At 64.2% G+C, this 908,483-nt stretch carries 836 protein-coding genes, 13 tRNA genes, 3 rRNA genes, 2 other RNA genes, 4 pseudogenes and 1 riboswitch (2 of these 859 cut by a window edge); of the genes and pseudogenes, 363 read left to right on the top strand and 495 right to left on the bottom strand.

Annotated features, from left to right (window positions below):
* From L1F06_RS08905 to mtnA, 13 genes and pseudogenes are all read right to left on the bottom strand, one after another.
* Positions 1-1,017, bottom strand: the 5' end (the start) of a protein-coding gene (locus L1F06_RS08905) for a glycosyltransferase family 4 protein (RefSeq protein WP_177491250.1). The gene continues 1,851 nt to the left of window position 1, outside the view; 1,017 of the gene's 2,868 nt are visible here — the first part of the coding sequence; the start codon lies at positions 1,015-1,017; its stop codon lies off the left edge, out of view.
* Between the two features lie 92 nt (positions 1,018-1,109).
* Positions 1,110-2,381, bottom strand: coding sequence for a UDP-N-acetyl-D-mannosamine dehydrogenase (wecC, locus tag L1F06_RS08900; RefSeq protein ID WP_129483563.1), 1,272 nt, complete (start codon positions 2,379-2,381; stop codon positions 1,110-1,112).
* 2 nt (positions 2,382-2,383) lie between these two features.
* Positions 2,384-3,517 carry a non-hydrolyzing UDP-N-acetylglucosamine 2-epimerase gene (gene wecB / locus L1F06_RS08895; protein WP_129483564.1) on the bottom strand — a complete coding sequence of 378 codons (1,134 nt, stop codon included), beginning with the start codon at positions 3,515-3,517 and terminating at the stop codon, positions 2,384-2,386.
* A 59-nt stretch (positions 3,518-3,576) separates the two neighbouring features.
* Positions 3,577-5,073: pseudogene (locus L1F06_RS08890) on the bottom strand (MBL fold metallo-hydrolase).
* A 200-nt stretch (positions 5,074-5,273) separates the two neighbouring features.
* A complete protein-coding gene (ihfB, locus tag L1F06_RS08885) occupies positions 5,274-5,558 on the bottom strand; it encodes an integration host factor subunit beta (protein ID WP_129483565.1) in 285 nt (94 codons plus the stop codon).
* A gap of 411 nt (positions 5,559-5,969) precedes the next feature.
* The gene (gene rpsA / locus L1F06_RS08880; RefSeq protein WP_012018329.1) at positions 5,970-7,652 is read right to left on the bottom strand and encodes a 30S ribosomal protein S1; all 1,683 of its coding nucleotides are present in this window, start codon (positions 7,650-7,652) and stop codon (positions 5,970-5,972) included.
* Between the two features lie 147 nt (positions 7,653-7,799).
* Entirely contained in the window at positions 7,800-8,465 is a 666-nt protein-coding gene (gene cmk / locus L1F06_RS08875; protein ID WP_129483567.1) for a (d)CMP kinase, read from the bottom strand.
* A complete protein-coding gene (locus L1F06_RS08870) occupies positions 8,462-10,702 on the bottom strand; it encodes a bifunctional prephenate dehydrogenase/3-phosphoshikimate 1-carboxyvinyltransferase (protein ID WP_129483568.1) in 2,241 nt (746 codons plus the stop codon). The genes cmk and L1F06_RS08870 overlap by 4 nt, the downstream gene beginning before the upstream one ends.
* On the bottom strand, positions 10,699-11,808 hold the full coding sequence (gene hisC, locus L1F06_RS08865) for a histidinol-phosphate transaminase (protein WP_003243547.1): 1,110 nt from the start codon (positions 11,806-11,808) through the stop codon (positions 10,699-10,701). The genes L1F06_RS08870 and hisC overlap by 4 nt, the downstream gene beginning before the upstream one ends.
* 87 nt (positions 11,809-11,895) lie before the next feature.
* Positions 11,896-12,990 carry a prephenate dehydratase gene (gene pheA, locus L1F06_RS08860; RefSeq protein WP_024307836.1) on the bottom strand — a complete coding sequence of 365 codons (1,095 nt, stop codon included), beginning with the start codon at positions 12,988-12,990 and terminating at the stop codon, positions 11,896-11,898.
* Between the two features lies 1 nt (position 12,991).
* The gene (gene serC, locus L1F06_RS08855; RefSeq protein WP_129483569.1) at positions 12,992-14,077 is read right to left on the bottom strand and encodes a 3-phosphoserine/phosphohydroxythreonine transaminase; all 1,086 of its coding nucleotides are present in this window, start codon (positions 14,075-14,077) and stop codon (positions 12,992-12,994) included.
* Between the two features lie 118 nt (positions 14,078-14,195).
* Entirely contained in the window at positions 14,196-16,964 is a 2,769-nt protein-coding gene (gyrA, locus tag L1F06_RS08850) for a DNA gyrase subunit A (protein WP_129483570.1), read from the bottom strand.
* Between the two features lie 225 nt (positions 16,965-17,189).
* Positions 17,190-18,266, bottom strand: coding sequence for an S-methyl-5-thioribose-1-phosphate isomerase (gene mtnA, locus L1F06_RS08845; protein ID WP_129483571.1), 1,077 nt, complete (start codon positions 18,264-18,266; stop codon positions 17,190-17,192).
* A 159-nt stretch (positions 18,267-18,425) separates the two neighbouring features.
* On the opposite strand from mtnA, the gene L1F06_RS08840 reads away from it, so the two are divergent.
* The 5 genes from L1F06_RS08840 (at position 18,426) to L1F06_RS08820 (ending at position 23,214) form a co-directional block, all read left to right on the top strand.
* Positions 18,426-19,745: a TRZ/ATZ family hydrolase gene (locus L1F06_RS08840; RefSeq protein WP_129483572.1), complete on the top strand. Its 1,320-nt coding sequence runs from the start codon at positions 18,426-18,428 to the stop codon at positions 19,743-19,745.
* Positions 19,746-19,872: 127 nt separating this feature from the next.
* A complete protein-coding gene (ubiG, locus tag L1F06_RS08835; protein WP_041772856.1) occupies positions 19,873-20,571 on the top strand; it encodes a bifunctional 2-polyprenyl-6-hydroxyphenol methylase/3-demethylubiquinol 3-O-methyltransferase UbiG in 699 nt (232 codons plus the stop codon).
* On the top strand, positions 20,571-21,242 hold the full coding sequence (mupP, locus tag L1F06_RS08830) for an N-acetylmuramic acid 6-phosphate phosphatase MupP (protein ID WP_129483573.1): 672 nt from the start codon (positions 20,571-20,573) through the stop codon (positions 21,240-21,242). Before ubiG ends, mupP begins: the two co-directional genes overlap by 1 nt.
* A gap of 65 nt (positions 21,243-21,307) precedes the next feature.
* On the top strand, positions 21,308-22,048 hold the full coding sequence (locus L1F06_RS08825; protein ID WP_003243533.1) for a YciK family oxidoreductase: 741 nt from the start codon (positions 21,308-21,310) through the stop codon (positions 22,046-22,048).
* Positions 22,049-22,287: 239 nt separating this feature from the next.
* Positions 22,288-23,214 (top strand): GGDEF domain-containing protein, encoded by a 927-nt coding sequence (locus L1F06_RS08820; protein ID WP_129483574.1) that lies wholly within the window; start codon positions 22,288-22,290, stop codon positions 23,212-23,214.
* A gap of 57 nt (positions 23,215-23,271) precedes the next feature.
* Here L1F06_RS08820 and rluB read toward each other — a convergent pair whose 3' ends face one another.
* The 5 genes from rluB to L1F06_RS08795 form a co-directional block, all read right to left on the bottom strand.
* On the bottom strand, positions 23,272-24,429 hold the full coding sequence (gene rluB, locus L1F06_RS08815) for a 23S rRNA pseudouridine(2605) synthase RluB (RefSeq protein ID WP_129483575.1): 1,158 nt from the start codon (positions 24,427-24,429) through the stop codon (positions 23,272-23,274).
* 180 nt (positions 24,430-24,609) lie between these two features.
* Positions 24,610-24,792, bottom strand: a complete 183-nt coding sequence (locus L1F06_RS08810; RefSeq protein ID WP_003243528.1) for a DUF1289 domain-containing protein — start codon at positions 24,790-24,792, stop codon at positions 24,610-24,612.
* Positions 24,793-24,888: 96 nt separating this feature from the next.
* Entirely contained in the window at positions 24,889-25,683 is a 795-nt protein-coding gene (gene scpB / locus L1F06_RS08805; protein ID WP_096826760.1) for an SMC-Scp complex subunit ScpB, read from the bottom strand.
* Positions 25,680-26,504, bottom strand: a complete 825-nt coding sequence (locus tag L1F06_RS08800) for a segregation and condensation protein A (RefSeq protein ID WP_003243524.1) — start codon at positions 26,502-26,504, stop codon at positions 25,680-25,682. Before L1F06_RS08800 ends, scpB begins: the two co-directional genes overlap by 4 nt.
* Positions 26,505-26,517: 13 nt before the next feature.
* The gene (locus L1F06_RS08795) at positions 26,518-27,693 is read right to left on the bottom strand and encodes a tryptophan--tRNA ligase (RefSeq protein ID WP_041772853.1); all 1,176 of its coding nucleotides are present in this window, start codon (positions 27,691-27,693) and stop codon (positions 26,518-26,520) included.
* Between the two features lie 208 nt (positions 27,694-27,901).
* Between L1F06_RS08795 and L1F06_RS08790 the strand changes: the two genes are divergently transcribed.
* Positions 27,902-28,255 carry a PA2779 family protein gene (locus tag L1F06_RS08790; RefSeq protein WP_003243520.1) on the top strand — a complete coding sequence of 118 codons (354 nt, stop codon included), beginning with the start codon at positions 27,902-27,904 and terminating at the stop codon, positions 28,253-28,255.
* Positions 28,256-28,302: 47 nt separating this feature from the next.
* On the opposite strand, the gene L1F06_RS08785 is transcribed toward L1F06_RS08790, so the two are convergent.
* The gene (locus L1F06_RS08785) at positions 28,303-28,929 is read right to left on the bottom strand and encodes an L-threonylcarbamoyladenylate synthase (RefSeq protein WP_003243518.1); all 627 of its coding nucleotides are present in this window, start codon (positions 28,927-28,929) and stop codon (positions 28,303-28,305) included.
* 13 nt (positions 28,930-28,942) lie between these two features.
* Positions 28,943-29,809: a PHP domain-containing protein gene (locus tag L1F06_RS08780; protein WP_003243516.1), complete on the bottom strand. Its 867-nt coding sequence runs from the start codon at positions 29,807-29,809 to the stop codon at positions 28,943-28,945.
* 117 nt (positions 29,810-29,926) lie between these two features.
* Between L1F06_RS08780 and L1F06_RS08775 the strand changes: the two genes are divergently transcribed.
* The 5 genes from L1F06_RS08775 to L1F06_RS08755 all read left to right on the top strand — a co-directional run bounded on the left by L1F06_RS08775 (position 29,927) and on the right by L1F06_RS08755 (position 33,268).
* The gene (locus L1F06_RS08775) at positions 29,927-30,226 is read left to right on the top strand and encodes a YciI family protein (protein ID WP_129483576.1); all 300 of its coding nucleotides are present in this window, start codon (positions 29,927-29,929) and stop codon (positions 30,224-30,226) included.
* A gap of 38 nt (positions 30,227-30,264) precedes the next feature.
* Positions 30,265-30,636 carry an SH3 domain-containing protein gene (locus L1F06_RS08770; protein ID WP_129483577.1) on the top strand — a complete coding sequence of 124 codons (372 nt, stop codon included), beginning with the start codon at positions 30,265-30,267 and terminating at the stop codon, positions 30,634-30,636.
* A gap of 3 nt (positions 30,637-30,639) precedes the next feature.
* Entirely contained in the window at positions 30,640-31,317 is a 678-nt protein-coding gene (locus L1F06_RS08765; protein WP_012018313.1) for a response regulator transcription factor, read from the top strand.
* Between the two features lie 140 nt (positions 31,318-31,457).
* Entirely contained in the window at positions 31,458-31,871 is a 414-nt protein-coding gene (locus L1F06_RS08760) for a Spy/CpxP family protein refolding chaperone (protein ID WP_012018312.1), read from the top strand.
* 65 nt (positions 31,872-31,936) lie between these two features.
* Positions 31,937-33,268, top strand: coding sequence for a sensor histidine kinase (locus tag L1F06_RS08755; RefSeq protein ID WP_129483578.1), 1,332 nt, complete (start codon positions 31,937-31,939; stop codon positions 33,266-33,268).
* A 34-nt stretch (positions 33,269-33,302) separates the two neighbouring features.
* On the opposite strand, the gene L1F06_RS08750 is transcribed toward L1F06_RS08755, so the two are convergent.
* Both L1F06_RS08750 and L1F06_RS08745 read right to left on the bottom strand, forming a co-directional pair.
* Entirely contained in the window at positions 33,303-33,863 is a 561-nt protein-coding gene (locus tag L1F06_RS08750) for a nitroreductase family protein (protein ID WP_129483579.1), read from the bottom strand.
* 57 nt (positions 33,864-33,920) lie between these two features.
* Positions 33,921-34,292 (bottom strand): YkgJ family cysteine cluster protein, encoded by a 372-nt coding sequence (locus L1F06_RS08745; RefSeq protein WP_003243503.1) that lies wholly within the window; start codon positions 34,290-34,292, stop codon positions 33,921-33,923.
* A 296-nt stretch (positions 34,293-34,588) separates the two neighbouring features.
* Between L1F06_RS08745 and L1F06_RS08740 the strand changes: the two genes are divergently transcribed.
* Positions 34,589-36,040, top strand: a complete 1,452-nt coding sequence (locus tag L1F06_RS08740; protein WP_003243501.1) for a TrkH family potassium uptake protein — start codon at positions 34,589-34,591, stop codon at positions 36,038-36,040.
* 15 nt (positions 36,041-36,055) lie between these two features.
* On the opposite strand, the gene L1F06_RS08735 is transcribed toward L1F06_RS08740, so the two are convergent.
* Entirely contained in the window at positions 36,056-37,069 is a 1,014-nt protein-coding gene (locus tag L1F06_RS08735) for an AraC family transcriptional regulator (protein WP_012018309.1), read from the bottom strand.
* Between the two features lie 130 nt (positions 37,070-37,199).
* Here L1F06_RS08735 and L1F06_RS08730 point away from each other — a divergent pair, with 130 nt between their 5' ends.
* Positions 37,200-37,517, top strand: a complete 318-nt coding sequence (locus L1F06_RS08730) for an Mpo1-like protein (protein WP_129483580.1) — start codon at positions 37,200-37,202, stop codon at positions 37,515-37,517.
* A 265-nt stretch (positions 37,518-37,782) separates the two neighbouring features.
* Positions 37,783-39,171: an adenylate/guanylate cyclase domain-containing protein gene (locus tag L1F06_RS08725; RefSeq protein WP_012018308.1), complete on the top strand. Its 1,389-nt coding sequence runs from the start codon at positions 37,783-37,785 to the stop codon at positions 39,169-39,171.
* A 54-nt stretch (positions 39,172-39,225) separates the two neighbouring features.
* Here L1F06_RS08725 and L1F06_RS08720 read toward each other — a convergent pair whose 3' ends face one another.
* Together L1F06_RS08720 and L1F06_RS08715 are read right to left on the bottom strand one after the other, a co-directional pair.
* Positions 39,226-40,263, bottom strand: a complete 1,038-nt coding sequence (locus L1F06_RS08720) for a glycosyltransferase family 4 protein (protein ID WP_129483581.1) — start codon at positions 40,261-40,263, stop codon at positions 39,226-39,228.
* Positions 40,260-41,081 (bottom strand): UDP-2,3-diacylglucosamine diphosphatase, encoded by an 822-nt coding sequence (locus L1F06_RS08715; protein ID WP_003243490.1) that lies wholly within the window; start codon positions 41,079-41,081, stop codon positions 40,260-40,262. Before L1F06_RS08715 ends, L1F06_RS08720 begins: the two co-directional genes overlap by 4 nt.
* A 135-nt stretch (positions 41,082-41,216) precedes the next feature.
* Between L1F06_RS08715 and L1F06_RS08710 the strand changes: the two genes are divergently transcribed.
* The 3 genes from L1F06_RS08710 (at position 41,217) to L1F06_RS08700 (ending at position 43,363) form a co-directional block, all read left to right on the top strand.
* Positions 41,217-41,963 carry an AraC family transcriptional regulator gene (locus tag L1F06_RS08710; protein ID WP_096826771.1) on the top strand — a complete coding sequence of 249 codons (747 nt, stop codon included), beginning with the start codon at positions 41,217-41,219 and terminating at the stop codon, positions 41,961-41,963.
* A gap of 216 nt (positions 41,964-42,179) precedes the next feature.
* Positions 42,180-42,515, top strand: coding sequence for a tRNA-binding protein (locus L1F06_RS08705; RefSeq protein ID WP_003243487.1), 336 nt, complete (start codon positions 42,180-42,182; stop codon positions 42,513-42,515).
* Positions 42,512-43,363 carry a DMT family transporter gene (locus L1F06_RS08700; protein ID WP_012018306.1) on the top strand — a complete coding sequence of 284 codons (852 nt, stop codon included), beginning with the start codon at positions 42,512-42,514 and terminating at the stop codon, positions 43,361-43,363. The genes L1F06_RS08705 and L1F06_RS08700 overlap by 4 nt, the downstream gene beginning before the upstream one ends.
* 57 nt (positions 43,364-43,420) lie before the next feature.
* Here the strand turns inward: L1F06_RS08700 and L1F06_RS08695 are convergent, their stop codons facing one another.
* Positions 43,421-43,702 carry an Rdx family protein gene (locus tag L1F06_RS08695; protein WP_096826773.1) on the bottom strand — a complete coding sequence of 94 codons (282 nt, stop codon included), beginning with the start codon at positions 43,700-43,702 and terminating at the stop codon, positions 43,421-43,423.
* Positions 43,703-43,773: 71 nt separating this feature from the next.
* Between L1F06_RS08695 and L1F06_RS08690 the strand changes: the two genes are divergently transcribed.
* The gene (locus L1F06_RS08690; protein WP_129483582.1) at positions 43,774-45,960 is read left to right on the top strand and encodes a patatin-like phospholipase family protein; all 2,187 of its coding nucleotides are present in this window, start codon (positions 43,774-43,776) and stop codon (positions 45,958-45,960) included.
* 82 nt (positions 45,961-46,042) lie between these two features.
* Here the strand turns inward: L1F06_RS08690 and L1F06_RS08685 are convergent, their stop codons facing one another.
* The 4 genes from L1F06_RS08685 to recQ form a co-directional block, all read right to left on the bottom strand.
* A complete protein-coding gene (locus tag L1F06_RS08685) occupies positions 46,043-48,139 on the bottom strand; it encodes a motility hub landmark protein FimV (RefSeq protein ID WP_252576752.1) in 2,097 nt (698 codons plus the stop codon).
* Between the two features lie 284 nt (positions 48,140-48,423).
* Positions 48,424-48,855, bottom strand: coding sequence for a MarR family transcriptional regulator (locus L1F06_RS08680; protein ID WP_003243479.1), 432 nt, complete (start codon positions 48,853-48,855; stop codon positions 48,424-48,426).
* A 146-nt stretch (positions 48,856-49,001) separates the two neighbouring features.
* The gene (locus tag L1F06_RS08675) at positions 49,002-50,162 is read right to left on the bottom strand and encodes a GGDEF domain-containing protein (protein ID WP_129483583.1); all 1,161 of its coding nucleotides are present in this window, start codon (positions 50,160-50,162) and stop codon (positions 49,002-49,004) included.
* Between the two features lie 81 nt (positions 50,163-50,243).
* Positions 50,244-52,376, bottom strand: a complete 2,133-nt coding sequence (gene recQ / locus L1F06_RS08670; protein WP_129483584.1) for a DNA helicase RecQ — start codon at positions 52,374-52,376, stop codon at positions 50,244-50,246.
* A gap of 165 nt (positions 52,377-52,541) precedes the next feature.
* Between recQ and L1F06_RS08665 the strand changes: the two genes are divergently transcribed.
* From L1F06_RS08665 to lapD, 4 genes are all read left to right on the top strand, one after another.
* Positions 52,542-53,129, top strand: a complete 588-nt coding sequence (locus L1F06_RS08665; protein WP_003243474.1) for a UPF0149 family protein — start codon at positions 52,542-52,544, stop codon at positions 53,127-53,129.
* A 49-nt stretch (positions 53,130-53,178) separates the two neighbouring features.
* On the top strand, positions 53,179-53,577 hold the full coding sequence (locus L1F06_RS08660; protein WP_012018301.1) for a YbaN family protein: 399 nt from the start codon (positions 53,179-53,181) through the stop codon (positions 53,575-53,577).
* 162 nt (positions 53,578-53,739) lie between these two features.
* The gene (gene lapG / locus L1F06_RS08655; protein ID WP_003243472.1) at positions 53,740-54,420 is read left to right on the top strand and encodes a cysteine protease LapG; all 681 of its coding nucleotides are present in this window, start codon (positions 53,740-53,742) and stop codon (positions 54,418-54,420) included.
* Between the two features lie 184 nt (positions 54,421-54,604).
* Complete coding sequence (lapD, locus tag L1F06_RS08650; protein WP_129483585.1) at positions 54,605-56,545, top strand: cyclic di-GMP receptor LapD; 1,941 nt, start codon at positions 54,605-54,607, stop codon at positions 56,543-56,545.
* A gap of 67 nt (positions 56,546-56,612) precedes the next feature.
* Here the strand turns inward: lapD and L1F06_RS08645 are convergent, their stop codons facing one another.
* The gene (locus L1F06_RS08645; protein ID WP_003243469.1) at positions 56,613-56,954 is read right to left on the bottom strand and encodes a hypothetical protein; all 342 of its coding nucleotides are present in this window, start codon (positions 56,952-56,954) and stop codon (positions 56,613-56,615) included.
* Between the two features lie 122 nt (positions 56,955-57,076).
* Positions 57,077-66,292: a retention module-containing protein gene (locus tag L1F06_RS08640; protein WP_252576751.1), complete on the bottom strand. Its 9,216-nt coding sequence runs from the start codon at positions 66,290-66,292 to the stop codon at positions 57,077-57,079.
* Positions 66,293-66,739: 447 nt separating this feature from the next.
* Between L1F06_RS08640 and L1F06_RS08635 the strand changes: the two genes are divergently transcribed.
* From L1F06_RS08635 to L1F06_RS08625, 3 genes are read left to right on the top strand one after another with little or no spacing between them, the layout of a single operon-like run.
* Complete coding sequence (locus L1F06_RS08635) at positions 66,740-68,095, top strand: TolC family outer membrane protein (protein ID WP_096826777.1); 1,356 nt, start codon at positions 66,740-66,742, stop codon at positions 68,093-68,095.
* Between the two features lie 33 nt (positions 68,096-68,128).
* Positions 68,129-70,279, top strand: coding sequence for a type I secretion system permease/ATPase (locus tag L1F06_RS08630; RefSeq protein ID WP_012018295.1), 2,151 nt, complete (start codon positions 68,129-68,131; stop codon positions 70,277-70,279).
* A gap of 12 nt (positions 70,280-70,291) precedes the next feature.
* Positions 70,292-71,650 carry an HlyD family type I secretion periplasmic adaptor subunit gene (locus L1F06_RS08625; protein WP_003244629.1) on the top strand — a complete coding sequence of 453 codons (1,359 nt, stop codon included), beginning with the start codon at positions 70,292-70,294 and terminating at the stop codon, positions 71,648-71,650.
* Positions 71,651-71,759: 109 nt separating this feature from the next.
* Here the strand turns inward: L1F06_RS08625 and L1F06_RS08620 are convergent, their stop codons facing one another.
* From L1F06_RS08620 to L1F06_RS08605, 4 genes are all read right to left on the bottom strand, one after another.
* Positions 71,760-72,353: a tRNA-uridine aminocarboxypropyltransferase gene (locus L1F06_RS08620; protein ID WP_129483044.1), complete on the bottom strand. Its 594-nt coding sequence runs from the start codon at positions 72,351-72,353 to the stop codon at positions 71,760-71,762.
* 186 nt (positions 72,354-72,539) lie between these two features.
* Positions 72,540-74,105 (bottom strand): methyl-accepting chemotaxis protein, encoded by a 1,566-nt coding sequence (locus L1F06_RS08615; protein ID WP_129483045.1) that lies wholly within the window; start codon positions 74,103-74,105, stop codon positions 72,540-72,542.
* 119 nt (positions 74,106-74,224) lie between these two features.
* Entirely contained in the window at positions 74,225-75,124 is a 900-nt protein-coding gene (locus L1F06_RS08610; protein WP_003244627.1) for a LysR family transcriptional regulator, read from the bottom strand.
* A 9-nt stretch (positions 75,125-75,133) separates the two neighbouring features.
* Complete coding sequence (locus L1F06_RS08605; RefSeq protein WP_129483046.1) at positions 75,134-76,696, bottom strand: EAL domain-containing protein; 1,563 nt, start codon at positions 76,694-76,696, stop codon at positions 75,134-75,136.
* 242 nt (positions 76,697-76,938) lie between these two features.
* On the opposite strand from L1F06_RS08605, the gene speB reads away from it, so the two are divergent.
* From speB to L1F06_RS08580, 5 genes are all read left to right on the top strand, one after another.
* Positions 76,939-77,898, top strand: a complete 960-nt coding sequence (speB, locus tag L1F06_RS08600; protein ID WP_003244625.1) for an agmatinase — start codon at positions 76,939-76,941, stop codon at positions 77,896-77,898.
* 78 nt (positions 77,899-77,976) lie between these two features.
* Complete coding sequence (locus L1F06_RS08595; protein WP_129483047.1) at positions 77,977-79,371, top strand: YjiH family protein; 1,395 nt, start codon at positions 77,977-77,979, stop codon at positions 79,369-79,371.
* A gap of 72 nt (positions 79,372-79,443) precedes the next feature.
* A complete protein-coding gene (locus L1F06_RS08590; RefSeq protein ID WP_041772848.1) occupies positions 79,444-81,045 on the top strand; it encodes a 5-guanidino-2-oxopentanoate decarboxylase in 1,602 nt (533 codons plus the stop codon).
* Positions 81,046-81,150: 105 nt separating this feature from the next.
* Positions 81,151-82,491: a purine-cytosine permease family protein gene (locus L1F06_RS08585; RefSeq protein WP_003244622.1), complete on the top strand. Its 1,341-nt coding sequence runs from the start codon at positions 81,151-81,153 to the stop codon at positions 82,489-82,491.
* Between the two features lie 193 nt (positions 82,492-82,684).
* Positions 82,685-83,416: an MBL fold metallo-hydrolase gene (locus tag L1F06_RS08580; RefSeq protein WP_129483048.1), complete on the top strand. Its 732-nt coding sequence runs from the start codon at positions 82,685-82,687 to the stop codon at positions 83,414-83,416.
* 8 nt (positions 83,417-83,424) lie between these two features.
* Here the strand turns inward: L1F06_RS08580 and L1F06_RS24940 are convergent, their stop codons facing one another.
* Together L1F06_RS24940 and aceK are read right to left on the bottom strand one after the other, a co-directional pair.
* Positions 83,425-83,559 (bottom strand): hypothetical protein, encoded by a 135-nt coding sequence (locus L1F06_RS24940; RefSeq protein ID WP_289781960.1) that lies wholly within the window; start codon positions 83,557-83,559, stop codon positions 83,425-83,427.
* A gap of 94 nt (positions 83,560-83,653) precedes the next feature.
* The gene (gene aceK / locus L1F06_RS08575; protein WP_129483049.1) at positions 83,654-85,372 is read right to left on the bottom strand and encodes a bifunctional isocitrate dehydrogenase kinase/phosphatase; all 1,719 of its coding nucleotides are present in this window, start codon (positions 85,370-85,372) and stop codon (positions 83,654-83,656) included.
* A 207-nt stretch (positions 85,373-85,579) separates the two neighbouring features.
* On the opposite strand from aceK, the gene L1F06_RS08570 reads away from it, so the two are divergent.
* Entirely contained in the window at positions 85,580-86,470 is an 891-nt protein-coding gene (locus tag L1F06_RS08570; RefSeq protein WP_129483050.1) for a DMT family transporter, read from the top strand.
* Between the two features lie 227 nt (positions 86,471-86,697).
* Here L1F06_RS08570 and cysK read toward each other — a convergent pair whose 3' ends face one another.
* Positions 86,698-87,669, bottom strand: a complete 972-nt coding sequence (gene cysK / locus L1F06_RS08565) for a cysteine synthase A (protein ID WP_129483051.1) — start codon at positions 87,667-87,669, stop codon at positions 86,698-86,700.
* A gap of 127 nt (positions 87,670-87,796) precedes the next feature.
* On the opposite strand from cysK, the gene L1F06_RS08560 reads away from it, so the two are divergent.
* The 3 genes from L1F06_RS08560 to L1F06_RS08550 all read left to right on the top strand — a co-directional run bounded on the left by L1F06_RS08560 (position 87,797) and on the right by L1F06_RS08550 (position 91,239).
* Positions 87,797-88,879, top strand: coding sequence for a DUF748 domain-containing protein (locus L1F06_RS08560; protein ID WP_129483052.1), 1,083 nt, complete (start codon positions 87,797-87,799; stop codon positions 88,877-88,879).
* A 159-nt stretch (positions 88,880-89,038) separates the two neighbouring features.
* Positions 89,039-89,884 carry an AAA family ATPase gene (locus L1F06_RS08555; RefSeq protein WP_012018283.1) on the top strand — a complete coding sequence of 282 codons (846 nt, stop codon included), beginning with the start codon at positions 89,039-89,041 and terminating at the stop codon, positions 89,882-89,884.
* Positions 89,885-90,060: 176 nt separating this feature from the next.
* Entirely contained in the window at positions 90,061-91,239 is a 1,179-nt protein-coding gene (locus tag L1F06_RS08550) for a vWA domain-containing protein (RefSeq protein ID WP_129483053.1), read from the top strand.
* Between the two features lie 80 nt (positions 91,240-91,319).
* Here the strand turns inward: L1F06_RS08550 and L1F06_RS08545 are convergent, their stop codons facing one another.
* The 5 genes from L1F06_RS08545 to L1F06_RS08525 all read right to left on the bottom strand — a co-directional run bounded on the left by L1F06_RS08545 (position 91,320) and on the right by L1F06_RS08525 (position 94,823).
* On the bottom strand, positions 91,320-92,387 hold the full coding sequence (locus tag L1F06_RS08545) for a DUF2167 domain-containing protein (RefSeq protein WP_129483054.1): 1,068 nt from the start codon (positions 92,385-92,387) through the stop codon (positions 91,320-91,322).
* 146 nt (positions 92,388-92,533) lie between these two features.
* On the bottom strand, positions 92,534-93,058 hold the full coding sequence (locus L1F06_RS08540) for a DUF2937 family protein (protein ID WP_003244606.1): 525 nt from the start codon (positions 93,056-93,058) through the stop codon (positions 92,534-92,536).
* Positions 93,059-93,071: 13 nt separating this feature from the next.
* Positions 93,072-93,845, bottom strand: a complete 774-nt coding sequence (locus L1F06_RS08535) for a class II glutamine amidotransferase (protein ID WP_003244605.1) — start codon at positions 93,843-93,845, stop codon at positions 93,072-93,074.
* Between the two features lie 4 nt (positions 93,846-93,849).
* Positions 93,850-94,296, bottom strand: coding sequence for an HIT family protein (locus L1F06_RS08530; RefSeq protein WP_129483055.1), 447 nt, complete (start codon positions 94,294-94,296; stop codon positions 93,850-93,852).
* A 56-nt stretch (positions 94,297-94,352) separates the two neighbouring features.
* Entirely contained in the window at positions 94,353-94,823 is a 471-nt protein-coding gene (locus L1F06_RS08525; protein WP_003244603.1) for a hypothetical protein, read from the bottom strand.
* Positions 94,824-94,930: 107 nt separating this feature from the next.
* Here L1F06_RS08525 and L1F06_RS08520 point away from each other — a divergent pair, with 107 nt between their 5' ends.
* Complete coding sequence (locus L1F06_RS08520; protein WP_129483056.1) at positions 94,931-96,967, top strand: S9 family peptidase; 2,037 nt, start codon at positions 94,931-94,933, stop codon at positions 96,965-96,967.
* Between the two features lie 106 nt (positions 96,968-97,073).
* Positions 97,074-97,544 carry a cyclic nucleotide-binding domain-containing protein gene (locus tag L1F06_RS08515; protein WP_129483177.1) on the top strand — a complete coding sequence of 157 codons (471 nt, stop codon included), beginning with the start codon at positions 97,074-97,076 and terminating at the stop codon, positions 97,542-97,544.
* Between the two features lie 28 nt (positions 97,545-97,572).
* Here the strand turns inward: L1F06_RS08515 and L1F06_RS08510 are convergent, their stop codons facing one another.
* On the bottom strand, positions 97,573-97,884 hold the full coding sequence (locus L1F06_RS08510) for a hypothetical protein (protein WP_129483057.1): 312 nt from the start codon (positions 97,882-97,884) through the stop codon (positions 97,573-97,575).
* A 76-nt stretch (positions 97,885-97,960) separates the two neighbouring features.
* Between L1F06_RS08510 and L1F06_RS08505 the strand changes: the two genes are divergently transcribed.
* On the top strand, positions 97,961-98,311 hold the full coding sequence (locus tag L1F06_RS08505; protein WP_012018276.1) for a YajD family HNH nuclease: 351 nt from the start codon (positions 97,961-97,963) through the stop codon (positions 98,309-98,311).
* A 48-nt stretch (positions 98,312-98,359) separates the two neighbouring features.
* Here the strand turns inward: L1F06_RS08505 and L1F06_RS08500 are convergent, their stop codons facing one another.
* The 5 genes from L1F06_RS08500 to rnd all read right to left on the bottom strand — a co-directional run bounded on the left by L1F06_RS08500 (position 98,360) and on the right by rnd (position 102,595).
* Positions 98,360-99,592: a hypothetical protein gene (locus L1F06_RS08500; RefSeq protein ID WP_096826791.1), complete on the bottom strand. Its 1,233-nt coding sequence runs from the start codon at positions 99,590-99,592 to the stop codon at positions 98,360-98,362.
* Positions 99,593-99,698: 106 nt separating this feature from the next.
* Positions 99,699-100,148, bottom strand: a complete 450-nt coding sequence (locus tag L1F06_RS08495) for a YcgN family cysteine cluster protein (protein WP_096826792.1) — start codon at positions 100,146-100,148, stop codon at positions 99,699-99,701.
* Positions 100,149-100,235: 87 nt separating this feature from the next.
* Positions 100,236-101,168, bottom strand: a complete 933-nt coding sequence (locus tag L1F06_RS08490; RefSeq protein ID WP_129483058.1) for a D-2-hydroxyacid dehydrogenase — start codon at positions 101,166-101,168, stop codon at positions 100,236-100,238.
* Positions 101,169-101,171: 3 nt separating this feature from the next.
* Positions 101,172-101,465 carry a YcgL domain-containing protein gene (locus tag L1F06_RS08485; RefSeq protein ID WP_003244590.1) on the bottom strand — a complete coding sequence of 98 codons (294 nt, stop codon included), beginning with the start codon at positions 101,463-101,465 and terminating at the stop codon, positions 101,172-101,174.
* Entirely contained in the window at positions 101,462-102,595 is a 1,134-nt protein-coding gene (rnd, locus tag L1F06_RS08480; protein WP_129483059.1) for a ribonuclease D, read from the bottom strand. Before rnd ends, L1F06_RS08485 begins: the two co-directional genes overlap by 4 nt.
* Positions 102,596-102,719: 124 nt before the next feature.
* On the opposite strand from rnd, the gene L1F06_RS08475 reads away from it, so the two are divergent.
* Positions 102,720-103,784: an SMP-30/gluconolactonase/LRE family protein gene (locus tag L1F06_RS08475; protein WP_003244587.1), complete on the top strand. Its 1,065-nt coding sequence runs from the start codon at positions 102,720-102,722 to the stop codon at positions 103,782-103,784.
* Positions 103,785-103,832: 48 nt separating this feature from the next.
* Here L1F06_RS08475 and gdhA read toward each other — a convergent pair whose 3' ends face one another.
* Together gdhA and L1F06_RS08465 are read right to left on the bottom strand one after the other, a co-directional pair.
* A complete protein-coding gene (gene gdhA / locus L1F06_RS08470; RefSeq protein WP_129483060.1) occupies positions 103,833-105,170 on the bottom strand; it encodes an NADP-specific glutamate dehydrogenase in 1,338 nt (445 codons plus the stop codon).
* A gap of 174 nt (positions 105,171-105,344) precedes the next feature.
* On the bottom strand, positions 105,345-106,145 hold the full coding sequence (locus tag L1F06_RS08465; protein WP_129483061.1) for a lysophospholipid acyltransferase family protein: 801 nt from the start codon (positions 106,143-106,145) through the stop codon (positions 105,345-105,347).
* A 96-nt stretch (positions 106,146-106,241) separates the two neighbouring features.
* Here L1F06_RS08465 and L1F06_RS08460 point away from each other — a divergent pair, with 96 nt between their 5' ends.
* The 4 genes from L1F06_RS08460 to L1F06_RS08445 all read left to right on the top strand — a co-directional run bounded on the left by L1F06_RS08460 (position 106,242) and on the right by L1F06_RS08445 (position 109,866).
* The gene (locus tag L1F06_RS08460) at positions 106,242-107,096 is read left to right on the top strand and encodes a sulfurtransferase (RefSeq protein WP_003244580.1); all 855 of its coding nucleotides are present in this window, start codon (positions 106,242-106,244) and stop codon (positions 107,094-107,096) included.
* Between the two features lie 196 nt (positions 107,097-107,292).
* Positions 107,293-107,772 carry a hypothetical protein gene (locus tag L1F06_RS08455; protein WP_003244578.1) on the top strand — a complete coding sequence of 160 codons (480 nt, stop codon included), beginning with the start codon at positions 107,293-107,295 and terminating at the stop codon, positions 107,770-107,772.
* Positions 107,773-107,915: 143 nt separating this feature from the next.
* On the top strand, positions 107,916-109,190 hold the full coding sequence (locus tag L1F06_RS08450; RefSeq protein ID WP_129483062.1) for an OmpP1/FadL family transporter: 1,275 nt from the start codon (positions 107,916-107,918) through the stop codon (positions 109,188-109,190).
* A gap of 64 nt (positions 109,191-109,254) precedes the next feature.
* Positions 109,255-109,866, top strand: a complete 612-nt coding sequence (locus tag L1F06_RS08445) for a response regulator transcription factor (protein ID WP_003244575.1) — start codon at positions 109,255-109,257, stop codon at positions 109,864-109,866.
* Positions 109,867-109,870: 4 nt separating this feature from the next.
* Here the strand turns inward: L1F06_RS08445 and L1F06_RS08440 are convergent, their stop codons facing one another.
* The 23 genes from L1F06_RS08440 to moaB all read right to left on the bottom strand — a co-directional run bounded on the left by L1F06_RS08440 (position 109,871) and on the right by moaB (position 129,670).
* Positions 109,871-111,631 carry a hybrid sensor histidine kinase/response regulator gene (locus tag L1F06_RS08440; protein ID WP_129483063.1) on the bottom strand — a complete coding sequence of 587 codons (1,761 nt, stop codon included), beginning with the start codon at positions 111,629-111,631 and terminating at the stop codon, positions 109,871-109,873.
* Between the two features lie 12 nt (positions 111,632-111,643).
* Positions 111,644-112,702 carry a lipase secretion chaperone gene (locus L1F06_RS08435; protein WP_129483064.1) on the bottom strand — a complete coding sequence of 353 codons (1,059 nt, stop codon included), beginning with the start codon at positions 112,700-112,702 and terminating at the stop codon, positions 111,644-111,646.
* Positions 112,703-112,744: 42 nt separating this feature from the next.
* A complete protein-coding gene (locus L1F06_RS08430; RefSeq protein ID WP_003244569.1) occupies positions 112,745-113,671 on the bottom strand; it encodes an esterase/lipase family protein in 927 nt (308 codons plus the stop codon).
* A gap of 122 nt (positions 113,672-113,793) precedes the next feature.
* Entirely contained in the window at positions 113,794-114,345 is a 552-nt protein-coding gene (locus tag L1F06_RS08425) for a glutathione peroxidase (protein ID WP_012018264.1), read from the bottom strand.
* 62 nt (positions 114,346-114,407) lie between these two features.
* Positions 114,408-114,533, bottom strand: coding sequence for a hypothetical protein (locus L1F06_RS24935; RefSeq protein ID WP_269767852.1), 126 nt, complete (start codon positions 114,531-114,533; stop codon positions 114,408-114,410).
* Positions 114,530-115,735, bottom strand: a complete 1,206-nt coding sequence (locus L1F06_RS08420; protein WP_003244563.1) for an MFS transporter — start codon at positions 115,733-115,735, stop codon at positions 114,530-114,532. Before L1F06_RS08420 ends, L1F06_RS24935 begins: the two co-directional genes overlap by 4 nt.
* Positions 115,736-115,787: 52 nt before the next feature.
* Entirely contained in the window at positions 115,788-116,192 is a 405-nt protein-coding gene (locus L1F06_RS08415) for a MarR family winged helix-turn-helix transcriptional regulator (protein WP_129483065.1), read from the bottom strand.
* Positions 116,193-116,265: 73 nt separating this feature from the next.
* Entirely contained in the window at positions 116,266-116,997 is a 732-nt protein-coding gene (locus tag L1F06_RS08410; protein ID WP_129483066.1) for an adenosylcobinamide-GDP ribazoletransferase, read from the bottom strand.
* On the bottom strand, positions 116,994-117,569 hold the full coding sequence (cobC, locus tag L1F06_RS08405) for an alpha-ribazole phosphatase family protein (RefSeq protein WP_252576750.1): 576 nt from the start codon (positions 117,567-117,569) through the stop codon (positions 116,994-116,996). The genes L1F06_RS08410 and cobC overlap by 4 nt, the downstream gene beginning before the upstream one ends.
* Positions 117,566-118,621 carry a nicotinate-nucleotide--dimethylbenzimidazole phosphoribosyltransferase gene (cobT, locus tag L1F06_RS08400; RefSeq protein ID WP_129483067.1) on the bottom strand — a complete coding sequence of 352 codons (1,056 nt, stop codon included), beginning with the start codon at positions 118,619-118,621 and terminating at the stop codon, positions 117,566-117,568. The genes cobC and cobT overlap by 4 nt, the downstream gene beginning before the upstream one ends.
* Positions 118,618-119,139: a bifunctional adenosylcobinamide kinase/adenosylcobinamide-phosphate guanylyltransferase gene (gene cobU / locus L1F06_RS08395; RefSeq protein WP_129483068.1), complete on the bottom strand. Its 522-nt coding sequence runs from the start codon at positions 119,137-119,139 to the stop codon at positions 118,618-118,620. The genes cobT and cobU overlap by 4 nt, the downstream gene beginning before the upstream one ends.
* Positions 119,140-119,207: 68 nt before the next feature.
* Complete coding sequence (locus L1F06_RS08390; RefSeq protein ID WP_012018259.1) at positions 119,208-120,659, bottom strand: cobyric acid synthase; 1,452 nt, start codon at positions 120,657-120,659, stop codon at positions 119,208-119,210.
* Positions 120,659-121,669, bottom strand: coding sequence for a threonine-phosphate decarboxylase CobD (gene cobD, locus L1F06_RS08385; protein WP_129483069.1), 1,011 nt, complete (start codon positions 121,667-121,669; stop codon positions 120,659-120,661). The genes L1F06_RS08390 and cobD overlap by 1 nt, the downstream gene beginning before the upstream one ends.
* A complete protein-coding gene (gene cbiB / locus L1F06_RS08380) occupies positions 121,662-122,570 on the bottom strand; it encodes an adenosylcobinamide-phosphate synthase CbiB (protein ID WP_129483070.1) in 909 nt (302 codons plus the stop codon). Before cbiB ends, cobD begins: the two co-directional genes overlap by 8 nt.
* Positions 122,571-122,573: 3 nt before the next feature.
* The gene (bluB, locus tag L1F06_RS08375) at positions 122,574-123,227 is read right to left on the bottom strand and encodes a 5,6-dimethylbenzimidazole synthase (protein WP_129483071.1); all 654 of its coding nucleotides are present in this window, start codon (positions 123,225-123,227) and stop codon (positions 122,574-122,576) included.
* Positions 123,224-124,516, bottom strand: a complete 1,293-nt coding sequence (locus tag L1F06_RS08370; protein ID WP_129483072.1) for a cobyrinic acid a,c-diamide synthase CobB — start codon at positions 124,514-124,516, stop codon at positions 123,224-123,226. Before L1F06_RS08370 ends, bluB begins: the two co-directional genes overlap by 4 nt.
* Positions 124,516-125,127, bottom strand: coding sequence for a cob(I)yrinic acid a,c-diamide adenosyltransferase (gene cobO, locus L1F06_RS08365; protein WP_096826807.1), 612 nt, complete (start codon positions 125,125-125,127; stop codon positions 124,516-124,518). The genes L1F06_RS08370 and cobO overlap by 1 nt, the downstream gene beginning before the upstream one ends.
* A 184-nt stretch (positions 125,128-125,311) precedes the next feature.
* A riboswitch (cobalamin riboswitch) is annotated at positions 125,312-125,522 on the bottom strand.
* A gap of 33 nt (positions 125,523-125,555) precedes the next feature.
* The gene (locus L1F06_RS08360; protein ID WP_003244541.1) at positions 125,556-125,876 is read right to left on the bottom strand and encodes a hypothetical protein; all 321 of its coding nucleotides are present in this window, start codon (positions 125,874-125,876) and stop codon (positions 125,556-125,558) included.
* Positions 125,877-125,882: 6 nt separating this feature from the next.
* A complete protein-coding gene (locus L1F06_RS08355) occupies positions 125,883-126,542 on the bottom strand; it encodes an O-methyltransferase (RefSeq protein WP_129483073.1) in 660 nt (219 codons plus the stop codon).
* Positions 126,543-126,549: 7 nt separating this feature from the next.
* Entirely contained in the window at positions 126,550-127,074 is a 525-nt protein-coding gene (locus L1F06_RS08350; RefSeq protein ID WP_129483074.1) for a C40 family peptidase, read from the bottom strand.
* Between the two features lie 84 nt (positions 127,075-127,158).
* Positions 127,159-127,770, bottom strand: coding sequence for a C40 family peptidase (locus L1F06_RS08345; protein ID WP_003244536.1), 612 nt, complete (start codon positions 127,768-127,770; stop codon positions 127,159-127,161).
* A 149-nt stretch (positions 127,771-127,919) separates the two neighbouring features.
* Positions 127,920-129,134: a molybdopterin molybdotransferase MoeA gene (locus tag L1F06_RS08340; protein ID WP_129483075.1), complete on the bottom strand. Its 1,215-nt coding sequence runs from the start codon at positions 129,132-129,134 to the stop codon at positions 127,920-127,922.
* Positions 129,131-129,670 (bottom strand): molybdenum cofactor biosynthesis protein B, encoded by a 540-nt coding sequence (moaB, locus tag L1F06_RS08335; RefSeq protein ID WP_129483076.1) that lies wholly within the window; start codon positions 129,668-129,670, stop codon positions 129,131-129,133. The genes L1F06_RS08340 and moaB overlap by 4 nt, the downstream gene beginning before the upstream one ends.
* Before the next feature lie 67 nt (positions 129,671-129,737).
* Here moaB and mobA point away from each other — a divergent pair, with 67 nt between their 5' ends.
* The 3 genes from mobA (at position 129,738) to L1F06_RS08320 (ending at position 130,842) form a co-directional block, all read left to right on the top strand.
* Positions 129,738-130,343, top strand: coding sequence for a molybdenum cofactor guanylyltransferase MobA (gene mobA, locus L1F06_RS08330; RefSeq protein WP_129483077.1), 606 nt, complete (start codon positions 129,738-129,740; stop codon positions 130,341-130,343).
* Positions 130,344-130,410: 67 nt separating this feature from the next.
* Positions 130,411-130,632, top strand: coding sequence for a YgdI/YgdR family lipoprotein (locus L1F06_RS08325; protein ID WP_003244529.1), 222 nt, complete (start codon positions 130,411-130,413; stop codon positions 130,630-130,632).
* A gap of 133 nt (positions 130,633-130,765) precedes the next feature.
* Positions 130,766-130,842: transfer RNA gene (locus tag L1F06_RS08320), tRNA-Pro, on the top strand.
* Positions 130,843-130,904: 62 nt separating this feature from the next.
* Here L1F06_RS08320 and L1F06_RS08315 read toward each other — a convergent pair.
* Together L1F06_RS08315 and L1F06_RS08310 are read right to left on the bottom strand one after the other, a co-directional pair.
* Entirely contained in the window at positions 130,905-131,141 is a 237-nt protein-coding gene (locus L1F06_RS08315) for a glutaredoxin family protein (RefSeq protein ID WP_003244528.1), read from the bottom strand.
* 48 nt (positions 131,142-131,189) lie between these two features.
* The gene (locus L1F06_RS08310; RefSeq protein ID WP_129483078.1) at positions 131,190-132,329 is read right to left on the bottom strand and encodes a DUF5610 domain-containing protein; all 1,140 of its coding nucleotides are present in this window, start codon (positions 132,327-132,329) and stop codon (positions 131,190-131,192) included.
* Positions 132,330-132,649: 320 nt separating this feature from the next.
* Between L1F06_RS08310 and L1F06_RS08305 the strand changes: the two genes are divergently transcribed.
* Together L1F06_RS08305 and L1F06_RS08300 are read left to right on the top strand one after the other, a co-directional pair.
* Positions 132,650-133,897 carry an OprD family porin gene (locus tag L1F06_RS08305; protein ID WP_003244525.1) on the top strand — a complete coding sequence of 416 codons (1,248 nt, stop codon included), beginning with the start codon at positions 132,650-132,652 and terminating at the stop codon, positions 133,895-133,897.
* Positions 133,898-134,042: 145 nt separating this feature from the next.
* Positions 134,043-134,315: a Rho-binding antiterminator gene (locus L1F06_RS08300; RefSeq protein ID WP_129483079.1), complete on the top strand. Its 273-nt coding sequence runs from the start codon at positions 134,043-134,045 to the stop codon at positions 134,313-134,315.
* 46 nt (positions 134,316-134,361) lie between these two features.
* Here the strand turns inward: L1F06_RS08300 and phnP are convergent, their stop codons facing one another.
* The 13 genes from phnP to phnC form a co-directional block, all read right to left on the bottom strand.
* Complete coding sequence (gene phnP / locus L1F06_RS08295; protein ID WP_129483080.1) at positions 134,362-135,126, bottom strand: phosphonate metabolism protein PhnP; 765 nt, start codon at positions 135,124-135,126, stop codon at positions 134,362-134,364.
* Entirely contained in the window at positions 135,117-135,674 is a 558-nt protein-coding gene (gene phnN, locus L1F06_RS08290; protein ID WP_129483081.1) for a phosphonate metabolism protein/1,5-bisphosphokinase (PRPP-forming) PhnN, read from the bottom strand. Before phnN ends, phnP begins: the two co-directional genes overlap by 10 nt.
* Positions 135,674-136,819 carry an alpha-D-ribose 1-methylphosphonate 5-triphosphate diphosphatase gene (locus tag L1F06_RS08285; RefSeq protein WP_129483082.1) on the bottom strand — a complete coding sequence of 382 codons (1,146 nt, stop codon included), beginning with the start codon at positions 136,817-136,819 and terminating at the stop codon, positions 135,674-135,676. The genes phnN and L1F06_RS08285 overlap by 1 nt, the downstream gene beginning before the upstream one ends.
* On the bottom strand, positions 136,809-137,525 hold the full coding sequence (gene phnL, locus L1F06_RS08280) for a phosphonate C-P lyase system protein PhnL (protein ID WP_129483083.1): 717 nt from the start codon (positions 137,523-137,525) through the stop codon (positions 136,809-136,811). The genes L1F06_RS08285 and phnL overlap by 11 nt, the downstream gene beginning before the upstream one ends.
* A gap of 181 nt (positions 137,526-137,706) precedes the next feature.
* Positions 137,707-138,516: a phosphonate C-P lyase system protein PhnK gene (gene phnK / locus L1F06_RS08275; protein ID WP_129483084.1), complete on the bottom strand. Its 810-nt coding sequence runs from the start codon at positions 138,514-138,516 to the stop codon at positions 137,707-137,709.
* Positions 138,513-139,382, bottom strand: coding sequence for an alpha-D-ribose 1-methylphosphonate 5-phosphate C-P-lyase PhnJ (locus L1F06_RS08270; protein WP_129483085.1), 870 nt, complete (start codon positions 139,380-139,382; stop codon positions 138,513-138,515). The genes phnK and L1F06_RS08270 overlap by 4 nt, the downstream gene beginning before the upstream one ends.
* Positions 139,382-140,458: a carbon-phosphorus lyase complex subunit gene (locus L1F06_RS08265; protein ID WP_129483086.1), complete on the bottom strand. Its 1,077-nt coding sequence runs from the start codon at positions 140,456-140,458 to the stop codon at positions 139,382-139,384. Before L1F06_RS08265 ends, L1F06_RS08270 begins: the two co-directional genes overlap by 1 nt.
* Positions 140,458-141,069, bottom strand: a complete 612-nt coding sequence (gene phnH, locus L1F06_RS08260; RefSeq protein ID WP_129483087.1) for a phosphonate C-P lyase system protein PhnH — start codon at positions 141,067-141,069, stop codon at positions 140,458-140,460. The genes L1F06_RS08265 and phnH overlap by 1 nt, the downstream gene beginning before the upstream one ends.
* A complete protein-coding gene (phnG, locus tag L1F06_RS08255) occupies positions 141,069-141,518 on the bottom strand; it encodes a phosphonate C-P lyase system protein PhnG (RefSeq protein WP_003244506.1) in 450 nt (149 codons plus the stop codon). The genes phnH and phnG overlap by 1 nt, the downstream gene beginning before the upstream one ends.
* Positions 141,519-141,529: 11 nt before the next feature.
* Positions 141,530-142,252 carry a phosphonate metabolism transcriptional regulator PhnF gene (gene phnF, locus L1F06_RS08250; protein ID WP_129483088.1) on the bottom strand — a complete coding sequence of 241 codons (723 nt, stop codon included), beginning with the start codon at positions 142,250-142,252 and terminating at the stop codon, positions 141,530-141,532.
* A gap of 20 nt (positions 142,253-142,272) precedes the next feature.
* Positions 142,273-143,064 carry a phosphonate ABC transporter, permease protein PhnE gene (gene phnE, locus L1F06_RS08245; protein WP_003244503.1) on the bottom strand — a complete coding sequence of 264 codons (792 nt, stop codon included), beginning with the start codon at positions 143,062-143,064 and terminating at the stop codon, positions 142,273-142,275.
* A 63-nt stretch (positions 143,065-143,127) separates the two neighbouring features.
* Positions 143,128-144,129 carry a phosphonate ABC transporter substrate-binding protein gene (gene phnD, locus L1F06_RS08240; protein WP_129483089.1) on the bottom strand — a complete coding sequence of 334 codons (1,002 nt, stop codon included), beginning with the start codon at positions 144,127-144,129 and terminating at the stop codon, positions 143,128-143,130.
* Positions 144,130-144,182: 53 nt separating this feature from the next.
* Positions 144,183-145,007 carry a phosphonate ABC transporter ATP-binding protein gene (gene phnC, locus L1F06_RS08235; RefSeq protein WP_129483090.1) on the bottom strand — a complete coding sequence of 275 codons (825 nt, stop codon included), beginning with the start codon at positions 145,005-145,007 and terminating at the stop codon, positions 144,183-144,185.
* 385 nt (positions 145,008-145,392) lie between these two features.
* Here phnC and L1F06_RS08230 point away from each other — a divergent pair, with 385 nt between their 5' ends.
* A complete protein-coding gene (locus L1F06_RS08230; protein WP_003244497.1) occupies positions 145,393-145,719 on the top strand; it encodes an Arc family DNA-binding protein in 327 nt (108 codons plus the stop codon).
* 108 nt (positions 145,720-145,827) lie between these two features.
* On the opposite strand, the gene L1F06_RS08225 is transcribed toward L1F06_RS08230, so the two are convergent.
* The 4 genes from L1F06_RS08225 to L1F06_RS08210 all read right to left on the bottom strand — a co-directional run bounded on the left by L1F06_RS08225 (position 145,828) and on the right by L1F06_RS08210 (position 150,133).
* Positions 145,828-146,964, bottom strand: coding sequence for a sodium ion-translocating decarboxylase subunit beta (locus tag L1F06_RS08225; RefSeq protein WP_129483091.1), 1,137 nt, complete (start codon positions 146,962-146,964; stop codon positions 145,828-145,830).
* Positions 146,965-146,974: 10 nt separating this feature from the next.
* Positions 146,975-148,756 carry a sodium-extruding oxaloacetate decarboxylase subunit alpha gene (oadA, locus tag L1F06_RS08220; RefSeq protein WP_129483092.1) on the bottom strand — a complete coding sequence of 594 codons (1,782 nt, stop codon included), beginning with the start codon at positions 148,754-148,756 and terminating at the stop codon, positions 146,975-146,977.
* Positions 148,757-148,780: 24 nt separating this feature from the next.
* Entirely contained in the window at positions 148,781-149,038 is a 258-nt protein-coding gene (locus L1F06_RS08215) for an OadG family protein (RefSeq protein WP_003244490.1), read from the bottom strand.
* 198 nt (positions 149,039-149,236) lie between these two features.
* Positions 149,237-150,133, bottom strand: a complete 897-nt coding sequence (locus L1F06_RS08210) for an AraC family transcriptional regulator (RefSeq protein WP_129483179.1) — start codon at positions 150,131-150,133, stop codon at positions 149,237-149,239.
* Positions 150,134-150,309: 176 nt separating this feature from the next.
* Between L1F06_RS08210 and L1F06_RS08205 the strand changes: the two genes are divergently transcribed.
* The 3 genes from L1F06_RS08205 to L1F06_RS08195 are packed head-to-tail and all read left to right on the top strand — an operon-like array spanning position 150,310 to position 151,864.
* Positions 150,310-151,032 carry an SDR family oxidoreductase gene (locus tag L1F06_RS08205; protein ID WP_129483093.1) on the top strand — a complete coding sequence of 241 codons (723 nt, stop codon included), beginning with the start codon at positions 150,310-150,312 and terminating at the stop codon, positions 151,030-151,032.
* Between the two features lie 11 nt (positions 151,033-151,043).
* Positions 151,044-151,373, top strand: coding sequence for an Atu4866 domain-containing protein (locus tag L1F06_RS08200; protein ID WP_129483094.1), 330 nt, complete (start codon positions 151,044-151,046; stop codon positions 151,371-151,373).
* 29 nt (positions 151,374-151,402) lie between these two features.
* Positions 151,403-151,864: a nuclear transport factor 2 family protein gene (locus L1F06_RS08195; RefSeq protein WP_129483095.1), complete on the top strand. Its 462-nt coding sequence runs from the start codon at positions 151,403-151,405 to the stop codon at positions 151,862-151,864.
* Between the two features lies 1 nt (position 151,865).
* Here the strand turns inward: L1F06_RS08195 and mgtE are convergent, their stop codons facing one another.
* Positions 151,866-153,308 carry a magnesium transporter gene (gene mgtE, locus L1F06_RS08190; protein ID WP_129483096.1) on the bottom strand — a complete coding sequence of 481 codons (1,443 nt, stop codon included), beginning with the start codon at positions 153,306-153,308 and terminating at the stop codon, positions 151,866-151,868.
* 322 nt (positions 153,309-153,630) lie between these two features.
* Here mgtE and L1F06_RS08185 point away from each other — a divergent pair, with 322 nt between their 5' ends.
* Complete coding sequence (locus tag L1F06_RS08185) at positions 153,631-154,125, top strand: DUF4124 domain-containing protein (RefSeq protein ID WP_129483097.1); 495 nt, start codon at positions 153,631-153,633, stop codon at positions 154,123-154,125.
* 44 nt (positions 154,126-154,169) lie between these two features.
* Here the strand turns inward: L1F06_RS08185 and L1F06_RS08180 are convergent.
* The 29 genes from L1F06_RS08180 to gspE form a co-directional block, all read right to left on the bottom strand.
* A tRNA-Arg gene (locus L1F06_RS08180) sits at positions 154,170-154,246 on the bottom strand.
* 70 nt (positions 154,247-154,316) lie between these two features.
* Positions 154,317-154,393, bottom strand: a tRNA-Arg gene (locus L1F06_RS08175).
* A 72-nt stretch (positions 154,394-154,465) separates the two neighbouring features.
* Positions 154,466-154,542 (bottom strand) — tRNA-Arg (locus tag L1F06_RS08170).
* Positions 154,543-154,613: 71 nt separating this feature from the next.
* Positions 154,614-154,704 (bottom strand) — tRNA-Ser (locus L1F06_RS08165).
* Between the two features lie 61 nt (positions 154,705-154,765).
* Entirely contained in the window at positions 154,766-154,951 is a 186-nt protein-coding gene (gene csrA / locus L1F06_RS08160; RefSeq protein WP_003244478.1) for a carbon storage regulator CsrA, read from the bottom strand.
* Between the two features lie 188 nt (positions 154,952-155,139).
* Positions 155,140-156,378, bottom strand: a complete 1,239-nt coding sequence (locus L1F06_RS08155) for an aspartate kinase (RefSeq protein WP_003244475.1) — start codon at positions 156,376-156,378, stop codon at positions 155,140-155,142.
* A gap of 102 nt (positions 156,379-156,480) precedes the next feature.
* On the bottom strand, positions 156,481-159,105 hold the full coding sequence (alaS, locus tag L1F06_RS08150) for an alanine--tRNA ligase (RefSeq protein ID WP_129483098.1): 2,625 nt from the start codon (positions 159,103-159,105) through the stop codon (positions 156,481-156,483).
* 126 nt (positions 159,106-159,231) lie between these two features.
* Complete coding sequence (ltaE, locus tag L1F06_RS08145) at positions 159,232-160,236, bottom strand: low-specificity L-threonine aldolase (protein ID WP_129483099.1); 1,005 nt, start codon at positions 160,234-160,236, stop codon at positions 159,232-159,234.
* Positions 160,237-160,394: 158 nt separating this feature from the next.
* Entirely contained in the window at positions 160,395-161,408 is a 1,014-nt protein-coding gene (astE, locus tag L1F06_RS08140) for a succinylglutamate desuccinylase (RefSeq protein ID WP_012019087.1), read from the bottom strand.
* A 17-nt stretch (positions 161,409-161,425) separates the two neighbouring features.
* Positions 161,426-161,704: a hypothetical protein gene (locus L1F06_RS08135; protein WP_003244469.1), complete on the bottom strand. Its 279-nt coding sequence runs from the start codon at positions 161,702-161,704 to the stop codon at positions 161,426-161,428.
* Between the two features lie 25 nt (positions 161,705-161,729).
* Complete coding sequence (gene astB / locus L1F06_RS08130; RefSeq protein WP_129483100.1) at positions 161,730-163,076, bottom strand: N-succinylarginine dihydrolase; 1,347 nt, start codon at positions 163,074-163,076, stop codon at positions 161,730-161,732.
* Positions 163,076-164,539 carry a succinylglutamate-semialdehyde dehydrogenase gene (astD, locus tag L1F06_RS08125; RefSeq protein ID WP_129483101.1) on the bottom strand — a complete coding sequence of 488 codons (1,464 nt, stop codon included), beginning with the start codon at positions 164,537-164,539 and terminating at the stop codon, positions 163,076-163,078. Before astD ends, astB begins: the two co-directional genes overlap by 1 nt.
* A gap of 64 nt (positions 164,540-164,603) precedes the next feature.
* Positions 164,604-165,620, bottom strand: coding sequence for an arginine N-succinyltransferase (gene astA / locus L1F06_RS08120; protein WP_129483102.1), 1,017 nt, complete (start codon positions 165,618-165,620; stop codon positions 164,604-164,606).
* A gap of 57 nt (positions 165,621-165,677) precedes the next feature.
* Entirely contained in the window at positions 165,678-166,694 is a 1,017-nt protein-coding gene (gene aruF / locus L1F06_RS08115; RefSeq protein ID WP_003244461.1) for an arginine/ornithine succinyltransferase subunit alpha, read from the bottom strand.
* 133 nt (positions 166,695-166,827) lie between these two features.
* Positions 166,828-168,048: an aspartate aminotransferase family protein gene (locus tag L1F06_RS08110; protein WP_003244459.1), complete on the bottom strand. Its 1,221-nt coding sequence runs from the start codon at positions 168,046-168,048 to the stop codon at positions 166,828-166,830.
* 426 nt (positions 168,049-168,474) lie between these two features.
* A complete protein-coding gene (argR, locus tag L1F06_RS08105; protein WP_003244456.1) occupies positions 168,475-169,455 on the bottom strand; it encodes a transcriptional regulator ArgR in 981 nt (326 codons plus the stop codon).
* 75 nt (positions 169,456-169,530) lie between these two features.
* The gene (locus tag L1F06_RS08100) at positions 169,531-170,295 is read right to left on the bottom strand and encodes an ABC transporter ATP-binding protein (protein WP_003244455.1); all 765 of its coding nucleotides are present in this window, start codon (positions 170,293-170,295) and stop codon (positions 169,531-169,533) included.
* A gap of 27 nt (positions 170,296-170,322) precedes the next feature.
* On the bottom strand, positions 170,323-171,021 hold the full coding sequence (locus L1F06_RS08095; RefSeq protein WP_129483103.1) for an ABC transporter permease: 699 nt from the start codon (positions 171,019-171,021) through the stop codon (positions 170,323-170,325).
* Positions 171,018-171,707 carry an ABC transporter permease gene (locus L1F06_RS08090; protein WP_003244451.1) on the bottom strand — a complete coding sequence of 230 codons (690 nt, stop codon included), beginning with the start codon at positions 171,705-171,707 and terminating at the stop codon, positions 171,018-171,020. The genes L1F06_RS08095 and L1F06_RS08090 overlap by 4 nt, the downstream gene beginning before the upstream one ends.
* Before the next feature lie 219 nt (positions 171,708-171,926).
* Entirely contained in the window at positions 171,927-172,700 is a 774-nt protein-coding gene (locus L1F06_RS08085) for an ABC transporter substrate-binding protein (protein ID WP_003244449.1), read from the bottom strand.
* A 455-nt stretch (positions 172,701-173,155) separates the two neighbouring features.
* On the bottom strand, positions 173,156-173,680 hold the full coding sequence (locus tag L1F06_RS08080) for a type II secretion system protein M (RefSeq protein WP_003244447.1): 525 nt from the start codon (positions 173,678-173,680) through the stop codon (positions 173,156-173,158).
* 2 nt (positions 173,681-173,682) lie between these two features.
* Positions 173,683-174,822: a type II secretion system protein GspL gene (gene gspL / locus L1F06_RS08075; protein ID WP_129483104.1), complete on the bottom strand. Its 1,140-nt coding sequence runs from the start codon at positions 174,820-174,822 to the stop codon at positions 173,683-173,685.
* Positions 174,819-175,793, bottom strand: a complete 975-nt coding sequence (gspK, locus tag L1F06_RS08070) for a type II secretion system minor pseudopilin GspK (protein WP_003244445.1) — start codon at positions 175,791-175,793, stop codon at positions 174,819-174,821. Before gspK ends, gspL begins: the two co-directional genes overlap by 4 nt.
* Positions 175,790-176,509: a type II secretion system minor pseudopilin GspJ gene (gspJ, locus tag L1F06_RS08065; RefSeq protein ID WP_080589484.1), complete on the bottom strand. Its 720-nt coding sequence runs from the start codon at positions 176,507-176,509 to the stop codon at positions 175,790-175,792. Before gspJ ends, gspK begins: the two co-directional genes overlap by 4 nt.
* Entirely contained in the window at positions 176,506-176,889 is a 384-nt protein-coding gene (gspI, locus tag L1F06_RS08060) for a type II secretion system minor pseudopilin GspI (protein ID WP_003244440.1), read from the bottom strand. The genes gspJ and gspI overlap by 4 nt, the downstream gene beginning before the upstream one ends.
* Positions 176,886-177,431, bottom strand: coding sequence for a type II secretion system minor pseudopilin GspH (gspH, locus tag L1F06_RS08055; protein ID WP_003244438.1), 546 nt, complete (start codon positions 177,429-177,431; stop codon positions 176,886-176,888). The genes gspI and gspH overlap by 4 nt, the downstream gene beginning before the upstream one ends.
* 7 nt (positions 177,432-177,438) lie before the next feature.
* Positions 177,439-177,825, bottom strand: coding sequence for a type II secretion system major pseudopilin GspG (gene gspG / locus L1F06_RS08050; RefSeq protein WP_049767432.1), 387 nt, complete (start codon positions 177,823-177,825; stop codon positions 177,439-177,441).
* 42 nt (positions 177,826-177,867) lie between these two features.
* Positions 177,868-179,085, bottom strand: a complete 1,218-nt coding sequence (gene xcpS / locus L1F06_RS08045) for a GspF family T2SS innner membrane protein variant XcpS (RefSeq protein ID WP_129483105.1) — start codon at positions 179,083-179,085, stop codon at positions 177,868-177,870.
* Between the two features lie 22 nt (positions 179,086-179,107).
* The gene (gspE, locus tag L1F06_RS08040) at positions 179,108-180,595 is read right to left on the bottom strand and encodes a type II secretion system ATPase GspE (protein WP_129483106.1); all 1,488 of its coding nucleotides are present in this window, start codon (positions 180,593-180,595) and stop codon (positions 179,108-179,110) included.
* A 356-nt stretch (positions 180,596-180,951) separates the two neighbouring features.
* Here gspE and L1F06_RS08035 point away from each other — a divergent pair, with 356 nt between their 5' ends.
* Together L1F06_RS08035 and gspD are read left to right on the top strand one after the other, a co-directional pair.
* Entirely contained in the window at positions 180,952-181,593 is a 642-nt protein-coding gene (locus tag L1F06_RS08035; protein WP_129483107.1) for a type II secretion system protein N, read from the top strand.
* A gap of 4 nt (positions 181,594-181,597) precedes the next feature.
* Entirely contained in the window at positions 181,598-183,535 is a 1,938-nt protein-coding gene (gene gspD, locus L1F06_RS08030) for a type II secretion system secretin GspD (protein ID WP_012019097.1), read from the top strand.
* 134 nt (positions 183,536-183,669) lie between these two features.
* Here gspD and L1F06_RS08025 read toward each other — a convergent pair whose 3' ends face one another.
* Positions 183,670-188,511: an NAD-glutamate dehydrogenase gene (locus L1F06_RS08025; RefSeq protein ID WP_003244428.1), complete on the bottom strand. Its 4,842-nt coding sequence runs from the start codon at positions 188,509-188,511 to the stop codon at positions 183,670-183,672.
* A gap of 439 nt (positions 188,512-188,950) precedes the next feature.
* Between L1F06_RS08025 and L1F06_RS08020 the strand changes: the two genes are divergently transcribed.
* The 6 genes from L1F06_RS08020 to L1F06_RS07995 all read left to right on the top strand — a co-directional run bounded on the left by L1F06_RS08020 (position 188,951) and on the right by L1F06_RS07995 (position 195,843).
* Positions 188,951-189,910: an AAA family ATPase gene (locus L1F06_RS08020; RefSeq protein ID WP_003244426.1), complete on the top strand. Its 960-nt coding sequence runs from the start codon at positions 188,951-188,953 to the stop codon at positions 189,908-189,910.
* 100 nt (positions 189,911-190,010) lie between these two features.
* Positions 190,011-190,955, top strand: coding sequence for a DUF58 domain-containing protein (locus tag L1F06_RS08015; protein WP_129483108.1), 945 nt, complete (start codon positions 190,011-190,013; stop codon positions 190,953-190,955).
* Positions 190,952-191,446, top strand: a complete 495-nt coding sequence (locus tag L1F06_RS08010; RefSeq protein ID WP_129483109.1) for a DUF4381 domain-containing protein — start codon at positions 190,952-190,954, stop codon at positions 191,444-191,446. The genes L1F06_RS08015 and L1F06_RS08010 overlap by 4 nt, the downstream gene beginning before the upstream one ends.
* Positions 191,439-192,443 carry a vWA domain-containing protein gene (locus L1F06_RS08005; RefSeq protein WP_129483110.1) on the top strand — a complete coding sequence of 335 codons (1,005 nt, stop codon included), beginning with the start codon at positions 191,439-191,441 and terminating at the stop codon, positions 192,441-192,443. The genes L1F06_RS08010 and L1F06_RS08005 overlap by 8 nt, the downstream gene beginning before the upstream one ends.
* Positions 192,440-194,206: a VWA domain-containing protein gene (locus L1F06_RS08000; RefSeq protein WP_129483111.1), complete on the top strand. Its 1,767-nt coding sequence runs from the start codon at positions 192,440-192,442 to the stop codon at positions 194,204-194,206. Before L1F06_RS08005 ends, L1F06_RS08000 begins: the two co-directional genes overlap by 4 nt.
* On the top strand, positions 194,203-195,843 hold the full coding sequence (locus tag L1F06_RS07995) for a BatD family protein (RefSeq protein ID WP_129483112.1): 1,641 nt from the start codon (positions 194,203-194,205) through the stop codon (positions 195,841-195,843). Before L1F06_RS08000 ends, L1F06_RS07995 begins: the two co-directional genes overlap by 4 nt.
* Before the next feature lie 343 nt (positions 195,844-196,186).
* Here L1F06_RS07995 and L1F06_RS07990 read toward each other — a convergent pair whose 3' ends face one another.
* From L1F06_RS07990 to L1F06_RS07945, 10 genes are all read right to left on the bottom strand, one after another.
* On the bottom strand, positions 196,187-198,541 hold the full coding sequence (locus L1F06_RS07990) for an efflux RND transporter permease subunit (protein ID WP_003244414.1): 2,355 nt from the start codon (positions 198,539-198,541) through the stop codon (positions 196,187-196,189).
* A gap of 18 nt (positions 198,542-198,559) precedes the next feature.
* Positions 198,560-199,651, bottom strand: a complete 1,092-nt coding sequence (locus L1F06_RS07985; RefSeq protein WP_435301310.1) for a WD40/YVTN/BNR-like repeat-containing protein — start codon at positions 199,649-199,651, stop codon at positions 198,560-198,562.
* Positions 199,652-199,844: 193 nt separating this feature from the next.
* The gene (locus L1F06_RS07980) at positions 199,845-201,215 is read right to left on the bottom strand and encodes a DUF1329 domain-containing protein (RefSeq protein WP_003244411.1); all 1,371 of its coding nucleotides are present in this window, start codon (positions 201,213-201,215) and stop codon (positions 199,845-199,847) included.
* Between the two features lie 68 nt (positions 201,216-201,283).
* A complete protein-coding gene (locus L1F06_RS07975) occupies positions 201,284-203,248 on the bottom strand; it encodes a DUF1302 domain-containing protein (RefSeq protein ID WP_129483113.1) in 1,965 nt (654 codons plus the stop codon).
* A 472-nt stretch (positions 203,249-203,720) separates the two neighbouring features.
* On the bottom strand, positions 203,721-206,378 hold the full coding sequence (pepN, locus tag L1F06_RS07970; RefSeq protein ID WP_129483114.1) for an aminopeptidase N: 2,658 nt from the start codon (positions 206,376-206,378) through the stop codon (positions 203,721-203,723).
* Between the two features lie 51 nt (positions 206,379-206,429).
* Positions 206,430-207,266 carry a DUF2797 domain-containing protein gene (locus L1F06_RS07965; protein ID WP_129483115.1) on the bottom strand — a complete coding sequence of 279 codons (837 nt, stop codon included), beginning with the start codon at positions 207,264-207,266 and terminating at the stop codon, positions 206,430-206,432.
* Entirely contained in the window at positions 207,266-207,529 is a 264-nt protein-coding gene (locus L1F06_RS07960; protein ID WP_129483116.1) for a YeaC family protein, read from the bottom strand. The genes L1F06_RS07965 and L1F06_RS07960 overlap by 1 nt, the downstream gene beginning before the upstream one ends.
* 79 nt (positions 207,530-207,608) lie before the next feature.
* Positions 207,609-208,469 (bottom strand): rhomboid family intramembrane serine protease, encoded by an 861-nt coding sequence (locus tag L1F06_RS07955; protein ID WP_129483117.1) that lies wholly within the window; start codon positions 208,467-208,469, stop codon positions 207,609-207,611.
* Positions 208,466-209,440, bottom strand: a complete 975-nt coding sequence (locus tag L1F06_RS07950) for a metallophosphoesterase (protein WP_129483118.1) — start codon at positions 209,438-209,440, stop codon at positions 208,466-208,468. Before L1F06_RS07950 ends, L1F06_RS07955 begins: the two co-directional genes overlap by 4 nt.
* Positions 209,441-210,328 (bottom strand): NAD(+) kinase, encoded by an 888-nt coding sequence (locus tag L1F06_RS07945; RefSeq protein WP_003244398.1) that lies wholly within the window; start codon positions 210,326-210,328, stop codon positions 209,441-209,443.
* 83 nt (positions 210,329-210,411) lie between these two features.
* Between L1F06_RS07945 and L1F06_RS07940 the strand changes: the two genes are divergently transcribed.
* The gene (locus L1F06_RS07940) at positions 210,412-211,380 is read left to right on the top strand and encodes a DUF1853 family protein (RefSeq protein ID WP_129483119.1); all 969 of its coding nucleotides are present in this window, start codon (positions 210,412-210,414) and stop codon (positions 211,378-211,380) included.
* Here L1F06_RS07940 and L1F06_RS07935 read toward each other — a convergent pair whose 3' ends face one another.
* From L1F06_RS07935 to L1F06_RS07925, 3 genes are read right to left on the bottom strand one after another with little or no spacing between them, the layout of a single operon-like run.
* Positions 211,381-212,490 (bottom strand): cyclic nucleotide-binding domain-containing protein, encoded by a 1,110-nt coding sequence (locus tag L1F06_RS07935; protein ID WP_129483120.1) that lies wholly within the window; start codon positions 212,488-212,490, stop codon positions 211,381-211,383.
* A gap of 22 nt (positions 212,491-212,512) precedes the next feature.
* Positions 212,513-213,457 carry a 1-aminocyclopropane-1-carboxylate deaminase/D-cysteine desulfhydrase gene (locus L1F06_RS07930; protein WP_177491179.1) on the bottom strand — a complete coding sequence of 315 codons (945 nt, stop codon included), beginning with the start codon at positions 213,455-213,457 and terminating at the stop codon, positions 212,513-212,515.
* Between the two features lie 2 nt (positions 213,458-213,459).
* Positions 213,460-214,827: a chromosome partitioning protein ParA gene (locus tag L1F06_RS07925; protein ID WP_129483121.1), complete on the bottom strand. Its 1,368-nt coding sequence runs from the start codon at positions 214,825-214,827 to the stop codon at positions 213,460-213,462.
* Between the two features lie 563 nt (positions 214,828-215,390).
* Here L1F06_RS07925 and L1F06_RS07920 point away from each other — a divergent pair.
* Positions 215,391-216,347: a TAXI family TRAP transporter solute-binding subunit gene (locus tag L1F06_RS07920; RefSeq protein ID WP_012019112.1), complete on the top strand. Its 957-nt coding sequence runs from the start codon at positions 215,391-215,393 to the stop codon at positions 216,345-216,347.
* Positions 216,348-216,381: 34 nt separating this feature from the next.
* Here L1F06_RS07920 and L1F06_RS07915 read toward each other — a convergent pair whose 3' ends face one another.
* Complete coding sequence (locus tag L1F06_RS07915; protein WP_096826923.1) at positions 216,382-216,813, bottom strand: nuclear transport factor 2 family protein; 432 nt, start codon at positions 216,811-216,813, stop codon at positions 216,382-216,384.
* A 63-nt stretch (positions 216,814-216,876) separates the two neighbouring features.
* Positions 216,877-218,910, bottom strand: a complete 2,034-nt coding sequence (locus tag L1F06_RS07910) for an NADPH-dependent 2,4-dienoyl-CoA reductase (protein WP_129483122.1) — start codon at positions 218,908-218,910, stop codon at positions 216,877-216,879.
* 202 nt (positions 218,911-219,112) lie between these two features.
* Between L1F06_RS07910 and L1F06_RS07905 the strand changes: the two genes are divergently transcribed.
* The gene (locus L1F06_RS07905) at positions 219,113-220,138 is read left to right on the top strand and encodes a carbon-nitrogen hydrolase family protein (RefSeq protein WP_129483123.1); all 1,026 of its coding nucleotides are present in this window, start codon (positions 219,113-219,115) and stop codon (positions 220,136-220,138) included.
* Positions 220,135-221,208 carry an AraC family transcriptional regulator gene (locus L1F06_RS07900; protein ID WP_129483124.1) on the top strand — a complete coding sequence of 358 codons (1,074 nt, stop codon included), beginning with the start codon at positions 220,135-220,137 and terminating at the stop codon, positions 221,206-221,208. Before L1F06_RS07905 ends, L1F06_RS07900 begins: the two co-directional genes overlap by 4 nt.
* Before the next feature lie 168 nt (positions 221,209-221,376).
* Here the strand turns inward: L1F06_RS07900 and L1F06_RS07895 are convergent.
* From L1F06_RS07895 to L1F06_RS07880, 4 genes are all read right to left on the bottom strand, one after another.
* Positions 221,377-221,453, bottom strand: a tRNA-Asp gene (locus L1F06_RS07895).
* A 100-nt stretch (positions 221,454-221,553) separates the two neighbouring features.
* A tRNA-Asp gene (locus L1F06_RS07890) sits at positions 221,554-221,630 on the bottom strand.
* A gap of 32 nt (positions 221,631-221,662) precedes the next feature.
* Positions 221,663-221,738 (bottom strand) — tRNA-Val (locus tag L1F06_RS07885).
* 96 nt (positions 221,739-221,834) lie between these two features.
* On the bottom strand, positions 221,835-222,308 hold the full coding sequence (locus tag L1F06_RS07880; protein WP_036987154.1) for a MarR family winged helix-turn-helix transcriptional regulator: 474 nt from the start codon (positions 222,306-222,308) through the stop codon (positions 221,835-221,837).
* A gap of 117 nt (positions 222,309-222,425) precedes the next feature.
* Between L1F06_RS07880 and L1F06_RS07875 the strand changes: the two genes are divergently transcribed.
* The 5 genes from L1F06_RS07875 to L1F06_RS07855 all read left to right on the top strand — a co-directional run bounded on the left by L1F06_RS07875 (position 222,426) and on the right by L1F06_RS07855 (position 230,612).
* Positions 222,426-224,195, top strand: a complete 1,770-nt coding sequence (locus tag L1F06_RS07875; protein ID WP_129483125.1) for an N-acetylglutaminylglutamine amidotransferase — start codon at positions 222,426-222,428, stop codon at positions 224,193-224,195.
* A 126-nt stretch (positions 224,196-224,321) separates the two neighbouring features.
* Positions 224,322-226,061: an N-acetylglutaminylglutamine synthetase gene (gene ngg / locus L1F06_RS07870; RefSeq protein WP_129483126.1), complete on the top strand. Its 1,740-nt coding sequence runs from the start codon at positions 224,322-224,324 to the stop codon at positions 226,059-226,061.
* A gap of 111 nt (positions 226,062-226,172) precedes the next feature.
* The gene (locus tag L1F06_RS07865; protein ID WP_012019120.1) at positions 226,173-227,372 is read left to right on the top strand and encodes an osmoprotectant NAGGN system M42 family peptidase; all 1,200 of its coding nucleotides are present in this window, start codon (positions 226,173-226,175) and stop codon (positions 227,370-227,372) included.
* Between the two features lie 184 nt (positions 227,373-227,556).
* Entirely contained in the window at positions 227,557-230,301 is a 2,745-nt protein-coding gene (locus L1F06_RS07860; RefSeq protein ID WP_129483127.1) for a hybrid sensor histidine kinase/response regulator, read from the top strand.
* A gap of 71 nt (positions 230,302-230,372) precedes the next feature.
* The gene (locus L1F06_RS07855) at positions 230,373-230,612 is read left to right on the top strand and encodes a YheU family protein (RefSeq protein WP_003244369.1); all 240 of its coding nucleotides are present in this window, start codon (positions 230,373-230,375) and stop codon (positions 230,610-230,612) included.
* On the opposite strand, the gene L1F06_RS07850 is transcribed toward L1F06_RS07855, so the two are convergent.
* From L1F06_RS07850 to ttcA, 4 genes are all read right to left on the bottom strand, one after another.
* Positions 230,602-231,273 (bottom strand): DNA-3-methyladenine glycosylase I, encoded by a 672-nt coding sequence (locus L1F06_RS07850; protein ID WP_129483128.1) that lies wholly within the window; start codon positions 231,271-231,273, stop codon positions 230,602-230,604. The genes L1F06_RS07855 and L1F06_RS07850 overlap by 11 nt on opposite strands.
* Positions 231,274-231,392: 119 nt before the next feature.
* Positions 231,393-232,457, bottom strand: coding sequence for a 3-deoxy-7-phosphoheptulonate synthase (locus L1F06_RS07845; RefSeq protein WP_129483129.1), 1,065 nt, complete (start codon positions 232,455-232,457; stop codon positions 231,393-231,395).
* A 262-nt stretch (positions 232,458-232,719) separates the two neighbouring features.
* Positions 232,720-232,851, bottom strand: a complete 132-nt coding sequence (locus L1F06_RS24930; RefSeq protein WP_289781959.1) for a hypothetical protein — start codon at positions 232,849-232,851, stop codon at positions 232,720-232,722.
* 65 nt (positions 232,852-232,916) lie between these two features.
* The gene (gene ttcA, locus L1F06_RS07840; RefSeq protein WP_003244364.1) at positions 232,917-233,741 is read right to left on the bottom strand and encodes a tRNA 2-thiocytidine(32) synthetase TtcA; all 825 of its coding nucleotides are present in this window, start codon (positions 233,739-233,741) and stop codon (positions 232,917-232,919) included.
* A 100-nt stretch (positions 233,742-233,841) separates the two neighbouring features.
* On the opposite strand from ttcA, the gene L1F06_RS07835 reads away from it, so the two are divergent.
* The 4 genes from L1F06_RS07835 to L1F06_RS07820 all read left to right on the top strand — a co-directional run bounded on the left by L1F06_RS07835 (position 233,842) and on the right by L1F06_RS07820 (position 236,559).
* On the top strand, positions 233,842-234,435 hold the full coding sequence (locus L1F06_RS07835; protein WP_129483130.1) for a DNA-J related domain-containing protein: 594 nt from the start codon (positions 233,842-233,844) through the stop codon (positions 234,433-234,435).
* Positions 234,436-234,601: 166 nt separating this feature from the next.
* Positions 234,602-235,201: a Yip1 family protein gene (locus L1F06_RS07830; RefSeq protein WP_003244360.1), complete on the top strand. Its 600-nt coding sequence runs from the start codon at positions 234,602-234,604 to the stop codon at positions 235,199-235,201.
* A gap of 139 nt (positions 235,202-235,340) precedes the next feature.
* Positions 235,341-236,003 (top strand): Yip1 family protein, encoded by a 663-nt coding sequence (locus tag L1F06_RS07825; protein ID WP_003244358.1) that lies wholly within the window; start codon positions 235,341-235,343, stop codon positions 236,001-236,003.
* A gap of 61 nt (positions 236,004-236,064) precedes the next feature.
* Positions 236,065-236,559, top strand: a complete 495-nt coding sequence (locus tag L1F06_RS07820; protein ID WP_012019126.1) for a SprT family zinc-dependent metalloprotease — start codon at positions 236,065-236,067, stop codon at positions 236,557-236,559.
* 121 nt (positions 236,560-236,680) lie between these two features.
* On the opposite strand, the gene L1F06_RS07815 is transcribed toward L1F06_RS07820, so the two are convergent.
* The 5 genes from L1F06_RS07815 to L1F06_RS07795 all read right to left on the bottom strand — a co-directional run bounded on the left by L1F06_RS07815 (position 236,681) and on the right by L1F06_RS07795 (position 241,658).
* Positions 236,681-237,022, bottom strand: a complete 342-nt coding sequence (locus L1F06_RS07815) for a lysozyme inhibitor LprI family protein (RefSeq protein ID WP_252576747.1) — start codon at positions 237,020-237,022, stop codon at positions 236,681-236,683.
* A 39-nt stretch (positions 237,023-237,061) separates the two neighbouring features.
* Positions 237,062-237,373, bottom strand: coding sequence for a hypothetical protein (locus tag L1F06_RS07810; protein ID WP_129483132.1), 312 nt, complete (start codon positions 237,371-237,373; stop codon positions 237,062-237,064).
* 74 nt (positions 237,374-237,447) lie between these two features.
* Entirely contained in the window at positions 237,448-238,629 is a 1,182-nt protein-coding gene (locus L1F06_RS07805; RefSeq protein ID WP_129483133.1) for a CaiB/BaiF CoA transferase family protein, read from the bottom strand.
* Between the two features lie 146 nt (positions 238,630-238,775).
* Positions 238,776-240,416, bottom strand: a complete 1,641-nt coding sequence (locus tag L1F06_RS07800) for an AMP-binding protein (RefSeq protein WP_129483134.1) — start codon at positions 240,414-240,416, stop codon at positions 238,776-238,778.
* Positions 240,417-240,518: 102 nt separating this feature from the next.
* Positions 240,519-241,658: an acyl-CoA dehydrogenase family protein gene (locus tag L1F06_RS07795; protein WP_129483135.1), complete on the bottom strand. Its 1,140-nt coding sequence runs from the start codon at positions 241,656-241,658 to the stop codon at positions 240,519-240,521.
* 165 nt (positions 241,659-241,823) lie between these two features.
* Between L1F06_RS07795 and L1F06_RS07790 the strand changes: the two genes are divergently transcribed.
* From L1F06_RS07790 to L1F06_RS24925, 3 genes are all read left to right on the top strand, one after another.
* Positions 241,824-242,822, top strand: coding sequence for an AraC family transcriptional regulator (locus tag L1F06_RS07790; protein WP_129483136.1), 999 nt, complete (start codon positions 241,824-241,826; stop codon positions 242,820-242,822).
* Between the two features lie 132 nt (positions 242,823-242,954).
* Positions 242,955-243,506 (top strand): YdeI/OmpD-associated family protein, encoded by a 552-nt coding sequence (locus L1F06_RS07785; RefSeq protein WP_129483137.1) that lies wholly within the window; start codon positions 242,955-242,957, stop codon positions 243,504-243,506.
* Between the two features lie 153 nt (positions 243,507-243,659).
* Positions 243,660-244,970: a methyl-accepting chemotaxis protein gene (locus L1F06_RS24925; RefSeq protein WP_129483138.1), complete on the top strand. Its 1,311-nt coding sequence runs from the start codon at positions 243,660-243,662 to the stop codon at positions 244,968-244,970.
* A 33-nt stretch (positions 244,971-245,003) separates the two neighbouring features.
* Here the strand turns inward: L1F06_RS24925 and L1F06_RS07770 are convergent, their stop codons facing one another.
* From L1F06_RS07770 to L1F06_RS07755, 4 genes are all read right to left on the bottom strand, one after another.
* On the bottom strand, positions 245,004-246,386 hold the full coding sequence (locus tag L1F06_RS07770; protein WP_096826939.1) for an ATP-binding protein: 1,383 nt from the start codon (positions 246,384-246,386) through the stop codon (positions 245,004-245,006).
* The gene (locus L1F06_RS07765) at positions 246,383-247,060 is read right to left on the bottom strand and encodes a response regulator transcription factor (RefSeq protein WP_003244339.1); all 678 of its coding nucleotides are present in this window, start codon (positions 247,058-247,060) and stop codon (positions 246,383-246,385) included. The genes L1F06_RS07770 and L1F06_RS07765 overlap by 4 nt, the downstream gene beginning before the upstream one ends.
* 64 nt (positions 247,061-247,124) lie before the next feature.
* The gene (locus L1F06_RS07760; protein WP_012019137.1) at positions 247,125-247,730 is read right to left on the bottom strand and encodes an outer membrane beta-barrel protein; all 606 of its coding nucleotides are present in this window, start codon (positions 247,728-247,730) and stop codon (positions 247,125-247,127) included.
* Positions 247,731-247,843: 113 nt separating this feature from the next.
* Positions 247,844-249,016 (bottom strand): MFS transporter, encoded by a 1,173-nt coding sequence (locus L1F06_RS07755; RefSeq protein WP_129483139.1) that lies wholly within the window; start codon positions 249,014-249,016, stop codon positions 247,844-247,846.
* Between the two features lie 218 nt (positions 249,017-249,234).
* On the opposite strand from L1F06_RS07755, the gene napE reads away from it, so the two are divergent.
* From napE to L1F06_RS07730, 5 genes are read left to right on the top strand one after another with little or no spacing between them, the layout of a single operon-like run.
* Positions 249,235-249,402 (top strand): periplasmic nitrate reductase, NapE protein, encoded by a 168-nt coding sequence (gene napE, locus L1F06_RS07750; protein WP_129483140.1) that lies wholly within the window; start codon positions 249,235-249,237, stop codon positions 249,400-249,402.
* Between the two features lie 29 nt (positions 249,403-249,431).
* Positions 249,432-249,692: a chaperone NapD gene (locus tag L1F06_RS07745; RefSeq protein WP_129483141.1), complete on the top strand. Its 261-nt coding sequence runs from the start codon at positions 249,432-249,434 to the stop codon at positions 249,690-249,692.
* Complete coding sequence (napA, locus tag L1F06_RS07740) at positions 249,689-252,193, top strand: nitrate reductase catalytic subunit NapA (protein ID WP_129483142.1); 2,505 nt, start codon at positions 249,689-249,691, stop codon at positions 252,191-252,193. The genes L1F06_RS07745 and napA overlap by 4 nt, the downstream gene beginning before the upstream one ends.
* 11 nt (positions 252,194-252,204) lie before the next feature.
* Positions 252,205-252,690 (top strand): nitrate reductase cytochrome c-type subunit, encoded by a 486-nt coding sequence (locus tag L1F06_RS07735; RefSeq protein ID WP_129483143.1) that lies wholly within the window; start codon positions 252,205-252,207, stop codon positions 252,688-252,690.
* 9 nt (positions 252,691-252,699) lie between these two features.
* A complete protein-coding gene (locus L1F06_RS07730; protein ID WP_129483144.1) occupies positions 252,700-253,296 on the top strand; it encodes a cytochrome c3 family protein in 597 nt (198 codons plus the stop codon).
* A gap of 151 nt (positions 253,297-253,447) precedes the next feature.
* On the opposite strand, the gene L1F06_RS07725 is transcribed toward L1F06_RS07730, so the two are convergent.
* Positions 253,448-253,906 carry a TlpA disulfide reductase family protein gene (locus L1F06_RS07725; protein ID WP_012019142.1) on the bottom strand — a complete coding sequence of 153 codons (459 nt, stop codon included), beginning with the start codon at positions 253,904-253,906 and terminating at the stop codon, positions 253,448-253,450.
* Positions 253,907-253,954: 48 nt separating this feature from the next.
* On the opposite strand from L1F06_RS07725, the gene L1F06_RS07720 reads away from it, so the two are divergent.
* Together L1F06_RS07720 and L1F06_RS07715 are read left to right on the top strand one after the other, a co-directional pair.
* Positions 253,955-255,361, top strand: a complete 1,407-nt coding sequence (locus L1F06_RS07720) for a PilZ domain-containing protein (protein WP_129483145.1) — start codon at positions 253,955-253,957, stop codon at positions 255,359-255,361.
* A 115-nt stretch (positions 255,362-255,476) separates the two neighbouring features.
* Entirely contained in the window at positions 255,477-255,869 is a 393-nt protein-coding gene (locus tag L1F06_RS07715; protein WP_012019144.1) for a hypothetical protein, read from the top strand.
* 47 nt (positions 255,870-255,916) lie between these two features.
* Here the strand turns inward: L1F06_RS07715 and L1F06_RS07710 are convergent, their stop codons facing one another.
* Positions 255,917-256,114, bottom strand: a complete 198-nt coding sequence (locus L1F06_RS07710) for a hypothetical protein (protein ID WP_129483146.1) — start codon at positions 256,112-256,114, stop codon at positions 255,917-255,919.
* Between the two features lie 200 nt (positions 256,115-256,314).
* Entirely contained in the window at positions 256,315-257,532 is a 1,218-nt protein-coding gene (locus L1F06_RS07705; RefSeq protein WP_129483147.1) for a virulence factor BrkB family protein, read from the bottom strand.
* 136 nt (positions 257,533-257,668) lie between these two features.
* On the opposite strand from L1F06_RS07705, the gene arsC reads away from it, so the two are divergent.
* From arsC to L1F06_RS07690, 3 genes are read left to right on the top strand one after another with little or no spacing between them, the layout of a single operon-like run.
* The gene (gene arsC / locus L1F06_RS07700; RefSeq protein WP_129483148.1) at positions 257,669-258,022 is read left to right on the top strand and encodes an arsenate reductase (glutaredoxin); all 354 of its coding nucleotides are present in this window, start codon (positions 257,669-257,671) and stop codon (positions 258,020-258,022) included.
* A complete protein-coding gene (gene wrbA / locus L1F06_RS07695; RefSeq protein WP_129483149.1) occupies positions 258,019-258,615 on the top strand; it encodes an NAD(P)H:quinone oxidoreductase in 597 nt (198 codons plus the stop codon). Before arsC ends, wrbA begins: the two co-directional genes overlap by 4 nt.
* 2 nt (positions 258,616-258,617) lie before the next feature.
* A complete protein-coding gene (locus L1F06_RS07690) occupies positions 258,618-259,025 on the top strand; it encodes a DUF2069 domain-containing protein (protein ID WP_003244310.1) in 408 nt (135 codons plus the stop codon).
* Between the two features lie 141 nt (positions 259,026-259,166).
* Here the strand turns inward: L1F06_RS07690 and hda are convergent, their stop codons facing one another.
* Together hda and L1F06_RS07680 are read right to left on the bottom strand one after the other, a co-directional pair.
* A complete protein-coding gene (gene hda, locus L1F06_RS07685; protein WP_129483150.1) occupies positions 259,167-259,871 on the bottom strand; it encodes a DnaA regulatory inactivator Hda in 705 nt (234 codons plus the stop codon).
* 169 nt (positions 259,872-260,040) lie between these two features.
* A complete protein-coding gene (locus tag L1F06_RS07680) occupies positions 260,041-260,397 on the bottom strand; it encodes a hypothetical protein (RefSeq protein ID WP_129483151.1) in 357 nt (118 codons plus the stop codon).
* Positions 260,398-261,634: 1,237 nt separating this feature from the next.
* Here L1F06_RS07680 and pflM point away from each other — a divergent pair.
* Positions 261,635-261,937, top strand: coding sequence for a lysogeny maintenance protein PflM (pflM, locus tag L1F06_RS07670; protein WP_129483152.1), 303 nt, complete (start codon positions 261,635-261,637; stop codon positions 261,935-261,937).
* Here pflM and L1F06_RS07665 read toward each other — a convergent pair.
* Entirely contained in the window at positions 261,925-262,143 is a 219-nt protein-coding gene (locus L1F06_RS07665; RefSeq protein ID WP_129483153.1) for a hypothetical protein, read from the bottom strand. The genes pflM and L1F06_RS07665 overlap by 13 nt on opposite strands.
* On the opposite strand from L1F06_RS07665, the gene L1F06_RS07660 reads away from it, so the two are divergent.
* From L1F06_RS07660 to L1F06_RS07620, 9 genes are all read left to right on the top strand, one after another.
* Positions 262,143-262,550: a hypothetical protein gene (locus L1F06_RS07660; RefSeq protein WP_177491177.1), complete on the top strand. Its 408-nt coding sequence runs from the start codon at positions 262,143-262,145 to the stop codon at positions 262,548-262,550. The genes L1F06_RS07665 and L1F06_RS07660 overlap by 1 nt on opposite strands.
* Positions 262,551-262,718: 168 nt before the next feature.
* Positions 262,719-263,099, top strand: coding sequence for a DNA-binding protein (locus tag L1F06_RS07655; RefSeq protein WP_129483154.1), 381 nt, complete (start codon positions 262,719-262,721; stop codon positions 263,097-263,099).
* 302 nt (positions 263,100-263,401) lie between these two features.
* The gene (locus L1F06_RS07650) at positions 263,402-263,674 is read left to right on the top strand and encodes a hypothetical protein (RefSeq protein ID WP_129483155.1); all 273 of its coding nucleotides are present in this window, start codon (positions 263,402-263,404) and stop codon (positions 263,672-263,674) included.
* A gap of 2 nt (positions 263,675-263,676) precedes the next feature.
* The gene (locus L1F06_RS07645; RefSeq protein ID WP_129483156.1) at positions 263,677-263,895 is read left to right on the top strand and encodes a hypothetical protein; all 219 of its coding nucleotides are present in this window, start codon (positions 263,677-263,679) and stop codon (positions 263,893-263,895) included.
* A 74-nt stretch (positions 263,896-263,969) separates the two neighbouring features.
* The gene (locus tag L1F06_RS07640) at positions 263,970-265,430 is read left to right on the top strand and encodes a hypothetical protein (protein WP_129483157.1); all 1,461 of its coding nucleotides are present in this window, start codon (positions 263,970-263,972) and stop codon (positions 265,428-265,430) included.
* 83 nt (positions 265,431-265,513) lie between these two features.
* Entirely contained in the window at positions 265,514-265,777 is a 264-nt protein-coding gene (locus L1F06_RS07635; RefSeq protein ID WP_177491182.1) for a DUF2523 family protein, read from the top strand.
* A gap of 10 nt (positions 265,778-265,787) precedes the next feature.
* Entirely contained in the window at positions 265,788-266,936 is a 1,149-nt protein-coding gene (locus L1F06_RS07630) for a zonular occludens toxin domain-containing protein (protein WP_129483159.1), read from the top strand.
* Positions 266,937-267,104: 168 nt separating this feature from the next.
* Positions 267,105-268,400 carry a hypothetical protein gene (locus L1F06_RS07625; protein ID WP_177491185.1) on the top strand — a complete coding sequence of 432 codons (1,296 nt, stop codon included), beginning with the start codon at positions 267,105-267,107 and terminating at the stop codon, positions 268,398-268,400.
* The gene (locus L1F06_RS07620) at positions 268,400-269,458 is read left to right on the top strand and encodes a phage integrase (protein WP_129483160.1); all 1,059 of its coding nucleotides are present in this window, start codon (positions 268,400-268,402) and stop codon (positions 269,456-269,458) included. Before L1F06_RS07625 ends, L1F06_RS07620 begins: the two co-directional genes overlap by 1 nt.
* On the opposite strand, the gene L1F06_RS07615 is transcribed toward L1F06_RS07620, so the two are convergent.
* Positions 269,431-270,501 carry an AI-2E family transporter gene (locus L1F06_RS07615; protein WP_129483161.1) on the bottom strand — a complete coding sequence of 357 codons (1,071 nt, stop codon included), beginning with the start codon at positions 270,499-270,501 and terminating at the stop codon, positions 269,431-269,433. The two genes, L1F06_RS07620 and L1F06_RS07615, sit on opposite strands and share 28 nt — an antisense overlap.
* A gap of 81 nt (positions 270,502-270,582) precedes the next feature.
* Complete coding sequence (locus L1F06_RS07610; protein WP_003244304.1) at positions 270,583-271,623, bottom strand: DUF2066 domain-containing protein; 1,041 nt, start codon at positions 271,621-271,623, stop codon at positions 270,583-270,585.
* 257 nt (positions 271,624-271,880) lie between these two features.
* Between L1F06_RS07610 and purM the strand changes: the two genes are divergently transcribed.
* The 3 genes from purM to L1F06_RS07595 are packed head-to-tail and all read left to right on the top strand — an operon-like array spanning position 271,881 to position 274,308.
* Positions 271,881-272,939, top strand: a complete 1,059-nt coding sequence (gene purM / locus L1F06_RS07605) for a phosphoribosylformylglycinamidine cyclo-ligase (RefSeq protein WP_129483162.1) — start codon at positions 271,881-271,883, stop codon at positions 272,937-272,939.
* Entirely contained in the window at positions 272,939-273,583 is a 645-nt protein-coding gene (purN, locus tag L1F06_RS07600; protein ID WP_129483163.1) for a phosphoribosylglycinamide formyltransferase, read from the top strand. The genes purM and purN overlap by 1 nt, the downstream gene beginning before the upstream one ends.
* Before the next feature lie 8 nt (positions 273,584-273,591).
* Complete coding sequence (locus tag L1F06_RS07595; protein WP_003244299.1) at positions 273,592-274,308, top strand: DUF3108 domain-containing protein; 717 nt, start codon at positions 273,592-273,594, stop codon at positions 274,306-274,308.
* Positions 274,309-274,429: 121 nt separating this feature from the next.
* On the opposite strand, the gene L1F06_RS07590 is transcribed toward L1F06_RS07595, so the two are convergent.
* Complete coding sequence (locus L1F06_RS07590) at positions 274,430-275,638, bottom strand: ammonium transporter (RefSeq protein ID WP_003244297.1); 1,209 nt, start codon at positions 275,636-275,638, stop codon at positions 274,430-274,432.
* A 372-nt stretch (positions 275,639-276,010) separates the two neighbouring features.
* On the opposite strand from L1F06_RS07590, the gene L1F06_RS07585 reads away from it, so the two are divergent.
* The 7 genes from L1F06_RS07585 (at position 276,011) to L1F06_RS07555 (ending at position 283,818) form a co-directional block, all read left to right on the top strand.
* Positions 276,011-276,328: an ElaB/YgaM/YqjD family protein gene (locus tag L1F06_RS07585; protein WP_003244295.1), complete on the top strand. Its 318-nt coding sequence runs from the start codon at positions 276,011-276,013 to the stop codon at positions 276,326-276,328.
* An 8-nt stretch (positions 276,329-276,336) separates the two neighbouring features.
* Positions 276,337-276,696, top strand: a complete 360-nt coding sequence (locus L1F06_RS07580; RefSeq protein ID WP_129483164.1) for a phage holin family protein — start codon at positions 276,337-276,339, stop codon at positions 276,694-276,696.
* Positions 276,693-276,992 (top strand): hypothetical protein, encoded by a 300-nt coding sequence (locus tag L1F06_RS07575; RefSeq protein WP_003244292.1) that lies wholly within the window; start codon positions 276,693-276,695, stop codon positions 276,990-276,992. Before L1F06_RS07580 ends, L1F06_RS07575 begins: the two co-directional genes overlap by 4 nt.
* 98 nt (positions 276,993-277,090) lie before the next feature.
* Entirely contained in the window at positions 277,091-278,254 is a 1,164-nt protein-coding gene (locus L1F06_RS07570; protein ID WP_012019154.1) for an EAL domain-containing protein, read from the top strand.
* 73 nt (positions 278,255-278,327) lie between these two features.
* Entirely contained in the window at positions 278,328-279,659 is a 1,332-nt protein-coding gene (locus L1F06_RS07565) for a deoxyguanosinetriphosphate triphosphohydrolase (protein WP_129483165.1), read from the top strand.
* A gap of 12 nt (positions 279,660-279,671) precedes the next feature.
* Complete coding sequence (locus L1F06_RS07560; RefSeq protein WP_003244281.1) at positions 279,672-280,733, top strand: FUSC family protein; 1,062 nt, start codon at positions 279,672-279,674, stop codon at positions 280,731-280,733.
* Between the two features lie 133 nt (positions 280,734-280,866).
* The gene (locus L1F06_RS07555) at positions 280,867-283,818 is read left to right on the top strand and encodes an HD domain-containing phosphohydrolase (RefSeq protein WP_129483166.1); all 2,952 of its coding nucleotides are present in this window, start codon (positions 280,867-280,869) and stop codon (positions 283,816-283,818) included.
* A 103-nt stretch (positions 283,819-283,921) separates the two neighbouring features.
* On the opposite strand, the gene L1F06_RS07550 is transcribed toward L1F06_RS07555, so the two are convergent.
* Positions 283,922-284,263: a YggL family protein gene (locus tag L1F06_RS07550; RefSeq protein WP_129483167.1), complete on the bottom strand. Its 342-nt coding sequence runs from the start codon at positions 284,261-284,263 to the stop codon at positions 283,922-283,924.
* 185 nt (positions 284,264-284,448) lie between these two features.
* Between L1F06_RS07550 and dacB the strand changes: the two genes are divergently transcribed.
* Positions 284,449-285,885 carry a D-alanyl-D-alanine carboxypeptidase/D-alanyl-D-alanine endopeptidase gene (dacB, locus tag L1F06_RS07545; RefSeq protein WP_012019157.1) on the top strand — a complete coding sequence of 479 codons (1,437 nt, stop codon included), beginning with the start codon at positions 284,449-284,451 and terminating at the stop codon, positions 285,883-285,885.
* A 68-nt stretch (positions 285,886-285,953) separates the two neighbouring features.
* On the opposite strand, the gene rlmKL is transcribed toward dacB, so the two are convergent.
* A complete protein-coding gene (gene rlmKL, locus L1F06_RS07540; RefSeq protein ID WP_129483168.1) occupies positions 285,954-288,131 on the bottom strand; it encodes a bifunctional 23S rRNA (guanine(2069)-N(7))-methyltransferase RlmK/23S rRNA (guanine(2445)-N(2))-methyltransferase RlmL in 2,178 nt (725 codons plus the stop codon).
* Positions 288,132-288,546: 415 nt separating this feature from the next.
* Between rlmKL and rmf the strand changes: the two genes are divergently transcribed.
* On the top strand, positions 288,547-288,762 hold the full coding sequence (gene rmf, locus L1F06_RS07535) for a ribosome modulation factor (protein WP_003244273.1): 216 nt from the start codon (positions 288,547-288,549) through the stop codon (positions 288,760-288,762).
* 80 nt (positions 288,763-288,842) lie between these two features.
* Here rmf and L1F06_RS07530 read toward each other — a convergent pair whose 3' ends face one another.
* Positions 288,843-289,865 carry a quinone-dependent dihydroorotate dehydrogenase gene (locus tag L1F06_RS07530; RefSeq protein ID WP_129483169.1) on the bottom strand — a complete coding sequence of 341 codons (1,023 nt, stop codon included), beginning with the start codon at positions 289,863-289,865 and terminating at the stop codon, positions 288,843-288,845.
* 86 nt (positions 289,866-289,951) lie between these two features.
* Positions 289,952-290,173 carry a DUF2835 domain-containing protein gene (locus L1F06_RS07525; RefSeq protein WP_003244264.1) on the bottom strand — a complete coding sequence of 74 codons (222 nt, stop codon included), beginning with the start codon at positions 290,171-290,173 and terminating at the stop codon, positions 289,952-289,954.
* 144 nt (positions 290,174-290,317) lie between these two features.
* On the opposite strand from L1F06_RS07525, the gene L1F06_RS07520 reads away from it, so the two are divergent.
* The gene (locus tag L1F06_RS07520; RefSeq protein WP_041772930.1) at positions 290,318-291,193 is read left to right on the top strand and encodes a DUF6685 family protein; all 876 of its coding nucleotides are present in this window, start codon (positions 290,318-290,320) and stop codon (positions 291,191-291,193) included.
* A gap of 79 nt (positions 291,194-291,272) precedes the next feature.
* On the opposite strand, the gene recX is transcribed toward L1F06_RS07520, so the two are convergent.
* The 3 genes from recX to L1F06_RS07505 all read right to left on the bottom strand — a co-directional run bounded on the left by recX (position 291,273) and on the right by L1F06_RS07505 (position 293,377).
* The gene (recX, locus tag L1F06_RS07515; protein WP_041772931.1) at positions 291,273-291,734 is read right to left on the bottom strand and encodes a recombination regulator RecX; all 462 of its coding nucleotides are present in this window, start codon (positions 291,732-291,734) and stop codon (positions 291,273-291,275) included.
* 11 nt (positions 291,735-291,745) lie between these two features.
* The gene (gene recA / locus L1F06_RS07510) at positions 291,746-292,789 is read right to left on the bottom strand and encodes a recombinase RecA (RefSeq protein WP_012019162.1); all 1,044 of its coding nucleotides are present in this window, start codon (positions 292,787-292,789) and stop codon (positions 291,746-291,748) included.
* Positions 292,790-292,876: 87 nt separating this feature from the next.
* Complete coding sequence (locus L1F06_RS07505; RefSeq protein ID WP_012019163.1) at positions 292,877-293,377, bottom strand: CinA family protein; 501 nt, start codon at positions 293,375-293,377, stop codon at positions 292,877-292,879.
* A 78-nt stretch (positions 293,378-293,455) separates the two neighbouring features.
* Here L1F06_RS07505 and mutS point away from each other — a divergent pair, with 78 nt between their 5' ends.
* Together mutS and fdxA are read left to right on the top strand one after the other, a co-directional pair.
* Positions 293,456-296,023 carry a DNA mismatch repair protein MutS gene (gene mutS / locus L1F06_RS07500; protein ID WP_129483170.1) on the top strand — a complete coding sequence of 856 codons (2,568 nt, stop codon included), beginning with the start codon at positions 293,456-293,458 and terminating at the stop codon, positions 296,021-296,023.
* Positions 296,024-296,162: 139 nt separating this feature from the next.
* On the top strand, positions 296,163-296,486 hold the full coding sequence (gene fdxA, locus L1F06_RS07495; protein WP_012019164.1) for a ferredoxin FdxA: 324 nt from the start codon (positions 296,163-296,165) through the stop codon (positions 296,484-296,486).
* A gap of 483 nt (positions 296,487-296,969) precedes the next feature.
* Here the strand turns inward: fdxA and rpoS are convergent, their stop codons facing one another.
* The 9 genes from rpoS to L1F06_RS07450 form a co-directional block, all read right to left on the bottom strand.
* Complete coding sequence (gene rpoS / locus L1F06_RS07490; protein WP_003244254.1) at positions 296,970-297,977, bottom strand: RNA polymerase sigma factor RpoS; 1,008 nt, start codon at positions 297,975-297,977, stop codon at positions 296,970-296,972.
* A 101-nt stretch (positions 297,978-298,078) separates the two neighbouring features.
* Positions 298,079-298,960, bottom strand: a complete 882-nt coding sequence (locus tag L1F06_RS07485; RefSeq protein WP_012019166.1) for a peptidoglycan DD-metalloendopeptidase family protein — start codon at positions 298,958-298,960, stop codon at positions 298,079-298,081.
* Positions 298,961-299,008: 48 nt separating this feature from the next.
* On the bottom strand, positions 299,009-299,947 hold the full coding sequence (locus tag L1F06_RS07480; RefSeq protein WP_003244249.1) for a polyprenyl-phosphate transporter: 939 nt from the start codon (positions 299,945-299,947) through the stop codon (positions 299,009-299,011).
* Between the two features lie 26 nt (positions 299,948-299,973).
* Positions 299,974-300,651 (bottom strand): protein-L-isoaspartate(D-aspartate) O-methyltransferase, encoded by a 678-nt coding sequence (locus tag L1F06_RS07475; protein ID WP_395504816.1) that lies wholly within the window; start codon positions 300,649-300,651, stop codon positions 299,974-299,976.
* Complete coding sequence (gene surE, locus L1F06_RS07470; protein WP_003244246.1) at positions 300,648-301,397, bottom strand: 5'/3'-nucleotidase SurE; 750 nt, start codon at positions 301,395-301,397, stop codon at positions 300,648-300,650. The genes L1F06_RS07475 and surE overlap by 4 nt, the downstream gene beginning before the upstream one ends.
* The gene (gene truD / locus L1F06_RS07465; protein WP_129483171.1) at positions 301,385-302,443 is read right to left on the bottom strand and encodes a tRNA pseudouridine(13) synthase TruD; all 1,059 of its coding nucleotides are present in this window, start codon (positions 302,441-302,443) and stop codon (positions 301,385-301,387) included. The genes surE and truD overlap by 13 nt, the downstream gene beginning before the upstream one ends.
* Positions 302,440-302,913, bottom strand: coding sequence for a 2-C-methyl-D-erythritol 2,4-cyclodiphosphate synthase (gene ispF, locus L1F06_RS07460; RefSeq protein WP_012019169.1), 474 nt, complete (start codon positions 302,911-302,913; stop codon positions 302,440-302,442). The genes truD and ispF overlap by 4 nt, the downstream gene beginning before the upstream one ends.
* Before the next feature lie 127 nt (positions 302,914-303,040).
* Positions 303,041-303,883 carry an S-formylglutathione hydrolase gene (gene fghA, locus L1F06_RS07455; RefSeq protein ID WP_003244243.1) on the bottom strand — a complete coding sequence of 281 codons (843 nt, stop codon included), beginning with the start codon at positions 303,881-303,883 and terminating at the stop codon, positions 303,041-303,043.
* 112 nt (positions 303,884-303,995) lie between these two features.
* On the bottom strand, positions 303,996-305,108 hold the full coding sequence (locus L1F06_RS07450) for an S-(hydroxymethyl)glutathione dehydrogenase/class III alcohol dehydrogenase (RefSeq protein ID WP_129483172.1): 1,113 nt from the start codon (positions 305,106-305,108) through the stop codon (positions 303,996-303,998).
* Between the two features lie 181 nt (positions 305,109-305,289).
* On the opposite strand from L1F06_RS07450, the gene L1F06_RS07445 reads away from it, so the two are divergent.
* Together L1F06_RS07445 and L1F06_RS07440 are read left to right on the top strand one after the other, a co-directional pair.
* Positions 305,290-306,204: a LysR substrate-binding domain-containing protein gene (locus tag L1F06_RS07445; RefSeq protein ID WP_129483173.1), complete on the top strand. Its 915-nt coding sequence runs from the start codon at positions 305,290-305,292 to the stop codon at positions 306,202-306,204.
* A gap of 90 nt (positions 306,205-306,294) precedes the next feature.
* Positions 306,295-306,609: an HPF/RaiA family ribosome-associated protein gene (locus L1F06_RS07440; protein ID WP_003244239.1), complete on the top strand. Its 315-nt coding sequence runs from the start codon at positions 306,295-306,297 to the stop codon at positions 306,607-306,609.
* Positions 306,610-306,611: 2 nt separating this feature from the next.
* On the opposite strand, the gene ispD is transcribed toward L1F06_RS07440, so the two are convergent.
* From ispD to rpsB, 23 genes are all read right to left on the bottom strand, one after another.
* Entirely contained in the window at positions 306,612-307,319 is a 708-nt protein-coding gene (ispD, locus tag L1F06_RS07435; RefSeq protein ID WP_129483174.1) for a 2-C-methyl-D-erythritol 4-phosphate cytidylyltransferase, read from the bottom strand.
* A complete protein-coding gene (locus L1F06_RS07430) occupies positions 307,316-307,594 on the bottom strand; it encodes a septum formation initiator family protein (protein WP_003244235.1) in 279 nt (92 codons plus the stop codon). The genes ispD and L1F06_RS07430 overlap by 4 nt, the downstream gene beginning before the upstream one ends.
* Positions 307,595-307,771: 177 nt before the next feature.
* The gene (gene eno, locus L1F06_RS07425) at positions 307,772-309,061 is read right to left on the bottom strand and encodes a phosphopyruvate hydratase (protein WP_003244233.1); all 1,290 of its coding nucleotides are present in this window, start codon (positions 309,059-309,061) and stop codon (positions 307,772-307,774) included.
* 147 nt (positions 309,062-309,208) lie between these two features.
* Complete coding sequence (gene kdsA, locus L1F06_RS07420) at positions 309,209-310,054, bottom strand: 3-deoxy-8-phosphooctulonate synthase (protein ID WP_129483175.1); 846 nt, start codon at positions 310,052-310,054, stop codon at positions 309,209-309,211.
* Positions 310,055-310,057: 3 nt separating this feature from the next.
* Positions 310,058-311,689: a CTP synthase gene (gene pyrG / locus L1F06_RS07415; RefSeq protein WP_252576746.1), complete on the bottom strand. Its 1,632-nt coding sequence runs from the start codon at positions 311,687-311,689 to the stop codon at positions 310,058-310,060.
* Between the two features lie 150 nt (positions 311,690-311,839).
* Positions 311,840-313,162: a tRNA lysidine(34) synthetase TilS gene (gene tilS / locus L1F06_RS07410; protein WP_129484125.1), complete on the bottom strand. Its 1,323-nt coding sequence runs from the start codon at positions 313,160-313,162 to the stop codon at positions 311,840-311,842.
* Between the two features lie 154 nt (positions 313,163-313,316).
* Positions 313,317-314,267 carry an acetyl-CoA carboxylase carboxyltransferase subunit alpha gene (locus L1F06_RS07405; RefSeq protein ID WP_003244224.1) on the bottom strand — a complete coding sequence of 317 codons (951 nt, stop codon included), beginning with the start codon at positions 314,265-314,267 and terminating at the stop codon, positions 313,317-313,319.
* A gap of 126 nt (positions 314,268-314,393) precedes the next feature.
* Complete coding sequence (dnaE, locus tag L1F06_RS07400) at positions 314,394-317,924, bottom strand: DNA polymerase III subunit alpha (protein ID WP_129484124.1); 3,531 nt, start codon at positions 317,922-317,924, stop codon at positions 314,394-314,396.
* A gap of 71 nt (positions 317,925-317,995) precedes the next feature.
* On the bottom strand, positions 317,996-318,622 hold the full coding sequence (gene rnhB / locus L1F06_RS07395; protein WP_129484123.1) for a ribonuclease HII: 627 nt from the start codon (positions 318,620-318,622) through the stop codon (positions 317,996-317,998).
* Positions 318,622-319,755: a lipid-A-disaccharide synthase gene (gene lpxB / locus L1F06_RS07390; protein ID WP_003244219.1), complete on the bottom strand. Its 1,134-nt coding sequence runs from the start codon at positions 319,753-319,755 to the stop codon at positions 318,622-318,624. Before lpxB ends, rnhB begins: the two co-directional genes overlap by 1 nt.
* A gap of 5 nt (positions 319,756-319,760) precedes the next feature.
* Positions 319,761-320,537, bottom strand: a complete 777-nt coding sequence (gene lpxA / locus L1F06_RS07385) for an acyl-ACP--UDP-N-acetylglucosamine O-acyltransferase (RefSeq protein WP_129484122.1) — start codon at positions 320,535-320,537, stop codon at positions 319,761-319,763.
* Entirely contained in the window at positions 320,534-320,974 is a 441-nt protein-coding gene (gene fabZ, locus L1F06_RS07380; protein WP_003244215.1) for a 3-hydroxyacyl-ACP dehydratase FabZ, read from the bottom strand. Before fabZ ends, lpxA begins: the two co-directional genes overlap by 4 nt.
* Positions 320,975-321,021: 47 nt before the next feature.
* The gene (gene lpxD, locus L1F06_RS07375) at positions 321,022-322,083 is read right to left on the bottom strand and encodes a UDP-3-O-(3-hydroxymyristoyl)glucosamine N-acyltransferase (protein WP_085986038.1); all 1,062 of its coding nucleotides are present in this window, start codon (positions 322,081-322,083) and stop codon (positions 321,022-321,024) included.
* On the bottom strand, positions 322,080-322,583 hold the full coding sequence (locus L1F06_RS07370; RefSeq protein ID WP_003244211.1) for an OmpH/Skp family outer membrane protein: 504 nt from the start codon (positions 322,581-322,583) through the stop codon (positions 322,080-322,082). The genes lpxD and L1F06_RS07370 overlap by 4 nt, the downstream gene beginning before the upstream one ends.
* Positions 322,584-322,627: 44 nt before the next feature.
* Entirely contained in the window at positions 322,628-324,988 is a 2,361-nt protein-coding gene (bamA, locus tag L1F06_RS07365; RefSeq protein WP_003244210.1) for an outer membrane protein assembly factor BamA, read from the bottom strand.
* An 87-nt stretch (positions 324,989-325,075) separates the two neighbouring features.
* On the bottom strand, positions 325,076-326,428 hold the full coding sequence (gene rseP, locus L1F06_RS07360) for a sigma E protease regulator RseP (RefSeq protein WP_096826969.1): 1,353 nt from the start codon (positions 326,426-326,428) through the stop codon (positions 325,076-325,078).
* A gap of 17 nt (positions 326,429-326,445) precedes the next feature.
* On the bottom strand, positions 326,446-327,630 hold the full coding sequence (ispC, locus tag L1F06_RS07355) for a 1-deoxy-D-xylulose-5-phosphate reductoisomerase (RefSeq protein WP_012019183.1): 1,185 nt from the start codon (positions 327,628-327,630) through the stop codon (positions 326,446-326,448).
* Positions 327,627-328,442 carry a phosphatidate cytidylyltransferase gene (locus L1F06_RS07350; protein WP_129484121.1) on the bottom strand — a complete coding sequence of 272 codons (816 nt, stop codon included), beginning with the start codon at positions 328,440-328,442 and terminating at the stop codon, positions 327,627-327,629. The genes ispC and L1F06_RS07350 overlap by 4 nt, the downstream gene beginning before the upstream one ends.
* On the bottom strand, positions 328,442-329,188 hold the full coding sequence (uppS, locus tag L1F06_RS07345; protein ID WP_096826974.1) for a polyprenyl diphosphate synthase: 747 nt from the start codon (positions 329,186-329,188) through the stop codon (positions 328,442-328,444). The genes L1F06_RS07350 and uppS overlap by 1 nt, the downstream gene beginning before the upstream one ends.
* 18 nt (positions 329,189-329,206) lie before the next feature.
* Entirely contained in the window at positions 329,207-329,764 is a 558-nt protein-coding gene (gene frr, locus L1F06_RS07340) for a ribosome recycling factor (protein WP_003244203.1), read from the bottom strand.
* The gene (gene pyrH, locus L1F06_RS07335; RefSeq protein WP_003244202.1) at positions 329,761-330,504 is read right to left on the bottom strand and encodes a UMP kinase; all 744 of its coding nucleotides are present in this window, start codon (positions 330,502-330,504) and stop codon (positions 329,761-329,763) included. The genes frr and pyrH overlap by 4 nt, the downstream gene beginning before the upstream one ends.
* A 183-nt stretch (positions 330,505-330,687) precedes the next feature.
* Positions 330,688-331,551 carry a translation elongation factor Ts gene (gene tsf / locus L1F06_RS07330; RefSeq protein ID WP_003244200.1) on the bottom strand — a complete coding sequence of 288 codons (864 nt, stop codon included), beginning with the start codon at positions 331,549-331,551 and terminating at the stop codon, positions 330,688-330,690.
* A gap of 129 nt (positions 331,552-331,680) precedes the next feature.
* Positions 331,681-332,424 carry a 30S ribosomal protein S2 gene (gene rpsB / locus L1F06_RS07325; protein WP_003244198.1) on the bottom strand — a complete coding sequence of 248 codons (744 nt, stop codon included), beginning with the start codon at positions 332,422-332,424 and terminating at the stop codon, positions 331,681-331,683.
* 316 nt (positions 332,425-332,740) lie between these two features.
* Here rpsB and map point away from each other — a divergent pair, with 316 nt between their 5' ends.
* The 3 genes from map (at position 332,741) to dapC (ending at position 337,545) form a co-directional block, all read left to right on the top strand.
* A complete protein-coding gene (map, locus tag L1F06_RS07320) occupies positions 332,741-333,523 on the top strand; it encodes a type I methionyl aminopeptidase (protein ID WP_003244196.1) in 783 nt (260 codons plus the stop codon).
* An 88-nt stretch (positions 333,524-333,611) separates the two neighbouring features.
* A complete protein-coding gene (locus L1F06_RS07315) occupies positions 333,612-336,311 on the top strand; it encodes a [protein-PII] uridylyltransferase (protein ID WP_003244188.1) in 2,700 nt (899 codons plus the stop codon).
* Positions 336,312-336,348: 37 nt separating this feature from the next.
* Positions 336,349-337,545: a succinyldiaminopimelate transaminase gene (gene dapC, locus L1F06_RS07310; RefSeq protein ID WP_129484120.1), complete on the top strand. Its 1,197-nt coding sequence runs from the start codon at positions 336,349-336,351 to the stop codon at positions 337,543-337,545.
* A gap of 35 nt (positions 337,546-337,580) precedes the next feature.
* On the opposite strand, the gene L1F06_RS07305 is transcribed toward dapC, so the two are convergent.
* Entirely contained in the window at positions 337,581-338,273 is a 693-nt protein-coding gene (locus tag L1F06_RS07305) for a polysaccharide lyase family 7 protein (protein ID WP_003244184.1), read from the bottom strand.
* Positions 338,274-338,534: 261 nt separating this feature from the next.
* On the opposite strand from L1F06_RS07305, the gene L1F06_RS07300 reads away from it, so the two are divergent.
* From L1F06_RS07300 to L1F06_RS07285, 4 genes are all read left to right on the top strand, one after another.
* Positions 338,535-338,843 carry an arsenate reductase gene (locus L1F06_RS07300; RefSeq protein ID WP_252576776.1) on the top strand — a complete coding sequence of 103 codons (309 nt, stop codon included), beginning with the start codon at positions 338,535-338,537 and terminating at the stop codon, positions 338,841-338,843.
* A gap of 36 nt (positions 338,844-338,879) precedes the next feature.
* A complete protein-coding gene (gene dapD / locus L1F06_RS07295; RefSeq protein WP_129484118.1) occupies positions 338,880-339,914 on the top strand; it encodes a 2,3,4,5-tetrahydropyridine-2,6-dicarboxylate N-succinyltransferase in 1,035 nt (344 codons plus the stop codon).
* A gap of 77 nt (positions 339,915-339,991) precedes the next feature.
* Complete coding sequence (locus L1F06_RS07290; RefSeq protein ID WP_129484115.1) at positions 339,992-341,197, top strand: aminotransferase class V-fold PLP-dependent enzyme; 1,206 nt, start codon at positions 339,992-339,994, stop codon at positions 341,195-341,197.
* Positions 341,194-341,607 (top strand): SufE family protein, encoded by a 414-nt coding sequence (locus L1F06_RS07285; protein ID WP_096826983.1) that lies wholly within the window; start codon positions 341,194-341,196, stop codon positions 341,605-341,607. Before L1F06_RS07290 ends, L1F06_RS07285 begins: the two co-directional genes overlap by 4 nt.
* Positions 341,608-341,676: 69 nt before the next feature.
* On the opposite strand, the gene L1F06_RS07280 is transcribed toward L1F06_RS07285, so the two are convergent.
* From L1F06_RS07280 to tcdA, 3 genes are all read right to left on the bottom strand, one after another.
* Positions 341,677-342,147, bottom strand: coding sequence for a YehS family protein (locus tag L1F06_RS07280; protein ID WP_003244172.1), 471 nt, complete (start codon positions 342,145-342,147; stop codon positions 341,677-341,679).
* A 48-nt stretch (positions 342,148-342,195) separates the two neighbouring features.
* Positions 342,196-342,990 carry a substrate-binding periplasmic protein gene (locus tag L1F06_RS07275; RefSeq protein ID WP_003244170.1) on the bottom strand — a complete coding sequence of 265 codons (795 nt, stop codon included), beginning with the start codon at positions 342,988-342,990 and terminating at the stop codon, positions 342,196-342,198.
* A gap of 143 nt (positions 342,991-343,133) precedes the next feature.
* On the bottom strand, positions 343,134-343,943 hold the full coding sequence (gene tcdA / locus L1F06_RS07270) for a tRNA cyclic N6-threonylcarbamoyladenosine(37) synthase TcdA (RefSeq protein WP_003244169.1): 810 nt from the start codon (positions 343,941-343,943) through the stop codon (positions 343,134-343,136).
* Positions 343,944-344,067: 124 nt separating this feature from the next.
* On the opposite strand from tcdA, the gene L1F06_RS07265 reads away from it, so the two are divergent.
* The 5 genes from L1F06_RS07265 to L1F06_RS07245 all read left to right on the top strand — a co-directional run bounded on the left by L1F06_RS07265 (position 344,068) and on the right by L1F06_RS07245 (position 347,824).
* On the top strand, positions 344,068-345,090 hold the full coding sequence (locus tag L1F06_RS07265; RefSeq protein ID WP_252576745.1) for an iron-containing alcohol dehydrogenase: 1,023 nt from the start codon (positions 344,068-344,070) through the stop codon (positions 345,088-345,090).
* Complete coding sequence (locus tag L1F06_RS07260) at positions 345,027-345,224, top strand: hypothetical protein (RefSeq protein ID WP_252576744.1); 198 nt, start codon at positions 345,027-345,029, stop codon at positions 345,222-345,224. Before L1F06_RS07265 ends, L1F06_RS07260 begins: the two co-directional genes overlap by 64 nt.
* Before the next feature lie 67 nt (positions 345,225-345,291).
* Positions 345,292-346,434, top strand: a complete 1,143-nt coding sequence (gene dapE, locus L1F06_RS07255) for a succinyl-diaminopimelate desuccinylase (RefSeq protein WP_129484113.1) — start codon at positions 345,292-345,294, stop codon at positions 346,432-346,434.
* A gap of 203 nt (positions 346,435-346,637) precedes the next feature.
* Positions 346,638-347,447 carry a putative RNA methyltransferase gene (locus tag L1F06_RS07250; protein ID WP_129484111.1) on the top strand — a complete coding sequence of 270 codons (810 nt, stop codon included), beginning with the start codon at positions 346,638-346,640 and terminating at the stop codon, positions 347,445-347,447.
* A gap of 5 nt (positions 347,448-347,452) precedes the next feature.
* Positions 347,453-347,824, top strand: coding sequence for a hypothetical protein (locus tag L1F06_RS07245; protein ID WP_129484109.1), 372 nt, complete (start codon positions 347,453-347,455; stop codon positions 347,822-347,824).
* A gap of 216 nt (positions 347,825-348,040) precedes the next feature.
* On the opposite strand, the gene L1F06_RS07240 is transcribed toward L1F06_RS07245, so the two are convergent.
* The 6 genes and pseudogenes from L1F06_RS07240 to L1F06_RS07215 all read right to left on the bottom strand — a co-directional run bounded on the left by L1F06_RS07240 (position 348,041) and on the right by L1F06_RS07215 (position 354,135).
* Positions 348,041-348,250 carry a cold-shock protein gene (locus L1F06_RS07240; RefSeq protein WP_003244161.1) on the bottom strand — a complete coding sequence of 70 codons (210 nt, stop codon included), beginning with the start codon at positions 348,248-348,250 and terminating at the stop codon, positions 348,041-348,043.
* A 296-nt stretch (positions 348,251-348,546) separates the two neighbouring features.
* A complete protein-coding gene (locus L1F06_RS07235) occupies positions 348,547-349,536 on the bottom strand; it encodes a DUF4340 domain-containing protein (protein ID WP_129484107.1) in 990 nt (329 codons plus the stop codon).
* 164 nt (positions 349,537-349,700) lie between these two features.
* Positions 349,701-351,533, bottom strand: a complete 1,833-nt coding sequence (locus L1F06_RS07230) for a GldG family protein (RefSeq protein ID WP_129484105.1) — start codon at positions 351,531-351,533, stop codon at positions 349,701-349,703.
* 9 nt (positions 351,534-351,542) lie between these two features.
* Positions 351,543-352,274, bottom strand: a complete 732-nt coding sequence (locus tag L1F06_RS07225; RefSeq protein ID WP_003244158.1) for an ABC transporter permease subunit — start codon at positions 352,272-352,274, stop codon at positions 351,543-351,545.
* Entirely contained in the window at positions 352,271-353,194 is a 924-nt protein-coding gene (locus tag L1F06_RS07220) for an ABC transporter ATP-binding protein (protein ID WP_129484103.1), read from the bottom strand. Before L1F06_RS07220 ends, L1F06_RS07225 begins: the two co-directional genes overlap by 4 nt.
* A 159-nt stretch (positions 353,195-353,353) precedes the next feature.
* Positions 353,354-354,135, bottom strand: a pseudogene (locus L1F06_RS07215) (tyrosine-type recombinase/integrase).
* A gap of 152 nt (positions 354,136-354,287) precedes the next feature.
* Here L1F06_RS07215 and L1F06_RS07210 point away from each other — a divergent pair.
* The 21 genes from L1F06_RS07210 (at position 354,288) to L1F06_RS07115 (ending at position 369,295) form a co-directional block, all read left to right on the top strand.
* Positions 354,288-355,094 carry an HNH endonuclease gene (locus L1F06_RS07210; protein WP_129484101.1) on the top strand — a complete coding sequence of 269 codons (807 nt, stop codon included), beginning with the start codon at positions 354,288-354,290 and terminating at the stop codon, positions 355,092-355,094.
* 83 nt (positions 355,095-355,177) lie between these two features.
* On the top strand, positions 355,178-355,567 hold the full coding sequence (locus L1F06_RS07205) for a hypothetical protein (protein ID WP_129484099.1): 390 nt from the start codon (positions 355,178-355,180) through the stop codon (positions 355,565-355,567).
* A gap of 84 nt (positions 355,568-355,651) precedes the next feature.
* A complete protein-coding gene (locus tag L1F06_RS07200) occupies positions 355,652-356,131 on the top strand; it encodes a GNAT family N-acetyltransferase (RefSeq protein WP_252576700.1) in 480 nt (159 codons plus the stop codon).
* A gap of 84 nt (positions 356,132-356,215) precedes the next feature.
* The gene (locus L1F06_RS07195; protein WP_129484229.1) at positions 356,216-356,911 is read left to right on the top strand and encodes a hypothetical protein; all 696 of its coding nucleotides are present in this window, start codon (positions 356,216-356,218) and stop codon (positions 356,909-356,911) included.
* Between the two features lie 87 nt (positions 356,912-356,998).
* On the top strand, positions 356,999-357,427 hold the full coding sequence (locus L1F06_RS07190; RefSeq protein ID WP_129484228.1) for a hypothetical protein: 429 nt from the start codon (positions 356,999-357,001) through the stop codon (positions 357,425-357,427).
* Positions 357,428-357,507: 80 nt separating this feature from the next.
* Positions 357,508-357,960: a hypothetical protein gene (locus L1F06_RS07185; RefSeq protein ID WP_129484227.1), complete on the top strand. Its 453-nt coding sequence runs from the start codon at positions 357,508-357,510 to the stop codon at positions 357,958-357,960.
* An 80-nt stretch (positions 357,961-358,040) separates the two neighbouring features.
* Positions 358,041-358,538 carry a hypothetical protein gene (locus L1F06_RS07180; protein WP_129484226.1) on the top strand — a complete coding sequence of 166 codons (498 nt, stop codon included), beginning with the start codon at positions 358,041-358,043 and terminating at the stop codon, positions 358,536-358,538.
* A gap of 87 nt (positions 358,539-358,625) precedes the next feature.
* Positions 358,626-358,874, top strand: a complete 249-nt coding sequence (imm45, locus tag L1F06_RS07175; protein WP_129484265.1) for an Imm45 family immunity protein — start codon at positions 358,626-358,628, stop codon at positions 358,872-358,874.
* Between the two features lie 162 nt (positions 358,875-359,036).
* Positions 359,037-359,348, top strand: a complete 312-nt coding sequence (locus L1F06_RS07170; RefSeq protein WP_129483866.1) for an Imm39 family immunity protein — start codon at positions 359,037-359,039, stop codon at positions 359,346-359,348.
* 122 nt (positions 359,349-359,470) lie between these two features.
* The gene (locus tag L1F06_RS07165; RefSeq protein ID WP_129483865.1) at positions 359,471-359,905 is read left to right on the top strand and encodes a DUF4826 family protein; all 435 of its coding nucleotides are present in this window, start codon (positions 359,471-359,473) and stop codon (positions 359,903-359,905) included.
* Positions 359,906-359,984: 79 nt separating this feature from the next.
* Entirely contained in the window at positions 359,985-360,533 is a 549-nt protein-coding gene (locus L1F06_RS07160) for an Imm42 family immunity protein (protein WP_129483864.1), read from the top strand.
* Between the two features lie 86 nt (positions 360,534-360,619).
* Positions 360,620-361,060: a hypothetical protein gene (locus L1F06_RS07155; protein ID WP_129483863.1), complete on the top strand. Its 441-nt coding sequence runs from the start codon at positions 360,620-360,622 to the stop codon at positions 361,058-361,060.
* An 84-nt stretch (positions 361,061-361,144) separates the two neighbouring features.
* Positions 361,145-361,558, top strand: a complete 414-nt coding sequence (locus L1F06_RS07150; RefSeq protein WP_129483862.1) for a hypothetical protein — start codon at positions 361,145-361,147, stop codon at positions 361,556-361,558.
* Between the two features lie 96 nt (positions 361,559-361,654).
* A complete protein-coding gene (locus tag L1F06_RS24990) occupies positions 361,655-362,053 on the top strand; it encodes a lysozyme inhibitor LprI family protein (protein ID WP_129483861.1) in 399 nt (132 codons plus the stop codon).
* Positions 362,054-362,302: 249 nt separating this feature from the next.
* Positions 362,303-363,127, top strand: coding sequence for a hypothetical protein (locus tag L1F06_RS07145; RefSeq protein WP_129483860.1), 825 nt, complete (start codon positions 362,303-362,305; stop codon positions 363,125-363,127).
* Between the two features lie 116 nt (positions 363,128-363,243).
* A complete protein-coding gene (locus L1F06_RS07140; RefSeq protein ID WP_129483859.1) occupies positions 363,244-363,714 on the top strand; it encodes an AAC(3)-I family aminoglycoside N-acetyltransferase in 471 nt (156 codons plus the stop codon).
* 79 nt (positions 363,715-363,793) lie between these two features.
* Positions 363,794-364,186, top strand: coding sequence for a hypothetical protein (locus L1F06_RS07135; protein ID WP_129483858.1), 393 nt, complete (start codon positions 363,794-363,796; stop codon positions 364,184-364,186).
* A 150-nt stretch (positions 364,187-364,336) separates the two neighbouring features.
* Positions 364,337-365,179 (top strand): EamA family transporter, encoded by an 843-nt coding sequence (locus tag L1F06_RS07130; RefSeq protein WP_129483857.1) that lies wholly within the window; start codon positions 364,337-364,339, stop codon positions 365,177-365,179.
* Positions 365,180-365,322: 143 nt separating this feature from the next.
* Complete coding sequence (locus L1F06_RS07125) at positions 365,323-365,706, top strand: hypothetical protein (protein WP_003244133.1); 384 nt, start codon at positions 365,323-365,325, stop codon at positions 365,704-365,706.
* 183 nt (positions 365,707-365,889) lie between these two features.
* Entirely contained in the window at positions 365,890-368,373 is a 2,484-nt protein-coding gene (gene plsB / locus L1F06_RS07120) for a glycerol-3-phosphate 1-O-acyltransferase PlsB (protein ID WP_129483856.1), read from the top strand.
* Between the two features lie 208 nt (positions 368,374-368,581).
* The gene (locus L1F06_RS07115; RefSeq protein ID WP_012019216.1) at positions 368,582-369,295 is read left to right on the top strand and encodes a S1 family peptidase; all 714 of its coding nucleotides are present in this window, start codon (positions 368,582-368,584) and stop codon (positions 369,293-369,295) included.
* Between the two features lie 182 nt (positions 369,296-369,477).
* Here L1F06_RS07115 and L1F06_RS07110 read toward each other — a convergent pair whose 3' ends face one another.
* The gene (locus L1F06_RS07110; RefSeq protein WP_129483855.1) at positions 369,478-371,085 is read right to left on the bottom strand and encodes a malate:quinone oxidoreductase; all 1,608 of its coding nucleotides are present in this window, start codon (positions 371,083-371,085) and stop codon (positions 369,478-369,480) included.
* A gap of 521 nt (positions 371,086-371,606) precedes the next feature.
* Here L1F06_RS07110 and ccoG point away from each other — a divergent pair.
* From ccoG to ubiM, 3 genes are all read left to right on the top strand, one after another.
* Entirely contained in the window at positions 371,607-373,019 is a 1,413-nt protein-coding gene (ccoG, locus tag L1F06_RS07105) for a cytochrome c oxidase accessory protein CcoG (protein WP_129483854.1), read from the top strand.
* 283 nt (positions 373,020-373,302) lie between these two features.
* Positions 373,303-374,715 (top strand): GntR family transcriptional regulator MpaR, encoded by a 1,413-nt coding sequence (mapR, locus tag L1F06_RS07100; RefSeq protein WP_129483853.1) that lies wholly within the window; start codon positions 373,303-373,305, stop codon positions 374,713-374,715.
* Between the two features lie 221 nt (positions 374,716-374,936).
* A complete protein-coding gene (ubiM, locus tag L1F06_RS07095) occupies positions 374,937-376,109 on the top strand; it encodes a 5-demethoxyubiquinol-8 5-hydroxylase UbiM (RefSeq protein ID WP_129483852.1) in 1,173 nt (390 codons plus the stop codon).
* 3 nt (positions 376,110-376,112) lie between these two features.
* Here ubiM and L1F06_RS07090 read toward each other — a convergent pair whose 3' ends face one another.
* The 3 genes from L1F06_RS07090 to L1F06_RS07080 form a co-directional block, all read right to left on the bottom strand.
* The gene (locus tag L1F06_RS07090; RefSeq protein ID WP_003244120.1) at positions 376,113-376,766 is read right to left on the bottom strand and encodes a TIGR04211 family SH3 domain-containing protein; all 654 of its coding nucleotides are present in this window, start codon (positions 376,764-376,766) and stop codon (positions 376,113-376,115) included.
* 221 nt (positions 376,767-376,987) lie between these two features.
* Positions 376,988-378,349 carry a putative bifunctional diguanylate cyclase/phosphodiesterase gene (locus L1F06_RS07085; protein ID WP_129483851.1) on the bottom strand — a complete coding sequence of 454 codons (1,362 nt, stop codon included), beginning with the start codon at positions 378,347-378,349 and terminating at the stop codon, positions 376,988-376,990.
* 36 nt (positions 378,350-378,385) lie between these two features.
* Complete coding sequence (locus L1F06_RS07080) at positions 378,386-379,315, bottom strand: LysR family transcriptional regulator (RefSeq protein WP_096827006.1); 930 nt, start codon at positions 379,313-379,315, stop codon at positions 378,386-378,388.
* 101 nt (positions 379,316-379,416) lie between these two features.
* On the opposite strand from L1F06_RS07080, the gene L1F06_RS07075 reads away from it, so the two are divergent.
* The 6 genes from L1F06_RS07075 (at position 379,417) to L1F06_RS07050 (ending at position 384,341) form a co-directional block, all read left to right on the top strand.
* Complete coding sequence (locus L1F06_RS07075) at positions 379,417-380,280, top strand: MBL fold metallo-hydrolase (protein ID WP_129483850.1); 864 nt, start codon at positions 379,417-379,419, stop codon at positions 380,278-380,280.
* Positions 380,271-380,411 carry a hypothetical protein gene (locus L1F06_RS07070; RefSeq protein WP_157045659.1) on the top strand — a complete coding sequence of 47 codons (141 nt, stop codon included), beginning with the start codon at positions 380,271-380,273 and terminating at the stop codon, positions 380,409-380,411. The genes L1F06_RS07075 and L1F06_RS07070 overlap by 10 nt, the downstream gene beginning before the upstream one ends.
* 220 nt (positions 380,412-380,631) lie before the next feature.
* Positions 380,632-382,410 carry an acyl-CoA dehydrogenase C-terminal domain-containing protein gene (locus tag L1F06_RS07065; protein WP_012019225.1) on the top strand — a complete coding sequence of 593 codons (1,779 nt, stop codon included), beginning with the start codon at positions 380,632-380,634 and terminating at the stop codon, positions 382,408-382,410.
* Positions 382,411-382,546: 136 nt separating this feature from the next.
* A complete protein-coding gene (locus L1F06_RS07060; protein WP_012019226.1) occupies positions 382,547-383,092 on the top strand; it encodes a chalcone isomerase family protein in 546 nt (181 codons plus the stop codon).
* A gap of 8 nt (positions 383,093-383,100) precedes the next feature.
* Positions 383,101-383,634, top strand: coding sequence for a DUF3833 domain-containing protein (locus L1F06_RS07055; protein WP_012019227.1), 534 nt, complete (start codon positions 383,101-383,103; stop codon positions 383,632-383,634).
* Positions 383,631-384,341, top strand: a complete 711-nt coding sequence (locus L1F06_RS07050; RefSeq protein WP_129483849.1) for an SDR family oxidoreductase — start codon at positions 383,631-383,633, stop codon at positions 384,339-384,341. The genes L1F06_RS07055 and L1F06_RS07050 overlap by 4 nt, the downstream gene beginning before the upstream one ends.
* Before the next feature lie 7 nt (positions 384,342-384,348).
* Here the strand turns inward: L1F06_RS07050 and L1F06_RS07045 are convergent, their stop codons facing one another.
* Positions 384,349-384,750, bottom strand: coding sequence for a hypothetical protein (locus L1F06_RS07045; protein ID WP_004374102.1), 402 nt, complete (start codon positions 384,748-384,750; stop codon positions 384,349-384,351).
* Positions 384,751-384,865: 115 nt separating this feature from the next.
* On the opposite strand from L1F06_RS07045, the gene L1F06_RS07040 reads away from it, so the two are divergent.
* Entirely contained in the window at positions 384,866-385,543 is a 678-nt protein-coding gene (locus L1F06_RS07040; RefSeq protein WP_129483848.1) for a DUF4197 domain-containing protein, read from the top strand.
* A gap of 48 nt (positions 385,544-385,591) precedes the next feature.
* Here the strand turns inward: L1F06_RS07040 and L1F06_RS07035 are convergent, their stop codons facing one another.
* The 3 genes from L1F06_RS07035 to acs all read right to left on the bottom strand — a co-directional run bounded on the left by L1F06_RS07035 (position 385,592) and on the right by acs (position 390,214).
* Positions 385,592-386,371 (bottom strand): EAL domain-containing protein, encoded by a 780-nt coding sequence (locus L1F06_RS07035; protein WP_012019231.1) that lies wholly within the window; start codon positions 386,369-386,371, stop codon positions 385,592-385,594.
* 51 nt (positions 386,372-386,422) lie between these two features.
* Entirely contained in the window at positions 386,423-388,054 is a 1,632-nt protein-coding gene (locus tag L1F06_RS07030) for a methyl-accepting chemotaxis protein (protein WP_129483847.1), read from the bottom strand.
* Positions 388,055-388,252: 198 nt separating this feature from the next.
* Positions 388,253-390,214, bottom strand: a complete 1,962-nt coding sequence (gene acs / locus L1F06_RS07025; RefSeq protein ID WP_004374086.1) for an acetate--CoA ligase — start codon at positions 390,212-390,214, stop codon at positions 388,253-388,255.
* A 376-nt stretch (positions 390,215-390,590) separates the two neighbouring features.
* Here acs and L1F06_RS07020 point away from each other — a divergent pair, with 376 nt between their 5' ends.
* Positions 390,591-391,151, top strand: coding sequence for a nucleoside deaminase (locus L1F06_RS07020; RefSeq protein WP_003241912.1), 561 nt, complete (start codon positions 390,591-390,593; stop codon positions 391,149-391,151).
* Between the two features lie 235 nt (positions 391,152-391,386).
* On the opposite strand, the gene L1F06_RS07015 is transcribed toward L1F06_RS07020, so the two are convergent.
* The gene (locus L1F06_RS07015) at positions 391,387-392,940 is read right to left on the bottom strand and encodes a sigma-54-dependent phenylalanine hydroxylase transcriptional regulator PhhR (protein WP_003241910.1); all 1,554 of its coding nucleotides are present in this window, start codon (positions 392,938-392,940) and stop codon (positions 391,387-391,389) included.
* Positions 392,941-393,192: 252 nt separating this feature from the next.
* On the opposite strand from L1F06_RS07015, the gene phhA reads away from it, so the two are divergent.
* From phhA to ggpS, 9 genes are all read left to right on the top strand, one after another.
* Positions 393,193-393,978, top strand: a complete 786-nt coding sequence (phhA, locus tag L1F06_RS07010; RefSeq protein WP_012019233.1) for a phenylalanine 4-monooxygenase — start codon at positions 393,193-393,195, stop codon at positions 393,976-393,978.
* Positions 393,979-394,099: 121 nt separating this feature from the next.
* Positions 394,100-394,453, top strand: a complete 354-nt coding sequence (locus L1F06_RS07005; protein WP_003241907.1) for a 4a-hydroxytetrahydrobiopterin dehydratase — start codon at positions 394,100-394,102, stop codon at positions 394,451-394,453.
* Entirely contained in the window at positions 394,450-395,646 is a 1,197-nt protein-coding gene (locus L1F06_RS07000; RefSeq protein ID WP_129483846.1) for an amino acid aminotransferase, read from the top strand. Before L1F06_RS07005 ends, L1F06_RS07000 begins: the two co-directional genes overlap by 4 nt.
* Before the next feature lie 171 nt (positions 395,647-395,817).
* Positions 395,818-396,732 carry a glycine betaine ABC transporter substrate-binding protein OsmF gene (gene osmF, locus L1F06_RS06995; RefSeq protein WP_129483845.1) on the top strand — a complete coding sequence of 305 codons (915 nt, stop codon included), beginning with the start codon at positions 395,818-395,820 and terminating at the stop codon, positions 396,730-396,732.
* A 9-nt stretch (positions 396,733-396,741) separates the two neighbouring features.
* On the top strand, positions 396,742-397,902 hold the full coding sequence (locus L1F06_RS06990) for an ABC transporter permease (protein ID WP_129483844.1): 1,161 nt from the start codon (positions 396,742-396,744) through the stop codon (positions 397,900-397,902).
* Entirely contained in the window at positions 397,899-398,837 is a 939-nt protein-coding gene (locus L1F06_RS06985) for an ABC transporter ATP-binding protein (protein ID WP_129483843.1), read from the top strand. Before L1F06_RS06990 ends, L1F06_RS06985 begins: the two co-directional genes overlap by 4 nt.
* Entirely contained in the window at positions 398,837-399,565 is a 729-nt protein-coding gene (locus tag L1F06_RS06980) for an ABC transporter permease (RefSeq protein WP_096827019.1), read from the top strand. The genes L1F06_RS06985 and L1F06_RS06980 overlap by 1 nt, the downstream gene beginning before the upstream one ends.
* A 194-nt stretch (positions 399,566-399,759) precedes the next feature.
* Positions 399,760-401,022, top strand: coding sequence for an MFS transporter (locus L1F06_RS06975; RefSeq protein WP_129483842.1), 1,263 nt, complete (start codon positions 399,760-399,762; stop codon positions 401,020-401,022).
* 90 nt (positions 401,023-401,112) lie between these two features.
* Entirely contained in the window at positions 401,113-403,368 is a 2,256-nt protein-coding gene (ggpS, locus tag L1F06_RS06970; RefSeq protein WP_129483841.1) for a glucosylglycerol-phosphate synthase, read from the top strand.
* A gap of 592 nt (positions 403,369-403,960) precedes the next feature.
* Here ggpS and L1F06_RS06965 read toward each other — a convergent pair.
* From L1F06_RS06965 to L1F06_RS06920, 10 genes are all read right to left on the bottom strand, one after another.
* On the bottom strand, positions 403,961-404,287 hold the full coding sequence (locus L1F06_RS06965; protein ID WP_096827024.1) for a hypothetical protein: 327 nt from the start codon (positions 404,285-404,287) through the stop codon (positions 403,961-403,963).
* A 136-nt stretch (positions 404,288-404,423) separates the two neighbouring features.
* Positions 404,424-404,843 carry a VOC family protein gene (locus tag L1F06_RS06960; RefSeq protein ID WP_003241888.1) on the bottom strand — a complete coding sequence of 140 codons (420 nt, stop codon included), beginning with the start codon at positions 404,841-404,843 and terminating at the stop codon, positions 404,424-404,426.
* Between the two features lie 13 nt (positions 404,844-404,856).
* Positions 404,857-405,282 (bottom strand): YciI family protein, encoded by a 426-nt coding sequence (locus L1F06_RS06955; protein ID WP_003241885.1) that lies wholly within the window; start codon positions 405,280-405,282, stop codon positions 404,857-404,859.
* Between the two features lie 167 nt (positions 405,283-405,449).
* On the bottom strand, positions 405,450-406,853 hold the full coding sequence (locus L1F06_RS06950) for a hypothetical protein (RefSeq protein WP_129483840.1): 1,404 nt from the start codon (positions 406,851-406,853) through the stop codon (positions 405,450-405,452).
* On the bottom strand, positions 406,850-407,761 hold the full coding sequence (locus L1F06_RS06945) for an alpha/beta fold hydrolase (protein ID WP_129483839.1): 912 nt from the start codon (positions 407,759-407,761) through the stop codon (positions 406,850-406,852). The genes L1F06_RS06950 and L1F06_RS06945 overlap by 4 nt, the downstream gene beginning before the upstream one ends.
* A gap of 181 nt (positions 407,762-407,942) precedes the next feature.
* Positions 407,943-409,241, bottom strand: coding sequence for an MFS transporter (locus tag L1F06_RS06940; RefSeq protein ID WP_252576743.1), 1,299 nt, complete (start codon positions 409,239-409,241; stop codon positions 407,943-407,945).
* A gap of 83 nt (positions 409,242-409,324) precedes the next feature.
* Entirely contained in the window at positions 409,325-410,449 is a 1,125-nt protein-coding gene (locus tag L1F06_RS06935; RefSeq protein ID WP_129483838.1) for an alkene reductase, read from the bottom strand.
* 128 nt (positions 410,450-410,577) lie between these two features.
* The gene (locus tag L1F06_RS06930; RefSeq protein WP_177491291.1) at positions 410,578-412,032 is read right to left on the bottom strand and encodes an aldehyde dehydrogenase family protein; all 1,455 of its coding nucleotides are present in this window, start codon (positions 412,030-412,032) and stop codon (positions 410,578-410,580) included.
* Positions 412,033-412,240: 208 nt separating this feature from the next.
* Positions 412,241-412,918 carry a type 1 glutamine amidotransferase domain-containing protein gene (locus L1F06_RS06925; RefSeq protein ID WP_129483836.1) on the bottom strand — a complete coding sequence of 226 codons (678 nt, stop codon included), beginning with the start codon at positions 412,916-412,918 and terminating at the stop codon, positions 412,241-412,243.
* A gap of 59 nt (positions 412,919-412,977) precedes the next feature.
* Positions 412,978-413,571, bottom strand: coding sequence for a TetR/AcrR family transcriptional regulator (locus L1F06_RS06920; protein ID WP_129483835.1), 594 nt, complete (start codon positions 413,569-413,571; stop codon positions 412,978-412,980).
* 172 nt (positions 413,572-413,743) lie between these two features.
* On the opposite strand from L1F06_RS06920, the gene L1F06_RS06915 reads away from it, so the two are divergent.
* The 3 genes from L1F06_RS06915 to L1F06_RS06905 all read left to right on the top strand — a co-directional run bounded on the left by L1F06_RS06915 (position 413,744) and on the right by L1F06_RS06905 (position 415,412).
* The gene (locus tag L1F06_RS06915) at positions 413,744-414,694 is read left to right on the top strand and encodes a GlxA family transcriptional regulator (protein WP_129483834.1); all 951 of its coding nucleotides are present in this window, start codon (positions 413,744-413,746) and stop codon (positions 414,692-414,694) included.
* A 125-nt stretch (positions 414,695-414,819) separates the two neighbouring features.
* Positions 414,820-414,984: a hypothetical protein gene (locus L1F06_RS06910; protein ID WP_232531452.1), complete on the top strand. Its 165-nt coding sequence runs from the start codon at positions 414,820-414,822 to the stop codon at positions 414,982-414,984.
* Positions 414,985-414,989: 5 nt separating this feature from the next.
* Positions 414,990-415,412, top strand: coding sequence for a DUF502 domain-containing protein (locus tag L1F06_RS06905; RefSeq protein WP_252576742.1), 423 nt, complete (start codon positions 414,990-414,992; stop codon positions 415,410-415,412).
* A 485-nt stretch (positions 415,413-415,897) separates the two neighbouring features.
* On the opposite strand, the gene L1F06_RS06900 is transcribed toward L1F06_RS06905, so the two are convergent.
* The 7 genes from L1F06_RS06900 to malE form a co-directional block, all read right to left on the bottom strand.
* Complete coding sequence (locus tag L1F06_RS06900; protein ID WP_129483833.1) at positions 415,898-416,533, bottom strand: glutathione S-transferase; 636 nt, start codon at positions 416,531-416,533, stop codon at positions 415,898-415,900.
* 85 nt (positions 416,534-416,618) lie between these two features.
* Complete coding sequence (malK, locus tag L1F06_RS06895) at positions 416,619-417,734, bottom strand: maltose/maltodextrin ABC transporter ATP-binding protein MalK (RefSeq protein WP_129483832.1); 1,116 nt, start codon at positions 417,732-417,734, stop codon at positions 416,619-416,621.
* Positions 417,735-417,822: 88 nt separating this feature from the next.
* Positions 417,823-419,451 carry an alpha-glucosidase gene (locus L1F06_RS06890; RefSeq protein WP_096827043.1) on the bottom strand — a complete coding sequence of 543 codons (1,629 nt, stop codon included), beginning with the start codon at positions 419,449-419,451 and terminating at the stop codon, positions 417,823-417,825.
* Between the two features lie 283 nt (positions 419,452-419,734).
* Entirely contained in the window at positions 419,735-422,479 is a 2,745-nt protein-coding gene (malT, locus tag L1F06_RS06885; RefSeq protein ID WP_129483831.1) for an HTH-type transcriptional regulator MalT, read from the bottom strand.
* A gap of 145 nt (positions 422,480-422,624) precedes the next feature.
* Entirely contained in the window at positions 422,625-423,515 is an 891-nt protein-coding gene (malG, locus tag L1F06_RS06880; protein ID WP_003241854.1) for a maltose ABC transporter permease MalG, read from the bottom strand.
* A 10-nt stretch (positions 423,516-423,525) separates the two neighbouring features.
* Positions 423,526-425,046: a maltose ABC transporter permease MalF gene (malF, locus tag L1F06_RS06875; protein ID WP_423386987.1), complete on the bottom strand. Its 1,521-nt coding sequence runs from the start codon at positions 425,044-425,046 to the stop codon at positions 423,526-423,528.
* 103 nt (positions 425,047-425,149) lie between these two features.
* Positions 425,150-426,337 carry a maltose/maltodextrin ABC transporter substrate-binding protein MalE gene (gene malE / locus L1F06_RS06870; protein WP_003241849.1) on the bottom strand — a complete coding sequence of 396 codons (1,188 nt, stop codon included), beginning with the start codon at positions 426,335-426,337 and terminating at the stop codon, positions 425,150-425,152.
* Between the two features lie 257 nt (positions 426,338-426,594).
* On the opposite strand from malE, the gene L1F06_RS06865 reads away from it, so the two are divergent.
* On the top strand, positions 426,595-428,658 hold the full coding sequence (locus L1F06_RS06865; RefSeq protein WP_129483829.1) for an alpha-amylase: 2,064 nt from the start codon (positions 426,595-426,597) through the stop codon (positions 428,656-428,658).
* 56 nt (positions 428,659-428,714) lie between these two features.
* A complete protein-coding gene (locus L1F06_RS06860) occupies positions 428,715-429,794 on the top strand; it encodes a protein kinase family protein (RefSeq protein WP_129483828.1) in 1,080 nt (359 codons plus the stop codon).
* A 206-nt stretch (positions 429,795-430,000) separates the two neighbouring features.
* On the opposite strand, the gene L1F06_RS06855 is transcribed toward L1F06_RS06860, so the two are convergent.
* Positions 430,001-430,531, bottom strand: a complete 531-nt coding sequence (locus L1F06_RS06855; protein ID WP_129483827.1) for an REP-associated tyrosine transposase — start codon at positions 430,529-430,531, stop codon at positions 430,001-430,003.
* A 150-nt stretch (positions 430,532-430,681) separates the two neighbouring features.
* Positions 430,682-432,349 (bottom strand): glucan 1,4-alpha-maltotetraohydrolase domain-containing protein, encoded by a 1,668-nt coding sequence (locus tag L1F06_RS06850; protein WP_252576741.1) that lies wholly within the window; start codon positions 432,347-432,349, stop codon positions 430,682-430,684.
* Between the two features lie 369 nt (positions 432,350-432,718).
* Here L1F06_RS06850 and L1F06_RS06845 point away from each other — a divergent pair, with 369 nt between their 5' ends.
* Both L1F06_RS06845 and L1F06_RS06840 read left to right on the top strand, forming a co-directional pair.
* Positions 432,719-433,990: a maltoporin gene (locus tag L1F06_RS06845; RefSeq protein WP_012019253.1), complete on the top strand. Its 1,272-nt coding sequence runs from the start codon at positions 432,719-432,721 to the stop codon at positions 433,988-433,990.
* Positions 433,991-434,115: 125 nt separating this feature from the next.
* The gene (locus L1F06_RS06840) at positions 434,116-435,039 is read left to right on the top strand and encodes a MalM family protein (RefSeq protein WP_129483826.1); all 924 of its coding nucleotides are present in this window, start codon (positions 434,116-434,118) and stop codon (positions 435,037-435,039) included.
* A gap of 116 nt (positions 435,040-435,155) precedes the next feature.
* On the opposite strand, the gene L1F06_RS06835 is transcribed toward L1F06_RS06840, so the two are convergent.
* The 5 genes from L1F06_RS06835 to zwf form a co-directional block, all read right to left on the bottom strand.
* Entirely contained in the window at positions 435,156-437,078 is a 1,923-nt protein-coding gene (locus L1F06_RS06835; RefSeq protein WP_129483825.1) for a methyl-accepting chemotaxis protein, read from the bottom strand.
* A 190-nt stretch (positions 437,079-437,268) separates the two neighbouring features.
* The gene (locus tag L1F06_RS06830) at positions 437,269-438,132 is read right to left on the bottom strand and encodes an aldo/keto reductase (RefSeq protein WP_129483824.1); all 864 of its coding nucleotides are present in this window, start codon (positions 438,130-438,132) and stop codon (positions 437,269-437,271) included.
* 114 nt (positions 438,133-438,246) lie between these two features.
* Positions 438,247-438,918 (bottom strand): bifunctional 4-hydroxy-2-oxoglutarate aldolase/2-dehydro-3-deoxy-phosphogluconate aldolase, encoded by a 672-nt coding sequence (locus L1F06_RS06825; RefSeq protein ID WP_129483823.1) that lies wholly within the window; start codon positions 438,916-438,918, stop codon positions 438,247-438,249.
* A gap of 1 nt (position 438,919) precedes the next feature.
* The gene (gene pgl / locus L1F06_RS06820) at positions 438,920-439,633 is read right to left on the bottom strand and encodes a 6-phosphogluconolactonase (protein WP_096827061.1); all 714 of its coding nucleotides are present in this window, start codon (positions 439,631-439,633) and stop codon (positions 438,920-438,922) included.
* Complete coding sequence (gene zwf, locus L1F06_RS06815; RefSeq protein WP_096827063.1) at positions 439,620-441,086, bottom strand: glucose-6-phosphate dehydrogenase; 1,467 nt, start codon at positions 441,084-441,086, stop codon at positions 439,620-439,622. Before zwf ends, pgl begins: the two co-directional genes overlap by 14 nt.
* A gap of 202 nt (positions 441,087-441,288) precedes the next feature.
* Here zwf and L1F06_RS06810 point away from each other — a divergent pair, with 202 nt between their 5' ends.
* The 3 genes from L1F06_RS06810 (at position 441,289) to sugE (ending at position 443,751) form a co-directional block, all read left to right on the top strand.
* On the top strand, positions 441,289-442,158 hold the full coding sequence (locus L1F06_RS06810) for a MurR/RpiR family transcriptional regulator (protein WP_003241823.1): 870 nt from the start codon (positions 441,289-441,291) through the stop codon (positions 442,156-442,158).
* Positions 442,159-442,344: 186 nt separating this feature from the next.
* A complete protein-coding gene (locus tag L1F06_RS06805; protein WP_129483822.1) occupies positions 442,345-443,292 on the top strand; it encodes a bile acid:sodium symporter family protein in 948 nt (315 codons plus the stop codon).
* 144 nt (positions 443,293-443,436) lie between these two features.
* Positions 443,437-443,751 (top strand): quaternary ammonium compound efflux SMR transporter SugE, encoded by a 315-nt coding sequence (sugE, locus tag L1F06_RS06800; protein ID WP_129483821.1) that lies wholly within the window; start codon positions 443,437-443,439, stop codon positions 443,749-443,751.
* Positions 443,752-443,844: 93 nt separating this feature from the next.
* On the opposite strand, the gene L1F06_RS06795 is transcribed toward sugE, so the two are convergent.
* Entirely contained in the window at positions 443,845-445,719 is a 1,875-nt protein-coding gene (locus tag L1F06_RS06795) for an MFS transporter (RefSeq protein ID WP_129483820.1), read from the bottom strand.
* Between the two features lie 762 nt (positions 445,720-446,481).
* On the opposite strand from L1F06_RS06795, the gene L1F06_RS06790 reads away from it, so the two are divergent.
* Positions 446,482-447,186, top strand: a complete 705-nt coding sequence (locus tag L1F06_RS06790) for a 4'-phosphopantetheinyl transferase family protein (protein ID WP_129483819.1) — start codon at positions 446,482-446,484, stop codon at positions 447,184-447,186.
* Positions 447,187-447,401: 215 nt separating this feature from the next.
* Here the strand turns inward: L1F06_RS06790 and L1F06_RS06785 are convergent, their stop codons facing one another.
* Both L1F06_RS06785 and L1F06_RS06780 read right to left on the bottom strand, forming a co-directional pair.
* Positions 447,402-449,009, bottom strand: coding sequence for an ATP-binding protein (locus L1F06_RS06785; protein ID WP_129483818.1), 1,608 nt, complete (start codon positions 449,007-449,009; stop codon positions 447,402-447,404).
* A gap of 10 nt (positions 449,010-449,019) precedes the next feature.
* Entirely contained in the window at positions 449,020-449,769 is a 750-nt protein-coding gene (locus tag L1F06_RS06780; RefSeq protein WP_003241811.1) for a response regulator, read from the bottom strand.
* An 866-nt stretch (positions 449,770-450,635) separates the two neighbouring features.
* Between L1F06_RS06780 and L1F06_RS06775 the strand changes: the two genes are divergently transcribed.
* The 5 genes from L1F06_RS06775 (at position 450,636) to L1F06_RS06755 (ending at position 458,356) form a co-directional block, all read left to right on the top strand.
* Positions 450,636-453,542 carry a ribonucleoside-diphosphate reductase subunit alpha gene (locus L1F06_RS06775; protein WP_012019265.1) on the top strand — a complete coding sequence of 969 codons (2,907 nt, stop codon included), beginning with the start codon at positions 450,636-450,638 and terminating at the stop codon, positions 453,540-453,542.
* A gap of 493 nt (positions 453,543-454,035) precedes the next feature.
* Positions 454,036-455,286, top strand: a complete 1,251-nt coding sequence (locus L1F06_RS06770; RefSeq protein WP_096827074.1) for a ribonucleotide-diphosphate reductase subunit beta — start codon at positions 454,036-454,038, stop codon at positions 455,284-455,286.
* 110 nt (positions 455,287-455,396) lie between these two features.
* A complete protein-coding gene (locus L1F06_RS06765; RefSeq protein ID WP_129483528.1) occupies positions 455,397-456,197 on the top strand; it encodes a DUF2971 domain-containing protein in 801 nt (266 codons plus the stop codon).
* A gap of 134 nt (positions 456,198-456,331) precedes the next feature.
* The gene (locus L1F06_RS06760) at positions 456,332-457,180 is read left to right on the top strand and encodes a DUF6216 family protein (protein WP_129483527.1); all 849 of its coding nucleotides are present in this window, start codon (positions 456,332-456,334) and stop codon (positions 457,178-457,180) included.
* A gap of 609 nt (positions 457,181-457,789) precedes the next feature.
* Positions 457,790-458,356, top strand: a complete 567-nt coding sequence (locus L1F06_RS06755; RefSeq protein WP_129483526.1) for an isochorismatase family protein — start codon at positions 457,790-457,792, stop codon at positions 458,354-458,356.
* A gap of 91 nt (positions 458,357-458,447) precedes the next feature.
* Here L1F06_RS06755 and L1F06_RS06750 read toward each other — a convergent pair whose 3' ends face one another.
* Positions 458,448-459,263 carry an aminotransferase class IV family protein gene (locus tag L1F06_RS06750; protein WP_129483525.1) on the bottom strand — a complete coding sequence of 272 codons (816 nt, stop codon included), beginning with the start codon at positions 459,261-459,263 and terminating at the stop codon, positions 458,448-458,450.
* An 84-nt stretch (positions 459,264-459,347) separates the two neighbouring features.
* Between L1F06_RS06750 and L1F06_RS06745 the strand changes: the two genes are divergently transcribed.
* Positions 459,348-459,701 carry a MerR family transcriptional regulator gene (locus L1F06_RS06745; RefSeq protein WP_129483524.1) on the top strand — a complete coding sequence of 118 codons (354 nt, stop codon included), beginning with the start codon at positions 459,348-459,350 and terminating at the stop codon, positions 459,699-459,701.
* A gap of 67 nt (positions 459,702-459,768) precedes the next feature.
* Here the strand turns inward: L1F06_RS06745 and L1F06_RS06740 are convergent, their stop codons facing one another.
* The 3 genes from L1F06_RS06740 to L1F06_RS06730 form a co-directional block, all read right to left on the bottom strand.
* Positions 459,769-459,957 (bottom strand): DUF1289 domain-containing protein, encoded by a 189-nt coding sequence (locus tag L1F06_RS06740; RefSeq protein ID WP_129483523.1) that lies wholly within the window; start codon positions 459,955-459,957, stop codon positions 459,769-459,771.
* Entirely contained in the window at positions 459,941-460,276 is a 336-nt protein-coding gene (locus L1F06_RS06735) for a hypothetical protein (RefSeq protein ID WP_129483522.1), read from the bottom strand. Before L1F06_RS06735 ends, L1F06_RS06740 begins: the two co-directional genes overlap by 17 nt.
* Positions 460,277-460,499: 223 nt before the next feature.
* The gene (locus tag L1F06_RS06730) at positions 460,500-461,399 is read right to left on the bottom strand and encodes a LysR substrate-binding domain-containing protein (RefSeq protein WP_129483521.1); all 900 of its coding nucleotides are present in this window, start codon (positions 461,397-461,399) and stop codon (positions 460,500-460,502) included.
* Positions 461,400-461,518: 119 nt separating this feature from the next.
* Between L1F06_RS06730 and L1F06_RS06725 the strand changes: the two genes are divergently transcribed.
* Positions 461,519-462,220 carry an FMN-dependent NADH-azoreductase gene (locus tag L1F06_RS06725; RefSeq protein ID WP_129483520.1) on the top strand — a complete coding sequence of 234 codons (702 nt, stop codon included), beginning with the start codon at positions 461,519-461,521 and terminating at the stop codon, positions 462,218-462,220.
* A 35-nt stretch (positions 462,221-462,255) separates the two neighbouring features.
* Here the strand turns inward: L1F06_RS06725 and L1F06_RS06720 are convergent, their stop codons facing one another.
* Positions 462,256-462,999, bottom strand: coding sequence for a class I SAM-dependent DNA methyltransferase (locus tag L1F06_RS06720; RefSeq protein WP_129483519.1), 744 nt, complete (start codon positions 462,997-462,999; stop codon positions 462,256-462,258).
* Positions 463,000-463,283: 284 nt separating this feature from the next.
* Between L1F06_RS06720 and L1F06_RS06715 the strand changes: the two genes are divergently transcribed.
* The 3 genes from L1F06_RS06715 to eco all read left to right on the top strand — a co-directional run bounded on the left by L1F06_RS06715 (position 463,284) and on the right by eco (position 464,970).
* Positions 463,284-463,763, top strand: coding sequence for a hypothetical protein (locus L1F06_RS06715; protein WP_059391265.1), 480 nt, complete (start codon positions 463,284-463,286; stop codon positions 463,761-463,763).
* A gap of 214 nt (positions 463,764-463,977) precedes the next feature.
* Complete coding sequence (locus tag L1F06_RS06710; protein WP_003241790.1) at positions 463,978-464,325, top strand: cupin domain-containing protein; 348 nt, start codon at positions 463,978-463,980, stop codon at positions 464,323-464,325.
* A gap of 168 nt (positions 464,326-464,493) precedes the next feature.
* On the top strand, positions 464,494-464,970 hold the full coding sequence (eco, locus tag L1F06_RS06705; protein WP_129483518.1) for a serine protease inhibitor ecotin: 477 nt from the start codon (positions 464,494-464,496) through the stop codon (positions 464,968-464,970).
* 96 nt (positions 464,971-465,066) lie between these two features.
* On the opposite strand, the gene L1F06_RS06700 is transcribed toward eco, so the two are convergent.
* A complete protein-coding gene (locus tag L1F06_RS06700; protein ID WP_036986951.1) occupies positions 465,067-465,711 on the bottom strand; it encodes a YecA/YgfB family protein in 645 nt (214 codons plus the stop codon).
* Positions 465,712-465,868: 157 nt separating this feature from the next.
* Here L1F06_RS06700 and L1F06_RS06695 point away from each other — a divergent pair, with 157 nt between their 5' ends.
* Positions 465,869-467,878, top strand: a complete 2,010-nt coding sequence (locus L1F06_RS06695) for a peptidase U32 family protein (RefSeq protein ID WP_129483517.1) — start codon at positions 465,869-465,871, stop codon at positions 467,876-467,878.
* 160 nt (positions 467,879-468,038) lie between these two features.
* On the opposite strand, the gene L1F06_RS06690 is transcribed toward L1F06_RS06695, so the two are convergent.
* On the bottom strand, positions 468,039-468,893 hold the full coding sequence (locus L1F06_RS06690; RefSeq protein WP_129483531.1) for a LysR substrate-binding domain-containing protein: 855 nt from the start codon (positions 468,891-468,893) through the stop codon (positions 468,039-468,041).
* Between the two features lie 143 nt (positions 468,894-469,036).
* Between L1F06_RS06690 and L1F06_RS06685 the strand changes: the two genes are divergently transcribed.
* The gene (locus tag L1F06_RS06685) at positions 469,037-469,879 is read left to right on the top strand and encodes a bifunctional allantoicase/(S)-ureidoglycine aminohydrolase (protein WP_129483516.1); all 843 of its coding nucleotides are present in this window, start codon (positions 469,037-469,039) and stop codon (positions 469,877-469,879) included.
* Between the two features lie 148 nt (positions 469,880-470,027).
* On the opposite strand, the gene ahpF is transcribed toward L1F06_RS06685, so the two are convergent.
* The 3 genes from ahpF to L1F06_RS06670 form a co-directional block, all read right to left on the bottom strand.
* A complete protein-coding gene (ahpF, locus tag L1F06_RS06680; RefSeq protein ID WP_129483515.1) occupies positions 470,028-471,584 on the bottom strand; it encodes an alkyl hydroperoxide reductase subunit F in 1,557 nt (518 codons plus the stop codon).
* Between the two features lie 153 nt (positions 471,585-471,737).
* The gene (gene ahpC / locus L1F06_RS06675) at positions 471,738-472,301 is read right to left on the bottom strand and encodes an alkyl hydroperoxide reductase subunit C (RefSeq protein WP_003241777.1); all 564 of its coding nucleotides are present in this window, start codon (positions 472,299-472,301) and stop codon (positions 471,738-471,740) included.
* A gap of 155 nt (positions 472,302-472,456) precedes the next feature.
* A complete protein-coding gene (locus L1F06_RS06670; RefSeq protein ID WP_129483514.1) occupies positions 472,457-473,419 on the bottom strand; it encodes an NAD(P)H-quinone oxidoreductase in 963 nt (320 codons plus the stop codon).
* Between the two features lie 128 nt (positions 473,420-473,547).
* Here L1F06_RS06670 and L1F06_RS06665 point away from each other — a divergent pair, with 128 nt between their 5' ends.
* Positions 473,548-475,629 (top strand): carboxy terminal-processing peptidase, encoded by a 2,082-nt coding sequence (locus tag L1F06_RS06665; protein WP_003241774.1) that lies wholly within the window; start codon positions 473,548-473,550, stop codon positions 475,627-475,629.
* A 103-nt stretch (positions 475,630-475,732) separates the two neighbouring features.
* Positions 475,733-477,487, top strand: coding sequence for a bifunctional diguanylate cyclase/phosphodiesterase (locus L1F06_RS06660; protein WP_012017930.1), 1,755 nt, complete (start codon positions 475,733-475,735; stop codon positions 477,485-477,487).
* Here the strand turns inward: L1F06_RS06660 and L1F06_RS06655 are convergent.
* Genes L1F06_RS06655 through L1F06_RS06645 form a run of 3 tightly spaced genes read right to left on the bottom strand, consistent with a single transcriptional unit; the run spans position 477,476 to position 478,636 of the window.
* Complete coding sequence (locus L1F06_RS06655; RefSeq protein WP_129483513.1) at positions 477,476-477,961, bottom strand: tetratricopeptide repeat protein; 486 nt, start codon at positions 477,959-477,961, stop codon at positions 477,476-477,478. The genes L1F06_RS06660 and L1F06_RS06655 overlap by 12 nt on opposite strands.
* Entirely contained in the window at positions 477,954-478,319 is a 366-nt protein-coding gene (locus tag L1F06_RS06650) for a hypothetical protein (protein ID WP_003241767.1), read from the bottom strand. Before L1F06_RS06650 ends, L1F06_RS06655 begins: the two co-directional genes overlap by 8 nt.
* Positions 478,316-478,636 (bottom strand): helix-turn-helix domain-containing protein, encoded by a 321-nt coding sequence (locus tag L1F06_RS06645; protein ID WP_129483512.1) that lies wholly within the window; start codon positions 478,634-478,636, stop codon positions 478,316-478,318. Before L1F06_RS06645 ends, L1F06_RS06650 begins: the two co-directional genes overlap by 4 nt.
* Positions 478,637-478,822: 186 nt before the next feature.
* Between L1F06_RS06645 and L1F06_RS06640 the strand changes: the two genes are divergently transcribed.
* Positions 478,823-479,593 (top strand): substrate-binding periplasmic protein, encoded by a 771-nt coding sequence (locus L1F06_RS06640; protein ID WP_129483511.1) that lies wholly within the window; start codon positions 478,823-478,825, stop codon positions 479,591-479,593.
* Here the strand turns inward: L1F06_RS06640 and L1F06_RS06635 are convergent.
* The 4 genes from L1F06_RS06635 to L1F06_RS06620 all read right to left on the bottom strand — a co-directional run bounded on the left by L1F06_RS06635 (position 479,544) and on the right by L1F06_RS06620 (position 481,390).
* Complete coding sequence (locus L1F06_RS06635; protein WP_012017927.1) at positions 479,544-479,987, bottom strand: YkvA family protein; 444 nt, start codon at positions 479,985-479,987, stop codon at positions 479,544-479,546. The genes L1F06_RS06640 and L1F06_RS06635 overlap by 50 nt on opposite strands.
* Before the next feature lie 337 nt (positions 479,988-480,324).
* Positions 480,325-481,035 carry a BamJ family beta-barrel-assembly machinery protein gene (bamJ, locus tag L1F06_RS06630; protein ID WP_012017926.1) on the bottom strand — a complete coding sequence of 237 codons (711 nt, stop codon included), beginning with the start codon at positions 481,033-481,035 and terminating at the stop codon, positions 480,325-480,327.
* A 187-nt stretch (positions 481,036-481,222) separates the two neighbouring features.
* Positions 481,223-481,299 (bottom strand) — tRNA-Asp (locus L1F06_RS06625).
* A gap of 15 nt (positions 481,300-481,314) precedes the next feature.
* A tRNA-Val gene (locus tag L1F06_RS06620) sits at positions 481,315-481,390 on the bottom strand.
* Positions 481,391-481,695: 305 nt separating this feature from the next.
* Here L1F06_RS06620 and rdgC point away from each other — a divergent pair.
* Positions 481,696-482,616, top strand: a complete 921-nt coding sequence (rdgC, locus tag L1F06_RS06615; protein WP_129483510.1) for a recombination-associated protein RdgC — start codon at positions 481,696-481,698, stop codon at positions 482,614-482,616.
* Between the two features lie 90 nt (positions 482,617-482,706).
* Here the strand turns inward: rdgC and edd are convergent, their stop codons facing one another.
* Positions 482,707-484,530 (bottom strand): phosphogluconate dehydratase, encoded by a 1,824-nt coding sequence (gene edd, locus L1F06_RS06610; protein WP_129483509.1) that lies wholly within the window; start codon positions 484,528-484,530, stop codon positions 482,707-482,709.
* 128 nt (positions 484,531-484,658) lie between these two features.
* Between edd and gap the strand changes: the two genes are divergently transcribed.
* Both gap and L1F06_RS06600 read left to right on the top strand, forming a co-directional pair.
* Positions 484,659-485,660 carry a type I glyceraldehyde-3-phosphate dehydrogenase gene (gap, locus tag L1F06_RS06605; protein WP_096827114.1) on the top strand — a complete coding sequence of 334 codons (1,002 nt, stop codon included), beginning with the start codon at positions 484,659-484,661 and terminating at the stop codon, positions 485,658-485,660.
* A 14-nt stretch (positions 485,661-485,674) separates the two neighbouring features.
* Complete coding sequence (locus L1F06_RS06600; RefSeq protein ID WP_129483508.1) at positions 485,675-486,139, top strand: methylglyoxal synthase; 465 nt, start codon at positions 485,675-485,677, stop codon at positions 486,137-486,139.
* A gap of 91 nt (positions 486,140-486,230) precedes the next feature.
* Here the strand turns inward: L1F06_RS06600 and arfB are convergent, their stop codons facing one another.
* Positions 486,231-486,644, bottom strand: a complete 414-nt coding sequence (gene arfB / locus L1F06_RS06595; RefSeq protein WP_129483507.1) for an alternative ribosome rescue aminoacyl-tRNA hydrolase ArfB — start codon at positions 486,642-486,644, stop codon at positions 486,231-486,233.
* 128 nt (positions 486,645-486,772) lie between these two features.
* On the opposite strand from arfB, the gene L1F06_RS06590 reads away from it, so the two are divergent.
* Both L1F06_RS06590 and L1F06_RS06585 read left to right on the top strand, forming a co-directional pair.
* Positions 486,773-487,837 carry a metal-dependent hydrolase gene (locus L1F06_RS06590; protein ID WP_003241744.1) on the top strand — a complete coding sequence of 355 codons (1,065 nt, stop codon included), beginning with the start codon at positions 486,773-486,775 and terminating at the stop codon, positions 487,835-487,837.
* Positions 487,838-487,880: 43 nt separating this feature from the next.
* On the top strand, positions 487,881-489,716 hold the full coding sequence (locus tag L1F06_RS06585; RefSeq protein ID WP_129483506.1) for an ABC transporter ATP-binding protein: 1,836 nt from the start codon (positions 487,881-487,883) through the stop codon (positions 489,714-489,716).
* A 153-nt stretch (positions 489,717-489,869) separates the two neighbouring features.
* Here L1F06_RS06585 and L1F06_RS06580 read toward each other — a convergent pair whose 3' ends face one another.
* The gene (locus L1F06_RS06580; RefSeq protein ID WP_003241740.1) at positions 489,870-491,195 is read right to left on the bottom strand and encodes a DEAD/DEAH box helicase; all 1,326 of its coding nucleotides are present in this window, start codon (positions 491,193-491,195) and stop codon (positions 489,870-489,872) included.
* 162 nt (positions 491,196-491,357) lie between these two features.
* Here L1F06_RS06580 and L1F06_RS06575 point away from each other — a divergent pair, with 162 nt between their 5' ends.
* The 3 genes from L1F06_RS06575 to L1F06_RS06565 all read left to right on the top strand — a co-directional run bounded on the left by L1F06_RS06575 (position 491,358) and on the right by L1F06_RS06565 (position 493,796).
* Positions 491,358-492,659, top strand: a complete 1,302-nt coding sequence (locus L1F06_RS06575; RefSeq protein ID WP_129483505.1) for a mechanosensitive ion channel family protein — start codon at positions 491,358-491,360, stop codon at positions 492,657-492,659.
* Positions 492,660-492,715: 56 nt separating this feature from the next.
* On the top strand, positions 492,716-493,123 hold the full coding sequence (locus L1F06_RS06570; RefSeq protein WP_129483504.1) for an anti-virulence regulator CigR family protein: 408 nt from the start codon (positions 492,716-492,718) through the stop codon (positions 493,121-493,123).
* A 94-nt stretch (positions 493,124-493,217) separates the two neighbouring features.
* The gene (locus tag L1F06_RS06565) at positions 493,218-493,796 is read left to right on the top strand and encodes a dihydrofolate reductase family protein (protein ID WP_003241735.1); all 579 of its coding nucleotides are present in this window, start codon (positions 493,218-493,220) and stop codon (positions 493,794-493,796) included.
* On the opposite strand, the gene rarD is transcribed toward L1F06_RS06565, so the two are convergent.
* The 6 genes from rarD to L1F06_RS06535 form a co-directional block, all read right to left on the bottom strand.
* A complete protein-coding gene (gene rarD / locus L1F06_RS06560; protein WP_096827126.1) occupies positions 493,797-494,690 on the bottom strand; it encodes an EamA family transporter RarD in 894 nt (297 codons plus the stop codon). It abuts the gene before it with no gap.
* A complete protein-coding gene (locus tag L1F06_RS06555) occupies positions 494,690-495,562 on the bottom strand; it encodes a carboxylate/amino acid/amine transporter (RefSeq protein ID WP_012017918.1) in 873 nt (290 codons plus the stop codon). The genes rarD and L1F06_RS06555 overlap by 1 nt, the downstream gene beginning before the upstream one ends.
* Before the next feature lie 60 nt (positions 495,563-495,622).
* Entirely contained in the window at positions 495,623-496,513 is an 891-nt protein-coding gene (locus tag L1F06_RS06550) for a flagellar motor protein MotB (protein ID WP_129483503.1), read from the bottom strand.
* A gap of 9 nt (positions 496,514-496,522) precedes the next feature.
* The gene (gene pomA, locus L1F06_RS06545; protein WP_003241728.1) at positions 496,523-497,290 is read right to left on the bottom strand and encodes a flagellar motor protein PomA; all 768 of its coding nucleotides are present in this window, start codon (positions 497,288-497,290) and stop codon (positions 496,523-496,525) included.
* Positions 497,291-497,507: 217 nt separating this feature from the next.
* A complete protein-coding gene (locus tag L1F06_RS06540; protein ID WP_012017916.1) occupies positions 497,508-498,107 on the bottom strand; it encodes an FMN-dependent NADH-azoreductase in 600 nt (199 codons plus the stop codon).
* Positions 498,108-498,242: 135 nt separating this feature from the next.
* Entirely contained in the window at positions 498,243-498,557 is a 315-nt protein-coding gene (locus tag L1F06_RS06535) for a hypothetical protein (protein WP_003241724.1), read from the bottom strand.
* Between the two features lie 74 nt (positions 498,558-498,631).
* Between L1F06_RS06535 and L1F06_RS06530 the strand changes: the two genes are divergently transcribed.
* Genes L1F06_RS06530 through L1F06_RS06520 form a run of 3 tightly spaced genes read left to right on the top strand, consistent with a single transcriptional unit; the run spans position 498,632 to position 500,926 of the window.
* Positions 498,632-499,558, top strand: a complete 927-nt coding sequence (locus L1F06_RS06530; RefSeq protein WP_003241722.1) for a LysR family transcriptional regulator — start codon at positions 498,632-498,634, stop codon at positions 499,556-499,558.
* Positions 499,559-499,568: 10 nt separating this feature from the next.
* Positions 499,569-500,366, top strand: coding sequence for an alpha/beta fold hydrolase (locus L1F06_RS06525; RefSeq protein WP_129483502.1), 798 nt, complete (start codon positions 499,569-499,571; stop codon positions 500,364-500,366).
* A gap of 5 nt (positions 500,367-500,371) precedes the next feature.
* Positions 500,372-500,926, top strand: a complete 555-nt coding sequence (locus L1F06_RS06520) for a peptidylprolyl isomerase (protein WP_129483501.1) — start codon at positions 500,372-500,374, stop codon at positions 500,924-500,926.
* A gap of 136 nt (positions 500,927-501,062) precedes the next feature.
* Here the strand turns inward: L1F06_RS06520 and fpr are convergent, their stop codons facing one another.
* Positions 501,063-501,842 carry a ferredoxin-NADP reductase gene (gene fpr, locus L1F06_RS06515; RefSeq protein ID WP_003241717.1) on the bottom strand — a complete coding sequence of 260 codons (780 nt, stop codon included), beginning with the start codon at positions 501,840-501,842 and terminating at the stop codon, positions 501,063-501,065.
* A 112-nt stretch (positions 501,843-501,954) separates the two neighbouring features.
* Between fpr and L1F06_RS06510 the strand changes: the two genes are divergently transcribed.
* Entirely contained in the window at positions 501,955-502,881 is a 927-nt protein-coding gene (locus L1F06_RS06510) for a LysR family transcriptional regulator (protein ID WP_096827131.1), read from the top strand.
* A gap of 36 nt (positions 502,882-502,917) precedes the next feature.
* Here L1F06_RS06510 and erdR read toward each other — a convergent pair whose 3' ends face one another.
* A complete protein-coding gene (gene erdR / locus L1F06_RS06505; RefSeq protein WP_012017911.1) occupies positions 502,918-503,565 on the bottom strand; it encodes a response regulator transcription factor ErdR in 648 nt (215 codons plus the stop codon).
* Between the two features lie 169 nt (positions 503,566-503,734).
* Here erdR and L1F06_RS06500 point away from each other — a divergent pair, with 169 nt between their 5' ends.
* On the top strand, positions 503,735-504,691 hold the full coding sequence (locus tag L1F06_RS06500; RefSeq protein ID WP_129483500.1) for a DMT family transporter: 957 nt from the start codon (positions 503,735-503,737) through the stop codon (positions 504,689-504,691).
* On the opposite strand, the gene L1F06_RS06495 is transcribed toward L1F06_RS06500, so the two are convergent.
* On the bottom strand, positions 504,651-505,385 hold the full coding sequence (locus L1F06_RS06495; protein ID WP_129483499.1) for a tRNA-uridine aminocarboxypropyltransferase: 735 nt from the start codon (positions 505,383-505,385) through the stop codon (positions 504,651-504,653). The genes L1F06_RS06500 and L1F06_RS06495 overlap by 41 nt on opposite strands.
* A 59-nt stretch (positions 505,386-505,444) precedes the next feature.
* Entirely contained in the window at positions 505,445-507,142 is a 1,698-nt protein-coding gene (locus L1F06_RS06490) for an OmpP1/FadL family transporter (RefSeq protein ID WP_012017908.1), read from the bottom strand.
* Positions 507,143-507,484: 342 nt separating this feature from the next.
* Here L1F06_RS06490 and L1F06_RS06485 point away from each other — a divergent pair, with 342 nt between their 5' ends.
* Positions 507,485-507,886: a quorum-sensing-regulated virulence factor family protein gene (locus L1F06_RS06485; protein ID WP_003241705.1), complete on the top strand. Its 402-nt coding sequence runs from the start codon at positions 507,485-507,487 to the stop codon at positions 507,884-507,886.
* A gap of 13 nt (positions 507,887-507,899) precedes the next feature.
* On the opposite strand, the gene L1F06_RS06480 is transcribed toward L1F06_RS06485, so the two are convergent.
* Both L1F06_RS06480 and L1F06_RS06475 read right to left on the bottom strand, forming a co-directional pair.
* Positions 507,900-508,094: a hypothetical protein gene (locus tag L1F06_RS06480; protein WP_003241703.1), complete on the bottom strand. Its 195-nt coding sequence runs from the start codon at positions 508,092-508,094 to the stop codon at positions 507,900-507,902.
* A gap of 37 nt (positions 508,095-508,131) precedes the next feature.
* A complete protein-coding gene (locus L1F06_RS06475; RefSeq protein ID WP_129483498.1) occupies positions 508,132-510,534 on the bottom strand; it encodes a phosphoketolase family protein in 2,403 nt (800 codons plus the stop codon).
* A 125-nt stretch (positions 510,535-510,659) separates the two neighbouring features.
* Here L1F06_RS06475 and L1F06_RS06470 point away from each other — a divergent pair, with 125 nt between their 5' ends.
* Both L1F06_RS06470 and L1F06_RS06465 read left to right on the top strand, forming a co-directional pair.
* Positions 510,660-512,063 (top strand): MBL fold metallo-hydrolase RNA specificity domain-containing protein, encoded by a 1,404-nt coding sequence (locus L1F06_RS06470; protein ID WP_129483497.1) that lies wholly within the window; start codon positions 510,660-510,662, stop codon positions 512,061-512,063.
* Positions 512,064-512,195: 132 nt separating this feature from the next.
* Positions 512,196-513,269 (top strand): LOG family protein, encoded by a 1,074-nt coding sequence (locus L1F06_RS06465; protein ID WP_129483496.1) that lies wholly within the window; start codon positions 512,196-512,198, stop codon positions 513,267-513,269.
* 126 nt (positions 513,270-513,395) lie between these two features.
* Here the strand turns inward: L1F06_RS06465 and nadA are convergent, their stop codons facing one another.
* The 16 genes from nadA to aspS form a co-directional block, all read right to left on the bottom strand.
* The gene (nadA, locus tag L1F06_RS06460) at positions 513,396-514,454 is read right to left on the bottom strand and encodes a quinolinate synthase NadA (RefSeq protein WP_129483495.1); all 1,059 of its coding nucleotides are present in this window, start codon (positions 514,452-514,454) and stop codon (positions 513,396-513,398) included.
* Positions 514,455-514,590: 136 nt separating this feature from the next.
* A tRNA-Lys gene (locus tag L1F06_RS06455) sits at positions 514,591-514,666 on the bottom strand.
* 58 nt (positions 514,667-514,724) lie between these two features.
* Entirely contained in the window at positions 514,725-515,399 is a 675-nt protein-coding gene (gene queC, locus L1F06_RS06450; protein ID WP_129483494.1) for a 7-cyano-7-deazaguanine synthase QueC, read from the bottom strand.
* A gap of 2 nt (positions 515,400-515,401) precedes the next feature.
* The gene (gene queE / locus L1F06_RS06445; protein WP_096827780.1) at positions 515,402-516,049 is read right to left on the bottom strand and encodes a 7-carboxy-7-deazaguanine synthase QueE; all 648 of its coding nucleotides are present in this window, start codon (positions 516,047-516,049) and stop codon (positions 515,402-515,404) included.
* Between the two features lie 215 nt (positions 516,050-516,264).
* Positions 516,265-517,077: a tol-pal system protein YbgF gene (ybgF, locus tag L1F06_RS06440; RefSeq protein ID WP_003241689.1), complete on the bottom strand. Its 813-nt coding sequence runs from the start codon at positions 517,075-517,077 to the stop codon at positions 516,265-516,267.
* A gap of 6 nt (positions 517,078-517,083) precedes the next feature.
* The gene (gene pal / locus L1F06_RS06435; RefSeq protein ID WP_003241687.1) at positions 517,084-517,581 is read right to left on the bottom strand and encodes a peptidoglycan-associated lipoprotein Pal; all 498 of its coding nucleotides are present in this window, start codon (positions 517,579-517,581) and stop codon (positions 517,084-517,086) included.
* Between the two features lie 55 nt (positions 517,582-517,636).
* The gene (gene tolB, locus L1F06_RS06430) at positions 517,637-518,935 is read right to left on the bottom strand and encodes a Tol-Pal system beta propeller repeat protein TolB (protein ID WP_003241685.1); all 1,299 of its coding nucleotides are present in this window, start codon (positions 518,933-518,935) and stop codon (positions 517,637-517,639) included.
* A 5-nt stretch (positions 518,936-518,940) separates the two neighbouring features.
* On the bottom strand, positions 518,941-519,924 hold the full coding sequence (gene tolA, locus L1F06_RS06425) for a cell envelope integrity protein TolA (protein WP_096827138.1): 984 nt from the start codon (positions 519,922-519,924) through the stop codon (positions 518,941-518,943).
* A complete protein-coding gene (tolR, locus tag L1F06_RS06420) occupies positions 519,921-520,373 on the bottom strand; it encodes a protein TolR (RefSeq protein ID WP_003241681.1) in 453 nt (150 codons plus the stop codon). Before tolR ends, tolA begins: the two co-directional genes overlap by 4 nt.
* Before the next feature lie 27 nt (positions 520,374-520,400).
* Positions 520,401-521,096, bottom strand: a complete 696-nt coding sequence (gene tolQ / locus L1F06_RS06415) for a protein TolQ (protein WP_012017899.1) — start codon at positions 521,094-521,096, stop codon at positions 520,401-520,403.
* Between the two features lie 2 nt (positions 521,097-521,098).
* Entirely contained in the window at positions 521,099-521,551 is a 453-nt protein-coding gene (gene ybgC, locus L1F06_RS06410) for a tol-pal system-associated acyl-CoA thioesterase (protein WP_129483493.1), read from the bottom strand.
* A 53-nt stretch (positions 521,552-521,604) separates the two neighbouring features.
* The gene (ruvB, locus tag L1F06_RS06405) at positions 521,605-522,657 is read right to left on the bottom strand and encodes a Holliday junction branch migration DNA helicase RuvB (protein ID WP_003241673.1); all 1,053 of its coding nucleotides are present in this window, start codon (positions 522,655-522,657) and stop codon (positions 521,605-521,607) included.
* Positions 522,658-522,670: 13 nt separating this feature from the next.
* Positions 522,671-523,276 carry a Holliday junction branch migration protein RuvA gene (gene ruvA, locus L1F06_RS06400; RefSeq protein ID WP_003241671.1) on the bottom strand — a complete coding sequence of 202 codons (606 nt, stop codon included), beginning with the start codon at positions 523,274-523,276 and terminating at the stop codon, positions 522,671-522,673.
* Positions 523,277-523,297: 21 nt separating this feature from the next.
* A complete protein-coding gene (gene ruvC / locus L1F06_RS06395; protein WP_003241668.1) occupies positions 523,298-523,822 on the bottom strand; it encodes a crossover junction endodeoxyribonuclease RuvC in 525 nt (174 codons plus the stop codon).
* 153 nt (positions 523,823-523,975) lie between these two features.
* On the bottom strand, positions 523,976-524,725 hold the full coding sequence (locus tag L1F06_RS06390) for a YebC/PmpR family DNA-binding transcriptional regulator (RefSeq protein WP_129483492.1): 750 nt from the start codon (positions 524,723-524,725) through the stop codon (positions 523,976-523,978).
* Between the two features lie 104 nt (positions 524,726-524,829).
* On the bottom strand, positions 524,830-526,605 hold the full coding sequence (gene aspS, locus L1F06_RS06385; protein ID WP_036986948.1) for an aspartate--tRNA ligase: 1,776 nt from the start codon (positions 526,603-526,605) through the stop codon (positions 524,830-524,832).
* Between the two features lie 199 nt (positions 526,606-526,804).
* Between aspS and L1F06_RS06380 the strand changes: the two genes are divergently transcribed.
* From L1F06_RS06380 to L1F06_RS25020, 5 genes are all read left to right on the top strand, one after another.
* Positions 526,805-527,923 (top strand): HD domain-containing phosphohydrolase, encoded by a 1,119-nt coding sequence (locus tag L1F06_RS06380; RefSeq protein ID WP_129483491.1) that lies wholly within the window; start codon positions 526,805-526,807, stop codon positions 527,921-527,923.
* 71 nt (positions 527,924-527,994) lie between these two features.
* Positions 527,995-528,831: an SDR family NAD(P)-dependent oxidoreductase gene (locus L1F06_RS06375; RefSeq protein WP_129483490.1), complete on the top strand. Its 837-nt coding sequence runs from the start codon at positions 527,995-527,997 to the stop codon at positions 528,829-528,831.
* Between the two features lie 114 nt (positions 528,832-528,945).
* Positions 528,946-529,416, top strand: coding sequence for a Dps family protein (locus L1F06_RS06370; protein ID WP_024307258.1), 471 nt, complete (start codon positions 528,946-528,948; stop codon positions 529,414-529,416).
* 97 nt (positions 529,417-529,513) lie between these two features.
* Positions 529,514-530,581 carry a GGDEF domain-containing protein gene (locus tag L1F06_RS06365; protein ID WP_129483489.1) on the top strand — a complete coding sequence of 356 codons (1,068 nt, stop codon included), beginning with the start codon at positions 529,514-529,516 and terminating at the stop codon, positions 530,579-530,581.
* A gap of 172 nt (positions 530,582-530,753) precedes the next feature.
* Positions 530,754-531,371: a cold shock domain-containing protein membrane protein gene (locus L1F06_RS25020; RefSeq protein ID WP_129483488.1), complete on the top strand. Its 618-nt coding sequence runs from the start codon at positions 530,754-530,756 to the stop codon at positions 531,369-531,371.
* Positions 531,372-531,413: 42 nt separating this feature from the next.
* On the opposite strand, the gene L1F06_RS06355 is transcribed toward L1F06_RS25020, so the two are convergent.
* Together L1F06_RS06355 and L1F06_RS06350 are read right to left on the bottom strand one after the other, a co-directional pair.
* Entirely contained in the window at positions 531,414-531,620 is a 207-nt protein-coding gene (locus L1F06_RS06355) for a SlyX family protein (protein WP_129483487.1), read from the bottom strand.
* Entirely contained in the window at positions 531,617-532,048 is a 432-nt protein-coding gene (locus L1F06_RS06350; protein WP_252576740.1) for an HIT family protein, read from the bottom strand. Before L1F06_RS06350 ends, L1F06_RS06355 begins: the two co-directional genes overlap by 4 nt.
* 648 nt (positions 532,049-532,696) lie before the next feature.
* Here L1F06_RS06350 and L1F06_RS06345 point away from each other — a divergent pair.
* On the top strand, positions 532,697-533,962 hold the full coding sequence (locus L1F06_RS06345; protein WP_003241652.1) for an OprD family porin: 1,266 nt from the start codon (positions 532,697-532,699) through the stop codon (positions 533,960-533,962).
* Between the two features lie 70 nt (positions 533,963-534,032).
* Here the strand turns inward: L1F06_RS06345 and L1F06_RS06340 are convergent, their stop codons facing one another.
* Entirely contained in the window at positions 534,033-534,440 is a 408-nt protein-coding gene (locus L1F06_RS06340; protein ID WP_129483530.1) for a PaaI family thioesterase, read from the bottom strand.
* 124 nt (positions 534,441-534,564) lie between these two features.
* Here L1F06_RS06340 and L1F06_RS06335 point away from each other — a divergent pair, with 124 nt between their 5' ends.
* A complete protein-coding gene (locus tag L1F06_RS06335) occupies positions 534,565-536,280 on the top strand; it encodes a proline--tRNA ligase (RefSeq protein WP_012017888.1) in 1,716 nt (571 codons plus the stop codon).
* Between the two features lie 20 nt (positions 536,281-536,300).
* The gene (locus tag L1F06_RS06330) at positions 536,301-537,260 is read left to right on the top strand and encodes a hypothetical protein (protein WP_129483485.1); all 960 of its coding nucleotides are present in this window, start codon (positions 536,301-536,303) and stop codon (positions 537,258-537,260) included.
* Between the two features lie 40 nt (positions 537,261-537,300).
* Here the strand turns inward: L1F06_RS06330 and L1F06_RS06325 are convergent, their stop codons facing one another.
* Genes L1F06_RS06325 through L1F06_RS06315 form a run of 3 tightly spaced genes read right to left on the bottom strand, consistent with a single transcriptional unit; the run spans position 537,301 to position 539,226 of the window.
* Positions 537,301-538,122 (bottom strand): aldo/keto reductase, encoded by an 822-nt coding sequence (locus L1F06_RS06325; protein ID WP_129483484.1) that lies wholly within the window; start codon positions 538,120-538,122, stop codon positions 537,301-537,303.
* Entirely contained in the window at positions 538,109-538,543 is a 435-nt protein-coding gene (locus L1F06_RS06320) for a VOC family protein (protein ID WP_012017885.1), read from the bottom strand. The genes L1F06_RS06325 and L1F06_RS06320 overlap by 14 nt, the downstream gene beginning before the upstream one ends.
* Before the next feature lie 2 nt (positions 538,544-538,545).
* Positions 538,546-539,226, bottom strand: a complete 681-nt coding sequence (locus tag L1F06_RS06315) for a class I SAM-dependent methyltransferase (RefSeq protein WP_003241638.1) — start codon at positions 539,224-539,226, stop codon at positions 538,546-538,548.
* Between the two features lie 200 nt (positions 539,227-539,426).
* Here L1F06_RS06315 and L1F06_RS06310 point away from each other — a divergent pair, with 200 nt between their 5' ends.
* A complete protein-coding gene (locus L1F06_RS06310) occupies positions 539,427-542,525 on the top strand; it encodes a transglycosylase domain-containing protein (RefSeq protein WP_129483483.1) in 3,099 nt (1,032 codons plus the stop codon).
* A gap of 94 nt (positions 542,526-542,619) precedes the next feature.
* A complete protein-coding gene (locus tag L1F06_RS06305; protein ID WP_129483482.1) occupies positions 542,620-543,504 on the top strand; it encodes an alpha/beta hydrolase in 885 nt (294 codons plus the stop codon).
* A gap of 52 nt (positions 543,505-543,556) precedes the next feature.
* On the opposite strand, the gene L1F06_RS06300 is transcribed toward L1F06_RS06305, so the two are convergent.
* The 9 genes from L1F06_RS06300 to L1F06_RS06260 all read right to left on the bottom strand — a co-directional run bounded on the left by L1F06_RS06300 (position 543,557) and on the right by L1F06_RS06260 (position 552,139).
* Positions 543,557-543,775 (bottom strand): VF530 family protein, encoded by a 219-nt coding sequence (locus L1F06_RS06300; RefSeq protein ID WP_129483481.1) that lies wholly within the window; start codon positions 543,773-543,775, stop codon positions 543,557-543,559.
* Positions 543,776-543,957: 182 nt separating this feature from the next.
* Entirely contained in the window at positions 543,958-545,448 is a 1,491-nt protein-coding gene (gene putP / locus L1F06_RS06295) for a sodium/proline symporter PutP (RefSeq protein WP_129483480.1), read from the bottom strand.
* A gap of 456 nt (positions 545,449-545,904) precedes the next feature.
* The gene (locus tag L1F06_RS06290; RefSeq protein WP_129483479.1) at positions 545,905-547,029 is read right to left on the bottom strand and encodes a GNAT family N-acetyltransferase; all 1,125 of its coding nucleotides are present in this window, start codon (positions 547,027-547,029) and stop codon (positions 545,905-545,907) included.
* Positions 547,030-547,111: 82 nt separating this feature from the next.
* Positions 547,112-548,425 carry an OprO/OprP family phosphate-selective porin gene (locus L1F06_RS06285; RefSeq protein WP_096827155.1) on the bottom strand — a complete coding sequence of 438 codons (1,314 nt, stop codon included), beginning with the start codon at positions 548,423-548,425 and terminating at the stop codon, positions 547,112-547,114.
* 179 nt (positions 548,426-548,604) lie between these two features.
* Positions 548,605-548,937, bottom strand: a complete 333-nt coding sequence (locus tag L1F06_RS06280) for a YnfA family protein (RefSeq protein ID WP_003241623.1) — start codon at positions 548,935-548,937, stop codon at positions 548,605-548,607.
* 9 nt (positions 548,938-548,946) lie between these two features.
* Positions 548,947-549,375, bottom strand: a complete 429-nt coding sequence (locus L1F06_RS06275) for a hypothetical protein (protein ID WP_003241621.1) — start codon at positions 549,373-549,375, stop codon at positions 548,947-548,949.
* A 74-nt stretch (positions 549,376-549,449) separates the two neighbouring features.
* Positions 549,450-550,580, bottom strand: a complete 1,131-nt coding sequence (locus tag L1F06_RS06270) for an MFS transporter (RefSeq protein ID WP_096827157.1) — start codon at positions 550,578-550,580, stop codon at positions 549,450-549,452.
* 130 nt (positions 550,581-550,710) lie between these two features.
* Entirely contained in the window at positions 550,711-551,523 is an 813-nt protein-coding gene (locus tag L1F06_RS06265) for an SDR family oxidoreductase (protein ID WP_129483478.1), read from the bottom strand.
* 244 nt (positions 551,524-551,767) lie between these two features.
* Positions 551,768-552,139 carry a DUF2784 domain-containing protein gene (locus L1F06_RS06260; protein ID WP_003241615.1) on the bottom strand — a complete coding sequence of 124 codons (372 nt, stop codon included), beginning with the start codon at positions 552,137-552,139 and terminating at the stop codon, positions 551,768-551,770.
* A 151-nt stretch (positions 552,140-552,290) separates the two neighbouring features.
* On the opposite strand from L1F06_RS06260, the gene L1F06_RS06255 reads away from it, so the two are divergent.
* From L1F06_RS06255 to L1F06_RS06235, 5 genes are all read left to right on the top strand, one after another.
* Positions 552,291-552,512: a DUF2061 domain-containing protein gene (locus L1F06_RS06255; RefSeq protein WP_003241614.1), complete on the top strand. Its 222-nt coding sequence runs from the start codon at positions 552,291-552,293 to the stop codon at positions 552,510-552,512.
* Positions 552,513-552,575: 63 nt separating this feature from the next.
* Positions 552,576-553,064, top strand: coding sequence for a GNAT family N-acetyltransferase (locus L1F06_RS06250; protein ID WP_012017878.1), 489 nt, complete (start codon positions 552,576-552,578; stop codon positions 553,062-553,064).
* Positions 553,065-553,149: 85 nt separating this feature from the next.
* On the top strand, positions 553,150-554,448 hold the full coding sequence (locus tag L1F06_RS06245) for a hypothetical protein (protein WP_003241608.1): 1,299 nt from the start codon (positions 553,150-553,152) through the stop codon (positions 554,446-554,448).
* Positions 554,441-555,211 carry an MlaA family lipoprotein gene (locus L1F06_RS06240; protein WP_003241605.1) on the top strand — a complete coding sequence of 257 codons (771 nt, stop codon included), beginning with the start codon at positions 554,441-554,443 and terminating at the stop codon, positions 555,209-555,211. Before L1F06_RS06245 ends, L1F06_RS06240 begins: the two co-directional genes overlap by 8 nt.
* A gap of 112 nt (positions 555,212-555,323) precedes the next feature.
* Complete coding sequence (locus L1F06_RS06235) at positions 555,324-556,178, top strand: pirin family protein (protein ID WP_129483477.1); 855 nt, start codon at positions 555,324-555,326, stop codon at positions 556,176-556,178.
* Between the two features lie 93 nt (positions 556,179-556,271).
* Here the strand turns inward: L1F06_RS06235 and L1F06_RS06230 are convergent, their stop codons facing one another.
* Both L1F06_RS06230 and L1F06_RS06225 read right to left on the bottom strand, forming a co-directional pair.
* The gene (locus L1F06_RS06230; RefSeq protein WP_012017875.1) at positions 556,272-557,453 is read right to left on the bottom strand and encodes a patatin-like phospholipase family protein; all 1,182 of its coding nucleotides are present in this window, start codon (positions 557,451-557,453) and stop codon (positions 556,272-556,274) included.
* Positions 557,454-557,489: 36 nt separating this feature from the next.
* A complete protein-coding gene (locus L1F06_RS06225) occupies positions 557,490-558,422 on the bottom strand; it encodes a lipid A biosynthesis lauroyl acyltransferase (protein WP_012017874.1) in 933 nt (310 codons plus the stop codon).
* Positions 558,423-558,669: 247 nt separating this feature from the next.
* On the opposite strand from L1F06_RS06225, the gene minC reads away from it, so the two are divergent.
* The 6 genes from minC to lpcA all read left to right on the top strand — a co-directional run bounded on the left by minC (position 558,670) and on the right by lpcA (position 563,434).
* Entirely contained in the window at positions 558,670-559,398 is a 729-nt protein-coding gene (gene minC, locus L1F06_RS06220) for a septum site-determining protein MinC (RefSeq protein WP_096827161.1), read from the top strand.
* Positions 559,399-559,500: 102 nt separating this feature from the next.
* Complete coding sequence (gene minD, locus L1F06_RS06215) at positions 559,501-560,316, top strand: septum site-determining protein MinD (RefSeq protein WP_003241594.1); 816 nt, start codon at positions 559,501-559,503, stop codon at positions 560,314-560,316.
* Positions 560,313-560,567, top strand: a complete 255-nt coding sequence (minE, locus tag L1F06_RS06210; protein WP_003241592.1) for a cell division topological specificity factor MinE — start codon at positions 560,313-560,315, stop codon at positions 560,565-560,567. The genes minD and minE overlap by 4 nt, the downstream gene beginning before the upstream one ends.
* Before the next feature lie 144 nt (positions 560,568-560,711).
* Positions 560,712-561,347: an RluA family pseudouridine synthase gene (locus L1F06_RS06205; protein WP_129483476.1), complete on the top strand. Its 636-nt coding sequence runs from the start codon at positions 560,712-560,714 to the stop codon at positions 561,345-561,347.
* Positions 561,348-561,542: 195 nt separating this feature from the next.
* Positions 561,543-562,832 carry a M18 family aminopeptidase gene (locus tag L1F06_RS06200; RefSeq protein ID WP_003241585.1) on the top strand — a complete coding sequence of 430 codons (1,290 nt, stop codon included), beginning with the start codon at positions 561,543-561,545 and terminating at the stop codon, positions 562,830-562,832.
* A 14-nt stretch (positions 562,833-562,846) separates the two neighbouring features.
* A complete protein-coding gene (lpcA, locus tag L1F06_RS06195; RefSeq protein ID WP_096827162.1) occupies positions 562,847-563,434 on the top strand; it encodes a D-sedoheptulose 7-phosphate isomerase in 588 nt (195 codons plus the stop codon).
* 9 nt (positions 563,435-563,443) lie between these two features.
* Here the strand turns inward: lpcA and L1F06_RS06190 are convergent, their stop codons facing one another.
* The 5 genes from L1F06_RS06190 to L1F06_RS06170 form a co-directional block, all read right to left on the bottom strand.
* A complete protein-coding gene (locus L1F06_RS06190) occupies positions 563,444-563,863 on the bottom strand; it encodes a group I truncated hemoglobin (protein ID WP_003241582.1) in 420 nt (139 codons plus the stop codon).
* Positions 563,864-563,865: 2 nt separating this feature from the next.
* On the bottom strand, positions 563,866-564,717 hold the full coding sequence (locus tag L1F06_RS06185; RefSeq protein WP_012017872.1) for a DUF3034 family protein: 852 nt from the start codon (positions 564,715-564,717) through the stop codon (positions 563,866-563,868).
* Positions 564,718-564,720: 3 nt separating this feature from the next.
* Positions 564,721-567,060, bottom strand: coding sequence for a putative bifunctional diguanylate cyclase/phosphodiesterase (locus L1F06_RS06180; RefSeq protein ID WP_129483475.1), 2,340 nt, complete (start codon positions 567,058-567,060; stop codon positions 564,721-564,723).
* Positions 567,047-567,733, bottom strand: coding sequence for a methylamine utilization protein (locus L1F06_RS06175; RefSeq protein WP_177491233.1), 687 nt, complete (start codon positions 567,731-567,733; stop codon positions 567,047-567,049). The genes L1F06_RS06180 and L1F06_RS06175 overlap by 14 nt, the downstream gene beginning before the upstream one ends.
* 136 nt (positions 567,734-567,869) lie before the next feature.
* Complete coding sequence (locus L1F06_RS06170) at positions 567,870-568,619, bottom strand: AraC family transcriptional regulator (protein ID WP_012017869.1); 750 nt, start codon at positions 568,617-568,619, stop codon at positions 567,870-567,872.
* Positions 568,620-568,893: 274 nt separating this feature from the next.
* Between L1F06_RS06170 and L1F06_RS06165 the strand changes: the two genes are divergently transcribed.
* The 3 genes from L1F06_RS06165 (at position 568,894) to L1F06_RS06155 (ending at position 572,571) form a co-directional block, all read left to right on the top strand.
* On the top strand, positions 568,894-569,598 hold the full coding sequence (locus tag L1F06_RS06165; protein ID WP_003241572.1) for a hypothetical protein: 705 nt from the start codon (positions 568,894-568,896) through the stop codon (positions 569,596-569,598).
* Between the two features lie 96 nt (positions 569,599-569,694).
* Positions 569,695-572,091, top strand: a complete 2,397-nt coding sequence (lon, locus tag L1F06_RS06160; RefSeq protein WP_129483473.1) for an endopeptidase La — start codon at positions 569,695-569,697, stop codon at positions 572,089-572,091.
* Positions 572,092-572,178: 87 nt separating this feature from the next.
* Positions 572,179-572,571, top strand: coding sequence for a protease inhibitor I42 family protein (locus L1F06_RS06155; protein WP_003241568.1), 393 nt, complete (start codon positions 572,179-572,181; stop codon positions 572,569-572,571).
* Between the two features lie 85 nt (positions 572,572-572,656).
* Here L1F06_RS06155 and L1F06_RS06150 read toward each other — a convergent pair whose 3' ends face one another.
* From L1F06_RS06150 to kdgD, 7 genes are all read right to left on the bottom strand, one after another.
* Positions 572,657-573,418 (bottom strand): ABC transporter permease, encoded by a 762-nt coding sequence (locus L1F06_RS06150; protein WP_003241566.1) that lies wholly within the window; start codon positions 573,416-573,418, stop codon positions 572,657-572,659.
* Positions 573,415-574,344, bottom strand: a complete 930-nt coding sequence (locus L1F06_RS06145; protein WP_129483472.1) for an ABC transporter ATP-binding protein — start codon at positions 574,342-574,344, stop codon at positions 573,415-573,417. The genes L1F06_RS06150 and L1F06_RS06145 overlap by 4 nt, the downstream gene beginning before the upstream one ends.
* 386 nt (positions 574,345-574,730) lie before the next feature.
* Positions 574,731-575,672 carry a 2-hydroxyacid dehydrogenase gene (locus L1F06_RS06140; RefSeq protein ID WP_129483471.1) on the bottom strand — a complete coding sequence of 314 codons (942 nt, stop codon included), beginning with the start codon at positions 575,670-575,672 and terminating at the stop codon, positions 574,731-574,733.
* A 13-nt stretch (positions 575,673-575,685) separates the two neighbouring features.
* A complete protein-coding gene (gene garD / locus L1F06_RS06135; protein WP_129483470.1) occupies positions 575,686-577,242 on the bottom strand; it encodes a galactarate dehydratase in 1,557 nt (518 codons plus the stop codon).
* 22 nt (positions 577,243-577,264) lie between these two features.
* Positions 577,265-578,602, bottom strand: coding sequence for an MFS transporter (locus L1F06_RS06130; protein ID WP_129483469.1), 1,338 nt, complete (start codon positions 578,600-578,602; stop codon positions 577,265-577,267).
* 149 nt (positions 578,603-578,751) lie between these two features.
* Complete coding sequence (gene gudD / locus L1F06_RS06125) at positions 578,752-580,101, bottom strand: glucarate dehydratase (RefSeq protein ID WP_129483468.1); 1,350 nt, start codon at positions 580,099-580,101, stop codon at positions 578,752-578,754.
* A gap of 110 nt (positions 580,102-580,211) precedes the next feature.
* Positions 580,212-581,123, bottom strand: a complete 912-nt coding sequence (gene kdgD / locus L1F06_RS06120) for a 5-dehydro-4-deoxyglucarate dehydratase (protein WP_129483467.1) — start codon at positions 581,121-581,123, stop codon at positions 580,212-580,214.
* A gap of 510 nt (positions 581,124-581,633) precedes the next feature.
* Between kdgD and L1F06_RS06115 the strand changes: the two genes are divergently transcribed.
* The 8 genes from L1F06_RS06115 to L1F06_RS06080 all read left to right on the top strand — a co-directional run bounded on the left by L1F06_RS06115 (position 581,634) and on the right by L1F06_RS06080 (position 593,063).
* Entirely contained in the window at positions 581,634-583,028 is a 1,395-nt protein-coding gene (locus L1F06_RS06115; protein WP_129483466.1) for an enolase C-terminal domain-like protein, read from the top strand.
* A 34-nt stretch (positions 583,029-583,062) separates the two neighbouring features.
* Positions 583,063-584,040: a tripartite tricarboxylate transporter substrate binding protein gene (locus L1F06_RS06110; RefSeq protein ID WP_129483465.1), complete on the top strand. Its 978-nt coding sequence runs from the start codon at positions 583,063-583,065 to the stop codon at positions 584,038-584,040.
* Positions 584,041-584,106: 66 nt separating this feature from the next.
* Positions 584,107-584,619, top strand: a complete 513-nt coding sequence (locus L1F06_RS06105; RefSeq protein WP_129483464.1) for a tripartite tricarboxylate transporter TctB family protein — start codon at positions 584,107-584,109, stop codon at positions 584,617-584,619.
* A gap of 9 nt (positions 584,620-584,628) precedes the next feature.
* Entirely contained in the window at positions 584,629-586,149 is a 1,521-nt protein-coding gene (locus L1F06_RS06100) for a tripartite tricarboxylate transporter permease (RefSeq protein ID WP_129483463.1), read from the top strand.
* Positions 586,150-586,460: 311 nt separating this feature from the next.
* Positions 586,461-588,083: a methyl-accepting chemotaxis protein gene (locus L1F06_RS06095; RefSeq protein ID WP_129483462.1), complete on the top strand. Its 1,623-nt coding sequence runs from the start codon at positions 586,461-586,463 to the stop codon at positions 588,081-588,083.
* A 142-nt stretch (positions 588,084-588,225) separates the two neighbouring features.
* Positions 588,226-589,371, top strand: coding sequence for an efflux RND transporter periplasmic adaptor subunit (locus tag L1F06_RS06090; protein WP_129483461.1), 1,146 nt, complete (start codon positions 588,226-588,228; stop codon positions 589,369-589,371).
* Between the two features lie 201 nt (positions 589,372-589,572).
* Positions 589,573-592,626, top strand: coding sequence for a multidrug efflux RND transporter permease subunit (locus L1F06_RS06085; protein WP_129483460.1), 3,054 nt, complete (start codon positions 589,573-589,575; stop codon positions 592,624-592,626).
* A 209-nt stretch (positions 592,627-592,835) separates the two neighbouring features.
* A complete protein-coding gene (locus L1F06_RS06080) occupies positions 592,836-593,063 on the top strand; it encodes a PA4570 family protein (protein WP_003241539.1) in 228 nt (75 codons plus the stop codon).
* A 159-nt stretch (positions 593,064-593,222) separates the two neighbouring features.
* Here the strand turns inward: L1F06_RS06080 and bamJ (L1F06_RS06075) are convergent, their stop codons facing one another.
* The 7 genes from bamJ (L1F06_RS06075) to L1F06_RS06045 form a co-directional block, all read right to left on the bottom strand.
* The gene (bamJ, locus tag L1F06_RS06075) at positions 593,223-593,852 is read right to left on the bottom strand and encodes a BamJ family beta-barrel-assembly machinery protein (protein WP_003241537.1); all 630 of its coding nucleotides are present in this window, start codon (positions 593,850-593,852) and stop codon (positions 593,223-593,225) included.
* A 70-nt stretch (positions 593,853-593,922) separates the two neighbouring features.
* Positions 593,923-594,087, bottom strand: a complete 165-nt coding sequence (locus tag L1F06_RS06070; protein ID WP_003241536.1) for a DUF2256 domain-containing protein — start codon at positions 594,085-594,087, stop codon at positions 593,923-593,925.
* A complete protein-coding gene (locus L1F06_RS06065; protein ID WP_129483529.1) occupies positions 594,084-595,646 on the bottom strand; it encodes a cryptochrome/photolyase family protein in 1,563 nt (520 codons plus the stop codon). Before L1F06_RS06065 ends, L1F06_RS06070 begins: the two co-directional genes overlap by 4 nt.
* An 11-nt stretch (positions 595,647-595,657) precedes the next feature.
* Positions 595,658-595,960: a DUF6482 family protein gene (locus L1F06_RS06060; protein ID WP_003241532.1), complete on the bottom strand. Its 303-nt coding sequence runs from the start codon at positions 595,958-595,960 to the stop codon at positions 595,658-595,660.
* A gap of 141 nt (positions 595,961-596,101) precedes the next feature.
* The gene (locus L1F06_RS06055; RefSeq protein WP_041772823.1) at positions 596,102-596,596 is read right to left on the bottom strand and encodes a TIGR00645 family protein; all 495 of its coding nucleotides are present in this window, start codon (positions 596,594-596,596) and stop codon (positions 596,102-596,104) included.
* A 153-nt stretch (positions 596,597-596,749) separates the two neighbouring features.
* The gene (locus L1F06_RS06050) at positions 596,750-597,103 is read right to left on the bottom strand and encodes a PA4575 family protein (RefSeq protein ID WP_129483459.1); all 354 of its coding nucleotides are present in this window, start codon (positions 597,101-597,103) and stop codon (positions 596,750-596,752) included.
* 165 nt (positions 597,104-597,268) lie between these two features.
* Positions 597,269-599,758, bottom strand: coding sequence for a Lon protease family protein (locus L1F06_RS06045; protein WP_129483458.1), 2,490 nt, complete (start codon positions 599,756-599,758; stop codon positions 597,269-597,271).
* A gap of 149 nt (positions 599,759-599,907) precedes the next feature.
* Between L1F06_RS06045 and L1F06_RS06040 the strand changes: the two genes are divergently transcribed.
* Positions 599,908-600,888 carry a magnesium transporter gene (locus L1F06_RS06040; protein ID WP_129483457.1) on the top strand — a complete coding sequence of 327 codons (981 nt, stop codon included), beginning with the start codon at positions 599,908-599,910 and terminating at the stop codon, positions 600,886-600,888.
* Here L1F06_RS06040 and L1F06_RS06035 read toward each other — a convergent pair.
* Positions 600,858-601,202, bottom strand: a complete 345-nt coding sequence (locus L1F06_RS06035) for a TraR/DksA family transcriptional regulator (RefSeq protein WP_129483456.1) — start codon at positions 601,200-601,202, stop codon at positions 600,858-600,860. The two genes, L1F06_RS06040 and L1F06_RS06035, sit on opposite strands and share 31 nt — an antisense overlap.
* A gap of 143 nt (positions 601,203-601,345) precedes the next feature.
* On the opposite strand from L1F06_RS06035, the gene L1F06_RS06030 reads away from it, so the two are divergent.
* Both L1F06_RS06030 and L1F06_RS06025 read left to right on the top strand, forming a co-directional pair.
* Positions 601,346-603,199: an Lnb N-terminal periplasmic domain-containing protein gene (locus L1F06_RS06030; RefSeq protein WP_177491230.1), complete on the top strand. Its 1,854-nt coding sequence runs from the start codon at positions 601,346-601,348 to the stop codon at positions 603,197-603,199.
* 203 nt (positions 603,200-603,402) lie between these two features.
* The gene (locus tag L1F06_RS06025; protein ID WP_003241519.1) at positions 603,403-603,648 is read left to right on the top strand and encodes a PA2433 domain-containing protein; all 246 of its coding nucleotides are present in this window, start codon (positions 603,403-603,405) and stop codon (positions 603,646-603,648) included.
* A 16-nt stretch (positions 603,649-603,664) separates the two neighbouring features.
* On the opposite strand, the gene L1F06_RS06020 is transcribed toward L1F06_RS06025, so the two are convergent.
* Positions 603,665-606,580: a hybrid sensor histidine kinase/response regulator gene (locus tag L1F06_RS06020; protein WP_129483454.1), complete on the bottom strand. Its 2,916-nt coding sequence runs from the start codon at positions 606,578-606,580 to the stop codon at positions 603,665-603,667.
* Between the two features lie 131 nt (positions 606,581-606,711).
* On the opposite strand from L1F06_RS06020, the gene ssrA reads away from it, so the two are divergent.
* Positions 606,712-607,068, top strand: a transfer-messenger RNA (tmRNA) gene (ssrA, locus tag L1F06_RS06015).
* A 184-nt stretch (positions 607,069-607,252) separates the two neighbouring features.
* A complete protein-coding gene (locus L1F06_RS06010) occupies positions 607,253-608,512 on the top strand; it encodes an integrase domain-containing protein (RefSeq protein WP_012017844.1) in 1,260 nt (419 codons plus the stop codon).
* Between the two features lie 57 nt (positions 608,513-608,569).
* Here the strand turns inward: L1F06_RS06010 and L1F06_RS06005 are convergent, their stop codons facing one another.
* From L1F06_RS06005 to L1F06_RS05995, 3 genes are all read right to left on the bottom strand, one after another.
* The gene (locus L1F06_RS06005) at positions 608,570-611,740 is read right to left on the bottom strand and encodes a DEAD/DEAH box helicase (protein ID WP_012017843.1); all 3,171 of its coding nucleotides are present in this window, start codon (positions 611,738-611,740) and stop codon (positions 608,570-608,572) included.
* Positions 611,737-612,522: a hypothetical protein gene (locus L1F06_RS06000; protein WP_012017842.1), complete on the bottom strand. Its 786-nt coding sequence runs from the start codon at positions 612,520-612,522 to the stop codon at positions 611,737-611,739. The genes L1F06_RS06005 and L1F06_RS06000 overlap by 4 nt, the downstream gene beginning before the upstream one ends.
* A gap of 236 nt (positions 612,523-612,758) precedes the next feature.
* On the bottom strand, positions 612,759-612,908 hold the full coding sequence (locus L1F06_RS05995) for a hypothetical protein (protein ID WP_021488266.1): 150 nt from the start codon (positions 612,906-612,908) through the stop codon (positions 612,759-612,761).
* A gap of 168 nt (positions 612,909-613,076) precedes the next feature.
* Here L1F06_RS05995 and L1F06_RS05990 point away from each other — a divergent pair, with 168 nt between their 5' ends.
* The 4 genes from L1F06_RS05990 to radC all read left to right on the top strand — a co-directional run bounded on the left by L1F06_RS05990 (position 613,077) and on the right by radC (position 616,420).
* Entirely contained in the window at positions 613,077-613,403 is a 327-nt protein-coding gene (locus tag L1F06_RS05990; RefSeq protein ID WP_012017841.1) for a hypothetical protein, read from the top strand.
* A 92-nt stretch (positions 613,404-613,495) separates the two neighbouring features.
* Positions 613,496-614,896, top strand: a complete 1,401-nt coding sequence (locus tag L1F06_RS05985) for a lambda-exonuclease family protein (RefSeq protein WP_129483453.1) — start codon at positions 613,496-613,498, stop codon at positions 614,894-614,896.
* 88 nt (positions 614,897-614,984) lie between these two features.
* Complete coding sequence (locus L1F06_RS05980) at positions 614,985-615,881, top strand: recombination directionality factor (protein ID WP_012017838.1); 897 nt, start codon at positions 614,985-614,987, stop codon at positions 615,879-615,881.
* A 41-nt stretch (positions 615,882-615,922) separates the two neighbouring features.
* The gene (radC, locus tag L1F06_RS05975; protein WP_003241511.1) at positions 615,923-616,420 is read left to right on the top strand and encodes a RadC family protein; all 498 of its coding nucleotides are present in this window, start codon (positions 615,923-615,925) and stop codon (positions 616,418-616,420) included.
* Positions 616,421-616,448: 28 nt separating this feature from the next.
* Here the strand turns inward: radC and L1F06_RS05970 are convergent, their stop codons facing one another.
* The gene (locus L1F06_RS05970) at positions 616,449-616,694 is read right to left on the bottom strand and encodes a helix-turn-helix domain-containing protein (RefSeq protein ID WP_003241510.1); all 246 of its coding nucleotides are present in this window, start codon (positions 616,692-616,694) and stop codon (positions 616,449-616,451) included.
* 80 nt (positions 616,695-616,774) lie between these two features.
* Here L1F06_RS05970 and L1F06_RS05965 point away from each other — a divergent pair, with 80 nt between their 5' ends.
* Together L1F06_RS05965 and L1F06_RS05960 are read left to right on the top strand one after the other, a co-directional pair.
* On the top strand, positions 616,775-617,119 hold the full coding sequence (locus L1F06_RS05965) for a hypothetical protein (protein ID WP_012017837.1): 345 nt from the start codon (positions 616,775-616,777) through the stop codon (positions 617,117-617,119).
* Positions 617,120-617,213: 94 nt separating this feature from the next.
* On the top strand, positions 617,214-617,843 hold the full coding sequence (locus tag L1F06_RS05960) for a hypothetical protein (protein ID WP_003241504.1): 630 nt from the start codon (positions 617,214-617,216) through the stop codon (positions 617,841-617,843).
* Between the two features lie 229 nt (positions 617,844-618,072).
* On the opposite strand, the gene L1F06_RS05955 is transcribed toward L1F06_RS05960, so the two are convergent.
* The 3 genes from L1F06_RS05955 to L1F06_RS05945 are packed head-to-tail and all read right to left on the bottom strand — an operon-like array spanning position 618,073 to position 623,815.
* Positions 618,073-621,219, bottom strand: coding sequence for a CusA/CzcA family heavy metal efflux RND transporter (locus L1F06_RS05955; protein ID WP_012017836.1), 3,147 nt, complete (start codon positions 621,217-621,219; stop codon positions 618,073-618,075).
* 22 nt (positions 621,220-621,241) lie between these two features.
* Positions 621,242-622,507: an efflux RND transporter periplasmic adaptor subunit gene (locus L1F06_RS05950; protein WP_012017835.1), complete on the bottom strand. Its 1,266-nt coding sequence runs from the start codon at positions 622,505-622,507 to the stop codon at positions 621,242-621,244.
* 57 nt (positions 622,508-622,564) lie between these two features.
* Positions 622,565-623,815 (bottom strand): TolC family protein, encoded by a 1,251-nt coding sequence (locus L1F06_RS05945; protein ID WP_003464906.1) that lies wholly within the window; start codon positions 623,813-623,815, stop codon positions 622,565-622,567.
* 396 nt (positions 623,816-624,211) lie between these two features.
* Here L1F06_RS05945 and L1F06_RS05940 point away from each other — a divergent pair, with 396 nt between their 5' ends.
* Both L1F06_RS05940 and L1F06_RS05935 read left to right on the top strand, forming a co-directional pair.
* Positions 624,212-624,886: a heavy metal response regulator transcription factor gene (locus L1F06_RS05940; RefSeq protein WP_003464910.1), complete on the top strand. Its 675-nt coding sequence runs from the start codon at positions 624,212-624,214 to the stop codon at positions 624,884-624,886.
* Entirely contained in the window at positions 624,883-626,316 is a 1,434-nt protein-coding gene (locus L1F06_RS05935; protein WP_012017834.1) for a heavy metal sensor histidine kinase, read from the top strand. Before L1F06_RS05940 ends, L1F06_RS05935 begins: the two co-directional genes overlap by 4 nt.
* Before the next feature lie 779 nt (positions 626,317-627,095).
* Here the strand turns inward: L1F06_RS05935 and L1F06_RS05930 are convergent.
* Entirely contained in the window at positions 627,096-627,287 is a 192-nt protein-coding gene (locus L1F06_RS05930; RefSeq protein WP_021488260.1) for a hypothetical protein, read from the bottom strand.
* A gap of 141 nt (positions 627,288-627,428) precedes the next feature.
* The gene (locus L1F06_RS05925) at positions 627,429-628,769 is read right to left on the bottom strand and encodes an OprD family porin (protein ID WP_031306429.1); all 1,341 of its coding nucleotides are present in this window, start codon (positions 628,767-628,769) and stop codon (positions 627,429-627,431) included.
* A gap of 240 nt (positions 628,770-629,009) precedes the next feature.
* Between L1F06_RS05925 and cadR the strand changes: the two genes are divergently transcribed.
* Positions 629,010-629,450: a Cd(II)/Pb(II)-responsive transcriptional regulator gene (cadR, locus tag L1F06_RS05920; RefSeq protein WP_021488258.1), complete on the top strand. Its 441-nt coding sequence runs from the start codon at positions 629,010-629,012 to the stop codon at positions 629,448-629,450.
* Between the two features lie 48 nt (positions 629,451-629,498).
* On the opposite strand, the gene L1F06_RS05915 is transcribed toward cadR, so the two are convergent.
* The gene (locus L1F06_RS05915; protein WP_129483452.1) at positions 629,499-630,827 is read right to left on the bottom strand and encodes an OprD family porin; all 1,329 of its coding nucleotides are present in this window, start codon (positions 630,825-630,827) and stop codon (positions 629,499-629,501) included.
* 73 nt (positions 630,828-630,900) lie between these two features.
* Positions 630,901-631,806, bottom strand: coding sequence for a LysR family transcriptional regulator (locus L1F06_RS05910; RefSeq protein ID WP_037020081.1), 906 nt, complete (start codon positions 631,804-631,806; stop codon positions 630,901-630,903).
* A 502-nt stretch (positions 631,807-632,308) separates the two neighbouring features.
* Here L1F06_RS05910 and L1F06_RS05905 point away from each other — a divergent pair.
* Together L1F06_RS05905 and L1F06_RS05900 are read left to right on the top strand one after the other, a co-directional pair.
* Positions 632,309-633,550, top strand: a complete 1,242-nt coding sequence (locus tag L1F06_RS05905) for an OprO/OprP family phosphate-selective porin (protein WP_231976627.1) — start codon at positions 632,309-632,311, stop codon at positions 633,548-633,550.
* Positions 633,551-633,674: 124 nt separating this feature from the next.
* Positions 633,675-634,004 carry a DUF2790 domain-containing protein gene (locus L1F06_RS05900; RefSeq protein WP_003241486.1) on the top strand — a complete coding sequence of 110 codons (330 nt, stop codon included), beginning with the start codon at positions 633,675-633,677 and terminating at the stop codon, positions 634,002-634,004.
* Between the two features lie 212 nt (positions 634,005-634,216).
* On the opposite strand, the gene L1F06_RS05895 is transcribed toward L1F06_RS05900, so the two are convergent.
* The gene (locus L1F06_RS05895) at positions 634,217-635,017 is read right to left on the bottom strand and encodes a cation efflux transmembrane domain-containing protein (RefSeq protein ID WP_003241483.1); all 801 of its coding nucleotides are present in this window, start codon (positions 635,015-635,017) and stop codon (positions 634,217-634,219) included.
* 68 nt (positions 635,018-635,085) lie between these two features.
* Between L1F06_RS05895 and L1F06_RS24985 the strand changes: the two genes are divergently transcribed.
* Complete coding sequence (locus tag L1F06_RS24985; protein WP_021488257.1) at positions 635,086-635,283, top strand: MerR family DNA-binding transcriptional regulator; 198 nt, start codon at positions 635,086-635,088, stop codon at positions 635,281-635,283.
* Positions 635,284-635,339: 56 nt separating this feature from the next.
* Complete coding sequence (locus L1F06_RS24980; RefSeq protein WP_021488256.1) at positions 635,340-635,495, top strand: MerR family transcriptional regulator; 156 nt, start codon at positions 635,340-635,342, stop codon at positions 635,493-635,495.
* A 165-nt stretch (positions 635,496-635,660) separates the two neighbouring features.
* Here L1F06_RS24980 and L1F06_RS05885 read toward each other — a convergent pair whose 3' ends face one another.
* Positions 635,661-636,605, bottom strand: coding sequence for a YagK/YfjJ domain-containing protein (locus L1F06_RS05885; protein ID WP_012017828.1), 945 nt, complete (start codon positions 636,603-636,605; stop codon positions 635,661-635,663).
* Between the two features lie 360 nt (positions 636,606-636,965).
* Complete coding sequence (locus tag L1F06_RS05880; protein WP_003241473.1) at positions 636,966-637,154, bottom strand: helix-turn-helix transcriptional regulator; 189 nt, start codon at positions 637,152-637,154, stop codon at positions 636,966-636,968.
* A 472-nt stretch (positions 637,155-637,626) separates the two neighbouring features.
* On the opposite strand from L1F06_RS05880, the gene L1F06_RS05875 reads away from it, so the two are divergent.
* The 4 genes from L1F06_RS05875 (at position 637,627) to L1F06_RS05860 (ending at position 643,617) form a co-directional block, all read left to right on the top strand.
* Positions 637,627-638,592: a hypothetical protein gene (locus L1F06_RS05875; protein WP_003241471.1), complete on the top strand. Its 966-nt coding sequence runs from the start codon at positions 637,627-637,629 to the stop codon at positions 638,590-638,592.
* A 334-nt stretch (positions 638,593-638,926) separates the two neighbouring features.
* The gene (locus L1F06_RS05870) at positions 638,927-641,380 is read left to right on the top strand and encodes a site-specific integrase (RefSeq protein WP_129484183.1); all 2,454 of its coding nucleotides are present in this window, start codon (positions 638,927-638,929) and stop codon (positions 641,378-641,380) included.
* Between the two features lie 153 nt (positions 641,381-641,533).
* Positions 641,534-642,805, top strand: a complete 1,272-nt coding sequence (locus L1F06_RS05865) for a tyrosine-type recombinase/integrase (RefSeq protein WP_129484184.1) — start codon at positions 641,534-641,536, stop codon at positions 642,803-642,805.
* Positions 642,806-643,422: 617 nt separating this feature from the next.
* The gene (locus L1F06_RS05860) at positions 643,423-643,617 is read left to right on the top strand and encodes a hypothetical protein (protein ID WP_129484185.1); all 195 of its coding nucleotides are present in this window, start codon (positions 643,423-643,425) and stop codon (positions 643,615-643,617) included.
* A 527-nt stretch (positions 643,618-644,144) separates the two neighbouring features.
* Here L1F06_RS05860 and L1F06_RS05855 read toward each other — a convergent pair.
* On the bottom strand, positions 644,145-646,733 hold the full coding sequence (locus L1F06_RS05855) for a DUF1998 domain-containing protein (protein WP_129484186.1): 2,589 nt from the start codon (positions 646,731-646,733) through the stop codon (positions 644,145-644,147).
* 398 nt (positions 646,734-647,131) lie between these two features.
* Entirely contained in the window at positions 647,132-648,094 is a 963-nt protein-coding gene (locus tag L1F06_RS05850; protein WP_129484187.1) for a LysR family transcriptional regulator, read from the bottom strand.
* Between the two features lie 148 nt (positions 648,095-648,242).
* Between L1F06_RS05850 and L1F06_RS05840 the strand changes: the two are divergent.
* A pseudogene (locus tag L1F06_RS05840) lies at positions 648,243-649,166 on the top strand (LysR family transcriptional regulator).
* A 569-nt stretch (positions 649,167-649,735) separates the two neighbouring features.
* Here L1F06_RS05840 and L1F06_RS05835 read toward each other — a convergent pair.
* From L1F06_RS05835 to L1F06_RS05795, 9 genes are all read right to left on the bottom strand, one after another.
* A complete protein-coding gene (locus tag L1F06_RS05835; RefSeq protein ID WP_129484188.1) occupies positions 649,736-650,632 on the bottom strand; it encodes a D-hexose-6-phosphate mutarotase in 897 nt (298 codons plus the stop codon).
* Positions 650,626-651,861, bottom strand: a complete 1,236-nt coding sequence (locus tag L1F06_RS05830) for a maltoporin (RefSeq protein ID WP_129484189.1) — start codon at positions 651,859-651,861, stop codon at positions 650,626-650,628. The genes L1F06_RS05835 and L1F06_RS05830 overlap by 7 nt, the downstream gene beginning before the upstream one ends.
* 118 nt (positions 651,862-651,979) lie before the next feature.
* Positions 651,980-653,125 carry an ABC transporter ATP-binding protein gene (locus tag L1F06_RS05825; RefSeq protein ID WP_129484190.1) on the bottom strand — a complete coding sequence of 382 codons (1,146 nt, stop codon included), beginning with the start codon at positions 653,123-653,125 and terminating at the stop codon, positions 651,980-651,982.
* Between the two features lie 10 nt (positions 653,126-653,135).
* Positions 653,136-654,014: a carbohydrate ABC transporter permease gene (locus tag L1F06_RS05820; RefSeq protein ID WP_129484192.1), complete on the bottom strand. Its 879-nt coding sequence runs from the start codon at positions 654,012-654,014 to the stop codon at positions 653,136-653,138.
* On the bottom strand, positions 654,007-654,915 hold the full coding sequence (locus tag L1F06_RS05815) for a carbohydrate ABC transporter permease (protein WP_129484193.1): 909 nt from the start codon (positions 654,913-654,915) through the stop codon (positions 654,007-654,009). Before L1F06_RS05815 ends, L1F06_RS05820 begins: the two co-directional genes overlap by 8 nt.
* A gap of 171 nt (positions 654,916-655,086) precedes the next feature.
* On the bottom strand, positions 655,087-656,340 hold the full coding sequence (locus L1F06_RS05810) for an ABC transporter substrate-binding protein (RefSeq protein ID WP_003241449.1): 1,254 nt from the start codon (positions 656,338-656,340) through the stop codon (positions 655,087-655,089).
* A gap of 202 nt (positions 656,341-656,542) precedes the next feature.
* Positions 656,543-657,982, bottom strand: a complete 1,440-nt coding sequence (locus tag L1F06_RS05805) for an ATP-binding protein (protein WP_129484194.1) — start codon at positions 657,980-657,982, stop codon at positions 656,543-656,545.
* Positions 657,975-658,706 (bottom strand): response regulator, encoded by a 732-nt coding sequence (locus L1F06_RS05800; RefSeq protein ID WP_003241445.1) that lies wholly within the window; start codon positions 658,704-658,706, stop codon positions 657,975-657,977. Before L1F06_RS05800 ends, L1F06_RS05805 begins: the two co-directional genes overlap by 8 nt.
* A 56-nt stretch (positions 658,707-658,762) precedes the next feature.
* Positions 658,763-659,722, bottom strand: coding sequence for a glucokinase (locus tag L1F06_RS05795; RefSeq protein WP_129484195.1), 960 nt, complete (start codon positions 659,720-659,722; stop codon positions 658,763-658,765).
* A gap of 394 nt (positions 659,723-660,116) precedes the next feature.
* Here L1F06_RS05795 and L1F06_RS05790 point away from each other — a divergent pair, with 394 nt between their 5' ends.
* The gene (locus tag L1F06_RS05790; protein ID WP_129484196.1) at positions 660,117-662,315 is read left to right on the top strand and encodes an OsmC domain/YcaO domain-containing protein; all 2,199 of its coding nucleotides are present in this window, start codon (positions 660,117-660,119) and stop codon (positions 662,313-662,315) included.
* Between the two features lie 33 nt (positions 662,316-662,348).
* On the opposite strand, the gene L1F06_RS05785 is transcribed toward L1F06_RS05790, so the two are convergent.
* A complete protein-coding gene (locus L1F06_RS05785) occupies positions 662,349-663,263 on the bottom strand; it encodes a LysR family transcriptional regulator (protein ID WP_129484197.1) in 915 nt (304 codons plus the stop codon).
* 95 nt (positions 663,264-663,358) lie between these two features.
* On the opposite strand from L1F06_RS05785, the gene L1F06_RS05780 reads away from it, so the two are divergent.
* From L1F06_RS05780 to L1F06_RS05770, 3 genes are all read left to right on the top strand, one after another.
* On the top strand, positions 663,359-663,679 hold the full coding sequence (locus L1F06_RS05780; protein WP_036986939.1) for a putative quinol monooxygenase: 321 nt from the start codon (positions 663,359-663,361) through the stop codon (positions 663,677-663,679).
* The gene (locus tag L1F06_RS05775; protein WP_129484198.1) at positions 663,676-664,530 is read left to right on the top strand and encodes a type 1 glutamine amidotransferase domain-containing protein; all 855 of its coding nucleotides are present in this window, start codon (positions 663,676-663,678) and stop codon (positions 664,528-664,530) included. Before L1F06_RS05780 ends, L1F06_RS05775 begins: the two co-directional genes overlap by 4 nt.
* Before the next feature lie 117 nt (positions 664,531-664,647).
* Complete coding sequence (locus L1F06_RS05770; RefSeq protein WP_129484199.1) at positions 664,648-665,241, top strand: nucleotidyltransferase family protein; 594 nt, start codon at positions 664,648-664,650, stop codon at positions 665,239-665,241.
* Between the two features lie 179 nt (positions 665,242-665,420).
* Here L1F06_RS05770 and L1F06_RS05765 read toward each other — a convergent pair whose 3' ends face one another.
* Positions 665,421-666,314 carry a LysR family transcriptional regulator gene (locus tag L1F06_RS05765; RefSeq protein WP_129484200.1) on the bottom strand — a complete coding sequence of 298 codons (894 nt, stop codon included), beginning with the start codon at positions 666,312-666,314 and terminating at the stop codon, positions 665,421-665,423.
* 104 nt (positions 666,315-666,418) lie between these two features.
* On the opposite strand from L1F06_RS05765, the gene L1F06_RS05760 reads away from it, so the two are divergent.
* From L1F06_RS05760 to L1F06_RS05745, 4 genes are all read left to right on the top strand, one after another.
* On the top strand, positions 666,419-667,117 hold the full coding sequence (locus tag L1F06_RS05760; RefSeq protein WP_129484201.1) for a CoA transferase subunit A: 699 nt from the start codon (positions 666,419-666,421) through the stop codon (positions 667,115-667,117).
* Between the two features lie 10 nt (positions 667,118-667,127).
* On the top strand, positions 667,128-667,784 hold the full coding sequence (locus L1F06_RS05755; RefSeq protein ID WP_129484202.1) for a CoA transferase subunit B: 657 nt from the start codon (positions 667,128-667,130) through the stop codon (positions 667,782-667,784).
* A gap of 180 nt (positions 667,785-667,964) precedes the next feature.
* Positions 667,965-669,146: an acetyl-CoA C-acetyltransferase gene (locus L1F06_RS05750; protein ID WP_252576737.1), complete on the top strand. Its 1,182-nt coding sequence runs from the start codon at positions 667,965-667,967 to the stop codon at positions 669,144-669,146.
* A 190-nt stretch (positions 669,147-669,336) separates the two neighbouring features.
* Positions 669,337-670,680 carry a short-chain fatty acid transporter gene (locus L1F06_RS05745; RefSeq protein WP_041772821.1) on the top strand — a complete coding sequence of 448 codons (1,344 nt, stop codon included), beginning with the start codon at positions 669,337-669,339 and terminating at the stop codon, positions 670,678-670,680.
* A 205-nt stretch (positions 670,681-670,885) separates the two neighbouring features.
* On the opposite strand, the gene L1F06_RS05740 is transcribed toward L1F06_RS05745, so the two are convergent.
* The 9 genes from L1F06_RS05740 to L1F06_RS05700 form a co-directional block, all read right to left on the bottom strand.
* Positions 670,886-673,492: a LuxR C-terminal-related transcriptional regulator gene (locus L1F06_RS05740; protein ID WP_129483919.1), complete on the bottom strand. Its 2,607-nt coding sequence runs from the start codon at positions 673,490-673,492 to the stop codon at positions 670,886-670,888.
* A gap of 164 nt (positions 673,493-673,656) precedes the next feature.
* Positions 673,657-675,024: a DUF1329 domain-containing protein gene (locus tag L1F06_RS05735; protein ID WP_036987346.1), complete on the bottom strand. Its 1,368-nt coding sequence runs from the start codon at positions 675,022-675,024 to the stop codon at positions 673,657-673,659.
* Between the two features lie 27 nt (positions 675,025-675,051).
* Positions 675,052-676,845 (bottom strand): DUF1302 domain-containing protein, encoded by a 1,794-nt coding sequence (locus L1F06_RS05730; RefSeq protein WP_129483918.1) that lies wholly within the window; start codon positions 676,843-676,845, stop codon positions 675,052-675,054.
* 245 nt (positions 676,846-677,090) lie between these two features.
* Positions 677,091-678,239 carry a phospholipase D-like domain-containing protein gene (locus tag L1F06_RS05725; protein WP_129483917.1) on the bottom strand — a complete coding sequence of 383 codons (1,149 nt, stop codon included), beginning with the start codon at positions 678,237-678,239 and terminating at the stop codon, positions 677,091-677,093.
* A 7-nt stretch (positions 678,240-678,246) separates the two neighbouring features.
* Complete coding sequence (locus L1F06_RS05720; protein WP_129483916.1) at positions 678,247-678,819, bottom strand: YceI family protein; 573 nt, start codon at positions 678,817-678,819, stop codon at positions 678,247-678,249.
* A 128-nt stretch (positions 678,820-678,947) separates the two neighbouring features.
* Entirely contained in the window at positions 678,948-679,268 is a 321-nt protein-coding gene (locus tag L1F06_RS05715) for a hypothetical protein (protein WP_012017806.1), read from the bottom strand.
* A complete protein-coding gene (locus tag L1F06_RS05710; protein WP_129483915.1) occupies positions 679,265-680,383 on the bottom strand; it encodes a serine hydrolase domain-containing protein in 1,119 nt (372 codons plus the stop codon). The genes L1F06_RS05715 and L1F06_RS05710 overlap by 4 nt, the downstream gene beginning before the upstream one ends.
* A 199-nt stretch (positions 680,384-680,582) precedes the next feature.
* Complete coding sequence (locus tag L1F06_RS05705; protein WP_129483914.1) at positions 680,583-681,368, bottom strand: oxygen-binding di-iron domain-containing protein; 786 nt, start codon at positions 681,366-681,368, stop codon at positions 680,583-680,585.
* Positions 681,369-681,434: 66 nt separating this feature from the next.
* Positions 681,435-682,325: an acyl-CoA dehydrogenase family protein gene (locus tag L1F06_RS05700; RefSeq protein ID WP_096827222.1), complete on the bottom strand. Its 891-nt coding sequence runs from the start codon at positions 682,323-682,325 to the stop codon at positions 681,435-681,437.
* 147 nt (positions 682,326-682,472) lie between these two features.
* Here L1F06_RS05700 and olsB point away from each other — a divergent pair, with 147 nt between their 5' ends.
* From olsB to rlmF, 3 genes are all read left to right on the top strand, one after another.
* Positions 682,473-683,204 (top strand): L-ornithine N(alpha)-acyltransferase, encoded by a 732-nt coding sequence (olsB, locus tag L1F06_RS05695; protein WP_129483913.1) that lies wholly within the window; start codon positions 682,473-682,475, stop codon positions 683,202-683,204.
* 143 nt (positions 683,205-683,347) lie between these two features.
* The gene (locus L1F06_RS05690) at positions 683,348-684,121 is read left to right on the top strand and encodes a lysophospholipid acyltransferase family protein (protein WP_003246474.1); all 774 of its coding nucleotides are present in this window, start codon (positions 683,348-683,350) and stop codon (positions 684,119-684,121) included.
* A 182-nt stretch (positions 684,122-684,303) separates the two neighbouring features.
* Positions 684,304-685,305 carry a 23S rRNA (adenine(1618)-N(6))-methyltransferase RlmF gene (rlmF, locus tag L1F06_RS05685; protein ID WP_129483912.1) on the top strand — a complete coding sequence of 334 codons (1,002 nt, stop codon included), beginning with the start codon at positions 684,304-684,306 and terminating at the stop codon, positions 685,303-685,305.
* Between the two features lie 94 nt (positions 685,306-685,399).
* Here the strand turns inward: rlmF and L1F06_RS05680 are convergent, their stop codons facing one another.
* The 8 genes from L1F06_RS05680 to sbcD form a co-directional block, all read right to left on the bottom strand.
* Positions 685,400-686,644, bottom strand: a complete 1,245-nt coding sequence (locus tag L1F06_RS05680; RefSeq protein WP_129483911.1) for an ArsB/NhaD family transporter — start codon at positions 686,642-686,644, stop codon at positions 685,400-685,402.
* Between the two features lie 94 nt (positions 686,645-686,738).
* Positions 686,739-687,512: a substrate-binding periplasmic protein gene (locus L1F06_RS05675; RefSeq protein WP_129483910.1), complete on the bottom strand. Its 774-nt coding sequence runs from the start codon at positions 687,510-687,512 to the stop codon at positions 686,739-686,741.
* 177 nt (positions 687,513-687,689) lie between these two features.
* On the bottom strand, positions 687,690-688,232 hold the full coding sequence (locus tag L1F06_RS05670; RefSeq protein WP_129483909.1) for a hydrolase: 543 nt from the start codon (positions 688,230-688,232) through the stop codon (positions 687,690-687,692).
* 2 nt (positions 688,233-688,234) lie between these two features.
* Positions 688,235-691,669, bottom strand: a complete 3,435-nt coding sequence (locus L1F06_RS05665; protein WP_129483908.1) for an SbcC/MukB-like Walker B domain-containing protein — start codon at positions 691,667-691,669, stop codon at positions 688,235-688,237.
* Between the two features lie 58 nt (positions 691,670-691,727).
* Positions 691,728-692,090 carry a hypothetical protein gene (locus L1F06_RS05660; protein WP_129483907.1) on the bottom strand — a complete coding sequence of 121 codons (363 nt, stop codon included), beginning with the start codon at positions 692,088-692,090 and terminating at the stop codon, positions 691,728-691,730.
* Positions 692,091-692,180: 90 nt separating this feature from the next.
* On the bottom strand, positions 692,181-693,278 hold the full coding sequence (locus tag L1F06_RS05655; RefSeq protein ID WP_252576736.1) for a GGDEF domain-containing protein: 1,098 nt from the start codon (positions 693,276-693,278) through the stop codon (positions 692,181-692,183).
* Between the two features lie 310 nt (positions 693,279-693,588).
* On the bottom strand, positions 693,589-694,548 hold the full coding sequence (locus L1F06_RS05650) for a quinone oxidoreductase family protein (RefSeq protein ID WP_129483906.1): 960 nt from the start codon (positions 694,546-694,548) through the stop codon (positions 693,589-693,591).
* A gap of 416 nt (positions 694,549-694,964) precedes the next feature.
* Positions 694,965-696,179, bottom strand: a complete 1,215-nt coding sequence (gene sbcD / locus L1F06_RS05645) for an exonuclease subunit SbcD (RefSeq protein ID WP_129483905.1) — start codon at positions 696,177-696,179, stop codon at positions 694,965-694,967.
* Positions 696,180-696,348: 169 nt separating this feature from the next.
* Between sbcD and L1F06_RS05640 the strand changes: the two genes are divergently transcribed.
* The 3 genes from L1F06_RS05640 (at position 696,349) to L1F06_RS05630 (ending at position 699,478) form a co-directional block, all read left to right on the top strand.
* On the top strand, positions 696,349-696,807 hold the full coding sequence (locus tag L1F06_RS05640) for a hypothetical protein (protein WP_129483904.1): 459 nt from the start codon (positions 696,349-696,351) through the stop codon (positions 696,805-696,807).
* 523 nt (positions 696,808-697,330) lie between these two features.
* Positions 697,331-698,128, top strand: coding sequence for a 50S ribosomal protein L11 methyltransferase (locus tag L1F06_RS05635; protein WP_129483903.1), 798 nt, complete (start codon positions 697,331-697,333; stop codon positions 698,126-698,128).
* 3 nt (positions 698,129-698,131) lie between these two features.
* A complete protein-coding gene (locus L1F06_RS05630; protein WP_129483902.1) occupies positions 698,132-699,478 on the top strand; it encodes an APC family permease in 1,347 nt (448 codons plus the stop codon).
* Between the two features lie 10 nt (positions 699,479-699,488).
* Here L1F06_RS05630 and L1F06_RS05625 read toward each other — a convergent pair whose 3' ends face one another.
* Complete coding sequence (locus tag L1F06_RS05625) at positions 699,489-699,908, bottom strand: Lrp/AsnC family transcriptional regulator (RefSeq protein WP_041772959.1); 420 nt, start codon at positions 699,906-699,908, stop codon at positions 699,489-699,491.
* A 122-nt stretch (positions 699,909-700,030) separates the two neighbouring features.
* On the opposite strand from L1F06_RS05625, the gene yjeH reads away from it, so the two are divergent.
* Positions 700,031-701,284 carry an L-methionine/branched-chain amino acid transporter gene (gene yjeH, locus L1F06_RS05620; protein ID WP_129483901.1) on the top strand — a complete coding sequence of 418 codons (1,254 nt, stop codon included), beginning with the start codon at positions 700,031-700,033 and terminating at the stop codon, positions 701,282-701,284.
* Between the two features lie 231 nt (positions 701,285-701,515).
* A complete protein-coding gene (locus L1F06_RS05615) occupies positions 701,516-702,886 on the top strand; it encodes a TAXI family TRAP transporter solute-binding subunit (RefSeq protein ID WP_129483900.1) in 1,371 nt (456 codons plus the stop codon).
* Between the two features lie 116 nt (positions 702,887-703,002).
* On the opposite strand, the gene L1F06_RS05610 is transcribed toward L1F06_RS05615, so the two are convergent.
* A complete protein-coding gene (locus tag L1F06_RS05610; RefSeq protein WP_003246446.1) occupies positions 703,003-704,613 on the bottom strand; it encodes a M28 family metallopeptidase in 1,611 nt (536 codons plus the stop codon).
* Between the two features lie 336 nt (positions 704,614-704,949).
* Between L1F06_RS05610 and yejK the strand changes: the two genes are divergently transcribed.
* From yejK to L1F06_RS05595, 3 genes are read left to right on the top strand one after another with little or no spacing between them, the layout of a single operon-like run.
* Positions 704,950-705,957 carry a nucleoid-associated protein YejK gene (gene yejK, locus L1F06_RS05605; protein WP_012019539.1) on the top strand — a complete coding sequence of 336 codons (1,008 nt, stop codon included), beginning with the start codon at positions 704,950-704,952 and terminating at the stop codon, positions 705,955-705,957.
* 1 nt (position 705,958) lies between these two features.
* Positions 705,959-706,807 (top strand): polyphosphate kinase 2 family protein, encoded by an 849-nt coding sequence (locus L1F06_RS05600; RefSeq protein WP_129483899.1) that lies wholly within the window; start codon positions 705,959-705,961, stop codon positions 706,805-706,807.
* Positions 706,804-707,124, top strand: a complete 321-nt coding sequence (locus tag L1F06_RS05595) for a glutaredoxin family protein (protein ID WP_129483898.1) — start codon at positions 706,804-706,806, stop codon at positions 707,122-707,124. Before L1F06_RS05600 ends, L1F06_RS05595 begins: the two co-directional genes overlap by 4 nt.
* 65 nt (positions 707,125-707,189) lie before the next feature.
* Here L1F06_RS05595 and L1F06_RS05590 read toward each other — a convergent pair whose 3' ends face one another.
* From L1F06_RS05590 to L1F06_RS05575, 4 genes are all read right to left on the bottom strand, one after another.
* Positions 707,190-708,125, bottom strand: coding sequence for a glutathione S-transferase family protein (locus L1F06_RS05590; protein WP_003246438.1), 936 nt, complete (start codon positions 708,123-708,125; stop codon positions 707,190-707,192).
* Positions 708,126-708,189: 64 nt separating this feature from the next.
* A complete protein-coding gene (locus tag L1F06_RS05585) occupies positions 708,190-708,471 on the bottom strand; it encodes a GIY-YIG nuclease family protein (protein ID WP_129483897.1) in 282 nt (93 codons plus the stop codon).
* Positions 708,468-709,187, bottom strand: a complete 720-nt coding sequence (gene pcsA / locus L1F06_RS05580) for a phosphatidylcholine synthase (RefSeq protein WP_003246435.1) — start codon at positions 709,185-709,187, stop codon at positions 708,468-708,470. Before pcsA ends, L1F06_RS05585 begins: the two co-directional genes overlap by 4 nt.
* Positions 709,188-709,285: 98 nt before the next feature.
* Positions 709,286-709,756 (bottom strand): nuclear transport factor 2 family protein, encoded by a 471-nt coding sequence (locus L1F06_RS05575; protein WP_003246433.1) that lies wholly within the window; start codon positions 709,754-709,756, stop codon positions 709,286-709,288.
* 161 nt (positions 709,757-709,917) lie between these two features.
* Here L1F06_RS05575 and L1F06_RS05570 point away from each other — a divergent pair, with 161 nt between their 5' ends.
* Positions 709,918-710,877, top strand: coding sequence for a GlxA family transcriptional regulator (locus L1F06_RS05570; RefSeq protein ID WP_129483896.1), 960 nt, complete (start codon positions 709,918-709,920; stop codon positions 710,875-710,877).
* Positions 710,878-711,024: 147 nt separating this feature from the next.
* On the opposite strand, the gene L1F06_RS05565 is transcribed toward L1F06_RS05570, so the two are convergent.
* The 4 genes from L1F06_RS05565 to L1F06_RS05550 form a co-directional block, all read right to left on the bottom strand.
* On the bottom strand, positions 711,025-711,786 hold the full coding sequence (locus L1F06_RS05565) for an amino acid ABC transporter ATP-binding protein (RefSeq protein WP_003246429.1): 762 nt from the start codon (positions 711,784-711,786) through the stop codon (positions 711,025-711,027).
* Between the two features lie 9 nt (positions 711,787-711,795).
* Positions 711,796-712,893 (bottom strand): amino acid ABC transporter permease, encoded by a 1,098-nt coding sequence (locus tag L1F06_RS05560; RefSeq protein ID WP_129483895.1) that lies wholly within the window; start codon positions 712,891-712,893, stop codon positions 711,796-711,798.
* A 9-nt stretch (positions 712,894-712,902) separates the two neighbouring features.
* The gene (locus L1F06_RS05555; protein ID WP_012019545.1) at positions 712,903-714,087 is read right to left on the bottom strand and encodes an amino acid ABC transporter permease; all 1,185 of its coding nucleotides are present in this window, start codon (positions 714,085-714,087) and stop codon (positions 712,903-712,905) included.
* A 98-nt stretch (positions 714,088-714,185) separates the two neighbouring features.
* Entirely contained in the window at positions 714,186-715,214 is a 1,029-nt protein-coding gene (locus tag L1F06_RS05550) for an amino acid ABC transporter substrate-binding protein (RefSeq protein WP_003246424.1), read from the bottom strand.
* Between the two features lie 477 nt (positions 715,215-715,691).
* Between L1F06_RS05550 and L1F06_RS05545 the strand changes: the two genes are divergently transcribed.
* The 9 genes from L1F06_RS05545 to L1F06_RS05505 all read left to right on the top strand — a co-directional run bounded on the left by L1F06_RS05545 (position 715,692) and on the right by L1F06_RS05505 (position 725,949).
* Positions 715,692-716,351 carry an alpha/beta hydrolase gene (locus tag L1F06_RS05545; protein WP_129483894.1) on the top strand — a complete coding sequence of 220 codons (660 nt, stop codon included), beginning with the start codon at positions 715,692-715,694 and terminating at the stop codon, positions 716,349-716,351.
* Positions 716,352-716,469: 118 nt separating this feature from the next.
* Complete coding sequence (locus tag L1F06_RS05540; protein WP_129483893.1) at positions 716,470-718,371, top strand: acyl-CoA synthetase; 1,902 nt, start codon at positions 716,470-716,472, stop codon at positions 718,369-718,371.
* Between the two features lie 191 nt (positions 718,372-718,562).
* Positions 718,563-719,501, top strand: coding sequence for a GGDEF domain-containing protein (locus tag L1F06_RS05535; RefSeq protein ID WP_003246418.1), 939 nt, complete (start codon positions 718,563-718,565; stop codon positions 719,499-719,501).
* Positions 719,502-719,599: 98 nt separating this feature from the next.
* Positions 719,600-720,763, top strand: coding sequence for a dipeptidase (locus L1F06_RS05530; RefSeq protein ID WP_129483892.1), 1,164 nt, complete (start codon positions 719,600-719,602; stop codon positions 720,761-720,763).
* Between the two features lie 99 nt (positions 720,764-720,862).
* Positions 720,863-722,311, top strand: coding sequence for an ATP-dependent RNA helicase RhlB (gene rhlB / locus L1F06_RS05525; protein ID WP_012019549.1), 1,449 nt, complete (start codon positions 720,863-720,865; stop codon positions 722,309-722,311).
* A 337-nt stretch (positions 722,312-722,648) separates the two neighbouring features.
* Positions 722,649-723,608: an ornithine cyclodeaminase family protein gene (locus L1F06_RS05520; RefSeq protein WP_096827241.1), complete on the top strand. Its 960-nt coding sequence runs from the start codon at positions 722,649-722,651 to the stop codon at positions 723,606-723,608.
* A gap of 2 nt (positions 723,609-723,610) precedes the next feature.
* Positions 723,611-724,756, top strand: a complete 1,146-nt coding sequence (locus tag L1F06_RS05515; protein WP_129483891.1) for an NAD(P)/FAD-dependent oxidoreductase — start codon at positions 723,611-723,613, stop codon at positions 724,754-724,756.
* A gap of 112 nt (positions 724,757-724,868) precedes the next feature.
* Complete coding sequence (locus L1F06_RS05510) at positions 724,869-725,498, top strand: helix-turn-helix transcriptional regulator (RefSeq protein WP_003246409.1); 630 nt, start codon at positions 724,869-724,871, stop codon at positions 725,496-725,498.
* 4 nt (positions 725,499-725,502) lie between these two features.
* The gene (locus L1F06_RS05505; RefSeq protein ID WP_129483890.1) at positions 725,503-725,949 is read left to right on the top strand and encodes a hypothetical protein; all 447 of its coding nucleotides are present in this window, start codon (positions 725,503-725,505) and stop codon (positions 725,947-725,949) included.
* A gap of 34 nt (positions 725,950-725,983) precedes the next feature.
* Here the strand turns inward: L1F06_RS05505 and ycaC are convergent, their stop codons facing one another.
* Positions 725,984-726,598, bottom strand: coding sequence for an isochorismate family cysteine hydrolase YcaC (ycaC, locus tag L1F06_RS05500; RefSeq protein ID WP_003246407.1), 615 nt, complete (start codon positions 726,596-726,598; stop codon positions 725,984-725,986).
* A gap of 182 nt (positions 726,599-726,780) precedes the next feature.
* Here ycaC and L1F06_RS05495 point away from each other — a divergent pair, with 182 nt between their 5' ends.
* Positions 726,781-727,695, top strand: coding sequence for a LysR family transcriptional regulator (locus tag L1F06_RS05495; protein ID WP_230090043.1), 915 nt, complete (start codon positions 726,781-726,783; stop codon positions 727,693-727,695).
* A gap of 80 nt (positions 727,696-727,775) precedes the next feature.
* Here L1F06_RS05495 and L1F06_RS05490 read toward each other — a convergent pair whose 3' ends face one another.
* Positions 727,776-730,136 (bottom strand): DNA polymerase II, encoded by a 2,361-nt coding sequence (locus L1F06_RS05490; protein WP_129483889.1) that lies wholly within the window; start codon positions 730,134-730,136, stop codon positions 727,776-727,778.
* Between the two features lie 289 nt (positions 730,137-730,425).
* Here L1F06_RS05490 and L1F06_RS05485 point away from each other — a divergent pair, with 289 nt between their 5' ends.
* Genes L1F06_RS05485 through L1F06_RS05465 form a run of 5 tightly spaced genes read left to right on the top strand, consistent with a single transcriptional unit; the run spans position 730,426 to position 734,186 of the window.
* Positions 730,426-731,754 (top strand): TrkH family potassium uptake protein, encoded by a 1,329-nt coding sequence (locus tag L1F06_RS05485; RefSeq protein WP_003246401.1) that lies wholly within the window; start codon positions 730,426-730,428, stop codon positions 731,752-731,754.
* The gene (locus L1F06_RS05480; RefSeq protein WP_003246399.1) at positions 731,747-732,439 is read left to right on the top strand and encodes a potassium channel family protein; all 693 of its coding nucleotides are present in this window, start codon (positions 731,747-731,749) and stop codon (positions 732,437-732,439) included. The genes L1F06_RS05485 and L1F06_RS05480 overlap by 8 nt, the downstream gene beginning before the upstream one ends.
* A gap of 58 nt (positions 732,440-732,497) precedes the next feature.
* Complete coding sequence (locus L1F06_RS05475) at positions 732,498-732,932, top strand: group II truncated hemoglobin (protein WP_177491302.1); 435 nt, start codon at positions 732,498-732,500, stop codon at positions 732,930-732,932.
* Entirely contained in the window at positions 732,929-733,267 is a 339-nt protein-coding gene (locus L1F06_RS05470) for an FKBP-type peptidyl-prolyl cis-trans isomerase (RefSeq protein WP_129483887.1), read from the top strand. Before L1F06_RS05475 ends, L1F06_RS05470 begins: the two co-directional genes overlap by 4 nt.
* On the top strand, positions 733,260-734,186 hold the full coding sequence (locus L1F06_RS05465; protein ID WP_129483886.1) for a class I SAM-dependent methyltransferase: 927 nt from the start codon (positions 733,260-733,262) through the stop codon (positions 734,184-734,186). The genes L1F06_RS05470 and L1F06_RS05465 overlap by 8 nt, the downstream gene beginning before the upstream one ends.
* A 131-nt stretch (positions 734,187-734,317) precedes the next feature.
* On the opposite strand, the gene L1F06_RS05460 is transcribed toward L1F06_RS05465, so the two are convergent.
* Together L1F06_RS05460 and norR are read right to left on the bottom strand one after the other, a co-directional pair.
* Positions 734,318-735,094 carry an ABC transporter substrate-binding protein gene (locus tag L1F06_RS05460; protein WP_003246393.1) on the bottom strand — a complete coding sequence of 259 codons (777 nt, stop codon included), beginning with the start codon at positions 735,092-735,094 and terminating at the stop codon, positions 734,318-734,320.
* A gap of 303 nt (positions 735,095-735,397) precedes the next feature.
* The gene (gene norR / locus L1F06_RS05455; protein WP_129483885.1) at positions 735,398-736,948 is read right to left on the bottom strand and encodes a nitric oxide reductase transcriptional regulator NorR; all 1,551 of its coding nucleotides are present in this window, start codon (positions 736,946-736,948) and stop codon (positions 735,398-735,400) included.
* 191 nt (positions 736,949-737,139) lie between these two features.
* On the opposite strand from norR, the gene hmpA reads away from it, so the two are divergent.
* The 3 genes from hmpA to L1F06_RS05440 are packed head-to-tail and all read left to right on the top strand — an operon-like array spanning position 737,140 to position 739,753.
* Complete coding sequence (gene hmpA / locus L1F06_RS05450) at positions 737,140-738,321, top strand: NO-inducible flavohemoprotein (RefSeq protein ID WP_129483884.1); 1,182 nt, start codon at positions 737,140-737,142, stop codon at positions 738,319-738,321.
* 18 nt (positions 738,322-738,339) lie between these two features.
* A complete protein-coding gene (locus tag L1F06_RS05445; protein ID WP_129483883.1) occupies positions 738,340-738,591 on the top strand; it encodes a transmembrane sensor/regulator PpyR in 252 nt (83 codons plus the stop codon).
* Positions 738,578-739,753 (top strand): NnrS family protein, encoded by a 1,176-nt coding sequence (locus L1F06_RS05440; RefSeq protein WP_129483882.1) that lies wholly within the window; start codon positions 738,578-738,580, stop codon positions 739,751-739,753. The genes L1F06_RS05445 and L1F06_RS05440 overlap by 14 nt, the downstream gene beginning before the upstream one ends.
* Before the next feature lie 185 nt (positions 739,754-739,938).
* Here the strand turns inward: L1F06_RS05440 and rimI are convergent, their stop codons facing one another.
* The 10 genes from rimI to L1F06_RS05390 form a co-directional block, all read right to left on the bottom strand.
* Positions 739,939-740,391 (bottom strand): ribosomal protein S18-alanine N-acetyltransferase, encoded by a 453-nt coding sequence (gene rimI / locus L1F06_RS05435; RefSeq protein WP_011921075.1) that lies wholly within the window; start codon positions 740,389-740,391, stop codon positions 739,939-739,941.
* Positions 740,392-740,545: 154 nt separating this feature from the next.
* Positions 740,546-741,328, bottom strand: coding sequence for an energy transducer TonB (locus L1F06_RS05430; RefSeq protein WP_129483881.1), 783 nt, complete (start codon positions 741,326-741,328; stop codon positions 740,546-740,548).
* On the bottom strand, positions 741,325-742,872 hold the full coding sequence (locus tag L1F06_RS05425) for a 2-isopropylmalate synthase (RefSeq protein WP_003246375.1): 1,548 nt from the start codon (positions 742,870-742,872) through the stop codon (positions 741,325-741,327). The genes L1F06_RS05430 and L1F06_RS05425 overlap by 4 nt, the downstream gene beginning before the upstream one ends.
* Positions 742,873-743,092: 220 nt before the next feature.
* A complete protein-coding gene (locus L1F06_RS05420; RefSeq protein ID WP_129483880.1) occupies positions 743,093-744,337 on the bottom strand; it encodes a saccharopine dehydrogenase family protein in 1,245 nt (414 codons plus the stop codon).
* A gap of 127 nt (positions 744,338-744,464) precedes the next feature.
* Positions 744,465-745,562 carry a carboxynorspermidine decarboxylase gene (locus tag L1F06_RS05415; protein WP_129483879.1) on the bottom strand — a complete coding sequence of 366 codons (1,098 nt, stop codon included), beginning with the start codon at positions 745,560-745,562 and terminating at the stop codon, positions 744,465-744,467.
* 239 nt (positions 745,563-745,801) lie between these two features.
* Positions 745,802-748,129, bottom strand: coding sequence for a hypothetical protein (locus tag L1F06_RS05410; protein ID WP_129483878.1), 2,328 nt, complete (start codon positions 748,127-748,129; stop codon positions 745,802-745,804).
* A gap of 11 nt (positions 748,130-748,140) precedes the next feature.
* On the bottom strand, positions 748,141-748,731 hold the full coding sequence (locus L1F06_RS05405) for a DUF6160 family protein (protein WP_011921069.1): 591 nt from the start codon (positions 748,729-748,731) through the stop codon (positions 748,141-748,143).
* A complete protein-coding gene (locus L1F06_RS05400) occupies positions 748,718-749,779 on the bottom strand; it encodes a hypothetical protein (RefSeq protein ID WP_129483877.1) in 1,062 nt (353 codons plus the stop codon). The genes L1F06_RS05405 and L1F06_RS05400 overlap by 14 nt, the downstream gene beginning before the upstream one ends.
* A gap of 2 nt (positions 749,780-749,781) precedes the next feature.
* Entirely contained in the window at positions 749,782-750,792 is a 1,011-nt protein-coding gene (locus tag L1F06_RS05395; protein ID WP_129483920.1) for a DUF6160 family protein, read from the bottom strand.
* 187 nt (positions 750,793-750,979) lie between these two features.
* Positions 750,980-751,585, bottom strand: a complete 606-nt coding sequence (locus tag L1F06_RS05390; RefSeq protein ID WP_129483876.1) for a hypothetical protein — start codon at positions 751,583-751,585, stop codon at positions 750,980-750,982.
* Between the two features lie 225 nt (positions 751,586-751,810).
* On the opposite strand from L1F06_RS05390, the gene mksB reads away from it, so the two are divergent.
* From mksB to mksF, 3 genes are all read left to right on the top strand, one after another.
* Positions 751,811-753,046 (top strand): Mks condensin complex protein MksB, encoded by a 1,236-nt coding sequence (gene mksB / locus L1F06_RS05385; protein ID WP_129483875.1) that lies wholly within the window; start codon positions 751,811-751,813, stop codon positions 753,044-753,046.
* Between the two features lie 78 nt (positions 753,047-753,124).
* Complete coding sequence (gene mksE, locus L1F06_RS05380; protein WP_100547968.1) at positions 753,125-753,817, top strand: Mks condensin complex protein MksE; 693 nt, start codon at positions 753,125-753,127, stop codon at positions 753,815-753,817.
* Entirely contained in the window at positions 753,814-756,645 is a 2,832-nt protein-coding gene (gene mksF, locus L1F06_RS05375) for an Mks condensin complex protein MksF (RefSeq protein ID WP_129483874.1), read from the top strand. The genes mksE and mksF overlap by 4 nt, the downstream gene beginning before the upstream one ends.
* Positions 756,646-756,827: 182 nt before the next feature.
* On the opposite strand, the gene L1F06_RS05370 is transcribed toward mksF, so the two are convergent.
* The 12 genes from L1F06_RS05370 to ilvC form a co-directional block, all read right to left on the bottom strand.
* Complete coding sequence (locus L1F06_RS05370; protein ID WP_129483873.1) at positions 756,828-759,131, bottom strand: PqiB family protein; 2,304 nt, start codon at positions 759,129-759,131, stop codon at positions 756,828-756,830.
* Positions 759,124-759,741 (bottom strand): paraquat-inducible protein A, encoded by a 618-nt coding sequence (locus L1F06_RS05365; protein ID WP_129483872.1) that lies wholly within the window; start codon positions 759,739-759,741, stop codon positions 759,124-759,126. Before L1F06_RS05365 ends, L1F06_RS05370 begins: the two co-directional genes overlap by 8 nt.
* Complete coding sequence (locus tag L1F06_RS05360) at positions 759,728-760,387, bottom strand: paraquat-inducible protein A (RefSeq protein ID WP_011921091.1); 660 nt, start codon at positions 760,385-760,387, stop codon at positions 759,728-759,730. The genes L1F06_RS05365 and L1F06_RS05360 overlap by 14 nt, the downstream gene beginning before the upstream one ends.
* 190 nt (positions 760,388-760,577) lie before the next feature.
* Positions 760,578-760,693: ribosomal RNA gene (gene rrf, locus L1F06_RS05355) — 5S ribosomal RNA — on the bottom strand.
* A 159-nt stretch (positions 760,694-760,852) separates the two neighbouring features.
* Positions 760,853-763,745 (bottom strand): 23S ribosomal RNA (locus tag L1F06_RS05350).
* 253 nt (positions 763,746-763,998) lie between these two features.
* Positions 763,999-764,074, bottom strand: a tRNA-Ala gene (locus tag L1F06_RS05345).
* 22 nt (positions 764,075-764,096) lie between these two features.
* Positions 764,097-764,173, bottom strand: a tRNA-Ile gene (locus tag L1F06_RS05340).
* An 85-nt stretch (positions 764,174-764,258) separates the two neighbouring features.
* A 16S ribosomal RNA gene (locus L1F06_RS05335) occupies positions 764,259-765,794 on the bottom strand.
* Together the 16S, 23S and 5S rRNA genes with 2 tRNA genes alongside form the textbook arrangement of a ribosomal RNA operon.
* 545 nt (positions 765,795-766,339) lie before the next feature.
* Complete coding sequence (gene msrQ / locus L1F06_RS05330) at positions 766,340-766,966, bottom strand: protein-methionine-sulfoxide reductase heme-binding subunit MsrQ (protein WP_129483972.1); 627 nt, start codon at positions 766,964-766,966, stop codon at positions 766,340-766,342.
* Positions 766,966-767,976 (bottom strand): protein-methionine-sulfoxide reductase catalytic subunit MsrP, encoded by a 1,011-nt coding sequence (gene msrP, locus L1F06_RS05325; protein WP_129483971.1) that lies wholly within the window; start codon positions 767,974-767,976, stop codon positions 766,966-766,968. The genes msrQ and msrP overlap by 1 nt, the downstream gene beginning before the upstream one ends.
* A gap of 66 nt (positions 767,977-768,042) precedes the next feature.
* A complete protein-coding gene (gene pssA / locus L1F06_RS05320) occupies positions 768,043-768,858 on the bottom strand; it encodes a CDP-diacylglycerol--serine O-phosphatidyltransferase (protein WP_129483970.1) in 816 nt (271 codons plus the stop codon).
* 147 nt (positions 768,859-769,005) lie between these two features.
* Positions 769,006-770,022, bottom strand: a complete 1,017-nt coding sequence (gene ilvC, locus L1F06_RS05315; RefSeq protein ID WP_011921089.1) for a ketol-acid reductoisomerase — start codon at positions 770,020-770,022, stop codon at positions 769,006-769,008.
* A 125-nt stretch (positions 770,023-770,147) separates the two neighbouring features.
* Between ilvC and ilvY the strand changes: the two genes are divergently transcribed.
* The gene (gene ilvY, locus L1F06_RS05310) at positions 770,148-771,029 is read left to right on the top strand and encodes an HTH-type transcriptional activator IlvY (protein WP_096827263.1); all 882 of its coding nucleotides are present in this window, start codon (positions 770,148-770,150) and stop codon (positions 771,027-771,029) included.
* Positions 771,030-771,083: 54 nt separating this feature from the next.
* On the opposite strand, the gene ilvN is transcribed toward ilvY, so the two are convergent.
* Together ilvN and L1F06_RS05300 are read right to left on the bottom strand one after the other, a co-directional pair.
* A complete protein-coding gene (ilvN, locus tag L1F06_RS05305) occupies positions 771,084-771,575 on the bottom strand; it encodes an acetolactate synthase small subunit (protein WP_003243161.1) in 492 nt (163 codons plus the stop codon).
* A gap of 1 nt (position 771,576) precedes the next feature.
* The gene (locus L1F06_RS05300; protein ID WP_129483969.1) at positions 771,577-773,301 is read right to left on the bottom strand and encodes an acetolactate synthase 3 large subunit; all 1,725 of its coding nucleotides are present in this window, start codon (positions 773,299-773,301) and stop codon (positions 771,577-771,579) included.
* Positions 773,302-773,701: 400 nt separating this feature from the next.
* Between L1F06_RS05300 and L1F06_RS05295 the strand changes: the two genes are divergently transcribed.
* A complete protein-coding gene (locus L1F06_RS05295) occupies positions 773,702-774,151 on the top strand; it encodes a DUF4124 domain-containing protein (protein ID WP_129483968.1) in 450 nt (149 codons plus the stop codon).
* A gap of 12 nt (positions 774,152-774,163) precedes the next feature.
* Here L1F06_RS05295 and L1F06_RS05290 read toward each other — a convergent pair whose 3' ends face one another.
* The 3 genes from L1F06_RS05290 to mrcB form a co-directional block, all read right to left on the bottom strand.
* Positions 774,164-774,493 carry a YqcC family protein gene (locus L1F06_RS05290; RefSeq protein ID WP_129483967.1) on the bottom strand — a complete coding sequence of 110 codons (330 nt, stop codon included), beginning with the start codon at positions 774,491-774,493 and terminating at the stop codon, positions 774,164-774,166.
* Positions 774,493-775,173 carry a tetratricopeptide repeat protein gene (locus L1F06_RS05285; RefSeq protein ID WP_036987058.1) on the bottom strand — a complete coding sequence of 227 codons (681 nt, stop codon included), beginning with the start codon at positions 775,171-775,173 and terminating at the stop codon, positions 774,493-774,495. The genes L1F06_RS05290 and L1F06_RS05285 overlap by 1 nt, the downstream gene beginning before the upstream one ends.
* Before the next feature lie 67 nt (positions 775,174-775,240).
* Positions 775,241-777,559, bottom strand: a complete 2,319-nt coding sequence (gene mrcB / locus L1F06_RS05280) for a penicillin-binding protein 1B (RefSeq protein WP_011921084.1) — start codon at positions 777,557-777,559, stop codon at positions 775,241-775,243.
* A gap of 115 nt (positions 777,560-777,674) precedes the next feature.
* Between mrcB and L1F06_RS05275 the strand changes: the two genes are divergently transcribed.
* The 4 genes from L1F06_RS05275 to L1F06_RS05260 all read left to right on the top strand — a co-directional run bounded on the left by L1F06_RS05275 (position 777,675) and on the right by L1F06_RS05260 (position 780,926).
* Positions 777,675-779,237 carry a bifunctional aminoglycoside phosphotransferase/ATP-binding protein gene (locus L1F06_RS05275; RefSeq protein ID WP_129483966.1) on the top strand — a complete coding sequence of 521 codons (1,563 nt, stop codon included), beginning with the start codon at positions 777,675-777,677 and terminating at the stop codon, positions 779,235-779,237.
* A 75-nt stretch (positions 779,238-779,312) separates the two neighbouring features.
* Positions 779,313-779,669: a pentapeptide repeat-containing protein gene (locus L1F06_RS05270; protein WP_003243145.1), complete on the top strand. Its 357-nt coding sequence runs from the start codon at positions 779,313-779,315 to the stop codon at positions 779,667-779,669.
* 81 nt (positions 779,670-779,750) lie between these two features.
* A complete protein-coding gene (locus L1F06_RS05265) occupies positions 779,751-780,023 on the top strand; it encodes a TfoX/Sxy family protein (RefSeq protein WP_003243143.1) in 273 nt (90 codons plus the stop codon).
* 105 nt (positions 780,024-780,128) lie between these two features.
* Complete coding sequence (locus L1F06_RS05260) at positions 780,129-780,926, top strand: cyclic nucleotide-binding domain-containing protein (RefSeq protein WP_003243141.1); 798 nt, start codon at positions 780,129-780,131, stop codon at positions 780,924-780,926.
* A 261-nt stretch (positions 780,927-781,187) separates the two neighbouring features.
* Here L1F06_RS05260 and L1F06_RS05255 read toward each other — a convergent pair whose 3' ends face one another.
* The 5 genes from L1F06_RS05255 to L1F06_RS05235 are packed head-to-tail and all read right to left on the bottom strand — an operon-like array spanning position 781,188 to position 785,258.
* Positions 781,188-781,595, bottom strand: a complete 408-nt coding sequence (locus L1F06_RS05255; RefSeq protein WP_129483965.1) for a nuclear transport factor 2 family protein — start codon at positions 781,593-781,595, stop codon at positions 781,188-781,190.
* A gap of 59 nt (positions 781,596-781,654) precedes the next feature.
* Positions 781,655-782,539 (bottom strand): ChaN family lipoprotein, encoded by an 885-nt coding sequence (locus tag L1F06_RS05250; protein ID WP_129483964.1) that lies wholly within the window; start codon positions 782,537-782,539, stop codon positions 781,655-781,657.
* Between the two features lie 15 nt (positions 782,540-782,554).
* On the bottom strand, positions 782,555-783,322 hold the full coding sequence (locus L1F06_RS05245; protein ID WP_129483963.1) for a heme ABC transporter ATP-binding protein: 768 nt from the start codon (positions 783,320-783,322) through the stop codon (positions 782,555-782,557).
* On the bottom strand, positions 783,322-784,362 hold the full coding sequence (locus L1F06_RS05240; protein ID WP_129483962.1) for a FecCD family ABC transporter permease: 1,041 nt from the start codon (positions 784,360-784,362) through the stop codon (positions 783,322-783,324). Before L1F06_RS05240 ends, L1F06_RS05245 begins: the two co-directional genes overlap by 1 nt.
* Positions 784,359-785,258 (bottom strand): heme/hemin ABC transporter substrate-binding protein, encoded by a 900-nt coding sequence (locus L1F06_RS05235; RefSeq protein WP_129483961.1) that lies wholly within the window; start codon positions 785,256-785,258, stop codon positions 784,359-784,361. Before L1F06_RS05235 ends, L1F06_RS05240 begins: the two co-directional genes overlap by 4 nt.
* A 442-nt stretch (positions 785,259-785,700) precedes the next feature.
* On the opposite strand from L1F06_RS05235, the gene L1F06_RS05230 reads away from it, so the two are divergent.
* Complete coding sequence (locus L1F06_RS05230; RefSeq protein WP_129483960.1) at positions 785,701-786,018, top strand: Rieske (2Fe-2S) protein; 318 nt, start codon at positions 785,701-785,703, stop codon at positions 786,016-786,018.
* A 28-nt stretch (positions 786,019-786,046) separates the two neighbouring features.
* On the opposite strand, the gene L1F06_RS05225 is transcribed toward L1F06_RS05230, so the two are convergent.
* On the bottom strand, positions 786,047-787,963 hold the full coding sequence (locus L1F06_RS05225) for a bifunctional metallophosphatase/5'-nucleotidase (protein WP_129483959.1): 1,917 nt from the start codon (positions 787,961-787,963) through the stop codon (positions 786,047-786,049).
* Between the two features lie 173 nt (positions 787,964-788,136).
* Here L1F06_RS05225 and L1F06_RS05220 point away from each other — a divergent pair, with 173 nt between their 5' ends.
* The gene (locus L1F06_RS05220) at positions 788,137-788,301 is read left to right on the top strand and encodes a hypothetical protein (protein ID WP_003243127.1); all 165 of its coding nucleotides are present in this window, start codon (positions 788,137-788,139) and stop codon (positions 788,299-788,301) included.
* A 157-nt stretch (positions 788,302-788,458) separates the two neighbouring features.
* On the opposite strand, the gene moaE is transcribed toward L1F06_RS05220, so the two are convergent.
* The 4 genes from moaE to L1F06_RS05200 all read right to left on the bottom strand — a co-directional run bounded on the left by moaE (position 788,459) and on the right by L1F06_RS05200 (position 791,331).
* Positions 788,459-788,911: a molybdopterin synthase catalytic subunit MoaE gene (moaE, locus tag L1F06_RS05215; RefSeq protein ID WP_129483958.1), complete on the bottom strand. Its 453-nt coding sequence runs from the start codon at positions 788,909-788,911 to the stop codon at positions 788,459-788,461.
* A gap of 152 nt (positions 788,912-789,063) precedes the next feature.
* The gene (locus L1F06_RS05210) at positions 789,064-789,306 is read right to left on the bottom strand and encodes a MoaD/ThiS family protein (protein ID WP_003243123.1); all 243 of its coding nucleotides are present in this window, start codon (positions 789,304-789,306) and stop codon (positions 789,064-789,066) included.
* On the bottom strand, positions 789,303-789,779 hold the full coding sequence (gene moaC, locus L1F06_RS05205) for a cyclic pyranopterin monophosphate synthase MoaC (protein WP_011921106.1): 477 nt from the start codon (positions 789,777-789,779) through the stop codon (positions 789,303-789,305). Before moaC ends, L1F06_RS05210 begins: the two co-directional genes overlap by 4 nt.
* A 160-nt stretch (positions 789,780-789,939) precedes the next feature.
* On the bottom strand, positions 789,940-791,331 hold the full coding sequence (locus L1F06_RS05200) for a PhoH family protein (protein ID WP_003243119.1): 1,392 nt from the start codon (positions 791,329-791,331) through the stop codon (positions 789,940-789,942).
* Between the two features lie 423 nt (positions 791,332-791,754).
* Here L1F06_RS05200 and yaaA point away from each other — a divergent pair, with 423 nt between their 5' ends.
* The 17 genes from yaaA to L1F06_RS05115 all read left to right on the top strand — a co-directional run bounded on the left by yaaA (position 791,755) and on the right by L1F06_RS05115 (position 812,296).
* Positions 791,755-792,534, top strand: a complete 780-nt coding sequence (yaaA, locus tag L1F06_RS05195) for a peroxide stress protein YaaA (RefSeq protein WP_129483957.1) — start codon at positions 791,755-791,757, stop codon at positions 792,532-792,534.
* 697 nt (positions 792,535-793,231) lie between these two features.
* Entirely contained in the window at positions 793,232-794,542 is a 1,311-nt protein-coding gene (gene algD / locus L1F06_RS05190; protein WP_096827273.1) for a GDP-mannose 6-dehydrogenase, read from the top strand.
* Positions 794,543-794,590: 48 nt separating this feature from the next.
* Positions 794,591-796,072: a glycosyltransferase family 2 protein gene (locus L1F06_RS05185; protein ID WP_129483956.1), complete on the top strand. Its 1,482-nt coding sequence runs from the start codon at positions 794,591-794,593 to the stop codon at positions 796,070-796,072.
* 26 nt (positions 796,073-796,098) lie between these two features.
* The gene (locus L1F06_RS05180) at positions 796,099-797,262 is read left to right on the top strand and encodes an alginate biosynthesis protein Alg44 (RefSeq protein WP_003243111.1); all 1,164 of its coding nucleotides are present in this window, start codon (positions 796,099-796,101) and stop codon (positions 797,260-797,262) included.
* A 10-nt stretch (positions 797,263-797,272) separates the two neighbouring features.
* A complete protein-coding gene (algK, locus tag L1F06_RS05175) occupies positions 797,273-798,649 on the top strand; it encodes an alginate biosynthesis TPR repeat lipoprotein AlgK (RefSeq protein ID WP_129483955.1) in 1,377 nt (458 codons plus the stop codon).
* A 14-nt stretch (positions 798,650-798,663) separates the two neighbouring features.
* Entirely contained in the window at positions 798,664-800,103 is a 1,440-nt protein-coding gene (locus tag L1F06_RS05170; protein ID WP_096827275.1) for an alginate export family protein, read from the top strand.
* A gap of 11 nt (positions 800,104-800,114) precedes the next feature.
* Positions 800,115-801,650 (top strand): mannuronan 5-epimerase AlgG, encoded by a 1,536-nt coding sequence (algG, locus tag L1F06_RS05165; protein WP_011921102.1) that lies wholly within the window; start codon positions 800,115-800,117, stop codon positions 801,648-801,650.
* Between the two features lie 11 nt (positions 801,651-801,661).
* Positions 801,662-803,092 carry an alginate O-acetyltransferase AlgX-related protein gene (locus L1F06_RS05160; protein WP_129483954.1) on the top strand — a complete coding sequence of 477 codons (1,431 nt, stop codon included), beginning with the start codon at positions 801,662-801,664 and terminating at the stop codon, positions 803,090-803,092.
* Positions 803,093-803,102: 10 nt separating this feature from the next.
* On the top strand, positions 803,103-804,179 hold the full coding sequence (locus L1F06_RS05155; RefSeq protein ID WP_129483953.1) for a mannuronate-specific alginate lyase: 1,077 nt from the start codon (positions 803,103-803,105) through the stop codon (positions 804,177-804,179).
* Positions 804,180-804,368: 189 nt separating this feature from the next.
* On the top strand, positions 804,369-805,820 hold the full coding sequence (locus tag L1F06_RS05150; RefSeq protein ID WP_011921099.1) for an MBOAT family O-acyltransferase: 1,452 nt from the start codon (positions 804,369-804,371) through the stop codon (positions 805,818-805,820).
* Positions 805,821-805,833: 13 nt separating this feature from the next.
* Positions 805,834-806,967: an alginate O-acetyltransferase gene (locus L1F06_RS05145; protein WP_129483952.1), complete on the top strand. Its 1,134-nt coding sequence runs from the start codon at positions 805,834-805,836 to the stop codon at positions 806,965-806,967.
* A gap of 37 nt (positions 806,968-807,004) precedes the next feature.
* Positions 807,005-807,652 (top strand): alginate O-acetyltransferase AlgF, encoded by a 648-nt coding sequence (locus L1F06_RS05140; protein ID WP_129483951.1) that lies wholly within the window; start codon positions 807,005-807,007, stop codon positions 807,650-807,652.
* Positions 807,653-807,746: 94 nt separating this feature from the next.
* Complete coding sequence (locus tag L1F06_RS05135; RefSeq protein ID WP_003243095.1) at positions 807,747-809,183, top strand: mannose-1-phosphate guanylyltransferase/mannose-6-phosphate isomerase; 1,437 nt, start codon at positions 807,747-807,749, stop codon at positions 809,181-809,183.
* A 177-nt stretch (positions 809,184-809,360) separates the two neighbouring features.
* Complete coding sequence (locus tag L1F06_RS05130) at positions 809,361-809,825, top strand: hypothetical protein (protein WP_003243093.1); 465 nt, start codon at positions 809,361-809,363, stop codon at positions 809,823-809,825.
* Between the two features lie 90 nt (positions 809,826-809,915).
* Positions 809,916-810,746, top strand: a complete 831-nt coding sequence (locus L1F06_RS05125; RefSeq protein ID WP_129483950.1) for an SDR family oxidoreductase — start codon at positions 809,916-809,918, stop codon at positions 810,744-810,746.
* A complete protein-coding gene (locus tag L1F06_RS05120; RefSeq protein ID WP_003243089.1) occupies positions 810,743-811,111 on the top strand; it encodes a hypothetical protein in 369 nt (122 codons plus the stop codon). Before L1F06_RS05125 ends, L1F06_RS05120 begins: the two co-directional genes overlap by 4 nt.
* A 24-nt stretch (positions 811,112-811,135) precedes the next feature.
* Complete coding sequence (locus L1F06_RS05115) at positions 811,136-812,296, top strand: AAA family ATPase (protein ID WP_129483949.1); 1,161 nt, start codon at positions 811,136-811,138, stop codon at positions 812,294-812,296.
* A gap of 130 nt (positions 812,297-812,426) precedes the next feature.
* On the opposite strand, the gene trxB is transcribed toward L1F06_RS05115, so the two are convergent.
* Complete coding sequence (gene trxB, locus L1F06_RS05110; RefSeq protein ID WP_003243086.1) at positions 812,427-813,374, bottom strand: thioredoxin-disulfide reductase; 948 nt, start codon at positions 813,372-813,374, stop codon at positions 812,427-812,429.
* Between the two features lie 240 nt (positions 813,375-813,614).
* Here trxB and L1F06_RS05105 point away from each other — a divergent pair, with 240 nt between their 5' ends.
* Positions 813,615-815,588, top strand: coding sequence for a sensor domain-containing diguanylate cyclase (locus L1F06_RS05105; RefSeq protein WP_129483948.1), 1,974 nt, complete (start codon positions 813,615-813,617; stop codon positions 815,586-815,588).
* Between the two features lie 71 nt (positions 815,589-815,659).
* Entirely contained in the window at positions 815,660-816,400 is a 741-nt protein-coding gene (cysZ, locus tag L1F06_RS05100; protein WP_003243082.1) for a sulfate transporter CysZ, read from the top strand.
* On the opposite strand, the gene L1F06_RS05095 is transcribed toward cysZ, so the two are convergent.
* The gene (locus L1F06_RS05095) at positions 816,397-817,506 is read right to left on the bottom strand and encodes an SRPBCC family protein (RefSeq protein WP_129483947.1); all 1,110 of its coding nucleotides are present in this window, start codon (positions 817,504-817,506) and stop codon (positions 816,397-816,399) included. The two genes, cysZ and L1F06_RS05095, sit on opposite strands and share 4 nt — an antisense overlap.
* Before the next feature lie 170 nt (positions 817,507-817,676).
* Between L1F06_RS05095 and L1F06_RS05090 the strand changes: the two genes are divergently transcribed.
* Positions 817,677-818,879 carry a glycosyltransferase family 4 protein gene (locus tag L1F06_RS05090; protein ID WP_129483946.1) on the top strand — a complete coding sequence of 401 codons (1,203 nt, stop codon included), beginning with the start codon at positions 817,677-817,679 and terminating at the stop codon, positions 818,877-818,879.
* A gap of 50 nt (positions 818,880-818,929) precedes the next feature.
* On the opposite strand, the gene L1F06_RS05085 is transcribed toward L1F06_RS05090, so the two are convergent.
* The 5 genes from L1F06_RS05085 to rluD all read right to left on the bottom strand — a co-directional run bounded on the left by L1F06_RS05085 (position 818,930) and on the right by rluD (position 822,989).
* Positions 818,930-819,331: a hypothetical protein gene (locus tag L1F06_RS05085; RefSeq protein WP_129483945.1), complete on the bottom strand. Its 402-nt coding sequence runs from the start codon at positions 819,329-819,331 to the stop codon at positions 818,930-818,932.
* Positions 819,332-819,377: 46 nt separating this feature from the next.
* Positions 819,378-820,487: an NADH:flavin oxidoreductase gene (locus L1F06_RS05080; RefSeq protein WP_011921060.1), complete on the bottom strand. Its 1,110-nt coding sequence runs from the start codon at positions 820,485-820,487 to the stop codon at positions 819,378-819,380.
* Between the two features lie 26 nt (positions 820,488-820,513).
* Positions 820,514-821,104, bottom strand: coding sequence for a TetR/AcrR family transcriptional regulator (locus L1F06_RS05075; RefSeq protein WP_232531463.1), 591 nt, complete (start codon positions 821,102-821,104; stop codon positions 820,514-820,516).
* Between the two features lie 182 nt (positions 821,105-821,286).
* Positions 821,287-822,012: a peptidoglycan editing factor PgeF gene (pgeF, locus tag L1F06_RS05070; RefSeq protein WP_129483973.1), complete on the bottom strand. Its 726-nt coding sequence runs from the start codon at positions 822,010-822,012 to the stop codon at positions 821,287-821,289.
* Between the two features lie 2 nt (positions 822,013-822,014).
* A complete protein-coding gene (rluD, locus tag L1F06_RS05065; RefSeq protein ID WP_011921057.1) occupies positions 822,015-822,989 on the bottom strand; it encodes a 23S rRNA pseudouridine(1911/1915/1917) synthase RluD in 975 nt (324 codons plus the stop codon).
* A gap of 341 nt (positions 822,990-823,330) precedes the next feature.
* Here rluD and L1F06_RS05060 point away from each other — a divergent pair, with 341 nt between their 5' ends.
* The 4 genes from L1F06_RS05060 (at position 823,331) to L1F06_RS05045 (ending at position 827,702) form a co-directional block, all read left to right on the top strand.
* Complete coding sequence (locus tag L1F06_RS05060; protein WP_003243069.1) at positions 823,331-824,323, top strand: outer membrane protein assembly factor BamD; 993 nt, start codon at positions 823,331-823,333, stop codon at positions 824,321-824,323.
* Between the two features lie 211 nt (positions 824,324-824,534).
* A complete protein-coding gene (locus L1F06_RS05055; protein WP_129483944.1) occupies positions 824,535-824,777 on the top strand; it encodes a PP0621 family protein in 243 nt (80 codons plus the stop codon).
* Complete coding sequence (locus tag L1F06_RS05050; protein ID WP_003243065.1) at positions 824,767-826,359, top strand: two-component system sensor histidine kinase NtrB; 1,593 nt, start codon at positions 824,767-824,769, stop codon at positions 826,357-826,359. The genes L1F06_RS05055 and L1F06_RS05050 overlap by 11 nt, the downstream gene beginning before the upstream one ends.
* A 2-nt stretch (positions 826,360-826,361) precedes the next feature.
* Positions 826,362-827,702 carry a sigma-54-dependent transcriptional regulator gene (locus L1F06_RS05045; protein ID WP_129483943.1) on the top strand — a complete coding sequence of 447 codons (1,341 nt, stop codon included), beginning with the start codon at positions 826,362-826,364 and terminating at the stop codon, positions 827,700-827,702.
* Between the two features lie 61 nt (positions 827,703-827,763).
* Here the strand turns inward: L1F06_RS05045 and thiO are convergent, their stop codons facing one another.
* Entirely contained in the window at positions 827,764-828,867 is a 1,104-nt protein-coding gene (gene thiO, locus L1F06_RS05040; protein ID WP_129483942.1) for a glycine oxidase ThiO, read from the bottom strand.
* Between the two features lie 60 nt (positions 828,868-828,927).
* Here thiO and L1F06_RS05035 point away from each other — a divergent pair, with 60 nt between their 5' ends.
* The 7 genes from L1F06_RS05035 to L1F06_RS24915 all read left to right on the top strand — a co-directional run bounded on the left by L1F06_RS05035 (position 828,928) and on the right by L1F06_RS24915 (position 836,679).
* Entirely contained in the window at positions 828,928-829,437 is a 510-nt protein-coding gene (locus L1F06_RS05035; protein WP_129483941.1) for a GspH/FimT family pseudopilin, read from the top strand.
* Between the two features lie 148 nt (positions 829,438-829,585).
* Positions 829,586-830,023 (top strand): GspH/FimT family pseudopilin, encoded by a 438-nt coding sequence (locus L1F06_RS05030; protein WP_129483940.1) that lies wholly within the window; start codon positions 829,586-829,588, stop codon positions 830,021-830,023.
* Entirely contained in the window at positions 830,020-830,511 is a 492-nt protein-coding gene (pilV, locus tag L1F06_RS05025) for a type IV pilus modification protein PilV (protein WP_129483939.1), read from the top strand. The genes L1F06_RS05030 and pilV overlap by 4 nt, the downstream gene beginning before the upstream one ends.
* Positions 830,508-831,083, top strand: a complete 576-nt coding sequence (locus L1F06_RS05020) for a PilW family protein (protein WP_129483938.1) — start codon at positions 830,508-830,510, stop codon at positions 831,081-831,083. The genes pilV and L1F06_RS05020 overlap by 4 nt, the downstream gene beginning before the upstream one ends.
* Positions 831,080-831,517 (top strand): pilus assembly PilX family protein, encoded by a 438-nt coding sequence (locus L1F06_RS05015; protein WP_129483937.1) that lies wholly within the window; start codon positions 831,080-831,082, stop codon positions 831,515-831,517. Before L1F06_RS05020 ends, L1F06_RS05015 begins: the two co-directional genes overlap by 4 nt.
* A gap of 50 nt (positions 831,518-831,567) precedes the next feature.
* Positions 831,568-836,301: a pilus assembly protein PilY gene (locus tag L1F06_RS05010; RefSeq protein ID WP_129483936.1), complete on the top strand. Its 4,734-nt coding sequence runs from the start codon at positions 831,568-831,570 to the stop codon at positions 836,299-836,301.
* Between the two features lie 6 nt (positions 836,302-836,307).
* A complete protein-coding gene (locus tag L1F06_RS24915; RefSeq protein ID WP_129483935.1) occupies positions 836,308-836,679 on the top strand; it encodes a type IV pilin protein in 372 nt (123 codons plus the stop codon).
* A gap of 56 nt (positions 836,680-836,735) precedes the next feature.
* On the opposite strand, the gene ispH is transcribed toward L1F06_RS24915, so the two are convergent.
* The 6 genes from ispH to murJ all read right to left on the bottom strand — a co-directional run bounded on the left by ispH (position 836,736) and on the right by murJ (position 844,218).
* Positions 836,736-837,680, bottom strand: coding sequence for a 4-hydroxy-3-methylbut-2-enyl diphosphate reductase (gene ispH, locus L1F06_RS04995; RefSeq protein WP_129483934.1), 945 nt, complete (start codon positions 837,678-837,680; stop codon positions 836,736-836,738).
* 138 nt (positions 837,681-837,818) lie between these two features.
* On the bottom strand, positions 837,819-838,256 hold the full coding sequence (locus L1F06_RS04990) for an FKBP-type peptidyl-prolyl cis-trans isomerase (protein WP_095460632.1): 438 nt from the start codon (positions 838,254-838,256) through the stop codon (positions 837,819-837,821).
* Positions 838,253-838,762, bottom strand: a complete 510-nt coding sequence (lspA, locus tag L1F06_RS04985; RefSeq protein WP_129483933.1) for a signal peptidase II — start codon at positions 838,760-838,762, stop codon at positions 838,253-838,255. Before lspA ends, L1F06_RS04990 begins: the two co-directional genes overlap by 4 nt.
* Complete coding sequence (gene ileS, locus L1F06_RS04980; protein ID WP_129483932.1) at positions 838,755-841,586, bottom strand: isoleucine--tRNA ligase; 2,832 nt, start codon at positions 841,584-841,586, stop codon at positions 838,755-838,757. The genes lspA and ileS overlap by 8 nt, the downstream gene beginning before the upstream one ends.
* A complete protein-coding gene (gene ribF, locus L1F06_RS04975) occupies positions 841,583-842,533 on the bottom strand; it encodes a bifunctional riboflavin kinase/FAD synthetase (RefSeq protein ID WP_129483931.1) in 951 nt (316 codons plus the stop codon). The genes ileS and ribF overlap by 4 nt, the downstream gene beginning before the upstream one ends.
* Before the next feature lie 143 nt (positions 842,534-842,676).
* Positions 842,677-844,218 (bottom strand): murein biosynthesis integral membrane protein MurJ, encoded by a 1,542-nt coding sequence (gene murJ, locus L1F06_RS04970; protein ID WP_129483930.1) that lies wholly within the window; start codon positions 844,216-844,218, stop codon positions 842,677-842,679.
* A gap of 191 nt (positions 844,219-844,409) precedes the next feature.
* On the opposite strand from murJ, the gene rpsT reads away from it, so the two are divergent.
* Positions 844,410-844,688: a 30S ribosomal protein S20 gene (rpsT, locus tag L1F06_RS04965; protein WP_003243036.1), complete on the top strand. Its 279-nt coding sequence runs from the start codon at positions 844,410-844,412 to the stop codon at positions 844,686-844,688.
* Positions 844,689-844,879: 191 nt separating this feature from the next.
* Here rpsT and L1F06_RS04960 read toward each other — a convergent pair whose 3' ends face one another.
* On the bottom strand, positions 844,880-845,167 hold the full coding sequence (locus L1F06_RS04960) for a PA4642 family protein (RefSeq protein ID WP_021488129.1): 288 nt from the start codon (positions 845,165-845,167) through the stop codon (positions 844,880-844,882).
* A 172-nt stretch (positions 845,168-845,339) separates the two neighbouring features.
* Here L1F06_RS04960 and dauA point away from each other — a divergent pair, with 172 nt between their 5' ends.
* Positions 845,340-847,079, top strand: a complete 1,740-nt coding sequence (gene dauA, locus L1F06_RS04955) for a C4-dicarboxylic acid transporter DauA (protein ID WP_129483978.1) — start codon at positions 845,340-845,342, stop codon at positions 847,077-847,079.
* A gap of 72 nt (positions 847,080-847,151) precedes the next feature.
* Here dauA and L1F06_RS04950 read toward each other — a convergent pair whose 3' ends face one another.
* A complete protein-coding gene (locus L1F06_RS04950) occupies positions 847,152-847,709 on the bottom strand; it encodes a hypoxanthine-guanine phosphoribosyltransferase (RefSeq protein WP_003243028.1) in 558 nt (185 codons plus the stop codon).
* 235 nt (positions 847,710-847,944) lie between these two features.
* On the opposite strand from L1F06_RS04950, the gene upp reads away from it, so the two are divergent.
* Positions 847,945-848,583, top strand: a complete 639-nt coding sequence (gene upp, locus L1F06_RS04945; protein ID WP_003243027.1) for a uracil phosphoribosyltransferase — start codon at positions 847,945-847,947, stop codon at positions 848,581-848,583.
* A gap of 2 nt (positions 848,584-848,585) precedes the next feature.
* Positions 848,586-849,848 carry a uracil-xanthine permease family protein gene (locus L1F06_RS04940; protein ID WP_129483979.1) on the top strand — a complete coding sequence of 421 codons (1,263 nt, stop codon included), beginning with the start codon at positions 848,586-848,588 and terminating at the stop codon, positions 849,846-849,848.
* Positions 849,849-849,915: 67 nt separating this feature from the next.
* On the opposite strand, the gene L1F06_RS04935 is transcribed toward L1F06_RS04940, so the two are convergent.
* Positions 849,916-850,929 (bottom strand): DUF481 domain-containing protein, encoded by a 1,014-nt coding sequence (locus tag L1F06_RS04935; RefSeq protein ID WP_129483980.1) that lies wholly within the window; start codon positions 850,927-850,929, stop codon positions 849,916-849,918.
* Positions 850,930-851,078: 149 nt separating this feature from the next.
* Positions 851,079-852,071, bottom strand: a complete 993-nt coding sequence (locus L1F06_RS04930) for a DUF481 domain-containing protein (RefSeq protein ID WP_129484025.1) — start codon at positions 852,069-852,071, stop codon at positions 851,079-851,081.
* A gap of 16 nt (positions 852,072-852,087) precedes the next feature.
* Here L1F06_RS04930 and L1F06_RS04925 point away from each other — a divergent pair, with 16 nt between their 5' ends.
* The 3 genes from L1F06_RS04925 to L1F06_RS04915 all read left to right on the top strand — a co-directional run bounded on the left by L1F06_RS04925 (position 852,088) and on the right by L1F06_RS04915 (position 855,261).
* Entirely contained in the window at positions 852,088-852,462 is a 375-nt protein-coding gene (locus tag L1F06_RS04925) for an MGMT family protein (protein WP_003243020.1), read from the top strand.
* Between the two features lie 43 nt (positions 852,463-852,505).
* Positions 852,506-854,302 (top strand): AmpG family muropeptide MFS transporter, encoded by a 1,797-nt coding sequence (locus L1F06_RS04920; protein WP_129483981.1) that lies wholly within the window; start codon positions 852,506-852,508, stop codon positions 854,300-854,302.
* A 509-nt stretch (positions 854,303-854,811) separates the two neighbouring features.
* The gene (locus L1F06_RS04915) at positions 854,812-855,261 is read left to right on the top strand and encodes a hypothetical protein (protein ID WP_129483983.1); all 450 of its coding nucleotides are present in this window, start codon (positions 854,812-854,814) and stop codon (positions 855,259-855,261) included.
* Positions 855,262-855,421: 160 nt separating this feature from the next.
* Here the strand turns inward: L1F06_RS04915 and L1F06_RS04910 are convergent, their stop codons facing one another.
* From L1F06_RS04910 to L1F06_RS04870, 9 genes are read right to left on the bottom strand one after another with little or no spacing between them, the layout of a single operon-like run.
* Complete coding sequence (locus L1F06_RS04910) at positions 855,422-855,886, bottom strand: DUF1353 domain-containing protein (protein WP_252576735.1); 465 nt, start codon at positions 855,884-855,886, stop codon at positions 855,422-855,424.
* Positions 855,883-856,407, bottom strand: a complete 525-nt coding sequence (locus tag L1F06_RS04905; RefSeq protein WP_129483984.1) for a DUF4376 domain-containing protein — start codon at positions 856,405-856,407, stop codon at positions 855,883-855,885. The genes L1F06_RS04910 and L1F06_RS04905 overlap by 4 nt, the downstream gene beginning before the upstream one ends.
* A gap of 5 nt (positions 856,408-856,412) precedes the next feature.
* Complete coding sequence (locus L1F06_RS04900) at positions 856,413-857,570, bottom strand: glycine-rich domain-containing protein (protein ID WP_129483985.1); 1,158 nt, start codon at positions 857,568-857,570, stop codon at positions 856,413-856,415.
* The gene (locus tag L1F06_RS04895) at positions 857,571-858,194 is read right to left on the bottom strand and encodes a YmfQ family protein (protein ID WP_177491325.1); all 624 of its coding nucleotides are present in this window, start codon (positions 858,192-858,194) and stop codon (positions 857,571-857,573) included.
* Positions 858,182-859,231, bottom strand: coding sequence for a baseplate J/gp47 family protein (locus L1F06_RS04890; RefSeq protein ID WP_129483987.1), 1,050 nt, complete (start codon positions 859,229-859,231; stop codon positions 858,182-858,184). Before L1F06_RS04890 ends, L1F06_RS04895 begins: the two co-directional genes overlap by 13 nt.
* The gene (locus L1F06_RS04885) at positions 859,221-859,670 is read right to left on the bottom strand and encodes a phage GP46 family protein (protein WP_129483988.1); all 450 of its coding nucleotides are present in this window, start codon (positions 859,668-859,670) and stop codon (positions 859,221-859,223) included. The genes L1F06_RS04890 and L1F06_RS04885 overlap by 11 nt, the downstream gene beginning before the upstream one ends.
* Complete coding sequence (locus L1F06_RS04880) at positions 859,670-860,182, bottom strand: phage baseplate assembly protein V (protein ID WP_252576734.1); 513 nt, start codon at positions 860,180-860,182, stop codon at positions 859,670-859,672. The genes L1F06_RS04885 and L1F06_RS04880 overlap by 1 nt, the downstream gene beginning before the upstream one ends.
* 14 nt (positions 860,183-860,196) lie before the next feature.
* Entirely contained in the window at positions 860,197-861,252 is a 1,056-nt protein-coding gene (locus tag L1F06_RS04875; protein WP_129483990.1) for a phage baseplate assembly protein, read from the bottom strand.
* On the bottom strand, positions 861,245-861,934 hold the full coding sequence (locus L1F06_RS04870; protein WP_252576733.1) for a hypothetical protein: 690 nt from the start codon (positions 861,932-861,934) through the stop codon (positions 861,245-861,247). The genes L1F06_RS04875 and L1F06_RS04870 overlap by 8 nt, the downstream gene beginning before the upstream one ends.
* 126 nt (positions 861,935-862,060) lie before the next feature.
* Here L1F06_RS04870 and L1F06_RS04865 point away from each other — a divergent pair, with 126 nt between their 5' ends.
* A complete protein-coding gene (locus L1F06_RS04865) occupies positions 862,061-862,327 on the top strand; it encodes a hypothetical protein (RefSeq protein ID WP_129483992.1) in 267 nt (88 codons plus the stop codon).
* Between the two features lie 2 nt (positions 862,328-862,329).
* On the opposite strand, the gene L1F06_RS04860 is transcribed toward L1F06_RS04865, so the two are convergent.
* Complete coding sequence (locus L1F06_RS04860; protein WP_129483994.1) at positions 862,330-862,518, bottom strand: hypothetical protein; 189 nt, start codon at positions 862,516-862,518, stop codon at positions 862,330-862,332.
* A 40-nt stretch (positions 862,519-862,558) separates the two neighbouring features.
* Between L1F06_RS04860 and L1F06_RS04855 the strand changes: the two genes are divergently transcribed.
* Entirely contained in the window at positions 862,559-863,011 is a 453-nt protein-coding gene (locus L1F06_RS04855; protein WP_129483995.1) for a DNA circularization N-terminal domain-containing protein, read from the top strand.
* Positions 863,012-863,395: 384 nt separating this feature from the next.
* Here the strand turns inward: L1F06_RS04855 and L1F06_RS04850 are convergent, their stop codons facing one another.
* The 3 genes from L1F06_RS04850 to L1F06_RS04840 are packed head-to-tail and all read right to left on the bottom strand — an operon-like array spanning position 863,396 to position 865,075.
* Entirely contained in the window at positions 863,396-864,292 is an 897-nt protein-coding gene (locus tag L1F06_RS04850) for a glycoside hydrolase family protein (RefSeq protein WP_252576732.1), read from the bottom strand.
* Positions 864,285-864,734 (bottom strand): hypothetical protein, encoded by a 450-nt coding sequence (locus tag L1F06_RS04845; RefSeq protein ID WP_129483999.1) that lies wholly within the window; start codon positions 864,732-864,734, stop codon positions 864,285-864,287. The genes L1F06_RS04850 and L1F06_RS04845 overlap by 8 nt, the downstream gene beginning before the upstream one ends.
* 2 nt (positions 864,735-864,736) lie before the next feature.
* Positions 864,737-865,075, bottom strand: coding sequence for a helix-turn-helix domain-containing protein (locus L1F06_RS04840; RefSeq protein ID WP_129484001.1), 339 nt, complete (start codon positions 865,073-865,075; stop codon positions 864,737-864,739).
* 181 nt (positions 865,076-865,256) lie between these two features.
* Here L1F06_RS04840 and L1F06_RS04835 point away from each other — a divergent pair, with 181 nt between their 5' ends.
* Positions 865,257-865,970, top strand: a complete 714-nt coding sequence (locus L1F06_RS04835; RefSeq protein WP_252576731.1) for an XRE family transcriptional regulator — start codon at positions 865,257-865,259, stop codon at positions 865,968-865,970.
* A gap of 537 nt (positions 865,971-866,507) precedes the next feature.
* Here the strand turns inward: L1F06_RS04835 and L1F06_RS04830 are convergent.
* Together L1F06_RS04830 and L1F06_RS04825 are read right to left on the bottom strand one after the other, a co-directional pair.
* Complete coding sequence (locus L1F06_RS04830; protein ID WP_003243016.1) at positions 866,508-867,335, bottom strand: mechanosensitive ion channel family protein; 828 nt, start codon at positions 867,333-867,335, stop codon at positions 866,508-866,510.
* Positions 867,336-867,438: 103 nt separating this feature from the next.
* The gene (locus tag L1F06_RS04825) at positions 867,439-867,918 is read right to left on the bottom strand and encodes a YajQ family cyclic di-GMP-binding protein (protein WP_003243014.1); all 480 of its coding nucleotides are present in this window, start codon (positions 867,916-867,918) and stop codon (positions 867,439-867,441) included.
* A 132-nt stretch (positions 867,919-868,050) separates the two neighbouring features.
* Here L1F06_RS04825 and L1F06_RS04820 point away from each other — a divergent pair.
* The 4 genes and pseudogenes from L1F06_RS04820 to L1F06_RS04805 all read left to right on the top strand — a co-directional run.
* Positions 868,051-869,019: pseudogene (locus L1F06_RS04820) on the top strand (response regulator); the annotation flags it as partial.
* Positions 869,016-869,927 carry a putative 2-dehydropantoate 2-reductase gene (locus L1F06_RS04815; protein ID WP_129484003.1) on the top strand — a complete coding sequence of 304 codons (912 nt, stop codon included), beginning with the start codon at positions 869,016-869,018 and terminating at the stop codon, positions 869,925-869,927. The pseudogene L1F06_RS04820 and the gene L1F06_RS04815, both read left to right, overlap by 4 nt.
* 106 nt (positions 869,928-870,033) lie before the next feature.
* Positions 870,034-872,049 (top strand): HAMP domain-containing sensor histidine kinase, encoded by a 2,016-nt coding sequence (locus L1F06_RS04810; RefSeq protein ID WP_003243009.1) that lies wholly within the window; start codon positions 870,034-870,036, stop codon positions 872,047-872,049.
* 3 nt (positions 872,050-872,052) lie between these two features.
* Positions 872,053-872,628, top strand: coding sequence for a cob(I)yrinic acid a,c-diamide adenosyltransferase (locus L1F06_RS04805; RefSeq protein WP_011921036.1), 576 nt, complete (start codon positions 872,053-872,055; stop codon positions 872,626-872,628).
* A gap of 56 nt (positions 872,629-872,684) precedes the next feature.
* On the opposite strand, the gene L1F06_RS04800 is transcribed toward L1F06_RS04805, so the two are convergent.
* From L1F06_RS04800 to L1F06_RS04780, 5 genes are all read right to left on the bottom strand, one after another.
* Positions 872,685-873,626: a Nudix family hydrolase gene (locus L1F06_RS04800; protein WP_011921035.1), complete on the bottom strand. Its 942-nt coding sequence runs from the start codon at positions 873,624-873,626 to the stop codon at positions 872,685-872,687.
* Positions 873,623-874,255 (bottom strand): glutathione S-transferase family protein, encoded by a 633-nt coding sequence (locus tag L1F06_RS04795; protein WP_129484005.1) that lies wholly within the window; start codon positions 874,253-874,255, stop codon positions 873,623-873,625. Before L1F06_RS04795 ends, L1F06_RS04800 begins: the two co-directional genes overlap by 4 nt.
* Positions 874,256-874,383: 128 nt before the next feature.
* Entirely contained in the window at positions 874,384-875,601 is a 1,218-nt protein-coding gene (argJ, locus tag L1F06_RS04790; RefSeq protein WP_129484007.1) for a bifunctional glutamate N-acetyltransferase/amino-acid acetyltransferase ArgJ, read from the bottom strand.
* A gap of 151 nt (positions 875,602-875,752) precedes the next feature.
* Positions 875,753-878,488 (bottom strand): preprotein translocase subunit SecA, encoded by a 2,736-nt coding sequence (secA, locus tag L1F06_RS04785; protein ID WP_129484009.1) that lies wholly within the window; start codon positions 878,486-878,488, stop codon positions 875,753-875,755.
* Positions 878,489-878,726: 238 nt separating this feature from the next.
* Positions 878,727-879,647 carry a M23 family metallopeptidase gene (locus L1F06_RS04780; RefSeq protein WP_011921031.1) on the bottom strand — a complete coding sequence of 307 codons (921 nt, stop codon included), beginning with the start codon at positions 879,645-879,647 and terminating at the stop codon, positions 878,727-878,729.
* Positions 879,648-879,725: 78 nt separating this feature from the next.
* Between L1F06_RS04780 and L1F06_RS04775 the strand changes: the two genes are divergently transcribed.
* On the top strand, positions 879,726-880,181 hold the full coding sequence (locus tag L1F06_RS04775; RefSeq protein ID WP_003242996.1) for a DUF721 domain-containing protein: 456 nt from the start codon (positions 879,726-879,728) through the stop codon (positions 880,179-880,181).
* Between the two features lie 121 nt (positions 880,182-880,302).
* On the opposite strand, the gene lpxC is transcribed toward L1F06_RS04775, so the two are convergent.
* The 18 genes from lpxC to rsmI form a co-directional block, all read right to left on the bottom strand.
* Positions 880,303-881,214: a UDP-3-O-acyl-N-acetylglucosamine deacetylase gene (lpxC, locus tag L1F06_RS04770; protein WP_003242994.1), complete on the bottom strand. Its 912-nt coding sequence runs from the start codon at positions 881,212-881,214 to the stop codon at positions 880,303-880,305.
* A gap of 111 nt (positions 881,215-881,325) precedes the next feature.
* Positions 881,326-882,519, bottom strand: coding sequence for a cell division protein FtsZ (gene ftsZ, locus L1F06_RS04765; RefSeq protein WP_003242992.1), 1,194 nt, complete (start codon positions 882,517-882,519; stop codon positions 881,326-881,328).
* A 42-nt stretch (positions 882,520-882,561) separates the two neighbouring features.
* Positions 882,562-883,809 carry a cell division protein FtsA gene (gene ftsA, locus L1F06_RS04760; RefSeq protein WP_003242991.1) on the bottom strand — a complete coding sequence of 416 codons (1,248 nt, stop codon included), beginning with the start codon at positions 883,807-883,809 and terminating at the stop codon, positions 882,562-882,564.
* A 15-nt stretch (positions 883,810-883,824) separates the two neighbouring features.
* The gene (locus tag L1F06_RS04755; protein WP_011921030.1) at positions 883,825-884,691 is read right to left on the bottom strand and encodes a cell division protein FtsQ/DivIB; all 867 of its coding nucleotides are present in this window, start codon (positions 884,689-884,691) and stop codon (positions 883,825-883,827) included.
* Positions 884,692-884,694: 3 nt separating this feature from the next.
* Entirely contained in the window at positions 884,695-885,636 is a 942-nt protein-coding gene (locus L1F06_RS04750; RefSeq protein WP_129484011.1) for a D-alanine--D-alanine ligase, read from the bottom strand.
* The gene (gene murC / locus L1F06_RS04745; RefSeq protein WP_003242986.1) at positions 885,633-887,075 is read right to left on the bottom strand and encodes a UDP-N-acetylmuramate--L-alanine ligase; all 1,443 of its coding nucleotides are present in this window, start codon (positions 887,073-887,075) and stop codon (positions 885,633-885,635) included. Before murC ends, L1F06_RS04750 begins: the two co-directional genes overlap by 4 nt.
* Complete coding sequence (gene murG / locus L1F06_RS04740; RefSeq protein ID WP_003242984.1) at positions 887,068-888,138, bottom strand: undecaprenyldiphospho-muramoylpentapeptide beta-N-acetylglucosaminyltransferase; 1,071 nt, start codon at positions 888,136-888,138, stop codon at positions 887,068-887,070. The genes murC and murG overlap by 8 nt, the downstream gene beginning before the upstream one ends.
* Entirely contained in the window at positions 888,128-889,336 is a 1,209-nt protein-coding gene (ftsW, locus tag L1F06_RS04735; protein WP_003242982.1) for a putative lipid II flippase FtsW, read from the bottom strand. The genes murG and ftsW overlap by 11 nt, the downstream gene beginning before the upstream one ends.
* A complete protein-coding gene (gene murD / locus L1F06_RS04730) occupies positions 889,336-890,625 on the bottom strand; it encodes a UDP-N-acetylmuramoyl-L-alanine--D-glutamate ligase (RefSeq protein ID WP_435301317.1) in 1,290 nt (429 codons plus the stop codon). Before murD ends, ftsW begins: the two co-directional genes overlap by 1 nt.
* Before the next feature lie 63 nt (positions 890,626-890,688).
* Positions 890,689-891,771, bottom strand: a complete 1,083-nt coding sequence (mraY, locus tag L1F06_RS04725; protein ID WP_003242979.1) for a phospho-N-acetylmuramoyl-pentapeptide-transferase — start codon at positions 891,769-891,771, stop codon at positions 890,689-890,691.
* Positions 891,772-893,142 carry a UDP-N-acetylmuramoyl-tripeptide--D-alanyl-D-alanine ligase gene (locus L1F06_RS04720; protein ID WP_129484015.1) on the bottom strand — a complete coding sequence of 457 codons (1,371 nt, stop codon included), beginning with the start codon at positions 893,140-893,142 and terminating at the stop codon, positions 891,772-891,774.
* A complete protein-coding gene (locus tag L1F06_RS04715; protein WP_129484017.1) occupies positions 893,135-894,598 on the bottom strand; it encodes a UDP-N-acetylmuramoyl-L-alanyl-D-glutamate--2,6-diaminopimelate ligase in 1,464 nt (487 codons plus the stop codon). Before L1F06_RS04715 ends, L1F06_RS04720 begins: the two co-directional genes overlap by 8 nt.
* Complete coding sequence (locus L1F06_RS04710; protein WP_003242973.1) at positions 894,598-896,325, bottom strand: peptidoglycan D,D-transpeptidase FtsI family protein; 1,728 nt, start codon at positions 896,323-896,325, stop codon at positions 894,598-894,600. The genes L1F06_RS04715 and L1F06_RS04710 overlap by 1 nt, the downstream gene beginning before the upstream one ends.
* Positions 896,322-896,591: a cell division protein FtsL gene (ftsL, locus tag L1F06_RS04705; protein WP_435301316.1), complete on the bottom strand. Its 270-nt coding sequence runs from the start codon at positions 896,589-896,591 to the stop codon at positions 896,322-896,324. The genes L1F06_RS04710 and ftsL overlap by 4 nt, the downstream gene beginning before the upstream one ends.
* 20 nt (positions 896,592-896,611) lie before the next feature.
* On the bottom strand, positions 896,612-897,556 hold the full coding sequence (gene rsmH, locus L1F06_RS04700) for a 16S rRNA (cytosine(1402)-N(4))-methyltransferase RsmH (protein WP_129484021.1): 945 nt from the start codon (positions 897,554-897,556) through the stop codon (positions 896,612-896,614).
* Between the two features lie 2 nt (positions 897,557-897,558).
* The gene (gene mraZ / locus L1F06_RS04695) at positions 897,559-898,014 is read right to left on the bottom strand and encodes a division/cell wall cluster transcriptional repressor MraZ (protein ID WP_003242968.1); all 456 of its coding nucleotides are present in this window, start codon (positions 898,012-898,014) and stop codon (positions 897,559-897,561) included.
* A 310-nt stretch (positions 898,015-898,324) separates the two neighbouring features.
* Positions 898,325-898,672, bottom strand: an RNA gene (gene rnpB, locus L1F06_RS04690) — RNase P RNA component class A.
* 126 nt (positions 898,673-898,798) lie between these two features.
* Positions 898,799-899,698, bottom strand: coding sequence for a 16S rRNA (cytidine(1402)-2'-O)-methyltransferase (gene rsmI / locus L1F06_RS04685; protein ID WP_011921023.1), 900 nt, complete (start codon positions 899,696-899,698; stop codon positions 898,799-898,801).
* Positions 899,699-899,787: 89 nt separating this feature from the next.
* Here rsmI and L1F06_RS04680 point away from each other — a divergent pair, with 89 nt between their 5' ends.
* Genes L1F06_RS04680 through L1F06_RS04665 form a run of 4 tightly spaced genes read left to right on the top strand, consistent with a single transcriptional unit; the run spans position 899,788 to position 903,101 of the window.
* Positions 899,788-901,596, top strand: a complete 1,809-nt coding sequence (locus tag L1F06_RS04680) for a penicillin-binding protein activator (RefSeq protein WP_129484023.1) — start codon at positions 899,788-899,790, stop codon at positions 901,594-901,596.
* A complete protein-coding gene (locus L1F06_RS04675; RefSeq protein ID WP_011921022.1) occupies positions 901,593-901,952 on the top strand; it encodes a YraN family protein in 360 nt (119 codons plus the stop codon). Before L1F06_RS04680 ends, L1F06_RS04675 begins: the two co-directional genes overlap by 4 nt.
* Before the next feature lie 25 nt (positions 901,953-901,977).
* Positions 901,978-902,571: a phosphoheptose isomerase gene (locus tag L1F06_RS04670; protein WP_011921021.1), complete on the top strand. Its 594-nt coding sequence runs from the start codon at positions 901,978-901,980 to the stop codon at positions 902,569-902,571.
* The gene (locus tag L1F06_RS04665; protein WP_003242959.1) at positions 902,568-903,101 is read left to right on the top strand and encodes a BON domain-containing protein; all 534 of its coding nucleotides are present in this window, start codon (positions 902,568-902,570) and stop codon (positions 903,099-903,101) included. Before L1F06_RS04670 ends, L1F06_RS04665 begins: the two co-directional genes overlap by 4 nt.
* 80 nt (positions 903,102-903,181) lie before the next feature.
* Here the strand turns inward: L1F06_RS04665 and L1F06_RS04660 are convergent, their stop codons facing one another.
* From L1F06_RS04660 to rplM, 7 genes are all read right to left on the bottom strand, one after another.
* Positions 903,182-903,595, bottom strand: a complete 414-nt coding sequence (locus L1F06_RS04660; RefSeq protein ID WP_003242957.1) for a ClpXP protease specificity-enhancing factor — start codon at positions 903,593-903,595, stop codon at positions 903,182-903,184.
* 14 nt (positions 903,596-903,609) lie between these two features.
* On the bottom strand, positions 903,610-904,227 hold the full coding sequence (locus L1F06_RS04655; protein ID WP_003242955.1) for a glutathione S-transferase N-terminal domain-containing protein: 618 nt from the start codon (positions 904,225-904,227) through the stop codon (positions 903,610-903,612).
* A gap of 164 nt (positions 904,228-904,391) precedes the next feature.
* Complete coding sequence (locus tag L1F06_RS04650) at positions 904,392-905,171, bottom strand: cytochrome c1 (RefSeq protein WP_011921019.1); 780 nt, start codon at positions 905,169-905,171, stop codon at positions 904,392-904,394.
* Positions 905,171-906,382, bottom strand: a complete 1,212-nt coding sequence (locus tag L1F06_RS04645; protein WP_003242952.1) for a cytochrome b — start codon at positions 906,380-906,382, stop codon at positions 905,171-905,173. The genes L1F06_RS04650 and L1F06_RS04645 overlap by 1 nt, the downstream gene beginning before the upstream one ends.
* Positions 906,382-906,975: a ubiquinol-cytochrome c reductase iron-sulfur subunit gene (gene petA, locus L1F06_RS04640; protein ID WP_003242950.1), complete on the bottom strand. Its 594-nt coding sequence runs from the start codon at positions 906,973-906,975 to the stop codon at positions 906,382-906,384. Before petA ends, L1F06_RS04645 begins: the two co-directional genes overlap by 1 nt.
* A gap of 253 nt (positions 906,976-907,228) precedes the next feature.
* On the bottom strand, positions 907,229-907,621 hold the full coding sequence (gene rpsI, locus L1F06_RS04635) for a 30S ribosomal protein S9 (protein ID WP_003242948.1): 393 nt from the start codon (positions 907,619-907,621) through the stop codon (positions 907,229-907,231).
* A 14-nt stretch (positions 907,622-907,635) separates the two neighbouring features.
* On the bottom strand, positions 907,636-908,064 hold the full coding sequence (gene rplM, locus L1F06_RS04630) for a 50S ribosomal protein L13 (RefSeq protein WP_003242947.1): 429 nt from the start codon (positions 908,062-908,064) through the stop codon (positions 907,636-907,638).
* A 248-nt stretch (positions 908,065-908,312) separates the two neighbouring features.
* Here rplM and L1F06_RS04625 point away from each other — a divergent pair, with 248 nt between their 5' ends.
* Positions 908,313-908,483, top strand: partial view of an NADP(H)-dependent aldo-keto reductase gene (locus L1F06_RS04625; protein ID WP_129482917.1) — the 5' end (the start) only. It continues 867 nt past the right edge of the window; 171 of the gene's 1,038 nt are visible here — the first part of the coding sequence; the start codon lies at positions 908,313-908,315; the stop codon falls past the right edge of the window.

Below are 908,483 nucleotides of genomic sequence, written 5' to 3'. Positions count from 1 at the left end.
GTCGGCGTGCGCCGCAGTATGCGCTTCCAGCATGCGATCCAGCGCGAAGCGCTCGGTCTGCTCCCAACCTGCCTTTTTCGAGGATGCGGTGTACTCCCAGAGCCCGCGCACCTCATAGCAAAACGGAAGGCCGAGGCGCCTGGCCGCAATCAACGCAGGCAACGCAGCCTCATAGTTGGAGGCCGCGTGAATCACTGCTGGGCGCAGGCGACGAGCAGCCCGCTCCAGCTCCGCCGCAGCCTTCGTCAAGTAAAGGTCATAACGCACCTCACGCCTGTGCCTCCCTTGGAGGCGCTCGTACGGTACACCGTCAATGATATTGAGCGCGGGAGCGTTGGTATTCCGCGAGTCTGGCCGGTCTGCGGGGTAGCCCGGCCGCGTCACACAGTGCACAGCCCAACCCTGCACCCTCAGTGACTCAAGCAAGTGATGGGTACGGGTGGTGTAACCAGTCGTGTGATAGGGACGAGAGCTGGATGCTACATAAAGAACACAATGCGGATCGGCAACATAGTCGCTAGGGGCCGCAGCTGTTGGTATTTCAGGCAGGCTGGTATACAGCAGCTGCGCACCACGAATCTGCAGGGCCTTCTCCTGTTCCGCGAAACTCAGTACGGAATCGGACAGCCCATCCAGTAGAGAGCTCGCCTCCTGGATGGAGCCGGCGTCCCACAGCGTCATGCAGTTGCGCACGCGATTTTCTTGCGAAGCATCCAGCGCCAGGGACCTCCTGGCCAACTTGGCAGCGCTGAGCACATCGCGAGCCAGCTCTCTCTTGGCCAACACCCGATACGCCTTTGCCCTCAGCGACTGGTTTTTTAGCGCCTCGGCCATCACGCATACGATATCGATGCCCTGGGTTTCATAGGCGTCCAGCACGTCTCGAAAACGCCATCCAAGCACCCGCTCGCGCGCTCGAATTAATCGGCGGGCAGGTCTGATCAAAAACTTTATCGTTCTCCAGCGTAGCGCCCAGTACAGCCGCATATATAGCTTTTTCGGTGACAGGCCCAGCATGGAGGCTCCCGCTCGATGACGCATGATGATTCAAAAGACAGACGCGTGAACCGGGCCAGCCAGCTAGCGGCTGGGCCCCGATCTACGGAGCATTAACCCCAGATACCCTTCGTATCGATGACGTATTGCCCCACCGAGAAAGCAGGCCTGGCTGCACGGAAGGATTCGTGATCGACCAGCAGGATGATGACGTCGGCACTCTCCAGCGCCGACTCCTGGCTCACGAGCTGTATCCCAGCAGCTTGCAGTTTTGGCGGAAGAATCTCGATATTGGGTTCTACAGCCAGGATGCGCGCTGCGAACTGTTCGGCTAACGCGAGAGCGATCCCTACAGCGGGGCTTTCGCGCAAATCGTCGATATCCGGTTTGAATGCCAAGCCAAAACAAGCGACGGAAATATCAGCTGCAGTTTTCCGTGGGCTGGCGTTGAGGCACTCGGCAACCGCCAGTTTGACCTTTTCGATCACCCATTCCGGCTTGCTGTCATTGACCTCACGGGCAATGCGGATCAGGCGTGCCTGCTCCGGGGTCTGGCTGACGATAAACCAGGGGTCAACCGCGATGCAGTGGCCACCCACACCGGGGCCGGGTTGCAGGATGTTGACCCGAGGATGACGATTGGCCAGTGCAATCAACTCCCAAACGTTGATTTCGAGCTTGTCGCAGATGATCGACAACTCATTGGCAAAGGCGATGTTGACGTCCCGAAAGCTGTTTTCGGTGAGTTTGGCCATTTCGGCGGTGCGTGCATTGGTCACGACGCACTCCCCTTCTACGAAGGTCTTGTAGAGGGCGCAGGCTGCTTTCGAACATTTGGCTGTCATGCCACCGACGACGCGGTCGTTCTGCACCAGTTCGCGCAGCACATGGCCAGGCAAGACGCGCTCGGGACAGTGGGCAACGCGGATATCAGAATCTTCGCCGTGGGTTTGCGGGAAGCTCAAGTCCGGGCGAGCCTCGGCCAGCCAGGCAGCCATCTGTTCAGTAGCACCAACGGGCGAGGTGGATTCGAGGATGACCAGATCTCCCTGCTTCAGCACCGGCGCAATGGCCTTGCTGGCGGCTTCGATATAGCTGAGATCCGGGTCGTGGTTATCGCCCTTGAACGGAGTGGGTACTGCAATCAGGAAGGCATCGGCCGGCTCAGGCTTGGTAGTTGCCTTTAGATAACCCTCCGTTACGGCAGCATGCACGACCATATCCAGATCGGGCTCGACAATATGGATTTCCCCACGATTGATGGTGTCGACCGCATGCTGATTAACATCTACGCCGATAACCTTGAGTTTACGCGAGGCGAAGACAGCGGCTGTCGGCAAACCAATATAGCCCAGACCCACAACGGAAATAGTATTGAACTGCATGCTTAGTTCTTCTTGAGTTGGGAAAGAGATTCGAGGATGCGCTGACAGGCCTTGCCATCGCCGTAGGGGTTGTGAGCGAAACTCATCTGACGGTAGGCGGCTTCGTCAGTAACAAGCGTGGCGATAGCGGAGGTGATAGCCGCCACATCAGTGCCCACCAGCTTGACCGTACCAGCTTCGACCGCCTCCGGGCGCTCGGTCGTATCGCGCATCACCAGCACGGGTTTGCCCAGCGAGGGCGCTTCTTCCTGGATGCCACCGGAGTCGGTGAGGATCAGGTAGGCCTGATTCATCAGGTAGACGAAGGGCAGGTAATCGAGCGGCTCGATCAGGTGCACATTGTCGATGCCGGCCAGCAGACGATTGACGGGCTCGCGTACGTTGGGATTCAGGTGGACGGGATAGACAATCTCCATGTCAGGAAAGCGCCGCGCGGTATCGACCAGCGCCTGGCAGATGCGCTCGAAGCCACCACCGAAACTCTCCCGCCTGTGACCGGTGACCAGCACCAGTTTGCGCTCTGGGTGCAGGAAGGGAAAACGCGAAGCGAACTGGGTCAGCAACTCGGCGTCGGTATCCAGCTTGGCTACCACCTGCAGCAGGGCATCGATGACGGTATTACCGGTGATGACGATGCTCTTCGGGTCGACCCCCTCCCTCAGCAGATTGCCACGAGAGGTTTCGGTCGGCGCGAAGTGGAATGTCGCGAGCGCGCCGGTGAGCTTGCGGTTACCCTCCTCCGGCCAGGGTGAGTAGATGTTGCCCGTGCGCAGCCCGGCCTCGACATGTGCCACCGGAATCTGTTGGTAATAGGCGGCGACGCTAGCGGCGAAGGTGGTCGCCGTGTCGCCATGCACCAGCACCACATCGGGCTTGAAGCTCGCCAACACCTCACGCATGCCGAGCAGAATGGCGCTGGTCACATCGGTCAGATCCTGCCCTGGCTTCATGATGTTGAGATCGAAGTCCGGCACCAGCTCGAAGAGGCCGAGCACCTGGTCGAGCATCTGCCGGTGCTGGCCGGTAACGCAGACTTTCGCCTCGAAACGTGGGTCGGCTTGCAATGCAAGCGCCAGCGGCGCCATTTTGATGGCCTCGGGACGAGTACCGAAGACACAGAGCGTTTTAATAGTCATCTAAACCACACAACCCAGGATCAACCTTTCAAAAAACAAAAACTTGCCCTACCCCGCAATCACTCGGAGCCGACAATCAGAAACTCTCCTTGCCGCGACACCTGCTGGTATCGAGCACGCAAGGCATGCATCAGCGCCCGCTTGGCCGCCAGTTCCCCATGCACGATCCGCACCTGCGACGGCCAGTGGCGCATCCGGTGACGAATCTTACCAAACCACCCCGATCCGCGTGGGCCGAATAGCCGCCCATGGTATGCACCGGGGCGCTGATGTCGTAGCGCTGGCCGTCCATCTCCACGAATCCCCCCCTGGGGGCCGAAGCGCTGGATCTGCCGGCCGATCGTGCCTTCGGCCTGGTAGCCTACGAACAGCACATTATGCCGGGCATCGCTGAGCATGGCCTTGAGGTAGTTGATGATCCGACCACTGGAGCACATGCCGTTGCCGGCAATGACGATGGCAGGCTGGGCGGTTTGCACCAGGCGGCTGACCATAACCAGGTGCGCCTGGTGGCTATCGACGGTCAGCAGGTTGTCGAAGGCCAGGGGCTTGCGTCCAATCCGAACTTGCGCCAGCGCTTCGGCATCCCAAAAGGGTTTGAGTTGCCGATAGACACGGGTAAAGCGACTGGCGAGCGGCGAATCCAAGATGATCGGCAGGCTATGCCAGTCGATGGCTAGCTCACCGCACCTCACCCCGCCTTCCCTCACCCCTGGCCCCTCTCCCGAAGGGAGAGGGGGATTAAGAGCGGCACTCAGCCTCTTGCAGTGAATGATGTCTTCCAGCTCATAGAGCAGCTCCTGAGTGCGCCCGATGCCGAAGGCCGGGATCAGGACTGCGCCCTGGTCGGCCAGGGCCTGCTCCAGCATCGCCTCAAGGCGCTTGCGGCGGTTGCGGCGGTTTTCGTGCAGGCGATCACCGTAGGCGCTCTCGATGACGAGGATATCGGCGCGATGCGGCGCCTTGGGTGCAGGCAGAATTGGCGCGTGGGGCGCCCCGAGATCGCCGGAGAAGACCACTCGCTTGCGCTCGCCGCTCGGCGGATAGTGAAGATCGACCTCCACATAGGCCGAGCCGAGGATATGGCCGGCGCGCTGCAGGCGAATTCGTGCCTGCAACTGTGCGCTGTCGACCAGGTTGAACCAGGTCTTGTAGGGCAAGGCGACGATTCGCTGCTCGATCAGCTTGAGGTAGCGCTCCAACTTGGCCTGATCACGACTGAAACCCAGCTTGAAGGCATCTTCCAGCACGATGGGCAGGAGCTTGGCAGATGGCTCGCTGCACAAGATGGGCCCCTTGAAGCCGGCCGCCAGCAGATAAGGGATACGTCCGACATGGTCGATATGCACGTGGGTGGCGACCAAGGCCCTGATTCCCGCGAGGGAGAAATCGATATCGAGGCGATTGGCCCCTGCACGCCCTTCTAGTGAGGTTTCGGCCCCCTGAAACAACCCGCAGTCAACAAGAAGCGCATGCTCGGCACCCATCTGTAACTGATGGCAGGAGCCCGTCACGCCGGAAACGGCGCCGTGATGAAGAATGAAAGGGTACCGCACGAGTCAATCCCTTAACACTGCCGAAAACTTCAGGGACTCTACCCTGGCGGCGCGGATCACGAAGCCCGGCAAACGGGCATGAGGAAAGCGGATGGCGATGTGATAGCCCGCACATTTTGCATGCTTTTTAGTTTTTCGCAAGCTAGACGAAGGATTGACGCCAAGCTAGCGAGCGAACGCCCCCCATTAGCTCGCCGATATTATTCCTCTTCGTTCACCCGATCACGCAGCTCCTTGCCCGGCTTGAAGTGAGGAACGAATTTGCCGTCCAGGCGCACCGACTGGCCGGTTTTCGGATTACGGCCAACTCTCGGAGCACGGTAATGCAGCGAGAAGCTGCCAAAGCCGCGAATCTCGATCCGGTCTCCCGTGGCCAGGGCCTGGGACATCTGTTCCAGCATGGTCTTGATGGCCAGCTCGACATCCTTGGAGGACAGCTGGCCTTGGTGGGTGACAATTCTTTCGATCAACTCCGACTTGGTCATGGTTTTCCCTTCTTTTTCAAGCGGCTAGAAGACTCGACGGTTCGGTTTTAGCACGCTGGTCAGCTTTTGAACAGCCTAAAAAACAAGGTGTTAGCGCAATCTGGGGACAGAGCCTCGCCAAAGGGCACGCGAGAGGATCGCCTTAAGGAATCAAAGCGATCTCCCTGTAGATGGGCGAGCCCAAGCGCGTTCGCGCGTTCACTGGCAACCGGTGAGCAAGAAGCTTCCGAGCAGAGCTCGTCTTAACCGGCCAACTCCGTGACGGCACCAAGAGCATGGAGTGCCCGACTGCCGTGTTATGCCGCGCACCAGGAGTTACACATCGATTGGTGCGCGTGGCGCACCCTACGGGACGCGAAAACGAAAAAGGCGGCCCGAGGGCCGCCTTTTTCTTGGATGAATTACCCGAACTTAGTTCTGGTTTTCCATCTGAGCACGGATCAGATCACCGATGGTGGTCGGGCCGGTGCTTTCAACGTCTTGCTTGTTACGCAGTTCCTTCATCGCGTCCTTCTCGTCCTCGACGTCTTTCGACTTGATGGACAGGCTGATAACGCGGGACTTGCGGTCGACGCTGATGATCTTGGCTTCTACTTCGTCGCCTTCCTTCAGGACGTTGCGCGCGTCTTCAACGCGGTCACGGCTGATTTCGGAGGCTTTCAGGGTAGCTTCGATCTCGTTGCCCAGGTCGATGATGGCGCCCTTAGCATCTACTTCCTTCACAACGCCGCGGACGATGGTGCCCTTGTCGTTGAGGGAGACGTAGTTGCTGAACGGATCGTCTTCCAGCTGCTTGATGCCCAGGGAGATGCGCTCGCGCTCCGGGTCAACCGACAGGATGACGGTTTCCAGCTCGTCGCCCTTCTTGAAGCGACGCACGGCTTCTTCGCCGGCTTCGTTCCAGGAGATGTCGGACAGGTGAACCAGGCCGTCGATGCCACCGTCCAGACCAATGAAGATACCGAAATCGGTGATCGACTTGATGGTGCCGGAGATCTTGTCACCCTTGTTGAACTGACCGGAGAAGTCTTCCCACGGGTTGGTCTTGCACTGCTTGATACCCAGGGAGATACGACGACGCTCTTCGTCGATGTCCAGAACCATGACTTCCACTTCGTCGCCGACGTTGACGACCTTCGACGGGTGGATGTTCTTGTTGGTCCAGTCCATTTCGGACACGTGTACCAGACCTTCAACGCCTTCTTCCAGCTCAGCGAAGCAGCCGTAGTCGGTCAGGTTGGTGACGCGCGCCATGACGCGGGTGTTTTCCGGGTAACGAGCCTTGATGGCAACCCACGGATCTTCGCCCAGCTGCTTCAGGCCCAGGGATACGCGGTTACGCTCGCGATCGTACTTCAGAACCTTGACGTCGATCTCGTCGCCAACGTTGACGATCTCGGACGGGTGCTTGATGCGCTTCCAAGCCATGTCGGTGATGTGCAGCAGGCCGTCTACGCCGCCCAGGTCAACGAACGCACCGTAGTCGGTGAGGTTCTTGACGATACCTTTGACTTGCTGGCCTTCCTGCAGAGATTCCAGCAGAGCTTCGCGCTCGGCGCTGTTTTCGGCTTCCAGGACGCTGCGACGGGAAACGACAACGTTGTTGCGCTTCTGGTCCAGTTTGATGACCTTGAATTCCAGCTCTTTGCCTTCCAGGTGAGTGGTATCACGCACCGGACGGACGTCGACCAGGGAACCCGGCAGGAACGCGCGGATGCCGTTGACGTCAACGGTGAAGCCGCCTTTGACCTTACCGTTGATAACGCCCTTGACCACTTCTTCAGCGTTGAACGCAGCTTCCAGAACCAGCCAGGATTCAGCGCGCTTGGCTTTCTCGCGGGACAGCTTGGTTTCACCGAAGCCATCTTCAACCGCGTCCAGCGCAACGTGGACTTCGTCACCGACCTTGATGGTCAGCTCGCCTTGTTCGTTGAAGAACTGGTCGAGCGGGATGACGCCCTCGGACTTCAGGCCGGCGTGGACGGTAACCCAGTCACCGTCGATGTCGACCACGATGCCGGTGATGATGGCGCCCGGCTGCATGTCGAGGGATTTCAGGCTTTCTTCAAAAAGTTCTGCAAAGCTTTCGCTCATGTTGATTCCTGTTGTCAAGGGCGGGGATTCGCCCAAACCACACTCCAGACAATGTGGGTTCGTTCATGTAAAAAGAGGCCTGCGGGACAAGGACTGGTCTCCCGCATGCCTCCTTGCGAGCCTATCGACTTAAGCAGCCGTGGCTCATTACCCGGCGAGATCGCGATCGGCGACCTCACACAGAATTCGTTCTAGCACCTGCTCGATGGACAATTCGGTGGAATCCAGCAGGATTGCGTCGGCTGCCGGCTTGAGCGGAGCCACCGCGCGCTGGGTATCGCGCTCGTCGCGCGCCCGTATCTCGTCGAGAAGACTCGCGAGATTAACATCATCGCCCTTTGCCTTCAACTGCAGGTAGCGACGACGGGCACGCTCCTCGGCGCTGGCGGTGAGGAATACCTTGAGCGGCGCATCGGGAAACACCACTGTACCCATGTCGCGGCCATCGGCTACCAGGCCCGGCTCCTCCTGGAAGGCGCGTTGACGCTGCAGCAGCGCCTCACGCACGGCCGGCAGCGAGGCGACCATGGAGGCGCCTGCGCCAACCTGCTCGTTGCGGATGGCGTCGGTCACCTCCTCACCTTCGAGCACGATGCGCTTGTCGATGAATTGCACATCGAGATGGGCCGCCAGCTGCTTGAGCGCCTCCTCGTTGGTCAGATCGATGCCGTGATTGCCGGCGGCGAACGCCAGCAGGCGATAGAGGGCGCCGGAGTCGAGCAGATTCCAGCCCAGCTGTTTGGCCAGCAGCGCGCAGAGAGTGCCCTTGCCCGAGCCGCTCGGCCCGTCGACAGTGATGACCGGGGCGTTCATGCCTTACCCTCTTCTGCCACCTGGATGCCGACTTCAGCAGCCAGCGCGAGGAAGTTGGGGAAAGAGGTGGCGACGTTGGCGCAGTCGTGGATGCGGATCGGCGCGCTGGCACGCAGCGAGGCGACGCTGAAGGACATGGCGATACGGTGGTCGCCATGAGCCCAGACCTCGCCACCGCCAATTGAACCACCCTCGATGATGATGCCGTCCGGGGTCGGCTCGGCCTTGACGCCCAGGGTGATCAGGCCGTCGGCCATGACCTGGATGCGGTCGGATTCCTTGACCCGCAACTCCTCGGCGCCGCGCAGCACGGTGCGACCTTCGGCGCAGGCGGCGGCGACGAACAGCACCGGGAACTCGTCGATGGCCAGGGGCACCAGGTCTTCGGGAATGTCGATGCCTTTCAGTTTGGCGCTACGCACGCGGATATCGGCCACCGGCTCGCCACCCACCTCACGCTGGTTTTCCAGGCTGATATCGCCGCCCATCAGTTTGAGGATATCGATCACCCCGGTGCGGGTCGGGTTGATGCCAACGTGCTCGAGCACCAGCTCGGAGCCTTCGGCGATGCTCGCCGCGACCAGGAAGAAGGCGGCCGAGGAAATATCGGCGGGCACCTCGATGCGCGTGGCCGTCAGCTTGTGGCCGGACTCGACGCTGGCGGTGCTGCCCTCCACGCTCACCGGGTAGCCGAAGCCGCGCAGCATGCGCTCGGTGTGGTCACGGGTCGGCGCCGGCTCGGTCACCGAGGTGCGGCCTGCCGCATACAGGCCGGCCAGCAGCAGGCAGGATTTGACCTGGGCGCTGGCCATCGGCATTTCGTAGTCCATGCCGGTCAGGCGCTGGCCGCCCTTGATGGTCAGCGGCGGACGGCCTTCCGGACCGGTCTCGATCACTGCGCCCATCTCGCGCAGCGGCTTGGCCACGCGATTCATCGGGCGCTTGGACAGCGAGGCATCGCCGGTCAGCACGGTGTCGAACGGCTGCGCGGCGAGCAGGCCGGAGAGCAGGCGCATGGAGGTGCCGGAGTTGCCCATGTACAGCGGACCCGCCGGAGCCTTTAGGCCCTTGAGCCCAACGCCGTGAATGGTCACGCGGCCATGGTGCGGCCCTTCGATGACCACGCCCATGTCGCGGAACGCCTGCAGGGTGGCCAGGGCGTCCTCGCCTTCGAGGAAGCCTTCGACCTCGGTGGTACCTTCAGCCAGCGAACCCAGCATGATCGAACGATGCGAGATGGATTTGTCGCCGGGCACACGAATGCGTCCGGACAGGCTGCTACCGGGTTTTGCCAGGAAAATCAGATCGGTCGAGTGCATAGCGTCCACATAGGCCCTGCGGGCCAGAATTTTGCTGAAATGTTCGCGGGCAACGCGGGCGCGGGTGAACACGCCCAGGAGTTGATGCCCATCCCCGGCGTCGACCGCATCGCGCAAGGCGTCGAGGTCGTCGCGAAATGTATCCAGTGTGCGCAGCACCGCCTCGCGGTTGGCGAGGAAGATATCGTGCCACATCACCGGGTCACTGCCGGCGATCCGCGTGAAGTCGCGGAAGCCGCCAGCGGCATAGCGGAAAATTTCCAGGTTCTCGCTGCGCTTGGCCAGCGAGTCGACCAGGGTGAAGGCCAACAGGTGCGGCAGGTGGCTGGTGGCGGCGAGCACTTGGTCGTGGTGTTCTACCTCCATCGTCTCGACGTCCGCACCCAGCTCGCGCCACAGGCTCTCCACCAAGGCTAGCGCGGCCTCGTCGCTGTGCTCGCAGGGTGTCAGGATAACCTTGTGGCGACGGAACAGCTCCGCGTTGGCAGCCTCCACACCGCTCTGCTCGGACCCCGCGATGGGATGACCAGGCACCAGCCGCACGGTTTTGCCCTGAAACGCCAGGCGCGCAGCGCGCACCACGTTGCCCTTGGCACTACCGACGTCGGTCAGCACGGCGTCGCCCAAGTCGAGCTTGGCCAGTTCGGCCAGCAGCTTTTCCATGGCCAGGATAGGCACCGCCAGCTGGATCACCTCGGCCCCCTGACAGGCGGCCGCCAGATCGGTCTCGCAACGATCGACCACACCCAACTGCACGGCCAGGCGGCGCGATTCGGCATCCAGATCGACGCCCACCACCTCGCGGCACAGGCCGCGCGCGCGCAGGCCCTTGGCGAAGGAGCCGCCGATCAGACCGAGGCCGACCACCACCAGGCGGCCGATCTTAGGGGCGCTCGATTGCACTGCGGTTACAGTCACGCCGACAACACCTTGGCCAGGGCCTCTAGGAAACGGGCATTCTCGCGCGGCAAGCCGATGGATACGCGCAGGAAGTTGGGCATGCGGTAACCGGCCATCGGCCGCACGATCACCCCTTCACGCAGCAGCGCCTGATTGATCGCCGCGGTATCGCGACCGAAGTCGACGGCGATGAAGTTGCCCTTGGAGGGTATCCAGCTCAGATCCAGCGCGCGCAGGCCGTCCTGCAGCTGCTGCATGCCGGCGTCATTGAGGCGACGGCTCTCGGCCAGGTACTCGGCATCGGACAACGCGGCGCAGGCAGCGGCCAGGGCCAGGCTGTTGACGTTGAACGGCTGGCGCACGCGGTTGAGCACGTCGGCGATGGCCGGCGAGCTGATCGCGTAGCCAACGCGCAGCGCGGCCAGACCATAGGCCTTGGAGAAGGTGCGCGAGACCAGCAGGTTGGGATGGCGCGCCAGATAATCCAGGCCATCGGGCAGTTCGTCGCCTTCGGCGTATTCGATATAGGCCTCGTCCAGCACCACCAGCACCGACTCCGGCACCTTGGTCAGGAAAGCTTCCAGCGCGTCCGGACCGAACCAGGTGCCGGTCGGATTGTTGGGGTTGGCGATGAACACCACGCGCGTGTTGTCGTCGATGGCGGCCAGCATCGCGTCCAGATCGTGACCGTAGTCCCTGGCCGGCACCACCTTGCCCTGCGCGCCGACGGCCTGAGTGGCGATGGGGTAGACGGCGAAGGCGTAGTCGCTGAACACGGCGTTGAGGCCAGGCGCCAGGTAGGCGCGAGCGACCAGCTCGAGGATGTCGTTGGAGCCGTTGCCCAGGGTGACCTGAGCCGCGTCCACGCCATAACGCGCGGCCAGCGCGCTCTTGAGGGTGAAACCGTTGCCGTCGGGATAGCGGGTCAGCTCGTCCAGCTCGGCACGGATCGCGGCCAGCGCCTTGGCGCTGGGGCCGAGCGGATTTTCGTTGCTGGCCAGCTTGACGATACCGGCCGGGTCGAGGCCCAGCTCGCGGGCCAGCTCATCGACCGGCTTGCCCGGCACATAGGGGGACAGCTTCTGCACACCCGGCTGGGCCAGGGCGATGAAATCACAAGTCATAGCTACACGCCTCAAACTGCAAGCCACAAGTCAGAAGCCGCGCGTCGATCCGCCTGCAGCTTGTGGCTTGCAGCTTGCGGCTGCTGTTTAGAGTACCGCCTTGGGATAGGAACCCAACACCTTCAGCGCCACGGCCTCCTGGCCGATCTTCTCCAGCACATCCTTGATCAGCGGGTCGCGGTGGTGGCCGACGAAGTCGATGAAGAACACGTAGGTCCACTTGCCACTGCGCGACGGCCGCGTCTCGATGCGGGTCAGGTCGATGCCGTTGTTGTGGAACGGCACCAGAAGCTCGTGCAGCGCGCCCGGCTTGTTGCGCATGGAGACGATGATCGAGGTCTTGTCGTCGCCGGTCGGCGGCACTTCCTGGCTGCCGATGATGAGAAAACGCGTGGAGTTGTCCGGGCGATCCTCGATCTTTTCCGCCAGCTTGGTCAGGCCATACAGATTGGCCGCCATGTCGCCGGCGATGGCCGCGCTGTTCCACTCGCTCTTGACCCGCTTGGCGGCGTCGGCGTTGCTGGAAACCGCCACGCGCTCGACGTTCGGGTAGTGCGCGTCCAGCCACTTGCGGCATTGCGCCAGCGACTGGGCATGGGAGTAGATGCGGGTGATCTTGTCGGTCTTGGTGGTTTCGCCGACCAGCAGGTGGTGGTGGATGCGCAGCTCGACTTCGCCGCAGATCACCATGTCGTGCTCGAGGAAGCTGTCGAGGGTGTGGTTGATCGCGCCCTCGGTGGAGTTCTCCACCGGCACCACGCCGAAGTTCACCGCACCGGCGGCCACTTCACGGAACACTTCGTCGATGGCGGCCATCGGCACGCTGATCACGGCATGACCGAAGTGCTTCATCGCCGCAGCCTGGCTGAAGGTGCCCTCGGGGCCGAGGTAGGCGACCTTGAGCGGGTTCTCCAGGGCCAGGCAGGAAGACATGATTTCGCGGAACAGCCGCGCCATTTCCTCGTTGCCCAGCGGGCCCTTGTTGCGCTCCATGATGCGCTTGAGCACCTGGGCCTCGCGCTCGGGGCGATAGAACACCGGCGACTCGCCTTCCTTGAGCTCCTTCATCTTCACCCGCGCCACTTCTTCGGCGCAGCGCGCGCGGTCGCTGATCAGCTCGAGGATGCGCTCATCGAGGTTGTCGATGCGCACGCGCAGCGCCTGCAGCTCCTGTTCCGACATATCAGGCGTGCTCCTTCTCGAACTCGGCCATATAGGCCACCAGCGCCTCGACGGCGTCCAGGCCGACGGCGTTGTAGATGGAGGCACGCATGCCGCCCACCGAACGGTGGCCCTTGAGGTTGAGCAGGCCGCGCTCATCGGCGCCGGCGAGGAAGGCCTTGTCCAGCTTCTCGTCGGCCAGGCGGAACGGCACGTTCATCCAGGAACGGGCGTTGTGGGCGATGGGGTTGCTGTAGAAATCGCTGCCGTCGATGGCCTTATACAGCAGGTCCTTCTTTGCGCGGTTGACGCGCTCCATGGCCTCGACGCCGCCCTGCTCCTTGAGCCACTGGAACACCAGGCCGGACAGGTACCAGGAATAGGTGGCCGGGGTGTTGTACATCGAGCCGTTGTCGGCCGAGATCTTGTAGTCGAGCATGGTCGGGCAGCTGGAGCGGGCACGACCGAGCAGGTCCTCGCGCAGGATCACCACCACCAGACCGCTGGGACCGATGTTCTTCTGCGCACCGGCGTAGATGAGGCCGAACTGCGAGACGTCGATGGGACGCGAGAGGATATCCGAGGACATGTCCACCACCAGCGGGATGTCGCCGGTCTGCGGCACCCAGTCGAACTGCAGACCGCCGATGGTCTCGTTGCTGCAGTAATGCACGTAGGCGGCATTCTTCGACAGTTGCCAGTCGTTCTGCCCGGGAATGGCGAAGTAGTCGTAGGACTTGGCGCTGGCGGCGACATTGATGGCGCCGTAGCGACGGGCCTCCTCGATGGCCTTCTTCGACCAGATGCCGGTCTCGACATAGTCGGCCACGCCGTCTTCGGGCAGCAGGTTGAGCGGGATCTCGGCGAACTGCTGGCTGGCGCCGCCCTGCAGGAACAGCACCTTGTAGTCGTTGGGCACGGCGAGCAGATCGCGCAGGTCCTGCTCGGCCTGGCTGGCGATGGCCACGTACTCGTCGCTGCGATGGCTCATCTCCATCACCGACAGGCCCTTGCCTTGCCAGTCGAGCATCTCGGCCTGGGCGCGTTGCAGTACAGCGGTCGGCAGCGCGGCGGGGCCGGCGCAGAAGTTAAAAGCTCGCTTGCTCACGTCTGTCTCTCTCAGATTCACAGAACGCCACCACCAGACGATGGCATGTCCAAACTGTCTGCCGTGCTCGCGCAAGGCGCCTCAGCCGCGACTGAAGCGCCACCTGCGCAGCCGGGTTTTACTCCTCGCTGCCTTCCTCGGCGTCGGCGACCGGCGCGTCGGCGCTGTCGGCGACTTCAGCGCCCTCCTCGGCCTCGAGCAGTTCGTCCTCTTCCACCGGCGTCGGCTCCTGCACACGCTCCAGGCCGACCAGGGTCTCGTCCTTGGCCAGCTTGATCAGGGTCACGCCCTGGGTATTGCGGCCGGAGCTGGACACTTCGTCGACACGGGTACGCACCAGGGTGCCCTGGTCGGAAATCAGCATGATTTCCTCGCCGTCCTGTACCTGGATGGCGCCGACCAGCTTGCCGTTACGCTCACTGGTGACCATGGCGATCACGCCCTGACCGCCACGACCGCGACGGGGGAACTTGCCCAGCCCGGTGCGCTTGCCGAAACCGCGCTCGGAAGCGGTAAGGATCTGCGCACCGGACTCGGGAATCAGCATGGAGATCAGGCGCTGATCCTTGCCCAGGCGCATGCCGCGCACGCCGCGGGCGGTACGGCCCATGGTGCGCACCTTGCTCTCGGCGAAACGCAGTACCTTGCCGGCGTCGGAGAACAGCATGACTTCCTTGGCGCCGTCGGTGATGGCGGCGGCGATCAGGGTGTCGCCCTCTTCCAGCTTCAGGGCGATCAGGCCGGCGCTACGCGGACGGCTGAACTGCACCAGCGGAGTCTTCTTCACGGTACCGAACGCGGTGGCCATGAAGATGAAGGCGCCAGTCGGCTCGGCGACCAGCTCTGGGGTTTCGCCCTCGACTTCCTCGACTTCCTCGGCCTCGACCACTTCGGTGGCTTCGCCTTCGATCACCAGGCCTTCGTCGTCCAGGTCCTCGTCGGCCCCGGCGCTCTGCTGCAAGGCTTCCAGGTCGATCTGCAGCATGGCGGTGATGCGCTCACCCTCGTCCAGCGGCAGCAGGTTGACCAGCGGACGACCGCGGGCGGCACGCGAGGCCTCGGGAATCTCGAAGGTGCGCAACCAGTAGACCTTGCCCTTGCTGGAGAACAGCAGCAGGGTCGCATGGCTGTTGGCCACCAGCAGGTGCTCGACGTAGTCCTCGTCCTTCACCCCGGTGGCGGACTTGCCCTTGCCACCGCGACGCTGCGCCTCGTAGGCGGCCAGCGGCTGGCTCTTAGCATAGCCACCATGGGAGATGGTGACGACACGCTCTTCCTCGGTGATCAGATCGGCGATGGTCAGGTCCTGACGCGAGGCGATGATCTCGGTGCGACGGGCGTCGCCGAACTCGGCCTTGACCTTCTCCAGCTCGTCGCGAATGACTTCCATCAGGCGCTCGGGGCTGGTCAGGATGCGGATCAGCTCGCCGATCAGGCTGAGAATTTCCTGGTATTCGGCCAGCAGCTTCTCGTGCTCCAGACCGGTGAGGCGGTGCAGACGCAGTTCGAGGATGGCCTGAGCCTGCTCCGGCGACAGGTAGTACTTGCCGTCGCGCAGGCCGTACTGCGGATCCAGCCCTTCCGGGCGGCAGGAATCGGCACCCGCGCGCTCGACCATGGCTTCCACCGCGCTGGATTCCCAGGCAGTGGCGATCAGACGCTCCTTGGCTTCGGCCGGCGTCGGCGAGGCCTTGATCAGCTCGATCACCGGGTCGATGTTGGACAGCGCCACCGCCTGACCTTCGAGGATGTGGCCGCGCTCGCGCGCCTTGCGCAGCTCGTAGACGGTACGCCGGGTCACCACTTCGCGGCGGTGACGGACGAACACTTCGAGCATGTCCTTGAGGTTCATGGTCTTCGGCTGACCGTCGACCAGCGCCACGACGTTGATGCCGAACACGCTCTGCATCTGGGTCTGGGCGTACAGGTTGTTCAGCACCACGTCCGGCACTTCGCCGCGACGTAGCTCGATCACCACGCGCATACCGTCCTTGTCCGACTCGTCGCGCAGCTCGGTGATGCCTTCGATCTTCTTCTCTTTGACCAGCTCGGCGATCTTCTCGATCAGACGCGCCTTGTTCAGCTGATACGGCAGCTCGGTGACCACCAACTGCTGACGACCGCCGACCTTGTCGATGTCCTCGACCTCGACGCGGGCGCGGATGTAGATGCGCCCGCGGCCGGTGCGGTAGGCCTCGATGATGCCGGCACGGCCGTTGATGATGCCCGCGGTGGGGAAATCGGGGCCGGGGATGTACTGCATCAGGTCATCGACGGTCAGGTCGGCGTTGTCGATCAGCGCCAGGCAGCCATCGATCACCTCGGAGAGGTTGTGCGGCGGAATGTTGGTGGCCATGCCCACAGCGATACCGGACGAGCCGTTGACCAGCAGGTTCGGCACCTTGGTCGGCATCACCGCCGGAATCTGCTCGGTGCCGTCGTAGTTGGGCACCCAATCGACGGTTTCCTTGTCCAGGTCGGCCAGCAGTTCATGGGCCAGCTTGGTCATGCGCACTTCGGTGTATCGCATGGCCGCGGCGTTGTCGCCGTCCACCGAACCGAAGTTGCCCTGGCCGTCGACCAGCAGGTAACGCAGGGAGAAGTCCTGAGCCATCCGCACGATGGTGTCGTACACCGCGGTGTCGCCGTGCGGGTGGTATTTACCGATCACGTCACCGACCACACGGGCCGATTTCTTGTAGGGCTTGTTCCAGTCGTTGCCCAGTTCGCTCATGGCATAGAGCACACGGCGGTGTACCGGCTTCAAGCCATCGCGCGCATCCGGCAGCGCACGCCCGACGATCACGCTCATTGCGTAGTCGAGGTAGGACTGTTTCAGCTCGTCTTCGATATTGACCGGGAGGATTTCTTTGGCCAGTTCGCCCATGAGAAGCCTGGTTCCTTTTTCTGGTGAAACTCCGCGTCATTCTTCCTGGAACGCCATGGAGCACGTCGCGATAGCTTCAAGCCATCAACGACTCACGACAAATCAACGAGTTATGTCACGATTCGATGCAGTGACGGAGGCTGCAGCCAGCCCCCTTGAGAACTGCCGGAGATTACCACAAAGCGTGCCGCGCACCTACCCCGCAACAGGGTGCGCCTCGCGAACTCAGTGCAGTCGCTTGCGGCACATCAGTTGCGCCAGCTTGGCGCTGTCCGGACGCTCGATCACACCCTTCTCGGTCACGATGTAGTCGACCAGATCCGCCGGCGTCACATCGAAGACCGGGTTGACCGCAGGCACATCGGCTGCCACCGGCTGCCCCGCCACTTCCAGCAGCTCGCTGCCACTGCGCTCCTCCAGCAGGATGTCGTCGCCACTTTCCAGACTCATGTCGATGGTCGAGCTGGGCGCCACCACCATGAAGCGCACGCCGTGGTGCATGGCGTTGACCGCCAGCTGGTAGGTGCCGATCTTGTTGGCGACATCACCGTTTGCCGTGATCCGATCGGCGCCGACTATTACCCAGGTGATGCCCTTGGTCTTCATCAGGTGCGCCGCAGCCGCATCGACATTCAGACTGACCGGCACGCCATCGCCGGCCAGCTCCCAGGCGGTCAGCCGCGCCCCCTGCAGCCAGGGCCGGGTTTCATCGACATAGACATGCTCGAGCAAGCCTTCCAGATGCGCGGCACGAATCACCCCCAGCGCCGTACCGAAGCCACCGGTAGCCAGCGCTCCGGCATTGCAATGGGTCAGCACCACCTGCGGATTGCCCTGATGCTTGCGAATCAGCTCCATGCCCAGCTGCGCCATGGTCAGATTGGCCTCGCGGTCACTGGCGTGAATGCCGACCGCCTCGGCCTCCAGCTGCCCCAGCACCTCGCCATCGTCCTTGAGCCGTGCCAGACGCTCGCGCATGCGCTGCAGCGCCCAGAACAGATTCACCGCCGTAGGCCGCGACTGCTCGAGACGGGCAAAATCCGTCTCCAGCGCCTCACGCCAGTCCCCACCGGCCTGCAGCCGGGCGCGAGCCCCCAGCACCAGGCCATAGGCGGCGGCGATACCAATGGCCGGTGCGCCGCGCACCACCATGTCGCGAATCGCATCGGCCACTTCTGCAGCATGGTCGAAGCGCAACCAGGTCTGCCGATGCGGCAGCAGGCGCTGATCGAGCAGATACAGCGCGCCGTCGCGCCACTCGATTGCCTGAACCCTCTCCACCGCCAGCAATTGCTCGCGCATCGCGCACTCCATCCTTAACCGCCAAAAAATCGCGGATTATACGCAGACCGGCAGGCGCCAGCCGAACAATCCGGCACGTCCTCACGACTTCAAGCTACGCGCGTTCATCTATACACTGGCCACCTTCCCTGCACCGATCAAGCCAGACGGACAATCCTCATGCCCGAAGCCCCTCTCGACCTGTTGCTGCTGCCCACCTGGCTGGTGCCCGTGGAGCCAGCCGGGGTCGTGCTGCGCGATCACGGCCTGGGCATTCGCGATGGGCGTATCGCCCTGATCGCCCCACGCGCCGAGGCGCTGCGCCATCCGGCAACGCAGGTGCGAGAGCTGCCGCAATGCCTGATCGCCCCCGGACTGATCAACGCCCACGGCCACGCCGCCATGACCCTGCTGCGCGGCATTGCCGACGACCTGCCGCTGATGACCTGGCTGCACGACCACATCTGGCCCGCCGAGGGCAAGTGGGTCGACGAGGATTTCGTCCGCGACGGCACCGATCTGGCCATCGCCGAGCAGATCAAGGGCGGCATCAGCTGCTTCTCGGACATGTATTTCTACCCGCAGACCGCCGCCGAGTGCGTGCACAATGCCGGTGTGCGCGCACAGATCACCGTCCCGGTACTGGACTTCCCGGTGCCCGGCGCCCTGAACGCTGCCGAGGCGCTGCGCAAGGGCCTGCAACTGTTCGATGACCTCAAGCAGCACCCGCGCATCCGCATCGCCTTTGGCCCCCACGCACCCTACACGGTCAGCGACGACAAGCTGGAACAGATCCGCGTGCTGGCTGACGAGCTGGATGCCGGCATTCATATGCACGTGCACGAAACCGCCCAGGAAGTCGCCGAGGCCGTCAGCAAGCACGGCGAGCGCCCGCTGGCGCGCCTGGCTCGCCTCGGCCTGCTCGGCCCGCGCTTCCAGGCGATACACATGACGCAGATCGATGACGAGGATCTGGCGCTGCTGGTGGAGCACAACTGCAGCGTCGTGCACTGCCCCGAATCCAACCTGAAACTGGCCAGCGGCTTCTGCCCGGTCGAACGCCTGTGGCAGGCCGGCGTCAATGTCGCCATCGGCACCGACGGGGCGGCGAGCAACAATGATCTCGATCTGCTCGGCGAAACCCGCACCGCCGCCTTGCTGGCCAAGGCCGTCGCCGGGTCGGCCACCGCCCTCAATGCCCACAGCGCCTTGCGCATGGCCACCCTCAATGGCGCCCGCGCACTGGGCCTTGAAACCCAGACCGGCTCCCTGGAGCCGGGCAAACTGGCCGACGTGGTCGCCTTCGATCTTTCCGGCCTGGCCCAGCAGCCGATCTACGACCCGATCTCGCAGCTCATCTACGCCAGCGGCCGAGATTGCGTGAAGCATGTGTGGGTCGGCGGCAAGCAGCTGCTGGACGACGGGCGCCTGACGCGCATGGACGAAGGCGAGCTAATCGCCAAGGCCCGCGCCTGGGGCGAGAAAATCGCCAGAAAATGACCGCGGCACGACGGCACCACCACTGCGACAAACTGACATACATTGAACGACCCCGAGCCGTCCCATGCCGGCGCCGAAACTGGCAACATGGCGGCAATACGCTTTCCCTGCTTTGAAAGAGATGCTTATGAGCAACGTCGACCGCGCCGAAATCGCCAAATTCGAGGCCCTGGCACACCGCTGGTGGGACCGCGAGAGCGAGTTCAAACCCCTGCACGACATCAATCCGCTGCGGGTCAACTGGATCGACGAGCGCGTCGGCCTGGCCGGCAAGCGCGTGCTCGACGTCGGTTGTGGCGGCGGCATCCTCAGCGAGGCCATGGCCCAGCGCGGCGCCACGGTGACGGGCATCGACATGGGTGAAGCGCCACTGTCGGTGGCGCAGCTGCATCAGCTGGAGTCCGGAGTCGAGGTCGAGTACCGGCAGATCACCGCCGAAGCCCTGGCCGAGGAGATGCCCGGCCAGTTCGACGTGGTCACCTGCCTGGAGATGCTCGAGCACGTGCCCGATCCGTCCTCGGTGATCCGCGCCTGCCACAGGTTGGTCAAGCCGGGCGGCCAGGTGTTCTTCTCCACCATCAACCGCAACCCGAAGTCCTACCTGTTCGCAGTGATCGGCGCCGAGTACATCCTGCGCCTGCTGCCGCGCGGCACCCACGACTTCAAGAAATTCATCCGCCCGTCCGAGCTGGGCGCCTGGAGCCGCGCAGCCGGGCTGGAGGTCAAGGACATCATCGGCCTGACCTATAACCCACTGACCAAGCATTACAAGCTGGAAGCCGATGTCGACGTCAACTACATGATCCAGACGCTGAGGAAAGCCTGATGCGTTTGCGCGCAGTACTGTTCGACATGGACGGCACCCTGCTCGACTCGGCGCCGGACTTCATTGCCGTCACTCAGGCCATGCGGAGCGCGCGGGGCCTACCGCCGCTGGCGGACAAGGCCATTCGCGACCAGGTGTCGGGAGGCGCGCGCGCCATGGTTGCCTGCGCCTTCGCTGAAGACCCGGATTCGGCCGCCTTCGAGACCCTGCGCCAGGAGTTCCTCGAACGTTATCAGGAGCATTGCGCGGTACTGACTCGCCCCTTCGACGGCATCGAAGCGCTGCTCGTCGACATCGAACAGGCGCGTCTGCCGTGGGGCGTGGCCACCAACAAGCCGCTGCGCTACGCCGAGCCGATCATGCATCGCCTGAATCTCGCCGAGCGCTCGGCGGTGCTGGTGTGCCCGGATCACGTGGCGCTGAGCAAGCCCGCACCGGACATGCTGCTGCTGGCCTGCGAGAAGATCGGCGTACAGCCGCAAGAGGTGCTGTTCATCGGTGACGACGAGCGCGACATCGAATCCGGACGCGCCGCCGGCTGCAGAACCGCAGCGGTCACCTACGGTTATATCCACCCCGAAGACAACCCGCGCAACTGGGGCGCCGACGTGGTCGTGGATCACCCGCTGGAGCTGCGCGCCGTTCTCGATCGGGCGCTCTGCAGCTGCTAAGCCACCTCTCCTCTGTTTTGGCGGGCATGCCCCGCCCCATTTCAGCATCGCGAAGGACCCTGAACATGTTCGACTACACCGCCCGTCCCGACCTGCTCAAGGATCGGGTGATCCTGATCACCGGCGCCGGCCGCGGCATCGGTGCGGCTGCGGCCAAGAGCTTCGCCGCCCACGGCGCCACCGTTTTGCTGCTGGGCAAGACCGAAGCCAACCTGAGCCAGGTCTACGACGAGATCGAGGCCGCCGGTCATCCGCAGCCGGTGGTGATCCCCTTCAACCTGGAAACCGCTCTGCCGCACCAGTACGACGAGCTGGCGGTGATGATCGAGAACGAATTCGGCCGCCTCGACGGCCTGCTGCACAACGCCTCGATCCTCGGCCCGCGCACGCCGCTGGAACAACTCTCCGGCGACAACTTCATGCGCGTGATGCACGTCAACGTCAACGCCATGTTCATGCTCAGCAGCACCCTGCTGCCGCTGCTCAAGCTGTCGCAGGACGCCTCGGTGGTATTCACCTCCAGCAGCGTCGGGCGCAAGGGCCGGGCCTATTGGGGCGCCTACGCAGTATCCAAGTTCGCCACCGAAGGCCTGATGCAGGTGATGGCGGACGAGCTGGACGGCATCAGTAACGTGCGCGCCAACAGCGTCAACCCGGGCGCTACCCGCACCGCCATGCGCGCCCAGGCCTACCCGGGCGAGAACCCGGCCACCCGTCCAGCGCCGGAAGAGATCATGCCCGTCTACCTCTATCTGATGGGGCCGGACAGCAGCGGCGTCAACGGCCAGGCTTTCGACGCTCAGTGACGAGCCGATGCCCCAGCGCCTGGCGCTGGGGTGGCTCGCGACAGAAAGTTGCCGCCGACAAACGTGAACGGCATCACATTGCCACCTGGCACGCCAGACAACCGGCAAACGGCAAGGGATGGCCGCCTGCCACTACCACTAAGTGACTGACTTCACAGGATTTTCAGCTCATTTGAACCACCTGGCACGCTTTTCGCTCTAACCCTCTTGTCGCACCATCGCGCCAGAGGTTCAGCTCCATGGTCCCCCCCAACCAGTCCAACACCATCGATTTCGACGCCGCCAAGCTGCAGCGCCTCGGCTTCACCGGCAACCGCAATCTGCCACTCAAGCCCGTCAGCCTGGTCATGTTGCGTCAGCAGCTGAGCCTGCAGCTGCAGACCAGCCTGGATGTCGAACGCATCCTCAGCCTGTTCTTTCGCGAGGTGCAGCGGCTGGTCCCCCTCGATGCCCTGGCCTTTCAGCATCCCTCGCATGACCTGCGCCTGGAGCTGGGCGAGCGCGCCCCGCACTCGGCCGGCTACCGCCTGAGTCATGAAGGTGAGTACCTGGGTGAACTGATCTTCCGGCGCAAGCAGCGCTTTTCCGACGACGAGCTGGCGCAGCTGGAATCGCTGCTGGCCTGCCTGCTGTTCCCCCTGCGCAACGCGCTGCTGTACCGCACCGCGCTGAAGAGTGCGCTGCGCGACCCGCTGACCGACACCGGCAACCGCATCGCCATGGACCAGGTGCTGCAACGCGAGGTGGATCTGGCCCGCCGCAATCTGCAGCCGCTGTCGCTGCTGATGCTCGACATCGATCATTTCAAGGTCATCAACGACAGCCACGGCCACGCGCTGGGCGACGAGGTACTGAAGGCCGTCGCGCAAACGCTGAAAAACCAGCTGCGCAACATCGATATGGTGTTCCGCTACGGCGGCGAGGAGTTTCTGGTGATTCTCTCCGGCACCAATCGCGAAGGGGCAGCCCTGGTGGGCGAACGCCTGCGCTTTGCCGTGCTCGAGCTGCAGTGTCTGGATGCCGGCCGGCCGATCGAGGTTTCCATCAGCCTGGGCTGCGCCAGCCTGTTGCCGGGCGAATCCGGTGAAAGCCTGCTGCGCCGCGCCGACAGCGCCCTGTATGTGGCCAAGCGCGAAGGACGCAACCGCCTGACCATGGCCGGTTGAAACGACGCAGCAGTAACGAAAAAGGGCCCTGCGAGGGCCCTTTTTCATGAACGACTGTCAGCGCTTGCGACCGAAGCCCGGACGCTGGCCGTCGCCAGCCGGCGGACGCTTGCCCGGTGTTGCCGGACGCGGCTTGCGCGCCGGGCGGTCGGCCAGCTCCACCGCCGGGCGCGGCTGACGCTTCTTCACGTCGCCCGGACGCTCGGCCACCGGCGTACCGCGACCGCTTTCGCGACGCTCGCCGCCTTCCTTGCGCGGGCCGCGTGGGGCGCGCTGCTCGCCATCGTCACGGCGCGGCGCACGGCTCGGGCGAGCGCCTTCGGCACCGGCTTCGTCCTTGGCCGGACGCAGCACGCGCTTGCCACGCACCTCCACCGGCTTGGCCGACTTGCGCTGCAGGCGGTCGAGCTTCTCGCGCGTTTTCTCCTTCATCGCCGGCAGCGCCTGCGGCGCCAGTCCCACCTCGGCGCTGAGGATGTCCACTTCGCGCTGATCCATTTCACGCCAGCGGCCCATGGTCAGGTCGGACGTCAGGAATACCGGACCGAAGCGCACGCGCTTCAGACGGCTGACCACCAGCCCCTGGGATTCCCACAGACGGCGCACCTCGCGGTTGCGGCCTTCCATCACCACGCAGTGATACCAGTGGTTGAAGCCCTCGCCACCCGGCGCTTCCTTGATGTCGGTGAACTTGGCCGGACCGTCTTCGAGCATCACGCCTTTCTTGAGGTTCTCCAGCATCTCCTCGGTCACCTCGCCGCGCACACGCACCGCGTACTCGCGGTCCATCTGGTAGGAGGGGTGCATCAGGCGGTTGGCCAGTTCACCGTCAGTGGTGAACAGCAGCAGCCCGGTGGTGTTGATGTCGAGGCGACCGATATTGATCCAGCGACCTTCCTTGGGGCGTGGCAGACGGTCGAACACGGTAGGACGGCCTTCCGGGTCGTCACGGGTGCAGATCTCGCCATCGGGCTTGTTGTAGATCAGAACGCGACGCACCGAGCCGGTGATCTCTTCGCGCTTGAGCAGGCGACCATCGAGGGCGATGGCGTCGTTGGCATCGACACGCTGGCCCAGGGTGGCAGCGGCGCCATTGACCTTGACCCGGCCTTCGCCGATCCAGGTTTCGATTTCGCGACGGGACGCGAGGCCCATGCGGGCCAGGACTTTCTGCAGTTTCTCGCCTGCAGGGCGCGGTTGTTCGTGCTCTGTCATCTCGGGCACCTCCCGGTGTAGTGATGGATGATCGAAGGGCGCGCATCATACGCGTAGTGGAGCCCATAGGGTAGACGATGGCGCAGCATTCGCCCGGATAAACACCCTGCACTGACTGGCAGCGGCCCAGACTCGGACGACGCTTTGGCCTATGAGCCGGGCATTATGGAAGCTTTGCGGTCAGTGCTTGCGACGGCCAGTGGCCTCCAGCGCCAGCAGGCGCATATCGGCTTCGGCCAGCAGCATCAGGCGCTCGCTCTTGCTCAGACGCTTCCAGCCCTTGATTTCCTGGCGGCTGCGGCCGCAGCCCAAGCAGATGTCCCGTTCGAACTCACAGACCTTGATGCAGGGATTCTTGCTCATTGATCGCCTCGATCAGGATGGATCGGTTGCGCGCAAGAATAAGGGCTCGGTGAGCGAGAAGGAGATTGAAGGATTCGATGCCCTGCTTAAACGCCGTCAATGCAACGGTTCGTCACCTTGCATGTCGGCCAGGTCGGGCTCGGCAGGCGCACCCTCGTCCTCCTCCAGACGCAGGTCATCGAAGTCGGTCTTGAGCCCCTGCTCCATCGAGTCCAGCTCGGCCAGCAGGCTGCGGAAGCTGGTTTCCTCGCGCGGCTCGCCAGGCTCGCCCTCTTCCTGCAGTGCCAGATCGGCGCGCGCCTGCAGGCCCTGGGGCACCTCGGCATCGTCGTCCAGAGCCAGTTCCGGCTCCGGTTCCAGTTCGCGCAGGGCGGCGAGCGGCGGCAGCTCGTCCAGGCTTTTCAGGTTGAAATGATCGAGAAAGCCCTTGGTGGTGGCGAACATCGCCGGGCGACCGGGCACGTCGCGATAGCCCACCACGCGAATCCACTCGCGCTCGAGCAAGGTCTTGGTGATGTTGCTGTTGACCGCCACGCCCCGCACATCCTCGATCTCGCCGCGGGTGATGGGCTGGCGGTAGGCGATCAGCGCCAGGGTTTCCAGCAGCGCACGGGAATAGCGCTGGGGACGCTCCTCCCACAGGCGGCCGACCCAGGGCGCGAAACGCTCACGCACCTGCAGGCGATAGCCCGAAGCGACTTCCTTGAGCTCGAAGGCCCGGCCCTCGCAGGACTGACGCAGGATTTCCAGCGCAGCCTTGAACTGCTCCGGCTCGGGCCGCTCGCCCTCCTCGAAGAGTTCGAAAAGACGTTCCAGCGACTGCGCCTTGCCGGAAGCCAGCAGAAAGGCTTCGAGCAACTGGGCCAGTTCTTTGGGGTCGTTCAGGTTCATTCGGCACGGGCTCGTACATGGATGGCGGCGAAAGGCTCATTCTGCACCAGCTCGACCAGAGATTCCTTGATCAATTCGAGCACCGCCATGAAGGTGACCACCACACCGAGACGCCCTTCCTCCGCGGCGAACAGCTCGACGAACGGCACGAAGCCACCACCCTTGAGGCGCTCCAGCACTTCGCTCATGCGCTCGCGGGTGGACAGGGCTTCACGGGTGATCTGATGGCTCTCGAACATGTCGGCGCGACGCAGCACCTCGGCCATCGACAGCAGCAGCTCTTCCAGGCTGACGTCCGGCAGCAGCTTGCGCGCCCGCGCTTCGGGCGCGTCCAGCCTGGGCACCGTGACGTCGCGGCCAACCCGCGGCAGCTCGTCCAGGCCTTCGGCCGCGGCCTTGAAGCGTTCGTACTCCTGCAGACGGCGAATCAGCTCGGCGCGCGGGTCGTCCTCTTCCTCCTCCGATTCGGCCGAGCGCGGCAGCAACATGCGCGACTTGATCTCGGCGAGCATCGCGGCCATCACCAGATACTCGGCGGCCAGCTCCAGACGCACCGTGTGCATCAGTTCGACGTAGCCCATGTACTGGCGGGTGATTTCCGCCACCGGGATGTCGAGGATGTCGATGTTCTGCTTGCGGATGAGGTAGAGCAGCAGGTCCAGCGGGCCCTCGAAGGCTTCGAGAAACACTTCCAGCGCATCCGGCGGGATATACAGATCCAGCGGCAGCTCGGTGACCGCCTCGCCGTAGACCAGGGCGAACGGCAGCTCCTGCTGTGCACCGGCCTGGCTATCGGCAGCTGGCGTGACGGGCTCGGTCATCGGCTGGCGCTCCTCAACGGTAATTCAGGCCCATGGCCAGGCGCACCTCGGCCAGGGTATCGCGCGCCTCGTCACGGGCACGCTCGGCGCCCTCGGCGAGAATGCTGCGTACCAGGTCGGGGCTGTCTTCGTAGTCGATGGCGCGCAGCCGCAGCGGCGCCAGCTCGGTTTGCACGGCAGAACACAGCGCGCTCTTGCAGTCGAGGCAACCGATGGAGGCGCTTCGGCAGCCCTCCACCACCCAGTGCAAGCGCTCATCGGGCGAGTACAGCTGATGCAGCGACCAGACGGGGCAGCGCTGCGGCTCACCCGGGTCATCGCGATGCACGCGCGCCGGGTCGGTGGGCATGCGCCGCAGCTTCTCCTCGAGTTCGGCATCGCCGTCACGCAGGAAGATCGCATTGCCGCTGGACTTGGCCATCTTCTGCCCGTCCAGACCAGGCACCCGCGAGGGATCGGCGAGCAGAGGCTGAGGCTCGGCGAGGATCACCTTGGCGGATCCCTCGAGGTAGCCGAACAGACGCTCCTGATCGCCCAGGGTGATGTTGCTCTGCTCCTTGAGCAGCGCGCGGGCGGTTTCCAGGGCCTCGGCGTCACCCTGCTCCTGATAGGCCTTGCGCAGGCTGCTGTAGAGCCTGCCCGCCTTCTTGCCCAGCTTGCCGATGGCGGCCTCGGCCTTCAGCTCGAAGTCCGGCTCGCTGCCATACAGATGATTGAAGCGCCGCGCCACTTCGCGGGCGAACTCGATATGCGGCAACTGGTCGGCCCCCACCGGCACCAGCCCGGCGCGATAGAGCAGGATGTCCGCCGCCTGCAACAGCGGGTAGCCGAGAAAGCCGTAGGTGGCCAGGTCCTTGCCGTTCTGACGTTCCTGCTGCTCCTTGTAGGAGGGCACCCGCTCCAGCCAGCTCAGCGGGCAGATCATCGACAGCAGCAGGTGCAGCTCGGCATGCTCGGGCACCTGCGACTGCACGAACAGGGTCGCCGAACTGGGGCTGACGCCTGCGGCCAGCCAGTCCACCGCCATGTCCATGACGTGCTGCGACAGCTGGCCGACCTCGGCGTAGTCGGTGGTCAGCGCATGCCAGTCGACGATGCAGAAGAAGCAGTCGTATTCGTGCTGCAACTTGACCCAGCTCTTCAGCACGCCATGGTAATGCCCGAGATGCAGACGACCGCTGGGGCGCATTCCCGACAGCACCCGCCGCTCGGAGTCGATAAGGCTCAAACCGTTCCACCTGAAACAACAGACAAGACCGCGGAGTATAGGGCAGCCGGGGGCACAACGGAAAAGGTTGGCGGAACCCGCCAGTCGGCGGCGGAGTCAAATCATCGATGCCGGCGAACGCCCCGCGGGTCGTGATTCCGGCGGAACCACAACCCACCGGGAGCCCATCATGAACAAGAATTTCCTCTCCCTGATCAGCCATCTGCTGATGGTCTGCCTGTTCGTCGCCACCCTGCCCGCCCAGGCCAGCATGATCGGCACGCAGGACGTTCTCGCCGAACAGAGCCTCGCCGCCGACCGTGCCAAGATCGATGACTTCCTGGCCCGCGACAACGTGCAGCAAGCCCTGCAGAGCATGGACGTGGCGCCGGATCTGGCGCGCCAGCGCGTCGATGCCATGACGCCTGCGGAAATCGCCAGCCTGTCCCAGCGCATCGACAGCATGCCGGTCGCCGGCGCCCTGAGCGGCACCGACTTCGTCATCATCCTGCTGGTGGCGATTCTGGTCGTGCTGATCCTCTGAGCCGGCCAGGGGCCGCTGCGCAGCGCTGACGAGGTGCAGCGGCCGCCTTACAGATCGACGAATGGCGAAGGATCGCCACAGCCCACCCGCAGGATCTCCGGCGTGTCGTCGGCCAGGTTGACCACGGTGGACGCTTCCAGACCGCCGAAGCCGCCGTCGATGATCAGCTCGACCTGATGTTCGAGTATCTGGCGCATCTCGTAGGGGTCGGACATCGGCAGCTCGTCACCCGGCAGAATCAGGCTGACGCTCATCAGCGGCTCGCCGAGCTGCTCGAGCAATGCCAGGGCGATCGGGTGGCTGGGCACGCGCAGGCCGATGGTGCGGCGCTTGGGATGCAGCAGCATGCGCGGCACTTCACGGGTGGCATTGAGGATGAAGGTGTAGGGGCCCGGCGTGTGGTTCTTCAGCAGACGGAAGGCGGCGGTGTCCACCTTGGCGAACAGGCCGATCTGCGACAGGTCGCGGCAGACCAGGGTGAAGTTGTGCTTGTCGTCGAGCTGACGCAGGCGACGAATGCGCTCGACCGCATTCTTGTCGCCGATGGCGCAACCCAGGGCGTAGGAGGAATCGGTCGGATAGACCACCACCCCACCACTGCGAATGATTTCCACGGCCTGTTTTATCAGGCGCGCCTGGGGGTTCTCCGGGTGGACCTGGAAGAATTGGCTCACACTTGCATCCTGCTCATGAAGGGACAGTGGGTGGCTGTGCATGTTCGAAGCGCTCCCAGAGCGCCGTCAGGTCATCAGGCAACGGGCGGTACATGCCCAGTTCGGACCAGTCGCCTGGCGCGTGAAAGTCGCTGCCGACGCTGGCCATCAAGCCGAATTCACGCGCCAGAATCGCCAGACCGCCGACCTGCTCGGCCGGTTGCATGCCATTGACCACTTCCAGGGCATGCCCGCCTGCCGCGGCGAAGTCGGCCACCAAGCGCCGACGCTTACTGCGAGTAAAGTCGTACTGCCAGGGATGCGCCAGGCTGATCCAGGCCTTGGCCGCACGCAAGGTGGCCAGCGTGTCCTCCAGCACCGGCCAGTGCTGTTTGACGTCGCCCAGCTTGCCCGAGCCCAACCACTTGCGAAACGCCTCGGCGCGATCGCGTACATGCCCGGCCCGCACCAGAAATTCGGCGAAATGCGGCCGCGCCGGTGCGTTGCCGCTGTCGCCAAGCTCCTGCTGCACAGCCCGTGCGCCGTCCAGGGCGCCGGGCATGCCCTTGGCAGCCAGGCGTCGATCGATTTCCTGCGCGCGCTGCCAGCGCCCCTGGTGCAAGGCCTCGATGGCCTGGCGCAGCGCCGGCGCTTCGCGCTCGAAGGCATACCCCAGCACATGAATGGTGGCTCCGCCCCAGGTGCAGGACAGCTCGATGCCGTTGACTAGTTGCATGTCCAGAGCCGCCGCAGTGCGCTGCGCCTCGTCGAGCCCTTCCAGGGTGTCGTGATCGGTCAGAGCCAGCACTCGCACGCCACGCGCATGGGCCCGCTCCACCAGTACAGACGGGGCCAGGGCGCCATCGGAGGCGGTGCTGTGGCAGTGCAGATCGACAATCATGGCGGCGCTTTCGTTGAGATTGATGTTTGTTATTATGCCCCACATCCGCCCTCTGGCTGCCGCCGTACGGCATAAAAGCCCCGCCTCACCTCAAATCGACCCAATATAAGGACTGAGATGCTCTACGCCATCATCGCCACCGACGTCGAAAACTCCCTGGACCATCGCCTGGCTGCCCGCCCCGCCCACCTGGCCCGCCTCGAGCAGCTCAAGCAGGAAGGACGCCTGGTTCTGGCCGGCCCGCACCCGGCCATCGACAGCAACGACCCGGGCCCGGCGGGCTTCAGCGGCAGCCTGATCGTCGCCGAGTTCGACTCGCTGGAAGCCGCGCAGGGCTGGGCCGACGCCGACCCCTACCGCGCCGCCGGTGTCTACGCCAACGTGGTGGTCAAACCGTTCAAGAAAGTGCTGCCCTGATCTTCCTCTTAGCCGCTCTCGCCCATTAAGGAATCGCGATGCGCTCGATCACGCTGTCATTGCTGGCCACCCTGCTGCTGACCTGCGCCCTGGCCCAGGCCGAGGAAGAAACCACCCCGCCCGCCGCAGCCCCCTCGACAGAGGCGCAAGCGCTGCAGGAGCGTCTGGTGCAGAGCGAACAGTTACGCAACGAGGAAGCCGCAGGCAACGCTGCGCAACTGCAGCGCCTGCGTCAGGAAAACCAGCGCCTGCGCCTGCAGCTCAAGGAGAGCCAGGCGCAGACGCAGCCCGCACTGCTCAGCGAGGAGCAAACCTGGTTCGCCCTCGGCGCCGGGCTCAGCCTGATCTCCGTACTGCTGGGCGCCCTGCTGCGCGGCAGCCGCAAAACCCGCCGCGAGTGGATCAACTGAGCCATGAGCCGGCTGCTGCTGATCGACGACGATCAGGAACTGTGCGAACTGCTGAGCAGCTGGCTGACTCAGGAGGGTTTTCAGGTCACCGCCTGTCACGAGGCCGGCAACGCCCGCCGGGCGCTGGCCCTACAGGCCCCCGACGCGGTGGTGCTGGATGTGATGCTGCCAGACGGCAGCGGGCTGGAACTGCTCAAGCAACTGCGCAGCGAACATCCCGAGCTGCCGGTGCTGATGCTCTCGGCCCGCGGCGAGCCGCTGGACCGCATTCTGGGTCTGGAGCTGGGCGCCGATGACTACCTGGCCAAGCCCTGCGACCCACGCGAGCTGACCGCGCGCCTGCGCGCCGTGCTGCGGCGCACGGCTCCGGCGCCGACCAGCAGCCAGCTGGAACAGGGCGACCTGAGCTTCAGCCCCAACCGCGGCGTGGTCAGCATTGGCGAACATGACGTGCCGCTGACCCTTTCCGAGAGCCGCCTGCTCGAGGCGCTGCTGCGCCAGCCTGGCGAGCCCGTGGACAAACAGGAACTGGCTCAGCTGGCCCTGGGGCGCAAGCTGACCCTGTACGACCGCAGCCTGGACATGCACGTCAGCAACCTGCGCAAGAAGCTCGGCCCGCACCCGGACGGCCGCCCGCGCATCCTCGCCCTGCGCAGCCGCGGCTATTACTACGCCCCGTGATCGCCCGCTGCCGCAGTTGCGTAAACGGCGCGCAACATTGCCTTTACCCAAGCTTTACCCACGCCTGACCGCCCTTGACCTTGACCGCCGCATACTGAGCCCATCCGGTCGTTACCGGTTTCGAGACAAGGAGAATCACCATGCGCAAGACCCTCACCGCCCTGCTGCTCGCCGCCACCCTGCCGACCCTGGCCTTCGCCATGCCGATGAAAGACGGCGGCCCGCGCCATCATGATCGCGACCACGGCATGTTCAAGGAGCTCAACCTGAGCAAGGAGCAGCGTCAGGAATTTCGCAAGCTGATGGGCGAGCAGATGAAGACCCATCGTGAAATCACCAAGCGCTACCTGGACAAGCTGCCGGAAGCCGAGAAACAGGCCATGAAGCAGGAGCTGGACAAGGCACGCGCCGACCAGCACAAGGCGCTGCGTGATCTGCTCAACCCCGAGCAGCAGAAGGCCTTCGACGAGCACCAGAAGAAGATGGAGGCTCGCCGTGCCGAAATGGCCGAGTTCAAGGCCTGGAAAGCCGAGAAGGACCAGAAGACCAACTGAGTCTTCCCCGACCACCCGCCGCCGCGCCCTTGCCGGGCCCGGCGGCTTCTGCATGAGGAACTCCCGTGCGTTCACTGTTCTGGCGCATCCTGGCCACTTTCTGGCTGGCCATCGCACTGGTGGCCGGCCTGTCATTGCTGCTCGGCCGCGCCCTGAATCAGGACGCCTGGATTCTGAACCTGCACCCCGGCCTGGACGGTCTCGACCGCAAATGGGCCAAACGCTACGAACAGCATGGACCGGCAGCCGCCCAGGACTTTCTCGAACAGCGCAAGCGCAAGTACCGCATCGACACCCAGGTGCTCGGCGAAAGCGGTCAGCAGCTGGTCAAAGGTACCTTTCCCTCACGCGCCGCAGCCTTCGAGGCACGTCATGGCGATGACCGTCACCTGCCCTGGCGCCGTCTGACCGCCGAATACACCAGCCCGGACAGCGGCGAAAGCTACCTGTTCATCTACCGCATCCCGCATCCGGAACTGGCCGCCTGGCACCGAGCCAGCCTGTTCTGGCCACTGAGTGCGATCGCCATCGCCCTGGTGGTGCTGACCCTGTTCAGCCTGCTGTTGACCCTGTCCATCACCCGCCCGCTGGACCGTCTGCGCGGCGCCGTGCACGACCTTGGCCAGACCGCCTACCAGCAGAACAGCCTGGCCCGCCTGGCCACCCGCCGCGATGAATTGGGCCTGCTGGCCAAGGACTTCAACCGCATGGGCGAGCGCCTGCAGGGGTTGATCGGCAGTCAGCGCCAGTTGCTGCGCGACGTCTCCCATGAACTGCGCTCGCCGCTGGCACGCCTGCGCATCGCCCTGGCCCTGGCCGAACGCGCCGACGCTGCCGAGCGCGACAAGCTATGGCCACGCCTTGGCCAGGAGTGCGACCGCCTGGAGGCCCTGATCAGTGAAATCCTCGCCCTCGCCCGCCTGGATGCCGACCCCGGCGCCGCGCAGCCAATCGATTTCGGCGCCATGCTGGGCAAGCTGCAGGACGATGCGCGCCTGACGGCCCCCGAGCAGCGGCTGCAGTTTCAACTCGACCGGGATGTGCGACTGGAAGGCTGGCCGGACATGCTGGAGCGGGCACTGGACAACCTGCTGCGCAACGCCCTGCGCTTCAACCCCGTCGGCCAGCCCATCGAGATCAGCGCCCGGCGCCAGGCCGAGCGCCTGCTGCTCAGCGTCCGCGATCATGGCCCCGGGGTGGCCGCCGAGCATCTGGCGCAGCTGGGCGAACCCTTTTTCCGCGCCCCCGGGCAGAGCGGTGGCGGTCATGGCCTGGGCCTGGCCATCGCGCGCCGCGCCGCGCAGCGGCATGGCGGTGAGCTGCTGCTGGCCAACCACCCGGAGGGCGGCTTCGTCGCCACCTTCAGCCTGCCGCTGCAACCTCAGGATCGCCCGTAGCCCGGGCCGCTGACAGGCTCACCGGACGCAGCTGTCAGCCGTTCCAGGCGCTGACGAAATCTTCGAGCGCCAGCTCGGGCGCACGGCGCAATTCGCGCTCCGGCGTACCGAGGTAGAGATAGGCGATGATCTGCTCGTCCGCTGCCAAGCCAAGGCCCTTGGCCACATGAGCGTCATAGGCCATGTCTCCGGTGCGCCAGACGGCGCCGATGCCCTGGGCGTGAGCGGCCAGCAGAATGCCGTGGGCCGCACAACCGGCAGCGATCACCTGCTCGGACGCCGGCACCTTGGGATGAGCCTGAATGCGCGCGATCACCACCACCAGCAACGGCGCCCGCATGGGCATGCCGCGGGCCTTGAGCAATTTTTCTTCCGGCGCCTGGGCATCGGCTGCCAGCAACGCGTCGGCGAACAACTCGCCCATGCGCTCACGGGCCTGCCCCTCTATCGTGAGAAAGCGCCAGGGGCGCAGCTGACCGTGATCGGGTGCGCGCAAGGCCGCGCGAAACAGCAGTTCGCGCTGCGCCGCATCCGGGGCCGGATCGACCAGGCGCGGCACGGAAACACGGTTGAGCAGAGCGTCGAGAGCCTCCATTGGCCACCTCCGAAAACAAGGAGGCGGCATTCTAGCAGGCTCGCAGCCCGAGACAGGTCAGGCGACGCGGTCCGGCGACACCACCGGCTGTACGGGCGGCGTCAGCGGCGGCAGACCGTGCGCCTTGCGCGCGTCGTCGCAGCGCGGGTTGTGTACGCCGTTCTCCCAGGAAGCCTCGAATTCGCGGCAACTGCTCGAACGCTGCTCGTACATGGTGCAACGAACGCCACAGCCAACCTCGCCCAGCAGCTGGGTACAGCGCGCCGGCTTGCTTTCGGTGCCGCGCATGGCGACGTAGTGAGGGCTGATCTGGATGACCTGCTCGTCCGGCACGCTACCGCCCGCGGATTGGCATTCGCCCCAGAAGAAGGACACACGAAAGAACGCGCAGCAGGCGCCGCACGTGAGGCAGGGATTGGCTTCGGACATTTGAGGAGAGCTCGGAAACCGGCGGACGCCGGCAACTGGCGGCTATTCTATGCGCGGCCATGGGCTTGTAAAGCCCCTGCTCATCGGGCTGCTGAAAGCCGCTCCGCTCGCCCATGCAGCGTGGCAGCTGACGGGAGCGCCAGCCTGCCCGGAACAGGCTCTGGCAACGGACAGGGTGCACCGGCTCGCCAGTTTCGACCTAGCCCGCTACGCTTCACAGGGTCTGAGCGCGGCGGTTTACAGCCGCCCGTGCGCGGGTAGAATGGCGCCTTTTCCAACCCGCCTGAGCCCACTCCATGGCCTTGCCGACGCTGCGCATCATCGGTTTCATCATCGGCATCTTTCTGATCACCCTGGCCGTCAGCATGGTCATTCCCATGCTGACCCTGCTGGTCTTCGAACATCCGGAAGACCTCAATGCCTTCCTCTGGTCGAGCATGATCACCCTGATCATCGGTCTGCTTCTGGTGGTGCCGGGGCGTCCGGAAAACCTCAAGCTGCGCCCTCGCGACATGTACCTGCTGACCACCTGCAGCTGGCTGGTGGTGTGTCTGTTCGCCGCGATGCCGATGATGCTGCTGCATCACATCAGCTTCACCGATGCCTTCTTCGAGACCATGAGCGGGGTCACCACCACGGGCTCCACCGTGCTCAGCGGGCTGGACGACGCCTCGCCGGCCCTGCTGATCTGGCGCTCGATGCTGCAATGGCTGGGCGGCATCGGCTTCATCGCCATGGCCGTGGCGATTCTGCCGCTGTTGCGCGTCGGTGGCATGCGCCTGTTCCAGACCGAATCCTCGGACTGGGGCGAGAAGGTCATGCCGCGCTCGCACATGGCGGCCAAGTACATCGTCTTCGTCTACCTGACCTTCACCATCCTGGGAGTGATCGCCTACTGGCTGAGCGGCATGAACTGGTTCGATGCCATCAACCATTCGATGACCTCGATCTCCACCGCCGGCTACTCCACCTCCGACCAGTCGATGGGCAAGTTCGATCCTGCCAGCCATTGGGTCGCCATCGTCCTGATGGTTCTCGGCAGCCTGCCCTTCACGCTCTATGTCGCCAGCCTGCGCGGGCACCGCAAGGCCCTGCTCCGCGACGAGCAGGTACGCGGCTTCGTCGGCATGCTGCTGATCACCTGCGCGCTGTTCAGCCTTTGGCTCTGGCTCAACTCCGAGCACGCCCTGATCGACGCCATACGACTGGCCAGCTTCAACATCATCTCGGTGGCCACCACCACCGGCTATGCCCTGGGCGACTACACCGCCTGGGGCGGTTTCGCGGTCATGGCGTTCTTCTACCTGACCTTCGTCGGCGGCTGCTCGGGCTCTACCACCGGCGGTCTGAAGATGTTCCGCTTCCAGGTCGCGCTGACCCTGCTGCATGCCAACCTCAAGCAGATGGTGCACCCGCGCGCGGTGATCAAGCAGCAGTACAACGGGCACAACCTCGATGAGGAAATCGTCCGTTCGATCCTTACCTTCTCCTTCTTCATCACCATGACCATCGGCGCCATCGCCCTGTTTCTCGCCCTGCTCGGCCTGGACCCGCTGACCGCGCTGAGCGGCGCCGCCACGGCGGTGTGCAACGTCGGCCCGGGCCTGGGGCCGATCATCGGGCCGGCCGGCAACTTCGCCAGCCTGCCGGATGCTGCCAAGTGGGTGCTGGCCGCCGGCATGCTGCTCGGGCGTCTGGAAATCGTCACCGTGCTGGTGCTGTTCACCGCCAGCTTCTGGCGGCACTGAGACCGGCAGCGCCGCTCAGGAGGCGAACCCGCGCTGCGCGCGGTATTCCCCCGGCGTTTCGCCGAACCAGCGGCGGAAGGCGCGGAAGAAGTTGCTCGGGTCGGCGAACCCGAGCAGATAGGCGACCTCCAGCAGCGTCAGATCGACCTGGCCGAGATACTGCTCGGCAAGGTCGCGGCGGGTGTCGTCGAGCAGTTGCTGATAGCTGGTGCCCTCCTCCTGCAGACGGCGCTGCAGGGTGCGCTGCGACAGATGCAGTGCCTGCGCCACCGTCTCGCGCCGCGGCTCGCCCTGCGGCAGCAGGCGACACAGCACCTGACGCGCCTGGTGGGTGACGCGGCTGCCGGAAAAGCGCGCCAGATAATCACCGGCGAAACGATCGTGCAGCTGGGCCAGGGCCTCGTTGGCGCTGGGCAGCTGCGCCTCGACATCGCTGCGCTCGAAAATCAGGCCATAGTGCTCGGCATTGAACCTGAGCGGGGCCTGGAAGACCTGCTGGTAAGGCCCGAGGTCCGCCGGCGGCGGCCCCTGGAAGCGGATCTCCCGCGGGCGAATGGGCTTACCGGTGAGCCAGCGACAGAATGCCAGGCAGTAGGCCAGGGACGCCTCGGCGCTCTGCCGCGCGGGCGGCAGGCGGTCGCCGTGAATGGCCAGGGTCAGGGCATAGCCATCGGGCTGCGGCAGCAGGTTCAGGTCCGCCCCCTCGCCGATGATGCGCTGATAGCGCACCAGGCGGGTGAAGCCCTCGCGCAGGTTGCGACTGGACATCAGCGCATAACCGACGACATGGAAGGACGCCGGGCGCACCACCTGCGCCATGTTCAGCCCGATCGCCGGATTGCCCGACAGCGCCACGGCGTGCTGCCACACGCGGGTCATGCCGTCCTGCGGAAAGCGTGCATCGGGATCGTTCAGCGCGGCATAGTCCAGACCCAGCTCGGCGAACAGGCCGACGCAGTCGACGCCGCCCAGCTCCAGTGCCTGCACGATGGCCAATGCCCAGTTGGAGGATGTGGTTCTCTCGCTCATCGTCTTGTTCTTGTGGTGGGCCAACAAGCTCGGGGTTGGCGGCGCAAGGATACTAGACTGGCACCTTAAGTCAGTGGCCCGAGGAGACAGCCACCCTAAACTCAAGCATGACAATAACAGGAGGTGCGCCATGACCGCCCAGAGCAAAGAACGCTATCAGAGCTTCGCCGAGTTCTACCCCTACTACCTGCAGGAGCACAGCAACCCCACCTGCCGCCGCCTGCACTACGTCGGCAGTCTGCTGGTGCTGGCGATTCTCGCCTATGCCCTGCTCAGCCAGCAGTGGCTGTGGCTGCTGACGCTGCCCCTGGTCGGCTACGGCTTCGCCTGGGTCGGCCATTTCGTGTTCGAAAAGAATCGTCCGGCGACCTTTCAATACCCCCTGTACAGCCTGATGGGCGACTGGGTGATGCTCAAGGATGCCTTTACCGGCCGTATCCGCTTCTAGCCGCCTCGCAGGGTACGCTGCGCGCAGCAACGCGCGCCTTCCGCGGTGCGCACCGGCAAGCGAATGCCGGCGCTGCGCACCGCCGCCTGGCGGATCTCTTGCCGACCGCCTGCCACTACTTTGGCGCCACTCGGCGGGCGCGCTTGGCTGACCGCCACCCCTTGGTTATGATCCCCGCCCATTGAGCCACTGGCTCAGGTCTTGCAGACCACCTTCGAGCGTCCGACAAGAGACGTCAGAATTCCAGCAGGGACAGTTCCAGCAGATGAAGTCAGTCACTCTCAGCCGTGCCAACGGGCTGCCGACGCCGCCGTTGCGCGAATACTATTCGCGCGTACTGGCCTATATCGCCACAGCAGCCAGCGTCGCCGCCGGAACCTATGTCGGGCACTTCACCTACGACATCCTGTGGATGGTGCCCTACGCCCTGCTCTACCCCCATCTGGCGCACAACCTGAGCCGCCGCTTCAAGCGCGACCATCCGCAACAGACCGATCTCGCCCTGCTGTTCATCGATGCCCTGCATGCCGGCGCCGCCTCGGTGCTGCTCGGCTTTTCCACCGTGCCCAGCCTGATGTTCCTGCTGACGCTGAGCTTCAGCGCCCTGGTCATCGGCGGCCTGCGCTACCTGGGCCTGGCCCTGCTGGTGGCCGCCAGCGCAATGGCCCTGTGCGCCGCCGTGGTGGAGGTGCAGCCGCACACGGAAACCCCGACGCTGGTGGCGCTGGTCAGCATTCTCTTCGCCACCCTGTACATCTGCATCACCGCCTACTTCGTCAACCAGCAGGGCCTGCGCCTGGCCCAGGTACGCAGCGAGATCAAGCGCGAGCAGGAAAAGGCCGCGCGACTGGCGCGCAACCTGGCCAAGTACCTGTCGCCGCAGGTGTGGGAGTCGATCTTCACCGGCAAGAAGAGCGTGCGTCTGGAAACCCAGCGCAAGAAGCTGACGGTGTTCTTCTCCGACATCAAGGGCTTCACCGAGCTGTCGGAGGAGCTGGAAGCCGAGGCCCTGACCGATCTACTCAACACCTACCTCAACGAGATGTCGAAGATCTGCCTGAAGTATGGCGGCACCATCGACAAGTTCATCGGCGACAGCGTCATGGTGTTCTTCGGCGACCCCTCCAGCCAGGGCGCCAAGAAGGATGCGGTGGCCGCGGTTTCCATGGCCATCGCCATGCGCAAGCACATGAAGGTGCTGCGCCAGCAGTGGCGCGCCCAGGGCATCACCAAGCCGCTGGAAATCCGCATGGGCCTCAACACCGGCTACTGCACCGTGGGCAACTTCGGCGCCGACACGCGCATGGACTACACCATCATCGGCCGCGACGTGAACCTCGCCAGCCGCCTGGAAAGCGCCGCCGAGGCCGGCGAGATCCTCATCTCCCACGAGACCTATTCGCTGGTCAAGGACGTGATCATGTGCCGCGACAAGGGCCAGATCACCGTCAAGGGCTTCACCCGTCCGGTGCAGATCTACCAGGTGGTGGACTTCCGCCGCGACCTGGGCGCCACCTCCAGCTACGTCGAGCACGAGCTGCCGGGCTTCTCCATGTATCTGGACACCAACGGCATCCAGAACTTCGACAAGGAACGGGTGATCCAGGCGCTCAACCAGGCCGCCGAGAAGCTGCGCGACAAGGTCATTCTGTAAGGTTCGCGCGGAGCACGCTCGCGCAGGATGCGCCGTGCACACAGGGAAAACCCGCTACCGACTGTCCACCAACGCCTCGCCCAGCGCCGCCGGCTCGCCGTCGATCAGCGGCTGCAGGGCCAGGAACTCCAGCGCCGAAGCCCGCCAGGACTGCGCAGCCGCCAGCTCGGCGCAGCGCGCCCGATCCAGTTCCAGCGCCGCCAGGCAGGCCGCGCCCAGATCGTCATCCAGCACCCCACTGACGCCCTGTTGCAGCACATCCAGCGGCCCGGCCACCGGGAAGGCCGCCACCGGCGTGCCGCAGGCCAGCGCCTCGAGCATCACCAGACCATAGGTATCGGTGCGCGAGGGGAAAACCAGTACCGACGCATCCTGATAGGCCTCGACCAACGCCTGGCCATGGCGATAACCGAGAAAGCGTACCTGCCGATAGCGCAGCTGCAGCGCCTCGCGCTGCGGACCATCACCGACCACACGCTTCTCGCCGGGCAGCTGCAGATCGAGAAAGGCCTCGAGGTTCTTCTCCGGGGCGATACGCCCGACGTAGAGAAACACCGGATGCGGCGGCCGTGGGCGGCTTTGCTCGGGACGAAACAAGGTGGTATCGACCCCCTTGCGCCACAGCTGCAGGCGTTGCAGGTGCCAGCCGGCGAACTCCTCGCGCAGGCGCTCGGTGGTTACCAGTACCGCCTGACTGGTGCGGTGGAAGGCCCGCAGGTAGGCGTAGCCCCAGCGCGGTGCGATCCACGGCCAGCGTGTGCTGACGTACTCGGGAAAGCGGGTATGGATGGCGCTGGAGAACGCCAGGCCGCGCTTGTTCAACCAGTTGCGCGCCGCCCAGCCCAGCGGCCCTTCGGTCGCGAGATGCACGCAGTCGGGGCGAAAGTCGCGAATCGCCGCGCCGACCCGCCACAGATCCCACACTAGCGGGATCTCCGCATAGGTCGGACAGGGCACTGAACGAAAATCCGCCGGCGACAGCAGCTTGACCTGATGACCCAGGCCGCGCAGCTCGCGCACCAGGGCAGCCAGGCTGGTGACCACGCCATTGACCTGCGGCGACCAGGCGTCGGAGACGATCAGTATCCTCATGCGCCGGTCTCGAGCACGGCAGCGGCCTGTTCCTCACCGACCAGGCGCGCCTGCGCCTCGGCCAGGCGATACAGCTCGATCTGCCCGTCCCAGTGCTCGATCAGCGCCGTGCAGGACTCCACCCAGTCGCCGCAGTTCATGTACTCCACCCCGCCGACCTGGCGGATCTCGGCGTGGTGGATGTGACCGCACACGACGCCCTGCAGGCCGCGCTTGACGCATTCGTGGGCGATGGCCTCCTCGAAGTCGCTGATGAAGTTCACCGCGGTCTTGACCTTGTGCTTGAGGTAGGCCGACAGCGACCAGTAGCCATAGCCCCAGCGGCTGCGCCAGTGGTTGAGCCAGCGGTTGAGGGTCAGGGTGAATTCGTAGGCCGAGTCGCCGAGAAAGGCCAGCCAGCGGTGGTAGCGGGTGATCACGTCGAACTGGTCGCCATGGATCACCAGCAGGCGGCGGCCGTCGACGGTGACGTGCTCGGCCTCGTCGACCAGCTGGATGTTGCCCAGCATCAGGCTGGAATAGCGGCGCAGGAACTCGTCGTGGTTGCCGGTGACGTAGATCACCTCGGTGCCGCGCTTGCTCATGGTCAGCAGACGGCGGATCACGTTAGTGTGCGCCTGCGGCCAGTAGATGCCGCCGCGCAGCTTCCAGCCGTCGATGATGTCACCCACCAGGTAGATGCGGTCGGCGTGATAGCGCTTGAGGAAGGCCGCCAGGTGCTCGGCCTGACAGTCGCGGGTGCCGAGGTGCACGTCGGAGATCCACAGGGTGCGGACACGTTGCTTGCGGGTGGGCTTGGCGAGCTGGGCGCTGGTCATGGGCGGCCTCCGGCTGGGTTTAGACGAGCTTGAGGCGTAGCGGTGAAAGGCTTGTGACAATGCAACGACGATTCGATGACGCAGCGCGGAACCCTGGCCAGACGGTACACTGCGACGGTTGCCGAGGAAGCCGCCATGCCCCCGATCCTGTCGTTGCGTCATTACAGCCACGAAGTGCTCTGCCATAGCCACGACCACGCCCAGCTGGTGTTCGGCCTGGCCGGCGAGCTGCAGTTCGAGGTGGCCGATCAGGGCAGCCGAGTACTGCGCCACCAGCTGGCCGTGGTACCGGCCGAGGCTCGCCATGCCTGCGGCAGCCCGCGCGGCAGTCAGTGCCTGGTGCTGGACCTGCCGGCCAACGACTGGCTCGAACGGCAACTCGGCCACCATGCCGACAGTATCCAGCGCCTGCTGGACAAGCCACGGGCGATGCAACTCGATCCCGTGCAGGGCCAGCTGCTCAGCTGGCTCGCCAGCAGCCCGATCAACGACCCGGTGATCGCCAACCAGGGCGCGGCGCTGCTGCTCGGCAGCCTGGCCTGTGGCGGGCAGCACGTGCAGCCCGGCGGCCTGCCGCTGGCGGCGCTGGACAGCTATATCGAGCAGCATGCCGCGCGCCCACTGCAGGTCGCCGACCTGGCCCGTCTGGCCGGCCTTTCGGTGGCGCGCTTTCACGCGCGCTTTCTCGCCGAGACCGGGCGCACGCCCATGGAGCATCTGCGCCTGCAGCGCCTGCGCCTGGCCGAACGCCTGCTGCTGGACAGTGACCTGCCCGTCGGCGAGGTGGCGGCGCGGGTCGGCTACGCCTCGCAGAGCGCCTTTACCGCCGCCCTCTCCCGCCACCTGGGCATGACCCCGCGACAGTTGCGCCGCGGCCGCTAGTTGCCTATCGGCGCCTCCGACTCCTGTGTAGGGTGCGCCGTGCGCACCGAAGGTAGTCCTGGAGGCATGGGCGCGCACCGGAACGATCGGTTGGCCTTGGTGCGCGCGGCGCACCCTGCGCGCTGCCGAGAGCCTTGCGACAAAACTCATCACTCCCGCGACAGACAGCTCGGGTCTGCGGCACCTAGACTGCGCCGCATCAACAAGGAGCATCCCATGCAAACCATCGAATGGCAGGATTTCGAGAAGGTGGAGCTGCGCGTCGGCACCATTCGCAGCGCTCGCCCCAATGAGAAGGCCGTGAAGCCGGCCTACGTGCTGGAGGTGGACCTGGGCGAGCTGGGCCTCAAGACCTCCAGCGCCCAGCTCACCGCTCACTACAGCTGCGACGAACTGCCGGGCCGCCAGGTGCTGTGCGTGTGTAATTTCGCGCCCAAGCGCATCGCCGGCGTACGTTCGGAAATCCTGGTGACGGGGGTCTACGACAGCGAACAGCGCGTCGTGCTCGCCGGTTTCGACAGGCCGCTGCCCAACGGGGCGCGCCTGGCATGAAGGAACGTAATGCCCTGCTGGCAATTCACCTCGGTGCCCTGCTGTTCGGTCTGTCGGGCATCTTCGGCAAGCTGGCAGCCACCACCCCGAACATGATCGCCGGCGGCCGGGCGCTATTCGCCATCCTCGCCCTGGGCCTGACGGCCGTGCTCTGGCGCAATCGCAACGCGCTACGCCCGAACCTGCGCCAGGTCGCCCTGCTGGCCATCGGCGGGCTGCTCCTGGGCGCGCACTGGGTGACCTTCTTCGAAGCGGTCAAGGTCGCCGGCGTGGCCATCGCCACCCTCGGCTTCGCCAGCTTCCCGGCGTTCACCGTATTGCTGGAAGGGCTGCTGTTTCGCGAGCGAACGCGTCCCATGGAGTTCGCCATGGTCGGCGTGGTCTGCCTGGGGCTGGTGCTGGTCACCCCGGAATTCAGTCTTGCCAGCACCGCCACCGGCGGGCTGCTGTGGGCGGTCCTATCCGGCTTCCTGTTCGCCCTGCTGTCACTGCTCAACCGCGCCAGTACGCGCGGCCTCGACCCGGTACAGGCGGCGCTGTATCAGAACCTCACGGTGTTCGTCTGCTTCATGCCGCTGGCCTGGCCGCTGCTGCCCAGCGTGCGACCGATGGACTGGCTGTGGCTGGCGATGCTCGGGATCTTCTGCACGGGCCTGGCCCACAGCCTGTTCGTCGCCAGCCTGCGTGTGCTCAAGGCGCGCACCACGGCGGTGATCTTCGCCCTGGAGCCGGTCTACGGCATCCTCTTCGCCTGGTGGCTGTTCAGCGAACAACCGACCCTGCGCATGCTGGCCGGCGGCGTGCTGATCGTCGGTGCGATCTTCGTGTCGGCGCGTATGGCGCGTTGAGGGTGAGGGGCGCCTCCGGTCTATGCGCCCGAGAGGCCATGGTGCGCACAGCGCACCCTACCTGTCGTTATGGCCGAGGTCGCGGGACGGGTCGATCTGGTCGCGCACGCGCTGCTTGAGCACCTTGGCCTCCGGGAAGCCACCATCAGCCTTGCGCTCCCAGACCTGCACGCCATCGCAGAGAATGCGAAACACGCCGCCGGTGCCCGGCTCCAGGCTGACCTTGCCCAGCTCGTCGGCGAAGGTGCTGAGCAGCTCCTGGGCCAGCCAGGCAGCGCGCAGCAACCATTGGCATTGAGTGCAATACGTGATGACGATTTCGGGCTTCTGATCAGGCATGGCTAGGGCTCTGGACTGGGGCGTGGCGCCTATAATAGCCGCCTTTCGTCCTGCCCCTGCCGGAAACCGCCATGCGCCGCCTGCTCTGTTCGCTGATCTGCCTGCTCGCCCTGTCCAGCCTGCCCACCATCGCCAGCGAGCGCGTCGGCCTGGTGCTCTCTGGTGGCGCCGCCCGCGGCCTGGCACATATCGGCGTGCTCAAGGCCCTGGAGGAACAGGGTCTGCGCATCGACGCCATCGCCGGCACCAGCATGGGCGCCATCGTCGGCGGTCTGTACGCGGCCGGCTATTCGGTGGCGGAACTGGAGCGCCTGGCCCTGGAACTGGACTGGCAACAGGCCCTGTCGGACTCGCCGCCACGTGAGGACATACCCTTTCGCCGCAAGCAGGACGACCGCGATTTCCTGGTCAAGCAGAAGCTCAGCTTCCGCGATGATGGCAGCCTCGGACTGCCCCTGGGGGTCATCCAGGGGCAGAACCTGGCGCTGCTGCTGGAAAGCCTGATGGTGCATCGCAGCGCGACCCGCGACTTCGATCAGTTACCCATCCCCTACCGCGCCGTGGCCACCGATGTGGTTACCGGCGAGCAGGTGATCATGCGCACCGGCCACCTGCCCCAGGTGATGCGCGCCAGCATGTCGATCCCCGCGGTGTTCGCCCCGGTGGAGCTGGACGGCCGTCTGCTGGTGGACGGCGGCATGGTCAACAACGTGCCGATCGACGTGGCGCGGCAGATGGGGGTGGATCGGGTCATAGTGGTCGACCTCGGCATGCCGCTGAAACCAGCCAAGGACCTGCTCACCGTGGTCGACGTGATGAACCAGTCGATCAACCTGATGATGCGCAAGAACTCCGAGGCACAGCTCGGCACGCTGGAGACCGACGACGTGCTGATCCAGCCGCCGCTGGCGGGCTTCGGCGTGGCCGACTTCGACCGTGCCGAGCAGATGATCGAGGCCGGCTACCGGGCCACGCAGATCCAGGCCGAGCGTCTGGCGCGCCTGCAGAGCAGCACGGCCGGCAGCCCGGCGCTGGCCATGGCGCGCTCGCGCGAGCAGCGCACGCCGGTGATCCGGGAAATCCGCGTGGAGAACGACTCCAAGGTCGGAGATGCGGTGATCCGCCGGCACATCCGTCAGCCACTGGACGAGCCGCTGGATGTGGAGCGACTGCAGAAAGACATGGGCACGCTGTACGGCCTGGATTACTTCGAGCGCGTGCAGTATCGCGTGGCGCCGCTGGATGAACGCGGCAGTGCGCTGGTGATCGATGCGCGCGGCAAGCGCACCGGCACCGACTACCTGCGCCTGGGCCTGAACCTGTCCGATGACATGCGCGGCGACAGCACTTTCAACATTGGCGCCAGTTACCGCGTCAACGGCATCAACGAACTGGGAGCCGAATGGCTGACTCGCCTGCAGCTCGGCGACCGTCAGGAGCTGTACAGCGAGTTCTATCAGCCGCTGGACGCCGGTTCGCGCTACTTCGCCGCGCCCTATCTGTTCGGTGAGGCGCAGAACATCGAAGCCATAGTGGACAACGACCCCATCGCCGAGTACCGCCTGGAGCGCTACGGCTACGGCCTCAACCTCGGCCGGCAGATCGCCAACAACGGCGAGATCCGCTTCGGCATCGGCCAGGCATGGGGCGAGGCGGACGTGCGCGTGGGCGAGCGCGATCTGCCCAGCTTCAGTTTCAGCGAGGGCTACTACGAGCTGAAGTACTCCTTCGACACCCTCGACAACCTCGACTTCCCACGCCGCGGTGAAGACATCGGTCTGTTGCTGCGCCAGTACGACAGCGGCCTGGGCGCGGACGACGAGTACCGCCAATGGCAGCTGGAACTGAGCAAGGTGTTCAGCGTAGAGGCCAATACCTGGGTGCTGGGCGGTCGCTACGGACGCACCCTGGACGAGGCGGATGTCGTCACCTCGGGCTTCGTCCTCGGCGGTGCGCAGGAGCTGTCAGGCTTTCGCCAGGACGCGCTGAGCGGTCAGAACGTGGCCCTGGCGCGAATGGTCTATTACCGCCGACTGACCCAGCGTTCTCTGCTGCCGCTGGACTTCCCCCTGTACCTGGGCATGTCGCTGGAACGCGGCCGGGCCTGGAACAACGACAATGCCTTCGACAGCGGCTACATCAACGCGGCGAGCATCTTCCTCGGCCTGGACACGCCGCTGGGACCGCTGAACTTCAGCTATGGCTTCAACGACGAGCGGGAAAAGGCGCTGTATCTCAACCTCGGCAAGAGTTTCTGAGGCTGCCGGCCGAAAGCTCAGCCCGCCTGAAACGCCCAGGCCGCGCATGGCGCGGCCTGGGTGAAGGGCTCGGCGACCGCGGTCAGGCGATTTCTGCGAGGAGCTGGCGCGCGGCCCGCTTCTGCTCGTCATCACCCTGATCGATCACTTCGTTGAGGATGTCGCAGGCAGTGGCCAGATCGCCCTGCTGGATGTAGGCCAGAGCCTGGTTGAGCTTGGCCATGTGCTGGGGATTGCCCGCCAACTGGTCGATGTCACCCTGCAGGGCCGCGGTGGCATCGGCTTCACCGGCGAAGGCGTCGAGGAAGTTGTCGTCCAGCGCCTCATCCGTGAGCACCATCTCCATCTCGCCGAAGGCGCTGAGACCACCGCCTTCGTCGGGCATCTCGAACACCTCCGGCAACTCCTGCAGATTGCTGGAGAAAGACGGATCGAACTCGGGCTGGGCAGCGGCCTTGGGCTTGCTGCGCGCCGCAGGGAACGGGCTGACCAGGTCCCAGTCGGCATCCAGCGACAGGTCGTCGAGGTTGAGCTGGAAATCGGGCTCGGCAACGGGCTGCGCCTGGGCCAATGGCTGCTGCACCTCGGGCTCGCTGGCCTGGAACGGCTCCGCATGGTGCAAGCCGGGATGGCGAGCCTTGAGCGCATCGATGCGCGCCTCGTCGAAGCCTTCGGCACGCAGCACGGCCTCCTCGCGGGCAAAGCCTGCGCCATCGCCGAGCTGCGCCAGCACCTCCAGCAGGCGGAAACGCAGATCGCTGCGCTGCGGCTCCAGGGTCAGCGCCTTGCTCAGCTCGCCACGCGCCTCGTTGATGCGGCCATAGGCGATGTAGACATTGGCCGCCTCCAGCGGATCGACCGGACCCGGCGCCCGCTGCACAGCGGGCGCCGGCCTGGCAACAGGCGCAACCACCGCCACCGGCTCAGGTTCCGACTCCGACTCAGGCGTCGCAACGGCCGCGGCCCGCGCCTGGGGTGCCGGGGCCTGTCGCTGCGCCTTGGGCTGCACCTGAACCACCGGCCCGGCCTTGTCGCGTCGGCGCGCGGCCCAGAGCATGGCGCCGAGCAACAACAGCAACAACGCCACGCCCCCGGCCAGCAACAGGGAGAATCCGCTACGCTCGGCGGCCGCGGGCTGCGAAACGGGTTCGGTGACGACAGCAGGCGGTTGCGCCGGTGCTGCGGCGCTGCTCTGCTGCGTCAGCTCGGCCAGTTGCGCGTCCTTCTGTACCAGTTGTTCCTGCAGTTGCTGCAGCTGCAGTTGCAGTTGCGCCAGGCCCTGCTGCAGCTGCAGGTTCTCGGCGGCCTGGTTGGCCAGCTCCAGATCGACCTGGCGCTGTCTCTCAAGCAACTGCTGCAGGCTTTCCGTCTGTTCTGGAGTCGATTCCTGCGCCGCCAGCGGTGCACTTGCAGGCTCGACCACCGGCTCCGCCGCGGCAGGGGCTTGGGCGGCAACCGGGGCTGCAGCGCTCGCACGGGCGGCATCGGGCAGCAACAGCTGTGCGCCGGCCTGCAGGCGGCTGGGATCGCCCCCCGCGAAGGCGCTCGGATTGAGGGCGAGGATGCCCTCCATCAGCGCCTGCTGCGACAGCGTACTGCCCTGCTCGCGGAGTCGAGCCGCAATCGACCACAGGCTGTCGCCACGAACCACCTGATGGCGATGCCCTTGCGCAGCGCTGGGGGCAGTGACGCTTCTGACCGGAGCAGCAGCCGGCGCTGCAGCACTGCTTGACTGCGTGGGCGCCGCTGCATTGGAGGCCGCCACGGCGGTGTAGGCAGACGAGCCCGGCGGATCGAGCAGCACGGTGTACTCGCGCAGCAGCTGACCACCCGGGCGCGCCACTTCGACGATGAAATTCAGATAGGGCTCACGTACCGGGCGACTGGAAACCACCCGGATCACGCTGCGCGTGCCGCGCAGCAAGGGCGTGAAACGCAGGTCGTTGAGAAAATAGAAGCGCTCGACACCCGAGCGACTGAAGACTTCGGCCGGTGCCAGTCCCACGCGCAGATCCTGCGCACCGAGATCGCCGACCTCAAGCAACTCGATCTCGGCTTCGAAAGGCTGATTCAACGCCGAATGCAGGGTGATCTCACCCAACCCGAGCGCCGGCGCCATGCCCGAATAGAGCGCAGAACCCGACGCCAAACCCAACATCAACTGACGCACCCGAGCCATGTGACCTCCAGGGTTTTCCAGGCTCGAACGCCGCCTCCTCAACTTCCTGTATGAGCATCCCATGGCCGGGAGGCTGGCGCCCTGAACAAAGGGCCGAGCGCGGTGACGAAGTCCCTGTCGGGGCCGGCTCGTATTGCATTATGGCTACTAATTCACAAAGTAGCGGACTGGTCGCTAGTTTGCCGATGAAGTCATAATGCCATCAAGGCTTGACAGTCAAAATTTGGACGAAAAAAGACGAACGACCGAGAACCGGCCGAAAAATTGACATCGCTAAGGTGAAGTTACTTCAGCAGGTTGCCCAACACCCTGGCGTGTACCTGCTGACAGCGCCGCAGATCTTCCTCGTCGATGCCGGCGAACACTTCCTGACGCAGCTGGGTGGAGATCGCCTCGATCTTCTCGATCAGCGGCTGCGCCTTGGGCTGCAGGGCGATCTTCTTGGCCCGGCGGTCCTCCGGCACGGCGACGCGCGTCACCAGCCCCTGAGTCTCGAGACTGTCGAGCAACCGCGCTAGGGTAGGCCCTTCGACCCCCACGCTCTGCGCCAATTCGCGCTGGGTCGGCATCTCGGTGAATCGCGCCAGGTGCAGCAGCACCAGCCAGCGCGCCTGGGACAGGCCGAGGCCGACCAGGCGCCGGTCGAGTTCGGAGCGCCAGGCACGGGAGAGTTGGGCGACTTGCATGGCGAAGCGGTGTTGATCGGGGTAGGACATGGGCAAGCGGACTCATACAAAGGTCAAAAACTAATTATTAGGTAGCTAGCCATAACCCTTTGCATAGAGCAAGCCCAGATTGTGGCCGAGCGTTTCAGGATGCGACCAAGACGCCCCGTTACGTCCCGCTCACGAACGCGATGGCGTCAGGCCGCCACCTGGTTACGCCCGAACGCCTTGGCCTCGTACAGGGCACGGTCCGCCTGCTCGTAGATCTGGCTCAACTCGCCCTCGGTGCCGGGGCTGAGGCAGGCGACGCCGATGGACATGGTCAGCACCGCTGCACTGTCGGAACTCTGGTGCGGAATCCCGGCCGCCTCCAGTGCCTGACGCAACGCCTCGGCGCGCTGCCTGGCCTCGTCGGGACCGATATCGAACAACAGCAGGGCAAACTCCTCGCCGCCCAGACGCACCCCCATGTCCAGCGGGCGCCGGGCGGCCTGCTCGATCAGCGCCCCCACCCGCTGCAGCGCGGTGTCACCGGCCTGATGGCCATAGTGATCGTTGTAAGCCTTGAAGTGGTCGATGTCGCAGAGCAGCAGTGCCAGCGACTGCCCATCGCGCTGCGCCTGGCGCCACAGACGCTCGAACTGGCGGTTGAAGCTGCGCCGGTTGTGCAGGCCGGTGAGGCTGTCGCGGTCGGCCAGCAGGCGCATCAGCCGGCTGATGAGAAAGTACTCGCGCGACTTGTATTCGAGCAGGTAGCAGCCCACCGCCCCGATCAGGTTGCCGAACAGCAGGAACAGCACATTGTTGATCAACCGCGGTAGCGGCAGGCCAGCAAGCCACTCGGCGCCGATGTAGGCCAGCAGTACCGCCAGGGCACAGCCGAGCGCCTCGCTCAGGCGCAGGCCGACGAGGAAATAGGCGGCCATGCTCACCAGCAGCAGCCCCTCGTACGGATAGCTGGGGTCGGCGTCATGGGCGATGCCGACGATCACCGCAGCCCCAATACCCAGGGCGAGGATGCAGGCCATGCTCAGCGGCAAGAGCAGGCGGATGTACCGGCGCTGCAGGATCAGGCCGCCACAGCCCACCAGAATGACCAGTACCAGCACGCGCACGGCCAGAATCCACCCCAGATGGGGCGGCTGCACCAGCATCAGGTCCAGCGCGGCAAGGGCCAGCCAGATGACCATCGCCGTGCTGAGCGCGATGCGCTTGAGCTCGAAGCTCTCGTCCAGTAAATGGGTGCGGTATTCGCGCTCCAGTACACGGGAGAAGCGCAACCAACGGAACCCCAGGCTGAGCTGGTCGGCATAGGGGCTGGGGCGAACGTCATCTAGCCAGGCGTGATAAGTGCGCACCGTTACCTCGTTCAGTGGCGGTCTGCCCCACACCTTAGCTGCGTCATCGCCGTGCCGCCAGCACCATTCCGGCACGCCGACTCACAGCTCGAACTCGGCCTGCAGCGCCGCGCGCACGCAGTAGAGCACCGCTTCGTCGACGCGGCCGGCGAATAGCGGAGCGATCTCGCCTACCGCAGGCAGCTCGCCCTCGCCGTCGAGAAAGCTCTCCTGAATCTCACCCAGCAGGTCTTCCGGTAGGTCCAGCGCCTGTTCCAGGCTCAGCTGCTGCGCGGAAATCGCCTCGGCCAGCAGGCTGTAGACGTTCTTTTCGGAGCAGTTCAGCTGACCGGCGATCTGCGCCGGGGTCATGCCGGCGCGTGCCAGGCTGACCAGTTCGTGACGCAGATCGGCCACCGGAGCCGGCGCCTCGTCCGCGCCGCCCCCATTGAGCACTTCCAGGAAGGCCTGGCCGTAACGCTCCAGCTTGCGCGCGCCCACGCCGCTGACCTCGGCCATCTCGCTCAGCGAACCGGGCTGGCTGCGCAGCATTTCCAGCAGCGTGGCATCGGGGAAGATCACGTAAGGCGGCACGCTGTGCTCCTCGGCCAGCTTGCGCCGCAGGCTGCGCAGCGCTTCCCACATGTCCCGCTCGTGGCCGCGCACCAGCTGACTGGCGGCGCTGCTGGAGGCCTTGGCTGCCTGCGCGGGCTTGGGTTCGCGGCGCAGCTGCAGACCGACCTCGCCGCGCAGCAGCGGCCGGCAGGTCTCGCTCAGGCGCAGGCCGCCGAAGCCGTCCAGGTCGACGTCGGCCAGGCCGCGAGCGACCAGCTGGCGGAACAGGGTGCGCCACTCGACCTCGGAAAATCCCTTGCCGATGCCGAACACGGCCAGGTGCTGGTGCCCGGCGGCGCGGATCTTCTCATTGTCACGACCGAGCAGGATGTCCACCAGATGGCCGACGCCATAGCGCTGGCCGCTGCGGTAGATAGCCGACAGCGCCTGACGCGCCGGCTCGGTGGCGTCCCAGGTCTCGACGCCATCAATGCAGTTGTCGCAATGCCCGCAGGGCTGCGGCAGTTCCTCGTCGAAATAGGCCAGCAGCGCCTGGCGACGGCAGCGGGTTTCCTCGCACAGGGCGAGCATGGCGTCGAGCTTGTGCTGTTCGATGCGTTTGTGGCGCTCGTCGCCCTCGGAGTTGGCCAGCATCTGCTTGAGGAAGATCACGTCCTGCAGGCCGTACGCCATCCAGGCATCGGCGGGCAAACCGTCACGCCCGGCGCGGCCGGTTTCCTGGTAGTAGGCCTCCAGCGACTTGGGCAGATCCAGGTGGCAGACGAAGCGCACGTTGGGCTTGTCGATGCCCATGCCGAAGGCGATGGTCGCCACCATGATCAGCCCTTCCTCGTTGAGAAAGCGCTTCTGGTGATAGGCGCGCAGCTCGTTGGGCAGGCCGGCGTGATACGGCAGCGCCGGGAAGCCCTGGCTGCTGAGAAAGTCGGCGACCTCCTCGACCTTCTTGCGCGACAGGCAGTAGACGATGCCCGCATCGCCCTTGCGCGCCGCGAGAAAGCCGAGCAGCTGCTTGCGCGGCTGATCCTTGGGCTGGATGCGGTAGAAGATGTTGGGCCGGTCGAAGCTCGACAGGAAGCGCTCGGCGTTGTCCAGGTGCAGGCGCTGGACGATCTCCTCGCGGGTGCGCTTGTCCGCCGTGGCGGTCAGGGCAAGGCGCGGCACCTGTGGGAACAGCTCGGCGAGCTGACCGAGCTGCAGATACTCGGGGCGGAAATCGTGCCCCCACTGCGACACGCAGTGCGCCTCGTCGATGGCGAACAGGGCGATATCCAGGCCCTGCAGGAAACTCAGCATGCGCGGCTGCACCAGGCGCTCGGGGGCCAGGTAGAGCATCTTGATCTGCCCACGGCGAATGCGCTCGGCGATCTCGCGCTGCTCATCCGCGCTCAGGGTGGAATTCAGCGCCACCGCCGCCACACCCAGTTCCTCGAGCGTCGCCACCTGATCGTCCATCAGCGCGATCAGGGGTGAAACCACCACCGCCAGCCCCTCACGCATCAACGCCGGGACCTGATAGCACAGCGACTTGCCACCACCGGTGGGCATCAGTACCAGGGCATCGCCGCCCGCGGCCACGCGCTCGATGATCGCGGCCTGGTTGCCGCGAAAGGCGTCATAGCCGAAAACGTCTTTGAGAATGCGCAGGGCGTGGTCGAGCATGAAGGCCTCCGAATCGAGCCGCGCATTATGCCGCACGATGGCGCTCAACAGGCACCTGCCCGTCCGAAGCCGCAGTTTTAACGCCGCCCGGCCCTGCCGCTATGGCCGCTGGGGCGCCTGTGGACTAGAATCCAGCCTCGTTTACTCCTTCAAGGTAGCCCCACGATGTCCTTCGCCGAGCAATTGTCACGCCTGCAAGCCTTCCTCGATGCCGACGAGCTGCACGAAGAGGCATTGGACTACGTGGCCGCCCACGGCTACCTCACCGCCCTGGCGATCTGCCCGGACCAGGTACCCGAGCGCGAATGGATCGACGCCCTGTTCGCCGAGCCGCCGCACTACCGCAGCGAAGCCGAGCGCGAGGAGATCGAGAACACCCTGGTCCACCTCAAGGCGCACATCGCCCGCCAGTTGGCCGGTGAAGAGGAACCCGAACTGCCCTGCGAGCTGGACCTGGGCGAGGACCCGGACGACTCCGATCTGCGCGGCTGGTGCATCGGCTTCATGGAAGGCGTGTTCCTGCGTGAAGCCGTGTGGTTCGAGGACGCCGAGGACGAGGTCAGCGAGCTGCTGCTGCCGATCATGGTCGGCTCCGGCCTGTTCGACGAGCAGCCCGAGTTCGCCGAGATCGCCCGTGACCGCGATCTGGTCGACAGCATGATCGATCAGATTCCCGAGTTGCTCACCGCCCTCTTCCTGCTGTGCCAGGCACCGGAAGAGAAGCCTGCGCTGCTCAAGCCCCGCCAGCACTGATCGTACGCGGCAGGGTCTGGCGCCCTGCCGCTGCCCTCACGATCCGCCCATGCCGCGCGAAATCCAAGAAAGCCGTCACCGCAGCGTTCGCTATCTGCTGCTGGCCATCGGCTGGCTGAGCGTAGCGCTGGGGGTGATCGGCATCTTCCTGCCGGTACTGCCTACCACGCCTTTCCTGCTCCTGGCCGCGGCCTGCTTCGTGCGCAGTTCCCGGCGTTTCTACATCTGGCTGGTCACCCATCCCAGGCTGGGGCCGTGGATTCGCGACTATCTGGAGGGCCAGGGCATTCCGCTCAAGGGCAAGGTCTACGCCCTGGTGCTGATGTGGGCCAGCATCAGCTTCTCCTGCTATCTGGTGCCCCTGGTCTGGGCGCGGGTATTCATGCTCAGCAGCGCCGTGCTGGTCAGCCTGTACATCCTCAAGCAGAAGACCCTGCCCAATCCCTGAATACGCTGCGTAAGCCCAGCGGCATTCCCTCGGCTTGCAGAATGCGGCTTGATCACTTCATCGACAACCTTTTGACACCGCTTTCGGGCTCTGGCGAAGCGGCCGGCAAAAAGCCGACACCTCGCCTAGACTCTGCGAATCGAGCCTGGAGACGACGACCCCATGCGAAGGCTGCGCGTTCAGGGATGGCGGTTGCGGCTGCTGATCCTGTGGATCGGCGGCGGGCTGCTGGCCGCGCTGGCAGCAGCCGATTGGGACTTCGCCCTGATCGTGAAGAACGCGGAAAACCGTTACGGCAACCTCGGGCCGGCACGCAAGCGCATTCTCGACTGGCAAGACCTGATCAAGAGCAGCGCCAGCCTGAGCGAGGCGGACAAGCTCAACGAGGTCAATCGCTTCTTCAACCGTACCATCCGCTTCGTCGACGACATTCAGCTCTGGCGCGAGAACGACTACTGGGCCACCCCCGTGGAGATGCTGGTCAAGGGCGCCGGCGATTGCGAGGACTACTCCATCGCCAAGTACTTCACCCTGCGTCGCCTCGGCATTCCCAGCGAGAAGCTGCGCATCACCTACGTCAAGGCACTCAACTACAACCAGGCACACATGGTGCTGACCTACTACGCCAGCCCCACCGCCGAGCCACTGGTGCTGGACAATCTGATCAACGACATTCGCCCTGCCTCGCAACGCAAGGACCTGCTGCCGGTGTACGCCTTCAATGCCGAAGGGCTCTACCTGGCGGGTTCCAACACGCGCAAGAGCGATACCAAGAAGCTCTCCCGCTGGCAGGACATCCTGAAAAAAATGCGTGCGGAGGGCTTCGCCATTGGCGAAGGCTAAAAGGCCGATGAAAACGTGAGCGAGGCAGGCAAGACAATACCGATGGCGGCCCCGCAAAAACGGCCGAAAAACGGTCGGAGTCGCGCTCGACTTTACGAGCTGTAAATGAGCATTTTGAGGCCGTTTTGAACGGAGTATTGCCAACGCAGGTAGTTTTTCAACGGCCTGCTAGGAGGAAAGATCCATGTCCCTACTAAAGCAACTGTTTCTCGCCATCTGCCTGTTTCTGGTAGTGGCCTTCACCGGCAGTTTCATCGCCGGGGTGGAGAGCTCGCGCGAACAGTTGATCAGCCAGTTGCGCTCGCATGCCCAGGACGCCGCCACGGCGCTGGGGCTGTCGATGACGCCGCACGTGGACGACCCGGCGATGATCGAGCTGATGGTCAGCTCGATCTTCGACAGTGGCTACTTCGCCAGCATCCGCGTGGTGCGCATTCCCGACGACAGCGTGATCGTCGAGCGCACCACCGAAATCAGGCCCGAAAACGTGCCCGGCTGGTTCGTCGATCTGGTCGATCTGCAGCCCCAGGGTGGCGATGCGCTGATCATGCGTGGCTGGGAACAGGCCGCCAGGGTCGAGGTGCTCAGCCATCCGCAGTTCGCCCTGGCCAAGCTGTGGGACAGCGCCCTCGGCAGCCTGTTCTGGCTGCTGCTGTGCGGCCTGGTCAGCGCCGTGCTCGGTGGCTGGCTGCTGCGCACACAGCTGCGCCCGCTGGACAACATGGTGCAACAGGCGCAGGCCATCAGCCGCCGCGAGTTCCTCACCCTACCCCGCGTGCCCCGCACGCCGGAGCTCAAGCGTGTGGTGCTGGCGATGAATCAGATGGTCGACAAACTCAAGACCCTGTTCGCCGAAGAAGCCTCGCGCAGCGAGAAGCTGCGCGAGGAGGCTTATCAGGACAGCCTCAGCGGCCTGGCCAACCGCCGCCAGTTCGACATCCGCCTGAGCAACCAGCTGGTGGTCAGCGAGCAGCATCCCGACGGCTACCTGCTGCTGCTGCGCCTCAACGACCTCGGCGGCCTCAACCAGCGTCTCGGCGGTCAGCGTACCGATGCACTGATCGCCGCACTGGGCGATGCGCTCAAGCGTTTGCTGGAGAGCCCGGGCCGCAGCGAGTGGCTCGCCTCGCGCAACCGCGGCGGCGAATTCACCCTGCTCGCGCCGGGCCTCAATCGCGACGACGCCGAGCGGCTGGCCAGCGAACTCAGCGACATGCTGGACAACCTGCGCCAGACCGGTGCCAGCGACTGCAATCCGGTGGCGCATATCGGTATCGCTGCGTTTCGCCCCGGCGAGGACGCCGGCGCCGTGCTCGGTCGCGCCGATCAGGCCCTGGCCCAGGCGCAGAGCAATGCGGACAGGTGCTGGGAGCGCCTCGACGACTTCACCGCCCAGAACAATCAGGGCCTGCACGACTGGCGCAGCTGGATCGATGATGCGCTCAGCCAGGGCAAGCTGCAGCTGTACTTCCAGCCGGTGGCCGAATGCGCCAACCGCGATCGCCTGCTGCAGCACAAGGTGCTGGCACGCCTGCTCGATCCGCAGGGCGAAGCCATCGCCGCCGGGCGCTTCCTGCCCTGGATCGAGCGTCTGGGATGGGCAGCGCGTTTCGACCTGGCGATGCTCGAGCACAGCCTCACCCATCTGGCCCAGCATCCGCAGCCACTGGCGCTGAGCCTGTCAGCTGCCACCCTGCGCGACGAACGAAGCAAGGCACGCCTGCTGGAGATGCTGCGCAACCATCCAGAAGCCGCACACCTGATGACATTGGAGGTGGACGAGCGCCACCTGCCGCCGCCCGCGGAGCTCGAAGCGCTGAGCCAGAACGTGCGCGAAGCTGGTTACAGCCTCGGCCTGCAGCACTTTGGGGGACGCTTCAGCCTGATCGGCAACCTGACCCATCTCGGTCTGGCCTACCTGAAGATCGACGGTACCTACATTCGCGCCATCGACCAGGAGAGCGACAAGCGGCTGTTCATCGAGGCGATCTTCCGTGCGACCAACAGCATCGATCTGCCGCTGATCGCCGAGATGGTGGAAACCGAAGGGGAACTCGAGGTGTTGACGGAGTTGGGCATACACGGCGCCATGGGCCGTCTGATCGGCGCACCGGCGCCTTGGTAGCAGGAAGCGTAGTCAGCCATCTGAACGACGAAGCAGCGCCTCCCGGTGCATCCGGGCTGGCGCCTGGTCACACCAGGTTGTGTTCGTCGTCGCCAAGCAAACCGCTGAGGCCCTCGATCTCGGCACGAGCGATGGCTCGCTGATCGAGCTTCTGCCGCGCGGCTTCGGGCAGGTCGGTGTAACGGATCACGCCGCGCTCGACCAGCACGCTGACCACGTCTTCCAGTACGCGAACCAGCTCCAGGTCGGACTGCTTGAGGCTGTCCAGACGCGCCTTGACCTCTTCCTTGGCGGTCAGCCAGGTGTGCAGCTCCTCGCTCTCGACTGCCAGATTCTCCGTCATTCCCTCGAAGGGCTCGTATTCGACCCGCAGCAACCGCCCCGCGGCGTCGCGCTGTACATAGACCATCGGTGCCTCCAGCAAACGCCCATGAAAAAGCCCACCGCCCCGAATGGGCAGCGGGCTTACTCTAGTTGAGAGCCGGCTCGGTGAAAACTCCAACGCGCACTTCCCTGTGCGCAGCTATCGTCTCAAGCCACCAGTTGCTGGTTATCCAACATGCCCTGGATGATGTCGGCGGCATTGCCCATGCCGCCACCAAGCAGGGTGTTCTCCAGCGTAATGGTCTGATCGATGGTGGAGGCGTCAGCCACGTTGCCGGAGCTGGAAACGCTGATCACTGTATTGGTGGCCGTGAAGCTGAAGCTCAGATAGTCATCCAGCACGTTGGCGTTGCCGGAGTCGCTCACGCCCACCAGCAGATCGGACAGATCCAGCTTGTCGCCCAGGCCGAAGTCCTTCACCACATCGTGGTAGTTGCCGCCACGGTCGCCAGCATTCCAGACGAAGGTGTCCTTGCCGCTGCCGCCGAACAGCACGTCGTTGCCGGCGCCACCGATCAGGATGTCATCGCCACCCTGGCCGAACAGCCAGTCGTTGCCGGCACCACCTTCGAGCACATCGTTACCACCGACGCCCGGCACCGAGGCGCCCAGCTTCTCGGCGTTCAGGCGGATGAAGTCCATGATCTGCGTCTGGGTCGGAGTCGCGCCCAGCGTGATGGTCAGGTGATCGACCAGCACCTGGTAACCCGGCGCCTTGCTGGCGTCTATCCACAGGGTGTTGAGCGAATCGCCGAACAGGTAATCGTCGCCGACACCGGCCACCAGATGATCGTCGCCCAGGCTGGCGTAACCACCGTCGGTGGAGCTGCCGGGATCGAGTACCGCGAAGAGCTGGCTCGGCGTGGTGACGATCTGCGGCTCGCCTACCGCGCCATTGACGGTGTTGCCACCGCTGAAGGACAGCGACCCTTGACCCGTCACATCGGTGTTGTCAAAGAAGCGCAGGACATTGCTGTTGACGCCCGTTCCGATGCCGATGGCGTGCACCTCGGCACGCGCCATCAGTATCGTGGCGCCATCCAGAGCCCGGTTGACGTCATTGAAGTTCACCGTGCTGCCGCTGTTGCTGTTGTCGCCGTTGAAGGTGGTCGGGTCACCATCGGTCAGGAAGTAGGCCAGGTTGTTGTAGCCGTTGACTTCCACCCCGCCGAACCAGGCATTGGCCTGCTGCATCGCTGCTTCGTAGTTGGTGGCTCCCGACGCGGTCAGTGCCATCAGCACGTTGTTCGGCGCCGCCAGGGCCGTCTGGATCTGCGCCAGGGTTCCGCTGAGCAACAGGCTGGCGCTGGACGAGAAGGAGATCAGCGCGATGTTGATCTGGCCGGTATGGGTGCCCAGCTTGCCGATGAAGGCATTGACCGCATCCTTGAGCAATGCCAGCCGGCTGCCATAGCCTCCCGAACCATCCGGATCGTCCGCCATGCTGCCGGAGCGATCGAGGATCAACGCGATGTTGTAGTTCTCCGCCGGCTTGACCACCGGATCGGCCGCGCCGCCCAGGTCACCGACCAGCACGTCGTTGCCGAAGGTCCCTTCGATAGCCCCCTTGCCATCATCGAACTGGCTCGGAACGTGGTGGAGCACGTTGGAGCCCTGCTCGTCATCGGCATTGCTGCCGACTACCAGCACCGAGCGGTCACCGCGGATGCAGATGTCCAGGTTGGCCGAGGCACGGTCACCGTCGCCGTCGCTCACCACGTAGGTGAAGCTCTGCGTCAGCTGCCCGCTGGGGCCGAAGCTCAGGCCGCTGTTCGCGGCAAAGTCGAACTGCCCGGCGTTGTCGCCATCCAGATGAATCTTCAGCGTCCCGGTCGCGGTGTTGAGGGTCAGCTCGGCCGTCATGGCATTGAAGCTCCAGGTGACCGAGCCGACACCACTGACCAGGATGCCATCGCCGGCATCGTTCAGGCTGAAGGTCTGACCATCGACGCTGACCGACTCGATACGTCCGAGGCCATCGGCGCCCAGGCTGTCATTGGCCAGCACGTCGCCGGAGACACTGCCGCCCAGGTCGGCCAGATCCAGCAAGGTCGCGGACAGGCTGGCAGGCGTGCTGCTGATCACCGAACCATCGCTGGCGATCTGCCCCATGAAGCTGCCCGTGAAGCTGATGCCCACGGAGTGCGCCGTGAAGCTGTTGGTGGCACTGTCGCCATCGCCATCGACGTTGCCGATGAAGTTCGTCCAGTTGTTGGCGATCCAGGTGGTCAGCGTCGCGCCCTGCGCCCCGACGGTGGGTTCTCCATCGGAGATGAAGTACAGCTTGTGCTGCTGCGCAGGATCGGCGCCCGGTACGCTGATGTCGCTGAGGACCTGCGCCTTGGCCACGCTCAGGGCCTGCTCGTAGTTGGTGAAACCACTGGCGGTAAGGCCGTTGACCGCCGTGAGCAATGCCGTGTAACCCGCATCACCCACCGAGCTGAAGGTGAAGTCACCGATTTCCGCAGCGCCCGAGTTGAAGGTGATCAGGTTGACGTGCACCGGAGCAGAGAGGCCGGCATAGCCCTGGGCGAGGTTGATGACCGCCTGTTTGAGCGCTGTCAGCTTGTCACCGGCCATGCTCAGCGAGATGTCCAGCACCAGAGTGAGGTTCACCAGCGGCGGTGCGGACTGCACGATGCAGTCGGGCTTGTCGTTGGCCGTGATGGGCACGTCGTCTTCGATGAGGATCTTGAACTCGCCCAGCAACGTGGTGCCACTGCTCGGCTGCAACATGCCGGTCAGATCCAGGGTGAGCATTTCCTCATCGTTGCCGTCACCCTGCGGATGATCCACCGGGCCCTGCAAGTGGAAGGTGAAGCTGCCGTTGGGATTGAGGGTCACGGTAAAGATCGAAGCACCCCCGGCCGTGGCCAGCAGCTGATTACCGTCGACCTCGTAGACCACCGGCTTACCACCTGAGGTGAGATTCGGCAGGCTGCTGGTGTCATTGCTCCAGCTCACCGAAGGCGACTCACCGAAAAGCAGACTGGCAATGCTGCCGGCAGCCTGGGTCCCCACACCGTCATAGTCGCTGTTGCCACCCGCCAGTTCGTCCTCGTCGACCTGGAAGATCACCGGAGTGGCGTCGACGAAGCAGACATCGAGCACGGTATGCAGCGGGTCGCCATCGCCATCGGTCATGCTCAGCTTGAACTGCAGTTGCAGATCCGGCGGCAGGAACTGGCGCTCGACTTCCAGGGTGAGGATACGGTAATCGCCGTTGGCCGCACCGAAGCGCAGCTCGTTGAACCCGCCGGCCAGATCGGCCGCACTGTAGCCGGCATCGAACTGGGCGTGACTGAGCAGATTGAAGGTGGTGACCTCGTTCTCGCCCGTGCCGACCGGCGGCGAGTAAGTGCCTTGAGCCAGCAGGTTGCCGTCGGCATCGTAGGCTTTCCAGGTCAGCTTGTCGGCGTTGTTCAGGTTCTGCGCGCGGAACTTGTCGATCAGCAACGTGGCGTTATAGACCTCCTCGCTGAACTTCAGGGTGACGACATCGGAGCCCTTGATCAGGTTGTTGTTGACCCCCAGCCCCTGGTTGGACGGGTTGACGTTGTCCGGGTCGTTGTTGGCATTACCATCGGCACCGGAAATCGTCAGGCTGAAACCGTCCGCTCCGGTCAGGGTGAACGACGGGGTCGGGCCACCGGCGCTGATCTGCCGGAAGTCGTACTCGACCGTAGTCACCGGCCGTGCGTTGACCAGTTCGAAGGTATAGCTGCCGTCTGCCTTGACCGTAAGAATGAAGAACACGTCACCGCTGGAGGTGGTAGCCGTCAGCGTCGAGCCGCCATCGTTTCCGGGCTGCACGGTGTAAATTAGCCCACTGCCCTCCGGCGGCTGACTGCCTGACAGATCGAAGGCGCCGAAACCATCGGAGCCGAAATCGACCTGCAGCTGGCCACTGACGATCAGACCCGATATCTCGGCAGCCTGCAGGCACTCCGGTTCGCTGAGCAGTACGGGACCGTCGTCGTCGAAGCTGAACATCGAGCTATTGGCGTTGGCCAGGGAAATATCGGCCGACGCCCGCACCTCGTCGCCATCGCCATCGACACGCACCACCTCGTAGCGCAGACCCAGGCTGTTCTGCCCGGTCAGCAGCAGGTCCACCGACTCGTCGAAGGTGCTGTTATCACCATGACGAATCGCCTCGTACAGCGTGGTCTGCAGCTGCGGCTGGCCATTGACCTGCACCAGCTCGATACGCAGGACCGGGTCGCCGCCGTTGGCATCGCGGCCCACTACGGCGCCTGCTTCCAGATACAGGGTGATCGCCCCGCCTGCGGTGGAGGACAAGGTGGTGGCCAGGCCGCCAAGGGCCGGGAAACCGACGAAGCTCAGCTGGCCGGTCAGACTGCCCTGCCCGTCGCTGCCATAGTCGCCGACCGCCTTGAACAGCGCGGTCAGGCCACCCTCGATGCTGGTGACCGAACGCGCCAGGTGCGGAGGTGGGGTGTTGCTGTCGGTCTGACTGTAGGCTTCGCCGACTTCGCTTTCGCCTGCGGCATAGCGATCGCTGGCGCCAACAGTCTCGTCGAGGCTGACCTTGAGCCCGGCCAGATCGGCGGTGAGGCACACCTCGACGGTCTGCTGTGGGCCGTCGTCGTCGAAACTGAATACCGAGCTGTTGCCATCGGCCAGGGTGACACGTCCCGAGGCGGTGACCGGGTCGCCATCAGCATCCGTGCGAGTCACCTGGTAAAGCAGTTGTAGCGGGCCGCCAGCGGTGATCAGCAGATCGATCGACTCGTCGAAACGGCCATCGTTGTCGCCGTGACGAATGGCTTCGAACAGGGTTGTCTGCAGCTGCAGCTCCCCGCCGCCTACATTGACGATCTTGATGGTAAAGACGGTATGCCCCTGGGTATCGATGCCATTCAGCGTATCGCTGCCTGCGGGAACCAGCTTGATGGCTCCACCATCGGTAGCCTGCAGATTGGTGAGCAGCCCACCCTGGGGAACACCGACGAAGCTCATGCTGCCGACCGTCGTGCCTTCCCCATCCGCGCCGTAGCTGCCGCTGATCGAGAACAGAGACACCAACCCGCCGAGCACATTGGTCTGGACCTGGGCCAGGGCATTGGCCGCGTCGTCATTGACATAGCCGTCATCGGAATCATTGGCGGCATAGCGATCCTGGTCGCCCACCGTCTCATCCAGCGCGACCTTGAGCAGACGTGCAGCGTCAGCCAGCGCATCCACGCCAAGCGTCGGCACATCGTCCTCGATATTGATCACGAACAGACCGCCAAGGCCTTTGGGGAGCAATAGCGGGTCGCCATCGCCGTCGGTGATTTTCAGCAACTGGGTGAAATCGATGCCGAAGTAGCCATTCGACGACCACAGCTCGCTGTCATTGCCATCGGCCAGCGGGTGGTCGATGGGCCCCTTCAACTCGAACTTGAAGGCGCCGTTGGCGTACACCGTCAGCTCGAACACCGGGTAGCCCCCCGCAGCCGTGGCGACGAGCACACTGGCCGGTTGACCATCGACCATCTGCTCGCTGACGACATAGCTCAGCGCCTCGCCACCGGACTTCAACCCCTGCGGGCTCAGCAGGGCGATCGCAGCATCGGTTTCGACCAATTTGAAGACACCGGGGCCGTCAGCACCAAAGGCTACAAGCGACGCCAGGGTGCCGGCGCCGTTGGCCGTGCTGACCACTAGGGTCTGACCACTCTCCTGATTGCCCTGATTGGGAGTCTGCAACTTGTCTTCATGCACCGTGCCGCCAAGCTTGCCGCTCCAGGTGGCCTGAATATTGACGTCGTTATAGTCGTTGTCACTGTCTCCGTTGTTGACGTCTTCCCAGTTCTGATTGCCTGGCGCGGCGTTGTCCTGAACATGGGACTTGCTGCTGGGATTGAGCGCCGGATTGTCGAACAGCGTATGAGCCCCACCAGCACCATTGAGCGGCGTGGCACCAGCAAAAGCTTTCCACTGCCCATCCACTTGCTGGAAGGTTACCGCGGTACCGTTAGCGACTGCGTTAAAGCCACCATTGGGAATGATGAAGAAGCCAACCTGGCTCGGGTCCAACCCATGAAGCGTGATCGAATCGCCGCCGCTGAGATTGGTGGTATTGCCCCATACGATCTGACCACTGAGCGGTATGCCATCCGGGCCCTTGATGTAGTAGCCATAGCTGTTGAAGTAGGAAGCGTCGCCACCCTTGTAGGTCAGGGTCAGGCTGTGGCCGTTGGCACCATCCACCAGCTCGGGCACGTCGTCCTGCACATTGATGACGAACAGACCGCCTGCATCGACAGGCATTTGCAAGGGATCGCCATCCCCATCGGTCGCGGTGATCAACTGGGTGAAATCAATGCCGAACACGCCGCCGTTGGACCACAACTCGTCGTCGTCACCATCTTTCACCGGATGATCGATGGGCCCCTGCAGCTCGAAGTGGAAGCTGCCGTCGGCATTGACTGTCAGGGTGAACACCGGGTAGCTACCCAGGCTTTCCGCCGATACGGCGGTCAAGGTGGAACTGACCAGCTTGCCGTCGACGATGGTTGGCACCATTTCGTAAACCAGCCCCTCGCCACCGGACGTCAGTCCCTGGGCATCCAGCAGCCCCTCGGCCACGCTGCTTTCGACCAAACCGAAGGCACCAGGGCCGTCAGCGCCGAAGGAGACCAGCGACGACAGGTTGCCTGCACCGCCAGCGGTACTGACCACCAGCGTCTGGCCTCCGTTGTCGGGATTACCTGTATGCGGCAGGGAAAGCAGGTCCTCATGGACCGTTCCGCCAAGGGCCGGGCGCTGTGGATCGACGGGTTTCAGCACCGGGACATCGTCTTCCACATCGATTACGAAGCTACCAGCCTGGAAGCCACCGGCAATCGGGTCGCCATCACCGTCAGTGGCAATCAATACGCCGGAGAAATCCAGCACCAGGTTGTTGCCACCAAGGGTTTCACTGTCATCGCCATTCTGCAGCGGATGATCCAGCGGACCCTGCAGCAGGAACTCGTAGCTGCCATCGGTACCCACCGTCAGGGTGAAGATGGTCTTGGCCCCCGCCGTTGCCGTCAGCGTGGTGCCATCTGCCGAAACCGCGTAGCTCAGTGCCACGCCGCCCGAGGTCAACCCCAGGTTCTGCAGGGCTGTCAGCGCCCCCGGCTCGGTACTCAGCTGGAAACCACCGCGACCATCGGCACCGAAGTTCACCAACGCATCCAGGGTGCCGGCACCGCCGCTGACGCTCAGCACCTGATCGTTGCCTTCGGCATTGCCCGGGGTCAGGGCGTCCTCATGCACCAGCCCGACGACACGCGGGCCTTCGCCGTTCTCGCCGGCCTGCACCGGGACATCATCTTCCACATCGATCACGAAGCTGCCAGCAGCAAAGCCACCGGCAATCGGGTCGCCATCACCGTCGGTGGCAATCAATACGCCGGAGAAATCCAGCACCAGGTTGCTGCCACCAAGGGTTTCACTGTCATCGCCATTCTGCAGCGGATGATCCAGCGGACCCTGCAGCAGGAACTCGTAGCTGCCATCGGTACCCACCGTCAGGGTGAAGATGGTCTTGGCCCCCGCCGTTGCCGTCAGCGTGGTGCCATCTGCCGAAACCGCGTAGCTCAGTGCCACGCCGCCCGAGGTCAACCCCAGGTTCTGCAGGGCTGTCAGCGCGCCCGGCTCGGTACTCAGCTGGAAACCACCGCGACCATCGGCACCGAAGTTCACCAACGCATCCAGGGTGCCGGCACCGCCGCTGACGCTCAGCACCTGATCGTTGCCTTCGGCATTGCCCGGGGTCAGGGCGTCCTCATGCACCAGCCCGACGACACGCGGACCTTCGCCATTCTCGCCAGCCTGCACCGGGACATCATCTTCCACATCGATCACGAAGCTGCCAGCAGCAAAGCCGCCAACTACCGCGTCACCATCGCCATCGGTTGCAATCAGTAGACCGGAGAAATCTAGCCTGAGACTGGAATCGCCAAGTGTTTCGCTGTCATCCCCATCAGCCCTTGGATGATCCAACGGGCCCTGAAGCGTGAACAGGAAGCTACCGTCCGAGTTGACGACCAGCGTGAAGATCACATTACCGCCAGCGGAAGCCGTAAGCGTGGAGCCATCTGCAGAAACCGCATAGGTCAGCGGAACCCCGCCAGATGACAATCCCTGATTGGTGAGGGATTCCAGTGCCGCGGCACTGCCGTCGAGGGAAAAGCTACCGCGTCCGTCGGCGCCGAAATTGACTAGAGCGTCCAGCGTGCCTGCCCCGCCAGACACGGTTACGGTCTGCTGCGCTCCTTCGGGGTTGCCATTGCTCAAGGCATCTTCGTGAACCAGACCTTCAACCACTGGCCGAGCACCAGGCACGCCTGCCAGCTCGGGCGTATCGTCATTGACACCTAGCGTCAGACTGCCGGTAGCCGAGTTGCCGATACCATCGGTGATGACGTAGTTGAAAAGAAAGAACAGATCGTTCTCGTCGCTGCCGCCAGGCAAAGGAGCCGGGTGATCGAGAGGTGCAAAAATGCTGAACTGGTAGGTACCGGTGGAAAGATCCGTAAGCTGCAGGGTGAATACCAGAACGTCCCCGGCAAAGGCACTGAGGGTCAAGCCGTCGGCACTGACGCTATATACGAGCGGTACACCCTGAGAGGTGATACCCAAGGCCGAAAGGCCGTCGGTGCTCCACGCGAAGCTTCCGATTCCGTTAGGACCGAAGCTGTAGCCTAGAGACCCGGTAACAACCGTGTCCTCACCTGCTAGATCGTTAGGCCCTCCTGCGATACCCCCAGGAAGACCATCCTCGTCCACGGCGTTACTGCTCTGGCCCGCGCTCGGAAAGCCAATGATGGCCGGCGGTACCGGATCGGGAGTGACAATGGGTTCCCCCTCCGGAAACTCCGGCCCACCCGGCAGGCCCGCCGTGGGAAAACCGATCACCGGGTCCAGTGCTCCCCCGACCTCGTCGAGCAAGACGAAGGAATGTCCGCCTCCGGCGCCGCCCGCTCCGCCGCCAGCGCCCGGGCCGGCAGCGGTGGCCTCGCCCTCCAGCGTCGGGTCGACACCCGCTTCAATGGCCGCCTGCAGGCGTTCGACGTCGGTAAGGTCGGCATCGCTGGGAGCGGCAGGAGGAGCTTCGGCGACCGGGGCTTGCGACTCACCGCGGTAGGCGAGCATCTGGGCGTCCAGCGTCATGCTGCTGTCGCGCCCAAGGGTCAGTTGCTGGCCGTTGGTCATGGTAACGGCCACGGCGCCGGAGGCACCGGTTACCAGTTGCTCGCCCGCGTAAACCCGATCCCCTTCGCTGATCGGCCGGCGCGATCCATCGCTCGCTACCGCGAACACCTCGCCGACAACCTGACTGACGACACCAATGAGAGTAGCCATGATTCCATCCTCACTACAGCTGCCGACCACCGCCGACACGTACCTAGCAAAAGGGTCAGAGCACCTTTTTCACAACGGGAGGAAGAACCAAGACAACTGATCGAAATGGAACGGCGCAAAATCCAAAAAACGCTAATGACAAAAAAATGTCACCACAACCTGCGTCGAACTACTCCATCAGATGAATCCCCGCCTTTTGATGCCTGACTGCCCATTTCAGCGATGCAACCCATAGAAAATGAGGAGCTGAACCGCTCATAGGCTCAAACAATGTGCTGCTTTTCGCAGAGTTCATAAGATTTTTTCTGAATATAGGTTGTGAAAAAATCTTCTTAGCTTCTCCAAAAGTTGTTCTTAGCTGTGATGTTACAAGCCTGAAACGGTTTGACAGGGAAAAAAGCCATTTTTTTGGCGACAGGATAAGAACTTCAGTAAGGAGAAACGCCAATGCGCACCTTAACCCCGCTATGGAGCGCCATGTTTTTGGCGACTGTCTGCAGTCAAGTGCAGGCCATGAACCTGTCGGAGGCTATCCAGAGCACGCTGGACAACCATCCCGAGATCCATGCCGCAGCCAACAGCCGTCTCTCATCGGATGAAGACGTGAAATTCGCCAAGGGTGGCTATCTGCCGACCGTCGACCTGCTGGTGGGCTATGGCCGAGAACGCACCGACAGCCCCAGCACGCGGGCTCTGGGCGACCACAACAAGGAAACCCTGACCTATCGCGATGCCGAACTGCGTCTGCGGCAGATGCTGTTCGACGGTTTCAACACGCCCAACGAAGTGGCACGTACCCAGGCGGTGGTCAACTCGCGCGCCTATCGCCTGCTCGGCACCTCCGAGAGCCTGGCATTGCGTACGGTCGAGGTGTATCTGGACGTATTGATGCGCCGCGAGATGGTCGACCTGGCGCGCAACAATCTGCAGGCGCACCAGCGCATCAACGATCAGATCGGCTTGCGCAGCCGTCAGGGCGTGGGTAGCACCGCCGATCTCGACCAGTCCGAAGCGCGTCTGGCACTGGCGCAGAACAACCTCTACACCGAGCAGGTCAACCTGGCCGATGCCGAAGCCAACTTCTTCAGCGCTGTCGGCCGCCTGCCCGACCAGCTCGAATCGCCCGCCTCGATCAGAGGCAACATGCCGGCCGATCTGATGGCGGCCCGGCAAACCGTGATGGATAACAATCCCTTCCTGAAGTCGGCACAAGCCGACGTACATGCCGCCGAGAAACAGTACGAAGTGGCCAAGTCGCCCTTCTACCCGCGCTTCGATCTGGAGCTCGCCACCACCGCTGACGACAACGTGCAGGGCGACGAAGGTCACTACAACACCTGGCGGGCCGCCGTGGTGATGAACTACAACCTGTTCAACGGCATGCGCGACAAGGCCCGCCTGCAATCGGCCGCGCATCAGATCAACGAGTCGATGGACATTCGCAACAACGCGCTGCGAGTGCTCAACGAGAACCTCTCGCTGGCCTGGAACGCCATGGAAAACGCCCGCCTGCAAACCCCCAAGGCGCGTGACTACGCGGATTACACCGCGCGCGTGCGCGAGGCCTACCAGCAGCAGTTCAGCCTGGGCCAGCGCACCCTGCTCGATCTGCTCGACAGCGAAAACGAACTGTTCACCGCCAACCGCCGCTACACCGAGGTTCGCTTCAGCGAGGAGTTCTCGATGTATCGGGTGATTGCGGCAATGGGTGATCTGCTGCGTCAGCAACAGGTCGTAGTCCCGGCACAAGCCGTAGCCCTCACCGACGTGAAGAGCGAGGCGCGCTTGCCGGATATGAAGTAATACCGGCTCGAGGAGTAGTAGAAATTGACCACCATGGAACGGCCGATGCCCGCCAGCGACCCGCGGCTCAGCCATGATGACCCGCTGCTCGATGGTCTGTTGATTCTCTGTCGCCTGCACGGCTGCTCGGCCAGCCGTGGCAGCCTCAGTGCCGGCCTGCCCATGCCTGAGCAACGCCTGACTCCCGACCTGCTGGCGCGTGCCGCGGCACGGGCCGGGCTGCAAGGCCGTCTGCTGCAGCGCGATCTCGCCAGCATATCCCCTCTGAACCTGCCGGTGCTGCTGCTGCTCAAGGACGGTCGTAGCGCCGTGCTGCGGCAATGGGGCGCAAAGCAACAGGCGCAGATCCTGCCCTGCGAAACGGAGGGCGGCGAGCAGTGGGTCAGCCTTGAACAACTGGCAGCCGAATACAGCGGCAGGGCTTTCTTCGCCCGCCCGCGGCATGAGCTGGAAGAGGCGCGCACACCCCTGGTTCCGCGCATCGAGGCTTGGTTCCGCGACACACTCAAGCTGTCGCGCTGGCTCTATACCGATGCCGTACTGGCCAGCCTGCTGATCAACCTGCTGGGGCTGATGGTGCCGCTGTTCGTGATGCAGACCTACGACCGCGTGGTGCCCAACCAGGCCACCGCCACGCTCTGGGTGCTGGCCATCGGTCTGCTGATCGGTACCGGCTTCGAGCTGCTGCTGAAAATCCTGCGCGCGCACCTGCTCGACACCGCCGGCAAGAAGACCGACGTGGTGCTCTCGGCCACCCTGTTCGAGCGCATCACCGGCATGTCGATGAAGGCGCGGCCAGCCACCGTGGGCGGCTTCGCGCAGAGCATCCATGACTTCCAGGGTCTGCGCGATTTTCTCACCGCCGTAACCCTGACCAGCCTGATCGACCTGCCCTTCTCACTGCTGATGCTGCTGGTGATCTGGCTGATCGGCGGGCCGCTGGTGGCCATCCCGCTGCTGGCATTCCCGATCACCGCGCTGTTCGCCTTCATCATCCAGGTGCGCCTGCGTGACACGGTACAGAAGAGCCTGCAACTCGGCGCACAGCGCCAGGCCCTGCTGATCGAAACCCTCGGCGGCCTGGAAACGCTCAAGGCCTGCGGCGCCGAAAGCGAGCGCCAGCACCAGTGGGAACAGACCCATGGCGCCCTCACCCGCCTGGACAGCCATGCAAAGTTCCTCGCCTCGCTGGCCACCAACGGCACCCTGTTCCTGCAGCAATTCGCCGGCATGGCCACCATCGTTGCCGGCGTCTACGCGATCATCGCCGGCAACCTCAGCGTCGGTGCGCTGGTGGCCTGCTACATGCTCGGCAGCCGCATCCTCGCCCCACTGGGGCAGATCGCCGGGTTAATCACCCGCTATCAACAGGCGCGCCTGACCATGACCAGCACCGACGCGCTGATGGCGCTGCCCCAGGAGCGCCAGGACAAGCAGCGGCCGCTGGATCGCACCCAGCTCAAGGGCAGCCTGGAGATTCGCCAGGTCAGCTTCACCTACCCCGGACAGAATGCACCGGCACTGAACAACGTCAGCCTGCGTCTGGCGGCTGGTGAACGCCTCGGCATCATCGGCCGCAGCGGCTCGGGCAAGAGCACCCTGGCCCGGTTGCTGATGGCCTTCTACAGCGCCGACGAGGGGCAGATCCTCCTGGACAATCTGGACCTGCGCCAACTGGACGTGGCCGACCTGCGCCACCAGATCGGTTATGTCGCCCATGATCTGCCGCTGCTGGCCGGCAGCCTGCGCGACAACCTGACTCTCGGTGCCCGTTACGTCAGCGACGCACGCATGCTGGAGGTGGCCGAGCTGACGGGTGTGGTCGATCTGGCGCGCCAGCACCCACAAGGTTTCGACCGACCGGTGGGTGAACGCGGCCAGCTGCTCTCCGGCGGCCAGCGCCAGGCCGTGCTGCTGGCCCGCGCGCTGCTGCTCGACCCGCCAATCCTGGTGCTCGACGAGCCCACCAGCGCCATGGACAACACCAGCGAGGACCTGCTGCGCCAGCGCCTGCACAAGTGGGTGCAGGGCAAGACGCTGATCCTCATCACCCACCGCGCCTCCATGCTCAGCCTGGTGGATCGCCTGGCCGTGCTGGACAACGGCCAGGTGGTGGCGGACGGACCGAAGGAAGCGGTGATCGAAGCCTTGCGCAAGGGCCGTGTCGGCCCGGCCAGCCTGTAGGAGCGACGAGCGATGCAAGCGACCCAGAGCCTCGGCAACTACTTCGGCAGCCTGCGCGAAAAGCGCCAGGACACCGAATTCATGCCGGAAGTGGAAGGCGCCATTCTGGAGGACTCTCCCTGGCTTAGCCGCGCCACCGTCTGGGTCGTCAGTGCCTGCCTGCTCGCCGCGCTGGTGTGGGCGCACTTCGCGGTGCTGGAAGAGGTCACCACCGGCGAGGGCAAGGCCATCCCGTCGAGCAAGGTGCAGGTGATCCAGAACCTGGAGGGCGGTATCGTCAGCGAGATATTCGTGCGCGAAGGTCAGGTGGTGGACAAAGGTGACACCCTGCTGAGACTGGACGACACGCGCTTTCTCTCCAACCGCGGTGAAACCGAAGCCGACCGACTGGCGCTGATCGCCCGCCTCGAACGCCTCGGTGCCGAAGCCGAAGGGCGGGCGCCGCAACTGCCCGAAGAGATCACCCGCGACGCCCCGCAACTGGCCGAGGACCAGTTGGCCCTGTACCGCTCGCGTCAGCAACGTCTGCGCAGCGAGCAACGCACCCTGGGCGAGCAGCTGCGGCAGAAGGAGCAGGAGCTCGCCGAATTTCGCTCCAAGGCCCAGCAATACCGCTCCAGCCTCGGCCTGTTGCAACAGGAACTGAACATGTCGCAGCCGCTGGTGGCCTCGGGGGCGATTTCCGAGGTCGAGGTGCTGCGCCTGCGCCGCAGCGTGGTGGAAGTGCGCGGCTCGCTGGAGGCCACCAACCTGGCCATCCCGCGCGCCGAAGCGGCGATGAGCGAGATCAAGAGCAAGATGGAGGAATCCGAACTGGCGTTCCGCGCCGAAGCCTTCAAGGAGCTCAACGAGGTGCGCACCGAACTGCAGAAGATCACCGCCACCAGCGTCGCCATTCAGGACAAGGTCACCCGGACCACCGTGACTTCGCCGGTACGCGGCGTGATCAAGCAGCTCAAGGTCAACACCATCGGCGGCGTGGTGCAGCCCGGCAGCGATATGCTGGAAATCGTGCCGCTGGACGACAGTCTGCTGATCGAAGCCAAGGTGCGTCCGCAGGACGTGGCCTTCCTCCACCCGGGGCAGAAGGCGATGGTCAAGTTCACCGCCTACGACTACACCATCTACGGCGGCCTCAAGGCCAATCTGGAGCTGATCAGCGCAGACACCATCACCGACGAGGAGGGCAACAGCTTCTATCTGATCCAGGTGCGAACCGATAAAAGCCACCTCGGCAGCGAGGAGAATCCGCTGCTGATCATCCCCGGCATGGTCGCCACCGTGGACATCATCACCGGCGAGAAGAGCGTGCTGGCCTACCTGCTCAAGCCGGTGCTCAAGGCACGCTCGGAGGCCATGCGCGAGCGTTGATTAGCGGCCGTGCACGCTGCGTAGCCCGGATGAAATCCGGGATTGATGGTCAGCCTCCCGGATTGCATCCGGGCTACGCGACATCGCCGGATGCACCGTGCGCACCTCGTTAGCGCTGATGATTGCGGATGAAGACCTCTTCTCCCATCGCCGCGATCTGGCCTTCGATCAGCACATCGAATGGCCTGAGCAACGCATCGAAACCCTGCGGCGCCTCCAACGCATCCAGCGCGGCAACGATCGCCTCGATGGCCGAGAGCGCCCCCTCTTCCGGCGCCTTGCGCAGGCGGTAGCGCGACGGGGCCACGGCTCCCAGGCTCACGCGTGGCAACGCCGCCAGTAACGGATTGAGATGCAGCAGCTTGCGCGCCTTGCGCCAGGTGCCGTCGGGCACGACCAGCAGCAGCGGTTGCTCCTCGGGCGCATAGCCAGTCAGCGCCACGGCATCTTCCCCCGGAAACAGCAGGCAGGCGCGATAACCGGGCTGCGCCAGCAACTGCGGCAGATCATCGAACACTTCGCCCACGCGCAGCTCGGCGTTACGCAACCCCAGCGCAGCCAGGCGAGCGGTATTGAGGGCATGTCCGACCTCGCTCGGATGCTGCAGGATGAGCACACGGGTACGGCTGTCGAGGTCTGGAATCAGTGCGCACAGGCAATGGCGCAGTGGGCGCTGGCAGCGGGGGCAGGATGGTCGAGGCATGCCGCGCAGTGTGCCACGAAGCGCGGCGCCAGGCAGCACAGGCGCGCAGCCCGGATGCAATCCGGGACCATGGCCCGACGGTGCTCCGCGCTGCACAAGGGCTACAACGTATCGACTCCAGCATGCGCGCCCTGATGAGACGCGCTTTGCGGTTTGCCGCCGATCACCTTCCGCCTTCCCGCCGCATCAGCGGTTGAAACGCTCCGCCAGGCTGTGCAGGTAGTCGGCCATCTGCTCCAGCTCACGGCTGATCGCCGCGCCCTGATGCGCCTGGCCGGCACTGTGGTCGGACAGCTGGGCGATGCGGGTGATCTGCCGGCTGATGTCCTCCGCCACGTGGCTCTGCTGCTCGACAGCGGCTGCCATCTGCTGGCTCATGCCGGAGATGCGCGTCACCGCCGAGCTGATACCCTCCAGTGCGTCGCGTACCGACTCCACGCTCTGCACGCTGCCACGGGAAATCTCTTCGCCCTTGCTCGCGGTGACCACTGCGCGTTCGGCGCCAGCGCGCAGGTCGGCGATGATCTGGTGGATCTGCTCGGTGGACTGACGGGTGCGCGAGGCCAGCGAGCGCACCTCGTCGGCCACCACGGCAAACCCTCTGCCCTGCTCACCCGCCCGCGCGGCCTCGATGGCGGCATTGAGTGCCAGCAGGTTGGTCTGTTCGGCAATCGCCGTGATCACATCGGCGACGCTGCCGATGGACTGAGTGGAATTGGCCAGCTCGTTGACCGCCTGACCGATGTCGGTGACCGCCTTGGCCATCTGGCGCATGGAATCCAGACTGCCCACGGCGAGATCGCGCCCGCCCCTGGCCAGCCGGTCGGCCTCTTCGGCGGCGTGCGAGGTGTTCTGCACGTTGTGCGTCACCTCCTGAATGGTGGCGGCCATTTCGTTGATGGCAGTAGCCGACTGATCCGTCTCGGCACGCTGCTGATCGAGCAGCTCAGCACCGGAGCGCGACAGGTCGGCCGACTGCGAGGCACGTTTCTTGACGTTCTCTCCCGCATCTTCCAGGCGCGTCAACGCCGTCTGCAGGCGCGCCTCCTCGCTGATCATGGCCATGTCCAGCAATGCCTGGGCGCCTCGGTTGTCACTGTAGGTCAGCGCCACCAGTTCGCTGGTAAAGGCTTTGGGATGCTCGTCCAACGTCCGCAGGATCAGGGCACGGGTGCGGTACAACTGATAGGCCCCGAGCGCGAGCATGATGGCGAAGGTGACGGCGGCCAGCCAGCCCCCGTCGAGCACCGACTCCAGCCCCAGGATCAGGGCTGCGGCGAGAATCAGCGGCCACGAACGCACCAGGCTGTAGGTCCACTTCTGCAGATGTGGCACGGCAGGCTTGCCCTCGCGCAGGCGAGCGTAGAGCCGCTCCGCACGGCGCTTCTGCGCTTCGCTTGGCAGCGAACGCACCGACTCGTAACCGACCATGCGGCCGTCTTCGTACACCGGCGTGACATAGGCACTAACCCAGTAGAAGTCACCGTTCTTCGAGCGGTTCTTGACGATGCCCATCCAGGGCTTTCCCTGCTTGATGGTGTCCCACATATGGCCGAACACGCTCGGCGGCATGTCCGGGTGGCGCACGATGTTGTGTGGCTGGCCGATCAGCTCTTCACGGGTGAAACCGCTGATCGCGACGAAGGCGTCGTTGCAATAGGTGATCTTGCTGTTGAGGTCGGTGGTGGAGATCAGGCGCTCATCGGCGGCAAAGGTTCTTTCGCGTTGAGTCACTGGCAGGTTCTGGCGCATCGAGGCATCCCTGTCGAATGTATGGGTGAGGCAGACGTATGAATAAGTACTAGCACAGGGCAATCATGGCGCCAGGCGCCGCAGCTACGCCTTTCGACGAATAGATAGGCGACCTGGAATCAGATCTGATTGAGCTGGTTTTTCAAAAGATCGCGGAAGGTCTGGATCAGCGGCTCGCGTGAGCGGCCACGACGCAGGATCAGGGAGAACGGCGCCTGGTAGCCGAAGGTGGTGGGCAACAGCACCTTGAGCCGCTTCTGCTCCACCCAGGGCTGGGCGTAGTGCTCCGGCAGGTAGCCGATATAGGCGCCGGACAGCACCAGAATCAGCTGCGCTTCCATCGACTCTACCGTCGCTGCGCTGTGCTTGAAGCCGTGCCGCGCCAGTTCGGCCTGGCTCCAGTAGCCGCGGCCGACCATGCGCTGCTGGGTGATCACCTCGGCTGGAATGCGCCGCTGCTCGAACAGCGAATGCCGCTCGCTGCAGTACAGCCAGTGCTGTTCGCGGTACAGCGGCTGGTAGACCAGGCCGTTCATTCGCGTGGAGAACGCGCCGATGGCCAGATCCAGGCGGTTGTCCAGCACCGCCAGCTGCAGCTCGTACGGGCTCATCACCGACAGGTGCAAATGCACCCCCGGGTGCTCCTGGCTGTAGGCGCCGATCACCTCGGCCAGGGGCAGCGCCGTATCGCTCACCGTGGAATCCAGCACACCGAGATTGAGGGTGCCGCGCAACTCGCCCTTGAGCGCGGCGGAGTAGCGCTCGAAACCTTCCAGTTCGCCGAGCAGGCGCAGGGTTTCCTGATGAAACAGCTCGCCCTTGCTGGTCAGGCTGAAGCCGCCTCGCCCACGGTGACACAGCACGATGCCGAGCTGGGTCTCCAGCTGACTCATGTAGGTGCTGATGGCCGAGGTGGACAGGTTCAGTTCCTGCTGCGCGGCGGCAAAGCCCTGGTGGCGCACCACGCAGGCGAAGATGCGCAGCAGCTTGAGATCGGGTAGCGAGGTAGGAGGCGTCATGCCAGCAGTCTACCCTGGCAGCTGCACGGAAGCAGCCGGCTCGTCCAGCGCGCAGGCGAGGAATTCCGCCGCCGGCAAGGGCCGACCGAACAGGTAGCCCTGCAGATAGTCCACGCGGCGATCGCCCAGGTAGCGCAGCTGCAGCTCGTCCTCCACACCTTCGGCGATCACCTCCAGCTGCAGCTTGGCGCACAGGTCGATCACGCTGTCGAGAATGTGCAGCGACAGGGCATCTTTGCCGATCATGGCGACGAAACTCTGGTCGATCTTCAGGTAGTCCACCTTGAGCTTGTGCAGGTAACTCAGGCTGGAATGGCCGGTGCCGAAGTCGTCCAGTGCGATCTTCACGCCCATCTCGTGCAGGTCGGCGAACAGCTGATCGGTGAAGGCATCCGGCTCCAGCAGTTCGCGCTCGGTAAGCTCCAGGCTCAGCACCACCTGTCCCGGTTCGAAGGCTTGGAGAAAGTTGCGGCAGTCCTCGACCAGCTCGCGGCTGCGGCAATGGGCGGCTGCGATGTTGATGCCGACATGAAACCCGCCGCCGAGTCGATCCGCCACCGGCGCCAGCAGCTCCGCCGTCTGCCGCATCAGTTCTCGGGTCATCGGCACGATCAGGCCGGAGCTTTCCGCCAAGGGAATGAACAGATCCGGGCGCACCAGCCCCTCGCGCGGGTGCTGCCAGCGCATCAGCACCTCGGCGCCTATCCACTGCTGCGTACCGCTGCGCACCAGCGGCTGGAAATAGGGAATGAATTCTCCGGCCTGCAGTGCACGACGCAACTCGATGCTGGGGGAGCTGGAGCGCGCCAGCAGCCAGTGGCTGCCCACGCCGGCCAGTGCCCCGAGCAGCCCCAGCAGCACGAACAGCACCGGATATTGCTCGCCCATGTAGCGCAGCCGCGCGCCCCCGGGAAACGCCGCACGCACCTGATAGGGATAGCGCGTCGAACTCAGCGCGACCCGAGCCAAGGGGTATTCGGGCAGGCGCCCCGCTCGCACCAGTCCGCTGCGCGGCATCCACTGCTCCCCCACCAGCAATTGCATGAAGGCGCCGCGATCCACCGACTGCAGCACGTTGGCCAGGTAACGTCCGTCGATCGCCACCAGCGCGCCGCGCTCGTCCACGACATCGCGATACACCAGCAACGAATGATTCGGGGTGACCGGGTTGCCCGCCAGCAGCCGCAGCCGGCCCGCTACGTAGGCAGCAGAGTCGACCGGCTCCTCGAACGCGCCAAACAGCGATGAGCAGTACAGCCGCCCCCCATCCATCAGGTTGACCGAGCGCACGAAGGGCACGGTGGCGACCTGCTCGCGCAGCACCAGCTCGACCTCCGCGCAGGGTCTGCCGACCTGCGGCAATACCTCGCCGGCAGCCTGGCTGGCATTGTCGAGCATCAGGTCGATCTGGCGCACGGCGTCGGCGGCGCTGGTGCGGCTGATGTCGCGCAGCACGATTCCGGCCTGCGCGTACAGAAACATCAGGCCGAGCACGACCGGCAGCATCCCCACGGCAAGAGAGGCGCACAGTCGCAATCGGGAACGACGGGTGCGGTAAGCGGTTAATGGCATCCAGGCCTCCTCGCCGCCGGTTCCAGAACAAGCGCGCTAGGCCATATGGCCGATGCGCCGTTGCACTCAGCCTAGCAGCTGTCAACGACGCGCCTGAGCGCAGATGGAACAGTCTAGTGCCGGGCGATTAGTTTAGAAATCTCTGAACTAAGTTTTTGCCCCTGCCGATTTTTCCCTGAAGGTGCCTGGCCAAGAATCCGGACCAACGATTCCTACAACCACAACAACCGTGAGGCCTTCCCATGGACAAGGTTTTTCATCAGCCCCTGGGCGGCAACGAAATGCCCCGCTTCGGCGGCATCGCCACCATGATGCGCCTGCCCCACATCCAGAGCCCCGAGGAAAAACGCCAGCTCGACGCCGCCTTCGTCGGCGTGCCGCTGGATATCGGCACCTCGCTGCGCTCCGGCACCCGCTTCGGCCCGCGCGAGATCCGCGCCCAGTCGGTGATGATCCGCCCGTACAACATGGCCACCGGCGCCGCCCCCTTCGACTCCCTCAACGTGGCTGACATCGGCGACGTGGCGATCAACACCTTCAACCTGCTCGATGCCGTGCGCATCATCGAAGAGGCCTACGACGAGATCGTCGAGTACGGCATCAAGCCGCTGACCCTGGGTGGCGACCACACCATCACCCTGCCGATCCTGCGTGCCCTGCACAAGAAGTACGGCAAGATCGGCCTGGTGCACGTCGATGCCCACGCCGACGTCAACGACCATATGTTCGGCGAGAAGATCGCCCACGGCACCACCTTCCGCCGCGCCCAGGAAGAAGGCCTGCTCGACAGCCAGCGCGTAGTGCAGATCGGCCTGCGCGCCCAGGGCTACACCGCCGAGGACTTCAACTGGAGCCGCAAGCAGGGCTTTCGCGTGGTGCAGGCCGAAGAGTGCTGGCACCAATCGCTGGCGCCGCTGATGGCCGAAGTGCGCGAGAAGGTCGGCGGCGGTCCCGTATACCTGTCGTTCGACATCGACGGCATCGACCCGGCCTGGGCGCCCGGCACCGGCACCCCGGAGATCGGCGGGCTGACCACCATCCAGGCCATGGAAATCATCCGCGGTTGCCAGGGCCTTGACCTGATCGGCGGCGACCTGGTGGAGGTCTCGCCCCCCTACGACACCACCGGCAACACCTCGCTGCTCGGTGCCAACTTGCTCTACGAAATGCTCTGCGTGCTTCCGGGGGTTCAGCGCCGCTGACCGCCGGCTTTTATTGCTCCGCCCGGGTGCCCCGCGAGGCGCCCGGTACATCCTTACAACAACAATCAGGGTGCCCAGATGAATCGCGAAGAAACCATGCCGCTGCTGGATGACCAGCCGCCGGCCGACACCTCCTACAGCTTGCGCCAGTTCCTGATCTTCCTGATCCCGTCGCTGCTCGGCGTGCTGCTGTTTCTCACCCCCATCGTCTATGAGGAGAAGGTCACCATCGGCCTCGGCGTGATGGCCGACGCGCTCAAGGCCGCGGTCAGCGATCAGCTGCCGGCCATCGCCACCGCCCTGCTGCTTGTCTCCGCCGCCCTCGGCCTGCTCGGCAGCCTGCTCAAGCCCAAGTGGCTGACCGAACGTCGTGCGCTGAATGACCTGTTCGTGCTGCATCCGCTGTGGCTGGGTCTGCGCGTGCTCGGCGCGCTGTTCGCCGCCATGACCTTCTGGCAGTTCGGCCCGGAATGGATCTGGAACGCCAACACCGGCGGCGTGGTGCTCAAGGACCTGGCGCCGGTGCTGATCACCTTCTTCCTGGTCGCCGGCCTGATCCTGCCGCTGCTCACCGACTATGGCCTGATGGAGTTCATCGGCACCATCGTGCGCAACGTATTTCGCAAGGTCTTCGGCCTGCCCGGGCGCTCGGCCATCGACGCCATCGCCAGCTGGCTCGGCTCCGGCACCGTCGGCGTGCTGATCACCGCCCAGCAATACCAGAAAGGCTTCTACAGCGCCCGAGAGACGGCGGTGATCGCCACCAACTTCTCCATCGCCTCGATCGCCTTCAGCCTGCTGATCACCAGCTTCATGAAGCTCGATCACCTGTTCGTGCCCTTCTACCTCACCGTGGTGGTCGCCGGCCTGGCCGCCGCCATCATCACCCCGCGCATTCCGCCGCTGTCGTGGAAGAAGGACGACTACGTCGCCGGCGTCGGCAAGCAGATCAAGGAAGACGTGCCGGCCGGCACCTCGCTGCTGCGCTGGGGCGTGCTGCAGGCGGTCAGACGCGCCAATGCCAACCCCTCGCCAGCGCAGATGGTGAAGATCGGCGTGCACAACGTGGTCGACATCTGGCTGGGTCTGCTGCCGCTGGTGATGGCCATCGGCACCGTTTCCCTGGCGATTGCCGAGTTCACCCCGATTTTCAACTGGCTGTCCTACCCCTTCGTGCCCCTGCTCGAAGCCCTGCAGCTGCCGGAAGCGGCCAAGGCGGCGCCGGCCATGCTGGTGGGTTTCGCCGACATGTTCCTGCCGGCGGTACTGGGCAAGGGCATCGAGAGCGAGCTGACCCGCTTCGTGGTGGCTTGCGTGTCGCTGACCCAGCTGATCTACATGTCCGAAGTGGGCGTGCTGATCATCAAGGCCAAGCTGCCGCTGAACCTGCTGGAGCTGTTCGCCATCTTCATCATCCGTACCCTGATCACCCTGCCGATCATCGCGCTGATGGCGCACTGGATAGTCGGCTAACCCATTCCTTCCCCTCTCCCTGCGGGAGAGGGATCGGGAGTGAGGGTCTTCCTTTCCACACAGGATCTGACCATGACCACCTGCGGCGAATTTCTCGTCAAGCAACTCGAAGCCTGGGGCGTCGACACCGTGTTCGGCATCCCCGGCGTGCACACCGTGGAGCTGTACCGCGGCCTGCCGGGTAGCGGCATCCGCCATATCACTCCGCGCCACGAACAGGGCGCAGGCTTCATGGCCGACGGCTATGCCCGCGTCTCCGGCAAGCCGGGCGTGTGCTTCATCATCACCGGCCCGGGGATGACCAACATTCTCACCGCCATGGGCCAGGCCTATGCCGATTCCATCCCCATGCTGGTGATCTCCAGCGTCAACGAGCGTGCGCGCCTCGGCCTGGGCAAGGGCTATCTGCACGAGCTGCCCAACCAGCGAGCCATGACCGCCGGCGTCACCGCCTTCAGCCATACCCTGATGAGCGTCGAGGAGCTGCCCGGCGTGCTGGCCCGCGCCTTCGCCGTGTTCGAGGGCGAGCGGCCGCGCCCGGTGCATATCGAGTTGCCGTTGGACATCATTACCGCCGAGGCCACCCATATGGCCGTGGCGCCGCGGCCGACCGTGCGCCGCCCGGCGCCCAACCGCACGCTGATCCGCGAGGCGGCCGGCCTGCTCAAGCAGGCCGAACGCCCCCTGCTGCTGCTCGGTGGTGGTTGCGTCGCCGCCGAAGCCGAAGCGCGCGCCCTGGCCGCCGCGCTGGATACACCGACCGCGCTGACCATCAACGCCAAGGGCCTGCTGCCGCCGGGCCACCCGCTGCTGCTGGGCAGCAACCAGTCGCTGCGCCCGGTGCGCGACCTGGCGCTGGAGGCCGACCTGGTGCTGGCCATCGGCACCGAACTGGGCGAGACCGACTACGACGTGGTGTTCGACGGCGACTTCCGCCTGCCCGGCCGGCTGATCCGCATCGACATCGATGCCCAGCAGCTGCAGCGCAACTTCACCCCGCACCTGGCGATCCAGGGCGATGCTCGCGTGGCCATGCGCATGCTGCTGGCCGAGTTCAACCCCGGCGAACCCCGTGCGGACAGCCCCGGCGCACGGCGCACCGCCGCCGTGCAGGCACGCCTGAACGAGGACTTCAGCGGCTGGGCGCATTACCGCCAGCTGTTCGACTGCATCCTGGATGCCCTGCCCGATGCCCGCTTCGTCGGCGACTCGACGCAGACCGTGTACAGCGGCAATCACCTGGTGGAGCTGGACGGCGCGCGGCGCTGGTTCAACGCCTCCACCGGCTACGGCACCCTCGGCTACGGCCTGCCTGCGGCCATCGGCGCCAAGCTGGCCGAGCCGCAGCGCCCGGTGATCAGCCTGATGGGCGACGGCGGCATCCAGTTCACCCTGCCCGAGCTGGCCAGCGCCGTGGAAGCGCGGGTCGGCATCGTCGTGCTGCTGTGGAACAACGCCGGCTACGGCGAGATCAAGCGCTACATGCAGCGCCGCGACATCGAGCCTATCGGCGTCGACATCTACACCCCGGACCTGCTGGCCATCGCCCGCGGCTTCGGCTGCGCCGCCGAACGAGCGCGCGACCATGCGCATCTGGCCGAACTGCTGCGCAGCGCCCCGCAGGATCGCCCGCTGATCATCGAAGTGCAGGAGGCCGCGCCCTTTCATCCCTGAACCGTGGCCCGGATTGCATCCGGGCCACGGCCATAACTACAAGACCTAGCTGCACCACTGACTGCCGATCACCAATACCAATAATCAAGTACGGGGAGTCGTTACATGTTCAAGCATCTCAGCCAGCATTTCGGCCAGGACGGTCTGGCCCCCACCGACCAAGGCCATCGCAGCCTCGGCCTCGGCGGCACCACCGCCCTGTGGCTGGGCGCCAACGTGGTGGTCACCACCATCCTCACCGGCATGCTGCTGGTGCCGGATCTGAAATTTACCCAGGCCATGCTCATCGTCCTGATCGGCTCCGGTATCGGCATTCTGCCGCTGGTGCTGGTCGGTCTGATGGGCCAGCGCAGCGGCCTGACCACCATGGTGCTGGCCCGCGGCAGTTATGGCGTGCACGGCGCCAAGCTGCCGTCGCTGGTCAACCTGCTGACCCTGCTGGCCTGGAGCTGGATCCAGGCGCTGCTGGCCGGCATGAGCCTGAACTACGCGGTGGAGCACCTGACCGGCTATTCCAACCTGGCGCTGTTCACCATCCTCTGCGAGACCCTGGTGCTGCTGATCGCCCTGCGCGGCCACCTGGGCATCGAGCGCGTCGAGCGCTGGGCCGCCATCGGCATGCTCCTGCTGGCCGGTGCGGTGTTCTACGTGATGGGGCAGCAGTTCGAGTTCGAAAGCCTTTTGGCCATGCCCACCGAGCCGCGCAACGAGATCACCCCCGGCATCGCCTTCGATATCGTCATCGCCACCGCGTTTTCCTGGATTCCGCTGGCCGCCGACTACAACCGCAACTGCCGCAGCCAGGGCGTGGCGGCGGTCGGCACCTGGGTCGGCTATGTCGCCGCCACGCTGCTGGCCATGGGCCTGGGCGCCACGGTGTCGGGCTTCTCGGTACTCACCGGCATGGAGCAGACCTATGATCCCGCCGTGCTGCTGGCCGGTTTCGGCTTCGGTCTGCCGGCGGCCATCGTGGTCTTCCTCTCGGTGATGACCACCAACGTCATGTGCGTGTACAGCGCCTCGCTGTCGTACCTGAACATCAGCCCGAACACCCGCTTCTGGAAGCCGGCGCTGTGCATCGGCGTGCTGTCGATCCTGGGTTCGCAGATCCCCGGCATTCTCGACAACTTCCAGAGCTTTTTGCTGGTGATCGGCAGCGTGTTCATCCCCGCCTTCGCCGTGCTGATCGCCGACTACTTCCTGATTCACAAGGGCGACTACGCGGTGGACGAGCTGCTCAGCGAGGACGGCGGCCGCTATCGCTACCTGAACGGCTTCAACCCGGCCGCCTTCGTCGCCTACGGCCTGGGTGCGGCGCTGGCTTATTACTGGGGCTGGGTCTCGCCGCTGGCTTGGGGCGCTTCGCTGCCGGTGTTCCTGATCACCGCTGCGAGCTATGCCGTGCTGCGGCGCTGGGTGCTGGTGCCGCGGGCACAGCTGGCGTAGCGCGGCCAATTGAACGAGCGAAAAGAGCCGGTGCGCGCGGCGCACCCTACGAGACTGGTAGCGGAGGCGCAGCTGGCGTAGCGTGATGAGGAGCGCGGCGGGTTGCACCCGCCCTACCGGAAACGACGCCCCGTAGGGCGGGTGCAACCCGCCAAGGTCATCGCCGAATGCGAACCCGGTTTGAGTAACCACCATGAAAATCGTCAGCCGTGACCGCTGGTTCGAGGTGGAGCACCGCCACGATGGCATCTGCCTGATCCTCGAGCCCTACGTGCGCCCCTTCTACCGCTGCAACATGTGGCATGTGCAGGGGCGCGCGCATGACGTGCTGATCGACTCCGGCTCCGGGCTGGTCAGCCTGCGCGAGCAGCTGCCCTGGCTGACCGAAAAGCCGCTGCTGGCGGTGGCCAGCCACTGCCATTTCGACCATATCGCCGGGCATCACGAATTCGCCGAGCGCCTGGTGCATCCGGCCGAGGCCGAGATCCTCGCCGCACCGGATGGCGCCAATACCCTGGCCACGGACTTCGTCGGCGACGAGATGTTCGAGGCGCATCCGGACTGCCCGCTGTGCTACGCCGAATACCGGGTACGGGCAGCGCCGGCCACCCGCCTGATCGAGGATGGCGATGTGCTGGATCTGGGAGATCGGGTGTTGCAGGTGCTGCACACGCCCGGCCATTCACCCGGCGGTATCAGCCTGTGGGAAACGAGGACGCAGACGCTGTTCTCCGGCGACATCCTCTACGACGGCCCGCTGATCGAGGACGCCTACCACTCCAACCTGGAGGATTACGCGCGCAGCCTTGCGCGCCTGCGCGAGCTGCCCGTACGCACCGTGCACGGCGGGCATTTCGCGAGTTTCTCCGGCGAGCGCATGCGCGAGCTGATAGACGCCTGGTTCGACGCCCATCGGCTCAGTTGACGGGCCTGTCAGCGACGCCCACGCGCCTCGCGACGCAGGCGCTCCTGCTCGGCCTGGCTGATGCGTACTGGCTGGGGTTGCAGGGTGCCGACTCCGAAGGCCTGCAGCAGGCGGTGAAACTGTTCTTGCAGCTTGGCGAGCATGGGTACGACCTCCTGCCAAGTGAATGGACGAACCGGCCGCAGCCGGCTCTGTTAACAGATTAGTTGCGCCAGGCCCGAATTCAACTGACCTGGATCACTCCACCGGACTCTTGCGCCGATAGGGAAACACGTCGATTACCTTGCCGGCACGAATCGCATCCTGCAATTGCTTCCAGTAATCGGCGTCATAGAGATTGCCGTGCAGCTGGCTGAACAGCCGGCGCTGCTTGATATCGGCGAACAGAAAAGGCGGAAACTCTTCCGGAAACACGTCCATCGGCCCTACCGAATACCAGGGTTCGGAGCTCATCTCGTCCTCGGGAAAGCGCGGCGGCGGAATACGGCGGAAATTCACTTCGGTAAGAAAGCAGATCTCGTCGTAGTCGTAGAACACCACACGGCCGTGACGGGTGACGCCGAAGTTCTTCAGCAGCATGTCGCCGGGGAAGATATTGGCCGCCGCCAGCTGCTTGATGGCCAGGCCGTAGTCGTCCAGCGCCTCGCGCACCTGCGCCTCGCTGGCGCTCTCGAGGTAGAGGTTCAACGGCGTCATGCGCCGCTCCGTCCAGCAGTGCCGGACCAGGACGGTGTCGCCCTCCACCACCACGGTCGAGGGCGCTACCTCGAGCAGTTCGGCCAGGCATTCGGGCTCGAACTTGGCCTTGGGGAAACGGAAGTCGGAGAACTCCTGGGTATCGGCCATGCGCCCTACCCGATCGACGCTCTTCACCAGCCGATACTTCTCGATCACCGTCTTGCGGTCCACCGTCTTGGCGTGGGCGAAGCGGTCCTTGATGATCTTGAACACGGTATTGAAGCCCGGCAGGGTGAACACGCTCATCACCATGCCGCGCACCCCGGGCGCCATGATGAAGCGGTCATCGGTGCTGGCCAGGTGGCCGATCAGGGCACGGTAGAATTCGGACTTACCGTGCTTGTAGAAACCGATCGAGGTGTACAGCTCGGCGATGTGCTTGCCCGGCAGGATGCGCTTGAGAAAACCGACGAACTCGGCGGGAATCGCCACGTCCACCATGAAATAGCTGCGAGTGAAGGAGAAGATGATCGACACCTCCGCCTCGTCGGTGATCGCCGCATCGACCTGGATGCCCAGCCCTTCGCGGTGCAGCAGGGGGATCACCAGCGGCCATTGCTCGTCCGGGGTGTAGATGCGCCCGACCAGATAGGCACCCTTGTTGCGGTACAACACCGAGGAGAACAGCTCGATGCACAGCTGCGGGTCCTTGCAGATCCAGTCCGGCAGGCTGGCGCGCAGCTGCTCCTCCAGGCGTTGCAAATCGCGCGGCAGATCCTCATAGGGCACGTCGAAACGGTAGTCGTCGAAGATCGCCTGCAAGGCCAGGTGCAGTTCGCCGGCAGGCCGGTAGCTGCGCGTCTGCGCAGCGCTGGGCTGGTTGCGCAGCGACGGTCGGGTGGTATGGATGAACATGCAGCCATCGCTGATCAGGTCATGGCTGAACAGGCTGCAGAAGATCGAGTTGAACCAGGTTTCCGCCAGTTCGTCGTCGAAGCGCAGATCGATCAGGGCGATATAGGCGCTTTTCACTAGAGGCCACTGACCCACTTCCAGCAAGGACTCATCGAAGCCCTCGAGCAGGCGCTCACGGGTCTGCGCCACCTTCTCTTCGTACAGATTGATGCGCGCGGCCGAGGCGCGCTGCGCCTCCTGCCATTGCGCCTGCTCGAAGCGCACCCGCGCGCCATCGGTGATCTGACGAAAGTGCTCGCGGTAATCGTCGAAGCCATCGAGGATCAGGCGAGCGATCTCGCCGGCCGGCCATTGTTGCCCCATGGAAGTGCCTCGCAAGGAAATGAGTGAAGCGAGCTTAGCCGCAAAGTCGGCCAAACGTAGCCCGAATGCAATCCGGGGACTATCCCCGGTCCCCGGATTTCATCCGGGCTACGGGTTGGCACAAACCTCGTTCGAAAGCGCAATGCGGATTGCCAGAACCCCGCCCAGCGGCAACACTCTCGGCCCCATCCTGACGGATATACCACCTTGCGTACCGCCGATCTGTTTCGCCTGCTGCTGCTTGCCGCCATCTGGGGCGCCAGCTTCCTGTTCATGCGCGTTGCCGCGCCGGCGCTGGGCAGCATGCCGACTGCCTTCTTTCGCGCCAGCTTCGGCGCGCTGGGCCTGCTCGCACTGCTGGTGCTGCTGCGCAGCGACTGGGACTTTCGCGGCAAGCTGCGCATCTGCCTGGGGCTGGGGGTGATCAACGCCGGCCTGCCTTCGGCCATGTACTGCCTGGCGGCGCTGATCCTGCCGGCCGGTTACTCGGCGATCTTCAACGCCACCACGCCCTTGATGGGCGTACTGATCGGCGCACTGTTCTTCCATGAAGGCATCACCCCGAGCAAGGCGGCGGGCGTGTTTCTCGGCCTGCTCGGCGTGGCGGTGCTGACCCGCACCGGCCCGGTGGCCTTCGATCTGCAACTGCTGCTCGGTGCCGGCGCCTGCCTGGTGGCCACCACCTGCTATGGCTTCGCCGGTTTTCTCACCCGCCGCTGGATCGGCCAGCAGGGCGGCCTGGACAACCGCCTGACCGCCTTCGCCAGCCTGGTCGGCGCCAGTGTGTTCCTGCTGCCGTTGTTCGCCGGCAGCCTGGCGCTGCAACCGCCGCCAAGCTGGGGAGGCATCGAGGTATGGCTGTCGCTGGCTGCCCTCGGCCTGGTCTGCACGGCGTTCGCCTATGTCCTGTATTTCCGCCTGCTGGCGGATATCGGGCCGATCAAGGCCAGCACCACCACCTTCCTGATACCGCCGTTCGGCGTCCTCTGGGGCGCCCTGCTGCTGGGCGAACCACTCAGTTGGGACTACCTGCCGGGCGGCGTGCTGATCGCGCTGGCCCTGTGGCTGGTGGTGCGGCCAGGAGCTGCCAAAGTCTGAGCGATGGTGCGCATGGCGCACCCTACGGCCGGGGACTGCCAGAGCGTAGGGTGCGCCGTGCGCACCAGGGCCATGGCTGAAACCCACTGATCGGCATGGCGCCATGGCTGATGATGCAATCGGCTGTCAAAGCCTGAGCCGCGGTGCGCACGGCGCACCCTGCGATCGGACGCGGTGCCCCTACGAAAAAGCCGCCCGTAGGCGGCTTGGTTGCGCTGAATCGGTTGTTACTGCTGCAGCTCCTGTTCGGTGAACAGGCCATCGAACAGCATCGAAGTCAGGTAGCGCTCGCCCGAGTCCGGCAGGATCACCACGATGGTCTTGCCCAGCATTTCCGGCTTCTCCGCCAGACGCACCGCCGCGACCATCGCCGCGCCGCATGAGATGCCGCAGAGAATGCCCTCCTCGCGCATCAGACGCAGCGCCATGGCCTTGGCGTCCTCGTCGGCCACCTGTTCGACCTGATCGACCATCGCCAGGTCGAGGTTCTTCGGCACGAAACCGGCGCCGATGCCCTGGATCTTGTGCGGCGCCGGCTTGACCTCGGCGCCCGCCAGGGTCTGGCTGATCACCGGCGAACCCACCGGCTCCACCGCCACCGAGAGGATCGGCTTGCCCTGATTCTGCTTGATGTAGCGCGATACGCCGGTAATGGTGCCGCCGGTGCCGACACCGGCCACCAGCACGTCGATGGCGCCGTCGGTATCACGCCAGATCTCCGGGCCGGTGGTCTTTTCATGAATGGCCGGGTTGGCCGGGTTCTCGAATTGCTGCGGCAGGTAGTAGTCGGGGTTGGCGGCGGCCAGCTCGTTGGCCTTCTCGATGGCGCCCTTCATGCCCTTGGCCGGCTCGGTCAGTACCAGCTCGGCACCCAGGGCCTTGAGCACCTTGCGTCGCTCCAGGCTCATCGATGCCGGCATGGTCAGCACGAGCTTGTAGCCGCGCGCGGCGGCGACGAAGGCCAGGCCGATGCCGGTGTTGCCCGAGGTAGGCTCGACGATGGTCATGCCCGGCTTGAGCACACCGCGCTCCTCGGCGTCCCAGATCATGCTGGCGCCGATGCGGCACTTGACCGAATAGGCCGGGTTGCGCCCCTCGATCTTGGCGAGGATGGTCACGCCTTTCGGCCCCAGGCGGTTGATCATCACCAGCGGTGTATTGCCGATGGCCTGGGAGTTGTCAGCGAAGATGCGGCTCATGATTCCTTCCTAAGCAGATGAACGTCGGATAAAGACACCAGCCTATGCCCAGGTGCAGCGGCAGTCCAGCCGAACAGAATGCCGCGCGCGCAGTCCATCGAAGATAGGTGACTCGATGGACTGTCCGATGAAACGACGCTACAGCTGGCCCCTCAGGGCCGTGCTCGTTGCGCTGCTGCTGGTGCTGGCGGCGCAGCTGACCCTGCCCTGGCTGATTCGCGACTACCTCAACGACAAGCTCGCCGACATGGGCGACTACCAGGGCCGGATCAGCGATATCGACCTGGCCTGGTGGCGCGGTGCCTACCGAATCAACGGGCTGAGCATCGTCAAGGTGACCGGCGACGTACCGGTGCCGCTGCTCGACGCCCCGCTGATCGACATCTCGGTGAGCTGGCCGCCGTTGTGGCGCGAGCGCGCGGTGGTGGCCGAGGTGTACTTCGAACGACCGCAGTTGAACTTCGTTGATGGCGGCGAGAATGAGCAGGCCGACCAGACCGGTGCCGGCACCGACTGGCGCGACCAGTTGAACAAGCTGCTGCCCATCACCCTCAACGAACTGCGAGTGATCGACGGACGCATCACCTTTCACAACTTCACCACCAGTCCCAAGGTGGAACTGAGCGCGGACGAGGTCAACGCCAGCCTTTACAACCTCACCAATGTCGGTGACGAGCCGGGCGACCGGGTCGCGCATTTCGAAGGTCGCGCCCTTCTGCTGGAGCACGCGCCGCTGGAAGCCGAGGCGACCTTCGATCCGTTCGAGCAATTCGAGGATTTCGAGCTGCGCCTGCGCGCGCGGGACATCGACCTGACCCGCTTCAACGACTTCGCCCGTGCCTATGGCCGCTTCGACTTCAAGCGCGGCAGCGGCGACCTGGTGATCGAGGCCAGCGCCGACGATGCCCAGCTCAGCGGCTATATCAAGCCGCTGCTGCGCGAAGTGGAGGTGTTCGACTGGGAGCAGGATGTCGAAGACGAGGACAAGGGCGTGCTGCGCTCGCTGTGGGAGGCGCTGGTCGGCGGTGGCGAAACCCTGTTGAAGAACCAGCGCCGCGATCAGTTCGCCACCCGCGTGGAGCTCAGCGGCAACGTGCATGATCAGGAAGTGAGCGCCTTCCAGGCCTTTCTGGAAATCCTGCGCAATGGCTTCGTCGAGGCCTTCGATCCGCGCTTCGAACGTCCGCCGCCGCAACAGGACGACGCCTAGCGGGCAAGTTCCAGCAGGCGCGCAGCCCCGTGACCGACCATTCAGTGACTGAATGCTGCGTCTGCGTTCACACTGCGCCGGGACGCACGTTATAGTCAGCGCTTCAACCTGATACCGAACGCCCGGCACGGCCGGCCGTTACCGTTCGAGGATTTTCCGATGAAGTTCGAAGGCACCCAGTCCTACGTCGCCACCGACGACCTCAAGCTCGCGGTCAATGCCGCCATTACCCTGCAGCGCCCGCTGCTGGTCAAGGGCGAGCCAGGTACCGGCAAGACCATGCTCGCCGAGCAACTGGCCGAGGCCTTCGGCGCCAAGCTGATCACCTGGCACATCAAGTCCACCACCAAGGCGCACCAGGGCCTGTACGAATACGATGCGGTCAGCCGCCTGCGCGATTCGCAGCTCGATTCCGACAAGGTTCACGACGTTCGCAACTACATCAAGAAGGGCAAGCTGTGGGAGGCGTTCGAGTCCGACGAGCGCGTGATCCTGCTGATCGACGAGATCGACAAGGCCGACATCGAGTTCCCCAATGACCTGTTGCAGGAACTCGACAAGATGGAGTTCTACGTTTACGAGACCAACGAGACGATCAAGGCCAAGCAGCGGCCGATCATCATCATCACCTCGAACAACGAGAAGGAACTGCCGGACGCCTTCCTGCGCCGCTGCTTCTTCCACTACATCGCCTTCCCGGATCGCGACACCCTGAAGAAGATCGTCGACGTGCACTACCCCAACATCAGCGGCGAACTGGTGGCCGAGGCGCTGGACGTGTTCTTCGACGTGCGCAAGGTGCCGGGCCTGAAGAAGAAGCCATCGACCAGCGAACTGGTGGACTGGCTCAAGCTGCTGATGGCCGACAATATCGGTGAAGCGGTGCTGCGCGAGCGCGACCCGACCAAGGCCATCCCGCCGCTGGCCGGTGCCCTGGTGAAGAACGAGCAGGATGTGCAGCTGCTCGAGCGCCTGGCCTTTATGGCGCGCCGCGCTTCTCGGTAAACATCGGGCGGCTGCGCGTCGGCCAGGCTGCGTTGAGAGCAGGCTCGCAATGCTCATGTACAAAAGTACACTGCGCTTGCTCGCCTGCTCTCGCCTTGCCTGACTCTAGCTCGCTCGCCCTTCCTCTGGTGCGGGCAGTGGCCACAGGCAGTCACAGACTTTCATGAGGGCATAGCATGCTGCTCAACCTGTTCAACGAAATGCGTGCGGCCAAGGTGCCGGTGTCGGTGCGCGAGCTGCTCGACCTGATCAACGCGCTCAAGCACAACGTCGTGTTCGCAGACATGGACGAATTCTATTACCTGGCGCGCGCGATTCTGGTGAAGGACGAACGTCACTTCGACAAGTTCGACCGCGCCTTCGGCGCCTACTTCAAGGGCTTGGAAAACCTCAATCAGCATATCGAGGCGATGATCCCCGAGGAGTGGCTGCGTAAGGAGTTCGAGCGCCTGCTGACCGACGAGGAGAAGGCGCAGATCCAGAGCCTCGGCGGCCTGGACAAGCTGATCGAGGAGTTCAAGAAGCGCCTCGAGGAGCAGAAGGAAAAGCACGCCGGCGGCAACAAGTGGATCGGCACCGGCGGCACCAGCCCGTTCGGCTCCGGCGGCTACAACCCGGAAGGCATTCGCGTGGGCGATGCCGGCAAGCGCCAGGGCAAGGCCGCCAAGGTGTGGGACCAGCGCGAGTACAAGAACCTCGACGACCAGGTCGAGCTGGGCACGCGCAACATCAAGGTGGCGCTGCGCCGCCTGCGCAAGTTCGCCCGTCAGGGCGCGGCCGAAGAGCTGGATCTGGACGGCACCATCGACCACACTGCAAAAGACGGTGGCCTGCTCAACATCCAGATGCGCCCGGAACGGCGCAACACGGTCAAGCTCCTGCTGCTGCTGGACATCGGCGGCTCGATGGATGCCCACGTCAAGGTCTGCGAGGAGCTGTTCTCGGCCTGCAAGACCGAATTCAAACACCTGGAATATTTCTACTTCCACAATTTCATCTACGAGAGCGTGTGGAAGAACAACCTGCGCCGCACCAGCGAGCGCACCTCGACGATGGACCTGCTGCACAAGTACGGCGCCGACTACAAGGTGGTGTTCGTCGGCGATGCGGCCATGGCCCCCTACGAGATCACCCAGGCCGGCGGCAGCGTCGAGCATTGGAACGAGGAAGCCGGCTACGTCTGGATGAAACGCTTCACCGAGAAGTTCAAGAAGATCATCTGGATCAACCCCTACCCCAAGGACACCTGGAACTACACCGCCTCCACCAATCTGGTGCGTGAGCTGATCGAGGATCGTATGTACCCGCTGACCCTGCAGGGCCTGGAAGACGGGATGAAGTACCTGTCCAAGTAAGGCTTGAAGCCGCAACGAAAAACGCCGCGAATCCCGTGCAGGGTTCGCGGCGTTTTTCGTTGCCCGGATGAAAGTAGAACTCAGCGCTTGTCCGCGTCGTCCGGCTTGTTCAAATCCATCACCGTACGCGTCGGCGCCTGTACCGGCTCCTCCGGCTTGGCCTCAGCAGGCGCAGTCACAGGAACGGCCGCTGCGCTCGTCTCGTCGCTCGCGGTGTCCTTCTTGCGCAGGCCGATACGTTTGAACAGCCAGCCGACCAGCACCACCGGGATGAACCAGAACTTTTTCAGCAGTACCAGCAGCATGGCCAGCAGGCCTGTCTTGGCCGCCACCTTGCCGGCGACCAGCGCGCCCAGACCGTAGGCGGCCACGGTGTCCAGGTCCGGGTCGAACTCGGCATAGCGCTGGCCGGGGTTGAACTCGGTCGCCGCCAGCACGGCCGGCACGCTGGCTTCGATCTCCGCCAGCTGATCCATATTGGCGACAAAATTCAGCACCAGCACACCCTTACGACCCAGCACGCGGATGTTGTAGTTGAGGGTGTTGGCCTCGCTGTCACCGAACTTCAGTTCCTTGGCCCAGTACAGCTTCTTGCCCTCGGCGTCGTAATGCGGCGCGGCGGCCCAGCCAACCAGTTGCACCGGCTCGTAGCCGTTTTCCTCGCGCCAGGTGTTGGCCTCGCGCATGTCGGCCTGCATGTCCTTGAGCATGTCGGCGTAGTCGATGTCGGCGGCGTCCTCGTCGGACACGTAACCGCTGTCTTCGTACTCCACCGTCACGCCCCAGGACTCTTCGGACAAGGGCGAGATACCGGCCGGCAGGATCATGCCCAGCGGCGGTACGTCATCTGGCGGGTTGCCCCAGGCATCGACCAGCAGACGCTGGGCATTATCGCCGTCGAGAAATACCAGTGAATCAGGCAGATTGAGGGTGGCCAGATCATTGCCGAGCATCACTCGCCCAGTCTTGAACTCCAGACTGGCGACGAATTCTTCGGGGCTGATGTACTGCGCCGATTCCTCGGCTTCGCCCACTTCCTCGTCGACTGCAGCAGAAGCTGGCTCGGCGTCGGAATCGGCGTAGGCAACGGGCATCAACGGCAGGATGGCAGCCAGCGCGGCTGCCAGGATCGAATCCTTGATCGACATGGAAACTCCATTTACACGGGTTAGGGAAATGTAACGACGTATTACATTAGCACGTCCCTGCCCCCCCTTCAGGCGAACCAGCGCACTTTTTACGGCCAGCCAACCATAGCGCCGTCGCCGGCCGATCACCGCTGGCGATTGGACGCTCAGCGCCAGTGACGTTGCTGGGTACGTCTGATCCGGCCGGCACCGAGCATCCAGCCGAACAGCAGCACCAGCAGCTCGGCCAGCCAGGCCAGCAGCAGCGCGCAGATCACGCCCCAGAGAATGGCCTCGGGGGTGAACAGCACCTGGTAACGGTAGGCCTGCAGGGTCTCGCCGAGCAGATCGCGGTCGGCGCCGGTGGCCAGGTGCCAGGCCTGGGCGTACCAGGGCCCCTGCATGGCCTGCCATTCACGTTCCAGCAGGGCCGAGCGCTGCACCAGATGCGCGACGCTCTGCGCGTCGCTGCGCATCACCGGATCGTCGCTGACGCGATAGTGCGCCACCAGCGCATCCATATCGCCCTTGAAGAACTTCTGCGCAGTGTCCTGAAAGCCCTTCAGGCTCTGCTGCGACTCCAGCCGGCGGGCCTCGACGCGCTTGCCGTAATCGTCGATGAAGCCCGGCACCTGCACGCCCAACAGCAGACCGAAGGCGAACAAGGCCAGGCGCAGATAGCTTCTCAGCATGCTTCCCTCCCGCTCAGGCTCTGCCGTCGGCGATGGATTCGCCGCGACGCCACAGGCGCCACTCACCCGGTTGATACAGCGACCAGTGCTCGTTGTCGGTCAGCGGCTCGGTGGCGATCACCGTGACCACGTCGTCGGGCGTGGTTTCCGCCTGGAAATCCACGCGCAGCTCGGCGTCCTTGAGCTGCGCCGGGCCGAACGGCGCGCGCCGGGTGATATGCGCCAGCTTGCTCGAACAGAAGCTGAACAGCCAGTCGCCGTCGCTGAGCAGGCAGTTGAACACGCCGAGTTTGCGGTAGCTGGCGCAGGCTGCCACCAGCACCGGCAGCAGCATCTCCACCGAAACCGGCTCGGGAAAGGCGCGACGCACGCGGTTGAGCAGATCGCAGAATGCCGCCTCGCTGTCGGTATCGCCGACCGGGCGGTAAAAGCTGGTGGAACCTTCGAGACCGGCCAGCTGGCCGTTGTGGGCGAAGCACCAGTTGCGTCCCCAGAGCTCGCGGACGAAGGGATGGGTGTTGGCCAGGCAGACCTTGCCGACGTTGGCATGGCGGATGTGACCGATCACCACCTCGCTCTTGATCGGATAACGCTGCACCAGCTGCGCCACTTCCGATTCGCTGCTCGCCCGCGGGTCCTGAAACAGGCGCAGGCCGCGCCCTTCGTAGAAACCGATGCCCCAGCCGTCGCGGTGCGGGCCGGTGCGGCCGCCACGCTGCATCAGCCCGGTGAAGCTGAAGACGATATCGGTGGGTACGTTGGCGCTCATGCCGAGCAATTCGCACATCGGGTCAGTTCTCCTTGCTGAGAATCGCACGCAGCTGCTCGGCTTCGGCCTCGAGGCGTGCCTGCAGGCGCTTGCGCCCCAGGGGGACAAAGCGTACCAGCAGACGCCAGAGCAGCACCGGCAGATCGCCGCGGCGGCGCGGAATCAGGTGCAGATGCAGATGCGGAACATGCTGGTTGGAATCCGGGCCATCGTTGATCAGCAGGTTGATGCCCTCGCGCCCATAGCCCGCCACACGCAGCGCCGCGGCGACCTTGTCGGCCAGTGCCAGCAGGCGCTCGCGCGCCGCAGCAGGCAGTTCCTTGAGATAAGGCGCGTGGACACGGCTGACGATCAGCACGTGAGCCGGGCGCATGGGAAAGATGTCCAGCAGGACGATGAAATCCTCGTCTTCGTACAGCTTATGCGCCGGCAACTGGCCGGCGGCGATGGCGCAGAACACGCAGGTCATGAGGCCTCCATCCAAGAGGCCATCATGCTGAACGGCAGCCCTGGCCGGCGCAAGGGCTAAATGCGCGGTTCCAGGCGGCCGTTGCGATCGCGCTCGTAGGGACGGGCCAGGCGCTCGTCGTCCTGATCCATCAACTCGCGCAGGGTACGCGGGTCTTCGTCTTCTTCGACGTGCGCCTCGTGCCGCCCCTGCCACCAGCGCTCGATGGGCCAGCGCACGGCGACGAACACCAGGTAGACGGCCAGGGCGATCAGCGCATACAGCGTGAGATCGGCCACCGCACGCCAGGCGTTGTTGCCGACCTTGAGCAGCAGGTCCATCGCCGTTACCGCCAGCGCCGGGGCGAACAGCTCACGTGACGGATCGACGATGGTCGGGCTGAACAGCAGCACCGCCCCCAGCACCCGCAGCGGCTCGCGCAGGTAGCGCCACATCCAGCTGGTCAGGCGCATCCATACCAGCAGGCAGCCCAGTGCGGCGACGCCGTAGGCAGCCCAGGCAAGGAGGTAGTCGTTCTCGTTCATCATAAAGCGGCGGTCCCTGCGTGGCGGGGCTGACTAAGGGGGGCTTATGATAGCGGCTTTTATCCGGCCCGGCGCCCCTGCCGTCGGCCGCTGCGTTTCGGAGTTTCGCCATGTCCTCTGCCCCCATCGCCCGCCGGGAAACCGGAACCGATCCCTATCGCTGGCTGGAACAGCGCGACAGCGAAGAAGTCCTCGACCATCTCAAGGCCGAAAACGCCTACCTCGAAGCCGAGCTGGCGCCACAGCAGGCCCTGCGCGAAAGCCTGTTCGACGAGATCAAGGCCCGCATCCGCGAAACCGATCTGTCGCTGCCCACGCCCTGGGGCGATTACCTCTATTACCAGCGCACCACGGCCGGCGATGAGTACCCCCGCCACTATCGCTGCAAACGTCCGGCGGACGGCTCGCTGACCGTCGACACGGACAGCGAGACGCTGCTGCTCGACCCCAACGCACTGGCCGGCGGCGGCTTTCTCTCCGTCGGTGCGTTCAGCATCAGCCCGGACCAGCGGCGCCTGGCCTACAGCCTCGACAGCAGTGGCGAGGAGATCTACCGCCTGTTCGTCAAGGAGCTGGACAGCGGCCGGATCAGCGAACTGCCCTTCGACGACTGCGACGGCAGCATGACCTGGGCGGGCGACAGCCAGACGCTGTTCTTCACCGAACTGGACGACACCCACCGCCCCTACAAGCTCTATCGCCATCGTCTCGGTACCCGCGGCGCCGAACAGGTTTTCGAAGAGGCCGACGGCCGCTTCTTCCTGCATTGCTACCGTTCCAGCTCCGAGCGCCAGCTGATCCTGCAGCTGGGCAGCAAGACCACCACCGAAGTCTGGGTGCTCGATGCCGAACGACCGGAGGGAGATTTCGTCTGCCTGGCCCCCCGCGAGGAAGGCCATGAATACGACGCCGACCACGGCATGCTCGACGGCCAGTGGTGCTGGCTGATCCGCAGCAACCAGAGCGGCATCAACTTCGCGCTGTATCGCGCGGACGAAGCCAAGCCGCAGCGCCCGCACTGGCAGCAGATTCGCGCGCACGACCCGCAGGTGATGCTCGACGGCGCCACCCTCAACCAGCGCGCCATCGTCCTGGCTCTGCGCGAAGGTGGCCTGCCGGTTCTCGAAGTGCAGCCGCAGGGCCAGGCGGCCTATCGCGTGCAGCTGCCGGACGCGGCCTACAGCCTCTACGTGCAGGACAGCCTGGAGTTCCACAGCCCAGTGATTCGCCTGCGCTACGAGGCGCTGGCGCGCCCCGCGCAGATCCGCCAGCTGGTGCTGGCCACGGGCGAACAGCAGGTGCTCAAGCAGACGCCGGTCGAAGGCCCGTTCGATGCCGATGCTTACGAGAGCCGCCGCCTCTGGGCCAGCGCCGCCGACGGCACACAGATACCGATCAGCCTGGTGGCACGTCGCGACGTGCTCGCGGCCGGCCAGCCGGCACCGCTGTACCTGTATGGCTATGGCGCCTACGGCGCCAGCCTCGACCCCTGGTTCTCCCATGCCCGTCTGAGCCTGCTGGAGCGCGGTTTCGTCTTCGCCATCGCCCATGTGCGCGGCGGCGGCGAAATGGGCGAAGCCTGGTACCGCGCCGGCAAGCTGGAGCACAAGCGCAATAGCTTCGGCGACTTCATCGCCTGCGCCGAGCGTCTGATCGCCGAGGGACTGACCCGGCCGGCGCAACTGGTCATCAGCGGCGGCAGCGCCGGCGGCCTGCTGATCGGCGCGGTGCTCAACGAGCGGCCGGAGCTGTTCGCCGCGGCCATTGCCGAAGTGCCGTTCGTCGATGTGCTCAACACCATGCTCAACCCCGACCTGCCGCTGACCGTCACCGAGTACGACGAATGGGGCGACCCGAACCAGCCCGAGGTGCACGAACGCATCAAGGCCTACGCGCCCTACGAGAACGTCATTGCCCAGGCCTACCCGGCCATTCTCGCCGTGGCCGGCTACAACGACAGCCGGGTGCAGTACTGGGAGGCGGCCAAGTGGGTGGCCAAGCTGCGCGCGCGCAAGACCGACGACAACCTGCTGCTGCTCAAGACCGACCTGGACGCCGGCCACGGTGGCATGAGCGGGCGCTACCAGGGCATCAGGGACGTGGCGCTGGAGTACGCCTTCGTGCTGCGGGTGCTGGGCATGGTCTGAGAGCTGCGGCACAAAGCGCTCAAACGCCCTGCGCTGGCCCTTGGCAAAGCCTCCGGCCAGCCGCTAGGGTCGCTCGTCGCCACTTTCCGTGAAATTCGTCACCGTCATGCCCGATACGTCCCACCTGATCGATGCCATTCGCGACCTGCTGCTCGACTGCGGCCTGTTCGACCAGTTGCCGCCAGCCGAGGTGCTCACCGCCGCCGGCTACTTCAGTCTCAACCGCATCGCAGAAGGCAGCACCATCTTCCGTGAAGGCGATGCCGGCACCTTCATGTGCATCCTGGCCAGCGGCGCGGTGTCGATCCGCAAGACCAACGTCAATGGTGAGGAGCTGGAGGTGGCCAACCTGCGCCGCGGCCGCGCCTTCGGTGAAATGGCCGTGCTCGACGGCGAGCGGCGCTCGGCCAGCTGCGTTGCCATCAGCGACAGCCAGTTGCTGACACTGGGCAAGGACACACTGGACAAGATGCTGCAGGAACACCCGCGCACCGCAGCCCAGATGATCCGCGCCATCGCCGTGGGCATGTCGAAGCGCTTGCGCATGGCCGACGGTCAGCTGGTCAACCAGCTCTAGGTCACGCTTGCCGGCCCCTGGCGGGCGCTCAGTTCTGCTGCCGCTGCCCCTCCAGCCCCTGGCTGTTGCGGCGCAACTGCTGATCCAGCTGGGGGATCGACTGATCGCTGTTGGTTCGCGGCACGCTGCCCGGCATGCTCTGCCCCTGCGGTGGCGGTAGCAGAGGCGGCGAGCCCTGCGGCCTGATCGGCGTGGTGGAAGGCTGGCCATAGGGTTGCGGCGTGGAGGTGCCTGGCGCACCGGGAGCCGGTGCCACTGGGGTGCGGATGGGTTCCTGAGCCCAGGACAGGGTACCGGCGCTGACCGCCAGCATCAGTGCAGCAAGAACAGGGATACGCATGACGGGGCTCCTGATCGACTGACTTTCGTTCTATTCTGGCAACACCTGCCCACGAACGTTCCAGCGAAGCGCCCCCATGACCACCACCAGCAAGCTCGACCGCATCCTCGCCGAAGCCCAGCAGCGCCGGGAAACCAGCTACCGCGAGAAGGCCCTGCGCATGTATCCGCATATCTGCGGCCGCTGCGGGCGCGAATTCAGCGGCAAGCGCCTGAGCGAACTCACCGTTCATCACCGTGACCACAACCACGACAACAACCCGGAAGATGGCTCCAACTGGGAACTGCTGTGCCTGTACTGCCACGACAACGAGCACCAGCGCCAGGTCGACCTGCACTACCAGAAGGAGGAAGCCGCCAGCGCCGGCTCCGGCAGCAAGGTGACGCACAAGGGGCTGGCCGGGCTGGCGGAGCTGCTCAAGCGCTGACGGGCAAAGCCCCCGCTGCGCGCCGTCCTTGCCGCGGAAAACGCGGCGCTAGCGCAGCAGACGCGTATCCAGGGTCTTCGACGGCCCGCCGATGACGTTCTCGGTGATCTCGATGAAATCCTTGGTGCTGACCCGATCCAGGCGCATCAGGCCGCGGGTCACGTCATCCAGCGAGAGATTGCCCTTGTCCTTGGTCTTCTGACGGATTTCCCGGTCCAGCTCCTGCAACAGCAGCACGGCACGCGCAGTAACGGCGCCGCTGGCGTTGTCGGTACGCAGGCTGGTGACCGGCTTGCTCCAGCGGATCAGCTGCTCGCGAATCTTCTGATGACGCTCTTCGCTGATGCCACCGGCCCTGCGCATCACCTCGATGGCGTAGTACTCGGCCAGCCCTTCGGTGATCCAGTCGCTGCGATCACGCGCGTAGATGCGGCTGAACACGTGCACCAGCTCATGCACCAGCGCGCTGGTGCCGTTCTCGCTGACCAGCGGGCGATCGGCATGCATGTAGTAGGAATTGGCCGCCGACAGGCCGCCGCGCCACATGGGGTCGCCGGCGCCGACGATCAGCAGCTTGTCCGGATCGCGCGGGAACACCTGCTGCATCTGCGGCCAGACGAAGGTCAGGAAGGTCATGATATCCATGCGCCGCATGCCCTCGCCCACCGGCGCGGAGATGGCCACATCGGTGTCGCCCAGACGCGTACGCCGGGTGCCCAGCTTGCCGGCGATTATCCAGCCGGTGGGACGGTCGAACTTGCGCTGCGGGTTGTCGATGCGAAAGCGGTTCTTGCCGATGCGCGGCCAGCCGGTTTCCACGCTCTTCCAGCCTTTGGGCAGCTCGAACTGCAGCCGCGCCACCAGCTCGGTCTTGTCGCGCTGGTCGAGCACCGCGGCGGGCACCAGGTTGTCGCCACGCAGCAGCGCCCAGTCCGGCGTCATGCGTGCGTCGTAGCGGCCGGGCTGGCGCTCCTTGTCGATCGTCACCCGATAGCTCAGCACGCTCTTGCCTTCGGCCGGCTGCCATTTGCCGCGCCCCGGGGTCTCCTCGGACCACTGGCCGTCGGCCTTGAAGTCGCTGTAGCGGCCGTCCTGGCCCAGGTTGAAATCCAGGCTGCGTATCCGCTCGCCCTTCTCCAGGGTGATGCTGACCTCGGCCTGGTTGCTTTCCGGCACGAAGCGCACCCGGTAATCCAGATCGACCTTCTGGGTGGCGGCCCAGGCCGGCAGACCAAGACTCAGCAACAGCGCAGACGAATACAGCGGCAGGCGAAGGGACATCGAGCAGGACTCCTGATGCGAAGCGAAGGTGGCAGCCATAGGACAGCCGCACCCCCGGGGCGATTCCATGGAAGGCGAACAGATTTGCCATGAAGCGCCGGCGCAATCAACCGGCGCGGAAGATCAGATGCTCTTCCCAGTCCTCTTCGGCGACGCTGTTCTCACTGAGCATGCGGCCCGACTGGGAAATCCGCTCGGCATGCACCGCGTCCGGATCGCCGCTCACCAGGTGGTGCCAGTGCGGCAGGTCCTTGCCCTCGCTGACCAGGCGGTAGGCGCAGGTCGGCGGCAACCACTGGAACTGGTCGGCCTGCGCCGGCGTGAGCTGGATGCAGTCGGGCACGTGCTTGATGCGGTTGGCGTAATCGCTGCAACGGCAGGTTTGCAGATCCAGCAGCTTGCAGGCGATGCGCGTGTAATAGACGGCGCCGTCATCCTCGTCCTCGAGCTTCTGCAGGCAGCACAGGCCGCAGCCGTCGCACAGCGACTCCCACTCGTCCCGGTCGAGCTGGGCGAGCGTCTTGCGTTTCCAGAAGGGTGCGGAATTGGCGGCCATGGCAGCAGTATGGACTCGGGTGGAAAAAAGCGCGGCAGTCTAGCCCGAGCGCCGGGCCCGGCCAAGCGGCGCATGCCGAACGGCTGCTCAATAGCCGCGGGCGAAATCCACTTCACCGCGCAACGGCTCTCCGGCCTGCCAGCGCGCCAGGTTGTCCAGAAACAGCTCGGCCATCAGCGCCGGGTCGGTGGGCGCCGAGCTGTGGCCGGTCAGCAGCAGACGCGGTGCGCTCCAGAAGGCATGGCCCGGCGGCAGCGGCTCCTGACGGCAGACATCGATCACCGCGCCGGCCAGTTTGCCCTGCTCCAGCGCCGTCACCAGGTCGTCGTCGACCACCGCACTGCCGCGCCCGGCATTGATCAGCAACGCCTCGGGACGAAAGGCGGCCAGCAGTTCGGCATCGTACAGATCGCGAGTAGCCGGGGTGTCCGGCAGCAGGTTAATCACGTAATCGGCCCAGGCGATCAGGCGCGGCAATTCATCCATGGCAGCCACGTCGGCAAAGGGCGCCTGCGTGCGCGCCTGACTGGCGACGCCACGCAGCTGCACGCCGAAGTGCGCAAGAAACTGCGCCACCGCCTGGCCGATCTCGCCACAGCCGACGATCAGCGCGCGCCGCCCGGCCAGGCTGCGCGGCAGGCTGTGATCCCAACGCTGCTCGACCTGCGCGGCCAGGCGGGCGAACAGGCGCCGTTCATGCGCCAGCAGATGGCCCAGCACGTACTCGGCCATCACCTGCCCAAAAATGCCTACGGCGCGACTGAGCCGATAGTCGCGCGGCAGGTCGGCGGCCAGCAGCGGCGTGATGCCCGCCCAGGTCGATTGCAGCCACCGTGGACGCAGCCCCTGGCGCAGCAAGGGCACCAGCAGGTCGGGCTGCCCCAGCCACACCGGGCAATCGCCTGCCGCCGCAGCCAATCGCGCAGGGTCGGCGCCGGCCACCAGCTCCAATTCGGGCCGGGCATGGCGCACGTGCTGGGCGTAGCGGTCGTGATCGTCCTCGGCAATCAGCAGGCGCATGGTTCAGACCGGATCGTTGCGGCAGAGCAGCTCGTCCGGCAGGTGCTGGATGTAATCCTCCTCAGGCGGCGGCATCTGCAGGTGATAACCCTGCTTGTCGAGGTTCTCCAGCACCGTGGCGATGTCCTCGCGGGCCAGCTGACGCTCCGGGCTGAGCACCAGGTCGAAGGCATGCGCAGGCGGGCCGAAGATGCCGAGCAGGCCCTCGGGCACCCGCGTCAGGGCATCGGCCTTGAGCACGTAGAGGTACATTTCGTTCTTGCGCGGGCTCTTGTAGATGGAACAGATACGTTTCACTCGGGTTCTCCTTCTGCGGCCAGGCAGTCGAGCAGGGCCTGGCCCATCAGCTCCCGGCGCCAGCCGCGCAGGGAGTCGGGCAATTGGTAGGGGCCGTTGGGGTAGCCGCTCTTGAGCAGGGCCTCCAGGGTCTTCTTGCGCAACATCAGCTCGGGCACGATCTCCAGCCGCTCGCCCTCGCGCTGGCCCACGGCACGCAGCTTCTTGAGCAGCGCTGACGCTTCGATCGGCAGCGGCTCGGGCAAGGCCTCGGGCCATTGCTCGGGTGGCAATGCCGCCGCTTCGCGAATCAGCTGCAGCAGGGTTTCGCCGTCCTGACGCACGGTTTTCGGATGCATGTCTTCGATACGCGCCAGGGCCACCAGGTTGTCCGGCTGGGTGCGTGCCAGCGGCCACAGCGAATGCTCGCGCAGGATGCGGTTGCGCGGCTGGTTGCGCGCCCGCGCCTGACGCTCGCGCCAGGCGCACAGCGCGCGCAGCACCGCCTGCTGCTGACGCGACAGCTTCCAGGCCAGCTTGGCCTCGCGCCAGAGCTCGTCGGGGTCGACTTCGCGGCTCAGCGCGGCCACCAGCTCGGCACCGTCTTCCAGCACCCAGGCGTGCTTCTCGGCGGACAACCGCTGCGTCAGCGCCTGATAGACCTCCACCAAATGCAGCACGTCCTCGGCCGCGTAGCTGATCTGGGTCGCCGACAGCGGCCGCTGCAGCCAGTCGGAGCGCGTCTCGCCCTTGGGCAGTTCGATGCCCAGCAGGGTCTGCACCAGGCGCGAATAGCCCATGGAAAAACCGAGGTTGAGATAGCCGGCCGCCACCTGGGTGTCGAACAGCGACAGCGGCAGGCTGCCGGTCAGACGCAGAAACACCTCCAGGTCCTCGCTGCACGAGTGCAGCACCTTCACCACCGTCTGCGCCTGCAGCAGCTCGGCCAGAGGCCTCCAGTCGTCGATGCACAGCGGATCGATCAGATAGGCCTTGTCGCCACCGCTGACCTGCAGCAGGCCGGCAATGGGGTAGAAGGTATCGACGCGCATGAACTCGGTGTCCAGCGCGACGAAAGGCAAGGCACGCCAGGCGGCACAGTGTTCGGCCAGGCTGGCGTTGTCGCGGATCCAGTGAATGTCGTTAGCCACGCGGCTCTCCCATCAAGAATGCCGCGCAGTATATATGCCACGGCAACTCCACGGGCAGCGGCCTGCCGCGCAGCGCGGGAACTGTGTAACCTGTGCCGCGCCCCTCCGACACGGAAGAACAACAATGCTGAAGAAACTGCTTGCCCTGCTCGTCGTGCTGCTGGCCGCCGCGGCAGGTTATCTGGCGCTGACGCCGAGCCCCATCGATCCGCTGCCCTGGGACGCCGCGCCCGCACCGGCGATGACCGGCGTGCTGGAAGCCAACGACACCCTGATGAAGGCCGAGCTGCTCGCCCGCGGCCAGGTCCATGGCCCCGAGGATACCGCCGTGGATGGCGAGGGCCGGGTCTATGCCGGCCTGCACGACGGGCGCATCGTCCGCGTGCTGGCCGATGACAGCGTGGAGACCTTCGTCGACACCGGCGGCCGCCCGCTGGGCATGAACTTCGATGCCGCTGGCAACCTGATCGTCGCCGACGCCTACAAGGGTCTGCTGAGCATCGACCCGCAGGGCGCAATCACGGTGCTGACCACCGAGGCCGACGGCGTGCCGTTCGCCTTCACCGACGATCTGGATATTGCCAGCGACGGCACCATCTATTTCAGCGACGCGTCCTCGCGCTTCCAGCAACCGGACTACCTGCTCGACTTGCTCGAAGCCCGCCCGCACGGCCGCCTGCTGGCCTATGACCCGGCCAGTGGCGAAACCCGCGTACTGCTTGATGGCCTGTACTTCGCCAACGGTGTGGCGTTGTCGGCGAACGAAGACTTCGTGCTGGTCAACGAGACCTATCGCTATCGCATCACCCGCTACTGGCTCAAGGGCGACAAGGCCGGCCAGCACGACATCTTCATCGACAACCTGCCCGGCCTGCCGGACAACCTGCAGGGCGACCGCAACGGCACCTTCTGGGTTGCCCTGCCCACACCGCGCAAGGCCGACGCCGATTTTCTCCACCGTCACCCCTGGCTAAAGGCGCAACTGGCCAAGCTGCCGCGCGCGCTGTGGCCGAAGGCGATCCCCTACGGCTTCGCCATCGCCCTCAACGAGCAGGGTGAGATCGTGCGCAGCCTGCACGACACCAGCGGTACCCACCTGCGCATGATCACCTCGGTGAAACCGGTGGGCGACCATCTGTATTTCGGCAGCCTGGACAACGACCGCATCGGCCGTCTCGAACTGCACTGAGAAAAAAGCCCCGGATAACCGGGGCTTTTTTTATCGCCAGCTCGCGCCTCAGACCACGCCCTGGGCCAGCATGGCATCGGCGACCTTGACGAAGCCGGCGATGTTGGCGCCTTTGACGTAGTTGATTCGTCCCTTCTCCTCACCATGGTGCACGCAGGCGTGGTGGATGTTCTGCATGATGCCGTGCAGGCGCTCGTCCACCTCGCCGGCGCTCCAGTGCAGACGCATGGCGTTCTGGCTCATTTCCAGGCCGCTGGTGGCCACGCCGCCGGCGTTGGATGCCTTGCCCGGCGCGTAGCAGATGCCGGCCTCGACGAACAAATCCACCGCTTCCAGCGTCGAGGGCATGTTGGCCCCCTCGGCCACGCAGATGCAGCCGTTTTTCAACAGCGTGCGGGCGTTCTCGCCGTCCAGCTCGTTCTGCGTGGCGCAGGGCAGCGCGATGTCGCACGGCAGGTTCCAGGGGCGCTGGCCGGCGAGGAACTGCAGACCATAGTGCTCGGCCATCTCGCGCAGGCGACCGCGACGCACGTTCTTCAGGTCCATCACATGCAGCCACTGCTCGTTGCTCAGGCCGCCTTCGGCATACAGGGTGCCGTCGGAATCGGACAGCGAGATGACCCGCCCGCCCAGCTCCATGACCTTCTGCGCCGCGTACTGGGCGACGTTGCCGGAGCCGGAGATGGCCACGCGCTTGTCCTCAAAGCCCTGGTCGATGCGCTTGAGCATCTCCTGGGCGAAATACACGCAGCCATAACCGGTGGCTTCCGGGCGGATCAGGCTGCCGCCGTAGCTCAGGCCCTTGCCGGTGAGCACCGAGGTGAACTGGTTGGACAGGCGCTTGTACTGGCCGAACAGGTAGCCGATCTCGCGGCCACCGACGCCGATGTCACCGGCCGGCACGTCCAGGTCGGCACCGATATGGCGGTACAGCTCGCTCATGAACGACTGGCAGAAGCGCATCACCTCGCCTTCGCTCTTGCCCTTGGGGTCGAAGTCCGAGCCGCCCTTGCCGCCGCCCATGGGCAGCGAGGTCAGCGAATTCTTGAACACCTGTTCGAAGGCGAGGAACTTGAGCACGCCCAGGTTCACCGAGGGATGGAAACGCAGGCCACCCTTGTAGGGGCCGATAGCGCTGCTCATCTGGATGCGGTAGCCGCGGTTGACCTGCACCTGGCCGCGGTCGTCGACCCAAGGCACGCGAAACAGGATGGCGCGTTCCGGCTCGACCATACGCTCGAGAATGCCGGCCTCGCGGTAACGCGGGTTGGCCTCGAGAAAGGGCCAGAGGCTGCGCACCACCTCTTCCACCGCCTGGTGGAACTCCGGCTGGTCGGGATCGCGCTGTTTCAGGCGCGCCAGGAAAGAATCGACGGACAACGACATGCGGCACCTCGACACCACGAAGACAAAGTGGCCGGCACTCTATCAGGCGCCAAAGCACCAAAACAGATCAAAATGTCGCTTTTATGAATCTTTTTAGTGCGGCAAAGAAAAAGACCTCACAGAACCGCTCTAGAAAGCCTAAAAACAGCTTCCCATTTCGCACCAGAATTGCACTCAGTCGGCACAGGTTTCGAGCACAGGCTCGGGACTCGGCACGGGGGCCGCCACCTGGCCGTACAGCAGCAGCTCCATGCGCTCCCGGGTATCAGCCATGAGTACCGCCAGGTTGTCCTGATCGTAGCGACTGGCGTCGATGGGAGCGCCAATGCACAACTGCACCGGCTGATCCAGATTCAGGCGCCAGGTGCGCGCGGGCAGCACATGGTGAATGTCCCTGATCGCCACCGGAACGATGATCGCCCCGGTTTCCAGAGCGAGGTGGAAGCAGCCCTTCTTGAACGGCTGCAGGCGACCGTCGGCCGAACGGGTGCCTTCCGGCGCGGCCCAGAGCACAATGCCGCTTTCCATCATCTGCCGGGCACGCGCCAGGTCGCGTCGCGCCTGCTGCGGATTGTGCCTGGCCACCGAGGGGAATTCGGCAGCGCGCATGGCCCGACCGAGGAAGGGAATGCGGTACAGCTCGCTCTTGGCCAGCATGCGCATCGAACCGGGCATGGCGACGAAACTGGCGGGAATGTCGTAGTGGCTGGAGTGAGTGCAGAGGATCAGGTAACGGCGCCCGTCGTTGAAGTCCGGGCAGCGCCCCTGCACCGTCATGCGCATGCGTACCAGGCGCAGCAATGCCGCCGACCAGATGCGCGTATAGCGATCGACATGCTCGCGCCGCAGCCGCCCCAGCGCTGCGCGAACGATCACCAGCAGGCAGAAATACAGGGTCACGCCCACCGATCCCAGCGCCACACCGGCACGGCGGGCCAGGTTCGCACTGCGCGTGATGGGTTGCAGACTCAGCATGAAACGGCTCCTTACTTATTGGGAGATCGATCCGGGGGCAGCGGATTGGCTAGGCGGTATGATGCCGGCAAACGCGTCTACGACACAGGAGGCACCATGTCACTCGCTCAACTGATCAGCGCGCCGCAACTGCAGCAACGTCTCGGGCAGGAGAATCTGCTGGTCCTCGACTGCCGCTTCGCCCTCGAGGACCCGGCCTACGGACGCCGCAGCTACCTCGACGGCCATATCCCCCAGGCCCACTTTCTGGATCTCGAACAGGACCTGTCCGCCCCCGTGATCAAGGGCGTGACCGGGCGCCACCCCCTGCCGGACCCGAGCGCACTGGTCGAACGCCTGCGAGCCTGCGGCCTGCGGGCGGACAGCCAGGTGGTGCTGTACGACGACGGCCCTGGCGCATTCGCCGCCCGCGCCTGGTGGCTACTGCTGTGGCTGGGCAAGCGCGACGGTCTGTACCTGCTCGACGGGGGCCTGAAGGCCTGGCGCGAGGCCGGCCTGGAACTGACGACAGCGCCGCCGAGCAACGCCCCCGGCGACTTCTCCGCACAGCCCGACAACAGCCTGCTGCTGAGCGCCGAGCAACTGGCCCTGCGCCTGGGCAATCCGGACCTGACCCTGCTCGATGCTCGTGCCCTGCCGCGCTTTCGGGGCGAGGTGGAACCGCTCGACCCGGTGGCCGGGCATATCCCCGGCGCGCAATGCGCGGCCTTCACCGACAATCTCGGCGCCGATGGCCGCTTTCTGCCCAGCGCTGCCCTGCGCGAGCGTTTCGACCAGCTGCGTGGGGAACGTCCGCTGGACAACCTGGCGGCCTATTGCGGTTCGGGCGTCACCGCCTGCCACAACCTGTTCGCCATGTGCCTGGCCGGGTACCCCCTGGCACCGCTGTATGCCGGTTCTTGGAGCGAATGGATCACCGATCCGCAGCGCCCCGTGGCCACCGGCGACTGAAGCGGCTTAACAACCGCTGGGAATATGGGAAATAACCGAAAGGTGAAAACAATTTAAAAACAGCTCTTTACAGCACAAATATCGCACTAGACTTGAAATTGAGCGGCTAACCCCGCTCCCGGTGGGGCCTTTAAGAAAAACCACCAAAACCAGCTGCCACGCGCCCGGCCCCACCGGCACCCTCCGCGAGGATGCCATGGGAATAGCCGCCTGCGATCTCAGCCAGCATGTGATCCGCCCTACCCTTCTCTACCTGCAGCGTCACACGCCCACGGCCGAAGCCCTGCTACTGGGTACCGCAGCCTGCCAGACGGCGCTGGGCAGCGCCCTGGGCAACCCCAACGGTCACGGCCTCTATCGCATCAGCGAGCAGAGTCACCTGGCCCTGTGGGACCGGCATCTGGCGCGCGATCCCGAACTGGCCAGCCGAGTCCGCGGCCTGGCCAGCCAGCATGCCTTTCTCGAGGCGCCGCATCTGGAGCTGACGGTGAATCTGCGCTACGCCACCGCCATCGCCTGGCTGCTGGTGGAAGCAGAGGAGCTGGAGCTGCCCGCCGCCGACGATCTGCTGGGGCTCGGCCGTATCTGGTGCCGGGTCTTCCAGCCACAGGGCCGGCTGGGGGACTTTCTCGAGGCCTGGCAGCGTTGCGTGGCTCAGGTCAGTCGAGTGGCCTGAACGCCGGACCACATAGGCGAAGATCCGCACAAGATTTAACCAATTGTCAGACAAACCGCTCTATTTCGGGAACTTCCGCGGGTTGGCAGGGGTCAGGAAAAGCTGTAGCGTGCGCCCCCCCGCCTCACCACAGGAGCTTCCCCGTGAGCAAACGTCTTCTCAAGACCGGTCTGGCCGTTGCCATCACCGCCACTTCGAGCCATGGCCTGGCCAGCGGCTTCGCCCTCAACGAGCAAAGCATTTCCGGCATGGGTACCTCCTTCGCCGGTCGCTCCTCCTCGGCCGATGACGCCAGCACCGTATTCGGCAACCCGGCCGGCATGGCGCGCCTCAAGCGCGACGAGATCTATGTCGGTGCCGCCGTCATCCACGCCAAGAGCGACATCCGCAGCGCCAGCGCCAACGCCGGCCCGCTGCAGCTGTCCGGCAGCAATGACGGCGATATGGTGCCGTCCACCGGCGTGCCCATGGGCTACTACGTCAAGCCGCTGGACGACAAGGTCGCCTTCGGCCTGGGCGTCTACGTGCCCTTCGGCCTGATGACCGATTACGAACGTGGCTTCCAGGGCCGCTATCACGCCGACAAGAGCTACGTACGCGTGATCACCGTGCAGCCGACCCTGAGCTACCGCTTCAACGACAAGCTGTCGGTCGGTTTCGGCCCGACCTTCAATCACATCGAAGGCGAACTCAGTTCCTCGATCCTCAACCCGCTGAGCCCCGGCAGCAACGACGGCAAGGTGAAGGTCAAGGGCGACGATACCGCGGTAGGCTTCAATGTCGGGGTGCTCTACGAGTTCACTCCCGGCACCCGCGCCGGCATTACCTACCACTCGCGCGTGAAGTACGAACTGGAAGGCGATACCCGCGTTTCCGGCAGCGGCATTCTGGCTGGCGTAGCGGGCAAGTACGACGCCAATCTGGATCTGACCACCCCGGAATCGGTGGACATGTCCATCACCCATGAGCTGAACGACGCCTGGACCCTGTACCTGGGCAGCACCTGGACACGCTGGAGCCGCTTCAAGGAAATCCGCGTGGAGAACGATGCCGCCACCCTGCCGGCCAACCTCGCCACCATCGTCGAAGAGCAGAACTGGCACGACACCTGGGCCCACGCCATCGGCCTGTCCTACAAGCTCAATCCGCAATGGACCCTGCGCACGGGCATGGCCATCGACCAGTCGCCGATCAACAACGTCGACCGCTCGCCGCGCGTCCCGTCGGGTGACCGCACCATCTTCAGCGTCGGCGCCGGCTGGAGCCCGAACCAGGACATGACCATCGACCTGGCCTATTCCTACCTGCAGGAAGAGTCGGTGGACGTCAACCACGCCAGCGATACGCGTGGCACCTACCGTGCGCGCTACAAGAACCGCGCCCACGGCCTGGGCGCCTCGCTCAGCTATCGCTTCTAATCGGCGCACGCCATTGGCTAAACTCACGCGGCAGAACAACAAGAAAAAGCCGCGTGAGACCATCATGACTGCCCTCTGCACCACCCTGCCCGACCACCTGCACCTGCTGCTGGTGGACGACCACCGGATCTTCCTCGACGGCCTGGCCCTGGCCCTGGCCCCACTCGCCCGCGACCTGCAGATCGACACCGCGCAGAACGCCGCCGAAGCGGAGCAGCGCCTGCAACAGCAGACTTACGACCTGATCCTGCTCGACCTGCGCCTGCCCGACGAACCGGGACTGGAACTGCTGCAGCGCTGGCTGGCGCGCGGCGAAAGCACGCCGGTGGCCATCCTCAGCGCCAGCGACTCGGCCGTCGATGCCCAGGCCGCACTGGCCGCCGGCGCACTCGGCTTCATTCCCAAGAGTGCCGACGGCAAGGCCCTGCGCCAGGCGGTAACGCGCGTGCTGCTGGGCGAGACCCTGCCGGCGCCGAGCAGCACCTCGCCGCTGACGCCCAGGCAACTGGAAATTCTGCAATTGCTGGCCGAAGGCCTGCCGAACAAGGCCATCAGCCGTCAGCTGGGCCTGGCCGAAGACACGGTGAAAACCCACCTCAAGGCGCTGTTCGAAACCTTCGCCGTACACACCCGCACCGCCTGCGTCAGCGCCGCCCGCCAGCGCGGCTGGCTGTAATCAATCAGCTGAGCGCCTGGCGCACCTGCAGCTGAGTCGCCAACACCTGGCGCAAACGCGCCGGCAGCAGGGGCTTGCCCAGCGGAATGACATGCGCCGGCAGGCAGCGTTCGTGCAGCTCCGGGCTCAGGTCGGCGCTGATCAGCAGTGCCGGCAACATCTGCCCGGCCGCCTCGCGCAGGCGTTCGATGGCCTGCAGGCCATCGCCCTGCTCGGCCAGCCGGTAATCGCTGATCAGCAAATGCGGTACCTGCCGATGCAGCGCCATCAGCGCCTCGGCCAGATCGGCACAGGCCTGCACCTCGCAGCCCCAGCGGCGCAGCAGACCGCTCAAGGCCTCGCGGCCGGTGTCGTCGTCCTCCAGCAGCAGGATGCGCCCCTTGAGCGCCAGCCCCGCGCTGCTGCGCGGCGCCTGCTCCGCCAGTTCGGCGGCGGGCAGACGCAGGATGAAGCGCGTTCCGGCGCCAGGTTGCGACTCGAGCTGCAGCGGATGTTCCAGCACCTCGGCCAGTTGCCGCACGATGGCCAGGCCCAATCCCAGGCCGCGCTCGGCACTACGCCCCGGATTGTCCAGCTGGCGAAACTCCTCGAACACCAGCGCCTGCTCGGCCTCGCTCAGGCCGCGGCCATCGTCGGCCACTGCCAACACGATGTTCTGCCCCTCACGCCAAGCGCTCAGGCTCAGCTCTCCGGCCTGGGCGTGCAGCAGCGCGTTATGCAGCAGGTTGCGCAGCAGCCGCTCCAGTAGCAGCGGATCGCTGCGCACGGCACACGCCTCGCTGTTCAGCCGCAGTTGCACAGCCTGCTGCTGCGCCTCCGGGGCGATCTCGCCGAGCAGGCGTTCGAGCAGCGGGCGCAGGGCGAACGCGTGGGGCCTGGCCTGCACACCGCCAGGCAGGGTCAGACGGCTGTAGTCGAGCAGCGACTGCAGCAAGCGTCCCAGCTGCTCCACCGAGGCGGCCAGGCGCGTGCTGATGCGACGCGTCTGTGCATCGCCCCCCTGCTCCACCAGGTGCTCGGCATACAGGCCCATGGCATTGAGCGGCTGGCGCAGGTCGTGACTGGCCGCCGCCAGCAGACGCAGCTTGCGCGCATCGTCGGCCTCGGCGCGCTGGCGAGCCAGGTCGAGCAGGCGCAGGTTGAGCCAGGCGCCACGCTGGCCATGCTCCTGCATATAGGCACCGACGGTGCCGATCATGTTGGCGCAGAGCAGAAACAAGGCCTGATACGCCAGCTCGCGTCCAGGCTCGTCGAGCGCCAGGCCCGCACCGACGAACAGCAGGCAGAAGCCCCAACTGCACAGGCTGATCACCCGAAACGACAGCCCCAGCAGGGCATAGCCGAACAGCAGAACCAGAAACAGGCCGTCGTAAGGCATGGCCACGCCTTGGCGCCAGCACAGGTGCACGATCAGCGCGACACTGACGCCGGTGAGCAGGTAGGCCAGGGCGTAGACGCCGACCACCGCCGCTGGCGTGGCCTGCGCACGCCGGCAATAGAAGAAGGCCAGCACCACCGCGCCCAGGGCCAGCAGGCGCAGGGGCAACACCGACAGGCTGACCTGCAAGGGCATGGCGAGAAAATCCAGCAGCGCGTAGATCAGCTGGAACAGCACAGCGGTCACCGCGATCAACGGCAAACGCCGGCGAATGCGCTGAGCGCGATGGGCGGCGAACGCCTGCTCCAGCTCGGCAACGAAGCGCAGACGGCGATGGCCGCGGCGCTGCTGCGCCAGCAGCAAACGCTCCAGGGGCGGCGCACTCATCGGCGGCGCCACTCAGGGCTCGGACGCAGGCTCCGGCTGTTTGGCGGCGATGGCGTCATAGGTCTCCACACGGTGTCGGTCCTCGCTGGCGAACAGGCGCTCGCGCAACTGTCGCTGCAGCTGCTCGCCATCCTCCGTGCTGAGGCCGCGTCCCTGCAGGCCGGCGAGCTCACGCCGGTAGGCCTGGTAACGCTGCTGCCAGTCGCGCTCGCGGCGCTGTTCGACGAGCAGGCGCTGCACGGTGTCCGGATCATAGGTCATGGCCAGGAATTCGCGCACCTGCTGCTCGTCCGCCCCCTCACGCCACAACTGCTCGCTGCGCGCCAGTTGCTCCAGAGCCAGCTGCTGGCGCTGCTCGCTGGCACGCAGCGCCTCGGGCAGACGCTCGCGCGCCTGCTCCTGCAGCTGCGCCCGCTGCGAGTCGTCGAGGTCGTCACGCTGCTGCAGGGCGAGACTGTCGAGGGTGTAGCGCGCGTAGGCCTGCTCGGCGCCGAACAGGGCCTCCTGCGCGGCCGCGGAAAAATGCGCGCGGCGCAGCGCATCCAGACGCTCGAAGGCTGCCTGCAATACCTGCAACTGCGCCTGCGGATCGACCTGTTGGTGAGCATCCAGAGGCTGCTGCATCAGCGCCATGCTGGCGCGCTTGTAGTCCAGATAGTCGCCGAGCAGGCTGATCAGCTGCCCCAGCGCCGGCTCCGGCAGGCGGCGTCCGGCGTCGGCCAGCAGCGCCTCGATCACGGCATCGAGACCGGAGTGGTCGACGGCGCTGAGGAAGTAGTCGAAGTAGTCGCGCACGGCCAGCTCCAGCAGCAGATTGCCGGCAGCATCGGTTTGCAGACGACCGTCCACCTCGGTGCCGGCCAGGCTCGGCAGCGCGGCGGCCACGGATGGCTGCGCCTGCGCGGCAGCCGGCACGGCAGAGGCCGATGATGGAGTGAGCGGCGCGGCCTGGGCCTGCGCAGCCACGCTGGATGCAGGCGCCTGGCCTTCGCCAGCCGGCCACCGCCAGTAGAGAGTCAGAGCGCCGGCCAGCAGCACGGCGGCCAGAGAGAAGGTGAAGAACCTGGACATACCACCTCGCTGCGGCGGGTCACCCCGCCGCCATTGCCGAAATCAGATGCCTTTGCCCTTCAGGCGGTTGGCGTGCTGGCGGTACAGCGATACCGGCTCGGTCCAGCCGCGAATGCCGAACAGATGGTTGATCGCATCGACGTGGTTCATGTTGTAGCTGTCGCCGAGCACCTGCCCCAGGTAGGTGGCACAGACGCCGACCAGGCCATCGTTCTTCTCGCTGCCGAACACCAGGCCGGTGAAGGCCAGGAAGGGATCGGCGGCATCGAGCACGTTGGTGTAGGCGACGTTACCGGTCCAGGAGTAGTAGCGAATGTTGTGGCCGCGCACGTTGTGCACTTCGCTGGACTTGGCGCAGTAGCTGGAATTGTTGATGCCCCAGGGATGGCGACCGTTCAGCGCGTTGGTGCCCGGCGTAGTCAGGGTCGCCAGAGCATCGATGCCGCTCTGCGGGTTGCTGGCCCCGGAGAGCAGGTTGATCAGCGAGCCCAGTGCATTGGCGATGGCATTGGCGCCACCCTCGATCAACCCGCCGGCGGGAATCACGCCACGCACCACATCGGCGACCTTCGAGCCCTTGTTCACGCCATTGATCGAGGTCACCGAGGCGACCAGATCCGGGCGCAGCGAGGCGGCCACGCGGGAGGTCGGCGAGCCCTGGCTGTGGCCGATCAGGTTGACCTTGCCGCCACCGGCCGCGGCCCAGGGCACGATCTGCCGGGCCAGCTCGGCACCGCGCTGCTCGCTGTCGTTGAAGGCGGCGACACTGGCGACGTGAACCCGCGCGCCATCGCGCTCGAGGTTCCAGGGGATGGTGTGGAAGTAGTTGACCAGGCCACCGATGGTGTTGAAGCCGGTGATGCCGTGAACCAGCACGATCGGGTACTTGGTCTGGGTGTAGTTGGCCTGGGCCTGGACGGCGCCGAGCAGGGCCAGACTGGCGACAGCAGTGGTAAAGACGCGACGCATGGGTGCCTCCTTATTGTTCTTGTCGGGCACGCCGGGGTTACTGCGTCCGGCGCCTGGCCAGTCTAGGCAGGCAGGCGGAGGCGGCCCATCGCCCAGATGGGTGAAGGGCCGTGAGTCAGGTCTCAGGGTTGCGAGGCGATTGCCTTCTCCACCGCGGCGACCAGCTCGGGATCATCCGGCTTGGTCAGGCTGGAAAAACTGGCCACCACCTTGCCCTGACGGTCGACCACATATTTGAAGAAGTTCCAGCGCGGCGCCCTGCTCTGCTCGGCCAGGCCCTTGAACAGGGGAATGGCATTGCCCCCGGAAACCGGCTGCGGCTCGGTCATGGCGAAGGTCACGCCGTAGTTGACGTAGCAGACGGTGGCGGTTTCCTCGCTGCTGTCGGCCTCCTGACGGAAATCGTCGGACGGCACGCCCAGCACTTCCAGGCCCTGATCCTTGTAACGCTGATAAAGCGCTTCGAGCCCTTTGAATTGCGGGGTGAAGCCGCAGAAGCTGGCGGTATTGACCACCACCAGCGGCTTGCCGGCGAACTGGCAGAGTTCGACGCTCTCACCCTTGGCGCGCAGCTTGGGCAATTCTCCCTGCAGCAGTGCCGGACATTCGGCGGCCAGCACCGGCAATGCCAGGCTGGAGAGCAGCAAGGAGCAGGCAAGACGATGAAGCGACATGACGGTGACCTCGAGCGATAACGCGGTCTTGCCACGCTACTCGCAGGGCATGCGCCAGGCAACTAGCAAATGCCCAAGCCCAATTGCAGCAGGGCCAGCCCGCCCTGGCGCCAGCCCCACCAGGCGAGCGCCAGCAGCAGGCCAAGGCCCACTGCCACGGCGCCGAATGTCAGTGCCTTGCGGCTCACGCCGGCGCCCCCTGCAGGCGCGCCACCGGCACTTCGCGCACCGGCCAGTTGAGCGCGGCGGCCATCACGCTCAGGCCGATGGAGATCTGCCAGACCAGGTCGTAGCTGCCGGTGGTGTCATAGAGATAGCCGCCCAGCCAGCCGCCGAGGAAGGAGCCGAGCTGGTGGAAGAGGAACACGATACCGCCGAGCATCGACAGGTTGCGCACACCGAACAGGGTGGCCACCGTGCCATTGGTCAGCGGCACGGTCGACAGCCACAGCAGACCCATGGCGATACCGAACAGATAGGCGCTCCACTGCGTCAGCGGCGCTGCGATGAACAGCGCGATCACCACCCCGCGCAGCAGGTACAGGGCGCTGAGCAGGCGCGGCTTGGCCATGCGCCCGCCGAGCCAGCCGGCGATGTAGGTACCGAAGATATTGAACAGCCCCACCAGGGCCAGCACCGTAGTGCCGGTCAGTGCCGGCAGATGATGATCGACCAGGTAGGCCGGCAGGTGCACGGCAACGAACACCACCTGGAAGCCGCAGACGAAGAAGCCCAGTGCCAGCAGCCAGAAGCCGGAATGCCCGGCCGCCTCGCGCAGCGCCTCGACCAGCGTCTGCTCATGCCCGGTCGGTTGCGCCTGCGGCTGCTCACGAATCATCGCCGCCAAGGGCAGAATCAACGCCACCAGCAGGCCAAGCGCCAGCAGCGCCGCCGACCAACCCAGCCAACCGATCAGCCCCAGCGTGCCGGGCAGCATGGCGAACTGGCCGAAGGAGCCGGCGGCCGCGGCAATGCCCATGGCCATGCTGCGCTTCTCCACCGGCACGGCACGGCCAACCACGCCGAGGATCACCGAGAACGAGGTGCCGGACAGGCCGATGCCGATCAGCAGCCCGGCGCTCAGCGACAACGACAGCGGGGAATCGGACATGCCCATCAGCACCAACCCGAGCACATAGAGCACGCCGCCGGTGATGATGGCCTTGCGCGCACCGAAACGGTCGGCCAGCGCCCCGGTGATCGGCTGCGCCAGGCCCCAGATCAGGTTCTGCAGGGCGATGGCGAAGGCGAACACCTCACGGCCCCAGCCGAACTCCGCACTCATCGGCGGCAGGAACAGGCCGAAGCCGTGGCGGGTACCCAACGACAGCGCCAGGATTAGCGAGGCGCCAAGCAGCAGCCAGGTGGACGAACGCCATGCAGTTGTCATCGTGATCTCCAGCAGACGGCCGCCTGCGGCCGTGTAGGCAGTAAAGGGCCGATCAGGCCAGTTCTTCGAGCAGTTTCATCAGTTCCGCGCGGCGATCCTCGCCCAGCCGCGCGTTCAGCTCGCGCTGCACCTGCTCCCACAGCGGCAGCGCCTGTTCGATACGTTGCAGGCCGGCCTCTGTGAGCCGTACCTCGCGAGCACGCAAATCGCGCCCTTCTCCCAGTTGCAGCAGCTCCTGCTCCTGTAGTACCCGCAGGTTGCGTCCCAGGGTGCTGCGATCCAGCCCCATGGCTTCGGCCAGCGCGGAAATACTCGGCTGCCCGAGCCGCTGCACGTGGCGCAACAGGGAAAACTGCGCGGCACCGAGCCCGACGGCAGCCAGGGCGTCATCGTAGCGACGGGTCACGCCGCGGCTGGCGCGGCGCAGTTGGGTACAGAGGCAGGAAGTCGGCAACATGGATACAGGTATATACCCGTATCAGTCATCGGTACTCATACAGTTGCCGGCCGTGTCTGCGTAACAGTTGCGTTCAGAGGCTCAGCGCCAGGGCCAGCAGTGCCGCGCACTCGGCCAGCTCGAGCAGCGCGCCGGCGGTATCGCCCGTGGTGCCGCCCAGGCGCTGCAACAGGGCGCGGCGCAGCCAGACGAACAGTGCCAGGGCCGTGGCCAGGGCAATCAATGCCCCCCAGCCCAGCAGCAACATGGCCGCCACATGCCCACCCAGCACCCAGAGCAACTGCCTGCGCGGCAGATGATCGACCAATGCCTGCCCCAGACCGCCGGCGCGCACGTAGGGCGTGGTCGCCAGCAGCAGCGGCAGCAGGCTGCGCCCCAGCCAGGGCAGCAGCACCAGATAGATGCCCTGCCCGGCCTGCAACAGGATCAGCAATGCGGCGAACTTGAGCAGCAACAGCAGCACCAGTACCACCACGGCGATGGGGCCGCTGCGTGGATCCTTCATGATTGCCAGGGTGCGCTCGGGGTCGCCGAAGCCGCCAACCCAGGCATCGGCCGTATCGGCCAGGCCGTCCAGATGCAGGCCGCCGCTCAAGCCCACCCACAACGCCAGAATGATCGCCGCCTGCAGCACGTCCGGCGTCTGCCCCAGCAGCAGATGGGCGAGCCATAGCAGCAGGCCGAGCAGCAGCCCCACCGCCGGATACCAGAGCAGCGAGCGGCCGATCTGCTCGGGCGTCGGCATACCCGGCAGGCTGACCGGCAGACGGGTGAGAAACTGCAGGGCGATCCGTGGCGCGATCATGCCAGCTCCGTCAGTTGCCCGTCGGCAGCCAGGCGCAGGCGAAAGCGCTGGGCATAGCCGACGTTGACCTGCAGCAGATCCTGGCGCGGCAGACCGCGTGCGCGCGCCAGCAGCAGGCGCATCACGCCGCCGTGGGTGATCAGCAGCAGGCGCTGGCCGGCATGGGCCAGCGCCAGGCCTTGCAGCGCAGCCAACACGCGGGCCTCGAACTGCAGCAGCGGCTCGCCGTTGGGTGGCGTGAAGGTGTAGGGGTCGGCCCAGAATTGGCCCAGCGCCTCGGCATGAGTTTCCATCAACTGCGCGGCGCTACGCCCTTCCCAGTCGCCGAAATGCAGCTCCTGCAGCCCCGGCTCGTAGTGCAGTGGCAACGCCTGGTCCGCCGCCACCTCCTCGGCGAAGCGCGCGCAGCGCTGCAGCGGCGAGCTGATCAGACGATCCCAGGGCCCCGCTCCCTGCACGGCGGCGCGCAGCTGCGCCCAGCCCTGCTCGGTCAGCGCATCGTCGAGGCTGCCGCGTAGCCCGCCGCCCTGCTCGGTTTCGCCATGACGCAGCAGTTCCAGCTCAAGCATCATTGCGGCCTCTGCGCCACGGCCGCCTCGGCGAAGGTCGCCATCTGCCCGTGCAGGCTGCAGGCCAGGCGCAATAGCGGCACCGCCAAAGCCGCCCCGCTGCCCTCGCCCAGGCGCAGCCCCAGCTCCAGCAAGGGTTCGGCGCCCAATGCCTGCAGCACGCGCACATGACCGGGTTCGGCGCCATGGTGGGCGAACAGCAGCCAGTCGCGGCAGCCCGGATTCAGGCGCACCGCCAGCAAGGCCGCGACGCTGCAGATAAAGCCATCGACCAGTACCGCGATGCCCTGCTGCGCAGCCGCCAGGTAAGCGCCGGTGAGCGCAGCGATCTCGAAGCCGCCCAGGTGGACCAGCGCCTGTAACGGGCCGTCGATCTGCGCATGGTGCAGGGCCAGCGCCGCATCGATCACCCGCGCCTTGTGCGCCACACCTGCACCGTCCAGGCCCGTCCCAGGACCGGCCAGCTCGCTTGCCGGGCAACCCAGCAACCAGCAGGCCAGCGCCGCCGCTGCCGTGGTGTTGCCGATGCCCATCTCGCCACCGACGAACAGGTCGCACCCCACCGCCCGTGCGCGCAGCAGGCTGTCGCGGCCGGCCTCCAGGCAGATTAGCAGCTGCGACAGGGTCATGGCCGGCTCACGGGCGAGATTCTGCGTACCGGCGCCAACGTACAGGTGGCGCACGCCGGGCAACGGCGGCAGCGGCTCGGCGGTGCCCAGGTCGATCACCTCCAGCGCCGCATCGAGTTCGCGCGCCAGTACGCTGATCGCCGCACCACCGCTGACGAAGTTGGCCAGCATCTGCCCGGTCACCGCCTGCGGGTAGGCGGACACTCCCTCGACGACCACGCCATGGTCGCCGGCGAAGATGGCGATCCACAGCTTGTCCAGGCTGGGCCTTTCGCGCCCCTGCAGCGCGGCCAGATGAATGGCCAGTTTTTCCAGACGCCCCAGCGAGCCGGCGGGCTTGGTCAGCTGCTGCTGACGGCTTTCGGCCTTGGTTCGAGCCACGTGGTCGAGCGGTTGGCACGGCCCCTGCCACCATTGCAGTTTCATAGGGCATCTCCCTTGAGGGTCATCGGCAGGCCGGCAACGGTGAACAGCACGCGCTGGCTGCGTTCGGCCAGCGCCTGGTGCAGCCAGCCGGCCTCATCGACATAACGCCGGGTGAGTTCGCCCAATGGCACCACGCCCAGGCCGGTCTCGTTGCTGACCAGCAGAATGCGCCCGGGCAATTGCGCCACACAAGCGAGCAGCGCCTCGCGCTCGGCATTCAGGCGCTGCGCGTCCTCCAGCATCAGCAGATTGGTCAGCCACAGGGTCAGGCAGTCCACCAGCAGGCAGCGCCCGGAAGCGGCCTCTTCCTGCAGCACACGGGCCAGCGCCAGCGGCTCCTCCACCAGCGCCCAATGCGCCGGACGCCGGGCGCGGTGCTGGGCAACCCGCTCGTTCATCTCGCCGTCGAGCGGCTGGCTGGTGGCGATGTAAACCACCTCCAGCCCGGACTCGTCGGCCAGCCTCTCGGCCAGGCGGCTCTTGCCGGAACGGGCACCGCCGAGGATCAGTTCAAGCATCGTCACTCCGTAGGGTGCGCCGTGCGCACCATTCAATCGCTCTGGCGGTGAGCCAGCTCCGCGCTACCCTAGCGGATGCCACAAAGCATCCTGAGCTGCTCGTTATCCAGGTGCAGTTCCACCTGGTCGGCCAGGCGCTCGATATCGCGCTCGCGCAGGGCCTGGTAATCCACCGTCTGTACTTCATGCAGCCCGGCCCAGCGCAGTAGTGCGGCGAACGCCGAGGGCTGCTCGAACAGGCCATGCAGGTAGGTCCCGAGCACCTGACCGTCGGCGCTGAGTCCGCCGTCGCTGCGGCCGTCGTCAAGCTGCACGGCGCCATTGAGGCCCGGCCCGCGACTGACGCCAGCGTGAATCTCGTAACCGCTGACCTGCGCCTGCTCCAGGCACAGCTGGCCACGCACGTTGCGCAACTGTTTCTCCGGCTCCAGCACCGTCTCGAAATCCAGCAGGCCGAGGCCCTCGCTGCTGCCGGCAGCGCCTTCCAGGCCATGCGGATCGTGAATCTGCCGACCGAGCATCTGCAGGCCGCCGCAGATGCCCAGCAGTTTGCCGCCATAGCGCAGATGGCGGGCGATGGCCGTGTCCCAGCCCTGCTCGCGCAGCCGGGCCAGGTCGGCGCGCACGCTCTTGGAGCCGGGCAGGATGATCAGGTCGGCCGGCGGGATGGCCTGGCCCGGCCCGACGAAGGTCAGCTGCACCTGCGGATGCAGGCGCAGCGGGTCGAAATCGGTATGGTTGCTGATGCGCGGCAGCACCGGCACCACCACGCGCAGCGCCTGCGCGCTCTTGGCCTGCTGACGGGTATCGACGGCGTCTTCGGCTTCCAGGTGAAAGTCCGTCAGGTACGGCAGCACGCCGAGCACCGGCTTGCCGGTGCGCTGCTCCAGCCAGTCCAGCCCCGGTTTGAGCAGGGCGATATCGCCGCGAAAACGGTTGATCACGAAGCCCCTGATCCGCGCCTGTTCGCTGGGGCTGAGCAGCTCCAGGGTGCCGACCAGATGGGCGAACACGCCGCCCTTGTCGATGTCGGCGATCAGGATCACCGGACAGTCCACCGCCTCGGCGAAGCCCATGTTGGCGATGTCGCCGGCGCGCAGGTTGATCTCGGCCGGCGAACCGGCGCCCTCGACCAGCACCAGCTGGTGGCGCTCGACCAGGCGGGCGTGGGATTCCAGCACTGCCGCCATCGCCACCGGCTTGTAGCCGTGGTAGGTCAGCGCCTGCATGTTGCCGATGGCGCGGCCGTGGATGATCACCTGGGCGCCCATGTCGCTGTTGGGCTTGAGCAGCACCGGGTTCATGTCGGTGTGCGGCGCCAGGCCGGCGGCCTGTGCTTGCACCGCCTGGGCCCGCCCGATCTCGCCGCCATCGGCGGTCACTGCCGAGTTGAGCGCCATGTTCTGCGGCTTGAATGGCGCCACGGAGACGCCCTGGCGCCGCGCCCAGCGGCACAGCGCCGTCACCAGGGTACTCTTGCCGGCATCGGAAGTGGTGCCCTGCACCATCAGGGTTGGCATCAGGAGGTTTCCTCAAGGCTGGCGAGGATCGGCGCGCAGTCCAGCAAGCCCTGCTCCAGGCGCAGCCAGCCGGCCTCGTCTGCCGGCAGGCCGAAGCGCAGGCTGTCCAGCTCGGCGAACAGCCTGATCAGAATGCCGCGCCGTGCCAGCAGCTCCATGCAGGGCACCGCACGGCGCGTGCAGCAGAACTGGAACAGCGCCGAACCGCCGGTAGGCGGCAGGCCGCAGTCGCGCAGCAGCGCCGCCAGACGCTCGCCATCGGCCAGCAAACGCTCGCGCTGGCGGCGCTGGCCGTCGCTGTCAGCAAGCAGCTGGCGGGCGATGCTGCGCGCCGGACCGCTGACCGCCCAGGGCCCGAGCAGCGCTTCCAGCTCATCCAGCAAGGCCTGCGCCGCCAGCACGAAGCCCAGACGCAGGCCGGCCAGACCGAAGAACTTGCCGAACGAGCGCAGCACGATCAGCCCCGGCATGTCGCTGTAGGCCGCCAGGCTGTGCTGCGGCGTGCAGTCGATGAAGGCTTCGTCGACCACCAGCCAGCCGCCGCGTTCGGCCAGCTCGTCGTGCCAGTCGAGCAGGCGCGCCGGCTCGATCAGACGCCCGGTCGGGTTGTTGGGATTGACCACCAGCAGGACGTCGAGCTGCGGCAGCGCGCGATGCACCGAGCCTTCGCTGAGCTTGGTGATGCGATGGCCTTCGCGGCGCCAGGCCGCGGCGTGCTCGGCGTAGGTCGGCGCGAGGATGCCCACGTTGCTGTGCGTGCGCAGCCGTGGCAGAGCCTGGATCGCCGCCTGCGAACCGGCCACCGGCAACAGGCTGGCGGCGCCGTAATAATCGCGCGCGGCCGCCTCCAGGCCATCGTTGATCTCGGGCAACCGCGCCCAGGCCTGAGCGGGAACCGGCGGCAGATCCCAGCCATAGGGGGCGATACCGGTGGACAGGTCCAGCCAGTCCTCCAGGGGGATGCCATAGCGCTGCGCCGCCGCGCGCAGTCGACCTCCGTGTTCAAGCACCCAGCACCTCCCAGATCATCAGGCACAGCAACCACAGGCCAACGCCGGCAACGACCCGGTTCATCGCCCGTTCGATATCCCGCGCGCGCGGCGCAGGGCCCTCGCCCAGCTGCGGGCGCTCATGCAGCTCGCCGTGGTATTCGGCGGCGCCGCCCAGACTCACACCCAGGCTGCCGGCACCAGCGGCCATCACCGGGCCAGCATTGGGACTGTCCCACAATGGCGCCTGCCGGCGCCAGCAGCGCAGCGCCAGAAGGGTATTCCCGAGCAGCGCATAGGTCAGCGCCACCAGGCGCGCCGGGATGTAATTGAGTAGGTCATCAATCTTCGCCGCCGCCCAGCCGAAGCGCTCGAAGCGCTCGTTGCGATAGCCCCACATGGCGTCCAGGGTATTGCTCAGGCGGTACAGCACCACGCCGGGCGCACCGGCGACGATGAACCAGAACAAGGCGGCGAATACCGCATCGGAACCGTTCTCCAGCACCGACTCGGTACCGGCGCGGGCCACGCCGGTGGCGTCCAGCTCGGCGGTGTTGCGGCTGACCATCCAGCCGACCCGCTCGCGTGCCAGCTGCAGATCGCCCAGACGCAGCGCGCGGGCCACCGGCTGCGCGTGCTCGTAAAGACTGCGCAGGCCAATGGCGAAATACAGGGCGAAGATCTCCACCGCCCAGCCCAACCCGCTGATCTGCACCAGCAGCCAGGTGAGCAGGGTCAGCGGCAGCACTGCCAGGCACCAGGCGGTGACGCCATGGCTGCGCCAGCCACCGCCGGCCGGGTTGAAGCGCTGCTCCAGGCGATCGGCCAGGCGCCCGAAGGCCACCAGCGGATGCGCGCGGCTTGGCTCGCCCAGCACGGCGTCCAGCGCCACACCGGCGCAGGTGATCAGCGCCAGGCTCATTGTTCAGTCACCCTGCACTCCCCATCGATTCTCGAACAGCAGCTCGCTCAGCGGTCGAGGCGTGGCCCAGCCCTCTTGCACCAGCATGGGTTTTTCATAGAAGGCATCCACCGGCCCCAGACAGAGCAGCGCCACCGGCTTGCTGCCGGCCGGCATGCCCAGCAGCTCAGCCAGCGCTTCGGGATCGAACAGCGACACCCAGCCCAGCCCAAGACCTTCGGCGCGCGCGGCCAGCCACAGATTCTGAATGGCGCAGGCCACCGAGGCCATATCCATTTCCGGCAGCGTGCGTCGCCCGAAGACATGTGCATCGCGTCCGTCCATCAGCGCCACCGCCAGCAGCTCGGCGCAATCGCGGATGCCCTCGACCTTCAGCCGCATGAATTCGTCGCTGCGCTCGCCCAGGGCCTCTGCGGTGCGTACCCGCTCGGCCTCCACCAGCGCATGGGCCGCCTCACGCAGCTGCTCATCGCGGATGCGCAGGAAACGCCAGGGCTGCATCAGGCCAACGCTGGGCGCATGGTGGGCGGCTTCGAGCAGGCGCGCCAACACCTCGGCCGGCACCTCGCCACCGCTGAAATGGCGCATGTCACGACGCTCGGCGATGGCGCGGTACACCGCCGCGCGCTCCTCGGGGCTGAAGGCGTGCTCGCTCATGGGCGCAGCAGCGCGGCGGCTGCCTCCGGGTTGGACGGCAGGTAGAAGTGGATATAGCTGGCGGTCAGTCGCCCCAGGCGATACACCGCCTCGGCCACCGGCTTGCCGTTCGGACAGCGCCCGCGCACCAGCGGCTCGAGCGGGCTGTCCAGGCGCGAGTGATGGTAGCTATGGCCACGCAGCTCGCCCTCCGGCAGCGTCACCTCCTGCAGGGCCAGCGCGGTCAGGCGCGGCTGCAATGCGGCGCTGCCCGTCAGCAGGCCGAGCATGCGCCCGCTGGCGCCCTGCTTGTCGCGCAGCTCGTCGAGCAGATAGAGCATGCCGCCACATTCGGCGAGCAGCGGCTTGCCGTCCTGATGATGGGCACGGATGGCCGCGGCCATGGCCTGATTGCCTGCAAGCTCGGCCAGATACAGCTCGGGATAACCGCCAGGCAGATAAAGGCTATCCACTTCGGGCAGCGCGCTGTCGGCCAGCGGCGAGAAATAGCGCAGCTCGGCGCCGAGAGCCTGCAGCAGATCGAGATTGGCCTGATAGAGGAAGGCGAACGCCGCATCGCGCGCCACGCCAATGCGCACATCCTTCAACAAGGGCGCGGGTTCATTGATGGGCGGCGCGGCGAAACTCACCGCCGGCGGCAGGTCGACATCGGCACTGGCCGCCAGCGCATCGGCGGCAGCGTCCAGGCGCGCATCCAGATCCGCCAGCTCGGCGGCCTGCACCAGGCCCAGATGGCGACTGGGCAACTCCACCGCGGCGCTGCGCGGCAAGGCGCCGAACCAGCGAATGCTCGGCGGCAGGGCATCGCGCAGGATCTCGCCATGACGGCTGCTGGCAACGCGATTGCCGAGCACGCCGGCAAAGGGCAGATCGGGCTGGAAGGTGGCCAGGCCATGGGCCAGGGCGCCGAAGGTCTGCGCCATGGCCGCGCCGTCGATCACGCCCAGCACCGGCACGCCGAAATGACGCGCCAGGTCCGCCGCCGAGGGTTTGCCGTCGAACAGGCCCATCACCCCTTCGATGAGGATCAGATCCGCCTCGCCCGCAGCCTGCCACAGCAGGCGACGGCTCTCCGCCTCACCGACCATGGCCAGGTCGAGCTGGTACACCGGCGCGCCGCTTGCGCGGGCATGGATCATCGGGTCGAGAAAATCAGGCCCGCACTTGAACACCCGCACGCGCCGACCCTGGCGCGTATGCAGACGTGCCAGCGCAGCGGTGACGGTGGTCTTGCCCTGGCCGGAAGCCGGGGCGGCGATCAGCAACGCCGGACAGTGACGTGTCGTCATCAGAATTCGATGCCCTTCTGCGCCTTCACGCCAGACTTGAACGCATGCTTGACCAGGCTCATCTCGGTGACCGTATCGGCCGCCTCGATCATCCCCGGCAGGGCACCGCGGCCGGTCACCACCACGTGCTGCAGCAGCGGCCGGGCCTCGATATCGGCCAGCACCGCATCCAGTTCGAGATAACCGTGCTTGAGGGCGATGTTCAGCTCGTCCAGCACCACCAGGCCAACGGACTCGTCGCCGAGCAGACGCCGGGCCACGGCCCAGGCCTCCTGCGCCTTGGCGATGTCGCGCTGACGATCCTGGGTCTCCCAGGTGAAGCCCTCGCCCATCACGTGGTAGCTGACTTCCTCGGGGAAACGGCGGAAGAAGGTTTCCTCACCGGTGCTGGCCGCGCCCTTGATGAATTGCACCACGCCAACCTTGATACCGTGGCCAAGGGCGCGCGCGACCATACCGAAGGCGCTGCTGCTCTTGCCCTTGCCGTTTCCGCTGTGCACCAGCAGCAGGCCGTATTCATCCTGGGCCTGGGCGATCTTCTCGTCGATCAGGGCTTTCTTGCGCTGCATGCGCGCCTTGTGGCGGGCGTCGCGTTCGGCGGATTCGCTCATGCTGTGCTCCTGCAAGTCAGGTGCCCGCGTTGCCTGCTTCAGGAACAGTGCGAACGACTATGAAGAATCGCGATGATCCGCGCGACCTCATACAGGCGCCAATGGCTGGTCAGGCGAGCGGAAGGCAGGCAACACCGAGGCCCCGGTAGAAGCGGAGCACTGGCCGGACAACGCCCTCCGCGATGCCGTGGAACTGCGACAGGCCGGTCTCCGGGCTCGTGAGCGAACCTGAAAGGTTCGACGCTGCGCCTTCCCGTGCATTGCACAGTGGCCTGAAACAGCGTTTGACTCACCTACCGTTGCGGGGGCAGCGCCGGCATTGGAACCGGCTTCCCTGTTTCACCCCGGCGCCGTCGATGGAGACGACGCGGGGCACCTGAAGCAAGGCGCGCAGGGTAGAGGCTGACAGCCTCGTGCGTCAACGACAGTCAATGTTTCGGCACGAAGCCCGGTGGTTTGCGCGCCAGCCACTCAACGAAGGTACGCATGCGCTCATCGCTCAATAGCGCCTCACGGCTGTTGTAAGTCAACGCCAGCTCCTTTTCGCTGAACAGGCGGTGAATCTGGTTATGGCAAGCCCGGCAGACCCAGAGCGTGGCGGTAATGCGCTCATGCCGCGCATAGCGCTTCTGTACATAGACCTTGTCATGCAGGGCCTTGGGGATCAGATGGTGGCGGGTCAATGCGACTGGCCTGGCGCACAGCTCGCAAACCTCGGGCTGAGGCGGCAAACGGATGGGATCGGCCATACCCGGCTAACGCTTGCGGCAGAGCGTCAGACCGTCGCCCAGCGGCAACAGCGACAGATCGATGCGCGGGTCGTCACGCAGGGCCAGGTTGAGCGCCTGGATCGCGCGCGTGTCTTCGCTGTCGGGGGAGCGTTGCAGCACCCGACCGCTCCACAGGGTATTGTCGAACAGCAGCAGGCCACCCTGACGCAGCAGAAACAGGGCCTGCTCCAGGTAGGCCGGATAGTTGGCCTTGTCGGCATCGACGAAGATCAGGTCGAAGACGCCCTGTCCCTCTCGAGCCAGCGCCGCCAGGCTTTCAAGCGCCGGGCCCAGCCGCCACTCGATGGATTCGGCAACCCCGGCCTCGGCGAAGTAGCGGCGCGCCGTGGCGTTGTAGTCTCCAGGCAGGTCGCAGCAGATCAGGCGCCCACCCTCGCCCAGGGCCTGCGCCATGCAGAGCGCACTGTAGCCGGTGAAAGTGCCCACCTCGACGATCCGCCGGGCGCCGGTGAGGCGCACCAGCAGCGCCATGAACTGCCCCTGCTCCGGCGCAATCTGCCAGCGCGCCTGGCTTAGCTGCGCGGTTTCTTCACGCAGGCGGGCGAGCAGCGGCGACTCGCGCAGGGAGACATCCAGCAGGTACTGGTAGAGGGCGTCGTCGAGTTGCAGCGTACGCTGAGTCACGCTCGCCTCAGGGATTGCGCGCCAGTTCGGGGGTGATGATGCGTTTGGCATCGAGGTAGACGCCCTGCCAGTAGCCGCTGGCCAGGCTGTCCAGACGCACCGTACCGCCGGTGGAAGGGGCATGGACGAAGCGCCCCTCGCCGACATAGATGCCGGCATGACTGACGGCGCGCCCGCCATTGGTGGCGAAGAACACCAGATCGCCGCTCTGCAGGGCGTCGCGCCGGACGTTGGGCGCGCGCATCGCGCTGAGCTCGCGGGTCGAGCGCGGCAGACTGATGCCCGCGGCATCCCGGTACACGTAACCGATCAGGCCGCTGCAGTCGAAGCCGCCATCCGGGGTGTTACCGCCATAGCGGTAGGGTGTACCGACCAAACCCAGGGCACGAAACAGCACATCCTCGGCGCCCCCCTGGTAATGGGACGCAGTGGAAGGCGGTATATAGGTGGGCTGGGGAGAGGGAGCGCGACTGCTGCAAGCACTCAGCAGCAAGGCGAGAACAAGCAGGGCAACACGGGTCGTAACGGGCATGAGCGAGGCGATCCTGAGCCTGGATGCGCTCTACTCTGCCGTCTCGCGACGAACGGCGCAACCCTGCGGGCGCGCCGTCATGCGTCAAGGATGGCGCTTGGCCTGCGCTTGGCTCTCTTCCACCGGAGCCAGCGCCAGCACGCGCTTGGCCTGCAGGTAGCTGCGATTCCAGTAGCTGTCGTCCAGGCTGTCGATGCGCACGCCGCCGCTGCGGCTGCTGCTGGAATGGATGAACTGATCATCGCCCAGGTAGATGCCGGCGTGACTGACACGACCACGACCGCGATCGTTGAACAGGATCAGATCGCCGGGCTCCAGATCGGCACGGGCCACCTTGGGCGCGTCCAGGTTGATCAGTTCACGCGTGGAACGTGGCAGTTCCAGGCCGATTTCCTCACGGAACACGTAGCCGACGAAGCCGCTGCAATCGAAGCCGGACTGCACCGACGTACCGCCGTAGCGATAACGGGTGCCGATCAGCGAACGACCCAGCTCGAGCAGGCTGTCGGCCAGTTGCGGCATTTCGTAGGGTTTGTCGTCGATCAGAGCGGTGATTTCGTCCTCGGCAGGTTTCACCTGCTGAGCGACGGGCTTGACCGCGGGCTCGGTAACCTGGGGCTGCGGCGCATGGCCGGCACAGGCGGCGAGGAAGGCTGTCAGTGCAATGGGCACGAGGGGTGCGAAGCGTTTTAGCATGGGCACGACCGTGTCAGTGGAATTTATAAGTGCGCGACTATGCCTTCTATGCAGCCCATTTGCAAATTCTATCGTTGGAAATGTGACTCAGTAGTTCCATCCTGCCATCTAACGCGCCCTCCCCGGTTTCCCGCTCGGGCGCGAAAGACTCAGCCAAGTAGCTCGCTGAGTGGGATGAAACGCAGGCTGTCGCCTTCGGCCAGGGTACTGCCCTCCATGACCTCGGCCAGCCCTTCGGCCCAGGCGGCACTGCGCAGCACCCCGGAGCTCTGGTTGGCATAGGGCACCGCGCGCCCACCTTCCAGACGCGCGCGCAAGTACTCACGGCGCGTGCCCGGCTTGTGCCATGCGAAGCCAGCCGGCACGACAAACCCCAGCGGCTCGACACGCTGTACGCCGAGACGACGCAGCAGGTAAGGACGCGCCAACAAGCCGAACGTGACCAGGGTCGAAGCCGGATTACCCGGCAAGCCTATGACCGGCACGCCCTGATAATGGCCGAAGGTCAGCGGCTTGCCCGGCTTGATCGCCAGCTTCCACAGCGCCAGCTCGCCGGCCTCACGCAGAGCCAGACCCAGATAATCCGCCTCGCCCACCGACACGCCGCCGGTGGAAAGGATCAGATCCACATCGCCCAACGCGCCCAGCGCCTCGCGAGTGCGCGGCAGATCGTCGGGCAGGATACCGGCGTCCACCACGGCGCAACCCAGACGCTGCAACCAGGCGATCAGCAGGCGTCGGTTGCTGTTGTAGATCTGTCCCGGCCCCAGCGCCTGCCCCGGCTCGACCAGCTCGTCGCCGGTCGACAACACCGCGACCCGCAAACGCCGGCGCACTTTCAGGTGTGCCGCACCCAGCGAGGCGACCAGCCCCAACTCGATCGGCCCGAGACGCGTGCCTGCCGGCAGGACGCAGTCTCCGACGCGTGTCTCCTGCCCCTGCGCACGGACGTTCTGCCCAACGTGCAGCGGCTCGCGAAAACGCACCTGCCCCGACTCGTCGAGCTCGACGTTCTCCTGCATCTCCACCGTATCGGCGCCCTCCGGCAACGGTGCACCGGTAAAGATGCGCGCGCAGCTACCGGGCTGCAGCGGCGCAGGCGCCACACCGGCCTGGATGCGCTGACTGACCGGCAGCGCCTGGCCCTGCCAGTCAGCCAGACGCAGGGCATAGCCGTCCATGGCGCTGTTGGGCCATGGCGGCAGATCCAGGGTGGCGAGTAGCGGCTCTGCCAGTACCCGGCCGTCAGCCTCGCCGAGTGTCACCGACTCCGTCTGCTCGATGGGCGCGGCCTCGGCCAGCGTCAGCAGACGTTGCAGCGCCGCCTCCATGGGCAGCAAGCCGGGGTGATCGCAACCGCTCATCCGCGCGACTCGCAGGCCGCCATCGGTTTCAGGTGCGCGACGAAGTTGCACGGGCGATGGCGGGCATCCAGCTGCTCGGCGAGGATGCCCTCCCAGGCGGTACGGCAGGCATTGGTCGAACCCGGCAGGCAGCACACCAGCGTGCCGTTGGCCAGACCGGCCAGGGCGCGCGATTGCACGGTGGAGGTGCCGATATCGGCCACGGAAATTTGCCGGAACAACTCGCCAAAACCGTCCACCTGCTTGTCCAGCAGACAGCTCACCGCCTCTGGCGTGCTGTCGCGACCGGTGAATCCGGTGCCTCCGGTTATCAGCACCACCTGCACCTCTTCCTCGGCGATCCAGTTGGCCACCTGGGCGCGAATCCGGTAAAGATCGTCCTTGAGCAATACCCGAGCCGCCAGCCGGTGCCCGGCCGCCTGCAGGCGGTCAACGAAGAGCTGGCCGGAGGTATCGGTTTCCAGGGTGCGGGTGTCGCTGACGGTGAGCACGGCGATATTCAGCGGCACGAAAACCGCATCGGCCTTGTGATTCATGGCAGGCTTCCAATTGCGAGAGAATGGCCGGAGTTATATCACAGGCCCCGCCGTCGGAGACCGCCCCATGCCCGTTACCCACGCCTCTTTTCCCTGCTCCGTACTGCTGCTTTGCGGTGGCCGCGGCCAACGCATGGGCGGCCGCGACAAAGGCCTGCTGGAATGGCGCGGCCGACCGCTGATCGCCTGGCTGCACGAGCAGGTGCGCCCCCTGAGCGACGATCTGATCCTGTCCTGCAACCGCAATCACGAACGCTACGCGCATTACGCCGACCAACTGGTAACCGACGAGGACCAGGACTTTCAGGGGCCGCTGGCTGGCATCCGCGCCGGCATGGCAGTAGCCCATCATGAGCAGATGCTGGTGCTGCCCTGCGATGCGCCGCTGGTGGATCGGCAGTTGCTCAAAGCCTTGCTGGCCCACGCCGGTGCGCGCCCGGTGGTGGTGCGCCAGGGCAATTACTGGCAGCCGCTGTTCTGCCTGTTACCGACGGCGCTGAAGGCAGATCTGGAACAGCTATGGCAGGCCGGAGAGCGCAGCCCGCAACGCTGGTTCTCCAGGCTGGCTCCGGTCGCGGTGGAATGCCCCATCGACGACCCACGCCTGGCCAACCTCAATACGCCGGAGATGCTCACCGCCGCGTCCCTCTCGGCTGACGCTCGAGAGTCATAGCGGAACTCGAACAGCGCTTTCACGTCTGAGCCAGGGTAAATAGTCGTATCACCCAAGGAGACAGACCATGACTCAACGGATCATTCCCGCCCTGCTGATTGCCCTCGGTTTCGCTGTACTGGCCGGCTGCGCTTCGCCTTCGGTGATAACGCTGACTGACGGTCGCGAGATTCAGACCGTGGACAAGCCTAAGTACGACGAAGAGTCCGGCTTCTACGAATTCGAGCAGCTCGACGGCAAGCGCGCCACCATCAACAAGGATCAGGTGCAGACCGTCAAGGAGCTCTGAGACTTCGAGCCAGGCGCTCTACCAGGCAACGCCCGGAAGCCGAAAGCGAGTTGACAGGGGATAACCCGACTTGCAGATTTTTTCGGGCTAACCCCTTGTGCGGTAAAAGTTTTTCGGTAGAATACGCCTCATTCGGAGTGTAGCGCAGCTTGGTAGCGCGTCTCGTTCGGGACGAGAAGGTCGCAGGTTCGAATCCTGTCTCTCCGACCAAATCAAAAACCCGCCTTAACCGGCGGGTTTTTTATTGCCTGCGATTCAGCTCCACAGGTTGTTCAGCGCAGAAAAGCCACCACCTGCTCGGCGTCGAACGGCCAGTTCAACTCGTTCCCGGTGTCGCAACGGCGCAACACGGGAATGCGCAAGCCGTAGCGCTCGACCATGCCCTCGTGCTCGGCGATATCGATCAGCTCGACCAGCAGACCGTTCTCGACGAACGGCATGAGCAACGCCTCTGCCACCTCGCAGAGGTGGCAGCCCAGGGTTCCGAAAAGTTGGCATTCAGGCGTCATGAGCGCACCTCGTTCTCAGCAAGGTACGCAGTCTAGCACCGGCAGGCGTCAGCTCGCGCCGACACCCTTGTCGGACTGACCGGCGAGCAGCGACTGCAGGCCGTCGATCAGGCTGCGGTTGAGGCTGTCGGCCTTCTCCAGGCGCGGCAGGTCGAATCGCTCATCGAGCGAGAAGCCGCCCTTGAGCAGTTCCTTGAGCACACCGCCGGCATTCTGCGCCAGGTCGTTGGCGCTGCGCAGCGCGTCGAGCAGGCCCTGCGCATATTCCTGCAGCCCGGCATTCACCGCACTGGCGCCCTGCCCGGCTACCGCGCCGTAGGCATCGGTCGCCTGACGCACGGTGGTCTGGGTCAGGCGCAGCGACATCGACGCCAGTTGTTCGCCATCCATCTCCAGCGCCATGGCCCGGTCGAACGCCCCGGCCAGATCACCCGCGTAGAACTTGTCGGACAGCTCCTGCACCTGGCTGAAGAGTTTTTCCAGCGCCTTGATCTCGTCGTCGTCCAGCTCGCCTTCGACATTCACCTGCCAACCGCCGATACGCATGCTGCCGGACTGGCTGGCGCCCACCAGGGTGCTGCTCTTGCCATCGCTGGACGCCGCGAAACTGCTCTGCGACCAGCTGGCCGAAGCCTGCGCCACGGAAATGCGCAGGCGATCGCCATCGCGCGTGGTGACGGAAAGATCGAATGTTTCGGCCACCGCGCTGAAGCGCTCGCGATAACCAGCCACCGCCACCTTGTCGCCGACACCCGACGCCGCACCGCCGAAGCGCTTGTCGAGATCGCCCAGGCCGTCCTGGATGCGCTTGTAGGTGTCATCGATATCGCTGGCCACCTGGCCTTTCAGTACACCCATGCCATCGAGAATCTTGCGTGCCTCGGCAAAGCCCTTCTCCACACCTTCACGGGCCTGCGACAGCAGTTTCTCAAGCTTGGCGGGATCGGCACCGGCGGCCGCCTCGCTCTGGATGCGCTGTTCGATGAAACCCAAGACCCGCTCCGCGACCTTTTCGGGGCTGAAGTCATCGCGCTTGCCATTGAGTGCGCCCGGCTGCAGGCCGAGCTTTTCGGCCAGCCGATTGGCCAGCGTGGCCTGAGGGTCGACAGCATTGTTGCGCGCAGCGATGGACTGACTGGCTTGCGCGGTGCGAGCGGCGGAAGGATTGAGCGAGGCCAGAGGTTTCATGACGAGGTACCCAAGTAGGTTATCTGCCGAACTTAACGGCCGTCAGGAGGCAAGCTTTAGCCTTTATCGACCAACGGTCCCTGCCTGATTGCCCTTTCACTCGGCTCGAACGAGTTTTTTCAGACTTGCGGTGAAACGGCCACATTTCCCGCGAGCACCCGACCTAGAGGCTCCGGGCCTCCGGGTGCCGGCTGGCTTGGCCGCCCCGCCAGACTAAAGTCTTAGAGTCGACTCCTCGGCGAAGTGTTTTATTTCATCGCGCCGTAACTGGCCGGTCACATCGTGGCCGAGCTGACAATAACAACGAGGAGACAACAATAATGAGTAAGACTCCCCTCGCCCGCGCCGTGGCTCTCGCCACGCTGGGCGCCAGCCTCACCATGCCAAGCCTGGCTCACGCCGACTTCATTGGTGACAGCAAGGCCACCCTGGAACTACGCAACTTCTACATGAACCGCGATCTGCGCGAGACCACCGCGGCTCAGCAATCCAAACGCGAAGAGTGGGCACAGGGCTTCATACTCAAGGCCGAATCAGGCTTTACCGAGGGCACCGTTGGCTTTGGTCTGGACGCGTATGCCGGCCTGGGCCTGAAACTGGACTCCTCCGACGAGCGCGCCGGTACCAACCTGCTGCCCAACGCCTTCGGCAATGAAGGGCCGGACGAATATTCCGAAGCCACCGGGGCGGTCAAGGCGCGTATCTCCAAGACCGTGGCCAAGGTTGGCGGCCTGATGCCCAAGCTGCCCATCGTTGCTTCCGGCGACTCGCGCCTGCTGCCCCAGGTCTTCACCGGCGGCATGCTGACCTCGCAGGAGATCGACGGCCTGACGCTCAACGGCGGGCAACTGCGCGAAGTGAATTTCCGCAACTCCACCGACCGGCAGGACATCACTGCCACCAACGTGGGCGGCAGGAGCGATCGCTACAACTATGCCGGCGGCGACTACAAGTTCAACGGCGGCAACACCACGGTCGGCCTGTGGTACGGCGAACTGGAAGATATCTACGACCAGAAGCTGTACAACCTGATCCATGTGCAGCCGATCGGCGACTGGAAGCTGGGCGCCAACCTGGCCTATTTCGACTCCCAGGACAACGGCCGCAAACTCGGTGGCAAGCTGGACAACGACCTGACCTCGGTCAACCTGTGGGCCGGCATCGGCGCCCATACCTTCCGCGTGGGCTATCAGAAGGTCGGTGGTGACAATGCCTTCCCGTTCCTGAACGAAACCGATCCGTACATCGTCAACTACCTCCAGATTCTCGACTTCACCCGCAAGGACGAGAAATCCTGGCAGGCGCGCTATGACATCAACTTCGCCAGCTACGGTATTCCTGGTCTGACCGCCTTCGTGCGCTACGTGACCGGCGACGGCTTCGACGGTGTAGGCGGCGTGAGCGGCAAGGAATGGGAACGCGATGTGGATATCAGCTACATCATTCAGGAAGGCCCGCTGAAGAACCTCGGCGTGCGCTGGCGTAACGCGATGGTGCGTTCCAACGCGAGTATCGGCGACCTGGACGAGAACCGTCTGATCGTCAGCTACACCATCCCGCTGATGTAAGGCCAAGGCCTCGCCTCCACGCAGGGCGATGCCACTGAAACGAGAAACGCCGCAATGCCCTCTGGGGATTGCGGCGTTTTTTCATGCGAAGCCGGTAATGCCCGCGAGCCTCGGCTAGGCTCAGAACAGCGCGGAGGACGACTCGATGGACGATTACCAACCCCTGGCCTGCGATCTCTACGACTACCTGGAGATCGCCTGCCTGCACCGCTACCGCCTGGACATCGAACTGACCGACGGCACGCACATGCTGGGCCAGGCCCTGAACACCGAAACCACGGCGAGCAAGGAAGAGTTTCTGCTGGTGCGCACGGCAGAAGGCGAGCAACGCCTGCGCATGGATCGCCTGCTGGCGATCACCCCGCAGGACCCTGGCGCCAGCTTCGGCCGGGTGTTGTTGAGCGGCGCTCGCTGCTGAGCGCCATACCTCGAATATCTGGGCGTCCTATGCACCAATGCCTGGGTTACAGCACCAGCCCGTCACTGCCCAGTTGGACACCAGGCGGCAAGGCGTCGGGGTGCTCCAGCAGCCAGGCGTCGAAGGCGTGGCCGATATGGGTCAGCACCGCTTGCGTCGGCTGCAGGCGTGCGATGACTTCCAGCGCGCGGGTCAGGTCGTTGTGGTTGCGCGGCGCCACCGGCTGCGGCGCGGTGGAGCAATCGAGCACCAGCAGATCCAGCGGTGCACGCTGAAGTTCGGCGCAACTGGCCTCAGGCACGCCGACCGTGTCGGTGAGGTAGGCGATACGCCTGCCCTGCCCTTCGAACCCCAGCCCTTCAAACAAGTACCCAAAGGTCGGCTTGGAATGCGTCAGCGGCAGCGCGGTGACATTCAGCTCACCCAGCTGACGGCGCTCGAAGGCAACGAAAGGCTGGCTGAAATCGAGAATGCCGGGGTGCTTGTACAGATCGGCCAGCCTTTCGGGGTCGTTCGGGCCATGGACCGGGATGATCAGCCCCTGGCCCCAGCGCAGGTGCAGCAGGCCCTGGGCGTGGTCGGCGTGGTAGTGGGTCTGCAGAATGCCGCTGAGGCTGTGCGGCGCGAAGCGCTCGGTAAGGTCGGTCAGGCCGCTGTCGATCAGCCAGCGCTGCGCGCCGCATTCGATCAGCGCGCAGCAGGGGCCACGGCGCCGCGCCGGATACACGCGCGCCGCATCGCAGGCCGGGCAGCTGCAGTTGTACACGGGCACCTGGCGGGCATCGCCGGTGCCGAGCAGGGTCAGGCGCATCGACGCATCTCGTCGAGCAGGTGCAGGAGGCGGCTGACGGTGTGCGGCAGGGGGCCGGAGTTGTCGAGGATGACGGTGCCTGCCCCCTCCTCCTGCTGCAACTGGCGGCTGCGCGCCAGGCGCTGCTCGATCTGCTCCGGCGTCTCGCGGCCGCGAGCCAGCAAGCGCTGGCGCAGCACCGCCTCGTCGACCTGCAGAAGAATCGCCAGCAGATCCGGATAGCGCTGGCGCGCAGCCTCGAGATGACCGCGTGAGCCATTGATCAGCACATCCTGACCGGCGCTCAGCCAGTCGTCGATCTCGCGCGGGATACCGTAGGCCAGGCCATTGGCGTGCCAGCTCAGGGCAAAGGCACCCTCGCCTTCCAGGCGCTCGAACTCCGCGGGACTGACCCCCAGCGCGTCCTCGCCTACCGACTCGGCGCTGCGGGTGATCACCCGCCGGGCGAAACGGCAACCGTGCGCCTCCAGCGGCGCGCGCGCGGCTTGCAACAGGCTGTCCTTGCCCGAGCCCGAAGGCCCCATCAGATAGATCAACCTGCCCTGCATCAGAATACCCTTCGTGCTTGGCGCCACACCTGCTGGATCACCGGCTGCTGGCCATGCGCCCTGGCCTGTACCAGGTCGGCGCGCAGGCCGACGCGGATCTCGCCGCGGTCATCCAGTCCGGCCGCCCTGGCCGGCGCGCGGCTTACGGTAGCGATGGCCGCAGGCAAATCATAGTCGTTGTCCTGCCCGGCGAGCAGCCAGGCCGCATGCAGCAGGCTGGCCGGGTAGTAGTCGCTGGAGAGGATATCCAGCACGCCGTGGCGCGCCAGCTCCGCGGCGGCGATATTGCCCGAGTGCGAGCCGCCGCGCACCAGGTTCGGCGCCCCCATCAGCACCTTCAGCCCCAGCTCGTGGCTGGCCCTGGCCGCTTCCAGGGTGGTGGGGAACTCGGCGATGGCCATGCCGAAGCCGGCCGACTCCCGCACGTGGGCCAAGGTCGCGTCGTCATGACTGGCCACCGAAATGCCGCGGACGTGGCAGTCCTCGACGATGGCGCGACGCTGGCGGTCGCTGTACTGGCGCGAGTTGGCGATCTGTTCCTGCAGAAACTCCTCCATCTCCGCCGGGCTCAGGTGGTACTTGCCCATGTAGTACTCGCGGTACTTCTCCACCTTGGCGAACTGGCGCTGGCCGGGTGAGTGATCCATCACCGACACCAGCGCCACCAACGGGTGCTCCACCAGGTCGCGGTAGATGGTCAGGGCATCGGGGTGGCACAGCTCGCAGCGTAGGTGCAGGCGGTGCTCGGCGCGGGTCTGCCCCGCCGCCTCGCTGGCGGCAATGGCCTCGATCATCGCCGGCAGCTGCTGCATGCGCCGGCCACGCGGGTTGATGTCGCCGATGGACAGCGCATCAAACACCGTGGTGATGCCGGCGGCAACGATCTGCGCATCGTGGGTCAGCACCGCCGAGGCCGAGGGCCAATCCACGCCAGGCCTTGGGCTCATGTGTTTTTCCAGGTTGTCGGTGTGCAGTTCCACCAGCCCCGGCAGGAGGTAATCGCCGCCCAGGTCCTGGGCCTGCGGCAGGCGACTGGCGCCCTCGTCCACCGCGGCGATCAGCCCGTCGCGCAGTAGCAGGGTACCGAGGAACTCGCGCTCGGCGGTGACGATGCGGGCGTTGCTGAGAATCTGTTCAGACGACATAGACGTACTCCGGTTGCGCCGCGGCGGCGCTCATGTCGAGGTAACGGTCGGCCACCGCCTCGCGGGCGATGCGGTCGTGGAAGATGCCGATCAGCGCGCTGCCGGCCGCCTTGGCTTCGAGGATCAGCTCCAGCACCACCTGGCGGTTGGCGTCGTCCAGCGAGGCGGTGGGTTCGTCGAGCAGCAGCACCGGCCACTCGACCATGAAGCCGCGGGCGATGTTGACGCGCTGCTGCTCGCCGCCGGAGAAGGTGCCCGGCGCCAGTTGCCACAGTGCCTCGGGGATATTCAGGCGACTCAGCAGGGCCTTGGCCCGCGCCTCGGCATCGCTGCGCGTCCAGCCGCGGGCCAGCGCCGGCTCCATCACCACGTCCAGGGTCGACACGCGCGGGATGACCCGCAGGAACTGGCTGACGTAACCCAGGCTCTGCCGGCGCACCGCCAGCACCTGGCGCGGCTCGGCGCCGACCAGCTCCACCGGCTCGCCCTGGTGGCGGATGCGAATGCTGCCGCCGGCCGCCAGATAGTTGCCGTACAGGGTGCGCAGCAGGGTCGACTTGCCGGCGCCGGACTGCCCATGCAGCACCAGGCACTCGCCGCCGCGCACGGCGAAATTCAGGTCACGCAGCACCTGCAGGACGACGCCGTTCTGCTGGTGCAGGGTGAAGGTCTTGCTGAGGCCGCTGACCTCGATCAGGTTGTTCATACACACCTCGATTGCTGTCGTAGCCCGGATGCAATCCGGGGGTGGCGGGCACGGGCTTCCCGGATTTCATCCGGGCTACGGGTTGACGGTTGCAGGCCGTAGGGCGGGTGCAACCCGCCATTGCCGTGGCGGGTTACACCCGCCCTACATCCCGCGTCATGCGCAAGCGGGTAGCTCTCAGTCATGGCTGCAACACCGACGACACCAGCAGCTGCGAATAGGGATGCTGCGGGTCGTCGAGAATCTGGTCGGTCAGCCCCGCCTCCACCACGCGCGAGCGGCGCATCACCATCAGGCGGTCGGCCAGCAGGCGCGCCACCGCCAGGTCGTGGGTGACGATCACCACCGCCAGGTCCAGCTCGCGTACCAGGCCGCGCAGCAGGTCGAGCAGGCGCGCCTGCACCGACACGTCCAGCCCTCCAGTCGGCTCGTCCATGAATACCAGGCGCGGCGCGGAGACCAGGTTGCGGGCGATCTGCAGGCGCTGCTGCATGCCGCCGGAGAAGGTGCGCGGCAGGTCGTCGATACGCGCCGGGTCGATCTCCACCTGGCTCAGCCAGTCGAGCCCGGCGGCGCGCAGTTCGCCGTAGTGGCGCACGCCCTGGGCCATCAGCCGCTCGCCGATATTGGCGCCGGCCGACACCGCCATGCGCAGGCCGTCACGCGGGTTCTGCTCGACGAAGCCCCACTCGGTACGCAGCAGCGTGCGCCGCTCGGCCTCGCTGGCGCTGTACAGGTCGAGCCACTGGCCGTCGCGACCGCGATAACTGACCGCACCGCGATCCGGCGGGCAGCGCCCGGAGAGCAGGCTGAGCAAGGTGGACTTGCCCGAGCCGGACTCGCCGACGATGCCCAACACCTCGCCGGGATAGAGGTCGAAGCTCACCCCCTGGCAGCCCTTGTCTGGGCCGTACAGGCGGGTCAGGTCACGCGCCGAGAACAGCGGCTCAGCCGCTGCCACGGCAGGTTGCAGAGGTTCGGCGGCGCTCATTGCAGGTTCTCCTCGGTACGCTGGCGGCAGTAGTCGGTGTCGGAGCAGACGTAGCGCTTGCTGCCGGCGTCGTCGACAATCAGCTCGTCGAGGAAGGACTCGCTGCTGCCGCAGAAGGCGCAGCACTCATCCCAGCGCTGCACGGCGAAGGGGTGATCCTCAAAATCCAGGCTGACCACACGGGTAAAGGGCGGCACCGCGTACAGGCGCTTCTCGCGGCCGGCGCCGAACAGCATCAGCGCCGGGCTCATGTTCAGCTTGGGGTTGTCGAATTTCGGGATCGGCGACGGGTCCATCACGTAGCGCTCGTCCACCGTCACCGGGTAGGCGTAGGCAGTGGCGATATGGCCGAAGGTGGCGATGTCCTCGTATAGCTTCACGTGCATCACGCCGTAGTCCTCCAGCGCATGCATGGTCCGCGTCTCCTGCTCGCTGGGCTCGATAAAGCGCAGCGGCTCGGGGATCGGCACCTGGTAGACCATGATCTGCCCGGCCGACAGCGGCGTTTCCGGAATGCGGTGACGGGTCTGGATCACGCTGGCTTCCAGCGTACGCTCGGTGGTGGCGACGCCGGCGGTGCGGGCGAAGAAGCGGCGGATCGACACCGCATTGGTGGTGTCATCAGCGCCCTGGTCGATCACCTTGAGCACGTCGTCCGTACCGAGAATGGCCGCAGTCAGCTGCATGCCACCGGTGCCCCAGCCGTAGGGCAGCGGCATCTCACGACCACCGAAAGGCACCTGGTAGCCGGGGATCGCCACTGCCTTGAGCAGGCCACGGCGGATCATGCGTTTGGTCTGCTCATCGAGATAGGCGAAGTTGTAGGCCGACGCCTCGCGGGCGCCGCTTGCAGTGGAAAGGTTCATCAGCGGTTCTCCTCTGCCGACGCCTGGCGGCGCAGCTTGCGGATCAGTTCCAGTTCGGCCTGGAAGTCGACGTAGTGCGGCAACTTCAGGTGCGAGACGAAGCCGGCAGCCTCGACGTTGTCGCAGTGCATCAGCACGAACTCCTCCTCCTGTGCCGGGCCCTGCACTTCCTCGCCGTACTCGCCGGCACGCAGGGCACGATCGACCAGGGCCATGCCCATGGCCTTGCGCTCGGCGTAGCCGAAGGCCAGGCCGTAGCCGCGGGTGAACTGCGCCTGCTCGGCGCTTTCACCGACGAACTGGTTGACCATCTCGCACTCGGTGATTTCGATGTCGCCCAGCGGCACGGCGAACCCCAGTTCGGCGGGCGTCATCCACACCTCAACGTCGCCGATGCGGATCTCCCCGGCGAAGGGATGGTTGCGTCCGTAGCCACGCTGGGTGGAATAACCCAGCGCCAGGAGGAAGCCCTCGTCGCCACGGGCCAGGGCCTGCAGGCGCTCGGCGCGGCTGACGGGAAAGGCCAGCGGCTCGCGGGTGATATCGGGCACCGGCGCGCCGTCATCCGCCTCGCGTGCCATCAGCCCTTCGCCTGCGAGAAAATCCAGCACCCGCGGACAGGGCTTGAGCTCAGCGGTAACGGCCGCTTCTGGCGCCGGATACTCGCCCTCGGCCAGCAGGGCAAAGTCCAGCAGGCGGTGGGTGTAGTCGAAGGTCGGGCCGAGCAGCTGACCGCCAGGCAGATCCTTGAAGGTGGCGGAGATGCGCCGTTCCAGCTGCATCTTCGTGGTATCCAGCGGCTCGCTGGCACCGAAGCGCGGCAGCGTGGTGCGGTAGGCGCGCAAGAGGAAGATGGCTTCCATCAGATCGCCGGCCGCCTGCTTGATGGCCAGCGCAGCCAGTTCCTCGTCGTACAGCGAGCCCTCGCTCATGACGCGGGCCACGGCCAGCGGCAGTTGCTGGCGCACCTGCTGCACGCCCAGTTCGGCGACGGCGGTATCGCCACGACGACGGTTGGCCAGCAGTTGATGGGCATTGTCGATGGCGCGTTCGCCACCCTTGACGGCGACATACATCAGGCAGCCTCCTCGGTTTCGATCAGCACGCGGGTACTGCGCGGCAGGCCGATCACCTCGCCGCCCGCGGCGAAGAAGCAATCCAGGCCACGGGGAAAGGCGCTGCGCGCCTGGCGTTGCTGCCAGAACGAGGCCGGCAGCGGCAGGTTGACGCTGCGCACGTCCTTGATGCCCGGGCCGCGCCAGCGCAGGGCTGGGCCGGCGTGCAGATCGTCGAGTTGAATCAGCAGCGTGCAGGACTGATCCGGGTAGCGTTCGCTGCCGTTGTCGAAGTCCGACAGGTCATCCAGCTCGCTTTCGTCGAGCAGGGCGAACAGGGCGATCTCGCGCTCGGCGACGATCGGGCAGCCGCAATGGAAGGCCAGGTTGGCGCGGATCAGCGGCGTATCGAAGCGCGGCGCCAACCACAGCGGCGTGTCGCTGTCGAGAAAGGCCAGGCACAGGCCATAGATGGCCGGGGCCAGGTCGCCCAAGGCGTGGGCGCGGTCCATGGCGCGTGGCAGACCCGGTTCGGCCAGCGCGCCGAGGGCGGCGCGGAAGCTGACCTGGGCATCGAGCACCGGGTCGTCGAAAGCCGGTTGCAGCCAGTGCGAGCTGTGCGGCGTAGTCATCAATCCTCTCCTCTGACCAGGGTGAAGAATTCCACCTGAGTGGTGGCGCTGCGCGCGGCCCGGGCCAGGCGCTGCTCGCGCTGCTGGCGAGCCATGGGTTCGATCAGGTCACTGAGCCAGCGCGCCTGGTCGCTGCCCTGCAGGTGGGCGTCGGCCAGGGCGGCCAGCTCGGCGCGGCGCTTGTCGCGGCCGGCCAGGTAGCTGTAGCCGGTGCGGCCGTCGGCCAGGCGCACCACGCAGCGGGTCACGGTCATCTCGCCCAGGTTGAAGGCACTGCCGGTGCCGCCCATGCGTCCGCGCACCAGGGTCATGCCCACCTCCGGGGCGCGGATCAGCTGGTAGGCGCTGTCTTTCAGCGCCGCCTCATGGGCGTCGAGGGCGCTGCCGGCACGGGCCAGCACGCCCATCCAGCGCTGCCGCGCGGCGATGTTCGGGTCGGTTTCGTTCATGCGGGTCTCCATCAGGTCGCTACCTGGTACTGGAAGCGGTCGGCGCGGCTGCTGGACTGCGCCAGCTCCACCGCCCGGCCAGCGGGATCGCGGGATAATGTGAGTACGCTGAGCAGCGGCGCATGGCGCGGCATCAGCAGGTGCGCGGCTTCTTCGCGGCTGGGCAAACGCGCACCAATCAGGCTGAAAGTGCGCGCCAGCGGCAGGTCGCGCTCGGCCAGGTACTGGCGCAGCGAACCGCCCTGGTAGTCGGCCAACAGTGGCGCCAGGCTGGCGCAGAAACGGTGACGGATCAGGCTCAGCGGCTGGCCCTCGAGCAGGCGCAGGGTGGTCAGCTCGATCAGCTCGCTGCCGTCGGGCAGTTGCAGGTGGCGGCATTCCTCACTGCTGCCAGTGCGGCGCAGGCGCTCGATCAGTTTCGCTTCAACCCGGTGGCCGAGCGCCGACAGCGACTGGCTGAAGGCACTGCCCGCCTCCACCGGGTACACCAGTGGCTTGGCCAGCACCTGGGTGCCCTTGCCCTGGCGGCGCAGCAGGCGGCCTTCGAGCACCAGCTCGTCCACCGCACGGCGCAGGGTGTGGCGGTTGACGGAAAAGCGCGCGGCCAGTTGCATCTCGCCCGGCAGGTAGTCGCCAGGGCTCATGCGCTGCACGTCTTCGCGCAGCACGGCGGCCAGCTCGCGGTACAGCGGTTCGCTTTGTCTAGACAAGTTCATCGTTTGAAAAGGGCGCACGCAGGCGCCCTCCTCCTCCTTCAGATAAAGAGCTTGCGCAGGCGCTGGGACAGGATGTCGATGGCGCTCACCACCAGGATGATCACGATCAGCAGGGCGCAGGTCTGGGCGAACTGGAAGCCGCGAATCGCCTCCCAGAGAATCACCCCGATGCCACCGGCGCCGACCATGCCGACCACCGTGGCCGAGCGCACGTTGGACTCGAAGCGGTACAGCGAGTAGGAAATCCACAGCGGCAGCACCTGCGGGATGACGCCGAAGATCACTTCCTGCAGGGCACTGGCGCCGGTGGCGCGCACGCCTTCGACCGGGCCCGGATCGATGGCCTCGACCGCCTCGGCGAACAGCTTGGCCAACACCCCGGTGGTGCTGATGAACAGCGCCAGCACGCCAGCGAAGGGGCCGAGGCCGACCGCGACGACGAAGAGCATGGCGAAGACCATTTCGTTGATCGAACGGCAGGCATCCATCACCCGGCGTACCGGCTGGTACACCCACCAGGGCACGATGTTCTCGGAACAGAGGATGCCCAGCGGAATGGCGCAGAGAATGGCCAGCACCGTGCCCCACAGGGCGATCTGCACGGTGACCACCATTTCCTTGAGGTAGTGCCGCCAGTTGCTGAAATCCGGCGGGAAGAAGTCGGCGGCGAAGGTGGCCATGTTGCCGCCATCGCGCACCAGCGCCAGCGGGTTCATTTCCGCACCCCGCCAGGACCAGGCGAGCACGGCGAAGAACAGGCCCCAGCCGATCAGTTGCAACCAGCTGCGCTTGCTATCGACGGTCGGGGTATGGGTGGTCAAAGTGGTCATCAAGGTATCTCGGGGAAAACGACTGCAGTCAGCCCCTCGGTCGATACCGAGGGGCTGCCAGGATCAACCGGCGCTGGCGCCGCCCTGCTTTTCACGCTCGGCCATACGCTGCTCCAGCTTGGCCAGCTCGGCGTCCAGCTCCTTGAGCTGAGCCTGCTTGTCGGCGTCCTTGAGCTTGTCGTTGTTGGCCACTTCGGTGCGCTTCTTGAACAGCTCGAGCTGACGAATCGGCAGCAGCTGGTCGTTGTCGGAAGCCTTGAACTGGCCCCACTGCAGGCCCTCGAGCACTTTCTTCTCTTCCGGCTTGGCGCCATAGGTCATGAAGAAGTCGCGCAGCTTGTCGCGGGTTTCTTGCGGCAGGTTCTTGCGCCAGACGATGGGATCGGAGGGGATCAGCGGTGAGGTCCAGATCACCTTGAGCTGCGCGGCCTTGTCCGGCGCGGTCACTTCCAGGCGCTCCATGCCCTCGCTGTTGAAGGTGCCGACATCGACCTGCTTATTGGCCACCGACAGTGCATTGACCTCGTGACTGCCGTTGAGCGAGCGCTTGAAGATCTTGCCGGAGTCGACGTTGTTCTGGGCGAACACGTAATAACCGGGCACCAGGTATCCGGAGGTGGAGTTCGGGTCGCCGTTGGCGAAGGTCAGGCTCTTGGCGTTCTTGAGCATGTCCTCGACCGAGTCGATCGGGCTGTCCTTGTGCGCCACCAGCAGGCTGTAGTAGCCCTGCGCGCCGTTGGCCGCCACGGTCTGGGCGAAGATCTCGCCACCGGCACGGTCCACCGCTTCCATCGCCGACTTGTTGCCGTACCAGGCTACGTCGACCTTGTCGAAGCGCATGCCCTGGATGATCCCGGCATAGTCAGGCGCGAAGAAGGCGTTGATCTTCACTCCGGTCTGCTTGCTCATGTCGGCCAGGAAGGGATCCCACATGGCCTTGAGGTTCTGCGAGGACTCGGTGGAGATGATGCCGAAATTGAGTTCCTCGGCGGCCTGGACCGAGCCCAGCAGGGAACCGGTGACGAGCGCAGAGGCAGCCAGCACCTGGCCGATGCGTTTGAACATGGAGCACACTCCTGTTGCGGGTTGGCGTTATGGTTCGAATGAGGAAGGCGACGTCAGGCCTTGGCCAGCGTCAGTGGACGCTCCACGGCACGTGGGCGCTGCCCTTGCGGCAGCAGCAGGCTGATATCGAGATCACCGCCGTAGAGGTCGTTGAGGAAATCGGGGTTGAAGCTGTCGGTGGGGCCGTCGAAATGAATGCGCCCGCCCTTTAGCGCCACGGCGCGCTGGCAATAGCGCACCGCGTAGTCGACCTGATGCAGGGTCACCACCACCGTCTTGCCATCGCGACGGTTGATGTCGGCGAGAATTTCCATCACCTTGCGTGCCGACTCCGGGTCGAGCGAGGCGATAGGTTCGTCGGCGAGAATCACCTCGGCCTGCTGGCACAGCGCGCGGGCGATGGCCACGCGCTGTTGCTGGCCGCCGGACAGAGTGGAAGCGCGCTGGGCAGCGAACTCGGCCAGACCGACGCGCTCCAGCGCCGCCATGGCGCGCTGTTTTTCCTCGGCATTGAACAGGCTGAGGCTGCCGCGCCAGCGCGGCATGCGGCCCAGGCCGCCGAGCAGCACGTTCTGCAGCACGCTGAGGCGGCCGACCAGATTGAACTGCTGGAAGATGTAGCCGATATCGGCGCGCAGGCGACGCACCTCGCCATTGAGGCGTCCTTCGGCCTGTACCTGACGACCGAGTACCTCGATACTGCCGCCATCACCGCGTGCCAGGCCGGCCAGATGTCGCAGCAGGGTCGATTTGCCCGAGCCAGAGGCGCCGATCAGCGCTACCATCTCGCCCGGCTGTACCGACAGGGCCAGATCGAACAGCGCCTGTTTACGCCCGAAGGTCTTGTTCAGACGGTCGACTCGAATCACTGCGCTCATGGGCTGGCCCTCTACTATCATTGGCGATAAGAAGGCAGCGCCTTGGCCGCCATCTGGTGTAGACCAAGGTAGGCAGAACCTGTGTCAGCCCCGTGAAGCGGAGGTGACGTTTGAGTGACGGGCGTTTGAATCTTTTATGCCTGAGCACAGCTTGCGCAGCTCTTCTGCCGATTGATGCGCATTTCTGACAGTCGGTGCTGGCATTAAGCCTCCACCTCGCTCACAATGCGACACGTAATTGGCGTCAAGGAACTGTTCAGATGACCCTCAGGTCATAACGACGCAGAACGCGATACCGGTTGAACGGCTAGTGAATAAGGTTGTCAAACCGGTGACAATCTTGACACTGACTACCAGTATCGCTCCCTGAACTAACCGGTAATGTATGCGCCCTATGAAACAGGCTACCTATTCCAGCCGCACGGCTGACAAATTCGTCGTTCGCTTGCCCGATGGCATGCGTGAGCGTATCGCTGACGTAGCACGCAACCATCACCGCAGCATGAATTCGGAAATCATCGCCCGCCTGGAGCAGAGCATGCTTCAGGAAGGCGCTCTGGATGACGATCTCAGTCTGCGCCTTGACAGCCCCGAACTGAGCCTCCATGAGCGTGAGTTGCTGCAGCGTTTTCGTCAGCTGTCGCGCCGCCAGCAGAACGCCCTGGTTGCTCTGATTGCCCACGATGTGGAAATGGCCGCCGAAGAAGCCTGAGGCGAGCCCATGAAAAAACCGGCCTTGAGCCGGTTTTTTTATTCCTGCCATTCCTGACAGCGGCCCTCGTGGGCCGTAGCGAAGCGCGGAGCGAACTCCGCGCCCTGATCAGCCGACGAAGCTGAGCAACACCCCCGCCGCCACCGCCGAGCCGATCACCCCGGCCACGTTCGGCCCCATGGCGTGCATCAGCAGGAAGTTCTGCGGGTTGGCCTCCAGGCCCACCTTGTTCGAAACCCTTGCCGCCATCGGCACCGCGGACACACCGGCCGAGCCGATCAGCGGGTTGACCTTGTGCGTGCTGAACAGGTTCATCAGCTTGGCCATCAGCACCCCGGCAGCGGTGCCGGCACAGAAGGCCACCATGCCCAGCAGCAGGATGCCCAGGGTCTTGAGCTGCAGGAAGGCTTCTGCCGACAGCTTGGAACCCACGGTCAGGCCGAGGAAGATGGTGACGATGTTGATCAGCGCGTTGCGCGAGGTATCGGCCAGGCGCTCGACCACCCCGCATTCGCGCAGCAGGTTGCCGAGGGCGAACATGCCGATCAGCGGCGCGGCGTCGGGCAGCAGCATGCCCACCAGAACGCACAGCACGATGGGGAAGATGATCTTCTCGGTCTGCCCCACCGGACGCAGTTGCTGCATGACGATGGCGCGCTCCTCCTTGGTGGTCAGCGCGCGCATGATCGGCGGTTGCAGCAGCGGCACCAGCGCCATGTAGGCATAGGCCGCCACGGCGATGGGACCGAGCAGATCGGGCGCCAGCTTGGAGGTGACGAAGATCGAGGTCGGCCCGTCCGCCCCGCCGATGATGGCGATGGACGCCGCCTCCTTGAGGGTGAACTCCATGCCGGGAATGCCCAGCGCGGTGATCGCCAGGGCGCCGAGCAGGGTGCCGAAGATGCCGAACTGCGCAGCGGCGCCGAGCAGCAGGGTCTTGGGGTTGGCCAGCATCGGACCGAAATCGGTCATGGCGCCGACGCCGAGGAAGATCAGCAGCGGGAAGATGCTGGTCGGCAGGCCCACCTCATAGATCAGGTGCAGAAAACCCGCGCCTTCGGCCATGTTGGCCACCGGGATGTTCGACAGCAGACCGCCGAAACCGATGGGTACCAGCAGCAAGGGCTCGAACCCCTTCTTGATGGCCAGGTAGATCAGTACCAGGCAGACCGCGATCATGAACGCCTGACCGGGCTCCAGATGGTACAGGCCGGTGCTCTGCCAGAGCTTGAGCAGCTTTTCCATGACGTGCCCCTCAGCCGATGGTCAGCAGGCTTGCGCCCACCGCCACCGCATCGCCGACCTTGACGTTGACGGCACCGACGGTGCCGGACTTGAAGGCACGGATTTCGGTTTCCATCTTCATCGCTTCGAGGATGATCACCAGTTGCCCCTCCTCCACGGCCTGGCCGGGCTGCACCAGTACCTTGAAGATATTGCCGGCCAGCGGTGCGGCCTGCGGCTCGCCACCGCCCGCCGCGACCGCCGGGGCCGCCGCAGGCGCGGCGCTCGCCGTGCCACCGACAGGCTTGATGCCTTCGATATCGCCGCCTTCGCCCACCTGCACGACGAACGACTTGCCATTGACCTCGACGGTGTAGACCTCGGGCTTGCCGGCCTCGCGAGCCGGGGTTTCCTTACCGGTCGGGGCCGGCTCGAAGGCCGCCGGGTTGCCGCGGTTTTCCAGAAATTTCAGGCCGATCTGCGGGAACAGCGCGTAGGTCAGCACGTCGTCGATCTCGTCGACGGCCAGCTTGATATCTTTCTCCTGGGCGATACCCTTGAGTTCGGCGGTCAGCTTGTCCATTTCGGCCTCGAGCAGGTCGGCCGGACGGCAGGTGATGGCCTCGCCGCCATCCAGTACACGAGCCTGCAGCTCGGCATTGAACGGCGCGGGCGCGGCACCGTATTCGCCCTTGAGTACGCCGGCGGTTTCCTTGGTGATGGATTTGTAGCGCTCGCCGGTGAGCACGTTGATCACCGCCTGGGTGCCGACGATCTGCGAGGTCGGGGTCACCAGCGGGATGAAGCCGAGGTCTTCGCGCACGCGCGGGATCTCGGCCAGCACCTGGTCGAACTTGTCCTGGGCGCCCTGCTCCTTGAGCTGGCTTTCCATATTGGTGAGCATGCCGCCCGGGACCTGGGCGACCAGGATGCGTGAATCAACGCCCTTGAGGTTGCCCTCGAACTTCGCGTACTTCTTGCGCACCTCGCGGAAGTAGGCGGCGATTTCCTCCAGCAGTTCCAGGTTGAGCCCGGTGTCGCGCTCGGTGCCCTGGAACATGGCCACCACCGACTCGGTCGGCGAATGACCGTAGGTCATCGACAGCGAGGAGATGGCGGTGTCGACGTTGTCGATACCGGCTTCCACCGCCTTGAGAATGGCCACGGATGACAGCCCGGCGGTGGCATGGCACTGCATGTGAATCGGGATGGCCAGGCTGGCCTTCAGGCGAGAGACCAGTTCGAAGGCGGTGTACGGGGTGAGGATGCCCGCCATGTCCTTGATGGCCACCGAGTCGGCGCCCATGTCTTCGATCTGCTTGGCCAGATCGACCCACATGTCCAGGGTATGCACCGGGCTGGTGGTGTAGGAGATGGTGCCCTGGGCATGCTTGCCCTGTTTCTTGACGGCCTTGAGTGCGGTCTCCAGGTTGCGCGGGTCGTTCATCGCATCGAACACGCGGAACACGTCGACACCGTTGACAGCCGCGCGCTCGACGAACTTCTCCACCACATCGTCGGCGTAGTGACGATAGCCCAGCAGGTTCTGCCCACGCAGCAGCATCTGCTGACGGGTGTTGGGCATGGCCTTCTTCAGTTCGCGGATGCGCTCCCAGGGGTCTTCGCCGAGGTAACGAATGCAGGCATCGAAGGTCGCGCCGCCCCAGGACTCCACCGACCAGAAGCCGACCTGATCGAGCTTGGCAGCGATCGGCAGCATGTCTTCCAGGCGTACTCGGGTGGCCAGAATGGATTGGTGAGCATCACGCAGCACCACATCGGTAATCCCGAGTGCTTGTTTTACGGCAGTCATACAGGAGCTCCCTCTAGAACCTGATCAACCGCGACGGGCGCGGTGCTGATGAATGGCGGATTGGATGGCAGCCAGTACCTCGGCATCCGGCTCATGGCTGGCCGGCTTGATGCTGGGTGCTGCGGCAGAGATGGCGGGGGCTGGGGTGTGCGGAGCGAAGAGATTGATCAGGCGCGACATCGCGCTGACCACCGCCACCAACAGCACCAGAAAGGTAAACACGAAACCCATGCCGAATAGCATGAGTTCGACACCCTCGAGCAGGAGTTCACTGGGGGTCATCTTGGCTCCTTTGCCAGCAGCTCGCAGGGCTGCGTTCATTATTGATTAGGAGCGCCCGAGGCCAGCGCCTGGGCAAAGCTGGCGAACCTTAGCCTGAAACAAGTGTTTCAAGCAAACCCCAGACTGCCCGGTCAGGCATTTTTGTAGTGGAGGCGCGATTTCACTACCAAAGGAGGAGCGGCTAGGGCTCGTATGCGACTAGGACGCCATCATTTCGCGACCATCAACGGCCGGTGCCAGCGCCAGCAGCTGTTTGAAATGGCGCGTTTCATCGCCCGGCGTGCGCCCGAACAGACGCTTGAATTCGCGACTGAACTGCGACGGGCTTTCGTAACCGACACGCTGCGCGGCACTGAGCGCACTCAGGTCGTTGCGAATCATCAGCAGGCGCGCCTGATGCAGGCGAATGGCCTTGAGGTACTGCAGCGGCGAACGGCCGGTCATGGACTTGAAGTGCACATGGAAGGCCGGCACGCTCATGCTGGCGATCTCAGCCAGCGAAGGCACATCGAGCGACTCCTGATAATCGCGATGAATTCGCTGCAGAACCCGCGCGATACGGCCGAAGCGGCTGTTCTGCGCCAGGGTCGCACGCAGGCCGCAGCCCTGCTCGCCCTGCAGCACGCGAAAAACGATCTCACGCAGAATCGACGGACCGAGCAGACGCACCTCGTCAGGGTCGGCCAGCGCTTCCAGCAGCCGCAACGTGGCGTCGCTCAGGCGTGCATCCATCGGGCTGGAATAGAGCGTTGCAGGCTCGGCAGCCTGGGGCTCGTCCAGATCCATCACAAGCTCCGCCACCAGCAGCGGATCGACTCGCAGCGCCACACCCAGCATGGGCTCTTCGGCGCTGGCCTCGGTTTCGATGGAAAAGGGCAATGGCAGCGCGAGCACCAGATAGTGCTGCGCATCGTAGACGTACAGGTTGCCGTCGTGCAGCCCGCGCTTGCGCCCCTGGATCACGATCACGATGCTCGGCTCGTACAGTGCCGGTGTCACGGGAAGCGGGCGATTGGAACGCATGAAGGTCACGCCATCGAGCTGCGACGCCGTGTAACCCTCCTCGGGCGCCAGGCGCAGCATCAGCTCGACCATACGCTGTTTCATGCTCTCGGGTGTCGTTGTCATGGCTCGGGTATCGGCTCGCACTGAACACCGGGGCATTGTAAGAAGCATTCAATAGAAACAGGCAATAACCAAAGAGTAACCGGACTTAGCGACCACCCGCCTCCCGCCTAGCATGGAGTCTCCCAACAACAGTGGAGATCGCCATGAGCAAGGTCATTCTCATCACCGGCGCCAGCAGCGGCATCGGCGAAGCCATCGCCAGACATCTCGCAAGCCTGGGTCACCAGGTGGTACTGGGCGCGCGGCGCATCGATCGTCTGCAGGCGCTGGTAGAAGAACTGCAGGCCCAGGGTCAACAGGCCTCGTGCCGCCCCCTCGATGTCAGCCAACTGCACGACATGCAGGCTTTCGTCGAGCATGCCGAAACTCATCACGGCCCCATCGACGTGATCATCAACAACGCCGGCGTGATGCCGCTGTCGCCGCTCAACGCCCTGAAGGTGGATGAGTGGAACCGCATGATCGACGTCAACGTACGCGGTGTGCTGCACGGTATAGCTGCCGTGCTGCCAGGCATGGAGAAACGCGGGCGCGGCCAGATCATCAATATCGCCTCCATCGGTGCCCACGCCGTATCGCCGACCGCCGCGGTCTATTGCGCGACCAAGTACGCCGTCTGGGCGATTTCCGAGGGCCTGCGCCAGGAAAGCGAGCGCGTGCGCGTCACCACCATCTGCCCGGGCGTGGTCGAGTCCGAGCTGGCCGACAGCATCACCGATGCCAGCGCTCGCGATGCGATGAAGGCCTTCCGCCGTATCGCCATCACGCCGGATGCCATCGCCCGCGCGGTAGCCTATGCAGTCGAACAGCCGGACGACGTCGATGTCAGCGAAGTCATCGTGCGCCCGACCGCCAGCCCTTATTGATGGAGGCGAGCATGACAACGAAGAACAACCTGGCAGCGCTGCTGATCAGCGGCGCCCTGCTACCCGGCGCGGCAAGCGCGGAAGCGCAAAACCCGCCCCCCTACGTGGGCATGTGGGTAACGGACGATGGCCATGTCCGCCATGAGCTATTGGCCAACGGCCGTTATGACGAGGCACGCGGCAACCGCGAAAGCGCCTACCAGGGCAGTTACCGCGTCACCGGCAACCACATCGATTACGTCGACGACACGGGCTTTACCGCCGACGGTGAATTCATCGACGACGTGCTCTACCACGGCGGCATGGTGCTGCGCCGCAAAAGCACTCCAAATGACGAGTAAGGCAACCCACCAGCCAAGGAAAGAAGCTTATGAACATGCAAAAAGCTGTCGCCGCGCTACTGCTCAGCCTGTCGCTCTGCCTGCCGACCTGGGCAAGTGACAACACCGCGGCCAATCAGGCCCTGATTCAGAAAGCTTTCGATGACTGGCGCGCCGGCCAAGGCGGCATCTTCCAGTTGCTAGCCGATGATGCCGTCTGGGTCGTGGCCGGCAGCAGCCCGTACTCCGGGACTTACCGCACGCGCGAGGCGTTCATGGAAGATGCAGTCAAACCCATCACCGACAAACTGGCCACGCCCATCGTGCCCACCGTCCGCCAGATCGTGGCGCAGGGGCCTCACGTGGTCGTGCATTGGGATGGCCAGGCGACCGCCAAGGACGGCAGTCGCTACGAGAACAGCTATTCCTGGCACATGCAACTGGAGAATGGCCGGATCACCCGGGTCACGGCCTTTCTCGATACCTGGCGGCTGGTGCAGTTGATGGAGTGATCTAGAGAAGGAAGATCGACGCCAGTCCCAGGAAGATGAAGAAGCCGCCGCTGTCGGTCATGGCGGTGATCATCACGCTGGCCCCCATGGCCGGATCGCGCCCCATGCGCGCCAGGGTCATGGGGATCATTACCCCCATCAACGCCGCCAGCAGCAGGTTGAGGGTCATCGCTGCGGTCATCACCACGCCCAGCGACCAGCTGTCGTAGAGGCCGTAGGCGACTGCGCCGATGACACCCCCCCAGAGCAGGCCATTGATCAGCGCCACGCCCAACTCCTTGCGCACCAGGCGCGAGGTATTGCCGGTGCTGACCTGGTCCAGCGCCATGGCGCGCACGATCATGGTGATGGTCTGGTTGCCGGAGTTGCCGCCGATGCCCGCGACGATCGGCATCAGCGCCGCCAGCGCCACCAGCTTCTCGATCGAACCCTCGAACAGACCGATCACCCGCGAGGCCAGGAAGGCGGTGACCAGGTTGATCGCCAGCCAGGCCCAGCGGTTGCGCACCGACTTCCACACCGAGGCGAAGATGTCCTCCTCCTCGCGCAGACCGGCCATGCTCAGCACTTCGCTTTCGCTTTCCTCACGGATCAGGTCGACCATCTCGTCGATGGTCAGACGGCCAATCAGCTTGCCGCTCTTGTCCACTACCGGCGCGGAAATCAGGTCATAGCGCTCGAACGCCTGGGCGGCGTCGTAGCCATCCTCATCCGGGTGGAAGCTCACCGGATCGTCAGCCATGACCTCGCCGACCTGCTTCTCCGGATCGTTGACCAGCAGGCGCTTGATCGGCAGCACGCCCTTGAGCACGCCGTCGTAATCGACCACGAACAGCTTGTCGGTATGCCCCGGCAGCTCCTTGAGACGGCGCAGGTAGCGCAGCACCACTTCCAGACTGACGTCTTCGCGGATGGTGACCATCTCGAAGTCCATCAGCGCGCCCACCTGGTCCTCTTCGTAGGACAGGGCCGAACGCACGCGCTCGCGCTGCTGGGCGTCGAGCGACTCCATGAGTTCGTGGACCACGTCACGCGGCAGTTCCGGCGCCAGATCGGCGAGTTCGTCGGCGTCCATCTCCTTGGCCGCGGCGAGAATTTCGTGATCGTCCATGTCGGCGATCAGGCTTTCTCGCACCGCGTCGGAAACTTCCAGCAGGATATCGCCGTCGCGCTCGGCCTTGACCAGTTGCCAGACGGTGAGACGCTCGTCCAGCGGCAGGGCTTCGAGGATGTACGCTATGTCCGCAGGGTGCAGATCGTCGAGCTTGCGCTGCAGCTCGGCGAGGTTCTGCCGATGAACCAGGTTTTCCACCAGGTCCTGATGCTGGCCTTCCTGACGATGGGTCAGGCCCTCTACCAGCTTGTGGCGATGCAACAGCTCGATCACCTGGGCCAGGCGATCCTGCAGGCTCTCTTGCGGCTTCTTGGCTTCTACTTCAGTCATAGCGCGCTCCACCCCCAGCTGGCGGGCGCGCCAAAGGGGATCAATCAGGTCTTACACGATTGTGCGATGGGAGTATTGAGTAACTACTGGGTAAGTCCATGGTGGTATTCCACAAGCCCCGGCGGGACTGACGCGGCGAATGATAACACCGCAAACCAGCTTTGTACGTGACAAAAGCGCGGCAAGAACAACTGCTTGCGTCGCAAACTTCGATCCCGCATGAAAACCTGGCTATGCGACGCCAGCCAGCAACACCGGGACACGCTGGCAAGCGAGAAAAAACCATCTACGCTGACCAGGCAAACGTCATGGAGGACGACTCATGCGAGGATTGCACTTCGCAGCGCTGCTTGCCGCTGCGTTTCTCCACCCTATTCCAGACAGCTCGGCCGCCAGCGTGTTCCGCTGCGAGGACGCCAACGGCCATGTCACCTTCACCCGTCACGGCTGCGCCAGCGACCAGCTGCAGCGTCTGCAGGATGCACGCAACCCGACGCCCGGCGGCGGCGAGGCCATCCCCCTGGCCGATCCCGGCCGACGCGTAACCACCACCCCAGCGAGCCCCGGCGAAGTGGTGATAGTCGGCCAACAGGATGATGGCTGCGGCAACCTGCTGACCAGTAGTGAACGACGCCAGGCCATCATCCGCCAAGAGATCCGCAGCGGCATGAGCCGTGCCGACGTGGAAAACAGCCTGGGCAAACCGGACAGAGTTACGGCCAGTAACGGACAGCAGCGCTACCACTACCGCGAAAAACGCAAGGGCGGCGGCAGCCGGCAGGTCAGCTTCGACGAAGCCGGCTGCGTGAAGAAATGACGGGCAAAGAAAAAGGGCCTGCATTGCTGCAGGCCCTTTGGGTATGGCGGACTCAGGAGGATTCGAACCTCCGACCGCTCGGTTCGTAGCCGAGTACTCTATCCAGCTGAGCTATGAGTCCGTTTTGGCGCTTTTAGACCAGATCACCGCTGGTTGAGACATGGCTTGCATCGCTGCAGTGCCATTGAATATGGCGGACTCAGGAGGATTCGAACCTCCGACCGCTCGGTTCGTAGCCGAGTACTCTATCCAGCTGAGCTATGAGTCCGTTTGGCGCTTTTAGACCAGATCACCGCTGGTTGAAGCAAAATGGCTTGCAGCGATGCAAGCCATTTGAATATGGCGGACTCAGGAGGATTCGAACCTCCGACCGCTCGGTTCGTAGCCGAGTACTCTATCCAGCTGAGCTATGAGTCCGTGTGGTGCTTTTATACCAGATCACCTCTGGTTGATTCGCCAGCCCGACCTACGCCCGACTCGCTGAATAATGGCGGAGAAGGGGGGATTCGAACCCCCGACACCCTTTTGAGGTGTACTCCCTTAGCAGGGGAGCGCCTTCGGCCACTCGGCCACCTCTCCGCAACACGGGGCGCATGATAAACATGTTTTCCCCGTTTGCAAACAAAAATTTGTAGAAAAATTAGTGGCTTGGTTCGTCACCCTTCTCTTTCTGGATGCGCTGGTAGATTTCTTCACGGTGTACGGCAACCTCTTTCGGCGCATTGACACCAATACGCACCTGGTTACCTTTCACGCCCAACACGGTGACAGTCACATCATCACCGACCATCAGGGTCTCTCCGACCCGGCGAGTCAGAATCAGCATTCCTTTCTCCTTACGGATTACATTTCGGGACAACAGTCTGCAAAAAAGAAAATGGTGTCAGCTTCCTGCTAAATCAAGCCGGGAAACCTCACCCAAGTATTGACCAGCCCGCGCAGAAAGAAAGTTCCCGCGAGCTGGGCAAAAAGACGAAAGGCGCGGAACCAGCCGCGCCTTTCGGGTAACAGGTATCACTCGCCCTGTCGGGACGGCGCGTCCAGTTCGAACGCCGTGTGCAGGGCACGCACCGCCAGTTCCAGGTACTTCTCCTCGATGACCACGGAGACCTTGATTTCCGAGGTGGAGATCATCTGGATGTTGATGGTCTCCTTGGCCAGCGCTTCGAACATGCGGCTGGCGACACCGGCGTGAGAGCGCATGCCGACACCGACGATGGAGACCTTGGCGATGTTGGTGTCACCGACCACCTCACGGGCGCCCAGCTCGTCTGCGGTCTTCTGCAGCACGCCCAGGGCGTTGTTGTAGTCGTTGCGGTGCACGGTGAAGGTGAAATCGGTGGTGTTATCGTGCGAGACGTTCTGCACGATCATGTCCACTTCGATGTTGGCGGCACTGATCGGGCCGAGAATCTTGAAGGCGATGCCGGGGATATCCGGTACCCCACGGATGGTCAGCTTGGCTTCGTCGCGATTGAAAGCGATGCCGGAAATGATCGGCTGTTCCATGGATTCCTCTTCATCAAGGGTAATGAGGGTGCCCGGCCCCTCCTGGAAGCTGTGCAGGACGCGCAGCGGGACGTTGTACTTGCCGGCGAACTCCACCGAGCGGATCTGCAGCACCTTGGAGCCGAGGCTGGCCATTTCCAGCATTTCCTCGAAGGTGATCTTCTCCAGACGCTGGGCCTTGGGCACCACGCGCGGGTCGGTGGTATAGACGCCATCGACGTCGGTGTAGATCTGGCATTCGTCGGCCTTCAGCGCTGCCGCCAGGGCCACGCCGGTGGTATCGGAACCGCCACGACCGAGGGTGGTGATGCTGCCGTGCTCGTCCACGCCCTGGAAACCGGCGACGACGACCACACGACCGGCCTTGAGATCGGCGCGAATCTTCTGGTCATCGATCTGCAGAATGCGCGCCTTGTTGTAGGCGCTGTCGGTGAGGATGCGCACCTGGTTGCCGGTGTAGGACACCGCCGGCACACCACGTTTGATCAGCGCCATGGCCAGCAGGGCGATGGTCACCTGCTCACCAGTGGAGACCATGACATCCAGTTCACGCGGGACCGGCTCGCCGTCGCTGATCTGTTTGGCCAGATCGATCAGGCGGTTGGTTTCGCCGCTCATGGCAGAAACCACGACGACGATGTCGTCGCCTTTCTCGCGGAACTTCTTAACCTTCTCGGCCACCTGCTGGATACGCTCGACGGTGCCGACGGAGGTGCCCCCAAACTTCTGTACGATCAAAGCCATTTCAAAAAGCCGCCTGATTCCTCGAAGGGCGCCCATTAAACCCGCATCGGGTCACACTGCCAAGGCCCGCCGGACGCACTGCGGGCCCCGCTTTCCCACCTGTTACAGGCCCTGCTCGACGAAAGTCGCAGCCAGTGCCAGCGCTTCGTCCAGCTTGCCGGCATCGACGCCGCCGCCCTGGGCCATGTCCGGACGACCACCACCCTTGCCGCCCACGGCAGCTGCGGCCTGACGCATCAGGTCGCCAGCCTTGAGCTTGGCAGTCAGGTCCTGGGTCACGCCGGCCACCAGCACCACCTTCTCGTCGAACACGCCGCCGAGCAGGATCACGCCGCTGCCCAGCTTGTTCTTCAACTGGTCGACCAGCGCCAGCAGTGCCTTGCCGTCCAGGCCGTCAAGACGCGCAGCCAGCACCTTGGTGCCTTTCACGTCCGCGGCGGAACCGGCCAGATCGTTGCCGGCGGCGCTGGCGGCCTTGGCCTTGAGCTGCTCCAGTTCCTTTTCCAGCTGACGGTTGCGCTCGATCAGGGCAGAGAGCTTGTCCAGCACGTTGTCGCGGCTGCCCTTGACCAGGGAAGCGGCTTCCTTGAGCTGCTCCTCGGCCGCGTTCAGCCAGGCCAGCGCAGCGGCACCGGTCACCGCTTCGATACGGCGCACGCCAGCAGCCACGCCACCTTCGCTGGTGATCTTGAACAGGCCGATGTCGCCGGTACGCGAGACGTGGGTACCGCCGCACAGCTCGACGGAGAAGTCGCCGCCCATGCTCAGCACGCGCACCTGGTCGCCGTACTTCTCGCCGAACAGCGCCATGGCGCCCTTGGCCTTGGCGGTTTCGATGTCGGTTTCCTCGGTCTCGACCTCGGAGTTCTTGCGAATCTCGGCGTTGACGATGTCTTCCAGCTGTTTCAGCTGCTCGGGCTTGATCGCCTCGAAGTGGCTGAAGTCGAAGCGCAGACGCTGACTGTCAACCAGCGAGCCCTTCTGCTGTACGTGATCGCCCAGCACCTGACGCAGCGCGGCGTGCAGCAGGTGGGTGGCAGAGTGGTTCAGCGCGGTGGCCTGACGCACGCTGGCCTCGGCCTCGGCCTTGACGCTGGTGCCAACGGAGAGGCCGCCCTTGACCACTACCCCGTGGTGCAGGAAGGCGCCGCCGGCCTTGGTGGTGTCACGCACGTCGAAGCGCACGCCGGCGCTCTCGAGATAACCGCAGTCGCCGATCTGGCCGCCGGATTCGGCGTAGAACGGAGTCTGATCCAGCACCACCACGCCCTCCTCGCCTTCGGCGAGGCTGTCGACCGCAGCACCTGCCTTGAACAGGGCAATGATCTTGCCGCTGCCGCTGGTGCCTTCGTAGCCGAGGAAGCGGGTGTCGGCGTCGACCTTGACCAGCGCGTTGTAATCCATGCCGAAGGCGCTGGCGGAACGGGCGCGCTCGCGCTGCGCCTCCATCTCGCGCTCGAAGCCTTCTTCGTCCACCGACAGTTCGCGCTCGCGGGCGATGTCGGCAGTCAGGTCGACCGGGAAGCCGTAGGTGTCGTACAGCTTGAACACGATGTCGCCCGGGATGACCGAGCCCTGCAGGCCGGCCAGATCCTGCTCGAGGATTTTCAGGCCCTGTTCCAGGGTCTTGGCGAACTGCTCTTCCTCGGTCTTCAGCACGCGCTCGATGTGCGCCTGCTGCTGCTTGAGCTCGGGGAAGGCTTCGCCCATCTCGGCCACCAGGGCGGCGACGATCTGGTAGAAGAAGCTGCCCTTGGCACCCAGCTTGTTGCCGTGACGGCAGGCGCGACGCACGATGCGGCGCAGCACGTAGCCACGGCCTTCGTTGGACGGGGTCACCCCGTCGGCGATCAGGAAGCTGCAGGAGCGGATGTGGTCCGCCACCACCTTCAGCGAAGCCTGGCCTTCGTTGGCACAGCCGATGGCCTTGGCCGAGGCGGCCAGCAGGTTCTGGAACAGGTCGATCTCGTAGTTGGAATTGACGTGCTGCAGCACGGCGCTGATGCGCTCCAGGCCCATGCCGGTGTCCACCGAGGGCGCCGGCAGCGGGTGCAGCACGCCATCGGCAGTACGGTTGAACTGCATGAACACGTTGTTCCAGATCTCGATGTAGCGGTCGCCATCTTCCTCCGGGCTGCCGGGCGGGCCGCCCCAGATGTGCTCGCCGTGGTCGAAGAAGATCTCGGTGCACGGGCCGCACGGGCCGGTGTCGCCCATTGCCCAGAAGTTGTCGGACGCATAGGGCGCGCCCTTGTTGTCGCCGATGCGGATCATGCGCTCGGCCGGTACGCCGATTTCCTTGTTCCAGATCTCGTAGGCTTCGTCATCGGTGGCATAGACGGTGACCCAGAGCTTTTCCTTGGGCAGGTTCAGCCACTTGTCGGAGGTGAGGAATTCCCAGGCGTAATGGATGGCATCGCGCTTGAAGTAGTCGCCGAAGCTGAAGTTGCCCAGCATTTCGAAGAAGGTGTGGTGGCGCGCGGTGTAGCCGACGTTTTCCAGGTCGTTGTGCTTGCCGCCGGCACGCACGCACTTCTGGCTGGTGGTGGCGCGGGTGTAGGCGCGCTTTTCCAGGCCCAGGAAGCAATCCTTGAACTGGTTCATGCCCGCGTTGGTGAACAGCAGGGTCGGGTCGTTCGCCGGGATCAGCGAGCTGGAAGCGACACGGGTGTGCCCTTTTTCTTCGAAGAAGCTCAGGAAGGCTTCACGGATTTCTGCGCTTTTCATAGGGGTCTTCCAAGGAAACAGGCGGCCACGGCAAAAGCCGGCAAAGGGCCGCATTATATCGGGCCCACCGCGCGCGGCTAGTGCCTTTGTTGATAGCAGGCGCCTATCAGACGCTGCGGTTACGACTCAAAGCGAGCGAAAAACGGCAAAGGCCTCGATCACCTGCTCGATTTGCTCGGCGCTGACGTCCAGATGGGTGACCAGACGCAGGCGTGGCGCCGCGCTGACGGCGATGCCGCGTTCGGCCATGAAGGCCTTGATCTGCCCGGCGCGCTCGCCGAGCTGCACATAAACCATGTTGGTCTGCACCGGTTCGACGCTGTAGCCCAGTGCGGCCAGGCCCTCGCCCAGACGTGCGGCGTTGGCGTGATCCTCGGCCAGGCGCTCGACCTGATGCTGCAGCGCATACAGCCCCGCCGCCGCCAGCACGCCGGCCTGGCGCATGCCGCCGCCAACCATCTTGCGCAGACGCCGCGCCTTGCCGATCAGCGCCGCGCTGCCGCACAGCACCGAACCGACCGGCGCACCGAGGCCCTTGGACAGGCACACCGAGACGGAATCGAAATGCCGGGTGATCTCCCGTGCCGGCACGCCCAGCTTGACCGCGGCGTTGTATAGCCGCGCGCCGTCCAGGTGCAGGCCCAGACCTCGGCGCAGCGTCAGCTCGCGGGCGGCAGCCAGGTAGTCGAGCGGCAGCACCTTGCCCTGCATGGTGTTTTCCAGCGCCAGCAGGCGGGTACGGGCGAAGTGGAAGTCGTCCTGCTTGATCGCCGCCTCGACCTTGGCCAGGTCCAGCGAGCCATCGGCCTCGCCGTCGATGGGCTGCGGCTGGATGGAGCCGAGCACGGCCGCACCGCCGCCCTCGTACTTGTAGGTATGCGCTTGCTGGCCGACGATGTACTCGTCGCCACGCTCGCAGTGGGCCATCAGGCCGAGCAGGTTGCTCATGGTGCCGGTCGGCACGAACAATCCGGCTGCAAAGCCCAGCTGGTCGGCCAACCAGGCTTCCAGACGGTTGACGCTGGGGTCTTCGCCATAGACATCGTCGCCCAGCTCGGCAGCCATCATGGCTTCGCGCATGGCGGCAGTGGGTTGGGTGACGGTGTCGCTACGCAGGTCGATCAGAGGCATGGCAGGCTTTCCCGGCAATTGGCGAAAGGCTCATGCTAAAGAGGTCGCCCGGACAATCACAAGGTACAGTTGAGCAATAAAGCTGCTTGCCCAGCGACGTAGCCCGGAGCAAATCCGGGGATGGCAGACGCAACGTCAGTTCCCGGAAGGCGCCCTGGCTACGCCAAGCCTGCGCCGTCGTCCGGCACGATCAGGATGCCCGCACGCAGACCGTTCTTGACCTTGGGATTGGGGAAGATGATGCGCGCATTCTGCTCTTCCACCACCCAGCGGGTGTCGGCGATGTCCTCGGCGAGCAGGTAGCCGGGTTCGAGCTCGGTGAAGTTCTCGATATCGGCCGGCAGGTGCAGCTGGAAGCTGTCGCTGTGCTTGATGATCTCGCGCGATACGGCGAACAGCTGCAGGCCGTCGAGCGTCGGCTCGTCGTCGATCACCTCGCGTCCTTCGATCAGCGCCTGCAGGGCATTTTCCAGCAGGTCGAGATTGACCAGCTGGTTCTGGCCGAACGCACGCGCCTTGCCCAGTTCGAGGGTGAAAGCCTCGGCGCCGAGCTGTCCGTAGGTGTAGGAACTGAAGGTGATCGAACCCTTGTTCTGCAGCAGCACGGCTTCGATCCCGGCGGCGCGCAGACGCTGCAGTTCGCGGCGCGAGTGGGTACGCCCTTCGTGCCAGGGATAGAGGGCGAACTGCTCGATCTTCGAGCCGCGGATGGCGGTGTGCAGGTCGTAATGCAGACGGGTGCGACCGGTGTCCTTGCCAAAGAAGGTGGCCGCCAGGTGTTCCAGATCGCAGGCACGGATGGCCTCGAAGCCGCTGGATTGCTCGTGGCGACCGTTGAACAGGCGGTTGATGTCCTGCTCGACGAAGCGCTCGCCGCGGCGCATGGCCTCGGGATTGCCGAACAGGAAGAGAATGCGCGCCGCCGGATGCAGCTCGTTGCGTGCGATACCGCGCAACAGGCGGTCGAGCAACTCGATGGGCGCGGTTTCGTTGCCGTGGATGCCGGCCGACAGCAGCAGGTCGAGGCCGTTGTCGCGCGCAGCCGGCGGGGTAATCTCCAGCGCACCCTCATCCAGCCAGCGCAAGCGCGTGCCATCGGGGGTCAGCTGGATCTTCGCCGACGGCTCGTGGCCGGCCAGGGTCAGTTCAAGCAGTTTGCCGAGAGCAAGCATCGGACACTCCTCAGGGCTTAGTGATTGCAGTCCGGGCCGTGAACATGATCATCCTCGTCGGCGATCGCCGGCTCCATCTCCAGCTGCAGGCTGACCAGATTGGTGGCCTGGGGGCGCAGCAGCAGGTTGGCGTACTCGCTGTCGCCCTCCTCCACGTCGACGCCGATCAGCAACTGATCGCCAACGGCCTGGACCCACAGCTCCTTGCCCTGCCAGACCACGGCAAAACGGCTGCAGGAGGTTTCCAGCTGGGTGCCGTCGTTATCTTCGAGAATCAGTTGCAGGGCGTCGCTCATAAAATCTCCGAGGTGGGGGCCAGGTTCAGGTCATCTGGAAAGGATAGACCGAGCCCAGTTTAAGGATCTGCGTCAGTTCATCCAATGCCGTGCGGCACTCGATCAGCAATTGCGGATCGGCCAGATCGGCCTCGCTGAGACGGTCACGGTAATGCTTGTCGACCCAGGCCACCAGCCTGTCATGCAATTCGAGGCTCATCACCACCCCCGGATTGACCGCGGCCAGTTCCTGCTCCTTGAGCGCCACGCGCAGGCGCAGACAGGCCGGACCACCGCCGTTCTGCATGCTCTGCTTGAGGTCGAACACCCGTACTTCGCGGATCGGACCATTGCCGGCAGTCAGCTGCTCCAGGTAGCGCCAGACGCTGGCGTTGTTACGGCACTCCTCCGGGACCACCAGCAGCATGCTGCCGTCGGCGCGGGTCAGCAGCTGGCTGTTGAACAGGTAGGACTTGACCGCATCCTCCACGCTCACTGCGCTGTTGGGCACGCAGACCGCCTGGAAGTTGCCGCCACGACCGGCCAGCTTGCTACCCAGTTCGCCCAGTACCTTGTCGGTGTCGAGGAAGGCGTCCTGGTGATAGAACAGCACTTCGCCGTTGCCCACGGCGATCACGTCGTTGTGGAACACGCCCTGGTCGATCACCGCCGGGTTCTGCTGGGCGTACACCACGCCCTCCTCGCTCAGCCCGTGCAGGCGCGCCACCGCCTGGCTGGCCTCCAGGGTCTGCCGCGCCGGATAACGTGCCGGTGCCGGGTAGCGGCTGTCGAAGGCGCTGCGGCCGTAGACGAAGAACTCCACGCCAGGCTCGCCATAGCTCTTGCAGAAGCGCGTGTGGTTGGCCGCGCCCTCGTCGCCGAACTGACTGACCGCCGGCAAGGCCGGGTGATGCGCGAAATGCTCCTGGCTGGCGAACATGGCCTGCAGCACGCGACTGGTGGTCGGATGCTCGATCGAGCGGTGGAACTTGCAGTTGAGGTTGGCGGCCGTGAAATGCACGCGAGCGTCGGCCGTATCGGCGCTGGGGCTGACGGTGCAGGCGTTGGCCGTCCACATGCTCGACGCCGAGCAGCTCGCCACCAGCAGCGGCATGGCCTCGCGCGCGGCACGGGCAATCACCTCGGGATCGCTGCCGGTGAAGCCCAGACGGCGCAGCGCGGCCACATCCGGACGCTCCTGCGGGGCCAGAACGCCCTGCTTGAAGCCCATGTCCATGAGCGCCCTCATCTTCGCCAGACCCTGCTTGGCGGCCTCCTTCGGATTGGAGATCGCCTGGCTGTTGCTCTGCGATGCGACGTTGCCGTAGGACAGCCCACCGTAGTTGTGGGTCGGCCCCACCAGGCCGTCGAAGTTCATTTCATAGGCAGTCATTACAGAGTCACTCCCGGAGTCAGGGTGGTGGGCAGGGTCAGGGCTTCGCTTTCCAGCGAGGCCACCGGGTAGGCGCAGTAGTCCGCCGCGTAATAGGCGCTGGCGCGGTGGTTGCCGGAGGCGCCAATGCCACCGAAGGGCGCGGTGCTGGCGGCACCGGTCAGTTGCTTGTTCCAGTTGACGATGCCGGCACGGCTATGCAGCCAGAACTGTTCGTAGCGCGCCTTGGAGTCCGACAGCAGGCCAGCGGCCAGACCGAAGGCGGTGGCGTTGGCCTCGGCGATGGCGCCGTCGAAATCGCTGTAGCGGATCACCTGCAGCAGCGGGCCGAAGAACTCCTCGTCCGGACGCTCGCTCACCGCCGTGACGTCGAGGATGCCCGGGGTCAGCAGCGCGGCATCGGCCTGCGGCTGGGTCATGGCCAGCAGCGCAGTGGCGCCCTTGGCCAGCAGATCGGTCTGCGCCTGCATCAGCTGTGCGGCGGCCTGCAGGGAAATCACCGAGCCCATGAACGGCGCCGGCTGCTCGTCGAATCGGCCAACCTTGAGCTGCCCGGCGACCTGCACCAGGCGCGCCAGCAGCGCGTCGCCCCACTGCCCTTGCGGCACCAGCAGACGGCGGGCGCAGGTGCAGCGCTGACCGGCAGAGATGAACGCAGACTGGACGATGGTGTACACGGCCGCATCGATATCGGCGACCTGATCGACGATCAGCGGGTTGTTGCCGCCCATCTCCAGCGCCAGGATCTTGTCCGGACGCCCGGCGAACTGGGCGTGCAGCAGATTGCCGGTGCGGCTGGAGCCGGTGAAGAACAGCCCGTCGATACCCGGATGGCCGGCCAGGGCCACGCCGGTCTCGCGCCCACCCTGCAGCAGGTTGAGCACGCCAGCCGGCAGGCCGGCCTCGATCCAGCACTTGACCGTCAGCTCAGCGACCTTGGGGGTCAGCTCGCTGGGCTTGAACAGCACGCAGTTGCCGGCCAACAGGGCAGGCACGATATGCCCGTTGGGCAGGTGACCGGGAAAGTTGTAGGGGCCGAACACCGCCACCACGCCATGCGGCTTGTGCCGCAGCACGGCAGTGGCATCGGCCAGCGGGCCGCTCTTCTCGCCGGTACGTTCACGGTAGCTCTGGATCGAGATGGCGACCTTGTTGACCATGCTGGTCACCTCGGTAGCGGCCTCCCACAGCGGCTTGCCGGTTTCCTCACCGATGGCGCGGGCCAGCTCGTCGGCATGACTCTTCAGCGCGGCGGCGAAGCGCTCCAGCACGGCGATACGGCCGTCCAGCGAGTGGGCTGCCCACAGCGAAAAGGCGCCGCGCGCCGCGTTGACGGCCTCGTCGACCTGGGCAGCGCTGGCGCCCTGCCCCTGCCAGACCACGGCCTGATTGACCGGATCGAGCGATTGCAAAGGCGCGCCCTGGCCGGGCCGCCACTGACCTGCGATGTAATGAGTGCTCATCTTGTTCTATCACTCCAGCATTCATCGGCGCTCCCGGAGGCCCGCCGCGGAAAACGAAAGACTCTTAACTCTTTGCCGACAGCGCTACGGCGCGCACCTGATCGCCTGCCGACAGCTGCAGACGCCTGGCCGTCAGCGGGTCGACCACCAGGGTGCCGGCGGCCAGGCGCGCCGGGGCCGCGGTGATGCGACAGCCCTCGCGCTTGCGGTTGTGCACCAGGAAGGGCGCGGCATCGTCGCCCGGCGTGCCGATCGCCAGCACCAGGTTCTGGCTATCGCGCACGGCGCGGATTTTCGCGGTTTCCGCCTCGATGGCCGGGCCCGCGTCGAAGATGTCGACGTACCCCTGGTAGCTGAAGCCCTCGGCCTTGAGCATGCTCAGGGCGGGCTCGGTATCGGGATGCACGCGGCCGATCACCGCACGTGCCTCGTCGGAAAGGAAGCAGGTGTAGAGCGGAAACTTGGGCATCAGCTCGGCGATGAAGGCCTTGTTGCCGACCCCGGTGAGGTAGTCCGCCTGGCAGAACTCCATCTTGAAGAAGTGCCGGCCAAGGCTTTCCCAGAACGGCGAGCGGCCGCTGGCATCGGACATGCCGCGCATCTCGGCGATCACCTTGTCGCCGAACAGCTCGCGGAACTCGGCGATGAACAGAAAGCGCGCCTTCGACAGCAGGCGGCCGTTCAAGCCGGTGCGATGATCGGCGTGCAGGAACAGCGAGCACAGCTCGGAGTTGCCGGTCATGTCGTTGGCCAGGAACAGGGTCGGCACCTGGCGATGGATGTTCAGCTCCTGCGAGGCGCACACGGTCAGGCCGACCCGGTAGTTGTACCAGGGCTCACGCAGCCCCACCGCGCCGGCCACGGCGGAAATGCCGACCACCTTGCCGGCATCGTCCTCCAGCACGAACAGATAGTCGGCGTCGGCTCGTTCGGCCTGGCCGCGGAAGGCCTTCTCGGCCCAGTCAACCCGATGCGCCAGGCGCTCCTCGTTGGCCGGCAGGGTAGTCAGGCCGGTGCCGGTACTGCGCGCCAGGTCGATCAAGGCCGGCAAGTCGGCATTGCGCACGGGACGAACGATCATGGATCCTCCGGATCAGCTATTTGCTTGAAGCGGCCAGTGTCGACTCGCCGCCTCGGTTTAAACCGCCACCAGCCTGACGCTGGCGCCCTCGCCGACACCCAGCGCCTCGGCAGCCTGCGGGCTGAGCGTCACGGGTTTGCCCGGCACCCAGTCGAGGTCGGCGACGATGGCGCGGAAATCCTGCAACTGGCCGTTGCTGACCAGGTACTGGCGCCCACTCGTCTCGGCCTCACCGATCTTCACCGGCACCAGACGGCTCTGGGCGATGCTGCGAATGCCCGAAGTGCGGGCGTGCAGGGTCGGACCGCCATCGAAGATGTCGATGTAGTGGTCGGTCTCGAAACCTTCACGCATCAGGATGTCGAAGGTGATCTGCGCCCGCGGATGCACCTGTCCCATGGCCTCTTGCGCCTCGTCCGGCAGCAGCGGCACGTAGATGGGGTAATGCGGCATGAGTTCGGCGAGGAAGGTGCGGCTCTTGAGCCCGCACAGACGCTCGGCCTCGGCGTAGTTCATGTCGAAGAAGTTGCGCCCCACGGCGTCCCAGAACGGCGAATCGCCGTGCTCGTCGCTGTGGCCGACGATCTCCACCACCACCGCGTCGGCGAAGCGCTCGGGATGACCGGCCATGAACAGCAGGCGGCCACGCGAGTTGAGCTCGGCGAACACGCTGCTGACCAGCGGCCGCTCGACGTAGAAACTGGTGAGCAGGCTGTTGCCGGTCAGGTCGTGACACAGCGACAGCACGTGAATCTTGTTGTGGATCTTCAGCTCGCGCGAGTTGTGCACGAAGGTCTCGTTGCGGAAGCTGTAGAACGGTTCGGAGTAGCCGGCCGAGGCGACGATGGCCGAGCAGCCGACCAGGCGCCCGCTGTCGCTGTCCTCGAGGACGAAGAAATAGCTTTCCTCGCCGTTGAAGCTGACTTCGGCAGCGAAGGACGCCTCGGAGGCAGCGATCTTGTCACGCAGCCGATCGGCGTCGTCCGGCAGTGAAGTGACGCCCACCGGGCTATCGGCGGCAAGTCGCTGCACATCCGCCAGGTCCGCCATTTGCGCAGGGCGCATTACCAGCATGGGGTCACTCCTTTTTCAAGAAAAGCTCCGGTGACCGCGCACGGGCAGCCGGAGAACGCCAGGCCAGAGGCCCGGCACACACAGGAACATCATCCGTGGGAGAAGCCCGGCACTACCTGCGCCGGGCGTTCGCTCAGGCGTTGGCCAGCTTGCTCAGCGCACGCTCGAAACGGGCCAGGCCTTCTTCGATATCGCGCTCTTCCACCACCAGGCTCGGGGCGAAACGCACCACGTCCGGACCAGCCTGCAGAATCATCAGCCCTTCCGCGGAAGCGGCGTCCAGCACCTGCTTGGCCTTGCCCTTCCACGCCTCGTTGAGCACGCAACCGAGCAGCAGGCCCATGCCGCGCACCTGCTCGAACAGACCGAACTGCTTGCCGAGCGCCTCCAGGCGTTGCTTGAACTGCTGGTGCTTGACCTTCACGCCATCCAGGGTCTCGCGGGTATTGACGATGTCCAGCACCGCCTCGCCCACTGCGCAGGCCAGCGGGTTGCCACCATAGGTGGTGCCGTGGGTACCGGGGGTAAAGTGCTTGGCCAGGTCGGTGGTGGTGAGCATGGCGGCGATGGGGAAGCCACCCCCCAGGCTCTTGGCGCTGGAGAGAATGTCCGGCACCACACCATAGTGCATGTAGGCGAACAGTTCGCCGCTGCGGCCCATGCCGCTCTGCACCTCGTCGAATACCAGCAGCGCGTTGTGCGCGTTGCACAGCTCACGGGCGCCTTCCAGGTAGGCTTTCTCGGCCGGCAGCACGCCGCCCTCGCCCTGGATCGGCTCGAGTACCACTGCGCAGGTCTTGTCGGAAATGGCCGCCTTCAGCGCCTCCAGATCGTTGTAGGGCACGTGGGTGATGCCCTGGATCTTCGGACCGAAGCCGTCGGAGTACTTTGGCTGGCCGCCGACGCTGACGGTGAACAGGGTACGGCCGTGGAAGCTGTTGAGCGCGGCGATGATCTCGTGCTTTTCCGGACCGAAACGGTCATGCGCGACACGACGGGCCAGCTTGAACGCGGCCTCGTTGGCCTCGGCGCCGGAGTTGCAGAAGAACACGCGCTCGGCGAAGGTCGCATCGACCAGTTTCTTGCCCAGGCGCAGGGTCGGCTCGTTGGTGAACACGTTGGAGATGTGCCAGAGGGTGTTGGCCTGCTCGGTCAGCGCCGCGACCAGCGCCGGATGGCAGTGGCCAAGCACGTTGACGGCGATGCCGCCGGCGAAGTCGATCAGCTCTCGACCGCTCTGATCCCAGACTCGCGAACCGAGGCCACGCACGGGTACGAAGGCGGCAGGGGCGTAGTTGGGGACCATGTACTGGTCGAAATCGGCGCGTTGCACCGCATCGTGCTGAACAGACATCGAAACTCTCCTGAAGAAGGAAAACCAGCCTGCAGCGGGCCACACGGAAGACCCGTCACGGCAGGGAATGCAAGGATTGTAGGGACTGATTCGGGGTCGGCATTGCCGCCATGCGACAACTTCTTACAGCGCCACCCCAGGTTTTTCGCGGGTTTTCGTCAAAGCGACAGAAACCGTCGGAAAGGCGCAGTTTAAACGCAGTTCGATACCAGAGCGCACGCCGACGGAAAAATTCTCCGCAGGCTGACTGGCTGGTATCGGAACGCTTGCTTGGCTCGCCATGAAATCCGGGAGCGGCCAGAGATCGCACCCGGATGGCTTCCGGGCTACATCCAGGTTGGCGCAGGAGCGAGCGCTGCTCGCGAACCGTACGGAATGAGGGAAACGCCGAGGCCTCGCGAGCAGTGCTCGCTAAAGCAGCAAGGATCAGCCGCGCTCGACCGGGGTGGAGGTCAGTTCGAAGGGGCTGTTGCTGCGCCGCTGGTTGCGATCGTCGCGCGGGGTGGCGCCGAAGAAGTTGCGGTAGGCGCTGGAGAAATGCGGCCCGGAGGAGAAGCCGCAGGACAGGCCGATCTGGATGATCGACTTGCTGGTCTGCATCAGCAGCTGGCGCGCCTTGTTCAGGCGCAGCTCCAGGTAGTACTGGCTGGGCACGCGATTGAGGTACTGCTTGAAGATGCGCTCGAGCTGACGACGCGAGACGCACACATGCTGGGCGATCTCGTCGGTGGTCAGCGGCTCTTCGATATTGGCCTCCATCAGCAGCACTGCCTGGGTCAGCTTGGGATGGCTGGAGCCGAGGCGATTCTGCAGCGGAATGCGCTGACGCTCGCCGCCTTCGCGGATGCGCTCGACCACCAGCTCCTCGCTCACCGCCCCGGCCAGCTCGGCACCGTGGTCGCGCGCCAGCAGCGCCAGCAGAAGATCGAGCACCGCCAGGCCGCCGCAGGCAGTCAGGCGATCACGATCCCAGTCGAACAGATGGCTGGTGGCGATGACCTTGGGAAAGCGCTCGGCGAAATCGTCCTGCCAGCGCCAGTGCACCGCCGCGCGATAGCCATCGAGCAGGCCGAGCTGGGCCAGCGGATAGACCCCGGCGGACAGCCCGCCAATCACGCAGCCGGCACGCACCTGCTGCTTCAGCGCCGCCGCCAGCCCGGCAGAGACCTGCGCCGGCGGTGTATCGGCGAGCAGGAACAGCTTGTCCAGCCCATCCAGATGCCCCGCCCAGGGCTCGCCCGGCAGGCGCCAGTCACCCGCCACCAGCGGCTCGGCCTGGAGGAAGACCAGCTCGTACACCACTTCAGGATGCACGCGCTGGGCGACACGCAGGGCTTCCTCGGCCAGGGACAGGGTCAGGGCCTTGGTACCGGGCCAGTAGAGGAAGCCAATTCGATGGGGGGTCATGAGTGCCTGTTCAAAGTCTGCTACGCGCCGGGCCAGCCGCCTTGCAGCGGACCCTGGACGAAGTCTAGTCGTTTCTTACTTGAGACTGCCGGAAAGAAACTGCTTGAGACGTTCGGATTGCGGATTGACCAGAACTTCCTTCGGGCAACCGCGCTCCTCCACCAGACCCTTGTGCAGGAACACCAGCTGGTTGGAGACCTCGCGGGCAAAGCCCATCTCGTGGGTCACCACCACCATGGTGCGGCCTTCGGTGGCCAGGTCCTGCATCACCTTGAGCACTTCGCCAACCAGTTCGGGGTCGAGGGCCGAGGTGGGCTCGTCGAACAGCATCACCTCCGGTTCCATGGCCAGGGCACGGGCGATGGCCACGCGCTGCTGCTCGCCGCCGGACATGTGCGCCGGATAGGCGTCCTTGCGATGCGCCACGCCAACCTTGGCCAGGTAGTGCTCGGCCTTGTCGCGGGCTTCGGCCTTGCTTACGCCGAGCACGTGCACCGGCGCTTCCATGACATTCTCCAGGGCGCTCATGTGCGACCACAGGTTGAAGTGCTGGAACACCATCGACAGGCGCGAGCGCATGCGCTGCAGCTGCTTGGCATCGGCGGCGCGCAGCGAACCGTCCTTGGCCGGCACCAGCTTCAGTTCTTCGCCGTTGAGCAGGATCTTGCCGGCATGCGGCTGTTCCAGCAGGTTGAGGCAACGCAGGAAGGTACTCTTGCCCGAGCCGCTGGAGCCGATGATGCTGATCACGTCGCCAGCCTTGGCTGCCATCGACACGCCCTTGATCACTTCATGGCTGCCGTAGCGCTTGTGCAGGTCCTGAACTTCTAGTTTGTACATGGTTGCGTTCTCTTGAATCGGCACGGGTCAGGTCTTGCGCGGGGCCATGTAGGCCAGCCAGCGACGCTCGGCCAGCTTGAACAGGCGCACCAGAATGAAGGTCAGCACCAGATAGAACAGGCCGGCGGTGATGAAGGCTTCGAAGGGCATGTAGTACTGCGAACTGACCGTACGCGCCGCCCCGGTGATGTCGATCAGGGTGACGATGGAGGCCAGCGAGGTGGTGTGCAGCATCATGATCACCTCGTTGCTGTACTGCGGCAGCGCGCGGCGCAGCGCCGACGGCAGCAGGATGCGACGATAGAGCTTGGCCCGCGACATGCCCATGGCCTTGGCTGCCTCGATCTCGCCATGGGGCGTGGCCTTGAGGCTGCCGGCGAGAATCTCTGCGGTGTAGGCGCTGGTGTTGATGGCGAAGGCCAGGCAGGCGCAGAAGGTGGCGCTGGAGAAGTACGGCCACATGAAGCTGTCGCGAATGACGTCGAACTGGGCCAGGCCGTAGTAGATCAGAAACAGCTGCACCAGCATCGGCGTGCCGCGGATCACGTAGGTGTAGAGCCAGGCCGGGAAGTTGACCAGGGGCGACTTCGACACCCGCATCAGGGCCAGCGGCAGCGCCAGGCTGAGGCCAGCGGCCAGGGAAATCAGCAGGATTTTCAGGGTGACCAGCACGCCACTGAAATACAGCGGCAGGTTCTCCCAGATCATTTGATAGTCGAAGATCATAGGTCAGCCGCCTTGGTACCTACCGAGTAACGCTTCTCGAGGAAACGCAGCGCCAGCAGCGACACGCTGGTCAGCACCAGATACAGCGCCGCCACCGCCAGATAGAAGGTGAACGGCTCGCGGGTCGCGTCAGCCGCGTTCTTGGCCTTGAACATCATGTCCTGCAGGCCGACCACCGAGATCAGCGCAGTGGCCTTGGTCAGCACCAGCCAGTTGTTGGTGAAGCCGGGAATGGCGAAACGGATCATCTGCGGCACGAGGATGCGGAAGAACACCTGCATCCCGCTCATGCCGTAGGCTGCGCCGGCCTCGCCCTGCCCCTTGGGAATGGCCATGAAGGCGCCGCGGAAGGTCTCCGACAGGTAGGCGCCGAAGATGAAGCCCATGGTGAACACGCCGGCGACGAAGGGGTTGATGTCGATGTACTCGTCGTAGCCGAGCAGCGGCGCGACGCGGTTCACGATGTCCTGGCCGCCGTAGAAGATCAGCAGGATCAGCACCAGGTCGGGAATGCCGCGGATCACCGTGGCGTAGGCCTCGCCGAGCATCGCCAGCCACCTGACCGGCGACAGGCGAAAGGCCGCCCCGAGCAGACCGAGAAAGATCGCCACTGCCATCGACGTAAGCGCCAGAAGCAGGGTGAGCCAGGCACCATCGAGTATGGTCGAGCCATAGCCTTGAAGCATGCGCTAATACCTCGTCGGGCACCGCAGCGGCGCCGCATAGCACAATGAAAATTGCCGGGAGCAGGTTCGCTACCGCCCCGCGGCGCCCACAGGGCGACCGCCGGCAATGACGATCACAGAGCGCCGCAGGCGAGACGCCACGACGCCGTACAGCATGAACCAGTAAAAAGTGGCACCGCCCGTTGCGGAGTCAGTGCCACCTTTTCTGCCTACGAACGCTTACTCGCCGTAAACGTCGAAGTCGAAGTACTTGTCCTGCACTTCCTTGTATTTGCCGTTGGCGCGAATGGCCAGGATGGCGGCGCTGATCTTGTCGGCCAACTCCTTGTCACCCTTGCGCACGGCGATACCGGCACCCTCACCGAAATACTTGGTCTCGGTGTAGTCCGGGCCGGTGAAGGCAAAGCCCTTGCCGGCATCGGTCTTGAGGAAACCGTCGTCGATGTTCACCGAGTCGGCCAGGGTGGCATCCAGGCGACCGGACTGCAGATCGAGGAAGATTTCGTTCTGCGAGCTGTAACGCACCACCTCGATACCCGCCGGTGCGAAGACGTCGGTGGCATAACGGTCGTAGATGGAGGCGCGCTGCACGCCGACCTTCTTGCCCTTGAGGTCGACCAGCGGATCTTTCAGCTCGGTACCGGCCTTCATCGCCAGCTTGGCCGGGGTGTGGTAGTACTTGCCGGTGAAGTCCACGGATTTCAGGCGATCTTCGGTGATCGACATGGACGACAGCACGGCGTCGAACTTGCGCACCTTGAGCGCCGGGATCAGGCCATCGAACTCCTGCTCGATCCACTTGCACTCGACCTTCATCTCTTCGCACAGGGCGTTGCCGATGTCGTAGTCGAAACCGGATATCTGGCCGTCCGGGGTCTTGAAGGCAAAGGGAGGATAGGCCGCCTCGATGCCGATACGCAGCGGCTTCTCGGCCATGGCCAGGGGCGACAACATGGACAGCGCCAGGGCGCCGAGCAGTGCGATCTTCTTCATTCTTTGCTCCTTCGAATTGGGTATGGCATCGATGGCAGTGAGGGCCCGGGCCTTTTATGGATTGTAGAAGCAGTCGTGCGCCGTCATGTGCGACAGGCGACGCAGGGCCTTGGCTGGGTGAGCGGCATTCTAGCGGCAGGCATTGAGGCGATATTTCCTCAATGCGACAACTAATTACAGAAGCGCAGGAAGCGCCAGGCGCGGATATTGACAGTCCGGCAAAGGGGTGATCAAGAAGAAAAAGATCAAACGGTAATCTACAGCAAGACTCAGGCCATACATCGCGAAAAGCCCATTCCATGGGCGTTAACGCGTCTCGGCAAATTCCCCTGTCACCGCAAACGGCACTGCATCGGGGCGGCGACGTTCCCTAACCGCCCAATCGCGGTGCGCACTGTTACCGCATGCACACCGAGCGGGACAGCGATGAACGCTGATGGGCCGGGTAAGCGGCTCTAGCCCCCCACCCGCAGGCTGAGACGCGCCGCCACCTGGTTTTCCTCGCGGCGATCGAGGCCCAGCTCCTCGACGCGAATGCCCTGCCCTTCCAGCAGCTCGATCCAGCGCAGCAACTGGGCGAAGGCAGCCGGCTGCAGACTGACCTGCACCGCACCCTGCCCTTCGCCATCCAGACGCTCGATCACCAGCCCCTGCTCCGCTGCCGAGGCCGTGACCAGGCCCTGCAGACGCGCCGGGTCGGGACTGCTGCGCGGCTGCAGATCTCGTCCACGCACCTCCGGCGCCCTGCTCTGCAGGTAGGCATACAGGGCGCGCTGCTCCTCGAAGGCCGCCCGCGCCGCCTGGGCATGGCGCTGCGCCGGCTGCCACAACAGCAGGTAGAACAGCACCAGCAGAAGAAACAGGCTCAGCGCCAGCAGGGCCAGGCGGTCCCGGGCGGGCAAACCCTGCCAGCGCTGCGCCAGCGTCGAGCGCTGCCACTGCAGTTGCAGGTTCTGATTGAATTCACGCCACGACGCCATGCTCATCCTCCTATCACCAGGCGCGCGCTGACGCCATCCGCCTCACGGCTCGCCGAGCCCATCTGCACTGCCTGGCCGGCCTGCTCCAGGCGCTCGCGCAGGCGTTCCAGCTCGGCAAAGCCGGGCGCCTGAATCTGCAGTGCCATGTCGGCACGAATGGCGCTGTAGTCCAGTTGATTGATCTGCACCTGGGGTGCGCCATCGGCGTGCAGCGCATCGGCCACCTCCGCCAGCAGCTCTAGCACCAGGCTGTCGCCACCCCCCGTCTGCGCCAGATGCTGATCGAACTGCGCCCGCAGGTTGATCAGGTTGCGATCTTCGGGAAACAGCTGGCGATACAGCGCCTCGCTGGAGGCGGCATAGGCATCGGCCTCACGCTGCAGGTACCAGCCCTGAGCCAGATTGAAGCCCCCCTGCAGCATCAGGCACAGCGCCACGACCCCGGCCAGCGGCCGCCAGCGCTGCCAGCCGGCCCCCGTCTGCACCTGGGCGAACTCACCCTGCGCCAGGTCGACGCCTGCCCCCTGCCGCACCAGCCACTGGTGCGGCTGCTCCAGCAGGTGCACCTCGTCGACCGGCTCGGGCAGCGCCTGCCCGGCCGGCGCACTGGCGATACGGGGAGAAGGGCAGCGTCCGGCCAGCGCCGACCAGTTCTCCGTCTGCAGGGCCAGCCGCCAGGGCACCTCACCGCCCAGCAACCAGCGCGAACCGAGCCAGAGCAGCTGACTGCCCTGCTGCGGCAGCAGATCGGCATCCACACGAATCGCCTGCGGCGGCTGCGCGGCGCAGAGCGCCAGGCACTCGCGCAGCCAGTCGGCCCGCAGCGCATAGACGCGATGACGGCCATCGGCCATTTTCTCGCCCAGCGCCAGATGCATCAGTTCGACATCCTCGGCGAGCAGCTCTTCCACCGCAAAAGGCAGCGCCTGGCGCAGCCAGCGCGCCTTCTGCGTCGGCAGCTGCACCGCGCAGGTGGTCACCGCCTCCACCGGCAGCACCAGCTCCCAGCTGGCGGGCAGCTCGCGCAAGGCCTCTGCCAGACTCAGGGTCTGGCTCTGCTCCGGTGTCACCCGCTGCACCGCAAGCTCCAGCGACAGAGCGTGACAGGCCTCCGGCGGCAGAAAGATCCATGACTGATTCATTGTTGCTGTTCCTCAACCGGCACCGGCGGTGCGCCAGACTGCCCCAGATCACGCGCCAGGATACTGACCCGGCCATCATTGCTGCGCTGCAACAGGCTGCGCAACACCACACGGCGTTCGCCGAGACTGACCTCACTGAACACCTCGAAAAACTGACTACCCACTGCCAGCCCCTGCACGGCCTGCTCGCCAAGGCCAGCCAGCGCCGGCTGCGCGGCGAAGGCCGCGGGGCTGGGAAAGCCCTCGCTGCCTCGCACGGCGATCAGCGATAGCGCCACATCCGGGGTAAGGCTGTCGGCCAGACTGGAAAGGACCATGGCACCGGCAGTATTGACGTTGAGCAGCACGTCGCCGGGCAAAGCACTGACGTAGGGCAGCAGGCGGCGATAATCGAGCTCGTCCATGTCCAACAGCAGGCGCAGTTCGCTCACGTCGGCCAGTTCGCGATTGGCGCTGCGATAGGGCGGCGTGGCCAGCAGGTACTGGTTGTCCTCGGCGCCGTTGCTGCCCTGCGGCTCGTTGTTGCTATCGAGCCAATCGACCAGGCGCTCGGCATAGGGCTTCTCGATACCCAGGCGCAACATCAGGCGACGCAGACGCAGCAGCGCCAGCTCGTTGGGCTGCCCCTGGCGCACCAGGCTGTTGAGGTTGAAGCGCCCGCTGGGATCGACGATGCGCACGCGCAGCTCGCCACCTTCGTCCAGCGGGAAAGGCGGCAGCGGTCTGGCCCAGAGCTCGCCAAGGTGATCGACCGGCTGGCGCGGATCGCCCTGGCGCAGGTCGCGCTGAAGAATGGCCTTGGCCAGCGTCTCGCCACCCAGGGCGTACTGCCAGGCCTGGCTCACGTGCAGATGATTGGCGCTGCTGCGGATGGACAGCTGCTGGCGGGCGATCAATCCGGCGCAGACCACCGTCACCACGGCGACCACCAGCAGCACGGTGATCAACGCCACACCCCGTTGCCGCGTCATGTCTGCGGCTCCTCGGGCTCTTCGTTGGGAACCTCGGGCCCGCCGAGATTCTCCGGGGCGATATCCGGCAATCGCAGCAGACGGCGCAGCTCGCCGTGCCGTCGGTGCTGCAGGCGCAGCTCCACCGCCTTCGGCAGCCCGGTCAGCAGGCCATCGCCCGAAGCATTGGCCGGTGGCCAGTCGGCTTGCCACTGGCCGTCCTTGTCCAGGTAGCGCAGGCTCACGGACTGAACCCCATCCAGCGCCTGCTGCACCTGCGGCTGGCTGTCCTGAGCGCGGTCCAGCACGCGCCAGTAGCGGCGCTGCCAGCGCTCACCACTGAGCTGCCAGCGTACCCGTTGCAATTCGGCACGCGGCTGGCCCAGCGGGTTGCGCCAGCCGGAACGGGTCAGCTCCAGGGCGCTGGCGTCAGCCAGATCGCTGCGCAGTGCCGGCTGGGGATCGCCGAAACCGTCGCGAATCGGCCGCACCACCACCTGGCGCAGGTCGCGCTCGAAGGCCGCCATGGCCCGCGTCAGCTCGCGCAACTGCTGTTCATGGGCGCGTGTGGCGGCATCGGCACTGAGCACGCTGTCGAGCATGCGGTAGGTGGCCAGCCCCAGCAGGGCGAAGATGGCGATGGCGATCAATAGCTCGAGCAGGGTGAAGCCGCGCATCGCCCGGCCGCTTGGCGCGCGACCACTCCGCTCACGAAGACGCTCGCCGCTACGGTTCATGGCGCCCCCAGAAAACCGCTAAGGCTGACCACGGCCCGCTCGCGCAGATCGCCGCTGACGCCGCGTTGCTCGGCGGCGACCCACAGGGTCACACGACGCATGGCCGGCTCGCTGGTGGCCTGGATCTCGCTCTGCCACAGCCAGCGCCGCCCGGCGAACTCCACCTGGCCCTGGTCGCGGCCATCGGCGGGCGGCGTCTCGGCCAGTTGCAGCTCCACCAGCTGATTGTCGGCCACCCACATGGCCAGGGTGCGCTCCTCCAGCTGCGCGGCCGTTCTGACGCTGCGCGCGCTGGCGGTGAGCACGCTGGCGGCGATCAGGGCGAAGATGGCCAGTGCCACCAGCACCTCGAGCAGGGTGAAACCGCGGGCGTGTTTCATCCGGCCCGTCCCGTCGGCAATTCCTCCAGACGCGGCAGCGCGAAACCGTCACTGGACAGCTGTAGGCGCAAGCCATCGCGGCGGCGCTCGGCCAGGCGCAGACGAAAGGGGGTGAGCTCGCCGCTGGAAAGAATCAGCAGTTGCGGCGCCGTGGCCGAGCCGGTGGTGGTCGGCAGGTTCAGGGCCTCCCCTTCCACTTCGAACTGCAGCTCGGCCCACTCCGGCAGACGATGGGCCTGCCGGTCGAGCGTCTGCCATTCGCCGCGCTGCGGATCGTAGCGCAGCACGCGATAGCCCTCGCGGGTAAAGCTCAGGCCGTACTCGCGATTGTCCAGCACCGCCTCCTCGCTAAGCACGCCGATCAACCCACTCAGGCGCTCCGCCTCGCTGCGCAGCTCGCGCCCCGGCCCGGCAACGCCGCTGCTGAGCACAGCCAGGCCGATCAAGCTGCCGAGGATGACCAGCACCACCAGCAGCTCGATCAGGGTAAAGCCGCGCTGGGCAGAGCCGTGCCTGCGTCCGAAGGATGCCGCCGCGGGCATGATGGGGTCAGAGATCCCAGTTGCCGATATCGGCATTCAGATCGCTGCCGCCCTGCTTGCCATCGGCGCCGAGCGAATACAGGTCGTAGGCACCGCGGGTGCCCGGTGCCAGGTACTGGTACGGGTTGCCCCAGGGATCGATGGGCAGACGCTTGAGATAACCGTCCTTGTTCCAGTTCTTCGCCGGCGGATTGCCGCCCGGCTTGCTCACCAGCGCCTCCAGCCCCTGCTGGGTGCTGGGGTAGTTGTGGTTGTCGAGCTTGTACATGTCCAGCGCCGCGCCGATGGCACGAATATCGTTCTGCGCTGCCGTGACCTTGGCCTGATCCGGCCGGCTCATCACCTGCGGCACCACCAGCGCCGCCAGAATGCCGAGGATGACCACCACCACCATGATCTCGATCAGGGTGAAACCCGCCTGACGTTTACTCACCTGTTATCCCACCATTTGGTTCAACGAAAGAATCGGCAGCAGGATGGCCAGTACGATGACCAGCACCACCGCCCCCATGAATACCAGCATGAACGGTTCGAACAATCCGACCAGCAGGGCGATCTGCGCGCTCAGGTCGTTTTCCTGGTTCTTCGCCGTGCGTGCCAGCATCTGGTCCAGCTCGCCGGAGCGCTCGCCGCTGGCGATCATGTGCAGCATCATCGGCGGAAACTGCCCGGTGGCTTCCAGCGAGCGGGTCAGACTGCCGCCCTCGCGCACCTTCTGCGCAGCCACCAGCACCTCGCCGCGAATCACCCGGTTGCCGATCACCTCGCCGGCGATTGCCAGCGCCTCGACCAGCGGCACGCCGCTGCGCGTGAGGATCGCCAGGGTGGACGCGAAACGTGCGCAGTCCGTGGCACGACCCAGACGGCCGAGCAGCGGCACGCGCAGCAAAAAGGCATGCCAGCGCAAGCGCATCGCCTCATCGCGCAGCGCCGCGCGTAGCGCGATGATCGCCAGCGCCAGCACCACCACGGCCACCAGCCCCCAGGCCTTGACCCAGTCGCTCACGGCGATCAGCACGCGGGTCAGCGTCGGCAGGGTCTGCCCGGAATCGACGAAGACCTTGACCACGTCCGGCACCACGTAACCCAGCAGAAAGCCGACGATCAGCAAGGATGCGCACATCAGAATCAAGGGATACAGCAGCGCCAGCTGGACCTTCTGCCGCGACTGCTGGCGCTGCTCGGTGTAATCGGCCAGCTGTTCCAGCACCGGCCCGAGATGCCCGGCATGCTCGCCCGCCGCCACCGTGGCGCGGTAGAGCTCGGGAAAGGCGGCGGGAAACTCGCGCAGACTGCCGGCCAGGCTGTGACCTTCCAGCACGCGTGCGCGCACCGCCAGCAGCATTCCCTGAATACGGGCGTTGGTCGACTGCGCAGCCGCGGCGCGCAGCGCCTCCTCGATGGGCAGGGCCGCCTGCACCAAGGTGGCCAACTGCCGGGTTACCAGCGCCAGGTCGCGCGCCGAAAGCCCGCGGACGAAGCCCAGACGCGCGCTGCCGCCGGCGTGCTCGCGGGTGCGCGTGGCCTTGACCTCCAGCGGGGCCAGCTGGCGCTCGCGCAACAACTGGCGCACCTGGCGCGCGCTGTCGGCCTCCAGCACGCCCTTCTGCTGGCGACCGCGCCCATCCAGGGCGATGTATTCGAAGGCAGCCATGGCTAGCTCTGATATCCGTTCATCATTCCTCGCGCGTCACCCGCAGCACTTCTTCCACCGTGGTCACCCCTTCGAGCACCTTGCGCCGGCCGTCGTCGCGGATGCTCGGGCCGAGCGTGCGCGCGTGGCGGGTCATTTCCTGCTCCGAGGCGCGGCTGTGCACCAGGGTGCGCATGGTCTCGTCGAACACCACCAGCTCGTAGATGCCGGTACGCCCGCGATAGCCCTGCTGGTGGCACTGGGCACAGCCGCGCGCATGGTAGAGCGTCGGCGGCGGGCTGGCCGGCACGCCCAGCAGCGTACATTCGGCCGCATCGGCCGGATATGGTTCCTTGCACGCCGGGCACAGTACCCGTACCAGACGCTGGGCCAGCACACCGAGCAGCGACGAGGACAGCAGAAAGGGCTCCACGCCCATGTCCACCAGACGGGTGATGGCGCCGATGGCGCTGTTGGTGTGCAGGGTCGAAAGCACCAGGTGACCGGTGAGCGAGGCCTGCACGGCGATCTCGGCGGTTTCCTTGTCGCGGATCTCGCCGACCATCACCACGTCCGGGTCCTGACGCAGGATGGCGCGCAGGCCACGGGCGAAGGTCATGTCCACCTTGGCGTTGACCTGGGTCTGGCCGATGCCTTCGAGGTGATATTCGATGGGATCCTCGACCGTGAGGATGTTGCGCGTGTGGTCGTTGAGGCTGACCAGACTGGCATAGAGCGTGGTGGTCTTGCCCGAGCCGGTGGGGCCGGTGACCAGCAGGATGCCGTGCGGTTTGCGCACCGTCTCCTCCATCAGCGCGCGGTCCTCGGCGCGCATGCCCAGGTGCTGCAGCGACAGGCGCCCGGCCTGCTTGTCGAGCAGACGCAGCACCACCCGCTCGCCGTTGGCCGAAGGCAGCGTGGAGACGCGGATGTCCACCTCGCGCCCACCCACCTTGAGCGAAATACGTCCGTCCTGCGGCACGCGCTTCTCGGCGATGTCCAGCCGAGCCATCACCTTGACCCGCGAGACCAGCAGCGCCGCCAGCTCGCGCTTGGGCTCGAGCACCTCGCGGAGAATGCCGTCGACGCGAAAACGTACCACCAGGCGTTTCTCGAAGGTCTCCAGGTGGATGTCGGAGGCGTTCTCCTTGATCGCTTCGCCGAGGATGGCGTTGATCAGGCGGATGATCGGCGCGTCGTCCTCCTGCTCGAGCAGGTCTTCGGTTTCCGGCACCTGGTCGGCCAGCGAGGCCAGATCGAAGCTGCCGCCGATGTCCTCGGCCAGCTGCATGGACGCCGAATCGTGCTGATAGGCCGTGCCCAGCACCTGGGCGAACTCGCTGGGAGCCAGCAGCTGCAGGGGCAATGCACGTCCGGCAAAGCGCTGCGCCTCGGCCAGCGCCACGGGGTCGCAATCGGCCCGATGGCCCAGGCAGGCCTGCCCCTCGTGGAGCATGAACACCACGCCGTGACGCTTGGCAAAGCTGAAGGGCAGGCGGCGCAGGGGAGTTTCGAGCAGCGAAGCGTTCATAAAGTGAGCCTTAAACGGAACCTTATCGCGAGTATTACAGCCCAATCTGACTGTTTGCCTCGCGCAGGGTTCTTTTCTGTAATGCTTATTGGATTACCTTTAACACATTGCCCAATGCAGCACATCCACCCCAGAAGGGGGATGCCAACGCAGCGTAGGCTGTTATGATCGGCCCGCGACGCACAGCACATAAAAACAACCAGGGTCTGTGAGACAAGTCGTCAGCGACGCCCAAGCGAAGTAGAAAACCCGCGTATGCACAGCCCGAGGCTGAGTGAAACGATTTGCGGACCCGCGGCGGCACAGCGCAGACACTTGCCTACAGAGACTGAAACGTCGTTTTCGGAGTGACACATTTGCCCATCCCGGCCCTCCCTCAGCGCCTCAAGGACAATGCCCCGATCCTGATCGGCATGCTGGCGCTGACTGCCCTGAGCGTGAGTCTGGCCTGGCAGAGCGCCGAGCTCCTGCGCCTGGTACGCAGCCCGTTGCAGCAAAGCGCGGAGCGCACTGCCAGCACCGAGCAGCAACGCGAGCAGGCGCCCATCGCCCAGCTGTTCGGTACCCCGCGCCTGGCCGATAGCGGCCCTCCTCCCGCCACCAACCTGCAGCTGACGCTGCTCGGCAGCTTCGTGCACAGCGACCCGCAACGCTCCAGTGCGGTGATCCAGCGCCAGGGCGGCACGGCCCAACGCTATGCCGTCGGCGGCGAAGTGGACAATGGCGTGCGCCTCGATGCGGTATACGCCGACCGCGTCGAGCTGCTGCGCAACGGCCGTCGTGAAAGCCTGGCCTTCCCTCGCCAGCAGAGCGGCCAGTACAGTCTGTATACCCCCCCGGACGAGGTCAGCGAAGACCCCGTCGAACAGCTCGACCAACTCGACCAGGACAATCTCGAGCAACTGCGTCAGCGCATGCAGGCGCTGCGCGAACAAATGGAAGCCTCCGGCACCCTGTCCGAAGACACCCCCTCCGATCAGCCCATGGAAAGCGACTGAACCGATGCACGCCCTCCGTAGCCGACTGACCCCCGCCCTATTCGCCGCCAGCCTGGCCACCGCGCCTGTGCCGCTACTCGCACAGATCGAACAGGTGCCCAGCAGCGCCAGCCAGCAGGAAGAAAGCTGGACCATCAACCTCAAGGGCGCGGACATCCGCGAATTCGTCGACCAGATCGCCGCCATCACCGGGCAGACATTCGTCGTCGACCCGCGCGTGAAGGGCCAGGTCAACGTGGTGTCCAACACGCCGCTGGGCTTGTCCGAGGTCTACCAGCTGTTCCTTTCGGTCATGGCCACCCACGGCTTCAGCGTACTGACCCAGGGCGACCAGGCGCGCATCGTGCCCAATGCCGAGGCCAAGGCCGAAGCCGGCGAAGGCCGCCCCGCCCCGGACCGCCTGGAAACCCGCCTGATCCAGGTGCAGCACGCGCCGGTGGCGGAACTGATTCCGCTGATCCGCCCGCTGGTGCCGCAATACGGCCATCTGGCCGCCGTGACCTCGTCCAACGCGCTGATCATCAGCGACCGCAGCGCCAACATCGCGCGCATCCAGGACCTGATGCGCCAGCTCGACCAGAGCGGCGCCCAGGACTTCAGCGTGGTCACCCTGCAGCACGCCTGGGTGATGGACGCCGCCGAGGTGCTCAACACCTCCATCGCCCGCGGCCAGGCCAAGGGCACCAGCGCCACCCAGGTGGTGGCCGACGCTCGCACCAATCGCCTGATCCTCCTCGGCCCACCGGAGGCACGCGCCAAACTGGCCGACCTCGCCCGCTCGCTGGACAGCCCCTCCAGCCGCTCGGCCAACACCCGGGTGATCCGCCTGCGCCACAACGACGCCAAGTCGCTGGCCGAAACCCTCGGCGATATCTCCGAAGGCCTGAAGAACAAGGAGGGCAGCGAAACCACCGGTCGCCAGTCCAACATCCTCATCCGCGCCGACGAGAGCCTGAACGCCCTGGTGCTGCTGGCCGAGCCGGATCTGGTGGCCACCCTCGAAGACATCGTGCGCCAGCTCGACGTGCCGCGCGCGCAGGTGATGGTCGAGGCGGCCATCGTCGAGGTCTCCGGCGACATCACCGACGCCGTCGGCGTGCAGTGGGCGGTGGACGCCCGCGGCAATACGGGCGGTCTGGGCGGGGTCAACTTCGGCGGCACCGGCCTGTCGGTCGGCACCGTGCTGCAGATCCTGCAGAGCGGCGAGATACCCGAGAACACCACCCTGCCCGACGGCGCCATCATCGGCATCGGCAGCGACCGCTTCGGCGCGCTGATCACCGCCCTGTCGGCCAACAGCAAGAGCAACCTGCTGTCCACGCCCAGCCTGCTGACCCTGGACAACCAGAAGGCGGAAATCCTCGTGGGGCAGAACGTGCCCTTCCAGACCGGCTCCTACACCACCGATGCCTCGGGCGCCGGCAACCCCTTCACCACCATCGAGCGCAAGGACATCGGCGTGACCCTCAAGGTCACCCCAAGCATCAACGAAGGCGCCACCCTGCGCCTGGAGATCGAGCAGGAAATCTCCTCCATCGCTCCCAGCACCGGGCTCAACGCCCAGGCGGTGGACCTGGTGACCAACAAGCGCTCGATCAAGAGCACCATCCTCGCCGACGACGGCCAGGTGATCGTGCTCGGTGGGCTGATTCAGGACGACGTCACCCAATCCATCTCCAAGGTGCCGTTGCTGGGCGACATTCCCCTGATCGGCGGGCTGTTCCGCTCCACCCGCGACTCCCACGTCAAGCGCAACCTTATGGTCTTCCTGCGGCCCACGGTGGTCCGCGACGGTGCCGGTCTGGCGGCGCTGTCAGGCAAGAAGTACAGCGACATCCGCATTCTCGGTGATGGCAGCAACGGCCGCCCGAGCATCCTGCCCAGCCAGCCGGCGCAGCTGTTCGATGGCCAGGGCGCACCGGCGGTTGATCTGCGCGAGTGATCGCGGCGCAGCGCCTGGGTCGCCCACGCGCACCCGGCCGGGACTGTAAGCCGGCAGGCTGACGCCGCTTTTGCTAACCCCTGAAACGCAACAGGCCCCGCAGATGCGGGGCCTGTTGCGTTTCAGGCTGGGTATCAGGCGCTCTGCGCCAAATCCATCAGCTCGCGGTTGGCCACGGCGTACATGGCGTAGTCGGTGCCGGTGGCCGAGCGCAGCTCGGTCAGCATCGCCTTCCAGCGCTCCACCAGGCGGTGGTGCTGCTCCAGCCACAGCGCCACGCGTGCCTCGATCTCCTGCGGCCCCTCGGCCATCTGCAATACCGAGACGGTGATCGCACGCTGCTGCCAGTCCAGATCATCACGGAAGGCTTCGCGGGCCAGCGCCTGCCAGTTGGTCTCCACCGGCAGGTTGGTGATCTGCTGCAGGTACCAGGACAGCTCCAGCGCACCGCCGACGGCGAAGTAGGCGGTGGCCACCTCGCTGGCGTCCTTGCCGGTGACATCCGCCGCTTCGATGATCGGCAGCAGGGTGTACAAATGGCTGGTGCCGGCCACCACACGCGCCAGCTCTTCCGGCGTGCCGGCTTCGACGAAGCTCTGGTAACGCGCCAGCCACTGTTCGCGGGCCGGGCCTTCGAGCAGCTCGTCCAGACGACCGACCAGCGCCTCGATGCGCGGCGCGAAGTGCGCCACGTCGCGGGCGGCGTCCAGCTCGTTGCGGCGGCTGCGCAGGAACCAGCGGGTGGCACGGCGGCCCAGACGCATCAGCTCGTCCATCAGCTGCAGCTGCAGCTCGGCCGGCACCTTGTAGTCCAGCGCCTCGATCTGCGCCCACCAGTGCGGCAGGCGGAACAGGTCACGCACGATGACGTAGGCGCCGGCGACGTTGGCCGCGCTCATGCCGGTGGACTCCTTCAGGCGCTGCACGAAGGTGATGCCCATGTGGTTGACCAGGTCGTTGGCGATCTGCGTGCTGACGATCTCGCGCTTGAGGCGGTGACGGCGCATGGCGTCGCCGAACTTCTCGGTGAGAATTTCCGGGAAGGCGGTTTCCATCTCGCGCGCCAGGTAGTCGTCGTCCGGCACCAGGGACTTGAGCAAGGATTCCTTGAGGTCGATCTTGCTGTAGGAGATCAGCACCGACAGCTCCGGGCGGGTCAGGCCCTGGCCGTTGGTGGCGCGCTCGTTCAGCTCCTCGTCCGAGGGCAGGAACTCCAGGGCGCGGTCGAGCTTGCCGGCGCTCTCCAGCGCGTTCATCAGGCGCTTGTACTCGCCGACGCGCTCGCGGGCGCGGCGTTCGGCCAGCGACAGCGCCTGGGTCTGCTTGTAGTTGTTACCCAGCACCAGCTCGGACACGTCATCGGTCATCTCGGCCAGCAGCTTGTTGCGCTGCTTCTCGGTCATGTCGCCGCCCGAGACGATCTCGCCCAGCAGAATCTTGATGTTCACTTCATGGTCGGAGCAGTCCACACCGCCGGCGTTGTCGATGAAGTCGGTGTTGCTGGCGCCGCCATGCAGGCCGAACTCGACGCGGCCGAGCTGGGTCATGCCCAGGTTGCCGCCCTCGCCCACCACCTTGGCGCGCAGTTCACGACCGTCCACGCGCAGCGCGTCGTTGGCCTTGTCGCCGACGTCGGCGTGGCTTTCCTTGCTGGACTTGACGTAGGTGCCGATGCCGCCGTTCCACAGCAGGTCGACCGGTGCCTTGAGCAGCGCATTGAGCAGCTCGGTGGGCGCCAGCTTGTCGGCGGCGATGTCGAAGCGCGCCTTCATCTGCGGGGTGATGGTGATGCTCTTGGCGCTGCGCAGGAAGATGCCGCCGCCTTCGGAGATGAGCTTGCTGTCGTAGTCGGCCCAGCTCGAACGCGGCAGGTCGAACAGACGCTTGCGCTCGGCGAAGCTCTTGGCCGCATCCGGGTTCGGATCGATGAAGATGTGCATGTGGTTGAAGGCGGCCACCAGCTGCAGCTTGTCCGACAGCAGCATGCCGTTGCCGAACACGTCGCCGGCCATGTCGCCGATGCCGATCACGGTGACGTTGTCCTTCTGCACGTCGATGCCGCGCTCGCGGAAGTGGCGCTGCACCGAGACCCAGCCGCCCTTGGCGGTGATGCCCATGCCCTTGTGGTCGTAACCGGCCGAACCGCCGGAGGCGAACGCGTCGCCGAGCCAGAAGCCGTATTCGGCAGCGATGCCGTTGGCGATGTCGGAGAAGGTCGCGGTGCCCTTGTCCGCCGCCACCACCAGGTAGGGATCGTCGGCGTCGTGGCGCACCACATTGACCGGCGGCACCACCTCGCCTTCCTTGAGGTTGTCGGTGATATCCAGCAAGCCGCTGATGAAGATGCGGTAGCAGGCGATGCCCTCGGCCATCACCTCGTCACGCGAACCGCCAACCGGCATCTTGCGCGGCACGAAGCCGCCCTTGGCGCCCATCGGCACGATCACCGCGTTCTTCACCTGCTGCGCCTTGACCAGGCCGAGCACCTCGGTACGGAAATCCTCCTCGCGGTCCGACCAGCGCAGGCCGCCGCGGGCGACGTCGCCGAAGCGCAGGTGCACGCCCTCGACGCGCGGGCTGTAGACGAAGATCTCGAACTTCGGCACCGGCCGCGGAATCTCCGGGATCAGGCGCGGGCTGAGCTTGAAGCTGAAATAGGACTTGGCCGCGCCGCTGGCATCGGCCTGGAAGAAGTTGGTACGCAGGGTCGCCTTGATCAGGTCCAGGTAGCGACGCAGGATGCGGTCTTCGTTGAGTACGGCGACGTTGTCCAGCGCAGCCAGGATGGCCTGCTCGAGCTTCTGCTGCTTGTCTTCCAGATCCTCGGCGGTGAGCTTGCGCGCGAGGTAGAAACGGGTGCGGAACAGGCGCACCAGCTCCTTGGCGATATCGGCGTGGTTGATCAGGGTCGAGGCGATGTAGCTGAGGTCGAAGCCCAGGCGGATCTGCTTGAGATAACGCGCATAGGCACGCAGCAGGGCGACGTCACGCCAGGGCATGGCGGCGATCAGCACCAGGCGGTTGAAGGCATCGTTCTCGGCATCGCCGCCGACGATATGGATGAAGGCGTCCTGCAGCGTGTCGTTGAGCTGCTGAATGTCGACATCCAGGCCTTCGGCGTAGGTAAAGGCGAAGTCGTGAATCCAGAATTCGCGGCCGTCATTGCGGCGCAGCTTGTAGGGGAACTCGCCGAGCACGCGCAGGCCGAGGTTCTCCAGAATCGGCAGCACGTCGGACAGCGGCAGCGGCGTGTCGGCATGGTACAGCTTGCAGTGCAGCTGCTGATCGCCCTGCGCCAGCGGCTGGTAGAAGCTCATCACCAGCGGTTTGTCGTTGCTCAGGCTGAGCAGGTGCTGCATGTCCACCACCGCCGAATGCGGGGCGAAACGCTCGCGGTAGCCGGCCGGGAAGCCGCCGGGGAACTCGGCCAGCACGTTGGTGCCCTGGGCCTCGCCGAAGCTCTCCACCATCAGGCTGGCGTAGTCGTCCTTCCACGAACGGCAGGCCTGGATGACTTCCTTCTCCAGGCGCACCGGGTCGATCTGGGTCTTGTTCTTCGGGTCGACGCGCAGGATGAATTGCACGCGCGCCAGCACCGACTCGGAGAAGAAGGTCCAGAACTCGCAATCGGTGGCCTGCAGACGATCCATCAGCACCTGCTGGATCTTCAGGCGGGTTTCGGTGGAGTAGACGTCGCGCGGCACGTAGGCCAGGCAGTAGCAGAAGCGGCCGTAGGGATCGCGACGCAGGAACACGCGAATCTTGTTGCGCTCCTGAATCTGCACGATGGCCAGCGCGGTATTGAACAGGTCGTCCACCGGAGTCTGGAACAGGTCGTCGCGCGGCAGCACTTCCAGCACCTGGGCCAGTTCCTTGCCCAGGTGGGCGCTGCTGTCGAAGCCCGAGCGCTGCTTGATCACGTCCACCTTGCGGCGGATGTAGGGGATGTTCCACACGCTCTCGGCGTACACCGCCGAGGTGTACAGGCCCATGAAGCGGCATTCCTTGACCACGTTGCCCTTGGCATCGAGTTCGCGGATGGAGACGAAATCCGGGTAGGCCGGACGGTGCACGCGGCTCGGTACCGCCGCCTTGGCGAAGGACAGCAGCTGCGGCTCGCGCAGGTAGGCCACGGCCTCCGGCTCGATGTGCAGCTCCTCGGCGGTCAGCCCGGTGCGCAGGCGCTTGGACAGACCGAGCAGGGACTTCTCGTCGTAGACCATGGTGCCGCCGTCGGCGCTGGGCGCGACGGTGAACTCCTCGTAACCGAGGAAAGTGAAGTGGTTGTCCAGCAGCCAGTTGAGGTAGACCTTGATTTCCTCGAGCTCGGCCTTGTCCACCTTGAGCTTGGCGCGATCCAGCCAGGCCAGCAGCTCGCGCGCCTTGGCCTTCATCGGCTGGAAGTCGGCGACGCTCATGCGCACGTCGCCGAAGACTTCGTGAATGGCCTTTTCCAGGGTTTTCAGCTCGGCGGAGCTGGAGCAGCGATCGATCTCCAGGAACATCAGCGCTTCCTGCAGCACACCCTCGCCCTGGGTGCCGCGCGGGAGGATTTCCAGCAGTTCGCCGTTCGCGTCACGGCGCACGCTGAACACACTGTTCTGCAGGGTATGGATGCTGTAGCCGCGACGGTTGAGCTCCATGCGCACCGAATCGACCAGGAACGGAATATCGCCATGCAGAATTTCCACCGCCGTATGGGTGGACTGCCAGCCGTGCTTCTCGTAGTCGGGGTTGAAGGCGCGAACCTGCGGCGAGCCGTGATCGAAACGCTCCAGCATGCGCCAGGCCGACAGCGTGCAGCCGACCAGATCGGACAGGCGCCGCTGAGTCAGCTCTTCGAGGGCGATGATGCCGAAGAATTGTTCGGCGAACAGGGCCATTTGTGGCAGTGCCTGCTCACTCACGTGCTGCGCCAGGGCCGCTTGCAGTTGGTGCTGGAAGTCGGCTTTGCTGGCCGCCGTAAAGAACGCCATGGTTTTGCTCCATTGGGCTGATGGTTCGACAGGAAGTCTGGATCGATGCCGCTCGGTGTTAGTTCAACGTTAGTCCATGAAGCGACAATGACATCTGCGAGTCGCATGCGGACCGGCGCGAGCCAAGCGACCGACTGGTCACATATAGCCGCTGAGCTTAACGAGGGATGGCCGACAACCGCTTGCGGCGCTGCGACATTTTCTTTCAAGGGCGCACCGAGATAGTGCGGATCGCTTGCAGATGACGGCCTGCGCAGGTGCGCAGGCCACCTGAACGCCGCTCTGCACCGGGCCAACTGTCGCCATCGGCCATTCCTGTGACCGTCCCGGCATAACGCAGGGTGCCATGCATAGCGGCTGAAGCGGCAAATGCATTAAAGTCGGCGGTCTGCATGCGAGGCAGCAGTCAGCCTCGCTCATCCGCCAGAAGAGCCCGACGATGGAACACCGTGAAGCGCTGGTCGCGTTACGCCAATTTCTTTCCTCCCAGATCCTCGGCCAGGAAAAACTCCTCGAACGCCTGCTGATCGCCCTGCTCGCCGACGGCCATCTGCTGGTCGAAGGTGCGCCCGGCCTGGCCAAGACCAAGGCGATCAAGGAATTGGCCGAAGGCATCGAAGGCGAGTTCCACCGCATCCAGTTCACCCCCGACCTGCTCCCGGCCGACATCACCGGCACCGAGATCTATCGCCCGGAAACCGGCAGCTTCGTGTTCCAGCAGGGGCCGATCTTCCACAACCTGGTGCTGGCCGACGAAATCAACCGCGCCCCGGCCAAGGTGCAGTCGGCGCTGCTTGAGGCCATGGCCGAGCGCCAGGTCTCGGTGGGCCGCAGCACCTACGATCTGTCGCCGCTGTTTCTGGTCATGGCCACGCAGAACCCCATCGAGCAGGAAGGCACCTACCCGCTGCCCGAGGCCCAGCTCGACCGTTTCCTGATGCACGTGAAGATCGGTTTTCCCGATGCCGCGGTGGAGCGCAAGATCCTCGCCCAGGCCCGTGGCGATGCGCTCAACGGCGAGGCCAAGCCCGAGCATCGGGTCAGCCAGCAGGCGGTGTTCGCCGCGCGCAAGGAGATCCTCGGCCTGTACATGGCCGATGCCGTGGAGGAATACCTGGTGCAACTGGTGATGGCCAGTCGCACCCCGGCCAAATACGACGCCGAGCTGGCCGACTGGATCGCCTACGGCGCCAGCCCGCGCGGCTCCATCGCCCTCGACCGTTGCGCCCGCGCGCATGCCTGGCTGGCCGGACGCGACTTCGTCAGCCCGGAGGACATCCAGGCGGTACTGTTCGACGTGCTGCGTCATCGCATCATTCTGTCCTTCGAGGCCGAAGCCTCGGGCGTCGACCAGGATCGCGTGATCCAGCGCATCCTCGACGTGGTGGCGGTGGCTTGATGCAGCCGCGCCCCATGCGCTCGCCCCACGTAGCCCGGATGCAATCCGGGACTGATTGCGCGGCCTCCCCGGATTACATCCGGGCTACGGGCTGAAGCTCATGCAAACCCCCGCCAGCCACCCCGGCATCCATATCGATCTCGCCGAACTGATCGAGATGCGCCACCGCGTACACGAGGTGCCGCTGTTCTCCACGCCAGCGCGGCGCAGCCCGCTGATCGGCCTGCATCATTCCAAGCTGCGCGGCCGTGGCGTGGACTTCGATCAGGTGCGCGTCTACCAGCCCGGCGACGACGTGCGCACCATCGACTGGCGCGTCACCGCACGCACCCAGGAGCCGCACACCAAGCTGTTCCACGAGGAGCGCGAGCGCCCGATCTTCATCATCGCCGAACAGAGCCAGCGCCTGTTCTTCGGCTCCGGCCAGTGCTTCAAGTCGGTGCTGGCCGCGCGTGCCGCGGCGTTGATCGGCTGGGCCGCGCTCGGTCACAACGACCGTATCGGCGGTCTGGTGTTCGCCGACAACGAGCATCACGAGGTCAAACCGCGGCGCAGCAAGCAGAGCCTGCTGCAGCTGCTCAACCTGCTGGCCCGCGCCAACCAGGCGCTGGCCGCCGAGGCGTCGCCCGCGAGCCGCGATACCTTCGGCATGGCGCTACGCCGCGCGCGCGAAGTGCTGCGCCCTGGCAGTCTGGTGATCGTGCTGTGCGACGAACGCGCGCTGAGCGACAACGCCGAACAGCAACTGACCCTGCTCGCGCGGCATATCGATCTGCTGCTGCTGCCCTTGTCCGACCCGCTCGACCACGCCCTGCCCGCCGCCGGCCTGCTGCGCTTCACCCAGGCCGACGCGCAGCTGGAGCTCGACAGCCATAACGGCGATCTGCGCCAGGCCTACCGCGCCCAGGCGCAGGCACGCGAAGCGCGCTGGCAGCGCCTGGCGCAGAAACTCGGCGTGCCGCTGCTGCCGCTGAGCACCCAGGCCGAGCTGGTCGAGCAGTTGCAGGAACAGCTCAGCGCACTGCGGCCGAGGAAGGTGGTATGAACCCCATCGACCAGTTGCTGCCGCCGATCGATCCGCCGCCCGTGCTCTGGTGGCCGCCCGCACCGGGCTGGTGGCTGCTCGCCGTGCTGCTGCCCCTGCTCGGCTGGGGGCTCTGGCACCTGCTGCGACGCTGGCACCGGCGACAGCGCAAGGTGGCTGTCGAACAGCCCCTCGACCCGCTGCGCCAGGCCGCCCTGCAGGAGCTGGCGCAGTTGCGCAAACCCTACGACGGCGCCGCGGCCGGCCCCTGGCTGCAGCAGATCAACGCGCTGCTCAAGCGCCTGTGCCGCGAGCGCTACCCGGACAGCCACAGCCATGTGCTGAGCAGCCGCGCCTGGCTGGCCTTTCTCGACAACCGCTGCCCGGCGGCCGGCCTGACGCGCTGGATGATCCTGGTGGAAGGCGCCTACAAGCCGCAGTGCACCCTCAGCGACAAGGCCATAGGCGAGCTCGACCAGGCCATCGCCATCTGGATTCGCAAGCATGTTTGAGCTCGCCTGGCCGTGGATCTTCCTGCTCGCGCCGCTGCCCTGGCTGTTGCGCCTGCTGTTGCCGCCGGCCGACAGCGGTGATGCGGCGCTGCGCGTCAGCTTCCTCGACGAACTGCAGGCGCTCAGTGGACGCCGTGCCCGCGTCGGCCTGCCGAGCTGGCGCCAGCAGGCGCCGCTGGCCCTGCTCTGGCTCCTTCTGCTGTGCGCCGCGGCCCGCCCGCAATGGGTCGGTGAACCGCTACCACTGCCGGCCAGCGGCCGCGACCTGCTGCTGGCGGTGGATGTCTCCGGCTCCATGGCCTACGAAGACATGCACTGGGACGAGCAGCCGATCAGTCGCCTGGAACTGGTCAAACGCCTGCTCGGTGACTTCATCGAGGACCGACGAGGCGATCGGGTCGGCCTGATCCTGTTCGGCAGCCAGGCCTATCTGCAGGCGCCGCTGACCTTCGACCGCCACACCGTGCGCACCTGGCTGGACGAAGCCATGATCGGCATCGCCGGCAAGAACACCGCCATCGGCGATGCCATCGGCCTGGCGGTCAAGCGCCTGCGCCAGCGCCCGGCGCAGAGCCGCGTGCTGGTGCTGATCACCGATGGCGCCAACAACGGCGGCGAGATCGACCCGATGGTCGCCGCGCAACTGGCGGCCGAGGAAGGGGTGCGCATCTATGCCATCGGCATCGGCGCCGACCCTCGCCAGAGCGGCGTGCTCGGCGCCTTCGGCTTCAGCGCGCTGGACCTGGACGAAACCAGCCTGCGCGCCATCGCCGAGGCCACCGGCGGCGAGTACTTTCGCGCGCGCAATCAGGCCGAGCTGACCCAGATCGAGCTGACCCTGGATCGTCTCGAGCCGGTCGCCCAGCAGCCCACCCTGGCCCGTCCGGCCAAGGCCCTGTATGCCTGGCCGCTGGCCCTGGCGCTGCTCGGTTCGGTGGTGCTGGCAGGTCGTACGCTCTGGCCCGATCTGCCCCTGCGCCTGCGGAGGCGCGCATGAGCCTGCTCTGGCCGGACTGGCTGCGCCCGCTATGGCTGGCGCTGGTGCCCCTGCTGGCCTGGCTGCTCTGGCGGCTGTGGCACCGCAAGCGGCAGAGCGGGCGCTGGCAGCTGCTGCTGCCGGAAGCCTTTCACCAGACCCTGCTCAAGGGCGGTAGCGGCCGCACCAGCAAGCTGCCCTGGCTCGCCCTCGGCCTGGCCTGGGCACTGGCGCTGCTGGCCCTGCTCGGCCCCAGCTGGCAGCGCGTCGAGCAAAGCAACCAGAAGCCGGCCGACCCGCTGCTGGTGCTGCTGGAGCTGACCCCGCAGATGCTCGCCACCGACGGCCCGCCCAATCGTCTGGAGCAGGCGCGGCGCAAGCTGCTCGACCTGCTCGAAGCCCGGCGCGACGCGCAGACCGCGATCATCGTCTATGCCGGCAGCGCCCATGGCCTGGTGCCGCTGTCCGACGACCTGGCCACCAGCAGCAATCTGCTCGAAGCGCTCAAGCCGTCCCTGATGCCCGAACCGGGCCGCCGCGCCGATCTGGCCGTGGTCCGCGCCCTGCAACTGCTGGATCAGGCGCAGCTGGGTCAGGGACGTCTGCTGCTGATCACCAGCGCGCTGGACGAGCAGGAGCGCAGCGGCATCCGCCAGGCGCTGGAGAAACGCACCGTGCCGCTGCTCATCCTCGGTGTCGGCAGCCGCGAAGGCGCGCCGGTGGTGCAGGAAGACGGCAGCTTTCTCAAGGACGAGCGCGGCGCCATCCTGATTCCCCGCCTCGATGCCCGCGGCCTGCGTGAGACCGCCGAGGCGCATGCCGGGCGCTACGCATCGATGCGCCTGGATGACGAGGACCTGCGCCGCCTTGGCCTGCTCGACAGCCCGCAGGCGCTGCGTGCCGCGGGAGAGCCGACCCAGCTCGATGCCCAGATCGATCAGGGCTATTGGTTGCTCCTGCCGCTTCTGTTGCTCGCCGCCTTTGCCGGACGCCGTGGCTGGCTGTTCTGCCTGCCGCTGCTGCTGATGTTGCCGCCGCAGGCCAGCCACGCGTTCAGCTTCGACGATCTCTGGCTGCGCCCGGACCAGCAGGGCCAGCGCCTGCTCGACGCGCAGCGCCCCGCCGAGGCGGCGCAGCGTTTCCACGACCGCCAATGGCAGGGCAAGGCACTGTACGAGGCCGGCGATTACGCCGCCGCGGCCGAGCGCTTCGCCCAGGGCGACAGCGCCGCGGATCACTACAACCGCGGCAACGCGCTGGCCAAGGCCGGCGAACTGGAGGCGGCGCTGGACGCCTTCGAGCAGGCGCTGGAACGCCAGCCCGACCTGAGCGCCGCACAGCACAACAAGGCCCTGGTCGAAGAGGCGCTGCGCCAACGCGAACAGCAGCAGAGCTCGGCCGACAGCGACCAGACGCAGCAGGCGGAACAGGACGGCGAATCCGACACGGCCAACGAATCTCCAGCCAGCCAGGGCAACGAGCCCCAGCCCGGCCAACCGGCGCAGCCGAGCAAACCGGGTGAGCCGGCGGGAGGTGACGAAGCGCAAAGCGCCGATAACGGCAACGACAGCGCCGCGCAAGCGTTGCCCCAGACCGGCGAGCCGCAGCCGGCGAACGACAGCGAGGCGCTCGAACGCCCACGCGGCGAAGCCGACCTGGGCAGCGCCGACGAACGTCGCCAGGCCCTGGAGCAATGGCTGCGGCAGATCCCGGACGATCCGGGCGAACTGCTGCGGCGCAAATTCTGGTACGAACAGCAACAGCGTCAGGACCCAAATCGATGAAGCGTCTCGCCATCCTGCTTCTCCTACTGGTCGCGGGCCAGGCCAGCGCCGAAGCCTTCTTCGCCAGCGTCGACCGCACCCGCCTCAGCGAGGGCGAGACCGTGGTGCTGACCCTCGAATCCACCGACCCCACCCGCTTCGGCCGCCCCGACCTGAGCCCGCTGGACGAGCACTTCGAGATCGTCGGCAGCCGTCAGGTCAATCGCCTCAGCAGCATCGGCGATACGCCGCGCGCCAGCACGCGCTGGATCCTGACACTGCAGCCCAGGCGCAGTGGCGAGGTGGTGATTCCGCCGATTCGCCTGGAAGACGCCGAAACCCTGCCGATCACGCTGCAGGTCGAAGCGGCCGGCGACCGCGGCAACGGTGAGAAACTGGCCCCGGTGTTCATCGACGCCAGCCTCGATCAGGACAGCGTCTACGTGCAGGCCCAGGCCGTACTGACCCTGCGCATCTACCATTCGGTCTCGATGTATGACGACAACAGCCTGACCCCGCTGCAGATGAAGGATGCGCGCATCGAGCAACTCGGCGAGCCGCGCACCTACGAAAAAAGCATCGGCGGCGTGCGTCACGGCGTGATCGAACTGCAGTACGCCATCTACCCGCAGCGTAGCGGTGAGCTGGTCATTCCCGGCCAGACGTTCAGCGCCACCCTGGTCGACCGTTCCGGCGGCAGCGATTTCCTGCCCTTCGGCCCCCGTTCGGGTCGAGTGTCGCGAGTGAAGTCGCCGGACATCCCCCTGCAGGTCAAGGCCAAACCCGCCGACTACCCCGCCGACGCGCCCTGGTTGCCGGCTCGCGCCCTGGGCCTGGCGGAAACCTGGAACCCGCAACCGGAGCAGAGCCAGGTCGGCGACTCGCTGACCCGCCGCCTCATTCTCAAGGTCGACGGCCTCTCCAGCGCACAGCTGCCACCGCTACCGGCCACCCAGGTGGAAGGGCTGCGCCGGTATCCCGACCAGCCGCAACTGAGCGATCAGAAGAGCGAAAACGGCGTCATCGGCACCCGCGAGGAACGCGAGGCACTGGTGCCCAGCCGCAGCGGCAGCTTCGACCTGCCGCCGCTCGAAGTGGTGTGGTGGAACACCCAGACCGACAGCCTGGAGCGCACCACCCTGTCGCCGCGCACCCTGCAGGTCGCGGAGAACCCGCAACTGCAGAACGAGGAACAGCCCAACACGCCGATGGTGACGACTCAGGTGATCGAGGGTCCGGAGCTGTGGCCCTGGCAGCTGGCGTGCGCCCTGCTCAGCCTGAGCACCCTGCTCGGCTTCGGCCTGTGGTGGCACGCCCGTCGGCAACCGGCGATCCAGCGTGCAGCGCAGAGCGGGCCCAGCCCGCGCACCCTGCTCGACGACATCAAGCGTGCCTGCCAGACCGGCGATGCCCAGGCCACCCGGCACGCCCTGGACGCCTGGGCGCGCCAGCAACCCGAAACCCTGGCCGACATGGCGGCGCGCTACGTGCCGCTGTCGGATGCGCTGGACGGCCTCAACGGCGCGCTGTACAGCGAAGTGGGCCAGCAATGGCAGGGCGAGGAACTGTGGAAGGCGATCCGCAACCTGCCGGCCGCCCAGGAGCCGAGCAGTACGCCACAGGAAAATGGCGCGCTACCACCGCTCTATCCACGCTGATAGGCGTCCCGTAGGGTGCGCCGCGCGCACCGCTGTCCGCGCTCTGCCATGCTCGGCAACCGATCATCCGCCCTGGTCGGTAGCCGAAAATCGACTCGCCGGGACAAAGCCCCGGACTTTATCCGGGCTACGGACTGGATCGGGCAGGAACGGCCAACGAAACAACCTGCCCCCATTCCGTTGGCTTGCATATGCCCGGTGCGCATGGCGCACCCTACGACGCGTTGGGTGGGGTGCGCCGTGCGCACCGACTGCCGCGACAGCGAGGCCTTCTCGTCAGCGCCAAAGCCATAAAACAAAAACCGCGGCACTCGGCCGCGGTTCTCGTTTTACGCAAAGGGCATCAGGCCTTGGCGCGCAGCTTCTCCGGGTTGATCAGGAAGCGGGCCAGGGCCGGCAGCAGCCAGATCGCGCCGATCATGTTCCAGAGGAACATGAAGGTCAGCATCAGGCCCATGTCGGCCTGGAACTTGATCGCCGAGAAGATCCAGGTCGCCACGCCGATGGCCAGGCAGACGCCGGTGAACAGCACCGCCTTACCGGTGGACTTGAGCGTCTCGTAGTAGGCGTCCTGCAGCGACAGCCCCTGACGCAGGTAGGTCTCCAGACGGCTGTAGATGTAGATGCCATAGTCCACACCGATACCCACGCCCAGGGCGATCACCGGCAGGGTGGCGACCTTGACGCCGATGCCCATGAAGGCCATCAGCGCGTTGCCCAGCACCGAGGTCAACACCAGCGGCAGGATCACGCAGAGGGTCGCGGCCAGCGAACGGAAGGTCAGCAGGCACATGATGCTCACCGCGGCATACACGGCGATCAGCATGGTGGTCTCGGACGCGGCGATCACCTCGTTGGTGGCCGCCTCGATACCGGCGTTACCGGCCGCCAGCACCACCTGCAGCTCGTCGGTGTTGTGCTGCGCGGCGAACTCCTCGGCCGCGGCTACCGCGCGCGACAGGGTCTCGGCCTTGTGATCCTCGAGGAACACCAGCACCGGCGCCACCGAGCAGTCGGCGTTGTACAGGCCTTCGGCACGGGCGATGGAGTTGTTCAGCACGTCCTGGTTGCGCGACAGGGTTTCCCATTTCAGGTTGCCCTCGTTCATGCCCTTGATCACCTGCTTGGACACGGTGACCATGGAGATGGCCGACTGCACGCCCTCGGTGTTCTCCATCTTCCACATCAGCTCGTCCATCGCGGCCAGGCTGTCATAGGTGGAGCAGCCCTCGGGGCCGGTCTTGATCATCACCACCAGCACGTCGGAACTGGTCGAGTAGTTGCGGATGACGAAGTCGTTGTCCAGGTTGTAGCGCGAATCCGGATGCAGTTCCGGCGCGCCCTGGTCGAGGTCGCCGATCTTCAGGTTCTGTCCGTACCAGACGCCACCAGCCAGCGCCACGACGGCGATGACCACGGAGATCGGTGCCACCATCGGGTGAGCGAAGTTGGAAATGGCGCGCCAGATCGGATGATCCTTGGCAGCCTCCTCACGACTCTTCTTCACCGCACGCTTGCCGATGCCGATGTAGGAAATCAGTACCGGCAGCAGGATCAGGTTGGTGAGGATGATCACCGCCACGCCCATCGAGGCGCCGATGGCCAGCTCGCGAATCACGCCGATGTCGATCAGCAGCAGGGTGACGAAACCCACGGCGTCGGACAGCAGCGCCACCAGGCCGGGGATGAACAGCTGACGGAAGGCCATGCGCGCAGCGGAAAGCGCGTCGGTCGCTTCGCCCGAGGCCATGGCGATGCCGTTGATCTTCTGCACCCCGTGGGAGATACCGATGGCGAACACCAGGAACGGCACCAGCATCGAATAGGGATCGAGACCGAAGCCCAGGGTGTGCAGCAGGCCGAGCTGCCAGATCACCGCGATCAGGGTGGTGATCACCACGGCCAGGGTGCTCTTGAAGCAGTGGGTGAACCACAGCAGCAGCACGAAGGTGATGCCGATGGCGACGGCGAAGAACAGCGCCACGCCCACCAGGCCATCGATCAGGTCGCCGACCTTCTTGGCGAAACCGATGATGTGCACCTTGACGTTGGGATTCTGCGCCTCGTACTTCTCGCGAATCTTCTCTTCCAGCTCGTGGGAGAACTTCTGGTAGTCCAACTTGATCAGCTTGCTCTGATCTTCCGGGTCCGGATAGGACTCCAGCAGCGGCACGTCGACGATGCTGGACTTGAAGTTGTTCGCCACCAGACGGCCGATCTGGCCGGACTTGAGGATGTTGCTGCGCAGGTCTTCCAGGCTGTCGGCGGAACCGTCGTAGGTCTGCGGAATCACCTCGCCACCTGCGAAGCCCTCTTCGGTCACTTCGGTCCAGCGCACGCTCGGGCTCCACAGCGACTTGAGACCGGAACGGTCGACGCCGGGGATGTAGAACACCTCGTCATGAACCTGACGCAGGGTCTCCATGTATTCCTTGCTGAAGATGTCGCCCTCGGTGGCCTCCACCGAAATCCGCACGGTATTGCCCAGGTTGGACAGGTCGTTGCGGTGCTCGAGCATCTTCTGGATGTAGGGGTGGCCCAGCGGAATCATCTTCTCGAAGCTGGTCTGCGGGCGTACCTGGGCAGCCTGGTAGAACAGGAAGATGCTGATCAGCAGGCAGATCAGGATCACCGCCGGGCGATTGTTGAAAATCAGCCGCTCGAGAAAGGAGGCAGGCTTGTGTTGATGCTTGGTCATGCAAAGGCTCCCGGCTTGTTATTGTTGGCCCAGATCGGCGCCAGTCGAGGCGGCGAGGTGAACGCCGCCCTGCCCCACCAGGATCAGGTTGCCGTTATCCAGTGCAGTTACCCCGGCCAGCGAGAGGCGGTCGGGACGATTGATCAGACTGAAGCTCTGACCGTGATCCGTGCTGCGCAGCACGGTGCCGCCATGGCCGACCACGGCGACGCTGCCGTCACGCAGCAGGGTGCCATCGGCCAGGCCGAATTCCAGCGGACCATTGTTCGGTGTGTTGAGGGAGATCTGCTGCCAGCTGTCACCGAAATCGGTGGAGCGGAACAGATGGCCACGCAGGCCGTAAACCAGCAGCGTGCCGGCTTCGTCCGTACCCAGGGCGCCGAACAGCGAGCCCTCGTAGGGCTTGTCCTCCACCGCTTCCCAGGTTTGGCCCCAATCGCGCGAACGGAACATGCCGCCCAGTTCGCCGACGATGAACAGGCCGGTATCCTTCACCGCGGTGATGGCGTTGAGGTGATAGGCGTCTTCGTTGTCGAGACGGTCGCTGACGTCTTCCCAGTTCGCACCGCCGTCCGTGGTTTCCAGCAGTGCGCCATAGGCGCCCACGGCGTAACCGGTCTCGAGATCCTTGAACCAGATGTCCAGCAGCGGCGCTTCGCGCTCGAGGTCCTCGAACTGCTTGGTCCAGGTCTTGCCGCCATCGGTGGTCGCGAGAATCTGCGCGTCGTGACCGACCACCCAGCCATGCTGGGCATCGACGAAGAACAGCGACGTCAGCATCTGCCGGGTCGGCACCTTGGCCTGCTGCCAGCTCTGACCCTGATCGTCGGAATAGAGGACATGGCCACGGTCACCGACGGCAACCAGGCGCTCGCCGGTGTTGACCACATCGAGCAGCAGGCTGTGCACGGCCTTGGGCGACTCGATGGCATAACCCGCTTCTGGAGCCGAGGTCTCGGCCTGCAAGGGTGCGGCAGCAAGAACCAGAATGGAAAGCACACTGCACAGCGAGAGCGCTTTAGCCAGCGGCGAATGGACACGGAGCGCCGGTTTGCGCGCCACGGTGGACGCCAGACCGGACTGGGTGCGCCGCATGACGGGCTCACTCATATACCTTCCCCCTTTCTTGTTATAGGCGGTGCTACTTATTCCGCCCATCCTAGCGAGCTTCGGAAAGCCCTGACAATTGGCGCGACGTTATGTTTTGTTAAGGCAGAACCCGCGTTATAGAAGCCTATTCGTCCAGCTGATGCAAAAAAGGCCGCTACTACTGTAGCGGCCTTCGCATACGACTACACGACTATTATCGCGTGCCGCGACGACGCAGGGCTGCCGGCTTGAAGTAGCCATCGTCCGGAATCGCCTGACCGAAGTCGATGGTGTTGCTCTCTTCGTTGTCCAGGTTCTGCACGTGGTAGCGACGCGCCTGCAGATCGTGGAACACGTCGAGTGCGGACCAGGTGGTCGGCAGATCGTAGTAGTTCTTCAGGTAGGCGATGGAGACGCGCCACAGCTCGCCACGACCATCGTACTGATCGACCACGGCGGCCTGCCAGCTGTCCTCGTCGAGGAACAGGGTACGCTTGGAATAGATGTGGCGAGCGCCGGACTTCAGCGTGCCTTCCACCACCCAGACGCGGTGCAGCTCGTTACGGGTCAGGGCCGGGTTCAGGTGGCCGACCTGCAGCAGGTCCTTGTACTTAACGTCGGGGCTGGTGACCTTGTAGTTGTTGTACGGGATGTAGATTTCCTTCTTGCCTACCAGCTTCCACTCGTAGCGATCCGGAGCACCGTTGAACATGTCGGTGTCGTCGGCGGTGCGCAGACCGTCGGCGGCGGCGATCGGCGTGTCGTAGGCCAGGTTCGGCGCACGACGCACGCGACGTTGACCGGCGTTGTAGCCCCAGGCCTGACGCGGCTCCTTGACCTGATCCAGGGTCTCGTGAACCAGGGTCGCGCCACCGGCCAGACGTGCCGGGCTGGTGGTGAACGACAGGTAGTAGAACATGATGTTGTTCAGGTCGGCGAAGGAGCCGTTCTGCACGTAGTACTTGAACATGGCCTCCTGCTGCGAGGTGACCAGCGAGTACGAACCGTTGCGCTGCACCGCCACTTCCGAAGCGCGACGCACGATGTAGGTGCCACGGTAGCGGGCGATGTGGTTCCACAGAGCCTCGACGCCGTTCTGCGGAATCGGGAACGGAATGCCGCCATAGGCGTTGGTGAAACCGTTGCCGCCATCGGCCAGCTTGGCGCTGGTGGCGTTCTTGATGGTGTTGTCATAGACCCACTGCGGCGCGGAGCCGGAGCGGCGGGTCTGGTACACCGGCATCTGATAGGTTTCCGGATAGGCCTTGAACATGGCGATCTGACCCGGGGTCAGGTTGGCCTCGTACTGACTCAGGTTGGCCGCGGTGATGGTGAACAGCGGCTTGTCTTCCGGGAACGGGTTGACGTGGTGCTGGCCCGAGCGGGTGTAGCCAGCCGGCGCCTGAGTGATGCCACCGGTCCAGGCCGGGATGGTGCCGGCCGCGTTGCCGGCCTTCTCGGCACCGAAGGGAGTCAGGGTATCGCCGAGTTTGGCGGCTTCCTGCGGGGAAACGGCAGCCAGCGCGGAACCGGCGGAAAACGCCAGCGCAACGGCTACGGCCATCAGCCTGTGCTTGTTCAGCATGGGTAATTCTCCGTGAAGAGTCTGACCGGGCGCCCAACGGCGCCCGGCGTTTTTTCTGGTTATGGGTATTAGAACGAGTACTTGACGTTGACGCCGATGTTGTCGCGATCACGCGCGCCGTTGTTCTGGCCAGCGCCGTAGAACTCGGTGTACTGGATCTCGGCTTCCAGGCTATTCAGGTAGCTGGCACGCATACCCAGGGTGTAGGCCTTGCGTCCTTCGATGAAGTTGCCGGTCTGGTGCGAATTGCCTTCGAAGTCATGCTTGAATACGGCGAACGGCGACAGGTTCACGCCGGCGTAGACGTCGTTCCAGGTACCGGACAGCACCAGGGTGTAGCCGTAGGCGTTCTTGTTGACCTGGTCGTCGCGATCGTAGCCGGAGACATAGGAGCCATTGCCGCGGCCGGAGTAATAGCGGCGACTGCCATCGTAAGCGGTGTATTGCAGGCTGCTGCCCCGAATGTGCTCCGAACCCAGCTCGGCTACACCGAACAACGAGTCGAAACCGAACGAGGGGCCGAAGTTGTAAATGGTGCCCAGCGAGGTGTTGAAGGCCTCGACCCGCTCGGAGTTGTGGATCTGATCATTGATATCGACCAGTTGACCGCCGATGTTGACCTGACGACCGTCGGCCAGATAGGCCGCCTGACCAAGCAGATCACCGAGCAGATCGTTGGTGGTGGCGATACCGATTGGCAGATTAGGCCGGTAGGACAGCTCGCCGAACACCGAGGCCTCGCCGACCGTGGTGTTGAAGCTCATGCCGTACATGCGGATATCTTCGGCATACTCGCGGCGGGCGTTGACCTGGTTGGCTACGTCTACCGCAGCAGCACCGTTGACGAGGCCGAGCACCTGAGCGGCGGCGGCATTGCCAGCAGCGGCCTGCACCAGTTGGTCGTAAGAGGCGAAACCACCCAGCCCCGCCAGTTGGTCAATGTTCAACCCCGCATAAGTGGAGTTGATATCGGCGTAGATGGTAGGTTCCTTCGCGTGGTAGTTGACGAAGTAGAAGCCGAACTCTGTGGAGTTCAGTTCCTCGGCGATATAGCGGAATGCAATGCCGAACTGGCCATCGTTCTTGGCGTTGATGTCGGAGCCGACACTGGCCACCTTGATCACGCCGTTGCTGTCCAGATAATCGGTGCCCTGCAGACCGGCGAAATTGGAACCTGCCAGGGTGGGATAGAGCGACTGGAACAACGGATTGGATAGCGCGCCTACCGTTGTGTAGGCGGTATTACCACCATCGGCAAACAGATCGGTCTCGGAGAAATAGGTGCCCACCGGGTCGATCGCCGTTTCCTTCCAGTTGAACTGATAGAAGGTTTCCATGGACAGGTTGTCAGTCAGGCCGATGTTGAAGCTCAACGCTTCTACCGGCACCAATACTTCCTTCACCTCGGAGCCAGGCAGGCGGAACTTGGCGGCGTCGACCGGGTTGGTCGTGTTCACGCCGCCGCGGTAGAACAGACCCTCACCCCAGTTGAACACCTGCTTGCCCAGGCGACCGGAAACCGGCATATCGGCCACGTCCCAATTGCCATAGACATAGGCGTCGAGGATCTGCGCATCGCGGCCGGCCTTGTGACGTGTCTCGTAGGTGAAGCTGTTGTCGCGCGGGAAGCTCTGGCTCGGCTGCGCCGGGATGTTGTTGTCGTAGTAGTCATTGCGCTTGTCCATGATCTGGGTGTCATAGAAAGCGGTACCGCGGATGAATACACCGTAGTTCTGGTAAGAGGCTTCCAGATCGGTGGTGACCTTGAACACTTCCGAAACCAGGCCGGTATCGAAGTTGCGATTGCCGTCGTTGGTGTTGATATCGTTGTTGGTCTTGTCCTGACCCTGCACGCGCCACAGCTGGCCGTAGGAAACGGTAGTGTCGATGGAACCGGTGATTTCGTTATCGGCGAAGCTGAACTCCACCGCCTGGGCCTGAGCGGCAACCAGCAAAGGCAGAACGCCAGCCAACGCATAGCCGGCCTTGGCCGGTGCAAAACGCAGAACGGGCTTGCGGGACTTAATTTCCATCGAGACATTACTCCGAGGACAGATCATTCTTTTGGGCGATCCCCTATGCCGGGGCGCGATGTGCCGTACTGGCGACGGCTTCTGTTTTTATTTGCTGCGGATGTGCAATGACTGATGAGCACTTACCCGCGGCTAAATCCTGCTCGGCATTGCAACCATGGTGCCAATTCAAACAGGTGTATCAGCGCAAACAGGCTTGGGAGAGCTGTTGGCCGATTTCTCTTCGTGACTGATCAGCCATTGACCAATGCGTCAGAAAAAATGGCGCATCTTGTCCTACGATCCGACGCTTTATGTCGCTCTGCATGCCCATTGCAGCGCAGCGGAGTGACGAAGATCGTCTCGCTGTCAAGCAGCGAAGCCCGAACTTAAGTGTGCAAACGCATAAAGAACTGCAGGCATATTTCATTGGGTAACAAAAAAGTGTTACCAGCCAGAGACCGGTAACACTTTTTCGAGAGCAGAACCCGTCTTAGGCCAGGCTCTTGCTCACCACCTCATAGACGTCGCTGGACAGCTCGCCGGAGGCGAGGATGCGCTCCAGCTCGGCCTTCATCAGCGCCTGGCGGGCGTCGCCGTACTTGCGCCAGCGGGTCAGCGGCGCCAGCAGGCGCGAGGCGATCTGCGGGTTGAGGGCGTTGAGGGTGATCACCTGATCGGCGAGAAAGCGGTAGCCCGCCCCGTCCGCGCGGTGAAAGTTGATCAGGTTCTGGTTGGCGAAGGCGCCGATCAGCGCGCGCACCTTGTTCGGGTTCTTCAGAGTGAAGGCCTCATGCTGCATCAGCGCATGCACGCGCTCCAGACCGCCAGGCAGCGGGCAACCGGCCTGCACGCTGAACCACTGATCCATGACCAGGGCATCGTCCTTGAAGTAGTCGGCGAACATGGCCAGGGCCTTGCCCTGCTCGTCCTGGAACGGCGAGTTGACCAGCACGGCCAGGGCCGCCAGACGCTCGGTCATGTTGTCGGCGTTCTCGAACTGCTCGACGCAGGCCGCCAGCACTTCGGCTTTCTCGCTGAGCATCAGATAGGACAGCGCGATGTTCTGCAGGCTGCGACGGGCGAAGTGCGCCGCCTCGGCCACGTAAGGCGTGGCTTTGGAGACTTCGCGGTTGGCCTGGTAGCGCGCCCACAGCGGGGCAAACAGCGCGCTCGCCAGCTCCTTGCGAGCGAACTCGCGCGCGGCGTGGATGGCTTCGACATCCGCCACCTCACTGATCTCGGTCAGATACGCCTCACCCGGCAGCGAAAGCATTTCCGCGACCATGGCCTGATCCAGCGAATCGTCCTCGAGCAGAGTGCGCAGCGCGGTGACCAGGCGCTGATCCAGCACCAGGGCCTCGCCGCGCTGGTGCTGGCCGATCAGCTCCTGCAGCACCTGCACCGACAGTTGCTGGCCCGCTTCCCAGCGATTGAAACCATCGCTGTCGTGCTGCATGAGGAACATCAGCTGATCGCGGTCATAGGGAAAGTGCAGCTTGACCGGCGCGCTGAAGCCGCGCAGCAGCGACGGCAGCGGCTTGCCTGCGATGTCCTCGAAAGTGAAAGTCTGCTCGGCCTCGGTCACCGACAATACGCGGCTGGCGCCCTGCGCCGCGCTTTCGCCCTGCAGGCGCAGCGGTAGCTCGTTGCCCTGGGCATCGAGCAGGCCGAGCGCCACGGGAATCACGAACGGCAGCTTCTCGCTCTGCCCCGGCGTCGCCGGGCAGCTCTGGCGGAAGGTCAGGCTGTAGCTCTGCGTGGCGGCGTCATAAGCCTCGCTGACCTCCAGGCGCGGCGTGCCGGCCTGGGTGTACCAGCGCTTGAACTGGGTCAGGTCGATGCCACTGGCATCTTCCATGGCCTTGACGAAATCGTCGCAGGTCACGGCCTGGCCGTCGTGGCGCTCGAAGTACAGGTCCGAGCCCTTGCGGAACAGTTCCGGCCCGAGCAGGGTGTGGATCATGCGCAGCACTTCCGAACCCTTCTCGTAGATGGTCAGGGTGTAGAAGTTGGAGATTTCCATGTACGCGTCCGGGCGCACCGGATGGGCCATGGGGCCGGCGTCCTCGGCGAACTGGTGGGTGCGCAGGTAGGCCACGTCCTCGATACGTTTAACCGTGCGCGAGTGGGTATCGGCGGAGAACTCGCTGTCGCGGAATACGGTGAAGCCTTCCTTGAGCGACAGCTGGAACCAGTCGCGGCAGGTCACGCGGTTGCCCGACCAGTTGTGGAAATACTCGTGCGCCACCACCGCCTCGACGCGCTGGTGGGCGGCGTCGGTGGCGGTCTCGGCCTTGGCTAGCACGCAACTGGAGTTGAAGATGTTGAGACCCTTGTTCTCCATGGCGCCCATGTTGAAGTCGTTGACCGCGACGATCATGAAGATGTCCAGATCGTACTCACGGCCGTAGACCTCCTCGTCCCATTTCATCGAGCGCTTGAGGCTGTCCATGGCGTGCTGCACCTTGTCGATGTTCTCCGGCTCGACGTAGATGCGCAGGGCCACCTCACGCTGGCTCATGGTGGTGAAGCTGTCCTCCACGCACCAGAGGTCGCCGGCGACCAGGGCGAACAGATAGGCCGGCTTCTTGAACGGATCTTCCCAGGTCGCCCAGTGCCGACCGCCCTCTTCCGCGCCGCTGGCAATCGGGTTGCCGTTGGACAGCAGCACCGGGTAGGCATGCTGCTCGGCGCTGACCGTGGTGGTGAACTTGCTCATCACGTCCGGGCGGTCGAGGTAGAAGGTGATCTTGCGAAAGCCCTCGGCCTCGCACTGGGTGCAGAACATCTTGCCGGACTTGTACAGGCCTTCCAGCGCGGTGTTGCTCTCCGGGTGAATGCGCACGCTGCTGTCGACCACGAAGCGCTCCTGGGTCGGCTGCAGGGTCAGGTGGCTGTCGGTCAGGGTGTAATCGGCCGCGCCCAGCTCGCGATCGTCGAGCTTGAGTTCCAGCAGCTCCAGTTGCTGGCCGTCCAGCACCAGCTTGGGCAGGCCGGCGCCCGCTTCGGGGTTGCGACGCATGACCAGCTGCGCATGCACCAGGCTGTGATCCTCGAACAGCTCGAAGGTCAGGTGGGTTTCGTCGATCAGGTAATCGGGAACCTGATAGTCCTTCAGATAGACGGTCTTGGATTGTTCGGTGCGCATGGCTCTTGGCCTCTCGTCTGCGGCGCGCCGGGCGCCGGTGGCAATCGGGTGTCAGGCGGCGATCTCGTGGACGGCCAACTGATAGGCGGTGTACTTGCGGATATTGATCACGCCGGTGTCGAACATCAGGTACTGGCCCTTGATACCGAGCAGGGTACCCTCGGCCAGGGGCTGCTTGTCCAGATTGAAGCTGGTGATCTTGGCCGGATAAGCCGCGATGGGGTAACGAATCTCCAGCACTTCGGCGGCGCTCAGCGGCTGGACGGCCTGCAGGCCGAAACGCTGCTGCAGTTCGGTGATGCCCGCCGCGCAGGCGGCGAACAGTTGCTCGCGAATCGCGATCAGGTCGACCGGTACGGCATCGCCCTTGAGCAGCGCGCGCCAGTTGGTCTTGTCCGCCACCTGACTGCGCAACAGATCCTCGACGAAACCGGACTGCTGCCGGGTGGCCACACGCAGGATGGGCAGCGCCTGGGTCGCGCCCTGGTCGATCCAGCGTGTCGGCACCTGGCTGGCACGGGTGATGCCGACCTTCACGCCGCTGGAGTTGGCCAGGTACACGACATGATCGGTCATGCAGAACTGCTCGCCCCAGCTCGGTTCGCGGCAAGTGCCCTGATCGAAGTGGCACTTCTCCGGGCTCATGATGCAGATATCGCATTGCGCCAGCTTCTGCATGCAGGGGTAGCAGTAGCCCTGGCTGAAACTGGTCTTGGTCCTGCGCCCGCAGTGCGTGCAATGGATGGCGCCGAGGTATTCCAGGCGCAGGTGCTTGCCCACCAGCGGGTTGACCGGTACTTCTTCGTCGCCCAGGCGGAAGGCGTATTGCACCGGTGCGTCCAGGTGTGCCTTCATCTTGCTCAGCGAGCCACGTCCAAGCTCAGCCATTAGTGCAGGGTATCCGTGGACTTGAACAGCAGGTTCGGCACCGGCTCGGACTTGGACTTGCATTCCTGCGGGCCCATATAGCCGGTGCGCTGATCTTCCGGCAGGTTCTGCATTTCCCAGGCGATCATCGCCTGCAGGCTCAGCTCCTTCTGCTCCTGGGTCAGCTTGCGGCCATCAGGCCACTTGCCGATTTCCACGGCCAGCTTGAGGCTCTCGTAGATTTCCGGGGTGATGTTTTCAATCGCTTCGAGAAAGGACGCCATACAGGTCTCCAAGTAAATCGTAGGGCGGATGAAACCCGCCAAAATGCCGCGATGGCAGGTTTCACCCGCCTCACAGGCTTTAAACCGTTCGTCTGGCCAGCATACCGCCAAGCAACCCGGTCAGGCAGCCGGTGAGCAGGCCGCCGACATGTGCGGCGTTGGCGATGGCGCCGAACTGCAACAGCTCGAAAATGCCGGTCATGCAGATCAGCAGCCAGGCCAGCATCATCACCAGCACGCCGGGCGGCAGACGATAAGCCGGGTTCGGTGCCAGGCGCTGGTAGATCCAGCAATGCCCGAGCAGGCCGTAAAGCACGCCGGAAAGCCCGCCGAACAATGACGGTCCCGTCCACCAATACTGGGCGAAATTCGACGCCAGGCCGAACAGCAAGGTCAACCCGAGCAGCCCCAGGGCGCCCTGGCGAAACTCGATGCGCCGGCCCAGCTCCCAGTACCACAGGCTGTTCATCGCCAGATGCAGCCAGCCGAAGTGAATCAGCATCGGCGTGATCAGGCGCCACCATTGACCGCTGCCCAGGGTGGCATCCAGATAGGTCAGGTAGATGTGCTCGCCGTCGATGCGAAAGTCGACGAAGCTCAGCCAGCGGATCGCGGCATAGTTCTCACCGGCAGCGGTCACGGCGAAAACCATGAAGGTCAGCAGCAGCACGGCGGCCGTGAGCGGATTGGCCAGCAATTGCCTGAGCATCCCCTCACGCGCCGGCTGGACGGGCTCGGGCAGTAGCTCCCCGGCCTCGCCGTCGGGATGCTGCGCATAGAGCTCACGTACCTGCTCGGCCAGCTGTTCGCCCGGCACCCAGAGCACCTGCTGCCCGCCCTCCTCGGCCACGCGATGCGGCACGCCCAGGCGCCTGAGCAAGGCCACGAAACCGCTCAGATCGGTGTCCAGCGGCAGGCGCAGCACGGCGACGGCGGTCATCGCGGCGCCTCCTGCGGATCGACATCGACCCAGACGAACTTGCTCGCTTCCAGGCGCTGCTCCAGGTCCAGGCGGTAGGCCACCAGCTTGCCGCCGACCACCGCGCTGTAGTCCAGGCAGGCCAGATTGGGCCGGATCGGCGCGGGTTTGCCGCGCCGCCAGTAGTGACCGACAAACAGCGGCGGTTCATGCGCCCCATAGCGCAGCAACTCGTCCTTCTGCAGCTCGGTCAGGGGCGTCTGCGCCGCCAGCTCCGGCAGGGCATCGGGCTGAAACACGATATCGCCATAGGTCTGCGGGTTCTCTTCCCAGAACTTGGTGCGGAAGTAGGAACGGGTAAAACCGTCGCCGCTGGTCAGGGTCAGGCCGTGCGGCAGGCGCATGTCGGTGCCGCGCAGCAGGCGATCGAGCGCCATGTTGGCGAAACTGCCGGGCACGGCCGAGGCCTGCAGGAAATGCTCATCGATGCAGCCGTCGGGAAATTGCGCCTTGAGCGGTGCGATCAGCTCGGCGTCCCAGCAGGCATGCACCACGCGGAAATCGCCGGCGTCGAGAAACAGCGGCATCTGGTAGAACCAGCCGAGAAACTCCCGCCACTCCTGCGGATAGAGTTCGAACTGCTGCAGGGTTTCACGCATGAGGCGCTGGTGGCGCGGGCTGTGCTCGCGCACGTACTGACGACCGCTACCGGGTGGCGCCGGCGTGCTCCAGCCCAGGGCGTTGAATTCGTGGTTGCCCATGATGCACAGCGCCTGGCCGGCATCGACCATGTCACGCACCAGGTGCAGGGTCTCGCGGATGCCGGGACCACGGTCGACCAGATCGCCGAGGAAGATCGCCATGCGCGAGGGATGGCGCCAGGTACCACTCTGGCGACTGTAACCCAGGCGCTCGAGCAAGCGTTCGAGGGTGCGCGCGCAACCGTGGATGTCGCCGATCAGGTCGTAGCCACGAGCGGGGTCGAGGGGCATTCAGTCATGCCCTCCGAGACGGCTACCCCAGCCGAGCTTGGTGCGACAGACCTCGTAATAGTTGTGATCCAGCGGATGGATCAGGCGCAGCTTCTGCGCCTTCTTGGCCACGTGCAGGGTATCACCCGGCGCGCAGGTGAAGTGGTTCTGTCCGTCGCAGGAGACCTGCGGGTAGATGGTCATGTCCGGCGACACCACCACCTTCAGCTCGCTGTTGCCATCGACCACGATGGGCCGGCTGGACAGGGTGTGCGGGTACATCGGCACCACCACGATGGCATCGAGCTTGGGATGCATGATCGGCCCGCCGGCGGACAACGCGTAGGCGGTCGAGCCGGTCGGGGTGGCGACGATCAGGCCGTCGGCCTTCTGGCTGCAGACGAACTGGCCATCGATGTACAGCTCGAACTCGATCATCCGCGTCGACTTGCCAGGGTGCAGCACCACGTCGTTGAGCGCATCGCCCTGCCCGATGGCCTCACCCTGGCGGCGCACCTCGGCCTCGAGCAGGAAGCGGTTCTCGGTCAGGTACTGGCCTTCGAGCACCTGCGCCACCTTCAGTTCCAGCTCGTCAGGGCGGATGTCGGTGAGAAAACCCAGGCTGCCGCGGTTGATCCCCAGCACCGGCACCTTGTGCCGCGCCAGGGCGCGGGCGGCGCCGAGCATGCTGCCGTCGCCGCCGACGACGATCACCAGGTCGCAGACTTCGCCGAGCATCTTGCGCGAGGAGGTCTGCAGGCCGTGCCCAGGCAGCACGTCGGCAATGGTGTCCTCGAGGATCACGTGCAGGTGGCGGTCGATGAGGAAGCGCTTGAGCCGGCGCACGGTCTCCAGCACCCGCGTGCTCCCCAGGCGCCCGATGATGCCGACATTGCGAAATTGCTCCATGGGACTCCCGCCAGACAGAAAGGAACGAACGGGGATTATCGGCCAAAGGCCTGGGCCGCAGCAAACCGCGCTATCCTCGGCCCATGACCAACCTCGATCCGCTGCCCGAACTGCTGCGAGCGCTGCGCACGCCTGCCGTACGCGATCTGGCCTGGGTGCTGCTGTCGCCCCCGTTGCTGGGCGAGACGGCCAGGCCGCAGCGCCACCCGCTGCAGGCCAGTCGCTGGCGGCAACAGCCGGGTTTGCTCGGGCAATGGCTCGAACGCCAGGACCAGGCCCCGGACGCCCTGCACGGCTGGCTGGCGCAAAAACCCGCGCGCCGCCTCGGGCTGTACTACGAACGCCTGTGGCAGTTCGCCCTGCTCGCGGCTCCCGACGTGGAAATCGTCACCGCCAACCTGCCGATCCGCCAAAACGGCCAGACGCTCGGCGAGCTGGACCTGCTGCTACGCGACGCTGAAGGTGAACATCATGTGGAGCTGGCGGTGAAGCTCTACCTCGGCCCCAGCGCCGCCGACGGCAACGACTCCGCACAGTGGCTCGGCCCGGGCAGCCATGACCGGCTCGACCTGAAGCTGAGCCACCTCGCCCAGCATCAGTTGCCGCTGTCCTCGCGCCGTGAGGCGCGCGGCGCCCTCAATGAACTGCAGATGGCCGAGACAAGGGCTGCCTTCTGGCTGGGCGGCTACCTGTTCTATCCCTGGGCCGCGCCCTGCTCGTCACCGCGCGGCGCATCGCTCGACCATCTGCGCGGCCGCTGGCTGCACCGGCAGGCCTGGGCCGACTTCGCCGCAGAGCGTCCCGGCGCCGTCTGGCAAGCGCTGCCGCGCCTGGCCTGGCTGACACCGGCGCGGATCGACGATGCGCAACGCTGGAGCGGCGAAGCCTTCGAGCAATGGCTGACGGCCTTGCCGCCCCAGGCCAGGGCGCAGTTGCTGGTACGTCTGGAACAGGACGCCGAAGGCGATTGGCGCGAAGCGGAACGCATCTTCCTGGTCAACGACCAGTGGCCGGCGCAAGGGGGCCAGCCGCCAGAAATGGCAAGCGCCTGATCAGCGACTGCGCTCGGTGCGCCCACCGGAGCGCGCCAAGTAGCCGGCACCGCTTTCGCAGAGCAGGGCATCGCGCTGTACCGCCGGCAGCGCATCCAGCCCGCCGCGCAGGGCGTAAACGCTGTAACCCAGTTGCGCGAGCAGAAAGACCGCGCTGCTGCTGCGCTTGCCACTGTCGCAATAGCACAGGTAGGTGCGCGCGCGATCCAGCAGGCGCGCCTTCAGACGCAACAGTTGCAGCGGCATGTGCAGCGCCTGCGGGGCATGCGCCTGCTCGTACTCCTCGAGCAGGCGCACATCCAGCCACTGTGCGCCGTGCGCCAGCAAACGCGCGGCCTCGCCCAGGGACACCTCGGCCACCACCGGCGCCTTGAGCAGGGCGAAGAAATCCTGGCGGTCCAGGCGCAGCACGCTGCCGGCCTCGACCATGGTCACCGTGGCATTGCGCGGCCGATCGGCCAGCAGCGCCTCCTCGCCGAAGCAGGCGCCCACTTCCAGTTCGGCCAGCACCTGGCGGTCGCTGCCGGCACGGCGAATGACTTCTGCGCGGCCGCTTTCGAGAAAGAAGCAGCAGTCGCCCGCCGCACCCTCTTCCAGGACCTGACTGCCCGCCGCGACCTCGATGCGCTGCAGACGCCCGAGCATGCTCTGCACATTGGCCGGCGGCACCTTGGCGAACAGCGGATTTTCCAGCAAGCGCTCCAGCCACTCGATATCGGCGCCTCCCTGCTGCAGGGCCAGGAGCAGGTCCTGATGGGCCAGACGCCAGGTGAGCAGACGATCGAGGGTCGAGCTGTCGATCACCAGCATGCTGACGTCGCTCAGCGCACGCGCCTCGTGCAGGCGCGGCAGACCGGGCGACAGGGGATGGCAGCTGGCCTCGCTGCCGGCCGATACGCGCTGGACCGTGCCGTCGGCATCCTGCAATTGCAGCTCGCCGGCGAGCAGGTAATAAGTCAGGCGCGCCTGATCTCCACGGCGGAACAGCAACTGCCCGGCCAGCAACGGCTGCGGTACCAGCTGGCTGCGCAATTCCCGCCACTGCTGCGCCGACAGCGCATTGAGCGGCGTCAGGCTGCGCAACTGTTCGGGAGTAAGAGGTTCGCTCATGAGGATTTCCAGGCTCCGCTGGTCAGACCTGAGTGTAGTTGGCATCGGCGCCCATCAGCGCCCGGCGCCCCTGCAGACCGCCAGTATGAACGAAGATCAGTCGGCAGCCGCGCGCAAGGTGGCCATTGTCACAGAAATCGCGCAATGCCATCAGGGCCTTGCCGGTGTACACAGGCTCCAGCGGCAGACCGCTGGCCGACTCACTGGCATTGATGAAGTTACGCAGCTCATCATCCATGCGCGCAAAACCGCCCCGCGCCGCCTCGATCAGCCGATAGCCCTGATCGGGACGCCCCGCCTGCTGCAACAGCGCCGCCACCTGTTCGGCTACGCCGTGACCGGCAGGCACCGCCAAGGCGCCATGAACGGCACGCCGCCCCTGCTCGCCGAGAACCAGCCCGGCCAGCGTGGTGCCGGTGCCCGCGGCCAGCCACCAGCCATCGAAGTCCGACCAGCCGAGAGCAGCCAGTTGCGCCTGAGCCATCGCCACCAGCTCGGCGCAGCCCTGGGCAGCCGCCAGCCCCAGCCCGCCCTCGTTGACGGGATGAAACCCGGGGTAACGCTGCAACCAGCCTTGCCAGAAGTCTGCCTGATGGCGCGCACGGTAGCCGCCATAGCCCAGCCAATGCAGGTGCATGCCCATGGCCTGCAGATCACTGACGGTCGGGGTCTGCTGTGGCTCGCCGCGCAGCAGGCCGACGGTTGGAAAACCGAAACGCCTGCCCGCGGCGGCCAGGGCATGCAGATGGTTGGAATGAGCGCCGCCCAGGCTGATCAGCCCGCGCGCGCCGGCAGCGACGGCCTCACGCAGATGTGGAGCGAGCTTGAACCACTTGTTGCCGCAGATCAGCGGGTCGATCAGATCCAGACGCAGACAGGCCAGCTCGACGCCAGCGGCGTCCAGCCAGTTAAAGCGCAGCGGCTGCAGCGGCGCCTGCGGGCGCCAGTCGGGAAAATCCGGAGCCAAGGTCAGCTGACTGTGCGTAGACGACTGCTCGCCTTGTGCCGCGCACAGCAATTGGAGTCGCCGACTGCGAAACGGCTGGGAGTGTCCACCCGGTCGATGGGAATGGCGCAACGCTCGCCGCTGGGCAAGGTGGCCTCGCAGCTGGGCTGCTGATAGTGCGCCAGCCAGTGCCGGTACTGCTCTTCGGATACGAAACACTTGGCCGCCGCGTAGGCCATGGGGTTGTCCTGATAACGGGCGACATCCTGCAACGGAATGGTCAGATGCCCGGCGCCGGGGTGGTAGACCACGAACACCACGCCCAGCTTGGCCAGGCGTTCCAGTATCTGATCACCGCCCTGGCTGGCGAACTCGTCGCGCTCGCGCTTGAGGCGCTCGTTCTCCTGCTGCAGCTGAGCGTCCAGCTCGTTGCGATAGGCCAGCTCCACGTCGCGAATGGCGATCTGTTCCTTGTACTCGGCCACCGCCGCGGCGACCTTCGCCTGCAGCTCGCTGTCGAATTGGGCGCGCAGGATATCGCCCTCGGTGCGCCCGTGGCGCTCCAGGGCACGCAGCTGCTGGGTCATTTCCTCGCGGCTGGTCTGGAAGCTCTCGGCCTGGGCGGCCAGCTGCGCCTTGAGGCTGGCGTTGAGCTCCTCCTGCTGGCGCAGCGCCTGATGCAGGCCGTGAATCTGCGCCTGCAGGTTCTTGCTCTGTTCTTCGCTGACCAGCTTGAGCTTGGCCAGCTCCTCTTCGTGCTGCTGAGTCAGGCTGGTAATGCGCAGACGCTGCTGCTGGATCAGCTGGGCAGTCTTGGCGCGGTGCTCCTGATCCATCTTCTGCGCCAGCTGGTCGGCCACTTCCTTGGCTGGGTCGGGCGCGTACCACTTGTCCTCGGAGGCGACCTGCAGGCGCTCGGCGACCACGGCCTGAGCACTGTCGTCGTCCACCAGCAGCCCCAGCTGGTTGCGCTTGACCGCATCGCGCAGGATCACCAGATCGTTCTGCCCCGGCGCCAGGCTTGGGTCCCACAGGTGCATCTGGTGCCAGGACACCGGGCATTGGCTACGGCAAGCCAGACGGATGGGCCCGGCGCCGAGATCGGGCCCGCGCCCGGCGCGCTCGGCCAGGTGCTGCAGGGGGATGTTCCAGCCCTTGTCCGGGCGGCCATCCTCGTCGAAGTCCAGATAGAAGAACACCGCCGCCTTGACCAGCAGCCGCGGATTGATCACCACGAACACCGCGCGCATCTGCTCGTCGGCAAACTCCGGCATGTTCACCACGCCGTCGAGCAATGCCTCGAACTCGGGGAACATCATCTGTTTGCAGATACCGCGTTCACTGAAGAACATCACGGCTTCCACCATCTGCGGCTTGTTCTGCATGCTCATTGAGGACCCTCTGGACCAACCGGGGAATATGCGCGCACGTCGTCGCGTGCCAGAACGACGGATGCCTGGCACGGATATCGTCCTTGATAGCTCAGGCAAGTCTAGGGGAAAACCGAACCACAGCAATGTGACTGGGTTGGCACTCACTCTGCGAGCCAGGCCGGAAAGAGCGCCGCTCACGCGAAAATGTGACAAGGGCGCAAAGTGCACAAGCTACCTGTGCCTGCCCAGCACAGCCGCCGATGGATCGGCGGATTCCTGCCATTCGCCACAGCCCGAGAAGCGACTTTCCGCCTATCGAAGCCCAAAGCAATAGGCCCACCCGCTCTAGGCCAGTACCCCATCAACCTGGCACGCCATCTGCTGAGCCCCTGAACCCGCGCGTGCCGCGGGCCTGGACTGATAAAAAAGACAAGAGGTCAGCCATGCCCTGCCATCGTCCCCCTGCCCGCTCCCCTGCTCGATCAGTCTGGCCAACGCCAGTGGAGCAAATTCGCCCGCACAGCGCAGGCAGGGCCGACCTCTCCTCGACATAAAAACCATAACAACAACGGAGAACTCCCATGCGCCTAGCCAAGCGTCTTGGCCTACTCGTCGCCGCCGCGATCCTGGTCAACAGTCCCAACGCTCACGCCACCCCCACCACGATCAACATCCTCACCGGTGGTACCAGTGGCGTCTATTACCCGTTGGGCCTGAGCCTGTCGGAGCTTTACAGCCAACGCATCGAAGGCTCCACCACCAGCGTGCGCGCCACCAAGGCCTCGGTGGAGAACCTCAACCTGCTGCAGATTGCCCGCGGCCAACTGGCCTTCGCTTTGGGCGACTCGGTCGCCGACGCCTGGAAAGGCGACGAGGACGCCGGCTTCCGGGCCCCGCGTGACCGCCTGCGCGCCATCGCCGGGATCTATCCGAACTACATCCAGATCGTCGCCAGCCAGGCATCGGGCATCCACAGCCTCGAGGACCTGCGCGGCAAGCGAATTTCCGTCGGGGCGCCGCGCTCGGGCACCGAACTCAATGCCAGGGCCATCTTCAGAGCCGCAGGCCTGAGCTACAAGGACATGGGCCAGGTCGAGTTCAAGCCCTACGCCGAGTCGGTCGAGCTGATCGAAAAGGGCCAGCTGGACGCCACCCTGCAGTCGGCGGGCCTTGGCATGGCAGCGATTCGCGAACTGGCCGAGCGCGTGCCCATCATCTTCGTCGCCATTCCGGAGCAGGTGGTGGCACGTATCGGCAGCAGCGCCTATCAGTCGGGCATCATTCCCGCCGGCACCTACAGGGGCCAGGCCAACGACGTGACGACGGCGACCATCACCAACGTTCTGGTGAGCCAGACCAGCGTTTCCGACGCCGTGGCCTATCAGATGACCAAGTTGCTCTTCGAGAATCTCGATCGTCTGGCCGAAGCGCACCCGGCCGCCAAGGACATCAGACTGGAGCGGGCGACCGATGGCCTGCCGATTCCCCTGCATCCCGGGGCCGAACGCTTCTATCGCGAGGTTGGCGTGCTCAGATAGCCAAAAGTGCCCGCCCTTGCGGCGGGCGGCACAATCAGCTCTTGGCTGCGGAAAGGAAGGGCGCCAGGCGCTGCGCCATTTCCGCACCGAGCGCCTGCAGCCCGCTCATCGGGCGCACCATCACTTCGAACTCGACGATCCGCCCCGACTCGTCGAAACGGATCATGTCGATGCCCTTGAGTTCGCGCTCGCCCACCCGCGCCGAGAACTCCAGCACGACGTTGAGACCGTCGGCCGTGGCCAGCTCGCGGTGATAGGCGAAATCCTCGAACACCTTGAGCACGGTATTGAGGATCAGATTCACCGCCTGCGCCCCCGGATAGGGGCTGTGCGCCATGGGCGAGCGGAACACCGCCTGCGGATGCAGCAATTCGGGCAAGGCGCTCAGGTCCTTGGCGGCGATGAACTGGTGCCAGCGCGCAAGGCTGGCTGCGGCAGCAGGATGCAACTGGGTGCCGAGAGACATCGGCTTCTCCTTGTTATTGTCAGGCCAGAAAACAAACGCCCCGCACTGAGCGGGGCGTTGTCATTACAGCTCGGCCGCCAGGCGCGAACCCTGGTTGATCGCGCGTTTGGCATCGAGCTCGGCGGCGACATCCGCACCACCGACCAGGTGCACGCGCTGGCCGGCGTTCTCCAGCCCTGCCTGCAGCTCACGCAGCGGATCCTGGCCGGCGCAGACGATCACCGTGTCGACCGGCAGCACCTGCGGCTCGCCACCGGCGATGCGGATATGCAGGCCGGCATCGTCGACCTTGAGGTACTCGACCGAGTTGAGCATCTGCACGTTCTTGTTCTTCAGACCGGTGCGATGGATCCAGCCGGTGGTCTTGCCCAGGCCGTCGCCGACCTTGGACTTCTTGCGCTGCAGCAGGAACACCTGACGCGCCGCCGGATGCGGCTGCGCCTCGATACCCGCCACGCCGCCGCGCGCTTCAAGCGCCGTGTCGATGCCCCACTCCTTCCAGAACTCCTCACGGTCGAGGCTGGTGGCCTTGCCCTGGTGAGTGATGAACTCGGACACGTCGAAACCGATACCGCCGGCACCGATCACCGCCACCGTCTGGCCGACCGGCTTGCGCTCGAGAATGGCGTCCAGGTAGCCGATCACCTTGGCATGCTCGATCCCCGGAATCTCCGGGGTGCGCGGGGCGATACCGGTGGCCAGGATGATCTCGTCGAAACCGCCCGCCACCAGGTCATCCACCGACACGCGGGTATTGAGGCGCACGTCGACACCGGTGGTTTCCAGCTTGCGCTTGAAGTAGCGCAGGGTTTCAAAGAACTCTTCCTTGCCCGGCACGCGCTTGGCCACGTTGAACTGGCCGCCGATCTCGCTGGCGGCGTCGAACAGGGTCACGCTGTGGCCGCGTTCGGCCGCGACGGTGGAAGCGGCCAGCCCGGCCGGGCCGGCGCCGACCACGGCGATCTTCTTGATCTGCTGGGTGGGAATGTAGTTCAGCTCGGTCTCGTGGCAGGCGCGCGGGTTGACCAGGCAACTGGTCAGCTTGCCGCCGAAGGTGTGATCCAGGCAGGCCTGGTTACAACCGATGCAGGTGTTGATCTCATCGCTGCGGCCTTCGGCGGCCTTGTTGACGAAGTCCGGGTCGGCGAGGAACGGACGGGCCATGGACACCATGTCGGCATCGCCCTCGGCCAGCACCTGCTCGGCCACTTCCGGGGTGTTGATGCGGTTGGTGGTGATCAGCGGGATCTTCACCTCACCCTTGAGCTTGGCGGTGACCTTGGTGAAGGCCGCACGCGGCACCTTGGTGGCGATGGTCGGGATGCGCGCCTCGTGCCAGCCGATACCAGTGTTGATCAGGGTGGCGCCGGCCTGCTCGATGGCCTTGGCCAGCAGGACGATCTCGTCCCAGGTGCTGCCGCCTTCGACCAGATCGAGCATCGACAGGCGATAGATGATGATGAAGTTCGGCCCGACCGCCTCACGCACGCGGCGCACGATCTCCACCGGCAGGCGCATGCGGTTCTCGTAGCTGCCGCCCCAGCGGTCGGTACGGTGGTTGGTGTGGGCCACCAGGAACTGGTTGATGAAGTAGCCTTCCGAGCCCATCACCTCGACGCCGTCGTAACCGGCCTGCTGGGCCAGCGCGGCGCAATTGACGAAATCGGCGATCTGCTTCTCGATGCCCTCCTCGTCCAGTTCACGCGGCTTGAACGGGTTGATCGGCGCCTGGATGGCGCTCGGCGCCACCGACTTCGGGCTGTAGGCATAGCGCCCGGCATGCAGGATCTGCATGCAGATCTTGCCGCCGGCCTCGTGCACGGCCTGGGTGACGACCTTGTGCTTCTCCGCCTCCTCGACCGTGCTCAGCTTGGCCGCGCCGGCGTACACGCCGCCCTCCTCGTTCGGGCCGATGCCACCGGTGACCATCAGGCCGACGCCGCCACGGGCACGCTCGGCGAAGTACGCCGCCATGCGCTCGAAGCCGCCCGGCTTCTCTTCCAGGCCAGTGTGCATGGAGCCCATCAGGGTGCGGTTCTTCAGCGTGGTGAAGCCGAGATCGAGCGGGGCCAGCAGGTGCGGGTAATGAGCAGTCATGGAATTCTCCACATCGCGGTGCAGTTCACGGATTGCCGCGGTCTCATGGTCACGCGGTCGGTTATGCAGCCAGACGATAATGAGGCCGCCAGGCATGCTCAATGATCAAAACTGACAAGATAATGATCGAAACAAGCAATACACCTTGGCATCACCAGCCAACCGACCTAACCTGCACCCCAACTCAGCCAAAAATCCCGTCATGCGATTACTGATCAGCATCGTCCTGTCACTCGTCCTGCTCGCCGGTATCGGCGGCTATGTCTACTGGAGCGAGCAGCGCAACAGCGGCCACTATCTATCCGACCTGCGCAGCCAGGTGGCGCTCGAGCTCGGCCAGCCCAGTGCGCGCGGCAACCTGCTGGGCATCCAGCCGGAGCTGTTCGCCGGCGACTACCAGAGCCTCGGCCGCCTGCGCCTGAAACTCGCCGCCTATCTGGACCATGCCCGCGACCAGGGCATGCTCAGCGAACGCACTGTCGTCGTGCTGCCGGAACATATCGGCACCTGGTTGCTGGCCGTGGGGGAAAAGGAAGAGTTCTACCGCGCCGCGCAGCAACGCCAGGCGCTGCACTGGCTGGCCGCCAGCAATCCGCTGGATTTCCTGCGCGCCTTCTTCGCCGCCCAGGGCGGCTCGCGCCTGGACGACGCCCTGCTGCGGACCAAGGCGCAGAAGATGGCGCGCGACTACCAGCAGCTGTTCGGCGAACTGGCCAGGGAGTACGGCGTCACCCTGGTGGCCGGCTCCATCGTGCTGCCCGAACCGCGGGTGGAGCTGGGCCGCCTCGAAGTCGGCCGCGGGCCGCTGTACAACGTCAGCCTGGTGTTCGATCAGGCCGGGCATCCGCTGGGCCAGCCGCAGCGCCAGATCTTTCCCAGCGGCCCGATCACGGCCGCCGCCCCGAACAGCCTGCAGGTACTCGACACCCCGGCCGGACGGCTTGGCGTTCTGCTCGGCAGCGACGCGCTGCACAGCGTCAGCCACAGCGCCCTGGTCAGCCAACAGGTCGAACTGCTGGCCATGCCCAGCGACCTGGATGCCGTGGCAAACGATGCGCAGCTGGGTGAACAGCTCCAGGCCAACGGCATCCGCGCCGGGTTGAAGGTTCACCTGCGCGGCCGCCTGTGGGAACGCCGCGGCCAGAGCCAGGCCCTGGCATTCGATGCAGGCCGGCAGGTTCATGGCGCCAGCGACAGCGGCGCTCAGCTGATCAACCTGTGGTTATGAAAGCCCCACGCGTTCGCCTCGGCGACCTATCCGTCGGCTTCACGCAGGCATTGGCGGCAGCCCTGCGCGAGCATGGCCATGACCCGCAAGCGCTGCTGGAACAGTTCGGCCTGGATGCCGCACGCCTGAGCGAGCCGCGGGCACGCCTGTCGATTCCGCGCTTCATGCGCCTTGGCCACAGCGCCATCGCCCTGTGCAAGGACCCGGCGCTGGGCCTGGACATGGGCCGCCACAGCCGCCTGAGCCAGATCGGCCTGGCCGGCGTGTGCGCCGCCCAGGCGCCGACGCTGCGCGAAGCGGCGCGCGCCCTGACCCGTTTCGAAGCGCTGTACGCAGCCAACTACCGCGGCAGCTCGGGCCTGGACGAGGATGCCCGTGGCGCCTGGCTGCACTTCTATTCCATCAGCCCGTACAACGCCTACAACCACTTCGTCGTCGACTCGGTGCTGGCCGGCTGGCAGGTCAATCTCGGCCAGGTGGCCGGCCGCCCGGTTACCGTGGAAAAAGTGGAAATCGAATTTCCCGCGCCTGCCTACGCCGAACGCTACGAGGCCCTGTTCGGCTGTCCGGTGGAATTCGAGGCCGGCGCCAACCGCCTGCGCCTGAGCGCTGAGAGCCTGGCGCTGCGCAATCCGGACCATTGCCCAGGCACCTGGCACCACTTGCTGGAGTTGTGCGAACGCGAGCTGGATCAGCTGACCCGCACCCGCAGCCTGCGCGAACGGGTGATCCAGCTGCTCGGCCCGCTGCTGCACGGTCGCGAGCCGGATCTGCAGGAAGTGGCCGGACAGCTGCAATTACCGGCCTGGACGCTACGGCGCAAGCTGGCCGAGGAAGGCACGCAGTTTCGCGCCATCCTCAACGATACCCGCCGCGATCTGGCCACGGCCTATATCCGCGACACCGAACTGGCGTTCGGCGAGATCGCCTACCTGCTCGGCTTCGCCTCGGCCGAGGCCTTCCAGCGCGCGTTCAAGCGCTGGCTCGGACAGACGCCGGGCGACTATCGCCGCGCGCAGCGCAGGGCCAGCGGTGAAGCTCAGAGCTCGGTGGCGTCATCCACGTCCTGATCGGAAGCGTCGCGCTCGAGCAGTTCTTCCTGGTAATCGTCCATCTGGCGGCCTCCCGAGTCATTTCACTTGTTCGTTAGCAAGCTACTTTGCCCGCATGAAGGCAAGATGACGAAAAGTCGCAGGCAAAGAAAAACCCGCTGATCTTGCGATCAGCGGGTTTCCATATGGCGCAGCGGACGGGACTCGAACCCGCGACCCCCGGCGTGACAGGCCGGTATTCTAACCGACTGAACTACCGCTGCGTGTCGGTTGGACTTGCGTCCAGAGAACTCTTGCAAACGTCGGATGGCACCCTGGAGGGTTTGCCATCTCAGACCGACGAAAGGTCGGGCTGGGAAATAATGGCGCAGCGGACGGGACTCGAACCCGCGACCCCCGGCGTGACAGGCCGGTATTCTAACCGACTGAACTACCGCTGCGCGTCGGCCGGACTTGCGTCCGAATTCGCTAATGGTGGGTGGTGACGGGATCGAACCGCCGACCCTCTGCTTGTAAGGCAGATGCTCTCCCGGCTGAGCTAACCACCCATGTGCCTTAGCGAGGCGCGCACTTTATGCATGCGGCGATGCTAAGTCAACACCCTGCTTGAACTTTTTCTGAAAAAAGCGCGCCGGGCAGGCAGCTCAATCCATCTCGCCACACAACTCGGCCGCTCTCAATAAGGCCGCCGTCAGGCTGTGGCGCTCCCAGTCGGCCAATGCGGCGAAACCACGGTTGAATTCCGGCGGCATCAGCGACGGCGCCTGCTGGATCAATTCTCGCCCGGCATCGCTGATCAGCAGCCATTGGCGCCGGCGGTCCTCGTCATCGCGCTGACGCTGCAGCAGGCCGCGCTCCTCGAGGCGGTCGAGCAGCCCGGACAGCGTCGCCGCGGTCAGGCTGACCCGGTTGCTCAGCACGCTTGCGGTCAGGCGCGCCTCGCTGGCCAGCACCTGCAGCACCATCAGCTGCATGGGGGTCAGCCCGCCAAAACGGGCCAGGCGCTTGGCGTGCACCTCACCTGCCTGCTGCAGCCGCCGCAATGCCTGAAAAAGCGGCATCTCGAACGCCAGCACAGATGACAAATCAATTTCAGTAGGAACTTTTTTATCTGTCATAGGCACCAAATTATTGCCATATAAGCTTTGACATAAAAGCATTATTTTGTTTGGGTGTAAAAGGTTCGCTCACATCGAACCCACCCGAGTCCCCAACGGCCACACCGGTAAGGAATTATGTGCGGAATAGCAGGAGAACTACGTTTTGATCGACGCCCCGCGGATCTGGCGGCTGTCGAACGCATCACCCACCACCTGGCCCCGCGCGGCCCAGACGCCCATGGCTTTCACAGCCAGGGCCCCATCGCCCTCGGCCACCGCCGCCTGAAGATCATGGACCTAGCGGAAGCCTCGGGCCAGCCGATGATCGACAGCGATCTCGGCCTGTCCATGGTGTTCAACGGCGCCATCTACAACTACCCCGAGCTGCGTACCGAACTGGAGACGCTGGGCTATCGCTTCTTCTCCGGTGGCGACACCGAAGTGCTGCTCAAGGGCTATCACGCCTGGGGCGAAAAGCTGCTGCCCAAGCTCAACGGCATGTTCGCCTTCGCCGTGTGGGAGCGCGACAAGCAGAGCCTGTTCATCGCCCGCGACCGCCTCGGCGTCAAGCCGCTGTACCTGTCGCGCACCGGCGAGCGCCTGCGCTTCGCTTCCTCGCTGCCGGCCCTGCTGCAAGGCGGCGACATCGCCAAGACGCTGGACGCCGTGGCGCTGAACCATTACCTGAATTTCCATGCCGTGGTGCCGGCGCCGCGCACCATCCTCGCCGGCGTGGAGAAACTGCCACCCGCCACCTGGATGCGCATCGACGCCGATGGCAGGACCGAGCAGCACCGCTGGTGGTCGCTCGAGTTCGGCCCGCGAGGCGAGGAAGCCGGCTACAGCTTCGAGGACTGGCGCGAACAGGTGCTGAGCACCATGCGCGAAGCGGTCGCCATCCGCCAGCGCGCCGCGGTGGACGTCGGTGTGCTGCTCTCCGGCGGCGTCGATTCGAGCATGCTGGTCGGCCTGCTGCGCGAAGCCGGCGTGGAGAACCTGCTGACCTTCTCCATCGGCTTTCAGGATGCCGGCGGCGAGCGTGGCGACGAATTCCAGTATTCGGATCTGATCGCCCGTCACTTCGCCACCCGTCATCACCAGCTGCGCATCGGCGAGCACGAGATTATCGAGCAGTTGCCGCAGGCCTTCCGCGCCATGAGCGAGCCGATGGTCAGCCACGACTGCATCGCCTTCTACCTGCTCTCGCGTGAAGTGGCCAAGCACTGCAAGGTGGTGCAGAGCGGCCAGGGCGCCGACGAGCTGTTCGCCGGTTACCACTGGTACCCGCTGGTCGACGGCGCCGATGACGCCTTCGCCGCCTACCGCGCCGCCTTCTTCGACCGCGAGCATGACGAGTATGCCGCCTGCGTGCGCCCGGCCTGGCTCACCGGCGACATGGCCGGCGAGTTCGTCCGCGAGCATTTCGCCCAACCCGGCGCCGATGCGGCGGTGGACAAGGCGCTGCGCCTGGACAGCACGGTGATGCTGGTGGACGACCCGGTCAAGCGCGTGGACAACATGACCATGGCCTGGGGCCTGGAAGCGCGCACGCCGTTCCTCGACTACCGCGTGGCCGAGCTGTCGGCGCGCATTCCGGCGCGCTTCAAGCTGCCCGAGGGAGGCAAGTACGTGCTCAAGGAGGCGGCGCGCCAGGTGATCCCCGGCGAGGTGATCGACCGCCCCAAAGGCTACTTCCCGGTACCGGGTCTCAAGCATCTGGAAGGTGCCACCCTCGGCTGGGTGCGCGATCTGCTGCTCGATCCCAGCCAGGATCGCGGCCTGTTCAACCCGACCATGCTCGACCAGTTGCTGACCAACCCGCAAAACCAGCTGACGCCGCTGCGCGGTTCCAAGCTATGGCAGCTGGCGGCGCTCAACCTGTGGCTGAGCGAACAGGGTCTGTAAAACCAAACAGGGGCGGACCTCGCGCCGCCCCTACAGGATCAATGGTCGTAGCCCGGATGAATCCGGGGTTGTCACGACACCACACTCGATCCGGCCCAGACCGGAGGTAGAGATCAAGGACAACTCATGCGCTCCACTGCCTACAACCAACGCCTCCTGCGCGGCCAGACGCCCTCCTACGAACGCCTGCAGGCGCGCCTGGCCGAGGATCACGCCAGCCAGCCGAGCCAGCCGCAGGCCATTCATTGCGGCTGGGGCCGCCTGCTGATCGGCCACACCTACCCCGATGCCACGGCCCTGGCCGAAGCCCTGCTGGCCGAGCAACCCGGCGAGCGCGATATCGCGCTCTACGTCGCGGCCCCGCATCAGGTGCTGGCGCATGCCCCCCAGCAGCTGTTCCTCGACCCTTCCGACACCCTGCGCCTGTGGTTCAGCGACTACCGTCCGGCACGCCGCATCTTCCGCGGCTTTCGCATTCGCCGCGCGCAGAACGACGCGGACTGGCAGGCGATCAACTGCCTGTACCAGACCCGCAACATGCTGCCGATCGATCCGGCCAAGCTGACCCCCTACAACGAAGGCGGCCCCACCTACTGGCTGGCCGAGGACGAGAACAGCGGCGCGGTGGTCGGCAGCGTCATGGGCCTGAACCATCAGCGCGCCTTCCGCGACCCGGAGAATGGCAGCAGCCTCTGGTGCCTGGCGGTAGCGCCGCAGTGCAGCCGCCCCGGTGTCGGCGAGGCGCTGGTGCGCCACCTGATCGAGCACTGCATGAGCCGCGGCCTGAGCTACCTCGACCTATCGGTATTGCACGACAACCGCCAGGCCAAGAAGCTCTACGCCAAGCTGGGCTTTCGCGAGCTGCAGACCTTCAGCCTCAAGCGCAAGAACGGCATCAACCAGACCCTGTTCCTCGGCCCCGGCCCGCAGGCCGAACTCAACCCCTATGCCCGCATCATCGTCGACGAGGCGCTGCGCCGTGGCATCGAGGTACAAGTGGACGACGCCGAAGCCGGGCTGTTCACCCTCAGCCATGGGGGCCGACGCATTCGCTGCCGCGAATCGCTGTGCGACCTCACCAGCGCGGTGAGCATGACCCTGTGCCAGGACAAGCGCCTGACCCACCGCGCCCTGTCGCGCGCCGGGCTCAGCGTGCCGGCGCAGCGTCTGGCGGGCAACGCCGAGGACAACGCCGCCTTCCTCGCCGAACACGGCTCGGTGGTGGTCAAGCCGGTGGACGGCGAACAGGGCCAGGGGGTGGCGGTCGATCTGCGCACCCCGGGCGAGGTGCAGGAAGCCATCGAACGCGCGCGCGTGTTCGACCAGCGTGTGCTGCTGGAGAGCTACCACGCCGGTCACGACCTGCGCGTGCTGGTGATCGGCTACGAAGTGGTGGCCGCCGCGATCCGCCGTCCGGCCGAGATCATCGGCGATGGCCGCCACAGCATCGGCGAGCTGATCGACGCGCAGAGCCGTCGCCGCCAGGCCGCCACCGGCGGCGAAAGCCGCATTCCCAAGGACGCCGAGACCCTGCGCACGCTGCACGGCGCCGGTCTCGACTACGACAGCGTACTGCCGGCCAGCCAGCGCCTGGCCGTGCGCAAGACCGCCAACCTGCATACCGGCGGCACCCTGGAGGACGTTACCGCGACCCTCCACCCGGCGCTGCGCGACGCCGCCATCAAGGCGGCGCGCACCCTGGAAATCCCGGTGGTCGGCCTCGACCTGCTGGTGCCCGCCGCCGATCAGCCCGATTACGTGTTCATCGAGGCCAACGAACGCGCCGGCCTGGCCAACCACGAACCGCAGCCGACAGCCGAGCGTTTCGTCGACCTGCTGTTCCCGCTGAGCCAGGTGACTGGCTGACCAGGGGGAGGCCAATCAACGCCGGAGTGAATTCACTCGCGCAGCGACCTTGCATCGCTCGCCCGTGGATTCGCTCCCGCACGCAACCTGCCAGATATGCGAGGGGACTCCATGCAACAGATACCCGAACCCGACCTCGACTATATGCAGAAGGTACTGCTGGAGATGCTCGCCATCCCCAGCCCCACCGGTTTCACCGACACCATCGTGCGCTACGTCGCCGAGCGCCTCGAAGAGCTGGAAATTCCCTTCGAGCTGACCCGCCGCGGCACCATCCGCGCCACCCTGCGCGGTCGTCAGAGCGAGTACGAACGCTTCGATCGTGCGGTTTCCGCGCACCTGGACACCATCGGCGCCATCGTCCGCGAGATCAAGGACAACGGCCGCCTCGGCCTGGCCCCCGTGGGCTGCTGGTCGAGCCGTTTCGCCGAGGGCAGCCGGGTCAGCCTGTTCACCGACCACGGTGTGATCCGCGGCAGCGTGCTGCCACTGATGGCCTCCGGGCACGCCTTCAATACCGCGGTCGACACCCTGCCGGTGAGCTGGGATCACGTCGAACTGCGCCTGGATGCCTACTGCGCCACCCGCGCCGACTGCGACGCCCTGGGCATATCGGTGGGCGATTTCGTCGCCTTCGACCCGCTGCCGGAGTTTTCCGAAAGCGGCCACATCAGCGCCCGCCACCTCGACGACAAGGCCGGCGTCGCCGCCCTGCTGGCCTCGCTCAAGGCGATTCACGATCACGGCCTGCAACCGCTGATCGATTGCCACCCGCTGTTCACCATCACCGAGGAAGTCGGCTCCGGCGCCGCCGCCGCCCTGCCCTGGGACGTCAGCGAGTTCGTCGGCATCGACATCGCCCCGGTCGCCCCCGGCCAGCAATCGAACGAGCATGCCGTCAGCGTGGCCATGCAGGATTCGGGCGGGCCCTATGACTATCATCTGTCGCGCCAGTTGCTGCGCCTGGCCGCTGAGCAGGAAGTGCCGGTGCGGCGCGACCTGTTCCGCTACTACCACAGCGACGCGCAGTCGGCGGTGGCCGCCGGCCACGATATCCGTACCGCGCTGCTGGCCTTCGGCTGCGACGCCACCCATGGCTACGAGCGCACCCATATCGACAGCCTCAAGGCCCTCAGCCGCCTGCTCACCGCCTACATGATGAGCCCGCCGGTATTCGCCAGCGATGCCCAGCCGGCGCAAGGTTCGCTGGAGCGCTTCAGCCATCAGCTTGAGCACGATGCGCAGATGGAAAGCGAGACACGCGTTCCACCTGTGGACAGTCTGCTCGGCCAGCACGATCGGGACGCTTGAAGGGCCGCGCGCATAAGGGCAAAGTGAGAAAAGATGCCAGGGGGAGCGCCAGCTCCCCTTTTTAATGTTCCGCCGCTTCATCCCTGCGGGGGCTTGCGCGCCAGAACGCCGTCTGCGCTGGTATGGCCTGCGCTACCTGGGGCAGCCAAGCGGGCCATTTTTTGTGACTCATTGAGGTTCACGGATGCCTCGTCTATGTCTGGCTTTGCTGCTGTTCTGGCTTGCCTCGCCAAGCTGGGCGCTGATGCCTGCGCCGCTCGATAGCGACGATCTGCGCCTCGCGCTGGGCCCCTATACCGGCTATTACGAAGACCGCGACGGCAGCCTGAGCGTCGAGCAGGTGCAGGCGCTGGACGACGAAGCCTTCGTGCGCCTGGAGGGCGAACACGCCAACCTGGGCAAGAACGCCTCGGTCTGGTGGTTCAAGGTACGCATGGTCAACGGCTTGCAGCACGAACTGGGCGGCTACCTGGAAATCAACTACCCGCTGCTCGACCATCTGCAGGTATATCTCCTCACTCCCGATGGCAGCCGCCTGGAGCAGGAGAGCGGCGACCGCTATGCCTTCTCCCAGCGCCCGGTGCAGGTGCGCAATTTCTGGTTCCCGCTGCAACTGCAGCCGGGCGTCAGCACCCTGCTGGTGCGGGTGGAGACCACCAGCACGGTATTCGTGCCGCTGTTCTTCAGTACCTACGGCGCCAGTGCCGCCGCCCAGGAAAACCTCATGGGCTTCAACGGCGCGTTCTATGGCGTGCTGTTCGCCATGTTCTGCTACAACCTGTTCCTCTACCTGTCGCTTCGCGAAGCCGCCTATTTCTGGTACCTGACCTACAACCTCAACGTCGGTCTGCTGGCCGCCTGCTTCGACGGCATGCTGTTCAAGCTGCTGCCCGAGCATGTGGCCTTCCAGTCGGTGAGCATCTACATCCTGATGTACCTGCACTGCCTCACCGCCATCCAGTTCAGCCGCCACTTCCTGCACGCGCGCCAGTACTTTCCGCGCCTGGACACCGGCCTGCGCCTGCTGATGCTGGCCTGCGCCGGCATTCTCGTTTCGGTACCGCTGATCGGCCTGACCGCCTGGAACATCCTGGCCAGCGTCACCGTCTCCCTGGTTTCCCTGGCCCTGCTGCTCACCGGCCTCTACGTCTGGCGCCGTGGCGTGCGCTACGGCTCCTACTACACCCTGGCCTGGGCAATCATGCTGTTCGCCTTCATCCAGGCCACCACCGGCTCGCTGGGCCTGGAGGTCTTCGGCGTGTTCGGCGCCACGGCGGTGAAGATCGGCGTGACCATCGAGCTGATCACCCTGTCCATCGGCCTGGCCGACCGCATCAACCTGCTCAAGGAAGAGGGTTTCCAGTCGCGCCGCGCGGCCGAACAGGCGGCGTTCGAAAGCCAGGCCAAAAGCCGCTTCCTGGCCAAGATGAGCCACGAGATCCGCACCCCGCTCAACGGCGTGCTGGGCATGCTGCAGCTGCTGCGCGAAACGCCGCTGGACCGCAGCCAGCGCTTCTACGTCGACACCATCTCCAGCTCCGGCAGCTCGCTGATGGCGGTGATCAACGACATCCTCGACTACGCCCGCATCGAGTCCGGCAAGCTCAGCCTGGAACAGATCGAGTTCGATCTCGAGGACATGATCTCCGAGACCCTCAGCCTGTTCACCGGCCAGGCGCTGGACAAGCGCCTGCGCCTCTACGTCAGCCTCGAGGGCGGTGTGCCGCGGCGCATCCAGGGTGACCCGACGCGGCTCAAGCAGGTGCTGATGAACCTGCTCAGCAATGCCTTGAAGTTCACCGCCGAGGGCCATGTGGCGGTCAGCGTCAGCCGCCGCAGCGACAGCCATGGCCAGCCGCACCTGGTGTTCGCCGTCAGCGACAGCGGCATCGGCATCAGCGAGCAGGCCCTGGCCAAGCTGTTCGAATCCTTCGCCCAGGGCGACTCCAGCACCACCCGTCGCTACGGCGGCAGCGGTCTGGGCCTGGCCATCAGCAAGGAGCTGGTGGAGATGATGGGCGGCCGTATCGAGGTGCAGAGCACCCCGGGCCAGGGCACCCGCTTCGCCTTCGACATCCCCCTGCTCGAAGCGCCTGAAGCGCCCGACGACCTTGCCCGCCTGCTCGCCGGACGCACGGCCCTGCTCGCCTCGCTCGACGGCCTGGGCCTGGACGCCCTGAGTCGCCTGCTGGGCCGCTGGGGCATGCGCACCGAACGCTGCCAGACGCCCGAACGTCTGCAGGACTACCTGGAGGATTTCACCGCGCCGCCATTGCTGGTACTGATGGCGCCCTGGCCCGGCAGCGTCAACCACTGGCTCGAGTCGCTGCGCCCGATGCTGCAACTGCAGCAGCGCGTGCTGCTGGTGTGCCCGCCCGAGGCCTGTCAGCAACTGCCCGAGAGCAAGGGCCTGCGCCTGCAGCACCTGGCCCAGCCGCTGGCGATCAACGCCCTGCGCCAGGCCCTGACCGGGCTGTACGAAGAACCCAGAGCACAGGTACATCACTTGGTAAGAGAAGTACGCAGCGACAAGGGCGACGCCCCCTGCATCCTCGTCGCCGAAGACAACCCGGTTAATCAGCTGGTGGTGCAGGGCTTCCTGAAGAAACGCGGCTACAGCGTGCGCCTGGTGACCGACGGCCAGGCCGCGGTGGACGAATACAGTCGCGACCCCGCCGCCGTTCAGCTGATCCTGATGGATTGCGAAATGCCGGTGATGGACGGTTTCGAAGCCACCCGGCAGATCCGCCGCCTGGAACACAGCCAGCAACTCGGTGCCGTGCCCATCATCGCCCTGACCGCGCATATCCTCGACGAACACCGTCAGCACGGCATGGAAGCCGGCATGGACGACTTCCTCGGCAAGCCGCTGGACAGCAAGCTGCTCTACAGCACCCTGGAGCGCTTTCTCAAGCTGCACAGCGCCTGAGGACGACGAGCTGTCGCGGCATGCCCGCGACTGGCTCTATCATAGGCGCCGTTTACTGGAGCCCCGTTGCCGTGCTGATTCCCGCCCACCTGCTGCAAGCCGACACCCTCACCGCCCTGATCGAAGACTTCGTCACCCGCGACGGCACCGACAACGGCGACGAGACCCCGCTGGAAACCCGCGTACAACGCGTGCGCCGCGCCCTGGACAAGGGCGAGGCGGTGATCGTCTTCGATCCGGACAGCCAGCAGTGCCAGCTGGCGATGAAGCGTGACGTGCCCAGGGAATGGCTGGAAGCGCTCAATGATTGACCGTGTGCGCCAGCATCACCGATAGCTGGCACAGCGGCCGGCCGCTCTCGGCCTGCCACTGATTGAAAGCCGCCTGCACCTCGGCCAGGTCCTTCTGACTGGTGGGCGCCTTGTCGATGACGTCCTGCGCCTTGAGCGCGGCGACCATGTCGTCGGTGGGAACGAAGGTATCCTTGCCCACCATGCGCAGAAAACGCGGCGCCGACAGCCCGCCCAGCTGGTTGCCGTGCTTGGCCAGGTACTTCCACAGACCGACGATGTCGCTGGCCGGCCAGTCGGCGATCAGTGCGCCAAAGCTGCCCCTCTCGCGGCGCACGTCGAGGATGAACTGGGCATTGCGCGGCACGCTCTTGAACTTGCCCAGGTGACGGATCAGCCGCGCATCCTGCATCAAATTCTCCAGGCGCTCGGCGCCCATCAGCACCACCTTCTCCGGGTCGAAGCCGAAGAACACTTCCTCGAAGGCCGGCCACTTGGCGTCCACCAGGCTGTGCTTGAGGCCGGCGCGAAAGATGCGCAGGCTCATCAGCGACAGGTAGCGGTCATCGGAGAGCGCGCGCAGTTCGGCATCGCTGCGCGGCTGCGGCAGCATGGCCTCCAGAGCCTTGGCCGAGCCGAAGCGGTTGAGGCAGAACTCGTGCAGCCACTTGTAATCACGCATGAATCGAATCCTTCATGAATCGGATGACGAAGCCTGCATGCAGAACGCCGAACGCCGCAAGTCCTGTAAAGAACAAGGGCGGGTGCCCCCCGACCTCGGGCTGGCCCGTTGCACCCGCCCTACCCGCGCAAACGCTCGGCGGCCTGACGCAATGCTGCTTCGGTGCCACTCCAGCCTAGGCAACCATCGGTGATCGACACGCCATAGCGCAATTCGCCGGAGAGTGCCTGGCACCCGTCGAACAGGTGACTCTCCAGCATCACCCCGCGCAGGCTGGCGTCGCCGGCCAGGCGCTGCTCGATCACGCTCTCCAGCACCGCTGGCTGGCGCAGCGGGTCCTTGCCGCTGTTGGCGTGGCTGCAGTCGACCATGATCCGCGGTGCGATGCCCTGACGCTGCAGCGCCTCGCGCGCGGCCGCGACGCTGGCGGCATCGTGGTTCGGCGCGCCATGACCGCCGCGCAGTACCAGGTGGGTATCCGGGTTGCCGACGGTTTGCAGCAGCGCCGGATGGCCGAGGTCGTCGATGCCGAAATGCTGGTGCGGGTGCGCAGCCGAACGCATGGCGTCACAGGCGATGCCGACGCTGCCGTCGGTGCCGTTCTTGAAGCCGACCGGCAGATCCAGACCGCTGACCATCTCGCGGTGCACCTGCGACTCGCTGGTACGTGCACCAATCGCCGCCCAACCGAGCAGATCATCGAAGTAGCCGGCAGCCATGGGTTGCAGCAGCTCGCTGGCCAGCGGCAGGCCACGGTCGAGGATGTCCAGCATCAGCTGGCGCGACAGGCGCAGCCCTTCGGCCATATCGCCGCTGCCATCCAGATGCGGGTCGTACAACAGCCCCTTCCAGCCCACGGTGGTGCGCGGCTTCTCCACGTAAGCACGCATCACCAGCAGCAGTTGGTCATCGACCTGCGGCGCCAGTTCGGCCAGGCGTTCGGCGTATTCGAGGGCGCTGGTGCGGTCATGCAGGGAGCAAGGGCCGACCACCACCAGCAGGCGCGAATCGCGACCATTGAGCACGGCGCGGATGGCCTTGCGGTCGGCGGCGATGCGTTCGGCAAGTGCGCCGGGCAATGGCAGGCGCTGGCGCAGTACGGCGGGGCTGGGCAGCGGCTGGGCGCTACGGCGGGCGATGGGGGTAACGGGGCAAGCGAGGTGAGCGGAGACGGATGCGTTCATGATCTGGCGATTCCTTGGCCGGCGCGGTCGATACCGCGGCGGCGCTAACTGAGTGTTCGTTGCAAAGGTGTCAGGGCGGTGGTGACGCCGCTAAATCGCCAGTCGTAGCGGTAGTTGCGGTAATAACGGTTCATCTGCAAGTCCTCGATCTATGGCCGTTTTCGGCCGGAAAAAACAAAACCCCCGGTCGGGTTGCCGACCGGGGGTTTTCTGGAAAACGTCTCTGGTGGCGACCCTGCTGTCTCAGGCCGCCTGTGGGGTATCAGGCGCGCCTGCGGCTAAACCAATACCCAAAGAAGTAATACGCCGCGGCCGCGACCGACTGCGCACGCACCAGCGCGGCGCGCGTGGCACCGGCTTGCAGCGAGGACAGGAGGTTGAGGCTGACGGACATGCAATTCTCCAAACAATGGCCGAACCATACTCCAGGCCTTTGCGGCCTGGCAAGCAGGCGGTTGGTTACAGACTCATCACATCGAGAAAGCGCGGCGTGGCGCTGTCGTCGATCTTCAGGCTCTTGAAATCGAACAGGTTGCGGTCGGCCAGTTGCGAGGGGTGCACGTTCTGCAGGGCGCGGAACATGATCTCGACGCGGCCCGGGCTCTTGCGCTCCCACTCCTGCAGCATCTCCTTGACCACCTGGCGCTGCAGATTCTCCTGCGAACCGCACAGGTTGCACGGGATGATGGGGAATTCCTTGAGCTGGCTGTAGGCCTCGATGTCGGCCTCGGCGCAGTAGGCCAGCGGGCGGATCACCACGTTGCGGCCATCGTCCGACAGCAGCTTGGGCGGCATGGCCTTGAGCGTGCCGCCGTAGAACATGTTGAGGAAGAAGGTTTCCAGGATGTCGTCACGGTGGTGACCCAGCGCCATCTTGGTCGCGCCGATCTCGTCGGCGTAGGTATACAGGGTGCCGCGACGCAGGCGCGAGCACAGCGAGCAGGTGGTCTTGCCCTCGGGAATCTTCTCCTTGACCACCGAGTAGGTGTCCTTCTCGATGATGTGGTACGCAACGCCGATGGACTCCAGGTAAGCCGGCAGCACGTGCTCGGGGAAGCCGGGCTGCTTCTGGTCCATGTTCACCGCGACGATCTCGAACTTGATCGGCGCCACCTTCTGCAGGTACAGCAGCACGTCGAGCATGGTGTAGCTGTCCTTGCCGCCGGACAGGCAGACCATCACCTTGTCGCCATCCTCGATCATGTTGAAGTCGGTGATGGCTTCGCCGGCCAGGCGGCGAATGCGCTTCTGCAGTTTGTTCTGGTTGACCGAAAGGGTGCCCATGGTGCGTCGAGATCCGAGGGGTGGGAACGAAAGCGCGACATTTTACGCAGAAAGCCGCCCTCGCCCTACCCCACCGGCGGCGAAATGCTAGGCTCGGCCGATGAATGACGACCTAGACCCCGCCGCCGACCTCTGCGACCAGGTGCTGGAGCTGCTTCTGGCCGCGCCCGAGGGGGTGGCCGAGTACCAGCTGATCCAGCAGCTCAAACAGCGCCATAGCGGCCATATCCCCAACCTGCCGCTGACCGACAAGCTGGTGCTGTTTCGCACCCACTTCCTGCTGTTCAACGCCCTGTACCGGCTGCGTGAGCGGCTCTGGCAGGACGGCAGCCACCTGCTGCAGATCAGCCCGCTGTGCATCCAGCTGCTGCCGTACCAGACCGGCAGCGCAGCGCTCAGCGAGCGCGACGGGCTGCGCGACTACTACCTGGACATGGACAACCTGCGCGACACCGACGAGCGCGATGTCGAGCGCCTGCTGGCCAGCTTCTGGACCCGCATGCAGGGCGGCGAGGAGAAGCAGGCGGCCCTGGGCCTGTTCGAACTCGACGAGCAGGCGCCACTGGACCTGGCACGTATCAAGCACCGCTACCGACAACTGGTCAGCCAGCACCATCCCGACCGAGGCGGCAGCACAGAGCGGCTGCAGTCGATCAACAAGGCGATGGAAATTCTAGAGCGCTATTACAACTGATCTGCAGAGAGCGATTTGCTCTAAAGCCAGACATCACGCGCCCTCCAGCCGCTGCCTATACTGCGACATACGGTCGCATAGGTTCGGCCTGGCACCCGGTGGCGCTGTACATGCGCGCCGGGCGTCCGCTGGGGGGCGATCGTCATAAAAAGAGGAGGTGTCTGGCATGATCCACCACGTTTGGGGGCTCTTCACCCATCCCGACCAAGAATGGCAAGAAATCCGTGGCGAGGAAGAAACCATCAGCCACATGTACCTGACCCATGTGCTGATTCTCGCGGCTATCCCCGCCGTTTCGGCCTATATCGGCACGACCCAGGTTGGTTGGGCCATCGGTGACCGAGCACCCGTGATGCTTACCGAAGGCAGTGCGATGGTGATGACCATCATGTCCTATCTGGCGATGCTCGCCGGTGTGGCGGTGATGGGCGCCTTCATCCACTGGATGGCGCGCACCTATGACGCCAATCCCACCTTCACCCAGTGCGTCGTGTTCGCAGCCTATACCGCTACCCCGCTGTTCATCGGCGGCCTGGCAGCCCTCTACCCGCACTTGTGGCTGGGCATGGTGGTCGGCACGGTAGCCATCTGCTACACGGTTTACCTGCTTTACGTCGGCATACCGACCTTCATGAACATTCCCGAGGACGAAGGGTTCATGTTCTCCAGCTCGGTGCTGGCGGTAGGCCTGGTGGTGCTGGTGGCGATGATCGCCAGCTCGGTGATTCTCTGGGGGCTTGGCATCGGCCCCGTTTACACCAGCTGAGCCTCGTTCGACTCGCTGAACCTCAAGGCCGCCTTCGGGCGGCCTTTTTCATGGCGGCTCGCTGATTGAAGATTTGCATTGAACCTACCGGCCGAATGACTGCCCGAAAATTTATAGGCAGTCAGCAGGCGGTGTTCCCATGTATGCGAACCTTTATACCCTTCTCACACGCCCAGACCGGGCCTGGACGGCCATTCGCCAGGACGAGGAGCGCAACAGCGCGAACTACCTGCCCTATCTGCTGCTGTTCAGCCTGCTTCCGGCGCTGTGCCTGTTCATCGGCACCCACTGGGTCGGCTGGAGCCTGGTGGACCGGGAGCGGGTTCGTCTGGATTTGGTCAGCGCACTGCAACTGAGTGCGCTGCTGTACCTGACGATCCTGATCGGCGTGGTCATCATGGGTTACGTCCTGCGCTACATGTCGCGAACCTTCGAGGCCAGGCCGACCTTCAACCAGTGCATCGGCTTCATCGCCTACACCTGCACACCCTTCTTCATTGCCGGTCTCGCTGCGCTGTACCCGACGCGTTGGCTGGCCATCCTGGTGCTGCTGGGCGCCTGCGCTCACGCCAGCTTCCTGCTCTATGTGGGGCTGCCGCGCTTCATGCGCATCGATAACCAGCAGAGCTTTCTCTATGCCTCCTCCATGGCGGGTGTGGCGCTGCTGGTGCTGGTCACCATCCTGGTCAGCATGATCCTGTTCTGGTCCTACACGCTCCAGCCGGACTACCAGCGAACGGTCGATCAGGACCAGAGCCGCGGCACGCAGCAGGAGCGCATGCAGCCGCCAGGAGACGAGTGATACCTGCGCAGGCGGGCTGCTTGCGGCATAATCGCGCGTCCGCCCTTCACCGCAGTGCGCCATGCCCGAACAGCTCCACGCCCGTGTCGAGGCCTGCTACCAGCTGGCCGAAGCCTTCTTCAAGCAACGCTTTGCTCGCCCGGAAGTGAGTTTCAAGCTGCGCGGACAGAAGGCCGGCGTCGCCCACCTGACGGAAAACAAGCTGCGCTTCAACCTGCAGCTGTATCGGGAAAACCGCGAGGACTTCCTGCGCCAGACGGTGCCCCACGAAGTGGCGCACATGGTCGCCCATCAGCTGTTTGGCCCGCGCATCCAGCCGCATGGCGAGGAGTGGCAACTGATCATGCGCGGCGTCTACGAGCTGGCGCCGCAGCGCTGTCACAACTATGAAGTGCAGCGACGCAAGGTCAGCCGCTTCATCTACCGCTGCAGTTGCCCCGAGGGCGAATTCCCCTTCTCGGCCCAACGCCACGCGAAGGTGGCCAAGGGCCAACGCTACTACTGCCGCCGCTGCAAGGTAACGCTGCAGTTCACCGGTCAGCAGCGGGTGGAATAGCCCTGAGTATCCCGGCACGGCCGTAGGGTGCGCCGCGCGCACCGGCTGTTACCGTCAAGGCCGCCTGGCCCCCTGGTGCGCATGGCGCACCCTACGTCGCAGGCTGCGAGCGAGGCAGCGCTCAGAATTCATCCTCCAGCATCGACTTCAACCAGGCCGCGCGGGCTCGCGCCTGCTCGGCCATGCACTGCGCAGCCCAGAAACCGGTCCAGGGTGAACCCTGCACGCGGCTGCGCGCATACAGGCTGCAGCTCTGCTCACGCTGGCGAATCCAGCTCCGCTGGGCGTCGCGCAGCTCCACCACCAGCTCCGGCTCGTATTCCTTGAAATGGCTCAGCAGACGGTCATAGCTGCGCTGCAGCTCGTCTTCCGCCGCCTGCCACGCGGGCCCGTGACAGAGGTTGGCAGCCATGGCGCTGCCTTGCTGACAGGGATCCTCGGACTCAGCGGCGCTGATCGCCATGCAGAGACCTAGAAGTAGCAATGCAAAGTGGCGCATGGCTCAGTCCCCCGCCGCGTCTTGTTTGCCCTTCAAGACCTGCGCCGGACGCGGCCTCGGGCGCCACAGGCGAGGTCTGGGCACGGCACGCGGCCGGCGCCGACTCAGCAGTGCCCGCACCCATTCGAACAACGTCAGCACCAGCCAGAGCAGCAGTTCGATCAGCACCACTGCCAGCAACAACAGCGCCTCACCGAGCCCCAGCGCCGCACCGGCACCTGCCGCCGCGCCGGTCAGCAGATTGATCAGGGCGGTCAGGGCGCCGGCCAGCAGTTCCAGCAGCGCTACCAGCAACGAAAACAGGGCTTCCAGCATCGGGCGATCCTTGCACCAGTCATTTGGCCCTGCAGGCTAACGCCTGAGACTGCGTGGCGCCAGTGACTGCCCGATCAGCCAAGCGCTCCGGCCGCGCGCAATGTCGCGATCTGTTCGGCGTCATAGCCCAGCTCGGCCAGCACCTGCGCGGTATGAGCGCCCAACGCCGCCCCGACATGCCGGGGTGCCGGCAGCCCGTGCGAGAACTTCAGCGGGCAGGCCAGTTGCGGCTGCGCCGGCAAACCCTCGCGCGGCACCTCGGCGACCAGAGCACGCGCCTTGATCTGCGGGTGTTCGAGCGCCTCGGACAGCGGCAGCATGGGCTCGACGCAGGCGTCCAGGGCAGCGAAACGCTCGCGCCAGTCGGCGAAATCGCGCTTCTCGAACTCGATTTCGATCTCGCGCTTGAGCGCTCGCTGATCTTCCGGCTTCGGCGACAGGCCGCGCGCCGCCAGTTCGGGCCGCCCCAGCGCCTGGCAGAACGGCTGCATGAACTGCGGCTCCAGGCTGCCCACCGAGAACCAGCGACCGTCACGGGTGCGGTAATAGTCGTAGAAGCTGCCGCCATTGAGCGCCTGATTCTCCATCTCCGGCTCCACGCCGGCACCGAGATAGCCGGCGCCGGCCATACCGTGCAGGCTGAAGGCGCAGTCGGTCATGCTCACGTCCACCTGCTGGCCTTGGCCAGTGACCTGGCGCTGCACCACCGCGGCGAGCAGGCCGATCACTCCATGCAGGGAACCGCCGGCGATATCTGCCAGCTGCACGCCCAGCGGCAGCGGGCCGCTGTCGCGACGGCCGGTGTAGCTGGCGATGCCAGCCAGTGCCAGGTAGTTGATGTCATGCCCGGCGCGATCCCGGTACGGCCCGGTCTGGCCGTAGCCGGTGATCGACACGTAGATCAGCCGCGGGTTGATCGCCTTGAGCGCCTCGTAGCCGACGCCCAGCTTGTCCATCACCCCGGGGCGGAACTGCTCCAGCACGATGTCGTACTCGGCCACCAGCTTCTTCACCACCTCCACCGCCTCGGGGCGCTTGAGATCCAGGGCAATGCTGCGCTTGTTGCGATTGAGATAGGCGTGGCTGGTGGAGGTGCTGCCGTCGTGCGGTGGCAGCACGCGTACCAGGTCCATGCGCGTGGGCGATTCCACACGCAGCACCTCGGCGCCCATGTCGGCCAGCAGCAGCGAGGCGAACGGCCCGGGCAGCAGGGTGGAGAAATCGAGTACTTTCAGCGAAGACAGTGGGCCGGTCATGGCGACTCCCGATCAGATGATGTGGTATCGGGCGGGAGGCCGCAGCCCCTCTGCCCAACCCTCTCCCCAAAAGCGGGGCGAGGAAGTAGAAAGGTGAAACCCCGGCGTAGCCCGGATGCAATCCGGTAATCCATCAGGGCCAAGGGTCAACGCTCCCAGACGATGGCGTCGCTCGCCGACAGGCTGGCAATGGCCTCGGCATAGTGCGCCTCGAGAACGTTGCGACGAATCTTCATGGTCGGCGTCATGCAGCCGTTGTCCACCGTCCAGGCCTCGCGCACCAGGATGAAGTGACTGATGCGCTCATGCACCGCCAGGCGCTGGTTGAGTGCCTGCAGATGTTGCTGCAGCGCCTCGCTCACGGCTTCCCGGGGTTGCTGGCGGGCCGCGGGTGACAGTTCGATCAGCGCCAGCGGCTGATCCAGATTGCTGCCCATCAGGCATACCTGCTCGACCCAGTGGTTCTTGGCGATCTCGCCCTCGATGGGCGCCGGCGCCACGTACTTGCCCTTGCTGGTCTTGAAGATGTCCTTGACCCGTCCGGTGATGCGCAGATAGCCCGCCTCGTCCAGCTGACCGCGATCGCCGGTGTGCAGCCAGCCATCCTTGAGCGTTTCGGCGGTCTTTTCCGGCTCGCGGTAATAGCCCTGCATCAGCGTCTCGCTGCGCAGCAGAATCTCGCCGCTGTCATCGATGCGTAGCTGCAGGTGCGGCATCGGCCGGCCCACGGTGCCGAAGCGCACCTGCCCCGGACGGTTGAAACAGCCGTAGGCGAAATGCTCGGTCATGCCGTAGCCCTCGCAGAGGGTCATGCCCAGACGTCGATACCACTCCAGCAGCCCGGTGGAAATCGCCGCCGCGCCGGAGACCAGAATGCGCGCGCGATCCAGCCCCAGCCCGGCCCGCACCTTGCGCGCCACCAGGCGACCGAGCACCGGGATGCGCAGGAGGCGCTCGAGCCGTTGCGCCGGCAGTTTCTCCAGCACGCCCTGCTGAAAGCGCGTCCACAGCCGCGGCACGGAGAAGAACACGGTGGGCCGCACCTGGCGCAGATCGCTGGCGAAGGTCTCCAGCGACTCGACGAAGGCCACCGGCGCTCCGCAGTAGAGGCTGTTGAACTCCACCAGAAAACGCTCGGCGGCATGCGATAGCGGCAGATAGGAGAAGAACTGATCCTGCGGCGTCATGCGCATCTCTGCCGTGGCGTTCGCCGCGGAGAAGGCCATGGCATGGGCCGAGAGCATCACGCCCTTGGGTTGCCCGGTGGTGCCGGAGGTATAGAGGATCGACAGCAGATCTTCGCCGCGCTGCGAGCGGGTGCCCTGCAGCGGCTCGTGAGCGGCCAGCAGCGCGTGCCACTGGTGCTCGGCAGGCATGGTCGGGTATGGCATGGCGATGCGGGGGATATGCGCCGCGATTCCCCCTGCCAGCTTGTCCGGCTCGTCCAGCTTGCCCACCAGAATCAGCTTGCAGCCGGCATGTTCCAGCACATAGGCGATCTGCTCGGGAGCCTGCAGCGGATACAGCGGCACGCTGACCAGCCCGGCATGCTGGATGGCCAGGTCGCTGATGAACCATTCGGCGCAGTTCTTCGCCAGCAGCGCGACCCGCTCGCCGGGCACGCAGCCCAACGCCAGCAGCGCACTGGCCAGACGACGGGCCTGCTCGTCGACCTGACGCCAGGTGAAGTCGTGCCAGACGCCCGCCACCGGCTGGCGCAGCCAGACTGCATCGGGCTGCCGGTCCAGCCAGTGGTTGAAACGTTGCAGAGGCAGTTGCAGGGTCATGGGAGGTTACCTTCTTGTCCTTGCGGTTCACCTACACACTAGTGCGAGCGCCTTGACGATGGCGCCATGCGGCTCAAGGCAGGTTGTACCTGCCCCATGCGCTTACAGCTTCATGCCGCGGCTGATGATCTCCTTCATGATTTCCGAGGTGCCGGCGAAGATGCGCTGGATACGCGCGTTCGCGTACATCTTGCAGATCGGGTACTCCCACATGTAGCCCCAGCCGCCATGCAGCTGCACGCCCTCATCGACCACCTTGCACAGCAGTTCGGTGGTGAACAGTTTGGCCTCTGCGGCGACTTCCGGGGTGAGCTTCTTCTGGTTGTGATCCAGCACGCAGCGGTCGGTGAAGACCTGCGCCACGTCGATCTGCGTGCGCATCTCGGCCAGCTTGAAGCGGGTATTCTGAAAGTGCGCCACCGGGCGACCGAAGGCCTGGCGCTCCCTGACATAGTCGATGGTGGTCTGCAGGGCCGCCTCGGCACCGGCCACCGCGCCGCAGGCATTGGTCAGGCGCTCCTGGGCGAGCATGTTCATCAGGTAGAAGAAGCCGCCCTTGGCGTCGCCCAGGAGGTTCTCCTTGGGCACCTTGACGTCGTTGAAGAACAGCTCGGCGGTGTCCTGGCTGTGCATGCCGAGCTTCTTCAGTTTCTTGCCACGCTCGAAACCCGCCATGCCGCGCTCGACCAGAAACAGGCCCATGGCGTGCTTGTTGGCCGGATCGGTCTTGGCCGCGACGATCACCAGATCGGCCAGGTAGCCGTTGGAGATGAACACCTTGGAGCCGTTGAGCAGCCAGTGGTCGCCCTTGTCCACCGCCGTGGTGCGCATGCCGGCCAGGTCGGAACCGGCCGACGGCTCGGTCATGGCCACGGCGAGAATGGTCTCGCCACGGATGATGCCGGGCAGCCAGCGCGTCTTCTGCTCCGCACTACCGTACTCGGCGATATAGGGCCCGCACAGCGCCGAGTGCAGGGGAATCATGAAGCCCGGCTCGTTGATCCGCGCCAGCTCCTCGCACATGATCTGCTCGTAGCGAAAATCCTTGAGCCCGGCGCCGCCGTACTCCTCGTCCGCCCAGGGCAGCAGAAACCCCATCTCGCCAGCCTTGGCCCACACGCTGCGATCGACCACACCCGCCGCCTCCCACTCCTCCTGATGCGGCACCACCTCCTTGTCCAGAAAGGCCGCGAAAGCGTCGCGGAACAGATTGTGCTCGGTGTCGAAATGGTTGCGTTGCATGGGGCGGTTCCTCCGCTGATTTATTCTGCAACCGAGGTTAAGTGGCACCCCCTGCCCCCTCAATGACCCATGCGCTCAGCCTGGATTGACCCAATCGCTCGGCCGGCTTGCTCTGCGCTGCGGCCGCTGCCTACCATCGGCGACCCCGACCATGGAAGCCCATGCATGCGCGAACGCACCATCGCCAGCCACTTCGTCCGCGCCGCGCTGCGCGGCGCCCAGCGTCAGGGCCTGGCCTGCGAACCCATATTGCGCCAGGCGGGCATCCAGCCAGCGGTGCTCATCGAGCCGCGTGCGCGCATCGCCCCCGAGCAGTTCGCCCGCCTGGTGCAGCTGCTATGGGAAGCACTGGACGACGAATATCTGGGTTTCGGTCGCCAGCCGAGCAAACGCGGCACCTTCGCCATGATGGGCCACGCCATCATCCACTGCCGCAGCCTGGAGAAGGCGCTGAGCCGCGGCGCGCTGTTCTACGGCCTGTTCCCCGATGCACCGAGCATCCGCCTGAAGCGCGAAGGCGACTGGGCGCGACTGAGCGTGGATGACAGCACGCTATGGGACCCGGACCACTTTCTGGTGGAAAGCCTGCTGGTGATCTGGCACCGCCTCGGCAGCTGGCTGATCGGCCAGCGCATCCGCCTGGAAGAAGCCACCTTCGCCTACCCCGAACCGCAGCACAGCGCCGAGTACGAACTGCTGTTCCCCTGCACGCGGCGCTTCTGCGCCGGCGCCACCAGCCTGCTGTTCCACGCGCGCTACCTGGCCATGCCGCTGCTGCAGGACGAGCGCACGCTCAAGCAGTTCCTCGAGCACTCCCCCGCCGACCTGCTGGCCCGTCCCGATGGTGGCGACAGCCTGATCAGCCAGATCCGCCGCCTGCTCGGCCGAGACTGCCGCACCTGGCCCGATCTGGAACAGGTCGCCCAGCAGCTGCACACCAGCCCGCAGACCCTGCGCCGCCACCTGCGCGAAGAAGGCACCAGCTTCCAGGAACTCAAGGACCACCTGCGCCGCGATCTGGCCATTTACCACCTGGGCCGCGACGAACTGGCGATTCACGACATCGCCGAGCAGCTCGGCTTCTCCGAGCCCTCGGCCTTTCACCGTGCGTTCAAGAAATGGACCGGGCTGACGCCTGGGGCGTATCGGGCACAGGAGGGTTAAGACTCAGGCGGCCCCTATGCCCTGCCAATCACCGCTGAGAAACGGTTCGTGCAGAAACGGGGCAGCTCCCTTCTTTGCTACCCTCCTCCAATACGCCCTGCGAAATGGCACCTCGATCGCTAGGCCTTTCCCATGCCGCACGCACAAGAAACCTCTCGATTCCAGGCAACCCTGCTACGCCCTCGCCTGGCGGATGGCGAGGCGTTCTGGGCGTTCGTGGTACTGCCCCGGGAGGCGAGCGAGAAACTGCCGAGACGCGGCAGAACCAGTGTGGACGGCCGTATCAACGGGCATCCGTTCCAGGCCAGGCTCGAGCCGGACGGCCAGCTGAGCCACTGGCTACGGGTGGATAACGACCTGCTGCAGGCGACTGGCGCGGCCATCGGCGATCTGGTGACGCTGGAGATCGCCCCGCTAGAGCAGGAGCCCGAGCCGGACGTGCCGGCGGATCTGACCGAGGCATTGGCCGCCGCGCCCGAGGCACGCGACGCCTGGGACGCCACGACGACCATCGCGCGGCTGGACTGGATTCACTGGATCGAGTCGGCCAGGCAGTCCAAGACCCGCGCCAAACGTATCGCCGACGCCTGCGCCATGCTGGGCGAGGGGAAGAAGCGGGTCTGCTGTTTCGATCAGTCCGGCTATTACAGCAAGGCCTTCCGTGCGCCCGAGGCCGTCGGGTGATCGAGCAGAACGGCCGCGCCAGGGCGTAACACACGCAACGGGATAACGGCCGCAGTTCGCTCTGCCACATACGGAAACATTTGTGCTGGCGACCGGCTCGGTTTTGCCCTACACCTCAACCTATTCCGTTCAAACCGGCAAAGGCCTGCCACGATGTTCACGACCCGACTGAAGCAGGAGGTACAGGCACTGCGCGAAGAGCTGTCGCTGTTCAACCAGGTGCGTGCCAGCCTCGACGACGAAATGATCGCCCTGACCCTCGACCCCCAGGGTCGAATCGACACGGTCAACGCCAACTTCGAGAAAGAAATGCACTATCGCGGCGAGCAGCTTCGTGGCCGCTCACTGCTGGAGCTGATCCCGGAGCCGGTGCGCAATCTCGACTTCCACCATCGGGTTCGCCATGCCCTGGAACGCGGCGAGCACCTGGCCGGGGTCATTCGCCTCAAACGCGGCGATGGCGAGGAGGCCTGGCTGCGCTCGATCCTGCAGCCGGTGCGCAACAGTCAGGGCCAGGTGCAGTTCTTCTCGATCTATGCCAGCGACCTGACACGCACCATCGTGGCCTCACGCGAGCACGAGAACCTGGTCAAGGCGCTGCAGCGCTCCACCGCCGTCATCGAATTCAACCTGAACGGCGAGATTCTCACTGCCAACAAGCCGTTTCTCGACTCCATGGGGTACAGCCTGGCGCAGATTCAGGGCAAGCATCACCGCATGTTCTGCGATCCCTCCGTGGCCGGCTCACCGGAGTACCAACGTTTCTGGGACCAGCTGCGCCGCGGTGAATTCGTCGTCGGGCGCTTCAAGCGGGTCGATGCCTATGGTCGGGAGGTCTGGCTGGAGGCCTCCTACAACCCGGTTACCGACGCCCAGGGCAAACTCTACAAGGTGGTGAAGTTCGCCACGGTGATCACCGATCAGGTCAACCGCGAAACCGCGGTGGCCGAAGCGGCCGGCATCGCCTTCGAAACCTCCAAAGGCACGGATGAGAGCGCCAAGAACGGCGCTTCGGTGGTGCAGCAGATGCTCGATGCCATGCGCGAGCTGTCCGCCCGCATGCAGGAAGCGGCGCAGGGCATCGAAGCGCTGGACAAGCAGTCGCAGATCATCGGCTCCATCGTCAAGAACATCAGCAGCATCGCCGACCAGACCAATCTGCTGGCGCTCAATGCCGCCATCGAGGCGGCGCGCGCCGGCGAACAGGGTCGGGGGTTTGCGGTGGTGGCCGATGAGGTCCGCCAACTGGCTTCACGCACCAGCGCGGCGACGGAGGAAATCACCCAGGTGGTCGGACAGAATCAGCAACTGGCCGAGCGCGCCGTGGGGCTGATCGACCGCGGCAGGACCCAGGCCGAACTGGGCCTGGAGCTGTCCGCTCAGGCCGGCCAGGTGATCGCCGAGATTCAGGATGGCGCCAAACACGTCGTCAGCGCGGTGGAGCGCTTCGCGACGCAGTTGTGATACCGCCGGAGCGCGCTCCGCCAGCGGCCGCCGTCAGTCGTACAAGCGCACCTTGAAGCAGGCGCCGCCCAGTTCGGAGTCTTCCAGGCTCAGTTCGCCCTCGTAGCTTTCGACGATATCTTCCACCACCGCCAGGCCGATGCCCTGCCCGGGGTTCTGCGCATCCAGCCGTTCGCCACGCTGCAGCACGCGGGAGCGCTGGTCATGGGGTACGCCGGGGCCGTCATCCTCGATGGTCAGCAGGCAGCCGTCCGGCAGCGGCTGCAGGCTAACCCGCACGCGGTGCAGACACAGGCGGTAGGCATTCTCCAGCAGGTTGCCGAGCAGCTCCATCAGGGCGCCGCGCTCCATGCTGATCTGGCTGTGCTCGGGCACCTCCAGCATCGCTTCGACGCGCTTGTCGCGGTAGACCTTGTCCAGCGAGCGGCACAAGCCATCGAGCAGCGGCCAGACCCGCTCGCGGTGACGCACCAGGCCGCTGCGGCGCAAGCTGGCGCGCTGCAGCTGGTAGCCCACCTGCTGGCTCATGCGCTCGATCTGGGCCTGCATCAGTTGCGCCTGTTCACGATTCTCCGGCTGCACGGAAAGGGTTTCACCGATGCCCTGCAATACGCTGAGCGGGGTTTTCAGGCTATGGGCGAGGTCTTCGAGGGAGTCGCGGTAGCGTTCGCGCTGGCGCCGCTCGCTGTCGAGCAGGCGGTTGAGCGAGTTGGTCAGGCGCAGCAGTTCGCGCGGGTGGTCGTCGCTCAGGCGCTGGCGGGTGCCGGACTCCACGCCGTCGAGTTCGTCGCTCAGCCCCCGCAGGCTGCGAAAGCCCCAGGTCAGGCCGAACCACAGCAGGCCGAGCAGCACCAGCAGCGCGAGCCCCAGCCACAGGCGCAGCTGCCAGGCGAAGCCATCGAACAGCCCCTGGTATTCGCGGGTCGGCTGCATGGTGACGATGCTCAGCGCGGTTTCGTTGCCGCGCAGCAGGTCCACCTCGATGTCGTAGACGAAGTACTCCTGACCGCTCTCGTCGCGAATGCGCACGAACTCGTGACCGCGGCCGTCGTAGCGCGGCTTGTAGTTCACCAGTTCGTCGAGGGACGAGCGCGAACGCCAGATCAGCCTGCCTTCGCGGTCGAAGATGAAACCCAGCAGATGCGAGTCGAGGTTGTCGAATTCCTCGTCCGGCATCTTGTCCGGCATGTGCAGCTGGCCTTCCTGGATTCGCGCGGCCGAGATAAGCGCGGCGGCATCGGAGGCCAGGCGTTTTTCCACCGTTTCCTCCAGCGCCATGAGAAAGACCCCTTGCAGCACCGGCATCAGCAGCAGCATGAACAGCATCGCCAGCGCAGCGCTGGCCAGCATCAGGCGCAGGCGCAGCGAGGTCAGCCGGATGCGCACCTTGCGCACGATCACCCGCGCTTTTCTCACTTGCAGCGCTCGTTGAACATGTAGCCCTGGCCACGCACGGTTTCGATCGGCTTGCCGCCCAGCATCGCCTCCAGCTTGCGACGCAGACGCCCGACCAGCACTTCGATGACGTTGGGATCACGTTCGTCATCGCCGGGGTACAGCTGCTCCATCAGGCGTTCCTTCGGCACCACCTGCTGGTGATGGAGCATGAGGTACTCGAGGATGCGGTACTCGTAGGCAGTCAGCTGCAGCGACTGCTCGTCGACGGTTGCCTGCTTGCGATTGAGATCGAGCACCAGGGAGCCGGCCTCGATGGTGGATTTGGTAAAGCCCGAGGAACGGCGCAGCAGGGCGTTCAGGCGCGCCTCCAGTTCCTCGAACTGAAAGGGTTTCACCAGATAGTCGTCGGCACCGCAGGACAGGCCTTCGACCTTGTCCTGCCAATTGCCGCGGGCGGTGAGGATGAGGATCGGAAAGTTCTTGTCTTGGCTGCGCAGCTGCCGGATCAGGTCGATGCCGCTCATGCCCGGCAGACCCAGGTCGACCAGAGCCAGGTCGTGATTGAAGGACTCAGCTCGATACAGCGCCTCTTCAGCGGTGCGCACGGCATCCACCACATGCCCGTTTTCACTGAGGCGAGTGAACAGATGGTGACGCAGCAGCGCCTCATCCTCCACCACCAACAATTTCATGAGACTCCCCCTTTTTCAGTGAACGAAGGCCGGGCGATGCCCGGCCTGGTGAACGAAGCCTCATTCAGAAGGCAAAATTGGCACCGAGATAGAGCTGCGAACTGCTGTGCAGATCCAGCGACCCGGCCTTGGGCTGCCCATGCGGCGCCATTTCAGTGCTGGCATTGGTACGCAAGTAACGATAGCCGGCTTCGATCGAAGCATTGTTGTTCAGTTCCTGCAGGATACCGGCCTGCAAACCGGCGGCAAAACCGATATCGCTGTCACGGGAGAAGCCGCTGCTTTCCTGCTCCAGCTTGACCAGGCCAGCGGTCACGCCGCCGAACAACTTGGTGTTGTTGTCGCCCAGCGGGACGAACATGTCATAGCTGCCGAGCAGGTTCTGCTGGCGCAGCTTGTAACCGTTATGGCTGTCGGAGACGTTTTCGTAGGTGGCGTAGTAACGGCCATCGGCGGTCTTCTGGCCGACGCGTACACCCCAGGTGCTCTTGTCGTCGATGACCTTGTCCAGCTTGGGATTGCCCAGGTTGGCGTTCAGCGCGCTGGACTTCTGAATGTTGTTGTCGGTCTGGCCCCAGGTCAGACCGATGAAGGTGTCGTTGGCCTGCGCAGCGGTGGTGCCCAGGGCCAGGCAGGTGGCGAATGCGATACGGTTCAGGGTGGTTTTCATCGAAGCGTTCCTCTCGTTTCGGTTGTGATCAACTCGAAAACGAGTCTGCACGAAGCCTACTGAATCCCTCCTGAACCCTCCTTGAACCTGCCCTGAACGAGCGGCAATGAGGGTTACAAACGTCGCGCCAGAGCGCCCGCCAGGCCAAACAGCGAAGCCAGCACGGCCAGCAGCGCCAGCCAGCCGGCATGTTCCCAGACATAGCCACCGACATAGCCCACCAGGCTCGAGCCCAGATAGTAGGCGCACAGATAGAGCGCCGAGGCCTGCGCCTTGGCCCCCTTGGCATGCGCACCGACCTGGCCGCTGGCGACCGCGTGCGCGGCGAAGAAGCCCAGGGTGAACAGCGCCAGGCCGACCACCGCAGCGCTCAGCCAGGGCGCGGCGCACAGGGCTACCCCGAGCAGCATCAGGGCGATCGCGCCGAACAGAACCTGGCGCGCACCGAAGCGCGGTACCAGGCGCCCGGCCCAGCCAGCGCTGAAGATGCCCAGCAGGTAGACGGTGAACAACAGGCCGATCACCGTGGCGGAGAGGTTGAACGGCGCACCTGCCAGACGAAAGCCCACGTAGTTGAACAGCGCGACGAAGCCGCCCATGAGCAGGAAGGCCAGCGCGAACAGCACGCGCAGGCGAGGATTGCCCAGGTGCAGAGCGAAATTGCCGAGCAACCCGCGCAGCGACAATGGCTGCGCCCGGAAATGCCGGGACGGCGGCAGCAGCCAGAGAAACAGCCCCAGCGCCAGCAGGCCAAGACCGGCGATGCCGCCCAGCGCCCAGGGCCAGCCGCCGAGGTCGCTGAGCAGACCGGCGAGCAGACGCCCGAGCAAGCCACCCAGGGCGGTCCCGCCGATGTACAGGCCCATGGCCGCCGGTAACGCCTCGGGATCGAACTCTTCACCGACGTAGGCCATGGCCAGGGCCGGCAAGCCGCTCAGCGCCAGCCCCAGCAACGCCCGCAGTATCAGCAGGCTGCTCCACTGCTCCACGAAGGCGCAGGCGATACCGAGCAGCGCCGCCAACCCCAGCGCCGCGGCCATCACCGGCTTGCGCCCCCAGCTTTCGGCCAGGGCGCCGGATACCAGCAGACACAGCGCCAGGCTCAGGGTGGTCAGCGACAGCGCCAGACTGCTGCTGGCGGCCGACACGCGAAAGTGCGCGGCGAGCAGCGGCAGCAACGGCTGTACGCAGTAGAGCATGGCGAAGGTGGCGAAACCGGCGCAGAACAATGCCAGAGTGGCGCGCCGATAACCGGCGCTGCCACGGCTGAGATGAGTAGCGGACATGGGCAAGACGGCTCACGAAACATGACGCGGGCAAGCGGCGAAGCAACGGCCAACGGCCCCGCAGTGGAACGAGGGATAAATATTAGCACGCTATCGAAAATTTCGAACGCCGCCGCCCTTCGCCGGTAAAACCTCTCCCCTTGATCCAGCTCAACGGACTTTGCCCACACGAAAGCTAGGGTCTAGCCTGAAAAACGGAACGCAATGGAGCCGAGCGAATGGATAGCACGCCCGAGGGCAAAGCCACGAAAGGCAAGGAAACCCGCCTGTTCGTCTTTCTCGTCGTCTGCCTCTTCCCCCTTCTTTCGGTCGCCCTGGTCGGCGGCTACGGATTCATCATCTGGTTCATGCAGATGCTGCTGGGGCCGCCAGGCCCACCCACCTGATCCTTCTTTACCAAACGGAGCCACGGAACATGGCCGCCTCCCTGCACATATCCAGCCTGCTGGTACACGTACGGCCCGAGCTGCTCGCCGCGGTGAAAGCCAACCTGCGCCAGCTCGAAGGCCTCGAACTGCACCAGGAGAGCCCCCAGGGCAAGCTGGTGGTGGTGCTGGAGACCGAACACGAGCGCCACATCCTCGCGCGCATCGAACAGATCAACGCGTTACCGGGCGTGCTCAATGCTGCCCTGGTCTACCACGAACTCCTCGAAGCAGAGGGAGACGCAGAATGAAGCTTTCCCGCCGTGAATTCGCCAAAGCCAACGCCGCTGCCATTGCCGCAGCGGCGGCTGGCCTGCCGCTTGCCAGCACCGCCAGTAACCTGATCACCGAGGCGGACATGACCCGCCTGGACTGGAACAAGGCGCCCTGCCGCTTCTGCGGTACCGGCTGCAGCGTGATGGTCGCCACCCGCGACAACCGCGTGGTGGCCACCCACGGCGACGTCAAGGCCGAGGTCAACCGCGGCCTGAACTGCGTCAAGGGCTACTTCCTGTCGAACATCATGTACGGCGTCGACCGCCTCACCCAGCCGCTGCTGCGCATGAAGAACGGTGTGTACGACAAGCAGGGCGAATTCCAGCCGGTGAGCTGGGACCAGGCCTTCGACATCATGGCGCAGAAGAGCAAGCAGGCCATCGCCGAGCAGGGTCCGGAGGCCGTCGGCATGTTCGGCTCCGGCCAGTGGACGGTGTGGGAAGGCTACGCCGCCAACAAGCTGATGAAAGCCGGCTTTCGCAGCAACAACATCGACCCCAACGCGCGCCACTGCATGGCCTCGGCGGTGATGGGCTTCATGCGCACCTTCGGCATGGATGAGCCGATGGGTTGCTACGACGACATCGAGGCCGCCGATGCCTTCGTGCTGTGGGGCTCGAACATGGCCGAGATGCACCCGATCCTCTGGAGCCGGGTCACCGATCGCCGCCTCAGCCACCCGAACACCAGGGTCGCGGTGCTTTCCACCTTCGAGCACCGCAGCTTCGATCTGGCCGACATCCCGCTGGTATTCAAACCGCAGACCGATCTGCTGATCCTCAACTACATCGCCAACCACATCATCGAAAGCGGCGCAGTGAACAAGGACTTCGTCGGCAAGCACACCAAGTTCGCCCGCGGCGCCGACGACATCGGCTACGGCCTGCGCGCCGATAACCCGCTGGAAATGCAGGCCAAGAACGCGGCCAAGGCCAACACCTGGGAAGACATGTCCTTCGAGCAGTTCGCCGCCTTCGTCAAACCCTACACGCTGGAGCGCACCGCCAAGGAAAGCGGCGTGGCGGCCGAGCGCCTCAAGGCGCTGGCCGAGCTGTACGCCGACCCCAAGCGCAAGGTCATGTCGTTCTGGACCATGGGTTTCAACCAGCACACCCGCGGCGTCTGGGCCAACAACCTGATCTACAACCTGCACCTGCTCACCGGCAAGATCAGCGAGCCGGGCAACAGCCCCTTCTCCCTCACCGGCCAGCCCTCGGCCTGCGGCACCGCGCGCGAGGTGGGCACCTTCTCCCATCGCCTGCCCGCCGACATGCTGGTGGCCAACCCCAAGCACCGCGAAACCGCCGAGAAGATCTGGAAGCTGCCGCCCGGCACCATCCAGGAAAAGCCCGGCTTCCATGCCGTGGAGCAGAGCCGCAAGCTCAAGGACGGCGTGCTCAAGGTCTACTGGACCCAGGTCAGCAACAACATGCAGGCCGGCCCCAACGTGATGCAGGAGATCCTCCCCGGCTGGCGCAACCCGCAGGCCTTCGTCATCGTCTCCGACGTCTACCCCACCGTCTCGGCCCAGGCCGCCGACCTGATCCTGCCCAGCGCCATGTGGGTGGAGAAGGAAGGGGCCTACGGCAATGCCGAGCGCCGCACACAGTTCTGGCATCAACTGGTGAAGGCGCCGGGCGAGGCCAAGTCCGACCTCTGGCAACTGGTGGAATTTTCCAAGCGCTTCACCACCGACGAGGTCTGGCCCGCCGAACTGCTGGCCAAGGCGCCGGATTACAAGGGCAAGACGCTGTATCAGGTGCTGTTCGCCAATGGCCAGGTCGACCAGTTCCCCAGCGAGCAGATCGAGGCCGGTTACGCCAACGACGAGGCCGAGGCCTTCGGCTTCTACCTGCAGAAGGGGCTGTTCGAGGAATACGCCCGGTTCGGCCGCGGCCACGCCCACGACCTGGCGCCGTTCGACAGCTACCACGCCGAGCGCGGCCTGCGCTGGCCGGTGGTCGATGGCAAGGAGACGCGCTGGCGCTATCGCGAGGGCCACGACCCCTATGTGGAAAAAGGCAGCGGCGTGCAGTTCTACGGTTACCCGGACAAGCGCGCGCTGATTTTCGCCCTGCCCTACGAGCCGCCAGCCGAGGCGCCGGATGACGAGTTTCCGTTCTGGCTCAGCACCGGCCGCGTGCTGGAGCACTGGCACACCGGCAGCATGACCCAGCGCGTCGAGGAGCTGCACGGCGCGGTGCCCGATGCCCTGGTGTACATGCACCCGGACGACGCCAAGGCACTCAAGGCGCGACGTGGCAGCGAGGTCAAGGTGATCAGCCGGCGCGGCGAGATCCGCGCCCGCATCGAAACCCGCGGGCGCAACAAGCCGCCACGCGGTCTGGTGTTCGTGCCCTTCTTCGACGCCAACAAGCTGATCAACAAGGTCACCCTGGACGCCACCGACCCGATCTCCAAGCAGACCGATTACAAGAAGTGTGCGGTGAAGATCGAACTGGTCAGCCTGGCCTGAGGAGAGCCGTCATGAGCCTGCGTTTCCTGCCTCTGCTACTGCTCGCCGCCTTCGGCCTGGCCATCGCCGGTGAGCTCGATTATCCACTCGACGCTCCCGCACCGGACGGTCGCCGGCCCGGCGGCACCCTAAGCCAGACCCTGCCGGCACCGGTGCTGGGCAACGAGGAGAACAAGGACCTGCGCCGCGAGCGCAATTACCCGGAACAGCCACCGACCATCCCGCACAGCATTCGCGGCTACCAGGTGGACGCCAACGGCAACAAGTGCCTGACCTGTCACAGCCGGGCCGGCAGCGCCCGCAGCCAGGCGCCGATGATCAGCATCACCCACTACATGGATCGTGATGGTCAGCCGCTGGCTGCCGTGTCGCCACGGCGCTACTTCTGCACCCAGTGCCACGTGCCCCAGCAGGAGGTCAAACCCCTGATCGGCAACAGCTTCCGCAATATCGACCACCTGCTCGAAGACGAAGCAGCCGGCACCGCGAAACCCTGAGGAGGCCTCATGAAGTCACTACTGGCCCTGCTCAGGGAATACTGGGGCATCCTGCGTCGTCCGAGCGTGCATTACAGCCTGGGCTTTCTCACCCTGGGCGGCTTCATCGCCGGGATCATCTTCTGGGGCGGCTTCAACACCGCGCTGGAAGCCACCAACACCGAGCAGTTCTGTATCTCCTGTCACGAGATGCGCGACAACGTGTTCGTCGAGCTGCAAGACACCATTCACTACAGCAACCGCTCCGGCGTGCGCGCCACCTGCCCGGACTGCCATGTGCCGCACCAGTGGACGGACAAGATCGCGCGCAAGATGCAGGCGTCGAAGGAGGTCTGGGGCAAGATCTTCGGCACCATCAACACCCGCGACAAGTTTCTGGATAAACGCCGCGAGCTGGCCGAGCACGAATGGGCACGGCTCAAGGCCAACGACTCGCTGGAATGCCGCAACTGCCACAACTTCGATTACATGGACTTCACCAAGCAGAGCCCGCGCGCCCGGCAGATGCATTCCAGCGCGCTGGCCAGCGGCGAGGCCACCTGCATCGATTGCCACAAGGGCATCGCCCACCAGTTGCCGGATATGAGCGGGGTGCCCGGTTGGTGAGCAGTTGAACCTTAGGGTGTCGCGGGGCCGCCTGGGCTGTGCGCACCGACTCCACCCCCGAAGGGCCGCCGGAGTGTGCCCCGTCCGAAGGATCATCGGTGCGCGCGGCGCACCCTACTCGCCTCACGCCTTTGCCCCGACGGCGCTCGTTCTATTCGCCGCGCAGCCGCTGCAGATGCGCCAGCAGGCCGGCGGCGGTCTGCTCGCCGACCAGGCGCTCGCGCAGCTTGCCGTCGGCGTCGACTATGTAGGTCACCGGCAGCACGTCGTTGCGCGGCAACTCGAAGCGCGGCGCGGGGTCGTCGGCGAGCACGGTGAAGCGAATGTCGAAGGCCTGCGCCGCGCGCTTGAGGTCCTCGCCCTGCAGTCCGTCGAAGTTGACGCCCAGCACTCGCGCCGAGCGCGTTTTCAGCTCATCTTCCAAGGCATTGAGCTCGGGAATTTCGGTACGGCACGGCGCGCACCATTCGGCCCAATAATTAATGATCAGCCACTGGCTATCCAGGCTGTCAGCCGTTACCTTTCGTCCATGCTGGTCGAGGCCGAAGTCTTCGGCGCAACCAGTCAGCAGCAGGCCGGCGCAGATACCCATGACTGCCTTGTAGATCATCCGGAGCCCTAAGCCCATGTACTCGATCCTCGTCCACTCGGGGTTGATATGACGCTGGATGCCCTGCGCCTGGAAGTGCCTGATATCCGTGGCGACAGCGAGATTGCCCCGGCACAGATCGCCGAACGACTCATCGCCGCGCGACGACTCGAGCCCGAACATGGCCTGCAGCAACTGCTCGGCCTGCTGTTCACGCTCAATCGCAGCGGTCTGACCTTACTGGAAAGGCAGCGCGCGCTGCAAAGCTTCAGTGAAGAGTATCGCCACTACGCCGTTCTGACCGCCTACCAGCAGGCGCCCAGCGCATTGTTCGTGCGCCTGTGCAGCGAACTGGCGATAGGCTTCAAACGCCTGCTGCTGCAGATTCTTCAGGGCCGCCAGCCGTCGCTACCGCACCTGGCCTGGTGCCTGTACATGGCCCAGCACTTTCTCGCTCAGCAACTGCTGCGCCACTACCAGCTGTACCAGGAGCCGCCCGCCGCACTGTGGCGCGACAGCCATCTGCTGTACTGGATCGGCGAACATCAGCAGTGCCTGGACGAGCCCGTCGCCGCGGCCTTCCAGCCCAAACCGGCGAGCACCTTGCGCGGCCTGTATCAGCAGATGCTGCTACTGGCGCTGAGCAATCCCTTCCATCTCGCCGAAGGCGAATGCCTCACCCTGTTCGGCGCCCTCGCCCCGCTGGCCGGTCTGGCGCGCCTGCAACCCTGGGATGAGGATGATGACGCCGAAGGCCCCATCGTCGACCTCAGCGAATCGCAGGCCTGCCTGGCCTTCGACCAGCCTATCGAGGGCGAACCGGACAATCTGCGCCGCTTCGAGCTGGGCGCCCTGCTGATCGCCCTGCATGAGCCCGCCCCCCTGCAAAGCACGCTCGAACGGCAATTGCTCGAGCGTGTGCGCCAGCACTGGCTGGGCCGCCAGCAGCGCCGTCACGAACGAGCCGAGTTCACCGGCCAGTGCAGCCTGGTGGCAGGCCTGCCGGCTATCCATGCACAACTGCTGGACAAGTTGCCGCAGCGCACCGAAGCGCAGATTGTCGACGCCAGCGCCGGTGGCGCGCGGCTGCTGTGCAACGCGGATGCAGGCGTACACCTGCTGGTCGGGCAACTGGTGTTGCTGCTCACCAACGGTACGCCGACCCTGGCCCTGGTACGCTGGCGCCACCAAGGGGGCGAGGGGCTGCACCTTGGCCTGCGCTACCTCAAGGGACTGCCGCGGCCGGTATGGCTGCGTCGTGCGCCCAACGCCCAGACCCACCCGGGCGTGCTGCAGAGCACCCCGGCACCGGGCAACGGCTGGCATCATGGCCTGTGGCTGCCCAACGGCCAGTTCGCCCCCGGCGAGCACCTCTGGTTGCAGCTCGCCAGCGTGCACAACCAGGCCATCCTGCCGCTGCCGGCGAGCAATCTGGAAACAGCCTCGGTGACTCGCCATCCCCTGCACCTGGCCTGATACGCAAAACTGCGATACCAGTCACGCCGCGTGGCTGCCAACTGCACAGTTTCGCTGACAGGGCCCTGCTTATAATTCCTGGCACTGATGTTTCACTCAGCCTGGAATCCCCATCATGTCCCAAGCGCAAGACAAGCTGATCGGCTCCGTGCCCTCCCGCATCGTCGACGACGCTCGCCTGCAGGTCACCCCCTACGAGGGACGCGTGGCCGAATACAACGTCGCAACCTGGCTGCAACTGCCGGGTCTGGCCAATCTGCCGGTATCGCTGCTGGTCAGCTACCGCGACGGCGACAAACGCCGGGAGGTCAACGTCGACCACGGCAAGGTCAACGCCCAGGGCAAGATTCTGCTGTCGGGCATCGCCCGCATGCCGGTCAAGCAGAAGATCGAGGATATGCAGGTGCGCCTGCGCTCGGCCGTGCCGGCGCAGACCATGGTGGTCGAGGAGTTCTTCGTCCAGGCTGTCGAGCTGGCCAGCAGCGAGAGCCGCCAGGCCATGGCCTGAAGCCGGCAGATGCACAAGACCCCGCGCTCAGTCGCGGGGTTTTCGTTTCAGCCGGAAGACACGCCCGGGGCGGCAGAGGGTTGCTGAACAGGCTCGTCGACCTGCTGCAGATTCTCCGGAGCGACATGCGCGAGCAGCGAATCCGGCCAGCGGGCGAACTGCAGAGCGGTAATGCGGTTGAGCCGCGTCAGCGCCTCTTGCGGGTCGCGTCGATGAAGATGAATTACCTTGGTCTTGCCTGTCATTACTGCCTTATTCCTTAGCGATCCCTGCCTCTGCTGGCAGTTCGATAGCAACTGATCCTGCAGTTGCCAGAAGCGTGCCAGAGCGCAACTCCCGCAATTAACGGGGCCTGGCGCGTAGCAATGACAGTAGCGCGAAGGCTCGATGCCGCAAACTGACCTTTTTTGTCACTTGCCAGCGCAAGCCCCGCCTTCGCATCGTCTCAGCCAGGACCCGACAGCCAGGCCGCCAGGCTCACGCCGAACTGCTCCTTGCGTTCATTCTGCAAGCGCTCCAGCGCCTGACGCAGCGCCGGATACCAGGGTTCGTCCAGCTGCGCCGGCAACTGCGAGAGATTGGGCAGCGGCCAGGGACTGCACTCGAGCAGCTGATGCAGGCTGAAGTTGTGCAGATCGCGGCACAGCACCCAGCCTCCGCCGCTGGCACGACAGGCCAGATGCTCGCGCTCGAGAAAGTCCAGTACCTCGCTCCACTCGTCTTCCGGCAGGCTCCAGCCGCCACGCTGCATCTGTGCGTAATGCAGGGCCTCGCCCTTCTGCTGGCGCGCCAGCAACAGACGCAGCACCACCAGCAGGATCAACGCCCGCGGCAACGGCTGCCGGCGCCAGCGCCGCGGCTGCGACAGGCCATAGACCAGCTCGGCACCGAGCAGCACGATCAGCCACGACAGGTAGATCCACACCAGAAACAGCGGCACCGTGGCAAAGGCGCCGTAGATCAGGTGATAGCCCGGGAACAGCCGGACATACAGCCCGAACAGCGCCTTGGCGATCTCGAACAGGATGGCACTGAACAGGCCGCCGAGCAGCGCGTGACGCAGCGGCACGCGGGTGTTGGGCACGGCCGCATAAAGCAGGGTGAAGGCCGCGATGCTCGACAGCAGCGGCGTGAACGCCAGCAGCGTCTTCGCCCCGACCACGGCGTCCGGCCCGGAAATCAGCGACAGCGAAGCGATATAGGTGCTGACCGCAAACCCCGCGCCGAGCAGCAGCGGCCCCAGGCTGAGAATCGCCCAGTAGAGCAGGAAGCTGGACATGCCTCGGCGCGGCTGACGCACCCGCCAGATCACGTTGAAGGTCTTCTCGATGGTCACCAGCATGAGGAAGGCAGTGACCGCCAGCAGGCCCACGCCGAACCAGGTCAGCTGTCGCGCCTGGGCGGTGAATTCGCGCAGGTACTCCTGCACCGTCTCGCCGGTAGAAGGCACGAAGTTATTGAAGATGAACCCCTGGATCTCTTCGCCGACGCCCTGGAACGCAGGAATCGCCGAGAGCATGGCAAAGGTCACGGTCATCATCGGTACCACCGCGAACAAGGTGGTATAGGTCAGCGCCGCGGCGTTACCCGCGCCGCGATTTTCGATAAAACGCTGATACAGACTCAGCCAGAACCCCAGCCAGTCCTTCAGACGACGATGCATGCCTTCTCCTTAGCCTTGTAACCTCAACTGACCACCGCCGCGCGAAAAGGTCGCAGCAAAGTGCCCCGGCGGTTTTCGTGCATCCACGCGGCAGGCGGTTAGAATAGCCGCCATCTCAAGCCGGATGCGACCCACCATGACCGACCTGACCCTCTATCACAACCCGCGCTGTTCGAAATCCCGCGGTGCGCTGGAGCTGCTCGAAGCCCGCGGCCTGCAGCCCACCGTCGTGCGCTACCTGGAGACGCCGCCCAGTGCCAGCGACCTCAAGAGCCTGCTCGGCAAACTGGGCATCGGCGCCCGCGACCTGCTGCGCAGTGGCGAGGATGAATACAAGGCGTTGAACCTCGCCGATGCCAGCCTCAGCGAAGCGCAACTGATCGCCGCGATGGTCGAACATCCCAGGCTGATCGAGAGACCGATTCTGGTGGCAGGCGACAAGGCCGTGATCGGTCGCCCACCGGAGAAGGTTCTGGAGCTGCTGGCATGAGCGCGCCCTATATCCTGGTGCTCTACTACAGCCGCCACGGCGCTACCGCACAGATGGCCCGCCAGATTGCCCGCGGCGTCGAAATGGCCGGCCTGGAAGCCCGCTTGCGCACCGTGCCGGCAGTCTCCAGCGAATGCGAGGCGGTGGCGCCCAGCGTTCCCGACGAGGGCGCAGCCTACGCGACGCTGGACGACCTGAAGAACTGCTCGGGCCTGGCCCTGGGCAGCCCGACCCGCTTCGGCAACATGGCGGCGCCGCTGAAGTACTTCCTCGACGGCACCAGCAACCTGTGGCTGACGGGCGAGCTGGTGGGCAAGCCCGCCGGCGTGTTCACCTCCACCGCCAGCCTGCACGGCGGCCAGGAGAGCACGCTGCTGTCGATGATGCTGCCGTTGCTGCACCACGGCATGCTGATCTGCGGCCTGCCCTACAGCGAGTCGGCTCTGCTCGAAACCCGCGGTGGCGGCACGCCCTACGGCCCCAGCCATCATGCGGGCGGCGACGGCAAGCGCGCCCTGGACGAACACGAGACGGCCCTGTGCCGCGCCCTCGGCCAGCGCCTGGCGCAGCTCGCCGGCAAGCTGGAGCGCTGACCGTGGCCCGAGCGAAGAAACCCTTGCCCAGCCTCGATTGGCTGGAACCCCGCCTGAAGCTGAGCCGAGCCCTCAGCCTGCTCAGCTTCGTCGCGCTGACGGCCTTGCTGCTGGTGTGGAACCTGGCGTTCGCCGACCTGCACGGGGCGCGCATCGGCGTGGTCCTGGCCATTCAGCTGCTGCCCCTGGCCCTGCTCGCCCCCGGCATGCTGATGGGCAACGCCCGCGCCCACGCCTGGTGCTGCTTCGTGGTCAACATCTACTTCATCCAGGGCGTGCTCGCCGCCATCGACCCGGCCCGCGCGCTGTTCGGCGTGCTGGAAGCGCTGATCAGCTTCAACCTGTTCTGCACGGCGCTGCTGTATACGCGCTGGCGCTTCCAGTACGACCGCAAGTTGGCGGGAGAGTAGGCAGCACGGCGTTCTTGTTGGTGCGCACGGCGCACCCTACAGGTTTCCCTCGTAGGGTGCGCCGCGTGCACCAAGGGCCGCTCGGACTCTGAATCAGGCAGCGCGATGCGCCAACCGGCGCATATTGGTTTGCGGCTGCGCCTACCAGCCCAGCGTTTCCTTGAGAAAGGGAATGGTCAACTTGCGCTGGGCCTGCAACGAGGCCTGATCGAGACGCTCCAGCAGCTCGAACAGCGCACTCATGCTGCGCTCGCCACGGGTGAGGATGAAGCGTCCGACCTCATCGCTCATCTGCAGGCCACGACGCGAGGCGCGCAGCTGCAAGGCGCGCAGCTTGTCCTCGTCGGACAGCTCGTGCAGCTGGAAGACCAGCGCCAGGGTCAGTCGCGACTTCAGATCGGGCAGTTGAATCGGCAACTCGCGCGGCGACATGGTACCGGCCAGCATCAGACGCCGGCCGCTGTCGCGCAGGCGGTTGAACAGGTGGAACAGGCCCTCTTCCCAGTCGCTGCGCCCGGCCACCGCATCCAGATCGTCCAGGCAGACCAGTTCGCACAGCTCGAGATTGTCGAGCAGCTCGGGGCCGTGCTGCACCACCTCGGTCAGCGGCAGGTAGACCACCGCATCGCCGCGCTGCTCGAAACGCAGGCAGGCGGCCTGCAGCAAATGGCTGCGGCCCACCCCTTCGGCGCCCCATAGATAGATGAGGCTCTCCGTCCAGCCGGCATCGGCCTCGCACAGCCGCTCGACATAGCCGAGGGCCGCGGCATTGGCGCCGGGATAGTAATTGGCGAAGGTGGCGTCATCGCGCAGACGCACCCCCAGAGGCAGCTGGATAGGTTTCATGCAAGGGGCTCGTCGGAACCGCTGGTCTCTCCGTAAAGGCCGGAAAGTTTATATCCTTCGTCACAGGGTGTCACTGCGGGCCTATTTAGTGTCAATTCAAGGGCTTAGCTTGTGCTGTCGGGTCAATTCCGGGTCTGTTAGGGTCAGTGTTTTCGACACATTATCGACACTACATTAATGCCCTGATTGTTTCGGCCAGTGCGGCGCCGGCTATCATTCCGCCCACTACTCCAGCCCAAAAAGTCTTCTGAGTCCGGCGGCGTATGGCTAATTCGTACCGTGCTGCAAGGAATGTATGGGCTGGCGGCACTTGTTGGTAGGCCCGTTTTTCTTCTTCTGTTGGTTTTGCCTGTTCCCGGCGCTTGACGCGCTCTGCTGGGCGCTCGTTCTTTGCCTTTGGCTGGGGCTCTGAGTGTTTTCTCTCTTTCCAGTCGTCGCGTTCGTCTAGTGTTTGCCCGCGTTTGCTAGAACGGCCTGTTCGCCTATCAAAGTCTTCCTTGTACCAATCCCTGTCTTCTAGGCTCATTTGTCATCCCTCGTTCGGTGGAACCAACGTCGCGCCGCTTCTTTGGTGATCGCTATCCCGCGTGGTGACTGGTCAAGTTTGAATTGGCATCGTCGTACTCTGGGCTAGTCTGGCCGCACTCTGGGGCTATGCCGCCCGTTACCAGCCAAAGCGCATACTCCGGCGCAAGATCAACGATTGCTTTTATGTCGTCCTCGTTGATTCGCCTCCCGCCTTTCCGTAGCGCGTACCATTTTTCTCGGTCGATGCCGGTCAGCTGCTCCAGCTTCTTTGCTGTCAGCTTCTTATGCTCAAGTATCGCAACAAAGCGCTCTCTCATATTCCTAAAACATCTATAAAACCGGCAAATATTGCTGGTCAAGATGTTCCGCATACCTATAATCGTCAATATGGAACCGGCAAATATTGCCGGATTTAATGAAACGGCTTAATGGGTGTGCATCACGGATGCGTGGCCAGGATCAAGCCGCTAATGACCCTAAATAGTGCCGGAATGACCCAGACAATGGAAACGGAAAACCTAGATCACACCCAAGCGGCGCCCCTTGCTGATGTTGAGCTGCCTGAGGTTTGGGCCGCACGGAACGGTGTAACGCCTGATATGGCTCGCGCCTGGGTCAAAAAGGCTGTTCTGCCTTCCCTCAAGGTCGGAAAGCGCCGCATGGTCAATTGCGTTCTTTGGCGTCAGCACCTGGCTGAACAGGAGTGGGTATCGTGAGCGATCAACTGAAAACCTTCTTGCGCTCCCTTCTTTGCCAGCTCGTTGACTACCGTATGCAGCCTCTTGATCAGCGCGGGCAATATCAAGATTGGTCTAAATGGGGTCGTATCGCCGGTCGCATTGATCTTGCTTCTGAGCTTCGTTTGATCACCCCTAATCAGTGGTTAGATCTTCATCGCCTTCTCTCTAGCGCTTCTGGCTGTCTAGGTGAGCCGTTTCCGCATCCTGCGAATGTCGGGCCGGTCATTCCTTGGCGTGTTCTGCATGAGCGCCGTCAACTTGCTGCCCTCGAGGCAAAGCCTCGTGTCATCTACATGGGTGGCTACGACATTGTAGATGCGGATTATGCAAAGCCACCTGTGCAAGTTGCTGAGCCATTTGTTGATGATTCTGAATATTTGGAGTCTTGCCCTACTTGCGAAGGCAATGGTGAGGTCGATGGATGGCCTTGTGTCCGGTGCTCCGGTTCCGCTCGGGTTCCTGCTGATGTAAAGCCTCAAGCGCGGGACTCGGCCAATGAAAAGCCTCAGCCAGTACCTGCGCCAGCCGCACCCCGTGAACTGCGTTTGCTCTGTGTGTTGGACATCCTTTCACCTATCGACTGCCCCCGTTATATCCCAGCCGGAACCATGCACCGATTGTCGCCCCGTGCAAGTGTCCAAGGTCGATGGTCGCTGGACGGTGACGCCTTCTATCAACTGCGCTCGGCACACCCCAAGCGCCCGACCGCCAAAGTACTGGTTCGTTGTGAGCGACACCGGCAAGCCAACGCCGTTTGTTCCATTGCGAGAACCATTTGAACAGGGTCAATTGCTATGACTATCCCAGCCCGTAAAGACATCAGCGAGATTGAAGACAAAGAGCGCCGCTTTCATGTTCTCGCGCCTGCCTCTGTTGTCGTTGCGCTGCAAGTCGAAGCGGGCAAACGCTGTACTGATGCATGGCGTCTCGGTGGTGCTGTTATTCAGAGCTGGCTGGAGGCTGGTTGCCCTGACCAGATCGAACGCCGTCACGAGGTCGGACAATGATCGTCCTGGCCGCGCTGATGCTCCTGGCGAAACGCTTCGCGGGCTCGCTGCGTAGCAACTGGCGCGCCCGCGAAGCGTTCGCCCAGCTGCGGCCAGGGCTGAGCTTTCTCGCTCTCGCCAACGCCGCCGATATTGAACAGGTCAAGGGCCGCGCTCCCGGCTCGTCGGAACGCGCTTCATCGTTCCGGCGAACGGAAGCACGGGCGAAGCGCACCCTTGAACACCCGCCCGACAAACAAGCCTTAGCTGGGGAGTTGGGGCAGCTTTTCCGCCCCAGCTCCCGAGCCCTCGGCGGCAAGAGCGGGATGACAAGGGCAGAGCCCTTGGTGTTGCAAGAGGGATCGTTACCCGAAGGGCCAAGACAAACACGCTTCATCGTTTGGCTTGGTGAGCGTAGCGAGTAGAGCCCGGCCCGAAGGGCTTGCCCGATAAGTTGTAAAAGTAAGACCGAAGTAAACAAGTCTGCGAAAGCGAACAAGGTCAATTAAGGGCCGTGAGCCTCTGCACGCCTAAAAACGCTAAAGCAGGCAACTAACGCGCAACTAAGCGCACAACTGTAAGAGGTAATAACTATGTCTTTCGCTATTCCGGCTGCAACTTCGATTACTTCCCTGTTCGTGACCAAAACGGACTACTACACCAAAAAAGATACCGGCGAAGTTATGGCGACTGTTCAAGCGTTGTCGCCTATCCCTGCCGGTGCTCAAGGCAATGCCAAGGGCTATGAGGTGACTGAGTACCGCGCTGATGCCTCGGTGCTCGATCAAGTCGATCTGACCCAAGGCCCGGTATCGGTCAAGTTCGAAAGCCAGATTCGCCCCGTCACTGACCGCTTTGGTCGCACCACCAATACACAGGTACTGACCAAGGTCATCGTTGATCATCAGCAGCGCCAAGCGGCTCCGCAGGGCGGTAAGCCTGCATCGCAGCCGGCTGACGCCGCCAAGTCCTAACGCGGAGTGCCAGCCATGTTCACGGGCTTTCTACTCGGCATTCTCTCGGGGTTCTTCGCCCCTAAACGGCTCAAGTTGCCGGTAATGACGTTGTGGTCTGTAGGCCTGTGCGCGGCTGGCCTCGCAACTTATCTCGGAGGTGCGTAATGGCGATTTCTCATATCTGCGATGAATGCGGCAACGAACTTGAGGACGACGAACTCGAGTGGGCTGACATCGACGATGACCACTGCGTTTGTGCGTTCTGTAACAGCGAGGAAATTCCCGCTGAGAACTACGACGGTCGGTACGAGGATTAACCCATGGCACTCCCGCTCTGTGTCTACGTCGATCAAGCCACTAACGCCCTAGTGGCGGCTGGTGAGTTTACCGGCGAATGCACGGGGTACGTATTGATCACCCCGGCTGAATGGGCGGGGTCGATCACCATAGCTGAGTTGTTCGCCATGCCTGACGGCGTGCAACTAGCGGCCGCTTTCGCGACTTTCTTTGGTTTGGTCTTTGGCCCTGCGGCCATTGCTCACCTTGTTGGCCGTGTAAGCGGATTTTTCGACCACGACAAAGAGGAACTCTGACTATGAGCAAAATCGCTCTGCTGCAACGCGCCGGCTATGCCGTCGTGCTCTCCACCGTCGCTTCCGTGCCGGTCTTCGCCGCCGATATCGACTACTCCGACATGGTGTCGGTGCCGGTCGCTACCGGTGCCGTTGCCGCCATCGTTGCGATGGGTGCCATCAAGATCGCCCCTGGCTTCGCCAAGTGGGCGGTCAACAAAGTGGCGGGCATGTTCCGCTAATCCCGCTGCAATCCCTACGGGGACAACTAGGCCCCCTTTTTGGGGGCCTTTCTATTTGAGGTGAGGAAAATGATATGGATGGTACTCGCGGCATTTACCGGCGCGCTCTCTGGCTCACTTGTGTGCTTTGCGTTGTATTCGGCCTGAGTACTGTTCAGGCTGCAACGCGAAAGCATGTTTCTATGCCGTCCGGTCAAAGTGTTGTTAATAATCCTGGCGCCCCCGTTACGCGCACTGGTAATAATTTAACTGTCCCAGGCCAGCCTCTTGAGGGCGAGGTTATTCTTGGCGTAGATGGTAAGAAGATTCCAGTTCGCGGCATACTGCCTAAAATTGATTACTCCATTCCTCGCACCCTTAATCATGTTAAAAACGGTATGCGCGGTGGTGTTATTGGTGTCGGCGTTGCAGTAGGCCTTCAATTCCTACTCGATCAAATTGATGCCGTAGTTGGCCCTAACGGTGAATATTTGAAGGAAAAGCCAGTCCCTACAACTTCAAACACTCTTTTTTGGTGCGGCGGCACGTCGACTACCCAATGTATTTCACCGCGATTTGCCACACCCAATGATTACTTCAATACTGTTTGGGTTGATACACCAACACTCCAATTTGTAAATAGGCGTATAACTGTTGTAGGTGATCTTGCTCAAGCTGTCACCGATGCCATTCGTGTTAGCGATGGTCTTTACTATAATAATCACTCTACTGCATCCTCTCGCAAGTTTGGCCAATGTACAGCTCCAACATACTATGATCAAGATTTGCAGTCGTGCGCTGTTTCAGAATTAACTGCGCTCTCTGATGCTGATTATGATTTAATGTTTGATATCGCCAACCAACAAAATGCCGATTGGATTAAGAACCTACTTAAAGATTCTTGTAATGGCTCGCCTAGCCCTGGCGCATGCTTCAACTCTTTAAAAGAGCAAAGCGCTTTGACTGGACCGGCAACAGTTCCGGGTTCTACCACAACAAAGACCACAAACTCTATTGGTTCTAATGGCGTCGCCACTCAGACAGTCACGACCACCACTAATAACTATAAAATTACTTATGGGCCGACTTATTATGATTATCGCCGCACTACTCAAATAGTTACTAAAACAGATGGGGTTCCTGTTTCAGATACAACTGATGAAGAATCTGAGGACGTCGAACAGGAGGAGCAACCTGAGGAAAAGCAAGATGAAGAACCGATTCCGTGTAATGGCCAGGGCTGTGATGGCCCGGCTTATGAGGATCAGTACACACCTCTCGATGAAACAAAAGAGGATTACCTAGACGACTACGCCTCTCGCGTTGCAGCCATTCCAATTATTCAGGCAGTCAGCGGTCTATTTGACGTTAATGTTAGTGGTTCTTGCCCGGTCTGGACATTCAACCATCAGATGCAAGTTCTAGGCGCTTCCATGCCTATCAATCTCACGTTCGATTACTTGTGCCTGCCCTGGTTTATTCAGTATGGGCCATGGATTCGTGCGGTTATTTATCTAGTCGCCGTATACGCGGCCATTCGTATTGCACTCCTCTGAGGTGACTCATGATTCAGACGATAGTTAGCTGGTTTACTGCGCTATTCCGGTGGATTGGCCGCATATTTGAGTGGTTCCTTGGTATGCTCAAGGATATCCTTGAGTTCTTCTCTGATCTCCCTTTGATCTTTCTTCGCGGTATCTTGGATGGGGCCATATATCTCCTTGGCTTAATTCCTGTGCCGTCCTTTATATCTGGCGGCCTTCTTCAAACCGCTTTTAGTGGGCTTAACGATGATGTTCAATATCTCGTTGCCTTCTTTGGCATTCCCGCCGCTCTATCAATTATCGGCGCCGGTGTAGTCTTTCGCCTAACTCGTAAAGCGATCACGCTCGGCCAATGGTAAGGGGTTAATCATGATCTTCGGTAATGAGGGCATGCCTGGCTCTGGCAAAAGCGCAGATGCTATGCAACACATAATTGACTCAATTAATGCAGGCCGAACAGTTGTTACCAATATTCATGGCATCAACTATGAGGCTTTTAGTGACTATCTCTCGCTACCTTTGCCTACTATCAAGCGGCTGCTTATTTCTCTTGTTCCGCCTGATGAACTTGATGAAGATCAAAAGGTAAAGTGGATTAAAGAGGCTTTTTTACAAAGCCAGCTTCCTGACTGCCTCTGGATATGGGACGAAATTAACCAGTACTGGCCGCCTGATCGCCAGCCCTTGCCGGCTGAGTGGTCAAAGTTCATTACAGAACATCGCCACTTGGGCATAGATGTGCTGATCATGGGTCAAGACTTGGCTGAGCTTCACGCTACTTGGCGCAAGCGCCTCCAGCGTTATACGCGCTTCACTAAGTTGGATATGCAAGGCAAAGACGACCACTTTCACTGGGCGTCGTTTACTAATACTGGTCGCAATAAGTATCGCAAAATGAGCGATGGCAAAAAGCCGTACAATAAAGACTTTTTCAAGCTTTACAGTTCGGTCCGCGCCACTACTACCAATCTTGAGAATTATAAGGATGGTCGTTTCTCGGTGTTCCAGACTAAGCACAAGCTCTGGGCTGCCTGTTTCGCTGCTGTCCTGGGCTGGTCGATTTATACCGTAGTCGGATTTTTCACACCGCCAGATGAGCCCTTGGCCGCTGAACTGCCGCCAGAACAGCCTCCTGCGCGGTCTGCTCAGCAATCCCGCGCGGATGAAGCGGCGGATACCTCGCAGCAGCATGCTGAGACCAAGCGTGCTCCTATCGACTATCTCGACCGTTACGCGCAGCAATACGACCTAAGGCTCTCCGGCATTATGGACCGTATCAAGCCTGAGCCGGGCCAGCCCGCCTTTGAATTTCGTCTCGACTTCGTGGATAGCAGCTATCGCCTTAAAGAGCGTATGACGCGCAAGGATGTTGCCTCCCTGGGCTGGGCTATCGAACGTCACGACTACGGCATTTTGATTAGCAAGGGTGACGTCCAATACGTCGCCCGCGCTTGGCCCCTGGACAACTGGGGCAAGGTTCCTCAACAGACGGTTCAAGCTTTTAAGCCGGAGCCGTGAGGCCCGCCGTGGCTTGCCACGTCGGCCGAACGGCGAAGGCTCTCGTACACCTATCGCGAGCCATAGCCAGAACGCCGGAGCAACCCACGCGCACCGCAGGGACGTCCCTGTAGCACGTCAATAAAAGAACAGTGAAAACGGTCAATAAAGGTCAATAAGGGGTGTTTTGTGTCTAGGGCTAAGGATCAAATTCGCGTTTTCTTCGGCGCCAACGGTGAGGTAGAGGAAAGCTCCAAGGGGCGTCACTTCTTCGACCAGCATCTGGCCAGATTCACCGACTTGTCGGGCGTTCGCCTGCTTCGCTGTGGCGTCGATACCGTTCGCCAGCTTTACGCTGGTCTCCTGCGACCTGACTTCTTGTCGCTGTTCGGTGACAAGCCCGGCATGGTCGATTTCGCGGGATACCGCTTCCATGCTTCACGCGTCGGACGCGACTCGGGGTATCAATTCAAGCTCCAAAATGCCGACCTGGGCTTGATCCTGCTGATCAAGAATTTCAACTGCAAGGTCGATGTGATTGGCCCTCACCTCAAGATCGAAGTGTCACCCCATGCTATTGACGCGCATGAGCCCGACCGACTCCAAGCTGTTATGGATCGCCTCGCCCATGAGTGCATGTCGGCAGTTGAGCCTAAGCAATGCGCTGTGCACCTCGCGCTTGATTTTCAGGGGTGGACGCCTCCAGACGACATAACCGCCCGCCTCCACTGCAAGGCCACTGCGCACCGTCGTTTCGACGGCATCAACAGTTTCGAATGGGCCGATAAGTCAGCGACCTATGGTCGTGGTCAGTCGTATATGTTCGGCTCTGCTGGCGCCTGCCAGCTAGGCCTGTACAACAAAACGCTTCAGGCCAAGGCTATCGATAAGTTGGATTGGTGGGAAACTGTCTGGCGTCGTGGCGACAATCCGTTCGATGCTGATGATGCTGGCAACTACGATCCTGAACAGCCGGTATGGCGCTGTGAGCTGCGTTATCACCATTCGGTGGTTAATCAGTTCGCTGCGGGTAGCTGCTCCCTGGAGTCTGGCCAGCTCATTGAAACGCGCACTTTCGCTGAGTTCGCCCCTCACCTTGATGGGCTTTGGCGCTATGGCCTCACTAACTTCCGCCTGCTGGCTCGTCCTGGTCTGCTTGATGCGTTCTGGCAGCTAATTCGCGACGACGTTCGTGTTGAAACGGGTGTCACCTCCCTGGTCGATAAGACCGAGTACAAGCGCAAATACAAGACGGCTACCGGCTTCAGCGGCAAGAACATCGACTTGACCGTTGGCAACGCTATTACGCTGGCCGCAAGGCAAGGCGTCGATGCAAAAAAGACCTATAAGGCGCTCAAGAGCCTGCCCTTTTGGCCGCTGATTCGCTCGTACTATCGCGACAAGGGAATGACTGGGCAGGATATACGGGCAATGATTGCCGAACGCCTCGAGGAGCGAATTGTCCGGTGGGGGCGTGCCGTCTGATGGCTATCGAACAACTGCCAGATGGGCGCTGGAAAGTCGATGTAGAGCCAGTCAAGGGCAAGCGCTTTCGCAAGACGCTCAAGACCAAGGCTGAGGCCCAGCGATTCGAAGCAAAATGCCGTACTGAGTGTATTCAGCCGCGCGACTGGAATCCCAAGCCTAAGGATAACCGCCACCTGACGGAGGTGATTCAGCGCTGGTATGACCTGCACGGCCATGCGATCACCAGCGGTAAGCGTCGCATGAATGTGCTCAAGCTCATGGCCAAGCGTCTGCGCGATCCAATAGCACGCAAGCTCAACGGTTCGGCTGTGGTAGATCTTCGTCGCCGTGAGTTAGAAGGCGGCGCCAAGCCTAAATCGATTAACAATCGCCTGTCCTATCTCAAGACGGTCTTCAATGAGCTTTATCGCTTGGGTGACATCGACTATGCCAGCCCTCTCGCAAAGCTTAAGCCGCTCAAGTTCCAGGAATCCCAACTGTCGTATCTCTCGACTAAGCAGATTCCTCAATTGATCGAAGCGCTTGATAAAAGCCGGTCCAGCAGCGTTCGGCTGGTGGCTGAACTATGCCTTGCAACGGGTGCTCGATGGTCAGAGGCTGAGGGCTTGAGACCTGAATTGGTAAGGAACGATACGGTGACGTTCGTGAATACCAAGTCCAAGCGTGTTCGCACTGTTCCGGTTAGCTCGGACCTAGCGAAACGCCTGACTGCCCACTTCGACAAATACGGCCGCTTTACCTGCTGTATGCGCGCCTTTCGCATAGCGCTTAAGGCCAGCGGTATCAGGCTGCCTAGGGGGCAAGCAAGCCACGTACTACGGCATACGTTCGCCAGTCACTTCATTATGAACGGCGGTGGCATCCTGACGCTAAAAGAGATTCTGGGGCATTCGTCGCTGACCATGACCATGCGCTATGCACACCTGTCGCCCTCTCACTTGCGTGATGCGGTTCGCTTCAATCCCTTGGATGGTTTCGACACTTCATCGACACTCCCAGTAGCGACCACGGGAGAACACCATATAAATCAATCGCTTGCGGGCGATTCACCGTAAAGGCCGGAAAGTTTATATAAATCATGGGCATGACGCAGCAAAACCATGATCACCGCCGCCACCGGCAAGGCCAGCAGCACGCCGGTGAAGCCGAACAGCTGGCCACCGGCGAGGATGGCGAAGATCACCGCGACCGGGTGCAGGCCAATGCGATCGCCCACCAGCAGCGGGGTCAGCAGCATGCCTTCGAGCATCTGGCCGATCATGAACACCACGCCGATGCCCAGCAGCGGATAAGGGTCGAGGCCGAACTGGAACAGCGCGGCGGTCAGCGCCGCACCGATGCCGACGATAAAGCCCATATAGGGCACGATGCTGGCCAGGCCAGCCAGCACGCCGATCAGCAGGCCCAGCTCGAGCCCGACCAGCATCAACCCGGCGGAGTAGATGATGCTCAGCGCCAGCATCACCAGCAGTTGCCCGCGCAGGAAGGCACCAAGCACCTCGTGGCACTCGCCAGCCAGCTTGACCACCAGCGCCTCCCGCTGACGCGGCAACAGACGGCGAACGCGCTCGACCAGCACATCCCAGTCGCGCATCAGGTAGAAGCTGACTACCGGAATCAGCAGCAGATTGCCCAGCCAGGCCAGCAGCGCCAGGCCCGAGGAGGTCGCCTGGGCCAGCACCGCCCTGAGCACGTCGGTGGTCTTGCCAATGTTGTCGGAGAACACCTGCTTGAGCTGATCGACCTGCAGCAGATCGTTCTGCAGCCCCAGATGCGATTGCGACCAGGGCAAGGCGGTACCCTGCAGCCAGTCGAGCATTTCCGGCGCCAGCTGATACAAGCGCACCAGCTGCCGGCCCAGCATGGGCACCAGCACCAGCAACATGATCAGCAGCACCAGGGCGAACAGGGTGAACACCAGCACCACCCCGCCGGTGCGCGACAGGCGATGCCGCTCGAGGCGATCGACCAGCGGATCGCCCAGGTAGGCCAGCAGAATGCCGATCAGAAAGGGAGAAAGAATCGGGTGCAGCAGATACAGCAGCCAGCCGAGCAGAAACAGCCCAGCCATCCATAGCCAGCGGTTGGAATCGGTCATGCTCGGATCCTCGATGAGCCACGGCCCCCTACCGGCGCCGCGAAACGGACTGGGGCGGCAAGGCCCGCCCCGGGGCGCAGTTTACCAGCGGAAGCGCAGCTGATTGGTGCGCGGCTTCACCTGCGGCGCTGGTGCACCGGCCTCATCGGCATTCTCCAGCGACTCGCCGGCATCCAGCGGCTCATCGACTTCCTGCAACTGCCCCAGGGCCAGTTGCGCCCGCAGTTGCTCCGGGCTGGCATTGACCTGATAGGTCAGACGCTGGCCATCGATCTCCTGCAAACGTGCGGCAAAGGGTTCGAGCAGACGCTCCAGCGCGGCAAAACGGCTCAGGTCGGCCCCTTCGATCACCAGGGTCAGGCTCTGCGCCGCCCCCGGCTTGACCAGAAAACGCGGCGCCAGGCGCTCGTTCACCGCCAGCATCACGGCATCGGCCAGCGCGGCCTGGTCGGCCGCCTCGGCCTTGCCCTGCTCACGCTCTTCGCCCAGCCACAGGCGCCAGGTCGCCTGCCAGTTGCCGCCCGACTCGCTGGCCTGTACCGCCAGCAGCGCATCGGCGGCATAACGCTCGGAGGCCTCACGCAGCGCCTGCGGATCGTTGGCCAGCAGCACGTCCGCGGTGCCCAGCAGTTGCTCGCTGAGATCCGCCAGCGGCAGGCGCAACGGCAGGCCGCGGTGCTGGGCTGCGCTACGCAGGACAGCGGCAGCGCTCTGGCTCTCGCCCACCAATTGCGCGCCTTCGGGCGACTCGGTGAGCCACCAGGCCAGGATCGCCGGACGGTTGGCTCCCCACAGCGCCAGGCCAGCCTGACGCAGTTGGCGATCGGTGCTGGCCGGGTCGAACTCCACCACCAGCACGTCATCCTCATAGCCGTACTGGCTGACGATCTGCTGCGGGTCCTTGCGCAGGCTCTCCAGCGCACTGCTCTGGGCCGCCTTGGCATCCCCGGTGAGGCGTTGCACCAGCGTCTGCAGGGCCTTCTGCATGGCGGCGTCGCGGCTCTCCGGCTGTTGATCGGCCACCGCCTCGCGCACCTGATACAGGCCGGCAACCGGCGCAGCCAGAGCCGGCAGGCTCAGCAGCGACAGACAGAAGAACATCAGGCGGACACACAGGCGCATGGCGGGCTCTCGCAAAGGAATGGCGGCACACCTGACAGGCAGCTATCGGCGTGCGCAAAGGCGTATACCTTAAACAGCCACTCCTGCCCCGGCAACCTGAGCCGCTGCCCGCGACGAAGCGCATGCACGCGAGTGGCCGCTACCGGGCAAGCCTGATAAAATCGCGCGCCTTCGCCAGCCGGTACGCGCGCCGGGCTCCCCTGTTGGGCCTGCGCCACGTCGGCGCCTACACGAACTCCTTTCAAAGGCCCGGATCTATGAGCAAGCAACCCTCCATCAGCTACAAGGACGCAGGCGTCGACATCGATGCCGGCGAGGCCCTGGTCGAACGCATCAAAGGCGTGGCCAAGCGCACTGCCCGTCCTGAGGTCATGGGTGGCCTGGGCGGCTTCGGCGCCCTCTGCGAGATTCCGGCCGGCTACAAGCAGCCGGTGCTGGTGTCCGGCACCGACGGCGTCGGCACCAAGCTGCGCCTGGCGCTGAACCTGAACAAGCACGACAGCATCGGCCAGGATCTGGTCGCCATGTGCGTCAACGACCTGGTGGTCTGCGGCGCCGAGCCGCTGTTCTTCCTCGACTACTACGCCACCGGCAAGCTCAACGTCGATGTGGCCGCCACCGTGGTCACCGGCATCGGCGCCGGCTGCGAGCTGGCTGGCTGCTCCCTGGTCGGTGGCGAAACCGCCGAGATGCCGGGCATGTACGAGGGTGAAGACTACGACCTGGCCGGCTTCTGCGTCGGCGTGGTGGAGAAGAGCGAGATCATCGACGGCTCGAAAGTTGCCACCGGCGACGCGCTGATCGCTCTGCCCTCCTCCGGCCCGCACTCCAATGGCTATTCGCTGATCCGCAAGATCATCGAAGTCTCCGGTGCCGACATCGAACAGGTGCAGCTCGGCGGCAAGGCCCTGGCCGATCTGCTGATGGCGCCGACGCGCATCTACGTCAAGCCGCTGCTCCAGCTGATCAAGGACACCGGCGCGGTCAAGGCCATGGCCCACATCACCGGCGGCGGTCTGCTGGACAACATCCCGCGCGTACTGCCGCAAGGCGCCCAGGCGGTGATCGACGTGGCCAGCTGGAATCGTCCGGCGGTGTTCGACTGGCTGCAGGAGAAAGGTAACGTCGACGAGCACGAGATGCATCGCGTGCTCAACTGCGGCGTCGGCATGGTCATCTGCGTCGCCCAGGATCAGGTCGAAGCAGCGCTGGCCAGCCTGCGCGCCAGCGGCGAGTCGCCCTGGGTCATCGGCCAGATCGCCGAAGCGGCAGAAGGCGCCGCCCAGGTTCAGCTGAACAACCTGAAAACCCACTGATGCCCTGCAATGTCGTCGTCCTGATCTCCGGTTCAGGCAGCAACCTGCAGGCGCTGATCGACAGCGCCGCTCAAGGCGACAATCCGGCTCGCATCGCCGCGGTGATCTCCAACCGCGCCGATGCCTACGGTCTGGTGCGCGCGCAGAACGCCGGCATCGCCACCGAAGTGCTGGATCACAAGCAGTTCGACGGCCGCGAGGCCTTCGACGCCGCCATGATGCAAGCCATCGACGCCCACCAGCCCGACCTAGTGGTGCTGGCCGGTTTCATGCGCATCCTCACGCCGGGCTTCGTCCAGCACTACAGCGGCCGCCTGCTCAACATCCACCCCTCGCTGCTGCCCCGATACAAGGGGCTGCATACCCATCAGCGAGCGCTGGACGCCGGCGACGCCGAGCATGGCTGCAGCGTGCACTTCGTCACCGAGGAACTCGATGGTGGCCCTCTGGTCGTACAGGCTGTGCTGCCAGTGGCCCCGGACGATACGGCCGACAGCCTGGCGCGCCGCGTGCATCAGCAGGAGCACCAGATCTACCCGCTGGCCGTACGCTGGTTTGCCGAAGGCCGCTTGCGTCTTGGCGCCCAAGGCGCAATGCTGGATGGCGAGCCGCTGCCTGCCAGCGGCCACCTGATTCGAACCTAGGAGACTCTATGCGTCGTGCCCTGCTGTTCGCCCTGACCCTGTTCAGCCTGCCCGCCCTTGCCAGCGAACTGCATCCGTTCTCCGCCAGCTATACCGCGGACTGGAAGCAACTGCCGGTCAGCGGCAGCGCCGAGCGCAGCCTCAAGCGCACCGACGACGGTCGCTGGACCCTCAGCTTCCAGGCCTCGATGCTGGTGGCCAGCCTCAGCGAGGAAAGTACCTTTCGCGTCGACAACGGCGCCCTGCTGCCCCTGACCTATCGGCTGAACCGCAGCGGCCTGGGCAAGGGCAAGAAGGTCGAGCAGGACTTCGACTGGGAGCAGAAGCAGGTAATCGGCAACGACCGTGGCGATGCGGTGCGCTTCCCGCTCAACCGCGGCCTGCTGGACAAGTCCACCTACCAGCTCGCCCTGCAGCAGGATGTGGCTGCCGGCAAGAAAAGCGTGAGCTACCAGGTGGTGGACGGTGACGAGATCGAAACCTACGACTTCCGCGTGCTTGGCGAAGAAGTGGTGCGCACCAAGGCCGGCCTGATCGACGCGATCAAGGTGGAACGCGTGCGCGATCCCACCCAGAGCGCGCGCAAGACCGTGCTCTGGTTCGCCAAGGATTGGGGCCACCTGCTGGTGCGCCTGCACCAGGTGGAGAAGGACGGCAAGGAATACCAGATCATGCTCAAGGAAGGCACGGTCGAAGGCAAGCCGGTCGAGGGCCGCCGCGACTGACGCAGCGCAAGCGAAGAAAAGCCGCGATACCCTTCGGGATCGCGGCTTTTTTATGCGCCCCTGATCGAGCGCGGGACGCTGTGCAGCCGTAGGGTACGCATGGCGCACCCTACGCCGCAGATCAGTCCGCGTTGACGGCGCCGATCCGGTGTACCGACAGGTCGGCACCGTTGAACTCTTCTTCCTGGCTCAGGCGGATGCCCAGCAGCGCCTTGACCACGCCATACACCAGGAAGCCACCGACCAGCGCCACCAGCACCCCCAGCGCGGTGCCGATCACCTGGCTGGCCAGGCTCACCCCACCCAGGCCGCCGAAGGCCTCCAGGCCGAAGATACCGCAGGCGATGCCGCCCCAGACGCCACACAGACCGTGCAGCGGCCAGACGCCCAGCACGTCGTCGATCTTCCATTTCACCTGGGTCGCGGTGAAGGCCCAGACGAACAGCGCACCGGCGATGGCCCCGGTAACCAGGGCGCCAATCGGATGCATCAGATCAGAGCCGGCGCAGATCGCCACCAGACCGGCCAGCGGGCCGTTGTGCAGGAAGCCCGGATCATTGCGCCCAACCAGCAGGGCCGCGACCGTACCGCCGACCATGGCCATCAGGGAGTTCACCGCCACCAGACCGCTCACGCCCTCGAGCGTCTGCGCGCTCATGACGTTGAAGCCGAACCAGCCGATGATCAGGATCCACGAACCGAGCGCGAGAAACGGAATGTTCGACGGCGCCATGGCCACCAGCTTGCCGTCGCGATAACGGCCGTTGCGCCGCCCCAGCAGTATCACCGCGCCGAAGGCCAGCCAGCCGCCCATTGCATGCACCACCACCGAACCGGCGAAATCATGGAAGCCGGCGCCGAAACGCGCCTCCAGCCAGGCCTGCAGGCCGTAGTTGCCGTTCCAGATCATGCCTTCGAAAAAGGGATAGACGAAGGCCACGATGAGCGCCGTGGCGCACAGCTGCGGGCCGAACTTGGCGCGCTCGGCGATGCCCCCGGAGATGATCGCCGGGATGGCTGCGGCGAAGGTCAGCAGGAAGAAGAACTTGACCAGACCATAGCCGTGATTTTCGGTCAGCACCGCCGCCGGCTCGAGGAAGTTGATGCCGTAGGCGATCCAGTAACCGATGAAGAAGTAGGCCAGGGCCGAGATGGCGAAGTCAGAGAGAATCTTCGACAAGGCGTTGACCTGATTCTTCTGCCGCACCGTACCCACCTCGAGAAAGGCGAAGCCGGCGTGCATGGCCAGCACCATGATCGCACCCAGCAGGATGAACAGGGTATTGGAACCGTGGATCAGAGTGGCCACGGCACTGTTGATGTTTTCCATCGAGGATGAAAACTCCGGGGTTGGAGAAAAAGCACCAAACAGAGGCAGAAAACGCAAAGCGCGCACCACAATGCAGCCAGCGCCCGCTGCGCGCCCTTCATAAGTGCCGACAGGAGGCCCCAACATGGCGCCACAGCCGATCGGCAGAATGATGCTTAATTCTTGTTAATCAATTGGTTACGCGCGATATCGACCATCCTGAGCCGAGCCGAGAGAGCCCCATCTCGGGGCGCTTCGCGACTCTCGCGCACCAGCAAAATGCAAGCGCTATACCAAGCGCCACCCCGGTCACTCCCCGACTATTCTTGCGGAACCCTCGCGCCGCAGCGCACTCGTAAACTTTACATACCCCAACGCAGAGGACTGCTCACCATGCAAAACAAAGCCGCTACTCAGAGCACCAAGGACGCCCTGCTGGATGAATTCCAGGCCCTGGTCAGCGACACGGAGAAGCTCCTGCATCATTCCGCCAGCCTCGCAGGCGAACAGGCTGAAGCGCTGCGTGACGACATTCGCAGCAGCCTGGGCCGGGCCCGCGAAACCCTGCACAACGCCGAGGCCAGCCTGCGCGAGCAGGGCAAGATCGCCGTCGATGCCACCGAGGAATATGTGCACAAGCATCCGTGGCAGGCACTTGGTCTGTCGGCCGCCATCGGCCTGGTGCTCGGCCTGCTGATCAGCCGCCGTTGACCGTCCCCATGTCCAACAGCCCATCACCTCGTCGTCTGGGCGCAGCGCTGCTCGGCCTGCTGCAAGGCCATGTGGCGCTGCTCGCCCATGAACTGGAAGACCAGCGCAACCAGGCGCTGCGCGCCCTCCTGCTGGGCGGCATGTGCTTCAGCTTTGCGCTGCTCCTGCTGTTCGGGCTCTCGGTTCTGCTGCTGGTTCTCTACTGGGACAGCCATCGCCTGGCGGTCGCCATAGGCCTGTGCCTGTTCCATGGGCTCGGTCTGCTGACCTGCGGCACCTGGCTGCTGCGGAGCCTGCGCAATGCCGAACCGCCTTTCAGTGCGACCCTCGAAGAACTGCAATGTGACCGCGAGCAACTGCTGCCATGACCACTCCAACCCTGCCCCCTGGCGCCTCACCCCGACAGCTGCGCAAGGCCGTTCTGCGCATGCGTCTGGAAATGCGTCGCCAGGAGGTGCGCCACGAAGTACTGCAGCTCACCAGCCCACTACGCCAGGTCCGCGAGTACGGCCAGCGCCTGCGCCAGGGCACTGCACCATTCTGGCTCGCTGGCGGTGCGGCGACCCTGACCGCCCTGCTCGTTCGCAAGCAGGGCTGGCGCCGCTGGCTGCGCCTGGCATTGATACTGATTCCCCTGCTCAGGCGACGTCCTCCCATGCGATAGCAAAATGGCACCGTCGACGCCCGGGCTGGCCGCAATCTTGCTAGGTTGCTCAGTCTGCCGCCTCCATGCGGCCAATCGCTCGCCGCTAAGGACCTCAGGTGCTCGACGGATTGCCTTTCGCCGTCTTCCAACCCTTCATCGACACGGCCACCGGCCGCATAGCTGGCGTCGAGGCGCTGGCTCGACTGCGCGATAGCGATGGCCTGGTGCACTCCGCCGGGCCCTTGTTCGCCGACCCGAAAACGCCCCCGGCCGCCCTGCGCCGCCTCGACCGCCAGGTGCGCGAGGACGCCTTGCGCCGTTTTCACCAGGCACCCAAGGACTGGTTTCTCAGCCTGAACATCTCGCCACGCTGGATCAGCCGCCTGCGCCCGACCCAGCCCTTGCCCAGCCTGCTCCAGCTGCAACGCAGCGGCATCGACCCGGCACGCATCGTCTTCGAGATCACCGAACTGGGCGGCGCCAGCCAGCGCCTGCCCAGCGTCGTCTCGCGCTACCGCGAGGCCGGCGCGCGCATCGCCATCGATGACTTCGGCGCCGGCTACTCGCAGCTCGACCGCGTGCTGGCGCTGCAGCCGGACATTCTCAAGCTGGACATGCGCCTGTTCCAGGAAGCAGCCCGCGGCGGCCCCAGCGGCGAGGTGGTCAAGGCACTGGCCCAGATGGCGGAGAAGACCGGCTGCTGGATCATCGCCGAAGGCGTGGAAACCGAAGCCGAGCTGAACTTTGCCCTGGAGTGCGGCGCCCGCTACGTGCAGGGCTTCCTGTTCGCCAGAGCGGAGGAGGAATTCTTCGCCAGCGACGCCTTCGTCGGACGTTTCGCGCGTTTGCGCGACAGCTACGTGCAACAGAAGCTCGCCGAACGCGCCCGCCTGGTGAGCCTGCGCCAGCAGTTGGCCGAACTGATGGGCGAACTCCGGCAGTGGGCCGAAAGCGGCGCCTCGGCAGCTAGCCTGCTGGCGCCGGACAACTATCCCTGGCTCCTGCGCATCTACCAATGCGATCGCCATGGCACCCAACTGACGCCGAACCTGGAGTGGCGCCAACAGACCTGGCACGCCGATGACCGCTACCTCGGGCACAACTGGTCATGGCGCCCCTACTTCTATCAACTGCTGGCCGAAGGCTGGGAAGAGCGGCGCCTGACCCTCTCCACCACCTACCGCGACGCCACCAGCAACCAGTACTGCCTGACCGCCGGCCAGTTCATCGACAACGGCCGCCGCCTGCTGCTGGTGGATATCGACGCGGCGGGTCTGTAGATGCGCCTCGGGCTTGCAGGCAGCGTTCCGAACACCCAAGCTAGGAGGCTGGATCAACTGGCGAGGATCAGCCTTGGATTGGCACACCCTGCTCACCCGTGAACGTCTAGGCAAACCCGCTCCCAGCTCGGCAGAGCTCGGACGCAGCCCTTTCCACAAGGATCATGACCGCATCATCTTCTCCGGTGCGTTCCGCCGCCTGGGTCGCAAGACCCAGGTGCACCCGGTCACCAGCAACGACCATATCCACACCCGTCTGACCCACTCGCTGGAGGTCAGCTGCGTCGGCCGTTCCCTGGCCATGCGCGTCGGCGAGATGCTGCGTGACGAGCTGCCCGACTGGTGCGCCCCGAGCGACCTGGGCATGGTCGTGCAGTCCGCCTGCCTGGCCCACGATATCGGCAACCCGCCGTTCGGCCATTCCGGCGAAGACGCCATTCGCCACTGGTTCCAGCAGGCCGCCGGACGTGGCTGGCTGGATGCGATGAGCGATGCCGAACGCGCCGACTTTCTCAATTTCGAAGGCAACGCCCAGGGTTTTCGCGTGCTCACCCAGCTGGAGTACCACCAGTTCGACGGCGGCACCCGGCTGACCTACGCGACCCTCGGCACCTACCTCAAGTACCCCTGGACGGCCCGCCATGCCGACGCCCAGGGCTACAAGAAACACAAGTTCGGCTGCTATCAGAGCGAGTTGCAGCTGCTCGAGCAGATCGCCGCCAAGCTCGAGCTGCCGCAGCTGGAGGCTCAGCGCTGGGGGCGCCACCCGCTGGTCTATCTGATGGAGGCGGCGGACGACATCTGCTACGGCCTGATCGATCTGGAAGACGGCGTGGAGATGGAGCTGCTCGACTACACCGAGGTCGAGGCCCTGCTGCTGGACCTGGTCGGCGACGATCTGCCGGAAACCTATCGCCAGCTCGGCCCCAAAGACTCGCGTCGGCGCAAGCTGGCGATCCTGCGCGGCAAGGCCATCGAGCACCTGACCAATGCCGCAGCCAGTGCTTTTGTCGAGCAGCAGCGCGACCTGCTCGCCGGCCAGCTGCAGGGCGATCTGGTCGAACACATGCACGGCGCCGCCAAGCGCTGCGTGCAGAGCGCGAAGTCGCTGGCGCGGGAGAAGATCTTTCACGACAAGCGCAAGACGCTGCATGAAATCGGCGCCTACACCACGCTGGAAATCCTCCTCAACGCCTTCTGCGGCGCCGCACTGGAGCAGCACAGCGGTCGCACGCTATCGTTCAAGCACCGGCGCATTCTCGATCTGCTCAGCTACTACGCCCCGGAACCGGGCTGGCCGCTGTATCGCTCGTTCATACGGGTGATCGACTTCATCGCCGGCATGACCGACAGCTACGCTACGGAAATGGCGAGGGAAATGACGGGCCGCTCGAGCCCCGTCTGACGACAAGAGCGCATGAAGAACCTGATCCGCAGCAGTTTCACCTGGCATGCCGGCCCACCGGCCTGGGGCCCGGCCATCGTCGCCGGGCTGGGTTGTGCCTTGCCGCTGGTGCTCGGCCTGTTCACCGCCCACAGCGGTTTTCTCTGGGCGTCGGCCGGCGCCTTCCAGGCCGCGCAGGCCAATCCGCTGCACCGCTTCGGCATGCTGCGCATGTTGCTGCTCACCGGTCTTGGCGCCTGCAGCGCCGGCCTGGGGTTCTGGGCGGCCAGCCACCCGCTGATCAGTCTCGGCATCTTCGCCGCCTTCGGCCTGTTGCTGGCCTGGCTGCAGCGTTTCGGCAGCGAGGCCGGCAAGCTGGGCATCGGCCTGTGCATCTGCCTGTGTCTCGGCCAGGGGCAGTTCGGTATCGGCAACCTGCACAACCCCTATGCGGTGGCCATGCTGTTCATCCTCGGCGGGCTCTGGGTCATGCTCCTGGCCTTCGGCCTGCGCGGGCTGCACGGCCTGCGCATGTGGCCCTACATGCCGCGCTTTCTCGCCATCCTCAAGGTGCTCAAGCGCCACGCGCAGCGCCTGCCGCGCCAGCAATGGCGCCTGCATGCGCTGGCCTGCATGCTGGCCTTCGCCGCATCCGGGCTGATCGTCAATCTGGCCGGGCTGTCGCGCGGCTACTGGCTGACCCTGACGGTGATCACCACACTGCAGCTGGAATTCCAGGGCAGCCTGGTGCGGGCCCTTCAGGCCAGCCTCGCCAGCCTCGCCGCGGCCGGCTTGCTGATCCTCTTCGGTCACAGCCTGCAGAGCCCGCCGCTGATGGTCATGACCCTGCTGATGCTGGTCGTCCTCAGCCGCGCCTTGCAGGCCAATCACTACGGCCTGTTCGTGCTGCAGACCAGCCTGTGCTTCGTGCTGCTGGCCGAGAGCCTGGCGCAGGACTGGCATCTGGCCGAGGTGCGCCTGCTCAACGCGCTGATCGGCGTCGCCCTGACCCTAACCGTGGCCTTGCTGGTACACGGCCTGAAGCTGCATCTGAGCAAGCCGCAGCGACTGCAGCAAAAGCAGCAGTCGTCCTAGGCTCTGCCTCGCGCCCCGCGCTGCCGGACAAGCGAATTATTGCGACGCAGCGCACTAACCGCCCCCTCTGCATGCCCATTGACTCTTCACTATGCTTGCTGTGCCAGCAGCGCTACCCAAGGAGTGAAGTGCGATGCGCAAACCTGCCGCCCCTCGCGAGCGTCGATTCCCCCTGCATGTCCATATCAGTGCCCTGTTCACGCTGCTACTGCTGCTCACCGGCGTGGTGCTGGGTCTGTTCAATTATCAGCAGACCAGTCAGATCATCTTCTCCAGCAGCAGCAAACTCTTCGAACGCATCCAGCAGGATGTCCAACAAGGGCTGGACAATACCTACCGGCCGATCCGCCACGTGCTCAGCCTGCTGGCCCTCGACCCGGCCACCCGGAGCGATCATCTGGATGGCCGCCTGGCGCTACTGCCCCCCTTCGTTCAGGCGCTGCGCGACAACCCCAAGCTCGGCTCGCTGTTTCTCGGCTACGAGGACGGCGACTTCTTCATGGTCCGGCCGCTGCGCAGCGATGCCCTGAAACAGCGCTTCGATGCCCCGCCAGGGGCGGCCTATCAGGTCTGGTCGATCGACCGTAGCGCCACCGGCACCGAGTCCTACTATCTGTTCTACGACGGCTCGCTGAACCAGATCAGCCGTCGTCAGCGCCTGAGCGAGAACTACGACCCGCGTACTCGGGACTGGTACAAGCGCGCCCGCGGCGATGGCGGGCAGATCACCACGGCGCCCTACGTGTTCTTTTCCACCGAGGAGGTCGGCACCACCCTGGCCCGGCGCAGCGGGCTGACCAATGTGCTGGCCGCCGACCTGACGCTGGACGACCTTTCCGCCACGCTCGCCGCGCACCGGGTGACCGCCAACAGCGACCTGGTGCTGGCCGATGCCGAGGGCAATGCCGTGGCCTATCCCGACAGCAGCCGCCTGATCCGCATCGAGGGCAGCAGCAAGACGCTGGTCAAGGTGCGCGATATCAATCCGGTGCTGGGCGAGCTGCTCGAGGGGCAACTGAACAAGCAGGATCAGGGCATCGTCGAGCTGGCCAAGCAGCGCTGGGCCATGGCCCACCGGCATATCCAGGAAGGCGGGCCGCAGGGGCTGCACCTGGCCCTGGTGGTGCCCGAGCACGAGCTGCTCGCCGATGCCTACCGCATTCGCTGGCAGGGTGCGCTGATCACCCTGACCACCCTGCTGCTGTGCGTGCCCCTGGGCTGGCTGGCCTCGCGCCTGGTGGTCAAGCCGTTGCGCGCGCTGGTGCAGGAAGCCGAGGCGATCCGCCGCTTCGACTTCGACTATCCGGCCAGCGGCCGCTCGCCGGTGCTCGAGGTGGACCAGCTGGCCGTCTCGATGACGCGCATGAAGGACACCCTGGGCCGCTTCCTCGACATCGCCGCCAGCCTCTCGGCAGAAACCCGCTTCGACGCCCTGCTCCGGCGCGTGATGGACTCCACCGTGGCCATCAGCGAAGCACAAGGCGGCTTGATCTACCTGCTCGACGCCGACAGTGGCCGCCTCGAGCCACAGGGCGTGGTGCTCGACGGCGAGGCGCAAGATCTGGAGGAGCTGGGTATTCGAGGCTTCGCCCTGGACGACCCGGAACTGCCGGACTGGCTGCGCGGGCCGGCCTCCGGCGGCGCCAGCAACGCCATGTCCATCGGCTTCGACCAGGCCGGCAGCTTCCGCGGCCTGCTGGTGAAACTGGACAGCCCGCGTCTGCACCTGATCGCCGCGGGCCTGCACAATCGCCAGGGCGACACAGTCGGCGTGCTGGTATTGCTGCAACGAGACGAAGGCGACGGCAACGACAGCATGCTGCGCCCCGAGCGCCTGGCCTTCGTCGAGGCGGTGTCCGGCAGCGCCGCGCTGTGCATCGAGAGCCAACGCCTGCTGGCAAGGCAGAAGCAGTTGCTCGACGCCTTCATCCAGCTGATCGCCGGTGCCATCGACGCCAAGAGTCCCTACACCGGCGGGCACTGCCAGCGCGTGCCGGAGCTGACCCTGATGCTGGCGCGTGCCGCCGCCGACAGCGACGCCCCGGAGTTTCGCGACTTCCAGCCGGGCGACGAGGAATGGGAGGCGCTGCACATCGCCGCCTGGCTGCACGACTGCGGCAAGGTCACCACCCCTGAATACGTGGTGGACAAGGCCACCAAGCTGGAAACCCTGTACGACCGCATCCACGAGGTGCGCATGCGTTTCGAAGTGCTCAAGCGCGATGCCTGGATCGCCTACTGGCAGGGCTGTGCCGCGGGGGGCGAAGAAGCGGCACTGGCCAGCCTGCGCGACCGGTTGCTGGCCGAACTGGACGACGAGTTCGCCTTCGTCGCGCGCACCAACCTCGGCGGCGAAGCCATGGCCGAGGCGGACCAGGCGCGCCTCAGGCAGATCGCCGAGCGAACCTGGCTGCGCACCCTGGACGACCGCCTGGGCGTGTCCTGGGAGGAGGCCAAGCGCCAGGAGCGCTCACCGGCTCCAACGCTGCCGGTGGCGGAGCCGCTGCTGGCGGACAAGCCGGAACACCTGATCGAACGTCCCGCGCAGGAACTGATCGCCCCGGACAACCGCTGGGACTTCAAGCTCGACGTGCCGCAGCACAAGTTCAATCGCGGCGAACTGCACAACCTGAGCATCGCCCGCGGCACCCTGACGGCCGAGGAGCGTTACATCATCAACCACCATATCGTGCAGACCATCCTGATGCTCGACCGGCTGCCGTTCCCCAAACACCTGCAGGGCGTGAGCGAAATCGCCGGCGGCCACCACGAGAAGATGGACGGCACCGGCTATCCCAAGCGCCTCGTACGCGAGCAGATGAGCCTGCCGGCGAGGATGATGGCGATCGCCGATATCTTCGAGGCACTGACGGCGGTCGACCGTCCCTACAAGAAGGGCAAGACCCTGTCGGAAGCGCTGAACATCATGGTCGGCATGTGCAAAGGAGCGCACATCGACCCCGAGCTGTTCGCCCTGTTCATCCGCAGCGGCATACATCGGCGTTATGCCGAGCGCTTCATGCTGGCCGAGCAGATCGACGAGGTGGACGAGCAGGCGCTACTGGAAAAGGCGGGAGTTCTGTAGGGTGCGCCGTGCGCATCAGCGGTTCGACTTGCTGCCGAGGCTCGGTGCGCACGGCGCACCCTAGCCGATGATCGGCGCCGGAGAACCCGGCGCCGAATAGCGATCAGGCCTGGTTGATCGGATTTTCCGGGTACCAGACGTCCAGCAACGGGCTGATTTCGAAGTTCTGCAGCTCGTCGCGACCCTTCAGCCAGGCCTCCACGGCAGTGCGCTGCTCTTCGTTGACCGAGCCACGCTTGGCCAGGCAGACCAGGCCATAGTCCTCACCACCGACGTAGTCGAGGCCGTTGGCAGCGATGGCCTGACCGAGGAACTGCTTGACGAAGGTGTCGATGGTCTGGTCGTTCAGGTCGGCCTTGAAGTTCAGGGTCAGCTCGAAGCCCAGCTCCTGGAATTCATCGACACAGAGCTTCTTGCGCAGACGGCGGGAACGGTTGGTCGCCATGAAACAATCCTCAAAGGTAATAACGCGCGGCACTCTAGCAGATCGCCCGAGTTACCGCTCGCTCTCGCGCTGCCTTGCGGCATAATGTTCGGCAACTCTTCCAAAGGCCTGGCTGTCGTTATCTGCAGCCGTGCAGCCTGTTCCATATTTCGTTGTGACCGCCCGAGCGCGCAAGGTTTTCCAACATGATTCAGCGGTTTCGCCAACTGGCGCTGAGCGCCCTGCTACTGCCCCTCGCCCTTTCCTGCCAAGCCGCCAGCGGCGCCCTTCCCGCCAAGGTCGAACAGGCGTTGAAGGCCAACAAGATTTCCGACGCTTCCCTCGCCGTGATGACCGTGCCGCTGGGCGGCCAGGCCGGCGGCCTGCAGTTCAACGCTGACGTTTCGGTCAACCCGGCCTCCACCATGAAGCTGGTGACCACCTATGCGGCCCTGGAGCTGCTCGGTCCCAATCACCAGTGGAAGACCGAGTTCTATGCCGACGGCCCGCTCAAGGACGGCGTGCTGCACGGCAACCTCTACCTCAAGGGTGGCGGCGATCCGAAGCTGAACATGGAACGTCTCTGGTTGCTGCTGCGCGACCTGCGCATCAATGGCGTGCGCCAGGTACAGGGCGATCTGGTACTGGACCGCAGCTTCTTCGTCGCGCCGCAGCTACCGGCCTTCAACGACGACGGCGGCGATGCCAACAAGCCCTTCCTGGTGACCCCGGACTCGCTGCTGGTCAACCTCAAGGCGCAGCGCTTCATCACCCGCGCCGATGGCGGCAAGGTGCACATCGCCATGGACCCGCCGATCGCCAGCGTGCGCATCGACAACCAAGTCAGGCTGCTCAAGGCCGCGCCCTGCCCGGCCTGGCCGGACGTGCGTTACAACGCCGTGGAGCAGTACGACGGCACCACCCTGATCGTCAGCGGCCAGCTGGCCGAGGGCTGCACGGCGCAGACCTACCTGTCGCTGCTCGATCACCCCAGCTATGCCGCCGGTGCGGTTCGCGGCATCTGGCAGGAGCTGGGCGGCAAGATTCTCGGCAAGGATCGCATGGCCCCGATACCGGACAAGGCCCGCCTGCTGGTACGCGCCTATTCTCCGGATGTGGTGGAGATCGTCCGCGACATCAACAAGTACAGCAACAACACCATGGCGCGGCAGCTGTTTCTCAGCATCGGCGCGCAGTTCCGCACCGACGCCGACAAGGACGATGCCATGGCCGCACAACGGGTGATCCGCAGCTGGCTGGCGCGCAAAGGCATCACCGCGCCACACCTGGTGATGGAGAACGGTTCAGGTCTGTCGCGTGCCGAGCGCATCAGTGCGCGCGAAATGGCCCTGATTCTCCAGGCCGCCTGGCGCAGCCCCTATGCCGCCGAGTTCCGCAGCTCGATGCCGCTGGTGGCCATGGACGGCACCATGCGTCGGCGCCTGCAACGCACGCCGCTGGTGGGCGAAGCGCATATCAAGACCGGCACCCTGAACAACGTGCGCGCCATCGCCGGCTACAGCCGCGACAGCAACGGCCAGGACTGGGCCGTGGTGGCCATCCTCAACGACCCCAAACCCTGGGGCGCCACCTCGATTCTCGATCAGGTGCTGCTGTACACCTATAACCAGCCCAAGCGCTGACAACCACATAGCAGGATGCCGTCCGGGGCCTGATTCACAAGCCCCCGGATGGCATCCGGACTACGCAGTCAGCGAGCGGTGAGGCGCCAGGCGCGGTGGATCTTCGGGTTACGGGCAAAGTCCGGATCCAGGGTCTGCGCGCTGATCTCCTCGACCTGGTAACGCGCCACCAGACTCTCGTCGAGCTGGAACTTGCGGAAGTTGTTGGAGAAGTACAGCACCCCGCCACGGGCCAGACGGGCCATGGCCAGGTCGAGCAATTGGACATGGTCACGCTGCACGTCGAACACCCCTTCCATGCGCTTGGAATTGGAGAAGGTCGGCGGGTCGATGAAGATCAGGTCGTACTCGCCGCGATCGTCACCCAGCCAGGCCATCACGTCGCCCTGCTCCAGGCGGTGCTTGTCGGAGAAGCCGTTGAGCGACAGGTTGCGCCGCGCCCAGTCCAGGTAGGTTTTCGACAGGTCGACGCTGGTGGTGCTGCGTGCCCCGCCCTTGGCCGCATGCACGGTGGCCGTGGCGGTGTAGCAGAACAGGTTGAGGAAACGCTTGCCGGCCGCCTCACGCTGGATGCGCAGGCGCAGCGGACGGTGATCGAGGAACAGGCCGGTATCCAGATAGTCGGTGAGGTTGACCAGCAGCTTGACGCCGCCTTCGCTCACCTCCATGAACTGGCCCTGGGCAGCCTGGCGCTGGTACTGCTTGGTGCCGGTCTGGCGCTCGCGGCGCTTGATCGCCACTCGGCTCTGCGCCACACCCAGCGCCTGGGGGATCGCGGCCAGGGCATCGAGCAGACGCGCCTGCGCCTTGTCCGGATCGACCGAGCGCGGCGCTGCATATTCCTGCACGTGCACCCAGTCGCGGTAAAGGTCCACCGCCAGGGCGTACTCGGGCATGTCGGCATCGTACAGGCGATAGCACTCCACCCCCTCGCGGCGCGCCCACTTGCCCAGTTGCTTGAGGTTCTTCTGCAGGCGGTTGGCGAACATCTGCCCCCCCTCGGACAGGCGCGCCTGTGACGACGCCTCCGCCACTGGTTCGTCCTCGGTCCTGGTGCGCCGCTCTCCGGTGACGAACTGCTCGGTCTGCACCTTGATCAGCAGCAGCTTGCACGCCAGCGCGCCGTTCCAGAACGAATACTGCTTGTGGCTGCGCAGGCCCATGCGCTTGCCCAGCTCGGGAGCTCCGGTGAACACCGCTGCCTCCCAGCCCAGGCAAGCCTGACGCAGGCGCTCGCCAAGGTTCTGATAGAGATACAGCAGACTGGCTTCGTCGCCCAGGCGCTCGCCATAGGGCGGGTTGCTGATCACCAGGCCCTTCTGGTTCTGGTCCGGCCGCGGCTCGAAACTGCCCAGCTCGCCCTGGTAGATCTTCACCCAGTCGGACAGGCCGGCGCGCTCGACGTTGTTGCGCCCAGGCTGGATCAGCCGTGGGTCGGCTTCATAGCCGCGAATCCACAGGGGCGGCCTGGCCAGGCCGGCCGCCGCGCGCTGCTCGGCCTCGGCATGCAGCTTCTTCCAGATCGCCGGCACATGACCGAGCCAGTTGGAGAACCCCCAGCGTTCACGCTTGAGATTGGGCGCCACATCGGCGGCCATCAGCGCCGCCTCGATGAGGAAGGTGCCGACACCGCACATGGGGTCGGCCAGCGCGCCGCCCTCGGCGGCGATGCGCGGCCAGCCGGCGCGGATCAGCACTGCGGCGGCGAGGTTTTCCTTGAGCGGCGCGGCCCCCTGCTGCAGGCGATAGCCACGCTGGTGCAGGCTGTGACCGGAAAGGTCCAGCGACAGCACGGCCTCGCCGCGATCCAGACGCAGATGCACGCGCAGGTCCGGATTGATCTTGTCGATGCTGGGCCGCTCGCCACCGGCCGTACGCAGGCGGTCGACGATGGCGTCCTTGACCTTGAGCGCGCCGAAGTGGCTGTTGTCGATTCCCGAGCCGTGGCCGCTGAACTCCACCGCCAGGCTGCCGGCCGGCTCCAGGTGGTCGCGCCAGTCCACCGCCTTGACCCCCTCGTAGAGCTCCTCGGCGTTATTCATGGAAAACCGCGACAGCACCAGCAGCACGCGGTTGGCCAGGCGCGACCACAGGCACAGGCGGTAGGCGACCTCCAGCTCGGCCTGGCCACGCACCGCGGCAGTCTGCTCGCGCGCCTCCTCCAGTCCCAGTGCCCTGGCCTCTTCCAGCAATAGTCCTTCGAGGCCCTTGGGGCAGGTCAGCACGATTTCGTAACGATCAGACATGGATGTTCCACTGCCTATGGCAATCAGGGAGATGTGGCTGCACACCTCGACTCAAAATAAGTGACAAAGCGTCGCACCGCGACCCTTCGTCGGAATAAGCAAGCACTCTCATTCGCACTAGCACAGTGCCGGTCTCACCGGCTACGGCCAGGCAGTTGGGCGCTTGGCCGGACATGGCTGGACATATGCCCAGCCTCCTTATGGCCTCACCGGCATTTAGGTTACGCCCTTATGACAAATCGATCATTCACAGGCCCGAGTGCATTCGTTAGAACACTACCTAAGGCTTTCGCTGCAACGGCGAAGGCACAGAAGGTTCGCCACGCCGGCAGCGGACCTTCGCAGGCAGATACGTCTGCCCGGCCTTGCCACAAGGCCAACGGGACATAACAGTCAACAGTGAGGGCAACACCCTATGAGAAGACTTAAGCGTGATCCGTTAGAACGAGCTTTCTTGCGCGGCTATCAGTACGGCATCAATGGTAAATCCCGCGAACTCTGCCCCTTTACCCTGCCTTCGGTTCGGCAAGCCTGGCTCAATGGCTGGCGCGAAGGTCGTGGCGACAACTGGGATGGGCTGACCGGCACCGCCGGTATTCATAGACTCAACGAACTTCACGCTGTCGGCTGATCAGGATCACACCCGACTTCACCATGCCGACCCCATCCGGGCGGCGGGCGCAAGCCCAAGGGCTCCTTGAGGAGCCCTTTTTATTTGCGCAATGCCGCAATGGCATCCACCGCCTCGCGGATCAGCGCCGGTCCCTTGTAGATGAAGCCCGAATAGATCTGCACCAGGCTCGCCCCAGCGGCAATCTTCTCGGCCGCATGCCGACCTTCGGTGATACCGCCGACGGCGATGATGGGCAGACGCCCTCCCAGCTCACCGGCCAGTACCTTGACGATATGCGTGCTCTTGTCGCGTACCGGCGCGCCGGAGAGACCGCCAGCCTCGTCGGCGTCGGCCAGGCCCTCGACGCCTTCGCGACTGAGCGTGGTATTGGTGGCGATGACGGCATCCATATCCGCGCCCAACAGCGCAGACGCGACCAACGCGGTCTCCTCGTCGCTCATGTCCGGGGCGATCTTGATGGCCAGCGGCACGCGCTTGCCATGCTCCTGGGTCAGATCCTCCTGGCGCCGGCGCAGCGCCTCGAGGAGCTCCTTGAGCGAATCGCCGAACTGAAGGCTGCGCAGCCCCGGCGTGTTCGGCGAACTGACGTTGACCGTGACATAGCTGGCGTGGGCATAGACCTTGTCCAGGCAGGTCAGATAGTCGTCCACTGCCCGCTCGACCGGCGTGTCGAAATTCTTGCCGATGTTAATACCCAGCACGCCTTGGTACTTCGCAGCCTTCACGCGTTCCAGCAGATGATCGACACCGAGGTTGTTGAAGCCCATGCGGTTGATCACCGCCTCGGCCTGCGGCAGACGGAACAAGCGTGGCTTGGGGTTGCCCGGCTGCGGACGCGGAGTCACGGTACCGATCTCGACGAAGCCGAAACCCAGCTGGGCAAACCCGTCGATGGCATCGCCGTTCTTGTCCAGACCGGCCGCCAGACCGACCGGATTGGCGAACTGCAGCCCCATGACGCTGGTCGGCAAGCTTGCCGGCGCTTTCGTCAGCAAGCCGTTCAGCCCCAGGCGGCCGCCGGCACCGATCAGGTCGATGGACAGCTCGTGGGAGGTTTCCGGGGACAGTTTGAACAGCAGCTCGCGGGCCAGGGAGTACATGGGCAGGCTTAGCTCGATAGATGAAAAAGGGCAGGCCGGCGATTATAGCCGCGCAGCCATGGCCGGCGCGAGGCACGCACGCCAGATCAGTCCAAAGGGCGTAAGCTGAGAAGCTCGCCCGAGTTGCTGAATTCCAGCACGAAGGAACCATAGATACCGGCATGGGTCAGATAGGGCCGCAAATGATGAGCCGGTAAACTGACTCGGCGGCCATCGCGACTTTGCGCCATAATCCGGCTGGCATGGCCGCGGTAGATGGCCTGCAATCGTTCGGCCGATAACGCAATATCCAGCACCAAGCTGGGCATGGAGGCACCCTCGCAAATGAATGCGGCTATTTTGCCACAGACCTGTACCGCCACTATCGCTACCGCGCCGCGCTACGCTATATGGGCAACAGCCGTTTGCGTCTGCCACACTGCAAGGGACGCTTCAGGAGCGATCTGCCGGCCATGAGTTTGTCCGACTCTTCCCCTCTCAGCACCCGCCTGACCGCTCTGGCACAACGCCTGGGGCTGATCGGCCGTGGCTCGCGGCAGATATTCGCCAGGGCCAGCGCGTTGCGTCTGCCCTTCAAGGTACTACCGGCACCCGAGACCAGCATCTGCTGGCATGCCAACCCTCATCTGCAGCGCCTGATCGACCTGCCGCGAGGCGCACTGTCCGGCCCGGTTCAGGAAGACAAGGCGCAGGCACACTCTGCCCTGACTCAGGTGGTGGAAGCCGAAGCTCAGCAACTACAGACTTTCGACCTGCGCCTGATCCACGGGTTCGCCTGTGCGACCGCAGGCTCGCAGAGCTACGCCAGCTTCGAGGACTATGCCGCGAGCGAACACTGCAAACAGGTCCGCATCATCAGCTACAAGGATTTCGTCAAGACCATCAGCCTGGCCCTGCCACGCTTTCTCGCCGGCGAGCCCATCGAACTGCGCCAGGCCAGCTGGCGCGGCGCGCAAACCTTCTGGGCGGGAGAACATCAGGGCGAGGCCTTTGCCGGTGCCATCGCCTATGCACGCAGACGCGGCCTGGAGGTGATGCTGCCAGCCAAGCTGGTTCGTTACCGCCTGAGCCAGCCGGGTCTCGAGAATCTGCAGGCGCGTTATCACGTTCTGGCCATGCCGGGCGAGGCCTGGAGCGACCCGAGCTTCATGGGACTGCTGCTGGACAATGGCTTGCCCTACGCACGCCTGTCCCTGCTCAAGACCGTCGGTGCACCGGAGTTTCTGCTGCTACCCAAGGAGCACCCGGAGGCCACGGCCCTGGGCGAAGGCCTGCGTCTGGCCGGCGCGCCGGACGTACTGGGCTATCTGCACCAGCTGGGTCTGTAACGCGGCGACGGGCCCACTTGCATAAGCTGCGCTGCGCGCACCGGCCATCCCATCCGAGCTGGTGCACGCGACGCTACGATCACTCGTCGCAGCCGCGCAACAGGCGCCCGATCATATCCAGGGAATAGCCGCGATAGGCGAGAAAGCGCCCCTGCTGGGCACGCTCGCGGGCATCATTAGGTAGCCGGCCAGCGTACTTGCGCTGCCAGGTCTCACGTAGCTGCTCGAACCAGTCGATCCCGCTGTCGCGCAGCGCCTGGTCGATATCGCCACGCGCCAGACCGCGCTGCCCCAGCTCTTCGCGAATGCGCTGCGGACCATAGCCGGCACGGGCGCGATAGGCGACGAAGCTTTCCAGATAGCGCGCCTCCGACAGCAACCCCTCTTCCGCCAGACGATCCAGGGCGCCGTCGATCAGCTCATCCGGGGCGCCGCGCTTGCGCAGCTTTCGGGTCAGCTCCACTCGCCCGTGTTCGCGTCGCGCCAGCAGGTCCATGGCCGCCCGCCTCACGGCGAGCGGGTTATCCAGCACGGCGGTCATGCTCCAATGGCTTAGAAGTCGACTTCGGCGTCAGCCAGCTCGTCCGCCGCGGCTTTGACCGGCGCACCGCTGACCAGCAGCTTCTCGCGGATCTGGCCTTCGATTTCGCGGGCCACCGCCGGGTTGTCTTCCAGGAACTTGGCGGCATTGGCCTTGCCCTGGCCGATCTTGTTGCCCTGGTAGCTGTACCAGGCGCCGGATTTCTCGACCAGGCCCTGCTGCACGCCCAGGTCGATGATCTCGCCGTTGCGGTAGATGCCCTTGCCGTAGAGGATCTGGAACTCGGCCTGGCGGAAAGGCGGGGCCACCTTGTTCTTGACGATCTTCACGCGGGTCTCGCTGCCGACCACTTCCTCGCCTTCCTTGACCGCGCCGGTGCGGCGGATGTCCAGACGAACCGAGGAGTAGAACTTCAGCGCGTTACCGCCGGTGGTGGTTTCCGGACTGCCGAACATCACGCCGATCTTCATGCGGATCTGGTTGATGAAGATCACCAGGCAGTTGGCATTCTTGATGTTGCCGGTGATCTTGCGCAGCGCCTGGCTCATCAGGCGCGCCTGCAGGCCGACGTGCATGTCGCCCATCTCGCCTTCGATCTCCGCTTTGGGCACCAGGGCGGCCACGGAGTCGACGATGATCACGTCGATGGCGTTGGAGCGCACCAGCATGTCGGTGATTTCCAGTGCCTGCTCGCCGGTGTCCGGCTGCGACACCAGCAGGTCGTCGACGTTGACGCCGAGCTTGCCGGCGTAATCGGGATCCAGCGCGTGCTCGGCGTCGACGAAGGCACAGGTGGCGCCGTTCTTCTGCGCCTCGGCGATCACCGACAGGGTCAGGGTGGTCTTACCGGAGGATTCCGGCCCGTAGATTTCGACGATACGGCCCTTCGGCAGGCCGCCGATGCCGAGGGCGATGTCCAGCCCCAGCGAACCGGTGGAGATGGCCGGAATGGCCTGACGCTCATGGTCGCCCATGCGCATCACCGCGCCCTTGCCGAACTGCTTCTCGATCTGGCCCAGGGCAGCCGCCAAGGCGCGCTTCTTGTTCTCGTCCATTACCATCCTCGCGTATTCAGTAGGGCCTCAGCGGCCGCCAACAACTGTATAAGTAGCCAGTATTATTCCACAGGGCAAGTCGCCCGCCTACCCCGCAGACGGATTTTCCTCTGCAAGCAGGCGCGAAAGCCCCGCCAGAGCGGTCTCGACCGTTTGTCGGCGAACTTCCTGGCGATCCCCTGCGAACTGTTTGCGCACGCTGTACAGCCGCTCGCCATCGCCCCAGGCCAGCCATACGGTGCCTACCGGCTTCTCCGGCGAACCGCCGTCGGGCCCCGCCACACCACTGACCGCCACCGCATAGCGCGCACCACTATGGGCCTGAGCGCCGCGCACCATGGCCTCGACCACCTCGCGGCTGACCGCCCCAACGGTGGCGAACAGCTCGGCCGACACACCCAGCTGCTTGCTCTTCTGCGCGTTGGAGTAGGTGACGTAGCCGGCCTCGAACCAGGCCGAGCTGCCGGGGATACGCGTGATGGCCTCGGCGATGCCACCCCCGGTGCAGGACTCGGCAGTGGTCACCTGGGCGCCGGCGTCTTGCAGTTGCCGGCCCAGTTGCGCGGCCAGTTGGCTGATTGAATCCATATCTTCTCCGGGGTGAAACGAGTCAGGCCGATACCCTACACTAGGCGCTTTTGCGATTTAAGCCGGACAGTCGAGACCATGACGGACCTCTCTCAGCACACCCCGATGATGCAGCAATACTGGAAGCTGAAGAACCAGCACCCGGACCAGCTGATGTTCTACCGCATGGGGGATTTCTACGAGATCTTCTACGAAGACGCGAAGAAAGCCGCGAAACTGCTGGATATCACCCTGACCGCACGCGGCCAGTCCGCCGGTCAGTCGATTCCCATGTGCGGCATTCCCTTCCACTCGGTCGAGGGCTACCTGGCCAAGCTGGTCAAGCTCGGCGAGTCGGTGGTGATCTGCGAGCAGATCGGCGATCCGGCCACCAGCAAGGGGCCGGTGGAACGCCAGGTGGTGCGCATCATCACCCCCGGCACCATCAGCGACGAAGCGCTGCTCGACGAGCACCGCGACAACCTGCTGGCCGCCGTGCTGGGCGACGAGCGTCTGTTCGGCCTGGCCGTGCTGGACATCACCAGCGGCCGTTTCAGCGTGCAGGAGATCAGGGGCTGGGAAAACCTGCTGGCCGAGCTGGAGCGCCTGAGCCCCGCCGAACTGCTGATCCCGGACGACTGGCCGCAGGGCCTGCCGGCTGAAAAACGCAAGGGCTCGCGTCGGCGTGCGCCCTGGGACTTCGACCGCGACAGCGCCTTCAAGAGCCTGTGCCAGCAGTTCGGCACTCAGGATCTGAAAGGCTTCGGCTGCGAGAACCTGACCCTGGCCATCGGCGCCGCCGGCTGCCTGCTGAGCTATGCCAAGGAAACCCAGCGCACCGCCCTGCCCCACCTGCGCAGCCTGCGTCACGAGCGCCTGGACGACACGGTGATCCTCGATGGCGCCAGCCGCCGCAACCTGGAGCTGGACGTCAACCTTTCCGGCGGTCGCGACAACACCCTGCAATCGGTCATGGACCGCTGCCAGACCGCCATGGCCAGCCGTCTGCTGGGTCGCTGGCTGAACCGTCCGCTGCGCGATCGCGCGGTGCTGGAGGCGCGCCAGGACGCCATCGCCTGTCTGCTCGACGGCTACCGTTTCGAAACCCTGCAGCCGCAGCTCAAGGAGATCGGCGACCTCGAGCGCATCCTCGCCCGTATCGGCCTGCGCAACGCGCGCCCGCGCGACCTGGCGCGCCTGCGAGACGCCCTGGCCGCGCTGCCGGACCTGCAGCAGGCAATGACCACACTGGACACGCCACACCTGCAGCAGCTGGCCACCTCCATCGCCACCTACCCGGAACTGGCCGACCTGCTGGCCCGCGCCATCATCGACAATCCGCCCGCGGTGATTCGCGACGGCGGCGTGCTGAAGACCGGCTATGACGCCGAACTGGACGAGCTGCAGGCGATGAGCGAGAACGCCGGCCAGTTCCTCATGGATCTGGAAGCGCGCGAGAAGGCTCGCACCGGCCTGGCCAACCTCAAGGTCGGCTACAACCGCGTGCACGGCTATTTCATCGAGCTGCCGACCAAGCAGGCCGAATCGGCGCCGGCCGACTACATACGTCGGCAGACCCTGAAGGGCGCCGAGCGCTTCATCACCCCGGAGCTCAAGGAATTCGAAGACAAGGCACTGTCGGCCAAGAGCCGCGCCCTGGCCCGCGAGAAGATGCTCTACGACGAGCTGCTCGAGCGCCTAATCGGTCACCTGGCACCACTACAGGACAGCGCTGCAGCACTGGCCGAACTGGACGTGCTGAGCAACCTGGCCGAGCGTGCGCTGAATCTGGACCTGAACCGCCCGCGCTTCGTCGACGAGCCGTGCATGCGTATCGATCGGGGTCGCCACCCGGTGGTCGAGCAGGTGCTGACCACCCCCTTCGTGGCCAACGATCTGAATCTCGACGACAACCGCCGCATGCTGATCATCACCGGGCCGAACATGGGCGGTAAGTCCACCTACATGCGCCAGACCGCCCTGATCGTGCTGCTGGCGCATATCGGCAGCTTCGTCCCGGCAGCGGCCTGCGAGCTGTCGCTGGTCGACCGCATCTTCACCCGGATCGGCTCTTCCGACGACCTGGCCGGCGGCCGCTCCACCTTCATGGTGGAGATGAGCGAAACCGCCAACATCCTGCACAACGCCAGCGAGCGCAGCTTGGTGCTGATGGACGAAGTCGGCCGTGGCACCAGCACCTTCGATGGTCTGTCGCTGGCCTGGTCGGCGGCCGAGCACCTGGCGCGCCTGCGCGCCTTCACCCTGTTCGCCACCCACTACTTCGAGCTGACGGTGCTGCCGGAAAGCGAGCCGGTGGTGGCCAACGTGCACCTCTCGGCCACCGAGCACAACGAGCGCATCGTTTTCCTCCATCACGTCCAGCCCGGGCCGGCGAGCCAGAGCTATGGCCTGGCGGTGGCGCAACTGGCGGGCGTACCGGGCAGCGTAATCAGCCGCGCGCGCGAGCACCTGGCGCGCCTGGAAGCCACCAGTCTGCCCCATGACCTGCCGCGCCAGGAGCCCGGCCAGCCGCAGGTGCCGATGCAAAGTGACCTGTTCGCCAGCGTGCCGCACCCGCTGCTTGAGCAATTGCACAAGATCAACCCGGATGATCTAACGCCACGCAAGGCGCTGGAGCTGTTATATACGTGGAAGACGCAGATCTAACGCTCACTACAACAAGCTGCTAGAATCGCGCGCAATTTTACGACCGCCCGGTTTATAGCCTGAGCCGCGGCCACAGACAGAGCGCCTGACAGCCCTTCGCAGAAAGGGCGCAGGCCGCCGCCCGAGGAGAGAATCAGACATGACCTTCGTCGTTACCGACAACTGCGTCAAATGCAAATACACCGACTGCGTGGAAGTCTGCCCGGTTGACTGCTTCTATGAAGGCCCGAACTTCCTGGTGATCCACCCGGACGAGTGCATCGACTGCGCCCTGTGTGAACCCGAGTGCCCGGCTCAGGCGATCTTCTCCGAGGACGAAGTGCCCGAGGACATGCAGGAATACATCGAGCTGAACGCCGACCTGGCAGAAGTCTGGCCGAACATCACCGAGAAGAAGGAAGCCCTGCCGGACGCCGAGGAATGGGATGGCGTGAAGGACAAGCTGCAGTATCTGGAGCGCTGAGTTCGCCTGGAAACACGAAGACCCGCCGAGTGCGGGTCTTCTCGTTTCTGCGGGGCAATTTTTGATCGTTGCCGTGGCGAAACGGGCGGCCCCAAGAAATCGCAGGCAAAAAAAGGGGCGGCTTGCGCCGCCCACTTTTATTCCCTAGTCCCTTTGTTTCCCAACTCATCGTCCTGATGGATCGCATCTTGCGATAGTCCTGATCATCATCCTGATGACCTGTGCTTGTCCCTGAGCACGGGTGTGATATTAGCCGCTACGGCATTCAGCACAACCCGATCGAAATACTCCGCAAGGGTTCGCGCTCATTCGTCGGAAACTTAAAATTTCTTGATAATCATGAACTTATAAAAAATCTCGGCTCATGGAAGCCAGATATCCTCGGCCACGCGGCACAAACACTGACAACATCTGTAAGCAATGGCTTACATGCCCGCGCATAAAAAACCCGGCCGAAGCCGGGTTGGTGATCAGGGCATGGGTCTACTGGAACAACGCATCGCTGGACAGGCCATTCTTCTCAAGAATTTCGCGCAGACGCTTGAGCGCCTCGACCTGGATCTGCCGCACACGCTCGCGCGTCAGGCCGATCTCCTGTCCCACCTCTTCCAGGGTACAGCTTTCGTGCCCGCGCAGACCGAAGCGGCGCACGACGACTTCGCGCTGCTTGTCGGTCAGGTCCGACAGCCACTGATCGATGCTTTGCGACAGATCATCGTCCTGCAACAGCTCGCAGGGATCGGTCGGTCGATCATCGGTCAGGGTATCGAGCAGGGTCTTGTCCGAGTCCGGACCGAGCGAGACGTCCACCGAGGACACCCGCTCGTTGAGGCCGAGCATGCGCTTGACCTCGCCCACCGGTTTTTCCAGCAGGTTGGCAATTTCTTCCGCAGAGGGCTCGTGGTCGAGCTTCTGGGTCAGTTCGCGAGCCGCACGCAGGTAGACGTTGAGCTCCTTGACCACATGAATCGGCAAACGGATGGTTCGCGTCTGGTTCATGATGGCCCGTTCGATGGTCTGGCGGATCCACCAGGTCGCATAGGTCGAAAAACGGAACCCCCGCTCCGGATCGAATTTTTCCACGGCGCGGATCAAGCCCAGATTGCCCTCCTCGATCAGGTCGAGCAGGGAAAGGCCGCGATTGACGTAACGCCGAGCAATCTTCACCACCAGGCGCAGGTTGCTTTCGATCATGCGCTTGCGCCCGGCAGGATCGCCCTTCTGCGCCAGGCGCGCGAAGTGCACTTCCTCCTCGGGAGTCAGCAGGGGGGAGAAACCGATTTCGTTGAGGTACAGCTGAGTGGCGTCGAGCGCCCGGGTGTAGTCGATGTACTTGTGCTGCTTGGAGGGGGTGGCGTGCTTGGCCTTGGCGCGCGCGACCGGTGTTTCCACCTCATCGCTCTGAACCTCGCCCAAAACGATGCCTGGCTCCATGAGGAGCAGTTCATCGTCGACGTCAAACTCCGGCGCTTCTTTTTTGGTGAGAGCCATTGTTGTTGTCCCTAGCTGAGTTCGACAACAGACTCTGGCGGTACCTTCCTGGCCACACCGGAGCCCGTCCCTCCTACGCGATGGGACGGGCCGGCGGCGGATCAACGACGTGGCAGATACTGCAGCGGATCGACAGGTTTACCTTGGCGGCGAATCTCGAAGTGCAGTTTCACCCGGTCGGCCCCTGTAGACCCCATCTCGGCAATGCTCTGCCCGGCTTTGACCTGCTGCCCCTCCCGTACCAATAGCCTGCGGTTATGACCGTAGGCACTTACGTAGGTATCGCTGTGCTTGATGATGATCAACTCGCCGTAGCCCCGCAAACCACTCCCGGCGTACACCACTGAACCATCAGACGCAGCTAAAACAGGCTGTCCTAATTCCCCCGCGATATCAATGCCTTTATTCAAACTACCGTTTGAGGAGAAACGGCTGATGACCGTGCCCTGCGTTGGCCAGGCCCAGCCACTGGCAGAGCGGCTCACCGGCGTGACCGGTGTGGTGGCAGGCGCGCTGGCCACAGGCGGTCTGGTCGGCGCTGGCGTGGGTTGCGTACTCGGCGTGGTAGCTACCGGGGGACGGCTGGGCGCCGGCTGCGTCGCTACCGGAGCACTGCCAGCCGAAGGCGCCGAGGCTATCGGCTGAGCCGGGGTCGGGCGGTTGTCGAAGCGGATGACCTGGCCGACACGAATCAGGTAGGGGTCACGCAGGCCATTGTGCGCGGCCAACGCCTTCCAGTCCCAACCGAAACGAAAGGCAATGGAATAGAGCGTATCGCCACGCTGCACCACGTAATGACCGCTGCGTACCGGCTGACGCTGCACCACCGGAGCGCTGCCCTGATTATGCCCGCGGTCGACCACCTGAACGCCACCCGGTGGCGGACTGGCGCAACCGGCCAATGCGCTGGCGGCAAGCAAGGCGAGCCACAGGCGAAAGCCTGCAGCTCTGCGAACTAGCACGTGAACGGCAGTGCAACTCACCCAACTGCTCCCTGAACGATTCCGAATATGGCGGCTATTGTGCCGGATTTATCTGGCACGACCATCATCGGCCGGCTGGCGCCCGGCCAGCCATTCCAAACCCAGCACCAGTGCGATGCCGCCTGCCGCCAGCAGCACGGCCAGCAGCAGCTGCGGGTCCTGACCGCTGACCTCGGCGAAATGCCCGGGCAGCAGATTGTTCTGCAGCAGCGGTACCTGCGCACCCTTGCTGTCAATGCGCCAGCTCAGGGTCTCCTTCCAGGGCCATACCTTGTTCAGAGAACCCAGCATCAGCCCGGTGAGAAACGCCAGGCTGAGGTCGCGCCAGCGTGCCAGCAGCCAGCTGAGCAAACGCGCAAAACTCAGAAGCCCGACCAGACAGCCAGCGGCAAACACCCCCAGCACGGCAAAGTCGAGCTCCTTCACCGCGCCCAGCACGACCGAATAGAGCCCGAGCAGCAGCAGGATGAAACTGCCGGAAACCCCCGGCAGGATCATGGCGCAGATGGCGATGGCGCCCGCGAGGAACAGCGTCGGCAGATCGCTGCCCCACTGTACCGGCGCGGCCACGGTAATCCAGTAGGCGAAGGCCATGCCGAGCAGAAAACTCAGCGCCCGGCTCCAGTTCCAGCGCCTGATTTCACGGCCGACCAAATAACAGGACACCAGGATCAAACCGAAGAAGAACGACCAGACCGGAACCGGATGATGCTCCAGCAGATAGGTGATCACCCGCGCCAGGGTCACGATGCTGGTCAGGATGCCGCCGAAAAGCACCAGAAGGAAGGTCGCATTGGCCATCTGCCAGGCGTCCTTGAGCTTCCCGCGCAACAGCAGCACGAGCGCCTCGGGAATACTGGCGATGGAACGCAACAGCTCGTCGTAGATGCCGCTGATGAAGGCGATGGTGCCACCGGACACGCCCGGCACCACATCGGCAGCGCCCATGGCCATACCCTTGGCATAGAGCAGGAAGTGTTTCTTCATGGATCCTTCCAGAAATGAAAGAGCGGTCAGGCCAGCGGCCCGTTGAGTAAGGGGACGAAACGCACCGCATCCAGCACATGGCGAGAAAAACCATGCTCTTCGCGCACGATCAGCAGCAGTTGCTGCACATCTCCCGCGCCGACCGGGATGACCAGACGGCCACCGGGCGCCAGTTGGTCGAGCAGCGCCTGCGGAACCTGCGCCGCCGCCGCGGTGACGATGATGCCGTTGTATGGCCCCAGCGCATTCCAACCTTCCCAGCCATCACCCCAGCGAAAGACCACGTTGCGCAGGCTGAGTTCGGCCAGACGCTCCTTGGCGCGGTCCTGCAGCACCTGGATCCGCTCGACCGAGAACACCCGCTCCACCAGTTGCGCCAGCACGGCGGTCTGGTAGCCGGAACCGGTGCCGATCTCCAGTACCTTGTCCAGCGGGCCGGCAGCCAGCAGCAGCTCGGTCATGCGGCCGACCATATAAGGCTGGGAAATGGTCTGGTTGTGCCCGATGGGCAGCGCCGTGTCCTCATAGGCACGGTGCGCCAGCGCCTCGTCGACGAACAGATGGCGCGGCGTGCGCCGAATCACCTCGAGCACCCGCGCGTTGGACAGCCCCTCTTCGTAAAGACGCTGAATCAATCGCTCACGGGTGCGCTGCGAGGTCATGCCGATCCCGCGGCGCTGCATATCGTCCTGGCCACGCATCAGAAGATGCCCTCCAACCAGCCATCCATAGTTTCGAGAGCCTCATTGAAGGTGCGATCGAGCCGTAACGGCGTGATCGATACATAACCCTGCATCACGGCATGGAAATCGGTGCCCTGGCTGCCGTCCTCGACATCGCCGGCGGCGGCGATCCAGTAGCCTTCCTTGCCGCGCGGGTTGACCACCTTGACCGGCGCCGCCGCGCGTGCGCGATGGCCCAGGCGGGTCAGTTGCACGCCACGGATATGCTCCAGCGGCAGATTCGGCACGTTGACATTGAGCACGGTACGCGGCGGCAGTTCGAGGCGCTCGTGCGCTTCGACCAGCTTGCGAGCGAAATAGGCGGCGGTGGGCAGATTGTCGGGAAGACGCGAGAGCAGCGAAAAGGCGAACGCCGGCCTGGCCAGGAAGCGGCCTTCCAGCGCGGCGGCGACGGTGCCGGAATAGAGCACGTCATCACCCAGGTTGGCGCCCAGGTTGATGCCGGAGACGACCATGTCCGGGGTCTGTTCGAGCAGGCCGTTGAGCCCCAGGTGCACGCAATCGGTCGGCGTGCCATTGAGGCTGATGTAACCATTGCTCAGGGCCATGGGGTGCAGCGGACGGTCGAGGGTCAGCGCACTGCTGGCACCGCTCCTGTCTTCGGCAGGGGCAATCACCACGCACTCGGCATAATCGGCCAGCGCCTGGTGCAACGCGGCGATGCCGGGTGCGTTCACCCCGTCGTCGTTGGAAATCAGAATTCGCATGGAGTATCCGTCTGCCCTGCTGGCACCAGATCGAGAAGTTCGCGCACCACCACGGTGGCGAAACATCCGGCCGGCAGGACGAATGCAAGTTGCAGAATATCGGGTTCCGGATAATGCCATGACAGGCCGCCGATGGGGAGGCGCAGAATGCGCCGTTCGTGCGCCATGTCCGCCTTGACCAGCCAGTCCACCAATTGCCCGGCCTCGTCGGCCACGCTCTGCTCCAGCATCTGCGTAGCGCCGCCGGTCGGCAGCGGCCCGTCGCCCCACAGCGGCCCGGTCGGATGCAGGTCGAGAATGGCCAGGCGCGGATCGCCGCATTCGGCCTCGCCGGCCAGGAAGAAACTGCGGCTGCCGGTAAAGGCCAGCAGATCGCCGATCTGCGCCTGGTTCCAGGTGCCTGCGGCGACGCGACGGGCCAGTACCTGATTGAACAGGTGACTGCGCGCCGCGGAGAGCAGGCGCGAACGCAGGTTGCGCTGCACCGGCAGCTCCTGGCGGGCGGCGAAGTCTCTAGCCTGCACGACGTTGCCACCGTCGAAGCCGAAGCGCTGCAGGCCGAAGTAGTTGGGCACGCCCTGCTCCGCGACGCGCTGCAGGCGCTGCTCCAGGGCATCGCGATCCGCTTCGAGGGCTGTCAGGCGCAGGGTGAAACCATTGGCCGAATGGGCGCCGCGCTGCAGCTTGCGGTTGTGCCGCTGGCTGCGCAGGATGGCCAGGTCATCGTCCTGTGCAGCGGCCAGGTCGGGATCGGCCTTGCCCGGCAGGTGCAGGCTGAACCACTGCCGGGTCAGCGCCTGTCGATCCTTGAGCCCGGCGTAGCTGACCGCCTTGAGCGGCAGGCCGGCGGCGCGGGCGATGCGCCGCGCCGCCTCCTCGGTGTTCAGACCGCGTTTTTCCACCCACAGCCACAGGTGTTCGCCCTGCCCCGTGAGCGGAATGTCCAGCACCTCGTCGACCTGAAAATCCTCGGCACTGGCCTTGAGCACGGCGCGCCCGCAGGCTTCGCCATGGGCCCGCGGCCCCAGCAGCTGCAGCTCGTTCATGCCTTGACCAGCAAGGCTACGGCGTGCACCGCAATACCTTCCTCGCGCCCGGTGAAGCCGAGCTTCTCGGTGGTCGTAGCCTTGACGTTGACCTGATCCAGCTCGACGCCGAGGTCTTCGGCAATGCGCTCGCGCATGCTCTGGATATGCGGCGCCATCTTCGGCGCCTGGGCGATGATGGTGGCGTCGACATTGCCCACGGCGTAGCCCTTGCCCCGCACCAGGCTCATCACATGGCGCAGCAGGGCGCGGCTGTCGGCGCCCTTGAAGGTCGGATCGGTATCGGGGAAGTGCTTGCCGATATCGCCCAGCGCCACCGCACCGAGCAGGGCATCGCTCAGCGCGTGCAGCAGCACGTCGCCGTCGGAATGAGCGACAAGACCGAATTTATGGGGAATCCGTACGCCGCCGAGGGTGATGAAATCGCCTTCGCCGAAGCGGTGTACGTCATAGCCATGACCGATACGCATAAAGAACAACGCCCTGAAAAAGTCAGGGCGTGATTCTACATGCACAGACTGCAGTAGGGTGCGCCGTGCGCACCACCGAGAACCGGAGTCTGCCCTGTTGCACGCAACCTAGGCGGCCCCGCCCCTCCTACGCCAGCGCTTCGGCATGATGACGCAGGTGCTCGTCGATAAAGCTGGCGATGAAGTAGTAGCTGTGGTCATAGCCCGGCTGCATGCGCAGCGTCAGCGGATGACCGGCGGCCTTGGCGGCAGCCTGCAATGCCTGGGGTTTGAGCTGGCCTTCGAGGAAGTCGTCGCGATCGCCCTGATCGACCAGGATCGGCAGTTTCTCGCTGGCTTCGGCGATCAGCACGCTGGCATCCCACTCGCGCCAGCGCGAACGCTCCTCGCCCAGGTACAGCGAAAAGGCCTTCTCGCCCCAGGGGCAGTTCATCGGGTTGCTGATGGGGGCAAAAGCCGATACCGAGCGATAGCGCCCCGGATTCTTCAGCGCACAGATCAGCGCACCGTGCCCGCCCATGGAGTGGCCGGCGATGCCGCGCTTGTCTGAGACCGGGAAATTGGCCTCGATCAGCGCCGGCAACTCCTGCACCACGTAGTCGTACATGCGGTAGTGGCGCGCGAAAGGCTCCTGGGTGGCGTTGACGTAGAAACCCGCGCCGAGGCCGAAGTCATAGGCGCCGTTGGCGTCGTCGGCCACCCCTTCGCCGCGCGGGCTGGTATCCGGCGCGACGATGATCAGCCCGAGTTCGGCGGCCATGCGCTGGGCGCCGGCTTTCTGCATGAAGTTCTCGTCGGTGCAGGTCAGCCCGCTCAGCCAGTACAGCACCGGCAGCTTGGCGCCCTGCTCGGCCTGCGGCGGCAGGTAGACGGCGAACACCATGTCGCAGTTGAGGCTGCTGGAGCGATGGCGGTAGCGCTTGTGCCAGCCGCCGAAGCTCTTGTTGCTGGAAACGATTTCGAGGGTCATGACCACTCCGTAGGGTGCGCCGTGCGCACCAGGGTTAGCGGTGCGCGCAGCCCAGGCGGCCCCGCGCACCCTACGAAAGAATCCGCACGACCATCGGCCGTGCGGCGCGTCATCAGAAATGAATGACGGTACGAATGCTCTTGCCTTCGTGCATCAGCTCGAACGCTTCGTTGATCTGATCCAGCGGCAGGTTGTGGGTGATGAAGGTATCCAGCGGAATCTCGCCGCTCTGCGCCTTTTGCACATAACCCGGCAGTTCGGTACGGCCCTTCACACCACCGAAGGCGCTGCCGCGCCAGACGCGACCGGTGACCAGCTGGAACGGGCGGGTGCTGATCTCGGCACCGGCCGGCGCCACGCCGATGATGGTCGACTCGCCCCAGCCCTTGTGGCAGCACTCCAGCGCGGCGCGCATCAGCTGCACGTTGCCGATGCACTCGAAGCTGTAGTCGACGCCACCGTCGGTCATCTCGACGATGACTTCCTGGATCGGCTTGCTGTGCTCCTTCGGGTTGACGAAGTCGGTCAGCCCCAGCTCACGCGCCACGGCTTCCTTGGCCGGGTTGATGTCGATGCCGATGATGCGCGCAGCCTTGGCCATCTTGGCGCCGATGATGGCCGCCAGGCCGATGCCGCCCAGACCGAAGATGGCCACGGTGGAGCCTTCGGTGACCTTGGCGGTATTGAGCACGGCGCCAATGCCGGTGGTCACGCCGCAGCCGAGCAGGCAAACCTTCTCCAGCGGCGCCTCCTTGGGAATCTTGGCCAGGGAGACTTCCGGCAGCACGGTGTACTCGGAGAAGGTCGAGCAGCCCATGTAGTGGTAGATCGGCTCGCCGTTGTAGGAGAAGCGACTGGTGCCGTCGGGCATCAGGCCCTTGCCCTGGGTGGCACGCACGGAGCTGCACAGGTTGGTCTTGTTGGATTTGCAGAATTTGCACTCGCCGCATTCGGCGGTGTACAGCGGAATCACGTGATCGCCGACCGCCAGCGAGGTGACGCCCTCGCCCACCGCCTCGACGATACCGCCCCCTTCATGACCGAGAATGCAGGGGAACACGCCCTCGCTGTCCTGGCCGGACAGGGTGTAGGCGTCGGTGTGGCAGACGCCGGTCGCGACGATGCGCACCAGCACTTCACCGGCCTTGGGCGGCGCCACATCCACTTCGACGATTTTCAGGGGCTCGTTCGGGGCGAAGGCGACGGCGGCGCGGGACTTGATCATGACAGCTCTCCGGGGGAGTCGTGGACAATGGCCGGCAGTCTAGTTCACATACCAGGCGAGACAATCAGCAGAAGAGCAAAACATTATTGCCATATAGGGATAATATTGGGCCTCCTTACATCGCCCGCAAGCGGGCTCCTACAAGTGCAGGATGCAATCGGGCACAGGAGAAAAAGCATCGATGAATCGCTGGGAAGGGCTCGACGAATTCGTCGCCGTCGCAGAATGCGGCCAGTTCAGCGCCGCCGCCGAGCGCCTGGGGCTGTCCACGTCACAAGTCAGCCGCCAGGTGGCACGCCTGGAAGAACGCCTGCAGAGCCGCCTGTTCTACCGCAGCACCAGGCGGGTGGCGCTGACCGAGGCCGGCCAGTTGTTTCTGCAACACTGCCAGCGCCTGCAGGATGCCCGCGAAGAAGCCCTGCGCGCGGTTGGCGATCTCGGCGCTGAACCCAAGGGGCTGCTGCGCATGACCTGCGCGGTAGCGTATGGCGAGCGTTTCATCGTGCCGCTGGTCAACGACTTCATGGCGCGGCATCCGCAGTTGCGCGTGGAGATAGAACTGTCCAACCGCCAGCTCGACCTGCTGCACGAAGGCCTGGACCTGGCCATACGCCTGGGTCGCCTGCAGGACTCGCGCCTGATGGCCGCGCGCCTGGCCCCGCGAGAAATGTACCTGTGCGCGGCCCCCGAGTATCTGCAGCGCTACGGGCGCCCGCACTCGCTCTCCGAACTGGCCCGACACAACTGCCTGATCGGCAGCAGCGATCACTGGAGCTTCGTCGACAACGGACGGGAGACGCAGTTGCGCGTGCAGGGCAACTGGCGCTGCAACAGCGGCCAGGCGGTACTCGATGCGGCGCTGCGTGGTTTCGGCCTGTGCCAGCTACCCGATTACTACGTGCTGGAGCATCTGGCCAGCGGCGCACTGGTGTCCCTGCTGCAACAGCACCGCCCGCCGAATACCGCGGTCTGGGCGCTCTACCCGCAGCAACGGCATCTCTCGCCGAAAGTGCGCCAACTGGTCGACCACCTCAAGGCGGGCTTGAGCGAGCGCATCGAGTACCTCCCGCAACAGAATGTCACAGCCAACGGTTGAACCGTGGGGGATCGGCAAGGCCATACTGAAAGCAGGACTCTTTCAGCGGCGCTGACGCCGCGTTCCCCCTGGCAACAGAAGGAAAGCCTCATGCAAGTCATGGTCAACAGCGATAACCACATCCACGGTTCTGCCGCCCTGGAAGACCGAGTACGCGGTCGGGTCACCGACAAACTCAAGCGTTTCGAGGATCATCTGACCCGCATCGAAGTGCATTTCAACGACGAGAACAGCCACAAGAGCGGCGGCCAGGACAAGCGCTGCCAACTGGAGGCTCGCCTCAAGGGTCGAGACCCGGTCTCGGTCAGCCATAACGCCGATCAGTTGGAACAGGCACTGGAGGGCGCCATCGACAAGCTCGGTACGGTGCTGGAACGCAATATCGGCAAGCAGCGCCCCAGCTGATCTCAGCGCTGCCGGTCGCGTTCGACCCAGGCCTGGCGTAACCAGGCCAGGTCCTCGGGGCGGGTGATCTTGAGATTGTCCGCCCGCCCCTCCACCAGACGCGATGATTGCCCGCACCACTCCAGCGCGGAGGCCTCATCGGTGATCGGCACGCCTGCCGCCAGCGCGCCACGCAGCGCCTGGCTCAGCGCCCCAAGGCGGAACATCTGGGGCGTATAGGCCTGCCAAATCTGGCTGCGATCGACGGTTTGCGCCACCCGCCCATCCGCGTCGGCACGCTTGAGGGTGTCACGCACAGGCACCGCGAGCAGACCGCCGACCGGGTCGTCCGCCAGAACGGCCAGCAACCGTTGCAAATCTTCGCGCGCCAGATTGGGCCGCGCTGCATCGTGCACCAGCACCCAGTCTTGCTCACCTGCGCCGGCCGCCTGCAACGCATCGAGCCCCGCCAGTACCGAGTCGGCGCGCTCACGCCCGCCTGGCGCACGCCTTACGCGCGGATCACTGGCTACTGCCAGTTGCGGCCAGTAGGGGTCGTCCGCAGCCAGGCACACCACGGCGCCCAACAGGTCGGGATGATCGAGAAAACAGTCGAGGGTGTGTTCGATGACGCAGCGCCCGCCGACTTGCAGGTACTGCTTGGGCCGATCAGCGGCCATTCGCGCACCGACGCCGGCGGCCGGGACCACCAGCCAGAATTTCGTGCTCATTCGGTCAGCAGATAGAGGGTTTCGCCCTCTTTGAGCATGCCCAGCTCATGACGCGCCCGCTCTTCCACGGTCTCCATGCCGCGCTTGAGCTCCATCACCTCGGCCTCGAGGATGCGGTTGCGTTCCAGCAGGCGCTCGTTCTCGCCCTGCTGCTCGGCGATCTGTTGCTGCAGACGGCTCGCGGCAGCCAGGCTGCCATCGCCTATCCACAGTCGATACTGCAGACCGGCCAGCAAAAGGATCAGCACGATGAACAGCCAATACGGACTACGCATGGAGCGGCTCGCAGATTGAGTCATCGGCATGGTAGGGGCTGCATTCATGCTTGAAAAGAAGCCGACTGATGAGTGACATGGGGTTTCGGTACCTGCATCCGTGCAATGGTTCCCAGGGATCGACGAAGCGTCCACGAAAAAGGGCGACTTGCGTCGCCCTTTTCTACCACGCAGTGATCAGCCGCGGAACTCGGCACGGCCCTTGTACGGAGCCTTGCCGCCCAGCTGCTCTTCGATGCGCAGCAGCTGGTTGTACTTGGAAACGCGGTCGGAACGGCACAGCGAACCGGTCTTGATCTGACCTGCGGCAGTACCCACGGCCAGATCGGCGATGGTGCTGTCTTCGGTTTCGCCGCTGCGGTGCGAGATCACCGCGGTAAAGCCGGCGGCCTTGGCCATCTGGATGGCTTCCAGGGTCTCGGTCAGCGAGCCGATCTGGTTGAACTTGATCAGGATCGAGTTGCCGATCTTCTCGTCGATGCCGCGCTTGAGGATCTTGGTGTTGGTCACGAACAGGTCGTCGCCAACCAACTGCACCTTGGCGCCGATCTTGTCGGTCAGCACCTTCCAGCCAGCCCAGTCCGACTCGTCCATGCCGTCTTCGATGGAGATGATCGGGTAACGCTGGGTCAGGCCAGCCAGGTAGTCGGCGAAACCGGCGGCGTCGAATACCTTGCCCTCGCCTTCCAGGTCGTACTTGCCGTCCTTGAAGAATTCGCTGGAAGCGCAGTCCAGCGCCAGGGTCACGTCGTCACCCAGCTTGTAGCCGGCGTTGGCCACGGCCTCGGCGATGGCGGCCAGGGCGTCTTCGTTGGAGGCCAGGTTCGGCGCGAAGCCGCCTTCGTCACCCACGGCAGTGTTCAGGCCACGGGCCTTCAGTACGGCTTTGAGGTGGTGGAAGATTTCGGCGCCCATGCGCAGGGCATCGGCGAAATTCTTGGCGCCGACCGGCTGGACCATGAACTCCTGGATGTCGACGTTGTTATCGGCATGCTCGCCGCCATTGATGATGTTCATCATCGGCACTGGCATGGAGTAGACACCCGGGGTGCCGTTCAGGTCGGCGATGTGCGCATACAGCGGCACGCCCTTGGCCTGAGCAGCGGCTTTGGCAGCGGCCAGGGACACGGCGAGGATGGCGTTGGCGCCCAGCTTGGCCTTGTTCTCGGTACCGTCGAGCTCGATCATCGCGCGGTCCAGCGCCTGCTGATCGGTCGCGTCCTTACCCAGCAGCAGGTCGCGAATCGGGCCGTTGATGTTGGCGACGGCTTTCAGCACGCCCTTGCCCAGGTAACGGCTCTTGTCGCCGTCACGCAGCTCCAGCGCCTCGCGCGAGCCGGTGGAGGCGCCGGACGGAGCGCACGCGCTGCCGACAATGCCACCTTCCAGAATTACATCGGCTTCCACGGTGGGGTTGCCACGGGAGTCGAGAACCTCACGACCCTTGATGTCGACGATCTTTGCCATTCTTGATAACGCTCCAAAGGTTGACGATAAGACGGCAGCAGCAGGCTGCGCTGGGCCGCCGCTACCCGAGGGCAGATCGGCGGCTCACTCTGACTCACGGGTCAGGGGGATTTTTCTCGGGCGGCACTTTACCGGATTGCGTCGGCTTCAGGCAGTCTCGATTGGCGGAAAACTCTTCACCAGATCGTCAAGCTGCTTGAGCTGGGTGAGGAAAGGCTCCAGCTTGTTCAGGCGCAAGGCGCACGGGCCATCGCACTTGGCGTTTTCCGGGTCCGGATGCGCCTCGAGGAACAGACCGGCCAGACCCTGGCTCATGCCGGCCTTGGCCAGGTCGGTGACCTGGGCACGACGGCCACCAGCGGAGTCGGCGCGACCACCCGGCATCTGCAGGGCGTGGGTCACGTCGAAGAACACCGGGTATTCGAACTGCTTCATGATGCCGAAGCCGAGCATGTCCACCACCAGGTTGTTGTAACCGAAGGAGGAACCGCGCTCGCAGAGGATCAGTTGATCGTTACCGGCCTCTTCGCACTTGGTGAGGATGTGCTTCATTTCCTGCGGGGCGAGAAACTGCGCCTTCTTGATGTTGATCACCGCACCGGTCTTGGCCATGGCCACCACCAGGTCGGTCTGCCGCGAGAGGAAGGCCGGCAGCTGGATGATGTCGCACACTTCGGCCACAACAGCCGCCTGATGCGGCTCGTGGACGTCGGTGATCACCGGTACGCCGAAGGTCTTCTTCACCTCTTCGAAGATCTTCATGCCCTCTTCCAGGCCAGGGCCGCGGAAGGAGGTGATGGAGGAACGGTTGGCCTTGTCGAAGCTGGCCTTGAACACGTAGGGGATGCCGAGCTTCTCGGTCACCCGCACGTATTCCTCGCAGGCCTGCATGGCCAGGTCACGCGACTCGAGCACGTTGATGCCACCGAACAGCACGAACGGCTTGTCGTTGGCGATCTCGATATCGCGAACCTTGATGATCTTCTGCGCCATGTCTTAGGCCTTCTTCGCTTTCTGCGCCAGCGCGGCGTTGACGAAACCGCTGAACAGCGGGTGACCGTCACGCGGCGTGGAGGTGAATTCAGGGTGGAACTGGCAGGCGACGAACCACGGATGATCCGGCGCCTCGACCACTTCCACCAGCGCGCCGTCGCCGGAACGACCGGTGACCTTCAGGCCAGCCTCGGTCAGCTGCGGCAGCAGGTTGTTGTTCACTTCGTAACGGTGACGGTGACGCTCGACGATCACGTCCTTGCCGTAGCAATCGTGCACCTTGGAGCCGGCCTGCAGCTGGCAGTCCTGCGCACCCAGGCGCATGGTGCCGCCCAGGTCAGAGTTCTCGCTGCGCTGCTCGACGCTGCCCGCGGCGTCCTGCCATTCGGTGATCAGGCCGACCACCGGGTGTTGGCTGGCCATGTCGAATTCGGTGGAGTTGGCATCGGTCCAGCCCACCACGTTACGGGCATACTCGATGACCGCCACCTGCATGCCGAGGCAGATGCCCAGGTAAGGGATCTTGTTCTCGCGGGCGTACTGCACGGTCTTGATCTTGCCTTCCACGCCGCGCAGACCGAAGCCGCCCGGGACCAGGATGGCATCGACGCCTTCGAGCAGGCCGGTGCCCTGGTTCTCGATGTCTTCGGAGTCGATATAACGCAGGTTGACCTTGGTGCGGTTCTGGATGCCGGCGTGGCTCATCGCTTCGATCAGCGACTTGTACGCATCGAGCAGCTCCATGTACTTGCCGACCATGGCGATGGTGACTTCTTTCTCCGGGTTGAGCTTGGCATCGACCACGCGATCCCACTCGGACAGGTCGGCACCGCCGCACTCCAGACCGAAACGCTCGACGACGAAGTCATCCAGGCCCTGGGCATGCAGAACGCCCGGAATCTTGTAGATGGTGTCGACGTCTTCCAGGCTGATCACCGCGCGCTCTTCGACGTTGGTGAACAGGGCGATCTTGCGACGCGAAGACACGTCGATCGGGTGGTCGGAGCGGCACACCAGCACGTCCGGCTGCAGGCCGATGGAGCGCAGCTCCTTGACCGAGTGCTGGGTCGGCTTGGTCTTGGTCTCGCCGGCGGTGGCGATGTACGGCACCAGAGTCAGGTGCATCAGCATGGCGCGCTTGGCGCCCACTTCCACGCGCAGCTGGCGAATGGCTTCGAGGAACGGCTGCGACTCGATGTCGCCAACGGTGCCGCCGATTTCCACCAGGGCCACGTCGGCATCGCCGGCGCCCTTGATGATGCGACGCTTGATTTCGTCGGTGATGTGCGGAATGACCTGGATGGTCGCACCCAGGTAGTCACCACGGCGCTCCTTGCGCAGCACGTCTTCGTACACGCGGCCGGTGGTGAAGTTGTTGCTCTTGCTCATCGTGGTGCGGATGAAGCGCTCGTAGTGACCCAGGTCGAGGTCGGTCTCGGCGCCGTCATGGGTGACGAACACCTCACCGTGCTGGAACGGGCTCATGGTGCCCGGATCGACGTTGATGTAAGGGTCCAGCTTGAGCATGGTGACCTTCAGGCCCCGCGCCTCCAGGATGGCCGCCAGTGAAGCCGAGGCGATGCCTTTCCCCAATGAAGAAACAACACCACCCGTGACGAAGATGTAGCGCGTCATGAAAAACCCTAGAAGTCTGCGTTTAAGCGGTCAGTGCCGCCGGGGAAAGCGAAGGAGCGCCATCGACAACACAATGGCAAGCTCGCCAAGCTCCCTGAGGGAGTCGGCAAAAGCTGTAGTAAGACGGGAGCGTAGTCTACCCGAAAGGCCTTACCAGCTCAAACCTCGATCACCGATAGGCGGCGACCAGTGCAGACGCACCCCGCTCGCCGCCATTCCTGGCGCTTGCGTCAGGTTCGCCACCGCCACCAGCTCGCCCCCATCGAACAGCAAGGGCAGACGCGGCCGCACGAAGGCCGGCACACGCCATTCGTTCAAGAGGCGCTTGAGGTCACGATGACCACGCCCCGGCAGCAGCAGCGACTCGCCACCCCGGCGGTAACGCAGATGCCAGCGAGCCCGCGGCAGCTCGCCAGCCAGATGCACACAGCCATTGCCAGGCAACTCGACAGGTTCGCCAAGCGCACCGCAGGGTAGATCAAGCGGCTGCGGCGGCCTCAACCACTCCCCGCTGAGCCACCAGAGCCGCCCCTCCGCCCTGCGCAGCTCGCCATCGGCCAGTTTCCAGATCGGCGTCGCATCCGCAGCCGCATCACGCAGGTCATACCAACCGGCCCAATGGTCGCTGTCGGGCATTCGGCTCAGGAGCGCCAACCAATGCCGCAGCAGATTGCGCTGACGCGCATCGCTCAGCGCGGCCACGGCCGACACATCCAGGGAAGGCAACGGCAACCAGGGCAAAGCGCAAACGCCACGAGCAGCCAGCAGATCCATCTCGGCCAGCTCTTCCAACAGCTGCTGGGCCTCGCCCAGATGGCCGGCGCTGCGTGAAAGGCTTGCAGCTAGCTGCGGCCAGCGCTCGGCCAGCAGCGGCATCACCTGCCTGCGCAGGAAATTGCGACTGAAACGCTCGTCGGCATTGCTCGGATCCTCGACCCAGGCAAGCCCACGGTTCTGCGCATAGGCATGCAATTCGGCCCGCGAGCAGCCGAGCAAGGGCCGAAGCAGAGTGCCGCAACCCAGTGAGCGGCTGCCCGGCATGGCCGCCAGGCCGCGCACGCCAGCCCCACGCAGGAGACGAAACAGCAGGGTTTCGGCCTGGTCGTCGCGATGCTGGGCACCGAGCAAAATCTCGCCAGGGCCCAGCCGCTCAGCGAACGCCGCATAGCGCGCCCGCCGCGCGGCCTGCTCCAGACTGGCCCCCGGCGCCACCTGCGCCCTGACGATGTCCAGGGGAATATCCAGCCGCGCGCAGACCTGCGCGCAATGCTCAGGCCAGGCATCGGCAGCCGGCTGCAGGCCATGATGGACATGAATGGCGGAGAGCGGCGGCAACTCCTCGTGCTCGGCCCAGTCGGCGAGCAGATGCAGCAGCACGCTGGAGTCCAGGCCACCGGAGAAGGCGATACGCCAGGCAGGAGCCGTGCGCCACGGCTGCATGGCCTGACGCAGGCGAATGGTGAGATTGGTCATCGGCCAAGCTTAAACAACAACGGGCCCGAAGGCCCGTGGTGGCGTGCGATAGATATCGTAGGGTGCGCCGTGCGCACCAAGATACCGGCGCTACAGCCATTGGTGCGCACAGCCTGGGCGGCCCCGCGACACCCTACAACAGCCGTTGAGAAACTCAGGCGATGCCGTAGCTCATCAGGCGCTGGTAACGACGCTCCAGCAGCGCCTTGGTGTCGTGCTTCTGCAGGCTGGCCAGTTGCTTGGTTAGCTCCTGACGGATCGACTCGGATGCCGCAGCCGGATCGCGGTGTGCGCCGCCCAGCGGCTCGGCGATCACCTGGTCGACGATACCCAGGTCCTTCAGACGCTCGGCGGTGATGCCCATGGCTTCGGCGGCATCCGGGGCCTTCTCGGCGGTACGCCAGAGGATCGAGGCGCAACCTTCCGGCGAGATCACCGAGTAGGTGGAGTACTGCAGCATGTTCAGCTGATCGCAGACGCCGATGGCCAGCGCGCCGCCGGAGCCGCCTTCACCGATCACGGTGGCGATGATCGGGGTCTTCAGACGCGCCATGACGCGCAGGTTCCAGGCGATGGCCTCACTCTGGCCGCGCTCCTCGGCATCGATGCCCGGGTAGGCGCCGGGGGTGTCGATAAAGGTGAGGATCGGCATCTTGAAGCGCTCGGCCATCTCCATCAGGCGGCAGGCCTTGCGGTAGCCCTCGGGACGCGGCATGCCGAAGTTGCGGCGCACCTTCTCGCGCACTTCGCGGCCCTTCTGGTGACCGATGACCATCACCGGCTGCTCGCCGAGACGGGCGACACCACCGACGATGGCGGCGTCATCGGAGAAGTGACGGTCGCCATGCAGTTCGTCGAACTCGGTGAAGATGTGCTGGATGTAATCCAGGGTGTAGGGGCGGCGCGGATGGCGTGCCAACTGGGCGATCTGCCAGCTGGTGAGGTTGCCGAAGATGCTTTCGGTCAGCGCACTGCTCTTGTCCTGCAGGCGGGCGATCTCGTCGCCGATGTTCAGCGCGTTGTCATTGCCAACCAGGCGTAGCTCTTCGATCTTGGCTTGCAGGTCGGCGATCGGCTGTTCGAAATCGAGGAAATTCGGGTTCATAGTCATCCGTCTTGCGTCGACGGCCAAGTGGCCGGGGAGCTTTATCCATGTGGCGCCCTACCTTAAGGGATGGGGCGCTGCGGGTCGAGTCTGCTGCGCGAAGAGGGAGACCAGCCCCCTCTCGCATCAGCGGTAGTGCAAAAAGACGTTGTCGCGCCCGAACTGGTCACGCAATGCCTGAATCAAAGTGTCGGCCGGGTCGATTCGCCAGGCATCGCCGAATTGAAGCAAGGCGCGTGCCTCATCGCCACTGTAGTCGACGGTCACCGGGCAGGCGCCCCTGTGCTTGCTGCACAATTCGGCCAGCCAGCGCAGGCGATCGCCCTTGAGCGCTTCGCTGGCGACCCTCACGCGCAGGCTGTCGGCCAGACCGGTCCGCGCCTCTTCCAGGCTCATCACGCGCTTGGCGCGCAGACGCAGGCCACCGGAGAAGTCGTCATTGCTGACTTCGCCTTCAACCACCACCAGCGCATCGTTCTGCAGCAGCGCCTGGTTACTGGCGAAGGCATCGGCGAACAGCGAGGCCTCGATGCGCCCGGAGCGGTCGTCCAGGGTGATAAAGCCCATCTTGTCGCCCTTCTTGTTCTTCATCACCCGCAGGTTGACGATCATCCCAGCGATGGTCTGGGTGTCGCGCGCGGGCTTGAGCTCGACGATGCGCTGGCGGGCGAAGCGGCGAATCTCGCCTTCGTATTCGTCGATGGGGTGGCCGGACAGGTAGATGCCCAGGGTGTCCTTCTCGCCTTTCAGGCGTTCCTTGATCGGCAGTTCGCGGGCCTTGCGGTGGTTGGCATAGACATCCGCCTCGGGCTCGGCGAACAGGCCGCCGAACAGGTCCATATGGCCGCTCTCGGCGCTGCGCGCGGTCTGCTCGGCGGACTGCACGGCCTCTTCCATGGATGCCAGCAGCACGGCGCGGTTCTTGTCCACGCTGGCCTGGTAGGCCTTGAGCTCGTCTTGGTAGTAGGGGCCGAGGCGATCCAGCGCGCCGCTGCGGATCAGCGCTTCGAGGGTGCGCTTGTTGATGCGCTTGAGGTCGACGCGGTTGCAGAAGTCGAACAGGTCCTTGAACGGCCCGCCCTCGGCGCGGCATTCGACGATGGCCTCCACCGGCCCCTCGCCCACGCCCTTGACCGCACCGAGGCCGTAGACGATGCGGCCGTCGTCGTTGACGGTGAACTTGAATTCGGAGACGTTCACGTCCGGCGGATCGATGCGCAACTTCATGTTGCGGCACTCCTCCACCAGGATCACCACCTTGTCGGTGTTGTGCATATCCGCCGACAGCACCGCGGCCATGAAGGGCGCCGGGTAATGCGCCTTGAGCCAGGCAGTCTGATACGACACCAGGCCATAAGCAGCGGAGTGCGACTTGTTGAAGCCGTAACCGGCGAACTTTTCCACCAGGTCGAAGATGTTGCCGGCCAGGTCGGCATCGATGCCGTTGTTGGCACAGCCCTCGATGAAGCCGCCGCGCTGCTTGGCCATCTCCTCGGGCTTCTTCTTGCCCATGGCGCGACGCAGCATGTCGGCGCCGCCGAGGGTGTAGCCAGCCATTACCTGAGCGATCTGCATCACCTGTTCCTGGTACAGGATGACGCCGTAGGTGGGCTTGAGCACCGGCTCCAGGCCTGCGTACTGGTAATCCGGGTGCGGATAGGACAGCTCGGCGCGGCCGTGCTTACGGTTGATGAAGTCATCCACCATGCCGGACTGCAGCGGGCCGGGACGGAACAGCGCCACCAGTGCGATCATGTCTTCCAGGCAGTCGGGCTTGAGCTTCTTGATCAGCTCCTTCATGCCGCGCGATTCGAGCTGGAAGACCGCGGTGGTCTCCGCCTTCTGCAGCATGTCGTAGGTCTTCTTGTCATCCAGCGGGATGAAGTCGATGTTGACCAGTTCCTCGTCCGCGGCGCCGTCACGCTTCTGGATGCGGTGGATGGTTTCCATCGCCCACTTGATGATGGTCAGGGTGCGCAGACCGAGGAAGTCGAACTTGACCAGGCCGGCCTGCTCGACGTCGTCCTTGTCGAACTGGGTCACCAGGCCGCCGCCCTCCTCGTCACAGGCGATCGGCGAGAAGTCGGTGAGCTTGGTCGGTGCGATCACCACGCCGCCGGCGTGCTTGCCGGTGCCGCGCACGATGCCTTCGAGCTTGAGCGACATGTCCCAGATTTCCTGGGCTTCCTCGTCGTTCTTGAGGAACTCGCGCAGCGGCTCCTCCATCTCGTAGGCCTTCTCCAGGGTCATGCCCACTTCGAAGGGGATCATCTTCGACAGGCGATCGGCCAGGCCGTAGGACTTGCCCTGCGCCCGCGCCACGTCGCGCACTACCGCCTTGGCCGCCATCGAGCCGAAGGTGATGATCTGGCTGACCGCGTTACGCCCGTATTTCTCGGCCACGTAGTCGATCACCCGGTCGCGGCCGTCCATGCAGAAGTCGACGTCGAAGTCGGGCATGGAAATCCGCTCGGGGTTGAGGAAGCGTTCGAACAGCAGGTCGTAGGCCAGGGGATCCAGGTCGGTGATCTTCAGCACATAGGCCACCAGCGAGCCGGCACCCGAACCACGGCCTGGGCCGACCGGCACGCCGTTGTTCTTGGCCCACTGGATGAAGTCCATCACGATCAGGAAGTAACCGGGGAAACCCATCTGGATGATGATGTCCAGCTCGAAGTTGAGGCGGTCGACGTAGACCTGCTTCTTCGCCTCGTAATCCGGCGTGTCCTTGGGCAGCAGGACCTGTAGACGCTCCTCCAGGCCCTCGAAGGAGGCATGACGCAGGTAGTCGTCGATGCCCATGCCGTTGGGCGTGGGGAAGTCCGGCAGGAAGTACTTGCCCAGCTGCACATCGATATTGCAGCGCTTGGCGATCTCGACGGTGTTTTCCAGGGCTTCCGGCAGATCGGAGAACAGCTCCCACATTTCCGCCGGAGTCTTGAGGTACTGCTGGTCGGAGTAATGCCGCGGCCGGCGCGGGTCATCCAGGGTACGGCCCTCGCCGATGCAGACGCGGGTTTCGTGCGCCTCGAAGTCGTCCTGCTTGATGAAGCGCACGTCGTTGGTCGCCACCAGCGGCGCCTCGACGCGATCGGCCAGGGCCACCGCGGCGTGCAGGTATTCCTCGTCGCCGACACGGCTGGTGCGCTGCACTTCCAGATAGAAGCGGTCCGGGAACACCGCCATCCACTCGCGCAGGCGCGTTTCCGCCAGGGCTTCGTCACCGGCCAGCAACGCCAGGCCGACTTCGCCTTCGCGCGCGCCGGACAGCGCGATCAGGCCTTCGGCCGCGTCCTTGACCCACTCACGCTGGATGATCACCAGGTCGTTGCTCTGCCCCTCGGCCCAGCCGCGGGAAATCAGCTCGGTGAGGTTGCGATAGCCCTTGGGGTTCATCGCCAGCAGGGTCAGGCGCGTCAGCGGGCCGTCTTCCTCGGCGCTGGCCATCCAGATATCGGCGCCGCAGATCGGCTTGACCCCGGCGCCCATGGCCGTCTTGTAGAACTTCACCAGCGAGCACATGTTGCTCATGTCGGTGACAGCAACCGCCGGCATGCCGGCCCCGGCCACGGCCTTGATCAGCGGTTTGACCCGCACCAGGCCATCGACCAGGGAGTATTCGGTGTGCAGACGCAGGTGGACGAAAGCTTGGGTCATGGGCGGCCTTGCAGGTGAAAACGACAAAGCGCGGATTGTAGCCTAAGCGGGTCTGACTTAGGGCCAGAGGTTCAGACCGTGGCGGCGATGCAATCGACGGCTACCGGCTCGAGCAGCGCCCGCACCGGGGCGAAGGAGCGCCGATGGATGGGGGTCGGCCCCAGGCGCTGCAGCGCCTCGAGATGAACGGGCGTCGGATAACCCTTGTGACCGGCGATGCCGTAGCCGGGATAGCGGCGATCCATCTCGAGCATCTCGCGGTCGCGGCTGACCTTGGCCAGAATCGAAGCCGCGGCGATCGCCGGTACTCGACTGTCACCCTTGACCACCGGTGCACTGGGTAGCGCCAGCCTGGGGCAGCGGTTGCCATCGATCAGCGCCAGTTTCGGCGTCACGCTCAGGCCTTCGACAGCGCGCTGCATGGCCAGCATGGTGGCATGCAGGATGTTCAGGCGGTCGATCTCCTCCACCTCGGCGCGGGCGATGCACCAGGCCAGGGCCTTCTCGCGAATTTCGTCGAACAGCACTTCGCGACGCGCCTCGGTGAGCTTCTTCGAATCGTTCAGACCGATGATCGGCCGCAGGGGATCGAGAATCACCGCCGCCGTGACCACCGCGCCGCAGAGCGGGCCACGGCCGACTTCGTCGACGCCGGCGACCAGCTCTTCGACCAGGGTGAAGTCGAGGCCCAGCTGCATCAGTCGCGCCCCGCCAGCTTGAGCACGGCGTCCGCCGCCGACACCGAGGCGTCGCGACGCAGCGCACGGTGAATCACGTCGAATCCTTCGGTCTGTACCTGACCGCCATCAATCAGCGGCGCCACGGCCTGGGCCAGGGCCTCGGCGGTCGCCGCCTCCTGGATCAGTTCGGGCACCAGCAGACGCTCGGCCAGCAGATTGGGCAGCGAGATGTAGGGACTTTTGACCAGGCGCTTGAGAATCCGATAGGTCAGCGGTGCCACGCGATAGGCCACCACCATCGGCCGCTTGTACAGCAGTGCCTCCAGCGTGGCGGTACCCGAAGCGATCAGCACCGCATCGCAGGCGGCCAAAGCCTCGTGAGAGCGGCCGTCGAGCAGGGTCAGCGGCAGATCGCGGCTGGCCAGCATCTGCTCCAGTTGCGCGCGCCGCTCGGGCGTGGCGCAGGGCAGCAGGAAGCGAACGCCTGGACGCAAGGCGCGCAGGCGAATGGCCGCATCGAGGAACAGATCGCCCAGACGCGCCACCTCCCCGCCTCGGCTGCCCGGCATCAGGGCAACGACCGGCCCGTCCTGCGGCAGGTCCAGCGCTTCGCGGGCGGCGGCGCGGTCGGCCTGCTGGGGAATGGCATCGGCCAAGGGATGACCGACGAAACGCACCGGCACCTGATGGGCGTCGTAGAACTGCGCTTCGAAGGGGAACAGGGTCAGCATCAGGTCACAGGCTTCGCGAATCTTCAGCACGCGCTTCTGCCGCCAGGCCCAGACCGACGGGCTGACGTAATGCACCGTCTTGATCCCGGCTCGGCGCAGCTTAAGCTCCAGGCCCAGATTGAAGTCGGGGGCATCGATACCGATGAACACGTCCGGCTTTGCGGCGATCAGATCGCGGGCCAGCTGGCGGCGGCGGCCGAGCAGTTCGAACAGACGGCCGAGCACCTCGACCAGGCCCATGACCGCCAGGCGTTCCATGGGGAAGTAGGATTTCAGGCCTTCGGCTTCCATGCGCGCACCGCCGACGCCGATGAATTCGGCATCCGGATGGCGCGCCTTGATGGCCTGCATCAGGCCGGAACCGAGAATGTCACCGGACGCCTCACCGGCGACCAGTGCGACGCGAATAGGTCTACTCATGGGAATCAGCGCGTGATGCCGCGTGTGGAGGCCTGGATGGAGTCGCGGAACACCGCGACCTCCGGGAACTGCGCAGCGGACTCGGCCAGCTCCGTCAGCGCCTGCTCGACGGTCAGCCCCTGGCGATAAACCAGTTTGTAGGCCTTGCGCAGCGCAGCGATGGCCTCGGCCGAAAAGCCACGACGACGCATGCCCTCGAAGTTCATGCTGCGCGCTTCGGCCGGGTTGCCGAACACGGTGACGTACGCCGGAACGTCCTTGCCAATGGCTGTGCCCATGCCGGAGAAGCTGTGCGCGCCGATGCGGCAGAACTGATGCACCAGGGTGTAACCGGAAAGAATCGCCCAGTCGTCGACCCAGACATGGCCAGCCAGAGCCGTGTTATTGACCAGAATGCAGTGATTGCCGATCACGCTGTCGTGGCCGATATGGGCGTAGGCCATGATCAGGTTGTGGTCGCCAATGGTGGTTTCGCTACGATCCTGCACGGTGCCACGGTGAATGGTGACGCCTTCGCGGATGGTGTTGTGATCGCCGATCACCAGGCGCGTCGGCTCGCCCTTGTATTTCAGGTCAGGCGTATCCTCACCCACCGAGGAGAACTGGTAGATGCGGTTGTGCTTGCCGATCACGGTCGGCCCCTTGAGCACCACGTGCGGGCCGATGATTGTACCCTCGCCGATTTCCACATCGGGCCCGACAATGCTCCACGGGCCGACGACGACGTCGTCGGCCAGTCTGGCACTGGGGTCGATGATGGCGCGGGGGTCAATCGAACTCATAGTTTGCGTTCCGCACAGATGATTTCAGCGGAGCAGACTTCCTTGCCATCGACGGTGGCGCGGCACTCGAATTTCCAGATGCTGCGACGGTCGCTCAGGTACTTGGCTTCCAGCGTGAGCTGATCGCCCGGCAGCACCGGCGAGCGGAAACGCAGCTTGTCCGAACCGACGAAGTAATAGAGGGTGCCGTCGGCCGGCTTCACGCCCATCATCTTGAAACCGAGGATGCCGGCGGCCTGGGCCATGGCCTCGATGATCAGCACGCCAGGCATGATCGGGTGTTCGGGGAAATGGCCATTGAAGAACGGCTCGTTGATGCTGACATTCTTATAGGCGCGAATCTGCTTGCCTTCGACGTCCAGGTCCACCACACGATCCACCAGCAGGAAAGGATAGCGGTGCGGCAAATATTCACGAATTTCGTTGATGTCCATCATGTCCGATTAAGCCTGTAAGAAAAGAAAAGAGCACTACAACGTCGTGCTCAGGCATCAGATGAGACGTTCGCCGTCTGGGTCACGGCGGCCAGCTGTTTTTCCAGCTCACGCAAACGCTTGGCCATCTCGTCCAACTGACGAATACGCGCCGCGCTCTTCTTCCATTCGCCCGCCGGTTGCATGGCGGTACCGGAAGAATAGGCGCCCGGTTCGGTGATCGAGCGCGTGACCATGGTCATGCCGGTGACGAATACGTTGTCGCACACCTCGATGTGACCAACCATGCCGACGCCACCGGCGATCATGCAGTTCTTGCCGATCTTGGTGCTGCCGGAAATACCGCAGCAGCCGGCCATGGCGGTGTTGTCACCGACCTGCACGTTGTGCGCGATCATGATCTGGTTATCCAGCTTCACGCCATTGCCGATCAGGGTGTCGGAGAGCGCACCCCGGTCGATGGTGGTATTGGCGCCGATCTCTACGTCATCACCGATGGTCACCCCACCGATCTGCGCGATCTTCTGCCAGACGCCCTTCTCGTTGGCGAAACCGAAGCCCTCGCCACCGATCACCGCACCGGACTGGATCACCACACGCTTGCCGATCTGCACGTCGTGATACAGCGTCACGCGCGGTGCCAGCCAGCCGCCGTCACCGATCACGCTACGGGCACCAACCACACAGTGCGCGCCGATACTGACCTCGGCACCGATACGCGCGCCACTCTCGATGACCGCGTAGGGCCCCACACTGGCGCTCGGATCGACCTGCGCGTCGTCGGCGACCTGGGCGGTGGCATGAATGCCGGGAGCAGCCTTGGGCTTGCGATCGAACAGATGCGACAGCTGGGCGTAGGCCAGATAGGGATTGGCAACGATCAGGGCATCGCCAGCGTAACCTTCGGCATCAGCTGCGCTCAGCAGCACAGCGCCGGCCTGGGTCTGCGCCAGAAACTTGCGGTACTGGGCGTTGGCCAGGAAGCTCAACTGTTCGGGCCTGGCCTCCTGCAAGGTGGCCAGGCCCGTTATGACCTTAGCTTCGGCGCCACGCAAGGTGGCGCCCAGGCGCTCGGCCAACTGGCCGAGGGTGAATGTCGCACTCATGCTCAGCGCATCTGATTCATGCGCTCGATGACCTGGCGAGTGATGTCGAACTGAGGTTTGACATCGATCACCGCACCGCGCTCGAGCACCAGGTCGAAGTTACCCTTCTTGATCACTTCTTCCACGGCCTTGTCCAGGTTCGGCTTGAGCTTGGCCAGCATCTCGCGATCGGCGATGGCCTTGGCTTCGTTCAACTCCTTGGACTGGAACTGGAAGTCACGGGCCTTCTGCTTGAACTCGAGCTCGAGGCGCTCGCGCTCGGCCTGCTGCATCTTCTCGCCATCCTTGACCATGCGGTCCTGAATGCGCTTGGCATCGCTCTCCAGGGCCTTGAGCTTGTTCAGCTGCGGACCGAACTTCTTCTCGGCATCGACCGCGTAGCGCTTGGCCGCATCCGATTCGAGCAGCGCCATCTGATAGTTCAGCACGGCCACTTTCATCTCGGCGAACGCCGGAGTGGCGATCAGAGCGGCGGTGAACAGAACCAGTTGAGTCAACTTACGCACAATGCACTCCTGCAACAAAACTGTTGGCTTTCGGTGAATGAGTTTTAGAAGGTCTGACCCAGGGAGAACTGGAAGACCTGAGTATCGGCATCATCCGGCTTCTTGATCGGCATGGCCAGGCTGAAGCTCAGCGGGCCGAGCGCGGTAATCCAGGTCAGGCCGACACCCACGGAGCTGGCCAGGTTGCTGAAATCGATGTCGCAGCTGTCGCTGAGCTTCTTCTGGCTCGACGAGCAGTTGGTATCGAAGACGTTACCCACATCCCAGAACAGCGCGGTACGCAGCGAGCGCTGATCCTTGACGAACGGCATGGGGAACAGCATCTCGACGCCGCCCTGCACCAGCACGTTACCGCCGAACGGCAACGGATCCTGGTCCGGGTCGCGGAGCGTGCCAGGCTTGTTGCCGGAGCTCGGCGTACTGCGTGGCCCCAGGCTGCTGTCCTTGAAGCCGCGTACCGAGTTGAAACCACCGGCATAGTAATGCTCGTAGAACGGCAATTCGGCGGTGGAACCATAGCTGTCGCCATAACCCAGCTGGGTATGGAAGCGCAGGGTGTAGGTGTCGCTGATCGGTTTGAATACCTGGCCGCGATAGTCGAGCTTGTAGAACGACAGATCGCTGCCCGGAATGGTGGTTTCCAGCACCAGGCTCTGCGAGTGACCACGGTTGGCCAACACGCCACGGTTGAGGGTCGACTCGGACCAGCCGATGGAGCCCTTGAAGTTCAGGTAATTGTCGCCCTCGGCCTCGATGAAGTCGAAGATCTCGTCGACGGTGTAGCGGCCGGTATCGATAGTATCCTGCTGCACAGTCAGACCGTAGGTCAGACGCGCGGTCTCGCTGATCGGATAACCGATGTTGATGCCGGCGCCCAGGCTGTCGACCGAGTAGCTGGATACATCGACATCGAGCTCGTCGTAGTCGGTGGTGCGGTAGAAGGCGTTGTAGCCCAGGCTGACGCCATCGACGGTCCAGTAGGGGTCGACGAAGCCGAAGCTGTAACGGGTCTGGTATTCGCTGCGGGTCAGACCGAGGCTGACGCGGTTACCGGTACCCAGGAAGTTGTTCTGGCTGATCGAGCCACCCAGGATCAGACCGGCGTTCTGGGCGAAACCGACGCTGGCGGTGATGGAGCCGGACGGCTGCTCTTCGACGCTGTAGTTGACGTCGATCTGGTCGTCGGTACCCGGCACCTGCGGGGTTTCGACGTTGACTTCCTTGAAGAAGCCCAGACGCTCGAGGCGAACCTTGGACTGATCGATCAGATAGGTCGAGGCCCAGCCACCTTCCATCTGGCGCATCTCACGACGCAGCACCTCGTCCTCGGACTTGGTGTTGCCACGGAAGTTGATGCGGTTGACGTAGGCGCGCTTGCCCGGATCGACGAAGAAGGTGATGGAAACGGTGTTGTCCTCGTCGTGCGCTTCCGGCACGCCGTTGACGTTGGCGAAGGTGTAGCCCTCGTTACCCAGGCGACGGGTGATCAGCTCGCTGGTGGTGGTCATCACCTTGCGCGAGAACACCTGCCCTTCCTTCACCAGCAGCAGTGCGCGCACGTCTTCTTCCGGTACCTTGAGGTCACCGGACAGTTTCACGTCGCGAACGCTGTACTTCTCGCCCTCTTCAACGTTGACGGTGATGTAGACGTGCTTCTTGTCCGGGGTGATGGATACCTGAGTGGAGCTGATATCCATGTTGATGTAACCACGGTCCAGATAGTAGGAGCGCAGACGCTCCAAGTCACCGGACAGCTTTTCGCGAGCGTACTTGTCGTCGTTCTTGAAGAACGACAGCCAGTTGGTGGTCTTCAGTTCGAACAGGTCGGTCAGGTCTTCATCGCTGAACACCGTGTTGCCCACCACGTTGATGTGCGAGATGGCGGCGACGGTGCCTTCGTTGATGGTGATCTTCAGCGCCACGCGGTTGCGCGGCTGGGGAATCACCTCGGCCTGGATTTCCGCGGAGTAGCGGCCCTGCGCAACATACTGGCGCTGCAGCTCGTTGCGCACGCCTTCGAGCGTGGCGCGCTGGAAGATCTCGCCCTCGGCCAGGCCGGACTGATTCAGACCCTTGAGCAGGTCCTCGGTGGTGATGGCCTTGTTGCCTTCGATTTCGATACCGGAAATGGAAGGACGCTCGACCACGGTGATGACCAGCACGTCGCCATCGCGACCGAGCTGGATATCCTGGAAGAAACCGGTGCGGAACAGGGAGCGGGTGGCATCGACCAGCTGGCGGTCGTCGACCTGCTCACCCACGTTCAGCGGCAGTGCGCCAAATACGCTACCGGCGGAAACCCGCTGGAGACCGTTGACGCGTATATCGGAGATGGTGAAGGACTCGGCGTGAACTTCGGCGATCATCAATGCGGACAGTACCGCAGGTAGCAGCAGACGTTTCATGAAGTCCTTTCTTATTCCAACTGACGATAAAAACTGCCGCCCAAGGCGACACTTCTTGTGAATCTCGAGAGCGCAATTCAGCAATGCTTACAGACGGCCAAGATCGTTGACCAGAGCCAGCAACATGACCCCGATGACCAGACTGATGCCGATCTGCATCCCCCAACCCTGGACCCGCTCAGACAAGGGGCGACCACGCACCCACTCGACCAGATAAAACAGCAGATGCCCACCATCCAGTACGGGGATGGGCAGCAGATTCAGAACCCCCAGGCTAATACTCAGATATGCAAGGAATTTCAGGAAATCCCCCAGCCCTGACTCAGCTGAAGCGCCCGCCACTTTAGCAATGGTTATCGGCCCACTCAAGTTTTTTACCGAGAGCTCTCCGAACAGCATTTTCCGCAATGAATCGAGGGTCAGAAGGCTCATCGCCCAGGTCTGACGCATGCCTTCGGCGATGCCTTCGATGGGACCGTAGCGCACCTCACGCAGCATCTCCGGCGGCCATTCCACCCCCTGCACGCCGGCGCCCAGATAACCGCTGCGCACCTCACCCTCGCCGCGCGCCGCCAGTGTCAGCTCGACATCCTGCGCTTGCCCGGCACGCTCGATGCGCAGGGTCACGGCCTCTCCCGGCAGCGCCCGCACGCGATCGACCAGATCCTGCCAGTCGGCCAGCGGCTCGCCATCGAGCGCCAGCAATCTGTCGCCCGTCTGCAACCCTGCCGCGTGGGCCGGCCCCTTGGGGTCCAGCTCGGCCAGCACCGGCTCCAGAGCCGGACGCCAGGGACGAATGCCCAGCGACCCGATGGGATCGGGCTCGTCGACGCCACGCTGCCAATTGTCCAGCTGCACCTGCTTGGGCGTTTCAACGGTCGACCCCGGCTCGAGGACGCGCAGATTCAGGGTGCCGCTCTCACCGAGACGACGCACCAGTTGCAGGTTGACCGCAGCCCAGCCGCTGGTTGCCTCGCCATTGACCGCGACGATCTCCTGCCCCGCCTGCAGCCCCGCAGCCGCTGCCAGACTGCCTTCCTGCACCGCGCCGATGACCGGGCGCACCTGCTGGCTACCGAGCATGGCGACGAACCAGAAGAACAGCAGAGCCAGCAGGAAGTTGGCCAGCGGGCCTGCAGCGACGATAGCGATGCGCTGGCGCACGCTCTTGCGATTGAAGGACTGCTCGACCAGCTCGGGCGGTACGTCGCCCTCACGCTCGTCGAGCATCTTCACGTAGCCACCAAGCGGAATGGCCGCGATCACGAATTCGGTACCCTGCCGGTCATGCCAGCGCAGCAGAGGCGTACCGAAGCCGACGGAAAAGCGCAGGACCTTGACCCCGCAACGCCGGGCCACCCAGAAATGCCCGTATTCGTGAAAGGTCACCAGGACACCCAGAGCGATCAGGGTGCCGACCACCATATACAGCCCACTCATCTATTCTCTCCAGCCCATCAATGCCGGGCGAGCCATTCACCAGCCAGGGCGCGCGCCCGGCGATCGGCCTCGAAGACCGCATCGAGCGCTTCGACTGCCCGCGCCGACTCCGCGTTCAACACGAACTCAATCATACGCGCGATATCGCTGAAGCGGATGCGGCGCTGCAGAAAGGCGTCGACCGCGACCTCGTTGGCCGCGTTGAGCATCGCCGGAGCGCTGCCGCCGACCTGCGCCGCCTCGCGCGCCAGGCGAAGACAGGGAAAGCGCTGCTCGTCGGGGCGCTCGAAATCCAGGCGACCGATGGCAAACAGATCCAGGGGCGACACCCCCGAATCGATACGCTGCGGCCAGGCCAGGGCATGGGCGATGGGCGTGCGCATGTCCGGGTTGCCCAACTGCGCCAGCACCGAACCGTCGACGTAATCGACCAGCGAATGAATCACGCTCTGCCGATGGATGACCACCTCGATCTGCTCGGGACGCGCATCGAACAGCCAGCAGGCTTCGATCAGCTCCAGCCCCTTGTTCATCATGCTCGCCGAGTCCACGGAGATCTTGCGCCCCATCGACCAGTTGGGATGTGCACAGGCCTGCTCGGGCGTGACACGCTCCAGCTCGGCCAGCGGCGTTTCGCGAAAGGGACCGCCGGAAGCGGTGAGCAGCACCCGACGCACGCCGACCGCCTGCAGCCCGCGGCCGTAGTCGCCCGGCAGACACTGGAAAATGGCGTTGTGCTCGCTATCGATCGGCAGCAAGGTGGCGCCGCTCTCGCGCACCGCCTGCATAAACAGGGCGCCGGACATCACCAACGCCTCCTTGTTGGCCAGCAGCACTTTCTTGCCGGCCTGCACCGCCGCCAGGGTCGGCCTCAGGCCGGCGGCACCGACGATCGCCGCCATTACGCAGTCGACCTCGCCATGTCCAGCCACGGCGCACAGGCCCTCCTCGCCCACCAGCACCTCGGTGGGCAACGCCGCCGCTCGCAGGCTGCCCTGCAGAGCGTGCGCCGCGGCAGCGTCGGGCACCACGACATAGCGCGGACGATGCTGCACGCAGAGCGTCTCCAGCTCCGCCAGCCGGGAAAAGCCGCTGAGCGCGAATACCGCGTAACGCTCGGGGTGACGCGCGATCACGTCCAGGGTGCTCAGACCGATGGAGCCGGTCGCCCCCAGCACGGTGATCTGCTGCACTGTGCTCACAGCGAACCCCAGCCCGCCAGCCACAGCAGCGCCGCAAACAGCGGAATGGCCGCGGTGAGGCTGTCGATACGGTCGAGCACGCCGCCATGACCAGGCAGCAGGTTGCTGCTGTCCTTGATTCCGGACTGCCGCTTGAACATGCTCTCGGTCAGGTCACCGACCACCGAAACCAGCACCACCACAGCCGCACCACCAAGCGCCAGCAGCAGGCTGCCAAGGCCCCAGCCCTGCTGCAGACCAACCAGCAGGGTGATCAGCAGGCTGGTGGCGAGGCCGCCGTAGAGGCCTTCCCAGCTTTTTCCCGGGCTGACCCTGGGCGCCAGCTTGCGCTTGCCGAAGGTCTTGCCGGAAAAATAAGCACCGATATCCGCAGCCCAGACCAGCACCATGACGGCGATGATCAGGCCGTTGGCCTGCGGCCACTGCTTGAGCAGCACCAGCCCCTGCCAGGCCGGCAGCAGAATCAACAGACCGATCAGCAATTTGCCGGGCAGGCCGCCCCAGTACCGACTGCTGTCGGGGTAGCTGAGCACCAGCAGCGTCGCCGCAGCCCACCACAACACCGCAATGAGCAATAGCAGCGGCGCCAGCGCAGGCAGCAGATAGAGACCGTAGAGCAGCACCGCCACCCCGGCTGCATAGGCGATGCGCTGAGGCTGAGCGTCAAACCCGGCCAGACGCGCCCACTCCCAGGCACCCAGCGTGACCACCGCCCCGATGAATAGCGCGAAGGCGCCGCCGTCGAGCAGAAAAAAACCGCCCAGGGCGATGGGCAGCAGCACCAGCGCCGTGATGATTCGTTGCTTGAGCATTAGGAACGCGCCTCGGCTTCCACCTGCTCGCTGGTCTTGCCGAAGCGACGCTGGCGGGTAGCGAAATCGGCCAGCGCCTTGCGCATGGCCTCGTGCTTGAAATCCGGCCAGTAGAGGTCGGAGAAGTACAGTTCGCTGTAAGCCAACTGCCAGAGCAGGAAGTTACTGATGCGGTGCTCGCCACCGGTGCGTATGCACAGATCGGGCAACGGCAGATCGCCGGTGGCCAGACAGCCCTGCAGCAGCCCGGGGGTGATGTCCTCGGGCTGCAGATGCCCGGCCTGCACCTCGCGCGCCAGACGCTGGGCGGCCTGGGCGATATCCCACTGCCCGCCGTAGTTGGCAGCGATCTGCAAGATGAAGCGCCGGTTGCCGGCCGTCAGCAGCTCGGCCTCACGCATGGCGGCCTGCAACTCCGGATGAAAGCGCGAGCGATCACCGATGATGCGCAGGCCGATGTCGTTATCCAGCAGCTTCTTCGCCTCGCGGCGCAGCGCGCCGAGGAACAGCTCCATCAGCGCACCGACCTCCTCGGCCGGGCGCTGCCAGTTCTCACTGGAGAAGGCGAACAGGGTCAATACCTCGACACCCGACTCGGCGCACACCTCGATCACCGCGCGAACCGCGTCGACGCCCGCCTTGTGCCCCGCTACGCCCGGCAACAGGCGCTTCTTCGCCCAGCGGTTGTTGCCATCCATGATGATGGCGACATGCCGCGGCACCGCCCCCTGCTTGTTCTTGTCCATGTCGGGAAGCCTGTACCGTCAAACGGCCATCAGATCCGCTTCCTTGACCTCTAGGGCCTTGTCGACATCAGCGATGAACTTGTCGGTGATCTTCTGCAGCTCGTCAGCAGCACGACGCTCTTCGTCTTCGCTGATCTCCTTGGCCTTGGCCAGCTTCTTCAGCTCGGCCAAGGCGTCGCGGCGCACGTTGCGCACGGCGACCTTGGCGTCTTCGGCCACGCCACGCGCCTGCTTGGTGTAGCCCTTGCGGGTTTCCTCGGTCAGGGCAGGCATCGGCACGCGGATGGTGGTGCCGGCGCTGCTCGGGTTCAGACCCAGATCGGAGGTCATGATGGCCTTCTCGATGGCAGCGCTGAGGTTCTTGTCGTGAGCGACGATCTTCAGAGTACGAGCATCTTCAACGGTGATCGCAGCGACCTGATTCAGCGGCATGTCGCTACCCCAGGCCGGCACCTTGACGCTGTCGAGAATGCTCGGGTGAGCGCGGCCGGTACGGATGGAAGCCAGGTTACGATCCAGCGCTTCCAGGGATTTGCCCATACGCTCCTGAGCGTCTTTCTTGATGTCGTTGATCATTGTGCATCCTCCTCGATCAGGGTTCCTTCGGCGCCGCCCACCACTACATTGAGCAGAGCGCCCGGCTTGTTCATGTTGAAGACCCGCAGCGGCATGTTGTGATCGCGGCACAGGCAGATGGCCGTCAGATCCATCACGCCCAGCTTGCGATCGAGCACCTCGTCATAGGTCAGCCGCTCGAACTTCTCGGCATGCGGGTCCTTGAACGGGTCGGCAGTGTACACGCCATCGACCTTGGTCGCCTTCAGAACCACGTCGGCATCGATCTCGATGGCGCGCAGGCAGGCAGCCGAATCGGTAGTAAAGAACGGATTGCCGGTACCGGCAGCGAAGATCACCACCTCGCCGGTCTTCAGGTGACGCATGGCCTTGCGGCGGTCGTAATGATCGGTCACGCCGACCATGGAGATCGCCGACATGACGATGGCGGGGATATTCGAACGCTCCAGCGCGTCGCGCATGGCCAGGGCGTTCATCACCGTGGCCAGCATGCCCATGTGGTCACCGGTGACTCGGTCCATGCCGGCCGCCGAAAGGGCCGCACCGCGGAACAGGTTGCCGCCGCCGATGACCAGGCCGACCTGCACACCGATGCCGACCAGCTGGCCGACTTCCAGAGCCATGCGATCGAGCACCTTGGGATCGATACCGAAATCTTCCGAGCCCATCAGGGCCTCGCCGCTGAGTTTGAGCAGAATGCGTTTGTAGCGAGGTTGGCGACCACTCGTCTGCTGAGCCATTGCAAGTCTCTCCTGCGGCGATATGAATGCTGTTGCGATGCCAGGCATCGCGATTATCCGGCACTTCGATCGTGCCAACGACCGCTGCGATCGCGGCCGCTACTGCTTTTGCACCCCTTATTCGGCAAAGAGGCTGCACGCGCAAGCGGGCAGCCTCTCGGGGACAACTGGCCGAACTGCCGATTACTGCTTGCTGGCAGCAACCTGAGCAGCGACTTCGGCAGCGAAGTCGGTCTCGGCCTTCTCGATGCCTTCGCCCACTTCGTAACGTACGAAGGAAACGACTTCGGCACCGGCTTTCTTGACCAGGTCACCGACCTTGACTTCCGGATCCATGATGAAGGCTTGCTCGACCAGGCTGGCTTCGGCCAGGAACTTGGCGATACGGCCTTTGACCATGTTCTCGACGATGTTTTCCGGCTTGCCGGCGATCTTCTCGGCGTTCAGCTGCAGGAAGATTTCCTTTTCCTTGGCAACCAGCTCTTCGGAAACCTGGTCCGGCGATACCACGGCCGGGTTGCTGGCGGCGACGTGCATGGCAACGTGCTTGGCCAGCTCGTCGTTGCCGCCCTTCAGGACGACCAGAACACCGATGCGGTGGCCGTGCAGGTAGGCACCGACGGTTTCGCCGGAAACGGCGGTCAGACGACGGATGTTGACGTTCTCGCCGCACTTGGCAACCAGGGCTTCACGAGCCGACTCGCGGGAAGCGATCAGCGGAGCGGCTTCGGTCAGGTTCTTCTCGAAGGCTTCGTCGATGCTTTCCTTGACGAACGCCTTGAAGTCGTCCTGCAGGGCGAGGAAGTCGGTCTGCGAGTTGACTTCGATGATCACGCCACGGCCGCCTTCGACGCGAACGGCGATGGAGCCTTCGGCGGCGATGTTGCCGGCCTTCTTGGCAGCCTTGATGGCACCGGAAGCGCGCATGTCATCAATGGCTTTCTCGATGTCGCCACCGGCGGCAACCAGGGCCTTCTTGCATTCCATCATGCCTTGGCCGGTACGCTCGCGCAGTTCTTTAACCAGGGCTGCAGTAATCTCTGCCATCTTGAAAATCCTCTCGGTAGGTCTTCAACCATTCACCCGCCAGGCGGGCGATCAAATCTGTGAGTGGCAAAAAGGGGGCCTAGCCCCCTTCTTGCACAGCGCATAACGCTAAATGCTTGGCGTTACCGCCTAGCCTTCGGCGCTCTCGGCAGCCGGAGCTTCTTCGACGAACTCTTCAGTCGCGCCGCCAGCGTTGCTGCGACCACGGATCACGGCGTCGGCCATGGCACCCATGTACAGCTGGATGGCGCGGATGGCGTCGTCGTTACCTGGGATGATGTAGTCAACGCCTTCCGGGCTGCTGTTGGTATCGACAACGCCGATGACCGGAATGCCCAGCTTGTTGGCTTCGGTGATGGCGATGCGCTCGTGGTCGACGTCGATCACGAACAGCGCGTCCGGCAGACCGCCCATGTCCTTGATACCGCCCAGGCTGCGATCCAGTTTTTCCAGATCACGGGAGCGCATCAGGGCTTCTTTCTTGGTCAGCTTGGCGAAGGTGCCGTCCTGGGACTGGGTTTCCAGCTCGCGCAGGCGCTTGATCGAAGCACGGATGGTCTTGTAGTTGGTCAGCATGCCGCCCAGCCAGCGGTGATCGACGAACGGCGAGCCGCAACGAGCAGCTTCTTCGCGAACGATCTTGCCAGCGGAACGCTTGGTGCCGACGAACAGGATCTTGTTCTTGCCAGCAGCCAGCTTCTCAACGAACGACAGGGCGTCGTTGAACATCGGCAGGGTTTTTTCGAGGTTGATGATGTGAATCTTGTTGCGCGCGCCGAAAATGTACTTGCCCATTTTCGGGTTCCAGTAACGGGTCTGGTGGCCGAAGTGCACACCGGCCTTCAGCATATCGCGCATGTTGACTTGGGACATGATAGTTCCTTGATAAGTCGGGTTAGGCCTCCACGCATCCCAGCTTCCAACCCTCGCGGGCACCCAGGAAACCGTGTCGATACGTGTGTGGGTTTAAGGCTTTCGGGCCTGCTGCCCGTAAAGCGGCGCGTTTTATACCATACAAAGCAGCCGCAAGCTACAAGCCTCGCACTGCAAGCACAGACAAAGCTTCTCCACCAAAGCACACGGCGCTGCGCGCGCTTCTCGACGCCAGGGGCTTGCAGCTGCCTTTTGGGGCTTGCGGCTCGTAGCTGCTAAGATACTCCCCTTTTCCGTTCGCGCCCGAGAGCTTCATATGTCCGTCACCATCAAATCCCCCGAAGAAATCGAGAAAATGCGCGTCGCCGGTCGCCTGGCCGCCGAAGTGCTGGAGATGATCGGCGAGCACGTCAAGCCTGGCGTCACTACCGACGAGCTGGACCGCATCTGTCACGACTACATCGTCAACGTGCAGAAAGCCATTCCCGCGCCGCTCAACTACAAGGGCTTCCCCAAGTCGATCTGCACCTCGATCAACCATGTGGTGTGTCACGGCATCCCCAACGACAAGCCGTTGAAAGAGGGTGACGTGCTGAACATCGACGTCACCGTGATCAAGGATGGCTACCACGGCGACACCAGCAAGATGTTCATGGTCGGCAAGGTGGCGGAGTGGGCTGAGCGTCTGGCCAGGATCACCCAGGAGTGCATGTATAAAGGCATCGAGCTGGTCAAACCGGGCACGCGCCTGGGCGATATCGGCGAGGTGATCCAGAAACACGCCGAGAAGAACGGTTTTTCCGTGGTGCGCGAATACTGCGGCCACGGCATCGGCGCCGTGTTCCATGAAGAACCGCAGGTGCTGCACTACGGCAAGGCCGGTACCGGCATGGAACTCAAGGAAGGCATGACCTTCACCATCGAGCCGATGATCAACCAGGGACGCCCGGAAACCCGTCTGCTCGGCGATGGCTGGACCGCCATTACCAAGGACCGCAAGCTGTCGGCGCAGTGGGAGCACACCGTGCTGGTCACCGCCAACGGCTACGAGATCCTGACCCTGCGCAGCGACGATACCCTGCCGCGCACCTCGGCCTGACCGCGATCCGTAGGGTGCGCCGTGCGCACCATTGAAGCTTGTGGTGCGCATGGCGCACCCTACGAACCTTTAAGAGGAAGGCGCCTGCATGCCGCAGATGGACCCCGAACTGTTTGACCGCGGTCAGTTCCAGGCCGAGCTGGCGCTCAAGTCCAGCCCCATCGCCGCCTTCAAGAAGGCTATCCGCCATGCCCGCGAGGTGCTCGATGCGCGCTTCAAGGGCGGCCGCGACATCCGCCGTCTGGTGGAGGACCGCGCCTGGTTCGTCGACCAGATCCTGCAGGAAGCCTGGAAACGCTTCGCCTGGAGCGAGGACGCCGATATCGCCCTGCTCGCCGTCGGCGGTTATGGCCGCGGCGAACTGCACCCCTACTCGGATATCGATCTGCTGATCCTGCTCGACAGCAGCGATCATGAAATCTTCCGCGAGCCCATCGAAGGCTTTCTCACCCTGCTCTGGGACATCGGCCTGGAAGTGGGCCAGAGCGTGCGTTCGGTCGACGAATGCGCCGAAGAAGCACGCGCCGACCTGACGGTGATCACCAACCTGATGGAAAGCCGCACCATCGCCGGCCCGGAACATCTGCGCCAGCGCATGCAGCAGGTGACCAGCAGCGAACAGATGTGGCCGAGCAAGCACTTCTATCTGGCCAAGCGCGAGGAGCGCAAGGCGCGCCACGCCAAGTACAACGACACCGAGTACAACCTCGAGCCCAACGTCAAAGGCTCACCCGGCGGGCTGCGCGACATCCAGACCGTGCTCTGGGTCGCTCGCCGCCAGTTCGGCACCCTCAACCTGCAGGCCCTGGTGGGCCAGGGCTTTCTGCTGGAAAGCGAATACGCCCTGCTCTCCTCCAGCCAGGAGTTCCTGTGGAAGGTGCGCTACGCCCTGCACATGCTCGCTGGGCGCGCCGAAGACCGCCTGCTGTTCGACTACCAGGCCAGGATCGCCGCCCTGTTCGGCTATCAGGACGGCGACGGCAAGCGCAGCATCGAGCACTTCATGCAGAAGTACTACCGCGTGGTCATGGGCATTTCCGAGCTGTCGGACCTGATCAACCAGCACTTCGAGGAAGTCATCCTGCGCGCCGGCGAAAGCGGCCCGGCCACACCGCTGAACAGCCGCTTCCAGGTGCGCGACGGCTATATCGAGGTGACCCACCCGAACGTCTTCAAGCGCACCCCCTTCGCCATCCTCGAAGTCTTCGTGCTGATGGCGCAGAACCCCGAGATCAAGGGCGTACGCGCCGACAGCATTCGCCTGCTGCGCGACAGCCGCCACCTGATCGACGACGACTTCCGCAAGGACATCCGCAACACCAGCCTGTTCATCGAGCTGTTCAAGTGCAAGGAAGGCATCCACCGCAACCTGCGCCGCATGAACCGCTACGGCATCCTCGGCCGCTACCTGCCGGAGTTCGGCCATATCGTCGGGCAGATGCAGCACGACCTGTTCCACATCTATACGGTCGATGCGCACACCCTCAACCTGATCAAGCACCTGCGCAAGTTCCGCTGGCCGGAGCTGGCGGAGAAGTTCCCGCTGGCCAGCAAGCTCATCGACCGACTGCCCAAGCCCGAGCTGATCTACCTTGCCGGGCTCTACCACGACATCGGCAAGGGCCGCGGCGGCGACCACTCCGAGCTGGGCGCGGTGGACGCCGAAGCCTTCGCCCGCCGGCATCAGCTGCCGGCCTGGGACAGCGCCCTGATCGTCTGGCTGGTGCAGCACCACCTGGTGATGTCCACCACCGCGCAGCGCAAGGACCTGTCCGACCCGCAGGTGATCCACGACTTCGCCCAGTTCGTCGGCGACCAGACCCACCTGGACTACCTCTACGTGCTGACCGTGGCCGACATCAACGCCACCAACCCGAGCCTGTGGAACTCCTGGCGCGCCAGCCTGCTGCGCCAGCTCTACACCGAGACCAAGCGTGCGCTGCGCCGCGGCCTGGAAAACCCGCTGGATCGCGAAGAACAGATTCGCCAGACGCAGAGTGCGGCGCTGGACATCCTGGTGCGCGGTGGCACCGACCCGGACGACGCCGAACAGCTGTGGAGCCAGCTCGGCGACGACTACTTCCTGCGCCATACCGCCAACGACGTGGCCTGGCATACCGAGGCCATTCTCCAGCACCCGGCCGACAGCGGCCCGCTGGTGCTGATCAAGGAAACCACCCAGCGCGAGTTCGAGGGCGGTACGCAGATCTTCATCTACGCCCCGGACCAGCACGATTTCTTCGCCGTGACCGTGGCCGCGATGAGCCAGCTCAACCTGAACATTCACGATGCGCGCATCATCACCTCCACCAGCCAGTTCACCCTCGATACCTACGTGGTGCTGGACGCCGACGGCGGCTCGATCGGCGACAACCCCGCGCGCATCAAGCAGATTCGCGAAGGCCTGATCGAAGCGCTGAAGAACCCGGACGAGTACCCCACCATCATCCAGCGTCGGGTGCCGCGCCAGCTCAAGCACTTCGCCTTCGCCCCGCAGGTGACCATCCACAACGATGCGCAGCGCCCGGTGACCATTCTCGAGCTGACCGCACCGGACCGCCCCGGCCTGCTGGCACGCATCGGGCGGATCTTCCTCGAATACGACCTGTCGCTGCAGAACGCCAAGATCGCCACCCTGGGCGAACGGGTCGAAGACGTGTTCTTCGTCACCGATGCCAACAACCAGCCGCTGTCCGATCCCGAACTCTGTGCACGCCTGCAGGAAACCATCGTCCGCCGCCTGTCCGAGCCCAGCGCTCAGCCGCAGAGCCTGCAGATCGACATATGATTGAGCCGCCCCGCCTTCCGATGTACGCGAGATAACGATGAACCCAGCCCTCGACCAGCTCCAGCCCTACCCCTTCGAGAAACTGCGCGAACTGCTCGGCAGCGTGCAGCCGGCCGCCGACAAGCGTCCCATCGCCCTGTCCATTGGCGAGCCCAAGCACCGCTCGCCCGACTTCGTCGGCCAGGCGCTGACCGCCAACCTCGACAAGCTCGCCGTGTACCCGACCACCCTGGGCCTGCCCGAGCTGCGCCAGAGCATCGCCGCCTGGTGCGAACGCCGCTTCGGCGTGCCAACTGGCTGGCTGGATGCCGCGCGCCACGTGCTGCCGGTCAACGGCACCCGCGAGGCCCTGTTCGCCTTCACCCAGGCCGTGGTCGACCGCAATGACAAGGGCCTGGTGGTCAGCCCCAATCCCTTCTATCAGATCTACGAAGGTGCGGCGTTCCTCGCCGGCGCCGAGCCGCACTACCTGCCGTGCCTGGAAGCCCATGGCTTCAACCCGGACTTCGACGCGGTGCCGAGCGAAGTCTGGCAGCGCTGCCAGATTCTCTTCCTGTGCTCGCCGGGCAACCCCACCGGCGCGCTGATCCCGGTGGAGACGCTGAAGAAACTGATCGCCCTGGCCGACAAGCACGACTTCATCATCGCCGCCGACGAATGCTACAGCGAGCTGTACTTCGATGAGGATGCGCCACCGCCCGGCCTGCTCAGCGCCTGCGCCGAACTGGGCCGCAGCGACTTTGCGCGCTGCGTGGTGTTCCACAGCCTGTCCAAGCGCTCCAACCTGCCGGGCCTGCGCTCGGGCTTCGTCGCCGGCGACGCCGCGATTCTCAAGGCCTTCTTGCTGTATCGCACCTACCACGGCTGCGCCATGCCGGTGCAGACCCAGCTGGCCAGCGTCGCCGCCTGGAACGACGAGGATCACGTGCGCGCCAACCGCGACCTGTACCGCGAGAAGTTCGACGCCGTGCTGGATATCCTCGCGCCCGTGATGGACGTGCAGCGCCCGGACGGCGGCTTCTACCTGTGGGCGCGCACCCCGGGCGACGACACCCTGTTCACCCGCGAACTGTTCGCCGCCGAGCACGTCACCGTGGTGCCGGGCTCCTACCTGTCACGCGAGGTGAATGGCATCAACCCGGGCGCCGGCCGCGTGCGCATGGCGCTGGTCGCGCCGCTGGCCGAGTGCATCGAGGCCGCCGAGCGCATTCGCCGCTTCATCGAAAACGCCTGACTGCCAAGCCGCGGCCGAACGTTCGGCCGCGGCCCTCATTTGACGTGGGTCGCGCGCAGCTGGTGGAAGACCGCGCGCCCGCCTTCGCTGGGCGGGCCCTGGTTATCCAGGGTGTAGACGCCTGCCTTGAAGTAGAAACGCTTGCTGGCCCAGGCTGGGTCGATCTTGTCCGTGTAGGTCAGACCGTCTATCGACACCTTCAGGTCCCCCTTGCGAGAGATGTCGATCGCATAGTTGAAGCGGGTGTTGAGCGGCATGCTGCGGTAGGTCATCACCACCGGACTCTTGATGTCGCCGGGTTTTCTGCGCAGCTCCAGGTTCACATAGCCGACACCCTGCACGAGTTGGTACTGCAGCTTGATATAGGGCGTGGGATTGTCCTTGGAATGCACCTGACCGATCACTATCTTGCCGCTGGAGGGAACCTGAGTGACTGCCAGGGACGCCGCCAGGCGGTGATTGCCCTCTTTGTACAACCAGTTGCGCTGCTTGCCATCGGCAAAGGTCTCGCGCAGCTCGCTGCGCGGATAGGGGCTGTTGGAGGTGCTGGTACCGGTCACCGGCGCCCAGAACAACAGGGTGGTTCCGGAACGGTAGAAGTACGGGCTGCGGTAGTCGGCTTTCACCAGGCGGGTTTCGATGGTACGGGCAGGCACTTGCTCAGGAATGGTCAGATTCCAGGTATTCAGATCGATCATGTTGATGACCACTGCGGGCGGCTTGCGCACCTTGCATCCAGGTAAAACGTGCAAGCCAACGGAGTACGCTCCACCAACCCGGTGAAGCGAATGTGACTATCAGGCGTAACGGTAAGGGCGCACATTTCTTGACTGCCCTGCGACGAACGGCGACGAGGACAACTGCCAGGTGGGAATCCGTCGTCCGGCACAATGTCATGGCATAATTGCCGCTCTCTGCGACCAACCACCGATGAACCGGAGCATCACGTGAGCGCGATCCACCTCTACGGCATCAAGGCCTGCGACACCATGAAGAAAGCCCGCACCTGGCTGGACGAGCACGGCATCGCCTACGACTTCCACGACTACAAGACCGCCGGCATCGACCGCGCGAGCCTGCAGAAATGGTGCGACGAGCACGGCTGGGAGACCATTCTCAACCGCGCCGGCACCACCTTCCGCAAGCTCACCGACGAGCAGAAGGCCGGCCTCGATCAGGCCAAGGCCATCGAGCTGATGCTGGCCCAGCCCTCGATGATCAAGCGCCCGGTGCTCGATCTCGGCGATCGCACCCTGGTCGGCTTCAAACCGGATAACTACCAAGCCGCATTGGCCTGATTCTTTACCCTCGATTTCGTTGCAAGGAACCCACCTATGAGCACCTCCCTCTTCAGCATCGCCTTCGGCGTCGGCACCCAGAACCGCCAGGGCAACTGGCTGGAAGTCTTCTATGCCCTGCCCCTGCTCAATCCGGCAGCGGAGCTGAGCGACAAGGCCGCCGCCATTCTCGGTTACCAGGGCGGCAACCAGGCCATCGCCTTCACCAGCGCCCAGGCCGGCGAACTGGCCGATGCCCTCAAGGGCGTCGACGCTGCCCAGGCTGCCCTGCTCACCCGCCTGGCCGAGAGCCACAATCCGCTGGTGGCAACCTTCCTGGCCGAAGACAGCGCGCTGACCACCACTCCGGAGGCCTACCTCAAGCTGCACCTGCTGTCGCATCGCCTGGTCAAGCCGCACGGCCTGAACCTGACCGGCATCTTCCCGCTGCTACCCAACGTCGCCTGGACCAGCCAGGGCGCGGTCGACCTGACCGAGCTGGCCGAGCGTCAGCTGGAGGCACGTCTGAAGGGCGAACTGCTGGAAGTGTTCTCGGTGGACAAATTCCCCAAGATGACCGACTACGTGGTGCCGGCCGGCGTGCGCATCGCCGACAGCGCGCGCATCCGTCTGGGCGCCTATATCGGTGAAGGCACCACCGTGATGCACGAAGGCTTCGTCAACTTCAACGCCGGCACGGCAGGCCCGGGCATGATCGAAGGCCGCGTCTCCGCGGGCGTGTTCGTCGGCAAGGGCTCGGACCTGGGCGGCGGCTGCTCGACCATGGGCACCCTGTCCGGCGGCGGCAACATCGTCATCTCGGTCGGCGAAGGCTGCCTGATCGGCGCCAACGCCGGCATCGGCATCCCCCTGGGCGACCGCAACACCGTGGAATCGGGCCTGTACGTCACCGCCGGCACCAAGGTGGCCCTGCTCGACGACCAGAACCAACTGGTGAAAGTGGTCAAGGCGCGCGAACTGGCCGGTCAGCCGGACCTGCTGTTCCGCCGCAACTCGCAGACCGGCGCGGTGGAGTGCAAAACCCACAAGTCGGCCATCGAGCTGAACGAAGCCCTGCACGCCCACAACTGATCCAGTAGGGTGCGCCGTGTGCGCCACCCGTCCATGTGCGACCCGGTGCGCACGGCGCACCCTACGGATAGGCTCCTATGTCACTGACTTCCCCCTGGCGCGCCGACTTCCCCGGCATCCTCGCCCTCGCAGGCGAGGGCCAGACCTACCTGGACAGCGCCGCCACCGCCCAGAAACCGCAGGCGGTGCTCGATGCCCTGCTCGGCTATCTGGCCGGCGGCGCGGCCAACGTACATCGCGCCCAGCACCTGCCGGGCGAACGCGCCACCCGCGCCTTCGAGGCGACGCGGGACAAGGCGGCAGCCTGGCTGAATGCCGCCAGCCGCGATGAGATTCTCTTCACCCGCGGCTCGACCGAAGCCCTGAACCTGCTGGCCTACGGCCTGGAGCATCTGCTGCAGCCCGGCGACGAGATCGTCATCAGCGCCCTGGAGCACCATGCCAATCTGCTGCCCTGGCAGCAGCTGGCCCAGCGTCGCGGCTTGCAGCTCGTGGTGCTGCCGCTGGAAGCGTCGGGCAACATCGACCTGAGCCAGGCCGCCCAACTGATCGGCCCGCGCACGCGCCTGCTGGCGGTGTCGCAGCTGTCCAACGTGCTCGGCCGCTGGCTGCCGCTGGCCGAGCTGCTGGCACTGGCCCGCGCGCAAGGCGCCATCAGCGTGGTCGACGGCGCCCAGGGTGCGGTGCATGGCCGCCACGACATGCAGGCGCTGGGCTGCGACTTCTACGTCTGCTCGGCGCACAAGCTTTACGGCCCGGACGGCGTCGGCCTGCTCTATGGCCGTGGCGCGGCGCTAGCGCAGCTGCGTCACTGGCAGTTCGGCGGCGAGATGGTGCTGGACGCCGACTACCAGAGCGCGCGCTTTCGCCCCGCCCCGCTGGGTTTCGAGGCGGGCACCCCACCGGTCTCCGCGGTGATCGCCCTGGGCGCGGCGCTGGACTGGCTGAACGGCCTCGATCAGGCCGCCGTGGCGCGGCATGAAGCCGCACTGCATGCCGAACTGCTGGCCGGCCTGACGGCGCGCGACGGCGTGCGCCTGCTCGGCGCGCCGCAGTTGGCGCTGGCCAGTTTCTGCGTCGACGGCGTGCACAACGCCGACCTGGCCCATCTGCTGAGCGAACAGGGCATCGCCGTGCGTGCCGGTCATCACTGCGCCATGCCGCTGATGAAGGGTTTGGGGCTGTCCGGTGCGATCCGCGTGTCGCTCGGCCTGTACAACGACGGCGACGACCTGCAGCGCTTCTTCGCGGCGCTGGACAAGGCCCTGGAGCTGCTGCAATGACGGATAACCTGCCCGGCGCCGCTCAGCAAGCGCTGGAGGCCTTCAATGCCTGCCCCGGCTGGGAACAGCGCGCACGCCTGCTGATGCAGTGGGGCGAGCGCCTGCAACCGCTGAGCGACGCCGAACGCATCGACGAACACCGCGTGCACGGCTGCGAAAGCCTGGTCTGGCTGGTGGCAGAGAAACAGGATGGCATCTGGCATTTCCGCGCCGGCAGCGAAGCCCGCCTGCTACGCGGCCTGCTGGCCGTGCTGCTGGCCAGAGTCGATGGGCTCGGCAGCGATGAGCTGGCCAGGCTCGATCTGGTCGGCTGGTTCGAGCAGTTGGGCCTGCAACGCCAGCTCTCGCCGTCACGCAGCAATGGGCTCAATGCGGTGCTGCAGCGCATGCGAGAGCTGGCTGCGTCCTGAACCATTGCCGATGGGAGCCGCTGAGGCCCCTAAGGAGAGCACGAACCTGCTCCCCCGAGAGTCTGGCCGCTAGTCGCTCTTGCCCCGCTCGCGCAGCGTCAGCCCACGCAGGAAGTTGCGCAGGATCTGGTCGCCGCATTCGCGGTAATGCTTGTGCCCGGGTGCGCGGAACAGGGCGCCGAGTTCGGCCTTGGTCATCGGCAGGTCGACCGATTGCAGGATGGCCTGGATATCGTCGTCGCGCAGCTCGAACGCCACGCGCAGCTTCTTCAGGATGAGGTTGTTGCTCAGGCGCTTTTCCACCGGCAGGCGCGGACGGCTGTCGTCCTTGCCGCGCTTGTGGAACACCAGCCCCTCGAGCACATGGGCCAGCAGCACGTCGCTGCATGACCGGTAACCGGCGTCTTCCTCGCGCAGCAGGCAGGCCGAAATCAGGCCTGGCTCCGGCGCATAGTCTGCCAAGCGGCAGAAATCTTCCAACTTGCCATCGCTGACATCGAGCAGGTAGCGCAGGCTGCGCAGCACATCGTTATTGAGCACGGTCGCGACTCGGTAAATGAGGGACCCGGATGATAGCGGAAAAGACGCTCACTCCCGCGCTGCCTGGCTCGGCGCGCTGGGCAGCCAATCGTCGGCGTTGCCGGAGTTGAGCGCCTGCTGCAGGCTCTGCAGATCGCCTCGCCCGGCGAAACGGCGCAGGCCGGCATTGAACTGATGCAGCAGCTCGGCTGCTGCGGGGTCGTCCTTGCGAAACAGCAGGCGCAACGGTTCCTTGTTCAAAAAGCGCGGGTGATGGGTGATATGGCTGCCGCCATCGGGGAACAGACGACGCAGCATGGCATAGCCCACCGCTCGGTCCTGCGGGTGCAGGTCGATGCGCCCGAGTTCCAGCAGGCGGAAGCTGGTCTCCTCCTTGCCGCTGAGCTCCACCTGCAGGCTTCCGGCCTGCAATGCCTCGTCGAATGCGGGGCCGTAGGAATAGCCGAGCGTGGTGCCGATGCGGTAGCGCAGCAGGTCCTCGACATGCTGCCAGTCGAAGGCCTTGTCGCGACGGTGGAACAACACCACCTCACCGCGCACCAGCGGGTCGCTGCAGACACCGTAGTTGAGCCGACTGGGGCTGCAGCTGTAGGGCATGATGGCGTGCAGTTGGCCCTGCTGCAGCATCAGCACATTGCGATCCCAGGGATGGAAGAAGTACTCGACGCGGTAGCCGGACTCGGCGAATACCGCGCTGATCAGGCGTGCCAGGGCGCCGCCGTCGCTACGCCCCTGATCGACATAAGGTGCCCAGTCGCCGGTGCCGATGCGCAGTGTCTTAGGCTCGGCCTGCGTCGGCAGCATGACCGCCAGCAAGGCCGGCAGCAGGAGGGAAGCGAGCATCCGTGCCCAGCGCCTTTGAACATGGGCGCGCAAATTCAGATACGACACGAGTCACCTCTATACAGACTGCAGTACGAGCATCCGTGCCGCCATTCCAACCTCTCCCGCCCCAAGCATAGCCAAGCGGCCGCAGCCGGGCCTGCTCAACCGGCGGGCTTGCGCTCGCTGGGGCGCCGCGCGCCGGCCACCAGCTTGTCCACCAGTTTGGCCGCCGCGGCCATACCGAAACTGGCGGTCACCATCATCACCGCGCCGAAACCACCGGCGCAGTCCAGCTTCACCCCTTCGCCGACGAAGCCCTTGGCCTGGCACACCGTGCCGTCGGGCTTGGGGTAGCGCAGCTGTTCGGTGGAGAACACGCAGGGCACGCTGTAGGTGCGCCCCGGCGTGCGCGAGAAGCCGTAGTCGCGGCGCAGGGTGCTGCGCACCTTGGCCGCCAGCGGATCGTTGAACGTCTTGTTGAGGTCGGTGACCTGTATCTGCGTGGGGTCGACCTGGCCACCGGCTCCGCCGGTGGTGACGATCTGGATCTTGCGCCGCTTGCACCAGGCGATCAGCGCGGCCTTGGCCGGGACGCTGTCGATGCAGTCGATCACCCCGTCGAGCTGTTCGGTGATGTATTCGGCCATGGTCTCGCGGGTGACGAAATCGGCCACCGCATGCACCACGCAGGCCGGGTTGATGGCGCGGATGCGCGCGGCCATCTCGTCCACCTTGGCCTTGCCCACCGCACCTTCCACCGCGTGCACCTGGCGATTGGTATTGGTGATGCACACGTCGTCCAGATCGAACAGCGATATCTCGCCCACACCGCTGCGCGCCAGGGCTTCGGCAGCCCAGGAACCGACACCGCCGATGCCGACCACCGCCACATGCGCCGCGGCCAGGCGTTGATAGCCCTCCTGACCGTAAAGCCGGGCTATGCCGCCGAATCGCTGATCGTCTGTGTTCATCTCACCCCCTGCAGGAAGGCGCGCATTATAGGGACAGCCTCCGCCCCACCCAAGCCCGCCGGGCAGGTCAACCGTCGGCAGCGCTGGCCAGAGCTATAGTGAGCGCAGCAGTGAGGCGTCGACCATGCGCAATTTCAGCGTCTACAACCCTACCCGCCTGCATTTCGGTTCAGGCCAGCTCAGCCGCCTGAGCGAGGAAATCCCACCGGGCAGCCGCGTATTCGCCCTGCACGGCGGCGCCGGCATCCTGCAGAGCGGCCTGTGGGATGAAGTGCAACGCAGCCTGCCGGACGTCAGCCTCAGCCGCTTCGGCGCGGTGGAGGCCAATCCGCAGTACGACACCCTGCTGCGCGCGGTCAGCCAGGCCAGCAAGGAGCGCTGCGATTTCATCCTCAGCATCGGTGGCGATGCGCTGATCCATGCCGGCAAGTTCCTCGCCGCTGCTCTCTGTCACTCCGGCGACCCGTTGCAGTTGCTGTGTGGCGCGCCGATACGGGCAGCCCTGCCGCTGGGCTGCGTGCTCAGCCTGCCTCTGGGCAGCGCCCTGGGCAACACGCAGGGCCTGGTCAGCCACGCCGAGCGCCAGCAGAAACTGCCCTTCGCCAGCCCCCTGCTGCATCCGCGCTTCGCCATCCTCGACACCCGCCCCCATCTCGACTGGCCGGCCCGCCAGCTCGCCCAGGCCACGGTCGAGGCCTTCGATCATGCCCTCAGTCATTACCTGCCCGCGACGCCCGCCGATCCCCTGCAGGCGCGCTACGCCGAAAGCCTGCTGCTGACCCTGATCGAAACCGGCCCGGCGGCCCAGGCCAACCCCGACGCCGAGGACGCCCGAGCCTCGCTGCTGTGGTGCGTGCTGCAGACGCGACAAGGTCCGCTCGGCTACGGCATGCCGCGCGACCGCAGCGCTCGCCTGATCGGCCAGCAGCTCGGCGCCCTGTATCACCTGACGGCGGCGCAGAGCCTGGCGCTGATCCTGCCGGCGCTGCTCGGCGAATATCGGGAGATCAGGCGCGACCGGCTGCTGCAATACGCCGAGCGCGTGTGGCAACTGCGCGATGGCAGCGCCGCGCAGCGCAGCGCATGGACGACGCCATTGCCGCCACCGCAGAACTGTTCGGCCGACTCGGCCTGGCAACCCGCCTGAGCGAACACGGGCTGGATGCCGAAGTGGTGCCGGAGGTGCTGGCACAACTGCAACGCCACGGCCTGGTCGGCGCCGGCGACCAGAGCGAACTGGATCTGGACCTGTGCGAGCGGGTCCTGCTACGCGCCTTATGACCTGATCGGTAACGACTTTTGCTTTAAGATGGCCAGCCTTCACGCCAGCCGCCGTACCGGAGCCGCAATGACCGCAACCCTCACCCCGACCCTGGAGCTTGCCTTCGACCTGATCCGCCGCCCGTCCGTCACCCCGGTCGACGAAGGCTGTCAGGAACTGATGATGCGCCGCCTGGCCGCCTGCGGTTTCGAGGTGGAGCGCATGCGCATCGAAGAGGTGGAGAACTTCTGGGCCAAACGCGGTGGCGACGGCCCGGTGCTGTGCTTCGCCGGCCACACCGACGTGGTGCCCACCGGCCCGCTGGACGCCTGGCAGTACCAGCCGTTCGACGTACGCGTCGATGAAGAGGGCATGCTCTGCGGCCGTGGCGCGGCGGACATGAAAGGCAGCCTGGCGAGCATGATCGTCGCCGTCGAGCGCTTCGTCGCCGACCACCCGAACCACAGGGGCGCCATCAGTTTCCTGATCACCAGCGACGAGGAAGGCCCGGCCCAGCACGGCACCAAGGCCGTGGTCGAGCGCCTGCGCGAGCGCAACGAGCGCCTGGACTGGTGCATCGTCGGCGAACCGTCGAGCACCACCCTGCTCGGTGACGTGGTGAAGAACGGCCGCCGCGGCTCGCTCGGCTGCACCCTCACCGTGTACGGCAAGCAGGGCCATGTGGCCTACCCGCACCTGGCGAAGAACCCGATTCACCTGGCCGCCCCGGCGCTGGCCGAACTGGCCGCCGAGCACTGGGATCATGGCAACGACTACTTCCCGCCGACCAGCTTCCAGGTGTCCAACCTCAACTCCGGCACCGGCGCCACCAACGTCATCCCCGGCGAACTTAAGGCAGTGTTCAACTTCCGCTTCTCCACCGAATCCACCGTCGAGGGCCTGCAGCAGCGCGTCACCGCCATCCTCGACAAGCACGGCCTGGATTACCACCTGGAGTGGGCGCTGTCCGGCCTGCCCTTCCTCACCCAGCCGGGCGAGCTGCTCGACGCCGTCGCCGCCAGCATCAAGACCGTAACCGGTCGCGACACAACGCCGTCCACCAGCGGCGGCACCTCCGACGGTCGCTTCATCGCCACCCTGGGCACCCAGGTGGTCGAGCTCGGCCCGGTCAACGCTACCATCCACCAGATCAACGAACGCGTGCTGGCCAGCGATCTGGACCTGCTCACCGAGGTTTACTACCGAACCCTGGTGAAACTGCTGGCATGAAAATCCATGAATAGGCTTGCTGCGCACACCGATAGCTGCGTGACTCACGATGCTCGCCCTTCGGGCCCGCCTGCGGCGGTTCAGCCGCAAGCGGCTGTGAGGCGGTACTCGCTCCTCGCCTATCTATTCGATATGTCTCGTCGCTGCGTTCCGTCCGCCTTGCTCTCGGCGCGCTCGCGACGGCCTATTCCCGGATTTTACGCATGCTGATCTGCCCCATCTGTCAGACGTCGCTGGAGCCGAGTGACAGCGGCCTGATCTGCAGCAACCGGCACAGCTTCGACCGCGCGCGCCAGGGGTACTACAACCTGCTGCCGGTGCAACACAAGAACAGCCGCGACCCAGGCGACAACGCCGCCATGGTCGAGGCGCGCCGACGCTTTCTCGAGGGCGCTCACTACGCGCCGCTGGCCGCGCGCCTGGCGGCACTGGCGGCCGAGTACAAACCGGCGCGCTGGCTGGATATCGGCTGTGGCGAGGGCTACTACACCGAGCAGATCGCCCGCGCCCTGCCCCTCGCCGACGGCTACGCCCTGGACATCTCCCGCGAGGCGGTCAAACGCGCCTGCAAGCGCGCGCCGCAGCTGAGCTGGCTGGTGGCGAGCATGGCTCGCGTGCCACTGGCCGATTCCAGTTGCGAGCTGCTGGCCAGCGTATTCAGCCCGCTCGACTGGAACGAGGCCAAGCGCCTGCTAGCCCCCGGCGGCGGCCTGCTGCGCATGGGCCCGACCCGCGTGCACTTGATGGAGCTGCGGCAGAAGCTGTATGACGAGGTGCGCGACTATGACGACGAGAAGCACCTGGCGCTGATCCCGCCGGGCATGCACCTGGCGCATAGCGAGACCCTGCAGTTTCCGCTACACCTGGCCCAGCCCGAAGCCCGCGCCGACCTGCTGGCCATGACCCCGCACGGCTGGCGCGCCAGCGCCGAACGCCGCGAAGCGGTGATTGCCGCCCCCTTCGAAGTCACCGTCGCCATCCGCTACGATTGGATCGTCAAAACTCAGGAATGAATCTAATGCGCCAACCCGATATCGAGATCTACCTGAAAGACGCCGAACGCGACGCCGTGGCGCAGTGGCTGGCTGAGGCACTCGGCCCGTGCAGCGACTGGCAGCAGAAAGGCCAGACCTTCAAGTGCAAGGCCGGCAAAGTGCCGGTGACCTGGCTGCCGAAAGCCGTGGGCAAATGGCACAGCCTGTACCTGGAAAGCGATGCCACGCCCTGGGCCGACGACCTGGCCTGCGCCCGCGCCGCCCATGCCGCGCTCGGCGTGCAGATCCGCTGTGCACCCGGCACCTGGGTGGAGGATGAAAGCGACGAGGAAGCCGACCGCTGGATCAAGGTCGATGCCGATGGCGAAACCGAGATCGTCTGGCGTACCGAATAAAAGTGGCCGCCTTGAATCGAGCGCCCGTAGCCCGGATGCAATCCGGGGCCTGACCGAGGCATTTCCCCGCATCTGGCTACAGAACCGCGACGGCGAAACCGAGATCGTCGTAGGGTGCGCCGTGCGCACCGCGCCATCCCCCGCCCTGAAAAGTACAGCGTGCAGAAACGACAAGGCCCGTCATCGACGGGCCTTGTGGCATTACGAGCTTGGCGTTCAGAGCGCCGATACGTCTTCCGCCTGCAGGCCTTTCTGGCCCTGGGTCACGCCGAACTCGACCTTCTGACCTTCGATCAGGGTGCGGTGGCCTTCGCCGCGGATGGCACGGTAGTGAACGAATACGTCCGGGCCGCTTTCGCGCTGGATGAACCCGTAACCCTTGGAATCATTGAACCATTTGACGGTTCCAGTCTCACGATCTGCCATTACCAACTTCTCCAAACTCGCTATGTTTTTATTGTCCAGCAGGGGCTTTGACGGCTCGGTAAAAACGTTCTTCATCGTTCGCCAACCCCGGCAAATGGAACATGGAGCAGGTCAAGCGAATGGCGTTCTTGCAGCAACCGCTCGGCCGAGTATAAAGCATGAAATGTGACTGAAAAGCACTTTTTAGAAGCGAACTTCGCCCAAGCAGCGCAGTACTTCCAGAGGTTTTTTCGGCCCGCCATCCCTGGCGGCAACGGCCTTCAAAACGCGCCTAACGTTCTGTCACCACGACATCCTCAGTTCATGGCCAGCAGATCGCGCAACTTCTTCGCCAGCCTTTGCACCTGATCGGCCTCTAGACGATAGGCCCAGTCGCTGCGTGCACTGATCTCGCCGGCCTTGAATCCCTGATGCTCGGCCAGCACCAGCCAGTACTGCTCGCCCTGTTTGTACAACAGGCCCTCGAGCTTCTGGCCATCGAAACCGCCGAGGCTGAATGTCAGCATCGGCGCCTGTTTGAACCCCACCTGCGCCAGTGGCGCTGCGTCGGCGAAACGGAGATTGGAGAACAGCGTGACCATGCCGTTGGCCACTCCCTCGAAGCTGAGCTTCTGATCCTTGCGCAGCTGCTCGACCGTGAAGTTGTACTGCTCGGCATCGGTCTTGCTCAGCGTCAGCGTCTCGCCGTCGGCGTAACGCAGCTCAAGGCGTTTGACGCTGGCGAAGGGGATGTCGCTGACCCGGCGATCCAGCCACTGCAGTTCATGGGTGGGCAGCTCGAACACCTGATCGATCTGCCAGACCTGGTCCTCGCCGGCGCGACGCACCAGTTGCCCACTGCCCTGCTGCGATGGATTGCCCAGGCGCAGGTTCAACTCCGGGTGGCCGTCGAAGTACAGGCGCAAACGCAGCGCCTGCTCGTCCTCCTGCCCTTGCTCGGCCAGGCCCAGGCGCCCATGCCACTGGGCATTGGCAGTCTTGGCCTCCACCGTGCGCGCCTCGCGCAACGCGCGCAGCAGCCTGGCCAGAGGCTCCGGCGCGGCCGGGTAATCCGCCTTGGCCGGCATCACCCAGCTCTCGTCGCGACGCTCGATGCGCACCGGCGGCTGGCCGGGTTGCTCCACTTCCACGGCCTGCAGGCTGCCCAGGTAGTCCTGTTCGGCGGCCAGCCAGGGCGCACGCTCGATCTGCGCCGTGCTCTGCTGCTGGTCGCGCTGTACCGCGAGATAACCCAGCACGCAGAGCAGCACGATGACGATCAATGCAATCAGACCTTTACGTCCCATGATCTTTTCACCCTTGGATAGGATGAAGCCACGCAGGGTGCGCCGTGCGCACCGAAGCTTCCTGAGTGGTGCGCACGGCACACCCTACGGGCCTCTGGAAAACCAGACATTGGGGGAGGCACTTCAGCAACGGTCGCGGCTGAAGCCCCTCCCACAGGTGAACATCAAGCGTGACGGCGCCGCCGCCACAGCCACAGCGTCAACACGCCGAGAGTCAGCAACGCCGGCACCAGGGCGATGTTGATGATCTTCAGCGTGCGCCCCAGCGCCTCGATATCGGCGTTGAGCTGGTAGCGCACTTCGCGCAGCTCCTTGCGAATCTCCAGCTTCTGCTGGATGAAACGCTGCAACGCGCCCTGCTGCTCCGGCGTCAGCTCCAGCGCCTGGCTGGGGTCGTCGCTGCGCTGCAGCGCGGCCAGTTGCTGCTCGGTCTCGGCCAGACGCGCCTGCAGGGCCTGCTCCTTGTCACGGAAGCGCTGTTCGGCGGCGCGCTGCAACTCCTCGACCACCACGAACGGGCGGCTGAAGCGACCACGCGAGCGCACGCTGATCAACGCCTCGGAGCCGGCCAGGTTGTCCAGCGCGTTGATCGCGAAGCTGCCGTTATCCGCCCAGGGTTGCGGGATGCGCTGGCCAAAGAACTCCTGCACCTGCACCCACATGCGATCACTGAGGATGTCGGTGTCGGCCACGGCGATGACGTTGATGGTGTCGGCCCACTTGAGGCCGTCCTTGCGGCCTTCGATGCCATCGGGAAAGGCGCTCTGCGCCGGACCGTCGATGCGCGCGGCGATGGTGTAGCGCTCGCCGGTCGGCTCCAGTTCACGGATCAGCTCCTCCGGGTTGCTGAGCATGGCGAAGCGCTGGGCGTCGAAGGGCATGGCGTATTCCGAGCTCTGCATCAGCGGGGTGAAACGCGTCTTCGCCCCCTCCACCGACTCGAGAATGCCGGCGGTGGCGACCGTGACGCTCTCCAGCCCGGCGGTGGCGATGTCATCCTGATCCAGCGCCTTGCGCGGCAAGCTCAGCCAGGCGGCGTGGCGCACCGGGCGCTGCCCCTGGCCACGGTTGACCGACATGGCGTAGGAGCCATCGCCGAGCACCTTGTCCGGCACCAGGCGCAGGCCCCAGGCCTTGAACAGCGGCTCGATGTCGGACGCCCGGTCCACCGCCATCTCCCCCGGCATATCGCCGGTATCGGCCTCGGCATAGGGGTCGACGAACACCATCAGCTTGCCGCCGCGCAGCACGAACTGGTCGATGGCGTACAGGGTCTGCTCGGGCAGGTTCTTCGGATGCACCAGCCACAGCACCGAGACGTTCTCGGGGATCAGGTCGACGTCGGCCTTAAGCTGCTCGATCTGGAACAACTGGCGCACCTGCTCCAGCACCATCCACGGCGGCGTCGGCTGCCGCGCCATCATGTCGAAGCCGCCGGTCATCTGCAGCCCGGAGAGCACGCCAACCACCGGCAGCTCCGGCTTGGCCAGGGTCTGCACCAGGCGGCTCAGCTCGTATTCCAGATGCTCCTCCTGATCCAGAGCGAAGAACGGGATCACCTGGGTGTCATCCAGGCCGTTGGTGCCGGCCAGGCCGAAGTAGATCGAGTCACCGCCCTGCTGCAGCGGGATGCCCTGCAGGCCAAACTCGGCAGCCTTGTCCTCGTCCTCGGAGAACGGCTCGGGGTCGATGACGTGCAGGCGGATCTTGCCGCCGGCCTGACGCTGATAGGCCTTGAGCATCTCCTCCACACGCTGCGCGTAGGTGCGCAGCGCCGGCAGGTCCTTGGCCACCTTGTCCGAATAGAAGAAGTACAGGTTTATTGGCTCGTCCAGCTCGGCAAGGATCTGCTTGGTGCCATCGGAGATGGTGTAGAGCTTCTGCTCGGTCAGGTCCAGGCGCGCACCGCCCAGGCCCAAGCCGGCCAGCAGGTTGAAGGCGAGAAAGGCCACCGCGATCAGCAGCAGCCCGGCGCCGGAATAGATCAGCTTTTTCATGGGCGCTCCTCAGTCGGCTTTCTTCAGGTCGATGACCACGGCGGTGGCGGTCAGCCACGCGGCGATCAGCGAGAGGAAATACAGCAGGTCGCGCAGATCGATCACGCCCTTGCTGATGGCGTCGAAGCGCACCAGGAAGCTCAGCGAGGCGATGGCGTCCACCAGCCACTGCGGCGCCCAGGCGAAGGCGTCGAGCACCATGGGAAAGCCGCTGACGATAAACAGGAAGCAGGCGCTGACCGCCAGGATGAAGGCGATCACCTGATTCTTGCTCAGCGCCGACATGCACGAGCCAATGGCCAGATACGCGCCGGCCAGCAGCCAACTGCCGATATAGCCGGTGACGATGGCGCCGTTGTCTGGCTCGCCCAGGTAGTTGACCGTGATGATCATCGGGAAGGTCAGCAGCAGCGCGATGCCCGCGAACACCCAGGCCGCCAGGAACTTGCCGGTGACCGCCTCGAAGCGGGTGATCGGCAGGGTCATCAGCAGCTCGATGGAGCCGGACTTGCGCTCCTCCGCCCACAGGCGCATGGCAATGGCCGGCACCAGGAACAGATAGAGCCAGGGGTGGAAGTTGAAAAAGGCGGAAAGATTGGCCTGGCCGCCCTCGAAGAAGCCGCCCAGGTAGAAGGTGAACACCCCGGACAGCACCAGGAAGATGACGATGAACACATAGGCCAGCGGCGTGGCGAAGTAGCTCGCCAGCTCGCGCTTGAAGATCACGGGCAACTGGGTCATGGCTGCTCTCCCCGGGTCAGCGTGCGGAACACTTCATCCAGGCGGCCGCGTTCCACGTTGAGTTCCTTGACCTTCCAGCCGCGTTCGGCAATCAGCGCATTGACCTGCGGGAAGATCACCTCGCCCGGCTGCGCCAGCACGCTCAGGCTGTGCTCGCGGGCGTTCTCCTCGACACCGGCGACGCCTGGCAGCGCCGCAAGAGCAGCCTGATCCAGCGCCTCATCGGCCACCAGCGTCACCGCCTGGTGATAGCGCGAGCGGCTTTCCAGCTCCAGCGGCGTGCCATCGGCCAGCAAGCGGCCCTGGGCGATCACCACCGCGCGGGTGCACAGCGCCGTGACCTCTTCGAGGATGTGGGTGGAAATGATCACGATCTTGTCGCGCGCCAGGCCCTGAATGAGCTGGCGCACCTGGTGCTTCTGGTTCGGGTCGAGGCCATCGGTGGGCTCATCGAGGATCAGCACGCGCGGATCATGCAGGATCGCCTGGGCCAGGCCGACGCGGCGCTTGAAGCCCTTGGAGAGCGTCTCGATGCTCTGCTCCAGCACCTTTTCCAGCTCCACCTGCTCCACCGCGCGCTGCACGCGCTGCTTCTTCTCGGCACCGCGAAAACCGCGTACCTCGGCGATAAAGTCGAGAAAACCGCGCACCGTCATATCGCCATAGCAAGGCGCGCCTTCCGGCAGATAACCGATCTGCCGCTGGGCTTCGAGGGTCTGGGTCTGGATATCGCAACCGAGGATGCTCGCCGTACCGGAGGTCGGCGCGAGAAAGCCGGTGAGCATCTTCATGGTGGTGGATTTGCCGGCCCCGTTGGGGCCGAGAAAGCCCAGCACTTCCCCTGGCTGGACCTGGAACGACAGGTCATCGACTGCCGTGTGCTGCGCAAAACGCTTGGTCAGGTTTCTTATATCGATCATGGCCTCTCACCAGTGCGGTCAAAGCCTGGCGCGCCGCTCGTGGGCACGAGCCAGGCCTGCAAAAATGCCGGCGGAACTATAAGAAGTCGGGCGCGCTGATTGCAACCGAATGGCGGGCGGCGAGATTTACCGGAGGTTACCGCCTCCCCGCGGTCACCCTCAGCGATCCAACGGGCTGAGCACCGCCAGGCCGCCGCGGTTGAGCACATGGGTGTAGATCATGGTGGTCTTCACGTCAGCATGGCCGAGCAACTCCTGCACAGTGCGGATGTCCTGTCCCGCCTCCAGCAGGTGGGTGGCAAAACAGTGACGCAGGGTATGCGGGGATATCTGCTTGACGATGCCGGCCCCCCGGGCGGCGCGCTTGAAGTTCCTCTGCACCCGTTTCTCATCCAGATGATGGCGCAACGGCTGTTCCAGGCGTTGCGGCAACATGGTGATGCGGTCTTTCATTCCCTTGCCATCGCGAATAAGGATTTCATGCCTCGCGAAGTCAACATCCTTGACTCGCAGACGCAAGGCTTCCATCAAACGCATACCGGTACCATAAAGCAGGCTACAGACCAACCAGAGTTCGCCGTCGAGCTCATCCAGTACACGCCGCACCTCATCAATGAACAGTACGACGGACAGCCGCTGGGGCTTCTTCGCGCGGACGATATCGGACAACCAGGCAGATTGAGTGCCAACACTTCCTTATAAAGAAACAGCAAAGCCGCCAGTGCCTGATTCTATGTAGACGCCGACACGTCGCGCCGCACGGCAAGATCGGTACGAAAAGCCTCTACCTCGGGAGCGCCCATTTCCTGAGGGTGACGGTAATGATGGAAGCGAATAAAACGCTTCACCCACTCGCAATAGACGCGTTCGGTACGGATGGAGTAGTGTTTCAGGCGGATTCGATCACGCATCTGATTGAGCAAGCGGGGTTTATCATCCATGGCGTATAACCTCCCAAATCGATCATCCTGACCCGCAAAACCCCAGCCTAGACAGGGAGTAGAGATATGACAAGGAAGGTTATCCCCCATTGCCAGTCGGCAGGTTATACACCATTTGGTGTCTATTTATAGTTAGCCACCGGAGAACTATCATGCCTATCTCGTGGGAGTCGGTTGTTGACCACTTTGATCGTCTCGCGAAAGATCTTCATTGGTCTCGTGACGCGTTTTCTGAGTTTAGGAAAAGGTATCTCGCCAATTCCAAGACACAACTATCGTTGTACGGTTCCGACGTTGATACCTCTGGAACTATTGAGGTCGGTCTAGCGGTTCAGAATCTAGAGTTAAGCACCGGGCGGGAGCTAGAAGAGGTTAAAGTCTGGATTTACGGTCTTCAAACAACGGTCGGGAGATATGCAAAGCCAAAGACAAACTATAAGTACCCGCGTGTCGCCATCTCAACTGAAAGCGAGATTATCTGCCTCGTGGAGGCCGTACGTGCGTTCATAACGAACAAACGTAAAGAGGCTATCACTGATGTTCTCTCACCAGCAGACGCGAAGCTAATTCAGCAAATATGGGATCGTCGGGGCCAACAAAAATTCAGGCAAGAACTATTACATCTCTATGAGAAAAAGTGTGCGATCACAGGCTGCACAACCGTTGCAGTCCTAGAGGCTGCTCATATCACCCCGTACGCAGATGAGCAACACTACGATGTCCAGCGTGGGCTACTCCTACGCGCAGATGTTCACACCTTATTCGACCTAGCAGTCATATCGATCGACCCATGCACGCGGAAAGTAGTTGTTAGTCCCGACGCGAAGGATGACTACGGTTACCTTCAGGGCAAGTCAGTTGCCCAGCCCTTAGAAGCCAGCGCTATACCCAAGAAGAAAGACCTTGAATCCCACTTCAATCGTTGGAACCAAAACATTGACCTGAAAGCCGGTGGCTAACAACTGGTTCAAATCGTCGCTTCGCTCACTAGGACGGGCTAAAGCCCGCCCCTTAACCAAACGTTAGCCACTGGAGAAATCACATGGACACCTGGCTAGAACTATTCTCGGCAGTTAGTGAGCTGATACCATTTCTTTCAGAAAAAAAGCGCGCAGAAAAAGAACATACAGAAAAAACCTTACAAGCGCTCAATGAAGCTTACTATGCGACCGAGGCATATTTCGCCGGACTAGAAGAAGGTGAAGAACCTTCAAGACAGAAGCAGTATGAGGTAGCCCATAAATGGGATGATTTATCGCATATGATTTACCGTTACAACCCAACCTTAGCTAGCCGACTTAGTTTAAAAAGCAGGTTTTGGCGCGAAAATTGCGCGTGGAGCGAAGAACAAAAGCAGCAGGCAAATATAGGGCTCGACCAAGTACGGAGAGATGGGCGTCTTATTTTAATTCCCAGACACCGCAAAGGCTAACAACTGCTTCAAGCCGCTCGCTTCGCTCACTCGGGACGGGCTAAAGCCCGCCCCTTAACCAAACGTTAGGCATCAGAATCCACTATGCGCGTCGAACAAGAGTCCCCCAATCAGCCGGATGTCATAGCTCTCATCGCAGATCTCGATGCTTATCAAGACTCTCTGTATCCGGCAGAGGCGCGTTATGCGCTCGACCTCGCGTCACTCTCCAAACCCAATGTCCTTTTTGTCGTTGCAAGAGATGAACAACACGCTGCCCTAGGCTGTGGCGCTGTCGTCATGAATGACTTATACGGCGAGGTCAAGCGCATGTATGTGCTACCCGAAGCCAGGGGCAAAGGTATTGCAAAGAAACTCATCGCCACCCTAGAGGCAAGTGCGTACGAGTCAGGCTGCAGAGAGCTCATGCTTGAAACCGGGCCATATCAACCGGAGGCACTGAGGTTCTACACAAATCAAGGCTATACGCGTCGAGGCGCATTCGGCTCATATCCCGAGCATCCGCTCAGCGTCTTCATGGGCAAGTCACTCAGTTCAGCAACCAGCGCAAGTTCTGATGCCTAACAACTGGTTCAAACCGTTCGCTTCGCTCACTGTGACGGGCTAAAGCCCGCCCCTTAACCAAACGTTAGCTTTCACGGAGACTTTATGTCAAAAAATACGGATATTGCAACTATCTTAGGTAAAGGTCTAGTCGGAGCTATTCCATTTGTTGGACCATTGGCTGCAGAGATTATTGGCGCAATAATACCAAACCAAAGAATTGACAGAATTGAATCCCTGCTAAAGCTTATCGAATCGAAGATTGCCGAAGAAGAAAAATCAAAGGTTGAAGAAAAAATCGTTACTCCCAAATCAGTAGACCTGATTGAGGATGGATTTCTTCAGGCCGCTAGGGCCCTTAGTGAAGAAAGAAAAGACTACATAGCCTCACTTCTCAAAAATAGTCTTACGAATGACCGCCTAGAATACATTGAGAATAAACGGCTACTATCTATACTCGGCCAACTCAATGATCTCGAAATAATAATATTGAAATCCTATACACTGCATCACGGAGAACCAGACTCCGAAGAATTTTTCAAGATACATCAAGACGCATTGCAGCCATCATTCGCCTACCTTGGTGGCAGCCAAGAAGAATTAGATAAACACGTTCTCCATCAAACCCATAAGGCCCATCTTGCAAGTCTGGGACTATTGCGACCAGGATTTAAGAGAGCAAAAAAAGGTGAGCTACCAGAATTTGATGATAAGACAGGCATGATAAAAGCCAATGGGTATTCAATTACACCTCTTGGTCGGTTACTGCTTCGTAGCATCGACCAAATTGGTGAGGAATAAGCTAACAAGTGGTTCAAACCGTTCGCTTCGCTCACTGGGACGGGCTAAAGCCCGCCCCTTAACCAAACGTTAGGCAAAGGTAGAAACATGGAGAATCTAACCATTCTGGTCTCAATACTGGTTGCCTTTGTTGCGTGGCGTGAATGGTTCACCAATAAGCAACGACTGAAACATGAGCTTTTTGATCGTAGATATTCTGTGTATGAGCAGATAACTAGTTTTATGGCGTCAATTGTGATCGAAGGCGGAGTCCCCCCAAACAAAGACATTGAGTTCTTGCAAAAAACCAAACAAGCATATTTTGTTTTCGGTTGCGCCTCGTGGGTCAAATATCTCGTGGACGATATTTATAAAAAAGCCGTCACCCTACAAGCGCTTGAGGGAACCTTGCCCGGGCTTCAAGGTGAAGATCGGAAGAAAAATCTTCATGAGCAAACTCAGATAAAGCTCTGGTTTTCTCAAGAGCTAAAAGAAATTGATGAGAAATTTGAGCAATTCTTTAAGCTTTCCACGTAAAGCCTAACTAGTGGTTCAAATCACTCGCTCTGCTCGTTGGGACGGGCTAAAGCCCGCCCCTTAACCAAACGTTATGCAAAATGAAATTCATAATTGAGTATCAGTTAGAAGAACATGGATGGGCAAAGATTTGCTTTAGCAATGAAGCAGACTCAATAAGCAGTCAAGTTTCATACTTGCACGACAGCTTGCTTGATCTTTCGCTAATGGCACTGCAAATAAAATCAGGCAGCAAAAATGCGAAAGCAATATTTATGGACGAGCCGGGTGAACTACAACTCCTCGTAAGCATCACAGAAGATAACGCAGTCTATGAAGCTCGCTGGTTTGACGATTGGCAAAGCTGGGGAATGGTTCAAGAGGAAAACTACAGGGTTCTTTTGCAAGGAACCTGCCCTGCCCTACAAATCGTTCAGCAAATTACGCAAATTTTGTGGCAAATACACCAGAACATTGGGCCTGAAAAATATAAAGAGCTGTGGGTTGAGCATGACTTTCCTATTGAGCAATTCAAGGGGCTTGTGAATGCATAACAACTGGTTCAAACCGTTCGCTCCGCTCACTGGGACGGGCTAAAGCCCGCCCCTTAACCAAACGTTAGGGCCAAATCAGCATGAACCTAGATGAACTAGCCATAGAGTACTATCACAGCGCACTTGAGCTAGCTCAAAAGTCCTTGATAGCCGGCCTTACCGTTTCAGGGATAGCTTACCTATCGGCAATCAACGGAAAACATGAATCACCGTATCTTATCCCAATCCTAGAAATTGAAACCGCTTCATTTAACTATTTCTCCATTGCGCTTCTTACTTTATTCATAACGTGCGGAGCGCTTTGCGCACACGGAATCAACAAAGCCATAGAAAACTGGAAATCAGTTGCAGATAAAGAAATTTCAATACGATTACTTCAAGCTCCAAACATACTAATATCCGGAACCATTGTTCATAGTCTTCTATATGGCTTCCTTTTTATGGTCGGAGCAAGCTTGTCAGAAATAATATTTGAAGTCACTGGCTGGAAGCCCCTTGCAGTTGGAAGCCTTATAAGCCTTCCTTACTACGTAGCCCTCAGCTTTGCATCAAGGCTAAAGCGAATGAATAGGCTTTGAGTCAGCCCTAACAACTGGTTCAAACCGTTCGCTTCGCTCACTGGGACGGGCTAAAGCCCGCCCCTTAACCAAACGTTAGGTCACACGATGAATTGGCGCCCACTTGCAAACTGCAAGAAAAAATCTTTTGGAAGAGGTGTGGTATTCCGTTTCCCGGCAAAAGCTCCATTTGAGAAAATCGTCGACTTCATGATTATCGAAGAACATGATTCACCAACGTTTTATAAGCTGATATGTTCATCTGGCCATCATGCCGGACAAACCGAGTTGGTGTTTCCTGCCGAAGCAAAGCATGAAACTGGCGCAGTGTCAGTGGCTTGGCTAAAGAAAAATTGACAAACCTGGATTTATCCCGAGTGCGAAGTTGAAGCCGTCAGTTACGTGGACTGTTATCCACCGGGCCACGGCGTGAAACCTAACTAGTGGTTCAAACCGTTCGCTGCGCTCACTGGGACAGGCTAAAGCCCGCCCCTTAACCAAACGTTATACGGACTTCTCATGAACGATTACCTTCTCCTTCTAGGCGGCGTAGGTTTAGTCAAAGGAAAAGTAAAAGGCTTTGGACCTGCCTTGTTGCAGGCATCTAAAGACCTTTCCGAGTGCATGAGGTTATCCGGCTGGTCTACAAGTGCCCCATTTGATAAAGTCAGCCTCATTGTCAAATATGGAGCAGACACCTCACAAAAAGTAGAAATAGGGCGCATCAACAAACATAAAGAACTGGAAGCCTCTATACAGATCCCATTACAACAACTCCAAAATTCGTCAAACCTAGATGCCGAAATAAAAAAATTTCAGTTCATGTACTAAATTTAGTATCAACAAAGTATGGTCTCCCGAAAATCACCGTATAACAATTGGTTCAAACCGTTCGCTTCGCTCACTCGGGACCGGCTAAAGCCGGCCCCTTAACCAAACGTTAGAGATCATCAATGACATACGACAGTTCGGAAGTCGAAGAGAAGTGGTGCAGTGAGCGCCGCAACGAAGTCGCCGATTACTTGAAAGTTCACCAAGTAGAGCATGGCCGAATTGGAGAATGGCCTGCTTGGCATTTGATGCCTTACGTTTCCATCTGGGCCATCGAGAGCAAATCAAGTCCCGGCTGGGTTGGCTGGTGGGTAATTTGCGGTGACCTTCCAACAGACTATGTGTCTGCTGAAAAAATAAAACATCCTCGCGATGCCCTTAAAGCTATTGCTACCCGTTGGCTCAGTGCGGCAGTTTCTATGGCGCGTGGAGAGTCATCGCCAGGATTCTCCGTCGGATCTTCCGCAGATTGGAAAGCCCTTTCGCCACAGCTAGAATCACGTGCACAGCTTCTGCAAGACTGCGCCGATGAAGGCGAACTCTGGCGTGACCTCTAACTAGTGGTTCAAACCGTTCGCTTCGCTCACTGGGACGGGCTAAAGCCCGCCCCTTAACCAAACGTTAGGCAATCCACGGATGATCTTCGGCAACAAGTCAGACTTCGCAATTGAGGCGATGATCGAGCCACATTTAGAACCGCCTTCTGAACCATGGGGCCGGCTATGCATATGGGTATCGGGCACACAAATCGGCGATTTTGATGACCCACACTGCGGCTTATACAATTGCCACGCAAGTTTCCAAGAAATATCTAAAAGACTAGATGCACTATGGACGAAAGAGCTAGAAAGCCTAAGCGACGTAGAAATTTGGAATTTTCTTGATGGCACGCTTTATGGGCATCATGGAAATATAGAAATCGACGACCTCAGAACATTAGAAGAAACAATCAGAGATGCTGAAAAATATTCAAAATTTGATTTTCTTACTAACTGGGGTGAAATGTTCGACCGAGGTGGAAAGTCTTTTATTCTAAAGCCACCAAGTGAGCACATCAAAATACTCAACTACGACTACAAGCAAGAAGTTGTCAGAACCTACAGGTGCACAGAGTTCTCTTTCTATCGAGCATCTAGAGAATTTTCCAACTGGTATTCTGAGCAGGTAAGAAGACTAAAGGCCTAGCAAATGGTTCAAGTCGTTCGCTTCGCTCACTCGGGACCGGCTAAAGCCGGCCCCTTAACCAAACGTTATGCACTTAGGAGAGTAAAGTGTTAGTCCAAGACATTAACCTTGAAACCCTGCTTCACGAATTCGTTGCAGAACAGCATCAGTTACTGGCAAACGACTCTAGCGAGCAAGCCATCTCTCATCAACTTGCAATGAAACTGGCTGGGGCATTTTCTGGCTGGCACGTTGACTGCGAGTACAATCGAGACATAGAAAAAATAAAACGCCTTATTTATGCCATTTCGCCAGAAGGCTCAACTTCCGAGCACAATGTTGTTCCTGACATAATCATCCATCGACGGATGACCAATGACAATTTAATAGCTATTGAAGTAAAGAAGTCCACAAACCAAGAACAAAGCTTCAAAGACCTATCAAAGCTCAAAGCATTTAGAGAGCAACTAGGCTACCAGCATACTTTGTTTATACGTTTCCTTACAGGCTCGGCTAACACAGGATTAGCAGAGTATGAATTCGTGTAAGCGCATAACAACTGGTTCAAGTCGCTCGCTTCGCTCACTGGGACCGGCTAAAGCCGGCCCCTTAACCAAACGTTAGGAAGCGTCATGGTGTTTCGCGCTGTTTTCAAAGCCATACAAGCACTTGTACTTCTTACCATAGGAACAATAGTGTTTTTTATTGCCGCTCTGACATGGAGTTACTATTTTGATGTGATATCGGGTGCAGAACCATTCAGTTCATCAAGCTGGGTAGAACGTTCTAATCCGTACAAAATCACCAATGACCCTGGCTGCGTGCGTGGCGGAATGGCACTGGATTTAATTCAAAAAGAAATCTTAAAAAGCAAAACCCAAAAGCAAGTCTCTGAAATCCTCGGAACCCCAGATAAAATCTCTGACTCAACATTTTCATATGAGCTAGGACAGTGCTCCGGCTTAGGCTGGCACAATTCTATACTGGTAATTAAATTCATGAACAACTCCGTTCACAATCTAAAAATCGTGCGAGATGCGCCCTAACAACTGGTTCAAGTCGTTCGCTTCGCTCTCTCGGGACGGGCTAAAGCCCGCCCCTTAACCAAACGTTATGCACACCAAGGAATCAGCGTGCGCTCAATGCTAGCTTTCATCCTGGCAATAATTTTCACCAACTTTTCTCTTGCTGACTCACAAAACCTGAGATCAGAAGAGAAAGAGTGCGGCGAACATATGTCTTACAAACAAATATCTGGCTGTTACTCTACCCTTTACAGAAAAGCGGACAAAGAGCTAAATGACCAATACTCAAAGCTGAGAAACTCTCCTGTTCTTGAGAATAGGAAAAACTTAGTAGCCGCACAGCAGCTATGGGTAAAGTTTCGAGACGCTGACTGTGTTTTTCACGAGCCACGAAAGGAAAGCGACAATCTAGTTTCTTCTGGCCGCAGCATCTGCCTTACACGCAGAACACTAGACAGGCTTGAGCAGTTAGAAAGCTACAATTTCAAAAAAGGCTGTAACGGTTGTGCGTGGTAGTACGCATAACAACTGGTTCAAACCGTTCGCTTCGCTCACTGGGACGGGCTAAAGCCCGCCCCTTAACCAAACGCTAGCATTCAATGAGTGCACATTCCTTCAGCACGATTGAGTGGAAACACACATGCCCGGTTCATGCTTTCCGGGCCATGTCACAGCGGCATGGCCGGCACTTCCGCCAGCATATTGATCACGGGCGGAGCCAGGCCGTTGGCCCCCGCCCACAATCTGAACAGCGCAGGAAGCCCCATGAAGTCCATCATCCTCTTGGCACTTTCGTTGTGCTCGTCTCTGGTCTGGGCCGGTGAGCCCTGCGTCTATCCCAGCAAACAGGACGACGGCAGCGTTGCCTACTTCAAGGACTGCGGCGTGGTTGAGGGTGATCGGCTCACGCTTAACAGCGAACACGCCGAGAACCTGGCCTTCGACGGCAGCGGCATGGCCTGCGTCGTCCTCGCGGCGAGCGAAGCCTTCTACCTGCTGCAGGACGGGCGCTCGCAACGTGTGCTGTTCTTCGACAATGGCTGCGACTATTTCAGGGAGGGCCTTGCCCGAGGCCTGGTGAAGGATCGAATGGTCTTTATCGACGCACGACTGGAAACCGTGCTGACGCCCGGCTTCGATCTGTTACTGCCTTACGACTACGGGCATGCAGTGGTGTGCAACGGCCCCTTCGTGGAAGAACGGCATGGCGAGCACACCCTGCTTCGCGGCGGCCAATGCGGCCTGATGGACAAGCAAGGCAGGATGGTCGTCGAAGCCGTTCACGCCATTGGCGACAACGAGGTGTTCGACCACTATCTGAATCACAACAGCCATTGCCCAGCGCCCCCACTGCATACCCCAGAGGCCGCGCTGTGCCACGCCAGGCGGCACGTCGCGAACATGGATCACCACAGTGCGCAATGGAAGCGGCAGAAGATTTCCCAGCAGGGCGCCGTCTGGTTGGTCACCTTCGTCGAAGAGGGCGAAGGCGATGAGGAATTTACCCTGACCCTGAACGCGGACAGCGCTCAATGGGGCTCGTTGATCCAAGAATCCCACGACGAGGCCAGGCAGCGTCTGGAACCATAGCCTGCATACGGCTGGCGGCCTTGGCCTGGACCAGGACATGCGGGCGCAAGTGGAGGTCGATGCGCAGCCCAACCTGGCCACCAGTACCCTCCTCCTTCTACCTAGAGGTGATTGCCATGAAAGAAGCACAAGGTATCTCGATCCAGACGCTAGGCAGCGAGCATCTCGATGTCATGCGCGCGATGCTGAGCATGTTCGGCGAGGCCTTCGGGGAGACGGCGACCTACACCGCAGCGCAGCCCGACGATGCCTACCTGCAGGGGCTGCTGGCGAGCGATGCATTCTTCGCCATTGCCGCATTGGCCGAGGGGCAGGTGGTCGGCGGGCTGGCGGCCTACCTGCTGCCCAAGTTCGAGCAGGCGCGCGCGGAAATCTACATCTACGACCTGGCCGTTGCGCAGCCGCATCGGCGGCGCGGCATCGCGACGGCGATGATCGAGCAGTTGAAGCACATCGCAGCGGCCAGAGGAGCCTACGTCATCTACGTGCAGGCGGACCATGGCGACGATCCCGCCATCGCGCTCTATACCAAGCTCGGCATTCGAGAGGATGTGCTGCATTTCGATATCCCGCTGGAACGCGGCTAGCCTCCCCCGTTGCGTTGGCCGAATATTGACGAATCGCGTCTACTCTCACGCACGCTCATCACTGCAAGGAATCGCCCCGATGGACCTGATCGCACGCAACTTCCGCTGGTTGATGCTGATATCCGGCGTGCTCACGGCAAGCATGTTCTATGGATTGTTCGCGCCCCAGGAGGCGCTGGAGTCGATGTTCGGCGCCTCGTTCAACGGGCAGCTGGAAGGTCTGGTCATTCGCAGCTGGTCGGCGCTGGTCGGGCTGATCGGCGTGATGCTGATCTACGGCGCGTTCAGCCCGCAGAACCGGGTGTGCTGCGCCGTGTTCGCGGCGACCAGCAAGGCCATCTTCGTCGTGCTGGTGCTGCTCTACGGCCAGCAATACCTCGCCACGGCGGCGCCCGCCGTAGTTCTGGATCTGCTGGTGATCGTCTTCACCCTGCTCTTTCTGCTGGCAACCCGGCGCCGCGCCGCGCTTTAGCAGCCGTTCGCGCGGCGCCCTGCGACTGCAGCGGCGTTGGTCTTCCGAGTGTCACAGCCTGGTAGGATCATCGCCGCCTGCATGATGTGCTCATGAAAGCCGGCCCCGTTCCGGCGACGCCCTCCAACTACCCCGCTACCGAGGCCCGTTTTGGAAACCACGGTCTTTCTCGCCGTCATCGCCGCCGCTGCCCTGCATGCCGGCTGGAACGCCCTGCTCAAGATCGGTCTGGATCGTTTCCTCACTGCCACGCTGATCCAGATCGGTGCCGGCCTGGTGGCGCTCTGCGCCTTGCCGCTGGTGGCGCTGCCACAGGCTTCGGCCTGGCCCTGGATCGCGCTGTCGGCGCTGCTGCACATCGGCTACAACTTCTTTCTCGCCCGCGCCTACCAGTACGGCGACCTCGGTCAGGTCTATCCCATCGCTCGCGGCAGTTCGCCCCTGATGGTCGCCCTGCTGTCGCTGCTGCTCCTGCATGACGGCCTCGATGCCCTGCAACTGCTGGGGCTGCTGACCCTGGTGCTGGGCATCTGGCTGATGGCGATACGCGGCGGGCATCACCAGGCGCCGCGAGGGGCGATGCTGGCCTGTGCGCTGATGACGGCGCTGTTTATCGCCGGCTATACCCTGAGCGACGCCGTGGGTGCGCGCAGCAATGGCGACGCGCTGAGCTATTCGTTGTGGCTGTTCACCGTCAACGGCGTGGTGATGGCGCTGGTGCTGGCCCTCAGTCGCGGCCCCCAGGCCTTTCTGCAGTTGGGCCCGCACTGGCGTGGCGGGCTGGCCGGCGGGGCGATGTCCATGGCCGCCTATACCATCGTGATCTGGGCCATGACCCAGGCGCCGGTGGCGCTGGTATCGGCGCTGCGCGAAACCAGCGTGCTGTTCGCCGTGCTGCTGGGGGTGCTGCTGCTCAAGGAGCCATTGCGGCCGATTCGTGTCCTGGCCTGCGCGGTGATCGCGGCCGGCGTGGTGGTGATGAAGTTGGCCTGAGGGTTTCGCCTTGTCGCAGGTGGTGGGCTGAAGCCCACCCTACTCGACTGACGTTGCCTGACGACCCTCCGTCGCCCCGCCTCGCTGGTGCCGGCCAGGTAGCTAGAGTTACTGAGCACTTCACCCGCACAGGAGGGAACACGATGTCGAAGAATATCTGGGGCCCCAAGACCACCGGCAGCGATGGGGTCATGAGCGAAGATGACTTCATCGCCTTTGCCATCGCCAAGGTCGGTGACGGTGGCACGACCTGGCGCAAGAACGTGGCCAAGGCCTACAACGCCATCACCAATCACGACGGTCAGGCGGGCGCCAACGACAAGTATCCGCACAAAGGCAAAGCGGTCTGCCACGTCTCGGAAGGCAAGCGCGGCGCCGGCAATGGCGTCTCGGTGTTCTTCACCGCCAAAGGCGAGGTCGTCGCCAGCGTCATCGGCATCGGCTATCACATCGGCTCGGCCTCCTATCACCTGGAATGGCGTTTGCCGAGCTGGGATACCGCCAACAGCGCCAACATCACGCTGTAACACCGGCGCCCTACCCTGGGTACGCGCTGCGAGCCCTTGCGCAGCGCGTATGCAAGAGGCCTTCGGGTCCGCCTTGCAGGGCGGTGAAGAACTTCCCCCGGAAGTTTTTTGCCCGCCACGCGGGCTTGCGGCACACTAGCGACCTTCCCGAGCATCCGCTCGTTTAACTGCTCAAGAGTCCGTATGACCCGTTCTCCCCTGCGCCGCCTCGCCTTTGGAGCGCTGCGCCGCCTGCTGTACCTCTGGGTACGCTCGGAAACCATCAACCAGTCCGCATTCACCCTCAAGCTCGACCGCAGCAAGCCGGTGTTCTATGTGCTGCAGCAGCCCTCGGTGAGCGACCTGGCGGTGGTCGACCGCGAGTGCACCAAGGCTGGCCTTCCGCGGCCGGTGTTGCCAGTAGCGGTCGGGGAACACATCGAGCCCGCCGCCTTCTTCTACCTGACGCCGGAGCCGGACTGGTTCGGCCGTCAGGACAAGCGCGGCATCTCGCCGACCCTCGATCGGGTGGTCACCGCCCTCGGCCAGCATGCCGTGGACGACGCGCAGATCGTCCCGGTCAGCGTGTTCTGGGGGCAGTCGCCGGACCGCGAGACCAGCGCCTGGAAGCTCCTGTTCGCCGACAGCTGGGCCGTGACCGGGCGCCTGCGCCGGCTGGTGAGCATCCTGATTCTCGGGCGCAAGACCCGCGTGCAGTTCTCCACGCCGATCCACCTGCGCGAGCTGGTCGAGCAGGACAAGGGCCAGGAGCGCACGCTGCGCATGGTGCATCGCATCCTGCGCGTGCACTTCCGCAACCAGAAGGCGGCGGTGATCGGCCCGGACGTGTCGCACCGGCGCAACCTGGTCAAGGGCCTGGTGCACGATCCGATGGTGCGCCAGGCGATTGCCGAGGAAGCCGAGCGCGAGAAGATCAGCCTGGAGAAAGCCGAAGCCCAGGCGCTTCGCTACGGCAACGAGATCGCCTCGGACTACACCTACACGGTGATCCGCTTCCTCGAGCTGGTGCTCTCCTGGTTCTGGAACAAGATCTACGACGGCATCAAAGTGCACAACGTCGAAGGCGTGCGCGACATCGCCCAGGGCCACGAGGTGATCTACGTGCCCTGCCACCGCAGTCACATCGACTACCTGCTGCTGTCCTACTTGCTGTTTCGCAACGGCCTCACGCCGCCGCACATCGCCGCCGGCATCAACCTCAACATGCCGGTGATCGGCGGCCTGCTGCGCCGTGGCGGTGCCTTCTTCATGCGCCGCACCTTCAAGGGCAACCCGCTGTACACCGCGGTATTCAACGAATACCTGCACACCCTGTTCAGCAAGGGCTTCCCGGTGGAGTACTTCGTCGAGGGCGGCCGCTCGCGCACCGGGCGCATGCTGCAGCCGAAGACCGGCATGCTGGCCATCACCCTGCGCAGCTTCCTGCGCTCGCATCGCCTGCCCATCGTCTTCGTGCCGGTGTACATCGGTTACGAGCGCGTGCTGGAAGGCCGCACCTACCTGGGCGAACTGCGCGGCGCGAGCAAGAAGAAGGAGTCGATCTTCGACCTGTTCAAGGTGCTCGGCGCGCTCAAACAGCGCTTCGGCCAGGTCTCGGTAAACTTCGGCGAGCCGATCAAACTGGCCGAGTTCCTCGATCAGCAGCAGCCCGGCTGGCGCCAGCAGGAGCTGGGCCCGCAGTACCGCCCGGCCTGGCTCAACGACACCACCAACCGCCTGGGCGAGCGCGTGGCGCGCCACCTCAACGAGGCGGCCTCGATCAACCCGGTCAACCTGGTGGCATTGGCGCTGCTGTCCACCAGCAAGCTGGCCCTGGACGACCGCGCCCTGGCGCGCGTGCTCGACCTGTATCTGGCGCTGCTGCGCGCGGTGCCCTACTCGCCACACACCACCCTGCCGGACGGCGACGGCGCGGCGCTGATCGAGCACGTCAAGGGCATGGACCTGCTGGCCGAGCAGAAGGATGCGCTGGGCAAGATTCTCTATCTGGACGAGCAGAACGCCGTCCTGATGACCTACTACCGCAACAACGTGCTGCACATCTTCGCCCTGCCGGCGCTGCTGGCGAGCTTCTTCCAGAGCAGCGCGCGGATCAGCCGCGAGCAGATCCTGCGCTTCACCAAGGCGCTGTATCCCTACCTGCAGGCCGAGCTGTTCATCCGCTGGGAGATCGAACAGCTGGACGACGTGGTGGACCAGTGGCTGGCGGCCTTCGTCGAGCAGGGCCTGCTCAAGGTCGAGGGCGATGTGTACGTGCGCCCGGCGCCCAGCTCACGCCAGTTCGTGCTGCTGACCTTGCTGTCGCGTTCGGTGGCGCAGACTCTGCAGCGCTTCTACATGGCCATCGCCCTGCTGCTCAACGCCGGGCAGAACGCGATCAGCGCCGAGGAGCTGGAAGACCTGTGCACGGTCATGGCCCAGCGCCTGTCGATCCTGCATGGCCTGAACGCGCCGGAGTTCTTCGACAAAAGCCTGTTCCGTCACTTCATCCAGAGCCTGCTGGATCAGGGCGTGCTGCGCCAGGACGAGGCCGGCAAGCTGAGTCATCATCCGCTGCTCAGCGAACTGGCCGAAGGCGCCGCCAAGCGCGTGCTGCCGGCGGAGATTCGCCTGTCGATCCGCCAGGTGGCGCTCGATCGCAACGAGGATGAGCCGGCGGCGCCGTAATCGTAGGGTCGCGCGCGGCCAGCCAGGCCGTGTGCGCCTCCGAATCACCGTGGCCCCGGTGCGCACGGCGCACTCTACGTGTCACGTCAGCTCCTGGGGTGGATGTCGCTTTTACATCCACCATGGCGCAGGCTCGGAGCAACCAGACGAACCTGTCACGGTTTTGGCAGTCAGTCGATAAGCCACACACTGGCAGGAGGCTCTGGCCATGATCGACTCCCTGATGCTCAGCGCGGTACGTGTCACCACCCTGGCGGCCGGGCAGATACTGACCAACGCCAGCGGCTTCTTCTTCAGCCGAGATCAGCAACTGTTTCTGGTGACCAGCCGTCATGTGGTGCTCGACGAACCGAGCGGCCACCACCCCGACGCCCTGCAGATCGAACTGCACACCGACGCGGACAATCTGGCCAGCACGGCGGATTTCACCATCCCCCTCTATCACGGTGACCGGCACCTGTGGCGCCAGGGCATCGACGGTGCCGGCGAGATCGACGTGGCGGTGATCGAACTGGACCGTTCGGCGCTACCGCCAGGCAGCCTCTACCAGGCCTTCACGGCACAGCACCTGTTGCAGGCCGACGAGCATGTGGAGATCGGCTCGACCCTGCTGGTGGTGGGCTTTCCCCTTGGCTTTCAGGACAGCCTGCACCGCATGCCGGTGGCGCGCCACGCCGGGCTGGCCTCGTCCTTCGGCCTGCGTTTCCAGGGGCTGGGCTACTTTCTCACCGATGGCCGCACTCACCGCGGCATCAGCGGGGCGCCGGTGGTCAAGCGCGCCAGCGTCGACGGCGAGCTGCCCTGGCACCTGCTCGGCATCCATTCCACCCGCCTGCTCGGCGAGCGCGACGAGGAACAGGACGAAGCCCTGGGCCTGAACTGCACCTGGTATGCCGATATCCTGACGACGCTGACGGAATGATCGCCCGGCGTCATCGCCTGGGATGATTGCCAGGCTCGCCGGCAAGCCGGCTCCTATAGAACAAACCACGCCCCCTAGGAGCCCGCTTGCGGGCGATAGCCAGTAGCCGGTGTAATCCGGGTCCAAGAAAAAACCCGCCGAGCGCATCGCGCAGGGCGGGTTTCTTTGCAGCGGTTTACGCCTTACAGGGTCACGGCAGCCGGCTCGGGCTCGGCGGCAATTTCCACGTCCGGCGCCACTTCGACGTGCAGCAGTTCGAGACGCTCGCTGCTCCACTGACGAATGCGGTTGGTCAGTTCCAGGTCGTCGTTGAGCTTCTGCCCGTAGGACGGAATGATGCCCTTCAGACGTTCTTGCCACTCAGGAGTGGCGACCTTGTCGGCGAAGGCCTTTTCGATCAGGTGCAGCATGATCGGCGCGGCGGTGGAGGCACCCGGCGAGGCGCCCAGCAGCGCGCTGATGCTGCCGTCGGCAGAGGTCACCACCTCGGTGCCGAACTGCAGCACGCCGCCCTTCTCGGCATCCTTCTTGATGATCTGCACGCGCTGGCCGGCATTGATCAGCTCCCAGTCGGCGTCCTGCGCCTCGGGGAAGTACTCGCGCAGCGAAGCCATGCGCTCGTCCTGGCTGAGCATCAGCTGGCCCATCAGGTAGGTGCTCAGCGACCAGTTGTCCATGCCGGCGTTGACCATCGGCAGGAAGTTGTCGGTGGTCATGCTGCTGAACATGTCGAGCAGCGAGCCGTTCTTCAGGTACTTGGTGGAGAAGGTGGCGAACGGGCCGAACAGCAGCACGTTTTCGCCGTCGATCACGCGGGTGTCCAGGTGCGGCACGGACATGGGCGGCGAACCCACCGAGGCCTTGCCGTAGACCTTGGCCAGGTGCTGGGCAACCACGTCCTGGTTGCGGGTCATGAGGAACTGGCCGCCGACCGGGAAACCGGCATAACCCTTGGCCTCTTCGATGCCGGACTTCTGCAGCAGCTTGAGCGCGCCACCACCGGCGCCGATGAAGACGAAGCGCGCATCGATGCTGCGCTCTTCGCCGCCCTTGGCCAGGTCGGCCACGGTCACGCGCCAGGTGCCGTCATCGTTGCGCTTGAGGTCGCGAACTTCGTGTTCCAGGTGCAGACGCGCCTGGTCCTTGCCGATCAGCGAATCGATCAGCTGGCGGGTGATCTCGCCGAAGTTGACGTCGGTGCCGATGGCCATGCGCGTGGCGGCGACCTTCTGCTGCGGGTCGCGGCCCTGCATGATCAGCGGCACCCACCGGGCGATCTGCGCGTGATCCTCGGTGAACTCCATGCCGCGGAACAGGTTGCTGTGCTGCAGCGCAGCGTGGCGCTTGCGCAGGTATTCGACGTTGTCGTCGCCCCAGACGAAGCTCATGTGCGGGGTGATGTTGATGAAGCTCCTGGGCTTGCTCAGCACCTCGCGCTCGACCTGGGTGGCCCAGAACTGCTTGGAGATCTCGAACGACTCGTTGATGGCGATGGCCTTGCTGATGTCGATGCCACCGTCGGCGGTTTCCGGGGTGTAGTTCAGCTCGCAGAACGCCGAGTGGCCGGTGCCGGCATTGTTCCAGCCATTGGAGCTCTCGCCGGCGACGCGGTCGAGGCGCTCGTAGATTTCGATGCTCCAGTCCGGCTGCAGCTCGTTGAGGTAGGTGCCGAGGGTGGCGCTCATCACGCCAGCGCCGATCAGCAGCACGTCGACGGTTTTCTCGGGCTCGCGGGGGTTGGAGCAACCGATCACGCTGAAACAAAGCAGCGTCAGCAGGATTTTCTTCATGGGACATTCCAGTGTTGTCGCACGACGGCAACAGCCGTGCAGGCAAGGTTTCGGGTAGCGGCCGTTTTGGGCCGCACATGGGCGATAGCCGCAGATCTGCGGCGCGGCGGAAGGAAGGGTGTTTCCAGGCCTCTTGGCGGGCGTGTTCCGATCGCGCCGCGGGCAAGAGCAATATGCGTGCCGCTGAAAGGATTCAGCGCTATCGGCGAGGCCATAGCGGCACCGCCCTGAGACCTCCGTGGCGAGATGTCGCCAAAGCGCGGCGCCAGGGGGCGTTCCGATGGCGGGATTCCGCCCGAATCCGGCTACGACGGAAGGGGCCACGACAGGAGGGCTGGCGGCCTCGCAAATCGCCGATCACGGCTGCTGCGTTACCGGAGCCACACGCCGGCAGCGGCGCCGAACGACTGCCGACCGGTCGTATCTGATCCGCTTTTTTATCGAAAACCTGAGTCTGTTTTGCAAACAGTGGCCCCCGGATCATGGCGCCAGCCTGATTAACGCCTGATGAGGGCAACGACATGACCGAGCTGATCCCCGTGCGCGCCGTCGAGACCATCGACCCTGCCAAACCCATTCGCCTGACGCCGGCCCAGGCTGGCGGCCCGATCCACACGCGCAGTTTCACCGGGCGCTTTCGCAACCTGCGTCTGCTCGGCGCCGGCCTGCTGTTCCTGTTGTTCTTCGGTACCGCCTGGATCGACTGGAACGGCCGCCAGGCGGTGCTCTGGGATCTGCAGAACCGTCAGTTCCACATCTTCGGCGCCACCTTCTGGCCGCAGGATTTCATCCTGCTCTCGGCCATCCTGATCATCGCCGCCTTCGGCCTGTTCTTCATCACCGTGCTGGCCGGCCGGGTGTGGTGCGGCTATGCCTGCCCGCAGAGCGTGTGGACCTGGGTCTTCATGCGTGTCGAGCAGCTCACCGAAGGCGACCGCGGCCAGCGCATCAAACTCGATGCCGCGCCCTGGTCGCTGCAGAAACTGGCCCGGCGCAGCGCCAAGCACGGCCTGTGGCTGGCGGTGAGCCTGGTCACGGCGCTGGCCTTCGTCGGCTACTTCACCCCGGTGCGCCAGTTGACGGTGGACCTGGCCACCTTCGAAGTCGGCGCCACCACGGCGTTCTGGGTGCTGTTCTTCACTGCCGCCACCTACATCAACGCCGGTTGGCTGCGCGAGAAGGTGTGCCGCGACATGTGCCCCTACTCGCGCTTTCAGAGCGTGATGTTCGACAGCGATACGCTGGTCATCTCCTACGACGCCGCCCGCGGCGAAAACCGTGGCCCGCGCCGCAAGGACGCCGACTACAAGGCCGAAGGCCTGGGCGACTGCATCGACTGCACCCTGTGCGTACAGGTCTGCCCCACCGGCATCGACATTCGCGATGGCCTGCAACTGGAATGCATCGGCTGCGGCGCCTGCATCGACGCCTGCGACAGCGTGATGGACAAGCTCGGCTATGACCGTGGCCTGGTGCGCTACAGCTCCGAGAACGAGCTGGCCGGCGGCAAGACCCACTGGTTGCGCCCACGCCTGATCGGCTACGCGGCGATGCTGGCGCTGATGATCGGCGCCTTCGTCTGGGCGCTGGCCGAACGCCCGCTGATCTCCCTGGACGTGACCCGCGACCGCGGCCTGTTCCGCGAGAACGCTCAAGGCCAGATCGAGAACATCTACAGTCTGAAGATCATCAACAAGACCCAGCAAGCGCGCAGCTACGCCATCGCGCTGGTCGATGCCGGCGACTTCGAACTGCACGGCCCACGCACGCTGAACCTGGCGCCGGGCGAGATTCGCGACCTGCCGATAAGCGTTGCACTGACGGCCAAGAACAATGGTGCTGGGCCGCAAGCCATCCGCTTCGAGGTGCGTGACCAGGCCGATTCGCAGAGCCACGTCAGTACCCAGAGCACCTTCCTGGCGCCGCTGCGTTGAGGCGCGGTAAACCGTGCTGTTCACTTAACGAAAGGTGGACGCGATCAATCCCCTCTCCCCTCCGGGGAGAGGGCTGGGAGAGGGGTAACGGTTACACCACGGAGGTGTATCTAACCCTCTCCCCCGGCCCCTCTCCATAAATGGGAGAGGGGAGCAAGCGTCGCAGTCCGGATGCAATCCGGGGCGATTCGAGATCCGTCCCCCTTCACGAGGCACTGCCATGTCTGCCGCTCACCCCGTAAAGTGTTCGCCCGTACCCTTTGCGGCGGTGAACCAGGACAGGATGAAACGCTACGAAAAATTCGCCGACGAGATCGCCGCGCTGATCCGTACCGGCGTGCTCGGCCCCGGCGAGAAGGTGCCCTCGGTGCGCCACGCCAGCCGCACCTACGGGGTCAGCCCATCCACCGTGTTCCAGGCCTACTACCTGCTGGAAGACCGCGGCCTGATCCAGGCGCGCGCACGCTCGGGCTACTTCGTCCGCGAGCACGCCAAGCGCCCGCTGCACGAGCCGGAGCTGACCGCCCATGCGGCGCAGACCACCGAGGTCGGCGTCAGCGAGCTGGTGTTCTCTGTCCTCGCCTCGCTCAAGGATCCGCACACCGTACCTTTCGGCTCGGCCTTCCCCAGCCCCGACCTGTTCCCCCTGCCGCGCCTGGCCAAGAGCATGGCGCACGCGCTGCGCATGCTCTCGCCGCACGAGATCATCGCCGACATGACCGCCGGCAACGCCGACCTGCGCCGGCAGATCGCCCTGCGCTACATGGTCAGCGGCGTGATGCTGCCGATGGAAGAGCTGGTGATCAGCAACGGCGCCATGGAGGCGCTCAACCTTTGCCTGCAGTGCGTGACCCAGCCGGGCGATCTGGTGGCCATCGAGTCGCCCACCTTCTACGCCTGCCTGCAGGTGCTGGAGCGGCTGCAGCTCAAGGCGGTGGAAATCCCCGTACACCCGCGCGAAGGCATCGACCTGGGCGCTCTGTCGGAGAGCCTGAAGCAACTGCCGATCAAGGCCTGCTGGTTTATGAGCAGCCTGCAGAACCCGCTCGGCGCGAGCATGAGCGAAACCAAGAAACAGGCGCTGTACGACCTGCTGGTCGAACATCAGGTGCCGTTGATCGAGGATGACGTGTACGCCGAGCTGTACTTCGGCAGCCACCCGCCCAAACCGGTGAAGAGTTTCGACCGCGAAGGGCTGGTGATGCACTGCAGCTCCTTCTCCAAGAGCCTGGCGCCGGGCTATCGCATCGGCTGGGTGGCCGGCGGGCGCTATGCCGAGCAGATCGCCCGGCTCAAGCTGATGACCACCATCTCGCCGTCGGTGCCGGCCCAGGCGGCACTGGCCGACTACCTGCAGCACGGCGGCTACGACCGTCATCTGCGCAAGCTGCGCCATGCCCTGGAAATGCAGCAAAGCGCCATGCTCGCCTCGGCCGCCCGGCATTTTCCCGCCAGCACGCGGGTGACGCGGCCGGCGGGCGGCTATTTTCTCTGGTTCGAATTTCCCGAACGCCTGGACTCGCTGCAATTGCTGCGCCTGGCGCTGGCACAGGGCATCAGCCTGGCGCCGGGGCCGATCTTCTCCGCCAGCCAGGGCTTTCGCCATTGCGCGCGGCTGAACTACGGCCATCCGTGGAGCCCGCGCAGCGAACAGGCCATGGAAGTGCTCGGGCGCCTGGTTGCAGGGCTGTTGTAGCCCGGATGAAATCCGGGCGCCGCTGGAGGGATTCCCCGGATGGCATCCGGGCTACATCGCTGGTGCGGCGCACCCTACGCTCGTCCACGGCTATGCCTAGCCCGTAGGGTGCGCCGTGCGCACCGAAAACAAGCCCCCCACTCCCGACATGATCCCGGACAATATCCAGTGCTGTCTGCCGACCTAGACTCGCCTCTTTCCGAGTTCGCCAGGAGAGCAGCATGTCACCCGATATCGTCATCGTCGGCGCCGGCCCGGCCGGCCTGTGCCTGGCCCGCGCCCTGTCCGGGCACGGCCTGTCCATCGTCGTGCTGGAACGCCAGGCCGAGCAGGCACTGGCCGAACCTGCCTTCGACGGTCGCGAGATCGCCCTCACCCACGGCTCGCAGGCGCTGCTCGAACGCCTGGGTCTCTGGGCGCGCCTGCCGACTGATGACATCGCCGTGCTGCGCGATGCCCAGGTGTTCAACGGCCCCTCGCTGTTCGCCCTGAAGATTCGTGCCGAGCAGGCCGGCGCCGAGCGCCTGGGTCATCTGGTGGCCAACCAGGCCATTCGCCGCGCGGCCTATCAGGCGGTGCGCGAATGCGCCGATGTGCAACTGCTCTGTGAAACCGGCGTACGCGCCATTCACCCGCAGGCGAATGCGCTGCAGCTGGTGCTGCAGGACGGCCAGGTGCTGCAACCGCGCCTGCTGGTCGCGGCCGACAGCCGCTTCTCGGAAACCCGCCGCCAGCTCGGCATCGGCGCGCAGCTCAAGGATTTCGGCAAGAGCATGCTGGTGTGCCGCATGCAGCACGAGCAGGACCACCAGCAGGTGGCGTGGGAATGGTTCGGCTATGGCCAGACGTTGGCCCTGCTGCCGCTCAATGGCCGGCAGTCATCGGTGGTGCTGACCCTGCCGCCACGCGAGATCGAACGCCTGCAGCAACTCGACGACGCCCGCTTCGCCCGCGAGATGGAACAGCGTTTCGAGCGGCGCCTGGGCGCCATGCAACTGGTCAGCAGCCGCCACGCCTACCCGCTGGTGGGCGCCTATGCGCGGCGCATGGTCGGCACCCGCTGCGCGCTGATCGGCGATGCCGCCGTGGGCATGCACCCGGTCACCGCCCATGGTTTCAACTTCGGCCTGGGCAGCGTGCAACGCCTGAGTGAACAGCTGCTGACGGCATGGCGCGAGGGTCAGGACATCGGCGCGGCCGAGCCGTTGGCGCGCTACGAGCGCCAGCAGCGCCTGGCCACCTGGCCGCTGTATCAGGCCACCAACCTGCTGGTGGAGCTGTACACCAACGACCGCCTGCCCATGCGCCTGCTGCGCGGCGCCGGGCTGCGGGTGGCGCAGGGCCTGCTGCCGCTCAAGCGAGGCATCGCCCAGCACCTGACGGCGCGCGGCTGAGGTTCACACCCACTGATCGTTACGCTTGCGCCGCACCCGCAGCATGGTCGGCAAGATCAGGCCCAGCAACAGCCCGGCGCCGGCGATGCTGCCGCCGTAGGCCATGTAGCGCATCAGCACCTGCTGCTGCTCTTCACCCAACTGCGCCTGGGCATCGCGCAGTTGCGAACGGGTGGTGGTCAGTTCGGCATCCAGGGCGCCGCGTGCGGCCTGCAGTTCGTCGATCAGTTGCTTGCGCGAGTCCAGGGTTTCCTGCATGCCCTGCACGCGGGTCTTCCAGGTGTCGTCGATACCCTTGAGTTGAGCGGTCAGGTCGGCGACCTGCTGTTCCAGCTGCGGCAGACGCTCGGCCTGGCCTGGCACCGACTGCAGGTCGCGGCTGGGGATCCATACGGCGTTGCCGCCTTCGCTGCGCACCTGGCTGTAATCGCCCTGGGTGCGCAGCAGTTCGACTTTCTGCCCGGAGGTCAGGGTGCCGACGATACGGTAGCCATCGGTAGGCCCACTGCGCACATAGGTGTTGAGGCTGTCGCTGACCCAGCGCTGGTTGCTGGCGGACTCTTCGGCATGCAGCGAGGCGGCGCCGAGCAGGCTGCCGAGCAGCATGCAGGCACCCAGGGTGCGGGAGGAAAATGGAGCGAGACGGGATAAAAACATGGGGCGATCTTCACGTGGCAGTCAGACGAACCCGGGAACGGGATAACGATGGCGGCCGCAGGCAAGGGAGCTGCAACAGGATCAGAGCAGAATTCGCGACGAAGACGTCACGCTAACGGCAAATAGCCATCCATTCCCCCCAAGCGGGCCGACAGCAGACAGACCCTGCAGGGGCGCTTCGAGTTCAGTCACGGCGGGTGCGGCGGATGGACGGAGCCCTCTCAGGCGTTATGGCGCTGCACGAAGGTGCAGAAATCCGCCAGCGGCATCGGTCGACCGAGCAGGTAGCCCTGGAACTGACTGCAGCCGTTGTCGGCCAAAAAGCGCCGCTGCGCCTCGGTTTCCACCCCTTCGGCGATCACCGTCATGCCCATGCTCTGGCCAAGGGCGATCACGGTGCGCACGATGGTTTCGCTGTTGGCATCGGTGAGCACGTCGCAGATGAAGGAGCGGTCGATCTTCAGCTTGCTCAGCGGCAGCCGCTTGAGGTGGCTGAGGGAGGAAAACCCGGTACCGAAGTCGTCCAGCGAGAAACGCACGCCGTGCTCCACCAGCGCGTTCATCTTGCGGGTGAGGTCTTCCATGTCGTGCACGATCAGGGTCTCGGTCAGCTCCAGCTCGAGACGCTGGGCAGCGATGCCGTGGCGCTCGATCAACGCGAGGATCTCGGCCACGAAACCGGGCTGGCGAAACTGCTTCTGGCTGATGTTCACCGCCAGGCCGATGTCGCGAAACAGCGGCTCGTCGCTCCAGTGCCGCAGCTGCGCTGCCGTCTGCTCAAGCACCCACTGGCCGAGGGGAATGATCAACCCGGTATTCTCGGCGTGGTCGATGAATTCGCCAGGCCCCACCAGGCCGCGCTGCGGGTGCTGCCAGCGAATCAGCAGCTCGGCCCCGATCACCCGGTTGGCCGCGTTGAGCTGCGGCTGGTAATAGAGCACGAACTGCCGCTCGCGCAGCGCCGCGCGCAGGTCGCTGTCCAGTTCCGAGCGTTCGGCCGTATCGGTCTGCAGGATGTGCAGCAGCACGAAGAACAGCACCATGGAGACGCCGCCCTGCACCCACGAGCCCACCACGCGCACCTCGTCCGGCAGGGCATGGGCATCGGTGGGGCGCCAGACGGATGCCGCCAGCCCGACGAACAGCAGCAGGCAGAACAGCGCAACGCCGTAACGCAGCCATAGTGGATCGTCGCGGAAGGCCATCAGCGCGCCCACCGCCATCGGCAGCAGATACAGGTGGCTGGCCCGTGGCGCCGCAAGCGTGGGCGGGTCGAGCAGAAGCGCGGAGGCGACCACCACGAGGATCAGAGCACCGAACAGGATCAGGTTGGCACTGCGCCCCCGACCGCGCAGGGTCAGCGCGAAGACGGCCAGCCCACTGAGGATGATCACCCCGTCCATCACCACGATGGCCCAGTAGCCATTGAGCGAGAAGAACAGCCCCCAGAGCAGCCCGATCACCACCATGACCAGGCTGGCCAGCATGCGCATGCGCCGTTCCCGGCGCTGGCCTACCAGGGCCAGATCTGCCCCGTGCCAGAGTTGGCGCACGCGCTTGGCGAAAGTGGAGAGTGCCGGCATGGAAGAATTCCCGAGCGAACACTCTCATTCTTGAAGCTAGCTGGCCGAATGCAAGCCGCCCGCGCAATCAATTTGCCATTGCGCCTCGCCGGCCAGGCGCTCGGCGATGAAATCCAGCAACAGGCGCATGGCCGGCAGCATCTGCCGACGCGTGCCGTACAGGGCGTGGATGCCCAGCTCCGCCGGCCGGTAATCCGCCAGCAGCTGCACCAGGCGCCCTTCGCGCAGCAACCCGGCCACCGAATACAGCGGCTGCAGGCTGATGCCGGCACCGGCCAGCGCCGCCTCCAGCAGCACCATCGACTCGTTGGCGCTGAGGCTGCCGGCTACCGATACCGCGCTCGCCTCGCCCTGGCGCTCGAACTCCCACAGGCTGCGGCCGAAGTAGGCGTAGCTCAGGCAGTTGTGCCGGGCGAGCTCCTGCGGATGCTGCGGCGTACCATGCCGCGCCAGGTAGGCCGGACTGGCGCAGACCACCGAGCGGCACACGCCCAGGCGCCGCGCGATCAGGTTGGGGTCGAGCTGGTTGGTGATACGCAGGGCCAGGTCGATACGCGCCTCCACCAGGTTGACCGCCTCGCTGCCCACCAGCAGATCGATGCTCACCTGCGGGTAGCGCTCGGTGAATTCCTGCAGCGCATGCACCAGCCAGGCCTGGGCGAAGGACTGGCTGCAGGTGATGCGCAGGGTGCCGCGCGGCGCGTCGTCCAGCCCCTGGCCGAGGGCCTGCATGTTCTCGGCCAGCGCCAGCATCTCGCGACACTGCGGCAGCATCTGTTCACCGGCGGCGGTCAGGCTCAGCTTGCGCGTGCTGCGGTGCAGCAGGCGCACGCCCGCCCAGTGCTCCAGCTCGGCCAGATAGCGCGAAACCATTGCCCGCGACATCTCCAGCGCCTCGGCGGCGGCCGTCTGGCTGCCCCGCTGCACCACTTCAACAAACACCTGCGCCGCCGTCAGTCGATCCATTATTCGCTCGATCCATGCAACAAAGACGGCCAGTTTACCGGGCTTTTCGCTCGGCCTGTAGCTCATAAGATGCGCCCTTCCCCATTTGCCAGGAACGCTTCATGTCTCTTGCCACCCGTTTCATCTCCAGCCTGGGCCTGCTCGCCAGCGCCGTCGGCGCGCTCGCCCAGCCGCTGACCCTGGACACCTACAACCCGCGCGAAGCCGCCGTGTTCCCGGTCAGCTCGACCCTGATCAGCGGCGAGAAGGAGGCCATCCTGGTCGATGCGCAGTTCTCCAGCAACGAGGCGCAGGCGCTGATCGAGCGCATCCGCGCCAGTGGCAAGCGCCTGACCACCATCTTCATCAGCCATGGCGACCCGGACTTCTATTTCGGTCTGGACGCCCTGACCCGCGCCTACCCGGAGGCCCGAGTGCTGGCCACCGCGGCCACCGTCGCCTACATCGAGAAAACCCGTGCGCCCAAGCTGGCCTACTGGGGCCCGATCCTGAAAGACAGCGCGCCGGCGCGCACCCTGGTGCCCGAGGTGCTGCACGGCAACCTGCTGGAACTGGAAGGCCAGCGCATCGAAGTGGTCGGCCATGATCCGCAGCACACCAGCCTGTGGATTCCCAGCCTCAAGGCAGTGGTCGGCGGCGTGCTGACCAGCGCCAACATCCACCTGTGGGTCGCCGACGCACAAAGCGTTGAGGCCCGCCAGAGCTGGCTGAAGTCCCTGGACGAGCTCGAAGCCCTGCAACCGACCACCCTGGTGCCGGGTCACTACCTCGGCGAGCCGGCGATGAACCTGGCCGACCTGCGCTTCACCCGCGACTACCTGCTGGCTCTGCAACATGAGCTGCCCAAGGCCCCGGACAGCCAGGCGCTGATCGCGGCGATGAAGGCGCGCTACCCCCAACTGCAAGATGACAGCAGCCTGGAACTGAGCGCCAAGGTGCTCAAGGGAGAAATGCAGTGGCCGTGAAACGCCGGCTGCTGCTTTGCGGTGCTTCGCGCGGGCTGGGCCTCGGCCTGGTGCGCGACCTCATCGCCCTTCAGCTCGGGCAACCCAGCTGCGCATTTCTCGACTACCAGGGCCAGCCGCTGCCCTGGTGAGCACCAGCCAGCCTCCGCCCAAACGACAACGCCCGGCAGATCGCGGAGACTGGCGGGCGTTGTCGTTTGGGGCGCCGGTAAAAGCTGTACAGCCTGCATAACCATGGACGCGACGCAGTATTCATTGCACGAACGTGCGTAAAAGGGCTTGCAAAGCGGGCAAATCAGCTATACAAAAACTGTACATAAACAACCCATGTACAGCTTTAGGTAAATCGACATGCCGTCTTACCGTGCCCCGCTACGTGATATGCGCTTCGTCTTCGAAGAACTGCTCGATGCCTACAATGTTCTGCAGACCCTGCCCGAGCACGGCGAGTTCAGCGCCGATCTGGGCGGTGCGATTCTCGAGGAAGCCGCCAAGCTGGCCGAAAATGTTCTGGCCCCGCTCAATGGGCCCGGCGACAAGCAAGGTTGTCAGTACGACCCGAACACCTATGCGGTGCGTACCCCGGACGGTTTCAAGGCGGCCTACCGGCAGTTCGCCGAGGGCGGCTGGACGGCTCTGGCCTGTACCCCGGAGTTCGGCGGCCAGGGCCTGCCGCACGTGCTGAACATGCTGGTCGAGGAGATGACCTGCTCGGCCAACCTGTCGCTGGGCATGTACCCCGGCCTGACCCACGGCGCGATCAACGCGCTGACCAGCCATGGCACGCCCGAGCAGCAGGCGCAGTACCTGCCGCAGCTGATCAGCGGCGAATGGACCGGCACCATGTGCCTGACCGAACCGCAGTGCGGCACCGACCTCGGCTTGATCCGCACCCGCGCCGTGCCGCAAGCCGACGGCAGTTTCGCCCTCACCGGCACGAAGATCTGGATCACCGGCGGCGAGCACGATCTGGTCGACAACATCATTCATCTGGTGCTGGCCAAGCTGCCGGATGCGCCGGACAGCGTGAAGGGCATCTCGCTGTTTCTGGTGCCCAAGTTCCTGGCGGACGGCACGCGCAACAGCGCCTTCTGCGGTGGCCTGGAACACAAGATGGGCATCAAGGGCTCGGCCACCTGCGTGATGAACTTCGAAGGGGCCAAGGGCTGGCTGATCGGCGAACCGAACAAGGGCCTGAGCTGCATGTTCACCATGATGAACTCGGCGCGCCTGATGGTCGGCATGCAGGGACTGGGCGTGGCCGAGAGCGCCTACCAGATCGCCCTGGGCTTTGCCCGCGAGCGCCTGCAGAGCCGTTCGATCGCCGGTCCGAAAGCGGCCGACAAGCCGGCCGACCCGATCCTGGTGCATCCGGACGTGCGGCGCATGCTGCTGCGTCAGAAGGTGATGATCGAGGGCTGCCGCGCGCTGGCCTATTTCGCCGGCCTGCAGCAGGACATCGCCCACGGCGCCGAGGATGCCGAAGCGCGCACCCGCGCCGACGACCTGGTGCAGCTGCTTACCCCGGTGGTCAAGGCTTTCCTCACCGATGAAGGCTTCACCTGCGCCAACGAAGGCCTGCAGGTGCTCGGCGGCTCCGGCTTCACCGAAGACTGGGGCATCGAGCAGCTGGTGCGCGACAGCCGCATCACACGCATCTACGAGGGCACCAACGGCATCCAGGCGCTGGACCTGGTGGGCCGCAAGCTGGCCCTGGGCGGCGGGCGCGCGGTGCGTGCCTTCTTCGCCCTGATCGACAGCTGGCTCAAGAGCAACGCCGAGGCCCCGCATGCCGCCGCCGTCACCCAGACGTTGCGACAGCTGCAGCAGGCCTCCCTGTGGCTGGCCAGCGAAGGCAGCAAGGACCCGGAACAGGCGGCCGCAGCGGCAACGCCCTACCTGCGCCTGTTCGGCCTCACCAGCCTGGCCTGGCTGTGGGCGCAGATGGCCCAGGTGGCACGCCGGCAGCTCGATGCCGGCAGCCCGGAAACGCATTTCTACACCGCCAAGCTCAAGTCCGCCGACTTCTTCATGGCCCGCATCCTGCCCGAGGCCGGAGCCCTGCTCGGCGAGATCCAGGCCGGCAAGCAAACCCTGATGGCCTTCTCCGACGAGGAGTTCGCCGCCTGACGACAAGCTGCGCAATCCGGCAACCCCCTTCTCCCCTTTTTGGTTGTCGGATTTTTTCTTCAGTGCCCGCGGCCGCCGGGCCCAGACACGTACCGGCTGGCTGCGGCCGAAACCAGCCACCGCGGAGGGACAGATCATGGCAGAGCGCTCGCTGCACCTGCTTTCGGCCCTGCTGCTGTCGCTGGCGCTGGCTACCACTTCGGTACATGCCAGCACCCAGAGTGGCTGGCGCGAACGGCTGCCGCAGGCAAGCCTGATCGGCAGCGGCGACTTCAGCTGGTTCGGCTTCTCGGTCTACAACGCCAAGCTGTGGAGCCCCTCCGCCAAGGTGGATTTCGACCAACCCTTCGCCCTGGAGCTGACCTATCGGCGCAACATCAGCCGCGACACGCTGGTGGACACCAGCCTCGACGAGATCCGCCGCATCGACGCCCAGGCCCTGCAGGCGGGGCGCGAGGCCGAGTGGGCGCGGCAGATGCGTCAGGCCTTCGTCGACGTACAGGACGGCACCCGCATCACCGGCGTCTATCTGCCTGGCGAGGGCTGCCGCTTCTATGTCGACGGTCAGCTGCAGCACGTGGTCGACGACCCCGAGTTCGCCCGCGCCTTCTTCTCCATCTGGCTCGATCCGCAGACCCGCAGCCCGAAACTGCGCGCGGCGCTGCTCGGCCTCAACCGTTGAGGTAACTCATGAGAGTCCTGTTGATCCTGCTCGGCAGCCTGCTGCTGGCCAGTTGCGGCCAGGTACCGGTCGAACGCTACGCCAACGAGAAGCCGGTGCTGGACCTGCCCACCTACTTCTCCGGCCCGGTGCAGGCCTGGGGCATGTTCCAGGATCGCTCCGGGGAAGTGATCAAGCGCTTCCACGTCGACATCGACAGCCGCCGCGAGGGCGACAAGCTGATCCTCGACGAGCGTTTCCTGTACAGCGACGGTACGCGCCAGCGGCGGGTCTGGACGCTCACCCCGGATGGCCCCGGTCGCTGGATCGGCACCGCCGATGACGTGGTCGGCCAGGCCGTCGGTGAAGTGGCCGGCAACGCCCTGCGCTGGCGTTACCACCTCAACCTGCCGGTGGACGACACCACCTATGTGGTCTATTTCGACGACTGGATGTACCTGATGGACGACGACACGATGATCAACCGCTCGGTCATGAGCAAGTTCGGCATCGAGCTCGGTCAGGTCACCCTGTTCTTCCGCCGCGGCGCCGCGCAGCCGTGAGCGAAGCGCTGGCGCTGAGCAGCCTGGGCAGCGGCTACCGGGCGCTGGTGATCGGCGCCAGCGGCGCCATCGGCCAGGCCTTCTGCCAGCTGCTGCGCGCCGATGCAGGTTGCGCCCAGGTGCGCGAACTGAGCCGCGCCAGCTCACCGGCACTCGACCTGGAAGACCCCGCCAGCATCGCCGCGGCTGCGGCAGCGCTGGCCGCAGAAGGCCCGTACCAGCTCATCCTGCATGCCGCCGGGCTGCTGCATCGCCCCGGCATCGCGCCGGAAAAGAGCCTGGCCGCCATCGAAGCCGATGCCCTGCAGGCGGTCTTTCAGGTCAATGCCCTGGGTCCGGCGCTGGTGCTGCGCCACTTCCTGCCGCTGCTCGACAAACAGGGCGCCATGGCCATGCTCTCGGCCAAGGTCGGCAGCATCGGCGACAACCGCCTCGGCGGCTGGTACGCCTACCGCGCCTCCAAGGCGGCGCTGAACATGCTGATCAAGACCGCCGCCATCGAACTGGCGCGCAGCAAACCCAAGGCGCGCCTGCTCGCCCTGCATCCGGGCACAGTGATCTCACCCTTGTCGCAACCCTTTCGCGGCGCCTCGGCCGCACGTCCGGCCGAGCAGGCGGCGGCCGAGATGCTGCGGGTGATCGACAGCCTCGGCCCCGAGCACAGCGGTAGCTTCCATGCCTACGATGGGCAGGCCTTGCCCTGGTAGGGGCTGATCACAAACCGCCGAACAGGTCGAAGGAGTCGAGCAGGCGCCAGGCAATTTCCGGTTTTTTCTCCATGGCCCGGCGAATCGCCGCCGGAATGCTCTGCCGGGTCTTGCGGCACAGCCCCGGGTGGGTATCGAAGTGCATATGAATGCCGCGCATGCTGCGTACCTCGCCATGGCTCGGCTCGATGTGCAGGCGGATGCCCAGTTGCTCGAACATGCGCTGCTGCATGCGCTCGAGGTCTTCCAGGCTTTGCAGACTCTCCAGGCGATCGAGCAGGCGCTGCTCCTCGTGGCGGGTCAGCAGCAGCACGCGCAGATCGGCGCCAGGCCGCTCCAGCAGCTCGTCACGCTGGCAGTCGCAGGCGCCCGGCGGGCAGGGATTGCGTAGGGGAAGCGGTGAATTCATGGCCCTGATCATAGCCACAGCCGCGGGCGCTGCCCATCCATCCCGTCGCCTCGCTTGCCTGGCCGGCAGACTTCGTTAAGCTCAGGTGATTTTCCCCCATGCAAGGATGAACACCATGCTGCGCCTCACCACGTTCGCCGCTGGCCTGCTGCTCTCGGCCAACGTTTTCGCCCTGTCTCTTGCCGACCTGAGCCAGAAGGACGCCAGCGGCGGCCTCAAGGATGCGCTGATCCAGGGCGCCCAGGTGGCCGTCAAGCAGTTGGGCACCCCCGGCGGCTTCAGCAACAACCCGGACGTGCGCATCGAGCTGCCGGGCAAGCTCGGCAAGGCGGCCAAGACCATGAAGATGATGGGGATGGGCGCCCAGGTCGAGCAGCTCGAAGCGAGCATGAACAAGGCCGCCGAGGCCGCCGTGCCGCAGGCTCAGGCGCTGCTGGTCGATGCCGTGAAGAAGATGACCGTGGCCGATGCCAAATCGATTCTCAGCGGGCCGCAGGACTCGGCCACGCAGTACCTGAACAAGAGCAGCCGCGAGCAGATCCGCGCCAAGTTCCTGCCCATCGTCAAGCAGGCAACCGACCAAGTCGGTCTGGCCCAGCAGTACAACGCCTTCGCCGGCCAGGCCGCCAGCTTTGGCGTGGTCGATGCCAAGAGCAGCACGGTGGAAAACTACGTGACCGAGCAGGCGCTCGACGGCCTGTTCGAGATCATCGCCCAGCAGGAGGCGAACATTCGCCAGAACCCGGCCGGCGCCGCCACCAGCCTGGCGCAGAAGGTGTTTGGCGCGCTCTGAGAACGGCCGCCCCGCTGGCTCGCGGCCAGCGGGACGTGCTCTTGGCGTTCAGGGCCGGCACAGCCGATCCAGCTGCGGCCGCGCGAACAGATACCCCTGCATGTAGCGAATGCCCAGTTCGCTCAGCGCATCGCGCTCCCCCGCGTTCTCGATGCCCTCGGCGATGATGCGGATATCCAGCCGCTGGGCCACCAGCACGATGCCGGCGACGATGGCCTGGCGCACCGGGTCCTGGTCGATACCGCGGGTCAGGGCCATGTCCAGCTTGAGCACGTGCGGCTGGAATTCGGCCAGCAGGTTGAGCCCGGAATAGCCGGCGCCAAAGTCGTCGATGGCGGTGGTGAAGCCCTGCTTTCCATACTCGGCGAAGATCCGCTTGAGGTGCTCGGCATCGTGGATCTGCTCGCCCTCGGTCACCTCGAACATCAGCCGCTCACGCGGGAAGTCGAAGCGCTGCGCCGCCTCCAGCGTAGCGCGGATGCAGGTTTCGGCGCGATACACCGCGTTGGGCAAAAAATTGATGCTGAGCAGACAGTCCGGAATATCGAGCAGCCCGAGGGTTGCCGCCTGCTCGATGGCCTTGACCCGGCAGGCCTGGTCGAAACGGTAGCGATTGCTGTCGTTGACCCTTCCCAGCACTTCGCCGGCCGACTCGCCCTGGCTGCCGCGCACCAGTGCCTCGTAGGCAAACGGCCGGTTTTCCTGGACATCGACGATCAACTGGAACGCCATGGTGAAATCGAAGCCGAGTGCCTCGGCGTTACGGCACTCGGCGCATCCCAGCGCACGAAACGGCTGGGGAAAGACGCTCGGACTGGCATTGCTCATAGGCGCTTCCTTCAAAGACAAGGCAAGGGGGCATCCCTGCTCTCAGCCTAGTCAAAAGCGGAACGAAGCCACCTGTTTTTCCAGCGTCAGGGCCAGCTTCTGCAGGTCCTGCGCCGTGCGCGACGTATCGGCCACCGCCTCGCTGTTCTGCATCGACATCTGCGCGATGCGCTCGACGTTGCGCGCCACATCCTGGCTGGCCACGGTCTGCTCGCGCAGCGCCAGGGAGATCTGATCGACCACGCCGACCACGCTGGCGGAAGCCTGGCGAATGGCGATGATGGCGTCACCGGCCTGACTGGCCTGCTCCACCCCACCGTTGACCTGCTGCACGCCGATTTCCATATTGCTCACCGCGTTGCGGGTTCCCAGCTGGATCTTCTTGATCATCTCGGTGATCTCCTGGGTCGAGTTGGCGGTGCGCTGCGCCAGCAGACGCACCTCGTCGGCCACCACGGCGAAGCCGCGCCCCTGCTCGCCGGCCCGCGCCGCCTCGATGGCCGCGTTGAGCGCCAACAGGTTGGTCTGGTCGGCGATTTCCTTGATCACGTTGACGATCGAGGAGATCTGGTCCGAATGCTGGCCGAGCTCGGCGATCTGCGCGGCGGCCCCCTGCACCGTATCGGCGATACGCTGCATGCTGCTGAGGGTTTCCTGAATCACCGCGCCACCCTCGGCCGACTGCCGGCCCGAGTCGCTGGAAAGGCCGTGCGCTTCCTTGGCATTGTCGGCCACGTGATTGATGCTCACGGTCAGCTCCTCCACCGTCGCCGCCATGCTCGATGCCGCCTGCGACTGCTCGTGAGTCGAAACCGAAAGCTGGGTGGAGGCGTTGGATATGTTCTGCGCAGCGTCCACCAATTGCCCCGCGCCGATACGGATCTGTCCGATCATCTCACGCAGCCGCTCCTGCATGGTGACGAAGGCATCCAGCAGTACGCCGATCTCGTCACGCCCGGCCCGCTCGATGGTCGAGTCGAGACGCCCCTGCGCAACGTTGCGCGCCACCGCGACCACCTGTTGCAGGCGCCCGGCGATGCTGCGCGAAAGCAGGAAGGCCACGCTAACGGCCAGCGCCGTGGCGATCAGCCCGCCCACCAGCAGGATCACCAGCGACAGCGACTTGGCGGCATTCATGGACGCCGTACGCTGCTCCAGCAGCCCCCGCTCCTCGGCCTGGATCTCGCTCAGAAGACGGCGCATGGCATCCATCTTCACCTTGGCATCACCTGCCGCCACCCGCTCGATCAGGGCATCGAAACTCTGCGTGCCGGCCGCCACCTGGCGACGCAACTCGAGAATGCCGTTGATGTCCTCACGCTGCCACTGATCGTAGGAAGCCTGCAGCTCGGCGAAGCGGCGCTGCTGAGCGAAGTTGTCGCGGGTGAGCTGACGCAGCTTGGCCAGATGCACCTGGAAATCCTTCTGGCCGGCATCCAGGGGACCGAGGAACTGCTCACGTCCGGTGATCACGAACCCTCGTGCACCGGTTTCGATATTGATCAGGCTGGCCAGCAGGTCGGCGGATTCGTTGATCACGTCATAAGTGTGGATGTTCAGCCGTACCGCACGCTCGACCTGATCGAAACCACGCCAGGTCGACAGCACCAGCACCAGGATGATCAGCAGGACGACACCGAAACCCGCGTACAGCTTCTGGGAGATGTTGAGATTGGCAAGCATGGGAACTCCTGAGTCGTCATGAATGAGCAGTCAGAAGTGAGTCATACGACCGCATCGACTGGCAGTTCGCCATTATGCATTTCTATACAAAAATTGTACAAATCAAAATCTATGTACAGCATTGAAAATTTCTAATCGCGCAAACGAAAACCCCGCCGGGCTTTTGGCCGGGCGGGGCTTTCGCGGTGCCGTTGCCGATCAGGCGCAGGCGGCTTGCATCTGACGATGCGTATCGATGAGGTGCTGCACCACGCCAGGATCGGCCAGCGTGGAGATGTCGCCGAGTGCCTCGTATTCGGCGGTGGCGATCTTGCGCAGGATGCGGCGCATGATCTTGCCCGAGCGGGTCTTCGGCAGGCCCGGTGCCCACTGGATCACGTCCGGCGTGGCGATCGGACCGATTTCCTTGCGCACCCAGTTCCTCAGTTCCTGACGCAGTTGCTCGGAGGATTCCTCGCCCGCATTCAGGGTCACGTAGACGTAGATGCCCTGCCCCTTGATGTCGTGCGGCACGCCGACCACCGCGGCCTCGGCCACTTTCGGGTGGGCGACCATGGCGCTCTCGATCTCGGCGGTGCCCATACGGTGGCCGGATACGTTGAGCACGTCGTCGACGCGACCGGTGATCCACCAGTAGCCGTCTTCGTCGCGGCGCGCGCCGTCACCGGTGAAGTACATGCCCTTGAAGGTCTTGAAGTAGGTGTCGACGAAGCGGTCGTGGTCGCCGAACAGGGTGCGCGCCTGACCCGGCCAGGAATCGATGATCACCAGGTTGCCTTCGGCCGGCCCTTCGATGATGTTGCCCAGGTTGTCCACCAGTGCCGGCTGCACGCCGAAGAACGGACGCGCGGCGGAGCCCGGCTTCATGGCGTGCGCGCCCGGCAGCGGGGTCATCAGGCAGGCGCCGGTTTCGGTCTGCCACCAGGTGTCGACGATCGGGCAACGGCTCTGGCCGACGTTCTCGTAGTACCACTGCCAGGCTTCCGGGTTGATCGGCTCGCCGACCGAACCCAGCAGGCGCAGGCTGGAGCCATCGGCACCGGCTACTGCAGCCTTGCCCTCGGCCATCATGGCGCGAATGGCGGTCGGTGCGGTGTAGAGGATGTTGACCTTGTGCTTGTCGACGATCTTGGCGACGCGGGTCACGTCCGGGTAGTTCGGCACGCCCTCGAACATCACGGTGGTGGCACCGTTGGCCAGCGGGCCGTAGACCAGGTAGCTGTGACCGGTGACCCAGCCGATGTCGGCGGTGCACCAGAAGACCTCGCCCGGACGGTAGTCGAACACCCGCTCATGGGTCAGCGAGGCGTATACCAGGTAGCCGCCGGTGGTGTGCAGCACGCCCTTGGGCTTGCCGGTGGAACCGGAGGTGTAGAGGATGAACAGCGCTTCCTCGGCGCCCATTTCCTTCGGCGCGCAGACGCTGCCGGCCACCTTCATCAGGTCCTCGTACCAGATGTCGCGATGCTGGTTCCACTTGATCTCGGACCCGGTGCGCTGAACCACGATGACCTTCTGCACGCTGTGGGTTTCCGGGTTGGTCAGCGCGTCGTCGACGTTGGCCTTCAATGCCACCTTCTTGCCGCCACGCACGCCTTCGTCGGCGGTGATCACCACCTTGGACTGGCAGTCGATGATACGGCCCGCCAACGCTTCCGGAGAGAAGCCGCCGAACACCACCGAGTGGATGGCGCCGATACGGGCGCAGGCCAGCATGGCCACCACGGCCTCGGGGATCATCGGCATGTAGATGGTCACCACGTCGCCGCGGTGAATGTCCTGGCCGCGCAGGGCGTTGGCGAACTTGCACACCTGCTCGTGCAGCTCGCGGTAGGTGATTTCCTTGTGCTCGGCGGGGTCGTCACCTTCCCAGATGATCGCGATCTGATCGCCGCGCTCTTCCAGATGACGGTCCAGGCAGTTGTAGGAGACGTTCAGGGTGCCATCGGCAAACCACTTGATGTCGACGTGGTGATCGTCGAAGGAAGTCTGCTTGACCTTGGTGTAGGGCTTGATCCAGTCGATGCGCTTGCCTTGCTCGCGCCAGAATCCTTCCGGGTTGACGACCGACTGCTGATACATGGCCTTGTAGGTGGCCTCATCGGTCAGGGTCCTGGCGGCCGCTTCCGGGCTCACGGGATAGATAGACGCAGCACTCATGGATATACCTCGATGGCGAGTTGTTTTTTTATGCTGCCTTTTGTATCCCCCGACCCTTCGTGGGGCCATTCGACCATGGTCTTACCGTTGTAAGACCATGGTCTTGAGGGCTCTGAACGGGACGGCGGCGGCGCGCGCCGGATAGCTGACGGCGAGCCACTGCGCGGGCAAAAAAAAGGGCGACCAATTGGTCGCCCGCCCATTCAAGGCATTCCTCGAAAGGAATGCGGAAACGCTTGCACCCAAATCACGCAGGATGATCGGGACGGGCGCAGTTTCGCCGCAGCGGGCAGTGGCGCCTATTGCACCAAGGTCGTAGGGCAGCAGCGACCTTGGGGGCGGCCATAATGTCCGTCGAACCCCGAGGAAAAGACCGATGAAGCCAGAGCATCTCGCCCTGCTGCAGCAGGCGCCAGCCGCTACCCGTGCCGACGATACCTGGGCCAGGCTGTGCTGCGAGCAGGCGCTGCTGGCATTGGAAGAAGGCTGTTACGCGGTCGGCGCGGTGCTGATCGATGACGCCGGCGAACTGCTGTGCAGCGGCCGCAATCAGGTGTTCGCCGGGCACTACGCCAGCGCCGCGCATGCCGAGATGCAGGTGCTCGATCAGCTGGAAGCCGAGCACCCGCAGCTCGACCGCAGCGGCCTGACCCTCTACGTCAGCCTGGAGCCCTGCCTGATGTGCCACGGCCGTATCCTGCTGGCCGGCATCCGTCGCGTGCGCTACCTGGCGCGCGACCGCGACGGCGGCTTTGCCGCACGCCCGCCACGCCTGCCGCGTGCATGGGCGAATCTGGCTTCACGCCTGTGCGTGGCACAGGCCGCAGCCGACCCTTACTGGATCGGGTTGGCCGAACGGGTGATCGATCACCTGCAGGACCGCCGGGCAATGCGCGAGCGCGTGGTCGCCGCCTGGCGAGGCGGCCAGGCGGATTGATGCGTATCGCGATCCGTAGGGTGCGCCATGCGCACCAAAACCGAGGGCATCAACCGGACCATTGGGATACTGCCGCGATCCCGTAGGGTGCGCCGTGCGCACCGAACATTGCGAGCATCAGCCGGCGCCAGCGAAGCATTGGTGCGCGCAGCGCACCCTACGAGCCCTCGCCATGCGCACCGAGAATTGCGGGTATTGGCCGGCACCTGGGAGGCATTGGTGCGCATGGCGCACCCTACTCCCTGCCCAACCCATGCTGACGCAGCTTGTTGGCGATGGTGGTGTGCGACACGCCGAGGCGCTTGCCCAGCTGACGGCTGCTGGGATGATCGCGAAACAGCCGCTCCAGCACAGCTTTTTCGAAGCGGCCGAGGATGTCGTCGAGGCTGCCTTCCACCGAGAACTCGCCGAGCGGCTGCGGCGCGCCGTAGTCCGGCAGGCGGATGTGCTCGGCCTTCACCGTGCCGCCATCGCACAGCGATACCGCCTGGAACAGCACGTTCTCCAACTGACGCACGTTGCCCGGCCAGTGGTAATGGGCCATGCGCTCGAAGGCCTGCGGCGCCAGCTTCGGCAATGGGCAGCCGATCTGCCGGCTGGCCGAGTCGAGAAAGTGCTCCACCAGCGGCTCCAGGCCGTCGAGGCATTCGCGCAGCGGCGGGATATGCAGGGACAGCACGTTGAGACGGTGATATAGATCCTGACGGAACTCGCCGCGGGCGCACAGCTCGGACAGATCGACCTGAGTGGCGCAGATCACTCGCACGTCCAGGTACACCTCCTCGTCGCTGCCGACGCGGCGGAAGCAGCCGTCCTGCAGAAAGCGCAGCAGCTTGGCCTGCAGGCGCGGGCTCATCTCGCCGACGCCATCGAGAAACAGCGTGCCGCCGGCGGTCAGCTCGAGCAGGCCGAGCTTGCCTTCCGGGCGCGCCCCTTCGAAGGCGCCGGGGCCGTAACCGAACAGCTCGGTCTCGGCCATGGACTCGGGCAACCCCGCGCAATTGAGCGCCATGAACGGCGACTGCCCACGCGGGCTGGCCAGGTGGCAGGCGCGCGCCAGCAATTCCTTGCCGGTACCGGTTTCGCCCTCGATCAGCAGCGGCGCATCCAGCGGCGCCATGCGCCGCGCCTCCTTGACCACCGCGGCCATGACCTTGGAGCTCTGGAAGATCGAGTCGAAGCCGCGCAGTTCCTGCTTTCGCACGTGGTAGATGCGTTCACCCACCCGATCGGCGCGGTGCAGGGTCAGCACCGCACCGGCCAATGCCTCACTGTCGTCGTGTTCGTTCTGCAGCGGCGCGATATCGGCGAGAAACACGTCGCCCTTGATCTTCACCCGCAGGCCGTTGATCCGCGTCTTGTTGGCGCGCACCAGTTCGGGCAGATCGAAATCCTCGGCATAACGCGACAGGGCCATGCCCGGCACCTCGTCCACGCGCACGCCGAGCAGCTGCGCGGCGCTGCGGTTGGCCGCGACGATACTGCCGGCCATGTCGATGGACAGCACCGGAAAATCCAGCGCACCGAGCAGCGCATTGAGCTCCAGATGACGCCGCTCGCTGGGCATCAGGCCGACGCGTTTGACGCCGAACACACCGGCAATGGCCTCGAACTTCGGCCGCAGCGACTGGAATTGCAGATTGATCAGATTCGGGCAGTGCAGGTAGATGGCGTTGCCCTGCTCGCCACCGACTTCGCCCCGGGCGACGTTGATGCCGTAGTCGACCAGCAGGTTGAGGATGTCACGCAGGATGCCGACACGGTTCTGGCAATGGACCTTGATACGCATGGCTCAGGCTCTTGGTCTTGTTATGGGCCGCCTCGGAAATCGACTGAGCGGCGTAATTTCCGTCAAGAATATGTGACAGCCTGACTGAGCAGCAAGCCGATATCTGGCGATTCAGGCGAACACGTAATCCAAACTTTACAGTTTTGCCCTTCCCACGCCCCACAGCCCTCGCCGCCCAGCCTGCCGTCGCCCGTGCAGGCGGGTTAAACCTGTGTCCAAGACAAGAACAACAGCCCCCTCAAGGAGGCATCGATGAAGACTACGCAGTACCTGGCCCGGGAACCGGACGAAAGCGGCTTTATCCACTACCCCGAAGCCGAGCACCAGGTGTGGAACACCCTGATCACCCGACAGCTCAAGGTGATCGAGAATCGCGCCTGCCAGGAGTACCTGGACGGCATCGAACAGCTCGGCCTTCCGCATGAGCGCATTCCCCAGCTCGGCGAGATCAACCGCGTGCTCGAGGCCAGCACCGGCTGGCGCGTGGCGCGGGTGCCGGCGCTGATCCCGTTCCAGACCTTCTTCGAGCTGCTGGCCAGCAAGCAATTCCCCGTGGCCACCTTCATCCGCACCCCGGAAGAACTGGACTACCTGCAGGAGCCGGACATCTTCCACGAGATCTTTGGCCACTGCCCGCTGCTGACCAACCCCTGGTTCGCCGAATTCACCCACACCTACGGCAGGCTCGGCCTCAAGGCGAGCAAGGAAGAGCGCGTCTACCTGGCGCGGCTGTACTGGCTGACCATCGAATTCGGCCTGCTCGACACCCCGGCCGGCCGGCGCATCTATGGCGGCGGCATTCTTTCCTCGCCGAAGGAGACCCTCTACGCCCTGTCCGACGTGCCCGAGCACCAGGCCTTCGACCCGCTGGAGGCGATGCGCACGCCGTACCGCATCGACATCCTGCAGCCGGTGTATTTCGTCCTGCCCGAACTCAAGCGTCTGTTCGAGCTGGCCCACGAAGACATCATGGCGCTGGTGCACCAGGCCATGCAGATGGGCCTGCACGCACCGAAATTTCCGCCGAAAGCCGCGTAGCCTCGTTAGCGCCCCTCTCCCTCCGGGAGAGGGTCAGCGGTTCACGCTATCTTCCTTATGACCCCAATTATGGAAAACGCTTCGCGGTTTCCCCTACGAAAATCTGTTCAGGAGCATCCCCATGTCCCTTGCCCAAGCCCAATGCGAAGCCTGCCGCGCCGATGCGCCGAAGGTGTCCGATGAAGAACTGGCCGAACTGATCCGCGAGATTCCGGACTGGAACATCGAGGTGCGCGGCGACCACATGGAGCTGGAGCGCGTTTACCTGTTCAAGAACTTCCGCCACGCCCTGGCCTTCACCAACGCGGTCGGCGCCATCGCCGAGGAAGTCGGCCATCACCCGGCCCTGCTTACCGAATGGGGCAAGGTCACCGTCACCTGGTGGAGCCACGAGATGCGCGGCCTGCACCGCAACGACTTCATCATGGCCGCGCGCACCGACGTGCTGGCCGCCGCCGCCGAGGGTCGCAAGTGAGCCAGTTCGCCAGCGTCGCCCGGGTACCGGGCGACCCGATCCTGAGCCTGATGGAGGCCTATCGCCAGGACCGCAACGCGGCCAAGCTGGACCTGGGCGTCGGCGTGTACAAGGACGCCCAGGGCCTGACGCCGATCCCGCGCGCGGTCAAGCTGGCCGAGCAGCGTCTGATCGACAGCGAGACCACCAAGACCTACGTCGGCGGCCATGGCGATGCGGCCTTCGCCGAACGCCTCAGCCAGTTGGTGCTGGGCGCGGACTCGCCGCTGCTGGCCGGCCAGCGCGCCGCCGCCACGCAGACGCCCGGCGGCACCGGCGCACTGCGCCTGGCCGGCGATTTCATCCGCCACTGCCTGCCGGGACGCGGCATCTGGCTGAGCGATCCGACCTGGCCGATCCACGAGACCCTGTTCGCCGAGGCCGGGCTCAAGGTCGGCCACTACCCCTACGTCGGCGCCGACAACCGCCTCGACGTGGAGGCGATGATCGCGGCGCTGGCCCACCTGCCCAAGGGCGATGTGGTGCTACTGCACGCCTGCTGCCACAACCCCACCGGCTTCGACCTCGGCCCGCGCGATTTCAAGCGTGTGCTGGAAGTGATCAAGGCGCGCGAGCTGCTGCCCCTGATCGACTTCGCCTACCAGGGCTTCGGCGACGGCCTGGAGCAGGACGCCTGGGCGGTACGCCTGTTCGCCGCCGAGCTGCCGGAGCTGCTGATCACCAGCTCCTGCTCGAAGAACTTCGGCCTGTACCGCGAGCGCACCGGCGCGCTGATCGTCTGCGCCGGCGATGCCGACAAGCTCGTCGATATCCGCAGCCAGTTGGCCTACCTCGCCCGCAACCTGTGGTCGACGCCGCCGGCCCACGGCGCCGCGGTGGTCGCCGAGATTCTCGGCGACGCCGAGCTCAGGAAGCTGTGGCAGGACGAACTGGAGAGCATGCGCCTGCGCGTCGCCAGCCTGCGTCGCGGCCTGGTCGAGGCGCTGGCACCGCACGGTTTGAGTGAGCGTTTCGCGCATATCGCCGAACAGCGCGGCATGTTCTCCTACACCGGCCTGACGCCCATACAGGTGCAGCGCCTGCGTGAGGACTTCAGCGTCTACATGGTCGGCAGCGGCCGCGCCAACGTCGCCGGGCTGGACGCCACCCGCCTGGAGCAACTGGCCGCCGCCATCGCCCGGGTCTGCGGCTAGCCCCGGCGCGCCCTGCGTATAGATCAGCGCCAGCGCATGCGGGGCGCTCAGCCAGCGCAGGGTGCGCCAGGCAACGCCACCGGCTGGCGTGCAGCCGATTCACCCAATTGCACTATTGGCCGGCACAAACGGACTAAGGTTGAGTATCGACCTCAGCACAAGGAACCTGCCATGCCCCGCTCCGGCCTGCGTCTCATCCCTCTGCTCGCCGCTCTCGTCTTCGGCTCAGCCAGCGCCGCAGCAGCCGATCCGGTGGTGGTGTCGTCGAAGATCGACACCGAGGGTGCGGTGCTCGGCAACCTCATCGCCCTGCGCCTGGAGCGCGGTGGCGTGCCGGTGGAACAGCGCCTGCAGCTGGGCGCCACCAACATCGTGCGCAAGGCGCTGATCGCCGGCGAGATCGACCTCTACCCCGAATACACCGGCAACGGCGCCTTCTTCTTCGACCAGGCCGATAGCCCGGTGTGGAAGGACGCGGCCAAGGCATATGCCACGGTCAAGCGACTCGACCGCGAGGCCCACGATCTGGTCTGGCTGCGACCGGCCGACGCCAACAACACCTGGGCCATGAGCGTGCGCGGCGATCTGGCCCGTGCCCACGGCCTGCGCAGCCTCGACGACCTGGCGCGCTACCTGGCCGCCGGGGGCGACTTCAAGTTCGCCGCCAGCGCCGAGTTCGTCGAGTCGCCCAGCGCCCTGCCGGCCTTCCAGAAGGCCTACGGCTTCAGGCTCGAACCGGCGCAACTGGTGGTGCTCTCTGGCGGTAATACCGCGGCCACCCTGCGCGCTGCGGCCCAGGGTACCAATGGCGTCAACGCCGCCATGAGCTACGGCACCGACGGCGGCCTGGCAGCGCTGGACCTGCAGGTCCTGAGCGACCCGCGCGCGGTGCAGCCGGTGTACCAGCCGGCGCCGCTGGTCCGTGCCGAGGTGCTGGCCGCCTACCCGCAGATCGAGACGCTGCTGCGCCCGCTGTTCGCTGCCCTCAGCCTGGAAACCCTGCAACGTCTGAACGGCGAGGTGGCGGTCAACGGCGCCGACCCTCGCCAGGTGGCGGAAACCTTTCTCGACAGCCTCGAACAGTAAGGACGCGGCGTGCAGCCGAGCAACAGGCGCAATCCGGTCCTGCTGAGCCTGGCCCTGCTACTGCTGGCCGGGCTGTGGCTCGGCGATTTAGCCAGCCTGGCGGCCAACCGCATCGTGCCCGGCCAGGGCCACGGCCTGAGCGACGCGCTCGGCCTGCCCTGGGCGCTATCGCTGAGCGCCGCGTTGCTGGCCCTGGCGGCCCTGGCCTGGCGTGCCGAGCCGCATCATCTGCGTCTGGCGCAGGGCCTGTTGGCGCTTCTGCTGGCCCAGTTGCCGCTGGCCCTGGCCTGGTTCGCCGCGCGTCACCTCGACCCGGCTCTGCCGCAGGCGCGCATCGCGCCGGGCTTCGGGGTCTGGAGTCAGCTGTTCGTCTACGGCCTGATGCTGATCGAGCTGCGCCAGCGTCTGGGCGGACGCCTGTGGCTGATCGGGCCACTGCTCCTGCTGCTGCTCAGCGCCGCGCTGATCGCCAGCGGTGCCTGGGACTCGCTGGCGCTGATGCGCGAGTATGCCGGTCGCAGCCGCCAGTTCTGGCAGGCTCTGGGCGGGCACCTGGCTCTGGTCGGCGGCACCCTGGCGCTGAGCCTGGGCCTGGGGTTCGCCCTGGCGCTGACGATCGGCCGCTGGCCACGCACCCAGGCGGCCCTGTACGGGCTGCTCAATCTGCTGCAGACCATTCCCAGCCTGGCGCTGTTCGGCCTGCTGATCCCTGTGCTGAGCTACCTGGCCACGCAATCCGCGGCGCTGCAGGCGCTGGGCGTACGCGGCATCGGCTGGGCGCCGGCGCTGCTGGCGCTGGTCGCCTACAGCCTGCTGCCGGTAGTGCGCAACACCCAGGTGGCGCTGCAGCAGGTGGACGCCGCGGTGCTCGAAGCCGCGCGCGGCATGGGCATGAGCCGCTACCAGCTGTTCACCCGGGTGCGCCTGCCGCTGGCCCTGCCGGTGATACTCGAAGGTGTGCGCATCACCAGCATTCAGGCCATCGGCCTGGCCGCCGTGGCCGCGCTGGTCGGCGCCCAGGGGTTCGGCACCTTCATCTTCCAGGGGCTCGGCCAGGGTGCCATGGACCTGGTGCTGCTCGGCGCCCTGCCGACCATCGCCCTCGCCCTGCTCGCCGACGCCCTGTTCGGCGCACTGGCCCATGTCCTGACACGGAGACGCCAAGCATGATCGAACTCGACCGGGTCAGCCGCCGGTTTGGCGGCGTCACGGCGGTGGATGAGCTGTCGCTGCGCATCGCCAGCGGCGAGTTCTGCGTACTGGTCGGCCCTTCCGGCTGCGGCAAGTCCACCACCCTGCGCATGATCAACCGGCTGGTCGCCTGCAGCAGCGGGCAGATCCGTATCGACGGCCAGGACATCGCCACGCTCGACGAGCGCCTTTTGCGGCTGCGCATCGGTTATGCCATCCAGAACACCGGGCTGTTCCCGCACTGGACGGTGGCGCGCAACATCGCCCTGGTGCCGCAGCTGCTCGGCTGGCCGCGGGCGCGCATCGAGGCGCGGGTCGGGGAGCTGCTGGCGCTGCTCGAACTGCCGGCAGCCGAGTTCGCCGACAAGTACCCGGACCAGCTCTCCGGCGGCCAGGCCCAGCGCGTCGGCGTGGCCCGTGCGCTGGCCGGCGATCCGGAAATCCTGCTGATGGACGAGCCGTTCGGCGCGCTCGATCCGATCACCCGCGACAACCTGCAGAACGAGCTGCTGCGCATCCAGTCGCAGATCCGCAAGACCATCGTCTTCGTCACCCACGACATCGACGAGGCGCTCAAGCTGGCCGAGCGCATCGTGGTGATGGAGCACGGGCGCATCGTCCAGCATGGCAGCCCGCAGCAACTGCTCGACCGACCGGCCAACGCGCTGGTCGAACAACTGCTCGGCCAGAGCGAGCGCGGCCTCAAGCGCGCCGGCCTGCGCCGGGTGGAGACGCTGATGCGGCCCCCATCCGGCGAGCCGCCGGCACAGACCATCGCCGCCACAGCCAGCCTGCGCCAGGCGCTGTCGCACATGCTCTCGCAGCACTGCGAACGCCTGGCCGTGCGCGACGCCGCGGGGCGCTGGGTCGGCGTCGTTCATCTGCTCGATGCCGTGCGAGAGGAGGCCGATTGATGCGCCGCTGGCTGCCGCCGCTGCTGTGGCTGGCCCTGCTGCTGGGCGCCAGCTTCGCCATGGAGCGGCTGGAACCGCTGCTGCGCTGGCTCGACCCCGACAGCCGTCAGTTGCTCTACCAGCGCGCCAGCCTCGCCGCTCTGCTCGGCCGGCATCTGCTGATCGTCGCCTGCGCCGGCGGCCTGGCGGTGCTGCTCGGCGTCACCGCCGGCATCCTGGTGACCCGTTCCTGGGGCCGCGATTTCCTGCCGCTGGCCAGCCAGGTGGCGTCCATCGGCCAGACCTTCCCGCCGGTGGCCGTGCTGGCGCTGAGCGTGCCACTGCTCGGCTTCGGCGCCCTGCCGACGATAGTCGCGCTGCTGCTCTACGGCCTGCTGCCGGTGCTGCGCAACAGCCTGGCCGGGCTGCAGGGCGTGCCGCCGGCGGTGCTCGAAGCCGCGCGGGGCATGGGCATGTCGCCGCTGCGTGTGCTCTGGCAGGTTGAGCTGCCGCTGGCCCGACCGGTGATTCTGGCCGGCGTACGCACCTGCCTGACCCTGAGCATCGCCACCGCCGCCCTGGGCTCGACGGTCGGTGCCAGCACCCTCGGTGATCCGCTGATCGCGGGGCTGGTCAACGGCAACAACGCCTACCTGCTGCAGGGCGCACTGCTGATCGGCCTGCTGGCGTTGTGTGTGGACAGCCTGTTCGGCGCGCTGAGCGGCCCTGGGCCACGCCCGCCTGGTTAGCCACACGCCGCCGTCGCGCACCATCGGTGCGACCAGCCGTGCCCCGCGGGTGTGCATCAGGCCGCCAGATGGCCTGCCAGATTTTTCGTCAATTTAATTTTTTCTTTAACATCAGTATGTTACAAGCCAAGCGAAGAGCACTTGGCCCGTTCTCTGCTTGCACCCATGGGCGTACTGGCCTAGGGTAGATCGCCATGTGGTCCCTGATTGCCCCCATCAGCTCGCTGCTGAGCGGAGTGGCACTTCTCCTGCTCGGCAATGGGCTGCTCAATACCCTCCTGACCCTGCGTGGCGTCGCCGAAGGCTACTCCACCACGATGCTCGGCCTGATCATGTCCGGGTACTTCGTCGGGTTTCTTCTCGGCACCTGGCTGGCGGCTCCGCTGGTCCGACGCATCGGGCATATCCGCGCGTTCGCCTGTTGCGCCGCACTTGCCGCCATCGCCGCCCTGCTCCACCTGCTGCTGGTCGACCCCTGGGTCTGGCTGGGCCTGCGTGTGCTCTACGGCCTGGCCCTGGTGACCCTGTACATGGTGGTCGAAAGCTGGCTCAACGCGCAGACGCCCGGCGAGCAACGTGGCCGGGTGTTCGCCGTGTACATGGCGGTCAACCTCGGCGCCCTGGCCCTGGCCCAGCAGCTGCTGCACCTGGCCGACCCGGTGCAGTTCACCCTGTTCGCCCTCGCCGCCATCCTCATCAGCGCGGCGCTGATGCCCATCACCCTGACCCGCCAGGTGCAGCCGAGCCTGCCGGAGGCGCCGCGCAGCAACCTGCTGCAGCTGTGGCGCATCGCCCCGCTGGCCATCGCCGCTGCCGGCCTGTCGGGCCTGGCGCTCGGCGGCTTCTGGGGCATGGCTCCGGTATATGCCAGCCTGGCCGGCTTCGATGCCTCCGGCGTGGGCCTGATGATGACCGCCACCATCCTCGGCGGTGCCCTGCTGCAATGGCCGATCGGCCTCTATTCCGACAGCCGTGACCGGCGCTGGGTTCTGCTCTGGGTGGTGGCCCTGGCCGCCGGCATGGCCCTGCTGCTCAGCCTGCTGCCGGCCGGCAACGCGCTGCTGATGGCGATCTTCGTCTGGGGCGGGCTGGCCTTCGCCATCTACCCCATCGCCGTGGCGCAGCTGATCGACCAGTTGCACAAGGACGAGATTCTCGCCGGCTCCAGCGGCCTGCTGATGGTCAACGGCATCGGCGCGGTGTGCGGCCCGCTGCTCGCCGGCCTGCTGATGGAACACCTGGGCGCGGCGGCGCTGCCGTTGTACTTCGCCGTCACCCTCGGCCTGCTGGCGGCCTACTGCCTGTACCGCCTGCGCCATGTCAGCGACCTGGTCAGCGGCGAGGCTGCGCACTTCGTGCCGATGCTGCGCACCAGTCCCACCGTGCTGGAGCTGATGCCCGACGCCCCGCCCCCCGAACCTTGCGACACGGAGGAAAGCCCGACTCACGCATCCTGAGGATGCACCGCCGGCTGCTTCGGCAAGGCCCCGAGCCTATCCCAAGCAGCCAGAACACCGGCGCCCGGCGCCGCTTCTGGAGAAACAACGATGCTACTTGCCACCGATCTGGACGGAACCTTCCTTGCCGGCGATCCCGAGGATCGCCTGAGCCTCTATCAGACCATCGCCGCCCACCCCGAGATTCAGCTCGCCTACGTCACCGGGCGCAGCCTGGAAGCGGTGCTGCCGCTGCTGGCCGACCCGACGCTGCCACAGCCGGACTTCATCATCGCCGACGTCGGCGCCACGCTGGTGCACGGCGACAGCCTGCAACCGATCCAGCCGCTGCAGAGCGTGGTGGACGCCCTCTGGCCCGGCGAAAGCCAGGTGGCCAGCGCCATTGCCGCCTTCGGCCTGGAGCGTCAGGACGTGCCGCAGGCGCGGCGCTGCTCGTACTTCTGCACGCCGGAGCAGGCGGCCAACCCGGCGCTGCGCGAGATCGCCGACGAGCTGGGCTGCGACCTGCTGTACTCGGCCGAGCTCTACCTCGACTTCCTTCCCAAGGGCGTGAACAAGGGCAGCAGCCTGCGCGCCCTGGCCGACTGGCTGGAGCTCGACCACGACCAGGTGCTGGCCGCCGGTGACACCCTCAACGACCTGGCGATGCTCAGCGCCAGCTTCCACGGCGTGTGCGTGGGCCAGTCGGAAAGCGCCCTGCTGGAGGCCACCGCCAACCACTCGCGCACCCTGCATGCCAGCCGCCCCGGCTGCGGCGGCATTCTCGAAGCCTTCGCCCACTTCGGCTTCCTCGGCGAGCACGGCATCGCCGCCGAACGGCGCCAGGCCGCGCAGCCGGGCAAGGCCGAGCTGGTGATGGTCTACCACCGCCTGCCCTACGAGGAATACCGCGGCGCAAGCGGCAAGCTGCAGCGCCGGCGCCCCACCTCGCCCAACGGCATCATTCCCACCCTGCTGAGTTTCTTCGGCGATGGGCGCAAGGGCTCCTGGGTGGCCTGGGCGGTGCACGAGGGTGACGAGCCGTTCGACAGCCACACCACGGTGGACGCCGAGCGCTATCCCAAGCTCACCGCGGCGCGGGTCAAGCTGAGCAAGGACGAAGTGGACATCTTCTACAAGCGCTTCTCCAAGGAGGCTTTCTGGCCGACCCTGCATACCTTCTGGGAGCGCGCCACCTTCAACGAGGACGACTGGCAGGTGTACCTCAAGGTCAACCGCACCTTCGCCGAGCGCACCGCGCTGGAGGCCGCCGAGGGCGCAATCGTCTGGCTGCACGACTACAACCTGTGGATGGTACCGGCCTACCTGCGCGAGCTGCGCCCGGACTTGCGCATCGCCTTCTTCCACCACACCTACTTCCCCTCGGCGGACGTGTTCAACGTGCTGCCCTGGCGCCGGCAGATCGTCGGCAGCCTGCTGCAGTGCGACTACGTCGGCTTCCATATCCCGCGCCAGGTGGAGAACTTCGTCGACGTCGCCCGCGGCGTGTTCCCGCTCAAGACCCTGAGCCGGCAGAACTGCGCGCCGCGCTTCATCACCTATGGCTGCGCCGTGGGCCTGGAGCGCATGACCACCGAACTGGATACCGGCAGCCGCCGGGTCAGGCTCGGCGCCCATCCGGTCGGCCTGGATATCGACCGCGTACGCAGCGCCCTGGAGGCACCGAAGATTCGCGAGCTGATGGCGCACCTGCGCGAGGAGATGCAGGGCGTGAAGCTGATTCTCTCGGTGGAACGCCTCGACTACACCAAGGGCATTCTGGAAAAGCTCAACGCCTACGAGCGCCTGCTGGCCGACAACCCCGAACTGATCGGCAAGGTCACCCTGGTCAGCGTCTGCGTGCCGGCGGCCCGCGAGATGACCATCTACGACGAGCTGCAGAGCCAGATCGAACAGGCCGTGGGACGCATCAACGGGCGCTTTGCCCGCGTCGGCTGGACGCCCCTGCAGTTCTTCTTCCGCAGCCTGCCGTTCGAGGAAGTCAGCGCCTGGTACGCCATGGCCGACGTCATGTGGATCACCCCGCTGCGCGACGGCCTGAATCTGGTGGCCAAGGAATTCGTCGCCGCGCAAGGCCTGCTCGGCGGACGCGGCGTGCTGGTGCTATCGGAGTTCGCCGGCGCCGCTGCCGAACTCAAGGGCGCACTGCTGACCAACCCGCACGATGCGGCCGACCTGGCGCAGACCTGCTACCTGGCGCTGAACATGCCCGCGAGCGAGGCCAAGGCGCGCCTGCGCGAGCTGTTCGACATCGTCTGCTTCAACGACATCCGCCGCTGGGGCGAGGAGTTCCTTGCCGGGGTCGAACCGCAGCAGGAAAACAAGGTGCTGGAATTGGTCGGTTAAGCCTCGCGCCGCCCTACGGATGATCTACAGCCGTAGGGTGCGCCGTGCGCACCGGATCTTGCGTCGGTAAACAGGCCCACCCCGGCACCCCCATGGCCGTTCCCCGGCTTGCCGTATTGCCTGTTCCGTTGGTGCGCATGGCGCACCCTACTGGCCTGCCGCATCCGTAGGGTGCGCTGCACGCACCGAATCGTGCGGCGATAAACAGGCCCGCCGCGGCACCGCCATGGCCATTCCCCGGCTTGCCGTATTGCCTGTTCGTTGGTGCGCACGGCGCACCCTACTGGCCTGCCGCATCCGTAGGGTGCGCCGTGCGCACCGGATCTCGCGTCGGTAAACAGGCCCGCCGCGGCACCGCCATGGCCGTTCCCCGGCTTGCCGTATTGCCTGTTCCGTTGGTGCGCACAGCGCACCCTACTGGTCTGCCGCATCCGTAGGGTGCGCTGCGCGCACCGAATCTTGCGGCGGTAAACAGGCCCACCCCGGCACCACCATGGCCGTTCCCCGGCTTGCTGGTATTTCCCGTTCCGTTGGTGCGCACGGCGCACCCTACCAAAGCCGCGCACCGGATCACGCGTCGCCCCACCTCGGCTCAATACCCCCCACCGCCGCGGCCACGTCCCGGCTTGCCATACTTCTTGTTCAGGCCGGGTGGCACGCCTTTGGGCCCCTTGGCCCAGGGTCCGTCGTGCCGGCTGGAGGAATACCAGTGGTCGTCGTACCAGCGGTAATAGATGCGGTCACGGTAGTACAGATGTGGCCAGCCGATGACCACATAGGCATCGATACCCGGATCCCAGCGCCACTCGACGTGGGGTGGCGGTGCGTGGTGCGGCGGCGGACGGTGCCCACCGACGTGTACGCTGCAGGCCGTCAGCGACACCGCCAGGCCCACCAGCAGCGGATAGCGCAGTTTCATCGCGAAGCCCTCTTGCCGGCCCTGTCTTGAACTTGGACCTCGGCCGCTTCGCTCGGTTTTCGGGCAAGCTGCGCAGCGGACCGGCGGAGCCCCCGCGCAGGGCAAGGCAGCACCACCTGTCCGTGCACGCAGCAGCTCAGCCCATCTGGCTGTCCACCGTGCAGTTGATCATCCACGGCACACCGAAACGGTCGGTGAGCATGGCAAAGCGCGTCGCCCAGAAGGTGGCCTGCAGCTCCATCTGCACCGAACCGCCTTTCGACAGCGCTTCGTACAGGCGCTCGGCCTCCGGCACGTTGTCCACCTGCAGGGAGATCGAACAGCCCTTGATGCCGTCATGCGGGTATTGCGGCAGGGTATCGGAGGCCATCAGCAACTGGTCGCCAACCGTCAGGCACACGTGCATGACGCGCTGCTGGTACTCGGCCGGTACGTCCATCTGCTCGGGGCTGTCGGCGTAGCGCATCATCTCCAGTTGGCCGCCGAACACTTCGGCGTAGTAATTGAAGGCGGCCTCGCATTGGCCATCGAACATCAGATAGGCATGAATCTTCATCGCAACACTCTCCTTAGTTCTCAATGCTGATGCGCGCGCGAATGCGTTCTTCCTGCTCGCGCAACTCGGGGGTGAACTCGGCGCCGAAATCCTCGGCTTCGAAGATCTGGCGAATCTCGATATCCGAGTCGCCGGGCATGGGGTTGGGACAGCGCTTGACCCACTCGATGCATTCCTCGAGCGAGGCCACCTGGAAGATCCAGAAACCGGCGACCAGCTCCTTGGTTTCCATGAACGGACCGTCGATCACCGTGCGCTGGCTGCCGGAGAACCTTACCCGTGCCCCCTTGCTGCTGGGCTGCAGGCCCTCGCCGGCGAGCATCACCCCGGCCTCCACCAGTTCCTCGTTGTAGCGGCCCATGGCCGCCAGCAGCTCCTCGCTGGGCATCACACCGGCTTCGGAATCTGCAGTCGCCTTGACCATCACCATGAAACGCATCGCCTTTCTCCTTGTTCGAGTCGAAATAGCGCAGGAGTCTCCCTACGGCTGACACTGAACCCATGGCTGGGTTCTGAAGACTAGTCGAACGGGCGATGGACGAATCGACAGCGCAGGGAAACTTTCTTTCGAGAAAAAGCGCTGCCCACTTCCAGACGCAAAGCGCCTCAACCGCTAGCGCTGTGCAGACGACTGAGCGAGACCTCGGCGTTCGCGCCGTGGCGTTGCAGCGCCTCCTCGAAGAAGGCGATGGACATCGGCTCAGGCAGGTCCCACCTCGGTCCGAGGCGCGCCAGGTCCTCGGCGAACCGGGTAAAGGTGGCGAAATCGCGGGGATAGCGCGAAGGGTCCACGCCGACCAGCCGGCCCTCTACCCGCGCCCAGCCGAGCAACTGCTGCCAGCGCTCGATGGGGGCGAGACCGACGCCTTCGGTACCGTGGGAGAACAGCAGCATGTCGATTTCGTCGAACCCCGGATGCCCCTGCAGATACTCCTCCAGCAGGCGTGCCGAAGGCTCGACGCCGAACAGCGACCAGTACGGGATCGCCCGCAGGCGCAGGGTGGTAAGCGGATCACTGAGCAGAAAGCTGTCCACCAGAAGGCGGCGCGAGGGTTCGCCCTGCTCGGCGTACCAGTCGGCGTAGATGTCGGCCGTCAGCGCGCTGAGCGATTCGGGTTCGGCATGGTCGATGCGGATCAGCCGCCATTGCCGCGCCTTGGCCAGCTCCTGCAGGTCGTCCAGCAGGGCCGGGTCGAAGCCCCACTCGGCCTCGGGCGCCATGTCGTCGGCAGGTGGCGGATCCCAGCGCGGCCGGGCGATACCGTAGCGCGACAGGTACTGGCGCACCCGCGGCGAGCCTTCGAAGTATTCGCTCTCACTCGCCCCACCAGTGGCGCCAAACTGAAACACCGAGCGCGAGGAGGTGCGTGTGACCGGCCACTGGCGATTGCAGGCACTGACGTAGAGCGTCGCCCCCGGCGCCAGGCTGCGCAGGAGAAACTCGCGGTAGGCCAGCGGCAGGCGCCGGTACTTGAGGCGGTAGTAGGCCATGTGCTGCAGCATCAGCCGATCCTGATTGGGATCGTGCATATGGTGCACGGCGATGCGCCCATCCGCGCCGAGCAAGGCGTGAACGATCGGCAGGCCCTGCTCCAGCGCACGGCGGGCATCGTCCGGGTCGTTGCCCAGCGCGCGCACCGGGCAGAGAAAGGTCTGCGGCAGCCAGGGCACGCCCATGGCCGCCGCAAGATGCATCAGCGCCCCGTTGGACGAACCGATGAAGGCCGCCGGATAGCGCCGCTGCGGATACAGGCCGGCCATCCACTCGGCGATCGCCTCTACGTCCACCCGCGCGGCCTGTGACGGGCCGATGCCCTCGGTCATGCCGCCCAGGGCATAGACCTGCTCGCGCAGCTTGCACGGCAGGCGATTGATGGTCGGCATCAGGCTGTCGAGCAGCGGCGACTGGCTCGGACTGGTGTACGGGCGCCCGCGTAGCGCGAGCGCAAGGGCCTGGACCATGCCGGCTGCCGAATCGAAACGGGCGATGCCCTGCGGTGGCTGGTTCATCGGACCACCTCCGTGGCGCCGCGACCCTCGCGCAAAAAATCGTCGATCAGTTGCGCGAAGCTGTGCGGATGCACGTAGTTCATGGTGTGGGTCGCGCCCTCGACAAGGCACAGACGCCCCTTGGGCAGGCGCGCGGCCACCGCCTCGCCCCAGTGCGGCGGCGCCACCGGGTCGCGACTGCCCTGCACGACCAGGCATGGAGCCTCGATGGCGGCGAGATGATCCTCGATGCGGTAGTGCAGCAGGCGCCTGATGCTGCTCAGCACCCGCCAGACGCCAGCCTTGGCGTAATCGATGCGACCGATGCCGGCACTGGAGCGCAGACGCTCGCGACGGCCATTGCGCACGGCACGCCAGAGCTGGGGCAACAGGCTGCGCGCCGCCGGGTCGACGGTCGGCCCCTGCAGCACCAGACGCGCCACCCGCTGGGGGTGGCGCACGGCCAGGGCCGTAAGGATCTGGCAACCGTAGGAATTGCCGATGAAGGTGGCCTTGTCGATGGCGCAGGCGCTGAGCCAGAGGTCGAGCACATCGGCCAGTTGCTCGACGCTCAGCACGCGCCGTGGCGTGCCCGTCGCGCTCTCGCCGTAGCCCGGCAGGTCCGGCGCCAGCACGCGGTAGCCGTTGTCGGCCAGCGCCCTGGCCAACGGCTCCATGTAGCGGCTGGAGATGACCAGCCCGTGCACCAGCACCACCACCGGTGCATCGGCAGCGCCGACACTGCGGGTGAACAGCCGCCAGGGGCCGGCCTGAACATGATGACCGTCGATGCCCAGGGCGCGACTGGTGTCGCTCAGCGCCGGCGCGCTCGCCAACTGCCGATAGCGGCGCGTGGCTTCGAAGGTGCCGAGCGCGACGGCGATACCGACCAGGGCGCGGATCCAGGTGCGTGATGGCAGATGAGGCATAACGACTCCGATGACGACGAACCTGTCTCTTTCGAGGTCCGGCGTATCGTCGAAGTGCCACCTATTTTGCGCTCGGCAGCACAGAGGCAACCTGCCAGCGACGCCTCAGGCAGCCACACGGCGCCGTGCTCAGCCGTAGATCGCCGGCTCGCGATAATGCCGCGGGCAGGCGCGTAAGCAGCTACGGGCATGCGCCAGAAAGGTGGCCGCCTTCCGCTCCCGGAACAAGCTCTGACATCAACGGCGACAGCGGTAGGGCTGCAAGAACGGAGTCACCAGTAACATCAGCGCCCCCTACAGCCACCAACAGCCACAGGGCCGACTGGAAGTGCCCCGCGCTGTCACGCAGATATCCCACGAGCAACGGACCGGCAGCGCCTACCAGATAACTCTGCAACATCACAAAGGCAGTCCAGGCGCCAGCCTCCTCAGGTGTCGAAGCATTGTCCAGCGGCAAGGTCATGCCCAGGGTAAAGGCACCTCCGGTACCGAAAGCCGCAAGCGCAGCAGTCACCAGCGGCATGGCATCAGGCGCAACGGCCATCGCCAGGCTGCCCAGCAAGGCGATGCTGGAGCTCGCGGCAAGCAACAGACGTCGATCATCGCTGCGGCTGAGCAAGCCAAACACCGGGTTGGCCAGCATGAACCCCAGGGTATAACTGGCCAGGATCAAGCCTGCCGAGCTGGCGCTCTCGCCACGCTCGATATACATCGGTGCCAACCAGGCAATCAGGGCGTAGAACACCAGGTTGTTGCAGGCGAAGAACAGTGCGATCAGCCAGGCCGTGGGATTGCGCAGCGGCATCCTGGGCATCTGGGTCGAAGCGGTAGAGACCGGCGCTCTCAGGCTCCGATGCTCGATGCCAACCCAGGCCATGATCGCCAGCATTGCCGGCAGTACCCAGAAACCGCCCGCCCAACGCCAATCACCAATCAACTGATCGATCGGCCCGGTCGCCACCGCAGCGACCGTGCTGCCCAGACCGATGGCCGTTGCATAAATGCTCATGAACAAGGCGATACGATTCGGCGAGCGCGCCTTCACGTAGCTGGAAAACAGCGCTCCGGCGACCGCGATACCCGCCCCGACTGCCGCAGTACTGGCAAACAACTGCCCAATGGAGCCAGCCAGCGCACGCAGGATGATCGCGGCGCCCAGTACGATCAGCGCCAGCAGGATGATCCGGTCACGCCCAAATCGATGCGCCAGCCAGGGTGCGGGCAATGCCAGCAATCCCATCAGCAAGGTCGGAATCGCGGTCAGCAGCGAGGCCTGGGTGTGAGTCAACCCCAGCTCATCGATGATGGCGGTCAGCAAGGGCCCCATGGAAACGATGCCCGGGCGCAGCGTGAGCGCGACGAGCAGGATACACACGACCACGGCTGCGACTGACGGCGCACGGACGTCGCTGCCAGCCAAGGCCGGATACGCCAGACCAGGCGTAACATCGCGTTCGATCGGTACGGATTTGACAGACATGACGAAGACTTCCTACGCAGTGAGCAGTTACGCAGGCGTGTCCCCGTCCATTCGCGTCGAGGCCACGCCGGCAGATGTGAACGTCAGTCCGAGTAGGTCGGGTAGTCCGTCAGGCCCTTCTCCGCGCCCCCATAGACAGTGGCAGGATCCAGCGGGTTGAGCGGCCAGCCATTGGCGATGCGTTCGGGCAGATCAGGGTTGGCGATGAAGGGACGACCGAATGCGATCAGGTCGGCCAGCCCGGCCTCGATCAGCCGCTCACCACGTTCGGCGGTATAACGACCGGCGTAGAGAATCTTCCCGCTGAAATTCGCGCGTACGTCGCGGCGGAAGCTCTCGGGCAGATCCGGCGCGTTGTCCCAGTCCGCCTCGGCGATCGACACATAGGCCACACCTGCGGCCTCCAGCACTTTGATGGCTTCGATATAGGTGGTGTGCGGGTCCTCTTCGACCAGACCGATGTACACCCGGTCCTGATCGGTGCCGGTGAACAACGGGGTGAAGCGCACACCCAGGCGATCCGCGCCTACGGCAGCGGCCACGGCGTCTACGATCTCGCGCAGGAAGCGCAGGCGGTTTTCCAGGGAGCCACCGTAAACATCATCACGCTGGTTGGAATGTGCGGAGATGAACTGGTTGACCAGATAACCGTTGGCTGCGTGAATTTCCACGCCATCGAAACCGGCGTCGATGGCATTGCGCGCCGCCTGGGCGTACTGCCCGACCAGATCGCGGATTTCAGCCAGCTCCAGTGCGCGTGGAAGCGACGGCTGAACCAGCTCGCCGACACCAGGGCCGGTCTGAATGAACGCTTTGACCTTCTGCGCCTGAATGGCGGATGGCGCCACGGGCGCCTGCCCGTCAGGCTGAAGCGCATTATGGGAAACGCGACCGACGTGCCAGAGCTGGGCGAAGATCACGCCATCTTCGGCATGTACCGCTTCGGTCACCTTGCGCCAGCCATCGATCTGAGCCTGGCTGTAGATACCGGGCGTCCAGGCATAGCCCTGGCCACGCGGTTCGATCTGGGTGCCCTCACTGACCATGAAACCGGCACCGGCACGCTGGCGGTAATAAGTGGCCATCAGATCAGTCGCGATATCGCCTGGCTGGGCGCTGCGCTGACGAGTCAACGGCGGCAGCACGATGCGGTTCTTGAGAGTGATACGCCCCATGTCGATGGGGGTAAACAGAGCAGCATGTTTCATGATATCTATCCTGTTGTTCAGGCGACTGCACTTATCGACAGGCGCACGGGCGCGAATGGACGCACCTGGCGCCCAATGGGCTTGATGAGTGGGAGTGCGGCCCCTCTGCTGGAGAGGCCGCTCAGGCGTTACTTCTTGATCAACACGGTTTTCGGGTTGGTGAACAGCAGGCGGCCCTCATGGCCGTGCTCAGTGCCGATACCCGATTGCTTATGGCCACCGAAGGGAATATCGATGCCTTGCGTGTGGATCTCGTTGACCCAGACCATCCCGGTTTCCAGGCGATTGGCCACGGCCACCGCTGCCTGGGTATCACGCCCCCAGACCGAACCACCCAGGCCGAACGGACTGTCGTTCGCGCGGGCCACGACATCGTCGACGTCGTCGTACGCGATGATCGGCACGATCGGTCCGAACTGCTCCTGCTGCACGATCATCGAGCTCTCTGGCGGGTTGTCGACCACAGTTACCGGGATGAAATAGCCAGGACGGCTCTCGTCTACCTCACCGCCCAATACCACGTTGTAACCATTGGCCTTGATGTCATCCAGGAAGCTACGAACCTTGTCGTACTGCATCTTGTTCTGCACGGGGCCGACGGTCACGTTCGGGTCGAGACCATCACCCATGACCTGCTGCCGCGCGTACTCAACGAACGCTGCCACGAACTCATTGCGATAACTGCTATGCACGTAAAGGCGCTTGATACCCACGCACCACTGCCCCGAGTTACCGACGGCGCCCCAGTACAGTTGCGGGATGATCGCTTGCCAGTCGGCATCAGGCATGACGATTGCCGCGTCGTTGCCGCCCATCTCCATGGTCAGCCGCTTGACGGTGCCTGCAGCCGAACGGATGACATGCTTGCCGGTCTCGGTGGAGCCGGTGAAGCTGATCTTGGCGATGTCCGGGTGAGCGGTCATTTGCGGGCCCAGCTCGTTGCCACCTGAAACCACTGAAAGCACACCGGCAGGCAGCACGGACTGAGCAATCTGCCCAAAGCGCAAGGTGGTGAGGGGTGTGAATGGCGACGGTTTGATGACCATGGTGTTGCCGGTGATCAGCGCGGGCGCCACTTTCCACAGTGCCAGCAGCACCGGGAAATTCCACGGCGTGATCGCACCGACCACACCCAGCGGCGTGTGATGCAGCTCCACGATGTGGTTGTCGTTTTCCTCGACGATCTCCACCGGAATACGCCGTGCAGCGATCTGGCGAATCCACGAGATCGCCTGGTCAACCTCCGGCTCGGCCATGGTTTTCAGCGGCTTGCCTTGCTCCAAAGTCAGCAAGCGAGCCAGTTCATCGCGGTGCTCCAAAAGCGCATCGGCATAGGCATCCAGATAGCGCTGGCGCTGGTCGTAGCTCAGGACCGACCAGGTCTTGAACGCATCCTTGGCAGCAGCGATCGCCGCCTCCAGTTGCTCAGGCGAACCCGACGGAGCCTTGGCGAATACCTCGCCAGTCGCCGGATTGAACACATCGAAATGCGCATCGGTGCTGACCAGCTTACCGGCGATGGACAGGTAGTACGGGCCATCGAAGACGCTGCTGGAGCGGGAATCTTTCATGACGGTAGACATTAGCCTAAATCCTTGAATCCAAACGAAAATCTATTGACTTAAATGATCAAGACAGCTTTCTTCAGGCAGCAGAAATCCCGTCACCCCAAAGGCGACTGCTGCTGCGGTGTTGTTATGCGGTAGCGTGCGCGAGGGCGCTCAGAGCGGGCGCAAAATGCGCCCGCTCATTACTTGCACGGGTTCGTCTGAGCCCTGCAGATTGCACGAATCAGGCCAGCAGCTTGAGCAAGGCGTTGGCAGCGGACTCTGAGCTGGCGGGGTTCTGACCAGTGACCAGGCGCCCGTCGACGACGGTGAACGGCTGCCAGTCGCCGGCCTTCTCATAACGTGCGCCAAGTGCCTGGAACTCGTCCTCGATGAGGAAAGGCACCACGTCAGTCAGTCCTACAGCGGCCTCTTCGCTGTTGGTGAAACCGGTCACCCGGCGACCCTTGATCAGCGGCTCGCCATCCGCAGCCTTGACGTGGCGCAGCACGCCCGGAGCATGGCAGACGAAACCGATTGGCTTACCGGCGCGCTCGAAGCTTTCGATCAGGGCGATGGATGTGTCCGACTCCGCCAGATCCCACAGAGGGCCATGACCGCCTGGATAGAACACCGTGTCGAAATCCTCAGCCTTCACCTCAGCAAGCTTCACCGTGCTGGCCAGGGCTTGCTGCGCGGCCGGATCGGCAGCGAAACGGTGAGTCGCCTCGGTCTGGAAGTCCGGCAGATCACTCTTGGGATCCAGAGGCGGCTGGCCACCGGCTGGCGAGGCCAGCACGATGTCGGCACCGGCGTCCTTGAAGACGTAGTAAGGCGCGGCGAACTCTTCCAGCCAGAAGCCGGTTTTATTGCCGGTGTTACCCAGCTTGTCATGGGATGTCAGAACCATCAGAACTTTCATGATCATTACCTCATAAGGGGTGTTGCATTGGTTTCGACCGACCCTTGCCGGTCATGGGTTCACTGGTTACCGAGAAGGTGTTGCGTCTGCTGCAGTGCCTCTTCGAACGCGTGGTGGGTACGGGTGATCTTGGTCATCACACTGGCCCCCAACCACAGGGCATAGAGCCTCAGTGCCAGCTGAGCGGGCGAAGCAACGATGGTTACCGTGCCCTCCTCCACGCCTCTGCTGATCGCAGCCTCAAGCCGCTCGACGATCTGCGCCGTACCGCGCTGAAGTGCCAATCGCATCGGTTCGGAAAGATCGGCGACTTCAGCGCCCAGCTTGACGGCCAGGCATTTACCGCACTCGACCTGACTAGTCTGGTTGGAGATCCACAGTTGCCAGTAACGCATCAGCGCGTCGTGGGCGCTGGTTGCCGGGTCCTGAAAAATACGATCCATGTCAGCCAAATAGGCCTCGAAGTAGTGCTCCAGCAGCGCCGTGCCGAACGCGTCCTTCGAAGCGAAGTAGTGGTAGAAGGAACCCTTCGGCACGCCTGCGGCATTCAGCACCTCATTCAGCCCAACAGCAGAGAAGCCTTTGCGGGCGATGATCGATTGGGCGGCGTCGAAAATGCGCTGCCGGGTCTGGTTGCTGTCAGTGGTTGTCATGGCTGCCTGTCTCAGTAGACCAGTCGTCTAGTTCGTTGGGGCCATGTTAGGAATCGCCACCGACCGCAGCAATGTCATATGCGCAAGGATTTCGGACATGCACCGCGAGCCGATTGCGCAAACCACCTAGCCCTCCGACAATCGACGCATGCCCGCAGAAAGGAAATGATCAATGCATACCGTGGCGTTGGTGGTTTACCCGCAATTCCAGGCGCTGAGCCTGTCGGTCGGTTCCGTCTTCGAATGCGCCAACCTTCTGCATGGCGAGCCGGTCTACCGGTTCGTACTGGTGTCCGAGACAGGTGGAGCCGTGCTGTCGTCGCAGGGCTTCTCGGTCAATACCGAGGCGCTCGGCCTGGCTGGCTATGACACCGTCATCGTCAGCGGCTACCTGGAGTTGGGTGAACCCAGCCCGGAGCTGCTGACCTGTCTATCCAGCGCCAGCTCGCAATCGCGGCGTATTGCATCACTGTGCACAGGCATCTTCGTGCTCGCCGAAGCCGGTCTATTGGAGGGCAAACGGGTCACGACTCATTGGTTGCACGTGCCCGAGTTCAAGAAGCGTCACCCCAACGTCAGAATCGATGATGACCGGCTGTTCGTGGTCGACGGGCAGATCTGGACGGGTGCAGGCATGAGTGCCGGAGTGGATCTTGCCCTGGCCATGGTCGAGAACGACCTGGGCCCTGACCTGGCCCGCCGCGTGGCCCGCAAACTGGTCATCGCCCAGCGCAGAGGCGCCGAGCAATCACAGCTCTCGGCGCTGCTGGAGATAGACCCGAAATCCGACCGCGTACAACTGGCAATGGCCTATGCGCGCGAAAACCTGCGCAGCGATCTCTCGGTCGAGGCACTGGCAGATGTCGCGCGACTAAGCCCTCGCCAGTTCAGCCGAGTGTTCCGCGAGGAAACCGGAAAAACGCCGGCGAAAGCAGTCGAAAGCCTGCGAGTAGAGGCCGCACGCGTGATGATGGAGACGAGCCGTCATCCAGTAGAAGTGATTGCTCGCGAGACCGGTTTCGGCGATCGAGAACGCATGCGCCAGGCGTTTCTGCGGGCCTATGGCAAGCCGCCGAAGCTGATGAGGGATGATCTATACGGAACAGCTAATGGCCATGGCTGAGCTCTTCCGAGCACTGACTGCTCATATGAAAGCTATCAACTCAACTATCCTCGTAGCTGGATCGTCCAGAAGCTGGAGCGAGCATTGCTCCACCTACTCATCATTACGGTATAAGGGAGGGCAGCATGTTTCGCTTCATCAAAACAACGATTGCAGGTGGTCTGCTTTTCATCCTTCCGCTGGTACTGCTTTTCATCCTCATCGAAAAAGCCATCCATCTTCTACGCGGTCCGTTACATAAGGTACTTCCGATTTTTTCCGGCTTCTCCATTGCGGTGCCACATCAGTAACTGTGGTGGCCGTCCTCCTGCTGCTGTTTTGCTTTCTGGCCGGTTTGCTGGCAAAGACAGATACTGCATCGCGAGCCCTACAAACTCTTGAAGACAAATTGCTGGGCAATTTACCTGGCTATCAAATAGTGAAAGACGCGACCTCACGATTCGCCAGCATGGACAATATCGAAGGGGCCAAAGTCGTGATGGTTATTCAAGACAGCGGTTATCGGTTCGGTTTGGCCTTGGAAGCTCAGAATGATTGGCTTCTTGTGTACATGCCGGATGGTGGACCTGCAGGAGACGCGGCCGGGGAAGTGCAGATGTTGTTGAAGGATGCGGTGATCATTACGGAGATACCCTGGCTATCACTTCTCGCCTGCCTGCGTCGTGGAGGGAGGGGAGCATTGGAGCTTGCTGCTCCCTATCTACGAGATAGCGCCTAAGCCAGGCGCGGCTACTGAATGGCGCCCCTATCGCTTGGTGGCTAAGCCCCATCAGATTGCAAGCATCCCCTGCTGAATATGGCTATCACCGTACTATCGGTTCAGCGGCCCCCCGTGGGAAAAACGTAGTTGGCGATGTATGACAACTACCGATCTGGCACCGCCGTTCCAGCTATCACAAGAGTCAGCGGAGATTTGCGCTGCAAATTTCTGCCGGAAAAAACTGTAGATATCCTCACTTAAACGCGACGGGTGGCCCGTAAGTCGCGATTTAGAAGACCTGGCGCTGGCCTAAGGCCATTTCAGGATTATCCAGTGATAGTGGATGGGCACGCTGTGTAGTTGCTGATCCGATGTAGGGATTCTGCAGTCCTAGGAATGACAGCTTTTGGCCAGCTCTCATAGCCAGCTCTGGGTCAGCCCCTTTGCTCCCATAGCTCCTGCCCACACTATCGGCCATGGCGACATCTTTGGCGCACCGCGTATCAAACCGAGCCGCCAAAGGTTCCCAATCCATGCGGCGCCGCGCGAAAGGGTGTCAGGCGTTCGGCGCGGTCGGAGAGTTCGGCCAGCGCCGGATAGCGCGCCGGGTCGATCAGTTCGGGGAGCATCTGCACGGCAAACTGCCAGGCCACCGCCGTGCTGACGACGGCCTGGTCGATGTTCGCCTCGCTCAGTTCGGGCACCAGCCCTTCCCACTCGTCCTGCAGCGCCTGCAGGGCCGCGTGCAGCTGGCCGGTCACCCGGTCCAGCCAGGGCTGGTGCAGCTTCTCGCTCGGTCTCAGCTCATGCTCGTAGACCACCTGTACGCTCTTCTCGCAGGCGGCCAGGGCCAAGCCGATGCGACGCAGCGACTGCGTGCGTTGCGCCAGCACGCTCGGCATCAGGCTGCGCGGCGCGGCCAAGGTCTCGGCGTAGTCGAGGATCAGGCCGGAGTCGATCAGCACGGTGCAGTCGTCGCAGATCAGGGTCGGCGCCTTGACCAGCGGGTTGATCCGCTGGAACTCGTCGAAGGTGCTGAACACCGACAGGGCGCGGTGTTCGAAACGCAACCCGAGCAGCTGCTGGGAGATCGCCACGCGGCGAACGTAGGGTGAGTCGAGCATTCCGATCAGCTGCATGGCGGCTCCTTGCGCGCAGGACGATGAGTCACGCAGCTTAGCCGTAGGGTGCACCATGCGCACCATCGACAGCTACCGAGCAAGCTCAGCCGTAGATCGCCGGCTCGCGATAATGCCGCGGGCAGGCCTGGCCATCGGCGCGGAACAGGTGGCACTTGTTGGCCATCAGGCCCGCGGCGAAGGTATCGCCCACCGCCACGCGGCGGTCGCCGTCGCTGCGCAGGGTGATGATGTGCTCCACCCCTTCCAGGCTCAGGTAGATCAGGTTGTGGTCGCCCAGGCGCTCGGCCACGCTGATCTGCCCGTAGAAGGCGAAGTCGGCCTGCTCGGCCGCGACGAAGTGTTCCGGGCGCACGCCCAGGGTCAGCTCCTCGCCGGGCTCGACGCCGGTGCCGTCGACCAGCACTCGCATGCGGTAGCCACCGGGCATCTCGATCTCCACCGCCTCGCTGCTGGCGCTGAGCGCGCGCACCTGGAGGAAGTTCATCTGCGGCGAGCCGATGAAGCCGGCGACGAAGCGGTTGCGCGGGTAGTGGTAGAGCTCCAGCGGCGCGCCGACCTGGGCGATGCGCCCGGCCTCGAGCACGACGATCTTGTCGGCCATGGTCATGGCTTCGACCTGGTCGTGGGTGACGTAGATCATGGTGGACTTCAGGCGCTGGTGCAGGCGCGAGATCTCGATGCGCATCTGCACGCGCAGGAAGGCGTCGAGGTTCGACAGCGGCTCGTCGAACAAGAACACCTTGGGCTCGCGCACCAGGGTACGGCCGATGGCGACGCGCTGGCGCTGGCCGCCGGAGAGGTCCTTGGGCTTGCGTTCGAGCAGATGATCGAGCTGCAGGATGCGCGAGACCTCCTCCACCTTGCTGCGGATCTGCGCCTTGCCGATCTTGGCCAGCTTGAGGCCGAAGGCCATGTTCTCCGCCACCGTCATGTGCGGGTAGAGGGCGTAGGACTGGAACACCATGCCCACCGAGCGATCCTTGGGCGGCAGGTCGTTGACCCGCTGACCGTCGATCAGCAGCTCGCCGGAGCTGATTTCCTCCAGCCCGGCGATCAGCCGCAGCAGGGTGGACTTGCCGCAGCCGGACGGGCCGACGAAGACCACGAATTCGCCGTCCTCGATGTCCAGGTCGATGTTGCGGGTGATGGCGGTGCCGTCGTAGTGCTTGCAGATGTTGCGCAGGGTAACGCTGGCCATGGTGCAGTCTCTGAATCGGGGCCGGTCGTGCCGGCGATGAACCTTGAGGAAGCCGCGGGGCCGGCGCACCGGCCCTGCAGGAATCGCCCTAGCCCAGGAGGCGGGCGAAGCCGAACCCATGGGCCGGCAAGTGTACCCAACTGCCGAGGAACTCGGCCGTGCTGGACGGCACGCCCTCCAGCGGCTCGACCATCAGCGGCAGGTCGTAGCGGCGCTCGCGGTCGCCCAGGTTGAACAGGCACAGCCAGGCCTGCTCGCCCAGACGCCGTTCGAACACCAGCAGGTCGTCGTCGTGGTAGCGCACCTGAATATCGCCGTCGATCAGCAGCGGCTGCTCCTGGCGCCAGGCGAGAAAGCGCCGGTAGCTGTTGAGCATCGAGGCGCTGTCGTCCTCCTGCACGTCCACGGCCAGAGCGCGGTGGCGTTCGTCCAGCGGCAGCCAGGGTTGCTGGCTGGAGAAGCCGGCATGGACGCCGTCGCGTACCCAGGGCATCGGCGTGCGGCAGCCGTCGCGCCCCTTGAACTCCGGCCAGAAGGTGATGCCGTAGGGGTCGACCAGGTCCTCGAAGGCCAGTTCCGCCTCGGGCAGACCGAGCTCCTCGCCCTGGTACAGGCAGACGCTGCCCCGCAGCGACAGCAGCAGCGACATCAGCAGACGGCCGCGCTCCGGGGTGGCTTCGCCCTCGTGGGCCCAGCGGCTCATCACCCGCACCACGTCGTGGTTGCCCACCGACCAGCAGGGCCAGCCGTCGCCCAGCTCGCCCTCGATGGCTTCGATGGTGCTGCGGATGTAGGCCGGGCTGCACTGCGCGGTGAGCAGATCGAAGGAATAGGCCATGTGCAGGGTATCGCCGCCACTGGTGTAGGCGGCCATGGTGCGGAGCGAATCGTCGCAGCCGATCTCGGCCACCGTGGCGGTGCCGGGGTAGCGCTCCAGCAGCGCACGCAGGCGGCGCAGGAAGTCGAGGTTCTGCGGCTGGGTCTTGTCGTAGAGGTGGCGCTGGTAGGCGTAGGGGTTGTCGACGCGCACGCCGATGCCGCCCTCGCGGATGTCCAGGTTCGGCGGATTGTTGCGCAGCGCCTGGTCGTGAAAGTAGAAGTTGGCGGCGTCCAGGCGGAAGCCGTCGACGCCCAGCTGCAGCCAGAACTCCATGTCGTCGAGCAGTTGCTGCTGCACCGCCTCGCAGTGGAAGTTTAGGTCCGGCTGGCTGGCCAGGAAGTTGTGCAGGTAGTACTGCTTGCGCCGGCCCTCCCAGGTCCAGGCCGAACCGCCGAATACCGACAGCCAGTTGTTCGGCGGCGTGCCGTCCGGGTTGGGGTCGGCCCAGACGAACCAGTCCGCCTTGTCGTTGCTGCGGCTGGTACGGCTCTCGGCGAACCAGGGATGCTGATCGGAGCAGTGGTTGAGCACCTGATCGATGATGATGCGCAGGCCGCGCTCGTGGGCGGCCGCGACCAGCGCCCGGAAGTCGTCGAGCGTGCCGAAGATCGGGTCGACGCCGCGATAGTCGGAGACGTCGTAGCCAAAATCCTTCATCGGCGAGGTGAAGAACGGCGACAGCCAGATGGCGTCGACGTTGAGGCTGGCGATGTAATCGAGTTTGGCCAGCACGCCGGGCAGATCGCCGATGCCGTCGTCGTTGCTGTCGAGAAAACTGCGTGGGTAGACCTGGTAGATGACGCCGCCGCGCCACCAGTCCTTGCGAATAACAGCCATACAGCAAGCCTTTTGTTGTTCGTGATGACAGCTCCACTCTAGGCAAGGGGGCAAGGCGTCACATCCTCCCCGCTGGGGTTTTCACCGGCGTAGCTGGTAGCCGGCAAGGGGGAGGAGTTTTGGGGATGGACACCGTGCGCGGGCAGAGCCGTAGGGTGTCGCGGGGCCGCCCGGGTCGTGCGCACCACCCCGCGCCTATCGAAGCGCCAACGCATACGACAGATGCCCGACCACGCATCGGTGCGCACGGCGCACCCTGCGGGGCCGGGATATCGGTTCTCCCCTACTCGCCCTGGATCTTGCTCAACAGGCTGCGCGCCAGCTGCACCGCTTCGCTGCGCTGGGTGATGGCGAGCTTCTGGTAGAGGCTGCGGATATGCGTCTTGATGGTGGTCGGGGCGACGTTGAGGTGTTCGGAGATCTGCTCGTTGGACAGCCCGGCGTGAATCAGGCTGAGCACCTGCCATTCGCGCCGGGTCAGCGGCGAATGGCGGATCAGCTCGGGCACGTCGGGGCGGTTGATGATGTCCTGGATCACCGCCTCGTCCAGGGTGATGCGGATCGCCCGGCTGAAGTCGCGCTGCTGCTGGGCCAGCTGGATCAGGCGTTCGGCGCGCTGGTGTTCCAGCTCGTCGAGGCGACGCTCGTGCTGCAGCGCCTTGAGCATGGCGATCAGCGGCTTGCCCAGGCGCAGGAAGCTGCCGATGGCGCCGGTGCCGCTGGCCAGGGTCAGCGCCTGGTGCAGATGATCGAGACTGCTCTGGCGTTCCTCGCGCTGCCAGTAGGCCAGCGCCTGGAGGATATGGTTGCGGTTCTGGTCCATCACCAGCTGGTGGCGCTCGGCATCGAGCTGCAGTTGACGCAGGATCGGCAGCGCGCGGTCCCCCTGGTTCAGCGCCAGGTAGGCGCGCACATGGTTGCGCGCGTTGCCCTGGGCGAAGTGGTTGGCCCCCGGCTTGAGCGGCGGCGCGGTGGCAAGCCACTGGCGGATGCTGTCCTTGTCCTGGGTCGAGTCCCAGTAGGTGAGCATCACCGCGTGGGCGTTGGCCTGCCAGTCGATGTGGTAGTCGTCGCCGGCCAGCAGCGTCTTGAGCCGGCCGATGTAGTCGGCGCACTGGCTCTGCTGGCCGCGCGCATGGGCGACGCGGGCGAGCAGCACGTAGCACTGCAGGAACCAGTGGTCGCCCACCGTATCGAGTATCTCCAGCCCCTGCAGGGCGCACTGCTCGGCGGCATCGAGGTGGTGCCATTCCAGCAGCACCTGGCCGCGCACGCGGTGAATGAATTCCATGATCGGGGTGACCGGCAGCTTTTCCTGCTCGATGTACTGCAGTGCCCGTTCCTGCAGGTTGTAGGCCTTCTGCAGGTGGCCCTGGGCGACGGCGATCTCCGACAGCTGGCCGAGGCTCCACAGCACCGGGTGCGAGGCGTTGATCTGCTGCGCGCGGCGCACGTTTTCCTCGTGCTGATGCTGGGCCTTGGCCAGATCGCCCTGGACGAAGTGCGACTCGGCCAGCACCGACAGCGCCGCCACCCGCGAGGTGCGCATGGTCAGCGGCTCGAGCGCCAGCGCCTGGCGGGCGAAGGCCATGGCACGCTGCTGGTCGCCCTGGTTGATCGCCACCTGGGCACGCACCGCCTGGTATTCGGCCTCGATGCGCTGCCACTGCTCGGCACTGAACTGCTCGCGCTGCACCGCCTCGCCGGCCTGCAGCCAGCGCTCGACCTGATCGCTCTGGTACTGGTTCTGCGAGGCCCAGGCCTGCAACAGGGTGAACAGCGGCGACTCGGCCACGCGGCTCTCCGGCAGCACGGCCAGGCAGCGCTGCAGCAGCTCCAGACGCCCCTGGCGATAGAAGTGACGGCCGTGGGTCTCGAGAATCTGCGCCACTCGCTGCGGATCATGCGCCAGCAGCGCATGGCGGGCGGCCTCCTCGGCCATCTTCTCCTCGAGCAGCGCCTCGGCGGCGCGCAGGTGCAGTTCGCCCATGCGCTGCGGATGATGGGTGGACAGCTCGTTGCGCAGGAAGCTGGCGAACAGCGGGTGGTAGGCAAACCATTGACGCAGCGGGTCCACCGCCTGGATGAACAGGCCGCTGCGCTCGAGGTTTTCCAGCATCTCGCGGCCGTTGCAGCTGTCGGTCAGGCGGTCGGCCAGCGGCGCGCTGAAGCGCTCGAGCAGGCAGGTGGACTGCAGAAAATCCTGGGTGGCGCCGTCCAGACCGTAGAGCACCTGCTCGCGGAAATAGTCGCGCACGTAGGGATGGCCGAGTTGCAGCGCCTCGAGAAACAGGTCCATGCCACGCCCGGTCTGCACCTCCTGCAGGGTCAGCTGCAGCGCGCAGGGCCAGCCGCCGATGCGCCGGTTGAGGCGCTCGACCTGCTCGCGGTTGATGGCGATCGGCAGGCCCAGTTCGAGCAGCGACTGCACCTCGTCCAGCTCGAAGGCCAGGTGGCTGGCGTCCAGCGCCAGGAGCTGACGCTTGACCCGCAGCTCGGCCACGCCCAGGTCTGGCAGGCCGCGGCTGCACACCAGCAGGGTCAGCCAGGGCGGCGTGTTGCGCAGGAAGAAGCGCAGCGCGGCGATCACCTCGCGGTTGCGCAGCGCCTCGAACTCGTCGAGCACCAGCAACAGCGGTGGGTGCTCGGCCGGCAGTTCGGCGAGCAGGCGGGTGAGCAGACCGTCGAGGCCGTCGTCGCCCTGCTCGGCGCGATTGACGCACTGCGGACAACCGCCCTCGAGCTGGCGATGCAGGGCATTGAGCAGGTAACGGCCGAACTGCCGCGGGCTGTTGTCGTTGCCGTCGAGGTTGAGCCAGGCCACGGCGCCGGCGAAGGCCGCGGCCCACTGGCTGGCCAGCACGGTCTTGCCGAAGCCGCTGGGCGCCTGCAGCACGGCCAGGCGCACCTGGGGCAGACGCTGCAGCCACTCGTCGAAGCGCGGCCGCGGCAGCAGGCCGGGATGAATGGACGGCGCGGCCAGCTTGGCCGGTATCAAAGGCAGTGGCGGACGGGCCGCTGTGGTCATGATCCTCTCCCGTTATTTATCGTTGTCCGGGTTTTGGCGAATCTTACATCGGTATCGGGTGGCGGGTTTCACCCGCCCTGCGGCTGATCACGCCCAACCCGTAGGGTGTCGCGGGACCGCCTAGGCCGTGCGCACCAAATCGTGGCTACCCCTTCACGCCCCCCGCAGTCAGCCCACCGACTATCCACTTCTGGCAATAGAGGAATACCAGGGTGATCGGCAGACCGGAGAGCACGGCGGCGGCGGCGAAATCGCCCCACAGATAATTCTGCTCGTACAGGTACTGCTGGGCGCCGACCGACAGGGTCAGCTTGTCCACATCCAGCAGCAGCACCGAGGCGATGGGGTATTCGGTGATGCTGGTGATGAAGGCGAGGATGAACACCACGGCGAGGATCGGCACGCTCATCGGCAGCAGGATGTGCACGAAGGCCTGCCAGGTGGTGGCGCCGTCGACGATGGCGGCCTCCTCCAGCGAGGCGTCGATGCTTTCGAAGTAGCCCTTGATGGTCCAGATATGCAGAGCCATGCCGCCGAGCGAGGCGACGATCACCGCCCCATGGCTGTTCACCCCGAGCCAGCCGGCGTGCTTGCCGAGCTGGTCGAACAGGGCGTAGATGGCCACCAGCGACAGCACCGGCGGGAACATCTGGAAGATCAGCATGCCCTTGAGGATCGGCCCCTTGCCGGCGAAGCGCATACGGGCGAAGGCATAGGCGCTGGTGGTCGACAGCAGCAGGATCAGCGCCGAGCTGATGAAGGCGATCTTCACCGAGTTCCACAGCCAGGTCAGCACCGGGAACGGCGGCTGGGTCACCGAGCCGTCGGCATGCTGGTAGGGAATGCCGAGGGCCAGCGACCAGTGTTCCAGGGTCGGGTTGTCCGGCAGCAGGCTGCCGGTGGCGAAGTTGCCTTCGCGGAAGCTGATCGACACCACCATCAGCAGCGGGAAGACGATCAGCGCGATGAAGCCGAGCAGACCGGCATGGGTCAGCCACAGGCGGTATTTCACGGATTTCGGTTGCACCATCGCCATGGCGGGTTCCTCAGACTTTGACTTTCGACAGTTTCAGGTTGAGCCAGGCCAGTGCGCCCACCACCAGGAAGATCAGCGTGGCGATGGCCGCCGCCAGGGCGAAGTTCTGCCCGGAGTCCTGGAAGGCGATGCGGTAGGTGTAGCTCACCAGCAGATCGGTGGTGCCGGCCGGGGTGGTGGCGCCGATGATGTCCGGGCCGCCGCGAGTCAGCAGGGTGATCAGCACGAAGTTGTTGAAGTTGAAGGCGAAGCTGGCGATCAAAAGCGGCGCCAGCGGCTTGATCAAAAGCGGCAGGGTGATCTTCAGCAGGTTGTCCAGGGGCGTGGCGCCATCCATCGCCGAGGCCTCGTAGAGGTCGCGCGGAATGGCCTGCAGCAGGCCCATGCACAGCAGCAGCATGTAGGGGTAACCCAGCCAGGTGTTGACGATGAGGATCATCGAGCGGGCCAGGGTCGGGTCGCTGAACCAGTCCGGGCGCATGCCGAACAGGCCGTTGAGCAACAGGTTGATCTCACCGAAGTTCTGGTTGAACAGGCCGCGAAATACCAGGATGGAAATGAACGCCGGCACCGCGTAAGGCAGGATCAGCATCAGCCGGTAGAACGCCTTGCCGCGCACCAGATCCCACTGCAGCAGGCTGGCCAGCACCAGGCCCACGGCCAGGGTGAAGAGCACGGTGAGGCCGGCGAAGGCCACGGTCCAGACGAAGATCTCCAGGAACGGGCCGCGAATGCTCGGGTCGGTCAGTACCCGGGTGAAGTTGCTGGTTCCGGCGAACACGGTGAAGCCCGGCGCCACCTTGTTGCCGTGGCTGTCGACGTAGAAGCCGATGCCATGGTCGGCCACCAGGCGCTCGTTGCTGCGGGTGTTGAGCAGATCGCCCCCCTCCAGCAGGCGGTACAACGGCTTGACCGCCGCCACCTCGCGCAGACCGAAGAGGCGCAGCAGCTCGCCGTCGGTGCTGCGCAGCACCCACTGCTCCAGCTCGGCGCGGCGCTGGATCACCTCGCGCAGCGCCAGTGCCTCGCCCAGCTCGCCGGGTTCGCGTTCGGCCCTCAGCGCCAGCGGCTCGCCGGCCGCATCGCCAGTCAGCGGCGGCGAGACGAACACGCCGCGCTCGCCCTTGTCGACACGCAGGCGCAGCTCTTCATCCTCGCCGCGATGCAGGCTGAAGCCGTAGCGCTCGCCGGCCAGGTAGGTCTGGCGCAGGTGGTAGCGCTGCACCTGTTCGAAGCTCAGCAGGTTGCTGCCGCTGTAGTTGGTGAAGCCGATGCCCACGGTGTACAGCAGCGGAAAGATGACGAACACCAGCATGCCCGCCAACGCCGGATAGATGTAGCGATGGGCGTAGGCACGGCGGCTGATGAACACGTAACTGGCGATGCCGGTGACCACCAGGCCGAGCAGGGCGAAGGCCAGCTGCTGCTGGGCATAGAGCGCCAGCACCAGGTACAGCGCCAGGGCGTTGAACAGGCCCCACAGGCTCCAGCGCAGGCCGGCACGCAGCGACGGCAGGGAAAACAGTTTCATGGGCGAACTGGCCACGGCGGCAGGAAGATTCACGACGGACATCAGGGTTATAGCCTCGGAGCGAGGCCGCTGCCGACGCCAGGCGCCGGTCAGCGGCCGGATTTCACTTGGCGATGCGCTTGGCAGCGTCGTCCAGCGCGGCGTCCACGGTCTGGCGACCGGAGGTGATGTTGGTCAGCGCCGGTGCCATGGCCGACCAGAAGGCGCCCATTTCCGGCACGTTGGGCATCGGCCGGCCGAGCTGGGCGTTGTCGAAGGTGGCCTTGATCAGCGGGTCGCTGGCCAGCTCGGCCATGTAGGCCTTGTTCGGCACGGCGCCGAGCGGCACGTCGGCGCTCACGGTCTTGAGGCCTTCGACCTGCAGCAGGTAGTTCTCGAGGAACTCCACGGCCAGCGCCTGGTTGGGGCTGGCAGCGTTCAGCGCGGCGGCCATCACCCCGCTGAAGGGTCGGCTGGGGGCATCGCCCACGGCGGGGATCGGCGCCACGCCGAAGTCGATGCCGCTCTTCTTGGCGTTGGCCCAGGCCCAGGGGCCGCTGATGAACATGGCCGACTCGCCCTTGTTGAAGGCTGCCTCGGCGACGCTGTAGTCGGCGCCCTTAGGCATCACCCCGGCGTCGATCAGCGCCTTGAGGGTTTGCGCGCCCTGCTTGGCGCCGTCGCTGTTGACCCCGGTGCGGCTGGTGTCATAGCCGCCGTCGTTGTCGGCGAACACGTAGCCGCCGTTGGCGGCCAGCAGCGGCCAGGTGAAGTAGGTGTTGTTGTAATCCCAGAGAATGGCGCGCTTGCCGGACTTGGCCAGCTCGGCGTTGAGTTTCAGCACCTCGTCGAAGGTGGCCGGAGGCGTCGGCACCAGAGCCTTGTTGTAGAGCAGGCCGATGGACTCCACCGCCATCGGGTAGCCCCACAGCTTGCCGCCGTAGGTCACCGCGTCCCAGGCGAAATCCTCGATCTCGCCCTGGGTCTTGGCACTGGGGGTGATCGGCGAGATCAACCCGCTCTGCGCCCATTCGCCGAGGCGGTCGTGGGCCCAGATGAAGATGTCCGGGCCGTTGCCGGTGGCGGCGGCCTGCTGGAACTTGTCGGTGGCGCTGTCCGGGTGGGCCACCTCCACGGCGATACCGGTGTCGGCGGTGAAGCGCTCGCCGACCTTGGCCAGGCCCTTGTAGCCCTTGTCGCCGTTGATCCAGATGACCAGCTTGCCTTCCTCGATGGCGGCCTGGGCCGGCAGGGAATGGCTCAGGGTGGCGGCAAGGCCGATGGCGACTGCGCTGAGCAGCGTCTTGTTCATGTCTAGTTGTCCTCGTGGCTTCTTGTTTTTGATCCACAACTGCTGCGGCGAGCCGGTGAGCGCTCTGCCAGCTCGGTCATCCTCGGCCGAAAGCGCAAGCGCCACATCCTCCCCGTCCTCCCTCTCGAGGGCGTAGAGGCGGGGGCGTAGTCTGCCAGCGATTCCGGAAAAAAAGCATGCGCCCCTGCCCCTTCTGCGCCTGTTGCAGGTGGCGCGCTGCGGGTGTACTGGAGGCTCGCCAGTTGCGGGAGAACCCCATGCGCCGCCCTTCGTTGCCGACTTCGCTCACCACCCTGGCCTGCGCCCTGCTCTGCCAGTTTGCCAGCGCCGAGCCACAGCTGCAGGCCTGGCTGGATCAACGGCCAGTGCCGCTGCAATGGAGCAACCCCGCGCCGCAGCGCTACAGCGTCGAGCTGGAGCTGAGCGCCGGCCAGCTGCGTCTGCAGGCACCCAATGCCAGCGGCAGCGCCCAGCCGCTGGCCCTGTACCAGCGTCAGGACTGGCACGCGGGCAGCTCACTCAGCCTGCAGATCGGCGAGCCCGGCCGCTATCGCCTGCTGTTTCAGGAAGACGCCCAGCCCCATCTGCGCCTGCTGCCGCTGCGCGAGCAGGCGCCGCGCAGCGCCTGCCGCACCTGGCAGGGCGAGGCGCTGAGCGTCGCGGTCGGCCAGGTATTCGCCGACGGCGAGGTGCTGCGCGATGCCTACAGCGGCCAGTTGGCCACGGTGGAAAACGGCCGCATCGAGCTGACCCCGGCAGCGCATAGCGACGGCCTGCTCCTGCTCGAGCCAGCCGAGCCGGCGCCAGCGCCCGCCCACGACTGGCGCAATGCCACGGTGTATTTCGCCATCACCGACCGCTTCGCCAATGGCGATACCGGCAACGACCGCAGCTACGGGCGCCAGCCCGACGGCGAGCAGGAGATCGGCACCTTCCATGGCGGCGACCTGCGCGGTCTGACCGGCAAGCTCGACTACCTGCAGCAGCTGGGGGTCAACGCGCTGTGGATCAGCGCGCCCTTCGAGCAGGTCCATGGCTGGGTCGGCGGCGGTGACAAGGGCGACTTTCGCCATTACGCCTACCACGGCTACTACGCCCTGGACTTCACCCGCCTGGACGCCAACATGGGGACGGAAGACGAGCTGCGCGAGCTGATCGCCCAGGCTCACGCCCGCGGCGTCCGCGTGCTGTTCGACGTGGTGCTCAACCACCCCGGCTATTCGACCCTGGCCGACATGCAGGCGCTCGGCTTCGGCGCGCTGCGTGGCGGCATGGACCAGTACCTGCCGCCGCGCTGGAGCGACTGGCAGCCGGAGAGCTTCGAGAACCTGCACGCCTACCACAACCTGATCGACTACCAGCACGACGCCTGGCGCCAGTGGTGGGGCAAGGACTGGGTACGCGCCGGCGTGGCCGACTATGACAGCCCGCCCAGCGTGCTGGTCGACCCGCGCCAGGGCTCGCTGGCCTTCCTCCCCGACTTCAAGACCGAGAGTCAGCAGCCGGTGTCCCTGCCGCCCTTCCTGCTGCGCAAGGCCGACACCCGCGCCGTGCCCCGCGAGGGCTACCGGGTGCGCGACTACCTGGTGGAATGGCTGAGCTTCTGGGTGCGCGAATTCGGCGTCGACGGCTTTCGCGCCGATACCGTCAAGCACGTCGAACTGGAGAGCTGGGCGGCGCTGCGCCAGGCGGCCGACAAGGCGCGCGCCGAGTGGTCGGCGGCCAACCCCGATGATCCCATGAGCGGCAGCCCGTTCTGGATGGTCGGCGAGGTGTTCGGCCACGGACCGCAGGCCAGCGTTTACCAGGACCACGGCTTCGACGCGCTGATCAACTTCGACTTCCAGGGCGAGCTGGCCGCCAAGGGCAGCGAGTGCCTGCGCCAGATCGAGGACGGCTACCGCGGCTATGCCGAGCTGCTGGCCAACGACGCGCGGCACAACTTCATGAGCTACGCCTCGTCCCACGACACCTCGCTGTTCTTCGCCGAACAGGGCGAGCGACTGGCGCGCCAGCGCGGCCTGGCCGGCGCCCTGCTGCTGGCACCCGGCGCGGTGCAGATCTACTACGGCGACGAAAGCGCCCGCCCGCTCGGGCCCACGGGTTCGGACCCGCACCAGGGCACGCGCTCGTCGATGAACTGGCACGCCCAGCAGCAGGCGCCGATCGCCGAACTGCTGGCGCACTGGCGCCTGCTCGGCCAGTTCCGCGCGCGCCACCCGGCCATCGGCGCCGGCCGCCACCAGCAGCTGTCCACCCAGCCCTACGCCTTCGCCCGCACCCTCGGCAAGGACCGGGTGGTGATAGTGCAAGGGCGATAAGCGCATATGCCAACGCCAACCCGTAGGGTGTGCTATGCGCACCAACAGGACCCGATATGACACCCGAACAACAACGCCGCCAAAGCCAACTGGCCTTCGCCGCCAGCCGCGCCGAACTGGAGGTGGGCTCACTCGCCGGTTGCCCGCTGCCCCTCGAACACCTGCTGGCCACCCGCCCCGGCAGCCCCTGGGTACGCCGCCACTTCGCCGGTGGGCTGACCGCCGAGGTCTACCAGCTGGAGGCCAGCGGCCGCCTGTGGACCCTCAAGCGCGCACGCCACCCGTGCAAGGTGCAGAACCCCGACGGCCAGACCTCCTTTCTCAACGAAGTGCAGCGCCGCGGCGAACTGCAGGCGCTCAAGCGCCAGGCGGACTGGCACGAGGCCCTGGCCGGCATCGTCGAGACCCGTTACGCCAGCTACCGCCACGGCCTGCTGCTGTCGCCCTGGATCGCCGGCGAGGCGATCGGCGAATGGGACGAGCGGCGCCTGCTGCAGCTGTTCGATACGCTGCTGGCGCTGCTGCAGCTGGGCTTCTTCGAGTGGGACCTGTGCCCGGGCAACCTGCTCGACGATGGCCGCATCCGCCTGTTCGACTTTGGCTACATGTACCGCTTCGACCCGCTGCGCGCGTGCAACAGCAACGGGTTGCTGACGCCGCAGCACCACGGCGCCGAGCGCTTCGAAACGCGCTGCTACTACGCCTACCTGCTGGGCCTGGAGCGCGAGCGCGGGCAGAGCGCCGCCCTGGCCGCGCTGGAGCTGGAAAAGCGCATCGCCCTGGAGTGCTACCAGCGTCTGCGCAGCAGGCTGATCAAACGCGGCGCCAGCGCCTCGGTGCTGGGTTGGCTGGGCGGCATCATCGGCCAGTGGCACACGGCGCTGCGTAGCGGGCTGGACGGCCTGTACCTGCGCGAGGCCTGGCGCTCGCACCTGAGCGACCTGGAAGACGACCTCGGCGGCCAGACCTGCACGCCGCTGACCCTGCAGCGCATCGACTGGCTGCAGCAGTGCCTGCACGAATGCGGCGCCCAGCTGCAGCGCCTGGAACTGCTCGCCGGGCGCACCCCGGACGCCTGGCGCGACGAACTGGAGCGGGCGCTGCAGCAGGCGCATGAGTGGCAGGTTAGGGAATAGGCGCGAGAGCGGCGGCTTGGTGCGCACCGCGGCCGCGGTGGTTCTTTTGGCATACCCCATCCAGCGGCGATAACCCGACCGGGCCCGGAATGGGCGCCGGCCTGGCGGATCGGCGTTTATCCTTGGTGCGCGCGGCGCACCCTACGGGACCCCGCCGGCCGTGGGGTTTCGCGGCGCCGCCTAGGCCGTACGAACCGGGTTTGTGGTCATTCGCCAAACGTTCCCTCGTCCTCTGCCACCCCGCCCCAATCCGCCGGGTACACGCCCTCGCGCACCAGGCGATGGAAGCTCGACCAGGGCCAATCCACCACCTGCTGCACCAGGCCATGGCGCACCGGATTCCAATGCAGGTAATCCAGGTGCCGGCGCAGGTCCTGTTCGTCGCGGATGCGGTGTTCCCAGAATCGCCGTTGCCACAAGCCCGCCTCGCGGCGCAGACGCCGGCTCAGGCTGACGCCCTCGGATTGCGGCAGGGCCTGGCTGGTCAGGCGCTTGATCATCGACCAGCGCAGGCCGAACTCGGCATCGCCCGGGGGCAGCTGCCACAGGCAGTGCAGGTGATCGGGCAGCAGCACCCAGCCGTGGATGGCAAAAGGATAGCCCCGGCGCACCTGCTCGATGGCGCCGCGCAATGCCGCGCGCACCGGCGCCTCGGTGAGAAACGGCCGGCGCTGGTGGCTGACCAGGGTGAAGAAATAGCAGGCGCCCTGCTCCCGGGCGCGGCGGTAGTCGGACATTCCCTGTCTCCTGAACGCTGTCGCCCGCTTCAGGATAGTCGGTGGTGCCAGCGTTGCAGCCGGTTCGATAATGATCGGTGCGCACGGCGCACCCTACGGTTCGCGGCATTGGCGTCGTCGTAGGGTGCGCCGTGCGCACCAATCCATGGGTTAGAAACTCCCCGCCGTGCTGGCCCCTGTCGCCACCGTCACGCTGTTGTTGCCGCCCGGCTGCCAGGTCTTGACCTGGGTCGGGTTGCTTTCGCTGCGCACTATGCACTTCCACTGCACCTGCTGGCCGGCCGGCAGGGCGATGCTGCCTTTCCAGGTCGGGTAGGCGCTGGTGTCGGTCAGGCGCACGGCGCCGGCCGGGCTCCAGTTGCCCAGCTGGGCGACATTGCCCAGCGCATAGACGCTGTCGCCCCACTGGGTCACGCCGTTGTCGCAACGGAAGTTGACGCTGACCAGGTTGCCCTGCTCATCCCCGCCGCCCTGACCGCTGCGCCAGATACGAATCGCGCCGTTATCAGTGTTGAGCGCCTGGGTGAAGTCGCCGCTGGCCACCTGGCCGGGCGAGGACAGGTTGGAGTCCAGGGCGATCAGCAGTTGCTGCTGGCTGCCGCTGATGGTCGCTACCAGGCCGGAGAAGCCCGAGTGGAACTGGATCGCCGAGGCCGCCTTGACCCCCGCCGTACGGCGGATCTGGATCAGCTGGCGGATGAAGTCGCCATGGCCCCAGTCGTACATGTGCGGCCAGTACACCACCGGTGTACCCGGGCTGCTGAGGATGTAGGCATAGGCCTGCTTCAGCCGCGCATCCGGCAGCGGCCAGTGGTGCTGGCCGCCGTGCGGGCCGGGCGAATAGCCGGTGTCGTGGTTGTCGACGAAGGTCACCGCCACCTCGCGCCAGCGCGCATCGGGGTTGCCGTTGAGGCCGTGGCGCCAGTCGGCGATGCCGCCGTTCTGCATGCGCTCCTTGAGGGCGAAGTCGAACACCGTGCACTTGGCGCGATCGGACCAGTCCTTGAGGATCTGCTGCCAGCTGGCGCCGTTGCGCCAGTCCCAGCTCGGGTACTCGCCCGGCGCCTTCCACAGCTCGCCGAGGCAGAAGCCGTTGTCGTGGGCATCGCTCATCCAGCTGGCGACCCGCTCGCCGGCGTAGCCGCGGACGAAGTCGAAGCGAAAGCCCCCGGCGCCATACTGGCTGCGCAGCCTGGCGAACTCGTCGCGGAACATCGCGTAGTTCTGCGGGTGGCCGGTATTGAGGTCGGCGTCGCCGCCCATGAAGCGGTCGCCGTCGTCGCAGTCGTTGGCGTAGTTGCCCGGGTCATTGCAGTCGTGGCGCCACAGCCCCTGGCCGGCCGGCAGGTTGATCTCCTTGTCCGGGTAGCCGCGGTTCATGTGGTTGGGCACCACGTCGTAGATGGGTTTGACCCCGGCCGCATTGAGCGCGCTGGCGGCCTGTCTGAGCAGGCTGTCGCTGCCATAGCGGCCGTTCTTGTTGAAGTCGTGCCAGAAGTAGCCTTCGCCACCGCCCGAGGTGCCGTTGCCGGGGTCGCTCCAGCTGGAGAAATCGCGCCAGGGCACCGGCATCCAGATCGCACTGAAGCCGTCGGCGGCCAGGGTCGGCGCCATGCTGGCCAGGGTCGCGTACCAGTTGCTCGAGGTCCGCACGGTATTCCAGTGAAAGCCCTGGAGGATGATCTCGTCGCCGCCGTGGTAGCGCACGCCGCTGGCGGTCTTGCCCGGCGCGTCGGCGGCACGCACCAGATTGCCCCAGGGGTAGGCCAGCGGCGCCAGGGCCAGGGTCAGCGCGGCCAGTCGCAGGTATCGGTTCATCTTGAAGCTCCGTTCTTGTCATTGTTGTGAGCATCCGACTACGGGGGCTGCCCCCGGATGGACTGATCGGCCGCCCGCGCGGGCGAGCCGATGACGCCAGCCTGCCGCGCAGGCAGGCGCGGCCAAACCTCCCCGCCCCGGTTTTTCCCGGCGTAGGGCGCAGGCGTAGAAATGCGCCCTGCCCACCATCCCCCGGCCGCTTCGCTACGCCTCGCCGCTCCGCCTCGAAAAATTCCTGCAAGGGAGGATGTGGCGGCACCTGGCCTTACCCGACTCTTGCCCGCAGTCGCCACCGGGGCCCACTGCCCGGCCCGGTCGCGCCGCCCAGTAAGTCCGACTCCGAATCCAACAAGAAAAAAGGACCCCACGATGAACACCATGCAACCCGCCCAGCTGCTGCGTCCCAGCGCCCTGCTCGTCGCCATGCTGCTGGCCACCCCGGCCCTGGCCGTGGACTTCCACGGCTATCTGCGCTCCGGCATCGGTGCCACCGCCGGTGGCGGCGACCAGGCCTGCTTCCAGGCTGCCGGCGCGCCGGCCAAGTACCGTCTCGGCAACGAGTGCGAGACCTACGCCGAGATCGGTCTCGGCCACGAGGTGTGGAAGGAAGGCGAGCAGAGCTTCTATATCGACAGCATGATCGCCTACAAATCGGACCAGGCTAACGACTGGGAGGCCACCGACGGCGACAGCAACCCGTACGCCAACGGCACCAGCTCGATCCGCCAGTTCAACGTGCAGGCCAAGAACTTCCTGCCGGCCCTGCCCGGCGCCGCCCTGTGGGCCGGCAAGCGCTACTACAAGCGCAACGACGTGCACATCAACGACTACTACTACTGGGACGTTTCCGGCCCCGGCGCCGGCATCGAGGACATCGACCTGGGCTTCGCCAAGGCGCACGTGGCCTGGATGCGCAACACCGATGGCGACTGGGTCTACGAAGGCACCGGCACCGGCACCAACGTGGCCAACGACACCCTCGACCTGCGCCTGACCGACATCGACTTCAACACCGACGGCAAACTGGAGCTCGGCTACGACTACGGCAAGGCCAACCTCACCGAACAGCAGAAGGATGACCCCGGCTACACCAACCAGAAGGGTCATCTGGTCACCGTGCAGCACATCCAGGGCAACTGGTTCGGCGGCTTCAACAAGCTCGCCCTGCAGTACGGCACCGACGGCATCATCGGCAGCACCGGGCGCAACAGCACCGGCAACAGCGACGGCAAGATGTTCCGCCTGGTCAACCAGGGCGTGGTCGGCCTCTCCGACGACATCGAGATGATGTACGTGCAGATCTACGAGGATAAGGACTTCGACAACGACTCCGGGCAGACCTGGACCTCGTTCGGCGTGCGCCCGGTGTACAAGTGGACCAACACCATGAGCACCGCGCTGGAGTTCGGCTACGACCATATCGACCCGCAGGCCAAGGGCGAGAAGTCCCGCGACCTGAAGAAAGTCACCCTGGCCCAGCAGTGGTCGGCCGGCCGCAGCTTCTGGGCGCGTCCGCAGATCCGTGTGTTCGCCACCTACGCCATGTGGGACGGCGGCAAGTACAACGCCGCCAGCGAATCCATCGATGCCGGCGACGACAACGGCCTCACCTTTGGCGTCCAGGCCGAAGCCTGGTGGTAAGCGCTCGGGCATCCGTTGCATCCGGATGCCCGGCAATACCGTAACGCTGCTCCTGTGGTCCTTGCCCCGGTTCTGCAATAGGCCGGGGCCTTTTACCAGGCGTGACATAAAAAGAGGAATAACCCATGCCACCGTTCAAGATCGCCAGCCTCGCGCTGCTCACCGTTCTGCTAACCGGCTGCGCCAGCGAGCCGCTGCGCCGCATCGATGCCCTGAGCAGCAGTCCGGCCCCTTTGCAGACCTCCGCCGGCAGCGCCGAACAGGCTCTGGTCGCCGCGCCATCCTGCTGCGCCTCGCTGCGCGAGCTGCCCTACCAGCCGATCCCGGCGAACTTCAGCGGCGAGGTGCGCATCGACGCCAGCGCCCCGGCGTTCGCCTTCGACAGCGGCAAGAGTTTTTTCCGTGCCTTCCAGCTGCCGGCCGCCAGCAAGTCGTTCGAGATCCGCCTGTACAGCCAGGCCGGCGACACGGTGCTGGCGCCCAACGCCATGCTGCTCGACAGCCAGTTCCGCGTCACCCGCCTGCTCGGCGCCGAGGACTTCGTCTACGCCCCGGCCTCCGGGCTCAAGGGCGACAGCCTGGACGCGCGCCTGCGCGTCGACCGCCTGTATCCGGACAATCCGGGCAACGAACACTACCTGGTGCTCTACACCAGCGAGGCGCAGATGCGCGGCCAGACCGTCATCGAACATCCGGCCAAGGCCTTCGCCCGCGCCCTCGGCAACGAGGCGCCGAACATTCCCGACCCGGTGGCCAAGCATGCGCCGGTGGGGGTGATCAAGATGGTGCTGATCGAGGACAAGGTGGCCGGCCAGCAGGCCAACACCTATGTGCCGCCGTTCAGCATCGGCCGCGAGATGGGCAACCAGCTGCCCAGCGTGCCGGCCCCGGCGGTGCTGCCGGAAACCCAGGCCTACTACCGCCAGGGCATCGACGCCGCGCTGGCGAGCAAGGACCTCGAACGCGCCCTGCGCCTGGCCGACGAAGCCGCGCGGGTCGGCGACGCCAGTGCCAAGGCCTATCTGCTCGAACGCATCCAGATCCGCTGAGGTCACGGCGGGGCCGTGCTGAGCGGCCCCACTCTCCAATCCCCTCCAGGGAAATTCGGGCGGCCTCGGCCGCCTTTTTTTTCGAACCTGGGGTGCGCCGCGCGCACCGTCGCGCACTACACGCGGAAGCGGCTGACCATCGCCTGCAACTGCCCGCCCAGACGCGCCAGCTCGGCCGAGGACTTGGCCGTCTCGTCGCTGGCGGTGGCGGTCTGCTCGGAGACGTCGCGCACGCTGAGGATGCTGCGGCTGATCTCCTCGGCCACCGCGCTCTGCTCTTCCGCAGCGGCAGCGATCTGCTGGTTCATCGACTGGATGTTGGACACCGCCAGGGTGATGCTGCCCAGCGAGTCGCCGGCCTTGCGCGTCAGCTCGACGCTGCTGTCGGTGAGGTTGCGGCTGTTGCGCATCACCGCCGCCACCTGCTGGGTACCGCTCTGCAGCCCGGCGATCAGCGCCTCGATCTCCTCGGTGGATTTCTGCGTGCGCTGCGCCAGGCCGCGCACCTCGTCGGCGACCACGGCGAAACCGCGTCCCGCCTCGCCGGCACGCGCCGCCTCGATGGCCGCGTTGAGCGCCAGCAGGTTGGTCTGCTCGGCCACCGACTTGATCACGTCCATCACGCTGCCGATCTTGTCGCTCTCCTGCTGCAGGCCGTGCATCGCCTCGCTGGAGCGGCTGACCTCGGCGGCCAGGCGCTCAATCTGCACGATCACCTCGGCCACCACCTGATCGCCCAGGCGCGCCTGGCCGTCGGCGTCGTTGGCCGCCTGCGAGGCCTGCTCGGCGTTGCGCGCCACTTCCTGCACGGTGGCCGACATCTCGTGCATGGCGGTGGCCACCTGGTCGGTCTCGCTCTTCTGGCTGTTGGCGCCGGCGCTGGTCTGCTCGGTGACGGCCGACAGCTCCTCGGCGGCGCTGGCGATCTGGGTGACGCTGTCACGGATGCCGCCGATCAACTCGCGCAGGGTCGTGGCCATGTGCTGGATGCCCTGCTGCAGCTGACCCATCTCGTCGCGACGGTCGACCCGCACGCTGGCGGTCAGGTCGCCATCGGCGATGCGCTGCACCGCGCCCAGGGTGTCCTGCAGCGGACGGGTGATCTGGCGGGTGATGATCCACGCGGCCAGCACGCCGAAGAGCATGGCCAGCAGCGTGGCACCGATCTGCAGGCTGCGCGCCTGGGCGCTCTCGATGGCCATGCGCTCCATCTGGAACTTGTACAGTGCCTCGCTGATGCGCACGATCTCGCCCTGCTGGTCGGTCATCTCCTGGCGGGTGCGGGCGATGTCGGCGGTGGCGTTCTTGAACGCCTGCATGGTCTGCTCGAACTGGCCCAGCGCCGCGGCGATGCGTTGCACCGCATCCTGCTGGGCGCTACCGAAGGCCTGCTGCAGCGCGCCGAGGCTGGCGCGGGCAGCGGCGATGCGCTCGGCCAGGGCCTGCTCGGTCTGTGCATCGGGGGTGCTCTCGTAACGCTCGAGCAGGTAGCGCAGACGCAGCAGTTCGGCCTGCGTGTGGGTCAGCGCCTGCAGTTGGGCGAAACGGCTGCTGTCGTATTCCGGCAGCAGCTGCACGCTGCGCTGCATGGCGGCGAGCAGTTCGCCGAGCTGCTGATCTTCCGCCAGCACCTTGCGCCGCGCCTCGTCGGCCGCGGCGTAGGCGGCACGCATGCCGGCCAGCGAGCGCTGGTAGTCCTGGTTGTAGCGGTCCTGCTCCTGCAGCAGCTTGACGTTCACCGGGTTGGTGAAGGTGCCGAGCAGCTTCTTCTGCTGCTGCAGATAGATGTCGAGGTTGGTCAGCAGCCGCTCGCTGCTGGGGGCGTCGCCCTTGGCCAGCATGAACTGCAGACGGGCGATGCGCAGGTTGGTCAGGGTGGTGTTGAGCTGGGAGATCTCGCTCATCCAGGTGCTGCGCTGGATGACGCTGCCCAGGCCGCTCCAGGCGGTCCAGGCCAGCGCCAGGGTAAGGGCCAGCACCAGGCCGAAGCCGAGCGCGAGCTTGCGGGTGACGCTGAGGTTGGCAAACCAGGTGTTCATGACAATTCTCCAACTGTTCGGATGACAGGCGGTTCGGGTTTAGCTGGAGAATTGTTTTTGTAGAGCCAGCACAGGGGCTGTGCTGACGCTCCGCGCGCTGCCCTGGGCACACCGGCAGGTGAAATTTCGTGAAAAATCATCCGCCTGCGGCGGCTGCGCGTACCCGCCCCGGTACGCCGGGGCGGGTTCTTCAGGGCGCGCGCTGGCCGCGGGCCGCCTCGCTGAGGTAGAACCAGGTCGGCGCATCGAGCTGCAGCTCGGCGCCGGCCAGCGCCTCTTCGATACGTGCCTCGCGCAGGCTGCCGAGAATCGGCACCGGGCGTCCCGGCAGGCGGCGCAGCCAGGCCAGGGCAACCTGCAGCGGCGTTGCCTGCAGCGCCGTCGCCACCTCCTCCAGCGCCTGCTGCAGCGCCGGGGCGAAACGGCCGCCGGCCAGCGGCGACCAGGCCAGCACCTGCAAGCCATCGGCCTGCAGCGCCTGCAGACGGCCGTCCCAGGCCGCCTGCTGGGCACTGAGCGACAGCTCGATCTGGTTGCAGCGCAGCTCCAGCTCGCGGCCGAGCACCTGCCAGTGCAGCGGCTCGGCATTGGACAGGCCGAGCCAACCGACCTTGCCCGCCGCCACCAGCGCCTGCAGGGCGCGCGTCACTTCCTCGGCCTGCAGCAGCGGGTCGGGACGATGCAGCAGAAAGCCGTCCAGCCGCTCGACGCCCAGGCGCTGCAGCGAGGCGTCCACTGCCCGGGTCAGGTAGCTCGCCGCCGTGTTGTAGTGCTTGACCCGCCAGCGCGAGACGTCCTGCGCCGCCGGCACGATGTCGGCCTTGCTGATCAGTTGCAGCTGCGCTCGCAGTTGCGGGCGCAGACGCAGTGCCGCGCCGAAACGCGCCTCGCATTCGCCCAGACCGTAGATATCGGCGTGATCGAAGCCATTGAGGCCACGCTCGACGCTGCGCTCGATAAAGCCGAGCAGCGCCTGCGGCGTGTCCAGCTCGGCGCATTCAAGCAGGCGCATCATGCCCAGCAGCAGGGGTTGCTGGATCGGAAATGCGGTCATAAGAGGATTCCAGGTAACCGGTGGTGCGCACGGCCTGGGCGGCCCCGCGACACCCTGCGGGATAGTGACGAATCGTAGGGTGCGCTATGCGCACCACTAGGCCGATCAGAGATTTCAGCCCAACAACTGCAACGCCTCGGTGCTGCACTGCTGGATACGCGCCCAATCGCCCTGCTCGACCCATTCGCGCTGGAACATCCAGGTGCCGCCGACGCACATCACGTTGGGCTGGGCCATGTAGCGCTGCAGGTTGTCCGGGCCAATGCCGCCGGTGGGGCAGAAACGCACGCCGCCGAACGGACCGGCCAGCGCCTTGAGCGCGGCGACGCCGCCGCAGACCTCGGCCGGGAACAGCTTGAAGCGGCGATAGCCGAGGGCGTAGCCGACCATCAGCTCGGAGGCGCTGCTCACGCCCGGCAGCAGCGGTACCGGGCTGTCCAGGGCGGCCAGCAGCAGCTCGCGGGTGCTGCCCGGGGTGACGATGAACTGGGCGCCGGCCTCGATGGCAGCGGCCAGCATCTGCTCGTCGAGCACGGTGCCGGCACCGACGCACAGCTCGGGACGCTCGGCGCGCAGGCGACGGATCGCCTCCAGGCCGTGCTCGGAGCGCAGGGTCACCTCCAGCACGCGCAGGCCACCGGCGGCCAGCGCGTCGGCCAGCGGCAGGATGTCCGCCTCGCGGGCGATGGTGATCACCGGCATGATCCGCGCCTGGGCGCAGATGCGGTCGATCTCGGCGATGTGTTCGGCCATGCGCGCGCGCTGGCCTTCGTTGGGGCTGGTCATGTCAGGGGCACCAATAGATTTCGAGAGGGGAATGCAGGAAGGCGCGGATCGGCATGCTCGCCACCTCGCCGGGCGCCAGCGCCTCGGCCAGGGTGGCCAGCTTGGCCTGGCCCTGGATCGCCAGCAGCGGCAGGCGCGCGCCGGCCAGCAGCGGCAGGGTCAGGGTCAGGCGCTGCGCCGGCTGGCTCGGCGCCTGCATCGGCAATACCCGGCGCGGGCAGTCGGCGCGCAGCGCCTGGTCGAGATTGGGACTGTCCGGAAACAGCGAGGCGGTGTGGCCGTCGTCGCCCATGCCGAGCACCAGCACGTCGATCGGCGGCAGTTCGGCAAAGGCCGCATCGGCCAGCTCCGCCGCCTGCTCCAGGCTGCCGGCGACCCGGTACAGGCCGAGGAACTTCGCCTCGGAGGCCGCGCCACGCAGCAGATGACGACGCACCAGCGCCTCGTTGCTGCTGGCATGATTGACCGGCACCCAGCGCTCGTCGGCCAGGCTCACCAGCACCTGGCGCCAGTCCAGCGGCTGCTGCGCCAGGGCGTCGAAGAAGGCCACCGGGCTGCGTCCGCCGGACACCACCAGGGTGGCGCTGCCACGATTGTCGATGGCCTGGCGCAGGGCGTCGGCCACGCGCAGGGCCAGGGCATCGGCATGCGCCTCTGCGCTGGCATCGCTACGGGCAACCACACCCGTGGGCAGTTCAAGGTCAGAGATCGCCATACCAGCTCCTCCCGTCACGAGTGATCAGTGCCACCGAGGCCATCGGGCCCCAGCTACCGGCGGTATAGGGTTTCGGCGCCTCGCCGAGCTGCTTCCAGCCGGCGATCAGCTGGTCGCACCACTGCCAGGCGTATTCGATTTCGTCCTTGCGCACGAACAGGTTCTGGTTGCCGCGCATCACTTCCAGCAGCAGACGTTCGTAGGCATCGGGAATCCGCGCGCTGCGGTAGGTATCGGAGAAGCTCAGCTGCAGCGGGCCGCTGCGCAGCTGCATGCCCTTGTCCAGGCCCTGATCCTTGGTCAGCACCTGCAGGGCGATGCCCTCGTCCGGCTGCAGGCGGATGATCAGCTTGTTGCCGATCAGCTGGCGCTGCTCAGGGGCGAAGATGTAGTGCGGCGGCGCCTTGAAGTGGATGACGATCTGCGACAGCTTCTGCGGCATGCGCTTGCCGGTGCGCAGATAGAAGGGCACGCCGGCCCAGCGCCAGTTGCGGATGTCGGCACGCAGGGCGACGAAGGTTTCGGTGTCGCTCTGGGTGTTGGAATTCTCTTCCTCCAGATAGCCCGGCACCGGCCGACCGTCGCTGCTGCCGGCCACGTACTGGCCGCGCACCACACGCTGGCCGAGCTGTTCGGCGCTGATCGGCTCCAGGGCCTTGAGCACCTTGACCTTCTCGTCGCGGATGCTGTCGGCGGACAGGTCGCTGGGCGGGTCCATGGCGATCAGGCAGAGCAGCTGCAGCAGGTGGTTCTGGATCATGTCGCGCAGTTGGCCGGCCTGGTCGAAATAGCCCCAGCGCCCCTCGATGCCGACCTTCTCGGCCACGGTGATTTCCACGTGGGAGATGTGGTTCTGGTTCCACTGGGTTTCGAACAGGCTGTTGGCGAAGCGCAGGGCAATCAGATTCTGCACCGTCTCCTTGCCCAGGTAATGGTCGATGCGATAGACGCGGTTCTCCGCGAACACCTGCGCCACCGCGTCGTTCACCGCACGCGAAGAGGCCAGGTCGTGGCCGATGGGTTTTTCCAGCACCACCCGGCAGCGCTCGGCCAGTCCCACCGCGGCCAGGTTGGCGCAGATGCCGCCGTACACCGAGGCCGGGGTGGCGAAATAGGCGATCAGCTGATCGTGGCCGGCCAGTTCGGCCAGGGCCAGGTAGTTGTCGGCCTGCAGAAAATCCATGGTCAGGTAATGCAGACGCGCCTGGAAGCGCGCCAGGGCGCCCTCTTCCAGCTCCTTGGCCGGCACGTGCAGGCGCAGGGCCTGGTCGATGGCGGCAAGATGGCGTTGGGGCTCGCCGGCTTCACGGGCCAGCGCGAGGATGCGGGTGTCGTCGTGCAGCAAACCGGCGCGATCGAGCTGGTAAAGCGCAGGAAAAAGCTTGCGCAGAGCCAGGTCGCCAAGGGCGCCGAACAGGGCAAAGGTACAGGATTCGAGCTTTATCGCGGCCATGATGTTTGTTCTTTTATCAAGATGCACTAGAAATACCCTGTAGCAGTCGGCTTATCAAGAGAAAATGTTGTAATAAAAACAACATTTCTTCATTTTCCTGATAATCAGTGGTGGCCGCCGGGCGTCATCAGTAGGATAGGCCGGCTGTCGCCACTGCCCGCCGACGGCGCCAAGCCTGATCATCTGTCTGTTAGGAGCCCTTATGGACCGCGTGCGCAATCTGCTGGAACAGATCCAGAGCCGCCTGGACGACCTGAACAAGGCCGAGCGCAAGGTGGCCGAGGTGATCCTGCATGACCCGCAGCAGGCCACCCGCTTCAGCATCGCCGCGCTGGCCCAGGCCGCCGCGGTCAGCGAGCCGACGGTCAACCGCTTCTGCCGCTCGTTCGGCGCCAACGGCTACCCCGAGCTGAAGATGCAACTGGCGCAGAGCCTGGCCAGCGGCGCCGCCTACGTCAGCCGCGCGGTTTCCGCCGACGACGGCCCCGAGGCCTACACGCGCAAGATCTTCGGCAGCACCATCGCCTCGCTGGACGCCGCCTGCCAGAGCCTCGATCCGCAGCACGTCAGCCGCGCCGTCGACCTGCTGATCCAGGCGCGGCAGATCCACTTCTTCGGCCTCGGCGCCTCGGCTTCGGTGGCACTGGACGCACAACACAAGTTCTTCCGTTTCAACCTGGCGGTGTCGGCGCACTCCGACGTGCTGATGCAGCGCATGATCGCCTCGGTGGCCCATACCGGCGACCTGTTCGTGATCATTTCCTACACCGGGCGCACCCGCGAGCTGGTGGAGGTGGCACGCCTGGCGCGGGAAAACGGCGCCTCGGTACTCGGCCTCACCGCCGCCGGCTCGCCGCTGGCCAAGGCCAGCACCCTGAGCCTGGACATCCCGCTGCCGGAAGACACCGACATCTACATGCCGATGACCTCGCGCATCATCCAGCTCACCGTGCTCGACGTGCTCGCCACCGGCGTCACCCTGCGCCGCGGCGTGGATTTCCAGCCGCACCTGCGCAAGATCAAGGAAAGCCTGACCGCCAGCCGTTACCCCGCGGATGAAGAGCCTTTGTAGGTCTGACAAGGCATTGTCCAATCTGTTGCGGCCGTGATTGCACGGCCAGAAGCCGCACTTGTGCGCAAGCGGCGCGGCGCCTCTCGCGGCTGACCGGCCCTGATTCCAGAACGCCGCGGACCAGGCCAACGCGTGGCCGCTTCTGCTAGGCTTGCCGGCTTTCCGAGCAAGCCCAGGCCCCACACCATGCAAGCACTGATCGCCCTCAGCCGTTTCATCGGCAACACCTTCGCCGTCTGGGTGTTGCTGTTCGCCGTACTGGCCTTCTTCCAGCCCGGCTGGTTCCTGCCACTGACCGCCTGGATCGTCCCGCTGCTCGGGCTGATCATGTTCGGCATGGGCCTGACCCTCAAGGCCACGGACTTTCAGGAAGTCGCCCGTCGCCCGCTGGCGGTGCTGCTCGGCGTGCTGGCGCAGTTCAGCATCATGCCGCTGCTGGCCTGGGGCCTGTGCCAGGTGTTCGCCCTGCCAGCGGAAATCGCCGTCGGCGTGATTCTGGTCGGCTGCTGCCCGGGCGGCACCGCCTCCAACGTGATCACCTGGTTCGCCCGTGGCGACCTGGCGCTGTCGGTGTCGATCACCGCCGTCACCACCCTGCTCGCCCCGCTGGTCACCCCGGCGCTGATCTGGCTGCTGGCCTCGGAGTGGCTGCCGGTGTCGTTCAGCGCCATGTTCATTTCCATCCTCAAGATGGTGCTGCTGCCGATCGTCCTCGGCCTGATCGCCCAGCGCCTGCTCGGCGCGCGGGTGAAAACCGCCGTCGAGGTGCTGCCGCTGATCTCGGTGATGAGCATCGTCGCCATCGTCGCCGCCGTGGTGGCCGCCAGCCAGGGCAGGATCGCCGAGTCCGGCCTGCTGATCATGGCGGTGGTGATCCTGCACAACGGCATCGGCCTGGGCCTGGGTTATCTGGCCGGGCGCCTGTTCGGCATGTCGCTGGCGCAGCGCAAGACGCTGTCCATCGAAGTCGGCATGCAGAACTCCGGCCTCGGCGCCGCCCTGGCCAGCGCCCACTTCAGCCCGCTGGCGGCGGTGCCCAGCGCGCTGTTCAGCGTCTGGCACAACCTGTCCGGCCCGTTGCTGGCCACGCTGTATCGTCGGCTCGGTCAGAATATTTCGAAAAGCTCCAGCTGAATCAACAGCTTCCGCTTATCCGGGGCAGCTTGCCCCGGCCCCATCCATGTGCAGAATAGGCGCCACGCGAGGACGACCTCCGCATCGCCGCAACGGCGATGAAGCATCCGGGGACGGCCCCTTCAGTCAGCACTGGAGGTCACCATGTCCTGGATCATTCTGCTGCTCGCCGGCCTGTTCGAGGTCGGCTGGGCCATCGGCCTGAAATACACCGACGGCTTTACCCGCCCGCTGCCCACCCTGCTTACCGTCTGCGCCATGCTGGTCAGCCTGGCCCTGCTCGGCCTGGCCATGAAGGAACTGCCGCTGGGCACCGCCTACGCCATCTGGACCGGCGTCGGCGCGGTGGGCACGGTGATCGCCGGCGTCGTCCTGTTCGGCGAATCCATGGCGCTGCTGCGCCTGGCCAGCGTGCTGCTGATCGTCTGCGGATTGATCGGGCTCAAATTGAGCCACTGAAAGGCTGGTGCGCACGGCGCACCCTACGGGCCGGCACCATCTCCTCGCCGTAGGGTGTCGCGGGGCCGCCTAGGCCGTGCGCACCAACTGCCATCAACGCCAATTCCCGCGCAACTCCGCCACCTGCGCCTGCAGCATTTCACGCTTGGCCTGCTCCGGCGCCAGCGGCGCCCCGGCCACCAGCCCGACCCGCGACCAGAAACGCTTGAACAGCCCCTTGTGCGGATCGCGACTGAAGAAGCTGCCCCACAGTCCCTGCAGCGCCATGGGAATCACCGGCACCGGGTTTTCCTCGAGAATGCGCTCGACCCCGGCCTTGAACTCGTTGATCTCGCCATCGCCGGTCAGCTTGCCCTCGGGGAAGATGCATACCAGCTCGCCGTTGCGCAGGTACTCGGCGATCTTCTTGAACGCCGCGTCGTAGATCAGCAGGTCCTCGTTGCGCCCGGCGATCGGCACGGTGCCGGCAGTGCGGAAGACGAAGTTGAGTACCGGCAGATCGTAGATCTTGTAGTACATGACGAAGCGCACCGGCCGCCGCACCGCGCCGCCGATCAGCAGCGCATCGACGAAGGACACGTGGTTGCACACCAGCACCGCCGCGCCCTCGTCGGGAATGGCATCGAGCCCCTTGTGCTCGACCCGGTACATCGAATGCCCCAGCAGCCAGATGAGAAAGCGCATGCTGAATTCGGGGACGATCTTGAAGATGTAGCTGTTGACCGCCACGTTCATCAGCGAGATGGCCAGGAACAGCTGCGGAATCGACAGCCCGGCGACGCTGAGAAAGAGGATCGCGACGATGGCCGAGGCGACCATGAACAGCGCGTTGAGGATGTTGTTGGCGGCGATCACCCGCGCCCGCTCGTGCTCGGCGGTGCGCGACTGGATCAGCGCATACAGCGGCACGATATAGAAGCCGCCGAACAGACCGATGCCGAGAATGCAGCCGAGAATCCACCAGGCCTGACCATGGCCGAGCAGCGCCAGCCAGTCATGCGGCGCGGCACCCTGCGGGAAACCGCCGGAGAACCACCACAGCAGCATGCCGAACAGGGTCAGGCCGATGGAGCCGAACGGCACCAGGCCGATCTCCACCTTGTGTCCACTCATGCGCTCGCAAAGCATCGAACCCAGGCCGATCCCCAGCGAGAACACGGTGAGAATCAGCGTTACCACGCTCTCGTCACCGTGCAGCCACTCCTTGGCGTAGGCCGGAATCTGCGTCAGGTAGATCGCGCCGAGGAACCAGAACCAGGAGTTGCCCACCAGCGAACGCGACACCGCCGGACGCTGGCCCAGGCCGAGCTTCATGATCACCCAGGACTGGCGGAAGATGTTCCAGTCCAGCGGCAGCGTCGGCATCGCCGCCGCCGCACGCGGAATGCCATGGCTGGCCAGGTAACCGAGCAGCGCCACACCGACCACCGAGCCGGCGACGATGGGCGCGTAACTGCTGCTGGCCATCATGATGCCGGCACCGATGGTGCCGGCCAGAATCGCCAGGAAGGTGCCCATCTCCACCAGGGCGTTGCCGCCCACCAGCTCTTCTTCCTTGAGGTGCTGCGGCAGGATCGAATACTTCACCGGACCGAACAGCGCCGACTGGGTGCCCATGGCGAACAGCACCACCAGCATCAGCGGCAGGCTGTCGAGCAGCACCCCGGCGGCGCCGGTGAGCATGATGAACACCTCGGCCAGCTTGATCCGACGGATCAGCGCGTCCTTGGCGAACTTCTCGCCGAACTGGCCGCCGAGGGCGGAGAACAGAAAGAACGGCAGGATGAACAGCAAGGCGCAGAGGTTGACCAGCAGATCGCGGTCGACGCCGGTGTTGAGCTTGAACAGGATGGCGAGAATCAGCGACTGCTTGAAGATGTTGTCATTGAAGGCGCCGAGCAATTGCGTCACGAAAAACGGCAGAAAGCGCTTCTTGCCGAGCAGGGCGAATTGCGATTGTTGGGTCATCGTCCATGGTCCTCGCGGGGTCGGGTTTGCCCGCACAGGCATTTGACTGCAATTGCCCCGCCGAAAGCCACAGGGCAAATGCGAACATCTTGGCGATCACAGGATAGCGTGGAGACACCGCGGGTGCGCCGTGCGCACCACATACAACCCGAAGCCCTCGGTGCGCATGGCGCACCCTACGAAACCCGCCTCCCCGTGGGGTGCGCCGCGCGCACCGCATACAACCCGAAACCCTCGGTGCGCGTGGCACACCCCACGAAGCCCGCCCCCCCCGTAGGGTGCGCCGCGCGCACCGCATACAACCCGAGACCCTCGGTGCGCATGGCGCACCCTACGATGCCAGCCACCCCGTGGGGTGCGCCGCGCGCACCGCATACAACCCGAAACCCTCGGTGCGCATGGCGCACCCTACGATGCCCGCCTCCCCGTAGGGTGCGCCGCGCGCACCAAGACCCCGCCGAATCCCTGGTGCGCACAGCGCACCCTACGCAGCCTGGTCATGCTGGAAAATCCACGCTCCCGGCATGCCTCTCACACCTTACGCAGCGCAAAAAAAACGGCAGCCCATCGGGCTACCGTTCTCGAACTCGGAGAAAACGCCAGTGCCTCGCACCGGCTACAACCTCACCTGCATTCCCTGGGGAATGCCGTAGCAGTCTGACAAAAGCCAGGGGCAGCGTCCGTTTAGCTTTGTTACCTGCCTGCAAAGAAATGTAAACGCCGGGTGACCAGGCGGTCCCGGCCGCGGCACAATCACGCCCCATGAACGCCTACCATCCCGCCTGCTGCAGCCCCCTCGACGATCACGACCCGCTACCGCGCCCACTCGCCGGCACGCAGCTGATCAGCACGCGCTTCGACCCCGCCCTGGTGACCGAAGACGACTTCGCCCGCTGCGGCATCGCCCCGGTGCGCGGCGTGGCCAAGCGCCAGGCCGAATACCTGGCCGGGCGCCTGTGCGCACGCGAAGCGCTGCGCCGCGTGACCGGCGAGCCCTGCGTGCCGGCAGTTGGTGAAGACCGCGCGCCGCAGTGGCCGCCAGGCGTGGCCGGCTCCATCACCCATGGCGACAACTGGGCCGCGGCACTGGTCGCGCCCGACACCCAATGGCGCGCCCTAGGCATGGACGTGGAGCGCCTGCTGCCCGCCGACCGCGCCCTGCGCCTGCAGGGCGAGATCCTCACCCCCGCCGAAGTGCAGCGGCTGCAGGCGCTGGACGACGAGGCCCGTGCCGCGCGCATCAGCCTCACCTTCTCGCTCAAGGAAAGCCTGTTCAAGGCGCTCTATCCGCTGACCCTGACGCGCTTCTATTTCCACGACGCCGAGCTGCTGAACCTCGATGAGGACAGCGCGCGCCTGCGCCTGCTGATCGACCTGCATGCGGACTGGCGCGCAGGCGCCGAACTGGACGGCCAGTTCGTGCTGTTCGAGGGCAAGGTGCTGAGCCTGGTGGCGGTGGCGGCGTGACCCTAAGTCCCGCCATACGCGGATAATCCGCTGCGCGCGGCGCACCCTACAAAGCAGGCGGCGGCCGCGGCGTAGCCCGGATGAAATCCGGGAGCAGGTAGCCGGCCAGCCCCGGATTGCATCCGGGCTACAGCGCCGGCAAAAAATCGGTGCGCACGGCGCACCCTACGGGGCGGGGTGCACCATGCGCACCGGGTCCAACACAAAATCGCGCCCTACTCTCCCTGCCGCCGCGGCCATACCAGGCTGAAACGCGCGCCGCCGAGACTTTCGCTGCGACCGATCTGCGCGCGGCCGCCGTGCCAGTAGATGATCCTGCGCACGATGGACAGGCCCAGCCCGTGCCCGCCGGACGCCCGCGTGCGGCTGTCGTCGAGACGCAGGAAGGGGCTGAACAACCGCTCCCAGGCCTCTTCCGGCACGCCCGGCCCGTCGTCTTCGACGTCGATGCGGCAACGCTTGTAACCCACCTGGCAACTGATCAGCACCCGTCCTTCGGCATAGCGCATGGCGTTGCTCACCAGGTTCTGCAGCGCCCGGTGCAGGTAGCGCGGCTCGGCTTCGACCCAGCAGGCGCCGTCGGCCTGCACGCTGAGCACCGCGCCACACTCCACGCGCACCTTGTTGCTCAGCGGCGCCAGCTCCTCGATCACCTGATCGATCAGCGCACGCAGCTCCACCTGCTGGAAATTCAACGCCGGCGACCCCTGCTCCAGACGCGCGTAGGTCAGCATCTCGTCGACCAGCTTGTCGAGGTCCTGGATATCGCTGTCCATGCCCTCCATGTACTTGCGCCGCGCCGCCTCGTCCGGTGCATCGGCGATCATCTCCAGGCCGAAGCGCAGGCGCGCCACCGGCGTGCGCAACTCGTGGGACACCGCGCGCACCAGCTCGCGCTGGGTGCTCAGGGAGGTCTGCAGGTGCTCGGCCATGGCATTGAAGCTGCTGGCCAGGCGCCCGACCGAGTCGGCGCCACGCGTCGGCACACGTGCATCCAGGCGGCCGCTGGCGATATGCGTAGCCGCGCCTTCCAGCCCCCGCAGGCGCTGCTCCAGCGAGCGCACCAGCAGGTAGACGATCAGGCCGATCAGGCTCAGCCCCAGGGCGCCGATCACCACCAGCAGTTGCGGCGGATAGGGGTTCATCTGGTACAGCGGACCGATTTCCAGCACCCAGGGGGTATCGACGATGCCGGAGAACACGTGGATGGAATCGCCGCCCTTGCCCAGCGCCATCACCGTATCACCCTCGTCGATACGCCGCCGCTGATCGAGGTCGAGCCCCGCCTCGCCGAGCTGCACCAGTTGCAGGTCGAAGCCGAACTGCTTGGCGGTTTTCAGCTCGGCTAGACGCTGCGGCTGCTCGTCCACCGGGTAGCGGATCAGCTCGTCGATCAGCAGGTAGTTGGTGGCCCGCGCCAGTTGCTCGCTGATCTGCTGGATCTCGCCGGTCAGCAGCAGGCCCGGCTTGCCGTCGAGCAGGCCGTAGACCTTGGCCGAGTGCGGGCCGGTCTGGCGCACCAGCACCTGGCCGCGCTGCAGACGGTTGCGCTCGCCGGCTTCCAGCGGCACGTCGCTCATTGCCTGCAGCTGCAGCGGAATACCGAGCAGGCGCGACCACACCGCCAGCGCCCGACGCCGCTCCACCTCGTTCATCGGCACCAGGTTGTCGGCCATCAGGCGGAAGGTGCCGCGCGCCAGCCCCTCGCGGTACTGATCGCCACGCACCTCGTTGACCAGATGCAGGGTGCCGACGCCCAGCAGCGCCACCAGCACCAGTGCGGCGAGCATGCCGCCGTAGATGCGCAGGAAGATGGAGTTCATGGCAGGCCGGTCAATCGCCCACGGCCGCGTCACCCAGCGGCAACGCCTCGGCCGCCTCGGCGACGAACAGATAACCCTTGCTGCGCACCGTCTTGATCAGCCGCGGGTGCATGGGGTCGTCGCCGATCTTCGGGCGGATGCGCGAGATGCGTACGTCGATGGAGCGGTCCTGACCGTCGTATTCGATGCCGCGCAGGGAATTGAAGATCTCCTCGCGCGACAGGATGCGCCCGGCATTGACCGCCAGCAGCCATAGCAGGTCGAACTCGGCGCTGGTCAGCTCGATGCCCTGCTCGCCCAGCCAGGCTTCGCGCATGGCGCTGTCGATGGCCAGCGGGCCGAACTGCAGACGGCGCGGCTGGCCCTCGTCGCGCTCGGCCTCGCTGCCCTCGCGGCGGCGCAGCAACGCGCGAATGCGCGCCAGCAGCACGCGCGGGCGCACCGGCTTGCAGACGTAATCGTCGGCGCCCATCTCCAGGCCCAGTACCTGGTCCATATCGTCGGTGCGGGCGGTCAGCATCAGGATCGGCCCCTTGTAGCCGGCGCGCACCTTGCGGCAGATGCTCAGACCGTCCTCGCCCGGCAGCATCAGATCGAGCATCACCAGGTCCGGCTGTTCGGCGAGGATGCGCGCCGCAGCGCGGGCGCCATCGGCCTCTATGGCCACCCGCAGACCGTTGCCCTCCAGGTACTCGCGGGTCAACTGCGCCAGGCGTTGGTCATCCTCGACGATCAGAATCCGCCACGCTTCTTGTTCCACGCCCTCATCCTCTCTCGACTGCCGCCATGGGAAACCCAGGCATTGTAAGAGCGCGCCGCCGATACCGCGAGAAGGGGCTGTGTTCAAGGCCGGCGAACGACCATACGCCTCGCGCCGGACGCTCGCAGGGTGTTGCGGGGCCGTCTAGGCGCGCACCTGCTTTTATGACTCCCCGGCGTCGGCCGCCAATGCACGCAGCCCGGGTGCCCCTCCCAAGCAGCGGCGATCAACTGCCCCTATATATAGTGGTAAGCTGCGCAGGCCTCGACGCGCCGGCGCCCCCATCGCAACGCCCCCGCCAGCCGCGACAAACGGTCAGAGCCAGGCCCCATGAGGGCTACCCGACAGACCGGGTCAGTCACCCACAAACGACCCACAAGTTATCCACAGGATATTCTTCGCAAGCCGCCTTGCAATGCCTCAAACAGCGCACTATCTTGTATCCCCATTGCTCGCCACCCACCAGATATTGGGTTGAAGCGAAAAACCGGACACAAGAAGAACGAATCGCGCAAGCCCCTTTCGCAGGGTTTTCCCGGTCTTTCAGACAGCAGTTTCGCAGCACCCCAGGCCTGGCCTGGGTTACAGCCACGAAGCACCTCTTGCAGGTACTTCGCGAGCCGGTCAGGCAGCGCGCCGAGTCGCCAGCCGACCACTATATGTAGTAGGCGGGGTGCCGTAATGCCCTGCCAGACTTTGCGCCAGGACGGCACTCAAGTCGTGCCCACCCTGCCCGCTCTTGCGACACCCCGTACCCGGCCCCGCTGCCGCGTGCGGATCAGTTGTTAATGGAATGAACGGCGGACAAGGGGCGACATCTACTGTCGTGACGTCCAACCAGAAAATTACAGAACACGGAGATCTCCATGCACACCGACACCACTCGCGAGAACCCGCAGGCCGTGGCGCCGCAGGGCGCCGATTCCTCCCAGGATCTGGCGGCCACCGCCCCCGGCCAGCTGCGCGTGATCAAGCGCAACGGCACTGTCGTCCCCTACACCGATGACAAGATCACCGTCGCCATCACCAAAGCGTTCCTCGCCGTGGAGGGCGGTACCGCCGCCGCCTCGTCGCGTATCCATGACACCGTCGCGCGCCTGACCGAGCAGGTCACCGCCACCTTCAAGCGCCGCATGCCGTCCGGCGGCACCATCCATATCGAAGAGATCCAGGACCAGGTCGAACTGGCCCTGATGCGCGCCGGCGAGCAGAAAGTCGCCCGCGACTACGTGATCTACCGCGAGGCCCAGGCCAACAAGCGCAAGGCCAGTGCCGGCAGCGAAATCGCCCAGCCGCACCCGAGCATCCGCATCACCGCCGCCGACGGCAGCCTGCAGCCGCTCGACATGGGCCGCCTGCAGACCATCATCCGCGAAGCCTGCGAAGGCCTGGCCGAAGTGGACGGCGCGCTGATCGAGCGTGAAACCCTGAAGAACCTGTACGACGGCGTGGCCGAGAAGGACGTCAACACCGCCCTGGTGATGACCGCCCGTACCCTGGTCGAGCGCGAGCCGAACTACAGCTACGTCACCGCCCGCCTGCTGATGGACAACATCCGCGCCGAGGCCCTGACCTTCCTGGGCATCACCCAGAGCGCCACCCACCACGAGATGGTCGACCTGTACGCCAAGGCTCTGCCGGCCTACGTCGACAAGGGCGTGGAGTTCGAGCTGCTCGATCCCAAGCTGAAAGAGTACGACCTGGAGAAGCTGGGCAAGGCGCTGAACCACGAGCGCGACCAGCAGTTCACCTACCTCGGCCTGCAGACCCTGTACGACCGCTACTTCATCCACAAGGACGGCATCCGCTTCGAACTGCCGCAGGTATTCTTCATGCGCGTGGCCATGGGCCTGGCCATCGAAGAGCCGAAGAACCGCGAAGACCGCGCCATCGAGTTCTACAACCTGCTGTCCTCGTTCGACTACATGGCGTCGACCCCGACCCTGTTCAACGCCGGCACCCTGCGTCCGCAGCTGTCCTCCTGCTACCTGACCACCGTGCCGGACGACCTGTCGGGCATCTACAGCGCCATCCACGACAACGCCATGCTGAGCAAATTCGCTGGCGGTCTGGGCAACGACTGGACCCCGGTGCGCGCACTGGGCTCCTACATCAAGGGCACCAACGGCAAATCCCAGGGCGTCGTGCCCTTCCTCAAGGTGGTCAACGACACCGCCGTGGCGGTCAACCAGGGCGGCAAGCGCAAGGGCGCGGTCTGCGCCTACCTGGAAACCTGGCACATGGACATCGAGGAATTCCTCGAGCTGCGCAAGAACACCGGTGACGACCGTCGTCGTACCCACGACATGAACACCGCCAACTGGATTCCGGACCTGTTCATGAAGCGCGTCTTCGAAGACGGCAAGTGGACCCTGTTCTCCCCAAGCGAAGTGCCGGACCTGCACGACCTGACCGGCAAGGCCTTCGAAGAGCGCTACGAGTACTACGAAGCCCTGATCGAGTACGGCAAGATCAAGCTGTACAAGACCATCCAGGCCAAGGACCTGTGGCGCAAGATGCTCTCGATGCTGTTCGAGACCGGCCACCCGTGGCTGACCTTCAAGGACCCGTGCAACCTGCGCAGCCCGCAGCAGCACGTGGGCGTGGTGCACAGCTCCAACCTGTGCACCGAGATCACCCTGAACACCAACAAGGACGAGATCGCCGTCTGCAACCTGGGTTCGGTCAACCTGGTCAACCACATCGTCGACGGCAAGCTGGACATCGAGAAACTCGGCCGCACCGTGAAGACCGCCGTGCGCATGCTCGATAACGTCATCGACATCAACTACTACAGCGTGCCGCAGGCGCGTAACTCCAACCTCAAGCACCGTCCGGTCGGCCTCGGCCTGATGGGCTTCCAGGACGCCCTGTACCTGCAGCACATCGCCTACGGCTCCGACGCGGCCATCGAGTTCGCCGACCGCTCCATGGAAGCCATCAGCTACTACGCCATCCAGGCCTCCTGTGACCTGGCCGAAGAGCGCGGCGCCTACAGCACCTTCGAAGGTTCGCTGTGGAGCAAGGGCATCCTGCCGCTGGATTCGCAGCAGATCCTGATCGAAGCCCGTGGCCAGAAGTACATCGACGTCGACCTGTCCGAGTCGCTGGACTGGGCGCCGCTGCGCGAGCGCGTGAAGAAAGGTATTCGCAACTCGAACATCATGGCCATCGCGCCGACCGCGACCATCTCCAACATCATTGGCGTGTCGCAGTCCATCGAGCCGACCTACCAGAACCTGTACGTGAAATCGAACCTCTCCGGCGAATTCACCGTAATCAACCCCTACCTGGTTCGCGACCTGAAGAACCGCGGCCTGTGGGACCCGGTCATGGTCAACGACCTGAAGTACTACGACGGCTCCGTGCAGCAGATCGAGCGCATCCCGCAGGACCTGAAAGACCTGTACGCCACCGCCTTCGAAGTGGAAACCAAGTGGATCGTCGACGCCGCCAGCCGTCGCCAGAAGTGGATCGACCAGGCTCAGTCGCTGAACCTGTACATCGCCGGCGCCTCGGGCAAGAAGCTGGATGTGACCTACCGCATGGCCTGGTACCGTGGCCTGAAAACCACCTACTACCTCCGTGCCCTGGCCGCCACCAGCACCGAGAAGTCCACCATCAACACCGGCAAGCTGAACGCGGTTTCCGCTGGTGGTGACGAAGGCTTCTCGGCCAAGGCTCAGGCGCCTGCCCAGCAGGCCGCTCCGGCCCCGGCGCCAGTGCCGAAGGCCTGCGCCATCGACGAGCCCGACTGCGAGGCTTGTCAGTAAGGCTGGCGCGTGGATCTGAACGGCGCCCGCATCGTTGCCTGGTAGGCCGGCCCCCATCACGTACATGCGTACGCTCAGGGGCTCCGACCTACCAGGCGCCTAGCGCCGCTCAGCTACACGCTCGAAGGTCTGACGCAGTTCTAAAGCAAATCAGCGGTAAATCCCCTCTCCCGCTTGCGGGAGACGACTGCAGGGATGCAGGAGGTAGGGTGAAGCAGGAAGCCCGAACCGAGGGCTAGGGAGAGGGCAAGGCTCTTCCGTAGGAGCGGCTTCAGCCGCGAACCTCACGGACAAACACGAGCCAACCCTCCCCACCCAATTCCCGCCCCTCCTCCTCCGGGTCGAGGGGCAAGGGTCAGCCAGCAATCCACCGCCCGCTGACCAGTGGTACCCGTTTTACCCTTGCGCGCATCACGCAACGGAACATAATTCAAATTATCTGTATATCCATACAGGCCGGTTCGCTAACCGGCCCTCACGCAGGAGCCAAGCCATGCTGAGCTGGGATGAATTCGACAAGGAAGACGGCGCAGAAGCAGGCGCCGCAAGCAAAGCCAACGCACAGAGTGCCGGCACCAACTTCGACAAGCTCGACAGCGAAGCTGCCGGCTCGGTCGAGCAGGCCCGCGCTGTCGACGCCAACGACTCCGACGCCGTCGCCCGCGCCAAGAAAGCCCTGAACGACCTCGACATCCAGGAAGGCCTGGACGACCTCGAAGGCGCCGCCGCGCGCGTACAGGTCGGCGACAAGCAGATGATCAACGCCCGCGCCGACCTCAACCAGCTCGTACCCTTCAAGTACGACTGGGCCTGGCAGAAGTATCTGGATGGTTGCGCCAACCACTGGATGCCGCAGGAAGTGAACATGAACGCCGACATCGCGCTGTGGAAGAGCACCGACGGTCTCTCCGAAGACGAGCGCCGCATCGTCATGCGCAACCTCGGCTTCTTCTCCACCGCCGACAGCCTGGTTGCCAACAACCTGGTACTGGCCGTGTACCGCCTGATCACCAACCCCGAGTGCCGCCAGTACATCCTGCGCCAGGCCTTCGAGGAAGCGATCCACACCCACGCCTACCAGTACTGCATCGAGTCGCTGGGCATGGATGAAGGCGAGATCTTCAACATGTACCACGAGATCCCGAGCGTCGCGAAGAAGGCCTCCTGGGGCCTGAAGTACACCCGCTCGATCTCCGACCCGACCTTCAACACCGGCACCCCGGAAACCGACCGTCAGTTCCTCAAGAACCTGATCGCCTACTACTGCGTACTGGAAGGCATCTTCTTCTACTGCGGCTTCACCCAGATCCTCTCCATGGGCCGCCGCAACAAGATGACCGGCACCGCCGAGCAGTTCCAGTACATCCTGCGTGACGAGTCCATGCACCTGAACTTCGGCATCGACGTGATCAACCAGATCAAGATCGAGAACCCGCACCTGTGGGATGCCCAGATGAAGGACGAAGCCACCCAGATGATCCTGCAGGGCACCCAGCTGGAGATCGAATACGCGCGTGACACCATGCCGCGCGGCGTACTGGGCATGAACGCCGCGATGATGGAGGACTACCTCAAATTCATCGCCAACCGCCGCCTGACCCAGATTGGCCTGAAGGAAGAGTACCCGGGCACCACCAACCCCTTCCCGTGGATGAGCGAGATCATGGACCTGAAGAAGGAGAAGAACTTCTTCGAGACCCGCGTGATCGAGTATCAGACTGGTGGGGCGTTGAGCTGGGATTGATGGCTCGCTGACATCAGAGTAGATTGCCCCTACACCTGCCATGGATGTTGGGAATGACTGAATAAAAAGCCCCGCCTAGTGCGGGGTTTTTTATTCAGCAGGACTACAGATTGAAACAAACACTTTACAAATACTGCTCAGTATCAACAAGCAGTCAAATGAGCAGGGCGATAGACCTATTAAACGGCAGAATATACTTCTCAGCACCTGCAAATTTCAACGACCCATTTGAGCTATCTGCAAAGGTAAACATATCTTCCTCACCTCTTCTTGATACACTTTCGCAAAAAGAGAGGAATGAAGTATTACGCGTATTTAGATTAAGGCCGCCTACCGCACTGTCTGATGACTGGAAAGAAAAAGTAGGCATACTCTGCTTATCCGAAGGCCCTGCAAACATCTTAATGTGGTCACATTACTCCAATAATCACTCTGGGATATGCATCGGATTCGATACCGACCAAAAGCCCTTTAGCTCAGCCAAAATGGTCAGCTATAGCGATGAACGTCCTGCAGCAGACTTTAACTCCGATTCAGAAAAATTGCTCAGCCGAGTTCTACTAACAAAATCCAAGCACTGGAGCTACGAGAGAGAATGGCGCTCAATTAAAAGAACCATTGAAAGCGACGAACTTAACTTTTACTATAAAACCTTCAAAAACAACCCTGATCGCCTAGATGAAATAGCGAGCACCATTGAAGAAAACGGCGGACCTGGGCTCTATAGCTTTGAAAAAAGCGCCATATGCAGCATATTTCTCGGCTCCAAAATCACATCCGACAATAAAGAAAAACTAATTCAAGCAGCACGTTCTGCCTGCCCACAAGCAAAAATCTTTCAAATGGAACTTGACCATAACTACTTTTGGCTTAACAAAAAAGGTATAAGTAGCTTTGGGCTTGCCCCTTAGCAGAGGACGCCAAAAAAGCTGTGACCCCCGACTTTGCGAAGCCCCTACCTTTTGAAAACCAAGACATTGGCCGTTTGCTAACCAATCTTTATAAACCCTCTCAACTACGACATAACATATAAAAGGATTTAATAATGCCCTCACAAGAGCAAGGAATTCTACCCATCATAAGCTGGATAATGGACAACCTAACGGCCCTTGCATCTATAGCCTATGCCGCGACGTTTATTGCGTTTCTTCTTTATGTCTATACGCGTGCCGGCTCCATGCATTTTTTAAGAGATAGAATTTGGCGTTTGATGGGCGGAAAATCTGACTTCCTGATCCCAGACTTACAAAAACTAAAACTAGAAGCTCGCGAGCTTGAGCACTTTCGATTCGAGTTCGGAATTCCCGCCACCACCATTCGAGATATTGAGCAATTTGAGCATTGGATTAGCGACAACATCATATCTCTTAAAGATGCGGCTACAGCCAAGGAATATATCGACTGGTCAGACTACAACCAATTACGCATAAAGGAAAAGAACTTTACTCTTTTACGAAAACTTTTCACATATTTTGGCATTTTTACATTGACATCTGCCGCACTATTCTTTTTTATCGCCATACCGAACTACTTAATGGCCAGCTTTGAAGACTCCCCATTTTTCTATATCTCAACCAAAGAAACAAAATTCTCAATTCTCGGCGGAGATACGCTAGACAGCTTATCATGCAAAGAAAAAGAAGTACTGAGCAGACTTAGCCAAGAAAATGAATTCCCTCTAGATAGACTGCAGTCTATCTGCAGCACGTATGCAAGCGAAGAAAAAATTAGCTTACTCAAAAAACGTATAAGTGAACAAAAGTCAGCCGCTCTGGCTTTGGCACTATTCTTTGTACTGTTAATGATCTATTTTGCTCGCGAATCAACGAAAGTCTTCGCAGCCCAGCGGATACAAAAGAATCTGGAAGCGAAGCAAATAACGGCGAAAAATTGAAGACTTATTTTCTACGCCATCCTCTACTACTGGTTTCGCCCTTACGGCGAGTCACTTGACTCGCTTCGCTCGCCCTACGGGCCAGCCTTCGGCTGTTACTCCGCTTCGCTACGTTTCGGCCTCCTGACGGGATTCAGAGACCGAGTCGCCTGAGCTGTCCGCGCAGACAAATCAAAAGAAAAAGCAGAGCCAAAGCATTGCGGCTTTGCTGCAATGCTTTGGCTCCTTGCTGTTCTGGAGCGCCAATCTCACAGACGACGCCAAGCGCCCCTTCAGGAGGCCGAGCGGAATCGTTGCGCAGGGGGTGAGCCGCATGGATGCGGCGAAAGGCGTAAAGGGCCAGGGACGGCCCTTGTACGCCGACCCCGGAGTGACGATGGAGCGAGGGAAGTCTGGCGCAGCCAGACCCGGATGGCGGGGCTAGACCTTTTGGTTACTTTTGGGGCAATGCCAAAAGTGACCCGCCGTAAGGGCGGAACCGGTATCAAAATCCCTACATCAGCGGCGAGATCACGCCACTACGAAGCCTAAGAGCTATCGAGCTGCCATGGTTGTTCATAGAAAAACACTGCAGCACACTGCCCCTTCATCGTAAGGAGACGACGCCAAATGCCCGACATGCCCAGCCCAATCCCCTTGATCATCCTCGACGTTCAGGACGCCATCGATCAGCCCATCTGGAATGGCAAGAGTCATCCCGGTTACCTGGCCGTCATCCAACGCCTCCTGCAATTCTGGCGCTCGAATGGCTGGCCCGTCCTTCACGTAAAGCACGATGAAAAGACGCCCACCTCCAGCTATTACCTTCACGGCCCCTGGAATGGCATCAAACAGGAAGTCGCGCCGATAGAAGGCGAAGCCGTCATCATCAAGCATGAAAACTGCGCGTTCATAGGCACCCAATTGGATGCCGCGCTGAAGGGCATGAACGCAAATAGCATCGTGCTGACGGGCGTTGTCATCCACAACAGCATGGATGCCACCATCCGCGCAGGCAAAGCGCTCGGGTACAGCATCATCCTCCCGTCAGATGCCACAACCGCCGTACCTGTGACAGGGCCAGGTGGAACCCGCTGGGAAGCCTCGACCGTATACGAGCTGACGCTGGCCATACTGGGCGCCGAATATGCTGAGGTCATGTCATCAGACGATGTGATCGCACAACTCAGCAAGTAGCCCGGACACTGAATCCAACGGTGGATGAAGAAATTGTCATCCACCCTGCGCGCCGCTTGGATTGCCCTCCACTGCCCGCCTTGCGCCAATCTCAGGGAAAGTCGGCCGGTTCAGCCTCGTGGGCCTCGTGCAGCAGCTCGATGAATGGCCTTGCCTCATCAAGCGAATGAGCGGCGATGGCGGTGACCGGAATCCCCGGTGTCCATGAATTCATCACGGCCGCCCCAGAGAGCTCTTTCACCCGCTCGAGCGTGATGACTTCACAACGCAGGGGCACGCCGAGGCGGGCAAGTTGACGCTGAACCATGCCCATCATGGTGCCTTTGAGCATCTCGGCCTCAGGCCAGATCACCGTCTCACCATCCCAGAACGCCAGGTTCCAGATCGTGGCCTCACTCAGGTGCCCACGTCGATTGACGAAGGCCGCATCATCGAAACCCTCACGTATGGCCTGGTGCAGGTAATAGGTCTTGCCGATTTCACCGACATGCTTGATTGCCGCCAGCGGTCTCTCATGCTCAATGACACTCAAGCGCAAGGGGCCTTGCGGCCCATCGGACGGCGCGGCTGTGCGTACGAACACGGCAGGTTCAACCTCCATGCTGGCGGCCGTGAACTCGCCGTGAGGTGAAAAGACGGTGACGGTCAGTGACTGGTCGCTCGCGCCTTCTTCGATCGCGGTGCGAATGTACGACCGCAGCAGCGCTTCAGCAGGCGCACGGTTGAAGAGCTCCAGAGAGGCATCGCGCAGGCGCTGCAGATGAAGATCCAGCCCCTTGATTCTGGAGTGTCTGACCTGCATCGCAGTGAAGTGGGCAAAACCGGCGAAAGCCAGCGGGTTCAGTGGTGAGGCGCTGACAGGTTGTCCATCGATGTAGGACGGATAGGGGTTCGGGTGAATCGCCATGAGAACGGCTCCTGATGGTGCTCGATTGATCGAGCCCCTATCATCGATCCTGACAGCACTGTCAGAGTCAAGGCGAAGGAAGCGATGAAAATAGGTGAGCTATCCAGACGTTCTGGCGTGAGTGTGAGAATGCTCCGTTACTACGAAACCGAAGGGTTGCTGAAGCCCAAGCGCACAGCCAGCGGCTACCGCGATTACGACCTGGCAGAGTTGCGCACGGTCGAACGCATCAGGTTGCTGGGTGCAGCCGGCATGACCCTGGCGACCATCTTGAAGTTCTTGCCGTGCGTGAGAGGCGAAGGCCTCGCCTTCGAGCCATGCGATGAGCTGCGTGACGTTCTGCACGAACAGATCCGCGTGGCCGATCAGAAAGCGGCCGAATTGGCGCAAAGCCGCAAGATTCTTGAGAGTTTTCTGCAGGAAGTTGAGCGAGGCTGATCAGCAGCACCTAGTTCGAACAACCGCCATTACAGTGGATGAAAAGAGCGCCACCCACCCTAGGTGACTAACCCTTGCCCTTCTTCCTGGCAATCGCCTTCATCCGCGCTGCCGCTTTCTGCACGGTGGTCATCTTCTCGGGCCGTTTCATACCCCGCCACTTGCGGATTTCCTCGCGCGTGCGCCCACAGCTGATGCACAGCTCGCCGTTGAGCTGACACAGCGACACGCAGGGACTCTCAATGTCCTTGGCCACGCTTGCCCCTTGCCGGCTGCTCGACCGAAAACGCGACATGGGTGGCGATGCTGGAAACGCTGATGCCCACTTCATCGAACGCCGCCTGCGTCAGTCGCAGCATTCTCGCCTTGTCCGAACTGGCGAGTGCGCGCGCTCTGCTCGCCTCGCTGTCGAACATCCAGGTCACGCGCAGGCTCTGCGGAAAACGCTCGTAGTCCACCTCATGGGTCAGCCACTGGAAGCCGACGATTTCGCTTTTCGCCGTTTCACAAGCCAGGGTCAGGGTGCGGATCAGCTCGCGCTCGATGCCTGAGTATTTTCGTTTTGGCGATGGCATAAGGTGCTCTGGGTCTGGGCTCGGTGCGCCGCCATGTTACCGGAGGTGCGGTGCAAAGCCGTCAATCCATAAGAGTTCCGCCTTTACCTTCATCACCCGTTACGCTCTGCGCGCGCCGCCGCGCTTCAAGCAACCGGCAGGATCGAAGCTCGTCTTCCGAACACAGCCAGTCCATGGCATCACCTCCGGCTTTTACCGGCAAATCCCGGCATGGATGACGCACCTACACCGAACACAACCCACCCGGCACCGTCAGGATCCACTCGCGAACCGCCAGAATGGTCGGATCGTTCCGGCGGCTCTCCGGGTACACCAGAAAGAACAGCTTGCCTTCCAGCTCCGGGCCGAAGGGCTGCACCAGACGCCCCTCGCGCAGTTCGTCCTCGATCAGCTGGCGGCTCATCAGCGCCACACCCTGGGCACCGACGGCGGCCGAGACGGCGTGGGTCTCGTCGGAGAACACCAGCCCGGCGCTGACATCCAGGCCCGGTATCTGCGCTTTTTTCTGCCAGACGGCCCAGTCCAGCGGCGAGGAAATCGCAGCCTGGTTACGAAAGTGAATCAGCGAATGCCCGGGCAGATCGGCCGCATCGTGCAGCCCCAGCAAAGGGCTGCAGGCCGGGATGAAGGTGTTGTCGAACAGCTTCTCGGCCACCAGACCGGGCCAGCGGCCGTCGCCGTAGCGAATGGCGATATCGGCGGTGACGCCATCGAGTGCCACCGGCTCGTGCGAGGCGTGGATGCGCAGATCGATCTCCGGGTGCGCGTCGCGCAGCAGGCAGACCCAGGACAGCAGCCAGCGCACCGCCACCGCAGGGGTGGTGCTGAGGGTGATGGCCTGCCGGCTGGGCATGGCGCTGAGCCGCTCGACAGCAGCGCCGATGCTGTCGAACGCGCTCTCCAGCACCTGCTGCAGCTCGCGCCCGGCCATGGTCAGTTCCAACTGACGAGGTTTGCGTACGAACAGTGCGACGCCGAGGGATTCTTCCAGCGCCCGGATCTGGTGGCTGATCGCCGTGGCGGTGACGGAGAGCTCTTCTGCCGCCTGCTTGGCACTCTCGTGACGCGCGGCCGCCTCGAAGGCGCGCAGGGCGGAAAGCGACGGTAGCCTGCGCCGGCTCATAGCTGAATTCTCCTCATCCATTTCGAAAAATATTGATCGTTTGTCGCCCTGCCGGGCTGAACCTAGCCTGAGCCTGCAGCTTTTCACAGATGAATACAAATTCGAGCAGGAGATTCGACATGACTCATATTCTGCATCTCGACGCCAGCGCCCGCCCCGGCCTTGCCGGCAAGGATGAACACGGCTCGCATAGCCGCAACCTCAGCCATCGCTTCGTCAGCCAGTGGCAGGCACGCCGTCCGCAGGACGTCGTCACCTATCGCGACATTGGCCAGAACCCGCCCTCGATCATCAACCATGACTGGATCGCCTCGTCCTTCACGCCCGAGCCGCAGCGCGAGGCCTGGATGCGCGACACCCTGGCCGAGAGCGATCGTCTGGTGGACGAACTGATCGCCGCCGACGTTCTGGTGATCGGCACGCCGCTGTACAACTTCGGCATGCCCGCCGCGCTCAAGGCGTGGATCGACCAGGTGGTACGCCCCGGCCGCACGGTGGAGGTGGACGAAAGCAACCCGCTCGATCCCTACGTGCCCAAGCTGGCCGACCGGCCTCGCCATCTGGTGATCCTCACGGCCCGCGGCGGTGTGGGTTTCGATGCGGGCGGCGAGATGGCGCACATGAACCATCTGGAGCCAAACCTGATCACCGCACTCGGTTTCATCGGCATCACCCGCGTGCACCAGGTCGCCATCGAGGGTCAGGAGGTGGGCGGCGAACTGCTCGCCGAGTCAGTCAAAAAGGCCTTGGGCAAGGTCGATGCGCTGGTGGCCGAGCTGCAGCGTTCATTGCAAGCCGAGCGCGTCGAAGAGCCGGCGTGAGGCAATGGCCAGGCTGAGGATGACGCTGCCTCGCCTCAGCGCTTGCTACAGGCGAACAGCGCGTTGCCGGAGCTGGCATCCCACGGCGTCAGCCGCTGATAGTCATGCTCCAGCACCTGCACCTCGAAGTACGGCGCCAGCAGGGTCTGCAACTCGGCGAAGCTCACCGCCACCATCGGGTGCTCGTCGAGCCAGACCTCGGTCCGCTCGGCGACGGTGCGCTCGATGCGCAGGCGCAACGCCTGCTGTTCGCCCTCGCCGCGGTAGAACCAGCCGGAGCTGAAGCGGAACTGCCCTTCGCCATGCTGCGCGCTGTGGGAAACGAACGAGGCGTTGTCGATGCGCTGCTTGTCCACGGCGTTGAAGCAGAACACCCCGCCCGGCGCCAGGGCATGGTGCACGCTGGCGATGCAGGCCTTGAGCCGCTCGATGCTGGCGCTGTAGTGGATGGAGTAGAGAAAACAGGTGATCAGGTCCAGCGGCTCGTCGACCTGAAAACCGCACATGTCCTGCCGGGCAAAGCGTGCCTCCGGGCAGCGCTGGGCGGCGCGGTCGAGCATGGGCTGGTTGATGTCCAGGCCGCTGCTGACGTAGCCGGCATCGAGAAAATGCCGCACGTGCGGGCCGGTGCCGCAGGCCAGATCGAGATGGCGCTTGCCGCCGTTACCGAACAGCTGCTGCAGGCGCTGCACGCAGTGGCTCTGCGACGCGTAGTCGATGTCCGCGCACATCAGGTCGTAATAGCCTGACAGGTCGGTATAGAGGGCGTTGCCGGACATGATGACCCGCCAGGATGTCGAGGGGGCGCGCATCATAGCTCAGGCCACGCGGGGGCAGAATCACTATCGCTGCCGTCGATGTGCCGGTGGTCCGATCCCGTTCGGCGCAGCCTGTGCAACGTTGACGGCGCGCCTCTTCGGACAGCGGGAAGCCCTCTAGTGCGGGGCTTTCGCCAGCTATCAGGCGCATCGATTTTCACCATCAAGCCAATGAAGTTCTCTCAGAAAATCCAGTGCGTAACATTTGCTCCAGACCCAACCACAACCCCCGGAGCACCAAGATCATGAAACGCCAACTCATCCTCAGCTTCGCTTTCTCCGTACTGGCAGCCAACGTATTCGCCGCCTCTTCCGCCCAACCTGTAGTCGCCGAAGGTGGCTCTGATCGCCTGATCGAAAATCGCGTCGCCGAAGGTGGCTCCGATCGTCTGATCGAAAATCGCGTCGCCGAAGGTGGCTCCGATCGCCTGATCGAGAACCGCGTTGCCGAAGGTGGCTCGGATCGTCTGATCGAAAATCGCGTCGCCGAAGGTGGCTCCGACCGTCTGATCGAAAACCGCGTCGCCGAAGGTGGCTCCGACCGTCTGATCGAAAACCGCGTCGCCGAAGGTGGCTCCGACCGCCTGATCGAGAACCGCGTCGCCGAAGGTGGCTCTGATCGCCTGATCGAAAATCGCGTCGCCGAAGGTGGCTCTGATCGCCTGATCGAGAACCGCGTTGCCGAAGGTGGTTCCGACCGTCTGATCGAAAACCGCACCGCCTGAAACCTTCCTGATGAACTGATCGAGAACGCCGTATGACTCGATGCCAAGCGCAGCCCCACAAGGCCGGCCTGATAAGCCGGCCTTGTTGTTTTCAGGGCTGGAAAGCCACGCGCGCTCTGCGCGAATGAATACCCCCGTGTCGACCCCAGGCAATCGACACCCCTGCCCCCGCTCTATGGTGAACGCCCCTTTTCATCATTCACCGGAGCGCCCCATGGCCAACAAACCGATTACCGTTCTGCGCGACACCCAGCCGATGCCCGTCGTCGATGCCTGCAAGTGGGAGCGCATCGAAGGTGACCCGCACACCGTCAACCTCAACGCCTACACCTCCGAAGACGGCAGCAAGATCATGGGCACCTGGATCTGCACGCCCGGCAAGTGGCGTGTGGAGTACGTGAAGTGGGAGTACTGCCACTTCCAGGAAGGCTACTGCATCATCACCCCGGACGGCATGGAGCCGATTCACCTCAAGGCCGGTGACATCTTCGTGGTCGAACCCGGCATGAAGGGCACCTGGGAAGTGGTGGAGACGGTGCGCAAGTACTTCGTGTTCGCCTGAAGCCGGTGCGCCGGCAGCGGCAGCTGACCCGCAACCGCTGCCGCCGTATCGCTGAACTTGCTTGAAAGTTACGGGAACTTGGCCTATCCAGAACGGTCTGTGCTGCTCCGCCCACCCGGCGGCTCCCCATAACGGACGGTCCACAAGGCCCTTCAGCAAGGAATCATCATGACCCGCCTCAAACTGCCCCTTCTCTCCCTCGCCTGCGCGCTGCCGCTGGTCGCCTGCGCTGCCACCCCCGAAGCGCTCAAGCCCTACCCCGCCGCCGCCGACGGCTACATCCGCCATGTGATCGAGCTGCCGGCGCAAGCCAACGAAGCCGAGCACAAGGTGGAGATCATCGCCGGCAAGACCCTGGAAGTGGATTGCAACCAGCAGCGCCTGGGTGGTCAGTGGCAGGAGAAGACCGTCGAAGGCTGGGGCTACAGCTATTACGAGCTGAGCCAGGTCGGCCCGGCGATGAGCACGCTGATGGCCTGCCCGGAAGGCGCACGCAAGCAGGCGTTCGTGCGTGTCGGCGGCGAGCCGCATCTGGTGCGCTACAACAGCAAGCTGCCGCTGGTGATCTACGCGCCGAAGGATGTCGAGGTGCGCTACCGCCTGTGGTCCGCAGCAGCCGAAACCAGCACCGCGCCGCGTCAGTAACGCCGCTCGCTGTCGCTCGCCAGCAGCGCAGGCTTGCGGCGAGCCGACAAGGCGGCGGCGCCACCCGCCAGGCCTGCCGGCCGTCGACCGTAGCGGTCAGCGCATGCAGCACTGCTTGTATTTCTTGCCGCTGCCGCAGGTGCACGGGTCGTTGCGACCTACCTTGGCGTCCTCGCGGCGCACCGGCAGCACCGGCTGCAGGTTCTCCTGCCAGTATTCGTAGAGGGCGACGGCGGCCGGCTCGATCATCGCCGTGCTGGCGTCGTACTCGGCATCGGTCATGGCCTTGAGCGTTTCCGCGCCGCTCTCGTCACCGTGCAGGGCGATCAGCTTCAGCGCCGCCGCCACCGAATCGGGCAATGCTTCGTCGAGCCAGCCGGCGACTGCGGCGCCGCGCAGGTAGCCCGCGCACCATTCGGAGACGATCAGCTTCTCGCCCTTGCCGTTGTCGTCGGCGAGGAAGATCGCCTCGTAGTCGTCCGGCTCCTCGCTGAGCATGTAGGTGGCCTCGCTCATCAGCTCCACCGCCAGCTTCATGAAGCGCTCGCCGTCCTTGTCGCTCGGCCACTGTGGCGGCTGGTCGGCCCAGATCGCCGCATACCAGATGGCGGGCGCAACCTGGCGCGGGCCGGAGACGATGGCGGCGAAGTAGCCGTCCAGCTCGCTGGCAGAGAGGATCGAATCGTCATTGCCATATTTGAGCAGCCACTGATCGAGCTTCTCCAACCCTCTGTTGTCCATCACCCAGCCTCGCCGTGAAAAAAGGCCGCTAATGTCCCACAGATGAAGGGTTTCAGACAGCCCGAGCCGCCGTCCGGCATATCACGGATGCCCACACGCCAGCGGCCCGGTACAATGCGCGCCTTGCCCGTGTGCCAGCCCGATAAAAGAAATCACCATGTCCCTGCCCAAACACCACCTGGAACTGCTCAGCCCTGCGCGTGATGTCGAGATCGCCCGCGAGGCCATCCTCCACGGCGCCGACGCCGTCTATATCGGCGGCCCGAGCTTCGGCGCACGGCACAACGCCTGCAACGAAGTGAGCGATATCGCCAGGCTGGTGGAGTTCGCCCGGCGCTACCATGCGCGGGTGTTCACCACGCTCAACACCATTTTCCACGACGACGAACTGGAGCAGGTGCGCACGCTGATCCACCAGCTCTACGACGCGGGCGTGGATGCGCTGATCGTGCAGGACATGGGGGTGATGGAGCTGGATATCCCGCCCATCGAGCTGCATGCCAGCACCCAGACCGACATCCGCACCCTGGCGCGGGCCAAGTTCCTCGACCAGGCAGGGTTCTCCCAGCTGGTGCTGGCGCGCGAGCTGAACCTGCAGGAAATCCGTGCGATTGCCGATGAAACCGATGCCGCCATCGAATTCTTCATCCACGGCGCGCTGTGCGTGGCCTTCTCCGGCCAGTGCAACATCTCCCATGCGCAGACCGGGCGCAGCGCCAACCGCGGCGACTGCTCGCAGGCCTGCCGCCTGCCCTATACCCTCAAGGACGAGAAAGGCGGCGTGATCGCCTACGAGAAACACCTGCTGTCGATGAAGGACAACAACCAGAGCGCCAACCTGCGCGCCCTGGTCGAGGCCGGCGTGCGCTCGTTCAAGATCGAGGGCCGCTACAAGGATGTGGCCTACGTGAAGAACATCACCGCCCACTACCGCCGCGAACTTGACGCCATTCTCGAAGACCGCCCGGACCTGGCCCGCGCCTCCAGCGGCCGTACCGCGCACTTCTTCGTACCCGATCCGGACAAGACTTTCCACCGTGGCAGCACCGACTACTTCGTCACCGAGCGCAAGGTGGACATCGGCGCCTTCGACTCGCCGACCTTCACTGGCTTGCCCGTCGGCCACGTGGAAAAAGTGGGCAAGCGCGACCTGATCGCCGTCACCCACGAGCCCTTGTCCAATGGCGACGGCCTCAACGTGCTGGTCAAGCGCGAGGTGGTGGGCTTCCGCGCCAATATCGCCGAATTGAAAGACGAGTTCGAAGAGGACGGCGAGAAGCGCTACCGCTACCGCGTCGAGCCCAACGAGATGCCCGAAGGGCTCTTCCGCCTGCGCCCGAATCACCCGCTGAGCCGCAACCTCGACCACAACTGGCAGCAGGCGCTGCAGCGCACCAGCGCCGAGCGCCGTATCGGCGTCAGCTGGAAGGCCGTGCTGCGAGAGGATGCCCTGACGCTCACCGCCACCAGCGAAGAAGGCATCAGCGTCGACGTCGCCCTGCCCGGCCCGTTCGGCGCGGCCAACAAACCGGAACAGGCGCTGGACGGCCTGCGCGATCTGCTCACCCAGCTCGGTACCACCATCTACCACGCCCAGGGCGTGACGCTGGATGCCCCTCAGGCCTTCTTCGTGCCCAATTCGCAGCTCAAGGCGCTACGCCGCGAGGCCATCGAGGCGCTGACCGAAGCGCGCGTCGCCGCCCATCCGCGTGGCAGCCGCAAGGCCGAAACCGACCCGGCGCCGGTGTATCCGGAATCGCACCTGAGCTTCCTCTACAACGTCTACAACCAGAAGGCCCGCGACTTCTACCATCGCCATGGCGTGCAACTGATCGATGCCGCCTACGAGGCGCACGAGGAAACCGGCGAAGTGCCGGTGATGATCACCAAGCACTGCCTGCGCTTCTCCTTCAACCTGTGCCCCAAGCAGGCCAAGGGCGTGACCGGCGTGCGCACCAAGGTGGCGCCGATGCAACTCGTGCATGGCGATGAAGTGCTGACCCTGAAGTTCGACTGCAAGCCGTGCGAGATGCACGTGATCGGCAAGATGAAGGGCCACATCCTCGACCTGCCCCAGCCGGGCAGCGCCGCCGCCCAGGTGGTGGGCCACATCAGCCCGGACGACCTGCTCAAGACCATTCGCCAGAAGCCGGGCTACAGCCACTAACGCTACTATCGTCCAAGCCTCTGTGCGCACGGCGCACCCTACAAGAGCGACGTGCTCCGTAGGGTGCGCCGTGCGCACCAGCGTCCTCTGATGCGTGCGGCCAACCACCGGGGCCCGCTGTTTCAAGGGCCGCATGGCGCACCCTACCCGGCCCCGCCTCCTACCGGCTCATGATGCCTTCGCAGGCCTCGATCAACGCCGCCGCCAATTCGCGCGCGTAACCGGGCAACTGGTTGCGCGCGTGCAGCGCCACCTCCACCGGCGCTACCGGTGCGAAGCCTTCGGCCTCGCCCAATTCGCGGTGCGCGGCGGTGATCAGCCGGCGCGGCAGCAGGGTCAGGCCCAGGCCGCCCTCGGCCGCGGCGCTGACCCCGGGCAGGCTGCTGCTGACATAGGCGATGCGCCACGGCTTGCCCATGGCGTCCAGGGCATGGGTCATTTCCAGGCGATACAGGCCGTTGGGCGGGAACACCGCCAGCGGCACCGGGTTGCGCGCCAGCACAGGGCGCGCGCGGCTGTCGAGCCAGGCCAGCGGCTCGGCCCAACTGGCCAGGCCTTTGGCGCTGCCGGCACGCTGCTTGATCAGCGCCAGATCCAGCTCGCCGGCGTTGAATGCACGCCACACGTCGTGACTGAGGCCGCTGGTGATCTCCAGGCGGATACCCGGATGGGCATCGGCGAAATCGGCCAGATAGGGAGTCAGGCTGTTGGCAGCGAAATCGTCCGGCACGCCAAGGCGCACCTCGCCCTCCACCGCACTCTGCCCCAGCGCCAGCATGGCTTCGTCCATCAGTGCGACGATGCGGTTGGCGTAACCGAGCAGGCGCTCGCCCTCGGTGGTGGTCACCACGTAGCGGCCGCTGCGGTCGAGCAGCTCGGCGCCAAGCTGCTCCTCCAGACGCCGCACCTGCTGGCTGACCGTGGACTGGGTCAGATGCAGGCTGGCCGCAGCGCGAGTAAAGCCGCCGGTCTGCACCACGGCGAGAAAACTGCGTAACAGCACCGGATCGAGCATGTCGCCACCCATCATGAAACCCACTGGCAGGCATTCTACTATTTAATTTCCGAATCCAGCCGCGAATTCCTATAGTGCAGGGGAGCCAGTTTTCCGCGCGGGGACAGATCCCTGCGCCATTCACCCGCCGAGGCACTCTCTCGATGAGCAAATCGCCCTACTACTACGCCCCGCATGGCGGCCATCCCGGTCAGGAACAACTGCTGACCGACCGCGCCATGTTCACCGAAGCCTACGCCGTGATCCCCAAGGGCGTGATGCGTGACATCGTCACCAGTCACCTGCCGTTCTGGGACAACATGCGCATGTGGGTCATCGCACGCCCGCTGACCGGCTTTGCCGAAACCTTCTCGCAGTACATCGTCGAAGTCGGCCCGAATGGCGGCAGCAACAAGCCGGAGCTGGACCCGAGCGCCGAAGGCGTGATCTTCGTCGTCGAAGGTGAATTCAACCTGACCCTCAACGGCACCCAGCACGCCATGCGCCCGGGCAGCTACGCCTTCATCCCGCCGCAGAGCGACTGGTCGCTGCGCAACAACGGCAGCCAGGCCGTGCGCTTCCACTGGCTGCGCAAGGCCTACCAGCCGGTCGAGGGCGTGCCCCATCCGGAAGCCTTCGTCACCAACGAGCAGGATATCGAGCCGATCGTCATGCCCGGCACCGAAGGCCGCTGGAGCACCACGCGCTTCGTCGAGATCAGCGACATGCGCCATGACATGCACGTCAACATCGTCAACTTCGAGCCGGGCGGCGTGATCCCCTTCGCCGAAACTCATGTCATGGAACACGGCCTGTACGTGCTGGAAGGCAAGGCGGTGTATCGCCTGAACCAGGACTGGGTCGAGGTGGAAGCCGGCGACTTCATGTGGCTGCGCGCCTTCTGCCCGCAGGCCTGCTACGCCGGCGGCCCGGGCCGCTTCCGCTACCTGCTGTACAAGGATGTGAACCGTCAGATGCCGCTGACCCTGGGCGGCCTGAAGCGCTGATCGGCAATGCCCGTAGGGTGCGCCGTGCGCACCGATGCTGCGGCACCTGAGTATCGGTGCGCGCGGCGCACCCTACGAAGCGGCTCCTGGGTAGACATAAAAAGAAGGCCACCCCGAGGGGTGGCCTTTTCGTTTCTGCAACAACCGATCAGCTGTGGCGGATCAGGTGATCGAAGGCGCTCAGCGATGCCTTCGAGCCCTCGCCCATGGCGATGACGATCTGCTTGTACGGCACGGTGGTCACGTCACCGGCGGCGAACACACCGGGGATGTTGGTCGCGCCCTTGGCATCGACGACGATCTCGCCGAAGCGGCTGAGCTCGACGGTGCCCTTGAGCCAGTCGCTGTTGGGCAGCAGACCGATCTGCACGAAGATGCCTTCCAGCTCGACGCGATGCTGCTCCTCGGTGGTGCGATCCTTGTAAACCAGGCCGTTGACCTTCTGACCGTCGCCAGTGACCTCGGTGGTCTGCGCGCTCTTGATCACGGTCACGTTGGGCAGGCTGAACAGCTTCTTCTGCAGCACGGCGTCGGCGCGCAGGGTATCGGCGAATTCCAGCAGGGTGACGTGGGCGACGATGCCGGCCAGGTCGATGGCCGCCTCGACGCCGGAGTTGCCGCCACCGATCACCGCCACACGCTTGCCCTTGAACAGCGGGCCGTCGCAGTGCGGGCAGAAGCACACGCCCTTGGCCTTGTACTCCTGCTCGCCGGGCACGCCCATTTCACGCCAGCGCGCGCCGGTGGAAAGGATCACGGTCTTGGCCTTGAGCGAGGCGCCGTTCTCGAACTTCACTTCGTGCAGGCCGCCTTCGCTGCTGGCCGGCACTAGGGCCGAGGCACGCTGCAGGTTCATCACGTCGACTTCGTATTCCTTGACGTGTTCTTCCAGCGCGCGCACCAGTTTCGGGCCTTCGGTTTCCTTGACCGAGATGAAGTTCTCGATGGCCATGGTGTCCAGCACCTGGCCACCGAAGCGCTCGGCGGCAATCGCGGTACGGATGCCCTTACGTGCGGCGTAGATGGCCGCCGCAGCACCGGCCGGGCCACCGCCGACCACCAGCACGTCGAAGGCTTCCTTGGCGCTCATCTTCTCGGCATCGCGGTTGGCGGCGCCGGTGTCGATCTTGGCGAGGATTTCCTTCACGTCCATGCGGCCGGAAGCGAACACCTCACCGTTCAGGTAGATGCTCGGCACGGCCATGATCTGGCGACGCTCGACTTCTTCCTGGAACAGCGCACCGTCGATGGAGACGTTGCGGATATTGGGGTTGAGCACGGCCATCAGGTTCAGCGCCTGAACCACGTCCGGGCAGTTCTGGCAGGAGAGCGAGAAGTAGGTCTCGAACTCGAACTTGCCCTCGATGCTCTTGATCTGCGCGATGGTGTCGGCATCCAGCTTGGACGGATGGCCACCAACCTGCAGCAGCGCCAGTACCAGCGAGGTGAACTCGTGGCCCATGGGGATACCGGCGAAGGTCAGGCCGATATCCGCGCCGGGGCGCACCAGCGAGAACGACGGGCGGCGGGCATCGCGGCCGTCGGTCTTCAGGGTGATCTTGTCGGTCAGGCCGACGATGTCTTGCAGCAGGCCCAGCAGCTCCTGAGATTTCGCGCTGTCATCGAGGGACGCGACGATCTCGAACGGCAGGGTGACCTTCTCCAGGTAGGCCTTCAACTGGGCTTTAAGATTGGCGTCCAACATGGCGGAAATTCCTCAAATACGAAAAATTCGGGCAATAAAATGCCCGGACGGATCGCGCCCGGGCATCGGGCACCACAAGGGCCGGTAATGGCCCTGACAGCGCAGAGTGGGTCCTTTCCGACCTGAGACAGGCCGGAAAGGAAGCTGGCAGATTTAGATCTTGCCAACCAGGTCCAGCGACGGAGCCAGAGTGGCTTCGCCTTCTTTCCACTTGGCCGGGCAAACCTGACCCGGGTTGGCGGCGGTGTACTGAGCGGCCTTCAGCTTGCGCAGGGTCTCGGACACGTCACGGGCGATCTCGTTGGAGTGGATCTCCAGAGTCTTGATCTGACCTTCCGGGTTGATGATGAAGGTGCCGCGCAGCGCCAGACCTTCTTCCGGAATGTGTACGCCGAAAGCGTTGGTCAGCTGGTGGGTGGGGTCGCCGATCAGCGGGAACTGAGCCTTGCCAACGGCCGGCGAAGTTTCGTGCCATACCTTGTGCGAGAAGTGGGTGTCGGTGGTCACGATGTAGACCTCGGCACCGGCCTTCTGGAACTCGGCGTAGTTGTTGGCGGCGTCTTCGATTTCGGTCGGGCAGTTGAAGGTGAAGGCAGCCGGCATGAAGATCAGCACGGACCATTTGCCCTTCAGGGACTGCTCGGTGACTTCGATGAACTCGCCAGCGTGGAAAGCGTTGACCTTGAACGGCTGGATCTGAGTATTGATGAGGGACATCTCTGACTCCTTGTGAGTTGCTATGAGGGTTGAAAAATCTACGGTCGCTATATTAGCTACCTAACGGAAAAAAGCTTATTGATTACGGCCATGATATCGATTGAATGCACCAATCGATGTTACAACCCACGTCGCACGTGGGCTGCAGCCCTGGTTCAGACCAGGGTGGGATCAATCAGCAGCGCGAGTTTACCTGCGACCTGGTTACCGGCGAGTGTCTCGAACGCCGCCTCACTGTCTTTGATCGCAAAACTGCGCTCCAGTTGCGGCTTTAATCGTCCTTCGGCGAACAGCGGCCAGACCTGCTGCTGCAGATCGCGCAGCAGGTCCGCCTTGAACTGCTCGTCACGGTTACGCAGGGTTGAACCGATCAGCTGAATGCGCTTGCCCAGCACCTGCGCCAGGTCCAGGGTGGCCTCGCGGCCGCCCATCAGGCCGATGTTGATCCAGCGCCCGTCACGTGCCAGCAGCTCCAGATTGAGCGCGGCGTACTGCCCGCCAACCGGATCGAGGATCACGTCGTAGGGACCGAAGTCGCGCAGGCTCTGCAAATCCTCGCCTCTCAGCGCTCCACCCTGCGCTCCCAGCGCCTCGCAGTAGGCCAGCCGCTCGGCGGAGCCGACACTGACCCAGCAGGGGCTGCCGAATGCCTTGCACAGCTGAATGGCTGCCGAGCCCACGCCGCTGGCGCCGGCATGCAGCAGCACCTTTTCCCCCGGGCGCAGCGCACCGAGCTGGAACAGATTGAGCCAGGCGGTGGCATAGACCTCCGGCACTACCGCCGCCTCGACCAGGCTGAGGCCTTCGGGTATCGGCAAGGCGTGGCGCGCATCGAGCACCACTTCCTCGGCCATGCCACCGCCGGCCAACAGGCAGCAGACACGATCGCCCACCTGCCAGGCGCTGCCTGCACCGACCTCGATAACCACCCCGGAACACTCCAGGCCCAGGGCCTGGCTGGCACCAGGCGGCGGCGGATAGAGACCGGCACGCTGCAACAGGTCGGCACGATTCAGCCCGGCGGCAGCCACCTTGACCCGAATCTGCCCCGCGTCGCAGGCCTGAGCGGGTTGCTCCAGCCACTGCGCCTGCCCCTCGACGCCTTGCAATGCCTTCATGCTGCCTCCATAGTGCAAGTGGAACGGGCCCGGCGCAGACCGCCGGGCTTACGTCTAGCGCCAACGGAACCTGGCGCCCTCAATTACGGCCTAATATGCGTTATCACCTGCCACTACGTCGAATCAGCATGAAGCGCTCCCTTGCAAGTACCGCCCTCGCCCTCGTACTCGGCTTCAGTGCCCTGCCGTTGGCGGCCAAGACCACCACTGCTCCTGGCTGGGACTACCTGCAGCCGGATCGCGAGCAAGTGATTGCCAGCCTCAACGTAGTGGAATTGCTCAGACGCCATCACTACAACAAGCCGCCGCTGAATGACGAGCGCTCGATTCAGATCTACGACAACTACCTGAAGTTGCTCGATCCGACGCGCAGTTATTTCACCGCCGGCGACATCGCCGAATTCAACCAGTGGCGAACCAAGTTCGATGATCTGCTCAAGAGCGGCGATCTCGAACCAGGTTTCGCCATCTATCGCCGCCACCTGACCCGCCTGCAGGAGCGCCTGGACTACGCCCTGGCAGAGCTCGGCAAGGGCGTCGACAAGATCGACTTCACCATCGACGAAGAGCTGCAGGTCGACCGCGAGAAAGCCCCCTGGGCCAAGGATCGCGCCGAACTCGACGAGCTCTGGCGCAAACGCCTCAAGGACGAAGTGCTGCGGCTGAAGATTGCCGGCAAGGAAACCAAGGACATCCAGGAACTGCTGACGAAGCGTTACCGGAACCAGCTGGCGCGCCTCAAGCAGACCCGTGGCGAAGACGTGTTCCAGGCCTACATCAACGCCTTCGCCACCACCTACGATCCGCACACCACCTACCTGTCGCCGGACAATGCGGAAAACTTCGACATCAACATGAGCCTGTCGCTGGAAGGCATCGGCGCCGTGCTGCAGAGCGACAACGAGCACGTCAAGGTCGTACGCCTGGTACCGGCCGGCCCGGCAGAGAAGAGCAAGCAGATCGCCCCGGCGGACAAGATCGTTGGTGTCGCTCAGGGTAACGGCGAGATGGTCGACGTGATCGGCTGGCGTCTGGACGAAGTGGTCAAGCTGATCCGCGGCCCGAAAGGCTCCACCGTGCGCCTGGAAGTGATTCCGGCCAGCAACCCGCCCAGCGACCAGACCAGCAAGGTGGTCACCATCACCCGTGAGGCGGTCAAGCTGGAAGAGCAGGCAGCCAAGAAGAAGGTTCTGGAACTCAAGCACGAGGGCCGCGACTACAAGCTCGGGGTCATCGAGCTGCCGGCCTTCTATCTCGACTTCAAGGCGTTCCGCGCTGGCGACCCGAACTACAAGAGCACCACCCGCGACGTCAAACGCCTGCTCGACGAGCTGCAGGCCGAAAAGGTCGACGGCGTGGTGATCGACCTGCGCAACAACGGTGGCGGCTCGCTGCAGGAAGCCACCGAGCTGACCAGTCTGTTCATCGAACAGGGCCCCACCGTGCTGGTGCGCAATGCCGACGGCCGTGTCGACGTGCTCGCCGACGACAGCAAAGGCGTCTACTACAGCGGTCCCCTGGCCGTGCTGGTCAACCGCCTGTCCGCCTCGGCCTCGGAGATCTTCGCCGGCGCCATGCAGGACTATCACCGCGCGCTGATTCTCGGCGGCCAGACCTTCGGCAAGGGCACGGTGCAGACCATCCAGCCGCTCAACCACGGCGAGCTGAAACTGACCCTGGCCAAGTTCTACCGCGTCTCGGGGCAAAGCACGCAGAACCAGGGCGTGATTCCCGACATCCTCTACCCCGACGTGATGGATACCAAGGACATCGGCGAAAGCGCGCTGCCTGCCGCCCTGCCCTGGGACAGCATCCGCCCGGCGATCAAGCCCGAACTGGACCCGATCAAGCCCTTCCTGAGCGAACTGAAAGTGCGCCATGACCGGCGCACGGCCAATGACCCGGACTTCGTCTTCACCCGCGACCGCCTGAGCCTGGCCAAGAAGCTGATGGCCGAAACCACCGTCAGCCTCAACGAGCAGACGCGTCGTGCCCGCCAGGCCGAGGTGGAAGCCAAGCAGCTCAAGCTGGAGAACAACCGCCGGCTGGCCAAGGGCGAAGATCCGCTCAAGGAACTGCAGAAGGAAGACGAGGACGCCCTGCCGCTGGAAGACGGCAAGAGCACGCCGGAAGATGACGCCTACCTGGCCGAATCGGGGCGCATCCTGCTCGACTATCTGGGACTCAACCCCTCACTCGCGCTGCACTGAGCGCAAAGCATCTAACGTCATCAAATCGTCATCGAACTGTCGTGAAATGCAGGGGCCGGCCAAAAACCGGCCCCTTCGTTTTTTTGCCAGATCGAGAGCACCCATGACCGTCACCGAGCAGTTGAGCGCATTGGGGAACATCCTCGCTCACGGCGACATCAGCAGCCTGTTCCAGCCCATCGTCTCGCTTTCCGAACAGCGCATCCTGGGCTATGAGGCGCTTACCCGCGGCCCCTCCAACAGCCCGCTGCATTCGCCGCTGACGCTGTTCGCCGTCGCCCGCCATGCCGGCCGCCTGAGCGAACTGGAAATGGCCTGCCGCAAGAGCGCCTGCAAGGCCTTCAGCGCCCAGGGCCTGGACGGCAAGCTGTTTCTCAACGTCTCGCCCGAATCGCTGCTCGACCCCAGCCACCAGCCGGGGCAAACCCTGAAACTGCTGCAGGCCTTCGGCATTCCGCCAAGCCAGGTGGTGATCGAACTCACCGAGCAGTCGCCCACCGAAGACTTCGCCCTGCTCGATACCGCCCTGCACCACTATCGCGCCATGGGCTTTTCCATCGCCCTGGACGACCTTGGCGCCGGTTACTCCAGCCTGCGCCTGTGGTCGGAACTGCGCCCGGACTACGTGAAGATCGACCGGCATTTCATCGATGGCATCCATCAGGACGCGGTCAAACGCGAGTTCGTCGGCTCCATCCTGAAGATGGCAGCCGCTTCGCGCGCCCAGGTCATAGCCGAAGGCATCGAGCTGGGCGAGGAACTGACGGTACTGGCCGAAATGGGCGTGGATCTGGTGCAGGGCTACCTGCTCAGCCGCCCGCAGGAAAAGCCGCCACGTGACGCCCGGCAGTTGCTGCCACGGTTGCAGAGCGGCCAGAGCGGTCTCGCCGAAGACAGCCACGACCTGAGCGCCCTGCTCAGCGAGCAGCCGGCCGTCGACCAGCACACCGCCATCGCCGAGGTGCTGGAGGTGTTTCGCGCTCAAGCCAATCTCAATTCCCTGGCGGTACTGGATGAACAGCGCCAGCCGGTCGGCATCGTCCACCGCCACTCGCTCTCGGAGGCGCTGCTCAAGCCCTTCGCCACCGACCTGTTCGCGCGCAAGCCGATCAGCCGGCTGATGAGCCAGGACTTTCTCGCCGTGGAGCTCACCCAGTCGCTGCAGAAGGTCAGCCGGCTGCTGACCAGCCGCGCGCGCCAGCGCATCGAGGAGGACTTCATCATCATCCAGAGCGGTCGCTATCTGGGCCTGGGTCGGGTGATCGACGTGCTCAAGCTGATCACCGAGCAGAAGCTGCAGCAGGCACGCCATGCCAATCCGCTCACCCTGCTGCCCGGCAACGTGCCCATCCAGCAGTGCCTGGCGCGCCTGCTACAGCAGGGCCGCCAGGCCGCGGTGTGCTACGTCGACATCGACAGTTTCAAACCCTTCAACGACCTGTACGGCTATGCCAAGGGCGACGAGGTGCTGTTGTGCCTGGCCCAGTGCCTGAACGAGAGGGTCGATCCGGCACGCGATTTCGTCGGCCATATCGGCGGGGATGACTTCATGCTGGTGCTTGGCTCGGCCGACTGGCGAGAAAAGCTCGGGCGTCTGATCGAGGACTTCCAGAGCCAGTGCCGGCGCTTCTACCGGGAAGAGCATCTGCAAGCCGGCTGCTTTATCGCCCACAACCGCCAGGGCCAGCGCCAGGAGTATGCGTTGCTGTCGCTGTCGATCGGCGTAGTGCATCTGCAGGGCGAAGACTGCGCGCAACTGGACGCCGCACGCCTGGCCGAGCTGGCGTCGGACGCCAAGCGTCAGGCCAAGTCGGTGCCCGGCTACAGCCTGCACATCATTCCGGGCTCAGCGGGCTGAGCGACCAGCCCCTTCTGCCATGGCGGCGTAGCGCTCGGCGGCTTGCAGATCGACCTCCACCCCAGGGCCGCCCTGGCGATAGAGCTGGCTCAGACGGCTGGCCGCCAGGGGATGTCCGGCAGCCAGCGCCATCTCCCACCAACGCAGCGCTTGCGCGGCATCCGGAGGCTGCCGGGTATCGCCCTGCAGCGCCTGCACGCCCAGCTGATAGGCGGCCTTGCCATCCCCGCCATTGGCGGCCAGGCGCAGCAGCCTCAGCCCCTCCTCGCGTGCACCGAGGCCCTGGCCGCGAAACAGCAGGATATGGCCGTAGAAACTTTGTGCGGCAGTGTCGCCTAGGTTGGCCATGCGCCCGTACTGCCCCTGCATCCATTGCCACAGGCGCGGCTGCCGCAGCGCCACGGGCCAATGAAACAGGCGCCGGGCCAGCCAGTAGCCAAGCCGCGCGCGCAGGCCCCACAGCAGCCTAGACATCGGCGGGGTAATCGAACTCGAACACCCGCACCACCTCGGATGCGTGCCAGGAGGCAGCGGCGACGCCATCGGAAGCACCGCTGAAACGCCCCAGACGGGTGACGCACTCGAAGAAGCCGGTTCGCGGCAGGCGGCTGGCGCCCTGGCTGATCACCAGCGCACTGCGCAGCGGTCGTTCGGCACGGGCATCCAGCGCAGCCAGGTGTTCCAGCGCCGCAGTGAGGGTCTGCATGGCCGGGCTCGGCAACTCCAGGCGCTCGATCAGTGCACGGTATGTCAGCAGATGACGCTGACGGCGAGCATCATCGAGTTCATCGAGCAGGGCCTGCCAATGCTGGCGACTGATGCGCACGCTCAAGACCAGCCCTCCAGCCCCAGGGTCCAGGCCAGCGAACGCAGGATGGCCGCGTCGGGTCGACGCTCGCCACGCTCGATCATGGCCAGGTAATGCGGACTGATGCCCACGCTGCGGGCCAGAGCCTCCGGACTCAAGCCCTTGGCCTCACGCAGCGCTTGCAGTTGCTCGAGCGAAGGCTTCAGCGCATTGACCGGCTGCGCGGCAGCGGGCTCGGCATGCTCCTGGCGCCCGGCCGCCTGCATCAATGCCTGATATTCGCCCCAGGGCAACACGGCATATTCCGGTTCGCCATCGCGGGAAATGATTTGCACAGTCATGAATTTCTCCGTGGGAAAGCAGCACCGACGAACCTCGGCGCCTTCCTTGCGAGCCGCCATCTTAACAGGCGTCTGGCGCCAGAGGCGTGATCTGTACTGCCAAGGCATCACGCTCTATTCTCGAGGCTGAACAAACCGCACCATAGCGGTAGCTGCGTCGAAACATCTGCCAACGGGGAGTCCATCTTGCGAATACTGTACGCGCTTTTGGGTGGACTATTGGCCGCGCCTTGTACGGCGCAGACCCTGATCTGGGGCTACGGCCCGGCCGACACCCTGCCCTATGTGGAACCGGGACGCGTGCAGCCGCAGCGCGGGCTGGCACCACGCCTGGGCGAGGAGCTGAGCAAACGCTTCGATCTTCCCGTGCAGTTCATCGAAACGCCGAACAATCGCCTGGAGTCCTACCTGCAGGAGGGCCGGCTGCACCTGATCTGCAACACCACGCCGCAATGGATGAGCGAGTCGCAGCGCTATCACTGGTCGCCTCCGTTGTACGAGGAGGAAGACGTGTTGCTGCAGCATCGTGATCGGCCACCGCTGAGCGATCTCGCCAGCCTGCACGGCAGGGTCCTGGGTACCAGCCTGGGTTACGTCTACAGCCAGCCGCTGATGGCCGCCTTCGCCAATGGCGCGATCAAACGCCAGGACGTACGCGACCTCGACACCAGCCTGCATATGCTCGACAAGCAACGCCTGGACGCGGTGATCGACATGCGCCGCAATCTGGCCTACAAGCTCAACCAATATCCGCAGCTACAGCTGCGCTTCAGCCCCTGGGTGGTGGAGCGTTATCAGATTCACTGCGCGTACGGCCCGCACCTGCCGATAGCCGCGCAGCGACTGGACGCCGTGCTGCTGGAGCTGCGTGATCGCGGGCTGATCAGCCAATGGCTGGATGAAGCCCTCAGGAATGCTGCGGATCAGCCTGGTCAGCAGGCGGCAGATGCTCGATGAGCGCCAGACGCTCCGGAGCCTGCTTCGCGCGCCAGACCTTGAACGCCTCCAGCTCCCCCTGCCAGGTGCGCATCACCCAGGCCAGCACGGCCAGATCGTCGACGAAGCCGACACCCACCAACCAATCCGGAATGGCGTCCAGCGGGGCAATGAAATACAGCAACGCCGCCACCACCATCAGCAGCGCCTGACTGCTGATCTGCCGGTACTCGCCCTTGAACCAGGCCAGGCAAAGGGCGCGCAGCACACGCAAGTCGTCCTTGAACGCGGCGAACCGCTGCCCCTCCGGGGAACGCTTGTCACCCAGGGCACGGACCAGCTCCGGCAAGCGCCCGTCCCGCAGGAAGCGAGCCGCCAGAGGCAGGTAACGCATCAGTTTCCATGGAGCTTTCATCGGACCTCCTCGGCAAGCCAGACAACGCCTGGCCTTGCCTGGCTTATCCACCGAAGCTGTGGATAAATCTGTGCAAAGACTTTCGACAAGCTTACCAAAGGCCCGTGCCATGAGGACTTCGCTCAGATCGGGCATTTTTTATACAAAGGATAAAAGCCATTCAAATCAATAACTTGAGAATTGACATGGCATCACCGCGCGGTGTAGCGAAAATCCGTCAGGAACCGTTTCCGCAATGTGCATAAGCGTAACACTCGACTTGCGACACACCGCCTTTTTCGAGCCAGAAACGACAACGCCCCGTCAAGACGGGGCGTTGCGATGACGCGTGCAAGTGTTACTGCTGCGCGTCTGCCTGATCCTTGATGCCGATCAGCTCAAGATCGAACACCAGCACCGAGTTGGCGGGGATGGCCGGAGATGGGCTCTGTTCGCCGTAGGCCAGCTCACTGGGGATGTACAGCTTGTACTTCTCGCCCACGTGCATCAACTGCAGGCCTTCGACCCAACCCGGGATCACGCCGCCAACCGGCAGATCGATGGGACTGCCGCGTGCGACGGAGCTGTCGAACACGCTGCCATCGGTCAGCTTGCCTTCGTAGTGAACGGTCACCACGTCGGTTTCCTTGGGTTGCGCACCGTCGGTCTTCTTCACCACTTCGTACTGCAGACCGGATTCGGTGGTAACCACGCCTTCGCGCTTGCCGTTCTCTTCAAGGAACTTCTTGCCAGCCTCGGCCGCTTCCTTGTTCAGGGCAGCCATGCGCTCTTCGGCACGGTTCTGCAGGAAGGAGAAGGCCTCGATCATGTCTTCGTCCTTGATGCGCGGCTCCTTCTTCGCCAGCGCGTCCTCGATACCCTGAGCGACGGCCTTGGAGTCCAGATCGTCCATGCCCTCTTCGGACAGGCTGCGCCCCATGTTCAGACCGATACCGTAGGAAGCCTTCTGCGCCGGGCTCTTGAGTTCGACTTCGCTGGTTTGCGAATCGCAACCGGCGAGCACCAGGCCTACCAGGGCAACTGCCGCCGCCAAACGATGCTGTTTCATGCTTGTTCCTTGTAGATGCGCCCGAAGGCCGTCGTGTGAAAGCGCGAGCTTAGCAGCCTGCCACGATCACTGGCTACGGCATAGGAGCCGAGCAATGCGCATAAGTTCAAGCAAACAAAGGATTTTTTCTGAGATTTCGGTGGAAACCGAAGAGATGTCACAGGAGGGGATGAAGCGAGGAGAAGAATGGCGCAGCGGACGGGACTCGAACCCGCGACCCCCGGCGTGACAGGCCGGTATTCTAACCGACTGAACTACCGCTGCGCGTAACTGCGAGATTGGTGGGTGGTGACGGGATCGAACCGCCGACCCTCTGCTTGTAAGGCAGATGCTCTCCCGGCTGAGCTAACCACCCATTCGCTCTCGAAGTGGGGCGCATTCTAGAGAGCGTTCCGGACCTTGGCAAGCCCTCTTGGCAAAAAAATTTATCGCCCCAGCAAGAACTTAGGTGAGACCAGCGAATTTCCTCAACGGTCTGCTGTCAGGGTTGGCCTGAGCACGCCAGCGGAGAATAATGCGCGCTCTGTGCCGACGGACCGCCCACCATCCGATGGGTCGTCCGCCACCTTCATCCGTCGCTGCGCGGCCACCTTCCCGTTCGCGAAGGTCCCACGGATGGCGCTGCCTGCGACCTCAACACCAATGGAGATTCACCCGCTCATGTGGTTTCGTAACCTGCTGGTCTACCGCCTCACTCAGGACATCCCTTTCGACGCCGACGCGCTGGAGACCGCACTGGCCAGCAAGCCGGCGCGCCCCTGCGCCAGCCAGGAGCTGACCACTTACGGATTCACCGCCCCCTTCGGCAAAGGCGGCGACGCGCCCCTGGTACACGTCAGTGGCGACTTCCTGCTGATCGGCACGCGCAAGGAAGAGCGCATCCTGCCCGGCTCGGTGGTGCGCGACGCGCTGAAGGAAAAGGTCGACGAGATCGAAAACACGCAGATGCGCAAGGTGTACAAGAAGGAGCGCGATCAGATCAAAGACGAGATCGTCCAGGCCTTCCTGCCGCGCGCCTTCATTCGCAAATCCGGCACCTTCGCCGCCATCGCGCCGAAACAGGGCCTGATCCTGGTCGACAGTGCCAGCGCCAAGAAGGCCGAGGACCTGCTTTCCACCCTGCGTGAAGCCATCGGCTCGCTGCCGGTACGTCCGCTGTCGGTGAAGATCGCGCCGACCGCCACCCTCACCGACTGGCTGAAAACGCAGAAGGCCGCCGAAGGCTTCTACGTGCTCGACGAGTGCGAGCTGCGCGATACCCATGAGGACGGCGGCGTGGTGCGCTGCAAGCGCCAGGACCTGACCAGCGAGGAAATCCAGCTGCACCTGTCCACCGGCAAGCAGGTCACCCAGCTGTCGCTGGCCTGGCAGGACAAGCTGTCCTTCGTGCTCGACGAGAAGCTGGCCATCAAGCGTCTGCGCTTCGAAGACGTGCTGCAGGAGCAGGCGGAACAGGACGGCGGCGACGACGCCCTGGCCCAGCAGGACGCCAGCTTCATCCTGATGATGATGACCCTGGTGGAGTTCCTGCCGGAGCTGTTCACCGCACTGGGTGGCGAAGAGATTCCGCAAGGCATCTGATCACCCTTGCCCGGGCTACGCACCGATACAGGACGGTAGCCCGGATGCCATCCGGGATCACTGCGCAAGGCATTCCCGGATTGCCAAGCCTCAGACCAGCGACTCGAGACTCTCGGTAAAGGCACTGGCGCCCTGCTCCGCCGTGCTGAAGTTGTGGCGCATGAAGGCGAACAGCTCGCGACCACAACCGCTGGCCGGTGGCGGCGTCGGCGCCAGCTCGCGCGAGGCGAACTCGACCTCGTCGCCAAGCAGCAGCAACTCGCCGCTCTGCCCATCGACGCGTAGCAGATCGCCGTCGCGCACCCGCGCCAGCGGGCCGCCGTCGAAGGCCTCGGGGCAGACATGGATAGCCGCCGGGATCTTGCCCGAGGCGCCGGACATGCGCCCGTCGGTGACCAGTGCCACCTTGAAGCCGCGATCCTGCAGCACGCCCAGATAAGGGGTCATCTTGTGCAGCTCGGGCATGCCGTTGCTGCGCGGCCCCTGGAAACGCACCACGGCGACGAAATCGCGCTCCAGCTTGCCGGCCTTGAACGCCTCGACCAACTCCAGCTGATCCTCGAACACCAGCGCAGGCGCTTCCACCACCTGATGTTCCGGCGCCACCGCGGACACCTTCATCACCCCGCGCCCCAGGTTGCCCTGCATCAGGCGCAAACCGCCTTCGGCCGAGAACGGCCGCGCCACCGGGCGCAGCACGCTCTCCTCCAGGCTCGCGGTGGGGCCGTCGCGCCAGACCAGCTTGCCGCCCTCGAGGAAGGGCTCGCGGGTGTAGCGCGACAGGCCGCGGCCGGCCACGGTATTGACCTCTTCATGCAGCAGCCCGGCCTCGAGCAGCTCGCGAATGAGGAAGGCCATGCCACCGGCGGCCTGGAAGTGATTGATGTCGGCCTTGCCGTTGGGATAGACGTGGGCCAGGGTCGGCACCACCTCGGACAGATCGGCCATGTCCTGCCAGGTCAGCAGGATGCCGGCGGCGCGGGCAATGGCCGGCATGTGCAGGGTGTGGTTGGTGGAGCCGCCGGTGGCGTGCAGGGCGACGATGGAGTTGACCAGGCAGCGCTCGTCGACGATCTCGCCGATGGGCATGAAGTTTCCGCTCTGCTTGGTCAGGCGGGTGACCTGCTGCGCCGCCTCGCGGGTCAGCGCCTCGCGCAGCGGCGTGCCCGGATTGATGAAGGAAGCGCCCGGCAGGTGCAGGCCCATCACCTCCATCAACAGTTGGTTGGTATTGGCGGTGCCATAAAAGGTGCAGGTGCCCGGCCCGTGATAGGCGGCCATCTCCGCGGCCAGCAGCTCGTCGCGGCTGGCCTTGCCCTCGGCGTAGCGCTGACGCACGTCGGCCTTTTCCTTGTTGGACAGACCCGAGGTCATGGGCCCGGCCGGCACGAACAGCGACGGCAGATGACCGAAGCGCAACGCACCCATCACCAGCCCCGGCACGATCTTGTCGCACACGCCCAGGTACAGCGCGGCGTCGAACATGTTGTGCGACAGGGCCACGGCGCTGGCCATGGCGATCACCTCGCGGCTGGCGATGCCCAGTTCCATGCCCGGCTCGCCCTGAGTGACGCCGTCGCACATCGCCGGCACGCCGCCGGCGAATTGGCCCACCGAGCCCATATCGCGCAGGGCCTGCTTGATCTGTTCGGGAAAGTGCTCGTAGGGCTGGTGGGCCGACAACATGTCGTTATAAGCAGAAACGATGGCCACGTTGGCCGCGTCCATCAGACGCAGCGTCTGCTTGTCATGGCCGGTGCAGCCGGCCACGCCGTGGGCGAAGTTGGCGCATTGCAGCTTGCCGCGCTGCGGCCCTTCACTGGCGGCCGCGCGGATCATGGCCAGATAGCGCTGGCGGGTGGCGCGGCTGCGCTCGATCAGACGGTCGGTGACTTCAACAACGCGGGGATGCATGGTCTTCTCCAGGCTAGCTACTAGCATCTGTTTGTATTTTTAACAAAATACTGCCATCAAAAAGGCTTGATTTCTAGCATCATGAGCATAATCTTGTAATTCCAACAACAAATTACGAGAAGCTCACCATGACTTTGCGAATCGCCATCAATGGTTTCGGCCGTATCGGCCGCAACGTGCTGCGTGCACTCTACACCCAGGATTATCGCCAGCATCTGCAGGTGGTGGCGATCAACGACCTGGGCGACAGCGCCATGAATGCCCACCTGCTGCGTCATGACAGCGTACACGGCGCCTTTCCCGGCGAGGTGGTGGCCGATGGCGAGAGCCTGTGGGTCAACGGCGATCACATCGCCGTCAGCGCCATTCGCAACCCCGCCGAGCTGCCCTGGAGAGCGCATCAGGTCGATGTGGTGTTCGAATGCACCGGGCTGTTCACCGACCGCGACAAGGCCGCAGCCCACCTCGCTGCCGGTGCCCGTAAGGTGTTGATCTCGGCGCCGGCCAAAGGTGCCGACGCAACCGTGGTTTATGGGGTCAACGAAGCGGTGCTGACGCCGGCCATGCAGATCGTCTCCAACGCCTCCTGCACCACCAACTGCCTGGCTCCGGTGGCCCAGGTGCTGCACCGCGAGCTGGGCATCGAACAGGGCCTGATGACCACCATCCACGCCTACACCAACGACCAGAACCTCTCCGACGTCTACCACAGCGACCCCTACCGCGCGCGCTCGGCCACCCAGTCGATGATCCCGACCAAAACCGGCGCCGCCGAAGCGGTCGGCCTGGTGCTGCCGGAACTGGCCGGCAAGCTCACCGGCATGGCGGTGAGGGTGCCGGTGATCAACGTGTCGCTGGTCGACCTGACCCTGCAGCTCAAGCACGAGACCAGCGCCGAAGAGGTCAACGCCCTGCTCAAGGCCGCCAGCGAGAAGTCGCCGGTGCTCGGTTACAACGCGCTGCCGCTGGTGTCCTGCGACTTCAACCACAACCCGCTGTCGTCGATCTTCGATGCCAACCACACCAAGGTGAGCGGCAAGCTGCTCAAGGTGATGGCCTGGTACGACAATGAATGGGGCTTCTCCAACCGCATGCTGGACAACTGCCTGACCCTGGCCCGCCTGGGCTGAAACGAGGAGCCTTGATGAGCCGTATCGCCTTCACCAGCGCCAGCCTGCCGGCGCGCAAGCGCATCGCCCTGGTGGCCCACGACCACTGCAAGGGTTTTCTGCTCGACTGGTGCGAGCGCCAGCGCGACAAGCTGGCGCGTCACGAGCTGCTGGCCACCGGCACCACCGGCCTGCTACTGAGCAGACGCCTGCAGCTGCCGGTGGAAAGCATGATCAGCGGCCCGCTGGGCGGCGACCAGCAGCTCGGCGCACGCATCGCCGAACGCCGCGTGGACATCCTGGTGTTCTTCTGGGACCCCTTCGAACCGCAGCCGCACGACCCGGACATCAAGGCGCTGCTGCGGGTCGCCGCGGTGTGGAACATCCCGGTGGCGTGCAACGAAAGCAGCGCCGACTACCTGCTTAGCAGCAGCCTGCTGGAGCAGCAGCACGAGTATCGCATTCCGGACTACCAGGCCTATCTGGCGGCCCGCGGGTAGGGTGTCGCGGGGCCGCCTAGGCTGTGCGCCCCCGCGAGATGCAGGTGCGCACGGCGCACCCTACGTGAAGCATCTGACGGCTGGGGGGCCGCTAGAAATCCACCTTGCCCCGCCCCGCCTTGATCGCCCCGCGCTTGCTCTTGCCGTCCAGGCGGCGCTTCTTCGAGCCCAGGGTCGGCTTGGTCGGGCGGCGTTTCTTTTCCACCTTGCCGGCACTGCGGATCAGCTCGGCCAAACGCTCGAGGGCGTCCGCGCGATTCTGTTCCTGGGTGCGATACTGCTGCGCCTTGATGATCACCACGCCATCCGCGGTGATGCGACTGTCGCGTAGCGCCAGCAGGCGCTCCTTGTAGAACGGCGGCAGCGAAGAGGCCTGGCTGTCGAAGCGCAGGTGCACGGCGCTGCACACCTTGTTGACGTTCTGCCCGCCGGCGCCCTGGGCGCGAATGGCGCTCAGCTCGATTTCCTCGAGCGGCAGATGCACGGCATTGGAGATGATCAGCATGGTTCAGGTCCGCGTTGTCGAACGGGCAGGATAACCGCTGGCGCTGTAATCTTTGCTTGAAATTTCCCCGCAGCGCCGCTGCGCAGGCTCGGCTAACGTAGCGGCCTGCATTCACGCGAGAGCAACCGATGGATTCGATAACCCAGGCCGTGCTCGGCGCCAGCATCCAGGGCGCCCTGCTCGGTCGCTGGCAGGGGCGCAAGGCATTGCTGTACGGTGCCGCCCTCGCCACCCTGCCCGATCTGGACGTGGTCATCGATTACGGCGATGCCGTGGGCAACATGACCTATCACCGCGGCTTCAGCCACTCGCTGTTCGTGCTCAGCGGCCTGGCGCTGCTGCTGACCTGGCTGATCAGGCGTTACCGCCCTCACCCCGGCTATTCGGACCGACGCCTGCTCCTGACGCTCTGGCTGGTGCTGATCACCCACCCGCTGCTGGATGCCTTCACCAGTTACGGCACCCAGCTGTTCTGGCCGCTGATGCCGACACCCACGGCCTGGTCCAGCCTGTTCATCATCGACCCGCTGTACACCCTGCCGCTGATTGCCGCCGTGGTGATCAGCCTGTTCACCGGGCTGCGCGAGAACAGCTGGCGCATCCCCAGCGTTGCCCTGGCGGTGTCGACGCTCTACATCGGCTTCAGCATGGCCGGCAAGTTCATGGCCGAGCAACGCGTGGAAGCCGAACTGGCGCGTCAGGGCATCCAGGCCGAGCAGCTGTTCGTGACCCCGACGCCGCTCAATACCCTGTTGTGGCGCGTCATCGTGCTGGACGGCGAGCACTACCACGAAGCCCTGGTCGGCTGGCTGGATGCCGCGCCGCCGCAGCTGCAGCGCCTGCCGCGCGGGATCGAGTTGCGCGAACAGTTGCTCGACTCGCCCAAGCACCAGCGCCTGGCCTGGTTCAGCAACGGCGTGTTGCGCTACGACCAGATAGGCGACCGCCTGATCGTCACCGACCTGCGCCTGGGCATGACCGGCTTCCACCCGTTCCGCTTCGACTTCGCCCGTCTGCAGGATGGCCAGTGGCAGGTACACGAGCATGTCGATCGCCTGCCCTTCGAGCGCGGCGAGCCGGCTCACCTGGCCCTGCTGCTCAAGCGCATCTGGCAACCGGACCTGGATATTCCCCTGCTGGCCTGGGCCGCAGAGCTGGAAAAACCGCTACTGACTGAGACTCGCTCGCACTGAGAGGTTACTATCGGCGTCCACTCACCGAGGCAGGACGCCTGCAATGCTGTTTCGCCGTTTCGAGTCGTTGATCGACGTTTTCAAACCCAGCCCGGATGTCGCGCCACCCGAGGGCATGCTGCGCTTCTACGGTCATTACCTGAGACAGGTCTGGCCGCTGATGCTCGCCGTGCTGATCGTCGGCTTCGTCGCCGCGGTGATCGAAGTGGCGCTGTTCAGCTTCCTCGGGCAGTTGATCGACATGGCCCAGGCCAGTACGGATGCCGGCAGCTTTTTCGCCGAGCACCAGAGCGAGTTGCTGTGGATGGTGTTGGTGGCGCTGGTCATCCGCCCCCTGGTGTTCGGCCTGCACAACCTGCTCACCCATCAGGCGGTCAACCCTGGCCTGACCAACCTGATCCGCTGGCAGAACCACCGCTACGTGCTCAAGCAGAGCCTGAGCTTCTTCCAGAACGACTTCGCCGGTCGCGTCGCCCAGCGCGTGATGCAGACCGGCCCGTCGCTGCGCGACTCGGCCATGCAGGTGATCGACGCGCTGTGGCACGTGGTGGTCTACGCCGGCAGCGCGCTGTACCTGTTCGCGGCCGCCGATCTGCGCCTGGTGATACCGCTGGCCCTGTGGATCGTCGGCTACAGCGCCGCTCTCTGGCACTTCGTGCCGCGCATCAAGGCGCGCTCGGCAGCCGCCTCCTCGGCGCGCTCCAAGGTCATGGGCCGGGTGGTGGACGGCTACAGCAACATCGCCACGCTCAAGCTGTTCGCCCACTCCCAGGAAGAAGAGGGCTACGCCCGCGAAGCCATGCAGGAGCTGCTCGACAAGTTCCGCCTGCAGTCGCGCACCATCACCGCCCTGGACTTTCTCATCACCTGCCTGAACGGCGTGCTGATCGTCGGCACCGGCGCCCTGGCGATGTGGCTGTGGAGCCAGTCGCTGATCACCACGGGCGCCATCGCCCTGTCCCTGGGGCTGGTGATCCGCATCAACAACATGGCCGAGTGGATCATGTGGGTGGTCAACGGCATCTTCGAGAACGTCGGCACCGTGCAGGACGGCATGCAGACCATCGTCCAGCCGCGCCAGGTGCTCGACCGCGCCGATGCCCGGCCAATCCAGGTGCGCGAGGGCGGCGTGCGTTTCGAGGACATCCACTTCCACTACGGCAAGCGCGGCGGCGTGATCGCCGGCCTCAGCCTGGACATTCGCCCCGGCGAGAAGATCGGCCTGGTCGGTCCCTCCGGCGCCGGCAAGTCGACCCTGGTCAATCTGCTGCTGCGTCTGTACGACCTGGAGAGCGGGCGCATCCTGATCGACGGTCAGGACATCGCCGAGGTGACCCAGGAAAGCCTGCGCGCCAATATCGGCATGGTGACCCAGGACACCTCGCTGCTGCACCGCTCGATCCGTGACAACCTGCGCTACGGCAAGCCGGACGCCAGCGAGGAGCAGCTCTGGGAGGCCGTGCGCAAGGCCCGTGCCGACAACTTCATCCCGACCCTGGACGACAGCCAGGGTGGTCGCGGCATGGATGCCCAGGTCGGCGAGCGTGGGGTCAAGCTGTCCGGCGGTCAGCGTCAGCGCATCGCCATCGCCCGCGTGCTGCTCAAGGACGCGCCGATCCTGGTGCTGGACGAAGCCACCTCGGCGCTGGATTCGGAAGTCGAGGCGGCCATCCAGGAAAGCCTGGACAGCCTGATGGAGGGCAAGACGGTGATCGCCATCGCCCACCGCCTGTCCACCATCGCACGCATGGATCGGCTGGTGGTGATCGATCAGGGGCGCATCGTCGAGACCGGCAGCCACGCCGAACTGGTCGAACGCGGCGGTCTGTATGCGCGCCTATGGCAGCACCAGACCGGCGGTTTCGTCGGGGTGGAATGAAACCCACGCAATAGGGTGCGCCGTGCGCACCGAGAAGATCAGCCGTAGCCCCGGATTAGCCGCAGGCGTAATCCGAGTACCGGAAGCGGCCAAGGGGTCTGGTGCGCACGGCGCACCCTACGGTTCCGGGCTACAGCATTGGTCAGCCGAACATCACTCCGCTGCCGGCTTCTTGCGCTTGAGCGGCGCGCTGCCGTCCTCGCTGACCAGTGCCGACGGCTTGCCGGCCGGGCGCGGTCCGGTCTTGCGCTTGGGCGCAGCGGCCTTCTTCGGGTCCTTCTTGTCGGTCTTTTTCTTCTTGCTGCCAGCGGCCTTGCCCGAAGCCTTGAGGTTCTTCGGCCCCTGGTAGCTGCCCTTGAGCTCCTTGATGGTACGGCGCTCGAAACGCTGCTTGAGGTAGCGCTCGATGCTCGACATCAGGTTCCAGTCGGTGTGACAGATCAGCGAGATGGCCAGACCTTCGCCACCGGCGCGGCCGGTGCGACCGATGCGGTGCACGTACTCGTCGCCCGAACGCGGCATGTCGAAGTTGATCACCAGATCCAGGCCGTCGACATCCAGTCCGCGCGCCGCCACGTCGGTGGCCACCAGCACCTTGACCGCGCCCTGGCGCAGGCGCTCGATGGCCAGTTTGCGGTCTTTCTGGTCCTTCTCGCCGTGCAGCACGAAGGCCTTGACCCCGGCCGCCACCAGCTTGCCGTAGAGACGGTCGGCCTGCACCCGGGTGTTGGTGAAGACGATGGCCTTGTCATAGGTCTCGTTGGCCAGCAGCCAGTCGACCAGTTGTTCCTTGTGATGGTTGTGGTCGGCGGTGATGATCTGCTGACGGGTGCCCTCGTTGAGCTGGCTGACGCTGTTGAGCATCAGGTGCTGCGGCTCCTTGAGCACCTTGGCGACCATCTCGCGCAGGCCATTGCCGCCGGTGGTGGCGGAGAACAGCAGGGTCTGATGCGGGCCGCAGGCTTCGGCCAGGCGCTGGGCGTCCTCGGCGAAACCCATGTCGAGCATGCGGTCGGCCTCGTCGAACACCAGCACCTCGACATCGCCCAGCGGCAGGTTGCCGGCATTGGCATGCTCGATCAGACGCCCCGGCGTGCCGATCAGGATGTCGATCTTGCGCATCATCGCGGCTTGCACCTTGAAGTCCTCGCCACCGGTCACCAGGCCGGCCTTGAGGAAGGTGAACTGGGCGAAGCGCTCGACTTCCTTCAGCGTCTGCTGGGCCAACTCGCGGGTCGGCAGCAGGATCAGCGCGCGAATGCTCACACGCTGCTGCGAGTTGCCGTCACCGAGCAGGCGGTTGAGCATGGGCAGAACGAAGGCCGCCGTCTTGCCGCTGCCGGTCTGGGCGATCACCCGCAGGTCCTTGCCCTCCAGCGCAGGAGGAATCGCTGCCGCCTGCACCGGGGTGGGCTCGACGAAGTTAAGCTCGGCCACGGCCTTGAGCAGGCGTTCATGCAGGGCGAATTGGGCAAACACGGGGGCACTACCTCGAAAGATCGACAAAACGGTGCATAGCCTAACGGTTTCCGGCGTCCGGGCCGAGCTTCTTTGCGGTGGGAGGCGTCTCGAGGTTGCGAAGCGGTGCCGTGCGGATGGTCTAATTGGCCCTTTCAGATGCTTCGAAAGGTAAATCACCCCATGGACATGGACGAACTGCTCAGCCAACCACAGGAACTGCTCAGCCGTTTCGAGCAGTATCCCTGGCTCAGCGCAGCGGTAGGGCTCCTGGTGCTGCTGCTGAGCGCGCTGGTGGCCGGACGCCTGGCGCGCTTTCTGATCCTCCATTCGACCCGCCTGCTGGCACGCCAGCCGGCCCTGTTCTGGATCGAGCATCTGCGCCGCAACAAGGTGTTCAATCGCCTGGCACAGATGGTGCCGTCGCTGGTGGTGCAGTTCGGCCTGGTGCTGGTACCCGATCTGAACGATCAGGCCGAGCACTTCCTGCGCAACCTGGCGCTGGCCTTCACCCTGCTGTCGCTGACCCTGGCGCTCAATGCGCTGCTCAACGCCCTGCTCGATCTCTATGCAGGCACCCCGCATGCGCGTACCCGCTCGATCAAGGGTTACGTGCAACTGGCCAAGATGCTGCTGTACGTGTTCGCCGCCATCGTCATCGTCGCCACCCTGATCGACCGCTCGCCCTTGCTCCTGCTGTCCGGCCTGGGTGCGATGTCGGCGGTGATCCTGCTGGTGTACAAGGACACCCTGCTGTCGTTCGTCGCCGGCGTGCAGCTGACCAGCAACGATTCCCTGCGCGTCGGCGACTGGATCGAGATGCCCCAGGTCGGCGCCGACGGCGATGTGGTGGACATCACCCTGCACACGGTCAAGGTGCAGAACTTCGACAAGACCATCGTCTCCATTCCCACCTGGCGCCTGATGGCCGAGTCGTTCAAGAACTGGCGCGGCATGACCCAGGCCGGTGGCCGACGGATCAAGCGCAGCCTGTATCTGGACGCGGGCCTGGTGCGCTTTCTCGATGACGCCGAGGAGCAGCGCCTGAGCGACGTGCGCCTGCTCGCCGATTACCTGGCGCGCAAGCAGGCCGAACTGCGCCAGTGGAACGCCGAGCACAAGGCCGAGAACGGCCCCTCGGCCAACCGCCGGCGCATGACCAACATCGGCACCTTCCGCGCCTATGCCGAGGCGTACCTCAAGGACCATCCGCAGATCCGCCAGGACATGACCTGCATGGTGCGCCAGCTGCAACCCGGAGCCGAAGGTATCCCGCTGGAAATCTACTGCTTCACCGGCACCACCAACTGGCTGGAGTACGAGCGCATCCAGAGCGATATCTTCGATTACCTGCTGGCCCTGCTGCCGGAGTTCGACCTGGCGCTGTATCAGCAGCCTGCCGGCAACGACCTGCGCCAGGGCCTGCAGGCTCTGGTTCAGCGACTTCCGTCACAAGCGCAAACGGCGCAGCAGGCCCGGGATTGAACCGGAACGGCGGTTGGGTTTCCAATGAGCATGGCGCCATCGCAGGAGTACCGACCATGCCAGCCCGATCCCGCACCACCCTTTGCCTCGGCCTCAGCCTGCTGCTGGCCGCCTCCCCACTGCTGGCCAGCCCGCCGCCAGGCAAGGGCAAACCGGGCGGCGGCCATGACGGCGTGCAGATCGATCTGCGCGGCCCCACTGTCGATGTCGGCCGGGTGCGCATCATCCTCGGCGAAAACCGGCAACTGATCGGCCCGACCTCTTCCCTGCCGCCCGGTATCGCCAAGAACCTGGCCCGCGGCAAGCCACTGCCACCGGGCATCGCCAAGAATTTCGACAGCCGTCTGAGCGCACGCCTGCCCTACTACGAGGGCTACGAGTGGAAACAGATTGGCCGCGACGTGGTGCTGGTGGCCATCGCCACCGGCATCGTCTACGAAATCCTGCGCAACGTGCTGGACTGAGCCTGCGGGCGCCTGCCGACAAACGGTACGGCGCCCGCAGAACTTGTCCCTGCGGCACCGTTCCAATTCTCAGATGGCCTGCCGAGGTGACATCATGACCCCCACGCTGATCTATCACGTCACAGCCAGTCTCGATGGCTACATCGCTCGCCCCGACGGCCGCCTCGATTGGTTCGATACGCCGCGTCAGCCGGACGAGGAGTACAGCTTTCAGTATTTCTACGCGGGCATCGACGCGCTGCTGATGGGCCGCGGCACCTATGAAGCGCTGCTCAAACGCGGCGGCCCCTGGCCCTACCCCGGCAAGCCCTGCGTGGTACTGACCCGCCTGGAGCTGCCGCGCGCCGGCGATGAAGTGCAGCTCACCCATTGCACCCCGGCGCAGGCCGTTGGCGCACTGAGAGAAGCCGGATTCCAGCGCATCTGGCTGGTCGGCGGCAGCCTGCTGGCGGGCAGCTGCTACACCGCCGGGCTGATCGATGAGGTGGTGATCAATCTGGTGCCGCATCTGCTCGGTGCCGGTATTCCCCTGCTGGCCACCGGCATGGAGCGCAGCCTGACGCTGAGCGAGCAGCGCCCCTTCACCAGCGGCATGGTGCAGTTGCATTATCAGGTGAAGAAACAGGCCAGCCAGCTCACCCAGATTCCCACCCCGCGCAGCACGGCCGCCTGATCAGCGCTCGAGCTGCTGCTTGCGCAGCAGCCGGGCACTGTCCCAGCCCACCAGCAGCACCGCCAGCCAGATCGGCAGGTAAGTCAGCCATTGCCCGGCATCGAAGCGCTCGCCCAGCACCAGCAGGGCCACGGCGAACAGCAGCACCGGCTCGACATAGCTGAGGATGCCGAACAGCCCCATTGGCAGCAGCCGGCTGGAGGCCATCATCGCGGCAAACGCCAGGGTGCCGATCAGCGCCATGCCGGGCACCAGCAGCCAGAGCGCGGTCCTGCCCTCGAAGGCGCCGGCCGGCCCGTATGCGAGGATCAGCCAGATGGCCAGGGGCGCCAGCATGAGCATTTCCAGCACGAAGCCGGACAGGGCATCCAGGCGCATCCAGCGGCGCAACATGAAATACGGCGGATAGCCCAGCGCGGTGACCAGCGTCAGCCAGGAAAACGCCTGGGTGCGCCAGAGCTCGTGCAGCACACCGACCACGGCGCAAGCCACCGCCAGCTGCTGCAGCGGGCGCAGGCGTTCGTTGTAGAACAGCCTGCCGGCCAGCACCATGGCCAGGGGCAGCAGGAAGTAGCCCATGGACACTTCCAGCATGCGCCCTGCCAGCGGCGCCCAGAGAAACAGCCCCCACTGCACGCCGATCAGCACGGCCGCCACGGGCCAGGCCGCCACCAGCAGCGGCTCGCGGCGCAAACGGGCGAAGGTCTCACGCAGCAGCGCGCCCTGTCGGGTCAGCAACACCAGCAACAGCACCAGGGGGATCGACCAGAGCACGCGCTGGGCGAAGATCTGAATGCCGTCCAGCGGGGCCAGCAGCTGCACGTAACCCGGTAACAGCGCGAACAGCACCGAGGCGCCGACCGAAAGCGCCACCCCTCTGCCCGACAACAGCATCAGAACACCTCGCCGCGCACGCGACGCGCCTGGCCAAGCTTCAGCAATGGCAACGACGCGGCGATCACCGCGCCGCCCAGCGCCAGGCGCAGCAGGTCGGCATCATGGTTCCACAACAGCAGGTTGACCAGCAGACCGGCCGGCACCAGCGCATTGTTCATCACCGCCAGCGTGCCGCCATCCACCAGGCTGGCGCCCTTGTTCCACCAGTACAGCCCCAGGCCGGACGCCACCACGCCCAGCCAGCCGAGCACACCCCACTGCAGCGGGGTGACCGGCAGGCGCTCGGCATTGCCCAGTAGCAGGAAGGCAGGCAGCGCCACCAGCAGCGCGCCGAGATAGAAGAAGCCGAAGCGTCGATACTGCGGCTCGTCCGAGGGATGCCGCAGCAACAGGTGCTTGTACAGCACCTGACCGGCAGCGAAGGTGAAGTTGGCCACCTGCAGCAACAGGAAGCCGAGCAGAAAGCCGCTGCTGATGCCGTCGTAGCGAATGATTCCGGCCCCCAGCACCGCCACCGCGGCCGCCACCAGCGCCCAGGGGTTGAAACGGCGGTTCAGCGCATCCTCGATCAGGGTCACGTGCAACGGCGTGAGGATGGTGAACAGCAATACCTCCGGCACGCTCAGCACCGAGAAGCTCAGGTACAGGCAGACGTAGGTGATGCCGAACTGCAAGGCGCCGATGACCAGCATGCCGCGCACGAAGGCCGGCGCGTGACCACGCCAACGGGTCAGCGGCACGAACAGCAGGCCGGCGATGACGATGCGCGTCAGCACCGCGAAGTAGCTGTCCACCCTGCCGGCCAGGTACTCGCCGATCAGGCTGAAGGAAAAGGCCCACAGCAGGGTGACGATCAGCAGATAACGCATCGGGTACTCCGGGTCGAACGCGGGCCGGCACCATAGCCCAGCCAGGCGGCAACGGCCATATCAGTGTCGCTGCGTCTCAACCTCGTGTCGCAACTGATCGCCCATCAGGCTGCGCAATTGCTCGGCCTGATCCTCATCACTGGCGCTCTGGTCGATGATGATCTCCACGCGTCGGTTCAGGGCGCGCTGCTGCGCCGAATCGTTGGCCACCCGCGGCCGGGTATCGGCGAAGCCCTTGACCTCCAGCCGCTGCGGCTCGAGCGCGGGATTGAGCAGCAGCGCGTTGGCCACCGCCGAAGCGCGTGCGGCGGACAGGTCCCAGTTGGAGCGAAAGCGCGCGGTGCTGATCGGCACATCGTCGGTGTGTCCCTCGACGGTCAGGGTACCGGGTATCTCCACCAGCAGCTCGCTCATGCCCAGCAGCATGTCCTCAAATGCCGGCGTCAGCTCGGCCGAACCGGAGGCGAAGGAGCCGCGCTCCTCGACCCGCAGGATGATCCGCCGCCGCTCCTCGAGCAGTTGCAGACGCCCCTCGCTCAATTCGCTCTGCAGCAATTGCTGCAGGGCGGCGACGCTTTCGCGCACCTGCTGGTCGACCTGGGCCTCGGCACGCGCCAGCAGCTCGGCCTCGGCATCGCCGCGCAGGGTGTCGAGCTGCGGGTCCTGGGTGGTGGTCTGCTGACGAATCTCCTGCACCTCGGTGGGCTCCGGCTTGCCGGGGGAGAACTTGTCGAATACCGGGCTGGTACCCAGCGGCACTTCCAACGCCGGCACCTCGCGCTGCACGCCGAAGGCCTTGGCCAGCTCGCCGGCAATCTGCTTGAAACGCTGCGCATCGATCTCGGAAAACGACAGCAGCAGGACGAAGAAGCACATCAGCAGCGACATCAGGTCGGCGAAGGTCATGACCCAGGCGGGCATCGCCCTGGCTTCCTCTTCAGGCAACTCCATGGCTCTCTCCTACCCCGATTTATCGGCCTGCAGTTCGCGCTTCGAAGGCGGCAGGTAGCTCTTGAGCATCTGCTCGATGATGCGCGGGTTGACGCCGTCCTGGATGGCCAACAGGGCATCTATCCACAACGCCTGCATGCGCGCCTCCTCGCTGCTGCGCAGGCTCAGCTTGTCGGCCAGCGGCAGGCAGATCATGGTCGCCATCATGGCGCCGTAGAGGGTGGTCAGGAGCGCCACGGCCATGGCCGGGCCGATGGATTTGGGGTCTTCCATGTTCGACAGCATCTGCACCAGGCCCACCAGGGTACCGATCATGCCCATCGCCGGGCCGACGTCGCCCATGGCGGAAAACACCTTGGCCCCCTCGCGATTGCGCTCGAGGGTCAGCACCCGCTCCTTTTCCAGAAAGGCGCGAATGGTGTCCTGCCCCTGGCCGTCGATCATCAGCTGTACGCCAGCCGACAGGAAGGGCGAGCTGAAATCGCGCCCCTCCAGCGCCAGCACGCCCTCCTTGCGCGCCACCTGGGCGATCTCGACCATCTCGCCAATGCAGCTTTCCACTGACGGCAAACGGAAACGAAAGGCCCTGGCCACCACCTTGAAGGCGCCGAGAAACTGCCCGAAGCTGAATTTCACCAGCACCACGAACAGGCTGCCGACCACCACGATAAGCAGCGACGGCACGTTGAAGAACACCTCGCTGGATGCTCCGAGAATAATCGCCGCGCCGATCACCACCAAAGCACCCACCAGACCGATCAGCGTCGCCAGATCCACCGTTTTTCCCCCAGCCTTGCGCAGCACGACCGCAGCAACGGTCGCCAGATAGATTGATGATTGGACGAGTATCGGCCAGAGCGTCGATTTATGAAGACGCAGAAAAACAATCTAGCGCAATCTGCCGCTGATGAGGCTCAACGGCACAGGGGAATCGAGCGGGGCGCGTCCAGGCTGGTGAACGCGCCCGCTCAAGGGAAGGGAGATAGCGGAGGGATCAGGCTACTTCAGCCAGCTTGGCCTTGGCCTGGGCCAGGCCCTTCTCGCTGAACTCGGCGCCCATGTTCAGACCTTCGGCGTGGATGAACTGCACCTCGTGGATGCCGATGAAGGCCAGTGCCTGACGCAGATAGGGCTCCTGATGATCCAGCGCACCACCGGCATAGATGCCACCACGCGCGGTGAGGACGAAGGCACGCTTGCCGCTCAGCAGCCCCTGCGGCCCGGTTTCGGTGTACTTGAAGGTGACGCCGGCACGCAGCACATGGTCGAGCCAGGCTTTCAGGGTGCTGGGAATGGCGAAGTTGTACATGGGCGCAGCCAGCACCAGCACATCGGCAGCCAGCAACTCATCGGTCAGCTCGTTGGAACGCGCCAGCGCCGCCTTTTCCGCGTCGCTCTGCTGCTCGCTCGGGGTCATCCAGCCACCCAGCAGGGTGGCATCCAGATGCGGCAGCGGGTCGCTGGCCACGTCGCGGACCTGAACCTGATCGGCCGGATGCGCGGCCTGCCAGTTGGCGATGAATTGCTGGGTCAGTTGGCGGGAAACCGAGCCCTGCTGACGGGCGCTGCTTTCGATAACCAGAACACGGGACATGTTTGAGACTCCATCGAGGTAGGGGTAAGTCGATGGAGTGAAGACTAGAACCGGCCAAGCCGATTAAAAAGCGCAAATATCCGCTTACATATATCGAAAAAGTTGATTTGTAGGGCGCCCAAGTCTAGGCTTTGCCTACTTGAGGCCACAGGTCAGGCTGATGCGCAGGCGAATCACGCTGCGCGTGAACTTGACCGTCATGTTGTTGCTGGCGCCCGGTGCCAACAGGGTTCGCCGTGTGCGCGGTGCCTCGGGGCCGTTGCGGAACACCGCGCTGCACTCGGCCTCGCTCTGGCCGTAGTTGTAGAGCATCAGCGCCGCCATGTTGTGGTCGATTTCCTGGGTGCTGGCCGACACCTCGGCACCGTTGAGCTGCTTCTCCAGCTCGATGGGGTAGGCCTGGGCCCCCAGCGGCAACAGGACGAACAACAGGCAGAAGATTTTTTTCATCGGCGCTCTCCAACGTGGGAGCGCCAGTGTAGGTCGAGATCGCCGACGATAACAGCCGGCAACAGGACAGTGTGATGAAAGCTCCCCGCGTAACTCTGGATCAGTGGCGCACCTTGCAGGCAGTGGTGGATCAGGGCGGTTTCGCCCAGGCCGCCGAGGTGCTGCACCGCTCGCAGTCCTCGGTCAGCTATACCGTGGCGCGCATGCAGGAGCAGCTCGGCGTGCCGCTGCTGCGCATCGATGGGCGCCGGGCGGTTCTTACCGAAGCCGGCGACGTGCTGCTGCGCCGCTCGCGGCAACTGGTCAAGCAGGCCAGCCAGCTGGAAGACCTGGCCCACCACATGGAGCAGGGCTGGGAAGCCGAGGTGCGCCTGGTGGTCGATGCGGCCTATCCCACCGCCAACCTGGTTCGTGCCCTGTCGGCCTTCATGCCGCAGAGCCGCGGCTGCCGGGTGCGCCTGCGCGAGGAGGTGCTCTCAGGCGTCGAGGAAGTGCTGCTCGAAGGTACCGCCGACCTGGCCGTCAGCGCGCTGAACATCACCGGCCACCTGGGTATCGAACTGGGCGAAGTGGAATTCATTGCCGTCGCCCATCCGGAGCATCCGTTGCATCGCCTGCAACGCGAGCTGGGTTTTCAGGATCTGGAGGGCCAGATGCAGGTGGTCACCCGCGACAGCGGCCGCCTGCAGCCGCGCGACGCCGGCTGGCTGGGCGCAGAGCAGCGCTGGACGGTGGGCAGCCTGCCTACCGCGCGCACCTTCGTCAGCAGCGGCCTGGGCTTCGCCTGGCTGCCGCGCCACCTGATCAGCCGCGAGCTGCAGGAAGGCCTGCTCAAACCCCTGCCGCTGGCACAAGGCGCCGTGCGCAAGCCACGCTTCTTCCTCTACAGCAACAAGGAGCGCGTACTGGGCCCGGCCACGCAGATTCTCATCGAACTGATCAAGAACTTCGACGCGGCCCCTCTGGACGCCGCCTTCGCCGCCCCGCAGTCGCCCAACTGAGAACCCGGCCATGCCCTACTTCGACAACGACGGTTGCCAGCTGCACTACGAGGACTATGGCCACGGCGCCCCGCTGCTGCTGGTGCATGGCCTGGGCTCGAGCACCCGCGACTGGGAATACCAGGTGCCCGTGCTCAGCCAGCATTACCGGGTTGTGGCGCTCGACGTTCGCGGCCATGGCCGCTCGGACAAACCGCACGAGGCCTATCGCATCGCCGACTTCGCCGACGACGTGGCCGCGTTGATCGAGCATCTGCAGCTGCCGCCGGTGCACCTGGTGGGGATATCCATGGGCGGCATGATCGGCTTCCAGCTGGCGGTCGACCACCCCGAGCTGCTGCGCAGTCTGACCATCGTCAACAGCGGCCCGGAGGTCAAGGCGAAAAGCCCGCGCGACTGGCTGGAAATCGGCAAGCGCTGGACCCTGTCGCGCCTGCTCAGCCTGGAAACCATCGCCAAGGCGCTGGCCAAGCTGCTGTTCCCCAGGCCCGAGCAGGCCGAGCTGCGGCGCAGGGTCGAGGAGCGCTGGCCGCAGAATGACAAGCGCGCCTACCTGGCCAGCCTCGACGCCATCATCGGCTGGGGCGTGCGGGAACGGCTGAAGCGCATCACCTGTCCTACCCTGGTGATCACGGCCGACCAGGATTACACCCCGGTCAAGCGCAAGCGCGAGTACGTCGCAGAAATACCCGATGCACGCCTGGTGGTGATCGAAAATTCGCGCCACGCCACACCACTGGATCAACCCGAACGTTTCAATACCGTCCTGCTCGCCTTTCTTGGCGAGACTGCCAACAAGGAAAACTGACCATCATGCTCAAGCAACTCGTTCTCGCCACCGGCGCCCTGCTGCTGTCGTCCAGCCTGCTGGCCGCGGAAAATCCCAAGGTGCTGCTGACCACCAGCCTGGGTGAAGTGGAAGTGGAGCTGGCCGCCGACAAGGCACCGATCAGCACGCAGAACTTTCTCAAGTACGTCGACAACGGCTTCTACAACGGCACCCAGTTCCACCGGGTGATTCCCGGCTTCATGGTGCAGGGCGGTGGCTTCGATGCCGACATGCGCCAGAAGGACACCGATGCGCCGATCAAGAACGAGGCCGACAACGGCCTGCACAACGTGCGCGGCACCCTGGCCATGGCACGTACCCAGGTACGCGACTCGGCCACCAGCCAGTTCTTCATCAATCACAAGGACAACGCCTTCCTCGACCACGGCTCGCGCGACTTCGGCTACGCCGTGTTCGGCAAGGTGACCCGCGGCATGGACGTGGTGGACAAGATCGCCCAGGTGCCCACCAGCAACCGCGGCATGCACCAGAACGTGCCACGCGAGCCGGTGCTGATCATCGAGGCCAAGCGTCTGTAAAAACGTAGGGTGTCGTGGGGCCGCCCAGGCCGTGCGCACCGCGCCCCAACGAGCAATCCCCCGGTGCGCACGGCGCACCCTACAACTGAAACGACAAAGCCGCCCATGGGGCGGCTTTGTCGTTTAGCGGCGGCGCTTACTTCTCGACGAAGGCGCGCTCGATCAGATAGTCCCCCGGCTCACGCATGCGCGGGGAAATCTTCAGGCCGAAGCTGTCGAGCACTGCGCTGGTTTCGTCGAGCATGCTTGGGCTGCCACAGATCATGGCGCGGTCGTCCTGCGGGTTGATCGGCGGAAGGCCGATGTCGGCGAACAGCTTGCCGCTGCGCATCAGGTCGGTCAGACGGCCCTGATTCTCGAACGGCTCGCGGGTCACGGTCGGGTAGTAGATCAGCTTCTCCTTCAGCGCATCGCCGAAGAATTCGTTGCGCGGCAGGTGCTCGGTGATGAACTCGCGGTAGGCCACCTCGTTCACGTAGCGCACGCCGTGCACCAGAATCACCTTCTCGAAGCGCTCGTAGGTTTCCGGGTCCTGGATCACGCTCATGAACGGCGCCAGACCGGTGCCGGTGGACAGCAGATACAGATGCTTGCCCGGGTTGAGGTCATCGAGCACCAAGGTGCCGGTGGGCTTCTTGCTGATGATGATCTCGTCGCCTTCCTTGAGGTGCTGCAGCTGCGAGGTCAGCGGGCCGTCCGGCACCTTGATGCTGAAGAACTCCAGATGCTCTTCCCAGTTCGGGCTGGCGATGGAGTAGGCGCGCATCAGCGGGCGGCCGTTGTCCTGCTGCAGGCCGATCATCACGAACTGGCCATTCTCGAAGCGCAGACCCGGATCACGGGTGCACTTGAAGCTGAACAGCGTATCGTTCCAGTGGTGGACGCTGAGCACGCGCTCGACGTTCATATTGCTCATGATGACTTCCTCGAGAATCGGGCGCCTGAAGACGCGATTGCGCGGCATTTTATTCGCGGCAACAATATCTGTTAAGCGGATTATCAAGATATAGGTTATCGGTTATATCGATATGCGATTTACTCTCAGACAACTCCAGGTCTTCGTTGCCGTGGCGCAGCAGGAAAGCGTCTCACGCGCGGCGCAATCGCTCGCCCTGTCGCAGTCGGCCACCAGCACCTCGCTGACCGAACTGGAGCGCCAGTCGGACTGCCAGCTGTTCGACCGCGCCGGCAAACGCCTGTCGCTCAATGCACTGGGCCGCCAGTTGCTGCCACAGGCGGTGGCGCTGCTCGACCAAGCGCGCGAGATCGAGCGCCTGCTGGGTGGCAAGAGCGGCTTCGGCTCGCTCAACGTCGGCGCAACCCTCACCGTGGGCAACTACCTGGCCACCCTGCTGATCGGCAGTTTCATGCAGCGCCATCCGGAATGTCGGGTGAAGCTGCAGGTGCACAACACCGCCCATGTGGTGCAGCAGATCGCGCATTACGAGCTGGACCTGGGCCTGATCGAAGGCGACTGCCAGCACCCGGACATCGAAGTGCAGCCCTGGGTGGAAGATGAACTGGTGGTGTTCTGCGCACCACAGCATGCGCTGGCCGCACGCGGCACGGCGACGCTGGAGGAGCTCACGCATGAGGCCTGGATCCTGCGCGAGCAGGGTTCGGGCACGCGCCTGACCTTCGATCAGGCCATGCGCCATCATCCGCGCAGCCTCAATATCCGTCTCGAACTGGAACACACCGAAGCGATCAAGCGCGCCGTGGAGTCGGGCCTGGGCATCGGCTGCATCTCGCGTCTGGCCCTGCGCGATGCCTTTCGCCGCGGCAGCCTGGTGCCGGTGGAGACGCCGCAGCTGGACCTGCGCCGACAATTCTACTTCATCTGGCACAAACAGAAGTACCAGACCGCCGCCATGCGCGAGTTTCTCGAACAATGCCGCGAACTCACCGCAGGCGTGGGGCGCAGCGATCAGATCGTTCTGCCGTCGATTGCCTAGGCGAACAGGCCGCAGACCTGTCCGCCGCCGGGTCGATCAACCCGGAATCGATTCCATCTGCTGCAGCAGCAACGCCGCCTGGGTGCGGGTACGCACCCCGAGCTTGCGGAAGATGGCGGTGACGTGAGCCTTGACGGTAGCCTCGGACACGCTCAGCTCATAGGCGATCTGCTTGTTCAGCAGGCCTTCGCAGACCATGGTCAGCACGCGGAACTGCTGCGGGGTAAGGCTGGCCAGCCCGGCGCCGGCGGCCTTGGCCTCTTCGGAAACCGGTGCACTCTCCTCCGCCATGGGCGGCCACCAGGTATCGCCGTCGAGCACCTGACGCACGGCCAGCTGAATGGTTTCCAGGGGGCTGGACTTGGGGATAAAGCCGCTGGCGCCAAACTCGCGCGAACGGTTGACCACCGAGGCTTCCTCCTGGGCGGAGATCATCACCACGGGAATCTGTGGATACTGCCCGCGCAGCAGCACCAGACCGGAAAAGCCGTAAGCGCCGGGCATGTTGAGATCGAGCAGAACCAGATCCCAGTCATTCTTGGCAGCCAGACAGGCCTCCAGCTCGGCGATGCTGGCGGCTTCCACCAGCCTTACTTCGGGCCCCAGCCCCAGGGTCAATGCTTGTTGCAGTGCGCTGCGAAACAGCGGGTGATCGTCGGCAATCAGGATTTCGTAAGCGGCCATCGGCAGATCCTGTTCTTGTTATGAGTGGCACTGAGTATGGCAGTGCTTTGGCCTGCCGACCCGCTCAAGCCTGCGCATTCAAGCTATTCAGGCTCCCCACTCGGACCGACGGCGGCGCCCAGCATGCCGAGCTGTGACGGGGTGGTCAAGCTTCGTGCTTTGCGGCAGCATGCGCTGCTTTTCCAGCCGAGTTCGTTCCATGCGAAGCCAAGCCCTGCGCGCCGACCTGTTGATGCTGATTACCGCGATGATCTGGGGCAGCGCCTTTGTCGCCCAGCGTCTGGGCATGGACAGCATCGGCCCCTTTCTCTATACCGGTCTGCGTTTCACCCTGGCCTGCCTGATACTGCTGCCACTGCTGGCCCTGCTGCAACGACGCAGCCAGCGCCCGGCGGCGCCCCTGAACCGCGGCCTGCTGCTGGGCGGCGTGGTGATGGGCCTGGCGCTGTCGCTGGGGATCAACCTGCAGCAGGTGGGCCTGCTGTTCACCACCGTGACCAATTCCGGCTTCATCACCGGCCTGTACGTCATCGTGGTGCCGATCCTCGGCCTGCTGATCGGCCAGCGCAGCAGTGCCGGCATCTGGCTGGGTGCCTGCCTCGCGGTGCTGGGGATGTTCCTGCTCAGCGTCGGCGAAGGCTTCACCGTGGCCTCGGGGGACTGGCTGCAACTGGCCGGCGCCTTCGTCTGGGGCGTACACGTGCTGCTGGTGGGGTTCTTCGCCAGCCGCCACGACCCGCTGCGCCTGGCGCTGATCCAGTTCATCACCTGTGCGGTGATCAGCCTGCTGCTGGCGCTGGTGTTCGAGACGGCCACGCTCGACGGCATCATCGCCGCGGGGCCAGCCATTCTCTATGGCGGCCTGTTCGGCGTGGCCATCGGTTTCACCCTGCAGGTGGTGGCGCAGCAGCACGCCATCGCCTCGCACGCGGCGATCATTCTTTCGCTGGAGGCGGTGTTCGCCGCCATCGCCGGCGCCCTGCTGCTCGGCGAAGTGCTGGCCCTGCGCGGCTATCTGGGCTGCGCGCTGATGTTCGCCGGCATGCTGCTGGCCCAGCTATGGCCCAAGCCCTTGCCAAGCGAGCTCAGCGGTACGATTGCAAGCGCTGATGCAGGGCGTCGTTGAGATCCAGCGGCAGACGCCGCTTGGCAGCCAGGTAGTGCTGGCTGAAAGCGTCGAGATAATCGTCCAGCGCCTCGCCGGCGCGCAGGTCGCCAGCCAGTTCCAGGCACATGGCAGCCACTTCGGCGGTACACAGGTGCTCGCCGCGGGTGGAGCGGCGCAGACGATAGCGTGACAGTTGCGCAGGCGTCAGGCTGAGCACCGGCAACGCGTCCAGATAGGGGCTCTTGCGAAACATCTTGCGCGCTTCGGTCCAGGTGGCGTCGAGCAGTACGAACAAGGGCCGCTTGCCCGGCGTCAGGCGCACCTCCTCCACCACCCGCCCCGGCTCTGCGTATTCGCCGGGAAACACCAGATAGGGCTGCCGTTGCGGCTCGGCCAGCAGCTCCAGCAGCGCCGGTTCGACCGCGGTGCGCGACCAGCCGAAGGCGTGAGTGTCGGGTACCACATCGGCGATCAGCCAGCCGGTATTGCTGGGTTTCAACGCCTCGATGTCGTGCATCACCAGACACATGCCGGCATTCGCCTCCACGCGCGGGCGCCAGGCACACAGGCAATAGTCCGGCTGCACGCGGCAGGCCGGGCAGCGCTCGGCGCGCGAGCCGCGGGCGACGAAGGGTTTGACGCTGCGCGCCAGGCGCTCGGCGCGCAGACGGGCAACGGCATGCAGGGAGTCGGGTGCAAACGGACGATTCATGGGCAAGGCGAACAGCAAAGGGGGCGGAATTCTACCACCCCGTTCGCCGGTCAGATGGATCAGAAGGTGTGGTTCAAGGCCAGGCCGATGAAATGGATGCGCGTCTCGTACTCGCCGGTGAAATTGCCGCCGTTGCCGGTGCAGCGCACGCCGCTGTCCTGGTACAGCCCACCGCTGCCCGGCACCCAACCGGCCGGCGAGCAGCCGTCCTGGTAGTCCATCTTGCCGCTGGAGAACTGCACGTAGCTGTAGGCGAAGTCCAGCGAGGTGTCGCGGGTCACCTTGTAGTTGGCACCGAACGACAGCCAGTAGCGATCGGCGTCGGGAAACGCCGGATGACGCAACTGGGTCGAATTGACGGGCGACTTGTCGTACGCCACCCCGGTGCGCAACAAGAGGTCGTCGCTGTACTGGTAGTTCATGCCCAGGGAGATCTTGTAGGTGTCCTTCCAGTCCTGCTTGACGCTCAGGTCGCCCTCGGTGACGCCATTGAAGTAGGGATAGCCGGCGACCTGGTCGATGCCGATACGCACTTCATCGAGCCGCGAATGGCGGGTGAAGGTCAGGTCCGCCATCAGCGCCACCTTGTCGTTGAGCTGGTGGAAGGCATTGAAGGAGAGCATCTCCGGCGTGTCGATGGCGGTCTTGGCCTTGGAATTGGGGTGCAGCCGGGTGGCAGCGAAATCACCGGGATTGACCCAGTTGCCCTCATCGAACAGCTCCCGCAGGGCATCGGTCGGCGGCACATAGATGTCCAGGATGGGAATGGTGAAACCGCCCTCGAGCGAGGTATCCGGCGAAGGAACGCTGCCTTGCACACCGGCGAAACTCCATTTGGTCTCCCCTTCCAGGGTATGGCGAATGTTGGAGCGATAGGCCACGCCAAAGCGTGTCGATTCGGTCGGCTCCCACATGTAGCCGATATTCCAGCCGAAGCCCCAGTCATCGCCCTTTACCCGGAAGTAACCGTCGCCCTGAACGTTGTCGGCGAAGTTGCTGGCGACGCAATCGACGAAGCCGTCTCTGTCCGCGACGCCGCGACAGGAGGTGATTTCTTCCGGCACCGGAACCCCGGCGATGATCCCGACGATAGGCCCGAGAATGGGGTCGGCCGCGTTACGGGTGCTGTCATAGTTCGCATCGACGAACTGCCCGGCCAACTGTCGCGAAGCACCTTTGACGTCCGCCGCCCCGCGCTGCACCGACTTGATGTACTGCGCCGAAACACCGAAGCCGATGCTGTGATGGTCGTTGAAACGAAAGGCGATGCTCGGGTTGAAGGTCACCGTCTCCAGGCTGGCCGACTGAATGCCGTAGCGCCCCGCCCAGTCTTCCTTGTAGTCGAGCTTGGCGCCGAAGGGGGTGAAGATGCCGAGGCCGACCGTCACCCGCTCGTTGATCTCGTGGGAGAAGTAGAAATTCGGCGCTGCCGCCGCATCGGGGAGAAACTCGCCGGCATCGCCCGATACCGGGTTGCCGAACACGTCGCGGCTGCCCTTGTCCTCGTACTTGCCGTCCGGCAGCAGAATGGTCAACCCGGAGGTGAGCTGGGTGCCCTTGAGCCGGGCCAGCCCGGCGGGGTTGTAGAAGATGGTCGAGGCATCGGCTGCCTCGGCGCCGTTGGCATGCGCCGAACCCTGCGCCGCGACCGACTGCGAACCGAAGTGATAACCGGATGCCTGCACCTGAACCACAGGCAAAACCAGTAAACTGCCAACCATCAGGGGCGATGGCCAGCGCCGAGAGAGCATTGTCATTGTTATTCTCCTGCACGCTACCTTGAACACCGCACGCTGCAGTCATCGCCAGGGGCAGGCTCTAGACAGCTGCAACGGCCGGGCGCTGCAGCGAGGCGGTATACGAGTCGCCGCGTGGTATTGGCGTGGCCTGCACGATGCGCAACGTTGGCAGTGAGGCAGGCACGTCACCAGGCGGTCAGTCTTGTGACGTGCAGGTTGCCGAGACGATCCCCGGCCTTTGGTCGTGGTGAGCGGCGCCGGCCAGGTGCCAGCATGTACCCATAGGTAACGCCTTGCCGGGCAACGAACAATCCCATCGGGCCCGTGTCCAACGATGTCCACGCTTTAGGAGTCAGTCAGATGCTGCGTTACACCCTTCCCGCACTCGCCCTCGGCCTGATGCTTGCCACTGCCCAGGCGGCCTCGTTGAAGGAGATGGAATTGACCCGGACGCTGGAGCAGGTCGCCCGGCAAAGCAGCGAAGGCACGCCGCGGGCGATCAACGAGGACATTCTCGATCAGGGCTATACCGTGGAAGGCCACACGCTGATCAACCATCTCAGCGTGCGCGAAGCACATGCCGCGCAGATGCGTGGCAACCCCGATACGGTGCGTAGCCAGCTGGCGGCCAGCGTCTGCCGCAACCCGGGTTATCGCAGCCTGCTGGCGCAGGGCGCCCAGCTGCGTTATCAGTTCAGCGAGTACCGCAGCAACCGCCCGGTCACCGTGGAAGTGTTCGACAAGAGCGACTGCGGTCTCTGAAGCAGTCGAAAACTCAGCCTCTTCCCGCTCGCCGCTGCGCCTCATCGGCGCGCAGCTCGGCGAGCAGTGCCTCCATGTAGCGTGAGCGCCGCGCGCCGCCCTCCAGGCGGCGCAGGCACTCGTCCTCGATGCTCATGTGATTGGTACGCGCAGCCTGTTGCAGCATGCGGTACAGCTCCGTGTTTATCTCCAGCGTCAACCTGGGCATACCTGCCCCTCCCTTCCCGTTGCTCCACTTCGTGGGCTCAACGCAGACAGCGAGAGTCCCCCCTGCCTGCCAGAGCCGCGCGTTCCTCAGCGCTCAACCAGCCATCGGGCGATACGCCCAGCACTTCGGCCACGCTTTGCAGCACATGCGCCCAACTGCAGCCATTGGCGAACAGCATGCCGGCCTCGTCGAAGGTGCCGCCGCGGTTGCGGTAGCCCAACGCCCGACAGCTGGCGGCGTCGCCCAGCAGCGGCCAAAGATGGCCCGCGGCCACCTCCGGGCGCATGTGCGTCAGCAGCACGCGACGGCGGCACGCCGCCGGAAACAGCGCTTCACGCTGCTCGGCGCTGGCCACGCTGGCGGCCTCCCAGGCATCGCGCGGCGCCCGAAAACGCCCCGGTTCCTGCAAGTAAATCAGACGCCAGGCCACGCCCTTCTCGCTCAGACGAACGGCGGCGCGGCGCATCTCGCTCAGCTGATAGCTGCCACTGGCGATCAGCAGCACAGGCTCGCCGTCGCCACCCTCAGCGACCTGCAGGGCACCGTCGCGCGCCAGCTGCTGTGCCTGTTCGACCGTGAAGAAACAGGGTCGTTCACGCTTGGCCGCCACCAGGCAGGCCAGTCGACCACGCGTCTGGTAGATCTCCGGCAGCAGGGCCAGCAGCGAGTTGTGATCGGCGGGCAGCAACACGCGCATGACGTCGTGCATCTCGCCCAGCAGCGCCTCGCAGAAGGTGGTGTCCTGGTGCGATTGCTGGTTCTTGCCGTTCTCCCAGGTGTGCGAGGTGGCCACCAGCGGCCAGCCCAGCCAGCCGGCCGGACGCCCTGCCTCCTTCTGCTGGCGGGCGAAGATCAGACTCTGACGAACGGCGCCGAGCATCTTCACGCAGAAGGCTTCGTAGCTAGCCACCAGATTGAGCCCGCCCTGGTTGGCCAGGCAGGCGGATACCACGGCCTCCTCGTTGAGCGCAGTGATCACCGCGCCGTGCACCGACTCCAGCTCGCTCTCCGGCTGGCTGACGCGATGCCTGAGCGCCGCCAGTACGCCACCCAGGCGGTTGCTGGCCAGTTCGTCCGGGTTGCCCACCCGCGGCCGCAGTTGCGGGTTGGCGCGCACCAGGTCGACGAAATAGCGATCCAGGGCGCTCATCGGCGAGCAGGCATGATCGTGAAAATGCAGCGGCGGCTGCACGGGCTGCGGCGGCTGACGCAAGGCCAGCGGGTTGTCCCGCTCCAGCGCGCGCCCCTTGCGGCTGGCGAACAGATCGCAGGCATCGGACAACTTCTGCGGTTCCACCCACAAGGCCGCCGCATGCTGGTTGAACAGCTCGCGCGCCTGCTCGTCGCGCGCCGGGCTGGCCGGCAGCGGCAGGTTGTGCGCGGCGTTGCTGCCGGCGCCGAAAAAGCCATAGCCCTTGGTGGTTTCGGCGATGCCGTAGGGCATCGGCAAGGGATAGGCGAGCACGTCGTCGTTCAGTTCGCCGACACGGTGCGCCAGGCGTTGCTCCATCTCCCACAGGGCGCAGACGAAGGCCGCCGGGTCGCGCCCGTCGAAACTCAGCGGATCGAAGCCGCACAGCCGCAGGTGCTGACGAAAGCCTTCGAGGCCCTCATGCGTGCCCAGCTCGGTGCGCTGCTCGATACGCCGGCCATTGGCGATCATCACCGGCAGCGCCACGCCACAATCCTCGGCGCGCCACCAGCGCGGCATCCAGTCGCTGCCGCGCTGCTCCTCGGCAGCGCCGTCGGAGAGAAAGGCCACCAGCTTCTCCCCCGGCAATGGCAGATGCGCGTACTGCAGTTCGGCAAAACCCAGGTAACCGCCCTCGGCGATGCCGCCGGCGGTGTGCGGGTTGACGTGACTGCCCAGCGGCACGCCTGGGCTGCCGTCAGCGGCCTGAGCGTAGCTGTAGAAATCCGCCGCCAGGCGGCTCATGCCCGCCTCGTCGCGAGCGTAACGGGCGGCCTGCTCGGGATGCTGGTTGCCGGTCAGCAGGTTCAGCGCTTCGATCGCCGCCACGCAATGGCCCTGCCCCATCAACCAGCCGCGCGTCTCGGCGGTCAGGGCATTGAGGGCCAGGTAACCGGCGTAGGCCGGCACCATGTTCAGCGCGCCGCCGGTATGCCCCTCGGGCACGTCCTTGAAGTCGGCGGCCTGCAGCGGCTGGCCATCGAGCCTCACGCGCTGCGCGTAGGTCATGTGCACCACCAGCCAGAGGCCGGCGGCCGTCAGTGAATCGAGGGCGCACAGCAGGCGATAGACGCTTGGCAGGTCGGGCTGCAGGCCGCTCTGCACCAGTTGATGAGCGAGCCGAAAGACTGCGGCGCAGGTCTGCGGGCTATGCTGGATAGGTCCGTGGCCGGCTTGCCAGCGGGCGAAGTCGGGATATTGCTGAGCGTGCTGGTGCAAGGCGGCGGCGTCGGGCAATAGCTGGGTCATGGCTGCTCTCCTGAATGTTTGCCTGCAGTCTAGGCAGCGGGAAAAAGGCCCCGGCTGACCTGCATCAACAAGCGCTGCGATGCGAACCGGCAGACTCGCCTCATCATCACAACAAGGATAGAACCATGGCCCTGCTCACTTTTCTCGGTGCGATTCAACAGGTCACCGGCTCCTGCTACCTGGTGGAAAGCCGCGACGGCGCCAGGGTCCTGCTCGAATGCGGCATGCACCAGGGACGCCGCGAAGAGGAGGATCAGAACCGCAGCGCCTTCCCCTTCGATCCGCGCAGCCTGGATGCGGTGGTGATCTCCCACGCCCATCTCGATCACAGCGGGCTGCTGCCGCGCCTGGTCGCCGAAGGCTATCGCGGCCCTATCCACGCCACCGAGGCCAGCTGCGAGCTGCTCGAACTGATGCTGCTGGACTCGGCCTTCCTGCAGGAAAAGGACGCCGAATGGGAAAATCGCTGGCGCGCACGCCAGGGCAAGCCGGCGATCAAGCCGCTGTATACGATCGCCAACGCCGAACAGGCCCTCAGCCAGCGCCGCCCCCATGCCTACGGCGTAGCGGTCGAGGTGGCCAAGGGCGTGCAGGTGACCTTCCACAACGCCGGTCATATTCTCGGCTCGGCCATCGTCGAGATGCAGGTGGAGGACCATCACCTGCACCGTCATCTGGTGTTCTCGGGCGACCTGGGCAACACCTGCTCGCCGCTGATGCAGGCCCCGGCGCAGTTGAACAAGGCGGACGTGCTGCTGATGGAGTCCACCTACGGCGACCGCGACCACCGCGACAGCGAAGCCACTCTGGAAGAGCTCGCCGACATCCTGCAGCAGGCCCATCGTGATGGCGGCAATGTACTGATTCCCTCCTTCGCCGTGGGTCGTACCCAGGATCTGATCTACTACCTCGGCCGCTTCTACCAGGAGGGCCGTCTGCCCCAGCAGGCGGTGTTCCTCGACAGCCCCATGGCGATCCGCGCCAACGCCATCTACAGCCGCTTTCACGATCAGTTCGCCGCCGAAGACCGCGCCGCCCTGGCCGCCAAGGGGGTCAAGCGGGTCGAGGACTGGCTGCCGATCCTGCGCTGCACCGCGACGGCCGAAGAGTCGATGGCCATCAACCGGATCAAGAGCGGGGCGATCATCATCGCCGGGGCCGGCATGTGCAATGGCGGGCGTATCGTCCATCACTTCAAGCACAACCTCTGGCGCGAGAACTGCCACCTGGTGTTCCCCGGCTTCCAGGCCAAGGGCACGCTGGGCCGCCTGATCGTCGACGGCGCCGAAACGGTCAAGGTGCTGCACCAGCGCATCGCCGTGAAAGCCAAGGTGCATACCCTGGGCGGCTTCTCCGCACACGCCGGACAGTCGCAGCTGCTGCACTGGGCCGGCCAGTTCGAGCATCACCCCGAGCTGTATCTGGTCCACGGCGAGCTGGAAAAGATGCAGGCCCTGCAGCAGGCACTGCGCGAACGCTTGAACTGGATCGCCAATATCCCCGAGCCGGGGGAGCAGATCGCCCTGTAACCCGCGCTTACGAAAAGCTTGCAGCCAGGCTGCAACCTGGCTGTGGCAACCTTCGCGAAACTCCATAATCAAGGAACCGGCACAGGCGCGAGCGCAATCCACTCTCGCCAGGCCCAGAAAAGGAGAGTTTCCATGGCTTACGAACCGGACGATTACCTGTCACGCCACGTGCAGACCAGCGAGGTCGATCTGCCGAGCAAAGTGGACGAGCTGTTAGCACTGGCGGCCCCCGGCAACAGCCCGAACCTGCCCCTGTATCGGGAGATGCTCACCACCGTGATTCACATGGCCCAGGCGGATCGCAACCGCTGGGACGCCAAGATCATGCTGCAGACCCTGCGCGAGATGGAACACGCGTTCGGTGTGCTGGAACAGCTCAAGCGTCGACGCAAGGTCACGGTGTTCGGCTCGGCACGCACCCCGGCCGATCATCCCCTGTATCGGCAGGCCCGTGAGCTGGGCGCCCTGCTGGCGCATCATGACCTGATGGTGATCACCGGCGCCGGCGGCGGCATCATGGCCGCCGCTCACGAAGGTGCGGGCCTGGAGAACAGCCTGGGGTTCAACATCACCCTGCCCTTCGAGCAGGCCGCCAATTCCACCGTGCGCGGCAGCCACAACCTGCTGTCGTTCCACTTCTTCTTTTTGCGCAAGCTGTTCTTCGTCAAGGAAGCGGACGCCCTGGTGCTCTGCCCGGGCGGTTTCGGCACGCTGGACGAAGCCCTGGAAGTGCTGACCCTGATCCAGACCGGCAAGAGCCCGCTGGTGCCGGTGGTGCTGCTCGACCAGCCGGGCGGCAGCTACTGGGAAGACGCCCTGGGCTTCATTCGCCGCCAACTGGGCGACAACGGTTATATCCTGCCGACCGACCTCAACCTGCTGCACCTGGTCTACAGCGCCGAAGAAGCGGTGGAAGAGATCGCCCGCTTCTACGGCAACTTCCACTCCAGCCGCTGGCTGAAGGATCGCTTCGTCATACGCCTGAATCATCCGCTCAGCGAGGTGGCACTGGCGCAACTGACCCGCGAGTTCGCCGGCTTGTGCAAGGAAGGCGGCTTCACCCAGCAGTCCTCTTGCGAGCAGGAACGCGACGAGCCCGAGCTGCGGCACCTGACCCGCCTGGCCTTCGCCTTCAACGGCCGCGACTACGGACGGCTGCGCGCCCTGCTCAATGCCGTCAACGCACCGGAAAACTGGGCAACCTGAGCTGACGAATTGCCGCAGCCCGGATGAAATCCGGGGGCATTGTCCTCTCGCCATTCCCGGATTGCATCCGGGCTACGCAAAGCAAGAAGCCCAGCATTGGCTGGGCTTCTTTTTACTGCATGCCTATCAGGCGTTGCCGGCAACCTTCATCCGCGCTGCCTGGGTGAAATCGAGCATGCGCTTGAGCGGCTTGATCGCCTTGGGAATCAGCGCCGGGTCGACATGAATCTCACCGGAGCCCTGACGCAGGCCGATCAGCACACGCTCCAGGGTGTTCATCGCCATCCACGGGCAGTGCGCACAGCTGCGGCATGCCGCGCCGTTGCCGGCCGTCGGCGCCTCGATGAAGGTCTTGTCCGGGCACAGCTGCTGCATCTTGTAGAAGATGCCGCGGTCGGTGGCGACGATGAAGGTGGAATTCGGCAGGGTCTGCGCCGCCTTGATCAGCTGGCTGGTGGAGCCCACGGCGTCGGCCAGCTCGACCACGTTCTGCGGCGATTCCGGGTGCACCAGAATGGCGGCGTCGGGGTACAGCGCCTTCATGTCCAGCAGCTGCTTGGACTTGAATTCCTCGTGGACGATGCAGGCGCCGTCCCACAGCAGCATGTCGGCACCGGTCTCGCGCTGGATGTAGTTGCCCAGATGCCTGTCCGGCGCCCAGATGATGGTCTCGCCGTTGTCCATCAGGCTCTCGACGATCTCCAGCGCGCAGCTGGAGGTCACCACCCAGTCGGCACGCGCCTTCACCGCCGCCGAGGTGTTGGCATACACCACCACGGTGCGCTCGGGATGCTGATCGCAGAAGGCCGAAAATTCTTCCACCGGGCAGCCCAGATCCAGCGAACAGGTCGCCTCCAGCGTCGGCATCAGCACGCGCTTTTCCGGGTTGAGGATCTTCGCCGTCTCGCCCATGAACTTGACCCCGGCCACCACCACGGTCTGCGCCGGGTGCTGGTTGCCGAAGCGGGCCATTTCCAGGGAGTCGGAAACGCAGCCACCGGTTTCCTCGGCCAGCGCCTGGATGACCGGATCGCAGTAATAGTGCGCCACCAGCACCGCGTTCTGCTTCTTCAGCTCGGCGGCGATTTCGCGGCGATAGAAAGCCTCTTCCTCGGCGGTCAGCGGCTTGGGCTGCTTGGCATCGAGGTGGGCTTGAACCAGAAGGCGTTCGGAAATCTGCGTCATATCATCGAACCTGCGGCGCTCTTGAGCAAGCTGCGAGTATACCCCCTGCCTGCCCATCGCCACAGGCGGGGCAACATGGCCAGAGGGCTTTTCCGAGAGCAAAAAAAAGCCAGTCTGACGACTGGCTTTTGCGATCTGGTGGGTCGTGTAGGATTCGAACCTACGACCAATTGGTTAAAAGCCAACTGCTCTACCAACTGAGCTAACGACCCAACGCGAGGCGCATGATACTGATTTAATTCAGGAAATCAACACTTCGCGAAAACTTTTTCAGAAGTAGCGAGTTGCATCGGGTACGCCGGCTGCGGCAAAACCGGCGGCGCGCAGGCGGCAGCTGTCGCACTTGCCACAGGCGCGGCCGTCATCGTCGGCCTGGTAGCAGGAGACGGTCAGCGCATAGTCCACGCCCAGGCGCATACCGGCCTGGATGATCTCGCCCTTGCTCATCTGCTGCAGCGGCGCACGGATGGCAAAGCCCTGCCCCTCCACACCAGCCTTGGTCGCCAGGTTGGCCATGCGCTCGAAAGCCGCGACGAACTCCGGGCGGCAATCGGGATAGCCCGAGTAGTCCACCGCATTGACGCCAATGAAGATATCGCGCGCCCCCAGCACTTCGGCCCAGCCCAGCGCCAGGGACAGGAACACCGTGTTGCGTGCCGGCACGTAGGTCACCGGGATGCCTTCGCCCGGGGTTTCCGGAACCGCGATGCTGCTGTCTGTCAGCGCCGAGCCACCGATGCCGTTGAGATTCAGGCCGATCACCTTGTGCTCGACCACGCCCAGTTGCCGGGCAACGCGTTCGGCCGCCTGCAGCTCGGCGCGATGACGCTGCCCGTAATCGAAGCTCATGCTGTAGCAGGCGTAGTCCTCGGCCCTGGCCATGGCCACCACGGTGGCCGAATCCAGGCCGCCGGAAAGGAGGATGACCGCTTTCTTGTCGCTCATGATCAGTGTCCCGGCTCGTCGTTCCAGAGAATCTTGTGCAGTTGCAGTTGCAGGCGCACCGGCAGGTTGTCCGCCACTATCCAGTCGGCCAGCGCCCGTGCTTCCACCTGCTTGTGGCTGGGCGAGAACAGCACCTCGCCGGCTCGGGCCGCCAGGTCGTACTGGATCAGCTTGGACACTGCCCAATCGTAGTCCTCGCGCGAACAGATGACGAACTTGACCTGGTCATTGGCGGTCAGCCACTCGATGTTCTCGTAACGGTTGCGCTGCACTTCAGCCGAACCGGGCGTCTTCAGATCCAGCACCTTGCTGACCCGCGGGTCGACGGCCGAGACGTCGAGCGCGCCGCTGGTCTCCAGCGACACCTCGTAACCGGCGTCGCACAGACGCGTGAGCAAGGGGATGCAGTTGGGCTGGGCCAGCGGCTCGCCGCCAGTGACGCAGACGTAACGCGGCCGATAGGCGGCCACCTGATCGAGGATGCTGTCCAGGGTGACGATCTCGCCGCCGCTGAAGGCGTAGGCGGTGTCACAGTACTGACAGCGCAGGGGGCAGCCGGTCAGGCGCACGAATACCGTCGGCAAGCCGGCGGTACGCGTCTCCCCCTGCAACGAGTAGAAAATCTCGGTGATGCGCAGGGTTTCTTGCATGGTAGCCACGGGCGTGATGACGAAACAGGTCATCCGCCTCCGTTGCGTGGAAAGACAGGAACGTCGGCCGCGGCCGACGTTCGACGAGGCATGGCGACAGGGAAATCAGCCGAGCTGAAACCCCGTGGGCCATGCGAGCGCGCATTCTAATGGATCACGCGAGACTGGATAAGAAAAACCCGCGACGAGCGCGGGTTTGTTCATCGATTCTCGGCTTACAGACGCTGCAGGTCGCGCTGGGCCAGCTGCGCGGCCGAACTGCCCGGATACTGGGCGATCACCTGCTGCAGAATGCCGCGCGCCTTGTCGTTGTTGCCCAGGCGACGCTCGACGTCGGCCAGCTTGAACAGCGAATCCGGCACCTTGGCGTGGCTCGGGTAGGCCTGGCTGACCTTGGCAAAGGCCTGACCGGCGGCTTGCAGATCGCCCTTGGCCAGGTTCACTTCGCCCAACCAGTACTGCGCGTTGCCGGCGTACTGACTGTTGGGATAACGGTTGAGAAAGGCGGTGAATGCCTGCGACGCCTTGTCGAAATCCTTGGCCTTGATCAGGTCGAAGGCTGCGTCGTAATAGAGTTTTTCCTTGGCCGGATCGCCCGGCTCGGCGCTGGCCTGCTGCTGAGCGGCAGGTGGCGTCGGGGTGCCATTGGCGTTGATCGCGCCGTTGGCGGAATTCTGTGCGGGAGCTCCACCGGCAGCGGCGCCGGAGGAAATACGTTGATCCAGATCCTGGTAACGCTCCAGGCCTTCCTGCTTGAGGCGCTGGATTTCATTCTGCTGTTCTTCAAGCATGCCGCGCAGCTGGGCGATTTCCTGCTGCATCTGCTCGAGCTGATTGAACAGCATGCCCTGCGCTGAAGCGGGCGCTTGCGCACCCGCTCCGGCGTAGGCGCCGGCCGTACCATAACCCGCCGGAGGATAGCTGCTGCCTTGTTGCATGGAGCTGCTTTCCAGTACGGGAACTTCCGCCATCGCCGCAAGCGGCAGGGCGAGTGTCAGAAGGGTCAGGATACGACGGCAATCACGCATGGCAGCTTACTTACGCAGCTCTACGCGACGGTTCTGGGCCCAGGACTGCTCGTCGTTGCCAGTGGCAACCGGACGCTCTTCGCCGTAGGAAACCAGTTCCAGCTGAGCCGGGGAAACGCCCTGCAGAACCAGGTAGCGCTGAACGGCCTTGGCACGACGCTCGCCCAGAGCCATGTTGTACTCACGGGTACCGCGCTCGTCAGCGTGGCCTTCCAGAACGACGCGAGCGCCGTTGCCTTTAAGGTCCTTGGCGTGTACGTCCAGAGCGCGCATGGCTTCGGCCTTCAGGTCGGAGCTGTCGTACTCGAAGTAGAAGGTGGTGATAGCGCGCAGAGCAGCTTCTTCGCTCAGGCTGCCATCAACAGCGCCAGTGTTGGCACCGTAGCCAGCGTTCGGGTCGACAGCGCCTTCGCCAGCAGCGTCGCCGCCTTTGGAGGAGCAACCTACGGCAACGGCGAGAGCCAGGGACAGTGCAGCGAACTTACCGAATTTCAGCATTTCCATCATGTAACTCCTAATGAACCCCAGTTGTGTTAAGCAATAAAGGTGTAGCACCGCATCAGTTCAGGTAAGGGGACCAAGAAGGCTCTCGAACTTCGCCTTGAGCGGTAGGAAGAGGGAGCCTCACGCGTCCATTGGTGGACGCCAACATCAAGACTCCCCGGCCCTGCTGGCGGGTGGCGTAGATTAGCATGGTGCCATTGGGCGCAACAGTGGGCGACTCATCCAAACTTGTGTCTGAAAGTATGCGCAGACGGTTGGTTTCCAGGTCCTGCGCAGCCACCTTGAACACGGTGAAACCGTCCTGACGATGGATCATCACCAGGGTCTTCTCATCAGCCGACAATTTCGGGTTGGCGTTGTAGTTACCGACGAAGGTCACTCGCTCCACTGCCCCGCTATTGATGTTGGTCTTGTAGATCTGCGGACGGCCCGCGCGATCCGAGGTGAAGTACAGAGTCTGACCGTCCTTGCCCCAGAAGGGTTCGGTATCAATGGCGTAATGGTTGGTGATGCGGCGCATCTGCCGGCTGCCCATGTCCATCACGTAGATTTCCGGGTTGCCGTCACGCGACAGCACGAAAGCCAGGCGATTGCCGTCCGGCGACCAGGCCGGCGCGCCGTTGAGGCCTTCGAAGTTGGTGATCTGCTCGCGGCGGCCGGTATCGATGTGCTGCACGAAGATGCGCGGACGACGCTGCTCGAACGACACGTAGGCGATGCGGCGGCCATCGGGAGCGAAGGACGGCGACAGGATCGGCTCACGCGACTGCAGCAGGGTCACGGCGCGAGCGCCGTCGTAGTCGGAGCGCTGCAGGGTGTAGCGGGTATTGTTGGCGCCCATGCGCTCGGCCGTGACGTAGAGCAGGCGCGTGGAGAACGCACCCTTGACGCCGGTGAGCTTCTCGAACGACTGGTCGGCGATATGGTGAGCCATGTCGCGCAGCTGATCGGTGCCGCCACCGACGTTGCCGGTCATGACCTGCTGCTCGGTGTTGACGTTGAACAGCGCGTACTGCACCTGCAGGCGGCCGCCGTTGGGGACGATGTTGCCGACCAGCACGTACTGCGCGCCGAGGGCCTTCCAGTCGCGGTAGATGACTTCGCTGGCCTGGGTCGGCAGGCTGATCATGTTCTGCCGCGGGATGGGCTCGAAGTAGCCGGAGTTGCGCAGGTCGTTGCCGATGATCTGCGACATGTCCTCGGGCAGCACCGAGCCGCCCTGCCAGCCGAACGGCACCACGGCGATCGGAGTGGCGCGGTCGGCGCCGTGAGAGATCACCAGCGGGTCGGCCGCCTGGACGCTGCCGACCAGCATGACCAGCCCCAGCAGGGCGATACGAATCAGGGTATTCACAGAGCTCAATCCTCCGGTTTGAAAATGACGCGACGCTGCCTGTACATACGGTCGAAGGTAGCGCGATCCAATTGTTGCATCTCGGGAATACGCCCGACGTTACGTACCGCAGCCACGGCCGAGCTGTCGAACGGCGCATCGCCACTGGAGCGCGATACGCTGGCATTGGTCACGGTGCCATCGGGCAGCATCTGGATCAGCAGCTCGACGCTCATGCCGCGGCGCGCCGACATCGGTCGCTGCCAGTTCTCGGTGATCAGCTTGATGATCAGATCATCAAGGTTACCCGCCACCTTGTCGCCATGGGTTTCGGCCAGCGCCTGCTGGTTCTGCACGTTGTCCGAGAGCAACTCGGCCAGCGCCGCCGCCTTCTGATCCTCGGCTGCCTTGCGTCGGGCCTCTTCGGCCTTGCGCTTGGCATCCTCGGCGGCCTTCTTCTTCGCTGCCTCGGCAGCTGCCGCCTTCTTCTTCGCCTCTTCTGCAGCGGCCTTTTTCTTGGCCTCTTCAGCGGCTTTCTTCTTCGCTTCTTCCTCGGCGCGCTTCTTGGCGATATCGGCCTGACGCTTCTGCTCGGCCGCCTTTTCGGCTTCGGCCTTCTTCGCTGCTTCGGCTTTGGCCTGTTCGGCCTTTCGAGCCTCTTCCGCCTTCTTTTGTTCCTCGGCTTTCTTGGCCGCGGCTACCTTCTGCGCTTCGGCCTGGGCCTGCTTCTGCTCCTCGGCCTTCTTCTGCTCGAGCCTCTCGGTCTCGAACTGCGGCGCCGAGGTCTTCTGCGCCTCGCCTGCCACCTTCTGCGTGGTCTGGGTGGTGGCCTGGCTCTGCGACTGCAACTGGTACAGGGTGGCCTGCACCACCGGACGCGCTGGCGGCAGTTCGGGCGTGAAGGCGAAGCTGACGAACAGCATGGCGAACATCAGGACGTGCAGACCCACGGCCCAGACCACGGGCCAGAAGTAGCTTTCCGACTGCGAACGCTCGGTCTGCTGCATCAGGGCGCCTCGGTAATCAATCCGACGTTGCCCACGTCGGCCTGTTGCAAGCCGCCCATGGCCGCCATCACGGTGCCGTAGTCGACGGTGCGATCACCGCGCACGAACACCTGCACCTGCTTACCCTGGCGACGGTTCTCGGCAATGATCGCCGAAACCGCCTGAGTCATCTGCTCGAGGGTGGAGGCGCGCTCCTGCTCGGTATCGACGTCGACCTCGCTGCCCATGTTCCAGTAGTAGGTCTTGTCGGCCTTGATGGAAATGGTCAGCACCTGGGCGTCGTTGTCCTGCGGCAGCGCTTCGCTGCTGACCTTGGGCAGGTCGACCTTGACGCCCTGGTTGAGCATGGGCGCGGTGACCATGAAGATGACCAGCAGCACCAGCATCACGTCGATGTAGGGCACCACGTTCATCTCGGCGACCGGTTTGCGTCTGTTGCGAATTCTCGCCATGGCTAGAACCTATCCTGTGCGCGCGTCTTAGTCTTCCGAGGTGTGCACCTTGCGGTGCAGGATGGCCTGGAACTCGTCGGCGAAGGTGTAGTAGCGGCCGATCAGCATTTCGCCGCGGGCAGAGAAGCGGTTGTAGGCGATGACCGCCGGAATCGCCGCGAACAGACCGATGGCGGTGGCGATCAGCGCTTCGGCGATACCCGGGGCGACGGTGGCCAGGGTGGCCTGCTGCACCTGGGCCAGGCCGCGGAAGGAGTTCATGATGCCCCACACGGTACCGAACAGGCCGATGTACGGGCTGGTGGAACCGACGGTGGCGAGAAACGGCAGCGCGGTTTCCAGCTTCTCTTCCTCGCGGGAAATGGCCACGCGCATGGCACGCGCCACGCCGTCCATCACCGCGTCCGGGTCGACGCCCTGCTGCTGACGCAGACGGGAAAATTCCTTGAAGCCGGCACGGAAGATCTGCTCCAGACCGGAATCCGGATCGGGGTTGCTGCCGGCCTGGCGATACAGCTTGGACAGGTCGATACCGGACCAGAAACGATCCTCGAAGTTGTCCAGAGCACGCTTGGCGGCGCGGATGGCATTACTACGCTGGAAGATCATCACCCAGGAAATGACCGAGGCGGCCACCAGGGTCAGCATCACCAGCTGAACCAACAGACTGGCGTTACTGATCAGACTCCACATCGACATATGGTCAACGGCGTTAGCTTCCACGCTTACTCTCCTGCTGCAATTAAACCCGGCGCCTGCGTCCCGGCGAACGCGTGTCGCAGGGATTCGGGTATAGCCCGGGGTTTCAAGTTGTCGGCGCGCACACAGGCCACCAGAAACTGCCCTTCGCAGAGCAGCGCATCATCCGCGGCCCGCCTGACCTGTTGACGAAAGCGCAGGCTGGCACGGTTCAATTCGATCACATCGGCGCTGATCACCAGTTCGTCATCCAGGCGCGCCGGCGCGTGATAACGCGCCTCGGCAGAATGCACGACGAACAACAGGCCCTCACCGGCAAGCGTCGACTGGGCAAAACCCAGCTGACGCAGGCGCTCGGTGCGAGCCCGCTCCATGAATTTGAGGTAGTTGACGTAGTAGACGATGCCACCGGCATCGGTGTCTTCGTAATAGACCCGGCAGCGGTGACTGAACGGCTGGACTCCGTTTTGCGCGCACATACTCTAGTGCCCGCCCTGTCGCTTGCCAATCCGGCTTGGTAACAATTTTTTCGTCATTCGTCGCTCACTGCGAACAAGTCTCCGCTCGGCTGCTCGCCGAGACGTTTCGGGGTGTTGAGGCCAAAGTGCAGATAGGCGTGACGGGTCACCACCCGCCCGCGCGGCGTACGCATCATATAGCCCTGCTGGATCAGATAGGGTTCGAGCACATCCTCGATGGTGTGGCGCTCTTCGCTGATGGCGGCCGCCAGGCTGTCGACGCCCACCGGTCCACCGTCGAACTTCTCGATCATGGCCAACAGCAGACGACGGTCGGAGTGGTCGAAGCCACGTTCATCGACATCCAGCAGGTTGAGCGCCTGGTCGGCGATCTCACGGGTGATGTGGCCACGCCCGCGCACTTCGGCGAAGTCGCGCACGCGGCGCAGCAGGCGGTTGGCGATACGCGGCGTGCCGCGTGCACGACGCGCGATCTCGTAAGCGCCCTGGTCTTCGATGGGCAGGCCGAGAATGCCGGCAGATCGCGTGACGATGGTAGCCAGGTCGTCGATACCGTAGAACTCCAGGCGCTGGACGATGCCGAAGCGGTCGCGCAGCGGGTTGGTCAGCATGCCGGCGCGGGTGGTGGCACCCACCAGGGTGAAGGGCGGCAGATCGAGCTTGATCGAGCGCGCCGCCGGGCCTTCGCCGATCATGATGTCGAGCTGGAAGTCCTCCATGGCTGGATACAGCACCTCCTCGACTATCGGCGAGAGGCGGTGGATTTCGTCGACGAACAGCACGTCCCCGGCTTCCAGGTTGGTCAACAGGGCAGCCAGATCGCCCGGACGCTCCAATACAGGGCCGGACGTGCTCTTGATCGATACGCCCATTTCCTGGGCGATGATATTGGCTAGGGTGGTCTTGCCCAGGCCGGGCGGACCGAAGATCAGGGTGTGATCGAGCGACTCCGCCCGGCCACGAGCAGCCTGGATGAACAGCTCCATCTGCTCGCGCACGCCGGGCTGGCCAATGTAGTCGGCCAGCTTCAGCGGACGGATGGCACGATCCTGCTGTTCTTCGCGCTCGCGCGGGCTGGCGGTAATCAGGCGATCGGCTTCGATCATCGCAATACTTCCACTACGCCATGCCGCGCAACGCGCGACGAATCAAATCTTCACTACTCAAGCCATCCTCCTTGACGGCAGCCACGGCCCGGCTGGCCTCCTGCGGCTTGTAGCCGAGGGAAATCAGAGCGCTCACCGCATCGTTCTCCGCGCTTGAGACTGTCGCCCCCAGGCGAGGTTCAACCACCAGGGTGGCGATGGCCGGCATGGTCTCCCAGGCCTTGAACCTGTCCTTGAGTTCCACCAGCAGCCGCTCTGCGGTCTTCTTGCCGACGCCGGGCACCTTGGTCAGCGCCGCCGTGTCCTGGGCTTGCACGCAGCGCACCAGCTCGTCGACCTCCAGCCCGGACATCAAGGCCAGCGCCAGCTTGGGGCCGACGCCATTGAGGCGGATCAGCTCGCGGAACAGCTCGCGCTCGCGCTTCTCGAAAAATCCGTAAAGCAGATGGGCGTCTTCGCGCACCACCTGATGGGTGTGCAGCGTCAGCGTCTCCCCCACCGCAGGCAGACGATATAGGGTGGTCATCGGCACTTCCAGCTCATAACCGACGCCATTTACATCCAGAAGCAAATGCGGCGGCTGCTTTTCCGCCAGGGTGCCGCGCAAACGTCCGATCACCACTGTTTTCCTTTCAAGAGGTTATAAACGAAGACGACCGCCACGCCGCTTGGCACTGGCCAGCCCATGGGGAATCAGGCTCTGCCGGTGATGGGCATGGCACAGGGCGATACCCAGGGCATCGGAGGCGTCGATCTGCGGTTTTTGCACCAGCTTGAGCAGGTGCATGACCATCATCTGTACCTGCTGCTTGTCCGCTGCACCGGTGCCGACCACGGCCTGCTTGACCTGAGTAGCGGTGTATTCGCTGATTTCCAACCCCGCTTCCACCGCCGCGACAATGGCAGCGCCTCGTGCCTGGCCTAGCTTGAGGGCCGAGTCGGCATTGCGCGCCATGAACACCTGCTCGATGCCCATGGTCACCGGCCCATGGGTGCGAATCACTTCGCTGACGCCGCGAAAGACGATCTGCAGACGCTCGGCCAAGGGACCGTCGCCGGTGCGAATGCAGCCCGAGGCGACGTACTCGCAGCCACGCCCGGTATCGCGCACCACGCCATAGCCGGTAATGCGCGAGCCGGGATCGATGCCTAGAATCAGGGTCATATCAGCAACTGTCTATTTATCCAGTTGGCGAGTATACGGGCCGCCCCCGGCGCCGTCATCCGCCGCCGCTCGGCCCGACGAAAAAAGCCGGAGTCGCTGTTCAGCGCTTCCGGCTTGATCAGATCGCGAACGCCACAGGGTCAAACGCTGGCCTCAGCCGAGCTGCTCCATGATCTCGTCGGCGACTTCGGCGTTGTGATAGACGTTCTGCACGTCATCCAGATCTTCGAGCATGTCGATCAGCTTGAAGACCTTCTGCGCGGTTTCCAGATCAGCAATCGGCGCGCTGATCGAGGGAATCATGGCGATTTCCGCCTCCTCGGCCTTGAAGCCGGCAGCGCCCAGCGCTTCGTTGACGGCGTGGAACTCGGTGAAGCTGGTCGACACCAGGGCCGAACCGTCCTCGCCCATCTCCACGTCATCGGCACCCGCCTCCAGCGCGGCTTCCATCAGGGCGTCCTCATCGACACCCGGTGCGAAGCTGATCTGCCCCTTGCGCTCGAACATGTAGGCAACCGAACCATCGGTGCCGAGGTTGCCGCCGCACTTGGTGAAGGCATGACGCACTTCTGCGGCGGTGCGGTTGCGGTTGTCGGTCATCACCTCGACGATGATGGCCACACCGCTCGGCGCATAGCCTTCGTAGCTGAACTCGATGACGTTATCGGCTTCGTTGTTGCCGGCGCCGCGGGCGATGGCGCGGTCGATCACCTCGCGCGACATGTTGTTGGTCAGCGCTTTGTCCACGGCCAGGCGCAGACGCGGGTTGTCCGCCGGAACCGGGCCACCATGCTTGGCCGCGACCGTCAGCTCACGGATCAGCTTGGTGAAGATCTTGCCGCGCTTGGCGTCCTGACGCCCCTTGCGGTGCTTGATGTTGGCCCATTTGGAATGACCAGCCATAACTCACTCCATCTATAAGGTTTTCACAATTGCCAGGCGTGAGGGTTCGAGTCTCTCCACCCCATAACGAAGAAGCCTGGGATCTCCAGGCTTCTTTTGCAGGCTTATTCGGCCTTGGCTTGCTCACGCAGGCGGATATGCAGCTCGCGCAGCGACTTGGCATCCACCACACCCGGCGCCTGGGTCATGACGCAGGCCGCGCTCTGGGTTTTCGGGAAGGCGATCACTTCGCGGATCGAGCTGGCGCCGGTCATCAGCATTACCAGGCGATCCAGGCCGAAAGCCAGACCACCGTGGGGCGGCGCACCGTACTTGAGCGCATCCAGCAGGAAGCCGAACTTCTCCTGCTGCTCGTCTTCGCTGATGCCGAGCACGCGGAACACGGTCTGCTGCATGGCCTTGTCGTGGATACGGATCGAACCGCCACCCAGTTCGGTGCCGTTGAGCACCATGTCGTAGGCGCGCGACAGTGCGGCAGCCGGGTTGGCCTCCAGCTCCTCGGGGGTGCACTTGGGCGAAGTGAAGGGGTGGTGCATGGCGGTCAGGCTGCCATCGTCGTTCTCCTCGAACATCGGGAAGTCGACGACCCACAGCGGCGCCCACTCGCAGGTCAGCAGGTTCAGGTCATGACCCAGCTTGATGCGCAGCGCACCCAGGGCTTCGCTGACGATCTTGGCCTTGTCCGCGCCGAAGAACACGATATCGCCATCGACGGCGCCAACGCGGTCGAGGATGACATTGATGTTGTCCAGCGGGATGTTCTTGACGATCGGCGACTGCAGACCGTCAACGCCGGCAGCGCGCTCGTTGACCTTGATGTAGGCCAGGCCCTTGGCGCCGTAGATGCCGACGAACTTGGTGTAGTCGTCGATCTGCTTGCGCGGCATGCTCGCCCCGCCCGGTACGCGCAGCGCGGTAACACGGCATTTCGGGTCGTTGGCAGGACCTGCGAAGACCTTGAATTCAACGTCCTTGAGCTGGTCCTCGACGTCCACCAGCTCCAGCGGGATGCGCAGGTCCGGCTTGTCCGAACCGAAACGGCGCATGGCTTCGGCCAGCGGCATGTGCGGCAGTTCGCCGAACTCGACACCCAGCACTTCCTTGAACAGGTTGCGCACCATGGTCTCGGTGATGTCCATGATGTCTTTTTCATCGAGGAAGCTGGTCTCGATGTCGATCTGGGTGAATTCCGGCTGACGGTCGGCACGCAGGTCCTCGTCGCGGAAGCACTTGGCGATCTGGTAGTAGCGGTCGAAGCCGGCCACCATCAGTAGCTGCTTGAACAGCTGCGGCGACTGCGGCAGGGCGAAGAAGCTGCCGGCGTGGGTGCGGCTCGGCACCAGATAGTCGCGTGCGCCTTCAGGCGTGGCGCGGGTCAGGATCGGCGTCTCGACGTCGAGGAAGCCGTTGTCGTCCAGGTAGCGGCGGATGCTCGAGGTGATGCGCGAGCGCAGCTTGAGCTTCTCGGCCATCTCCGGGCGACGCAGGTCGATGAAACGGTAGCGCAGGCGGGTTTCCTCGCCGACGTCCGTGTATTCGTTGAGCGGGAACGGCGGGGTTTCCGCCTCGTTGAGCACGTCCAGCTCGTAGCCCAGCACTTCGATGGCACCGGAAGCCATGTTCGGGTTGACCGCACCGGCCGGACGCAGACGCACCTTGCCGGTGATCTTCACCACGTATTCGCTGCGCACGCGGTCGGCCTTGGCGAAGGTCTCCGCGCGATCCGGGTCGAACACCACCTGGGCCAGGCCTTCACGATCACGAATATCGAGGAAGATCACCCCACCATGGTCACGGCGACGGTGGACCCAGCCGCAAAGGGTGATTTCCTGGCCATCCAGGCTCTCGTTCAGTTGGCCGCAATAGTGGCTGCGCATCATGATCGTGGTTCGCTTCTCTAAAAGGTCTTGGATGGGTCAGGCGTATCCTGCGCACTGGGCGGAGGCAACGCCGCGGCGAGCGTCCAGCCGCGCGCCCCGTGTTGAAAAGAGCGGGATTATATAGGGTAAATCGCCCCGGCGCAGCCGCCCGGCAGATGCCTTCTATAATGAAGGGCGCCTCCATCATGGAGAAGATGCCATGCCCCTGCCCCGCCTAGCCGATCTGTCCAGCGACCTGCTGGAGGACTTTCGCCTGGATGCCGCCGACCAGTTCCCGCGTTGCGAGCAACTGCTGATCGAACTGGAGCACGCGCCCAGAGACGGCGAACGGCTACGTGAACTGTTCCGCCTGGTGCATACGCTCAAGGGCAACCTGGGTTATATCGATCTCAATGCCCTGATGCCCTTGCCACAGGCCATGGAGGACGTGCTGGACGCCCTGCGCAGCGGGCGCCTGGCGTTCGACAGCCTGCTTGGCGACATCCTGCTGCTGACGCTGGACCATCTGCAGGCCCTGATTGGTCAGGCACTGGGCGGCCCGGACGCACGCCTGAGCCAGATGCAGTTCGAGCACCTCTGCCAGGCGCTGCAGGCCCTGGCCGTGACGCCAGCCGAACGACAGACGGAGGCTCGCCGCACATTGCTGCAGCAGATCGACCCCAGCACCCGTCTGCAAGCCCCGCCAGCTCTCGCCGAGAGCCCTACCGAGGCGCTGCTGGCTCGCCACGGCATCGCCGCCGACCCGGATCTGCAGTTCTTCGCTGCGCTCACCCAGGCCGCCGAACAACGCTCGCACTACTGGCGAGGACGCAACCTGCGCCTGCTGGATCTGGCCCTGAGCATCAATGCCCAGGGCGGTCAGGTCGAGCGCCCCGAGCAACTGGCAGCGGCGGTATGCCTGCACGATCTGGGCATGGCGTTTCTGCCGCTGGAACTGCTGCACAAGCAGGCCGATCTCAGCCGCGACGAACGGCGCCTGGTCCATGGTCACCCACGTCTGGCCAGCGAGCTGCTAAAGCGCATGCCTGACTGGGCGCCGGCCATGGAGATCATTCTGCAACATCAGGAACACGCCGACGGCAGCGGCTATCCCAAGGGCCTGCGCGAAACCGAGATCGCACCCGGGGCGCTGATCCTCAATATCGTCGACACCTTCGATGCACGCACCCACGAGCGCGCGCACCAGACGCTGAGCAAGCGCCCGCTTCTGCGGGCGATACTCGAGATCAACAATCTCGCCGGACAGCAGTTCAGCGCCCATTGGGTCGACGTCTTCAACCGCACCCTGCAGCAACGGCCCAACCTGGCGCACGGCTGAAACGGCTGTACCGGATCGACTGCAGTGGCTAAGCTCCGCGCTTCATGGATAGCCCAGTGCAAGGAGTTCGCATGCCCTCTCTAAGCGGAAAAACCGCCGTGATCACCGGCGCAGCCTCGGGTATCGGCCAGGCACTTGCCGTTCGCCTGGCGGCCGAAGGCTGCCAACTGGCCCTGGCCGACATCGATCTGCCACAGCTGGAACGCAATGCCGAAGCGCTGCGCCACCAGAGCCCGCGCGTCACCTGCCATGCCCTGGACGTGGCCCAGCGCGACGCGGTGCATGCCTTCGCTGAGCAGGTGATAAGCGAACACGGCGGCGCCGATCTGATCATCAACAACGCCGGCGTGGCCGTATCGCAGACCATCGATCAGCTCAGCTACGAGGATTTCGAATGGCTGATGAACATCAACTTCTGGGGCGTGGTGCATGGCAGCAAGGCCTTTCTGCCGCACCTGCTGCGCCAGGGCAGCGGGCATATCGTCAACCTGTCGAGCATCTTCGGCATCGTCAGCCTGCCGAGCCAGGGCGCCTATAACGCCAGCAAGTTCGCCGTGCGCGGCTTCACCGAAGCCCTGCGCCAGGAGGTCGCCTGCCGCGGCGTGGCGGTCAGTTGCGTCCATCCCGGCGGAATCAAGACCAATATCGCCCGCTCCGCACGCTTCTATCGCGGCATAGATGGCTCTCAGGACGCCGAGCGCGCCTGCCAGAATTTCGACAAGCTGGCGCGAACCACCGCGGCCCGGGCGGCCGACGTCATCGTCAATGGCATCAAGAGCGGCAAACCGCGCATCCTGGTGGGCAGCGATGCGCGCCTGCTCGACCAGATTCAGCGACTGCTGCCGGCGTCCTATCCCGGGCTGCTGGCCAGACTACTGGGCAGAAAGGGAACCGCAAGCCATCAATAGCTTCTAACCATCGCTTTCATTGATCCAAGCCAGAATCGCCCCGCATCTCGCCATGTTAGGCTCTGCCCACATTGCCGGATAAGCATCCCGGGCTCACCTGAAAGGAGAAAGACCATGGAAATCAATATAGGAATCGCCGAACAGGATCGCGCCGCCATCGCCGAAGGCCTTTCGCGCCTGCTGGCCGACACCTACACCCTGTACCTGAAGACCCACAACTTCCACTGGAACGTCACCGGCCCGATGTTCAACACCCTGCACCTGATGTTCGAAGGGCAGTACACCGAACTGGCCCTCGCCGTGGACGCCATCGCCGAACGCATCCGCGCGCTGGGCTTCCCGGCCCCGGGCACCTATGCCGCCTACGCCCGCCTGTCCTCGATCAAGGAAGAGGAAGGCGTGCCCAGCGCAGACGAAATGATCAAGCAACTGGTGCAGGGCCAGGAAGCCGTCGTACGCACCGCCCGCGGCATTTTCCCGCTGCTGGACAAGGTCAGTGACGAACCCACTGCCGACCTGCTGACCCAACGCATGCAGGTGCATGAAAAGACCGCCTGGATGCTGCGCAGCCTGCTCGCCGCGTGACACGCCCAAAGGCCCGGTTTTCCGGGCCTTTTCATTAGGCAGAGAGGCACGGGCTGTTCTATGCTCTGGCCATTCGCCATAGACTTGTTCGAGACATATGAGTCAGCCGCCCAAACCGCCCAGCATCATCGACCTGTATCCCGAGGAGACCCGCGAGGCAGCGGCGCTGCTCAAGCAGGCCGTGCCATTGATGATGCGTTACGACATCCCGCCCAATCCGGTGCACTATGCACTCTGGTACACCTACAGCAGAGGTAGCGAGCCGGAGCTCAACCGTCGCCTGGACAAGGTCGTCGAGGATTTCGACGTGTTCCCGCCGGATACCGCCAGCAAACTCTTTCGCGACTACATCATTCGCGGCGAGCTGGAGGAGGCCCGTGCCGGCCAGCAGCAGGTGATCGAACTGGTCGATGACATCGAGGGTGACGTTTCCCGCAGCGTGATCGGCAGCGAGAACTATCAGCAGAGCCTCAGCCATGGGCTCAGCGCCCTGCAGGAACCGATCATCGACGACCTGCCCAGCGTGCTCAGCGGTTTGCAGGAAAGCACCCAGCTGATGCAGGACCAGCAGGAGAAGTTTCTCTACCGCCTGCGCGCCGCCCAGGAGGAAATCACCCACCTGCGCAGTCAGCTCGAGCGGGCGCACCTGGCTGCAACGCTCGATAGCCTGACCCGGGTGTTCAACCGACATGCCTTCACCCGCCTGCTGGAACGCGCCCTGAGCGAAACCCACAAGGGCCTGGCGTTGGTCATTCTCGATATCGACCATTTCAAACAGTTCAACGACCAGTACGGCCACCCGCTGGGTGATCGGGTGTTGCAGCACGTTGGCCAACTGTTGCGCGACCTTCTGCCGTCAGGCGCCTTTGCCGCCCGTTATGGTGGCGAGGAATTTTGCGTGGTACTGCGCGACTGCGTCGACCTGGGAGCGGTTCTCGAATTTGCCGAAAAACTACGCAACAAGATCCAGGCGCTGCGGGTCAAGGTACGCCGTACCGATCAGGTGCTGGACAGCATTACCGCCTCCTTCGGCTGCGCCCTGGCCGAGGCGGACGACAGCCTGGAAACACTGCTGACCCGCGCCGACGACGCGCTCTATCAGGCCAAGCGCAGTGGCCGCAACCAGGTTCACCCGATTACCAGCAAAACCGTGCTAAGCGCTTGATTTGAGTAGCCCCCGCCTTTGCTGTTAAATAGGTCGGCGCGCCGCGTTAACGTCTTGCGGCGCCTGCACCCTGATCCACCGGTGCGCGCCCTGGCCATCCAACTCGCCACCCGCAGAGCGTGCTCCCTCCGCAACACCTTGAGTCATCATTCAATCAGTGAGTTCATCGAAGATGTTGAAGATTGCCCATCTCGTGACAGGGTTCGCCGCCCTGCTGCTGTCTGCCGTACCCGTTTTTTCTGCCTCGTTCCTGACCACTCCGGATGCCATCTATCTGGCCCTAATCGGCCTGCTCAACCTGCTGATCGCCACGCAACAACCCTCATACTTCGGCGGCCTGCGCCAACAGCTGCAGGGCCTGGCCTCCGCTCTGCTGGTCCTGGCTGCCGTCGTGCAGAGCCTGGTACTGCTGGCTCCACTGCCGAGCATCGGCGACCAACCGGCTGTCTGGCTTACCCTGCTGATCACCAGCGCCGCCGTTCTGCTGCAACTGGCAGCCCAGGTACGCCCGTCCCTGCCACAAAGCGCCCAGCGCAGCACCGAGCAATCGAGCGTCACCAGCTCCCAGGAGTCGCGTGAGACCGGCACGGTCAAGTGGTTCAACACCTCCAAGGGTTTCGGTTTCATTTCTCGCGACTCGGGGGAGGATATCTTCGTGCATTTCCGTGCCATTCGCGGCGAAGGCCACCGGGTGCTGATAGAAGGCCAGCGCGTGGAGTTCTCGGTCATGCAGCGCGACAAGGGTCTGCAGGCGGAAGACGTGATTGCCGCAGCACCTTCGCGACGCTGAATCGCGCACAAAGAAAAGCCCGGGAAACCGGGCTTTTTCAATTCAGTAATGCGGAGGCGGCGCTTCGTCTTCGACGATGCCCACCTGCCCCTGCAATTCCTCCTGACGCCGCGCCAACGCAGACAACTGCAGTTGCAAACGCTCGATACGCTTGTGCTGTTCGACCAGCTCATCGCTCAACGCCTGGATGGTGTCGTCCTGAAAGGCCAGACGACTTTCCAGCTCCATGACCCGCGCCTCGAGACTCATGCCACCTCTCCCGAAAACTCGAAATTCTCGGTCAACACCAGACGCAGCTTGCTGACGAGCTGGCGTACCTGCTCCTCTTCATAGGGTCGCGGCGGATTGCGCCCCCATACCGGCGCAGGCCATGCAGCATCGCCGCGCCGCCGCACGATCACGTGCATGTGCAGTTGGCTGACCACATTGCCCAGCGTCGCCACGTTCATCTTGTCGGCGGCAAAGGTGTCCTTGCGGGTTTCGGCCAACAAGGTGGTTTCCTGCCAGAGCTGACGCTGATCAGCGGCGTCGAGCTGGAACAGCTCGCTGACCTCATCGCGCCGTGGCACCAGGATGAACCAGGGGTAGTTGGCGTCGTTCATCAACAGCAAACGACACAGGGGGAAATCCCCGATCAGCAGGCAGTCCTGCTGCAAACGCGAATCCAGGGCGAACATAAGGTTCTCCTCGCTTCAATCCAGTCAACCAAGCGTAGCGCCGGTAAGGCGCGGCCGAGGGCGCGCAGCATACGCGCCCCCAAACGACAATTCATCCCGCGCCACGCACCAACGGAAGGCAACCCCGCCCGAGCGGCACCGCAGGCGTGCACCATTTTGTTTCCTCCCGTAATGGCCAGGATCAAACGTTACCGCCGACGGTATCGAAAGACATACTGGCAATGAGCGGCAGCGCCATCCGCCGATCAGCGGCGCCACGTGGCCGAAGCCCCCCATCTGGCAGGCCCAGCCCGAATCGTCCACCTCAACAAATCAAGGTTTTAGCGCTTAACGTGGATTTTGAGCACGACTTTTGCTAAACATTCCGCAATGCCCGGCACGCCGCGCAGTCGATCAATAACAGCGGTACCAGGCAACTCAGAACCGCGACAACGTCGACGGAACGAAACGCAAGCGCAGAACTACAGATTTGCGACATTCATCAACAGGCAATGCGACACCGCCATGACCGAATGCGCAACGAATAGACTGCAACTATCGCCAATATTGGCTGCATGCTATAAGTTACCGCCGACACAAAAAGAAAGAGCCGCCCATACAACAAAACAATGGGCAGCGCAACTCTTCTAAACCAAAGGAGCAATCACGATGCAAGTGATGAAGTGGAGCGTAATCGCCCTGGCAGTAGCCGCGGGTACCAGCCAACTGGCGTTTGCCAGCGCACAATCCGAGTCCAACGGTTTCGTTGAAGACAGCAGCTTCAACATCCTGAACCGTAACCTGTACTTCTACCGCGACTTCCGCAACCATCCGACTCGTACTGACGACCCGCAAGAATGGGGCCATGGCATCATCGGCACCTTCGAGTCCGGCTTCACTCAAGGCACCATCGGCTTCGGCGTTGACGCAATTGGCATGCTCGGCATCAAGCTGGACAGCGGTAAAGGCCGCGCAGGCTCCGGCATGTTCCCGACCGACAGCGATGGTCGCTCGCAAGATGATTACTCTGAAGCTGGCGGCGCGGTAAAACTGCGCCTGTCTAACACTGTTCTCAAATACGGCGACCAGTTCACCGCTCTGCCTGTATTGAGCACCGATGACAGCCGCCTGCTGCCGGAAGTTGCTGAAGGCTTCTTGGTAACCAGCAATGAGATCGAAGGCCTGGAGCTGCACGCCGGTCATTTCACCGCGATCAATGCCCAAGATCAGACCTACCATGACAGCATCGGCCTCAAGAGCGCCGACGTGCTCGGCGGTTCTTACAGCTTCAACGACGATCTGTCTGCCTCGCTGTACTACTCCGACGTAGAAGACGCGTTCAAGAAATACTACGGCAACGTCAACTACACCATCGGCATGGGCGAAGCCCAATCGCTGAACTTCGACTTCAACATCTATCGCACCAAGTACGATAAAGAGTACACCGATACCGGTTCGAGCGAGAAAAACACCATCTGGAGTCTCGCTGCAGCCTATAACATCAGCGCTCATACATTCACCCTTGCCTACCAAAAGTCCCATGGCGGCTTTGACGGCATCGGCTATGACTATGGTGTAGACGGCGGTGGTACCATTTGGCTGGCTAACTCCATTCAGCGCTCTGACTTCAACGCTGAAGATGAGAAATCCTGGCAGGTCCGTTATGACCTGGACTTCGCCGAATACGGCGTACCGGGCCTGAAGTTCATGACCCGCTATGTTCGCGGTACCGACGCCAACGTCGGCGACACTACCAACGGCAAAGAGTGGGAACGCGACATTCAGGTCGGTTACACCATTCAAAGCGGCCCTGCCAAGGACCTGAACATGCGTGTACGTCAGGCCACCTATCGCAGCAGCGATGGCGTGTACTACGGTGCAGCTTCTAGCGACGAAGTTCGCGTAATCCTCGAGTACCCGCTGAGCATCCTGTAACCTAGGAACCAGCAAATACTTGAATAAGAGAGGCCCGGGAGACCGGGCTTTTCTTTTTGAGTATTAACATTCAAATCGGCAACGCATATGTCCCCGTTACGTGGGCAACGAGTTCATTCTCATTACCCGCCGAATACAACGAAACTTCACATACCGCCTGACGCCTGCTCAAACGCAGTATTCGAGCCACGGCCAGCAGGTCCACCGGCCGGGGCTTGATCAGAAAGTTGATATTGAGATTGGACGTCACCGCCATCTCCACCCGACCGAGACGCCCCAGTACCACGGCATACATGGCGGCATCGCCGAGGGCCATGATGGTCGGGCCGGACAGCGTGCCACCGGGTCGCACCAGCTTGCTATGAAAGGGCACCCGTGCCAGCACGCCCTCCTCGTCCAGCCGGTCGATACGCAGGTCGATGTCCTCGGCCATGGGCAACCCGGCCCGAATCAGTGTCTGCACTTCCAACGCGGTCAATCCCACCCTCGCCTCCTTCTGGCTCACCGGCGCCGCTTCCGCAGCCCCGTCCTGTACGCCACTGTATAGGCACCGTACAATGCCGGCCTATTCCAAGCCCTAGCAACCGACAGAACGGCCAAACATGCGTACCAGTCAGTTCCTGCTCTCGACCCTGAAAGAAACCCCTTCCGATGCCGTGGTGATCAGCCACCAGCTGATGCTGCGTGCCGGCATGATCCGCAAGCTGGCCTCCGGCCTGTACACCTGGCTGCCGATGGGCCTGCGCGTGCTGCGCAAGGTCGAGAACGTGGTGCGCGAGGAAATGAATGCAGCTGGTGCGCTGGAAGTGCTGATGCCGGCCATTCAGCCTGCCGAGCTGTGGCAGGAGTCCGGTCGCTGGGTGCAGTACGGCCCCGAGTTGCTGCGGGTCAAAGATCGTCACGAGCGCGAATTCTGCGTCGGCCCGACCCATGAAGAGGTCATCACCGACCTGGCCCGCAACGAGCTGAACAGCTACAAGCAGCTGCCGATCAACATGTACCAGATCCAGACCAAGTTCCGTGACGAGATCCGTCCGCGCTTCGGTCTGATGCGTGGTCGCGAATTCATCATGAAGGACGCCTACTCCTTCCATGCCGACCAGGCGTCCCTGCAGGAAACCTATGACCGCATGCATCAGGCCTACTGCAACGTGTTCAGCCGCCTGGGCCTGAACTTCCGCCCCGTACAGGCCGATACCGGCTCGATCGGCGGCACCGGCTCCCACGAGTTCCACGTGCTGGCCGAGTCCGGCGAAGACGATATCGCCTTCAGCAACGTCTCCGACTACGCCGCCAACATCGAGAAGGCCGAAGCCGTGCCGCGTGAGAAAGAACGCGCTGCCGCGACCGAGGACATGCGCCTGGTCGACACCCCCAACACCAAGACCATCGACGCCCTGGTGCAGGGCTTCGGCCTGGCCATCGAGAAGACCATCAAGACCCTGGTGGTGCATGCCGCCGAGGAAGGCAAGCTGATCGCGCTGATCGTGCGCGGCGACCACGAGCTGAACGAAATCAAGGCCGCCAATCTGGAGCAGGTGGCAAGCCCGCTGCAGATGGCCAGCGAAGCGGAGATTCGCGCCGCCATCGGCGCCGGCCCCGGTTCCCTGGGGCCGGTCAACCTGCCGATCCCCTGCATCGTCGATCGCAGCGTGGCGCTGATGAGCGACTTCGCCTCCGGTGCCAACATCGAAGACAAGCACTATTTCGGCGTCAACTGGGAGCGCGACCTGCCGCTGCCGACCGTTGCCGACCTGCGCAACGTGGTTGCGGGCGACCCCAGCCCGGACGGCCAGGGCACCCTGGAAATCAAGCGCGGCATCGAAGTCGGCCACATCTTCCAGCTCGGCACCAAGTACAGCGAGGCGATGAACTGCCAGGTACTGGGCGAGAACGGCAAGCCGGTCACCCTGACCATGGGCTGCTACGGCATCGGCGTATCGCGCGTGGTAGCCGCGGCCATCGAGCAGAACCACGACGAACGCGGCATTCTCTGGAACGACGCCCTCGCGCCGTTCCACATCGCGCTGGTACCGCTGCGCTACGAAACCGAACAGGTACGCGAGGCCACCGACAAGCTGTATGCCGAACTCACCGCCGCGGGCTATGAGGTGCTGCTGGACGACCGCGACAAGAAGACCAGCCCCGGCATCAAGTTCGCCGACATGGAGCTGATCGGCATTCCGCACCGCGTGGTGGTCAGCGACCGCGGCCTGGCCGAGGGCAATCTCGAGTACAAGAGCCGCGCCGAGACCGAAGCCCAGGCCGTGCCGCTGGCCGAGATCCTGCCCTTCCTGCAAGCCCGTATCAGCCGCTGATCACGCCGCACCGAGACATCATGCACACGAGCAACAACCTTCGCCTGACCGGCGCCGCCCTGTGCGGCGCCCTTTTCCTCAGCGCCTGCGCCAACCACTTGCCGCAACGTAGCGAGCATGAGGAGCGTGTCGAGCGCAAATTGCTGGATCACCAGCTGCAGATCGACACAGGCGAACCGAAGGTGCTCGAGCTGCCGCAACGGCGGGTGCGAGTGCATGACCAGAAGAGCTACGAGGTCACCGCTTTCGAGGTGACGCGTCGCTACGACCGCTATACACCTTACCAACCCTGGCGCGAGCTGTATGAAGTGCCCATGGGTGCGGTGGCGGTGGTGGCTGGCGTCGGCGCCAACGTACTCAACGTGGTGATGCTCGGCAGCCTGCCGGAAACCGCCACCCGCGACTGGATCAGCTATGGCATGGCGGGCCTGAATCCCTTCATGAACGTCGAGTCGAACGGCCGCGCCGAGCAGAATCTGGCGAGCATCGAGGAAGTGCAGCGTGATCGCCGCATGGAGTACATCAACCTGCCCTGGTCGGAACGTCCCGTACAGGTCAAGGCCGGCGAGCAGCAGTTCGAGCTACTTACCGACAGCAGCGGCGTGCTGCGCCTGAATCTGCTGGACAGCCCGTTCAGCGAACAGGACATGGCCCGCCTCAACCTCCTCCAACTGAGCGTCGAGGATCGTCTGGGCGACGAGGTGGCACGTGCCGAGGCGACACTGATGGTCAGCCATACCCTGCGCGGCAAGCTGCGCGAAGCGCACGATCTGATCTTCAACGACCTCGAAGGCGACGACGTGGCGCAATGGGTGCATCGGGTCAAGCGCCTTTCCGATCTGGGCCTGGAAGAGGAAGCCAGCGAGCTGGAACAGAGCCTGATTGAGCTGACCCGTAACGACCCCGAGTTGCAGGACGCTTTCCTCAAGGCGCTGCTCAAGGACGCCGGGCGTCTGGCGGCCGATCCGGTCGTGAACTGAGCGCATCCGCTACGCGCGCCCTAGCGGGCGGCGTAGCTCCCTATACCATCTGCAAGGCTTGCTTGCGTCGCGGTGGCGGGAAGGCCGCGTCGAGCAGGGCCAGATCGTCCGCATGCAGCGCCAGCGATGCCGCAGCGGCGTTATCGCGCAGATGCGCGCTGCCCACGGCCTTGGGTATGGCAATCACACCGTCCCGTCTGATGCTCCAGGCCAGGGCCACCTGGCCCGGCGTCACCCCGTGCCGCTCGGCCACCTCACGCAGCGCAGGCTCATGCAGCAAGGCGCCCGCCTGGCTCAACGGACAGTAGGCCATCAGCGGCATGCCAGCCTGTTGTTGCCAGGGCAGCAGGTCGTACTCGACTCCGCGGGCCTGCAGGTTGTACAGCACCTGATTGCTGCGACAGGCCGGTTGATCCAGCTCCAGCAGGTCGTCCAGATCGAAGTTGGAAACACCCCAGGCGCCGATCTTGCCCTGCTCGCGCAGCCGCTCGAAGCCTTCGACCGTCTCCTGCAGCGGATAGCGGCCGCGCCAGTGCAGCAGGTACAGATCGATCCGCTCGCATCCCAAACGCTTCAGACTGCGCTCACAGGCCGCCTGAACGCCGTCCAGACTGGCGTTGTGCGGGTACACCTTGCTGACCAGAAAGACCTCGTCGCGGCGCCCGGCAATGGCCTCGCCCACCACCTGCTCCGCACCACCCTCGCCGTACATCTCGGCGGTGTCGATCAGGCTCAGGCCCAGATCCAGCCCTTCACGCAGCGCGGCGACTTCCCGCGTGCGCTGCCGGTGGTCCTCGCCCATGCGCCAGGTACCCTGACCGACTACCGGCACCTGTACGCCGGCCAATTCAATTGTGCGCATCGCTTCCTCCGGGGTTGAGACTGACCAGGTCGTATCCCGCACCACGCCATTGCAGAAGGCACAATCCGTGGCCGAAGGGATCGCTCAGCGTTACCAGACGTCCCCAGTCATGTTCATGGATTTCGCCCTCCTGCCGCGCACCGGCGGCGAGCGCCCGAGCCAGCGCTGCGTCCAGATCCTCGACGAGCAGATCCAGATGCAGCGGCGTCCAGTGACGGCGGTAGTCGCGCTGTACACCGGACTGCGGGCAGGGACGAGTGGCAGCGGGCTGGTGCAGCAGGTAGAGCGGTACGGCTGCGCCAAGCATCTCGACGACCGAACCGTCGAACAGCACGCGCCCGACGCTGAAGCCGAGCGCCTGCTGATAGAAGGCCACCGCGGCCGGCAGATCGGGAACATCGAGATTGAGCAGCAGCTGCATGATCAGAGCGGCTTGAGCAGCAGCAGCAGGGAGACCGGCTGAACGCTCTCGGGATGCAATGGCTCCTGCAGCCATTCCAGACGCCAGCCGGTTTCGCCAATCAGCGTCAGCCAGGATTGCAGGGTACGGAAGAACCAGGGCATCGGCGCCTGGAAGCCCTCGCCGAAACCGACGAAATCCTCGACCCGCCAACCGTCCTGATAAGGCTCGCCATGGCTGGCGCGCCAGGGGTGCAGGGTCTGGATCAGCAGACTGCCGCCAGGCGCCAGCAACGCGTGCAGGCTGCGCAGAATGGGCTGCAGCGGCTCTTCGAGCAGGGCGAAGTTGCACACCAGCACCTCGAAACGCCCCAACTGCTCGGCATGCTGCTCCAGCTCGGCATAGCCACAGACGCGATACTGACTGCGCCCATCGCAGGCGGCGCGGGCTGCCTCGATCAGCGGCGCGGAAGCATCCACGCCGACCGGCTCGATGCCGTGCTCGGCCAGCCCACGGCACAGCCAACCCTCGCCGCAGCCGATATCCAGTACCCGCTTGGGCTGCAGCGCCAACACGGCCTGGATGATCGCCGCATCGGTGACCAGGCGCCGGCTCTCGATACGCTGTTCGCGCACCGCCGCAGCCCAGGCATCGGCGTTGGCCTGCCAGCTTTGCTGAAGCTGCTCTCGATGATCGCGCTGCATGCCGCTTCCCCTGCATTGTGTGCATTGCCAGCGAGTCTAGCGCCAATGAGCGGCCCAGACACGCCTTGCGTCAAAACCGCCAGCCAGACCCGCGCACAGCGGCTAAGCTGATAACAGGCAGACGAGGCGCCAGGGGGCAGAGCCCGTTAAGCGGCAGTCTCGTGTTTTTCCGTGGAGCAGACAGGCCAGGCCGGTGGATTATGGGCGCGTTATGGCAATCGGATCCTCAGCACCGCGAACTGGCGTCGAACGTCTTGCCGACGGTCGACGACAAGCCGGCTCCGCGCCCACGCCGCTGGCGTCTGGCGTTTTACTCACTGTTGGTGTTGTCGTTGGTGGCCGCCGCCGCGCTGCTGGTCTTCGAGTTGCGCAGCGCGCATTTCCAGGCCCGTGAGCTGAGCCGCTACGCCGCCACCCTCACCTACCGCGTCGAGCCGGGCCCCAGCCCGGACATCCTCTACCCCGCCGACGGCCCCTTCGACAAACGTCAGGGCTACGCCTACCTGCCACTGATGCTGGAGCGCCTGCAGCAACGTGACTTCACCATCAGCGAGCAGGCGCGCTTCTCGCCGGCACTGATGGCCTACAGCCGTCGCGGCCTATTCCCGCCCTTCGTCGAGAAGAGCCAAACCGGCCTCAGCATCAGCGACTGCCGCGGCACGCCCTTCTATGAGTTCCGCTATCCACAACAGGGCTATGCCGACTTCGCCAGCATTCCGCCGCTGGTGGTGAGCAGCCTGCTGTTCATCGAGAACCGCCATCTGCTGGATACCGAGCAGCCGCTGGCCAACCCGGCCGTGGACTGGCCGCGGTTCGCCATGGCCGCCCTGTCGCAGATCGGCAAGGTGCTCGACATGCAGGACCAGTCCGCTGGCGGCAGCACCCTGGCCACCCAACTGGAAAAGTACCGCCATTCGCCGGACGGCCTGACGCTGTCGGCGGGAGAAAAACTGCGGCAGATGATTTCCGCCAGCGTACGCGCTTACCAACAGGGGCCGCAGACCCTCGAAGCACGCCAGACCATCGTGCGCGACTACCTCAACAGCGTACCGCTGTCCGCTGCACCGGGGCACGGCGAGGTCCACGGCCTGGCCGACGGTTTGCGCATCTGGTACGGCGCAGACTTCGAGCGCAGCAACGCCCTGCTCGACCCGGCGCGCACGCCGGAGGCCAGCCTGGCCGAACGCGGTCTGGCCTTGCGCCAGGTACTGTCGCTGATGATCGCCCAGCGCCGCCCCTCCTACTATCTGGCTCAGGGGCGCAAGGAAATGGAGGCGCTGACGGAGAGTCATATCCGCCTGCTGGCTGCCGGGGGGTTGATCGACGCCGAACTGCGTGACGCGGCGCTGACGCAGAAGCTGCAGTACCGCGACTGGCAGCAGGAATCCAACCTGCGCCCGGTGGAAAGCGACAAGGGCATCAGCGTGGCCCGCTCACGTCTGTCCAATCTGCTGGGCATGCCGCTGTACGATCTGGACCGCCTCGATCTGGCCGCACGCAGCACCCTGCAGCGCGACCTGCAGCAGGAGGCCAGCCTCTACCTGCAACGCCTGGCCGACCCGGAATTCGCCGGCAAGATCGGCCTGTTCGGCGAGCGCCTGCTGTCAGCGGAAAAGACCGCCGAGGTGCGCTACAGCTTTACCCTGTTCGAACGCACCGCCACCGGCAGTCGGGTGCGCGTGCAGACCGACAGCACCGACCAGCCGTTCGACATCAATGAAGGCAGCAAGCTGGAGCTGGGTTCCACCGCCAAGCTGCGGGTGCTGGCCACCTATCTCGAAGTCATTGCCGAGTTGCATCAGCGCCACGCCGGAAGGAGCCCGGCCGAGCTGCGCAGCGTCGAGATCGCCGAGCAGGACTACCTGAGCCGCTGGGCGGTCAACCACCTGCTGGCCAATCCCGGCGCCGACCTGGCCAGCATGCTGGAAGCCGCGCTGGAGCGGCGCTACTCGGCCAGCCCGCATGAGCGCTTCTTCACCGGCGGCGGGCTGCATACCTTCGGCAACTTCCGCCGCGAGGACAACGGTCGCAACCCGACCCTGCGCGAATCGCTGCGCGAGTCGATCAATCTGCCGTTCGTCCGCCTGATGCGCGACCTGGTGCGCTACAGCACCTATCAGAACAGCGCCGAACTGCTCAAGGACGACAAGGACCCACGCCGCCAGGAGTACCTGCAACGCTTCGCCGATCAGGAGGGGCGGACCTTCCTGCTGCGTTTCTGGCGCAAGTACCAGGGCCAGCCGGAACAGCAGCGACTGGAAACCTTCCTCAGCGGCCTGCGCCAGACCTCGGTACGCCTGAGCGCCGTGCACCGCTACCTGCAGCCGCATGCCGACGAAGCCACCTTCGCCGCGTTCCTGCGCGCCCAGCTGCCGCAGGAAAAACTCACCGATCAGCGTATCGCGCGTCTGTATAAGGACTACGGCCCCGGCGCCTACAGCCTGCCGGACCAGGGCTATATCGCCCGGGTCCACCCTCTGGAACTCTGGCTGCTGGGCTTTCTGATCGAGAATCCGCAGGCGAGCTTCGGCGACGCCGTGGCCGCCAGCGTCGACGAGCGCCAGGAAGTCTATGGCTGGCTGTTCCGCAGCCGGCACAAGAGCGCCCGCGACAGTCGTATCCGCATCATGCTGGAGGTGGAAGCCTTCTCCGACATCCACCGGCGCTGGAAGAACCTCGGCTATCCCTTCCAGCATCTGGTGCCCTCGCTGGCCACCGCCCTGGGCAGTTCCGGCGACCGGCCGGCAGCGCTGGCCGAACTGATGGGCATCATCCAGAACGACGGCGTTCGCCAACCGGTGCTGCGCATCGACGAACTGCACTTCGCCGCCGACACGCCCTACGAGACGCGGGTCGAGCGCAACACCCAAGGCGCCAAGCGAGTGATGGCCTCGGAAGTGGCCGCCGCGCTGCGCAATGCACTGTCCCAGGTGGTCGAGGGCGGCACCGCACGGCGGCTGCAGGGCACCTTCCAGCTGCAGGACGGCAGCAACCTGACCCTGGGGGGCAAGACCGGAACCGGCGACAACCGCATCGAAAGCGTCGGCGCTGGCGGGCGGGTGATCAGTTCGCGGGCGATGAACCGCACGGCCACCTTCGTGTTCTTCCTCGGCCCGCGCCACTACGGCACCCTCACCGCCTTCGTGCCGGGACGCGAGGCAGAGCGCTTCACCTTCACCTCGGCCCTGCCGGTACAGGTGCTCAAGGGCATGGCGCCGATACTCGCGCCCTATCTGGAACCGGGTGGCGTCACCCTTTGCCAGGCGCCCCAGAGCACGCCGCAGATCAGTTGGCGGTAACACGTGGTAACCAGAGCAGTGCCGGCGGGATGAAACCGCCAGGCGCAGGCGCAGTCCATGGCAGCATCACCCGTTTAGCTTATGAGCCTCGCCCATGCCTGCATCCTGGAGCGCCCTGCTGCGCCGTCGCCGCCTGAGCCTGATCATTCTGGCCAGCCTGCTGGTTCTGCTGCCCATCGGCTGCGCCAAACTGGAGCAGACCGAGCGCGAACTGGTGTTTCGCATCGAACCGGGTACCGCCCGCTGGTTCAGCGGCCTGCCGGCCGGCATCGAGGACGTGCAGTTGCAGTCCCCCGACCTGGCGGCCGACGAGAGCCTGCATGCCTGGTGGTGGCCGTCCTCGCGTCACGACGCGCCGACCCTGCTGTATTTGCATGGCTCGCGCTGGAACCTCACCGGCCAGCTGTTTCGCATTGAACAACTGCATGCGATGGGCTTTTCCGTGCTCGCCGTCGACTATCGCGGCTTCGGCCAGAGCCGCGGCGCGCTGCCCTCCGAGCGCAGCGTGTATCAGGACGCGCTGATCGCCTGGCAGCATCTGGCCAGGCTGCAGCCGGATCCAAGCAAACGCTTCATCTACGGTCATTCCCTCGGTGGTGCGGTAGCCGTCAATCTGGCACGCGAGCTGGCCGGCGAACGGCAGCAAGCGCAGGCTGCCGGCCTGATCGTCGAGTCCAGCTTCACCAACTTGGGCGATGTCGCCGCGGCGGTGACCAATACCTCGTTGCCGGTGCGCTGGCTGCTGTCGCAGGAGTTCGACTCGCTGAGCAAGATCGGCGAGGTGGGCATCCCCGTGCTGATCGCCCACGGGCGCGACGATCGCTACGTGCCGTCGCGCTTCAGCGAGGCGCTGTTCGACGCCGCCAACGAGCCCAAGCAACTGCTGCTGATCGACGGCGCCAACCATAACAATGGTCTGCGCATGGCTGGCAACAGCTATCGCCAGGCCCTGCAGGCGCTGGGCCTGGCGCTGAACTGAGCCGACAGCGAATTGCGCTGGCGCGGGCCGAACTGCATCCGGCGACGCACTGCTATTTCTGCTGGTGAAACTGCTGCAGGTAGAGCTGCTCCACCTTGGTCCGTGCCCAGGGCGTCTTGCGCAGAAAGGTCAGGCTCGACTTGATGCTCGGCTCATGCTTGAAACAGCGCACGTCCACCTGCCGGGCCAGCCCATCCCAGCCGATACGCTCCACGAGCGCGGTGAGGATGGCTTGCAGGGTGACACCGTGGAGCGGGTCTTTCGCGGTCATGGACAACCTGTACTGAGTACCGAGGCAGGGAGCGCTACCTTAGCCAATGCCAGCAGCGGGCGGAAGCCCGGCATCCATTGGATCGATGCCATTCCCATACAAAACTAAAACGGCCGACACCTTGCGGTGTCGGCCGTTGCAGCACTGGCTACGGAACATCGCCCGCGGCCAGGATCAAGCGTTTACGCCAGTTTGCGCTCGACGTCGTCGAACTGCGCCTGGACGGCCGCTTCCGGCTCTTCGGTGATCAGGCTGACCACGACGATGGCGAGAGTGGCGAGGATGAAGCCCGGGATGATCTCGTACAGGCCGAAGATGCCGCCCATGGAGGACAGCTGCTTCCACACCACCACGGTGATGCCGCCCAGCAGGATACCGGCCAGCGCACCGTTGCGGTTCATCCGCTTCCAGTACAGCGACAGGATGATGGCCGGACCGAAGGCGGCACCGAAGCCAGCCCAGGCGTAGGACACCAGGCCCAGCACGGTGGTGTCCGGGTTCAGCGCCAGGATCAGGGCGACGATGGCGATCGCCACCACGGCGCCACGGCCGATCCAGACCAGCTCGGCGCCACCGGCGTCCTTCTTCAGGATCGCCTTGTAGAAGTCTTCGGCCAGGGCCGAGGAGCTCACCAGCAGCTGCGAATCGGCGGTGGACATGATCGCGGCCAGTACGGCCGCCATCAGGATACCGGCGACCACCGGGTGGAACAGGCTGTTGACCAGCACCATGAACACGGTCTCGGCATCGCCCAGATCGGTCTCCAGGTAGCCCACGGCGACCCAGCCGATGGCCAGGGCAGCGAACAGGGTCAGTGCGGTCCAGCCCACGGCGATACGGCGAGCGGTGGGCATGTCCTTGTCGTCGGAAATCGCCTTGAAGCGCGCCAGGATGTGCGGCTGACCGAAGTAGCCCAGGCCCCAGCCAAGCAGCGAAAGGATGGCGATGATGCCCAGCGGCTGGCCCTTGGCGTCATTGAAGAAGGTCAGCAGCTCGGGGTTCTTGGCCACGATCGCGGCATGCGCGGCGTCCACGCCACCCACCGCGTTGAGGGCGAACACCGGCACCAGCACCAGCGCGGCGGCCATCAGCAGGCCTTGCACCACGTCGGTCCAGGCCACGGCGAGGAAGCCACCGAACAGGGTGTAGGAGACCACGGCCAGGGTGCCGATGACCACGGCGATTCGGTAGTCGAAGCCGAATACGGTCTCGAACAGCTTGCCGGCTGCGACCAGACCGGAGCTGGCGTAGAAGAGGAAGAACAGCAGAATGAAGATGGCCGAGATCACGCGCAGCGCATGGGACTTGTCGTCGAAGCGATGCTCGAAGTAGGACGGCATGGTCACCGAGTCGCTGGCTGCGTGGGAGTAGACGCGCAGGCGACGGGCAACGAACAGCCAGTTCAGCCAGGTGCCGGCCAGCAGGCCGATGGCGATCCAGGAGGCCTCGAAGCCGGCTACCAGGGCGTAGCCCGGCAGGCCCAGGAGCAGCCAGCCGCTCATGTCGGAAGCGCCGGCGGACAGGGCCGCGGTGGTCGGGCCGATGGAACGGCCGCCGAGGATGTAGTCGGACAGGCTGCTGGTACGGCGATAGGCAACGATGCCCAGCCACAACATCAGCACCAGGTAGACCACGAAGGTCACCCCTACAACAAGAACGTTCTGCTCGCTCATTTTGTTGTTCTCTTTCTGGTCACGGCCGCGGCCGTGGTTATGGTTCAAGCGACTGCAGGTGCAACCGCTGCCGGGTCTGACGCCCGCCAGGCGGGCCAGGTCAGATACGGGCAATGCCTTGGAGGCACACCCGGGGAATGCTCATGCCGCCATGGCGGCCCCTCTCCCTGGTTTTCGCCGCCGCCAGCTCGACATACGCCGCGCCGGTCAGTTGCCTCGTGCCCTGCAGCGCTCCTTACTAGCGGTCTAGCCTAGCAACGACGCTACTGCACACGAGACGGGCGAGGGGCGGAATGTAGAGGCTCCGGTGCAAGGGCTTCTTGCAAAAAACTCTGGAGTTTTTGCAGAAATCTCCAGGCCGGGGAACTTCTGGCGAACGCGCGTTCGGCCCCGGGCATACCCACGAAAGGCTCGCAGGCGCCTATCTCGCGCCATGCCGGCCGATAACCGTCAACCTCACCCTTGGCGATAAGGCAGGTAGCTGCGCGCCTCTTCGGCATAAGCCAGCACGCCAGGACGCTCCTGCTCGAGAAAGTCCGCAACCGCGGCATGTAGTCCGGGATGCAGCAGCAGATGCCAGGAGCGGGTGATCACCGGCTCGAAACCGCGGATCAGCTTGTGCTCACCCTGCGCCCCGGCGTCGAAACGCGCCAGCCCTTCGCTCACGGCCAACTGCATGCCTTGATAGAAGCAGGTTTCGAAATGCAGACGATCGAACTCCGCCAGGCAGCCCCAGTAGCGCCCGTAGAAGGTATCCCCGCCCACCAGGCTCAGCGCCATGGCCACCGGCCGCCCGTGCTGCTGCGCCAGCACGACGCGAAGCGCCTCGGGCATGCGCTCGGCCAGCAGGCTGAAGAACTCCCGCGTCAGATAAGGCGCCTGGCCGCGCACGTGATAGGTATTGGCGTAGCACAGGTAGACGAAGTCCCACTGCGCCTCGCTCAGCTGATGCCCCTGCAGCCAATCGAACTCGATGCCCTGCCCGGCCACCTGCTCGCGCTCCTTGCGTAACTGTTTGCGCTTGCGCGAGCTGAGGGCGTCGAGAAAGTCCTGAAAATCGCGGTAGCCGCGGTTGTGCCAGTGGAACTGGCAGCCCAGACGCGGCAGCCAGCCGCTACGCGGCTCGAGCAGCGCATCGCAGGCAGGCGTGGTGAAGTTGACGTGCAAGCTCGACAGCCCCTCGCCGGGCAGGCCTGCACTCAGCTCATCGAGCAGCCGTGCAGCAGCGTGCGGCTCGCCCAGCAGGCGGGCCCCGCTCACCGGGGAAAACGGCACGGCGCCGAGCAGCTTGGGGTAGTAGGCGATACCGGCGCGGCGACAGGCATCGGCCCAGGCGTGATCGAACACGTACTCGCCGTAGGAGTGCTGCTTGACGTAGGTCGGCATGGCCGCCTGCAGCCGCCCCTGCTCGTCGTACCAGAGCCGGTGCGAGGGCTGCCAGCCGCTGCGCCCGCCGACGCTGCCGCTGTCTTCCAGGGCGCTCAGAAAGGCATGGCGCACAAAGGGCTGCGGCGTCGGCAGCAGCGCATCCCAGCTGGCGGCCGGCAGTTGGGACAGTTGAGGCAAGGTGTGCAGAGGCATGGCGCCAGTCTGGCGAAAGCGGCGGACGAAAAAAAGCCCCGCCAGTGGCGGGGCTCAATTCAGGAGCAGAATCAGCGATGCATTAGAAGGCGTACTGCACGCGCATCACGAAGGCGTCACCGTCGTCGTCACCAGCGGTGTTGGTGATCTTGTCAGTTTCGGCCTTGACGTAGTTGGCTGCGACCTTGACCACGTCGTTGACGTACCAGTTCACGCCGACGGTGTGCAGCTTGGCCTTGGTATCACCCACTTCGCGAGTAGCGGTGGCAACGGTGACGTTGTCGTCTTCGATCTTGATGTTGTCGTAGCGATAGAAGACTTCCCAGGCGCCCAGCTGCTTGTCGGACGGCTTGATCGCGTCGAAACGCGCGCCATCCAGACGGTAACCGCGGGATTCGCCGGTCAGGGTGTAGGCCAGTTGTGCGTAGTAGCCGTTGGCCTTGATGTCTTCGATGCCAGCGCGGTCAGCCTTCAGCTTGCGTGCCAGGTACTCGGCCTGGGCGGAGAACGGGCCCATGGCGTAGGCCAGTTCGGCGCCCCAGGCGGAATCGCTGTCGAAGTCGCCGGCGACGCCCTGGAAGCCGCCGAAGACGGCGCGGTTGCCGTTGGTGCCGGCGTCGTTACCACCATTGGTGGAGACACCGCGTACGGTCAGACGCGGACGGATGCGGCCATCGGCAGCAACGTCGTCGAGACCGCGGTTGGCGTAGTTCAGGCCCAGGTGCAGAACGTTACCCGGCTCGGCCATGGGGGCGAACACGCCGCGCAGGTTGAACTGCTTGACGCTCTCGCCGTCGGTGTCGTTGCTGTCCTTGGCACTGACACCACCGGACATGAACGCCATGTTGCCGATGACCGAGCTGGCCTGTACGCCCAGACCGTTCTCGTGGCCGTTGACCCAGTCGGCGATTTCATAGATGGCGGAACGCTCGATGGCGGTGATCCACTTGGAGCTGGTGGCCTTCTCCAGACCGAAGTCCGGGTCGAAACGGCCGACACGGATATTGACCGGGTTGAAGCCGGTGTAGGTCACCGACGCTTCGTCGAAGTAACCGTCGTCGCTGTTACCGGCGTTGTGAGCCAGGTCGTAGCTGATAACGTACTTCCAGTCCTTGTAAACGGTACCGGACAGTTCCAGGAAGGCGCGACGGAAGTAGGCAGCGTCGGCGTTGTTGCCGTTGCGGGTGTAGAAGCCGTCGAAGGTGCCGTAGTCAGCCTGCAGACGGCCGCCCAGCTTGAAGCTGAATTCTTTGTCGGTAGTGGCGACTTCAAGGCCGCCCTTGGTCTTGATCACGATATCGGCGCCGTCAGTGGTGACGGTACCGGCGAAAGCCTGGGCGGAAACGGCCAGGGCCAGGGCGCTGGCTGCGAAACCGGCGAAGTGCTTACGGATCATCGAGAAATTCCCCTGTTGGACTTTTAGTGTTGAAAACACCCGAGCGCAGGGCTCGTTCGTGCTGGGGGGAATCTTGGCGAGGGGTTATTTCAGCTCAGTTGCTGATATATAAAGATTTGATGACAGCGGAACTTTTTACTTCTAATACGCATAAGGCAGCCTGAAGCTGCCTTTCCCGCTCAGGACGTATGCAGGCGTGGCGCGAAAAGGATGATGGCCGCACCCGCCAGACACAGCGCCGCGCCCAGCCAGTCGCTGAGCATGGGACGGGTCTTTTCGATCAACGCCAGCCAGGCCAGCGAGGCGACGATATACACACCACCGTAGGCCGCGTATGCACGCCCGGCGAAAGAGGCCTCCACTCGCGTCAGGATCAGCGCGAACAGAACCAGGCTGAGCAGGCCCGGCGCGATCCACCAGGCGCTGCGATCGAGCCGCAGCCACATCCAGAAGGCGTAGCAACCCGCGATCTCGAACACGGCCGCCAGCAGAAACCACAGATAACTGGTCATCCAGCCGCCCTAGCCACGCAACGTGCCCTCGCGTTCCCAGGCGCAGCGCACGCGCAAGGCGCCCTCCTGCGGGCTGTGGAAACCACTGTCGGACTCCCAGCGGAAGGTGTGCATGCCATTGAGCTCGGTCTCCAGGTGCACCACCGCACTGGCCCAGTACAGGCGTTTGAGCAGCGCCTCGAAGGCTTCGATCCACAGGTTCCACTCGTACTCCACCGCGCCGTAGCTGGCGCCGAAGTGGATCACCTGGGTCTGGTACAGGCCCGCCCCCGGCAGTTCGCAGAAGGAAAACATCTCGCGGCCGAGGAAAGGCCACAGGTCGCCGGCCGGCAGCTCGGCCAGCACGCCGTGGTTGGTTTCCCGACGCAGGCGACGCAGCTCGGGATCATCCGAGGGCCAGTCGCGGATACAGCCATAGACGATGGATTCGGACTCCACACCGGCACTCCTGAAAAAGCAGAACGCCTTCTAACACAGCGCGCCAGGGCAAGAAAGGAACTGGCGCGAATTCTTCAACGCGAGCGCCGCTGGCTGCGCCCGAGCAACCAGGCGACCAGCGTCATCAGCAGGGCAAGAGCGGTCAGTACCGCGAACGGCAGGCGATAGCTGCCGGACAGATCGCGCGCCAGACCGGTGAGTATCGGCGTCATGCAGGCCAGGCAATAGCCGGTGAACAGCATCATCGCGGTCCAGCGGCTGACCGCCAGCGGCGAGCCGGCCTCGTAAAGCGGCAGCACCAGCGACAGCGCGAACGAGCCACCGAGGCCGAAACCGATCAGCAGTGCCCAGAGCTCAGGCAACAGGGTCGGCGCAAAGCTGATCATCGCCAGGCACAGGCTGCTCAGCGCGCCACAGGCCAGCAGCAGTGGATAGCGCGCATCGAAGCGCTGCGCCAGCCAGGGCAGCAGGAAGGAGCTGGGCAAGCCCATCAGCATGGAAATGCTCAGCAGCGAGTTGCTGCGCAGCAGACTCAGCCCGGCTTCGTGATAGCGCGCCACCACCCAGGTCGCCAGGGCGTAGAACAGCCCCGCCTGCAGGGCGAAGAAACCGCTGATCAGCCAGGCACGCGGCTGTCGCCAGGGTAGACCGCCCTCCTGCGCTTCGCCGCTGCCCACCTGGTTGGGCAGGTAGAGCCAGAGCAGCACGGCCAGCGCAGCGGGCAGCGCCCAGATCGCCAGGCCCAGATGCCAGGCATCGCCGAACAGGCTGGTCGCCGGCGCCGTGAGCACCGCGCCGCCGGCGCCGCCGATGGCCATGCCGAGCGAATACCACCCCACCACGCGGCCCATCTGGCCGGAGAAGTAGCGTTTGATGAAACCCGAGAGCAAGGGCCCGGCGACGGCGATGGCGGCGCCGAGAGCGATGGCACTGCCGATCAGTACGGCGCTCTGATGCGCCGCCAGGCGCGCCAGCAGGGCCAGGCTGATCAACCCCAGACACAGCACTATGGTGCGCTCCAGGCCCCAGCGCAGGGCCAGCCGCGGCGCCAGTGGCGCAAGCAGGCCCATGCACAGTACCGGCAGCGCGGTGGTCAGGCTGATGAAGCTGCGGCTCAGCGACAGCTCGGTGGCAATCCGCTCGATCAGCGGAGCAAGGGAGGTGATGCCGGGGCGCAGGTTGATCGCCGCCAGCACCAGAGCCATCAATAGCAAGGCCCGAGGCATCGGTTTCACGGGGTATCCAGGGTCAGAACGGCAGGCAGGCCGGGTCGGCCACCCTACCCCTGCAGGCCGCATCGGGCAAGCCTGCAGGCGCATTTAGCTGACCTTATGGTCAGTTTGCAGCCTTGCCCTTGCTGCGCATCTTCTCGGCCATGTTGGCCATCTCGTCATACAGCGCCTGCGGATTCTTCTGCTTCAGTGCCCAGGCCATGCGCCCCATTTCATGCGGCAGGATCATGAAGCTGCCCTTGGCCATCTCCGCGTGGATGTACTCGGCGATATCCGCCGCGCTGATCGGCGAGCTTTCCAGCAACTTGCCCACCTGCGCCTTCATCGCCGGGGTTGGCCCGCGAAAGGAGTCCAGCAGATTGGTCTGGAAGAACGACGGGCAGACCACGTGCACACCGATCTCCTGCTGACGCAGCTCGATCAGCAGACTTTCCGACAGCGCGACCACGCCGGCCTTGGCCACGTTGTAGTTGCTCATCGCCGGCCCCTGCATCAGTGCGGCCATCGAGGCGATGTTGACGATCTTGCCCTTGCTGCGCTGCAGCAGCGGCAGGAAGGCCTTGCAGCCTTTGACGACGCCCATCAGGTTGATGGAGATCTGCCAGTCCCAGTCCTCGAGCGACAGCTCGTCGAAAAAGCCGCCCGAGGCGACCCCGGCGTTGTTGACGATGATGTCGATGCCGCCGAACTGCTCCTCGCACGCCTGCGCCAGCGCCGTCAGCTGGCTGTAGTCACGCACGTCGCAACGACGGGTGAAGCCATCACCGCCCGCTTCGCGCACCAGCTTGAGGGTCTCGGTCAGGCCCGCCTCGTTGATATCGGCCAGGGCCAGATGCCAGCCTTCCCGGGCCCAGCGCAGCGCGATCTCACGTCCCAATCCGGAACCAGCGCCAGTGATCATCATGCGGTTTTGCATAGCGGGCCTGCCTTGAATGTTTGATTGCAATGGCTGGCAGTGTAGCGAAGGCCATAGTGCTGCCGGCCCTCCATCAGACTTATGAATAGGCGGAGCAAAAACATCGCGCGTAGGGTGTCGCGATTGGAATGCCGATCCGTAGGGTGCGCCATGCGCACCGACCTCGCCACCGCATCCTAAGAGCCGGCCACCCGGAACCAGCAACAGCCGCGGTGCGCATGGCGCACCCTACGATTCGTTGCCCCTAGGCAGCGCGCTTGCGCCAGCGCCACAGCAGCCAGGCATAGACCGCTCCATTGACCAGCACGACCACGCCCCCCAGCCACAACTGGATCTGCGGCGTCAGACCGGCCGGATAGATCAGCGGTATCAGGTAGTGCTCGATGAAGCCACCGTCATAACCGGACTGCCCTGCCGCCTGGCGCAGCTGGTTCTCCCAGGGCGTCAGCGGACACAACAGATGAAAGAACTCAACCACCGCTCCCCAGGCCACCGCCGGCAGGTGCAGCCAGACCAGGCGTGGCCAGCGCAGCAACAGCAGGCCGCCAAACAGCACGAACAGGATGAAGCCCAGATGGATCAGCACCAGCGCATCGGCAGCTACCCGCCACAGCATTTCTCTCTCCCGTCAAAAATAGATCGCAACTTTCAAAGCAATAAAACCGATTAACCGCAGCTATCGCGACCATGTAAAGGTCATATTTCCCGACCTGACCGGCCAGGACTAGCCTTGTACCAAGACGAAACGATTCTCATCGAGGTGCATCATGCTCAAGACCCTGACCTTCACCATCATGCACTTCTGCATCGCCTTCGGCGTCGCTTACGTTTTGACCGGCAGCATTGCCGTGAGCGGCCTGGTCGCCGCGGTGGAGCCGCTGTGCAATTCGGTGGGCTTCTACTTCCACGAGAAGATCTGGGCCCGCCTGGAAGCGAAGAAGCGCGCCAGCAGCATTCCCAAGCATGCCTGGTTGCACCATCAGGCCTGAAAACCGGCTTGCCAGAGCCCCGGGCACCCGCGGCATACTCGGCGGCATCCACAAGGAGCCGCCATGTCCAAGCTGAGCCTGCGCCCCGCGCAACCCGCCGATATTTCACTGATTCTCGACTTCATCCAGGAACTGGCCGAGTACGAGCGCCTCAGCGATCAGGTGGTTGCCGACCCGCTGCTGATGACCGAGCACCTCTTCGGCCCTCGCCCATTCGCCGAAGTGCTGATCGGTGAGGTGGACGGCGAAGCCGCCGGTTTCGCCCTGTTCTTCCACAACTACTCCACCTTCCTCGGCCGCCCCGGCATCTATCTGGAAGACCTCTACGTGCGCCCCGCGGCCCGCGGCGCCGGCCTCGGCAAAGCGCTGCTGAGCGAACTGGCGCGCCTGGCGGTCAGTCGCGGCTGTGGCCGTCTGGAGTGGTCTGTGCTGGACTGGAACCAACCGGCCATCGGCTTCTATGAAAGCCTGGGAGCCACGGCGCAGGACGAATGGACCGTCTACCGCCTGAGCGGAACCGCGCTCAAGGCGCTGGCCGATCAAACGCGCTGAAGGCAGCCTGGCACTTTGCCCAACTTCTTGCTGTCATAAGCGAGCTGTTGAATCCAGACGTTCTCTTATTAAAGGGACTTGCCACATGCCCAGCCTTGCCCGACTCGCCGCCCTGCTCGGCGGCCTGGTCTTCTGTGCCTCCAGCATGGCCACGGATATAGATGTGGAGAGCTATGGCTTTCCATTGGCCAATCCGTTCGAGGCGACCATCGCCACCACCCCGCCGGAACTGCGCCCGGCGCTACCGAAAGATGGCGACATCAATCAGCGTGACTACGCCGTGCGCATCCGCCCGGACCGCGAGTTCGAGCTGCTGGCCAACTTCTGGCCGGTGACCAAACTGCAGTACCGCCTGGCCCAGCAGAAGGGCCGCGCGCCGCTGATCTTCATCATCGCCGGCACCGGCGCCCACTATGCCACCGGCACCAACGAATACCTGAAGAAGCTGTTCTATGGCGCCGGCTTCCATGTGGTGCAGCTGTCCTCACCGACCAGCTACGACTTCATGGCCGCAGCCTCGCGCTTCGCCACGCCGGGATACAGCCCGGACGATGCCGACGATCTCTACCGCGCCATGCAGGCGGTACGCGCCCAGCACCCGCACCTGGAAGTCAGCGACTTCATGCTCACCGGCTACAGCCTGGGCGCCCTGCATGCCGCCTTCGTCAGCCAGATCGACGAGACCCGCCGGGCCTTCGATTTCAAGCGCGTGCTGCTGCTCAACCCGCCGGTGAACCTCTACACCTCCATCAGCAATCTCGACAAGCTGGTGCAGACCAGGGTCCAGGGTATCGACAACAGCACCAACTTCTATGACCTGGTGCTGGGCAAGCTCACCCGCTATTTCCACGACAAGGGCTACCTGGATATCAACGAGGCCATGCTCTACGACTTCCAGCAATCCACGGAAAAGCTCTCGGACGAGCAGATGGCCATGCTGATCGGCACCTCGTTCCGCTTCTCCGCCGCCGACATCGTGTTCACCTCGGACCTGCTCAACCGTCGCGGCCTGATCACCCCACGCGGCTACCGCATCACCGAGGGCACCAGCCTCACGCCCTTCTTCCAGCTGGCACTGCGCTGCGATTTCGACTGCTACATCGCCGAACAGCTGATGCCGATGTGGCGCGCGCGCTACGACGGCGGCAGCCTCAACCAGCTGATCGACCAGACCAGCCTCTATGCGCTGGAGAATTACCTGCAGAACACCGACAAGGTGGCCGTGATGCACAACGCCGACGATCTGATCCTCGGCCCGGGCGACATCGGCTTTCTGCGCCGCACCTTCGGCGAGCGGCTGACCCTGTACCCGCGCGGCGGGCACTGCGGCAACCTCAACTATCGCGTCAACAGCGACGCCATGCTGGAGTTCTTCCGTGGCTAAGCACAGCACTCTCCTCATCGCCCTGCTGCTGGCCAGCGGGCCGGCGCTGGCCGATCGGCAGGTCGATGCCGACGGTTTCACCAACCCGTTGCAGAACCTGAACTTCAACCCCGGGCTCGATCAGCAGGAATTCGAACGTGCCTCCAACGATGCGCTGCAGGTCTACGACCCGCTCGAGTCGTGGAACCGCCGCATCTATCACTTCAACTACCGCTTCGATCAGTGGGTATTCCTGCCGGTGGTGGATGGCTACCGCTATATCACCCCGGACCTGGTGGAAACCGGCGTCCACAACTTCTTCAGCAACCTCGGCGAAGTGCCCACCCTGGCCAACAGCCTGCTGCAGCTCAAGGGCAAGCGCGCGATGAACAGCACCGCGCGCCTGCTGTTCAATACCATCCTCGGCGTAGGCGGCCTGTGGGATCCGGCGACCCACATGGGCCTGCCCAAGGTGCGCGAGGATTTCGGCCAGACCCTGGGCCACTATGGCGTCCCCGCCGGGCCCTACCTGATGCTGCCGTTGCTGGGCCCCTCCAACCTGCGCGACACCACGGGTCTGGTGGCCGACTATGGCCTGGCCACGGCGGTCAACTACCTCGACGTGGCCGAGGCCAGCCGCGCCAATCCCGGTATCACCCTGCTGGACGTGGTGGACCAGCGCGCGAACACCAACTTCCGCTACGGCCAGCTCAACTCACCGTTCGAGTACGAGAAGATTCGCTACTTCTATCATGAGTCGCGCAAGCTGAAGATCGCCGACTGAGCGCCGCCTAAATATCGACGAAATCGATATTTAGGCGGCATAAATTGCACCCATCAATCGATCTAACCGACGTAGCATGTGTCCATTCCCTTACCGAGATGGAGCGCATGCCATGACTGATCCACGTCGCATTCTCAGCATTCAGCCAGGCCAGCCCGCGTCCGATGGCGCCGGCGTGCGCCTCAACCGGGTGATCGGCGGGCCAGGCCTGGAACGCTTCGATCCGTTTCTGATGCTCGACGAGTTCTCCAGCAACGACCCCGACGACTACATCGCCGGCTTCCCGCCTCACCCGCACCGCGGCTTCGAGACCATCACCTACATGCTCGAAGGACGCATGCGGCACGAGGACCACCTGGGCAACGTCGGCTTGCTCGGCAGCGGCGGCGTGCAGTGGATGACCGCAGCACGCGGCATCATCCACAGCGAGATGCCCGAGCAGGAGTCCGGCGCCATGCGCGGCTTCCAGCTGTGGCTCAACCTGCCGGCCAAGGACAAGCTGGGCGAAGCGGGCTATCGCGACATACCGGCGCAGCAGATCCCGCGCCTGACCACCTCGGCCGGCGTGGAGGTGGTGGTGATCGCCGGGCAGTTCGATGACGGTGAAATCAGCCAGGCCGGCGCAGTGCAGCGTCCGCACACCGAGCCGCAGCTGTTCGATCTGCACCTGCCGCCCGGCAGCCGGATCGCGCCGCGCCTGGCCGACGGTCAGCGGGTCATGCTCTACGTCTACGAGGGCCTGCTCGAACTGCCCGAGGCCAGCAAGCAGGCGGTCAGCGCCGGGCACCTGGTGCGCCTGACGGATGAGGGGCAACTGCAACTGGCCAGCGCCCAGGGCGCACGCGTGCTGCTGATCGCCGGCACGCCGCTGCGCGAACCCATCGTGCAATACGGGCCGTTCGTGATGAACAGCCGCGAGGAAATCGAGCAGGCCCTGCGCGACTTCCGTGACGGCGCGCTGGCCTGAGCCACAAAAGGCGGATCGGTTGTAGGGCGCACCATCAAACGACATGCAGCCGATGGTGCGCGCGGGCCCCCTACCGCATAGCAATACTGCGGTTCAGGCAGGCTGCGCCACTTCGGCCAACCCGAGAAAACGGCAGAGGTCGGCCTTGCGCGCCATCGCGTCCTGATACCCCAGCTCGATCAGCTCGCTGCAGTAACCGGGCTCGAACAACAGGTAGCTGAGCACTCCGGCACCGCCCGCCTTGGTCGCGCCCGGGCCACGCAGGAACAGGCGCAACGCCTTGGGCAACTCGTGCTGATGGCGCGCGGCGATCTGATCCAGCGGCCGGCTTGGCGCAATCACCAGCACCTCCACCGGATTGAGACCCAGCCCGCGCGGACGGCGCTCCGGCGGCACCAGGGCACTCATCTGATTGAGGCGCTCGAGCAGCTCGATATCGGTTTCCAGGTTGTCGATGAAGGTACTGTTGAGCATGTGCCCGCCGATCTGCGCCAGGGTCGGCGGCCGCGTGCTGGACACGCGAGGCAGCGCGGCATTGGGCTCGAGCTGGGCATTGCCGCTGACCCCGATCACCAGCACGCGGCTGGCCCCCAGGTGCAGCGCCGGGCTGATCGGCGCCGCCTGGCGTACCGCCCCGTCGCCGAAGTACTCACGGTTGATCTTCACCGGCGGAAAGATCAGCGGAATCGACGCACTGGCCAGCAGATGCTCCAGCTGCAGGCGCGTCGGCACCCCGACACGACGATGACGGAACCAGGGATCGATGGTGGCGCGCCCCTGGTAGAAGGTCACCGCCTGGCCGCTCTCGTAGCCGAAGGCGGTCACCGCCACCGCGCGCAACTGCCGATGACGTACCGCGGCGGCGATACCCGAGAAGTCCAGCTCGCGCATCAGCAATTCGCGCAGCGGCGAACTGTCGAGCAGCGCTACCGGCAGTTCGCGGCCCAGGCCGAGCAGGCTGTGCCCGATGAAGCGCGTCGCCTGGCGTATCACCCCCGGCCAGTCGCTGCGATACACCATATGGGTATGGAAGCCTTGCCACACCGTGGTCAGACGGCGCACGGCCTCGCTGAAGTGCAGCGCGCCGCAGGCCAGACCAACGGCATTGATCGCGCCGGCCGAGGTGCCGACTATCACCGGAAAGGGATTGCGCGAGGAGTCCGGCAGCAGATCGCCGATGGCCGCCAGCACCCCGACCTGATAGGCCGCCCGCGCCCCGCCACCGGAAAGAATCAGCCCGGTGACAGGCTCATGAGGGTGGGCAACTGCAGTCATCGGGCCAATCCTGATTTTTTGTTGAGTATAGGCGCGCTACTTGCGCTTCCCGTACAGCTTCGGCTCACCCTCGGGGCGCGTCTTGAAGCGGCGGTGAGCCCACAGGTACTGCTCCGGGCAGGCGCTGACGACCTGCTCGATCCACTGGTTGATGCGCAGGCAATCGGCCTCTTCGCTCTCCCCCGGGAAGTCCGCCAGCGGCGGATGGATCACCAGCCGATAGCCGCTGCCATCGGCCAGACGCTGCTGGGTGAAGGGCACCACGCGCGCCTTGCCCAGACGAGCGAACTTGGTGGTGGCAGTGACGGTCGCGGCAGGAATGCCGAACAGGGGCACGAAGATGCTCTGCTTGCGCCCGTAGTCCTGATCCGGCGCGTACCAGATGGCTCGACCGGCGCGCAGCACCTTGAGCATGGCGCGAATGTCCTCGCGCTCGATGGCGGTGGCATCCAGATTGTGCCGCTCGCGCCCCCGACGCTGGATGAAGTCGAACAGCGGGTTCTTGTGCTCGCGGTACATGCCGTCGATGGTGTGCAACTGGCCGAGCAGCGCCGCGCCGATCTCCAGGGTGGTGAAGTGCACCGCCATGAGGATCACGCCCTGCCCTTCGGCCTGCGCCTGCTGCAGATGCTCGAGGCCCTCGACATGGGCCAGCTTTGCCAGGCGCGCCTTGGGCCACCACCAGCTCATGGCCATTTCGAAGAAGGCGATACCGGTGGAGGCGAAGTTCTCCCTGAGCAGGCGCTCGCGCTCGGCCGCGCTCTTGGCCGGGAAGCACAGCTCGAGATTGCGCGCCGCAATGCGCCGGCGCGAGCCGGCCGTGCGATACATCAGCCAGCCCAGCGCACGCCCCAGCTTGAGCTGCAGGCCGTAGGGCAACTGCACCACCAGCCACAACAGCCCGAAGCCGAGCCACAGCGGCCAGAAGCGCGGATGAAGGAAATAGGCGCGAAAGCGTGGGCGATCCATGAAAGGTTTCCGAGCACGAGCAAAGCCGCGCATTCTAACGCAGTTTTTCCGCCTGCTCGGAAGCGAGCGGACCCAGCTGGCAGGAGCAAGGTCATCGGCCAGGCGAAAACCGACCCGAAAACCGTTCGCCCGTTCATGATCGAGCGCCGCGAAGCACATGCCACAACGCCGGCTGCTTGCGGCATGCAGCTCGAATCGCTATAAGTCCGGGCATCTTCCGACTCGCCACAAGGCCCATCGCACCACCATGAGCCAAGCCGACCTCCTCGCCCAAGACCCCGTATTCCAGCTCAAGGGCAGCATGCTTGCCATCACCGTGATGGAACTGGCGCACAACGATCTCGACCGCCTCGACGCGCAACTGACCGAAAAGGTCGCCCAGGCCCCGGCCTTCTTCAGCAACACCCCGCTGGTGCTGGCGCTGGACAAGCTACCGGAAGGCGAAGGCGAGCTGAACCTGGCCGAACTGATGGCCGTGTGCCGTCGCCACGGTCTGCGCACCCTGGCCATCCGCGCCTCGCGCGAGGGCGACATTGCCGCCGCCGAAGCCATGGACCTGCCGGTGCTGCCGCCCTCCGGCGCCCGCGAACGCCTCCTCGACCCCGCGCCGAAGAAAGTCGAAGAGAAGCCGGCCGAGCCCGAGCACAAACCCAGCCGAATCGTCACCAGCCCGGTGCGCGGCGGCCAGCAGATCTACGCCCAGGGCGGCGACCTGATCGTCCTGGCCCCCGTCAGCGCCGGGGCGGAACTTCTCGCCGATGGCAACATCCATGTTTACGCGCCCATGCGTGGCCGCGCCCTGGCCGGCATCAAGGGCAATACCAAGGCGCGAATTTTCTGTCAGCAAATGGGCGCCGAAATGCTGTCGATCGCCGGCCATTACAAGGTCGCCGAAGATCTGCGCCGCGACCCGCTCTGGGGCGATGCGGTACACGTCAGCCTGTCGGGTGACGTGTTGAACATCACCCGCCTTTAACGGATACTTCCGCCACTTTTCAGGGACACAAAAAGGGCATCTGGAAGCCTTGAATGGCCTACGGATTCCCGCGTTTATCTTCATTTTTTGGGGTGAATCACCTTGGCCAAGATCCTCGTAGTCACTTCCGGCAAGGGTGGCGTCGGTAAAACCACCACCAGCGCTGCCATCGGTACCGGCCTCGCCCTGCGCGGCCACAAGACCGTCATCGTCGACTTCGACGTCGGCCTGCGTAACCTCGACCTGATCATGGGCTGCGAACGCCGCGTGGTGTACGACTTCGTCAACGTGGTCAACGGCGAAGCCACCCTGACCCAGGCCCTGATCAAGGACAAGCGCCTCGAGAACCTTTACGTGCTGGCCGCCAGCCAGACCCGTGACAAGGACGCGCTGACCCAGGAAGGCGTCGAGAAGGTCATCGCCGAGCTGTCGCAGAACTTCGAGTTCGTGGTCTGCGACTCCCCGGCCGGTATCGAGAAAGGTGCCCACCTGGCGATGTACTTCGCCGACGAGGCCATCGTCGTGACCAACCCGGAAGTTTCCTCGGTACGCGACTCCGACCGCATGCTCGGCCTGCTGGCGAGCAAATCGCGCCGCGCCGAGAAAGGCGAGGAGCCGATCAAGGAGCACCTGCTGCTGACCCGCTACAACCCCGAGCGTGTCACCAAGGGCGAAATGCTCGGCGTCGAAGACGTCGAGGAAATCCTCGCCATCCGCCTGCTCGGCGTGATCCCAGAATCCCAGGCCGTGCTCAAGGCTTCCAACCAGGGTATTCCGGTCATCCTCGATGACCAGAGCGACGCTGGTCAGGCCTACAGCGACGCAGTCGATCGCCTGCTTGGCAAGGACGTGCCGCACCGCTTCCTGGACGTGAAGAAGCAGGGCTTCCTGCAGCGCCTGTTTGGAGGTCGAGAATGAATATTTTTGACTTCTTGCGTTCGCGCAAGAAGGAAACCACAGCATCCATCGCCAAGGAACGCCTGCAGATCATCGTTGCCCACGAACGTGGCCAGCGCAGCCAGCCGGACTACCTGCCTGCCCTGCAGCAGGAGCTGGTCGAGGTGATCCGCAAGTACGTCAACATCGAATCGGACCAGGTACAGGTCGCCCTGGAAAACCAGGGCAGCTGTTCGATCCTGGAGTTGAACATTACCCTGCCGGATCGCTGATCGATTCCGGCCACGCGCACGGCGGCTTCGGCCGCCGTGCGCGTTTGTAGCTATTGCTTGTAGGAGCGAGCTCTGCTCGCGAATACCGGTAGCCTGCATTTTTCGCGAGCAGAGCTCGCTCCTACCAGACCGTTGCGAACGCTCATGCCGCTAAGCCAGATCGAAATTCTCCACCAGGACGCCGCCCTGCTGGTGATCAACAAGCCCACCCTGCTGCTGTCGGTGCCGGGTCGTGCCGACGACAACAAGGATTGCCTGGTTACCCGCCTGCAGGAAAACGGTTACCCCGAGGCGCGCATCGTCCATCGGCTGGACTGGGAAACCTCCGGCATCATCGTCCTGGCGCGCGATGCCGACAGCCACCGCGAGCTGTCGCGCCAGTTCCATGATCGCGAGACCGAGAAAGCCTATACCGCGCTGTGCTGGGGCCAGCCCGAGGCCGACAGCGGCAGCATCGACCTGCCGCTGCGCTACGACCCGCCAACCAAGCCGCGCCACGTGGTCGATCACGAACTGGGCAAGCATGCCCTGACCCACTGGCGCGTGCTCGAGCGCTGCGGCGACTGGTGCCGGGTCGAGCTCACCCCCATCACCGGGCGCTCGCACCAGCTGCGCGTGCATATGCTGTCCCTCGGCCATCCGCTGCTAGGCGACCGCCTCTACGCCCACGAACAAGCCCTGGCCGCCCATGAGCGGCTGTGCCTACACGCCAGCATGCTCGCCCTGACCCACCCGCAAAGCGGCGAACGCCTGCGCTTCGAGTGCCCGGCACCGTTCTGATCACTCCCGCCCCGCGCGGCAACCCGTAGGGTGCGCCGTGCGCACCGGCAAAGGCGGCGGGGCAATCTCAGCGCAAACGCGAAGCGGTGCGCGGCGCCCCGCAGATAGACGCCAACTATCGCCCCAAACACGTGCACGGCCGGCACAGCACGATGCAAATTGGTTAAACTCGCGCCATCGTTGCCCGGAGTCCCTATGCGCGAAGAACTGATCCAAGGCCTGCTCGATTTTCTCAACGCCTCGCCGACCCCCTTCCACGCCACCACCAGCCTGGCCATGCGCCTGGAAGCGGCCGGTTATCGCCATCTGGACGAGCGCGCGCCCTGGCACACCGAGGCCGGTGGCCGCTATTACGTGACCCGCAACGACTCCTCGATCATCGCCTTCAAGCTGGGCAAGCGCCCCGTGGTCGAGGGCGGCATTCGCCTGGTCGGCGCGCATACCGACAGCCCCTGCCTGCGCGTCAAACCCAGCCCGGAGCTGCAGCGCCAGGGCTATTTCCAGCTCGGCGTGGAAGTCTACGGCGGCGCCCTGCTCGCCCCCTGGTTTGATCGCGACTTGTCGCTGGCCGGCCGCGTGACCTATCGCCGCGACGGCAAGGTCGAGAGCCAGCTGATCGACTTCTACCAGCCCATCGCCGTGATTCCCAACCTGGCCATCCACCTCAACCGCGAGGCCAACATGGGCTGGGCAATCAACGCGCAGAACGAGTTGCCGCCGATTCTCGCCCAGCTCGCCAGCAGCGAGACTGCCGACTTCCGCGCCCTGCTCGCCGAGCAGTTGGCCATGGAGCACGATTTCAACCCCGATGCGGTGCTCGATTACGAGCTGAGCTTCTACGACACCCAGAGCGCGGCCATCGTCGGCCTCAACCAGGACTTCATCGCCAGTGCGCGCCTGGACAATCTGCTGTCCTGCTATGCCGGCCTGCAGGCGCTGATCGACTCCAGCGACGAGGAAACCTGCGTGCTGGTCTGCACCGACCACGAAGAAGTGGGCTCCTGCTCGGCCTGCGGCGCCGACGGCCCCTTCCTCGAGCAGGTGCTGCGCCGCGTGCTGCCGGAAGGCGACGACTTCGTCCGTAGCATCCAGCGCTCGCTACTGGTCTCGGCGGACAATGCCCACGGCGTGCACCCCAACTATGCCGACAAGCACGACGGCAACCATGGCCCCAAGCTCAACGCCGGCCCGGTGATCAAGATCAACAGCAACCAGCGCTACGCCACCAACAGCGAGACGGCCGGCTTCTTCCGCCACCTGTGCCTGGAGAACGAAGTGCCGGTGCAGAGCTTCGTGGTGCGCAGCGACATGGCCTGCGGCTCCACCATCGGCCCCATCACCGCCAGCCAGCTGGGCGTGCGTACCGTCGATATCGGCCTGCCCACCTTCGCCATGCACTCGATCCGCGAACTGGCCGGCAGCCATGACGTCGATCACCTGGTGAAAGTACTGACGGCCTTCTATTCCAGCCCTGAACTCCCTTGAGGTTCTGAGACGCGATGATCGAACATATCCGCAACAGCCTGCAGGAAGCCCAGCGTGCGCTGGAGGCCTTCCTCGCCAACGAACAGACCCTGGGCAATATCCAGAAGGCGGCCGAACTGCTGATCGCCAGCTTCGAGAACAAGGGCAAGGCGTTCTCCTGCGGCAACGGCGGCTCGATGTGCGATGCCATGCACTTCGCCGAGGAGCTGACCGGGCGCTACCGCAACAACCGCCCCGGCATCGCCGCGGTGTCGATCAGCGACCCCAGCCATATCAGCTGCGTGGCCAACGACTTCGGCTACGACTTCATCTTCTCGCGCTACATCGAGTCCCATGGCCGCGAAGGTGACGTGCTGATCGCCATCAGCACCAGCGGCAAGAGCCCCAACGTGGTCAAGGCCGCCGAAGCCGCCAAGGGGCTGGGAGTGAAGGTGATCGCCCTGACCGGCAAGCCCGGCTCGCTGCTGGAGAGCCTGGCCGACGTGTGCATCTGCGCCCCCGGCGGCGACTACGCCGACCGCGTGCAGGAGCTGCACATCAAGACGCTGCACATCCTCATCGAGCTGATCGAGCGCAAGCTGAGCCCGCAGAACTACGCCTGAGCGCAGACGCTAACGGTCGATCACCTGCCCGCGCATCGGCGCCAGGCGCGCCAGCAGGCGGTTCTGCGCCGGCGTCGGCACGCCCTCGGCCTCCATGGCGTCCTGCAGGTGCTCGACCAGGGCGTTGAAGTCGCTGGGGGTCAGGCGCATGCCCTTGTGGCTCTCCTCCATGCTGTCGCCGGTGTAGACGCAGGGGCCGCCGCTCTCGAAGCACAGCTGCTCGATCAGCTTCTCGCGCAGACGCTCGATGTCGATGTCGAGAAAGTGCCGGGCGATGCGCGGATCGCGCGCGGAGCCCAGCAGCATGCCTTCGACGATCCGCACGATACCGGGCTCCTCGCCCAGGGCGCGGTACAGGCCGTCGTCGCGCGGCGCCTGCTGCGCGCAGGCCGCCAGCAGCAGCGGCAGGCAGAGCATGGCCAGGCGCATGTTCAGAAACTCCCCTGCACGGACAGGTAGACACCGTCCTGGTTGTCCAGCGTGGCGATCTCGCCGAGTCGCGCGTAGGCCAGCACCACCGCCAGGTTCTTGTTGGGGAAGTAGCCGACGAACAGATCGGCCCAGTCGCTCTCGCCGGCAAAGCTCAGGTTGTCGGGTTTTTCCCGATACTCGATGCCCACTGCCCAGTGCCGATCCAGCAGCACCGCCACCGAGCCTTCCTTGAGCCAGGAATGGCGGTCGCGACGGTCGCCGCCGAAGCCCAGCAGGCCCAGTTCGTTGGCCCGGCTATAGCGCAGGTTGGCGTTGAGCAGCAGGTTGTAGCCGAAAGCACCGCCGAGAATCAGCCGGCTGGCCGCCAGGTAGCCTTCGCTGTCCTCGCGACGCTGCGCGCCGACCAGGCTGGGCACCAGGAAGTCGCGCTGACGCTTGTGCTGCAGGCCGAGGGAAATCTGCGGCAGGCGGTCGTAGATCAGGTCGCCGGCCAGGCGCAGCTTGAGGCCGAGCACGTCCTGGCTGAGGCTGTTGTCCGGCAGGCGCAGGTCGCGCGCCAGGGTGCCGAGGTCGAAGCGCTGGCGCGCGTAGGACAGCTCGATACGATTGCCGTAAGCCGCCGCCACGCCGGCCACGTCGAGGCGGTAGTCGCCGGTTTCGACACGGGTGGCGAACACGTCCGCGCCCCATTCGCCGCGCTCGCCGTAACCGGCCAGCACCGCCCAGGGCATGATCCCGCCGCCGGCGGCGCCCTCGAGGCTGGTGGCGCCGCCGGTGGCCAGCAAGCGGCCTTCGCCGGCGCTAGCCAGCCCGGCGTACAGGCACATTCCCAACAGACAGGCGAGTCGCATGCTTCAGTGCACCTTGGCCAGGGGGGGGCGATAGGGCTGTGCCAGCCAGGCCTCGAAGGCCTCGGCGGCCAGCGGCCGGCTGATCAGGTAGCCTTGTGCGGTATCGCAGTGCCAGCGCTGCAAAAGATTCAGGCCGGACGCCAGTTCGACGCCCTCGGCCACCACCTTCAGGCCCAGGCTGTGGCTCATTTCGATGGTGGAACGAACGATCACCGAGTCCTCGCTGTGGTCGTCCAGCTCGCGGATGAAACTCTGGTCGATCTTCAGCTCCTGCACCGGCATGCGCTTGAGTTGCGCCAGCGAGGAATAGCCGGTGCCGAAATCGTCCACCGACAAGCCGATGCCGTAGCCACGCAAGCCGTGCAGTACCTGCAACGCGCGCTCGGGATCGAGCATCACCCCGCTCTCGGTGATTTCGAAGATCAATTGCTCCGGCGCCACCCGGTAGCGTGCCAGCAGTGCGCCAACGCGCCCCGGCAGCTCGGCGTCGAGCAGGTCTGCGGTAGAGATGTTCAGCGACAGCTGTACCCAGATGCCGCGCCCGTCCCACTCCTGCAGCTGGCGCATGGCCTCCTCGATGACCCAGGCGGAAAGCAGCTGGATGCTGCCGGTGCGCTCGGCCAGCGGAATGAATTCGCCGGGCGAGACCATGCCCAGCTGCGGATGCTGCCAGCGCAGCAGCGCCTCGGCCTGGCGCACGAGGCCCTCGCGAATGTCCAGCTTGGGCTGGTAGTGCAACAGCAGCTGGCCCTGCGCGGCGGCGTGGCGCAGATCGCGGATCAGGCGAATCTGCCGCTGCTGGGCGGCGTCGCGGCCCTGCTGGTAGAGCTGCAGGCGCCCGGAATGCTGGGCCGCGTCCTGCATGGCGATGCGCGCACGGCGCAGCAGATCGTCCGGTGTGTCACCGTCGGCCGGGTAGGCGGCAATGCCGATGCGGCAGTCCAGGGCGATGTCCAGCGTGCCGATGCGCAGCGGCTTGAGCAGCAGCTGATGGAGACGGTCGGCGCTGGCCACTGCACTGCTGCCGTCGCACTGCTCCAGCAGCAGGAGGAACTCATCGCCCACCAGGCGCGCCAGGCTGTCGCCGGGGCGCAGGGTCGCCTGCAGACGCCGGGCCAGCTGTTGCAGGGCCAGGTCGCCGCCACCCTGGCCACAGCTCTCGTTGATCGCGGCGAAGTTGCCCACACCCAGATACAGCAGCGCCGTGGGCCGGCCGGCGGTGATCGCGCTGCCCAGCCGCTCCAGCGCCAGGGTGCGGTTGGGCAGGCCGGTCAGCGCGTCGTGCAGGGCGTTGTGCGCCAGCTGCCGCTCGCGCTCGGCGATGCCGCGCTGCATGTCGTTGACCGCCAGCGCCAGCAGGCCGAGCTCGTCGCTGCGGGCCAGGGCCACCGGCTGTTGATAGTCGCCACGGCCGATGCGCTGGGCGGCAGCGGCCAGTTCGCGCACCGGTCGCGACAGGCTGCGCGCCAGCAACAGCGCACCGATCAGCGAGGCGAGCATGGCCCCCAGGCTGATCAGCAGGATGCGCCGATCCAGCGGTGCGAACGCCGCCTCGGCCTCGCCGAGGGACTTGTGCAGCAGCGCCTCGACGCGATAGCCGGGGCCGCTGGCCAGTTGCAGGTGCTGGCCGAAGTAGTGCTCGCTGCCACCGTCGAGACGCTGCGGCATCGCGCCGGCGGCCTTCATCTGCGCTTGCAGCAGGGCCTGGGCGCTGGCCGGCAGGGTGCTGATCCACGTCGGCGCCGCACCGTCGCGACTGGCCACCAGGCTCAGCTCCAGGTGGGTCAGCTCACGCAGCTGCACGGCGAATTCGCGGTCCACGGCAAAGCCCATCAGCACCCGGGCGATCGGCAGCGGTGCGCTCACCGTGGCATCCACCAGCAGATAGATCTGCCTGCCGATGGGCAGCAGGAACAGCCGCGCCCCGTCGCGCCGCGGCCGCTGTAGCTGGCCGTCCATACGGGCCAGCGCCTCGGCGTCGATGTCCGGGTCGGTGCTCACCTGCAGGCTGCCGTCCAGCCCCAGCAGGAACACCGCGTCGGCGTTGATGCGCGCGCCCTGGTTGGCCAGTGCCGAGCGGATGGTCGGCGCATCGCCGCTGGCCACCGCCTCCTTGAAGCCGAAATCGGCCGCCAGTACCTGGGCGGCCTGCTGCAGCTGGTCGCTGCGCAGCGCCAGCAGCTGCTCGAAGACGAGACTGCCGACGTTCAGCTGCTCCTGCGCCTGGGCGCGTACTGCGGCATCGGTGGCTGCCTTCACCGCGACATAGAGGGCGCCGATCACCACCAGCAACAGCAGGATGAGGACGCCGCTGATGCGCGCCTGGAAGCTACTGCGCAGCATCTTCGGCGGCCTTCCTGAAAGCCTCGCCGAACGCGCTCGGCGCCGGCGGCGCGGGCGGCTCGGCAGGGCCGCTGCTGGCCAGGGTGAACCGCTGGCTCAGCGTCTGCACCTGCACCTGCAGCTCGCCGGCGGCCTGCGGCAACAACTGCGGATTGCCTGGGTGCCAGAGGGTCACGGCGTAGCGACCGGCCGGCAACCCGGCGATGGCCGCACGGCCGTTCTCGTCGCTGACGGCGAACCAGGGATCGTCGGTGACGTAGATATAGCCGAGCATCCAGTCATGGATATTGCAGCCCAGCACCACCAGCCCGGGCTTGTCGAACAGCACCGGCTCGCTCGGCGTGCCCTGGTACAGGCGCAGCTCGAAACGCTTGGCCGGCGAGAAGGAGTAGACCTGGTGGCGGATATCGTCGCTGTTGGGGAAGGACACCAGCGTGCCGGTACGCACCGCCAGCACATGGGGCTGGAACTGCTTGTCGCGCTGATCCATGAGCGCCGGCGGTGGCGCCTGGGATGCGTCCAGCGGGCCGTTCAGGCTGATCACCGCATCGGCCAGCGGCTGGCCGGCGGCGTCCAGCAGATCGGCATGCAGCGCCGCGGCATGCGCCAGGCCGGGCAGGACCAGGGCGGCGAACAGAACGAGGGGGAGCAGGCGGGAATTGCGACCAGTCATGCGCGAGCCTTGGCCCGAGCCGACGGCCGGGGCGTCCACAGGATTACATGCCATCTTGGCAACCGAGTTTTGGCGTACAGAATTGACAGCCTAGCTGGCCGGCGGCGAACCGGCCAGCAATCGCCCAGCCAGGGCCTTACTCGCTGCGCAAACGCTTGGGCGTGAGGCCGAGATAGCGGCGCATGGAGGTGGTCAATGCGCTCTGGCTGGAGAACCCGCACTCCTCGGCGATGCGCACCAGCGGCAGGGTGCTCTCGCGCAGCATGCGCGCGGCGCGGTCGAGGCGGGTCTTGAGCAGGTACTGGTGCGGGGTGAGGCCCACGCTGTCCTTGAACTGCGCATGGAAGTGGCTGGGGCTCAGGCACATCACCTGAGCCAGCTCGGCCACGCTGATGCGCCGCGCCAGGTGCTCGCCGATGTAGCTGTCCAGCCGCTGCAGATCCAGCGCTCCCTGCGGCTGGCGCCGCTGTTCGCCGAACAGACGCAGGTGCAGCGCCCGCAACAGCACGCCGCCGAGAGAGCGCGCCAGGATCGAGTCGCTGCCGTAGCGCTCCAGTTCGGCGCCGGCATAGCTGAGCAGGTGCTGGAAATCGGCGTCCAGCGCCGGGAATCGCGGGGTCTCGAACAGGCTGTGGAGCAGTTCCAGATCCTCGCTGGGGGTGTCCTGCTCGTCGAGATCGACGATCAGCATGCGGTTGTCGCCCATGCCGGCGAACTGGTGAGCGGCGTCGCCGGGCACCAGACAGGCGCGCATCCGGCAGACTTCGCCGCCGCGTCCGCCGACCTCGAATTCGGCGCGGCCGACCAGGGACATCACCAGTTGGTGATGATCGTGAGCATGTTCATGGGCCTGTTCATCCAGGCGAATCACACGGGCTTGCAGCATGGCGAAAGACTTGCGGCATGAAACAAGGGTTGCACTTTACTCCTTTACGGGAAAAAACGCCGCAACCCGCGACCAGCGGATGGGTTGCACCTTTTACATCGCTTGCACCAGATTGAGCCGACGAAGCGCTGCCTGCGCCATTTGCGGGCATCCGCCGCAACGCCCTGCACCGCCCGCCCCAGGCACGCCGGGCGCTCTCATCGCTGGCAGGGGAGTTGCTTGAACCAGCTACCGAAGACCTGGCCAAGTCAGCCAATGCAATGGAGCGCAGCCCATGAATCCCGAACTGTTCATCGCCCTGGGCCTGGGGGTCGCCCTGCTCACGCTCGGTCACTGCCTGAGCCAGCGCGCCGAGCGGCGCCACCAGCAGGCGCTGGGCAAGCTGGAGAACCGCACCCTGCAGCGCTGCCTGGAATTGCTCCAGGCGCTGCAGAAACACCGCGGCCTCGGCGCCCAGCAGGACCTCCACAGCGTCAGCCAGCGCAACGCCCTGGCTCGCCAACTCGACGAGCTCTGGCTGAACTGGCCCGGCACCAGCCTGCAATTGCCGCCACTGCAACAGCATTGGCCGCTGCTGCGCCGCAAACCCGCCGATTTCGAGGCGCACAGCCGCCTGATCGATGCCCTGCTGGAGGTCATCGAGCAGCTCGAGGATCGCCTGTACCAGCATCAGCATCCGGCCATTCGCGGCCTCGGCGAAGCCTGCCGCGCACTCGAGGACCTGGCCCGCCTGCGCGGGCTGGCGGTGCGCGCGGCGAACTATTCGCGCTGCCCGGCGGGTCTGCAGATGCAGATGCGCTTTCTCTGCGAGCGCCTCGACACCCAGAGCCCGGACCAGACGCTGCATGCGCTGCTCGAACGCCTGCGCCAGGAACTGATCGAGTCGCCCCAGGTGCGCCTGGCCCCCGCCGACTGCTTCGCCCTGCTCACGCCGCTGATCGACCAGCGCCTGCAGGGCATTCGCCTGACACTGGCCTGACCGCCGCGCACAGGCCGGGCGCAAAGGGAAGTCCTGGCGTTGAAAAATTCCGAGCACCGCCCCATGTAGCACTCAACATGCAAGCAAAGGTGCTCCATGAACGATCAGGACATCAACTCCGAGGCAGTCGAAGACAAGGTGCAGGTCGGTAGTACCGGCCTGGTGCTCCCCGCCCAGCAACTGCCGGACAAGCTCTACGTCATCCCCATTCACAACCGCCCGTTCTTCCCGGCGCAGGTGCTGCCGGTGATCGTCAACCAGCATCCCTGGGGACGCACGCTCAACCGCGTGGGCAATACCGAGCACAAGTGCCTGGCGGTGTTCTACGTCGACAATCCGCCGGACGAGAATGGCGAGTTCGACCTGGCCAGCCTGCCCGAGCACGGCACCCTGGTCCGCGTACACCATGTCAGCGAGGAAGGCGGCAAGCTGCAGTTCGTCGCCCAGGGCCTGACCCGCGTGCGCATCCGCGGCTGGCTGAGCCGGCGCGGCCCCTACCTGGCCGAGGTGGATTATCCCCAGGCCCCGAGCGACCCGCGCGACGAAGTGAAGGCCTACGGCATGGCACTGATCAATGCGATCAAGGAGCTGCTGCCGCTCAACCCGCTGTACAGCGAGGAGTTGAAGAACTACCTCAACCGCTTCAGCCCCAACGAGCCGTCGCCGCTGACCGATTTCGCCGCAGCGCTCACCACTGCGCCCGGCCATGAGCTGCAGGAAGTGCTCGACTGCGTGCCGATTCTCAAGCGCATGGAGAAGGTCCTGCCGCTGCTGCGCAAGGAAGTGGAAGTCGGCCGCCTGCAGAAGGAGCTGTCGGCCGAGGTGAACAGACAGATCGGCGAGCGCCAGCGCGAGTTCTTCCTCAAGGAGCAGCTCAAGCTGATCCAGCAGGAACTGGGCATCAGCAAGGACGACAAGAGCGCCGACCGCGAGGAATTCCTCGCCCGCCTCGAAGGCAAGACCCTGCCGGCGCCGGTGCGCAAGCGCATCGACGAGGAGCTGAACAAGCTGTCGATCCTCGAGACCGGCTCGCCGGAGTACGCCGTCACGCGCAACTACCTGGACTGGGCCACCGCACTGCCCTGGGGCATCCATGGCCAGGACAAGCTCGACCTCGGCCGCGCGCGCAAGGTGCTGGACAAGCACCACGCCGGCATGGACGACATCAAGCGGCGCATCACCGAGTTTCTCGCCGTCGGCGCCTTCAAGGGCGAGATCGCCGGTTCCATCGTGCTGCTGGTCGGCCCGCCCGGCGTGGGCAAGACCAGCATCGGCAAATCCATCGCCGAATCCCTCGGCCGTCCCTTCTACCGTTTCTCGGTGGGCGGCATGCGTGACGAGGCGGAGATCAAGGGCCACCGTCGCACCTACATCGGCGCCATGCCCGGCAAGCTGGTGCAGGCGCTGAAGGAAGCCGAGGTGATGAACCCGGTGATCATGCTCGACGAGATCGACAAGATGGGCACCAGCTACCAGGGCGACCCGGCCTCGGCGCTGCTGGAAACCCTCGATCCGGAGCAGAACGTCGAATTCCTCGACCACTACCTGGACCTGCGCCTGGACCTGTCCAAGGTGCTGTTCGTGTGCACCGCCAACACGCTGGATTCCATCCCCGGGCCGCTGCTCGACCGCATGGAGGTGATCCGCCTGTCCGGCTACATTACCGAGGAAAAGCTGGCCATCGCCAAGCGCCACCTGTGGCCCAAGCAGCTGGAAAAGGCCGGCGTGCCCAAGGCGCGCCTGTCCATTAGCGACGCGGCGCTGCGCGCAGTGATCGAAGGCTATGCCCGCGAAGCTGGCGTGCGCCAGCTGGAGAAGCAGCTGGGCAAGCTGGTGCGCAAATCGGTGGTCAAGCTGCTGGAGGATCCCGAGGCGAAGATCCGCATCGGCGCCAAGGACCTGGAGGAGGCCCTCGGCATGCCGGTGTTCCGCAACGAGCGGGTACTGGCCGGCGTCGGCGTGATCACCGGGCTGGCCTGGACCAGCATGGGCGGCGCCACCCTGCCGATCGAGGCGACGCGCATCCACACGCTCAACCGTGGCTTCAAGCTCACCGGCCAGCTCGGCGAGGTGATGAAGGAGTCGGCGGAGATCGCCTACAGCTACGTCAGCTCGCACCTGAAGCAGTTCGGCGGCGACCCAACCTTCTTCGACCAGGCCTTCGTTCACCTGCACGTGCCGGAAGGCGCCACGCCCAAGGACGGCCCCAGCGCCGGCATCACCATGGCCAGTGCCCTGCTCTCCCTGGCGCGCAACCAGGCGCCGAAAAAGGGCGTGGCCATGACCGGCGAGCTGACCCTCACCGGCCAGGTGCTGCCCATCGGCGGCGTACGCGAGAAGGTCATCGCGGCGCGGCGGCAGAAGATCCATGAACTGATCCTGCCGGAGGCCAACCGTGGCAGCTACGAGGAACTGCCGGACTACCTCAAGGAAGGCCTGACGGTGCATTTCGCCAGGCGTTATGGCGACGTGGCCAGGGTGCTTTTCGACTAACCACGGTGCGCGCGGCGCACCCTACGGCTCGCATGCCGCACCCCGGTGCGGCTATGCTGGGCCAGGTTTCGCCGACAGGAGTCCGTCATGAACCGCGCGTTGCGCCTGCTTACCCTGCCCGCCCTGGCCCTGCTCACGGCCTGCGCTCATCAATCCGGCACGCTGGAGCTGAAGAAGGCCAGGCAGTGCCCGCTGACGCTGAACAAGGGCCAGCAACTGATTCTCAGCCTGCCCAGCAACCCGACCACCGGCTTTCGCTGGGAGGTCCGCGACGGTGCAACGAACGTGCTGCAAAGCCTCGGCCCCGAGGTGTACAGCAATCCGGAAGATGCCGGGCTGGTGGGTGCCGGCGGCATCTCCACCTGGCGCTTCACTGCACGCGAGGCCGGCGAAGGCCGCCTGCTGCTGACCTACCAGCAGCCCTGGGAGCCGAACGTGCCGCCAGCGCAAACCTTCGAGTGTGAATTGCGGGTGAAGTGAGGGAAAACCGGCTGCAGGGGCTTTAGCCGCGACGACTGCAAACGAATCGCCGCCAAAGCGCCTCAACCCGTCCTCCCTGCCCGGCTCAGCTCTTGAGCCGGTATCCGGTCTTGAAGATCCAGCCCACCAGCAGGATGCACAGTCCGAGAAAGCCGAGGATCATCGTCAGGCTCAGGCCGACATTGACGTCGGACACGCCGTAGAAGCTCCAGCGAAAGGCGCTGATCAGGTACACCACCGGGTTGAACAGGGTCACCGTCTGCCAGGCCGGCGGCAGCATGCTGATCGAATAGAAGGCGCCGCCAAGGAAGGTCAGCGGCGTGACGATCAGCGCCGGGACGATCTGCAGCTTCTCCCAGCCGTCGGCCCACACGCCGATGATGAAGCCGAACAGGCTGAAGGTCAGCGCGGTGAGGATCAGGAATGCCGCCATCCAGATCGGATGCTGAATCTCGAAATCGACGAACAGCCGTGCGGTCAGCAGGATGATCAGGCCGAGGATCACCGACTTGGTCGCTGCCGCGCCGACATAGCCGATCAGAATCTCCAGGTACGAGACCGGCGCCGAAAGAATCTCGTAGATGCTCCCCGAGTACTTGGGCATGTAGATGCCGAACGAGGCATTGGAAATGCTTTCGGTCAGCAGCGCCAGCATGATCAGCCCGGGAATGATGAAGGCGCCGTAGCTCACGCCCTGCACCTGGGTCATGCTCGAACCGATGGCCGAGCCGAACACCACGAAGTACAGCGAGGTGCTGATCACCGGGGTGGCGATGCTCTGCAGCAGGGTGCGCCAGGTGCGCGCCAGCTCGAACAGGTAGATGGCCTTGATGGCGTACAGGTTCATGTGCGCGACTCCTTGATCAGGCCGACGAAGATTTCTTCCAGGGAACTCTGGCTCGACTGCAGATCCTTGAAGTCGATGCCGTGCTGGGTCAGATCGCGCAGCAGTTCGGCGATGCCGGTGTTCTCGTGTTGCGCATCGAAGGTGAACACTAGGGCATGGCCCTGATCGGTCAGCTCCAGGCCGTAGCGCGCCAGTTCGGCCGGCACGCAGGACAACGGCTGCTGCAGGTGCAGGGTCAGCTGCTTCTTGCCCAGCTTGTGCATCAGCACCTGCTTGTCCTCCACCAGAATGATCCGCCCCTTGCTGATCACCCCGATGCGGTCGGCCATTTCCTCGGCCTCTTCGATGTAGTGGGTGGTGAGGATGATGGTCACGCCGCGCTCGCGCAGACGCCGCACCATGTTCCACATGTCGCGACGCAGCTCGACGTCGACGCCGGCGGTAGGCTCGTCGAGAAAGAGAATCTGCGGCTCGTGCGAAAGCGCCTTGGCGATCATCACCCGGCGCTTCATGCCGCCGGACAGCTCCATGATCTTGGCGTTGCGCTTGTCCCACAGCGACAGGTCCTTGAGCAGCTGCTCGAGATAGGCCGGATCGGGCTTCTTGCCGAACAGGCCGCGGCTGAACTTGACCGTCGCCCAGACGGTTTCGAACACGTCGCTGACCAGCTCCTGCGGCACCAGGCCGATCTGCGAGCGGGCCGCGCGGTAGTCGCGGACGATGTCCTTGCCGCCGACCAGCACCCTGCCCCCGCCCGGATTGACGATGCCGCAGATGATGCTGATTAGCGTGGTCTTGCCGGCGCCGTTGGGCCCGAGCAAGGCGAAGATCTCGCCCTGGCGAATGTCCAGGTCGATGCCTTGCAGGGCCGGATGGCCCGAGGCGTAGGTCTTGTTCAGTTGCGAAATGGAGATGACCGACTGCACGGTAGAATCCTTGCCTGCGGAAAAACCACAGAGTGTAGAGCCTGACCACCCGGACAGGGCAAGTGCGGTATTGGTTCATCCCGGAAAAGCTTCGGGCGGTAGGGTGCTCCGTGCGCACCGAGGAACGAACCTGCCTGGCGCGCACAGCCCGGGCGGCCCCGCGCGCCCCTCCAGCAGTCAATGCAGGCAGAGCGCAAAAAACGGCGCGCTTGTGGCGCGCCGATGCTGCAGGTGAGGTTGAGGGTGAAGCGGCCGCGACGCTTGTGGCGCTGCGGCGATAGGCAGGGCGGCGAGCGCCGCCTTGCATATGGGGCCCGCTGCAGGAGCGGGATGTTTCGTAGGGCGGGTGCAACCCGCCAATAAAGAGCTGGCGGGTTGTACCCGCCCTACAGCGGAGTCAACAGCTTGCCGCTGGCGATGAAGGAACGCAGGTTGTCCAGCACCAGGTCGGCCATCTGCTGGCGGGTCTCGACGCTGGCGCTGCCGACATGCGGCAGCAGCACCACGTTGTCCAGCTCGCGCAAGGCCGGCGGTACCTGGGGTTCGTGCTGGTAGACGTCGAGACCGGCGCCGGCAATCACACCATTTTGCAAAGCCGTGATCAGCGCCGCCTCATCGACCACCGAACCGCGCGCGACATTGATCAGGAAACCGTCGGCCCCCAGCGCCTCGAGCACTTCGGCATCGATCAGATTCCGGGTCGCCGCACCGCCCGGACAGGTCAGCACGAGAAAGTCCGCCCAGCGCGCCAGCGCCAGCAGATCCGGCTCATGCTGGTAAGGACTGCCCTCGACCGCACGGCGGTTGTGGTAACGCAGCGGCATGGCGAAGCCCGCCGCCCGCTGCGCCACCGCCTCGCCGATGCGACCGAGGCCGACGATACCCAGGCGCTTGCCGCTGACCCGGCGGGCCAGGGGGAAGCTCTGCCCGTCGCCCCAGGCGCCGCTGCGCACAAAGCGGTCGGAGGCCGACAGACGCCGCGCACTGTCGATGATCAGGCCCATGGCCAGATCCGCCACGCAGTCGTTGAGCACGTCCGGCGTGGTGCTGATGGCGATGCCGCGCTCGCGCAGCAGCTCAAGCGGATAGGGGTCATGGCCGACGCCGAAACTGCAGATGGCACGCAGATTGGGCAACAGCTCGAGCTGCTCGGCCTTACAGCCGAAACGCGCCGAGGACACCATGTAGCGGAACTGCCCGCCCTGCTCGCGCAGAAAGGTCAGCGGCTCGGCCTGTTGCCACAGCGCACTGACCTCATACTCGGCCGCCAGCTCGCGGTTGAAGCGCTCGCTCAGCGGACCGATCTGCAGCACCTTGATCTTGCTCATCAGGCTCTCCCGTTCAGGTCACCGGCGCCGGGTTGAATAGCACCAGATCGTTATGCAGACGCAGGCGTTCGGCGCAGGTCTGCCTGCGCCCGCTGGCCACGTCCAGATAGAGCTGAAAGATATGCCAGCCCATTTCCTCCAGGCTCATGCGTCCGGAGAGGATCTGCCCGGCGTCGACGTCGATCAGGTCCGGCCAACGCTCGGCCAGTTGGCTGCGCGTGGCCACCTTGATCACCGGCACCATCGACAGGCCGTACGGCGTGCCGCGCCCGGTGGTGAAGATATGCAGGTTCATCCCCGCCGCCAGTTGCAGGGTGCCGCAGATAAAGTCGCTGGCCGGCGTGGCGCAGAACCACAGGCCCTTGCCGCGAATGCGCTCGCCCGGGGAGACGACGCCGGCAATCGGGCTACTGCCGGACTTGGCGATGGAACCCATGGCCTTCTCGACGATGTTGTTCAGCCCGCCCTTCTTGTTGCCCGGCGTGGTGTTGGCGCTGCGATCGGCCATGCCGCGCGCAAGGTAGGCATCGTACCAGTCCATCTCGCGAATCAGCGCATCGGCCACCTCGACGCTGGCGGCGCGCGGTGTCAGCAGGTGGATGCCGTCACGCACTTCGGTGTTCTCGGAGAACATCACGGTGGCACCAGCGCGCACCAGCAGGTCGGCGGCCACACCCAAAGCCGGGTTGGCGGTGATGCCGGAGAAAGCGTCGCTACCGCCGCACTGCATGCCAACCACCAGTTCGGAAGCCGGTACGGTCTCGCGGCGACGCTGGTCGAGCACCTGCAGGCGCTCCTCGATCATGCCCATGATCTGCTCGACCATGCCGGTGAAGCCGGTGCCGGAATCCTGCAGGCGGAACAGCCAGTCTTCCTCTTCCATGCCGTTGGTGAGCAGGTCGCCATCCATCAACTGGTTGGCCTGCAGTTTCTCGCAGCCGAGACTGATCACCAGCGCCTGGCCACCGAGGTTGGGGTTACGGCTGATGTTGTACAGGGTGCGGATCGGTACCACGGCGTCCGGCGCATTGATCGCCACGCCGCAGCCGTAGCTGTGCGACAGCGCCACCACGTCGTCGACATTGGGGTACCTGGGCAGGACTTCCTTGCGCACGCGCTCGACCACGTGATCGAGCACGCCGACCACGCACTGCACAGTGGTGGTCACGCCGAGGATATTTCGCGTGCCGACGCTGCCGTCCGGGTTGCGGAAACCTTCGAAGGTATAGCCCGTCAACGGCTCCCCCGGAGCGGCCTTGATGGTCGCCTTGGGCAAGTTGTCCAGCACTGGCGGCTCGGGCATGCGCAGCACCTGCTCGGTGACCCAGCTGCCGGCGGCGATGGATTTGAGCGCATAGCCGATGACCTCGCCATAGCGCACTACTTCTTGCCCTTCGGCGATATCCACCAGCGCCACCTTGTGGCTCTGTGGAATGCCTTCGATAGCCGTCAGGCCATCGTCGAACTGACCGCCTGCGGCAACGCCCTGGTCATTAACCACCACACCAACGTTGTCGGTTGGGTGCAGGCGGATATAGCGGGGCGAATCCTGATGGGGAATCAACTGCATGCTGCGTGCTCCTGTTGTGCGCTCAGGATACCGAGCCGGCATTGGCGCGCGAGGCGTCGTCCAGCTCGACCCTGTGAATACGGCCGACGATCAGGCCGAAGCTCACGACCGCCAGCAGGGCATTGAGGCCGACATAGACCAATGCCCCATCGAAAGAACCGCTATGGCTGACCAGGTAGCCGATGACGATGGGCGTGGTGATCGCCGCCAGGTTGCCAAAGGTGTTGAACAGCCCGCCGGACAGGCCAAGTATCTGCCGCGGCGAGGTGTCGGCCACCAGTGTCCAGCCCAGCGAGCCGAGACCCTTGCCGAAGAACGCCAGGGCCATCAGCGCCACCACCGCGGCGTCGCTGTCGACATAAATGCACAGCACCACGGCACTCGACAGCAGCAGGCCGAGCACCATCGGCAGCTTGCGCGCCAGGGTCAGCGAATGGCCGCGGCGCAGCATGCCGTCGGACAGCAGCCCGCCGAGCACGCCACCGATGCAACCACCGATGGCTGGCAGCGCGGCGGCGAAACCGGCGCCGAGAATGCTCATGCCGCGTGCCTGCACCAGGTACACAGGGAACCAGGTGAGAAAGAAGTACGTAATGGCGTTGTTGCAGTACTGGCCGAGGTAGATGCCGATCATCGTGCGTTGCCTGAGCAGCAGGCCCAGGTGTCGCCACTGCGAGCCACCGGCGCTGCCGCGCTGCCCTTCCAGATCGATCAGCGCACCGCCCTGAGCGAGATAGTGCAGCTCGGCCGCCTCGATCCGCGGGTGCGCACGTGGCCCATGCAGTTGCTGCAACCAGACGAACGACAGCACCAGCCCCAGGCAGCCGAGCAGGATAAACGCCGATTGCCAACCCATGGCTTGCACCACCCAGCCCATCAATGGGGCGAACAGCGCCGTGGCAGCGTACTGCGCCGAGCTGGAGATGGCCGTGGCGGTGGCGCGCTCGGCCGTGGGAAACCAGGAGGCGATGATCCGCGCGTTGCCGGGAAAGCACGGCGCGCTGGCAAAGCCCACCAGCAGCCGCAGCAGGAACATCGAGGTCACCGCCCAGGTGCTGGGCAGCCAGCCGACGAAGCCCTGCAGCAGGGTCAGTACCGACCAGACGAACAGCGCCAGGGTGTACACCGGTTTGGTGCCGAAGCGATCGAACAGCCAACCACCGGGAATCTGTCCGATCACGTAGGCCCAGCCGAACGCCGAGAAGATGTAGCCGAGCGTCACCGCGTCGATGCCGAGGCCGGCCTGCATCGCCGAACCGGCGACGGAGAGGCTGGAGCGATCGGCAAAGGTGATGGTGGTGACCAGAAACAGCATCAGCAGAATGCTGTAGCGCACCCGACCCGGTTTGGCATCTGGCATCGGCAAGGCTCGTGAGACAGAAGGAAAGGCTGAGCCGGTAGGGTGGGCCGGGCGGCGTTCCGCTGCAGCCACGGTCATCACCCCGTAGGGTGGGATTTAGCCCACCGGCTGTAATCAAGGTGGGCTGAAGCCCACCCTACAAAGCTGACTCAACGCACCAGGCAGGGCTTCTTGTTATTGAAGGTCCAGCCCGGAATCAGGTACTGCATGGCCACTGAGTCGTCACGCGCGCCCAGGCCCTTGGCCCGGTACAGCTCGTGCGCCTTGGCCAGCGCATCCCAATCCAGCTCGACACCCAGACCCGGCGTCTTCGGCACCTGCACCAGGCCACCTTCGATGCGCAGCGGGTTGCGCGTCAGGTACTGACCGTCCTGCCAGATCCAGTGGGTGTCGATGGCGGTGATGCGCCCCGGCGCCGCGGCGGCGACGTGGGTGAACATGGCCAGGGAAATGTCGAAGTGGTTGTTGGAATGCGAACCCCAGGTCAGGCCCCAGTCGTTGCACATCTGCGCCACGCGCACGGAACCGGCCATGGTCCAGAAGTGCGGGTCGGCCAGCGGAATGTCCACCGACTGCAGGGAGATGGTGTGGCCCATCTGCCGCCAGTCGGTAGCGATCATGTTGGTAGCCGTCGGCAGGCCGGTGGCACGGCGGAACTCGGCCATCACTTCACGACCGGAGTAGCCGTTCTCGGCGCCGCACGGGTCTTCGGCATAGGCCAGCACGCCATGCAGGTCGCGGCACAGGGCGATGGCCTGATCCAACGACCAGCCACCATTGGGGTCGAGCGTCACGCGGGCATTCGGGAAGCGCGCAGCCAGGGCACGAATCGCCTCCACTTCGGCCTCGCCATGCAGCACGCCGCCCTTGAGCTTGAAGTCGTTGAAGCCGTAGCGCGCGTGCGCGGCCTCGGCCTGGCGGACGATGGCCTCGGGGGTCAGCGCGGCCTGGTTGCGCACCCGCCGCCAGGCGTCGTCGGCATCGCGCTCGTCGCGGTAGCCGAGATCGGTCTTGTCCTTGTCGGCGATGAAGAACAGGTAGCCGAGCATTTCCACCGCATCGCGCTGCTGGCCTTCGCCAAGCAGGGCGGCCACCGGCACACCGAGGTGCTGGCCGAGCAGGTCGAGCAGCGCCGACTCCAGCGCGGTGACGGCATGGATGGTGATACGCAGGTCGAAGGTCTGCAGGCCGCGGCCGCCAGAGTCGCGATCAGCGAAGGCGCGGCGCACCTGATTGAGCAATGCGTTGTAGTTGCCGACCGGCTGGCCGACAAGGATCGCGCGGGCGTCTTCGAGGGTCTTGCGAATGCCCTCGCCGCCGGGGACTTCGCCGACCCCGACATGGCCGGCGCTGTCCTTGAGAATGAGGATGTTGCGGGTGAAGTAAGGGCCGTGAGCACCGCTCAGGTTGAGCAGCATGCTGTCCTGACCGGCAACCGGTACGACTTGCAGCTCGGTGATCAGCGGAGTGCCGACAGCGGCAGGAATCTGTGAAGTCATGAGCGTTACCCTGTTGTTCTTGTGCGGGTTCGACAATGGTTCAGCGTCGTCGCGCCCGGCCTGCCGCGGCGCGACCGGGCCGCTCGCCGGGGCGAGCGGCACCTGCAGCGTTACTGCGCGCCTTGCGCCTCGATCAGCTTGGCCAGGGCTTCGTACTCCTCCGGCAGCAAGTCGGTCAGCGGCGCACGCACCGGGCCGGCATCGTAACCAACGATTTTCGCACCGGCCTTGACGATGCTCACGGCGTAACCGGCACGGCGGTTACGGATGTCCAGGTAGGGCAGGAAGAAATCGTCGATCAGCTTGCCAACCGTGGCCTGATCGTCGGCAGCGATGGCCTTGTAGAACGCCATGGCGGTTTTCGGAATGAAATTGAACACGGCCGAGGAATACACCGGTACGCCCAGGGCCTTGTAGGCCGCGGCGTAGACCTCGGCAGTCGGCAGGCCGCCGAGGTAGGTGAGGCGCTCGCCCAGGCGGCGACGGATCGACACCATCAGTTCGATGTCGCCCAGGCCATCCTTGTAGCCGATCAGATTGGGGCAGCGCTCGGCCAGCTGCTCCAGCAGGCGAGCATTGAGGCGGCAGACGTTACGGTTGTAGATCACCACGCCGATTTTCACCGCCTTGCACACATGCTCGACGTGCGCGGCAACGCCCTCCTGCGAGGCTTCGGTGAGGTAATGCGGCAGCAGCAGCAGGCCTTTGGCGCCCAGGCGCTCGGCCTCCTGCGCCATCTGGATGGCGACGCGGGTCGGGCCGCCGACACCAGCAAGGATAGGTACGGACTTCTCGCAGGTGTCCACGGCGGTCTTGATCACGGCGCTGTATTCGTCCGGCGCCAGGGAGAAGAACTCGCCAGTGCCACCGGCGGCGAACAGCGCCGAGGCACCGTAGGGCGCCAGCCACTCGAGACGGCGTACGTAGCCGGCCTGGTGGAAATCACCGGCGGCATCGAAATCGGTCACCGGAAAGGACAGCAGACCGGACGAGAGGATGGACTTGAGTTCTTGTGGATTCATTATGCGAACACCCTGTAGAGCGAGTTGTGAGAAATAGCCTCAGGCGAAGCCGTAGAGATACGTTATCGTACAACAATAAAAAAAACACCAGTTTTCGTATCGCCCATTCGTCGAAGCTCTTCGCCGCCCCCTGCTCCCCAGCCTGACGTCTCAACGCTCGAACCAGAGCAGCAGCTGACAAACCCATGACGCACGCCGACCTTGCCCACAGCCATGCGGAGCGTTGACAGGCCAGGAGCAGGCTGATACTAATTTCATCAAGTCATACGACAACATATGACAACCCTATAAAAACAAACGAGGCCAGGTCATGTCATCGACCTTCACTGCCGCCATTCGCTGCCAATGCACAGGCTCATGGGCCGCCAGCCGCCTGCACGGCGCTCGCGACGCCGCCCTCGCTGCCGCCCCCGCCCACGGCTCGGCCCCATTGCCGATGCCGATGCACGACTGAACCGTCCCTTCGCCATAGCGGCCGAGGGCCGCGCCACGTTCGGAGCCCCAGCCAAGATGCACCAAGCCTCCCCCAGCAGCACACCCCGTATCGTCGACATGCAGGTCATCCCGGTCGCCGGCCGTGACAGCATGCTGCTCAACCTGTGCGGCGCCCACGCCCCCTACTTCACCCGCAACCTGGTGCTGCTCAAGGACAACGCCGGGCGCACCGGCTGCGGCGAGGTGCCGGGTGGCGAGGGCATCCGCCAGGCGCTGGAGCGCTGCCGCGAACGGGTGATCGGGCAGTCGGTCGGCCGCTACAACCGCGTGCTCAACGATCTGCGCCAGGCCATCGCCGGGCCGGCCAAGGGACCGCAGACCACCCAGCATCAGGTCACCTCGGAGGCCGAAGCACGGGTACTCAAGCAGCCGCACGAGATCAACCTGCGCCTGGACAACGTGATCACCGCGGTCGAAGCGGCCCTGCTGGATCTGCTCGGCCAGCACCTCGAGGTGCCGGTGGCCGAGCTGCTCGGCAGCGGCCAGCAGCGCCAGCGCGTGCCGATGCTTGCCTACCTCTTCTATATCGGTGAACGCCAGCGCGCCGACCTGCCCTACCTGGCCGGCAAAGGCTCCGAGGATGACTGGTATCACCTGCGCCACCAGGCCGCGCTGACGCCGGACGCCATCGCCCGCCTGGCCGAGGCCGCCCGCGCGCGCTATGGCTTCGCCGATTTCAAGCTCAAGGGCGGGGTGATGCGCGGCGCCGAGGAGATGGAGGCGATCCGCGCGATCAAGGCGCGCTTCCCCGATGCCCGGGTCACCCTCGACCCCAACGGCGCCTGGTCGCTGGACGAAGCCGTCGCCCTGTGCAAGGGCCAGGGTCATGTGCTGGCCTATGCCGAAGACCCCTGCGGACCGGAAAACGGCTACTCGGGCCGCGAGGTGATGGCCGAATTCAAGCGCGCCACCGGCATTCCCACCGCCACCAACATGGTCGCCACCGACTGGCGGCAGATGGGCCACTCGCTGCGCCTGGAGGCCGTGGACATTCCGCTGGCCGACCCGCACTTCTGGACCATGCAGGGCGCCGTACGCCTCGGCCAGGTGTGCGAGGAATTCGGCCTGACCTGGGGCTCGCATTCCAACAACCACTTCGACATTTCCCTGGCCATGTTCACCCATGCCGCCGCCGCCGTGCCCGGGCGCATCACCGCCATCGACACCCACTGGATCTGGCAGGAAGGCGAAGAGCGCCTGACCCGTGAACCGCTGCGCATCGTCGGCGGTCAGGTACAGGTGCCGGACAAGCCCGGCCTCGGCATCGAGCCGGACATGCAGCGAATCATGGCCGCCCACGAGCTGTACAAGAAGGTGGCCAGCGGCGCGCGCGACGACGCCATGGCCATGCAGTACCTGGTTCCGGGTTGGCAATACCACCCGAAGCGCCCCAGCCTCGGCCGCGACTGATTCAAGCGGCCGCCATTCACCCCGGAGTATTCCAATGAAAAAAACATTCCGTGCCTCTCTGTTCTCTGCCCTGTTCGGCATGGGTGCCCTGCTCGCCCATTCCGCCACCTTCGCCGACGAGGTCAAATGGCCGACACGCCCGGTGCAGGTGGTGGTGATCGCCAACCCCGGCGGCGACACCGACTTCAACGCGCGCATGATGGCCAAGTACTTCAACCAGCTCACCGGCAGGAGCATGGTGGTGACCAATGTCGCCGGCGGCGGCGGTACACTGGCGGCCGAGCAGGTCAAGGGCGCCGCACCGGACGGCAACACCCTGCTCTTCACCCACCCGGGCCAGTTGATCGTCAACGAGGTGGCCGGGCTGACCGAGGACAGCTTCGAGACCTTCGACGTGGCCTGCATCGCCGGCGTCGACAAGAGCACGGTGTTCGTCGCCTCCAAGCAGTCCGGCGTGACCAGCATGCAGGACCTGATCGAGAAGTCGAAGGCCAACCCGGGCAGAATCACCTACGGCACCGAGATGGGCAGCTTCTCCCACCTGCAGGGCCTGATGCTGGAGAAGCTCACCGGCATCAAGCTGAAGATGGTCGACGGCGGCACCGTCGCCGACCGCGTCGTGGGCATGCTCGGCGGCCGTCTGGACATGGGCGCCATCACCTACGGCTCGGTGCAGGATTATGTCCAGGGCGGGCAGATGGTCGCCCTCGGCCAGCCCAACGCCGAGCGCAACGCCATGCTCGGCGACGTGCCGACGCTCAAGGAACAGGGCCTCGACATCACCATGGACAAGCCCTACGTGGTCGCCTTCCCGAAAGGCACCGACCCGGCCATCGTCAAGAAGATGGCCGACCTGATGAAGCAGATCAGCGAGATCCCCGAGTACGCCGAGGACCTGAAGAAGTTCAAGCAGCCGGTGGCCTTCCATGGCACCGAAGAGTCCAGGGCGATCCTGGCCAAGACCCGCGACGACTTCATGCAGTTCAAGGATGAGCTGCGCAAGGCCAAGTAAGCCCTGACGCAGCGCCGCCGCCCGCGATGACTGGCGGCGCTGCACCTCAGAACATCGAGGTACGCGATGAACACTGCGAACAAGAAAGAACTGCTCATCGGCATCGCCATGCTGAGCGCCGGCATCGTCTACATGGCGATGGCCTATCGACTGCCGGGGCACGCGGGCATCGACGCCGCCACGCTGCCCACGCTGCTTGCCGCCTTCCTCTCGCTACTGGGGGTGATGCAGCTGTTCAGCGCCTTCAGCCACAAGCCCCGGAACGCGGCGCCAAGCACGCCGGCAGCCAGCGGGAGCGTTGCCAGCCCGGTGCCGCCGGCCACCAGCGAGCCCAGGACCGTGCTCAAGACCCTGGGGCTGATTCTCGGCTACATGGCGCTGCTGGGCCCGGTGGGCTTTCCGATCATGACCGCGGTGTATCTGTATCTGCAGTTCATCGTGCTGACCCCGGTGGGTCACAAGGTCAGCCACCTCACCTACGCCCTGATCGCGCTGGTCACCGCGGCGGTGATCTTCCTGCTGTTCCGCGAGGCCTTCGACCTGATGCTGCCCGCCGGCCTGCTGAACCACTTCCTCTGAGGATCGACCATGCTCGAATTACTGCAGCAAGGCTTCGGTGCCGTCTTCTCGCTCAACATCCTGATGCTGATGTTCGTCGGCGTCGCCGTGGGCATCGTGTTCGGCGCGGTACCCGGCCTCTCGGCCACCATGGCCGTGGCCCTGTGCCTGCCGCTGACCTTCACCATGGGCCCGCAGGCGGGTCTGTCGCTGCTGGTGGCGCTGTTCATCGGCGCCACCTCCGGCGGCTTGATCTCGGCGATTCTGCTGAAGATTCCCGGCACGCCGTCATCCATCGCCACGGTGTTCGACGGCGGCCCGCTGATGGAGCAGGGCCAGGGCGTCAAGGCGCTGGGCGTGGGCATCGTGTTCTCCTTTCTCGGCACCATCTTCAGCGTGGTGGCGCTGATGTTCATCGCACCGCAGCTGGCCAAGGTGGCGCTGAGCTTCGGCCCGCACGAATACTTCGCCATCGCGGTGTTTTCCCTGACCCTGATCGCCACGCTGTCGGCCGGCTCCATGCTCAAGGGGCTGTTCGCCGGCGCCCTGGGCATCGCCGTGTCCACCGTCGGCATCGCGCCGGTGGAGGCCGTGCGCCGCTTCACCTTCGGCTTCAGCGAACTCAACGGTGGCTTCTCCATGCTCACCGTGATGATCGGCATGTTCGCCGTGGCCGAGATCATCAAGCTGGCCGAAACCGGTCGTCATGCCGTGCAGGGCAAGGCCAAGTCGGTGAGCATGAAGCACATCAAGGGCTTCGGCTTCTCGCTCAAGGAGTTTCGCGAACAACTGCCCAATGCCGGGCGCTCCGGGCTGATCGGCCTGGGCGTGGGCATCCTGCCGGGCATCGGCGCCGGCACCTCCAACCTGCTGGCCTACATCATCTCGAAGAAGCGCGCGAAGGATCCGCACAGCTACGGCAAGGGCAATATCGGCGGCGTGGTGGCCAGCGAGACCGCCAACAACGCCGGCGTCGGCGGCGCAATGATGCCGCTGATGACCCTGGGCATTCCCGGCGACACCGTCACCGCGATCCTGCTCGGCGGCTTCCTGATCCACGGCATCCAGCCCGGCCCGCTGCTGTTCGTCAGCCAGGGCCCGCTGGTGTACACCATCTTCGCCGCGCTGATCGTGGCCACGGTGATCATGCTGTTCATGGAGTTCTACGGCCTGCGCCTGTTCATCAAGCTGCTCGACGTGCCCAAGCACATCCTGCTGCCGATCATCCTGGTGCTCTGCGTGGTCGGCGCCTTCGGCCTGTCCAGCCGCCTGTTCGACGTCTGGTCGATCCTGCTGTTCGGCCTGCTCGGCTACGGCTTCGTCAAGGCCGGCATGCCGGCGGCGCCCTTCATCATCGGCTTCATCCTCGGGCCGATGGCCGAGACCAACCTGCGCCGCGGGCTGATGCTGTCGGACAACGACTTCATGGACTTCGTCACCAACCCCATCGCCGGCAGTTTCCTCGGCCTGGCCCTGGCCTTCGTGCTGTGGCAGGTGTTCAGCGCCCTGCGCCCCAGACCCAGCGCGATCAACGAGATCCTGCGCACCTGAATCACGCCGTCTCTCTTGCGATGGGAGAGGCGGCGGCCTGGTGAACCGTCTGCTGGAAATTGCGCGCCAGCCAACGGCCTGCTTGGTAGCACTGCCCGGTCCCTGGTGCGCGTGGCGCAGCCTACGCGAGGCTGGGCGTGCAGGTGGGGGCAGATTTTCAGAGCAAAGTGCCATCACTCTTTTTGCCCGCCTATACTGTGTAGGCCAGCTTCCAGGCTGGCGTGGCGCCGGACGATAGGGACATCCGCTGAACTGACATCCACGGCCGTCAGACTGGCAAGCCCCACCACCCCATCTCCGAGGCGTGACCCATGTTCCAAAAATCCCTGCGCGCGCAGATTCTCGCCCTGCTCGGTGGCAGCCTGGCGCTGATCCTGATCACCGCCCTGGCCTGCTTCAGCTTTCTCTCCGGCGGCATCCAGTCCTACCGCGGCCTGCTCGACGGTCCGCTGGAGTCCTCACGCCTGATCGACGCCGCCAACGTCGAATTCAAGATTCAGGTACAGGAATGGAAGAACGTGCTGCTGCGCGGCCAGGACAGCGCCAACCTGCAACGTTACTGGGGCCAGTTCGAGGCGCAGGAGCGCAAGGTGCAGGACATTCTCGGCCAACTGACGCAGGTAGCCGCGGCCGACCCGACGCTCAGAACGCAGGTCGAGCGCTTGCGCAGCGAGCACCAGGCGCTCGGCGGCAACTATCGCAAGGGGCGCGACGCCTTCGTCGCCGCCGGGGCCGATCCCAAGGCCGGTGACGAGGCCGTGCGCGGTATCGACCGCGCCACCAGCGAGCAGATGAGCGCGCTGGTCGAACAGCTGCGGCAGAACAGCCTGAGCCAGGCCGAGCAGATCAATGCCAGCGCCGAGCGCACCATTCTCGCCGGCACCCTGCTGATGCTTGCCGCCGCGCTGGTCATCGCCGTGTTCAGCCTGTGGCTGGTCAACCGCAACCTGATCATTCCCATCCGCCATCTGATCGGCCATGTCGATCAGCTCAGCCATGGCCAGTTCGGCCAGCGCGTGGACAGCACCCGCCAGGATGAGCTGGGCCTGCTGGCGCGCGCCGCCAATACCCTGCGCGATTTCCTCGCCAGCACCACCGAGCGCCTGCACCACAGCACGCGCAACCTCGACAATGCCAGCGGCGAGCTCAACGCCATCGCCTCGCGCATGACCGAAGGCGTCAGCGAGCAGTTCGAGCGCACCGATCAGGTCGCCACCGCCATGCACGAGATGTCCGCCACCGCCCAGGAGGTGGCGCGCCACGCCGCCGAGGCGGCGCATGCCGCGGACGATGCCGACGACTCGGCACGCCAGGGCGGCAAGGTGATGCAGTCGACCATCGCCACAATCACCGACATACGCGGCGAGATCGCCAACACAGCCGAGGTGATCCGCCGTCTGGAAAGCGACAGCGGGCGCATCGGCAAGGTGCTGGAAGTGATCCGCGGCATCGCCGAGCAGACCAACCTGCTGGCGCTCAATGCCGCCATCGAAGCGGCGCGGGCCGGCGAACAGGGCCGCGGCTTCGCCGTGGTGGCCGACGAGGTGCGCACCCTGGCGCAGCGCACCGCCGAGTCCACCGCCGAGATCAACCAGATCATCGATACCGTGCAGAGCGGCGCGCTGAACGCCGTGCGCGCCATCGAGAGCGGCCAGCAGCGCAGCGAGCAGGGGGTGACCCAGGTCACCGAGGCCGGCGCCATGCTGCAACGCATCACCGGTGCGGTGGAGGCGATCCGCGACATGAACCGGCAGATCGCCACGGCAGCCGAAGAGCAAACCTCGGTGGCCGAGGACATCTCGCGCAACCTCACCGAACTGACCGCCATCGCCAGCGCCAACCAGGAAAACGTCGAGCGTACCCAGATCGCCAGCCACAACCTGCGCGACCTGTCCGGCCAGCTCGGTGAAGTGACCCGCCGCCTGGGCTCCTGACCCCGGCAGAACACCGGCACAGGGAAGTGCCAGCACGGTGCAATCACCGATAAAACGGCGCTTTGACAGCGTCCCGCTCTGGCACTAAGGTGCCTATCTTGCCTATTCCCAGGCCCTACCCTGCTCGCCAAGGAAACGGAATATGTTGCTCCGCCGCATGCTCATCATGCTCGGCGTCGTACTCGTCGTGGTACTCGCCCTCGCCGCCTACAAAGGCTTCTCCATCTATCAGCAGATCCAGATGTTCTCGGCGCCGCAGCCGGCCATCAGCGTTTCCGCCGCCCTGGCCGAAGAGCAGCCCTGGCAGGGCCGCCTGCCAGCCATCGGCACGCTCAAGGCGTTCCAGGGTGTGGACCTGGCTGCCGAAGTGGACGGCATCGTCAGTGCGGTGCTGTTCGAGTCCGGGCAGAAGGTCACGCTCGGCCAGCCGCTGATCCAGCTCGACAGCGAAGTGGAACGCGCCAACCTGGCCACCGCCGAGGCGGTGCGCAGCCTGGCGCGGGTCGAGTTCGAGCGCGGGCGCAGCCTGGTGAGCCGGCAGAACATCTCCAAGAGCGAGTTCGACCGCCTCAACGCCGAGCTGCTCAAGGCCGAGGCCACGGTCTCCCAGCTCAAGGCGCAGTTGGACAAGAAACGCGTGCTCGCGCCCTTCGCCGGTACCATCGGCATCCGCCAGGTGGACACCGGCGACTACCTCTCGCCGGGCGCCGCCATCGCCACCCTGCAGGATCTGTCGCGCCTGCACGTCGACTTCTTCCTGCCCGAGCAGCGCGCACCGCAGCTGCAGGTGGGGCAGCGCGTGCTGGTGGGCGTGGCGGCCTATCCGGGCGAGACCTTCGAAGGGCAGATCGCCGCGATCAACCCCAAGGTGGAGAACGAGACCCGCAACCTGCAGGTGCGCGCCACCCTGAGCAACCCGGACGAGAAGCTGCTGCCGGGCATGTTCGCCAACCTCGAGGTGCTGCTGCCCGATGACGAGGCGAAGATCGTGGTGCCGGAAACCGCCATCACCTACACCCTCTATGGCAACTCGGTGTACGTCATCGACGAGAAGCGCGGCGAGGATGGCCAACCGGTCAAGGACGAAGGCGGCAAGACGCAGCTGACGGTCGAGCGGCGCTTCGTCGAGACCGGCGAACGGCGTGCCGGGCGCGTGGTGATCGTCAAGGGCCTGCAGGCCGGCGAGCAGGTGGTTACCTCCGGCCAGCTCAAGCTGGACAACGGCGCCCATGTCGAGGTGGTCGAGGATCCGGCGCTGGCGATCCAGGCTGCCGCCACCACGCAGTAACTTCGCTGCAATTTGTCATGCTGTTCAATTAAGCCTGCGCCGAATGCAAACAGTCCTCGCCCCTTCGGGGTGAGGCCAGGAGAGGGAAAACGGGCACGCTGACTCCGCCCTTTCCCCGGCCCCTCCCATGAACGGGAGAGGCAGTAGAACGCGCGCAACTGCTGATAGACAGGCCGCCGCAGGGCGGCCAAGGAAATCCTTATGGCTTTTACCGATCCTTTCATCCGCCGCCCGGTGCTGGCCACCGTGGTCAGCCTGCTGATCGTCCTGCTCGGCTTTCAGGCCTTCAGCAAGCTGAGCATCCGCCAGTATCCGCAGATGGAGAACGCCCTGATCACGGTCACCACCGCCTACCCCGGGGCCAATGCCGAGACCATCCAGGGCTATATCACCCAGCCGCTGCAGCAGAGCCTGGCCAGTGCCGAAGGCATCGACTACATGACCTCGTCGAGCCAGCAGAACCTGTCGACCATTTCCATCTATGCCCATATCGGCGCCGACACCGACCGCCTGTTCACCGAGCTGCTGGCCAAGGCCAATGAGGTGAAGAACCAGCTGCCGCAGGACGCCGAGGACCCGGTGCTGTCCAAGGAAGCGGCCGACGCCTCGGCGCTGATGTACGTCAGTTTTTACAGCGACGAGCTGTCCAACCCGCAGATCACCGACTACCTGTCGCGCGTGATCCAGCCCAAGCTGGCCACCCTGCCCGGCATGGCCGAGGCGCAGATCCTCGGCAACCAGGTGTTCGCCATGCGCCTGTGGCTGGACCCGGTGAAGATGGCCGCCTACGGCATCACCGCCGGCGACCTCAACAGCGCGGTGCGCAAGTACAACTTCCTCTCCGCCGCCGGCGAGGTGAAGGGCCAGTATGTGGTCACCAGCATCAACGCCAGCACCGACCTGAAGTCCGCCGAGGCCTTCGGCGCCATTCCGGTGAAGACGCTGGGGGACACCCGCGTGCTGGTGCGCGACATCGCCCGAGTGGAAATGGGCGCGGAAAACTACGACTCGATCAGCTCGTTCGACGGCATTCCCTCGGTGTACATCGCCATCAAGGGCACGCCGAGCGCCAACCCGCTGGACGTGATCAAGGAAGTGCGCGGCATCCTTCCTGAACTGGAGGCTCAGCTGCCGCCGAACCTCAAGGTGGCCATCGCCTACGACGCCACCCTGTTCATCCAGGCGTCCATCGACGAGGTGGTCAAGACCCTGGTCGAGGCGGTGCTGATCGTCATCGTCGTGGTGTTCCTGTTCCTCGGTGCATTCCGCTCGGTACTGATCCCGGTGATCACCATCCCGCTGTCGATGATCGGCGTGCTGTTCTTTATGCAGCTGATGGGGTACTCAATAAATCTCCTTACCCTCTTGGCCATGGTGCTGGCCATCGGCCTGGTGGTGGACGATGCCATCGTCGTGGTTGAGAACATCCACCGCCATATCGAGGAGGGCAAGACGCCATTCGACGCGGCCATCGAGGGTGCGCGCGAAATCGCCGTGCCGGTGGTGTCGATGACCATCACCCTGGCTGCGGTGTACGCCCCCATCGGCTTCCTCGAAGGCCTGACTGGCGCGCTGTTCAAGGAGTTCGCCCTGACCCTGGCCGGCGCGGTGATCATCTCCGGCATCGTCGCGTTGACCCTGTCGCCGATGATGTGCGCCAAGCTGCTGCGTCACGACGAGAACCCCTCGGGGCTGGCCCATCGCCTGGACATGATCTTCGACCGGCTCAAGCAGCGTTACCAGAAGATGCTCCACGGCACCCTCAACACCCGCCCGGTGGTGGTGGTGTTCGGCGTGATCGTCATGGCGCTGATCCCGGTGCTGCTCAGCTTCACCGAGAGCGAGCTGGCGCCCGAGGAAGACCAGGGCGTGGTGTTCCTCTTCGCCAACGCGCCGCAGCCGACCAACCTCGACTACGTCAACGCCTACACCGACCAGTTCGTGGAGATCTTCAAGAGCTTCCCCGAGTACTACTCCTCGTTCCAGATCAATGGTTTCGATGGCGTGCAGTCGGGCATCGGCGGCTTTCTGCTGACGCCGTGGAACGACCGCGAACGCACGCAGATGGAGATCCTTCCGGAGGTGCAGGCGCGGCTCAACCACATCCCCGGCCTGCAGATCTTCGGCTTCAACCTGCCGTCCCTGCCCGGCACCGGCGAGGGCCTGCCGTTCCAGTTCGTGGTCAACACGCCGAACGACTACGAGTCGCTGCTGCAGGTGGCCGAACGGGTCAAGGCGCGCGCGCTGGAGTCGGGCAAGTTCGCCTTCCTCAATATCGACCTGGCCTTCGACAAGCCGGAAATCGTGGTCGACATCGACCGCGCCAAGGCCGCACAGATGGGCGTGTCCATGGAAGACCTGGGCGCCACCCTGGTCAGCCTGCTCGGTGAGGGCGAGATCAACCGCTTCACCATCGACGGGCGCAGCTACAAGGTGATCGCCCAGGTCGAGCGCGCCTACCGCGACAATCCGGGCTGGCTGGACAACTACCACGTGCGCAGCGAGAGCGGCGCCATGGTGCCGCTGGGCACCCTGATCAGCCTCAGCGACCGCGCCCGACCGACCAAGCTCAAGCAGTTCCAGCAGCTCAACTCGGCGATCATCGAAGGCGTGCCCATCGTCAGCCAGGGCGAGGCGATCGACACCATCACCGCCATCGCCCGCGAGGAAGCGCCGCGCGGCTACAGCTTCGACTACGCCGGTGCCTCGCGGCAGTACATCCAGGAAGGCAGCGCGCTGTTCGTCACCTTCGCCCTGGCCCTGGCGATCATCTTCCTGGTGCTGGCCGCGCAGTTCGAGAGCTTCCGCGACCCGCTGGTGATCCTGGTCACCGTGCCGCTGTCGATCTGCGGCGCGCTGATCCCGATCTTCCTCGGTTTCTCCACCATGAACATCTACACCCAGGTGGGCCTGGTGACGCTGATCGGCCTGATCAGCAAGCACGGCATCCTCATCGTCGAGTTCGCCAACCAGCTGCGCCACGAGAAGGGCCTGCCGCTGCGCGAGGCCATCGAGGAAGCGGCGGCCATTCGCCTGCGCCCGGTGCTGATGACTACCGCGGCGATGGTGTTCGGCATGGTGCCGCTGATCCTCGCCAGCGGCGCCGGTGCGGTGAGCCGCTTCGACATCGGCCTGGTGATCGCCACCGGCATGAGCGTCGGCACGCTGTTCACCCTGTTCGTCCTGCCCTGCGTCTACAGCCTGCTGGCCAAGCCGGATGCCGAGCCGCAGGCGCAGGCCGTGCCCGTTCACTGATGCACCCGCGCCTCTCCCTCGCGGGAGAGGCGACTCACCGTAGGGTGCGCCGTGCGCACCGCCTCCCCGGTACCTCGGAAGCGGTGCGCACAACCTGGGCGGCCACGCCCCCCTACGGCCGGCGCACGACAGAAGGTCGTAATTAACCCTTGCTATTTATGTAATAGGAATTATTCTCAGTTACGTAAAGACGGCCAAGGAGACCTGCCATGACCTACCTGATCGATGCCTGGCTGGACCGCCCGCATCCCTATCTGCGCATCCTCAACCGCGAAACCGGCGAGGTCTGCGCCATGCTCGAAGAAGACGCCCTGGACGAGTTGCGCGACCAGGGCGATCTGGACCTGCACGAGCTCACCTCCAGCGAACCCATCGTGCTCAAGGAGCTGGTGCGCAGCCTGTTTCTGTTCTGCTATGCGCGGGCGTTGCGGCCCTGAAACGCTAAACGAGCGAACCTTCGCTGAAATAGCGGCGCTCCATGCCAACCCGGTGCGCACGGCGCACCCTACCTAACGCAAACGGGGCGCCCTTTTGATGGGGCGCCCCGTTTGCATTTCTCCAGTCGGGTGCGCCGTGCGCACCGACACCGAGAGGCCTTACAGGATGTCGAGCAGCTCGACATCGAATACCAGCACGCTGTGCGGCGGGATGCTGCCGACGCCCTGGGCGCCGTAGGCCAGCTCGCTCGGCACGTGCAGGCGCCACTTGCTGCCGGTACCCATCAGTTGCAGCGCCTCGACCCAGCCCGGGATCACGCCGCCGACCGGGAATTCCGCCGGCTGGCCGCGCTCGTAGGAGCTGTCGAACACGGTGCCGTCGATCAGGGTACCGTGGTAGTGGGTACGCACCTGATCGTCGGCCGACGGCTTGGCGCCCTCGCCCGCCACCAGCACTTCGTACTGCAGGCCGGACGGCAACACGGTCACGCCTTCGCGCTTGGCATTCTCGGCCAGGTAGGCGCGGCCTTCGCCGGCAGCGGCTTCGGCCTTGGCAGCAGCTTCGGCCTGCATGATTTCGCGGATGACCTTGAAGCTGGCGCCCAGCTCGGCCTCGGACACGCGGCTGGCCTGGCCGGTGAAGGCGTCGGTCAGGCCGGCGAGGATGGCGCTCAGGTCGACGCCAGGCGGCGGGTTGTCGCGCAATTGACCGCCGAGCTGGCGGCCGATGCCGTAGCTGACGCGGCCCTCGTCGGAGGACAGATCGGGGCTGAAGGTGAATTCGGACATGAAAGGCTCCGCTTGGGGCTGCAAAAAGGCCGGCCAGACTAGCACAGATGCCCGGCCTGGCGTCACGGCCTCAGGGGCCGGACCTGGCACTCGTATCGCTGCCCACCCTGCGTCCGCGCCGGCAGCGCTCGGAGCAGTAGCGCACTTCGTCCCAGCAGCGCGCCCATTTCCGGCGCCAGGTGAACGGCAGGCCACAGACCGCGCAGGTCTTCACCGGCAGCTCACTCTTTTTCACAACACCTCTCCCGCATCGAGCCTGGCCAGCAGGCGCTCGCCCCAGTCCCACAGCGCCCGCTGCCTGGCCTCGTTCATCCGCGCCAGGTTGCGGTAGACCATGCCCATGCGCGGGTTGCGCTCCAGCCGCTCGCGGTGGCGCATGAGGAAGTGCCAGTACAGCGCGTTGAACGGACAGGCCGCCTCCCCGGTGCTCTCGCTCACCTTGTAGCTGCAGCCCTGGCAATGGTTGGACATGCGCTTGATGTACTGGCCGCTGGCGCAGTAGGGCTTGGAACCGAGATAGCCACCGTCGGCGTGCATCACCATGCCCAGGGTGTTGGGCAGCTCCACCCAGTCGAAGGCGTCCATGTACACGGCCAGGTACCAGTCGCAGATGGCCTTGGGCGCGATGCCGGCCAGCAGCGCGAAGTTGCCGGTGACCATCAGCCGCTGGATATGGTGGGCGTAGGCATGCTCCAGGGTCTGGCCGATGGCCTGGCGCATGCAGTTCATGCGCGTCCGGCCGGTCCAGTAGAACTCGGGCAGCGCCCGTGAATTGCCGAAGGCGTTGCCTTCGGCGTACTCCGGCATGCGCAGCCAGTAGATGCCGCGCACGTATTCGCGCCAGCCGATCAGTTGGCGAATGAAACCTTCGGCGGCGTTCAGCGGCACGTCGCCGGCACGATAAGCCGCCTCGACTTCGGCGCAGACCCGCCGCAGATCGAGCAGGCCGATGTTCAGCGCGGCGCTGATGCGCGAATGAAAGAGAAACGGCTCGTCATCGGCCATGGCGTCCTGGTAATCGCCAAACTCGGCCAGGCCGTTGGCGAGAAAATGCTGCCAGAGACGCTCGGCCTGCTCGGTGGTCACCGGGTAGTCGAAACCCTCCAGGCTGCCGTAGTGCTCGGTAAAACGCTGCCCGACCAACGCCAGCACCTCGCGCGTGATGGCGTCCGGCTCGATGCGCCATGCCGTGGGTGGGCGCACCTCCTTGGGCAGCGCCTTGCGGTTGTCGGCATCGAAATTCCAGGCGCCGCCTTCGGGCGTGCCGTCGGGATTGAGCAGCAGGCCACTGGTGCGGCGCATCTCGCGGTAGAAGAACTCCATGCGCAGCTGCTTGCGATCCTTCGCCCAGGCGGCGAAGGCCTCGCGCGTGCAGAGAAAACGGCTGTCCTGATGCCAGTGGATCGGCACGCCGCAGTGGCGCAGCGACTGTTCCAGGCGCCAGTCGCCACACTCGGTCAGGTGCACTTCGGCGGGATTCAGCCGCTGCGTCCAGCGCTGCAGTTCGCCGGGCAAGGAGCCGCTGTTGTCGGGATCGTCCAGAGTCACGTAATGCACCTGGATGCCCTGCGTGCGCAGGGCTTCGGCGAAATGGCGCATGGCGCTGAAGATCAGTGCGATCTTCTTCGGGTGATGCGGCACATGACTGGCCTCCTCCATCACCTCGGCCAGCAACACCCGATCATGCCGCGCGTCGATCTGCGCCAGCGCGCCCAGTGCCGGGGTGAGCTGATCGCCCAGCACCAGGATCAGGCGGCGTGTGCCCGAGTCGGCAGGCCCCGGCGCTGCCGACATGGCGTCAGCGCTCACCAGGAAGAACGAATGGCGATGGGCACGCGCAGGCTATTGTCTGCCGAAGGCATGCCGCACATCTCGTCGTGCACCGAGCTGTGCACCAGAAAGAACGGCAGCGTCGGCATTTCCTGCAGCACGTCACGCGCATGCTCCACCGACCGCAGGTTCAGGGTGCTGCCCTGCTCATCGAGAATCGGGTGAGCACGCCCCTCCATCCGCGCCTCAAGCAGATAGATGCCGCCTTCCAGGGAGATCAGATTGAGTTCGTCGATACGCCCGGCCTGGGCGTGGGTGGATAGATCGTGCAAATTCATGATGTTTCCTCGCGCCCCGCAAAGTTATACAAAAATATCTACAAAGCAAATCTTTGTACAACACTCAGAAAGCGCAAGGCCAAACGAAAACCGCCCGTCCGTTAGACAACGGCCGGGCGGCAGTCAGGCAGACGAGGCGGATCAGTGGTCGTGCTTGGTCAGCTTGTCCAGATAACCCATGGCGAAGGCCGAGACGACGAAGGTCATGTGCATGATCACGTACCACATGAGCTTCTCGTTATCGATCTGCTGGGCATCCATGAACATGCGCAGCAGGTGGATCGAGGAGATGGCGACGATGGAGGCGGCCACCTTCATCTTCAGCGAGCCGGAGTCCATCTTGCCGAGCCAGTCGAGCTTTTCCTTGCCTTCGTCGATGTCCAGTTGCGAGACGAAATTCTCGTAGCCGGAAATCATCACCATCACCAGCAGGCCGCCGACCAGCGCCATGTCGATCAGCGACAGCAGCACCAGGATCAGCTCGGATTCGCTCTTGGCGAACACATGCGGAAGGATGTGGAAGATTTCCTGAAAGAACTTCAGCGACAGGGCCAGCAGGGCGAGGGACAGGCCGAAATAGATAGGCGCCAGCAGCCAGCGCGAGGCGTACATCGCGTTTTCGAGAAAGCGTTCCATGGACAACTCACTGAGGGGGGAGCGGAAATGCGCGCGAGTATACCCAGCGGGGCGCAGCAGCAGAAGCATCTCGAAACACTGTGGATAACCCCTGCGCCGCCCGCGCCAAAGCCGACCGCCAGCGCCCTGGCTAAAGCGTGCCAGGCGCCGCGCTCAACCCTGCCCGTCGGTCTCGGGGTGATGCTGGAAGGGGGTGAAGTGGCTGTGGCGCTCACCGTTGACACGGCGCAGCTCCGCCTGCAGATGCAGGTGCCAGATGGGCGGTTCGGAACATTCCGCATAGCCTTGTTGCAGCAGGCTTTCGGCGATTGCCGCGAGCACCCCTTCAGCAGCGTGAGGCCCGTAGAACGGGCCTTGCGCCCTGATCGCCGAAGGCTGCGCACCGGACATGCCGGCGGCACAGAGCAGGGTCCAACGTCCGTTGTCGCCAGCCAGTGGCCGAATCATGCATTCGATACGAGTGACCAGGCCCAGGCATTGGCGGGTAAGGCAGAGGCTGCGCGGCATGGCGGCGACCCTCGCGGAATCCAGGCTTCAGCCTACACCCCGAGCGGTCGCACTGTGAAGGCAAAAGTTATCCACGCATTCTGTGGATAACTCTGTGCATGACGCGTGAGCAAAAGGCGCCGCCCGCCAGTGACGGGTGATTCGGGACAATCGTGCAAGTTCTGATCAGCCCGCGGCACCCTCGCCTTCACCCTTCTTGCGCCGAGGTGCCTTGGCCGGTTTGGCTGCCTCCTCAACGGCTGCGCTCTTTTCCTTTGCCGGTTCGAGGTGCTTGCCCTCCTCCTCCATGCCGATCTCGGCGATCTCGCGCAGCCGCTCCAGCACACGCGCATTGACGCTGCCCTTGGGGAAGCGGCCCTTCTCGTCGGGATGCCCCGCCGGTTCGCCCACCAGCAGGCTCAGCGCCTCGTCGACATGGCGCACGGCGTAGACGTTGAACTGGCCGGCGCGCACGGCGTCGAGCACCCGCTCGTCGAGCATCAGGTTGCTGACGTTGGAATGCGGAATGATCACCCCCTGTTCGCCGGTCAGGCCGCGCGCCTCGCACAGCCGGAAGAAGCCTTCGATCTTCTCGTTGACCCCGCCGACCGCCTGCACCTCGCCGAACTGGTTGATCGAACCGGTGATGGCGAAGCACTGCTTGAGCGGCGTGCGCGACAGCGCCGAAATCAGCGTGCACACCTCGCCCAGCGAGGCGCTGTCGCCATCGACGTAGCCGTAGGACTGCTCCAGGGCGATGCTGGCGGAGATCTCCAGGGGGAACTCCTGGGCGTAGCGGCTGCCGAGGAAACCGGTGAGGATCATCACGCCCTTGGAGTGGATCGGCTGCCCCAGGCTGACCTCGCGCTCGATGTCGACGATGCCGCTGCCGCCCGGGTAGACGGTGGCGGAAATTCGCGCCGGCACGCCGAAGGCCGAGTCGCCCACTTCCAGCACGGTCAGGCCATTGCACTTGCCGACGGCGGCGCCGCTGGTGTCGATAAGGATGATGCCGGCCAGCATGTCGTCGATGATGCGCGCCGAAACGCGCCCGGTGCGGGTGGCCTTGGCCTTCAGCGCACGCTCGATATGACCGACGTCGGTGATGCTTTCACCGGCCAGATGGCGGATGAAATCGGCCTCGCTGACCAGCTGGAAGAGGTCGCCGATGCGCGCCGACAGACGCCCCTGATGCTCGGCCAGGCGCGCGCTGTAGGTGGCCAGACGCGCCACGGCGGCGCCGGTCAGCGGTGCCATGCCCTCTTCCGAGGTGCGCGTCTTCATCAGCTGAGCGAACTGCTCCAGGCTGTCTTCGGCGAGCGGGATGTCCTCGTCGAAGTCGACCAGCACACGGAACATCTCCTGGAAGTCCGGATCGTGATCCTGCAGCGCGTAGTAGAGCTGGCGCGAGCCGATGATCACCACCTTGAGCTGCAAGGGAATCATCTGCGGATTGAGGGTCACGGTGGCGATGCGCCCCAGATCGCCCAGCGGCGATTCCATTTTCAGCTGGCGCGAATGCAGGGCGCGCTTGAGCGCCTCCCAGACGAAGGGCTCACCGAGCAGCTTTTCGGCCTCGACCACCAGATAGCCGCCGTTGGCACGGTGCAGCGCCCCCGGGCGCAGCTGGCGGTAGCTGGTGTACAGGGCGCCCTGATCGGAGCTGTACTCGATGCGGCCGAACAGGTTGTCGTAGGTCGGGTGCGATTCGAACACCACTGGGGCGCCGCCCTGGGCGTGATGACCGACCACGAGGCTCGGGCAGTACATTTCCTCCAGCAGCTTGCGCAGCTGCGGGTCGGCCTTGTCCACATCCACCAGCTGCTCCACCGCGGTCTTCAGCAGGTTGATCTGCATGGCCTGCAGATAGGCGCAGACGCCGGCGTTCTCGGCGTACTTCTCCGACAGCGGCGCCAGCAGCGGCTGCAGGGCGACGGTGATGGTCTCTTCGTTGAGCTGACGCAGCAGATTGCTCGACTCGCGCTTCCACTGCGGCAGGCTGGCCAGCTCCTCGTTAAGGCGCTCCTCGAGCAGGGCGATATCGGCATGGAAACGCTCGCGATCGGCCTCCGGCAGCTGGGCGAACTCGGCCTCGTCCAGCGCCTTGCCGTCTGCCATCGGGGTGAAGGCGATATTGGTGCTGTCGCGGTACAGGGCCACGCCCTTCTCCAGCGACAGCTTTTCGATCACGTCCAGCGCCTGGTCGTAGCGCTTGTTGAAGGAGCGGTCGATGGCGCTCTTCTTCTGCTGGTAGGTCGGCGTTTCGAACACCGCCGGGAAGGTGGCCAACAGGTTGTCGATCAGCTGATTGATGTCGGCGATGAAGGCACTCGCGGTGCCGGCCGGCAACTCCAGCGCACGCGGCTCGCGCGGCTCGTCGAAATTGTTGACGTAGACGCGGTCGGCCGGAGTCTCCATGCGCTTGGCCTCGGCCTTGAGATAGCGCTGCACGAAGGAGAAACGCCCGGTGCCCGGCTCACCCATGACGAACACGTTGTAGCCGGCGCGCGGCATGGCCACGCCGAACTGCAGGGCCTCCACCGCGCGAGCCTGGCCGAGCACGCCGCGGAAGGGTTCCAGATCATCGGTACTGCTGAAGTTGAACTGTTCGGGGGCGAAGGGGCGGGTCAGGGAGTCGGGGGCAAGGCGCAAAGCATCGAGGCTACGCTTGGACATTGGCGATCCTTATAGCGGGCGGAAGTTTCCGCAAAACATGGGGTGATTCTGGGCCTGCTGGACGATCACGATCAAGGCTTGATTCCGCGCAAAGGAAAAAAACGTGTGACGGTGTAATCTGCTTCGAGCCTCACAGCCGGAAACGCCGCATGCCCCATCCCAACCACCTAAGTCTGCCCGTGCTGCACGTCGCCCGTCACGACTATGCCGCGCTGAATCACCAGTTCAGCGTGCGCGAAGCACTGGACAATATCCGCCAACAGGGCCTGGGCGAGCGCATCATCTATTTCTACGTGGTGGACGATGAAGGACGCCTGCTCGGCGTATTGCCCAGCCGCCGCCTGCTCACCGCACCACTGGACGACCGCCTGGTCGACCTGATGGACCGCGGCGTGGTGTCGATACCGGAGCAGGCGAGCATTCTGCAGGCGTGCCAGCTGCTGATCCAGCGTCGCTTCCTGGCGCTGCCAGTGGTCGATGCGGAGGGCCGGCTCTGCGGCCTGGTGGACATCGCCCTGCTCAACGAGGAGAGCTATGACCTGCGACAGCGAGATCAGGCCGATGCCCTGTTCGAGACCCTGGGTTTCCACGTCGCTCAGGTGGGCAACGCGTCGCCGCTCTGGGCATTTCGCCTGCGCGTGCCCTGGCTGCTGGCGACGATCGCCAGCGGTACGGCGTGCGCCGTGCTGGCCAGCCTCTATGAACTGACACTGGCCAAGAGCCTGGTACTGGCGTTTTTTCTGACCCTGGTGCTGGGCCTGGGAGAAAGCGTCAGCATGCAATCGATGTCGGTGACCATCCAGGCGCTGCGCAGTGTACGTCCCGACCTTGCCTGGTATCTGCGCTGTCTGCGCCACGAAATGCCAACGGCCGTGCTGCTCGGCACCACCTGCGGCAGCCTGGTCTGGCTGATCGTCTGGCTGTGGCGAGACGAGGCCTGGACCGGCCTGATCATCGGCAGCAGCATCCTGCTCTCGCTGTGCGCCGCCTGTCTGCTGGGATTGAGCGTGCCTGCCGCTTTGCACGCGGCGAAGCTGGACCCAAAGATCGCCGCTGGGCCGGTGACGCTGGCGATCACGGACATCTGTACCCTTTTGTTCTACTTCAGCCTGGCCGCCTGGCTACTCTGACCCGCCATGGCGCCAGCGCAGCTCAGGCAGTACTCCGCAGCCGGGATGGCATTCAGGCGCGCCTCGCTGATCGGCTCGCCGCATTTCAGGCACAACCCGTAGCTGCCATCGGCGACGCGTGCCAAGGCCTGATTGACCAGGGCCAGGCCCAGCTCGGCCTCGGCCAGCAGGGCTTCCAGGACTTCGTCGTTCTGCCGCTGCTGCGCCTGCTCGGCGAAGTCCGGCGAATGGCTACGCCCCAGGTCGCGCCGGATGGCCTCGGCACGGACACGATATTCATGCTGCAGGCCCAGCAATGCCTCACGCCGGTTCATGACCCGTCTCCTCGATGGCTGCGAGTTTTCAGTGTGACACCGGCATCATGGCCAGACGCTGATATCGATCATTACTTGCGCAAAATCCTCTTCTCTGCTGCCTTGACACCTGCACTGCGCCTGACCAAAGCTCGGCCATCGCCATGACCAGAAGAACAGCGACCTTGAAACGGATATTCGCCGTCCTCGCCCTCAGCGCCAGCCTTCCCCTGCACGCCGCCACGCCAGAGCAACTTGCCGACGATCCCTACTGGATCGCTCTCGGCCACTACGAAACCGGCAAGCTCGGCGGCTGGCGCAGCTATGTCGATGACAAGGCGTTCTTTCTCGCCGCAGATGGCGCCAGCAATCCCAGGGCCGAACTGGTCGCCACCGTGCAGGCGCTGTACCAGCCGGCCGAACTCGGCGACCGCCATCCACAGTGCGTGTACCCGGCGCGTACCCGCTGGCTCAGGGAACGCCTGGCGCTGACCGACCTGCCCAGCCCGGACTGCGCCGAATTCCGTGCCTGGTTCAAGGACGTCAATCCACACAGCACGGTGCTGGTCTTCCCCGCGGCCTACCTCAACAGCCCGTCGTCGATGTTCGGCCACACCCTGCTGCGCATCGACCAGCCCGACATCGACAGCCACAACACCGCCCTGCTGAGCTACGCGCTGAATTTCGGCGCCTTCATCGAAGGCGACGACAACAGCATTCTCTACGCCTGGCGCGGCCTGATGGGCGGCTACCCCGGGCTGTTCGCCCTGGTGCCCTATCGCGAGAAGCTCAGCGAATACAGCCGCCTGGAGAACCGCGACCTGTGGGAATACCGCCTCAACCTGACACCCGAGGAAACCGGGCGCATGGTCGAGCACGTGTGGGAACTCAAGCAGATCCGCTTCGACTACTTCTTCTTCGACGAAAACTGCTCCTACCGCCTGCTGGAACTGCTGGAGATCGCCCGCCCGGGCATCGAACTGACCGAACGCTTCCCCATCACCGCGATCCCCACCGACACGGTCAGGGCGGTGAAGGACGCCGGGCTGATCGAACGCATCGACTATCGCCCCTCGCGCGAGCGCGAGCTGCTGGCCCGCGCGCAGCCGCTGCAGGCCGACGAAGAGGTCTGGGTCTTGCGCCTGAGCCAGGATCCGGCGCGACTTGAGGATGCCGACTACCTCGCCCTGCCGGCCGAGCGCCGCGCGCTGATTCAGGATGCCGCCTTCCGCCTGGTGCGCTATCACGCCAGCAACGAGGAACGCAGCGCCAATGCCCAGCGCAGCTTCCAGCTGCTCAGCGCCATCAACCGCAACCCGCCACCCAGCTTGCAGCTGGAACGCCCGCCACTGCCGGAAGCGGGCCACCAGTCGCGCACCTGGCAGCTGGCCGGCGGCAGCCGCGACGAGCGCGCCTTTGCCGAATACGGCCTGCGCATGGCCTACCACGACCTGAACGACAACCTCGACGGCTTCCCGCTCGGCGCGCAGATCGAGATTCTCCAGCTCAAGCTGCGCCAGTACGAGGGCAACCACTGGCAACTGCAGCGCCTGGACCTGGCCAACATCCGCTCGCTGACGCCGCGCAACGCCCTGCTGCAGCCGCTGTCCTGGCAGGTCGGTGGTGGCCTGGAACGCGTGCTCGGCGAGGACGGCGATACCCCGTTGGTCGGTCATATCAGCGGCGGTGCCGGCGCCGCCTGGCAGCTGCACGACAGGCTGCTGGGCTTCGCCCTGGGTACCGCACGCCTGGAATACAACGAGGGCTTTGCCGCCGTGCTCTCCCCTGCGCTGGGCTTCAATGGCGGGATGCTATGGCGCAACCCGCTGGGCAACCTGACCCTGGAAGTGGCCGGCGACTACTTCCACAACGGCGAAGTGCGCCGCCGCCTGTCGCTCAACCAGCAGTGGGAAGTTTCCACCGATCTGGGCCTGCGCCTGAGCGCGCAGCGTGAATTCAGCCAACTGGCCAGCCCGGTCAACGAGGTGAAGCTGGAGCTGCGCTGGTACTACTACTGATGCACGGATGGCCGCTGCCGGCGTTGAAAGGCCTATGGCTGGACAAGCGGATCGGCACGGGCAACGTGTTGCTGCTGGAAATCGCCTGCGAGCACTTTTCAACAGCTTCGGCCAGAGCAATGTGCACGCCAAGGCTGAAAACCGCCGACTGCTCAGGGCTCTCCTATACTGAATTTCCCCAAGCCCGTTCCAGGAGAGTCATCATGCGTCGCACGCTCATGTTTCTCGCCGCTACATTGATCAGCCTGCCACTCTGGGCCATGCACTGCCCGCAGGACATGGCCAAGATCGATGCCCTGCTGCAAAGCGATCCGCCTGCCGACCCGGCGGTGCTGGCCAAGGTTCAGGAGCTGCGCGCCGAAGGCGAAGCCCTGCACAAGGCCGGCGACCACGCCGAGTCGGTCAAGGTGCTGGGCGAAGCGCTCGATCTGCTGGCCGCCAGCGAGTGAATCACGCTGGGCTCGCTCAATAGCCGCTGTACAGCAAGCCCAGCGCGACCTGACGCACTTCCTGCAGATCCACCGGTTTGCTCAGACAGGCCGAAGCGCCGCGCGCGCGGGCGTCCTCGAACAGACGGGCGTCGGCCACAGCACTGATCACCAACACCGGTATCTCGCGTAGCCGGGGATCGGCACGCATGCTGTCCAGCACCTCCAGTCCGCTGCCGTCGGGCAGATCGATATCCAGCAAGACCAGGGCCGGCTCGCTGCTCTGCAATTCGGCCAGGGCTCGCTGGCACGAGCTCACGCCGCGCACTTCGGCGAACTCGCGCAGGGAAGCCTGCAGGATTTTCATGCAGGCCGGATGGTCCTCCACGCACAGCACCTGCACCAGGCGCTGACGCGGCTGGGCGGGCTCGTCTGTGGCATCGCTGGCCTCGCCCTCCGGGCTGGCGGCACTGGGCAGATCGAGCCAGAAGCGGCTGCCCACTCCCGGCTCGCTGCGCAGGCCGATCTCGCCCTCCATCAGGCTGGCCAGTTCCCGGCACAGCACCAGGCCGATGCCGGTGCCGGGGATGTTGGAACTCTCCCGACCAAGACGCTGAAACGGCTGGAACAGCTGCGCCTGCTGCTCGGTGGAAAGCCCCGGCCCGGTGTCATCGACCCACAGGCGCACACAGTCGGCACGCACTTCATACCCCATGCGGATCATCCCGCGCGGGCTGTTGTACTTGATCGCGTTGGAAAGCAGATTGAGCAGAATCTGCCGTACCCGGCGCGGGTCACCCTGCACGAACAGCGGCGGCTGGGCGGGCTCCATCACCTGTAGCTGCAACTGCCTCTGCTGCACTTCGGGCAGCACCAGCTCGGCACAGCCGTTGAGCAAACCGCCGATCTCGATCGGCTGCAGCTGCAATTGCTGACGACGACTCTCGATGCTCGACAGATCGAGGATATCGTCCACCAGGGAGGTGAGATGCCGGCTGGCATTGACGATTTCTCGCGCGTAGTCGCTCTCCGGACCGGCATCGGCCTTGTCCTGGGTTTCCATCTCGATCAGCTGGGCAAAGCCGTGGATGGCGTTGAGCGGCGTGCGCAGCTCATGGCTCATGCTCGACAGGAAACGGCTCTTGGCCTGGCTGGCGGCGAGCGCCTCGAGGCTGGCGTGGCGCAGCTCTTCCTGCACCTGCTTGAGCCTGGTGATATCGACGTGGGTGCCGGCGATACGCAGCGGCCAGCCATTGTCGTCCCGTGTCAGCACCTTGCCGCGGCTGAGCAGCCACAGATAGTCCCCCTTGGCGTCGAGGTAGCGGTACTCGGCATCGAAATGCTCGTCGCCGCTCTCGGCAAAGTGCTTGCGCAGATGGCGCAGCCGCTCCAGATCGTCGGGATGCACGCGCTGGTTGAATTCGCTGAGACTCAGGTGACGGCCACCCAGGCCGAAGCGACGCACGAAGCGCTCGCTGAGCTCGATGGTCAGGTCCTGCGTATTGATGTGCCACAGACTTTCGGTGGTGCTCTCCAGCACCAGCTGTAGACTGTTCTGCGCCTCCTGACGCTCCAGCTCGCTGGCCTGCAACTGCTTGCCCGCCTGCTGAACCGCCTCGGCCAGGCGGCTGACTTCGGCGATGCGACTGTCCGGTGAAGCCGGCAGATAGTTGCCCTGCCCCAGGCTGCCGGCCATCTCCACGATACCGGCGATGGGACGGGCCAGCTGGTTGCTGAGATGCCGCGAACGCAGCCACATCAGGGCGAAGAACAGCAGGTAGAAGGCCAGCAGACCGGCGATCAGCAGGTAGCCGATCTGCATGTAGCGTTCGGCCAGCTGATTGGTCTCGTGGAAGATCTGCTCCTCGTCCACCACCAGCAGCAGACGCCAGCCGGTCTGCGGGATCTCGCTCCAGGCCACCAGTTGCTTGCGCCCGCCGAGCAGTACCTCCTGGACATTGCCGCGCCCCTCGTTCATCGCCCGCAGCAGTGGCGCCATGCCCTCGCGCTTGGTCAGATTGAAGTCCTCGGGCTTGAGCACCTCGCGGCGTACTGCCTCCTCGTAGGAATAGTGGGTCAGCTCGCGCAGACCGAAATCCAGCTCGCCGGCCGCCGGCAGCGCCATGATGTTGTGGTCATGGCTGACCAGCATGGCGTAACCCTGCCAGGGCACGTTGAGCTCCGCGATCTCGCCCAGGACCTGATCCACCGTGATATCCAGCCCCACCACCCCTTCCAGGAAATCGCCGCGGTAGACCGGGGCGATGGCTGACATCATCCAGCCCAGGCCCGCCGGATCGAGGTAGACCTCGGTCCACATCACCTTGCGCTCCGGGTTGTGCTTGGCATCGGCGAGGTAATAGAAGTTGTAATCCGGGATCACCATGTCGTGAGGGTACTGGGCCGGCGTATCGAACCAGGGGTAGATGCGGTTGTAGCTGTCCCAGCTGTTGAAATACAGCGCCGCCACCAGAGGGTTGGCCTGCTTGATCGAACGCATCAGCGGATCGACCTGCGACAGGCGCATGACCTTGGCGTGGTCCTGCTGCTCTCGCGGCGTGCTGTTGGCATAGAAGGAAGCCGCGCGCCCATCGTCGCTGCGGGTATAGAACACGCCGCTGTCGGTGCTGGCGTGGCGCCGGTGTTCCAGCTCGTCGGCCTGGAAACGATCGTCGAGCAGCGCCTGCAGGGTTGCATCACGATAGACCTGCACCAGCGACTCGATCGAGCGCAAACGCCCATCGATGATCTGCCCCTCGCGTAACGCCGCGCTGGCCAGATCCTTGACCGCGGCCTCCTGCAGATGGCCGATCTGCGTATCGCGAATCGCCTGATTGCTCAGCAGATACACCGCGATCAGTACCGACTCCACCAGAATCAACGGGATCAGCGCGCTCTGCACGAACGCTCGCCAGATCCACTGACGCAGGGGAAAGCGGCTGGAACTCGGCATGACGACTCCTTTCCATGAGGCGCGCAGCGAAGCGCGATGCGCCATCATAGCCGTCCGCGACGGAATCCGCAGTCGACGCTGAGGAACCTTTGCCGTACACTTCGCGTCCTAGCTGTAACCACGAAGGTTTTGGGGCCGATTAGGATTCGACGCCGGTAACGAAACTTGAGGGGCATGCCGAGTAGGTGACAGTTCTCGTAAATCCGCTGCCACAACTTCATAGTTGCCAACGACGACAACTACGCTCTGGCCGCCTAAGGGCGCCAGCTGACCCTAGGGGATGCCTGTAAACCCGAAGATCTGGTCAGTCATATAGAACAGGATCGCCGCCAAGTTCGCTGCAGACGTAACGGCTAAAACTCATGCAGCTCGCTCCAAGCACCCTGCCACTCGGGCGGCGCGGAGTTAACTCAGTAGAGATGGCTAAGCATGTAGAACCGATAGCGGAGAGCTGGCGGACGGGGGTTCAAATCCCCCCGGCTCCACCATTACAACATCTAAAGACGTCCACGGACGTCTTTTTTTGTGTCTGAAACCCAGCAAATACGGGACCTTCAGCGTCATAGACGTACAAAGACGTCTGACTGCATCCATGCCTTCGTGTATTCCAAATTGTATTCCAAGCCCTAAGCCAGTATTTTTTGGAATACACAAATCGCACTGGAGTACACCATGGGTGCCGCAACAACGCGCCTTTCAGACCTGAAGGTCAAAGCAGCAAAGCCCAAAGAAAAGGACTACACCTTGACTGACGGCAACGGCCTTCAGATGCGAGTGAGAATCAATGGATCGAGATTGTGGAATTTCAACTACATCCACCCCATCACCAAGAAGCGACTGAATATGGGGCTTGGCACCTTCCCGGAAGTAAGCCTTGCTCAAGCCCGCAAACTGACCATTGAAGCGCGTGAGCTCGTAGCACAGGGCATTGATCCCAAAGAGAGACGCGACGCAGATCGACAGGCCAAAAAGGCCGCAACCGAGCACACGCTGCAGAACGTAGCGACGTCCTGGTATGAACTCAAGAAAGATGCAGTAACCCCCGCCTACGCTGAAGACATTTGGCGCTCGCTTACGTTGCACGTCTTCCCCGACTTGGGCGTTACGCCGATCGCATCCATAACAGCTCCGAAAGTCATCAGCCTTCTCAAGCCGCTCGAAACTAAAGGCAGCCTGGAAACCGTCAAACGCCTTACGCAGCGACTCAACGAAATCATGACCTACGGGGTCAACTCAGGCCTGATACCCGCCAACCCACTTACCGGGATTGGTAGCGTGTTCAAGAAGCCGAAGAAAAAGAACATGCCGGCCTTACATCCCGATGAGCTCAAAGAGCTCATGGTTGCAATCGCGAACGCCAGCATAAAAAGAACCACTCGATGCCTGATCGAGTGGCAACTGCACACGATGACTCGCCCCGTTGAGGCTGCCACTACCCGCTGGGCCGATATCGACTTCGAGAAAAGGATCTGGACGATCCCGGCTGAACGCATGAAGAAACGTCGCCCGCATACGGTGCCGCTTACAGATCAAGCATTGGCCATTCTGGAAGCAATCAAACCCTACAGCGGGCACCGTGAATACGTGTTCCCTGCTGACCGCAATCCGCGTACTCACTGCAATAGCCAAACAGCCAACATGGCCTTGAAACGCATGGGCTTTGAGGGACGCTTGGTAAGCCACGGAATGCGATCAATGGCCAGTACAACGCTCAACGAGCACGGCTGGGAGCCTGAGCTGATCGAAGTAGCGCTGGCGCATGTGGATAAGGACGAAGTGCGCAGTGCCTACAACCGTGCGGACTATATCGATCGCAGGCGCCCTATGATGGCTTGGTGGAGTGAGCATATTCAAAAGGCTGCTACCGGCAATCTTTCGGCTGCAGCTATCAATCAACTTGGTGATCGAAAAATCATTCCAATACGCCGCTAAGCAGCCAGAAATTATCAGCTGATTTTCGAAGATCGATGGTTGTTTTCGAGCCCTCGCCTACTCCACTCCGTCCATGATCAGCCAAGCTTTGCGATAAACCTGTCCATCAGCGCCCAGTGCAGCACTCCACCCCTGTTCCGGCAAGGCCTCAAGGCGTTGCCGGATCAAAGGCAAGGAGTCACCTGGTTTCAATTGCATCGCCCGAGCCAAAGCTGGTGCGGCTCGGCGAGGTACACCTAGAAGGCGCAGCGAAACTGCTTCATCTGTCGATACACCGTAATACACCTGCGAGGGTAGATTGGCTAATAGGCTACGCTCGCCGTCTTCAAGCTCTGATCCTGTAATAGCAAGCAGTGCATTCAACCCCCAAGAAGAGGTATGAGCCAGCTTACCGAAGAGGTTCTGACCGCACTTGGTCAAGGCAGTAACTGTATCCGTGCCTTCCTGGCTGAAGTGCCGCTCGGCAATGGTGACCAGCTCTTCACCATTCACCCAGTCCTTCAAAATGAGCGCAAGTTTGTCGCCATCTGGCGTTTTTCCACCTAAAACTGCCTTCAGGTTATCGCGCAACTCCGGCACACGGAGCAGCACCCCCATCATGGTCTGCAGAGTGCCGTCACCAGCCTTGAACAGCCTGTCCCGATCCCATGAATCTGGCCCGATGTTACCGCGATGGGTCATGACCGTTTTGATGCTCTGCAGCGAGAAGCCCGTACTGTCTACCAGCCCTAGCGGTTGTGCAGGGCTAGCCATGTAAGAAACGTAACTGCGGATACCTGTAAGCAAACTGCGAGCAAGCTGACTGTTTGACGTGCGAAGCCGTTCAAAGCCGAAGGTGCCACGCAAGACCTGCTCGATCTGATCGGCAAAGTTGGACGGCTGCCCCATCTGGCGGTAGGTATGGGCTAGATACTGCAGAAAGCTAGACCACTCGGGATGGTGGTAAACAATCAATCCAAGGTCAGTCAGTTCACCGGCTGCAGCTTGAGCCAACTGAATCAGTGCGGAGTTCAGATCTCCGGTGTTGCGGTTGATGAAGTCACGACGTTTTTCCACGTCAGCTGCGTCTTTGGCCACCAGCGCGACCACACCCAACTGCCCTTGAGAAACACGCCCCGCCCGACCAGCAATATTCCAGAAGTCCTCCGGCGGCATGGGAACAGAGCTCTTTCCTTGCGGGTAATGAGTAGACGCCATCACCACACCGCTCACAGGAAAGTTCACCCCCTGGGCAAGGGTAGTAGTGGCTGCCAGGACATCCAGATGACCTTTCTCGAACAGCCACTCCATCAGCATCCGGACTTCTTCCGGCAGCCCGCCATGGTGCACCCCCACACGATGGGACAACAAATCCACCAACGGGAACTGCTCGCCCATCTCTGCCGCCACATAGTCCTGCACAAACCGCAAATCAGCCGACAGTTCTATGCTTCGTCCAGACTTCAGCTTATGTGCCAATCTCCAGACATTATCCGGAGTGTTGTGCATGGCAATAACCGGCCCACGGGCAGCCAGCTTGCGCGCAGCGATCGCAGCTAGCGTACCCACAGCCTTGACCTCCGTCAGCGAGGTAGCCAGGCTCTGTTCTCTGCCCAGAGGGAACACGTCATCCAGGATAATACTGGGTCGAGAAGTGTGAACTGTCTCGAAGTTCACCTGATAATCGCGACTTCGCCCCTTCTTGGCACCCGCATCTACCGCGCTGACAATACCGATAGCCCTGTCATTCGGCTGCCAGTCCACCCCAAGGCTTATGTCTTCAGAGTTCAGACCACCCAACCAGCGCGCAACTTCCCGGGCGTTCTGGATGAAAGGCGTCAACAGTAGGAACTGCGCCTCGCGGCACTCACGGTTAATAGTTGCTAGCAGCAACTCAAGCCGCAGTCCGCGCTCACTGTCCTGAATCGTGTGAGCTTCATCCACCACAACTAGTGTGAGCGGACGACCAATTTTTTCCTCCCACCCCTGGCGTAGCATCAAATCGAACTTTTCGGGCGTGGCTACAAGAACACGAAACTGAGCATCACTCTGTTGCTCGGCCAACACCCCCGCCTCGATGCCGTTGACCTCCATAGCTGGACTGACCCGCTCCACTACCACGCCTAGCGGCTGGAAATCGCGCCGTAGCTGTCGCGTAACCTGATTCACCAGTGCCCGACTGGGTGCAAGATAAGCAACCCACCCCTTGCGGTCATCAAACTGATTCAGCGCCTGCAGCATGCGAAACTGGGCAATCAGCGTCTTACCACTGGAAGTCGGCAGACTAACCACCACGGCACGGCGGCTAGATCCCAGCAAGCCCCGCTCAGCAAGCGTGCGGCGCTGAGGTGGCAGCACATCGAACAGGGCACGATCACCACGGCCACGACTGACCAACTCGCGCACAAATTTCGTCACCCTTGAGTTCACCGCACGAGTGACCGTCCACAGCGAATTCGCCTCCATCTGAGCGGCTGCCCTTGCCAACAGACGCGTTAGCGGCCCCAGCTCAAGCAACTGAGCGGTATCACAGGCCGCAATGGCACGGTCAAAGTGCGAGTCCAGCATCGGCTGAATCTGAAAACTATCCTCCACCACGCCATCGGTGATGAAGTGGGCTAGCACGTCAGCTGCTTTGGCCAAATGGTAGATGGCGATAAGCTCTAGCGCCGAGCGCTTTGCTTGCAGCGGATCGAAAGACCCCAGGTACTCTCGCTCAAACTCCTGCTGGCTGGTGCGCAGAGCAGCCACCCGCTCAAGTACGGTGTCACGGTCGTTCCAGCCTTGCTTGCGAACCAGGCGCAACCATACATCGGTAAGAGTGGCACGACAGCGCTCCCCCCAATCTGACGAGTTCAGGGGTAGCACGGGCCAAGCTTTTTTATCATCAAGCGCACGGAGCCAGCGCGCAGCATCTGCTCCCCGGTCACCAATCACCGCCAATATGGATGCCCGCAGCATGTGCGTAGCCGCTGCCATCGGAGTTTCAGGTAAGGGCAGTACCCGCAAAAGTCGGAAAGCATCTGCTGCTGCACTGTGCAGTACCGCCTGGCGATCCTTCTCATCCCCAAAGCGGTCCAGTTCCATATCCAGCACGGCCAGTTCCAGCGCAGCCACTACCTCATGAATGGTCTGAGCATCTAAATCAGGCTCTTGCGGCGTCATTTCACGGTAGAACTGCACCCGGTCAGCATCACGCAGCGCTTGTGCACGCCGTTCTGCAATCGCTTCCAGCAGCCAGTGATTCATGTTCCACATCCCTGCGTAATAACAGCAGGCAGTTGTTCAATCGGCCAAGGCAGATACAAGGCAAGTAGGTGGCAACGTGTCGGGGCATGCACGCTCTTTACAAGAGCCTTGCCGCGATTTTTCAAATCCATCTCGCTGGCTGCCTGATCGCGTATTAAAACGCCAAATAGCGCTAGATCACGATTTCCAGACTCGAAATATCGCCTGCAAGCGGAATCAAAGGCTGCCTGATATTCAGTATTCTTGACTCTAGGCAGTAACCATTTGAGCAACTGGCACAAGGTGCCGAGGTTTCCAGCAAGCGTCTCTAGCTGATGGATCATGCCACTACGCCCAGTCATAACCTGAGGCGGCCATTTATCCTCGGATGAGCATTTGACTTCACCCAATGCCAGACGATGTGATTCACCATCGCGCTGGAAGCCAACAATGTCAGCACCTGGCAAAGATGCAAAAGGATTACGCTTGTCGCGCTCATTGTTCCAGGGCAACACCACGTCATGCTGCTCCTGCAGCACTACCTCTGCCAGTGCCTCACCCGCAGCCCAATCGCGAGTTTCTGGCAGCTCTGCGTCGAGCACAGCCTGCAAGGCATCCTGCCCCATACCAGTTAGGCTAAGACCTCGAAGATGCTGGCTCAATGCAATGCTGCCTTCACTATCGTTCAGGCGTGCAGACACGGGACCTTGCAGAAAGCCATTGAACAAATCTCCAGCCTGCGCACAGTTACCTTGCCAGGAGACGCAGCCATCTGCCGACTGATATAGGGTTTGCCAAATCATGCGCGGCTCTCATCCATGTCTAAAAAACGATGCAACAGGCACTGCCTGAGAGTTCTGAGGGAGTCCGCTATCTGCATTTGGGCGACGATCCTTGACACCTGGATTATCGTGTTAGCGCTGTGCGGGCCGCAAATCGTGGCTCACAGCATGCAGCTACCAAGACAAACTAACCGCATGCCATGACCCAAGTAGAAACGGGCGCCAGATAAGCATCAAGGCTTGATCAAGCTGGCAGGCTATTCGCCTTTGCTAACCCGCTCTATTTCACGAAGAGCTATTTCGTCCAGCTCCTCAATAGGAACACCGGAATAGCCTGCTTTTTCAGCTGCTTCGTGATCGAAATCGAGGGTATTTTCCTCTTCATCGTCTTCAAAACGGTCGCTCATTTCTTGCATCCTTCTTAGCAGCAGCTCTGAGGCTGCGGAGCGACAGTTTCGTAATCTGAGCAAGTAAAAGCAATTGTCAATCAACGATGACCTTTCCTGCCGCGTTGAATCCATTTTTTTTCAGTCACACATCACCGCAATGACATCCCCACCATGGAGTCTTCAACCATGTCATTGCACTGCCCGAGCTGCGGCTCTCCTCAGGTCTCCACGCACCTCTCCGCCATGCGGATTGCTGCCTTCATCGGCATGCTGGGCGGTGCGCTGCGTGGTGCCGGTACCATCCTGCTCACTGGTCCGGCCATTGCCAGCAGCGGCCTAGCCAAACCTCCCAACGTCAACCTCAATGCCCTGTCATCGGCCATTCTCAACGGACTGGTTGGTGCTGCTGGTGGTTGTGCGATGGGCGCTCAGCTTGGTGAAAAACTTGACCGTCATGTGCTGGCCCACAACCACTGTCTGAGCTGCGGTCACCGCTTCAATCAAACGGTCTGATCCGGCCGCCCTTCTCTTTCATTCATCCCTAAATGCCGGTGCTGCGCCATGCGCAGCGCTTTATGCCGGCTATTGCTCAAAGGAAATTCATCATGGCTCATCAAGTCGAACAAATGGCTTACGTCGGCACCACTCCCTGGCACGGCCTGGGCAACAACCTGCCTCGCAAGCAACCTATCGAGGTCTGGCAACGTCAAGCTGGTATGGACTGGCAAATCCAGGAGTCGCCGGTACATTTCAAATCGGATGCTGTCGGTCATCTGGGCACGATCCATTCCTTTCCTGAACAGAAGGTGCTCTACCGCTCCGATACCAAGGCTCCGTTATCGGTAGTCTCCAACCGCTATCACACCGTGCAACCGCGCGAGGTGCTGGAGTTCTATCGCGATCTGACCGAAGTGTCCGGCTATGAGCTGGAAACTGCGGGCGTGCTCAAGGGAGGTCGCAAGTTCTGGGCGCTGGCGCGTACCGGACAAGGCACGTCGATCAAGGGCAACGATCAGGTCAACGGCTACCTGCTGCTGGCGACTTCCTGTGACGGCACCCTGGCCACCACGGCGACACCGACCACCGTTCGCGTGGTGTGCAACAACACCCTGACGGTCGCCCTGGATGGCACCAGCCGTGCGATCAAGGTGCCGCACAACACCCGCTTCGATCCGAAGGCGGTGAAGAAGCAACTTGGCATCGCCGTCTCGCAATGGGACGACTTCATGTACCGCATGCGCGCGCTGGCTGAGCGCAAGGTGCAGTGGCATGAGGCACTGGGCTACAGCAAGCGCACGAAGCACAAGGTACGTCGCATCAACGCCGTACTGCAGCATCCCAATCCGGATTTGCCCTGGATGCTGGCTAACATTGATCGCGAGGTGATTGGTACAGACGAAGTGCAGATCCTCGAATGCAAGACAGCCGGCATAAACGGGGCACGCCTCTGGAAAGAAGGCGTCCCCGAATATGTGCAGTTGCAGGTGATGCACCAGCTCGCCGTAACCGGCAAGCAGGCGGCTGATGTGGCGGTGTTGCTCGGTGGTCAGACGCTGGAGATCCATCGCATCGAGCGGGATGAGCAGATGATCGCTCGCCTGATCGAACTGGAGCGCCGCTTCTGGCAGTACGTTGAAACGGATACACCACCACCTGCCGATGGCAGTGCATCGGCCGAGCTGGCGCTGCGTTGCCTGTATCCGCAGGACAATGGCCAGGTGGTCGACTTCAGCAGCAATGCCGGTCTGGCGGCTGCCTTCCTGGAGCTGAAGGCTGTGCGTCAATCGATCTCCGAGAAAGAAAAGCGCGAGGCCGAGCTCAAGCAAATGCTGCAGCAAGCCATGGGTGAATCGACCCGTGCTGAGTTCTCCAGCGGCTACGTGAGCTGGCGCAAAGCCAAAGACAGCACCGTGCTCGATGTCGAGCGCCTGCTCCAGGAAAAGCCTTACCTGCAGGCCCGTTATCCGAAGCTCAAGGAAGGTAGTCGGCGCTTTCTGATCGGCTGATCGCCCTCTTCTACTCCATCCCTCCCCTTGGCCAGTCCATGCAGTTCGCGCTGCTGGCTGGCCTTTTTTGCTTACAAGGAGCGCCATCATGCTCAAAGGCCTGGCAATTACCCCGCCCGTACTCGGGCGCATCTCGATCGGCAAGGTCGTCGAGAAGAACGGCAAGCGCCTGCCGGAGAAAGACGATCAATTCACCATCACCTCCCAGGTGCAGGGCAAAGACGGCTGGTTGCTGCATCCACTCAATGATGAGTTACGTCAGGGCAAGGACGACAAGCTGCGCAGCATCCCGGTGCGCTTGCTGTTCAACGAACCTGAGCTGAACTTCCGCGCTGATTACACCCTGTTTGATCGGCAGAACGGTCGACCGATGTGTGTCGGCAACGGTGAAACCTGCAAGCGTATCGGTAAGGATGGCGTCCAATCGCTGCCCTGCCCGTCACCCGATGCCTGCCCTCTAGCCAAGGGCAACGCCTGCAAGCCCTACGGGCGGATGAACGTGGTGATTGGCGATGAGGACGCCCTGGGCAGCTTCGTGTTTCGCACCACGGGCTTCAATAGCATCCGCACGCTGATAGCCCGGCTGCAATACTTCCGGGCCATATCCGGTGATCGCCTGGCCTGCCTGCCGCTGGAACTGCGTCTGCGTGGCAAATCCACGCGGCAGAGCTATGGCACACCGATCTTCTACGTCGATCTGACGCTACGTAGCGGCATGACCGTGGAGCAAGCGTTGCTCACTGCACGGGAGCTGGATGAGGCGCGTCTGGCGGCTGGCTTTGATCAGGCAGCGTTGGATGCCACCGCGCGACTCGGCCTGAGCAACGGCATCTTCGAAGACGACGGTGAGGACAGCAGCGCCATTGCTGAAGAGTTCTTTCCGGACGGCCAGCCTGCCGCATCGAAGCCCGACAGCACCGTTCACACCCAGTCACTCGCCGAGAAACTCGAAGCCCAATCCCAACAGCTCGAACCGTCAGCCTAACCATAGGCGGGCCGAATCGGCTCGCCATCCGGAGACACACCATGAAATTTCACAAACTCAGGGCCGGTGAAGTCGCCGGCAATTACCTGGTGGACTCGCCTGTCAGCGAAACCGACATCCTGCGCATGGCCCAGCAGTTGGCCACTCAGCGACTTAGTAAGGGACGCGCGCTGACTGATCCACACAAAGTCAGAGAACACCTGCAGGTGCTGCTGCAGGATCTACCACACGAAATCTTCGCGGTGCTGCTGCTCGACAGCAAACACCGGGTGATCAGTTTCGAGGAGTTGTTTCGCGGCACCCTCGATGCGGCCAGCGTGTATCCGCGCGAAGTGGTCAAGACAGTGCTCGCTCACAACGCCGCTGCCGTGATCCTGGTGCACAACCACCCTTCGGGCGATCCCTCGCCCAGCCAGGCAGATATACGCCTGACGCAGACACTCAAAAACGCCTTGGTCATGGTTGGCACCACCACGCTGGACCACTTCATCGTGGGGTCAGAAGGCATCGTGTCGCTGGCTGAACAGGGCTTGCTTTAACAGATGGCAGGCGCCGTTGGGCGAGACGCTACAGATCAGCGTCCAGCAGTAAGTCAGATGGTTTACATCCAAGCGCAGAAGCGATTCGCGCAATGTTCAGAAAGGTCACATTGCGTTCCCCACGCTCAATTTTCCCCATATGGGAGCGGTCAATCCCAGCCGCATCAGCAAGTGCTTCCTGGGAGAGAGCCTGCTGCGCTCTGCGGGCACGAACAGCCTTTCCCAGACGCATCAGGCTTTGGTCTTGATCTTGAGTCGCGGAGATTCTTGGCATGACGCGAATCGTTTCGTTATGCTGCCAAAACGACCACGGTATTTACGACCCATTTCTTTGATCACACAGGGAGTACTGAAATGATGAAGCTAACTTTTCATGACCTAGCCACCGCCAAACTTCCTCAACTCATCAGCAGCAAGGAGTCTTTCGAGGTCGTAGGCCTCGGCGGCAAGTTGCTCGAAGCTGTTCGCCTGGTCGAAAGCAAGATTGAGGTCACTGGACTGACTTGCCGCGTTTACACAGCCGGACGAATTGGCCTGGCAGCAGGCAGCTTCGCAGGAGGTATCACAGGCGCATTGGGGTTGCTCACGGCCACCGGCATTGCCATGCACAACCTGCTGACACTCAGTCCTGACTACGTGATCGAGAAGTATCCGACCTACAACCGGATCGTCGTTCGCTACAAGAAAAAGAAGAAGTAACCCTCCCCGACCTAACTCTTCAGCAATCACCTACGCCACATGGCCTCCATGCAGCTTCTACCTGCATGGGCCAAATAAATGAAAAGGAGTCCTCATGACCATATTCAGGAAGTCGCTCGTAGCTCTGGGGCTGATCAGCAGCCTCCCTGCCTTCGCAGAACAAGCGGAATTCTTCGATTACACGCCCGCCATGAACGTTATGTCCTGTGACACCAAGATGGAGATCCCTACTCTGGGTCTGAGAAGGGCCGATGGCTCATTGCCGACCCGAACCGTCTACGACTGTCGGCCGGCGGGCAAGAACACACCCAGCCAAAAGCAGATGGCATTCATCAACCGGGAAACGGGGGAGCGCTTTGTAAAACACACCGCAGGGACTTTAACCCTGCAGTGTGGAGAACACGGATGCGCCCTTCAAAATGAGGTCGACGGATACACTCCCGGTGCGCTGCTTGGACAGGGACGCCAGGGGAATTACCTCATCGAAAATGGCTGGTATCTGGACTATGACGCTCAAGGCAATACCGTGGCCTATCGCAACGATGTCGGCCCCAAGAAAAATCAAGCCCCGTTCGGTAGCTCGAAGCCACGCCCGAAGAACTATGGAAAGGAAGCCTGCTATGAAGATGCGCTAGATGAGCTCGAACGCAGATTCGGCGTGCCGAACGAAGACTACTATCTAGAGCTTCAGATTCGCGAAGAATGCGGCCTGCCGCTTCAGTAAGCGAACGCTAGCATCAGCTTAGATCTCGCACCAACCGGTGCGGGATCACTTTATTTTTTGCGATTACAGTATCGAAGCCATCACTCTTCAAATGGCTGCTTTCGACAGACTCTGTTGAGAAATGGGCCGGGTAACTAGGCCTTACGCGCCATCCGTTACCAACCCATTGAGCCATTGCCACTTCGCCGGTTCGTAATAATTCCGCACCAGCGCCGCGATATACTCGCTCTCAGTCTTTCAGCTCAGCCTCCTCCTCACGCCGATAGGCCCAACGATAGAGCGCTGGCAACACCAGCAGCGTAAGTGCGGTAGAGGACAGAATCCCACCGATCACCACAGTCGCCAGAGGGCGCTGTACTTCAGCCCCAGTCCCAGTCGCCAGAGCCATGGGCACGAAGCCAAGCGATGCAACGAGAGCAGTCATCAATACCGGGCGCAGACGTTGCAGGGCACCTTCGGTGACGGCCTGCTGCAACCCCATTCCCTCCTCGCGCAGATTACGAATGAAGGAAATCATCACCAGACCATTGAGAACCGCCACCCCGGAAAGAGCAATAAAGCCCACCCCGGCGGAGATCGAAAGCGGTATGTCACGCAACCACAGCGCCATCACGCCACCGGTCAACGCAAAAGGAATACCGGTAAACACCAGCAAGCCATCACGCACGTTGTTGAACATCATGAACAGCAGCATGAAGACCAGCAGCAGGGCGACCGGCACCACCACTTGCAGGCGTTTGGCTGCCGATTGCAGCTGCTCGAACTGTCCGCCCCAGGTCGTCCAATAACCGGCTGGCAGCTTCACATCGCTGCGAATCCTCTCTTCGGCTTCTTGCACAAAGGATCCGATGTCACGCCCTCGCACGTTGGCACTCACCACAACCAGGCGCTTGCCATTCTCGCGGCTGACCTGGTTTGGCCCTGGCGCCAGTTGCAGACTGGCCACTTCGGAGAGCGCGATAAAGCCGACGCTGGTGGCTGCCCCCGTTGCTGGAACGGGTATCAGCAGTCGCGAAAGCCCCTCGATATCGGTACGCAGGTTCTCCGGTAGACGTACTACCAGATCGAAACGGCGATCCCCCTCGAACAGCGTTCCCGCCCGGCGCCCACCAACAGCCACGGCGACAGTTTCCTGAATGTCACCGACATTCAGACCATAGCGAGCCGCCTTGTCTCGGTCGATGGCCACGGTCAGCACCGGAAGACCCGTTGTCTGCTCGGCCTTCACCTCGGACGCCCCATCAATACCGCCTAGGGTTTCGGCCACTTCGGCTGCCGTGCTATTGAGAACGTCCATATCGTCGCCGAATATCTTCACCGCGACATCGCTGCGCACACCCGATATCAATTCGTTGAAACGCAACTGAATAGGCTGCGACAGCTCGTAGTTACTGCCCGGAACCAACTCGGCAGCGGCCTGCAGCTCGGCGATCAGAGCATCACGCGACTTTTTCGGATCGGGCCATTGATCGCGCGGTTTGAGCATCACGTAGCTGTCAGAAATGTTCGGCGGCATCGGGTCGGAGGCGATTTCCGCCGTACCGGTACGCGCGAATACTCGCTCCACTTCCGGCACCTTGGCCAGAATGGTCTCCTCCAGGCGCATCTGCATCTCCACCGACTGCGTCAGGCTGGTACCCGGTACACGCAGCGCCTGCAGCGCGAAGTCCCCCTCACTGAGGCTAGGCACGAACTCGCTGCCCATACGTGATGCCAGCAGACCGGAGAACAGAACCAGCGCCACGGCCGCACTGAAGGCCAACGTACGCCGTCGCATGACCCAGGCCAGCACTGGCTCGTAGGTGCGCCGGGCAACACGCATCAGCGCGTTTTCCTCTTCTTTCACCTTACCAGTGACGAATAGCGCGATAGCCGCCGGGACGAAGGTCACCGAAAGGATCATGGCCCCGAACAGGGCGGTCACCACGGTGAAGGCCATTGGGTGGAACATTTTGCCCTCGACCCCGGTCAGGGCGAAGATCGGCAGGTACACCACCATGATGATCAACTGACCGAAAATCAGCGCACGACGCGCTTCCTTGGATGCCGCGAAGACCTCATGCAGACGCTCACTACGGGTCAGCTCGCGGCCAAGCTTGTGCTGCGCATGAGCCAGACGGCGAATAGCGTTCTCGACGATGACCACGGCACCATCGACGATGATGCCGAAGTCGAGTGCCCCCAGACTCATCAAGTTGGCGCTGACCTTGTTGCTGAACATGCCGGTGAAGGTGAACAGCATCGACAGCGGAATGACCATGGCTGTGATCAGCGCCGCACGGATGTTACCGAGGAACAGGAAGAGGATGACGATGACCAGGATAGCCCCTTCGATCAGGTTCTTCTTGACCGTGGCGATGGCCTTGTCCACCAGATTGGTGCGGTCATAGACGGTCACCGCAACCACCCCTTCAGGCAGCGAACGGTTGATCTCCTCCAGACGTGCGGCCACGGCCTGCGACACACTGCGGCTGTTCTCGCCGATCAGCATAAACACTGTTCCCAGCACGACCTCGCGACCATTCTCGGTCGCAGCACCAGAACGTAGTTCACGGCCCAACATCACCTGCGCCACATGACTAACCCGAATGGGCGTGCCGTCCACATTGGCCACGACGATATTGGCGATATCGTCCAGCGTGCTCAGTTGCCCAGGTGCCCGAATCAGTAGTTGCTCGCCATTGCGCTCGATATAGCCAGCACCGACGTTGGCATTGTTGCGCTCCAGCGCCAGCAGCAGGTCACCCAGCGTCAGCTTGTAGGCCGCCAAGCGCTTGGGATCTGGAGCGACCTGGAACTCCTTGGCGAAGCCACCAATGGTGTTGATTTCGGCAACGCCAGGCACCGTGCGCAACTGCGGTTTGATGATCCAGTCCTGGATCACCCGCAGATCGGTTGGTGTGTAAGGCGTACCGTCCTCCTTGAGTGCCCCCTCCTCGGCCTCGACCGTCCATAGAAAGATTTCACCTAGGCCGGTGGAAATCGGCCCCATGGAGGCCTCGACACCCTCGGGCAATTGCTCCTTGGCGCTTTGCAGTCGCTCGTTGACCAACTGGCGGGCGAAATACAGATCCGTGCCATCCTCAAAAATCACGGTAACCTGCGATAGCCCCGAGCGTGACAGCGAGCGGGTCTGTTTCAAATGCGGCAGGCCGGCCATGGCCGTTTCGATCGGGAAAGTGATGCGCTGCTCGGTTTCCAGCGGCGAAAAGCCCTCGGCAGCGGTACTGATCTGTACCTGGACGTTAGTGATGTCGGGAACGGCGTCGATCGGCAGCTTCTGATAGCTGGCCACGCCCACACCGGCCATCGCCAAAACGGCCAACAGCACCAGAAAACGCTGTTCTATGGCGAATTGAATGATGCGCTCAAACATGAAAAGTACTCGTCGGTGAGGATCAGTGCGCGTGTTCGGCGCTGCCTTTGCCCAGTTCGGACTTGAGGATGAAACTGCCTGTGGCAGCTACACGTTCGCCTGACTTCAGGCCTTCGCGTACCTCGACGAAGCCATCGCTGCGGGTGCCCAATGTCACCGGACGCACTTCGAAGCCTTCAGCGGTACGCACGAAGACACTGGTCTTGTCCTCGACATCCTGAATCGATGAAGCCGGCACCACGGCCCCGGCCTCATGGCTTTCAGTCGCCAAGGCAACCGAGACGAACAGGCCGGGACGCCAAATGCCGTCGGCGTTATCCAGGTCGATGCGGCCTGTCGCCGTCCGCGTCTGCTCACCCAGCAGGCGGCTGATGTAAGCCACCTTACCCGTAGCTTCGCGCCCCAACTCTGGCGCACTGACACGTACTGACTGCCCGACTTTCACCTGTTCCAGATCACGCGGGGAAACGCTGAAGGTGACCCAGACGCGACTCAGATCAGCCACCGTGAAGGCATTACTGGTCTCACTGACGACTTCGCCAGGTACCAGGTGCTTCTCCACCACCACACCGGAAAAAGGTGCACGCAGGTTGTAACGGCTGCCATCGCCAGCCTCGCCCTGAGGGCTGATCGTCTTGCCCTTCTGTCGGGCATTGGCCAGAGCGATCTCGGCCTCCTGCAGCGTTTGCCGGGCCTGGAGATAATCCTGCTCGGCCGAAATACCGTCCTTCCACAATTGGCGTTCACGCTCGAAGGTCGTGCGGGCCAGCTCAACGCGTCGAGCGGCAGCCGCCATTTCACTACGCAACTCGGAAACCTGCTGACTGACGATAGTCGCCAGGCCATCCCCAGCAGCCACCTTCTGCCCCAGCCCGACCAGCACGCGCTCGACAACGCCAGCGCTGGGCGGCACGACATGAGCCGTGCGCTCCTCGTCGAAATTCACCTCGCCAGGTAGAGAGATGTATGTGCTCATGGCGCGCGCTTGTACGTCGACGAGTTCAATGCCCGCAGCGGCTATTTGCGCCTCACTCAGCACCAGCCCCCCCTCTTCGGCATGCCCACCCGCGGACTCACCGTGATCATCGCCAGCCTCGCCATGATCATCATCGGCATGATCGTCCCCGGCCTCACTGACCTGCCCAGCCCTGACTGCAACAACGCTGTCGCTACTGGCAAGCATGTGCCCGATTTCTGCGGCAAAGCGCCCGCTGTTATAAAACAACGCACCACCGACGAACCCCAAGGTCAGGGCCGCCGCGATGGCAACACCAAGTTTCTTCTGCATGAACAACCCCAAAAGATGATCAGTAACCGGCATCGCGCCGATCGTCGTGACAGGAAATCAGTAGTTATCGGCTTGGGCAGATAGGTCGCCGTAGATGCGCTCAAGGCGAACCCAGGCATCGAGCGCTTCGCCGAGTGCCTGCAGGTAACGGGAGCGAACGTCAATCAATGTGCGCTGGGCATCGAGAACATCGATAAAGCCGAACTTGCCCATCTGAAATCCACGCGTCGTGCTTTCCAAAGCTGTGTCCGCGGACGCAAGCAGGCCCCCCTCGAAACCGCTAATCGCTCCCTGCGCCGTTCGCCATTGCTGATAGGCCTGCTGCACCTCACTGCGCAGGCGCAACTCGGCAGCATTTCGCAAGTCGCGCGCCTGATCAGCCCGCCGCGAGGCGGCCAGAACATTTCCCTGGTTGCGATCGAACAGAGGCAGAGGCATGGACAAACCAACAAGGTTGACGCGCTCACGATCCTCACTGCTGTATTGGCTGCCGAGGCTGACCGTCAGATCGGGAATCCGCCGGCTTTTCTCAACGGCGATTCCGGCCTCTTGCCGGTCGATCTCGACCCTGGCAAGACGCATCTGCGGAACTTTGTCCAGACGGCTCAGAAGTGCGACTTCAGAGGGTATTGCGGGCATATCGGTAACATCGCCACTGAGGCTAGGCTCACCACTGGCGGATGCCCCCCCAATCAAGGCCAGCAACTGATTCATGGCGTTGATGTACTGATCTCGAGCCCGCGCGGCCTCCAGTCGAACCTCTTCGTACTGCAGCCGGGCGCGCGATGCCTCCAGGGCAGAGGCCTTGCCAGCCTTGACGCGCGCATCAACGACCGCCACGCCGCGTTCGCTCAGGCGTTGTGACTGCTCAGCCAACTCTTGGCGCATCTTCGCCAACAAGGCTCCTTGAAAAGCCCCGACCACCTCGGCACGCAGCTCATTGCGCAGCTGCTCCTGACCGACCGCAGCACTGTCGATACCGCGTTCGGCCATTTCTATCCGGGCGCCGCGCTTGCCGCCCAGCTCGATAGGTTGGCTGATCTGTACCGTCGTGGTCCTCGTAGCACTGCGGGTGTCCTCAACCTCCCAAGACAGCTCCGGATTGGGAATCACACCGGCTTGGCGACGCTCACCTTCTGCGATGCCGACATTACGATCACCTGCCATCAGCGACGGGTTGGTCTGCAGTGCCTGCCCCCATGCGTCGCCCAGGGTGATCGGCGTTGATGCCACGGCATGATTCACTACAACTGAGCAGGCAACAGCCAGGCAAAGTGCCTCAGCAACTCTCGAATAACGCCTCGACAAGGGCCTTTCCTCCACACCTGTATAAATTCGGAGACATGTATGAAATCTCCGAGACCTTCATTCGGTGCAGAATTTAGGGAGCCTCACCTATCGTCGAGGTGACTGCAAAATTACAAATACGTAATGCCCAACCACGCCATATAACTCTGTATTAACATGCCGCGAATGCAACAATCATTCGAGTCATAAAGTTACAACTGGACATATAAAAAGCATCATAAAAGCAAGCAGCGGCGTACACGGACGGGGCTGTACCCTCTAAATCAGGTGGCTCCCGCTTGACCCTGTAGTAACTACAGGGATCATCATCCGCCACGCAAATGCCGATCGCTACCAAGTCCAACAATCATCGCGACTCGATAAAAATTTCTCTCCCCCACCAAGGTCAACTACTACATGCGAATCCTGATTGTTGAGGACGAGCTTAAAACTGCCGAATATCTCCACCAGGGACTTACCGAGAGCGGCTATGTCGTCGATATTGCCACCAATGGTGTCGACGGCTTGCACATGGCGGCCCAAGCGTCCTACGAATTGATCATCCTTGATGTCGACTTACCAGAGATCGATGGCTGGGGCGTACTGGCCAGCATTCGCCGTAATAGTCGCACCCCTGTGATGATGCTGACGGCACGCGGGCGCCTGGCCGACAAGCTCAAAGGTTTCGACTCCGGTGCCGACGACTATCTGGTGAAGCCATTCGAGTTCCCCGAGCTTCTGGCCAGAGTTCGCTCGCTGCTACGAAGAGGTGAACAGGTCAGCGCGCCAGACGTGCTCAAGGTCGACGACCTTGAGCTGGATCCAGCCCGCCACCGCGCCTATCGCAATGGTCAACGAATCGATCTGACCACCAAGGAGTTCGCTCTGCTGCACCTGCTGATGCGACGCAGCGGCGAAGTACTCTCGCGCACCCAGATCATCTCGCTGGTCTGGGACATGAACTTCGACTGTGATACCAACGTCGTCGAAGTTTCCATCCGGCGCTTGCGCGCCAAGATCGACGACCCTTTCGAGAACAAACTGATCCACACCTTGCGCGGCGTCGGCTATGTACTGGAGGCTCGTCAATGAGGCCTGCCAGACTCTCAAGCCAACTCAGCCTGTCGGTCGCAATACTGGGCCTGATACTGGTTGCACTGCTGAGTGCGCTGGCTTATTTCTCGTTAAGCCGGCAGCTCAACTACATTGCAGAGCAAAGCCTCGAGGACAAGCTTCAGCAAATCCGCCATGGCATGAGAGAAATCAACACTCGCCCGGAAGTCGGTGACCAGGCCCACAACATCAGAGATTTGATCAAAGGCCACGACAGCCTCTCGCTCGCTCTTTATGACGACAGCTCGTCTCCCAAGGAAATCATGAGCGTGGGCCAGACACAGGAGGCCCTACCTTCCTTTATAGAAAACGCCAGCGAGACCATCGCCTTCGAACATTGGCGAGATGCGCAGGACAAGCAGCTCTTGACCGCCTCGCAGCTTATTCTGCGTAAGGACGGATCACGAATACGCGCCGTCCTTACACTGGAGCGCTCCGCTGACCAAGCACTGCTACACGCCTATGTCGAATCCACCTTGATTGCCCTGCCCTTCGTACTGGCTCTGATCGCGGCCGGAGCCTGGTGGATCGCTCATCGCGGCCTGAGCTCCCTGAATCAGTTCCGCAAGGTTGCAGAACTCGTCTCGACCCAGGATCTGAGCCATCGCCTGCCACTGGATAACCTACCGCAGGAGCTTCGCGAATTGGCTAACAGCATCAACTTCATGCTTCATCGCCTGGACGGTGGCGTACAACAGCTTTCGCAATTCTCTGACGACCTGGCACATGAATTACGCTCCCCCATCACCAATCTGATCGGCAAAGCGCAGGTGACGCTCTCACGGGAACGCCCGCCAGAAGAATACAAACTGGTGCTGGAGAACTGCACTGAGGAGCTCGGCCGGGTCACGCGGATCGTATCGGACATGCTGTTTCTCGCCCACGTCAGCCATCCGGCAGCACTTATCCCCTTCGAGGCAATTGCACTGCACGAAGAGGCAGAGAAAGTAGTGGAGCTTTTCAGCCTCACGGCCGAAGAAAAGGACATCAAACTCAACGTATCAGGGTACGCAACAATTAATGGCGATCGTTTGATGGTACAGAGAGCTATCTCTAACCTGCTATCCAACGCCATCCGCCATAGCCCGGAAGGCTCGAAAATCGATATTGACCTCATCACTAACGCGACGAACGCCACCCTGGCAGTGAGCAACCCAGGTGCAGGCATTCCTCCCGAGCACCTACCCAAACTGTTCGAGCGTTTCTATCGCGTGGATCGTGGGCGGTCACGTGCTGATGGCGGCACCGGGCTGGGCCTGGCCATCGTGCGTTCGATCATGAGCCTGCACCATGGCCACGTGGGCGTGAGCAGCATCGCAGATCAGACCACAGTTTTTACGCTGTACTTCCCTTTACCAAAGCCCTTGATCGAGCAGGCCCGCCAAAGCTCAACGGAAAAGACTGCTTAATCGAATTGCGCCAGGGATGGCGCCCCCTTTTTGCCCCATCTACGTCGAATACAAGCCCCTCACCAGACGACACATTTTCTCAGTTTCAGCCGCCCACTTCGTCCCCTACAGACATTCATCTCATGGTAGATGGTGTGGTTCTCCTTGCTCAGACGCCGACTCGCCATCTTTCACACCGAGGGCGACCGCTGCTGCCAGGCATAGAAACCGTTGCTTAATACCCACAGCAGCCGGCACATCAGTGCTACGGGATAGAGACCGACCAATGCCTCGACAGCGCTAAACTTGACTCCGTGGGCTGTGAGGAGATGGCGAGCGTCTTTAGAGCATCGCATTACTGTTGACCTGAGCCAGCCGCTGGCGCAGCTTCACACTTTCACAACTCACACTGCTGTTCGTTCTAGCACTTCCACTTGCCCAACAGACTTTCAGCGATACCAAGCGTCTCTCGAACATATGACGAAGCGTCGTGCCAGTAAGCACTGCTCTACCGTCTCTCTTTTGAATTATTCGGAAAACGTCGCCTGGTATGGATCATGGACACTTATTACGGCAGACACTATCCACTATCAATCAGTGCCCACTCAACTTGGGATAGAGCAAACTCAAGTGGATAGATATCGCGCCCACAAGACTAAGCAGTTCCAACCCAATTCTTTGACGAACAAAAAAAAGCGCCCCCAAAGGGGCGCCAAGGAACCATCTCTCACCAAAGGAGCGGGAGCTACCAAGAGATGGACTGGAGAGAGCGAGCAGGACGGCTGCGTTAGTTCATGCGCTCAATCGTCTTGCTCACTCTGAGCACTTTGGGACTTCTGCTGCTCAACGGCGTTGTCACCATGGATACGCTGTTGATTCTCACGGAATTGCTTGACGGCATTGAGAGAGCGCTCAGAGCCATCTTCTGCAGAGGCAACCATGCTGGCTGCCCCCAGAAACACGATAAACAGAAACTGGGAAAAAACTTTCATATGCACCTCGGACTGACTGAGCAAATATGGAAACGAATGCTTCGAAGACAGTCCCATGTTACGGATCGGCACCTAACATGAGCATGAGGTTCAAATTACAATCTTGTCAGAGAGGGGCGGCTATGCCGCCCCTGAATGTCGTTACAGCACCTGAAGCGGATACTCGACGATTACACGCACTTCATCGAGGTCGCTTTCGTAAGCAGTAGCGCGAGTGGTCATCTGACGTACACGCACGGACAGATCCTTCAGAGAACCCTCGAGGAACACGTATTTGACCTCAAGGTTGCGCTCCCAGCGCTTCTGATCGGTCAGCGGGTTACCGGCACCATCCGTGCGCATGTAAATGCTGTTGGCATTGGAGTAATCCGCATCACGTCCCAGCGCGTAACGCGCCATGAAGCTCAGCCCTGGCACACCAAAGTCAGCCATGTCCAGATCGTAGCGCACCATCCAGGAGCGTTCCTTGGGCGAGTTGAAGTCGCTGTACTGAAGGGAGTTGTCGAGGAAGATCGAGTCGGACTGACGCAGGTAGTCAAAGTCGTCATCGCCGTTGTTACGCTGGTGAGAGAGCGCTACACGGTGAGCGCCGTACTTGACACCGATGCTACCGCTATAGATGTTGTTACTGAAATCACCCAGCTGCTTCTTACCTTCGTCGGTGGCGTTGTAGTAATTCAGACCACCAAACAACGACAGATCCTCGGAAAGTGGGTAAGTCCACCACATGCCAGCGTAGTACTGATCCCAGGCATCCTTCAAACGGCTGCTGTAAAGGCTGAAGCCCAGGTTGTCGTTGAGCTCGTAGTCACCACCAAAGTAGCCGACCCAGGGAGAGTCCACCTGCCCAGCATAGAAGGTCGCGAAATCACCGCGTGAAGTGCTCTCCTGCGGTTGGCTCATGGCATGTAGACGACCGCCTTGCAGGGTCAGGCCCTCTATGCTTTCGTTGACGACCGTCACACCTTTGAAGCTCTGCGGCAGCAGACGAGAGTCCCCGTAGTGCACGACGGGCGTGGTTGGGAATACGTCACCGGCCTTGACGACCGTATCAGCGAAGCGCGCCTTTACCGCGGCCCCCACTTTCGAATACGAGTCCTCGGCACGATCATCGCTGTCGACCGGGAACATGTTGACACTACCACCGGGACCATAACGTCCATCACCGGTATCAAGCTTCAGGCCCAGTCCGGCATAGGCGTCAATGCCGAAACCAACGGTTCCCTGAGTGAAACCGGACTCGAAGTTAGCCATGATGCCGTGCCCCCAAGCCTCGGTGTAGCTGCTGCGCTCACCGCTGGGTAGTACCCTGGCCTCCCCTTTGCGAAAGTCCCGGTTGAAATACATGTTTCGGTTAAGAATATTCAGGCTACTTCCTTCGATGAAGCCTTCGGCAACCTGAGACTCGGATGCCTGAGCCATCGCGCTTGCACCGAATGCCAACGCGGAGATGATCGCCATGGTTAGAGGACTTTTTTTCATGCATTGCTCCTGATGCTTACCGGCAGTTCTGGGATTGTCATAGGCCGATTTCTTCTTGTGGATTTGGCCCCTCTATCCTTGCAACCTCCAGATAACTCGAAGATGAGCGCTGCATTACAATTTCGTAATCAAAGAACCTCTTCATTTCCAGGCTGTCACGAAGCCATCAATCTAGATGATGGCAAGCCGCTCTAACGGCTTTATCAGCCCCTCATGCTGGCGTACTCTGGAAGCATCATTATGAAAATTGGTGAACTTGCTAAGCGAACTGGCTGCCCAGTGGAGACCATTCGTTACTACGAGCATCAGGGATTACTACCCAGCCCCTCACGCAACAACAGTAACTATCGTTTATATAGTCAGCTGCACTTCGAGCGCCTGACATTCATCCGCAATTGTCGTGTACTCGATATGACATTGGAAGAAATAGGTCGCTTATTGGCAATGCATGATCGGCCGCATGCGAGTTGCGCACTCATTAGTACATTGGTGAAAGAACACATCGCTCATGTCGAGGCACGCATTCAGAATTTGCAGGCACTGCATGCGCAGTTGCGCGAATTGCTCGGGCGCTGCAAGGGAGGAAGTGAAAAAATGGCATACTGTGGCATCGTACTCCAGTTGAGCAGCCACGGTAGCGGTTCGTCTTTATCAACCGCTGAAAAAAACGAATTGAAGTGAATCATGTTGCCCCTTCTGCACAGAACAGAAGAGGCAACTTTCCATGGTTTAAAGCAGTGGCAAGCTGTACGTCACATAAAGCCGATTCTCATCGACGTCTGCCCCAACATTGCCACGCAGACTGGCATTGCGCAGAGAGAAGCCGAGTCCCTTCAGTGATCCTTCCTGCAGAACGTAATCGAGGCGCAGGTCACGCTCCCATTCGTTACGCTCACCCTGTGCGCTGTCGACGTTATCACCCGACAAATACATCACCGAGGCTTTTAGCCCCGAGATACCCAGCTTGCCAAAATCATAGGCATAGCCGGCCAACCAAGTGCGCTCGCCAGCACTGAGGAATTTACCACCACGACCGATCTGCCGATCGGTGATCAGGTAACTGGTTGCCCCGTCGCCAGCATTCAGGTACGGGAAGGCGCTATCGCCGGACACCTGCTGATAACCCGCGCTCAGCTCATGACCGCTATGGCTGTAGGTGAACAAGGCACTCCAGGTACGGTTATCTACCTCACCACGCTTGCTGTCACCGACCGTCCAGTAACCGTTGCTGCGATAGCCCTCAGCCCGGCCGCTCTCACTGCTGTTCTTGCCATCGGAGGTGCTGTAGAAGTAACGCAGGTCGGTCTTGAGATTGCCACCGCCCAGTGCGTAGTTGTGGATCAATCCCAGGAAATGTTGCTTGTAGAAATCTTCCAGATTGCCGAAGTAATACTGAGCGGTGAGATCGTTGGTGACCTTGTAGTCGCCACCCGCGAAATAGAACGTATTGACGAACTGTCCAGTGGTTGCATTGTTGGATCCGGCGATGGACAAGCCACGTGAGTCAGTCGAGCTCCGACCTTTTGCGTGCTCCAACTGACCGGCTGTCAAGGTCAGCCCTTCGATCTCGTTGGAGACGATCTGACCACCTTCGAACAACTGCGGCAACAGGCGACCATCGTTGAAAGTCACCACCGGCAACTTCGGCTGCAGAGTGCCTAGGCGCAACTCGGTCTTGGAAAGACGTGCCTTGGCCGTTACACCGGCCTTGCTATAGTCACTGACCGCAGAACCATCGCTATCCAGCGGGAACAGGGCGCCAGGGTTACGATCAATACCTGCCTTGCCCGACCGGCCACCGCCATCGAGGCGTACCCCCAGCAGGCCAATGGCATCAATCCCCAGGCCGACCGTCCCTTCGGTGAAGCCAGACTGATAGTTGAGGATGAATCCCTGCCCCCACTCCTGAGTAGATGGAATGTCGCGATCACGCACATCCTCATTGAAGTAGAGGTTGCGCATATCGAGCGTCGCCTTGCTGTCTCCGAGAAAATCGGCGGAAGCAGCCTGACTGAGTGCCGCCGCCGTGATGGCCAGTGCCAGGGTGGATCGTTTCATGCTTTATTCTCTAATTGTCATGGGTGAGGCATCGTTGTTCTTGTAACCATGTTGTCGAGTTCGCCATGTAGCTTCACTGACCGTCATCAGGCAGAAACCACTGCCACCGCTCCTCGAACGCAGCCTGGATCAACGCCACCAGCCCAACGACGTCCTCGCGCTGCGCGGACAATGGTGCGCAGGACAGCCAGATCGATTGCCTCATGGGCTGCGTGAAGAGGGTGGGTAGCGATTGCAGGTTCGCATCGAGATGAGTGATGTAGTTCGGCATCAGACCAACGCAGGCGGCATGCTTGACCAGTTCCATCGCCCACTGCTGAGAATGCACTCGCGTCACTGCGCTGCGCCTTGAGTCCACCAGAGCATTCCACGGTGAGAACAGGGCCGATGTCGGGATATCGGCCTGCTGAACCAGCATGTAGTCATTCAGATCTTCGAGGCTGGCGGGGAGGCGCCGCTCACGCGCATAGCGCTTGGCTATGCACGCCTGAAAGTCGATGCAGGCCAGACGCTGCGGTCGCGTCATGGCGAAACCTGGGTCGGGTCGAGTCTGATTCGGATCGGCCAACCAGATCATGACCTCACTCTGCATTAACGGGCCACGTTCCTGGCGGATCAGTTCCAGGTGCACACCAGCATCCCTACGCAGAAAGGCCACCAGATGCCGTCCCAGAATATCGTTGAGCACCCTGTCGGGTAACGCCAAACGAAGCTTGGGTTTTTCAAGCAACGCGGCCTCTGGCCGCAAATCTTGATACTGGGCAGCCAGCTCTGCCTGCAAAGAACGACCGCGTACCGTTAGAGCAAGGGCGCGCTCCTGATACACGAAGAGCGCCTCTCCAACAGTTTTCTCGAGCCGCTGCAACTGCCTGCGTAGCACCATGGGAGGCAGGTTCAGACTGCGAGCAGCCTGCTTAAAACTGGCACAGCGCGCAGTCGTCAGGAAGCTTCTGGCCACCTGCCGTTCGACCTCAGCCACGGCAGCCCCCATAAGCGCCGTCCGGTATTCGATTCGATGTGTGACCCAGAAGCATCATGTAAGGCAGATGAGAAGTGATTGCGTGCAAGCAAGCCTACTCACCACCACCTATCACCAGCCTTGCTGGAAAATTACTTATCTGTAATGCGGGAACGTGACCCTCACCGAGCACTCAAACTTCGGCTGGTCTAGCTGGATCGCCCTTACCTTCGGCGTAGGGGTCATCACAGCCTGCGGTTTCACCAAACGGTAATTGAAGTGAAACCACCCACGGACGATTACCGAAAAGCCCCAACACCCGCCAACTCTGGGCTGGCAGAACCAGCCTACACCCCGCAATCAAAACGTCACAAAACAGACCAATAACCGTCACCCGAACTGCAAAGCATCGCGTCGCCAACACCCAGCACTCGGCGATAAGGAGCCATGCATGTTGATCAAAAGCACCCAACTCTCCCCACTAGCACTCGGCATTCTGCTAAGCCTGCCGGCCTTCTCGGTAATGGCCGGCACGGTCACCACCGATGGTGCTGACATCGTTATCAAGACCAAAGGTGGCCTGGAGGTCGCGACGACCGACAAGGCATTCAGCTTCAAGATCGGTGGGCGTCTACAGGCCGACTATGCGATGTTCGACGACTACTACACCCGTAATGGCAACGCTGCCGATGCGGCATACTTCCGTCGCGCCTATCTGGAATTGGGTGGCACTGCTTACAAAGACTGGAAGTACCAGGTCAACTATGACCTGTCACGAAACACCGGTAACGACAGCGCAGGTTATTTCGATGAAGCCAGCGTGACCTACACTGGTTTCAGCCCCCTGAACATCAAGCTCGGGCGTTTCTACACCGACTTCGGCTTGGAAAAGGCTACCAGTTCCAAATGGACGACAGCCCTGGAACGCAACCTTTCATACGACCTGGCCGAATGGACAAATGACAACTCGGGCATGGGCGTACAGGCCAGCAGCGTACTCGCTGACAGCGTGTTCCTGTCAGGCAGCGTTTTCAGCGAGAACAATAACGATACCGACGGCGACAGCGTCAAACGCTACAACGCTCGCGGCGTTTTTGCGCCGTTGAACCAACCGGGTAACGTTCTGCATGTAGGCCTGCAGTACGCCTATCGCGACCTCAGTGGCAGTGCAGTGGATACTCGCATTCGCTCGCGTATGGGGATGCGCGGCGTCGATACCAACGGTGGCAACAGTGCCGGCGCCAACGGCAACCGTGCGCTGTTCGGTGGTAGCGCGGCCACTGCCGACCTCTGGGAAGACGATGCCGTTTGGGGCGTAGAAGGTGCATGGGCACTGAATGCCTTTTCGATTCAGGGCGAATACCTTAGCCGCACACTCAAGGCCGATCAGGCTAGCAGCGATATAGACGCCAAGGGCTACTATGTGCAGATGGCCTATACGCTCACAGGTGAGCCGCGCCTCTATAAACTCGATGGAGCCAAGTTCGACACCATCAAACCTGCCAACAAACAGTTGGGCGCATGGGAGTTGTTCTACCGATTCGACTCGATCACCATAGAAGATGACAACGTGACCAGCAGTAGCGCGACGCGACAAGTCGGCGATGCAAGCGGCAAGGCTCACACCTTGGGCGTCAACTGGTACGCCAACGACGCGGTAAAGATCAGTGCCAACTACATCAAGGCCAGCACCGACAAAGTTAGTAACTCGGTCGGTGATGATAGCGGCGACGGCGTCGTCATGCGCTTGCAGTACGCTTTCTGAGTCAGTCGCTGGCAGGTGCCCTCACCTGCCAGCCCCCTTTCGCGATTGTAATTTTGGCGCAATGCCTGGGTAAGGGACGAATCGCTAATGTTTGCCCTGTAAACACTAGCCAACGGGCCTACTCATGAAACTGCTCAAACGCCTCCTTCCGATCACTCTTCTGCTGGCTGCTGGCTGCACTTACGCACAGTCCTTTCCAGAGGACAAGGTCAGGCAGATCGAACAGAAGAGTGTCGAGATCGCTCAGAAATATGCCGAGCGCACCGGCAAGCCAGTGCCTGAAGTTCAAGACTATAGCTACAGCATGAAACTGAACGTAGCCAAAGTCATTTATCAGAGCCCGAACATTGAGTACTGCGGCGCAGTACCGATGATCATGGTATTCGAGGACTCGAACGATGAACTACGCAGCATCCGCTATCGAAGTTATGGCGAGTGTCGCAATCAACGCTGACAGCCAGCCCCCTTTTCAAGGGGGTATTGCATAAAGCCCACGCAAGTTCTCATTAACTCAGTTTGGTATGCTCGGCTTCGTCGATGAAAACGTCGCGACCACACCGGATTTAAGTCCGCCAATCAGCCATCTTGACGCTCGGCAAGCAAAGTAGGCTGGTCTCGCCTCGCCCTTGGATAAACGCTTCCCTGCTAATAGCAGATTTGAAGTCATCAAATCACAGCAAGGTCGATACCGTTGCTTTTACACAAACAGGGGCAGAAGAGGGTATCCATTGGCGCTAAAGCCAGCGCCTGAGCCTCACCCGCGCAGCAACTCTTGGCCGGCTCAAACTGGACTGGCGTAGCGGTCGGTTCGGTGATACCCAGCAACGGCTGTGGGCATTGCTGCGGCTCAGGCGCGCTGGCTCGCCACTCTATCCAAGCCTCGCGGATGATCTGCCCGGCGGAGTGCAGGAACAATGCGGCGATGGCCAGGCCGACGAGGATGTCCGGCCACAAGCTGCCTGTCAGCGCGACCATGCCTGCTGCGATAATCACGCTGCTGTTGGCCAGCAAGTCGTTACGCGAGCAGAGCCAGGTCGAACGCATGTTCAGGTCATCGGAGCGATGGCTGTAGAGCAGCGCGAAGCAGTAGCCATTGGCGATCAGTGCGAGTGTGCCGATGACACCCATCAAATCGGCAGACGGCACTTCTTGCAGTATCAGTTTGCGCAGAGCATCGGCTACCACCAGCACGCCGAACAACAGCATGAACCCGCCTTTGAACAGCGCGGCTCCGGCTCGGGCTCGAATACTGCGGTGCAGGACGAACAGCGTAAGGGCATACACCGACGCGTCGCCGAACATGTCCAGCGAGTCACCGAGCAGCGCCGTTGAGTTGGCGATCCAACCGGCGATGAACTCCACCAGGAACATGACGGCGTTGACGGCCAGGACGATATAGAGCAATCGGCTCTGTTTAGCGCGCAGTTGGGCCAGTTCGCCGGCCTTGTTTTCGCAGCAGCTGTCCATGATCCGTACCTCGTTCGCTCGATCTTGTCGTTAGAATGAGGGTTATAGCTACTATAAGGTCAAGTGCCATGAGTACGACGAACTTCACTGTGGGCCAACTGGCGCGCCTAACCGATACCAAGGCGGTAACCATTCGCTACTACGAGCAATTGGGCCTGCTGCCCATGGTTTCGCGCAACGATTCCGGCTACCGCCAGTACACAGCGGAGGAACGTGATCGGCTGCTGTTCATTCGTCGCAGCCGCGCCTTGGGCTTCAAGTCTTAACGACATCCGTCAGTTGCTGGTTTTTTTCCGACCACCGCCAAGCGTCATGCGCCTCGGTGGATGCCAAGGTGGCCGAGCAGTTGGAGCAGGTGAGATTGCGCATCCGCGACCTACAGGGGCTGGAGAACGAACTGCAGCGCTTGCTGTCCTGCTGCCATGGTGGGGTAATCGAGGAATGCCGGATTATCGGGTCGCTGAGTCAGCAGCGCTAAATTGATGAACTCGAAGGGCGAGCAGGCGAGCGGCTAAGTAGACCAAGGGAGCAGCCCCTTCGAGGAGCCTATTCCGGTCAAACGCTGACGCCCGCCTCAACCGTCTCTCCACACCACCGAGCACACCTTCCCAGGGAATAGTGCTAGCAGCGTACCAATACCAAGCTACCGGAGTACAGGTTGCCCCTTACGCAGGCACTTCGCTCCCTTCGGACGCAAGCTCAGCCGCTGAAACCGCTTGACCAGATAGCTCATCGCATGATGGACATTGTCACGAGCCTGTTCGTCACGACGGTGGATCATCCCGATACCGCATTCATCACCGTACTGGGCTTTGTCCTGATTGCAGTTGTGGTAGCTACCTTTACCACGGGTGATCTGCTCCCACAGAGCACCAATCTGCTGCGCCTTGTAGATGTCCCCCCGCAGCATGGCGCCATTGAAGAAGAAGGCAGCATGGATGTGGTAACCACGGCGCTCTCCTTGCTCGACACGGCAGATGTAGCCTGTCTCATGCTCGAAGATCGGATTGCGTTCACGTGCCCGGATCAGCCGCTGCAGATCCGCAAATACATGCTCAACCCGCAGCCGGGCCTGAGCTGCAGAGCGATAGTACAAATCGACCCTGATCACCAGAGTAGTGGCGTAGCGATCCAATACCTGGTCAACGTACTCAGCTACTTCATGGGACTGCTGGCGTTCCTGATACCTTGCGTCATCCCTACGACGACGGTAAATGCGCTCACGAGTCAGTTGACGGATACGGTCAGCAAGGCGGTTTAGCGTATCGCTGTAGTCACGGTACTGTGACGTTGCTTCATCAAAGGAAATGATCCCTGCCAACGGACTATGTTCCACGCCGACGTCGTAACACGCCCGTTGAAACAGTCGCAGGTAAGGTCCGTAGTGGTAATCATCGCTGTGGCTGACCAACTCAAGCATCTGACCGATGTTCTCGAAGTAACGAGTGAGCTTGGTACGTTTGACCGTGCCATTAGCAGTAAGCGACTGCACGGGCCCATCGCTGTGTTCCAAAGCTTCAACTAGGTCTTCGATCTGGAGTGCGATATCGGATTGCGAGAGGGTTTTTGATGCGTGTGGATGGCTCATGGCTTGTCACCTGTGTTGTGTTTACATAACAGGTGCCATGTCTGTCTTTTTTTACCGTTTAACGCTTGCTGGGCTGTTGCTGTGTGATCAGCAACAGCATCTCTCCGTGCTGCAGTAGTTATTTACGACGATTACCTGTAATAGCGTATTTGGTTCTAGTTGATTGATATATAACTGGAACAAGCATACAACAGATCAGCAACGCACCGAGAAGCAGGGAGCCCAGAATAAAAACCTCCCCGAGCGCCAAGAGATTTCTCAAAACCAAAGTCAAGGGAGTTACCTGAGGCAACCTTCTTCATCGGCATAAAGGCTGCGACCATTTATAGGTCGCAGCCTTTATGCCACAAGCTCGAAACACTAGCCCGCCATATCTCGCTCTTTGATACGGGCCATAATCCACTCTTGAATTTCGCTCTCGAGAAATCCGATTGACCTATGGCCTAGCGAAACAGATTTTGGGAACTTCCCTTCTGCGAGATATTTATAGACGGTCGACCTAGCAAGGCCAGTTAGGTGGGTGACTTCTTTCAGACGGATGATCCTCATGAACGGTCTCCTGTAATACGTTCAGAGGATTACCAAGCGTTGTAAAAAAGTACTGGCGCCCGAGCCCAGAGCAGCCAGCTAGACAGCCGTCGCCGGCTGGCTTATATTCTGTCGCGCCGCACATCTGAGTCTCAGCGTGCGGCACCCGCCACTCAGAGTTGGGCCTGGAACGTCACACCAGCAACTACGCTTCGTAGCGCTGGTGCAGTTTTCGCAGAAAACAAGACCACCATCCCCGTACCTCAGGCATTCCATGCCTTTCCCTCTTTGCCGAAGGGAAGGCATGTGCAAATCGATAGCGCTTGAGCTCCGCAGCCACTGCATGAGCCTCCAAAAGCCTGATCGACTGCTGCGTTAGGCCTTTTTCCTGCGTTTTCGCGTGGGTCTCAGGCTGAAAAGCTTTTCTGGCTACCCCCTAGAAGCTACCTAGGTTCGTCCTAGGTTTAACGTAGATGCTAACGAGGTTTACCCTATGAACCATGACAACTCAGAAAATAAAGCAGCAAAAAAGCTTGCAGATATTCTTTCCAGGAATAAGGAAGATTCTCTGAAGCAGGCTGGAAAAGGAATAGTCTTCGATAACGAAGAATACGAGCTCGCCGCCAACCGCCAAGATAACTATCTTGAAGATTTGTTTAAGGCACGCACTAGCAACATGCGCCTTTTCAACTTCGCCTGGCTCTTCTTGCAATTTAAAGAAGACGCAAAATTTGAAGAATTTAATTTCGGAAAAAAAGAAAGCACTCTCGACGACATCGAGAGCTTCATGCTGGATGTTCTCACCAGCCATAAAATCGCGAGTGCCCTTGCAGAAGAAATATTGCGTGAGTTTAACCGCCGAGCAGTTCATCCAGAAAAATTGACCTGGGCCATTGGACCGCGCACGTCCAGGTGGATTAAGAACAAGATCACGCCTTTTGATCGCTACCAGATAAAGCGACTCCCTAATATTTCTGGCCCGCAACTCACCCAAGCGATATTCGACTTTATGGACGCTGATCTCAGTGCAAAGATTGCGCACTTGGAGGAGCTCAAAACACAGTGGGACCAGAACCTTAAAACGGATCACCACCTTAAGTGGCTTGATGATAAGGTGCACGGCAAAGAGCGCCGGGAACTGGCATGGGCTGCTCTTTGTGACAAATACCCAGACCGCTTTAACGTTGTGCGTGCTCCCAGCAAGCATCAAGATTTTCTGGAGATCTTTGACCAACTCGCTGAGGAGGGCGTCTCGAAACGAGACTTCATCAAGAGCCTAAAGGGGAAAGAGTCCAAGCTGAAAACTGCCAACAAGGGCAGGAAGGCTAAGAACCTCGATATTTTGCTCGAGAATCACCCGCGACTTAAAAAGCTGGCAGAGCACTGGGCAGTACCGGAGTGCATAGCGCTGGATAGGTTGATCTCTGAAGCCCACGAGAAAGAGTTCGGGAAAGAGTAACCTTCGGAGGACTGAGCCCTTAACCTCAAATGAAGCCCCGCGTCGAATGAGGCGATGCGGGGCTTTTGTCTCGAGGGCAAGCACTGTCATCCCGACCTAAGACCTCAGTGCCTGCTGCTGGAACCCAAAGGGCTAAGCTTGGTATTCCAAAATGTATTCCACGAACAATTTTAACCGAGACTTTTTCTTTAAAATCATAAAGATAGAGAATCATTTCAGATTACCCCGGCCACCAAATAAGCCCTGAAACCCGTCTAAAACGCGGGTTTCAGGCACGATTTGATGGCACTGGATTTCACACAGTCCAACTGTGAATCCAAATAGGTACGCCATCATGTCCAAGCGTCAAAGCAAAACCGGTGTTCAGCACCTGGTCTATCAAGCCAAAACCGGCTTCCAGTACTACTTCACCTTCCCGAGCTATATCGGCAATCACCCGCAGCTGCCGGCACAAATCCGCTGGTCACTCGGCCATGATGAAGCGCTCGCACGCGATCTCGCCCAATATCTCAACCCGCGCTTCGAAGATCTGCTTAGGCGCAGCAGCGCCGCCACGATTGAGCTGCACCCTGATGGCTTTCTGTTAAACCTGGCCACTGTTCACGCTGAAATCAGCCGTTTTACCGAAAGCCACCTGAAAATCTGGGCGCTCCGCCCTGCACCTGCCGTACTGGCCAACTCTGACCTGAGCGCCGGGCATGAGCGCCTGCTGAAAGAGTGCCAAGAGCACACCGTGCTTTATTGCAACGAGCCGGGCGGTGAAATCCACTTCGCCTTGTATCCGAGCGAAGCCCTGCGCCAAGCCCTCAAATTCGGTTTCACCCGTTTCGACTGGCCGCTCGGCACCAACGACCACGTCACCGCCAACGCGGCTGCGGCTTACATCTACAGCGCCATCACAGTGCTGGAAACTACCCCAATGGCCAGGAACGTCTTCAAAACCGGGCATCCGCTTATCACGATGCTGTCGCTCTACGAGTACCTGTGTTTTGCACGCCCCGACCAAGGCCGCCATCTGCTGCATATTCCACCGGGCCTGCCACGTTCCGCACATAGCGTCATGTTTCACCTCAGCCGGATCTCGGGACACCTCGACCGCCTGACACTCTGCCAAAATTTTCAGATTCTTCAGGAGGAAAGCGGGCTCTATACACTCCTTATTCCGCTGACCGGCGCACGACTCACCGGTGCGCCTCGTCATCCCGATGAAATGCGAGTCGAGCTGCTGACTAGTTCGCCGATCCTGGCGTCGATCCTCTTGCACTTCAGCCTGGGTCAAATCGACAAAATTCTGGTGAAAAGTTTTATTGAAGCTCCCTCAGCTGATGCCTATGAGCGCGCCCTGCAAGAAATTCAGGACCTGATCCGGCGCATGCTTGGCCCAGTACCGCCAGCCGAGCCCATGTACACTCTGCCGGACATGAGCGCGGCCAACGACGCAGCCACAGCGCCCCAGGACGCTGGCACGCTCGCACTGCTGAATGCCCTCGGCAGCGTTTTATCACCTGCTCAGAACGCCAAGCTACAAGCCTTGTTTGAGACGCCCACCTCAAACGACCTGCTGATCCAGCCACCACTCACTCATGAGAACTGCCGGCACTTCGGTGCCCTCACCCGTGAGTTCGAAGAGCGCCAGGTACGCGAAGGTGCGTGGAAGAATCCACGCACCCGCATCACCATGCATGCGCGCTTGGAGGGACTGGCCGAACTGATCGGCGGACATCGCCCACTCGCCACCCTGACCCGGGCTGACTTTAATGCCTTGCGCGACCAGTTGCGCAGCTACCCCAAGAACCGGCATCGCTTGCGCGCGACTCGCCATCAGCCCCTGAGTCAGATTATCCAGAGCGGCAAGTACGAGCCCTTGAATGCTAGGACGGCGAAGAAGTTTTTCGAGCTGGCACGCGCACTCATCGGCTATGCGCACGACCAAGGATATTTGAAAGAGAATCTGGCCGCAGGCCTGACGTTCAGCACCAAAGGCGCCCCCTCGCCACGCAAGCGCACCTATAACCCCAGGCAGATCGAGCAACTGCTGCAAGGCCCAGTCTACACACTCAAAGCACCGCCGCGCTGGCGCTTGGACGACTACCGCTTTTGGCTGCCACTGCTCGGCCTGTATACCGGCGCTCGCTTGAGCGAGCTTTGCCAGCTTCAGCTTGGAGATATTCGTGAAGAGCTTGGCATTTGGGTAATCAGCATCAGCAGCTCTGGAGCGCGACAGCTGAAAACGGTCGACTCGGAGCGCCTCGTGCCGCTGCATAAGGTCATTCTTGAAGCCGGGCTCCTGGCGTATCATCAGCAGCGCTTGAAGGCGCATGGTGGTGATCTGTCGGCGCCGCTTTTTGAAAATCTCCGCGTGTACGGCGACCTTTCGCCCGGGCACACAGCCAGCCGCTGGTACCGAGGCTCAGACAAAGATGACAAAGGCTACCTGGGACAGTGCGGACTCGGCGATGACGAGCTGACCTTCCACGGCCTGCGGCACACGTTCATTCAGCAGTTCCGCCGACAGAAGTTGGACATGCTGATTGGCAAGGCCCTGGTCGGCCACGCCGACCGCAGCACCACCGGCGGCTATGGCGATTGCTACCCGAGCTATGTGCTGAAAGAGGAGCTCGACAAGATCGACTTTGAGGCCTCGACTGCGCACATCCACTACAGCCACTACAGGGCGCTGCAAGCCGAGCAAGGTGTCTTTCGCATTGGCCGCCCGGCTGGCGTCGACAAGGCTAAAACCACCAGCTGGACTGAAAAACGGCACTGGCAATCCCGCATCACCCGATAGTTGAGGCGGTGCGGGGAAATCGCCTTCCCCGCACCAAAAACCTATTGACAAACTGTCAATACCTGGAAATAATCAGAATAATTTGCCAATACTTTATTTACTGGTTTTACATCCAGTGATATTGTTGTGCCTCAATTAACCAGAGAGGCACTTATGAATGCGCTGAACCAATCCCACATCTCCGTCCCAATCAACCACGGCCTATCGTTAGCATTTGCGGCTGGGCATGATCCGAAAATCTTGGAACTGGCGATGCCACACCTCGCCAAGATTTCTGAATCGATTTATCGTCACCACAACTCGCCGCTGCTGGCCGAGTTCATGGATAACGTGCTGAGTCGCTTCCTTCGAGAGAACCCTCGCAACGCAAAGTCGGCATACCAACTCAGCGCCAGAATGGCCAAAATCAAGACCGTGCTTACTCAAGATGATCCCTTGCGCCGAGTAGCCAGCCTAAGCAATCGCGATATCCAAACGCTGAAGGATGAGCTCCCAAAGCTGCTCAGGCAGAACAACGCATCGAGCAACCAGGGCGATACCTTACAAGCCTACTACCGGCTGTTTAATCGCATGCTGGATCAAGCAACCAATGATCACTGGATTGATGAAGACCTCAAGATCAAAGGCTGCCAGACCACCAAATCGAAGATCACCAAGTCGTTCCTCGACTCAAACCTAGTAAGCCTCTTCAATAGCTGGCCCTATCAGGCATACGATTCGAGCACACCTGCAGCGCCAGTTCTCCAAGATGCGCAGAGCTATTGTTTTTGGCTGATGCCGCTTGGACTCTTCACTGGAGCCAGACTCAACGAGCTCTGCCAGCTACGCGCCCACGATGTGATCGAAGACGCCCATGGCGTGCCCCTGATCAGCATCAACGACAACGGCTTCAATAAGTCGCTGAAAAATGAGCAATCGAGACGCGAGATCCCAATTTCCTCGAAGCTGATCACAATGGGCTTTCTCGACTTCGTGACGGAGCGCCGTCAGGCCGAAGGTCCGGATGCTCTACTTTTTTCAGAGCTGCGCTTTGACGAGAAACACCTCTACTCGCGCGCCGCGAGCCGCTTCTTCTGCGGTCCCGAAACAGGCGCCGGATTTATAGGTCAGCATTGCCCCGTGGCATTGGATGGCGGCTTTAATTTTAAAAGCTTCCGCCGCACGTTTGCAGTCCGGCTTGAGAAGTCGAATGTACCGGCAACTACCATTGCACATCTGCTGGGCCATTCTGACGGCAAGCTCGAAGTCACCCAAGAGCACTACCTAGACAAGCCGCAATCCGTGCTTTTGCTGGATACTCTGGAGCGCCACCTAAGCTACAACCTGCCCTTAGGCGACATAAACTGGGAGCATTTCAAGCATTTGATGAGCAGCCAGGCAGGACGCAGCAAACGTGGCCGGAGAGCGAGGAAGACGTTGCACTAGCCCCTTCTTAAAGAAGGGAACCATTATCAGCTGGAGATGATGCGATGAGGGATCAATAAGGGCCGCCGTAAGTGCGGCCTTTTTGCATTATTAGAAAGCATCTAGGCATCAGCGATATTACTAACCTGCCGCAGAGCGCTGATGCGACCAAAATGCCACCGGCACTGGGTCATCACATACGGCTACGACCCCAGCTTTAGACTAGCAACAGGCCACTACATGTGCCGGCATACCGGGACTTACTGTGTATCAGAGACACCTTGATGCGACACACCTGGGCTGTCGCACTCTCACGCTGCGATACGCTCCCCTTGTCGCATGAACGGTCTGCGACACACCCAGCATATCGCACATGCGGTTTACGCCCCCCATACGGTGCTTCAAGCAGCATCCGCAGTGTGATCGCAGATTTGCGACACAACCTTCGTGTCGCACGGTCTGGCCTGCGATATTCAGGGTGTATCGCAGAACATCAATACGACACTCTCGGTCTGTCGCACGCTCGCATTGCGACACTCCAACCATATCGCACTAAGTTATTGCGATACACCATGCGTGCCGCACACGCGGTTTGCGACACCTGGATCGTGCCACTAGAGGCAGTTTGAGTGCCTGTAGTGGCACTGGAGGAAGCCGAAAATGACACCGCACTGGTCTCAAGTGGCGCGAAACGTGCCAAAACTGGCACTCCTTTTTTTGGTTATATTATCGCTGCAACCCTTGTAAACACTGACTTCGGTGACTTTTTTCATAACCAAATCGCCACCGCATGGCTAGCATTTTTGAATGCAGCTTTTCTGCATGGGCCATGACACGTTTACTGGCGCCGAGTTCGTCACTTCAGCGCCTCGTGCGCTGGCTACTTTTTGAACTTGATCGCAAACGGCATGAGCAGCTAATACACCGCACCACCGGCAACGCCGCCTTTTCAGCCCGGCATGCCGGGCTGGCTAAGCTTTGACAACAAACGTTAGGGAGGGGGCGTACTTGAGGCAGCCGTCCAGGCGCATCTTCAAGTACGTCCCCTCCCCCCATACTTGAAGCCTTCAAGTATGGGGCAGTTGGGTGTTTTTCCACGTAGCCATGGTTTGCGAAACGAATGTGAAGCAAGCCGAGCGGAGTGGAAAAATGCCCAACTGCCATCGCGCAGCGACAGGCTTTGTTGTCAAAAATCAGCTTGTTTCATTCGCTGCAGGTGAATGGCTGGCTGGTCTTTCGATGCCATGCATGGCTAGCTCTAAAACCAAACAGCTATCTAAGTAGGCGCAGCCCTACATCCGGCCTCGCACAACACCTTCGCCTGAGGCATCACCAACTGTGCGTCCTCTCCTGCAATGGGTCAGCCCACAAGAACACTAATACAAGTCGGCCACTCCCCTCCTGAGACCATGCTGGCATCTTTGTACTTCGCCAGCATCTGCATCGCCTGCCCCTTGCAATCGCTGTAGAAGTCGAAGCCCATTTGATCACGCTGAGGCATGCGGCCACGCCAATAGCCCATTCCTTGATCAAGAAATATCTTGCAGCGCTTTCCTGAGGCCCAAATCACGGAAATCTCCCTGCTGTGCTGTAGATCCCGGGCGTGCTCTTTGATGTCGATCTTAGGCTCCAGGGAGAATTGGCTACCCAGCCATAGGCTAAGCACGGCCTCTTGATCCGCTGCATCTAACCAGTCATGCGATGTCAGCGAGCTCATCTGCCCAGGGCTGGCAGCGAGTGTCTGGATGCTAAGGTTCTTGAGCTCAGGATTTTTGAATATATCTAGGAAACCGCTGAGGAGCATCAACGACCAAGGCGACTTCAGGTATCGATCTGAATAGCTAAGGCTTACAGCTCTGTCATTCGCTAGCAGTTCAGCAACCTCTGGAGCCTGCTTACCGATCAGTGCTTGCAGCCGTTTACCCAGATCTCGCACAGGCCCATTCAGCTCAGTGGTGACCTGGATGACCCTGGCGTCCTGCTCTTGCCGACGCCAGCCACTCGTGTCGATGGCCTTGCCCTCGAGGCCGGGTAATTGCTGTGTACTGACCCAGACAGCACTGCCGTTACCCTCCAGCCATTGAGCACCGGGCATGACTGGAGCCGGATCGTTACAAAGCAAACTTTTGCAAATATCTCCAGAGGTGATTTGAGTCGCCAGGAAGAGGCCGTCGGGAAGAACCCCTCTGATGACCTCGAGCACCGTCACCCCTAGGTGAGCCAGTACCGACAGGCTGTTCTTCAGCTCGCTACTGAGTGCGACGCCTGCAGGTAGTGCAATTCTGACTGGCAATTTGTCTGCGAGCTGCCAGGTTAAGAGACGCTCGCGGAATTCAGGGTGATCGATCTCCCAATCATCTGCTTCGCCCTGCAATAGCACTGTTATCGAGTTGCCACCAACACTCCGGTCGATTTTGTTGATAGCAGCGTTCAGGTAGCGCAGCGGTCCAACTGAACAGTAACGCGCCCCAGGAACCCTTGAAAGATCGCCTGGCAGTTTCAGATGCTCAATCAAACCGGATTGCTGGATCCACTTCAGCGTCATTCTGCGGTCCAGTTCCTCCCGCTCAACCCGGCTGTCTTGCCCTGCCAAGCAATGAGAACAGACATTCTCGCAGCTAACAGGGCACTCGAGCTTCGCTCGGGCTTTCTCCAGCAAACTCGACAGATCTTCTAATCCAGACAGGACGAAACCAGCACCGCCACTGACTTCGTCGAACAACTGAATCACACTGCGGGCCTGGCCGCTTTCCAGATCCTTGTCCAGGCGGAAACCAAACCCCATCTCTGTAGTAGCTATACCGAGCTGATCCGCAATCACATCACGCATAGCGACTGCCAGTGTCATGGCGATAGCTTGCTCTTTAGTGCTGGCTCCCAGCCAGTGGCCTGTGAGAGGGCTTCTCAAGAACACTTCCAACACGTCAGTGTGAATCTGGTAGCCAAGAAAAATACTGGTTTGTACGGATGAGCCTGGGCAATCGTGCTCCTTGTGACTACCCGTAATACCGCCCACCGGGCGATGCGATTGATCCGGAAGAAGTGTTTTCGGAATATCACCTGATGCCAGCATCGACTCAGCGCGGCCACAGATCATGCAAACGGCATAGCCTTTTTCATGCTCACCGGAGGAATGATGGAAAACGCTGCCTCCATGGCCAAAGCGTACGAAACCGCAGCTAGGGTCGGGTAGAGCAATGTTGGAACCGGCCACCTGGATACGCGGGCGCTCGACCCGGATAAATTTTTGCGACGAGATATCGTTACTTGTTGACTCATAGAAGTCAGTGACAAACCCACCTGGGCGCAGGACCTTGCGCTGCTCGGAGAACGGAATGTGGGATGCACAATGCGTACAGGTCAACTCCGCGCTGTTCGTATAGGCGTTTTCTTTTACGCCTGCGGCTCCACAGTGTGAGCAACGCCAGGCAATATCAAATTTTTGCGCCTCGTTCACCTGCCCAGAGGCATGCCACTGCAGGCTCACGCCAGCCGACCGATAGACCCGACCATCGATGACCACCTGCGATCCTGGAGCATACTCACGAATGGCGATGTTCAGCCCGCGTGACGGCAGCTCCTTGTTGTTGAAGACGCTGTCTTCACGACTGCTCTTCCGCTCGCGCTTATGCTTGAAGTCCTCGATATTGTAGGTATTAAGTGTCACCACATCGGTGGGAAAGCCATACCCCGGCAAGAAGGCGCGGGCGGCAAGGTCTCGGAGCAGGTACTCATCACAGTGCCGTTTCTTTTCCAGTTCGAGAGCTTTCTTGTAAGGCTCGTCCTTGGCAGTCAGCTGCTTGTGATTGAGCTTGCGCAACTCCTCCAGCCAGCAGCTCTCAATTTCCTGAATGGCGTCTCGGGTACCTTCGGAAAAGCGCAGAATGTTACGGATGATTGAGCAGGCAACCAGGCAGAACTGGCTGCCCTGCCTGTCGCATGACGTCATGAGCAAAGCGTTTAGAGGACTGATCGGGGCAACCACCTGAACCAAAACGCCTTGATCAATCCAGTCAGTTCAACTCCCCAGAAAGGATTTGAACGCAAAAAACCCTCCCTGTACCGCGCTAAGCCTTTGAAGTGAAAATCGATTTGGATGCGCTCTTGACGGAAGGCTCAAGGTTCCTATACTGCTCAACGACTGAGTGAAATCCTACAAATCAGTTTTCCGAGGCCAAGCGCCTGAAACGCTGATTTGAGCTGGGCATTTGTGTCTTTGGATTCAAATCCCCCCGGCTCCACCAATTGAAGCAAGCACAAACCCCTGATCTTCCTAGAGAATTTCAGGGGTTTTGTGTTTTCAGGGGCTACGAATGTCCCGAAAGTGTCACGGCAACTCCGTGGTAATCAGGCTGCCGCCGCAACAATACAACTCGACATATTCTGACGAGCAAGCTCTTCTGGCTGTGCTCCCAATAAAGCGCTGCATCGCGAACGCAACCACCGCTCGCCCGGATCACTGTGAGCAGCCCCTCTCCAGACCATCGACAGCTCTTGCTGAGGAAGTACCACTGGCACGGCTTCAGCTCTCAAGCCCCCCGATCCAGACATGGCCTGAGCAACATATTCCGGCACGATGGCAATCATGCTGCTGCCTTCAAGTAGCATGGGTAAGGCGCTGAACTGCGGCACAGCGAGGACGACTTTACGTTGACGCCCAAGCGAATGGAGGGCCCGGTCGGCATTCTCGATAACGTTGCCCATGGACGACACCACGGCATGGGGCCGCCGACAGAACTCTTCCAGGGTCAGTGCGCCAACCTGTGAGTCAGCCCGCAGCAACATCGGGCGAATCGACCGTAAATGCTTACTCCGCGCATTGGCCGGCAGCTGCAAGGCATGGCTGATGCCAAGCGAAATCTCCCCGGATGCAAGCAACTGGGGCAATTGCCATTGATCGGCGCGACGTACCACAAGCCTTATGTTCGGTGCATCGACGCGTAGGCAGCGCAACAGAGTGGGTAACAAGGCGTATTCGACGTCATCGGAAAGACCAATATGAAAAGTGGCTTCACTCGTTGTCGGGTCGAACGTCTGACACTTGCCCAACGCAGCAGCAATACTGTCGAGAGCAGGCGTCAGGTTGGAGAAAATTTCCTGGGCGCGGGATGTAGGCTCCATTACCCGCCCGGTGCGAATGAACAACGGGTCATCGAACAGGTGGCGTAGGCGCCCCAAGGCAGCGCTGACTGCTGGTTGCCCAAGGAACAGTTTCTCGCCGACACGGCTAACATTTTGCTCGTGCATCATGGTTTCGAAAACTACCAGCAGATTGATGTCCGCCCGACGCAAATCATTTCTGTTCATCATGTTAGGCACCTACGCAGAGTTGTACATTTTTGACTGTCGCCGATCAGGCTGTGAGGCGACGCTGCTTGAACACAGTATTGCTGTCGCGATTAACGATGGGCTAGTGTCGCTCTGCGCCTAGCTGTGTCGCGGAATGGGGAACGCCGGATTGAATCTCGAAGACCTGCAAACATTTGTTGAGGTCGCTGATGCTGGCGGAATCTCAGCCGCCGCACGCCACCTTGGAGTTTCCAAATCAATCGTCAGTCGGCGACTGTTCCGACTGGAAGCGGACCTTGGCATTTAGCTTCTCGCACGAACCACCCGCGGTGCGGCACTTACAGAAGCGGGTATGACATTTCGGGAACATGCGGCCCGAGCCAGTGCCGAGATTGAGACGGCCAGGGAAACGATTCTTCCCACCGGGGATCTTCGTGGTCGATTGCGGGTCGCAGTGCCGCTTTCCTCCGGCCCGATACACTTTGCCCCTGTGCTTGCTGAGATGGCACGCCGCTACCCTCGCCTTCAGATTGATGCGGCCTACGGAGATCGCTTCGTCGACCTGGTCGCGGAAGGCTTCGATTGTGCCATCCGGGTCGGAGCCCTACGCGACTCGAACCTGCTGGCCAAACGCGTGGGCCAGATTTACGGCAAGCTCGTCGCCAGCCCGGACTACATCAAGGCACATGGAGCACCCGAGACGCCGGACGAAATCGCCGCCCATCAGGCGTTGCTCGGCGCCGAAAGTTGGCGCTTCATGGATGGAAACAAGGTCATCACCGTGCAGCCGCAGGGACGCTTCAAGAGCGATAACGGCGCGGCGCTCGCCGGTGCTGCGGCAGCGGGGCTCGGTATTGCATGGCTCCCCGATTGTGTCACTTACGAATATCTGGCGTCCGGCGCACTCGTTCCGATCATGACTCGCTATCCACTGCCAGTAGGAGACGTTTACATCGTGCGGCCGCCCAGCGCGCACCCAGCGCAAAAAGTGCGCATCCTCTCGGAGTTGCTGATCGAATCATTTGAAAGTAATCCGCCGTTTACAGATGCGATGGCCAAGGTTGCAGCGACACGCAACCTTACGCCTGGCTGATCACCACCGAACTGCGAACACAATCATCACTATACTTGGCTCAGGACAACTTTCTGGAACGCCAGAACTGCGACGTCCAAAGCAACAATTCGCGTCCGCCATAAATAGGCGCAGAACTGCTGAGCTCGGGCTGCTATCGCGGTAGAAAGCCCTATCAAGCGGGCCGATACCGCAATCATCGGCAGCCGCATTCGATCAAAGCTCGATGCACGCACTTTGTGCCATCAAAGGGTCGGTGTTCACCTGTCCCAGATCCGTGGCATCGCCATCTACCTGGCGCTGCGTTTAGTGCCGTACTGTCTTCAACATGGCAAGGAGAATAACCAAGAAGACACCATGACGCCTTCCTTCGACTGACGCAGGTAGATATCGATCAGCGCCATACAACTGTCGTCGATAACATTTCAATGCGCTCAGCCATCTGCTTAGGAATGCAGGACTTTGGTTCCGCCGTCTGGATAAAGTGGCAGGCGAAGGTCCGTCGCAGAGCCTGGGCGCCTGCCCTTTCCCTAGGAGGATGGCCGTTCTGGCCAGTGCGCAGCGAAACGAGGTGATGGCCGGGCCGGATGCTACCGAGCCAGACTCGCGCGCAGCGTCAGCACGCCCTCTTCCCCCGGTGCCAGGCACAGGCTGTCAGGGCCGCAGCTGGCGGCTTCGACACAGAGAAAGCCCAGACTCTCGTTCCAGCCGACCTCGGTCAGCGGCCGACTGCCGGGGTGCCAGACCACGCTGTTGGCGCCGCCGCGGGTGTCGATGGCCAGGCGCCGCTGCCAGGGCAGGTCCTGCAGCTGCAGCACGCCGGTGTGGCGGAAGATGCGGTGGCAGCCGTCCTCGATGCGCAGTTCGCCTTCCTGGCGGCAGTCTGCGCGGGTCAGCAGGTCATGGCCGCTGGCACCGTCGAGGCCGAGCAGCGCCACGCGCGAGACGTCGCTGATGCGCCAGTAGGCATGCAGGGCATGGCTGAGCTGGCAGGGTTCGCTGTCCTGATGGCGGGTCACCAGGCGCAGCGCCAGGGTTTCGCCCAGTTCGGCCTCGAGGTGCAGCGTCCAGTCGCACAGTTCGAGCTGCCAGAGCAGTTGCACGCCCTGCTCGCCCCAGTCGCAGGCCAGCAGTTGCCACTCCTCGCTCAAGCGCGCCCAGCCGTGAGATGGCCAGCCGCTCTCGCTGGGATGGCGGCCGAACCAGGGCCAGCAGATCGGCACGCCGCCGCGAATCGCCGCGCCCTGCGGCCAGTGCCCGGCGCACCACAGCCAGGGCCGCTGGCCACGCGGTTGAAAGTGCAGCAGCTGGGCGCCCTGACGGCTGAACGCCGCCTGGAACAGGCGGTGTTCGAGCAACAGCAGTTCGCGCCCCTGACGCACCGTCCAGCGTTGACGCGCCTGGCCGGGCTCGGCAAACAGCCCGGCCAGCGGGTGCAGCTCGGCAGCGCCGCTGGCGGCGCCGAGCGGGCGCGAGGCGCTTACCACCAGTGCTCCACCTGCACGCCGAAGTTGTAGCCGTGACGGGCATTGTCGAAGGCGCCGCTGTCGGACAGCGCCGAGCCGGCCGCCAACTGGCTGGCCGCCTGCTGCGCCGCGCGGTTCCAGCTGGCGTAGGTGTAGTACAGGCGAAACTCCGGACGCGCCCAGAAGCCGGGGCCGGCCGGCGACCAGGTGGGGGCGATGGTGAACTTGGTCAGCTTGCGCGTGCCGTCGGTGGCATCGACCTGATCGTGGCCCAGCTCGCCGACCAGCTTGAACTGCTCGGTGAAGGCGTAGCTGGTACGCCCGCCCACCGACAGCCAGTCCTGATCGTCGCCGTCGGGCCGGGTGTCCTTCTGGTAGACGAACTGCACCTGGCCGCCGAGGCGCGGCGTGGCCTGCCAGTCGAAGTACTCCACCAGGCGCCAGCTCTTGTTGTCGCGATCGAGGGTGACGTCGCCGGTATAGCCCAGACCGGTGCCGGGGCCGCGGCCGTACTGCAGGGCGAAGGTGTTGACGCCGCCGAAGAAATCGCTCTGCTTGTGTTGCGCGGTGATCGCCCAGCCGCTGTTGGCGCCGGTGCTGTCGGGCTTGTCGATGTAGCTGACGCCGAACTCCAGCTCGCCGCCCGGGTTGACCTTGAAGCCGGCGACGTTGAAGTCGTGGCGGTTGATGTAGGGCTCCTGGAAGTAGCTGTCCTTGCGCGAGAAGGCGTAGCTGTACTTCAGGCCGCCGTACTCGAAATCCTCGATACCGGCGCCGGTGGCGCTCTGGTTCCAGTAGTAGAAGTCGGTGATATGGATGTCGTTACGCTTGTAGAAGCGGCGGCCGGCCCACAGCGAACCGCCATTGAGCGCGGGCACCTTGCTCCACTCGGCATACATCTGGTTCATCCGCGCGAAACCATAGTCGCCGGTGAACTTCGGTGTGTGGCCGTACTGGTTGTAGAGCTGGGCCATGCCCTCGACGCTCAGCACCGAGCCGTCGTCGAGGGTCAGCAGATCCTGGCGCAGGTCCAGTTCGATGTACTGCTCGCATTCGTTGCCGAGGCGGTACTTGGACTGCGCGCCGGGCAGCTGGAAGCAGGACTGGGTGCCGCCGCTCTCCGAACCGCCGGCGCCACTGCGCATATAGCCGGTGAATTCCAGAGCCTGCACCTGGGGTGCGGCCAGGACCAATGCAAGTAGGCAGGGGGCGCCAAGCGCGCAAGGGAGGTTTTGCTGTGTGGTCTTCATCGTTGCTCCTGATTGTTTTTATTGAGCGAATGCTGCGGATAACCGCCGCAGCGCCGGTTTCTTCCATTGCCAGGGTGCGCACCCTACGGGATAAGGCGCGTCAATACCGCGGTGTGGCTCAACCTCTTTTCAACTGCGCCACCTTGTTGTCAGTGGCTTGACGCTTTCCCGGGCGCAGACGCTCACCGCTGGCCGCGTCGAACAGCAGCACACGCGCCGGATCGAACTGCAGGTCCAGGCTGGCGCCGGCCTGCGGCGCGGCGTCCGGCGCCAGGCGGCAGCACACCTTGGTCTGGTTGAGGCTGACGAACACCAGGGTGTCCGGGCCAGTCGGCTCGACCACCTCGACCTCGGCGCGCAGGCTCGGCAGCGTCGAACCGGCGCCGGCCAGCTGGATCTGCTCGGGACGCACGCCGAGGATCAGCTCGCGTCCTTCCAGTTCGGCCGCCTCGCCCAGGTGCAGCTCGCAGCGCGCCTGCCCGGAGTCGAGCAGGCCGAAGCACTGGCCATCGCGCAGCTGAGTGCGCAACGGGATGAAGTTCATCGGCGGCGATCCGATGAAGCTGGCGACGAACTGATTGGCCGGGTCGTTGTAGATTTCCTGCGGGGTACCGAACTGCTGGATGATGCCGTCCTTCATCACCGCCACCTTGTCACCCAGGGTCATGGCCTCGATCTGGTCGTGGGTGACGTACACCGTGGTGGTCTTCAGACGCTGGTGCATCAGCTTGATTTCGGTGCGCATCTCCACGCGCAGCTTGGCGTCGAGGTTCGACAGCGGTTCGTCGAACAGGTAGATCTTCGGCCGCCGCGCCAGCGCCCGGCCCATGGCCACGCGCTGCTGCTGGCCGCCGGAGAGCTGGCCGGGCTTGCGCGTCAGCAGATGCTCGATCTGCAGCAGCTTGGCCACCCGCGCCACCTCGGCCTCGATCTCGGCTGGCGGCAGCTTGCGCATCTTCAAACCGAAGGCGATGTTGTCCTTCACCGTCATGGTCGGGTACAGCGCATAGGACTGGAACACCATGGCGATGTCGCGATCCTTGGGGCTCATGCCGCTGATGTCGGCGCCGTCGACCAGGATCGCCCCGCCGCTGATGTCTTCCAGGCCGGCGATGCAGTTCATCAAGGTGGATTTGCCGCAGCCGGAGGGACCGACCAGGATCAGGAACTCGCCGGAGTCGATGGCCAGTTCGATGTTCTTCAGGGTGTCCGCCAGGCCGCTGCCGTAGGATTTGTTGACGTTGCGCAGTTCGAGGGTAGCCATGGTTATTACCTCAACCTTTGACGGCGCCGGCCGTCAGGCCGCGCAGGAAGTACTTACCGGCCAGGATGTAGACCAGCAGGGTGGGCAGCCCGGCGATCATCGCCGCGGCCATATCGACGTTGTATTCCTTGGCCCCGGTGCTGGTGTTGACCAGGTTGTTCAGCGCCACGGTGATTGGCTGGGTGTCGCCGCTGGCGAACACCACGCCGAACAGGAAGTCGTTCCAGATCTGGGTGAACTGCCAGATCAGGCAGACCATGATGATCGGCACCGACATCGGCAGCAGGATGCGTCCGAAGATGGTGAAGAACCCCGCGCCGTCGAGGCGCGCGGCGCGCACCAGCGCCTCGGGAATGCTCACGTAGAAGTTGCGGAAGAACAGCGTGGTGAAGGCCAGGCCATAGACCACATGCACCAGCACCAGGCCTTCGGTGGTGTTGGCCAGGCCGAGCTGGCCGAGGGTGAAGGACGCCGGCAGCAGGATCACCTGGAACGGCAGGAAGCAGCCGAACAGCAGCAGGCCGAAGAACAGCTGCGAGCCGCGAAAGCGCCACATGGCCAGCACGTAGCCGTTCAGCGCGCCGAGCAGCGTGGAGATCAGTACTGCCGGGATGGTGATCTTCACCGAGTTCCAGAAGTAGCCGCCGACGCCGTCCCAGGCCTTGACCCAGCCGATCACGGTGAACACGTCCGGGATCGACAGCAGGTTGCCGCTGCGGATGTCGTCGGGGGTCTTGAAGCTGGTCAGCAGCATCACCAGCAACGGTACCAGGTACACCGCGCAGGCCAGGATCAGGGTGGCGTGAATGGCCAGGCGGCTGAGGCTGAAGGCCCTCACCCGGGGTACGGGGCGCGGCGCCAGGCGCACATCGAGCACGGAATCAGTCATGGCGTTTGCCTCGCAGTTCGGAATACAGATACGGCACCAGGATCGCCAGCACTGCGCCGAGCATCAGCATCGCGCTGGCGGCGCCGAGGCCCATCTGGCCGCGGGTGAAGGTGTGGGCGTACATGAACATCGCCGGCAGGTCGGAGGCGTAGCCGGGGCCGCCGGCGGTCATCGAGGCGACCAGGTCGAAACTCTTGATGGCGATATGCGCAAGGATCATCAGCGCGCTGAAGAACACCGGGCCCAGGCTCGGCAGCACGATGCGCAGGTAGATGCTCGGCAGGCTGGCGCCATCGACCTGGGCGGCGCGGATGATCGATTGATCGACGCTGCGCAGCCCGGCGAGAAACAGCGCCATGACGAAGCCCGAGGACTGCCACACGGCAGCCATCACCAGGCAGTAGACGACGCGATCCGGGTCCACCAGCCAGTCGAAGCGAAAGCCTTCCCAGCCCCAGTCGCGCAGCAGCTTGTCCAGGCCCAGGCCGGGGTTGAGCAGCCACTTCCAGGCGGTGCCGGTGACGATCATCGACAGCGCCATGGGGTAGAGAAAGATGGTGCGAATGAAGCCTTCGCGGCGGATGCGCTGATCCAGCAGCACCGCCAGCAGCACGCCGATGGCCAGGCTGATGGCGATGAACAGACCGCCGAACACCAGCAGGTTCTGGCTCGCCACCCACCAGCGGTCGTTGTCCCACAGCCGCGCGTACTGCTGCAGCCCAACGAAGTTGTAGCTGGGCATGAAGCGCGAGTTGGTGAACGAGAGCAGGAAGGTCCAGCCGATGTAGCCGTAGAAGCCCACCAGCACGATGACCATGCTCGGCGCCAGCACCAGCTTGGGCAGCCAGCGCTGCAGGACATCCAGCGGTGAGGCTTTGGCGAAGACTGCGTTTGAACTCATGGATCACTCCGTTGTTGCAGGTTGCGCGGTCGGCCCGTTGCCCCTGAGAGAGGGAAACGCGGCGCGGCCGATCCCATGGCGCCGGCCTGAGGGCATGCGCCAGGGATCGAAGGCTTGAAACCGGCGGGTTACACCCGCCTACGGCAAGGGCCGCCTAGACGGCCCGAACGCTCACTGCACCGCCTGAATCGCCGCCGCCAACTGCTGGGCGGCGCGCTTGGGGTCGGCCTTGGGGTCGTTGAAGAAGTTGGTCACCACGTCGAACACCGCGCCCTGCACGTAGCTGGAAGCGGCCATGCCATGGGCCAGGCTCGGCTGCAGACCGCCACCGGCGGCGGCGTCCTTGAAGTCGGCCATGGACTTCTGCGCGCAGGCGTCGAAGCTGCTCATGTCCTGGTCCATGCGCACCGGGATCGAACCCTTGTTCTGGTTGAAGAACTCCTGGAACTCGTTGCCCATCACCGTGCGCGCCAGGTCTTCCTGGGCCTTGCGGTTCTCGGCGTTGCTCAGCTTGAACATGGCCAGCGAGTCGATGTTGAAGGCGAAGCTGCCTTGGGTGCCGGGGAAGGCCAGGCATTCGTAGTCCTTGCCGGCGACCTTGCCGGCGGCGGTCCACTCGCTCTTGGCCCAGTCGCCCATGATCTGCATGCCGGCCTTGCCGTCGATCACCATGCCGGTGGCGCTATTCCAGTCGCGCCCGGCGGCGTCGGCGTCGATGTAGCCGCGCAGCTTCTGCAGGGCGGCGAACACCTCGACCATCTTGTCGCCGGTCAGGGTGGCGCGGTCCTGCTCGACGAAGGCCTTGCGAAAGCCCTCGGCGCCGAGAATGCTGAAGGCCAGGTCCTCGAACACGGTGCCGTCCTGCCAGGGCTGGCCGCCGTGGGCGATGGCGATGAAGCCGGCCGCCTTGAGCTTGTCGGCGGCGGCGAAGAATTCGTCGAGGGTGGTCGGCGGCGTGGCACCCGCCTTCTCGAACACTTGTGGGTTGATCCACAGCCAGTTGACCCGGTGCACGTTGACCGGTACCGCCACGTAGTCGCCCTGGTACTTCATCACCTCGACCACCTGCGGTGGCAGCAGGGCATCCCATTTCTGCTCGGCGGCGACGCCATTGAGATCGGCGAGCAGGCCCAGCTCGCCCCACTCCTGGATGTCCGGGCCCTTGATCTGCGCGGCGGCGGGCGGGTTGCCGGACACGGCACGGGTCTTCAGCACGGTCATGGCCGCTTCGCCACCGCCACCGGCAACGGCGAAGTCCTTCCATTTGTGGCCCTGGGCTTCGACCAGCTTCTGCAGGGTATCGGCGGCGCGTTTTTCACCACCGGACGTCCACCAGTGCAGTACTTCGACTTCACCGGCGGTGGCGGACAGGGGCAACAGGACAGCGAGGGAGATGGCGGTGGACAGGCGAGAGATCGCTTTCATGGGATGAGACACCTTGTTGTTGTTATTCGCGAGCAAGTCGTGGTGCTTGCCTGGCGAACGAGTCTACCCAGCCCCACGGACGGTGGGGGTAACAAAGGGTACGGGAAAGTCACCAGACCGTTACAAAGCGGAGCTGGCAGGTTATCCGGGGCACAGCGGCGCAGGCCCCAGGGCACTGCGACCGCTCGCGACGGCAGAGGGTTCAACTGGTATGGCGCGGCAGCCAGAGGGTGACGCGCAACCCGCCTTCACGCAGATTGCGCAGGCTCAGCTCGCCGCCGTGGCTGTGCGCCAGGTTGCGCGCGATGCCCAGGCCCATGCCGTAGCCCTGCTGCTGGCTGGCCAGGCGAAAATGCGGCTCGAACACCTGCTCGAGCTTCTGCTCGGGCACACCCGGCCCCTCGTCATCGACATGCAGGACGAACGCCTCGGCGTCGTCCTCGATGTGCAGGTGCGCGCGCTCGCCATACTTCAGCGCGTTGTCCAGCAGGTTGCCGATGCAACGGCGCAGGGCCAGCGGCTTGCCGGGATAAGGGTAGCGGGCGGCGCCATCGACGGTGACCCGGCCCGTGCCGAGGTAGGGTTCGATCAGCCCGTGCAGCAGGTGATTGAGGTCGACCGGCTCGATGTTCTCGTGGATGTCGGTGTCCTTGACGCACTGCAGGGCGCCCTTGACCAGCACCTCCAGCTCGTCGAGGTCGCGGCTGAACTTGGCCTGCAGCGCTTCGTCGTCGAGCAGTTCGACGCGCAGACGCAGGCGGGTGATGGGCGTGCGCAGATCGTGGGAAATCGCGCTGAACAGCTGACTGCGTTCGCTGAGATAGCGGCTGATGCGCTCGCGCATGCTGTTGAACGCGCGGCGCACCTCCACCACCTCGCTGCCGCCCACCTCGGCCAGCGGCTCGACATCGGCGCCCAGCGACATTTCCCGCGCCGCCAGCGCCAGGCGTTTGAGCGGCTGGCTCTGCCAGTGCACCAGCAGGCCGACGAACAGCAGCAGAAACCCGCTGGTCAGCAGGATGAACCACAGCTGCTGGTGCGGCAGGCCCTGGTCCTCGAGGTTGACATAGGGCTCGGGCAGCAGCGAGGCCAGATACAGCCACTCGCCTTCGCCGATGCGGATCTGGGTGACCAGGATCGGCGGGTTGAGCGGCTCCAGGCTCAGCGCGTAATAGGCCCAGGAACGCGGCAGCTCGTTGAGCAGCAGGCCGCTGTTGAACACCCGCAGATGGTCCGGGCTGACGAAGTGCACCGACAGCTCCAGCTGGCTGCCAAGGCGCTCGCGCAGCACGGCGTCGACCTCGCTGATGACCGCGCGCTTGCGCGGCGTCTCGGCGAGCACCGGCATCTGAAGCGGCTTGTCGTTGAGCGAAACGAAGAAGCGCGTGCCGCCCATGCTGCGCAGCTGGTCGAGCACCAGCGGGCGGTAGCCCACCGGCAGCGAGCGAAAGTAACTGACGCTGGCCACCATCGACTGCGCCAGGCTGCGAGCGGTACTGACCAGCCCCTCCATCTGGCTGGCGCGCAGCTGCGACAGCCAGATCAGGCTGGACAGCACCTGCGCCAGCAGCACCGCCAGCAGGGTCAGCAGCAGCATGCGCCCGAGCAGCGAGCGCGGCACCAGCGAGCGGCGCTTAGCCATGGCTGCCAGGCGTGACGTGGGCCGCCAGCAGGTAACCGGCGCCGCGCACGGTGCGGATCAGCCGCGGCGGTTTGTCGGTGTCACGCAGACGCTGACGCAGCCGGCTGACCGCCATGTCGACGATGCGCTCCAGCGGCATCACCTCGCGACCACGGGTGACGCTGGCGATGGTGTCGCGATCGAGAATCTGCTGGGGGCGGTCGAGAAACAGCTTGAGCAGGGCAAAGTCGGCGCCGGAGAGAATCACTTCCTCGCCGTCCTGGTGAAAGAGGCGGTGGCTGATCATGTCCAGGCGCCACTCGCCGAACGCCAGCACCTCGCTGGCGGCCGGCTCCTTGGCGAAGCTGGCGCGGCGCAGCAGCGCCTTGATCCGCGCCAGCAGCTCGCGCGGGCTGAACGGCTTGCCGAGATAATCGTCGGCGCCCAGCTCCAGGCCGATCACCCGGTCGGCCTCATCGGAGCTGGCGGTGAGCATGATCACCGGTACCGCGGCGAAGCGCTGATGCTCGCGTATCCAGCGGCACAGGCTGAAACCGTCCTCGTCCGGCAGCATCACGTCGAGAATCACCAGATCCGCCGGCTCCTCCACCAGCGCGGCGCGCAGACCTTCACCGTCCGCCACGGCGCGCACGGCGAAGCCCGCGCGGCTCAGGTAGGTGTCGAGCAGTTCGCGAATTTCCTGGTCGTCGTCCACCAGCAGAATGGATTTTCCGGCCTGACTCAAGATGCCTTCCTTCTCGTCTGACGTGCATGGCACGCTCCTGACCGGCAGCGAGCCTCCTAGGTTCTCTCTTGCAAGGCTACCCCCGCGCCCTCCAGGCCGGGATACTCGGCAGTCACCAACCATACCGGCACGCCGTCCAGATAACGGCTCATGCTGCCCTTCTCGGCAAAGCCACGGGCGAAGCCGCTGCTGCGGAAGAAATCGGCGAAGCGCGGCACCACGCCGCCGACGATGTACACCCCACCTCGCGCGCCCAGCGTCAGCACGCAGTTGCCGGCCGCGCGGCCGAGCCAGACGCAGAACTGTTCGAGCACGCTGCTGGCCAGCGCATCGCCCGCCAGCGCGGCGGCGGTAACCTGCGCCGGGGAGCTTAGCAGCGCTGAGTGTCCATCCACAGTGCAGAGCGCACGATACAGGCGCAGCAGGCCGCTGCCACTGAGTACGTCTTCGGCGCGCACATGGCCGAGCTGGGCATGCAGTGCCTGCCACAGCTGCGCCTCGCGCGGGGTGGCGATGGGCAGGTCGACATGCCCGCCCTCGCCCGGCAGCGCGCGCCAGTGCCCGCCACCGAGGGGCAGCAGGGTACCCACGCCCAGACCGGTGCCCGGCCCGATGACCACCGCCGGACAGTCCTCCTCCACCACGCCCGGGCAGATCTCGAGCCGCTCCTGCGGGCGCAGGCGGGTCATGCCCAGGGCCATGGCGGTGAAATCGTTGATCACCAGCAGGTCGGCAGGCTGCAGATGCAGGAAAGCGGCCAGCTCGCTGCGGACGAACTGCCAGTGGTTATTGGTGAAGCGGAAATGCTCGCCCTTCACCGGCCCGGCCACCGCCAGGCAGAGTGCGGCGATGTCGCCCGGGGCCAGGCCCTGTTCGGCCAGATAATGGGCGATGGCCAGTTGCGGATCGGCGAAGTCGGCGGTGACCAGCACCCGCACCGCCTCCAGACGTTCGTCGCGCCACAGCGCGAAGCGTGCATTGGTGCCGCCGATATCCCCTACCAGAGACGGTTTCACGACGATATCTCCAGAGCGAGGCTGAGGCATTGGCAGAAGGGGCGACGGCGTTGCAGCCGTCTTCCGGCGAGCTCGAGCGCACGAGGATGCATGGGTTCAACTCCAGAAATATCTTGTTTTTCTAAAAAATAGCCGTGACATGATCAGCCAACCCACAACCATTATCAATATTTGTTGTTATAAAAAACAACAAACGCCGACCACCCGCCAGCAGCCCGAACAACCACGGGCCTGGCAGTAGAGCAAAGTTCGGCGCTGGCCGAAACCGCGCAGGGACGATCGGCCCGGCAGCGCCAGGCCCGACCATCGGCGCCACCGCAAAAGCACAAGACTTCCCCGGCAAAAGCCGGATAATGGCGCCCCTCGTTTTTTGCTCGCAATGCCGGTAAGCCTCATGGAAATCAAGGTCAACTTTCTCGACAACCTCCGACTCGAAGCCAAGTTCGATGACTTCACGGTGGTGGCCGACCAGCCGATCCGCTACAAGGGCGACGGTTCGGCCCCGGGTCCGTTCGACTATTTCCTGGCCTCCTCGGCGCTGTGCGCGGCCTACTTCGTCAAGCTGTACTGCCAGACACGCGACATTCCCACCGAGAACATCCGCCTGTCGCAGAACAACATCGTCGACCCGGAAAATCGCTACGCGCAGATCTTCAAAATCCAGGTCGAGCTGCCGGCGGACATTTCCGAGAAGGACCGTCAGGGCATCCTGCGCTCCATCGACCGCTGCACCGTGAAGAAGGTGGTGCAGCAGGGCCCCGAGTTCATCATCGAGGAAGTCGACAACCTCGACGCCGATGCCCAGGCGCTGCTGATGCCGGTGAGTGACACCACCACCTACATCCCGGGCAAGGACCTGCCGCTGGAGCAGACCATCGCCAACATGTCGGGCATCCTCGCCGAGCTGGGGATGAAGATCGAGATCGCCTCCTGGCGCAACATCGTGCCCAACGTCTGGTCGCTGCATATCCGCGACGCGCAGTCGAACCTGTGCTTCACCAACGGCAAGGGCGCGACCAAGGAGGCCGCACTGGCCTCGGCCCTCGGCGAGTTCATCGAGCGGCTGAACTGCAACTTCTTCTACAACGACCAGTTCTGGGGCGAGGACATCGCGGGCGCCGAGTTCGTCCACTACCCCAACGAGCGCTGGTTCAAGCCGGGGCCGAAGGATGCGCTGCCCGAGGAGATCCTCGACGAGCACTGCCGGGCCATCTTCGATCCGGACGGCGAGCTGCGCGCCTCGCACCTGTTCGACACCAACTCGGGCAACACCGCGCGCGGCATCTGCTCGCTGCCGTTCGTGCGCCAGAGCGATGGCCAGACGGTGTACTTCCCCAGCAACCTGATCGAGAACCTGTACCTGTCCAACGGCATGAGCGCCGGCAACACCCTGGCCGAAGCGCAGGTGCAGTGCCTGTCGGAGATCTTCGAACGGGCGGTCAAGCGCGAGATTCTGGAGAACGAGCTGTGTCTGCCGGACGTGCCGCAGGACGTACTGGCCAAGTACCCGGGCATCGTCGCCGGCATCCAGGGCCTGGAGGAACAGGGCTTCCCGGTGCTGGTCAAGGATGCCTCGCTCGGGGGCGAATTCCCGGTGATGTGCGTGACCCTGATGAACCCGCGCACCGGTGGCGTGTTCGCCTCCTTCGGCGCCCACCCGAGCTTCGAGGTGGCGCTGGAGCGCAGCCTTACCGAACTGCTCCAGGGCCGCAGTTTCGAGGGCCTCAACGACCTGCCGCAGCCCACCTTCGACAGCCTGGCGCTGACCGAGCCGAACAACTTCGTCGAGCACTTCATCGACTCCAGCGGCGTGGTGTCCTGGCGCTTCTTCAGTGCCAAGGCCGACTTCGAATTCGTCGAGTGGGACTTCTCCGGCGAAGGGGCAGACTCCAACGAGCAGGAAGCCGCGACCCTGTTCGGCATCCTCGAGAACATGGGCAAGGAAGTCTACGTGGCCACCTATGACGACCTCGGCGCCAACGCCTGCCGCATCCTGGTGCCGGGCTACTCGGAGATCTACCCGGTCGAGGACCTGATCTGGGACAACACCAACAAGGCGCTGCTGTTTCGCAAGGACATCCTCAACCTGCACAGCCTGAGCGACCGCGAGCTGAAGTCGCTGCTGCGCAACCTCAACAACACCGAGGTCGACGACTACACCGACATCACCACGCTGATCGGTATCGAGTTTGACGACAACACGGTGTGGGGCCAGCTGACCATTCTCGAGCTGAAGCTCTTGATCAACCTGGCGCTGAAGAAATACGACGACGCCAAGGAGTTGGTCGAGGCCTTCCTGCAGTACAACGACAACACCGTCGAGCGCGGCCTGTTCTACCAGGCGGTCAACGCCGTGCTGGAGATCCAGCTGGACGACGAGCTGGAGCTGGCCGACTACGAGCACAACCTGCGGCGCATGTTCGGCAACGAGCGCATGGACGCGGTGATCGGTTCGGTGGAGGGCAGCGTTCGCTTCCATGGCCTGACGCCGACCAGCATGAAGCTCGAAGGCCTGGACAAGCACCTGCGCCTGATCGACAGCTACAAGAAACTGCACGCCGCCCGCGCCAGGGCGGCGGGCTTGGCCGGCTGAGCAATCGCCCCAACCGAATCGCGGGCCTTCGTTCTAGTCCGCCGCCTGCGCGACTGCCTGCACCTGGCGGCGGAACCAGCTGCGCAACGGGTCGGCGTGGGTGCGTTCGTGCCAGATCTGCATCACCTCGACACGCGGCAACTCCAGCGGTAGCGGATGCATGCGCAGCTCAGGGTCCCGGGCGACCGCCTCCTGCGCCAGCGAGCGCAGGCAGGTGAGCAACAGGTCGCTGCCGCGCAGCAGGCGCGGCGGGGCAACGAAGCTGGACAGCCCGGCAGCGATCCGCCGCTGCAGCCCCAGTTGCTGCAACGCCCTGTCCACCAGTCCCTCGAGATCCCCCGTCAGCGTGGTGATCAGATGCTCGCAGGCGACGAAACTCTGCAGATCCAGGCCGCGCGCGAGGCGTGGGTTGTCATGCGCGGCGAGCACGACGAAGTCCTCGCTGAGCAGACGCTGCTGATGGAAAGTGCCCGGCAGGTCCTTGTAGAAGCCGGCGATGGCCAGGTCGCAGGTGCCCTTCTCCAGCTCGTCACGCGGTAGCTGGCCACGGGTGTTGTGGGTGACCAGCACCAGGTTCGGTGCCTGCTGGCGCAGAATCGGCAGCAGCCTGGGCAGCAGGGTCTGCTCGATGTAGTCGGTGCTGTACAGATGCAAGCGCTCGACGCGCCCGAGAAAGTCCTGCCCATCGCAGCGCTCGTAGAACCCCTCCAGCTCCCCCACCAGGCGCTGAACCTGCGGCGCCAGCTCATGGGCCCGCGGCGTCGGTGTCAACCCTCGCGGCGCGCGCACGAACAGCGGGTCACCGAACTGATGCCGCAGCTTGTTCAGCTTGTGGCTCAGGGCTGGCTGACTCAGCGCCATGCGTTCGGCCGCCAGCGAGGCGTTGCGCTCCTGATAGAGCACATGGAAGACCAGCAGCAGATTCAGGTCCTTCTTGGCGATATTCATTTTTTGAATTCCTGAAATAAGCGCTTTCGAATTTTCGAATCATATCGCCTTGCCTAGGATGGTGCCTGAAAACCCGTTGCCCCATGGAGATCAGCATGACGATCGGCATCTTCGCCACCATCACGCCCCAACCCCAGCACCGTGCAGCGGTGGAGCAGGCGCTGCGCCTGATGGTGCAGCACTCGAGGGCCGAGGCCGGCAACCTGCGTTACGACCTGTTCCTGCGCGACGACGGCCAGGCCTTCGACCTGTTCGAACTCTACGTCGACCAGGCCGCCGTCGATGCCCATCGCCAGAGCGCCCACTACCAGCACTATCGCGCCGCCACAGCCGACTGGCTGAGCGCCCCCACCCAGGTGCGCGTGGTTCACGCCCTGGACCTGGCCCCCTTTTCCCAATCAGGAGAACGATCATGAGCAAGAAGACCACCCTCGCCGTCGCCGTTGCCGGCTCCCTGCTGGCAGGCAGCGCCCTGGCTGCCGGCAAGGGCGAAGTACTGGTGCTGTTGTCGAGCGAAACGCAACTGCCACTCAAGGATGGCAAGCAGTACACCACCGGGTTCTACCTCAACGAGTTCGGCGTCCCCGCCGACCATCTGCTCAAGGCGGGCTACGAACTGGTGCTGGTCACACCCAAGGGCAATGCCCCGCGTGTCGATGAGAACTCGGTAACCCCGCAGTACTTCGGCGGCGACGAGCAGGAGATGCAGCGCATCCGCAGCCTGGTGGAAAACCTGCCGGGCATCGACGACACGCTGTCGCTCAAGGAAGTGCTCGAGGGCGATCTGCAGCGCTACGCCGGCCTGCTGATTCCCGGCGGTCATGCGCCGCTGATCGACCTGGCCAACAACCCCGAGGTCGGCGCCCTGCTGCGTCACTTCCACCAGGCCGGCAAGCCCACTGCCGCCATCTGCCACGGCCCGATCGCCCTGCTCTCGGCGCAGCGCGACCCGGCGGCCTACCAGGCGGCCTTGGCCAATGGCGAAACACCGGCAGCGGCCGACTGGATCTATCAGGGCTACCGCATGACCATCTTCTCCACCCCGGAGGAGCAGGTTTTCGAACAGTCGCTGCAAGGTGAACGCATCCTGTTCTACCCGGCCACCGCGATGGAAAGCGCGGGCGGCGAGCTGAGCTACGCCGAGGCCTGGGCGCCCAACGTGGTCGTGGATCGCGAGCTGATCACCGGGCAGAACCCCTTCTCCGACCATGCGCTGGGGAAGAAGCTGGTGCAGATGCTCGACGCCAAAGGCCAGCAGGCGCAGTGAAGTCCGAACCGCCAGGACGGCGTCGCCGTGCGTCGTCCTAGCGGTTCGCAGATCGCCTCACCGCAAACCGAATTAGTCCTTACAATCGGCGGCATTCACATCCTTCACAGGCGTGACATGCAACCGAACCAGCCGTCCCCCCCCATCGCCGCGCTGATGCTCGCCGCGGGTTACAGCCGCCGCTTCGGTGCCGACAAGCGCCGGCTCGTGCTCGCCGACGGCCGCTCGCTGCTGGCCGCCAGCCTGGCCCTGCCCTGTTCGATGCTCGAAGACGTCTGGCTGGTGCTGCGTCCGGACGAAGCGCTGACAGAGCTTGAGCTGCCACAGGGCGTGCATATCGTGCAGAACCCGGCCACCGCCGAGGGCATGGGCCATAGCCTGGCCGCAGGGGCCGAGCGCCTGCTGGCCGAATCGCGCGCTGACGCCGTGGCGATCTTTCTTGCCGATATGCCGTCGATTCGTCGCCACAGCCTCGAGGCGCTGATGGCCTGCGCCGCCCCGGACCGCATCGTGCTGCCCAGCCATCAGGGCAAACGCGGTCACCCGGTACTGTTCGGCCGCCGCTTCTGGGCGCAGCTCGCCGAGCTGAGCGGCGACACGGGCGCCAGGCCGGTGATCCAGCGCAACCCCGACGCCGTGCAGATCCTCGAACTGGACGACCCCGGCCTGCTGCTGGACGTCGATACCGCCGAGGACTGGCAGCGGCTCTAGTGTGCCGCCTCGGATCGATACTCGTAGGGTGTCGCGGGGCCGCCTAGGCCGTGCGCACCACGCATCCACCTTGCCAGCGGTGCGCACGGCGCACCCTACACAGGCCAGATGCAGCCGCTTGAAGTTCCTCCTAGAGCGGGTGCTGCCCGCCTCCACGCCAGCGGTGGGTTTCACCCGCCCTACGCCTGATAACGCTCTGCCTGACGTAACAGCGTGTCGCTCAACGCCTGCGCCGCGCTGGACAGCTGATGCCCGGCCTGGTGCAGCAGGCCGACACGCCGCGTGACCTGCGGCTCGCCCAGCGGCAGGCAGCGCGCGCCCAACTCCTCCATCTGCTGCCGACACAGCTGCGGCACCGCGCTGACGCCGAGGCCTTCGGCGACCATGCGCCCGACCGTCACCAGCTGATGACTCTCGAACGCCACCGGCAGCCTGCCGTGGCTGGCGATCACGCTGTCTTCCAGCAGCAGGCGCACCGCCGAGGGCCGCTGCAGGGTGATGAAGGGCCGGTCGAGCAGATCCACCCAGCTCAGGGCCTCGCGCTCGGCCAGCTCGCTGTCGGCCGGCACCACGGCGACGAAACGATCCTCGTACAGCGGGGTGAACTGCAGACCATCGAGGGTTGCCGGCTCGAAGGCGATGCCCAGCTCGACGCGGCCGTCGCGGACCATTTCCATCACCTGTTCGTTGATCACGTCGTGCACCGCCACGTTGACCCGTGGGTAGGCGTCGCGAAAGGCACGCAGCGCCGCCGGCAGTCGGTTGCCGGCGAACGACGGCATGGCTGCCACCGCCACCTTGCCCATCTGCAGGGTGAAGTGCTGGCGCAGCAGGTCCTCGGCGTTGTCCCAGTCGGCGAGCAGACGCACGGCGATCGGCAACAGCGTCTCGCCCTCCGGCGTCAGCGCCACGCTGCGGGTGGTGCGCACCAGCAGCTGGCCACCGAGGGATTGCTCGAGGTTCTTGATCGCCAGGCTCAGCGCCGGCTGCGACAGATGCAGGCGCTCGCAGGCCTGGGCGAAGCTCAGGCTTTGCGCCACGGCGAGAAAGGCGCGTAGCTGCTTGACGGTCATTAATTTATTTCTCTGATCAATCGAGAGGAAAAACAAACTTAACAAATAAGCTCGTAGCGCAGAAGCTTGGCCTCACCCCAGATAACAACAAGAGGCAGCCTCGAATGAGCGGACTCGACAAACGCGTCGGCAGCTATGCAGAAGCCCTGGACGGCCTGCAGGACGGCATGACCGTACTGGCCGGCGGTTTCGGCCTGTGCGGCATCCCCGAGAACCTGATCAAGGAGATCCGCCGCCGTGGCGTGCGCGATCTGACCGTGGTGTCCAACAACTGCGGCGTCGATGGCTTCGGCCTCGGCGTGCTGCTGGAAGACCGGCAGATCCGCAAGATGATCGCCTCCTACGTCGGCGAGAACGCCCTGTTCGAGCAGCAACTGCTCTCCGGTGAGCTGGAAGTCGAACTGACCCCGCAGGGCACCCTGGCCGAGAAGCTGCGCGCCGGCGGCGCCGGTATTCCCGCCTTCTTCACCGCCACCGGCTACGGCACCCCGGTCGCCGAGGGCAAGGAGGCCCGCGAGATCAACGGCCGCCACTACATTCTCGAGCCGGCCATCACCGGCGACTTCGCCATCGTCAAGGGCTGGAAGGCCGACCACTTCGGCAACGTGGTCTACCGCCACACCGCGCAGAACTTCAATCCGGTGGTGGCCACCGCCGGGCGCATCACCGTGGTCGAGGTCGAGGAGATCGTCGAGCCCGGTGAACTCGACCCGACGCAGATTCACACCCCCGGCATCTATGTCGACCGGCTGATCTGCGGCAGCTTCGAGAAACGCATCGAAAAACGCACCCTGCGCAGCTGAGGACAAGAGCATGGCACTGACCCGTGAACAAATGGCCCAGCGCGTGGCCCGCGAACTGCAGGACGGCTTCTACGTCAACCTCGGCATCGGCATCCCTACCCTGGTCGCCAACTACGTACCCGAAGGCATGCAGGTGATGCTGCAGTCGGAGAATGGCCTGCTCGGCATGGGCGCCTTCCCCACCGAGGAAGAAGTGGACGCCGACATGATCAACGCCGGCAAGCAGACCGTCACCGCGATCAAGGGCGCAGCGATCTTCGACTCGTCGCAATCCTTCGCCATGATCCGTGGCGGCCACGTCGACCTCACCGTGCTCGGCGCCTTCGAGGTGGACGTGCGCGGCAACATCGCCTCGTGGATGATCCCCGGCAAGCTGATCAAGGGCATGGGCGGCGCCATGGACCTGGTGGCCGGTGCCGACAACATCATCGTCACCATGACCCACGCCTCCAAGGACGGCGAATCCAAGCTGCTGGAGCATTGCAGCCTGCCGCTGACCGGCTGTGGCTGCATCCGCAAGGTGCTGACCGACCTGGCCTACCTGGAGATCGAGAACAACGCCTTCATCCTGCGCGAACGGGCGCCGGGTGTAAGCGTCGAGGAAATCGTGGCCAAGACCGCCGGCAAGCTGATCGTCCCCAAACACGTCCCGGAAATGAGCTTCTAAGTTGTCTACCGTCTCGAAGGCGCCACCACGCACGGCGTCTTCGGGACGTTTTTAGTTCGGCCAGATGGGGCTTGTGGCAGAGGCTTTAGCCGCGACTGGAAACTCGCCGCTAACGCGCCTCCCACGGCTCTGGTATCGCACTGCAGCGTGGAGCGATTCGCTCTCGCCTAGGAGTCAAGCATGCAAGACGTCGTCATCGTCGCCGCCACCCGCACCGCCATCGGCAGCTTCCAGGGCAGCCTGGCGGAGATTCCCGCGCCCGAACTTGGCGCCATCGTCATCAAGCGCCTGCTGGAGCAGACCGGCCTCGATGCCGCCCAGGTCGATGAAGTCATCCTCGGCCAGGTGCTCACTGCTGGCTCCGGGCAGAACCCCGCACGCCAGGCCGCCATCCGCGCCGGCCTGCCCCATGCCGTGCCGGCCATGACCCTGAACAAGGTCTGCGGCTCGGGTTTGAAAGCCCTGCACCTGGCCACCCAGGCCATTCGCTGCGGCGATGCCGAGGTGATCATCGCCGGCGGCATGGAGAACATGAGCCTGGCGCCCTACGTGCTGCCGAAAGCCCGCACCGGCCTGCGCATGGGCCACGCCCAGTTGCAGGACAGCATGATCCTCGACGGCCTGTGGGATGCCTTCAACGACTACCACATGGGCATCACCGCCGAGAACCTGGTGGAGAAATACGGCATCAGCCGTGAAGCCCAGGACGCCTTCGCTGCCGTCTCGCAGCAGAAGGCCGTGGCCGCCATCGAGTCCGGTCGTTTCGACACAGAAATCACCCCGGTGCTGATTCCACAGCGCAAGGGCGACCCCGTCGCCTTCGCCCGTGACGAACAGCCACGCGCCGGCACCACCGCCGAATCCCTGGCCAAGCTCAAGCCGGCGTTCAAAAAGGACGGCAGCGTCACCGCCGGCAACGCCTCCAGCCTCAACGACGGCGCCGCTGCCGTGCTGCTGATGAGCGCGAGCAAGGCGCAATCGCTGGGCCTGCCGGTGCTGGCGAAGATTGCCGGCTACGCCAATGCCGGCGTCGACCCGGCGATCATGGGTATCGCCCCGGTGTCGGCCACCCGCCGCTGCCTGGACAAGGCCGGCTGGAGCCTGGCCGATCTGGACCTGATCGAAGCCAACGAGGCCTTCGCCGCCCAGGCGCTGTCGGTCGGCCAAGAGCTGGGTTGGGATACCGACAAGGTCAACGTCAACGGCGGCGCCATTGCCCTGGGCCATCCCATCGGCGCCTCGGGCTGCCGCGTGCTGGTGACCCTGCTGCACGAGATGATCCGCCGCGACGCCAAGAAAGGTCTGGCCACGCTGTGCATCGGTGGCGGTCAGGGTGTGGCGCTGGCCATCGAGCGCAATTAAGCAACCCGAACACCGTAGCCCGGATGCAATCCGGGGAAACCTGCCACGGAACTCCCGGATTGCATCCGGGCTACGCCAAACAGCTCGGCCTCGTGCCGGGCTTTGTCATTTGTGCTGCAACGGCCAGGCGAAGCCAACCCTCGAATGCCTGGTCAAAGCCCTTACAACCATAAAAAAAGAGGCATCCCCCATGTTCAACACACTCACCCGCATGAGCGTGGGCCTGGTACAGAAGTACCTGCCCTCGCCCTTCGTCTTTTCCACCCTGCTCACCCTGGGCGTGCTGATCGCCGGCATGACCGCCACCGGCCAGTCGCTGCCGGCCATGGTCCAGCACTGGAGCGGCGGCTTCTGGACACTGCTCGGCTTCGCCATGCAGATGGCGCTGATCTTCGTCACCGGCCACGCCCTGGCCAGCGCGCCGATCATCAACCGCCAACTCGACCGCCTGGCCGCGATCGCGCGCACGCCGGGCCAGGCGATCATCATGGTCACCCTGGTGGCGTTGGTGGGCTGCTGGGTCAACTGGGGCTTCGGCCTGGTGATCGGCGCAGTGTTCGCCCGCGCCCTGGCGCGCAAGGTCGCAGGCGTCGACTACCCGTTGCTGGTGGCCTCGGCCTACTCGGGCTTTCTGGTCTGGCACGGCGGCCTCGCCGGTTCGGTGCCGCTGTCCATGGCCACCGGCGGCCCCGATCTGGCACGCATCACCGCCGGTGTACTGACCGAACCGGTGAGCATCACCCAGACCCTGTTCAGCCCGCTGAACCTGACCATCGTCGCGCTTCTGGTGATTGGCCTGCCACTGCTCAACCGCGCCATGCATCCGCGTCAGGGCGCCAAGGTGGCCGACCCGGCCAAGCTGGTGGAATCGCACGCCGAGCTGCCGGCCCGTGACACCCCGGCGCAGCGCCTGGACGACAGCCGCATCCTGGGTCTGGCGCTGGTGGCCATGGCCGGCATCTACCTGTTCAACCACTTCGCCAGCAAGGGCTTCGTGCTCGGCCTGGACGTGGTCATCGCCATCTTCCTGTTCAGCGGCCTGCTGATGCATGGCACCCCGGAGCGCTACATGCGCGCGGTGGACGAGAGCGTGCGCGGCATCGGCGGTATCGTCCTGCTGTTCCCCTTCTATGCCGGGATCATGGGCATGATGATGGGCGCCAACGCCGACGGCGTCTCCCTCGGTCGGCAGATCACCGAGTCCTTCATTTCCTGGTCGTCGGCCGACACCTTCCCGCTGCTGGCCTTCCTCAGCGCCGGTGTGGTCAACGTGTTCGTGCCCTCCGGTGGCGGCCAGTGGGCCGTACAGGGCCCGATCATGCTGCCGGCTGCCCAGGCTCTGGGCGTATCGCCCACCGTCACCGCCATGGCAATCGCCTGGGGCGACGCCTGGACCAACATGATCCAGCCGTTCTGGGCGCTGCCGCTGCTGGGCATCGTCGGCCTTGGCGCGCGAGACATCATGGGCTACTGCCTGATCATGCTGCTGTACTCGGGCGTGGTGATCTGCGGCGCGTTCTATCTGCTCGGCTGAGCGAGCAACGAAGCCTGGTAGGGTGGGCCGGGCAGCGATCTGCTTCGGCCCACACGGACCAACCCGGTGGGCTAAAGCCCACCCTACAAACTGAAGCTAACACCTAGCCGTAGGGTGGGCTTCAGCCCACCAGCAGTCCGACAGCGGCGGCCCATAGAGCTCGCCCCTGAAAGAGCGGGGACCGGCCCATCCGAACATCGCCGGTTCAATCCCCCATCAGACCATACGCCTTGGCCATGGCCACCGCCTGTGTGCGCCGCTGCACGCCGAGCTTGACGTTGATCCGCCGCGCATGGGTCTTGACCGTGTGCAGGGAGATGAACAGGCGATCGGCGATCTCCTGATTGGAACAGCCCTGAGCGATCAGCTGCAGCACCGCCAGCTCACGCGAGCTGAGCAGCGCGGTGCCGGCGCTGGCCGGCTCGTCCAGCGTCGGTGGCGGCTGGAACAGACGCTGGTGCAGGCTCTGCCCGGCCTCCCCCGGCAGCAACCGTTCCAGCCACTGCGGTTGACGCTGCTGCAGCTCCAGCAGCGGACGCAGCAGGCGCAACTGGCGTGCTTCGCCAAGGGCCTGTTGCAGCAGCGTCTCGGCCTGCTCGTCATGCCCCTGCAGCAACAGGCTTTCGGCCAGCGCGACACGGCACTCGCAGCTGAGGCTGCGATGTCCGGCCATCTGGCATTCGTCCAGCAACAGGCGCAGGGCATGCTCGGCAGCGGCATGATGACCGAGCAGCAGGTCGCTGACGGCCAGGTAGCGACGCAGACGCGGCAGCAGGTCATAGAAGCCCGAGGGCGCCAGTTGCTGGCGTTGCTGCAACTGCTGCAGGGTCTGGGCGAACACCTCGCGGGCACGGCCGTACTGTTCCTGGCGCAGCAGCAAGCGCCCGGCCTGCAGCTGCAGCACACCGCGATAACGCACCTCCGGCACGTGCGAGCACTGCATCACCCGCTCGGCCTTCTGCAACCACTGGTAGGCCTCGTCGAGATCGCCGCACGCCTCGGCCAGCTCCACCTGCCCCAGGTAGCCGGAGATGGTGTAGGCATCCTCGCAGAACTCGGCCTCCTGCAACCCCTGGCGATAGGCCTGCCGCGCCGTCTCGTCCAGGCCCTGGCGCGCCAGCAGGCTGGCACGCAGCAGCAGCAGGCGACCGACCACCGGGCTGTGGCTGACCCGCCCACGCAGCAGCGCCAGCGATTGCTCGGCCAGCTCCGCGGCGCGTCCGGCCTCGCCCTGCATCTCCAGCAGCAGGCAGCGGTCGGTGTTGAGCAGCGCCTCGTAGATCAGGCTGCCGTGCAGGCGCGACAGCCGCAGCCCTTCATCCAGCGCCTGCTGCGCCTGGCCCAGGGCGTTTTCCGCCAGGTACTGCTGGGCCAGGGCCTGATAGCAGAGGATGCGCTGCGACCAGCCGCTGTCGTCCAGTGCCTGCAGCGCCTCCAGGCAGTGCTGGCGTGCGTCGCGGCGCCCGCACTGGCGCGCCAGCACGCCGCTGAGCGCCTGCCAGTGAGCGAGCAGCTTGCGCTGGCGGCGGGCATCGGGCTGAGGCAGAAAGTGCGTCAGCGCCTCGGTGCAGGCGCGCGCCTCGTCGAAACGTGCACAGATGATCAGCGCCCAGGCCTGCAATACGACCAGCCGCGGCGAGCTGGCGAACAGCCAGGCCGGCAGCTCTTCGCGCCATTGCAGGAGCTGCGCGACCGAATGCCCCTGTAGCAGCTGCTCCTGGCTGAAGCGCTGCAGGTAGTTGACCGCCACCTCCACCTGCCCCGCCTGCAGGGCGTGCTCGACCGCCTCACGAATATCGCCGTGGCGGGCGAACCATTGGCAGGCACGCACGTGTATCGGCGCAGGCATCGGTCCACTGGGCAGGCTGCGCAGCACGTTGGCCAACGGCCGCCACAGACGGAACCAGGTACCACTGCTGTCGAGACTGCGCACGAACAGTTGGCGTCGCTGCAGCTCGCTCAGCAGCTCGGCGCCGCGGCCTTCCAGCAGGTGCTCACAGAGCGACAGGGCGAACCGTGGCAGCAGAGCCAGCGCATGCAGATCGCTGCGCAGTTCGTTATCCAGATCGGCCAGCACCTCGCGCTGCACGTAGTCGCGCAGCAGCGGGCAGCCGGCCTGCAGGCGCTGGCGCAACGCATCCTCGTCGGCATCGAGCAGCAGCAGGCGAATCGCCGCCAGCCAACCTTCGCTGCTTTGCAACAATCGCTGCCCGAGGTCCTCACCCAGGTTCAGCTGCAGCGCCGTCAGCAGCTCGGCCAGCCCCGCCTCGTCCAGCGCCAGGTCCTGCCCTTCGAGCTCCAGCAGATCGCCCTGCAGCAGCAGGCGCGGCAGGTTCCAGGCCGGCGTGCGGCGGCTGGCCACCCACCAGGTGATCTGCGCCGGCGCCGCAGCGAACAGGCGGTCGAGGCAGGCATCGAGTTCGCCATCGGGCTGGCGCGGGTAATCGTCGAGAAAGATCCACAGCCGCCCCGAATGCGCCTGCAGCATTTCCAGCAGGGCCGCCTCGTTCACTTCCGTCGCAGGCTGCTGCAAGGCCGCCGCCAGACGCGTGCAGAGCTGCGCCGGGGTCAGGCTGCGCCCGCCCAGATCCAGCCACAGCCGCGCCACGGCGGCAGGCGTCTGGCGCGCGCACTGACCAAGCAGCACGCTCTTGCCGGCACCGGCCGGCGCGCAGAGCAGGCGCAAACGGGCATCGCTGGCGAGCAGGCGCTGCTCGAGCGGCAATCGCGCAATCACCGCGGGCGGCAGCCGCGGCAGGTCGGCAGACGGTGCCGGAACCGCATTGGAGCGGGCAAGGGCAAGGGTCGGCATGGCAGCGGTTCTCTCTGCTTGTCATTGTTGAAAACCACCGTTCGATGGTAGCCCGCCAGCAGAGCGCCCGCACCCCGTCGGGCTTATGCCTGAAGATTCACAAGACCATGGCGGCCAGACAGCACGACGCCGCCCGCAGGCGGCGCCGTTGACAAGCACGAGACTCAGCGCACGCCGGCGTTACGCAAGGCGGCCGGGGTGAAGTCCTTGGCCGAGGCCTGGGTGCCGTACTCGATGGAGCGCTTCTCCTCGTTGGCCATGCCGATGGCCAGGTAGCGCCCGGCGATGATGTCGTACAGCGCCTCGAAGGCATACACCGGCACCTTCTGCGCGTACTGCTGCATCAGCATCGCCTCGCCGACCCGCCACAACTGGCCACGGCCATCGTAGTGCTCGGACAGGGCGATCTGCCAGGAGTCCTCGTCGACGTAGAAGCGGCGCTTGGCGTAGATGTTGCGCTCGCCGGACTTCAGCGTCGCCTCCACTTCCCAGACGCGATGCAGCTCGTAGCGCAGCAGGTCCTGATTGACGTGACCGGCCTTGAGGATGTCGGCGTACTTCACCTGCGGCGAGGCCACGCGGTAGTTGTTGTAGGGAATGAACAGCTCGCGCTTGCCCACCAGCTTCCAGTCGTAACGATCCGGCGCGCCGTTGAACATGTCGAAGTTGTCCGAGGTGCGCAGGCCGTCGGCCGCGGTGCCCGGGCCGTCGTAGGCCACCTGCGGGGCGCGACGTACGCGACGCTGGCCGGCATTGTAGAGCCAGGCCATGCGCGGCTCCTTGACCTGATCGAGCGAGTCATGCACCAGCAACACGTTGCCCGCCAGGCGCGACGGCGCGGTGACCCGCTGCTTGAAGAACAGCAGCGCGTTCTCCGCCTTGGCCGGATCGACGTCCGGCATGTTGTCGGGGAACGCCACCTCGTCCTCGAAATGCACCAGGGTGTAGGCGCCGTTGGTCTGCGGCGAGGCCTGCACGATGCTGCGCCTGAGGTTGCCGCCGCGGTAACGGGTGATGTGGTTCCACACCACCTCCAGACCGTTCTGCGGAATGGGGAAGGCGTAGTAGCGACTGTCGGTGAAGTTGGTCAGGCCGTTGCCGCCGGGCATCAGGCCGGTGTTCAGCGCGCTGGTCTTGGCCGCGGCGTAGATGGCGTCCGGCACCGCGGTGCTGCGATGGGTCGGATAGACCGCCATGCGATAGCTTTCCGGGTAGCGCTGGAACATCGCCAGTTGCCCGGCCGACAGTTGGTCGCGGTACTGCGCCAGGTTCTGTGCGGTGATGGTGAACAGCGGCTGCTCGCCCGCGAAGGGGTCACTGAGAAAACCGCGTGCATCGACCTGCCCGGCGTTGGCCGCCAGGCCGCCGGTCCAGGCCGGAATGGTGCCCGCGGCATTGCCTTCCATCTGCGCCCCCAGCGGGGTCAGGCTGGTGCCCAGCTTGGCCGCTTCCTCGGCGCTCACCGCCGCCAGCACGCTGCCGGCCAGCAGGCTCAGGGACAGCGCGCCAAGCATCTTAAGGGTTGTATTCATCTGCATTCCTCAACTGATCCTGATGACCTAGAAGCTCACGCCGAAGCTGAGCGCCAGAAAGTCGCGGTCGACCGCGGTGTTGTACTTGCCGCCGAAGAAGTCGGTGTACGACAGGCTGGCGGTGTAGGTATTGCGGTAGTCGGCATCGACCCCGAAGCTCACCGCCTTGGCACCCTCGTTGAACAGGCCGTTGGGGCCATAGCCGTCGACGTCATGCGACCAGGAGACGTTCGGCCGCAGGTTCACCCCGGCGAACACGTTGCTGTATTCCCAGATGCCGCGCACCCGGTAGCCCCAGGAAGTGCTGGTGACGAAGCCGTGGGTGTCGCCACGGAAGCCGTAGGCTCCGAACAGCGAATCGCGGCCATAGCGCAGGTCCTCGCGGCTCTCCAGCCCACCGACATGGGCCATGCCGATCTCGCCCACCAGGGTGAAGCGCCCGGCGCCCATCACCTGATCGAAGAAATGGGTGAAGGTGGTCTGCACCTGGGTGACTTCCTTGCGCCGGTAGCCGACGTTGTCCTGGCCCGGGCCGGCCGCAACCGGCGCGGTGCCGGGAGCGATGGGATTGAGCAGGCTCAGGGTCATGTCGGTGGTGTTGATCTGCAGCGGCAGGTTCGGCCGGTAGCTGACCTCACCCGCCCAGGCGGTGCCGGTGGGCAGCGTGGTGGAGAAGCTCAGGCCGTAGAGACGGATGTCCTCGGGGTATTCCAGGTAGTAGCGGCCATTGCCGAGCATCACGCTCTGCGCCAGGCCGGCGCCGCTGCCTGGGGCGATGCCGTTGGCGGTGCCGATGATCCCCGGCAGCGCCGCCAGGGTCGCCAGGCCGGCGTTCTGCGTGCTGACGATGGGCGTGCGGCTGTGGTAGTTGATGAAGTAGGCGCCGTACTCGGTCTCGTCACCCAGCCAGCGCAGGGCCAGGCCCCACTGGCCGCTATCACGCGCATCACGATCACCGGCACGCGGCAGGATCACCCCTTCGCTGTCGACCCGGAAACCCTGGCCGAACGCGGCGGCGATCGGCTGCAACGGCGCGATGGCCGGCGAGCCGATGTGGTAGCCGTTGTCGCAGCCATCGGCGGCCACGTCGGCGGTGGAGAAGAAGGTGCCGCAGTTGTCGAGGATGGTCTGGTCCCACTCCAGCTGGTAGAAGGCCTCCATGCTCAGGCGGTCGGTGAGGCTCTGCGACAGGTAGAGCATGTTCACCGGAATCAGGCCTTCCTTGATCTCCGCGCCGGGGCGGCGGAAGGCGGCCACATCGATAGGGTTGATGGCGTTGATGCTGTTGCCGATGAAGGTGCTCTCGCCCCAGCTCACCACCTGCTTGCCGACCCGCACCGTGCCCGGCAGATCGCCAATGGCGTAGTTGTGGTAGAGGAAGGCATCGAGAATTTCCGCCCCCGAAGACTTGGCGCCCTCCTTGCGATTGCTGTCGTCGATATCCTTGAACAGGCGGCTCTCGTCCTTGAGCTCGAAGTCGTACCAGTACTTGCCGCGCACGAAGGCGCCGGTGTCGCCGTACTTCAGCTCCAGATCGTGGATGCCCTTGAAGATCTTCGAGAAGGTCTCGCCCTTCTTGAAGTTCAAGCGCCCATCGTCGCCGGTCTGCGCCTGGCCCTGGCCGCCATTGTTCGGCCCGATCAGGTCGCGGTCCGGGCTGCGCATCGACCAGCTGGCCCCGATCGACAGCGAGCTGTCGAACTGGCCCTCGATCTCGCCGATGTTGAAGTTGATGGCCTGCGCCGGAGCGCTGATGCCAAGGGCGATGGCCAAGGCCAAGGTATGCGGCTGGAATAGTCCGGGCCCTGTTGTTCTTGTCATGCGGGTCTCCTGAGTTGGGGTGCAGCTGTCGTGCCCGTCTGCCGCGTTCGCAACACGGAACGAGGCAGCAGGCCAACTGCACCCTACGCAGCGCCCGACACCGGGATAAGCGCACCAAGGAGGGATTTCACCTGTCGCCCGAAAGGATGAACGACGCCCTGCCACGGGCGGCAGGCCGCGACACTCAGCGTGCTGAATGACGGGGTATCAGGTGGATGGGGAACTTTCTCCGGCGCGTGCGGGTTTCAGCGCCAGCGATCGAGCAGGTTCACCGCCAGCCGGTCCAGCCAGCCCCACAGGCGTTGCTGCGCGCGGCGCCACCAGGGGCGCTGGTGCCAGTCCTGCAGGGTGACTTCGCGACTGTGGCCGAAGTCCTCGATGAAGCTGGCGGCCACCGCCCGGGTGAAGGCCGGGTCGAGCGCTTCGACGTTGGCGTCGAGGTTGAAGCGCAGGTTCCAGTGGTCGAAATTGCACGAGCCGACGCTGACCCAGTCGTCCACCAGCACCATCTTCAGGTGCAGGAAACGCGGCTGGTACTCGAAGATGCGCACGCCGGCCTTGAGCAGCCTGGGGTAGTAGCGCTGCCCGGCGAAGCGCACCGGTGGATGATCGGTGTTGCGCCCGGCCAGCAGCAGGCGCACCTCCACACCCCGTGCGGCGGCCTGGCGCAGGGCGCGGCGGATCTTCCAGGTGGGCAGGAAGTACGGCGTGGCCAGCCACACGCGCTGCCTGGCGCCACGCAGCGCGCGCACCAGCGACAGCAGGATGTCGCGGTGCTGCGCCGCATCGGCATAGGCCACACGGCCCAAGCCCAGCCCCGCGGGCGGACAATCGGGCAGGCGCAGCGGCATGGGCTGGTGACTCGGGCGCCAGGAAAAGCGCGCCAGCCACTGGTGCTCGAACAGCTGCTGCCAGTCACCCACCAGCGGTCCCTCGATCTCCACCATGGCTTCGTGCCAGGGACTGCTCGCCTCGTCCGGCAACCAGAATTCATCGGTCGAACCGGTGCCGCCGACATAGGCCAGACGCCGATCCACCAGCAGCAGCTTGCGATGATCGCGGTGAAAGTTGCGCACGCCGCGGCGCCAGCGCACCGGGTTGTACCAGCGCAGTTGCACACCGGCACCCAGCAGCTGCTGGCGCAGCGCGCTGCCCAGCCCGGCAGCGCCAAAGGCATCGAACAGCCCGCGCACCAGAACGCCACGGGCGCTGGCCCGGCACAGCGCGTCCACCAGGCGTTCGCTGCAGCCTCCGTCCTCGATCAGGTACAGCTCCAGCTCGACCTGGCGCTCGGCGCTGTCGATGGCCGCCAGCATGCGCGGAAAGAACGCCGCCCCATCGAGCAGCAGCTCGAAACGATTGCCCGCACGCCAGGGGAAGATGGTGCCGCGCACGGTCCGCTCAGCGCGCCGTGAAGATCAGCACGGCGCCGACCGGCACCGACAGGCTGATGGCAGGCAGTTCGGCGATCTTGCGCAGCGCCTCGATGCCGCTGGCCAGGCCGAAGTCCTCGGCGTGCAGCACCAGCGGCGCCAGCGTCACCACCTGGAAGCGCCGATCGTCGAGACGGGTGACCAGCAGTTCGGCATTCAGCTCGCGCCTGTGTTCGTTGAGCACCAGTTGCAGCGGCAGGCGCAGTTCCAGCTGGGCACCGGGCGCCAGGTCGGTGAGTTGCGCCAGGTTGACCTGCGCGTTGATACGCGCCTCGGGCAGGCGCGCGGTGTCGAACAGCATGGCGCGCAGGCGCTCGTCACGCAGCGCAATGCCGGTGCTCAGCGAATCCAGGTCGACCCGCAGGCGCGCGCGGCCATCGGCGGCGATCTGTCCGTGCAGGGTGAGAAAGCGATGCACCTCCGACTGGCTGCCGGAATGAGTGGAGATGAACGACAGCCGTGAGGACTCGTTGTCCAGGTACCAGTCGGCGTGAACGGGGAAGGCGACAGCAAGCAGCAGGGCAAACAGCGAACGGCGCATGAGGACTCGAAAACGGCATGACCAGGCGGCAACGATAGTCGCCATGGCCTGCATTGCAAAGCCCGGCGCGCGCAGCACCGTAGGACAGGTGCAACCCGCCGCTTCCGAGGTGGCGGGTTTCACCCGCCCTACTTGCTCGGCAATAACTGACAGCCCTGGCGCTGTCCCAGCCAGACCGCGCTGTGCGTGCGCCCCAGCCCGCTGGCGGTGACGCGTTTGGCGCCTTCGTCATCGTGCAGGCTGCTGATCGGCACGTACTGCTTCACATAGCCTTCGCAGTAGGCCGCCGGGTTGCCGCTGACGTAGCGGCAGGAGCAGTACTCCTTGGCCGTGTAGGCACCGATGATGTCGGGGAAGGCGGCCAGATGGGCGCGATTCGGCCAGGCCCAGGCCAGCAGCAGGACCAACAGCAGTACCAGCACGCTGAGGATCGGATGGCGACGGATCATGGCTGCACCTCTTCGGCGAAGGCCGCACGCACGCGCTTGAGCAGTTCGTTGTGGTTGAAGCTGGCATCGCGGTCATCGGCATAGCGCACCACCACCAGTTTTTCCTCGGGCAGCACGTACAGGCCCTGGCCCCAGTGTCCCAGCGCCGCAATGGTCGCGGCCGGTGCGTCCGGCCAGGGGCGCCGGCTGCCCGGCAGTTCGGCGTTGAGCCACCAATGCCCACCCGGCACGGCATCGCCCGGCTTGGCCAGTTGCGGCTGGTAGCCGGCAAAGGGGGTGCTGACGAACGCCACCCAGGCCTCGGGCAGCAGCTGGCGCTCGCCCCAGCGCCCGCCGCGCTGCATCAGCAGGCCCACGCGGGCCAGATCGCGAGCGCTCATGTAAGCGTAGGAGGAGCCGACGAAGGTACCGGCGCCGTCGCGCTCCCACACCGCACTGTCGATACCCAGCGGCTCGAACAGTGCCGTCCAGGGGTAGTCGGCGTAGGCCTGCTCGCCGACCATGCCGCGCAAGGCCGCCGCCAGCACATTGCTGTCGCCGCTGGAATAACGAAAGCGCGTGCCGGGCGCGGCATCGGCCGCATGCGCGGCGGTAAAGGCCGCCATGTCGCCGCGGCCGCGGGTGTAGAGCATGGCCACCACCGAGGACTTCAGCGGCGCGTATTCGTAGTCTTCTTCCCAAGCCAGGCCCGAGGCCCAATTGAGCAGGTGGCCGATCTTGATCTGCGGATGCCCGGCCATCGCCGGGTAGTACTTGGCCACCGGCGCATCGAGCTTGAAGCGCCCTTCGCCGTAGGCCACACCCAGGGTGGTGGCCAGCAGGCTCTTGGCCATCGACCAGGCCAGGTGCGCGGTTTGCGCCGTGGTCGGCGCCGCGTAGCGCTCGTAGACGATCTGGCCGTCACGCACCACCAGCAGCGCATCGCTGCGCACGCCGATGCGCTGCACCTCATCGCGCGGGGCAAAGGCATAGGCTTCCAGCTCGGCAACGGCGGCAGTCCGGCTGGCGGGCAGCGTCTGCCAATCCGGTTGCGGCCAACTCTCGGCCCGGGCAAGGCCGGCCAGCAGGCCAAGGCCGAGCAGCAGACTCGTATGGCGAAGGGAAAGGATGCTCATGGGCGACCTCGACGGGAAATCGAGGCGCACCCTAGCACGGAGTGGATGACGCCTTGAAGCGGCAGAACAGGGGAGCACCGCGCCCTCGTTCAATGGTGCGCACGGCGCACCCTACCGGTGGTAGCGCCGCCTAGGGTGTCGCGGGGTCACCTAGGTCGTACGTACCAATCCGAGCGACGGGGTCCCGGTATGCGCAGCCCTAGTTCGGCAGGCGGTAATCGTCGGGGCCCATCAGGTCGAGACCGCACTCCAGGTTCTCGATCCAGTAGAGGAAGGCGCTGATCATCTCGGCGCCAACGAAGGGGCGGCCGTGCTGCGGCACGATCATCGCCACGTCCATTTCGCGCACCATCGCCGCCCACAGGCGACAGGCTTTGTTGCCGGCCATGTAGCGGCGGTGGAACCCCTCCATGTTCGGCACGTGGTTGACGAAGTCGCGCACCGGCGAAGCGTCGTCGACCATCGAGGCGCCCATGTCGCCGGAGAAGAGGATCTTGCTCACCGGGTCGTAGACCTGGAAGTTGCCCACCGAGTGCAGGAAGTGCGCCGGCACCGCCTTGAGCGAGCACTTGCCCAGCGGGATGCTCTGGCCGCGGTCGGGCAGCGCGATGATGCGGTCGTAGGTGTTGATGCCGCGGCTCAGCGCCAGGTAGTTGGCCGTCAGATGCGGCAGAAAGCGCGCCCACAACTTGGAGCAGATCACCCGCGCGCGGGTGTGCAGCAGCCACTTATCCAGCGAGGCAATGATGTCCGGGTCCTGGTGCGAGGCGAAGATGTAGGTCATGTCCTGCACCGGGATGTGCTTGGACAGCTCCAGCGACAGCGGCGTATAGGTCAGGTCGCCACCCGGGTCGAGCAGCAGGTACTGCTCGTGGTCGGTGATCAGGAACTGGTTGGATTGCACGCCCTCGCCGCTGACCAGGTCATCGAACATCAGGCATTGGTGGCTGCCGTTATCGAACAGCACGATGGGCTCGCGGCGCATGGAAACCTCGTAGATGAATCGCGAGGTAACCTTATGCGCAGGCGGGCCAGCCGGTACTGATATGGGTCAACGCGCGGCGACAATCTGCCGCGCTTTCTCCAGGCGCTTGGTGCGCGCCGTCTCGGCGATGCGCAGCAGGCCCTGGTCGCGTTGCCACAGCTCGGCCCAGTGCGCCGGGCCGGCGGCGAAGGCCGCCTGCAGCTCGCCGCTCAGTGCCTGCTGCTGGGCGAACAGGCCGGCCAGCAGCAGGTGCGTGGTCGGTGCATTGGGCGCCTGCCGCGCCACCTCCGCACAACCGGCCAGCAGCGCCTGCAGGCGCAACAGCAGAGCGTCCGGCCAGGCACATTCGCGGCCCACGCCGAACTGCCAGGCACAGACCGCCGCAAGCACGTGCACATCCTCCAGGGTGCGGAAGGGCTTCACGTAATCGTCCCAGCCGTCGCCGGCCAGGCGCTCGCCGTGCGCCTGATCCAGATGCAGGCGGGCATGACCGATATCCGGCATCAACGGCAGTGCCGGCAGCGGCTCGATGCGCACGCCCGGCGCGCCCTGGCGCACCACACCCAGGGCCAGGCGCGGCGCCTCGTGCGCCTGCTCCTCGCGCGCCGCCACCAGCAGCCAGTCGGCGCATTCGGCGGCGGTGACGAAATCCTTGCGGCCGCTGATCTGCAGACCATTGATGCGCGTGCTCATGTCGGCCGGGCGGGTGCTGCGATTTTCCGTCACGCACAGCGCACCGGCCGTCCAGGGCGCCGCCGGCCACAGCATGCGCAGCGCCGCCTGGTAACCGGCGAGAAAGGCCAGCCCCGGCGTGGCCGCCTGCAGGCCGCCCGCCAGCGCCAGTTCGAAGGGGTACGGCGCGCCGCCCAGACGCGCCAGCAGGCGGGCGTACCAGTCTTCCAGCCCCGCCTCGGCAGTCAGGCGCTCGATGGGCTGAAACAGGCTCGACCAGGGCATCGCAGACCTCCTCGCGGCAGCGGCGCAGGCGCCGTCACATAAGCATCAAAAAAACGTCACGGTGGTGACACCGCGCGAACCTAGCCTGAGCTTGCCCAACAAGATCGACCGGCTGCAAGCATTCAGCCGGCACACGGAGGATCTGGCATGACTCAACCCGCTCGCCGTCTGCAGGCCGAACGCCTGCAAGGCCCCGCCGCCCTGCGTGAAGCCCAGGCCTTGCGCTACCGCGTATTCAGCGCGGAATTCGACGCCAAGCTCAATGGCGCCGAACTGGGTCTGGACATGGACGACTACGACATTCACTGCCGCCATATCGGCGTCCGCGACATGAACAGCGGCGAGCTGGTAGCCACCACCCGCCTGCTCGACCACCAGGCTGCCGCCGGTCTCGGTCGCTACTACAGCGAAGAGGAATTCGCCCTGCACGGCCTGGCCAAACTCGAAGGCCCGGTGCTGGAGATCGGCCGCACCTGCGTCGATGCCGCCTACCGCAACGGCGCCACCATCGCCGTGCTCTGGGGCGAACTGGCCGAGGTCCTCAACGAGGGCGGCTACCGCTACCTGATGGGCTGCGCCAGCATTTCCATGCGGGACGGCGGCATCCAGGCCCAAGCCATCATGCAGCGCCTGCGCGAACGCTACCTGTGCACCGAGCACCTGCGCGCCGAGCCCAGGCACCCGCTGCCGCCGCTGGACGTACCGGGCAACGTCATCGCCGAAATGCCGCCGCTGCTCAAGGCCTACATGCGCCTGGGCGCGAAGATCTGCGGCGAACCCTGCTGGGACAAGGACTTCCAGGTGGCCGACGTGTTCATCCTGCTCAAGCGCGACGAGCTGTGCCCGCGCTATGCCCGGCACTTCAAGGCCGCGGTCTGAAGGTAGGAGCGCGCTCTGCTCGCGAACGAGACCGCTCGCCATTGGCGAGCAGAGTCGCTTCTGTACAACGCACGACGGCCAGGCATCGCCAAACGCCGCTATCCATGGATAATGCCGGCACTCGTCCACAAGCGGAGGCCTCGATGGCCAAACTGCGTCTATCCCTGCGCCTCTTTCATCTGGCCCTGGTGATCGCCTTCGGCGCACTGCTGGCCGCCATCGTCAGCCTCTGCGAACGAGTGGCCCGGCATGACCTGATGTCCCTGCGTCAGCGCCTGACGCGCTGGTTCCTCGCGCGTCTCGGCGGCGCCCTGCCCTTTCGCGTGCGGGTCGAAGGCGAGTTGCCCGAACAGCCGATGCTCTGGGTCGCCAACCACGTGTCCTGGACCGACATCCCGCTGCTCGGTGCGCTACAGCCGATCTCCTTTCTGTCCAAGGCCGAGGTACGCGCCTGGCCGCTGGCCGGCTGGCTGGCGCACAAGGCCGGGACCCTGTTCATCCGCCGCGGCGCGGGCGACAGCAACCTGGTCGGCCAGCAACTGACCCGCCATCTGCAACTCGGCCGCCACCTGCTGATCTTCCCGGAAGGCACCACTACCGACGGCCTGACCCTGCGCACCTTCCACGGCCGCCTGCTGGCGAGCGCCATCGACAGCGGCGTGGCCGTGCAGCCGGTGGCCATTCGTTACCTGCGCGGTGGCCAGCCCTGCCCGGTGGCGCCCTTCGTCGGCGACGACGACATGCTCTCGCACCTGCTGCGCCTGCTCTCCAGCCCGGCCGGCGAGGTGGAGATACGCCTGCTCTCGCCGATCCCCAGCGAATCGCGCAGCCGCAACGAACTGGCCCGACACAGCCAGGCGATCATCGCCAGCGCCCTGCAGCTGCACGCGCCGCAGGAGCAAGCAGAGGCGGCGTAAAGCACCTCGAGGCTGGGCGTGTTTAGAGGCAGTCGAAGTTGCCCTAAGCTGCCGCCGAACAGCATGGTCCAGCCTCAGAATGGGGGCATCTAAGCAAGGACGCGCTCTTCAATTCATCGATACGCCTGCAAAGCCGAACAAAGCATGGGAAAATCCCGCGCCCGACTCGCCGATGCCCGTTCATGCCCCAGCCGCCGAAACGCCCGCGCAAACCCGCTCCCGCCGCCGTGAAGACCGCACCGGCAAAGGGCGAGCTGCATCCACGCAACCGTCACCAGGGCCGCTACGACTTTCCTGCGCTGATCAAGGTCAGCCCGGAACTGGGCGATTTCGTCATCACCAATCCCTATGGCAAGCCGAGCATCGACTTCGCCAACCCGGCGGCGGTCAAGGTGTTCAATCGCGCGCTGCTGGCGCAGTACTACGGCATCCGGCATTGGGACATTCCAGAGGGCTATCTGTGCCCACCGATTCCCGGCCGCGCCGATTACCTGCACAACCTCGCCGACCTGCTGGCCACTGACAACGACGGGCAGATACCCCGCGGCGCCGGCATCCGCGCGCTGGACATCGGCGTCGGTGCCAACTGCATCTACCCGCTGATCGGCCATTGCGAATACGGCTGGCACTTCATCGGCGCCGATATCGCCCCGGCAGCGCTGGCCTCGGCGCGCGCCATCGTCGCGGCCAATCCGCTGCTGGCCGGCGGTATCGAGCTGCGCCAGCAGGCGAATGCCGAGCATATCTTCCTCGGCCTGTTGCAGGCGGACGAACGCGTCGACCTCACCCTGTGCAACCCGCCCTTCCATGCCAGCGCCGACGAAGCCACCCGTGGCAGCACGCGCAAGTGGCGCAACCTCGGCAAGCTCGACCCCAGGCGCAAGCTGCCGGTGCTCAACTTCGGTGGCCAGGCGGCCGAGCTGTGGTGCCCGGGTGGCGAGGCCGCCTTTCTCAAGCGCATGGCCAGCGAGAGCGCGCAGGTGGCAGGGCAGGTCTTGTGGTTCAGCAGCCTGGTGTCCAAGGGCAGCAACGTCGAGCTGCTGCAGGGCTGGCTGGCCAAGGCCGGCGCGGCGGAGGTACGCATCCTCGGCATGTCCCAGGGGCAGAAGCAGAGCCGCCTGGTGGCCTGGACGTTCAAGGATGGCGAAGCGCGGGGTGCCTGGCGGCAAAACCGTTGGCGCTAGACCAACCGGCCGGAGAACCATTGGTGCGCAGGGCGCACCCTACATGTTGGTCCAGCGCGCCGGGCCGTAGGGTGCGCCGCGCGCCCCGATCGAGCTACCAGGGCAGCCAGCCGCCCAGGCCCAGCCAGAGTCCGGCCAGCGTCATGCTCAGCAGCGTCACCGGCACGCCGCTGCGGGCATAGTCGACGAAGCCGATGCGCACGCCCTGACGCTTCGCCCCTTCGGCGACGATCAGGTTGACCACGCTACCGATCAGCAGCAGGTTGCCGGCCAGCGTCGACATCACCGCCAGACCGATCAGCACGGCGTGCGACAGCTCCGGCATCAGCCCCAGCAGCAGCACCACGAAGGGCACGTTGCCGATCAGGTTGCTCGCCAGCAGCGACGAGGTCGCCAGCGAAATCACGCCCTGCGGCAACAGCCCATGCTCGGCCAGCCACGCCGCGCCCTGCGCCAGCTGCGGCAACTGCAGCGCGGCGCCGCTGACCAGAAACAGCCCGACGAACAGCAGCAGCAGGTTCCAGTCCACCTTGTTCACGTAGTCGCGGCTGTCCACCCGCCGCGACACCATCACCAGCACCGCGATCAGCAGCGCCGACAACTCGCGCGGCAACGCCGTGGCGAACAGCGCCAGCAGCGCCAGGCTGGCCAGCAGCGGTTTCAGATAGCTGTGCGCGCCGTAGATGCGCTCCACCGGCATGTCATCCGCTGGCAGTGGCCTGGGCTCGCCCCAGCGATGTCGCCACTGCAGCCAGATCACCGCATAGACGATGGCCATCGCCGCCAGCGCAGGCATCCCGGCCACGGCGACATAACCCCAGAAATCCAGCCCGCCGGCCTGGCCGATCAGAATGTTCTGCGGATTGCCGATCAGGCTGGCCGCCGAGCCGGCATTGCAGGACAACGCCAGCGCCAGCAGAAACGGTCGGGCATCAAGGCCGCGTAGCTGCAGGCTGCGGCACAGCAGCGGGGTCAGGGCGAAGGCGACGATATCGTTGACCAGAATGGCCGACAGCAGGCCGCCCAGCAGCACCACGCCGGCCAGCAGCACGGCCGGGCGCTCGGCATGATGGGTCAGGTATTCGTTGAGCCAGGCATAGACGCCGGAGAAATCGAACTGGGCGGAAATCAGCATCAGCGCCAGCAGCAGCAACAGCGCACCGGGATCGAGGTGATGGGCGGCGTCCTGCATGCTCAGCGCGCCGCTGACCAGCAGCAGTACCGCCGCGCTGCAGGCGATCCAGCTGCGGTCGATGCGCAGGCCGCGAATACCGCCGGCCGCCATGCCCGCATAGGTGATAACGAACAGGCCGATGGTCAGCCAGGAAGCGAAGGTCATGCTATGCCCGCCAGAACAGACGCGATTTGAGGATGCGGACTCTAGCGAGCATGACGCCACACGGGAATAGTCCGCCGCGGTTTTCCCGCCCCGCTCAGGGACGCGCCAGGTAGGCCGCCACCCGCGCCTGATACTCGGACGACTCGCGCTGGCGCCGCACCTCATCCCAGATCGCTTCGGCAAGGTTCGCTTCGCGCGCCAGCAGGTCCTTGGAAAGCATCAGGTAATAGGCCTTCTCCTCCAGGGGCTGGGGCAACTTCTCCAGCCGCTGCGCCAGCTGCGGATGGGCCTTGAGCAGAAAGTCGCCACGCTGGGTCTGCAACGCCACAGCATCCACGCGCCCGTGAATCAGCATGCGCAGCAAGGCCAGCGGATCGCGACTGGACTCGTCCACTTCCAGACCGTGGGCCAGCAACAGATCACGGATGGAAAATCCGCTCAGCGAGCCGACACGCCGGGTGAAATGGCTGAAACGCTGACCGTCCCAAGCCGCCGCGCTGCCGATACGGCGGTACAGCGCATAGCGGGAGGTGTGCAGTCGCCTAAACTCGTCCACCTGTCCGGCGCCGTCGCTCGGGTAATGCCCCATACTCAGGCGTTCCTGCTTGAAGCTGGCGGCGAAGGCACCGTCGTACAGGCCATGCTCCAGCCCGGCCAGGCAACGCTTCCAGGGCACCGCGACGTAGACGAAGTGCAGCGCCAGGGCGCGCTCCACCAGCCCCAGCAGCTCGAAGTTCAGCCCGGTACCGTCGGTCATCACCCAGGGAAAGGAGTCCTGATCCTCGTGGCACAGGGTCAGGCCCGGCTCCGCCCCGTGACTGGCACAGGCCACCAGCCAGAGCAGACAGCAACACAGAACTTGGCGCAACGACGACGCTCCATGAGCCAGAGCCAGAGCCAGTGCGGCCTGGCCGCAAGCTGTCGGCAGTAATTGACGGGTTATACCTATGCTGCCATCAAGCATAGGCCGGTTCCGCCGATGCGATAGCCACTAGCCATCGCCCCTGCTGCGCCGTCCGTCTCGGGCCGCGCGGCAACAGGGACTTCAGCGAATGAATTCGCGGCTGATCTGGCGGAACAGGTCGTTGCCAGCCTGTTCGAGCCATTCGAAGGCGACCATCTCGCGCGACACGATCACCGCCCCGGCGCGTTCCATCCGCGCCAGGCCCAGGGCCTTGTCGCGTGGCCGACGCGAGCCGACGGCCTCGTCCACCACGAACACCTCGCGCCCGGCCGCCAGCAGACCGAGCACCGTCTGCAGCACGCAGACATGGGTTTCCGTGCCGCAGACGATGAACTGCCGGCGCTCGCCGCCCGGCAGATCGAACAGCCCGGCGCCGGCGGTGGCCGAAAAATGAATCTTCTCGCGCAGCCCCGCGCGCGGCAGCAGCGCACGCAGACCGGCCTCGGTCGCGCCGAGGCCCTTGGGATATTGCTCGGTGGCAATCACCGGCACCTGCAGGTGCTGCGCCACCTGCACCAGCCAGGCGGCCTGCTCGACCACCGCCGCGCCGTCGTCGATGGCCGGCAGCAGCCGCTCCTGCAGGTCGATCACCAGCAGGGTGGAATCCTTCGCTCGCATCAGCATCGCTACGCTCCTTCCTTCACTGCAAAACGCGCGTCGAGCCGGCTGTAGCCGAGGCCGACGCCCTTGTGCACCCGCAGCTGCACGGGAATGCGTTCTTTCATCGCCTCGACGTGACTGATCACGCCGATGGTCTTGCCGCTGGCGTTGAGGTTGTCCAGAGCATCGAGCGCCACCTCCAGGGTTTCGCCATCGAGCGTACCGAAGCCTTCGTCGAGAAACAGCGAGTCGATGCTGGTCTTGTGGCTGACCAGATCCGACAGCGCCAGGGCCAGCGCCAGGCTGACCAGGAAGCTCTCGCCACCGGACAGCGTGCGGCAGTCGCGCGCCACGTCGGCCTGCCAGGTGTCGCACACCTCCAGCTCCAGTTCGCCGCTGCTCTTGCGCGCCAGCTGGTAGCGACCGTGCAGGCGCGTCAGTTGGCGATTGGCCAGGTGGATCAGATGATCGAGAGTCAGGCCCTGGGCGAACTTGCGGAACTTGGCGCCATCGGCCGAACCGATCAGGCCGTTGAGCTGCTGCCACAACGCGTGCTCGCTCTCCTGTGCAGCGATCTCGGCGAACAGCGCCTGCTGGCTGCTGCGCCGCGCATCGTCAGCCTGTAACTGGGCGCGCAGCTCGCCCTGGCGCTGGCTCAGCTCGCGCAAGGTCAGCTGCAGCGCCTGCAGCTGCTCGTCCAGCTCGATCAGCGTCAGCTCGGTCTGCGGTGTCGTGCTCAGTTGCTGCCATTGCGCGTCGGCGGCGGCCAACAATGTCGTGGCCTCGGTAAGGGCTTGCTGCAGACGCGCCTGCAAACTCGTCAGACGCTCACGTTCGTCATCGTCCAGCAGCGCGTCGAGAAATGCCTGCAGGTCAGTGAAGGGGCTGACCGCCAGCGCCTGCTGCCAGCGCTGCTCGGCTTCGCTCAGGCGCTGCTGCAATTGCTGCAGCAGGCTCTGCTGGCTCTGCTGCCGGCCACGCAGGGCATCGCTTTCGCGCTGCGCGCTGGCCAGGCTGTCGATGGCACCTTGCAGGGCCTGCTCGGGCTGCGCCACTGCCTCGGGCTCGATCAGTGCCGGCGCCTGTTCGGCCTGCCAGCGCTGTTGCCATTGCTCGGTCCGGGCCTCGGCTTCGGCGAGCAGACGCTCGGTTGCGCGCAGCTGCTCCTGCAACTGCTGGTCCTGCGCCTGAGCCTGCTGCCAGTCGCGCCAGGCGCTGGCCTGCTTGGCTAGCCAGGTGTCGGCGTCGGCCGGCAACTCCGAGGCGAAGCCATCGAGACTGGCCAGCAGCGCCTGATCGTGATGCCGCAGTTCCTGCTCCAGCCCTTGCAGACGCTCGCCCTGTTCGCGTTGACGCGCCTGCAGGTTTTCTTCATCGCGCGCCTGCAGCGCCAGGCGTTGCTGCATATCGGCCAGCGCTCGTTCGGCAATCTCACGAGCACTGCGCGCCTGCGTCAGCTCGGCCTGACGGGTTTCGACCTGGGCGAGACGCTGCTGCAGCTGCCCCAGATGCTGCTCATGCTCACGCTGCAACTGACGCAGCGCTGCACCATCGGCGATCTGCAGGGCCTGCTCGGCCAGTTGCTGCTGCCACTGCGCGTCCTGTTGGGCGACGCGCTGTTGTGCCTGTTCCAGTTGCTGCTGCAACTGGGCGATCTGCGTGGCCAGACGGGTCAGTTCGTCGCGCAGGGTGCCGCCCTGGCTTTCCAGCTGCGCCAGGTCGCTGCGGCACTGCTCCAGCGCCTGGCGCGTGGCGGAGACATCCAGCGCCTGGTACTGGCTGACCGCCGGATGCTCGTGCGAGCCGCACAATGGGCAGGCTTCGCCCGGCTGCAGCTGGGCACGATAGGCTTCCAGATCCTGAATGCGCTGCTCCTGCTCCAGCAGCTTTTCCTTGTCGGCAACCTGCTGCTTGAGCACTTTGTAGCGCTCGCGCAGGGCGGTGATTTCATCGTTCTTGGCGGCATGCTGCGTTTGCAGCTGCGCCAGGTGCGGGGTCAGCTCGGCGATCTGTTCGGCCGTCTGCTCGCGGCTCTGCACCAGTTGTTCCAGGCGATCCAGCGCCCTTCCCTGCACCTGCAGCTGCTGCCAGCGCTGCCGCAGCCCGGCCTCGTCGTCCGCGCCGAGCAACGCCTGCAGCTCGCTGTGCTGTCCGGCTTCGAGGGCTTGCGCCTGCACCAGCCGCGTCGCCGCGTCCGTCTGCTGCGCGGCGAGCTGATCACGCTGCTGTTCCAAGGCAGCGAGCTGCTCGCGCTCTCGCACCATGCTCTCGCGCAGCGTCTGCTGCCGCATGAGCTGTTGCCCGCGCTGATCGAACTGCGCGCGCCAGCCGCCAAGCAACTCGCCCAGGCGGGCACGTTGCGGGGTAGCACTCAAACGCGCTTGCAGCGTTTCACGCTGCTCGGTCAGACGCTGCTGTTCGCTCTGGTGCAGGCTCAGGCATTGCCGGGCGTAGCGGCTGGCCAGCCAGAGTTGCTGGTGCTCGCGCTCGCTGCTGTGGCGCTGCTGCGCCTGCAGATCGTCCAGCACCTGCTGCGCCTGCTGTCGATCCTGCTGCAGCTGCTGCCAGCTCTGATACAACGGCTGCAGGCGCGCGGCCGGTTCACTGGCGGCCAGACGCTGCAGCTCGCCGGCCGCCTCGTTGCGCGCCTGCTGCGCCTGCTCCAGTCCCATTCGCGCGCGCTCGCATTGCTGCTCGGCCTGTTGCAGGGCTTCGCGCCAGCGGCGCTGGCCTTGCAGGGCCTGTTGCTGCGCCAACAGCGGCGCCTCCTCCTGGTTCAGGCGCTGATGCTCGGCCTGCAATTCGGCACGCTGCGCCTCGTCCAGCAGCTCCATACCCTGAGCGCGGCTCTTCAGCAGATTCAGCGCCTGTTCCGACGCCTTGGTGCGCTCGTAGACCTGCTGCGAGATCAGTCCGTACACCTCGGTACCGGTCAGTTCCTCCAGCAGCTCGGCGCGCTGGTTGGCGTTGGCCTCGAGAAAGGCCGCGAAGCCGCCCTGGGCCAGCAGCATGGATTTGGTGAAACGCTCGAAGTCCAGGCCGGTCAGTTCGGCGGTGAGATGTTCCTTCTCGCGAATCTTGTCGGTGAGGATTTCGCCGTCGGCAATACGCGCCAGCTCGACCTTGGGCGCCTGCAGCGCGCCTTCGACCTTGTCCCGCGCGCGGCGCTGGCTCCAGAAGGCGCGATAGCCCTGTCCTTTCACCTCGAATTCCACCTCGGCCAGGCAGTCGGCAGTGTGCCGGGTCATCAGCTCGTTGCCACTGGCCGACAGCGTGCTCATTCGCGGTGTGCGGTGGTACAGGGCCAGGCAGATGGCATCGAGCAAAGTGGTCTTGCCCGCGCCGGTCGGCCCGGTGATGGCGAACAGGCCGCTGCCGGCGAAGGGCTCGGCGGCAAAATCGATCTTCCATTCGCCCTTGAGCGAGTTGAGGTTCTTGAGGCGCAGGCTGAGGATTTTCATGCACAGGTCGTAAGCCGTTGAAGGCGTTCATTCTGGCATATCCGTGTGGCGTAACGGCTCAATCGCGGCAGTAGCCCTCGCCGCTGCGCACGGTCAGGCAGTTCTGTTTGTCCAGCAGCCATTTCATGCCAGTGGCCCCACCGTCGGTGGCGCGAATGCGCTCCACCACGCCATCGCGCACGAAGACGATCTGCGCTCCCTGCGCACGGCCGACGAAGCGTCGCGGGCCGTCGAGGTTGGCGATGGTCAGCCGGTAGTCGGCGGGCGTTCCGCTGATCTCCAGGTAGGTGCCCTCCGGCCCCGTCCAGCGCCCCAGCCACTGCTCGGTCACGGCGGCATTGGGCGCCGGCGAGCTGCCGCAACCGACCAGACCGGCAAACACGGCCACTGCCGCAATGGGAAGAAAGAAAACTCGCTGCATATCCGACTCCGTTGTCGTGCGCTCAAGGGTGGGGGTTGGCCAGGGTTCGACCGTCGCGCTGCGGTGGCGGTTCAGGCGTGCCCGTGCCCATCAGAGCGCCTCGATGCGGTCGCGGCCACTGGCCTTGGCGCGATACATCGCCTGATCGGCGCGCTCCAGCAGGCTATCAAGGCTCTCGCCCGGGCGATACTCGGCAATGCCGAAGCTGGCCGTCTTGCGCTGCACCCTGTCGAAAGCGAACCCGTTGATGCGCTGCTGCAGCGCCTGTACGGCCTGCTTCGCCTGCGCGGCATCGTTCTCCGGCAGGACGATCAGAAACTCCTCACCGCCCAGCCGCCCCACCTTGTCCAATACCCGCACGCTGTCGCGCAGCAAGGTCGCGAACTGGCGCAGCACGCTGTCACCCACCGCATGGCCGTGGGTATCGTTGACGCTCTTGAAATGGTCGATATCGATCAGCACCACGGAAAACGGCGTGCCATACCGGTTGGCCCTGGCGATTTCCTCGGCCAGGAAGCGCTCCATGCGCGAGCGGTTCCACAGCCCCGTCAGCCCGTCCAGGCTGGCGCTCAGGGCCAGCCGGTCCTGATGCAGGAACATGCGCTTATGCGCTCGCTCCAGCAGGAACGCACTGAGCAGCCCGAAGGAAAACGACGCCAGGATCCAGATCAGGTGAAGCCGCTGCATGCCCGGCTCCAGCGAATGGTCGAGGGTGACGACGAGAATCACCAGTACCGATGCCGAGGCCGTAGCCAGGGCCTGACGCAGGGTGAGGCCGGAGACGGCGAAGGTCCACATCAGGTTGAGGTAGATTTCCGGCGCGAAATGGACGAACAGCGGCGTGCCGAAATTGAAATGGAGATTGGCCGCCGCCGTGCATACGGGCGCCACCGTGAGAATCGTGAACATCGTGCGCTGGCGGCTCGGCTGAAAGCTCAGCACCCCCACCGCCAGCAGCGCCCCGGGCACCATCAGGCCATGAACGATGAAACGGGCCAGCACCTGCTCGCTCGTCACGTTCTGCTCGATGGCGGCGTAGATCAGATACAACGCCATGGTCAGAAAGGCGACGTAACGAATCTGCGGAATCTTCGCCTGACGATACCAGTGGTCGAACGCCTGCCGAGTGGCAGCCTGCACCCCGTGCAACGGATCCAGCGATCGCGCCAATGCATTGAATAACGGCACTTTCGCACCTCTGCCAAATGGCCATCACCCACAGCATAGAACGCCTGCGGCAGGACGGACCACAAGACGAGGCGTCAGGGCTGCGAGGAAGGGAGGAGCGTAGTAAGCCGAATCCAGGCCCCGGCAACTCAAACAGCAACCGGATTGGCCACGACAAAGCGACCGTGGCACTGGCCAGACGGGGCAAAACAGGAGAAAAAAGCGGAGTTCACTACCGGCAATCTGCTTTGATTTAACCGTTGGCCCAAGGTCAGCGATATGGAACAAATGTTGGCGAAGAAAGCGGATTGCCGCCTGCACGGAACGGGTTTCACGGCTTGATGACGATACGTCCGAGCGGCTTCTCCTTCTCGGCATATTCATGGGCTGCGGCAGCCTCCGACAATTTAAACGTCCGGTCAATGACGCTGCGAACACTGCCCGTAGCGACGGCCTTCAACATGTCGTCGACATTCGACCGTATGGCGGATCTTTCGAAAAGCGTCCCCATAAACACTCCCAAGAGTGTTTGGTTGGCCTGCATCGGCGGCCACAGGTCAGCTGTCAGGCTACCGCCACCCGCATTACCGACAAAGACAAGACGGCCCTCATGCGCGAGCGAAGAGAGGGAGGCCTGCAGAGTCTTTCCGACCGGATCGATAACGAGGTCAACGCCTGCGCCCTTTGTGAGTGCATGAACGGTTTCCACCACATCACAGTCAGCGCGGTCTATTACGTGGTGAGCGCCGAGCTCAAGCAGGCGACCTCTGCGTTGCGCGCCGCTTGCTACCGCGATTACCGTCGCCCCCGATTGTGCAGCGAGCTGAAGAGCAGCCACCCCTACTCCGCCGGCAGCCGCCTGGATGAGAACAGTCTCTCCCCGTTCAAGCGCGCCTCGCGTGAAAAGACAGTGGTAAGCGGTTCCAAATGAGATCGGCACAACTGCAGCATCCGACGCATCCAGGCCATCAGGTATGCGCCATGTTCGCGCCTCCGGCACCGACCAGAGTTCCGCGTGCGATCCCTGCATATTGAACGCTACGACCCTGTCCCCGACCTTGCGGCTTGTAACGCCCGAGCCGATCTCCATCACGGTGCCGGCTGCCGCATAACCGACGACCCATGATGGATGGGGCGGCGGGGTAGAGCGACGGTTTATCAGATCGCCACCCTCAAGCGAAATGGCCTCGACGGCAATCAGCACATCGCCTGGTTCAATAGCGGGTGTTGGAAGATCGATGTACTTCAGAACACTAGGGGCGCCGGCTGTATCGTAGACTGCTGCTTTCACAATTTATCTACTCCTCGTCCGCATCAAGCTGTGGATTGGTGCGCCCAACTTGCGTCGACTGAGGCAATTTATCGGCACGAAGTCGGTCTCAAGATCTGCTCCAGCCCCCGCATTCCCGGGAGCGAAACGACAATGATTGAGAGCGTCGATCTATCGGCGTTGTTCCATCGAATTCGCCAAGGGCTGCGCTGGAGGAGATCCGTCGATTTGAAGCGGCGGTCTGATCAGAAAAGGTGGGCAAATGTCTCCCACTGCACCGAATTCTTCGCCAAACGCACGGAAGTGCGTCGGCGCATCTGGCGTTTGATCACCCGGAACGGGGGCTCACCCTGGCACCGAACCGCGCCATGGTCTTCTCAATCTTGCGCTTGGCTTTGATAGGCGCATGTACCTAGTCATAAGCGCATTGTGGGCACCTAGGCTCTTGGCAGCGTTTCCAGCACCTGCCGATACAGGTCCTGCAAGCGCTGGCTATCGTCCTCATCCAGCGTTTCCTGTTGCAGCCTGCGTGAAAAGACGTCCTCCACCGACAGCTCATCCAGGGTTTCCCGTGCTTCGCTGGCCAGACTTGCGCTGGCCGCGCCGCGCTCGCGGCGAATGCGTAGCACCTCGACAGGCAGCCCCTCGCACAGGGCATTGATGCGGCTTTGCAGATCACTCAGGTAATCGTCGCTGCTGACCTGTACCTCGAGCCACACAGGCCGCTCGGGCGTGCCCTGGGCGGCCTGTTCGGCGATGGCGCCGGCCAGTTCCTTGAGCGAGCCGCGCAGGCTGGCCATGGGCTGGAACACCGGCACGGGCAGGGGGGTGATCGATTGCAGCGAGCCATCGCCGAAGGTCAGGAGTAGCACTTCCTTCTGCTGCCGCGCTTCATCGAAGGACAGCGCGATGGGCGAGCCGCTGTAGCGTATGTGCTCCAGACCGCCGACCTTCTGCGGCCTGTGGATATGACCGAGGGCGATGTAATCGGCGGGCGGGAAGGCGCTGGTGGGGAAGGCCTCCAGGCTGCCGACGTAGATTTCCCGCACCGACTCGCTGGCACTGGCGCCCACGGTGGTCAGGTGACCGGTGGCGATGATCGGCAGCCCCAGGCCCAGCTCGTCGCGCTTGCGCTGCGCCAGCTCGTGAAGGGCTCGGTAGTGCTCGGCGATGGCCTGCTGCAGCGACTGCTGCTTGTCCTGCGCGCTCTGCCCGGCCTGGCTGGCCGTGACATCACGCGGGCGGATGAAGGGTACCGCGCAGAGAATGGCGCCAGGCACACCCTCGCGGTCATGCAGCACCCGCACCTGCTCGGCGAGATCGACACCGACACCCGGCACCACCTGGGTACCCAGTTGCGCCAGCAGGCTGCGGCTCTCGCCGAGCATGGCCGGCGAGTCGTGATTGCCGCCGAGTACCACCAGCGCGCAGCCGGCGTCGCGCAGCTCCACCACCAGGCGGTAGTACTGCTCACGGGCATAGCTGGGCGGCGCACCGGTGTCGAACACGTCGCCGGCTATCAGCAGCACATCCACGGCATGGCTGCGGACCTGCTCCAGCAGCCAGGCGCAGAAGGCCTGATGCTCGGCCTGACGGGTCTTGCCCATGAAGTGCTGGCCCAGATGCCAGTCGGAGGTGTGCAGGATGCGCATGGAGGGAATTCTCGAAAAGCCGGGCCTTTAATCCCGGATGCCTGTGGAACGCAGAAAATCAAAGCAATAATTTCAAATGGCCACTACTCCAAGCCCTACTCCTTCTCTATGATGCTTTCGCCCGGAATGGGCACACACATAGGACCAACTACTTGGAAGTAGTAACGGAATGAATAATAAGTTTGCCATCCCTCTAGCTCCGCTTGCTTTGATCCTCGGCATCAGCGGGTGCGCCAGCATCGTGAGTGACTCGTCCTACCCGGTAAGCGTAACTAGCGCGCCGGAAGGGGCAGATTTCGAGATCCGCAATCGCTCGGGAAAGGTTGTACATACCGGTATGACGCCTGGCACCGTGTCACTGAGAGCAGGTGCCGGCTACTTTAAGGGCGAACAGTACACCGTCAGCTACAAGAAGGATGGTTATACCTCGCAGGTCTCCACCTTGGACAGCAGCCTGGACGGTTGGTACTGGGGCAACATTCTGTTTGGCGGCCTTATCGGCCTTTTCGCAGTCGACCCAGCTACCGGGGCAATGTTCAAACTGCCGGAAAGTGCGTCGGTTTCGCTGCCTGCAGCAATCACTGAGCAAAAATCGCCAGCGGTACCACTGACTAGCCAAGCTGAGTAGTCAAACCCCTGGCTTGATGGGATGGCAGAGCGATTGCCATCCCTGCATGACTTCTTAGCCATCAAGTGCTGCAGGGAATTTTTCAACCTCAATCCCCAAGCTACCTAAGCGCGCCTCTGGAATATCTCGATATCACTGCGGGCGACCCCGTGATTAGCAGAGCGAATATGCTCGCCTCACAAAGCGCTCTACGAGCACGTGCGGCTTCGCCCAAGTAGCCAGGTCAAACGAGGCGTAGACAAGTCTTGCCCATGAAGTGCTGGCCCAGATGCCAGTCGGAGGTGTGCAGGATGCGCATGCGGGAAACGACCAAAGCGGATAACCCGCCTACAGTGCCTGCGCGCCTGCGCCAAGGCAACGTCGGCGCTTGCGCGGCGTGCGTTAACATCCGCTTACACAGCCACAGGCAAGGCCGCCACTGGCCTGCCGGGCATTCTTGCCCAATCCCGCAAGGCCTCAGTACGAACCTTGGCCAGCCCCGTCAGTCGGACCAAAATCGCCCCCCTGTGAGGAGATTCCACCGATGAGCGCTGCATCCGTTCGTACCTTCTCGTCCCTCACCCTGTCCGCCGGGCTGCTGGCCGGACTGCTGATCGACACGGCGCAGGCGCAACCGCCGCGACTCGACGTGCCCTACGTGCCAACCCCCGAACCGGTGGTGGCGCACATGCTGGAACTGGCCGAGATCGGCCCGGACGACTACGTCATCGACCTCGGTTCGGGCGATGGGCGCATCGCCATTTCCGCCGTGCAGGATCACGGCGCCCGAGCGGCCTATGGCATCGACCTGGACCCCGAGCGCGTCAGCGCGGCGCGGGAGAACGCCGAACGCGAAGGCGTGGCGGACAGGGTCACCTTCGAGCAGGGCGATCTGTTCGAGAAGGACATTTCCCAGGCCGACGTGCTGACCATGTATCTGCTCTCCACCGTCAACATGCGCCTGCGACCGGTCATCTTCGACACCCTCAAGCCAGGCACCCGCGTGGTGTCGCATGCCTTCAACCTGGGCGACTGGGAGCCGGATCGCAGCGATGTGATCAACGGCAACGCGGTGTTCCTGTGGATAGTGCCGGCCAAGGTCGCCGGCCAGTGGACCATCGAGGCGGACGGTCAGCGCTATCAGGTGGAGCTGGACCAGCACTTCCAGAAGGTGGTGGGCAGCGTGGACGGTCAGTACGGCGGGTTGAGCGGCCAGCTCAGGGGCAACGAGCTGAGCTTTACCCTCAATGACCGGCTGTACGTGGGCCAGGTCAATGGCCGCAGCATCGAGGCGGTACCGGGCAAGGGGGCGGTGCAGGACTGGGTCGCCCGCAGGAGCTGAGCCATGACTGCGCAGGCCTCATCGCGGGCCGGCCTGTCGGTCGTCGATGGCGTGGCCATGCTCGCCGGCGTGGTGATCGGGGTGGGCATCTTCGGCCTGCCGCCCCTGGTCGCCCAGCATGCCAGCAGCGCCGAACTGTATCTGGCGCTGTGGCTGGCCGGAGGCCTGGTCATGCTGATCGGCGCGCTGTGCTACGGCGAGCTGGGCGCCGCGCACCCGGATCAGGGCGGCGAATACCACTATCTGAGTCTGGCCTGGGGGCCGCAGGTCGGCCTGCTGTTCGCCTGGGCGCGCGGCACGGTGATCCAGACCGGCGCCATCGCCGTGGTCGCCTTCATCTATGGCGACTATGCCCAGCGCCTGCTGCCCCTCGAGCCGTACGGCAGTGCCTGGCATGCCGCCTCGGTGGTGGTGGCGCTGACCCTGCTCAACCTGCTCGGCACCCGTGAATCGCGCCGCGCCCAGGTGTTCTTCAGCGCGGCCACGGTGGCGTCGATCCTGCTGGTGATACTGGCCGGCCTGGCCCTGGCCGAGCCACAGCAGGCAGCGGCCGCGCCGCCGCAGGCGAGCGGCAGTACGGCGGCCATGCTCGGCATGGGCATGGTGTTCGTGCTGCTCACCTATGGCGGCTGGAACGAGGCGGCCTACCTCTCCGGCGAACTGCGCGATCCGGCGCGCAACATGAGCCGCGTGCTGCTGATCGGCACGGCGCTGGTGACCGCCCTGTACCTGCTGGCGAACCTGGTGTTCCTCGATATCTTCGGCCTCGACGGCCTGCGCCAGACCGATGCGGTTGCCGCCGACCTGATGCACATGGTCGCCGGGCCGCGGGCCGAGGCCATGCTCGCGCTGTTCGTCTGCCTGACTGCCCTGAGCACGCTCAACGCCACCATCTTCACCGGCTCGCGGGTGTACTACGCGCTGGGCCGCGATGTACCGCAGCTGGCCTTTCTCGGTCGCTGGAACGAACGTGGCGCCACGCCTCTGCGCGCGCTGCTGCTGCAATGCGCGATCACCCTGCCGCTGATTCTGTTCGGCGCGCTGAGCGAGAACGGCGTGCAGACCATGGTGGCCTACACCGCGCCGGTATTCTGGTTGTTCATGTCGCTCACCGCCCTGGCGCTGATCCGCCTGCGCCGCAGCCAGCCCTGGGTACGGCGCCCGTTCAGCGTGCCGCTGTATCCCCTGACGCCGATCCTGTTCGCCCTGACCTGCCTGGGCCTGTTCTATTCCAGCACCCTGTATGCCGGCAGCGGCGCGCTGCTCGGCCTGCTGGTGCTGGCAGCCGGAGCGCCACTGCTGCTGTTGCAGCGCACGGCCCTGCAGGAGCAGCCCGACACGGCGGAGTGAAGGCGCCGACTCACATGGCCCAGTCGGTCACCACCACATGGGTCTTGACCTTCTGCATGCCGGGAAACTGCTCGATGGCGCCGCGCACCTCGCTCAGGCGCGCCATGCTCGGCGCCTCGACCAGCACCAGCATGTCGGTCTCGCCGCTGATCCCACTGCAATGGCGCACCTCGGGAAAGGCCCGCATGCGTTCGACGAACTCCTCGCAGCGACGCCCCTGATAGAAGAGTTCGAGAAAGGCCTTCACCCCACCCTCGCCCGGCTCGGCAACCCGGGCGTGATAGCCGCGAATCACCCCGCTGCTCTCCAGTTGGCGAATGCGCTCGCTGACCGCCGAACGCGACAGGTTGATCTCGCGGGCAATCTGGCTGACGGTGGTACGCGCATCGGCGCGCAGCAGGGCGAGGATCTGGCGATCGAACTTGTCCACGGGGTTCTCGGGCACTAGGCAGTTTGACGGGAAGAACCGCCATTTCGACGGCAAAAGGCGACAGCCTGAACCTGGCCTGCGCCCTTACCATGGCGGTTCGTGCAACGGCGTGAGCATACCCCATGAGTCGACTGAACAAGGAATTGGGCCTGCTGCAGGGCATCGCCCTGCTCAGCACCTCGCTGCTGGGCACCGGCATCTTCGTGGTGCCGGCACTGGCCGCCACCGCCGCCGGGGCGGCCTCGCTGTGGGCCTGGCTGCTGCTGATCGCCCTGGTGCTGCCGGTGGCCTTCACCTTCGCCCAGCTGGGCCGACGCTTTCCCCACGCCGGCGGCGCCCCGCACCTGATCGGGCGCGCCTTCGGCCTGCGCCTGGAAGGCGTCAGCGCCCTGCTGTTTCTCGCCGTGCTGCCGGTCGGTCTGCCCGCCGCGCTGCACATCGCCAGCGGCTTCTGGCTGGCGCTGTTCGATCTCGACGCCACTGGCCTGCTGCTGATCCAGCTGGCCACGCTGGCCGCCATCCTTCTGCTCGGCCAGCGTCCGGCGCGTGCCTCCGGCGTGCTGCAGGGGGTCATCGCCCTGGCCATCGTCGGCAGCGTGGCGCTGATCTGGTGGATCGGCGATCTGCCGCGCGCCAGCCAGCCGTTGCTGCCGCCCATGACGGGCCAGTGGCACTTGCTGCCGGCTGCGCTGGGGGTGATGTTCTGGTGCTTCGTCGGCATCGAGGCCTTCACCCACCTGGGCGAGGAGTTCAGGCGCCCCGAGCGCGACTTCCCCCTGGCCCTGCTGCTCGGGGTGCTGCTGGCCGGCCTGGTGTACTGGGCCTGCTCGGTCGCGGTGCTGACCTTCGCCACCTATGGCGACATCCACAGCGACGCCACCGCCCTGCCGCGGCTGTTCGAAGTGCTGCTGGGGGACAAGGCCCGCGTGCTGGTGGCGGTGCTCGGCTACCTGGCCTGCTTCGCCTCGATGAACGTCTACATCCAGGGCTTCGCCAGGCTGATCTGGAGCCTCGCCGACGAAGGCCGCCTGCCGGCGCCGCTGGCGGTGCGCAATGGCCATGGCGTACCGGGACGCGCCTTGCTCCTGGTGGTGATCAGTTGCGCCGTCTGCGCGCTGCTGACCGGGGCGCTGACGCTCTCGGTGGATGATCTGATCCGCTACGCCAATGGCAACTTCGTGCTCATCTACCTGCTCAGCATGGCCGCGGGCGCGGTACTGCTGCATGGCATCTGGCGCTGGCTGGCTGCACTGGCGACGCTGCTGTGCGCGGCGGTGCTGGTCATGCTCGGTGGCGATGCGCTGTATGCCCTGGGCCTGCTCGGCCTGCTGCTGGCGCTGGATCAGCTGCGGGTCAGGCACAAGGCCCTCACCTAGCAGGCCGGCGACGGCTGCATGGAGGCAGGAAGCCAAAGCCGAGGTTTTCAACGGCCGGCTGAGCGCGACCATCGGAGGTGCCAATGCGCCATCGGTGACCCCAACGGCGATGGGGTTCTATCCTTGCTATGAACCCGTCTGCCCCGATCCGGCGCTGCGCGCCAGGCTCTCCCATGCGGGAGAGGGAAAGGGCAGACGTCGCTTCGCATTTTTCATCGCCAAGGAAGCCTCATGCGCCGCGTACTGCACGACCTGAAGATCATGATCCTGGCCAACCTGTGGATAGTTCCGGTGGTGGCCGCCCTGGTCTGGGCACTGTTCCAGTTTGTCGCTCCGCCACCGCCGATGAGCGCCAGCATGGCCACCGGCACCCAGGGCGGCGCCTACCGGATGTTTGCCGAGCGCCTGAAGGAGGAGCTGGCCAAGGAAGGCTTCGAGCTGAACCTGGTGCCGACCTCCGGCTCGCGCGACAACCTGCAGCGCCTGCTGGCAGACGACCCCGATGTGCAGATCGCCCTGGTGCAGAGCGGGCTGGAACGTCAGCTCGCGCCTGACCAGCAGGCGCGCCTGCAGAGCCTCGGGGCGATCTATCAGGAACCGCTGTGGCTGTTCTACCGGCGCGAGGTCAGCCTCGACCGCATCGCCGATCTGCTGCCGCTGCGCCTCGGCCTGGGCGGCGAAGGCAGCGGAACCCGCGCCGCCAGCGAGGCCATCCTCGAAGCCAACGGCATCGCTGCCGAGCAGTATCCACCCGCCTGGCAGGACGCCGGCGGCGGCAAGGCGGCTCGCGCCCTGCTGGCCGGCGAGCTGGACGCCGCCTTCTTCGTCGGCCCGGCGGAGAATGCCCTGGTGCAGCAACTGGCCGCCGCGCCGGAGATCGCCCTGGCGCATTTTCGCCGCGCCGCCGCCTACGAGGCGCGCCTGCCCTTCTTCAACCAGGTGAAGGTGGGCGAAGGTCTGCTCGACCTGGCCAGCAACGCGCCGGATCGCGACATCGTCACCCTGGCGCCGGTGGCCACGCTGGTGGTCAACGACCAGTTCAACCCTGGCCTGGTACCGCTGTTTCTCGCCGCCAGCCGCGAGGTGATGCGCAGCGGCACCCTGCTCGATGCCGCCGGCGCCTTTCCCAGCGCCGAACCGCGTACCTTCGACCTGCACCGCGACGCCGAGCACTTCTACGACAAGGGCCTGCCGATCCTGCAGCGCTACCTGCCGTTTCGCATCGCCTCGCTGGCCGACCGCTACATCATCCTGCTGATCCCCCTGATCGTGGTGATGATCCCGCTGCTCAAGGCGGTGGGGCCGATCTACCAGTGGCGCATCCGCGCGCGCATCTACCGCTGGTACAAGTACCTGCGCGACATCGACCGCAAGCTGCACGCCGGCTCGCTGCCGGCCGAACTGGAAAGCGAGATCCAGCGCCTGGAAAGGCTCGAGGACGAACTGGCCGCGGTGGAGGTGCCGCTGTCGTACTCCAACGAGCTGTACGAGCTGCACATGCACCTGCGCTACGTGATCGAGCGCCTGCGCGCGCTGCAAAAGCGCCGCGGCGAGGGCCCCGAGCAGGCGCCCTCGGTGGTGCCGAGCCCGGAGCGCAGCTAGCTTCGGGCAGCGGCCACAAAAAAGCCCGCGATACGCTCGCGGGCTTTTCTTTCGTAGGGTGCGCCGTGCGCACCGGCTTGCGCCACGCACGGCGCCCTACGCCAGGTCACACGACGCTATTTGACCCAGTGCTTGCCCCAATGGGTGATGTCGTAGGCCTGGGCGCTGCGCATCATCATGCGCGAATCCCTGGACGCGGCGATCTCGTCATCGACGATCTTGGTCGACAGCGACAGCCAGCTGGCGACGAAGGCCATGGCATCGCCGTTGACCTCCAGCGCGCGCAGATCGACGTTGTTCAGGTCATCGCAGGCCTCGTGGTAGCACGGATCGAAGGCCTCGCCCGCAGTGCCGCCATAACGGCTCGCCTGCTCTTCGGACTTGACCACCTCGGCCCCGGTGAACAGTCCGCCGAAGGCGATGCCATCAAGGAAGAACTGCGCATAGTCGGAACGGAAGCTGATCTCGTCACCCTCGAACGGCAGACCGCGCAGGCGGTAATACTCGCCGAACAGACGCTCGAGCGCGGCCGAGCCGGGCGGGCCCTGCAGGCCGAAGTCCGAACCGTCGCCGTCATAGATGAAGTAGGCGAAGTTCGGCGAGGCGATCATGTCGAAGTTCAGGTACGCCTTGATCTTCGCCTTCTCCTCGTCGGGCAGTTGGTTGACGTAGTAGGTCGAGCCCACCAGCCCCGACTCCTCGGCGCCCCACCAGGCGAAACGCAGCTTGTTCTTCGGCTTGGCCTTGGCCATCTGCACGGCCAGCTCCAGCAGCGCGGCGCTGCCCGAACCGTTGTCGTTGATGCCGGCCCCCTCGAACACCGAATCCAGATGCGCGCCGAGCATCACCACGTTGCCCGCGTTGCCGCGCTTGCTCTCGGCCACCAGGTTGTGGGTCTGGGTCCGTTCGCGCACCACGTCGGTGACCATGCGCACCTGCTGCTCGGCCGTCTGCGCCAGGCTCACGCCCACGTCATAGGTGGTGAACAGCACCGGAATGCCACCGGAATAGGCGTCGCCCAGGGTGGCGTTGAGCAGGCCCTTGCGGTCCTCGCTGTCGCCCTGGTTGAAGATCACCACGCCCACGGCGCCAGCGGCGGCAGCGTTCTCGGCCTTGATCTGGAAGTTGCAGGTGCCGCGCTGCAGCAGGGCGATGGAGCCAGCCGGGAAGGCGGCGAAATCCTCGGCCTCGCAGCCGCTGCTGGACTGGTTGCCCTCGCCCAGGGCGATGTCCACCGCTGCCACCGGTGCACTGACGTCGCCGGCATCGGTCTGCGACAGGTAGGTGAAGTCCACCTCCCACTCGAACTGCGCCGGGGTCGGCGCCAGGCTCTGCAGCACGCCGGGCCCCTGCGGGTAGAACGCGCTGAACGGGAAGGCCTGACGGGTCACCTTGTAGCCGGCGCTTTCCAGCGTCGCCTGCACATAGTCAAGCGAGCGCTCGTAACCGGACAGGCCAGCGGCGCGGTTGCCGCCATTGGCCAGGGCGATGTCGTTGAACATCTGCAGGTGGGTCATGCTGTTGGCCGCCTGCATGCAGCGAGGCAACAGCAGCGGCGTAGCACTCAGCACACCGGAACGGCACTCCGCCGGCCCGAGCCGGGTCGGGCTCCAGAACTGATCGAACAGTTCGGTGACGTCGAGCCCCTTGGCCGCAGTGGCCTGCCCGGAAATGGCCGCCAGCAAGGCGGCGCCCAGTAGACGGCGATTATTGGTCTTGTTGCGCATGTAATCCTCCAATCCATATCTGGAGATCGAGAAAGGCGGCAACGCTTGTGGCGCCACCGCGGTGCGTCCCTTTACTGCGTCGTGTGGACGTGAAAGACGCTAGACCGAGTTGCGCCATCGCGCGAATCGAAAATCGCGATTTTTGCAGAAAATAGAGTTCTATCACTGCAGATAGCGGCACTTAGCCAGCAAAGATCCACACCCCAGTTTGCACCACCGGCAGCGCGTGGCGATGTCAGGTAGACTTTGCCCAGCCGCCGCGCTGCCGACGCGGGCCCTCGCCCGCCCGGCTTCGCGGCCAACCCCATCGCGAACCCGCCAAAGACCGAAGCCCCCATGCCGATCCGCCACTGCATCGTCCACCTGATCGACAAGAAACCCGACGGCAGCCCCGCCGTGCTGCACGCCCGCGACAGCGAACTGGCCACCTCGCAAGCCATGGAGAACCTGCTGGCCGACCTCAACGAGAGCTACAACGCCAAGCAGGGCAAGGCCTGGGGCCTGTTCCACGAAGAGTCCGGCGCCTACCCGTTCAGCGGCTGGCTCAAGGCCTACCTCGACGGCGAGCAGGATTTCACTGCCTTCAGCCGCCAGGCCGTCGAACATCTGCAGAAGCTGATGGAAGAGTCCAACCTCTCCACGGGCGGCCACGTGCTGTTCGCCCACTACCAGCAAGGCATGACCGACTATCTGGCCATCGCCCTGCTGCACCACAGCGAAGGCGTGGCAGTGACCGACGCACTGGACGTGACCCCGGCCAAGCACCTCGACCTGGGCCAGCTGCACCTGGCCGCGCGCATCAACATCAGCGAGTGGCAGAACAACAAGCAGTCCAAGCAGTACATCTCCTTCATCAAGGGCAAGAACGGCAAGAAGGTGTCGGACTACTTCCGCGACTTCATCGGTTGCCAGGAAGGCGTCGATGGCCCGGGCGAGACCCGCACCCTGCTCAAGGCCTTCAGCGATTACGTGGAAAGCGAGGACCTGCCCGAAGAGCAGGCCCGCGAGAAGACCAAGACCCTGGTCGGCTACGCCACCGGCCAGGCCAAGATGGGCGAGCCGATCACCCTGGAGGAGCTGTCCGGGCTGATCGACGAGGAGCGCCCCAAGGCGTTCTACGAGCACATCCGCAACAAGGACTATGGCATGGCCCCGGAATTTCCGGCGGACAAGCGCACCCTCAGCCAGTTCCAGCGCTTCACCGGGCGCGCCGAGGGGCTGTCGATCAGCTTCGAGGCGCACCTGCTCGGTTCGAAGATCGAGTACGACGAGGGCCGCGACATGCTGATCATTCGCCAGCTGCCGACCCAGCTGAAGGATCAGCTCAAGCGTCGCCAGGACTGAGATGAAGCCGCGCCTGGCCGATGCGCTGCTCGACGCCTGCCTGTGCCGGCCAGAGGCACCGCTGGCAGGCGATCCGGCACGCACCTTCGGCCTGGACAAGGCCGACTGCAAGGCGCGCCTGGAGCAGCTCAAGCCCTGGCTGCAGGAGCAGCAGACGCGCCTGTGGGCCAATCGTCAGCGGGCCCTGCTGCTGGTACTGCAGGGCCCGGATTGCAGCGGCAAGGACGGCGTCATCCGCCGCGTGCTCAGCGCCTGCAATCCCCAGGGCCTGGCGGTACACAGCTTCCAGGCGCCCACGGCGCAGGAACGCGGCCAGCATTTTCTCCACCGCTATCGCCAGCGCCTGCCGGCGCCCGGGATGATCGACGTGTTCAATCGCAGCCATTACGAGGCGCTGATCTGCGATCCGCTGGATGGTTTGTGCGGCGAGGATGAGCTGCCGGCGCGCCTGGCCGAGGTGCTGGCCTTCGAACGGCAACTGGCGCAGAGCGGCACCGTGGTGCTCAAGTGCTACCTGCAGATCGACAAGGGCGAGCAGTACCGGCGCCTGGTCGAACGCATCGAGAAACCGTCCAAACGCTGGAAGCTCAAGACCAGCGACCTGCTCTCGCACCGCCAGTTCGACGAGCGTCAGCGGCGCTGGGCCGACCTGCTGGGCGCCAGCCATAGCAGCGCGTCGCCCTGGTATGTGATCCCGGCGCACAAGCGCTGGCTGCGCGACCTTGTGGTTGCCAGCCTGCTGGCCCGCGAGCTGGAAAAGCTCGCGCTGCAGTGGCCGGATCGGCCGGCACCCTTTACTCTGCAGCAATTGCAAGCCGCCACCACCACGCACAAGGACGCGCCGCAATGAAGAAGATTCTGCTGATCCTCGCCGCCCTGGCCCTGTGGCAGAACTGGGACAGGATCGACCGCTGGCTCAACCCGCCGCAGGCCGGCAATGGCAGCGGCGAGATCGTGCTCTACGCCACCGCCTGGTGCGGCTACTGCGCCAAGACCCGCGAGCTGTTCGCCGAGGATGGCGTCGCCTACCGCGAAGTGGACATCGAGAAGGACAGCGCCGGCCGCGCCCGCTACCAGGCCCTGGGCGGGCGTGGCGTGCCGGTGATCGACCTGCGCGGGCAGGTCATCCACGGCTATGACGTACGCGCGATTCGCGCTGCCTACTGACCCGGCCGTGCCCCCCGCACAGCCCGGATACCCTCCGGGCCTTGCGCCAGCGGGAGAACAGGCGCTCAGCGCGCTTCGATGCGAAAGCCCAGACGCGGGAAGTGCACGTGCAGCACACCGGCCCGTTCGTCCTCGCGGCGCAGGATCAGTTCCTCGCGGCCGGCGAACAGCAGCTCGCCCTGTACCGGGTCGACGCCGTAATCGACTGCGGCGATGGTTACCGACTGGCCAACCTGCAAGCCGTTGGGCTCGATGAACTCTTCCTCCGGCAGCGCCGCCGGCGTCGCCTCACGCGCCACCGCGAGGGCCTGCTCGCTGCTCATCTCGCTGAACGAGCCGTGGCCGAAGCCCAGTACCCGGGCGAGCCAGGCGGATACCTCCGGGTAGTCGTCGACCAGCGGCGCGGTCACCGGCGTGCCGCGCAGGAACCACAGGCAGTGCGCGACCGAGAAATCGGCCAGCGACGGCTCGCCGAACAGAAAGTCGCCGTCCTCGCGCTGCAACTGCTGCTGCAGACGCCCCATCAGCGCCGGCCAGTTATGCTTGGCCTGCTCCAGCGGCACGCGGCTGGCGCTACCGCCGGAAAACAGCGCGCTGCGATCGGCGATAAAGGCCTGCTGCGCCGCCGCCGGCAGCCGGCCCATGCGCACGGCGATGGACTGCGGCTGGAATACCAGGGCCACAGCATGCTGGAACAGCACCGAGTCGGCCCATTGCGCCAGCAGACTGGTATTGAACTCCTGGCCTTCGGGCAGCAGTGCCGGGGTAGCTTTCTCCGCCTCCAGGCGGCGAGCGATCAGCGCTGTGTCGCAATAGATGTCGGCGCCCACCTGCAGCACCGGGGTCTTGCGGTAGCCGCCGGTCAGTGCGGTCAGATCGGGCTTGGGCATGATCCGCGGGATCTCCACCGAGCGCCACGAGAGCTGCTTGAAGCCCAGCATCAGGCGGGCCTTCTCGGCAAAGGGCGAGGCGTCGTAGTGGTGCAGGATCAGTTCGTGCATGGTGGGCTCCGTTGCGCAATCGAAGGTCCCAGCTTACCCGCCTCGCCTGGCGCCGCCCACCGCTTCAGGCTGATGCAGCGGCATCATTGGCCAGAATGAGGGCTTCCTTGGCGGCCTTGCTCAGGAGCTTGATCGCTCGCTCGCGGCGCAGTGCATCGCCCTTGCCGGCACAGGCCTCGACATAGGCCAGGGCCAGCGCCGGGCTGGTGTGGAAGAACCGTGCGCCCTTGCCCGCCTGGTGCTGGGCGAAACGTCGCTGCGGGTCGTCGCTGATGCCGCAATACAGCGCGCCGTTGGCGGCGCGGACCAGGTAGACGAACCAGGCTTTTTCGACTGCTGCGTTCATCCGCGCGCCGGGAACCACTCACGCGCCGAGCGCCACAGGCACATGCCGACGAAGTAGGCCGAAGCCAGCCACCAGAGGGCCAGCAGCCAGGGCTGGTTGGCGGGGTACTGCAGAATCAGCAGCGCGCTGGAAAGCATCCAGACGAAGGTCACCAGGATGTTCAGCGGCATGAACTGCCGCACGCGGAACGGATGCAGGAACTTCATCTTGGTCAGGGTCAGGCCGGCGAGCAGCACGATGATGCCCAGGGTGACCCAGGGGTGCACATCGAGAATGTAGAAATACAGCACCACCACGTTCCAGGCGGCCGGGAAGCCGACGAAGTAGTTGTCCTTGCTCTTCATGTTCAGGTTGCAGAAACAGAACAGCGAAGACACCAGGATCAGGCCCACGGCGAACAGCGGGGTGTAATCGGGCAACGGGATGAAGCGGTAGAGGAAAATGGCCGGGATGAAGACGTAGGTCAGGTAGTCGATCACCAGATCCAGGGTCGAGCCGTCGAAATGCGGCAGCACGCCTTTGACGTCATAACGCCGCGCCAGCGAGCCGTCGAGGCCATCCACCAGCAGGGCCAGGCCCAGCCACAGCAGGCATTGCTTGGGTTGGCCGTCGAGTACGGCGAGCAGTGCCAGCAGAGCGAGAATCACACCACTGGCTGTGACGGCATGAACCCCCCAGGCCTTGGCCTGTTTAACGGCAACGATCAGTTCGGTCACGGCAGGTCTCGATTGGCAGTGGAGATGTGCACCCCATGTGCGCACTCTTCATTGAAGGCTAAGACCGACTAGCCTACCACTGCGTTCAGTCGCCTGCCTCAGCGAGACGCGCGAAACTGGGCCAGGCCACGGGCGGCCTGCCGACGAATGGCAGCCTGTACCGGCGGCGCCCAGCCCAGCAGCAGGCCCTTGGCCCCCAGTGCCTGGCGTGTCCAGCGCCACAGATCGAAGTGATCGCGGTGCTCGACGATCAGCCCATCGCGAAACACGAAGTGCGCCTGGATGTGGTTGACCACCTGGCGGCCGGTGGCGCTGAAACGGTAGGTGGCGACCCAGCGCGCACTGCCCTCGCGCTCGTCGGCCTGCACCTGATCGAAGGTCAGCGAGAAGCCCTCGGCGCGAGCGCAGAGCATGCGCCACATGTCGCCCGCCTCGCTGCCGTTGAGGTCGGTGAAGGCGGGATCGGAGAAATGCACGTCCTCGGCGTAACAGGCCGCCATGGTCTCGGCATCGAGGTTCTGGAAGGCGCGGTAGAAACGCTGGATCAATTCGGCATTGGCATGGCTCATGGAGCGCTCCCGTTATCGGTCCTGTGCGCCGAGCAGCACGCGCAAGGCGCCAGCAGCTCGATGAATGAAGCCCATTGTGCGGCGGCGACAGGAGTTACGGCGATTGGCTATAACGACAACTTTGTGGCAATAATCGCCAACCTCTACTCCGGAGCAGCGCCATGCTCAATGTCGCCCTCTATGTCTGCCCGCAAACCATCTGCTCGAGCCTGAGCATGGCGCAGGATGCCTTCAGTCTCGCCAATCGGCTGGCGGGCACGCCGCGCTTTCACCTGCAGCGCTTCAGTCTCGATGGCCAGCCGGTGCAACTGGAGTTCGCCCACGTTCAGGTCAACGGCGGTCTGGACCTGGCCGAGCAGGCCGACCTGCTGATCCTGCCAGCCACCGGCAGCGCCATCTCCCGTACGCTGGAGGGCAATGCCGGCCTGCTGCCCTGGCTGGCTCGCCGCCAGCAGCAGGTGGCAAGCCTGTGCAGCAGCGCCTTTCTGCTGGCGGCAGCCGGGCTGCTCGACGGTCGCCAGGCCACCACCCACTGGGCCCTGGCCGAGACCTTTACCCGACATTTTCCCCGCGTGAACCTGCGCAGCGACCTGCTGCTGACCGAGGACGGCCCGCTGTTCTGCTCCGGCGGCGCCCAGGCGGGGCTCGACCTGTGCCTGCACCTGATCGCCCTGCATGGCGGCGAATGGCTGGCGCAGCAGGTCGCCAGCGCCATGGTGGTGGAGCGTCAGCGCGGCCCGCAGTCACGCTTCGCCCCTCTGCTGCCCGCCAGCGATGACAAGACCCTGGCGCCGCTGCTCGACTGGTTGCGCCGCCATCATGCCGAATCCGTCGATCTGGCCAGTCTGGCCGAGCAGGCGCACTGCTCGCCGCGCACCCTGCTGCGCCGCTTCAAGACCGCCACCGGGCTGACGCCCAACGACTACCTGCAGCGCCTGCGCATCGCCAACGCGCAGCAGGCGCTGGCCCGCTCCGGCGATTCGCTGGAGCGGATCGCCGCCGCGGTCGGCTATGCCGATCGCGCCACCTTCGCCAAGCTGTTCAAGCAGCTGTGCGGCGAGACGCCCGGCGCGTTTCGCAAGCGCATGCAGGGCAACGGGGCTGCGCCGTCGGTCCCGTAGGGTGCGCTGTGCGCACCATTCTGGGGACGCTGGACACTCGATAGGGCTATGGGTTCGCGGTGCGCACAGCGCAGCCTACTTCCAGGCGCATTCCGCGGCCATGAAAAAGGGAGCCCGAGGGCTCCCTTGTCATCTGACGCAACCGACTCAGTGCAGGATTTGGCTGAGGAACAGCTTGGTGCGCTCGTTCTGCGGGTTGGTGAAGAACTGGTCGGGCTCGGCCTGTTCGACGATCTCGCCCTTGTCCATGAAGATCACCCGATTGGCCACGGTGCGGGCGAAGCCCATCTCGTGGGTCACGCAGAGCATGGTCATGCCGTCCTGCGCCAGGCCGATCATGGTGTCGAGCACCTCTTTCACCATCTCCGGGTCGAGGGCCGAGGTCGGCTCGTCGAACAGCATGATCTTCGGCTTCATGCACAGCGCGCGAGCGATCGCCACGCGCTGCTGCTGGCCGCCGGAGAGCTGGCCCGGATACTTGTGCGCCTGCTCCGGGATGCGCACGCGCTCGAGGAAGTGCATGGCGACTTCCTCGGCCTGACGCTTGGGCATCTTGCGTACCCACATCGGCGCCAGGGTGCAGTTCTGCAGCACGGTCAGGTGCGGGAACAGGTTGAAGTGCTGGAACACCATGCCCACTTCGCGGCGGATCGCCTCGATGTGCTTGAGGTCGCTGGTCAGCTCGGTGCCATCGACCACGATGCGCCCCTGCTGGTGTTCCTCCAGGCGGTTGATGCAACGGATGGTGGTGGACTTGCCCGAACCGGACGGCCCGCACAGGACGATACGCTCGCCCTGCTGCACGCTGAGGTTGATGTCCTTGAGCACGTGGAACTGGCCGTACCACTTGTTCACGCCCTGCAGCAGGATCATCGGCTCAGCGCTGGGTTGTTTGTTGACTTCACTCATGACTCACTCCTAACGCTTGTGGCCGGTGTCCAGCTTGCGCTCCAGATGCATGGAGTAGCGGGACATACCAAAACAGAAAATCCAGAAGATCAGCGCCGCGAACACGTAGCCTTCGGTGGCCATGCCCAGCCAGGCCGGGTCGGTGGTCGCTTGCTTGATGCTGTTGAGCAGGTCGAACAGGCCGATGATGATCACCAGGCTGGTGTCCTTGAACAGCGAAATGAAGGTGTTGACGATGCCGGGGATGACCAGCTTGAGCGCCTGCGGCAGGATCACCAGGCCCATCATCCGCCAGTAGCCCAGGCCCATGGCCGCGGCCGCTTCGTACTGGCCCTTGGGGATGGCCTGCAGGCCGCCGCGCACCACTTCGGCGATGTAGGCGGACTGGAACAGGATCACCCCGATCAGCGCCCGCATCAGCTTGTCGAAGTGCATGCCCTCGGGCAGGAACAGCGGCAGCATCACCGAGGACATGAACAGCACGGTGATCAGCGGCACACCGCGCCAGAACTCGATGAAGGTCACGCAGATGACCCTGATCGCCGGCATGTTGGAGCGGCGCCCAAGCGCCAGCAGGATGCCCAGCGGCAGCGCACCGGTGATGCCGACGGCGGCGATCACCAGGGTCAGCATCAGGCCGCCCCACTGGCTGGTGGGAACCACGCTGAGGCCGAACACGCCGCCGTGCAGCAGGCACCAGGCGACGACCGGGTAGATCACCAGGAACGCCAGGCCGTAGAACGCCTTGCGTGGCATCTGCGGCACGAACAAGGGCGCAGCGCCGATGATCGCCAGCCACAGGGTGGTATCCACGCGCCAGCGCAGCTCGCTGGGATAGAAGCCGTACATGAACTGGCCGAAACGCTGCTGGATGAACACCCAGCAGGCGCCGCCGCTGGTGCAGTCGGCGCGGGTGCTGCCGCTCCAGGTGGCATCGATGAAGGCCCACTGGATCAGCGGCGGCACGATCAGCCAGATCAGGTAGATGGCGAACAGGGTCAACAGGGTGTTGAACCAGTTGGAGAACAGGTTGGCCTTGAGCCAGCCCACTGCGCCGACACTCATGCGTGGCGGCGGCAGATCCGGTTTGAAGGTATGAGACTGCATGGCTGCTCCTTACCGCTCGATCAGCGCAATGCGCTTGTTGTACCAGTTCATCAGCAGGGAAATGCTGATGCTGATCGCCAGGTACACGCTCATGGTGATGGCGATCACCTCGATGGCCTGGCCGGTCTGGTTGAGTACCGTACCGGCGAACAGCGACACCATGTCCGGGTAGCCGATGCCGGCGGCCAGCGAGGAGTTCTTCGCCAGGTTCAGGTACTGGCTGGTCAGCGGCGGGATGATCACGCGCAATGCCTGCGGGATGATCACCAGGCGCAGGGTGATGCCGGGGCGCAGCCCCAGCGAACGGGCCGCCTCGGTCTGGCCATGACTGACCGCCATGATCCCCGAGCGCACGTTCTCGGCGATGAAGGCCGCGGTGTAGATGGTCAGCGCCAGGGTCAGGGCCATCAGCTCGGGGATCATCACCCAGCCGCCGCGGAAGTTGAAACCGCGCAGCTCCGGCACGCTCCACACCAGCGGGTTGCCGCCGATCAGCACGGTCAGGCCGGGAATCACCACGATCAGCGCCAGGGAGGTCCACAGCAGCGGGAAGATCTTGCCGGTGGCCTCACGGCGCTTCTTGGCCCAGCGGCCCAGGGCGATGATGCCGACGATGGTGGCCAGCAGGACCACGGCGAACAGACCGAAACTCTCCGACGGACCGGGCGCCGGCATGTACAGACCACGGCTGTTGAGGAAGAAGGTTTCGCCGATGTCCAGGCTCTGCCGCGGTCCCGGCAGGGCGAGAAACACCGCGAAGTACCAGAAGAGAATCTGCAGCAGCGGCGGGATGTTGCGGAAGATCTCGATGTAGACGGTGGCCAGCTTGCTGATCAGCCAGTTCGGCGACAGCCGCGCCACGCCCAGGATGAAGCCGAGGATGGAGGCCAGCACGATGCCGATGAAGGACACCAGCAGCGTATTGAGCAGGCCGATGACGAATACCCGTCCGTAGGAATCGCTTTCGCTGTAGTCGATCAGATGCTGGGCAATGCCGAAACCGGCGCTGTTACTGAGGAAACCGAAGCCGGAGACGATGCCGCGCTTCTCCAGGTTGGTCTGAGTGTTTTGGAACAGGAACCAGCCGAGCGCCACGACGGCGATAACGGCGAGAATCTGGAACAGCCACGCGCGCACCTGAGGATCGGTCCAGACCGAACCTCGCGGGCGCGGGGCATTAGCAGTAGTTTGCATAACAGCCCTCTTGGAAGCCCCACGCCCGCTTGCGCGGGCATGGAGTTCACGTCATCAGGAACAACCGGCGCGCCATGCAGGCGCGCCGGTACAGACGATCAACGCACCGGCGGTGCGTATTGCAGACCACCTTTGTTCCACAGGGCATTGAGGCCACGCTCGATCTTCAGCTCGCTGCCGGCACCGACGTTGCGATCGAAGGACTCGCCGTAGTTACCTACCTGCTTGACGATCTGTACTGCCCAGTCCTTCGGCAGTTTCAGATCCTTGCCAAACTCACCTTCGGCACCGAGCAGACGGGCTACGTCGGGGTTCTTGGTGGTTTTGGCGGTTTCTTCCACGTTGGCGGAGGTCACGCCCAGCTCCTCGGCGTTGACCATGGCGAACAGCGACCAGCGCACGATGTTGAACCACTCGTCATCGCCCTGACGCACGACCGGGCCCAGAGGCTCCTTGGAGATGACTTCCGGCAGCACCACGTAGTCGTCCGGGTTGGCCAGCTTGATGCGCTGCGCGTACAGCTGCGACTGGTCGGAGGTCAGCACGTCGCAACGGCCGGCTTCGACCGATTTGGCGCTCTCGTCGGAGGTATCGTAGGTGATGGGGGTGTACTTCAGGCCGTTGGCACGGAAGTAGTCGGAGAGGTTCAGCTCGGTGGTGGTACCGGCCTGGATGCACACGGTGGCACCGTCCAGTTCCTTGGCGCTGGAAACACCCAGCTTCTTGTTAACCAGGAAACCCTGACCGTCGTAGTAGTTCACGCCAGCGAAGTTCAGACCCAGACCGGAGTCACGCGAGCTGGTCCAGGTGGTGTTGCGCGACAGGATGTCGACTTCGCCGGACTGCAGCGCGGTGAAGCGCTCCTTGGCGGTCAGCGGGCTGTACTTGACCTTGGTGGCGTCACCGAAAACCGCGGCTGCAACAGCACGGCAGACGTCGACGTCCAGACCCAGGTAATTGCCTTTTTCATCGGCGTAGGAGAAGCCCGGCAGACCGTCGCTGATACCGCACTGCACGAAGCCTTTCTTCTGCACCGCATCCAGGGTGGCGCCTGCCTGAGCAAAGCCACTGACACCGAGAACAGCTGCGGTGGTCAGCACAGCCAGGGTGGATTTCACCATCTTCATCAAAAACCTCCAGTTGCTCTTATTGTGTTGGAGTCTCCGTCCGCCTTCCCCACCCTTTTGAGGCACGCGATACGCTGGCAGCAACGCATCGACGAGAAGTTCGGACGTCAGGCGGGAGTCTAGTCGGCGATGCCCTCTGCTGGCCAACTGTTCCCACCCTGCCCATTGGTTGAACGGGCCAGAGACGGATCGTCACCCGTCCGGGCGATACAGCACCCGACGGTTCTGGTTAGGAACCCCACACAGCAGATTCCTGCCTGTTGAGCGATGGGCAATGGCAAAGTGTTACCGTTACCACACCGCGTCGTCAGTCCGGATGTGCTTTAGCAAGGCCCGTACCAGCCTCCTGCAGAATGCAGGATAAGCAAGGGTCAAGAGCAAAAGTTGCACCCGTGCGACAACTTATTCACAGATTAGACAAGCCTTGCACAGGGCGCCGCCCCAATTTGAGGCGCCCGCACCACACTGGAGCTACCAATGACCGCACCCATGATTCTGCAGCCCCCACAGGTCGCCGACGCCGCCGTGATCTGGCTCCACGGGCTGGGCGCCGACCGCTACGATTTCCTGCCGGTTGCCGAGATGCTGCAGGAGCGCCTGCCCACCACGCGCTTCGTGCTGCCGCAGGCGCCGACCCGCCCGGTGACCATCAACGGCGGCTGGAGCATGCCGAGCTGGTACGACATCCTGGCCATGAGCCCGGCGCGTGCCATAGATCATGACCAGCTGGAAGAGTCGACGCAGCAGGTGATCGCCCTGATCGAGGCCGAACGCGCAAGCGGCATCGAGCCAGGCCGCATCGTTCTCGCCGGGTTCTCCCAGGGCGGCGCCGTGGTGCTGCACACCGCCTTCGTGCGTTACCTCGAGCCCCTGGGCGGGGTGCTGGCGCTGTCCACCTATGCGCCGACCTTCGGCGACGACATGCAGGTGGCGGATACAAAAAGACAACTGCCGGTGCTTTGCTTGCATGGCAGATTCGATGACGTGGTGACCCCCGACATGGGGCGCGCCGCCTTCGACCGCCTGCACGCTCGATCTGTACCGGTACAGTGGCGCGACTATCCCATGGCCCACGAGGTCATTCCGGAAGAGATTCGCGACATCGGGGACTGGTTGAGTCAACGGCTGGACGGCTGATAGCGCCGTAGGGTGCGCCATGCGCACCAAAACCGGCGATGGCGTCGATCTGGTGCGCACGGCGCACCCTACCCGCTTGCACGTTGAACAGCCTTTGCCCTAACGGAGAGCTACACGCATGACGACAGCGCCCCTGATTCGCACCCTGCAGGATATCGAGCAGATCGAGAAAACCCCGCTCGCAGCGCGCGAGCTGCCCGCCAGCACCTACGAGCTGATCCGTCGCAGTGCCGCCGCCCAGCCGGACGCCCCGGCGCTGTCGTTCATCCTGCAGGGCACGGGCGATGAAACGCCGCTGCGCCTGAGCTATGCCGAGTTGCTGGGCAAGATCACCCAGACCGCCAACGCCTTCCACCGCCTCGGCCTGCGGCCGGGCAAGGCGGTGTCCTTCCTCCTGCCCAACCTGCCGCAGACCCACTTCACTATCTGGGGCGGCGAGGCGGCCGGCATCGTCAACGCGATCAACCCGCTGCTCGAACCCGCGCATATCGCTGAACTGATCCACGCCGCCGATTCCGAGCTGCTGGTGACCCTGGCGCCCTTCCCCGGCACCGACCTGTGGGACAAGGTCAGCGCCATGCGCGACCATCTGCCGGAGCTCAAGGCGATTCTCTGCGTGGACCTGGCCAACCTGCTGCCGGAACCGCAGCGCAGCGCGCTCAAGGCCCAGCGCGCCCCCCTGCCCGACGGCGTGCTGGATTTCGACGAGACCATCGCGACCTGCCCCGCCGACCACCTGGAAAGCGGCCGCAACATTCTGCCCGAGGACATCGCCAGCTACTTCCATACCGGCGGCACCACCGGCACGCCGAAACTGGCGCCGCACAGCCACGCCAACGAAGTGGCCATGGCCTACAGCATGAATCTGGTGACCCGCTTCGCCCCGGGCGATGTCACCCTCTGCGGCCTGCCGCTGTTTCACGTCAACGGCGTGGTGGTCACCGGCCTGACCGCCTTCATCGGCGGCGCCGAGGTGCTGCTGGCCACCCCGCAGGGCTATCGCAACACCAGCCTGATCGGCAACTTCTGGAAGGTGATCGAACGCTACAGGGTCAGCTTCTTCAGCGGGGTTCCCACCATCTATGCCGGCCTGCTGCAGGTTCCCAGCGAGGGGTATGACCTGTCCTCGCTGAAGTACGCACTGTGCGGCGCCGCGCCGATGCCGGTGGAGCTGATCCGCCAGTTCGAGGCCAAGACCGGGCTGACCCTGATCGAAGGCTACGGCCTGACCGAAGGCACCTGCGGCAGCTGCGCCAACCCGCCGGCCGGTGAGCGCCGCCCCGGCTCCATCGGCCTGCGCATGCCCTACTGCGACGTGAGCATCAAGGTGCTCGACGAACAGGGGCGCTACCTGCGAGATGCCGCGCCGAACGAGATCGGCAATCTGTGCATCCGCGGCGCCACGGTGTTCAAGGGCTACCTGCAGGCCAGCAAGAACGCCGACATCTGGGTCGACGGCGACTGGTTCAATACCGGCGACCTCGGCCGCAAGGACGAAGACGGCTATATCTGGCTGACCGGGCGCAGCAAGGATCTGATCATCCGCGGCGGCCACAACATCGATCCGCAGATGATCGAGGAGGCGCTGCACAAGCACCCGGCCGTGGCCCTGGCGGCCGCGGTCGGCAAACCCGACGAGAAGGCCGGCGAACTGCCGGTGGTGTACGTGCAGCTCAAACCCGGCGCACAGGCCAGCGAGGCCGAGTTGCTCGAGCACGCCGCGGCGCACATTCCCGAGCGCGCCGCAGTGCCCAAGGACGCCTGGATCATCGACGCCATTCCGGTCACGGCGGTGGGCAAGACCTTCAAACCGGCGCTGCGCTTCGATGCCATTGCCCGCGTCTACCAGAGCGCCCTGCGTGAGCTGCACCCCGATATTCGCGTCGAGGTGAGCAGCGATGACCAGCTCGGCCAACTGGCTCAGGTGTACCTGCCGAGCCAGGACCAGACGCTGATTGCAGCGGTCGGCCAACGCCTCGCAGGCTACGCCGTGGCGCATCGCATCAACCCGCAAGCGTGACGGCTTTCGCGCAGGGACGCGCGCCAGTTAACAACTCGGAATCGTCAAGTAACCATTGGTCGGCGTGGCCACGGGCAAGCATTGCCTCGCCTCGGGGGCGGGAATAATGTCGAAGGGCGTACGTGACCACGACAAGGAGCGTTTGTGATGCCATCTGGCCTCGATGCCAAGCCAGGCGCGACAGAACCGCGATGAAACCGGCGCACTGGCAGGCAGACCTGCATCAAATCCGACAACTGCGGCTGTTTCACAAGGTGGCCGCCAGCAGCCTGGACCACCTGCTGCAGGAGTTCCGCGCCTGCGAGCTGGAGGCTGGCGAAGTCCTGCTCTCTCCTTTCAACCGCAACCAGCATCTCTACCTGCTGATCGAAGGTCAGCTGCGCGTCTACCTCGGCTCGCTGGACAACCAGGCGGTCAGCACCCTGGAGGTCGGCGACTGCGCCGGCGAAATCAGCTTCATCGACAACGAACACCCTTCTGCCTACGTGGTGGCCGAGCGCCGCTCCACCGTCTTGCGCCTGCACCGCGAGTCGCTGGTGGCGCTGTTCCAAGAGTCGCCGCAGATGATGCAGAACCTGCTGGAGCTGCTCTGCGAGCGGGTGCGCAAGGGCAATCGGCTGATTCTCGACAGCGAGCAGAACGCCAACGTCGACACCTTGACCGGCTGCTTCAACCGGCGCTGGCTGGAGCATGTGTTCGAACGCGAAAGCACCCGCTGCGCCTTCAATGACGAGCCCTTGTCGTTGCTGATGCTGGATGTCGATCACTTCAAGGCCTACAACGACCAGCATGGCCATCTGGCCGGCGACTACGCCCTGTGCCTGGTCGCCCATACCCTGCGCAGCCAGCTGCGACCCAAGGACAGCCTGATCCGCTTCGGCGGCGAGGAGTTCGTCATCCTCCTGCCGGAAATCTCCGCCGAGTCCGCACGCGGCATCGGCGAGCGCCTGCGTGTCAGCCTGGAGCAGATCGCCTCCTTCTATTCCCCGGTCGGCATCCTGCCCGGCGTGACCATCTCCATCGGCCTGGCGCAGATGCAGCAGAAGGACAGCCTGCAGGGCCTGATCGCCCGCGCCGATGCCGCGCTGTACCAGGCCAAGCAACAGGGGCGCAACTGCCTCTGCGGTTAAGCCCTGCTCAGCATGCTGCGCAGGGCTCACCCTACTCCAAGAGTGCAGCGCTTCCCTGCTAGAGTGGCCGGCATAACAACACGCCTGGATGGCCCTCGATGCGCAAACTGCTGATCGCCCTGCTTCTGCTGGTACCCCTCTCCGCCCTGGCCGTGCTGGGCCTGCCTCAGGTCATCGACGCACAGATGAACAGCGTCGCCAGCCCGCCGCCCTATCCGGCCAGCGCCAGCGCGCAGAAGCTGCACCAGGGCCTGTTCGTCGCCGATCTGCACGACGACGCCCTGCTCTGGGAGCGCGATCTGCTCAAACGCTACGATTACGGTCATTCCGACCTGCCGCGCATGCTCGAAGGCCGTCTCGGCCTGCAGGTGTTCTCCACCGTGACCAAGACCCCGCGCGCCCTGAACATGGAGAGCAATGAGGCGGACAGCGACAACATCACCCTGCTGGCCATGGCCCAGCGCTGGCCGCGGGAAACCTGGAACAGCCTGCTGCAGCGCGCGCTGTACCAGGCGCAGAAACTTCAGGACGCCGCGGCCGGCAGTGACGGGCGCCTGGTGCTGATCCGCAGCCGCGACGATCTTGCCCGCTTCATCGAGGCCTGGGAGAAGGACCCGCGTCGCGTGGCCGGCCTGCTCGCCACCGAGGGCCTGCAACCCATCGAGAACAGGCTGGAAAACGTCGATGCGCTGTATGACGCCGGTTTTCGTATCGCCGGGCTGACCCACTTCTTCGACAACGAGGTCGGCGGCTCGGCCCACGGCCTGAAGAAAGACGGCCTGACCCCGCTGGGGCGACAGGTCATCGCGCGTCTGGAAGAAAAATCCATGCTGGTCGACCTGGCCCACGCCTCGCGCCCGCTGATCGACGACGTTTTGGCCATGGCCACGCGCCCGGTGCTGGTCTCGCACACCGGGGTCGAGGGCACCTGCCCCGGCACGCGCAACCTCAGCGACAAGCACCTGCAGGCCATCGCCGCCACGGGTGGAGTGATCGGCATCGGCTACTGGAGCACCGCGGTGTGCGACACCTCGGTCGCGGCCATAGTCCGCGCCATCCGTTACACGGCGGACAAGGTCGGTGTCGAGCACGTCGCCTTGGGGTCGGATTTCAACGGCACCGTACACACGCCGTTCGATGTCACCGGCCTGGCGCAGCTCACCGAAGGCCTGCAGGGCGCCGGCTTCTCCGCCGAGGAGATCGCCGCGATCATGGGCGGTAACGTCCAGCGCCTGCTGCTGGCCAGTCTGCCGGAGAATTGAGTCCCGCCCCTTGACAGGCGCGAGCGAAGCACTTCGCCACGCCCGCGTCTTGCATTACACTGGCGGGCGTTCACTCCTTAACCAATCGATGAGAAGCCCGTGCTCAAAGCACTCAAGAAAATGTTCGGCAAAGCCGAAGACGAGCAGCCACAACCAGCGCCGTCACCCGCAACAGCGCCCGCCCAGAGCCGTGGCGCAGACGACAAGCGTCCCCGCAAGAACAAGCCCGCCCGCCCAGCCAGCGAGACTGCGAGCGACAGCCCCGCGCCACAGCAGCCTCGCCCGCCCAAGGCCGACAAACCGCGCCGCGAGCGCCCGGCCAAGCCGGTGGACAACTGGAAGCTGGAAGACTTCGTGGTCGAGCCGGCCGAAGGCAAGACGCGCTTCCACGACTTCAAGCTCGCCCCCGAGCTGATGCACGCCATCCACGACCTCGGCTTCCCCTACTGCACGCCGATCCAGGCCGGCGTACTGGGTTACACCCTCAAGGGCCAGGACGCCATCGGCCGCGCCCAGACCGGCACCGGCAAGACCGCCGCCTTCCTCATCTCGATCATCACCCAGCTGCTGCAGACGCCGCCGCCGAAGGAACGCTACATGGGCGAGCCGCGCGCGCTGATCATCGCGCCGACCCGCGAGCTGGTGGTGCAGATCGCCAAGGACGCCGTCGCGCTGACCAAGTACACCAAGCTCAACGTGATGAGCTTCGTCGGCGGCATGGACTTCGACAAGCAGCTCAAGCAGCTCGAATCGCGTTTCTGCGACATCCTGGTCGCCACCCCGGGCCGCCTGCTGGACTTCAACCAGCGCGGCGAGGTGCACCTGGACATGGTCGAGGTGATGGTGCTGGACGAAGCCGACCGCATGCTCGACATGGGCTTCATCCCGCAGGTGCGCCAGATCATCCGCCAGACGCCGATGAAGGGCGACCGCCAGACCCTGCTGTTCTCCGCCACCTTCACCGAAGACGTGATGAACCTGGCCAAGCAATGGACGGTCAACCCGGCCATCGTCGAGATCGAGCCGGAGAACGTCGCCAGCGACACCGTCGAGCAGCACGTCTACGCCGTGGCCTCCAGCGACAAGTACAAACTGCTGTACAACCTGGTGACGCAGAACGCCTGGGACCGGGTGATGGTCTTTGCCAACCGCAAGGACGAAGTGCGCCGCATCGAGGAGCGCCTGACCCGCGACGGCGTCAGCGCCGCGCAGATGTCCGGCGACGTGCCGCAGCACAAGCGCATCAAGGTGCTCGAAGGCTTCCGCGCCGGGCATATCCGCGTGCTGGTGGCCACCGACGTGGCCGGCCGCGGCATTCACGTCGACGGCATCAGCCACGTGATCAACTTCACCCTGCCGGAAGACCCGGACGACTACGTGCACCGCATCGGCCGTACCGGCCGTGCCGGCAGCAGCGGCACCTCGATCAGCTTCGCCGGCGAAGACGACGCCTTCGCCCTGCCGCCGATCGAAGCGCTCATCGGCCGCAAGATCCAGTGCGAAATGCCGCCGGATGAGCTGCTCAAGCCGGTACCGCGCAAGCACTGAGCCATCGCAGGTAAAACAAAGGCGAAGCCGCGAGGCTTCGCCTTTTTTATTGCCCCAAGCCCTGCCCGCCACCCTTCGGGCTGTCGCGGGGCGGGGTGAGGAATCACTCCCGGCCATTTTCCGGCCAGGCCTCGTGCCCCCCTTCGCCGGGTGCGCCGCGCGCGCAGGCCCTGGCCTGATCGCCGCACCGCTCAGCGACGCAGGCAACCACGAGCCATCCGGTCCCTCCCATCTATACCCATGCGTCATCCACGGACAGCCGGCGGCCATGTCCCTTGCCGGACAAATACAAATAAGTCCAGAATAGACAAATAAGTTCATCCTGGATTTCACCGCCATGCCCAGCACCCCGCCCTATCTGATCCATCAGGCCGAAGCCGCCCAGCTCCTCGCCCGCATCGATGTCGTGCAAGCCATGCGCGGGATGTTCCGCAGCCTGGCGCGCGGCCAGGCGGTGCAGCCGGCCCAGCAGCTGGTGGAATTTCCCGACGGCGGCGACTTCATCAACTACCTCGGCGTGCTCGCCGAACAGCGCGTATACGGGGTCAAGACCTCGCCTTACATCCCGGGTGAACATGGCGCCATCGTCACCGCCTGGACCCTGCTGATGTCGATGGACAACGGCCAGCCACTGCTGCTGTGCGATGCCGGCGAGCTCACCACCGCCCGTACCGCGGCCACCACTGCCGTGGCGGTGGACGCCCTGGCGCCGGCCACGGCCAAACGCCTGACGGTGATCGGCAGCGGCCCGGTGGCGCGTGCCCATGTACGTTATGTGCAGGGCCTGCGCGACTGGCAGAGCATCCGCCTGTACTCGCCAAGCCTGGTGGGCAAGCACGGCGTCGAGCTGCTGCAACTGCAGCAGCTCGATCCGCGCATGCAGTTGTGCGCGAGCCAGGCCGACGCCTGCGCCGACGCCGATGTGGTGATGCTGTGCACGTCCTCGGCCAGCCCGGTGCTCGACCCCGGCGAACTGCACAAGCCGGCGCTGATCACCTCGATCAGCACCAATGCGCCGCGCGCTCATGAGGTGCCGCCGGCCAGCCTGGCGCAGATGGACGTCTATTGCGACTACCGCGCCACCACCCCGGCCAGCGCCGGCGAGATGCGCCTGGCCAGCGAGCAGCACCTGTGGGACCGCGCGCTGATCCGCGGCGACCTGGCCGAGCTGCTCGACGACTCGGCGCCCTTGCCCGACTACCGTCGCCCGGTATTCTTCCGCTCCATCGGCCTGGGTCTGGAAGACGTCGCCCTGGCCCACGCACTCCATCAACTCAAGCAGGCCGCGGAGGGCTGAGCATGCAGCATGCCGATTACCTGATCGTCGGCGCCGGTATCGCCGGGGCCTCCACCGGCTACTTCCTCGCCGGCCAGGGCAAGACCATCGTCCTTGAGCGCGAGCGCCAGCCCGGCTACCACAGCACCGGCCGCTCGGCGGCGCTGTACACCGTGGCCTACGGCACGCCGCAGGTGCGCGCCCTGACTGCCGCCAGCCGCGCCTTCTACGACGCACCGCCGCCCGGCTTCGCCGAGCACCCACTGCTCAGCCCGCGCGGCGAACTGGTGGTGGACTTCAGCGGCGATACCGCCGAGCTGCAGCGCCAGTTCCTTGAGGCCCGCGCCCAGGTGCCCGAGGCCCGTCTGCTCGATGCCGACCAGGCCTGCGCGCTGGTACCGGTGCTGTGCCGCGACAAGGTTCAGGGCGCCCTGTTCGACCCCAGCGCCGCCGACATCGACACCGATGCCCTGCACCAGGGCTACCTGCGCGGCATTCGCCAGCAGGGCGGGGAGATTCACAACGATCGCGAAGTGCTGCGCATCGCCCGTGACGGCGACGCCTGGCTGGTCGACTGCGGCGCCGAACAGTACCGCGCGCCGGTGCTGGTCAACGCCGCCGGCGCCTGGTGCGACGAGCTGGCCCGGCTGGCCGGGGTCGCCCCCATCGGCCTGGTGCCCAAGCGCCGCGCCGCCTTCACCTTCCACGGTCCGGAGGGCGTCGACTGCCATGCCTGGCCCTGCGTGGTGGACCTGCACGAGGCCTTCTACTTCAAACCCGATGCCGGCCAACTGCTCGGCTCGCCGGCCAACGCCGATCCGGTGGCGCCGCACGACGTGCAGCCGGAGGAACTGGATATCGCCATGGGCATCTACCAGATCGAGGAGCACACCAGCCTCAGCATCCGCCGCCCGGCGCACACCTGGGCCGGGCTGCGCAGCTTCGTCGCCGACGGCGACCTGGTGGCCGGCTACGACGGCCGGGCCGAGGGCTTCTTCTGGGTCGCCGCCCAGGGCGGCTACGGCATCCAGACCAGCGCGGCCATGGGCCAGGCCAGCGCCGCGCTGATCCGCCGCCAGCCGCTGCCCGAGGCGCTGACCCGCTTCGGTCTCAGCGAAGCCATGCTCAGCCCTGCGCGCCTAGGCAGCCCGGATGCAGGCCGGGAATAAACCCGACGCCCGTCGCAGATCGCATCCGCAGCCGGGGGCGGCGCCGGCGCGTCCTGATGACTCCCCCGGCGCTTTGCGGCACACTCGTCGCGCCGACCCAGGAGCCCACCGCATGACGCCCCGCCCCGCCGCCGACCTCGACAACTACCGCGCCATCGCCGACGCCATCGCCACCCTGTTCTTCCCCCATGCCGAGGTGGTGCTGCACGACCTGCGCACGCAGAAGATCGACCATATCGCCAACAACATCTCCAAGCGCGCGGTGGGCGATGACGCCGCCCTCGAAGACATGCTCGACGACGCCGGCGACGCGCGCAACATCGGCCCCTACGAGAAGCTCAACTGGGACGGGCAGAAGATCCGCTCGGTCAGCAGCGTGCTGCGCGATGCCGGCGGCAAGCCGGTCGCGCTGCTGTGCATCAACCTCAATATTTCGCTGTTCGAGAGCGCCCGTCAGGCACTCGACCTGTTCCTCTCGGCGAACAAGCTGATCCCCCAGCCCGACGCGCTGTTTCGCGACGACTGGCAGGAACGTATCAACACCTTCCTCCACGCCTGGCTGCGCCAGCGCCAGCTCGGCCTCAACCTGCTGACCCGCGAGCACAAGCGCGAACTGGTCGAGGCGCTGCACGCCGAAGGCGCGTTCAAGGGCAAGAGCGCCGCCAACTACGTGGCCAACGTGCTGAACATGGGCCGGGCGACGGTGTACAAGCACCTCAAGGAAATCAAGGGCGAGGGCTAGCCCCATGGTTCTGCGTGAGCCGGCCGTGCGGCTGCTGCAAGGCCTTGGCATCCCCCTCAGCGCCGGCCTGTTCATCGGCCTGCTCACCGGCGAACTCCGCCATGACCGGCTGTGGCTGGAATGGCCTCTGACACTCGAACCCGGCAGCCATCCAGCCAGCGAGGTGCTGTTCGCCTCGCTACCCGGCCTGCTGTTGTTCTTCGCCTGCTCCGCACTGGGTCTGCTGCGTCGTCACGGCGGCCCGGCACTGATCGCGACCTTTGTCGCGGCAGCCGCACTGGCAGCCTACTGCTGCGCCGTGGCGTTCGCGCCATCCTTCGGCAACACCTGGGCGCCGGGGGAAATCTTCCGCGAGCTGTACCTCGCCCACTGGCAACTGTGGGTCCTGTCGCTGATACCGGGGCTGCTCCTGGTGTTGCTGTTGCAAGCACCTTGGCCGCATACCCCATAGCCCCGCCGGCAAGCGCCGGCGGGGGCTCGCCGCGTCACTTCTGGCTGTAGCTCTGGATCAGGTTGGCGTAGGCCGGCAGGTGCCCGCCGAGGATGCCGCCGAAGCCCTCGATGTCGTTGCGCCAGTCGCGGTGCAGTTCGCAGCCGACGCTGAACCAGTTGAGCATCTGCGCGCCGGCATGGGCCATGCGCATCAGCGCGGCATCGCGCACGCTGGTATTGAAGGTGCCCGAAGCATCGGTGACGACGAAGACCTCATAGCCGGCCTCCAGCGCCGACAGGGTCGGGAAGGCGACGCAGACGTCGGTGACCACCCCGGCGATGATCAGCTGCTTGCGCCCGGTGGCTTCGATGGCCTTGACGAAGTCGGCGTTGTCCCAGGCGTTGATCTGCCCCGGCCGGGCGATATAGGGAGCATCGGGGAACATGGCCTTGAGCTCGGGCACGATCGGACCGTTGGGGCCGTTCTCGAAGCTGGTGGTGAGGATGGTCGGCAGGTTGAAGAACTTGGCGATATCGGCCAGCGCCAGCACGTTGTTCTTGAACTCGTCCGGCGAGTAGTCACGCACCAGCGAGAGCAGGCCGGCCTGGTGGTCGACCAGCAGCACGACGGCATCGTCCTTGTTCAGACGCTTGTAGGTAAAAGACATGGCGTAGCCTCCATTGGCAGTGAGCGAATCAACCCGTAGTGGGGGATTTCAAGCGTAGCCGCCAGCGCAACGTTCCACCTCCCGCCACCCGGCGAAATGGCTTTTCGCTTTGAACGAACAATCACCTGCGGCGACCAGGCGTTATGCTGAGCGGCATCCCGAATCCCCCGCACGGTCGTTCCATGAAACTGGATATTCAAGAAATCGAAACCTTCCTGCGCGTCGCCGAACTCGGCAGCGTCAGCCTCGCCGCCCAGCAGCTGGGGGTGGCCAAGTCGGTCGTCAGCAAGCGTCTCAGCGACCTGGAACGCAACCTGGGCGCCCGGCTGCTGTTTCGCTCCACGCGCAAGGTGGCGCCGACCGACAGCGGCCAGCGCTTCTATCACCAGGCCAAGGCCGCGCTGGCCGAACTGCAGAGCGCCGCCGAGGCGGTGGCCTTCGAGGATGGCAGCCTGGCCGGCAGCCTGCGCATTCTTGCGCCGATGAGCTTTGGCACCTTGTGGCTGGCGCCGCGGCTGGCTGAGTTCATGCGCCAGCATCCGCAGCTGGAACTGGCCCTGCAGCTGGACGACCGCGTCAGCGACTTCGAGCGCGAAGGCTACGATCTGTGCCTGCGCATCTCGCGCCTGCACGACAGCGCCCTGATCGCCCGGCGCCTCGGCAGCAGCCCGCGGGTGGTGTGCTGCAGCCCGGACTACATCCGCGAGCATGGCGCGCCCGAGCGCCTGGAGCAGCTGCTCGAACACCCCTGCATCGGCTACTGCAACCTGAGCGCCGGGCAGTTGTGGTCGTTCGACGATCCGGCTGACCCGCAGCGCCCACTGACCCTGGCGGCCGGCGGGCGCTTCACCAGCAACAACGGCGAGGCCATGCGCGACGCGGCCCTGGCCGGCCTGGGCGTGGCGGTGCTGCCGCGCTTCATCGTGCAGCGCGACCTGCAGGCTGGCAGGCTGGTGCAGGTGCTGGCCGAGATCAGGCCCACCGACGATCAGATCCACGCCCTGTATCCGCGTGCGCGGCGTGCCTCGCCCAAGGTCCAGGCGCTGTGCGACTTCCTGCAGCAGGCGCTGGCGCTGGAGAGCTGGGCGGGGCCGTAGCGAGTGGCTTTAGGGTGGCGGCGAAGTAGAAAGCTGGTGCGCACGGCGCACCCCACGCACGTCATGCAACGAGACGGCCTCTAGAACAGGCCCAGCTGCCCGTCCACCAACCGCTCGAAATCGCCGCCGACGAAGGGCAGGATGGCGTCGGCCACCGGCTTGAGCTGGCGGCTCAGGTAGTGCTCGTAGTCGATGGGCGACAGCAGGCGTTCCAGCGGTTGCGGCCCGGTGGTGGTGATCAGGTAGCTGATCCAGCCGCCGCGCTGGTACTGCAGCGGCCGGCCGAGGCGCTGGTTATGTTCGTCGGCGCTGCGTGCGGCGCGCACGTGCGGTGGCACGTTGCGCTGGTAATCGTCGAGGCGCCGGCGCAGGCGTTTGCGATAGACCAGCAGCTCGTCCAGCTCGCCGGCCAGGGTGCGTTTGACGTAGTCGCGCACGTAGTCCGCATAGGGCTGACCGGCGAACACCAGGCGGTACAGCTCCTGCTGAAAGCGCTGAGCCAGCGGCGACCAGTCGCTGCGCACCGTCTCCAGCCCCTTGAACACCATGCGTTCGCTGCCATCCGCCGCCCGCACCAGGCCGGCGTAGCGCTTCTTGCTGCCCTCCTCGGTGCCGCGAATGGTGGGCATGAGAAAGCGCCGGTAATGGGTCTCGAACTGCAGTTCCAAAGCGCTGGTCAGGCCGTACTCGCTGGCGAGGTGCTCGCGCCACCAGGCATTGACCCTGGCTACCAGGGCGCGGCCGATCTGCGCCGCCTCGGCCTCGTCGTGGGCGCGGCCGAGCCAGACGAAGGTGGAGTCGGTGTCGCCGTAGATCACCGCATGGCCCTCGGCCTCGATCAGCTCGCGGGTGCGACGCATGATCTGGTGCCCGCGCAGGGTGATGGACGAGGCCAGGCGCGGGTCGAAGAAGCGGCAGCCACTGGAGCCGAGCACGCCGTAGAAGGCGTTCATGATGATCTTCAGCGCCTGCGACAGCGCGGCGTTGCCGTCGCGCTTGGCCGCCTCGCGCCCCTGCCACACCCGCTCGACGATGGCCGGCAGACAGTGCCGGCTGCGCGAGAAGCGCGCGCCGCGAAAGCCTTCCACCGAATGCTCGTCGTCCGGCTGCTGCAGCCCCTCCACCAGCCCCACCGGGTCGATCAGGAAGCTGCGGATGATCGACGGATACAGGCTCTTGTAATCCAGCACCAGCACCGAGTCGTACAGGCCGGGGCGCGAATCCATGACGAAACCGCCGGGGCTGTTCTCGCCACGGATGTCGCCGAGATTCGGCGCGACGAAGCCCAGGCGGTGCATCGGCGGCAGGTACAGGTGGGTGAAGGCCGCCACCGAGCCGCCACTGCGATCGGCGGCCAGGCCGGTGACGCTGGAGCGCTCGAGGAGGAAGGCGAGCAGGTCGGTGTGGGCGAAGATGCGCGTGACCAGCTCGCAGTCCTTGAGGTTGTAGCGCGCCAGCGCCGGCTTGTCCTCGTCGAACATGCGCTGGATCTCGTCCATCCGCGCATAGGGCGTGTCGATGGCCTTGCCCTCGCCGAGCAGGGTCTGCGCCACCGACTCCAGGCTGAACGAGGGGAAGCTCCAGGTCGCCGAGCGCAGCGCCTCGATGCCGTCGATGATCAGCCGCCCGGCCGCCTCGGCGAAGTAGTGCTGGCTGCTGTTGTGCTGGCGCCAGCCCATCACGTCGCCGCCCCGCCCCAGGCGCAGGGGCACCTTGAGTTGCTCGGCATGATCGCGCAGCACGCGCAGGTCGAACTGCACCAGGTTCCAGCCGATGATGGCGTCGGGATCGAAGCGCGCCAGCCAGTCATTCAGCCGTTCCAGCAGGGCCTTGCGGCTGTCGCAGTACTCCAGGTCGAAATCCACGCCGCCGGCATCGCCGTTGGCCGGCCCGAGCATGTACACCTGGCGCTGGCCGCAGCCTTCCAGGGCGATGGAATACAGCTCGCCGCGGGCGCTGGTCTCGATATCCAGCGACACCAGACGCAGCGCCGGGCGGTAATCGGCAGCGGCCTTGAGCGACTTGCAGAGCAGGCTGCCGTCCTGCTGCTCGACGCCCTCGAAGCTGACGGCGGCGGTGATGAAGCGCTCCATCAGATAGCGATCCGGCGGGCGGATATCGGCTTCATAGACATCCACGCCGGCCTGGCGCAGCTTCTTCTCCAGCTGCAGCAGCTGGCGATACTGCTGGCAGTACAGCCCCAGCACCGGGCGCTGACTGAAGTCGCGCAGCGCCAGCTCGCGCAGCTCGGCGCCCTGCTCGCCGGCCAGCAACGGCTCGGCCCAGGCCCGCTGCTCGGCCGGAATAAAGGCCACCGACGGCTGAACCGGCAGGCGCACCTGTATCGGGCCGGCATCGGTCGCCAGCCAGAAGGCCACCTCGGTGCCCTGCGGCGTGTCGCGCCAATGGCGACTCAGAACGAAACCCTGCTGCACTGCCACCCGAACGACCTCGAAACTCGATAGCCGCGATTCTACGTGCCTGGCGCCAGCGGCGCGCCTCAATCGCTCGCCATCGCAGTGACGCACGCGCCCGAACGAGTTTCATGACCGGCGAATGATTCGCGTGGATTCCCATCACCGTTCCGGAAAATCGTGCTTGAATAGATCGGGTGCGAACCGCTCTACGAGGCACCATGCAAAGCCCATCCAGTTATCGGCGCAGCGCTCGATGCGCGCTGACCGAGCGTCACACCCCACCCCTTCAACCAGCCTCGAAAACCCATTTCGCATGAAAGCCTCCCTGCATCCCAGCCGCACCGTGGCGCTGCTGTTTCTCGCGGTCATCGTCGTCGGCACGCTGCTGCTCATGCTGCCGTACGCCAGTGCCGACGGTCAGTCCGCCAGCCTGCTCACTGCCGCCTTCACTGCGGTCTCCGCCGTCTGCGTCACCGGTCTGGTGGTGGTGGACACCGGCAGCTACTGGTCGACGTTCGGCCAGTGGGTGATCCTGCTGCTGTTCCAGTTCGGCGGCTTCGGCATGATGACCCTGGCCACCCTGCTCGGCCTGATGGTCAACCGCTCGTTTCGCCTGCGCACCAAGCTGGTGGCCCAGGTCGAGTCGCACTCGCTGGGTCTGGGCGATATCACCAGCGTGGCCAAGCTGGTGCTGGTGGTGACCCTGGGCATGGAGGCGCTGATCACCGCCCTGCTGACGCTCAGGCTGCACGTCGGCTACGGCCTGCCCTGGGACCAGGCGGCCTGGAGCGGGCTGTTCCATGCGGTGTCGGCGTTCAACAACGCCGGCTTCTCGATCCACGCCGACAGCCTGATGGGCTACGCCGGCGACAGCCTGATCCTGACTCCGGTGATGGCCGCCATCATCATCGGCGGCATCGGCTTTCCCGTGCTGCAGGACCTGCGCAACCGGCTGCGCGACCCGCGTCACTGGTCGCTGCACACCAAGCTCACCCTGAGCGGTACGGTGCTCCTGCTGCTGGGCGGTTTTCTCGTCATGCTGCTGGCCGAGTGGTCGAACCCGCGCACCCTCGGTGCCATGACGCTGGACGACAAGCTGCTATCGGCCGCCTTCGCCTCGGTCTCGGCACGTACCGCCGGCTTCAACTCCATCGATATCGGCGCGCTGACCCATGAGAGCTGGGCCGTTCACTACTTTCTGATGTTCATCGGCGGCGGCAGCGCCGGCACCGCCGGCGGCGTGAAGATCACCACGGTGGCCGTGCTGGTGCTGCTGGTGGTTGCCGAGATTCGCGGCCGCAGCGACACCGAGGCCTTCGGTCGACGGGTCAGCGACTCGGCCCAGCGCCAGGCCATCACCGTGCTGGTGCTGGGCAGCGCCATGGTGGTGCTGGGCACCCTGGTGATCCTGCGCAATACCGAGATTCCCACCGATCAGGTCATATTCGAAGTGATCTCGGCCTTCGGCACCGTCGGCCTGTCCACCGGCATCACCGCGGATCTGCCGCCATCCAGTCAGTGGATGCTGACCCTGCTGATGTTCGCCGGCCGGGTCGGCACCATCACCCTGGCCACATCCCTGGCCCTGGGCGAGCACCGCATGCCCTACCGCTATCCAGAGGAGCACCCCATCGTTGGCTAACTTCCTGTTCACCGAGAAATTCGCCTTTTCCAAGGGCGACAGCGTGGTGGTGATCGGCCTGGGCCGCTTCGGCGGCTCGGTGGCCCACTCGCTGATGCGCCTGGGCCACGACGTCATGGGCATCGACTGTGACGCCGAGCCGGTACACGCCTGGGCCGACCTGCTGACCCATTGCGTGCAGGCCGACTCGACCAACGTCATGGTTCTGCGCCAGCTCGGCGTGGCCGACTTCAATCACGCCATCGTCGGCATCGGCACCGACCTGGCCGCCAGCCTGATGACCCTGATGGCGCTCACCGAGCTGGGCATTCAGGACATCTGGCTCAAGGCCCTGACCCCGGAGCACGGCAAGATCGCCGAGCGCATCGGCGCCCACCATGTGGTCTACCCGGAGGCGGACATGGGCGAGCGGGTGGCGCACCAGATCACCGGCCGGCTGATGGACTTCATCGAGTTCGAGGACGGCTTCGCCATCGCCAAGATCAAGGCCCCCGAGCTGAGCTTCAACAGCACCCTGGCCGAGGCCGGCATCCGCGAGAAGCACGGCATCACCGTGGTCGGGCTGAAACGCGCCAACCAGGACTTCCAGCATGCCACGCCGAGCACGCGGATCTTGCCCGGCGACCTGCTGATCGTCTCCGGCCCGACCCACCTGATCCAGAAGTTCGCCGGCCTGGCCAAGTAGCGCGCCCACCGCCGCGCCAGGCGGCGCTACAATGGCGCCTTTTGCGCAGAATGGCTTGATGAGCGACACACTTCCCTACGGCACCGGCGACGCCTCGTACCAGGCCGCCGGCGGTATCGATGGCCTGCGCCGTCTGGTCGACGATTTCTACCGGCTGATGGACGAACGCCCCGAGGCGGCCGCCCTGCGCGCCCTGCACCCGGCCGACCTGAGCGCCTCACGCGACAAGCTGACGTGCTTTCTCAGTGGCTGGCTGGGCGGCCCCAAGCTGTTCGCCGAGAAGTACGGCAGCATCAGCATCCCCAGCTTCCATGCGCAGTGGCCGATCGACGAGGCCCTGGCCGAGAGCTGGCTGAGCTGCATGGCCGGCGCCATCGCCCTGCAGAACTATGAGCCGGCCTTCGCCGACTACCTGCTGGCCCAGTTGCGCGTGCCCGCCCAGCGCGCCGTGCAGGCCAGCCAGAACCGACACAAGAGTGGAAACCCGACATGAACAGCGAACTGATCGTCGAAGACCTGCAACCCGGCGACGGTAAGGCCGTGGTCAAGGGCGCCCTGATCACCACCCAGTACCGCGGCTGGCTGGAAGACGGCACAGAGTTCGACTCGTCCTTCTCGCGGGGCAAGCCGTTCCAGTGCGTGATCGGCACCGGCCGCGTGATCAAGGGCTGGGACCAGGGCCTGATGGGCATGCAGGTGGGCGGCAAGCGCAAGCTGTTCGTGCCCGCGCATCTGGGCTACGGCGAGCGCACCATGGGTTCGATACCGCCCAACTCCAACCTGATCTTCGAGATCAAATTGCTTGAAGTGCTGACCCGCGATGACTGAGGCCGCCCTCGCCACCCTGCGCGAGCATTTGTTGAATGCGCTGGAGCACCCTCCGGGCGCCGAAACCCGCCGCCTGTTCCACGGGCGCGGGCGCTGCTGGCCGGCGCTGGAGCAGATCACCGTCGACTGGCTGTCCGGCATCGTCCTGGTGATGCTGTTTCGCGAGCCCTCCCCCGCCCTGCGACCGCTGCTCCTGGAGCTGCTGCAGACGCCGCAGTGGCAGGCCAGCGGCGCACGTGGCCTGCTCGTCCAGCACCGCTACGTACAGGGCAGCGAGAGCGAGTGGCTGGCCGGCGAGCCGCAGGCGCAATGGCCGATCATCGAAGACGGCCTGCACTACCTGCTCGACCTGGGCAGCAAGCAGAACAGCGGGCTGTTCCTCGATATGCGCCTCGGGCGGCAATGGGTTCGGCAAGAGGCAGGTGGCAAGCGCGTGCTGAATCTGTTCGCCTACACCTGCGGCTTCTCGGTGGCGGCCATCGCCGGCGGCGCCGAGCGGGTGGTCAACCTGGACATGGCACGCGCCGCGCTGTCACGCGGGCGTGAGAATCACCGACTCAATGGCCACGACCTGGGCCGGGTGGAGTTTCTCGGCCACGAGCTGTTCAAGTCCTGGGGCAAGGTGCGCAAGAGCGGGCCCTATGACCTGATCATCATCGACCCGCCAAGCTTTCAGAAGGGCAGCTTCGCCCTCACCCAGGACTACCGCAAGATCCTCCGCCGCCTGCCAGAACTGCTGACCGAGCGCGGCACCGTGCTGGCCTGCGTCAACGATCCGGATATCGGCCCGGACTTCCTGATTCAGGGCATGGCCGCAGAGGCGCCGCAGCTGCAGTTCGCGCGGCGCCTGGACAACCCGCCGGAGTTTCCCGATATCTCGGCCGAAAGTGGCCTGAAAGCGCTGGTGTTTCAGCTGTAGCCCGAACGCAATCCAAGGGGGCTCCGAGGGCTCCCCCGGATTGCATCCGGGCTACGGGGCCTGGCGCCGGCCGTTCCGTAGGGTGCGCCGCGCGCACCGGCCGGGGTCCCGCCCGACGCGGTACGCCTCACTCAGTCGCCGTAGATATCGAAGCTGAAGTAGCGCTGCTGAATCTGCTGGTACTCGCCGCTGGCGCGAATCGCGGCGATGGCGGCGTTGAGCTTGCCGAGCAGTTCGCTGTCGCCCTTGCGCACGGCAATCCCGGCGCCCTCGCCGAAGTAGGCCGGGTCGGTGAAGGACGGGCCGACGAAGGCGAAGCCCTTGCCGTTAGGGGTCTTGAGGAAACCCTCTTCCACCGGGATGGCATCGGCCAGGGTGCCGTCCAGGCGTCCGGAGATCAGGTCCAGGTAGATTTCGTTCTGCGAGCTGTAGCGCACCACCTGTACGCCCTGAGCGGCCATCACCGAGCTGGCGAAACGGTCGGTGGTGGTGGCGCGCTGCACGCCGATGCGCTTGCCCTTGAGGTTGGCGAAATCGGCGTCGACCGTACTGCCTTCCTTCATCACCAGACGCGCCGGACTGTAGTAGTACTTGCCGGTGAAATCCACCGACTTGCGCCGCTCGTCGGTGATGGTCATGGACGAAAGAATGGCGTCGACCTTCTTCACCTTGAGCGAGGGGATCAGGCCGTCGAACTCCTGCTCGACCCACTGGCACTGCACCTTCATCTCTGCGCACAGGGCGTTACCGATATCCACATCGAAACCGGCGATCTCGCCGTTGGCTTCCTTGTAGGCGAACGGCGGGTAGGCAGCCTCGATGCCCAGGCGCAACGGCTTGTCGGCCGCGAAGGGGCTGGAAGCGATCAGGCTCAGGGCAATGGCGCCCAACCAGGCGATTTTCTTCATGGACGTGTCTCCTGCTTCGGGGTGAACGAGCCCGCCACGCGCGACAGGGCGGCGGAACCCGGTTGGAAGGAAAAGGGGCAGAAGCAAGGCGCACCGACCTTGAGCGAGCTCCTGGAGCCGGCAGGCGCGAAGGCGAATGGGGAGGACTGCATGGGCCGCTCTCACTTGTACATTAAAGTCTACTCTGGACTTTAATGTACAGATCGTCAACCCCTGCGCACGGAGCCGATGCAGAGACGCGAAGCGGCGCAACAGCGTTGACGACCGCACCAGAGCAGGCGAGTGAAGGTGGGAATCAGGCTCTCAACGCAAACCGAGGCGCTTCGCCAATCTGCTGAGATTGGCCCGATCGATGCCCAGCTCACGTGCCGCGTCAGCCCATTTACCCTGGTGGCGCGCCAGACACTGCTCGATCAGCCGGCGCTGAAAGGCGTCCACGGCGCTGCGCAGCTCCACCCCTGCCGGCAGCGGCTCGGCGGGCGCCAGCCCCTCGTCGACCGAACGCAGCGCCTCGGCCGTTGGCAGATCCAGATCCTGCGCCTCCAGACTGAGAATGCGCGGGCGCTCGCCATGGCGCGCCAGCGCCTTGATCGCCGCACGGCCGATCAGGTGCTCCAGCTCGCGCACGTTACCCGGCCAGTCGTGGCCCAGCAGCGCCTTCTGCGCCTCCGTGCTCAGACGCAGGCTGCGCAGCCCGAGGCGCGCGCGATTCTCCTCGAGGAAATAGCCAGCCAGCAGCAACACATCGCGGCCGCGCTCGCGCAACGGCGGCACCGGCAACGGGTAGACGCTCAGGCGGTGATAGAGGTCAGCGCGAAAACGTCCGGCGCGCACCTCGGCCGCCAGGTCGCGATTGGTGGCGGCGATCACCCGCACGTCGACACGGTGCTCGCGATCCGAGCCGACCCGCTGCAACTGCCCGCTCTGCAGTACGCGCAGCAGCTTGGCCTGGATCGCCAGCGGCAGTTCGCCCACCTCGTCGAGGAACAGACTGCCGCCATTGGCCAGCTCGAACTTGCCGCTGCGCTCGCTCATCGCCCCGGAGAAGGCACCACGCACATGGCCGAACAGCTCGCTCTCCACCAGCGCATCGGGCAAGGCCGCGCAGTTGATGCTGACCAGCGGCCGCTGCGCCCGCGGCGAGGCGGCGTGGATGGCCTCGGCCACCAGCTCCTTGCCGACGCCGGTCTCACCGGTGATCAGCACCGTCAGCGGGCTGTCACCGACCAAGCGAATTTCCTCCTGCAGCTTGCGCAGCGCCGCACTCTGCCCCACCAGCTCGCGCGGCCGCTGAAGGGCCTGCTTGTACAGCTCGGTGAGCTGGCGCTCGGCCTCCACCCGCTGCGCCAGGCCGCTGATGCGCTCGCTGACCTTGACCGTTGCCGCGGCCAGGCTGGCGAAGGCTTCCAGGTTGTCCAGCTGGAAGCGGCCGAAACTGGCCGGGTCGAGCGAGTCCAGGGTCAGCAGGCCCCAGAGCTGTTCGTCCAGGTACAGCGGGCAACCGAGGCAGTCGTGCACTTCCAGATGTCCGTGCAGGCCCTCGACCAGGCCGTCGTAGGGGTCGGGCAAGCCGCAGTCGGCGGCGAAACGGGTCGGCCCGGCATGCTCCAGCAACGCGGCCAGGCGCGGATGCTCGCTGACCCTGAAACGTCGCCCCAGGGTGTCGGGGCTCAGGCCCTCCACTGCCAGCGGCACCAGCACCTCGCCGTCGAGTCGCAGCAGCGCCACGGCATCGCAGGGGAACAACTGGCGCAGCGCCGCCAACAGGCGGCGGTAACGCTCGCCGTCGTCCAGCTCGCGCGACAGATCGGCCACCAGGGGAATCAGGGTTTCCAGCAGAGGATTAGCGGTCATTTCGACTACTCAAAGTCTTTATGACTCACAACCAGAGCGAGTCATTAATACAACACAATCTGTAAGTTGCTGATATTTAAAGATTATTTAAATGGCACGTTTTCTGAAGTATCTCCAGCGCTAACGCTAGCACGCCACAACTGGCCAAACGAGCCAACCGGCGCCTTTATTTGCCTTGCGGAGATACCGAGATGCTGAGCCACGCCCAACGCGACCTGATCAAAGCCACCGTCCCGCTGCTGGAAAGCGGCGGCGAAGCGCTGACCACCCATTTCTACCGGATGATGCTCAGCGAGTACCCCGAGGTGCGCCCACTGTTCAACCAGGCCCACCAGGCCAGCGGTGACCAGCCGCGCGCCCTGGCAAACGGCGTGCTGACGTACGCCAGGCACATCGACCGCCTCGAGGCCCTCGGCCCGCTGGTGGCGCAGATCGTCAACAAGCACGTGTCGCTGCAGATCCTGCCCGAGCACTACCCCATCGTCGGTACCTGCCTGCTGCGCGCGATCCGCGAGGTGCTTGGCGCCGAGATCGCCACCGACGCGGTGATCGCGGCCTGGGCCGCGGCCTATCAACAGCTGGCCGACATTCTTATCGGCGCGGAAGAGAGCCAGTACGCGCGCAATGCCGCGGCCCCCGGCGGCTGGCGTGGCGCGCGGCCCTTCCGGGTGACGCGCAAGGTGGCCGAGAGCGCCGAGATCGTTTCCTTCTACCTGCAGCCGGCCGACGGCGGCGCCCTGATCGACCATCAACCCGGCCAGTACATCGGCATACGCCTGCTGCTGGACGGCGAGGAAGTGCGCCGCAACTACTCGCTGTCGGCCCTGGCCAACGGCCGCGAATACCGCATCAGCGTCAAGCGCGAGCCTGGCGGCCGCGTCTCCAACCATCTGCACGACGAGGTCGAGGTCGGTGACGAACTGGAACTGTTCCCGCCGGCAGGCGAATTCACCCTGAACGAGTCGGACAAGCCGCTGGCCCTGATCAGCGCAGGCGTCGGCATCACCCCCGCGCTGGCCATGCTCGACGCGGCGCGCCACAGCGGTCGGCCGATCCACTTCATCCACTGCGCGCGCAATGCCGAGGTGCACGCCTTCCGCGACTGGGTCGACGCCCATGCCGCCGAGCATCCGCAGATTCGCCATTACGTCTGCTACAGCGAGCCGCACCAGGGCGACGAGGCCGACGCAGAGGGATTTCTCAGTCGCGAGCTGCTGGAGCAGTGGCTGCCGGCCGAGCGCGACCTGGACGCCTACTTCCTTGGCCCGAAACCCTTCATGGCCCAGGTCAGGCGTCACCTGCAGGCGCTGGGCGTGCCCGCCGAGCAGAGCCGCTACGAGTTCTTCGGCCCGGCCTCGGCCCTGGAAAGCTGATCGATCAGGAGGTCCCTCATGTATCCGCTCAATCTTCCCCCCGCGCAGATCCTGCAGCTGTCCAGCCAACTGCTCTGCAGCGGACTGGCGTTGCTGCTGGTCGGGCTGGCGGCAGCCTATGGTCTGGAAAAACAGCTGAACGTGCCGACGCTGGTGCTGGCGCACAGCCTGACGCTGATCGGCCCCAGCGTGCTGAAGATCGGCTACGTGCTGCGCCTGGTCGCGCAGCAACGCCTGAAAGACGAGACGTGTGCTCATGCAATTGCTTGATCGCCAGCAGGCACTGGCCATTGCGCCGCTGTGGCGCCTGGGCTTTCGTCCGTTCTTTCTTGCCGGCGCCCTGTTCGCCCTGCTCGCCGTCGCCCTCTGGGCGGCGGCGCTGCATGGGCTGACCCGCCCTGCCCTTTCCGCTGGCCTGCTCGCCTGGCATCGCCACGAGATGCCCTTCGGCTTCGGCCTGGCGATCATCGCCGGTTTCCTACTCACCGCGGTGCAGAACTGGACGGGGCGCCCTGGCCTCAGCGGTCGGCCACTGATCGCACTATTCGGGCTGTGGCTGGCGGCGCGCCTGGCCTGGTTCGTACCAATGCCCACGGCGGTGCTGATCGCGTTGCAACTGGCCTTCATCGGCCTGTTCATAGCGCAGATGGCGCGCCAGCTGATCGCAGCCAGGCAACGCAACAACTACCCGATTCTGCTGGTGCTGAGCCTGCTCGCCCTGTGCCAGGCACTGACCCTCGCCGGTCTGGCGCTGGGTGACGACAATCTGCAACGCCGTGGCGCGCTGGCCGCCCTGTGGCTGATCGGCGTGCTGCTGAGCCTGATTGGCGGCCGCGTGATCCCCTTCTTCACCCAGCGCGGCCTGGGCCGGGTCGAGCCCTTCGCCGCCCATCCCTGGCTGGATCGTCTGCTGCTGGTCTGCGGCATGCTGGTCGCCGCGCTGTTCGCCAGCGGACACAACCTGCAACCACATCCTGGCCTGGCCGCGCCCTCCATCGTGCTGAGCGCGCTGCACGGCCTGCGTCTGTGGCGCTGGCACCTGCGCGGCATCTGGCGCGTGCCGCTGCTGTGGTCGCTGCATATGGCCTACGCCTGGCTGCTGCTCGCCAGCCTCGGCATGAGCGCCTGGCACCTGGGCTGGCTGGCGCACCCCAGCCTGGCCAGCCACGCACTGGCAGTGGGCGCGATGGGCGGGCTGATTCTGGCGATGATGGCGCGAGTCAGCCTCGGTCACACCGGCCGAGCACTGCAGCCGCCGAAGGCAATGGCCTGGGCCTTCGGCCAGCTCAACCTGGGCGCGCTGATTCGAGTCTCGGCGGGTAGCGGGTGGTTATGGCTGGCAGCGCTGTGCTGGAGCTTGGCCTTCGCCCTGTTCGCCTGGTACTACGCGCCCATGCTTTGTCGGGCGCGGGTGGACGGGCATCCGGGGTAATAAGCGTTGGCGGAAATATCGGTGCGCACGGCCCACCCTACGGGTGGACGGACTAGCGCGTTCGCGTAGGGTGCGCCGTGCGCACCGAGTCAGACGCAGGTGTTAGCGCGTAGGGTAGATGTCGCTTCTTCACATCCACCAAGGAGATGGATCGACAACGCGCCATCCACCCCATGCAGGCGGCCTCAATCGACCAGGGTACAGGCCATCACCAGCGCGTCTTCGCGCCCACCCACCGCCGGGTAGTAATCGCGGCGCCGTCCCACCTCGTTGAAGCCGAAGCGCTCGTACAGGCGGTAGGCGCTCTGGTTGCTGGCGCGCACTTCCAGGAAGCACTCGCGCCCGCCCAGCTCATGGGCTTCTTTCATCAAATGTTCGAGCAGGCGCAGGCCGAGGCCGCGGCCCTGGCTTTCCGGCTTGATGGTGATATTGAGCAGGTGCGCCTCGTCGAGAATCAGGTTGATCACGCCGTGGCCGACCTGCTGGCCACCCTCGAACATCAGCCAGCAGTGATAGGACTTGAGGCTGTCGGTGAAGATGCCGCGGGTCCAGGGGTGGCTGAAGGCGGCGTATTCGATTTTCAGCACGGCATCGAGATCCGCCTCGGTCATGGGGCGGAAGGAAATCGCATCGCTCATTGGGATACTCGGAAATATTCACGATCTTGCGAGCTGGAGCCATGCAAGGCGAACAAAGGTGAGAAACGGTCGGAGTCGCGGGCGACTGTACTTTTGTACACGAGCATTCCGAACCTGTTTTCAACGCAGCAGGGCCGACTCGCAGCTGATCGTATCAGGCCAGCCAACGCTGACGCACGCGCTGCATGGCCTGCCACAGCTCGCGCTTGCGCGCCGGCTCTTCCATCAGCAGCTCCAGGCCCGGCAGTGCCCAGCAGGCGCCTAGACCGTCAACCTGCAGCTCGCGGTTGTAGCTGTGCTCATCGCCCTCGCCGGCGAAGCGAATGGCCGGCAGGCCGACCAGCCACAGGCAGGTGCTGGGCTGCTCCTCCAGACGCGCGGCGACGAAGCTCTGCACGAACTCCAGTGCCGCTTCCGGGCCCTGATCCAGATTGCCGCGCACCAGCAGCGGCCAGCGCACCGGCTCGCCGAGCAGTTGCGGGCTGTCCGGCAGGCCGGCGGCGCGCAGCAGGTCCTTGAGCAGGATGTAGGCCGGATCGCGGCTCTGAAACGGCTGCCCGGTGGGCAGCTCGACCAGCAGGGCGCAGTCGCCGGCACGCAGCAGCTGCAGGGCGAAACGCGGCGGCGGCGCGGCGACGCGGGCCGGCTTTTCCTCGACCGGTGCGGGCTCCTCGACCACGGCGGCGACCTGGCGCGGCTGGGCGCCGGGGCGCGGCACTTCGATCTTCGGCCGCTCGACAGGGGGCGCCGGCGCAGTGTCGCGGGCTACCGCGGGGGCGGCGACCGGCTCGACCGGCGTGTCAGCCGCCGCGTCCGCCTGCGGCGGCTCGAGCAGTTCGGGACGCGAGGGCGCGGCGAAGGGCAGTACGGTGCGCGGCAGCCAGCTGGCCACCTGCATGGCGCCCAGGTAGGCGCGCCGACGGAGCTCGGGGATCACACGCCCTCCACTTGCGGATGCGCCTTCTGCCCGACCTGCATCAGGTTCAGCGCGTTGATATAGGCCTTGGCCGAGGCCACCAGGATGTCGGTGTCGGCGCCGTTGCCATTGACGATGCGCCCGCCCTTCTCCAGGCGCACGGTGACCTCGCCCTGCGAGTCGGTGCCTTTGGTGATGGCGTTGACCGAGTACAGCAGCAGGCTGGCCTCGGAGGCGGCGATGGCCTCGATGGCCTTAAAGGTGGCGTCCACCGGCCCGGAGCCCTCGGCGCTGGCGCGCTGCTCATGCCCCTCGACGCTGACCACGAGCTGCGCCTGCGGCACCTCGCCGGTCTTGCTCGCCACTTCCAGGGTGACCAGCTTGTAGTGCTCCGGCGCTTCCTCGGCCAGGGTGTCGGAGACCAGCGCCTGCAGGTCCTCGTCGAAGATCTCGTGCTTCTTGTCGGCCAGCTCCTTGAAGCGGGCGAAGGCGGCGTTCAGCTCGGCCTCGCCGGCCAGGACGATGCCCAGCTCGTCCAGGCGCGAACGGAAGGCGGCGCGCCCGGAGTGCTTGCCCATCACCATCTTGTTGGTGTTCCAGCCCACCGACTGGGCCGACATGATCTCGTAGGTCTCGCGGTGCTTGAGCACCCCGTCCTGATGGATGCCGGACTCGTGGGCGAAGGCGTTGGCACCGACGATGGCCTTGTTCGGCTGCACCGGAAAGCCGGTGATGCCGGAGACCATGCGCGAGGTGCTCAAGATATGCGGGGTGTCGATGTTGGTGTGCACGCCAAGCAGGTCCTGGCGGGTCTTGATGGCCATGACGATCTCTTCCAGCGCGGCGTTGCCGGCACGCTCGCCGAGACCGTTGATGGTGCATTCCACCTGACGCGCACCGGCCACCACGGCGGCCAGGGAGTTGGCCACGGCCAGGCCAAGGTCGTTGTGGCAGTGCACCGAGAAGATCGCCTTGTCGGCGTTGGGCACGCGCTCGAGCAGCTGGCGGATGGTGTCGGCGTACTGGTGCGGGATGGCGTAGCCGACGGTGTCGGGGATGTTGATGGTGCGCGCGCCGGCGTCGATGGCCGCCTCGATGATGCGGCAGAGGAAATCGATCTCCGAACGGCCGGCGTCCTCGCAGGAGAACTCCACGTCGCTGCACAGGTTGCGCGCCTTCTTCACCGCATACACGGCCTGGGCCACCACGTCGTCCGGCTGCATGCGCAGCTTGTACTGCATATGGATCGGGCTGGTGGCGATGAAGGTGTGGATGCGCCCGCTGTTGGCGCCTTTGAGCGCTTCGGCGGCGCGCTCGATGTCGGCGTCCACCGCACGCGACAGGCTGCACACGGTGCTGTCCTTGATGTTGTCGGCGATCGCCTTGACTGCGGCGAAGTCGCCCGGGCTGGCGATGGCGAAACCAGCCTCGATCACGTCCACCCGCAGCCGCTCCAGGGCCTTGGCGATGCGCAGCTTCTCCTCGCCGGTCATCGAGGCGCCGGGGCTCTGCTCGCCGTCGCGCAGGGTGGTGTCGAAGATGATGACGCGATCGTTGCTGCTCATAGGGGGTTCCTCACGGCTGCCGGGCGCCCTTCGTGGGGGCATTTGTAATCGGTCGATTGTCGCGTGAAATGGGCGAGCCGGGAAGGCGAAGCTGCAGCTTGTTCGGTGGATGTCGCTTTTACATCCATCATGAGCAAAGCGCCCGCTGGTAACGGCGAAAAACAAAACGCCCGCCAAGATGGCGGGCGTTCTGTCGATCCCGTGCGCCAGGCGCAGCGGATCAGAGCGGCTGATCCCAGGGACGGTCGCCGTGCTCGTCCTTGATGCGGGTGGGCAGGCCCATCACATCGAGGAGCCTGAGGAACGGCTCGGCCGGCAGCTCTTCGACGTTGACCATGCGCTTGGCATCCCACTCGCCACGCGCCACCAGTAGCGCTGCGGCAACCGGCGGCACGCCAGCGGTGTAGGAGATACCCTGGCTGTCGGTCTCGGCGAAGGCTTCTTCGTGGTCGGCGACGTTGTAGATAAACAGCTCAGTTTGCTTACCGTCTTTCGTGCCTTTTACCAGGTCGCCGATGCAGGTCTTGCCGGTGTAGCCCGGCGCCAGCGAGGCGGGATCCGGCAGCACGGCCTTGACCACTTTCAGCGGTACCACTTCGAGACCTTCAGCGGTCTTGACCGGCTGCTCGGAGAGCAGGCCGAGGTTCTTCAGCACGGTGAACACGTTGATGTAGTGGTCGCCGAAGCTCATCCAGAAGCGGACGTTCGGTACGTCGAGGTGCTTGGACAGCGAGTGCACCTCGTCATGGCCGGTCAGGTACAGGTTCTGTTCGCCCACCACCGGCAGATCGTCGGTGCGTTTGACTTCGAACATGCGGTTGCTCACCCACTGGCTGTTCTGCCAGCTGTAGACCGTGCCGGTGAATTCGCGGAAATTGATTTCCGGGTCGAAATTGGTGGCGAAGTACTTGCCGTGCGAACCGGCGTTGACGTCGAGGATGTCGATCGACTCGATCTTGTCGAAGTACTGTTGTTGCGCCAGAGCGGCATAGGAGTTGACCACGCCCGGGTCGAAACCCACGCCGAGGATGGCGGTCACGCCCTTTTCCTGGCATTCGGCCAGGTGCTTCCACTCGTAGTTGCCGTACCACGGCGGGGTTTCACAGATCTTGCTCGGATCTTCGTGGATGGCGGTGTCCAGATAGGCGACGCCGGTGTCGATACAGGCGCGCAGCACGGACATGTTGAGAAATGCCGAACCGACGTTGATGACGATCTGCGATTCAGTTTCGCGGATCAGTGCCTTGGTCGCGTCCACGTCCAGGGCGTTCAGCGCATAGGCCTTGATCTCGCCGGGCTGCTTGAGGCCGCCCTTGGCCTGCACGCTGTCGATGATGGCCTGGCATTTGGAGATGTTGCGCGACGCAATTGCAATGCGACCTAACTCGTCATTGTGTTGCGCGCACTTATGGGCCACCACCTTGGCAACACCTCCTGCACCAATGATCAGAACATTCTTCTTCAATTGTTTCACCTCCAGAGAACTGCGTTGTTTAAAGCGTTTGATGAGGTGGGCCGAAGCGAAACGCCGCCCGGCCCACCCTACACCGAGTCTTGAGCCGTAGGGTGGGCTTCAGCCCACCGCAGCAATGTCAGGACAGGCTGGACAGGTAGTCGTCGAACTCGAACTGGCGAACCACTTCGATGCTACCGTCGAGTTGTTTCACCACGATGGACGGCATCTTCAGGCCGTTGAACCAGTTCTTCTTGACCATGGTGTAGCCGGCCGCGTCGATGAACGACAGACGGTCACCGATCTTCAGCGGCTTGTCGAACTGGTACTCGCCGAAGATATCGCCGGCCAGGCAGCTCTTGCCGCACACCATGTAAGTGTGTTCGCCGTCATTCGGCGCCATCTTGGCGTTGAGGCGGTAGATCAAGAGATCAAGCATGTGCGCTTCGATGGAGCTGTCGACCACCGCCAGGTTCTTGCCGTTGTACAGGGTGTCGAGCACGGTCACTTCCAGCGAGGCGCTGAGGGTGATCGCCGCTTCGCCCGGCTCCAGGTACACCTGCACGCCGTATTTTTCCGAGAAGGCTTTCAGGCGCGCGCAGAAGGCATCGAGCGGATAGCCCTCGCCGGTGAAATGGATGCCACCGCCGAGGCTGACCCACTCGACCTGGGCGATCAGGTGGCCGAAGCGCTCCTCGATGGTGCTCAGCATCTTGTCGAACAGCTCGAAGCTGCCGTTCTCGCAGTTGTTGTGGAACATGAAGCCGGAAATCTGCCCCATGACCTTGGCGATCTTTTCCGGGTCCCACTCGCCGAGGCGGCTGAACGGACGCGCCGGGTCGGCCAGCAGGTAGTCGGAGCTGCTCACCTGCGGGTTGACGCGCAGGCCGCGGATGGTGCCTTCGGTCCGCTCGGCGAAGCGTTCGAGCTGGCCGATGGAGTTGAAGATGATCTTGTCGCAGTTGGCGACCATCTCTTCGATCTCGTCGTCGGCCCAGGCCACGCTGTAGGCGTGGGTTTCGCCGGCGAACTTCTGCCGGCCGAGCTTCAACTCATAGAGGGACGATGAGGTCGTGCCGTCCATATATTGCTGCATCAGGTCGAACACCGACCAGGTGGCGAAGCATTTCAGCGCCAGCAGCGCCTTGGCGCCCGAGTTCTCGCGCACATAGGCGATCTTCTCCAGGTTGACCAGGAGCTTCTGTTTGTCGATGAGGTAGTACGGCGTCTGGATCATCTCGTCGCTCCAGCAAGGTCGGCCAAGGGGTGCCTTGTGGCCCCCGGAAAAAAGTGGACGCGAATTGTGCCGATAACCGATGAATATCGAAAGGGCATTGGAGATTTTTTGTACAACCGGCGATTACCGGTTGCTTCGGCAACGAAGCAGGGTGCGCCGTGCGCACCGGCGACCTGTGAGACATCGGTGCGCATGGCGCACCGTACGGCTCGGCGATGACAGCAGCGTGACCGCCGCCCCTAGTTGATCGGCGTGGCGGTCAGGTTGGCGCGGATATCGGCATTCTGCAGCTTGATGCCGTACATGGAAGTGACCGCGCCGCCCGTGGGGTGCACGTTCTGGATGCGGTCGATATTGATCTCCTTGAAGTGCACCCGCCCGTTGACGGCGAAGCCCAGCGGGTCAGGCGACACCGGCGGGCAGCCGCTGGCGCCCTTGTCGCAGACCCTGGTCGGTGCCACGTCGAGGTTGAGGTCGACGCGCACGCCGTAGCTGTTGGCATTAGCATCGGTCGGATTGGCGTCCGAGGTGTGGAAGTTGTCCACCACCAGTTGCGCGCCGCTGCCGTTGACGCCGTTCACCCGGTCCGTCTCGATGATCAGCTGGTTGCGCTTCTCGCTGGTGGACACGCTGCTGGCGGGATTGCCCGAGGTATCACGCACGAAAACGTTCTTCAGCCCCGCCGTCAGCCCTTCGTTGCCACGATCCTCCCAGCGCCCGCCGCTGGCCGAGCAGGCCGCGGCGTTGCTACCGCTGCCACCGACGCACAACGCGCCTGCACCACCGGAGCTGAGACTCAGCGTGGAGCCCTGCTCGTAGCGACGCAGCACGATGCGGCCCAGGCTCTGCCCTGTACTGCGATCACCCCAGCGTACATCGTGCACATCCAGGGTGGACCAGTAGGTGCCCTTGCTCAGCTGCACGCCGTTTTGCGTCACGTCCAGCGAGCCGTCGCGAAAATGCATGTCGTAACGGGTGCCGGCCAGCCACAGGCCCTTGCCGCCCTCGTCGACGGTGATTGCCGCATTGGCATCGCTGACCACGAAATCGGCGTTGTAACGCACCCCATCGCCGCTGGCGCCACCCGGGCGCAGGGTGAGCTGACCGTTGAGGGTGAAATCGTAGGCCGGAAAAATCTCCAGCAATACCAGCAATTCGGTGCCGCCCTGCAGCGGGGCATCGGCGCTGCCGACGCGCAGGCCGTCGAAGCTGTAGCTGCCGTTAAGATTCTTGAGGCCCAGGCGCAGGCCGTCGAAATGGCCGTCGTAACCGCCGCTGCCCGGCTGGGTGTTGAGACTGCCGGCATAACAGCCGGTGCTGATGCCGCCGGCGCAGCTCCTGGTCAGATCAACGCTGAGCTGGCCACTGCCATGGGTGCGCAGGCCGCTGAACCACATGCTGTTGCCGTTATCGGTGAGCGAGACCGAACTGCTGACCATGTTCCACGATACGTCCGCAGTGATGCCCTTGAGCCCGGAATTGGGATCGCCGCCGGGGCGCAGTCTGAACCAGTTCTGCCGCGCGCCCTGGTCCTGGAAGTTGAGGTCCAGCGCCAGACTGCCGATCTTCTGATTGCTGGGGTTACCGATGATCAGCCCGCCGAGGCTGGCGTTGAGTTTCAGATCCTGGAAGGCCAGCTGGGCGTAGCGGCCGCTGCCGTCCTCGCCCAGGTCGAGGGTGATGCCGTTCTGGCTGCTGAGCACGCCGGCGAAGTTCTCGGCGCGCAGCACGCCATCGTCCTCGTACTGGAACAGGCTGTTGGCAATGGTGATCTGCGGGATCAGGCGCACGCCCTCGCCACTGGCACCGCCACCGGCGATGCGGATGCTGCCGCCGAGGCGCAGATCCATATCCAGCTGGCCGAAACTGCGCGCGTGATCGGGGTGCCGTGGATCCGGCGCGCCGGGCGTTACCGCAACACCGGCCACGGGATCGCCGTGCGCCAGGTCCAGCCCGATACCGCCGACATGCGCGACGAAGCGCGTGTCGCCCAGATCGAGGCGCACCGCCGAGCCGTTGCCGCCGCTGACGATATCCAGATAGGCATTGTTCAGGTAGGCATCGAAGGAGGCGTTGCGCACGATCAGATCGAAGCCGTTGTCGCGGTAATAGAAGGTCACCGCGTCCAGGCTCAGGCGGCTGCCATCGACGCTGAAACCAGCCACGCCATCGGCGCCGCCACCGCTGAGTTTGAGGCTGGCGCCCAGGGTATAGAAGGCGCGGAAGGCGCCGAAGCTCTTGTCGCTGCCGGCGAAACCTATGTTGTTCACCGCCAGTTGATTCGGTCGCCCCTGATGCTCGACATGCAGACGATCGTCGATCACGTCGATCTTGGTGGTGGACACGCTGCCCGGCTGCTGCGGGCGGCTGGAAACGCCCTCGATTCGCAGGCTATGACCGTCCTCGCGGTATTCCAGGCTTTCCGCCGACCAGCCACCACCGGCTGTTTCGAGGCTGATGCCACCGCGGCCACTGACGCTGGCCAGGCTGTGATCATCCAGTGCCTGCATGGCCCAGACCGGTGAGCTGCCGAGAAGAAACGCCGAGAGCCATCCATAACGCTGCATGATCCGGCTCCTCAATTGGTCGGGAAGATCAGCACACTGCCCTGCATGCGGATGCTGCCGTCGATCTTGGCCGAGAAGATATTGGTCTGCTGGTAGCTCGGGTCGCCGCCATTGGCGGCGCTCAGCGCCTTGTTCTTCCAGCCGCCCTGACTGGCCACGCCGAAGGCGAAGTTGCCGTCCTTGAAACGGATCTCGTTGGGCAACCCCAGCGCCAGCACCTCGCGTTCGCCGCCGGCGCTGGTGAGGGTGCGGGTATCCAGGGTCAGGCCCTCGAAGCTGAAGATGCCCTTGAGGTTGTCCAGCACGTACCAGCCGGCATTGGCGCCGGAACGTATCGCCACGCGCAGGCCGCAGCTCTCCGGCGTGGCTGCGCCGGCCAGGGCGCAGCTGCGCTGGTTGGCCGTCCACTGCGCCGGATTGTTGGTGGTGGGCGTGCCCCAGAGCACACCACCGTCCTTGTTGATGCTGAACTCGCCGGACAGATAGACCCCGCCCTGCCCGCTCATCTCGCTGAGAGCGCTGTCGTCCAGCGCCTGCATTTCCGCCAGGGCCAGCGCCGGCAACAGCGATAGCAGAACTCCAGCCGTTCTAGCGCAGGTCATAGCTGCTCACCTTCAGGTAGTTGAAGCTCAGTCCGGAAATCTCGTTGCGACCGAAGTTGTAGCCGCCGGTGGGAATGGCGGTCGGGCTGCTGCGCGTACCCCCGACCGTCAGGTTCTCGAATACCAGATTGGTACGCGCCGCGTTGGCATAGAAATCACTGGCCAGGGCCTGGCGCTGCGCCGCCGTGGTGCCGCCCGCCGTTGGATTCTGCAGTTCCAGGACGAACTGACCGTCGGCGCTGGAGCGCAGGCGCAGCGGCTGCGACTTGCCGTAGCCCAGGGCGATATTGGCGTAGCCGTTGGTGATGTATAGGGTGCGCGCGCCGCGCTGGGCGGCCGTCTCGCCCGCGGTATTGCAGTTGGCCTGGGCGCAGGACATCACTTCCAGGGTCTTGGCGAAGATGTTGATGCGCGCCTCGCCGACCAACTCGCCGTTGCCGTTCTGCCCGGGGTCGCCCCACAGACGCAGATAGGAGCCGTCCATCACCAGCTGGTGGAAGTCCAGCGCCAGCATCTCGGTACGCCCGGCTGCCACCTGGAAATCGAAGCGCACACCCAGATCGGCGCGCCCGCTGGCGGAAGTCGAGCAATTGGAGCCTGCCGCCGCATAACCATCGATGCAGGGATTGCCACCAGCGACCAGCCGCTCGGGAAACTTGAACGACAGTACGGTGATGTTGTTCGGGGTGGTCTGTACCCACTGCCCGTCGTCGCGCAGGCTGCGCAGTTCCTCGCCCTTGGCCAGTTCCAGCTCGAAGGGATGATCGAGGCTGCCGATGGTCACCGGACTCAGGTTGCTGCCCTTGTTGCTGCCGGCAGCGCCGAGGTAGAGGTTTTTCACCGAGATCGGCACGTTGCGCCCCTGGCCGTCGGTAATGTCGTTGATCACGATCTGCGCGCCGGAGCCATCGAGCATTACCTGATCGAGCACGAAACCCAGGCCTGCCCCCTGCACATCGGACAGCTCGGCATCGCTCAGGGGCTCCATGGCCTGGGCGGAGACGCCAAGCCCTGCGAATATCACCAGCGAAAGACTACGACTGATCATGCTCAGCACCCCGAGATGGCGCTACCCAGGCAGGTATCCTGACGCGGAATGCCATTGAGCGCCTGATCGAAATCGAACTTGATACCCGCCACCAGGTTGCCATTGGCATCGCGGTACTTGGGGATATTGAGAAAAGCACCCGCGACGGTATTGATCAGCGCAGAGGTATCCATATCGCGCCACTGCAGGTCCTTGACTTGCAGCGAGATGAAAACGCCCTTGGCGGCTTGATCCATACCGGGGGCGCTTACATTACCGATGTTCAGCGATTGGAACTGACTGAGGTTGAAGCAGGTTGCAATGCCGATGATCTGACAACCCTGCGAGGGGAAAGCGGTGAGCAGTCCGCCGAGCAGGTTGCAGTTGGCCACACACTGGACGACCGAGCCGTTTTTCAGCCCGGCCTGACTGGCGCGCACTGAATCAGGCGTCCCATTGCTGACCAGCTCTGCCTCGGAGCGGATGGTTGAGTTCTCGTTCACCGTCGCGCCGAGCAGCAGACGCTGAAAGAAATTGGCTTCGTCGAGCAGCGGCTTGGCCTTGCCTTCCAGGTCCACCGCAATCTTGCCAGTCAGATGGGAGATGTCACCAGACAACACGCCCTTGGCTTGGCCGAAGCCGATGCGCACGCCTACGACCTGATTGCCCTCATAAGCCAGCTCCAGATAAGGGTCGACAATCTGAAACGGATTGATGCTGTCGTTGGCACCGACCGTACCCAAGGCGAAGTTGTTGATCAGGATGTCCGAGGGGCGAGTCTCACCAGCCCGTGCGTAGCTACCCAGCTCCAGCTTCTTGATATTGAGCTGGGTATCCACCTTGAGCCCAAAGTTGACCCGGGTGTAATTGATCTGTCCGGCAGTGTCGGTGGTCAGGTTGATAAAAGCCTGCCCGGTGATGTCCGACAGCTCACTGTCCTCCAGCTCGACCATCCTGGCATGAGCCGGGGCGCTCAGTGCCGCAGCGCAGACCAGTGCCAGAGCATGTTTGGCGAAGCGAAAGGACGGGCGCATGGCAAAACCCCTTTTCTTGTAATGGCTGTCGAGCATTCCGACTCGAGTCCTTGTGGCCACTATAGGGATGCCCGGCGCAAAACGGCCCGACCCATAGTCGAGAAAAGGATGGCAAGGGCCTGCATTGCTGCCTGCCAGGGCGGCGCCAGTGTTACCGCGGGTCACATCGCCGTAACACCCGCGACGCTCAGTGCTGGCGGAACAGGGCCAGCAGATGCTCGGCAATCACGCCGCGGATGGCATCGATGCTCAGGCGCGAACAATGGGCGAGCTTGGCCGGGTTGATGCGGTGCAGGTGCAGCGAGGGCATGCGCGCCTCGTACTCGCGCAGATCGCCCTTCACCAGCACCGGCAGAAAATGCTCGCCGCGTGCCCGATAGCGCTCGATCAAAAGACGCAAACCTTCCTGGAAGGGCAACTCGCGCGAGGCGATCAGGCGCGACTCACCCGGCACCTTCAGATACAGGCCATCGAACCCCACCGCTTCGCCGGGCAGGATATGCACGCCGGTGGGTTCCACGGCATCGGCGGGAATGTCGTGGAAGGTGTCGTGCCAGGCCATTTCGTCCGGCAGGATGGTGATGCCGCCCTGCTCGTCCTGCGGCACCACGAAGCTGTAATTGCTGTAGAGCTTCTCGACATAGCTGGAGTAGATGCACAGCCGATTCTCGAAACGGCGCAGAAAGGCGATGGCCTGGGCACGGTCGGTAATGGCGTGCAGGTCCCAGTTCAGATCGCGCTGGTGCTGCAGCTCATGCCAACGGGCATCGACGTTCAGGGCAAGGGCGGTCATCGCAGGCTCCACAAACAGGTTCACCGCTGCACCCCGGCAGAAAGCGTGCCACCGTTCACACCCTGGGTTTTCCCAGCCTTTCAAGCACTTGCCGGCGTTCGCACTGCGCAGTCCGTCCCAATGTGCCGAATAGCGTCACCTGCCTCTGATCGACTTGCGCTCATAAACGGCACTCGCCTTGCAGTACAATTGCGCCTTTTAACCTGCCTGGAACCCGGCGCCTCGATGATCGATCCCAAGCGCGTTTTGCGCGCCCTCGCCGAACACTGGACGTTGCTCGAACCGCTCTGCGAGCGTTTCGACGCCGGCACCCTGAGCCTGGTGGAGCTGCGCAGCCAGCTTGCCACGCAGTTGCCCGACGCCACGCCCAGCGACACCACCGCCCTGCTCGACACCTGGATCCGCCTGGATATCCTGGTGCCGGTGGCCAAGAGCCCCAACCGCTTCGAGCTCAACGCGCAGATTCATGATTTTCTCGCCTACCTGCGCCGCGAGCACCGCCTCGGCCTGTGCCTGGAGATCGAAGCCTACCTGCGCCATCTGGAGCGTCTGGCCGGCTACATCCAGGACGCCTTCGAGGTGCGCGACGCCAACGACCTGGCGCGCCAGTTGCGCCTGCTCGATATGCGCGTGCGCGACGTGCTGAAGAAGCTGGCCAACGATGAACAGGCGCTGGTCGGCGTGGCCGACCGGGCCAAGACCTCGGATCGGCATATTCCCCTGCGCCAGCGCTACGCCGAAGTGCTGGCCACCTGGGACGAGTACGTCGAGCCGATGATCCAGCTGGTCGCCGCCGACGGTGCCTTCGAGCAGGGCGTGCGCCGCGTCGAACAGGTGCTGCTGCGCCTGCTCGGCGACCAGCAGCGCCTCGGCCAGCTGGTCGACGACGATCTGCTGCTGCGCACCCACGCGCGCATCCTGGAAATGCAGACCACCGCCCAGCTGACCCTGCGCAAGGCTCGCGAGCTGCTGCTGCCGCTGCGCGAGGAAGCGCGTCGACACAACGCTGTGACCCGTGGCGCGGCACTGGCGCTGTCGGTGATCCGCAAGAAGGGCATCGACGCCGTGCCGCAGGCAGCCATGCCGCTGTTCACCCGGCCGCAGAGCAACTTCCTCGGTTCGGCCAGCCAGGTCGAGGCCTACGTCTATGCCCTGGCGCGCTTCGAAGCCAAGCCGGCGCATTTCCCCAAGGCCAGCGGCAGCCGCAAGGGCGGCGCGCCCAAGGCGCCGAAGACCGCGCGGGAAATGATCGAGCGCTGCGAGCAGGCCCTGCCGCTGCCGGACCTGATGGCCTGGCTGCTGGAACAGGAACCGGAAGGCGCCACCGACGAGCTGCTCTACTGGTTCTCGCGCCTGTCGCGCGAGTCGCGCTTCCAGCGTGAACGTCTGGAACGCCGCCAGTACCTGACCCGCGAGCACGAGGTCAGCCTCAGTTCCTATGCCCTGCTCAAGACTCCGTAGGGTGCGCCGTGCGCACCATAACCGACGACCCGGTGCGCACGGCGCACCCTACGCGGCCCCACTAGCCAACGGATTGCCATGAACATCGACCTGAAAGAAATGACCCAGCTCGCGGCCGCCTTCCGCGACCTGTTCAAGGGCTACCACATCTCGCGCAGCGAGCCGGAGTGCTACGCCCAGCTGTCCAGCATGCAGGACCAGTACCGCGCACTGTTCCGCGCCCTCGGTTTCGAGCTGGTGTGCGACCCGCGCGGTTTCTACTACTTCGTCCCCGAGCAGGTTGCGCCGCAGGTGAACAAGACCGCGCAGCGCCTGGCGCTGTTCACCTTCATCCTGGTCGAGCATCTGGCCGACCAGGGCCGCGACCCGCTCTCCGTACTCGACGGCGGCAGCATCGGCCGTGACGAGCTGCCGGCGCTGCTGGAGAAGTACCGCGACCTGTTCCTGCAGGCCGAGGTGACCACCTTCGAGGAGCTGGAAGACAAGATCATTCGCCGCCTCACCCAGCTCGGCTTCGCCGAGGACAGCAACGGCGTATACCGCTTCCTGCCGCCGATGCACCGTTTCCTCGACGTCTGCCTGTCGGTGCAGCACGACCGCGACCTGGCCGCCAGCCTGCACAGCAGCGACCTGCCGCTGCCGGCGCCGGTGCTGCTGGATGATGACGGCGACGCCGACGCGACCGCTGTCATCGATATCGAAGAATCCGAGGAAGACGCCCTGGCCCGCGCCATGGCTGAAGAACGCGCCGCACAGGAGATGGACGCATGAGCCAGGAACGCTACGGCATCCGCCGCTTCGCCCTGCTGAACACCGCCGGCTACAGCCTCGGCCTGTTCCCGCTGGAAAACCCGCTGTCGGTCTACGGCGCCAACAACCTGGGCAAATCCGCCTCGATCAACGCCCTGCAGTTCCCGATCCTGGCACGCATGTCGGACATGAGCTTCGGCAAATACAGCCTGGAAGCCTCGCGCAAGTTCTACTTCGCCAGCGACACCAGCTACATCCTCGTCGAAGTCGCCCTGCCCCATGGCCCGCACGTGATCGGCGTGGCCGGTCGTGGCCCCGGTGGCGGTTTCGGCCACCAGTTCTTCGCCTACGCTGGCGAACTGGACCTGGAGCACTACCAGCAGAACGGCACCTGCCTGCGCCAGCGCGAACTGTTCAAGAACCTCGGTCAGGCCGGCATCACCGCCTACGAACTCAAGCCCGACGAACTGCGTCGCCTGCTGGTCGGCGGCCACACCAGCATCCCGCTGGACCTGACCCTGATCCCGCTGCGCTCGACCAGCGAGCAGAGCCTGAAGACCTTCCGCGCGCTATTCATCAACCTGCTGCATATGAGGGAGATCACAGCGGCGAAGCTCAAGCAGCTGTTCCTCGATGCCTTCGAGCACAGCCTGCGTTCGGGTAGCGTCGACTATATCGCCGCGACCGAAGAAGCCTTCCGCGACGTGCGCCGCATGGAGCAGGACTACCAGGCCCTGGTCACCGCCGGCCCGCTGATCGAGGCACTGGCCTCGGGCGTCACTCAGCGCGAGACTCTGCGCGGCAAGCTGCATCGTCTCTCGCCACTGCTCGACAACCTGCTGGGCACCTGGCACGACTACGCCGATGCGCGCAAGGAAGAGCTGGTGATCCAGGCCGAACACTATCGCAACGAGCAGGACGGCCTGCAGAACGAGCAGCGCGGCGGTACCAGTGAGCTGATGCGCCTTGAGCGCGAGATCAGCGAAATCCAGCGCTGGCTGGGCGAGCTTTCCGTGCTGAAGAACCGCTTCGCCCTGGTGGAAAACGCCAAGGTGCTGGAAGAGCAATTGCTCGCCGCCAAGGACGCCCACGACGAACTGGCCGGCGCCCTGGCGCAGTCGCGGCAGTTCTCCAGCGAAGACCTGGACGAGCGCCTGCGCGACCTGGAAAAACGCCTCAAGTCGGTCAAGCAGCAGCTCGACCACGCCGACAACAACAGCTACTCGCGCCTGCGCGAGGAGTTCAGCCAGCAGGACGTCGACCGTCTGATGCGCCTGTTCAACGGCCAGTTGTTCAGCCTGCCGCTGGGTGAGAAAGGCATCCAGGCCGAGGGTGACGACTGGGTCAAGGCGGTCGAAGCGGTGCTGGATCGCTTCAAGGGCGACACCTTCGCCGTGCCGGGCCTGTCCATCGACCTCAGCCATATCGAGCCCCCGGCACTGCAGGCACTGGCCGACCGCGCCGCCCTGCGCGACCAGAAGGATCGCCTGGAGCGCGAGCTCAAGCAGCTCAAGACCCAGCAATCGGTCGCCGCCGACCGCGCCGCGAGCAAGGCCCAGGCAGAGACGTTGTACCAGGCCGTGCTGGATGCGCAAAAAGCCCTGGAAGACTTCCGCAAGAGCCAGACCCTGGCTGCCGAGGAGCCGCAGAAACTGGAGCGCCTGGCCGAACTGGAAGGCGCCCAGGACGAACTCAAGCGCGCCAGCGATGCCTTCGCCGAGCGCGTGCAGCAGCTCTCCGCCAAGCTGCAGCTGGTCGGCCGTCAACTGGCCGATCTGGAAGCCAAGGAGCGCACCCTGGAAGACGCCTTGCGCCGTCGCCAACTGCTGCCGGCCGACCTGCCCTTCGGCACGCCGTTTATGGAGCCCGTCGACGACAGCCTGGACAACCTGCTGCCGCTGCTCAACGACTACCAGGACACCTGGCAGGCGCTGCAGCGTATCGACGGTCAGATCGAGGCGCTCTACGCCCAGGTACGCCTGAAGGGCGTGGCCAAGTTCGACAGCGAGGACGATGTCGAGCGCCGCCTGCAACTGCTGGTCAACGCCTACGCCCACCGCCAGGACGAAGCCCTGACCCTGGCCAAGGCGCGCCGTGCAGCGGTCACCGATATCGCCCGTACCCTGCGCAATATCCGCAGCGACTACGACAACCTCGAGCACCAACTGGCGCTGTTCAACCGCGAGATCAACAAGCGCCAGGTCTCCAACCTGCAGAGCTTCCGCATCGTCCTGGCGCCGAACAAGGAAGCCCTGCGCCATATCGACCAGATCATCCACAGCGCCGGCCAGTACGAGGAAGGCGAAACCCTGTCGGTGTTCGACCTGTCGCAGTCGGCCGAGCAGGACGCCAAGAACGAGGAAGCCAAGGACTACCTGTCGCGCCTGGTCGCCGCCAACGGCAACCAGTTGGGCCTCAAGGATCTGTTCGAGCTGGCCTTCGAGATCACCAAGGTGCACGGCCAGCCGATCATCCACACCGATATCGATGGCGCAGCCTCCAACGGCACCACCATGACCATCAAGGCGCTGACCAATATGTACCTGCTGTTGCACCTGATGGACCGCGAGCAGGCCGGACGCGTGCGCCTGCCCTACTACCTCGACGAGGCGGCGGACATCGACGAACGCAACCAGCAGGCGCTGATCGAAACCAGCCTGCAGCTGGGCTTCGTGCCGATCCTGGCGTCGGTGAAGCCGCAGGTCTCGGCCCACGTGGCCATCGACCTGGAAGGCGGCAGCGGCCCCAACGGCATCTATATCGACGAGGCGGATTGGAAGTTCATCAAGCCGCGCGAAAGTGCCAAGGCGCAGGCGCCTCAACAGGAGGAAGCCGCCGAGCCGGCCTGAACGCTCCTCCCACGGTCATGCGGCCGCGGGCGGACTTCCGTAGGGTGCGCCATGCGCACCAACGAGCAATGCCAAACCCTCTACGGGTGTAGGGCATAGGACGGATGTCGCTTTTCACATCCGCCCTCACGAGCTCGTAGACATGAAAAGGGCCGCTCACTGCGGCCCTCTTCGTTACTTACTCACTGCTGCAGCACGATCTTCGGCGCCCACTGCATCCAGGCTTCCTGCGGCTCGTCGAACAGGGCAAAGGTCTGCCCCGGCTGCGCCGGGCCGCCCATCTCCGGGTTGTTCGGCGTGGCGAAGGCGATACCGCCTTCGAGCAAGGCCTCAAGCGATTCGGTTCGCACCTTCACGCCCTTGAACAGCCCGGCATCCACGCCGATGCCGCTGGCATTCCAGAAACGGCTGCCGCTGCGCACCAGCGGTGCATAGCGCGGTTCGATCAGCACATGGATCAGCACACGATCCGAGGTCGGCCCCAATTCGAAATCCACCACCTTGCCCACCGGCACCTCGCGGTAGCTGACAATCACGCCCGGCTTGATCGAGCCGCGTCGTGGCGCGCTCAGCACCAGGCGCAGGCCTTCTTCGCGCACGGCCTGATTCGGTGCACTGGCCAGGGCGACGAACTCGGTACGCCGCGCCCCTTTCTGCCCGGCAGGCTGCACTTCCAGATACTGACCGCTGACCAGGGTGCCGAGATTGGCAGCGCGAGTCAGGCTCAACTCGGGCTTCACTACCCAGAAACGCGTGCCTTCACGGGCGATCTGCTCGGCCGCCTGGGTAATGCGCACATTGAGCATTACCGCCTGCAGATCATCGGTCAGGCTCAGATTCTCCACCTTGCCCACTTCCAGCCCCTTGTAGCGCACCAGGGTGCCGGGCTGCAGGCCGTCACCATCGGCAACGCGGATGCCAATCTGCAGGCCGGGCTGCAAGGCATCGTCGCGATCGGCATGCAGGGCGAAACGCAGCACTCGACCTTCGCCCCTGGCCGCCTTGGGATCCGGTGTTTCGAACGCAATGCCGCCAGCGAGCAATGTCTGCAACGACTCGCTCTTGAGCTCCACTCCCGACAATCCGCCTTTTAGCGTGATACCGCTGGCGTTCCAGAAGCGGGTCGAACTGTTCACCAGATGGCTGTATTCCGGTTCGATATGCACACCCAGCACCACCTGGCTGTCGTCGCGTGACAGCTGAAAGCTCTGCACGCTGCCCACTCTGATTTGCCGGAAAAGAATCGGACTTCCCACTTCCATCGAGCCCAGGCTGTCGCTGAAAAGCACCAGGTGCAAGCCAGGTGCGCCCAGATCCAGCGGCGGCGCCTTGGCTCGCGCCTCGAACTCGCGCCGAGGCGGGCTGCCGCTTTCGCCGGGGCGAATGGCGATGTAGTTGCCCTTGACCAGCGCCTCCAGCCCGGTGATACCGGCCAGCGAGATGGACGGCCTGACCACCCAGAAATCGGTACCCTCGACCAGGTAGTCCTCGGTGCGCGGGTCGAGCATCAGTTCCACCTGGGCGCCGCTCAGATCCTTGTCGACCTTGAACGTCTTCATATGGCCGACCTGGATGCCTTTGTACATCACCGGGGTACGCCCAGGCTCCAGGCCTTCGAAGTCATGCAGCTTGAGCGAAATGCGGATGCCGGCCTGGGCCGCCTCGTAGTCCTCGTAGAGGCGGAAAGGGATGCTGGGGTCGGTTGCAGGACTGTCGGTACGATGCTCGGGTGTAGCAAAGGCGATACCGCCGGCAACGATGCTCGCCAGCGACTCGGTGCGCACCTTCACCCCCGACAGCCCGGCATCGACGGAGATGCCGCTGGCGTTCCAGAAACGCGTGTGCTTGCGTACCAGGCTGGCGTACTCCGGCTGGATGAAGACCTTCACCTCCACCGTGCTCTGGTTCTCGGCAAGGGCGAAGCTCTTCACCCGGCCCACCTGGATCTGCTTGTAGAAGACCGGGCTGTCCTTGTTCAGCGAACCCAGGCGTTCGGCCTTGAGTGTCAGGTGCAGTCCAGGCACATCGTCCGCCAGCGGCGGCGCCTCGGGCAAGGCGGTGAATTCGCGGCTCGGTTCGCCTTCACCAGGGCTTACGGCGATGTAGTTGCCGGACACCAGGGTTTCCAATCCGGTGACACCCGCCAGCGTGACACTGGGTTTGACCAGCCAGAAGCGAGTCCCCGTGACCAAGCGGGCCTCCACTTCCTTGTTCATCTCCAGCGTGGCGATTACCCCACGCCGTGCCTCGCTGCGATCCAGCGTCAGGGCGATGACCTTGCCGACCGGCATCCCCTTGTAGATCACCTCGGTCTTGCCGGCCTGAATGCCGTCGCCGCTTTCGAACATCACCTGAATCTCGATGCCGGCCTCGCTATAGGCACGCCAGGCCAGCCAGCCACCAATCAGCAGAGCAATCAGCGGCAGAACCCAGATGGCCGACCAGTTGGAGGCCGGCCGTGTTTTTGCCATTGGCAGATCAGTCATGGTCAGGTTCCGTATTGTCCCAGATAAGACGAGGGTCGAAAGTGAGAGCGGCCAGCATGGTCAGGATCACCACACTGGCAAAGGCAGCCGCGCCGAGTCCGGGCTCGATACTGGCCAGGCTGCCGAAATTCACTAGCGCCACCAGAATGGCGATGACGAAGATATCCAACATCGACCAGCGGCCAATCCATTCGATGAAGCGATACATGAGGATGCGCTGACGTGCCGACATAGGCTGATGGCGTTGCACCGAATACAGCAGCAGGGCTATGCCAACCAACTTGAAGGTGGGCACCAGGATACTGGCGATGAAGACCACTGCGGCAATCGGCAGCATGCCAAAGTGAATCAGCTCCAAGACACCGCCCATAATGGTCGCAGGCGCCCCCTTGCCCAGGCTGTTGACCGTCATGATCGGCAGCAGGTTAGCGGGGATATAGAGAATCGCCGACGTCAGCAACAGGGCCCAGGTGCGCACCAGGCTATTGGGGCGACGCGCATGTATTTGCCCACCGCAGCGGCTGCAGTATTGGTGCGCGGCATCCGTCTCGACAGGGTTGAGCTGGTGACATTCATGGCAGATCAGCAGCCCTGCATCAATCGCCCGCATGAATGTCCTCCCCGGACAGCGCTTCCCAGATCTGATGCGGCGACATGGTCACCTCCAGCCACACCTGCACCAGAAGCAGCGCGATGAAACAGAACAGCCCCAGCCCCAGACTCAAGTCGGCCAGGTCCATCAGCTTCACTATGGCGACCAGAATGCCCATGAAATAGACCTCAAGCATCCCCCACTCACGCATATGGTGATAAATCCGATATAGCAGCAAACCATAGCCGCGGCCGAAGTCCAGGCGAATGCTGAGCAGTACCAACAGTTGGCAGAGCAACTTGAGCAGCGGCACGGCCATGCTGCAGAGAAAGACCACGACCGCGATACCCTGCATGCCACTCTCGTAGAGACCGAGCACCCCGCTCCAGACGGTATCCTGCGAGGTCTGCCCCAGCAGATTGAGCTGCATGATCGGCAGGAAATTGGCCGGCACATAGAGCAGCAACGCCGTCAGCACCAAGGCCAGACTACGGCGCACGACATGATGTCGGTGACTGAACAACTCGTAACCACAACGCGGGCATTCGGCGCTTTCACCATCCTGCAGCACCGGTTTGCGCATCAGCAGATCGCACTCATGACAGGCGACCAGTTGCTCGACAGGCAAGGATGACAAGGACGGTTCGGGCGGCGAGTCAGACATGAAAGTCTCCTGCAGAATTCGCGCATTCTACCGAGCGTAGCCAAACGCCGGCACACCCGTAGGGTGCGCCGCGCGCACCTTTGTAACCGCGTCATCAGCGGTGCGCACAGCGCCCCCTACGCGCTCTGTGTTTTCCAGCCAAAAAGAAGAAACCCCAGACCTCTTTCGAGATCTGGGGTTTCGTATAGGAGCTTGACGATGACCTACTCTCACATGGTGAAGCACCACACTACCATCGGCGATGCGTCGTTTCACTTCTGAGTTCGGGATGGGATCAGGTGGTTCCAACGCTCTATGGTCGTCAAGCAATTCGGTTGGAGTCTCGTGGTTTAGACGCGACCCCATATTGGGTATGTGACAGTCGTTTGGCTTGGCCCTTGGGCCTGTAGCTCTCGCAAATTTTCGGCTGTTGTCGACTTCACCATCGACACCCTCTGCGTTGAGGGCAGATTGTTTGGGTGTTATATGGTCAAGCCTCACGGGCAATTAGTATGGGTTAGCTCAACGCCTCACAGCGCTTACACACCCCACCTATCAACGTCGTAGTCTTCGACGGCCCTTCAGGGAGCTCAAGGCTCCAGTGAGATCTCATCTTGAGGCAAGTTTCCCGCTTAGATGCTTTCAGCGGTTATCTTTTCCGAACATAGCTACCCGGCAGTGCCACTGGCGTGACAACCGGAACACCAGAGGTTCGTCCAACCCGGTCCTCTCGTACTAAGGTCAGCCCCTCTCAAATCTCAAACGTCCACGGCAGATAGGGACCGAACTGTCTCACGACGTTCTAAACCCAGCTCGCGTACCACTTTAAATGGCGAACAGCCATACCCTTGGGACCGGCTTCAGCCCCAGGATGTGATGAGCCGACATCGAGGTGCCAAACACCGCCGTCGATATGAACTCTTGGGCGGTATCAGCCTGTTATCCCCGGAGTACCTTTTATCCGTTGAGCGATGGCCCTTCCATACAGAACCACCGGATCACTAAGACCTACTTTCGTACCTGCTCGACGTGTCTGTCTCGCAGTCAAGCGCGCTTTTGCCTTTATACTCTACGACCGATTTCCGACCGGTCTGAGCGCACCTTCGTACTCCTCCGTTACTCTTTGGGAGGAGACCGCCCCAGTCAAACTACCCACCATACACTGTCCTCGATCCGGATGACGGACCAGAGTTAGAACCTCAAGGTTGCCAGGGTGGTATTTCAAGGATGGCTCCATGAGAACTGGCGTCCCCACTTCAAAGCCTCCCACCTATCCTACACAAGCAAGCTCAAAGTCCAGTGCAAAGCTATAGTAAAGGTTCACGGGGTCTTTCCGTCTAGCCGCGGATACACTGCATCTTCACAGCGATTTCAATTTCACTGAGTCTCGGGTGGAGACAGCGCCGCCATCGTTACGCCATTCGTGCAGGTCGGAACTTACCCGACAAGGAATTTCGCTACCTTAGGACCGTTATAGTTACGGCCGCCGTTTACCGGGGCTTCGATCAAGAGCTTCGCTTGCGCTAACCCCATCAATTAACCTTCCGGCACCGGGCAGGCGTCACACCCTATACGTCCACTTTCGTGTTTGCAGAGTGCTGTGTTTTTAATAAACAGTCGCAGCGGCCTGGTATCTTCGACCGGCATGGGCTTACGTAGTAAATACTTCACCCTCACCGGCGCACCTTCTCCCGAAGTTACGGTGCCATTTTGCCTAGTTCCTTCACCCGAGTTCTCTCAAGCGCCTTGGTATTCTCTACCTAACCACCTGTGTCGGTTTGGGGTACGGTTCCTAGTTACCTGAAGCTTAGAAGCTTTTCCTGGAAGCATGGCATCAACCACTTCGCATTCTAAAAGAACGCTCGTCATCAGCTCTCGGCCTTGATCTCCCGGATTTACCTAAGAAACCAGCCTACCACCTTAAACACGGACAACCAACGCCGTGCTGGCCTAGCCTTCTCCGTCCCTCCATCGCAGTAACTAGAAGTACGGGAATATTAACCCGTTTCCCATCGACTACGCATTTCTGCCTCGCCTTAGGGGCCGACTAACCCTGCGTCGATTAACGTTGCGCAGGAAACCTTGGTCTTTCGGCGTGGGTGTTTTTCACACCCATTGTCGTTACTCATGTCAGCATTCGCACTTCTGATACCTCCAGCAAGCTTCTCAACTCACCTTCACAGGCTTACAGAACGCTCCTCTACCGCTCATCCAAAGGATGAACCCGTAGCTTCGGTGTATGGTTTGAGCCCCGTTACATCTTCCGCGCAGGCCGACTCGACTAGTGAGCTATTACGCTTTCTTTAAAGGATGGCTGCTTCTAAGCCAACCTCCTAGCTGTCTAAGCCTTCCCACATCGTTTCCCACTTAACCATAACTTTGGGACCTTAGCTGACGGTCTGGGTTGTTTCCCTTTTCACGACGGACGTTAGCACCCGCCGTGTGTCTCCCGTGCTGACACTTGCTGGTATTCGGAGTTTGCATCGGTTTGGTAAGTCGGGATGACCCCCTAGCCGAAACAGTGCTCTACCCCCAGCAGTGATACACGAGGCGCTACCTAAATAGCTTTCGAGGAGAACCAGCTATCTCCGAGCTTGATTAGCCTTTCACTCCGATCCACAGGTCATCCGCTAACTTTTCAACGGTAGTCGGTTCGGTCCTCCAGTCAGTGTTACCTAACCTTCAACCTGCCCATGGATAGATCGCCCGGTTTCGGGTCTATACCCAGCGACTAAAGCGCCCTATTAAGACTCGCTTTCGCTACGCCTCCCCTATTCGGTTAAGCTCGCCACTGAATATAAGTCGCTGACCCATTATACAAAAGGTACGCAGTCACCCAACAAAGTGGGCTCCCACTGCTTGTACGCATACGGTTTCAGGTTCTATTTCACTCCCCTCTCCGGGGTTCTTTTCGCCTTTCCCTCACGGTACTGGTTCACTATCGGTCAGTCAGTAGTATTTAGCCTTGGAGGATGGTCCCCCCATGTTCAGACAAGGTTTCTCGTGCCCCGTCCTACTCGATTTCATTGATAAGAGCGTTTCGTGTACGGGGCTATCACCCACTACGGCGGCACTTTCCAGAGCCTTCCACTACACTCAAACCAACTTAAGGGCTAGTCCCCGTTCGCTCGCCACTACTAAGGGAATCTCGGTTGATTTCTTTTCCTCAGGGTACTTAGATGTTTCAGTTCCCCTGGTTCGCCTCTTGCACCTATGGATTCAGTACAAGATACCTAGGTTATCCTAGGTGGGTTCCCCCATTCAGAGATCTCTGGATCACAGTCTGTTTGCCGACTCCCCAAAGCTTTTCGCAGGCTACCACGTCTTTCATCGCCTCTGACTGCCAAGGCATCCACCGTATGCGCTTCTTCACTTGACCATATAACCCCAAGCAATCTGGTTACTGTCTCAATCGTGAAGACGACATTCGCCGAAAATTTGCGTCTTGAGAACTACAAATTTTGCCTTGATTAACAACGTGCAGTGAAACACGTCGTTAGTCACTTCTATCACATACCCAAATTTTTAAAGAACGATTTTCTACCGGTCAAAAGACCAGAAATCAGCACTCACCAGGTCTACCCTGAAGCGCTCATTTCTGAACTCTTTCCTTCTACCGCAACGCGCGAGAGTGGTGGAGCCAAGCGGGATCGAACCGCTGACCTCCTGCGTGCAAAGCAGGCGCTCTCCCAGCTGAGCTATGGCCCCGTAATCTTCTGCACCAAGCAATTGGTAGGTCTGGGCAGATTTGAACTGCCGACCTCACCCTTATCAGGGGTGCGCTCTAACCAACTGAGCTACAGACCTATAACAGGGTCGCGTTACAGCATCGTCTTCGACTATGAATCAAGCAATTCGTGTGGGAACTTATGAAGAAGCTGATGTCTTCGATTAAGGAGGTGATCCAGCCGCAGGTTCCCCTACGGCTACCTTGTTACGACTTCACCCCAGTCATGAATCACTCCGTGGTAACCGTCCCCCCGAAGGTTAGACTAGCTACTTCTGGAGCAACCCACTCCCATGGTGTGACGGGCGGTGTGTACAAGGCCCGGGAACGTATTCACCGTGACATTCTGATTCACGATTACTAGCGATTCCGACTTCACGCAGTCGAGTTGCAGACTGCGATCCGGACTACGATCGGTTTTATGGGATTAGCTCCACCTCGCGGCTTGGCAACCCTTTGTACCGACCATTGTAGCACGTGTGTAGCCCTGGCCGTAAGGGCCATGATGACTTGACGTCATCCCCACCTTCCTCCGGTTTGTCACCGGCAGTCTCCTTAGAGTGCCCACCCGAGGTGCTGGTAACTAAGGACAAGGGTTGCGCTCGTTACGGGACTTAACCCAACATCTCACGACACGAGCTGACGACAGCCATGCAGCACCTGTGTCTGAGTTCCCGAAGGCACCAATCCATCTCTGGAAAGTTCTCAGCATGTCAAGGCCAGGTAAGGTTCTTCGCGTTGCTTCGAATTAAACCACATGCTCCACCGCTTGTGCGGGCCCCCGTCAATTCATTTGAGTTTTAACCTTGCGGCCGTACTCCCCAGGCGGTCAACTTAATGCGTTAGCTGCGCCACTAAAATCTCAAGGATTCCAACGGCTAGTTGACATCGTTTACGGCGTGGACTACCAGGGTATCTAATCCTGTTTGCTCCCCACGCTTTCGCACCTCAGTGTCAGTATCAGTCCAGGTGGTCGCCTTCGCCACTGGTGTTCCTTCCTATATCTACGCATTTCACCGCTACACAGGAAATTCCACCACCCTCTACCGTACTCTAGCTCGCCAGTTTTGGATGCAGTTCCCAGGTTGAGCCCGGGGCTTTCACATCCAACTTAACGAACCACCTACGCGCGCTTTACGCCCAGTAATTCCGATTAACGCTTGCACCCTTCGTATTACCGCGGCTGCTGGCACGAAGTTAGCCGGTGCTTATTCTGTTGGTAACGTCAAAACACTAACGTATTAGGTTAATGCCCTTCCTCCCAACTTAAAGTGCTTTACAATCCGAAGACCTTCTTCACACACGCGGCATGGCTGGATCAGGCTTTCGCCCATTGTCCAATATTCCCCACTGCTGCCTCCCGTAGGAGTCTGGACCGTGTCTCAGTTCCAGTGTGACTGATCATCCTCTCAGACCAGTTACGGATCGTCGCCTTGGTGAGCCATTACCTCACCAACTAGCTAATCCGACCTAGGCTCATCTGATAGCGCAAGGCCCGAAGGTCCCCTGCTTTCTCCCGTAGGACGTATGCGGTATTAGCGTTCCTTTCGGAACGTTATCCCCCACTACCAGGCAGATTCCTAGGCATTACTCACCCGTCCGCCGCTAAATCAGGGAGCAAGCTCCCTTCATCCGCTCGACTTGCATGTGTTAGGCCTGCCGCCAGCGTTCAATCTGAGCCATGATCAAACTCTTCAGTTCAATACTGCTTGGGTTTTGAGAAAACCCTAAACTTGGCTCAGCAATCGCAAATAAACTCTCGAATTCACGAGTGTTACTTGTGATGCTGATAATCAGTCGACTACCAGTCTTACCTCACAAGCACCCACACGAATTGCTTGATTCAGTTGTTAAAGAACAGTTGGTTAAGCTTTTCGTCTCAACCGAGGCCGCGCATTCTACAGCAGTCCCTCTCTCTGTCAAGCTGTTTTTCGAATTTATTTCCGGAGAAACTCTTTTCTACTCAACCACTTGCGCCTTCGATCCGAACTTCTTCTCTCCGGCGGGAGGCGCATTCTACAGCGTTCAAAACCGCTGTCAACCACCTCTTTCAACCGCCTTCGATCCATTCGACCGAAGCACCAACAGGACTAAACCACCGCCTGTCGACCGGCGCGCATTCTACACGCCTCACTCAGCCTTGCAAGCCCTTCATTCAACTTAACTTATTGATTAACAAGTAGTTTTTGAAGCGCTTCATCGCTGAAGTGGCGCGCATTCTACATCCAGTAGAATGCGCGTCAAGCTTATATTTCAACTTTCTTCGGATTTTCTCGACAGAGGGCGCCAGCTCGCTGCAACCCACTCGCTACGACAGAGACACGCGTCAGCAGCAGCCCTCCGCCCATGAGCGCATAAGCGAGCCACTCGCCCAGATCGGCACGCACCACCCAGAGCATATGCAGCAAGGCCAGCAGCAGGATGATGTAGACCAGGCGGTGCAGCGTCTTCCACTTACGGCCCAGCCTCCGGATGCTGAAGCGGTTCGAGGTAACGGCCAACATCAGGAGCCCGACAAAAGCCAGCGCTCCCACAATGATATAGGGACGTTCGGAAAGGTCGCGTAGCACCAGCTCCAGCCGCAGCCCGGCAATAAACAGCACATAGCCCGACAGATGCAAAGCGGCATAGGCAAAGCACCAAAGCCCCAGTTGCCGCCTAACCGCTATCCAGCCTCCCCAGCGAGTCAGCTGCTGCAGCGGTGTCATGGCCAGGGTGATCAGCAGAAGGATCAAGGCACCGAGGCCCAGGTTATCTACCAGCGCCTTGCCGGGATCAGGCCCCAGCAGATTGAAGGCGGCGCAGTACAACCAATAAAGCGGCGGCACCGATGCAGCCAGGAATACGCCGAAGCGCCAGAGCCTGTAGCGCATCAGTAGTACCTCGCCAGATCCATGCCTGCGTAGAGATCAGCGACCTCCTCATAGCCATTGAACATGCGCGTATCGATCACATTCGGACTGAACAGGCCACTGGGCAGTCGGCGTTCGGTTGCCTGCGACCAGCGAGGATGGTCGACCTGCGGATTGACGTTGGCATAGAAGCCATACTCGTTAGGCGCGATGCGCTCCCAGGTGGTCTTGGGCGCTTCTTCGACCAGACTGATGCGCACGATGGACTTGATGCTCTTGAAGCCATACTTCCACGGCACCACCAGGCGCAGTGGCGCCCCATTCTGGTTCGGCAGCACTCGCCCATACATACCCACCGCCATAAAAGCCAACGGATGCATGGCCTCATCCAGCCGCAGCCCCTCGACATAGGGCCAATCGATCAGCGAGAACCCCGAGCGCTGCCCCGGCATGCGCTCACGATCGACCAGCGTCTCGAAGCGCACATAGCGAGCCGACGAGGTGGGGTCGACCTGCTTGAGAAGATCAGCCAGAGGGAACCCCAGCCAGGGAATGACCATGGACCAGGCCTCGACGCAGCGCAGCCTGTAGATGCGTTCTTCGAATGCATGCGGCTTGACCAGATCCTCGATGGAGTAGCGCCCTGGCTTGCTCACTTCGCCATCGACCATGACCGTCCAGGGCTCGACCTGCAACTTGCCGGCATTGGCCGCAGGGTCGCCCTTGCCTGTACCGAACTCATAGAAGTTGTTGTAGTGCGTGGCGTCCTTGAAGGGCGTGATGCTTTCACCTTCAGCGGTTATCGCCTGCCAACGCGCCGCTGCCAGCTTCTCTTGAAACCAGCCTGGAGCCTTTGACGGCTCGACATCGGCGTAGACACCTGGAGTGTCAGCACTGGCCAGACCCGGCATGGCAGTCATGGCTGCCAGCGCCAGCGAGCCCTGCATCAGTTTGCGACGAGAGAGGTAAACGGACTCAGGCGTGACTTCGGACTCGAGAGCCCGAGAAGAGGGAGGAACTCTGATGAGCATGGCAACTCCGCGACTACAGTTCGGAAAACGAACTGTAGACCACGGAGTGCGGAAGAAATTACAGGGTCAGACTGATTTACGACGACGCAGCTGCAACAAGTACTGAATGGGGCCGGAAAATGCGTAGGCCAGGAAAATCAGCAACAGAATGCGCGGCGGATCGCTGAACACCACGGCGAAGACCAGCACAACCACCAGAATCGCAACGAAAGGGACACGCCCCTTCAGGTCCAGATCCTTGAAGCTGTAGTACTTGATATTGCTGACCATCAAGCAACCTGCGGCAGCGACCAGCAGAGCCACGGCAAAAGCCATGTTCGAGCCCTTGATACCGAAATCGCTGAATGCCCAGACCGTGCCGGCTACGACGCCGGCCGCAGCCGGGCTGGCCAGCCCGATGAAGTAGCGCTTGTCGACGCTGCCGATCTGCGTATTGAAGCGAGCCAGACGCAAGGCAGCCCCCGCCACGTAGATGAAGGCCACCATCCAACCAACCTTGCCCATGCTGCCCAGCGCCCATTCGAAGGCCAGCAATGCCGGAGCGACACCAAAGGCGACCATGTCGGACAGCGAATCATACTCGGCGCCAAAGGCGCTCTGGGTGTTGGTCAGGCGCGCAACGCGGCCATCCAGACTATCGAGCACCATGGCCACGAACACGGCGGCAGCTGCAACGTAGAAGTTACCGTTCATCGCATTGATGATGGAGTAGAAACCGGCGAACAGATTGGCCGTGGTGAACAGATTGGGCAGCAGATAGATACCACGATGACGTACCTTGCGCCCTTCCGCGTCCTGCACTTCCTCTACGTGCTCGTCGATCGGCAGCAGGCTTTCCAGGTTGTCGCCAGCCGGCTTTTGATCCTCGGGACCTTCACTCATGAACAGCACCTTGCAACGGGTTTGACGAATTTCGACCGGGGCGACTGAGCTCAGTTCGCCTTCCAGTGAGCTGGCTTTATACCAGAAGCCTCACCTCAGAATGAAAAAACGCGGCATAAAGCCGCGTTCTTTCGCACATCGCAGACCTTAGTTCTTGGTCTTGTCGACGATCTTGTTGGCAGCGATCCACGGCATCATCGCACGCAGCTGCTCACCGATGACTTCGATACCGTGAGCGGCGTTGTTGCGACGCTTGGCGGTCATCGACGGGTAGCCAGTGGCGCCTTCGCTGATGAACATCTTGGCGTATTCGCCATCCTGGATGCGCTTCAGAGCATTGCGCATGGCCTGACGGGATTCGGCGTTGATCACTTCCGGACCGGTCACGTACTCGCCGTACTCGGCGTTGTTGGAGATCGAGTAGTTCATGTTGGCGATGCCGCCTTCGTACATGAGGTCAACGATCAGCTTCAGTTCGTGCAGGCACTCGAAGTAGGCCATTTCCGGCGCGTAGCCGGCTTCGACCAGAGTTTCGAAACCGGCCTTGACCAGTTCGACGGTACCGCCGCAGAGAACGGCCTGCTCACCGAACAGGTCGGTTTCGGTCTCGTCCTTGAAGGTGGTTTCGATGATGCCGGTACGGCCGCCGCCAACGCCCGAGGCGTAGGACAGGGCGACGTTCTTGGCGTTGCCGGAAGCGTCCTGGTAAACGGCGATGAGGTCAGGAATGCCGCCGCCTTTGACAAACTCGGTACGCACGGTGTGGCCCGGGGCCTTCGGCGCGATCATGATCACGTCGAGGTCGGCACGCGGAACGACCTGGTTGTAGTGGATGGCGAAACCGTGGGAGAAGGCCAGAGTCGCGCCCTTCTTGATGTTCGGCTCGATCTCGTTCTTGTACAGCTGGCCCTGGAACTCGTCCGGAGTCAGGATCATGACCAGATCGGCCGCGGCAACGGCGCTGGCCACGTCGGTCACTTTCAGGCCGTGAGCTTCGGCCTTGGCAACGGTCGCGGAGCCTTTACGCAGACCGATGGTGACATCGACGCCGGAATCCTTCAGGTTGCAGGCCTGGGCATGGCCCTGGGAGCCATAACCGATGATGGCGACTTTCTTGCCCTGGATGATGGAGAGGTCGCAATCTTTGTCGTAATAAACTTTCATGTTCTTGGCTCTTTTGAATCGAAAGGGATGAGGTGCAAGGCACCGCGACGAAGACACCTTAAGTGATCCGCACCATTGCGTAAAATGATATATTTGCAACACAACATGCCGATAAATGAAACGCAATGGACAGCCATTCCCTCCGACTTTTTCTCTCTCTCGCAGACAATCTGCACTTCGGCCGCACCAGCCGCGAGCAGCATGTCAGCCCTTCGGCGCTCAGCCGCAGCATCAAGCAACTGGAGGACGAACTGGGGGCCGCGCTGTTCGTGCGCGACAACCGCTCGGTGCGCCTGACCCGCGAGGGTCAGCAGTTTCGCGAGTACGCGAGCGAGGTCATGAACGGTTGGCAGGCGATTCGCCAGACCTTCATGCAGGACCAGTTGAACCTGCATGGCGAGCTGTCGCTATATTGCTCGGTCACCGCGAGCTACAGCTTTCTCTACGACATCCTCAGCAGCTTCCGCCAGGATTACCCACGCATCGAGATGAAGCTGCACACCGGTGATCCGGCGAAAGCCGTCGAACGTGTGCAGCAGGGACTGGAGGATCTGGCCATCGGCGCCCTCCCCGACAGCCTGCCGGCCGGGGTGGAATTTCAGTCGATAACACGCTCGGAGCTCCGCTTTATCGGTCCGCTAGCGCCGCAACTGCTGAACGAGGAACAGCTTAAGCATCCGACAGCCGAGAGCTGGAAGGACGTGCCGATGATTCTCTCGGAAGAAGGCCTGGCTCGAACGCGCACCGATCGCTGGCTGAAAAGTCACAACATCAAGCCGCGCATCTATGCCCAGGTCAGCGGCAACGAGGCCATCGTCAGCATGGTGAGCCTGGGCTTCGGTATTGGCGTGGTGCCGCAGATCGTGCTGGACAACAGCCCGCTGACCGCACGCATTCGCCTCTACGACATCCAGCCACCACTCACCGCGTACGACATCGGTCTGTTCGCCCTGGAAAAACGCCTCAAGGACCCTCTGATCGCTGCGTTCTGGAATCGCCAGCGCTGAATTTCAGGCAATAAAAAGCCCCGCACCAGGCGGGGCTTTCTATCAGCACAGCGATCAGATGCTCAGTACCTTGTCGCCGCGAGCGATGCCGGTGACACCGCTGCGCACGGTTTCCAGGATCGACGCGGTGCCGATGGCCTGGATGAAGCTGTCGAGCTTGTCGCTGGTACCGGTCAGCTGCACGGTGTAGACGCTGCTGGTCACATCCACGATCTGGCCGCGGAAGATGTCGGTGGTGCGCTTGACCTCGGCGCGCTGGGCGCCGGTGGCCTTGATCTTCACCAGCATCAGCTCGCGCTCGATGTGGGCGCTTTCCGACAGGTTGACCAGCTTGACCACCTCGACCAGTTTGTTGAGGTTCTTGGTGATCTGCTCGATCACCTCGTCATGGCCAACGGTGGTGAGGGTCAGGCGCGACAGCGTCGGGTCCTCGGTTGGCGCAACGGTGAGGCTTTCGATGTTGTAGTTACGCTGGGAGAACAGACCGACCACGCGGGACAGTGCGCCCGGCTCGTTTTCCAGCAGCAGGGAGATGATATGTCGCATCTTAGGTCCGCTCCGTCTTGCTCAGCCACATGTCACGCATCGCGCCGTCTCTGATCTGCATCGGATAGACGTGCTCGCTGGAATCCACCGCGATATCGAGGAATACCAGGCGATTCTTCAGAGCGAAGGCTTCTTCGAGTTTGGGCTTGAGGTCCTTCAGCTCGGTGATGCGCATGCCGACGTGACCGTAGGCTTCGGCCAGCTTGACGAAGTCCGGCAGCGACTCCATGTAGGAGTGCGAATAACGGCTGTTGTACTGCATGTCCTGCCACTGGCGGACCATGCCGAGAGCGCCGTTGTTCAGGTTGACGATCTTCACCGGCAGGTCGTACTGCAGGCAGGTCGACAGCTCCTGGATGTTCATCTGGATGCTGCCTTCACCGGTCACGCAGGCCACGTCGGCCTCCGGGAAGTTCAGCTTGATGCCCATGGCAGCCGGGAAACCGAAGCCCATGGTGCCCAGGCCACCGGAGTTGATCCAGCGATTGGGCTTGTTGAACTTGTAATACTGCGCGGCGAACATCTGGTGCTGGCCGACATCGGAGGTGACGTAGGCATCGCCACGGGTCACTTCGCACAGGGTTTCGATCACGGTCTGCGGCTTGATGATCGAACCGTCGCCCTCGTTGTAGGGGAACAGACGGCCACCGGCGCGCCACTCGTCGATCTGCTTCCACCAGCTGGCAACGGTGTCCCTGTTCGGGGTTTCACCGATTTCCTTGAGGATGGCGACCATCTCGGTCAGCACGCTGTCCACCGGGCCAACGATCGGGATATCGGCCTTGATGGTCTTGGAGATCGAAGCCGGGTCGATGTCGATATGAATGATCTTGGCGTTCGGGCAGAACTTGGCCGCACCGTTGATCACGCGATCATCGAAACGCGCACCGACCGCCAGGATCACATCGGCGTGGTGCATGGCCAGGTTGGCGGTGTAGCTGCCGTGCATGCCGAGCATGCCGATGAACTGGCGGTCGGTGCCCGGATAACCACCGAGGCCCATCAGGGTGTTGGTCACCGGCAGATTGAGCATCTGCGCCAGTTCGGTCAGCGGCGCGGAAGCCCCGCCCATGATCACGCCACCGCCGGAATACATGACCGGACGCTTGGCGGCCAGGAGCATCTCGGCAGCCTTGCGGATCTGGCCGGAGTGGCCACGTACCGCCGGGCTGTAGGAGCGCAGCTTGACCTTCTTCGGGTAGACGTATTCGAACTTCTGGGTCGGGTCACCCATGTCCTTCGGAATGTCCACCACGACCGGGCCGGGACGACCGGACTCCGCGAGATAGAACGCCTTCTTCAGCACTTCGGGGATTTCCGAGGGGTGCTTGATGATGAAGCTGTGCTTCACGATCGGGCGGGAAATACCGACCATGTCGGTTTCCTGGAAGGCATCGGTACCGACCATGGCACTCGGCACCTGACCGGAGATCACCACCATCGGGATGGAATCCATGTAGGCGGTGGCAATGCCGGTGATGGCATTGGTCGCGCCCGGGCCGGAGGTCACCAGCACCACACCGGCCTTGCCGGTGGCGCGGGCATAGCCGTCAGCCATATGGGTAGCGGCCTGCTCATGGCGAACTAGGATGTGAGTCACTTCCGGTTCTTTGAACAGGGCATCGTAAATATGCAGGAGGGCACCACCCGGGTACCCGTAGATGTACTTAACGCCTTCGTCACGCAGGAAGCGGACGACCATTTCAGCGCCAGATAAGAGCTCCACGTTGTTCACCTCTTGAACGCCAGTATGCCACCCGCAACGGGTAGCCCTAAGTAGGTTCTTACTGTCAGCGGACACGCACGACGGTGATCGTGGATTCGGAACATCAGCTTGACGAGTAACGGAGCAGCCCATGGTCTTGCGGGGCTGACCCTCCCAGCGCGAGGTAACGCGTAGCGGGTGTCACGGTTCGGCGCGGGTAGCGCCTCTTTTCCCCGAGCTGGAGGACGCTTGCGGCGGACTCCACTGCGGGGAAGGCTGGATTGTTCGGGTTCGGCAAGGGCAAGTCAAGAGATGTGTAACCTATTATTCAACCCGCCGCTGTGACGCAGCGCAGGATGACGATTGCCGGCTTTTGGTTATAGTAACCAGCAGCACCGCAGCTCTCGATAAAGGAAACCGCATGCGCCACATGATTCTAACTGGCAGCTTGATGCTCGCTCTGAGCGCAACCGCCATGGCCAGCCAGGTCTACAAGTGGGTGGATGAAAACGGCGTGACTCATTTCGGCGCGCAGCCACCGCAAGGCCAGCAGGCCACCACGATCAACACCGCTGCGCCACCTCCCCGCCCGACACCGAGCGAGCCGGCGCCGAGCGAGCCGGCGCCGAGCGTCGAAGAGCTGCTCGACCCGGAGCAGGCCGCCATCGACAAGAAGGTCAAAGAGGACGTGGCGAAGCAGGAGGCCGAGCGCAAGAAGTATTGCGAGACGGCCCGCACCAATCTGGCTCAGCTGGAAAACAATCCGCGCCTGCGCCTTGATGACGGTGGAGAAGTACGCCGTATCGACGAGAACGAGCGCCAGGAGCGCATCGCCGACCTGAAGAAATCGATCACGGAAAACTGCCAGTAATGCCCGCGCGCCCTAGGGCGCGCGAGTGAGCAAGCGATCGAATTCGCCCAGCAGCTCCAGCAGCCGACGCGCAAGGCCCGGCTGCTCGCGATAGACCATCTCGGCCATCGCCTGAATTCCCGATACCGACGGCAACTGAGCGCCTGTTTCCAGCAGGAGCTTCATTCGCGGCAGGAAAATCCATTGCAACCATTGCTCGAACGTCAGGGTATCGACGCAGAACGGTTCCTGGCTGGCCAAGGCCTCGGTGCTTGGCGCCTGCTCCTGCCACCAACCGAGCACGCGCAATTCCCGCTCGATCAACAGCAGTTGCTCGGCCAGCGGCGCCACACGAGCGTCCATCAGAGGTTGACCCTCGCACGCTCGCGAGCCTGAGCGGCTCCCGCAGGATCACCCTGCCGTTCGCGCGCCTGAGCGATCAGCCCCCACAGACCTGCCTGCAGGGCAGGACGTCCGCCAGCGTAGGTCAGGCCACGGCGGGCGAGCTGCTCGGCCTGAGCGGCATCCCCCTGGGCCAGACGCACCTCGGCCAGACGGTAGAGCACCTGCGGCTCACGTGGCGCGATACGCTGAGCCCGCTCCAGGCTGGACGCCGCACCATTCAGATCACCGCCGCCCTGTTGTTGTTGCGCCGTGGTCAGCAGGGCCAGCACAGGACCATCGAGCTGTTCGTCTGCGGCCAGGCCACCACCGCTGGGGATACCGCTGGGCATGCTCGGCGCGGAAGAACCGAACCCGCCCTGCTGCGGAGCCGGAGGCTGGCTGCTGACGGGAGGGTCAAAGGTCAGGCCGCCGCTGGAAGTGATCGGCTGCGAATCGGTCTGCAAAGGCGCGGAGATGGCGCCTTGCGGCACCATGACCACCACACCGGAGTCCTCCTCGATACGCTGCGGTGCGGCTGCCGGCCCCTGGGTCGGCGCCGGACCGGCACCGCCGGACGACAGGGGAGTTCCGGCATCGACCACCGGAATGGAGCCCTGCGGCACCGTACTGCAACCACCCAGCACCGCTGTTGCCAGCATCGTGGCAAGCCACTTCTTGTTCACATCCAATCCTCTCAAGGTCACACCGAGCCCTACGACTCGGCCATCAATCCAACCAGCCGCGTACCCAGTCCATCACCGACTCGACCGGTGCCTGGAATCCACAGGCGGAGCCCGGGGCCGGCTCACTGCCGCGAATATAAGGCATCTGCACCGCATTCGGGCACCCCGAGGCCGAGCCCAGACCGGTCTGACGGTCCACCCAGGCCTGGGCGACGTTGTCCGGCATCGGCATGTCCAGCGGCAGCGGATCGGCCTTGCGCATGAAGCCCGCCCACACCTGCAGGGCGCCCGTGGCGCCGGTCAGGGGTGTCGGACCGTTATCGTCACGGCCGAGCCAGACCACGGCCAGCAGGTCCTGGCTGAAACCGGCGAACCAGCTGTCGCGCGAGTCGTTGCTGGTACCGGTCTTGCCGGCCAGATTCAGCGAACTGGGCAGTTGGTTGTAGACCGAGCGCCCGGTGCCCTCGCGCATGGTGCGCTGCATGGCGTTCTGCACCAGGTAGATGGCGCCGGGATCGAAGCGCTGCTGGATCTGGAAGGGATAACGCCCGAGCGGCTCACCATCGGCGGTGAGCACACTGCGAATGCCACGCAGCGGCGTATTGAAGCCGCCGTTGGCCAGGGTCTGGTACATGTCCGCCACTTCCATCGGCGTCAATGCGCCTGCCCCCAGCAGCATCGAGGGATAGGCCGGCCACTTGCGCTCCACCCCAAGCCGCTCGAGAGTCTTGAGCACGTTGGGCACGCCGATCTCCAGGCCGAGCTTGGCCGTGGACAGGTTGTAGGACTGAGCCAGGCCTTGGTACAGGTAGATGGTGCCATGCGCCTTACGATCAAAGTTCTGCGGCGTCCAGACCTGCCCGTCCTGCCCCTTGATGGAGAAGGGTTCGTCCTCCAGCCAGCTGGTCAGGGTGTACTGGCTCGGCCGCTCCAGGGCCGCCAGGTAGATCGCCGGCTTGATCAGCGAGCCGATCGGCCGCACCGCATCCAGCGCGCGGTTGAAGCCGGCAAAGCGCGGCTGCCTGCTGCCGATCAGCGCCTGGACTTCACCGGTCTCGGGATTGGTCACCACCATCCCGGCCTGCACCTCGTCCACCCCCTTGCGCCCGGCCAGGCGCTTGAGCGTCTCGGCCAACGCCTCTTCGGCCTTGAGCTGCAGGATCGGGTCGAAACTGGTGAAGATGCGCAAGCCTTCCTCGGTCAGATCCTGCTCTCGATAGTCTTCACGCAACTGACGCTTGACCAGGTCGAGGAACGCCGGGAAAGAACTGTCGGCCATGCTGCCACGCGTGGTCACGCCCAGCGGCCTCTGCTTGGCCGCAGCCGCTTCCTCGAGGCTGATCGAGCCCTGCTCCGCCAGCAGATCAAGGACCAGATTGCGGCGCTCCAGCGCACGCTCGGGGTTGCGCCTCGGGTTGTAAAAGGTCGGCCCCTTGACCATGCCGACCAGCAACGCGACCTGCTCGAGCTTGAGCTCGGATACCGGCTGACTGAAGAAATACTGACTGGCCAGGCCGAAGCCGTGGACCGCGCGTTGACCGTCCTGACCGAGGAAGACCTCGTTCATGTACGCCTCGAGAATCTCGCGCTTGTCGTAATGCAACTCCAGCAACACGGCCATCATCGCTTCGGTGATCTTGCGCCCGAGCGTGCGCTCGTTGGTCAGGTAGAAGTTCTTCACCAACTGCTGGGTCAGGGTACTGCCGCCCTGCACCAGACGACCGGAGGTGGCGTTGATCCACAGCGCACGGGCGATGCCCTTGGGCGAGACGCCGAAGTGATCGAAATAGTCGCGGTCCTCCACTGCCACCAGTGCATCGATGAGATAGGCCGGCACCTGATCCAGCTTGATCAGGATGCGATCTTCCTGATGCGCCGGGTACAGCCCACCGATCAGCAAAGGCTCCAGACGCGCCACGGCCAGATTGCTGCCATCGGCCTGCGTCAGCCCCGCCACGAAATCGCCGGAGAAGCGCACCCGCACATGCTGCGACGGCTCGGCGCCCTCGTAGAACTGGAACCCGCGGCTGTGCAGTTCGATATTGTTGCCCGCCACCGATACCGCCCCCGGGCCTTTCACCGCGCTCTCGCGGCGATAACCCAGGGCGTCCAGTTCGCGCAGGAAGTCGTCCTTGGCCAGCTTCTGGCCGACGAACAGTTCCAGCGGACGTGCATAGACCTTGGCCGGCACCGTCCAGCGCTTGCCGGAGAATTTCTCCTGCACCACGGCATCGAGATAGACGGCAAAACCGGCGAGGATGACCAAGCCGACGAGACCGAGCTTGAGGCCCCAGGCGAGCCAGGGGCGCAGGCCGGAGGAACGGGATTTCTTGCTTGAGCGGGGGGAGCGTTTTCGAGTCATGGCGGGATTATACGCACTTTAGATGAGGGCCAGCAGCGCCGTCCGGATGGTTTGCAGAGCCGCGCACAGCCGCCATAATGCCGGCCTAAAACAGCGTCTAGAACAAGGATCGAACGTGAGCCAAGCCCTGATTGCCGCATTGCAGAACCCGGCCCTGTATCCGCATCCGGTGGAAGGTTTTCAGCTGATAGAGACCCATATTTCCTGGGTTTTGCTCACTGGCCCCTATGCCTACAAGATCAAGAAACCGGTGAATTTCGGCTTTCTCGACTTCACCACGCTCGATGCGCGCAAACATTTTTGCGAAGAAGAGCTGCGCCTCAACCAGCGCCTGACCCAGGATTTGTATCTGGAAGTGTTGCCGATTGGTGGTAGCGAAACTGCACCGACCCTGAACGACGGCGCTCCGGCCATCGAGTACGCCCTGAAGATGCGCCAGTTCCCCCAGGAGAACCTGCTCAGCGAAATCCAGGCGCGCGGCGAACTGAACGACGCCCATATCGATGCGCTGGCCGAGCAGATCGCCACCTTCCACCTGACCGCACCGCAGGTACCGCAGGAACATCCGCTGGGTAGCGCAGAAGCGGTGATGGCGCCGGTGCAGCAGAACTTCGACCAGATTCGCCCGATGCTCAGCGAGCAGGCGGACCTGCAGCAACTCGAAGCACTCGAAGCCTGGGCGCAGTCCAGCTATCAGCGCCTGCAGCCACTGCTGGCCGAACGCAAGGCGCAGGGCTTCATCCGCGAGTGCCACGGCGATATTCACCTGGGTAACGCCGCACAGATCGACGGTCGCGTGGTGCTGTTCGATTGCATCGAATTCAACGAGCCCTTCCGCCTGACCGACGTCACCGCGGATATCGCCTTTCTCGCCATGGACCTGGAAGACCGCGGCCTCAAGTGCCTGTCACGCCGCTTCGTCAGCGGCTGGCTGGAGCACACCGGCGACTACGCTGCGCTGCACCTGCTGAACTTCTACAAGGCCTACCGCGCCATGGTGCGGGGCAAGGTCGCGCTGTTCCGCCTGGGCCAGGAGCAAGACCCGGTACAGCGCGCGGTCATTCTGCGCCAGTACCGCGGTTACGCCGCACTGGCGGAAAGCTACAGCGCCATCCCCTCGCCCTTCCTGGTCATTACCCATGGCGTTTCGGCCGTCGGCAAGAGCCATGTCGCCCTGCGTCTGGTCGAGGCACTCGGCACCATTCGCTTGCGCTCCGACGTAGAGCGCAAGCGCCTGTTCGGCGAGCAGAGCGCAGATGACAAAGGCCAGTTGGCCGGCGGCATCTACAACGCGCAAGCCAGCCAGGCGACCTACGAGCGCCTGCACCAGCTCGCTCGCCAGACGCTCCAGGCCGGCTTCCCGGTGATAATCGACGCCACCTACCTCAAGCTCGAGCAGCGTCAGGCGGCCAGCGAAATTGCCGAGCAGACCGGCGTGCCTTTCCTGATTCTCGACTGCCAGGCCCCCGACGCCGTGATCGCCAGCTGGCTGGAGCAGCGGCAGAGTGAGGGTAGAGACCCCTCCGACGCCACCCTGGAAGTGATACAGGTGCAACAGGCAGCGCGCGAGCCGCTCGACGAGGCGGAGCTGAGCCACAGCAAGCGTGTCGACACCCACGACGCCGCCAGCCTGGACAGCCTGGTCGAGCGCATCCGCCAACGCCTGCCGGGGATCTGACCCCCGGCAAGGCCCTACCGGGCAAAGCGCGGCTAGGCTTCTATACTGGCGGTAAGTCCACCACCGGTACCCGCCATGAGCCAGCCGCGCCAGCTTGATCACCCGCTCTACGCCCTGCTGCACAACGACGACGTCAAGGGCTTCAATGCCAAGAAGCCCAAGGACGCCGAGGTGGACATGTCGGGCGGCGACTTTCGTGGGCTGGATCTACGCAACCTGGACACCGAGGGCGTCAACTTCACCGACGCCTATTTCCGCGGTGCCGACCTGCGCGGGCTCGACCTGCGCAAGGCCAAGATCGAAGGCGCCAGCCTGGCCCACGCGCAGATTTCCGGCGCCTACTTTCCCGTCGAACTGACCGCGGACGAAATTCTCATGTCGGTGAATTTCGGCACACGCCTGCGCTATAGAACCAGGCAGACCGAGCCTTGAACGGCACATCCCCAATTGGCCGCTACACTTTTTCCGCAGGCACACCGACGTGAATCCTTCATCCGCACGCAGGGAGGCGCAATGAACGACGAGCTCCAACACCTGAAGAATCTCGGCAAGACCTCGGCGCAGTGGTTGCACGCCGTAGGCATCCACAGCGCCAACGACCTGCGCCGCTACGGTGCGGTTGGCGCCTATCGCGCCGTGAGGGCCCGCGGCTTTCGCGCCTCCAAGGTGCTGCTCTATGCCATCGAAGGCGCGCTGCTCGACGTACACTGGAGCGAATTGCCGCCCGCCCACAAGGCCGAACTGAACGGCAAATTGGACGCCAGCCAGAACGACAACAAGAGCTAGCTCACAACCCCAACGCACGGAGATTTACTCGAACGTCGCCGCAGCCTATTGTTTCAGGGACCTTCGTGTGGTCAGCCAGCCCAGCCAGTTCAAGGAATTACGGTTATGTATTTACTCGGGGAGCAACCGGCCTACGCCGATCAGTTGATCAATCGCCTGCAGAGTATCCCCACTCAACTGCTGGACGGGCTGCAACCCACGGCTGCCACCCTGCGCCTGGAGCGGGTCGACGACCTGGCCCAGGTACTGCCGGGCAACCAGCTGTTCATCATCGAGAATGGCCTGCTGCACGCCGTGGTCGACGAGCGTCCGCTGTTCTATCTGCAGGAAGGCGACCTGGTCGGCCTGCGCCAGGGTATCGACCTGCCCTCCTGCCGCTATAGCAGCGAAGAGCCCATCAGCCTGGTCCCCTACTCGCGCAGCGAGGTTTTCCAGCACATCTATGCCAGCGAACAGCGTCAGGAGCTGTTCATCCAGTACCTGATCGGCCACACCGCCCTGCTCTCCGACGCACTGGCGCGGCTCAAGCAACCGGAGATTCGCCCGGCGACCGGCTTTCAGCATTTCGCCGCCGGCGAAGAGCTGATCCATCAGGGTGACGAGGCCGATCACGTCTTCATCATCATCGAGGGTCACGCCGAAGCCCATGTCGATGGCCAGAAGGTCGGCGATGTGCAGAAGGACGAGATTTTCGGCGCAATGGCCGTATTCACTCGCGAGAAGCGCAGCGCCACGGTGATCGCCAGCGAGCCCTGCACGGTGATGGTGATCCCCAAGGAACAGTTCCTCAGCCTGATGCAGAGCAACCCGCGCATCGCCCACAGCCTGATCGAGAGCATGGCTCGCCGCATCGACCTGCTGAACAAGGAAGTCACCCAGCTGCGTCAGCCTGCCGTCTCCTGAACCTGTTGCAGGCAAACGAACCCCGGCCAGAAGCCGGGGTTTTGCGTTTTCGGAGCCGCTGAGAAAAATTCTCAAGAAAGGCGTTGACTATGAAATGAGAATTGTTATTATTATCTCAACTGGTCGCGAGATCAGCCGATAAGCTAAAGAGACCATTCAGTCGGACTCTTCAGATTATCTCCTCATCAGGCTAATCACGGTTATTGACCCGGCTCTTGCCGGGTCTTTTTTTGCCGGAGGAAAAGGCCCGATGCGAAACCCTCAGTCGTCGACCTGAGCCAGCCAGTCCGGCAGATTGAAATGCAGGCTGATGCGGCTGATCAGACCGTCCTGCATCTCGAAAAAGGCTCCCACGCGTGCTTCGTAGCGCTGGCCGCAGGCCTCCGGCAGCCCCTCGTCGGTGGCCAGATACTCGCCCTGTACACGGTACTCGCACGCGGCATGACGCCCGTCCGGCTCAGTCAGTATCACCAGTTGCTCGAGGCTTTCGCGATAACAACGCATGTAGCGCTCGAGATAGGCCGCAAACGCCTCACGTCCGTGTTCGACGAAGCCCTGGTTGGGTTCCAGCGTGACGTCGGCACTGACCAGCGCCAGACAGGCACGGGCATCGCGATCATTGAGCGCTTGAAAGTAACGTTGCAGCAGGTCGCGAACGGCGGCGGGCATGGTGCAGGCTCCATCGGCAAAACGCCGAGGATACCCTTCCGCCCGCGACGGGAAAGCGGCTAGGGTCGCAGTTTGGCGCAGTGATCCTGCTGCGGCTGCGCGGCCGTGAACCAGACGTAATCGGCCATGCTGGCATCCACCTCGCGCCCGACCTCCGCCAGAATCAGCACCGCACTACCCGCTTGAGCTCCCAGATCGGCCAGATGCAAGGGGACGCCGAGATCCTTGCGTACATGAAAGGCTCCGGCCAGCAACAGGCTGGGCTGCGGTGCCGCCAGCAGCGCCTCGGCCATGCGCCGGTCGCGCTGCTGCTGCACGGCGAGCATCGCCGGCAACTGACTGTCCGGCAGCAGGCCGCAATGCGACGCGCGGATGTCCTCCAGCAGGCGCTCCTGCACCTCGACGGCACTGGAGCGCTGCCCCTGCAACGTCGGGCGTTGGCGATAGATCTGCATGATCTCGACACGATCCAGATTGGCCGCGAGCAACGGATAGTGCTGTCGCAGTTGATGCAGCACCAGCGGCCCATACATCGACCAGCTCCAGCCCGGCTGCCAGGCCAGGGTCGCCAACGGATCGCTGATCGTCTGTCCCGCACGGGCAGCTGCCTGTGCCTGGTCGATCTTGTTCTGCTGATCGGGGTTGAGCATCTCCATCAGTACGCTGCCCTGTGGGCGCTGCTTCGACAGCTCGCGCAATAGCCAGAGCTGCAGGGCATGGTGATCGGGATTGTCGTGCTGCTCGCCGACCAGTACCCGCTGGGCCGGCGCCAGGCGTTCCAGCAACTGCTCAGGGCTGATCGTCTGTCCGCTGGCCAGATCGACGATGCGAGCGAAATCGACATGCTCGTGTCCCAGCGGGGCGAGCGGCGCCGGTGGCGGCAACATGTTCTGGCTCTGGCAGGCGCCGAGCAGGACCAAACAACTCAGCAGCAAGGCTCGCATCGAGGGCTCCAGGGTTCAGCGGGCGACAATCAGCGGGTGACCGCGCTCGGGATGAGTCTGCACCAGGACTTCCAGACCGAAAACGGCCTGCAGGGGTTCGGCGCGCAAGACCTCGGAAGGCGTGCCCAGAGCGCGCGCCCTGCCCCGCTCCAGCAACAGCAGACGGTCGCAATAACGGGCGGCAAGATTGAGGTCGTGAAGAATCACCAGTACCGCCACGCCGGATTCGGCCAGGCGACGAACTGCCTGCAGGCAGGTGTGCTGATGCAGCGGATCGAGCATCGAGGTCGGCTCATCGAGCAGCAGGATCTGCCCCTCGCCGCCCGGCCACAGCTGCGCCAGCACCCGCGCCAGGTGCACGCGCTGACGCTCGCCGCCGGACAACGCCAGGTAGCTGCGCCCGGCCAGATGCGCAGCATCGGCGGCATGCAGCGCCTCCTGAACGATCTGCCTATCGCGCACACGACCGCTGTCGTGGGGCAGCCGCCCCATGGCGACCACTTCCTCGACGCGAAAGGCGAAATTCAGGCTCGAGCTCTGCGGCAGAACGGCCAGGCGTCTGGCCCGCAGCGGCCCCGACCAGTCAGCGAGCGCCCGCTGATCAAGGGTTACCCGGCCGGCGCTGGCTGGCAGCTCGCCAGTCATCGCTGCTAGCAGCGTGCTCTTGCCCGCGCCATTGGGCCCCAGCACGCCCAGCACCTCGCCAGGACGCAACTGCAGATCGATGCCACTGAGCACCACGCACTGGCCGCGGCTGACTTCCAGCTGTTCGACCTGCAGCATCAGCTTCGCCCCCGCACCAGCAGGTAAAGAAAGAAGGGCGCGCCGATCAGCGCGGTGACGATGCCGATCGGCAACTCCGCGGGCGCAAGCGCCAGACGCGCGGCCAGATCGGCCAGCAGCAGCAGGCTCGCGCCGGCCAATGCCGAGGCAGGCAGAAGCAGGCGGTGGTCGGGGCCCACCAACAAGCGCATCAGGTGCGGCACCACCAGGCCGATGAAACCGATCAGGCCGGCAGCAGCCACCGCAGCGCCCACACCCAGCGCCGTACAGAGCACCAGCTCGCGCTTGAGCCGCTCCACATCGAAACCGAGATGGCGAGCCTCCGACTCCCCCAGAAGCAGGGCATTCAATGCCCGCGCCCGGCGCGGCAACCACAGCGCCACGGCCAGCGTGGCCAGCAGCAAAGGCCAGAGTCGCGCGTAGCTGGCGCCATTGAGGCTGCCCAGGTTCCAGAACGTCAGGGTACGCAGAGTTGCGTCGTCCGCCAGGTAGGTGAACAGACCGATGGCCGCCCCTGCCAGCGCGGTGAGCGCGATGCCCGCCAGCAGCATGGTCGCCACATGGGTCTGCCCGTCGCGCCGGCCCAGGCGATAGACCAGCGCCGTCACCAGCAAGCCGCCGACGAAGGCGCAGGCCGACAGCAAGTAGGGCGCAAAGGCTTCCGGCAAACCGCCGAACGCGGCGCCGCCGACGATGGCCACCGCAGCGCCCAGCGCGGCGCCGCTGGAAACGCCGACCAGGCCGGGGTCGGCCAGGGGATTGCGGAACAAGCCCTGCATCGCCACACCGCAGAGCGCCAGTACCATGCCTACCATCAACCCGAGCAGGGCGCGCGGCATACGGATCTGCGACAGGATCAGTTCGGCCTGCTGCACCGCTGCATCGGCCGCAATAGGCAGGCCCAGCAGGCGCAGGGCCGCACGCAAGGTATCGCCCAAGGGCAAGCTCACCGGCCCGAGCGCCAGCGAGAGCCACAACACGAGCACGAGCAACAGGCCCAGCGCGATGAACAATGGGCGCGTGGAAGAAGGTGAGGTCATGGCTCGCGCTTGGCTTCGGCAGTCAGGGATTGGCTGGCAGGATAAAAGCCTGCGGCCAGCATCGCCAGCCCGTCGGGCACACGCGGCCCGAGCCCACCGACCAGCAGGGTCGGGTCCAGCGCCAGCAAGCGCCCCTCGCGCGCCGCGCGGGTACCGGCCAGGGCGGGGTTCTGCTGCAGCAGGGCCTGCCTGGCAGCTTCGCCGTCCAGGGCGCGGTCAGCCACCACCACGACCTGCGGATCGAGCGCCAGCAGCGCCTCGCTGGAAAGCGCCTTGTAGCCGCCGTGGCTGGCCAGATTTCGCCCACCGGCACGGGTGATCAGCCAATCGGCAGCCGTATCGACACCGCCAACCAGCGGGCTGCCGCCGGCATGTCCGAGCAACAGCAGCACGCCCGGGGCCGGCTGGTCGCGTTGCGCCTGTTCGACCCACTGCTGCTGGGCCTGCAGGCGCTTCTGGTAATCGGCAAACGCCCGCTGCGCGGCCGCCTCATCGCCGAGCAGTTGCCCCAGTCGCTGCAGATTGGCCTGCAGGCTGTCCAGCTCGGCCCGCGCCGTCAGACGCTCGATGCGCACACCGGCGGCGGCCAGTTGCTGGAGCACGGGCGGCGGCCCCATTTCCTCGCTGCCGAGCAGCAGATCCGGACGCAGGGCAAGAATGCCCTCTGCAGCCAGCTGCCGCTGGTAACCGATGCTGGGCAGCCGGGTCAGCGAGCTCGGATGACGGCTGGTGGTATCGACGCCCACCAGTCTGCTCTCGCCGCCGAGCGCCACTACCCATTCGCTCAACGCACCACCGGAACTCACCCAGCGCTGTGGCAACGACTCATCAGCCAGTACCTGGCTGGGAAACAGCAGGACAGCCGCCAGACCGCCCAGGATGTTGGAAAGACGCATGTTCTCGGCTCCAGAGGATGACGTCGACCCATTAGCCGCTTCAGGCGCAAACGGGTGAGGTTGTTCAAGATAGGACTTACCAGCGCCCGATATGGATGGCGGCAGCTGCGCGGTGGCACTCGAAGACGCCCTCTCGCGGGCGATCCAGCAGCCGGCGTCAGGCGCTAACCGGCGCCACGGCATAAGTGAGAAATAATACCATAAGATAATAATTTTCATTGGCAGAGTTGACTTGATAGCGTGACGGCCATCGTCAGCTACCAGCACCGGGCGCCACTTATGGCCTCTGGCATAGTCGCTCCACGCCGGATCGCTCGACCGCCTCAGCAAAGCGGATATCCGCGTTCGGGCGTTGGCGTCCCGGCAACTGCAAGTTCCACTTGGCGCATGGATGCGCCCTCCTCCCTGCGGGATAATCGCGCCATCTGAAATGGAGAACGCGATGATCCGCCTATGCGCGCCGAACGAACTGGCCGAAGGTCAGAGTCGGGGCTTTCTGATCGACCAGCTGAACCTGCTCGCCGTGCGCCGGAACGGCCAGGTGCATGCCTATGTCAACCGCTGCCCGCACCGCGGCATTCCGCTGGAATGGCAGAAGGACCGTTTTCTCGACGACAGCGGCAGCCTGATTCAATGCGCCACGCACGGCGCGCTGTTTCTCATCGAGAATGGTGAATGCGTGGCCGGGCCTTGCGCCGGGCAGGCGCTGCAGATGCTGGTGTGCCGGGAAGACGCGGACGGAATCTGGATCGATCCGTAGAGTGCGCCTGGCACTTCCAGCCGGCGCATCAGTGCCGACGGCGCAACGGGCGGCTCAGCAGCCAGAGGATCAGCAGCGCACCAGCCAGAATCACTAAACTGACGCCCCACTGCAGCGGCCCGGCGAGGCGGAACAGTTCCGCCGGGTGCAGGCTGGGCGCGCGGATCATGCGTTCTTCGGCGGCTGCGCCGGTGGTGGGTATGTCGGCCAGGCCGTCGCCGTCCAGATCCGGCAGGCTGCGGACATGGTCAAGCAGCGCCTGCCACTCCTTGAGCTCCTGCACGCCTTCGGTGTTCGGGTCCTGGTCGACGATGGCGTCTTCGATGCGCGGCAGCGGGCGGCCCTCGGCGTCCTTGGGCACCACGTCGAGCAGGCCCTTGGTCAGGTCCGGCACCAGCCAGGTGAAGCTGCCGACGTAGCTGGTGGCGCCGATGCTGTACAGACGCGTGTCGTTCAGATCCAGCTCGCGGTAGCCGGCAACCGGATCGCCGATCTCGATGCGGCTGACACGGTCGAACGGCACGCGCCATGGGTTGTAGGTAAAGCGCACGCCGGAGACCCGCGGGTAATAGCTGCGGCTGTCGCGCAGCTGATAGGCCAGCAGCAGCACTTCCAGCAGCGACTTGATTTCACGGGCGCTGACGTAGGCCTTGATCATCGGGTACCCAGGCTCGTCGTCGAACTGGCCGACACCCAGCGGGGCGATGCGAAACAGGTCGGAAACCTCCTGCACGCCGTGGCGGCCCTTGAGCAGATCGTCGCGGATGGTGCCGTTGCCGGTGAAGGCCAGGTCGGCGTCCACGGCATGACGCAGGGCATCGGTCACCAGATTGGCCAGGGTGTGGTCGCTGAAATCGCGACCCAGGCTCTGGTCGACCTTGGCCAGCGGCTGGTCGAAGCGATAGCCCTTGGGCGCCAGCATGCGTTCGCTGACCACCTGCTTGAAGTCCTCCACCTTGGCGGTGATCGCCTCGTCGCCGGCGATGCTGTCGTTGACCGGATGCAGGCGGTAGTCGCGCAGGCGCGGCACACCGTCGTCGCCGAGGGTCATGCGCAGCTCGCCGAGGTACTGGATTTCCGAGCCGGCCTGCATCACCGGGGTGCGGCCGTTGACCAGCACCGGTTGCGGCAGCGCCACATGCGAATGGCCGCCGACGACGATGTCGATGCCCGGCACCTGCTCGACCAGCTCCACCTCTTCGCCGCGCCAGCTACCATCGGCCTGCTGGGTAACGCCCATGTGCGAGAGCAGGATGACCACCTCGGCGCCCTCCTCGCGCAGCTTGGCCACCATCTCCCTGGCGGTGGCCACCGGGTCGGCGAAGGTCACCGGTTTGATCATCGGGCTGACCGCCACGGCGTTGTTGCCGAGCAGGCCGAACAGGCCGAAGCGGATGCCGCCACGCTCGATCAGCCTGTACGGCAAGATGCGCCCGGCCTCGGCGTGCGCCTGCAGGCTGTCATCGGCCTTGCTCATTTCGTCGAAGCGCATGTTGCTCGACAGCAACGGCAGCAGCGCGTCGCCCTTGGCCTTGTGCGCAGCGCTGATCATCGCCGCGAGGCCGGCGGGGCGAAAGTCGAATTCGTGGTTGCCGATCACCGCGGCGTCGTAGCCCAGCTCGGTCATCAGGCGCAGTTCGCTGCCCATCTCGCGGGCGATGGTGTGAAACAGCGTGCCCATGGTGAAGTCGCCGCCATCGAGCAGCAGCAAGGCCTCGTCGCCGGCCGCGGCGCGCCGCTCATTCAGCAGGGTGGCCAGGCGCGCGACGCCGCCGACGGTATCGTCATCGTTCAGCGTCGCCGGGCTGTACTCGTTGTTGGGGCCGAAGCCGAGCAGGCGCGATTGCCAGTCGTTGCTGTGCAGGATGGTGAAGCTGCGTTCGGCAGCGGCCAGCGGCGTAGCGGCCAGCAGGCCGGCGAGCAGAAGGGAGGGAAGCAGACGCATGGACGATCCTTGGCGATGAGTGCAGACAGTATGCTGCAGGCCGCCCGCGTCCACAGCGACCGATCGGGACGCGATTTGTCGCCAATCGAGTCAGGCATTCATTGCCACAGGTCAGCGCCGCAGAGCGGCACAGCGACTAGGCTGAAAGCAGGACAGCGAAGCGGAGAAGGGCGATGGATCATTTTGACCTGATGCTGGTACTGCTGATCGGCGGCTTCCTGCTGCTGGGAGTCGGCTTCAACTTCCGCGAGCACGAATGGGGCGTGCGTGTGCTCGGGTTGGGGGTATTGCTGATGCTGGTGCCGATTGCGCTACGGGTGCATCTGGCATTGGCGTAGGTCGCCGTGCGCACCGAGCGATATTGATGGTGTCGCAGTTGCGCAAAGCCGGTGCGCGCGGCGCACCCTACGGGCCGCGATCTCGGGGTTGCACGCCGCATCGCATGGTGCGCCATGCGCACCGGGGCATCGTGGTTCGCGGGAGGTCGACGACGCCCTACCGTTTCCAGCGCTCGGCGGCGCTCTGGTCGCTGCAGCGACCTTCGACCCAGCGCGGGCCTTCGCTGGTGTCTTCCTTCTTCCAGAATGGGGCGCGGGTCTTTAGATAATCCATGACGAGGTTGCAGGCGTCGAACGCCGCCTGACGATGGGCGCTGCTGGTGCCGACGAAGACGATGGGCTCGCCCGGCTCCAGGCGGCCGATGCGATGGATGATCTCGATGCCCAGCAGCGGCCAGCGCTGACGCGCTTCATCGGCGATCTTGCCCAGGGCCTTCTCGGTCATGCCGGGGAAATGCTCGAGGAACATGCCACCCACTTCGCGGCCGTCATTGAAGTCGCGCACGTAGCCGACGAAGGTGACCACCGCGCCGATGCCGAGGTTGGCGGCATGCAGGGCGTTGAGCTCGGTGCCGGGGTCGAAGGGCTGGGCCTGTACGCGGATAGTCATGGGGAGTGTCTCGTTCGGTGGGGGGCTGCCGGGGCGGTTCGGTGGGTTGATGGTGGGCTGAAGCCCACCCTACAAGGCTGTGGTCAGGGGTTGCCGGCGTGGGGTGGTGGGCTGAAGCGGAGCGGCGCCCGGTCCACCCTACGGTGCCTGCATCAACCGCCGGTGACGGTGGGGAAGAAGGCCACTTCATCGCCTTCGGCCAGCGGCTCGTCGAGGCTGCACAGCTCCTGATTGCGCGCGCACATCAGGTTCTGCTCGCCCAGCACTTCCCACTCGCCGCCGCGGGCAACCAGGTGCAGGCGCAGGTCGTCGAGGGTGGCGAAGTCGCCGCTGAGTTGTTCGTCGTCACGGCCCAGGGTTTCGCGGTAGCGGGCGAAATACTGCACGCGGATCATGCTTGCTCCTCCAGCTTGTAGTGACCGCTCTTGCCGCCGAGCTTCTCCAGCAGGCGCACCTGCTCGATGACCATGCCACGATCCACGGCCTTGCACATGTCATAGATGGTCAGCGCGGCGACGCTAGCGGCAGTCAGTGCCTCCATCTCGACACCGGTTTGCCCGGACAGTTTGCAGCGCGCGGTGATATGTACGCAGTCATCGCCTTCGGCGCTCAGCTCGACCTTGACGCCGGTGAGCATCAGCGGGTGGCACAGGGGGATCAGATCGCTGGTTTTCTTCGCCGCCTGGATGCCGGCGATGCGCGCCACGGCGAACACGTCGCCCTTGGGGTGCTCGCCGGCGACGATCATCTGCAAGGTGGCAGGCAGCATGCGCACGCGCGCTTCGGCAGTGGCCTCGCGGAAGGTGGTCGCCTTGTCGGTGACGTCGACCATATGCGCGCGGCCTTGGGAATCGAGATGGGTCAGCACGGGACAGCTCCTGGCGGGAATCGGCCGATTGTAAACCCGTGGGTCAGGATTTGCAGTCATGTTGTAGCCGGATGAAATCCGGGGATGTACGGCCCCGGATTGCATCCGAGCTACGAAGTTATTGCCCCTCTCCCGCAAGCGGGAGAGGGAAGCGAGGGTGCTACATATGGGTTTCCGCGTACTCCGCCAGGATCGAGCGCGGCACCCCTTGCAGGGTGATGTGCACGCCGTGGGGGAAGTCCTTGAAGCGTTCGGTGAGGTAGGTCAGACCCGAGCTGGGCGCCGACAGATAGGGGGTGTCGATCTGCGCCAGGTTGCCCAGGCACACCACCTTGGAGCCGTTGCCGGCGCGGGTGATGATGGTCTTCATCTGGTGCGGGGTGAGGTTCTGGCATTCGTCGATGAGGATCAGACTCTGCTGGAAGCTGCGCCCGCGGATGTAGTTGAGCGATTTGAACTGCAGCGGCACCTTCTGCAGGATGTAGTCGACGCTGCCATGGGTGCTCTCGTCGTCCATGTGCAGCGCTTCGAGGTTGTCGGTGATTGCGCCGAGCCAGGGCTCCATCTTCTCCGCCTCGGTGCCGGGCAGGAAGCCGATTTCCTGGTCCAGCCCCTGCACGCTGCGGGTGGCGATGATGCGCCGGTAGCGCTTGCTGACCATGGTCTGCTCGATGGCCGCGGCCAGCGCCAGGATGGTCTTGCCGGAACCGGCGGCGCCGGACAGGTTGACCAGGTGGATGTCCGGATCGAGCAGCGCGAACAGCGCCAGCGCCTGATGGATGTCGCGCGGCTTCAGGCCCCAGGCCTCCTGATGCAGCAGCGGCTCCTGGTGCATGTCGAGGATGACCAGCTCATCGCCCTTGATCGCCTTGATCCAGCCGACGAAACCCTGCTCGTCGAGGATGAACTCGTTGACGTGCACCGCCGGCAGGTTGTCGGTGAGTTGCACGCGGTGCCAGGTGCGACCGTGGTCCTGACGGGTCTCCACCTTGCTCACCCGGTCCCAGAACGAGCCGGGCAGGTCGTGATACCCCTTCGATAGCAGCGAGACGTCATCGACCAGTTGGTCGGTGTGGTAGTCCTCGGCATCGATGCCGCAGGCGCGCGCCTTCAGGCGCATGTTGATGTCCTTGGTCACCAGCACCACGGACAGACCGGGATTGCGCGTTTTCAGCTCCACCAGCTGATTGATGATCTTGTTGTCGTTGAGATCCTCGGGCAGCCAGGTAACCGGGGCGGCACGCTTGCTCATGAGGATGGACAGACAGCCGCATGGACCGCTCTTGCCCCGCTGGATGGGGACGCCGAGCTCCACGTCCTCGGGTTCGGCACCCGCGAGGATCTGGTCGATCAGGCGGATGGCCTGGCGACATTCGGCGGCGACGCCGTGCTTACCGGATTTGAGCTTGTCGAGTTCCTCCAGCACCGTCATCGGAATGGCGACGTGGTGCTCTTCGAAGTTCAGCAAGGCGTTGGGATCGTGAATCAGGACGTTGGTGTCGAGGGCGTAGAGGGTTGGAGCGGTGGGCTTGGAGCGTCCGTGGTCATCCATACTCGGTCACCTTCTTGTAGTAGCCAAGCGACGCAAGACCAGGACGGTTCTGCGCCGCGGAGAGGCCGCCGACTCCTCAGTGCCGGGGCTGAGAAGGTGCAAGCAAGGTGAGGGCCAATGGCCGCCACCTGTCTGCAGGTTTCGGCGGTCTTGCTTTTTTATTACTCCAATTCTTATGACAGAAAAACGTTTTTTTCGTCTCAGGCAGGTTTATTTGTCGACGCGACAGATAGCGCTTGGCGCGCGCCATGCCCCCCGTTAAAGTCCGAAGTCGCACCGCGCTTTTCCTTCCCTGCCTCCCCTGCCCCGAATCTGCTCCCTGCGCGCCAGGAGTGTGCAGCAGCCTCTCTCAATCGCCCCCATAGGTGGTCTTGTACAGGCCCAGCTTCTAGAATCGCCGTCACGCTTTCTGGAGACCTGCTCATGCTGATGGTGATTTCACCGGCCAAGACCCTCGACTACGAGACCCCGCCAGCCACCCCGCGCTTCACCCAACCCGAACACCTCGACCACGCCCAGGAACTGATCGCTCAGCTGCGCGCCTTCAGCCCGGCGCAGATCGCCGAGCTGATGCACCTCTCCGACAAGCTCGCCGGCCTCAATGCCGCACGCTTCGGCAGCTGGGAACGCCCGTTCAACCCGTCCAACGCCAAGCAGGCGCTGCTGGCCTTCAAGGGCGACGTGTACACCGGCCTGCATGCCGAGGATTTTTCCGAGGATGACTTCGACTTCGCCCAGGCTCACCTGCGCATGCTGTCCGGCCTGTATGGTGTGCTGCGCCCGCTGGACCTCATGCAGCCCTACCGCCTGGAAATGGGCACCAAGCTGGTCAACGGTCGCGGCAAGGACCTGTACGCCTTCTGGGGCGAGCGCATCAGCGCCTGGCTGAACCAGGCGCTGGCCGCCCAGGGCGATGACGTGCTGCTCAACCTGGCGTCCAACGAATACTTCGGCGCGGTCAAGCGCAAGGCCTTGAACGCACGCATCATCGACACCGAGTTCAAGGACCTGAAGAACGGCCAGTACAAGATCATCAGCTTCTACGCCAAGAAGGCCCGCGGTCTGATGGCGCGCTACGTGATCAAGGAACGCCTGACCAACCCCGAGGGCCTGAAGGATTTCAACTATCAGGGCTACCGTTATTCGGCCGAGCATTCCAAGGCCGACAGCCTGGTCTTCCTGCGCGATCAGCCGCTGGACTGAGATTTTTCCCTTCCGCCTGCTTGCCGCTCATCGGGTGGCGAGCAGGCGCCCGCCATTCGCCTCGCCTGCCCCCTCTCCCGCGCCAGCGCCTCGCTCGAGCGCAAGCGGCTGCCGACCGACACCCCCTTCTGCGCCCTCTGGCGAAACGGCAAAAACCCGCCTGACTTCACACTTTCAGAACAGTTTGATTTTTTATCGAACTTATTCGTCTAGTTAGTTATCCGATAGTTTCGCGACAACTAAATTGCATAATGCCATCGTGCATTTTGCAACTTGCTAGCACAGTGAGATCAATTAGGCGTTCAGCTGCCGTTCAGCACAGGACGAACGGTAGGAACTATCGGAAAACACCGACACTCATACAGCCCGTACACATTTCAATACGTATTTTCTTATCGGCAGGGACAACCAGACGGCATATGCGCCGCCTTATCACAGTTTCTTAACCGAAAGACTAGTACGTTTTACAGGGAGGTCCAGAAACCCACCAAAGCGCTGATATAGACGCCTCAGCGAGGCCGCAGGAACAATATCAAAGGGCCACGAGCTTATATAAGGCCCCCATCAGGCGCTGCCATCTAGCGCCCTACTCTTCTTATGCCTGGATGAACTTGCCAACTCTTCAGAAGCAAGTTCACGGAATAGTTTTGCCATTTGGCCAGTATTTCAAATCGCATCAACGGACGAGGTAAACATCATGCGAATCAGTATCTTCGGTTTGGGTTATGTAGGCGCTGTATGTGCCGGCTGTTTGTCGGCCCGCGGCCATGACGTTATTGGCGTGGATATCTCAGCGACCAAGATCGACCTGATCAACAACGGCAAGTCGCCCATCGTCGAGCCGGGTCTGGAGGAGCTGCTGCAACAGGGTCTGCGCCAGGGCCGCCTGCGTGGCACGACCGATGTCACCGCCGCGGTACTGGAGAGTGATGTGTCGTTCATCTGCGTCGGTACTCCGAGCAAGAAGAACGGCGATCTGGAACTGAACTACATCGAAGGCGTGTGCCGCGAGATCGGCCTGGCCCTGCGCGACAAGGCCGAGCGCCACACCGTGGTGGTACGCAGCACCGTACTGCCGGGCACCGCCAAGAACGTGGTGCTGCCGATTCTCGAGGACTGCTCGGGCAAGAAGGCCGGTGCCGATTTCGGCCTGGCGGTGAACCCCGAGTTCCTCCGCGAAAGCACCGCGATCAAGGACTACGACTTCCCGCCGATGACCGTCATCGGCGAGCTGGACAAGGCCTCCGGCGACCTGCTGGAAAGCATCTACAGCGAGCTGGACGCGCCGATCATCCGCAAGGACATCGAAGTCGCCGAGATGATCAAGTACACCTGCAACGTCTGGCACGCGGCCAAGGTCACCTTCGCCAACGAGATCGGCAACATCGCCAAGGCGGTCGGCGTCGACGGTCGCGAGGTGATGGACGTGGTCTGCCAGGACCACAAGCTGAACCTGTCCAAGTACTACATGAAGCCCGGCTTCGCCTTCGGCGGCTCCTGCCTGCCCAAGGACGTGCGTGCGCTGAACTACCGCGCCAGCAGCCTGGACGTGGACGCGCCGCTGATCGGCTCGCTGATGCGCAGCAACGCCGCTCAGGTGCAGAAGGCCTTCGACATCATCGCCAGTCACGACTCGCGCAAGGTCGCCCTGCTCGGCCTGAGCTTCAAGGCCGGTACCGACGACCTGCGTGAAAGCCCGCAGGTGGAGCTGGCCGAGATGCTGATCGGCAAGGGCTACGACCTGAGCATCTACGACCGCAACGTCGAGTACGCCCGCGTCCACGGCGCCAACAAGGACTACATCGAGTCGAAGATCCCGCACGTTTCCTCGCTGCTCAACAGCGATCTGGATGACGTGGTGGCGAACGCCGACATCATCGTCCTGGGCAACAGCGACGAGCGCTTCGCCAAGCTGGCCGAGCAGGCCCCGAGCGGCAAGCGCGTGGTCGACCTGGTCGGTTTCATGCCCCACGCCAGCAACGGCGTGGCCGAAGGCATCTGCTGGTAAGGCCCAGACGTACCCGCGCGCCCCGCGCGCGGGTACCGAGAGACGCATATGGACAAGCTCAAGAACGGCCTCAACCAAACCAGCGGCTGGCTGCTGTACCTCAGCCTACTGATGCTGCTGGCGCTGGCGCTGCCCCGCTCGGTGTTCGACCCCGAGTCGCGGCACTTCCTGCTGCTGATCGGCATCGTCGGCATCTGGCGTTATTCCATGGGCGCCATGCATTTCGTGCGTGGCTGCCTGTTCCTCTACCTGGTTTATCCCTGGTATCGCCGCAAGGTGAAAAAACTCGGCAAGGACGCCGACCCCTCTCATGTGTATCTGCTGGTCACCAGCTTCCGCATCGAGGCGCTGACCACCGCCATGGTCTACCGCTCGGTGATTCGCGAAGCCATCGACTGCGGCTACCCGAGCACTCTGGTGTGCTCCATCGTCGAGCTCTCCGACGAGTTGCTGATCAAGAACCTCTGGGCCCAGGCCCAGCCGCCGGAACACGTCAAGCTGGACATCGTGCGCATCCCCGGCACCGGCAAGCGCGACGGTCTGGCCCACGGTTTCCGCGCCATTTCCCGGCAGATGCCGGATCGTGACGCGGTGGTGGCGGTGATCGACGGCGACACCGTGCTCGAGCCCGGCGTGGTGCGCAAGAGCGTGCCCTGGTTCAAGCTCTTCCCCAATGTCGGCGGGCTCACCACCAACGAGTTCTGCGAGGTGCGCGGCAGCTACATGATGAGCGAGTGGCACAAGCTGCGCTTCGCTCAGCGCCACCTCAACATGTGCTCGATGGCCCTCTCCAAGCGCGTGCTGACCATGACCGGGCGCATGTCGGTGTTCCGCGCCAGCGTGGTGACCGACCCGGAGTTCATCCGCGACGTGGAAAGCGACCACCTGGAGCACTGGCGCCTGGGTCGCTTCCAGTTCCTGACCGGCGACGACAAGTCCAGCTGGTACAGCCTGATGCGCCTGGGCTACGACACCTTCTACGTGCCCGATGCGGCGATCAACACGGTCGAGCATCCGCCGGAGAAGAGCTTCATCAAGGCCAGCCGCAAGCTGATGTTCCGCTGGTACGGCAACAACCTGCGGCAGAACTCGCGGGCCCTGCGCCTGGGCTTCGGTCGCCTCGGTGCCTTCACCACCCTGGTGCTGTTCGACCAGCGCGTGTCGATGTGGACCTGCCTGCTGGGCCTGTGCGTGGCGATCATCGCCAGCCTCAAGTACAGCGTGATGTACCTGCTGATCTACCTGCTGTGGATCGGCTGCACGCGCCTGATCCTGACGCTGCTGCTGATGCTCTCCGGGCACCGCATCGGCCCGGCCTACCCGGCGCTGCTCTATTACAACCAGATCGTCGGCGCCCTGGTGAAGATCTACGTGTTCTTCCGCCTCGACCAGCAATCCTGGACGCGCCAGAACACCAAGCTCAACCGCGGCCTGTCCAGCTTCGCCAACTGGTTCAACAGCTGGTCGTCGCGCGCCATGACCTTCTCTGCCTCCTGTGTCTTCATCGCCGCGCTGCTGGCGCTGGTGTGACCGTACTCGAATAGGAATTAGCCACCATGAACTCCGTCGCCAATCACAACGTCGTCCATGAGTCCGAGGCCCAGCGCCAGCACGCCCGCGTCAAGCTGCCGGGGCGTTTGCGCTTCACCAATGCCAAGGGCGAGCGCATCGACGCGCGCCTGCAGGATGTCTCTGCCGGCGGCTTCAGCTTCACCAACGAAAAGACCACGCACAAGGTCGGCGATTTCCATCGCGGCCAGCTGCAGTTCCAGCTCGACAGCCTGGTACTGGGCCTGGACGTGGAATTTCAGGTCAACTCGGTACAGCCGGAGCACAACCGCGTCGGCTGCCAGTTCCAGGGCCTGCGCGCACGCGAGGCCGCGGCGCTGCGCCACCTGATCAGCAGCCATCTGGCCGGCGAACTGGTCAATGTCGGCGAGGTGCTGCACATCCTGCAGCGCGACAACTTCACCAAGGCGCGCAAGAGCGGCAGCGGCGGCGGCATGGGCATGTTCGAACGGCTGCGTGCGGTGACCTTCAGCGCCGCCATCTTCGTCATCGGCCTGGCCGCCTTCGGCTACATCGGCAAGTCGATCTACGGCCTGTATTTCGTTACCCACGCCCAGTCGGCACAGGTCAGCCTGCCCGCCCTGCAGGTCACCATGCCGCGTGAGGGCAGCGTGCAGAGCCTGGTGCAGCCCGACGGCATCGTGGAAAAGGGCGCACCGATCGCCACCTTCACCACCAGCATGCTGGAGATGCTCAAAGGGCATCTGGGCGAGGATCAGCTCGAGCCGAGCCAGATCGAGGCGCTGTTCGCCCGCGAAATGCAGGGCACCCTGACCAGCCCGTGCAACTGCAAGATTGCCCGCCAGCTGGTGGCCGACGGCCAGTTCGCCAGCAAGGGCGACGTGATCTTCGAACTGGTGCCGCAGGACGGCATCGCCACCGTCGCCGCCAGCTTCCCCTACCGTCATCTGGAGCAGGCGCGCCCCGGCACGCCGGTGAGCTTCAAGGTGGCCGGCGAAGATGCGCCGCGCCGTGGCGAAATCGTCAGCAGCAGCCTGCATGACGGCGGCCTGTCCGCCGACATCCGCGTGGTGATCAAGCCGGAGGAAACCCTGCCGGCCAGCCTCGCCGGGCAACCGGTGGACGTGGTGATCGACCGCGGCCCGTCGCTGGGCTGGCTGGTGGACCGCGCCGTCGCAGCCGGCCGCTGAGGAGGTCGCCGTGACCCTGCCCCTACTTCGCCCCGCCCTGCTCGGCCTCGCCGTCAGCGCCACGCTGGCTGGCTGCGCCGGGCTGCCGGACCAGCGCCTGGCCCGCGAAGCGCTGCAGCGCGGCGATCAGCAGACCGCCGAATGGCATTTCCGTGAGCTCGCCGAGATGGGCTACGGCGACGCGCAGATCGGCCTGGCGGACATCTACGCCGCCAAGGGCCAGAGCCAGGATCTGGATGAGGCCGAGCGCATCTACCGCCAGGCCATGGACGGTTCGCCGCGCGCCCAGGCGCGCCTGGGCAAGCTGCTGGCGCGCAAGCCCGGCAGCACCCTGGCCGAGCGCCGCGAGGCCGCCGAGCTGCTGGAAAGCGCGGCCAAGGCTCGCGAGCCCAGCGCGCTGCTGCCGCTGACCGAACTCTACCTGTTCTACCCACAGGACTTTCCCGCCATGAACCTCGCGCAACGTATCCAAGACTGGCGCCAGCAGGGTCTGCCGCAGGCAGAACTGGCGCAGATTCTCCTGTACCGCACCGATGGCACCTACGACCAGCACCTGGGCGAGATCGAGCGCATCTGCCAGGCGCGCCTGGCCAGCAACGATGCCTGTTACGCCGAACTGGCCACGGTGTACCAGAAGCAGAACCGCGAGGACGACCGTCAGGCCCTGCTCGACCGTCTTCTCGCCGGCTACCGCGCCGGCAGCGTCTCGCCCAACCAGGTCGAGTCCGTGGCCCAGGTGCTCAGCGACCCCGAGCTGGGCCAGCCGCAACCGCAGCTCGCCCAGGAGCTGCTGGAAACCATCGCCCCGGACTACCCGGCCGCCTGGGTCAGCCTGGCGCGCCTGCTTTACGACTACCCGGCCCAGGGCGACACCGAAACCCTGCTCGGCTACCTGGAGAAAGGCCGCGAGGCCGCCCTGCCGCGCGCCGAACTGTTGCTCGGACGCCTGTACTACGAAGGCAAGCTGCTGCCGCAGGAACCGCGCAAGGCCGAAGAGCACCTGCGCAAGGCCGCGCCCAGCGAACCGAGCGCCAATTACTACCTGGGGCAGATCTACCTGCGCGGCTACCTCGGCGAGGTCTATGCCCAGCAGGCGCTGGATCACCTGCTCAGCGCCGCCCGCGCCGGCCAGCTCAGCGCCGACTTCGTTCTCGCGCAGATGTTCAGCCAGGGCCGCGGGGTCAAACCCAACCCGGTCAACGCCTATGTCTTCAGCCAGCTGGCCCTGCCGCGCAACACGCCGCCGACCTTCGAGCTGGCGCATGAGGTGGCCGAGAGCCTGACTCCGGCACAACTGGCCGAGGGCCAGCGCCTGCTGCGCGAAGAGCGCGAGGCCCGCGGCATCGTCCTGCAGCAGCAGGCCGCCCTGCAGGTCAGCCAGCCATGAACAAGGATGCACGCATGCAGTTAAACCGTATTGCCAGCCAGCTGGGCCTCGGCGCCAGCCTGCTGGCGGCCAGCGCCGCCTGGGCGGCGGATGCGCCGAAGAACTTCGGCCTGGACGTGAAGATCACGGCCCAGTCCGAGGACGACCGTGACCTCGGCACCCGCAGCGGCGGGGATGTCAGCGGTATCGGTCTGGACCTGCGCCCCTGGGCCTATGGCGAGCGCGGCAACTGGAGCGCCTTCGCCATGGGCCAGGCGGTGACCGCCACCGACACCATCGAAACCGACCCGCTGCAGAACGACGACGACAGCAGCGCGCAGCGCAGCGACGCGCGCCAGCCGGACAAGAGCTACCTGGCCATGCGCGAGTTCTGGGTCGACTACCGCGGCCTCACCGCCTACCCCGGCGAGCATCTGCGCGTCGGCCGTCAGCGCCTGCGCAGCGACGAAGGCACCTGGTGGGACACCAATATCGAAGCGGTGCACTGGAACTTCGACACCACCCTGCTGCAGGCCAACCTGGGTATCGCCGAACGCTTCTCCGAATACCGCACCGACCTCGACGACCTGGCGCCGGAAGACGAGGATCGTCGGCACTTCTTCGCCGGCCTCAACTACCAGTGGACGCCCGGCCACCGCGTCGGCGCCAAGCTGCACCACAGCCGCGACGACGGCAGCCTGCCGAATGCCGGCGAGCGCGTCGACGAACTGAGCAAACGCTACACCGGCGACCTGACCTGGTTCGGCCTGCACGCCGACGGCGGCTTCTTCGAGCGCAACTCGCGCAATCGCCTCAACTACTGGGCGCAGATGACCTGGCTCAAGGGCGACACCGACCAGCTGCAGCAGCAGGTGGTCGGCAGCGAGCGCATCGCCACCGGCTCGCGCAGCCAGGACGTCGACGCCTGGGCCATGGACCTCGGTCTGCGCTACAGCCTCGATGAAAACTGGAAGATCGGCGCCGCCTACGCCCGTGGCAGCGGCGGCGGCAACGACGGCAAGTCGCGTCAGTTCATGCAGACCGGCCTGCACAGCAACCGCGCCAATTTCACCGGTGTCGAATCGCGTCTGCACCGCTATGGCGAGGCCTTCCGCGGCGAGCTCTCCAACCTGCAGGTGGCCAGTGCCTTCAGCTCCTGGAAGCTCGGCGAAGACTACGACGCCAGCCTGGTCTACCACCGTTTCTGGCGCGTCGATAGCGATCAGGACGTGGGCGACAGCGGCATCACCGCCCCGCTGGAAGCCGGCGAGAAGGACATCGGCCAGGAGGTCGACCTGGTGCTGACCCGCTACTTCAAGCAGGGCCTGCTGCCGGCCTCGGTGGCCGAACAACTGGAAGACCGCTCGGCCCTGGTACGCCTGCGCGCCGGGGTATTCCTGCCGGGCGACGCCTATGGCAGCGGCACCGACTCGGTGATGCACCGCGCCTTCGTCGACTTCATCTGGCGCTTCTGAGGGATCGGACCATGCAACGTAACGGCTTAGCTCTTCCCCTGCTCCTCGGCGCCCTGCACCTGCTGGCGCCGCTGGCCCAGGCCAACCCGCTGGAGCACCAGTTCGACTACCGCGTGCGCACCGCACCCGCCGAAGAGCTGCACCTGGAAACCCCGGAGCTGCCGGACCTGTCCGGCTACACCCTGGACGCCGTGCTGGCCAAGATTCCGCAAGGCGCCAAGGGCCAGGTGGCGGTGCGCCGCATGCTGCGCCAGGACGCGCTGAAGGACTTCACCGGCGGCAACGAACGCCTGCGCGAGTGGGTCAAGCGCCAGCAGGGCATGCCCATGGCGATCTTCATCGAAGGTGGCCTGGTCACCGCTCAGGACCTGGCCGCGGCCCTGCCCGACAGTCAGTTCGAAGAGCAGGAGCCGGGCGTGTACATCGCCCGCCTGCCCATCGTCGTCGCCGAAGGTGCGGCGCTGCATGTGGGCAAGGAAACCCGCGAGCTGCGCCTGTCGCAGGAGCGCGGCTCGTTCCTGGTCAACGACGGCCTGATGTTCCTCACCGAGACCCGCATCACCGCCTGGCGCGAGGCCGACAACGGCCCGGCGACGATGCGCGACAATGGCAAGGAATTCCGTCCCTTCCTGGTGTCCTGGGGCGGCAGCGAGCTGTACATCGCCAGCACCGTGCTGACCAGCCTGGGCTACGACACCTCCAAGTCTTACGGCGTGTCGATCACCCAGTACACGCCGAACATGCACAAACGCCTGCAGCGCGAGGAGCCGACCGGCTGGCTGATTGACTCGGAATTCATCGACCACTGGTACGGCTTCTACTGCTACGAAGCGCAGAACGTGGTGATCAAGGGCAACACCTACCGCGACAACATCGTCTACGGCATCGACCCGCACGACCGCTCGCACGGCCTGATCATCGCCGAGAACCGCGTCTTCGGGACCAAGAAGAAGCACGGCATCATCATCTCGCGCGAGGTCAACGACAGCTGGATCATCAACAACGAGAGCTTCGACAACAAGCTCTCCGGGGTGGTGATCGACCGTAACAGCGAACGCAACCTGATCGCCTACAACCGCGTGTACGGCAACCACTCCGACGGCATCACCCTGTACGAGAGCAGTGACAACCTGCTGTGGGGCAACCAGGTGCTGGGCAACCAGCGCCACGGCATCCGCATCCGCAACAGCGAGAACATCCGCCTTTACGAAAACCTTTCGGCGATGAACCAGCTCACCGGCGTGTATGGCCACATCCGCGACCTCTCCGACACCGACCGCGACCTCAAGCTGGACCCGTTCGACACCAAGGTGTCGATGATCATCGTCGGCGGCACCCTGGCCGGCAACGGCTCCAGCCCGATCAGCATCGACTCGCCGCTGTCGGTCGAGCTGTACCGCGTGAAGATGCTCGCCCCGCGCAAGAGCAGCGGTATCCAGCTCGCCGGCATTCTCGGCGACAAGCAGGAGCAGATCCTCGACCTCATGGTGCGCCAGCGCCTGCCCGTGCTGATCGACCCGATCCAGCCCGAGAAACTGACCAATTGATGAGGCCAAAGATGATCCCATCGCCCTTCAAATCCCTTTCCCTGGCCATTGCCTGCGCACTGGCCAGCACCGCCCTGCAGGCGCAGGAGCGCCAGGCGCCGGAATATCAGGTCGAGGACTGCTGCTCGCTGTGCCCGGCCGCCCACGACGCCAGCCTGTACACCACCAACTACATGAAGAACTTCATCACCCTGCTCGATGCCGAGGAAGGCTGGCTGTTCCGCAGCGTGGAAGACCTGCGCACCGAGTTCGGCACCAGCGAGATCGGCTACCAGCGCCTCAAGGAGCTGCGCGACGGTCTCAAGCAACGCGGCGTCGAGCTGGTGGTGGTCTATCAACCGACCCGCGGCCTGGTCAATCGCAACAAGCTGTCGCCGGCCGACTACCAGCGCTTCGACTACGACAAGGCGCTGCGCAACTATCGCCAGGCGCTGACGCGCTTCGAGCAGTTGGGCATCTGGGTGCCGGACCTGACGCCGCTGGCCGACGAGAACAGCGACAAGGAGTTCTACTTCCGCCGCGACCAGCACTGGACGCCCTACGGTGCCGAACGCACCGCGCGCCTGGTGGCCGAGACGGTCAAGCGCATCCCCGGCTTCGAGGATATCCCGCGCAAGGAGTTCGTCACCGAGCGCATCGGCCTGATGGGCAAGACCGGCACCATGCAGAACGTCGCCAGCCAGCTGTGCGGCACCAGCTACGCGGTGCAGTACGTCGATCAGTTCGTTACCGAGCCCAAGGACGCCAGCGACGGCGATGCCCTGTTCGGTGACGAGAGCAGCCCGCGCATCACCCTGATCGGTACCAGCCACAGCGGCAAGAACTACAACTTCGGCGGTTTCCTCGAAGAGTACCTGGGCACCGACATCCTCAACGCGGCCTTCCCCGGCGGCGGTCTGGAGGGCGCGATGCTCGAGTACCTGGCCAGCGATGCCTTCCAGAACGATCCGCCGCAGATCCTCATCTGGGAATTCTCGCCGCTCTACGACCTGGCCTCGGACCGCATCCACCGCCAGCTGATGGCGTCTCTGAGCAACGGCTGCAGCGGACAGAACCAGGTGCTCAGCAAGGAAACGCGTCTGCGCCCGGGCAGCAACGAGGTGCTGGTCAACGGCGAGAACAACCTGCTGACCCTGGCCGGCAATCGCCACCAGCTGGATCTGCAGTTCAGCGATCCGTCGGTCAAGCGCGTGGACGCCACCATCTGGTACCTCAACGGCCGCCGCGAGCAGCTCAAGCTGGAGAAACCGCACACCGTCGACACCGACGGCCGCTTCGCCGTGGAACTGCGCGACGAGCCGGGCTGGGGCGAGCAGAACTTCTTCGCCCTGGAAATCGAAAAGCCCGAGGACAGTGCCGACGACCTGAAAGTGCAGGCCAGCCTGTGCCAGCGCCCGAACGATGCCGGCCAGCAGGTCGCGCAGCGCACCGCGGGCAACTGAGGAGGCATATATGCCCAGACGACTCGCACCCCTGACGCTCCTGGCCGTGCTGCTCAGCGCACCGGCCTTCGCCGAGCTGCAGCCGCCGGCGGGCTACCACGCGCCGGTCGGCCAGCGCGACGGCAAGGCGCCCGCCTGTTCGGCGCCGCCGCAGCCCTATACCGGCGAACTGCAGTTCACCAGCAAGTACGCCGGCTCCGACAGCGCGCGCGCCACGCTCAACCGCAACGCGGAGAAGAACTTCCGCAAGCAGACCGAAGGCATCACCCGCCTGGAGAAGGAGGCCGGCCGGCTGATCACCGGCTACATGCGCACCGGTCAGCGCGAACGCCTGGAATGCGCCATCGAGTGGCTTGATCACTGGGCCAGTGCCGATGCGCTGGAGTCCGAGCAGTACAACCACACCGGCAAGTCGATGCGCAAATGGGCCCTCGGCAGCCTGGCCGGCGCCTGGCTGCGCCTGAAGTTCTCCGAGTCGCAGCCGCTGGCCGACTACCCGCAGCAGAGCGAGCGCATCGAAGCCTGGTTCGTGCGCCTGGCCGAACACACGGTGCGCGAGTGGAGCGACCTGCCGCTGAAGAAGATCAACAACCACAGCTACTGGGCCGCCTGGTCGGTGATGGCGGTGGCGGTGATCGGCGATCGCCGCGACCTGTTCGACTGGTCCGTCAGCCAGTTCCGCATCGCCGCCGGACAGGTGGACGACGAAGGCTTTCTCGACAACGAGATGCGCCGCCGTCAGCGCGCCCTGGCCTACCACAACTACGCGCTGCCGCCGCTGGCGATGATCGCCGCCTTCGCCCAGGCCAACGGCGTCGACCTGCGTGGCGAGAACCATGGCGCGCTGCAGCGCCTGGCCGAGCGGGTGCTGCAGGGGGCGCGCGACCCGGGCGCCTTCGCCCAGCGCACCGGCTCGCGCCAGGACATGGAAGAGCTGCGCAAGAAGTTCAAGTACGCCTGGCTGGCGCCCTACTGCACGCTCTACGTGTGCAACGAGCAGACGCGTGAACTGAACCAGGAGATGGGGCCGTTCAACAGCTTCCGTCTCGGCGGCGAGGTGACCCAGGTCTTCGGCGGGGGCGGCTAACCCGCCCCGCCCCTCTCCCGCAAGCAGGCGAGAAAGCGGCACACCGTTCAACACCCTCTCCCCTTCATGGAAGAGGGTTGGGGAGAGGGCAAGACCCTCTCCCCGCGCCCTGTCAGCAGGGCACAAACAAACCCTCCGCTCGCGGGGGGAAAGGGGGGCGCTGCCCCGGCTATTCACGGAGAAGCACGGATGGTCTTTTCATCCAACGTCTTTTTGTTCCTGTTTTTGCCGATCTTTCTCGGCCTGTACTACCTGTGCCCGAATCGCGGGCGCAACCTGCTGATCCTGATCGGTAGCTACGCCTTCTATGCCTGGTGGCGGGTGGATTTCCTCCTGCTGTTCGCCGCGGTCACCCTGTGGAACTACGGCATCGGCCTGCGCATTCACGCCAACGCCGGCACCCGCATCGCGCAGCGCTGGGTGATCACCGGGGTGGTCGGCAACCTGGCCACCCTGGGCTACTTCAAGTACGCGAACTTCGGCGTGGCCAATATCAACGCCGTGCTCGAATCCATGGGGATGGAGCCCTTCGTGCTCACGGCGGTGATCCTGCCGATCGGCATTTCCTTCTACATCTTCCAATCGATCAGCTACCTGATCGACGTGTACCGCCGCGACACCGAGCCGACGCGCAACCTGATCAACTTCGCCGCCTTCATCGCCCTGTTCCCGCAGCTGATCGCCGGGCCGGTGCTGCGCTACAAGGATCTGGCCGACCAGTTCACCCAGCGCAGCCACAGCCTGGACAAGTTCTCCGAGGGCGCCACGCGCTTCATGCAGGGCTTCGTCAAGAAGGTGTTCATCGCCGACAGCCTGGCGCCGCTGGTGGACCACTGCTTCGCCCTGGAAAACCCCAGCACCGGCGACGCCTGGCTGGGCATGATCGCCTACACCGCGCAGCTGTACTTCGACTTCTCCGGTTACAGCGACATGGCCATCGGCCTGGGCCTGATGATGGGCTTCCGCTTCATGGAGAACTTCAACCAGCCCTATATCAGCCAGTCGATCACCGAGTTCTGGCGGCGCTGGCACATCAGCCTGTCCACCTGGCTGCGCGACTACCTGTACGTGCCGCTGGGCGGCAACCGTCACGGCACCTTCAACACCTACCGCAACCTGTTCCTGACCATGCTGCTGGGCGGCTTCTGGCACGGCGCCAACTGGACCTTCCTGATCTGGGGCGCCTGGCATGGTACCTGGCTGGCCATCGAGCGGGCCCTCGGGGTCAAGGCCGCACCGACCCTGTTCAACCCGATGAAGTGGGCCTTCACCCTGCTGCTGGTGATGCTCGGCTGGGTGATCTTCCGCGCCGAGAACCTGGAGGTGGCCGGACGCATGTACGCCGCCCTGTTCAGCTTCGGCGACTGGCGCCTGAGCGAGCTGACCCTGGCGCACATCACCGGGCTGCAGATGGCCACCCTGGCCCTGGCCTGGGTGGTGATCGCGGTGTGCGGTGCGCGCCAGTTCCTCGCCAGCCGCGATCACGAACCGCGCCTGACCCTGGCCAGTGCCGGGGTGGCCCTGCAGGCCTTCGACCTGCGCCTGGTGGCGCTGCGCGGCGCCCTGCTCCTGCTGTTCTGCGCCTCGCTGCTCAAGCTCTCGGCGCAGAGCTACTCCCCCTTCCTCTACTTCCAGTTCTGAGCGGAGGCTGCTGATGAACCGCCCCATCAAGACCCTGTACGTCGTGCTGTTCGGCCTGCTGCTGTTGCCGGTCAGCCTGCTCGCCATGGGCAACCTGACCGGCTATCGCATGCCGGGCGATCCCAGCGTGCTCGACGGCGGCCTGGCCAAGAGCGTCGAGCGCCATTACGACGAGCACTTCCCGCTCAAGCAGGTCGGCATCAACCTGTGGGCCGCCGTGGAGTATCTGCTGTTCGGCGAAGGCCGCAGCGGCCTGGTGATCGGCGAGGACGGCTGGCTGTACTCGGACGAGGAGTTCGCCCCGGTGGCCGATGCCCAGCGCCAGATGCAGGACAACCTGGCGCTGATCCGCGGCGTGCAGCAGCGTCTGGAGCAACACGACGTGCATCTGCTGCTGGCCATCGTGCCGGCCAAGACCCGTCTGTACCCGGAACACACCGGCCGTCATCATCCCAGCGCCCTGCAGCGCAGCCTCTATCCGCACTTTCACCGCGCTGTGCGCGATGCCGGCATCGCCGCCCCCGACCTGCTCGGCCCGCTGCAGGCCGGCAAGAGCCAGGCGCCGATGTTCCTGCGCACCGACACGCACTGGACGCCGGATGGCGCCGAAGTCACCGCACGAGCCCTGAGCGAGGTGGTGCGCAGCGCCGTGCCGCTGCGTGGCGAACCGCAGGAGTTCATCACCGAAACCGTGGAAACCCGCGCCCACCGCGGCGACCTGACCAGCTTCCTGCCGCTGGCCCCGCTGTTCGAGAACCTGCTGCCGAGCGCCGACAGCCTGCAGCAGCGCGAGACCCGCGCCGCCCAGGCCAGCAGCGACGACCTGTTCGCCGACAGCGACCTGCCGGTGGTGCTGGTCGGCACCAGCTACAGCGCCAATCCCTCGTGGAACTTCGCCGGCGCCCTGCGCCAGCACCTGCAGCGCGACCTCGCCAACCATGCCGAGGAAGGCGGCGGTCCGCTGGTACCGATGCTCAAGTACCTGCAGAGCGAAGAGTTCGAGAACGACCCACCGCAGCTGGTGATCTGGGAATTCCCCGAGCGCTACCTGCCGATGAGCAGCGACTTCACCGACTTCGACCCGCAATGGCTGGCCGCCCTGAAAGGCGCCGGCGATCAGCAGGGTCTGGCCGCCGCCAACCGTTGACGGCGGCACTACTGGCAACCCCCAAGGAGGACGCAACATGAATACCAAACTGATCCTGCGCCGCGGCACCCTCGGCGCCTTCGCCCTGGCACTCGGCCTGGGCATGCTTCAGGCCCAGGCCAACGATGCCGCGCTGTACGGTCCCAAGGCGCCCAAGGGCTCGGCCTTCGTCCGCGCCTACAACGCCAGCAGCAGCGAGCTGGACGTGCGCGTCGGCGAGACGCATCTCAAGCAGATCTCACCGCTGGGCTCCAGCGACTTCAAGTTCCTCCCGGCCGGCAGCTACCAGGCCCAGGTCGGTAACGCGCAACTGCCGGTGCAACTGCAGGCCGACCGCTACTACACCCTGGTCAGCCAGACCGGTACCGAACCGCGCCTGGTGGAAGAGCCCCCCTTCACCAGCCGACAGAAGGCCCTGCTGCGTGTGCAAAACCTGACCGACAGCACCCTCAGCCTGAAGACCGCTGACGGCAAGACCGACGTCGTCGCCGACGTCAAACCCGACGGCCGCGGCGACCGCGAGATCAACCCGGTGAAGGTCGGCCTGGCGCTGTTCGACGGCGAGCGCAAGGTCGCCGACCTGAAACCCGTGACCCTGGAGCGCGGCGAAGTGGTGAGCCTGTTCGTCACCGGCGGTCAGGGCAAGTTGTCGCCGGTGTGGGTCAAGCGCCCCATCGACGGTTGAGGCAGTGAGTTTCTAGAACAAGGAAAACGGCGGGCACACGCCGCACCGACACAGCACGAGCATCCAACTCGATCAATTGTTAAGGAGAGACACCATGACCCCCATCATCCTTTCCGGCGGCAGCGGCTCGCGACTCTGGCCTCTTTCGCGCAAGCTCTACCCCAAGCAGTTCCTCGCCCTGACCGGTGAGCGGACCCTGTTCCAGCAGACCCTGCAGCGTCTCTCCATCGAGGGCATGCAGCCGCCGGTGCTGGTGGCCAACCAGGAGCACCGTTTCATCGTCCTGGAGCAGCTGGAGCAGATCGGCCAGCAGTCGCAGATGCTGCTGCTCGAGCCCTTCGGTCGCAACACAGCCCCGGCGGTGGCCATGGCCGCCCTGCAGCTGGTCGCCGAAGGTCGTGACGAGCTGATGCTGGTGCTGCCGGCCGATCACGTGCTGGATGATCAGCAGGCCTTCCGCCAGGCCCTGGCGCTGGCCACCGTGGCCGCCGAGAAGGGCGAGATGGTGCTGTTCGGCGTGCCGGCCGACCGCCCGGAAACCGGCTACGGCTACATCCGTGGTCAGGCCGACGGCACCCTGCCGGATGGTGTGGCGCGCGTCGCCAACTTCGTCGAGAAACCCGACGCCCAGCGCGCCACCGAGTACGTGGCCAGCGGCGACTACTACTGGAACAGCGGCATGTTCCTGTTCCGCGCCAGCCGCTTCCTCGAGGAGCTCAAGCACCACGACGTGGACATCTACGACACCTGCCTGCTGGCCCTGGAACGCAGCAAGCGCGACGGCACGCAGATCGCCATCGACCCGGCCACCTTCGCCTGCTGCCCGGACAACTCCATCGATTACGCCGTGATGGAGAAGACCACCCGCGCCTGCGTGGTACCGCTGGCCGCCGGCTGGAACGACGTGGGCAGCTGGTCGTCGATCTGGGAAGTGCACGACAAGGACGCAGCCGGCAACGTGACCAAGGGCGACGTGGTGGTCGAGGACAGCCGCAACTGCCTGATCCACGGCAACGGCAAGCTGGTCTCGGTGCTCGGCCTGGACGACATCGTCGTGGTGGAGACCAAGGACGCCATGATGGTGGCGCACAAGGACCGCGTGCAGGACGTCAAGAAGCTGGTGAGCCGGCTCGACGAACAGGGCCGCTGCGAAACCCAGAACCACTGCGAGGTGTACCGCCCGTGGGGCTCGTACGACTCGGTGGACATGGGCGGCCGCTTCCAGGTCAAGCACATCACCGTCAAGCCGGGCGCGCAGCTGTCGCTGCAGATGCACCACCACCGCGCCGAGCACTGGATCGTGGTGTCCGGCACGGCCAAGGTGACCTGCGACGACCGCGAGTTCCTGCTCACCGAGAACCAGTCCACCTACATCCCGATGACCTCGGTGCACCGCCTCTCCAACCCAGGCAAGATCCCGCTGGAAATCATCGAAGTGCAATCCGGCACCTACCTCGGCGAGGACGATATCGAGCGTCTGGAAGACGTGTACGGCCGCAGCGATGCAGTAGCTGCCGGCGCCACACACTGAGCTGTTCGTAGCCGGATGCAATCCGGGTCGACCCCGACCCCGGATTGCATTCGGGCTACGCCCCTCCCGCCGCTCATGTCCGCCTCCAGGCCTGTCACACCCTGCGACAGCCAATGCGGTTACCCTGACAAAGCACCTTGTGTAGGATGAGCGCAGACTTTCAAAAAGGCTGCCTTCATGCTGTTCGGTATCGCGCTCGTCATCACCTGGCTGATCCTGCTGATCCGCTATCCGACCAAGGCTCTGCCGGTTTCCCTGGCCGCACTGGTCGGTCTCGGTCTGGTGGCCACCTGGGTGCTCTGGCAGGAAAGCCGCGACGAACGCTACCTCGCCCATCTCGAACTGCGCCTGCGCTACGCCCCGCAGCAGTGCCCCGCCGATCGCCCCCTGGCCATCGACCTGAAGAACGGCAGCGACGCCGCCCTGCTCGAGCTGCGCTGGGAAGTTGCCGCCTACCGCCCCGGCAACGCCACCAATCTGGCCCAACGCCTGTACGAATCGCCGCGCTACAGTGGCCCGGGTGAACTGCTGCCGGGCGCCAGCTGGAGCGACTGCATGCCCCTGCCCGACCTGCGCAGCGGCTATAGCCCGGCTACGCTGGAGTTTCGCGCCGAGCGCCTGCAAGGCAAGTTCGTCCGCTGATGGTAGGGTGCGCCGTGCGCACCGATGAATCGACACGATGGTGCGCGCCGCCTGGTCAGCCCCGGCGAGCCCCTACTCAAGGAAGCCCTCATGCCTCAACCCAGCGTTCTTATCACTGGCTGCTCCAGCGGCATCGGCCGCGCCCTGGCCGATGCCTTCAAGGCTGGTGGCTATGCGGTCTGGGCCACGGCGCGCAAGGATGATGATCTGGCCGCGCTGCAGCAGGCCGGATTCAATGCGGTGCAACTGGATGTCAACGATGCCGACGCGCTGCAGCAACTGGCTACCCGCCTGAACGAAGAGATCGGCGGCCTCGACGTGCTGATCAACAACGCCGGTTACGGCGCCATGGGCCCGCTGCTCGATGGGGGTGTGGAAGCCATGCGCAAGCAGTTCGAAACCAATGTGTTTTCCATCGTCGGCGTGACCCGCGCCTTCTTCCCGCTGCTGCGCCGCAGCCGTGGCCTGGTGATCAATATCGGGAGCGTCTCCGGCGTGCTGGTCACCCCCTTCGCCGGAGCCTACTGCGCGTCCAAGGCCGCAGTGCACGCGCTCACCGACGCCTTGCGCCTGGAGCTGGCGCCCTTCTCCATCGAGGTGATGGAGGTGCAGCCCGGCGCCATCGCCTCCAGCTTCGGTAGCCATGCCAGCCAGCAGGCCGAGGCGCTGCTGCGCGAGGACTCGCCCTGGTGGCCGCTGCGCGACGGCATCCGTGCCCGCGCCGCCGCCTCGCAGGACAACCCCACGCCGGCCAGCGACTTTGCCAGCCAGTTGCTCGCCGCCGTGCAACGCGACAAACGCCCGCGCCTGCTGCGCCTGGGCAATGGCAGCCGCGCCCTGCCGCTGCTCGCCACGTTGCTGCCCAAGGCGCTGCTGGAACGCATCCTGAGCAAGCGTTTCGGCCTGGTACGCAGCCTGTGACACCGACCGTGCAGTTGCGTTACTACGCCCTGGGCGGGGTGATCGCGGCCGTGCTGCTGAATCTCTTGCTCCGCACCTTCGTACGCCTCGGCGGGGTGTTCACCACCCTGTTGATTGCGGCCGCCATCGCCGGCGCACTGGCGCTGCTGTTTCACTGGCGCACGGGGCGCGCACCGAGCAACGCCGAGCGCTGGCGCCTCACCGCTCTCTATGGCGGCCTGCTCGGGCTGCTCTACCTGGGGCTGCTGGGCATGATGTACCTGCAGGACACACCCAGCCCGATGGGTCTGTTTCTCTTCAGCCTGCACTACCTGTGTTACCCCGTGCTGGCCTGGCTGGCGTTCTCGCCACGTTACGGCCGCTGAAACGCCTGTCAGGAAGACACCTTCATGCTGCATACCCTCGCCGTCGCCAACTACCGTTCGATCAACAGCCTGATCCTGCCGCTGGGCCGGCTCAATCTGATCACCGGCGCCAACGGCAGCGGCAAGTCCAATCTCTATCGTGCCCTGCGCCTGCTGGCGGAAACCGCCCAGGGCGGCGTGGTCAACGCACTGGCCCGCGAAGGCGGGTTGGAGTCAAGCTTCTGGGCCGGGCCGGAGAAGATTTCCCGGCGCATGCGCAACGGCGAGGTGCCGGTGCAGGGCGGCCCCCGGCAGAACGTCATGCGACTGCGTCTGGGCTTTGCCGGTGAGGATTTCGGCTACGCCATCGCGCTGGGTCTGCCCGAGCCGAGCAGCTCGGCGTTCTCCCTCGACCCTGAGATCAAGCGCGAATGCATCTGGGCCGGCGCCAGCTACCGCCCCGCCTCGTTGCTGGTGGATCGCGCCGGGCCACTGGTACGCCTGCGCGAAGGCCGCAGCTGGCAGGTGCTGGCCCAGCACCTGCCGAGCTACGACAGCCTGTTCGACCAGATCGGCAACGAACCGAGCTGCCCGGAAGTCTTCCAGCTGCGTGAGACCATTCGCCGCTGGCGCTTCTACGATCACTTTCGCAGCGATGCCGACGCCCCCGCGCGCCAGCCGCAACTGGGCACGCGCACGCCGGTGCTGCACCACGACGGCCGCGACCTGGCCGCGGCGCTGCAGACCATCCGTGAAATCGGCGACCGCGCCGCGCTGGACGCCGCCATCGACGACGCCTTTCCCGGCAGCCGCCTGCATATCGATTTCCAGGCCGGCGGACGCTTCGCCGTCGAGCTGCGCCAGGAAGGCCTGCTGCGCCCCCTGAGCGCCGCCGAACTGTCCGACGGCACCCTGCGCTACCTGCTGCTGGTCGCTGCCCTGCTCACGCCACGGCCGCCATCATTGATGGTGCTCAACGAACCGGAAACCAGCCTGCATCCGGATCTGCTGCCGGCACTGGGTCGCCTGATCATCGCCGCCTCGAAGCAGACCCAGGTGTGGGTGGTATCCCACGCCAGCCACTTGATCGCCACGCTCAAGGAAAGCCCGCAATGCAACACCCTGAAACTGGACAAGCAGCTCGGCCAGACCAGCATCCGCGGCCAGGGCATGCTGGACGAGCCGCCCTGGCACTGGCCGGATTGAAACCTGTGGATTGATACGGACGCCCGTAGGGTGCGCCGCGCACACCTGCGTTCCACGGGCACCGTGAATCTGGGCTACGTTTTTTGCAAACCTCGGTGCGCACAGCGCACCCTACGATTTCTACCCGGTCTCAGAGCCCGTCGAGATAGCGCTCCACATCCAGCGCCGCCATGCAGCCGGCACCGGCCGAGGTAATGGCCTGGCGATACACGGAGTCGGCCACATCGCCGGCGGCGAACACGCCGGGAATGCTGGTGGCGGTGGCATTGCCGTCGCGCCCACCATTGACCACCAGGTAACCGTCTCTCAGCGCCAGTTGGCCTTCGAACAGACTGGTGTTGGGCGTATGGCCGATGGCGACGAACAGGCCGTCCACCTTCAGCTCGCGATAAGCACCGCCGTATTGCTTCAGACGCACACCGGTGACGCCGCTGGCATCGCCGAGCACTTCGTCGACCTCGGCATTGAGCTGCAGCTCGATCTTGCCCTCGGCCACGCGCTCCTGCAGCTTGTTCTGCAGGATCTTCTCGGCGCGAAACCCGTTGCGACGATGGATAAGGGTCACCTTGCTGGCGATATTGGCCAGATACAGCGCCTCTTCCACCGCGGTATTGCCGCCGCCGACCACTGCCACTTCGCGGCCGCGATAGAAGAAGCCATCGCAGGTGGCGCACGCCGAAACGCCGCGCCCCATGAAGGCCTCTTCGCTGGGCAGGCCGAGGTAACGCGCACTGGCGCCAGTGGCGATGATCAGCGCGTCGCAGCTATAGGTGCCGCCGTCACCGACCAGGGTGAAGGGCTTGCCGGCCAGGTCCACGGCGTTAATGTGGTCGAAGACGATTTCGGTGTCGAAACGCTCGGCGTGCTCCTGCATGCGCTGCATCAGCGCCGGCCCGGTGAGGCCGTGGGGATCGCCCGGCCAGTTGTCCACCTCGGTAGTGGTGGTGAGCTGACCACCAGCCTGGATGCCGGTGATCAGCAGTGGCTTGAGGTTGGCGCGCGCAGCGTAAACCGCGGCGCTGTAACCGGCAGGACCGGAACCCAGGATGATGACGCGGGCATGACGAACGGCAGACATGACTAACTCCTCGCAGGCCACAGGGCCGGCAGGCCAGATAAAAAGGGACTCTCGAAGCGCTAGGGGAAGGCTTGGAAGGATGAGAGCCCCGCAAACGGGAAACTGGGCGCAAGGCTATCGGGGCCGCTGGCGAAGCGGAAATACCCATTGCCAATTTGCGGCATAGAGCGCCGCTATCACCTGGCCAAAGGCGCGGCCTGACTATACTGGGCGCATCGCTTTCAGGGACGAACGCCCGCCATGACCCTGCGCAGACGACTGTTCTCGCTATTCGCCCCGCTACTGCTCCTGACCCTGCTGCTCGTTCAGTTGCTGTCCAACCAGTTGCTGCTGAGCCGCTTCGACCAGCAAGACAAGCAGCGCCTCCAGGAAACGGCGCACAGGGCTCACCTGATCCTGCTCGGCCATATCGAACGCACCACCGGCCTGCTGCACAGCTATGCCTGGTGGGACCCCAGCTACGAGCTGGCTCAGGGCCGCGGCAACGCCAGCCTCTACCTGCGGCAGAATCTCGACAGCCTGCAGCTGGCCAACTACGACTTCGACTTCATGGCGCTGTTCGACGATGCCGGCAAACTGGTGTTGGAACAGTGGGCGCCGCCCGACCTGGCGGACCTGCTGCCGGTCGGCCACGACCGGCCACGCAGCATTGCCAGCCTGCGCAGCGATATCTACAGCCGCAGCCAGCGCCTGAATCTGCTTCGGCACCAAAGCGATGCGCAGTTCAGAACCGGCCAGGTGCTGCTGATCCAGGGCGTGCCCGTGCTGCTGGTGAGCAGCGCCGTGAGCAACAGCCAGGGCACCGCCAGCGCTGTCGGCACACTGCTGGCCGGCCGCTTTCTCGACGGGCAGCGCCTGCATGCGCTGGACCGGCAATTGCCCGACAGCAGTCTGCACCTGCTCCCCGCGGGCGTCGACCCGAAGGGCTGGCAGCTGCTGCCGGAGCGCCAGACATTCACCGCCGAGCTTGGCCCACGCAGGCTGCTGGACGAGCAGCAGCAACAGATCGAGCTGCTGCTCAACAACAGCGACGACGAGCCAGAGTTGCGTCTGCAGCTGACCTCTCAGCGCATCAACTACCACAAGGGCAAGGAGGCCATCGAGTTCTTCCTCAGCGTCAGCTTCCTCATCGCCCTGGCTGCCGCCGGCCTGGTCTATCTCGGCCTGGAGTACTGGGTCCTGCACCGTCTGGAACGCCTAAACCGGGAAATCGCCGGTATCGGGCAGCAGGCTCGCCTGCCTCGGGTGAGCAGCCTGGGCAATGACGAACTGGGCGAGCTGGCCGCCGCGCTGAACCAGATGCTCGAACGTCTCGATCAGAGCGAGGAGCGCGACCGGGCGATCCTCGAGTCGATCCAGGACGGCTACTTCGAGGTGGACACAGAGGGACGCTTCACCCGGGTCAATCGCGGCATGGAACTGTCCCTCGGCTATCGCAGCGAGGAGCTGCTGAACATGCCCTTCACCCAGCTGCTGCTGACGGAGAAGGTCGAACAGGCCGAGACCACCTTCCAGCAGGCGCAGCAGGACAGCAGTCTCAGCGGCTTCAACCTGCAGCTGCGTCGTGCCGATGGCAGCCTGGGCGACTTCGAGGGGCGACTGTCGCAGATCCATACCCAGGACGGGACCTTCGTCGGCTATCGCGGCATCCTGCGCGACATTTCCGAGCGCGCCGCGCACCAGCGTCATCTGCATGACCTCGCCTATCGCGACCCGCTGACCAGCCTGGGCAACCGCAAGGCCTTCCACGAGCAGTTGCAGGGGGATCTGCAGCAGGCCCTGAACGAAGGCAGCGTACTGGCGCTGTTCTTCATCGACCTGGACCACTTCAAGCAGGTCAACGACCAGTATGGCCACGACGCCGGCGATGCCCTGCTCTGCGCCATCGCCGCCAGGCTGCAGCATGGCCTGCGGCAACCCGGCAAGCTCTACCGCCTGGGGGGCGACGAATTCACCCTGCTCATGCCACAGGCCACCGCCGAAGCAGCCCGGGCGCTGGGCGAGCGCCTGCTCGGCAGCCTTGGCGCACCGTTCGAGATCGCCGGACACAGCATCGATTTTGTCACGCCCAGTGTCGGCATCGCCCTCTGCCCGCAGCACGCCACGGACAGCGAGGCGCTGATCAAGGCCGCCGACAGCGCCATGTACCAGGCCAAACGCAAGCGCAATCAGGTCGTGATGTTCGAGCCGTCGGGCGCTGCCGAAACACACTGAGGGGCGCGGAAACTTTCGCCACGCCCGCGAAGTCGGTATGGTCGCGCGCATCCACCACTCAGGAGATCATCATGCCCGCCGCCCCCGTCCTGTCCGGCCCGCAATACCTGCGTGAAGGCCTGAAACTGGTACTCAGCCCAGGCTTGCGCCTGTTCGTGCTGCTGCCGCTGGCGGTCAACCTGATCCTCTTCGCCACGCTGATCGGTTTCGCCGTGCAGCAGTTCGGCGGTTGGGTCGATACCTTCATGCCCAGCCTGCCGAGCTGGCTGAGCTTTCTGCAGTACATACTCTGGCCACTGTTCGTGGTGCTGGTGCTGCTGATGGTGTTCTTCACCTTCACTCTGCTGGCCAACATCATCGCCGCGCCGTTCAACGGTTTTCTCGCCGAGAAGGTGGAGGTGGTGGTGCGCGGCGAGGACAACTTTCCCGCCTTCAGCTGGGCCGAGCTGATGGCCATGGTGCCGCGCACGCTTGGTCGCGAATTGCGCAAGCTGGCCTACTTCCTGCCGCGGGCACTGGCCCTGCTGATCCTCAGCTTCATTCCGGTGGTGAACCTGATCGCCGCGCCGCTGTGGCTGCTGTTCGGCGTGTGGATGATGGCGGTGCAGTACATCGACTACCCGGCCGACAACCACAAGATGAGCTGGCAGGACATGCTCGCCTGGCTGCGCGAGAAGCGCTGGCAGAGCCTGAGTTTCGGCGGCATCACCTACGCCGCCTTGCTGGTGCCGGGGCTGAACATCCTGATGATGCCAGCCGCAGTGGCCGGCGCCACGCTGTTCTGGGTGCGCGAGCGCGGCGCGCAGGGCTAGCCGCGCGTCAGTACCTGCCGCAGCGCGCGCAGCGAGGCCTGCGACTCGCCCTCGATGCGCCTGCGCATCAGCAGCAGGTTGGCCAGCCGCATCAGCCAGCTGTCGAAACCGTACTCGAGGGTACGCACGAACTCGCAGCCACCCTCGACCTCCAGGCACTCGTAGGTCAGCAGCAACTGCAGGCCATGATCGCCCCGTGCACTGGCCTGCCAGCGACGGGCAGGCTGATGCTCGAGCACTTCCCAGCGCAGATGCCCGGCGCGGCCGCCGGCGTGAATGTCTTCCTCGAAGCGCTCGCCGGTGAGCAAGGCGCCTTCGCGCCCGTAGATGCGCAGCGATGACGGGTGCCACTCGGGCCAGTGGGACGGCGCGGCGGCGTAGGCCAGCACCTGCTCGGCAGAGCGCGCGACAAGGATGCGGTGCTGCTGGCGGTTCTGCTGGACGATCGCCTGCGGCTCCCAGTACAGCGTGCCGTACAACCAGTCCATCAGCGGATGGACGATGCCGAAGTTGCGCGAATCCATCAGCTCGCGGCGGTGGTGCAGCGCATGCAGGCGGCGCATCTGGCGAATCCATGGCAAGCGCGAAACCGGGTGCTCGGCCGGCAGATGCTCGCAGGCATGCACCAGTTCGTAGCTCATGTAGCCCAGCAGCATGCTGCCGGCGAACAGCGCGGCGAGGTTGCCATCGAGGTGAGACAGCAGCCACCAGGCGGCGAAGGTCGGCAGGCTGAACAGCACGATCAGCCAGGCCGGAAACAAGATCACGCGCCAGTCGCGCGGAGTCTCGTACGGCATCAGCGTCTCGACGAAGAAGCTGTGATGATCGCCCGTATGGCGCTTGTAGAAGAGTCTGCCGAAGCGCGTCTTGTTGTGGCCAAGACGCTTGTGCACCTGATACTCGCCCCAGCTGAAGAACACCAGCGTGGCCGGCACCAGCAGCCATTGCCAGGCGGCAACCGCATCCAGCGTACGCCACAGCAAGCCCATGCACAGCAGACCGTAGGTCAGGACGAAGGCTGCATGCAGCCAGGGGTTGTACAGCGGATGGATGGCGGCGCGGTAATCGCGGCGAAAAGCCTGGGCGTTGTCGTTGTTGTAAGCCATGGCACTCTCCTGTAATCGACAGCAGTCTAGGCCCGCCACGATCAATCGCATACTCGGCACCGCCTCTGCGCACACCGGGCAGCGTGAACCAGGACACGGCCGGCTCGACCGACATATAAACGCAACAAAAGCGTCACCTTCACTACATCACCGCGGCAGAGACTGCGTACATGGACGCTCCCACTCTGCATATCGCCCTGATCAGCGAAACCTTCCCGCCGGAAATCAACGGCGTCGCCAACACCCTCGGCCGCCTGGTCGATGGGCTGCGCAGCCGAGGCCACCGCGTGCAGCTGATACGCCCGCGGCAGGCGCACGACAGCGCACCACAGCCGGATCCCGAACTGCTGCTGACCCGCGGCTGGCCGCTGCCCGGCTACCCCGGCCTGCAGTGGGGCCAGTCGTCGCTGCACAAACTGCTCAGGCGCTGGAAACGCCAGCGCCCGGACGTGCTCTACATCGCCACCGAAGGCCCTTTGGGGCTCTCCGCCCTGCGTGCGGCAAGGCGCCTGGCGATTCCGGTGGTCAGTGGTTTTCACACCAATTTCCAGCAGTACACTGGGCACTATGGCTTCGGCCTGCTGACCCGCGCCCTGACCAACTACCTGCGCTGGTTTCACAACCGCACGCAGATGACCCTGGTGCCTAGCATCGGCCAGAAGGTGGAGCTGCAGCGCCGCGACTTCGAGCGCCTGGCCCTGCTCGCCCGCGGCGTCGACAGCCAGCTGTTCCACCCCGGCAGACGCTGCGACGAGCTGCGCAAGCACTGGGGCCTGGGGCCGGACGATATGGCGGTGCTGCATGTCGGGCGTCTGGCTGCGGAGAAGAACCTCGGTTTGCTGGTAAAGGCCTTTCGCGCCTTGCAGCAGGCGCACCCGCAAAGGCGCATGCGCCTGATCCTGGTCGGTGACGGGCCGCTGCACGCCAGTCTGCAGGCACAGTTGCCGGATGCCCTGTTCTGCGGGCTGCAGCGTGGCGAGGCGCTGGCCATGCACTACGCCTCGGGCGATCTGTTCCTCTTTCCCAGCCTGTCGGAAACCTTCGGCAACGTGGTGCTGGAAGCCCTGGCCTCGAGCCTTGGCGTCGTGGCCTTCGACCAGGCTGCCGCGGCCCAGCATATCCACCACGGTCATAACGGCCTGCTAGCCCGCCCTGGCGACGAAAACGGCTTCTGCGAAATCGCCTGCCAGGCGCTGGCAGATGCGGAAACGCTGCGTCGCATACGTCTGAATGCGCGCCGCCATGCCAGTCACCTCAGCTGGGAAGGCATCGTGGTGCAGTTCGAGCAGCATCTGCGCGGCGCCATGCAACCGCAGCCGGAAGCTGGCGACAACGCGGAGCTTGCACCCCGAGCGGGTGAAACCCGTCATTGATAGGGCGATGCGGTGTGGCGGCCCTGAGGGGCCGCCACGCTAGCGCCTGCTCAGGGTGTGAACAGAGCCAGCAAAGACTCGAAATGAATGGCGATGTACAGCAGGGTGGCCTGGTTGGCGAACAGCAGCGCCGGCAGCAACCAGGCCAGCATCACCAGAGCTCCCTGATGCAGGGCAATCAGCGCCAGGACCAGCGCTACCCCCGGATACAGATCGATGATGATCTGTCGCCCCCAGTACAGACGAGCGATGCCGCGAACGCTCTTGAAGAGGTTCTCGCGGCGACTGCAGTGGATCGAGTAGCCGACAAATGCCAGCCAGGCCGCCCACACAAGCGCCTTCGCCACGCCCACTGCGCCGGCGAACACAAACATCTGGGCATGGCCCTGCAGGCCGAGGGCAAGCGCGACGAAGACGGCGAACAGCCCCCAGGAAACCAGGCTCTTGGACATCACTGACACTCCTCGCTGGGGCGCCCCGGCAGGGCGCCCATGGGGTTCAATGCAGTTGCATCAGTGCATCGCGGCTGAACGGCAGAATGTCCTGCTCACGCCCCTCACGCACCTTCAGCGCCCAGTCCGGGTCGACCAGCAGCGCGCGGCCCACGGCGACCAGGTCGAACTCTTCCTTGTTCAGGCGCTCGAGCAGATTCTCGATGCTGGCAGGCTCGGCCACCTTGTCGGTCTTGACCATGAACTGCAGAAACTCGCCATCCAGGCCGACACTGCCGACGGTGATGGTCGGCTTGCCGGTGAGCTTGCGCGTCCAGCCGGCGAGGTTGAGGTCGCTGCCCTCGAATTCCGGCTCCCAGAAACGGCGGGTCGAGCAGTGGAAGATGTCCACGCCGGCCTCGGACAGCGGCTTGAGGAAGGCTTCCAGCTGCTCCGGGGTCTGTACCAGACGCGCGCTGTAGTCCTGCTGCTTCCACTGCGAGAAGCGCAGGATGATCGGGAAGTCCGGGCCGACCGCCGCGCGCACCGCCTGGATCAGCTCGATGGCGAAACGCGAACGGGCCGCCAGGTCACCGCCGTACTGATCGCTGCGCTGGTTGCTGCCTTCCCAGAAGAACTGGTCGATCAGGTAGCCGTGGGCGCCGTGGATCTCCACGCCGTCCATGCCGATGGCCTTGGCGTCGCGTGCGGCCTGGGCGAAGGCGGCGATCACCTCATCGATATCGGCCTGGGTCATGCCGTGCACCACCACCTGACCGTCCTTGAGTTTTTCCATCGGGCCATAACCGGGCACGCTGGCATCCGGCTCGGTGCCCAGGCGGCGCACGTTACCCACGTGCCACAGCTGCGGAACGATCTTGCCGCCTTCGGCATGCACCGCATCGACCACCTGCTTCCAGCCGGCCAGGGCATCTTCGCCATGGAAACGCGGTACGTTCGGGTAGCCGTTGGCGGCCGTGTGCCCGACCGTGGTGCCTTCGGTGATGATCAGGCCCACGCCCGCCGCCGCACGACGGCGGTAGTACTCGACGACCTTGGCATTGGGGACGCCACCCGGCGAGAAGGAACGGGTCATGGGCGCCATGACCACACGGGTCGGCAGCTCCAGGTTGCCGAGGCGGAAGGGGGCGAACAGGGCTTGTACGGGGGCGCTCATCATCTTTCCTCTGGGTTGAACGGTGATCAGGCCTGCAGCAAACGCTCCAGGCGGTTAATGAAGGCTTCCAGCGGCTGCAGGTTGCGACCCACCTTGAGGCGGGCGAGCACGCCCTGCCAAGCATCGCTGATGAAAGTGGCGAGATTGCCGCAGTCCTCGGTGGCCGGCAGTTCACCGGCGGCCTGCGCCTGCTCCAGGCAGTCGCGCAGGATGTCCACCGAGGCCTGCTGGATCGCCTCCACCTCGGCGCCGATGGCCGGCAGCATCTCGCTCATCTCGAAACTCAGGCTGCCGATGAAGCAGTGATATTGCGGCGTGTCCTGGCGGGCGAAGTGCGCCAGCAGGTCGCGGTAGTAGGCCAGGATGCGCGCCCGCGGGCTCAGCGCGGCATTGCTCAACGCCTGGGCGTAACGCTCCAGACGCGGGCGATAGATGAAGGCCAGCGCCTGCAGGGCGAAGTCTTCCTTGCTGGCGAAGTAGTGATAGAAGCTGCCCTTGGGAATGCCGGCAGCCTGGACGATTTCCAGCACGCCGGTGCCGTGATAGCCGCGCCGGGTCATCACCGCCGAGCCCTTGCTCAGGATCAGGTCACGCTTGTCGAGTCGAATGCTGTTCATGGCGCCGAGCATATGACCGGTCGTCTCGCTCGGCACAGCACTATTGATGAGAGTGATTAAGGACCAAAACACACGAGACGGATGCCCGCACCTAAAGGCAGGTGCGGGCTCTGCTCGCGAAGCCTTTGGGTTACAGGGCTCGCGAACGGAGCTCGTTCCACTGGATCAAGGCAGCAGCTGCCTCAGGACTGCAGCCAGACCAGCGAGGCGAAGCGCCCGGTACGCGGGCTGCGGCGATAGGAGTAGAAACGCGGATCGTTGTAGGTGCAGAACCCGCCACCGCTGACCGCAGTCACGCCGATGGCGGCCAGACGAATGCGCGCCAGCTGGTAGATATCGGCCATGAACTTGCCGGCCTTGGCGCCGGGCAGGAAGGCGCCGGCCGCCTCGGCATGCTGGTGCACGAAGGCTTCGCGCACCTCGCTACCCACTTCGAAGGCGGCCGGGCCGATGGCCGGGCCAAGCCACACCAGCAGCTCCTGCGGCGCCACGTCCAGCGTCTTCACGGTCGCCTCCAGCACGCCACTGGCCAACCCGCGCCAGCCGGCATGGGCTGCCGCCACGCGGGTGCCGGCACGGTCGCAGAACAATGCTGGCAGGCAGTCGGCGGTCATCGCCGTGCAGGCGATGCCGGGTGTGGCCGTCCAGTTGCCATCGGCCTCGATGACCACAGCCGGGTCGGCCTCGGCCACCACGACGCCATGCACCTGACGCAGCCAGGCCGGCTGGCAACCGAGGGCCTCGACCAGCTGCGCGCGGTTGGCCGCGACGGCTGCTGGATCGTCATCGACGTGATCGCCCAGGTTGAAGGTATCGAACGGCGCCGCGCTGACACCGCCACTGCGGGTGGTGACGCAGGCACGCACGTTGGCCGGCGCGGGCCAGTCGGGCGTCAGCCAGTCATGCACGCTCACCCGACGAAGGCCTCGCGATCCTGACGCAGCAGGGTCAGCAGCCAGACCAGATCATCCGGCAGCGGCGATTCCCACTTCATGCGCTTGCCGGTGGCCGGATGGTCCAGCTCGAGGAAGCGCGCATGCAGGGCCTGGCGTGGAAACTCCTTGAGACTCTGCACCAGGCTCTGGCTGGCCGCCGGCGGAATGCGGAAGCGCCCGGCATACACCGGGTCGCCCACCAGCGGATAGCCGACGTGGCTCATGTGCACGCGAATCTGATGGGTGCGCCCGGTTTCCAGCTTGACCCGTACATGGGTGTGCGAGCGGTAGCGTTCCAGCACGCGGTAGTGACTGATCGCCGGCTTGCCGCCATCGGTCACGGCCATGCGCTGACGCTGGCTGGAGCTGCGGCCGATCGGCGCATCAATGGTGCCGCCGGCGGTGATCACGCCGATGCAGATGCATTCGTAGATGCGGCTGACGCTACGCTTCTGCAGCTGCTCGACCAGGTTGGTCTGCGCCTGCAGGGTCTTGGCCACCACCATCAGGCCGGTGGTGTCCTTGTCCAGACGATGCACGATGCCGGCGCGCGGCACATTGATGATGTCCGGCACGTGATGCAGCAGGGCGTTGAGCAAGGTGCCATCGGCATGCCCGGCAGCTGGGTGGACGACCAGGCCTGCCGGCTTGTCGATCACCAGCAGGTGCTCGTCCTCGTAGACGATGTTCAGCTCGATGTCCTGCGCCACCCACTCGCCCTGCGCTTCCTGCTCGGCATCGAGCACCAGGGTCGAGCCGGCATGCACGGTGTCACGCGGGCGCGCCACGGCACCGTCGACGGTCAGGCGACCGTCCTTGATCCAGGTGGAAAGGCGCGAGCGCGAAAACTCGCCAAACAGCTGCGCAGCCACTTGGTCGAGGCGCTGACCGCCCTGTTCGAAGGGGACGATGGCCTGGAGTTGGATCAATTGTTTGTCTATGGAAGTCATCTTCAAAACCAGTTCAAGGTCTGCTGCGCGTCGGCCCTGCTGCGTTAAAAACAGGCTCGAAAAGTCGCTTGCGGCTAACGCACTTCAGTGCGGCCCCGAAGGGGCGAGCGAAGCGAGTCATGCTCATTTACAGCTCGTAAACTACGCGTCCTAGCCTGTTTTTGCCTTGCATTGCTCTAGCTCGCGAAACTTTGAACAGGCTCTTGGGCAAGGGCGGGAGCCCGGCCTTTGGTTTCGGCGTCAGGCTTGTGGTTAAATACGGCGTCTTTGCCCCAGGGGGTTCCAGGGGGCGCTCATCATAACAGGACGGCCGCGCGGCCGTCACAGGGACGCAAGCCGCCATGCAAGTGAAACACCTGCTGCTGATCGCCATCCTCGCCCTCACCGCCGCCTGCTCCTCGAAGCAGCCGGAGGTCGACGAAAACCTGAGCGAGGTGGAGCTGTACCGGCAGGCCCAGGCCGACCTGGACAACCGCAGCTATACCCAGGCCATCGCCAAGCTCAAGGCGCTGGAGTCGCGCTACCCCTTCGGCCGTTACGCCGAGCAGGCGCAGCTCGAGCTGATCTACGCCTACTACAAGAACGTCGAGCCGGAAGCCGCCAAGTCCTCGGCCGAGCGTTTCATTCGTCTGCACCCGCAGCATGCCAACGTCGACTACGCCTATTACCTCAAGGGCCTGGCCTCCTTCGACCAGGACCGCGGCCTGCTGGCGCGCTTCCTGCCGCTGGACATGACCAAGCGTGACCCGGGCGCCGCCCGCGACTCCTACAACGAGTTCGCTCAGCTCACCAGCCGCTACCCGACCAGCCGTTACGCCCCGGACGCCAAGCAGCGCATGATCTACCTGCGCAACCTGCTGGCTGCCTACGAGGTCCATGTCGGTCACTACTACCTCAAGCGTCAGGCCTATGTCGCCGCCGCCAACCGCGGTCGCTACGTGGTGGAGAACTTCCAGGAAACCCCCGCCGTGGGCGACGGCCTGGCGATCATGACCGAAGCCTATCAGCGCCTGGCCCTGAACGATCTGGCCGCCACCAGCCTGGAAACCCTCAAGCTCAACTACCCGGATCACCCAAGCCTGGAGAACGGCCAGTTCGTGCCGCGCGAGGAAGAAGCCGACGGCCGCTCCTGGCTGGCCAAGGCCACCCTCGGCCTGATCGAAACCGACACGCCGCTGCCGCCGGGTGAAACCCGCGCCAGCCAGGACGTGATCCGCCAGTACGAGGACGCCGAGCAGCAGATCCCGGCCGAACTGCAGCAGGACGCCAAGACCGGCGAAACCGCCAAGAAGCGTTCGATCTGGAGCTACCTGACCTTCGGCCTGTTCGACTGACCGACGCGTCGCAGCGAAAAGGGAGGCCACGGCCTCCCTTTTTTGTCGCCCCCATTCCCAGCCGGTCCTGGTCAGGCGACGCCGAACGCCCTTCCACACCCGCTTTCGCCGCGCGGAAACAGCTCACAGCCTGCCATCAGCCCCCTGTGCCGATGGTCACAGCTTGGCTAAACTGCCGGCTTCAACCGGATAACAGATAAAAGGGCACACCATGGGCCTGTTCCGCCTGCTGTTCTGGGTCGCCGTGATCTTCGCCGCGATCTGGATCTGGCGCCGCTTCATCGGCCAACCCAAGCGCCCTCGCCCAAGCGAGGACAAGCACACCGCGGCCCCCATGGTGCGTTGCGCCCATTGCGGCGTGCATGTGCCGCAAAGCCAGGCACTGAGCCAGGACCAGCGCTGGTACTGCAGCCAGGCTCACCTCGAACAGGGCCCACACACCGGTGATCGCTGACGCCAGCACCCTCGGCAGCACGCCAGGCCGACGCATCCTCAGGCTCTATCACTTCTATCGCCTGAGCATCGGTCTGGCGCTGATCCTGCTGATCTCCAGCAATCTCGACGAGCAGTTGCTCGATGTCGTGCATATCGACCTGTTCCGCAGCGGCAGCTGGGCCTACCTGATCCTGAACATCTTCATCGCCGTGCTGGTGCAGAAACCCAAGCATCTGATGCAGCTGTTCAGCCTGGCGCTGGTGGATGTGATCTTTCTCTCCGCGCTGTTCTACGCGGCAGGAGGCACTCCCAGCGGCATCGGCAACCTGCTGGTGGTGGCCGTGGCCATCGCCAACATCCTGCTGCGCGGCCGTATCGGCCTGCTGATCGCCGCCATTGCCGCGATGGCGCTGATCTATCTGACCTTCTATCTCAGCCTCAGCCGCCCCGCTGCTGCCGCCCAATACGTTCAGGCGGGCGCGCTGGGTGCGCTGTGCTTCGCCGGCGCACTGTTCATTCAGGGCATCACTCGCCGCCTGCAGGTCAGCGAAAGCCTCGCCGAACAGCGCGCCGCCGATGTGGCCAATCTGGAAGAGCTCAATGCCCAGATCCTGCAGCGCATGCGTACCGGCATCCTGGTGCTGGACACCCAGCACCGCGTGCTACTGGCCAACCAGGGCGCCACCCAGTTGCTGGGGCGCGGCGAGCTGGCCGGCAAGATCATCGACCCGCACTGCCCGGAACTGGTGAAACGCCTGCAGCAGTGGCTACACAACCCCACCCTGCGCCCCGACAGCCTGCAGGCTCAGGTGGACGGCCCGGTGCTGCAGCCCAGCTTCATTTCCCTGCAACGCGGCGACGAGCAGCACACCCTGGTGTTTCTCGACGACATCTCGCAGATCGCCCAGCAGGCTCAGCAGCTCAAGCTCGCCTCGCTCGGCCGACTGACCGCCGGCATCGCCCACGAGATCCGCAACCCGCTGGGCGCCATCAGCCACGCCGCCCAGCTGCTGCAGGAGTCGGAGGATCTGCAGGGGCCGGACCAGCGTCTGGCGCAGATCATCCAGGATCACTCCAAACGCATGAATCTGGTGATCGAGAACGTGCTGCAACTGTCGCGCAGACGCCAGGCCGAACCGCAGTTGCTCGACCTGAAATACTGGCTGCACCGCTTCGCCAGCGAGTTTCGCAGCTCCGCACCGGCTGATCGGCAGATCCATCTGGAGACCCAGGGCGGCAGCCTGCAGACACGCATGGACCCACACCAGCTGACCCAGGTGCTGACCAATCTGGTGCAGAACGGCCTGCGCTATAGTGCCAAGCAGCACAGGATCGGCCAGGTCTGGCTACGCCTGTTCCGGGACCCAAGCAGCGACCTGCCGGTGCTGGAAATCCTCGACGACGGCCCAGGCGTGCCGCCCGAGCAGGAGCAGCACATCTTCGAGCCCTTCTACACCACCGAGAACAAGGGCACCGGCCTCGGCCTGTATATTTCCCGCGAGCTGTGCCAGGGCAACCAGGCGCGTCTCGACTACAAACCACGCGAAGGGGGCGGCAGCTGCTTCCGCATCACCTTTGCCCATCCGCGCAAACTGAGCTGACCATGACCCGCCAGAGAGCCTTGATCGTCGACGACGAACCGGACATCCGCGAACTGCTGGAAATCACCCTCGGCCGGATGAAGCTGGACACGCGCAGCGCACGCAACGTCAAGGAAGCGCGCGAATGGCTGGCCCGCGAGCCGTTCGACCTGTGCCTGACCGACATGCGCCTGCCCGACGGCACAGGCCTCGACCTGGTGCAACACATCCAACAGCGCCACCCGCAGGTACCGGTGGCAATGATCACCGCCTACGGCAGCCTGGATACCGCGATCAATGCGCTCAAGGCCGGCGCCTTCGATTTCGTCACCAAGCCGGTGGACCTCGGCCGCCTGCGCGAGCTGGTCGCCACGGCCCTGCGCATCCGCTCCCCCGAGGGCGAAGGCGCTCCGGTGGACAACCGCCTGCTCGGCGACTCGCCGCCGATGAAGGCACTGCGCAAGCAGATCCAGAAGCTCGCCCGCAGCCAGGCGCCGGTGTATATCAGCGGCGAGTCCGGCAGCGGCAAGGAACTGGTGGCGCGTCTGATCCACGAGCAGGGCCCGCGCGCCGAACAGCCGTTCGTCCCGGTCAACTGCGGCGCCATCCCTTCGGAGCTGATGGAGAGCGAGTTCTTCGGCCACAAGAAAGGCAGCTTCACCGGGGCCATCGAGGACAAGCAGGGCCTGTTCCAGGCTGCCAACGGCGGCACCCTGTTCCTCGACGAAGTGGCCGACCTGCCGCTGCCGATGCAGGTCAAGCTGCTGCGCGCCATTCAGGAAAAGGCCGTACGCGCCGTCGGTGGTCAGCAGGAAGTGGTGGTCGATGTGCGCATCCTCTGCGCCACCCACAAGGATTTGGCCGCCGAGGTGGCCGCCGGGCGCTTCCGCCAGGACCTCTACTACCGCCTCAACGTCATCGAACTGCGCGTGCCACCGCTGCGCGAACGCCGCGAGGACATCGCCCAACTGGCCGAGGTCATGCTCGCCCGCCTGGCCGAGGGTAGCGGTCTGAGCGCCGCCAAGCTGCAGCCCGAAGCGCTGGAGAAACTGAAGAACTATCGCTTCCCGGGCAACGTGCGCGAGCTGGAGAACATGCTCGAACGCGCCTACACCCTGTGCGAGGACGACCAGATCAGCCCCGCCGACCTACGCCTGGCCGATGCGAGCGGCCCCAGCGGCGAAACCGGCGAGGCCAGCCTGGCGCTGATCGACAATCTGGAAGACTATCTCGAAGGCATCGAACGCAAACTTATCATGCAGGCGCTCGAAGAAACCCGTTGGAACCGCACGGCGGCGGCCCAGCGCCTGGGCCTGACCTTCCGCTCGATGCGCTATCGATTGAAGAAGCTGGGGATCGACTAAGCAGCGCCCCTACCGTGGGCCTGCATGCGGAGGGTGCGCCACGCGCGCACCTTCCGCCCACTCAGCCCAACCGCCCCGCTGGCGCATAGGGCGCCGGATCGATGATCGGCTCGCGCCCAAGCAGCAGGTCGGTCAGCAACCGGCAGGACGCAGGTGCAAGCACCAGGCCGTTGCGAAAGTGCCCGCAGTTGAGCCACAAGCCCGGATGCGAAGGCACCTCCCCGATAAAGGGAATGCCCTGCGGTGAGCCCGGCCGCAATCCCGCCCAGTGCCCCACCACCTCGGCATCCTTCAGCGCCGGCAGCAGCTCTTCGGCGGAAGCCTTGAGGCTCTCCAGCGCGCCATCGGTCGGCGTCTTGTCGAAGCCGGCGTACTCCAGCGTACTGCCGATCAGGATATGCCCATCTCGCCGCGGAATCGCATAACGTCCCCTGGCCAGCACCATGCTCGGCAGAAAATTCTCGGCGCACTTGTAGAGGATCATCTGCCCCTTCACCGGCTCGACCGGCAACTCCAGGCCAAGCGTCCTGAGCATCTCGCCACTCCAGGCACCGGCTGCCAGCACCACGCGCTCGGCACGCACCTCGCCATCGCTGGTGATTACACCGCGAATCTGCCCATCCTCCTGAATGAACCCGGTGACCGGACAATGCTCACGCAGCTCCACGTTGGGCATGGCAGCCAACGCCGCCCTCAGCGCCTTGACCAGCCGCGGGTTGCGCACGTTGGCCACATCCGGCATATGAATGGCGCGGGTAAAACCTTCACCCAGTACCGGCACCTGCTCATGCACGCTGGCCATGTCGATGCCACGCAAAACCCGCCCCTCACGCGCCGCCCAAGCCAGCGCCTCGGCCTCGTCATCGAGATCCAGCCAATATAACCCGGTGACATGCACCTGGGGATCGACGCCAGTGTCTTCCCACATCTGCCGCGCAAAACCGGGATAGAAATCCTGCGACCAATGCGCCAACGCCGTCACCGCCGCGCTGTAGCGCCACGGATAGAGCGGCGAAACAATGCCACCGCCGGCCCAGGAGGATTCGCTGCCTGTGCCTCGCGCCTCGAGCAGCACAAGCTGTTGCCCTGCCTCTGCCAACAGCAAGGCAGAAAGCATTCCCAGTGCTCCGCCTCCCACTACCACCACCTGTGCGGGACTTTTCATCTATCGATCCTAGGCTAATCTTCGCATTCATGAATAACCGACTGGCAAGGATGCTGGATAATGTCTCGGAAAATCTATGGCCGTACGCTTCTTGAGCTGATAAGCACGCTCGCTATGCTGTTGGTATTGATCAGCATCGCACTGCCCAACCTGCGGCAGCAAATTGAGAACAATGAGCGAACGCAAGCCGTTAATCAGTTGCTTTCCTTGCTTCATCACACGCGCAGCAATGCGGTGTATACCCGCCGCGTCGTCACTTTATGTCAAGGCGAAAGCCGCTGCTCGGAGTCCACCATTTGGCGCGGCACACTCTTGATATTCGTAGACCACAACGCTAACGGACAACGGGATATAGGCGATGAGCTGCTCTATCAAACGCAGATTGCTGAAGGCCTTTCCTGGCACTGGAACCGCAACAAGTCTCATATCCAGTTCGAAGCAGACGGCACCACCCGAGCCCTGAACGGAACCTTCACTCTCTGCAAGAGGGGCGCTCCGCAACGCCAAGTGGTCATCGCGCTTTCAGGGCGGGTTCGCAATCAGCCACCCGCGCGTGGAGCCTACTGCTGAGCCACAGCGTGACACGCCTCACAGCACCTGGCGGCGCAGAGTCAATTCATCTGCCAAAACGCCCGCCCGTCTGGCTTGAACGGAGTCTGAAAACACTTGGTGGCTAAATTAGCATCGTGTCTTTGGGCTTATCGCTGGCGGAGTGGTTATGGAATCAAGCAGAGGATTCACGCTGATTGAGCTGATGGTAGTGATTGCCCTCATCGCAATTGTCTCGAGCATCGCTGTACCCAGCTATCAGGCAATGATGGAAAGCGGCCGAGAAACTTCCGCCCGAAACAGCCTGCTAGGCGCTTTACAACTGGCACGCAGCGAAGCGATTGCCAGACGCGCCTCAGTCAGCGTGACCACCACCGGGTCCACTTGGATAGTGAGTGACGGTAGCGAGGACATTCGGGTGGTATCCATACCTACTGGTGTGACCGCGAGCAATGTAGCTGTCACCTTCCAAGCCAATGGCCGTCCCCAAACCACAGCGAGCATCAACGTGGGAGGACGCAATATAGAGATCAATACAATAGGCCGCGCAAGCTTGACGAGCAGTACATCCAACAACACACCCCAGAGTTCGGAGGGAACCGAATGAGAGCCATAAACCGCCATGAGGGAAAAGCTTTTACTCTGATCGAGGTGATGGTGGCCGTAGTGATACTTGCTATCGGTCTGCTCGGCATGGGCACATTGATGATGCAGAGTCTTCAGTCGAGCGAAAGCGCTTACTCCCGCAGCCAAGCGACGTTGCTGGCATATGACATCATTGACCGTATGCGCGCCAACAAGGTCACCAGCAATAGTGCCTACACCTCTTTTACCGTCACTCACGCATCACAAAGCACTGATTACAACTACTCGTATTCCTCAGCAAACTGCCCCGCTGGTGGAAACGCGGCAGCTACAGGCTCACCCAAAGCTACGGCAGATCTTTCAGAATGGTGCGTACAAGTCCGCAGCAGTTTACCGAATGTCCAAACAGCGAGTGTGGAGCGCCAAAGCGGCTCCGTATACCGCGTCACCATCGAATGGCAAGAGGCAAACGCAGAGAATAGTGATCTGATAGTAGAGGCAGAACTATGAATCGCACACAGAAAGGGCTTTCACTAGTCGAACTCATGGTTGCCATCGTGATCAGTTCGTTATTGATCCTTGGTGTCACTGAAATTTTCAGCCGCAGCTTTTTTGCCGACCGCGACAACACCGAACTCACTTTTATGCAGGAAAGTGGTCGATTGGCTCTGGAAATAATTGGACAAGATGCTCGGAGAGCGGGCTATCAGGGCTGTGTAGCATCAGATACCGTCACCACCTTTTCGCCGGACAACACATCGCTTCCCGACGCGGCAGTCACGACCGCAGGTACAAACAGCCTGACTTTTCGTTACGCAACTCCTGGTACTGGTTGCGGCACTACAGCACTCGCCTTTGAACCGCCAATTACTTATACAAACGCCAACAGCGGTATACGTCGTAATGGAGATCCCATTCTAGACAACGCAAGCATGGCCTTTACCTTCCTTCCAGGCAACGATCCTCTCACAGCCAAGGCCATTCATATTCAGATCACGGTTTCTGACTCTAGGACGACAGGCACACTTTTAAATCCTCGGACTTTTAGCGCCACTTACGAACTTAGGAATCGTCTGCAATGAATACTCGCCAGCAAGGGATGGTTCTGCTCGTCAGCCTGGTGTTACTGCTGATGCTCACAATTATTGCCATTACTGCAGCTTCACAATCCAACCTGCAGTTGCGTATTTCCTCCAACAATCAACAGCAAAACGTTGCATTTCAGGCTGCCGAAAGTGGCTTGCAACGTTGGGCTAATCAGTACTTCCAACCGGGCAGTGGCTGGCACCCCAACGCCATCGGTAACTTGAACGCTTCCGGGGCCATCACCTATGAAGCTGCCCCGCTGGCTGACACAAGCACGCAAATTCCAATTCTGGAGGGTAGTGGAATGTCTCAAGGGCTCTACGTCATTCGTTTCGACGTTGTGAGCACCGGACAGGCCTGCGACAACGATGGCAATTGCGGTGCCACCGCAACTCATCGCCAAGGTCTGCAGAACCGTTATATCCCCTAAGCCCTATTTGAATGTTGCATTGCCTGTTCATCAGGCACGAGGACCACACCATGAAGCGCCTAATTCAACTGCGCACCCTGCTCTCCTCCGCTGTAACCAGTACGCTGATTCTCAGCGCGGCATTCAGCCATGCCGACGACACCGAAGTCTTTTTTGGCGGACCGGCTATTGACGACAGCGTCAAACCCAATGTCCTGTTCATTCTCGACAATTCCGGCTCGATGAACTGGCGCTTGGACAGCAACAACACGGCTACGGGCTCCCAGCAGTCGCGTATGATGGTGCTGAAGGACGCCTTCAGCGACATCATGAGCAACACCAGTAACATCAACGTTGGCGTAATGGTACTCAACCCCCGAGCCGCCTATGGTAATACTCGCTACGTATACCCAGTCGAATATATTGATAAGGAACTAGGCGGCGATGTAGAGCTGGTCGCCGGCGTACCAAATATTAGGCAGAGTTCGGATGATGCGACGCAGGCCATCTCGCCGCTTGGTAGCGCGGTGGTCGACAACCCGAACCTCATCATGGGCGTCATCGACACCACCCAGCCTCTGCCCAATCAGGCAAGCTCCATTCTTGGCACTACCGGCAGTTTTTTTCGCCTGACCAGCGGCGGTACTGAATATGCCTGCCGTCTGAGCCCACCCTCGCGCCCTGGCAATGCAGTGTGCACCAACAGCACCATGACTGATTTGAACCTACGCCGTAGCCTAGGCACTATGGCCTTGTTTCATTTCCAAGGGCTCAATATCCCGGCCAATGCAACGATCACGAATGCTTACATCGAGATCACCCCTACCAACAGCCCTGCAGCGGCAAGACGCAATCCGCTTATCAATGTGCAGTTGCAGAACAATAAAACACCCGCGCCGCTTAACGACAGCAACCCTGTGGGGACTCGGACCTACCAGACTGCGGCCAATATTCAGGCTAACGGATGGATTTCCGGTAATCGCGTTGCAATCGATATCACTTCACAGTTCAATACATTGAAGAGCGCGGCGCCAAACGGTGATCCGGTACAAGGCATGTTTGTCCGCCTGACTAACACCAGCACTTCAAACGAGAATGCACAGGATTACACGTTCTGCGCCAATAACTGCTCAACTGGCAACGCTCCGTCACTAGTCGTCAACTACACCGTAGAAGGTCTTGCCCCTGAATCGCGAATGGGCGCTCTGCGCTTTCAAGATGTGAGCATCCCTCAAGGTGCCACGGTCACTTCCGCACGTATCGACTTCTTTCCCTCAGCAGCTAATAACACTCCGGTGACCTTCGAAGTCCGGGCGGAACGCACTGGTGATGCCAGCACCTTCACCAATGGTAGCAACCTGCAAACTCGAGCCAAGACCACGGCCGTAAGCACATGGACACCGGCCCCCTGGACTAGCCAAGCCACCCCTGAGCCGATACCAGGCCCCGATGTCACTGCCTTGGTGCAGGAAGTGGTGAACCTCGGCAGTTGGTGTGGTAACAACTCTATGGCGTTCCATATCACCCCAACGGCAGGCACCGGTTCACGCAGCGCCCATAGCTTTGACGGCGCAGGAGGCCTCCAGCCTGTGCTTACGCTTAGCTATACCGGCGGAAAGGACGGCTGCTTCAATCCGATTATTGAGGCTCGCGTCACCACCAATGCCAACGACGGCTATCAGAACAATAGTGGCACCGTCACGCTCAACCAGAACAGCTTGCCACTGAGCCGCAACCAACTGGGCATTCGCTTCGAGAATCTTCCGATCGCGCGCGGCACCAGCGTTATGAAAGCCGAGGTGGTGATGACACCATCTAGTACGGTGACCTCCCCTAACCAAGTTAGTCGTATCAGTTTCCAGAACAGCGCAACAGCCACCGCCTTTCAAGCTACTAGTAATAACCTAAGCAATCGCACCACACGGACATCCGAGAGCGACTGCAATATTAACAGCGGCACCGGCTGGGTATCGGGACAACCGGTCACCTGCGATATCAGCAGCCTCAACGGCGCGCTGACAAGTATCTTCGCCAACTCAGCTTGGGATCGCGGTAACGCATTGAACATGTTTGTCCGCCACACCACCGATACTTCCCTGCAAGCTGTGGCGTTCGAAGACAATCCGGGACAGTCGATCAAACTGAGACTTAAACTCAGTTCCGGCGGCCTGGTAACTACTGTGCGCAGCCACGTGAATGCTTTAGTACAGAACATGACAGCCGCAGACGGCACACCAATCGTCCCTACCTATTTAGATGCCGTGCGCTACATGCGCAACGAAGTCAGCGGGCGACCATCGCCTATCGACAGCGCATGCCAAGCCAACCACATCGTGCTGTTAACCGATGGCCAAGCCAATAACAATACGACAGCAGCCAAGAACGCCATCGCATCCCTCACAGGCCTCAGTTGCTCCAACGACGCCAGCGACGACGGCGAGCGCTGTGCACGCACCCTTGCTCGTTGGATCACTGAGAATGATCAATCCAGCTTGGAAGGCAATCATTACATCACCACCCATACAGTCGGCTTCGCACTAGATGCCAGTGGCACTACCGCCAGCAACCAAATCAAGACCTTCCTGCGTGAGGTCGCCAGCAATGGCGGGGGCTCCTTCAGCACCGCCGAGAATGCTGGTGAACTAAGTGATGCTTTCAACCGGATCATTCAGGAGGTGCTAGCCACTGACACCACTTTCGTCAGCGCCACCGCACCAGCCAATACCTTCAACCGCCAAGACAACAAGGATGAACTCTATTTCTCCCTGTTCAGGCCTTCGGAGACTGATCGCTGGCCTGGCAACCTGAAACGCTATCGAATGGCAACTGCTAATGGTGCAGCTTTCATCGTGGATGCCGATGGTATCCCTGCCATTGACGCAAATACCGGTTTTTTCCGCAGTGACTCGCGAAGCTTCTGGTCCGCTGACCGCGACGGAGGCAGCATAGTGTTGGGCGGTGCCGCATCTCGCTTGCCGGCCAGTGGCAGTCGCTTGCTGCTGACGAACGTCACTCCTAACTCCAATGCCCTCACCGCTATCGCAACAGGCAACACGGCTCTTACCGCAGATAAATTTGGCGCAGCAAATGCGGATGAACGCAGTGAGCTAATTAGCTATATCCGCGGCCTTGATCCAGCGACAAATAATGAGCGCCGTGCGTTGGGCGACCCTCTACATGCCACGCCTAGCTTGGTGACTTACGCCTGCAATACCTACGACAGTAGTCGCCGTTGCACCAACGAGGACCAAGGAGTAGTCATCGGCAGCAACGAAGGTTTCATTCAGTTGTTCGATACCAGCAATGGCGTGGAACGATTCGCCTTTATGCCAGAGCCGCTGCTTGCCAACGTCCGACAGCTGCGTCTAGATGCCAAGTCGACGACGTTGAAACCGCGCCGTTACGGCATGGATAACACCGTTGTGGTGTGGGCCAATGATGTCAATGGCAACGGGGTGATTTACGGGGGGGTTAACCCAGCAGATCGTTCTGGCCCGCTGCTGACCGGTCTTAATCCCAATGAATTCGTTTACGCCTACGCCACCATGGGCCGTGGCGGCCGTGACATCTATGCACTGGACATTACCAATCGAAACTCACCACAGCTGCTATGGAAAATCCAAGGCGGAGTCACCGCAGGCTTTGAGCAACTGGGGCAAACTTGGTCGGCACCGGTACGCACAAAGATTCAGGTTGGTTCCACGATCAAGGACGTACTGATCTTTGGCGGCGGTTACGACCCGAATCAGGACAACGTCAGTGAACGTACCGTCGATACCATGGGTAACGCTGTCTATATCGTAGATGCAGTAACTGGCGCAAAAATCTGGTCAGCCAGTAGCGCGGCCGGGCATGACGCTACGCTCAGTCGCATGCGTTACAGCATCCCCAGCAGAGTATCGGTTATCGGACTACGTCCCGATGCCAACGGCAACGCGGTGATCGACTCACAAGGCCTAGCCGGACAGTTCTTCGTTGGCGATATGGGGGGCCAAATCTGGCGCTTCCATATTAACAACGGCTCGAGTGGGGCAAGCTTGGTCAGCCCAGCAGGTAGCGGAGGCAACGGTGTATTTGCTGATGTGGGAGGCGCTGGAACCGCCGCTGCGCGACGGTTCTACCATGAGGCAGAGCTTGCCCTGCTCAACGTTGGCAATACCAGAGTCCTTACCGTGAACATTGGGAGTGGCTATCGCGGTCATCCGCTGGATAAAAATATTCAAGATCGCTTCTACTCTTTCCGCACCGACAAACTCATAAAGGGCACTGCCAGCGAGAGCACTTTCACCGAGGGAAACCTCTATGATGCGACCGCTAATCTAGCGCAAACAGGTAACGCCACTGAGAAAGCAGCTGCCGAACAGCAATTCAGCAGCACCAACGGTGGGTGGTATATCCGCCTAACAGCACAAGGTGAGAAAGTGCTGTCCCGTCCCTTGGTAGCCGACGGAATGGTGTTGTTCAGCACCTACGAGCCACGCTCGAATTCCAATTCCTGCAAGGCGTCACTAGGTATCAGCCGTGCTTATACCGTCATGCTGAAAAATGCTGCCGCCATTTCCACCACCAGATATGTAGAGACCAACGCGACCAGCCTGCCGTCCAATCCGCAGATTTACTGCGCCGGCAATGCGTGCTGGGTGTATCACGATCCATCGCAACTTGTTCCGACCCCTACTGGTGGCAATAACCCGCCTGACGCTTGCGCTACAAGTGCGAACCCAGAGAAATGCCGCTGCGACAACAACCCTCAGTGTATTTGGATGCCCGTAACGCCCCGGCTGTACTGGATCGACGAGGAATAAGGACAGATGATGAAACGAGAAAAAGGCTTTACGCTAATAGAGGTGATGATCGCGGTTGTGATCATCGCCATCTTGGCAGCCATTGCTATTCCAAACTATACGGCCTACCTGGAGCGAGCCGCCTGCGAAGATGGCAAGTCTCTGCTAATGCAAGCGGCTGCCAATGCCGAGCGTCGCCGGGCACAAAATGCTGGCAGCTACGCGGGATTTAATAACCTCCCTGCAAATACAAGCGAGTTCTCTATTGCTGTAGACAATGTCACGGCCAATGCCTACACACTCACAGCTACAGCGACAGGACGGCTTGCAGCAGGAACACTGACGCTAACGGCAGCAAATGCTAGAGGAGGCACTCTCGCGGCTCGATGCAACTGGTGATACATCCAAATAAGAAGCCGGCTTTCGCCGGCTTCTTTATAAAACGATGAGTTGCGTCAAATTGACCTGACCCGCAACTCCCTCGGCATCGAGAACGTAATGTTCTCCGGCCGTCCCTCCAGCTCGGTCTCCCCCGCCGCACCCCACGCGCGCAATTGCTCTACTACCCCACGCACCAGCACCTCAGGCGCCGAGGCACCTGCGGTGATGCCGATACCCTTCACGCCGTCGAACCATTCGTGCTTGAGGTCTTCGGCGCCGTCGATCAGGTAGGCTGGGGTACCCATGCGCTCGGCCAGCTCGCGCAGGCGGTTGGAGTTGGAGCTGTTGGGGCTGCCGACGACCAGCAGCACGTCGCACTCGCTGGCCAGTTGTTTGACCGCATCCTGACGGTTTTGTGTGGCATAGCAGATGTCGTCCTTGCGGGGGCCGCCGATGGCCGGGAACTTGGCGCGCAGGGCGTCGATCACCTTGCTGGTGTCGTCCATGGACAGGGTGGTCTGGGTGACGAACGCCAGGTTCTCGGGGTTGCGCACCTGCAGCTCGGCGACATCCGCCTCGTCTTCCACCAGGTAGATGGCGCCGCCGTTGCTGGCGTCGTACTGGCCCATGGTGCCTTCGACTTCCGGGTGACCTTCGTGGCCGATCAGGATGCACTCACGACCCTCACGGCTGTAGCGCACCACTTCCATATGCACCTTGGTCACCAGCGGGCAGGTGGCGTCGAATACCTTGAGGCCCCGCCGTGCCGCCTCGTCGCGCACGGCCTTGGACACGCCATGAGCACTGAAGATGACGATGACGTCGTCCGGCACCTGATCCAGCTCTTCGACGAATACCGCGCCGCGCGCGCGCAGGTCCTCGACCACGAACTTGTTGTGCACCACTTCATGGCGCACGTAGATCGGCGGGCCGAACACTTCCAGCGCACGGTTGACGATTTCGATGGCGCGATCGACGCCGGCGCAGAAGCCACGGGGATTGGCGAGTTTGATATGCATGCTGGCTGTCTCGGTATTGATCGGGGATCGCACGACGCGATGGGGCGATCCCGGAAAGATACAGCCTGCGCGGGATAAGCGCAGGCTGCAACAAGAGCTTCGCGGCTGAAGCCGCTCCTACAAGAGCGGCAGCGCAGGCTAGAGCGCCTTGACCTCAATGATTTCCACGTCGAACTGCAGCGTCTTGCCGGCCAACGGATGGTTGAAGTCGATGGTGACCTGCTTGTCGTCGAACGCCTTGACCACGCCCGGCAGTTCGGCGTTGGCGGCGTCGTTGAAGATCACCAGCAGGCCCTCGGAAAGCTCCATGCCCTCGAACTGGCTGCGCGGCATGACCTGCACGTTCTGAGGATTGGGCTGGCCGAAACCCTGCTCCGGCTGCACCTGCACGCTGCGCTTGTCGCCGGCCTTGAAGCCGTACAGCGCCTGCTCGAAACCGGGCAGCAGGTTGCCGTCGCCGACCTTGAAGGTCGCCGGCTGCTTGTCGAAGGTGCTGTCGACCACATCGCCGTTTTCCAGCTTGAGGGCGAAATGCAGGGTCACTTCCCTGTCCGGACCGATGCGTACGTCTGTCATTGCGCAGCCTCCTTCGCGGACTTGTCGCTCTTGAACATATCCAGCGCCAGCAGGATGGCGCCGATGGTGATGAAGGTGTCGGCCAGGTTGAACGCCGGGAAGAACCAGCGGCTCTGCCAATGCACCAGGATGAAGTCGACCACGTGGCCGAGCACCACGCGGTCATACAGGTTGCCCAGCGCGCCACCCAGGACCATGGCCAGGGCCACGGCCAGCAACGTCTCGTGACGCTTGAGGCGCTTGAGCCAGATAACCAGCACGACGCTGACGACGATGGCGATGGCGGCGAAGAACCAGCGCTGCCAGCCGGCGGCATCGGCCAGGAAGCTGAATGCCGCACCGGTGTTGTAGGCCAGGGTCCAGTCGAAGTAGCCAGGAATCACTTCGATGCGCTGATACATGCTCAGCATGCCCTCGAAGATGTCCTTGGTCACCCGGTCGGCGACCAGGATCAGCACGCTCAGCAGCAGCCAGGGCAGATGCCCGAAACGCGAGGACTCAGGCATGCTTGCGTACCTCACCCTCGCCTTCGATGTTGCTCACGCAGCGGCCGCACAGCTCAGGATGCGCAGCATGGCTGCCGACATCGGCGCGGAAGTGCCAGCAACGGCCGCACTTGGCGTGGGCGGACTTGAGGATCTTCAGCTTCAGGCCTTCGACCTCGGTCACCACCGCATCGGCCGGCGCATCGGCCAGCGGCGCGGTCTGCGCCGCCGAGGTGATCAGGGCGAAACGCAGCTCGTCGCCGAGCTTGGCCAGGTCGGCCTGCTTGGCGTCGTCGCAGAACAGGGTGACCTCGGCCTGCAGGCTGGCACCGATGGCCTTGGCCGTGCGCAGGTTCTCCAGCTCCTTGTTGACCGCAGCCTTGACCTCCATGACGCGGTCCCAATAGGCACGGTCCAGCTCGAAGCCTTCCGGCAGACGCTCCAGGCCCGCGTACCAGGTGTTGAGCATCACCGACTCGTTGCGCTCGCCCGGCAGGAACTGCCAGATTTCCTCGGCGGTAAACGCCAGGATCGGCGCGATCCAGCGCACCAGCGCCTCGCTGATGTGGAACAGCGCGCTCTGGCAGGAGCGGCGCGCCACGCTGTCGGCGGCAGTGGTGTACTGGCGGTCCTTGATGATGTCCAGGTAGAAGCCGCCCAGCTCCTGCACGCAGAAGTTGTGCACCTTGGAATAGACGTTCCAGAAGCGGTAGTCGGCGTAGGCTTCGATGATTTCTTCCTGCAGGCGCAGGGCTGCGTCGACGGCCCAGCGGTCGAGGTCGAGCATCTGCTCGGGCTGCAGCAGGTCCTTGGCCGGATCGAAGCCGTTGAGGTTGGCCAGCATGAAGCGCGCGGTGTTGCGGATGCGGCGGTAGGCGTCGGCGCTGCGCTGCAGGATCACCTTGGACACGGCCATCTCGCCGGAATAGTCGGTGGAGGCGACCCACAGGCGCATGATGTCGGCGCCCAAGCTGTCGTTGACCTCCTGCGGCGCAACCACGTTACCCAGCGACTTGGACATCTTGCGGCCGTTCTCGTCGACCACGAAGCCGTGGGTCAGCAGCGCCTTGTACGGCGCGTGACCATCGATGGCACTGCCGGTCAGCAGGGACGAATGGAACCAGCCGCGGTGCTGGTCCGAGCCTTCCAGGTACAGGTCGGCGCGCGGGCCGGTGGTGTGGCCGAGACCGTGCGAGCCACGCAGCACATGCCAGTGGGTGGTACCGGAGTCGAACCAGACGTCGAGGGTGTCGTTGATCTTGTCGTAGTCAGCCGCTTCAGCACCCAGCAGCTCGGCAGCGTCGAGCTTGAACCAGGCTTCGATGCCCTCTTGCTCGACACGCTTGGCGACCTCTTCCATCAGCTCGACGGTGCGCGGGTGCAGTTCGCCGGTGGCCTTGTGCAGGAAGAACGGGATCGGCACGCCCCAGTTGCGCTGACGCGAGATGCACCAGTCCGGGCGGCCGGCGATCATGCTGTGCAGACGCGCCTGGCCCCAGGCCGGCACGAACTGGGTCTGCTCGATGGCGGCCAGCGCGCGCTCACGCAGGGTGCCGCCCTGCTTGGGCTGAGTGTCCATGCCGACGAACCACTGTGCGGTAGCGCGGTAGATCAGCGGGGTCTTGTGGCGCCAGCAATGCATGTAGCTGTGCTGGATCGGCTGGTGCTTGAGCAGCGCACCGACTTCGGCCAGCTTCTCGACGATGGCCGGGTTGGCCTTCCAGATGAACTGGCCGCCGAAGAACGGCAGGTCCGGGGCGTAGACGCCATTGCTCTGCACCGGGCTGAGGATGTCGTCGTTGCTCATGCCGTAGGCTTTGCAGGTACGGAAGTCGTCCTCACCGTAGGCCGGCGACGAGTGGACGATGCCGGTACCGGCGCCCAGCTCGACGTATTCGGCCAGGTACACCGGCGAGAAACGCTCGTAAAACGGGTGACGGAAGCGGATCAGCTCCAGCGCCGCGCCCGGCGCGGTGGCGATCACCTGGCCCTGCAGGCCGTAGCGCTGCAGGCAGGACTCGACCAGTTCCTCGGCCAGCAGCAGGATGCGCTCGCCGGTGTCTACCAGGGCGTAGGTGAATTCCGGATGGACGTTGAGCGCCTGGTTGGCCGGGATGGTCCAGGGCGTGGTGGTCCAGATGACGATGGCGGTCGGCTTGCTCTGCTCGCTCAGGCCGAAGGCGGCGGCCAGCTTGTCTGCGTCTTCGATGGGGAAGGCAACGTCGATGGCATCGGATTTCTTGTCCTGATACTCCACCTCGGCCTCGGCCAGGGCCGAGCCACAGTCGAAGCACCAGTTCACCGGCTTCAGGCCCTTGAACACGAAGCCCTGCTTGACCATCTCGGCCAGGGCGCGGATCTCGCCGGCCTCGTTGGCGAAATCCATGGTCTTGTACGGATTGTCCCAGTCGCCCAGCACACCGAGGCGGATGAAGTCGGCCTTCTGCCCTTCGATCTGCTCGCTGGCGTAGGTGCGGCAGCGCTCGCGGGTCAGGTCCGCCGGCTGGTTCTTGCCGAAGGTGGTTTCGACCTTGTGCTCGATCGGCAGGCCGTGGCAGTCCCAGCCCGGCACGTAGGGCGCGTCGAAGCCGGCCAGGGTCTTGGAGCGGGTGATGATGTCCTTGAGGATCTTGTTCACCGCATGACCGATGTGGATGCTGCCGTTGGCATAGGGCGGGCCGTCGTGCAGGACGAACTTCGGCCGACCTTCGCCAATCTTGCGCAGCTTGCTATACAGGCCAATCTCGTTCCAGCGCTGCAGGGTCTGCGGCTCGCGTTGCGGCAGGCCGGCCTTCATCGGGAACTGGGTATCGGGCAGGTTCAGCGTAGCTTTGTAGTCGGTCATTTCGGGCTCTTCATCAGCGGGTGGCTCTGCCAATATTCACGGGCAGCGGCGATATCAGCGGCAATCGCCGCCTTCAAGGCCTCCAGCGAGGCGAAACGCTGCTCATCACGCAGCTTGTGGTGGAAAGCCACCGAGAGGCGCCGGCCATACAGATCGCCGGCAAAATCCAGAAGGTGCACTTCCAGATGGGCGCGGCCGTCACCGGCAACGCTGGGGCGCACGCCGATATTGGCGACGCCCGGTTGAATCACGCCATCGATTTCGCAGCTCACCAGATAGACCCCGGTCAGCGGCACCTTGCGCCGCTTGAGCTGGACGTTGGCAGTGGGCGCATCGAGCTGGCGGCCGAGCTTCTGCCCGTGCAATACGCGCCCGGCGATGCGAAACGGCCGGCCGAGCAAGGCTTCGGCCAGCTCGAAATCGCCATCGGCCAGCGCCTGGCGCACGCGCGTGCTGCTGACCCGGCCGCCGAGCACTTCGACGGTGGTCGAGGCATCGACGCTGAAGCCGTAACGCTGGCCGGCGGCCTTGAGAAATTCGAAATCCCCGGCACGGTCGCAGCCGAAGCGGAAATCGTCGCCGATCTCCAGATCCTTCACGCCCAGGCCATCGACCAGCACACGCTGGACGAACTCGGCGGCCGACAACTCGCGCAGGCGGCGGTTGAAGGCCAGGCACAGCACCAGGTCGACGCCTTCGGCGGCCAGCAGGGCGAGCTTGTCGCGCAGGCGAGTCAGACGCGCCGGCGCAGTGTCCGGACCGAAGAACTCACGCGGCTGCGGCTCGAAGATCACCACGCAACTGGGCACGGCCAATTCCGCAGCACGCTCGCGCAGGCGCGCCAGGATGGCCTGGTGCCCACGATGAACGCCGTCGAAATTACCGATGGTGACCACACAGCCCCGCGCCTGGGGCTGCAGGTTATGAAGACCTCGAACCAGCTGCATAGCACGCTTCTTGTTCACAAAGTGGCCGATTATACGCACAGCAGGCCATGCACAACAGGCATCGCGAAGCCGGGAGTCGTAGGTGCGCCGTGCGCACCGGTCCCGCCGCGACCTGCTGGTGCGCACGGCGCACCCTACAACAGCTATAGCGCCCTGCGCGCGAAGTCGCGCAGACGAAACCCCAGCAGCAGCAGCGTGCCGAAGTACACCACCACGCCGGCAAGCACCAGCGCGCCCAGGCGCAGCAGACGCAGCGGCATCTCGCCCTCGGCCCAGGCCGGCATTATCTGCAGCAGCCCCAGCAGCACCGCCACCATCACCGCCACCGCCACCGCCAGCTTGAGCAGGAACAGCCCCCACCCCGGCAGCGGCTGGAAGATATCGGCGCGGCGCAGCTGCCAGTACAGCAGGCCGGCGTTCAGACAGGCCGCCAGGCTGATCGCCAGCGCCAGGCCGACGTGCGCCATTTCCAGACCGAAGACGAACAGCGCGTTCATCGCCTGGGTCGCCAGCAGACTGACCACCGCGATGCGTACCGGCGTCTTGATGTTCTGCTGTGCATAGAAACCCGGCGCGAGGATCTTCACCAGGATCAGCGCCAGCAGGCCGACCGCGTAGGCCATCAGCGCCTGCTGGGTCATCAGCGAATCGTTGGCGGTGAACTTGCCGTACTGGAACAGCGACACCACCAGCGGCTCGGCGAGAATTGCCAGCGCCAGGGTGCAGGGCAGCACCAGCAGGAAGCACAGGCGCAGCCCCCAGTCGAGCAGGCGGCGGTATTCGTCACGGTCCTTGCTCGCGTAGGTTTTCGATAGCGCCGGCAGCAGGATGGTCCCCAGCGCCACGCCCAGCACCCCCGAGGGCAGCTCCATCAGGCGGTCGGCGTAGTACATCCAGGACACCGAGCCGGCCACCAGGAACGAGGCGAAGACGGTGTTGATGATCAAGGAAATCTGGCTGACCGACACGCCGAAGATCGCCGGCCCCATCTGCTTGAGCACGCGCCAGACGCCCAGGTCGCCGAAACTCAGGCGCGGCAGTACCAGCATGCCGATCTTCTTCAGATGCGGCAGCTGCCAGAGTAACTGTGCCAGCCCGCCAACCAGCACGGCCCAGCCCAGCGCCATGATCGGCGGATCGAAATAGGGCGTCAGAAACAGCGCGAAAACGATCATGCTGACGTTGAGCAGGGTCGGCACGAATGCCGGCACCGAGAAGCGGTTCCAGGTATTGAGAATGGCGCCGGCCAGCGATGACAGGGAGATCAGCAATATATAGGGGAAGGTCACTCGCAGCAGATCGACGGTCAGCTCGAAACGCTCGGCCTCGGCAGCGAACCCGGGCGCCGTGGCCCAGACTATCCAGGGCGCCGCAAGCACGCCGATGGCCGTGACCAGCGCCAGCACCAGGGTCAGCAAACCGGACACGTAGGCGATGAAGGTGCGCGTGGCCTCCTCGCCCTGCTGCATCTTGTACTCGGCCAGGATCGGCACGAAGGCCTGCGAGAACGCCCCTTCGGCAAAAATACGGCGCAGCAGATTGGGCAGCTTGAACGCCACCACGAAGGCATCCGATGCCACTCCCGCGCCGAAGGTGCGGGCGATGATGGTGTCGCGCACGAACCCCAGCACGCGCGACACCATGGTCAGAGAGCTGACGGCAGCCAGGGATTTGAGCAGATTCATGGGGTGTTTCGGCTTCCATAAAGAGGTGCAGTAGCGGACAATCCGCCGCCCAACGAAGGCGACGAGTGTAGCGAGCCACCACTGGTCAGGCCAGCACAGGAAAGCGTCATCAGACTTGACAGCAGGCAGATGGATCGGCATGATTCGCGGCCTTATTTGTCGTAACCCCCCAGTTTTCGAGGAGCTTGACGGTGGCCAACTCACCTTCTGCCAAAAAACGCGCCAAACAGGCTGAGAAGCGCCGTAGCCATAACGCCAGCCTGCGCTCGATGGTTCGTACCTACATCAAGAACGTGGTCAAGGCTATTGCTGCCAAGGATCTCGAGCTTGCCAAGACCGCTTACACTGCAGCCGTTCCGGTCATCGACCGCATGGCTGACAAAGGCATCATCCACAAGAACAAAGCCGCTCGTCACAAGAGCCGCCTGAACGCGCACATCAAGGCGCTGGGCGAAGCTGCTGCCGCCTAATCGCGACAGGTTCTTGAAAAAACCGGCCCTTGAGGCCGGTTTTTTATTGCCCCGAATTCACGATCCGCAGCCCATAAAAATGGCCGGGAGGCATTTCGACGGCCCGCTGGGTGGCCGCCATGGATGGCAGGCCATAAAAAATGCCCGCCTCCTCAACGGAGCGCGGGCATTTTTGCCTATGCCTACCAGAATCAGCCGCGAGCAGCCTTGATCACTTCGATATAGGGCTCGGCATTACGCTGATCCTGAATCAGGGCGATGAAATCATTGCCCTGCGCATCGGTGGCGGAGAGGTCGTAGCCTTCGGCGACGAAGAAGCCTACGAAACGCTCGAAATCATCGATACGCAGACCGCGGTAAGCCTTGATCAGCTTGTGCAGCGAAGGCGGCGTGGCGTCCGCTGGTTCCACCGCAAGGAACAGCTTGATCGAGTCATCGCTGATTTCTTCGCCAATCACCTGCTTCTTGTCTTTACGCATCGCCCGCTCCCGCCAGCATTACAGAGGGCCGGCAGTGTACCGCCGAGCCGCGCGCGGCTCAACGCGCAGCCGGGCAGGCTAACACGCGAGCAGGCGACACGACAGCCGACCTAGGTCATGCCGCAGCCCGTGGTCGTGCTCCTATAATGCGCCAAGCCACTAGGGAGCCAGCATGTCACGCCCATCGTTACCGCTGTTCGCCGCCTGGCGCCAGACGCTGCGCGCCGGTTACTCGTGGAAGGCCCTGCGCGGAGACCTGAGCGCCGGTCTGACGGTGGGCATCATCGCCATTCCGCTGGCCATGGCGCTGGCCATCGCGGTGGGCGTGGCACCGCAGCACGGCCTCTATACCGTGCTGATCGCCGCGCCCCTGATCGCCCTGTGCGGCGGCTCGCGCTTCAACATCTCCGGCCCAACCGCCGCCTTCGTGGTGATCCTGCTACCGATCACCCAGCAATACGGCCTCGGCGGATTGCTGCTGTGCACGCTGATGGCCGGGCTGATCCTGATCAGCCTGGGCCTGCTGCGCGCCGGACGCCTGATCGAATTCGTGCCTTATCCGGTGACCCTGGGCTTCACTGCCGGCATCGGCATCGTCATCGCCATCCTGCAGATCAAGGACCTGTTCGGCCTGCACCTGGCCGGCGCGCCGCAACATCTGCTGGAGCAGGTGAATCTTCTGGTGCGCGCCCTGCCCAGCCTGCAACCCGGCGACACGCTGGTTGGCATCGCGTGCCTGGCGACGCTGCTGATCTGGCCACGCCTGGCGCCGAAGATTCCCGCCCACCTCGTTGCTCTGGCGATTGGCGCGCTGCTCGCGCTGGCCCTGGAACGGCTCGGGCTGCCGGTGGCGACACTGGGCGAACGCTTCAGCTATCAGCTCGACGGTATCGAGCATCCCGGCATTCCGCCCTTCCTGCCCAGCCTGGCGATACCCTGGAGCCTGCCCGGCGCTGACGGCCAGCCGCTGGTAGTGTCCTTCGAGCTGATTCGCCAACTGCTCGCCCCGGCATTCGCCATCGCCATGCTCGGCGCCATCGAGTCACTGCTGTGTGCTGTGGTGGCCGACGGCATGACCGGCAGCAAGCACGATCCCAACGCCGAACTGATCGGCCAGGGCCTGGGCAATCTGGCCGCGCCCTTCTTCGGCGGCATCACCGCCACTGCGGCCATCGCCCGTACGGCCGCCAATGTGCGCGCCGGCGCCTTCTCGCCGCTGGCGGCACTGGTCCATGCCGGGGTGGTGCTGGCCGCCATCCTGCTGCTCGCGCCGCTGTTCAGCTACCTGCCGATGGCGGCTCTGGCCGCGCTGCTGTTGATGGTGGCGTGGAACATGAGCGAACCCCACCATGTTGCCCACACCCTGCGCATCGCCCCACGCAGCGATGTGCTGGTGCTGCTGACCTGCCTGGTGCTGACGGTGCTGTTCGACATGGTGCTGGCCGTTGGCGTCGGCCTGCTGCTGGCCGCCGGCCTGTTCATCAAGCGCATGAGCGAGCTGACCGATACGGCCGCCCTGAACCGCCAACAGCGAGAAGCGCTGCAAGACCTGCCCGAGCACGTACTGGCCTACGCCATTCGCGGCCCGCTGTTCTTCGGCGCGGCAGAGAAGGCCCTGAGCGTGCTGCGCCGCTTCACGCCCGGCGTGAAAGTGGTGGTGGTCGATATCAGCGCCGTGCCGCTGCTGGACATGACCGCCCTGGCGGCGCTGGACAACGTGCTGCGCGACTATCGCCAGCAGGGCGTGGCGCTGATCCTCAGCGGCCCCACCGCCCAGGTACGCCTGCAACTGCGGCGCGCCGGCGTGCAGCGCCGCGAAGGCGAGCTGGCATATGTGCGGGATCTGCCGCAGGCGCGGGAAAAGGCCTTGCGCTGGCTGGAGGCGAGCCCCGACGCGCAGCACGCCATGTAGGGGGCGCCGTGCGCACCGGGAAAAGCATCAGGAAAGCTGGTGCGCGCAGCGCACCCTGCGCGTTACAACCGCTTACAGCCCCTTGACCGCGTAAATGCCGGCGGCGTTGCGCCAGTAGCCCTTGTAGTCCATGCCGTAGCCGAAGATGTAGCGGTCGATGCACTGCAGGCCCACGTAGTTGGCCTTCAGGTCGGGGCGCGCCTTGCGCTCGTGCTCCTTGTCGATCAGCACTGCCGTGTGTACCGCACGCGCGCCGGCATGGCGGCAGAAATCGATGATCGCGCCCAGGGTATGCCCTTCGTCGAGGATGTCGTCGATGATCAGCACATCGCGGTCGATGAAGGAGACTTCCGGCTTGGCCTTCCAGAACAACTCGCCACCGCTGGTTTCGTTGCGATAACGCGTAGCGTGCAGGTAGGACGCTTCCAGGGGGAAGTTCAGCTTGGTCAGCAGCTTGCCGGAGAAGATCAGGCCGCCGTTCATCACGCAGAACACCACCGGGTTGCGCTCGGCCAGTTCGGCGTTGATCTGGCTGGCAACCTTGTCGATGGCCGCTTCCACCTCGGCTTCGGTGAACAGGCAATCGGCTTCCGCCATGACTTGACGGATATGCGCGAGATCGGCGGACATGGGCGTTCTCTCTCAAAGGGCTGATGAATAGCGGGGACAGCTGAAAACTGATCGACCCGTCAAATAAAAGCGGGCAAAGGTACAGACCCGCAGGGCGCTTGCCAAGCCTCGACTGACCAGCGTAGCCGATGCTCGCCAAGCGACAGGCGTGACCCATCAGTCACCCACCACTTGGCATGAGCAATGCTTTAATCTAACGCGATTTTTCCCAGAGCCCCGTTGGAGATCCCAGCCCATGCCCACTCGCGAGATCCGCCACCCGCTGATCCGTCACAAGATCGGCCTGATGCGCCGCGCCGATATCAGTACCAAGAATTTCCGCGAGCTGGCCCAGGAAGTCGGCGCCCTGCTGACCTATGAAGCCACCAACGACCTGCCGCTGGAAAGCTACGAGATCGAAGGCTGGGCGGGCGCCGTGCAGGTGGAGAAGATCGCCGGCAAGAAGATCACCGTGGTGCCCATCCTGCGCGCCGGCATCGGCATGCTCGACGGCGTGCTCAGCCTGATCCCAGGCGCCAAGGTCAGCGCCGTGGGCGTGGCGCGCAACGAGGAGACCCTCGAAGCGCACACCTACCTGGAGAAGCTCGCGCCGGAAATCGACTCGCGCCTGGCCCTGATCATCGACCCGATGCTGGCCACCGGCGGCTCCATGGTCGCTACCATCGACCTGCTGAAGAAGGCCGGCTGCAAGGACATTCGCGCCATGGTGCTGGTCGCCGCCCCCGAAGGCATCAAGGCAGTCGAGCAGGCGCACCCGGACGTGACCATCTTCACCGCCTCCATCGATCAGCGTCTGAACGAACACGGCTACATCATTCCGGGCCTGGGTGATGCTGGCGACAAGATTTTCGGCACCAAGCAGAAGGACGCCTGAGCATGTCGCGAACGGAATTCAACGACCCGCTGTGGCGCCAGGGCATTTCCGGCGCGCAAATGCTGTTCGTGGCCTTCGGCGCTCTGGTGCTGATGCCGCTGATCACCGGCATGGACCCCAACGTCGCGCTGTTCACCGCCGGTATCGGCACCCTGCTGTTCCAGCTGGTGACCAAGCGCCAGGTGCCGGTGTTCCTGGCCTCCAGCTTCGCCTTCATCGCGCCGATCCTGGCCGCCAAGGGCGAGTTCGGCCTGCCTGCGGTGATGGGCGGCGTGATCGCCGCCGGTCTGGTCTACATCCTGCTCTCGGCCCTGGTGAAACTGCGCGGCCCTGGCTTCATCGACCGCCTGTTGCCGCCGGTGGTGATTGCTCCGGTGATCATCTCCATCGGCCTGGCGCTGTCGCCGGTGGCGGTGAACATGGCCATGGGCAAGGCCGGTGACGGCAGCGTCGAGCTGGTGCCCTACAGCACCGCGATGATGATCTCGATGCCGGCCTTGCTCACCACCCTGCTGGTGGCCGTGCTCGGCCGCGGCATTTTCCGTCTGGTGCCGATTCTCGCCGGCATCGCCGTTGGCTGCGCGATCTCGGCCGTGCTGGGGGTGATCGACACCAGCGCAGTGGCACAGGCTTCCTGGCTCGCCGTGCCCAATTTCATCGCACCGGAGCTGCATTGGGGGGCGATCCTGTACATGGTGCCCGTGGCGCTGGCGCCGGCCATCGAGCATATCGGCGGCGTGGTCGCCATCGGCAACGTCACCGGCAAGAACTTCGTCAAGAAGCCCGGCCTGCATCGCACCCTGCTCGGCGACGGCCTGGCCACCTCGGCAGCTGGCCTGTTCGGCGGCCCGCCCAACACCACCTACGCCGAAGTCACTGGTGCGGTGATGCTGACCAAGAGCTACAACCCGAAAGTCATGACCTGGGCTGCGGTCTTCGCCATTGCCCTGGCCTTCATCGGCAAGTTCGGCGTGGCCCTGCAAAGCATTCCGGCTCCGGTGATGGGCGGCATTCTCTGCCTGCTGTTCGGCTCCATCGCCGTGGTCGGCCTCAATACCCTGATCCGCCATCAGGTCGATCTGTCCGAGGCGCGCAACCTGATCATCGTCTCGGTGACACTGGTATTCGGCATCGGCGGCATGGTGATCGGCGGCAAGGAATTCGCCCTGTCGGGCATTTCCCTGTGCGCGGTCAGCGCCCTGCTGCTCAACCTGCTGCTGCCTGGCGGCGCCGGCTGGCGCAACCGGGATCTCGAACAGAGCTGAGCCTGCTGCAACGAAAAAGCCCGCGAGTGAATCGCGGGCTTTTCATTTCAGCGACCAACCGGCCTGCTTACCAACCCACGCCGAAGCCCAGGGTGTAGCGGGTTTCGTCCAGGTCGCCGTCGGCGCCGCTGACGATGTCCTTCTCGGCCTTCATGTTCAGCGAGGCCCAGTCGGTGACCTTGTAGCGCAGGCCCACTTCGGCATCCAGGGTGTAGTCGGCCACGCCCTCGAGCGGCTTGCCGACTTCACCGGAGCTGAACAGCTCCACGGTCTTGCCGATCAGGTAGCGGTTGTAATCCCACTTGACGCTCAAGGCGTAGAACCGATCCTGCTCGCCATCGCTGTAGCGGTAGTCGCTGCGGTTGGCCAGGGTGGCGATGGAGAAGGCGCCCAGCTCGTTGTCCCAGAACTGGTAACCCGGACCGGTACCCAGGGTACGCTGGCGCTCGACCTCTTCGATGCGATCGCGCTTGTACTCGAAGCGCCCCTGCCAGAACCACTGCTCGGTGAGGAAGCGGTCGAGGGCGTACTCGGCGCTCCAGTTATCCGTGCTCACCACGTCGTTCTTCAGCTCGCGGTTGTAATCGGCCTGCGCGTTGTGCCGCCACAGGCCATGACGCGCCTGGGTCTTGACGTCCACATCGTAGTCGTCGGAATCGCGCTCGCCGCGCTTGTAGTCCAGGGCCAGATCGACGTTGCCCTTCCAGGTGAAGTCCTCCACCAGCGGCTTGGGCTTCATGATCTGCTCGATCTGCGCCAGCTCGACGGTGGTCGGCACATCGCCATTGGCCAGGGTCACCTTGCCCGGCTCGGCCGCGAGCAGCGCCTTGGCGCGCTCACCGTTGACCGGACCGAGCTTGACCAGCAATTCGTGGTCGCTCTCGAGGGTGGCGATCTTCTTCCAGCTCAGCGGGATGGAACCGCCATAGTCGGTTTCCAGCAGCAGCTTGCTGCCGTCGAAGAAGCGGATGGTGCCGGTCAGGCGGTCACCATTGGTCAGCCAGACGGTATCGGCTAGGGTTGCGGAGCTGAGCATGGTAAGGCTCAGACCAAGCAGGGATAAGGATTTTGCACGCGACATGGCAGGTCTATACGGCTCTGGTGGGCGAAAAACCGGGCATTATGCGCAAGCCCGACGCTAGAGCAAGAGCTGACCGGCCACGCGCAGCGGAGTTCAGCGTTTCCGCCGAGCGGCACCGCGTGGCGCGGCTGGCGGAGGGAGTTACCGGCTTACCAACCGATCCCGACGCCGAGCAGGTAATGGCGGTCGGAAACCGTCTGGCCCAGGCCTCGCAGCTGATCCAGCTCGTAGAGGAGCGACAGCCGCGCCCACTGGTTGAGGCGATAACGCAGGCCGAACTCGCTGTCGAGCACGTAGTCGATCTCATCGATGTGCGGGAGCTGCAGCTCGGCGTTGGCATAGAACTCCAGACGCGTACCCCACAGCAGGCGCTTGTAGTCCAGCTCGATGGAGGTGGTGTTGAAGGCCCGATCGGCCAGATCGGACTCCAGACGCACGCGGTTGAACTGGCCGATCAGGTCGAACCGTCCCAACTCGTTGTCCCAGAAGCGATACCCCGGCCCGGTACCCAGAATGCGCTGACGGTCGATGGTTTCGAACTCATCCTCGCTCTGCTCCAGCCCGACCCGCCAGAACCAGTGCTCGGTGAAGAAACGGTCGAGGTCGTACTCCAGCTCCCAGTTGTCTTCGACCTTCTTGTCGTTCTTGGTCTCACGCTCCAGCTCGCCACTGAGCACGTGGCGCCAACGACCATGCTCGACCCGCGTATTGCCCTTGAGCTTCCACTCGTCGACGTCGTTCTGGTTGCGCTTCATGTCCAGCTTGGCATCGAGATTGCCCTCCCAGACACGGTCCTCCAGCAGCGGGCGCGGCGGAACCAGGCGGGTGATCTGCGCCAGCGGCAGCACGTACTCGCGCTCGCCCTGTACCCGCACCATGCCACTGCCGGCGGCGGCCAACCTTTCGCCTCGCTCGCTGTCGAAACCGCTACGCCTGACCAGCAGGGGCTTGTCCGAACTGAGGGTGTCGATATCCTTCCAGTCGATCAGCACCTGGCCGGCATACTTGGTCTTGAGCGCCAGCTTGCCGCCATCGAGCAGGACAATCTCACCGCTCAGACGGTCGCCGTTGTTGAGCCAGACGGTGTCTGCCAGGGCCGGGTTCATCAGGACAGCAAGGATCAAGGCGAGCAGTACGCGCATGATAAGGAAGACCCACATGACTGGAACGAACCCGCCAGAGTCTGCATGGCAGGCGCCGCCGCCGGCAAGCGCCGACGCCCGCCGCGAGGCCCTGTATCTGGTGCTGGCGCAGGTGCCGAGCGGCAAGGTCGTCAGCTATGGCGAACTGGCCCAGCTGGCCGGGCTTGGCCGCGCCGCGCGCTGGGTCGGGCGTACCCTGAGCCAACTGCCGGAGGGCACGACGCTACCCTGGCACCGCGTGATCGCGGCCGGCGGACGCCTGAGTCTGGCGGCCGGCAGCGCCTCGGGCGCCGAGCAGCGGGCCCGCCTGCGCGCCGAGGGCGTCAGCATCCTGAACGAACGTGTGGATATGCGTCGGCACGGCTGGCGCCCGATGGAGCACAACAGTTAGAGTGCGCTACCAATCCGATACCCCTGCCCCAGATTCGAGCCTGATGCCACGCAAATCCTGGCGAGAAGCCCTCGCCACCTACGCCAATCCCGCCACCCTGGCTCTGCTGCTTCTCGGCTTCGCCGCCGGCCTGCCCTACATGCTGGTGTTCTCGACCCTCTCGGTGTGGCTGCGCGAAGCCGGCGTGGCGCGCGAGACCATCGGTTTCGCCAGCCTGATCGGCCTGGCCTACGCCTTCAAGTGGGTATGGGCGCCGATGCTCGACCAATGGCGCCTGCCGCTGCTGGGCAAGCTCGGCCGCCGTCGCTCGTGGCTGGTGCTGGCTCAGGGGCTGGTCGCCATCGGCCTGGTCGGCATGGCCAACTTCGACCCGCAGACCCACCTGTCCTGGCTGATCGCCCTGGCCGTGCTGGTGGCCTTCGCCTCGGCCACTCAGGACATCGCCGTGGATGCCTACCGCCTGGAGATTCTCGGCGACGAGCATCAGGCCGCCCTGGCCGCCGCCTACATGACCGGTTACCGCGTCGCCGCGTTGCTGGCCACCGCAGGCGCGCTGTACTTTGCCGAGGGCTTCGGCTCCACCGCGAAGAACTATCAGTTCAGCGCCTGGGCCGGCACCTACCTGGTATTTGCCCTGCTGATGCTGCCGGGGCTGCTCACCTCCATCTGGATGCGCGAACCGCCGGCCCCGCCGCATATCCATGCGCCGCCGCCCAAGCACGGCTTCTTCCATCAGTTGCTGGCGATCATGGCGGTCATCGTGCTGGTGATCTCCGTGCCCACCCTGTTCATCCAGTTCTACCAGAGCGATCTGGTGGCGACGCTGCTGGGCGACGTGACGGTGCAGAGCCTGCTCTACAACGACCGCGCGTTCATGCGGGCGATGCTCTATACCGCGCTGGCCTGCGTCAGCGCCTCCGGGCTGTTCTGGGGCGGCCTGGCGCCGGTGCTGAAGACCGCGGCGGCGAAGTACGGCTTCTTCCACCAGCTACTTTCCGTGCTGCTGCTGATCATTCTGCTGATCTCCGTGCCGGCGATGGTCACCCAGTACTACGACAGCGATCTGCTGCTGATGCTGCAGGGCCAGCTGAGCCTGAAAGACCTGCTGTACTACGACCGCGCCTTCCTGCGCGCCCTGCTCTATACCCTGCTCACCGGCCTGTCCATTTCCAGCCTGTTCTGGGGCGGCATGGCGCCGGTGCTGACGCCGGTCAACGATTTCATCGTGCGTTATCGCTGGCAGGCGCTGCTGCTGCTGAGCCTGATCGCCACCTATCGCCTGTCCGACACGGTGATGGGGGTGATGGCCAACGTCTTCTATATCGACCAGGGCTTCACCAAGGAACAGATCGCCAGCGTCAGCAAGGTGTTCGGCCTGATCATGACCCTCCTCGGTGCCGGCGTCGGCGGCCTGCTCATCGTGCGTTTCGGCATCATGCCGATCCTGCTGATCGGCGCCTTCGCCTCGGCGGCGACCAACCTGCTGTTCATGCTGCTGGTAGGCATGGGCCCGCACCTGAACATGCTGATCGTCACCATCAGCTGCGACAACTTCAGCGCCGGCCTGGCCACCTCCGCTTTCGTCGCCTATCTGTCGAGCCTGACCAACCTGAAGTTCTCCGCCACCCAGTACGCGCTGCTCAGCTCCATCATGCTGCTGCTGCCGCGCCTGATCGGCGGCTACTCCGGGGTGATGGTGGAGAAGCTCGGCTACGCCCACTTCTTCCTCGCCACCGCGCTGCTGGGCATCCCGACGCTGATTCTCATCGCCCTCCAGTGGGGCCGTGACAGACGCCAGCCCAACGGAGACGCCCCGGTGGCCCCGGCGGAAAAGGCCTGATACCGAACTGGCAAGTTTGTGTGCGTATCGCTTACTGGCTTGGCACTATCCGTTACCGCGTCAGCTGAATGTTTGGGTTGCGCCCCTTACGGGCGCCACACCTTTCTTGCTTGCCCAAGAAAGGTGTGCCAAAGAAGGGCACCCGGCATCCGGGTTTCGCTGCGCGAAACTTCCCTCGCTCCGGTGCCGCTCCGGGGGCCGGCTTACATGGGCCGTCCCTGGCCCATTAAGCCTCTCGCCGCATCCCTGCGGCTCGCCCCCCTACGCAACACCTCCACTCGGCCTCCTGACGGGACCGGGTCGCGAGCTTGCGAGATTTTCTAAAGCACAACCGCTCCTGCGTCTGTGCTGTAAGGGCGCGCCGACTTTGGCACAGCCTGGCGGTGGATTTGGCATGCCTCGTATAGCGATGGGTGCCACCGCTTTGCGGCATCTTTGGCATTGAGAAACGCCCTTGAATCGACTTTACTGGCTTCCGGCTATCACAGACTGCTGCAAGAGGGAAAAGCATGAAACTGGTGGATGATTACAAAGAAGCGGAGCGTCACCTTGCTGGGTTGGCCAACGGGTGGAAGAGAATCGAGCATCAGTTGGAGTATTTGGCCGACTACTGGCCATCAATGTGCGACCAATTCAAGGGATTTAGGGCATCAATTGAGCCAGTATCACCCGCACCATGGAGGATGAATGGCAAGGTGCTCGGGAAGGAGTTCAGCATCCTGGTAAACCCCCTAGCTGCTGAGGGCGAGCAAGGCTATGAACTCTATGCCGAACTACTAGTACTGGTGCCAAACCCTTTAGAGGGAACGATGGTGAACGCTGCACGCATCCTCCTAGACAGGGAGCTGGCGGTCTATTCAGCACCTGGCCGCAAGCTTGCTGAGGGCGGCAACGACACCGTACCGTTCAGACTGCTTGTCAGCATCCTCGGCCAGGTGCTTAGCAAGGAGACAGCTTGAGCGTGGGTCTAGCCATCAATCATAGGTAGAGCCCGCCACATGGCGGGCTATTTATATGAGTATCTGGCCAGATCAATCAGAACAGCCCAACCGGATCCGCCTGGATATCCCAGCTGCGGCCCGTTTGGGTGCTGGAACACTCGAAACGGGTCGCCTCTCTTTACTTCTTCTTGTAGCGCCAGTGCCCACCGAGGCGGACGCCGGCATACATCAACCAGGCTCGCCATCGGGCAATGCCACTGGCACGCAGGGCGTTGTAGAACACCCGATCCGCCCAATCGCGAGACAACTCCCCCGTGGCGTACAGACGGTCATGAATGGTCGCCGCCGCGTGGCCATAGCCGACGACACTGGCATACAGCGCCAGGGCGCCATAGCCAGCAGTGCCGACCGTCGCGCCCAGCACCGGCAGGAACCAGCCAATCACTAAGCTCAGGGCCAGCAGGCCCACGGCGATGTTGCGCAGCGGGCGCACGCTGGCGAAGTCCGTCTCGAAGCCGGCTGGCACGTGTACAGTCGGCCCGGTCGGGTCGTGGTACATGAACTCGGTGAGTAGGCGGGCCAGTTCGCCGCCATCGAGCAGCTGCACATTCAGCGGCAGAGGAAAGCGCCCCATCATGATCATGGCCACCACCTGTCGTCGGTGTAGTCGGCCGGGATCTCGGACATGTCCTTGAGCTGCCGCGCGGCGAAGATCAGCGCTTGCTTGCGCTCCGCCGCCGCCTTGCCAAAGGCCACCACCGTTTGAGCATCCATCGGCACGAGGCTGTTGTCCAAAGCGATCCAGGTGAAGTCCTGATCCGGATTAGCCCAACGCAAGTCGCCGGGCTGAACACCCGCAACCATTGCCATGAAGCCAAGCTGGGCGGCGCCAGCGATGTTCTCGCGGTCGGTCGCCCGCGACTGGAACACGACGCCAGCGAACTCAACGCCAGAATCGATCCTACGATCCCGTTCCGCATCTACGTCCTCCTTGGTCACTACCTGAGGCTTGCTTTCCGGTGGCGAGAACGCCCCGTTGCTATAAAGCCAACCAGGCTTGACTTCGGGCGGACATTCAACCCATTCCAACGAGGGGTGATAACGTCCGGCAGGATTGATTTCCGTGGTTTCGGCCACGGTACCGCTGTCGATTCGCGCCCACATAATCATCACCATTCGATAGTTACAACGCCGTCGCCACCGCGGCCGGCCGGGTTAGAGCCGGTAGAGCCAGAACCGCCGCCACCGACCGCACCGTCGAAGCCGGCGGAAGGAGTCGCGACACCGTGCGCCCTGGCGCCGCCGGCCCAGTACGAACCGCCACCACCGCCAGCCGTGTAATAGCTAGAGCTGGATTCAGTAAGGAAGTAGCCGCGGTTCTCGCCACCACTGCCCGGAATCACAAAATCGGCCCCCGGTGCGTTCCCTGACCCATTACCGCCCTGGCCCGCAGAGGTGGAACCGCTACCGCCGTTGGCGGTCATGAGGGCCCCGATGGAGGTTGCGCCGCCGTTGTTGCCATTCACTCCGCTAGCTGCCGGCGCGCCACCCGCACCTACGGTGATTGGCAACGATGTCACCCCGATCAAGTCCAGCACTTTGAAACCGGTTGCGCCGGCGCCACCGCCGCCGCCGCTGCTTGTATTGATCCTTGATCCGGCACCGCCGGCTCCAGTGGCCTTACTTAGAGCCCTTCGTCGGCCGGCGCGTAGCACTGCAGGGACGGTAAATGTGTAAACGCCCGCCACATCCCATTTCACGAAACCCGTCGCGATACTGGCCGGCAACTGCGCCTGCCCAACGCACCACCACTTTCCAGCACCGTCGCTGCGCAGGCGCAGATAATCGCCTGCAAACAGAAGCTCAGTCGTAGTCTGTCCGGCAGCGTTAGCTGTGGTATCCAGCATGAGCTTGTCGTCACCGCTGACAGCCAGAACGAGGACATTCGCGGACGCATCTGACCGCCGCACGACAACCTCAATGCCATCGGAGGCCCCACCCACGCTATCGCTGGGTGGTAAGTAGAATGTTCGTGCGCCGCCACCGGCGCTGAGCAGGAATAAGCCAGGCTTGGCGGGAAGAACGACGCTCTCCGAGAAGCTCAGAACAGCCCCGTCCGTCAGCGCACGAAAGGCCTTGAGTAGTTGCGTGTCGTCTTCTACATCCAGCGCCAAGCCCGCCGCCTCGACCACCGCCACCAGCTCGCGCTGCATCATGTTGAAATAGCCCGCCAGCATCGGCGTGGCCTGCTGTCCCGAGGCCGGGTTGCCGGGGCGCCATTCGCCGCTCTCGGTGACCCGGTCGGTGTATGCACCTACCTTTTCCATTTACCCCTCCAGATATCCAACTTGCAGGATTAGCCAGCTCGGCGCGGCATGCCGCAGCGAGCATTCAATGAGTTCATCGCCCCAGGAGCGCAGCGGATCGCCGATCACGGCTTCGCCGATGACGGACTCGCGCACCACGCCGTTGGGTAGCAGCACGCGCCAGGTCAGATCCCAGTCCGCGCCGTTCATGTCGTCGCCGATCACCGCTCCGGTGTGCCCGGTCGGTGTGTCGACCTCGACGGTGGCCTCTCGAAACTCCATCACCTGGGCGCCGGCATAGCCGAGCCCTTCGGCCAGATCCAGGTAGTCCTGGATGGTCATGCCGCCCCGGCCAACGATGCGGCCTATCAGCGCCGCCTTGCGGTCGGCCATGGACTGCACGGCCGGCGCGCAGGCCGATGGCAGGCCATAGCTGGCTTCCCAGTCCTCGAAGGTGTACAAGGCCTGGCGCGGGTCGGCCTCGATCAGCAGTGCCTGCGCACGTTCGTCAATGCGGGCGAACTCTCGCGCCTGGCCGGCCAGCAGGCGCTGCAGCATCGATGTCGGATCAGCATTCCAAACGATGCCCGGCGGCAGCAGCGCGAACAGCTGCTGGCGGTAGTCGTTAGCCGTCAGGCCAGCCACTCGGCACCTCCCCAGATCGGCAAATGGCCGTGCGCATGGGTGACGTTGGCGGTCGGCCATTCCAGCTCGTAGTCAGTCACGCCTGCAGCAGTGCCAATTGCAGTGCGAATCGACGAGATGGTCAGCGTGCCGCCCGGCTTGCCGGCACGCAGGACCAGATCCTGGAGCGCCTGCTCGACGGCCGTCCGGGTGCCGGTGTTGTCCGGCGTCACCCGCAGTTGCGGCACGAACGGTGCCGGCACCGGCGGAATGACGTACACGTGCGCGGTGACGTTGCGCTGAGTGGCGATATAGTCGAAGACTTCCTGCAGGAGCTGCAGCGACGGCATCGGCCCATCGGCAGCGTCATCAGCCATGATGCGGATAACGATGGTGCCCGGCCCCATGCCCAGCGGGTCCTCCCACGCTCGGGTCACACCCGGCACCTGCAGTGCCCATTCGGCCCAGTCGCCCTCGGCGCCACCGCGAGGAATGCGGGCACGGCGGCGCATGATGCGGTCACGCCAGCTATCGAACTTCTCGATGTCGGCGCCACCCGTGATGCCGGCCGCCCCGACAGTCGCTGTAGCGTTCACGCCTACCACGGGCGAGACCAGCGTCATCTGTACGCCAGCCGGCCGGCTGCCGGCGCTACCAGGAGTCAACGCCTCGATCTCGACAGTCGCAGTTCCGGCCACAAGGGTGACGTCCTGGACGGTTCGGTATTCCTGCCCATCGACCTGCACCAAGGTGCCGGCATCGATCACGGCACCTGTGGTACCGGTGAAGATCAGCGGCCCGGTGGCGGTGCTGTCTTGGCGCCGTGGTACGCCAACGCTGTGCAGGTGCAGCAGGTCGTCGTCGCAGGTCTCGGGGAACAGTTGCTTCTCCAACCACTGCAAATAGCCGTAAAGGCCATGGGCAACGCCGGCTTCGCCGGTTGCCAGAATGCGAGTCAGGCGGCTGGCCAACTCGGCCTGCGCGCCTGGCAGGCGCGACACCAGGTCGTTGTCGATTCGCCCGATCAGCTCGGGCAGCGCCGGACGCTTAAAGCCCATCGTTCAATCCCCATACATAGTCATAACGGCGCACTACGGCGGCGCCGGTCGGGCGTTCGATGCCCACGATCAGTTGCAGCACGCCACGCCGCAGGTGGATGGCCTCGACGTCAACGGCCTTGGCGATGCCGTCCTCAATCAGCCAGTCCAGCGCCTCGCTGGCGTATTCCTCGGCACGGCGCAGAACGCGGTCCAGGTCCTTCTCGCGGCTCAGCAGCCACAGGCGCGAGCCTTGCAGGCGATCCGAGTAGGCGTCGCACCACCAGCCACGACGGTCGGTGCCGTCGTCCGGCAGCACGTCCTCGGCCAGGGCACGACGGTCGGTGTAGAGCGACAGCAGCACGGCGGTCTCCAGGCCGCTGTCGACCACCAGGTCGCCGCCCGCGATGGCCAGGTCGAAGGCTTTGGCGTTGGGGTCGTAAACCAGGGCGATATCCATCAGTTCATCCCCGGCGTCGGGCCTGGCCCACCGTGGTGGTGGTCGTTGTAGATATCGCGGATGCCCTGCATGGTGCTGGTGTGGTCGCGCACGTTGCCGGCGACCTCGAGGTCGCCGTCCATGGTCACCACCGGGCAGTCGACGAACGCCAGCGGCAGGCCAGCCCCCTTGATCACAATGCCCTCGCGGGTCAGGTGTACGGACTGGCCCAGATCGTCATAGATGGCCACTTCGCCGCCCTTAAGCCCGGACATGCGGTAACGGCGGTCATCAACCACCAGTGCAACCAGGTGCGCGCGGGCGCCGCCCACGGACGCCACCACGGCCTCGGCGCCGCCGTGCGGTACCGAGGTAATGCCGTACTGCTGGAAGCGCTCGGCCCATGCCGGCGACTCGCCCAGCAGCGTGACCTGCACGCTCTGCAGGGTTTGCTCGTCGGCCACCATCTTCAGTACGCCGCGAGACACCAGAAGGCGCATACGGCGCCAAATGGGGCTGAGCAGGCGAGACATCGTGCGCTGATCCATCACCACCCCCAGTCATTCGCCCCGCCGCCGGATGCTTCCGGCTCGGGGATCGGAACAGGCTCGAACGCTGCAGGCGGCACCACACGGATCTCGGCGCGGCGCCCATCATTGCCCTCGATCAGTTGCACGGCGCTGACCAGGAGCTGCTCGTCGAGGCCGAGGTATGCGTCCTTTACCGGCACCAGGTCGCCCGGCCGCCAGACGCCTTGCTCGTGCTTCCAGCCGTCCACCGTGTAGGTCACGCCACGCCCCTTGGCCCAGCGCATGCGCGCCTCCAGCTCGGCCCGTGCGGCGCAGTCCCGGCTGTCAGCAGGGGTATCGCAGACCACCAGGGTGCTGCGGGGGCGACGCACGCGCGGATCATGCGCACGGCCAAGCGGCGCCGATGCCTGCACGCCGCTCCATTCATCGCTGCCCGGCGTCTGGCCCTCGACGATGTACTGGTTGAAACGGTCGCGGTTGCTGAACACGCCAGAGGCACGGCGGATGTTCTGCCCCAGCACCAGGGCGGTACGGATCTCCCGCTGAACGGCGTGGACGATCAGCAGGCGCCCCTGGGAGTCACTGACTACCCGAGCGCCCCGGATCTGTGCTGCACGCTCGATGGCCTCGCCGATGGGCTGCCCGTCCTCGAGCACGAACGCCCGGAACGGCTTGGTCGCGCCCACGGTGTCCACGACCTCGATGCCGTAGGGCTGTGCCAAAGTCGCCGCAATCTGCTGCAGCGTGCGACCGTCCAGGCGCTGTTCGCGGCCGCTGCAATCGACCAGGTCGCCGGCCTTGCTGCGGCCGTTGGCGACGATGGTGTGGGTCTCCGCGTCATAGTCCGGCAGCACCTCGTCCAGGTAGCCGGTCAACACCAGCTCGTCGCCAATCGATACGGTGCAGGGCTCGTCAGGCGATACCGGGCGCACGTCGCCGGACTCGCTCCAGCGCTCGGTCAGGCTCAACTGGAACTCGTCGGCCATCTGCTCCAGGCTCAGGCGGATGCTCACCTCCTGCCAGCCGGTGTGCCGGTCGCTGCCAATCTGCAGAATCACCTGCTCATCACTCACTGAGTACCTCCAGAGCCATCCCGCCGCGCAGGGCGCCGGGGTGGCGGACGTTGTTGCGCACGCAGATCTCGTCGGCGCGGGTCGCATCGCCGTAAAGGCGGTGGGCGATCACCACGGCCGGCAGGGTGGCCTGCGGCGTGTATTGGGTCAGGTTCGGCATGGCCAGGGCGCGGGTGCGCAGATCCGTCGACAGCGCCGCGCGCAACGCGACCAGGGCGTTGTAAACGTCATCGCTGACCGGCTCATCCGTCTGCAGCGCGTGATCGATCAGGGCCAGGGCATCCTGGGCGGCTGCATCGGCGTCCTGGCGAGCCAGCCAGTCGGTCTCGGCCACTACGCGGGCTGCGGTCGTTGCGGCCAGGCGCCCATTCAACTGGTTGGCCGCCAAAATGTTGCCGGCCCGCTGGGTGCTCTCCGGGGTGCCGGCCAAGGGAACGGCTACCGAGTCGCCAGCGGTACCGGCCTCGCGCAGCATGCGTACTGCCCTGGCCGGGGTGCCGGCGGTGGTGCGCAGCCGGCCAGAACCGCCCAGGGACAGCACGCTGTTGCCGCTGTACAAGTCCAGGGCGTTGACCGGGCGCATGACCGCATTGCGGATGCGGTTGTAACCGCCCAGCACCAGGCCGACGATGTTCACCGGGAAGCGGATCACGCTGGTGATCTCCTCGGCGATATCGCCCACGAACTGATCGAGGCCGTCGACCACCGCAGCCAGGTCGCGCTCGATGGCACCCAGGGAGAAGCCCGTCAGCCCCTCGCCGAGCGCTTCGAGCAGCTTACAGGCTGGCTGAAACAGAAGGTCAGCGCCTTGACCGGCTGGCTGCCGGACTGGATGACGGGGGGCGGTCTGTCGCAGAGCCTTGCGGCTCCTGCCGGTGCAGCTGCGGCGCCGAAGCTTGGCCCGCCAGCATTCAGCAACCGCCCGGCGCCCCTGGTTGCTCCAGGGCGCCAGGACGTGGGCGGTGAATTGCGGATCAAGATCGATCAGGAAGGCCGCGCGCGCGTGGCGTCGATGAAAGCCAATGGCGGCCTGGACTACAGCGTGGAAAGCGGCCTGCTGGGGGTGGTGCAGTGATGCTACTCACTTTTCGCCGCTTGCTTGGCCTCTATGTCTTTGCTCGCTGCAGCGAAGATACCGCCAGCAAGCGCGGCACCGCCAAGAACGTAGAACCACACGCTGGCACCTTCAAAAAGCCATGCAAGCCCGCAGCCTGCAACAAGGCCTGCAATACCGGCAATAAGAGCCGCTCTCTCGATGGGTTTCATGCGTTGTCCTCCTTTGACATGAATGCCAGGAGCGTAGCACATGACCTGGCGTGATCGTATTGACCCGGAGCTGCGCGGCAGCTATCGGGGCGTGGAGTTCTATGTAGAGCGGGCCGACACCACTGCCGGCCGGCGCTGGCTGGTGCATGAGTACCCGCGCCGCGACGTGCCTTATGCCGAGGACATGGGGCGCCGGGCCAAGGAATGGCGCCTGGCGTTCTTCGTTGCCGGCGACGACTACGACCTGCAGCGCGACAAGCTGATCGAGGCCCTGGACGCACCTGGTGCCGCCACCCTTGTGCACCCTTATATGGGCACGATGTCGGCGGTGGCCACCGACGTGAGCTTCAGCGAGTCCACCCGCGAGGGTGGGGTCTGCGTGTTCGAGGTGACCTTTGCGCAGCAGCTCGGCCGGGATCTGCGGCGGCGGGCACAGCGGCTCGGGTACGGGCTCCGGTGGCTTCGTCCCACACGCGGACAAAGCCAGCAGTGAAGACGCAAGCAGGCAGCGGCTCAGGCTCGGCATCAAGCGCCTTGCGGTAGAGGTCATTGACACGGGCTATCTCCCCAGAGAGTCGGTCGGTGGTTTGACGGTGTTGGCGTTGTTGCTCGGCCAGGTCGGTCGCGAGCTTGTCGTTGCGGGCCTGTTCTTCCTGCAGGCGTTTGGCGGCGGCTTTGGCACTGGCTTCGGCAGCGCGGGCGCGGACCAGCTCCTGTTCCTGGTGCTCGCCGCGCAGCTTCTCCAGGGCGAGAGCGCCCTCGTCGCGTGCCTTGGCGTAGCCGTCTTTGTAGGCGGATCGCTCCAGGTGGTTGACCAGCAGACCCAGGGCGGCAATCAGCACCAGGGGCAGCCAGAGGCGCAGACTGGTAAGCCAGGTCATAGGCCGGCCTCACACAACTGTCGCTCAGCCGCTCGGCGGCGCTCCAGCCCCTTGAGCTTGCGGCCGCCAGCGCTCACCCAGTAGCTGAGTTGCGCGCATGCAGGCTCGATGCGACCGGCCTGCAGGTGCAGCAGCATGGTCGAATGCCGGCCATTCTTGAGCCAGACAAACCCGTCTTTGACGCCTGGCTTGCCGGGGCCGGTGTTGTAGATCAGGGACAGGAATGCCGCGATGCTCTTGGTGTCCATGGTGGCGATGACCTTGGCGGGCACCCAGCGCTCGAAGATGCTCGCGGCTTCCTGCAGCGCGAGCCGGGTTTTTTCGTCGCACTCGGCATCCGTCGCGATGTCGCCAAGGCGCACCCCATACGTCCAGCCCTCGCAAATGGTCGGGATGCCCACCGGGTCGAGGTAGGCCACCAGGTTGCGCCCTTCAAACAGGGCAACGACTGGCGTAGCAACAATGATGGCGGCGGCGATACGAGTCTTGAGCTGGCCGTCACGCGCCAGGCCAATCAGCGTCATGATGGCCCGCTGCTGGCTGACCACCTGGCTCATGCGCTCGATTTCACGCACGAATGCCAGGCGCGCCGTCATCACGCTACGTTGATCATCGGTAAGGCGTGACGCTGAAATGTCGTCACGCAACGCGATTTCATGCGCTTGGATGGGCGCGACTTCTGCCTGGGGTTCGGCATCATTGACCAGGCGCGCCAGCAGCGCGGCCTGCGTCTCGGCGGGCAGAACGGCGAGGCTATATTCCTGGCCACCGCCTCGTCCCAAACGTAGTTGTGCTTCCCAGCCTTCGCGCTTCGCGCGCAGGTTGACGCCTTGCACGGTGCTCGGCATTCCAGGCAAGCCGGCTAGTTCTCCAGCGGCGAACCACTTACGCATGGTCGCCACCAAGCCGCCGCTTGAGTTCACGGGCCTGACGTGCCGACTCATCGCGGGTTCGCTCCAGGCGCCCCAGTTCGGCCAGCAGAGCATCACGCCCGTAGGCCACCCGGCCACCGCGCAGGCTTACCAGCCAGTTGGTCAGCAGGTGACTGGCGCACACCTCTTCGAGCAGTGCCGCTCTATAGAAAGGAAGGTTGTGATCGGTGCGGGCTGGGCTGGCCCAGGCGTCGAGCATGTGCTTCGTCACGTCATCGCCGGACAAGCGCGACATGCAGGTGGCGATCTCGTAGCGATCAACGGCGGCGCCCTTGAGCATCTCGCCGACAATCTCGCTCACCTGTACCGAGTAATTGCCCTGACCAGGTATTGCCAGAACTGGCTGTGGGATCTCGAACAAATCGAAGGTGCGGTCGTCCCGCAACATTTTTCCGCGACTCATGTCTACTTATCCGTCCCTGTTTTACGGTGCCCAAGGTCATAAGCTGCGTTATGCTTTTGCATACGCGCGGACATAGCCTCCGGGCGCTTGGGGCGCTGACGATTGGGGTTGCCATTGGCATCCCAGCGTTCTGGCCACAGCGCCTGGACGGTAATGCCTAGTGCTTTAGCGATAACGCGCTCCATACGTGGGTAGGGCGTGCGCTTTACGTTCTTCAGGGCTGGCCCGGTGACGTGCTGCTCGCGCGCCAGTTTCGCCAGCGACGTGCCTTTGGCCCGTAGCTGGAACTTGATCCACTCCCAGCGCAGAGCTGGGTCAGATGGGATTTCCGCTGTGTTCATGTCGTGATCCAAAGACCGCCTGGCGGGGTGGTCATGTGGTGATGTTTAACGTGTCTTACGGCATAAACATAGCGCTATAGAACATGAAAGTAAACGCTTTCAGGTTAGGCAATTGGTTCTTTGGGGTTTGTTTTTACGCTCTAAAGAGTTAAATCCTTATAAATCAATAGGTTGCGCTAAGTTGAAACTTGAAACTGACGAAGCCATGCGGCTTTCAAGTTCGAATGCCGAAGCTGAAAGCGCAGATGCCTTCCTGCAACGCCTGCAAAGGCTGGTGCAGATAGCGGGTAGTGCTAACGCTTTAGCGAAGAGGTCGGGGATCTCCCAGAGCGGGATTCAGCGATATCTGAAGGGAGGTGAGCCCACCCGAAAAATGCTGATCACTCTGGCTGAGTGCACTGGCGTGAGCCTGGTATGGCTGATGACGGGCAAAGGGAATGAGGTTGAAAGGCAAGCACCCCAGGTCAAGGATGACGATGTGTATGCCTACGTCCCGCTGTATGACGCCCGCTGCAGTGCAGGCAGCGGCGCCTGGAATGAACGCAGCCGCGTTCTGGTGGAGCTGTCCTTCACGCGCTACAGCTTGCGCAAGAAGGGCCTGACGCCCTCTGACCTGGCCTGCCTGCGTGTAGACGGCGACTCGATGACCGGCCTGCTGGAAGATGGCGACACCGTAATGATCGACCTGAGCCGCAATGCGCTTGAGGGTGAGGGTGTCTATGTGGTGATGCTTGATGACCATCTCTATGCAAAGCGCCTGCAGCGCGACTTCGATGGCTCGGTGCGCGTGATCAGCCACAACAAGGAGTACCAACCGATCATCGTGCCCAGGGATCGCCTGGCCGAGCTGCATATCATCGGCCGCGTGGTATGGGCGGGGGGCTGGATGGTCTAAGGCTGCAATGCCAAAGCATTCGCGAAATCCGGCCACCACTCCAAAAAACGGCCCGTTTCTACTTCGCGCTGCTTTGGCACAAGCAGCCCGCCCACACCCCGCGTCATCCGGGCTCTTCCGGCTTTCCCCGGCATCTTCCGGCCACCCCCTCCCTGTGCCATACCTCTAACCCCCTCACATGTGCCTCTGCTCTGCTCCTACATCGCGACCTCACAGACGACGCCCAATTCCCCTTCAGGAGGCCGAGTGGAATCACTGTGGAAGGGGTTGAGCGACATGGATGTCGCGAGAGCCGCGATGGGCCAGGGATGGCCCTTCGCGGCGTGCCCCTGGAGCGGTGATGGAGCGAGGGAACCCCGGCGTAGCCGGGGCCGGATGTTGGGGTGCCCTTCTCTTTGGTTACTTTCTCTTGGGCAAGCAAGAGAAAGTGACTCGCCCGTGAGGGGCGAAACCAGTACACAAGATCGCCACGCTAATGATCTTGGCCCAGCGATAAATAGCGCTACGCGCAGAACACACCAACTTGCCAGTCCGGTGTCAATCGGCCTTGGCCAGATGCACCACCCGTTGCGGGAACGGAATGCCGATGCCGGCTTCGGTCAGGCGCTCCTTGGCCAGTTCGGTGAAGGCGAAGGTCACCGGCCAGAAATCCCCCGTCGCCACCCACACGCGCAGCGACAGATTCACCGCGCTGTCACCCAGGCCGGTGACGAACACCACCGGCGCCGGCTCGAGGTGCACGCGCGGATCCTGCGCGATCTCCAGCAGCACCTCACGGGCGCGCTTGATGTCGCTGGAATAATCGATGCCGATATTGATGTCGGCACGGCGCCGCGGCTCGCGCGAAAAATTGGTGATGTGGCCGTTGGACAGCGCGCCATTGGGCACGATCACCACCTTGTTGTCGGCGGTCTTGAGCGTGGTGTGGAAGATCTGGATGCTGTCGACGCTGCCGGACACGCCCTGCGCCTCGATCCAGTCACCGGCGCGGAACGGGCGAAACAGCATGATCAGCACGCCGCCGGCGAAGTTGGCCAGGCTGCCCTGCAGGGCCAGGCCGATGGCCAGACCCGCGGCACCGATCATGGCGATGAAGGAGGTGGTCTCCACGCCGATCATCGAGGCTACGCTGATCAGCAGCAGCACCCTCAGCACGATGCTCACCAGGCTGCCGATAAAGCTGCTCAGCGCCCGATCCACGCGCCGCGCCTCGAGCAGACGCCCGATGCTGGCGGTCAGCCGACCGATCAGCCACCAGCCGATCAGCAGGGTGATCACCGCCAGGGTCAGCTTGCCGCTGTACTCCAGCACCACGGGCAGCCAGGCCTCGGACATTTTCACCAGTTCGTCGACGTTCATCTCCATAGGGTGCTCCTGTTTCCCGTACATGAAACGAAACCGCCATGGCATGCCATGGCGGTCAGAATGCTATCAGACAGGGTCTGCGACGCTTGGGCGCCGCAAAGGTTCAATCGCGGAAGTTGTTGTACTGCAGCGGCATGCCGAACTCGTGACCACGCAGCAGAGCGATGGCTTCCTGCAGGTCGTCGCGCTTCTTGCCGGTGACGCGCACCTGCTCGCCCTGGATGGCGGCCTGCACCTTGAGCTTGGCATCCTTGATGTGGGCGACGATCTTCTTCGCCAGCTCCTTGTCGATGCCTTCGCGGAAGGTCACCTCCTGCTTCATCACCTTGCCGGAAGCATAGGGGTCCTTGGCCTCCATGCACTGGCAATCGATCTTGCGCTTGATCAGGCTGCTGCGCACGATGTCGAGCATCTGCTCGAGCATGAACTCGGCCTCGGCAGTCAGGGTAAGGGTCTTGTCCTTGCTCTCGATGCTGCACTTGCCGCGCAGATCGAAGCGGCGATCGAGCTCCTTGATGGCATTGTCGACCGCGTTGGTCAGTTCGTGTTTGTCCAGTTCCGACACCACGTCGAAAGAAGGCATGAGCGTGCTCCTGATGGACGGCGCGATCCTCTTCACGGAGTGAACGCGCCTGACTTGACGATAACTATGGCGGGCCCATTATAACCAGTCTGTAAAACGCCGTTTGGCGTCCTTCCTCCCTGCCTGCGAGCCTGCCCCATGCCAAACCCCCATCTCAGCATCCTGGTGGTGGACGACGCCAAGTTCTCCAGCGCCATGATCGGTCGCGCATTGAGCCAGGCCGGCTATCAGGACGTACGCTTCGCCAGCAGCGCCGCCGAGGCCCTGCAACTGCTCGAACAGCGCCCCGCCAGCGTGCTGCTGGCCGACTGGCTGATGCCGGAGATTGACGGCCTCGAGCTGACCGCCCGGGTGCGCCAGCTGGACGAAACCGCCGACCATTACACCTACGTCATTCTGCTCACCGGCAAGGAAGGCGAGAACGTGCTGGGCGAGGCCTTCGACCGCGGCGTCGACGATTTCATCAGCAAGGCAGCGATGAACGAGCAACTGGTGCCGCGCGTCTACGCCGCCGACCGCCTGTGCAACACCCTGCAGCGCCTGCTGCAGGAAAACCGCATGCTGACGCAGAACATCGCCAGCCTGGAGCGGCGCAATCTGGTCGACCCGCTCACAGGGCTGGGCAACCCGCGCTATCTGCGCCAGAAGCTCACCGACAGCCTGCGCCAGATCGAGTCGCGCGGCGGTGCGGTGTGCTACCTGCTGATCGGCCTGCAGGAGGCCGGCCAGCTGCGCAGCCAGTATGGCGACCGCTTCTACAACGAACTGCTGCATGGCGTGGCACGCCGTCTGCAACAGCTGGTGCGCCCGCTGGACGTGCTGACCCGGCTGGACGAAAACCACTTCGGCCTGATCACCCTGCTCGAAGACCTGCATGAATGCTCCCCGAGCAGCTTCAAGCGTCTGCATGAAGGCCTCAACCTGAAGGCCTTCAAGACCAGCGAGGGCTTCATCACCCTCAAGGCCGGCATCAGCCTGGTCGGCCTGGATGCCAAGGCCCTGCCCGCTACCCCCGAGCAACTGCTGCAGCACGCCGAGAACCTGCTGCCGGAGTCCTACGCCAGCGGTCGGGTCGCGGCCACGCGCCTGCCGCTGCCATGACCTGGCATGTACTGGGCGCCGGCAGCCTGGGCAGCCTGTGGGCCGCGCGGCTGGCGCGTGCCGGGCTGCCGGTCCGGCTGATCCTGCGCAACCGGGAGCGCCTGGCCGAATACCAGGCGGCCGGCGGCCTGACCCTGATCGAAGACGGCGCGCCCAGCCACTACGCCATTCCCGCCGAACTACCCCAGGCCGATGCGCCCATCCACCGCCTGCTGCTGGCCTGCAAGGCCTACGACGCGCAGGCCGCCGCAACGGAACTGGCGCCGCGCCTGGCCGAAGGCGCCGAGCTGCTGCTGTTGCAGAACGGCCTGGGCAGCCAGGATGGCGTCGCGCAGCGTCTGCCCGGGCAGCGCTGCCTGTTTCTCTCCAGTACCGAGGGCGCCTTTCGCCAGCCCGGCTTCGAGGTGGTGTTCGCCGGCCATGGTCACACCTGGCTGGGCGACCCGCTCGATCCGACGCCGCCGGCGTGGCTGGACGAGCTGCAGCGCGCCGGCATTCCCCATCAATGGACTCCGGACATCCTCGCGCGGCTGTGGCGCAAACTGGCGCTGAACTGTGCGATCAACCCGCTGACCGTGCTGCATGACTGCCGCAACGGCGGTCTGCGCGAGCATCCGGCCGAAGTCGCCACGCTGTGCGCCGAACTCGGCGAACTGTTGCAACGCTGCGGCCAGCCGGCAGCGGCCGATAACCTGCATGAAGAGGTGCAGCGGGTGATTGCAGCCACCGCCCTCAACTACTCCTCCATGCATCAGGATGTCGCCCAGAGGCGGCGCACCGAGATCGCCTACCTGCTCGGCTACGCCTGCGCCGCGGCGCAGCGTCACGACCTGCATCTGCCGCACCTGCAACACCTGCAGCAGCGCCTGCTCAGCCACCTCGCCGCGCGCGGTCTGCCGCTGGACTGACAACGCAGGCCGCCTACATGGCCACATCCGCCACACGCCTGGCGGCATGACAAGGGGCGACCGGCCGCGCTAACCTGCCGCCTTCATCCACCACAGCGATAGCCCCATGAGACTGCGTCAGCGCCTCGACAACCTGCCGGTCGGCCGCAAACTGCTCGCCGCGCTGCTGGTGCTGCTCGCCGCGGTGCTGCTGATCGCCAACCTGGCCTTTATCAGCGCGGCCTACTGGATCACCCAGGAGAGCATGGCGCCCCAGGCCCTGCACACCCTCGGCCGACTGATCGCCAGCCCCACCCTGAGCAAGGAGGCGCTGCACTCGCCGGCCTCGGCCGAAGCCCTGCTCAAGCGCCTGGACGATTACGCGCCGCTGCGTGCGGCGGTGATCTACGACAGCAACGGCGTCAGCCTGGCGCAGTTGCAGCGCGGCGAGAAACTGCAGCTACCGCAACAGCTGAGCCAGCTGCAGCACTGGCGCGAAACCGCCTTTCGCACCAATTTGCTGGTGGAGTTGCCACACCCCAGTGGCCGCCCCGGCGCCCTGCTGCTGGTGGCTTCCAGCGAGCTGCCTGGGGTGTTCTACACCGGCACGCTGAGCGCCAGCCTGGCGATTCTGGCCCTCAGCGTGCTGCTCTGGCTGCTGGTGGCCAGGCAGATCAAGCGCCTGGTGACCAAGCCGATCCGCCGCCTGGAGGAACTGTCGCGCCAGGTCACCCGCGAGGAGAACTATGCGCTGCGCGCCACCCGCGGCAACCAGGACGAGATCGGCAGCCTCGCCGATGCCTTCAACACCATGCTGATGCGCATCGAAGCGCGCGAACAGCAGCTCAAGCGCGCCCGCGACGACGCCCAGCAGGCCTTCGATCAGGCCCAGAGCCTGGCCGAGGAAACCCGCCATTCCAACCGCAAGCTGGAACTGGAAGTGCAGGTGCGCAGCAAGATCGAGAAGAAGCTCACCGGCTTTCAGAACTACCTCAACAGCATCATCGACTCCATGCCCTCGGCGCTGATCGCCCTCGACGAGCAGCTCTACGTCACCCAGTGGAATCAGGAGGCCAGCGCCCTGTCCGGTACCCGCCTGGACGAGGCGCTGAACCAACCGGTGTTTCTCGCCTTTCCGCCGCTCAAGCCCTTCCTGCCGCAGCTGCGGCGCACCGCCGAGCAGCATCGGGTGGAGAAGATCGAACGGGTTACCTGGCACAAGGACGAGGACCCGCGCCATTACGCCCTGACCTTCTACCCGCTGATGGGCGGCACCGGGCGTGGCGTGGTGATCCGCATCGACGACATCACCCAGCGCCTGGCCCTGGAAGAGATGATGGTGCAATCGGAAAAGATGCTTTCGGTCGGCGGGCTGGCCGCGGGCATGGCTCACGAGATCAACAACCCGCTGGGCGCCATCCTGCATAACGTGCAGAACATCCGCAGGCGCCTGTCGCCGGAACTGGAGAAGAACCGCGAGCAGGCCGAGCAGGCCGGCGTCAGCCTGGAGGCCATCGAGCAGTACATGCAGGCGCGCGAGGTGCCACGGCTGCTCGACGGCATCCAGCAGGCCGGCCAGCGTGCCGCCAAGATCGTCAGCCACATGCTCAGTTTCAGTCGCCGCAGCGATCGTCAGCTGTCGCCCTGCGACCTGCCCGCCCTGATCGACCAGGCGCTGGAGATCGCCGGCAACGACTTCGATCTGACCGACAGCTTCGACTTCAAGGCCCTGCAGATCGTCCGCGACTTCGACCCGCAGCTGGGCCCGGTAGCCGCCACCGCCAACGAACTGGAACAGGTGCTGCTCAACCTGCTGAAGAACGCCGCCCAGGCCATCCACCAGCGCGACGACGACGAACCCGGCCGCATCACCCTGCGCACCCGTCAGGTCGGCGGCTGGGCCGAGGTGCAGGTGGAGGACAACGGCATCGGCATGAGCGAGGCCGTGCGCAAGCGCATCTTCGAGCCCTTCTTCACCACCAAGGAAGTCGGCCAGGGCACCGGCCTGGGCCTGGCGGTGTCCTATTTCATCGTCACCAACAACCACAAGGGGCAGATGGAGGTGCACTCCACCCCGGGCCAGGGCACCTGTTTCACCCTGCGCCTGCCACTGGCCTCCACTGCCGACAACACAGGACTCTGAGTCATGGGCATGCGCCTCTCCAAGATCTATACCCGCACCGGCGACAAGGGCGAAACCGGCCTGGCCGACGGTCGTCGGGTCGGCAAGGACCATCCGCGCATCGAAGCCATCGGCGAACTGGACACGCTCAACAGCCAGCTCGGTCTGCTGCTCGCAGACCTGGAAGAAGCCGCCGCCACCTGGCCAGGCCTCCAGGAGATCGGTGAAGTGCTGAGCCCCTGTCAGCATCGCCTGTTCGACTTGGGCGGTGAACTGGCGATGCCCGAGTACCAGGCTTTGCAGCAGGGCGAAATCGAACGCCTGGAGGCCGCCATCGACCGCTGGAACGAGGAGGTCGGGCCTCTGGAAAACTTCATCATGCCGGGCGGCTCGCGCCTGATCGCGCAGGCCCACGTCTGCCGCAGCTTCGCCCGCAGCGCCGAGCGCCGCTGCCAGCACCTCAATGCCGTCGAACCCTTGCGCGCCGAAGGGCTTGCCTACGTCAACCGCCTCTCCGACCTGCTGTTCGTCGCCGCCCGCCTGATCGCCAGGCGCCAGGGCGTCAATGAGGTACTGTGGAAGGCTGCTGACAAGCCGTAGGGTGCGCCGCGCGCACCAGGAAACACCGCGATGGCTGCTCGCTGTGTACGGCGGCCCTACTGCGGCCAGAACGCGCGGATACCCGCCACGCCCTGAGCGCCGGTCTGCCAGGCGCGCTCGATATCGCCGGGACCAACGCCGCCCAGCAGATAGGCCGGCAGGTTGAAATGGGTCAGCATCTCGCTCGCAGCCTCCCAGCCCAGCGGCGGCGCCTCGGGATGCGTCGCCGTCGCCTGCAGCGGCGACAGCGTGGCGAAATCCACGCCCATCTGCGAAGCCAGCGCCAGCTCCTCGGCGCTGTGGCAGGACGCCGCCAGCCAGCGGTCTTCAGGGAAGGGGCGGCCGCCAGCGGCATACCTGCGCAGCTGCTCGGCGGTCAGGTGCCAGCCGGCGGCAGGAAAATCGCCCAGCCACTCCAACGGTCCCTTGAGCATCAGTTGCGCCTTGCCGGCGCACAGCCCCTGCACGTCCACCGCCAGGTCGCGATACTGCGCATCGAACATGTTCGGTGCGCGTAGCTGGATCAGCCGCACGCCCTGCGCCAGGGCGCTGCGGATGCCGGCCAGCAGCTCGCTCGGCTCCAGGCCATCGGGGGTGATCAGGTAGCGCTCCGGCAGACGCGCGGCGGCGACTATGGGCTTGTTGGCGGCGGGAAATTCATACTCCAGCAACTGCCGCTCACTGACCCAGGCCAGCGGCTGGCCTTCCGCGCCATGGGGCTCGCCACTGAAGGCCGACACTTCCCAGACGTCCAGCAGTACCTGTTTGTCCGGGTAATCATGGCGAATCTGGATCAGCGGGCGCGCCGCCTGTGGGCGAATGCCCAGTTCCTCTTCCAGCTCGCGATCGAGGGCGACGCGCACGGCCTCGCCCTCCTCCACCTTGCCGCCGGGAAACTCCCACAGACCGCCCTGGTGTTTGTCCTGAGGGCGCCTGGCAATCAGGATGCGTCCATCGACACCCCGAATCACCGCTGCTGCGACATGAACGCGCCTCACCCCTTTACCTCCTGCAATGCCGCCTGATACCAGCGTTGGAACGCCGGCCAGCGGTAGATGGTTTCGACATAGGCCGCTGCCGTTGTCGGCAGCACCACATGATAACTGCGCAGGCGCGCGGCCACCGGCGCGTAGAAAGCATCGGCGATGCTGGCCTGGCCGAACAGGTAGTTGCCCGAGCTGGCATAGCGCTCGCGGCAATCGGCCCAGATCGCGCAGATGCGATCAATATCGGCCTGCGCCGCATCCGGCAGCTCGGCCAGCGCCTTGTCCCGCGCCAGGTCCATGGGCAGATGGCTGCGCAGCGCCGTGAAGCCGCTGTGCATTTCCGCACAGACACTGCGCGCCAGCGCGCGAGCCTGGCGCTCCTGCGGCCACAACTGCGCCTCGGGATAACACTCGGCCAGGTACTCGGCAATCGCCAGGGAGTCCCACACCGCGCCCTGCTCGGTCAGCAGAACCGGCACCTTGCCGGTGGGCGAATGGCGCAGCAACTGCGCGCGGCTGTCCGGCTGATACAGGCGCACCAACACCTCTTCGCAGTCGGCGCCGGCCAGATCGACCACCAGCGCCGCGCGCAAAGACCAGGAGGAATAGTTCTTGTCGCCAATCACCAGTTGCAGTGCCATCTTGCGTGTCCTCGCCTAGGTTCCTGAAATGCCAGAAGTCGCTCGACGTTAAAAGTCCGCACCCCGAATAGCAAATTCCCGCGCGTCATGGGGCATGAGGCGCGGGAATAGTGCAAAGCCGAAGTTACTCAGGTGCGGTATTCGGCGTTGATCTTGACGTACTCGTGGGACAGGTCGGTGGTCCAGATGGTCTCGCTGCAGGTGCCACGGCCCAGCTCGATGCGGATGGTGATTTCCTCACGAGCCATCACCGCTGCACCCTGCTCTTCGGTGTAGGTGGCGGCACGGCAGCCCTTGCTGGCGATGCAGACCTCACCGAGGAACACGTCGATCTTGCTTACATCCAGTTGCGCTACGCCGGCATAGCCGACAGCAGCGAGGATGCGCCCCCAGTTGGGGTCGGAGGCGAACAGCGCGGTCTTGATCAGCGGCGAGTGGGCCACAGCGTAGGCCACGTCCAGACATTCCTGGTGGGTGCCGCCGCCATTGACCTGCACGGTGACGAACTTGGTCGCACCTTCGCCGTCACGGACGATGGCCTGGGCCACTTCCATGAACACCTCGAACACCGCCTGCTTGAGCTTGGTGAACAGCTCGCCGGAGGCCTCGCTGATCTCGGGCAGTGCGGCCTGGCCGGTGGCGATCAGCATGCAGCAGTCGTTGGTGGAGGTGTCGCCGTCGATGGTGATGCGGTTGAACGACTTGTTCGCCGCGTCGCGCACCAGATCCTGTAGCACGCCCTGGGCGACCTTGGCGTCGGTGGCGATGTAGCCGAGCATGGTGGCCATGTTCGGGCGGATCATGCCGGCGCCCTTGGAGATGCCGGTGACGGTGATGGTCACGCCATCGTGCTGGAACTGACGGCTGGCACCCTTGGGCAGGGTGTCGGTGGTCATGATGCCGGTGGCGGCCGCTTCCCAGTTGTCGGTCTTGAGATCGTCCAGTGCGGCCTGCAGCGCGGACTCGATCTTCTCCACCGGCAGCGGCTCGCCGATCACCCCGGTGGAGAACGGCAGCACGGCGCTTTCGGCCACGCCGGTCAGCTCGGCCAGGCGGGCGCAGGCGCGGCGCGCACGGGCCAGACCGTCGGCACCGGTGCCGGCGTTGGCATTGCCGGTATTGGTCAGCAGGTAGCGCACCTCGCCACCCAGGCGCTCGCGGGTGAGCAGCACCGGCGCGGCGCAGAAGGCGTTGGTGGTGGTCACCCCGGCGATACGCGAACCCTCGGTGCAGCGCATCACCACCACATCCTTGCGCCCCGGGCGCTTGATGCCGGCCGAGGCGATGCCCAGTTCGAAACCGGGTACCGGGTGCAGGGTAGACAGCGGACCAAGACCAACAGCCATAGAGAGCGCTCCTTCAAGTGTGCAGTGACCGCAGCGGCGGCCGGGTGAAATGGTAAAACGCCGCGAGCGGCAGGGCCGTCGCGGCGTTGTCAGGGCGCAGGCAGCATAGCTGATGCGCCCTCTACTGCAAGCGGTCCATGCGGACCGACGATCAGTTGATCTGACCGTGGCAGTGCTTGTACTTCTTGCCCGAACCGCAAGGGCAGGGTTCGTTGCGGCCGACCTTGTTCTCGCTGCGCACCGGCGCGGTGGCGGTGGCGACTGCGCCTTCCTCGGCGCCATCTTGTTCGGCTGCCAGCGCCGATGCTTCGGCATGCTGGAACTGCATGCGCTCGGCCAGTGCTTCGGCCTCGCGACGCAGACGGGCCTCTTCCTCGGCCGGGTCTTCGCGACGCACCTGCACATGGCTGAGCACGCGAATGGTGTCGCGCTTGATCGACTCCAGCAGCTCCTGGAACAGGGCGAAGGACTCGCGCTTGTATTCCTGCTTGGGGTTCTTCTGCGCATAACCGCGCAGGTGGATGCCGTGACGCAGGTGATCCATGGTCGACAGGTGGTCTTTCCACAGATCGTCCAGCACGCGTAGCAGAATCTGCTTCTCGAAGGTGCGCAGGGCCTCGGCACTGGCCTGGGTTTCCTTCTCGTTGTAGGCCGCCACCAGCTCGGCGAGGATGCGCTCGCGCAGGGTCTCCTCGTACAGTTTGTCGTCTTCGTCCAGCCACTGCTGGATCGGCAGCTTCAGGCCGAAATCGCTCTGCAGGGTGGATTCCAGGCCGGCGACGTCCCACTGCTCGGGCATTGATTGCGGCGGAATGTGGCCGTTGATGGCGGCGGTCAGCACTTCCTCGCGGAACTCGGCGATGGTGTCGCCGACGTTCTCGGCAGCCAGCAGGCTGTTGCGCATGTGATAGATCACCTTGCGCTGCTCGTTGGCCACGTCGTCGAATTCGAGCAGCTGCTTACGCATGTCGAAGTTGCGGCCTTCGACCTTGCGCTGGGCCTTCTCGATGGCGTTGGTGACCATGCGGTGCTCGATGGCCTCGCCGGACTGCATGCCCAAGGCCTTCATGAAGTTCTTCACCCGATCCGAGGCGAAGATGCGCATCAGGTTGTCTTCCAGCGACAGGTAGAAGCGGCTGGAGCCCGGGTCACCCTGGCGACCGGCACGACCACGCAGCTGGTTGTCGATACGCCGCGACTCGTGGCGCTCGGAGGCGATCACGTGCAGGCCGCCGGCCTCGATCACCTGCTGGTGACGCTTCTGCCACTCGGTCTTGATCTGCGCGATCTGTTCGTCGGTGGGGTTCTCCAGCGCAGCGACTTCCACTTCCCAGTTGCCGCCGAGGAGGATGTCGGTACCGCGACCGGCCATGTTGGTGGCGATGGTCACCGCGCCCGGGCGGCCGGCCTGGGCGATGATCTCGGCTTCCTTGTCGTGGTACTTGGCATTGAGCACCTTGTGCTCGATCTTTTCCTTCTGCAGTAGCTGGCTGACGTACTCGGAAGTCTCGATCGAGGCGGTACCGACCAGGATCGGCCGGCCCTGGGCCTGGCAGTCCTTGATGTCGGTGATGATCGCCTGGTACTTCTCTTCCTGGGTAAGGTAGACCAGGTCGTTGAAGTCCTTACGGGCGATCGGCTTGTTGGTGGGGATCACCACCACGTCCAGACCGTAGATCTGACGGAACTCGAAGGCCTCGGTATCGGCGGTACCGGTCATGCCGGACAGCTTGTTGTACAGGCGGAAGTAGTTCTGGAAGGTGGTCGAGGCCAGGGTCTGGCTCTCGGCCTGGATGTTCACCCCTTCCTTGGCTTCGATGGCCTGGTGCAGGCCCTCGGACAGGCGACGCCCCGGCATGGTCCGGCCGGTGTGCTCGTCGATCAGGATCACCTGGCCGTTCTGCACGATGTATTCGACGTTGCGGTTGAACAGGGTGTGGGCGCGCAGGCCGGCATAGACGTGAGTCAGCAGGCCGAGGTTGTGCGCGGAATAGAGGCTCTCACCCTCGGCCAGCAGACCGGCAGCGGTGAGCATCTCCTCGACGTACTGGTGGCCGGCTTCGTTGAGCTCGACCTGACGCGATTTCTCGTCGACCTTGTAGTGACCTTCCTGGGTCACCACGCCCTCCTCTTCCTCGATGTGCTGCTTGAGGCGCGGGATCAGGCGGTTGATCTCGATGTACAGCTTGGAGCTGTCCTCGGCCTGACCGGAGATGATCAGCGGCGTACGCGCCTCGTCGATGAGGATCGAGTCCACTTCGTCGATCACGGCGAAGTTCAGTTCGCGCTGGAACTTGTCTTCCAGGCTGAACGCCATATTGTCGCGCAGGTAGTCGAAGCCGAACTCGTTGTTGGTGCCGTAGGTGATGTCGGCAGCGTAGGCGGCACGCTTTTCTTCCGGCGGCTGGAAGGGGGTGACGATGCCCACGGTGAGGCCGAGGAATTCATACAGCGGACGCATCCAGTTGGCGTCGCGGCGGGCCAGGTATTCGTTGACGGTGACCACGTGCACGCCCTTGCCGGACAGTGCGTTGAGGTAGACCGCCAGGGTACCTACGAGGGTCTTGCCCTCACCGGTACGCATCTCGGCGATCTTGCCTTCGTGCAGGGTCATGCCACCGATCAGCTGCACGTCGAAGTGACGCATGCCCATCACGCGCTTGCCGGCCTCACGGGCCACGGCGAAGGCTTCGGCAAGTAACTGATCGAGGGTTTCGCCCTTGGCCAGACGGGCCTTGAACTCTTCGGTCTTGCCACGCAGTTGCTCGTCCGAGAGGGCGATCATCTGCTCTTCGAGGGCGTTGACGGACTGCACCGCCTTGAGCATGCGTTTGACTTCACGCTCATTCTTGCTTCCGAAAAGTTTTTTCAACAGAGGCGCAAACATATCGACAGGATCTTCCGGCGAATGGATGGAGGTCGGCGCAAATCGCGACCTGGCAGCCAGCATGGCTGCGGGCGAAGGGGGCATTCTACCCGGAAAAGCCGGGGAGGAAAGTGACGTTGTCAGCCCATTGCTACCGCGTGATGGCGCAGGCAGCGCCTGCCTCGGCGAGCCAGGCGCAGCGTGCTCCGTTAGATGGGGGCGAATACCCGGGATTCAAGAGGTGACGATTGCCGCCCGCTCACTCGACGCCGTTGGCGCGGGCGATGTACAGCGCCGGATTGACCTGACGGCCATCCTTGCTGACCTCGAAATGCACGTGGTAACCGGTGGAGCGGCCGCTACGACCGACCTTGGCGATGGTCTGGCCACGCTGCACGAGATCGCCGATCTGCACCGTATTGCTCTGGTTGTGGGCATAGAGGGTGACGTAGCCGTCGGCGTGGCTGATCTCCACGGTATTGCCATAACCGCTCTTCTTGCCGGAGAAGGTCACCACGCCAGCGGCCACCGCCACCACGTCGCTACCGGGTTTGGCGGCGAAATCCATCCCCTTGTGCATGCTCGAGCGGCCAGTCAGCGGATGCACGCGGCGCCCAAAGGGAGAAGACACGTAACCTTGCAGAACGGGGCGGCCGGACAGCATCTCCGCCTCGTTCAGACGACGCTCGCCGAGCAGTTGTTCCAGCACTTCCAGCTGCTGCTCGCGGCTCTCCACACGCAGCGCCAGCTCATCCAGTGCGCTCATGAAAGGTGGCGGCGCATAGGCCGAGGCGCCGAGGGCATCTTCCGCGCCGCCCTGCCCGACGCTCAGGGAAAAATCGAACTCGCCGGCGTCCAGCTCGGCCAGTTCGGTCAGACGCTCACCGAGTGCATCGAGTCGGGTCAGGCGCGCCTGCAGTTCGGCGACGTGCACGGCGAAGGCATCGAGCTGGCGCTGCGCATCCAGGCGCACCGCACCGACCTGCTCGCGCTGCTGATCCAGGGCGGCCGCCAGCGACTGATCGGCTATGGGCTCGGCGGTCAGCCACTTGGCCCCCACCGCGGCGCCGGCCCCCAGCGTCAGGCCGAGGAGCAGGAAGACGGCCAGCAGCAGCCAGCGCAGATCGAGATTGATGGTTCGCGCCGAACCATGTCGGCTGTGCAGCAGGATAATGTGCATGGCATCCCCTTCAGGCAGAGCACTGGCCGGCAGCATGCTCTGCTACCATGGCCACTCCGCAACTTAAGGCCTCCTGCCATGACGTTCCGTCCCTTGCCGGCCCAGGCACCCGCTACGCTGCTACGCGAAGCCAAGCCCCTGAAAGCGCTGTTCGGTCAGGCGCAACGCCTGTCCAACCTGCAGCGTCTTGTCGAAAGCCAGCTACAACCAGCCGCCCGGGAGCACTGTCATGTAGCGTCCTGGCGTGACGGCTGTCTGCTATTGATAGTGACCGATGGCCACTGGGCAACACGCCTGCGTTATCAGCAAAAACGACTGCAACGACAACTGCAGGCACTCGAAGAGTTCGCGACCTTAACGAAAATCCTGTTCAAGGTGCAACCTCAAGGCGGGCAAAATCGTGGAACCGGTCGCACCCTGCAGCTGTCCAAGGGCGCCGCACAGAACATCCAGGCCAGTGCCGAAGGTATCCGCGACCCCCGGCTGCGGGCGGCGCTTGAGCGCCTGGCGAGCCATACGCAGAAAGACGAATAGCACCCTCCTTCCATTCGTCGGCAAAGCCGTAGGGTGCGTCCTGTGCAGCGACTCCCTCACGAGCAGCCATAAAAAAGGCCACCCGAAGGTGGCCTCAATTGCATCTGGAAAGAGAGTTCGACTACACGGCCGCTACCGGGCGCATGTAGGAGATCGGCGCGAGCTTGGCGTCCTCGAAGGTCACCATTTCCCAGGCATCGGTCTGCTCGATCAGAGTGCGCAGCAGGCGATTGTTCAGCGCATGCCCCGACTTGAAGCCCTTGAACTCGCCGATCAGGCTGTTACCCAGCAGGTACAGATCGCCGATGGCATCGAGAATCTTGTGTTTGACGAATTCGTCCTCGTAACGCAGGCCGTCTTCGTTGAGCACGCGATACTCGTCGACCACGATGGCGTTTTCCACACTGCCACCGAGCGCCAGGTTCTGCGAACGCAGGAACTCGATGTCACGCATGAAACCAAAGGTGCGGGCCCGGCTGACTTCCTTGACGAAAGACGTGCTGGAGAAATCCACACTGGCGCTCTGCGTGCGATTGCGGAACACGGGGTGATCGAAGTCGATCTCGAAGCTCACCTTGAATCCGTCGAAGGGCACGAAGGTGGCGCGCTTGTCGCCCTCCACCACCGTGACCTCACGCAGGATGCGAATGAACTTCTTCGGCGCTTCCTGCTCCTGCAGGCCAGCGGATTGAATCAGGAATACGAAGGGGCCGGCGCTGCCATCCATGATCGGCACTTCGGATGCGGAGAGCTCGACGTAGGCGTTATCGATGCCCAGGCCTGCCATGGCCGAAAGCAGGTGCTCTACCGTATCCACCTTGACATCACCATTGACCAGGGTGGTCGACATGGTGGTTTCACCGACATTCCCGGCCAGCGCGCGAATTTCCACGATGGGGTCGAGGTCGGTGCGACGGAACACGATGCCGGTATCCACCGGAGCCGGCTTCAGGGTCAGGTAAACCTTTTCCCCCGAATGCAGGCCAACACCGGTGGCACGGATGATGTTCTTCAGGGTGCGTTGTCTGATCATGGCTTGGCCGCTATATCGCTAGTTGCGAACTGTTTTCAACAATGGTCGGGAATGATAGCAGAACCGACCTTTGCTGAACACCAATCACCCTTATACTCCTGATACATTCCATCAATCAGCCTGGCGACGCAGGAAAGCCGGAATATCCAGGTAGTCCAGATCGTCCTGGGTATTGAGCTTGGCTGCAGTGGCCGCGCCGCTGTGGCTCTGGCGCTGCACGGTCGGACGCTCGTAGTCCTTGTAGTTGACCGACTGCTCGCTGCGCGGCTGCGCGGCGGGCTGCTGGGCAACCGGCTGGCTGGCGGCAACCTGCACGGTGTTGTCGATCACCTTGACCGGTTTCTCCATGCGCGCGCCGAGGCCGGTGGCGACCACGGTGACGTGCAGCTCGTCGCGCATGTCGGCGTCGATCACGGTACCGACCTTGACGGTGGCGTGCTCGGAAGCGAACTGCTCGATGATGTTACCCACGTCGGAGTACTCGCCCAGAGACAGATCCGGGCCGGCGGTGATGTTCACCAGGATGCCGCGCGCGCCCTGCAGGTTGACGTCTTCCAGCAGCGGGTTGCGGATAGCGGCTTCGGTGGCCTCGCGAGCACGGTTCGGACCGCTGGCGCAGCCGGTGCCCATCATGGCCATGCCCATCTCGCTCATCACGGTCTTCACGTCGGCGAAGTCGACGTTGATCATGCCCGGACGCTTGATGATGTCGGAAATGCCACGCACCGCGCCGGCCAGCACGTCATCGGCCTTGGCGAAGGCGGACAGCAGGCTGGCATCCTTGCCCAGGATGGTCAGCAGCTTCTCGTTGGGGATGGTGATCAGCGAGTCGACGCTCTCGGCCAGTGCGCGGATGCCTTCGTCGGCGATCTGCATGCGCTTGCGGCCTTCGAACGGGAACGGACGGGTCACCACCGCAACGGTGAGGATGCCCAGCTCCTTGGCCACCTCGGCGATTACCGGCGCGGCGCCGGTACCGGTGCCACCGCCCATGCCGGTGGTGATGAACACCATGTCGGTGCCCGCCAGTACTTCGGCGATGCGCTCGCGATCTTCCAGCGCGGCCTGACGACCGACTTCCGGATTGGCGCCAGCGCCCAGGCCCTTGGTCACGCCCGGGCCGAGCTGCAGCACGGTGCGCGCACCGATGTTCTTCAGCGCCTGCGCATCGGTGTTGGCGCAGATGAACTCGACGCCTTCGATGTTGCTGACCGCCATGTGATTGACTGCGTTGCCGCCGCCACCACCGACACCGATCACTTTGATCACCGCGCTTTGCGGAATGTTATCTACTAGTTCGAACATGATCCCTCTCCTTCCTTTCTAGTTGTAACGCCTACTGCAAATTCAGAAATTGCCTTGCACCCAGCGCTTGATGCGCTCGAGTACCGGGGTCTTGTTTTCGTCCTGGTAAGGACCGTTCACCGACATGGAAATGCCGTCGTTCTGCTTCTGCAGCCCGTACATCAGCAGCCCCACACCGGTGGAATAAATCGGGTTGCGCACCACGTCGGCCATGCCCTTGACGCTGTGCGGCACACCGAGGCGCACGGGCATGTGGAAGATTTCCTCGGCCAGCTCGACCGCGCCTTCCATCTTCGCCGTACCGCCGGTCATGACGATGCCGGCGGGAATCAGATCTTCGTAGCCGCTGCGACGCAGCTCGGCCTGGATCAGGGTGAACAGCTCGTCGTAACGCGGCTCGACCACTTCGGCCAGGGACTGGCGCGACAGGTCGCGCGGCGGGCGATCACCAACGCTGGGCACCTTGATGGTTTCGCCGGCACCGGCCAGCTTGGCCAGGGCGCAGGCATAGCGAATCTTGATCTCTTCGGCGTACTGGGTCGGGGTACGCAGGGCCATGGCGATGTCGTTGGTGACCTGATCACCGGCGATCGGGATCACCGCCGTGTGGCGAATCGCGCCTTCGGTGAAGATGGCGATATCGGTGGTGCCGCCGCCGATGTCCACCAGGCATACGCCCAGTTCCTTCTCGTCCTCGGTCAGTACCGAGTAGGCCGAGGCCAGCTGCTCGAGGATGATGTCGTCGACTTCCAGGCCGCAGCGGCGCACGCATTTTTCGATGTTCTGCGCCGCGTTCACCGCACAGGTCACCACGTGCACCTTAGCCTCCAGACGCACGCCGGACATGCCCAGCGGCTCGCGCACGCCTTCCTGGTTGTCGATCACGTAGTCCTGCGCCAGGGTGTGCAGCACGCGCTGATCCGCCGGGATGGCCACTGCCTGCGCGGCGTCGAGCACACGCTCGATATCAGCACTGCTCACTTCGCGGTCGCGGATGGCGACGATGCCGTGGCTGTTGAGGCTGCGGATGTGATTGCCGGCCACGCCGACGAAGGCCGAGTGGATACGGCAGCCGGCCATCAGCTGCGCCTCTTCCACGGCGCGCTGGATCGAGGCCACGGTGGACTCGATATTGACCACCACGCCCTTCTTCAGCCCGCGCGACGGATGGGTGCCGATACCGACGATCTCCAGCTGGCCGTCGGCCGTCACCTCGCCCACCAGCGCCACCACCTTGGAGGTGCCGATGTCCAGGCCAACGATCATCTTGCCGCTCTGCGCGCTACTCATTAGTCCTGCCTCTCCTCAATTCACTTTCTGCTCGGCCGCGGCCGGCTCCACCGGCTCGCGCCAGGCCACGGCCAGGCCGTTGGCGTAACGCAGGTCGATGCGCGCGATGTTCGCGCTCTGTTCTTTCAGTTCCCGCTCATAGATGGCGGCGAAACGACGCATTTTTTCCACCACGTGATCACGCCCCAGCAGGATGTCGATGCGCTGGCCGCTGGCGTTCTCGGTGGCCGAGAGGAACCAGCTGCCGCGCTCGCGCAACTGCAGCCCGACCACGGTGAAGCCCATCGGCCGCAGCAGCTGACTGAGCATCTGGTATTGCTGCATCACCTTGGGCTGCGCCCGCTGCGGGCCGTACAGCTGCGGCAGATGCTGATAGTTGTCTAGCTCCTGCGGCGCGAAGGCCTGCCCCTGGTTGTTGAGCAGCGCCTCGTCGCCCCAGCGGGCGATGGGCAGTTGCTCTTCCAGACGCACGTCGATCTGGTCCGGCCAGACGCGGCGCACTTCGGCATGGGCGATCCAGGGCATGCGCTCCAGCTCTTCGCGCATGCCGCGCAGATCGGCGCTGAAGAAGCTCGCCTCGATGAACGGCGCGATCCGCCGCTGCACCGCCTGCTGACTGACGTAGGCCAGATCGCCCTGCACGCTGATGCGTGCGATCGGGCGGTCGGCGTAGGGCAGCAGACGCTGCGCACCTTCGTAGGCGCCAAACCCCAGCCCAACCAGCAGCAGCGGCCAGAGCAAACGCCCGACCCAGGAGAAATCCGGCTTGGGCAGACGCAGGCGCATCGGCTCCTTGGCCACCAGGCGGCTGGCGCCACGCGGCGCGGGCTTGCCGCGCAGCGGAGCCCTCAGCGTGTCCTGGTGACGCAAAGCCACGGTCATGACTTAACCCCTCGCCTCGACGCTGTCGGCCAGGATCGCCAGCACCAGCTGCTGGAAGTCCAGACCGGCGGCGCGCGCGGCCATTGGCACCAGGCTGTGATCGGTCATGCCCGGTACGGTGTTCACTTCCAGCAGCCAGAACTGGCCACTGGCATCCTGCATCACGTCTGCACGCGCCCAGCCCTGGGTGCCCACGGCCTCGCAGGCGCGCGCAGTCAGCTCTTTCAGTTCCGCCTCCTTCTCGGCCGAGAGGCCGCAGGGAATGCGGTACTGGGTGTCATCGGCCAGGTACTTGGCGTCGTAGTCGTAGAAGCTGTGCGGCGTGCCCAGGCCAATGGGCGGCAGCACTTCGCCACGCAGCACGGCCACGGTGTACTCGGGGCCGGCGATCCACTGCTCGACCAGTACCTGACTGTCGTAGCGGGCGGCGTCCTGCCAGGCAGCGATCAGCGCCTCGACGCTGTCGACCTTGGCCATGCCGATGCTGGAGCCTTCATGGGCCGGCTTGACGATCAGCGGGAAACCCAGTTCGGCAGCCGCCGCTTCGCAGTCGGCCTGCGAAGTCAGCACGGCGTGACGCGGCGTCGGCAGGCCGAGGCTGTGCCAGACCTGCTTGGTACGCAGCTTGTCCATGGCCAGCGCCGAGGCGAGGATGCCGCTGCCGGTGTAGGGAATGCCGGCGCACTCGAGCAGGCCCTGCATGGAACCATCCTCGCCACCGCGGCCGTGCAGCACGATGAAGGCGCGGTCGATCTTCTCGCTGGCAAGGCGCTGCAGGAAATCATCGCCCACGTCGATGCCGAAGGCGTCCACCCCGGCCGCCTGCAGGGCGCAGAGCACGGCATTGCCGGATTTCAGCGACACCTCGCGCTCGGCGCTCTTGCCGCCGAACAGCACGGCGACGCGACCGAAAGCCTTGGGATCGAGGCTACTGTGCAAACTCATTTCGACTCCCCCACGAACAGCGGGTGCTTGATCAGTTGCGGCGCCACCGCGCCGATATCGCCCGCGCCCTGGCACAGCAGGATGTCGCCGGCACGCAGCAGCGGCTTGAGCAGCGGCGCCAGGTCCACGCCGCGCTCGACATAGATCGGATCGAGCTGGCCGCGCTGGCGGATGCTGTGGCACATCTGCCGGCTGTCGGCACCGGGGATCGGCTCCTCACCGGCCGGGTAGACCTCCACCAGCAGCAGCACGTTGGCTTCGCCGAGCACCTGCACGAAGTCGTCGTACAGATCGCGGGTACGGCTGTAGCGGTGCGGCTGGTAGACCATCACCAGACGGCGCTCCGGCCAACCGCCGCGTACGGCCTTGATCACCGCGGCCACTTCACGCGGGTGATGGCCGTAGTCGTCCACCAGCATCACGCTGCCGCCATCCACCGGCAGTTCGCCGTAGACCTGGAAGCGCCGACCGACGCCCTGGAAGCCCGACAGCCCGGCGACGATGGCGGCATCGTCGATGCCTTCGTCGGTGGCGATGGCGATGGTCGCCAGGGCATTGAGAACGTTGTGATTGCCCGGCATGTTCACCGACACGTCGAGCGGCTCGCAGTCCGGGCGCAGCACGGTGAAGTAGGTGCGCATGCCTTCCTGCCGCACGTTGATCGCGCGCACGTCGGCGTCTTCGGCAAAGCCGTAGGTCACGGTCGGGCGGCCGACCTGCGGCAGCAGCTCGCGCACCACCGGATCGTCCACGCAGAGCACGGCCAGGCCGTAGAACGGCAGGTTGTGCAGGAACTCGATGAAGGTCTTCTTCAGCCTGTTGAAGTCGCCGCCATAGGTGCTCATGTGGTCGGCGTCGATATTGGTGACCACCGAGACCATCGGCTGCAGATGCAGGAAGCTGGCGTCGCTCTCGTCGGCTTCGGCGATCAGGAAGCGGCTGGAGCCGAGCTGGGCATTGGTGCCGGCGGCGTTCAGACGGCCACCGATGACGAAGGTCGGATCGAGACCGCCGGCGGCGAACACCGAGGCCAGCAGGCTGGTGGTGGTGGTCTTGCCATGGGTGCCGGCCACCGCGATGCCGTGGCGGTAGCGCATCAGCTCGGCGAGCATCTCGGCACGCGGCACCACCGGAATGCGCCGCTCCAGGGCGGTGGCGACCTCCGGGTTGCTGGTGTTGACCGCGCTGGACACCACCAGCACATCGGCCTGCTCGGCGTTCTCGGCAGCGTGGCCGATGAAGATCTTCGCACCGAAGCTTTCCAGACGCTCGGTCACCGCCGAGGCCTTGAGATCGGAGCCGGACACTTCGTAACCCAGGTTCAGCAGCACCTCGGCGATACCGCACATGCCAACGCCGCCGATACCGACGAAATGGATACGGCGGATACGGCGCATGCGCCGTACTTCGGCCTTGACCGCGGCAGGCGACTTAGCCACGCATCACCTCCTGACAGATGTCCACCACCGTGCGGGTGGCATCGGGCTTGGCCAGACGGCGCGCGGTGGCGCCCATGACATTGAGTTTTTCCAGGTGCATCAGAACCTCGGTGAGCTGCGCGGCGAGCTTGGCCGCGTCAGTGGCATGTTGCGGGAGAAGGACGGCGGCGCCCTCCTTCGCCAGGTATTCGGCATTGCGGCTCTGGTGATCGTCGATGGCGTGCGGCAGCGGCACGAGAAACGACGGCAGGCCGGCGGCGGCCAGTTCGCTGACGGTGAGCGCGCCGGCGCGGCAGATCACCAGATCGGCCCAGCCGTAGGCGCGCGCCATGTCCTTGATGAAGGGCGCGACCTCGGCTTCGACCGCAGCATCGCGATAACGCTCCGCAGTGACCTCTGCGTGCTGCTTGCCGGCCTGGTGGAACACCTGCGGACGCAACTCGGCCGGCAGTTCGGCCAGCGCGGCAGGCAGCAGCTTGTTCAACGGCTCGGCGCCCAGGCTACCGCCCAGCACCAGCAATTTCGGCTTGCGCCCGACCAGCGGCTCGCGCGGCGTTTCCAGAAACAGCTCCTCACGCACCGGGTTGCCGGTGGTGCGCCGCTTGTCGGAAGCGCCGAAGGTATTCGGGAAGGCTTCGCAGATGCGCGTGGCGATACGCGACAGCAGACGATTGGCGGTACCAGCGACGGCGTTCTGCTCGTGGATAACCAGCGGCACGCCGGCCAGGCGCGCGGCCAGACCACCAGGCCCGGTGACGTAGCCGCCCATGCCGAGCACGCAGACCGGCTGCAGCTCACGCACGATGCGGCGCGCCTGCAGCAGCGAGCGCAGGAGCTGGAACGGCGCCTTGAGCAGCGACAGCTTGCCCTTGCCGCGCAGACCGCTGACGTTGATCAGGTGCAGCGGCAGACCAGCCTGTGGCACCAGCTCGTTCTCGATGCCGCGCGGCGTGCCCAGCCAGTGCACGGCATAACCGCGAGTCTGGAACTCGCGCGCGCAGGCCAGCGCCGGGAATACGTGGCCGCCGGTGCCGCCGGCCATGATCAGCACGTTACCGCGCATGACTGGCCTCCTCGGCGAAGTCCGCTTCGGTGAAGTCCACGTCTTCGTTGCCCAGCACGTTGCGCCGCTCCCACTCGATGCGCAGCAGCAGCGCCAGGCTGACGCAGCAGATCACCAGCGACGAGCCGCCGTAGCTGAGGAACGGCAGGGTCAGGCCCTTGGTCGGCAGCAGACCGGTGTTCACGCCGATGTTGATCAGGAACTGACCGATCCACAGGAAGGCCAGACCGTAGGCCACATAGGCGGAGAAGAACTGCTTGGCCTTTTCCGCCCACAGCCCGATGTACAGCGCACGCACGCTGACGAAGACGAACAGCCCCAGGGTAGCGAGCGCGCCAACCAGACCAAGCTCCTCGGCCAGCACCGAGAAGACGAAGTCGGTGTGCGCTTCCGGCAGGTAGAACTGCTTCTGAATGCTGTTGCCCAGGCCGACGCCGAACCATTCGCCGCGGCCGAAGGCGATCAGCGCCTGGGTCAGCTGATAGCCGGAGCCGTACTGGTCGGCCCAGGGATCGGTAAAGGTGATCAGACGCTGCAGGCGGTACTCCTGGGTCTGCACCAGGACGAACACTGCGCCAACCGCCAGCGCCACCATCAGACCGAAGCGCAGCATGCCGACGCCGCCGAGGAACAGCATGGCCATGGCCGAGCCCATCATCACCACGGTGGCGCCGAAGTCCGGCTCCAGCAGCAGCAGGCCCGCCATCGGCAGCAACACGACGAAGGGCTTGAAGAAGCCGGCCCAGCTCTCGCGTACCTCTTCCTGACGGCGTACCAGGTAGCCGGCCAGATAGACCACCACGAAGACCTTGGCGATCTCCGAGGGCTGCACGTTGAATGCACCGAAACCGATCCAGCGCCGCGCACCGTTGACCTCGCGGCCGATGCCGGGAATCAGCACCAGCACCAGCAAAGCGAAAGCAGCCAGCAGCATCATCCAGCCGTAACGCTGCCAGAAGCTCATGGGAATCAGCAGCACCACACCCGCCGCACCCAGCCCGACGATCAGGTAAATCAGGTGGCGAATCATGTGGTACAGCGGGTTGCCCGACAGCGCTGCAGCCACCTCGGAGGACGCCGAGGTGATCATCACCAGGCCCAGCCCCAGCAGGCCCAGGCAACCGGCGAGCATCGGAAAGTCGACGTCGAGGCCGCGGCCGAGCAGTGGCGAGGGACGTACGTGGAGGAAGGCCAGCATCAGACGAGCCCTCCCACGGCCTGGGCGAACAGACGCCCGCGCTCTTCGAAATTCTTGAACATGTCCAGGCTGGCGCAGGCCGGCGACAGCAGCACGGCATCGCCGGCCTCTGCCAGTTCGCTGCAACGCTGCACCGCTTCGTCCAGGGTTGTCACGCGCACCAGTGGCGCGGCATCGCCCAGAGCAGCGGCGATCAGCTCGGCATCGCGACCGAGCAGCACCACCGCGCGGCAGAATCGCGCCACCGGCGCCTTCAGCGCGGAGAAGTCGGCGCCCTTGCCGTCGCCACCGGCGATCAGCACCAGCTTGCCGGCGATATCGGCACCGAGGCCTTCGATGGCCGCCAGCGCGGCACCGACGTTGGTGGCCTTGGAATCATCGTAATAATTGACCCCGGCGCGCTCGCCGACCCACTGGCAGCGATGCGGCAATCCGGCGAACTGGCGCAGGGTGGCGAGCATGGCTTCCATCGGCAGGCCAGCGGCATGGCCGAGCGCCAGCGCCGCCAGGGCGTTGGACTGATTGTGCGCGCCGCGGATCTTCAGCTCGCTCACCGGCAGCAGCGCTTCGAAGCGAAACGCCAGGGACTTCTCGCCGTTTTCCTCGAGCAGACCGAAGCGTTTGAAGTCCGGTTTGCCCAGGCCGAATTCCCAGCAGGTCACCTGATCGGCGATCAGCGGACGCGACAGGGCGTCGTCGCGGTTGACCACCACCTGACGCGCGCCGCGGAAGATGCGGTGCTTGGCCAGGTGATAGGCCGGCAGACCGCTGTAGCGATCCATGTGGTCTTCGCTGATGTTCAGGCAGGTGGCCACTTCGGCGTTGAGCTGATCGGTAGTCTCCAGCTGGAAGCTGGACAGCTCCAGCACGTACAGCTCGACATCGTCGGCCAGCAGATCCAGTGCCGGCGTGCCGAGGTTGCCGCCGACGGCGACGCGCTTGCCGGCTGCAGCGGCCATTTCGCCGACCAGGGTGGTAACGGTGCTCTTGGCATTGGAGCCGGTGATGGCCACGATCGGCGCCTTGGCGTGGCGCGCGAACAGATCGATATCGCCGGACAGCTTGACCCCGCGCGCGGCGGCCGCGGCCAGGGCTGGCGTGGAAATGGCCAGGCCCGGGCTCACGTAAAGCTCCGAGGCGCGGCAGAGGAACTCCACGTCCAGCTCGCCGCAACGCACTTCCACCTGCGGGTAGTCACGCTTGAGCGTTTCCAGCTCCGGCGGGTTCGCGCGCGTGTCGGCCACGGCGAAGCGCACGCCCTGCTGCGCCAAAAAGCGCACCAGGGACATGCCGCTCTTGCCGAGGCCGACAACGATGCGGAACTGGTCGGAAGCGATCAGGGTCACGCTCTATTACCTCAGTTTCAGGGTGGCCAGGCCGATCAGCACGAGAATCACGGTGATGATCCAGAAGCGGACGATCACGCGCGGCTCGGGCCAGCCCTTGAGTTCGAAATGGTGGTGGATCGGCGCCATGCGAAACACGCGCTTGCCGGTCAGCTTGAAGCTGGCGACCTGGATGATCACCGACAGGGTTTCCATCACGAACACGCCGCCCATGATGAACAGCACCACTTCCTGGCGCACGATCACGGCGATGGTGCCCAGCGCGGCGCCGAGCGCCAGCGCACCGACGTCGCCCATGAAGACCTGCGCCGGGTAGGTGTTGAACCACAGAAAGCCCAGGCCGGCGCCCACCAGCGCGGCGCAGAACACGATCAGCTCACCGGCGCCCGGCACGTAAGGAATCAGCAGGTACTCGGCGAAATTCACGTTACCCGACAGGTAGCAGAACACCGCCAGCGCACCCGCCACCATCACCGTGGGCAGAATCGCCAGGCCGTCGAGGCCGTCGGTCAGGTTCACCGCATTGCTCGAGCCGACGATGACGAAATAGGTCAGCACCACGAAACCGATGCCCAGCGGGATGCTGACGTCCTTGAGCAGCGGCAGGATCAGGGTGGTCTCCACCGGGCTCTGCGCGGTCATGTAGAGGAAGATCGCTGCGGCCAGGCCGAACACCGACTGCCAGAAGTACTTCCAGCGGCTCGGCAGGCCGCGCGAGTTCTTCTCGATTACCTTGCGGTAGTCGTCGACCCATCCGATGGCGCCGAACAGCAGGGTCACGGCCAGCACCACCCACACGTAGCGGTTGGACAGGTCGGCCCAGAGCAGGGTGCTCACGGCGATGGCAGTGAGAATCAGCGCACCGCCCATGGTCGGTGTGCCTTTCTTCGACAGGTGCGACTGCGGACCATCGTTGCGCACCGCCTGGCCGATCTGACGCACCTGCAGGGTGCGGATCATCCAGGGCCCGAGCCACAGCGACAGGGCCAGGGCGGTGAGCACGCCGAGGATGCCGCGCAGGGTCAAGTACTGAAAGACCGCGAAGCCCTTGTGGAACTGTTGCAGGTACTCCGCCAGCAGCAGCAGCATTTAGTGAATCTCCCCAGATACGCCACACAGCGCGGCCACGACCTTGTCCATGGCAGCGCTGCGTGAACCCTTGATTAGTAGTGTGCTGCCGGCCTGTTCGGCACGAAGTGCTTCGATCAGTTCGGCCTGGTCGACGAAGTGACGGCCTTTTGAGCCGAACTCCTCGACAGCGAAGCGCATCAGCGGACCGACCGCATAGAGCGCGTCGACCTTGCCGGCGGCATGGCGGCCGACATCGCGGTGGCCCTGTTCGGCCCACTCGCCCAGCTCGCCCATGTCTCCCAGCACCAGAACGGTGCGACCGGAGAAGCCGGCGAGTATATCCACCGCCGCGCACATCGACACGGGGTTGGCGTTGTAACTGTCATCGATCACCCGCATGCCGTTCGGCGCCAGCTGCGCTACGGCGCGGCCTTTGACCGGTTGCAGGTTTTCCAGGCCCTTGGCCATGGCGACCAACGGCAGGCCCAGGGCATGGGCGGCGGCGCAGGCGGCCACGGCGTTGGCCACGTTGTGCTCGCCCAGCAGATTGAGCTGAATGCGCACGCTACCGACCGGGCTACGCAAGGTGAAGCCCTGGCAACCGCGCTCGTCGCGGGCCAGGTCGCTGCCGTGGAAGTCGGCCCGGGTGTCGCGCAAGGCGAAGCTCAGGACCTGATGACCGGCGGCGCGACGCTGCCAGGTGGAAAAGGCCTTGTCGTCCAGATTCAGTACGGCCACGCCGTCCTGCGCCAGGCCTTCGAGAATCTCGCCCTTGGCCTGGACGATCTTCTCCGGCCCGCCGAACTCGCCGACATGGGCATTGCCGGCATTGGTGATGATGGTCACCTGCGGACGGGTCAGGCTGACGGTGTAGGCGATCTCGCCGACATGGTTGGCGCCCAGCTCGATTACCCCGGCGCGGTGCTCCGGCGCCAGTTCGAGCAGGGTCAGCGGCGCGCCCAGATCATTGTTGAGATTACCGCGGGTGGCCAGCACCGCGCCGTTCAGGCCGGCGCGCAGAATGGCGGCGAGCATCTCCTTGACGCTGGTCTTGCCGCTGGAGCCGGTCACGGCAGCCAGCGGGCCGGTGAATGCCTGACGGTTCAATGCCCCTAGCTGCCCAAGGGCCAGGCGGGTATCGGCCACCAGCAGTTGCGGCAGCGGCGCATTGGCCACTTCACGCTCGACCAGCGCGGCAACCGCGCCCTTGGCGGCAACCTCGGCCAGGTAGTCATGGCCGTCGAAACGCGGCCCGGTCAGCGCCACGAACAACTGGCCAGGGGCGATGGTACGGCTGTCGGTGCCGACGGCGGAGAAGGCGACGTCGTCGCCGATCAGGCGCGCGCTGAGATCAGCCGCTATTTCGCTGAGCAGCCAGGGCTTAAGCATGGGCCGCCCCCCAGGCCGCCAGGGCCTCGTTCGCTTCGATCAGGTCGGAGAAGGGATGGCGCACGCCCATGATCTCCTGGTAATCCTCGTGGCCCTTGCCGGCCAGCACCAGTACGTCGGCGGCCTCGGCCTGGGCGATCAGGCGGGCGATGGCATCGCCACGGCCGTGAATGAACTGCACCTGCTCCGGCGCGCAGAAGCCGGCACGGATATCCGCGACGATCTGCGCCGGATCTTCGCTGCGCGGGTTGTCGTCGGTCACCCACACCACATCGGCCAGGCGCTCGGCCACCGCTGCCATCAGCGGGCGCTTGCCGCGGTCACGGTCACCGCCGCAGCCGAACAGGCAGAGCAGACGACCCTGCACATGGGGGCGCATCGCCTCGAGCACCTTTTCCAGGGCATCCGGCGTGTGGGCGTAATCCACCACCACCAGCGGCTTGTCGCCACCACCCAGGCGCTGCATGCGGCCGGCCGGCCCCTGCAGTTGCGGCAGCACCTTGAGGATTTCGTCCAGGCCATAGTCCATGCCCAGCAGCGCACCGACCACCGCCAGCAGATTGCTCAGATTGAAACGGCCAAGCAGGTTGCTGCGCAGGACGCCCTCGCCCCGCGGCGTGACCAGGCGCGCGCGCACGCCGTGATCGTCGAACTGCGCTTCGCTGCAATAAAGGAAGGCGCTGGCGTCGCTCAGGCTGTAGCCGATAAGCCGCGAGTCATGCGCCTGCTGCGCCAGCTCCCGGCCGAAGGCGTCATCCAGATTGATCACCCGGCAACGCAGGTTCGGCCAGGCGAACAGCTTGGCCTTGGCGGCGCCATAGGCCTCCATGCTGCCGTGGTAATCGAGGTGATCGCGCGACAGGTTGGTGAACACCGCCACGTCGAACTCCAGCGCCGCGACGCGGCCCTGATCCAGACCATGGGAGGAAACCTCCATGGCCACGGCACGCGCACCGGCCTGCTTGAGCGAGGCCAGGGTGGCCTGCACGCCGACCGGATCGGGCGTGGTGTGCTTGCCCTGCTCCAGCGCGCCATGGAAGCCGGTGCCCAGGGTACCGACGATGCCGCAGCGTTCGCCGAGCAGATCCAAGGCCTGCGCCAGCAGCTGGCTGACGCTGGTCTTGCCGTTGGTGCCGGTGACGCCGATCAGATGCAGAGCGCGGCTCGGCTCACCGTAGAAGCGTCCGGCAATGGCAGAAAGCTGGCCAGCCAGCCCCTTGACCGGTACCAGCACAGCACTTTCAGCATGCATGGGTGCAGCGCCTTCGGCTTCGAAGGCGACGGCGGCGGCGCCACGCGCCACGGCATCGGCGATATGCACGCGGCCGTCCTGCTGGGTACCCGGCACGGCCAGGAACAGATCGCCCGGACGCACCTTGCGGCTGTCCAGGGTCAGTTCACGAATCAGCACGCCGCTCTCGGCGGCTGGCAACAATTGATTGAGTGGCATGGGCATCAGTTGCGCCCTCCTTGGCCAACGGCCGCCATCTTCTGCTCGGGCGGCGGCAGATTGTCTGGCGCGATGTTCATCAAACGCAGCGAGCCTGCCATCACCCGGCTGAACACCGGGGCGGAAATCAGGCCGCCGTAGTAGGCGCCCTTGCCTGGCTCGTCGATCACTACCACCAGCGCGATGCGCGGGTTCTGCGCAGGGGCGAAACCGGCAAACAGCGAACGGTAGGAGTTGGCCTGGTAACCCTTGGTGCCGACGCTGGTCTTGCGCGCCGTGCCGCTCTTGCCGGCCACGTGATAACCGGGAACCCTGGCGCGCACGGCACCGCGCGGCGATTCGGTGACTTCCTGCAGCATGCCCTGCATGGTCTTGGCGACCTCGCCCGACACCACCTGCAGCGCGGCCGGCTTGCCGTCGACGCGAATCATCGACAGCGGCGTCATGCCACCGCCGTTGGCCAGTGCCGCATAGGCATGCGCCAGCTGCACTGCCGTGACCGACAGACCATAGCCGTAGGACAGGGTCGCGGTTTCCGCCTGACGCCACTGCCGGTGATTGGGCAGATTGCCGACCCGCTCGCCGGGGAAGCCCAGGCCGGTATCGCGCCCGAAGCCCAGCTTGGTGAAGACCTGGAACAGCTGATCGCCACCCACGTCGAAGGCGATCTTGCTCATGCCGACGTTGCTGGAGTTGATCAGGATGCCGGTGAGATCCAGCGCCGGCCCCTGGGTACGGGAGACGTCGCGAATGCTGTAGCGGCCGATCTGCAGCGTACCGTTGCCCACCTGCACGATGTCGCTGGGCTTCCAGCGACCGGTTTCCAGCGCAGCGGCCATCGACAGCGGCTTGATGGTCGAGCCGGGCTCGAACACGTCGATCATCGCCCGGTTGCGCATGGCCGCCGGAGTGAGGTTGCGGCGGTTGTTCGGGTTGTAGGTGGGATGGTTGACCATCGCCAGCACTTCGCCGGTCTTGACGTCGACCATCACCAGGCTGCCGGCCTTGGCATCGTGCTCGAGCAAGGCATTGCGCAGCTCGCGATGCGCCAGATACTGCAGACGCAGGTCGATGGACAGGGCCAGCGCCTTGCCGGCCTTGGCATTCTGCGCAACCTGCACGTCCTTGATCAGCTTGCCGCGACGGTCCTTGAGCACCTGACGCTTGCCCGGCACGCCAGCCAGCCATTCTTCGTAAGCCAGCTCCATGCCCTCGCGACCGCGGTCGTCGATATCGGTAAAGCCGACCACATGAGCAGCCACTTCGCCGGCCGGGTAGAAACGGCGGAATTCCTCGATGGCGTACACGCCCGGCACCTTCAGATCGAGCACGCTCTGGCCTTTCTCCGGCGTCAGGCCACGCACCAGGTACATGAACTCGCGTTCCTTGTTCTGCTCCAGGCGGGCGGCGAAGTTGGCCGGATCCTGCCCCAGCGCCGCAGCCAGCACCGGCCATTGGGCGCGACCGGCCTGCAGCTCCTTGCCATTGGCCCACAGGGTGGTGACCGGCGTACTGACCGCCAGCGGCTCGCCGTTGCGATCGGTGATCAGGCCACGATGCGCAGGAATCGGGATATGCCGCACGCTACGGGCATCGCCATGCGCCTTGAGGAAATCATGGTCCAGCACCTGCAGGTCGAGCATGCGCCAGGCGATGGCGCCCACCATCAGCGCGAGCAGCACCAGCACCAGGCGAAAACGCCAGGGATAGAGCGCGCCTTCGAGACCGATCATGGCCGCACCATGCGCACGTCGGCGGGATCGGGGATGTGCATCTTCAGGCGCTCGGTGGCTAGTGCCTCGATGCGGTTATGCGCGGTCCAGGTGCTCTGTTCGAGAATCAGCCGGCCCCACTCGGCCTGCGCCTTGTCGCGCTCGCTCAGCTCGCCGTACAGCTCGTTGAGCAGCAGACGATTCCAGTGCGCGCTGTAGGACACCGCGACCGCGGACACCAGAATGGCGATGAACAACAGCAGCATCAGGAAGCTGCCGTTGGGCATGGATTTGATCAGCCGGCGGCTCACCGCAATTTCTCCGCGATGCGCATCACCGCGCTGCGCGAGCGCGGATTGGCCTTGAGCTCGGCGTCACCGGCGTAGACCGGCTTGCCGATCAGCTTCAGACGCGGCTCGAACGCCTTGGGGATGATCGGCAGGTCGCGCGGCAGCTTGTCCGCCTCGCCCTTGGCCTGACGCTTCATGAACTGCTTGACGATACGGTCTTCCAGCGAGTGGAAGCTGATCACCACCAGGCGACCACCGACCTCCAGCGCCTCCAGCGCCGCATCGAGACCGCGCTCGAGATCACCGAGCTCGTTGTTGATGTAGATGCGGATGCCCTGAAAAGCGCGGGTGGCCGGATTCTTGCCCTTTTCCCAGGCCGGGTTGGCCTCGGTCAGCACCTTGGCCAGATCGGCGGTGCGGGTGAAGGGTTGCTGCTCGCGGCGCTGCACCACGGCCCGCGCCATGCGCTTGGCGAAACGCTCCTCGCCGTAATCCTTGAGCACGCGGGCGATTTCGTCTTCTTCCGCGGTGGCGATCCAGTCAGCGGCACTGACGCCGACATCCGGATTCATGCGCATGTCCAGCGGGCCGTCATTGAGGAAGCTGAAACCACGCTCGGGATCATCCAGCTGCGGCGAGGACACGCCGAGGTCCAGCAGGATGCCGGAGACCTGACCGGAAATGCCGCGGACAACAGCCTCGTCGCCGAGTTCCGCAAAACTGCGCTGTACAACGACAAAGCGGCCGTCTTCGGCCGCCAATGCTTCCCCGGTGGCTATTGCCAGAGGATCCTTGTCGAACCCCAGGAGCCGCCCACCTGGCCCGAGCTTGTGCAGGATCAGCCGGCTGTGCCCGCCACGCCCGAAAGTGCCATCGATGTAGCAGCCATCGGCGCGCACGGCGAGCCCCTCGACGGCCTCGTCGAGCAGCACGGTGATATGGCGCAAGGTGCTATCGGTCATGGTCACAGGATCAGGTCACGCAAGTCATCGGAAAGGGCGCCGGGCTGCTTGATGGCAGCGAGGTCGGCTTCGGCTACGGCATTCCAGGCATCTTCATCCCAGAGTTGAAACTTGTTCAGCTGACCGACGAGCATCGCCCGCTTGTCCAGCTTGGCGTACTCGCGCAGGCGTGGCGGCACCAGGAAACGGCCACTGGCATCCAGCTCGAGGTCGACGGCATTACCGATCAGCAAACGCTGCAGGCGACGGTTCTCTTCACGAAACGAAGCCAGTTCGCGCAGCTTGTTTTCGATCAGTTCCCATTCGGCCAGGGGATAAACGCAAAGGCAGGGGTCAACGGCGTCGATGGTCACGATGAGCTGGCCATTGCAACGCGCAACGAGCTCGTCACGATACCGACTCGGCATCGCGAGGCGCCCTTTGGCGTCGAGACTGATGGCGTTAGCTCCGCGAAACACGGCTGCGCTTCCCCTGTAATTAGCTTTCCCTGCCCAAAAAAACCCACTTCATGCCACTTCTCACCACTTGCGCACACTATAGGAACGCCCATACCCCACCGTCAAGGCGCGCCAGAAGGGAAAAATCCTTACAGGACGGAGATTTAGCGAATTAAAGGGAGGGAAAAAGCGATGACCGAAGCGGCAAATGGCACACAAAATCCTGCCAATCCAGCGAGCTGAAAATCGAAGTTAAAGTAGTTTCTTAAGAGTAAGATTTTTTCGGTATCAGACGAGCGGGAAATAGAAGCGCGAACCGAAGAAAAGAAGGGAGGAGAGTCGATCTGTAAGCCGGGTTCTGTCGAGGACAGCCATTCCTCTACGACGTACATCACTGCACGCCTTTAGCAACCTACCCGGTTCCAGCGCGGGCCACGCCAATGGAACCCTATTTGGTCTTGCTCCGAGTGGGGTTTACCTAGCCACGGACTGTTGCCAGCCGTGCGGTGCGCTCTTACCACACCTTTTCACCCTTACCGTCGCCGAAACGCTTAGGCGGTTATTTTCTGTGGCACTTTCCGTAGGCTCACGCCTCCCAGGCGTTACCTGGCACTCCGCCCTATGGAGCCCGGACTTTCCTCCCCCTTCTTGCGAAGGCAGCGACTGTCCGATCGACTCTCCGCCGCCAAGATTAACAAAGCCGCAAGCCGCAAGCCACCAGCGGCAAGAAAAAGCAGGCGGGCTCCAGCTCAGCTCGCGAACTCCGTCACCGCACAAGCTGCGCGAGCGGAGCGTGCCTGCGGCTTCATCCCTGGCGCGTCAGCGCCACTTGGTAGAGCAGGTTCTTGCGCACCCCGGTGATTTCCGCCGCCAGCGCCGCCGCACGCTTGAGCGGCATTTCCGCCAGCAGCAGATCGAGCACCCGCAGCGCCTCGGCACTGACCGCCTCCTCGCCCTCAGGCGCCTGCCAGCCCGCCACCAGAACCACGCACTCGCCCCGCTGCTGATTGCTGTCGGCGGCCACCCAGGCGCACAGTTCGTCCAGCGGCAAGCCCTTGAGGGTTTCGAAGGTCTTGGTCAGCTCACGTGCCAGCAATGCCTGACGCTCGCCACCGAAAACGGCGCGCATGTCCTCCAGGCACTCGAGAATCCGATGCGGCGCTTCATAGAAGATCAGCGTGCGTGGCTCCTCGCGCACCTGCTCCAGACGCGCACGGCGCCCGGCTGCCTTGGCCGGCAGAAAACCTTCGAAGATGAATCGATCCGACGGCAGCCCCGCCGCCGACAGTGCCGCGATCAGAGCGCAGGCGCCGGGCACCGGCACCACGGCAAACCCGGCAGCACGCGCCTGACGGACCAGGTGATAGCCCGGGTCGGAGATCAGCGGCGTACCGGCATCGGAAATCAGCGCCACGTCCTCGCCCGCCTCCAGCCGCGCCAGAAAGCGCCCGCCCTGGTCGCGCTCGTTGTGTTCGTGACAGGCCGCCAGCGGCGTCCCGATGCCGAAGTGCTGCATCAGCCGCGCCGAGTGTCGCGTGTCTTCGGCGGCGATCAGCGCAACCTCGCGCAGGATCCGCAGCGCACGAGCACTGATATCGTCCAGATTGCCGATCGGCGTGGCGACCACGTAGAGGGTGCCGGGCTGGACGCTGGCGACGGCGGACTGACTCACTGGAAACACCTCGTTAATTGAAAGAGCGCTCATTCTAGCCCGTTCCGCCCCAGTGGCATCGCACCGATCTCGGGCGTTGGGTACAATCGCCGCTTGATTTGCTCAAGTATCAGGATGACCCGATGATCGCTAGCCTGCGCCCTCTTTCCGCCCTTTGCCTGGCCGGCCTGCTCGCCGCCTGCGCCAGCTCGCCCTCCAACAATCTGGGCCAGCTGCCACGCACCCCGCAGGCCAGCATCGAGCAGATGCTCCAGCAGGCCGCCGAGAGCAAACCGGAACAGGCTGCGCTGCTGCGCCTGTCCGCGGCCGATCAGGCCTACAAGCAGAAAGACATGGCCCGCGCCGCGCGCATTCTGGAACAGATCGATATCGCCAGCCTGCAACCGGCGCAACAGATCTTCGCCAGCACCCTGAAAGCGGAACTGGCGATGGCGCGCAAGCAGCCCAAGAGCGCCCTGCAGGCCCTGCAGCACCCCAGCCTTGAGCGCCTTGCCGAGCTGCCAGTAGAGCAGCAGATTCGCACCCAGCTGGTCCGCGCCCGCGCCCTCGAAGCCGACGGCCAGGCACTCGCCGCCGCGCGCGAGCGCGTCTTCATCGCGCCTCTGCTGAGCGGTCAGACCGCTCGCGACAACCACGAGAATATCTGGGCACTGGTCTCCACCCTGCCGGCACAAACCTCGGCCGGCGCCGACAGCGACCTGGCCGGCTGGCTGGAACTGGCCCGAGTGACCAAAAGCAGCGCCACCCTGGAACAGCAGCAAGCCGCCATCGACCAGTGGGTAGCGCAGAATCCGCAACACCCTGCCGCCGAACAGCTGCCAGAAGCGCTGGGCAAGCTGCGCGAACTGGCCAGCCAGCCGCTGAACCGCGTCGCCCTGCTGCTCCCGCAGGAGGGCCAGCTGGCCAGCGTCGCACGCGCCCTGCGCGATGGCTTCCTGGCCGCTCATTACGAAGCCCAGCAGGCCGGGCAGAACCCGCCGGAAATCAAGCTCTACGACAGCGCGCGCATCGGCTCGCTGGACGCCTTCTACCAGCAGGCCCAGGCCGATGGCGTGCAACTGGTGGTCGGGCCGCTGGAAAAGCCCCTGGTCAAACAGCTCAGTGACCGCGAGCAGCTGCCCATCACCACCCTGGCGCTGAATTACAGCGATGCCGGCCAGGAAGGCCCGGCGCAGCTGTTCCAGTTCGGCTTGGCCGCCGAGGACGAGGCTCGCGAAGTCGCCCGCCGCGCCTGGAACGACGGCATGCGCCGTGCCGTCGCGCTGGTGCCGCGCGGTGAATGGGGCGATCGCGTGCTCGACGCCTTCCGCCAGAACTGGCAGGCCCAGGGCGGCACCCTGATCGCCGCCGAACGCGTCGACCAGCCGGTGGAGCTGGCCCGGCAGATCGCCGAGCTGTTCCAGCTGCGCGAGAGCGAGGCACGCGCCCGTCGCCTGCAGAACACCCTGGGCACCAGCCTGGACGCACAACCGGCACGCCGCCAGGACGTCGACTTCATCTTCCTTGCGGCCACTCCGCAGCAGGCTCAGCAGATCAAACCGACCCTGGCCTTCCAGTACGCCGGCGACGTGCCGGTGTACGCCACCTCCCACCTGTTCACCGGCGCCCACAGCCAGGCGCAGTATCAGGACCTGGAAGGCATTCGCTTCTGCGAAACGCCCTGGCTGCTGGACGCCCACACCCCGCTGCGCCAGCAGGTCAGCAACCAGTGGCCGCAGGCCGGCGGCAGCCTCGGCCGGCTGTACGCCATGGGCGTCGATGCCTATCGCCTGGCACCGCGCCTGGGCCAGCTCAAGGCGCTGCCGGATTCGCGCATCGACGGCCTGTCGGGCAGCCTCAGCCTCAACGCCACGCAACGCATCGAGCGCCAGCTGCCCTGGGCGGAGTTCCGCGGCGGTCAGGTCCAGCGCCTCCCCGACAGCCTCAATTGAGCAGCCATAACGATCTTGGTCGAGCCTCCGAACTGGCGGCTCGACAGCATCTGGAACGCAACGGCCTGCGCCTGATCCAACAGAACTGGAGCTGTCGCCGTGGCGAGCTCGATCTGGTCATGCTCGACGGCGATACAGTAGTATTTGTCGAAGTCCGCGCCCGCCGCCACAGCGCCTGGGGCGGCGCCCTGGAGAGTGTCGATGCGCGCAAGCGTGGCAAGTTGGTCATGGCCGCCGAGCTCTTTCTCCAGCAAAACTCCCGCTGGGCCCGCCACCCCTGCCGCTTCGACGTGGTCGCCATCAGTACCGAGGGCGCCACTCGCCTCGACTGGATCAAGAACGCCTTCGATGCCTGACGGCCGTAAACTCAAGGTTTAACCGATGGACATGCAATCCCGAATCCGCCAGCTCTTCCAAGCCAGCATCGACACCAAGCAGCAGGCCATGGAAGTCCTGACCCCCTACATCGAGCATGCCAGCCTGGTGATGGTCCAGGCCCTGCTCAACGAGGGCAAGATTCTCTCCTGCGGCAACGGCGGCTCGGCAGGCGACGCCCAGCACTTTTCCTCCGAGCTGCTCAATCGTTTCGAACGCGAGCGGCCTAGCCTGCCGGCCATCGCCCTGACCACCGACAGCTCGACCATCACCTCGATCGCCAACGATTACAGCTACAACGAGGTGTTCTCCAAACAGATCCGCGCCCTCGGCCAACCCGGCGACGTGCTGCTGGCGATTTCCACCAGCGGCAACTCGGCCAATGTCATCCAGGCCATTCAAGCTGCCCATGATCGCGAGATGACTGTCGTCGCCCTCACCGGTCGCGACGGCGGCGGCATGGCCTCGCTGCTGCTGCCCGAGGACGTGGAAATCCGCGTTCCAGCCAAAGTCACCGCACGCATCCAGGAAGTCCACCTGTTGACGATCCACTGCCTGTGCGACCTGATCGACAGTCAATTGTTTGGGAGTGAAGAATGAAGCGTTCCGCCCTGATTCTGGCCGCCCTGGCCGTTACCCTGACGCTTGCCGGCTGTGGCAGCCGCAGCATTGGCAACAAGATCGACGACCAGTTCCTCGGCCCGAATGTCGCCACGCAGGTCAGCAACGCCCATGCCGACCTGGCCAGCCCCACCTCGCGCATCGTGGTGACCGCCTACAACGGCGTGATCCTGCTCGCCGGCCAGACGCCGCGCAGCGAGCTGAAGGAGGCTGCCGCGCAGGCCGCTCGCCGCGTGCAGGGGGTCAAGAAGGTCTACAACGAGCTGCAGGTGCAGCAGCCAGCCTCGCTGCTGGCGCGCAGCAACGACTCGCTGCTGACCACCAAGATCAAGACCCAGATGGTTGCCGACGCCACGGTGCCCAGCGCACGGATCAAGGTGGTGACCGAGAACGGCATCGTCTACCTGCTCGGCCTGGTCACCCGTGAAGAAGCCAACTCCGCCACTCGCGTGGTGCAGGGCGTTTCCGGGGTGCAGAAGGTGGTGCGCCTGTTCGAGTACACCAACTGAGAAAGCTGCAGCCCCTCAGGCTGCAAGTAAAAACGGGCGCCCTGGGGCGCCCGTTTTCGTTCTGATCGCACAGCGGCGGCTTACTTGACCACCTTCAGGCTTGGCCGGCCACTAGGACGCGGCGGTTCGCCACCGGACGGACCGTCGTCATCCGGCCCCGACTCTTCCGGGCCGCCGGCCATTGGCGGCTCCATGTCGAACACCATGCCCTGGCCATTTTCCCGCGCATAGATCGCCAGCACCGCCGCCGCCGGGATGTACAGGCTGTGCGCCACACCACCGAAGCGACCCTCGAAGCTGACGGCCTGGTTATCCATATGCAGATGGCGAACGGCACTGGGCGAAGCGTTCAGCACGATCTGGCCGTCGCTGGCGAAACCGGACGGAACCTGGACACCGGGGAACTCGGCATTGACCAGTAGGTGTGGCGTGCAGTCGTTATCGACTATCCATTCGTAAAGAGCACGGATCAGGTAGGGACGACTGGAATTCATGGTTATCCTCCTTCTCAGCGCATTGCGCGTTCTGCAGCGGAAAGGCTGGCCTGAAAGGCCTCGCGGGCGAACTGGCGCTCCATGTAGTCGAGCAGCGGCTTGGCCGGTCGCGGCAGCTCGATGCCCAGCAACGGCAGGCGCCAGAGAATAGGCAGTAGACAGCAATCCACCAGGCTCAGCTCATCGCTGAGAAAGAATGCCTTGTCCGCGAACAACGGCGATACGCCGGTCAGGCTCTCGCGCAGCTCCTTGCGCGCCAGCTGACGCTCGGCCTCCTTGCTGCGCTTGTCGAGAATACGATCGACCAGTGCGCACCAGTCGCGCTGAATGCGGTGCATCAGCAGACGGCTGTTGGCGCGTGCCACGGGATAGACCGGCAACAGCGGCGGATGCGGATAACGCTCGTCCAGATACTCCATCACCACGGACGACTCGTACAGCGCCAGATCACGATCGACCAGGGTCGGCACGCTGCCGTACGGATTGATCTCCGCAAGCTTGGGCGGGCAACGGCCCAGTTCGACATCGACGATCTCGACGCTGACACCTTTCTCGGCGAGCACCAGACGCACGCGATGGGAATAGTGGTCGGCGGGGTCGGAGTAGCAGGTCAACCTATTGGTCACCGCCATGGCGATCCTCCTCGCTTTTTTTGATTATTCAGAAACACGGAAAAATTGCCGGGGCAATTTTTGACGTCGCTGGCGGCGGCCCTCACGGACCAGGCACCAGGATGGTAGGGCACAAAAACCTGCGCGCCCATCAGGGCGCGCAGGCTCTGCGACAGGTGAACGACTTAGTGAACGTCCTTCCAATACTCACGCTTGAGCAGGTAGGCGAACACGAAGAAGAACGCCAGATACAGCAGCACGTAGGTACCGATGCGCTGGGACTTCAGCTTGACCGGGTTGGCCGAGTAGGCCAGGAAGGTCACCAGGTTCTTGATCTTCTCGTCGAACTCGGCCTCGCTCAGCTTGCCGGTGTTCGGCTCGATGGTCAGCTGATCGCAGGCTTCGTGGGTGATCGGCGCGCCGGTCAGCGGGTCGAACTGCTTCTTGCCGTTCTCCACCACCTGAACCTGCTTGCAACCGATCACCTGCTTGCCCTGCAGGCTGACCAGCACGTTCGGCATGCCGACGTTGGGGAATACCTTGTTGTTGGCCCCCAGCGGACGGGACGGATCGTCGTAGAAGGTACGCAGGTAGGTGTACAGCCAGTCGTTGCCACGCACGCGAGCGACCAGGGTCAGATCGGGCGGCGCCGCGCCGAACCAGGCCTTGGCGTCGTCGGGGCGCATGCCGATCTTCATGTGGTCGCCGATCTTGGCGTCGTTGAACACCAGATTGTCGAGCATGATTTCGTGCGGGATGCCGAGGTCATCGGCAACACGCTCGTAACGCTGGTATTGGGCGGCATGGCAGCCCATGCAGTAGTTGGCGAAGGTGCGCGCGCCGTCCTGCAGGGCAGCCTGGTCGCGCAGATCGATATCTACCTTGTCCAGCGGATAGTTGCTGGAGGCGCCCATGGCCAGAGCCGGCAGCGCAGCGAAAACAAATGCAGCGAAGAGCTTTTTCATCAGCCAGTCACCCTTTCCGGAACCGGTTTGGTCTTCTCCATCCTGGTGTAGAACGGCATCAGGATGAAGTACGCGAAGTACAGGAAGGTGCACACCTGCGACAGCAGGGTACGACCCGGAGTCGGAGCCAGCACGCCCAGTACGCCGAGGATGACGAAGGAGATGCAGAAAACCAGCAGCCAGATCTTGCTCAGCCAACCTTTGTAGCGCATCGACTTGACCGGGCTGCGGTCCAGCCACGGCAGGACGAACAGCACGGCGATGGCAGCACCCATGGCGATTACGCCGAGCAGCTTGTCAGGTACCGCACGCAGGATCGCGTAGAACGGGGTGAAGTACCACACCGGCGCAATGTGCTCGGGGGTCTTGAACGGGTTGGCCGCTTCGAAGTTCGGCTTCTCGAGGAAGTAACCACCCATCTCCGGGAAGAAGAACACCACGAAGCAGAACACGAACAGGAACACCACCACGCCGACGATATCTTTCACGGTGTAGTAGGGATGGAAGGCGATACCGTCCAGCGGTACACCGTTCTCGTCCTTCAGCTTCTTGATGTCGACGCCGTCCGGGTTGTTCGAGCCGACTTCGTGCAGCGCCAGGATGTGCAGCACGACCAGGCCGAGCAGCACGATCGGCAGAGCGATCACGTGCAGGGCGAAGAAGCGGTTCAGGGTGATACCGGAGATCAGGTAGTCACCACGAATCCACTGGGTCAGGTCGTCGCCGATCACCGGGATGGCACCGAACAGGGAGATGATCACCTGGGCACCCCAGTAGGACATCTGACCCCACGGCAGCAGGTAGCCCATGAAGGCCTCGGCCATCAGCACCAGGTAGATCAGCATGCCGAAGATCCACACCAGCTCGCGCGGCTTCTGGTAGGAACCGTAGAGCAGACCGCGGAACATGTGCAGGTAGACCACCACGAAGAACGCCGAGGCGCCGGTGGAGTGCAGGTAGCGCAGGATCCAGCCGTACTCGACATCACGCATGATGTATTCGACGGAGGCGAAGGCGCCTTCGGCCGAAGGCTCGAAGCTCATGGTCAGCCAGATACCGGTAACGATCTGGTTGACCAGCACCAGCAGCGCCAGGGAGCCGAAGAAATAGAAGAAGTTGAAGTTCTTCGGTGCGTAGTACTTGGAGAGATGGTCTTCCCACATCTTGGTGGCGGGGAAACGCGCATCCACCCATTCCATGAATTTGCTCATCAGGCGTTCTCCTGGTCCACACCGATGATGATCACATCATCCGTCTCGTAGCTATGCGGAGGAACCGGCAGGTTCAGCGGCGCAGGCTGGGCCTTGTACACACGACCGGCGAGGTCGTAGCGCGAACCGTGGCAGGGGCAGAAATAACCGCCAACCCAATCCGGGCCGAGGTCGGCCGGGGCCACTTCCGGGCGGAAGGACGGCGCACAGCCCAGGTGGGTGCACAGACCGACCAGAACCAGCAGCTCAGGCTTGATCGCGCGGTTCTTCTTGTCGACGTACTCTGGCTGTACCGATTCGGCAGATTCGGGGTCAGCGACGCTGCCCTCGATCTTGCTCAGGTTGGCCAGGATTTCCTCGGTACGGCGCACGATGAACACCGGCTGACCGCGCCACTCAGCAACCATCTGCTGACCAGCCTCGATCTTGCTGACGTTCACCTTCACCGGTGCACCGGCCGCCTTGGCCTTGGCACTGGGGAACCATGACCCCACGAACGGAGTCGCAGCACCTACCGCTCCTGCTGCACCCACCACGGAGGTGGCTGCAACCAGGAAGCGACGCCGGCCTGCATTCACGCCGTCATTGCTCATTCAGTCGTCTCCCATCAGCTTTGTGGCCTGTTGTTCAGGCCTCTACTAGGTAAAAATCGGGCCGCGCAAAAAATTCGCCAAATGGTAAAGAAAAGCCCCTTTTCTGACAAGGTAATTACCCCTGAAGAGGCCGGTGAAAGCCTTGTCGGGCGCGGCTTGCGCGACTGCGGCACGTTGTCGCAGCTTTTCTTCTTGCCCATAAAAAACGCCCAGTTCCGTAAGGAAACTGGGCGTTTTCGAAAGCGCCAGCGAATTAACGCTTGGAGTACTGCGGACGCTTACGCGCCTTGCGCAGACCAACTTTCTTACGCTCGACTTCACGGGCGTCGCGAGTCACGTAACCGGCCTTACGCAGCGGGCTGCGCAGGGTCTCGTCGTACTCGATCAGAGCGCGGGTGATGCCGTGACGGATGGCACCGGCCTGACCGCTGACACCGCCGCCGATAACGGTAACGTAGATGTCGAACTTCTCGGTGGTCTCGGTCAGCTCCAGCGGCTGACGCACGACCATGCGAGCGGTCTCGCGGCCGAAGAAGGTATCCAGGCTGCGATTGTTGATGGAGATGTTACCGGTGCCCGGACGCAGGAATACGCGCGCGGTTGCGGTCTTGCGACGGCCAGTGCCGTAGTTTTGAGTCGCCGACATAATGAACTATTCCGTTAAATCTTCAGTTCTTGGGGCTGCTGAGCGGTGTGCGGGTGAGCGGCACCCTTGTACACCTTCAGCTTACGGTACATGTCGCGACCCAGCGGGTTCTTCGGCAGCATGCCTTTGACCGCGGTCTCGATCACGCGCTCAGGAGCACGAGCGATCAGCTTCTCGAAGTTGATCTCTTTGATGCCGCCCGGGAAACCGGAGTGGGAGTAGTACTTCTTGTCGCTGGCTTTGGCACCAGTTACACGCACCTGCTCGGCGTTGATGACGACGATGTAGTCACCGGTGTCAACGTGCGGGGTGTACTCAGGCTTGTGCTTGCCACGCAGACGGCTCGCGATTTCGGTGGCCAGACGACCCAGGGTCTGACCAGCAGCATCAACGACGAACCAATCGCGTTTTACTGTTTCCGGTTTAGCAGTAAAAGTTTTCATTCTTTATAGCCTCAGGGGCCGCCCAGCAAAAAATAGACGGCGGATCTTACTGGATAGTGCGTACTTTGACAAGTCAAAGGCAGCCGCATACGGACGCTATCGGGGGCTCGGGTCAGCGCGTCCACAATACGGCAAGATTCTTCGGCAGGCGGCGCATCACTTCCACCGCAGAAAGAGGTGCCGGATTATCCTGATTGCGAAAAAAATTTCAACCTGCTTGTATGACTCTTTTGCCAAGGGAGTGCTCCATGGAATACCGCAAGCTAGGCCGAACCGATCTCGATGTCAGCGCACTGTGCCTGGGCACCATGACCTGGGGCGAGCAAAACAGCGAGAGCGAAGGCCACGCCCAGATCGAACGGGCCAAGGCCAGCGGCATCAACTTCATCGACACCGCCGAGATGTATCCGGTGCCGCCG

The sequence above is a fragment of the Pseudomonas hydrolytica genome (genome assembly GCF_021495345.1).
GTDB classification, from domain to species: Bacteria; Pseudomonadota; Gammaproteobacteria; order Pseudomonadales; family Pseudomonadaceae; genus Aquipseudomonas; species Aquipseudomonas hydrolytica.
Note: the sequence above shows the minus strand (reverse complement) of the source record. Positions and strands in the feature narration are given on the sequence as shown.

What these genes read in the sequence shown, in the direction of transcription:
- L1F06_RS07590 (WP_003244297.1), bottom strand. Translation starts at nt 275,638, where the DNA reads ATGGAAAACATCAACAGTGCCGTGGCCACTCTGATCCACGGTTCCAAT.
- L1F06_RS08350 (WP_129483074.1), bottom strand. Translation starts at nt 127,074, where the DNA reads ATGCCCGTTACGACCCGTGTTGCCCTGCTTGTTCTCGCCTTGCTGCTG.
- L1F06_RS06825 (WP_129483823.1), bottom strand. Translation starts at nt 438,918, where the DNA reads ATGACCAGCCCCAACGAAGGCCAGCGCGCGCGCATGGCCGAACACATC.
- ubiG (WP_041772856.1), top strand. Translation starts at nt 19,873, where the DNA reads ATGAGCAACGTCGACCGCGCCGAAATCGCCAAATTCGAGGCCCTGGCA.
- L1F06_RS07850 (WP_129483128.1), bottom strand. Translation starts at nt 231,273, where the DNA reads ATGCGTGATTACAAGTGGCTGCACGAGTTCTGCCTCAACCGCTTCGGC.
- L1F06_RS07290 (WP_129484115.1), top strand. Translation starts at nt 339,992, where the DNA reads ATGTCACTGACTTCCCCCTGGCGCGCCGACTTCCCCGGCATCCTCGCC.
- L1F06_RS08345 (WP_003244536.1), bottom strand. Translation starts at nt 127,770, where the DNA reads ATGCTAAAACGCTTCGCACCCCTCGTGCCCATTGCACTGACAGCCTTC.
- rseP (WP_096826969.1), bottom strand. Translation starts at nt 326,428, where the DNA reads ATGAGTGGGCTGTATATGGTGGTCGGCACCCTGATCGCTCTGGGTGTC.
- rlmF (WP_129483912.1), top strand. Translation starts at nt 684,304, where the DNA reads ATGCCCCAGCCGCCGAAACGCCCGCGCAAACCCGCTCCCGCCGCCGTG.
- L1F06_RS08420 (WP_003244563.1), bottom strand. Translation starts at nt 115,735, where the DNA reads ATGACAACTGCATGGCGTTCGTCCACCTGGCTGCTGCTTGGCGCCTCG.
- L1F06_RS05220 (WP_003243127.1), top strand. Translation starts at nt 788,137, where the DNA reads ATGGATCATTTTGACCTGATGCTGGTACTGCTGATCGGCGGCTTCCTG.
- L1F06_RS06635 (WP_012017927.1), bottom strand. Translation starts at nt 479,987, where the DNA reads ATGAAAGCTCCATGGAAACTGATGCGTTACCTGCCTCTGGCGGCTCGC.
- hisC (WP_003243547.1), bottom strand. Translation starts at nt 11,808, where the DNA reads ATGACTTGTGATTTCATCGCCCTGGCCCAGCCGGGTGTGCAGAAGCTG.
- bamJ (WP_003241537.1), bottom strand. Translation starts at nt 593,852, where the DNA reads ATGTCCGAATTCACCTTCAGCCCCGATCTGTCCTCCGACGAGGGCCGC.
- L1F06_RS07190 (WP_129484228.1), top strand. Translation starts at nt 356,999, where the DNA reads ATGGAGAATCTAACCATTCTGGTCTCAATACTGGTTGCCTTTGTTGCG.
- L1F06_RS06170 (WP_012017869.1), bottom strand. Translation starts at nt 568,619, where the DNA reads ATGCTGCAAGCCCGTGTGATTCGCCTGGATGAACAGGCCCATGAACAT.
- secA (WP_129484009.1), bottom strand. Translation starts at nt 878,488, where the DNA reads ATGTTTGCGCCTCTGTTGAAAAAACTTTTCGGAAGCAAGAATGAGCGT.
- L1F06_RS06600 (WP_129483508.1), top strand. Translation starts at nt 485,675, where the DNA reads ATGAGCCGTATCGCCTTCACCAGCGCCAGCCTGCCGGCGCGCAAGCGC.
- L1F06_RS06270 (WP_096827157.1), bottom strand. Translation starts at nt 550,580, where the DNA reads ATGGCTCTGGTGCTGGCGGCGATCAACCTGCGCCCCGGCATCACCTCC.
- phnN (WP_129483081.1), bottom strand. Translation starts at nt 135,674, where the DNA reads ATGCAGGGCAGGTTGATCTATCTGATGGGGCCTTCGGGCTCGGGCAAG.
- L1F06_RS05750 (WP_252576737.1), top strand. Translation starts at nt 667,965, where the DNA reads ATGCAAGACGTCGTCATCGTCGCCGCCACCCGCACCGCCATCGGCAGC.
- L1F06_RS06495 (WP_129483499.1), bottom strand. Translation starts at nt 505,385, where the DNA reads ATGAATCGTCCGTTTGCACCCGACTCCCTGCATGCCGTTGCCCGTCTG.
- L1F06_RS08550 (WP_129483053.1), top strand. Translation starts at nt 90,061, where the DNA reads ATGCTGCTCAACCTGTTCAACGAAATGCGTGCGGCCAAGGTGCCGGTG.
- L1F06_RS08410 (WP_129483066.1), bottom strand. Translation starts at nt 116,997, where the DNA reads ATGATCGCGCCACGGATCGCCCTGCAGTTTCTCACCCGTCTGCCGGTC.
- L1F06_RS04845 (WP_129483999.1), bottom strand. Translation starts at nt 864,734, where the DNA reads ATGAGTCGCGGAAAAATGTTGCGGGACGACCGCACCTTCGATTTGTTC.
- L1F06_RS08530 (WP_129483055.1), bottom strand. Translation starts at nt 94,296, where the DNA reads ATGACCTGCGTGTTCTGCGCCATCGCCGCCGGCCAGTTGCCGGCGCAT.
- L1F06_RS04880 (WP_252576734.1), bottom strand. Translation starts at nt 860,182, where the DNA reads ATGTCTCGCCTGCTCAGCCCCATTTGGCGCCGTATGCGCCTTCTGGTG.
- wrbA (WP_129483149.1), top strand. Translation starts at nt 258,019, where the DNA reads ATGAGCGCGCCCTATATCCTGGTGCTCTACTACAGCCGCCACGGCGCT.
- L1F06_RS05130 (WP_003243093.1), top strand. Translation starts at nt 809,361, where the DNA reads ATGCTGTTCGGTATCGCGCTCGTCATCACCTGGCTGATCCTGCTGATC.
- norR (WP_129483885.1), bottom strand. Translation starts at nt 736,948, where the DNA reads ATGACCGCTAATCCTCTGCTGGAAACCCTGATTCCCCTGGTGGCCGAT.
- L1F06_RS06670 (WP_129483514.1), bottom strand. Translation starts at nt 473,419, where the DNA reads ATGAAGGCATTGCAAGGCGTCGAGGGGCAGGCGCAGTGGCTGGAGCAA.
- ruvC (WP_003241668.1), bottom strand. Translation starts at nt 523,822, where the DNA reads ATGACCCTGATTCTAGGCATCGATCCCGGCTCGCGCATTACCGGCTAT.
- L1F06_RS06835 (WP_129483825.1), bottom strand. Translation starts at nt 437,078, where the DNA reads ATGAACACCTGGTTTGCCAACCTCAGCGTCACCCGCAAGCTCGCGCTC.
- L1F06_RS06230 (WP_012017875.1), bottom strand. Translation starts at nt 557,453, where the DNA reads ATGACTGCAGTTGCCCACCCTCATGAGCCTGTCACCGGGCTGATTCTT.
- cysK (WP_129483051.1), bottom strand. Translation starts at nt 87,669, where the DNA reads ATGAGCCGCATCTTCGCTGACAACTCCCAGGCCATCGGCAATACACCG.
- lpcA (WP_096827162.1), top strand. Translation starts at nt 562,847, where the DNA reads ATGATCGAACATATCCGCAACAGCCTGCAGGAAGCCCAGCGTGCGCTG.
- sbcD (WP_129483905.1), bottom strand. Translation starts at nt 696,179, where the DNA reads ATGCGCATCCTGCACACCTCCGACTGGCATCTGGGCCAGCACTTCATG.
- tsf (WP_003244200.1), bottom strand. Translation starts at nt 331,551, where the DNA reads ATGGCAGAGATTACTGCAGCCCTGGTTAAAGAACTGCGCGAGCGTACC.
- L1F06_RS05715 (WP_012017806.1), bottom strand. Translation starts at nt 679,268, where the DNA reads ATGATCCGTCGCCATCCGATCCTCAGCGTGCTGGTACTGCTGTTGGTC.
- dauA (WP_129483978.1), top strand. Translation starts at nt 845,340, where the DNA reads ATGTCACGCCCATCGTTACCGCTGTTCGCCGCCTGGCGCCAGACGCTG.
- L1F06_RS04900 (WP_129483985.1), bottom strand. Translation starts at nt 857,570, where the DNA reads ATGGAAAAGGTAGGTGCATACACCGACCGGGTCACCGAGAGCGGCGAA.
- L1F06_RS08560 (WP_129483052.1), top strand. Translation starts at nt 87,797, where the DNA reads ATGAAACGACGCTACAGCTGGCCCCTCAGGGCCGTGCTCGTTGCGCTG.
- gudD (WP_129483468.1), bottom strand. Translation starts at nt 580,101, where the DNA reads ATGACTTCACAGATTCCTGCCGCTGTCGGCACTCCGCTGATCACCGAG.
- moaB (WP_129483076.1), bottom strand. Translation starts at nt 129,670, where the DNA reads ATGAATCACAAGGCCGATGCGGTTTTCGTGCCGCTGAATATCGCCGTG.
- L1F06_RS06255 (WP_003241614.1), top strand. Translation starts at nt 552,291, where the DNA reads ATGCTCAAGACCCTGACCTTCACCATCATGCACTTCTGCATCGCCTTC.
- thiO (WP_129483942.1), bottom strand. Translation starts at nt 828,867, where the DNA reads ATGAAAAGTCCCGCACAGGTGGTGGTAGTGGGAGGCGGAGCACTGGGA.
- L1F06_RS04755 (WP_011921030.1), bottom strand. Translation starts at nt 884,691, where the DNA reads ATGACCGTGGCTTTGCGTCACCAGGACACGCTGAGGGCTCCGCTGCGC.
- L1F06_RS06655 (WP_129483513.1), bottom strand. Translation starts at nt 477,961, where the DNA reads ATGTCTAGGCTGCTGTGGGGCCTGCGCGCGCGGCTTGGCTACTGGCTG.
- L1F06_RS06745 (WP_129483524.1), top strand. Translation starts at nt 459,348, where the DNA reads ATGAAAATAGGTGAGCTATCCAGACGTTCTGGCGTGAGTGTGAGAATG.
- L1F06_RS06115 (WP_129483466.1), top strand. Translation starts at nt 581,634, where the DNA reads ATGCACCAAGCCTCCCCCAGCAGCACACCCCGTATCGTCGACATGCAG.
- gspE (WP_129483106.1), bottom strand. Translation starts at nt 180,595, where the DNA reads ATGAACGCTTCGCTGCTCGAAACTCCCCTGCGCCGCCTGCCCTTCAGC.
- plsB (WP_129483856.1), top strand. Translation starts at nt 365,890, where the DNA reads ATGACCCGTTCTCCCCTGCGCCGCCTCGCCTTTGGAGCGCTGCGCCGC.
- L1F06_RS06225 (WP_012017874.1), bottom strand. Translation starts at nt 558,422, where the DNA reads ATGGATCGCCCACGCTTTCGCGCCTATTTCCTTCATCCGCGCTTCTGG.
- L1F06_RS04950 (WP_003243028.1), bottom strand. Translation starts at nt 847,709, where the DNA reads ATGTCCGCCGATCTCGCGCATATCCGTCAAGTCATGGCGGAAGCCGAT.
- L1F06_RS05780 (WP_036986939.1), top strand. Translation starts at nt 663,359, where the DNA reads ATGACGATCGGCATCTTCGCCACCATCACGCCCCAACCCCAGCACCGT.
- rdgC (WP_129483510.1), top strand. Translation starts at nt 481,696, where the DNA reads ATGTGGTTTCGTAACCTGCTGGTCTACCGCCTCACTCAGGACATCCCT.
- L1F06_RS05370 (WP_129483873.1), bottom strand. Translation starts at nt 759,131, where the DNA reads ATGACTGATCTGCCAATGGCAAAAACACGGCCGGCCTCCAACTGGTCG.
- L1F06_RS08725 (WP_012018308.1), top strand. Translation starts at nt 37,783, where the DNA reads ATGAAGTCAGTCACTCTCAGCCGTGCCAACGGGCTGCCGACGCCGCCG.
- L1F06_RS07585 (WP_003244295.1), top strand. Translation starts at nt 276,011, where the DNA reads ATGCAAAACAAAGCCGCTACTCAGAGCACCAAGGACGCCCTGCTGGAT.
- L1F06_RS08630 (WP_012018295.1), top strand. Translation starts at nt 68,129, where the DNA reads ATGGAACGGCCGATGCCCGCCAGCGACCCGCGGCTCAGCCATGATGAC.
- murG (WP_003242984.1), bottom strand. Translation starts at nt 888,138, where the DNA reads ATGCGCGGTAACGTGCTGATCATGGCCGGCGGCACCGGCGGCCACGTA.
- ispH (WP_129483934.1), bottom strand. Translation starts at nt 837,680, where the DNA reads ATGCATATCAAACTCGCCAATCCCCGTGGCTTCTGCGCCGGCGTCGAT.
- L1F06_RS08765 (WP_012018313.1), top strand. Translation starts at nt 30,640, where the DNA reads ATGAGCCGGCTGCTGCTGATCGACGACGATCAGGAACTGTGCGAACTG.
- L1F06_RS06960 (WP_003241888.1), bottom strand. Translation starts at nt 404,843, where the DNA reads ATGAAGATTCATGCCTATCTGATGTTCGATGGCCAATGCGAGGCCGCC.
- L1F06_RS08025 (WP_003244428.1), bottom strand. Translation starts at nt 188,511, where the DNA reads ATGGCGTTCTTTACGGCGGCCAGCAAAGCCGACTTCCAGCACCAACTG.
- L1F06_RS08590 (WP_041772848.1), top strand. Translation starts at nt 79,444, where the DNA reads ATGACCACCTGCGGCGAATTTCTCGTCAAGCAACTCGAAGCCTGGGGC.
- L1F06_RS04890 (WP_129483987.1), bottom strand. Translation starts at nt 859,231, where the DNA reads ATGGGCTTTAAGCGTCCGGCGCTGCCCGAGCTGATCGGGCGAATCGAC.
- L1F06_RS08515 (WP_129483177.1), top strand. Translation starts at nt 97,074, where the DNA reads ATGCCCGATACGTCCCACCTGATCGATGCCATTCGCGACCTGCTGCTC.
- L1F06_RS07080 (WP_096827006.1), bottom strand. Translation starts at nt 379,315, where the DNA reads ATGGATCGACTGACGGCGGCGCAGGTGTTTGTTGAAGTGGTGCAGCGG.
- L1F06_RS06565 (WP_003241735.1), top strand. Translation starts at nt 493,218, where the DNA reads ATGACCCCCACGCTGATCTATCACGTCACAGCCAGTCTCGATGGCTAC.
- rsmI (WP_011921023.1), bottom strand. Translation starts at nt 899,698, where the DNA reads ATGAGCGCTCTTTCAATTAACGAGGTGTTTCCAGTGAGTCAGTCCGCC.
- L1F06_RS08760 (WP_012018312.1), top strand. Translation starts at nt 31,458, where the DNA reads ATGCGCAAGACCCTCACCGCCCTGCTGCTCGCCGCCACCCTGCCGACC.
- L1F06_RS08230 (WP_003244497.1), top strand. Translation starts at nt 145,393, where the DNA reads ATGCGCCCTATGAAACAGGCTACCTATTCCAGCCGCACGGCTGACAAA.
- ubiM (WP_129483852.1), top strand. Translation starts at nt 374,937, where the DNA reads ATGTCACCCGATATCGTCATCGTCGGCGCCGGCCCGGCCGGCCTGTGC.
- L1F06_RS07060 (WP_012019226.1), top strand. Translation starts at nt 382,547, where the DNA reads ATGGCAGAGCGCTCGCTGCACCTGCTTTCGGCCCTGCTGCTGTCGCTG.
- L1F06_RS06045 (WP_129483458.1), bottom strand. Translation starts at nt 599,758, where the DNA reads ATGTCCAAGCGTAGCCTCGATGCTTTGCGCCTTGCCCCCGACTCCCTG.
- L1F06_RS06975 (WP_129483842.1), top strand. Translation starts at nt 399,760, where the DNA reads ATGTGGTCCCTGATTGCCCCCATCAGCTCGCTGCTGAGCGGAGTGGCA.
- L1F06_RS06030 (WP_177491230.1), top strand. Translation starts at nt 601,346, where the DNA reads ATGACCAGAAGAACAGCGACCTTGAAACGGATATTCGCCGTCCTCGCC.
- L1F06_RS08680 (WP_003243479.1), bottom strand. Translation starts at nt 48,855, where the DNA reads ATGTCCTACCCCGATCAACACCGCTTCGCCATGCAAGTCGCCCAACTC.
- ilvN (WP_003243161.1), bottom strand. Translation starts at nt 771,575, where the DNA reads ATGCGACATATCATCTCCCTGCTGCTGGAAAACGAGCCGGGCGCACTG.
- L1F06_RS07915 (WP_096826923.1), bottom strand. Translation starts at nt 216,813, where the DNA reads ATGTCTCTCGGCACCCAGTTGCATCCTGCTGCCGCAGCCAGCCTTGCG.
- phnP (WP_129483080.1), bottom strand. Translation starts at nt 135,126, where the DNA reads ATGCGCCTGACCCTGCTCGGCACCGGCGATGCCCGCCAGGTGCCCGTG.
- L1F06_RS04940 (WP_129483979.1), top strand. Translation starts at nt 848,586, where the DNA reads ATGTCGCGAACGGAATTCAACGACCCGCTGTGGCGCCAGGGCATTTCC.
- L1F06_RS06845 (WP_012019253.1), top strand. Translation starts at nt 432,719, where the DNA reads ATGAACACCATGCAACCCGCCCAGCTGCTGCGTCCCAGCGCCCTGCTC.
- acs (WP_004374086.1), bottom strand. Translation starts at nt 390,214, where the DNA reads ATGAGTGCTGCGTCTATCTATCCCGTGAGCCCGGAAGCGGCCGCCAGG.
- L1F06_RS04805 (WP_011921036.1), top strand. Translation starts at nt 872,053, where the DNA reads ATGGGCATGCGCCTCTCCAAGATCTATACCCGCACCGGCGACAAGGGC.
- eno (WP_003244233.1), bottom strand. Translation starts at nt 309,061, where the DNA reads ATGGCAAAGATCGTCGACATCAAGGGTCGTGAGGTTCTCGACTCCCGT.
- L1F06_RS07830 (WP_003244360.1), top strand. Translation starts at nt 234,602, where the DNA reads ATGATCCACCACGTTTGGGGGCTCTTCACCCATCCCGACCAAGAATGG.
- L1F06_RS05185 (WP_129483956.1), top strand. Translation starts at nt 794,591, where the DNA reads ATGGACAAGCTCAAGAACGGCCTCAACCAAACCAGCGGCTGGCTGCTG.
- L1F06_RS06390 (WP_129483492.1), bottom strand. Translation starts at nt 524,725, where the DNA reads ATGGCTGGTCATTCCAAATGGGCCAACATCAAGCACCGCAAGGGGCGT.
- L1F06_RS08095 (WP_129483103.1), bottom strand. Translation starts at nt 171,021, where the DNA reads ATGATCTTCGACTATCAAATGATCTGGGAGAACCTGCCGCTGTATTTC.
- minE (WP_003241592.1), top strand. Translation starts at nt 560,313, where the DNA reads ATGAATATTTTTGACTTCTTGCGTTCGCGCAAGAAGGAAACCACAGCA.
- lpxC (WP_003242994.1), bottom strand. Translation starts at nt 881,214, where the DNA reads ATGATCAGACAACGCACCCTGAAGAACATCATCCGTGCCACCGGTGTT.
- L1F06_RS08265 (WP_129483086.1), bottom strand. Translation starts at nt 140,458, where the DNA reads ATGTATGTCGCCGTCAAGGGTGGCGAACGCGCCATCGACAATGCCCAT.
- L1F06_RS08840 (WP_129483572.1), top strand. Translation starts at nt 18,426, where the DNA reads ATGCCCGAAGCCCCTCTCGACCTGTTGCTGCTGCCCACCTGGCTGGTG.
- L1F06_RS06695 (WP_129483517.1), top strand. Translation starts at nt 465,869, where the DNA reads ATGTCCCTGCCCAAACACCACCTGGAACTGCTCAGCCCTGCGCGTGAT.
- pssA (WP_129483970.1), bottom strand. Translation starts at nt 768,858, where the DNA reads ATGAGTGAAGGTCCCGAGGATCAAAAGCCGGCTGGCGACAACCTGGAA.
- mksE (WP_100547968.1), top strand. Translation starts at nt 753,125, where the DNA reads ATGAACATCGACCTGAAAGAAATGACCCAGCTCGCGGCCGCCTTCCGC.
- L1F06_RS06785 (WP_129483818.1), bottom strand. Translation starts at nt 449,009, where the DNA reads ATGAACTCCATCTTCCTGCGCATCTACGGCGGCATGCTCGCCGCACTG.
- L1F06_RS06570 (WP_129483504.1), top strand. Translation starts at nt 492,716, where the DNA reads ATGCCAGCCCGATCCCGCACCACCCTTTGCCTCGGCCTCAGCCTGCTG.
- upp (WP_003243027.1), top strand. Translation starts at nt 847,945, where the DNA reads ATGCCCACTCGCGAGATCCGCCACCCGCTGATCCGTCACAAGATCGGC.
- radC (WP_003241511.1), top strand. Translation starts at nt 615,923, where the DNA reads ATGAAATTTCACAAACTCAGGGCCGGTGAAGTCGCCGGCAATTACCTG.
- hmpA (WP_129483884.1), top strand. Translation starts at nt 737,140, where the DNA reads ATGCTGAGCCACGCCCAACGCGACCTGATCAAAGCCACCGTCCCGCTG.
- L1F06_RS06550 (WP_129483503.1), bottom strand. Translation starts at nt 496,513, where the DNA reads ATGGAGTTGCCTGAAGAGGAAGCCAGGGCGATGCCCGCCTGGGTCATG.
- L1F06_RS06985 (WP_129483843.1), top strand. Translation starts at nt 397,899, where the DNA reads ATGATCGAACTCGACCGGGTCAGCCGCCGGTTTGGCGGCGTCACGGCG.
- rnhB (WP_129484123.1), bottom strand. Translation starts at nt 318,622, where the DNA reads ATGCAGCTGGGCCTCGACTTCACCCTGGTCGAAGAGCTGGTCGCCGGC.
- L1F06_RS06590 (WP_003241744.1), top strand. Translation starts at nt 486,773, where the DNA reads ATGGATTCGATAACCCAGGCCGTGCTCGGCGCCAGCATCCAGGGCGCC.
- L1F06_RS05735 (WP_036987346.1), bottom strand. Translation starts at nt 675,024, where the DNA reads ATGAATACAACCCTTAAGATGCTTGGCGCGCTGTCCCTGAGCCTGCTG.
- L1F06_RS04815 (WP_129484003.1), top strand. Translation starts at nt 869,016, where the DNA reads ATGACCTGGCATGTACTGGGCGCCGGCAGCCTGGGCAGCCTGTGGGCC.
- pyrG (WP_252576746.1), bottom strand. Translation starts at nt 311,689, where the DNA reads ATGACGCGCTACATCTTCGTCACGGGTGGTGTTGTTTCTTCATTGGGG.
- L1F06_RS08315 (WP_003244528.1), bottom strand. Translation starts at nt 131,141, where the DNA reads ATGACGCCTGAATGCCAACTTTTCGGAACCCTGGGCTGCCACCTCTGC.
- L1F06_RS07620 (WP_129483160.1), top strand. Translation starts at nt 268,400, where the DNA reads ATGGCTATCGAACAACTGCCAGATGGGCGCTGGAAAGTCGATGTAGAG.
- L1F06_RS07640 (WP_129483157.1), top strand. Translation starts at nt 263,970, where the DNA reads ATGGATGGTACTCGCGGCATTTACCGGCGCGCTCTCTGGCTCACTTGT.
- phnL (WP_129483083.1), bottom strand. Translation starts at nt 137,525, where the DNA reads ATGAACAACCTGATCGAGGTCAGCGGCCTCAGCAAGACCTTCACCCTG.
- L1F06_RS05135 (WP_003243095.1), top strand. Translation starts at nt 807,747, where the DNA reads ATGACCCCCATCATCCTTTCCGGCGGCAGCGGCTCGCGACTCTGGCCT.
- gspD (WP_012019097.1), top strand. Translation starts at nt 181,598, where the DNA reads ATGCACGCCCTCCGTAGCCGACTGACCCCCGCCCTATTCGCCGCCAGC.
- L1F06_RS05740 (WP_129483919.1), bottom strand. Translation starts at nt 673,492, where the DNA reads ATGCCGACCCTTGCCCTTGCCCGCTCCAATGCGGTTCCGGCACCGTCT.
- L1F06_RS06130 (WP_129483469.1), bottom strand. Translation starts at nt 578,602, where the DNA reads ATGCCAGATGCCAAACCGGGTCGGGTGCGCTACAGCATTCTGCTGATG.
- L1F06_RS06530 (WP_003241722.1), top strand. Translation starts at nt 498,632, where the DNA reads ATGAAAGCTCCCCGCGTAACTCTGGATCAGTGGCGCACCTTGCAGGCA.
- L1F06_RS05170 (WP_096827275.1), top strand. Translation starts at nt 798,664, where the DNA reads ATGCAGTTAAACCGTATTGCCAGCCAGCTGGGCCTCGGCGCCAGCCTG.
- L1F06_RS07580 (WP_129483164.1), top strand. Translation starts at nt 276,337, where the DNA reads ATGTCCAACAGCCCATCACCTCGTCGTCTGGGCGCAGCGCTGCTCGGC.
- L1F06_RS06235 (WP_129483477.1), top strand. Translation starts at nt 555,324, where the DNA reads ATGACTGATCCACGTCGCATTCTCAGCATTCAGCCAGGCCAGCCCGCG.
- gap (WP_096827114.1), top strand. Translation starts at nt 484,659, where the DNA reads ATGACTTTGCGAATCGCCATCAATGGTTTCGGCCGTATCGGCCGCAAC.
- L1F06_RS05055 (WP_129483944.1), top strand. Translation starts at nt 824,535, where the DNA reads ATGGGCCTGTTCCGCCTGCTGTTCTGGGTCGCCGTGATCTTCGCCGCG.
- L1F06_RS06190 (WP_003241582.1), bottom strand. Translation starts at nt 563,863, where the DNA reads ATGCGCCTGGCCATGCTCTGCCTGCCGCTGCTGCTGGCGGCCTGCGCG.
- murD (WP_435301317.1), bottom strand. Translation starts at nt 890,625, where the DNA reads ATGTCCCTGGTGCGCTTTTTGGCGCAGCAGGGCGTGCGCTTCGCCGTG.
- L1F06_RS05815 (WP_129484193.1), bottom strand. Translation starts at nt 654,915, where the DNA reads ATGAGTTCAAACGCAGTCTTCGCCAAAGCCTCACCGCTGGATGTCCTG.
- L1F06_RS07615 (WP_129483161.1), bottom strand. Translation starts at nt 270,501, where the DNA reads ATGACCGATTCCAACCGCTGGCTATGGATGGCTGGGCTGTTTCTGCTC.
- kdgD (WP_129483467.1), bottom strand. Translation starts at nt 581,123, where the DNA reads ATGAATCCACAAGAACTCAAGTCCATCCTCTCGTCCGGTCTGCTGTCC.
- L1F06_RS05610 (WP_003246446.1), bottom strand. Translation starts at nt 704,613, where the DNA reads ATGCGCAACAAGACCAATAATCGCCGTCTACTGGGCGCCGCCTTGCTG.
- L1F06_RS07835 (WP_129483130.1), top strand. Translation starts at nt 233,842, where the DNA reads ATGAATGACGACCTAGACCCCGCCGCCGACCTCTGCGACCAGGTGCTG.
- L1F06_RS04650 (WP_011921019.1), bottom strand. Translation starts at nt 905,171, where the DNA reads ATGAAAAAGCTCTTCGCTGCATTTGTTTTCGCTGCGCTGCCGGCTCTG.
- napA (WP_129483142.1), top strand. Translation starts at nt 249,689, where the DNA reads ATGAAGCTTTCCCGCCGTGAATTCGCCAAAGCCAACGCCGCTGCCATT.
- L1F06_RS04850 (WP_252576732.1), bottom strand. Translation starts at nt 864,292, where the DNA reads ATGCGTAAGTGGTTCGCCGCTGGAGAACTAGCCGGCTTGCCTGGAATG.
- L1F06_RS08800 (WP_003243524.1), bottom strand. Translation starts at nt 26,504, where the DNA reads ATGACCGAGCCCGTCACGCCAGCTGCCGATAGCCAGGCCGGTGCACAG.
- L1F06_RS06095 (WP_129483462.1), top strand. Translation starts at nt 586,461, where the DNA reads ATGTTCCAAAAATCCCTGCGCGCGCAGATTCTCGCCCTGCTCGGTGGC.
- L1F06_RS07480 (WP_003244249.1), bottom strand. Translation starts at nt 299,947, where the DNA reads ATGAAGAAACACTTCCTGCTCTATGCCAAGGGTATGGCCATGGGCGCT.
- L1F06_RS05865 (WP_129484184.1), top strand. Translation starts at nt 641,534, where the DNA reads ATGAATGCGCTGAACCAATCCCACATCTCCGTCCCAATCAACCACGGC.
- L1F06_RS04750 (WP_129484011.1), bottom strand. Translation starts at nt 885,636, where the DNA reads ATGAGTTTGCACAGTAGCCTCGATCCCAAGGCTTTCGGTCGCGTCGCC.
- purM (WP_129483162.1), top strand. Translation starts at nt 271,881, where the DNA reads ATGAGCAAGCAACCCTCCATCAGCTACAAGGACGCAGGCGTCGACATC.
- L1F06_RS08215 (WP_003244490.1), bottom strand. Translation starts at nt 149,038, where the DNA reads ATGACCCCCAGTGAACTCCTGCTCGAGGGTGTCGAACTCATGCTATTC.
- phnG (WP_003244506.1), bottom strand. Translation starts at nt 141,518, where the DNA reads ATGAACGAAACCGACCCGAACATCGCCGCGCGGCAGCGCTGGATGGGC.
- L1F06_RS06000 (WP_012017842.1), bottom strand. Translation starts at nt 612,522, where the DNA reads ATGATTTGGCAAACCCTATATCAGTCGGCAGATGGCTGCGTCTCCTGG.
- L1F06_RS07225 (WP_003244158.1), bottom strand. Translation starts at nt 352,274, where the DNA reads ATGACCCAGTTGCCCGTGATCTTCAAGCGCGAGCTGGCGAGCTACTTC.
- L1F06_RS05615 (WP_129483900.1), top strand. Translation starts at nt 701,516, where the DNA reads ATGCGCCGCGTACTGCACGACCTGAAGATCATGATCCTGGCCAACCTG.
- L1F06_RS06365 (WP_129483489.1), top strand. Translation starts at nt 529,514, where the DNA reads ATGAGTCAGCCGCCCAAACCGCCCAGCATCATCGACCTGTATCCCGAG.
- L1F06_RS06725 (WP_129483520.1), top strand. Translation starts at nt 461,519, where the DNA reads ATGACTCATATTCTGCATCTCGACGCCAGCGCCCGCCCCGGCCTTGCC.
- dapD (WP_129484118.1), top strand. Translation starts at nt 338,880, where the DNA reads ATGAGCACCTCCCTCTTCAGCATCGCCTTCGGCGTCGGCACCCAGAAC.
- osmF (WP_129483845.1), top strand. Translation starts at nt 395,818, where the DNA reads ATGCCCCGCTCCGGCCTGCGTCTCATCCCTCTGCTCGCCGCTCTCGTC.
- L1F06_RS06205 (WP_129483476.1), top strand. Translation starts at nt 560,712, where the DNA reads ATGCCGCTAAGCCAGATCGAAATTCTCCACCAGGACGCCGCCCTGCTG.
- L1F06_RS07575 (WP_003244292.1), top strand. Translation starts at nt 276,693, where the DNA reads ATGACCACTCCAACCCTGCCCCCTGGCGCCTCACCCCGACAGCTGCGC.
- L1F06_RS06920 (WP_129483835.1), bottom strand. Translation starts at nt 413,571, where the DNA reads ATGACAACCACTGACAGCAACCAGACCCGGCAGCGCATTTTCGACGCC.
- truD (WP_129483171.1), bottom strand. Translation starts at nt 302,443, where the DNA reads ATGAACGAGCTGCAGCTGCTGGGGCCGCGGGCCCATGGCGAAGCCTGC.
- L1F06_RS06185 (WP_012017872.1), bottom strand. Translation starts at nt 564,717, where the DNA reads ATGCGACTCGCCTGTCTGTTGGGAATGTGCCTGTACGCCGGGCTGGCT.
- L1F06_RS07150 (WP_129483862.1), top strand. Translation starts at nt 361,145, where the DNA reads ATGGTGTTTCGCGCTGTTTTCAAAGCCATACAAGCACTTGTACTTCTT.
- mksF (WP_129483874.1), top strand. Translation starts at nt 753,814, where the DNA reads ATGAGCCAGGAACGCTACGGCATCCGCCGCTTCGCCCTGCTGAACACC.
- L1F06_RS07760 (WP_012019137.1), bottom strand. Translation starts at nt 247,730, where the DNA reads ATGAAAACCACCCTGAACCGTATCGCATTCGCCACCTGCCTGGCCCTG.
- L1F06_RS07730 (WP_129483144.1), top strand. Translation starts at nt 252,700, where the DNA reads ATGAAGTCACTACTGGCCCTGCTCAGGGAATACTGGGGCATCCTGCGT.
- L1F06_RS24930 (WP_289781959.1), bottom strand. Translation starts at nt 232,851, where the DNA reads ATGTCCGTCAGCCTCAACCTCCTGTCCTCGCTGCAAGCCGGTGCCACG.
- L1F06_RS07075 (WP_129483850.1), top strand. Translation starts at nt 379,417, where the DNA reads ATGTCTCTTGCCACCCGTTTCATCTCCAGCCTGGGCCTGCTCGCCAGC.
- L1F06_RS07815 (WP_252576747.1), bottom strand. Translation starts at nt 237,022, where the DNA reads ATGGCGATCAGCGCCGCTGAGTCCGAGGATCCCTGTCAGCAAGGCAGC.
- L1F06_RS06735 (WP_129483522.1), bottom strand. Translation starts at nt 460,276, where the DNA reads ATGCCATCGCCAAAACGAAAATACTCAGGCATCGAGCGCGAGCTGATC.
- L1F06_RS07550 (WP_129483167.1), bottom strand. Translation starts at nt 284,263, where the DNA reads ATGGCGACCAACCGTTCCCGCCGTCTGCGCAAGAAGCTCTGTGTCGAT.
- L1F06_RS05020 (WP_129483938.1), top strand. Translation starts at nt 830,508, where the DNA reads ATGAATCGCACACAGAAAGGGCTTTCACTAGTCGAACTCATGGTTGCC.
- L1F06_RS04660 (WP_003242957.1), bottom strand. Translation starts at nt 903,595, where the DNA reads ATGAATTCCAGTCGTCCCTACCTGATCCGTGCTCTTTACGAATGGATA.
- malK (WP_129483832.1), bottom strand. Translation starts at nt 417,734, where the DNA reads ATGGCCAGCGTTACCCTGCGCAACATCTGCAAGCACTACGACGGCACC.
- dnaE (WP_129484124.1), bottom strand. Translation starts at nt 317,924, where the DNA reads ATGACCCAAGCTTTCGTCCACCTGCGTCTGCACACCGAATACTCCCTG.
- L1F06_RS08705 (WP_003243487.1), top strand. Translation starts at nt 42,180, where the DNA reads ATGCAAACCATCGAATGGCAGGATTTCGAGAAGGTGGAGCTGCGCGTC.
- L1F06_RS05785 (WP_129484197.1), bottom strand. Translation starts at nt 663,263, where the DNA reads ATGAATATCGCCAAGAAGGACCTGAATCTGCTGCTGGTCTTCCATGTG.
- L1F06_RS07865 (WP_012019120.1), top strand. Translation starts at nt 226,173, where the DNA reads ATGCAACAGATACCCGAACCCGACCTCGACTATATGCAGAAGGTACTG.
- L1F06_RS06300 (WP_129483481.1), bottom strand. Translation starts at nt 543,775, where the DNA reads ATGACCGCGAAAGACCCGCTCCACGGTGTCACCCTGCAAGCCATCCTC.
- murJ (WP_129483930.1), bottom strand. Translation starts at nt 844,218, where the DNA reads ATGAATCTGCTCAAATCCCTGGCTGCCGTCAGCTCTCTGACCATGGTG.
- rmf (WP_003244273.1), top strand. Translation starts at nt 288,547, where the DNA reads ATGAGAAGACTTAAGCGTGATCCGTTAGAACGAGCTTTCTTGCGCGGC.
- moaE (WP_129483958.1), bottom strand. Translation starts at nt 788,911, where the DNA reads ATGACTATCCGCGTACAGGCCCAGCCCTTCGACCCCGGCACCGAGCTC.
- L1F06_RS07790 (WP_129483136.1), top strand. Translation starts at nt 241,824, where the DNA reads ATGCGCGAACGCACCATCGCCAGCCACTTCGTCCGCGCCGCGCTGCGC.
- imm45 (WP_129484265.1), top strand. Translation starts at nt 358,626, where the DNA reads ATGAATTGGCGCCCACTTGCAAACTGCAAGAAAAAATCTTTTGGAAGA.
- L1F06_RS06150 (WP_003241566.1), bottom strand. Translation starts at nt 573,418, where the DNA reads ATGAACCTGTACGCCATCAAGGCCATCTACCTGTTCGAGCTGGCGCGC.
- L1F06_RS05760 (WP_129484201.1), top strand. Translation starts at nt 666,419, where the DNA reads ATGAGCGGACTCGACAAACGCGTCGGCAGCTATGCAGAAGCCCTGGAC.
- rimI (WP_011921075.1), bottom strand. Translation starts at nt 740,391, where the DNA reads ATGAGCGATGCGATTTCCTTCCGCCCCATGACCGAGGCGGATCTCGAT.
- L1F06_RS24985 (WP_021488257.1), top strand. Translation starts at nt 635,086, where the DNA reads ATGAGTACGACGAACTTCACTGTGGGCCAACTGGCGCGCCTAACCGAT.
- L1F06_RS05230 (WP_129483960.1), top strand. Translation starts at nt 785,701, where the DNA reads ATGATCCGCCTATGCGCGCCGAACGAACTGGCCGAAGGTCAGAGTCGG.
- recX (WP_041772931.1), bottom strand. Translation starts at nt 291,734, where the DNA reads ATGACCGCCGTGCTGGATAACCCGCTCGCCGTGAGGCGGGCGGCCATG.
- L1F06_RS05705 (WP_129483914.1), bottom strand. Translation starts at nt 681,368, where the DNA reads ATGCGCCGCGAGCCCATCGTGCTGTTCGATAACGGCAGCCACCAATGC.
- L1F06_RS08390 (WP_012018259.1), bottom strand. Translation starts at nt 120,659, where the DNA reads ATGCCAACCCTGATGGTGCAGGGCACCACTTCCGATGCCGGCAAGAGT.
- L1F06_RS06925 (WP_129483836.1), bottom strand. Translation starts at nt 412,918, where the DNA reads ATGAAAGTTCTGATGGTTCTGACATCCCATGACAAGCTGGGTAACACC.
- malG (WP_003241854.1), bottom strand. Translation starts at nt 423,515, where the DNA reads ATGGCGATGGTGCAACCGAAATCCGTGAAATACCGCCTGTGGCTGACC.
- L1F06_RS07350 (WP_129484121.1), bottom strand. Translation starts at nt 328,442, where the DNA reads ATGCTCAAGCAACGAATCATCACGGCGCTGGTGCTGCTGCCCATCGCC.
- L1F06_RS07185 (WP_129484227.1), top strand. Translation starts at nt 357,508, where the DNA reads ATGAAATTCATAATTGAGTATCAGTTAGAAGAACATGGATGGGCAAAG.
- L1F06_RS05690 (WP_003246474.1), top strand. Translation starts at nt 683,348, where the DNA reads ATGGCCAAACTGCGTCTATCCCTGCGCCTCTTTCATCTGGCCCTGGTG.
- L1F06_RS04990 (WP_095460632.1), bottom strand. Translation starts at nt 838,256, where the DNA reads ATGACAGACGTACGCATCGGTCCGGACAGGGAAGTGACCCTGCATTTC.
- queE (WP_096827780.1), bottom strand. Translation starts at nt 516,049, where the DNA reads ATGCAAGAAACCCTGCGCATCACCGAGATTTTCTACTCGTTGCAGGGG.
- L1F06_RS06955 (WP_003241885.1), bottom strand. Translation starts at nt 405,282, where the DNA reads ATGCGTTTCATGGTGATGGTCAAGGCGACTGCAGATTCCGAAGCCGGT.
- L1F06_RS07630 (WP_129483159.1), top strand. Translation starts at nt 265,788, where the DNA reads ATGATCTTCGGTAATGAGGGCATGCCTGGCTCTGGCAAAAGCGCAGAT.
- fghA (WP_003244243.1), bottom strand. Translation starts at nt 303,883, where the DNA reads ATGACCCTCGAAATCGTTTCCAGCAACAAGAGCTTCGGCGGCTGGCAC.
- L1F06_RS07005 (WP_003241907.1), top strand. Translation starts at nt 394,100, where the DNA reads ATGTCCCTTGCCCAAGCCCAATGCGAAGCCTGCCGCGCCGATGCGCCG.
- L1F06_RS07230 (WP_129484105.1), bottom strand. Translation starts at nt 351,533, where the DNA reads ATGAAAAAGCTGATCTATTCCGGCGCCGGGCTGCTGCTGATCGCGGTG.
- L1F06_RS08370 (WP_129483072.1), bottom strand. Translation starts at nt 124,516, where the DNA reads ATGACGACACGTCACTGTCCGGCGTTGCTGATCGCCGCCCCGGCTTCC.
- L1F06_RS05030 (WP_129483940.1), top strand. Translation starts at nt 829,586, where the DNA reads ATGGAATCAAGCAGAGGATTCACGCTGATTGAGCTGATGGTAGTGATT.
- L1F06_RS06140 (WP_129483471.1), bottom strand. Translation starts at nt 575,672, where the DNA reads ATGAGCAAGATCAAGGTGCTGCAGATCGGTCCGCTGAGCGAGCGCTTC.
- L1F06_RS06775 (WP_012019265.1), top strand. Translation starts at nt 450,636, where the DNA reads ATGCACACCGACACCACTCGCGAGAACCCGCAGGCCGTGGCGCCGCAG.
- ggpS (WP_129483841.1), top strand. Translation starts at nt 401,113, where the DNA reads ATGCTACTTGCCACCGATCTGGACGGAACCTTCCTTGCCGGCGATCCC.
- sugE (WP_129483821.1), top strand. Translation starts at nt 443,437, where the DNA reads ATGTCCTGGATCATTCTGCTGCTCGCCGGCCTGTTCGAGGTCGGCTGG.
- L1F06_RS06350 (WP_252576740.1), bottom strand. Translation starts at nt 532,048, where the DNA reads ATGTTCGCCCTGGATTCGCGTTTGCAGCAGGACTGCCTGCTGATCGGG.
- L1F06_RS05550 (WP_003246424.1), bottom strand. Translation starts at nt 715,214, where the DNA reads ATGAAGATGGTGAAATCCACCCTGGCTGTGCTGACCACCGCAGCTGTT.
- L1F06_RS08695 (WP_096826773.1), bottom strand. Translation starts at nt 43,702, where the DNA reads ATGCCTGATCAGAAGCCCGAAATCGTCATCACGTATTGCACTCAATGC.
- L1F06_RS05930 (WP_021488260.1), bottom strand. Translation starts at nt 627,287, where the DNA reads ATGAAAGTTTTTTCCCAGTTTCTGTTTATCGTGTTTCTGGGGGCAGCC.
- L1F06_RS08490 (WP_129483058.1), bottom strand. Translation starts at nt 101,168, where the DNA reads ATGCGCCTGCTGATTGCCGAGGACGATCACGACCGCTACGCCCAGCAC.
- L1F06_RS08540 (WP_003244606.1), bottom strand. Translation starts at nt 93,058, where the DNA reads ATGCTGAGAAGCTATCTGCGCCTGGCCTTGTTCGCCTTCGGTCTGCTG.
- bamJ (WP_012017926.1), bottom strand. Translation starts at nt 481,035, where the DNA reads ATGAAACAGCATCGTTTGGCGGCGGCAGTTGCCCTGGTAGGCCTGGTG.
- map (WP_003244196.1), top strand. Translation starts at nt 332,741, where the DNA reads ATGTCCGTCACCATCAAATCCCCCGAAGAAATCGAGAAAATGCGCGTC.
- L1F06_RS07220 (WP_129484103.1), bottom strand. Translation starts at nt 353,194, where the DNA reads ATGATCGATATAAGAAACCTGACCAAGCGTTTTGCGCAGCACACGGCA.
- L1F06_RS07845 (WP_129483129.1), bottom strand. Translation starts at nt 232,457, where the DNA reads ATGAACGCATCCGTCTCCGCTCACCTCGCTTGCCCCGTTACCCCCATC.
- rpsI (WP_003242948.1), bottom strand. Translation starts at nt 907,621, where the DNA reads ATGTCGGCGACTCAAAACTACGGCACTGGCCGTCGCAAGACCGCAACC.
- L1F06_RS05955 (WP_012017836.1), bottom strand. Translation starts at nt 621,219, where the DNA reads ATGTTTGAGCGCATCATTCAATTCGCCATAGAACAGCGTTTTCTGGTG.
- L1F06_RS04715 (WP_129484017.1), bottom strand. Translation starts at nt 894,598, where the DNA reads ATGCCCATGCCACTCAATCAATTGTTGCCAGCCGCCGAGAGCGGCGTG.
- L1F06_RS08715 (WP_003243490.1), bottom strand. Translation starts at nt 41,081, where the DNA reads ATGACCAGCGCCCAGCTCGCCAAGCCCACCCGCAAGCAACGTGTCCGC.
- L1F06_RS05995 (WP_021488266.1), bottom strand. Translation starts at nt 612,908, where the DNA reads ATGAGCGACCGTTTTGAAGACGATGAAGAGGAAAATACCCTCGATTTC.
- L1F06_RS07045 (WP_004374102.1), bottom strand. Translation starts at nt 384,750, where the DNA reads ATGAATTCACCGCTTCCCCTACGCAATCCCTGCCCGCCGGGCGCCTGC.
- L1F06_RS05590 (WP_003246438.1), bottom strand. Translation starts at nt 708,125, where the DNA reads ATGCACGAACTGATCCTGCACCACTACGACGCCTCGCCCTTTGCCGAG.
- L1F06_RS06915 (WP_129483834.1), top strand. Translation starts at nt 413,744, where the DNA reads ATGCATACCGTGGCGTTGGTGGTTTACCCGCAATTCCAGGCGCTGAGC.
- L1F06_RS07880 (WP_036987154.1), bottom strand. Translation starts at nt 222,308, where the DNA reads ATGACAGATAAAAAAGTTCCTACTGAAATTGATTTGTCATCTGTGCTG.
- bamA (WP_003244210.1), bottom strand. Translation starts at nt 324,988, where the DNA reads ATGAAACGTCTGCTGCTACCTGCGGTACTGTCCGCATTGATGATCGCC.
- L1F06_RS08205 (WP_129483093.1), top strand. Translation starts at nt 150,310, where the DNA reads ATGAGCAAGGTCATTCTCATCACCGGCGCCAGCAGCGGCATCGGCGAA.
- L1F06_RS05145 (WP_129483952.1), top strand. Translation starts at nt 805,834, where the DNA reads ATGAACCGCCCCATCAAGACCCTGTACGTCGTGCTGTTCGGCCTGCTG.
- pal (WP_003241687.1), bottom strand. Translation starts at nt 517,581, where the DNA reads ATGGAAATGCTGAAATTCGGTAAGTTCGCTGCACTGTCCCTGGCTCTC.
- L1F06_RS05575 (WP_003246433.1), bottom strand. Translation starts at nt 709,756, where the DNA reads ATGAGCCATGCCAATGCCGAATTGATCCAGCGTTTCTACCGCGCCTTC.
- L1F06_RS06105 (WP_129483464.1), top strand. Translation starts at nt 584,107, where the DNA reads ATGAACACTGCGAACAAGAAAGAACTGCTCATCGGCATCGCCATGCTG.
- L1F06_RS06755 (WP_129483526.1), top strand. Translation starts at nt 457,790, where the DNA reads ATGCCCGACATGCCCAGCCCAATCCCCTTGATCATCCTCGACGTTCAG.
- wecC (WP_129483563.1), bottom strand. Translation starts at nt 2,381, where the DNA reads ATGCAGTTCAATACTATTTCCGTTGTGGGTCTGGGCTATATTGGTTTG.
- L1F06_RS08750 (WP_129483579.1), bottom strand. Translation starts at nt 33,863, where the DNA reads ATGGAGGCTCTCGACGCTCTGCTCAACCGTGTTTCCGTGCCGCGCCTG.
- L1F06_RS07205 (WP_129484099.1), top strand. Translation starts at nt 355,178, where the DNA reads ATGGACACCTGGCTAGAACTATTCTCGGCAGTTAGTGAGCTGATACCA.
- L1F06_RS08685 (WP_252576752.1), bottom strand. Translation starts at nt 48,139, where the DNA reads ATGGCTCGGGTGCGTCAGTTGATGTTGGGTTTGGCGTCGGGTTCTGCG.
- L1F06_RS04810 (WP_003243009.1), top strand. Translation starts at nt 870,034, where the DNA reads ATGAGACTGCGTCAGCGCCTCGACAACCTGCCGGTCGGCCGCAAACTG.
- L1F06_RS05745 (WP_041772821.1), top strand. Translation starts at nt 669,337, where the DNA reads ATGTTCAACACACTCACCCGCATGAGCGTGGGCCTGGTACAGAAGTAC.
- queC (WP_129483494.1), bottom strand. Translation starts at nt 515,399, where the DNA reads ATGAGCGACAAGAAAGCGGTCATCCTCCTTTCCGGCGGCCTGGATTCG.
- L1F06_RS06700 (WP_036986951.1), bottom strand. Translation starts at nt 465,711, where the DNA reads ATGGACAACAGAGGGTTGGAGAAGCTCGATCAGTGGCTGCTCAAATAT.
- L1F06_RS07240 (WP_003244161.1), bottom strand. Translation starts at nt 348,250, where the DNA reads ATGGCAGATCGTGAGACTGGAACCGTCAAATGGTTCAATGATTCCAAG.
- L1F06_RS05225 (WP_129483959.1), bottom strand. Translation starts at nt 787,963, where the DNA reads ATGCGTCTGCTTCCCTCCCTTCTGCTCGCCGGCCTGCTGGCCGCTACG.
- L1F06_RS05105 (WP_129483948.1), top strand. Translation starts at nt 813,615, where the DNA reads ATGACCCTGCGCAGACGACTGTTCTCGCTATTCGCCCCGCTACTGCTC.
- L1F06_RS08200 (WP_129483094.1), top strand. Translation starts at nt 151,044, where the DNA reads ATGACAACGAAGAACAACCTGGCAGCGCTGCTGATCAGCGGCGCCCTG.
- L1F06_RS06250 (WP_012017878.1), top strand. Translation starts at nt 552,576, where the DNA reads ATGTCCAAGCTGAGCCTGCGCCCCGCGCAACCCGCCGATATTTCACTG.
- L1F06_RS04905 (WP_129483984.1), bottom strand. Translation starts at nt 856,407, where the DNA reads ATGTGGGCGCGAATCGACAGCGGTACCGTGGCCGAAACCACGGAAATC.
- pheA (WP_024307836.1), bottom strand. Translation starts at nt 12,990, where the DNA reads ATGTCGGAACAGGAGCTGCAGGCGCTGCGCGTGCGCATCGACAACCTC.
- L1F06_RS05570 (WP_129483896.1), top strand. Translation starts at nt 709,918, where the DNA reads ATGCTCAATGTCGCCCTCTATGTCTGCCCGCAAACCATCTGCTCGAGC.
- L1F06_RS04915 (WP_129483983.1), top strand. Translation starts at nt 854,812, where the DNA reads ATGAAACTGGTGGATGATTACAAAGAAGCGGAGCGTCACCTTGCTGGG.
- L1F06_RS06730 (WP_129483521.1), bottom strand. Translation starts at nt 461,399, where the DNA reads ATGAGCCGGCGCAGGCTACCGTCGCTTTCCGCCCTGCGCGCCTTCGAG.
- nadA (WP_129483495.1), bottom strand. Translation starts at nt 514,454, where the DNA reads ATGACGCAGATTTCCGAACGCCTTCTGGTTCAAGCCCACCTCGATGCC.
- L1F06_RS07165 (WP_129483865.1), top strand. Translation starts at nt 359,471, where the DNA reads ATGACATACGACAGTTCGGAAGTCGAAGAGAAGTGGTGCAGTGAGCGC.
- L1F06_RS07525 (WP_003244264.1), bottom strand. Translation starts at nt 290,173, where the DNA reads ATGCCCAGCTTGGTGCTGGATATTGCGTTATCGGCCGAACGATTGCAG.
- astA (WP_129483102.1), bottom strand. Translation starts at nt 165,620, where the DNA reads ATGATCGTTCGTCCCGTGCGCAATGCCGACTTGCCGGCCTTGATCGAC.
- L1F06_RS06245 (WP_003241608.1), top strand. Translation starts at nt 553,150, where the DNA reads ATGCCCAGCCTTGCCCGACTCGCCGCCCTGCTCGGCGGCCTGGTCTTC.
- L1F06_RS06850 (WP_252576741.1), bottom strand. Translation starts at nt 432,349, where the DNA reads ATGAACCGATACCTGCGACTGGCCGCGCTGACCCTGGCCCTGGCGCCG.
- L1F06_RS07940 (WP_129483119.1), top strand. Translation starts at nt 210,412, where the DNA reads ATGACCAACCTCGATCCGCTGCCCGAACTGCTGCGAGCGCTGCGCACG.
- L1F06_RS07125 (WP_003244133.1), top strand. Translation starts at nt 365,323, where the DNA reads ATGTCGAAGAATATCTGGGGCCCCAAGACCACCGGCAGCGATGGGGTC.
- L1F06_RS05415 (WP_129483879.1), bottom strand. Translation starts at nt 745,562, where the DNA reads ATGATCCAGACGCCGTACTACCTCATCGACAAACAGAAGCTCCTGGTC.
- L1F06_RS06380 (WP_129483491.1), top strand. Translation starts at nt 526,805, where the DNA reads ATGCCCCTGCCCCGCCTAGCCGATCTGTCCAGCGACCTGCTGGAGGAC.
- speB (WP_003244625.1), top strand. Translation starts at nt 76,939, where the DNA reads ATGGACAAGGTTTTTCATCAGCCCCTGGGCGGCAACGAAATGCCCCGC.
- L1F06_RS06090 (WP_129483461.1), top strand. Translation starts at nt 588,226, where the DNA reads ATGTTGCTCCGCCGCATGCTCATCATGCTCGGCGTCGTACTCGTCGTG.
- gspI (WP_003244440.1), bottom strand. Translation starts at nt 176,889, where the DNA reads ATGAAACACGCCCGCGGTTTCACCCTGCTCGAGGTGCTGGTGGCACTG.
- gyrA (WP_129483570.1), bottom strand. Translation starts at nt 16,964, where the DNA reads ATGGGCGAACTGGCCAAAGAAATCCTCCCGGTCAATATCGAAGACGAG.
- L1F06_RS05710 (WP_129483915.1), bottom strand. Translation starts at nt 680,383, where the DNA reads ATGAGCATCCTTTCCCTTCGCCATACGAGTCTGCTGCTCGGCCTTGGC.
- gspH (WP_003244438.1), bottom strand. Translation starts at nt 177,431, where the DNA reads ATGCCCGCGGCGGCATCCTTCGGACGCAGGCACGGCTCTGCCCAGCGC.
- ftsW (WP_003242982.1), bottom strand. Translation starts at nt 889,336, where the DNA reads ATGCTGGCCTTCCTCCACGTACGTCCCTCGCCACTGCTCGGCCGCGGC.
- L1F06_RS07610 (WP_003244304.1), bottom strand. Translation starts at nt 271,623, where the DNA reads ATGCGCCTGTGTGTCCGCCTGATGTTCTTCTGTCTGTCGCTGCTGAGC.
- L1F06_RS06690 (WP_129483531.1), bottom strand. Translation starts at nt 468,893, where the DNA reads ATGCTCGATCCGGTGCTGTTACGCAGTTTTCTCGCCGTGGTGCAGACC.
- L1F06_RS04670 (WP_011921021.1), top strand. Translation starts at nt 901,978, where the DNA reads ATGGACATGCAATCCCGAATCCGCCAGCTCTTCCAAGCCAGCATCGAC.
- gdhA (WP_129483060.1), bottom strand. Translation starts at nt 105,170, where the DNA reads ATGTCGTTGTCCGTCGATTCTTTCCTGGCGCGCCTGAAACAGCGCGAT.
- gspJ (WP_080589484.1), bottom strand. Translation starts at nt 176,509, where the DNA reads ATGAACCGTAGCGGCGAGCGTCTTCGTGAGCGGAGTGGTCGCGCGCCA.
- L1F06_RS07015 (WP_003241910.1), bottom strand. Translation starts at nt 392,940, where the DNA reads ATGCGTATCAAGGTCCATTGCCAGAACCGTGTCGGCATCCTGCGTGAC.
- L1F06_RS05150 (WP_011921099.1), top strand. Translation starts at nt 804,369, where the DNA reads ATGGTCTTTTCATCCAACGTCTTTTTGTTCCTGTTTTTGCCGATCTTT.
- L1F06_RS05465 (WP_129483886.1), top strand. Translation starts at nt 733,260, where the DNA reads ATGACTGAGGCCGCCCTCGCCACCCTGCGCGAGCATTTGTTGAATGCG.
- L1F06_RS06180 (WP_129483475.1), bottom strand. Translation starts at nt 567,060, where the DNA reads ATGCTGCGCAGTAGCTTCCAGGCGCGCATCAGCGGCGTCCTCATCCTG.
- malF (WP_423386987.1), bottom strand. Translation starts at nt 425,046, where the DNA reads ATGAAACTGTTTTCCCTGCCGTCGCTGCGTGCCGGCCTGCGCTGGAGC.
- L1F06_RS04830 (WP_003243016.1), bottom strand. Translation starts at nt 867,335, where the DNA reads ATGGAGATGAACGTCGACGAACTGGTGAAAATGTCCGAGGCCTGGCTG.
- L1F06_RS04720 (WP_129484015.1), bottom strand. Translation starts at nt 893,142, where the DNA reads ATGCTTAAGCCCTGGCTGCTCAGCGAAATAGCGGCTGATCTCAGCGCG.
- L1F06_RS06200 (WP_003241585.1), top strand. Translation starts at nt 561,543, where the DNA reads ATGCGCGAAGAACTGATCCAAGGCCTGCTCGATTTTCTCAACGCCTCG.
- L1F06_RS07955 (WP_129483117.1), bottom strand. Translation starts at nt 208,469, where the DNA reads ATGACCGCCGTCGCCGTGCTGCGCCTGCCGCTGGACACCGATCTGAGC.
- L1F06_RS08360 (WP_003244541.1), bottom strand. Translation starts at nt 125,876, where the DNA reads ATGGCCGATCCCATCCGTTTGCCGCCTCAGCCCGAGGTTTGCGAGCTG.
- phhA (WP_012019233.1), top strand. Translation starts at nt 393,193, where the DNA reads ATGAAGACTACGCAGTACCTGGCCCGGGAACCGGACGAAAGCGGCTTT.
- L1F06_RS07655 (WP_129483154.1), top strand. Translation starts at nt 262,719, where the DNA reads ATGTCTTTCGCTATTCCGGCTGCAACTTCGATTACTTCCCTGTTCGTG.
- phnE (WP_003244503.1), bottom strand. Translation starts at nt 143,064, where the DNA reads ATGACCACTTTGACCACCCATACCCCGACCGTCGATAGCAAGCGCAGC.
- L1F06_RS08775 (WP_129483576.1), top strand. Translation starts at nt 29,927, where the DNA reads ATGCTCTACGCCATCATCGCCACCGACGTCGAAAACTCCCTGGACCAT.
- phnC (WP_129483090.1), bottom strand. Translation starts at nt 145,007, where the DNA reads ATGAGCGCAGTGATTCGAGTCGACCGTCTGAACAAGACCTTCGGGCGT.
- L1F06_RS07710 (WP_129483146.1), bottom strand. Translation starts at nt 256,114, where the DNA reads ATGACAGGCAAGACCAAGGTAATTCATCTTCATCGACGCGACCCGCAA.
- ruvB (WP_003241673.1), bottom strand. Translation starts at nt 522,657, where the DNA reads ATGATCGAAGCCGATCGCCTGATTACCGCCAGCCCGCGCGAGCGCGAA.
- L1F06_RS05365 (WP_129483872.1), bottom strand. Translation starts at nt 759,741, where the DNA reads ATGCGGGCGATTGATGCAGGGCTGCTGATCTGCCATGAATGTCACCAG.
- L1F06_RS04780 (WP_011921031.1), bottom strand. Translation starts at nt 879,647, where the DNA reads ATGCACATTATCCTGCTGCACAGCCGACATGGTTCGGCGCGAACCATC.
- L1F06_RS07660 (WP_177491177.1), top strand. Translation starts at nt 262,143, where the DNA reads ATGATCGTCCTGGCCGCGCTGATGCTCCTGGCGAAACGCTTCGCGGGC.
- L1F06_RS06465 (WP_129483496.1), top strand. Translation starts at nt 512,196, where the DNA reads ATGGCTTACGAACCGGACGATTACCTGTCACGCCACGTGCAGACCAGC.
- cobO (WP_096826807.1), bottom strand. Translation starts at nt 125,127, where the DNA reads ATGAGCGAATCCGCCGAACGCGACGCCCGCCACAAGGCGCGCATGCAG.
- L1F06_RS07090 (WP_003244120.1), bottom strand. Translation starts at nt 376,766, where the DNA reads ATGTTTTTATCCCGTCTCGCTCCATTTTCCTCCCGCACCCTGGGTGCC.
- algD (WP_096827273.1), top strand. Translation starts at nt 793,232, where the DNA reads ATGCGAATCAGTATCTTCGGTTTGGGTTATGTAGGCGCTGTATGTGCC.
- L1F06_RS05010 (WP_129483936.1), top strand. Translation starts at nt 831,568, where the DNA reads ATGAAGCGCCTAATTCAACTGCGCACCCTGCTCTCCTCCGCTGTAACC.
- tilS (WP_129484125.1), bottom strand. Translation starts at nt 313,162, where the DNA reads ATGACCAATCTCACCATTCGCCTGCGTCAGGCCATGCAGCCGTGGCGC.
- lapD (WP_129483585.1), top strand. Translation starts at nt 54,605, where the DNA reads ATGTCCCTACTAAAGCAACTGTTTCTCGCCATCTGCCTGTTTCTGGTA.
- L1F06_RS06520 (WP_129483501.1), top strand. Translation starts at nt 500,372, where the DNA reads ATGCTCAAGCAACTCGTTCTCGCCACCGGCGCCCTGCTGCTGTCGTCC.
- tolR (WP_003241681.1), bottom strand. Translation starts at nt 520,373, where the DNA reads ATGGCGAGAATTCGCAACAGACGCAAACCGGTCGCCGAGATGAACGTG.
- L1F06_RS08780 (WP_003243516.1), bottom strand. Translation starts at nt 29,809, where the DNA reads ATGATTGTCGATCTGCACTGCCACAGCACCGCCTCCGATGGCGCCCTG.
- L1F06_RS08305 (WP_003244525.1), top strand. Translation starts at nt 132,650, where the DNA reads ATGAGTAAGACTCCCCTCGCCCGCGCCGTGGCTCTCGCCACGCTGGGC.
- L1F06_RS07285 (WP_096826983.1), top strand. Translation starts at nt 341,194, where the DNA reads ATGACGGATAACCTGCCCGGCGCCGCTCAGCAAGCGCTGGAGGCCTTC.
- L1F06_RS07405 (WP_003244224.1), bottom strand. Translation starts at nt 314,267, where the DNA reads ATGAACCCGAATTTCCTCGATTTCGAACAGCCGATCGCCGACCTGCAA.
- L1F06_RS07900 (WP_129483124.1), top strand. Translation starts at nt 220,135, where the DNA reads ATGAAAGCCCCACGCGTTCGCCTCGGCGACCTATCCGTCGGCTTCACG.
- L1F06_RS07140 (WP_129483859.1), top strand. Translation starts at nt 363,244, where the DNA reads ATGAAAGAAGCACAAGGTATCTCGATCCAGACGCTAGGCAGCGAGCAT.
- rluB (WP_129483575.1), bottom strand. Translation starts at nt 24,429, where the DNA reads ATGACAGAGCACGAACAACCGCGCCCTGCAGGCGAGAAACTGCAGAAA.
- L1F06_RS06040 (WP_129483457.1), top strand. Translation starts at nt 599,908, where the DNA reads ATGCCCCATCCCAACCACCTAAGTCTGCCCGTGCTGCACGTCGCCCGT.
- L1F06_RS06005 (WP_012017843.1), bottom strand. Translation starts at nt 611,740, where the DNA reads ATGAATCACTGGCTGCTGGAAGCGATTGCAGAACGGCGTGCACAAGCG.
- L1F06_RS07260 (WP_252576744.1), top strand. Translation starts at nt 345,027, where the DNA reads ATGGACGACGCCATTGCCGCCACCGCAGAACTGTTCGGCCGACTCGGC.
- L1F06_RS08435 (WP_129483064.1), bottom strand. Translation starts at nt 112,702, where the DNA reads ATGTCCAGGTTCTTCACCTTCTCTCTGGCCGCCGTGCTGCTGGCCGGC.
- L1F06_RS08015 (WP_129483108.1), top strand. Translation starts at nt 190,011, where the DNA reads ATGCAAACCCCCGCCAGCCACCCCGGCATCCATATCGATCTCGCCGAA.
- putP (WP_129483480.1), bottom strand. Translation starts at nt 545,448, where the DNA reads ATGAGCGAGCAGAACGTTCTTGTTGTAGGGGTGACCTTCGTGGTCTAC.
- L1F06_RS06110 (WP_129483465.1), top strand. Translation starts at nt 583,063, where the DNA reads ATGAAAAAAACATTCCGTGCCTCTCTGTTCTCTGCCCTGTTCGGCATG.
- L1F06_RS05180 (WP_003243111.1), top strand. Translation starts at nt 796,099, where the DNA reads ATGAACTCCGTCGCCAATCACAACGTCGTCCATGAGTCCGAGGCCCAG.
- L1F06_RS06770 (WP_096827074.1), top strand. Translation starts at nt 454,036, where the DNA reads ATGCTGAGCTGGGATGAATTCGACAAGGAAGACGGCGCAGAAGCAGGC.
- minC (WP_096827161.1), top strand. Translation starts at nt 558,670, where the DNA reads ATGAGCCAAGCCGACCTCCTCGCCCAAGACCCCGTATTCCAGCTCAAG.
- L1F06_RS05160 (WP_129483954.1), top strand. Translation starts at nt 801,662, where the DNA reads ATGATCCCATCGCCCTTCAAATCCCTTTCCCTGGCCATTGCCTGCGCA.
- pyrH (WP_003244202.1), bottom strand. Translation starts at nt 330,504, where the DNA reads ATGGCTCAGCAGACGAGTGGTCGCCAACCTCGCTACAAACGCATTCTG.
- L1F06_RS08795 (WP_041772853.1), bottom strand. Translation starts at nt 27,693, where the DNA reads ATGCGCCCCAGCGGTCGTCTGCATCTCGGGCATTACCATGGCGTGCTG.
- phnK (WP_129483084.1), bottom strand. Translation starts at nt 138,516, where the DNA reads ATGAGCGCCGCCGAACCTCTGCAACCTGCCGTGGCAGCGGCTGAGCCG.
- argJ (WP_129484007.1), bottom strand. Translation starts at nt 875,601, where the DNA reads ATGGCTGTTGGTCTTGGTCCGCTGTCTACCCTGCACCCGGTACCCGGT.
- L1F06_RS08210 (WP_129483179.1), bottom strand. Translation starts at nt 150,133, where the DNA reads ATGGTCGAGCTGATGCTGCGCCTGGCGCCCGAGGAGGGTTACACGGCG.
- L1F06_RS08580 (WP_129483048.1), top strand. Translation starts at nt 82,685, where the DNA reads ATGAAAATCGTCAGCCGTGACCGCTGGTTCGAGGTGGAGCACCGCCAC.
- L1F06_RS05880 (WP_003241473.1), bottom strand. Translation starts at nt 637,154, where the DNA reads ATGAGGATCATCCGTCTGAAAGAAGTCACCCACCTAACTGGCCTTGCT.
- L1F06_RS08285 (WP_129483082.1), bottom strand. Translation starts at nt 136,819, where the DNA reads ATGTCGTCTGAACAGATTCTCAGCAACGCCCGCATCGTCACCGCCGAG.
- ftsL (WP_435301316.1), bottom strand. Translation starts at nt 896,591, where the DNA reads ATGCCCAACGGCAGCTTCCTGATGCTGCTGTTGTTCATCGCCATTCTG.
- L1F06_RS06860 (WP_129483828.1), top strand. Translation starts at nt 428,715, where the DNA reads ATGACACCCGAACAACAACGCCGCCAAAGCCAACTGGCCTTCGCCGCC.
- L1F06_RS07965 (WP_129483115.1), bottom strand. Translation starts at nt 207,266, where the DNA reads ATGGCTGAGCTTGGACGTGGCTCGCTGAGCAAGATGAAGGCACACCTG.
- L1F06_RS06175 (WP_177491233.1), bottom strand. Translation starts at nt 567,733, where the DNA reads ATGACTGGTCGCAATTCCCGCCTGCTCCCCCTCGTTCTGTTCGCCGCC.
- L1F06_RS08000 (WP_129483111.1), top strand. Translation starts at nt 192,440, where the DNA reads ATGAGCCTGCTCTGGCCGGACTGGCTGCGCCCGCTATGGCTGGCGCTG.
- cysZ (WP_003243082.1), top strand. Translation starts at nt 815,660, where the DNA reads ATGCCCGCCGCCCCCGTCCTGTCCGGCCCGCAATACCTGCGTGAAGGC.
- L1F06_RS05870 (WP_129484183.1), top strand. Translation starts at nt 638,927, where the DNA reads ATGTCCAAGCGTCAAAGCAAAACCGGTGTTCAGCACCTGGTCTATCAA.
- L1F06_RS04665 (WP_003242959.1), top strand. Translation starts at nt 902,568, where the DNA reads ATGAAGCGTTCCGCCCTGATTCTGGCCGCCCTGGCCGTTACCCTGACG.
- recQ (WP_129483584.1), bottom strand. Translation starts at nt 52,376, where the DNA reads ATGCTCGACCACGCCCTGCGCATTCTCAAAGACGTTTTCGGCTATGAC.
- rlmKL (WP_129483168.1), bottom strand. Translation starts at nt 288,131, where the DNA reads ATGTCTGATCGTTACGAAATCGTGCTGACCTGCCCCAAGGGCCTCGAA.
- L1F06_RS06525 (WP_129483502.1), top strand. Translation starts at nt 499,569, where the DNA reads ATGCCCTACTTCGACAACGACGGTTGCCAGCTGCACTACGAGGACTAT.
- L1F06_RS08460 (WP_003244580.1), top strand. Translation starts at nt 106,242, where the DNA reads ATGTCACTCGCTCAACTGATCAGCGCGCCGCAACTGCAGCAACGTCTC.
- L1F06_RS07520 (WP_041772930.1), top strand. Translation starts at nt 290,318, where the DNA reads ATGAGTTTGTCCGACTCTTCCCCTCTCAGCACCCGCCTGACCGCTCTG.
- L1F06_RS05405 (WP_011921069.1), bottom strand. Translation starts at nt 748,731, where the DNA reads ATGACCTGCGCTAGAACGGCTGGAGTTCTGCTATCGCTGTTGCCGGCG.
- L1F06_RS06325 (WP_129483484.1), bottom strand. Translation starts at nt 538,122, where the DNA reads ATGCGCACAATTGAATTGGCCGGCGTACAGGTGCCGGTAGTCGGTCAG.
- lon (WP_129483473.1), top strand. Translation starts at nt 569,695, where the DNA reads ATGAACGATCAGGACATCAACTCCGAGGCAGTCGAAGACAAGGTGCAG.
- L1F06_RS05660 (WP_129483907.1), bottom strand. Translation starts at nt 692,090, where the DNA reads ATGCAGCGAGTTTTCTTTCTTCCCATTGCGGCAGTGGCCGTGTTTGCC.
- L1F06_RS05885 (WP_012017828.1), bottom strand. Translation starts at nt 636,605, where the DNA reads ATGAGCCATCCACACGCATCAAAAACCCTCTCGCAATCCGATATCGCA.
- L1F06_RS05245 (WP_129483963.1), bottom strand. Translation starts at nt 783,322, where the DNA reads ATGCTGCAGGTCGAACAGCTGGAAGTCAGCCGCGGCCAGTGCGTGGTG.
- L1F06_RS05390 (WP_129483876.1), bottom strand. Translation starts at nt 751,585, where the DNA reads ATGACCGCCCTTGCCCTGAACGTCGATGCCCGTTGGCATGAGCTGCAG.
- L1F06_RS25020 (WP_129483488.1), top strand. Translation starts at nt 530,754, where the DNA reads ATGTTGAAGATTGCCCATCTCGTGACAGGGTTCGCCGCCCTGCTGCTG.
- L1F06_RS06285 (WP_096827155.1), bottom strand. Translation starts at nt 548,425, where the DNA reads ATGATCCGTAAGCACTTCGCCGGTTTCGCAGCCAGCGCCCTGGCCCTG.
- cobC (WP_252576750.1), bottom strand. Translation starts at nt 117,569, where the DNA reads ATGATGCTTGAGCTGGAACTGCTGCGTCATGGCGAAACCGAGCAGGGC.
- L1F06_RS07980 (WP_003244411.1), bottom strand. Translation starts at nt 201,215, where the DNA reads ATGCTGAACAAGCACAGGCTGATGGCCGTAGCCGTTGCGCTGGCGTTT.
- L1F06_RS04710 (WP_003242973.1), bottom strand. Translation starts at nt 896,325, where the DNA reads ATGATCGGTCTCGAAGGCGCGCTCTATCCCTGGCGTTTTCGCCTGGTG.
- L1F06_RS08110 (WP_003244459.1), bottom strand. Translation starts at nt 168,048, where the DNA reads ATGTCTGTTCAGCACGATGCGGTGCAACGCGCCGATTTCGACCAGTAC.
- L1F06_RS05565 (WP_003246429.1), bottom strand. Translation starts at nt 711,786, where the DNA reads ATGAGTGAAGTCAACAAACAACCCAGCGCTGAGCCGATGATCCTGCTG.
- L1F06_RS06900 (WP_129483833.1), bottom strand. Translation starts at nt 416,533, where the DNA reads ATGCAGCTGATCGGAATGCTCGACTCACCCTACGTTCGCCGCGTGGCG.
- L1F06_RS07875 (WP_129483125.1), top strand. Translation starts at nt 222,426, where the DNA reads ATGTGCGGAATAGCAGGAGAACTACGTTTTGATCGACGCCCCGCGGAT.
- L1F06_RS08615 (WP_129483045.1), bottom strand. Translation starts at nt 74,105, where the DNA reads ATGCGCCAGAACCTGCCAGTGACTCAACGCGAAAGAACCTTTGCCGCC.
- L1F06_RS24915 (WP_129483935.1), top strand. Translation starts at nt 836,308, where the DNA reads ATGATGAAACGAGAAAAAGGCTTTACGCTAATAGAGGTGATGATCGCG.
- rluD (WP_011921057.1), bottom strand. Translation starts at nt 822,989, where the DNA reads ATGACTTCCATAGACAAACAATTGATCCAACTCCAGGCCATCGTCCCC.
- L1F06_RS08690 (WP_129483582.1), top strand. Translation starts at nt 43,774, where the DNA reads ATGCGCCGCCTGCTCTGTTCGCTGATCTGCCTGCTCGCCCTGTCCAGC.
- L1F06_RS07530 (WP_129483169.1), bottom strand. Translation starts at nt 289,865, where the DNA reads ATGTACTCCCTGGCCCGCGAGCTGCTGTTCAAACTGTCCCCGGAAACC.
- L1F06_RS07055 (WP_012019227.1), top strand. Translation starts at nt 383,101, where the DNA reads ATGAGAGTCCTGTTGATCCTGCTCGGCAGCCTGCTGCTGGCCAGTTGC.
- mraY (WP_003242979.1), bottom strand. Translation starts at nt 891,771, where the DNA reads ATGCTGCTGCTGCTGGCGGAGTACCTGCAACAGTTCCACAAGGGCTTC.
- L1F06_RS06310 (WP_129483483.1), top strand. Translation starts at nt 539,427, where the DNA reads ATGGGCGCGTTATGGCAATCGGATCCTCAGCACCGCGAACTGGCGTCG.
- L1F06_RS05510 (WP_003246409.1), top strand. Translation starts at nt 724,869, where the DNA reads ATGACGCCCCGCCCCGCCGCCGACCTCGACAACTACCGCGCCATCGCC.
- L1F06_RS08430 (WP_003244569.1), bottom strand. Translation starts at nt 113,671, where the DNA reads ATGCGTCGCGTCTTTACCACTGCTGTCGCCAGTCTGGCCCTGCTCGGC.
- L1F06_RS08425 (WP_012018264.1), bottom strand. Translation starts at nt 114,345, where the DNA reads ATGTCGCTTCATCGTCTTGCCTGCTCCTTGCTGCTCTCCAGCCTGGCA.
- L1F06_RS06830 (WP_129483824.1), bottom strand. Translation starts at nt 438,132, where the DNA reads ATGACCGCATTTCCGATCCAGCAACCCCTGCTGCTGGGCATGATGCGC.
- tcdA (WP_003244169.1), bottom strand. Translation starts at nt 343,943, where the DNA reads ATGAACACAGACGATCAGCGATTCGGCGGCATAGCCCGGCTTTACGGT.
- L1F06_RS06965 (WP_096827024.1), bottom strand. Translation starts at nt 404,287, where the DNA reads ATGAAACTGCGCTATCCGCTGCTGGTGGGCCTGGCGGTGTCGCTGACG.
- L1F06_RS08270 (WP_129483085.1), bottom strand. Translation starts at nt 139,382, where the DNA reads ATGAACCTTTCCACTGCAAGCGGCGCCCGCGAGGCGTCGGCCTACAAC.
- L1F06_RS05475 (WP_177491302.1), top strand. Translation starts at nt 732,498, where the DNA reads ATGAGCGACACACTTCCCTACGGCACCGGCGACGCCTCGTACCAGGCC.
- L1F06_RS07810 (WP_129483132.1), bottom strand. Translation starts at nt 237,373, where the DNA reads ATGCTGGAAGCCCTGTTTTCGTTGCTGGTAGCGCTGCTGGAACTGCTG.
- L1F06_RS04775 (WP_003242996.1), top strand. Translation starts at nt 879,726, where the DNA reads ATGACGTTCCGTCCCTTGCCGGCCCAGGCACCCGCTACGCTGCTACGC.
- L1F06_RS07235 (WP_129484107.1), bottom strand. Translation starts at nt 349,536, where the DNA reads ATGGGACGTAAAGGTCTGATTGCATTGATCGTCATCGTGCTGCTCTGC.
- L1F06_RS06085 (WP_129483460.1), top strand. Translation starts at nt 589,573, where the DNA reads ATGGCTTTTACCGATCCTTTCATCCGCCGCCCGGTGCTGGCCACCGTG.
- L1F06_RS05445 (WP_129483883.1), top strand. Translation starts at nt 738,340, where the DNA reads ATGTATCCGCTCAATCTTCCCCCCGCGCAGATCCTGCAGCTGTCCAGC.
- L1F06_RS05095 (WP_129483947.1), bottom strand. Translation starts at nt 817,506, where the DNA reads ATGGCTTACAACAACGACAACGCCCAGGCTTTTCGCCGCGATTACCGC.
- erdR (WP_012017911.1), bottom strand. Translation starts at nt 503,565, where the DNA reads ATGGCCGCTTACGAAATCCTGATTGCCGACGATCACCCGCTGTTTCGC.
- ftsZ (WP_003242992.1), bottom strand. Translation starts at nt 882,519, where the DNA reads ATGTTCGAACTAGTAGATAACATTCCGCAAAGCGCGGTGATCAAAGTG.
- L1F06_RS06750 (WP_129483525.1), bottom strand. Translation starts at nt 459,263, where the DNA reads ATGGCGATTCACCCGAACCCCTATCCGTCCTACATCGATGGACAACCT.
- L1F06_RS08415 (WP_129483065.1), bottom strand. Translation starts at nt 116,192, where the DNA reads ATGTTGCCGACTTCCTGCCTCTGTACCCAACTGCGCCGCGCCAGCCGC.
- L1F06_RS06100 (WP_129483463.1), top strand. Translation starts at nt 584,629, where the DNA reads ATGCTCGAATTACTGCAGCAAGGCTTCGGTGCCGTCTTCTCGCTCAAC.
- L1F06_RS04680 (WP_129484023.1), top strand. Translation starts at nt 899,788, where the DNA reads ATGATCGCTAGCCTGCGCCCTCTTTCCGCCCTTTGCCTGGCCGGCCTG.
- L1F06_RS05140 (WP_129483951.1), top strand. Translation starts at nt 807,005, where the DNA reads ATGAATACCAAACTGATCCTGCGCCGCGGCACCCTCGGCGCCTTCGCC.
- L1F06_RS06315 (WP_003241638.1), bottom strand. Translation starts at nt 539,226, where the DNA reads ATGCAGCGCGATCATCGAGAGCAGCTTCAGCAAAGCTGGCAGGCCAAC.
- L1F06_RS05585 (WP_129483897.1), bottom strand. Translation starts at nt 708,471, where the DNA reads ATGAACGCAGCAGTCGAAAAAGCCTGGTTCGTCTACCTGGTCCGCGCC.
- L1F06_RS08535 (WP_003244605.1), bottom strand. Translation starts at nt 93,845, where the DNA reads ATGTGCGAATTGCTCGGCATGAGCGCCAACGTACCCACCGATATCGTC.
- L1F06_RS06305 (WP_129483482.1), top strand. Translation starts at nt 542,620, where the DNA reads ATGCCTGCATCCTGGAGCGCCCTGCTGCGCCGTCGCCGCCTGAGCCTG.
- L1F06_RS07935 (WP_129483120.1), bottom strand. Translation starts at nt 212,490, where the DNA reads ATGAGCGAACCTCTTACTCCCGAACAGTTGCGCAGCCTGACGCCGCTC.
- ahpF (WP_129483515.1), bottom strand. Translation starts at nt 471,584, where the DNA reads ATGTTGGACGCCAATCTTAAAGCCCAGTTGAAGGCCTACCTGGAGAAG.
- malE (WP_003241849.1), bottom strand. Translation starts at nt 426,337, where the DNA reads ATGAACAAGACGCTGCTCAGCGCAGTCGCCATCGGCCTTGCCGCCACC.
- pflM (WP_129483152.1), top strand. Translation starts at nt 261,635, where the DNA reads ATGAAAAGCCTCAGCCAGTACCTGCGCCAGCCGCACCCCGTGAACTGC.
- L1F06_RS05235 (WP_129483961.1), bottom strand. Translation starts at nt 785,258, where the DNA reads ATGCGTCTTTCCAACATCCTGGGCGGTCTGGCGGCTGTCCTGCTGTTT.
- L1F06_RS05730 (WP_129483918.1), bottom strand. Translation starts at nt 676,845, where the DNA reads ATGACAAGAACAACAGGGCCCGGACTATTCCAGCCGCATACCTTGGCC.
- kdsA (WP_129483175.1), bottom strand. Translation starts at nt 310,054, where the DNA reads ATGGCGCAGAAGATCATCAAGGTTCGCGATATCGAGATCGCCAACGAC.
- L1F06_RS08455 (WP_003244578.1), top strand. Translation starts at nt 107,293, where the DNA reads ATGGGAATAGCCGCCTGCGATCTCAGCCAGCATGTGATCCGCCCTACC.
- L1F06_RS05980 (WP_012017838.1), top strand. Translation starts at nt 614,985, where the DNA reads ATGCTCAAAGGCCTGGCAATTACCCCGCCCGTACTCGGGCGCATCTCG.
- ileS (WP_129483932.1), bottom strand. Translation starts at nt 841,586, where the DNA reads ATGACCGACTACAAAGCTACGCTGAACCTGCCCGATACCCAGTTCCCG.
- L1F06_RS08710 (WP_096826771.1), top strand. Translation starts at nt 41,217, where the DNA reads ATGCCCCCGATCCTGTCGTTGCGTCATTACAGCCACGAAGTGCTCTGC.
- L1F06_RS05825 (WP_129484190.1), bottom strand. Translation starts at nt 653,125, where the DNA reads ATGGCTACCCTCGAACTGCGCAACGTCAACAAATCCTACGGCAGCGGC.
- L1F06_RS05600 (WP_129483899.1), top strand. Translation starts at nt 705,959, where the DNA reads ATGAAGCCGCGCCTGGCCGATGCGCTGCTCGACGCCTGCCTGTGCCGG.
- L1F06_RS07945 (WP_003244398.1), bottom strand. Translation starts at nt 210,328, where the DNA reads ATGGAGCAATTTCGCAATGTCGGCATCATCGGGCGCCTGGGGAGCACG.
- L1F06_RS07265 (WP_252576745.1), top strand. Translation starts at nt 344,068, where the DNA reads ATGCGCAATTTCAGCGTCTACAACCCTACCCGCCTGCATTTCGGTTCA.
- L1F06_RS05895 (WP_003241483.1), bottom strand. Translation starts at nt 635,017, where the DNA reads ATGGACAGCTGCTGCGAAAACAAGGCCGGCGAACTGGCCCAACTGCGC.
- dapE (WP_129484113.1), top strand. Translation starts at nt 345,292, where the DNA reads ATGACCGCAACCCTCACCCCGACCCTGGAGCTTGCCTTCGACCTGATC.
- fabZ (WP_003244215.1), bottom strand. Translation starts at nt 320,974, where the DNA reads ATGATGGACATCAACGAAATTCGTGAATATTTGCCGCACCGCTATCCT.
- L1F06_RS07315 (WP_003244188.1), top strand. Translation starts at nt 333,612, where the DNA reads ATGCCGCAGATGGACCCCGAACTGTTTGACCGCGGTCAGTTCCAGGCC.
- L1F06_RS06840 (WP_129483826.1), top strand. Translation starts at nt 434,116, where the DNA reads ATGCCACCGTTCAAGATCGCCAGCCTCGCGCTGCTCACCGTTCTGCTA.
- L1F06_RS06790 (WP_129483819.1), top strand. Translation starts at nt 446,482, where the DNA reads ATGAACGCCTACCATCCCGCCTGCTGCAGCCCCCTCGACGATCACGAC.
- L1F06_RS07860 (WP_129483127.1), top strand. Translation starts at nt 227,557, where the DNA reads ATGCCTCGTCTATGTCTGGCTTTGCTGCTGTTCTGGCTTGCCTCGCCA.
- fdxA (WP_012019164.1), top strand. Translation starts at nt 296,163, where the DNA reads ATGACCTTCGTCGTTACCGACAACTGCGTCAAATGCAAATACACCGAC.
- L1F06_RS06720 (WP_129483519.1), bottom strand. Translation starts at nt 462,999, where the DNA reads ATGTCCGGCAACGCCCTCTATACCGACCTGTCAGGCTATTACGACCTG.
- L1F06_RS07030 (WP_129483847.1), bottom strand. Translation starts at nt 388,054, where the DNA reads ATGCTTGCCAATCTCAACATCTCCCAGAAGCTGTACGCGGGTTTCGGT.
- L1F06_RS07180 (WP_129484226.1), top strand. Translation starts at nt 358,041, where the DNA reads ATGAACCTAGATGAACTAGCCATAGAGTACTATCACAGCGCACTTGAG.
- L1F06_RS04795 (WP_129484005.1), bottom strand. Translation starts at nt 874,255, where the DNA reads ATGGCACTGCAACTGGTGATTGGCGACAAGAACTATTCCTCCTGGTCT.
- L1F06_RS07725 (WP_012019142.1), bottom strand. Translation starts at nt 253,906, where the DNA reads ATGATCTACAAGGCAGTCATGGGTATCTGCGCCGGCCTGCTGCTGACT.
- recA (WP_012019162.1), bottom strand. Translation starts at nt 292,789, where the DNA reads ATGGACGAGAACAAGAAGCGCGCCTTGGCGGCTGCCCTGGGCCAGATC.
- L1F06_RS07950 (WP_129483118.1), bottom strand. Translation starts at nt 209,440, where the DNA reads ATGCCCCTCGACCCCGCTCGTGGCTACGACCTGATCGGCGACATCCAC.
- L1F06_RS07805 (WP_129483133.1), bottom strand. Translation starts at nt 238,629, where the DNA reads ATGACCGGCCCACTGTCTTCGCTGAAAGTACTCGATTTCTCCACCCTG.
- L1F06_RS08310 (WP_129483078.1), bottom strand. Translation starts at nt 132,329, where the DNA reads ATGAAACCTCTGGCCTCGCTCAATCCTTCCGCCGCTCGCACCGCGCAA.
- L1F06_RS08340 (WP_129483075.1), bottom strand. Translation starts at nt 129,134, where the DNA reads ATGAGCGGTTGCGATCACCCCGGCTTGCTGCCCATGGAGGCGGCGCTG.
- L1F06_RS06810 (WP_003241823.1), top strand. Translation starts at nt 441,289, where the DNA reads ATGGACCGCGTGCGCAATCTGCTGGAACAGATCCAGAGCCGCCTGGAC.
- wecB (WP_129483564.1), bottom strand. Translation starts at nt 3,517, where the DNA reads ATGACTATTAAAACGCTCTGTGTCTTCGGTACTCGTCCCGAGGCCATC.
- L1F06_RS07705 (WP_129483147.1), bottom strand. Translation starts at nt 257,532, where the DNA reads ATGCATCGTCGTCTGAAGGACTGGCTGGGGTTCTGGCTGAGTCTGTAT.
- L1F06_RS05090 (WP_129483946.1), top strand. Translation starts at nt 817,677, where the DNA reads ATGGACGCTCCCACTCTGCATATCGCCCTGATCAGCGAAACCTTCCCG.
- L1F06_RS05085 (WP_129483945.1), bottom strand. Translation starts at nt 819,331, where the DNA reads ATGTCCAAGAGCCTGGTTTCCTGGGGGCTGTTCGCCGTCTTCGTCGCG.
- ycaC (WP_003246407.1), bottom strand. Translation starts at nt 726,598, where the DNA reads ATGTCTTTTACCTACAAGCGTCTGAACAAGGACGATGCCGTCGTGCTG.
- petA (WP_003242950.1), bottom strand. Translation starts at nt 906,975, where the DNA reads ATGAGCAATGACGGCGTGAATGCAGGCCGGCGTCGCTTCCTGGTTGCA.
- L1F06_RS06710 (WP_003241790.1), top strand. Translation starts at nt 463,978, where the DNA reads ATGGCCAACAAACCGATTACCGTTCTGCGCGACACCCAGCCGATGCCC.
- L1F06_RS08475 (WP_003244587.1), top strand. Translation starts at nt 102,720, where the DNA reads ATGCTGAAGAAACTGCTTGCCCTGCTCGTCGTGCTGCTGGCCGCCGCG.
- L1F06_RS07200 (WP_252576700.1), top strand. Translation starts at nt 355,652, where the DNA reads ATGCGCGTCGAACAAGAGTCCCCCAATCAGCCGGATGTCATAGCTCTC.
- napE (WP_129483140.1), top strand. Translation starts at nt 249,235, where the DNA reads ATGGATAGCACGCCCGAGGGCAAAGCCACGAAAGGCAAGGAAACCCGC.
- L1F06_RS08080 (WP_003244447.1), bottom strand. Translation starts at nt 173,680, where the DNA reads ATGGCGTCGTGGCGTGAATTCAATCAGAACCTGCAACTGCAGTGGCAG.
- L1F06_RS07990 (WP_003244414.1), bottom strand. Translation starts at nt 198,541, where the DNA reads ATGACCAAGCATCAACACAAGCCTGCCTCCTTTCTCGAGCGGCTGATT.
- L1F06_RS07450 (WP_129483172.1), bottom strand. Translation starts at nt 305,108, where the DNA reads ATGATCAAGTCCCGCGCCGCCGTCGCCTTCGCCCCGAACGAGCCCCTG.
- L1F06_RS06945 (WP_129483839.1), bottom strand. Translation starts at nt 407,761, where the DNA reads ATGCCTCATCTGCCATCACGCACCTGGATCCGCGCCCTGGTCGGTATC.
- L1F06_RS06510 (WP_096827131.1), top strand. Translation starts at nt 501,955, where the DNA reads ATGCGATTTACTCTCAGACAACTCCAGGTCTTCGTTGCCGTGGCGCAG.
- L1F06_RS07210 (WP_129484101.1), top strand. Translation starts at nt 354,288, where the DNA reads ATGCCTATCTCGTGGGAGTCGGTTGTTGACCACTTTGATCGTCTCGCG.
- L1F06_RS08820 (WP_129483574.1), top strand. Translation starts at nt 22,288, where the DNA reads ATGGTCCCCCCCAACCAGTCCAACACCATCGATTTCGACGCCGCCAAG.
- L1F06_RS08610 (WP_003244627.1), bottom strand. Translation starts at nt 75,124, where the DNA reads ATGACGCCTCCTACCTCGCTACCCGATCTCAAGCTGCTGCGCATCTTC.
- yejK (WP_012019539.1), top strand. Translation starts at nt 704,950, where the DNA reads ATGCCGATCCGCCACTGCATCGTCCACCTGATCGACAAGAAACCCGAC.
- algG (WP_011921102.1), top strand. Translation starts at nt 800,115, where the DNA reads ATGCAACGTAACGGCTTAGCTCTTCCCCTGCTCCTCGGCGCCCTGCAC.
- L1F06_RS08825 (WP_003243533.1), top strand. Translation starts at nt 21,308, where the DNA reads ATGTTCGACTACACCGCCCGTCCCGACCTGCTCAAGGATCGGGTGATC.
- ahpC (WP_003241777.1), bottom strand. Translation starts at nt 472,301, where the DNA reads ATGTCCCTCATCAATACTCAGATCCAGCCGTTCAAGGTCAACGCTTTC.
- L1F06_RS07985 (WP_435301310.1), bottom strand. Translation starts at nt 199,651, where the DNA reads ATGAGTGAGCCCGTCATGCGGCGCACCCAGTCCGGTCTGGCGTCCACC.
- ybgC (WP_129483493.1), bottom strand. Translation starts at nt 521,551, where the DNA reads ATGTGCGCGCAAAACGGAGTCCAGCCGTTCAGTCACCGCTGCCGGGTC.
- L1F06_RS07785 (WP_129483137.1), top strand. Translation starts at nt 242,955, where the DNA reads ATGCCGCACGCACAAGAAACCTCTCGATTCCAGGCAACCCTGCTACGC.
- L1F06_RS04960 (WP_021488129.1), bottom strand. Translation starts at nt 845,167, where the DNA reads ATGCGTAAAGACAAGAAGCAGGTGATTGGCGAAGAAATCAGCGATGAC.
- L1F06_RS06010 (WP_012017844.1), top strand. Translation starts at nt 607,253, where the DNA reads ATGGGTGCCGCAACAACGCGCCTTTCAGACCTGAAGGTCAAAGCAGCA.
- phnD (WP_129483089.1), bottom strand. Translation starts at nt 144,129, where the DNA reads ATGTTCAAACGCATCGGCCAGGTGCTGGCTGCCTCTGCGCTCGTCACC.
- L1F06_RS05395 (WP_129483920.1), bottom strand. Translation starts at nt 750,792, where the DNA reads ATGCGCCCGTCCTTTCGCTTCGCCAAACATGCTCTGGCACTGGTCTGC.
- mutS (WP_129483170.1), top strand. Translation starts at nt 293,456, where the DNA reads ATGACGGACCTCTCTCAGCACACCCCGATGATGCAGCAATACTGGAAG.
- rsmH (WP_129484021.1), bottom strand. Translation starts at nt 897,556, where the DNA reads ATGACCGATAGCACCTTGCGCCATATCACCGTGCTGCTCGACGAGGCC.
- L1F06_RS06165 (WP_003241572.1), top strand. Translation starts at nt 568,894, where the DNA reads ATGAATCCCGAACTGTTCATCGCCCTGGGCCTGGGGGTCGCCCTGCTC.
- lpxB (WP_003244219.1), bottom strand. Translation starts at nt 319,755, where the DNA reads ATGAGTAGACCTATTCGCGTCGCACTGGTCGCCGGTGAGGCGTCCGGT.
- L1F06_RS06930 (WP_177491291.1), bottom strand. Translation starts at nt 412,032, where the DNA reads ATGTCTACCGTCATGAAAGATTCCCGCTCCAGCAGCGTCTTCGATGGC.
- L1F06_RS05680 (WP_129483911.1), bottom strand. Translation starts at nt 686,644, where the DNA reads ATGACCTTCGCTTCCTGGCTGACCATCGGCCTGTTCGTTATCACCTAT.
- L1F06_RS06950 (WP_129483840.1), bottom strand. Translation starts at nt 406,853, where the DNA reads ATGAACCAGCCACCGCAGGGCATCGCCCGTTTCGATTCGGCAGCCGGC.
- L1F06_RS06055 (WP_041772823.1), bottom strand. Translation starts at nt 596,596, where the DNA reads ATGGAACGCTTTCTCGAAAACGCGATGTACGCCTCGCGCTGGCTGCTG.
- mtnA (WP_129483571.1), bottom strand. Translation starts at nt 18,266, where the DNA reads ATGCGCGAGCAATTGCTGGCGGTGGAGAGGGTTCAGGCAATCGAGTGG.
- L1F06_RS06540 (WP_012017916.1), bottom strand. Translation starts at nt 498,107, where the DNA reads ATGTCCCGTGTTCTGGTTATCGAAAGCAGCGCCCGTCAGCAGGGCTCG.
- L1F06_RS08700 (WP_012018306.1), top strand. Translation starts at nt 42,512, where the DNA reads ATGAAGGAACGTAATGCCCTGCTGGCAATTCACCTCGGTGCCCTGCTG.
- L1F06_RS04930 (WP_129484025.1), bottom strand. Translation starts at nt 852,071, where the DNA reads ATGCGCGTACTGCTCGCCTTGATCCTTGCTGTCCTGATGAACCCGGCC.
- trxB (WP_003243086.1), bottom strand. Translation starts at nt 813,374, where the DNA reads ATGTCTGCCGTTCGTCATGCCCGCGTCATCATCCTGGGTTCCGGTCCT.
- L1F06_RS06335 (WP_012017888.1), top strand. Translation starts at nt 534,565, where the DNA reads ATGCGTACCAGTCAGTTCCTGCTCTCGACCCTGAAAGAAACCCCTTCC.
- L1F06_RS06865 (WP_129483829.1), top strand. Translation starts at nt 426,595, where the DNA reads ATGCGCCGCCCTTCGTTGCCGACTTCGCTCACCACCCTGGCCTGCGCC.
- L1F06_RS04920 (WP_129483981.1), top strand. Translation starts at nt 852,506, where the DNA reads ATGCCACGCAAATCCTGGCGAGAAGCCCTCGCCACCTACGCCAATCCC.
- L1F06_RS06345 (WP_003241652.1), top strand. Translation starts at nt 532,697, where the DNA reads ATGCAAGTGATGAAGTGGAGCGTAATCGCCCTGGCAGTAGCCGCGGGT.
- aspS (WP_036986948.1), bottom strand. Translation starts at nt 526,605, where the DNA reads ATGATGCGCAGCCACTATTGCGGCCAACTGAACGAGAGCCTGGATGGC.
- malT (WP_129483831.1), bottom strand. Translation starts at nt 422,479, where the DNA reads ATGACCACAGCGGCCCGTCCGCCACTGCCTTTGATACCGGCCAAGCTG.
- L1F06_RS04840 (WP_129484001.1), bottom strand. Translation starts at nt 865,075, where the DNA reads ATGAACACAGCGGAAATCCCATCTGACCCAGCTCTGCGCTGGGAGTGG.
- L1F06_RS05770 (WP_129484199.1), top strand. Translation starts at nt 664,648, where the DNA reads ATGCAACCGAACCAGCCGTCCCCCCCCATCGCCGCGCTGATGCTCGCC.
- L1F06_RS08300 (WP_129483079.1), top strand. Translation starts at nt 134,043, where the DNA reads ATGGACGATTACCAACCCCTGGCCTGCGATCTCTACGACTACCTGGAG.
- L1F06_RS05985 (WP_129483453.1), top strand. Translation starts at nt 613,496, where the DNA reads ATGGCTCATCAAGTCGAACAAATGGCTTACGTCGGCACCACTCCCTGG.
- L1F06_RS05295 (WP_129483968.1), top strand. Translation starts at nt 773,702, where the DNA reads ATGCGCCACATGATTCTAACTGGCAGCTTGATGCTCGCTCTGAGCGCA.
- L1F06_RS06355 (WP_129483487.1), bottom strand. Translation starts at nt 531,620, where the DNA reads ATGAGTCTCGAGGCGCGGGTCATGGAGCTGGAAAGTCGTCTGGCCTTT.
- mgtE (WP_129483096.1), bottom strand. Translation starts at nt 153,308, where the DNA reads ATGACTGAAGTAGAAGCCAAGAAGCCGCAAGAGAGCCTGCAGGATCGC.
- yjeH (WP_129483901.1), top strand. Translation starts at nt 700,031, where the DNA reads ATGAGTCGACTGAACAAGGAATTGGGCCTGCTGCAGGGCATCGCCCTG.
- L1F06_RS07250 (WP_129484111.1), top strand. Translation starts at nt 346,638, where the DNA reads ATGCTGATCTGCCCCATCTGTCAGACGTCGCTGGAGCCGAGTGACAGC.
- L1F06_RS08495 (WP_096826792.1), bottom strand. Translation starts at nt 100,148, where the DNA reads ATGGCCGCCAATTCCGCACCCTTCTGGAAACGCAAGACGCTCGCCCAG.
- purN (WP_129483163.1), top strand. Translation starts at nt 272,939, where the DNA reads ATGCCCTGCAATGTCGTCGTCCTGATCTCCGGTTCAGGCAGCAACCTG.
- L1F06_RS06575 (WP_129483505.1), top strand. Translation starts at nt 491,358, where the DNA reads ATGGACATGGACGAACTGCTCAGCCAACCACAGGAACTGCTCAGCCGT.
- bluB (WP_129483071.1), bottom strand. Translation starts at nt 123,227, where the DNA reads ATGAGCGAGCACGCCTTCAGCCCCGAGGAGCGCGCGGCGGTGTACCGC.
- L1F06_RS05790 (WP_129484196.1), top strand. Translation starts at nt 660,117, where the DNA reads ATGGAAATCAAGGTCAACTTTCTCGACAACCTCCGACTCGAAGCCAAG.
- L1F06_RS06490 (WP_012017908.1), bottom strand. Translation starts at nt 507,142, where the DNA reads ATGACAATGCTCTCTCGGCGCTGGCCATCGCCCCTGATGGTTGGCAGT.
- L1F06_RS05535 (WP_003246418.1), top strand. Translation starts at nt 718,563, where the DNA reads ATGAAACCGGCGCACTGGCAGGCAGACCTGCATCAAATCCGACAACTG.
- cbiB (WP_129483070.1), bottom strand. Translation starts at nt 122,570, where the DNA reads ATGAGCCTGGCGCTGATCACCTGCGCCGGTGTGGCGCTGGACGCCGTG.
- L1F06_RS05505 (WP_129483890.1), top strand. Translation starts at nt 725,503, where the DNA reads ATGGTTCTGCGTGAGCCGGCCGTGCGGCTGCTGCAAGGCCTTGGCATC.
- dacB (WP_012019157.1), top strand. Translation starts at nt 284,449, where the DNA reads ATGATTCAGCGGTTTCGCCAACTGGCGCTGAGCGCCCTGCTACTGCCC.
- L1F06_RS08625 (WP_003244629.1), top strand. Translation starts at nt 70,292, where the DNA reads ATGCAAGCGACCCAGAGCCTCGGCAACTACTTCGGCAGCCTGCGCGAA.
- L1F06_RS04910 (WP_252576735.1), bottom strand. Translation starts at nt 855,886, where the DNA reads ATGATCATGATGGGGCGCTTTCCTCTGCCGCTGAATGTGCAGCTGCTC.
- L1F06_RS05410 (WP_129483878.1), bottom strand. Translation starts at nt 748,129, where the DNA reads ATGCAGCGTTATGGATGGCTCTCGGCGTTTCTTCTCGGCAGCTCACCG.
- L1F06_RS08445 (WP_003244575.1), top strand. Translation starts at nt 109,255, where the DNA reads ATGACTGCCCTCTGCACCACCCTGCCCGACCACCTGCACCTGCTGCTG.
- arsC (WP_129483148.1), top strand. Translation starts at nt 257,669, where the DNA reads ATGACCGACCTGACCCTCTATCACAACCCGCGCTGTTCGAAATCCCGC.
- rarD (WP_096827126.1), bottom strand. Translation starts at nt 494,690, where the DNA reads ATGCTGTTGTCGGGCAGAGGGGTGGCGCTTTCGGTCGGCGCCTCGGTG.
- L1F06_RS07645 (WP_129483156.1), top strand. Translation starts at nt 263,677, where the DNA reads ATGAGCAAAATCGCTCTGCTGCAACGCGCCGGCTATGCCGTCGTGCTC.
- L1F06_RS05630 (WP_129483902.1), top strand. Translation starts at nt 698,132, where the DNA reads ATGACTGCGCAGGCCTCATCGCGGGCCGGCCTGTCGGTCGTCGATGGC.
- L1F06_RS08500 (WP_096826791.1), bottom strand. Translation starts at nt 99,592, where the DNA reads ATGTCCCTTCGCCTGCCGCTGTATTCGTCTGCGCTGTTGCTGAGTCTT.
- L1F06_RS05250 (WP_129483964.1), bottom strand. Translation starts at nt 782,539, where the DNA reads ATGCGAGCCTTGCTGCTGAGTTGTTTGGTCCTGCTCGGCGCCTGCCAG.
- L1F06_RS05850 (WP_129484187.1), bottom strand. Translation starts at nt 648,094, where the DNA reads ATGATGAACAGAAATGATTTGCGTCGGGCGGACATCAATCTGCTGGTA.
- msrP (WP_129483971.1), bottom strand. Translation starts at nt 767,976, where the DNA reads ATGCTCATCAGAGTTCCTCCCTCTTCTCGGGCTCTCGAGTCCGAAGTC.
- astB (WP_129483100.1), bottom strand. Translation starts at nt 163,076, where the DNA reads ATGACTGCCTATGAAATGAACTTCGACGGCCTGGTGGGGCCGACCCAC.
- L1F06_RS24990 (WP_129483861.1), top strand. Translation starts at nt 361,655, where the DNA reads ATGCTAGCTTTCATCCTGGCAATAATTTTCACCAACTTTTCTCTTGCT.
- L1F06_RS08100 (WP_003244455.1), bottom strand. Translation starts at nt 170,295, where the DNA reads ATGTACAAACTAGAAGTTCAGGACCTGCACAAGCGCTACGGCAGCCAT.
- L1F06_RS05810 (WP_003241449.1), bottom strand. Translation starts at nt 656,340, where the DNA reads ATGAAAGCGATCTCTCGCCTGTCCACCGCCATCTCCCTCGCTGTCCTG.
- L1F06_RS07925 (WP_129483121.1), bottom strand. Translation starts at nt 214,827, where the DNA reads ATGAGCATGCAGAACAAGCCGCAGATGGTGGAAGCCGTGATGTTCTTC.
- L1F06_RS07765 (WP_003244339.1), bottom strand. Translation starts at nt 247,060, where the DNA reads ATGAAATTGTTGGTGGTGGAGGATGAGGCGCTGCTGCGTCACCATCTG.
- L1F06_RS04860 (WP_129483994.1), bottom strand. Translation starts at nt 862,518, where the DNA reads ATGAAACCCATCGAGAGAGCGGCTCTTATTGCCGGTATTGCAGGCCTT.
- rpsA (WP_012018329.1), bottom strand. Translation starts at nt 7,652, where the DNA reads ATGAGCGAAAGCTTTGCAGAACTTTTTGAAGAAAGCCTGAAATCCCTC.
- L1F06_RS05555 (WP_012019545.1), bottom strand. Translation starts at nt 714,087, where the DNA reads ATGCAAACTACTGCTAATGCCCCGCGCCCGCGAGGTTCGGTCTGGACC.
- L1F06_RS08225 (WP_129483091.1), bottom strand. Translation starts at nt 146,964, where the DNA reads ATGGAAAAGCTGCTCAAGCTCTGGCAGAGCACCGGCCTGTACCATCTG.
- L1F06_RS04825 (WP_003243014.1), bottom strand. Translation starts at nt 867,918, where the DNA reads ATGCCTTCTTTCGACGTGGTGTCGGAACTGGACAAACACGAACTGACC.
- L1F06_RS05080 (WP_011921060.1), bottom strand. Translation starts at nt 820,487, where the DNA reads ATGAGCGCCCCCGTACAAGCCCTGTTCGCCCCCTTCCGCCTCGGCAAC.
- L1F06_RS05875 (WP_003241471.1), top strand. Translation starts at nt 637,627, where the DNA reads ATGAACCATGACAACTCAGAAAATAAAGCAGCAAAAAAGCTTGCAGAT.
- L1F06_RS06715 (WP_059391265.1), top strand. Translation starts at nt 463,284, where the DNA reads ATGAAACGCCAACTCATCCTCAGCTTCGCTTTCTCCGTACTGGCAGCC.
- L1F06_RS05765 (WP_129484200.1), bottom strand. Translation starts at nt 666,314, where the DNA reads ATGACCGTCAAGCAGCTACGCGCCTTTCTCGCCGTGGCGCAAAGCCTG.
- L1F06_RS05400 (WP_129483877.1), bottom strand. Translation starts at nt 749,779, where the DNA reads ATGATCAGTCGTAGTCTTTCGCTGGTGATATTCGCAGGGCTTGGCGTC.
- L1F06_RS07085 (WP_129483851.1), bottom strand. Translation starts at nt 378,349, where the DNA reads ATGCCGGCACTCTCCACTTTCGCCAAGCGCGTGCGCCAACTCTGGCAC.
- lpxA (WP_129484122.1), bottom strand. Translation starts at nt 320,537, where the DNA reads ATGAGTTCGATTGACCCCCGCGCCATCATCGACCCCAGTGCCAGACTG.
- L1F06_RS07905 (WP_129483123.1), top strand. Translation starts at nt 219,113, where the DNA reads ATGCGATTACTGATCAGCATCGTCCTGTCACTCGTCCTGCTCGCCGGT.
- L1F06_RS05495 (WP_230090043.1), top strand. Translation starts at nt 726,781, where the DNA reads ATGAAACTGGATATTCAAGAAATCGAAACCTTCCTGCGCGTCGCCGAA.
- L1F06_RS08510 (WP_129483057.1), bottom strand. Translation starts at nt 97,884, where the DNA reads ATGCGTATCCCTGTTCTTGCTGCACTGATGCTGGCGGTCAGCGCCGGT.
- L1F06_RS06155 (WP_003241568.1), top strand. Translation starts at nt 572,179, where the DNA reads ATGAACCGCGCGTTGCGCCTGCTTACCCTGCCCGCCCTGGCCCTGCTC.
- L1F06_RS05915 (WP_129483452.1), bottom strand. Translation starts at nt 630,827, where the DNA reads ATGAAACGATCCACCCTGGCACTGGCCATCACGGCGGCGGCACTCAGT.
- L1F06_RS05460 (WP_003246393.1), bottom strand. Translation starts at nt 735,094, where the DNA reads ATGAAGAAAATCGCCTGGTTGGGCGCCATTGCCCTGAGCCTGATCGCT.
- lspA (WP_129483933.1), bottom strand. Translation starts at nt 838,762, where the DNA reads ATGCCTGAGTCCTCGCGTTTCGGGCATCTGCCCTGGCTGCTGCTGAGC.
- L1F06_RS07135 (WP_129483858.1), top strand. Translation starts at nt 363,794, where the DNA reads ATGGACCTGATCGCACGCAACTTCCGCTGGTTGATGCTGATATCCGGC.
- ihfB (WP_129483565.1), bottom strand. Translation starts at nt 5,558, where the DNA reads ATGACCAAGTCGGAGTTGATCGAAAGAATTGTCACCCACCAAGGCCAG.
- L1F06_RS07755 (WP_129483139.1), bottom strand. Translation starts at nt 249,016, where the DNA reads ATGTCCGCTACTCATCTCAGCCGTGGCAGCGCCGGTTATCGGCGCGCC.
- L1F06_RS05900 (WP_003241486.1), top strand. Translation starts at nt 633,675, where the DNA reads ATGAAACTGCTCAAACGCCTCCTTCCGATCACTCTTCTGCTGGCTGCT.
- L1F06_RS08665 (WP_003243474.1), top strand. Translation starts at nt 52,542, where the DNA reads ATGTCCTTCGCCGAGCAATTGTCACGCCTGCAAGCCTTCCTCGATGCC.
- ilvY (WP_096827263.1), top strand. Translation starts at nt 770,148, where the DNA reads ATGGACAGCCATTCCCTCCGACTTTTTCTCTCTCTCGCAGACAATCTG.
- L1F06_RS07445 (WP_129483173.1), top strand. Translation starts at nt 305,290, where the DNA reads ATGAATCGCTGGGAAGGGCTCGACGAATTCGTCGCCGTCGCAGAATGC.
- L1F06_RS07720 (WP_129483145.1), top strand. Translation starts at nt 253,955, where the DNA reads ATGACGCTGGATGCCCTGCGCCTGGAAGTGCCTGATATCCGTGGCGAC.
- L1F06_RS06760 (WP_129483527.1), top strand. Translation starts at nt 456,332, where the DNA reads ATGCCCTCACAAGAGCAAGGAATTCTACCCATCATAAGCTGGATAATG.
- L1F06_RS06645 (WP_129483512.1), bottom strand. Translation starts at nt 478,636, where the DNA reads ATGACTGTGCAAATCATTTCCCGCGATGGCGAACCGGAATATGCCGTG.
- mrcB (WP_011921084.1), bottom strand. Translation starts at nt 777,559, where the DNA reads ATGACTCGAAAACGCTCCCCCCGCTCAAGCAAGAAATCCCGTTCCTCC.
- rpsB (WP_003244198.1), bottom strand. Translation starts at nt 332,424, where the DNA reads ATGTCCCAAGTCAACATGCGCGATATGCTGAAGGCCGGTGTGCACTTC.
- L1F06_RS07035 (WP_012019231.1), bottom strand. Translation starts at nt 386,371, where the DNA reads ATGAGCAATGCCAGTCCGAGCGTCTTTCCCCAGCCGTTTCGTGCGCTG.
- L1F06_RS07920 (WP_012019112.1), top strand. Translation starts at nt 215,391, where the DNA reads ATGCGCCTAGCCAAGCGTCTTGGCCTACTCGTCGCCGCCGCGATCCTG.
- L1F06_RS07430 (WP_003244235.1), bottom strand. Translation starts at nt 307,594, where the DNA reads ATGCGTAGTCCGTATTGGCTGTTCATCGTGCTGATCCTTTTGCTGGCC.
- L1F06_RS07680 (WP_129483151.1), bottom strand. Translation starts at nt 260,397, where the DNA reads ATGAGCCTAGAAGACAGGGATTGGTACAAGGAAGACTTTGATAGGCGA.
- L1F06_RS08740 (WP_003243501.1), top strand. Translation starts at nt 34,589, where the DNA reads ATGGCCTTGCCGACGCTGCGCATCATCGGTTTCATCATCGGCATCTTT.
- ttcA (WP_003244364.1), bottom strand. Translation starts at nt 233,741, where the DNA reads ATGGGCACCCTTTCGGTCAACCAGAACAAACTGCAGAAGCGCATTCGC.
- L1F06_RS06065 (WP_129483529.1), bottom strand. Translation starts at nt 595,646, where the DNA reads ATGTCGGCAGCGCCGGGGCCTGCCGACTCGGGCACACGCCGCCTGATC.
- L1F06_RS07440 (WP_003244239.1), top strand. Translation starts at nt 306,295, where the DNA reads ATGCAAGTCATGGTCAACAGCGATAACCACATCCACGGTTCTGCCGCC.
- L1F06_RS07650 (WP_129483155.1), top strand. Translation starts at nt 263,402, where the DNA reads ATGGCACTCCCGCTCTGTGTCTACGTCGATCAAGCCACTAACGCCCTA.
- L1F06_RS08730 (WP_129483580.1), top strand. Translation starts at nt 37,200, where the DNA reads ATGACCGCCCAGAGCAAAGAACGCTATCAGAGCTTCGCCGAGTTCTAC.
- L1F06_RS07960 (WP_129483116.1), bottom strand. Translation starts at nt 207,529, where the DNA reads ATGGCGTCCTTTCTCGAAGCGATTGAAAACATCACCCCGGAAATCTAC.
- L1F06_RS07160 (WP_129483864.1), top strand. Translation starts at nt 359,985, where the DNA reads ATGATCTTCGGCAACAAGTCAGACTTCGCAATTGAGGCGATGATCGAG.
- L1F06_RS07145 (WP_129483860.1), top strand. Translation starts at nt 362,303, where the DNA reads ATGAAGTCCATCATCCTCTTGGCACTTTCGTTGTGCTCGTCTCTGGTC.
- L1F06_RS05285 (WP_036987058.1), bottom strand. Translation starts at nt 775,173, where the DNA reads ATGCTGGCAACAGCGGTGCTGGGTGGTTGCAGTACGGTGCCGCAGGGC.
- L1F06_RS05045 (WP_129483943.1), top strand. Translation starts at nt 826,362, where the DNA reads ATGACCCGCCAGAGAGCCTTGATCGTCGACGACGAACCGGACATCCGC.
- ispD (WP_129483174.1), bottom strand. Translation starts at nt 307,319, where the DNA reads ATGAGCACGAAATTCTGGCTGGTGGTCCCGGCCGCCGGCGTCGGTGCG.
- L1F06_RS07300 (WP_252576776.1), top strand. Translation starts at nt 338,535, where the DNA reads ATGAAGAAAGCCCGCACCTGGCTGGACGAGCACGGCATCGCCTACGAC.
- L1F06_RS07555 (WP_129483166.1), top strand. Translation starts at nt 280,867, where the DNA reads ATGCGCAAACCTGCCGCCCCTCGCGAGCGTCGATTCCCCCTGCATGTC.
- L1F06_RS06470 (WP_129483497.1), top strand. Translation starts at nt 510,660, where the DNA reads ATGGCCCTGCTCACTTTTCTCGGTGCGATTCAACAGGTCACCGGCTCC.
- alaS (WP_129483098.1), bottom strand. Translation starts at nt 159,105, where the DNA reads ATGAAAAGCGCAGAAATCCGTGAAGCCTTCCTGAGCTTCTTCGAAGAA.
- L1F06_RS06320 (WP_012017885.1), bottom strand. Translation starts at nt 538,543, where the DNA reads ATGCAGCTGCTGCTCAATCTCGATGTTCCCGATCTGCCGGCCGCGGTG.
- L1F06_RS06555 (WP_012017918.1), bottom strand. Translation starts at nt 495,562, where the DNA reads ATGCGTTATCTGCTGATCGTCACCCTGCTGTGGGCCTTTTCCTTCAGC.
- L1F06_RS06980 (WP_096827019.1), top strand. Translation starts at nt 398,837, where the DNA reads ATGCGCCGCTGGCTGCCGCCGCTGCTGTGGCTGGCCCTGCTGCTGGGC.
- dapC (WP_129484120.1), top strand. Translation starts at nt 336,349, where the DNA reads ATGAACCCAGCCCTCGACCAGCTCCAGCCCTACCCCTTCGAGAAACTG.
- L1F06_RS05635 (WP_129483903.1), top strand. Translation starts at nt 697,331, where the DNA reads ATGAGCGCTGCATCCGTTCGTACCTTCTCGTCCCTCACCCTGTCCGCC.
- eco (WP_129483518.1), top strand. Translation starts at nt 464,494, where the DNA reads ATGACCCGCCTCAAACTGCCCCTTCTCTCCCTCGCCTGCGCGCTGCCG.
- L1F06_RS08195 (WP_129483095.1), top strand. Translation starts at nt 151,403, where the DNA reads ATGAACATGCAAAAAGCTGTCGCCGCGCTACTGCTCAGCCTGTCGCTC.
- L1F06_RS06260 (WP_003241615.1), bottom strand. Translation starts at nt 552,139, where the DNA reads ATGCTGTGGCGGGTAGCTGCCGATGCGCTGGTGCTGATCCATCTGGGC.
- cadR (WP_021488258.1), top strand. Translation starts at nt 629,010, where the DNA reads ATGAAAATTGGTGAACTTGCTAAGCGAACTGGCTGCCCAGTGGAGACC.
- L1F06_RS06665 (WP_003241774.1), top strand. Translation starts at nt 473,548, where the DNA reads ATGAAGCGCTCCCTTGCAAGTACCGCCCTCGCCCTCGTACTCGGCTTC.
- L1F06_RS05015 (WP_129483937.1), top strand. Translation starts at nt 831,080, where the DNA reads ATGAATACTCGCCAGCAAGGGATGGTTCTGCTCGTCAGCCTGGTGTTA.
- oadA (WP_129483092.1), bottom strand. Translation starts at nt 148,756, where the DNA reads ATGACTGCCGTAAAACAAGCACTCGGGATTACCGATGTGGTGCTGCGT.
- L1F06_RS24925 (WP_129483138.1), top strand. Translation starts at nt 243,660, where the DNA reads ATGTTCACGACCCGACTGAAGCAGGAGGTACAGGCACTGCGCGAAGAG.
- uppS (WP_096826974.1), bottom strand. Translation starts at nt 329,188, where the DNA reads ATGGACAAGAACAAGCAGGGGGCGGTGCCGCGGCATGTCGCCATCATC.
- L1F06_RS05240 (WP_129483962.1), bottom strand. Translation starts at nt 784,362, where the DNA reads ATGACCTCACCTTCTTCCACGCGCCCATTGTTCATCGCGCTGGGCCTG.
- L1F06_RS05775 (WP_129484198.1), top strand. Translation starts at nt 663,676, where the DNA reads ATGAGCAAGAAGACCACCCTCGCCGTCGCCGTTGCCGGCTCCCTGCTG.
- L1F06_RS07195 (WP_129484229.1), top strand. Translation starts at nt 356,216, where the DNA reads ATGTCAAAAAATACGGATATTGCAACTATCTTAGGTAAAGGTCTAGTC.
- frr (WP_003244203.1), bottom strand. Translation starts at nt 329,764, where the DNA reads ATGATCAACGACATCAAGAAAGACGCTCAGGAGCGTATGGGCAAATCC.
- gspG (WP_049767432.1), bottom strand. Translation starts at nt 177,825, where the DNA reads ATGGTGGTGGTGGTCATCCTCGGCATTCTGGCGGCGCTGGTGGTGCCG.
- L1F06_RS07115 (WP_012019216.1), top strand. Translation starts at nt 368,582, where the DNA reads ATGATCGACTCCCTGATGCTCAGCGCGGTACGTGTCACCACCCTGGCG.
- L1F06_RS05255 (WP_129483965.1), bottom strand. Translation starts at nt 781,595, where the DNA reads ATGCCCGCCGCCGTTCGCGACCTGCTGCAACGTTACTTTCAAGCGCTC.
- L1F06_RS05515 (WP_129483891.1), top strand. Translation starts at nt 723,611, where the DNA reads ATGCAGCATGCCGATTACCTGATCGTCGGCGCCGGTATCGCCGGGGCC.
- L1F06_RS08595 (WP_129483047.1), top strand. Translation starts at nt 77,977, where the DNA reads ATGAATCGCGAAGAAACCATGCCGCTGCTGGATGACCAGCCGCCGGCC.
- L1F06_RS06370 (WP_024307258.1), top strand. Translation starts at nt 528,946, where the DNA reads ATGGAAATCAATATAGGAATCGCCGAACAGGATCGCGCCGCCATCGCC.
- L1F06_RS05210 (WP_003243123.1), bottom strand. Translation starts at nt 789,306, where the DNA reads ATGATCCGCGTGCAGTATTTCGCCCGCTACCGCGAAACCCTGGGCCGT.
- L1F06_RS06855 (WP_129483827.1), bottom strand. Translation starts at nt 430,531, where the DNA reads ATGTCCGACTACCGCCGCGCCCGGGAGCAGGGCGCCTGCTATTTCTTC.
- L1F06_RS05260 (WP_003243141.1), top strand. Translation starts at nt 780,129, where the DNA reads ATGTATTTACTCGGGGAGCAACCGGCCTACGCCGATCAGTTGATCAAT.
- L1F06_RS08325 (WP_003244529.1), top strand. Translation starts at nt 130,411, where the DNA reads ATGACTCAACGGATCATTCCCGCCCTGCTGATTGCCCTCGGTTTCGCT.
- L1F06_RS05805 (WP_129484194.1), bottom strand. Translation starts at nt 657,982, where the DNA reads ATGGCTAAGCGCCGCTCGCTGGTGCCGCGCTCGCTGCTCGGGCGCATG.
- L1F06_RS05115 (WP_129483949.1), top strand. Translation starts at nt 811,136, where the DNA reads ATGCTGCATACCCTCGCCGTCGCCAACTACCGTTCGATCAACAGCCTG.
- L1F06_RS05665 (WP_129483908.1), bottom strand. Translation starts at nt 691,669, where the DNA reads ATGAAAATCCTCAGCCTGCGCCTCAAGAACCTCAACTCGCTCAAGGGC.
- L1F06_RS05855 (WP_129484186.1), bottom strand. Translation starts at nt 646,733, where the DNA reads ATGACGTCATGCGACAGGCAGGGCAGCCAGTTCTGCCTGGTTGCCTGC.
- pgl (WP_096827061.1), bottom strand. Translation starts at nt 439,633, where the DNA reads ATGGCGATCTCTGACCTTGAACTGCCCACGGGTGTGGTTGCCCGTAGC.
- L1F06_RS08745 (WP_003243503.1), bottom strand. Translation starts at nt 34,292, where the DNA reads ATGTCCGAAGCCAATCCCTGCCTCACGTGCGGCGCCTGCTGCGCGTTC.
- csrA (WP_003244478.1), bottom strand. Translation starts at nt 154,951, where the DNA reads ATGCTGATTCTGACTCGCCGGGTCGGAGAGACCCTGATGGTCGGTGAT.
- L1F06_RS08155 (WP_003244475.1), bottom strand. Translation starts at nt 156,378, where the DNA reads ATGGCTTTGATCGTACAGAAGTTTGGGGGCACCTCCGTCGGCACCGTC.
- L1F06_RS08185 (WP_129483097.1), top strand. Translation starts at nt 153,631, where the DNA reads ATGCGAGGATTGCACTTCGCAGCGCTGCTTGCCGCTGCGTTTCTCCAC.
- L1F06_RS08640 (WP_252576751.1), bottom strand. Translation starts at nt 66,292, where the DNA reads ATGGCTACTCTCATTGGTGTCGTCAGTCAGGTTGTCGGCGAGGTGTTC.
- L1F06_RS07170 (WP_129483866.1), top strand. Translation starts at nt 359,037, where the DNA reads ATGAACGATTACCTTCTCCTTCTAGGCGGCGTAGGTTTAGTCAAAGGA.
- L1F06_RS06685 (WP_129483516.1), top strand. Translation starts at nt 469,037, where the DNA reads ATGAGCAAATCGCCCTACTACTACGCCCCGCATGGCGGCCATCCCGGT.
- L1F06_RS08585 (WP_003244622.1), top strand. Translation starts at nt 81,151, where the DNA reads ATGTTCAAGCATCTCAGCCAGCATTTCGGCCAGGACGGTCTGGCCCCC.
- L1F06_RS05125 (WP_129483950.1), top strand. Translation starts at nt 809,916, where the DNA reads ATGCCTCAACCCAGCGTTCTTATCACTGGCTGCTCCAGCGGCATCGGC.
- L1F06_RS06585 (WP_129483506.1), top strand. Translation starts at nt 487,881, where the DNA reads ATGCTGTTTCGCCGTTTCGAGTCGTTGATCGACGTTTTCAAACCCAGC.
- L1F06_RS04935 (WP_129483980.1), bottom strand. Translation starts at nt 850,929, where the DNA reads ATGTCGCGTGCAAAATCCTTATCCCTGCTTGGTCTGAGCCTTACCATG.
- L1F06_RS05925 (WP_031306429.1), bottom strand. Translation starts at nt 628,769, where the DNA reads ATGAAAAAAAGTCCTCTAACCATGGCGATCATCTCCGCGTTGGCATTC.
- mksB (WP_129483875.1), top strand. Translation starts at nt 751,811, where the DNA reads ATGATCGATCCCAAGCGCGTTTTGCGCGCCCTCGCCGAACACTGGACG.
- hda (WP_129483150.1), bottom strand. Translation starts at nt 259,871, where the DNA reads ATGAAACCTATCCAGCTGCCTCTGGGGGTGCGTCTGCGCGATGACGCC.
- L1F06_RS06280 (WP_003241623.1), bottom strand. Translation starts at nt 548,937, where the DNA reads ATGACCAGTTATCTGTGGTTTCTGCTGGCGGCCGTGTTCGAGATCGCG.
- L1F06_RS08090 (WP_003244451.1), bottom strand. Translation starts at nt 171,707, where the DNA reads ATGCTTCAAGGCTATGGCTCGACCATACTCGATGGTGCCTGGCTCACC.
- L1F06_RS06265 (WP_129483478.1), bottom strand. Translation starts at nt 551,523, where the DNA reads ATGCAAAACCGCATGATGATCACTGGCGCTGGTTCCGGATTGGGACGT.
- ybgF (WP_003241689.1), bottom strand. Translation starts at nt 517,077, where the DNA reads ATGCGTGATTGCCGTCGTATCCTGACCCTTCTGACACTCGCCCTGCCG.
- L1F06_RS08645 (WP_003243469.1), bottom strand. Translation starts at nt 56,954, where the DNA reads ATGGTCTATGTACAGCGCGACGCCGCGGGGCGGTTGCTGCGGGTCGAA.
- L1F06_RS05485 (WP_003246401.1), top strand. Translation starts at nt 730,426, where the DNA reads ATGAAAGCCTCCCTGCATCCCAGCCGCACCGTGGCGCTGCTGTTTCTC.
- L1F06_RS07245 (WP_129484109.1), top strand. Translation starts at nt 347,453, where the DNA reads ATGCGCCAACCCGATATCGAGATCTACCTGAAAGACGCCGAACGCGAC.
- L1F06_RS06475 (WP_129483498.1), bottom strand. Translation starts at nt 510,534, where the DNA reads ATGACCCAGCTATTGCCCGACGCCGCCGCCTTGCACCAGCACGCTCAG.
- L1F06_RS08010 (WP_129483109.1), top strand. Translation starts at nt 190,952, where the DNA reads ATGAACCCCATCGACCAGTTGCTGCCGCCGATCGATCCGCCGCCCGTG.
- yaaA (WP_129483957.1), top strand. Translation starts at nt 791,755, where the DNA reads ATGCTGATGGTGATTTCACCGGCCAAGACCCTCGACTACGAGACCCCG.
- L1F06_RS05200 (WP_003243119.1), bottom strand. Translation starts at nt 791,331, where the DNA reads ATGGATGACCACGGACGCTCCAAGCCCACCGCTCCAACCCTCTACGCC.
- L1F06_RS05960 (WP_003241504.1), top strand. Translation starts at nt 617,214, where the DNA reads ATGACCATATTCAGGAAGTCGCTCGTAGCTCTGGGGCTGATCAGCAGC.
- L1F06_RS07735 (WP_129483143.1), top strand. Translation starts at nt 252,205, where the DNA reads ATGAGCCTGCGTTTCCTGCCTCTGCTACTGCTCGCCGCCTTCGGCCTG.
- L1F06_RS05820 (WP_129484192.1), bottom strand. Translation starts at nt 654,014, where the DNA reads ATGACTGATTCCGTGCTCGATGTGCGCCTGGCGCCGCGCCCCGTACCC.
- xcpS (WP_129483105.1), bottom strand. Translation starts at nt 179,085, where the DNA reads ATGGCTGCCTTCGAATACATCGCCCTGGATGGGCGCGGTCGCCAGCAG.
- L1F06_RS06795 (WP_129483820.1), bottom strand. Translation starts at nt 445,719, where the DNA reads ATGACCCAACAATCGCAATTCGCCCTGCTCGGCAAGAAGCGCTTTCTG.
- L1F06_RS06485 (WP_003241705.1), top strand. Translation starts at nt 507,485, where the DNA reads ATGCTGCGTTACACCCTTCCCGCACTCGCCCTCGGCCTGATGCTTGCC.
- L1F06_RS07505 (WP_012019163.1), bottom strand. Translation starts at nt 293,377, where the DNA reads ATGGATTCAATCAGCCAACTGGCCGCGCAACTGGGCCGGCAACTGCAA.
- L1F06_RS05755 (WP_129484202.1), top strand. Translation starts at nt 667,128, where the DNA reads ATGGCACTGACCCGTGAACAAATGGCCCAGCGCGTGGCCCGCGAACTG.
- L1F06_RS05270 (WP_003243145.1), top strand. Translation starts at nt 779,313, where the DNA reads ATGAGCCAGCCGCGCCAGCTTGATCACCCGCTCTACGCCCTGCTGCAC.
- L1F06_RS08810 (WP_003243528.1), bottom strand. Translation starts at nt 24,792, where the DNA reads ATGAGCAAGAATCCCTGCATCAAGGTCTGTGAGTTCGAACGGGACATC.
- L1F06_RS06025 (WP_003241519.1), top strand. Translation starts at nt 603,403, where the DNA reads ATGCGTCGCACGCTCATGTTTCTCGCCGCTACATTGATCAGCCTGCCA.
- L1F06_RS24940 (WP_289781960.1), bottom strand. Translation starts at nt 83,559, where the DNA reads ATGCTCGCCAAGCTGCAAGAACAGTTTCACCGCCTGCTGCAGGCCTTC.
- L1F06_RS05950 (WP_012017835.1), bottom strand. Translation starts at nt 622,507, where the DNA reads ATGCAGAAGAAACTTGGTGTTGCCATCGCGGCGGCCCTGACCTTGGGG.
- lapG (WP_003243472.1), top strand. Translation starts at nt 53,740, where the DNA reads ATGCGAAGGCTGCGCGTTCAGGGATGGCGGTTGCGGCTGCTGATCCTG.
- L1F06_RS05940 (WP_003464910.1), top strand. Translation starts at nt 624,212, where the DNA reads ATGCGAATCCTGATTGTTGAGGACGAGCTTAAAACTGCCGAATATCTC.
- L1F06_RS07715 (WP_012019144.1), top strand. Translation starts at nt 255,477, where the DNA reads ATGTCCCAAGCGCAAGACAAGCTGATCGGCTCCGTGCCCTCCCGCATC.
- L1F06_RS08770 (WP_129483577.1), top strand. Translation starts at nt 30,265, where the DNA reads ATGCGCTCGATCACGCTGTCATTGCTGGCCACCCTGCTGCTGACCTGC.
- zwf (WP_096827063.1), bottom strand. Translation starts at nt 441,086, where the DNA reads ATGGCCGCGATAAAGCTCGAATCCTGTACCTTTGCCCTGTTCGGCGCC.
- L1F06_RS04855 (WP_129483995.1), top strand. Translation starts at nt 862,559, where the DNA reads ATGACCTGGCGTGATCGTATTGACCCGGAGCTGCGCGGCAGCTATCGG.
- pepN (WP_129483114.1), bottom strand. Translation starts at nt 206,378, where the DNA reads ATGCGCACCGAACAATCCAAGACCGTCTATCTGAAGGACTATCAGGTT.
- mobA (WP_129483077.1), top strand. Translation starts at nt 129,738, where the DNA reads ATGCCCGTTACCCACGCCTCTTTTCCCTGCTCCGTACTGCTGCTTTGC.
- surE (WP_003244246.1), bottom strand. Translation starts at nt 301,397, where the DNA reads ATGCGAATTCTGATTTCCAACGACGACGGGGTGAACGCACCCGGCATC.
- L1F06_RS08545 (WP_129483054.1), bottom strand. Translation starts at nt 92,387, where the DNA reads ATGTCGATCAAGGATTCGATCCTGGCAGCCGCGCTGGCTGCCATCCTG.
- argR (WP_003244456.1), bottom strand. Translation starts at nt 169,455, where the DNA reads ATGACCCCCCATCGAATTGGCTTCCTCTACTGGCCCGGTACCAAGGCC.
- L1F06_RS07635 (WP_177491182.1), top strand. Translation starts at nt 265,514, where the DNA reads ATGCTCAAGGATATCCTTGAGTTCTTCTCTGATCTCCCTTTGATCTTT.
- L1F06_RS04925 (WP_003243020.1), top strand. Translation starts at nt 852,088, where the DNA reads ATGACTGGAACGAACCCGCCAGAGTCTGCATGGCAGGCGCCGCCGCCG.
- L1F06_RS08135 (WP_003244469.1), bottom strand. Translation starts at nt 161,704, where the DNA reads ATGAGCGACGCCCTGCAACTGATTCTCGAAGATAACGACGGCACCCAG.
- aruF (WP_003244461.1), bottom strand. Translation starts at nt 166,694, where the DNA reads ATGCTGGTAATGCGCCCTGCGCAAATGGCGGACCTGGCGGATGTGCAG.
- L1F06_RS07020 (WP_003241912.1), top strand. Translation starts at nt 390,591, where the DNA reads ATGAAGCCAGAGCATCTCGCCCTGCTGCAGCAGGCGCCAGCCGCTACC.
- L1F06_RS05530 (WP_129483892.1), top strand. Translation starts at nt 719,600, where the DNA reads ATGCGCAAACTGCTGATCGCCCTGCTTCTGCTGGTACCCCTCTCCGCC.
- garD (WP_129483470.1), bottom strand. Translation starts at nt 577,242, where the DNA reads ATGCAGTTGATTCCCCATCAGGATTCGCCCCGCTATATCCGCCTGCAC.
- ccoG (WP_129483854.1), top strand. Translation starts at nt 371,607, where the DNA reads ATGACCGAGCTGATCCCCGTGCGCGCCGTCGAGACCATCGACCCTGCC.
- L1F06_RS06480 (WP_003241703.1), bottom strand. Translation starts at nt 508,094, where the DNA reads ATGCCCAGGTTGACGCTGGAGATAAACACGGAGCTGTACCGCATGCTG.
- L1F06_RS05360 (WP_011921091.1), bottom strand. Translation starts at nt 760,387, where the DNA reads ATGTCTGACTCGCCGCCCGAACCGTCCTTGTCATCCTTGCCTGTCGAG.
- edd (WP_129483509.1), bottom strand. Translation starts at nt 484,530, where the DNA reads ATGCATCCCCGCGTTGTTGAAGTCACCGACCGTCTGATCGAGCGCAGC.
- cobU (WP_129483068.1), bottom strand. Translation starts at nt 119,139, where the DNA reads ATGCTTGAACTGATCCTCGGCGGTGCCCGTTCCGGCAAGAGCCGCCTG.
- L1F06_RS05520 (WP_096827241.1), top strand. Translation starts at nt 722,649, where the DNA reads ATGCCCAGCACCCCGCCCTATCTGATCCATCAGGCCGAAGCCGCCCAG.
- L1F06_RS08525 (WP_003244603.1), bottom strand. Translation starts at nt 94,823, where the DNA reads ATGATGAACGAGAACGACTACCTCCTTGCCTGGGCTGCCTACGGCGTC.
- L1F06_RS05155 (WP_129483953.1), top strand. Translation starts at nt 803,103, where the DNA reads ATGCCCAGACGACTCGCACCCCTGACGCTCCTGGCCGTGCTGCTCAGC.
- L1F06_RS08085 (WP_003244449.1), bottom strand. Translation starts at nt 172,700, where the DNA reads ATGAAGAAGATCGCACTGCTCGGCGCCCTGGCGCTGTCCATGTTGTCG.
- ribF (WP_129483931.1), bottom strand. Translation starts at nt 842,533, where the DNA reads ATGCAGCTGGTTCGAGGTCTTCATAACCTGCAGCCCCAGGCGCGGGGC.
- L1F06_RS06805 (WP_129483822.1), top strand. Translation starts at nt 442,345, where the DNA reads ATGCAAGCACTGATCGCCCTCAGCCGTTTCATCGGCAACACCTTCGCC.
- L1F06_RS05970 (WP_003241510.1), bottom strand. Translation starts at nt 616,694, where the DNA reads ATGCCAAGAATCTCCGCGACTCAAGATCAAGACCAAAGCCTGATGCGT.
- L1F06_RS07110 (WP_129483855.1), bottom strand. Translation starts at nt 371,085, where the DNA reads ATGAAGAAAATCCTGCTGACGCTGCTTTGTTTCAGCGTGATCGGTTGC.
- L1F06_RS07800 (WP_129483134.1), bottom strand. Translation starts at nt 240,416, where the DNA reads ATGACCCTGCAACTGCCTCTGCAACGTTTCAACCACTGGCTGGACCGG.
- L1F06_RS05830 (WP_129484189.1), bottom strand. Translation starts at nt 651,861, where the DNA reads ATGAAGACCACACAGCAAAACCTCCCTTGCGCGCTTGGCGCCCCCTGC.
- olsB (WP_129483913.1), top strand. Translation starts at nt 682,473, where the DNA reads ATGACTCAACCCGCTCGCCGTCTGCAGGCCGAACGCCTGCAAGGCCCC.
- mupP (WP_129483573.1), top strand. Translation starts at nt 20,571, where the DNA reads ATGCGTTTGCGCGCAGTACTGTTCGACATGGACGGCACCCTGCTCGAC.
- L1F06_RS05670 (WP_129483909.1), bottom strand. Translation starts at nt 688,232, where the DNA reads ATGCTGATGCGAGCGAAGGATTCCACCCTGCTGGTGATCGACCTGCAG.
- phnH (WP_129483087.1), bottom strand. Translation starts at nt 141,069, where the DNA reads ATGACTACGCCGCACAGCTCGCACTGGCTGCAACCGGCTTTCGACGAC.
- L1F06_RS06910 (WP_232531452.1), top strand. Translation starts at nt 414,820, where the DNA reads ATGTTTCGCTTCATCAAAACAACGATTGCAGGTGGTCTGCTTTTCATC.
- L1F06_RS07910 (WP_129483122.1), bottom strand. Translation starts at nt 218,910, where the DNA reads ATGACTGCTCATTACCCGCACCTGCTGGCCCCGCTCGATCTCGGCTTC.
- L1F06_RS06940 (WP_252576743.1), bottom strand. Translation starts at nt 409,241, where the DNA reads ATGTCTGTCAAATCCGTACCGATCGAACGCGATGTTACGCCTGGTCTG.
- L1F06_RS05290 (WP_129483967.1), bottom strand. Translation starts at nt 774,493, where the DNA reads ATGGACGCTCGTGTGGCGCCGCTGGCCGAGCAACTGCTGTTGATCGAG.
- L1F06_RS07995 (WP_129483112.1), top strand. Translation starts at nt 194,203, where the DNA reads ATGAAGCGTCTCGCCATCCTGCTTCTCCTACTGGTCGCGGGCCAGGCC.
- L1F06_RS05540 (WP_129483893.1), top strand. Translation starts at nt 716,470, where the DNA reads ATGACGACAGCGCCCCTGATTCGCACCCTGCAGGATATCGAGCAGATC.
- L1F06_RS05425 (WP_003246375.1), bottom strand. Translation starts at nt 742,872, where the DNA reads ATGAGCAGCAACGATCGCGTCATCATCTTCGACACCACCCTGCGCGAC.
- L1F06_RS05990 (WP_012017841.1), top strand. Translation starts at nt 613,077, where the DNA reads ATGTCATTGCACTGCCCGAGCTGCGGCTCTCCTCAGGTCTCCACGCAC.
- L1F06_RS05440 (WP_129483882.1), top strand. Translation starts at nt 738,578, where the DNA reads ATGCAATTGCTTGATCGCCAGCAGGCACTGGCCATTGCGCCGCTGTGG.
- ilvC (WP_011921089.1), bottom strand. Translation starts at nt 770,022, where the DNA reads ATGAAAGTTTATTACGACAAAGATTGCGACCTCTCCATCATCCAGGGC.
- L1F06_RS08005 (WP_129483110.1), top strand. Translation starts at nt 191,439, where the DNA reads ATGTTTGAGCTCGCCTGGCCGTGGATCTTCCTGCTCGCGCCGCTGCCC.
- L1F06_RS08720 (WP_129483581.1), bottom strand. Translation starts at nt 40,263, where the DNA reads ATGAGGATACTGATCGTCTCCGACGCCTGGTCGCCGCAGGTCAATGGC.
- L1F06_RS08620 (WP_129483044.1), bottom strand. Translation starts at nt 72,353, where the DNA reads ATGCCTCGACCATCCTGCCCCCGCTGCCAGCGCCCACTGCGCCATTGC.
- arfB (WP_129483507.1), bottom strand. Translation starts at nt 486,644, where the DNA reads ATGCTGATCATCTCCAATGCCGTGCATCTGCCGCTCGAGGAAATCGAG.
- L1F06_RS06020 (WP_129483454.1), bottom strand. Translation starts at nt 606,580, where the DNA reads ATGCCGAGTTCCAGCCGCTTTCCCCTGCGTCAGTGGATCTGGCGAGCG.
- L1F06_RS05560 (WP_129483895.1), bottom strand. Translation starts at nt 712,893, where the DNA reads ATGCAGTCTCATACCTTCAAACCGGATCTGCCGCCGCCACGCATGAGT.
- L1F06_RS08790 (WP_003243520.1), top strand. Translation starts at nt 27,902, where the DNA reads ATGAACAAGAATTTCCTCTCCCTGATCAGCCATCTGCTGATGGTCTGC.
- L1F06_RS06290 (WP_129483479.1), bottom strand. Translation starts at nt 547,029, where the DNA reads ATGCCTCTGCACACCTTGCCTCAACTGTCCCAACTGCCGGCCGCCAGC.
- L1F06_RS07275 (WP_003244170.1), bottom strand. Translation starts at nt 342,990, where the DNA reads ATGCTCGCTTCCCTCCTGCTGCCGGCCTTGCTGGCGGTCATGCTGCCG.
- L1F06_RS06535 (WP_003241724.1), bottom strand. Translation starts at nt 498,557, where the DNA reads ATGAAAAAAATCTTCTGCCTGTTGTTCGTCCTGTTGCCGCTGGGGGCC.
- pilV (WP_129483939.1), top strand. Translation starts at nt 830,020, where the DNA reads ATGAGAGCCATAAACCGCCATGAGGGAAAAGCTTTTACTCTGATCGAG.
- scpB (WP_096826760.1), bottom strand. Translation starts at nt 25,683, where the DNA reads ATGAACCTGAACGACCCCAAAGAACTGGCCCAGTTGCTCGAAGCCTTT.
- L1F06_RS07560 (WP_003244281.1), top strand. Translation starts at nt 279,672, where the DNA reads ATGAAGAACCTGATCCGCAGCAGTTTCACCTGGCATGCCGGCCCACCG.
- L1F06_RS07745 (WP_129483141.1), top strand. Translation starts at nt 249,432, where the DNA reads ATGGCCGCCTCCCTGCACATATCCAGCCTGCTGGTACACGTACGGCCC.
- L1F06_RS08605 (WP_129483046.1), bottom strand. Translation starts at nt 76,696, where the DNA reads ATGCCATTAACCGCTTACCGCACCCGTCGTTCCCGATTGCGACTGTGC.
- L1F06_RS08555 (WP_012018283.1), top strand. Translation starts at nt 89,039, where the DNA reads ATGAAGTTCGAAGGCACCCAGTCCTACGTCGCCACCGACGACCTCAAG.
- L1F06_RS08505 (WP_012018276.1), top strand. Translation starts at nt 97,961, where the DNA reads ATGACCACCACCAGCAAGCTCGACCGCATCCTCGCCGAAGCCCAGCAG.
- L1F06_RS05640 (WP_129483904.1), top strand. Translation starts at nt 696,349, where the DNA reads ATGAATAATAAGTTTGCCATCCCTCTAGCTCCGCTTGCTTTGATCCTC.
- L1F06_RS07820 (WP_012019126.1), top strand. Translation starts at nt 236,065, where the DNA reads ATGCCCGAACAGCTCCACGCCCGTGTCGAGGCCTGCTACCAGCTGGCC.
- L1F06_RS04655 (WP_003242955.1), bottom strand. Translation starts at nt 904,227, where the DNA reads ATGGCGGTGACCAATAGGTTGACCTGCTACTCCGACCCCGCCGACCAC.
- L1F06_RS05905 (WP_231976627.1), top strand. Translation starts at nt 632,309, where the DNA reads ATGGCCGGCACGGTCACCACCGATGGTGCTGACATCGTTATCAAGACC.
- L1F06_RS06660 (WP_012017930.1), top strand. Translation starts at nt 475,733, where the DNA reads ATGACCGTCACCGAGCAGTTGAGCGCATTGGGGAACATCCTCGCTCAC.
- L1F06_RS05720 (WP_129483916.1), bottom strand. Translation starts at nt 678,819, where the DNA reads ATGCGCCGTTCGCTGTTTGCCCTGCTGCTTGCTGTCGCCTTCCCCGTT.
- cobT (WP_129483067.1), bottom strand. Translation starts at nt 118,621, where the DNA reads ATGAAACTGCAATGGTGGCAGGGGCCGTGCCAACCGCTCGACCACGTG.
- L1F06_RS06080 (WP_003241539.1), top strand. Translation starts at nt 592,836, where the DNA reads ATGACCTACCTGATCGATGCCTGGCTGGACCGCCCGCATCCCTATCTG.
- L1F06_RS07975 (WP_129483113.1), bottom strand. Translation starts at nt 203,248, where the DNA reads ATGGAAATTAAGTCCCGCAAGCCCGTTCTGCGTTTTGCACCGGCCAAG.
- L1F06_RS04645 (WP_003242952.1), bottom strand. Translation starts at nt 906,382, where the DNA reads ATGAGCAAATTCATGGAATGGGTGGATGCGCGTTTCCCCGCCACCAAG.
- astE (WP_012019087.1), bottom strand. Translation starts at nt 161,408, where the DNA reads ATGCTTGCTCTCGGCAAACTGCTTGAACTGACCCTGGCCGGCCACGAG.
- ispF (WP_012019169.1), bottom strand. Translation starts at nt 302,913, where the DNA reads ATGCGTATCGGTCATGGCTATGACGTACACCGCTTCGGCGAAGGCGAT.
- L1F06_RS08520 (WP_129483056.1), top strand. Translation starts at nt 94,931, where the DNA reads ATGTCCTCTGCCCCCATCGCCCGCCGGGAAACCGGAACCGATCCCTAT.
- L1F06_RS07040 (WP_129483848.1), top strand. Translation starts at nt 384,866, where the DNA reads ATGCTGCGCCTCACCACGTTCGCCGCTGGCCTGCTGCTCTCGGCCAAC.
- msrQ (WP_129483972.1), bottom strand. Translation starts at nt 766,966, where the DNA reads ATGCGCTACAGGCTCTGGCGCTTCGGCGTATTCCTGGCTGCATCGGTG.
- L1F06_RS08635 (WP_096826777.1), top strand. Translation starts at nt 66,740, where the DNA reads ATGCGCACCTTAACCCCGCTATGGAGCGCCATGTTTTTGGCGACTGTC.
- L1F06_RS08020 (WP_003244426.1), top strand. Translation starts at nt 188,951, where the DNA reads ATGGAACACCGTGAAGCGCTGGTCGCGTTACGCCAATTTCTTTCCTCC.
- aceK (WP_129483049.1), bottom strand. Translation starts at nt 85,372, where the DNA reads ATGGGGCAACAATGGCCGGCCGGCGAGATCGCTCGCCTGATCCTCGAT.
- ngg (WP_129483126.1), top strand. Translation starts at nt 224,322, where the DNA reads ATGCGCTCCACTGCCTACAACCAACGCCTCCTGCGCGGCCAGACGCCC.
- L1F06_RS06035 (WP_129483456.1), bottom strand. Translation starts at nt 601,202, where the DNA reads ATGAACCGGCGTGAGGCATTGCTGGGCCTGCAGCATGAATATCGTGTC.
- L1F06_RS05595 (WP_129483898.1), top strand. Translation starts at nt 706,804, where the DNA reads ATGAAGAAGATTCTGCTGATCCTCGCCGCCCTGGCCCTGTGGCAGAAC.
- L1F06_RS05545 (WP_129483894.1), top strand. Translation starts at nt 715,692, where the DNA reads ATGACCGCACCCATGATTCTGCAGCCCCCACAGGTCGCCGACGCCGCC.
- L1F06_RS05075 (WP_232531463.1), bottom strand. Translation starts at nt 821,104, where the DNA reads ATGAACAGCATTCGACTCGACAAGCGTGACCTGATCCTGAGCAAGGGC.
- L1F06_RS06935 (WP_129483838.1), bottom strand. Translation starts at nt 410,449, where the DNA reads ATGAAACATGCTGCTCTGTTTACCCCCATCGACATGGGGCGTATCACT.
- L1F06_RS05035 (WP_129483941.1), top strand. Translation starts at nt 828,928, where the DNA reads ATGTCTCGGAAAATCTATGGCCGTACGCTTCTTGAGCTGATAAGCACG.
- L1F06_RS05700 (WP_096827222.1), bottom strand. Translation starts at nt 682,325, where the DNA reads ATGCCCTGGTCGAGCCTGTTTCAGCCCATCGAGCGCCTGACTGCCGAG.
- astD (WP_129483101.1), bottom strand. Translation starts at nt 164,539, where the DNA reads ATGAGCACTCATTACATCGCAGGTCAGTGGCGGCCCGGCCAGGGCGCG.
- L1F06_RS05060 (WP_003243069.1), top strand. Translation starts at nt 823,331, where the DNA reads ATGCAAGTGAAACACCTGCTGCTGATCGCCATCCTCGCCCTCACCGCC.
- ftsA (WP_003242991.1), bottom strand. Translation starts at nt 883,809, where the DNA reads ATGAGTAGCGCGCAGAGCGGCAAGATGATCGTTGGCCTGGACATCGGC.
- L1F06_RS06890 (WP_096827043.1), bottom strand. Translation starts at nt 419,451, where the DNA reads ATGGCTGTTATTCGCAAGGACTGGTGGCGCGGCGGCGTCATCTACCAG.
- rplM (WP_003242947.1), bottom strand. Translation starts at nt 908,064, where the DNA reads ATGAAAACTTTTACTGCTAAACCGGAAACAGTAAAACGCGATTGGTTC.
- rpoS (WP_003244254.1), bottom strand. Translation starts at nt 297,977, where the DNA reads ATGGCTCTCACCAAAAAAGAAGCGCCGGAGTTTGACGTCGACGATGAA.
- L1F06_RS06050 (WP_129483459.1), bottom strand. Translation starts at nt 597,103, where the DNA reads ATGCCGCGCAGCCTCTGCCTTACCCGCCAATGCCTGGGCCTGGTCACT.
- cmk (WP_129483567.1), bottom strand. Translation starts at nt 8,465, where the DNA reads ATGAACGCCCCGGTCATCACTGTCGACGGGCCGAGCGGCTCGGGCAAG.
- L1F06_RS05265 (WP_003243143.1), top strand. Translation starts at nt 779,751, where the DNA reads ATGAACGACGAGCTCCAACACCTGAAGAATCTCGGCAAGACCTCGGCG.
- mapR (WP_129483853.1), top strand. Translation starts at nt 373,303, where the DNA reads ATGAAACGCTACGAAAAATTCGCCGACGAGATCGCCGCGCTGATCCGT.
- L1F06_RS08735 (WP_012018309.1), bottom strand. Translation starts at nt 37,069, where the DNA reads ATGAGCGAGAGAACCACATCCTCCAACTGGGCATTGGCCATCGTGCAG.
- L1F06_RS07065 (WP_012019225.1), top strand. Translation starts at nt 380,632, where the DNA reads ATGCCGTCTTACCGTGCCCCGCTACGTGATATGCGCTTCGTCTTCGAA.
- L1F06_RS08465 (WP_129483061.1), bottom strand. Translation starts at nt 106,145, where the DNA reads ATGCTGAGTCTGCAACCCATCACGCGCAGTGCGAACCTGGCCCGCCGT.
- L1F06_RS06060 (WP_003241532.1), bottom strand. Translation starts at nt 595,960, where the DNA reads ATGAATTTGCACGATCTATCCACCCACGCCCAGGCCGGGCGTATCGAC.
- fpr (WP_003241717.1), bottom strand. Translation starts at nt 501,842, where the DNA reads ATGAGCAATATGAACGTCGAGCGCGTGCTCAGCGTCCACCACTGGAAC.
- gspK (WP_003244445.1), bottom strand. Translation starts at nt 175,793, where the DNA reads ATGACGCGGCAACGGGGTGTGGCGTTGATCACCGTGCTGCTGGTGGTC.
- L1F06_RS06375 (WP_129483490.1), top strand. Translation starts at nt 527,995, where the DNA reads ATGCCCTCTCTAAGCGGAAAAACCGCCGTGATCACCGGCGCAGCCTCG.
- L1F06_RS05965 (WP_012017837.1), top strand. Translation starts at nt 616,775, where the DNA reads ATGATGAAGCTAACTTTTCATGACCTAGCCACCGCCAAACTTCCTCAA.
- L1F06_RS07825 (WP_003244358.1), top strand. Translation starts at nt 235,341, where the DNA reads ATGTATGCGAACCTTTATACCCTTCTCACACGCCCAGACCGGGCCTGG.
- gspL (WP_129483104.1), bottom strand. Translation starts at nt 174,822, where the DNA reads ATGAATCAGTCATGGATCTTTCTGCCGCCGGAGGCCTGTCACGCTCTG.
- L1F06_RS08440 (WP_129483063.1), bottom strand. Translation starts at nt 111,631, where the DNA reads ATGAGTGCGCCGCCCCTGGAGCGTTTGCTGCTGGCGCAGCAGCGCCGC.
- L1F06_RS07595 (WP_003244299.1), top strand. Translation starts at nt 273,592, where the DNA reads ATGCGTCGTGCCCTGCTGTTCGCCCTGACCCTGTTCAGCCTGCCCGCC.
- L1F06_RS05470 (WP_129483887.1), top strand. Translation starts at nt 732,929, where the DNA reads ATGAACAGCGAACTGATCGTCGAAGACCTGCAACCCGGCGACGGTAAG.
- ltaE (WP_129483099.1), bottom strand. Translation starts at nt 160,236, where the DNA reads ATGCCTCTGATCGACCTGCGTAGCGACACCGTCACCCAACCCACTGCC.
- L1F06_RS08660 (WP_012018301.1), top strand. Translation starts at nt 53,179, where the DNA reads ATGCCGCGCGAAATCCAAGAAAGCCGTCACCGCAGCGTTCGCTATCTG.
- L1F06_RS07795 (WP_129483135.1), bottom strand. Translation starts at nt 241,658, where the DNA reads ATGCAACGCAACCATTTCGACACCGAGCACAATCTGTTCCGCGACGCT.
- L1F06_RS05935 (WP_012017834.1), top strand. Translation starts at nt 624,883, where the DNA reads ATGAGGCCTGCCAGACTCTCAAGCCAACTCAGCCTGTCGGTCGCAATA.
- L1F06_RS06500 (WP_129483500.1), top strand. Translation starts at nt 503,735, where the DNA reads ATGCGCTGCTTTTCCAGCCGAGTTCGTTCCATGCGAAGCCAAGCCCTG.
- L1F06_RS06330 (WP_129483485.1), top strand. Translation starts at nt 536,301, where the DNA reads ATGCACACGAGCAACAACCTTCGCCTGACCGGCGCCGCCCTGTGCGGC.
- L1F06_RS04885 (WP_129483988.1), bottom strand. Translation starts at nt 859,670, where the DNA reads ATGGATATCGCCCTGGTTTACGACCCCAACGCCAAAGCCTTCGACCTG.